Origin of the sequence: Croceitalea vernalis (genome assembly GCF_031846405.1) — a bacterium.
GTDB classification, from domain to species: domain Bacteria; phylum Bacteroidota; class Bacteroidia; order Flavobacteriales; family Flavobacteriaceae; genus Croceitalea; species Croceitalea vernalis.
This window is the reverse complement of sequence record NZ_JAVRHU010000001.1, coordinates 57,672-980,417: the sequence shown is the minus strand read 5'-3', so window position 1 is coordinate 980,417 and position 922,746 is coordinate 57,672. Positions and strand designations below refer to the sequence as shown.

Here is a 922,746-nt window from a genome sequence, read left to right as displayed (position 1 = left end):
AGAAATATTAGGATTCATAAAGGCGTAGACCTTTGAAGTATTTTCAGTAATTAAATTTGGGCAGGCAATATTAGAATAAATTGTTGCAACATAATCATCATCCATATTTCTTACTTCTGTAAAATCATCCCAAACTAAAGAACCCTCAGACCATAATAACATTTCTTTATCGCCAGAACTTATTTTATGAGTAAATCCAAATATCAGGATACATATGAATATTATAATTGATAGTATGATGTGAAATCTAGGCTTCATAACTATCAACTTTATTTTTAAAAATCATTTTGTATAACAGAAAAGGGATATAAGTAAAAAGCATTAGTAAAATTGAAAGAAATACCTCTAATCGAATTGTCTGCATGTCTACTTCCGACCCTCGAAAACTTATTGTATATAAACGGATACAAACATAGAGCAGAGTTGCATAAACAATCGGAAGTTTAAAAATTATTCTGCTTGTATCTGGTAATGCCATCCCATGATAATTAACAATCAACATCAGAAAATAGCAAATTATAACAGACAGCGCTATCCAAAAAAATAACACTAATCCATTGGTGTATAAATACTCCATTGAAAATGCAATAAATAAAGTATTAAGAAGAACTGAGCTACTAACTTTTAATAACGTTTTAGCTAAAGTATCAGAATCTGAAGACCGAACCATTCTAATTGGCTCTTTCTGTTTTGGGTTTAAACCGTATTTATTCTCACTTATCTCTCCATCTTTAAAAATAAGCCATAAACCATAAAAAGGAATCAATTGATAAAATCCACTGTTTCCCAAATCATGACATCTTTTTGCGCCTTGTGCCATAAAAAACCAAATAAATACAACATATAAAAGAAAGAAAACAACTCCTCCTTTTTCTAATTCTTGCCAAATAAAAACTGCCGTAAAATAAAGTAGAATGTATATTAGATAGCTTACACCATATTCGAGTCGTCTTATACGACCATCAAAAGAAAAAGGAGATTTAAACATGTTTCTTAAGAGTGGTTAAGATTTTTTAACTAACGAATATAATTGATTAACAAAAAAGATGGAATTTCTTTCTTTTTCATGTTAAGTATTTTGGTTGAATGGTTAGTATTCAGTATCATTTAATGTAAACAGCAATTTTGTAATTAAACCTTATGATGTTAACTAAGCTATTCACATAATATTTTGGACTTACATATGCCTTATCCATAAAATCTAAACTAACAAAAAAGCAATCTCTTACAGAAAACCGGAAAGGATTTAAATCTGTTGAAAAATAACCAATGCTAACGTTTAAATTTTACCCTGTTTCACAAGTTTTGCAATTAGGTGATGTGTATTTTTTGCTCCAAATTCATCAAACAGCTTACTTACCTTTTTATCAATGGTACTTTCACTATTTGGCGAGATATTCTGTTTTTTAAGCTTTTCAGAAATTTCTTTTTTGGTCGAACCTTCGGTAAGGTCTTTTAAAATCATCATATCATATTTATCCATCTCAAAAATATTCCCATTCGTATTTAAATTTAATTGCGGAGACACGAAGGTTCTATTTTGATGAACTTCTTGTATGGCGTTCATTAAATCATTAATACTATTACGGCCTTTACAGACATATCCATTTATTTTTTGTTCAGAGAATAAAGAATTAATCTCTATCGGATTATCAATCATAGAATTTACAATCACCTTAATCTCTGGATCTATGGTTCTTATAGCCTGTACTAATTCTTTCCCTGAGGTAAGTCTTCTAGGTACATAACTTTCTTTAAAAGTTAAATCGGTAATTAGTAGGGAATACGGCTCGCCTTTTTCAAAGGCGACTTTAAACCTGTTATAAGCTTTGTCACAATAAAGTTCATCTTGTATAATTGCCGGCTCAAATCTGCGCTCCAAAGCTTCAACAATGCCTTTATTAGTGTCTTGAAAATCTTCGGAAATCAATATTTTGTTGAACATAATAGGCCTTTTAATTCGGAATTTCTACTAGGGCTTCAAAGCCCTTATCACTAATCGAATCAAAAATAATAGTTCCTCCAATGGCTTGAATACGCTTTTCTGTATTTCCTAAACCATTTTTTAAAAGTAGTTGCTTTTTTGACGCTCCAATTCCATTATCTAAATAACTGATTTTCAATACTTTCTTAGATGGTACAAAGGCTAAAGATACCAAGCTAGCTTCGCTATGTTTTTGCATATTAATCATTAATTCTTGAAGCACTTTGTAAAGCGTTTTCTTTGTTATTGGCGATATTTCAGCCCAATCAACATCAGTACTACCCGTAACGATTAATTTTGTGTTTTTGCAATAATTACCAATCATGGCCATCAAGGTATCCTTATAAGCAGGACCAGTATCAACATCATTAATTTCTCTTGAAATATCTCTACTTTGATTATAAAGATCATCAACAACATTAAGAACATCAGCGCTATCAGTACCGTTCTGCAATAACATCATCGCGTGGTTTAGTTTACCTCCAAAATCGTCATGAAGTTTTCTAGATAGCTCAGCTTCCGTTTCAAAAATAGCCTCTAATTTGGCAGTTTTATTTTGTTCTTTTAAACGTTTTGTTCGTTGTGCAAAGTAGTGACTCAAAAATCCGATAGTGAGTAGCAAAAAACTACCAATAGCTGAGAACGCAAGTTTCTGATTACGCTGTTTTACCACTTCCAATTCTTTTTCAGCATTCTTTTTTTCTAAACGTAAATTTTCTTCTTGACTTACCTTATCATCATATTTATATTTAGCAAACTGGGTCTTCACTTTTAAACCATTTTGATACAAACTATCTTGTAAAAACAGATACCGAACATAATGGTCTACCTTCTTAGATTGCAGAGCCATGAGAAACTTTAAAGCATCTTTTTCGGCTCTAGGTATTTTTAAAGTTTTAGAAAGTTGAATCACCGAATCAAAATAAGTAATCGCTTTTTTAGAATTCGTTTTACTGTAAAATTCTCCTAGATGGGTATAGCTAGCTATTTGACCACGTTTGTAGTTGTTTTGTTGTCGAATACGCAGTGGTTCTAAAAAATCTTTGACCCTTACAGGATTATTATTGAGCCACTTTGCGTAAGCTAAGTTATCTAATACACGAGCGTATTCTTTCTGGTTTGCAAATGAAATAGAATCTTTAATTAAACTGGTTAAAATTGAAATGGCTTTGTCATATTCTTGCTGATCAATATATAGCGCTCCCAGATTATTTTTATAAATTAATTTGAACGCTTTGCTTTGAGTCGTTGTTATGGCTTGGTTATAATACTTAATGCCATCACTAAAATTTAATAATTTTCTATGGTTGGTTCCTAAAGTATTAAAGGCTCCGGCAAGTGCTGTACTATCTTTGGTTCCTTCTAAAAAAGGCAATGCATCAGTTAAGGTTTCTTTACTCCCAAAAAAATCGTTTTGATCCTTTTGAATGGTAGCCATATTAAGTAAATTTTTACCTATCCAATTACTATCTCTTAATTTTTCAAAATACCCTTTTGATAAATTGTAATTTATAAAAGCACTATCTGGATAACTGGTATAACTATCAAAATAATAAGCCATTAAATAATATTGCTCAGCCAGATAATAGTCATTTTCATTTCCGCTGACTTTGGTAATAAAGTGCTGATGCCACAGTTTTAAACTATCATATTGTCCAAGGGCTAAATGAAGCCAATTTTTCTGATATAAAACCTGGCCGTAAAAGGCTTCGTCAAGCGATAATTTATTAGAGTAGAATACCTTATTTATAGTAGCAAGCCTTTCTTCTTCGGTAATTTTTAAGTTTTGTGATGCTATGAACAGTAGTTGTAAACGATCATCAATGTAATTACCATTTACTGCTTTCTCTTGCGTATTACTACAAGAGACCATAAATACTATAAAAATGAAAAAAATAGTTTTCTGCAATGGTTAGGTTTAAAAGCTGTGCCTTCATTAAAAGGCACAGCTTAAAGTAAGTAATTATTTTGCAATTAATTACTACCTGCTTGTGGTGGCGGAGGCGGAGGCGTATTTCCATCATCCCCTTCCGTTGCAACAGTATCATAAAGACTATCAGATTCAGCTACCGAATCAGTATCACAGGAGAATAACATAGTATTCAAAACCAGTGCCATTACGGCTATAACTATTCTTTTCATATTATTTTCTATTAAAAATTTGACAAGGGAGTGGCCGTCTGAGGTTCTCTCAGATTCAATTTTTACCAATCCTAATTTGAGTTTAGAGCACTCCGTTTTTTGGAAAGTGAAAATCGTATGTGGTAGTTTGAGCTACTTTCCAATTGGCCAAAATTTAGCCACATTACAGATTTCCGTAAAGATGATTTTTCTAGAAAAACTATGTTAGCAAAGCATAGTGAATCAATCTTAGGAACAAACTTATGCGGGGTAAATTGTTATTTTTTTGATGATTCCAAGAATTCTAATAGTTCCTAAGAATTCCATACCAATTCCAAAAATTCTAACCATACCATGGAACTAAAGACAAGTAAAAGTTATCAAGAGGCTGTTTTAAAACAGTACAAAAACGAACAAGGAGGAGAAATGAGTTTTTATTTGGCGCAACCAACACCCAGCCAAATTAGAGAAGCTTGTTTAAGCCTTTTAGAAAAGAGAAAATCAAAACACGACCAACGAATTCTTCATCGTTTTTTTCAATTTGAAAATGAAGAAAATAGGTTTAACGAAATTCAAAAATTTGACGGTGACAAATTCAAACCGGTAGTCAATTTTTTAAAAGGCGGTGTTAAAAAAACACATGTAAAAAATATAGAGCTTATTAGTTGGTTAATTGATTTTAAACCTAGGCCCTATCAAGAATATATAAAGCCAGAAGCTTCCATTGTTGAAGAAGATGCAATCGCCTCTGATAATATTGATGAACCAAGTGGGGGTAGGTTAATCAATTTAAGGCAATTTTTACGCAAAAGAGATAAGCTGGTGAACGAGCAAAATAAACTAGAAGCGAACGAGCCTCGCCGGCGGCGAATAACCATTTCAATAAGTGTGGCGTTTGGTATACTCATGTTCTTGTAGCGCTTAAGAAAACTTAGTTAGCTAGCATTACGCTTTTCTGTAAGCCTTAACCCTTTATTCTTTTTAACTAGCACACGCGAAGCATAACACTGACTAACACAACAATTCATAGTCAAGATTAATTTAAAAGTTACTATAAACAAGGACTAGCAACCATTTAGTATTCGCATAGTATACTGCTAAAAATCATTTATAGTAACTATTTGTTGCCGTTTTCGCGAATGTCCCCTAAAACCGGAATAGAGTAACAAGTAACTATATCCCATTGTTGCCACACATTTGAGAAAAAACTATGGAATTAAACACAGTCAATCAAATTCGAGAAAAAAGAGATGAAATTCGAGAGCAAATTAAGGATTTGAATTTGAGAGACTATGGTGATACAAAATATGGTAGTGAAAGCGAATATACTTTCAAAGGCCTTATAGGTGGAATTGAAGCTTTACTTACTGATATTTCTACATTAACTCGTTATCCATCCAAATTTGCCAAAATTTCAACCTATACAGAGAGAAATAATATACTCAAGTATTTAACAAGAATAGACACTTATTTAGAGAGTCCTACCAATTATATTACTCAATTTGAAGCTTTAAAGGTTCTTTTAAGAAGCTTTAATGTTCGTTATTTCGCAGAAAGACAAATTGAATTTGAAAAAGAGATTGAAGATGTTCGAAAGATAAAACTTCAGTTACAACAGGTTTTAGTTGACACAAAACAATTAAAAGACGAAATCGATGAAAGTAACACAAGTATTGAAGAAAAATTGGAAAAAAGTAAAAACAAGCTTGAAGAAGTAGAAAATGAACTTGATACAATTATTACTCGTAAAACTGAGTTAACAGAGCAATCAGAAACCTTAGAATCAATAAACACTAATTTAGAATCAATTAAGGAATCTGCATCCGAAAATCTTAGCGAAATAAAAGAGTCCCAAACTGAAAGTAAATCAAATGAAAAGTTAATTACTTCGTTTGCAAATAGGGTTCAAGACAGGGAAAAAAGATTAGATGATTTAGAGCAAAAAACAGAAGAAAACAATAAAAAATTATCCGAGTACGAAATAGAGAGAAAGGATATTTTAGAAGAAGCTAATTATCTTATCGAATCATCTAAAAAGGCTTTAAACTATACAACAGCAGAGGGAATTAGTGCATCTTTTCAAGGACAGTACGAAAACTCGAATAACAAATGGATTTTTGGGAGTTGGATTTTAGGAGCTGTAGTCTGTCTAATTGGAACTATTTGTTTAGGTGTTTGGATTTTACAAGCGAATCCAAATAATATTGGTGTTTTAGTTGGTAGAATTTCATTGCTTCCATTACCAATAATTGGAGCAATTTTTTGCGCAAATCAATACACAAAGCAGAAAAATATTATAGAAGATTATGCTTACAAAATGGTTCTATCCAAAGCCATTGTTGGATTTTCAGAGCAATTAAAGAAAAATGGAACTGATGGAAATGAAGAGTATGTTCACTATATAAAAACAGCTCTTGAAGAAATTCATAGAGACCCATTAAGAAAAAGAGAATCGAAAAAATCAAGTGAAGTGAAAGAATCAAGCTTAAAAGATTTAGTCGAAATGGCTGAACGAATAGTAAAAATGACGAAACTTGAATAAAAACGTGTGGCAACAACGTATAGCTCATAGCTAATCAGTTGCTTAGTCGAAGTTAAAGCCTGTTTGGAAAGTCGCCAAATTTTTAAATTTGACGATTTCAAATAAAAAATAAAAATAGTAAAATTTAAAAATCTGGCTTATGGTTCAACCGAAAAACAATCGTTAATTTATACGCTACGAGCCATATACAAGACCGTTAGATTTAATAGAGCATGGATAACATTAACATAAAAATCAAATACACTATTCTGATAGGAGGCACTCTGCTAACTTTTGGAATTATTATTTTCATTGCCATATTCAGAATTGACCTGTCAACTTTTGATAACTACATTAAGATTGTCTCAGCGGGAGTTACAATTACCACTTTGATTTATGCTGCTCTCAACGTTCATATGATTCAAGAGCACAATCAAAGTCAAATTGCGCTAAAGAAAAAGGAGGTCTCTTTATTACTAGTAAGCCAATATAACACACCTGAAATGACGACCTTATCAACTTTAAGTGCCCAACTAAAAAAGGATGTCGAAAAACTAGAGGCGAAGGAAGTGGCTGAATATCTTCAAAAAAATAAGGAATCTAGAAAGGCCATGGTTGCAACTATGAACTTTTACGAGAAACTTGCAATTTCAATTGATCAAGATTTGGCTGATGAGTCATTATTGAAAGAATTCTTCAGGGGTATAATTCAAGATACATATAACGTACTTAAGGCATACATTGAATATCTAAGGAAGGAACGTAAAAACCAGAAAATATTTGACAGATTCGAGGAGCTTGCAATAAAATGGAAATAAGACTAAATCTAACAAAATCTATAGTGAATGCGCTTTTGAGCTTTTTTTAACTTTCTATGCAATCATTTTCTCTGGTGCCATTGAAAATTGTGAGCGAACTCACCATTCATAGGCGTTAAGAATAACAATATACGATTACTAGTAAACATTTAGTATTCGCACTGTATACTACTAAAAATCAATAATAGTAAGTATTTACTGAGGTTTTAGTCAATTACACCTAAAATAGAGATAAACGAACCTAAGTATGCTTAGCCAATTGTTACAAACAATTAAAACCAAAATGATATGCCACAAAAATTCACAAAAGGAGATGTAGTTAGATTAAAATCTGGTGGACCAATAATGACAATAGAAAAATATAAATTGGAAACTGGTTGGGATTATAGTAAAGAAAGTGACCACGTTGTCGTTTGCACTTGGTTCGACAATGACGGTAAATTAGAATCTCGGCCTTTCGAACAAGACGCTTTAGTTAAAAATGAAGATGAGTAAAGGAAAGGTCATAACATTTATAGTGTTTTTGCTCGTATTAATAGCAATTTTCGCTTTATATCCGATTGTGCTCGCTAGAGAATATCCTGATTTAACCGATAGAGGGACATTTGGAGATTCATTTGGTGCTTTAAACGCAATGATTTCAGGATTGGCTTTTGCAGGAATAATATATACCATTATCCTTCAGCAAAATCAATTAAAGATGCAGAGTGAAGAACTTGCATTGCAAAGAAATGAACTGGAACTGACAAGAAAGGAATTAAATCGTTCTGCATCTGCTCAAGAGAAATCTGAACAAGCATTAGCAAAACAAGCTGAGAATATGGAATTAAGTTCCAAAATATCTCTTTACACAGCTATGCTAAATTCATATGCTGATTTAATTTCAAAAGATTCTGGAATTAATTATCAGGAAAAACAAAGAATAAGAAGTAAAATGAAATCATTGTCTGCCAAACTTGAAGAAATTGGAGATGAAATGATAAAATAACTGTTTGTAACAATGGCTTTAAGTAATTGCTTGTTCTCGCCTATTTGCGAAAATTTTTACTAATCCAATGGTCGCGCCACGCAACTAATCAAACAAAAACACGTTGAATAAGTTCAAATAAAAGATTAAAATTCAATTCATGAGTAGTACAAAATATTTAGTTCTTGCGTTTTTCACAATGTCATTTCTAAGTTATTCGCAAGAGTATTTTGAGGGAAAAATTCATTATACCATTGAATATGAAACAATCAATAAAAACATACCAGATGGCTACCTAGAGACCCAAATGGGCGATTCTTTTAATGCCTTCGTCAAAGAAGATAAGTACATTATGGTCCATAATGGAACAGGCGAGCTTGGCGCTATGAAAACAATCATCAGATTGGATGAGGGCTTCTCATATGTAATCTATGAAAACTCCGATACCATTTATAAATCTCCTCTAAACCTCGAAAAAAATAAGCTCTTAATATTAAAAAAGGTTACTAATGAAAAGAAAGAGGTTTTAGGTGAAATGTGTGACTATGTTTCTATAGACTACGAAAATAATGACCCAAATTCATTTTTCAAGGTTGTTCGAGGCAAGCATTTTTTTAATCCAAAATACAAACTCAACCCTGAAAAGTATAAAAACCATACTAGTGGTTTTTGGAATCAATTTGTTGATTTATCACAGTCCATATGTATTAGAAACGAGCACGAATATGAGGGTCTTTTTAAGTCGGTTTCTTATGCCACTGAAATTAAGCAAGAAAATATACCCGAAGCAATGTTCTTAATTGATAGTACAAAAATAATAAAGCAGGTAGATTAATTTAATTCAACTAAACCATAAAAAAATGAACAAAACAATTGTGACCTTGATTTTGGCTATAGCAACAATGACCTTTTGTAATGCCCAAAAAATTGAAATGGAAAAAGTATTTGGCGGATACAAATACACTCAAGATGGAAATTTGATGACCATGAAAGGTTTAGTCAAAACAATGGAATCTGATCAACAAGCGTTTGACTTAATAAAAAAAGCACAATCGAACAATACTCTAGCTTCAATTATTGGCTTTGCTGGTGGTGGACTAATTGGTTGGCCCATTGGAACTGCTATTGGTGGTGGAGATGCGAACTGGACATTAGCAGGAATTGGTGCCGGACTTGTAGCAATTGGAATTCCAATTCAGTCAAGTGTAAATAAAAAAACAAAACAAGCTGTTGAATTATATAATTCATCACTAAATTCAACCTCCTTCTATGAATTTAAACCTGAATTTAAAGTTATAGCTAACGGAAACGGTATTGGATTAGCAATGAATTTTTAAAAATCACCTACAATACTGCCTATTAGTAATTGCTTGTTCTTGTCTGCTTCTGAAAATCTTAGCGGATATTCAGTTAAAGTGTACTTGTATAGTTAATCGCTAACCAATGCAAACAATTAATAACAGAGACCATTGCATAACCTTAAAAACAAAAAACCAAAATGACAAGAGAGCAACATTTAAAATTCTGCAAAAAATGTACAAACAGAAGACTTGATATGAAGGTCGGACTTTTATGTAATTTAACAGGAGAAATGGCCGATTTTGAAAATGAATGTAAATCTTTCAAATTAGATGAAACTGTAATAGAGAAAATTGACGATACTGAAGCTGTTGAACATAATGACTTAATGTATAAATTATCTGATAAAAATTTAGAGAAATTTAGATCTGAACAAGAGTTTCCGAAAGCCATAATAACCGGAATAATAGTTGGAATAATTGGAGCACTTTTATGGGGTGCTATTACAGTTATGACTGAATTTCAAATTGGATTTATGGCAGTAGCTATTGGTGCTGGAGTTGGCATTTCAATGAGGATTACTGGAAAAGGAATTGACCAAATTTTTGGTATTTCAGGTGGTATAATTGCATTAGTGAGCTGTCTTTTAGGAAATTTCTTCAGTATTATTGGATTTATAGCAAATTCAGAAGGTTTAGGTTATTTGGAAACTTTAACCTTGTTTGACTACAACCAATTAATTCCTATAATGACTGAGACTTTTAGTGGAATGGATTTATTGTTTTATGGAATTGCCGCTTATGAAGGTTATAAGTTTGCGTTTAGAACATTTACCGAAAAAGAATTATACGAACTTGAAAAATAACCGTTTGTCAAGAATTCATAGTAAAAAGAAATACCCTGGATTAACAAACCAATTATCTTAATTTGAAGGACTATGCTTCCACCAGTCCTAGGATTGAAATTAAGTTTACTTTCATTAGTAATTATTAATAAAATATAAATGACAAAAAGAGATTTTTTTAGAGTTATAATTAGATTGTTTTCTCTCTACTTATTACTTCTCACTATTTTTAATTTTATTCCAACCAATGTCAGTTACTTATTTTTTGAACCATCGGTATGGCCCATTCTAATTATTATTGGCTCAGCTCTTTTTATGATCATGTTATTTTTATTCTTACTTAAAAAAACAGACACTGTTATTGATGTTTTGAAACTTGATAAAGCCTTCGACGACGAAAGAATAGAATTTGGTAATCTGGGCAGTGAAGAGATTGTGAAAGTAGCATTGATTTTTATTGGTGGTTTTTTGTTGTTAGACCATTTACCAGAGTTTTTACATTACTGTTATTTAGGTTTTAAGAAAGAAGTTTCTGCTACAGGATTAAGCCCACTAGAATCTACTGGTTTAACTGGTTATTGGGATTATTTCAGATGGTTTGTTGCCGGAATAAATTTAATTATAGGCTACCTATTACTATCCAACCTAAGCAGAGTTGCTAATTTTTTAATGAAATTAAGACAGCATAATAAATAGGCTTAATTTGATATAAACCAATAAAATTGACCAACTAAAATTTTTAAAACTAAATGAAGCAAGGACGAAGAAACTTTTTAAAAGTTACATCAATAGCCTTAGCAGGATTAACCATTGACCCTTTAAGAGCAGTAACCACAAATAATAACTTCTATGTTAATCGTGCTTTGGGCCTCGCATTTTACAAACCTAATAACTGGCACTATGTTAAGGTTTCAGATTTAGTTGAATTAAAAAAGAAACTATCATTAGCAGATGAATGGAAAGATATCGAGCAATATGTTTGGGAAAATACAGGCGAACCAATATGTATAATTGCTAAATATGACCAAAATAACCCGCAAAATATAGGCAAATATTCACCAAGTATTGCTGTTTGGGCTGAACCGAAATCGGATTATGAAGAATATAACTTTGAGGGTTTAGTACAATATTCAGATACAATGGCATCTGCAAGAATGAATTATATTAAAGACTCCGATTTAATTAATAAAAAATATGTATCAACAAATGGTAATGTATCTATTATAGAATATGATTTGGAATACACCTTGCTTCATGAAGAATTATCAAAAGCACTAAGAGTACAGACAAAAATGGTTTATGCAGAACACGGTTCTTACTACTATTGTTTTGATTTTGTCGATTGTAAAGAAGCTAATCAAGTTGAAGAAGATGAATTTAATCGATTTAGAGAAGGTATTAACCTCATCTGACTCCTTCCAATTATCTATTTTTTATTTTATCAAGTAATACAATACTATAATAACTAATACTGGAACAAGAATATAAACCAATATTAAAGGGAGTCCGTCCTTCATAGCCTTCCAAAACTTCTTGTGAAAATCATTATTCAAAAACATAAATGGAATCGTTGATGTGACCTTTTAGTCAATGATTAAAATTTCATAACAAGCCTGAAGCTATTCAAAAAGACGGAAATAAAGCCATAATACCAAAGCCTTTAGTCTCTACTTTTTGAAATATCAAATGATGCGACAAATGGCAGGTGGTCAGAAACTTCATCCCGATATTTAGCTTGTCCCATTCCCATAGTCCAATGCATTGGAAATAAACGAAGACTTCCTTTGATATATTCAGTACTATATCTTTTACTAATGGCAAAACCATCAAGTAAGTTTTCTCGACCAGATGGTAAGATATGCGAATAGCGTTCTTGAAGATCCCACGAGGAAACAAAATCCATGATATCATCTCCTCCGAGCAAATGAAAATTACTAATGTCTTGACCAGGTATCATGTTGAAATCTCCCATCAACAAAACGTCGGGATTTCGGTCGGGACCACCTCTTAAATTTTTGATATATTCCCCTATCACCTTACATTGCTCATCTCTAATTTTTTGATTCTCTAAAGTTCTTCCTGACTTTAAATGAACTCCTATTAATTTCGTACTAAATTTACCTAGTACTACATCACAAAGAAAAGCCTTCCGATACCCTGGGTTAGCTAAGTCTGAGCCCTGTAATAGTTCTACATTGCTAATTTCGACACCTTTTTTAAATAAAACTCCAATATGCATAGAACCATGATTGGCGTTTCCTCCGGTTGGGCTTTGTTCCTTAAAAACATAATCATATTGCACTTGGCCATCAGACAAATGGTTTGCTAGACTTTTTAAATGATCTTCATTTTTGATTTCCACTAGGGTAATTAGCTCAGCGTCAAGTAATTTTAGACCCTTTGCCTGTAGTTGTATTCGTTCCTCAGAAAGAGGGTTGAATGTTGCTAGATTCCATGCTGCAATTGAGGCAGTCGTTTTTGTAAAATTGTTAGTTGCCATAATTATAAGAATTTAGGTTTCAATTAATAATAAAATTAAGCGCGATAAATTTTCGCGATAACGTCAAAAAAAGGGGGAATGGATTACAGTAGAATTACTGTTAGGTATAACAATATAAATTTACTAAATATTGAATCGTCGATTCACAGAACCATTTAAAATAATGGTTAAATTCAAGAAATATTATAACAATACCGCCTAATGAAAAATAGCTATTTAAAGATGCCTTTCAAGACTTAGTTGTAATCTTTTTTTGACAACTAATATCTGTCTGGTTTACTGAATTCTTTATTCAAAAAATCCAATACCAATTTATTAAATAATTTTGGGTCTTCCTGGGGAAACCAATGTGTGGTCCCTGGAAGTATAGCTAGATGTGCATTGGGGATAGATTGGAAAATCTTGACAGTATGTTCGTCTTTTATAACATCATGATCACCCGCCACTACAAGAGTAGGTGCTTTAATTTGTTTCAAATCAGGAAAATCTATTTGAGGATAGTTTGACAACAAGTTGTAAAGTTTATAATTGATGCTTTGGGAATCCGTGCCCTTAGATTTCATTTCTTTAAGTTTTTGCCTGTGACTTTCCAATCGTTCATCAAGCAATCCATCAGGAAAGATATTGGCTCCCATAGCAACCAATTTTTTAACTCTTTCAGGATAGTCTTTTGCCAGAATAATACCGATGATTCCCCCATCACTCCAGCCTACTATATCTACTGAGTCCAACTTTAAAACATCCATCAACCCTTTGACATCTTTGGCTTGGTTGACATAAGTTAAAGTATCCTTATTGTCTGATGAGTTTCCCCTTCCCCTACTATCAATTGCTATTACCTTAAAGTTTTGAGCAAATTCATCGATTTGATTGATATAATCCCCTATCGACTGACCCGCTCCGTGTAGAAGAAGAAGAGGATCTCCCTTTCCATAAATCTCATAGTATATATTGACACCATTTACTTCAGCATAGTTGCCCATTTCTTTATTTGCACCTGGTACGCCTGTCCCGACAATTTTAAGAACTTTATTTTCTTGGTTCTCTTTATCATTCTCGATATTAATCGAAAACTGGTTTACCAAAGAGCTATAGTAGTCCCCCCAGATATCCTGTCCAGTATCAGTTTCTTCCTCAAAACTCGGATTTACCAAGGGGATTTCTTTCCATTTGTTTTCTTTAGTTTTTATTCTTAGTAGAATGTCGTCAAAATAAAAAAGACCGTTGTTCATGCAAAAAACTCCCACTACTAAATGTTTGGCAGTTTCGTCTATTTTACCATTAATTTTGAAATGCTTCCAAGAATTTCCCACTTCAAATTCATTATACGGGTTCGAAAAGAAACCACCTGAACCATCTTTGGTATCTACCCTTGCCCATATTGATGATAAGCCGGATTCATTACCGGGGTTCTTTTTTAGAAGACCAGACAACTTAAACTCCATACCTAGATAGGCATCAATATTGACAACTTGAGAAACTGAGGTCCAGCTATTATTGAATCTTTCCTGAGCGCTTAGGCCAAATGCAAAAGCCAGTATGGCGGTCAATGTTATAAATTTGATTTTCATCCTTTATTTCAATTTTCCAGATTCTTTCAAATATCCTTTTAGAATTACACCAAATAACACAAGCCAAATTAAGCGATATATCCAAATATTTAATTCAATACCAAAAAAATCACCTGTGTCCCCCATTCCAAAAAAACTATAAATTATGGTTATCAAGGCTATTATCAACCCGATGATAAATAATGTTTTTCTCATTGTAATCTTATTGGGAGGTTAAATTACACTTATTATAATAATTTGCTATTTCTTACAAGTCTATTGCTCTAAATTAATTGGTATCAGCTTAGGCGAGTTGGGTTTATGTTTAACCCGAAGGAAAATTGTAGATTTTTAAATAGTTCGGAAAGATTTTTACCAAAAAAATCCCCAACTATCTTATTTTTAAATAGTTGAGGATTTGTAAAGTACTCGAGGTGGGAATCGAACCCACACTCCAAAGGAACTGGATTTTGAATCCAGCGCGTCTACCAGTTCCGCCACTCGAGCATGATAAATTTTAAACGGATTGCAAAGCTAAAAAATAATTTCATTTCAAAAACTAAAATTCATACAATTATCCTTTAGCAACCGAGATTAATTTTTAAATTTGCACCTCTTTTAATAAAAAGAAGTTAAAAGGCTTAAAAATAAAAGTTTAGCATGCCGTATCAAGTTCCAGAACCTAAAATTTTTGCTTGTACCCAGAGTACCGCTTTGGGCGAAAAAATTGCGGCTTCTTATGGTGCAGAGCTTGGTAAAGTAAAATTTTCAAGATATAGTGATGGCGAATTTCAACCATCATTTGAAGAGTCTATTCGTGGTGCGCGTATTTTCATTATTGGTTCTACCAACCCAAGTTCTGAAAATTTAATGGAAATGTTGCTCATGATTGATGCTGCTAAAAGAGCTTCAGCAAGGCACATAACAGCGGTTATGCCCTACTTTGGTTGGGCTAGACAAGACCGAAAAGATAAACCAAGAGTACCTATTGCTGCGAAATTGGTGGCAAAAATGCTAGAAGCTGCCGGGGCTACAAGAATCATTACCATGGATCTGCATGCAGATCAAATTCAAGGGTTTTTTGAAAAACCAGTAGATCATTTATTCGCTTCCACATTATTTTTGCCGTACTTAAAAGAATTAGGCTTAGATAACTTATGTGTTGCTTCGCCTGATATGGGTGGTTCAAAAAGAGCCTATGCCTATTCAAAAGCCTTAGAATGTGATGTGGTTATTTGTTACAAACAACGTGCTAAAGCCAATGTGATATCACATATGGAGCTTATTGGTGATGTGACGGGCAAAAATGTAGTTCTTGTAGATGATATGGTGGATACCGCAGGCACCTTAACCAGAGCGGCTGATTTAATGATGGAAAGAGGTGCTTTAAGTGTTAGAGCAATTACCACACATGGTTTGTTATCTGGCAATGCTTACGAAAGAATTGAAAACTCACTTTTAAAAGAATTAATCATAACAGATTCTATACCAAGTGAAGTAAAGAGTGATAAAGTAAAAGTTTTGAGCTGTGCAGATTTGTTTTCAGATGTAATGAATCGAGTGCACCACAATACTTCAATATCATCAAAATTTTTAATGTAAAGGCAGACCCATCCCTTAACATTTAGGGGCGCCAATAACGGGTAAATAAAGAATTATTAATATTTAATTTATATAATGAAGTCAATTACTATCAAAGGATCCCAAAGAGAAAGCGTGGGCAAGGTTTCTACCAAAGCTCTACGTAATGCTGGAAAGGTCCCTTGCGTGATATACGGAGGGGAAAAACCATTACACTTTTCAGCTGATGAACTAGCGTTCAAAAAATTAGTGTACACCCCTAACGCATATACTGCTGTAATTGAGTTAGACGGTGGTGAAACATTGAAAGCTGTATTACAAGACATTCAATTTCACCCAGTAACTGATAAAATTTTGCATATTGATTTTTATCAATTATTTGCAGATAAAGCTGTTACAATGAACATTCCTGTTCGTTTAGAAGGAAATTCACCAGGGGTAAGAAACGGTGGTCGCTTATTATTTAGAAAAAGAAAACTTTCTATTAAAGCCTTACCAGACCTTTTACCTGATTTTATCACGATTGATATTTCAACACTTAAAATCGGTCAAACGATTGCAGTTGAAACCTTGTTAAACGATGATTTTACAATTCTTCACCCAGACAGTACAGCTGTTGTTCAAGTTAAAGCATCTCGTAATGCAATTGAAGATGAAGAAGATGAAGAAGGAGAAGAAGGAGCTGAAGGTGGTGATGCGCCAGCAGAAGCACCGGCTGCAGAAGGAGCTGAATAAATTTAGTTTACTGAAAAAAGAAGCATTCAAAATCAAGTTGAAAGACTTGATTTTGAATGCTTTTGTATTTTTGAAGAAATTCAACTTCCATGTTAAAATGGTTCTCATCCATTTTTAAATCGAAAAGTGAAATTCTGAGCGAAACAGATATCATGAAAAAGTTTTTAGTCGTCGGATTAGGTAATATTGGAGCGAAGTATGAAAACACACGCCATAATATTGGCTTTAAAGTATTAGATGAGCTTTCTAAAAGCCAAGAGTTCACTTTTGAAGACGCGAAATTGGGAGCAATTGCCAGCTTTAAATTTAAAGGCAAAAGTATCTTATGCTTAAAACCAGCTACCTACATGAATTTAAGTGGCAAGGCGGTGCGGTATTGGATGGAAAAAGAAAATATTCCTTTAGAGAACGTGTTAATTATCACTGATGATATTAACCTCAGCTTTGGAACAATTAGACTAAAGACTAAGGGTAGTGATGGTGGTCATAATGGACTCAAAGACATTCAAAACACCCTACAAACTGCTACATACAATCGTTTCAGGTTTGGTGTTGGTGCAGATTTTGGAAAAGGAAGACAGGTAGATTTTGTTTTAGGTGAGTGGAATGGTGATGAAATGCAGCAAATGCCGGAGCGACTCAAAAAAGCCACAGCACTTATACTTTCCTTTATTTTTGCTGGAGTTAAAAATACCATGAACCAATTTAATGGCAGGTAGGGCTACAATACTTTAAAATCAAAGACACCAGAATCTGAGGTGTTGCCTTCATTATCTGTCGTGATAATTTTCCAATAATACGTTGTCTCAGAAATAACGCTTACTGTTCTTTCTTCTATTTCGTTAGTTAAGGTTAATGATTCTGTTGGTGGGTTTTGCTCTGAAAAGAAGACCTCATACTGTACGATATTATCTTCAACATCTCCTCCTAGCCATTTTAAAACAACTTCATTAGTCGAGTTCATTAAAACGGTAGAACCCGGTTTAGGCGTTATCACCTGTGCTGGAAAAGGAGCATATGTGGTTTGCGAGCCCGCATTATAAAACAACCAATTATCACTTGTAGCAGAAATATCAGATCTATTATTGGACGAGGTTACAGACCAAGAAAAAGGAGCTCCTTTTTCAATTGAAAGGGCAACCGAAGTAGAAGCAGATGTTATTGCCTGTGGGGTATTTGTGTTTAGGTTAATTACCGTTAGGGTAAATAAATCAACATTTTTGGCTGGCATCCATTCAAAAGTTACCTGGCTTAAATCTTCATTTATACTCACTCCAGTCGTGCACTCTGAACTTTCTAAAGGAAACAAAAGCGTAGCCCCTTCTGGTGGCGGAGGTGGACCGTCATCATTGCTACAGCCAACTGCCATTACAAAAACCCATAAGTATAAAAACTTTTTCATCGCTTTATAACCTTATACGTATAACGCACATTATTTGAAGTTAATACGGCATAATACAGTCCATTTGGCAAATAAGAGAGATTAACGTTTAATTCTTTGCCTTTTTGCTCATAAGTTTTGCTAAAAATTAATTGTCCGTTTAGGGCAAAAACCTCAAAGAATGCCTTTTGGTCATTACCATTACCCTGAATGGTGACATATTCATCAACCGGATTAGGAAAAAGTATCGGTTTCTCAGCAACGATTATTTGTTCTTCATAAACGCCTTGACAAGGCAAGGAAGTAAAAACCTTCAAGGTGTTATTCCCGTTAATTAAATCGACCGTTATAGTGTTTTCAATAGTCTGTACGGCTACCCCATTGACTTCAACAGTATAAAACTCAGACCCAGATAAATCAATCTGAAGACTTTGTGAATCAGGTAATATTTCAGTTAATACCTCCAATATTTGAGGCTCTACTATGACTACTTCAAAACATTGTGCTCTATAGGTGATAGCCTCGTCGCTACCATCTACACAAAGGGTATAAATACCAGAAGAAAGGCCTTGAAAAGAATGATTGTTTGTAAAATCAACAATTAAATCTACCCCATTACCTGATAAACTTGCGGTATAATTTATGGCCGTGTCAACTACTTCAATTTGAATACTACCATCATTATTTGTAATACATGATTCACTCTGTATCGCAATATTAAAATTGTTCTGCGCGAAATCATTTAAAGGACAACCAGAGGTGTCCACTTTTATGCCTTTTGGTGTACCTAAACATAAATCATCACCATCATCAAATACCCCATCTTCATCCTCATCAGGTCTAAACAAACCTTCTACACAAACATCAAGTGAAAATGATTCTAGAGCACCACCATCAGAAGCAGCGGTATCTTCAATGGTTAATATCCAATCACCTAAAAGTGACTCTCCATTAAAAGATGATAAAGAACCCAAGGGTCTTATTGTCCCTTCTAAAGCAGGATTACCGCTACAATTAATCGGTACCCCATCATCATCAAAAATGACATTCATATTATTTAAGCTTCCGCATGACTTGGAAGTTAATACGACAGTACTGCCTAATGGCGAGGTTAAACTAATGATAAGGTCTTCTAAATAGGTATGAGAAACTTCAAGGTTTACATTGATGTCTGAAACCCTTAAATCTTCAACAAAACTAATTTTTGAAGTTATGGTCGAAGGAGTCTCAACTACTATTTCAACTGGTTGTTCATCAGTATCAAAAGCTTTACAATCAATAACAGATGTTGTGAAAGTAAAGGCCGGGCTAAAAACTCCTTGTCCACAGTCATTTATGGGTCGAACACGCCAAAAATAAGTTGTTTCCGATGCTAGATTAGAACTTTCAAAAGTAGCAAAAGTCACTACCGCAGTTTCCACAATTGTTGTGAACAAATCATCAGATGCTATTTGAATTTCGTATTGCTTGGCATTTTCATCTTCAATCCATGAAAAGTCTGGATTTACAAAAGTTGCAGTGGCTTCATTTAAGGGTGAGGTTAAAGTCACTGTTTCAAAATTATTTTCAAAAACACTTAGGGTAATGCTCGTACTGCTGCTAAAACTTGGTGCAGTAGCAATGATTTCAATTGGGTATGCGCCTGAATCTAACGACGCAATATTTGTGATGTCTAAGGTTACCGGAGTGGCATTTGCTGAAGCTTGAATTGGCGAAAAAATCGAAGTTAGCCCATCTGGTACATTGGCACTAAAACTAACTGTTTCGGCAAAGCCATTAAAAGTCTCAAAGGTGAAGGGAATTTGTAAATTATCTGGTGTACAGACCTCAAAAACCAAGTTATCAAAATTCAAAACTACGGCAGACGAAGAAATCGTAAAATCAACAGTATTGAGTGCAAAAAAAACGTTGTCACTAGCTTTCACCATTATTCGTGCACTGTTCGTCGCTTCACCCGGAATTTGAATTTGTGCCGAACCATTATTAGGTATATCATCTGCGACCAAGAATGGAAAATTAAATCCACCATCTATAGATACATAAATATCAACCAAAGTGGTATTGATTTCGGTACCATTAGTATTTGCTACTTCCCATGTAACCTCTTGAATACTACCAGCATCATAAACCTCACTTGCATTTTGTGAAGTAACCACAAAAGGGCCAGCATCATTAACAACACTAACGGTTACCATGTCAGAACTTGTTTGACCAACTTCTGAAGAATTGTCTCTTACTGTAAGCGCGAAGTTTAAATCGCGCTCAATATTTGATATGGTTTCCCAGGCATCATTTATATCCGGATTTGACTGCTCTAATTGGTTATTGACGACCCGAGATAGCCGAGGAAAATACCTATCAGAACTTGTTGATGGTGGTAATGATCTAAAGTTTGCACCAACCACATTATCAGGACCAAAAGTCGTTGTGGTGACAACTCCATCATCTACTTGCTCCCAAGTAAAAGTTAATACATCATTACTATCTGCATCACTCGCATTACCAGAAAGTACAAAAGGCGTTCCTTTGGGTATTTTAAAATTACCAATTGGTGTAATTATGGGTGGCTCGTTGCTTAACGAGGTGGTAACTGCGCAGGAGGTTGTCTGCAAAAAACTAGCTATTTGTACAATACTGTTGTGATGAAAATAATCATCTCCATTGCCAGCAACATTGTTTCCATCCACAATCCCCGCATAACCCATAATAGTTGTACCACTAGCAGGTTCAGCTTGTACCCCGGTATTTTCCGACTCAAAAGACCAAGTATGGTTAGCTCCAAATTGGTGCCCAAGTTCATGCGCCACATAATCTAAATCAAAAGCATCTCCTTCAGGCACTAAGGCCGATGAAAAAGCACTTCCTTTTCTATTATTAGCGCATACAGAGCCAATAAACCCGGCATTTCCATTGTCATTATCTTTATGAAATAGATGACCTACATCATAATTATTTTCACCGATTCTTGTAGTCAAAACATTTTGAACCTGAGCATTAAGGCTATTGGTATATGGATCTGTAGATGGGTCGGTGTAAATCACCCGATCGTTATTAGCAATTAATTCTAATCGTACTCCTAAATCAGTTTCAAAGACCTCATTAATTCTTGTTAAAGTAGCATTAATAGCAGCTAAAGCATCTGAAGTTGCGCCCCCATGATACGCGGTATACTCACCTGTTGCTGATACCGCAATCCTAAATGTTCTTAAAGTTTGATCGTCAATTAAAATCCCTTTTTTAGTTTTATTTTGAGCACGTTTTAAATCTTCGGTTTTACATTCAAAAGAAGATTTATGAAGGGAGTTTTTAAAGACCTTGTAGGGCTTTTTTCCTTTGGAAACTTTCTCAATAAAAACTGATTCACCTTTAGCATGATCGACAAACATGACTTGTAAGCCATGATGTGAAATACTAAATACAACTTTTCTATCTCGCGCCTTATTCCACCCTACGAAAGATTTAATATGCGGATATTTAGCGGAAAGGTCAGGGTGAAAAATAGCTTTTTCTTGAATCTTGAAAGACTCTAAATTCCCTTTCATATTTGGAAAATAGACTGTTTGAGCATCCGCAAAAAGAGCTTTATTAAAAAGGGTGTTATTTAATTCAAATTCTAAATTTTTATTAATTGTATCTGAAACGGTGGCCTGAGTAGAAGAAATAACAGGCTTCCAATATTCGTTTTGCGAGAATCCGTAAAACCAGCTAAAAAATATGGTTATTGATAAAACAAGATGTAATTTAGCTTTCATCCAAAAATGGGGGTGCCTATTTTCAAAAGTACGCCTTTTTTATTTTTTTGCATAGTGGAAACAATCCAAGGAATTTCTGAATTCAAATCATCAAAACCTACCATAATCACCATTGGCACTTTTGATGGTGTTCATATTGGTCATAACAAGATATTAGAACGTCTCATAAATAATGCCAAACAATCAGATTTGAATTCGGCGGTACTTACCTTTTTTCCGCATCCGAGAATGGTTTTACAAAAAGATGCAGACATCAAATTGTTAAATACCCTTGAGGAAAAAAAGCAAATATTAGAGCATATTGGCTTAGATTATTTGATAGTACATCCATTTACAACAAGCTTCTCTCGTTTGTCGGCCTTAGAATTTGTACGCGATATTCTTGTGAATCAACTCAAGGTAAAAAAAGTAATCATAGGGTATGACCATCGTTTTGGCAGAAACAGAAATGCCAATATCAATGATTTGATTAGTTACGGTAATACTTTTGACTTTGAAGTTGAGCAAATACCTGTTCAAGAGATTGATGAAGTTTCTGTAAGCTCTACTAAGATTAGAAAAGCACTTTTAGCAGGTGATATTGAGTCCGCCAATGCCTATTTAGGATATGAGTATATGCTTACAGGGGCTATTAAAAAAGGCAAAGGTTTAGGAAAACAAATTGGCTTTCCGACTGCGAATTTAGATATAGATGAAACCTATAAGCTAATACCTGATAATGGGGTTTATATCGTTAAAAGTTTTATGGACCATAAGACAGTTTATGGGATGATGAATATTGGTTTTAACCCCACCGTTTCAGGTAAAGAAAAGAGTATAGAAATCCATTTTTTTGATTTAAATGAAGATTTGTACTATAAAAAAGTACAAGTCTTTTTACTCAAAAAAATAAGGGATGAACACAAATTTGAATCTATTGAGTACTTAAGTGCGCAATTAGAAAAGGATAAAATAACCTCACTAGATTTCATATCGCAGCTATGATGAAACAATTTTTATTTAAAAAAATTGATAATTCACAGTTACTGGTGTTTCGAGTTTTTTATGGCATCCTAGTTTGTGCAGAATGCTTTGGAGCTGTAGCAACAGGTTGGGTAAGACGAACTTTAGTTGAACCTAAATTCACTTTTAATTTTATTGGTTTTGAATGGCTGCAACCCTTACCGGGTAATGGAATGTACATTTATTTTCTAGTCATGGGGGTTTTAGGTGTTCTAATTACTATTGGTTATAAATATCGTTTTAGTGCATTTGCTTTTGCATTCATGTGGTCAGGTGTTTACCTCATGCAGAAGACTTCATACAACAACCACTACTACCTTTTAATGCTTTTGGCTTTTATCATGGGGCTTTTTCCTGCCAATAAAAGCTTATCTGTTGATGCGTATTTGAAACCGGAATTAAAAAGAAATTCCATGTATAATTATTTTAGATGGATAATTATCGCTCAACTTTTTATCGTCTATACCTACGCATCTATTGCAAAACTATATGGTGATTGGTTAGACTTTAGCATTATCGATATTTTGATGAGAAGTAAGAAAGACTATTTTTTAATTGGTGAATTACTTCAAGAAAAATGGGTTCATAAAATTGTAGGTTTCTTTGGTATTCTCTTCGACCTATTGGTAGTTCCGGCATTACTCTGGAAACCTACCCGAAAAGTGGCTTTTGTATTATCCATCTTTTTTCATCTGTTTAATAGTTTTGTATTCCAAATAGGAATCTTCCCTTACTTATCTCTAGCCTTTTGTGTGTTCTTTTTTGAACCAAAAACAATTCGAAATATTTTTCTAAGAACTAAGACAACAATTACTGTTGAAGAAAATACTACACCAAAGCATCAACAACTAATAACTATACTTCTAGGAGTCTATTTTATTATTCAAATCCTATTACCCTTAAGGCATTACGCTTTTAAAGGTGATGTTCTTTGGACTGAAGAGGGGCATCGACTAAGTTGGCGTATGATGTTAAGAAGTAGGTCTGGGACAAGTCACTTTCAGGTTATTAATAAAACGACTAATGACACCATAAGAATTAAATTAAAAGACTACTTAACAAAAAAACAACAAAGAAAAGTCGGTTGTTATCCTGATTTTACTTGGCAGTTTGCTCAACGTCTAAAAACAGAGTATCAACAAAAGGGAGAAGACATTAGCATTTTTGTAAGATCAAAAGTACAGGTTAATAAAGGTAAACTACAGCCCTTAATTGATCCAGAAGTTGACTTGGCAACTGCCGAATGGAAACATTTTTCGCACAACGATTGGATTTTACTTCAAGAATAAAGCATAAATCTTAGTTGCTTAATCTTCAAAAAATTAAATTTGCCGAAGCAAAACGAAATTATGCTTCAGTTACAAAAGATTCGAGAAGAAAAAGATGCTTATATCAATGCTTTGAAAAAAAGAAATATTGATGCGAAGCCATTATTTGATGAGATTATTGCTTTAGATGAAAAAAGAAGAGCTACTCAAACCGAATTAGACAATACCCTTGCGGAATCAAATAAGCTTTCTAAAGAGATAGGTATGCTCTTTAAATCTGGTAAAGCTACCGAAGCAAATGAATTAAAGGTAAAAACTGGGGATTTAAAAGAAGCTTCTAAAAGATTAGGTGACGACCTTAATGAAGTGGCCGAAAAACTACAACAGCAGCTCTATCAAATTCCTAATATTCCGCACGAATCTGTGCCTTCTGGTACTACTGATGAAGATAATGAAGAAGTTTACCGCGAAGGTCAAATTCCGGAATTAATAGAAGGTGCCCTGCCCCACTGGGAACTTGCGAAGAAATATGATATTATCGATTTTGAACTGGGTGTTAAAGTAACAGGTGCTGGTTTTCCTATATACAAGGGTAAAGGTGCACGATTACAAAGAGCTTTAATTGCCTATTTTCTAGATAAAAATACTGAAGCCGGCTATACAGAAATTCAAGTTCCACATTTAGTCAACGAAGCATCAGGTTATGGCACTGGGCAGTTACCCGATAAAGAAGGGCAAATGTACCATATACAAGCAGATGATTTATACCTTATTCCAACAGCTGAAGTGCCCGTTACCAATATTTTTCGTGATGAAATTGTAAAAAAGGAAGATTTTCCAATCACGTATACTGGTTACACGCCTTGTTTTCGTCGTGAAGCAGGAAGTTATGGTGCCCATGTTCGTGGACTCAATCGATTACATCAATTTGATAAGGTAGAAATTGTCCGTGTAGAGCACCCTAAAAACTCATATGAAGCACTAAATGGCATGGTAGAACATGTAAAAACTATTTTAAAAGAATTAAAACTACCCTATCGTATTCTTCGTTTATGTGGCGGTGATTTAGGGTTCACAGCAGCAATTACTTATGATTTTGAAGTGTTCTCAACAGCTCAAGATCGTTGGTTAGAAATTAGCTCAGTTTCAAATTTTGAAACTTATCAAGCCAATCGCTTAAAATTGCGATTTAAAGATGAAAATGGTAAGAACCAATTAGCACATACTTTAAATGGAAGTTCTTTGGCACTACCCCGCGTTCTTGCAGGAATTTTAGAGAATTATCAAACTAAAGAAGGAATTCAAATTCCGGAAGTATTGATCCCTTATTGTGGGTTTGATAGTATTGGTTAATTCTTTTTCAGATTCACTTAACATATTTATGCCTTTTTCTGCGTTATATTTGAGTAATGCGCTATCGAATAGTACTAATTTTTTACTTCATATTACAAACAGCTTGTTTTGCTCAAGAAGATTTTTTAGCCAAACAATACTTTAACGATGGTGAGTTTGAAAAAGCAGTTGTTTATTACGAAAAATTAGTAGATAAAAACCCCCGTAGAACCGATTATTCAGAAGGCCTAATTGCTTGTTATCAGCAATTAGAAAGATATCAAGATGCTGAAATTTTTCTGCTAGAGAAAATTTCTGAAAGCTATACTTTTCCGACATTCTTTATTGAACTAGGATACAATTACACCCTTCAAAAACAACCTGAAAAAGCCCAAGAATACTATCAAAAAGCCATTCAAAAAATTGATGAAAATCCCAATTTCGGTTATGGTCTAGGATATCGTTTTCAAAAATATGCTTTGCTTGATGAAGCCATTGCTGCGTATACCAAAGCTATGGCCCTTAAGCCTGAATTAAATTATGATTTTCAATTAGCTCGTATTTATGGCGAACAGGGTAATATTGACAAAATGTATGAGTCTTACCTCAGATTAATTTATGAGGGCAAAACCGCTCGTTCTAATGTGCTTAGAAATATTGATGACTTTTTAACTGAAGAATCCACCAATGAAAACAATATTAAGCTTAGAAGAATTCTTCTTCAGAATGCACAAAAAAACCCTGATGTAATTTGGAATGAGCTCTTGAGTTGGCTATTTGTGCAGCAAAATCAATTTAATAGTGCTCTAGCCCAAGAAAAAGCCATTTTCAAAAGAAATAACAACGGCTCTTTGGATCGTTTACAAAGCTTAGGTGAAATCGCATTAGACAATAAAGACCTTGACACCGCTATTGATGCTTTTGAGTTTATGGTTTCAAATGCGACCAACCCAGGAACTAAACTCAACGCTCAATTAAGTCTTATAGATATTGAGCTTATTAACCCCAATTCAAAAAAATTAATTGCCATTGAAAAACAGTTTGTTAAACTACTTGATGAGTATGGCTATCAAAACAGAACTTTACAACTGCAAATTGCTTACGCTAACTTTTTAACTTTTAGGAAAGAAAACCCAGAGCCGGCTATTCAAATGCTCAAGAAAAGTTTGAAAGAGCCTTTGGGTAGGTTTGGAGAAGCATACATAAAATTAGCTCTAGGTGACATTTTGGTTTTTGATCAGCGCTTTAATGAAGCCCTCATTTATTTTTCACAAATTCAGAAAAAACTTAAAAATGATGTTTTAGGTCAAGATGCTCGTTTTAAGGTTGCACAAACGAGTTTCTATAAAGGTGATTTCGATTGGGCTTTAACCCAGTTAAAAGTTTTAAGAGGCTCAACATCACAGCTAATCGCTAATGATGCTATGCAATTAAGCCTGCTGATTTCTGATAATTCTTTAGAAGATTCTACTCAAACTGCGTTAAAAAAATATGCCCGGGCCGATTTATTGGCATATCAAAAGAAAACGACAGCTGCTATTAGTTCTTTAGAGGATATTTTAACCAATCATAAAGGTGAAAAAATTGAAGATGAAGCGCTCTTAAAACAAGCAAAATTACTTGAAGAACAAAACGATTTTGAAAAAGCACGTTTCAATTATCAAAAAATAATTGAATTTTATAGCACCGACATTCTTGCCGATGATGCTTATTTTGCCTTGGCAAAGTTATATGAGAATGTTTTTGACGAGCCTGATAAAGCTCAATTAAACTACGAGAAAATTATTTATAATTATCAAGACAGCTATTTTTACCCACAAGCGCGCAAAAATTTTAGAAAACTCCGAGGAGATTTAATAAATTAAGTAGTATTATTGAAGGTATTTATCTCTCCCCCATAATCACTTTGTTTAGTTTAGAATTTTTGCCCATGATTATATATAATGTGACCATCAATATTGACGATTCGGTACATGATGACTGGTTAAACTGGATGAAAAATGAGCATATCCCAGAGATGTTAGCTACCCAAAAGTTTTTAACTGCAAAAATGTGCAAGGTCATGATTGAAGAAGAAATGGGCGGCTCTACCTATTCTGTGCAGTATCAAACGGACAGTAAAGCAACTTTAAATTCTTATTACGCAGAATACGCAAATCAGATGCGTTCAAAGGGAAATCAACGTTTCCCGAATAAATTTGTAGCTTTTAGAACAGAATTAGAAATTATAAGTGAACAGACATCTTGAAAACAACTCAGCAATTATTTTCATACGGTTCTTTGCAAGAAAAAGAAGTTCAATTATCAATTATTGAACGGCAACTCAAGGGGGTTTCAGATACACTTCAGGGCTATAAAAAATATGATAAAAAACTCATAGGCAAATACCCAATTATTAAGAAATCGAGCACTCTAAATGATAGTGTAAAAGGTACCTTATATCAAGTTTCTAACTTAGAATTGTATAAGATTGATATTTATGAATCTTTAGCCTATTCAAGAATAGCCGTGGTATTAAATTCCGGAGTAAAGGCCTGGGTTTACATTCCTAACTTCGATTAATCTTATTAATTTTAATTTAAAATACCCTCATGCCTAAAAAAGGGAAATACAGAAAGGATTTTCGTAATCAAAAGGGAACTAATAAAAGGCATGATGAGTCTCCAGTGAAAGCAAAAAAACACTTAGGTCAACACTTTCTAAAAGATGAAAAAGTTGCACAAGACATTGCTGATACGCTTTCACTTAATGGGTATTCTAATGTTATAGAAATAGGTCCTGGTACGGGGGTCTTAACTAAATATCTCTTGATGCGAGATTTAGATTTGGTAGCAATGGATCTCGACGAAGAATCTATTGTTTATTTAAATCACAGCTTTCCTTTAGAACACCCCAAGATTTTAGAGAAAAATAACAAGTTTAAAGTATTAGAAGCTGATTTTCTAAAATATGATTTACAACAACTTTATGGAAATGAACAATTTGCCATAACGGGTAATTTCCCTTACAATATCTCAAGTCAGATTGTATTTAAAATGTTAGAGTTTAAAGAGCAAGTGCCTGAGTTTTCTGGTATGTTTCAGAAAGAAGTAGCTCAGCGTATTTGTGAAAAAGAAGGTAGCAAAGCTTATGGTATTTTATCGGTACTTGTACAAGCATTCTATAATGCGGAATATTTGTTTACAGTGCACCCGCAGGTGTTTGACCCACCTCCCAAGGTACAATCAGGAGTTTTACGCTTAACTAGAAAAAAAGACTTTAAAATTGATTGTGATGAAAAGTTATTTGCTAGAGTTGTAAAAACTGCTTTCAATCAAAGAAGAAAAACTCTTCGCAACAGTCTTAAGAGTTTTAATTTATCTGATAATATCAAAGAAGACAGTATATTTGACCGTCGCCCAGAACAAATGGCTGTAAATGACTTTATAGCGATTACTAAGACGATTGCAAATGACTCCGTTTAAACTCACAAACGAACTTGTAGGTGAAATTCAAATTCTGATTGAAAATCAGAATGATGCTCAACTGCGTTTGTTAATGAAAGAGTTTCATTATGCTGATGTTGCTGAAATTGCGAATGAGTTGGATGAACTTGAAGCCACTTACCTCATTAAACTTCTCGACAGTGAAAAAACGTCTGACATACTTACAGAGCTTGATGAAGATGTAAGGGAAGCTATTCTTAATAATCTTTCGCCAAAAGAAATTGCAAGTGAAATTGAAGAGTTAGATACTGATGATGCAGCTGATATTGTTGGTGAGCTTCCTACAGAATTAGTTCAAGAAGTTATTTCTGAAATAGAAGATAGGGATCACGCCAAAGATATTGTTGACCTTTTAAGATATGATGAAGATTCAGCGGGAGGGTTAATGGCAAAAGAATTAGTAAAAGTCCAAGAGAACTGGACGGTAACAACCTGTGTAAAAGAAATGCGGATACAGGCGGAGAATGTAACAAGAGTACACTCTATTTATGTGGTTGATACTGAAGATAAATTAAAAGGAAGACTTTCTTTAAAAGACTTATTAACTACTTCTGCCAAAGCACCAATAAAAGACATTTACATCCCCAAAGTAGATTCGGTAAATGTGAATGAAAAACCAGAAGAGGTAGCCAAAATCATGTCTAAATATGATTTAGAAGCTATACCCGTTGTTGATCAAATTGGACGTTTGGTTGGTCGAATCACAATTGATGATATTGTTGATGTTATAAAGGAAGAAGCAGATAAGGATTATCAGCTTGCCGCGGGTATTTCTCAAGATGTTGAAGCGGATGATAGCATTTGGGAACTAACTCGAGCACGATTACCATGGTTAATTCTCGGTCTTTTTGGTGGTGGTGCTGCAGCTGTTATCATGAGCGGATTTGAAGATATGTTCAGTACATACACTGTACTATTTTTATTTACTCCACTGATTGCTGCCATGGCCGGTAATGTTGGAGTACAATCAAGCGCTATAATTGTTCAAGGTTTAGCCAATGATGATATTAAAGGTAGTATTGGAAATCGACTCATTAAAGAAATGCTTCTTGCACTGTTAAACGGGGTGATTTTGGCGGCTTTATTATTACTTTTTACTTGGATTTGGAAAGGAAGTTTTACAACTGCCCTTGCCATTTCTGTTTCTTTAATAGCGGTCATCATTGTTGCGGGATTTATAGGAACCTTTACCCCACTCTTTCTGCATAAAAGAGGTATTGACCCAGCGATTGCGACCGGGCCATTCATCACAACAAGCAATGATATTTTTGGAATTCTGATTTACTTTTGGATTGCAAAAATGATTTTAGGGATATAAGCAAAAAGTATGAAACCGATAAACCTTAAAGAAAAACACCAACTTTTTTCAAAACAATGGCATCCGCATCAAATAGCCGTTGTAGATGATATGCAGGTAATCTTAGCCAAAATCCAAGGCGAATTTGTTTGGCATGCTCATGATAATGAAGACGAGCTTTTTCAAGTTTTAAAAGGCACCTTGCATATGCAATTTCGTGATAGAACAGAAATAGTAAAAGAAGGTGAAATTATCGTCGTTCCTAAAGGTGTTGAACATTGCCCATCAACAAAAGATGGCGAAGAAGTGCATCTCTTGCTCTTTGAAAAACAAAATACCGCGCATACAGGTGCTGTTAAACATGAAATGACCCAAAATCACTATCCAAAAATATAGTCGTGTTGTATCTTTGAATTTATGAAAGTACTGCACGTTGACCCTAATCATGAATTATTGCAAAATCAGTTTACGGAACTTGGTTTTGAAAATCATGAAGATTTTGATTCCTCAAAAGAGGATATTGAGAGCAAAATTCATTTATATGATGGACTTATAATTCGTAGCAGATTTACTATCGATAAATCTTTCTTGGATAAGGCTACCAACCTAAAATTTATTGGTCGTGTAGGGGCTGGCCTTGAAAATATAGATTTAGCCTACGCCAGAAATAAAAATATATTTCTCGCATCAGCACCAGAAGGTAATAGAAATGCGGTAGCAGAGCATAGCTTAGGAATGCTGTTAAGTTTAATGAACAATTTAAATAAGGCTCATAAAGAAATTCGCAAAGGTAAATGGGATAGAGAAGGTAACCGCGGTTTGGAATTGGATGGTAAAACTGTCGGTATCATAGGTTACGGAAATATGGGTAAAGCTTTTGCACAAAAACTAAAAGGTTTTGATGTTGAAATCATTTGCTACGACATTGTTGGAGGAGTCGGTGATGATAATGCAAGACAAGTCGGCATTCTTGAATTACAGCAAAAATCTGACATCATTAGCTTGCATGTTCCACAAACAGAACTAACTATTGGAATGGTTAATTCTGAATTTATTGATGCTTTTCAAAAACCTTTTTGGTTATTAAATACGGCCAGAGGCAAATGTATTGTCACCAAAGATTTAGTTGGAGGGTTAAAATCAGAAAAAATATTGGGTGCCGGGCTAGACGTGTTGGAATATGAAAAAAAGTCTTTTGATTTTGGTGATTTTTTCATCAACAAACCCAAACCATTCAAATATTTAAGGAAAGCTGAAAACGTTTTATTAACCCCACATGTTGCGGGATGGACTGTTGAAAGTCATGAAAAACTAGCGCAAACCATAGTAGATAAAATCAAAGCTGAATTTTGCTAACTTTATAGAGTAACCTATAAGCAGCAATTATGACCATAGAAGCTAACTCCGTTGAGGAGTATCTTTCTAAACTTCCTGAAGGAAGAAAACTCGCAGTTACCCGATTAAGAGAAACTGTTCATAAGAATTTGCCAAAAGGCTTTAAAGAATGCATTAATTATAAAATGATTGGGTACGTTGTACCTCATTCTATTTACCCTGGGGGTTACCATTGCAACCCCAAATTGCCCTTACCTTTTATTAATATTGCCTCTCAAAAAAACTTTGTTGCCCTTTATCATTCTGGAATTTACGCAGACCAAAAGCTGTATGATTGGTTTGTTAAGGAGTATCCAAAGCATGTCAAAACAAAGCTAGATATGGGTAAAAGTTGTATTCGGTTTAAAAAGGTTGAAAACATCCCCTATGAGCTCATTGCTGAACTCTGTCAAAAAATGACAACTACTGATTGGATTAATCTCTATGAACAAAATATTAAAAAATGAAAAAAAGAGTAACTGGTTTAGGTGGTTTTTTCTTTAAAACCAAAAATCCTGATCAAATTAAACAATGGTACAAAGAACGTTTAGGCCTTAATACTGATCAATATGGATGTACCTTTTGGTGGAAAGATAAAGAAGGAAATGATTGCTCTACGCAATGGAGCCCAATGAATGAGGACACCAAGTATTTTCAGCCTAGTCAAAAACAGTTTATGATGAATTTTCGTGTTGAAAATTTAAAAGAGCTTCTGGTTGAACTTGAAAAAGAAGGGGTAACTATTGTAGGTGAGGTTGAAGAATATGAGTATGGAAAATTTGGTTGGATTTTAGATCCCGAAGGCAACAAATTAGAGCTTTGGGAACCTGTTGATAAAGCTTTTCTGTAACAACGGAATTATTTATTACATTTAATGCTCATTTAACCAACAAATTATAATCATGTCAGAAGAAAACAAAGATTTAGGAGATAAAGCTGAAGAAGCATTTGACAAAGCAAAAGATGCTGCCAAAGATGCAGCTGGTGATGCCAAGGAAGCAGCTAGTGATTTTGCTGATGAGGCTAAAAAAACAGCAAATGAGTTCAGTGATGGGCTAAACAAAGCTGTAGGCGGTAGTGAAAATAAAAAGATTTTAGCAGGTATTTTAGCTATTATTTTGGGCTCACTTGGTGTACATAAGTTTATTTTAGGGTATCAAAAAGAAGGCTTTATTCTTTTAGGGGTTACTATATTAGGCTATGCTACGACTTGTTTCGTAATAGGAACTTTTTTCTTTTGGATTCCAGGTCTTATAGGTTTAATAGAAGGTATTATATACTTAACTAAGTCAGATGAAGAGTTTTACAACACGTACCAAGTAGGCAAAAAGCCTTGGTTCTAAAAAATAAAAGGTCAGAAATTAATCACTGGCCTTTTTTATTTCATTTTATCATCGTAATATTGCAATATATAAATATGTATGGGTATTACTAAAACACAAATATTTAATCATAGTCAAAATCAAATGGCGAGTATTTTTAAAGTACTTGCCAATCCGGCGCGCATTGCCATCTTACAATATATCAGTAAGCAAGAATCTTGTATTTGTAATGATATCGTTGATGAAATTGGTTTAGCTCAGCCCACTATTTCACAACATTTAAAAGAACTCAAGAGTATTGATTTAATAAAAGGTGAAATAGAAGGTAAAAAGGTTTGCTACTGTATTAATCTTAAAACTTGGGCTACCATACAAAATACATTGAACATTTTTTTTAATACAACTAAAAGTAATTGTTGTTAAATAATAGTCACATGAAAACAAATGAATTTTTAGAATTACTTAACCAGCATAATAACAAAGAACTTCTTTTTGAATATGCTCCGGGTCATATCGTACCTGCAAATTATCATATCACAGAAATTAAAAACATTACCATTGACGCCGTTGATTGTGGAGCTAATACTGATTTTTGGAAAGAAACTATTATTCAACTTTGGGAAAGCCCTTCTGAGAAAGGCAAAACCGATTTTATGACGGCTTATAAAGCTTTAGGTATTTTGAATAAAGTTGATAGTATTAAACCTATGGTAAGAGATGCTGAAGTTAAGATGGAATATAGTAACTCTTCGTTTCATACAGCACAACTTTTTATTGATGATGTTATTTGGAATGACAAAAAGATAATTTTTAAACTAGCTATTGAAAAAACTGATTGTAAGGCCAAAGAAACCTGTGGTGTTCCAGTAGAAGCAGAAATAAACTCAGAAAATTCATGTGCACCAGGAAGCGGATGCTGTTAATTTAAAATTGTTATCATGGACATTCTTTATATTCTTACTAGTATTTTCTTAGTACTATTTATGGTGCTAGCGACTTACGACGGTTTCTATCTCCATCTTTGGAAGTACAAACTATACCAACATAATGAAAGTAATTTTGAGCATAAAACGCATACTGTTAGAGCGATTCTGTTTCCAATAATTGTTTGGTGTTTATTGATAGAAAACTCTTTAGAATTTTTTATTATTGGTATGGTTTTGACCTTTGTTGATTTAATTGTTTTAGGCTTTGATGCCTATTCCGAAAAAGATAGTCGTGATTTTATGGGGGGGTTACCTAGATGGGAATATATAATTCATCTATTCGCCAATGGATTTCATTATGCCATTATCGCCCTGACCATAGGTATTAAATTAAGTATCGAAGGTAATTCTATCTATTATATTACGGCACCTATAAGCACTAGTTTGGCGTCAAACATACTTACAATTGTGGCAGAAAATGCAATTCCTGGAGCCGTTATTTTAGCATTTTTACATGTTTTCTTGTTATTTCAGAATACTCAAAATATTTGGGATAGTTACCGAAATAGAATAAACTGTTGTTAATACCTGAATGATATTTAGAGCAATGCTTGCTTCAGATTGGCCATCCGTATCGAAGATATATGCGGAGGGTATTGCCACCGGATTTGGTACTTTTGAAAGCACTATTCCTGATTATGGCGATTGGGACAAATCACATCTTGCTTCTTGTAGAATTGTTGCCGAAGAACTAAATAAAGTAGTAGGTTGGGCTGCACTATCTCCTGTTTCAAGCAGATGTGTTTATGGAGGAGTAGCTGAAGTAAGTGTATATATTGGAGAAGGTAGTCGTGGCAAAGGTGTTGGAAAAGCTTTAATGTTGCAGCTTATTGAACAAAGCGAAGCAGCTGGGTATTGGACCTTACAATCTGGAATTTTTCCAGAAAATCCTGCTAGTATAAAACTACATGAAAAAGTCGGTTTTCGTTTTATTGGTAAACGAGAACGGGTTGGTAAAACTCAACATGGCGTTTGGAAAGACAATTTATTATTTGAAAAAAGAAGCACAAAAGTGGGGCTTTAATATAAAATTTTACAACATAGAACAATGTATTCAGAAATACAAAATACCATCACCACATTACAAATTGAAAAAATTTCAATAGATCGTAAAGCATTATTGCAATCTTTAATTAACTATCTACAAAGCAAAATAGATAAGAAAGAAGCAATTCAGCTCAATTTTATTTGCACCCATAACTCAAGAAGAAGTCATTTATCACAAATTTGGGCTCAAACTCTTGCCTCACATTATCAAGTGAACCAAGTAACCTGCTACTCAGGTGGAACAGAAGCTACCGCTATGTTTGCTAAAGTTAGTGAGACACTCCAAAAACAAGGTTTCAAGATTACAAAATTATCAAAAGAAGATAATCCTGTTTACGCAGTTAAATTTGACAAAAATAGCCACCCAATAATCTGTTTTTCAAAAACATATGATGCTGCATTTAATCCAAGTAATGGATTTGGAGCTATAATGACCTGTGATTCTGCAAATGAAGCTTGTCCAATGGTTATTGGTGCCGAAGAAAGATTTCCAATTACCTATGAAGACCCTAAAAAGTTTGACAATACTCCTTTACAAGACGAAAAATATTTGGAGCGTAGCCTACAAATTGCAACAGAATTAAAGTACGTATTTTCTGCCTTGAAGTCTTAAACCGGATTGTTGGTATTCTCTGCTAATTTACGCTCTAGTTCAGCTTGAAATTCTTCCATGACAGGTTTAACAGTGCTTTCCGGTAAATCGGCAATTTTAATATACATTAAACCATCGACCGAATTATTAAACAGAGGGTCAACATTAAATGCTACCATTCTAGCGTTCTGTTTGATGTACTTTTTTATCAAAACAGGTAATCGCAGACTACCAGGTTCTACTTCATCAATAAGTTTATCAAACTTATTTAAATCAGCCTGAGTTTCATCAAAAATGAACTCTTTGTCAGCATCTTTCAATTTTACCTTAAATTCTTTTTTAGGATGCACATACTGGGCAACATAAGGATCCCAATAATTAGATTTCATAAACTCAATCATCAAAGATTTAGAAAAATTTGAAAACTGGTTACTAATACTTACCCCTCCTATTAAATATTTATGCTCAGGAAAACGAAGTGTTGTATGAACTATACCCTTCCAAAGTAAAAACAAAGGCATTGGTTTTTGTTGGTACTCTGCAGTAATATAGGCACGACCCATTTCAATGGATCTAGACATCATTCCATAAAGTTCAGGTTCAAAACGGAATAAATCTTGTAAATAAAACCCATCAATACCAAAGTCTTTGAATATTTGAGCCCCAAGACCCATGCGATAAGCCCCAACTACTTTTTTGTCTTTGTCATCCCAAAGAAAAAGATGATGATAATACGAATCAAAGGCATCTAAATCGATTGACTTATTTGTTCCTTCTCCAATAGCTCTAAAGGTAATTTCTCGCTGACGCCCAATCTCTTTTAAAATAAATGGCATATCCTTTTCTTGTGCTAAGAACACCTCATAATTTTTGCTCTGGAGTAAACGGCACTCTTTTTCTCTAAGTTTTTCAATTTCACCTTCAATAACTTCGGTTCTAACCGCTGTGACAATTTTCTTAGGCTGTTTAGGAATTTTTAAAGTGCTAGGTACCTTATCAATCAAGCGTTCTTTTTCGAAGGCATTTGCTAATAGGTATGTTTTTCTTCGTAAAAGTTCACCATAGCTGACCAACGTTTCCTCTTCTTTTTGCGTGCTTACGCTTATCGGCTGACCTATTCTAACTTTTATAGGTCTTCGCCTTTGGGTAGAAACTTCTGAAGGTAATTTAGCTGTTCTAAAAACATCGTTCCATCTAGACAATCTATAAAACAACCTACTATTCTTAGCATGAAAATAAATCGGAACTACTGGCACTTCAGCCTTACGAATTAATTTTAAGGCCGCCTCTTCCCACGGCTTATCAACGATTAGGTTTCCTTCTTTATGCGTAGAAACTTCTCCAGCCGGAAAAACACTTAGTGGATGTCCATCAGCCAAATGGGCCAACGTCTTTTTAAATGCAGCTATACTACTTCGTACATTTTTATGGCTTTCAAAAGGGTTGACTGGTAGAATATAGGGCTCAATAGGTACCATTCTTTGTAAGAGAAAATTAGCCATTATCTTAAAATCTGGCCTATTCTCTAACATTAGTTTTATCAAAATAACACCATCGATTGCTCCAAGCGGATGGTTACTAATGGTAACGTAAGCGCCTTTTTTAGGCAATCTTTTTAAATCTTCATCAGATATCTCAAAATCGATAGCATAGTGCTCTAAAATGGCATTTGTATATTCTAAAGGAGGTAAATGAGCGATGGAATCGTAAAAAGAATTTACGCTTGAAATACGTGTAATCTTAAGCAACAACCATCCAAGAAAAGTACCTATAAAACCATACCTCTCTACTTTTAGGACCTTTGCAACCTCTTTCGCCGATACCAACCCCATATTTACACTATTAGGTAAGGGTAAATATAGAAAAATAGAAGGAGTGTAACCTACCTAATTTTTCATTTTACGACCAATTGAACTGTTTCTTTTCCTCTTTGCTCCACCAAAACGGTATACCCATTCAATACTTTCTCCACTGAATTTTCATCAAAATGACGGATAGTATATAAAGAAACATTATTATGGCATGTAACCTTAAACTTTTGGTCCAGTTTTTGGAGCAGTTCATTTAGTCCTCCAAACTTATTATCTAAACAAACGGAAAAACTAATTGCCGAATTCTGAATCAGATCTACTTTTAAACGAAAATCATGAAATAGTTTAAAAATTTCACTCATATTCTCCTCAACAATAAAAGAGAAATCCAATGAAGATAATTTTAACAATACCTGATCCTTCTTAACAATAAAACACGGAATCTCTGGAGATATTTTTGTTCCGCGACCAACGGTTGTTCCATCTTCTGATGGATTAATAAATGACTTCACATGCAATGGAATTTCTTTCCCTTGCAATGGTTGTAAAGTTTTAGGGTGAATGACTGAAGCACCGTAAAAAGCGAGTTCTATTGCTTCGCGATATGATATTTGATGTAATAATTGAGTTTCTTTAAAATGGCGTGGATCAGCATTTAAAACACCTGGAACATCTTTCCATATTGTTACCGAATCTGCATTTAAACAATAGGCCAATATTGCTGCTGTATAATCTGAACCTTCTCGTCCTAAAGTGGTGCTAAAATTATTCTCGTCACTGCCTAAAAAACCTTGAGTGATATTTAGTTCGCCAATGTTGATATGACGCTTAACATTGGTCGCTGTAGTTTCCCAATTTACCTGAGCATCTCTATAACTATTATCTGTTTTGATAAGCTCTCGAACATCGAGCCAATGATTACTTAAACCAATCTCATTCAAATAAGTACTTACTATTGTTGTTGATAATAGTTCACCATAACCAACAACTTGGTCATATACAAAGGCATATTTAGGTGACTTATTCCACATTAAAAATCCTCTGAATTCTTCAATAAGAACATTTACCTTATTATGAATATCATGATTTCTTGCTTCAAATAAATCATTGATAATAGCTTTATGATTGTCAATAACCACCTGAATTGCATCATCTAAATTTTGTTTATCCTTAAAATAAGCATCAACAATATTCTCCATTGCGTTAGTGGTTTTACCCATTGCGGAGACTACCAAAAGGGTATCTTTATGTCCAACTTCTTTTAAAACCTTAACCAAATTTTTTACTCCGTTTGCATCTTTTACTGATGCTCCTCCAAACTTAAATATCCTCATGAGTTTCTAAAAATCTTTTCATTCCTTCCTCCTTCAATTGCACGACATCCCAATCGCGCATAACATTGGCCCCTTTACTTTCGTAAAATTTAATAGCTGGTTCATTCCAATCTAAAACCTCCCAACTAATTCTCTTGACGCCTTTTTCACTTCCATACTGAACTACGGCCTTTAATAATGCCGTACCCAAACCGGTACCTCTCATTTTTTCGGTAACAATTAAATCTTCTAAGTGAATAACAGGGCCCTGCCATGTTGAATATCGGGCATAAACTAAAGCCATACCAACAATGTCCTTATTAATCTCTGCAACAAAACAATGATAAAGTGGATTCGACCCAAAACCGGAAGCTATCAGCTCTTCCAAAGTAATTTGAACAGCATCATTTTCTTTTTCAAATGAAGCCAATTCATTGATTAAATCGAACACTTTAATCATATCGCCTTTAGCGGCATCTCTAATAGTATATTTCATAACTGTTACAAATAAAACAATTAGTTATATATTTTCAATACGTTTTTTTGTTTTTAAACGAAAAATTGAATTTTTGTGTGGTTACTTAACATCAATTGAGGTGCTAAAACCACATTATTAGCCCAAGTTCATTAACGAATTATTGATTTCTACAGAACGTTTTTTGAGAATCAATAACTTCAACATCTATTACAACAATACGGCGACGAAAACGTTGTAGTACTTCAATTAATAACGATATTTGCAACATAAAACTACCCTTGTAATGACCAAAAGAAATCAAACACTTGGCGAATTTATTATTGAAAATCAATCTTCGTTTCAATATTCTTCAGGTGAACTTTCCAAACTTATCAATGCAATTAGATTAGCTGCGAAAGTAGTTAATCATGAAGTAAATAAGGCGGGGTTGGTTGATGTACTTGGTGCAGCTGGTGACACTAATGTTCAAGGCGAAGACCAACAAAAGTTAGATGTTTTTGCTAATGAAAAGTTTATTCAAACACTTACTAATAGAGAAATAGTTTGTGGAATAGCTTCTGAAGAAGAAGATAGTTTTATTAGTATCAATAGTAATGATGAAAAACATCAAAACAAATATGTTGTTTTAATTGATCCATTAGATGGGTCATCAAATATTGATGTTAACGTCTCAGTTGGTACTATCTTCTCAATCTACAGGCGTGTTACTCCGGTCGGTACTCCCGTGCAACTTGAAGATTTTTTACAACCAGGTAATCAGCAGGTAGCTGCCGGGTATGTTGTTTATGGAACGTCAACCATGTTAGTGTATACTACAGGTGATGGTGTTAATGGGTTTACCCTAAATCCTGCACTTGGCACGTTTTACTTATCACACCCAAATATGCAATTTCCAGAAGATGGTAAAATATACTCCGTTAATGAAGGTAATTACACTCATTTTTTGCAGGGTGTTAAAGACTATATAAAATATTGTCAAAAAGAAGAAGGTGATAGACCATATACGTCAAGATATATTGGCTCCCTGGTATCTGATTTTCATAGGAACATGATTAAGGGTGGAATTTACATGTACCCTAAAAGTAGTATAGCTCAAAATGGTAAACTACGATTGCTTTACGAATGCAACCCCATGGCTTTTATTGCTGAACAAGCCAATGGCATAGCAATTGGAGGAAAAAACAGAATTATGGATATTGAACCAACAGAACTACACCAAAGAGTTCCTTTCTTCTGTGGTAGTAGAAATATGGTGAATAAATTACAAGAATTTTTAAAGAAGTACCACTAATTACTTTTCCATCAAGTACTGGTAATCTTCAAAGGCAATTTTACCTCTGAAAATATCGTGAGTTTTTTGGATAATAGTTTCCGCCGTTTCAGGAGCATAACCCAATCCAATAGCATAACGCTCTATCATTCGATTTTGATCATCATCAAGAGATTGATCTGCAAAAGCCATTTGAAAAAATTCAAACAATCTCTTTAATCTTTTCTCACCGCTATGAGGAGTTTCAATAGGATATTTATTCTCCTTTTTCATAACCTCTTTATACTCTTCGTCAGTGATATTTAATTTAAAAGCGAACTTATCTAGAATTGCTTTCTCTTCCGGGCTAATTTCACCATCAACAGCTGCTAAACTTGCCAAAGTAGCAAAATGAGCAAGATTATGTCGTTGTTCACTGTGTTCGTATAAATCGATAATAGGCATATGATAACTTTTGTTGCGCAAATATAATTTTTAAGTAGAAAACATTTGGCATTTATCGCCAAAAGAAATTTGTAAATTCACTTCGCTATGAAGATACCCTTACTTCAATTTACGACTAAAGGCATTTATTGCGCTGCTGCAGATGTTTATTTAGACCCTTGGAAACCGGTCGATAAAGCAATTATATCTCATGGTCATGCTGACCATAGTCGTTGGGGTCACAAACAGTATATTACCCATCATCGAAACCTACCTATTGTAAAACATCGTCTTGGTGAGCTCAATGTTATTGGTAAAGAATGGGGAGAAACTTTTACCATTAATAATGTCACTTTTAGTCTACACCCTGCCGGACACATTATTGGCTCATCTCAAATAAGAGTTGAGCACAAAGGTGAAGTTTGGGTTTTTACTGGAGACTATAAATTAGAAGACGATGGTGTCTCAACACCTTATGAAAATATTAAATGCCATACGTTTATTACGGAATGTACTTTTGGTCTACCAGCCTTTCTTTGGACACCACAAAAGGAAGTATTTAATGATATTAATCAATGGTGGGCGGAAAATAGAGCAAATAGCCAAACCTCGGTTCTCTTTGGATATTCATTAGGTAAGGCCCAAAGATTATTGAAACATTTAGATCCTTCAATTGGCAAAATCTACACTCATGGCGCGGTTGAAAATATGACCGAAGTTTTACGCGAATATGTTGATTTTCCTAAAACAGAACTCATCACTAGAGACACTAAAAAAGAGGCTATCAAAGGTAATATAGTTATCGCACCTCCTTCAGCCCATGGAAGTACTTGGATACGAAAAATGACACCCTTTGTTACGGCTTCAGCTAGCGGTTGGATGGCTTTTAGAGGTGCCCGTAGAAGGCGAGCAATAGATAAAGGATTTGTATTGAGTGACCATTGTGATTGGCTAGATTTGCTAACAGCTATTAAAGATACTGGTGCCGAAAAAATAATCTGCACACATGGCTACACAGAAATATTTTCAAAATATCTACGCGAATTAGGCTATGATGCACGAACTGAACAAACGCAATATGAAGGTGAGTTGGCTGAAATGAATACTTCAGAATCTTCAAATATTGAAGCTGAATGAAAGACTTTGCTCGACTAATTAAGGCCTTAGATAGCACGAATAAAACCAACACTAAAGTAAAGGCCTTAGCTGATTATTTTACAAAATCAAATGACCAAGATAAGGTGTGGACCATTGCAATTCTTTCACACCGAAGACCCCCAAGACCTGTAAACACTACTTTTCTTAGAGAATGGGCAGCAGAATTAGCCAAAATTCCACTATGGTTGTTTGAAGAAAGCTATCACATAGTGGGTGATCTAGCTGAAACCATTGCTTTGGTTGTCCCTGCTGGCAATCAGTCAACAAAAAAAAGCTTAACAGATTTTCTAAAAGAAATAATTGCCCTAAAACCAAAAACTGAAATAGAAAAAAAGGCTTATCTCTTTGAAAATTGGAGTCAACTGAATTATTATGAACGTTTTGTTTTTACTAAACTCATAACTGGTGGATTTAGAATAGGCGTAAGTCAAAAATTAATGACCCGAGCTTTATCAAAAGCAACTGAAATTGATGAAGATGTATTAGCATACAAGTTGATGGGTAACTGGAATCCTGATAAAATATCATTTCAAGATTTAGTACTGAATGAAAAAGAAAGTGATTACTTATCAAAACCTTATCCATTTTATTTAGCATACGCTATTGAAGGAGAACCAGAAGATTTAGGTCCAATAGAAAATTGGTCGGTTGAGCACAAATGGGATGGTATTCGCTGTCAAGTTATTATAAGAAACAACGAGCTTTTTGTTTGGAGTCGTGGGGAAGAATTAGTGACGGATAAATATCCAGAGTTTCAAAAGTTCATAGGAATTATCCCAAACGGAACTGTATTGGATGGTGAATTATTGCCCTACTCTAATGGGCAAATAGGTACTTTTAATGACCTCCAAACAAGAATCGGTCGCAAAACAATATCTAAAGCACTGCTAGCTAAAACACCAGTGATATTAAAAGCTTATGATTTGTTAGAATGGGAAGGGCAAGATATACGTCAAAATTCATTTGTTCAAAGAAGAGTAGTTTTGGAAAAACTGCTTGCTTCAGAAATTATCTTTTCCAATAATGTCGAGAAAAAAGGTTTTGATGGCATACCATTACTACTTTCACCAAGGTTAGACTTCAATTCTTGGGATGAAGTGGCTAAAGAAAGAAACAAAGCTCGTGAAATGCGAAGTGAAGGTCTCATGATAAAACATAAAGATTCTGCGTATCAAGTAGGGCGTAAAAAAGGAGATTGGTGGAAATGGAAAGTGGAACCCTTAACAATAGATGCTGTACTTACATATGCCATGCGAGGTCATGGTCGAAGAAGTAACTTATTTACAGATTACACTTTTGCCCTATGGAAAGAGAATGAACAAGGTTTAAAAGAACTAGTCACCTTCGCAAAGGCCTATTCTGGATTAACAGATAATGAATTTAAAGAAGTTGATGCATGGATAAAGAAAAATACATTGGAGCGTTTTGGTCCGGTTCGTAGTGTCGCTCCTTATCATGTTTTTGAAATTGCTTTCGAAGGTATCGCCCTTTCAAAAAGACACAAAAGTGGTGTGGCAACTCGTTTTCCGCGTATTTTGAGATGGCGAAGGGATAAAAAAATTGATGAAGCCAATACTCTAAATGATCTTCTAGCAATGATTGCTCAATAAAAAGTAGTGAATAAAAAAGAGCTATTCGATATCGCCCAAAATTGGTTCCAAGAACAAGACTGGAAACCCTTTACTTTTCAAAAAGAAAGTTGGACGGCTTTTTTGCAAGGAAAACATGGTTTGCTAAATGCGCCAACCGGAAGCGGAAAAACTTACGCACTTTGGTTTCCTATTGTTTTGAATTACATTAAAAATAATCCTGATTATAGGGCTAAACATAAAAAAGGATTAAAAGCTATTTGGATAACTCCATTACGAGCTTTGTCTCAAGAAATAAAGCAATCGGCCGAGAGAATTACTCAAGACTTAGGTACTCAAATGACCGTGGGTATTAGAACTGGAGATACCTCAATAAAGGAAAGAGCCAGGCAGAAAACTAAAATGCCTGATTTATTAATTACAACTCCTGAAAGTTTACAATTATTATTATCCTCAAAAGGATATAAAAAAGTCTTTCAAGAGTGTTCCGCTATTGTTGTAGATGAATGGCATGAACTGCTAGGAACAAAACGTGGAGTTCAAATGGAACTTGGCTTATCAAGACTAAAAACTATCTCTCCAGATTTACGTATTTGGGGAATATCTGCTACAATTGGCAATTTAGAGCAAGCAAGACAAGTATTACTTGGTCCAGAAACAGAAGCCTACAAAAACTCCGTACTAATAAAAGCAAAGCTCCACAAAAAAAACACGGTTAAGAGTATTATTCCGAAAGAGATGGAAACCTTTCCTTGGCGAGGACATTTGGGATTAAAGCTTTTAGAAGACGTCATACCAATCATTAATAAAAGTAAGACAACACTACTTTTTACGAACACCAGAAGTCAATGTGAAATTTGGTTCCAGAAAATATTAGAAAAGCATCCAGAATATGCTGGTGAGTTTGCCATGCACCACGGTAGTGTAAATAAAGAAACAAGGCTCTGGGTAGAACAGGCGATTCGCAATGAAAGTCTTAAAGCTGTTGTTTGTACTTCAAGTTTAGATTTGGGAGTTGATTTTGCTCCTGTCGAAACCGTAATTCAAATTGGAGGGCCAAAAGGAGTTGCTCGTTTTCTGCAGCGCGCTGGTCGCAGTGGTCATCAACCAGGGAAAGAAAGTGTAATTCATTTTTTACCCACACATGCTATGGAACTTATTGAAGCTTCAGCAATGCAAAAAGCAGTCAAAAATTCCGCTGTCGAAGATAGAATTCCTTATCTCAATAGTTTCGATGTTCTACTACAATACTTAACCACTTTAGCAGTTTCTGATGGATTTTATTCTGAAAAGATATATGAAGAAATCAAAAGCACATTTTGTTATCAAGGCATTTCTAGAGAACAATGGCAATGGTTATTGAACTTTTTGGTGATGGGCAGCCAAAGTTTAAAAACTTATGATGAATATCAAAAAGTTGAAGTGGAAGACGATGGTCTTTTTAAGGTAAATAATCGTGGTATTGCGATGCGACACCGTTTTCAAATAGGAACAATCGTAGGTGATGCTACCATTTCCGTTCGCTATCAAAAAGGAGGATATATTGGTTCAATTGAGGAGTATTTCATTTCGAAGCTATCACCCGGCGATGTGTTCACATTCGCCGGTAGAAATTTAGAATTTATTAGAATAAAAGGCATGCAGGCGCATGTTCGGAATTCCAGCAAACGAACAAATAAAGTACCAAGTTGGATGGGAGGAAGATTGAGTTTTTCTGCTCAGATGTCAGAACTATTAAGACAAGAACTTTACACTGCGGAGTTAGAATTTTCAAAACAATCAAAAGAGATTCAATCATTACTCCCCATGTTCATTAAACAACGGGAAGATAGTATTGTTCCAAAACCTAATGAATTCTTGATAGAAACTTTTAAAACTAGAGACGGCTATCACCATATTTTTTATCCCTTTGAGGGTCGAGGAGTACATGAGGCCATGAGTAGTCTTTTGGCCTACCGCATTAGTTTACTTTCACCTATTACGTGTTCTTTGGCATATAACGATTATGGTTTTGAGCTATTATCAGATAAACCCATTGATATTCAAGAAGTACTAGATAATAACCTATTTACCTCCCAAGACATGCTTACAGATTTACAAAAAAGCTTGAATAGCAATGAAATGGCACGGCGCAAATTCCGAGATATTGCGGTTATTAGCGGCATGGTATTTACCGGCTACCCTGATAAGGGCATTAAAATGAAGCATTTGCAAAGTAGCTCTCAATTACTATTTGATGTTTTTAAAGATTTTGAAGCTGATAACCTACTCTACCAGCAAGCATTTACAGAAACCTTTGAACATCAGTTAGAGGAAGGACGTTTACGAATGGCATTAGAACGTATTGCAGAACAAGAAACAATTTGGCGACCATGCACAAATCCCACACCATTTTCCTTTCCAATAATCACTGATAGGCTTCGCGAAAAACTATCTAACGAAAAACTAGCAGATCGCATTAAAAGGATGACAAAAATATTAACCAAGTAGTATCGTCTTAGATTCAAAAAACATATATTTTTACACTATAGTTTTTATAGTGACCTAATAAACTATAGTTTAAAAATAAGTATTATGTATGTTATAAGAGGAAAAGAATACCCCTGTTGCACTAGCATAACAATGGGTATTATTGGCGGAAAATGGAAGACCGTAATTTTATTCCATCTTATTAATGGGCCTTTACGTTATAATGAACTTAAAAAAGAAATTAAAACAGTTACCGAACGTACCCTAAGTTTGCAATTGAAAAGCTTAGAAGAAGATGGTGTTATTAGAAGAAAAGTCTACACAACCAAACCACCACTAAAGGTCGAATACTCCTTAACCGATTTTGGTAAAACTTTAATTCCGTTACTACAATCTATAGCTGAATGGGGCGATTTTGTTGTAGAAAATCATGCTGATTAATTCCTCTTAATGACCCGATCCATTTCAATACGAAATCAAGAATTTATACTGCACCCTATAGGCGGAATTTTGTGGGTGGAAAAATCGATGCTTTTAATTAGTGATGTACATCTTGGTAAAATCGCCCATTTTAGAAAATTTGGAGCCGCTGTTCCCCAAAAAGCAATACACAAAAACTTTATTTTACTTGATGAGTTAATTAATGATTTTAAACCTTTTCAAGTTTGTTTTTTAGGCGATTTATTTCATTCTTCGCTAAACAAAGAGTGGCATTTTTTCGAGAATTGGGTGAAGAAAACTCCATCAGAAATCATCTTAATTGCCGGAAATCATGATATCATTGCTCCAGAAAAATTTCAAAAAATAGGAATCAAAATTTTTGAAGAATTAGAGATTGATGAATTTCTACTAACTCATCATCCTACTGAACGTGATGATTTTTTCAATTTTTGTGGTCACATACACCCTGCGGTACGACTTCGTGGTTTTGGCAGACAACGTTTAAAATTGTCTTGTTTTTTTAAAAAGAAAAAGCAATTAATACTACCAGCTTTTGGTGAATTTACGGGCACTTATGTATTGGAACCTTCCAAAGAAGATGAAGTTTATGCCATTGTAGAAGATGAGGTAGTAAAGATTTAGTTTTTACTTTCAATAAATCATGTCAGTTTCTGCTTAATTATCAAAAGTTGAATCCAAGCTCCAACTATGAATTAACTTTCCTTTCGTGTTATACAAGAAAAGCGTTTTGCTTTCCACATTCAACTTATAATTTCCACTTACATTAATTTTCTTAACCAAATAATTTCCACATCGTTGAGGTCTATTTATATTTTTAGAACGCATCCAATAAGTACCATTTTTATTAAAATTGACAACAACATTACCATTGCCAAGTTCACACCTTGTTAATTTTGAACTAACACCATTTCCAAAGAAAGAATAAGTACTCCAGCAGCCATCTAAAAAAGATTCATTCAATTCATCTTGACCAAAACAAAAACCCATGAACATGATAAACGCTACAATTGTCAAACAAGATTGTGTCATAAAAATAGAGAGACAATAACTGTACCAATTTATAAATCATTTGTAATTTTAAGAACTTGTAATTCATCAATCGAGACCTAAGGACTAAGGTTGAAAATTTTGAATATTTTCGTTATTTCATTTTTATCAAAATCACCTTTATGAAAAAAAGTTTAGCGCTATTAAATCTAATATCAATTATTCTTGTTATTGGTATTAATTACATCGCCCAGGTTCTTAGATTGAATGATACTACAATCGGTGAAGTTAGTGGTCAATATAATAGCCTCTTTACACCTGCCGGCTATGCTTTCTCAATTTGGGGTTTAATATATCTAGGGCTTTTATGCTACGCAATCTTTCAAATTAGAAGGGCTTTTTTTAGTGCGAAATCGAGCGATTTTATTGCAAAAACGGGATATTGGTTTTTACTTGCCAATGTTCTTAATGCTTCATGGGTTGTAGCTTTTTCTTATAATTACATAGGACTTTCGGTTCTTTTAATGTTAGGAATATTATTCGCTCTAATAAAAATTATACTGAACACCAATATGGAGCGCTGGGATGCACCAATTGCAATTATAGCTTTTGTTTGGTGGCCCATTTGTATTTATAGTGGTTGGATTGCAGTTGCAACCATAGCCAATGTCGCTATTTACCTAACTAAAATTGGATGGAATGGTAGTTTTTTAACTCCAGAAACTGGGACAATAATCATGCTTATAACTGCAACCATTCTCAATCTTCTTATGATTTGGAAGAGAAATATGAGGGAGTTCGCATTAGTTGGTATTTGGGCATTAATTGCAATCTATTTTAAACAAAAACCCGCTTATGCAACTATTGCCAATACTGCTATGATTGGAAGTATTATACTCATAATCAATGTATGTATTCATGCTTTTAAGAACAGAAAAACTAACCCACTCCAAAAACTATTAGAAAGAAGTTCAGAAAGTTAAAAAAGTGGTTGTCCTCTAACCTTAGTGACCTTATATTTGCAGCAAAGTTTTTAGGTTGACAAAAACCGGTATTTTAGAACTTTTTGAACAGTCTCCACAACTACGGAAACTGCGGGATGCCATATCCAACACTATCACTTCGAGCGAAGTCGAGAAGTCTTCAAACCAAAAAATCTCTTTAAAAGGATTAACGGGGTCAGCATTGTCTTTTGCAGTTTCTCATGTATTTAAAGCTAGTGAAAATCCCTTTTTAATCATACTAAATGACAAAGAGGAGGCTGCTTATTATCTTAATGATTTGGAGCAACTGATAGGAGAAACTGATGTGTTGTTTTACCCAGGAAGTTATCGTAGACCATACCAAATAGAAGAGACGGATAATGCTAATGTGCTATTACGAGCAGAGGTTTTAAACCGTATCAATTCAAGAAAAAAACCAGCTATAATTGTCACTTATCCAGATGCACTATTTGAAAAAGTAGTGACTCGAAAAGAATTAGACAAGAACACGCTAAAAATTAAATTAGACGACACCTTATCCTTAGATTTTTTAAATGAGGTGCTTTTTGAGTACCAATTTAAACGTGTTGATTTTGTCACCGAGCCTGGCGAGTTTTCTGTACGTGGTGGTATTGTTGATGTTTTTTCTTTTTCACATGATGAACCCTACCGTATTGAGTTTTTTGGTGATGAAGTAGATAGTATTCGAACTTTTGATGTTGAAACACAATTATCTACAGAAAAAGTAAAAAAGATAACCGTTATTCCAAATGTGGCGAACAAAGCCATTCACGAAAATCGCGAGAGCTTCTTAAAATATATAGCACCTAATACCGTAATCTTTTCAAAGAATTTAGATTTGGTTTATGACCGATTAGATGTCAATTTTAAAAAAGCACATGAGAATTTCGAAAGTTTAAGTGAAACGGTTAAGCGTGGCAAACCAGAGGAACTGTTTTTAAATTCTGAATTATTAAAACAACAATTAGAGGAATTTGTTCTAATTGAATTTAATGCCACAGCAACTCAAAACTTCAATTTCAACACCAAACCTCAACCTTCTTTTAATAAGAAATTTGATTTGCTTATTGAGAATCTTAATGACAATCATAAAGCGGGTTTTACCAATTATATTTTCTGTTCTACAGACCAACAAGCTCAACGTTTTCATGATATTTTTGATGAAGTAGAAACTACGGTTCACTATAAAACCATAGTATTTCCTTTATACCAAGGTTTTCTAGACCATGATTTAAAAATAACCTGTTATACTGACCACCAAATTTTTGAGCGGTATCATAAATTCCAATTGAAAAATGGTTATGCCAAAAAGCAAGCAATTACACTCAAAGAGCTCAATAAACTTGAGATTGGAGATTATGTAACCCATATTGACCATGGTATAGGAAAGTTTGGGGGATTACAAAAAATTGATGTTGAAGGCAAAAAACAAGAAGCCATTAAACTCATGTATGGCGAACGAGATATTCTCTATGTGAGTATTCATTCATTACATAAAATTTCTAAGTTTAATGGTAAAGATGGAGCACCACCTAAAATATACAAATTAGGATCTGGAGCTTGGAAAAAGATAAAAGACAAAACCAAGAGCAGAGTCAAAAAAATCGCTTTTGACCTCATCAAAATTTATGCAAAACGAAGGCTTGAAAAAGGCTTTCAATACGCTCCGGATAGCTACTTACAACACGAATTAGAAGCTTCATTTATTTATGAAGATACTCCAGACCAAGAAAAATCTACGGCTGATGTAAAGAAAGACATGGAGAGTGAACGCCCCATGGATCGGTTAATTTGTGGTGATGTAGGTTTTGGAAAAACTGAGGTAGCCATAAGAGCTGCTTTTAAGGCCGTTGATAATGGAAAACAAGTTGCTATACTTGTACCTACTACAATTTTGGCCTTTCAACACGCGCGTACTTTTAAAGAACGATTAAAAGAAATGCCTGTTGAAGTGGATTACCTCAACCGTTTTAGAACTGCAAAGGAAAAAAGAGAGACTTTAGAAAGACTTTCCGAAGGTAAGGTCGACATCATTATTGGCACACATCAGTTGGTCAATAAAAATGTAAAATTTAAAGATTTAGGCCTACTCATTGTTGATGAAGAACAGAAGTTTGGCGTAGCTGTAAAAGATAAATTAAAGTCTATTAAAGAGAATGTTGATGTGCTCACATTAACTGCAACCCCTATACCAAGAACACTTCAATTTAGTTTGATGGCAGCACGGGATTTATCGGTCATCACAACTCCACCACCCAACCGATATCCTATTGAAAGTCGTGTAATTCGTTTTAATGAAGAAACTATTCGAGATGCCGTTTCATATGAGATTCAGCGGGGAGGACAGGTATTCTTTATTCACAATAGGATAGAGAATATTAAAGAAGTTGCTGGTATGATTCAACGTTTGGTGCCTGATGCCAAAATTGGAATTGGTCACGGCCAAATGGATGGTAAAAAACTAGAAACCCTAATGCTCGCATTTATGAATGGAGAGTTTGACGTTTTAGTTTCTACCACCATTGTAGAAAGCGGATTAGACGTTACTAATGCTAATACTATTTTTATACATAATGCTAATAATTTTGGCCTAAGTGATTTACACCAAATGCGTGGTCGTGTAGGTCGAAGTAATAAAAAAGCCTTTTGTTATTTTATTACACCGCCCCACGAGGTTATGACTTCTGATGCTCGCAAACGTATTGAAGCTTTAGAACAATTTACCGAACTGGGTAGCGGATTTAATATTGCAATGAAAGACCTAGAAATTCGTGGTGCCGGAGATTTATTGGGTGGTGAACAAAGCGGATTTATTAATGAAATTGGTTTTGAAACCTACCAAAAGATTTTGGCAGAGGCAATTGAAGAACTTAAAGAAAATGAGTTCAAAGAACTCTACGAAGAAGTAGAAGGTGAAAAACCAAAAATCTTTGTCAAAGAAACGCAACTCGATACTGATTTTGAACTGCTTTTCCCTGATGATTATATCAACAATATCACAGAAAGACTCAACTTGTACACCCAACTAAATGCTGTAGAAAACGAAGAAGGTCTTCAGAAATTTGAAAAAGAGCTAGTAGATCGTTTTGGGGAGCTTCCTACCCAAGCTGTTGATCTGTTCAACTCTGTACGTATTAAATGGGCCGCCAATGGTATTGGTCTTGAAAAAGTAATCCTAAAGAAAAATAAGTTTATTGGCTACTTCATTGCAGACCAGCAATCTCCTTTTTATCAAACCGCGGCTTTTACCAAAGTATTGCAGTATGTCCAGAGCCACCCAAAACAATGCCAATTAAAAGAGAAACAAACCCGTAATGGATTACGATTGTTATTAGTTTTTGATGGGGTTACCAGTGTGGAAAAAGCATTAGGAGTTCTCGAGCCTTTAATTTTTGTAAATATTCCTAATCTATAAATTTAAAGGGCTCGTCACATTCAAAAGATTTTTTTTCACCATAACAAATGACATCCCTCCAATCTATATTAGCATTTTTGAGTTCAAATTTTAAGGTTTTAATATCTCCTTTAGCAAGGTTAATTGCTGAACGCAAAATACGATACAAGGGTCCACTTTGATTATTCTGAAATGCTTTTAAATGATGTATGGCTTTACTGGCATTATCTACGAAATCAATTTTTGCCTTTTTGTTTATATCATCAGGTAATTCCATTAATAATCAAACTCAAATTTTATTCATTTAGTCGAAATTACAAAAACTAGTACTTTTTGTTCCAAGTAAACCTTGCAACGGAATCTAAAAATCCCAAGCATATAAAGTAGCTCTAATCGCTCCTAAAATAGGTATCAACTGCTGGTCTACTGCATCACCGTATAATGAAGTGTTCAACATTATAATATGACCAATTTTTAGTTCCGGGTCAAAAAACATAAAAGATGATATCCCTGGATCAGAACCTGTATGTCCTAGATATCCTTTTGGCGTATAACCCATAAAAATTCCGGAATTAAACTCATCATCATAACTATTGGCTTTTTTGGGTGATGTTTTTTTAGGCAAGCGTTCATCAAAAATAGTGGTGTAACTTTCTTTTTTTAATAAGGTTCCTTCGCCATAATAACCTTTCATGAGCTCAGTTAAATAGGCAGAAAAATCCATTAAATTAGTTATCAAACCTCCATCAGGGTACGTAACAAGACTATAGTTTGGCAATTCTTGACTCCTGTCATTATATAATTTTGAGTGTTGGTTTTTATCTATAGTATCAAAAGACCAGCCACTACTTTTCATTCGTAAGGGAGTTAAAATGTATTGTTGGGTGAACTCATCATAAGACATTTCTGTTGCTTCTTCCAATACTTGAGCGGCGAGTGTAGCTCCAACATTACTATATTCATATTTAGTGCCTGGTTTCTTTTTTACAAAATTCTTTTTACGGTACCAGATGCCATCCGTTGAAAGAAAATTTTCAAGATAATCTTTCATGGTTACTTTATTATCTAGCGTTTGAAATTCTTCTGATTGTCCTTTTATCGCTTCTGAAGAAAGATCATTTTTGTTTATTAGGTAATACGCTTTTTTATCATAAAGACCTGTATCATTAATCGTACCCGTATGAGTTGCCAAGTGCCAAATAAGGATTGGGTCATTTTTATAAGAGGGATTTATAACTTCAAAATCTAGGTGTTTGTTGATAGGATCATTAAGATTAAGTTTTCCCATTTCTTGGGCTTTTAGCAACGCTACACCTATCAAAGTTTTGGAAACCGAACCTATATTCTGAAGCGTATTTATAGTATAAGGAGTACCACTTTCAACATCAGAAAGACCATATCCTTTTGCGAAGAGTGTGCTGTCTTTAGAAACAATAGCAACACCATAACCTTTTATCAAACCTACTTTGCTTATTTTTTCTAAATCATTATCTAAAAGCTGCAAAGTTTGCTGAATTCCATCTTGAGAAAATAGTGTTGAGCTTGTAATCAATAAAAGTGCTATCCTAATACAAATTCTCATAATACCCGCAGTGTTTTATAAGAGACGCTAATTTGGGGTTTTTGTTACTTATTAATTAGGATTGATTTGGTTTTATATACCCATACTTACCAATATGCTCAGTTTTATAGTAATTATATAATCCAGCAACCGCGGCCGTATCCAAATCCTCTAGTTTTACATCACCGTCGTCCAAAATAGCAGATTCTGGTAAAACTAAATGTTCAATTTTACCTATAATTAGTCGAGTATCATTGCATTTGATGAGCTGTTCTTCTTGAAATGAGAGACCGATTTTGATGTGGCTTTCCGCTACAAATGGCGCATGAAAACCTTCATTGTAAAATTCACCTAGCCCCACCGCATCAAACTCCGACACACCACGTTCATATTTTGCCGAGGTTTGATGGGCTTTCTCGTGGATAGTGGTAGTTATTTGATTTATGGTATAAACCCCAGTTTCTTTTATATTTTCATAGGTATGACGCTCAACAGTAGTTGGGCGCAGAATAAAACCCAAGTAAGGCGGGTTGGCACCTATATGCATGACACTATTAAAAACAGCCAAATTCGTCTGTCCACTTTTTGATTGCGTGCCAATTAAATTTGCAGGTTTAAAGCCCGAAACTTTGTTGATTAAATTGGCCCGATATCTATTCGGTAGTTCCATGATTTCATCAAAAGTAAAAGCCTTAGTCATCTTCAATTAATTAATTTTTAGTTGTCTAAAGTATCAACTTCATAAAGCATTCTTACAAATATTAGCTAACTTTAACAATGTCCACTTTTCAAAAAACACTCGAAAAGCTCAACTTATTATTTCTATCAAAAAAAGCAAAGCAAAAGATTGAGCAAATTATTTTAATTCTTGCGATTGCAAGTTTTATTGTGCATTTGCTTTTTATCTTTTTTGCAGAATTAGTGCCATTCTTAAATCATGATAGCCCACTTTTAGGAAGTCCTATTGCCGCAGTTTATACTCCCTTTTCTTTTATTTTGGTCTATGAAGTCTACCTTTTGGTGTATTACTTACCAAGATCTATCACCACATACGTTAGTAAGCAGTATGAAATAATAAGCTTAATAATAATTAGGCGATTGTTCAAAGATTTAGCAAACTTAAAGTTGAGTAGTGATTGGTTCAGTATTAAAGGCGACCTACAATTTACATATGATATTTTGGCCTCTCTGATTTTATTTTATCTACTATTTTGGTTTTACCGACTTAACCGAAACAGAAAGTCACTTAATGCCAACAATTACATCAAAGACATCCATCTTGGACGTTTTGTCCAATTTAAAAAGACTATCGCAGTAATTCTGGTTCCTCTATTACTTAGTATGGTATTGTTCAGTTTTGGAAATTGGGGCTACCTAGAATTAACTGATACTAGTCATAGTTTAAAAGAACTAGTTAATATCAACAACATTTTTTTTGACGGATTTTTCTCGGTTCTAATCATAGTTGATGTATTGCTTTTGTTGGTTTCCTTTTTCTACACAGATAAATATCACAAAGTCATTCGTAATTCTGGTTTTGTAATTTCAACCATTCTAATACGGCTTTCTTTTTCAGTAGATGGCCTGGTAAATACGATTATGATAGTATTTGCTGTACTATTTGGTTTAGCGATTTTAGCTATTCATAATAAATATGAACTTAATTTTGAAGTTGAAAAAACCAAAAATCAAAACTGACTTTTTACTAGCGAAGCTATTTTATACAAAACCAAAACCTCCAAGATTATTACCGGCATCAAAAGAAAATAAGCCAAAGGCGCTAAAATTACTAACAATAAACAGCCAGCCATAATAATTTCAAGAATTCCTAAAGCAGTTGCTAAACCTCCAACTTGCTTTCTTGATTGTAAAAGAGAAATACCAAAAATGATACCTGTAACACCAAAACCAATAGCCCCCGCTAACAAAATAATATCAATATTCAAATTGGTATTAAAAACTGATGCAATATCAAAAGCGTAATACCCCAACAATACTAAAAACATTAACATCGAAGAAATTTTCATCAAATGATTTTTTAGCACATTACCTGCAATTAAAAAACCATAAAGCACAAGACCATTAAAAACAATTACCAATGCCTTTATAACTACGTGACCCCATTGGCCAAATATGAACAAATTATCATCAATGCGGCCAAAGTCAGTAAAACCTTCAAAAATAGCAGTTATAAAAAATAAAATACCCGCCACCCAGCCTATGGTAAGAAGAGTAAATATAGATTTTGCTTCAGGTGCAGGTATAGAGGCAAGCTGACTTAAATTATTTTCTCTTTGTTCTTGTAAGCTTTCATAGTCATAATCTAAGGCAGATAAAATTGTCTTAACAGTATAACTTCTAGGTGAAACCTCACCATTTTCAATTCGCTGTAGTGTTCTTACATTAATATTACATTGATCAACAAGCTCTTCTTGTGTAAGCCCTTTTTGTTTTCTTAATTCTGAAATCTTTAATCCTAATTGTGGTTGTTGCATGGCTTATAAGTTTTAAATTCTGAAGCAATGTTACGTTCAAGATAAAACAAGCACAAGAATTTTGCTTGGTTTTGACCCGACATTTAGGCGGCATTATAGTAATGTTAGGGGTTCAGAAGATAATCTACTAAATTTCGGATGACCAGTAAAGTCAGAATTGAGGAATCTAAAATCGTTTTTTAAAGAGCATATCACCTTCATTATTATAGTAACGCCAGGTACCTACTTGTTTATCTTTACGAAAACGACCCGTGATTTTCTTTTCTCCATTGGAATAAAATGAAGTATAACGTCCGTGTTTCAATCCATCTTTAAGTTCTACTTCAAAGCGCAATGCACCCGAACTATTAGATTTAGAAAAAGACTTGGCATTTAAATCTGAAGGATAAATGGGTGATAAGTTAAAAATAGCATCAGTAATTGCTATCGTTTTTAAAGGTTGTGATTTTGATGCTTTAAATTGTTCATTAGCCTTTACCTTAGTTATATCTTGATAATTCACAATTAAGGTGCTTTCAAATAAATTATCTTCTGGCGTTAATTGAAACCCAACTTGCGGAAAGCAAATAATAAAGTCCTTGTTTTTGCGCAATTGACCTTTTGTATTACTATCGGCTAACGCATACAGATTATCATAGAGAACAGGAATATTGCTGTATGCAAATAAGCTACTCTCTGCTTCGAACTTTTTATCAAAGGCCAAAAAATCATCAGAGGAAGATAAGGTTTCTTTATCCGTGAAACTATCGATAATACTCTTTAAAGTATTAGGATTATCACTAAATATGACAAAATCATCAATCATGGTAAAATAAGGCTTATCAAATTCTTTGAATCGCTGACCCAACAAAATTTTAAAGAAACCTTTTATGGATAAAAAATTTATCTCATGTTCTTTATAGGTAACAGCTTTAAATTTGACAGGAGTTTTCTTTTTAATTTGTTTCAGTATAAAATCTAGATTGTTCTTCGCTTCAACAATCTCATTTGCTTTTAAAACCAAAGCCAAGTCGTTTTTTCCTTTTGAAATTTCAGATTGTATTTGGAGTAAGGCGATCTCATCAGCTATCCAACTTACAAAGTTTTCTTTGATATCAATTTTTAAGAATTTTTCTACTTTTTCAATACCCGTTTGATAACTCTCAAACTCTTCAGAACTATTTGCTTTTTGAACTGCCTCAAAATTGTTGTAAAATTCTTCAAAACTGTCAAAACCATAACTAAGGTAGAGGGCGGTTCGTTTAGGGGCTATTTGAGGAATCGTTCTTTTCGAGGTACCTGACTTCTGAAGTGCTTCAAGATAATTTTCATTTTCAAAACTGATATTAGTATACCCATTCGCTGTAATTGTGCTATTACCATCTAAATCAAAACTAAATCCAGAAAACAAAAAGTTCTCGCTAACATTCTTAATCCAATCTGTGGGTTTGTTTGAAAATCGATTGTAATAATCATCTAAAAAATCGTACTGCAGGTAGAGGCGAAATAAATCTTCATATCCCACTTTTTGATTGACTTCTAGAAAACTTAAATCTCGCCCTAAGGCAGGTTCTTGATACTGATCTATCGAAGATTCTACCAAGGAATGTGTATAAGACGCTATCAATTGGTTTTTAATAAAGGCCAAATACATGGTTTCTTTACTGCTTCGGTCATACACCTCAACAATTTCTTGGTTGTGATAGTTGCGTTTACTTAAAACATACCCCTCGTTTAAAAGTGTATTCAAATAGGTTTTTAACAAACGTAGTTTTGCTATTCTTTTTAAATCGAGCACATAAAAGATTCCATAATCTTTTTGTGAAATCATGTGAATAGATATGAATAAAGAACGTCCATCAAAAAATTCAAAAAGCTTTCGTCTGTCATTAAATATGGTATCGACTTTTTGAATATTTTCAGTTAGCTCAGCGAAGTAGCCATTGTTCTGCAAATGACTCCATGCTTCACTTTGGCTAATCTGGTTCCAACTTTCTACTGGCTTTTCAGATTCAATGATAAAAACAGCGTCTTCAGGAATTAAGTAAATTGATTGCAAATTAGTCTTTGGGGAAAGCACAAAAATATAGAGTAGGTAAAACAGGTATAAGACTAGAATACCTAATATTGTAAAAAGAATTTTTTTTCTCCTCATGTTAGCACCATTCATCAAAATAACGATAAAAGTGATGCTTTAGTTTGAAAAAACCTTAATTAAAGTGTTTTCAAATCTTTTATAGTCTTAAAAGCTACATCAACTTGATCATCATTTACCAAAATTGTAAACTCATTGGTAGTTGAAATTACCTCATACAATACGATACCCTCCCAAGCTAAACGCTGAAAGATGAAATAATAGATACCCGGTACTGAAACATTCTCTGATGGAAGTTTTACTGTAACGGAAGACAAGTTCTCCGCCTTTTGAGTACAACGCTCACCTACGAATAGATTTTCCACAGTTTGGTCTAAACTGTTACTTACAACAATATTGATTTCATTAACCCCACGGCTGGAAGTATAGAAAATTTCTTGATTTTTATTGACCTCTTCTAGCAATTTTGCTTGATTAGCTAAAATCGTTTCAGAAGACAGAAAAGTATAATCTGATAAGTTAGAGCGAACAGTAATCTCACCAATATTTTTGAGAACCTTTACTATTTTATGAGTAGCGCGAAACTCTAAGTCATCTGAAAGTCGCTTAAGTGCCATCACAATAGCTCCGTTCCGGATATCTTTACCTAATTCTTCCTCTATTTCTGGCTTAACGATACGAGATAGTGAAGTCAAATTTATAATGCCTTGAGCTAAAGCGCTTTGAAGAAAAGGCTTCTTTTTAATATAATTCTCAACAACAGATGAGATGGTCTTCATTTTAATCTATTTTGCGACAAAAATAACTAATTGTTACAAATAAAACAAATAGTTAAAAATAATAAAACGCATCTTTCAAATGTTCTATCTCAAATAGACCCTTTTTTTTAAGGATTGTAATGATATCAAAACGAACCTCCACATTTAAGTCATTAGTGGTTACATATTGATCTGCCGTGGCCACCAAAAGGTTGATTTTTTTTTGATTGACAGTCTCAGCAATGTTTTCTAAAAAATTAGAGCTCCTAGATTTTACTTCGACAATAGCAAGGATTTCTTTTTTCTGGGCAATAATATCAATTTCACCTTTTAAGTATCTATAGTTTTTATACTTAATCTCATAACCCTTGCCTATAAGAAATTCTGCTGCTTTTTGCTCGCCAAGCTTTCCAAATTCGTTGTGTTTTCCCATTAATTATGAAAAATATAAAAATTTATATGCATTTCATCGAAAAATTTGGTAGTTCACCGTCTAAATCGCGTTTAGATTGTAATTTACGACCTCAAATGAACCACACCTACCAAAAGCACATAGTGAACTTTAAAACTATGATACTTTTCAAATCCCAAATTTGCTATGGAATTATTTGTTAATTGTAACACGGGCACGTTGGCTCCGTATACCATTCCTTTGGATGTAGCGAAAGCTGAACATCTATATAGGAGACTTGGTTTCAGTGCCTCCGTAGAAACTGTTAATCAAGCTACTGGTCAATCTGCAACCGCTCTTGTTGATACTTTAATCGCACAAGCTATAGCCGAACCTGTTATCCCTGCACCTGAGTGGTCAGAATGGACGAATGCCAATTACCCTGACGATGATGATTTAGCGCGCCAATTAAGTCGTGCGCAACGAGAAGAGCTAAGTACGGCTTATGGCAACTCTTTGTTAAATAACAATCTTAGAGACCGCATGAGCTTCTTTTGGAGCAATCATTTTGTCACGGAGTATGGTGTTTATGATTGTAATTCCTTTTTATTTGAATACGCGAATTGTTTGCAGCGCAATGCAATTGGTAATTTCAAAACTTTCGTTAGTGAAATAGGTTTAACTAGTGCAATGTTACGTTATTTAGACGGTGCATTTAACAATAGAAATCGACCTAACGAAAACTATGCTCGAGAACTTTATGAGCTTTTTAGCCTCGGAGAAGGGAATGGTTATACAGAGGAGGATATTATTGAAACCGCCCGTGCACTTACAGGCTATGTCAATCGAGGTGATGTTGGTTGTACTAAAATTACTTTTGATCCAGAACGACATGATATTGATGCAAAAACAATTATGGGTCAAACTGGTAATTGGGGTTATGATGATGTAATAGACATCCTTTTTGAACAGCGCGCTGATGAAATTGCATTTTATATATGCCAAAAACTCTACTTCTTTTTTGTGCATCCTGATGCTTCGGCAGATGAAGCACAACCTATAATAAATGGATTAGCGACAACATTTGTTGCCAATGATTTTGAACTAGCTCCAGTCTTAGCTCAATTGTTTAAAAGCGAACATTTTTTTGATGATACGGCAATTGGAGTGATTATTAAAAGTCCTTTTGACTTATATCTAAATTTTCTTAAAGAGAGTAATTTCACCTATGACGATGGAACAGTCATCAATTCAATTGATGCCTCTGGTATGATAGGTCAAACTTTATTCTCGCCAATAGATGTTGCCGGATGGCAACGTGATAGAATGTGGATTAACACCAATTATATTATTGGTCGTTGGTTGACTATGGAGGTTTTTGTAGAACGCTTTTTTACTGCGAATACAGAGCAGTTTAGACAACTTGGTATTACAGCAACAGGTGCTACCGGAGCTTCCGAGAGCGACCCGAACGTTGTAGCAAGAGCTATTATTGATAAGTTTTTACCAAAAGGTTTATTAACTGAACCTGATTACGATAGGGCAATCACTGTTTTTAGAGAGCCTTACGAAGACAACAATATTTATGAAACTGGTAGTTGGAATATGATGTTAGATGACACCCCATCTCAAGTCTACCTTTTATTGTTACATCTTGTTAGAGAACCAGAATTTCAACTCAAATAACCTACTACTATGTGCGACACCCATCATACACACGACAAAGACCCTCACAAGGGCATAGAACACAAAGGTCACGATCAAGAACACAAACAATGGAGCAGAAGATCCTTCTTGCAAGCATTGGGTATTGCTGGTTCTGGATCAATGTTTTTAGGTAGTAATATGCTATCTGCATCAGGGCCATCTCCATTAACTTCGGCTATTGCTGCTGCCGAAACCGACAATATTTTGATATTGATTCGTCTTAATGGTGGTAATGACGGTTTAAGCACTGTTATTCCTATTCAACAGTATGACAGTTATGCTAATCAAAGACCAAATATTTACATTCCTGAAAGTAAAATTCTAAAGTTGACTGATGACTTCGGAATCCCTACTTATATGGATGCACTTGAACCTCTTTGGGGTGAAGGGCAGTTTAAAGCAGCTCACGGCGTGGGATATCAGAACCAAAGTTTGTCCCACTTTACAGGTTCTGATATATATGCAAATACTGATTTAACCTCAACTGGATTCACCGGCCTTAATACTGGTTGGATGGGTAGACACTTTGAGGACCTATATCCAGATTATCTTATTAATCCACCGGAAGCTCCAGCTGCAGTTCAAATTGGTAACATTTCAAATTTGGTTTTTCAAGGTGATGAAACCAATTATGCCTTTGTAACTAATAATATTGATCAGTTAGAAGAAATAGCAGAGACAGGCCAATTTTATGATATCGCCAATGCTCCATTTGATAATTGTATGTACGGTGATCAACTTAGATTTTTAAGAGGTGTCGCTAATACTACTTATGAATATGCAGGCAAAATCAATGAAGCTTATGAGCGAGGTCAAAACCAAGTAGAGTATCAAGACAATGGCTTTGCTAGACAATTGGCTTTATTAGCACGATTGATTAAAGGAAATTTAGGAACGAAAGTATATATGATATCTATGGGTGGTTTTGATACCCATGGTAATCAACCTCAAGCTCATGAACGCTTGATGTCAACATTATCTATCGCTATTAATAATTTCTATGAAGATATTGCTTTTACTGAGCAAGATGATAAGGTTTTAAGTATGACCTTTTCAGAGTTTGGTCGAAGAATTTTTGAAAATGGTTCTAACGGAACCGACCATGGAAAGGCCGCCCCCACCCTTTTCTTTGGTTCAGGTTTAAATGGTAGTGCCTTTGTTGGGGATCACCCTTCACTTGATGCACCAAATGGTCGTGGTAATTTAGAGTATACCATGGACTTTAGAAACCTATATGCAACCGTTCTAGGCGAATGGTTATGTGTACCTATTGATAAGGTTGTAGACCACTTGTATTTTGATTCAAGTGCTCCTTATACTCCTGTAGATTTAGGCTTTAATTGTAGCGGTGTTGATTTTGAAGATATTGCTTACGACGATGAGCCACCAACTTTACCAGATACTCCTCCAAGCGAAGAAGAAGGTGAAGTAGCTAGCGAAGAAATGACATTTGAAGTGGTCCATAAACCCTATTATCCTACAGAAAGAGCACCACATATCTATTTAGAAATGCCTTTTAGTGCACACGTAGATATTCAATTGTTCAATATACTTGGACAAAATGTTGGTACTGTTTTCAATGAGATGATGTTAGAAGGCTCTGCCGAAATTAATATACGAGAACGTGTTAGAGGCAGTCTTTCAACAGGTAAATACATTTACCGTATACAGGTAGGTGACCAAAAAATGAGTAAATCAGTAATGATTATGTAAAAAGTACATTTATTTTCCAGAACCTCCGATAGTGCGACCCCCCACCCCAATTTGGGCTGCATGATTCGGAGGTTTCCTTTTTAAACCATCTTCCACAATCCATATTATCTAAAATAGTCTAAACTTTATTTGGTGTCAATACTCGTAATACATTCACAGCCTTGAAGTATTTCAGTATTTTTGCTTCTTAAATTTGATTTCATGTCTCAAGTATCTCCTTCAAGATATACTATTACTGCTGCATTGCCCTACACTAATGGCCCTATTCACATTGGACATTTAGCCGGAGTTTATGTACCTGCAGATATTTATGCTCGTTATCAAAGATTATTAGGCCAAGATGTTGCCTTTATTTGCGGTAGCGATGAACACGGATTTGCCATACCGATGAAGGCCAAAAAAGAAGGCGTGTCTCCTCAAGATATCATTGATAAATATCATGGTATTATCAAACAGTCCTTTCAAGATTTTGGAATTTCATTTGATAATTACTCGAGAACATCAGCAAAAATTCATCACGAAACAGCTTCAGAGTTTTTTAAAAAATTATATGGCCAAGATGATTTTATTGAAGAAGTAACTGAACAATTATATGATGCTGAAGCTGATCAGTTTTTAGCAGATCGTTTTGTAACAGGAACTTGTCCTAATTGTGGTTTTGAAGCTGCCTACGGCGACCAATGTGAAAATTGCGGTTCTTCACTTAATGCAACAGATTTGATTAATCCAAAATCAACTATATCAGGTGCAGTACCTACGCTAAAAAGTACCAAACATTGGTTTTTACCATTAGACCGGTATGAAGACTTTCTAAAAGAATGGATTATAAAAGGACATGCAAAAGATTGGAAACCTAATGTTTATGGACAATGTAAGTCATGGATTGATGAAGGTTTAAAACCGCGTGCAGTAACTAGAGATTTAGATTGGGGTATTCCTGTTCCAGTTGAAGGTGGCGAAGGCAAAGTACTTTATGTTTGGTTTGATGCCCCCATCGGTTATATATCTTCAACCAAAGAATGGGCAAAAAGGGAAGGAAAAGAATGGGAACCATATTGGAAAGACGAAAGCACCAAAATGCTTCACTTTATTGGTAAAGATAATATTGTTTTTCACTGCATTATTTTTCCAAGCATGCTAAAAGCGCATGGTGATTTTATTCTACCAAAAAATGTACCGGCTAACGAATTTTTGAATTTAGAAGGGAACAAATTATCCACTTCCAAAAATTGGGCGGTATGGCTACATGAGTATTTGTTAGACTTTCCTGATATGCAAGATGTATTGCGTTATACCCTAACAGCGAATGCGCCTGAAACTAAGGATAACGATTTTACCTGGAAAGATTTTCAAGCTCGAAATAATAATGAACTCGTTGCTATTTTCGGAAACTTTATCAATCGAGTCACTGTATTAACCCATAAATATTACGACGGACAGGTACCTTCTGCAAGAGATTTTTCGGAGATTGATTTGAAGACTTTAGAAGCAATGCGTGCCTTTCCTCAAACTTTGACGAATTCTTTAGAGCGGTATCGTTTTAGAGAAGCTAGCCAAGAATTGTTGAATCTTGCACGCCTAGGAAACAAATATTTGGCCGATGAAGAACCTTGGAAAACTATTAAAACTGATGAAAACCGTACTAAAACAGTAATGTATGTAGCTCTTCAAATTGCCACTGCTTTGGCAGTTTTAAGTGAGCCATTTTTACCATCTACTTCTGATAAATTAAAATTAATACTTGCCGTCACATCGAGCGGAGTCGAGATGTCATGGGATAATGTTTCTGAAAAAGAAATTCTGATTCCTTCAGGCCATAAAATCAACAAAAGCGAACTCTTATTTCGTAAAGTGGAAGACAAAGAAATTGATGCGCAACTGGCAAAACTAGAAGCAACCAAAAAAGCTAATGAACAAATGAATAAGGAAGTAGCACCCCAAAAAGACACCATCACATTTGATGATTTTTCAAAACTTGATATGCGTGTTGGCACAATTGTAGAAGCTGAAAAAATGGCTAAAGCCAAAAAACTTTTAGTCTTAAAAGTTGATACTGGTTTAGATACTAGAACTATTGTATCAGGTATTGCTGAAAGCTTTAGCCCTGAAGAAATTGTTGGTAAAAAGGTTACTGTTTTAGTCAATTTAGCGCCAAGAGCTCTGCGAGGTGTTGATAGTGAGGGTATGATTTTAATGACTGAAAATGCCGAAGGAAAATTGGTGTTTGTAAATCCGGATGAAGACAACATAGCAAATGGAGAAGGCATTAATTGATTTATGACCCTAATCCCTTATATCACTCAATACACCCAACTCCCACAAAAAAGCGTTGAAAATACAGTTGCACTTTTAAATCAAGATTGCACCATCCCTTTTATTTCAAGGTATCGGAAGGAGGCAACTGGTAATTTAGATGAAGTTCAAGTAGGCGCCATAGTCCAATATAAAACTCAATTTGAGGCTTTAGAAAAACGAAAAAAAGCTATACTAAAAGCAGTTGATGTACAAGGGCTTTTAACTACAGAGCTTAAAAGCAAATTAGAAAACTGTTCTGATATTGTTAGTCTAGAAGATTTCTATCTGCCCTTCAAAAAAAGTAAAAAAACAAAAGCAGAAACTGCTCGAAAAAATGGATTAGAACCATTCGCTAAGATTATCATGGCCCAACGTTCTGAAGAAATTGAATTTATAGCCTCAAAATATTTAAACGCCACAATTGAAAATGAAGATGATGCCATAGAAGGAGCCTTACATATTATTGCGGAATGGATCAATGAACGAACTGATATTAGAAATCAACTTCGAAAGCAATTAGAGAGGCATGCACTAATTACTACCAAGGCGATTAAATCAAAAAAAGATTCTAATCCACAAGTTGCAAATGAAAAAGCTCAAAAATTTCGAGACTATTTTGATTTTAGTGAGCCCTTAAATCGTTGTCCATCACATCGGTTTTTGGCAATTCAACGTGGCGAAAAAGAAGGATTTATTCGTGTTAAATTAGAGAATGATGATGCAAGAGCAATTCAAAATATTGAAAGGCGTATTATCAAATCAAATAATGCTTCAACTCCTTACCTTGAGCAAGCAATCGCAGACGCTTATAAAAGACTCTTATTCCCTTCTATTTCTAATGAAATACTTAAAAATGCGAAGCTAAAAGCAGATAATGCCGCAATTGAGGTCTTTGCTAAAAACCTAAGGCAATTACTGCTAGGTGCTCCATTAGGTGAGAAAAGAATTTTAGCAATTGACCCTGGATTTAGAACAGGTTGTAAAGTAGTCTGTTTAGATGCTCAAGGGTATTTAAAACATAATGAAACCATATATCCGCATGCGCCACAAAATGATAGCAAAGGTGCCATCAAAAAAATTAGTTCTTTAGTTGATGCTTATAAAATTGAAGCAATTGCCATTGGTAATGGTACGGCATCTAGAGAAACTGAACGTCTCATAAAAAGAATCAGCTTTAAACAACCACCCGAAGTTTATGTGGTAAGCGAGGCTGGAGCTTCAATTTATTCTGCGTCAAAAATTGCGCGTGAAGAATTTCCGAACTATGATGTTACTGTTCGTGGTGCAGTTTCAATAGGGCGTCGTTTAGCCGACCCATTGGCAGAACTAGTAAAAATTGATGCTAAGTCTATTGGTGTCGGGCAATACCAGCATGATGTAGACCAGGTTCAATTAAAAACAGCTCTAGATACCGTTGTAGAAAGTTGTGTAAATTCGGTTGGAGTTAATATCAATACTGCCAGTATTTCGTTACTAAGCTATGTTTCAGGCATTGGTCCAAAACTAGCAGAAAATATAGTCACTTATCGAAATGAAAACGGTGCATTTAGAAGTAGACAAAACATAAAAAAAGTACCTCGTTTAGGTGGAAAAGCTTTTGAACAAGGCGCTGGATTCTTGCGAATAAAAGATGGTGATAATGCCCTCGATGACTCAGCAGTTCACCCTGAACGCTATTCTATTGTCCAAAAAATTGCAAAAGACCATAAACTTTCTTCAAGTGATTTACTAGGCAATCAAGAAGTTTTGCAAAAAATAAACTTGGAAAAATATATTGATACTACAATTGGTCTTCCAACCTTACATGACATCATTGAAGAGCTTAAAAAACCAGGTCTAGACCGTCGAGAAAAAGCTAAAATGTTCACTTTTGATCAAAATATTCGCACTATCGAAGATTTAAAACCTGGTCAACTTTTACCAGGTATTGTCAATAATATTACCAACTTCGGTTGCTTCGTTGATTTAGGAATTAAAGAAAGTGGTCTTATTCACATATCTAATTTAGCAGATGGGTTTGTCAGTGATGTAAATGCCCATGTCAACTTACATCAACAATTGATAGTCAAAGTCCTTGAAATCGACACTAAGAGAAAACGAATTCAATTGAAGCTACACAAAAGCAAGATGAACTAATCAAATACAACTTTAGAATGTTAAGTTGTAGTCTTCTGACAGTAAATTAACTAAATATTTTTCTTACCTTGAATGACTAAATAGTATTGCAATTAGGCTCCCATGAATTCTTTATTTCAATTAGAAAATTTCGCAGTAGATACCGAAAATAGTCAGCAGCAACATTTTAAATTATTAACCGATATGATGTCGGAAGGTTTGGCACATTGTCAAGTTGTCTATGATGATCATGGTGTACCAATAGATTATCGTTTTTTGAGTGTTAACCCTTCTTTTGAAAAACATACTGGTGTTACACCCGAAATGTGCGTTGGAAAAACTATTCTGGAAATTATGCCTGATGCTGAAAAATCATGGATTGAATTTTATGGAAAAGTTGCCACAACTTTAAAGCCCGAAACAACCACTGGGTATAATAAGCAAACTAAAAGGTATTATACATCCACCGCGTACTCTAATACCATTGGTGAGTTTATGATGCTCTTCAAAGACATCACACAACAAGTAGAGTTGGAAAAGGCTTATGAAATGGTTACTAAAAGTACGAAGCTTAATGATGATTTATTAGAAAACTTACAGGATGGTTTTAAGCATTGTCGAATAATTTATGATGACCAAAACAAGCCTTGTGATTTTAAAATTTTGTCCATTAACGAAGCTTATTCCGAACAAACGGGTATTGACAAAGAATATATTTGTGGAAAAACTATGTTGGAGGCATTTCCTCAAATGGACCGTGAAAAATTAAAACTATTTTGTAGAACTGGGGTAACTGGAGTTCCTGAAAATTTTATTGACCATTGTCCAATAACAGGTAAGATTTTTGACATCTCCTCCTTTTCTCCAAGAAAGGACGAATTCATTTGGATTGTTAGAGATATTACGGAAAAGGAAAAGGCTAGAATTAAATTGGAAGAGGCCTATCAAAAAGTGGAAAAAAGTGAGCAGTTAAAATCTGCCTTTTTAGCCAATATGTCTCATGAAATTAGAACCCCTCTTAATGCTATTTTAGGATGTTCTGAACTACTTGAGGAAAAAGATTTAACAGAATCTAATCAACAAAAATGTTTACAACACATTAAAAATTCTGGTGATCGATTACTTACTATAATTTCAGACATATTAGATATTTCTAAATTCGAATCTGGTCAACAACAATTAAACTATAGCCACAATTGTTTGAATCAAATAATTGATGCACTGAAAGCTCAATTTGATATCATTAAAAAAGATTCGAACATCAAGTTAACCAGCGTTAAAACTTTAGATAACACAGAGAGTTGCATTAAGACAGATGCTGCCCGTCTAGAACAAATTATTTCGAATTTATTAGAGAATGCTTTTAAATATACAGATAAAGGTGAAATTTCATTTGGATATGAATTAAAAGGAGATTTTATTGAGTTTTTTGTTACTGACAACGGTCGAGGAATTGCAGAAAAAGATCAGCAGTTGATTTTTGAGCGATTTGGCCAAGTTGCTAACAAAAAAAATAAAATAAATACCGGGACTGGTTTAGGCATCCCTATTGCCAATGGATTTGTAAAACTCTTTGGAGGCAAAATGTGGGTGGAATCTCAATTAAATGAGGGTGCCACCTTCTATTTTAACATACCGCATTTACCAGGTGAACATCATTCTGAAGCTAAAGAAAAACCTACAATTCTCGTTGCTGAGGATGAAGAAGTAAATTACTATTTACTAGAAATGTGGCTTAGTGAATACTGCAATTTGTTACATGCTTATAACGGAAGTCAAGTGTTAGAATTGCTTGAAAAAGAAAAAGTAGATTTGGTATTGATGGATATAAAAATGCCTTATATGAATGGAGTTGAGGCCACTAAAGAAATTCGTAAAAAAAACAAAAACATACCAATAATTGCGCAATCAGCTTTTGTAATGCAATCAGAAATTGAAAATATTTTATCATCCGGTTGTAATGAGATAATGACAAAACCTATAAAAAGACAAACTTTTCAAAAGGTACTTTCAGAATACCTGCCGCAATTAAAATTTTAAAAAAAAAATTCGTTATTTAGGGAATAGCCCCCTTTTATGACAGCTACTTTTCGCTCTTTATCGCTAATTTTTTTGACGCTATTTATTATTAGTTCTTGCTCAAAAGAAACGACCAATCAAGAAACTCAAGAAATAGTTCAGGCCAAAACTTTCATAATAGAAAATGGACTATTAAAAAAGAACGATGTTCTTTTTGTGCCTAAGGGCGTAAACGCACTTAATTCTTTTGGCGTAGACGATAGTGGCTTAATGCAATCTTGGAATGTTGAAATCGTCCGTGAATTTATTGGGAATTTAAGAGAACAACCCATTTCGGGCTTTGCAGTTGAAGATAGTCGAGGAATCTTTTTGCATTCCCTTGAAGCAATTGTAGCACAACATAGGCTGGAAAATAGAATCGTAATTCTGTGCCCCTTTGGATGGGTAAACGAGCAAGGCGAACGTCAATTATTTACAGGCTTAAATCCTTCAGAGCAATTGTTTTATAATGATTATAAAGAAAAAATGCAGCTCATTGCGGAGTTTTTTAAAGGACAAGAAGATGTTTGGATTCAAGTTTGGAACGAACCTTACAGTTTTAATAATTCCAATAATTATTCACATGAATTATGGTTAAATGACCATAAAGACATGGTTGAAAATCTGAGGCAAGTTGATGAATTTGATAATATTATTTTAATAGCAGGCAATGAACAAGGACAAGGAGAAGAAGTATTATTAGAAAAAGGTCTAGAACTTCTAGCTTTTGATGATACTATTTTATTTGATTTACATGCCTATGGAAAATGGCACGAAAACGCCACGGTTACCTCAATACAAAATCGTTTACAAAATTTAAAAGACGCTCAATTACCTATTATTTTTGGTGAAGTCGGTGTTATAACGGAAGGGGCACCACTTAGTGACGCTCAAAACTTTTTAACCGCTTGCAACAATACAAATATTGGGGCTTTAGCTTGGTTATGGAATAAAAACACTAATGACCAAAACGCCTTACTAACAGATGATGGTGATCCCAATAACACCAACAATTTTAACTGGGGTAGTACTTTTCAAAATTTTTTAAACGAGTAATAGGGTGTAACTTTACCCTAAAAGTACATGCTAAAAATAGCATATCACCCCATTTACAAACACCCCTTACCTGACGGACATCGGTTTCCGATGATTAAATATGATTTATTACCACAGCAGCTTATATATGAAGGCACTTGTGAAAGCGATAATTTTTTTGAACCTGATTTTCCTAATGAACAGCATATTCTAGCCGTTCACGATAGCTCCTATTTTGAAGAACTTAACGCACTAAAAATTAAACCCAGTGCAGCAAGAAAGATTGGGTTTCCACTCTCAAAAGAGCTAGTAAATCGCGAACATATCATCGCAGACGGCACTATTAAAGGGTGCGAATTTGCTTTAAAGAATAAAATTGCAATGAATATTGCAGGGGGAACACACCATGCATACTCCAACCGAGGTGAGGCATTTTGCATGCTTAACGACCAAGCTATTGGAGCTAGATATTTACTGAATCAAAAACATTCTAAGAAAATTCTCATTGTAGATTTAGATGTACATCAGGGCAATGGAACCGCTGAAATTTTCCAAAATGATTCCTCAGTTTTTACTTTTTCAATGCATGGGGCTTCAAACTATCCTTTTAAAAAAGAAAATTCTGATTTAGATATTCCTTTAGAAAAAGGTACTAATGACGAAAATTATCTTAAAATTCTAAAAGAAACCTTACCAAAGTTAATTGACAAAGTAGCGCCCGATTTTATTTTCTATTTATGCGGCGTAGATATTTTAGCAACTGACAAACTAGGTACATTAGGGATGACTATCGAGGGTTGTTTTGAACGAGATAGATTTGTTTTACAGACCTGTAAAGATTTAAACATACCAGTGCAGTGCAGCATGGGTGGTGGGTATTCTCCAGATATCAAAACCATCGTCGAAGCCCATGCCAACACTTTTCGTTTAGCACAACAAATTTTCTTTTAAGAGTAATCTTATACTTATTTAAACTACTTCCAAATTTGACTTCCTAGCCTAACTCCAATAAAGGCGATTATTAGATTTTGTAACTTCGTTAAAAAACCAGAACTATGTTATCTAAAAAACTTGAAAAAGCGCTTAATGAGCAAATTCGAATTGAGGCGGAATCATCACAAGTTTATCTGTCAATGGCCTGTTGGGCTGAAGTTCAAGGGTTAGAAGGCGTGGCTGGTTTTATGTATGGTCATTCCGATGAAGAACGAATGCACATGCTTAAATTAGTCAAGTATGTTAATGAACGTGGTGGACATGCCCAAGTATCAGAACTAAATGCACCCCCATTAGAATTTGGAAGCTTAAAAAAAATGCTTCAAAAGCTTTATGATCATGAAGTTTTTGTCTCGCAAAGTATTAATGAGTTAGTTCATGTAACCTTAGAAGAAAAAGATTATGCCACGCATAACTTTTTACAATGGTATGTTGCTGAGCAATTAGAAGAAGAGGCATTAGCTCGAACTGTTTTAGACAAAATAAATCTGATTGGAGATGATAAAGGTGGACTTTATCTTTTTGATAGAGACATCCAACAGTTAACAGTTGAAAGCGCCGCATCTGATACGATGGGTGAGTAATTTTAACAATTAAGCTTATTTAGATTAATTAAATATAATATATTTTTGCACCATTGAAAGTTCACAATGGGCAAAAACAAAAAGGGTATTCAAAAAAAGAAAGTAGCCAAGCTTAAAGAGCTTGTACCCAAAGGAAGCAAATCTAAATGCTGTAAGAAATTTAAAAAAGGAGAAAACAAGCGCTGTAAACGTTGTCCTTGTTATGATTTATTAAAGAAAGTTGCTTAACCAGAGCCTCAGTTTTTAACTTGAGGTTTTTTTGTTTTTACCGTCAGTGCCATATCTACATCGTCTTGTCCATTAATGGCATAAAAAGCGGCCTTGTTTAAATAATATTCAGAATGCGAACAAGCCAAACTACAATCTCTTTGATGAAGTCTATAGGCATAACCTTTAGCAGTCAAATAAATTAAATATCCTTCAGCATCAGTTTCTGCTAAAAGAGCTTCAAATTCATTTTGATCTCTCCAAAAATCTTTATGATCATCAGCAGTAACCAAAATTAACTGCTGTTCATTCAATGCATCGCGATGTGCTAAATCGGAGTAAAAATGTTTTGTAGTATGGCTATCATCTATCTGTGCCATTCCTACAAAGGGAATTAGCACAAGTAAATAACATATATGCAAAGAATATTTCATCATTGTAATAATTACGTAATAAGTGACGAATTAAATTGCTAAATGCTACGCTTTTCATATTAAGTTATTGTTAATATGTCAGAAGAAATAAAAAAAGAGGCTTAAAGCCTCTTTTTCTATTCCTATAACACAATGTTTATTTACCAAACATTAAAAGTTCATTACAACGAACTTCTGTAATATATCGCTTCTCCCCTTCTTTCGTTTCATAAGAACGATGCGTTAATTTACCTTCGACGGCCACTTGCTTGCCTTTAGATAGGTAATTCTCTACAATATCAGCGGTCTTACCCCAGGCAACTACATTATGCCATTGTACATCCTCTACTTTTTCACCTTGGGCATTTTTATAACTTTCACTTGTAGCAATTGAAAATTTTGCCAATTTGTTTCCATTCTCCAAGGATACAATTTCAGGATCTTGTCCTAAGTTACCAATCAACTGTACTTTGTTTTTTAATGCGTTCATCTTTCTAAATTTTATGGATTAACAGTTAATACTACCGAACTACTATAATTCGACGAGGCAAACTTAATTCGAGCTTCAAAAAAGATTCGGTTAGGAACTATTTATTTTCGTTTGTAAACGTTTGTAGTCGTTTAAAATCATGTATAACTACCCCACCTATTAGAACTATTACAATTCAGATACCATTAACGATGATTCAGCATTAAGCACTTACAGTTTTAAATAAAGAATGACATCTTTGGGTAATCCTAAAAATATCAACCTATGTCACCAACAGAAATTTTTTCCTTAGCAAATATGATTGCTATGCCCATGTGGCTTCTAATGATTGTTCTTCCTAAATGGAAGGTAACACGTTTCCTAATTGATTTTAAAATAATCCCTATACTCTTAGCATTAGTCTATGCAGTCTATATTTTTTTAGCGATTCGTATTGGCGGGGGCATGGATTTTGGAAGTCTTGGGTCTGTAATGGCATTATTCACCGAAGAAAATGCGGTGCTAGCAGGCTGGGTACATTATTTAGCTTTTGACCTTTTAGTAGGAATGTGGATGTTAGACCAAAACAAAGAACTAAAAATTAATCAGTTATTAATGGCTCCTTGCCTATTCGGAACTTTCATGTTAGGTCCAGTAGGCTTTTTGGCCTTTATGCTAATCAAAACCATCAAACAAAATCAAAAATGAACACTTTAAGTCAATTATTAAAAACGGTAAAAGGATCGAGTCCAATACTCTATTGGGTCGTAATACTACATTTTATATTTATGCTAGGCTGTCTATTGGGCCTCGCGATTGATGAAAGAACCCTTATGGGTGTTAATGTCTGGATAAAACCCTTGAAATTCTCCATATCCGGTGGAATCTATATATTGACATTAGGCTTTCTAAGCACGCTTTACCCCTATTCAAATCGAAAAAGAAATATCATCACCATTACAGTCGCCCTAACACTTCTGTTGGAGGATGCTATCATCATTTACCAAGCTGCTCGAGGCGTTCAATCCCATTATAATGTTACCTCTGTATTTGATGGAATGCTTTTTTCAGCTATGGGAATTTTAATTGGAATCAATGTCTTGATTATGGTATTGTTTATCTTCGATACGGTACGATTAAAATTAAATACATCCAAGACCGTTCAATGGGGTATTTTATTAGGGTGGCTTATCATTGTTTTTGGTAGTTGGGTCGGCGGTCAAATGATTAGTCAAATGTCTCATAATGTTGGTGTCGCGGATGGAGGAGCCGGCTTACCTCTGTTAAATTGGAGTACTATTGGCGGTGATTTGAGAATCGCACATTTTTTTGGCATACATGCAATACAAATAATTCCGTTATTCGCTTTTTGGATTTCAAAAAAATGGAATGTGAATCGCAGAAAACAACTCATTGCCGTTACTATTTTTGGTTTGATTTATGCAGGATGGATTGGATTTACTTTCTATCAAGCAAAAATGGGTATGGCTTTATTAAAACTATAATCAAATTAAATGTTCGTTAACAGGGAAAAACGAATTACATATTTAGGCTTTAATGATTTCTGGTTTACGGTAGTCGGTATCATATTTCTCAGTTTCATTACCGATTATCTTTTCAACAGGTCTTTTTTACGCTTTCCGTTTGGAGAAGCACTAGTCTATTGGAGTATCTCTTTATTTTTCACCATTTGTAATTGGTTAATTATAAGAAATGTGATTATTCTATTAAGAAAGCAATTCACTCACTTTAAAGATGTAGGAAAACGACTTATTCTTCTATTCCTTGCTATTGTTGCCACAGTAATACTCGTTGATTTTACTGGAAATAAAATCTTATCATTCATTTTTAATAGAGACTACGGTTCTCAGAGCTTTTATAGGGTACGTTTGCCAGTTATTATCATAAGCACCATGACAATGGCTATTTATGAGGCCATTTACTATTACATTCGACTTAAAAAAACCATTATAGAAGAAGAGCAGGCTAAGCAAGCTATTGTGCAGGCCGAGCTTGACGCTTTAAAAAATCAAGCTCAACCCCATTTTTTGTTCAATACCCTAAATACCTTACGTGATATAATAGAACAAAATTCAAAGGAAGATGCTGTAGAATTTGTTGACAAACTATCAAACGTGTATCGCTTTATTTTAGAATCTGGCAACGCAAATCTTATATCATTAGCACAAGAATTGAAATTTGCCAAATCATATATTCATATACAAAGAGAGAGATTTGGAAAAAATCTTAAAATGGAATGGAGTATTCCTGATACCAATTTAGACAACATGATAGTACCTATGAGTCTACAACTTCTATTGGAAAATGCCATAAAACATAATGTTATTTCCAAAGCAAAACCATTAACAATCTATGTTGAAGTGGAAGACTCCCGTTTAATCGTAACCAATAAGAAACAACCAAAATCTACAAAGATTCCATCAACAAAGGTGGGTTTAAAGAATATTGAGAAACGGTACCATCTTATTTCCGGAAAATCGATAAAAATAAAAAATGATGACAACCACTTTAGTATTTCTATCCCATTACTAAGATCTTCTGTTTTAAAAAACTATGATGAACGTACTTATAATTGAAGATGAACCTCGCGCAGCCAGTCAATTGCAAAACATGCTTAAGGCGTGTAGTTTTGACTATACCTTACTACATATTATTGACACGGTTGAAGATGCTATTGAATGGTTTAAAAAATATGAAGTGCCAGAACTTATTTTTATGGATATTCAATTAGCGGATGGATTGAGTTTTGAAATCTTTCACAAAATAGATATTGATGCCCCTATTATTTTTACTACCGCCTTTGACCAATATGCTATACAGGCATTTAAGGTAAACAGTGTTGATTATTTATTAAAACCCATACAGAAAGACGATTTAAAAACTGCATTATATAAGTTCAACAAGTCAAAAAAGCAAACTACTATAGAGCCAGCCATATTGAAACGACTGCTTGGTAGTATACAAGAGTCAGCCGAAAGAGAAGGACTACTTGTAAGAGAAGGAAATGGTTTTGTTCAAATTAAGATTATAGACTTTTTATACTTTTATTCACAAGAGAGTATCACTTTTGGAGTAACCACTGCCAAAAGATATATTATTGATGAATCTTTAGATCATTTATTTGGCACATTGGATCCTAGACAGTTCTTTAAAATTAGTCGCAGCCAATTAATTTCAAAAAAGGCCATTCAAAAAATAAATCCCTATTTTAACCATCGGGTCAAGCTTTCTATTTTAAATCCTCGAGACCAAGAATTTATTGTCAGTAGACCTAAAACAAGTGATTTTAAAAAATGGCTGAATACCTAATTACCATTATTAACAATATGGACCTTTGATAACACCTCAAACCATAAAGATTGATTTAAAAAATAAACTAACTTTAGGCAAGTCTATTATGGTCTATGGAACACCCACTTTTTGATAATCAAGCAAATAAACAGTATGAACTGCACATTGATTCACTTATACCAAGAATTGAATATATCAAAGCTCAGGACAAAATTTATTTGACTCATACTGAAGTCCCTACTGAATTAGAAGGAAAAGGCATCGGCTCAAAGCTGGTGAAGCTAGTTTTGGAAGACATCAAACTAAAGGAGTTGACCTTGGTTCCCATGTGCCCGTTTGTGGCCATGTACATCAAACGGCACCCGGAATGGAAGTCATTGGTCTTAAAAGGAATTAACATCGCCTAATATGGAAAAAGAAATCGTAAAAGAATACAAGAACGGTGACCTCACCGTCATCTGGAAGCCAAAAAAATGCATCCATTCTGAAATTTGTGTAAAAACATTACCTGAAGTTTATGACCCAAACGCCAAACCCTGGATAAAGGCAGAAAATGCTTCTATTGAAGCCTTAAAGGCACAAATAGAAAAATGCCCTTCAGCAGCACTTACATATAGTATGGTAGGTGAAGAAAGTATTGAAGAAAAAGCTGGAACAGAATGTACCGTAGTCGAAAACGGTCCGCTTTTAGTGAGTGGACTTCTAAAAGTCACGCTTGCCGATGGCACCTCTGAAAACAAAAAACTGTCAACAGCATTTTGCCGCTGTGGCGCTTCAGAAAATAAACCCTATTGCGATGGCACTCATAATAAAATTGATTTTAAAGGATAATAAAATAACACCATGAAAAAATTATATAGCATCTTTATATGCTTGGTTTTTACCTCAGCTCTTATGGCACAATCCAAAAACTTTTTAGACGTCCCGTATTTAGAAACATCTGCAAAAGTAGATACCCTTATTAGTCCTGATAAAATATACTTGAGCATCACCATTCAAGAAAAAGATTCTAAAGGAAGAAAATCTGTTGAAGAACAAGAAAACAAAATGGCGCAAAGCCTGAAGAGTTTAGGAATTGATATCGACAAACAATTGACGATTAAAGATCTGGCAAGCAATTATAAAAAATACTTTTTACGTTCTAAAGAAGTGCTAAAGAGTAAACAATATTCTTTGTTGGTTTATGATGGATTAACTGCCGGAAAAGTAATGGCCTCATTAGAAGATTTAGATATTGCAAATACCTATTTGGAAAAAACGGAGTATTCCAAAATGAATGAATTGGAACTAGAGTTAAAAACCAGAGCGGTTAAAAAAGCAAAATTAAAAGCTGATGCCTTGACCAAACCTTTAGGACAAAAAATAGGAATGGCTATTCATATCATAGATAATTCGCAACCTTATTACCAGCGTTATAATCAACCTAATATACGAATGAAAGCGATGGCAATGGAAGATGCTGGTTCACCTGAACCTTTAGATATCGGTTTTGAAAAAATACGTGTAGAGAGCACCGTAAATGTAAAATTCAAAATTATGGATTAGCTCAATCCAACACGGAAAGACCTGATTTCATAATGCTTTTTAATTTTTCAGGATTTGGGTCCACCTTAGCCAATACACGAATACCATTGAATAAAGCATATAGCATCAGCCCTATTTCATTTGGGTTTTTAATTGCATTTATTTCTCCATTCTGAATACCTTTTTGAACAAAAGCCGTAAATAGTTTCTCGTAATTTATTGTATTCTCTAATAGAAGGCTTTGTATTTTTTCATCCCCCGGTATTAATTCCGTAATGGTATTCACTACAAAACAACCCTTTCTGTTTCCATCCTGTACCGATTCATCAATGGCCATTTGAAATAGTTTTTGAAATCCTTCTTTAACAGAAGGCTCCGTCTCAAAAAGGCCCTGAATGACACCACCATTAGTCTGTCTGTATAATTGAAAAGCAGCTTCAAACAAAGCTTCTTTATCACCAAATGTATCATACAGGCTCGCCCTATTAATACCTAATTGTGTAACTAAATCTTGCATTGAAGTAGCATGGAACCCTTTTTCCCAAAAGAGTTCCATTGCTTTATTCAATACTTCTTTCTCATCAAATTGTTTGGTACGTGGCATACTGGAATACTTGTTCCAAATTTATGTAAAAATTATACCTGCCCAAATCCTCCATCGACTGGAATCTCTGTACCCGTAATATAACTGCTATCTGATGATGCTAAGAACAATGCGGTACTAGCAACTTCATCTGCATTACCAAAACGACCCAAACTAACTAAAGATGGAAAACTTGCTGCCATAGCATCTATATTCTCTTGAGGTACATTATGTTTACCATAAATTGGCGTATCAATTGGACCTGGAGAAATAGCATTAACTCGAATACCTTTAGGGCCAAATTCTGCGGCTAAAGTTCTAGTCAACGAACGTAAAGCTGCCTTACTTGAAGCGTAAGCAGACATACCTCCAAAACCTTTTACATTAGTTACCGAAGTGTTAAAAATAATGCTAGCACCTTCATTTAATTCATTATATGCGGCTTTTACGGTGAACAAAGGTCCCCGAACATTGATGTTATACACCTCATCAAATAATTCTTCGGTCAATCCGTCAATAGTTTCTACTCGAAAAATCCCTGCATTTAAAAAGAGGATATCAATTTTTCCAAAAGTATTAATTGTAGTTTTTATCAATTCTTCACTATCGGTAACACTGCTTGCTTCAGCCTTTACTAAAAGATAATCACCTTGTATCTCACCTTTTAATGCATCTAATTTTTCTTGACTTCTACCGGTCAAAACTACTTTTGCACCTTCCTTTAAATAACGCTTAGCAGTTTGTAAACCCATTCCACTTGTTGCTCCAGTAATTATGGCAACTTTGTTTTCTAATCTTCTCATAATTCTAAATTTATATTTTTTAGTTTTCTATTTCAGAACGTTCATTCCAATACAAACATAATAATAAAAGAACGATTGTTCCAAATAAAAATTTAGTTATAACATTCTTTTAATCATATCCGCCAGCTTTCGTATCTTTCAAAGTACTAATTCCAACCACATGAAAACTTTACGACTCGTATTACTGCTTTTATTTTTAATTCCTTTGAGCACTACTGCTCAACGCAAAAAGAAACAAAACACTACACCCAATATTGTATTAAATGATTCTTTGTATTCAGGACTCAAATGGCGAAATATTGGCCCTTTTAGGGGCGGGCGTAGCGTTACTTCTACTGGGGTAGTTGGGCAACCTATGACCTACTACATGGGCAGCGTTGGTGGTGGAATTTATAAAACTACGGATGACGGCATTACATGGAACAACGTCTCAGACGGACAACTAAATACAGGTACTGTAGGTGCTATCGCCGTTGCAGAAAGCAATCCGAATATTGTTGTTGTAGGTATGGGCGAACATGCTGCTCGTGGTGTAATGACCTCCATGGGTGATGGCGTTTACAAATCGACAGATGCGGGTAAAACTTGGAAACACATAGGTCTTGACGAATCGAGACATATTTCTGATGTAATTATCCATCCTACTAATCCCGATATCATTTTTATTTCGGCGCAAGGAGCCCAATATGGTCCTTCACAAGAACGTGGGGTTTACCGCTCTTTGAATGGTGGTGCTACTTGGGAGCGTGTTCTTTTTGTTAATGATACTACAGGAGTTTCTTCTTTATCCATGGATATGAATAATCCATTAATTTTATATGCGGCCATGTGGCAACATCGCCGTTATCCATGGACCATGGAATCTGGAGGAGCTTCTTCGGGAATTTATAAATCGACCGATGGAGGAACGACATGGAAGCAATTGAAAGAAGGACTACCAAAAGAATTCGGGAAGGCCGGAATTTCAGTTTCTCGAGCCAATTCTAATATAGTTTTTTCTGTTATTGAAGCAGAAGGGGATAAAGGCGGAGTATACAAAAGTATGGATGCCGGCAAAAAATGGACGCAGGTTAACAAAGACCGCATCAACATTGCACGTTCATGGTACTATATGGAAATATTTGCCGACCCTCAAGATGAGAATGTAGTTTATGTGCTTAATGCCCCCGTAACTAAATCTATCGATGGAGGAAAGTCTTTTAGGCCCTTACCCACACCGCATGGTGACAATCATCACTTGTGGATCAACCCCAAGGACAATTCAAAAATGATTAATTCAAATGATGGTGGTGCAAATGTTTCGAATAATGGTGGTAGAAGCTGGAGTACACAACAAAACCAAGCTACTTCTCAATTTTACAGAGTAATTACCGACAATCTGGTTCCGTATAATGTGTATGGTGGGCAGCAAGATAATTCTGCAATTGCGATTGCGAGTAGAACTAATGACGGCGGTATTGACTGGAAAGATTGGTATTCCGTTGCAGGTTGCGAAAGCGCTTATTTAGCTTTTGACCCTGACAATCCTGCAGTTGTTTATGGAGGTTGTTATCAAGGTATTATTGAAAAATGGGTGAAGGCTTCACGAGAAGGAAAGCCTATTAAGGAATACCCTGAATTAGGACTTGGAAAAGTTCCTAAAGATTTTAAATACCGCTATAATTGGAATGCACCAATCATTAGTTCTCCACATGACAGAAACACGATATACCATGCCGGCAATGTCGTTTTCAAAACTACAGATGGTGGTCAAAGCTGGGAAGTTGTAAGTCCAGATTTGACTAGAAATGAAAAGGACAAACAAGGCCCTGGCGGAGGACCGTATACTAATGAAGCCGCCGGAGGTGAAAACTACAACACTTTAATGTATTTGGTAGAATCTCAGCATGAGCAAGGTGTACTTTATGCGGGTAGTGATGATGGCTTAGTACATGTAACTAAAGATGGTGGTGCCAATTGGCAAAACATTACTCCACCAAATATTGGAAATGGTATTGTGAATAGTATTGAAGTTTCTCCACACGATGCAGCAACAGCATATATTGCTGTGATGCGCTATAAATCGATGGATTTAAAACCATATGTTTTTAAAACAACTGATTATGGTGAAACCTGGACGAAAATAACTAATGGCATAACGGACAAACACACCTTTGTTCGTTCAGTTCGTGAAGACAAAAAGAAGAAAGGTTTATTATATGCTGGAACAGAAACTGGACTTTATATCTCCATGAATGATGGACAGAATTGGCAGAAATTTCAGTCTAACTTACCTCTTGTTCCTATTAATGATTTGACTATTCAAGATAATGATTTAGTGGTTGCTACTGCCGGTCGTTCTTTCTGGATTTTAGATGATATAGGAGCTATTCAAAATAGTTTTGATATCTCAGAAAAACTTAAAATTGTACAACCTAAAGCGAGTTATCGAATTTTTGGTGGCAGCCAAGATAAACCCGTTCCTGGTTTAGGACAAAATCCAAAATCAGGTGTAACTGTTGATTACTACCTTCCTAAAAAGTTAGATTCAATAGAACTTAAATTAGAAGTTTTACAAAACGGAGAGGTTATTCGTAGTTATACCAATCAAAAACCAAAAGGTTTTAAATCTTGGCCTGGAGGACCTTCAAAACCATCTGTGTTACCTTCCAAAAAAGGATACAATCGATTTACCTGGAATTTTAGAACTGAAGCCTTACCAAGTATAGAAAAAGTCTTTGTTTTTGGAAATTCAGCAGGACGACGTGTCGGCCCAGGTGATTACACCATAAGAATGACTTTAGGTGATGAGATGGTTGAAACTACGGCAACAGTTTTGGCTAATCCATCTATCAAAGCTTCAAATGATGATTATGCAGAACAGCAGCAGGTATTAAGCACTATTGACAACACAGTTAAAGAAATACATGATGCAGTTAACCAAATGCGTTCCGCAAAAATGCAACTGAAAAACTATCAAAAATTACTCAATGACAACGACGGCGCCGACGAGTTACTAAAGAAAGGTAAGGAGCTTGAAAAGCGAATCACTGCGTGGGAAGAGAACCTAATCCAACCCAACCAAAAAACCTTTCAGGATGTCATCAATTTCAATAATCAATTGAATGCAGATTTATTACATTTAAAAGGTTTTGTTGATGTAGCTGAACCGAAAGTGACCAAAGGAGCTAAAGAGCGTCTTAAAGATTTATTAGCCGATTGGTTAACTTATAAGAATGAGAAAAATGCCATTGTTGGCAAAGAGATGAACGACTATAATCAATTGTTCAAATCGTTAGATTTGCCAGCTTTAATTTTAAATGAAGAATAATGAATAAGCCATTTGTGGCCGACACCCATTTTAAAAATGAAAAATTCCATCAAAACCCGTTAGCTAAAGCCGATTATGAAGAATGTGTTTTTGAAGGGTGTCAATTCCAAAATGGCTATTTAGATAATCAAAACTTTGTTGATTGTACTTTTAAAGATTGCGACTTAAGTAATACTAATGTTGCGAATACGATTTGGAATAATGTTCAGTTTGAATCTTGTAAATTGGTTGGTGTATCTTTCGATAAATCTGAGACAACCTTTCTGACCATAGCATTTTCGCAATGTAACCTGACCCTAGCGATTTTCTATGAGTTGAGTTTACAAAAAACTGATTTTTCAGGTTGTAATTTGAGTCAAGCAGACTTTACTTCAACAGATTTGACCTCATCAAATTTTACAGATTGCAACTTAGATAATACTTTATTCCAAAACAGTATTCTTGATAAAGCCGATCTTTCAAATGCCTTTAATTTTAATATTAACCCTGAAATAAACTCTTTAAAAAAGACCAAATTCAGTAAAGAAGAATTAATTGGTTTATTGAAAAAATACGATATTGTAATTGTCTAGAACTAAACCAAGGATAAGTTATGCGACTCTTATATTCAATTTTACTCTTTAATTTTTTTATTGCTCAAAGTCAAAATACGCTTCAATTAAATGGTAAGCAATCTCCAGAAGCCAAAATTGCATTGGTTTCTTTTATGGAAGGTCACTGGTATGGAACTGCTTTCGGAGGATTAACTGAAGAAATTTGGAGTCCTGCGGTTGGAGGTTCCATGATGTTCGTTTTTCGTCATTTAGTTGAAGGTAAAGTTACTTTTTACGAAGTAGGCCATATAAGAGAGCTAGAAAACAGCTTAATTTTTGAGCTAAAGCATTTTGATACGGACTTACATGGTTGGGAAGAAAAGGATGAGGTTCAGCAATTCAAATTCATTAAAGCAGAAGGTAATCGAGTCTATTTTGATGGCTTTACTTTTGAAAATGTAAGTGCCAACGAAATAAATATTTATGGCCTAATCGGCAATGAAGACGGCACTAGTAATGAAGTAGTTTTTAATTATAAAAAACGGTAGCACCATGAAATTATGTCTGGAGTGTGATACTGAAATTAAAGGACGTGCTGATAAAAAATTCTGTTCAGATTATTGTCGTAACGCGCATAATAACAAACTGAATAAAGACAGTAAAGGTCTCGTTCGAAATGTGAACAATAGGCTGCGTAAGAATTATAGAATTCTAGATAGTTTTGAACTCAAAGAAGGAAAAACCAGAACTACCAAAACCCGTTTAATGGATAAGGGTTTTGACTTTGAATATATTACCAACCTCTACACCACAAAAAAAGGAAGCACCTATTTTTTTGTCTATGACTTAGGATATCTTCCTTTAGATAATGATTATTATATGATTGTAAAAAGGGAATAAGTTACTTCCAATTCTGCCCACTCAATTTTAAGGCAGCAACGACAATATCTTTTCTACTTATTTGGCCAACTAAAATATCATCTTTCATAACGGGTAAACGTCTTCGATTATGTCTGTCAAAAACACCCGCAGCATCGAATATGCTCATATCATGAGGAATGGTCTCAACGTTTTTAGTCATAAATCGTTCCACACTTTTATCAAGTATTGGTTGATTAAAATAACGGCTTTCGGAAATCTGCTTCATACAATCTGCTTCAGAAATAATACCAACTAAAAAACCATTGGAATCCATTACGGGTCCTCCAGAAATTTTATATTTGGCAAAGGCCTCCATAACTTCTAGGATTGATTGGTCAGGTGCAAACTTTACCAATTTTCTAGTCATATAGTCAGAAACCAAAATTGGCGCATCGTAATCTTTTTTTGAATCGACCTTTGCTCTGGCCCCTTGAAAACTCTTGATTCCCATAGTATTTAAATTGAAGGTTGATTACCTAATATAGTGAATTTTTACGAATAATTTAATTTTAGAGCCTATAACCTGCGAACTCCTTATATTTTTATACATTTATGTACCAACTCAAAAAAATGAACTTATCTAGAACCGTTTGTCTTTTCCTTGCCATAATTGCTGTGTATTGGAGCTTTAAGTCACTCATGCCAACTTATTCAGCTGGCGAAGAAATTGAACGTACTTCCTTCTCTGTGGACCGTGCACTTAGTCATGTGAAAAATTTGTCACTGGAACCACACGGCGTTGGATTTCCAGGTCATGAAAGAGCGGCAGCCTACATCATTGGAGAGCTCAGCAAAATGGGCCTTAAAACCACCACTCAAGAAGGGTATACGGCCGGAGATTGGGGTAATTTAAGTAAAGCGACAAATATCATCGCTAAAATAAAGGGTACTGAAGCAGGTAAAGCATTGGTCTTATTATCACATTATGATAGTAGTCCGCATTCGTCATTTGGTGCCAGTGATGCTGGTAGTGGTGTAGCGACTATTCTTGAAGGCATAAGAGCCTTTATGGCAGAGAACAAAACTCCAAAAAATGATATAATAATTTTAATAACTGACTCTGAAGAGTTAGGGCTGAATGGTGCAGACCTCTTCGTTAAAGAACATCCTTGGACTAAAAATGTAGGATTGGTTTTAAACTTTGAAGCTCGCGGTAGTGGCGGGCCGAGCTATATGCTCATTGAAACCAATAGAGGCAATAGTACTTTAATTAAAGAATTTTCTAAGGCCAAGCCCGATTACCCCGTAGCGAATTCTTTAGCCTATAGTATTTACAAAATGCTGCCTAATGATACGGATCTAACTGTTTTTAGAGAAGATGCCGATATTGAAGGGTTTAATTTTGCTTTTATTGATGACCATTTTGATTACCACACAGCTCTTGATACTTATGAAAGACTTGATCGTAATACATTGGCGCATCAAGGAAGCTATTTAATTCCGTTGTTAAACCATTTTAGTGAAAGTGATTTAACAGCTTTGAAAAGTTTGAATGATGATGTGTATTTCAATCTTCCTTACTTCAAATTAGTATCTTATCCATATGATTGGATATGGCCAATGTTTGCCCTAGCAATTATTCTGTTCCTAACTCTAATTGTAGTGGGAATTAAGAAAAGATCTCTTAAAATAAACCTTATGCTTAAAGGGTTTGTTCCAATGCTTTTGTCGGTTGCTTTTAACGGAGCTTTTGGTTATTTCAGTTGGACCGCATTAAAATGGTGGTATCCAGGTTTTAAAGATATGCTCCACGGATTCACATATAATGGACACTCTTATATTCTAGCTTTCTCTCTATTTGCGCTTGGAGTTTGTTTTTTTGTTTATAATAGATTTAGAAAAACTTCCACCCCTAACCTGCTCGTTGCTCCTATAACATTGTGGATAGTAATTTGTGGACTCGTAGCTGTCTATATTCAAGGTGCAAGCTTTTTTATTGTCCCTTTATTTGGTCTTTTAGCAGCATTTATGGTGACTATTAACCAAGAGAAACCAAATCCATTCTTATTATTGTTCTTAGCCCTCCCTGCTCTTTTTATTTTTGCACCGTTTATCAAAATGTTTCCGGTTGGTTTAGGATTAGGAATGATGGTAGCAGCGACTATTTTTGTTACCCTTTTGTACTTTTTTCTATTGCCTTTATTAGGGCTGACCAAACATAAACTGCGTTTTGCAGTAGTATCATTTTTGCTATTTGCCATGGTTAGTATTGGGGCTCATATCAATTCAGGATTTAATGAAGAAAGACCAAAACCAAGTAGTTTGTTATATGTTTATGATGCGGATACTAATAAAGCGAAATGGGCTACCTACGATAACGTGTTGATTGATTGGAACTCACAGTATTTAGAAAATAATGAAGAGCCTTTAGCTGAGAAAACTTTAAATAAAACTATTAGTAGTAAATACAGCACCGGCTTTACATATACTTCCGTAGCTCCAACCAAAGCTTTGGCCCTGCCAGAAACTATCATCACAACAGATACTATTCAAGGTGATAAGCGAATTATTTCGTTGTGTATTACTCCAAAAAGACCCATTAATCGTTTAGAAGTATTTACCAATGACATTGAATTAGAAAAAGCATCGGTTAATGGTATTGAGCTTTCAGAATTTTATTTGGAAAACCGAAGATATGGTAAGTTAATCACACATTATGTCAGTAATAATGACTATACTGAGCTCGAACTTGAATTTCAGAAAGACCAAGATTTAGAACTTACTTTATATGAAGCTTCCAATGATTTATTGGATAATAGTCAGTTTTCAGTACCTCAGCGTCCAAAAAGCAGTATTCCGATGCCTTTTGTCTTAAATGATGCAACATTAATAATTAAAAAAATAGCTTTTGAGTAAAACAATTGGAGTTTTAGGTTGTGGTTGGTTAGGTCAACCCTTGGCTCAAAGTTTAGTTTTAAAAGGTCATCAAGTAAAGGGGTCAACTACCTCAACGGATAAGTTTAAAGTGCTTGAAAATTTAGGCATCTCACCTTATCATATTAAACTAACAGAAGAAAAAGTTGAAGGCAACATCACAAGTTTTTTACAGGAATTAGAGGTGCTTATTGTCAATATTCCGCCAGGGTTACGAAAAACTGGAAACGGGAGTTTTATAAAACGCATTGAAATGCTTTTAAGGCATGTTGAAGATTCTAAGATTGATAACGTACTTTTTGTAAGCAGCACTTCGGTATATGGAGCAGTAGAAGGTGACATTACAGAAGAGACCAACCCAAACCCAATTACAAATTCAGGCAAACAGTTAGCGCAGATTGAAAAACTTTTACTTGCCAACAAACGTTTTGACACTACTATCATACGTTTTGGAGGTTTAATTGGTCCGAATAGACATCCTATAAATCATCTGGCCGGCAGAACTGGATTAACAAATGGTTGTGAACTTATCAATTTAATACATCTTGATGATTGCATTTTAATGATAGAGACTATACTTAATGAAGCGTATTGGGGTTCAATTTTTAATGGCGTCTATCCTTATCATCCTACTAAAAAAGACTATTATACCCGGGAAGCCGAGAAAAGAGGTCTCGATGCTCCCCAATTTATTAAGACGGAACAGACAATCTTCAAAAAAACGATTAAAAGCCATCTTTTTTATGTTAAAAGTCACCAATTACTTACAACAATTGTTTCTTAATACACCACAATAAAGTGTTTCTTCACAACAATTAAGAGAGTTTTATGTTAATTAAATACCTGTAAATAAAGGCCTTATCGATATAATACATAATTTTGACTAACTATTAAAAGTTTGGTTATGGAAAATTCAAGGTTAAAAACTAGAATCTTGATGGAAATAGAAAAAATTATTTCAAGAAATAGTATTAAAGGTGATATGACTAAGAAAACACAAGATTTTCATGAGTCTATCATTAAAAAACATTACAATGCTTCAGATGTCAAAATTGATTATCACAGACATCGTGTAAAAATGAATATTGTTTTAGATGATACATCTTATAATCCTAGAACAGCAAATATTAATTTAAGCACATTACCGATGAATCTTTTCTTTAAAAATCTCTATGATTTTTTAAAGTCTTGTATTGAAACGGACACTAAAAGTTTAGCGTTTTATGCAAAATTAATTCAAGATTATACGAATAGGGGTACGCATAGTGTGGCAGTGTATTAAACGAACATTTACAATTTAACTTTAAAAAGGTGCTTCTTGCACCTTTTTTAGCGTCTTGTAGTATTTTCTTTAACAATATGATACGCTAAATTTTTATAGTTTTGCGCCACTTCTAAATAAAATAGAAAATGAAAAAATTAGTTTTACTAGCAATTTTGGTGGCGGCACCTTCTTTATTTGCTCAGTCAAAAAGTGACATGTTAACCCATTACAAGGCATTCTATAATGAAATGCGTTTACAAGGTGATATTAATGGAGTGATTAATGCTTTAACTCATTTAAATGTAATTGAACCTTCTCAAGAAAGAAGAGATACACTTGCCTATGTTTATTTAAATAGTGGCCAACATATGCAGGCCCTTAATACCATTGGTATCGAAACAGATACAAATAGTTCTGATATTGCTGTTCAGGTAAAAGCGGTTTCCCTTAAAAACCTGAACCAACCAAAAAGAGCAATCGAGCAATTTGAAATTTTGTTCAAACGAAATCCAAATCCTTATTTGGCGTATGAACTAGCAGATCTTAAAATTTTAACTGGTGACCCAACAGGTGCAGGAACTAATATTGAATATGGTCTAGCTAATGCTAAAGAGGACATGAAACATGCTTTTTATGAGCGTCAACAACCTTATGAAGCATCTTTAAAAGCTGGTTTTTACCACTTAAAAGGATTATTGGTGTATAATAATGACAAAGCCAATATTGATGAAGCTATCGGATTAATGGATGAAGCTTTAAAAATAGATCCTAGTTTTAATCTTGCCAGTTTAAGCAAGCAAGCATTGGAAACAAAAAAGAATAGTCCAGAAGCTACAAAAAATTAAGTTGAAGACTATTTAGAAAATAAAAAAGAGAGGCTTAACGGCCTCTTTTTTATTTGGAAAAGCTGAATATTATCAGTTTAATTTGTACTCATTTTTTCAATCAGAAGACTATCGGAAACTTTCTTAATTTCAATGAGTTCTTTTACATTTTTATTGGGTACTGCTATAGATAAAACGTAATGAGCAATTTTCCAATTACCATCTACTTTTTCAAGCACTCCAGAACCACGACATAGTTTCATCTGAGTATCTAAAAGCTCATCAAACCAGGCAAAGCTTGCATTTTCATTCAGATAAACATTTCGTTCTAAGGATGTAAAACTCCAAGCACTTCCTTTATCAAAATAGGGCTTTGAAAAGTCTTTAAATTCTTGAGTCTGCCAATTCTCTGTAGCATCAGTACCAATAAAAGCACCATTTTTAGTCATCAATCCAAAATAAGCATCAAAATTTGCTTCGGAAGCAGCTTTATGCCATGCATCAATTACCTCATTAACTTTTATTTTTTCAGATTTTTGACCCATTCCAAAAACCGAAGTAAAAATAAGGACTACTAAAGCTACTCTAATTTTCATCTAATATTAATTTGGTGTCTAGTTTATTACTGATAATGACATTAAACTGATTTCTCCAGGCATTATTAGCAGTTAACAACTGCCTCATAGGTTCATTCACATCAGTACGATCTTCAATACTAGCTTTTAATTTTAAGAGGTAAGTTTTAAATACGCGTTGCCTACTTTTTATTTGAGGCTTATGAAATACTTCAGGATATCCTCCTGATTGTAAGGCCTGTTCTTTCTCTACCAGATCTTCAACTGCCAAGGCTAAATCTTCATTATTAGCGGCTCTATACATGACATTAAGGCTACTTTGAAAATCTTGATATTCTTTCCAATTTAATAAAATTTCATTGGCGTCCGGATCAACTTCTTGTTCTTTCGGCATATCTTGAAAAGAGAAAAAGACCAGTTCATCTTCATTGTCATCTTGTTCTCCTTCCTTCTTTTTACACCCATAAAGCATCAAAAAACAAGCACCAATAAGTAACAATTTCTGCATGAAACGAAATTACACAATTTAGGATAAGCTATCTTTATGGCTCAATTAAATTAACTTCTTTTTAAATGCAAAAGTCTATTTTAATTATTGGAGCATGCGGACAAATTGGTACCGAATTAACCATTGCACTTAGAGAAAAATATGGCAATGAAGCTGTAATTGCTAGTGATATTAGAGAAGGCAGTGATGCCCTCATGGCATCGGGGCCTTTTGAACTATTAGACGCCACAGACTATGAAGCCATAGAAAATGTGGTCATGTATTACGAAATTGAAGAGGTGTATTTAATGGCTGCTATGCTAAGCGCAACAGCAGAAAAGTTTCCAATGCGGGCCTGGAATCTTAATATGAACTCTTTATTCAATGTTCTCAATTTGGCTAAAGACAAAAAGATAGACAAAATATTTTGGCCCTCAAGTATTGCAGTATTTGGACCCAATACTCCAAAAACAGAAACACCTCAACACACCTTGATGGAACCCAGTACGGTCTATGGCATTAGTAAACAATCAGGAGAACGATGGTGTGAGTATTATTTTAAAAAATTTGATGTTGATGTGCGTAGTGTACGATATCCTGGCTTAATTAGTTGGAAAACACTGCCTGGTGGCGGAACAACGGATTATGCAGTAGAAATCTATCACAAAGCTTTGGAGGATAAAAAATACACTTGTTTTTTAGCTGAAGGCACTAAACTGCCAATGATGTTTATGGATGACGCTATTAGAGCAACGGTATCTCTTATGGAGGCCAATCCAGAAGAACTTAGTATTCGTTCGTCTTATAATTTAGGAGCTATGAGTTTTGGTCCCGAAGAAATTGCCTCTAATATCAAAGCCCATCTTCCGGAGTTTGAAATTAATTACGACCCAGATTTTAGGCAAGCTATTGCTGATTCTTGGCCGAGTAGTATTGACGATGCTCAAGCCAAATTAGACTGGAATTGGAAACCTGAATTTGATTTAGAAAAAACTACAACGGAGATGTTGAAAAATCTTATGAACTAGTTCCAATATCTGACTTACCACCAGTTTTTTTAAGTAATTTAATTTGAAGAATTTCAATAGCCTTATCAATTGGTTTAAGCATATCATACATGTTCAAAGCAACCACACTGGCTCCATGCATGGCCTCTACCTCTACCCCTGTTTTATAAAATGTTTTTACTTCAACTGTGATAATAATATGTAAATCGTCAATTTCATATTGAATTCCCGCATACTCAATGGGCAGCGGATGACAATCAGGTAAAAGTTCAGGAGTTTTTTTTAAGCCTAAAAAACCAGCTGCTTTGCTCATAGCAAAAACATCCCCTTTTGGAACGGTTTTTTCTTGAATTGCCTTAATAGTTTCATGCGAACCTACTTTAACTATTGCCTGCGCTATGGCAGTTCTATGGGTGTTGCTTTTTTGTGTGATATCTACCATATACTAAGAGTTAACTTTCCATTGATATGATTCATCTTCAAATAGCTCTTTACCAAACACGGGGACTTCTTTTTTAATCTCTTCTACAACGTGGTGTAAAGCATCAAAAACTTCTTTCCTATGAGGAGAGGAAACAAAAACAAACAAACAAATTTCTCCAATGGCAACTTTCCCTAAACTGTGATAAATATGCATACAGGTTAAATCAAATTTGTCAAAAGTAGCTTCTCTTATTTCATGAAATTTTTGATTTGCCATAGCCTCATAAGCGGTGTATTCAATTGCACCAACTGCATTACCATCAATGACATCAGCACGAACTTGCCCCAAAAAAATATCATGTGCACCTATTGTTGTTTTAGATTGGTGCTTAGCGATTGAATTAGCAATAAATTCGGGGCTTATAGCTCCTTCAACAAATACATTTTTAATTTTCTTGTCCATGAATAGCACTTTTAAACTAAGATAATGAAGAAATAAAACATCCATTTTCTCTAGTCTGCTAAAAATACTAAAATAACAGCTTTAATAATTGGGCTAGGACTTTAAGGCATAGGTTAGCTAAATGAAAATAGAGATTCAATCGAAGAGTTATAAAAATTAAACCTTAGCTTTCTCCCCAAAAACCTTTTGAAGACTTATTCGACTTAGCGGTTTATCAAAATAACCCGCTACATTTTTATGTTCTTTGGCAATTGCACGATCTTTTGAATTGGCAAAAGCAGATAGCACATATATCTCAGGAATATCAATCGACCTAGCTATCTTTTTTAAACCTTCTATAAATTGCCAACCATTCATCTCATCCATAACAAGATCAAGAAAAATAAGACTTGGTAAGGCTTCTTTATTCTTTACCAATAAGGATGCCGTGTCAAGAGCATCTTCAGCATTAGAAAAAGTCTCAATAGCAAGTTCAGTTTCAAACTGCTGTAGGCAATACCTTGTAGCAAATTGAGATACCATGTCATCATCAATTATCCAAGTGGTGGTTTGCATAGGCTTTTTGGCTTGGCTAATTGAGTTGTATTAGCCCTTTACTTCAAAAATATAAGCTTCTGATTAGCGTAACAAAAATTGTCGTTTTACGGTCAAAAGCCTCTGCATAACGCTAAAATCCCCTAAAATATTGGATGGATTAGCTAGTGAGGGAGCTTATTCTTAAGAACTCCGTAAACAAAAGTACCTAGTAATGCACCAATAATCACTACTATAATTGGAAGAAAACCAGCACCTAATAAGGTATACATAGGTCCTGGACATGCCCCAGCCAAAGCCCAACCTAAACCAAATAAGGTTCCACCAAATGCATAGCGTTTAAATGATTTTTCTTTGTCTGCTATCTTTATTTCTTCTCCAAAGAATGATTTTTTATTTCCTCTTTTAACCCACTGTATAAACAGAACGCCTAATGCGAGTGCCGAACCAATAATACCATACATATGAAAAGCGTCAAATTGAAACATCTCATAAATTCTGAACCAAGAAGCGGCTTCAGATTTAAACATGACTATGCCAAAAAATATACCCACTATTAAATAAATAAAACTCTTCATATCTCTAGAAAATTAAAGGAAAGATAAAATGAACCATGGCAAGGCCGCCTACAAAAAACCCAATAACTGCAATCAAAGATGGTAACTGCAAATTACTCAGACCAGAAATAGCATGGCCAGAAGTGCAACCACCAGCGTAGCGTGCACCAAAACCAACTAAAAAACCACCCAAGATTAAAACGAATAATGTCTTTGGGTTTGAAAAAGCTTCATTTGCAAAAAACTCTGTTGGCATATAGGCATTACCGGCACTATGGAAACCAAGTGCATTTAGTTTGTTTACCGTATTGGAACTAATGGCAACAGTGTCATCAATCGTGAGAAAATTAGCGGCAATGTACCCCCCTATTAAAACCCCAATCATTACAATGAGGTTCCAGCGTTGGGCTTTCCAATCAAACTTAAAAAAATCAGCTGCTTTCGCGCCACCCGCAATTGTGCATAACGTTCTTAAATTGGAAGACATACCAAAACGTTTGCCTAATAAAATTAGTATCGCCATTGTTAGAGCAATCAGTGGCCCAGAAACATACCATGGCCAAGGTTGTAAAATACTATCCATACTTAAAATTTTTACAAAATAAAGCCAAATGTAAGTCGCTTCATGTGAATTATGTTATTTGTTTTTTAGTTTTTAACCTTGCAGGTATTCAATCCGAAAATAGTGTACAAAGGACAAAAACTGACTAGACTTGTCAAAACAAAAATACCTGACAAGGCAAGTAAAACATATGCTAAAGTTCCCTCAATAACGTTAAAATAAAACAACGTAATAACCACAAATGCCACAATAAAACGAACAATACGGTCTACACCGCCCATATTTTTTTTCATAATTAATTTTTTAAAACATCAATTAATAGTACAACTACTGTTACTAGGCCCGCACATAAAATACACACCAAAACAAGTTTATGCCACTTTTTTAATTTCATATTCAAATCTAAAGTTCTTCAAAGAAAATTGTTGTAACCTTAGTTACATAGCTATAGTAATTTTTATCTTAATTTTAAGTTTCATCTAAAATTTATGAATCGAAGAAAATTTGCTTCTAAACTAACTTTGGCCACAATTTCTGGAATTTTAGGAGCAGATATTGTTTTTGGTCATCAAATGCCTCAACATTATCTTCCTTTAGGTTTGCAAGACCCAGACCCTTTTAAACTGTTTCAAAAGGATAGTGAAATGGTATTACTCAACGATAAGCCCTGGAATATGGAAGCGAAAGCCCATCTTTTGAATGATAAGGTTACCCCCAACAAGTTCATGTTTATTAGAAACAATGGTAAAATACCTGAGAATATTAATGAGGCCAATTGGCAACTGACCATAGACGGTGAAGCAGCACTAACTGCGAAAAGTTACTCACTTGATGAGTTAAAATCAAAATTTAAAACTTATACCTATCAATTAACCTTAGAATGTGGTGGTAATGGCAGAAGCGAATTTAATCCGCCTGCAAAAGGAAATCAATGGACAATTGGTGCGGTTTCTTGCGCGAATTGGACAGGTGTCCGCTTACGAGACGTTTTAGAAGATACAGGTATAAATTCTGATGCGGTTTATATTGGCTATCATGCTGCTGACACTCATTTAAGTGGTGACCCCAATAAAGAACCTATTTCAAGAGGTGTGCCACTTTCAAAAGCGCTTCAAGATGAGACTTTATTGGCTTTTGAAATGAATGGTAAACCAATACCTATAGCACATGGTTTTCCTTTACGATTGGTATGCGGTGGCTGGCCAGCATCGGCATCAGGAAAATGGTTAAAAAAGATTAGTATTCGTAATAAAATTCATGATGGGGCAAAAATGGGAGGTAGTTCGTACCGAGTACCTTGCGAAACTGTGGCCCCTGGAAGCAAAGTTGAAGACGATGCAATGTGCATCATTGAGTCAATGCCAGTTAAATCATTGATAACCTACCCTAAAACTGGGGCTTTATTGAACTCCAAAACACTTAAAATAAACGGACATGCTTGGGCTGGTGAACTTAAAGTTAAGCAAATAGAATATTCCATAGACTTTGGCAGTACTTGGCAGTTATGTATCCTTGACCAACCAAGCAATAGATTAGCATGGCAACATTTTGATGCCTCAATTTCATTTCCAAAGAAAGGATACTATGAAGTTTGGGCAAAAGCCACTGATACAAATGACAATAGTCAGCCAATGGTTCTGCCAGGTTGGAATCCAAAAGGATATTTGAACAATGCTTGCCACCGAATTGCAGTTAAAGTAGTTTAATTTATGAACAAAAACTTTGACAGATCAATAAAATCATTGAGTGTTCTTTTGGGAGTATTCATAGCTTTGATTGCAATCCTTTTTGGTGGATTGCTTTATTTAAAGCAAAACCCTGAAGCATTAAGAAATCAAGCAAATGAAGGTTTAGTTGAAATTTCTGAAGAAAATAACGACCTAATTACGGATGGTATTCATGTTGCAACGGGCTTTGTTGATGATGAACATTTACAAGTAGTTATTCAAAATTGCACGAGCTGTCATTCGGCGAAACTCGTTACGCAAAACCGTATGAGTAAGGAAGGTTGGAAAGCAACTATTAAATGGATGCAAGAGACGCAAAATTTATGGGATTTAGGACAAAATGAAGCTAAGATAGTAAGCTATTTAGCCAAAAATTACGCTCCAAAAAATCAGGGCCGAAGAGCCCATATAGAAGTTGCTGAATGGTATGAATTAAAGTGATATGGAAATTTATCTAGATGCATTTTTAAAAGGGTTTAACGGTACATTAAATTATACTTGGAAATCAATATGCTTTGAAGTGAATTGGTATAACAATTATTTTTGGGGACTCATTGCCATTTCACTTATGGTTTGGCTTTTAGAGATTCTGTTCCCTTGGAGAAAAGACCAGTCTGTCTTTCGTAAAGATTTTTGGTTAGACGCTTTTTATATGTTCTTCAACTTCTTTGTTTTCGCTATCATTATACAAGGTATCTATAATATGCTTGAAGTGAGTTTTGGTCAATTAGGTATAACGATACAGAGTATCGCCTTTTTTAATATTCAAGATTGGCCATTGTGGTCTCAACTAGTAGTTTTCTTTGTGTTGCTAGATTTTGTGCAGTGGCTAACTCATATGGCTTTGCATAAATTTTCTTTTTTGTGGCATTTTCATCAAGTGCACCATAGTGTAAAAGAAATGGGTTTTGCTGCTCACCTGCGCTATCATTGGATGGAAAATATACTCTACAAACCCCTAAAGACTTTTGGCGTAATGATACTAGGCGGGTTTGAACCAGAACAAGCCTACATCGTTCACTTTATTGCTATAGCTATTGGGCATTTAAATCATGCTAACATTAAGTTGACCTATGGACCCTTAAAGTATATTTTTAATAACCCCGTAATGCATTTATACCATCACTCATTTGTACTGCCAAAAGGTAAATTTGGAGTGAATTTTGGAATAAGCCTGAGTGTTTGGGATTATATTTTTAGAACAAATCATATACCAGAAGACAGTGGAAAAATAATTCTGGGATATCATGGGGATGAAAATATGCCCCAAGGTTTTTGGGGACAATTGCTACATGGATTCACCAAGAAGTAAAGCTTTATAACTAATTATTCGCTTACCCAATCATTGTAGCCCCCAGAATAATCAAAGATTGTAGTAAAGCCTTTTTCTTTTAGTAAGTCCGCAGCTCTGCTGCTTCTACCACCCATCTTACAGTACAAATAAACAGGTTCATCTTTACTTAAATTTTCAATTTGCTGTACGAAAGTCTTACTATCGATAATATTAAAATTGAGTGCACCATCTATATGCCCAGCTTCGTATTCTTCGCTAGTTCTAACATCAACCAACTGCACATTTTTTCCGATAACATCGGTTTTCATATCTGATTTGTTCACTTTGGTAACAGCGGCCTCCGAATTTGTTTGGCAACTTAATGTAAAACTGAAAACAATAAAAAAGAATGAAAATTTAATAAAGGATTTCATTTAGAAGTTTATTTTAAAGTGGTTGGACAAACAAAATCTGTAACAGGAATTCCTGCTTTTTTTATAGCTGCAAATCCACCTGCAATATCAACTAAATTATGAATTCCACGACTCTTTAAAATTGAAGCTGCTATCATACTTCGATACCCTCCTGCACAATGAATATAAAAAGTTTCTTTTTCAGGGAATTCTGCTAAATGATTGTTTAAAAAATCAAGAGGTGTCAAGTTCGCATTTTCAATATGCTCAGCACTAAACTCTGAATCTTTTCTAACATCAAAAACAGGAATTTCCTTTTTTAAAGTATCTTTAAAAACCTCAGCTGAAATACTCTTGACGGTATCTGTTTCTTTACCAGTAGCCGACCAAGCTTCAACTCCACCCTCAAGAAAGCCAATTGTTCCATCAAAACCAACACGACTTAAACGGGTAATAGCTTCTTCTTCTTTACCCTTTTCAGCTACTAATAAAATTGGTTGTTTTACGTCGGCAATCAATGCTCCAACCCAAGGCGCAAAACTTCCTTTTAATCCTATAAAAATTGACCTAGGAATATGTGCTTTAGCAAAATCATCTTGATGACGTACATCTAAAATTACTGCTCCTGTTTCATTAGCCGCAGCTTCAAAAGCATTGGGCGAAAGTGCGGTATCACCACGTTCAATCACATCATGAATATCATCATATCCTTCTTTGTTCATTTTTACATTAAGCGGAAAATATTGTGGTGGTGGTAAAAGTCCGTCAGTAACCTCTTCAACAAATTCAGCTTTCGTCATATTTGCACGTAAGGCATAATTCATTTGTTTTTGATTACCAAGGGTATCAACGGTTTCCTTCATCATATTCTTACCGCATGCCGAACCGGCACCGTGCGCAGGATAAACAATAACATCGTCAGCCAGGGGCATTATTTTAGTCCGTAAACTATCATAAAGCAAACCGGCTAAATCTTCTTGAGTCATCGTTGCGGCTTTTTGAGCTAAATCTGGTCGCCCAACGTCTCCTAAAAACAAGGTGTCGCCACTAAAAATAGCATGGTCTTTACCATATTCATCTTTCAATAAATACGTAGTGCTTTCCATGGTATGACCAGGAGTATGGAGTACTTTAAAAGACAATTTACCCAATTGAAATTCTTGTTCGTCTTCAGCTACTAAAACTTTATAAGAAGGATTTGCATTAGGTCCGTATACTATGGTTGCCCCAGTTTCTTTGGCAAGTGTTACATGACCACTAACAAAATCAGCATGAAAATGGGTTTCAAAAATATACTTGATTTTGGCATTATCTCTTTCGGCTCGTTCTAAATATGGTTTTACTTCTCTTAAAGGATCAATAATAGCCACTTCACCTTCACTCTCTATATAGTAAGCACCTTGTGCTAAGCATCCGGTATATATTTGTTCAATATTCATCTCCATTAATTTTAAATCAAATTTATTGATTGTTGATTTAATTTCTTGCAACTTTAGTTACACTATCTATGTTGTAAAGACACTTTTTCTTGTAAAGCTGTTCGCTCCATTTTTTCTAAACAGTCAGCATAGGCTTCAGCAGTGCGCACATACATATTATCTTTACCTATGACGTTCACAAAACCGCTGCTCTGTAAAATGTCGCGGATAGGCCCAATAGCACCTGCCAATTTGAATACAATACCTGTTTCTTTCAAACTTTCTACTACTTTCTCTAATTGATTTAATGCAGTATTATCTATATAATTTACGGGCTCTGCATTCAAAATCACATATTTCAAGCGATCATTTTTTAACCCGATTTCTTTCATTAATTGACTTTTAAAATAATGAACATTGGCAAAAAATAGTTGCGCATCAAAACGAATCATTAAAATCTCATCATGAATTTCAACATCTTCTGGAAATCGCTTCAGGTTTTTGAAATATTCCATTCCCTTTATTTTTCCTAATACGGCTATATGCGGCCTTGAAATTCGATAGACTAATAGTAGTAAGGAAAATAACACTCCGAAAATTATCCCTTGAGAAATACCAATAAGTAGCGTAGTTAAAAAGGTAACCAAGAATAAATAGAATTCATCTCTGCGTTGGTTCCATAGTTGTTTGGGATACTTTAAATCAATAAGACCATAAACCGCTACCAATATGATTGCACCAAGGACCGATTTAGGTAGATAATAAAAGAAAGGTGTTAAATAAAGCAATGTTACACCAACCACAACTACACTAATTAGTGAAGCTATACCCGTTTTTGCACCCTCATCTACATTAACTGCAGTTCTTGATAAACCAGCATTAGAAGGAAAAGATTGAAACAAAGAGCCTATGATATTAGATGCACCAAGCGCCCGTAATTCTTGATTAGGGTTTGTGTGATACTCTTGACTTTTATCCTCAACAGCTTTTGCTATTGTCATGGCCTCTGCAAAAGCAATAAATGCTAAAGCCATTGCAGTTGGAAATGCTTTTATCAATAACTCTGTATTAAATTCAGGAAGTAAAAATCCTGGTAGTCCTTTTGGTATTTGACCTATAATATGAACATCGGTATCATTCACCATAAAAAAATAAATACCTATAATACCAAGTATGACTACAACCATTGCAGCCGGTAGTTTTTTATGTACCCGCTTCAGCACAATAATGACTAAAATAGCGGCAATACCTATAGTTAAGTCATAAAAATTTGTTTGCCCTAATTTATTGAAGATAGCTTGTAGTGTTGGTAGTGTCTTATTTGTACTAATTTCTAAACCAAAAAAGTGTTTCAACTGGCTAATACCTATTACGAAAGCAGCAGCCACTGTAAATCCACTGACTACTGGCCTAGATAAAAAATTAGAAAGAAAGCCTAGGCGCATAAACCCCATGACCAATTGAATAACTCCAACAAAAAGGGCCAAGAAGATGGCCATGCTAATATATTCGTCAACATTAGCCAATTTCATCGCGGCTAAACTTGAAGCGACAATTAATGAGTCTAAGGCGACAGGACCAACCGCCAATTTTCTGCTTGAACCTGTAAATACATAAATTAGATTTGGTATTAGTGCAGCATATAAACCGTAAATAGGAGGTAGACCTGCAATTAAAGCATATGCCATACCTTGAGGAATCAACATAATTCCAACTGTAATTCCAGCCGAAAAATCACCCGCCAAATACTTTTTCTTGTATTTGGGTAACCACTCAAAAATTGGAAAATACCGTTTCAACATTATAGCAAAGGTACTATTGATTTATGGGATGCTTTGTATCCATTGTTACAAGAGCTACAAATCAAGCAATTCAATTTGATTGCGATGTAATTTTATTTTACCTAAATGTTCCAATTTTTTTAATAATCTCGAAATCACTACTCTTGAACTATGTAGATCATACGCAATTTCTTGATGTGTGTTCACTATATAATTGGTGTTAGCTATTCTCGATTTTTCTTTTAGAAAAGCAATCAGGCGTTCGTCCATATTCTTGAAGGCGATACTATCGACTGTTGCTAACAATTCGTTCAATCTATTATGGTAACTATCAAAAATAAAATTTCGCCATGTTTTGTATTTAGCGGTCCATTCTTCCATTTTACGAATTGGAATCATAATTAATTCTACATCGGTTTCTGCAATGGCTCTTATTTCACTTTGAGTGGCACCCAAGCAACACGCCATAGTCATACTGCAGGTATCACCTCTTTCTAAATAATACAAAAGTAACTCATCCCCATCTTCATCTTCTCGTAAAATTTTGATTGCCCCAGATAGTAAAAGTGGCATCCCCTTAATATATTGACCAATTTCAATTATTTTCTCTCCTTCTTTTATGGTCATTAAAGTACCAACCTCAGCAATTTCATCAATAAGTATTCTTTCAAAAACAGTTGAAAAATTTTCAATTAGTTTATCCATCATTTCATTACAAAGATTTAGGTTAAACTCAAAGGTAAATTAGCGCATCTTTTATTAGTCAAACGAAAAACAGCATTGGCAATGGCCGCCCCAATAGGGCCTAAAGGTGGTTCACCAACTGCACCTGGCCTTTCAATACCCTGTAATAATACAACATCAATTTCTTTTGGCGCATGTTTCAATTGAGCCATCTGGTAAGGACCATAAATAGTTGGTGTCAATTCGCCATTAATCACCTCCATTTTCTCAAACAATGAAGCGCTCATTCCCATAATAATTGCTCCTTCGCATTGGGCACGAACTTGATCGGGATTAACGGCAATACCAGGGTCCATAGCACAAGTGACCTTATGAACTTTAATCTCATCATTTTCAATAGATACTTCTGCCACTTGAGCACAGGGCGTACCGGCATCAGTGGAAGCAGCAAAACCCATTGCTCTACCGTTAAATACTTTATCTTGATAATTTGCTTTTTTAGCTGCTGCGATGATAACGGCTTTTAACCGTTTTCCTTTATCGTCATCTTGAATATGAGCCAAACGAAAATCAATAGGGTTCTTACCTGCTTTAATGGCTAATTCATCCATAAAGCTTTCCCATGCAAAAGTGTTTGCAAGCAAACCTAAACTCCGCCACCAACTAGTTGCAAAGGGCAAATCAACATGCCACGAAACTGTTCTAAGGTTTGGAATACTTCCGTAGTGACAAAAACCACCTCGAATAGCACCTACATCCGTACCAACAACCGTACTAATAAAACCAGGAAGCATTGCAGAATCTATTGCCACATCACCACTTGAAAAGTCATGTTGTAGATATTCAATATTGCCAGAGTTATCAAGTTTTGCCTTTAGTTGATGATGGGTAGGTGGTCTAAACAAATCATGCTGAAATTCTTCTTTTCTTGAAAAGAAATATTTTACTGGTTTGCCCACAGCTTTGGACATCACTGCTGCTTGAACAGCATGTGGTGTATGCAATCTACGACCAAAGCCGCCACCCAAAAATGTTGGAATAACATTAACATCATCTTCATTAATATCTAAGCGTTTGGCAACTTCTTTTCTTGTTAAAGCAACTACTTGAGTAGAAATTTTTAAAGTAGCCTTACTATCTTCTACAAAAGCTAAAACACCATTGGGTTCTAGTTGTGCATGAGCCCCGATCGGACTGGTATACTCTCTAGAAATAATACCATCTTCTTCACCGAGTTCACTTCCTTCTTTTTGCAATACAAAAGCATCGCCCTTACCCACTTTGGTCATTTCGCGAATATCATTGGTCTGCCATGATTGGCCAACTTCCCAATTGACCTCAATAGCTTCTTTAGCCTTTTCAGCTGCAGTAAAAGAAGTTGCCACAACACCAACAAAATCATCTTCTTGAATAATTTTGATAACACCGGGCATACTTTCCGCCTTTGATATATCTGCACTTTTAAAAACAGCCCCAATTTTATCAGGTCGCACAACAGCGCCATATAGCATATCTGGCATTTCAGCATCCATTCCAAAAATTGGATCACCAAAAACTTTGGCTTCTAAATCTACACGTGGTAAGGGTTTACCTATAAACCGATAATCTTTAAATTCCTTTAAATTAGGCGTTTCCGGTATTTCCCAATCCATTACTCCATTGGCAATTTCAGCAAAAGTCATTTTTTTATCACCAACTGAAATAACGCCTCCTTCAACCTTCATATCCTCATTTACCCAACCCAATTTTTTTGAAGCTTGCAGTTTGAGCATTTCTCGCATGGTGGCCGCTAGCTCCCTTAATGGCAGCCAAAGACCAGAAATAGAATTACTACCGCCAGTTGCAAAATTGTCCATATTACCAGTGAGCGAAGCTGCATGAATAACAGAAATCTGTTCCATATGAATTTCAAGTTCATCGGCAGCCATTTGAGCCAAACCAGTGAAAGTGCCCTGGCCCATTTCCACCTTAGGAGAATGAAGTATGACCTTATTATTTGATGTAATCTCAAACCATAACATTGGTTCCATTCCAGCTCCTAAATAGGGCGATTCACCACCATCAACCTGTTCTAATATTTTTCTTCTTATCGGGTTTCTAAACAAGTAAGTACCAACGGCAACAACACCGACTGTACCTAATCCGCCACGTACTAAAAACTTTCGTCTTGATATTTTTTTCTTCGCCATGACTTACAAATTTTCCGTTGTTGATTCTTCTTTAGGCATTAATGCCGAAGCCTTATGAATTGCCTTTCTCATTCGATAATAGGTTGCACAGCGACAGATATTGGTAATACTTTGGTCGATTTCTTTGTCAGATGGAGTGGGGTTTTTATTCAATAATGCTGCGGTCGCCATCATAAAGCCCGATTGACAATACCCGCATTGTGGTACAATTTCATCAACCCAAGCTTGTTGTACCGGGTGTGGATTTTCTTTTGTACCTAAACCTTCAATAGTAGTGACATTCTTTCCTTCCACAAATTTTGCAGGATATGAACAAGAACGAACTGCTTCTCCACCAAGATGTAAAGTACAAGCACCACATGCCGCTTTTCCACATCCAAATTTTGTGCCTTTCAAATTCAAGATATCCCGAACAACCCATAATAAAGGAGTCATTTCATCTTCCAATTCTACTGTGGTAGGATTATTGTTTAGAACAAAGGAGAGTTTCATAAGATTATGTTTATTGTCTACAAGATATTTAAACTTTAATTAAATATGAGTTTCGTGAGAAACCTTTAAAAAATTTATAGTGCTGATTTTATAAATTCCTCATCTAAAAAGACTTCTAGCAAAATGTATACTTGGTTTTCCGTAGGGTTATTCACATAGTACAAGTCTAGAATATTCAAATCAATAAAATTATCTCAATCTTGAAACACTAACTTAAAATAGTTCGCAAACCTCAAAATTGAAAACTAAATATTCAGTTAGGTTAAAAAGTTAATTGGAGCGGGAGGTGCGTTTAAAACTATAATAGGCCTATACCAAATAAGACGCAGTACTATCTAAAATGTTTAGTTAGTTTGGTGCTAAGAGGAGACGTAGTTGAATAGTAATAATCTATTAAGCTTCCGTCGGGAGAAACAAGATATTTTTGAAAATTCCATTTAACAGAACTACTCTTTTTACCATTCAACTTTTTATCCGTTAGCCATTGATATAAAGGATGTTTTTTCATTCCTTTAACATCAATTTTTTCGGTCATTATAAAGCTAACACCATAGTTTTTTTGGCAAAAATCACTTATCTGCTCTTCGTTTCCAGGTTCTTGTGCACCAAATTGGTTACAGGGTAGACCAATTACCATAAGGTTATCCTTGTTGTTCCGAAATAGTTTTTCTAATTCTTTGTATTGACCAGTGAATCCACATTTACTGGCCACATTAACAAAAAGAAGGTATTTTCCTTTTAAGTTCTTTAATTCTAAAGGAGTCCTATCTAATTTAAGAATATCAACATCATAAATTTTAAATTTATCGACTGATTCTTCGGATTTGTTAAAGGCCTTATTACTTAGCTTATCTAAAAGTTTCAAAATAAATTCTAGTTATTGATATAATTATACAATTCTTGAATCTTCGCCTGATTATTGAAGTCACCTCCATAAAAAGAAGTGACAGTAGCCGAGGTATTATCTTTAATTCCTCTTGAAGATACACAAAGGTGTTTAGCATCGATAATCACGGCAACGTTTTCTGTGCCTAGCACTTTTTGTAATTCAACCCCTATTTGGTTTGTGAGTCGTTCTTGGACTTGGGGCCTTTTGGCAAAGTATTGCACCATTCGATTTAATTTGGATAACCCAATTACTTTACCAGAAGAAATATAAGCGACATGAGCTTTACCTATGATTGGGACAAAATGATGTTCACAATTAGAATAAAAAGTGATGTCCTTTTCAACCAACATTTGATTGTATTGATATTTATTGTCAAAAAGAGCCACTTTGGGTTTATTGACAGGATTAAGTCCTGAATAAATTTCATCGATATACATTTTAGCGACCCGTTTTGGAGTTCCTTTTAAAGAATCATCTGTTAGGTCTAAGCCCATTACGTCCATAATTTGAGCAAAGAGATTGGCTATTTGTTCTTTCTTTTCCTCATTAGAAAGTTTGAAGGCATCTTCTTTTAAAGGTGTTTCAATGCCCGTATATAAATGATCATCACCTATTTCATCTATGGTCAATGCTTGAATAATATCATTTGACTTTAAAACTCCATTAACCAGTGTATTGTTTATTTCCATTTTTATGCTTTGTTACCTCTTGATGATTTTAAATTAAAGTAATCAAATGTAAATATTTTGTTTATTCTTTTTTGTTAAAGTTTAAACAAAAAAGAATTAAATACTTTTTGTTTCTTGATGATGTATAAAAAAGGGACTTCTTGTATCTGTAATTTTTTCAGGAAAAAGGAATTTCTCCAACTACAAAAGTTGGATTAAATATTAATGATTTTTTTAAAATAATAATAACCTTAAATTTAAAGGGCGTTTGAAAGAATGTTTTTTAAAACCAACCGATGTATTATTTAGGTATTGATTTAGGAAGTTCATCAATAAAGCTTGCCCTAGTTGAAATTGAAACTGGTAAATGTTTAGGAGTTATCCAAGAACCTGAAAAAGAAATGGATATTCATGCTCCTAAAAAAGGCTGGGCAGAACAAGATCCTGAGGACTGGTGGAAGTATGTCTGTAATGGAGTTCATCAAATTAAAAAGAAATTTAAGGTTACTAAAGATGAAATCAAAGGTATTGGTATTGCCTATCAAATGCATGGTTTAGTTTTAATAGATGATTTAGGTAACCCAATTCGCAATTCAATTATTTGGTGTGATAGCCGAGCAGTTACAATTGGCAATAAGGCTTATTCTGAAATAGGGACTGCTATTTGTGACAATGAATTTCTTAATTCACCTGGAAATTTTACAGCCTCGAAACTTAAGTGGGTGCAGATCCATGAACCAGAAAACTATGAAAAGATTTATAAGTTCATGTTACCTGGTGACTATATCGCTTTTAAATTATCAGATACTATAAATAGCACTATTACTGGTTTATCAGAAGGAATTTTTTGGAACTTTAAACAAGATTCCGTTTCAGAACAGCTACTTGACTACTTCCAATTTTCTAAAGAACTTTTCCCTAATCTCGTTGATACATTCTCTAAACAAAGTGAAATATCCAAAAAAGGGGCTTTGGCTAGTGGTCTAAAAGAAGGGACGCCAATATTGTATAGAGCCGGTGACCAACCTAATAATGCTTTGTCGTTGAATGTTTTTCAACCTGGTGAAGTAGCAGCTACTGGTGGAACTTCAGGCGTAGTTTATGCCATAACCAACAATCTTTCAGTTAAAGAAAGTTCGCGAGTAAATAATTTCGCCCATGTTAATTACAAAAAAAATAGACTCAAAAACATAGGCAAATTACTTTGTATTAATGGCGCAGGAATTCAATACCGATGGTTGCTCAATAATCTTTCAGTCTCTTCATATGAAGAGATGAATAAATTAGCCAATGAAGTAGAAATAGGATCTGATGGTGTTTGCGTTATTCCTTTCGGTAACGGATCTGAGCGTATGCTATTGAATCAAGATATCGGTACTAGAATTCTGAACCTCAACTTAAATCGACATTCCAAATCACATATTTGTAGAGCGGCTTTAGAAGGGATTGCATTCTCTTTTGTTTATGGTATAGAAATAATGAAATCAGATGGCATTGAAGCTAAAGTAATTAGAGCAGGGAATGACAATCTATTTAGGTCTAAAATTTTTGCAAATTCTATTGCAACGTTAATTCAACAAGAGATTGAAATTTACAATACCACAGGCGCAATCGGTGCGGCAAGAGCATGTACGATTTCATTAGACGGTTATGAAAAATTCTCGTCTTTCATGAAGAATGACCATGTCATGACTTATATGCCTTTTCAAGATATGAAACCGTTCAAGAAGGCTTACCAAAATTGGAAAAAAGAACTAGAACTAATTTTAAATAAATAATATTTAGCAATGGCACTACTTGGAGAAAAAGAATACTTTAAGGGAATTGGGAGAATTAAATATGAAGGTAAAGATTCCGATAATCCTATGGCATTTAAATTTTACAATCCTGAACAAATTATAGCTGGTAAAACCATGCGTGAACATTTTAAGTTTGCCATGGCTTATTGGCACACCTTATGCGGTACTGGAGGCGACCCTTTTGGCCCGGGAACAAAGTCGTTTCCTTGGGCTACTTCAAATGACCCTTTACAAGCAGCTAAGGACAAAGCTGATGCTGCTTTTGAATTTATCACAAAAATGGGGTTTGATTACTATTGTTTTCATGATTTTGACTTGGTTGATGAAGCGGATTCCCTTGCCGAATCTGAAAATCGCATATTTAAAACTGTTGACTATTTAAAAGAAAAACAAAAAGCTTCTGGGGTTAAACTATTGTGGGGTACATCAAACTGTTTTTCAAATCCGAGATATATGAACGGAGCTGCCTCTAATCCAAACTTTGATGTTTTGGCAAGAGCTGGAGCACAGGTTAAAATTGCCTTGGACGCCACGATGGCATTAGGAGGCGAAAATTATGTTTTCTGGGGAGGTAGAGAAGGCTACATGTCTTTACTTAACACCGATATGAAATTAGAACAAGATAATATTGGTCGGTTTTTAAACATGGCAAAAGACTATGCGAGAAGTCAAGGGTTTAAAGGAACTTTTTTTATTGAACCAAAACCAATGGAGCCAACCAAACATCAATATGATTTTGATTGTGCAACATCAATCAATACCATAAATGAGTACGGCCTTGAAAAAGATTTTAAATTAAATATTGAGGTTAATCATGCAACCTTAGCTCAACATACTTTCCAGCACGAATTGCAAGTCGCTGCAAACGCTAATATGTTAGGTAGTATAGATGCTAATCGAGGTGATTATCAAAATGGCTGGGATACAGACCAATTTCCTAATAATGTCATGGAAACTACAGAGGCCATGTTGGTCTTTTTAAAGTCAGGCGGACTTCAAGGAGGAGGTATCAACTTTGATGCTAAAACAAGACGTAACAGTACTGACTTAGAGGATATTTTTATTGCGCATATTGGCGGAGCAGATACGTTTGCAAGAGCACTCATTGCCGCAAACAATATTCTTAAAAATTCAAAATATGAGCAATTGCTAAATAATCGTTATAGCTCCTTTAGTACTGGTAAGGGCGCTGATTTTGTAGACGGGAAACTAGTACTCAGCGATTTACATGCATACGCTACTTCTCATGGCGAGCCAGAACAAATTAGCGGAAAACAAGAATTGTATGAAATGATTCTTAATCAATATACCTAGGCTAATCAAATGGAATCAATATTAGAACGCTTAGATTGGTGGGTTCTAGGTGCATATTTAGCAGCTTTAATAGCGGTAGCCATATGGGTTGTACTTCAAAAAAATAAAAATACTGAGGACTATTTTTTAGCAGGAAGGAACGTTGGCTGGTTTGTCATAGGTGCTTCTATATTTGCCTCAAATATTGGTTCAGAACATGTGGTAGGCCTTGCAGGAACAGGAGCAGAATCGGGCATGCCTATGGCACACTATGAATTACATGCTTGGATTGTCTTATTGTTGGGTTGGTTATTTCTTCCTTTTTATTTTAGAAGCAATGCCTTTACCATGCCGGAATTTCTTGAAAAGCGATTTGATAGTCGATCTAGATGGTTCTTATCTGTCTTCTCATTGGTAGGTTATGTAATTACCAAAGTATCTGTTACTATTTACGCTGGTGGTATTGTGGTATCTGAACTTTTAGGCATCCCCTTTTGGTATGGTGCTATTGGGATTGTAGTATTTACAGGGGCTTATACCATCATTGGAGGAATGAAAGCGGTTATTTATACTGAAACCCTCCAAACTATAATTTTAATTGCAGGTTCCATAATAATAACTTATTTGGGATTACAGGAAGTTGGTGGCTGGCAAGAATTAAAAAAAGTAGCCGGCAGTGAACATTTTAATATGTGGAGACCTATAACTGACCCTGATTTCCCTTGGACAGGAATGCTCATTGGTGGCACCATAGTAGGTATTTGGTATTGGTGTACTGATCAATATATTGTGCAAAGAACACTGGCTGCCAATAATATAAAAATAGGCCGCCGAGGGGCTATTTTTGGAGCGTACCTAAAGCTGTTACCTATTTTTATTTTTCTAATTCCTGGAATAATTGCTTTTGCGCTTTCGCAACAAGGGGTTTTAACGTATGAAAAAAGTGATGAGGTATTTCCTGTTCTAGTTAAAACACTTTTACCAGTTGGTTTAAAAGGCTTAGTTGCTGGTGGCCTAATGGCAGCCCTAATGAGTTCATTAGCCTCTGTTTTTAATTCTTGCTCGACCATTTTCACTATTGATATTTATAAAAAACTTCGACCGTTAACTGAAGAAAAAAAACTTTTAAGAGTAGGTAAAATAGCGACAGCTATGGTAGTTGTTCTTGGTATAATTTGGATTCCAATTATGGAAAAAATAGGAGGCGGAGTGCTTTACCAATACTTACAAAGCGTGCAATCATATATTGCTCCACCAATAACCGCTGTTTTCTTACTTGGTATTCTTTGGAAAAGAGTTAATTCACAAGCCGCAATTATCACCCTATTTTCTGGTCTAGTAATAGCTGCATTGCGTATTACTGCAGAAATTTATCAAGAACAATTATCTGGTATATTTTTGTCTTTTGCTACAATCAATTTTGCGCATATGGCCATTTTTATGTTCCTTCTATCTGTTATGATTTGTATTTCGGTTAGCCTTGCAACTAACCCACCAGACTATTCCAAAATTAATGGGTTATCTTATGGTACTTTAACAGCTAAAGACAAACAATTTAACAAAGACAGTTTAACACTTTTAGATATCATTCTTTCCATTGTTCTTGTTTTGATAGTGGTAATGATACTTATTTATTTTACTGGATGAAAAACAACATATGAATACTACAACAAAAAGAACTTGGTTTATAGCTTTTGTCGTCTCTTTAGGCGGATTTTTATTTGGATTTGATGCCGGTATTATTTCAGGGGTGATGTCTTATGCTGGCCCGCAATTTGATTTAAATGATGTTCAAACGGGTTGGGTCGTTAGCTCCCCTTCATTCTCCGCTATGATTGCTATGCTTATCTCTGGTAGATTGAGTGATTTTATTGGAAGAAAAAAAATATTAATTGTGGTTGCTTTTTTATATGCCCTTTCAGCGTTGTTATCGGCGTACGCCGTGGGCTATGATATGCTTTGGATTGCAAGAATGTTAGGTGGAATTGCCTTTGGTGCCGCCTTAATTTTAGCACCTACCTATATCGCTGAAATTTCAAGTGCTGAAAACCGGGGCAAATTGGTTTCCATGCAACAACTAAATATCGTTTTAGGCTTTTTTGCCGCCTTTCTATGTAATTATTACCTGAACGAATTAAATACTTCAGGAGAGAGTTTTTTATCTGATGAAACTGTTTGGCGCTGGATGCTTGGACTCGAGTTGATACCTGCACTGCTCTACTTTGTATTGATGTTCTTTGTGCCCAATAGCCCAAGATGGTTATTTTTAAAAGGCAAAGTTGACGCTGCTAAAAATATTCTAGTCAAACTGCATGGTAATTCTAAAGCTGAGGAAGAAGCTAAAGCAATAGCAACTAGTATAGAGAATAATCAAAATAAAGAAAAGGTTGAATTAAAAGAACTTTTAAAGCCCGCACTACGGTTTATTTTCTTGGTAGGGTTGACTTTGGGTATACTCCAACAAATAACAGGTATCAACGCCATCTACTTTTATGCAACCTCAATCTTTAAACAAACAGGTATTGGTACTAATGCTGCTTTCGCTTCTGGGGTGCTTTTAAGTACAATCGCTGTGATTTTCACCATCATTTCTATGGTAATTATCGATAAGGTGGGTCGCAGACCTTTGCTTTTGGTTGGTATTGCAGGTATTGCCATTAGTCTTTTGTGTTGTACTTATAGCTTCAGTAATGCTACTTATAAATTAACCGAAGAAAAGATAAACATTTTAGACACTTCTATAAATGAAAAGCTAACTCCTTTTCTGAATAAAGCTTATGATAATGATGTGCAGTTCAAAAGAGAAATGCAAGAAGCTCTAGGCACTAAGGTATACGCCAAAAATGATGGAGCAATCTTGGAAGCTGCGATTGAAATGAATTCCATATTAGTACTTATTGGTATTTTAGGGTTCGTAGCCTGCTTCGCCTTTTCACTCGGTCCCGTTATGTGGGTGATGCTATCTGAAATTTTCCCGACGAAGTATAGAGGATTGGCTATCGGGGTTATTGGCTTTGTTAACTCCATCAGTAGTTGGTTAATTCAACAAATATTCCCTTGGGAATTATCAAACTTAGGTAACGCAATGACTTTTTTAATTTTTGGATTAATTGGTGTCGTAGGTTTCTTTATACTGCTAAAAGTATTGCCTGAGACCAAAGGAAAATCGCTAGAACAGCTTGAAACTGAATTTGTTCAATAGAACATATTAAAAAAGGCATTTCAAATGATTGAAATGCCTTTTTCTACTTCTATGTTTTTTAAGAATTACGCCTCGCAACTTGCGCATTCTTTTTTCTGTTTAAATTTTTGAGCTGCATTCATACTATGCTGATAGTACAAAGATTTAAGTCCTAATTTCCAAGCAGTTACATGAATTTTATTGATTTCTTTAGTAGGAGTATCAGGGTGCACCAAAATATTCACTGATTGACCTTGATCAATATGATGTTGTCTTGCCGCAGCTTGATAAATAATATCTAATTGATCCAATTCGGAATAGGTCTTGAAAACAGCTTTCTCCTCTTCCGTCAAAAACTCAAGATGCTGTACAGAACCATCGCGATCACGTATGCTCTTCCAAATTTCTGGAGTATCCATGCCTTTTTCTTCTAGCAAATCAGCCAAAAATGGATTCTTGATGGTTGTTTTAAGCTTGGCAATATCTTTTACATAAACATTAGACCAAATTGGCTCAATACCTTGAGAAACCTGACCTAAAATAAATGCTGAAGAAGTTGTTGGCGCAACTGCATTTAAAGTAGCATTTCTACGACCATAACCTTTTAGTACTTCAGGCTCTCCAAAACGTTCGGCCAATTGTTCGGATGCTTTATAAGAACGTTCTTTAATTTCTTTAAAGATTTCATTGTTTAAATTAAATGCTTCTTGACTATCAAAAGCCATCATCTTAGACTGCAATAAAGAGTGCCATCCTAGGGCACCTAAGCCTAAAGAACGGTTCGCTTTAGAAAAATTATATGCACGTTCCATAAATAAGAAGGTCTGTCTATCTTCACGATTATCAGAGTCACGATAGACTTCTAATTTTTCTAAAAATTCTGTAATTACAGCATCTAGAAAATGTACCATGGTCTCTACTGCATCGGTATTCTTCCATTTGTCATAATGCAAAACATTAATACTGGATAATACACAAACAAATGACCAATTGTCATTAGACGGCAGCATAATCTCCGTACATAAATTGCTAGCATATATTTGATGGTTCTTCTCTTGATAAACATCAGCAGCACCATTATTAGCATTATCAGAAAAGAAAACATATGGATAACCCATTTCACCTCGACGTTGCAATACTTTAGCCCAAACAGTTCGTTTTTCAACATCACCGTCAATCATTTCTTGCATCCAATCGTTGGTAACCGTTACTCCATGAGTAAGTTGTTGAATAGGGTTACCTTCAGTACCTATTTCTAAAAACTCCATGATATCAGGGTGGCTAATAGGTAAGTATGGTGAAAAACGACCTCTACGCACTGAACCTTGGCTTACCACATCAACCATAGATTCAAAAAGCTGCATGATATGTACAGCCCCTGAAGCTTCTCCATTATTCTTAACTGGCGCTCCTCTATGACGAATTTTTCCAAAATATCCAGAAGTTCCACCACCTAATTTAGACATCATTCCAACTTCCGATTGGGTATATAAAATATTACCCATATCATCATCGACATGAGAACCAAAGCAACTTATTGGCAAACCTCTTTCTTTACCAAAATTTGACCACACTGGCGAGGCCAAAGAGAAAAAACCTTCAGACATATAGTTGTAAAACTTATCTGCGTAACCTGGTATTTGTAAAATTTGTTCTGCTCTATTTGCTATTTCACGAATTCTGCCTTCCGGAGTGGCATCTTTAGTTAAATAACCCGCAGCTAAAAATTTCCTGCTGTTATCATTTAACCACGCAAATTCTTCAGAAGTAGCATTCTCAGTTATAACATTGGATAGTGCTTCTTTTCTAGCATTCACTAAAGTTTTAGCTGGGTTGGTGGTGGTTTCTTTTAGGTTTTTGTCTAGTTGGTTCTGCATATCTTAAAACAAATCGTCGCTGGTTATACTTTGTGTTCTTTTACTATAGTTGATGGAACGTTTTACGAAGAAATCTCCATGTTTTGTCCCAATTATTTCATCATCAAACCATTCTGTTTCTAAAAGCAACTTCTGGTCAACTTCAAAAACGGAATTAATTCCGATACTCTCTAGTGAGCTATTGAATCTGTTCTTTAAAAATTCATTCACTACTGTTTTTGGCAAGAAATCTAGCTCTCCATCTTCAAAAATCCAATCGACTATACTACTCTCCGCTTCAAAGGCCTTCTTGCACATGTCTTGGATAATAGCATGATATTCATCATTAAACCATTCAGGATGTTCTTCTTTTAAAATATTTATGATGTCAATACCAAAATCACCATGGATTTGTTCTTCTTTTGAAGTTGCCTCCACAACATTTGAAATACCTTTAAGCATATTTTTATGCTTATTGAAGGCCATAATAATCAAGAACTGAGAAAATAAAGAAACATGCTCAATAAATAATGAGAACAATAAAATTGCTTCAGCATACTCCTTGTCACTATCACTTCTTGAATTCTTAAGTGCAGTTTCTAAATATTGCACTCGCTTCATTATAGCCGGTTTCTTCTTGAGGTTTTTGAACTCTTCATTCAAACCTAATACTTCAAGTAAGTGAGAATACGCGTCATGATGACGAACTTCACTTTCTGCAAAAGTTGCCCCAACTGAACCTATTTCTGGCTTAGGCATTCTTTGGTATATGTCACCCCAAAATGACTTAACTGCCACTTCAATCTGGGATATCGCTAACATTGTATTTTTGATAGCATTCTGCTCAACACTATTCAATCGAGATTTAAAATCTTGAATATCACTTGTAAAATTAAATTCTGTATGAATCCAATACGAATGACGTATGGCAGGCACATATTCGTAAAGTTGTGGGTATTCGTATGGTTTTAAATTGATACGTTTTTCAAAAATATTTGATTTTCTAATTCTTGCTTGCTCGTTACGGTAAATGATATAAGCTTTAGCAACATCCTGAAACTCACTTTGCATGAGTTTTTGTTCCACCACGTCTTGAACCTCTTCTACGGTTGGAGTGTACTCCGCATCATTACCTTGTCTTACTAAAAGCGATGTGTAAACTTGGTCTGCAATGCGCTGAGCATCTTCCATTTGACCATTTTCAACAGCTGTCATTGCCTTTAAAATCGCGTTAGTGATTTTATAAAGCTCAAAAGTTTTGGTGCTAAAATCTCTCTTAGTAATCTTGATAATCTCCATAAAAAAATTGAATTTGTTCGGAATTGTTCCTTAAAACCAGATTATAAAATTCATCATTTCTTTACTCAGATTTTACATTACAAAATTTGGTTCTCAACAATTTTATCAACATCATAATTTGCACCCTTAGTTACAAGCATTTAGAGAATTTTTTGATGCATTTTTTTTTAAAAAGACATAAAAAGTGATGTGGAAAGTATAGAAAACAAAAAAGCAGCTATGTTATATAGCTGCTTTTGCTCCTCCTCTTGGGCTCGAACCAAGGACCCTCTGATTAACAGTCAGATGCTCTAACCAACTGAGCTAAGGAGGAATGTTTTACCTTAAGCGGGTGCAAATATAATTTTTTCTTTAGAACACTACAAAGAAAAAATTAATCATTTTTATTTAAAAAGCCATTTGTAGACATCATTACCATTTGCAAACAACAATAATGCGATTAATAAAAAGAAACCTACCATTTGCGCATACTCCATAAATTTATCGCTTGGTTTTCTACCAGACACCATTTCATATAATAAGAACATGACATGACCCCCATCTAAAGCTGGTATTGGTAATATGTTCATAAAAGCCAAAATAATTGATATCAAGGCCGTTGTCGACCAAAATGCGGGCCAGTTCCAAGTATCAGGAAACATTTTACCAATCGCCGCAAAACCACCAACGCCTTTGTAAGCTCCTGTAGAGGGGTTAAAAATTTTCTTCAGTTGCTTTACGTAATTGCTTAGCGTTTCAACTCCTTCATTAATGCCGGCAGGAATTGCTTCGGCAAAAGAATAGCTAGTAGTTTCTACTTTTAAAATTTCTCTATCAGCTAAATCAAAAAGACCAGGAAATCCTAAACGGACGCCTATTTTAGCAGAGTCATTGACTACCATTTGCACCATTCTGGTTGACCCTTCTTTATTTGTTACTGTAAAAGGCACATTCTGCCCTTTATATTTTTGAATAATACCATTGAACTCATCGTAATAAGTAATTTCTTCGTCTCCAATTTTATTTATGACGTCTTCGAGCTCCAAACCTGAGGCAGCGTTATGAGAATCTTCAGGTATTTCACCAACAATAAAAGGTATCCTTGGGTATAAAAATCGTACTTTATCTTCATCCTCAAGCAGTGTTTCAATAAAATCAACAGGCATTTCTTTTTCAATACGCTGCCCATCGCGTTCAATAGTAAGTGTGTTGCCATTAACTAATTCTAAGTATACACTACTAAAAGATTTTAGTTTCTGCCCATCAACAGCAATAATTTTATCCCCAGTTTGAATTCCGGCTTTATTACCTATCACTTCTTCCATTACCCAAACACCATCTTTTAAGCTATCCATCGGCACATACTTATCACCATATTGATATGCCATTCCAATATAAATGATTACAGCAACAACAAAATTCACAGTTACACCGCCAAGCATAATAATCAATCGCTGCCATGCTGGTTTACTACGAAACTCCCAAGGCTTAGGCTCTTCTTTCATGGCCTCCGTGTCCATGCTTTCATCAATCATACCTGAAATCTTCACATAACCGCCTAAAGGCAACCAACCAATACCATAGACTGTTTCACCAATCTTCTTTTTGAACAAAGAATATTTGATATCAAAAAACAAATAGAATTTTTCCACTCGAGTTTTAAATAATTTTGCGGGTATAAAATGCCCTAATTCGTGTAGAACTATTAAAAGGGACAAACTCAAAAAGAATTGAATAATCTGTATAATGATGGGACTCATGTATTTTTTTGCTTGAAGCCCACAAAAGTAAGTTTTTAGACTCGCTAAAAAAAACAGGCCTTTAAAGCATATTTCATTTTAAGAAAGATTTAGTATCTAAATCTTCCATTTTCTTGATAAATGTCGCTTCCTAAGCTATTTTTGCAGTCTATGAGAAGGTTTTTTAGTCAGTTCAAATTTTTTGGTATCGTACTGGGTATCATTTCAATAATAATCATATACTTTATTTATAATGCATTAAAACCTCAAGAACGATTACCTATTTACCAACCAAATATGGTAAATCCTGAATTGGTAGATAGTACGTTACATGATACTAAAAAGTATCATACCATAGCAGATTTTATGCTGACCAATCAAAATGGTGAAACTATAACTGAACAGTCATATGAAAATAGTATTTATATCGCTGACTTTTTCTTTACCACATGCCCCAGCATATGTCCAATAATGACCAAGAATATGGCTAACATTCAGGAACAAATTTTAAATGATGATGAAGTAATGTTGCTTTCTCATTCTGTAACCCCTAAAATAGATTCTGTGGAACAGCTCAAGAAATATGCTATTGAAAAAGGAGTTATTGATGCTAAGTGGAATTTGGTTACCGGTGATAAAAAACAAATTTATGAACTCGCTCGAAAGTCATATTTAGCAGTTAAAAATGATGGAGATGGTGGACCCTTTGATATGATACACACCGAAAACTTCATTTTGGTTGATAAAGAGAGACGTATTCGTGGTTTTTATGATGGCACTAATGAAGAAGAAATTAGGGAGCTATTGGAGGACCTCAGTATTCTAAAGGCATCTTATCAAAAGAGTTAACTCAAATGACCTTTTCAAAAAATAAGAAATCATTTTCATAGGTTTCAGAGATAGATTCGCGATTTTGTCCTATTTTTGACTACTTATAATCAATCTAAATAAAAATAAGTGATTACGGTAGCGGAACTGAAGTATGGTCAAAAGGGTATAATTAAAGAGTTTTCTGAATCTTTACTGCCCATTAAACTTTTAGAATTAGGCTGTTTACCAGGTAATCAAGTTGAATTAGTACAGATTGCACCTCTTAGCGACCCGGTATATATTAATGTGAACGGATCTCATATTGCTATTCGTAAATCCATGGCCTCATTAATTGAACTAGACATTATTGAAGATTCTAATTCATGAGTAAAAACATCAATGTTGCTTTAATTGGAAATCCAAATACTGGTAAAACTTCAGTTTTTAATCAACTTACTGGGCTTAATCAAAAAGTAGGTAACTATCCAGGTATTACAGTTGAGAAAAAAGAAGGGATTTGTAAACTACCACGAGGGGTAAAAGCTCATGTTTTAGATTTACCAGGCACCTACAGTCTTAATACGACTTCCTTAGACGAAAGTGTTGTTGTAGAGTTATTGCTCAATAAAAATGATAAAGATTATCCAGATGTAGCGGTAGTCATTAGCGATATAGAAAACCTAAAACGAAATCTTTTACTTTTTACTCAAATAAAAGACCTTCAAATTCCTGCCGTACTAGTAATCAATATGGCTGATAGAATGACCAGAAAAGGAATTTCAATAGATATTGAATTACTCGAGAAAAAACTAGACACTAAAATCGCTTTAGTGAGCACTAGAAAGGGTCAGGGCATTGAACGAGTTAAAGAACTCATTGCCAATTACAAAAGTCTTTCTTCAAAACCTAATACGAATACCTCTAGAATTTCACCTGAGTATTTTGCGCGTTTACAAAAAACCTTTCCTCAAGAAGATTTGTACAAATTGTGGTTGGTAATTACACAAGATGTCAATTTCATGCCCATTGAGAAGAAACGTATTCAAGATGCAACTTCATTCTCAACTAAATCAAAAAATGAATTAAAAAAATTACAACACAAAGAGACTGTAATTCGGTATCAATTCATCAACGGAATTTTAAAGGAAGCTTATAAGGTCGATTTGCAATCTGCCAAAGGATTAAGAGCTAGTCTTGATAAGGTCTTGACTCACAAAGTTTTTGGATATCTTATTTTCTGTATCATTTTATTGACCATTTTTCAGGCCATTTTCGAATGGAGCTCATACCCCTCTGATTGGATTGATATACAATTTTCTATGGCTGGCGAATGGGTCAAAGACACCTTACCTTCAGGGGTATTTACCAACCTATTGGCCGAGGGTATTATTGCAGGTATTAAAGGTATCGCCGTTTTTATACCACAAATTGCATTCTTGTTTTTATTCATTTCATTATTAGAAGAATCAGGGTATATGAGTCGCGTGGTGTTCTTAATGGATAAACTAATGCGACCCTTTGGACTTAGTGGAAAAAGTGTTGTACCCTTAATTTCTGGTACTGCATGTGCCATACCAGCTGTGATGGCAACACGTACCATTGAAAATTGGAAAGAACGATTAATTACCATTTTAGTTGTGCCTTTTACTACATGTTCTGCGCGATTACCGGTGTATTTAATTTTAATTGCACTGGTTATCCCAAAAGGTAGTTTTCTAGGCTTAAGTTATCAGGCCTTAACCTTAATGCTTCTTTATCTTTTAGGATTTGGAATGGCCATTCTTTCGGCAATGTTATTGAACAAGTATTTGAAAATTCAAAACAAATCGTTGTTCATGATCGAAATGCCAACCTATAGGCTTCCACTTTTTAAAAATGTTTTTTACACAGTGCTTGAAAAAACAAAAAGTTTTGTTTTTGGAGCAGGTAAAATCATTTTAGCAATCTCAATCATTCTTTGGTTTTTGGGTTCTAATGGTTTTTCAGAGGAATTTAAAAATGCAGAAGAAATTGTTACTCAAAGAATTGAAAAAAACGGTTTAAATAATTACAGCAAAAATTATATAAAAAACAGCTTAATTGCTTTTGAGAAATCTCCAGATCCTGAATTAATTCAGTCTGCTAAAGATTCCTTAGATATTGTCAAACTAAGATTGACCGAGAAAGCTATTGCTCAAGAAATTACGAGCTTCAAATTAGAACATTCTTATATAGGTTATGCTGGTAAGGCAATAGAACCTATTGTAAAACCATTGGGTTATGATTGGAAAATTGGTATCGCCGTTTTAACTTCGTTCGCCGCCCGGGAAGTATTCGTAGGTACTCTAGCTACCATTTATAGTGTTGGTAATGACGAAGAGGAAACTATAAAAAATAGAATGGCCGCTGAGTTAGACAATTCAGGTAATAAACCCCTATTTAATTTAGCGTCAGGTATATCCTTAATGCTTTTTTATGCTTTTGCCATGCAGTGTATGAGTACACTAGCTGTTGTAAAACGCGAGACCAATTCTTGGAAATGGCCTTTATATCAACTAGTATTTATGAGCGGTTTTGCCTACCTTGTAGCTTTGGTAGCGTACCAAGTTTTAAAATAAATGGAAGTTTTTCAACACATATTAGTATACTTTTTTTTAGCACTCTCCGTAGGATATCTGCTTTTAAAATATGTTTTTCCGAAAAGCTTAAGGTTTAAGAAAAATTCAAATTCTAAGGGCTGTTCAAATAATGACTGTGGTTGTTCTTAAAATTTATTTCTAATCGCTAGCCTACTTATTCACTCCTATTCTATTATTTCTTTTTAAAAATTTAAGGCCGCTTTGTAACCTTTTGTACTTTTCTGACTATATAGTTACGAATACCAACCAAGAACATGCTATTAAAAGAGCAAACAGACGAAAAATTAATGGGGGAAGTAGCTTTAGGAAACTTAGATGTTTTAAAAGTACTTTTTGAACGACACCATATTCACATTTTTAATTTTTTATATAAAATGTGTGGTGACAGAATGTTGAGTGAAGATTTAACTCAAGATGTATTTTACAAGGTGATTAAGTATAGGTCATCTTATAAAAACGGAAAGTTCGTCTCTTGGTTATTTACCATTGCTAGAAATAGTCTGAAAACACATTTTACGAGAAATAAAGAAGTACATAATGATATTGATGCTGTTTCATATCAACTAGCAGCTGAACAAATAGAAAACAAAGAAGACTATTCGCATTTACAAAAAGCATTGAACCGGTTAGAAGCTTCTGACAGAGAGGCAATTGTTTTACATAAATTTCATGAAATTAAATATGTCGAATTAGCTGAAATTTTAAACTCAACACCAGGAGCGGTGAAGACTAAAGTGAGTAGAGCCTTAAAAAAATTAAAAACAATTTACCTACAAAATATCTGATGATGAACGAAGAAAATATAACAGACTTGATTCCAGATTATTTAGATAGTAAGCTCAATAATGACCAAAGGATTATTGTCGAGACACATATTAAAAAATCCAAATCTTTTGCAACCGAAGTAGAAGAATACCAACTTCTTTTTAACGCTATCGAACGAGAAAAAGTTGAAGCGCCTTCGTCAAAATTAAAAGAAGGTTTTCTTGCGCTTTTAGAAGAAGAAAAGAACAATTCAGTTAAGGTAGTTGCCATCAACCAATCTACCTCTAAAAATAATAATAACTGGCTCAAAAGTATTATGAAAATTGCGGCGAGTATAGCCATTCTAGCTATTGCTTTTGCCTCTGGGCGTTATTTTCAATCTGAAAAAGCAAACCTAACTATTGCTTCAATAGAAAATGAAAGTCAACAATTAAAACAGACGGCTATGATTTCACTTATGGAGAATCAATCTGCTAGTAAACGAATTCAAGGTGTTCAATTTATTCAAGACTTTAAAAATCCTGATGAGGCCATTATCACTGCCTTAACTGATAGAATGCTTCATGATGAAAACATTAATGTGAGGTTAACAGCGGTAGAGGCATTGTCAAATTTTTCAAGTGCTGAATTGGTCAAAATTGCTTTTATCAAAGCTTTAGAAACAGAAAAAGACCCGAGTGTACAAATTTCACTTATTCGAAATCTTGTGAAAACACAAGAAAAGAAAGCCCTAGAACCAATGAAAAAATTATTAGAACAAGAAGACACTCAGCCATTTGTTAAGGATGAAATTAATCAAGTATTATCAGAAATTATATAAACATCAAAAAACGAAAATCATGAAATTAGTATCAAGTATTTTATTTATCTGCGCATTTGTTTGGAGTGCAACAGCGCAAACGGATTACACTAAATCTTTAAGTGGGGTTGATTGGGTTAAGATCGAATCAAAATCAGGAATTGAATTAAAAACACACGACAAAAATGAGCTTTTAATCAAAGTATCTTCAAGAAAAAAGAAATCTGAAAAAGCCAAAGGACTAAAATTAGTTGGTGCAGGTGGCACTGATAATACTGATGTAGGTTTTTATGTAGTGCAAGATGGAGGCACTATGTTAGTTAAGAATTTGAGAAGGTCTGAAAAAGCGGAAATATTTCTGCCAAAAACTCAAAATGTTTCAGTAACCAATTCATGGAATGGAGACATTTACATAGCAGGTTTTTCAGGTGAAGTTGAAGCTAATGCAAATCTAAATGGCGGACTTAAAATGGAGAACCTTTCTGGTCCTGTTACTGCCTATTCATTGAATCAAGGTATTGAAGTGTCTTTTGATAAAATCAGTCAAGACGCTCCAATTGTAATTAGAACAACTAATGGAGAAATTGATGTTACGCTACCAGAAAACACTTCGGCCGATATGGAACTAAGCTCTTGGAATGGTGATATTTATACCAATTTTGATTTGCAGAGACCTGACAAAGAGGGGCTCAAATCAGTATCTGGCAAGAACATAAAAGGAGCCATTAATGGCGGAGGTGTAGCTATTAAATTAAAATCCACCAACGGAACTATTTATTTAAGAAAAAAATAAACTAACAAAAATAAGTTGAGCTTGATACTATGAATTACAGAAACTGGCTTGGCACAAAAAACGAACAATCATGAAAAATTTAAAATTAGGGCTACTCTTGTGTTTTATCACAACGATAGTAACTGGGCAGAAAATCATTGAAAAAAACCTTGACTATAACAACCAATATATTGAAATGAAAGTGCCTTTCGCTTCAGATATTGAAGTAAAAACTTGGGACAAGCAAAGTGTTTATTTCAAAGCTAATATCAGCACCAAAGATGATAAACATATTGAGCTTTATAAGTTAGATATTAAAGAGAATAGTAATTCGATTATCATAGCATCTGATACTGAAAAGCTTTTTGACGCATTTAAAAACGAATGGCAAAAAGAGAATAAGCATAATTACTATTCGAATAGAAAATACGACTTTGATTATGTGCTGTATGTGCCAAAAAATGCCAAGTTTAAAGTAAGTAGTATTAATGGAAGTATGAAATCTGAATTGATTGAAGGCGACTTTACTGCAGATCTCATTAATGGTAATATCGATATTGGCGCCTATGCTGGCGAATTAAAATTAACCACTATAAATGGAGAAATTGATTTAAAAGTTTCTAATACCAAATTCGTAGCTGAAACTATTCACGGTGATATTTATGCTGATGAAAACCTAAGTATTGTTGCTCATGACAGGCATGTTGGCCAAAAAGTAGAAAGTGATGGAGGTAGTTTTAAAAATAAGCTTAGTCTCAATACCATTAATGGTAACATGTATTTGAGAAAATAAATTTGGTACTACGACAAATATTTTGGGGCGCATGATATGCGCCTTTTTTTATGTTCTTTAATCAAACTCAAACATTACAAGAATTTGTCGTATTTTAAAGCAGCTAAAAAACGTGCCATGAAAAAAATTCTTTCTTTACTTTCAATAGTACTTTGCTTATTTATTGTTAGCTGTTCTGCAACAAAAAGCAATGAAACCAATAAATCTAATCTTAAAGAAAGTTTAGATAAAAAAAATAGAGCAAATGTTTCTTTACTGACACAAATAAGACAAAAACCTGGCATTGTTCTTAAAAATGGAGTCCCTGTTCTTCAAAAAACGGCAAATTCCATTTCGCCATTTGGTACGAGCGAGCCTCTATATGTTCTGGATGATTTAATAGTAGGCAATTCATTTAGTGCCGTTAATGATCTGGTTACTAATTTTATGGTCAAGAAAATAGAAGTTTTATCAGCTTCTGATGCTTCTTTTTACGGCAGTCGTGGTGCCAACGGAGTTATCAAACTCACCACCTTAAAAGAATAAAAAACAGTAATCCTACGCAATGAGAAAACCTTTTCAACTTCGACTTTTAACTTCTTTATTTACCTTATTGTTATTCTGTTCTTTTTCAGGCTGTTCCGATTCTGATGGAGATGGTCCTGACCCAATTATTCAAGAGGAAGAAGAAGCAAATGACCCAGAACCAATTGACCCCAACAGACCTTGGAATTTAGTTTGGGAAGAAGAATTTGAGTCTGATTTATCAGAATGGAATATATGGGAAAGCGGTGCTTTTAATAATGAAATACAGTTTTACCGTCCGGAGCAATTAGTATTAGAAAACGGCATTTTAAGTATTAATGTGCAGCGTGAACGAATTATTGGTCCTAACAATCCATTTGATAGTACGGACAAAGAGTTTGAATACGTTTCCGGCAGAATAGAAACCAAAACAACATACGGACCATCAAGTGCAACAGGTGAAACAGAATACCGATTTATGGCCAGTATCAAATTCCCTCCTGGCAATGGAATGTGGCCTGCATTTTGGTCTTATGGTGACCCATGGCCAACAAAAGGCGAAATAGATATTATAGAAGCCAGAGGTAATCTGCCAATGGAGTTTTCTTCTAATATCTTTTACGGTGTTGAAGAGGGTATTCCTATTACCAACAATGACAATACAGTTGTGGAACATGATTTAGAAGTCGATATCACGGCCGATTTTCATACCTATGAACTCATTTGGACGTCCAATAGTTTAGAAATTATTTTTGATGACGAAAGCCTACATAAATACAATGCTAATGGGCTAAACTTTATTTCGTCACTCTTTGGTCAAAAACAACAAATTGTTTTAAATACTGCTGTTGGCGGATTCTTTTTTCCAAATCAATCTTCATCAACATTTGTGGATACTTCGCAAATGCAAGTAGACTGGGTGCGTGTTTATAGTAGATAAGTATTAGAGCGAAATAGTAACTCGAATATCTTTAGCTACTTCAAAGGCGCAGTCTTTGAATTTTGGAGGGCCAAATGCCCTCATCTTGGCATGTGAAAAGGCAACTTTTTCCTTAGGTATTCCAAACCAATTGGTGTCTAACTCGTCATTGCCGTTTTCGTCATAAAATAAAGCAATAGCATATTCACCATTAGGTATCTCATCAACCTCAACGGTTGTTCTACCTTCCTTAGCTTTGGCACTACCAGAGGCAAAAACCTTATTAAATTCTAAAAATGTTTCATGACTTTCGTACACCGCGACGCTCACTTTACCTTTTGAAGAAGGCACTTGTTCTACATGTACTGTTATCTTATGCTGGGCAAAGCAAATACTAGAAATTAATAAAAAACTGCTGAAAATAATTTTCATTAAATGAAATTTTCGATTACGTTAAAGACTCTTAAGAGTTTTAAATTAGCTGTATTCAAAGATAAAATACCTTAATCTTTTTGTTCTAAAGCCAAAGTTAATTTCTCATAGATTTCTTGAGTTCCTGCACTATCTGCTAAATTCAAATACAATAGCAAGCTATCTTGATGAGTAATCCGAAGCTTTGGCTGTCTTAAGTCATCAACAAATACATAAACCTTGGTTTGAGTTAATGAATCAACAAACACACCCTTCTCTTTAGCTAACCACGAAAACCCATTCATTCGTTGCATAGCTGGCAATTTATTAAGCCATGTAACTTCATCAATTTCAATAATTGGAATTCTTTGTTTATAAATACCCGATGCTACTTGAAAGTTTCCTTCTTCGAACTTGGGCCAATTTTTATAATGCAACGCAAAAGCGAAAATACAGCCAACAACGGTGAGTATAATAACAAGATTCCAAAACCAGTTTTTCTTTTTCATGATAGTACTATTCCAATGCTAAAAATACTTTTAAAAGTAATCAAACCTTTGTTCTTTTACTTCCTCACAATGTAAATGAATAACTATTATCTTTAAAGCAATAACCATTCCTGAAATAGTTATGAAATCAAGAAAAATTAATTCCGACCGCATTCTAGGCATATCGGCCATGGCTATAAGTGTGCTTACGCTTGCCATATTTATTTATCAAACAGATATTATGCGTGTTCAAAGTAAGCTCTCTGTAAAACCAAGACTAGATTTTACTACAAACCAAGGTGGCAATGATTCTTTGGTGACGTATCAAGAGGTGCTAGAGAACAAAGGTTTAGGGCCTGCTATTATAGATTCAATTTATTTTATGCACGAGAAAAAGTCGTTTCCCTTGAATGCTGAATCATTTTTTGAGAAAAATTATCCCAAATTATTGGAATATGGTTATTTATCTCAACATGCTGAATTAGGAGAAGGGACAACTTTGACTCCAAATGAAGAGCGCTCACTTTTTGTATACAAGCTCCCAGCCTCTAATTTAGAAAGTGTTTTTGAGTATTTAGGTATTACTTCCATTGATGAAATTCCTTTTTACATAGAGGTAACCTTCACCTCAATTTATGAAGATGAACTTTGGCTTACCAATACCAATAAAAGTGTTCCGAAAAAAATTAAGTAACACGATACTCTAAATTACTATGAAAAGTCATATCAATGCTAAAATTCTTTAGAAAAACACGCCAAGTATTACTTTCAAAAGGTGAAACGGGCAAATATTTAAAGTATGCTTTGGGCGAAATCATACTCGTTGTTATTGGTATTCTAATTGCACTTCAGATTAATAATTGGAATGAAAACAAAAAGGAACATGAAAAAGAACTCGCTTTTTTAAAAGAAATCAACTTAGATTTCAAGTCAAATAAGGTTCAGCTTGACTCCATAAACCGTTACAACGAAGTCAGTTTACACGCAGCCGTGCGATTATTAGCTATTGTACAAACTTTTGACCTTAAAAATCCCAAATTTGATAAATCAAATATTCAATTTAAAGATAGTATCGGGTATTATTATGGCTTAATGTGGAGAAATAAATCATTCAACCCAAAAAATGGTAGTGTTCAAGCACTATTAAATTCCTCATCTTTTGATTTAATTGTAAACGACACTTTAAGAAGGAACTTGATTTCTTGGAAAGATGTTTTGAATGACTATTTAGAAGAAGAAGATTTTGCTAAAACCTTTTTATTCAATGAATATAAGCCTTGGTCCAGAGTAAACTTCGATCCAGACATTGAAGATGACCCCGAATATATAACTGCATTTTTTAGCAAAAGACACAGGAATTTTATGAATCAAAGGGCAGGTGATTTAAATAATAATTTAGTTATGGCAAAAGAAGAAGGAATCATAACTATGATTAATGATATTGTTCGACTTACAGAACCTGACCCGAATGATTAATTTCTTTGTAAACCTTCCAAATAATTTTTAATGATAAGAAACATCCAAATACGGATAAGTTTAAAAGAGGAAGGCCAACCAGATGGACTGAAAGCTAGAACAGCCAAATACCTCGGGGTTTCAGAAGATGATTTTGAAATTAAAGTGCAACGAAAATCAATAGATGCTCGTAAGCCCACTATCTACTTCAATTATAAGCTTGAAGTCTATATTAACGAACCTAGCCCAAAAGACAATACTTATCATTTCGAATATAAAGATGTCTCTACTGCCAAGTCCATTCATATTATTGGTTTTGGCCCAGCTGGTATGTGGGCAGCTCTTCGCTGTTTAGAATTAGGGTACAAGCCTATAGTTTTAGAACGCGGTAAAAACGTACAAGATAGACGTCGAGACTTAAAAGCCATTAATCAAGATCATATTGTAAATAAAGATTCAAATTATTGTTTTGGTGAAGGCGGTGCAGGTACTTATTCCGATGGTAAATTATATACCCGTAGTTTAAAAAGAGGCGATGTTCGTCGTGTTTTTGAAAGCCTTGTTTTTCATGGAGCAACTGAAGAAATTTTGGTGGATGCGCACCCACATATTGGCACCAATAAGCTCCCTAAAATTGTTCAGAATATACGAGAGACCATTATTAAGTTTGGGGGTGAGGTACATTTTGATACCAAGGTTACCGATTTTAGGTTAAAAGATAATCAGCTAAAAGCTATTGTTTTAAATGATGAAAAAGAACTAGAAACTCAACGGGTTATTTTAGCAACTGGCCATTCCGCCCGAGATATTTTTGAGCTCTTGCATAAAAAAGATATTGCGCTTAAAGCGAAGTCTTTTGCTATGGGTGTACGGGTAGAGCATCCGCAACATATTATTGATTCTATTCAATACCACTGTCGTGGAGAACGCAGTGAATTACTGCCCGCGGCGGCCTACAGTCTTGTGCAGCAGGTAAAAAACCGAGGCGTGTATTCGTTTTGTATGTGCCCTGGTGGGTTTATAGTACCGGCAGCAACAGCGGAAGGTGAGGTTGTTGTTAATGGCATGTCACCCTCAAAACGGAATAACAAGTTTGCCAATTCTGGTATTGTTGTCGAAATTAATGTGGATGAAGATTTACCAACTTATGAGAAATATGGGGTTCTAAAAGGTCTAGAATATCAAAAAAATTTAGAACGTTTGGCTTTTACGGCTGGCGGAAGAACACAAACTGCTCCTGCACAACGGTTAACTGATTTTGTGGAAGGTAAAATCTCTCAAGACCTTAACCCAACGTCTTATCAACCAGGACTTAATTCATCGCCTTTGCATTCTTTATTTCCAAAATTGATTGGAGGTCGCTTACGAAAAGGCTTTGCCCAATTTGGTAAAAAAATGAAGGGTTATTATACTAAAGAAGCCAACATAGTTGGAGTAGAATCAAGAACCTCATCACCTATTACCATCCCCAGATCGGAACAATTAGAACACCCAGAAATTAAAGGATTATTCCCTTGTGGTGAAGGTGGTGGTTATGCCGGTGGAATAATTTCTGCTGCAATGGATGGGGAACGCTGTGCAGAAGCTGCAATTGTAGGTCTTTGAAAATACATAAATTAATGCTATGATTAAATTCTTCCGCCAAATTCGCCAAAAACTACTCTCAGAGAACAAGTTTTCAAAATACTTGCTTTATGCTATTGGTGAAATCGTGCTTGTTGTTATTGGTATTTTAATCGCTTTGCAAATCAATATTTGGAAGGAGTATAGAAAAGACCGAGAAAAGGAAAAAATTATCCTAAATGACTTGGCTGAAAACATAAAAATAAACATTAAGACCTTTCAAAATGACCTTGATTCTCTGCATGAATGGAATCTTTCAAGCGAAATTGTCATTCAATCCATAACGAACGAATTACCCTATTCAAATACTTTAAAACAACATTTTCATTCGGCAAGAATCACCAAACAGAATTTGTTGCCGTCAAAAGCGGGATACGAAGGCTATAAAGATCAAGGGTTGGACATCATTACGAACAAGGTCTTATCATCGGAAATCATCAAATTATATGAGGTGACCATTCCTGGTCATTTATCAACTCTTGATATAGTGAATCAGTTTTATCCACCCTTTGATAATCATATTGTTCAGAATTTTAACTATTTAAAAGGAGAAGGACTAACCCCGCATGATTATACATCGTTGTTTTCTGATCATTTTTACATTTCGTGGATCAAGGCATATGCACAAGGCAGGTTAGATTTGATAGAGGTTGATAAAAAACTGATTAAAGAATGTGAGAGCGTCTTGAAACTAATTGAGAACGAGTTGAACTAAAAATATGTAACCATATATAAGTTATGATTAAATTTTTCCGTAAAATCCGCCAACAACTACTCTCTGAGAACAAGTTCTCTAAATACTTTTTGTATGCTATTGGCGAAATCATCTTAGTAGTCTTTGGTATTTTGATAGCACTACAGATAAATAATTGGAATCAAGACAAAATAGATTCTAAAATAGAAAAAGAGTTATTATCAGAGCTACTAGAAAATCTAAGTATTAATGCCGAAAGACTAGAAAATAGTATCACTGAAGAATATGAAACCGCGCGTTCGATAGATTTTGTAGTTGAAGTCTTAGAAAATAAACTCGCTCATGTTGATAGTATGAACTATCATTTTGGAAGAGCTGACTTTGCCTCGGACATTGTTATTTCCAACACTGCATTTGAAGCAATTAAATCACAGGGATTTCAAATAATCTCTGATAGCGAAATTAGAAAACTGATGATTGACCTATTTGACGCAGAATATGGAGTTCTCATTGCATTAACCGTTAGGTTGGAGAATCAATTTTGGCCTTCTGCTTCATTACCGCTTTTCCATAAATACTTCCGAGTGGTAGATGTGAAGTCTAGAGGATTAAAAGATCCTAATTACGATGTTATACCCATAGATTATGAATCGCTCTTAAAAGATCAAGTGTACATTAATATGATAAAACATCGGGGATCATTCCGCTATGCTGGAGCACATTTAAAAGAAACATCTTTAGAAAAAACAATTTTCTTAAAAGAAAAGATTGCGAATTATCTAAACCCATAATATGGATTTCAAAAACAAAAAAGTACTTATAACTGGTTCCTCAAGAGGAATCGGCAAAGCAACAGCCATGGCCTTTGCAAAAAAAGGTGCTAAAGTGGGTATCAATTACCGAAACAATACTAACGAAGCAAAAAAAACTTTAGCAGAATTATCTGGCAAAGGGCATCATTTGTTTCAATACGATGTATCTAAAAAAGAAGAAACCAAAGCGCTTGTTGAAGATTTTGTGGCTCACTATGGAAGCATTGATATTTTAGTCAACAATGCCGGGGTTTCCATTTTTCATGATATTGATGAGGTAGATTTTGACCATTGGACACTGGCTTGGGAAAACACATATAAAACCAATCTATTTGCGGCAGCTAATACTAGTTATTGGGCAGCACAAGCCATGATGAAATCTGGAGGAGGACATATCGTAAATGTCTCTTCCAGAGGTGCCTTTAGAGGCGAACCTACAAAACCGGCCTATGGATCTAGTAAAGCGGCTTTAAATGCAATGAGCCAGTCCCTCGCAAAGAAATTAGCCCCTTATAAAATATATGTTGGTGTTGTTGCACCAGGGTTTACAGAAACTGAAATGGCAGCAGTTACCCTAACACCTGCTGAACGTGAAAATTTACTTCGAGAATCACCTTTTAAACGAATGGCCCAGCCAGAAGAAGTTGCACATGCAATTTTGTTTTTGGCTTCAGATAAGGCCGCCTATTCTTCCGGTACAATCATAGATGTGAATGGGGCAAGTTATTTAAGGAGCTAGAGTTTTTCTTCGTCATGCTAAGCGCAGTCGAAGAAAAAGAGCGATAAAATCTTCCCAAAAGAAACAATTCAGACTCCGGTTAAAAACTCAAATAAATACAATTCCTTACCTCCAAGAAGTATAGAAACCTAGTCTTTCCTTCGACTGGACTTAGGATAACAATAAGGTACTTTAATTTTGCTAATTTTAGCCCATGAAAGCAGCTACGGTATCCCAACTCAAAAAAGAATTACAACATAGAAATCCAGATGAGTTGCTGCAATTATGCCTTCGACTGGCTCGGTTTAAAAAAGAAAACAAAGAACTACTCACCTATCTCTTGTTTGAATCTGATAGTGAATCTGGCTATATTGAAACCGTTAAAGCTGAAGTTGATGAGCAGTTTGAAGCTATCAATACCAACAGTTACTTCTACATTAAAAAAAGTGTACGTAAGATTCTTAGAACAATTAAAAAATACGCTAGATATTCTGGTAATAAAGAAACCGAAGTCGCTCTTTTACTGTATTTCTGTGAAAAACTGCGTGATTTTAAACCTTCTATAAAAAGAAATACAACACTAATGAACCTTTATCAACGTCAGTTAGATTACATTCAAAAAAAAATAGGACTGCTTCATGAAGATTTGCAGTATGATTACGGGTTATTATTAGATGAGTTAGAACTTTAAAGGTGCTCGTTTACCAAAATCCTGGGCACCAATCTTTTCACCATTAATGGTATCGGTATCCCAATCTTGGGTTATTTTCCATTGTCCATTTAGTTTTTGAATTACAATATGAAATTGCCCATAACTATAGGTAGTTTCATTGTTCTTTATAAACCCAATTCGGTAAAACCCAACTTCGTAAGATGCTGTAGTATTGGTATGTCTGCTATCAAACCAGAAATCCAAAGTGATTGACACTCCCTCTTTCTCATACCCCATAAAACGCTCTAAATTTTTTGCTTTAAAACTATTTTGAGTATCAATACCGCTAGGAGTCACGCGTAAAACCGTTTCTGCATAAGTGGCATTTAAAGCCTCACCATCTAAAGTTTGAAATGCATTTTGAAAGGCATTCCAAACTTCTTGATTAATTTCTTCTTGAAGTGCTGCAGTATCCTTTTGGGTAAAACCGTCTATTGAAAATAAAAAAAGACAAAGAGTTAAAAATCGAATCATACTAAATAATTTAAGGGTTCTTGAGCTAGCTTAACCTAAACCAACATCTAAAGTCATCATCACAATAAAACCCCCAATAAAGCCCATTACGGCTACGTCAGAATGCTTGTCTTGCTGCGTTTCAGGTATCACCTCTTCCACTACCACAAAAATCATTGCTCCTGCTGCAAAAGCCAGCGCATAGGGTAAAATAGGCTGAAAAGTAATTACCGCCCAAGCACCAATAACAGCAGCAATAGGTTCTACCAAAGCAGAAGCTTGACCATACATAAAACTCTTTCTTCTGCTAAGTCCTTGTCTACGCAAAGGCATAGAAACCGCAAAACCTTCAGGAAAATTTTGTAAACCAATTCCCAAAGCCAAAGCTACTGCTCCACCAATAGTTGCACCATCAAAACCAGCAGCAACACCACCAAAAAGAACACCTACTGCGAGACCTTCCGGAATGTTATGTAAGGTAATTGCTAAAGTTAATAGGGTGGTTTTATGCCATGGGGTTTTGACGCCTTCAGCTTCACTCTCTTTAAAATTAAGGTGTAAATGTGGGAGCACCTTGTCGAGTCCAAAAAGAAAGAAGGCTCCCAACAAAAAGCCTACTGCTGCCGGAATCACTTTTACAAAACCTTCACCAGGGCTCATCTCAATACCCGGAGCTAAAAGACTCCAAAAACTTGCTGCTACCATTACTCCACCAGTAAAACCGAGCATGGCATCCATAACCGCTCTATTCGGGTTTTTAAAGAAAAACACCAATCCTGCCCCAGCAGCTGTTAATCCCCAGGTAAAAAGTGTGGCGTAAAAAGCCGCTAAAATAGGGTCAATAGATTCAAAATATGTAATTACTTGTTCCATTACTATTCTAATTTAACATAGAGGTTAGTGGCAATCTGATTTGATATTTGCAGCTCACGAGCTCCAATTTTAATCAGAAGTGAGTCATCAAAAGCCTCTTTATCTACTACTATTATTTCATTGCCTAAAGCAATGTGGTTTTTATCTAAAAATTTTAAGAAGGCCGCAGAGGTATCTTTAACCCCTACACAAATACCCTGAGCTCCAATATTAAGCTCACTTAACAACTGTTTATCACGCTCTGAAAACTCACCGCTTTTTGTGGGTATAGGATCACCATGTGGGTCATATTTCGGAAAATCAAGCAACTCATCTAGCTGATCAATCAGCTTTTCACTTTTAATATGCTCCAATTGTTCGGCAACCTCGTGCACTTCATCCCAGGTAAAATCTAATTTTTTTACCAAAAAAACTTCCCATAAGCGGTGCTTACGAATAATACTCAAAGCTGTTTTTGTACCTAGTGTCGTCAAAGAAACCCCCTGATACCGCACATAGTTCAATAACTTTTTATCCGCGAGTTTCTTAGCCATATCCGTAACTGATGATGGCTTGGTATCCATTTCGGCAGCAATAGCATTGGTAGAAATGAGTTTAGAATCATTTCCGCCCAAATGAAAAATGGTTTTGATATAGTTTTCTTCTGCTCTTGTCAAAAAAATTGATTTTTCCAAAAATACATTTTTATTTGTAAAAACAAATTTTTAGATTTGTCTAAATATTAATTTATAGTATTCAAAATTTTGAAACAAGCGCTACTTATTTTAAGTCTTTTTACTTTAGTTCTTGGTTGGAGCCAAGAAGGTGCTGTCACAGGAACTCTGACCGATGGTGAATTACCCGTGCCCTATGCCAACATCTTTTTAAAGAATACCAAAACAGGCACGGCTACTGACGAAAATGGAAACTATAAAATTTCGAATTTAGCCCCAGGAGAATATGTATTAATTGCTTCTGCCATTGGTTACGAAACCAAAAGGACTTCCTTTTTATTAGGCAAAGAAGAAATTACTTTGAATATTACATTAAAAGCTTCTGCAGAGACCTTAGATGAAATGGTGGTTACTGGTACTTTAAAAGCGGTTAGCCGACTAGAAAGTGCGGTACCTGTTGAGGTCTACTCCCCTACTTTTTTAAAAAAGAACCCAACCCCAAGTATTTTTGAAGCTTTACAAAATGTGAATGGTGTACGCCCACAGATTAATTGTAATATTTGTAATACCGGTGATATTCATATTAACGGTTTAGAAGGCCCTTACACTTTAGTTTTAATTGATGGTATGCCTATCGTTAGTGGTTTAGGCACCGTTTATGGCCTTTCAGGAATACCCAATTCATTAATTGATCAAATTGAAATTGTAAAAGGGCCTGCCTCTACCCTGTATGGTAGTGAGGCAGTTGGTGGTTTGATTAATATCATTACCAAAAGCACTTTAGAAGCTCCTAAACTATTTGCTGATGCTTTTGCAACCGGTTGGGGCGAGTACAATCTTGATATTGGCGCGAAAGCATCGTTAGGTAAAAAGACTGATATGTTACTTGGCGTCAACTATTTTAAATACGACCAGCTGATTGACAATAACGGTGATAATTTTACCGATCTCACTTTACAAGACCGAATATCAATCTTTCAAAAATGGAATTTTAAACGAGAGAATTCAAAGCTTTTTACACTGGCGGGACGATTTTTCTACGAAGACCGCTGGGGCGGCGAACTGCAATGGACTCCAGAATTTAGAGGTGGTGATGAAATTTATGGCGAAAGTATTTACACTCGTAGGTGGGAAGTTTTAGGGCAATATGAGTTGCCTTTTAAAGAAAAAATGCTATTGTCATTTTCTTACAATGACCATAGTCAAAATTCAGTGTATGGCAATACGCCCTATTTAGCCGACCAACGCATTGGTTTTGGACAATTAACCTGGGATAAAAGGCTTGGCAATCACGACTTACTTTTTGGTAGTGCAGTACGTTATAATTATTATGATGATGATACTGCCGCTACTTTTGACTTAAGGGGTAACCAGGCTGATGAAGTCATCATACCCAGTCTGTTTGTTCAAGATGAATACAAGTTCAATAAAAAACATTCAATCTTAGCAGGTTTGCGGTATGACTACGATAGCCGCCATGGGAATATATTTACCCCAAGAGGAGCTTACCGATGGAAAGCCAGTGACAATGATATTTTTAGAGTGAATTTTGGCACGGGGTTTCGGGTTGTCAATTTGTTTACTGAAGATCACGCTGCCTTAACAGGCTCTCGAGATGTTGTGATTATTGAAGAATTGAATCCTGAACGCTCAACTAATATTAATCTTAATTACTTAAAGAAAATATACGCTGACAATGGCACTTTTGTAAGTATTGATGCCTCTGCTTTTTATACCAATTTCTCTAATCAAATTTTACCAGATTACGACACCAACCCCAATCAGATAATTTATGATAATCTAGAGGGCAAATCAGTATCTAAAGGCCTATCAGGAAATCTAGAAACAGTATTTTCTAATGGTTTGCGTTTCCTAATTGGGGCAACTTACCAAGATGTGAGTCAAACAGAAAATGGTATTCGTTCAAGACAAATACTTACGGAGCGCTTTACAAGTACATGGAATGTATCGTACACCATTCGTTCGCTTGATTTAAGTATTGATTATACTGGTAATTTATATGGCCCAATGCGTTTACCCCTAATTAGTGATTTAGACCCTAGAAGTGAATTCTCGCCTACTTGGAGCATTCAAAATATTCAATTTACTTATAAAAGGCTTCCCAACTTTGAGTTTTATGGCGGAATTAAAAATTTGTTAGACTGGACTCCAAACCGAGGTAATCCCTTTATTATAGCCAGAGCTAACGACCCATTTGATACTAATGTACAGTTTAATGGTAGTGGAAATGTTATAACTACCTCCGACAATCCTTTTGCATTAACTTTTGACCCCAGCTATGTGTATGGTCCCAACCAAGGGATTCGTGGTTTTGTTGGCATGCGCTATACCGTTTTTTAATGTTGACGCATTAAATTGGTTAGAAGCTTAATTTCAAGTGTTTTCTGTTAAATTAGTACATTTAGGTAAGATGAATTCTTACGGAATATTATTATTGGCCTTTTTGCTTTTCTATACACCTTTAAGGTCCCAAGAAACCGAAAAGAATAAAGCAAAAACTATTGAGCTTGGGCTATCTTATTTTTCAGAATCTTTTTCTAACCTAAAAGGCGGGGCTCAAACAGGCACAAACTACAAAGGTTACCTTGATTTTTCTGGAGAATTTGATTTGGAAAAGTTGGTCGGGTTTAAAAGAACTTCAATCTTTTTTAATACCATACATGTACATGGCCAAAGTATTTCCGATTTAATTGGCGACGATTTATTATCCTCAAATATTGAGGCGCTCGCTGGTTTTAGGATGCAAAATCTTTATTTGCAACATCAATCTAAAAACGAAAAATTGGTTCTTAGGTTTGGAAAGCAAGCAATAGATGATGAGTTTTTGACCACTGATATTAGCAATCTATTTGTTCATGGTGTGGCAGCTTATCCCTTTACCTTAAGTAATAATTATCCGCAATGGCCCGTAGCCGCAATGTCTGTCTTTGCCTCTTATCAACTAAACGGTTTATGGAAAGTAAGAACAGGAATTTATCAAGCAGGACCTGAAATAATTGATGAAATTATTAATTCTACAGGACTAGACTTTAGTCTTACGCCTACCGGTTATCTATTTATTGCAGAAGGTAATTATGCAAAAAACAACCATTTTTTAAGATTTGGGGTCATGCATGATACCAACTCCTATTTCTCTAATACTGGAGAAGAGAAAAACGGTCTTACTTCCTTATATTTTTCATTAGACACCAAATTGTTTAAAAATCCAAATGCCACAGAAAAAGGAATGTTTCTTTTTGCTTCTGCCAGTACTGCAACCAATTGGAGCTATGCGCAATTTGATTATGATTTACGAGGTGGCATTAGTTGGCGTCACTTTGTAAAAAAACAAAATGGGGAATTGGGTTTGGGCTATTTTTACCCTCATTTGGGCGAAGGAGCTCAACCTGGGGCGCAACAATCTCTTAAAACCGAGCAGTTTTTAGAACTCACCTACTTGGTAACACTTAAAGAATGGTGGCAATTGCAAGTAAGTCTGCAACAAATTATTAATCCTGGCGGAGCAAGTTTATCCAACTTACCAGATGCTTCTGTACTAGGTTTAAGAACCTATTTTACATTATAATTGGCTCTAACGACTGCACTTAACAGATCAATATTGTAAGCTAACTAAGACAATCTCTCAGTTAACAATTAATTATTCAAAAAAATATATATTAGAGGAGGTAATACTCATGAAAAAGTTACTTCTTTTAATGCTATTTGCTCTAGTGCAATTAGGCTACGCTCAACGCGAGGCTAATGTATGGCATTTTGGTGCCATATCGGGACTAGACAAATCCTTGGAATACTTGCAGTATTTTGTGAACGGAAATCATACATTGATTAAGAAATTATTTGAAAAATAACGGTGTACAACAATGGATATAATTTTTGGCTACAATTCGTTAGCTTCAAACCTAGATATAATTAACGGCTGGATTCGCTACAGCTGGAAATCATAGCTTAATCGTTAGCAAAAAGCTGAAAAAATTTATTATGACAATTAAAAATTTAATAAGTTTCACATTTTTAGGTCTTCTGTTTGCAGCAGGTTGTAAAAAAGACAAAAATAATGGAGCTGAAAAAATCGTAAATGAAGGAATAAATATTGAGCAAGAGAAAGAAGCCATTTTGGAAACATTAAATAATGAAACTATGGCGGCTTTTCAGCGGGATTATAAAGCTTGGACTAAAAATTGGGTTCAAGACCCTAGCATAACGAAAACTTATATCGATTTTCCTGAAAATACTTTTACCGAATCAATTGGCTGGAACGAAATAAGCCAATTCGTAAAAACCTTTATTGAAGAACATCCTGAACCTGAACCAATGCCAAAACTATTAAACGAAATTAATGTTCGTCTCTATGGTAATGGAGCTTGGGTTACTTATGAACAACAAGATTCATTGCGTGGCTTAAAACGCGAGACTAGACTCATGGAGAAAGTTGATGGAGAATGGAAAATTGCGGGTATGCAAACCACTATTTATGGCTTTGTCCAAAATCAATAAAAAAACCTACAATTTAACCTTAGTTACTTAACAAAAAGAATAATTCCTATTTTTAACATGTATCGATTTCAAAACTTGAATCATGAGCTTTTACCATATCGCTGATTAAAAAACTTATACTAATGATAAAAAAAATATTGCCTTTAATATTTATAATAACCTTTTTAACTTCTTGCAAGGAGCCTGAAAAAATGAGTCAGGCAACAGTGTATTACAATGGTGATATTATTACTATGGTTGGCGAAAGCCCAAATTACGTTGAAGCAATTGTCGAAAAAGAAGGGAATATTATCTTTACCGGTTCGAGTGATGAAGCAATGACAATCGAAGGTAAAGATCACCAAATGATAAACCTAGAAGGAAAAACGCTGGTGCCTGGTTTTATAGATGGTCATTGTCATTTTGCAAATTATGGAGCGCAGGCTATTGGTGCACTTTTATTGGCCTCACCTGATGCCAATGTTGACGACATTGATATGCTAATCTCCGTTTTAGAAGAATGGAACACTCCTGAGAATAGAGCTCTTACGGGTTGGATATTTGGTACCGGTTTTGATGATTCGGTCTTGAAAGAAAAACGATTTCCCACTAAACATGATTTAGATAAAGTAAGTACAGAATTTCCGGTAATGATAATGCACATTTCTGGCCATTTTGTTGTGGTCAATTCAAAAGGATTAGAGCTATTAGGTATAGATGATAAAAGCCCAGATCCCAAAGGCGGTATTATTAGACGTGAAAAAAACTCTACGGAACCAAATGGAGTTTTAGAAGAATTAGCTGCAATACCATATATGATGCAAGCTTTAGCACCTAAATCACAAGAAGCTATAACCAAGTTTTTCGAAGCCGGTCAAGAAATGGCTTTATCATACGGCTATACCACTGCACAAGAAGGAAGGGCTATGCAAAATCATGAAATGCTCGCTGCTATGGCAGAAAATAATAAATTTAAAATAGATGTAGTTAGCTACATAGATTATATGTTCGTCGATGACTATATGGACGGTAAATGGAATAGTAAAAATTACACGAATAAATATAGAATAGGTGGTATGAAAGTTACCTTGGATGGTTCGCCACAAGGCAGAACTGCCTGGAGAACAGAACCTTATTTGATTCCGCCAGAGGGAATGCCTCACGATTACAGTGGGTATCCCGCCATTCCGAATGATAGCGTTCTAACATCAATATTTGAAAAGGGGTTCAAAAATAATTGGCAAATTTTATCCCATACCAATGGTGATGCGGCAGTTGACCAACTTATAAGAACTATGAAACCTTTAAAAGAAAAGTATGGCAACGATGATAGGCGTGACGTAATTATTCATGGGCAATATATCCGTGACGACCAACTAGATGAAGCTAAAGAAATGAAAATGATTGCATCTCTATTTCCATTACACACCTTTTATTGGGGAGATTGGCATACGCAGTTAATAGGTGATTCGTTAGTTCAAAATATAAGCCCTGTGAAATCTGCTCTAAATAAAGGTATGGATATTACTATTCATACAGATGCACCAGTTGCTTTACCTAATCTTATGCGTGTTTTATGGACCGCTGTGGAGCGAACTTCTCGTTCGGGTAAAGTCATTGGTCCTGAAGAAAGATTAACACCTTATGAAGCATTACAAGCGATAACCATATGGTCTGCTTACCAACATTATGAGGAAGATAAAAAAGGAAGTCTAGCAAATGGAAAATTAGCCGACTTAGTTATTTTAAATAAAAACCCATTAAAAGTTGAGCCAGAAAACATTAAAGATATTGAAGTATTAAAAACCATAAAAGAAGGTAAAATTATTTTTGAAAAATGACTAGTATCAACGCGGGTTTCAAGTATAACCTTTAGCTATTTAAGCTCATAAAAAATTCCATCATTAGTAAAAACATAAAGAATAACCTCTTAAAGTATTATATAATGAAATACTCCGTTTTAACACTGTTTATAGTAAGCTCATTATCCGTGTTTGCGCAAAATTCTGAATATAAAGTTTCATCATATTTTACGGCTGGTAACAAGGCGCCAAATACCCATTATATTGGAGAGGCTTGGTTAAATGCCATTTTACATGATGATACTGAATTAGGTTATAACATAACTAAAGCAACGTTTAAAGCGAACTCGACATTAGATTGGCATAAACATAGTTCTGCACAAGTCTTAATCATTGTTGATGGAGAAGCTTATTATCAAGAAAAAGGAAAAGAACCCGTTATTCTCAAAACAGGCGATGTCATTAAATGCGAAAAAGATATTGAACATTGGCACTCCTCGACCAAGTTTAATGATGTAACCTATTTGGCGTTATACGGCGGTGGACAACCAACAACATGGACCGAAGTTGTAACACAAGAATATTATGATAGGGTTGCTGAAAATACAAAAACTCATTGATGGTAGATTAAGTTTTAAGAAGCTAGAATTTGAATTCACTTTAGTGTACAAGGGTTGTCGTAAAAAATTGCAGTGAAATTTCATAACTTTATAAAAAGGTTTGTGCTTGGGATGAAAAGTCTTTTGATACTTATCTCATCAGTCATATACCAGACCATTAGCTCTAATTTTAAATCGACAAAAAATGAAGGTTACAGCTGAAAAAAATGAAAAAGTTGCCAATATGATTTTTTCATCTATTTATCCCCTCTACTGGAATAAATTGGAAAAAAAAGGCAGAACAAGAGAAGAGTTTCATCAAGTATTAAAATGGTTCACTGGTTTTGATGAGGCCAAAATACAAGCACTTATTAAGGAAAAAGTAACATTTAGAACGTTTTTTGAACAGGCAAAAATTCATCCGAATGCTCACATGATTAAAGGGGTTGTATGTGGTTATAGAATTGAAGAAATAGAAGATGAATTTCAAGTTTACAAAGAATGTAGGCGTATGGAAAAGCTAATTGATGAACTCGCAAAAGGTCGTAAAATGGAAAAGATTTTACGAGTTGAAAAGAAATAGAAATATCATCTATGAGAATTTATTTTTTGTTTGCTTTGATATTATTTTTTTCATGCAAAAAAGAACAAGAAAATGAAGACCCAAGCCCAATAAATCTTTCCGGTGATTTTGCCCTCTGTAATTCACAATTAAGCGCATGTATTAACGGGAATGGAAATTACTGCCTATTCGGATTTAAATGGGGAGCAGACGGTTCTTTTTCGCAATCAGGATATGACGCCCAAGGACCTGCCTCGAGTGGCGGAGTGGTAACTTATAGTTTTCAAGAAGAAAATGGCCTTATTAATACCCATCGTCAAATAGATTTGCCAAGTAACTCTTTTAATGACATTTTATCGTGTGCAAAAACAGAAATACGAAATGCTCTTGGATCTTGGGCCAAAATTGCTGCTATTGAATTTGAAGAACTACCTGAGAATAGTATTGCCGATATTCGTTTTTATACTGCAGACATTATTCAAGGTGGGATAGGTTACCCTAACTATCCTGACAATTTATGTGGTAATCTTTCTGGAAACGTAATTATTCAATCAGATTTAGGAATCAACGATTGTAATTCATTTTACATTTTTGCTTTACATGAGATTGGCCATGTTTTAGGATTAGGGCATGTCGGTACCGAAAATGTTATGAATCCTGATTTCTCTAATTTTAATTTTCAAGACCTACAGACAGGTGACACTATGGGTATCATTGAAATCTATGGAGAAAAATAACCTACTGAAACGATTTAATTGATAAGTTTCATAAGAGTAAAAAGAAAATCAAACAGCCACTTAAAATATTATTTATTGGTGCATCAATAGGCTCCTTGTAATTTGTCCTATGGATTTTGGTAAAGGGATAGCTGTAGTTGTCGTTCAATTTATCAATATAACTGATTTTGAGGCATATGATTGGAACTTATCTAAGATTTCTATTGACCGTATTGTGAAAATATTGAAATAAAAAAGCTCTTAACAATCTTTGCAATAATTTGTAGCAGAGCGATTTGTGCGGTGATAAAGAAATCACAATAGAAACCAAACTTGAGCTCTTTTTGCTAACTTTAAAAAGAAGCTGCTAAATCACAGCTTAAAAAGTAGGGATCATTTATTCAAATTCATCAAAAAACAGCAACATGAAAAACAAAACTTTAATTGCTACGGCGACTGTATTCGTATCACTATTTACTTCAAAAGCTCAAAACAATCTTGACCTAAGTACCGATAATTTGATGGTCGTAAATAGAGATATTGGAGCATCGGAGGAGAACATAAAAAGTACACTTACCTTAACTAATAAAATGGGTGACGGAATGGCTATTCTTAAAAATGAAAGCTTTGTAACAGGTGCTATAGACTTAGATATTAAAGGAGAGAATAATCCGGGGAAAAGCTTTGTTGGAGTGGCCTTTAATATTCAAAATGACTCTACCTATGAAGCCATATATTTTAGACCTTTTAATTTTAAATCTGACGAATTAATTAGAAGAGAACATTCCCTTCAATACATAAGTCATCCAAAAAATACATGGAGATATTTAAGAACTAACCACGAGGGAATTTACGAAGCAGAATATGCAAATGCTCCGTCACCTGATGATTGGTTTAGCATTATCATAAAAATTACCGAAGACCAAGTTTATGTATATGACAAAAAAACAAATACGGAATTATTACATGTGAACAGATTGGAAAAACAAGTTTCAGACAAAATTGGACTTTGGTCTGGCTTCAATTCGAAAGGAGCTTATAGAAACGTCAAACTATTAGAATAAGTATATGATAACAACAACATTTTTGACCTTTGTAGGCGATCAATGTGGTAAGGCTGAAGAAGCCATAAACTTCTATACCGCCATCTTTCCAAATTCAGAAATAAAAAGCATTACTAAATACGCAGATGGCGAACCTGGAGGTACCCCCGAATTGATTAAATATGGTGTGTTTTCCTTAAACGGAAGTGAATATATGGTTTCTGAGAGTAATTATAATCATGCATGGTCCTTTACACCCGCTGTTTCAATTTTAATAAGCGACAATGCTAACGATTTGATTCAATCACTTTATGATAAAATTTCTTCAAATGATGGGCTAGTCATGGTACCACTAGAAAACTATAAAGGTGAAGGAGACTATGGTTTTGGTGAAAAATTTGGATGGTGTCAAGATAAATTTGGTGTGTCTTGGCAATTTTTACTTACTGAATAATATATAAGTATTATCAGCACTGGAAATTAAAGAACTTTCAATTTCAAATAATTCAAATCGTTCCGTTTTGAACCATCATACCACAGGACTGCAAATAGCAATTAAGAATGCTTAAAGTCTTGAGCTAGGACAAACTAAAAAGTATCACATATTCGAAAATTTGTATATCATCTATAGACCTCAACAAATCTACCTTTGTCTTATTCTTTGAAACATTAAATAAGAACTAATGAAGACAACTCAATTTGGCAAAAAAGGATGGACGCCTGAAAGAATTAGTGATTTAAATGAAAAGACTTTTGTTATTACTGGTACTACAAGTGGTACAGGCTTTGAGGCCACAAGAATATTACTGTCAAAAGGGGCAAAAGTTGTTATGCTCAATCGTAACCCGGAAAAATCGGCAAACACCATTACCGCTTTAAAACAAGAACTTGGTGCTAATATTAACATAACGAATATTCGAATGGATTTGGCTGAACTGGCTTCAGTAAAAAAAGCAGCTGAAGAGGTGCTTAAAACTGTTCCTCAAATTGACGCCCTAATTTGTAATGCGGCTATTGCACAAGTGCCGAAACAAACATTTACTGTTGATGGTTTTGAAAGTCAATTAGGAGTTAACCATTACGGTAATTTTTTACTTCAGGGAGTACTTTACCCACGAATTGAGGCATCAAAAGGGCGTATAGTGACCGTAGGAAGTATGGGTTATAATCTTGGGATTAAAACCATACAATTCGATGATATGAATTGGGATACTAACTATAGCCCCAATGGTGTTTACAGCCAAAGTAAATTAGCGCAGATAATGTGTGTGTACGAGCTACAGGACCGTTTGAAAAAAATGGGTAAGCACAATGTCAAGGTCTACGCTTGTCATCCAGGTGCATCGAGAACATCTTTAATTAAAACTAGTGGTGGCTTAATGACGCGTTTTGTTTGGCAACTCATGAAATTATCGCCTCTGGTTCAATCGGCTGAAAAAGGCGCTTATCCTGAATTGATGTGTGCTACAGAATCAAATTTAAATCAAGACGGATTTTATGGCCCTACTGGTCGCGGCTACTTTAAAGGTCCAGTTGGTGAATGTCATTTAGAACCACACGCAAAAGACAAACCAGTCATGGAAAAACTTTGGACCTTGTCTGAAAAGGCAACAAGTTTTAAATGGAATATATAAATTAGCTATATGGAGCACTTTAAAACCTTATCAGCGTATTTAAAATACCTTGAATTGCCTCCACCAGAGCATCCAATGTTAAGTGTTTTTGCTGAATGGGGTGATGGTTTTCTCCCCTGCCCTAAAGAAAGTTCACCTCCAATTACCAACGATTGTTATTCTATTAGTTTGAAAAAAGTGGTCAAAGGTGAGATAAACTATGGAAGAACAAAATATGACTTCACCAATGGTGCTTTAATTTTTCTTGCTCCAAGACAAGTTTTACAATGGGACAATAGTGTTGTTTTTGAACAGAAAGGATTTTCTATCAACTTTCATGAAGATTTTTTAAAGGGAACCGAACTAGCACAACAAATCAAAAAATATGGCTTCTTTTCATATTCAGTTAATGAAGCCCTGCATTTATCGCCCAAAGAGGAACAGCAGATGGAAACCATTGTCGCTAGTATTGAGTTAGAATATCAAAATAATCAAGACGAATTCAGTAAAGAAATCATCATCTCACAACTCAATACTTTATTGAAGTATGCGAATCGATTTTATGAAAGACAGTTTTTAAATAGAAAAGAATATTCTAATGATTTACTAGAGCAGTTTAATCGGCAGTTATCCGAATTTTTTGATGCCGACGAGTTTTTGAACTCTGGTATTCCAAGTATCAAAAAAGTAGCCGATAGCCTATCAGTATCTCAGCGTTATTTGAGTGATACCTTAAAAAAAGAAACAGGTAAAACCGCGACAGAGCATTTACAATTGTATCTTATTGATGAGGCTAAGAATAAGCTACTTAAGCCTAACAAAACCATTGCTGAAGTGGCCTATGAATTGGGCTTTGAATATCCACCCTATTTTTCACGGTTATTTAAAAAGAAAGAAGGTATCAGTCCAACCGAATATAGAGAAAAATACAAATTAAATTAGATATGGAAATACTAAAAATAGCGACTGAGTGGGCCAAATCTGAAGTCTTCTCAGCACGATTCTTCATCTTTTTCGCAATTTTATTTTTAATTGCAAGCGTTGGTTTTTGGCAGCTTGGCAAAACCGAAATGGCCAAAGCCTATATCATACCAACATTAGTAGTTGGACTCTTAATTTTAGCAGTGGGAGTTGGTATTTTTTTCACTAATAAATCACGAATTACAAGCTTTGAGGAGGCCTACCAAGAAGACCCCACTGAATTTGTAAAATCAGAGATTATCCGCACTGAAAAGTCAATGGGTGAATACAAAACGATTGTATTTAAAGTAATACCACTGCTAATTGTTGTTGCAGCGCTACTTATTATTTTTGTTGACAAACCTATTTGGAGAGCAACTGCCATTACAACGATTGCTATGATGATAGTAATTTTGTTCGTGGATAGCAATGCCGATACTCGCATTCAGGCTTATCATCAACAATTACAATTAGTACTAAAGCAATGACAAGTTAAATGGAAGAATAAAATAACTTTACCCTTTTAAAAGGTTTGCTTTAATTTTGACTAAAAGATATATGCTCAAAAGACAAATACTATTTATTCTTCTAACGATTGGCATTCTTGGTTGTAATACTCCAAACAAAAAAATGGCATCTAATGATAACTATTCTGACATTATTGTTATTGGAGCTATGAAAGATGTAATGTGGAAAGGAGAATTAAATGGAAGCATATCTATTGATACCATTGCTGATAAAAAGGGGTTATATGGGCTCGGACCCGAAAGCTACTTAACGGGCGAATTGTTAATTAATGATGGTATAAGCTATGTCTCAAGGGTCACCTCTGATTCCACAATGATTGTTGAAAAATCTTATGATTTAAGGGCACCTTTTTTTGTTTATACCAATGTAGACGATTGGTTAGAAATTAACTTGTCTTCTAGTATTAAAACCATTAAAGACATTGAAAAACTGATTAACGAAAAAACATTGGAATTTAAACGACCTTTAGCTTTTAAACTAATAGGAAAAGTTTCAAAAGCTATAATTCATATTCAAAATTTACCACGTAGTACAATCGTTACATCTCCGACAGAAGCACATGAAGGACAAACTAATTATGAATTAAATAATGTGCAAGTTGAAATTATAGGGTTTTTCTCTACCGAACACAAAGGAATTTTTACACATCATGATTCTTATATACATCTTCACCTTATAACAAAAGATGAAAAGAAAATGGGGCATCTTGACGAATTGATAATCGACACTATGAAACTCTATTTGCCAAAAAAGTGAAAACTATTGCTAGTGGTTCAAACGTTTCATAACTTTATTAGCCTAACCTATTTTAAAAGGTGTTTTTAAACGTCAATTTAAAAACATCTTCTAATGAAATTTTTTCTTTTAGCTTTTGCCTAATACTATTTGGTTAAAACAAAATTTTTGCTCAAACTAAGTTCATTCTTGAACCACCTCAAAGTATGTTAATGGCTAGGAAAAAAGGGAACCATAATTCCTTTTGCTGGGGAAGATTTTAATGCCATAGCTATCCTTAAAGGTGAACTAAAAAGATTGATACTCTTCTAAGAACATGAATTGTACTTGATTCCAATTCAAAAAATCAGGTCAAAGCTAAAGTTGACTATGAAAAGATGGACTAATCAATCATACAACTGCATTCGTAAAACATTATGAAAACTAATATTGAAGACAGTACTTGGCGGTAAAATAGTCGCTTCAAAAATCACTTGTTTGGTCGCATAATCCACTTCTACAACTTTTCCAGCGGCTGTACCATTATCTACCGAAGAACCAGGCGTAAATAGTATAGAATTATTATCCGAAACGTAACTTACTTTAGATACTATTCTAGCGTAGGTCTCTTCTCCTCTATCCTTACCATAACTCCATACTTGCTTTATAGTTTTGTTCACTTCATCAATTTCATATTCTACAGCACGGCTATAAGGACCAAAATTGGTGTAATTTCTATTATCGCCATTATCAAAAATCATCAAATTTCCATTGGGCATAAGTATCGGAGAATGTTGGTACCACGACCATTCAAAATCAGGATGATTAGTATTACCTAGTAACACATCTTCATCTGTAATTTCTTGGTTTTGAGCATCTAATGGTGTTAACAAAAATTGAGATAGTTCTATCCCACTCCCTGAAGTATTCCATTCTTTGTGAGGAGCTACAATATAACTGACTTCATTTTCAGCGCTTAATTTTACAATACCTTGAGTACGGCCTGATATTATAATTTCATCGTCGGGGGAACTGTACTCAATCGCATTGGCATGAAACCAATCAAAATTTAAATCGGCCAAATCAGTCGGCCAAGCCCTTCGAGTATTATCAAGTGAATTATTTAAATCCCATGTGTTTGAGAATTCACCTGAACTTCTATCAATTTCAATTATTACATCTTCTACGGTCGCTTTGTTAATATCATTAATTGTTACTAATAAATTACCATTTGGCTTTTCGATAACATGATGATGAAAACCATTGCCCTGTAAACTCCATGTATTTATAAGATTCCCCATCATATCAATTTCATGAATATTACTCGTAAAACCATCACCTGTTAAAAGATTTCCGTTCTGTAATCGGGTCATACCATTATCGTAAAACAAATTGTTCAGCTGTGGATGAGAAATAAAATTCAAATACCAACGAATCTCACCGAACTGATCAAAAATAAAAGGTCGTTGCGGTCTAAAATTTTGATTGAATCCAAAATAGTTCACAAAATTAAACTCTGGTGATGACGATTTAGAAGGCACATCAATATTTATTTGAGGCAGATCAGCTATAAGTGGTGCAGTTTGTATAGTTATTGTTTGAGTTTCTAGGCTCGTGCCGTTAGCGTCAAGTAGGTCTACCTGAAGTTCATTCAAATGATTTGCATAGAGACCTAATATTTCTAAATTAAAAACTGTGTTTTCTTGTTGGAACCTATTACTAATGGTAGAAGCATTCCCGTTTTTGCCTATAACAGAAACCTCCACGAAAACTTCTTCTGAAGTTTTTAAGCCTAAAAGAGCAGTTAAGGGTGCATATCCAGACGGGTTGAGTTGTACGTTAATTTCTTCAATAAGATCTGAGTCTATCTCTGGCCCAGGGTCCATATTGTCAACGATATTATCATCTGAGCAGGCAAGGACAAACATAAATAAGGCTAAAACAACCCAATATCTGCGATTCATAGCGAATTTTTTTACTTTATTAAGTTAATAAAACTATACGTATCTCTTCTAAAATTGTCAATATTTGATTCCGTATTTTTGACAAATGTCTAATTACGACTATATCATTATCGGCGCAGGTGCCTCGGGTTTACTATTGGCGCATGCTATGGGAAGAAATGATTTTTTTACTAAAAAATCTATCTTACTAATCGATAAAGACGAGAAAAAAACTAATGATCGTACTTGGTGCTTTTGGGAGCAAGGTGATGGAGATTTTGATGAAATTCTTTATAAAACCTGGCCAAAAATATTTTTTGCTGGTAAAAAATTAAGTCAATCATATAAGATTGCCCCATACCAATACAAAATGGTTCAGGGTATTGATTTTTATCAGCATTATTTATCTACTCTTAAAAAAATTTCGAATATTACAATACTTCATGAAGAAGTAATTTCAATAAATGAAAACAAAGAAAATGCAATTGTAACTACGGTAAAAAATTCCTATGAATCAAAGCAGGTATTCAATAGTATTTTTAGTTATAAAAATTTAAACCCGAAACAAAAATATCCTGTATTACAACAACATTTTCTAGGATGGTTTGTAAAAACTGAGTATCCTATTTTTAATAGCGATGAAGCCACTTTTATGGACTTTTCAATTGCTCAAAAAGGCAATACAAGGTTTATGTATGTGCTTCCATTTTCTGAGACCGAGGCCCTAGTAGAATATACCTTGTTCTCTGAAAAATTACTGCCCAATCAGGAATACGAAACTGCCATTAAAGACTATTTAATAGCTAAAAATGCAGGCACTTATACCATTACAGAAACCGAACAGGGTAGTATACCTATGACCTGTTACAATTTCAATAAGCATAATTCAAAACATCTATTCCATATTGGCATGGCAGGTGGATGGGCAAAGGCTAGTACAGGTTATACCTTCATGAAAACTAATAAAAATGTAAAAGCCCTGATAACTCATTTAACAAAGGGTAAACCAATTTCTAGTTTCAGTACAAAAAGTAGGTTTTGGTTTTATGATTTGCTGCTTCTAGACATCTTGTATCACAATAACCATTTGGGACAATCTATATTTGAATCCTTATTTCAAAAAAGAAAACCGCAGGCCATATTTAAATTTTTAGATGAAGAAACTTCGGTTTTTGAAGATATTAATCTAATGATGGCACCTAAACCATTTCCTTTTATAAAGGCCTTGTTTTCTCGTCTTTTTTAAACATTTCGGTTCATTAAATCCTGACCAAAAGCTATCAGAACTTTCTTTTGTACTTCTGTAGCTTGAATATTGTTTAATGCGTTGAAAGCTTTATTGGTATATTTTTCAATCTCAATTTTTGCAGCGCTTACTGCTCCACTTTCAGTAAAAATTGTTTTGATAGCCTCAATTTTTGAAGCTGCATCTTTTGGCTGAATTGAAAATAAGTCTAGTAATTGCTTTTGTTGTTCTTTTGTTCCTTTCTCTAATGACTTGAGATATAAGAAGGTCTTCTTATTTTCAATAATATCACCCCCTACTTGTTTACCAAAAGTTTTTGGATCACCAAAAGCATCTAAATAATCATCTTGTAATTGAAAAGCAATACCTAAATTCTTTCCAAATTCATAAATCAAAACTTGATTTTCAATACTTGCCTTCGCAACAATCGCTCCCATTTTCATAGCAGCTGCTACCAAAACAGCGGTTTTATAAGCAATCATTTTTAAATACTCTGGTATGGTTACGTCATCACGTGTTTCAAAATCAACATCGTATTGTTGACCTTCACAAACTTCAATAGCTGTTTGGCTAAAGACCTTTAAAAGCTCTTTGAAAACCTGTGGTTCATAATTTTCGAAAAGCTGATATGCTTGTATTAACATCGCATCACCTGAAAGTATCCCTGTATTAACATCCCATTTCTCATGCACCGTTATCTTACCTCTTCTTAGTGGTGCATCATCCATTATGTCATCATGAATCAATGAAAAGTTATGAAAAACCTCAACAGCCATAGCTGCATCTAGAGCGTCCTTATAATTTCCATTTAAAAGATCCGCAGTTAATAAAGTTAACACTGGTCTTAAGCGCTTACCACCTAAATTTAAGATGTAAGTAATAGGCTGATAAAGGTTGGTAGGTTCTTTTTGAATAATATTTTTTTCTAAATGGGAAAGAAATTCTTCTCTATAGAACTCGATGGATTGCATGCAATTAATTTTATTCAAAAATACACCCATTGTTACAAATAGTATTTAACTGCGTCAAATTGATTAAAGAAAAATGCAATAGAATTAAAAACCTTCGTCTTTATAGGTGAAGGCCAATTGAAAAACTAAAATGGTTTCGAAAAAAGAACCAAAAAATAACTTAAACGACTTTTTTAAAGAAGAGTATCAATCACTCAAGGGCTATGTACGCTCTAAAATTGATTATACCTCAGAAAGTGATGCTGAAGATATTATTCAAGATGTGGCTCTTAAAATATTTTCAAGACCTATTGATGCTCTACCTATAAAAAATATCGGAGGTTTTGTTTATGGTGCAATTCGAAACAAAATTATCGATGTAATGAGAGTTAAAAAAGAGCGCATATATGATGAAAATACTCTAGAAAATTTATGGATAGCTTTTGCCGATTTATTCTATGGCAGTACAGAATATGATTATCCCGAATACTTAAAAGAGAATTTAAAAAGTGCAATACTCAATTTAAAACCAGCTCATCGTGATATCATACTTGCTGTCGATTTTGAAGGATATACTTATAAAGAAATTACTGAAGAAACAGGCATACCACAAGGTACATTAATGTCTAGACGTCATAGAGCTATGTCACTACTATTAAAAGATTTAGAAACAAAAAAATAAATAATTATGGAACATAACGAACGAATAAAACAAAGCGTTGAACGAAATGTAGAGGAAGGAGTTAAAAAAGTCGTGAAGGTCTTCTTTTTCATAATTCTAGGCATCGGCATTGCCTTTTTAGTTGGGTACATCGTTATGCGATTATGGAACTGGTTAATGCCAGAGCTTTTTGGCTTACCCATTGTTGGATATTGGCAGGCTGTTGGAATTCTGCTTTTAGCAAAAATCATATTTGGTTTTGGCGGGGGTGATGGACCAGGAAGTAGTAAAAAATCTAAGAAAAAATCTGGTTCAAAAAAATGTGGGGTTATTAGAAATGATTTTTCAGATTGGAAGCACTATGATGAATTTTGGAATGAAGAAGGTGAGATAGCTTTTCAGAATTACTTGAAACGAAAAGAAGAAAAAAATCAGGAATATTGAAGGGCAAACACGAAAAATCACAAAAGCGAAGGTTTCAACACAAAGCATTTTTCTGGAGTTTAGGCCATAAAACAACAATTCAACTCAAAAGTGAATCATCTGGCTTTCTTAATGTTGATGTTTATGATGTGAAAGGTGAAAATTAAGTATTAGTTAAAAAAATGTAAAACCTTGGAAACTTTTTTTGTATTTAAAGTTTCCATCTTAAATTTGCCTCTATTTTATGAAGGAAAAAATCTTAGATAGGGCTACTGAACTTTTTTTAAACCTCGGGTTTAAGAGTGTTACCATGGATGATTTGGCTGCCAAAATGGCTATATCCAAAAAAACAATTTATTCTCATTTTGAGAATAAAACGCAATTAGTTGAAGAAACTACCATGAATCTCTTTTGGCATATTTCAGATGGTATAGACAAAATATGCACCCTTCAAAAAAATCCTATTGAAGAGATTTACGAAATAAAACGCTTTGTAATGCTCCACTTAAAAAACGAAGCATCATCACCGGAATATCAGCTTCAAAAATATTATCCAACTGTTCATCAAAATCTCAAACAGAAACAATTTGTGCTAATGCAAACCTGTATCATGGATAATGTCACTAGAGGCATGGACTTAGGGATATATCGACAGAATATCAACCCCGAATTTGTTGTAAGAATATATTTTTCTGGAGTAACGAGTATTAAAGATTCTATTCTATTTCCGAATACAATGTTCCCAATGAAAGAACTTATGGACGATTATTTAGAATATCACCTTAGGGGAATTGTCACCCCAGAAGGTCGAAAAATATTAAACACAATCATCAATTCAAACCAAGAATAAATGCGAACAATCATTCTTTTATTAGTAATCGCGCCTTCCTTATTTTGGACGGCACAAAGTCAAGAAAAAGGCTATAGCCTTGACGAAGCTATTGCCTATGCCTTAGAACACAATTATAGTGTTATAAATGCTGAGCGAGATATTATTGACGCGCAAAAGCAAAAATGGGAAACAATAGCAACAGGGCTACCACAAATATCAGGTGCTATCGGGTATCAAAATCAGTTAATTCAGCCAGTAACTCAGATTCCTGCCGAATTTTTTGGTGGCGAGCCTGGTACTTTTCAAGAAGTTGTTTTTGGTCAAGCTCAATCTGCCAATGCAACAGCCACTCTTAAACAACAAATATTTGATGGCTCTTATATTGTTGGGGTGCAGGCAACAAAGACTTTTTTAAGTTATAGCCAAAACAATAAGGAAAAAACAGATTTAGATGTGCGTAAGGCAGTAGTCGAAGCATACGGCAATGTTCTTCTTGCACAAGAAAGCGCTTCAATACTCCAAAAAGACAAAGAGAACCTTGAAAAAACCCTTTTTGAAACTAAAAAAGTGTTCGAAAATGGTCTTGGTGATGAAGAAAGCGTTGATCAGTTACAGATTACACTTTCATCTATAGAAAATCAACTAAAAAATGCAATACGCCTTAAAAAAATAACCATGCAAATGTTGAATTTGATAATGGGTATTGCTATTGAATCCAACACCATTCTCACGGAGAATTTAGATGAGTTAACTCAAAAACAAATCAACCTTGGTTTACTAGATTCTGAATTTAATATGGAAAATAATGTTGATTTTAAGTTGGTCAAAAACTTAAATGAGCAACGTTATTTTGAATTGAAATTGGCAAAGAGTAGAGCATTACCTTCTTTAAATGCTTTTGTCAACTATGGTGGAAACTCATTCAGCGATAATTTCAATTTTTTAAGTTCAGGTCAGCAGTGGTTTGAGTCTTCCATACTAGGTGTAGATTTAAACATACCAATCTTTAGTTCATTAGGGAGAAGCGCCAGTACCCAGCGAGCAAAAATTGCTTTAGAAAAAGCGAAAACACAATTAACTGAGGCGCAAGAGCAAATCCGACTACAACTTGAAAATGCAAAAAGTGATTACACCTTATCAATTGAAGAATATGAAACCTCAAAGCAAAATCTAGAGCTTGCTGAGCGTATTGAAAACAAAAACCAAATCAAATTTAAAGAAGGATTGGCTACTAGTTTTGAATTACGTCAGGCACAAACACAATTATATGCAACTCAACAAGAGTATTTACAATCAATGGTCGATGTCATTAATCGTAAAACTGCTCTTGAAATAGTATTAAATCAATAATCAATCAAAAAACAGCAATTACTAAACCTTTTTATCATGAAAAAAATTATATCAATAGTAACCATAGCCATCGTAGTCGTTTCTTGCGGTGGAGGTTCAGATGCTTCAGTGGCAGATGCAATAGCCTCTAGTGATATCGAAACAATAAGGGCTAAAAGAATTGAAATTACGAATCAACAAAAAAATCTAGAAAAAGAGGTTAGACTGCTTGATTCTGTTATTATGGTTTTAGATGATAATGCAAAATTACCTCTAGTAACTACCTATCAAGCATCAGTGAAGAAGTTTGATCATTATTTAGAACTGCAGGGCGATGTAATGACAAAGCAAAATGTATTGGTCTATCCTGAAATGGCTGGAACACTTAATCGCGTTTATGTAAAAGAAGGGCAAAAAGTTAGTAAGGGTAAAATCTTAGCTTCAATTGATGATGGTGGCCTTTCAAGTTCCCTAGCTCAAATGAGAACACAAGCAGAATTAGCCAAAACAACTTTTGAGCGCCAAAAACGTCTTTGGGAACAAAACATTGGTTCTGAAATTCAATATCTACAGGCAAAAACGCAATATGAAGCCCAAACTAGTGCTGTTAAGCAAATGGAAAGTCAAGTAGGTAAGTCTACCATTAGAGCTCCATTTTCAGGTATCGTAGATAACGTGATTAAAGACCAAGGGACAGTTGTAAGTCCAGGACCCGGATCAGAGATATTTCGAATAGTAAATCTTTCTGACATGTACGTGGAAGTTGAAGTACCTGAAAGCTATTTAAACGGTATAAAAAAAGGTAAAAAAGCAAAAGTTTACTTTCCTGTGTTAGGCGATACCATTGTTTCAGCTGTCCGCCAGACTGGTAATTTTATTAACCCTAATAATAGAGCATTTACAATTGAAGTTCCTGTACCTAATAAATCAGGTAGTATCAAACCAAATTTGACAGCTAAGGTTAGTCTAAATGATTATACGAATGAAGAAGCTATTTTAATTCCACAGGGAATTATCTCAGAAAATTCTGGCGGTGAACAATATTTATATGTTGCTACTAAAGATGGTGATGATGGTGTTGCAACTGTAAAAAGACAAATAATAACCACTGGCTTAACTCAAGGCAGAATGGTTGAAGTACTGTCTGGTGTTAATTCTGGCGATCTGTTAATTGACGAAGGAGCTAGAACGGTAAAAGACGGGCAAAATGTAAAAATTTTAAATCTAGGCACAGATGAGTAAGCAGAAAAAAAATGTAAACAAAGAGTTTCGTTTATCATCATGGGCGATTGACAACCCATCTGTCATTTATGTAATGATTGGGTTGTTTCTTTACATCGGCTTTCTTGGATACCAAGCTATGCCAAGAGAAGATTATCCTGAAATTGTAGAGACTAAAATTTATGTTAGTACCCCCTACCCTGGTAATACTGCCGAGGATATTGAGCGATTAATAACGGATCCTTTAGAAGACAGGCTTAAAAATGTAAGTAACGTTGTTGAAACAACCTCAACTTCTCAAGAAGACTACTCCATTATTACAGTTGAATTTGATGAAGATATTACTGTAGAGCAGGCCAAGCAAAAAGTCAAAGATGAAGTAGATGGTGAAAAAGCTAGTGAAGACTGGCCTACTTTTAATAATGCAAAAGTAGAGCCTAATGTATTTGATTTGAATTTAGCAGAGTCTTTCCCGATAATGAATGTAAATTTTACAGGGGATTATCCAGTTGAAAAGCTAAAAGAGTTTGCTGAATATTTACAAGATGAAATAGAAAATTTACCTGAAGTTAAAGAAGTTGATATTAGAGGTGCTCAAGAAAAAGAAGTTGAAGTCGCTGTAGATATTTACAAAATGATGGCAGCTAAAATCAGCTTTCAAGATGTCATAAGTGCAATAGGAAATGGAAATACGACACTTTCCGCAGGAAATATTAAAACTACTGAACAAAGGCGTACAATTCGAGTTTTAGGTGAAATAGAAGACCCTAAAGAGCTGGAGAATTTTGTTGTAAAATCAGATAACGGTGCGGTGTATTTAAAAGACATTGCCAAAGTAACCTTCGAAGAAGAGGATAAAACTACATTCGCCCGTGAATACGGTAAAAGTGTAGTAATGCTTGATATCAAAAAACGGTCAGGTAAAAACACAATTGCCGCGACTACTCAAATTCGTGAACTTATAAAAGAAGCACAAGAGAATTATTATCCTGCAGAACTTAATATTTCTGTAGCGAATGATTCTTCTGACCGAACGTTAAATCAGGTTGAAGACCTTGTAAACAATATCATCTTTGGTATTCTTTTGGTAGTAACAGTTTTAATGTTCTTTTTAGGTTTTAGAAATGCCCTTTTTGTTGGTTTTGCAATACCGATGTCCATGTTTATGTCATTCATGATCTTAAACCTATTAGGGTACACTTTGAATACAATGATATTATTCGGTATGATTATGGGCCTTGGTATGCTCGTTGATAACGGTATTGTTGTTGTAGAAAATGTATACCGACTAATGAGCGAGGGTATGTCTAGAACCGAGGCTGCCAAAAAGGGTATTGGTGAAATTGCTTATCCGATAATTATTTCAACGGTAACTACGGTAGCAGCATTTGTTCCTCTAGGTTTATGGCCCGGTATTTTTGGTCAATTCATGATATTTTTCCCAATTACACTGTCCGTTGTTTTAGGTTCCTCACTTTTCGTTGCAATCTTTATGAACTCAATGTTGGTGTCTCAATTTATGGAGATTGGTGAAAAGAACATTCCTGTTAAAAAACTAATGCGCACCACTGGTATTATGACCGGTATTGGCGTATTTATTATGGTCGTTGGAGGCCCATACAAAGGTTTGGGTACACTAATGATTTTCACGGCTATCATGTTTTGGGTATATAAATATGTGCTTAAAAAATGGGCTACTCGGTTTCAAAATAATACCATGGTACGTTTTGAAAACTGGTATGAAAGAAGAATTGCTCATGCATTAAGGGGAAGAAACGTTTATTGGTATTTTGGTTTAACGGTGCTTTTATTAATTAGCACATTCATGTTATTTGGTATGTCTTTAGGTTCAGGTAGAACCAAAGTCGAGTTCTTTCCTGATAATACGCCAAACGAGATTTATGTTTACATTGAATACCCTGAGGGAACATCAATTGAAAAAACAAATAAGCTCACTAAAAATATTGAAAATAGGGTTTATGATGTAGTAAATAGAGACACCTATACTAATGGTGAACATAATTATTTAGTAGAATCCACCGTGTCTCAGGTTGGTGAGGGTGCTGGTAATCCACAAACAGATGGTGGTTCAACTTCAGAAATGCCACATCGAGGTAAAGTCACCGTTTCTATGCGGGAATACAAATATAGAAATGGTCTTGATACGGAAGAATTAAGAGGTCAAGTACAGGAAGCTTTAACAGGTATATATCCTGGTGTTTCAATCTCAGTAGAAAAAAATACGGACGGGCCTCCTGCAGGTTACCCAGTAAATATTGAGATAGAAGGTAAAAACTATGATGAACTGATTGATGTCGCTGAGAACATGAGGGCTTTCTTGAACACCAAGAATATTGCCTTTATTGAAGAACTAAAAATAGATGTAAATAAAAGCAAGCCTTCAATGCAGGTGATAGTTGACCGTGAAAAAGCTGGTGAATTGGGCGTAGCTGTTGGTCAAGTAGGTCAACAATTGAGACGGTCGTTGTTCGGAGAAAAGGCCGGTGTATACAAGAAGGATGGAGAAGATTATGATATTAATGTGCGCTTCAATAGTGATATTCGTTACGACCAGAGCGCCTTATTCAATCAAAATATCATTTTCAGAGATCAAGCTTCTGGCCAAATTAAGGAAGTGCCGGTTGCCGCGGTTGCATCGCAAAAAAATTCATCAGGTTTTAGTGCAATAAAGCATAGAAATGGGAACAGAGTAGTAACACTATATTCTGGACTAAAAGCAGGTGGTAATCCAGCGGCTGTTGTAGACCAAGTACGTCAAGAAATGGAGAGTTTTACTGGAATACCTGAGAGTGTGAAAGTAGATTATACTGGTGAAATTGAAGAACAGAATAAGCAAATGGCGTTTTTAGTAGGTGCTTTCTTCTCAGGTTTAGGACTTATTATGCTCATTCTAATTTTTCAATTTGGAGGTATTTCTAAACCGGTGATTATTATGATTGCTATATTTTTAAGTTTTATTGGCGTGTTTGGAGGACTTATGATTACTGGTTGGTCATTCGTTATTTTAATGACTATGATGGGTATTATCTCCCTCGCTGGCATTGTTGTGAATAATGGTGTTGTACTATTAGATTACACTCAAATACTTATTGATAGAAAGAAGGTAGAACTAGGTATGAACGATAAAGATTTAGTCTCAAGAGAAGAGGTTACTGATATTATCATAAAAGGAGGTAAAGCGAGATTAAGACCTGTTATTTTAACCGCTATTACTACGGTACTTGGATTAATTCCTCTAGCGATTGGCTTGAATATTGATTTCTTCTCTCTATTTACCAATTTTAATCCTAATATTTATATGGGAGGTGATAATGTAATTTTCTGGGGGCCTTTAGCTTGGACCGTCATATTTGGTCTAATTGTAGCAACATTTTTGACCTTGATTATTGTACCTGTACTCTTTAATATTATTTATAGATTAAAAATACGATTAAGAGGGTTTGGTAAATCTAGTAATACGAAGGAAGAGAACGTTGATTTAGCAGCGTAGAAAAATCTCTTTTAAGACAATTAAAAAGCCCTGACCAATAAATTGGTCAGGGCTTTTTTGAATACAGTAGTAAGGTTTACTTATTGACAGAAACAATTTCTGACTGATTCCAATTTTTTACGTAAGCTATACGATTATCTTCAAAATCAACTTCTTTCAAAATATCGTCTTTCCAGAAAAACCATTTACCAGCTCTTTGGCCATTTAAATATTTTCCAGTTGCCAATTTTTTGCCTTCAGCACTATACATGTACCATTGTCCGTGCAATTTTCCCTCTAAAAGGTAACCCGTCTGGGCTATTTCACCATTTTCGTGAAAGTATGTGGCCTTTACCATTTTGCCTTCTTTTTCAAACGTAGGTTTTATGTTTTGAGCATATGTACAAACTGAAAATAAAACTGCTAATAAAATAATACTTCTCTTCATCATTATGTTTTTTAATTCATCATTCCTTTACATTAACGATACAAATATACAAATATTTTACATTAAATAAATTATTTGATAACTTTTACATAACATTAAATTTACATTATAAATACAAAACACTGTATATCAGTAATTTATAAAATACTGATAATTGATAAAATTGTATGAATGGTCAATAAATTGGTATCAAATGCAGTTAATTTTTCCTTTAAAATTCTAAAAAACGAAGTTTAGTTAGCCAACTTATAACATTTGTACTCATTACCTTTGCAACTTATTTGTTGAATAATGTATAGAGATACTACTTGTGGTGCGTTAAGAGCATCTGAAATTAATAAAGAGGTTTTATTAAGCGGTTGGGTTCATAAACTTAGAGACAAAGGTTTTGTTGTTTGGATTGACTTACGTGACCGTTACGGCATTACACAATTGGTATTTGACGAAGAACGTACTTCAAAAGAGCTTCTTGAAAAAGCACGAACTATTGGTCGTGAAACCGTGATTCAAATAAAAGGTCAAGTTATTGAACGTGCCTCTAAAAATCCCAATATACCCACAGGTGAAATTGAAGTCCTTGTTTCTGAGTTAAAAGTGCTTAACGAATCTATACTCCCACCTTTCACTATAGAAGATGAGACAGACGGTGGAGAAGATATCAGAATGAAATATCGCTATTTGGATATCCGAAGAAATCCGGTTAAAGACAATCTGATATTCAGACATAAAGTTTCTATGGAGGTTCGCAAGTATCTCTCTGATGCCGGTTTTATTGATGTAGAGACTCCTTATCTCATCAAATCTACTCCTGAAGGTGCTCGAGATTTTCTTGTACCTAGCAGAATGAATGAAGGTCAATTTTATGCGCTCCCTCAGTCCCCACAAACCTTTAAACAACTCTTGATGGTTGGTGGTATGGATAAGTACTTTCAAATTGTAAAATGTTTTAGAGACGAAGATCTTAGAGCAGACAGACAACCTGAGTTCACACAAATTGACTGTGAAATGGCCTTTGTAGAGCAAGAAGATATCTTGAATACGTTTGAGGGTTTAACCAAACACCTATTAAAAGAAATTAAAGGTGTTAATGTCGATAGTTTTCCAAGAATGACTTTTGACGATGCGATGAAAACCTACGGGAATGATAAACCTGATATTAGGTTCGGAATGCAATTCGGAGAACTCAATGAAGTTGCTCAACATAAAGAATTTAAAGTTTTTAATTCGGCCGAATTGGTTGTTGGTATAGCAGTGCCTGGCGCAAATAGTTATACTCGAAAAGAAATTGACAAACTTATTGATTGGGTGAAAAGACCCCAAGTTGGTGCTTTAGGTATGGTGTATTGCCGTTGTAATGACGATGGTACATTCAAATCGTCGGTAGATAAATTTTATGACCAAGAAGATTTTGCTAAATGGGCAGAAGTTACTCAGGCCAATACTGGTGATTTAATTTGTGTGCTATCAGGAGATACCAATAAAGTTAGAGCACAATTGAGTGCCCTACGTATGGAAATGGCAGAGCGATTAGGTTTAAGAAAAGCTGATGAATACGCCCCACTTTGGGTAATTGATTTTCCATTATTAGAGTTAGATGAAGAAACTGGGCATTACCATGCTATGCATCATCCATTTACTTCGCCAAAACCTGGGCAATTAGAGTTACTAGATACTAATCCAGGTGCAGTGAAAGCTAATGCTTATGACTTAGTACTTAATGGTAATGAAATAGGTGGAGGTTCTATTCGTATTCATGACAAGGAAACGCAAGCCATCATGTTCAAGCATTTGGGCTTTTCTGAAGAAGAAGCTAAAAATCAGTTCGGATTTTTAATGGATGCTTTTCAATATGGCGCACCGCCACATGGAGGAATCGCTTTTGGGCTTGATAGATTAGTGTCCATTCTTGGCGGACAAGAAACCATTCGAGACTTTATCGCTTTTCCAAAAAATAATAGCGGGCGTGATGTGATGATTGATGCCCCAGCTACTATTGATGATGACCAATTAAAAGACTTGCACTTGAAGTTGGATTTATAGGCAAATACTAACATTTAAGTTATATTCTTTTCTTTGCTAACTTTAGACTATGAAAAAGTGGGTTAAAATTTTATTGGTCACTTTTATTGGATTTATTGTTGCAGTTGCAGGGGTATTAGGATTCAGCTACTACAAATACTGGGGCAGGTTTGATGATGATAAAGAGAAATATCCACACCATATTGGTTATATTGACCAAGAAAACGCGCAGCTAAATAATACTCAAGAACTTTGCGGAGATAAACATATAGCGTATACTTATAATGGAGCTGCTTTCAGAGCATTTACAGGAACAAAAAAAACTTTTAGAAACAACATCCTTAGTTCTTATCAAAATAGAGACTATTCAGATTCAGGGTATCTAAACTTTCGTTTTCTAGTGAATTGTGAAGGACAAGCTGGGTGGTTTGAGGTAATTAAAATGAACTTAGATTTAGAAGAGACTGAACTTAATAAAGCTATGGTCGACCAGCTTTTGATATTGACATCAAATCAAAAACATTGGAATAAATTAAATTATAAAGGAACACCATTAAACTATTATATGTATGTCTCTTATCGTATCGAAAATGGGGAAATTACTGAGATTTTGCCTTAATCCCTTATTGGTGGTCTTAGTAGTATTTTCCTGCAGCCAAGCAACTGATAGACTAGACCTTATTGAGAAAAGAAAATTAGCTGAGGAAATTTTCAAAAATGGTTCTCATTTACCACAGGGTTCACCAAAAAGTATGACTAGAATTGAAGAGGCAATTGCTGCGGACACCACATATGCCGAGGCCTTAAGAGAGCTTTCAGTTGCATATCTCAAAAGAGGGATGCCTCATAAATGGCTACCTCAATTTAATAAAGCCGTTAGACACGACCCAAAAACATGGGTTCCTTGGCGGGGCTATCTGTACCTATACTTCTATCGAGATTATAAAAAAGCCATTGCTGACTTTAACGCATCAGACACTTTAACAAAACATATTGACTATCCACAAGGGCATAGTGTAGATTTTTGGCGAGGCATTGCTTATTTGGGATTAAAAGATTATGATAATTCCATAACCTATTGGGATAAACATATCAAAAAAGAAACAGAAGATACTGGAGAGGATTGGGTGGAATTAGAAGCTTTTTTATATCGTGGAATCGCGCATTACGAATCTGGAAATAATCAGAAAGCGATGAAAGATTTTAATAAAGCAATTCAATACTTCAAACAAACTGCTGACGCAAAATATTACAAGGCCAAAATACTCTTAGTTCAGAACAAAAAAGAAGCAGCACAGAAAATGATAAACGAAGCTATGATTGATTTTAATTCTGGCTTTCATAACAATTATCATTATGTTGAATTATTACACCAAATCTACTTATCTGATATTGAAGAATTAAAATCAGAAATAATGCGCTAATTTTAAACAACATTAGCTGTTTTAAATGCTCAACCTAAAAATTCTCTTAAAGAAATTTTTAAAATGGCGATATAAACATATCTCTAACAAAACCTTTATTCAACTACTGAGTATTTTGATTGGGTTTTTAGCTGGTTTGGCAGCAGTTACCTTAAAAAACCTTACTTATTTCATTCAATCCCTACTTGAAAAAGGTATTATAATTTCTGAAAATCAGCTGTATTTCGTACTTCCAATCGTTGGTTTAACATTAGTATATCTGTATGTGAAATTCGTAAACAAGCATCCTATTGCTCATGCGGTTCCGTCGATTTTATTTGCACTTTCTAAAAACAAAGGACTGCTTTCTGTAAAGAAAATATATACACCACTTGTGGCAGCCCCTTTAACTGTTGGTTTTGGTGGTTCTGTTGGGTTATTAGGCCCTGCTGTAAAATCTGGCGCTGCTTTAAGTTCTAATCTTAGTAGGTTACTACATGTTGATGTCAAAACAAGATCACTTTTAATAGCCTGCGCTTCTGCAGGCGCTATTTCTTCCATTTTTCAATCTCCAATTGCGGCTATTATTTTTGCAGTCGAAGTTTTTAGTTTGGATCTTACAATGCTATCAGTATTGCCTCTTTTATTGGCTTCTATTTCTGGAGTGTTGACTTCTTACTTTTTTCTAGGAAACGAAGTGTTATTCAATTTTTCAATTAGCGAAGGCTTTCAATTGAAAGATGTTCCTTTTTATATTCTTTTAGGGGTAGCCACAGCTTTTTCTTCTATCTATTTTACAAAAATGTATTTCGGTATTGTAGAACTTTTCAAGAGGTTTAAGAGTCCTAAATACAAATTATTATTTGGAGGATTAGCGATTGGTATCATGCTCTATTTTATACCACCACTCTATGGTGAAGGCTTCGGTTTCATTAATAATCTTTTAGATGGTAAACATCTACTCGCTTTAGGTCAAACCCCTTTTGATGCGTTTTTAGACAATATCTGGATAGTCATTGCTTTACTTTTTGGCATTACCATTTTTAAAGCAATAGCCATGACAACCACCCTTGCTGCTGGCGGTGCCGGAGGGGTTTTTATACCAACCATGGTAATGGGGAGTGCGCTTGGTAACGTAGTCGCGAAAGTAATTAATAATCTAGGTTTCGGATTTGAGGTCTCTGAAAGTAATTTTACTTTAATTGGTATGGCTGGCCTCATTGCCGGGGTAATTCATGCTCCTTTAACAGCTATCTTTTTAATTGCGGAAATCACTGGGGGCTATGAGTTGTTCGTCCCTTTGATGATTACGGCTAGTATTTCTTATTTAATAACAAAAAACATATTAGACTATACCATATATACTAAAGAACTAGCTGAAAAAGACGCTTTGTTAACACATAACAAAGATCAAGCTGTGCTGACATTAATGCGTTTAGATGATGTTATTGAAACCAATTTTAAAGCCGTACAGCCAGAAATGACCTTGGGTGAAATGTTACTAAAATCAGTGTCTAAATCTACCCGTAATATTTATCCTGTTTTGGATAAAGAGAATAAGATGGTTGGCATTGTTCTTTTAGATGATATTCGCGAATTCATGTTTGATACTACAAAACACTACAATACTTTTGTAAAAGATTTTATGCACTCAGCACCTGAACATATTTTTTATAATACAGATTCTATGAAGCAGGTTATGCAAAAGTTTCAAGATAGTGGGGCTTGGAATCTCCCCGTTGTAAAGAATGGTATATATATGGGTTTTGTATCAAAGTCAAAACTACTCACGGCCTATAGACGTAAACTAATCAATTATTCTCGCTAATAATGAAAGTAAAATACCTCATCGTCTTAATTGTAATTGCTTCTTTTAGCTCTATTATTTATGGTTTTTCAATTAAATCTGAAAATGAATTAAGTGCCAATAAATATATCGGCTCCGGGACAGCAGGTCTTTTTTTATTGGCTATGCCCCTGTTTCTATTTAAAGAGAGTAAGGGCAAACAAATGAAAGACTATATGTTGAATAAAGAGAATATTGAAAAAATGCAGCAAAAAGAAAAGGAAAAGGATAAACGTTAGTTCAAATTACGTCTTTGGATAAAAAACCGTTTTAGTAATTCTGCCGACTCCTTCTCTAATACACCTCCGATAACTTCAGTTTTCGGATGTAACGAAGTTCCCATTACTTTATATCCGCGTTCTAAGTCAGCTGCCCCATAGACTATTTTTGATATTTGACTCCAATATAATGCGCCCGCACACATTTGACAAGGTTCTAAAGTCACATATAAGGTGCAATTAGTCAAATATTTACCTCCTATAAAATTAGCTGCAGAAGTTATTGCCTGCATTTCGGCATGAGCAGTGACATCGTTTAACCGTTCCGTAAGATTGTGAGCACGTCCAATGATTCTATTTTTGGCCACAACAAGGGCGCCAACTGGCACTTCACCTTCTTCAAAAGCAAGTTGCGCTTCTTTCAAGGCCTTTTTCATGAAATAGTTGTCGTCGTAAGGGTCTATCATTTAAACCAATTTTATTTCAAAACTACAAATCACAAAGAAACTATAATCTTTTAGAATCGGTATTTTTGAACTAGCAATGGAGAACTTTTTAAGTAACATACAATCACCCGCTGATCTCAGAAAACTTAAAACTGAGAACTTAACTAAACTTGCCAAAGAACTGCGTGATTTTATAATTGACATTGTTGCCACCAAAGAGGGACATTTAGGAGCAAGTTTAGGTGTTATTGAATTAACCATAGCGCTTCATTATATTTTCAATACACCACAGGATAAGCTTATTTGGGATGTTGGTCACCAAGCCTATGGACATAAAATATTAACCGGTAGAAAAGATATATTTGAAACCAACCGTCAATTTGGAGGTATCAGTGGATTTCCAAAACGTGAGGAAAGTGAGTTCGATAATTTTGGCACCGGACATAGTTCTACCTCTATTTCGGCTATTTTAGGTATGGCCATTGCTTCTCAATTAAAAGGTGATTTAAAAAGAAATCACATCGCAGTTATAGGAGACGCAAGTATTGCCAGTGGTATGGCCTTTGAAGGTCTGAATCATTTGGGAGTTACCAACGCCAATGTATTGGTTATATTAAATGACAACGCCATTGGAATTGACCCAAGCGTCGGAGCACTAAAAAAGTACCTTACTAATGTAAAAAAGGGAACAGCCAAGGATGAAAATATCTTCGAATGTCTCAACCTGAATTACACAGGCCCAATAGATGGTCATGATTTAGAATTATTACTCGTTGAGCTAGAAAGACTGAAGACGATAAAGGGCCCAAAACTATTGCATGTAATTACCACTAAAGGCAAAGGCCTTCAAAAAGCAGAAGAAAATCAAGTAGTATTCCATGCCCCCGGAAAATTCAATAAAGAAACCGGGGAACGCATTCAAAAATCAAACAAAGTACAAGCACCGAAATACCAAGATGTTTTTGGTCATACTTTGGTTGAATTAGCCCAACGAAATAAAAAAATAGTAGGTATCACACCTGCCATGCCTACAGGAAGTTCTTTAAAGTATATGATGGAAAAAATTCCTGAGAGAGCTTTTGATGTAGGTATTGCTGAGCAGCATGCTGTCACCTTAGCTGCGGGTATGGCCACAGAGGGCTTAGTGCCTTTTTGTAATATTTACTCAACTTTTTTACAACGTGCGTATGACCAAGTTATTCATGATGTGGCCTTGCAAAATTTACCCGTAATATTTTGTCTGGATCGCGCTGGAATAGTAGGTCAAGACGGTCCCACGCATCATGGTGTTTTTGATTTGGCCTATTTACGATGTATTCCAAACATTAGTATTTTTTCACCTATGAATGAAATAGAATTAAGGAATATCATGTTCACCGCTCAGCAAGGTCTTGACGGTCCTATTGCTATTAGATATCCACGCGGAAGAGGAGTTACTATGGATTGGGAACAACCGTTTTCTAAAATAGAAATTGGAAAATCTAAAGAGATTAAAAAAGGAAATAAGGTAGCGTTTTTAACTTTAGGTCATATTGGTAATCAAGTGATTGAGCTTATCGCTACAATTAAAAATCCTGAAAATTTAGGGCACATTGACATGCGTTTTTTAAAACCAATTGACACCGAACAACTAACTTCAGTTTTTAAAAATTATGAGCATGTCATCACCTTGGAAAATGGCAGTGAAATTGGAGGTCTTGGTAGCGCCGTTATTGAATTTGCTAATCAGAAAAATTACACTGGCACCATAAAAGTTTTTGCCATTGAAGACATTTTTATACCACATGGCACAACTGAAGAATTGAAGAAAATCTGCAAAATTGATATTAATTCAATTCAGAATTATCTCGCAGACATTTTATAAAGACTTACAATTGCCTACCCAAAATTTTATTGTGTAAATGTACCGCGGCACTATCTGATAGACTAGCAACAAAACAAGAAGTGTTAAGCAATATTTCATAATAAGAACCAGAATAATCTTGATAAGTATTTGGTAAGGTTCTAATTAGCAATTTGTCGTAAGTGGCAGCTTCATTATTTTTTAATTTTATCAAACAATCGGTGTACACTTCAAGTATATCAGCAATAACCTTAAAACCAGCCAATTCTTTTTCTATAACCTCATTTGACTGATATATATTAGAAATACTCAGACTAATGATATCATCAATTTGAGCTTCGTACATACTTTTATCTAATAACGCGGATTCGAAATCACCGTTTAGAATAGCCTCTTCATTCTCTTCAAAAACGCGGATAGCATCTTTTATCAAAGTGTTTATTGCCAGTGCCCTTAAATAACTCAAACGATCACTAGTATTGGTCATTTGGTTGTATTTTTTGGTGTTTATAGCGTCTTTGACGAGTTTTATAAAATACTCTAAAGCATAATCTTCGGAGATAAAACCCAAATTTATACCGTCTTCAAAATCAATGATTGTATAACAAATATCATCAGCCGCTTCGACCAAATAGGTCAATGGATGTCTATAATAAGCCGTATCATCTCGCCCTTCTTTTTTTCGCAATCCTAATTCATTGGCGATATCATTAAAAACATCTTTTTCAGACTGAAAAAATCCAAACTTTTTATCTGAAATATGATTAGTTGGTTTTTTAGGCAGTGATTCTTTAGGATACTTCATAAATGCCCCAATGGTTGCATAACTCAATCGCAAACCCCCAGGAACTCCATCTCTTGATGCCGTTAAAAGCTTTAATCCATTTGCATTACCTTCGAAATCTACTAAATCTTGGTATTCTTTATGGGTGAGTTCAGATTGATATTTCACACCTTTGCCCGTTTTAAAAAAAGCACCAATTGCTTTTTCACCACTATGACCAAAAGGAGGGTTTCCAATGTCGTGAGCTAAAGAGGCAGCCGCAACTATTGCTCCAAAATCGTTAAACTGATAACCATGCTCTTCCTTTAAATCAGGATGTTTTTCTAATATTTTTTTTCCCGCAATTCTTCCTAAACTCCTTCCAACTACAGAAACTTCAAGACTATGAGTTAAACGCGTATGAACGAAATCTCGCCTTGAACCTACATCAATAGGCATTGGAACTACCTGAGTTTTATCTTGTAAACTTCTAAATGCAGAGGAAAAAATAATACGATCATAATCCACCTCAAACCCAAGCCTTGTCTCATCTTGTAATTTACGTAGTCTTTTCTCACTGTCTCCATATCTTTTTAAAGACAATAGTTGTTCCCATTTCATTGCTTGGCCTTTATCAGGTTCTAAATGTAAAGCTATGGCTTTATTCTTACTAGTTATCAAAGTTTGATTAAGGAATCCATGAAATATTTGGTAACATTTAATTAACCTGTAAGAAGAATTATAATAGCATTTTTGCGTACTTTGACTTAATCTTATGGGGGAAAATATCTACATCTTCATGATCATTGCCTTAGCAATTTTGGCAATAACCGACCTTGTTGTTGGTGTTAGTAATGATGCGGTGAACTTTTTAAATTCTGCAATTGGTTCAAAAGCGATTTCATTTAAGACAATAATGATTGTTGCCAGCTTAGGAATTGCCTTTGGGGCCTTTTCTTCAAGTGGAATGATGGAAGTTGCCAGAAAAGGTATTTTTAATCCCACGGAGTTCGTATTTGCTGAAATCATGATCATCTTCATGGCAGTGATGATTACCGATATTTTATTACTTGACTTTTTCAATACTTTAGGAATGCCAACTTCTACGACAGTATCCATAGTATTTGAACTTTTAGGTGCCGCAGTAGCCATATCACTTGTTAAAATTATTGGTGTTGACGGAAGTTTTTCAGACTTAGGAACTTACATCAATACGGACAAAGCAACAGAAATTATTGTGGGTATATTGCTCTCTGTTTTCATTGCCTTTACCATTGGAGCTTTGGTGCAATTTATCTCAAGGGTATTAATAACCTTTAAATACGGAAACAAACCAAAATATATTGAAGCTATTTTTGGTGGAGTAGCTATTTCTGCAATCATCTATTTCATTCTAGTTAAAGGACTAAAAAGTGCCGATTTATTTGATGAATCTGTAATACAATTTGTAAGCGAATCACCAGAACTTTTCTTACTTGCCAATTTTTTAATTTGGACATTATTATCATGGATTGTTTCTACATTTTTAAAGTGGAATATATACACCGTAGTTATCGTACTGGGCACATTTGCTTTGGCCATGGCATTCGCAGGAAATGATTTAGTAAATTTCATTGGCGTGCCAATAGCTGCTTTACAATCTTTTCAAGATTGGCAAGGGTCTGGTATTAGTCCTAACGAGTTTAATATGCAAGGGTTAACCGCGGCCGTCAGAACAGAACCCTATTTATTATTATTGGCAGGAGCCATTATGGTAATTACATTATGGTTTTCTTCTAAGGCGAAAAGTGTAGTAAAAACAAGTGTTGACCTTGCCAGGCAAGATGAAGGTGAAGAACGTTTTCAACCCAATTATTTGTCAAGACAAGTAGTTAAATTGAGCGTAGGTGCTTTTCAAAGCTTTTCAAACTTAATTCCAGATACACTAAACAAAAAAATAGACAAACAGTTCGAGGTTCCGTATGCGTATGTACCTAAAAGCAAAGTTCAAGATATGCCTGCTTTTGATTTGGTAAGAGCAGCAGTAAATTTAATGGTAGCAAGTGTATTAATCTCAATCGCTACCTCAATGAAGTTACCATTATCTACTACTTACGTTACTTTTATGGTTGCCATGGGTACCTCTTTAGCGGATAGAGCCTGGGGAGCTGAAAGTGCAGTTTACAGAGTAGCGGGAGTCCTAAATGTTATTGGTGGATGGTTCTTTACTGCTTTTAGTGCCTTTACGGCCGCTGCAATAATTGCCTATATTCTTCATTTAGGAGGTTTCGTTGCTTTAATTATATTATTACTTGTGGCAGCAACTCTTTTGATGAGAAACTATATAGCTCACAATAAAAAGTCTAAAGAAATTAAAGCTGAGGATAGTCTTAGAAGAGCCGAGAGCAGTTCTATTCAAGGGGTGATCGAAGAAAGTGCTGATAATATTGCAAAGATGATTCAACGCAGTAACAAAATTTATACTGGTGCTATTAATGGACTAGCTAGACACGATTTAGAATCATTAAAAAAGAATAGTAAAGGGGTGACTAAAATGAACAAAGAAATAGAAGGGCTTCAAAATAACATCTTCTATTTTATTAAAAACCTAGATGAATCTAGTGTTGGTGGTGCTAGTGATTTTTATATTGTTTTACTTGGTCATTTACAAGATTTAGGTCAGTCACAAGAATATATTTCAAAAATTGGACTAACTCATGTAAATAACAACCACAAAAAACTTAAATACAATCAAATTAAAGAGTTAAAAGACTTGGACCTCCATTTAGAAAAACTTTTAACGGACACTTCTGAAATTTTTAGTAGTCGTTCTTTTGACCGTATCGGAGATTTATTAGCCACCAAAAACTCATATATTGATTTGGTTGATGAAAAAATAAAAAAACAAGTAGCTCGAACAAGAACGGAAGAATCGAGTCCAAAAAATACAACTTTATATTTCTCATTATTGACAGAGAGTAAAGACCTGATTAAAGTAACTATGAATATTCTGGAACTCTATTACACAGAACATGATAGTTCAATTGAGCCAGCCAAAATTCAAAAAGATTAATTTTAATTCATGAAGATATCTGTTTTTATTGTTGGCTTATTAATCAGTGCTAGTTCATTTTGCCAAGAATTAACAGGTGTCGAATTACTTGAAAAATCAATATCTTATCACGATCCAAGTAATACTTGGTCGGCTTTTAATGGCAACTTTACGGTAGTTATGGAAACCCCAAATACTTCCGATAGAAAAAGCCAAATAGGTATTAACAATCCAAGACAAATTTTTTCGCTACAAGTGCAGCAAGATTCAGATTCTTATTCATATTTAATTCATAAAGATTCTTGTCAAATTTTACTGAATGGCCAAAGTGAAATTGACCAAGAGAAGATTAAAAAATTTAGGTTGAATTGCAAGCGTGGTACTATGTACAAAAATTACTATACCTATTTATACGGGTTGCCAATGAAACTGAAAGACCCTGGAACTATATTAGATTCAAAAGTTCAAACAAAAACATTTAAAGGGAAAAAATACCTGGTACTAAAAGCTACTTATAAGGCAGAAGTTGGTGATGATATTTGGTATTTTTATTTTGACCCTGAAACTTATGCAATGGAAGTTTACCAATTTTTTCATGACGAGTCTATAAATGATGGAGAATATATTCTCTTAAAGGACCAAGAAGAAATTAATGGAATCAAAATGCCTAAAACAAGAGCTTGGTATTATAACAAAGATGATAAGTACTTAGGAACTGATGTGCTCTATAAAGCCATGTAAATTTCTTAATTCATCAATTCTAAAGTAATTTCATAAAGGTCTCTATTTTCCATTTTCGATTTTAGCCAGGCATAAAAGCTCATCACAAAAATATCCTCTTGTTCACGACCGATCCACTCAAACGAATTTTCAACTCGGTCTTTAAAGTCCTCTGATGTTACAATTTTTGGGTTATCATGATAATCACTGACTAAATTCATAAAAATCAAAACCCGATCTTCTCCAATCTGGCGAAGTCTTTTGTTAAAGTTGCGAGAGAAACGTTGTAGACGAATTAGCACCATGTCAAACTTATCTAACTCTATCAGTAATAGAACTTCGATAATATTCTTTTTTAACACCCATAGCCAACCCATCTTTTTTTCATACCAATTATCAGTACGATTAAGAGTTTTAAAAACATCATATGCCGTAGCAAATTCACATTGCTGAAACAAACACATTAGTAAAAGTAATTTTTTGTTTAAAGAAGTTTCTACTCCATTGTTCAAGATCTCAAAACCATGAGAAATATTACCCGTATAAATCTGGTTTAAAGCTTTTAGAATAGCCACTTTTTCATTGAAGCCTCTTACAAAAGTTTTGGGACTGTTACTAAGAATCGTTTCAATCTTTACAATAAAGTCATCTGAAAGCTCAAAATTCTTATTTCGAAATTTTGTTACCGACATTAAGTAAAGCATATTTAAATGATAGTAAACATGCTTTTGAGGTACTTCACCTTTCTTTTTTAGAACTTCATACATTTCAATCATAAAAGGTGAAACAGAATAAAAATCATTCTGCAGCTTTGCAGTAGTTGCAGTTAACTCCATTAATTGATTTAGAGATTTATAAGTAAGATCTTCATTTATCTTTAAATCAAATTCAACAAACGTTTGAATCACTATTTCATTTACGGGTTTCTTAGGGTTTTTCTGTAATTCTGATTTAATTCTGGCGTAAGCCATTGTTAAATGAAAGTCTTGCTGTGAAAGGGTTCTATTATTTTCATAATCTCCTATTATTGTATTTAAATTCCATTTCGGATTTAAAAAACAATATTGAATCTTAGTATGATAAATTTCATCAAGCAATGCGTAATTATCAATATTTTTTGCTCGAGCTTCTGCTTTTTCAAGTGTTTTAAAAGCTATTTTAGAGAGCTTTTGTTCAAAGAAAATTCTACTTGCCAATAGTAATTTCAACACCTCTAGTTCATCAGAAGATTCCTCAGCAAAACTCTTACTTGCTACAAATTCAATAAGCGTGTCTTGTACCCTTTTACAAAGTGCATTAAAAGCCCCACTAGAATCTTTTCCATAAAGAACTTCGTGAATATTCTTTGTTCGACCTGAGTCCATTAATTTTACGAAATCAATATTTCTCGTATCACCACGTCGGTTTCTTTTTGCCAAAAAAAACAAAAAATCTTTCTTGTCTTTATCTGATAAGGTGGCCCAAATAGCTTTAATTGTTTTCATTAAATCATAACTTATTTATCATTTAATTTTTTGATTTTAAATTATTTAAAAAGTTATTTTTTCTTTTTAATCGTTATTATTACGAATATATTGTATTGGATGCAACTAAGCAAACACTACATATTTGCTCTGTAATTAAAATTTCAATTATGGAAAATCAATTATCAAATGAGAAAGGCAATGCACTTTTTCAGAAAAAAGAAATGAAGGAAAAATTTGAATTGAGACCAACCTCGGCATTTATTTCCGCTTCTTGGTCAGCACTATTTATCGGCATGGTATCATACTGTATTGGTTTATGGAATGCCAATATGTGGCTCAATGAAAAGGGGTATTATTTTACTTTGCTCTTATTCGGATTATTTTCGGTGGTATCCGTTCAAAAAAGTGTTCGCGACCGTCAAGAAGGCCTACCAGTAACTGATGCTTACTATGGTATAAGCTGGTTCACTACAATAGCTTCCATCTTATTATTGATAATCGGCCTATGGAATGCTGATTTAGAACTAAGTGAAAAAGGTTTTTATGGAATGTCCTTTCTTTTAAGCCTTTTTGCAGCAGTAGCAGTTCAAAAGAATACAAGAGATGTAAAATATATTGATGAGAAAAATGATAAATAAATGCTATTAAAAAAGCGACTCTTATGGAGTCGCTTTTAAATTTTTATAAAAGTTCATCTCATCCATATACTCCCACACTGCGGCTGGTAATAGTGGTTTAATATTTTTACCCAAAGCGTGCTGTTGTCTAATAAATGTGGAAGATATTTCCATTATTGGAGCGGCAACCCGATGTATTTTAGAATGCCCTTCAAATTGATGTGCTATAACTCCCTTTGAAATTCTTGGGTATACATAAAGGCTATACCGTTCTAAAATGACCTCGTAATTTTTCCATTTATGGAATCCTTTCAAGTTATCCTCTCCCATGATTAAAGAAAAATGATAGCCCTCAGGATACTTTTCTTCTAAATGAACAAGAGTATTTACAGTATAATTAGGCTGTTGTAAATCAAACTCGATTTTACTTGGCTTTAACTTTGGATAATCTAGCGTAGCCTCTAAAACCATTTGATACCTATGGTTATTATCCAATAAGGTTTTCTTTTGCTTAAATGGACTTTGGGGCGTAATAACGAACCAAACTTCGTCTAAGTCAGAGAATTCAACCATATGATTTGCAATGGCCAAATGCCCAATATGAATTGGGTTAAAGGTCCCAAAATACAAACCAATATTCTTCATCACTCTTCTTCTGAATTACTTTTTACACCAACAAAGTTAGCTACTAAATCATGGGCCTCTTTAAGTGCAATATCTAAATCATAATTTTTAATAATAACATCAAATTGAGGCGCTGTTGCTAATTCTACTGATGCTTTGGCAATTCGCATATTGATTTTATCATCGCTTTCGGTACTCCGCTTTTTTAAGCGGATTTTCAATTCGTCAACGCTAGGTGGTTTCACAAAAACCGCTAAGGTTTCCTTTTGATACTTCTTTTTAATACGAAGCCCTCCAGCCACATCTATATCAAATATAACATTCTTACCTTCTGCCCAAAGGCGTTCTACCTCACTCTTCAAGGTGCCATAAAAATTATCACGATATACTTCTTCCCACTCTAAAAAATCTTCATTTTTAATATGATTTTTAAACTGTGAAATAGACATAAAATAGTAATGTTCTCCGTTTTTCTCTTTTCCCCTTCGAGGACGCGAAGTTGCTGAGACTGAAAAAGCAAGATTAAGTTCTTTATGAGCTAAAAGGTGCCTTACAATTGTGGTTTTACCGCTACCTGATGGTGCTGAAAATATAAGAAGCTTGCCTCCTTTACTCATAATACATTCAACATTTGTTCTTTAATTTTTTCAAGCTCATCTTTCATTTGAACTACCAATTGTTGCATAGGAGCATAATTGGCCTTTGATCCAATGGTATTGATTTCTCGACCAATTTCTTGTGAAATGAAGCCAAGTTTTTTTCCGTTAGAATCGGCAGAATTTAAGGTGGTCCTAAAATAATCTAGGTGGTTCGCTAAACGCACTTTTTCTTCGGTGATATCGTATTTCTCTAAATAATAAATTAACTCTTGTTCAAAACGATTGGCGTCTAAATCAACTTTTAAATCTGCAACTGCCTTTTCTAAACGCTCACGAATAGTTCCTAAACGATCATCATCCATGGCTTTGACTTCTTCTAAAAGACGATCCAAAGTAGTAAGTCGGTTCGTAAAATCTTTTTCTAGCACCATACCTTCCTCTGTTCTAAAGGTATTTATTGCTTTTAAAGCCTCTATTAAGGCATTTTCAATTGTTTTGAACTCTTCTGGGTCAATATCTTGTTTGTCTGTTTTTAAAGTGTCAGGCATTCTAAGAGCAATTTCTAATAGCTTTACTTCATCTCCATCCGCAATCTCTCGCAATTGCTGCATATACTTTTTTACTACCCCAGCATTCACTTCAGTAGATGTCTCCTCTCCAGTGATTTCAATATAAAGACTAAAATCAACTTTGCCTCTTATTAAAGAATCTGCAATGGTTTTACGTAACTGTAATTCTTTTTCACGAAATGCCTGCGGAATACGGGCATTAATATCTAAGTTTTTGCTGTTAAGTGATTTTAGCTCTAAACTTATTTTTTTTGAAGAAAGCTGTACGATATGCTTCCCGTAGCCTGTCATGGATTGAATCATAGAAAAAATCTAGGTTTTGCCAAAGGTAGGAAAAACAGGGATTTGTATTTAAAATTAGAATATGGTCCTAGTCTAATGCTCTTACCCAAATATTACGATAACTAACTCGACTGTTATCTTGATGGTCTTGTAATTGAATGGGGGCATCACCGTGGACAGCGTTCTTTGGCCATCCAATATATTCTGTGGTACCTTCCAATTCATAATGATCTTGAATTAAAACCCCATTATGAATAACGGTAATTGTACCTGATACTAGTTTATCGCCGCTCATGGCAAACTCAGGTGCATGGTAAATGATATCATAAGAATTCCATTCTCCACTTGGTTTTGAAGCCATCGCTAAAGGAATGGATTGCTTGTAAATAGAGCCGACTTGGCCATTAACATAAGTGTCGTTATCATTATTGTCAAGCACTTGCACCTCATATCTATTTTGAAGAAAAACACCGCTATTTGCCCTATTCTGGCCCTCGCGCTGCACCTCAGCGGGCGATTTCCATTCTACATGCAATTGCACACTTCCAAAATTTTGCTTGGTTTGTATACTCCCTGTTTTATCTTTCACGGTCATACTTCCATCTTCATTAAGTAGCCATTTAACAGCAGAACTATCTGCAACATGAATCCAGTTCTCCAGACTTGTTCCATCAAATAACACTATGGCATCGCTTGGCACCCCATTTTCACCAACAGTAACTTTTGGTGGAACAGGCTCATATATTTCAGTTTCTTCCGGCTTTGTTGGTTCTTCTTTTATCATTTTAGAAACAACTTGCGTATTGACTTCCACCTTTGCAGAATTGGTCTCTTTACAACCAAAAAATACAGCACTTAACACCATTAAACCAAGTAATTTTTTCATGCTATAATTCTTTGATTTGAATATTTCGATAAGCAACAACATCACCATGATCTTGCAAACCAATTTTACCTGTTTGATGTTTACCAAAACCATCCCAATCAGCAAATTTAGATTTTGCAACCATAGCATCCCAAGCTTCGCCGTGAACCGGAAACTCAACAATATTTTCGCCGTTTAATCGTACACTACCTTGATTGGTCTTATGATTAATAGTAATGAGGCATAAATTCCATTCTCCAACAGGTTTGACCATTTCTTTGCTTGGTGCAATCATGTCATACAAAGCACCGGCCTGATGGGTGGTACCCGCTTTAGCATCTGGGTGCGCGATATTATCTAAAACCTGAATCTCTGGACCTGTTTCATAAGGTTGACCATATTTTGAATCTTCCAATATGCCCCAGAAAATACCACTATTACTTGCCTCATTTACTTTCCATTCTAAGGAGAGCACAAAATTGGTATACTCTTTATCAGAAACTATATTATAACTTTTCCCATTACGTTCTTTTGGAGGATAAAAAACCATTGCTCCATCTTCCAATTTCCAAGCATCAGAAACCCCTTCTCCCAAATACTCATGCCAGCCATCAAATGATGTGCCGTCAAAAAGCATTACCCAGTCATTTGGCATTGTTTCCATAATAACTTCTTTCTCAGGTTCTGTAACTGCGTTTTCTTTTTTCTCTTTTTGTTTGCAACTAAAGAGCAAAACGATTACGGTAAGGGTGATTACTTTTTTCATATCAATTAGCTATTTTAATTAAAAGCCCATTATGGGCTTTATAATCCTAAAATTCTTTTTAATTCTTCTTTATCAATATCGGCTCCGGCAAAATCATCAAAAGTTTTTTGCGTTGCTTCAATAATATGATCTTGTATAAACTTGGCACCCTCTCGCGCGCCTTGTTCAGGGCTTTTGATAACACACTCCCACTCCATAACCGCCCAAACATCACATCCATATTGCGTTAACTTTGAGAATATGGTTTTAAAGTCAATTTGTCCGTCGCCTAAAGAACGGTATCGTCCAGCTCTATCAGACCAATCATTATACCCGCCAAAAGCTCCTTTTTTACCTGTTGGATTAAACTCAGAATCCTTTACATGAAATGATTTTATGAATTCATGGTAATGATCTATATAAGTGATATAATCTAATTGTTGTAATACAAAATGACTAGGGTCATAGAGTATATTGACCCGTTTATGATTTCCTGTTGCCTCCAAAAATCGTTCAAAAGTATCTCCATCGTGTAAGTCCTCACCTGGATGAATTTCATAACAAACATCGACGCCTTCTTTATCAAAATGATTTAAGATAGGCATCCATCTTTTGGCCAATTCTTCAAATCCCATTTCAACTAAGCCCGCCGGTCTTTGCGGCCAGGGATGCATGGTATGCCATAACAATGCGCCTGAAAAAGTTGCATGAGCATTAATCCCTAATCTGCGACTAGCTGTAGCTGCCTTTTTAACTGTTTCAACTGCCCAAGCCGTTCGTTCTTTTGGCTTCCCTTTTAAAGCGTCAGGAGCAAAATTATCAAACATTATATCATAGGCTGGGTGAACTGCCACTAGTTGACCTTGAAGGTGCGTAGATAACTCTGTAATTTCCAATCCGTATGAATTGATTTTCCCCTTTAACTCATCACAATAATCTTGACTTTCTGCCGCTTTATCTAGGTCGATTAAAAAAGATTCCCACGTTGGAATTTGAATACCTTTATACCCTAAATCGGCTGCCCATTTGCACATACCATCCAATGTATTGAATGGAGCTTTGCTATCAACAAACTGTGCTAAAAAAACTGCTGGACCTTTAATTGTCTTCATTATCATCAATTTTTTGAACGATTTTTTCCTAAAACTATAAGGAATATCGCCTATATTTAAGAATTATACTTTTGATTTTATAAGCCATGCTATGTAAGCTTATAAATATAGCGATTTAGCCAATACTCAAAACAACAAAAATGAATCAAAATACAGTTTACGATGCCATAGTAGTGGGTACAGGTATAAGCGGTGGATGGGCTGCCAAAGAGCTATGTGAAAATGGCCTAAAAACATTGGTTTTAGAAAGAGGTCCCATGGTCAAGCATATTGAAGATTACAAGACCATGAATGATGACCCTTGGGATATGCCTTTTAAGGGCACTTTGTCAAAATCAGACGAGGAAAAATACCATAAGCAACGACGCGTTAGCTGGGCCCCAACTGATGACGTAAAACACTTTTTTGTAAACGATTTAGAACATCCGTATGAAGAAACCAAAAGATTTGATTGGATTCGTGGTTATCATGTAGGCGGTCGTTCTTTAACATGGGGACGTCAAAGTTATCGTTGGAGTGATATTGATTTTGAGGCTAATTTAAAAGAAGATATTGGGGTCGATTGGCCTGTTCGGTATAAAGATATTGCTCCTTGGTATGACAAGGTGGAATCTTATATTGGTGTAAGTGGGCAAAACCTTGGTTTAAAACAACTACCTGACGGTCAGTTTCAACCTCCGATGGATCTTAACTGTGTTGAGAAAGACCTTCAGGAAGCAATGACTAAAAAGTTTGATGATGGTCGTTTATTAACTATTGGAAGAGTTGCTCATATTACCGAAAATACAACTGAATTTAAAGGAAGAGGACCATGTCAATACAGAAATCGATGCTGGAGAGGATGCCCTTTTGGAGGTTATTTTAGTAGTAATTCTTCAACACTTCCTGCTGCTGAACGAACTGGTAATATGACTTTAAGAGCAAACTCAATTGTTCACGAAATCTTATATGATGAAAGTACTAAAAAAGCTGCCGGAGTTAAAATAGTTGATGCCGAAACCGGAGATACTATTAAGTTTAAAAGTAAACTCGTCTTTTTATGTGCCTCAGCAATGGCTTCAGTTGGAATTTTGCTTCAATCAAAGTCAGCTACATTTCCTAATGGTATTGGCAACAACTATGATGAATTGGGGCGAAACATTATGGATCATCACTATAATCTTGGCGCTACAGCTAAAGTAGATGGTCATTTAGACAAGTATTATAAAGGCAGAAGACCTAATGGTTTTTATATTCCACGTTTTGTAAATATTGATGAGAAAACAAAACGAAATGATTTTTTAAGAGGATTTGGATATCAAGGTGCAGCGAGTAGAAATGATTGGTCGCAAATGGTTGCTGAAATGGGTTATGGTAAGGCGTATAAAGAAGCTATTTTAAAACCTGGAACTTGGGAAATTGGAATGACTGGTTTTGGAGAAATGCTGCCCCATCATGATAATAGAGTCACTTTGAGTATGGATAAAAAAGATAAGTGGGGTTTACCCCAACTTGACTTTGACGTAGAACTTAAGGCCAACGAACTGAAAATGCGAGAGGCTATTTTTGAAGAATCGGTTAACATTTTGAAATCAGCTGGTTTCAAAAATGTAAACACATGGGAACGTCCTTACGGTCCTGGACTTGGTATTCATGAAATGGGCGGTGCACGAATGGGATGGAATCCTAGAACCTCAGTTGTTAATAAACACAATCAAGTTCATGATGTTCCAAATGTGTATGTTACTGATGGAGCTTTTATGACCTCGGCGAGTTGTGTAAATCCATCTTTAACTTATATGGCCTTTACAGCTAGAGCAGCTAATCATGCTGCTGAACAATTCAAATTAGGTAAATTCGCTTAACAAATACTGGAATACATGGAAAACGCCTCTGCAAGAAATCTTTGGGGAGATTTTTTAGATAAACACACGGAATTTGCTTTTGAAAAAGCTCCGGAAGTTGGCTATTTTGGTGATAATGAAAAAGACGCGAACAATCTGGCAAAACTGGTCCAAAAAGAGATTAAAAGAGCTACTTCATATTCGTTATTAGGCTTACAATTACATGAAAAATCCTTGCCGAAAATTGGTGACTTTTTTATTGTAACGGATTGGAACGGAAAAGCCAAATGTATTATTAAAACCACTTCTGTAAAAATGATGCCTTATTTTTCTGTGCATGCAGAGCATGCTCGTTTAGAAGGTGAAGGAGATAAAAGTCTTGAATATTGGCAAAAAACTCATTGGGAATATTATACTCGAGAACTCGAGGAATTTAATAGAAGACCATTGGAAAGTATGATTGTTGTTTTTGAACGTTTTGAAAAAGTATTTTAAAAAGACAATGGCCGCATATAGCGGCCATTTTTATTTGAGGCGGGGTGTCAGAATAGGCTAATCCATATCTATCCAAACATTTCCTTGTTTATGTGAGGCAACTGTGCCTTCAATAAAATTCATTCCGCGAACACCATCTTCCATAGTTGGAAATTCACAATCGTTATAATCTTCTCCTCGAATTGCCTTAGCAGCTCCTAAATAAATATTCGCCATGGAATCAAAAATACCTTCGGGATGTCCGGCTGGTAATTTAGTTCCGCTTAAAGAAACTTCAGAATTATATGGATGTCCCGGTTTATATACTTGTAGTGGTTTTCCTTCCGTAAAATAATACAAGAAATTAGGATTTTCTTGCTCCCAAACAAGTCCTCCTTTTTCTCCATAAATACGAATAGCTAAGCCATTTTCTTCTCCTGTAGCTACTTGACTAGCCCGTATTACTCCTTTTACATGATTGTCCATACGAATCAATACGGTGCCATCGACATCCATTTTATTGTCTTCATATAGGTAATTAAAATCACAAAGAAGGGAACTAACTTTTAGCCCTGTAGTAAACTCAACAAGATTAAAAGCATGCACACCAATATCACCCATACATGAACTGATTCCGGCTTTGGTTGGATCCAAGCGCCATACGGATGAACGTTTTTCTTTATCATGAATTATTGGGTTAATCCAACCTTGATAGTAACGAGCATCAACTTTATGAATTTTACCCAGTTCTCCATTTTTAATCATTTCTCTCATTTGACGTACCATCGGATACCCGGTGTAGGTATGCGTTAGCGCAAATACCTTGCCTGACTTTTTATGAGCAGCTTCCAATTCTTTTGCCTCAGCATAATCCATGGTCATTGGTTTTTCACAAATCACATGAAAGCCATTATCCAATAACTTTTTTGCCATAGGAAAATGCAAAAAATTTGGCGTTTGAACTGAACAAACTTGGATACGTTCATCTTCAGGCAGTTTTAACTCTTCTTCAATTAGGGTATCAAAATCCTTATAAATTCTATTGGTAGGAATATCAATCTCTTTAGCAAAAGCAACACTTTGCTCATGGTTGGGATTGAATACTGCCCCAACAATTTGATAGTTATCATTTATGTGTGATGCAACCCGATGCAAAACACCAATAAGAGAGTCACCTCCCCCACCTAAAATTCCTAATCTAATTTTCTTTGGCATTACTTTAAATTATATAGTGTAACATGTTTTTAAGCAGCTTCAGTCGGAGCGCTATTAATTCTTTGTTCTTCAATCTTTTTTCTCATTACAAACAGAATTCCAAAAAGCACAACCAAAGCCAATGGAAAATAGACCATAAAGCCTAATACAGCTCTTCCAGCTTCAATATCTGCTAACTCTCCAACAAGGCCTGTACTTAATGCATTGGCTTTTTCAGTATCTAATCGTGACCCAATAATTGGGTTCCAAATAGAAGTAGCAAACATTCCAGCACCTCCCATTAAAGACATTCCGAGAGCCCCTGTTTTTGATGTATATTCTGAAGTAAAACCAATCATTGTTGGCCAAAAATAACATACTCCTAGAGCAAACAATGCAGCAGCAACATAAATCATTCCACCTTCAGAGATACTCATAAAATAGATAGCACTTGCTGTTATAATTGCTGACATGAAAAGAACTCCAATTGGGTTCAATTTATGTACAATAGGTCCGGCAAAAAATCTACCCAAAGCCATTATACCTGTAACTAATGCTAAAACCAACATTGGACTTGCTCCTGAGCTACCCAAAATAGTTTCTACCCATTGCTGTGGTATAAATTCTGAAGTAGCTGTCAGCGTCATACAAACTATCATAAATAAAAATAACGGATTGCCAAGTGCTTTGATATTTTCAGAGGTATTGGATTCGATATTCTCGCTTTTTGGAAATTTTTGAGTGAATACCAAAAAGCCATAAATCAAAGTAGGAATCAACATGGTTGCAATCTGCAATTGCCAACCAAGACCTGCATCAGTCATAAACTTTGAAACCAGTGAACCTATTACTAATCCACCAGGAAACCACACGTGAAATTTGTTGAGCATGGCTGTTCTATTATTAGTATACATATCGGCAATCATAGGATTACAGGCAGCCTCAACAGATCCATTAGCAAAACCAATAAAAAAGGTTGAAATAATTAAGGTCCAAAAACCTCCTGCATAAATAGTCAGAACTAACCCAAGAAGGTGACAAACAAATGCTGTAATTAATAATTTTTTTGGCCCAAGTGCATTGTACAATAAACCTCCAATAAGCATAGCTAAAGGAAAACCTAAAAAGGCCATACTATTAATATATCCTAATTCTTTATTATTAATTTCAAAATCAACACCTAATTGTGTTAATATTCCAGCTCTAATTGCGAATGTCATTGACGTAACGACCAGTGATATACAGGCTGCAAAAAAGAGTTTATTCTTGTTTATTTGTTCCATGATTATTTTATCTAATTAAATTGGTTACTATTTGTATTCTATTTTTTCATTTTTAAATGTGACAGCAAAAATGACGAAAACTAATAAGGCAAAACCAGCAGGATACATCCAAATGGTTTGCCAGGTATGACCTCCGTTTTCTAAAAGATAGGTGTCTGTTATTTTTCCTGCAATCCAAAACCCAATCAACATACCTACACCGTAAGTGGCCAATGTAATCAAACCTTGGGCTGCACTCTTATATTTTTCTCCAGCTTTCGTATCGGTATAAATTTGACCAGACACAAAGAAAAAATCATAACAGATACCATGAAGTGCAATACCAATTAAGAGCATAAAAGTTAATTCACCAGAATTACCATAAGCAAATAATAAATAACGAATAGTCCATGCTAACATTCCTGCAAGGATTGTTTTTTTAAAGCCGTATTTTTTAAAAAAGTAGGGTAAAAGCAACATAAACAACACCTCTGAAATTTGACCAATCGTCATTTTACCTGTAGGATTACTCACTCCTATTTCTGACAAAAAAGGGTTGGCATTTTGATAATAAAAAGCTAAAGGAATACAGATCAAGACAGATGAAAGAAAAAATATCAAAAAGTTTTTATCCTTAAGAAGTTTCAACGCATCAAGACCTAAAAGGCTTGAGATAGTAACTTTCTCTTCTTTTGAAACTCTTGGTGGAGTTTTTGGTAAAGTAAAACTAAAAAAACCTAAAATTGCAGAAGCTATACCCACCATAAGAAAAGTGTTTTTCAACATGCCTTCTGCTCTAGATTCAGGTGAATCCCATAGAAAAACATAACTTATAATCAAGCCCGCAATAATCCATCCTATAGTCCCAAAAACTCGAATAAGTGAAAACTCTTGAGCTGGATCCTTCATTTGATTAAATGATATAGAGTTCACTAAAGCTAAGGTCGGCATGTATAAAATCATATAACCTAAAACGTATGGATAGAATACGTCAAAACTATCTGCTCCATACATTAAATACATTAAGACGGCCCCTAGTATATGAAGCACGCCTAAAATGCGTTCGGCGTTAAAATATCGATCAGCAATTAAACCTATTATAAAAGGAGCTACAATTGCACCCCAAGATTGTGTGGAGAAAGCTTTGGCAATTTCAGCTCCACTAGCGTTGAGGTTATCGCCTAAAAAAGTACCTAAAGTCACAAACCATCCTCCCCAAATAAAGAATTCGAGAAACATCATAAAAGACAATTGAAACTTGACCTTATTACTCATTTAACCTATTAAATTATCGCTTGTAATGAATATAGTCTAAACCCAAGGGTTGTATATTATTACTTCTAAAATCTGCCAATATTTGACCTCTATGATGAGTTGAATGATTAATAATATGGAATAGAATATCTTTTAAATCATTCGCAAAAGACCTTCCTTCAGTCGTCATAAAATCAATCCTAATATTCAAATCATCATTATTTCGAATGATTTCAAATGTAGCTCTTTGATTTTCGTAATGAATGTCTTGCCAATCAGCTACTTTATGAATTTGCCAAACATCATAACTACTTTCTTCTTTTAAAATTCTTTTATTCCAAATATGATGGGCATTAAGAATATGACTAAACAGTTTAATAGTATTATCAGAAATAGCATCGAACTCAACGGCCTGCTCAATAAGCTTTTTATTACAATAAAAATTGTAATCAAAAAGTTGATTAAAAAATCCTTCCATAAAAATCAATTAGGCTAATGCAGTACCCTCTTTAATAAGAAGGTTCTTAGTGGCTAAAATTCCGTCTTCTTCACTTAAATTTTCACCCTCATATTCTACGCCAACATATCCAGAATATCCAGCATCTTTAACAAGTTTTAATATTCGCGCAAAATCTATTTTTGTCTCGTCACCATTTTCATCAAAATCATAAGCTTTAGCGCTAACTGCTTTAGCATGCGGCATTAATTCTTCAACACCTTTATATTTGTCATACTCTTCAATACATTTTGACTCGTAATAATCACCCGATTCTCTTTTAATACAGAAATTACCAAAATCAGGCAGTGTTCCACAATTGTCCATATTGACCTTAGTCATAACACTAGCTAACATGGCCGCATTCGATGATAAGCCTCCATGGTTTTCTACAATAATGTTAATGTTCTTATCCTTTGCATAAGTAGCTAATTGGGATAATCCATCAACGGAGGCAGCTACCCAATTTTCTGGTTCTTGCACACCATTTAAATTAACGCGAATAGAATGGCAACCCATTGCTGCGGCCGCATCGACCCATTTATGGTGATTCTCTACAGCTTCTTTTCTTTCTTTTTCGTCTGATGCAGCCAAATCACCTTGTCTATCAATCATAATCAGAACATTCTCAAGCCCATGCTTTTTTGCCTCAGTATTACATTTATCAACAAAATTCTGCATGGCCTCTTCAGAAAAATTGGCAGCCTCTAATTCCGCATTATATAATTGACTTACATATTCTAAACCGGTGAAACCCCATCCCGCAGCTTTTTCTGCGAAAGTGTATGGGTCTACACCATCATTTCTTATCATTTTATTTATCGACCACTGAGCTAGCGATAATTTAAAGAATGGTTCTGCCATCGATTTTTCAACAACTTCCTCTGTAGCATCAATTTTTTCTTCTTTTTTATTCTCTTTACAAGCATATGCTCCTAAAAAAGTAAGGGCTAAACCTGTTTTTGCAGTACTGTTTACAAATTTTCTTCTATTCATGGTCGGTTATTTTGAAGTTCTGATAATTAACAAATTAAGATTTACGATAACGTTGTAGTGTCAAATTCTCAATAAACACAAGGATTAAATGTAGAAAATTAATTTAATATTTAATACATTTATGGAATAAACAATTCACGAATACATGAGTAAATTCTATTACAATGAAGAACAAGAATCGTATGATGCGATTGTTGTAGGAACAGGTATAAGTGGTGGATGGGCTGCTAAGGAATTATGTGAGAATGGGTTAAAAACGTTGATTTTAGAACGTGGTCGAATGGTCAAACATCGAGAAGACTACCCAACGGCAAATTTAGATACATGGGATTTTCCAAATGCGAGACAACCAACACAGGAAGATATAGCTAAACAAGAAAAGCAAAACAGAACGGGTTATACTACTAGAGCTGATTCGAAACACTGGTTTGTAAATGATTTAGAACATCCTTATAATGAAACTAAGCGATTTGATTGGATGCGTGGTTATCACGTTGGTGGTCGTTCCATTATGTGGGGTCGTCATAGTTATCGTTGGAGTGACTTAGATTTTGAGGCTAACAAAAAAGACGGACACGGTGTCGATTGGCCAGTACGCTACAAAGATATTGCCCCTTGGTATGATAAGGTAGAATCGTTCATAGGTGTTTCTGGAGAATTACTAGGCCTTTCACAATTACCAGACGGTCAATTTGAACCAATGATGCCACTAAATTGTTTAGAAGATCATGTTAGAGTTAAAGTTGCCGAACATTTTAATGGTCGTGTAATTACTGCTGGTCGAGTTGCTCACATTACTAGTGATAAGAAATTTGAAGGTGATGGCCGTTCAAAATGTATGTATCGTAATAGATGTATTAGAGGATGTCCTTTTGGGTCATATTTTAGTAGTGTTTCTTCAACTTTGCCTGTTGCCGAGCGCACAGGTAATTTAACATTAAGACCAGATTCTATTGTTCACGAAGTTATTTATGATGCCAAAACCAAAAAGGCTACTGGTGTAAAAGTTATTGATAGAGTCACAAAAGAAACCTTTGAATTTAATGCTAAAGTTATTTTCTTATGTGCCTCTGCAATTGCATCTACAGCTATTTTAATGCAATCAAAATCAGATCGCTTTAAAAATGGTCTTGGTAATGATTCTGACCAACTAGGCAGAAATATTATGGACCACCATTTGGGCGTTGGCGCTAGTGGTAAATTTGATGGTTTTGAAGACAAATACTATAAAGGTAGAAAGGCAAACGGAGTTTATATTCCAAGATTTAAAAACTTAGGAGGTGATTCTGATACCAAAGATTTTCTCAGAGGTTATGGTTATCAAGGTGGTGCCAGACGGGGAAATTGGGAAGACGCAATTGCCGAAACATCATTTGGTAAAGATTACAAAGATGCTGTAATGAAACCTGGTGGTTGGACTTTTGGTATTGGTGGATTTGGTGAAGTACTTCCTTATGAAGAAAACCGAATGACTTTGGATTATGATAATCTTGACCAATGGGGATTACCAACAGTAACTTTTGATGCAGAATTCAAAGAAAACGAATGGAAGATGCGAGAAGATATGAAAAAACAAGCAGTTGAAATGCTTGAAAAGGCCGGTCTTCGTGATGTAGAACCTTATGATAACCCAGGAGCTTTAGGCTTAGGTATTCATGAGATGGGGACTGCCCGTATGGGTCGTGACCCTAAAACATCTGTATTAAATGAATACAATCAAATTCATGCTTGTAAAAATGTTTACGTTACAGATGGGGCCTTTATGACCTCAGCTGCATGTGTTAATCCATCACTAACTTATATGGCCTTTACGGCAAGAGCGGCAAACCATGCTGCCCAAGAACTTAAAAAAGCAAATATCTAATGGAAAGAAGATCAGCACTTAAAAATATAGGAATGGTATTCGGCTATGCCGTAGCCACACCGACAATTATAAGCTTAGCGCAAAGTTGTAAAGAAAAAATGCCTTATGCCGAGTGGATTCCTTCATTTTTTGAAAAAGATAAAGGTTATGCTTTAGCACAAATGATAGATGTGATTTTGCCAAGAACTGATACTCCTTCAGCAACTGATGTGAATGTTCATGTTTTTATTGATGAATTCGCTAAATCGGTATTACCTGAAGAACAGCAAGGTTTCATGACTATGGTGATGGATACTTTTATGAACAAAGTATTAACTGGTGCTGGTAAAGAAAGTTTAGCAGACATTGAAGGAATTGATTTTGAACCCCTTCTTGGTAAATATTTGGCTAAAAGGTCTGACGAGGACGAAGAAGCTCAAGAAGAAATGATTGGTGAATATATGGAAGCCATGATGAAAGGTGAATCAGCAGAATTAGATGAAGAAGTTGCTTGCTTTACTTTTGCTACTAATGTAAGAGATATGGCTACTTGGGGCTATAAATCATCTGAGTACGTTGGTGAAGAAGTTTTGGCTTATTTACCTGTTCCTGGTGAATATATTGCTTGTGGTGATTTAGATGAATTAAGTGGAGGCAAGGCTTGGTCGCTATAAACCTAATTTAAATAATAAAGAAAAAACCCTTTTCTAAAGAAAAGGGTTTTTTTATGAAATAAACACTATTACACTATGATCCGCACATCAGACAATCATCATCTGCTTGCCCTTCTTTAGCTCGTGCGATCATTTCTTTCATTTCAGCTGCTGTCATTGGCTGAATGTCCGACTCCGTTTTTTGCTCCGGTGTCGGATTAACGTTTAAATTCTCTGCTGTCGCTGGTGTCGCAGCAACTACTTCTGCTTCCGCAGCAACACTAACAGGCACTTCTTTTTTCTTAGTATTATCAAGAGTAAACTTGATAGCATCTACGGCCGCTTTTGTTCTTAAATAATACATACCAGTTTTTAAACCACTCTTCCAGGCATAGAAATGCATTGAGGTCAGTTTAGCATAATTAGCATTCTCCATGAATAAGTTCAAAGACTGACTTTGGTCAATAAAGTATCCTCTATGACGGCTCATATCAATGATATCTTTCATGCTTAACTCCCAAACCGTTTTATACAATTCTCGAATATCCTCAGGAATAGTATCGATATGTTGTATGGAACCATTAGCTCGCATTAATTCTTGTTTTAAACTCTCATTCCACAACCCAAGGCGCACTAAATCTTCAAGAAGGTGTTTGTTAACCACAATAAACTCTCCTGAAAGTACCCGTCTTGTATAGATATTTGAAGTGTAAGGCTCAAAACACTCATTATTACCTAATATTTGAGATGTTGATGCTGTTGGCATCGGAGCAACTAGTAAAGAATTTCTAACCCCATTCTTTTTAACCTCTTTTCTAAGTTTAGCCCAATCCCATCTGCCTGATAATTCTTCATCTTTTACTCCCCATAGATTGTGCTGAAAATCACCCTGAGCTATTGGCGAACCTTCATAAGAAGAATAAGGGCCTTCTATTTTAGCCTGTTCCATTGATGCTGTTACCGCGGCGAAATAAAGCGTTTCAAAAATTTCTTGGTTCAGTTTTTTAGCCTCGTCACTAGTGAAAGGTAATCTGAGCATGATAAAGGCATCAGCCAAACCTTGAACTCCTAAACCTATTGGCCTGTGGCGCATATTAGAATTTTCAGCTTCTTTGACCGGATAATAATTTCTATCAATAACCTTATTCAAATTCTTTGTAACCCTTTTAGTTACCTTAAAAAGCTCCTTGTGGTCAAATTGACCATCTTTAATAAACATTGGTAGCGCAATGGAGGCAAGATTACAAACAGCCACCTCATCAGGTGAGGTGTATTCCAAAATCTCAGTACAAAGGTTTGACGAACGTATGGTACCTAGATTTTTCTGATTGCTCTTTCTATTTGCAGCATCTTTATACAGCATGTAAGGAGTTCCAGTTTCAATTTGCGATTCTAAAATCTTCTCCCATAGCTCACGAGCTTTTACTGTTTTTCTTCCTTTACCAGCAGATTCATACTTTAAATACAAGGCTTCAAATTCGTCACTATGCGTAGAGAATAAATTAGGGCACTCATTTGGGCACATTAAAGTCCATTCCGCATCTGATTCTACTCTTTTCATGAATAAATCAGGAATCCACATAGCATAAAACAAATCACGTGCCCGCATCTCTTCTTTTCCATGATTTTTTTTCAAATCAAGAAAATCATAAATATCAGCATGCCATGGTTCTACATAAATAGCAAAACTTCCTTTTCTTTTTCCTCCACCTTGATCAACATATCTTGCCGTATCGTTGAATACTCTAAGCATGGGCACAATACCATTTGAAGTACCATTAGTGCCTGCTATATACGAGCCAGTCGCACGAACATTATGAATAGACAATCCAATACCACCAGCAGACTGAGAAATTTTTGCGGTTTGTTTTAATGTGTCATATATACCATCAATACTGTCTTCTTTCATTGCTAAAAGAAAACAAGAAGACATCTGAGGTTTCGGTGTTCCGGAATTAAAAAGTGTTGGCGTAGCATGAGTAAAATACTTTTTAGACATCAACTCATATGTTTCCACTGCCGAATCTAAATCGTTCAAATGTATACCAACAGCAACGCGCATTAACATGTGTTGAGGTCGCTCTGCAATTTTTCCATTTATCTTTAAGAGATAAGAACGCTCTAATGTTTTAAAACCAAAGTAATCGTAACCGAAATCACGGTTATAAATAATGGTAGAGTCTAATTTATCGGCGTTCTTAGAAATGACTTCATATACCTCATCAGACAATAATGGAGCTTTTTTACCTGTTCTTGGATTTACATACTTATATAAGTCTTCCATTGTTTCAGAAAAAGACTTTTTAGTGTTCTTATGTAAATTAGAAACGGAAATACGTGCCGCTAACTTGGCAAAATCAGGATGCGTAGTTGTCATAGTTGCAGCAATCTCTGCGGCGAGGTTATCAAGTTCTGATGTAGTCACTCCATCATATAAACCTTCAATAACTCTTACAGCAACCTTAACTGGATCCACTAAACTATTAAGACCGTAACAAAGTTTTCTTACCCTTGCTGTAATCTTATCAAACATCATTGGCTCCTTTTTTCCATCTCGTTTTACTACAAACATGTGTTCCGTATTTTAGGTGACTAATTAATTTTTAATAGATACTGTTCTCACTATAGATTTTGAATATTTATCGTCTTTCTAAAAGGGGCAAAAAGAAAGCGTTAAAAATCAGCATCGAAGCTTATTTTATGAGCGTCTGTATCTTTATCATTATTCAAAACTCCCGCTTTTTGATATTCAGAAACACGTTTCTCAAAAAAATTAGTTTTTCCTTGTAAAGAAATCATATCCATAAAATCAAAAGGATTGGAAGCATTATAAACTTTATCGCATTCCAATTCAACCAACAAACGATCTGTAACAAACTCTAAATATTGCGTCATCAATTTAGAGTTCATGCCAATTAAACTAACCGGTAAAGACTCTGTTATAAACTCGCGTTCAATATCAAGGGCATTTACCAAAATTTCTGTTATTCGTTCTTTCGGCACTTTATTAATTAAGTGCTTGTTATGTAAGTGAACAGCATAATCGCAATGCATCCCTTCATCTCTAGAAATCAATTCATTCGAAAATGTTAAGCCAGGCATGATACCTCTTTTCTTAAGCCAGAAAATGGAACAGAATGCTCCTGAGAAGAAAATACCCTCAACCGCAGCAAAAGCAATTAAACGTTCTGCAAAACTTGGAGAATCTATCCACTTTAAGGCCCAATCTGCCTTTTTTCTGATTGCTGGAAAATTTTCAAGTGCCTTAAATAAAATTCCTTTTTCTTTTTCTTCTTTAACATAAGTATCTATAAGTAACGAATAGGTTTCAGAATGAATATTTTCCATCATTATCTGAAATCCGTAAAAAAACTTTGCTTCAGCATACTGCACTTCATTTACAAAATTTTCAGCAAGATTTTCATTAACAATACCATCTGAGGCGGCAAAAAAGGCTAAAATATGTTTGATGAAATAACGCTCATCATCATTGAGTTTTCCATTCCAGTCGGTTAGGTCTTGGTGAAGGTCAATTTCTTCTGCAGTCCAAAAGCACGCCTCACATTTTTTATACCACTCCCACAAATCATGATGCTTGATAGGAAAAATAACAAAGCGATCTTCATTTTCTTGCAAAATAGGTTCAATAGCAGAGGACATAGAGTTCAGAGTTTAAATTTTTAATATTCGGAATTGATATTACCTTTTGGCTGGGACTAACAAAGATTCAAAAATGTGAGCAAACCATAAAGTTTGTTTGAGTTATTACGTCTCAAAGTTTTTAACACAGGTTGTTGAAATGTAGGTTGATAAGTGATGTTCATTAGCCTTTTGTACAAGCGATGAGTTTCTGCTAATAATCAACAAAAAAAATACAATAAAAAAAGACCAAAAAGTATGATTTTACAATACCTTTTGGTCTATAATTTTACCACCAAACCGTACGGCCGGGTCAATAGATTATCATTTTCGTCTAGGTAGTTCCCCCGAAACCTATTTCAAAAAATCAAAACAATCTTGACCAAACACTTTTTAATTCACATACTTTTAGCATGTTGGTTGGCCGTACGCTGGTTGGTAGTTAATTCATTTATTCTGCTATGATAGAAACTAACCTTTCACCTTCCATTGTCTCAGCTTTTTCTGTGACTACCGCCAATACTAAGGTCATCAACAGAGCAATAAACAAAATCAAACTTTTCTTCATTTTACTAAAGCTGTATACTTATCTCCTCGAAGATAATTGGTGACCTTCCTTTTGTATAATCTCTTTGTGTAAATGGTAGCAAAAGATGTATAAATGGACTTCAAAAAAATTCAATTATGTCTTTAAAATCACCTAAATATAATAATGTAGTCTATATCCTACAAATTAAAGCTACATGCTAAATGACCATTTATAATCGATTACTACCCATCAGCACAAATTCGCAATCATCCCATATATATTAATAGTAATTTCACCTATTATTGAATATCTTTTTACCATGTTAGAAGCAGTTCTTGTTGATGATGAATCAAAAGCTCTTGAGAGTTTAAGTTGGGAGCTTAGCAACCTGAGCGATGAGGTCAAGGTGATCGCATCATTTACTGATGCCTACAAGGCACTCGATTATTTAGAAAAAAACACTCCTGATTGTCTTTTCTTGGATATTGAAATGCCCTCTATGGATGGCTTTCAATTTATTAAAAGCCTAAGAAATAAAAACTTTCCTGTTGTTATTACAACGGCCTACAATCAATATGCTTTAAAAGCATTGAAAAATGAGGCTATTGATTATCTCTTAAAACCTATAGACAGCGATGATTTAAACGATACCATCATCAAGGTCAAAAAGTACAATAGTAAAAACTACACCGCAGATCGGTTAGAACGTATTTTAATTAATTTCAATTCAAAATCTATCAAAAAGAAAATCACCATCAACACTGATGGCAAGTTATTATTTTTAGAAAGCGAAGAAATTTTATATGTTGAATCCGATGGCAATTACAGTACTTTGTTTTTAGAAGACGGTCAAAAAATATTATTGACCAAAAAATTAAAAGAAGTTAACCAAATTTTGCCGCAAGAATCTTTTTTTAGAATTCATAATTCATTCGTAGTCAACTTAGGAAAGATAAAAGAATTTCTTAAAACTGACGGTTATGTGATTTTGAGCACGAATCATAAAATTCCTGTTTCTAGGCAAAAGAAATCTGATTTCTTAGATTTACTTTAATCTTTTTGAATGCTAAAAACCAAAAAAACCTTATTGGTAAAATCCACTGTCAAAAAAATAAGTTTCATGATGAGCCTTATTTTTTTTGCTTTGGGATATTTTGGTTTTTCACAGACAGAAGAGCAAGTTTTATCAAAAGAAGTTGAAGAACTTTTATTAGTAGCGCCAAAGACTTATCTAAAAATTAATAAGGCTTTAAAACCTTATCGAAGAGATACCATTGCCTTAAATAGATTCATTCAAAGTGCATTAGAAAATAATTACCAAGCAGGTTATACTTATGCCCTTAATCAAAAGGGTACGGTATATAGAAATTTATCTGAATTCAAACGTGCAATTGCGCTGCATCAAGAGGCACTAGTGCTTTCAGAAGAAATTGAAAACAAAGAATTTATTGTTCTAAGCTTAAATATGCTTGGAGTGGTTTACAGAAGAATGGATGCCATCAAAACTGCTCTTGACTATCATCATCGGGCTTTAGAGCTTGCCGAAATTATTGAAAATCCATCTGTTCATATTAAGCGCCATATTAATATTTCGTTTAATTCTATTGGTAATTTATATCACACCCTGGGTCAATACGATTTGGCGATAACTCAATTTAAAAAGGCACTTGAACTTGAAGGAGCACTGAATAATAAATTGGGTTTAGCTATTAATAATCAAAATATTGGTGAAGCTAACGAACAAAAAGGTCAGCTTGATATCGCCTTAGATTATTATAGAAAATCGCTTGCCTTAAATGATGAAATTAATAACAAATTCGGACAGGTACTTTGTAAAAATAGTATTGCGCAGGTTTATTTAAAACAAGATATGCCAAGTGCTGCCTTGGTGCTGCTTCAAACTTTAAAAGAACCTGCAACAAACCTTGGAGACAAATTTCTTCTATCTTCTGTCTTAATCAATCTTGGTTGGGCCGAATTGGATTCTGGGACCATATCTGAAGCTGAGAAAAATATAGTTAAAGGAAGAAAATTAGCTTCAGCGAGCAACATGCCGAGCTTAGTAATGTATGCCGATTTGCACCTTTCTGATCTTGAAGAAAAAAGGGAAAATTTTAGTAAAGCATTAGAATATCAAAAAGAGGCCAAGAAAATTTATAAAGAGATTACGAATGATAGAAACCTCAGTTATGTTAATGATTTAATACTCAAATATCAGAGCGACAGAAAGAATAGTCAAATCTCAGAATTGGCTCAAGAGAATGAATTAGTAAAATCAAGATTGAGAAAAAATCAAACTACAATTTTGGTAAGTACCCTTATAATTGGTCTTATCGGAACCATTCTGTTTATTATGTACAGACAATCACAATCCAATTATGAGAAACGAGTTTTAGGCTTAGAACAACACATGTTGAGAAGTCAAATGAATCCTCATTTTCTTTTCAATTCATTAAATTCTATCAAACTTTATATCATCAATAATGATAAAAAAAATGCAGTTCATTATCTGAATAAATTCTCCAAATTAGTACGCCGCATTCTAGAAGGTTCTGCATTAAAAGAAACACAATTATCAGAAGAATTAGAAACGGCCGAGCTTTATCTTAATATTGAAAATATTAGATTTTCAGATGAAATTGAATACTCCATAGAAGTGGCAGACGATATAAATGCCGAACAAGTTAAAATACCATCATTGGTTCTTCAGCCATTTTTAGAAAACGCTATATGGCATGGTTTATCTTCAAAAGAAGCTAACAAGAAAATTTGGGTGATTGTAGCCAAAAAAGATAGTATTCATTTGCAAATCAGTATTATAGACAATGGTGTTGGAAGAAAAGTTTCTGAAGAGATAAAAGAGAATAGAGTACTGAAGAGAAACTCAGTTGGTATTGATATCACAAAAGAGCGTTTGGCTAATTTTGCTAAGGACTATCAAAATGACTTTAGTATTGATATTATAGATTTGTTTAACGAAGAAGGCAATTCTAGGGGAACCAAAATCATCTTAGAAATACCTATGGTCTAGAATTTAGTTCTTCCGCCACCTTCTCCAATTCAGAGTACCATTTTTCCCCAAATTTTCTGGTCAATGCTTCCTTTACAAATTTATAAATCGGCACTTTTAATTCTTGTCCAAGACTGCAGGCCGGATCACATATTTCCCATTTATGATAATTTACCGCTGTGAACTCGGTATACTCTCGTGTTCGTATTGGATACAAGTGGCATGAAACAGGTTTTTTCCAAGTGGTTGCTCCTTGATTATAAGCTTCTTCTAGACCGCATTTTGCTACCCCCTTTTCAGAAAAAATAACATAAGCGCACTCACTTTTATTTACTAAAGGTGTCTCCCATTCGCCATCTTCACCTTTTACAAATGCACCTTGCTCTTCAATGGCCTTAATACCTTCTGGTGTTAAATATGGTTTTACATCAGCAAAAATATCGACCAAAATTTCAGTTTCAGCATCCTCTAATGGTGCTCCTGATTCACCGTCAACACAGCACGCACCTTTACATGCATTTAGGTTACAAACAAAATCATTCTCTATTATTTCCTCGGAAATAAGGGTATTTTCAATTTGAAACATGTCACCATTTTACAAGAACAAATTTAATAATCCATTTTGTAATCCAAGAAACACTTTCTAACGTAGATTTACACATAATTTAAATGGTAAGCGATGAATTTTGACTTCAAAGAGATTGCAACAGCAAGCATGGTGCTTTTTGCTGTAATTGATATTTTAGGTAGTATCCCAATCATTATTTCATTAAGAAACAAAGTTGGTCATATACAGTCTGAAAAGGCCTCTATTGTGGCTGCATGCCTAATGATTGCTTTTCTATTTGTTGGGGAACGTATTTTAAATCTTATTGGTATTGATGTAAATTCTTTTGCTGTCGCGGGGGCCTTTGTTATTTTCTTTCTGGCAATTGAAATGATTTTAGGCATAACCCTATACAAAGACGAAGAACCTGAAAGCGCCTCTGTTGTCCCTATTGCTTTTCCATTAATAGCTGGAGCAGGTACCTTGACTTCAATTTTAGCATTAAGAGCAGAGTATTATGTAGAAAATATAATTGTCGCTATTCTCATCAACATCGTTTTTGTTTATTTCGTATTAAAGTCCTCAAAAAAAATAGAACGCATTTTAAGTAAAAATGGATTGAGCGTATTGCGAAAAGTTTTTGGCGTAATTTTGCTAGCAATAGCGGTAAAATTATTCGCTGCCAACATAAATCAGTTATTTTAACTTAAAGTATTATGAATAAGACTTTTGTAATTGTTTTAGTTATTCTTGCCTTGGCCCTCGCCATCTATAATATCACCTTACTTGATTTCAATAATTTATTTGAAGGTGAAAGTTTAATTGCATGTATTGGAGTATTAGCCTCTTTTTGTGCAATTGTCATACTCTTGATTTTCAATACTTCAAGAAAAATATCAGAAAAACTGAAGGATAATTAATCTTTGGATTGAATTAAGGATTCCTCCATTACCTTCATAACTTCTGCATCTAAATCTAGGATTTTTTTCAGCATAATGTCATGTTCACTTTTTATCTGTGAACTAAGATTTGGTGAATACAATTGCTCTGCGATGTTAGCTTTAATGTAGGTTTTAATTTTCTCTTCATTTCCGTAAAAATCTAATTTCAGATTTCTATTTAATAAATAATCAATAAATCTTTCAAAAATGATATCGTCAACTCTGTATTCTTCAATGAATTCGTGTTTTGGGTAGTTCAAGAACCTGGTTCTATCCTGCTCTAAAAATCGAAAGACAAAATCTGATAAATATCCTGATGAATCTAAACTCTCAATGCGTTCTTGATCAAGTGAACCAATAGGGACAAAGACATCAGGTATAATACCTCCTCCACCATAGACTACTTTGCCTTTAGGGGTTGTGAATTTTAAAGAATCAGCTACTTTTATACTATCAACTGAAATTAATTCACCACTACTATAACGTTCCATGAATTTTTGGTAGTAGTCTTTATGACCCTTGTCATAAGATTTTTGAATTGAACGGCCTGTTGGCGTGTAGTATCTAGATACTGTTAACCTCACTGCTGAACCATCACCTAAATCCATTTCTCGCTGCACTAATCCTTTCCCAAATGATCGTCGCCCAACTATTGTACCAATATCGTTATCCTGTAAGGCCCCAGCTATAATTTCACTAGCTGAAGCAGAGCGTTCATTTATAAGCACATAAACAGGATTGTCTTCAAAACTTCCGCGATCTGTAGCGTAGGCTTTATTTACTTTCCCTTTTTTGTTTTTAGTAAACAAAATTAATTTCCCGTCCTTTAAAAACTCGTCGGCCATTTTTTCGGCTATCCCTAAGTATCCACCCGGGTTATCCCTTAAATCAAGAACCAATTTTTTTGCTCCTTTTTTACGAAGTTCTAATAAAGCAGTTTTAAATTCTCTGAATGTAGATTCTGCGAATCGGTTGATGCTTAAATATCCTAAATCATTGGTCAGCATGAAGTGCGCATCAACACTTTTGATTGGCACAATGTCTCTCTTTATGGTTACATCAAATATGCTATTTTCAGATTTGCGGTATATCTTTAGATTTACCTTGGTCCCTTCTTTACCTTTTAAACGTTCAACCAATTTTGAATTAGGAATGCGTTTACCAAATAGCGTGTCATTATCTGCTAATAAAATTTTATCCCCAGCACGCAAACCCTTTTTATAACTGGGACCATCTTTTATGGTTCTAACAACAGTTAGTGTATCTCCAAACCTATTGAACCGAATACCAATACCAACAAAGTCACCTTTCATATTCTCAGAGACAGCTTCCATCTCATCTTTAGAGATATAAACCGAATGCGGGTCAAGCTTACCTAAAATATTATTTACAGTCAGGTCAACAATACTATCGGTGTCAATTTCATCTACATATTCATAGTCGATATAATCTATAAGTCTGTTTAACTTATCTTTTTTTGAGTTCGTTGAGAATAATTTTTCAGGGCTATCATTAAAGTGTAGTTTACCTCCAATAAAAATGCCCAGTGCTACGGCAAGTGCAAGCAATGTTGGCAATAAATAACTATATTTCTTTTTCATATTGGGGCTTTGGATTATGCCAACTCTTCTAAAATAGGTAAATGCATGGTTTCCACTCCAGCTCGTTCTAAGAAACGAAGCCCAGAATCATCTTTATATGCATTTTGATAGACTACACGCTTTATACCTGATTGGTGAATGAGCTTACTGCATTCTCTGCAAGGTGAAAGTGTAATGTATAGCGTTGCATTCTCACATGATTGGGTCGAAGCCGCAACTTTTAAAATTGCATTGGCCTCAGCATGTAGTACATACCACTTGGTGTAACCCTCTTCATCTTCACAAAAATTTTCAAAACCTGAAGGCGTACCATTGTATCCATCAGAAATAATCATACGATTTTTTACAATGATAGCACCAACTTGCTTACGCTTGCAATAGGATAGCTTGCCCCATTCCTTAGCCATCCGTAAATAGGCCTTATCGTATTTTTCTTGCTTTGCTGATTTCATTATAAAATTTGAGGATAATATTTAAATATACCCGCTTTGTAAGAGACCTACAACGGAATTCTATTAATTTTAACTAATACCCTAATTAGGGAACGTAGCGATTAACATGGGTATTGTAATCAGAAAGATAATAATCGATGTAACACCAATAAAAATAGATTGCTTTACTTTAAAAACTTGTTGAACGATATATGCAAGGACCAAAACCAAAAGAATAATGGTTACCTGAGAAAGCTCAATACCCGTTGCAAAACCTAAAAGTGGGCCCAATTTATGTTCCTCTTCGGCCATGAGCATTTTAAAATAGTTTGAGAATCCAAAACCATGAATCAATCCAAAGAAAGCGGTTGCCAAAGCTTGAAAATAAATTCCTGTTATACTTTCTTCTTTAAAAATTCGTAAAAAATTATATAAAGCTGTTAAAGCTATTGTTACCGGTATTAAAAACTCTATAAGACCTACATCTACAGAAAAAATACCATAGACAGAAAAGGCTAAAGAGGCACAGTGAGCAATAGTAAAAACTGTTGCCAATATGACGACTTGTTTCCAATTTTTAAAAGTAAAAGGTACTGCTAAAGCTGCTAAAAAAAGTATATGGTCATATGCGTCTAAATCAAGGACATGTTGTAAGCCTAATTGAATATAAAACCAAAAATCTTGCATAATATTAGTTAAAAAAAGTTTTAAATCAAGACTAACCAAATTTAGTTCATCCCCCTTTCTTGCTGAATTACCTCATAGGCCTTTTGCACTTCTTTAAACTTTTCTTCAGCACCTTTTTTAATAGCCTCGTTTTCTGTGATTACTTTATCAGGATGATATTTTTTAGCCATATTTCTATACGCTTTTTTCACTTCATCATCCGTTACAGATTTTTCTATTTCTAAAATTTTATAAGCATTATCGGCAGATTTTACGAACATGGCCATAATACTTTCAAAATCAATTCGACCTATTCTTAGGTAACCCGCTAATTCATTTAGCTTATTTATTTCAGCAGAACTTACTTGACCATCAGCTTGCGCAATACCGAACAAGAAATGTAATAATTGTAATCGCACCTCATAACGTGTTCTTTGATTTAGGTATTGACAAATACGCTGGGCAGACACCTCACGTTTTTTAATTACCTCGTTAAATGTTTTAAAAATTGCATTCGCTTTTTCTTTACCATATGTGCTTAAAAAATATTGTCTAACATAGTCTAACTCACGCTGGCTTATTTGACCATCAGCCTTAATTACAATGGAGCAAAGTGATAAAAGATTTAATTCAAAATCCGCAGGTGAAACATTCTGTCGTGTTAAATCTTCAAAAACAGATCTTGGATTTTGCGATTTTCCTCCCATTAAATTATCCAAAAAGCTACCTGCCAAAAAGCCCAGTATCCCTCCAAGTACACCTCTAATAGAAAATCCAATAACGGCTCCCAACCATTTAATCATGCATGAAATTATTTAAATTTCAAAGATAGCGGTTTGTCAAACAATAGGATTGTGAATGCATTGTTAAGTCTTTTAAAAAAAACGACAAAAGCCCTATCTTTGAACATATTAAAAAAAAGACTATGTATCCTGAAGAATTAGTAAAACCTATGAGAAACGACTTAGCAGTTGCTGGGTTTGAAGAATTATATACTAGCGACGCCGTTGAAAACGCTTTAAAACAAGATGGCACCACTTTAGTAGTAGTAAATTCTGTTTGTGGCTGTGCAGCTGCAAACGCAAGACCTGCTGCGAAGTTGAGCCTGCAAAATGCTAAAAAACCAGACCATATTACAACTGTTTTTGCTGGTGTTGATACTGAAGCGGTAAATACGGCTAGAGCTGCAATGGTACCATTTCCTCCTTCATCACCAAGTATGGCTCTTTTTAAAAATGGCGAGTTGGTGCATATGATTGAAAGACATCATATTGAAGGTAGACCGGCTGAAATGATTGCCGAAAACCTAATGGAAGCTTATAACGAACACTGTTAGTAGCTCTTTGCATGCTGCTCTACTTTTGGAGTGATTAAAATCTTAGTAAAAAGCCACTTCTTATTGAAGTGGTTTTTTAGTTTTGCACCATGATGAAACTAATTTCATATCCGATAACCCTAGTTTTCTTTTTCTTCTTCGGTTTAACCCTAGTGATATTTCATCCGATTCAATGGATAGCTTTAAAAGTGTTTGGGTATACTGCACAAAAGCGAACTGTAAGTATTTTAAATTGGTTTTTAATGCGCTCTACTAATATTTTAGGCAGTCGCTATCAATTTGATAACCCGCATAAGATTCCTGGTAATAGGCCACTTATAATAGTCACCAATCATCAGAGTATGTATGATATTCCTCCGATCATATGGTATATGCGTAAACATCATCCCAAGTTTGTCGCTAAAAAAGAATTAGGAAAAGGTATTCCCAGTGTATCTTATAATCTTCGTCATGGCGGTTCCGCTTTAATCGATAGAAAAGACGGTAAACAAGCAATTATGGCTATCGCCAAATTGGGGAGTTATATTGAAGAGCATAACCGGAGTGCCGTTATTTTTCCTGAAGGAACAAGAAGCAGAACGGGAAAACCCAAACCTTTTAAACCCATGGGGCTGAAAATGCTTATGAAAAGAGCTCCTTCGGCCTTAATCGTACCCATTACCATTAATAATTCATGGAAACTTCTTCGATTTGGTCAATTTCCAATGGGATTAGGAGCTTATTTAAAATTTAAAGTGCATGAACCAATTGAAAATATAGGTAACGCCGACGAATTAATTTTAAAGGTTGAACAAACAATTACAAAAGACATTGTTTATGACAACCACTGAGTTAGTTGAGAAAACCATTCACTTTGTAAAAAAAACACTAAAGGGAGCTGAGGGTGGCCATGATTGGTTTCACATTGAACGTGTGTTTAATAACACGCTTTTGATTGCCAAAGAAGAGCGTGTAAACATTTTGGTAGTGAGTTTAGCTGCCCTCTTACACGATATAGCAGATCCTAAATTTCATAAAGGTGATGAAAGCATCGGGCCAAGAATGGCAAAAGACTTTTTGAATTCCATTCAAATTGATGCAGAAACTTGTAAGAATGTAGTGCTTATTATAGAAAATATGTCCTTTAAAAATTCTCTTGAGGAAACAAGTAAAAGTTTTACTTCTAAAGAACTTCAAGTAGTTCAAGATGCGGATCGTTTAGATGCTATTGGGGCAATTGGTATTGCTAGGGCATTCAATTATGGAGGGTTTAAAAATAGGTCGCTTTATGACCCTGAGATATCGCCTAATTTAGATATGTCAAAAGAGGAATACAAGAATTCTTCGGCTCCTACTATCAACCATTTCTATGAAAAGCTCTTGCTATTAAAAGATAAAATGAACACAGCAACTGGCAGAAAAATAGCTGAAGAGCGCCACCAATATATGCTGGGGTATTTAGAACAATTCTATGGCGAGTGGAAGGGTGAACGCTAAAAACGATAGTCTTTAAATTCATCGTTTTTTGTATCTTCAAGGCGTTATCAAATCCAATCAGAATGCAAAGAAGAAAGTTTATTAAAAATGCAGCTGCTTCCACTGCAGCTTTTACCATCGTACCAAGTTTTGTTTTAGGTAAAAATCACGTACCACCAAGTGATACACTTTATGTAGGTGCCTTTGGCGTTGGGGGTCGCGGTAGCGGAGTCATTAGAGGACTTCATGATACGGGCAAGGTTAAATTCGTGGCCCTTTGTGACGTAGATGAAAGAAGAGCAAAGGAAACTTTTGCAGCATTCCCAGATGCCAAAAAATACAAAGATTTTCGAAAGGTTTATGATAAGCATTTAAAAGATATCGATGCCGTAATGGTCGCGACACCCGACCATACTCATGCAACTATTGCGTTACCATTTATGAAAGAGAAAAAGCATGCTTATGTTGAAAAGCCTTTGACTCATAATATTCATGAGGCACGGATGATGACAAGAATCGCAGCAGAAAATGGAATTGTGACCCAGATGGGAAATCAAGGAGCTTCAAGCGATGATAGCCGTATTGCCCGTGAATGGGTAGAAAGTGGTGTTATCGGTAAAGTGCATACCATTGATTGTTGGACCAATAGGCCGGTGTGGCCTCAAGGCGTGCCAATTCCAGTTGAGAAACAAGCTATACCAAAAGAATTGGATTGGGACCTTTGGCTAGGTCCGGCTGCTATGAGAGATTATAACGCAGCCTATTTACCATTTAAATGGAGAGGATGGTGGGATTTTGGTACCGGAGCTCTTGGTGATATGGGATGTCATATTATGGAAACTCCTTTTAGCGTTCTTAATTTGGGCTATCCAACCGAAGCAGAAGCAAGCTGCACCACTGTTTGGGTAGGAGATTTTGTTGAGGCAGATTATAGTCCTTCTTGTCCCCCTTCTTCTAAAATACATTTAAAATTTGAGCACGAACATCATGGCGATATTCAATTGAATTGGTATGATGGCGGATTAAAACCTGACTTGCCAGATGAATTAAAAGACGATGAGACCATCGGTGATGGCGGTGGTGGTACCATTATGTATGGCGATAGAGGTACGCTAATTTTTGATACTTATTCTAGAAATGCTCGTTTTTTACCTTCAGAATTAAAAGATATTTACAAATCTCCTGCCCCAAAATATGCTCGAGTTCCTAATGGTGTTGACGGGCATATTGCCAACTTTGTTGATGGTTGTATGAATGGCACGGAAACCTCATCTAACTTTGCTAAAGCTGGTCCATTGACTGAAACTGTACTTATGGGGAATTTAGCAGTAAAAGCATATCAATATATGGTTTTACAAGATGGTAAAAAAGTTGGTGATTGGGCTCCATATGATTATCCAGGTCGACGAAAGTTACTCTGGGATGGCGACAATATGAAAATCACTAATTATGAAAAAGCTAATGAATGGGTTACAAGAGCATATCGTAAAGGTTGGGAGTTAGGCTAAAAAAGCTTCAATTGTCCATCTTTATATTGCTCATGTAAATCGGTTCTTAGTTTAGGAAAAACCGAGGTAGAAAAATACTTTTTTCTAGCCAATTTTGCCATATCATGTATCTGTTCGGCAATTTTGCCTTCGCCTCGACTACGAATTCCAAACCTGCTATCATTTAGAGTGCCCCCATGGCAATCTTGTATTTGATGAAGTACCTTTTGGGCACTATTAGGCATTGCCTTTTTAATCCAATCTGTGAAAATCTGACCTATAGCTCCATTCAAACGAACGACTGTAAAACCGAAGGATAAGGCTCCATTTTCTGATACTTTTTTTGCCAATGGTAAAAGTTCATGACTATTTATACCCGGAATTATAGGTGCTAACATCGCATTTACTGGCACTCCATTCTCTGATAAAGTTTGAACGGTAACCAATCTCTTTTTAATTGTGGTGGTTCGAGGCTCCAATAATCTTCTCGTTTGTTCTGATAGTGAAGTGATGGACACATTAACTCCTATTAATTGATGTTTTGCAAGTTCTTTAATAATATCTAAATCACGCAGTATAAGCGCATTCTTAGTGATAATACCAACTGGATGTCTATACTTTAAAAACACCTCTAAGCACCTTCTTGTGATTTCAAATTTCTTTTCAGCTGGTTGATAACAATCCGTATTTCCAGACAAAACGATAGTTCTAGCATTCCAACGCTTGCTTTTAAGCTGTTTTTCTAACAATAAATGAGCATCTTTTTTTATCAAAATTTTGCGTTCAAAATCTAACCCAGCGCTAAAGCCCCAAAATTCATGTGTATTTCGCGCATAACAATAGACACAACCATGTTCACAACCTTGATAAGGATTCATGGAATACTCCATTCCAACATCAGGACTTGTAACCTTGTTTACAATTGTTTTCGGAAAAATAGGAATGTACTCCGTTTTATTAGTATCAGATAGCTCACCCTCAATTCTGCAGAACTCTAAAAAATCAGCACGTTTTTCATAAATATGACGCTCAAATCTATTGTGCACATTTTGCTGTGCCCCTCGCCCTTTTAAAAAGTCGTTTTGGTGCAATGAATAGGATTTTTTCCAAATTTATGGATTATATCCTAATTTTAAACATGGCTTTTGTTAAATAACAAAGATGATTTAACTATTCTAAAACCATTTCACCACCATCTCCATAAAACAAAATAAGATTGCCACTATCAAAGCTAAAACCGAACTGTGCAAAGGTCGTATTGGGTACTTGAGCATTTGTGATTGAAGTGTAGAAAGCAGTTCCTAATCTCGTATCAGCCACTTCCGTCGTCTGAAAAGACAACATGGTCATTGTATCTGAAATAGTTTCGTAAGTGCCACTAAATTGGTTTACAGATGTACTCCCTGTAAAATCCCCATTAGCACTAAAGTTAATGACGATATCTTCGTTATCCGGGGCCTGCTGAACCAGAGTAGCATTGGATACCTTAATTGAAACCACACGCCAATTACCAGCCAAAGAAGCTTCACTTGACGAATCATCTGAATCACTACAAGAAATTAGTATTCCTAAAAATAAAATTACAAATACGGGTGCTTTAAAGATTCTTTTCATTTTCATTTTGTTCTTAGTTAAATTCTACTTTGACTAATTGTTTTTTGCTACCTCTTTTAGAGTAAAAAACAAGTTCATTTGCATTAACATCAATAAGTGGTTTAGATACCATTAAGGGTAAACGAGCTTCCTTTGCGTCAATAACTTTTTCGTAATCTAAGGTACCTTTTTCATCAAGCGAAATCAAGAATACGTTTCTGTTTCCTGTAAGCCCTTGTTTAAAAATCAATCGTTCTCCTTTTATTAATTGCGGGTTTTCAGATGCTGTACTAATAAAGAAATAAGTAGCCCCGTCTTTAGTGTATGTGCTATAAGAGGCATAAGCCCCGTCACCTTGAGTAACTTCGGCCTTATTAATATTTCGAGCCCAAATCATATTGCCTTGAATATCCAATTTAGCACTAACTATGTCATTGTAATGAAAACGTTCAACTTGAATTCGTTGTCCTGCTGCCCCACTGCTTTGCATACTAGAGGTAACAAAATACTCCTCAGCGTTAAATAGAATTTCGTTCTGATCCGTCAATTCAACACTTTTAAATACCAAATTATTGATTACTTGTTCATCGTCACGACCAAACTTATCATCCATAAACTGTTGGGTAAATGGACTATATTTTTTGTTTACGATGGAAAGTGAAACTGGATTAAGCTCAAAAAAGGACAGGCCATTATAGCGATTGTCTTTACGATCTGCATAAAAGCCAACACAAAACAGCTTGTTATTATGAATAACTGGATAAAGACCTTCAGAATACTTTCCAGGATTATCAAAAGACTGCGTAGTTGCTATTCCCCCTCCAATCTTTATGAGTTCATATTGAAATTTACGTTCTTCGGCTTTAAAACGGTTCTTTTTGAAATATGCTTTCCCAAGAATGTAAACCTCATTTCCGTTATTAGATAAAGCTATATTTTCAAAAGCATAGTTCTTTTCCTCTACCTCAGATGAGAAATCGTGTGCCCATCGTTTGTTTAAATCATCATCAAAAAGATGAATTGTATGCTTGTTCTCTTTACCCTTTTTATGATGGGTGCTAATCACAAAACCTGTTTTTTCCGGATTGAATAATAAGGTTGTTGAAAAGCCCTTTTTAAAATCCCTGTTGTAATAATTTTTCCCAAAAGCCCCTTCAACAGCAGGAGTGACAAACTTGAGCAATTGTTCTTTTTTAAAATCAAAATTTACCAGGTTGGTGGTATGCGCTTGGTACTCATAGAATCCTCTCTCAAAGTCATAATTGAAAAAAATAAGGCGAAGTTGCCCATTTTTTATAAAGCCATCTACAAATTGAAGACCTCTCAATTTATAATTGAATTCAGAGACCAGTTCTAAATCTTTATTATAATGTTCAATAATATAGCCCTTAGGTTTGAGAATCAAACCTTGAAAATAGGCTCTAACCATCACATAACCTCCATCACCATCGTTATCAATAGTGACCAAGTTGGAATAGCGATATCTGTCGTTTAATTTTTCTCCAAAATCATAAGAAACGGGCATTTTTTGACCAAAAATTGCCAAATTTGCCCAAAAAAGGACTAAAACTAGTAGTATTTGCTTCATTTTTGCAGGTTTGGGTAACCTGACTATGAACCTGGGAAATCTGCTTTTCGTTTTTCTAAAAAGGCGGTTGTACCTTCTTTAAAATCATCTGTGTCAAAGCAAGCGCCAAAGGCTTCAATTTCCGAAGCATAGCCATCGGTATTAAAGCTATAACCAGCATTTACCGCTTTTATTGCCTGAGAAATAGCCACAGAAGAGTTATTCGATATCTTGCTTGCCAACTTCACACATAATGGTAGTAATTCTTCTTGTTCTACCACATAATTAACCAAACCATATTCCAATGCTTTTTCCCCTGAAATCATACCTGCCGTCATTATCATTTCCATAGCTCGTCCTTTACCTACTAGTTCAGGTAAACGCTGAGTTCCACCATAGCCTGGTATAACACCTAAAGAAACCTCAGGTAAACCCATTTTGGCATTAGTGCTGGCAACTCTAAAATGACAAGCCATAGCAAGTTCTAAGCCGCCACCTAAGGCAAATCCGTTCACGGCGGCGATTACTGGTGTTGAAAGATTGGCGACAAAATCAAATAAAAGTGCTTGGCCTTTGGCGGCCAACTTACCACCTTCCTTAACAGAAAAATGAGCGAATTCTGATATATCTGCACCTGCTACAAATGCTTTTTCTCCTGTTCCTGTTATGATAATGACTTTTATACTATCATCATCTTCTAATTCTTTAAAAGCCTCATGCAACTCTTCAATCGTTGCCTTGTTTAGAGCGTTTAGCTTTTTAGGGCGGTCAATGGTTATGGTTGCCAGGTTATTTTCTTCTTCGATATAGATGTTATTGTATTCCATGCGTTGTTTGGTGTTGGTCTTTGGTATAAAACTAGATTGTTAATGCTATTTTTTAAAGATTTAAAACTTAATTTTTCCTCCAAGGGTAAACAACTGTGGTGTGGGAATAAATGATTCTCCAAAAGCACCAATAGTGCTCTTACCTATTTGGGAGTTACTTTTTACCTCTAATAAAAAATTCTCGTCTACATCATATCCAAAACCACTAATTAAGCTGAATCTTTCTGCATTTTTTAAAGGAAATGTAGCATTTTGAAGCCTAATTTCGGCCTCTCCACCAAATAGCACATGAAGTCTCTTTGTTAGATATTGCCTAAAAATCAAAGCACTACGCACTCGATTTTCCATTAAATACGTATCATAAAAACCTTGTAGTTCAACCTCAAGTGATTCATTGATTCCGTATTTGAAAGTCATGCTAGAATGTTGTTCATGTCCAAGAAACAAGGGATATGTAAAAGTTTCAAGACTTCCCTTTGGTTCATTTTCAATTACTTGACCATTGCTTTTAAACATTAATATGAAGAGCGAAACAACTACTAAAGATAATCTAATCATGAGCTAAAGAGGTTTTATATTGACTTTGAATAAATCATTTAGCGAAGTAGAAAGCTACTAATAAATTATTCCAATATTCTTAAAGAAATATCAAGATTTAAAAGAACCAAGTATTAAAATTCAATCGTCAAAAGATATCACTCCTTCGGAAACCTGACCGTGAAAACAGTTCCCTTACCGACTTGTGAAGTAAAATCTATACTCCCTTTATAGTTCTCTACGATGTTTTTAACCATTCCTAAGCCAAGTCCCATTCCGCTCGATTTAGTGGTAAATTTTGGTTCAAAAATTTTGTCTTTGAACTCATCAGCTATTCCAATTCCATTATCGGCAACAGAAATTTTAACGTCTTGTCCTTCAGATGCTACAGTTACTAATATTCTAGGATTTTCAACTTCAGGAACAGCCTGAATGGCATTTTTTACCAAATTAGTCACAATTCTAATCAGTTGTGTACGATCTACTTTTGCAATGAGTTCTTCTTCATCTGAAATAAAATGAATAAATGGCTCATGAAAGATATCTACAGCTAATTTCGAAACCTTGATCACATTCAGTGTTTCTTTCTGTTGTGCTGGCATATCAGCAAAGTTGGAAAACGCCGAAGCAATATTGCTCATCGTATCAATTTGCTGTACCAAGGTTTTAGAAAATTCTTTCAGTTTTATTTCCGCCTTTGGGTCATCAGCATTGAATTTTCGTTCAAAGCTTTGAACTGTCAAACGCATAGGGGTTAGGGGGTTTTTTATCTCATGTGCAACCTGCTTTGCCATCTCACGCCAAGCCTGTTCACGTTCGCTACGAGCTAATTTAGCTGCACTCTCTTCTAATTCATCAATCATTCCGTTATACGAATCAATTAATTTTCCAATTTCTTCTGAAGGATTTTCAATCTCAATCTTTTCGTTTCGTTGATTTAAAGTGGTTTGAACCATTTTATCTGCGACAGTTTGTAGTGATCTTGTAATGTATTTTGAAATGAAATAGGCCAAAACTATAGCCGAAATAAGCATAACCAAATACACGCCTCCTAAGCGATAAAAAAATTCTCGCAGCTCCATATCATTAAAGGAGTTGTCTTCAAAATAGGGAAGATTCATTATCCCTATGGGCTTAAACTTTAGGTCGGTAATGTATTTGTAAGTGGCTTGGTAATTATCCCCAGCCGTACTCTTTTCTTCAATATAGCGCTTATCTGGGCTATTCAATAAATTGTTTAAAACCTCAGCATCTAAGCAGTTTGAAACAGAATCGGCCTCAAAGGCAGGTTTAGAGCTTTTAATAAGTCCTCCGTCCAAATCATAAATATTGAAATTGACATTTTGCACATCGGCAATCTTGTAAATTTCATCTCTAAAAATATGTTCTAGGTTATCTGTGGAAGGTTCATAAGTAGTTTCGCGTAATGCATAACTAATACTTTGTAGAATTTGCTCTTCTTTGCGCTCTAACCTATTTTCATGATAATCTTCAGATTGCTCTTGATATTGGAATAAGGTAACTCCTGCCATCAAAACTGAGGCTATAAGCACCAAAAGAATCATGGTGAAAAATATGCGTGATCTAAGGGATAATTTTTTGAGCAAGACTTGCCTAATTTTGTTTTAAAGTTAGCAATAATCGAACCAAAATAAGTTCAAGCGCAAGAATCAAGTGCAAACTCAAAAACAGGGTCAATAAAATTGAACTTGTCATTGATACTTGACCTTGTATTTTTTAAGCCTTGGGGTTTTTATCTCGGATTCGCTTATACAACCTTATTCCAAGCATTAATAAGATGCCAAGCGTAATAATTCCAACAACTCCATAAATCCAGTTAAAGGTGTCTTTTAAAACTACTAAAAAGACTACTGCAAAAAGAATTATCGTAGTGACCTCATTCCAGATACGCATGAAGTTCGAGGTGTATTTTACATCATCACCTTGCAATTGCTTAAAAATTTGATGAGACTTTAAATGGTATAAAAGCAATAAAAAAACAAAGCCCAGTTTTAAATGCATCCAAGCTTGTTGCAACCAACCTGGCATTAATAACAATAACCAAACAGCAAATAAAATGCATAAAACAGCTGATGGCCAAGTAATGATATACCATAGTCTTTTGGTCATCAATTTTAGCTGCGTCGTCAAAATTTCCTTTTCAGGAGATGGTTTGGCGTGAGCTTCAATATGATTTATAAACAGTCTAGGAATATAGAATAAACCTGCAAACCAAGTGACCACAAAAATGAGGTGTAGCGATTTTATGTAATTGTAATATTCCATTGTTAATTAATGGCAAATTTAGAGCATTTGTAAGAACTAAATCAAATGGAATTGCTTTTTACATAACTTCAACAAGACCCCTCCGCCCTACGGGCACCTCCCCTTGCAAAAAGGGAAGGGTAAATGCAAGCTTTGATTCAATTTTACCTGAAAACATGAACCGAGCAGTTCTCAAATTTTTACATAATTTATCGACTTAGCTTGCCCGGACAGCATAATAAGACTAGCTGCTAAAACTTAGTTCCCTACAACCTAATAGCCCCAATACCTGCATCCCAAAGTTTTTTATTAAAATCAGGAATAGATGTTTTCATCAAGGTATTCCCTCTTGCTTTTAAGCCTGACCATTGGGCATCCAACTCCTTTTTTCGGTCCTTAGAGGGTTGATTCACCCTTGGAATAGTGCTATTAGTTGCATCAATTAAGAACAGATATTCCGCAGTGAATTTATTTGGAAAATTCTCTACATCGTCATAGGCTTGTGATTTACGTTGAATCATATCTTTATCCCATGCGTCTAGTTCTTCCAATAGCTTCTTTCCTTCTGCTTTAACCGACTCATCTTTAACATCTTTCAAAGCAGTTTTAATTTGCTCTTGTACTTTATACAATGAATTAACGGTATTATGCATTTCGGTCAACCGCAGTTCCATATCGGTCATAAAGGCGTGGTACTCTGAGTACTGTTCTGTAGTCGTTCTATACGTTGGCATGGCGACAATTTTACCTTCAATAGTTTTTGCCTCATTCCCCGCTGTTAGTCGCACCGTATAAGTTCCTGGTGGCACTACGTGACCACTAAAACGCGATTCAATATAAGCTCCTGGAATACCTGGTAAAATTGGTGTTTTCATATCCCACACAAATCGGTTTAATCCTTCTTTCTTAGATAAAGTTGGTGCTCTTCTTGGTCCTCCTCCATTATGTGGAACATAATCTTTGTCTCTTTCAGAAGAAAAACTTCTAACTAGCTTGCCAGTTGCATCCATAATGTCCATGCTAAGAGCAACAGAATCATTCAATTTTGGTAATTCATAGTATAGCACCATTCCGCTGGCCGGGTTCACACCTGATAAGGTACTCATACCATCGAAATTATCAATATTACCATTCATTGGACTATACCATGCACCATTCATGGCAACGTTAGGTTGGTATAATTTCATCCCCTTATTGTCAGGAGTATATTGCGACAACAAGTTTAAATCATCCAGTATCCAAAACGCTCTACCAGATGTTGCCACTATTAAATCTCCCTCATGAATTTTAATATCCGTTATCGGTGTTTTAGGCAGGTTTAATTGAAACTGTTTCCAGCTCTTTCCTCCATTCCATGAAAGATATAAACCTTTTTCAGTACCTGCGTACAAAACGTCTTTTTTACTTGGGTCTTCACGAACTACTCGAGTAAACGCACCATATGGAATACCTGAATTTATACTGGTCCACGTTTTACCATAGTCCGTACTCTTATATATTGCTGGAGTATGATTATTAAACTTATACTTTGTAGTAGCAATATAAACGGTTGCTTGATCGTGTGGAGAAACTTCAATAGCATTAACTAAAGACTCACCTAAATTCTTAGGTGTGATATTTTGCCAGCTCTCTCCATTGTCTTTGGTAATATGAACATAACCATCATCACTCCCGGTATAAAAAACGCCCGCTTCATGTGGTGATTCTAAAACATAAGCCAAGGTACCGTAATTCTCTGCTCCAACGGCCTCATTAGTATACGGGCCACCCCCATTACCTTGCTTGGCATCTATGTCACGCGTTAAATCTGGTGACATTTCTTCCCAAGTAACGCCCATATCACGAGTTCTTAATAAGAGCTGCGCTCCGTGATAAAAGGTATTTTTTTCATGCTGCGAACGTAAAGTCGGAGCATTCCAATTATAGAGGTATTTCATGTTTCGTGCTTCGCGACCCAAATATTGAATGGGTGCGGGCATCACACTCGTAGTTGCCTTTGATTCCATATCTAAGACATTGATAGTACCTAAATAACTTCCACCCATTACATATCTAGGATTGTCTGGGTCAAAAGCCAGAAAAGCACTTTCACCACCAGCTGATGGGCTAAAATCGGACATGGTTATTCCACCCCTACCAACAGACATATTAGCGACCATTGCAGAAGAATAGTCCTGTTGACCAGCATAAATATTATAAGGAAAAAGGTTATCGGTGTTAATGCGGTAGAACTGACCAGTAGGCATATTCACCTGCGAGGACCAGGTTTTTCCAAAGTCGAAAGTTACTGCTGCACCTCCATCATTGGCGATGACCATATTCAAAGAATTTTTAGGGTTGATCCATAAATCATGATAATCACCATGTGTTCCTGAAATACGTTCCCAGTTTTTTCCACCATCTAACGAACGAAGTGCTGGTGCGCTCAATACATAAACAATGTCTTCATCTTGAGGGTCTGTAAACACCTCTATATAATACCACGCCCGCTGGGTCAACCGATTATCACCACTGACCATGCTCCATGATTTACCGGCATTATTGGAAACAAAAAGTCCTCCTTTATCTTGATTTGAATCACTTTCTATTAAAGCATATACTTTATTTGAATTTGCTGGACTCACAGAAATTGCCATTTTACCTTTTTCTTCAGGAAGCCCTTCGGTCATTTCAGTCCAAGTTTCACCAGCATCGGTTGATTTGTATAAACCACTACCGGCACCACCACTAACAACCATATTTGGCTTTCGTTGGTGTTCCCACATGGCTGCATACATAATTTCAGGATAGTTCGCATCCATAGAAAGTTCAACAGCTCCAGTTAATTCATTTACAAAAAGGGTATTCTTCCAAGTCTTTCCTCCGTCGGTAGATTTATAAACTCCACGCTCTTTATTTGGACCATATAATTGTCCTTGAGCAGCAACATATACAATATCAGGATTGGTAGGGTGAATGAGAACACGAGAAATATGCTGTGTTGCTGTCAATCCCACATGCTTCCATGTCTTACCCGCATCTGTAGATTTATATACTCCATCTCCATAGGATGTCATCACCCCTCGAGGAGCATGTTCTCCCATACCTACATAAACGATATTAGTGTTATACGTAGACACCGCAACAGCGCCTACAGAACCCATTTCAAAATAACCATCTGAAATATTCTTCCAGCGTTGTCCTGCGTCTTGCGTTTTCCATAATCCACCGCCCGTTGTACCCATATAATAAGTCATCGCATCACCAACAACTCCAGAGGCCGAAACAGAACGCCCACCTCTAAAAGGACCTATATTTCTAAACTTTAAAGGTTTAAAATAATCTTCAGCAGTTTGCGCGAAAACTGTGGTAAATGATAAGATTAAAAGGAATTGTAAAGTTTTTTTCATTTTGGTTGATTTTGTTAATTATGGTCTAATGAAGCATCATCTACAATGCCCATTTTCGCCAATAAAAAGCTAGCATTCATATTTTGACATACACCCTCTTTAAAAGCATAATCAAAATATAATTCGTCATTTTTAATTTGAGCATCAAAGTAGTAATTTTTTACCTCTTTTAAGCTATCAGCAACAGCACATAAACTTAAATCATGAGTAGCGATTATACCCGATGCTTTTAGTCGTACTAATCTTTCAATAAACTTCTTTGAACCTTCTGCTTTATCTGTGCTATTGGTTCCTTTTAAAATCTCATCTAAAATTATGAAATGAGGTTCTTCTTCAATTTTGTCAATAATAAATTTTAGGCGCTTTAACTCACTAAAAAAATAGCTTTCATCATCAGTCAAACTATCGGTAGTTCGCATGCTTGTTATTAATTTAATAGGGGTATACTTTGCTTCGGTCGCCGCAACCGGTAATCCTACATTAGCCATCACTATTTGAAGACCTACGGTACGCAAAAAAGTGCTTTTCCCTGCCATATTAGCTCCAGTAACCACGAAAAATTGATCATTTGCAATGCAGTAATCATTTGCAATGGCCATTTCAGGATCTAACAATGGATGCACCGCACCCTTACAATCAATAGTGTTTTGATCTTGATTTATGAAAGGATAAACATACCTAGGATGGTTAAAAGCGAAATTACCTAAGCTACAATAGGCATCAAAAAATGCAATAGCGTCAAACCAATTGGACACCTTTTTGCCATGATTTGAAATCCAATCTTCAATAGATTTACAGATATATAAATCACGCAAGAAAAAACCGTTAGCGACTAAACTGATAAGAATATTATTTCGTTGATCAAGGGCATCTAATAACTTTGCGAATTTCTTTAGCAAAGTGGAACTTGAACCCTTTGCCCCAATGACTTTAGCTCTTTCTTGACCTAAGGCCTTTGCGTCAAAATCTTGAGTCTCCAATAAAGCTATAAGTTTAGCATATTGTCGAAAAGTACTTTGGATTTGTGCAGTATGTATGGCGAGTTTATTGATGCTTTTTAGGTACTTACCTGTTATCGCTAAGCCTAACAAAAAAACTGCAAAGACTAGGTAGCCCGAGATAAAATTTAAGAAATAGAGCGCCCAAACTAAAATAGACAGCGCTGAAAATAGTATGCTTATTAATTGGGTTTTTTTTGGTACAAAGGAGCTATACTGATGAAGCCAATTGACAACACTTGTTACACTAACCTCAGTTTTGACCAATGTAGCTACGGCTCCAAACTCTTGTCGCCATTCTGGTAAAGCAGCCAATTCTTTAATTCCTTGCTGTTTTTCGTCGACATTTTGAATATGGTTAGAAAGTAGTCCATGAACTAAACGATCTGTTCCACTTTTTAAAGCCGTTCTATTACTGTATTGAAAAAAAGAACCACGACCAAACAAATCAATATCTTGGCTAAAATCATGAGTTCCTTGTGTATATTCTTTTCCATCTGGTAAATCATGAAAATCACGGTTTAAGACTTTAAGTTCGGTCTCGTTCGTTTTAATTAAAGCCTTTAAAAAATCACGCTCATATTTTAGCGTGTTATAACGCATCAGAAGCGCAATAAAAAATACGGTAGCTATAACAAGAACTCCTAAAATAATTTGGGTGTTGCCCCACACAAAATAAACAGCAGCTAATACTGCTAAAAACAGCACCAAACGAATTAGGCTTAAAGTATTAAGCGTTGTTTTTACCGTTTGAAGTTGCTTTTGAAATTTAGTTAGTTGCGATTGGTAAAAAGATGTTGGGTCTTGCATGGAATCTGACTGCATTAGGGTCGAACAAACTTAAAAAAGAAAATGGGTTTTAACAGTAATCTGTATGAAAACCCATATGAAATATATTTAAACTTTGAGCAGCTATTTAGCGACCCCTCCGCCTATCGGCACCTCCCCTTGTTAGGGGAGGACCAAGGAACCAATCTTAATATCATTAACTAATGTCAAACTGGTTCCTCTTGTAGTCCCCTCCTTAAAAAAGGAGGGGTGGCAAAAGCCGGGATAGTTTAATCTTCCAAACTCAAATATTGCAAATTCAGCGCGTTGAATTCTGCATTAAATTCTTTCATTTCTTTATCCGCCATAGCATCAAAAGCCGCTAATTGCGCATTTATTTTAGTAGTCATTTCGTTCTTTACAGCAACATCTTGGTCAGTAGGAGGAAAATCACCAATACTTACAAGTCTGTTCAGGTGCGCTAGCTTATTGGTCAGGCGAATTGGGAAGTTCAACGGATCTTGTCCACTTCTATTCTTAGTTTGGTACAATGCCTTTTCAATTTCACTAAAACCTTCTTTCATTGTTTTGGCTTTTTCTACCAAAGATTTCGTCGCTTCATTGCCTTTATACTGTTTCATAAAAGCATCTAACTTTTTATTGATACCTCTAATCTTTTTAATAGACTCATGTGCTTTATTTACGGTCTCATTCACACTAGTTATAAAGTCAAATTGCTTTTGCATATCAGCAACTGAAACCTCAGCCCTCGGGTCTGGTAAAATCTTAAATGTTTGACTTTGGGTAGCCCCATTTTTATTCAAGTGTACTTTATAACTACCAGGTACTGCTTTCGCTCCATTAAAACCCGCTGCCCAAAATATCATTCCTGGTAACTTATCAGCACCTGTTCCTCTAGTATTCCAAATATGGGTATTGCCTCCTTTTTCTATTTTTAATTTATCCTTCTTTTCTTTGGAAAAAGTGCTAAAGTTGGCCAAGGTATCACCTGCCATGGAAGTATACGTCAAGCTTACACTATCTTTCTTAGTTACATCTTTCATATAAAAATGAGTTACCACACCATTCGGATGGTTTTGTCCGGCTGTTAAACTTGGCTTGCTTGCAGCTCTACCTCTAGTTCTATAACTATCTTTTGGTGCAAACAATTTCATAGCTACTCCAGCATCCTCTGTTTTGGTTTGGTGTAGTACCGAAAGGTCATCAATAATCCAAAGGCTACGCCCTTGTGTAGCAACAATTAAATTATCGTCTTTAATGGCTAAATCTGTAATCGGAACAATCGGCAGATTCAATTGAAACTTTTCCCAATTAGCTCCATCATTAAAAGAAATATACATTCCTGTTTCGGTACCCGCATACAACAAGCCCTTTTGTTTTGGGTCTTCACGAACAACACGTGTAAAATGCTCACTTTCTATACCGTTCGTTATTTTTACCCACGTTTTACCGTAATCAGTAGTTTTATACAGGTAAGGAGCAAAATCACCTAGCTTATATTTTGTAGCTGCCACGTAGCAAGTACCTTCATCAAAAGCAGAGGGTTCAATACTATTAAACATATTCCATTCCGGCATATTGGTCGGGGTTACATTCTCCCAATTAGCACCACCATCTTTGGTAACATGTATTAATCCGTCATCAGTACCAACCCAAAGTAAACCTTCTTTTAATGGGCTTTCATTCGCCGCAAATATGGTACAGTAATATTCTACACCCGTATTATCTTGGGTAATTGGTCCACCACTACTTACTAGTTTATCTGGGTCATTTCTTGTTAAATCACCACTCTTTAATTCCCAGCTTTGCCCCTCATTGGTAGACATATGTACGTTCTGTGAAAAGGTGTATAATTTTTTAGGGTCGTGCTTGCTGAATAGTATAGGAAAGTTCCACTGAAAACGATACTTCATACCTTCAGCACCATAACCCATTGGGTTGTCTGGCCACACATTAATACCTCTAACGGTACCCGCTTCATGATTCACTCTTGTTAAAAATCCACCATAACTACCACCATAAACAATGTCGTTATTATTAGGATCTACTGCTAAATGAGCAGACTCACCCCCAGCAGTTGGCTCCCAATCATCTTCGGTAATATAGCTTCCATCAGAACGGTGATTTACGCGTAGCGTAGAATTATCTTGCTGGGCCACATAAATACGATACGGGAAAGCATTATCTGTAGTCACCCGATAATACTGAGCCGTTGGTTGATTGTAATACGTACTCCAGGTTTCACCACCATCGTACGAAACTTGTGCGCCACCATCATCACCTATAATCATTCGTTGGCTATTCTCTGGAGCTATCCATAAATCATGATGATCCCCATGTGGGGCATTGAACGTGTTAAATGTTTTACCCCCATCCGTAGATTTATGATAACGTACATTCAAAACATATACGACATCTTCATCTTCCGTATCGGCATACACACGAGTATAGTACCAAGCACGTTGACGTAATTTACGCTCACTATTTACTTGTGCCCAAGTTTTTCCGCCATCTTCAGAACGGTACAAACCACCCTTTTCTTTATTTTCTACAATAGCCCAAACGCGTTCGCTATTTTTAGGAGAAACGGTCACTCCAATAATTCCTAGAGTATCTTTTGGAAAACCTTCATTTTTTGAAATCTCTGTCCAAGTCTCACCACTATCAGTACTCTTCCAAAGTCCGGAACCATCGCCACCACTACTTAAAGAATAAGGTGTACGCTGCGCTCTCCATGACGATGCATATAAAATACGTGGGTTATTTGGGTCAAAAGTTAGATCAACAAAACCAGATTGGTCGTTTACAAACAGTTTTTTATCCCATGTTTTACCCCCGTCCGTACTTTTATAAATACCACGATCTTGGGTTGGCTTATAAATATTTCCTAATACTGCGGCATACACTGTATTATGGTCGGTTGGATGTATTCTAATTCTTGGAACATGACGGCTGTTTTTTAGTCCTGCAGATGCCCAAGTTTTACCACCATCTTCGGTTTTCCATATTCCGTAACCACTAGAAACGTTTCCGCGAAGGGTTTTTTCACCACCCCCCACATAAATTACGTTAGGGTCACTTTGGGCTACTTCAACAGCACCAATACTACCGCCAAAATACCCGTCTGAAATATTAGCCCAAGTACGACCCCCATCTAGTGTTTTCCATACGCCACCACCGGCAGCACCAAAATAAAATAAATTAGGTTCACCAGGCACTCCAGTAACCGCCGCCGAACGGCCACCACGGTGCGGGCCTATAGATCTATATTCTAAACTAGAATACAGTTCTGCCGGTACTTTAGGTGTTGTACTAGATTTTCTACGTTGTGAATTTGTTGAAATGGTTGTAAAACAAAGAGCTAGCAAGAGCAGGCTAGCTTTAGAAAGCAAAGTTTTCATATTGTGTTCTTTTGGTTGGTAAAGTACAAAGCCTACTGTAATATCAAACAAAGTCGAGCTATTAGGCTATGCGCAAACACCTTTTTGAATTAGTCTCATTAAATGTAAGGAAAAAACCCATAATTAATATTGTTTGTACTTTTAAAAAGTCACCTTAAAGCAACTTCAAAATGTGTAAGTCCTACGTCCTTATTTTCATCGCTAATTGTTCGCTCTTTTTATCTTTTGCCCAAGACCAAAAACGAGCACGCGATTACGGCATCGAAATTGGAGTGTTGCAACCAGGAGCCCTCAATGCCATCACAGATGTATCCGGAGTGCAAGTGGGGCATACTACCCTTATTGAAGGGGAACATATCAGAACTGGAGTCACCGCGATTTTAGCTCATGATGGGAATATTTTTCAAGAAAAAGTTCCTGCCGCAATTTATATTGGAAACGGATTTGGAAAACTAGCAGGCTATTCACAAGTAAAAGAATTAGGGAATATAGAAACTCCTATTGTTCTAACCAATACCTTAAACGTAGCTACCGCTATTGATGCCTTGGTTGGCTATAGTTTAGCCTTGCCGGGCAATGAAAATGTACGCTCCGTAAATGCGGTGGTGGGCGAAACTAATGATGGGTATTTGAATGATATTCGAGGGCGCCATGTAGATGAAAAAGCAGTCTTAGATGCCATTTTAAATGCAAATAACGGCGAAGTAAAAGAAGGTAATGTAGGTGCCGGTACGGGCACTATTTGTTTTGGGTATAAAGGAGGTATTGGCACTGCCTCAAGAGTACTATCCAAAAAAGCAGGTGGCTATACTTTGGGAGTTTTGGTACAGAGTAATTTTGGGGGCGTGTTGGAGATAAACGGAGCTCAAGTGGGGAAACAATTAGGGCGATATTCAGATAGTTTTAAATACGAAGCTGATGGTTCTTGTATGATGGTCGTCATGACGGATGCCCCATTAGATAGCCGGAATTTAGAACGCTTAGCTAAACGGGCAATGTTGGGCTTGGCAAAAACTGGGGGTATTGCCAGTAATGGTAGTGGAGATTATGTGATTGCGGTTTCTACGGCAGAAAGTTGTCGCATTCCATATCGTGCTGAGGGCAACACAAAGACCCATACTACCCTACGAAACGAAGCCATGACACCCCTCTTTTTAGCAACTATTGAAGCTACCGAAGAGGCCATATTAAACTCCCTTTTTACAGCAGAAACCATGACAGGCCGCAATGGTCAAACTATTGAAGCTTTACCTAAAAAACAGGTGCTTCAAATGCTTAAAAAAGAAATTGAAAATCCTGAATAGTTCGATGAATATTAAACATAGCTTACTTCCTACTCTTTTATTTCTCTTGACTTTAATGCTGGGTTGTGCTCCAAAAGAAAAAGAGATTACGCAACAAAATCCGAAACCAAATATCATTTACATTCTTGCTGATGACCTGGGCTATGGAGAACTTGGGGCTTATGGTCAAGAAAAAATTGAAACACCACATATAGATGCCCTTGCCAAAAACGGCATGCTTTTCACGCAACATTATAGCAGTGCTCCCGTTTGCGCACCAGCACGTTATATGCTATTAACAGGCAAACACTCCGGCCATGCCTACATACGAGGTAATGATGAATGGAACGAACGAGGTGATGTTTGGGACTACCGCGCCATGGCACATGATTCTACCTTAGAAGGTCAACGACCCATACCCGCTAACACTATCCTTTTTCCCAAACTACTACAAGAAAAAGGCTATCGCACAGGAATGATTGGCAAATGGGGATTAGGAGCACCACATACCGATGCTATTCCTACTAAAATGGGATTCGATTTCTTCTATGGCTACAACTGTCAACGCCAAGCCCACACCTATTATCCGCTGCATTTATATCACAATGAAAATCGAGTGCATTTACAAAATGATACCATCGCACCACGCACAAAGCTTAGAGAAGGAGCAGACCCTAATAACCCAGATAGTTATTCCAATTTTACGCTAAAGGAATACCCGCCAGATATGATGTTTGACCAAATGCTAGGGTTTATTTCTAAAGAAAAGAAAGCACCATTTTTCTTTTATTGGGCAACACCCATACCCCACAACCCTATTCAAGCACCTGAACGCTGGGTTGACTATTACAAGAAAAAGTTTGGAGCAGAAGAACCCTACTTGGGTGACAAAGGCTATTTTCCACATCAAAATCCAAGAGCGGGTTATGCCGCTATGATATCCTATTTAGATGAGAATATAGGCAAACTGGTGGCGCATTTAAAACAAGTAGGACTATATGAGAATACCTTAATTTTATTCAGCTCTGATAACGGGGTAACCTATTCTGGTGGTACCGATGGCGCATACTTTAATAGTTCCGGACCCTTTGGTGAGGCCTATGGAAAAGGCAAGGGTTTTGTGTATGAAGGTGGTATCCGTGTACCGATGCTCGCTAGTTGGCCAAACCAGATTGCAGCTGGTTCACATACGAATCATATTTCTGCCCAGTACGACGTCTTTGCAACACTAGACGATTTATTGAAATTTGAAGAAGAAACACCAACCGATGGCATTAGTTTTTTACCCACTCTTTTGAATACTTCAGAACAAAAAGTACATGATTTTCTGTATTGGGAGTTTCCAGAATATGGCGGACAAGTAGCCTTAAGAATTGGGGATTGGAAAGTGATTCGGCAACATTTAAAAGATGATAAAGCACCCACTTTAGAACTCTACAACCTTAGTACGGACCCTGCTGAAACCAAAAATGTTGCGGATAAGCACCCTGAAGTGATTGCTCAAGCTGCAGAAATATTTAAAAAGGAGCATGAAAATGCAACTACAGAACGGTTTAGAATTCCTGCTATTGAAAATGGTTTGTTATCGAATTAATACTCATTTAGTTTTCGAAGATTTTCCAGAAATAATGGTGCTACCAGCGGAAGTGCGTTTCGCATGGCGAAAAAGAGCATGAAGCGATAGTAGCATCCATGGTTTTGGCAGGGCCAAAAAATTCCTTAAAATCTTCTTGACTTTTTAATCCGTTTTGTGTCAAGACAAAATGGACAAAATAACCATCCGCCGAGTTCTTTGTTTACTTTTTTCATCAATTGAAAAAAGTAAAACCATTGAAAAAGGATTCTATATTCATTTCTTTTGTTCGTGCAAAAGAAACGAAACAAAGAAAAACACGCCTTCTCCAGAGGCATTTTTACTGCGTAAAACCACTCGCAAAACTTCGCGCTTTAAAAAGCTGAATTCCGAAGCTTTTGCTCCCTATGCTGCGGAGAAGTAATCAACAATTAAATAGAATACCATTTCAACGGCCTATTTTCAATAACGTAGCAAATTCCAAAGTTGATAGAAAGGCAATTAAAAAGATTCCATACAATTCGAGAAAATCATCGTAGATAACGATTTTGACCGAAGATTTTCCAGAAATAATGGTGCTACCAGCGGAAGTGCGTTTCGCATCGCGAAAAAGAGCATGAAGCGATAGTGGCATCCATGGTTTTGGCAAGGCCAAAAATTTCATTAAAATCTTCTTGACTTTTTAATCCGTTTTGTGTCAAGACAAAATGGACAAAATAACTATCAGCCGAGGTTTTTTGTTTACTTTTTTCATCAATGAAAAAAAGTAATGACTCAAAACAATATTTCGTAAATTACTTTCATGTGCTACAGTACCCGTCAAACCCGAAAAAAAGAAGCCCTACAAAAACGCTTACAGCTACAATCGGTGTTAAAAAATGAAGACTCCGATTTAGAACTGATCTACTACCACGCCAATGGTTGGAGCCATCCTATTATGTGGATCATACCCCAAGAACACCCCAACCATTTGGTACCCGCTATGTGGGGACTGCTACCAGCACGAGAAAAGCAGGCCGAGTACAAGGAATATTTTAAAAACCCAAAAACTTTTGGGGGACTCAATGCCAAATCAGAAAAGCTTTTTGACCATTTTATTTATAGGTATTCATGGGAGCAGCGGCGTTGTGTGATCCCTATTGATGGTTTTTTTGAACCCCATAACACTAAAGTGAAGGTAAAGGGTAAAGACTACAAAGTGCCCTTTTATATGCATAGAACGGATGGCGACCCACTGTACTTAGCAGGCATTTATACCTATACGGCAGATAAACGTTGGACGTTTACGGTGTTGACTAAGGCTGCTACGCCAAAATTTGCGGAGGTCCATAACGACAAAAAACGCCGTCCGGTTCTCATTGCAGAAGATGATATTGATGCCTGGTTGCATGATGGTAATACAGCGGATGATGTACAACATGTGTTGGAAGACGATTTATGGGAAGGCGAATTAAGCATGCACCCAGTGACCAAAGACTTGTATAGCAGAACGGTGGATAGCAACTACATGGGCATTATTGAAAAAGTGGACTACCCAGAGGTGACAATTGCGTATTAATTAGTGTAGGTTTTTCTTACAGTTTTGGGCTAAAACCATAATAAACTTAGCCTTAAACCCCAAATTACGGCTTTCTGTTTTTTGTTAAGAGGGGATTAGCTATTTTAGGTCAACCATTAACTCCCCCACTAAATATCATTAATTGAATAAAAAAGACCTAACCGAAAGAGATATTTGCACAAAGTTCATAAATCCTGCTATTCAAAAAGCAGGATGGAATATGCAAACCCAAGTCCGTGAAGAAGTGTCATTTACAGATGGTAGAATAATTGTTCAAGGAAAACTATACGCAAGAGGAAAAAGAAAAAGGGCAGATTATATCCTTTATATACAACCAAATGTACCTATTGCAATAATTGAAGCAAAGGACAATAAAAAATCTGTTGGTTCTGGAATGCAACAAGGTTTGGAATATGCAGAAATGTTGCAAATACCTTTTGTATTTACTTCAAATGGAGATTCCTTTGTCTTTCATGACAGAACTAAAACAGAAGGAGAAATTGAAAAAGAAATAGACTTAGATGAATTTCCATCACCTGATGAATTATGGAATAAATACCTAAATAAAGAAGAATTAACTTCAGATACTGCAAAGCAAATTGTTGAGCAAGATTACTTTTCTGATGAAAGTGAGATGACTCCTAGATACTATCAGCAAAACGCAATTAATAGAACTATTGAGGCTATTGCAAAAGGTCAAAGCCGTATTATTTTGGTAATGGCAACAGGAACAGGTAAAACCTATACAGCTTTTAATATTATTTGGAGATTATATAAAGCCAAAGTCAAAAAACGCATCCTGTTTTTAGCCGATAGAACAGCATTATTAGAACAAACCAAAAACGGAGACTTCTCCCCTTTTGGTAATGATATTATGCACATTATCAAAAACAGAAAAATTGATAAATCATATCAAATATATTTCGCATTATATCAAGGATTAACAAGCAATGACGAATCTAAAAATGCTTACAAAGAATTTAGTAAAGACTTTTTCGACTTAGTCGTAATTGATGAGTGCCACAGAGGAAGTGCTTCTGAAGCTTCTGCTTGGAGAGATGTTCTAGATTATTTCTCATCTTCTACGCAAATTGGTTTAACTGCAACACCTAAAGAAACCAAAGATGTTTCTAATATGGAATATTTTGGAGAGCCTGTTTATACTTATTCATTAAAACAAGGAATTGCAGATGGATTTCTTGCTCCTTACAAAGTTGTTAGAATCTCTACAACTATTGATGAGGGTTGGCGTCCTACAAAAGGAATGCTAGACAAATACGGTAATGAAATTCAAGATAGAATTTATAACCTGAAAGATTACGACAGAAATTTAGCAATAGACGAACGAACTAAATTAGTAGCAAGAAAAATAACTGAATACCTAAAAGCTACAGATCGTTTTGCTAAAACCATTGTCTTTTGTGTAGATATTGACCATGCTAATAGAATGCGACAAGCATTAATAAATGAAAATGCTGACTTGGTTACTAAGCATCCAAATTATGTAGTGAAAATTACAGGAGATGACGAAGTTGGTAAAATGGAATTAGGAAACTTTACTGATGTTGAAGAACAAATACCAACTATAGCAACCACCTCAAAAATGCTAACTACTGGTATTGATACAAAAATGGTAAAACTGATTGTTTTAGACACCAATATTGGTTCTATGACAGAGTTCAAGCAAATCATTGGTAGAGGAACACGAATAAGAGAAGCAGACGGAAAAGTGTTTTTTACCATTATGGATTTTAGAAAAGCAACTAACTTATTTGCTGACCCAGATTTTGATGGTGACCCAGTTCAAATTTATGAACCTATTACAGAAGAGGATGATGTTGTACCTCCAGTTAATGAAGATGTTGAAATATTGGACGGGGAAGATCCAATCCCTGAAGAAGATTTTATTGATCCTGATATTTTAATAGATGAAACAGATGATGAACCTAAGAAATACTACATCAAAGATATTCCAGTAAGTGTCGCAAACGAAAGAGTTCAATATTATGGTGCTGATGGAAAACTGATAACCGAATCTTTAAAAGACTATACTCGAAAGAACTTATTAAAAGAATACGCTTCTTTAGACAAATTCATTTTAAAATGGAATAGTTCTACTAAAAAAGAAGAATTATACGGAGAATTGGCAGAGAACGGAATTTTGGTAGATGCCCTAAAAGATGAAATAGGAAAAGACCTAGATGTATTTGATTTAATCTGTCATATTGCTTTTGACCAACCACCTTTAACGAGAAAAGAAAGAGCAAATAATGTAAGAAAGCGTAATTACTTTGCTAAATATGGAGAAACGGCTCAAAAAGTAATTGAAGGCTTGTTAATCAAATACGAAAATGAAGGTGTTTCTGCTATTGAAGATAAAAGTGTGATTAAAATACAACCATTAAATCAAATAGGTTTACCTATGGAAATTTTAAGAGCATTTGGAAAACCTAAAGATTTTGAAATAGCAGTAAAAGAATTAGAAAACGAATTATACAAAAACAATATAGCTTAATGAGCAACATAACATCAATAATAAAGTCAATTAGAGACATCATGCGAAAGGATGCTGGTGTAGATGGAGATGCTCAAAGAATTTCACAAATGGTTTGGATGCTGTTTATGAAAATTTTTGCAGATAAGGAAGAAGAATGGGAATATACTTTAGATAATTATGAAAGTCCTATTGCAGAAAAATTTAAGTGGGATGCTTGGGCTGCTGATGATGAAGGTTTAACAGGTGACGAATTAATGGAGTTTATCAATTCAGAATTATTTCCTGCATTAAAAGATATTGATACGTCTAAAACTGAGCAAGCAAAAATTATCAAGGCTGTTTTTGAAGATACTTATAACTACATGAAAAACGGAACACTATTCCGCCAAGTAATTAATGAAATTGATAAAATTGACTTTAACAGTAGTGAAGATAGACATACATTTAATGATATTTACGAAACAATTTTAAAAGAACTACAATCTGCTGGTTCCTCTGGTGAATATTATACTCCAAGAGCTGTAACCCAGTTCATAGTAGATATGGTTGACCCACAATTAGGTGAAAGTGTATTAGACCCTGCATGTGGTACTGGTGGCTTTTTAACCTGTTCCATAGACCATGTTAGAAAGCAAATAGACAATCCAAAAGCGACTCAAACATTACAAGAATCTATAAGAGGTGTAGAGAAAAAACCTTTACCTCATTTATTGTGTACAACTAACTTGATGTTACATAGTTTTGACCAACCTGCGGTTACTAGAGGTAATATGCTAACCAAATCTTATAGCGATTATGGTATAAAAGACCAAGTAAATGTAGTATTGTCTAATCCACCTTTTGGAGGAACAGAAGAGGACGGAACAGAAAAGAATTTTCCTAAAAAGTTTCAAACTAAAGAAACAGCCGACTTGTTTTTATCCCTAATCATTAAAGTATTAAAGAAAAACGGACGTGCAGGAGTTGTATTACCTGATGGTACTTTGTTTGGTGAAGGTGTAAAAACTAGAATTAAAGAAGAACTATTAACCAAATGTAATTTGCATACCATTGTCCGGTTACCAAATGGTGTTTTTAATCCATATACTGGTATTAAAACCAATTTATTGTTTTTTGAAAAAGGAACACCTACCAAAGAAACTTGGTATTACGAAATGCCTTACCCTGAAGGAATAAAGAATTTTAGTAGATCTAGACCTGTGGATATTAAACATTTTGATGATATTAAGAAATGGTGGAAAGATCGCAAAGAAAATGAGTATGCTTGGAAAGTATCTTTAAAAGAAATTAAAGAAAGAAGCTTTAATCTTGATATTAAAAACCCTCATGTTTCAGAAGCTGAAAAAGTATTTACTACAGAAGAACTTTTAGTAAAAATTGATACCTCATTTGATAAAAGTGCAAAGCTATTAGCTGAAATTAAAAAAGCTCTTTTATGAAAGATTGGAAAAAAGTAAAGTTAGGAACACTTTTAACTGAATCTAAAGTTCTTTCAGAAAAGCCAAGTACGGATAAACGTCTTAGAGTCAAATTAAATGTACTTGGTGTAGAAAAACGACCTGTTACTAAAGATAAAAAAGGAGCAACCAAATACTATACACGAAAAGCAGGGCAATTTGTTTATGGAAAACAAAATTTACACAAAGGTGCTTTTGGTATTGTGCCTGATGAATTAGATGGTTTTGAATCTAGTTTAGATATTCCAGCATTTGATATAGATAAATCTTGTTATCCTGAATGGATTTTTTATTTCTTTAAAAAGGGTGATTTTTATTTAAAACTTGAGACTTTAGCCAAAGGAGTGGGCTCTAAACGAATTCACCCAAAGCAAATTTTTGAATTAGACATCTTTCTTCCTTCTAAAGAAGAACAAAGAAAAGTATTAGATGAGATTGAAAAAACGGAAGCTAGCAATCAAGAATTAGTATTGGAAATAGAATCTCAAGAAGAATATCTAACCAAACTCCGCCAATCAATTTTACAAGATGCTGTACAAGGTAAATTAACAAAAGAATGGCGAGTACAAAACCCAACTGTAGAACCTGCCAGTGAGTTGCTCAAAAAAATAAAAGCAGAAAAAGAGCAGCTTGTAAAAGAAAAGAAAATTAAAAAGGAAAAACCTTTGCCTAAAATTACCAAAGATGAAATTCCTTTTGGTATTCCTGAGAGTTGGGAATGGTGTAGAATGGGAAGCACAGGAAATGCAATGACTTCACCATTTGTTGATGGTCCTTTTGGCTCAAGTATAAATACAAAAAGAGATTACATAGAATCAGGAGTCCCTGTATTAAGAATGATGAATGTGAAACCTTATCGGTTTAAGGATGATTCAATGAAATATATTAGCGAAGAAAAGTATCAATCATTCTTGAGGCACAATGTAATTGCAGGTGATATTTTATTTTCTAAAGTAGGTGCAGGAATTGGAGAAGCTTGTATAGTTCCAGACACTTTTACTTATGGAATGCTATCTACTACAGGTATTTCCAGATTTAGAGTTGGTGAAATTATAGTAAATGAATATTTATGTCATTTTATTAACGGTCATATTGCCTTGTTTAAAAGCCTTGCTAAGAGTAGTGCTCAGCCATTTTTAAATATGACACAAATCAAATCTGTATTAATTCCATTACCACCTTTAAAAGAACAAAAAGCAATAGTACAGAAAGTAAATCAAATATTAGCTAATTGTGATGCATTAGAACAAGAAATAAAAGCCAGTAAAACTAATGCAGAAAAATTAATGCAATCGGTTTTGAGTGAATTATTAGGAGAAGAAAACAATGTGTTAGTAAATAAACCAACTACCAATAAGGAATTAAAAAAGCCTTCAAGAGAAATAAAATACAATAGTAAAACCTTACTTATGGATTTAGTAAAATTATTAAAAGAAAATGGTAAACTGCATGCTGAAGACCTCTGGAAAATGTCCAAATTCCCTAATGATATTGATGCGTTTTATGCAGAATTAAAAAAGCAGATAGAGGAAGAAAATGCCATTAAAGAAGTTGCAAACGAAAAAGGGTATTTAGAACTAGCATGAGAATAGACAAAATCTACATAGAAGAGTTTAAAAACCTCAGAGATTTCTCAATAGACCTTAATGAGGAATTTATGAGCACTGTATTTCTTGGTCAAAATGCAGCAGGTAAATCCAATTTGTTAGAAGCTCTAGTAATAATTTTCAGAAATTTAGATTTAGAAGATCCAACTGATTTTAATTATGTTCTAGAATATCAATGTAAGGAGAATTTACTAAAAGTTAAAGGAGGTCCAGATGTAAGAGGAAAATTCCAATTTTACAAAGGTGTTAAAATTAAAAACACAATTGCTTATGGTACTAAAGCTTTGTCAAAAAAAGGGATAAGAGAAAATAAAAGGGATTATTTGCCAAGATATGTTTTTTCATATTACTCAGGCGTCAGTAATAGACTTTTAGAACACTTTGACAAACATCAAACAAGATTTTATAAAGCTCTACTTGATAATGATGATCAACCCTCAAGACCCCTTTTTTATGCTCGATTAATACATAGTCATTTTGTTCTAATGGCATTTTATGCATTTCCTGAGAAAAAAATCAATGACTTCTTAAAAGAATATTTAAATATTATAGATTTTGAATCTGTACTTTTTGTTTTAAAAAAACCTATTTGGAAAAGAAATAATAATCCTCTTGATTTTTGGGGTGCTGATGGAGTTGTCAGAAAATTTCTTAATGAATTATGGGAAGCTTCATTAGCCCCTATTTCTCATAAAGAAAAGGTTAGAGAAGACTTTAATAAACACCCTGAACAAGACCATCTATATCTTTATATTTCAAATAGGAAAAAGTTACAAGAAATCGCCACTAAATATTTAACTAATACTGAGTTTTTCAAAAGTTTAGAGAGTACTTATATATCAGATTTAATACAGGAAGTAAGAGTAAAAGTAAAAAAGGAAAACGTTAAAGGAGATATTACATTTAAAGAACTTTCGGAAGGCGAACAACAATTGTTGACTGTATTAGGGTTGTTACGCTTTACAAAAGAAGATGAATCCCTAATACTTTTAGACGAACCAGATACTCATTTAAATCCTTTATGGAAATGGAAGTACATGAATCTACTTGAGAAATACTCTGGAAAGGACGAATCAAGTCAAATTTTAATGACAACACACGATCCATTAGTAATTGGAGGTTTAACCAAGGAGCAAATAAGAATATTTCAAGCTGTTAAAAAAACAGACAAAGAAGAAAAAGAATATCAGCATATAGAAGCATTTGAGCCCGATTTTGACCCTAAAGGTTTAGGTGTAGCAGGTATTTTAACGAGCGAGTTTTTTAATTTACCAAGTACTTTGGATGAAGAGACTCAAAATGAATTGAATGAATATCGTTCATTAGAAGTAAAAGAAAAACGTGGTAATTTATCTGAAAAAGAAAAAACGTTATTAACCAAATACACTAAGTACTTTGAGGAATTAGGTTTTAATAAATATACTCGTGACCCTTTATACGCAAAATTTATTGAAAGAACAGCTAATTTATCTGAGTTCAAATCGATGCCACAAACAAAAGAAGAGCAACAAAAACAAGATAATTTAACTGTTTCCATTTTGGAAGATTTATTAAAAGAAGATTCACAATGAGAACGATAGATATAAGTAACCTTGAAAATTTATTGCCAGAAGCCTGGCAGGAAAATGCTGAAACATTAAGAGATTCCTTGATTGGTAAAACTTTTGAACAAAGGAGAGCTATTTTTAAAGCAAGTCCTATTTGGCAGGATTTATTATTGGTATTAAAAGAATTGTCTAATAATAAATGTTGGTATTCTGAAGCCCAAGAGGTTATGTCTGATATGGATGTTGACCATTTTCGTCCAAAAAATGAGGCTAAAAACATTGATGAGAATGGTAAGTCAATTAAACGAGATGGTTATTGGTGGTTAGCTTATGATTGGAGAAACTATAGACTGAGTTCTATTTATTCTAATCGATTAAGAAAAGACAAACATACAGATGAAGAGATATCTTTTGGTAAAGGTTCGTTTTTCCCATTAAGAGAAGGTTGCAATCCTGCAACATGTATTGATGAATTAGATGATGAAGTTATCTACCTTTTAGACCCAATTAATCCAAACGATCCTGATCTGCTTTTCTTTTCTGATGATGGAAAAGCTATTCCCTCAGTTGAAGAAGAAGACGAACCCTGGAACTATTCTAGAGCGAAAGTTTCTATAGATGTTTATCATTTGAATCATACTCCATTGAAAGATGCTCGTTTAGTTGTTTGGAATCTATGTGAAAGGAAAATAAATCAAATCAAAAAGATTAATAGCAAAGTAATTAGAACCGCTGGAGATAATGCTAGAATTGAAATACTAAAACAAGACTTAAGAGAAATGATTTCAAAAGAGGCTGAGTTTTCGGCAGTGGCAATCGCTTGTGTTCAAAAAAATAAAATTAGAATGGTTGCTTAGTCTTTCGCAAAAACTAGCAGTCAAACAATTCAATACATTAGTAGAAAGCTATATAATAGTGGTCAAAAATCCATGAGATATGATATAGTTGTTTAATGAAAGAAAAAACAAGTTTAAAAGAACGAGAAACAACAGCGGAGCGGATTAGAAGTAAAGTTTCGAATTTTGTAGAGACATTTATTAGTGGAATTTCAGGATAAACTACTAGTTGCTATCTGATTCACTAATCTTTTTGATTCCAGTTCGATACATAAACTTATTTATTCGAGCACCTAAGTGCGATAAAGAGCCTAATTCAAATTTTCTTGCATCATGCCCTTTTAATATATGGTCATCAGCCAAAATTTGAGCTTCGACATCATTAGTGAAAGGTCCATACTCTTGAGGTTTGTTTGTGTGCGAATTATGATAACAGTGAACGTACCAAGGCATAATTTATCTTTTTAAAGGTTAAATGGAAAGGCGGTTTGAATTCCAATTATATTTCTGTTTAAAAGCGAATTTGTACTATTGGAAGTATTAAAAATATCTTTCCATCTATAAAATATTTCTAGATTAATTTTTGTTGTCTCCTCATCTTTTTTCTTAAAAGGGATTAGAACCCCGAATTGCATTGTAGAATTAGGTTTTGCGTTATCTTGAAATATTAGCTTAGGATTAAGGTGAATAGCTATAGAATTTTCGTTGTTTTTTAGAAATGTATAGTAATCCACAAAAGCCTCAACTCTAGCCAAATCAGTCAAATAATCACCTTGAAATGCATTCTGACTTTTATTTACAATTCGATTATTTTCTTCATCAATGAATTGCGTATCAATTACCTGAACTTCCTCTAGTAGGGCTTGATTATCATCATAATTGAATTCTACCCCAATGGTAAGATATTTTAGTGTAGACGCATTAAAACTAGTTATTTTCTTATTGTTATTAACATTAACATTTTTCATGTTAGTTATGAAGTTGTATGCAAGCGAAAAACCTAGTTGCGTGTAATTGGTTTTTTTTAGTTGTTGTTCCACATCAATTGTATCAATAAATCTAGAGAAATTTTTATTTTTTGCATTGAGTCCTAAGGAGAAAAAGTTTAGTCTAACATAATCTGCTTTTAAAGCATTTTTCTTCTTTTTAATTTCTTTGAGCTTTTTTACCCTAACATCAACAAGTTTGGATCTTTCATCAGCAAATATCGAAGTTAAATTAACTTCAGTTCTTTTCATTAAATCTTCTCGATAAACCCTAATTGTATCAATCAAAGATTTGGCATACTTATTTAATTTTTCCTGTTCTTTTATTGTGAGATTCTCATACCCCTTCAGAATTCCATCTATTTCATTTACTTTCTTGTTCAATTTTGGAAATCTTTTAGAATTAATTTTTTCCTTTTTATCAGGTTTGATTTCTTTTCTGGTTTTTCCAACCATTTCAATTTTGAAACCTCTAATAATTTCTAAAATAGACTTTTGCAACTCTGGAAAACCATCCAACTTACCGGAAGAATTTAATTCATCATAAGTTTTAAATAATTCAATCAACTTGTCATTGAAGTCCATATTTATTGTTGCATTTGATTTGGTGTCAACAAATTTTAATTCAAACCTTTTCAGGATTTCAATTAACCCATCATAATAATCATCCAGAACCTTTTGCCGTTCAAAGTCCAACTGTTTTAAAGGTATTTCATTGACTCCTGCATATGGCTCAACTTCTTTATTAAAAAGAAACCGATATTCAACTCCTAAACTCACATTAGAATTTAATTTACCCTCATCAAATAAAGAACTAATACCTTGTGTGGCACCTGCTTCAATATCGATATTCCATATATCATTTGATTTGTTTAGAAAAAAAAGAGAAGTCTTTAAAGTGTTATCCGTGGTAGACAAGGAAGCGAAGTTCCCAAAACCTGTAAATGAATTACCCGTAGATAAATAAGTAAATGTTCTGGAAAGTTGTTCCTCATTATATTGACCGTATACCGCTTGAAAGCAAATTGTCATTAATACCACAATTTTTATTTTCTTCATAAATAAGAGTTAATTGTTCTAAGTTTTATTGAACTTCAAAATTTGAGAGAGTTGATTTAAAATGCGATAAGCGTTTAATCCTGCAACAAAAGATATCACTACCAATGCTTCTAACTCTATACTTTCCGTAGTCTGTTCAAAAGCTGCTAAATAGCCTTGTTTCACTGCTAAAACAAAAATTACGGCTGCGACACCGCCCCATGTTTGTTTTAAAAAATACCCAAAGCCTTCATAATAAGAGGGAAGAACTACCTTGCTTGGTTGGGCAACTAGTTTATTTATTTCTCTAGCAAAACCTATAGACATCTGACAGGTACCCCCTAACAGCCCCATAAAAAACGCTATGGAGTAAGTTTTAAAGCCTCCGATAAAAATATCTGACCACCATTGATGATAGTATATAACCACTGGCATGAAAATTCCTATGAAGAAACCAAGTATCAACACAAACGGCACTTGTAGATAATATTTACGCGATTGAAACTTCATTTTTTTTTTGAGCTAATTACTTCTATTTTCAGTTTTTCGTCAGATAATTTTTTTACTTCATAGAGTTTAGGTCTAGTCCGAGTATCTTTCTCTTTCTCAGCATCTTCAAATTCGTCTTTGATTGGCATTAACCTAATAGTTTCTAGCACATATTCTTTTAAATCATAATCCTGCAGAAGCTTGTCTATATCAGCAACAAAATCTTCTAAATTTTTATCCACGTTTTTCATATTCCCAAATGTAGAATGCATCAAGAATTCAAACCATACCCATTATTAGGTATTTTATATCTACTCTAAATAAAATGGTTAGGGTTATCAAATGCTAATTTTTGCCATTTATCTTCAGACAATTGGTTCTGCATATCTATCCAGTATGCCTTTTCTGTTTTCTGATTGCTTACTACATAAAAGTCAGTGCCAAACAATACTCTCTCCTGTATTTTAGGATGGTTCATTACTTCTGAAAGTAAGTTTAAGTATTGGGTATTATGAGCAGTGTAACTTATGTCTGTATACACGTTTTCAAATTCAATTATCATAGAAGATATAATACTAAACCAATCGGAATAGTGCCAATGCGCGTAAAGGTTTCCAACTTGTGTCAGCTCTGACTTTAATCGCAACCCTTCTAATGGTCGATTTACAATTTCATTTGCCACTCGTTGTCGGTCTTTATCTAAAAAGCGGTCCCAATTTTCAGCACCACCATAATGTGCTAGGTTAATTTTTAGTTTACTAAGGTCTTGCTCTAAGGTTCCCTTTTTATAACCAAAAAGTGAATTTAAAGTATCATCATTATACTCGTCTAATAATTGTTTTAAAAAATGAGGCATTAATAGACAGCAATAATTTAGTGGATGAGTAAAATTTGCTTGAAAATCTTTGTTCTTAACTTGCATAAGTCGCAATTTTTCGAATACCTGATTATTATTAGCCGCTTTGCCTGAAATAACTTCTTCAAAAACTGGATGTCTGTCCCAAACTTTCTTTTTCTTTCCCCGATAAAAAATAGGACCTACAGAACAATGTGTAGTTATTGGTATTTCATTTTGTGCACAAAAAAGCCATAATGGAAGTAAATTTTTATCAAAAGGATAATACCCAAGTGCTGGATAAATTTTGATACCACAAGCCCCTTGATCTAAATATGTTTTTAACTGGCAATCTTTAAGTTGAACTGAACCATCTTTAGTTTTGGAGAAAGTGAAAAATGGCTCATTTGGTAACTGATTTTCAATCCTCCTTGGATCTACATGTACAAATGGAAAAAAAGAATTTTGATTTTTTTGCTTAAGCAGCATTACACCTTTCATTTGCTCTAAAAAAGGTTCTCTAACCCTGCCGGCAGACATAAATTCCATATCCATTGGAAGTATCACAAATCTACTATTGGATGGATATTGTTGTTTTAATTGCCGAAAATTAATTGACATTCCGCTCTCTCCTTCTTTCTTGTCAGAATACTTAATAATATTTAGATACCTGAGTAGGAACTTTAAGCGTTCCTTGCCGACAAATTTTTGTATACTAGTCTTCAATAATTTACTTAGTCCAATTCGTAAATGACCAAAAACAAAGACAAACGCAAGAAGTACAAAGAATTGATTCCAACCCGTCTCTATGTTAGGAAGATAAGGCTTAATATAGACCTCTATTATTGGATAAATCCATTTTCCAAATTTGCTTTCATTTAAAAGTGGATTCAACCATAACACTAAATAATAGCTAAAAACTAATGTAGAAATCAACTTAAAAACAACATAAAATATATTATATAAAGAGTTACGAATAATAAACATTCGCCATTTATAAAGACTCCAACGCTTATTCCGAGCTTCATAAGAAAACGAATTTCGTTTTCGATTAGTAAAAAGTTTAATAATCTTAATTCCTAAATCTGTTCCGAGTAATAAATATAATGGCCAGATTACAAATTTCTTTGCGAGATATTTTGGCACATGATCTTTAGTAAATATGTGTGTGTGTATGTTAAAAATGTAAAAATCTTTCTCCTGCTGTCTATCGCTTTGCATAGTTTATCTTTTTTATTTGCGGGGGAAATCTTATATAAGTATAAATATTCTTTGTTAAAACTCATATTTCTTTTCCACCGCATAGCGCAACAACTCCCCTGCACCACTTAAATTGAGTTTACGGATCATGTTTTTACGGTGAGTATCAACCGTGCTTTTACCAATAAAGAGTTCTTCCGCTATTTGGTGGCTGGTTCTGCCTTTCGCTATCAATTGTAATATCTCACGCTCGCGAGAGGAGAGCACACTTTTAGAACTGTTCTTTTCAGCATCTGGCAGGTGAATTTTTTTATCGTAGTAGGTTTTGCCACTGGCAACAGCGCGAATAGCTTCTAATACAATTTCTAGGCTGCTATTCTTTAAAATATAGCCTTGCGCCCCTGCAGCCAGCATTTGTTTTACCGCATCGTCTTGGTCAAACATAGTAAAAGCCACTACTTTGGTATAGGGTAATTCTTTTAAGATAATTTTAGTAGCTTCTATACCATCTAACTTGGGCATACGAATATCGCAGAGCACAACTTTGGGTTGTTTGAGGCGTACCAATTTGAGTAATTCTTCACCGTCATTAGCATGGCCAATCACCGAGATATCATCTTCGTACTTTACGTACGATTTGATTCCGTCAATCAGGGCTTGGTGGTCTTCGGCTATGGCTACGGTTATCATACAGGGATGTCTATTAAAATGGAAGTGCCTTTTCCCAATATACTGTCTATGGTAAAATTACCCTCTAAATGTTCTACTCGTTTTTCAATGGTGGTCAAGCCCATACCTGTTTTATCGGTTTCAATTTTAGCACGGTCAAAACCTTTGCCGTTGTCTTCAATAATAATATTGAGGTTATCCTCATGCTGGGTCAATTGAATGGTCACTTTAGTGGCCTCTGCATGTTTGATGGTATTGGCCACTAGTTCTTGCACCATACGAAATAGGTTGAGTTCTAAAGAGTTTTCCAATCGGTCTCCCATACCAAATGCCTCAACGGCAACCTCTAAAGCGTTGGTTTGAGTAATCACTTGTGCCATTTTTTTAATGGCGGGTAATAGCCCTTGATCACTCATCACCCCAGAATTTTTACTATGTGCCATGCCCCGCACTTTTTGATAGGCTTCTTCCAACAGTTTTTGGGCATTTTTCAGCGCAGGGTCTTTTTTACTCACTTTTGAGTTATCAAAATGCAGTTTTATGGTGGCCATTAGACTGCCTAAATCGTCATGCAACTCGTTCGCCACGCGTTGGCGTTCTTTTTCTTGCCCGGCAATCATGGCATCAATACTGACCAATTCTTGTTGTTTAAGCAGGTTATCGACCCGTTCTTGTTTAAGTAGGGCCTCTTGCTCTGCTAATTGGCGTTTTTTAGTGGTGTTTTTTTGGAGGAATATTGCTGTTAAAGCGCCCAAAGCCAAAACTGAAAGGGCTATAATTAAATAGTTTTGATTTGTTTTTCTACGATTGTCTAAAATCAACTTGTCAAGTTTTAGTTTTTCAGTTTGGTTTTCAATTGACAACAATGAAGATTGAAAACGTTCTTGATTACCTTTAAACTGAAATTCTGTATTGATTGATTCATTTAAAAAATAATATGCAGAATCTAACTTGCCCATGTCTCGAAATATCCAAGAACCTAATCGTTCATTATACCATTTATTTCTGAGTTTACTTGATAATTTTGTTGATTTTTTCCAATAAACAAAGGCCTTATCAACTTTACCTTGAATTAAACATACAGAAGATAATTGCCATATTGCAGATTGATAAACGTACGTATTTATAGGTTGCTTTTGTGAAATTTCTTCTGCTTTTTTAAACCGATAAATAGACCTATCAAAATCTTTTGCTAGTTTTAGTTGAGCGGCAGTCTCAAAATAATATCTGGCTTTCAATGGAGTATCTTCTGAAACATCATGAAATAATTTATCAAAATGAGTTATGATATCGTAGCCTTGAAATTTCGATTTTAGTTCATCATTATCTTTAGATTCTAAGCCGATTTTATAAATCATAACAATTCTTTTATCGTCGGCATCTTTCACTAACTCTTCATAATGGTCTAGATACGGCTTATATTTTTGACCACTAAAGAAAGTCTGTTTTCTCAAAAGATTGAGCATACTAACTAAAGAAAACTTCAGAGCATTGATTCTTTGATGGTTGTCCGATAATTGAATTGCAATAGAGAAAAAATGAAACGCTTCGGGGGTATTTTCGTTTTCATAATTCGAATACCCTTGAATTAATTGAATCAAAATTTTGTTGTCAATATCTGATTCATCAATATTTTTTATTGCTTCTAGTGAATTTTTTCCTTCACATAAATCTATTAAAGATTGAGCTAAAATTTTTTTCTCTTTTCCCAAATCTTTTAAATATTGTTTAGATGACCTTACATCCAATCTGCGCAGTTGGTCATAGTACATCTCTAAATTCTTATTACTGGAACTATCTTGAGCAATAATCCCTGTAAAAGGAAGGAGCGAAAAAATTAAAATAATCTTTAGGGCTTGTCTTATCAATTACTATTTACGATTTTAATTGTTGATGTCATGCACATATCTCCTGCTTTCATATTAATATCCGCTGGTGGGGTATTGGGTAATTTGTCATCCAATCGATTAATTGCAGCAACATATTTTCCATTTCGAACATAAAACTCACTATCAAAAAGCCCTTCCTCAAGATGTCCAACAATCGTTCCTGACTTAGAAAAACTTTTCAACTTTCTAGTAGTGAAAATTCTACGAAATTTTTGTATTGGAATTTCTTCCTTCAGGATAAGAGATATACTATTGGTTAAACTTTTATCGTCAATTCCATTATATGCTTTCAAATCAAGGGTGAGAATTCCAGTTCCATTTTCAAAGGAAAAATTATTTTTCGTTGAATTTTCTAAACCTATATTGTACATGCCTTTATAATTAACAAGAGATATGTCTATACACGTCACTTTCTTTTTACTCTTGCTTAAAGTTATTTTAGCACTAACTGTAAAAAAAGTGCCATATAACTGACTAGGATATATTAATTGATAGTCTTGCTCATTTTTTGCATCTAAGACAAGAAATAAATTTTGAAATATTGGTGAATTGGATTCATATACTTTCATTTTCTATTAGTTTTTTGGTTTGGTTCAAATATTGGTTTTATTAACTGTTTACAACATCCCCATTCTTAGGGATATTTAATATTCTTTCATTTAAAAAATACCTGTTTGTAGGTATTGCATAAACACAAATACTGCCTTTTATTTACCATGAGTTAGTTAAATAAACAAAGCTCATTGGCAGTACCATATCATGAATCGGGGGAATCAAGGTTTGCGACCCTAATGGGCTTTTGAATTTAACACTTCGTCGTATGATTTGCTACAGAAAATTCTGTAAAGTGTTAAAACTTCTGGCTAGTCGATAAAAAATAAGAATTGAGCTGTAAAATAAAACCCCTCCGTCATGCGCCATGCGCATGCCACCTCCCCTTAATCAAGGTGAGGACCTAGTTCGTTTATTCCAATAAGGCATCTATAACACTGCGTACCTTTTTACTATTCCAATCTGCAGCTCCTGTTGCTTTGCTCATAATTTTACCGTTTTGGTCAATTAAATAATTGGTGGGTATACTTTTATCTAATAACAAGGGCGGCGGAGCCATTCTAGACGTATACATAGGTAAAGTGTACGGCTTCTTTTTAAGGAAGGTCGTTACAGTTTCTTGTGCTTCATTCGTTAATAAGACAAAATTGATGTGCTCACCGTAATCAACGTATAACTTTTCTATATTAGGCAGTTCGGCTAAACATAGTGCGCACCAAGTCGCCCAATAACTGATAAAAGTGACCTTGCCTTTACCCACGCCAATAGTTTTTGGCTTGCCGTCTAAGCTTAAGACTTTATAATCAAAAGGGATAAGCTGGGCTTGGTCTTCCACAGCCTTTATACTAGGGGACCACACCAAAATCTTGGCCTTATTCACTGCTACCTGAATTGGTTTTCGAGTTTGCGGGATGATTAGGAGCAGTAGAAATACACCAAATACATAATCACTCCAACGCAACTTTTTCAACATAGCATCAGGTGTTAGTCATAATTGATTCGGTCGCGAATGGTACCGTCTGCGCTATGAATAATGACATCGGCTTTATACTTTTTTGCTAGGCTTTTGGCCTTGTTTATAGCAGTGGATTGTTTTCTATGTTTTGAGGTGATACGCTTGTTACCTTCTCGGCGTACCGCCCAGCCCTCATCATAAGGCACTACATGCTGATGCCATGTTCGCTTTCTGTTGCTTGAACGAGAACTTTTGAAATAGACCTCAACCAGTTCAATCAGTATTTTTAGCCATGATTTAGAGGTGTTGCTGTCGGCCATATCTAATTGCTTTGTGGTGCCCAAGATACTGTTTTTTGAAATGCTGGTTGCTAGAGAATTCTGCAGTCCGATGGGCTTGCCTAAGCGAAAAGGGGCGTTCCCTCATTATGGCTTGTTTCCCCATTGCTGTAGCAGTAGTTTAGACTTAAATAAGCAACCATGAGCTATAAAATTACCATACCAGAACCTTGTAATGAAGATTGGAATCAAATGACCGCCACCCAAAAAGGGGCCTACTGTAAAAGTTGTGCCAAAGAGGTTATTGACTTTACAACAACCTCAAAAAGTGAACTGGCCAGAAAAATAAAGCATGGACAAAACCTATGTGGGCGTTTTAAAGCAAATCAGCTCAACACCCCTTTACCGTCTGTTACCCGAAGTAATTTTCAACGGAATGCTGCCATGCTTGGTTTTACTTCACTGTTAAGCTTATCGAGTCCGGCAACTGCTCAAGAGAAAAAAGTAAACGACACCATTTTTATTGCTACAAGTACAAAATTGCAAGGTAATGTCACTTGCGTAGGGCTAAAATCAATACCACAAAATCAAGTGGTCCGCCGTATTGCCGTGCAAGACCAAGTCAGTGATAGTATCGTTATAAAAGGAACCGTTGGTGATGGTGAAATGTCACTACCTGGAACTATAATCAAACTATTGGGTACTGAAATTGAAACCTATAGCGACTTTGATGGCTTGTATTCACTTAGCATTCCTAAAGCATTTTTAAAGGAAGGTCAACAATTGGAGTTCTCCTTTATTGGGTGTCATACTGCACTCAAACCGATTGATGTGAACACAAGATATGTTCATGTCAAACTTGAAGAAGACCTTGAAGCACTTGAAGAAGTTGTCTTGACTGGAGGTATTCGAGTACATAGACCCAACATATTTAGACGCATCGGAAATCTATTTAGAAAAAAATACTAGGGCACTTAAGAATGAAATGAAAACCGGTATCTTGAGGTAAAATTAAAACCCATGAAATCGTACTTTCTATTAGCGTTCCTACTAGTTTTTAGCTGTAAAACTGAAACGCCACAAATACCAGAAGCTCCGAAAGAGACTACTACCCTTTCTAAAACTCATATTGATCCCCACAACGGGTATTCAGAGGCAGTTGCGGTAGAAGCCAATGGAATCAAAACTATATATATTTCAGGCCAGGTGGGTGAAGGTTCAAGCTTTGAAGCACAATTTAGTGATGCTTTGGGCAAACTGCTCAACACCCTTGAAAATTCTGGTGCTACTTTTGACGATGTGGTCAAATACAATACTTATATCGTTAATTACAGTCCTGATATGCTACCGGCTTTTAGAGCTGTTCGTAAAGAATTATTGGGTGATACTGATATGCCTGCAAGTACCTTAGTTGGTGTTGAAGCCTTAGGTTTACCTGAATGGGGCGTTGAAATTGAAGCTGTTGCAGTAGTAAAAAAATAAGCCTTAATTCTAAACATTTCAACCTATTTTTACAATTAAAAATTCAGGTGAAGCATGGCAAAAAAATCATCAAAGATTTATATTATTGGTGCAGGCATAAGCGGATTAGTCGCGGCTAAAACTTTGGAAGAAAACGGGTATACCGCAACACTTTTAGAGGCTACTGGAGAACCTGGGGGTCGTGTAAAAACAGCTACCATTGATGGTGTTCCCTTTGATCATGGTTTTCAAGTTTTACTCACGGATTATCCACAGGCAAAAAAACATCTTAGCTATGATGCCTTAAATCTACACTACTTTAAACCTGGCGCCTTAATTTTTAAAGATGGAAAAACAGAACGTATTGGTGACCCCTTGCGTGACCGTTCCGCTTTTTGGCCAACACTAAGCGCTAGCATAGGCTCTTTGGGTGATAAATTCAGAATCTATCAGTTAACCCGAAAGCTTAAAGCAAAATCGATTGCTCAGATTTTTGCGACCGAAGAGCAAAGTACTAGTGACTACCTAAAAGCTTATGGCTTTTCTGAGGCCATCATCCATAATTTTTTTAAACCCTTTTTTACAGGGATATTTTTAGAGGAAGAGCTAAATACCTCTTCGCGCTTGTTTGAATTTGTATTTAAAATGTTTGGTGAAGGTTATGCCGCGCTACCAGCAAAAGGTATTGGAGCAATGGCCGGCCAGCTCGTTGGAAATTTAACACAAAGTGATTTTCAATACGAAACTGAAGTGTCAAAAGTTAGCGCTAAAGAAGTGCACTTAAAGAATGGCAAAAAGCTGAGAGCAGATATTGTTATCAGTACCCTCCCCTTAGATACTAATGGCCAAATTACCACACAAAAGGTGGCTTGGAAAAGCTGCGATAACTTATATTTTACGGTAGAAAAACCGACTTTTGAAACTGGTACCATTGGTCTGGTGGCAAATACCAACTGTTTGACCAACAACCTTTACTACTTATTTGAACAACAGCAGAACGGCGATGCCGTGCTATCCGTAACTGTGGTTAAAAAGCATCAAAAAAATGAAGCTGAATTGGTTGAAGCAGTAGTTCAAGAGCTAAAGAAAGAATGTGGTATTCAAGTGAAAACCTTTATAAAAAACTACCATATTCAGCAGGCTTTGCCTGATATTAAAAACCTTAGTATGGAGCCTAGCTCGTCAAGTATTAAACATCCTTTAGGCATTTATATGGCTGGAGATCATAATTTAAGTGGGTCGTTAAATGCAGCTATGGCTTCTGGTGAGGCTGCTGCAAACGCTGTGATTTCCGATTTAAAGGCTTGATTTATTTAGCGGCCGGGTGGTTGTCTTTTTTACGATACTCCTTGGGAGTACAGTCAAATTCTTTTTTAAATGCCCTGTAAAAAGCATTTTTAGAATGAAAACCACTAGCTTGACTTAAAGCCTCAATAGAGTGCCGTTCTAAATAACCTTCTTCAATAAGTTGCTTGGCAAAAAGCACCCTGTGGTAGTTTATAAAATCATTGAAATTACTATGCTTAGCCTTATCAATACTAACAGAAAGTTTACGTGGAGAAATAGCCAATTGCAGCGCTAAGCTTGATAAGTTCGCATTGGGCTGCAAAAACATTTGCTCTTCTTTGATTTTTGAAATATAGGTATCGGTTTCCACTACAATTTTGTGCGCCTGTTTTGATGAGTTCTTTGATAATTGAGGCAGGCCTATTAACACCTTAGGATTCCATAAGAGATAGCCCGACAAAAACAAAAAGCTAACCGCCATTAAAACCGTCGTGATTATTAAGGGCACGTCATATTCTTTATAATTAGAGAACATCAAAAAAGAACTAGCAGCGTATACCAAAACAAGCGAAGTCGTATAAAAGGTTTGAAGTTTTACAAAATCATATAGCCACTTCTTCACAAAGAGAAATTGTTTGGAAACAGTAGTGGGTTTTACTTTAAAATGTTGAATAATAGTATACCATTGCGCGGTTAAATAGCAATAGAAAAGAAATAACTGAACAATAAGCACTAACCATTCTGGTAAGAGCCCATCTTGAACAAGGTAAACGTAATCCGGATTAGCAATGACATCAGCTACCACCTGTCTTTTTTCGGACAAGGGCATCAAATAAAAAGTAGCATAATTCAAAACTCCCAATACAAAGGGTAGGGCGTGCCATAAATCCGATTTACGAAAAGTTGTTTCTTGTCGGAGTACCGAGCGCACATACAAATATGCAAAAGGAGGTACTAAAAACTCTAAGGGTACTGGAGTCTTGTAGAGCACCGGAAAATAGTCAACTAAACCATATTTAATAAAAATATAAAAGCCAAAAGAGTAACCTTTGATAAAAAGGAATAAGGCTAAAAACCCGACAGGATAACGTTGTCCTTGGCTAAATCTAAACCAAATTAGAAAAGCTGTAGTGATACAAAAAATAATACTTAGCCCAAAAAGAATGTCAAAAATCAGCAAACGTCTTGTTTAAAAATTGGTACAAATACGTAAATGGTAACAACTGGCATTTTTGTGATAGCTTACAATTAACTTACTTCAAGGTAAACTAATTCAACTTTACACCTTAAAATCATGAATTCGATATTAGATTCATTAGTACTTAAAATCAAATCATGGGGGGAGCAACAATCTGTAATTAATTATATCCTTCAAACAGATGTAACTAACCTTGAACAATTTAAAGAAAATCTAAGTTTAAATTTTTTTATTGCCACTAAAAACGACAAAGCACTCATAAAAGAGACCAACTGGCTAGATGAGTTCGGTGGTACCACCAGAAAGCACGCTGCTAATCACGGATTTTGCTCTTTTGCAAAGGCCACTTATGAGAATGGTTTTAAGCTACACTTTGTTATTGTAAATACGGAGCTGAATAAATTAGGGGCTACATATTACAATATTGAAAACCTAGAAGATTCAAAAAAGCTGCTCGTAAATAATATGGTAGCTTAGTTTATCTTAAAACTAGTTAAATTGGTGTATTTGATTTCTTGAAAATCTGTTATCACCTTACTCGCCAACGAATAATCTTGATTTTTAGAATGTGGACTTTTAAAGGCCACACAAAAAATACCTGCCGCATGCGCTGCTTTAATTCCGTTTGTAGAATCTTCAATCACCATACATTCTTCTTTTTGAAACCCTGATGCTTCAGCTGCTTTTATAAAAATTTCAGGATGTGGTTTTGAAGCTTTTAAATCGGCACCACTAAGTTTTGCTGAAAAATACTGGTCTAAGTTAAACTTAGTGAACACATTATTGATGTTAGGCATAGAAGCCGAGCTTGCCAATACCAACTTTAGTCCGTTATTATGATAATCTTGAATCAATGTTCTGACCCCAGGAATCAAATCTAGGTCAGGATCATTGAAAAATAGCTTTTTGAAAATATTGCGCTTGACAGTAACCAATTCTTCTGGAGCTCTTTGCAACTTAAATTGCTGTACCAACTGGTTACAAATGTTTAGAGTAGCTTGTCCTGTAAAACTTTCATATAAGGTAGCAGGTACAGTAATGCCCACTTCATCAAACATCCCATGATAGGCCTTTTGGTGCAAAGGTTCTGAGTTAATGATGACTCCGTCCATATCAAAAAGTACCGCTTTTATCATTTTATCGAATAAATGAGCGATTAAGATAGCCTATTATACGTATTTCTGCCTTGTTCCGTTACTAATTATACTGAAATTACCAACTATATGACCCGACAAGAACGACTCGTTTTTTGCAAAAAGTGTGAAAACCGTTATCTGGATTTACAAAAAGGACTTCTTTGTAAATTAACAGAAAAAGAAGCTGACTTTGAAGGGGAGTGTGCCGATTTCAAAGAAGACCTTCAAAAAAAGTATATACTCAAGCCTAAAAAACCTATTAGACCAAATGCTAAGAGGGCAAAATGGGCTGAATATTCTTTATGGGCCATCCTTGTAATCGGAATTATTTCATTTATTTCATCTTATCTACAATATGATTTACTCTTAAAAGTTCAAGAAGGTTTTGTTGTTTCTGACCCTGAGTTAGAAGACAATGATTTACGCGAAGGCATTGTTGGTATTACTTATTCCGTTTTATTTATAATATCTGCCATAACCTATATCCGTTGGTTTAGAAGAGCCTATTATAACTTACATAGTCGCACATTAACCCCTCTTTATGATGAAGGTTGGGCTGCTGGCGCATGGTTTATACCCATACTTAATCTGTTTAGACCTTATAAGATAATGATGGAAATTGATGAAGAAACTAGTACTCTTATCGAAAAACGAAAAGAAAATACAATTAAAAGAACAGGAGGATTAATAGGCGCATGGTGGGCACTTTGGATTATTTCTGGTATGGTGGATCGGTATGCTTTTAAACTTGGCTGGCGTGCAGAAACCTTAGATGAATTTTTAACTAGTACGCAAGCCGAAATGGTAGGTATGCTTGTAGAATTTCCACTTGTAATCTTAGCGATTTTAGTCGTACGAAAAATCTCTGATAAAGAAATTTTCCTAAGCAAGCTAGAGCTCCAAAAGTCATTGACCGTTAGTTAATTACTTGAAAATTTTGGTTATTCAAGATGCCTTTAGTTCTAATAACCACTCAAAATCTACAATCTCTAATGCTTTTTCATGCGTTGCCTCTAGGTCAACTTCAGGAGCTTTACCAGCCTTGTAGGCCTGTTTCCATCGCGAAGCGCACAAACACCATTTGTCACCTGGTTTGAGGCCCGGAAACTGATACATGGGTATAGGTGTACTCAAATCATTTCCCTGTGATTTGGTATACACTAAAAACTCTTCCGTCATAATCGCACAGACCACATGGGTACCTACATCTTCTGGGCCGGTTCGGCAAAATCCGTCTCGGTAAAATCCTGTTTTTGGTTGGTAACAACAGGGTTTTAAAGTAGTACCCAATACATTTTTATCTTCCAATATTGATTTATTTTAAGAAGTCATTTAAAAGATGAATTTATTGATTCCAAAGTAAAAAACAGATGATACTATTGATAATCATATAAAAAAAAGCGGGAAAAGATTTTATGAAGCCGTCCTTAATCTTAAGGCGAACTAAAAAGCCTAGCAACATTAAAATAGCAAGCCCAAGACTTGCAATGATACCAATTAGGGGTTTATAAAACGACAAAAATAATCCCAAGCCCCCAATTACCTGTAAATAACCATTTAACCTTCGGTATCCTATAAGTCCATAACGCTTGAATTCGGCAACCATATAAGGTGAAAAAAGACAGCTAAACCCAAATACCAGAAATGACAGGCCGGAACCTACTAAGAATACTATTAAACTTAAAGAAAACGCATTTACATTTGGATAGTCCATCAAGAAGCAGTACTTTTTGTTTAATATTTTTCAAAATTACTTAAACATTATGGAATATCTCATTTGGGGCATCAAAATTGGCATTTTTATTAGCATTATCAACGTTTGGTTTTTTAGGTTCAAAAAGACAACACCTTTCCGAGGTGGAAAAGCCAATAGTATGCCACAAGAATTTGAAGCTTATGGCTTACCAGAAAGCTTTTTATATGTCATCGGTCCTCTAAAAGTAGGAAGTGCGCTAGCCTTGTTTATTTCTATTTGGATGCCAGAATTCACAGTTTATCCGGCAGCCATAATGGCGGTACTCATGTTAGGAGCCATATTCATGCATTTAAAAATAAAAGACCCATTGAATAAAGCCATCCCGGCGGCTATATTCTTAATACTATCCCTGATTTTGATTTGGGATGCATCGTCATCATTCGCCTAAAGACGAACTATTATGGCTTCAAAAAATACTATACCAGATTGGCTATTAAAAGCTCGCAATAAATGGCAATTTAATGGTAAAGAAAGACCCTCATTTGCGCAGGACCCAAAAAAAGGACAAGTATCTGTTTGGGATTTTCCAAGACCTCCGGCATTAGTGAAAGTACAACAACAGATCTCTGTGTATTCCGGTGAAATCTGCCTCGCAAAGACTAATCAAGCCTTTGCAGTTATGGAAACTGCACATCCACCAAGTTATTATCTTCCTTCTGATGCTGTTGACCAAAATCAATTAGTGATCATACCCAACAAAAAGTCTTTATGTGAGTGGAAAGGCTCCGCAACCTACTGGGCACTTAAATCTGCACCATTACAACCTATTGCTTGGAGCTATGCAAATCCGTTTACAGAGTTTGAAGCCCTAACCAAACATTTCGCATTTTACCCACAGTACTTTGATTGTTTTGTGGGCAATGAAAAAGCCCGACCGCAACCCGGCCAATTTTATGCGGGTTGGATTACAGATAACTTTGCAGGTCCGTTCAAAGGGGAACCTGGAACCGGATTTTGGTAGATTTTGTTTTTACTGTGCATCTAAAGCATAAATAGCAAAAGAACCTAACCAATGCCCGCCTTCATAATTGTCGCCAACCAAATTCGGAAAAGAATACGCAATATGATTATTTGCTACTAAATCTAAATGTCCATAGGCCTCAGGATACTGTTTTGCCAAACCATAAAATACCCAAGCTCGGCTAAAGTTCAAGCCATCTAAGTGTACCAATTGTCCATCTTCTCTATCGCCAACACGAGCAACTTCAATATCAAAATTTGGTTGTGCCAAGTCCGGTAAAAATTTTGTCATCCATTGCTTAAATTCAACTTCTGAAAGAATTCTTCGCATTAAATCTATCTCTTCAAAACAAGGTGATAAAAAATCAGCTCCACTTGGCTCCCAACCAATCGGGCATGCTTGGTCATTTTCATAGAAATACAATGCTCGAGCACGGATACTATTCATTAAAGCTTCATGATTCGCCGTTTGCGCATAATCCCAAGCAAATGACAATCCGAATGCCGTATTACTATGAGTACCCACACGAACTGCATATTGCAACTTTGGAAGGTAATCAATTAATTTCTCTGCAATTAAATCAGTGAGTGGTTGAAGATTTTGTGATAACTCCTTAGCGATTGGGTCGTCCCAAGTATGCAATTCTTCGGCCAATTTCAAAAGCCATCCCCAGCCATAAGTCCGCTCAAAATTCTTATTGTGCTTTCCTTCAAAGTAAGCTATTTCAGTCGCAATATTCTCTTTAGATAAATTGGTAGCTAAAACTAATTTCAGACGCTCTGCCTCTCGCAAATTCGGATGTGTTTTCAATAATTTCACCATGGACCAGTGGCCATGTACAGCAGAATGCCAATCAAAACAACCATAAAAAGATGGGTGTAATGTTCGAGGGCCAGCCAAATCTTCTTCACTTCCTAATGTATGCCCTGTCTTATTAGGATATTCTTTTTGAACACAAGCCAAAGGTAAACTCGCCAAATTGTTAGCTTGGTCAAGAGTTAACTCCATTTTTACGGTTTTTTCTTTAATTGATTGCGACTCTTCTGAATTCGTTTTACAGCTAAAAAAGAAAAGAGCACAAATAAGTATTGGAAGGGTAATTAGATACTTCATTAGGATTGCTTTATGCCTTAAATGTAACATTAATGGGAATTTTATACTAATAAAATGAATAAAGGAACCATCCTTTTTTCATAGCTTTAGAACACGAATTTTTAAAACACTAATCATGGATATTTTTAGCAAAATAAAAGAGAAACTCAGTCATGAGTTTATTGACATAATCGAGTGGCTCGACTTTACAGATGATACCATTGCGCATCGTTTTGAGCGTTATCAAAACGAAATTAAAAACGGAGCTAAACTCATTGTTCGCGAGGGACAAACCGCTGTTTTTGTGAATGAAGGGCAGTTAGCCGACGTATTCACCCCAGGCACTTATGACCTTACGACTCAAAATCTACCTATTCTTTCTACTTTAAAAGGATGGAAATACGGATTTAATTCTCCCTTTAAAGCGGAGGTTTATTTTGTAAACACACACCTTTTTACAGATGAAAAATGGGGAACAAAAAACCCAATTACGCTAAGTGATGACCGTTTTGGTTTGGTTGAAATTCGCGCTTTCGGAACCTATGCCTTTAAAATTGCTGATGCCGGTAAATTCATCGTTGATATTGTCGGTACCGATAATAATTTTACCAATTTTGAGATTAATGAGCACCTAAAAAGTTTAATCGCCACCCGATTTACCGATACTGTTGGTGAAGCTAATTTACCTATTGAATTATACGCCGCAAATACCTCTGAGTTGTCTGATACCTGCCAAGAGGTAATGAAACCAGAATTTTTATCGGTGGGTATTTCATTAGAAAAATTCTATATTGAAAATGTATCAATGCCGGAAGATTTAAAGAAAGAAATCTTTGAGTATAGCCGTATTGACAAACTAGATTTAGACAAACTTACTAAGTTCAAAACAGCTAAAGCGATTGAAGCTGCAGCCAAAAATGAAGGTGGCACCGCAGGTGCCGGAATGGGAATGGGAATGGGTTTTGTACTCGCTCAACAAATGGGTGGTATGATGACCGGAGCCCCGCAGGCAGCGCCACAAATGGGTGGTCAAGCACAAGTTGGAGCTTTTCCTCCTCCAATGCCAGTTGCCGTTCAATATTTCTACGCAGTCAACGGAGCGCAACAAGGGCCGGTTAGTATTGACCAGCTTAAAGCCTTATTCGCTAACAGAACAATCAACAAAGAAAGTTTGGTTTGGAAACAAGGCATGGCTAATTGGACTGCTTTGCAAGAAGTTGCCGAATTAAAATCGTTCTTAGGAGGTAATACGCCACCACCTTTACCCGGAGCTTAATACAAACAAGTCATTGCTGGGTACCAAGCTTTCTTCTTAATAAATTTTCGATGGATTGCTTGGTATCAAGCAACGACCCCTTGTAATTTTTCATGGAACAAAAAACCCAACAGACCGAACTTAAAAAACCCTGCATTAATTGTGGCGCCGAGTTGAAGTACCAGCCCGGTACTACCAATATCAGTTGCGAGTATTGTGGTCATAAAGAAATCATTTCTATTGATGAAAATGGTTTTAAAGAGTTGGAGTTATACCCATATCTAAAAGAAATGGGTGCTCAAAAGCATAGCGAAGAAATTTCTATGCTTCATTGCAAAAACTGCGGAGCCAATCAACATATTGAAGAAAACTACAAATCGTTGCATTGTGTGTATTGTAGTATGCCGCTTATTTTAGAGGATGCCTATAAAGAAGATTGGATTTTACCAGGCGCTGTTTTGCCTTTTCAGATTGATAAAAAGAAATCTTTTCAAATATTCAAACGTTGGGTAAGTAGTCTTTGGTTTGCACCAAACAAACTAAAAAAAGCAGCCTTAGACCCGCAATTCACCAAGGGGCTTTATTTACCCTACTGGACCTTTGATGCGCAACTAAAAGCTAGCTATTCTGGCCAACGTGGCGAATATTACTACGAAACTAAAAGAGTTCGGAATTCACAAGGTAAAACCGTGACCAAACGAGTTCGAAAAACAAGATGGTATCCGGCGTCAGGAAATATTTCTGGATTCGTAGATGATACTTTAGTCGAAGCTTCAAAACAGCGCAAAGGTCGAGTGCCTTCAAAAATTGCTCGTTGGAATTTAAAACTATTACAACCTTTCAGCTCCAGTTTTTTAAGAGGTTTTGTTACCGAAAAATATACCATTCCCCTAATCCAAGGGCATCTTTCTGCCAAAGGTGAAGCAGAGCGAATTGCCAAACGTTGGTGCCGACAAGATATTGGTGGCGATACCCAAAGAGTAACAAGCATGAACATGAAATTATCTCAAGAAACGTTTAAGCATATTTTGCTGCCAGTTTATATTAGTGCTTATCGCTATAATGGAAAGGAATATAATTTTTTCATCAATGGAGAAAACGGCACCATTTCAGGGTCAAGACCATACAGTGCATGGAAGATTTTCTTTGCAATTTTATTTGGGCTTATAGTACTAGGTCTTATCATATTTTTTGCCCAAGGTTAAGCTCAAAATTTTTTAGCTACTTTTAAAACCATAGTTAATTGATAATCGATTATGAAAAAACTTTGTTTCTTACTTTGTTTAGTATCCGTATCCATCTTTTCACAAAATTCAATAGAAGCAGATAAAAAAGCCATTTTAGAAGTTTTGAATGCCCAAGAAACAGCATGGAATAATTATGATATAGAAACTTTTATGGAAGGATATTGGGAATCAGAAGAGCTTAAATTTTATGGTGCTGGAGGCGTGGTAAAAGGATGGCAAAGTACTTTAGAACGCTATAAAAAAAGCTATCCCACTAAAGCACATTTTGGTAATCTAAGATTTGTCTTTAACGATGTTTCACCCATAAACGAGGGGGCATATTCAGTCATGGGCGAGTATCATTTAACAAGAGAAGTTGGCAATACCAATGGCATTTTTATGCTCATCTTGAAAAAAATGAATGGGGAATGGAAGGTAATTGCCGATACCTCGGCCAAAGTAAATTAGAGTGCTATGAATTATGCTATTTTAATGTACGCTCATTTGATTACCGTTGTACCCTGTGTGTTTTTAGGTGCTTATGTTTTATTGGCGAAAAAAGGAACAAGTGTGCACCGGTTTTTAGGAAAAATCTATATGATTTTAATGCTCATAACGGGGCTAATAACCCTATTTATGCCCGCTTTAGTAGGCCCACAATTTCTTGGTCATTTTGGTTGGATTCATCTCTTTAGTTTTTTAACTATATATACCGTTCCAACGGCATATACAGCGATTAGAAAAGGAAATGTTAGGGCGCATAAACGCAAAATGGTTTTACTATATATTGGAGCTATTTTGATAGCAGGTGGTTTTACCTTTGCGCCTGGGCGTTATTTGAATGAGTTGTTTTTTGGGTAATCTTACTTAAAAACCAAACAAACCGGACTTCCCATTTTCATTTCATTTAAGAAAGTTAAAGTCCCCATATCACCTTCCCTTTTATAGACAGTAATATTATTGCTGCGCTGATTGGCGACCAATAGATAATTACCTGAAGGATCCATGGTGAAATTTCTAGGCCAATCTCCATTAACCGAAGTACGGCCAATAGTCGTTAGTTTTCCGTTTTCCTGATTTACAGAAAAAACAACAATTGTATTTTCCCCACGATTAGAACCATATAAAAATTTACCATCTGCAGACAAGTGAATATCTGCACAAAAACTCTCGCCTTCAAAATCAGTAGCAAGTGTGTTTCGAGTTTCTATTTCATTATAGCTGCCTTCATCATCTCTTTTTAAAACTGTAATGGAAGAATTGAGCTCGTTTATTACATAAAGAAAAGTGCGATTTTGACTAAAAGTGAAATGCCTTGGTCCAGCGCCTTGGTCCATATTTATGGAGGACTGATGTGCGGCCACCCAGCCGTAAGGCTGTTTATCATATCGTTTTATAGCATCTAAACCTAAATCAGCCACAAAAAGGCCGTCTTCATTAAAATGTGCTTTGTGCACATGAGGAATTTCTAGTGTGTCTGAAGTATGATGATCTAAAACCTGACGGTCTGCTAAACTTCCATCAGTAGCTAAATCAAAAACTGCCAGATTACCACCCGTATAATTTGAAGTCGCTAATTGCCCATTTTCTGAAAGTGCAACATGACAAGGATGTGCCCCTGCTGTTCCCTTACTATTGATAAGTTTTAGCATATTATTTTCAAATGCATATGCATATACTCCACCTCCTAATGAATCAAAATCAGCAGTTTCTTGAACAGCATATAGATTTTTCTTGTCTTTAGTAATAGCTAAAAAAGAGGGATTAGCTAGTTCTGCCATCAATTTCATTGAATCTAGTGTTCCATTGGATGGGTTAAACTGAAGTTTATAGATACCCCTACTGTCACCATCTGTATACGTTCCAACAAACAAATCAAAGGTTTCCATAGGCGTTTTCTTTTCTTGACACCCTATAAAAATAAAAACACTTAGGAGGTACAAAGGACTAAATTTTAATTTCATAATACTTAGTTGAATTTTATAAAAATACACAACTCTTTAAGATTATTAATTATGACCATGCTCTTCTAATTGATATCATATGCAGCGCATATTTTTGTAACTTCAAAGCCAATCAAAAACGACCAAAAATGATACAAAAAACTCTCGGATTTCTTGTAACTGCTTTTTTTATTTCAATTACTCAAGCGCAAGAACCTTATTTTTTATTGGACCCTACTATATCTCCCGATGCTCAAACTATAGTTTTTAGTTATGATGGAGATCTATGGAAGGTTAATTCGACCGGTGGATTGGCTACCCGAATTACAGCTATGGATGGTGAAGAAACACTACCAAGAATTTCTCCAAACGGTGAATGGCTGGCCTTTACCTCAAATTCGCTTGGCAATAAGAATATCTATATCATGCCCTTGTCAGGAGGTGCGATTGTACAACTCACTTTTAATGATAAATCAGACGAAGTAGATAGTTGGTCTTGGGATTCAGAAACCATTTATTTTACCTCAAATAGAGAGAATCGCTATTCAGGGTACACTATTTCCAGACAAGGGGGCACTCCAAAACGCCTTTTTCAACACTATTTTCATACAGTGCACAACCTTGCCAAGCATCCTAAAACAGATGAGCTTTTTTTTAATGAAAGTTGGGAGAGTAAAAACTTCACCAATCGTAAACGTTACAAAGGAGCCTATAATCCTGATATAAAATCATACGATACTAAAACTGGTTCTTATAAAGAATATACCTCTTATAAAGGAAAAGATATGTGGGCGACATTTGATTTGGAAGGGACATTGTATTTTGTTTCAGACCAAGCCAATGGAGAGTATAATCTATACACCTTTGATAACAATTCAAAAACACAACTAACATCTTTCAATACTTCTATTGGGCGACCACAAGCCAGCGCAAATGGCGAGGCGTTAGTATTCACAAAAGACTACCAAATTTTCTTATATGATGTGGCAAGTAAACAACCCAAAAAAGTATCCGTTCAATTGGCCAAAGATAACACTGTCGAAAATCTACAAGATTTTAATGTAAGCGGAAATATCACCAATTTTTCGGTTTCTCCGGATAATAAAAAACTAGCTTTTGTTTCAAGAGGTGAACTTTTTGTTTCCGATGTCAAAGGAAAATTTGTAAAACAAATATCACTTAAAAACAAAGAAAGAATTAAAGAAGTTCTATGGTTGAAAAACAATAGTACTGTTCTGTTCACTAGAACTGATAAGGGCTATACTAATCTTTTTACGATTGACGTAAGTGGAAAAGAAGATGAAAAACAAATAACAAAAGACGCTAGAAATAATGTAAATATTACATTGAATTCTAATATGACCCAAGCACTTTACATTAGCGGTCGTGATGAACTGCGCTTACTGGATTTGAAGAATTTCAAAAGTGAAGTCTTGGTTAAAGATGAATTTTGGGCTTTATATGCACCTCAGCCCTACTTTTCTCCAGATGATAAATACGTTGTGTATAATGCCTACCGCAATTTTGAACATGATGTTTTTACCATTCGTTTATCGGATAAAAAAGTGACCAATTTAACCCAAACTGGAGTAACCGAAACAAGTCCGGCGTGGTCGCCAGATGGCAAATATGTTTATTTCACTTCAAACTTGACCAAACCTAGTTATCCGTATGGTATGGAAGCCCCTAAAATTTACCAAATGGCACTTGATAAGTTTGAAGACCCCTATTTAATTGATGAATTTGATAAGCTTTTTGAAGAGGAAGAAAAAGAACCTGAGGATAAGGAAAAGAAGAACAAAGAAGAAAAAAGCAAAGTTGATGACACTAAAAAAGTAACTGTTAAGATCAATGAAAAAGGATTAATGGAACGTATCAAGAGAGTAAGTCCCTCTTTTGGTTCGCAATATGCTCCTGCGGCTTATAAAAAAGATAAAGCAACCTATTTATTTTATTTGAGCAACCATGACGAAGGTAAAATGAAGTTATGGAAAACTACATTTGAGCATTTTGAGAAGAATAAAACTGAAAATGTTTTAGATGAAGAAATTCGTGGTTATCAAATCGAAACTGCCAAAGACCAATACTACTTGTTGGTTAAAGGTAATATTCACACCCTTGATATTAAAAGTAATAAAACCGAAAAAATCAAAATTTCGAATACATTTAGAAGAAATTTATCAGAGGAGTTTACTCAAATGTTTTACGAAGCTTGGGCTGGTTTTGAGGAGAATTTTTATGATGAAAACTTTCATGGTGAAGACTGGCAAAAACTTCGTGACCGATATGCCCAATACCTACCATTCATTACAAAACGCTCCCAATTACGATTGCTTTTTAATGACATGCTGGGTGAATTGAACACTTCTCATTTCGGATTCTATTCGAACGGAAAAGAAGAAAGTTCCTTTTATAAGAACGCCACAATGAGCACGGGAATTGTTTTTTCTAATGAAGACTCTTATTTGGTTGAACGCCTTTTAACCGATGGCCCTGCTGATATTACAGGGATGCCTCTCAGAAAAGGAGATCGCCTCATTGCTGTAAATGATGTAAAAGTCAATGAAGCCATGAATAGGGAGTCTTATTTTGTACAACCCTCAAGAGATAAAGAAATAACGCTCACCTTTTCAAGAAATGGTAGTCCCATTAAGGTGAAAATACATCCAACAAACACAAATAATGCTCGTACCCTTTTGTATGATGAATGGATGGATGCCAATCAAAGTTACATTGACCAAAAAAGTAATAAAGAGGTAGCTTATATCCATATGAAAAACATGACGGGCCGAGAATTGGAACGTTTTAAGCGTGAAATGGTTTCCGAAGCGAATGGAAGAAAGGCGCTCATATTAGATTTACGATATAATACAGGTGGTAACGTACATGATGAAGTACTTCAATTTTTATCCCAAAAGCCGTACTTGAAATGGAAGTATCGTGAAGGAAAACTAGCTCCGCAACCCAATTTTGGACCAGCGGCTAAACCAATTGTCATTTTAATCAACGAGCAATCTTTAAGTGATGCCGAAATGACTTCTGCAGGATTTAAAGAATTAGGCTTGGGTACACTTATCGGCACAGAAACCTACCGTTGGATTGTGTTTACTTCGGGTAGTGGATTGGTAGATGGTTCATTTTACAGATTACCTTCATGGGGTTGCTACACTTTAGATGGTAAAAACTTGGAAAAAGAAGGGGTACAACCTGACATTTTGATTAACGAAACTTTCGAAGACAGATTAGATGGCAAAAATCCACAATTAGATAGGGCTTTACTTGAAATTGAAAAGCAACTTAAGAAAGAATAGCCCTAAGATTAATTTCTAAACAGGTAATTTAGCTTGCTCTTCCCATTCAAGAATCCATTTAGCCATAAGGGAAACCCATTCATCACGGTCATTCAAACATGAAATGTGCTTAAATGACTCTCCACCGGCCTCTTTGAATTCTTCATCACCTTCCATGGCAATTTCTTCTAGGGTTTCTAAACAATCTGAAACAAATGCAGGGGTAATTACAGCTAAACGTGTTTTACCTTCTTTTGCAAATCTTTCAAATTCATAGTCCGTATAAGGCTTTAACCATGGGTCGCCAGCCAATCGAGACTGAAAAGAAGTACTAACCTTTTCTTCTGGCAAGCCTAAATAAGCTTTAATTAACTCCGTAGTATCGTAGCACTGATGTCTGTAACAAGTATGATGTGCCACCGAATTAATGGAACAACACGTACCATCTATTTTGCAATGAAATTTTGTAGGGTCTGATTTTCTAATGTGGCGTTCAGGTATTCCATGATAAGAAAACAAAACATGGTCGTATTCAAAATCTTTTAAGCCTTCAGCAATGCTATCACCAAGCACTTTTATGTATTCTGGACTACTATAAAATGCTGGCATGGTAGTCACCTTCATGTCAGGAAAATGCTTCTGTTGCTCTTCCATGGCCTTGACCACAACGGTCTCGTAAGAAGACATAGCGTAATGTGGATACATGGGTACTAAAAGCACCTCATCTACATTTTTATCGGCTAACTCTTGCAAGCCTTCTTTTATGCTACCTGAACCATAACGCATGCCTAAGGCAACAGGAAGCTTGGTATGTTCACGTAGTTTTTTGGTAAATCGTTCCGAAATTACAATTAAAGGCGAACCTTCATCCCACCAAATTTTTGAATACGCTTTGGCCGATTTTTTAGGTCTTGTATTCAAGATGATTCCTCTTACCAAAAGATTTCTTAAAAGTGGAGGCACGTCAATTACACGACCATCCATTAAAAACTCATCTAAATATGGTTTTACATCTTTTGGGGTTGGGCTATCAGGTGACCCTAAATTGACCAATAAAACTCCTTTTTGCACAGCATTAAATTTAAGTTTCAAAAATACAATTTGAAAGGCATTCTACTTTTACAGATTGGAATAAGTTTTGTTATATAGAAATAGATAACTTTGATTGAAAGACAAAATAAATGAAGTACTATTTACTCTTATTGAATTTTTTACTAGTCCATTTTGTGACAGCCCAAATTGTTTCTTCAGCGGAAGACGAGGCGATTTTTAAAACCCGATTATTACAAATTCAAGAAGTTGAAACTTCTTCTTTTAATGAGCACCTGTTAGAAGTTGGAAAAACTTTTTTAGGAACACCATATGTGGAAAAAACTTTGGAGTTTGGTAAAACTGAAGCTCTAGTAATTAATTTTAGAGGTCTTGATTGCACCACATTTGTTGAGAATACACTAGCGATAAGTTTACTTCAAAAACAAGAGAAAACAGATTTTTCCTCTTTCACCGATAATTTAAAAACCATTCGGTATAGAAATGGCATTCTTGATGGCTATTCATCTCGCCTGCATTACTTTACAGATTGGATACGAAATAATGAAGAAAAAGGTTTAGTTAAAGATATTACTGCCGACTTGGGTGGAATTGAACTTAACAAATCCATTAACTTCATGGGAACCCACAGAGAGCTTTATCCTTTTTTGAGTGATGACACCAACTATCAACGCATTATAGAGACTGAGACCTCCCTGGCTAAAAAAACGCTTTGTTATCTGCCTCAAAAGGAGATTAAAAAGAGCGAAGCATATATGAAATCAGGAGATATTATAGCCTTAGCCACTTCAATAAAAGGTTTAGATGTTACCCATACCGGTATTGCTTTTAAAAAACCAAATGGCCGAATTCACTTACTACATGCTTCAAGTTCAGGTGAAGTTAAAATTACCGAGGTACCCCTGGTAGATTATTTAAAAAAGGTTAAAAATAATATAGGTATTATTGTTGCCAGGCCAATGCCTTAACTGCGGTTTAAACACCATTCAATGGCACCCAATAAATGCTGAATAAAATTATTTTCGGCATAAGATTCATTGGTATGGCCGCCACCAGAATAGTAAGCTCTTCCCGCGCCAACTTGATGATACCAGGCAATTGGATGTTGGGCTCCATTTGTACCCCCAACATAAGAACTCTCATCTAAATTTAAAGTAACGTTTACTTCAGAATTTAAGTTTTTATAGTTATACCATTCGTCATTGCGTACCCAAGTTTCGGGTAAATGTTTTGTTGAACTGTGTGTTCCATCTACCAGTTGAACAGATGCCTGAATTACATTTGGATTATTGGGATGACTTTCAAAATAGCCGCCAACCAATTGACCATACCAGTTCCAATCATATTCAGTATCTGCTGCAGCATGAATTCCTAAAAAACTACCTCCTCCATTTATATAATTTTCAAATGCCTTTTCTTCCTCAGTATCCAACACGTCACCTGTTGTACTCAAGAAAACCACCAACTGATAATTCTTTAAGTTGCGTTCCGTAAAATCTTCAGAACTCTCAGTTCTTATTACAATGAAATTATTCTTTCGACCAAGCTCGCGTAAAGCCTTTACACCTGTTGAAATACTTTCATGCCGATAACCCTCAGTCTTAGTAAAAACTAACACAAAATCTGGACGTTTTTTTGGAGTAGTATTTGGTGTTTCTTGTGCTGAACAAATTAAAGAAATACTAAAAAAGATGATGAAGATTGATTTGATGAATTTCATTGATGATGGTTTAGGTTGATGAAGTTAAATATTTTTTTGGGGTCGTACCATATTTCTTTTTAAAAGATGCTATAAAGTGACTGGCAGTGCTATAACCGACTTTAAGACCAACTTCATTGACATTATGCTTACCGGTTTCTAGCATCTTACGAGCGTATTCCATTTTGTAATCAAAAAGGAAACCAAAGACTGAATCACCATAAATTTGTTTAAATCCTTCTTTTAACTTTTTAAGGCTTAGACCAATTTCATTAGATAACTCGGCTAAAGTTGGTGGTTCTGTCATTCTTGCAATGATAATATCTTTTGCTTGTCTAATTTTACGAACATTATCCTCATCAGCTAAAAAAGGGCATTGTTCTAAATCAGCATCTTCGGTTTTATTAAAATATAGAGATATCAATTCATATACCTTGCCTTTCACATAAAGGTTCTTTATTGATGGGTGCAGGTTATAACTCATTAACTGGCTCAAGACTACAGCCATTGCTGGGGTTAAAACTTCTTGAGAATAATACTTTTTCTCACCCGAAACATCACTTAAAAAAGGAATATATGAAGCTTCACTAGAAAAAAGTGAATGAAATTTTCTAATTGTCATCACAATGGAAAGCATCCATGAATTTGATTCCAATACCACATTCATAGGTAGGTTTTTCTGTGTGTTATACAACAATAGTGAATTCTCTTCGGATACTTCAAGGGCATAACCCCCTTCATTAAATAAAAACTTAATCTTTCCTTTTAAAGCAAAATGAAACTGAATATAAGTACTATCAATATCTCGAACAACAGTTTTACGGTCATCCGTATCGTTTTGAATTTTAAGCACATAGAAGCCTTCATCAACTAATATCTCGTCATATGAACCTATAGCGACATTTTCTATCATTTGTAATTTTATTTAAGCTTGAATTATGTTATTTAGAATCACTCTAAACAGTGTTAATATGTAGCACAACTTCAATAAAGCTAGTGTTTTTGAGAGATTTCTGCAAAATTACACTTTAACTTGATATTTGATGTTATTAATTGTTCCGCTAGCGTTATTTTTTGTTTTGTGACACCATTAATTTTGCAGCCAGGTTAGAGTTTAATGAAGAACTACCATATTTCGAAACATCCATCCTTTTTTGCAGTTGGTTTGAGTTATAAAAAAGCCGAGGCAGAAGTTAGAGGAAAATTTAGTTTGGATGTGCCAAAAATAGATTCCATTATCCTTGATGCCCAAAAGCAGGGCGTTGAAGGTTTATTGACCATTTCTACCTGTAATCGTACTGAACTTTTCGGATTTGCACAACAACCCTTTCAACTGATTAAGTTGTTATGTGATCATACACAAGGTTCCATCGAAGAGTTTCAAGAAGTAGCTTACGTTTATAAAAATCATGATGCTATTAATCATCTTTTCAAGGTGGGCACTGGCTTGGATAGTCAGATCTTAGGTGATTTTGAAATTATAAGTCAAATCAAACAGAGTTTTTCCCGATCTAAAAAACATGGTATGTCTAATCCGTTCTTAGAACGGTTATGCAATTCTGTAATACAAGCCAGCAAAAGAATCAAAAATGAAACGGAACTTTCAACGGGTGCCACATCCGTAGCTTTTGCATCAGTTAAATACATTCTTCATAATATCTCTGATATATCTTCCAAGAATATTTTACTGTTTGGTACAGGTAAGATCGGTCGTAATACCTGTGAAAATCTAATCAAGCATACCAATAACAAACACATCACTTTAATCAATAGAACAAAAGAAAAAGCCGAAGCCATCGCTGGTAAATTTCAATTATTGGTCAAAGATTATGGCGATTTACAAACGGAAATTAGAAAAACTGATATTTTAGTAGTTGCTACTGGCGCGCAACTTCCAACTATTTCAAAATCGCTTTTACATACAAAAAAACCATTGTTAATTTTAGACTTGTCGGTACCAAAGAATGTAGCTGATAACGTTTTGGAATTGGATAACGTAACCTTAGTTCACCTAGATCAACTCTCTCAAATAACAGACGAAAATTTAAATAAAAGAAAGGAATACATTCCGAAAGCTTATGACATTATTGAGGAAGTAAAACTGGACTTTATCAAATGGTTAGAAAGTAGAAAATTTGCTCCCGTCATCAATGCCTTAAAAGCAAAATTGATGACCATGAAAGAAGAAGAGCTTGATTTTCACTCGAAAAAACTGCAAGATTTTAATCAAGAACAAGCGGAGCTGGTATCAGAGCGGATTATTCAAAAAATAACCAAACAAGTGGCCAATCATCTTCGTAAATCAGATGCCGATACAGATGATAGTCTCGCACTTATTCAAGAAGTATTTCAATTAGAACTTAATAGTAAATGAAGAATGTAATTCGCATTGGTACCCGAGATAGCGAATTGGCGTTATGGCAAGCTAATACCGTTCAAAACAAACTTGAAGCACTAGGTCATAACACGACTTTAATTCCTGTTAAAGCTACTGGAGACCTAGTTTTAGACAAACCCTTATACGAATTAGGTATCACCGGAATATTTACCAAAACACTTGATGTGGCTTTGCTTAAAGGTGATATTGACATCGCTGTGCATTCCATGAAAGACGTGCCGACCGTTTTACCTAAAGGTGTTGTTCAGGCAGCAGTTTTAGAAAGAGCTGAAACTCATGATGTTTTAGTACATAAAGGGACTGACTTTTTAGAAAGAGAGGGTATACTAGCTACTGGAAGTTTAAGACGGAAAGCGCAGTGGTTAGCAAAATACCCTAAGCATAAGGTGGTCGATTTAAGAGGCAATGTCAATTCTAGATTAATCAAACTAATAGAAAATGATTGGAATGGTGCAATTTTTGCCCAAGCCGGATTGGAACGCATTAAACTTTTACCTAAAGATGCCGTTCAATTAGATTGGATGATACCAGCACCTGCCCAAGGCGCTATGTTGGTTGCTGGCCTAAAAGATAATGAACAGGTTATTCAAGCTGCATCTGAATTGAATGATGATCATAGTGCTATAACCACTCAGATAGAGCGTGAGTTTTTAAAGACCTTAGAAGGTGGTTGTACAGCGCCAATTGGAGCTTTGGCTGAAATAAAAAACCAAAAGGTTTATTTTAAAGGATGTCTGCACGCCCTTGATGGGAGTGCTTTTGTCGAAACGATAAAAGAGCGTCCTCTGACTAAAATTGAAGGTTTTGGAAAAAGCTGTGCTTATGAAATTTTGGAAAGCGGCGGAAAACAATTAATGGATGAGATAAAAAATGAACTCAACAATTCTGTCCACTAAAAGATTATCAGGATCTCAACGTGAGTTGGCACTCAATGGCAAGCTCAATATTGTCGAGTATGATGCTATTAATATTGAATACCTGCCTTTTGAAATAAATTCTGATGTTGATTGCTATATTTTTACCAGTAAAAATGCAGTTCATAGTTATTTAGAAGAGCAAAAATCAAAAGTCAACAAGGCCGAAAAATCTCAAATATTAAAAGCTGTTTGTGTAGGCGAAAAAACAAAGCTTTTACTACAAAAAAATAACTTTGAGGTTCTGGCGACTTGCGAAAATGCGGAGAACTTATCACAAATAATCATAACCAATTATAAGTTCTACTCATTTTTATTTCTAAGTGGGAATTTGAGAAGAACAACTTTGCCCGAACAATTAATCAAAAATAAAATTGACTATAAGGAGATTGAGGTCTATAGAACTATTTTAAAACCTAAAAAATTTAAAAATACATTTGAAGGAATTCTGTTTTTTAGTCCGAGTGGAGTTGAGAGTTTCATTCAAGACAACAGTCTATCAGATAGTACTGCCTTTTGCATTGGATCAACAACAATGAATGAGGCAAAAAAATATACCAATCGGTTAATTAAAGCCAATAAACCCACGATAGAAAACGTAATAGTGCAGGCGGTAAAACATTATAACTCATGATTAAAAACGATTTATTTTTAAAAGCTTTAAAAGGAGAAACTGTTGAAAGACCCCCTGTTTGGATGATGCGCCAAGCCGGACGTTATCTTCCAGAGTTTATGGAAATTAAAGCAAAATATGATTTCTTTACGAGGTGTCAAACTCCTGAATTAGCATCTGAAATTACTGTACAACCGATTCGCCGATATGGCATGGATGCCGCCATTCTATTTAGCGATATTTTGGTTATTCCCCAAGCGATGAATATTGATGTAGAAATGAAACCTAATTTTGGACCTTATCTACCTCAACCTATACGAACTGCAAAAGATTTAGAAAGAGTAATTGTTCCCGATATTCAAGACACACTCGGCTATGTGATGGATGCCATTACAATGACCAAAGAGAAATTGAATGATGAAATTCCATTAATTGGTTTTGCGGGATCACCTTGGACAATTTTATGTTATTGTGTTCAAGGACAAGGCAGTAAAAACTTTGATTTGGCAAAAGGATTTTGTTTTACTCAGCCAAAAGCAGCTCATGAATTATTGCAAAAAATTACGGATACTACTATTGCTTATTTAAAAGAAAAAGTAAAAGCCGGAGTAAACGCAGTTCAAGTTTTTGATTCGTGGGGAGGAATGTTATCACCCACTGATTATCAAGAATTTTCTTTCCAATATATTCAGCAGATTATCGATGCCTTAAAAGATGAAGCACCTGTAATTGTTTTTGGCAAAGGTTGCTGGTTTGCATTAAATGAAATGGCAAAATCCGGAGCTTCCGCTCTAGGGGTAGATTGGACATGCTCAGCTCGTAATGCGCGATATTTAAGTGGAGGAAAGATTACTTTACAAGGTAATTTTGACCCTTCTAGATTGCTTTCACCTCCTGATGAAATAAAAAGAATGGTCCATCAAATGATTAATGAATTTGGCAAAGACCAATATATTGTTAACCTAGGGCACGGTATTCTTCCAAATATTCCTATTGAAAATGCTGGTGCTTTTATTGAAGCTGTAAAAGAATATAAAGCTCCATAACAACCTATTATGCAAATTGATTTTGAAAACTACAGTATTGCTCCCGTTCATATTAAAGACGCCTGGCGAATCTGTGATTTTGTTGTTTCAAATTCAGAAAGATTAAAACCCTTCTTTCCACAAACATTAAAAGCGAATTTAACACCAACTCTTGCAGAAATTTTTGTCAAGACCAAAGTAAAACAGTTTGGCAATAGAGAAGAGTATCTATTCACAATAAAAGAAAATACCAATCGGACTATTATTGGATTGCTCTATGTAAAGGAACTGTTCAAGGCGCCAAATCAAGCAGAACTTGCTTATTGTATTAGTTATCAATATGAAGGTAGAGGTATTACTTCTAAATTAGTTTCTGAAATTGTGGATTGGTCATTCAATCACCTAGGACTTGAGACACTTCAAATTATTGCACATAAGACCAACCTAGGAAGTTTGAGAGTCGCAGAAAAAAATGGCTTTACTTTTCAAAAGACGCTTTCAAAATCTCATCAAAAATTTGATGGAGAATCCGTAGATATGGAATTGTATGAACTTTATAACAAAGTTCCATGAATGTGATTGCAACTTTTAAACGAATTGATATCAGTTCCTTTTGGTCGCTTTTTAAAATAAGTATTCAAAATCCTTTATTCCTGTATCCCACATATAAGGCAACTAGAATGTGTTTAAAGGTTTCAACTAACCATTTTGGAAGAGCTCATTACCAAAATAGCCCAGCAAATGCATTTCGCCATGCATTTTGGAATTATTTAATCGCAAAATATTGTACCAAATGGTCTAAAATTAATTCAAGAATTCTGAAATGGACCAAATCTATTACAGATTGGCACGAGAATACCTTTAAAAATAGAGAGCTAGCGCGTTTAATGGACTTTCACAATAATGAAATTGGCAGGGCTATTTTTATTCAAAATCAAACAAAAACGGAAGAAGAAGTTCTACAGCAACTTCTCCAATTAACTAATTCTTCTAAAAAAATTGAAGTCGAGGCTGATATCCTTAAAAACAAGTTTAATTTAGTTCATATTACGGAATAAAGATGAAAGATGAATTTTATCAATACATTCAAAATCTGCAAGAAAGCATTACTTCAAAACTTGAAGAAGTAGATGGATCAGCAACTTTTGTTGAAGATATATGGGAACGTCCAGAAGGCGGAGGAGGCAGAACAAGAGTTATAGAAAATGGTGCTGTTTTTGAAAAAGGAGGTGTTAATATATCAGCTGTTCATGGAGCATTACCTAAAAGTATGCAAAACTATTTTGGAGTAACTGATGCTGATTTTTTTGCTTGCGGACTAAGTTTAGTTCTTCACCCTAAAAATCCCTTTGTGCCCACCGTACATGCTAATTGGCGCTATTTTGAAATGTATGATAAAAAGGGAGCTATAGTAGACCAATGGTTTGGAGGTGGCCAAGATTTAACTCCATATTACCTATTTCATGAAGATGCAGCTCATTTTCATTCGATTTGTAAGGAAGCCTGTGATAAGCATGACCCCGGTTTTTATAGCACTTACAAGAAAAGATGTGATGAATATTTTTGGAATGCCCACCGCTATGAAGCTAGAGGAATAGGCGGACTCTTTTTTGATTATTGCAAAAGCACCTCAGAAATGAGCATGCAAGATTGGTATAACTTTGTAACCGATGTTGGTAATAGTTTTTTAGAATGCTATGTACCAATTGTTACAAAACGTAAAGACCTTAATTTTACTAATGAGAATCGTGATTGGCAAGAAGTTCGTCGAGGCCGCTATGTTGAATTCAACTTAGTTCATGACAAGGGAACATTGTTTGGTTTGCGCACCAATGGTCGAATTGAAAGTATTTTAATGAGTTTACCGCCTCATGTGCAATGGAAGTACGATCATCATCCAGAAACGGGCAGTGAAGAGGAAAAATTAATCCAGGTTCTAAAAAATCCCAAAGAATGGGTGTAAATAAATTATGAAACTTAAAATTTACCAGGTCGATGCGTTTACTGCCAAAGTTTTTGGCGGTAATCCTGCCGCTGTATGTATTTTAGATGGATGGTTGCCAACTGAAATTATGCAACAAATTGCGCAAGAAAATAACCTTGCAGAGACCGCATTTTTAGTTCAAAAAAATAGCACTTTTGAACTGCGCTGGTTTACTCCAGAAATTGAGGTTGATTTATGTGGTCATGCGACTTTAGCCTCTGCCTTTGTTATTTTCAATCACTATGGATATACGGAAAAAACCATTCGGTTTTTTTCTTCAAGAAGTGGAGAACTTCTAGTTACAAAAAAAGATAACGGGTGGATGACCATGGATTTTCCAACAGACCAACTAGTTGCTTTACAAGGAAATACAGCTATTGACAAAGCTATTGGTTTAACTCCTCTTAGAACCTTAAAAGGCAAAACAGATTACTTGTTAATTTATAATTCTCAAGAAGAAATCGAAGCTATTCAACCAAATTTTCATTTATTAGACCTGCTTGATTGTCGTGGAGTAATCGTTTCAGCTCCAGGCAAGAACGTTGATTTTGTTTCACGTTTTTTTGCTCCAAAATGTGGAATTCCTGAAGATCCTGTTACGGGGTCGGCTCATACTACCATGTTACCCTATTGGTCAAAAGTTTTAGGGAAAACTCAGTTAGCTGCAAAACAGTTATCCAAACGAAGTGGTGATTTACAATGTGAATATTTAGGAGAACGCGTTAAAATTTCTGGGCAAGCTGTGCTATACTTGGTTGGTGAAATTAATATTTAATTAGAAAATTAAAATATGTATCCACTTATAAGAAATAGAAGATTAAGAGCCTCTTCGGCCATACGGCATTTAGTAAGAGAAACTATTATCACCCCCAGTGATTTTTTAGTTCCTCTTTTTGTCGTTGAAGGTAAAGGAGTTAAAGAAGAAATTTCATCAATGCCCAATTACTATCGAATGAGCCTTGACAAACTAGAAAAAGAAGTCTTAGAACTCTGGAATATGGGGCTATGTGCAGTACTTCTTTTTGTAAAGGTCAACGATAATTTAAAAGATAATAAAGGAACGGAAGCGCTAAATCCAGACGGACTTATGCAACGCGCTATAAAGACCATCAAAAATAGTTGTCCTGATATGCTCGTTATGACTGACGTAGCTTTGGACCCATTTTCCTCTTATGGCCATGATGGTATCGTTACTGATGGGCAAATACTTAATGATGAAACAAGTGAAGTTTTAGCTGAAATGAGCGTGAGTCATGCAGGTGCAGGTGCAGATTTTGTAGCTCCAAGTGATATGATGGATGGTAGAATACTTACCATTCGTGAAGCCCTTGAAGACGAAGGTTTTCATAATACAGGTATCATGAGCTATTCTGCAAAATACGCTAGTTCTTTTTACGGTCCTTTTAGAGATGCTTTGGATTCTGCACCAGTTGATATCAAAAACGTTCCTAAAGATAAAACGAGCTATCAAATGGATGCTGCGAACCGATTTGAAGCAATTAGAGAAACTCAAATGGACATAGATGAAGGAGCTGATATCGTAATGGTTAAGCCAGGTTTAGCATATTTAGATATCGTTCGTGAAATACGAAATGAAGTTGATGTTCCAATAGCTGTGTATCAAGTTTCCGGAGAATACGCAATGTTAAAGGCTGCTGCCGATAAAGGGTGGTTAGACCATGACTCTGTCATGATGGAACAATTAATTAGTATAAAAAGAGCCGGAGCTAATATTATTGCTAGTTATTTTGCTAAAGATGCTGTTCAAATTATGAGTTAAAAATATCATTATATTTAACTCAAAGTGAATAACATTGCTATTAAAACTACGAATACTATTATTTATACTTATCGGTTTTATTTGCACTTCTAATGCTCAGAAATCAGCAATTAGTGACACTGGTTTAAGTAAAATTGATGCATTACTAGAAGATGCAATTCAGCAACAAGCTTTCCCTGGAGCACAAATTCTAGTTGCACATGAAGACGCGATTGTATTTCATAAAACTTATGGCTATCACACTTATGATAGCGTTCAATCAGTTGGTTTAAATGACTTGTATGATTTAGCTTCAGTCACCAAAATATTAGGCCCTTTACCTGCTTTAATGAAACTTGTTGATGAAGGTAAAATTGATTTAGACGTCTCCTTTAGTGATTATTGGCAACCTTGGCGCAAATACAAAGACAAAAAACAGATAACGCTAAGAGAGATTTTAGCTCATCAGGCAGGTTTGGTGCCTTATATTGTGTTTTTAAACCGAGCAACTAAAAACGGAATTCCAAAAGATAGATTTATAAAGGATTCTCAGAGCAAGAATTACAAAAAACAAGCCTATTCAAATCAATTTGTAAAAAATGGATTTCAAAACAAGGTTTTTCGTATTATAAATCGATCAAAAGTATCGTCAAATAAAGAGTATAGATATTCTGGATTAAGCTTTCTGCTCTTTCCGAAGGTTATTGAAAATTTATCCGGCAAAACATATCAATCTTATCTTAAAGAAAACATTTATGACGCTGTAAAAAGCAGAACTCTTGGTTTTAATCCAAATGACAAACAATATTCCAACACTATTGTGCCAACAGAATTAGATACGTTTTGGCGTAAATCAGTAGTAAAAGGTTATGTACATGATGAAAATGCAGCTCTTTTAGGTGGTGTTTCCGGAAATGCTGGGCTTATTGGCACAGCAGATGATCTTTATAAAATGATGGCTTTATACCAAAATATGGGCAAATATAACGGACAACAAATTCTATCTGAAGCAGTAGTAAAAGAGTTTACTAGAATACAATTTCAAAGGAATAACAATAGACGTGGTCTTGGCTTTGACAAACCTTTAATTGGGAATGATACTTTAACTCTTGAAAATGCCTACCCTTCACCAAAGGCAGCCCCATCAAGCTTTGGCCATGCAGGTTTCACTGGCACTTTTGTTTGGGCAGATCCTAAAAACCAATTGGTATTTATTTTTCTTTCTAATAGGGTTTATCCTGATAGAAGTCATAGAAAACTATATGAGTTAAACATCAGAACACGGCTTCATGATATTTTTTATGATGAACTCATAAAGGCTCAATAAATCTTTCTTTAGATTTGTTGCTATTGATTACCTTAGTATATACTAGAAACAACCTATGGGACTCCTAATATTTTACGCTGTTATTTCTATTTTCTTTTCATTTTTGTGCTCCATTCTTGAGGCGGTACTTTTAAGTATTTCTCCAACTTTCCTCAATGTTAAAAAGACCGAAGGCAAGGCTTATGCTGAAGAACTAGAAAACTTAAAAAAAGATGTCGACAAGCCATTAATTGCAATTTTAACTTTAAATACTATCGCTCATACAGTGGGTGCAATTTTGGTAGGTGTACAAGCTAAGGTTGCATATGCTGAGTTATATGGAACTACAACACGTTCTGTTTTGGGAATAGAATTTACTGAAGATTTAATGGTTGGCGCAGTTTCAACAATCATGACTATTTTAATTTTGGTCGCCTCTGAGATTATACCAAAAACTATTGGTGCCACCTACTGGAAGCAACTAGCAAATTTTACTGCTAAAGCACTAAAGGCAATGGTCTTTTTTATGAAATGGACTGGTTTGCTATGGATACTTCAACTATTTACCAAGTTAGTTGGTGGCAAGGGACACCATGGTAGTGTTTTTAGCAAAGAAGATTTTACAGCCATGACTGATATTGCAGAGGAAGAAGGTGTATTTCAAGAATCTGAATCCACTGTAATTAGAAACTTATTGACCTTTAATGAAATTCAGGCCAAAGATGTCATGACTCCAAGAACCGTAATGAAAATTGCGTCAGAAGATATGACCATTCAAGATTTTTTTGAAGCTAATAGGCCTTTACGATTTTCAAGAATTCCAGTTTTTAAAGAACGTGCTGATAATATTACGGGGTTCTTCTTAAAAGATGAACTGCTTGAAGCAATTATAAATAAAAAAGGAGGAGAAACTCTTGGTACGATTCGACGTGAAATTTTAGTTACAAACCGTATTAAACCCATTCCTGAACTATTAGAAAAATTTGTCGAAAAAAATGAGCACGTTACTCTTGTAGTAGATGAATATGGATCAGTTAGTGGCCTAGTTACCATGGAAGATGTAATTGAAACGCTCCTTGGTCTTGAAATTATGGATGAATCTGACAATGTTGAAGATTTGCAGGTTTTGGCTAGAAAAAATTGGGAAGCCCGTGCAAAACGATTGGGGTTAATTGAAGGTTCTAATGAAGTAGAATAATGGAAACTGCTTATTTAAAAACGCCTATTGGTTATGCAGAATTTAAAGGTGATGTAAATGGCTTGGTTTCTGTAAAAGTTTTTGATGAAATGACTTTTTTAGATACTATTCCAGAAGTCTTAGAAGACGCAGTTTATCAATTTCAAGAATATTTTGAAGGGAAACGCAAAACCTTTGATTTGAAAATAAATCCGCAGGGCACTGACTTCCAAAAAAGAGTTTGGCAAGGACTTTTAGAAATTCCTTATGGAAAAACAACATCCTATTTAGAATTATCGAAAACATTAGGAGATGTAAAAGCCATTAGAGCTGTCGCTTCAGCAAATGGTAAAAATCCGCTATGGATTATAGTGCCATGCCACAGGGTTATTGGCAGTAATGGTGATTTAACAGGGTATGCTGGAGGATTACATCGCAAAAAATGGTTACTTGAACATGAAAGCCCAGTTAAACAGCAAAGTCTGTTCTAGTCTGCTACGATATAAGAGGGGAAAAAGGGTAAAGCGGTGTTATCAATTAATTCTCCCCCTGGCGAAATTTGTAAAATGCCTCCCTGATTAGGTGTTGTCAAAATTGCATACCCAATAAAAAACATATTTCTTGAACTGCTGTAAGTTTGTGTAGTGATTGTTATATTCGACCCAATTTCTGCCTCTATTTCGTCAGCGATAGTGATAAAATCAGGAATAAAACTTTCTTGTGTTTCTATATCAAATATAGCTGGGCCTGAAGCAAAACGAGCCGGTTGTATGTAAGGTCGTGCATAGTATAACTTATTTTCAGAAAGCACAGTGCCTGAAACTGGCCCAGATGCAAAACCACTATTGAAGCCAAGATTACTAGAACTAATAAAAGATAAATCATTTGTATCATAAAGTTCTAAAGATGCATCTATACCGTTTTTAATTACAACTAGATTACCTAAATCATCTATGAAAATACTGATAGGAGTGTCCCCGAAATTTATAATATTTCCAAGGCTCTTAGTTAAGGTATCATAAACGCTAAGCTTATATTCTCCTTGATTATCTAAAAATGTGATGTACACCTTATCATTAAATAAAAGAGGTTGAAACAAAAGATCAATATCTATATCAATACTAACGTCTAGACTTGTTTGGTTTTGAATTTCTACGTCTTGTAGGCCAATTTCTCGAGAGTCGCCAGGAGCAAAATATCCAAAAAAGACATTAGTTAAGGTGTTAGTACCCCACACTACCGAACGACCTGGTCCGTTGGCATAAAAATCAACAAAACTAGCTGTTGCGCCCGTGCTTATATTCTTTATAACCAAAGAAAACGCTCCTTGTCTAAATGAGTAAAAGGAAAGAAAATCATCGGTTTGTCTTAAAGTTAAATAGTCTGTTGGAACTCCAATCTCTGAGGTCAAATTCAATAACTCAGTCGTGTTCGTAGTAGCATCAAATGTGTATTGAAATACCGCTTCCGTATCTTCACCTATAACTTCGAAACTAGCGGCAAGTATTTCATCAGGTTCTTCAATAATATTGTCATCATTAGAACAACCAACGATTAAAAGGGTCAGCGTGACCCCAAAGATATTTTTCCAATTCATAGCGTAGCAATACGTTTTCAAGATACAATTTAATTTAGGTAAAGTACTTTAGTTCAATGCATTTTAGTATTTTACTTCATGCTTTATAAACTTGATTTAGCGAATATTCTGTTTTTAGATATTGAAACCGTTCCTGAAAATAAAGTCTTTTCAGAACTATCAGAAGAAAAACGTATCCTTTGGGAACAAAAATCTAAATACCAACGTAAGGAAGAGTTTAGCCCCGAAGAATATTACGATCGCGCTGGTATTTGGGCAGAATTTGGTAAAATTATTTGTATTTCAGTAGGCTATTTTACTGAAAAAGGAACACAAAGAAACTTTAGAGTTACTTCTTTTTACGGCGACGAACCTAAACTATTAAAAGACTTTAAAAACTTATTACAAGAACATTTTAACCAAGCCAAACACCTGCTCTGCGGTCATAATGGTAAAGAATTTGATTTTCCTTACATAGCCCGTAGGATGCTCATTAATAACATAAAACTGCCTTATAAACTTGATTTGTTTGGTAAAAAACCTTGGGAAATTCCTCATTTAGATACCATGGAACTGTGGAAGTTTGGTGATTATAAGCACTACACTTCTCTTAAACTCATGGCAAACGTGCTCGGTATACCTTCTCCAAAGGATGATATGGATGGCAGTATGGTCAGAGATGTTTTTTATGAGGAAAATGATTTGGATAGGATTGTTGTTTATTGCGAATTAGACGTGGTTACTACGGCACAGGTATTACTGAGACTTAGAGGGGATGATTTATTAAATGAAAACCAGATTAAGAAGATATGAATCTTGAATCAAATTTTTTAGAAATCACTCCAGTACTCCCTTCTCAAAATATTATGCGTGATATTGAGTGGCATCAAAAACATACCGGTTTTAATCCTATTTTTGGAGACAATATGTATTCTGGACTACAAAGAGCGCATATGCATATTCATTTACAATGGCATGCAGAAACACCTGAAGACCCATTATTGGGTGGTTCTGTAATCAAATTATTTGTAGGAGATATTAAACCAGTTTTTGATGAATTCGTCGAAAGAAGAACTGTTTCTAAAGATAAACTTCGAATGAATACGGCTTGGGGTACGCATGAATTTGGTTTTTTTGATTTGAACCATAATGCTATTTTTATTGTTCAGTCTATTTAGTCCTTGAAAAACATAGTACTCGCCATTCCACTATAATCTTGTAAAGAAATGATATATAAGCCTGATGATAAATCAGTAACTTTTATCTTTTCATTGGCATTACCACCTTTAATTGTTTGACCTGCTGTAGTTGTTATGGTATAATAAGCGTCTTTTGAAAATTCTGAAGCTAAATGAAGCTCATTTACAGTAGGATTCGGATATACTTTTAGCGCTAGTTCATTAGTACTTAATGTTTCATAAAGCAATTCCTCCGTCTCTGTGCCAGAAAATTCAAACAGTAATTCCTCAGAAAAATCGGAGGCAAGGTTTTGTGAACAAACTGCTCTTATTCGGGCGGTATAATTAATTCCCAATTCTAAATCGGAAAATATCATTTCACCTTCCCAAGTGTTTACAGTCTTCCAATTATCATCGTAGATGTCTTTAATCTGAACTTCATACAAAGTGTCTTGATTTGTTTCCCATGTTATGGTGCAAGAATTTTCATCTGCGCTTTTAATTTGTGGAGGTTGTGGCGCTTGATTCATTTGACATTCACTCAGTGAAACTCCTGATATAATTAAAGAAAAATCTTGTGCTCCGTTTTGTAAATCTCCTTTATGAGAAATAGTAATAACATATTCACCTGATGCGTTATCTATATCTATACGTTCAAAAGGATCAACCCTATTATCACCTTTAGTAGCTGGCGCACTAGCGTTTAAAGCGTTCAATTTCCAGGGCATAAATGTGCTTCCGTCTTTAGAAATACTAATATCTAAATCATTAACAAGTGCAGGGGTGACTGAATTTAAATCGCCTCTGTTAATATAAGAACCTTCAATATCTGTCCATGAAATAGAAGCTATCAAAGGTTCTTCACCATTAGCATTAACTATTACCGAATAGGTTTCGCCTGATTGTAAAGTATTTTCTTCAACAATTGTGGCGTATTGTTTTTTCTTTAGGATCTCTCCAGCGCGTGCGGTATTAAGTACACCCCATCCCATTCTATAATCTGGCCCAGGTGCTTGAACATCATCTGCACTATGCAACGCCAAGCCTTTTAATGTGGCTGCTTTCATGAAGGAACTAAATAGTTCTTCATGATATTGCTGTAATAATAATAAAGAAGCCGAAACTCCTGGGGCCGCCATAGAAGTACCCATTGCACTGCTATAACTAGTATTGTTGTTAGAGCTGGTCGAGTAAATTAATGTGCCATCACCTGCTATATCTGGTTTTATACGACCATCGTCTATAGGTCCAAAACTACTATAGCCTGATACTGTTGCATCTTTTAAATCACCATTGTTAGCTAATTTTGTATCTGCGCCGGCTATAACTAAGCCATTTTTTGAAGTAGTAAATCCTAATAATAAATCAAATCCATCTTGTGCATTACCGGAATTTGGAAGTTCATTATCTCGGCTATTTTGAGAATTACCCGCTGCGGAAATCATCAAATAGTAAGGGGCATTATACATTATTTTATCCCAATCTTGTGAAACTCTGATATAACTGCCAAAATACCAATCAGGGACACGGTCAGTTTTTATACCATATGAATGATTTGATATAAGCATACCGTTAGCAGCTGCTTCAGCAACTTCAATTTTATCTCGTGTCCAATCATGAGTAAGCGCTTTTGCTTCAAAAGCCACCCCTTTTGCTTTTTCCTTTATACCAGAAGAAACCATTGCCCCTGTGACCATAGTACTATGTCTATCAGTAAGACTGCTACCATCGGCATTGCGTACTCTACTGTCAAATTCTTGATGGGATGTTAAAGCAATTCCAGCATCCCAGACACCTATTTGCATACCCAAACCTGTAATATCTGATTCTAAGCTTCCGCCTTTATAGAGAGCATCCGTTCTAGAAACTTTGCTAGTAGGATCTAAATACGTGGTATAGAATAATGGTGTATCGTCAATTCCAATAGAATTCAATGCGACAATAGTTCCATCCAAAGCCTTTTCAAACGCTTTTACTTGTTTTGTTTTGACTACAGCCAGTATTCGCTGTTTCTGTGTTTGGTGCTCTTTTTTGAAGGTATTAATCAACTGTTCAAATTTAGCAGTGTTGTAAGACGATATTATAACCGCCCGCTGCTCTTCTGATTGTCCAATTAAAATAGAAGAAACTAAAAATAGAAAATAGAAGGGTAAAAAAAAGCCTTTATTTACAGTAGGGTTTTTGCAGACCATGATTATAGATAGGTAAGATTTGGACTACAAATATATTTTCAAATTCAAGTATTATCGATAAAAAACATCTTTATTTCGATGAATGACACGACTAGGCTGGTTCAGTTGTTGTGAAACCTCAATTTTATGTTGTGTAGTATTTTTCTTTCTTTTATGAATTCCATTTAAGAACTATATAAACAGGAAAATGATCGCTATAACCGCCAATATATTTTTTACCCGCATATGTTCTAAAAGGGTTGCCTTTATATTTACCCTTCCACTCTTTCAAAAAGTCAGGAGCAAAAATTTTGGCCTTTTTAAAACTGTGTGTTCCTTGTTCAAAATTTAGAAAACTATGCGACAGAATTACTTGATCAAAAAGACTCCACTCGCCTTTATAATTTGCGCTACCACTATGAGGTGATAGTAGTTTTTCCATGGGATTAATAAACAAACCTGAAGCCATTAAAGTCTTTATACTTTCTGAACTGGGATCATCGTTAAAATCGCCCATAACTATGAGATTCAGATGATTTTGTTCATTTTGAATTGAACTAATTTTTTTTAAAATGGTTTTTGCAGCTTCAATACGCTTGTAAGCAGTTTGATCTGCACCATCCCTTCTTGAAGGCCAATGATTCACAAAAACGTGAATTTCTTCCCCATTCAATTCCCCTTTTACATATAAAATATCTCTAGTAAAATCTCGATTGCCATTTTGAGAATTTATAATTAATGGTATAGTCTCTGCTTCTAAAACATTGAAATAATCACGATGATATATTAATGCAGTATCAATACCTCGTTCATCAGGAGAATCAAAATGAACATAATCATAATTAATATCTTCAAGTTCATCAGTATCTAACAGTTTTTTGATAACTCCGTCATTTTCAACCTCAGCAATACCTAATAGCACCGGTGGCAGATTCGACTCCCCTTGCCCTATATGCGCAATTGCTTTAGCTAGCTTATGTGATTTTCTGTAGAACTTTTTGTCATTCCATTTTTTGAAACCCTTCGGCGTAAAATCATCATCTAAAACATGTTCGTCATTTGTTGTATCAAAATAATTTTCAAGGTTATAAAAGGCCAGCGTAAATCGATTCGAAAACTTTTCGTTATCCATAGAGAATTTTTTAAATAGAACGTCTGCAGTTTTTATTCTTGGTCCAAATCGACCATTTTTCGAACACGATATTTTTTATATAATGGAATGATGATTGGCGTCAACAAATAAACCATACCTGAATAACCTGCCGCCGTACCACCAAAAATAACCACAACCATAATAGATGCAACAGATATGAGCATCAGTTGAATATAGTTATGTATAAAAGTATTAGTGATATACTTTTCTCTTAAATTCAATTGAAGCTCTTCAGACTGTTTCAAAGCATTTAAATGCATGAGTATAATTATGCCATAAATAAAGACTAAACCTAAACCAAAACGAATCATTAAATCTTCCCATTGGTCAACATTTAATTCTGCAGCATTAAGATTCTTAACTGCTGTTCTAAGTGCCTCAGACGAATCACCTAAATTTCGCTTTAAAGTAGCATAAATAGCCGTTCCGATATAAGAAAAAAGATATTTTAGAGGGTATATGTAAAATAGTAAAACAAACAAAAACAAGGCATTTAACACCTTTGTTTTACCATCACTTAAACCATAATAAAAGAAAAAATTACTATGGTTATTCCACAGACCTAACAAAAGCATGGTACAAAAAATAAAGCCTATAAAGCTATACATAGAGGCCTGAAGTTCAATATATGTAGTTGGAACTTGTGAGGAAATTACTAAGAGTGTAATAGAAAAACCAAATACAGCATCAGTGAGGTTTTCAAGACGTGTTGCTTGCATACCGCGATACCTAAAACCTTCCTTTGAAATCTCTTTAGTTGAACCCAATAATTTCTTCATACAAGACTCATAATGTTTAAACTTAGTGAAAAATACAAAAAACGGCTTGTAAACATTATGTAGCTTTGCATATTAAAGATTTTTATGCTCGAGAAAAAGACTATTGATTATGAGAAATCAGTGTTGATAGGTGTTATCAACTCTCATCAAAACCAAGAAAAGGTTACTGAATATCTTGATGAACTGGCATTCTTGACTTACACTGCAGGTGGCGAAGTGTATAAACGTTTTGTTCAGCGTATGGATATACCTAATCCTAAAACACTTATTGGAAGTGGAAAAATGGAAGAAGTTGAAAAATATGTGACAGAAAATAAAATAGGATCTGTAATATTCGATGATGAACTTTCTCCGGCCCAACAAAGAAATATTGAGAAGATTTTACGTTGTAAAATAATTGATCGTACAAGTTTAATTCTAGATATTTTCGCACAACGCGCCCAAACAAGTTATGCTCGAACGCAAGTAGAACTCGCTCAATATCAGTATCTATTGCCTAGATTAACCGGTTTATGGACTCACTTAGAGCGCCAAAAAGGGGGTATTGGTATGCGCGGACCCGGTGAAACTGAAATTGAAACAGATAGGCGAATTGTTCGAGACAGAATTTCATTATTAAAAAAGAAACTTCAGAAGATTGACCGCCAAATGGAAACTCAGCGTGGCAATCGTGGTTCCTTAGTGCGTGTCGCACTTATTGGGTATACTAATGTTGGTAAATCTACATTAATGAATGTAGTAAGTAAAAGTGATGTCTTTGCAGAAAATAAATTATTTGCAACACTAGATACCACTGTGAGAAAAGTGGTATTGGGTAACCTACCTTTTCTTTTAAGTGATACCGTAGGATTTATCAGAAAATTACCCACACAATTGGTAGAAAGTTTTAAAAGCACGCTAGATGAAGTGCGCGAAGCTGATTTATTATTACATGTTGTAGATATTTCTCACCCACAGTTTGAAGAACATATTGCGTCTGTAAATAAAATCTTAGATGAAATAAAAAGCGCTGATAAAAAGACCATTATGGTTTTCAATAAAATTGACCAATATCTGCCTGAAAAAATTGATGAAGATGATTTGATTACTGAAAAAACCAAAATTCATTTTTCATTAGACGAGTGGAAACAAACCTGGTATAACAAAGTAGGTGACCGAGCGCTATTTATATCAGCTTTGAATAAAGAAAACTTAGACGATTTTAGAAAACGTGTTTATAATGAAGTTAGAGATATTCATGTAACTCGTTTCCCCTATAATAACTTCTTATATCCTGAAAATTTAGATGAATATTAATTTTTCTGACAGAAAAAAATTAACATTTCTATTCTCAACATTTATTGACACTTACTCAACAAAGAATTTCAATTGTTTTATAAAGAACATACATTTATCTCAGTAAAAACAATAGTTCTCCCCAAGGCTATTGTTTACCAAAATAATTGAACTAAATAACCTAACTAAAAAAGCCTCTGATAAATATCAGAGGCTTTTTATTTTTATTTCTGATTGCACTTAAAAGGCATAACTAAGACCTATGTTCCAAAAGCTTTGGAGGTCATTATCTATATTGTCAAAAGTTGCTCCAGTATTACCCAAAGTAGTCAACTCGTAGTTAAGTGCTTCTTGTGCGTTGTTTCGTAAGCCAAAATCAAATCCAACACCAATCATTTTCCATAAGGTATATGTGAAGGTATTTGTCCATTGCCAGTTACTCAAATCACCACTTTCATAGCTCTGAAACATTGATAAGTTAGATTTAAAACCTACTGCACCTATCTGTCTTGTATAGTCTGCCACAATTTTAGCACCTAAAGAAGATTGAAAAACTGCATCGTTATCAGCGAATACAAAATTGTAATTCAAAGGATGTATTACCACTACCAAGTTTTGAACTGGAGTCCAAGTTGCACCAACACCTAAATCAAGGTATCCTGGGTCATTGAAGTTATTTAAAACTGTAGTTCTATATTCCATAAGACCTGAAACCGCCCATTTTTCGCTCAGTTTACGACCATAAAGTGATGAAATATTAAAAACGTCTGTTGTACCGGTAAACCCTTCCTCGTCCGTATCTATATCTTTATCATCAAGCTTTACCCATGCAAAATTTGCCGTTAAAGAGTTTCTCCAAAAGAACTTCTCTTGTTGTAAATTGGCAAAAACATTTGCCGTAACTCCGATATTACCAGAAGAGTTATTCGGTACACCTTGAGCATACCAATTACTGAAGTTTGACAAACTCCCACCTATGGTACCAAAAGCCCCAGTTCGCCAACCTGGCAAACCATCAATTTGCGCTTGTATGGCGTCAGCTCTACCTTGTATAGCGGCTATAGAATCTTTCTTTGTAGCCAAAGTGGCCTTTAATTCCTCCTCAGTTTGTGCAGTAATAGTAGCTGTAACAAACAGAAATGCAAAAGCAAATAATATTTTTTTCATTTGTATATAATGTTTAGTGTATTAGAACCGTAAAAGTAAGAATTGTCACATAGTTGTAAAAGAAAAGCTCATTTTCTCTTAAAAAGAGGTACTGATGAACACGCCTCGCCATACATAACACTTTTAGCAACTTTTTGAATTTTACTGGTAGCCATAATATAGGCATTCTGAGGCACAGGTTTGTTCGCACAACCTTTTATAATTACAGGTTTGTCTTTAAAATCTGAAACGTCAATATACTCAATAATAGATTGAAAAATTGCAGATTCAAGCTGCTCCAAATTACCGATAACCACTTTTTTAGCGAAAGGGCTAATTTTTGAAGTCACCAACATATAGGCCCAACCAGGAATTATAGCATCACTGGAACAAGTTAATGCCACGTATTGGTTTTGATGTTGCGACCAATCATATGCTTCAACAAATGCTCGAAATTCTCTTTCTTTTAGAATGATTTCTTCGTACAACCAATCCTTAATATCCAAAATAGCCCTATGACCCTCCGGATAAAATTCTTCAAGATTAAAAGTAACTAGGTTACTTTTTGCAACTCTATTAATTATTTCTTCGCACATAAGTTCATTAAGAAATTATTATAGCATTCCTAATTCTAACTTAGCCTCTTCACTCATTAATTCTTGAGTCCATGGTGGGTCAAATGTAATTTCTACTTCGGCATCTTTAACAGCGTCCAATGATTTCACTTTTTCCTCAATCTCAACAGGTAATGATTCTGCAACAGGACAATTAGGCGACGTTAAAGTCATTAAAATCTTAACATCATTGTCTTCATTGACAAAAACATCATAAATTAAACCTAATTCATAAATATCAACAGGAATCTCAGGGTCATAAATTGTTTTTAAAACCCCTACGATTTTATCCCCCAATGCTGCCGTGTCTATATTCGTTTCTTCGCTCATTTTTAATTTAATTGTGTTTGGTAAGCAACAGCATATAGCTTTAGTTGCTTAATCATACTTACCAAGCCGTTAGCCCGTGTAGGCGATAAATGTTCTTTTAAACCAATTTCATCAATGAAATTAGTGTTAGCATCGATAATATCTTGTGGTTTTTGATTGCTAAAAACCCTTATCAAAATAGCAATAATTCCTTTTGTTATGATAGCATCACTGTCGGCCGTAAAAACAAGCTTGCTATCCTCTAACTCTGCATGTACCCAAACTTTACTCTGGCAGCCTTTGATAATGTTATCATCGGTTTTATATTGCTCTTCAATTAAAGGTAATGCTTTACCTAAATCAATCATGTATTCATAACGCTGCATCCAATCGTCAAACATGCTGAACTCATCAATAATTTCTTCTTGAATAGTATCGATATTCATTTAAAGCAATTTATTTACAAAATTAGTGTATATCCTCGGTCTACTCAACTATTTCAGAAAGTGTTATGATTTTGTTTACTAATGCTTCAAGGTTTTTAGGAGGGTTACCGTGATCAAACTCAAATTCATGAGCATTTCCTTTGAAAGTCAAATTTAAACTTGCAATAGCAGCGGCATCATAATGACTTTTTATACCTGGAGTGGAGAGTATATTATCAAAATTTGTATACTCTAATATCCTTCTTAAATCTTCTAGTTCAATTTTTGATAATTCTCTCTTTTTGGTTTCACCTTCTCTTTGATTAGTTGTAATTAATACGTTCAAGTGCAATTCAATTTCAAGATAAAGCCCACGTGACTTAGCTAAATAATTCAGCTCAACATTATTTTGTTGACAATTGTTCATGCCTAATATCAATATAATAGCGGCCAATAATGTTTTCATAGTATATAAAACTACAAAAAAGGCATCCAAAAATAGATGCCTCTTCTTATCTTAAAATATGAGTGAATGATTAAAAGGTGTCTCTAGCTCCACCTGGTGCAAATAATGCACGCATTCTTTCAGTTTGTCCATTAGTAAACATATACATGCAATCATCATTTACATAATCCATATAGTTCATTGTCATATCTGTAGTTCTGCAATGTGTAGTTGGAAAACTAGGACAACCATAGTTTGGTCTATCTGAACGAGGAGTATCAGAAACAAAGTCATCTCTATTACATCTACCATCGCCCCATATATGTCTTAAATTTAGCCAATGTCCTACCTCATGTGTCATTGTTCTGCCACCATCAAAAGGTGCCGTTGCCGTACCGCTGGTGCCAAAAAATGCGGTACCAACAACTACGCCATCTGTAGCAGTACTACCTCCAGGGAATTGTGCATAACCCAAAATTCCTCCTCCAATATCTCCTATCCACATGTTTAAATGCGTATCTGGGGTAACTACATCTGACCCTCCTTGAGAATTAAATTTTATAGCATCATTAGTTCCGAATGAAGTTCTCGTTGTAGATTTTCTGATAACTCTATCCACAGTAAATTGAATATCTACATCACCAACATTTGGAGCGAATAAAGAAGGGACTTGGTTAATATCGTTATTAGATGCATTAAAATCTGCATTTAAAACAGCTATCTGAGAATTTATTTGTTGATCGCTAATATTTTCTGCTGCGCTATTATATAAAACATGAACAATAACAGGAATTGTAATTGTCCCAAGATTGTCATCTACTGGCGGTTCTGGCTCCTCACCTCCGCCACCATTACCATTGCCATTTCCGTTTCCTACTCCATCTGGTTTTTTTGAAGCTATAAACTTTCTAATATTAAATTCGATGTCGTACATCTTCTTTTCGAGGCCTGGGTTTGCTCTTAGTTTTTCATTTAAAACTTTCATACTATGGCATTCGCGACCACTATTTCCTTTAGCAGTCTGATCTCCAGTTTCAATCTCGTCTGTATATACATAGAAGTCACTCATGTCAACTTGTACTTCTTGAGAATTTAAATCATCATTTTCAGGGGATTGTTCCTTCACGCAAGAAACGGCTACAATACCAATTACGGCTATTGTAAAAATTACTTTTTTCATAAAACTTAGAATTATAATGGTTATTATCGGGGTAGAAGTTACCATTATTTAACAAAAGACAAAGGAAATGTTAAAAATATTGTTAACACATAGTTAAAATGTTAAGAAATTGAATTTACAGCAACATACTCTTAGCTCTCTCAGCACCTTGAACTAAAACATCAATCTCTTCTTTAGTATTATAGAAACTGAAACTAGCTCTAACTGTACCTGGAATTTTATAAAAATCCATAATTGGTTGGGCACAATGATGTCCTGTTCGTACTGCAATTCCTAATTTATCAAGAATAGTTCCGATATCATAAGGGTGAATGTGTTCAATATTAAATGAAATTACTGAAGTTTTATGCTCAGCAGTCCCATAAATTTTAAGCCCCTCTATTTTAAGTAACTCTGAAGTAGCATACTCTAAAAGTTCATGCTCGTAACTAGCAATATTTTCAAATCCTATACTATTCATATAATCTAGTGCCGCACCAAAAGCAATACCTCCGCAAATATTTGGTGTTCCAGCTTCAAATTTATGCGGTAAATCAGCATAGGTGGTTTTATCAAAAGTAACTTCAGCAATCATTTCACCGCCGCCTTGATAGGGCGGTAGTTTTTTTAGCCATTCTTCTTTACCATACAACATTCCTACACCAGTTGGTCCACAAACCTTATGTGCCGAAATGGTGTAAAAATCAACATTCAAAGCTTGTACGTCTGCTTTAATATGCGGAGCAGCCTGAGCCCCATCTACTAAAACAGCTGCCCCAACACTATGGGCTTTCGCTATTATTTCTTCAATTGGATTTATGGTACCTAAAGCATTTGAGACATGGTTACAAAATACCAATTTTGTTTTTGCAGAAATCAACTTGTGAAAATCTTCCATTACCAATTCTCCATTCTGATTCATTGGAATCACCTTCAAAATTGCTCCTGTTCTTTCACATAACATTTGCCAAGGCACAATATTAGAATGATGTTCCATGGCTGACACCAATAATTCATCACCTTTTTCTAATAGAGCTGTGAAACCATTAGCTACCAAATTAATACTATGCGTGGTTCCAGAGGTTAAAATAACTTCATGTGATTTGGCAATATTGAAATGCTTTTGAATTTTTATCCGAGCTTCTTCGTAAGCATCAGTTGCTTCTTGAGATAAAGTGTGCACCCCTCGATGAATGTTGGCGTTTAAACGTTGGTAATAATCTACGATAACATCAGTTACCTGAGTCGGGGTTTGTGATGTGGCTGCATTATCTAAATACACTAAAGGTTTACCATTAACCTGTCTGTTGAGAATGGGAAAATCAGCTCTTATTTTAGTAACATCGAACATAGCAATTCAATTGATTTACAAAGATATTTAGTATTTAGTAGATTGTGCTATCTGTTTTAAAATAGATAATCTACAGAAAGTTGTATGGCCGCATTATAATTCTGCACATTTCCTCCAAGACCGTTTAAACGATTTCTTAAACCGATATAAGCCCTTGGGGATAAAGAAAAGTTGTCGTTTAATCGTATTCCCAATCCAACAGCAGCCCCATAGTCCAATTGAAAATCTCCAGAAATAGATGTTCTTCTGGCGAGATCAGTGCCATCAATTTCATCTAAATTTTTAATGATAGTAACCTGATTCAAAAGGAAACCGAATTGGGGTCCAAAATCTACTGTGATGTTTTCATTGAGTGCGAACTTACCGATTAAAGGAATTGTTAGGTAATTTAATTGCACATTGGTCCTGAAATCATTTTCACCAGCAACTGGCGCGCCAGTTTGTATGGATGCCAAATCACTACTAAATTGAAAGCCTTGTGAACTATACACTAATTCTGGCTGGAATTTGAATTTATAAGATAAGTCTACCTCTAAAAACACTCCTAAATGACCAGAAAATCTAAATTTGAGACCGTCAGTTAAATCGCCAACTATTGAAGAATAACTTGGTCCCGCCTTAACGCCGAATCTAGTTTCTTGGGCGCTCACAAGTGATGAAAAGAGAATAAAGAGCAAAAGAGAATGAAAAAATAATCTCTTAATTGTAAGCTCTGGTCTAGTCTTCATCTTATAAATCAAACCCTAAATTAACTCCTAATTTTTTGGCAATAATCTTATTAATTCTAATCTTCAATTCTGGAATACGAACACTATCTAAAACATTATTTGAGAAGGCATACATCAATAATGCTCTCGCTTCTTTCTTAGGTATACCTCTTGATTGCATATAGAACATGGCATCTTCATCAAGTTGACCGATTGTGCAGCCATGCGAACATTTAACATCGTCAGCAAAAATTTCTAACTGCGGTTTAGTGTTAATTGTAGCCTTATCACTAATAAGAATATTATTGTTTTGCTGAAAGGCATTGGTTTTTTGAGCAACTTTATCTACGATTATTTTACCATTAAACACTCCTGTAGAATTCTCCCCATAAATGCCTTTATAATCTTGATGACTCTCACAATTAGGTTCTATATGATGCACTAAAGTGTGGTGGTCTACATGTTGTTTTTCTCCAAGAATGGTAACCCCTTTCATGGTAGAATCCATATACTCCCCATTCTGATAGAAGTTTAGGTTATTACGTGTTAGTTTACCTCCAAAAGAAAAAGTATGCACATTCACATTGCTTTTCCCTTTTTGATTGATATAGGTATTATCAATTAATGAAGCGGAAGACGTATCATTTTGTATTTTGTAATAATCAACTATAGCACTTTCGGCAGCAAAAATCTCAGTAACAGCATTGGTTAGCACTTCATTACTCGTTAAACTTTGATGACGTTCTATAATTTGAACCTCAGCATTTTCTTCAACAATAAACAAATTGCGCGGCTGTAACATCAAAGAAGCCTCATTCCCTGTAGCAAAATGAATAATTTCTACGGGCTTTTTAGGCATTTTATTCTTAGGAATATAGATGTAAGCACCTTCTTTACTAAATGCTGTGTTTAAGGTAGTTAAAGACTCATCTTTTGAAGCCACTTTATTGAAATAAACATCTATTATCTGTTTATACATCGGTTTGGTCAAAGCCGAACTCATTAAACAAATATCAACACCGTCATGAGTAGTCTCTGATAGGAAGGAACTATAAATTCCGTCTATAAAAACAATCTTATAAGTGTCAATCTCATGCAAAAAATAGCGTTTAACTTCTTTATAATCAAGCGTATTCTCTTGCTTTGGAAAAATGCTAAAATCTATTTTTTGAAGGCTATTTAATGAAGTATACTTCCAAGCCTCTTCTTTCTTTGTAGGAAAACCTTTTGCTTCAAAATTCTTTATGGCTTCGGTGCGCACATCGTGAACAGGATGTTCAACATCCACGTTGTTCTCAAATGCCATAAAAGAAGAAATTAATTTGTCTTTTAAATCCATCATTTTAAATTTTCAGTTCGTGGTTCTCACTTGACATAATTACCGGTGCTAACAATCGAACTTCTTAAGCTATACTGTAGCTTCTTGTTTGATCCAGTCGTATCCTTTTTCTTCCAATTCCATCGCCAATTCTTTACCCCCAGACTTTACAATTTTACCATTGTGAAGTACATGTACAAAATCAGGAACGATATAATCTAAAAGTCTTTGGTAGTGCGTAATAACAATAACAGCATTATCCTTGCTTTTTAGTTTATTCACACCATTAGCAACAATTCTAAGCGCATCAATATCAAGCCCAGAATCAGTTTCATCTAAAATAGCAACCTTAGGTTCTAGCATTGCCATTTGAAATATTTCATTTCGCTTTTTTTCACCACCTGAAAAGCCTTCATTTAATGATCTTGATAAAAACTTACGATCAATCTCCAGCAATTCTGATTTTTCACGTATTAATTTCAACATCTCATTTGCTGGCATATCTTCTAGACCTCTCCCTTTTCTAGATTCATTGATTGCTGTTTTCATAAAATTGGTTACGGAAACACCAGGAATTTCTACAGGATATTGAAAAGAAAGAAAAACACCCTTATGTGCTCTTTCTTCTGGTGCAACATCTTCTAAATCTTCTCCATCAAGAGAAACCGAACCTTTAGTTACTTCAAACTCTTCTTTACCAGCAATAACAGAAGCTAAAGTACTTTTACCCGAACCATTAGGCCCCATAATAGCATGTACTTCACCTGGATTAACTTCAAGGTTAATACCTCTAAGAATTTCTTTGTCTTCAACACTCGCGTGCAAATCTTTAATCTGTAACATTATTCTACTTTAAATAGTTTGGTGCTTTGGGTAGCTTGTCAAAATCACCCTTGGCGTGTTGTAAATATACTTTTGCTCCTTTTTCCACTGCAAATGTTTCAAAGGCAGCCATACTTTCTTTGGTCTTATCTACATCAAAATTGAAGATTGGAATACGCTTGTATTCTCTATTTTCATAAAAATGATACAAATCTCCTGTCAATAGAAGAGGACCGTGCTCATCTAATTCTAAATACAAAACTTGATGTCCTGGTGTGTGACCTGGCATCAATTTTAAAACCACTTTACCATCCCCAAAAACATCATAATCTCCATTGATTTTCTTGATATTGGTCAAATCATTTACTGCATTGTAAACATCAGCATTAGTTTGTTGTACTTCTTCACTGGTCACAAAATCATATTCTGCTTCTTGAACTAACCATATTGCCTTCTTTAATTTTTCCGCATGTCCGCTATGATCAAAATGAGTATGAGATAATGACAAATAATCAATATCATCTATAGTCATATCAATTAAGGCTAATAAAGCTTCAACGGAATCTTTTCTTGATACTGTAAATGCACCACTAGGGTCCGTGTAAGGTTCAGGCATCCCAACTAACATTTCTGGTAATCCGGCATCCCACATTAAAGTTCCTTTGGGGTGTTCAATAACATAAAATGCATCAGCAAACACCTTAGTTTGTCCAGTGTAGGTAGTATCTTGTGAGAATAATTCTAATTGGTTTACTTGAACGGTACCTCCACTAAGAGTATATAACTTGACCCCAGATTCGGCGGCAAGTTCAATTGCGTTTTCAGTTTCAACTTCTTTTTTTGCGTTTTTACAGCCTAAGGCTCCAAAGAGTAAAAAGACAAGTACTACTTTTTTCATTTTCAACTTATTTAGTGCTCACTTTCTAGGCTTATCCAACTGAACCCTCTAGACTTATTTCTAATAATTTTTGAGCTTCAACTGCAAACTCCATTGGCAGCTTATTCAAAACTTCTTTGCTAAAACCGTTTACAATTAGTGCAATAGCTTTTTCCGTATCAATACCTCTTTGATTACAATAGAAGATTTGATCTTCACCAATCTTACTAGTTGTGGCCTCATGTTCTATTTGGGCTGTCTTATTTTTGGCTTCGATATAAGGAAAAGTATGGGCTCCACATTCATTGCCCATTAAAAGAGAATCACATTGAGAAAAATTACGAGCATTAGCAGCTCTAGAACCAATTTGTACTAAACCTCTATAACTATTTTGTGATTTACCCGCAGAAATTCCTTTTGAGATAATGGTACTCTTGGTATTCTTTCCAAGATGTATCATTTTAGTACCTGTGTCGGCTTGTTGGTAGTTATTGGTTACTGCTATTGAATAAAATTCACCTACCGAATTATCCCCTTTCAAAATACACGAAGGATATTTCCAAGTTACTGCTGAACCCGTTTCAACCTGTGTCCATGAAATCTTAGAATTCTTTTCACAAAGACCTCTTTTAGTCACAAAGTTGTATACCCCACCTTTACCTTGACTATCACCAGGAAACCAATTTTGGACTGTTGAATACTTTATTTCAGCATCATCCATGGCAATCAATTCTACAACCGCAGCGTGCAATTGGTTTTCATCACGAGAAGGTGCCGTACAACCTTCTAAATAACTTACATAGCTACTTTCATCCGCGATTACTAAAGTTCTTTCAAATTGGCCCGTTCCACCTTCATTTATTCTAAAATACGTTGAAAGCTCCATTGGGCATCTCACACCTTTTGGTATATAACAAAAAGAACCATCTGTAAAAACAGCAGAATTTAATGCTGCGTAGAAATTGTCTGTTCTTGGAACGACAGTTCCCATATATTTTTTGACCAATTCAGGATGCTCTTGAATCGCCTCAGAAATAGGCATGAAAATAATTCCCTTTTCTGCCAAAGTCTTTTTAAACGTTGTCGCTACAGAAACAGAATCAACCACAATATCAACAGCAACATTCTGCAAACGCTTCTGTTCATCAACTGAGATTCCTAGCTTTTTATACATCTCTAACAACTCAGGATCTACATCATCCAAAGATTTGTTAGGGTCTGCTTGTTTTGGAGCTGAATAATAACTTATAGCCTGAAAATCTGGTTTTGTATAGTGGACATTTGCCCATTCAGGTTCTTCCATTGCCTCCCAAATACGGAAAGCTTCTAAGCGCCATTCCGTCATCCATTCAGGTTCATTTTTCTTTTTAGAAATTGCTCTTACGATATCAGCATTAAGCCCTTTCGGAAAAGTATCAGATTCTATGTCAGTATAAAAGCCGTATTCATACTCCTTAGTTTCTAACTCTTTCTTTAATTCTTCTTCAGTATATGCCATAAGCCTACTTTGATTCCCAACCGGGAAATTTCAATATTGTTCTAATTTAATCTAGCGGTGTATTTTAAAGCGAAAAACTCTCTCCACACCCACATGTTCTTTGAGCATTAGGATTGTTAAACACAAAGCCTTTACCATTTAGTCCCCCTGAATATTCTAAAGTAGTACCTACTAGATATAAAAAGCTTTTTTTATCTACTATAATTCGTACTGCATTGTCCTCAAACATCTTGTCGGTATCGCCAATACTTTTATCAAAATCTAATTCATACGATAATCCACTACAACCACCACTTTTAACACCAACACGAACATAGTCTGTATTAGCATCAAAACCAGATTCCGTCATCAGGCTTACTACCTTTTTTTTAGCAGTCTCAGATACTTTTATCATGATTACTAAGATTAATTCTAAATAGCTTACAAATATAGTTGTTAGAACGTATTATTACCTATTTCCTAACATTATTATAACGTATATTTTGATAAGCTTTCTCTATGGAAAGTTTAAACAGAACTATTCTTGGATGAAACCTGAAAAAAAATGGCTTATTCAAGTTTAAGAACTACCAAATCAATACCGCCAAGATGATTAATATCTGGGAAGTCCGTACTTGCAGTTTCACCTATAAAGATTAGGGCGCCTTCGTCAGTTTCAAAGGCATCATAACCAAAATCTAAACCAGTACCTCCAATTGTTTTTTGCCATTGTAGTTCACCACTTGCAGTTGTTTTTATAATCCACAAATCATTTTCTCCAAAATTAGAAATAAGGTCGTTACCAATACTTTTTGAGTTTCCTGAAATGATAAACCCACCATCTTTTGAAAGACTAATACTACGGGCGGCATCAAAGGCAGGTCCTCCATAGTTTTGTTCCCATAGTAATTCTCCGTTTTCATCAAACTTTACTAACCAAATGTCTGATTCACCATTGTTCTTTGAGATTTGAATATCGGTACTAAAAGTATTGCCGATTATAGCATAGGCCCCATCCATGGTTTTGGTAATGTCATGAGATTGATCTATACCTGTTCCACCAAAAGAACGTTCCCATTCCATATTTCCATTTTTATCAACTTTCACCACCCAATAATCATAACTTCCTTTTGAATTAGAGATATCAAAATCATCACTTTCTGAAGCACCAGATAAAATAAAACCTCCGTCATTAGCATTCATCACACCAAAGGACCGGTCGTTGTTGGTCCCTCCAAAATATTTTCGCCAAAGCAAGTTACCGTCGGCATCTAATCGGGTTCCCCAAAATTCACCTACACCATGAGCTGCAAGACTAGATTTCTCTGTGCTGCCTTCGCCGTTAGACGAGGTAACATCTAAAAATCCAGAAAAGAAAAATCCCCCATCAACAGTTTCAATAATATCATATGAATGATCATGTCCAGAAAATCCAAAACTCTTTTCCCAAAGAATATTACCAAATGCATCTAGTTTTAAAACCCAGTTATCATGAAACCCTTCGTTATTACTTCCATCTCCATCATCACTCATAGCATATCCGGTTAAAGCATAACCTCCATCGGACGTCTGAATCGCTTGTTGACCACGGTCATCTTTACTGCCTCCATAGGTTTTTTGCCATTCCAAACCACCTTCAGCATCAAACTTTAACAACCAATAATCATTTACATTTAAAGCTTTGTTCGCTAAATCTCCATCGGTACTATTAGTAAAACCAAAAACGACAAAACCTCCATCAGTAGTAGGGACAACGGAGCGTGGGGAATCATCACCTGAACCTCCAAAATTTTGAATCCATGCAGTGTTACCCACAAAACCACTTGCATTTAAATCGCCAGTATTATCAGTATTTGCCATGTCATCAGAGCTGCAAGAAAAAAATAAAAGCGCTCCTATAAAGACTAGGAATTTTTTCATTTTCTATTCTGACTTTTTAATAATATAAAATCCAGTATTGGAATCATTGACTAGTATTTTACCACTTTCAAAATAAGGATAAACACTCCAGACTCCATTAAAACTTGCTGTATCATTAGCAGGAAAAGTATCGAAAAAGCCAATCTCTGAAATATTTCGATTTTCTATATCTGAGATATCAAGAACACGCACTCCTGCAGTGTAATTTGCCAAATAAAATTCATTGCCTACTACATAACCATTATGGTCTATTGCAGCCGTTGGACCTAAATATGTTGTATGTAAAACAGGGTTATCTAAATCTAACATATCAAAAACCAAGGTTCTTGAATTGAACCCAAAACCAGTTTCATCTAACTCATCACCCAATAGATAAAAACGTTGATCCTCTGTAAACCAACCTTGATGTGTATAACCTAAATTTCCATAAGTTAAAGTTGAAATCTCAGAGGGATTATTTTTATCTGTAATATCAGCGACTGCTATTTGATTTTCATTAGCACCTATAAATATTTCTTGACCAGTATAGTCAGTGTCAGGTCCGATATAAGTAATTACCTGGGCATCATGGGTGTATCCATTAGCACCATAACCTCCAATACCTGTTGGAGAAGTTGGGTTTGAAATATCAACAAAATGAACTCCTCCATTAAACGCGTCATTACGAGCAGTACCAACCGGATAAGCAAAACCCATGTCTTCATTAATCACAATATTGTGAGCATTACCAAAACCTGTATATCTTGCATCTTGGGTGAAATTCTGTGGAGGATTTGTAACACCACTTAGTTTGGTCAAATCAAAAACCTGCATTCCATGACCAGAAGCTTCTGAAACAATAAAAGCATAATCTTCATATATTTTTACATCGCGCCAAATACTAGATCCACCTGAAGATGGTAATTTTCCTAAATAAACTAGATTTTCTGTATCTGTAATATCAACAAAAGCAGTTCCGTTATTAAGACCAACCAAAGCATACTCATTACCTGTTGTGCTATCCGTCCATCCCCAAATATCATTTGCGCTTTGAGCAGAAAACTGGGATAAAGAAATGGAACCTAATAAATCAAATCCATTACAAGGAAAGTCGCCTGCCATTCCGTTATCACATGCGACAAAATTTGAAGTTATGGGGTTGTCATCAGTCGGGTCAACTGGGTCATCATCCGTCATACCAACTGGGTCATCATCAATAACAATTACGTTCGGGCTATTATCACTACCGCAGGCAAGAAAAATAAAAAAGGCAAATACAAGAAATAGGCGACTTAACATATATAGCAATTTTAGGGTCACTAGTAAAGATACAATTTTAAGTGTTGTTTAAGAGTTTGTGGTTATTTTTGCTGCATGATAGAAGATAAAAACCAAGAGCGAACAGCATTAGAAGCTTTAGGTGAGTTTGGATTAATTAAGCACTTGACTAAGAATTTTGAAATCATTAATAGTTCAACTATAAAGGGTATTGGCGATGATGCCGCTGTTCTTGATTTCAAAGATAAGAAGGCCATTGTTTCGACAGATTTATTAGTGGAAGGTGTCCATTTTGATTTGAGTTATATGCCTTTAAAACATCTTGGGTACAAATCAGTCATTGTCAACCTTTCTGATATTTTTGCGATGAATGCATTGGCAACCCAAATAACAATTTCAATTGCGGTATCTAACCGGTTTCCATTAGAAGCCCTTGAAGAATTTTATAGTGGTGCAAAAGCTGCTTGCAAATTATATGGGGTTGATTTAATTGGCGGCGATACTACTTCATCAACTAAAGGAATGCTCATAAGCATTACTGCTATTGGCGTTGCGAACGAAAAAGAGATTGTTTATCGTTCAGGGACAAAAGAAAATGACTTATTAGTCGTTAGTGGTGATATTGGTGGAGCATACTTAGGCTTGCAAGTATTAGAACGTGAGAAGGAAGTGTTTAAAGTTAATCCACAAAGTCAACCTGATTTAGAACCTTACTCTTATATCGTAGAACGACAATTGAAACCAGAAGCTCGAAAAGATGTCGTCGAACTTTTAGGAAAATTAGAAGTTCATCCAACAGCAATGATTGATATTAGTGATGGTCTTTCTTCTGAAATTTTGCATTTGTGCGAACAAAGCAATGTTGGTTGTAACCTTTATGAGGATAAAATTCCATTAGACCCAACAGTTATAGCAACAGCGGAAGAATTTAAAATGGATAGCACAATGATTGCTTTGAGTGGAGGAGAGGATTATGAATTACTGTTTACTATTGACCAAAACGACTTTCCAAAAATAAAGGGCAATCCAAATCTGACAGTTTTGGGTCATATGACCTTAGCTTCTGAAGGGGCACATTTAGTTACCAGAGCTAACACCAAAATACCTCTTAAAGCACAGGGTTGGAATTCTTTTTAGGCAACGTGTTTACGCTCCGTTTTTCTCACAGATTTGCGATTACGCTTTTGATACATATCTTCTAGCGTATTATTAATTTCTTGCATTTCTGGTGTAAGCGTAGACAATTTACCTCGCTCGTCAGTAGTAACTTGTTTTTGACAATGTAAGCAACGATATTCCTTTATGTGTTCAGTCACTTTTTTTGAAACCACAAAATGGTGGCCAAAAAAGTTGCAGAAGATTCCAGTAATTTTGTTGCCATCGGGGGTAATGGTTTTATTCATAAGCTTTACCTCTGGTTATGCACAGTTTCGATTTGGGGTCGATAAATGCAATAGTTAGTAATTATATTTTCAGTATTGTACGTTTTAAATTTTGGTTTGGTTCACCTAAATGGCAACGATTCAGAAATCTAGTTTATTTTGCCAAACAAAGGTTATTTTTTGTTTTTTCGATGAAATACATAAAATCGACCAAATGTTTAAAATAACCGTTGAACTGTTACGGTTTTCAATATACAAATTTGACCTATCTTTCCAAATATTATTTAAACTATGATTACTAAAAGGAATGTTCTTGTAGTCTCATTCGCACTTTTTTCTCTTTTTTTTGGTGCTGGCAATTTAATACTACCACCACAACTCGGGTTTAAAGCTGGTGATACTTGGTGGCTTGTAATATTAGGCTTCTGCCTATCCGCAGTGCTAATTCCTATTTTCGGAATTCTTGCACATGCTAAACTTCAAGGTACGATGTTTGATTTTGCCAAAAAAGTCTCTCCTACTTTTAGTTTAGTATATTGCTATTTGGTTTATGCAATTTCGATAAGTCTACCTTCGCCGAGAACAGCATCGGTTACTCATGAAATGGGTATAGCCCCTTTCTTTGGTTCCTCATCTTTATTAACCAGTATTCTTTATTTTATTCTTGTTTTTGTCTTTGTTATTAACCGTACAAAAATTTTAGACATCGTTGGTAAATTACTTACACCGGCAATCATTACTATTTTAATATGTATCATAGCACAAGCTTTTTTGGGATTTGACTTCAATTTTGGGAAAACCCAAATTGAAAGCCCATTTACAAGCGGAATTTTAGAAGGCTATCAAACCTTTGATGCGATTGGAGCAGTTGTCGTTGGAGGTGTTATCATTATTTCTATCAATTTAAAGGATAATAAAATACCCTATGACGCTAAAAAAGGTCTCATTTTTAAAGCAGGCCTATTTTCAGGACTCGGCTTATTCTTTATTTACACTGGACTTCTTTTAACCGGAGCTTTAATGCATAATGAATTTGAAGCTGACATTACGCGAACAGCTTTACTAAGTGGTATTAGCCTTAAAACTTTAGGAAATACTGCAAATGTTTTTCTAAGCATACTAGTGAGTTTGGCTTGTTTTACAACCGCCGTAGGTATTGTTACTGGAACAGCTGATTTTGTACAAGGGCAATTCAAAAAATCGAAACATGCCTACCTAATCACAGCAATTGTTGGATGTTTGCTTGGTATTATTATGGGGCAGTTTAACGTAGGTTACATTATAGCTGTTGCCTTACCAGCTCTGATGTTTATATACCCAATTACTATTGTTTTAATTTTACTTAATGTGGTGCCGAATAAGTATGCTACTGAATTGGTTTTTCGCGTTGTGGTAATAGCAACAATTCTGTTTAGTGTTCCGGACTTTTTAGGTAGTATCGGTTATGATGAAAGCATTGCTGGTCTCATCAATTGGATTCCATTGAGTGAATATCAAATGGGCTGGGTGTTGCCTGCCTTAGTAGTATTTGTATTGGGAAATATCCTTGAAAAATACCTTAAATAGACTTTAACTATTCATTAGTTCTTCTAGCTCATCAACCTCAATTGGAATATTCGCCATCAAGTTAAAAGGTGCTCCTTTTTCTTGAATGACTACATCATCTTCTAAACGTATGCCCATTTTTTCATTAGGTATGTAAATTCCCGGTTCTACAGTAAAAACCATATTAGCTTTCATTGGTGTTTTGAGTTCGCCATAATCGTGAGTATTTAATCCAATATGATGACTTGTACCGTGCATAAAGTACTTTTTATAGGCCGGCCAATCAGGATTTTCATTTTGAACATCGGCTTTATCTAAAAGCCCTAACCCCAATAACTCAGAGGTCATAAGTTTACCACACTCTTTATGATATTCTGCCCAAATTGTGCCAGATACCAATAGTTTCGTGGCGTCATTCTTCACTCTTAAAACAGCGTTATAAACATCTTTTTGACGTTGCGTGAATTTACCATTTACAGGTATTGTTCTAGTTAAGTCACTAGAATAATTGGCATATTCGGCCGCGACATCCATCAAAATTAAATCGCCATTTTTACATTGTTGATTGTTTTCAACATAATGCAAAACATTGGCATTATTACCTGAAGCAATAATAGGCTGATAAGCAAAACCTTTTGAACGATTTTTAACAAACTCATGTAACAACTCAGCTTCAATTTCATATTCCCAAACATCAGGTTTTACAAAGCCCAACAACCTTCTGAATCCTTTTTCTGTTATGTTACAAGCAGTTTGCATCAAATCCAGTTCTTCAGTTTCTTTAATACCCCGTATTTGTTGTAGAATTGGATTGCTCTTCGCATACTGATGCGCTGGAAATTCTTTCTTGCATTCCAAAATAAATCTATCCTCTCGAGTTTGAGTTTCTACTGCTTGACGATAATGCTCATTAGTATTAAAATAAATGGTATCCGCTTCTGTCATCAAATCAAAAAACACCTTCTTAAAATCAGAAAGCCAATAAATGGTTTTGATTCCTGATACTTCAGTTGCTTTTTCTTTGGTTAGTTTTTCACCTTCCCAAACCGCAATATGTTCATTCGTTTCTCTAACAAATAAAATCTCTCTATGCCTTGAATCCATGGCATCAGGAAACAAAACCAAAATAGTTTCTTCTTGATCTGCACCACTTAAATAAAAAATATCTCGATGTTGTTCAAAAGGCATAGTACTATCAGCACTTATGGGATAAATATCATTGGAGTTAAACGCCGCTATGCTTTTTGGCTTCATTTGAGCCATAAACTTTTTGCGATTCTTAATGAAAAGTTGATTGCTAATTTGATGGTATTTCATGAAGGATAATTTTGAACTATTTATTTAACATCAGATTCGTAAATTTAAGAACTGTTTTTCAACCAACGCATATACTTATGAAATTCAAAATACTCTTAGTTTTTGCAACATTCTCTTCTTTAGTTTTTTCACAAAAAGATTTATCAGCCTTTAAAGAATTTGATTTTAGATTTATTGGCCCAGAGGGAAACCGAACCATAGCAATTGCTGGAGTGCAAAGTGATCCTATGGTTACTTACATAGGTGCGGCTTCTGGAGGTCTTTGGAAAACCACCGATGGCGGTATCAACTGGAAACCCATTTTTGACGACCAAGACGTTTCCTCAATCGGCTCATTGGCCATTACCCCAAGCAATCCTGATATTGTCTGGGTAGGTACCGGCGAAACTTTTGTGATAAGACCTGCCCACGCCATGGGTGATGGTATCTATAAATCTGAAGATGCTGGTAAAACTTGGAAAAATATGGGTTTGAAACTAACCGGTCGCATTGGTCGTATTTTGGTTCACCCTACAAATCCTGATATTGTTTATGCTGCTGCCTTGGGTCATACTTATGGTCCGCAGCAAGATAGAGGGGTTTACAAAACAGTCGATGGCGGTAAAAGCTGGGAACGTGTTTTGTTTATAGATGAAAATACTGGTGCCGCAGATATGGCTCTTAATCCTGATAATCCAGACCAGCTTATGGTTGCCATGTGGTCTATTCACATTAATACTTGGGGGCTACGAAGTGGGGGTGCAGGGGGCGGAATTTACCGCTCTATGGATGGAGGCTCAACTTGGAAAGCTCTTTCAGAAAACGGATTACCAGGAGGGAATAAAAATCATGTTGGTAAGACAGCAGTTGCCATTTCTTATTCACAACCTAATATTGCCTATGCTTTATTTGAAATAGATAGTCCTGCCTTGTATCGATCTGAAGATTTTGGAGAGAGTTGGACCTTACAAACCCGAAACCATGATATCAATGAACGGGCACCATATTACACTCGAATGGCCATCTCGACGGATGACCCTAATGAACTTTATTTTGCATCAGTAAAATTCAGTGTTTCTAAAGATGGAGGCAAAACTCTAAAGTCTGGGTACCGAGCTGGAGGTGATAATCATGACATCTGGGTAGACCCAACAAATGCCAATCGGATTATGGTGGCTCACGATGGTGGCGCAAGTATTAGTTCAAATCGAGGAAAATCTTATCAACGAATTGTATTGCCAATAGCTCAGATGTACCATGTATCAGTTGATGATCAAATTCCATACAATGTATATGGTAATCGCCAAGATGGATATTCTTATAAAGGGCCAAGTAATAGTCGCCAAGGATATATTCCCTTAGGGCTTTGGAAAGGCGTTGGTGGTTGTGAAAGCGGATTTGCACAACCAGATCCATTAGACAACAATATTGTGTGGTCAGGCTGCTACGATGGTGGTTTACAACGTTACGATGCTAGAACTGGTCATGCTCGTGATGTACGTGTTTGGCCAGAAGCAGGTTATGGTTGGGAACCTGGTAAATTGAAATACCGCTGGCATTGGAATTTTCCCCTATCCTTTTCTCCGCATACCAAACATCGGGTTTATGTTGGCAGTCAATTTGTGCACAAAAGCGATGACGATGGTCAAAGTTGGCAAGTTATTAGTCCTGATCTAACTCTAAACGACAAAACCCACCAACAAAGTTCTGGAGGAGTTGCTGTAGATAACTTAATGACCTTTGATGGGGCTACACTCTTTAGTATTGAAGAATCTACTTTAGAACCTGGCTTAATTTGGACTGGCAGCAATGATGGTCAAGTTCAAGTAACTAAAGACAGCGGCGAAAACTGGACAAATGTTACTACGAATATTCCTGACCTTCCAAAATGGGGGACCATTGCCAATATTGAACCTTCTCGATATAATAAAGGCACCGTTTATATCACAATTGATTTACATCAAATGGGAGATTTTGACCCCTATGTCTACAAAACAGAGGATTATGGCCAATCTTGGAAAAAAATTAGTGAGAACATTCCAAAATCAGTACATAGTTTTGCTCATGTGATTAAAGAAGATCCTAAAAGAGAAGGCATGTTGTATTTAGGTATTGATAATGGTTTATACCTAAGTTATGATGACGGTGAAAACTGGATGAGACTTCGAAATAACCTGCCGCCAGCACCTATTTATTGGTTAGAAGTGCAAGAACGTTTTGATGATTTAGTTATTGGAACTTACGGCCGAGGCTATTATATTTTAGATGATATTTCTTCCTTGCGTGAATTTGATGAATCAAATGGGAAAGAGGTTCATTTATTTAGTCTGCGGGAAGCATATCGTTTTCAAAACCAACAGGCTATTAAAACAGATGGGCCTAGTTTAAATTCGGGCAGAAATCCCGCGTATGGAGCATACATTAACTACTTCTTAAAAGATAGTACAGAACAAAATGTTGAGATTCAAATTTTAAATTCAAATGATGACGTTGTAAGAACTTTAAAAGGTAATTCTTCTGAAGGGGTTCACCGCACAGTTTGGGATTTACGTTATGAACCCACCTATAAACCTAGAATAAAAACCACACCCCCAGGAAGGCCTTGGGTACAATTGAATGGAGAAGGTTGGAGGCCCTTGGTAACGTGGGATTTAGACTTATGGCGAGGGCAATTTGGCCCAAGAGTAGTTCCAGATAATTATAAAGTGAAACTAGTGATTGGAGCACAAGAATTTGTTAGAGACTTAACCGTTTTAAAAGACCCTAATACTGAGGGTACCGTTGAAAGTATAAAAGAACAAGTCGCTTTTTCTTTAGAATTAAGAGATGCAATGAACCTTGCTGTGACCATGATTAATGACATTGAAGATATTAGAGCAGAGTTGCAAGAGATACTACCACAATTAAAAGATAAAAATGATAAAGAAACTGCCAATGAGTTACTATCTAATGCCGAAGGCATCGTCAATGCACTTTATGATATTAATTTAACTGGTGCAAGAGAAGATGCTTTTCGTTCACCAATGAAGTTATATGGTCGAATTAGTGCCTTGGCAAGTGATATAGGTGGTTTTGGTGTTGACTTTAAACCCACCAATCAACAAAGAGAAGTTTATGAAGTATTAAATAGTCGACTTAAGAGTGCCGAAATGAAGTTCCAAACTTTTATAAAAGTTGAAGTTAAAAAACTAAATGAACAGCTTAAAAAGAGTGAATTACAATTACAATCTGGTAAAAAGATAAAATCATAAAAAAAGGGGCTTAAAAAAGCCCCCGGTTTAAAGTTGGTTAATTAGCTATTTTGACATAGCACCTTTGATAGCACCAATAATGGCCATAATTACACCACCACCAACACCACCACCGGCAATGCTTCCGATAATCCCGGTAACATCCATTCCGCCGTCAGTTGCTAATCCCAGCATTCCAAGTAGCGTTCCTCCAAGTCCTCCTCCAAGAATACCAGAGATAGAATTTCCTAAGGTTCCTAAATTTAATTTTGGTAATAATTTCCCAGCTACATTTCCTCCTACAGCACCTGAAACTAATTGAATAATTAACGGTAAATACTCTTCCATGTTTGTTATTTTAATGGTTACTTGGCAATAAATAAACGTAATATTTATTTGATTGACAATTATTTAGCAATAAAAATATCGTTTTCGCAATTATACCTCTTATAGTTTTTCTTAGCTTCATAACCTTAAAAAGGTCATTTAACTAAACAAAACCAATGCAACTTACTTTAAGTATTCCAGCGCTACTTTTTCCAGCAATTTCGTTAACCATGTTGGCCTATAATGCCAGATATTTGGCAATTGCCAACCTCATTCGACAACTGTACAAACAATTTGAAGCAACTGAGGCTGCGCCAATAAAAAAGCAAATTGATATGCTCCGCAAACGTTTAGAAATTATCAAAAACATGCAAGCCACCGCTATTATCAGTTTTTTATTAGCGGCAATAACAATGTTCTTAGTCTATGTTGAATTATCCATTTGGGCCAATATTATATTTGGAATAAGTCTTGTCTTTTTAATGGTTTCTTTGATTTTATCGCTAATTGAAGTTCAACTTTCAACCAAGGCTCTAGGCATTCAATTAAGGAATATGGAAAGTTAAGTTTACAAATACTTCATTTTTTATGACAGAAATTTCTTTAATGATTATTCTATAATTTTTTATATATTGGAAATCCAACGAAACTAAAATCTTAAGGTTATGAAAAGGGTCAAACGCATCCCCTTTTTCAAAAACATAAAGGAAATAAGGGAGTATCAGTTTGGTACATTTTATTTTTTTGATGGTATCGTCATTTCTGAAATGAACGAAGGAGTTACTTTTGAATGGAATATGGCCAAGAAAGCTATAAAGGCTGCTCAAGAAATTTTCGGGGAAGACATGCCCATTGCTTACATTTCAAACCGAATTAACAATTACCACATTGTTCCAACAGATTGGTCAAAATTTTATGCCAATAGAAATCAGCTTAGTTTTTATTCTGTTGTTGGTCAAACCAAAGGTAGTTTTGCAAGCTTAGTAATGGAACGAATGTTCTTTAAAAATTCAATTAAACAGTTTACCGATTTAGAAGAGGCCATAACATGGAGTTTGTCTAAAATTGAAAAGAAACAAGAGTTGAGCAACTAAGCACCTATATGAAACAAGGCATCTCCTTGATTCACTACAGCTTGATAATTGATACAAAAAACGTGGCCAGAAACAGGTGAAACAACATCCTTGCTTTTTTTAGCAACTGTATCTGTAATATACCCTAACACTTGACCTTCATTTACTTCTGAGCCATTTTCGATTTTTGGAATAAACATCCCTGCTCTTGAAGCCCTAATCCATTTAGTAGATTCAAAATGAATAGAATTGGATTGGTCAGCTTCATCTGATATCGGCAACATCCCAACATTTTTAAGCACGTTTTTAATTCCTTTTATGGCTGTTTTAATTGCGTGTTTGTCAAAGCGCATACTTTCTCCAGCTTCATAAACCAAAATTGGTTTTTCCAGATTATACGCAGCTTTTCTAAATGAACCGGAAATTAATTTAGAAGGAAAATAAAAAGGAGCATTAAATATTTTGGCAAAATGCTTACTTGATTCATCCATTGCCGTATAGCGGACTTGCGGAAAATTATGACGTTGCCCACCACCCGTGTGCAGATCAATTCCAAAATCTATTTGAGGCAAAACTTCTTTAGTATAATGATAAGCCATTCTACTTGCTAAAGAACCCAATTTTTTTCCAGGAAAACTTCTGTTGACATCTTTACCATCTGGTACATCTCTTGAAAAATGTATAAAGCCAAAAATATTAAGTATTGGCACTACAATGGCGCATCCTTTTTCAATATTAAAATCATTATGCTCTAACATTCTACGAAGCGTTTCTATCCCATTAATTTCATCACCGTGTAATCCTGCTTGTAATAAAACTGTAGGGCCCGGCTTTTTCGCATTGAAAACATGCACAGGTATTTCTATTAAAGTACCTGTGGGCAATCGAGAAATAGTAATTAAAACCATTTTACTTTGACCTGGTTTTATTTCTACCTTATTGATTACAATAGTTTTATTTTCTTCTTTTTCTAAGTGCATTTTTTTCAACAAATTCAATGATATGTTTGGCTACATTTATTCCCGTTGCGGCTTCTATTCCTTTCAATCCAGGTGATGCATTGACCTCCAATAGAACTGGTCCTTTCTTTGATCTCATGAGATCTACACCGGCAACTCCTAAACCTAGAAACTTAGTAGCATCTAAAGCAATTTGTCTTTCTTTTGCAGAAATTTCTATGGCCTCAGTTTGTCCACCTCTATGAACATTGGAACGAAATTCGTCACGTTCGCTTACACGCTTCATACTTGCAATTACTTTATTCCCAATCACAATAATTCTGATATCTTCTCCATTAGCTTCTTCTACGTATTGCTGTAAAAGAATACTGGTATCCATTTTATAAAAAGTATCTATAATTGATTTAGCAGACTTTTTGCTTTCTGCTAAAATAACACCCAAGCCTTGGGTGCCTTCTTGTATTTTAATAATAACCGGTGGTCCACCTAAAAGACGTATTTGGTCTTCTATATTGTCTGGATTGATTGAAAATAATGTTTCTGGTATCGGTATACCTTTACGAGCCATTATTTGTAAGGTTCTTACTTTGTTTCTGGCCCTCGTAATACCCAATGAACGAGCAGTACTAAAAACACCATTCATTTCAAACTGCTTTACAATCGCCGAACCATGCCTAGTTACTTTAGTTCCTATTCGCGGTATTATCGCATCAAATTCACTGGTAACATCTTCTTCTCCTAAAAATATTTTTGGTTTACCATCACCAAGTTTTACAGAGCACTTGGTATGGTCAATCAATTCAACATAGTGCCCGGCCTTTTCTGCTTCAATAGCAATTCTTCTTGTGGAATGTACATTTAAACTAACGGATAGTAAGGCAATATTCATAGAAATAGCTATACACTTCTTATTTAGAGTATGAATATCGTGCAAAAATTAAAACCCACACTTAAACTTGAAAAAATTAATACTTTGTTAATTCAACTTTTGTTGAAGGTTTTAGGTTTACTTCCATATATTTTAACAAAGTTTATCAAACGTTTTCGAAGATTCCTTATAATCTTTCTAAATAAGGATTATTGCTTAGTTGAAAACTTGTTAAAAACTAGGTTGTGCCCTAAATTTGTATCTAAAACCAACTACGAATGAGTGGATTGATAAAATCTTCGCTGGCCCGTAAAGTAGTGATGGCGCTTTCAGGTCTTTTTTTAGTGATTTTCTTAGTATTACATGTATCCATCAACTTAGCATCCGTTATTTCACCAGATTTTTTTAATGAGGCTTCACATTTTATGGGTTATAATCCAATAGTGCAGTATGCAATGCAGCCGATTTTGATTATTGGTGTAATTGTTCACTTTGTGATGGGCTTTGTTTTAGAATTTCAAAATCGTGCAGCTAGAGGAATCAGCTACGCGAAATACCAAGGAGGAGCTAATGCCTCTTGGGTTTCCAGAAATATGATTTATTCTGGGTTAGTTATTCTGGCTTTTTTAGGGCTTCATTTTTATGATTTCTGGGTACATGAAATGACTTATAAGTACATTGAAGCTAATCCGCAGGACCCGACTCGTTACTATGCCGAAACTGTAGAAAAATTTGCTCCTATTTGGCGCACAGTAATTTATGTTGTTTCATTCGGCCTACTTGGATTACACTTATGGCATGGATTTCAATCATCATTTCAAAGTATGGGAGTCAATAATAAGTACACTCCAGCGATCAAAAATTTTACAAAATTATTTGCAGTGGTTGTGCCGTTGGCATTTGCATTTATTGCGCTGTACCACCACCTTAACCCAATAACACACTAATTTATGGGAGTATTGGATTCAAAAGTTCCATCAGGTCCTTTGGCTGATAAATGGACCAAATATAAAAACGAGATTAACTTAGTTAACCCTGCTAACAAACGTAATATTGATGTTATTGTGGTTGGAACCGGGCTTGCCGGTGGTTCAGCAGCAGCGACCATGGCTGAGCTAGGTTACAATGTAAAAACATTTTGTTATCAAGATTCTCCAAGACGCGCTCACTCTATCGCCGCACAAGGTGGTGTAAATGCTGCTAAAAATTATCAAGGTGATGGTGATAGTGTATATCGTCTTTTTTATGATACTGTAAAAGGTGGTGACTACCGTTCTCGAGAGGCAAATGTTCATCGTTTAGCCGAAGTTTCAACAAGCATAATTGACCAGTGCGTAGCACAAGGGGTTCCTTTTGCACGTGAATATGGTGGTCTTTTAGATAACCGTTCTTTTGGTGGCGTATTAGTATCTAGAACTTTTTATGCTAAAGGTCAAACAGGACAGCAACTACTTTTAGGAGCTTATGCTGCAATGAATCGCCAAATTCAAAGAGGTAAAATAAAATCTTACACTCGTCACGAGATGTTAGATTTGGTTTTGGTCGATGGTAAAGCGAGGGGAATCATTGCTCGTAATTTAGTTACAGGTGAAATAGAAAGACATTCAGCACATGCAGTAGTTCTTGCTACTGGAGGTTATGGAAACTTATTTTTCCTTTCTACTTATTGTATGGGAGCTAATGTAATGGCTGCTTGGAAAGCCCATAAACGAGGTGCTTTCTTTGCGAATCCATGTTTTACTCAAATTCACCCTACTTGTATTCCAGTATCAGGTGACCATCAATCTAAATTAACATTGATGTCTGAATCATTGCGTAATGATGGACGTATTTGGGTACCTGCCAAAAAAGAAGATGCTGAAGCTATAAGAGCAGGTAAGCTAAAACCAACTGAACTAGCAGAAGAAGATAGGGATTACTATTTAGAACGTAGATATCCTGCGTTTGGTAATCTTGTTCCAAGAGATGTAGCATCTCGTGCTGCAAAAGAACGTTGTGATGCTGGTTTCGGTGTTAATAAAACAGGTGAAGCAGTCTATCTAGATTTTGATGCTGCAATTATGCGTTATGGTCGTGAAAAAGCTTTAACATCAGGTATGAAAAATCCTGATGATACAACGGTTAGAAAACTTGGCGAAGAAGTCGTTGAAGCCAAATACGGAAACCTTTTTCAGATGTATGAAAAAATCGTTGATCAAAACCCTTACAAAACTCCAATGATGATTTACCCAGCGGTACATTATACCATGGGAGGTCTTTGGGTTGATTATAATTTAATGACTAGCATCCCTGGTTGTTATGCTGCTGGTGAAGCTAATTTTAGTGATCATGGAGCAAACCGTTTAGGAGCTTCAGCTTTGATGCAAGGACTAGCTGATGGTTATTTTGTTTTACCATATACTATTGGCGACTACTTGTCGGATGATATTAGAACTGGTCCAATTTCTACAGATTCTTCGGAATTTGAAGATGCAGAGAAAAATGTAAGAGATAGAATAGAAAAACTAATGTCTGCTAAAGGCGAGCACTCTGTTGATTATTACCATAAGAAATTGGGTAAAATTATGTGGAATAAATGTGGCATGGCTCGTAATGAAAAAGAATTGCAAGAAGCAATGAATGAAATTGCTGAACTGCGCAAAGATTTCTGGGAAAATGTAAAAGTACCTGGTGATGCTAATGCTAAAAACCAAGAATTAGAAAAGGCCGGTCGAGTTGCTGACTTCCTTGAATTAGGTGAATTGTTTGCTATGGATGCTTTTGACCGAAATGAATCTTGTGGTGGGCATTTTAGAGAAGAGTATCAAACACCAGAGGGTGAAGCCTTACGTGATGATAAGAACTACACTTATGTTTCTGCATGGGAGTATAAAGGTGACCCAAGAAAAGCCAAATTACATAAGGAGAAATTGGTTTATGAAAATATTGAAGTAAAGACACGTTCTTATAAATAAAAATATTGCTATGAAGATTTTTTTAAAAATATGGAGACAAAAGAACGCATCTACTAAAGGAAATATGGTTTCCTATACCCTAGAAGGTATAGAAAATGACATGTCTTTTTTAGAAATGCTTGATGTCTTAAATGAAGATTTAATAACTAAAGGTGAAGAGCCAGTTGAGTTTGATCATGATTGTAGAGAAGGTATTTGCGGTACTTGTTCTCTGATGATAAATGGTAGACCGCATGGTCCAGATTCTATGATTACTGTGTGTCAATTGCATATGAGAAGTTTTAACGATGGTGATACTATTGTTATAGAGCCATGGAGAGCTAAAGCTTTTCCTGTAATCAAAGATTTAATTGTTGATAGAACAGCTTTTGATAGAATACAACAAGCAGGGGGGTATATCTCGGTAAACACATCTGGTCGCCCAGTTGATGCTAACGCAATTCCTATTGAAAAAGATGCAGCAGATGCTTCTTTTAATGCGGCCACTTGCATTGGTTGTGGTGCATGCGTTGCTGCTTGTAAAAATGCAAGTGCTATGCTATTTACTTCAGCTAAGGTTTCACAGTTTGCCTTATTACCTCAAGGTCAAGTTGAAGCTACTGATCGTGTTTTGAACATGGTAAAACAAATGGATTTAGAAGGCTTTGGAAATTGTACCAATACTGGAGCTTGTGAAGTTGAATGCCCTAAAGGCATTTCTTTGGAAAATATTGCTCGTATGAATCGAGAGTATCTTGCAGCTAGCGTGAAATAATACGGCGTACAAAAATAAAGCTTAAAAACCCAAACTTGTTATTCAATGTTTGGGTTTTTTATTTCTTTAGCGGTTTATTTCTAATAAACCTTGAAGTTTCCTTAAATTGAATTCTAAAGCATTTACAATTCATGATGGATTCAAAATTGCCAAATGTTGGAACAACAATTTTCACTACAATTGGAAAACTTGCTCATAAGCATAATGCAGTAAACCTTTCACAAGGATTTCCCAATTTTGGTGCTGATGCAGCACTATTAGATCTTGCCCAACAAGCAATCTCCTCCGGTCATAATCAGTATGCACCTATGCAAGGCATTTATTCTCTTCGCGAAGTAATTGCTGACAAGATAGAAAGCCTATATGGTCGTTATTACCATCCTGAAAATGAAATTACTATAACAGCTAGTGCCACACAGGGCATTTTTACGGCGATTTCAGCCTTCATTAAACCAAATGATGAAGTGGTAGTTTTTAAACCAGCTTACGACTGTTATGAACCAGCTATTGAACTTTGTGGTGGCATAGTTGTACCCATACAATTAGAGGGTGCCAATTTTAAAATACAATGGGACGTTTTTAAATCGACAATTTCTCATAAAACCAAGATGGTCATCATCAATACGCCACACAACCCCACAGGAACTATCCTTTCTAAAGAAGATATGACTCAACTTCAGCTTATTTTAGAAGGTACCGATATTATTGTAGTAAGCGACGAAGTTTACGAACACTTGGTCTTTGATGGTAACCAACATGAAAGTGTAGCTAAATACAAAGACTTAGCCACAAGAAGTATCATCTGTGCTTCTTTTGGTAAAACTTTTCATGTAACAGGATGGAAAATGGGTTACTGTGCTGCACCAAAAGAACTAATGGCTGAATTTCAAAAAGTGCATCAATATGTTGTTTTTTGCGTAAACCATCCGATGCAACGAGCAGTTGCTGAGTATTTAAGAACTCCTGAAAATTATTTAGGCCTCAATCAGTTTTACCAACAAAAAAGAGATTACTTCTTAAGTGCAATTGAAGATTCAAGATTCATTAAAACCCCAAGTGCGGGAACTTATTTCCAGGTTTTAGATTATTCGAAAATAACAGTCGAGAACGATGTCGCTTATGCAGAACGCTTAATAAGAGAATATAAGATTGCTAGTATTCCTATTTCTGTCTTCAATTTAAACAAACAAGATAACCAGCAACTACGTTTTTGTTTTGCTAAAACTGAAGAAACCCTAGATAAAGCAGCAGAAATTTTAAATACGCTTTAATTTAAAGACCTATTTACCAATCGCATAAACTCAGCTATCTTTTTTGGTTCAAGCCAGCGAGTTACAACAACCAGATCATTCTCTTTATCAATAACTATAAAATTACCCCCAAAACCAGCAGCATAGTAAATGTTTTCAGAAAGACCCTCCCAATGTCTACTTCCTTGTTTATTTAACCACCACATATAGCCGTAATTGTTATTTGGCTTTGAAGGAGTGATAGCCTTTTGAATCCACCCTTCGCTAATTAACCGTTGGTCTCTCCATTTTCCATCATTTAAGAACAACATGCCAAAGCGAGCCATATCTTCGGCAGAAATAAAAATGCCTGCTCCAGAATGACCACCGCCGGTAACAGACTTCATTTTCAGGCCGTCAACTTCTGTCCAGGCATGGTGATACCCATGCCATCTCCAAGTCGTTGAAGCGTCAATTTTATCCATAATATTCTCTTTTAATACCATTGGCATTGGTTTGCGCCAAACATGTGTTAATGAATACGCCAGTACATTTACTCGTACATCATTATATTCCATTATAGTGCCTGGTTCTTTGGGTTTTTCAAACTTCCAATCATCAATACCTCCCTCAGAAGGTGGTCTATCTGCCCAATCTTTTCCACCCCAAAGCTCACCTGACCAAGCTGAATTTTGTTGTAATAAATGCTCCCAAGTAATTTTTGAATTATGCGCTCCATCAAAAGTTCCATCCCAGATATAATCGATTACTTTATCAGTTGTACTATTGATTAATCCTTTGTCTTCAGCTAAACCAGCCATTGTACTTAAAAAGCTTTTGGTAACGCTAAAGGTCATATCAACTCTTTTAGTATCACCCCACGAGGTCACTAAATATCCATTCTTCAATATCATACCTGCCGGGCCACCACGTTTTTTAGTAGGACCCAAAATTTCATGAAAGGGTTCTCTTTCAAAGCCTTTCAAAATCGCGATTCTTAAATCTCTAGATCCAGAATATTCATTGTCTTTCGCAAATGAAACTGCTTCTTCTAATCTATTTTCATTAAAAGACTGGCTTGATTGGTTGCTTGTTTCCCAAACATCATTCTTTTTAGGAAAATAATAGTCTTGTCCTATACATACTTTTAGGAAAAGTAAACTCAATACGCTAAGCACAATAGTCATTTTCATCTTATAATTCTTTTTGCATTAACCAATCTGTTTGTTCGTCAGCTCCAATAAAAAAGGGATGCGTTCCAAATTTTTTGAAATTGTTTCTCTTATACCACAAGATAGCCTTTTGATTTTTTTCCCAGACCCCAAGCCATATATATGTTTTGCTTTTTTGTTTTGCTAAAGCATAGACTTTGCTGAGCACTTTCAGGCCTATTTGTTTTCTTTGATAAGATTTTAAGATATAAATACGCTCTAATTCAAAGCCATCATTGTCTTTTATATCACTTTGAGCTCCGAACTCATTTACTTTAAAATACCCTGCGAGGTCATTTTTAAGAAAAACAAAATAGAAAGCAGAATTTTCATCTTTTAACTCCTTAAGCAATGCCTCTTTTGAGAAAGCTTTATTTAAATAAATTTTAAAGTCTTTAGGATTATTATCTGCTTTAAAGGCATTTGAAAAAGTGATTCTAGAAATCTTGATTAATCTTTCTAAATCATTTAACCCACAAAGTTCAAATGTTACGTTCATGTGAAAATTGAAAGTGCTAAAAATAAAAAAAGACCTTGATTTACATCAGGTCTTTAGTGTTTTTGTTGAGGTGTTTGGTTTATAACATAAAAAGTTTTCTAACCAATCTCATAACGCCGCTATAAAAATCATTGCGGTAAATCTGTATTTCTTCTTCAACAGATTCGTGGTGAAATTTAGAAATCATTGATTCTGGTTTTTGTAGGGTTAATTTGGGGTACTTTCTTAATTATTCCAAAATAAAACCAAACCAGGGAGCTAAAAAAAATTTTGTTGTGAATGAGTTCTAAGGTGTTGTGAATGAGTTAAATGAGTAAATTTATTTACTAATTCGACAAGCTAGATTTTCATTTCCGGAACATAATTAGGAATCGTTAGGTTACCTTCCGTTGCCATTTTTATCTCTTCTACTGTGACACCTGGTGCTCTTTCTAAAAGTAGAAAACCATCTTTTGTTACTTCTAAAACGGCAAGATTTGTTACTATTTTTTTTACACAACCCACCCCTGTTAAAGGTAGTGAACAACGTTTTAAAAGTTTACTTTGACCAGCTCTATTAGTGTGCATCATAGCAACAATTATATTCTCGGCAGATGCTACTAAGTCCATTGCGCCTCCCATGCCTTTAACCATTTTTCCTGGAATTTTCCAATTGGCTATATCACCATTTTCTGCAACTTCCATTGCTCCTAAAATAGTTAAATCAACATGCTTTCCACGAATCATTGCAAAGCTCAAAGCTGAATCAAAAAAAGAAGCCCCTGGGAGTGTTGTTATCGTTTGTTTTCCGGCATTAATAATATCAGCATCTTCTTCCCCTTCAAAAGGAAAAGGGCCCATGCCAAGCACTCCATTTTCACTTTGAAACTCAACACTAATATCATTTCTAACAAAGTTGGCTACCAAGGTTGGAATTCCTATTCCTAAATTTACATAATAGCCATCTTGAACTTCCTGAGCAATCCGTTTTGCAATTCCGTTTTTATCTAGCATCTTCTTTGGTTCTTAAGGTTAATTGCTCAATACGTTTTTCATATTTTTCTCCTTGAAAAATTCGTTGTATAAAAATACCTGGAATGTGAATTTCATTAGGATCTAAACTTCCTGCTGGTAGCAGTTCTTCAACCTCAGCAACGGTAACGCTTGCAGCACCGCACATACACGCATTAAAGTTGCGTGCTGTTCCCTTAAATATTAAATTACCAGCTTCATCACCTTTCCATGCCTTTACAAAGGCAAAATCAGCTTTAAAGGCTGGTTCCAAAACATGCATTTTTCCATCAAACTCTCTAGTTTCTTTACCTTCAGCAACTTCAGTTCCAAAACCCGCTGGTGTATAAAAAGCTGGGAAACCGGCTTGAGCCGCTCTACATTTTTCAGCTAATGTGCCTTGTGGAGTTAATTCTACATCAAGCTCACCGCTTAGCATCTGACGTTCAAACTCGTCGTTCTCTCCAACATAGGAAGAAATCATCTTTTTTATTTGTCGCTTTTGTAAAAGCAGCCCTAAACCAAAATCATCAACTCCTGCATTGTTTGATATGCAGGTAATATCTTTTATTTCCAATGCTACCAATTCAGCAATGGCATTTTCCGGAATACCGCATAGTCCAAATCCTCCTAACATAAAGGTCATCCCATTATCAACACCTTTTAAAGCAGAAGAAACATTAGAAACCGTTTTTTTTATCATGAGAATATCTTTTAAAAATCTAAATCATCTAAATCATCTTCAATGTCCAACTCTTTTTTCATCTCTTCAGCAATCTTTGCGCAATCGACATTAATAGATAATTCTTCAGGTTTTGCAAACTCTTCTTTTGAAATTCCTAGGGTTTCATTCTCGTAATTAGCCTTCATATATAAAGCCCAAATTGGTAAAGCCATGGATGCTCCTTCACCATAAGCACCAGATTTAAAATGCGTTGCTCTTTCTTCTCCACCAACCCAAACCCCAGTAACAAGATTTGGTACCATTCCCATAAACCAACCATCACTTTGATTTTGTGTAGTTCCGGTTTTTCCTGCTATTGGGTTTTTAAACTCATAAGGGTATCCTGTGATAATTTCTTTATACCTTGTTTGATTCTTACCAAAAGTATGCCTTAACCTTGCCCCTGAACCATATTCAGTAACTCCTTCCATCAAATTTACCATGGTATAGGCAACATCTTTGCTCAACACATCTTTTGTTTCAGGAACATATTCATACAACACTGTTCCGTTTTTATCTTCAATTCGGGTAACCATTACTGGCTTAACATAAACCCCTTGATTAGCAAATGTGCCATAGGCCCCAACCATTTCATAAACATTGACCTCTGGTACACCTAAAGCAATAGCTGGAACAGGAAGAATCTCTCTAGTAATCCCCATATTTTTTGCGATAGTAGCTACCGAACCAGGCCCAACTTGATCTATTAACTGTGCTGTCACCGTATTAACTGAATTTGCCAATGCATTTTTCAACGTTCTATTTTTTCCGGAATACTTTCCATTGGAATTTTTAGGGCACCATTTTTCCATGTTGCCATGTTTTAGAGGCTCAATACAATATTGAGAATCAGGTAAGGAATCACAGGGCGAATAACGTAATTGGTCAATTGCGGCTGCATATACAAATGGCTTAAAAGTAGACCCCGCTTGGCGTGTTCCCTGAATTACATTGTCATATTGAAAATGTTTATAGTCAACGCCTCCAACCCATGCCTTGACATGACCAGTTTGTGGCTCCATAGACATCATAGCGGTTCTTAAGAAAGTCTTATAATATCTAATAGAATCAAGTGGTGTCATGATAGTGTCTTTCTCGTAAGAATCACTGTTCCAATCAAACACCGTCATTTCAGTTTTTTTCTTAAATGAAGCCCTGATTTCATTTTCAGATTTACCTTGACCTTTTAAAACTCTCCAACGATCCGATGTTCTAATCGCTCTTTCGATAATGTTGTCTATCTCAAAAGTTTCTAAATCTAGAAATGGTGTAGTCGGATTACGTTCTGGAGTATTCTGCACAAAAAATTCCGCTTGTAGTTTAGCCATATGAGCTTCTACTGCATCCTCAGCATTCTTTTGCATTCTAGAATCAAGCGTTGTGAATATTTTTAACCCATCTTTATAGATGTTATATGATTCTCCGTCGGGCTTAGGGTTTTCTTTTACCCATCTATTTAACCAACGTTGCATGTACATTCTAAAATAAGTAGCAAGGCCCTCTCGGTGTGACTCTGGATTATAATTAAGGTTTAGAGGTAGTTCTTGAAGAGAGTCCTTTACCTGTTCATCTAAATAATCATATTTAGCCATCTGAGCTAAAACCACATTCCTTCTATTGCGTGTACCTATTGGGTTTCTGTGAGACCTAGGATTATAAAATGAAGAATTTTTGAACATCCCTACCAACATTGCTGATTCTTCCGTTCTTAATTCCATTGGTTCTTTTCCAAAATATATCCGCGATGCTGATCGTATTCCATCAGCATTGTTACCAAAATCATAAATATTGAAATACATAGCTATGATTTCTTCTTTGGTATAACTTCTCTCTAACTGAATCGCCAAAACCCATTCACGTATTTTTTGAAAATATCTTTTCCAACCAATAGCCTTTCTACCTACAAATAACTGTCTAGCCAATTGCTGCGAAATAGTACTGGCTCCACCTTTTTTTCCTAAATATGCCAAAGCACGTAAAAAGCCTCTTGCATCAATACCTGCATGTTTGAAATAGCGAACGTCTTCTGTGGCGACAAGTGCATTGATTAAATTCTCGGGTAATTGCGAGAAATCTACCGGCGTTCGGTTATCATCTAAATACAATTTGCCTAAAGTTTCTCCATCTGAAGAAATAAACTCAGTTGCCAAATTTGTTCTTGGATTTTCTAGATATTGATAATCAGGCATTTCTCCAAAAACGCCCCATGAAGCGAGTAAAAATATCAATACCACAGCAAGAATTCCGGACCCAAATAAAATCCAAAACCACTTGATAAACCTTTTAAAATTGTTTTTCTGTTTTTTCTTAGCCTGTGCCATTAGGGGGATTGTGTTTTTTCAATTTGTAGACCAATGTCTGTAATACCTTTTAATTCTTGAATACCACCAACGCTACCATTCTTTCGCATCGCATGTGATATTTTAAAATTATATACGCCAGAATCAGGAAAAACGACGTTTTCTCTAAACCACAATTTATTTTCTTTAATGCTTCCAGTGCCTTTACCTAACCAAGAACCATCAGGTAAAGCCATTTCAAATTCTAGGGTATCAATAACTATTTCACCCTTAGGAGATTCCATTGCAGTTATTAAGAAAAGATTGCTAAACTCATATGAATTATCATTACGAACATTAATGAAGATGTTACGCCTTGTTAACGAGTCCACATTGGCAAAACTAAAACGGAGGGTGTCCTTCATTGTCCAAATACCATTATTTAAACTTCGGTATTCAGAATGCTCCAAATTTGATGTACAAGCGCACACAAAAACTACCAACAGTATTATAAAAAACTTCTTAGCCATTTTTTGCCGTTGTATTACGATTTTTTGACCTCCTTTTATTGTTCTTTCTCTTGTTATTCCGCTTCTTGTTTTTCGGCTTGTCAAAACGGTTCAAACTATCTTGACCTACTACGTTTTCAAAAACTAATTTTTCTTCAGAAATAGTTTCAACAACATAACCTTCAAGGCTTGCTACCTTTTTATTTAACTTATTTAATTCAAGTATCTCTAATACTTGATCTTTATGCAGGGCATGCCAATTAGCAGGGTCGTTCTTATATGAAAACCATAACATTTCTTTAAAAATATCAGATTTCTGACAAAAAGCCACTCCTTTTTCTGTTTGTAGTTTAGCGTCTTGTGGCGGGAAATTTTTAAGCGCATCCAGATACATGTCTAATTCATAGTTAAGACAGCATTTTAATTTACCGCATTGCCCGGCTAATTTTTGAGGATTAAGTGCTAGTTGTTGATATCTAGCAGAAGCAGTGCTAACTGATCTAAAATCTGTAAGCCATGTTGAGCAACATAATTCACGACCGCAAGATCCAATGCCACCTAATCTTTGCGCTTCTTGTCTATACCCAATTTGCCTCATCTCAATACGAATACTGAAGGCTTTGGCCATGTCTTTTATCAACTGTCTAAAATCTACACGATCTTCCGCCGTATAGTAAAAAGTTGCTTTTGAACCATCTCCTTGAAACTCTACATCACTAAGTTTCATTTCAAGTTTTAAGGCAATTGCAATTTCTCTCGAACGTTTTTGAATTTCTTGTTCTTTGTCTCTACATTTTTGCCAAATATCAATATCTCTTTGTGATGCTTTTCGGTAAATTTTTGGAAGGTCTTTGTCTTCATAAGAAGTTTTTTTCTTCTTCATTTGCACCTTCACCAATTCACCTGTCAGGGTTACAATGCCAACATCATGTCCAGATTTTGCTTGCGTAGCTACAACATCGCCTATGGACAAAGAGAGATTTTCTGTATTTCTGAAGAATTCTTTTCGACTATTTTTAAACCGGACTTCTACGCAATCAAAGGGTTTTTGACCATTTGGCAACGACATATTAGAAAGCCAATCGAAAACTGTAAGTTTGTTACAACCATCGGTTCCGCAAGTACCATTGTTCTTGCATCCACGCGGCTGTCCATCTTTACCAGTTGAACAACTGCTACATCCCATATTTTATATCTTGACTTAAAGAAATTTTTAAGAATTTCTTTAAAAAGGGTTCATATTTAACTCAAAAGTAAAGATAGCATAATTTAAGTTGTCACTTATTGCGACTTTTTAAACTTTAGCACCTCTGAACGACCCTTTTTGAAAATTTTATTGCTCGCGTGCTTACCTTTTCTGAGTTTCTTTTGCTCTTCAAAAGGCAATTCATGAATTTCTTTGCAATTGTCCGAACAACAATTATTCATTTTTGTAGCGCAAGCCTCACATTGAATAAATAAAAGATGACAAGCTTCATTGGCGCAATTTACATGTGTATCACAAGGGTTTCCGCATTGATGACAATTAGCAATAACGTCTTCTGAAATACGTTCTCCCCTTCGGTGGTCAAAAACAAAGTTTTTTCCCAAGAATTTATTCTCTAAATTCTTAGAATTCACCTGTCTTGTATATTCAATGATACCTCCTTCAAGTTGATAGACTTGTTTAAAGCCTTTGTGCTTGTAATAGGCACTTGCTTTTTCACAACGAATTCCACCCGTGCAATACATTACCAATTTTTTATCTTCTTTATGATCAGCCAAATCTTCTTCGATTATGTCAAGTGAATCTCTAAAGGTGTCAACATCCGGAGTAATAGCATTTTTAAAATGTCCTATTTCACTTTCATAGTGATTTCTCATATCAACCAATACAGTATCTGGATCTTCAATGAGCTCATTAAATTTTTCAGCTCCCACATGAATTCCCTTATTGGTCACATCAAAAGTGTCATCATTAAGGCCATCGGCAACAATTTTATGCCGAATCTTTACTTTAAGTTTTAAGAATGATTTATTGTTTTGCTCAATAGCGATATTCAATCTTACATTTTCTAAAAATGTAATACTATCTAAGTGATTTTTAAAGACCTCGAAATTCTCGGCAGGAACAGATAACTGAGCATTGATACCCTCATGAGCAACATATATTCTGCCCAATACTTCCATTTCATTCCAATGAATGAAAAGATGATTTCTAAAAATTTCTGTGTTTTTTATGTGCGCATAAGTATAGAAAGAAATCGTTAGCCGGTCTTTACCTGCCTTTTCAATAAGTTCTTCCCTTTCTTTCGCACTTAATGTATTGTACAGTTGCATGCTATACCAATAGTTTTAAGTTGAAAATAAATGATTAAGACAAAAATAATGATTAAATAAAAAAGGCATCCTTGGGGAGGATGCCTTTTGACCACTACTTTTCTTTTTCATATTTAAAAGTCGTATCAGCGGTCTTGTGACTTTAAACTTAAAGTCATATGTACATTTGAATTAGCAATATTAAGATGTATGTATTTTTAATTGGTTGCGTTGGTACTTTAAAATCAAAAGAAGTGGTATTTTAGTTGTCTAATTTTTTTCAGATTATGAGTAACAATAACGAGGCCAAATTAAAAGCACTAAAACTTACCTTAGACAAACTAGATAAAACCTACGGAAAAGGAGCTGTCATGAAAATGGGTGATAGTGTAATTGAAGATGTTGAAGTAATTTCTTCTGGATCTTTAGGGTTAGATATAGCGTTAGGCGTTAGTGGATACCCGAGAGGTCGAGTTGTTGAAATATATGGCCCTGAATCATCAGGTAAAACTACCTTAACCTTGCACGCAATTGCTGAAGCTCAAAAAAATGGTGGCATTGCTGCCTTTATTGATGCGGAACATGCTTTTGACCGTTTTTATGCTAAAAAATTAGGTGTAGATATTGATAATTTAATCATTTCACAACCTGATAATGGAGAACAAGCACTAGAAATTGCTGATAATTTAATTCGTTCTGGCGCTATTGATATAGTGATTATCGATTCCGTAGCCGCACTTACACCTAAAAGTGAGATTGAAGGTGAAATGGGCGATTCGAAAATGGGTCTTCATGCACGTTTAATGTCTCAAGCTTTGAGAAAATTAACAGGCTCAATTAGCAAAACCAACTGTACCGTAATATTCATTAATCAACTCCGTGAAAAAATTGGGGTGATGTTTGGTAACCCAGAAACTACCACCGGTGGAAATGCGCTAAAATTTTATGCTTCTGTACGTTTAGACATTAGAAGATCTACGCAAATAAAAAGTACTGATGGTGCGGTTTTAGGAAATAAAACTCGCGTAAAAGTGGTCAAAAATAAAGTGGCGCCTCCTTTTAAAACTGCGGAATTTGACATCATGTATGGAGAAGGAATCTCTAAAGTTGGAGAAATTCTTGATTTAGGTGTAGCTTTTGAAATTGTCAAGAAAAGTGGCTCTTGGTTTAGTTACGGAGACACTAAATTAGGACAAGGTAGAGATGCTGTAAAAAACCTCTTAGAAGACAATCCTGAACTATCTGAAGAACTCGAAGAAAAAATTAAGGAGGCTTTAAAAGCTGTCAAAGAGTAAATTCTTTACATTTTATTTGATTAAATACCCTAAATACGCAACCTTAGCGTTATAGTCACATCTATATATTTAAGTATAATTGGTTATGATAAAGAAGGTAATAGTACTTCTATGCGTAGTAGTTATTTTTTCATTCTATGGTTGTGATATATCATCAGAAGAAAATTTTCAGTTCGTCAATCTCAAAATAGTATCCGTTGAATTGCCTGAGAGTTTTCAACAAAATGCCTCTCACAATATTCAAGTAACCTATGAAAGGCCGGATACTTGTACCTATTTTGAAGGTTTTGATGTATTTGAAGGAGAATTGAATACTAGAAGTATAGTTGCTATTGGCTCTTTTTTGGAGCAAGAGGACTGTGTTTTAATGGATGACGATATAACAGCTTCTTTTGAATTTACAGCCCTTAATATAGGCACTTATACCCTAAGATTTTATTCTGGTAATGATGCAAATGGCAATCCTGAATACTTAGAATATATAGTACCTGTTAGACCAGAAGGCGTAAACTAATTTAAACCTAACCAACTATTTTGAGTCTTGAAGAACTCATAGACAATTGTAAAAAAGGACGGCGAAAAGCCCAAGAAGAGCTCTATAGAAAATATTCTAATGTGCTCTTTGGTATATGCTTAAAGTATTCGCGAAATAAAACTGAAGCTGAAGATAATCTTCATGACAGTTTTATGACCATTTATGAGAAAATTGGTCAGTTTAATCATAAAGGTTCTTTTGAAGGTTGGATAAAACGTATAACTGTTAATACGGTTTTACAGAAATATAGAAAACAGAAACATTTAGATGTAGTTACAGAGAACTATGGCGAAATTATTGATGTTGAGGTGCAAGAAACGAATATAAGTTTATCAAGACTATTAGCTTATATACAGGAGTTGCCAAATAAATATCGCCTGACTTTTAATTTATATGTGATGGATGGTTATTCACATAAAGAGATTAGTGAACTGTTAGGTACCTCGACAGGAACGTCAAAATCAAATCTAGCTCGGGCTAGAATGATTTTAAAAGAAAAGCTAGAAAAAGAAAATATAAACATTGCTTAAAGTTTTTAAGGATGGAAAAAAATAATTTAGACAATCTCTTTAGAGATAAATTAAAAGACTTCAAGGAAGTGCCTGATGAAGGTGTTTGGAAAAGCATTGAAGCATCTTTAGAGAAAAAAGATAAGAGAAGAGTTGTACCAATATGGTGGAAACTCGGTGGCATTGCAGCGCTTTTAGCTGTTTTATTTTATGTGATAAATCCCTTTAGCGCCGACAAATCAATTGAAGAAACGATAATAACTGATATTCGGGATGATCAAACAATAGATGGTAAAGACGTTTTTGAAAATAATGAATTACCAGCTAACATCAAAAATGACAATACTACTGAAGTAACCAGTATTAATACTGAAGAAAATGAAGCCTATATTGAGGAGAAAGAAAAAACATCAGCGATTAAATCTTCAGGAAATGTTAAGTTTTTAAATTCCAATAGCTATGAAAACCAAAATCAGGCTGTCGTCAACAACAATAAGATTGATAATTCTAAAAATAAAGCTGAGGATAAACCAAAATTTTCAACCCAACAAATCAATGAAACTGTTGAAAGCAAAAGAAATGCAGTTGCCGAGATCACAAACAAGAAACCTGTTATAGAAAATACCTCGAATACTGACCTTTTCAAATCACAAGAACAAGTTGTTGAAAGTAATGTGACGCAAAAAGAAGAAGTAGAAGATGAAATCAAAATATCCATTTTTGATGCCATAGCTGAACAAAACCAAGATGAGGAAAAAGAAATAACTGAAAAATCAGAAAGTAGATGGGCTATGGGGCCGTCAGTTGCACCTGTTTATTTTGATGCACAAGGACAAGGTTCTCCCATTCACTCAAATTTTGCTTCTAATACTAAATCTGGTAATGTTAACTTAAGTTATGGTTTACAAGTATCTTATGGGGTAAGTAAAAAGTTGAGTATAAGAACAGGGGTGCATAAAGTTGATTTTGGCTATGATACCAATGATGTGGTCTTTTCTTCGTCATTGCAAGCTTCAACTAATGACCTTATTGATAATATAAGTTATTCTCAAGCCTCTCGAAATTTAGTTGTGGAGAGCAAGCCCAGAAGTGATGCTGCTGCTAGTGATGTTACTTCATCAGAATTTAATGCTACTAGCCCTGCTTTAGAAGGTCGAATGGTGCAACAAATGGGATACCTAGAAGTCCCTTTTGAATTAAACTATGCCCTTGTAGATAAAAAATTAGGCATTAACGTAATTGGCGGGGTGAGTTCTCTATTCTTAGTTGACAATTCTGTTTCTTTAGAATCAGAAGGGTTAGTTACCGAAATGGGGCAGGCAAATAATTTGAATGACGTCAATTTCAGCACCAATATTGGATTAGGTTTTAATTATGAATTTTCTCCAAAAGTACAGTTGAATTTAGAACCTGTTTTTAAATACCAATTGAACACATTTTCAGACACCGCGGGTCTATTTAGACCTTATACCATTGGTGTTTATAGTGGTGTAAGTTTTAAATTCTAAAGAAGTTGGTTAGTTGTCACTCTTGTGACAATTTAAAGAGCCTTTCAATTAATATTGGAGGGCTCTTTTATTTTTAAGGAATTCAAAATAGTTTCTCTCACCTCTTCGCGTAAGGTTGATGTATCTTCACTTCCAAGAATTCCAGTTTCAAAAAACTCATGTATTCTAACTCTTAGTTTACCGGGACCTCCACTAAAAAATGTCCAAGAAAATCGGGTCTTACAATCATAAAAGGTCATCGGAACAATCGGTATATTATGTGCAATGGCCATTCTAAAAGCCCCATCTTTAAACTTATCTAAAAGTACTTCTTCGTCAGGCACACCTCCTTCCGGAAAAATACAGATACTTAATTCGTTATTCAATCTTTTCTGAACACTACGATATACTGCCGTTCTGCTTTTTGGATCATTTCTATCCACCAAAATACAAACGCGCTTATAAAAAAATCCAAACAGAGGTATTTTAGCCAACTCTTTTTTTCCAACAAAAACAAAAGGATTTTTACTAACATAAAGCATCAACATAATGTCGAGCATACTTGTATGATTAGCAACCAACATATAGCTTTCGTTTTTAATTAATTCTTGTTGCCTTTGAATTCTAGGAGGACAACCCATACCGTACAAAATGGTTTTTGCCCATAAGTTTCTGGCTAGCCAAAAAAATTGGGGATAGGTCTTTTCAGAAATCGTTGTAATCAGTAAAAAGGGAAAGAAGACTACTATTGGCAATGCAACAAGTATATAAAACCAGACGCGGTAAAAAGTGTACCCAATGTTTTTTAAAAGCCTTAACACGATTTCAAAAGTAGAATATTTGATTATGAACTTGGCCAATCTTTTTGAATTGACTTGAAAATTTCTCTTTTTAAGACTTATTCTTCGAGAACGAAAAATTTCTATATTTAAAATCAAGCTTAAATAAATCTCAAAATGAACATTTTATATCCTTTAATCATTGGTGCTTTGACTGGGTGGCTTGCTGGTAAACTAATTAAAGGTGGTGGTTTTGGAAACCTCGTCAATATTGTACTAGGCATTGTTGGCGGAGTAGTTGGTAACTGGGTTTTTAAGAGACTTGCAGTGTCAATTAATTCAGGAGTTATAGGAGATTTGGTTACGGGACTTATAGGAGCTTTAGTAATTTTATTTATCGCTGGACTTTTTAAAAAATAACTCCTAATCACTTCTTTTTAATCCTTTACGGATTGTTTACATTTACGATTCAAAATTAGAGCATGGCAAGAATACTTACGGGTATACAAAGTACGGGTATACCGCATTTGGGCAATATTTTAGGAGCTATAATTCCGGCTATAGAAATGGCGCAAAATCCTGAGAATGAGTCGTTTTTATTCATTGCGGATATGCATTCACTTACTCAGATAAAAAATGGTGAAGAACTCAGAAATAACACTTACGCTACTGCAGCAACTTGGTTAGCTTTTGGTCTTGATGTTGAAAAGACTGTTTTTTATCGCCAAAGTGATGTGCCTCAAGTAACAGAATTGTCATGGTATTTGAGCTGTTTTTTTCCATACCAACGACTGACTCTTGCCCATTCGTTCAAGGATAAAGCTGACCGGTTAGAAGATGTTAATGCCGGACTTTTCACATACCCCATGCTTATGGCTGCTGATATCTTACTATATGATGCCAATATTGTTCCTGTAGGCAAAGACCAATCTCAACATTTAGAAATGACACGTGATGTTGCTTCAAGATTTCATGCCCAATTTGGTGAAACCTTTGTGTTGCCTGACACAAAGCTACAAGAGAGCACGATGTACGTTCCGGGTACGGATGGCGAAAAAATGAGTAAAAGCAAAGGAAATACTATCAATTTATTTCAAACAGATAAAAAACTAAGAAAACAGTTGATGGGTATTGTGACGGATAGTATACCAATGGAAAATCCTAAAGATCCAACTGATGATAATGTTTTTGCCTTATACAAGCTTTTAGCAACTCAAGAGGAAATTGAGGAAATGAGTGCTAATTATTTGGCAGGTAATTATGGTTATGGGCATGCAAAACAAGCGCTCTATGAAACAATTATTCAGAAATTTGAAGAACCTCGAGAAAAGTTTGAATATTATATGAACAATCTTAATGAGATTGACGATGCCCTAGCCTTAGGCGCTAACAAAGCTTGTAAAGTGGCTAATAATGTTCTTGATCGGGTTAGAGAAAAAGTTGGGTACTAAAAACCTTCTTTTTCATTGTAATAATTTAGATTATAACGAAAATTGACCGCTCGTCGACTTCTTTGTCCTTTTTAAGGCTTCAAATTTGACCTCTCGTTAAGGCTTGGCTCATCATAAAAATGCAAATCGATAGTTAAAGAACATATTTCTGCTGTTAAAAAACACTTCCAACTAGAAAACCCTTTCTGTCTGAAAACAATCGGTGAGTGGTATCCATAAAATTTCTAAAATTAGATTGCTTCGAATAATTTACCAGGTAACGGGCGAATCACACCTTTCATCTCCATATTCAAAAGAGTAGCAGAAACTTTGAAAATTGGTAAACCACATGCTAAAGCTACGGTATCCAGTAACTGTTTCCCGTTTAACTGCAAGTATTGGTAGATAGACTTTTCTGTTTCATCAAGTTCGATGAAAAGTTGTTTTTGAACTGGAGTTTTTTTCTCCTTCTCAATCTCCCATCCTAACAAATAAATCAAATCCGCTGCTGACGTGAGCATTTGGGCCTTTTGTTGTTTGATTAAATTATTACAGCCTAAACTATACCTGTCCGTTGAACGACCAGGAACAGCAAAAACATCACGATTGTAACTGTGCGCAATATCAGCCGTAACCAAACTACCTCCTTTTTCGGCAGATTCCACTACAATTGTTGCCTCGCTGATACCTGCAATAATTCGGTTTCGCTTTAAAAAATTTTCCCGTTCTGGATTACTAGAACTCCAAAATTCAGTCAAGAAACCTCCATTTTTCTCAATAGGGGCTCTATACTTTTTATGTGTTTTAGGATATATTTGGTTTAAACCATGCGCTAAACACCCTATGGTTTGAAGACCCTTTTCCAGTGCTGCTCTTTGGACATTAATATCAACTCCGTAGGCAAAACCACTAATTATAACGGGGTCTAAAGGAGCAATATCTTCAATAAACTTTTCACAAAAGGCCTGACCGTAGCTCGTAATATTTCGGGTTCCTACTACACTAACTATTTTTTTATCTTTTAAATCAATATCTCCAGATTGAAAAAGTAAAATAGGAGCGTCAATACAATGCTTTAATCTCTTGGGATAATCATGGTCCAAAAAATAGATACACTTAATGCTATTATCCTCTATAAATCTATATTCTTGCTCGGCTGTTTCGAGGTATTCACTATCAAAAAGATGTTTTAATGTATAACTGCCGATGCCATCAATTTTTAAAAGGCTTTCTTTTTTTTCTTGAAAAATTGCTGTCGCAGAATCAAATCGATTCAGTAATTTTTTAGCAATAACATCACCTATATTAGGAATTCTCTGTAGTCTTAGTAAGGCAATAAGTTCATTTTCAGACATCAATACTTCAACTTGAGTTTTTCACAAAATACACAAATTAGAATGTTAATAAAAAGTTATCTCGACTATTTTGTGGTTGTTCTTTTTTTGTAATATTTGCCTCAATGCGCGTAGAACATTACATCAAAGAATTACTGTATCGTTACAACTGTGTTGTGATGCCTGAATTTGGTGCTTTTCTTGCTCATTCTTCCTCTGCAAGGGTTGATGCTAGCACAAATACCTTATATCCTCCTACAAAGGTCATTTCTTTTAATGAGCAATTAGCTAAAAACGACGGACTTCTTGTTTCACACATTTCTAAGGCCAAAAAACTTTCTTATGAAGATATTCTTGAAGAGGTCAATGAAACCTCAAAAGAATGGAAACAAAAACTATTACAAGGTGAAGTCATAGACCTTTTTGGTGTTGGCAAACTAAAATTAAATCTTGAAGGTAAAATACAATTTAAGCCGGAGAACAAAATTAATTATTTGACCTCTTCGTTTGGATTATCCTCTTTCGCATCTAAACCAATTCTTCGTGAAAAATTGAAAGAAGAAGTTGAAGCAATTGAAGAGCGTATTCCTTTTATAATTACCCCTGAACAAAGAAAAGAAGGTTCGTTTAGACCACTATTGAAATATGCTGCTATTGCACTCTTGTTGTTGTCTTTAGGTGTTTCTAGCTATCAATTTTATAATCAAAATAATCTCCAACAACAATTAGTGGATAGCGAAGCTAAAGAACAAGTAGAACGACATATTCAAGAAGCTACTTTCTTTGACAATTCTCCAATGGAATTGCCTTCGTTGAATTTAGCAGTGACTAAAAAAGATTTTGAAGAGGGGCCATTGCATCATGTCGTGGCTGGTGCCTTTAGAATAAAAGGAAATGCTGATAAAAAAGTAACTCAATTAAAACAATTAGGGTACAATGCAAGATATATTGGTGCTAATAGATATGGCTTACATCAAGTATCTTATGCTAGTTTTAGTGATAATAAAGAAGCATTAAAATTATATCGCAAAATTAAGCGCAGTACTTCACCTGACGTTTGGATTCTTTCTGATAAATAAAAGCACCTTGCCCTTAAAAAGGACACTTCTTTAAATCAACTTCATAATTTCAAAAGAATAGAATTATCGATTAATATCGATATTTGACCCTTATCTTTGCGCAAAATTTCAATGATGCGTGCAAAAAATCCTAGTGAATCGAGAACTGTCATGACTGATATGGTTTTGCCAAGTGAAACCAACCCTTTGAACAATCTGTTTGGTGGTGAACTGTTAGCTCGTATGGATCGTGCGGCAAGCATTGCTGCTCGCAGACACAGCCGACGTGTGACGGTGACTGCCTCGGTAAATCATGTGGCTTTTAATCGAGCCGTGCCTTTAGGCAGTGTAGTAACGGTTGAAGCAGCCGTCTCAAGGGCTTTTAGAACCTCTATGGAGATTTATATTGATGTTTGGATGGAAGATCGCTTCACTGGAGAAAAAACAAAGGCTAATGAAGCTATTTACACTTTTGTAGCTGTCGATGAAACGGGAGTTCCAACCGAAGTGCCAGCTTTAGCACCTGAGACAACCTTGGAAAAAGAACGTTTTGAAGCAGCACTTAGACGAAAACAATTGAGTTTAGTGCTTGCAGGCAAAATGAAACCAACTGAGGCTACCGAGCTTCGAGCTCTTTTTATGGGTTAAAGCACATAAAATTTTAACCCGAACGAAGGAGCAAAAATTGAAGTATTCCCAAACACATCGTCGAGCTCAGAAGGGCGCTCAATAGACCAAAAATCCCAATTATTCTGAAGCCCTAAGTAAAAACCTAACCAATAATTCAAACGATAAGAGAAATTTAAGTTTGCCATTAAGGCGAAACCGCTATCATTAAAACGTCGAAAATCTCTTTCATTTCTTAAAGTAACACTACCTAAACCAATGGAGGCTTCCAACTGAATGTCCTTTTTTTTATCTAACAAAGAATACCCAGTGGTAACAAAAAAATGTGTCATGCCGCTAGCATCAATGGGCCCTACTAATTCTTGGTCAATTACTCTTCCTTTAAAAGCCTGCAATTGTAATCCTATCAATAAGTTATGATTGAGCTTAATCTGTGCCTCAATATTTACTCCGTTCCAGGTATCATATCCATCAGCAATGAAATTACTTCCATAAGCCAAAGGGCTTAAAAAACCTACCTTACCTTGCCCAAGTATATCATAATAATAATCCCCTTTATCTGTACTTACCTGTGCTTCCTGGGCAAACAAAGCGAAAGACAAAAGAGAAAAGAAGAAAATATTAAGCTTTCTAAAATTCAAATTCAAAAGAGCCTGATTGTTCATTGACAATAATTTGTAGTTGTTCAGAAGCTGTTATACCATTATTAATTAATTGATAATCAATAAGTATGGTGTCACTTTCTATGACCTTAAAAGTGTTTTCTTTGGTGAATTCTGTCGGTAATAGTTCATTAAATCCGCTATCTCTTCCGTCATCTATAAAATAATAATCGGATACTGGATTATTACCTATAATCTTTACTCCTCTGTTGTACTGCCAACTATATCTCAGAGTATCAGTAAGATTCATAGTTCTAGAGGCCATGAGTTCAAATTCCAAAGCCTTGTCAATAACTACCTCGCCCAAGTCATAAGTGTTATTATCTGTTTTTTCTCGATTTATGAAATTGATTATCAGTGGAGCGTATTCTGTTTGAAATGCCTGAGAGCCCTCAAAATTAAAAAGAGTGTAAATATTCGAAGCATTAAGTGGCTTTAATGCAGTGATTGCAACATCGCCATTATTATCACTCGATCCACTCCCGATTAATTCACCGAAATTATAATTTAATTGACCTTCTAATTGATAACCATACTCTCTACTAGCAAAAACCTCTACTGGTGTATTCTGAAATAAATTACCATCAGAATTAACAAGTCTAGCTTTTAATAACAAACGTTGATTGTCTTGAAACTCAATTTCATCTTCGCAATCAAAAGCAACTAGTAAAAGCGCAAGAGCGCAAACAAGTATTTTTTTCATATTTATTAAGGTACTAGTCTTAATTAATGGTTGCTCTAAATGATGTAAAATTTAGGTTAACAAAACCTATAATTGAAAAATCCAATTTTCTGGATTAAGCTTTTGGGTATCTTGATAAAGGTAGAATTTTAGGCTTGTAGCATTATTAAACCGATTGGTATATATTTCACCTAAAGGCTCTTTTGCACTAACTATGTCACCTTTTTGCACATAAACTTTAGCAAGATTGTAATACATGCTTATGTAGTTACCATGGCGCAAATAAACTCCCTTAACACCCATTTTGTTGGTCTGAATAGTAATGACCTCTCCTTCAAAAATAGCTCTTGCTTGTGCGCCTTTATCTGTAGCGATTGTCACTCCATTATTCTCACGAGTAATTCCCGGGTAAATCTTATCCTTATACTTTCCAAAGCCCTGACTTTTAATTCCTTTTTCTACCGGCCAAATTAGTTTCCCTTTATTGGAAGAAAAATTAGTCGCTATTAATTTTGCCTCTGGGGTTAAAGCAAACTTAGCAGAGCTTGCGCTTCCTGACCCTTTATTAGAGCTTGCTATAGCTGCTCTAATCAATGCATCTATTTCACGATTAATTCTCCGTGTTTCTTTCTTTTTATTATCAATAGCGCTGGTATACTTACTCTCATTTTGTCGTATGCTTTTTAAGAGGTCTTTCTGCGAAGTAATTTCCTTATAGAGGTCTTTTTTGACTTTTCTATTTTCAGACAATAATCGGTCTTTGACTTTTCGTTGCTCAACAAGATCACTATTTAAGTTAGCTAGTTTTTTTGTCTTATCAATAATGTCTTCACCTTGCTTTTTTCTAAACTTAGTATACTGCTCCATATATTGGAGTCTTTTAAATGCTTGAAAAAAGTTTTGGGAAGATAAAAGGAACATCAGTCTATTCTCTTGAGATTTGTTTTGATAAGATTTCTGTATTAACTCAGCGTACTCACTTTTGAGTAATTCTAAATCTTCTCTTAATTTACCAATACTACGAACATTGGCATTGATTTGTCTGTTTAATAAATTAGACTGCTGGTTGGTTACTCGGATAAGCTCCTGTTTGATATTTATTTTTCTATCTAAATCATCCATTTGCTCTAACACATTGCCCTTTTCCTTTTTTTCTGCAAAAAGCAATCTGTTCATTTCCTTAATCTCTTTTTGCAAGCGTGCCCTTTTAGCCTCCAAGGCCTTTTGCTCGCTTGATTGAGAAAAACAATTAAGGCTCACACAAAATGCCAAAAAGAAAAAAATGATATGGTTTTTGTGAGCCAATGCCATATTAATTCAAAACAATTTGTTTAAAACCTTTCGGTATTTTATAAGGGAAGTTCAGTTTTCGGTCAAATTCAAAACCTTTATATTCCAGTTCAATAGTATTCGTGCTGTCATCACTAATAGCTTCAATATCAACAGTATTAGGCACCACCTTGTTGGTCACTTCTGCATACGAATACTCCATTTTTAGAAACCTATTCTCAGATGGTTGTGAAATTTGTTGTTGTGAAATTTTAAAATTAGTTGGTTCTAAAAAGAATAATATTTTATATAACTCTTGCTGTTTTCTTGGTTTTAAATTGTACTTTCCATCGGCGATTGACATCGCATATTTATCATCTCTTAAATCAAGAACAGCATTACCAATTAATAAATTCTGCACTATTTGAAAATCAACTTCAGTCCCAAGAATATTACTCAAATATGCATAATCACCGTCAAAATATTCATTTTGTAAGCGGTTATAAAAAGAAACCTTTTCAGGCGTTATATGCGCCTTGACCATTCCTAATGGGGCACTTATCCAAATAACCTCATCCTTCTTCATACGCAGACTTACACTAAAACCCTGACTACTCTCTCCGTCAGAGTAATCTATTTTTACTTTTCCGCTTAATGTTTCAAAATCAAGTTCGTTTTGGTAATGATTTTGAATTATTTTTTTGGCAGAAAGCGAATTATCCAATTCCCCAGCCGCTATGGACTTAGTTGATTTGCAAGAAGCAAAAAGTATTGTTAGCGACAAAACAGCAATACAGTTCTTAATATTGGGGCTTAAAATCATATTAAAATCCTGGTTTTATCTTACGAAGGTACTCATTTGCCTTAGAAAAATTATTAGTCTTAGTATAGGCATCTGACAAAGTTTGGTAAACTCTATTAGCTAGTTTTTGATTATCAAAAAGATAATCCAAAGAAGATTGTAAAACATCAATTGCTTGACTGTCTTTATTGTTTTTATGTAAAGCAAGACCATACGCAAAATAGAAAAATGGTTGCAACGGATATAACTCAACGGCTTCTTTTGCCTTGCTTTCAACCATGGTAAATTGCTCAAGGCTTATCTGTTGTTCTAAATTAAGTTCGAGACTTTTTACAGGGTCGTTATTTACTATAACTGAACCTGGCTTTTTTACATTAAGAACACTAGACTTTCGTGAAAGAGCATCCTCTATTTTATTAATTAATTGTTCTTTGAAAGCTGAAACTGGCAACTGGTTTACTACGATTAAAGCGTCATTAAACTTTTCTCTTTTGTAATAAACTAAGCTCAAGTTCTTCTGAAGTTCGTGATTCTTAAAAGGAATAGTTGTTTGAACCGATTCAATGGTATTTGATTGTTTTTCAATAATTTCAACAAGTGTATCTAAATACCAATAATTGGTTGGGTCAGCAATGATAGCTTCAACGGCGTACTTTTCCGCATTAAAAAATTGCTTATCAAGTAAATAGGTTTTGGCTAACTCATGGTCAATCGCTTCATTCTCAGAATCCAGCTGTTTACATTCTAAAAACAGATTAACTGCTCTGTCGTAATTTTGAATTCCTTTTTGTTTTGTCGCTTCAAAAAAAGCTTCTTGAAACTCATCGGTATATTCTTCAAGAAAAACCTCAGCACTTTCTTCAGTTTCAATAATCTTTTCTTCTTGGGCGTACGAGAATTGCGAACCAAGCACGGCAACCATAATTACCAAAAAGAAAAAAAGATCTTTCATTTTTATAAATTTTCCTGCACATCATCAACTACTCTTCGAGAGTATGTTTCGTTAGCTCCTCTCGCAAATTGATTTAAAAGCAGTTTCTACTCCAATACAGAATAATCACCTATACTAATGGTTTCAAAATTACCATCGTACTTTACGTGATTACCTATCATAGCATTGTCCAAATTAGCGTTTTTGATACTGGTATGGCTTTGGATTATACTATTTTTAACTGTTGAGTCTTCAATTACTGTATCTGCACCTATCGAAACAAAAGGACCAACCGTAGTGTTTTTTAAGACTACATTTTCACCGATAAAACAAGGTTCAATGATATTCGCATTCTCCTTTTTAACTGAAGTCGAAATCATACTTTCACCATCTTTCTCTAAAAAGCCTAACATGCGCTGATTAGTCTCTACTGTTACTTTTTTATTCCCGCAGTCCATCCATTCATCAACCTGACCAGTTACAAATTTCTTGCCTTCTAACATCATTCGCTTAATACCATCATTAATTTGGTATTCTCCGCCATTAATTACATTATTATCCAAAACGTACTGCAGTTCTTTTTTTAATGCACCAACATCTTTAAAGTAATAGATTCCTATTACGGCTAAATCAGAAACAAATTCTTCGGGTTTTTCTACCAATTCAACAATCTCGTTAGCTTCATTTAATTTAACAACGCCAAAAGCTTCTGGTTCGGCAACTTGTTTTACCCAAATAACACTATCTGCATCTTTATCTAGATTAAATTCAGCTCGAATTAAAGTATCGGCATAAGCAATTACCGCTGGGCCACTTAAAGAGGGTTTAGCGCTCATAATAGCATGTCCAGTGCCCAAAGGCTCATCTTGTCTGTAAATTGAAGCTTTCGCACCTAAACCTTCAGCTAAATCTTTTAAACTAGCGACAACTTCTTCACCAAAAAATGCTGGATCTCCTAGGATAAAAGCAACTTCTTCTATAGGTTCGCCAAGTACCTTTGCAATGTCACTCACCAAGCGATGCACGATAGGTTTCCCTGCAACAGGAATCAACGGTTTTGGTACAGTTAAACTATGCGGACGTAATCTTGAGCCTCTGCCGGCCATTGGGACAATTATTTTCATGAAAGAAGTTTAGTAATTATTAGTTTTATGATATTGTAAACGTTAAAGAAAGACAGTTATTTTTTGAAATCTTTAGTTATCTCAATAAGTAAAACATTTAGTTATAATTTCACTTTACACCCGTGCTACCAAATCCGCCAGCTCCTCGTGTAGTCTCTGAAAGTTCATTTACTATATTCCATTCGGCACGTTCGTGTTTTGCTATAACCATTTGCGCTACACGTTCCCCATTTTCAATGGTAAAATCTTCATTTGATAAGTTTACCAAAATAACCCCTATCTCACCTCGATAATCGGCATCCACAGTACCAGGAGCATTCAAAACAGTTATTCCTTTTTTAGCCGCCAAACCACTACGTGGTCTTACTTGAGCTTCAAAACCAATAGGTAATTCAATAAATAATCCTGTTTTTACGATGGTTCTTTCTAAAGGTTTTAACGTTATGGATTCTGAAATATTGGCTCTTAAATCCATTCCCGCTGAAGCTATTGTTTCATAGTGAGGTAATGGATGTTCCGATTTGTTAATGATGTTAATTTGCACGTTTTAAGAATATAGATTTTAGTTTGTCTCCTTCTAGTTTATAAATAAGTCCCAAAAATACTAAAAGCAGTATGCTTCCAGTTATTAAGTTTCGTTCGAATACATAGAATGATAAAACAGAAAAAAGAACAGATATTCCGGCATAAAAACAGATTTTACGCATGTTATATGGAATTGGATAATGTTTTCTTCCGAAATAATAAGACAAGGACATCATGGTGCCATAGGCTATTAAGGTTCCCCAAGCAGAAGCCATATACCCAATTTTCGGAATTAAAGCAAAATTGATAACTAAAGTTAAAATAGCACCAATTGAAGAGATGTAAGCGCCGTATTTTGTTCTATCTGTTATTTTATACCATACCGATAGGTTATGATAGATTCCTAAACAAAAACTTGCTAAGAGAACTATGGGCACAATATCTAATGCCTCCCAATAAGTCTTATTCCCTAAAAGAAGTATTGCTAAAACTTCAGAAAAAACAACAACTGTTAAGAGGATAACACTTCCTAAAATCACAAAGTAGTTGGTAATAGCTGCATATGTTTTTTGAGGGTTCTCTGTTTTCGCATGACTAAAAAAGAAAGGTTCTACCCCCATTCTAAAGGCAGTGCCAAATAATGTCATAAATAATGCGAGCTTATAACATGCGCCATAAATTCCAGAAACAGATTCTGAAACCATATTAGTCAACAAAATCTTATCTACCACTTCATTTATTGTGAAGGCAATACCAGCAATAAGAATAGGTGCTGAATAACGTAGCATTTCTTTCCATAATGGAAAACTAAAAACATAGTTGTTTTTTAAGTAAGTGGGTATAAAAAACAGAAGTATAAATCCACTTGCAATAATGTTAGAAATAAAGATGTACGGAATTTCAAAATTTGGTTTGTAGAGACTATCTAAAAATCCCGTGCCAATTTCTGTTATTATTTTGGGTAATAAAACCAAGAAAAACAAATTTAAACCAAGATTAATGGTAACACTTATAATTTTTAAGAGAGCATATTTCAATGGTCTTTCATAGGCTCGTAATAGTGCAAATGGAATAATTACTAGGGCGTCTAAAACTAATATATAAGCTGTAAACTTAATGTAGTCCACGTTTATCCCCGTTAAGTCAGCTAAAGAATCTTTAAAAATTAAGGCCAATACAAGAAATAGGATTGAAGTCCCAACTAAAGAAATTAATGAAGTAGAAACAACCTCATCTTTATTCGTTTTCTTATTGTAAAATCGGAAAAATGCTGTTTCCATACCATAAGCAAGCAACACATTAAAAATAGCAATCCAAGAATAAATATTGACATACTCTCCATAGCCGGAAGCATTTTCAAATACCGTAGTGTAAAGTCTTACCAATATTACGGAAAGAACTCTTGGCAACACCGTCGCCAAGCCATAAATTGCTGTTTGTTTAAAAAGCTTCTTAAGCGGATTCAATAGTAAGTTTGCTTTTAAAAGAAACCCCGAAGATATACTTCGGGGCTATATGTTTTATAAAAGTAGGCAATATCTACCATCCTTAAAAAGACAGAACGTCACTTACTTATAAATTAAAGGTTTCTGTTCTTTGATGCCTTCAATCTTATAATACTTTATTTTCTCACCATCCATATAACTAACGACACATTGGTCCGTTCCCAGTTCAAAAGGAAACTTTTCTTTTTTAGTTGGGGGTTGATTGCCCACTTCTTGTTTTGAATCAGCATGCATGACCATATCCATTTTTTCAGAGCTTTCATTTTTAAAGCTTGCTTTCGCCATCCACTTTCCTTCAGAAGAAACTAAAGACACGTCAGCTATCATACCTCTAAAATAAGCTTGTTGCATTTTCATTTCATCCATATTATCGCTTAATAAAGGTATTTCTAAATTAATTCCAGAACCTGTTTCAGCTCGACCGCCTTGCCAAGTTTGACAAGTTGCTTGTCCTAATTCAAAAGGAGGATTCTCAACCAATTTCTTTTGCGAAGAACATGCTGATAAAGAAAAAACCAGTGCTAATATGCTATAAGTAAATACTTTCATTTGTGTATATTTTGATTGTTATAAAGATATGAAACCAAAATTAGTGCCAAATAATCAGATTCACTTCATTTGTTTGATTCTTATTATCTTTTTGGAATGAAAAAACCAACGGCGAAAATGCAAATCAAAAATTTTATTTTCTATATATCATTCGTTCTAATTCTCTCCTTAATTCTTTCTTGTCAACAAGAAAAAGAAGGTCTACCAAAAGAACGGCCGAATATCATTTTCATAATGTCAGATGATCACGCTTATCAAGCAATAGGTGCTTATGGTAGTAATCTGATTAAAACTCCTAATATTGACCGTATTGCAAAAGAAGGTATCACCTTTACCAATGCCTGTGTTACAAATTCCATTTGTGCTCCTTCAAGAGCGACCATACTAACGGGCAAGCATACTCATATCAATGGTAAAACTGATAATCAAAGACCTTTTGATACTACCCAAGTTACTTTCCCTGAATTATTTCAAAAAGCAGGTTACAACACCGCAATGTTTGGTAAACTTCATTTTGGAAACAACCCAAAAGGGGTAGATGATTTTATGATTCTACCAGGACAAGGAAATTATATCAACCCCGATTTTATTGTCAAATCCGGAGATACTATTAGAAAAGAAGGTTATGTAACCGATGTCATTACGGATGTTACTTTAGATTGGTTAGATAAAAAGCGTGACACCTTAAAACCTTTTATGTTAATGTATTTACATAAAGCCCCTCATCGCCCCTGGTGGCCAAGACCCGATAAATTCGAAGCGTTTTTAAGCAAAACCTTTCCTGAACCGGAAACACTTTTCGATTCCTATGAAAATAGGGGTACAGCCGCAAAAACTGCTCAAATGAATTTGCTAACTGATATGATGTACAATCATGATAGCAAAATTAGACCTGAACTAACGGAGAAAATGAAGCCACAGCCTGCCGTTCCAGAATACAAGGGTGGTTTTGATAATCCATATAGTAATCGTGCTACGGCAGCACAAAAAGCCCTGTATGAGCCTATATTAGATAAAATAAATGCTGATTTTGAAGAAAATTGGCCCAAAATGACCAATGAAGAAAAAATGCGTTGGAAATACCAGCGCTACATGCAAGATTATTTAGCCTGTATATCATCAGTTGATGATAATGTAGGTCGTGTTCTAGACTATTTAGACAGTCATAAATTAACTAAGAATACTCTTGTTATCTATACTTCTGACCAAGGATTTTATTTAGGTGAACATGGCTGGTTTGATAAACGTTTTATTTACAATGAATCTTTTAAAACGCCATTACTTGTGCGTTGGCCTAATGAAATAAAAGCAGGAATCAGTAATGAAGAAATGGTGCAAAACCTTGATTTTGCCCAAACACTCTTAGAAGCAGCACAAATTCCATCACCTGATGACATGCAAGGTGAAAGCCTAATGCCTTTATTAACTTCTAATGAAGCTGAATGGACAAGAGATGCGGTATATTATCATTATTACGAATATCCAGCCGTACATCAAGTTAAAAGGCATTATGGCATTGTAACTACAGCATTTAAATTAGCTCATTTTTATTATGATGTTAATGAATGGGAATTGTATGATCGTAAAAATGACCCTTATGAAATAAACAATGTTTATAACGACCCGGCTTATTCCGAAGTTGTAAAGTCTTTAAAACTAAAGTTAGATGATTTAAGAAATCAGTATGGAGACTCTGATGAACTCAATCAAAAATATATTAATATTCATTTAGAGAATAGTATTGATTCTCCATTGAAAAGAAAAAGCTCTTAAAAAAGATCGTCGTTTGCAATTATTCTAGTTCTTTTAGTGCTCTTAGTTCTTTTCGGATTTGAAAAAATAAAAAGAAGCAAAAGAAAACTAACAAAACTAATGAAGACCACACTATATAGTTATAAAAGCCCTTTGATAAGGACATTTTAAAATCAGGTAACAAGGTCCAAAATGCATAGCTATAAATGGCTAATAAAACTGGAGTCAAAATTCCATGTATATATATTCTGCTCTTATAATAGTTTTCAAGCTTTGCTTTAAAATTTTGAGTGTCAATTGCAATTGATAAATTTCTTAGATGGTTCATACTAAAAATTTCAACTAATACTCGCAAAAATAGTGCTGCTATCATAACTCCTAAGGCAATAGCAACCTGTCTATATTCTATCGCTTTGATATAGATAAAGAAAATCACAAGAACGCCAATTGTGCTTAACAAAACTAGATTTCCAATTCTTTGCTTCTTGGCTAGATTCTTAATTCCATTTTTTAATTCAGAGAAATTTGCTTCAGTTGGAACCTGATCAGCCTGCTCTTTCCAATTGCTTTTTATTTTTTCGAAATCATTCATGATTTACACATTTTGTGAGTTGATTTTTAATTCGATGAATTCTAGTTCTAACAGCTTCGTGTTTTAAACCCATAACAGCGGCTATCTCTTTTTGCGCTAGTCCTTCAAGTTCCATAAGAATTATTCCTTTGTTTGTTGCACTCAACTTATTAATACAACGATACATGTCTTGATATTGCTTTTCTTTTATTTGAGTTGCCTCTTCTTTTTGGAGAATATCTTCAGTGAGCAATGTATCTGAAAATCGTTTGGACTTTTTATTCCTTAGACTAATTAAACAAGTATTAATTGCTATTCTATAAATCCAAGTTGAAATATTACTTTCTTTTCTAAAGGTCTTTACGTTGTTCCAAACTTTAATAAACACTTCTTGGGTTAGGTCCTTAGCCAGATCAGTATCTCCTGAAACATACCCCATACATAGGCGCAGTATTCTGGCATAGTTGTCATTATAAATTTGCTTGAACTCCGTTTCAGGCACAGTTATTCTGATTAAATTTTTGATTTTAATGTATTTAAAAACCAATCAGGTTTATCATACATGATAAAATGAGATGCTCCCTCTGCAAAAATGAGTTCATAATTTGCCAGGTTCTTATACTGCTCTTCGTATGTTTTTCTTGCTATTTGTTCACCAAAAGGTTGAGTTGCTGCCAAAATAGTTACAGGTATTTGAATTGCAGAAACTTTTTCTCTTAAATCAACTTTTAAATAATCTGTATATCCATAAACATAAGTTTCTCTATCTGCCATTTCCATCCATTCAATGATTTGATTTCTCTTGTCTTGATTTGATGTCATTCCTGAAGCCATTTGTATTGCCATACTCTTAAAATCAGCCGCATTCATTGCTAGTACTTGGTTGTTATATGGACTTTCGTAAACCAAATTTTCACTTTTATAATCCGGAAACATTAAGGCTCCACTTGCTGTTAACGCGTCTACAATAATCAATTTTTCAAATAAAGGTTCCTTAGCCGCTAATGACAAGGCTAGTGTACCGCCTAAACTATGGCCGATTGCCGTAGCTTTCTCTAGACTATTTTCTTTTATATAATCTAAAACTTCTTTTTCAATTTTAGGATACCAAGGAAATTCGATTGGTGTAACGGCTCCGAATCCAGCAAAGGTGAATAGGTGACATTGATATTCTTTTGAAAGCTCAGCGACTTGTTCTTCCCATACCTTATCAGTGCACGTAAAACCAGGGAAAAATAAAAGAGGCTCTCCTTGACCAACGACCTTTACTTCAAACGCTTTGTTTTGCGAACTTAAGTTCCAGACAAACATAGCAGTCAATAATACTAAAAAAATACTTCTTAAATTTTTCATCTCTATAAGTTTTAAATCAATTTTACTCTTTGATTCAAGACTTAAAAAATGTTACATGGAAATTAAAAATTATTTTAATTCTAGTCTTTTCATAGCGACAAAAGCACAGCCAAAAGCTATTAACAAGAAAACTGCAGCAAGCGCATATGCAGCTCCTGGAAAATAGTAAATAGTCTCAGGTTTTATAAAATAGTAAAATACAGGTGCAAATACTAGTTGACCTAAAATAGCAGTCACACTTACCAAGCCAGTTATGGATCCTTGAAGAATACCCTGTTCCTTTTGAGAAACTTGATTAGAAATTATTCCTTGTACGGTGGGTCCAGCTACTCCACCTAGTGCATACGGAATTAGAAATGCATATAACATCCATGGTTCAGAAGCTTGTGAAAACAAGAACATACCAATAGTCCATAATAAAAAGCCAAAAGTCACTACTTTACGTTTTCCGAACCAATGAACCACTTTACCCACTAAAAAGCCTTGTACAATAGCCACAAGCACTCCAACTACCATTAGTGAAAAACCTATTTGTTTTGGATTCCAATCAAACTGTTCAATAGTAAAATATGACCAAACTGAAGGCAATGCCTGTCCAGCTAAGTTTGCTAAGAAAAAAGCAAGAATTAATAAAAGAACCCCTTTATAATTTCGAAGCGCAAACAAAGATACCCCCGGTATCATTTTTTTAAATTCAATCTTTCTTCTATTCTCTTTGGTCAAGGATTCTGGCACCACGAACCACCCAAATAAGAAGTTAGCGAACGTCAGACCAGCAGCAATATAAAAAGGTAGTCTAATATCAATTTCACCGAAATAGCCACCAATACCAGGGCCTATAATAAAACCTAAACCAAAGGCAGCTCCAATGAGACCAAAATTTTTAGCCTTTTCTTCATCTGAACTTATATCTGCAATATAAGCGGTAGCAACTGTGAAACTTGCTCCAGTAATTCCGGCCAAGAATCGACCTATAAAAAGCCAAACAATTGTTGGAGCCCAGGCATGAACTAGATAATCAATACTTAAACCTAATAATGAAATCAATAAGATGGGTTTTCTTCCATATTGGTCTGAAATTTCACCCAAAACCGGTGAAAATAGAAATTGCATACCCGCAAAAGCTGTAGTTAGCCACATTCCATAAATTACGGCTTTGGCTGTTCCCTCTCCGGTAAGCTCCATTATAAAGTCAGGAATTATAGGCAGTATAATCCCTATTCCTATTACATCAACTAATACCGTGATGAAAATGAAAAATAAAGCGGTCTTTTTTGATTTCATTGCTGCGCAAAAATCGTTTAAAAAACAAAGCCCCGCGTAAATGCGGGGCTAAAAATTCTTTAATTAAATAATTCGGCTACTTCTAATTGCTCAATGACTCTAAACTTGAAAAATTGACTTCGCTTAGGCTACGTCTAATTGTTTAATGCCTCTGAACTTCAAAAATTGACTTCGCTCAGGCTACGTCTAATTGTTTAATGCCTCTGAACTTCAAAAATTGACTTCGCTCAGGCTACGTCTAATTGTTCAATGCCTCTGAACTTGAAAAATTGACTTCGCTCAGGCTACGTCTAATTGTTCAATGCCTCTGAACTTGAAAAATTGACTTCGCTCAGGCTACGTCTAATTGTTCAATGCCTCTGCGCCACCAACAATTTCTAAAATTTCATTGGTAATAGCGGCTTGTCTAGCCTTATTATATGTCAATTTTAATTGATCTCTTAATTCTGTTGCATTATCAGTTGCTTTGTGCATCGCCGTCATACGAGCACCATGTTCACTTGCAAATGAATCTCTAATTGCTTTGAATAATTGAGTCTTTAAAGACTTTGGAATCAATTGCTCTACAATCTCAGGTTTTGATGGCTCAAAGATATAATCAGCAGCGCCTGAAGTATCACCTTCCATTGGTACGATAGGTAAAAACTGTTCAGACATCACAATTTGAGTGGCGGCGTTTTTGAATTTGTTATAAACCAATTCGATTTTATCATAATCACCTTCAACAAATCGATGCATTAAGTTTTCAGCAATCTCTGAAACATTCTCAAAAGTTAAATCATCATATACGTCGCTATGATTAGTAAGAACGGTGTCTTTCTTGCCTAAGGCATCGTTTGCCTTTTTTCCAATTGCAACAAAATCAATTTGCTTTTCGCTATAGGTCTCTTTTAAAACAGCACATTGCTTTAAAATATTGGTGTTAAAAGCACCACACAAACCTCTATTTGAAGTAATAGCAACAACTAAAACCTTATTGACTTCGCGATTATCAGCATACTTACTCCCCGCATCACCATCTAGACTCGCACTTAAACTTTGTAAAAGCTCCGTTAATTTGTCTGAATATGGGCGCATTGCAGTAATAGCATCTTGCGCTTTTTTCAATTTTGCAGCCGATACCATTTTCATAGCACTGGTAATCTGCATAGTTGAAGAAACTGATGCTATTCTATTTCGTATTTCCTTAAGATTAGCCATTAATCAATTTAAAAGGATGAAACTTATGCTCTATATTTTCCTGAAAGGTCTTTACAAACTGACGTTAACGTTTCCGTTACCTCGTCTGTTAATTTACCAGCCTTTAAAGTATCTAAAATCCCTCTGTGCTTAGCGTTCAAGAATTCAATGAAATCTCTTTCAAATTCTTTTACCTTATCCACAGGAACATCTCTTAACAAGTTTTTCGACCCAGCAAAAATAATTGCTACTTGATCTTCAACAGTAAATGGATCGTTTTGAGCTTGCTTTAAAATCTCAACGTTACGACGTCCTTTTTCAATAACATTTAAAGTAGCTGCATCTAAATCAGAACCAAACTTTGCAAAGGCTTCCAATTCACGGAACTGCGCTTGATCCAATTTTAATGTACCTGCAACTTTTTTCATTGATTTTATCTGAGCAGAACCCCCAACACGAGATACTGAAATACCAACATTAATTGCAGGACGCACCCCTTGGTTGAATAAATCTTGCTCTAAGAAGATTTGTCCATCCGTAATGGAAATTACGTTTGTTGGAATATAGGCAGAAACATCACCTGCTTGTGTTTCTATAATTGGTAATGCAGTCAATGAACCTCCACCTTTTACGATTGGTTTCAATGAATCTGGCAAATCATTCATGTTTTTTGCAATACCATCATCGGCAATTACTTTAGCCGAACGTTCTAATAATCTTGAGTGCAAATAGAAAACATCACCAGGATATGCCTCACGCCCCGGTGGTCTTCTTAATAAAAGAGAAACCTCACGGTAAGCAACTGCCTGCTTAGATAAATCATCATAAATAATTAATGCTGGTCTACCTGTATCTCTAAAATATTCCCCTACAGCCGCTCCAGCAAAAGGAGCATATACCTGCATTGGTGCAGGATCTGATGCATTAGCCGCAACAATAGTTGTATAAGCCAATGCACCTTTATCTTCTAAGGTTTTTGCAATAGCAGCAACTGTAGATGCCTTTTGACCAATCGCAACATATATACAATATACTGGCTCACCAGCATCGTAAAATTCTTTTTGATTTAGAATGGTATCGATACAAACTGTGGTTTTACCTGTTTGACGATCACCAATTACTAATTCACGTTGACCTCTACCAACAGGAATCATAGCATCAATAGCCTTGATACCAGTTTGTAATGGTTCGTTTACTGGTTGACGATAAATAACCCCTGGCGCTTTACGCTCTAGTGGCATTTCGTAAGTTTCACCAGAAATTGGCCCTTTTCCATCAATAGGTGTACCTAAAGTATTTACCACACGACCAACAATGCCTTCTCCAACATTGATAGACGCAATACGCTGTGTACGTTTTACAGTATCACCTTCTGCAATCTCTCTAGATGGGCCTAATAGTACCACACCAACATTATCTTCTTCTAGGTTTAATACAATACCTTCAATACCGCCGTCAAATTCTACTAATTCACCGTATTGAGCGTTCGCCAAACCATAAACTCGGGCAATACCATCACCAACTTGTAATACAGTACCTACCTCATCTAATGAAGCAGTCGCTTCAAAACCTGATAATTGTTGCTTTAATATTGCTGAAACCTCAGCTGCTTTTACTCCTGCCATTTTTATAGACTATTTGTAAATTCTCGTTTTAATCCGTTCAGTTTGTTTGCCACACTGGCATCATATTGCAAATCGCCCACTCTTAGAATGAAACCTCCAACAATACTCTCATCAACTTTATTTTCAATGGTCACTTTATTACCGGTCATCTTGGTAATCTGTGCCAATATTTTTTTCTCTAAATCTGCAGTTAAAGGAACCGCTGATGTTACATAAGCTATGTCTTCACCCTTCATTTTCTCAAAAAGAATGATGTATTTGTAAGCCACTTCTTGAAGCATTTCAATACGTTTATTACTTGTGAGGGTATCAATTAGTCCCAAAGTAATTTCATGACTTCCTTTGAATATAGCATTCAGTGAATTCTTTTTGACCTCATTTTTTACAACAGGACTAGACAATACACTCTGTAACTCTGAATTTTCAGAAATTACAGTTGCAATAGTACGCATGTCTTTTTCAACTTTGTCAGCTGCTTTTTTTTCAGCAGCAAAATCTAAAGTTGCTTTTGCATATCGTATGGCTGCTCTAGCTTCGTTCATTGCTTAGTTCAATTTGATATCACCTAACATATCTTCAACTAGCTTCAGTTGCTTTTTTTTGTCAGATAGTTCTTCTTTGATTACTTTTTCAGCTATATCAACCGAAAGGTTGGCAACTTGTGCTTTAATATCAGCCACCGCTGCTTTTTTTTCACTTTCAATTGCCGCTTGAGCTTGCTTAAGCATTTTGTCTCCCTCAGCTTTTGCCTGCTCTTTAGCATCGGAAACAATTCCTTCCTTAAGCTCTCTAGCCTCTTTCAACATTGCATCTCTTTCAGCACGTGCTTCTTTAAGAATACGCTCGTTATCCGCTTGAAGGTTTTGCATTTCTTTTTTGGCTTCTTCAGCAGAATCTAAAGCACTCTTAATTGATTCTTCACGCTCGCTTACTGCTCCTAAAATAGGTTTCCAAGCGAATTTTCTAAGAATCCACAATAGAATCAAAAAGGTGATTGCTGTCCAAAAAACTAATCCAAATCCTGGGTTTACTAAATCCATTTCTTAGTATATTAAGTAATTAAATTTTGTCTTAACTAAAAATAAGATACAGAAGTAACCAACCGTTACTTCTGTATTCAAATTACTTAGGCTGTAGGAGCTGCTTGTAATAAAGCAACAACCACACCGAATAAAGCTACCGCTTCAACGAAGGCTGCAAGAATAAGCGCAGAAGATTGAATCTTTCCGTGCATTTCAGGCTGACGTGCCATTGCTTCCATCGCTTTTCCACCGATGTTACCAATACCAACACCAGCTCCGATAGCTGCTAATCCAGCGCCAATAGCTGCGATTCCATAAATAGTCGTCATAGTACAAAATTTAAATTAATGATGTTCTTCTTCAGTTGCCATTCCAAAATAAAGAGCTGACAATATTGTAAATATATATGCTTGAATTGCTGTAACAACAATTTCGATTACTGTAATAAATAAAGAAAATAAAACTGAAATAGGTGATACCCAAACAGTTTCAAATATGAAAATCAATGACATTAAGGCCAATATAATAATGTGACCGGCCGTAATATTAGCAAAAAGACGAATCATTAAAGAAATCGGCTTTGTAAAAATTCCGATTAGTTCTATCGGCATTAAAAAGATTTTCATGGGTACTGGCACTCCTGGCATCCAGAAAATATGTTTCCAATAATTTTTATTACCACTGAATGTTGTAATAATAAAGGTGAATAATGCTAAGGTGAATGTGAACGCAATATTACCACTAAGGTTAGCTCCATTTAGTATTGGAATTAATCCAAAAATATTATTTAGCCATATGAAAAAGAAAATCGTAAGAAGATATGGCATATACCTTTTATATTTATGCTCACCAATCATTGGTTTCGCAATCTCATCACGCACGAATACAATCAGTGGTTCAACAAAGCCAGCTATACCTGTTGGAACTTTATTCTCCGATTTCTTATAAACACGTGCTGCAGAAATGAATATTAAAAGCAAAACTAAAACTGAAACCCACATCATAAATACATTGCGGGTAATTGAAATATCAATAGGTTTAGATGCATTTGTTGGATGATGCTTTTCATCAAAACTTACTGAAGTAGCCCCATCTTCTAACTGATATATTTTTTCATGGTATTTAACAAAGTTTTGACCATTCTTTTCAACGATGACTTCCCCTTCATCATCATGATGAAATCCACTTGACATAAAGGTAGTTAATCCACTATCGGTCCAAAGAATTACAGGCAAAGGTAAAGAAATAGGCTTGTCATCAATATCGATAATATGAAATTCATGAGCATCTTTTACGTGATGCATGATCATCTCATTTGGATCAAATTTTTTATCTGATTCTGTGTCGTTTTTGTCGTAAGCAAAACTTGCAGTAGGAATTGCAAGTAAAAGTCCTAAAAATAATGTCTTAAAAGTACTAATTCGCATTCGTTCGTCAGATTAAAAATACCGCTTTCAAAATCGGTGCAAATGTACGTACATTAAATCAATTGACAAACAATAATTTTATGATTGTTAAGAGGTCAAAAACCTATTAATACTATACACTTCAAATGCTAAAAAAATAAAATAAGGAATAAAGAAATTTACCGCATCACTAACCTTATTTGGAGCATCAGAAAGAAATAATGGTAATAAAAAAATGACAACCAAAATCATTTTTAATACCATCAACAAAATAAATGGGTTAAAGACTTGTTTTCTGCCATTTGAGAATCGAAAATTTATAATCGAATAGACTATTAATACCGCAATAAAATGGAAAACGTAAACATTCCAAAGTGGTATGACAAATTCTTTATCAGGTAATAAAGAACTTACTAAATAGGAATGAAAAAAGTACATAATTAATGCCCCTAAAGCTAATTGAAGCATAAAAAATAACTGCCGCCCTTTAAAAGAATTGTCCATAATATCTAGCGATTAGACATCTTCATTATTTGTCTCACAACAAAATAAATTGAAATTAAAACCGCAAATAAAGAACAAATAACGGTATAAATAGAATGCTTGTTAGGAAACTTTTCATCCAAAAAAACTCCAAGGTAGGTTCCTCCGCCAATTATTACAATCATCTGGAAAGCAATACCAGAAAATCGTGCGTAAGTATTAAGTGCAGGTTTTTTTTTAGGAGACTTTTGCTGGCTCATTAACCTTATTCGACTGTAATTTATGTGTTGCGCCAGAAGAAGGAGTGCCTTTACCCATTGTACAAGAAGCGTTAAATGTTGCCCCTGGCTCTACTGCCAACTTAGATACATTCACAGTCCCCTCTATTTTAGCTGAACTTTTAAGAGCTAATAGTTCAGAAACATAAAGTTCTCCATTAAAGTTACCTTCAATATCAGCATTTACGCATTCAACTTTCCCTTTAATTAAGCCATCTTTTCCAATAACTACTTTTCCTGAGGTCTTTACATTACCCTCAAGCTTTCCATCAATCCTGAAATCAGCTTGGGAAGTAATATCACCTTTTATTACTGTGTTCTTTTCAATTCGGTTTGGCTGGCCGCCAAAACCATCCATAGGTTTTTGTTTATCTGAAAACATTAGTTCGAGGTTTTTGGGGTTAAAATTTGCGTTTTATAATCTTCAATGTTCTTATGTACAAGAATCGTTTTATAGTTGGATGATAAAACTACAAAATTCTCATCCTTAATTCTGTAGTCTTTGTTGTTTTTTATAAGTTCAGCATAGCCTAAAGCAAAATCTTTTGATTTGAACCCATGGACGACAACAAATTGGTCTTCTAATGTGTAAATATCTTTTGAAACCAAATTCTTGTATTTTAAATCTTTAACAACCTCTTGCATACGTTTTAAGAGCTTTAAAGCTTTTTCGTTGTCTCGGTTTTTGAAAGGAAAAACAACCTTCCAATTTCCAGCTCCCTCAGAACCGGTTTCAGGTGAAAATTCTTTTGAAGCTAGTTTTGGTAATTGCTCAGCAACCATTTGCTCCGCTTTTTTTCCTTCCGGATTGTTAGGATAAGTCAGTGCAACATAATTCAGTGCCTCTTTAAAAGGTTCAAAGCCTTGTAATCTGCCTATAGCATTCGCTTTGAGCATTTCAAATTTTGGCACTATAGGGTCGCCGGTATATTTATTGATGTTTTCTTCAGATAGTGTAATCACTTTTAAAAACTGTTGGTCTTGATAAAGCTTATAGAGGTCAGCGTATTTTTTATCAGGACTATCAGCTTCATTAGCCAATACTGCTTGAGGGTTTAATAAAATTTCAGCATAACGGGTATTAGCATGATTATTGATAATGTTTTGCTTCATTTCTAAAGCTAATGGACTACCCGATTCTTCATAAATTTTATATAAATTATACTTAGAAGGTAATACTAATCTTTCTTCAGGGTTAGAAGCCAAAACACTTTCTAATTTACCTGCTGCTAAAAGGTTCTCTTTAAACTTTTCTTTATAAATCAGACCTAATTGATAGTTAGCAAAATTTCGTTCTGTTCTTAAACTATCCACAATAGCCACATCAGTAGGAACTTGATTCAAATAAAAATCAACAGAATACTTTTCTTCTTCAGATAAAGGCGATGCTATACTATCTGCAGTTACTATGTTACCTGTTGACTCTGAAGGTAAAGCCTTGCTTTTATCGCTCCAACGCCAATCATCTTCTAATTCTCTGGTACCCCAACGAGTTTTAAAGTCGGTTTTACCATAACCCAAACTTGTGATATTATAGAAATAAAACTTACCCTTATTTTCTTTACCACCAGGCGAATTACCAAAAGCTGCAAAACCTGCACTTGCCTTTTTATCTTTTTCAGCCTCAGCCTCAGCTGCCTTTCTTTGTAATTCTGCAATGTACTCTTCAAAATAAGTGATACGGTCTTGCTCGGGCATTTCGTGAACTGTTATGACGCTGTCAGCATATTGGGCAATATCTTCGTATTTGATAACATCTTCCAGATTGTCAAACTTCTTTTTAATTGCTCTGTACTTTCTCGTATCTACAGCCAAATTGGTCAATACGCTATCATAATAGGCCCCTGCATTTTTATATTCGTTATGGTCAAAATTGTATTCGGCTAAATTCTCATAATTCTTAGAATTTAACTTTCTATCTTGTTGTGTAGCACGTAATGATTTATTGAAATATGCGATGGCCAAACTATCTGAGCTCGTTTCTAAATGAAATTTTGCAATTTGACGGTATATTTTATCTAAAAAGGGGCGGTTCTCACGATTTTCTTCCAAATCGGTAAGGTATTCAAGCATTTCTTCATAGTTCGTGTCTGTTAATTCTGTATTCTGAATTTTCTTTAGGTGGGCATTAATCATGTAAACCCTTGGTGCTTTTCTATTCAAGGCAATTACCTTATCAAAAGCATAATTAGCACTGTCTTTAAAACCTAGTTGGTTGTATAGTTGCCCAATGATAAAAAGATACCGGCCTCTTTCTTCATTTTTTTTGGTATAACTCTGGGCTATTTTTAGTTTTTGTATCGCTGTGTCTGCAGCTTTTAGATTTAAATACGATTGCGCCATTACCGCGTTAGCATCCGCATACTCTTGATTGCTCAACTCATCGTACTTAAAAAGGTTTTTAAGATTTTTTATTGCCAATTCTGGATTGTCTAATCGCATATTGGTTTTCTCTCTCCAAATACGTGCTTCATTAAACTTATCGCTATTGGTGTATTTTCTAAGGATGTAATTGAAAGATTCTAAAGCGGGAATATAACGTTGGTCAAAATATCGTGCTTTACCCAATAAAAGAAAAGCTTCATCAGTTTGAGGATTGCGCTCTTCATCTTTAATATCCATACTATGTTTTTGTATGGCTTTGGTAGCTTTTTCTTCAGCAATTACAAAATTTGGATTGTTGTCTTCAGAATCGAGTTTTATCTCATCTGTTACCTCTAAGCGTTCGACAGGTAGTATCTCCCAGAAATCATCGCGATATGAATTGTTCAATTCTTGACGGCCAGTTTCAAATGCAATATTACCGTTATACAGTGTATTGTACTTCGTATTTAATGCATGCCAATTGCGATTAATGAACTTATCCTTTTTAACCGAACAAGCATTAAACACTAACATTCCGACGATACCGGAAATAAAAAGTTTTATGTGAAGCTTCAATGTATTAATCTTTCCTAGGTATCATAACTAAAAAAAGCCCTGTTTAGTGTAGGGCTTATCGATAAAATGAAGTTGAAATTTGCTTAGTCCCCTATTTTTAATAAATCAAAAGCTAACTTATCTATTTTACCACCGCTTTCATGAAAACCTGAAACGTTTGAGAGAATGACTATTCCGTTCTTATTTTCTATATCGAGAACCATACATGACCTATAACCTCCAGTAGCGCCATTATGCCAAACCAAGTGTTTTGTATTTGATTCTTTTTTTATATGCCAGCCAAGGCCAACAGCCATGTCATCATTAATACTGTAAGTCTCTTTTCTTGTCAACATTAGCTCTTTATTGGCGTTATTAAATTGAGCTAAAATAAATTTGGACATATCTTCAACATTTGATAGTACACCACCGGCACCTACCAATATGTTTAAATCCCAATTTGATGTTGGTTTTCCTTTGTTATCTAAACCTTGAACCAATAATGATGTTAGTTTTTCAGCTTTAGTTGTGCTGTTAAACATCTCATACTTTTTAAAAACCTTTTCTAACAATAGTTCTTCATAACCTTTGTCATAAATATTGGTCAGAGCATAACCCAACAAACCTGCTCCCAGATTTGAGTATTCGTATTTTACATTTCGCTTATCTGGCAGTTTGATGTAAAGTTCTAAGAATTCCCTTAATGCTTTCTCACCATAATCTTTGAATGGGTTAGAAGGGTCACTACTATTGAATATAAAATTGCCGGGCATTCGAGGCAGACCAGAAGTATGGTTTGCAAGTTGCATCATACTAAATTCATAATCATTATGCACTTTAAAATTCAAATGCTCATTTACAGATTCCTTAATTTTAACCTTTTCTTCAAGAATAGCATTTGCCAGTATTGTACTGGTGAAGATTTTTGAAATTGATCCTATTTCAAAAACACTTTGTTCGTTTTTAATGGGTTCTAATTCATTTGAGTTTTTAACGAAACCACTATATGTTACTTGGCCGTTATGTATAAAACCAAATGCAATTTCGGTGTTGACAGGAAACAATTCAAAAGCTTTATGAATAAGCTTTGATTGATTATCAGAATCTAGTTCATTGTTAGTTTTTTCTTGACTCAAACAAGTCAAAAACAAAAAACAGGCAATTGGTAGAATGAATTTGTTCATATTCGATTATCCTCCAAAGAATGTTTCCAACTCTTTTAGCGTTTCTTGTGATGTCTGAATATCTTTAACTATTTCTCCTTTATTAAGAACTACAATACGCTCACAAACTTCGGTGACATGCTGTAAATCATGACTTGAAACTAAAACTGTTACATTTTCTTTTGCAGCTAATTCTTTAATAATACCTTTTAATCTAATTTGGGTAGTAGGGTCTAAATTAGCAAAAGGCTCGTCGAGTATAACCACTTCTGGGTTACCAATAAAACTAGCTACAATACCTACCTTCTTTTGATTTCCTTTTGATAAATCTCTTAAATACTTCTTTTGACCAAGAATTTCTCCATGAAAAAAGTCTTGAAATTGTGATAGCAAAGCATTGACATCCTCTTTATTCCTTCCTCTTAACTCACCAATAAAGTAAAAATATTCTTCAGGAGTCAAGTATCCTATTAGAAATGTTTCGTCTATAAAGGCAGAAGTAAATGGTTTCCAAGATTCGCTTTCATCCACCTGAACTTCATTATTGATAATATGGCCAGTGGTTGGTTGAATCAGATCTAAGAGCAGTGAAAATAAAGTGGTTTTACCAGCTCCATTATTGCCTACAAGGCCGAAACTTTGACCTTTTGGAATTTCTAGAGATTCAATATTTAAAACAGTATTAGAACCGTACGTTTTTGAAAGATTTTTTACTGATATCATAGCGATGTTTACTTAAATTTTTAAAGTGTAGTTATTAGCTTTTTTGCTTGTAAGCAACTAATGTCTTGTACTTCTCTTTTTTGTATATTTTTTCGATTTGAGCGAAAACTTTGTTTTTAAAAACAAAACCTAAAAGTCCAACTATGGCCACTAGAATATAACCTACTAAGGGACTCACTAAAAAATGTCCTAGAGCATAAATTACCATAGGTAAAACTAATTTTGGTAAGGTTAATAATAGTGTTTTGGCATTAAAAGCCTGCTTATCACCAAAAGCCTTTTTGTTTGAGGTTAAATCTATCGGGGTTTTTACATAAGCTCCACCCCAAAGCACCAAATAAGCATTGATGCCAATATTATAAATAGCACCTACCAAAACTGCTGCAAATACTTCCCATCCAAAATATAAGTACCAACTTGATAGAATAGTAGTGATTACTGTGGCGATAATAATTAAATAATACTTTGATGAAAGATATTCACGATACTGAATATTTTGACTCATCATTAAAGGATAGTAACTACTATCCCAACTTGGCACATACTGACCAAAACTGAATAAAAACCCTCCGGTGACAAAAATACCAGCGAATACCCTCCAAAATGGGCCATCATAAACCTCAACTGCACCCGTAAAAAATAACAAACCATAAAAAATGAAGAAAAACCCCATGATCACAGCAGTACGCGAACGCTTATTACGTTTAATTAACTTAATATCATTTTTAAGAAAAGTACCCAAATTACCAAACCTATTTAACCAGTCTAAATCCTCAGTTTTAGCCTCCGTAGTTTTCGTGGCTAAACCACCATCCAGATACATGTTCTTTTTGAAATAATTAAAGGCATTAACAAACAAAACCAATAAAATTGTCCAAGGAATTAAAGTCGTAGCTGGTATATCATAAAGCTTATCAAATAAAGGCCCAGTGTAAAGGGTAATATCAAACCATTCAAAGTATTGTGACAGCCCCAATAGCACAAAAATTCCCGCAAAAATGTAAAAAATACTATCCTTATTATTTACTAGAATATTAATGAAGTTATTACAGTAAATCAAAGCCATAAAACCAAGATGCCAACCTACAACATTTAAGAAGTCATAGTCCTTGGTTAATAATATAATACTAAAAGGTATAAAAAAGAAAGCGTGGGTCCAGTTAAAAAAGGAAACAACTGTTTTGCCCAAGGAATAATGCACTACTTGGCTTTTCTGTAGAGGTAAATAAAGTAAAGGTTTAATATTGGTAACCGGCATTTTTTGTAACATATAGCGAAAGACCAAATCAAATGCCAAATAGTAAATTGCATATTGGTTGACCACTCTCAAAGGGTCGCCTAGTTCTGCTTCTTCAATCATGAAATAGACTCCAAAACCTAATCCTAAAAAGACAAGTATAAAATACAATGCCCCCAAACCCATTAAAATTTTAATCCAAATTTCAGTCTTGAAGGATGCAGACCTAAAAAACGATTTCCACTGTAGATTGAAAAAGTGTTTGAACATAGTGTTGGTTTATTAGCTGAACATTGGTCACTAAAATAATTCAATTGTTACAAATCAAGCTCAATAAATAAAAAAATAAGATCTCAAAAAGCATCAGTTTAACTTCTTTATTTTTTTGTATCTTAAGCTTATGAATTTACCAAACGAGTTTTTACAAATTCTTATCCCAGTTATATTTTTAGCTTTAGCTTTAGCTCTGATTGGCCCATTAACGAAAAAGAGTAGAAATTTTAGAAGTAGCCGAAATAAAAAGGCTAAAAAACTATTTTAGAGGTTTTACTTTTTTAAAAAATCAATACTTAGGGTTAAATTCCCGTGTTCAAATCATTAGTTTTGCACAAAAATTGATTTTATGAGTGATTTTCATTCGTTAACCGTTAGTTCGGTTGAAAGATTAACTCCAAGTTCGGTTGCCCTTTCTTTTAACATTACTGAAGACTTAAAAGACACTTTCTCTTTTAGTGCAGGACAGTATATTACCCTAAAACAAACTATTAATGGAGAGGAAATTCGCCGTGCATATTCCATTTCATCTGCTCCTTCTTCAGGTAAATTAACCGTCGGAATAAAAAAAGTGCCAAACGGTATATTTTCAACATACGCCAATGAATCTATCACAAGCGGAGATACTATAGAAGTAATGCCACCTGATGGTCGTTTTATTTTTGAAGGGAATCAACAAGAAAAAACTATAGCTGCTTTTGCTGCAGGAAGTGGTATTACTCCAATTATGAGTATCGCAGAAACAGTACTTAAAAGCAATGAAAATAATCGTTTTGTATTGGTGTTAGGAAATCAAACTCCTGAAGAAGCCATGTATCGAGATGCTATTTTACAATTGCAGAAGCACTATTTTAATCGCTTTTATGTACAATTTATTTATAGCCGTTCTACTGAAGAAAATTGTCTTTTTGGAAGAATTGAAACTTCTACGGTAAACCTAATAACAAAAAATAAATTCAAAGATTTTGATTTTGACGCCTTCTACTTATGTGGTCCCGAAGAAATGATTACGACAGTTTCAGAATCCTTAACAAAAAATGGCGTAGCCGAAAGTAAAATCTTATTTGAATTATTCACAAGCTCAAGTTCAGAAGATACCATTGTTGAAAATCTTGATGGTAAAACCAAAATTCAAGTAGTAGTTGATGATGAAGAGTTTTCTTTTACGATGGATCAAAAGGAATTTGTTTTAGATGCAGTTTTGAAAGAAGATATTGACGCCCCTTATTCATGTCAAGGCGGTGTATGTAGTAGTTGTATTGCTAGGGTAACCGAAGGAAAAGCTGAAATGGTAAAAAACCAAATTTTGACCGAATCTGAAGTTGCCGAAGGTTTAATTTTAACCTGCCAAGCACATGCCACTACCCCAAATTTAAAGGTTGATTATGATGATGTTTAAATATCAGCTCTTCTATTGTGCTTAGCAATGGTTTAATATACATTTAATAGTGTTGTTCTTGTGAATTCAATTATGGAATTCCTAGAAACTAAATACTTAAGAGCGGCATTATTACTTTTTTAGTTTCAAGAGACAACCTTATCCAAAGCGAAACTAGCTTTATCATACCCTACGGCAAAGGCTTTATCTATTCCTTTTTTATCTAAAACTCCAATATGTTCCAATTCTTGAGGTTCAACTAAAACATCACATTCACCTATTTTTTCACGACAAGAGGCATAAATCATGAGCCCTGTGATTCTTCCCGCTAATTGAATTGAATTATTCAATTCTTTTTTGGTCAGCTTACCATTTACTGAAACATTGCTGCCAATTATAAAATCGCAGCGTTCTTCTAAATATTCTTTTGGAAAGTTATTCATAATTCCACCATCAGCGTAAAGTACACCATCAATTTCGACGGGACTGAAAACCGGAGTTAAAGCCGCAGATCCTAATAATGGTAAAATTAACTCGCCTTGGTTAAACATTTTTTCAGTACCATTAATCAAATCGGTCGCAACAACGTACAAAGGTTTTGAAAGTGATTCAAAAGAATTTTCAGAAAAATGCTTTTTAAATACATTTTTGTATTTGATGGTGTTTATCAATCCCGGCTTACCTAAGGCAAAAAAACTGTACTGAAATAAGGGTGTTTGTTTAAAAAAATTAAGCATGTCATCTGTGCTAATTCCATTCGCATATAATGCGCCAATTAGAGCGCCAACACTTGCACCAGCAATTTCATGAGCTTCTAAGCCTCTTTCATTCATTGCCTTTAAAAGACCAATATGAGCCATTCCTCGAATACCTCCTCCTGAAAGTACTAAGCCAATTTTACTATTTGGAATGTTTAACACACTCATGCTAGAAATTTTGACGTAAAAGTACACTGTTTGTTAAAATTCAATGCGGTTTCGTAATCTTTTAACTTTGTTTTCGACCAAACATTTTTTAAGTATTTATCGTAAGTTTACTTAAGTCTTAAAACTGTTTATTTTGTTGGGAACAAATAAAACTGCCATCCTAATTTTTGCAAATTCATCTTTTAAAGATGAATTAAGAAAAGGCATTCCTAATTCAACAGCTTTATTCAGTGCCCTTACAGAGGACATTTTAATTAAAGTAGAAAATACTGGGCTTCCCTATTTTATTTACGACGAACAATTACAAATCGGTTCAGACTTTGGGTCACGATTCACTACTGCCGTCGAAGCCGTTTTTAATAGAGGTTTCGAAAGTATAATTACCATAGGAAATGACACCCCTGAATTAACTTCAAATACCATTTTATCTACTTTTAGAAACTTGTGTGAGGGCAAAACAGTAATTGGTCCTAGTCAAGATGGCGGTGTATATCTTTTAGGTTTTCATCAAACCAATTTCAATGCAGCTAGCTTTCGCGAATTGCCATGGCAAACAAGAAATCTTTTAAAAAAAATTACCCGCTCTTTTTTACAAAAAGGAGCGATTCAGCAATTACCGCGACTTACTGATATTGATACCATAGCTGATATTGAAACACTTGTTAATCTTGGTGGTTTAAATTCCAAGGTTTTAGTTTCTATATTGCTCAAAATGCTTAAGACTCCTAAACTTAATATAGCATATTCTTTTCGATATTTTAATTCAATTATTACAGGCCGCACATACAACAAAGGCTCCCCTTCTTTTACAACATTTTCCTAGTTTATAAAGCATTGGTATTAACGCTGGTTAATTGTATTAACACGAATAAGCCTTTGCCTTTACTAATATAACTCAATAAAAAAATTATAACATTTTACTTATGGCAAACTCATATTATGATCCGGCTGATCTTAGAAAATTTGGAAAAATAACTGAATGGAGTGAAGAACTCGGGACAAAATTTTTCGATTATTATGGTAAGGTTTTCGAAGAAGGCGCACTAAGTGCTAGAGAAAAGTCTTTAATCGCATTAGCAGTAGCTCACGTAGTCAAATGCCCTTATTGTATTGACGCCTATACCAAAGATGGATTACAAAAAGGTATTACTAAAGAAGAAATGATGGAGGCCGTTCACGCAGGAGCTGCAATTGAAAGTGGTGCCACTTTGGTGCATGGCGTGCAGATGATGAATAAATACAATAAACTATCAATGTAATGGAAAGTATTTTACCAAAAAAGAAGCCAATGCAGAAATCTCTCAAAGCAAGAGAGAATGAATTAGCGGTGACTAACAAACAGCTTGAAATCTTAGATGGTGGTATTTTTGCCGAGGGTGAATTACCCTATTTTAAAGATAAAATTTCTGAAATAGGTCATTTTCCGCTTCGCCCTAAAAAGTTGGAAATTTTACAGATTAACGTTGGTTACATGTGTAATCAAGTTTGTGAACACTGCCATGTTGATGCTGGACCAGATCGTAAAGAGATTATGACCCGCGAAACCATGCGGCTTTGCTTGGAAGTTATAAAAAATACTGGGGCACATACTTTAGATTTAACTGGAGGGGCTCCTGAAATGAATCCTGATTTTCGCTGGTTTGTAGAAGAGGCTGCTAAAGCTGGAATTAAAGACTTTATTGTACGTTCGAATCTTACAATTATACGTGCAAATAAAAAGTATTATGATTTACCTGACTTTTTTAAAAAGCATAATGTTCATGTGATATCATCCATGCCTCACTATACTAGAGGTAAAACCGATAAGCAAAGAGGAGATGGTGTTTTTGATAAGTCTATTAAAGCGCTGCAAGAACTAAATGAAAGAGGATACGGTATGCCAGAAAGTGATTTAAGGCTTGATTTGGTTTATAATCCTTCAGGGGCGTATTTACCAGGAGACCAAGCAGCAATGGAAAAAGACTTCAAAAAGGCCTTGGATGAAGATTTTGGAATACAGTTTCATAATCTTTTTGCTATAACCAATTTGCCTATTGCACGTTTTTTAGATTATCTGATTGCATCAGAAAATTATGAGGACTATATGTATGCTCTTGTTGAAGCTTATAACCCTTCGGCCGTAGCAAACGTGATGTGCACTAATACTATTTCAATTAGTTGGGATGGATGGCTTTATGATTGTGATTTTAACCAAATGCTAGATTTAAAAGTAGCCAGCAAGGTCAAGCACATTAAAGATTATAATGAAGATGTATTAAACGACAGAAATATTATCATATCTCAACATTGTTATGGTTGTACCGCCGGTGCTGGTAGTAGTTGCCAAGGTACGGTTGCATAACGGATTAAAACAGAACTTTAAGAATAAAACGAAAATATGAGCTATTTAGAAGCAACAAACGACTTATATAGAGAAGCAGCTTTAACACCAGATGTCGGTCTTTGCTGTACCACAAATCCTATTTGGGAATTACCAGGGCTAAAGATTCCTAAAATTATGCAAGAGATGAACTATGGGTGCGGTAGCACTGTTCATGCTCGTGATTTATCAAACAACCCTAAAATGCTCTATGTTGGTGTTGGAGGAGGTATGGAACTATTACAGTTTTCTTATTTCAATCGTCAAAAAGGAGGTGTTGTAGGTGTTGATGTTGTTGATGAAATGTTAGAAGCTAGTCGTAAAAACTTTAAAACGGCTGAGGAAGAAAATGATTGGTTTAAATCTGAATTCGTAGACCTTAAAAAAGGGGATGCATTAAATCTGCCTGTCGAGGATAATACTATTGATGTTGCCGCACAAAACTGCCTATTTAATATTTTCAAAGAAGAAGATCTAAAACGGGCTATTGAAGAAATGTATCGAGTTCTTAAACCACATGGTAAATTGGTCATGAGTGATCCTACCTGTGAGCAAGAAATGAATACAACACTTAGGAATGATGATAGATTAAGAGCACTTTGCTTAAGCGGAAGTTTGCCTATTAAGCAATATGTAAAGGCCTTAACCGATGTTGGCTTTGGTACAATTGAAATTAGAGCAAGAAAACCATATCGCATTTTAGCTCCTGGCGCATATCCAACAGAAGAACTGATTTATATAGAATCTATTGAAGTGGCAGCCATTAAAGACCCTATGCCAGAAGACGGACCTTGTGTGTTTACCGGTAAAGCCGCTATATATTATGGTGATGAAGACTATTTTGATGATAAAAAAGGCCATGTTTTATTGAAAAATCAGCCTTTAGCCGTTTGTGATAAAACCGCTGGTGCATTAGCCTCTATAGGAAGAGATGATATTTTTATAAGCGAATCAACTTTTCATTATGATGGCGGAGGGTGTTGTTAAGAAGTAATCCAATCTAAAAAAGCCGAAGATTCTATAATTTTCGGCTTTTTTATTTATCTCGATTATTGGTTAGTTTCATCGATAAGATGATTCCTCAAAAGTAGATAAACTCCAAAAAATGCTCATTTTTTACCGGATACCGATTTTAAATGTTGATTGACCTATAAGATTTATCTTACAAATATTTGTTCTGAAATTTGTAAAACAAACCTACTTAGTATTCTAATTTCAGAAACCAAATCTTATGGAAATTACCTTAGAAAATAGTAAAATGCTTCACCTAATGAGAGCTAAAGGGTTAGAGCTTTTTTACAAAAACGGCTATTACAATACTTCTTTAAATGATATAATTCAAAACTTATCTATTACAGATGAAGTTTTTAAACATCACTTTCAGTCTAAAGAAGACTTTTTTATTAGTATTTCTCAAAATCTCATCCTACAGCGTACATTGGACCTTCTCATTGAGCCAGCAGCATACAAACAAAGCCCTTTCCCGCTGATTTTAGACATGTTTGAAGATAATCTTAACAGTGTATTGAAAAGCACCTCTGACCATGGGTTTATTTTAGCAAATTTTATTAACGAGTTTAATAATAGAAACTCTAAAATCAATAAATATTTGTTAGATATTTTAAAGATTTGGGAAATTAATTTAACCTCACTTTTGAGAAAAGGACAATTAGATGGTTATGTTAACCATCATGTTGACTGTGAAAGTGCTGCTAATCATATTATCTCCTCTTATTTTGGTGTAAGAACTTTGATGGTAGAAGGAAATAACAGAGGTTTGACACAACAATATTTACAACAACTTCGCTATTATTTTTATTCTATTTCTCAAAAAGTAATGGCTTAATTATTGCTTTTGCCTAGCTCAACAATAGTTTTGAAAACATGAGTAGGGGCAATTGTTTCCATAGCTTTATCATAGCCTTCCGGAAATTTATTCCCATAAACTGAAGTTGGGATTAAAGGGTATTTTTGTCTATCCGCACAAATAGAATTTTCAATTGACTGACCGTATGGAGCAAAACCGGCATAGGGGTGTGTTACTCCCCATAAAGTGACTACCTCAACCCCATAGTTTGCTGCCAAATGTCCATTACCACTATCCATAGCGAGCATGACATTAAGATTTGAGATGAGTGCCAATTCCTCTTTAAAAGAAAGCTTACCTACCGTATTAATTACTTTATCACCTAATTTATCAGCCATATCTTGAAGTATAGCTTCTTCTTCTGAGCCTCCTCCAAACAACACAACTTGATAATTCTTTTCATTGATTAAAAGTGCTAGAACCTCCTCCATCATGGACAAAGGATACATCTTACTCTTATGAGCGGCAAAAGGAGCAACCCCAACTAACTTAACATCATTCTTAAGATTAATCTTAGTTGTTACAGGTTGTTTAGGCTTTGTTAATTTGTTGTTTTGAGAAATAGTTATCGGAAGCCCCAATGCCTTAAAGACATCGGCATAACGTTCATGAGTTGTTTTTAAAGGTTTGAAAACTTTATTTATTTTTTTCGTTAAAAGTTTTTTTTCTTTTCTCCCTTTATTGATTTGAATAAAGGGAATCCCTGAAAACTTAAAAAAACACTTCAAAATAGAACTACGGAGAACATTATGTGTATCAGCCACAGCGTCTAGTTGTAATTTCAACAATGTTCTATATAGTCGAAAGAGACCAAAAATTCCTTTATGCTTAGTTTTTACATCAGCAGGAAAAATTGAAATATTAGGTATTTCTTCGAAAATGGGTTCAAATCTTTTACGAGTAAGTATGGTAATTTGAAGTTGAGGATGTATTTTAACAAGCTCTAAAATAACCGGTACTAGCATTGCCACGTCACCCATGGCTGAAAGACGAATAATTAAAAGATGTTGGATGCTATTCTTTTTGCCCACGCAGCACTGGGTTTAATTCATCATCATTATACATCTTCATCTGTTTATACACCTTCATAAATTTTTTCCCTTTAGAAATATCTTCTAACAATTCATCAATAGCTGCAGATAAATCCTTCTTTTGTTCTAAAAGAATTTCAAGTTTTTTTGCACATGTTTGTATATGTTCTTCGGTAGCGTCTTTACGATTAACCTCTTCTTGCATGTGATAAATTTTCAAAGCTAAAATAGATAGCCTATCAATAGCCCATGCAGGGCTTTCAGTATTAATTCCTGCACTTTCTAAAATTTCGACTTCGTTATATTTATCTAAAAAATAGCTGTCAATATATTCTACTAAATCTGTTCTATCTTGATTACTGGCATCAATTTGACGTTTTAACTTTAGCGCTGCTACCGGCTCTATATTTGGGTCTCTTATAATATCTTCATAATGCCATTGAACGGTATCAATCCAATTTTTACGATATAACAAATGCTCAATACTTCCGCTCTCATAAGTATTGTTAAATGGTTGGTCAACTTCATCTAAAACATGATAATTATTTATACTTTCTTCAAAAATAGCATTAGCCTTTGAACTGAACATGTGTTGTATTTTTTGCAAAGATACATTATTGAATTAGGTAGAAAACTGATGTAATTAAACATCCTAATACAAGAGCGGTAAGAAAAAATTCTTTAAATCTTTTATTTTGAACTGTTTCGAGATAATTTGTGATATAAACACTAGCAGAAAAAAAAGTAAACATGACAGCAGATAACCCATATTCATCAGAAATAAAAACTAATATAATTCCAATGACAAAATAAGAAAATAGAAGTCTTAAGGAGAGTATTCTGCCTATTCCTCTATTACCCAACTTAACTAAGGTTATCGCAATTACAATTAAGACTACTAGTAAATAACCGGCCAAAGAAAAATAATTTCTATAATCAAAGGTGTATTTAAGTTTAAAGGTGTATTGAGCTTCTATAAAAACCCAATCATTAAACAATGAACAATAACATCCTAGGCCTAAAAGCAATGCTCCGAGAGCGGCAATAGGCATTAGCCAGTTTCTTAGTTGTGTTGAACAATAAACATAAACACCAATGTAAATGGGTATTAGAAAAACTATAGTCCATTCTACCAAAAGAGATGCTATAAAAACACAAAGAGAAGCTTCAAATATTTTATACTTAACATTTTTGTCAAACTTTAATGATAGCACTTTATCCGTTGAAAGCAAAATCAAAAAATTACTAACAATAACTTTTTCATTTTCTAGAATTGGTAAAAATAAAGCTAGAAGAAGCGCATAAAAAAGCATGCTAAATGAGGTTAAATCTGCTAATTTATCTGCCTTTAGAATTGGATTAATAGTGAAAAACGTGATTAGGAGAAATACAAGGCCTGTAAATTTTATCAAAACTGGCTCAAACTCAAAAGTACTATTCAATGAAATTAAACCGAGAATTAGATAAAGCAAAGCGCTAAAGCCTAGGGTGACTAAATAGTTAATAGGCTTTGTTTTACTAAAAAAACTTGATATCATCTTTGCTTTTCGTATTTTTGCATCATAAATATACTTAAGATGAGTTCATTTTTTTACGGCATACAAGACTTATTTGTAAACGTACTTTTCGCACCGTACGATTTTCTTAGATTTATGGAAAGTTGGTGGTCGTCCAATATGGTCAACTGGTTATTTATGATTATTGGCTTTATAGCGATGCTTTATTGGATGGGGCAGTTGAAAATCTTTAACGATAATGGAGAAGAAGATAAAACTAGTACTTCGCATTCATACCTTTAAAAATCTCGATTTATTGGAATATTTGTTATAGGTCAAAACCTATATCTTTTCTGTAATATTTGCCTTCAAACTCAAATAGGTCTACATTACCATATGAAGTTGTTAATGCTTCTTTGAAGTCCTTTCCATATGATGTTACGGCTATTACTCGTCCTCCATTTGTAACGGTTTTATTATTTTTTCTTGTTGTTCCGGCATGGAATAATATTGACTCGTTCTTAGTATCTAGCCCTGTTATCTCTTTACCTTTTTCATAGGCCTCAGGATAACCGCCAGAAACAGTCATTACAGTAACCGCGGTTCTTTCATCAACTTCTAAGTCTATTTGATTCAATGATTGTGTTTTAAGAGAATGGAAAACGTCAACTAAATCATTTTTTATACGAGGAATCACCACTTCAGTTTCTGGATCGCCCATACGCACATTATATTCAATTACTTTAGGATCACCATTTACCTTGATAAGTCCAATAAAAATAAATCCAACGTATGGAATATTATCTTTTTTAAGGCCTTCTACGGTAGGTCTAACAATTTGCTCTTCTACTTTATACATAAAGGATTTATCTGCAAAAGGAACAGGCGAAATAGCTCCCATCCCACCTGTATTTAGTCCTTTATCACCTTCGCCTATTCTTTTATAATCTTTGGCCTCAGGTAATATTTTATAATTTAATCCATCTGTAAGCACAAAACAGCTCAGCTCAATCCCATCTAAAAATTCTTCAATTACTACTTTATTACTAGCCACTCCGAATTTGGCATCGACCAACATTGTTCTTAATTCTTGTTTTGCTTCGTTTAAATCATTTAAAATTAAGACCCCCTTTCCTGCAGCTAACCCATCTGCCTTCAATACATAAGGAGGCTGCAAAGATTCTAAAAATTTATACCCGTCTTCTACATCATTTTTTCCAAAGCTTTGATAAGCCGCTGTTGGAATATGATGGCGCATCATAAATTCTTTGGCAAACTCTTTACTACCTTCAAGTGTAGCTGCCAATTTTTGTGGGCCAACCACAAGCACATCTTTTAATTCGACATCATTTAAAAAGAAATCATGAACCCCATTAACCAGTGGATCTTCTGGTCCAACAATGACCATTTCAATTTCTTTTTCTTTAACGATGTCCTTCAAAGATTCAAAATCATTAACTGAAATTGCAATATTTTCTGCCATAACATCAGTCCCAGCATTACCGGGAGCAACATAAAGATTAATGGGCTTTGGGCTTTGTGCTAATTTCCAAGCTAATGCATGCTCACGACCACCTGAACCTAGAATAAGGATATTCATTATTTAAATTTTGGTAAAAATAGGATTTGAAAAAGTCTTACTTCATGAATTCTTAGTAAAATCACGATGTTCTTTTTTTTGTAATTCTTCTTTAGATAAAGATTTAAAATATTCAAAGACGTTTTTTAAACCTTCTGAACGATGAACTTTTGGTTCCCAATTCAAAATTTCTTTTGCTCTGGTAATATCGGGTTGTCGTTGCAAAGGGTCGTCTTTTGGCAAAGGTTTATGAACAATCTTTTGATTAGTGCCCGTTAGTTTAATAATTTCTTCTGCAAATTCTTTAATTGTTGTTTCATCCGGATTTCCAATATTGACAGGTTCAACGTAATCGCTCATTAATAATCGGAAAATACCCTCTACTTGATCATCAATGTATGTAAATGACCTGGTTTGAGAACCATCACCAAAAACAGTTAAGTCTTCTCCCCTTAAAGCTTGACCCATAAATGCTGGCACAACACGTCCGTCATTTAAACGCATTCTAGAGCCATAGGTGTTGAAGATACGTACGATTCGGGTGTCAAGTCCGTGGTGGCGATGATAGGCCATTGTAATAGACTCCATAAACCTTTTTGCCTCGTCATACACCCCACGAGGACCAATGGGGCTCACGTTGCCATAATACTCTTCATTTTGTGGATGTACCAGAGGGTCACCATATACTTCTGAGGTGGAAGCTACCAGAATTCTTGCTCCCTTCTCTTTGGCCAGGCCCAATAAATTCAAGGTGCCCAAAGAACCAACTTTCAACGTTTCAATTGGTATTTTTAAATAATCTATAGGGCTTGCCGGTGACGCAAAATGCAATATATAATCCAAGTCACCTTCTAGGTGTACAAAAGTGGATACATCATGATGATGAAATTCAAAACGCTCTAAAGGAAAAAGATGGGCAATATTTTTGATATCACCTGTAATAAGATTATCCATGCCTATTACATGATGCCCTTCTGAAATGAAACGATCACAAAGATGAGATCCAAGAAAACCCGCTGCTCCAGTTATTAATGTTTTTTTCAATCTTTTATATTTCCTTTTTTATCGTTCTTCTTTGACTTTAAAGTAAGCTTTTCAAATAAATTCCTGAGGATTATTTTTTTCTTCAAAACCTTAAAACTGTAATTGTATCTGAATAAAATATATCCGATAAATAATGAAACTGAAACTAACATAATTACCATGCCCAAATTCTTAGCTGTACTTCCTAATATCACAAAAAGGACAACAAAAAATATATTCCCTCCTCCTATTAAAAAACTAGCTTGTCTGTGCGACAAATTCAAATAGTCAACAATTACATGGTGCATGTGATTTCTATCAGGAGAAAAAGGACTTTTCTTATCTGCCAATCTAATGGCAAATACTCTAGCTGTATCAAAAAGTGGGACAATAATTATACTGATAGCTATTAAAGGAACATTTTCCAAAAGAAAAGGCAATTCATCATATGACTCGGCAGGTAAAGCTAGAAATTTCATGGTTAATATGCTTATTATATAACCAACAATCAAGGAACCTGTATCTCCCATAAATATTTTTTTATTAGAAGAGGTAGAAGTATTGTACCCAAAAAACGCCATTAAACTACCATTTAGACTAACACATAGTAAAGCGAAAAAATATTGTTTTGTTATATAAAATATTGTTGTGTAAAGAATTAAAATGGCTATGCCTACGATTGATGCTAAACCGTCTATCCCATCTATAAGGTTATATGCATTTATTATGGTAATCATTATAAATGATCCTATAACCAGATAGGCATAATAAGGTATCTCGTTTATTCTGAGGAATCCATTAAAAGTCTCAATCATAAAACTATCATTGGATAAAACAAAACTTACGGCTAAAATTTGAGCAATTATCTTAGTTAATGGAGAAAGAACTACCAAATCATCTTTTAAGCCTATAAAAAACAAAATGGTCAAACCCGGAATAATATATATTCCTTCGTCATTAATTTCCCAAGATCTTAAAAAGAAAAGAACAAAAATTAAGGTAATAAAAAATGCTATTCCACCTAAAGTTGGAGTTTTAATTTTATGAGAGCTTCTACTATTAGGATTGTCCATAAGACGTTTATCCTCAACAAGCTTTATAATGGAGGGTAAGGCCAAATATGTAAGCAAAAATGATCCAATAAAGAAAAGAATGGAAATCATACTAATTCATTTACATTAGTTTAAGGGAAGGTATTCATTACTTTCTCGAATACATTCTTAAGCGGAATTCGCTCTTTTGATTTATTCTTAACAAACTGAGTATCTAAATAATATCCTATACCATCATGTTCTCCGTTCTTAATCGCAACAAATGATACATGTTTTTTAAAATCAGAAATTGTTTTGGTTCCAACGATTTCAAATGAATTTTGTATATCATCAGCATAAATCAATTCCACAAAAAGATCAAAGCCTCTATTATCAACTTCGAATATTCTTTGATTATCTTTCTTGGCCTTATATTCTTCCAAAGCATTTTGGGCTTCTAATGCCTGCTCCTTTGACTCAAAGGTAATAAGAAAATCTCTTGACATTCTTGGCGTAACAGCCTTAATACCCTTAATTTTCATTTCCTCCTCTAAGAAATTTTTATGTGCATTTAGTCTCCAATAATATGTGTTCTTACTATGCGGCTTCTGATGTAGTCCTGTACAAATAATAATTCTAGTGCCTTTTTTAAGTAATCGTTCAATTATCATATCGTACTCTTTCAAAATCAATAAAAGAGGGTCTTGAGATTCTGGGCAATACCATTCAGGGTTTTTTAATTTACCCTTATAAGCCAATGAATTAAACATGTAATGGTGCTGAAAATGAGCTCCAGTATTTAAAAACAAAAGGGAAAAGTCTGGTTTTTTTTGGCTCCAAGATTTTATGAAAAAATCTCCTAATAATTTATCGAGCAATATAGCCTTAATACCTACTTTAGATTTGATTTGGCTTGCAAGCTTTAAATATTGAGAATATTTAGAAATGGGAACAGTTCTAATAAATCCAATAAGTAAAGATATAATGGAGTTCAGAGATATCTTTTCAGAAGCATTATCATTTACGGCTTGGGATACTGCTTTGGCCGCTGCTTTAAGGTATTTTTCTCCACTTGCTTCCGTCTTTGTCCAAGGGTCGGGTACAAAAAAAGAAGGGTCTTTAAGCCTATTATCAGCGTTAAATGGACTAACTGCACCAACGCTATAGCCCCTGTCTTCAATTAATTCAAAAAATTGTTTAACATCCTTATTATTTACTATATCTCCTAACCTAAAAATATTATGCTCCTTAAAGGTCTTTCCAGTATGTATCGTAACCCATTGAATCCAAGGCTCTAATAATTTGTATTGAGATTCTGATGCTGTTTCCTGATAACCATGTTTATTTATAATTTTACCAATGTTAGGTAAAAACCCTTTGTCAATGTAATATTCTATGTACTCAAAATTAAGTTCGTTCAAGCCTAAAAAAATAATTTTTTTATCCATAATTATCTATTATACTTTCTCAAGTAAGTCTGAATATATCTCTAAATGTTTATTAACTACTTTTTTTAATCCAAATTCTTCTTCTGCTTTTTTCCTAGAATTGGCGCCCATTGATACTCTCATTGCCTTATTAAGAATAAGAATTTCTAATTTTTCTGCAAGTTCAACATAAGATTTAATTGGAACTAAAAATCCATTTTCTCCTTCTATAACGCACTCCCTGCATCCTATGACGTTAGTGGTTACAATTGGTCTTCCTATTGCGCATGCTTCAATTAAAGACTTGGGCATTCCTTCTCGATAAGAAGGCAAAACAACAATGTCAGAACTTGAAACAAGACTAATCATATCTTTTTGAAAACCAATCCATTTCACATAGCTATTGTCTGCCCAGTCTAATAAATATGATTCTGAAACACCTGCCTTGTTTTCTTCATCAATCATCCCAGCTAATATGAATGTTACCTTTTGAAAATATCGGTCTTTCAATAATTCTGTCGCTCTTCTTAACTCATCAATTCCTTTATCCAATAACATTCTAGCAGCAAACAATATTTGAATCTTGCTATTACTAGGTTGTGGGACGAAACTAAATTTTTTTAAATCAACTCCTGAACCTTTTATAAAATTAATCATATTTGATTCATTAAAAATTCCAAAATTCGAAAGTTCTAAAAAATCGTCTTTATTTTGAAATATAAATTGAGTGTTCGGTCGCTTAAAACTATACTTCATAAGCTTAATAATTAAGCTCTGAGCAATACTCTTACGGTTATCTGTAAAAACATATCCTAAGCCACTAAATGAGTTAAGCACACCTTTTATATTAATCGTTTTTGCAATAAAAGAACCATATACAATTGGTTTCAAAGCAACTTGATGCACTACATCGGGTTTTATTTTATTATATAAAGTATAAATCTGCCTAAATGTTTTTAACTCATTAAAAATATTCATTCCAGACCTACTCATTGGAAGCGGAAAATAAGTTATTCCCGTATTCTCAATTTCTTTTGATCTTCCAGTATCTCCAGCAGCAGCGTATACTTCCCAGCCATCTTTTAGAGCTTCTTCTGCTAGACACAATCTATGAGAAATAAAAAACCAATCAACATTTACTAGAATAAATATTTTTTTCATATTTAAAAATCAAAAACTATGAAGACTGCATCTTTTGGATGTATTCCAAAAGATGTTCTGAGTTTGATTGAATTGAATAAAACTCTTTTACAGTAAGTCTATTCTTAAACCCAACTGATTTAAATGCCTCGGGGTTGCGGTAAGCTCTTTCAAAACAATTTAGCCATTCATCATTAGTAGAAGCAAAAAGATTGCCGTTGCCCCTATCAACCTTTTTATTTGATTCGAATGGTGTGGAAATTGTTGGAACACCCGAAGCCATATATTGAATCAATTTAAAAGCACACTTACCTCTATTGAAGTCATTATCATCCAATGGCATAATGCCTAATGAAAAGTTTGCTATTTCTTTAATCTCTATGGATTTACTCCATTTAATAAATCTAATCGGAAGTCCTTTAAACTTGTTTTCAAGCTCCGTATCAAAACCAATAAACCTCAATTCATAATGGATGCTTTTTAAACTTAACTCTTTAAAAACTGGGATTAATGGAATTAAATTAATCGAAGTTGTTTTTGAACCTATCCAACCAATAATAAATTTGTTAGCAACATTGCTGCTCTTCGCGGCATTTTCATAGCGAGAAAAATCAATTGAAGTAGGGATTTCAAAAACATTTTTATTGAATTTCAAAGCGTATTCGGTAAGATAGGGGCTACCTGTTATAACGCCTTTTGCATTTTTAATTACATTGGCTATCTTATTTTTAAAAAATGCTTTAATAAAGATATTTTTATTTTGATCGTATCTATGAAAAATGGCGTCATCATAATCAACTATATATTTGACTTTCATTAATTTAAAAATTAATCGCATGAAAGGCAGGTAAGGGAAAAACTCTTTCTCTAAAAAAATAACGCTATTTGAAATTTTCAACAATACTCCCATTCTTAGCAAATACCGCTTAATTATATATGACTTTGATTGTTTGCCATATATATGTTTTGCTGGAACATATGAATCATCAAAAAGAGGGCAAACCTTAAATTCTTTCTGGTCGAAATATTTTAAATACTGGTAAGTTCGATAGCGACTGCTAGCGGCCTTTTCAGTATATTTTGGCATGAATATAATACTCATCTTTTTAAAAGTCTTTTTATATAAAGCAGCCTAAATGCTTTTAAAGTATTTAAAATTTCGCTTTTATTAAATTTTAATAAGGCAATTCCCAATCTAAAAATAGGTTCTAAAAACAATACGGAGCAATAAATAGGAATATAACTTGAATTTTTTAGATGCTTTGATGAATATGTAAGCAGAGCATCTAATGAATAAAAAAGCCGTTGTGCTTTAATATTTTTTGATGTGCCACCTGTCTCATGGTATATTTTTATTTCAGAGTTAAAATAAATTTTACCTCCAGCATTATATACTCTTTTCGATAAATCTAAATCTTCATAATACACAAAATAGTCTTCATCAAAACCGGAAAGTTCATTGAATAGACTTCTTTTTATAGCATAAAAAGAGCCCATTACATGATTCACTTCTCTAGATGTCTTATGGTCCCAATCAACCATCCTATAACTTTTAAAAATATTTTTTGATAGCTTATTAAGTTTTAGTGTTTTAACAAAATAATTCTTTCGAGTAACAAATCGGGCGCATGTTTTATGGATGCTTCCCTGTCCATCCGTCTGCTGACAGCCCATAACAGCAATTTCAGATCTATTTGTCAAAAATGATATTGTATTTTTTAAGGTGTCTTTATTGACCTGAGTATCCGGATTTAAAAACAATATAATTTCACTTTCTGATTCTCTAGCACCTGAATTACAGGCATGCCCAAAACCTTTATTTTCATTATTTGTTAAAACTTTAATCCTATCATTTGTAAGGTTTGATAAGATTTCTGTATCAGATCCGTTGTCAACTATTATAATATTATAGTTTTCAAAATCTGAATTTTGAATTGATTTTACACAGGTTTCTATCAGTTCCTCAGAGTAAAAATTAACTATAATTATGTCTATCTCAGCTTTCATAGGTTGATCACCATTTTTGGTTTTAACCTAAAATAGGCTGCAAGAAAAAAGAAAAATGTGAATAATAATGGTGTGCTTCTAGCGCTCATAATCATACCTGTAATTAAATAAAGTATTATTGGAAAAGTTAACTGACTATTAAAGGAATCTTTCTTCATATAATAGGTCAAAAACACTCCTGCTAAAAACAGCAATATTATCAATAAAGGAATTAATCCATTGTCTAAATGAAAATCAAGGAAAAAATTTTCTGCAGTAAAAAACTGCTCATCATTATCCGCCTTTTCATTCTTATATCCATTTAAATAAACCTTTCCGAAATTTTCATAGCCAATTCCCCAAATTGGATTATCCTTCATCATTTGAATTGAGGCTTCCAGCATATATTTTCTTTGATTAAGACTACCCTCAAATATTTTAGGGTCAGATATTCTTTCATAAACTTTAGTCGTTTTTACTAACTCTTGAAATGCCAAGTTTTTACTAAGAACAAAAAATACCAATAGTGCGGCGATTAAAGAATATATAATAGTCTTTATGTGTTTTTTAAAATAGATTAAAAAGGTAACCAAAATAAGAACTAAGGCGATTTTTGACCCAGTTAATATTAGGGTTGCATAAATCAAAACTAAAAGCACTTTCAACTTTAATTTTTTGACCTCTTCATATTGAAGTAATCCGAGAGGAAATGCTAAAAACGAACATAAATTAAGGGGATTATCAAATGTAGAATAAGTTCTAAAAGATTGGGTTATATAATCTGGAAAATTGTCAATCCAAAATATGGTAAATAACATTTGTTTAATAAAAACAGTCTGCACAATTCCATAAATACAGACTATGAAAGTAGCCAAGTAAACTCCTTTTTTTAAACTGCCGAAGTTGATGTTGTTGATATAATTAATCGTAAATAAAAATGCAAAAAAATAGTTATACCATCTGAGCTGGTATTTAAACTTAGGGGTTAAATCAATACTTTCATTAATAACTAGTGTTATAAAAGAGAATATAATTAGCACCACAAATAAAACTGTTGCCTTATTTAAAACAAAACTGTTTTTTAAAAGGGCATAAAAAATAAAAACAACTAGCTGAACGTAAATAAAGATATCAGGTAAAGATAAGGTGCCTAAAAAGTATTTAGTTGGACTAAAAAAAATTACCGTCAACGGAAAGAGAAACAAAAACTGCTTCTCAATTAACCCCAACAAAAGATTCTTATCCATTCTCACTTTCTATAGATCATAAATAAAACCAAACTAGAATACAATATACTTGTCAACAACATTAAATAAGCTGATGCAATAAAGCCATAAATAGGAATCAACCAAATAGATGCCAATACTGACAAGGAGACTGAAAGTAACATTAAAATAGCCATAGTAAGCGTCTTATTTTGAACTTCTAATCTCTTTTGAAGTAATATACCTATCTGCCAAATAAAACTGCTAATAATTAGTGGTTCAAATACAAGTTTTAGCTGGTTAATAACCTCTCTATCATCAAATCCGAGATATTGAACGATAATCAGTTCTTTAAAGAAACTAAATAAAGAAAAAATCACAATAAAAATAATCAAAAGATATAGAGCTGCTTTCCCAATGGTTTTACTAAAGATTTTATTCTCTTTTTTGTTATGAGCATACATTAAGAGCGGTTGAACTATACTATTTAATGGTATTGAAAGTTGAGAAAAAACCTTAAAAACTATGTCATAAACGGCTGAATATTGCGCTAATGCAATTGCGCCTAAGTAATATTCAATTAAATACCTGTCCACACCATTAGTAGTAGGTGAAAAAACCATCCATATGCTTAATGGTATCCCATAGGTTGCTATTTCTTTAATGCTTGTTTTTTTTCTGTTTTCTGATACAAAAGAGGTTTTCTCTTTTGATTTTAAAAAAAGAAATGCAGCAGTATAACCTAAAAGAATTCCAAAGAACAATTGATACATGAATGTCCCCCAATCCAAATAATAAAGTAGGTAAGGAATGCCCAAAAAAAATGATAGCCTTAAAACCTCAGCAAATACAACATTCTTAGGTTGCATAACAGTTTGGTTTTCTACTAATTTAAATGTGTAGATACTTCCAAGTATAAAACAAAGAAAAATGATTATCAGTGTTATAATCCCACTGTATTTAAAATAAAGTAAGCAGACTAGTATGCTTCCTATTATTAAGGCTGAAATTAAAGTAAGCTTTTTAAGATCCTTTAAAAAATAATATTGATTCTCATCTGCATGAAAAAAACGAATCATTGCTTGATTTATCCAGCCGTTGGACAATGATAGTGCCATAAGAAAAAATGAATATATGAGCACAAAAGAACCATAATTAGCCGCTCCATATATTCTTATAAACAATGGAATAGACGCAATGGAAATTAAAGCTGAAGCCCCTTTTCCTGTCAAATAAATTAAAAAGTTTTTTTCGAGAAAATACTTGCGATTAACCTCCATTTATTTTTCTTTTTTCAATTATTTCTGCAAAAAATAGATTGTTGAATAACGAGAAAAAAACAACCCCATACATTCTAGATAGCATATTTTCTGTAAAAAGATTAGACATAATTAAGATTAAAAAAAACAAATAAGTGTAGTGTTTGTGCTTTATGCTAAGTTTAATGTTATAAAAAGCAAAAATTAAAAATGAAATTAGCAAAAACAAACCCCCACTTTGAAGTAACAAGTAGTAGTAATTATGTGAATTCATCTTATTGAAAAATGCTTTTTGGAAATAATCATTTTCTTCTTTCTTTTCAACATAGCACTCCCCTAATTTGGTTTGAACATCACCAATTCCAATTCCAAAAATCCAATTATTCCTTACTAAGGCAATGTTGCATTCATTTAACAGCCCTCTTTCCAATATTCCATCATTCTGCTTTTCCTTCTTTAAAAGCTCTATTTGAGCCTGAAAAGCCTTGATTTTTGAGCCTGTCGTCCCTTTTAAACCAATATTCCAAATGAAAATGCAACAAAGCATAATAAAGGATGAAATGAACATTTTTAAAAACTTCCTTTTCTTAAGATTAAAAAAAACAAAAAGAGGTAACAAAACGGCCATTAAGAATATATTCATAATAGAGTATACATATACTACAAAAAAGAGGAATGTAATTAAGGCAATTATCAATAGAATTTTTCCATAGTTGGGATTTCTTCCTTTAGATAACATGTGAATTATCAATATACTTGCGAAGAGAAAACTTAATGAAATATATGCCTTGTGAACAAAAAGGTATGTCTTATTAACATTCTCTGAGCACCAAAGTAAAAAATCAAAAGACACATCTTTAGCATAATAATACTTTTGAAATATACTAAGCTCGCTAAGTTCTGGATAACAAAACTCTGTTACATTATCAAACATGTAATTTATTAGTAAGAGAACGTATAGAAAATTCGCCCCAACAAACACTATATAAATAAGGTTTCGTTCTCTTTCAAGGTATTTTGGCTGAAAATAAATCAACACAATTGGAAGTATTAAAATTGATATACTTGCCTGTAATGTTTTTAAACCTTGACCATAATCTTCTGAATAAAAAAGGGTTAAACAAAGTAATATAAAAAACCCTGAGTTATAAAGAAAAGGGGCAATGCCATGGAGTCTAAAATTATCTAATCCTTCATCCCAAAATAACCAAATACTAAAAAAGGTAAATGCAACAATTATGATGGAGATAATGCTATATGGCAATATTGGAAAAAGAGCAAGTAGAAGTAATAAAAAAAATACGATTTTTTTTCTATATCTAATGACATGTATATTAATTTCCAATTTCAGTTCTATTATAGCTCAATAAGTTCCTTAATCAATAAGGAGGTAGAAAGTAAATATGGATCATAATTCTCTTTTTTAGCATCAAGCTTGAAATCACTGGAAGATTCTATGTGAACAACATAATCATTTGGCAATAAATACTTGCTAAAATTATCGCTGTTTATTCTTATAAATTCATCATCCTTAGAGATAACAATAGTTTGAATTTTTATTATATTCTGAGATTGATTATCTCCCAAATCAATTCTTATTTTTAAAGGATGAATCTCTTCTGGAAAATTAAAAATCAATTCCTGAATTCCATCTTGGCCTTTGATGTTTAGGGTTTTAGATTTTTTTTCGATAAAGTTATCTAATGGATGTTCTGTATAAAAAAGTTGTATTTTATCATCTTTTCTAAATTCTAGATTAATTTTTAAAGTAGTTTTCTCTCCCTTTTTCTCAGAAAAGTTACAAGAAAACATCATAATGTAAATAAGCAAATACATTAGTTGCCTTCTAGTCATTGTCATTAATTTTTAAAATACATTTTTTAAGACTATCTCTCCAGTACGGAATTTCTAATTTTAGTTCTTTTTTGATTTTTGATTTATCCAATACGCTAAACTTGGGCCGTTCTGCTGGTGTTGGATATGCTTCAGATTTTATTGGCGATAAATCTACTTGTATTTTACTCTCCTCAAATATGGCCTTTGCAAAATCATACCAACTAGCAACACCTTCATTGCTATAATGATAAATACCATAAGGTAAATTCTCCTCCATAATAACTTTAACAATTATAATAGCTAAGTCACTAGCATATGTTGGGGTGCCTATTTGATCACAAACTACTCCTAATTTATCCCTTTCCCTGCCAAGTCTTAACATCGTCTTCAGAAAGTTATGGTTGTATTCAGAATATAACCAAGAGGTTCTAATTATAAAATTCTCTTTTAAGTACTTGAATACTGCTTTTTCGCCATTTAATTTTGTTAGACCATAAACCCCTAAAGGGTTTTCTAGGTCTTCCTCATCATAAAAACTAGTTTGTTTCCCGTTAAATACAAAATCAGTAGAGATTTGTATTAAAATAGCACCACTATCGCTGCATGCTATTGCTAAATTTTTAGCTCCAGTTACATTTACAGCTTCAACAAGGCTTTCATTTGATTCTGCATCATCAACCGCTGTATATGCCGCGCAATTTATACAATGGGTAATATTATTATTTTTAAAAAAAGTATTTACCTTTCCCGCTTTGGTAATGTCAAGTTCATCTATATCTACATAAATAAAATTACAATTATTGTCTAAATTATCTTTTACAATGTCTTTTATACAAGTTGCTAATTGTCCTTTTCCACCTGTAACAAGAACGTTTTTCATAATCTAGCTTTGCTTAATTTTGGTAATACCAAATCTTTTTCTGAAACCTTGATTTCATCATGAGATAATTTCCAGTCAATTTTTAAGGTATCATCATTATAAATAATTCCTCCTTCTGCCTCTTTATTATAATAGTTATCACATTTATAGAAGAATTCAGCTGTTTCGGAAAGTGTTACAAATCCATGGCCAAAGCCTCTAGGAATAAAAAGCTGTCTTTTATTGTCATCACTCAACTCAATACTAATATGATCTCCAAAAGTGGGGGAGTCATTTCGTAAATCAACAGCTACGTCTAATACCCTCCCGCTTAGCACTCTGACTAATTTTGCTTGTGCATGTTCTCTAAGTTGATAATGAATAGCTCTAACCACTCCTTTTGTAGAAAATGACTGATTGTCTTGAACAAAATTAACCCTAGCTCCTATTCCCTTGTTGAACCTTTCTTTATTAAATGACTCAAAAAAATAGCCCCGTTCATCATTAAAAACATTTGGCTGTAAAATAAAACAACCTTTAAGCTTCGTTTCATAAAAAGTCATTTGTTTTTCTTTAGTATTCCCAATAAATTCTTGCCATAACCACTTTTCATAAGGGGTTTTGCCAATAATTTAAATTGTTCTTTGTTAATATAGCCCATTTCATAAGCAGCGCCTTCTATTGCGCCTATTTTAAGCCCCTGTCGCTCTTCGATTACTTCAACAAATTGAGAGGCTTGCATTAAAGATTGAAAAGTTCCTGTGTCTAACCAAGCTGTGCCCCTATCTAAAATACTAACTCTAAGTTTTCCTTTTTCTAAGTATATCTTATTCACATCTGTAATCTCTAATTCTCCCCTATGGCTAGGAGGAATATTTTTAGCTATTTCCACAACATCGTTGTCGTAAAAATAAATTCCAGGCACCGCATAATTTGATTTAGGCTCTAAAGGCTTCTCCTCTATACTAATTGCCTTTCCATTATCATCAAATTCAACCACACCGTAACGTTCTGGGTCATGAACCCTGTAGGCATAAATGACACCTCCATCTGGGTTATTATTCGCTTGTAATAATTTAGCAAGTCCAGAGCCATAAAATATATTATCACCAAGTATCAGAGCTACCTTGTCATTACCAATAAAATTCTCGCCTATAACAAACGCCTCAGCCAAACCATTGGGAGCGTCTTGTATGGCATAGGAGAAACTACAACCATATTTATTACCATCACCCAATAATTCTTTAAATAATGGTAAATCCTTTGGTGTAGAAATAATTAAAACCTCTTTAATCCCTGCATACATTAATGTTGATAAAGGGTAGTAAATCATAGGTTTATCATAAATAGGCATCAATTGCTTACTTACCGATAAAGTAAGTGGGTGGAGTCTTGTTCCTGAGCCACCTGCTAAAATTATTCCCTTCATCTCTTAATTATTTTTATTCATTTGTTTAAGAATACATCTTATCATAATATTCTCGATATTCTCCTGATGTTACATTGTTTAACCAATTCTCATTCTTTAAAAACCAATCAACTGTTTTTTCAAGACCTTCCTCAAATGTAACAGAAGGTTTCCAACCTAACTCCTTATTTATTTTGCTCGCGTCTATAGCGTATCTTAGGTCATGACCAGGTCGATCTTTAACATATTTTATAAGATTCTCTGAAGTTCCTTCTTTCTTTCCAAGTTTTCTATCCATAATTTGGCAAAGCAATTTTACCAAATCAATATTCTTCCATTCATTAAAACCGCCAATGTTATAAGTCTCATGATTAATCCCTTTATGAAATACTAAATCTATGGCTGCTGCATGATCTTCAACAAATAACCAATCGCGAGTATACTTACCATCGCCATAAACCGGCAAAGACTTACCTTCAATTATATTATTTATAAAAAGTGGAATTAATTTTTCTGGAAAGTGATTTGGGCCATAATTATTCGAACAATTAGATATAACAAAAGGTAAACCATAAGTTTCACCATAAGCTCTGACAAAATGATCTGAACTAGCTTTAGAAGCAGAATAGGGAGAATTTGGGTCATAAGAAGTTGTTTCTGTAAATAGTCCCTCTAGTCCAAGCGAGCCATAAACCTCATCTGTGCTTACATGATAGAATCGCTTTTCTTCAAGGTTGTTTTCCCATGTTCGTTTTGCAGCATTTAAAAGATTTACAGTTCCTAAAATATTAGTTTTAACAAAAGCTAACGGATTCTCAATAGAACGGTCGACATGTGATTCTGCTGCCAAGTGTATTACCCCATCAAATTTGTGCTCATCAAAAATTTGATTTATGTAATTCTCATCAATTATGTCTCCTTTTAAAAAAGTATAATTATTAAAAGTTTCTATATCTCTTAAGTTTTCTAAGTTTCCTGCATATGTAAGTGCGTCTATATTAAAAACATTGTAGGTGGGGTAAGATTTCACTAATCTGCGTACCACATGGGAGCCAATAAAACCAGCGCCTCCTGTTATTAAAATTTTCATTTAGAATAGTTTTTCAAAAATTTATTTAAATCCTTTATACCGAGAAAACAAAAAATTAAGCTCAACATTGCTAATGGTATAACAAATAGGTAATTATTCCAAAATCCATCTTGTTTTACTCCTCTAGCTGGAAAATCACTGATTACATTTAAAATGGCAGATTTATTTGCTCGTTCTTCATTCAATTTAACCAACTGGTTTTTAAGTACGTTTCTCTCTTGTATCAAAGCAAGTTCTTTATTCTGCGATTCTCCATTTTCAGCCAAATTTATATTGGTTCCCTGCATAGGCTTATCCGCCTCTTTTACTAAAACAGTCTTATATAATTTTTGCAAAGAGTCAACTTCTACTAACTGATTCATAATAATTGAGTCTTGTAGTTTTAAATTATTATCATTGATTCTTTTTTGAAGTTTGAAATAGTCATTGTCCGAAATAGATTCAATAATTGCAGGTTGGATTATCTTAGCAACAGTATTATTTGAACTAATAACAGAAATCTGATGAAAACGCGCATCCATGGAATTAAAATTCTCTAGATAGCTTTGAAAATCAAGTGCTTTTACAGTAGTTGTATCTAACTCTCTTATAAAATTATCAAACAACTTTACTTTTTGATTTTCGTCTGAATAAGAATCTACGAATACTTTTTTTATAGTTGAGGCTTGACCTACTGTAACTTCCAATGACTGAGACAATGCAATTGAGTCTTTAGATTTCGCTAAATCATTGTAAAAATCAATATTATTATATAATTGTTGTACACTATTAAAATTAGGCTCAACAACCATTCTAGATACAAATTTCTCAGTTTTGAGCTTGTCCATAAAATACCCAACAACAGTTCCAAGTATTAGAGTTACAATTAACACAATAAAATTCTTTTGTAAAAAAAGTAAAAACAGGACAATCAAATGAAAAAATTGCTTGAAAATATTAGCTATAAAATTGAAAAAATTGTCAATCCCTTTCCCTATGAGGTGAAACAACTGCCCCAAATCAATTTCGTCATTATTAGTATTACTAGGTTGATTAGCCATTTTTAAGAATTAAATATTTGTTGTAAGATTTTATCTGTAATTAAATATGTAGGTTTTACACCAGTAGTGCCAAGTCCTCCAGATGCTAAAGTACTACCTGTTTTTAATGGGTTATCGGAAGCATAATACGCATATCTAACTTTTACATCGTTTTTAATGCTCTTTCTAATTTTTGATGCGGATTGAATTGCTTTTTGATAGTGAACTCCTTCCATTTCAAGACCAATTACATTCCAAGTTGAGTCATAGAAAAACTGTAGTATGTCTTTATTTTGAAGTGATGTTCCCAACACGGTTACCATTGTACCCTCTAAGACTTTTAAATCTTGTCCCTCAAAATCTTCTGAGCAAAGTTCATTTTTAAATGGATAATTATCGGCAGTTCCTTCAAAAATATGAGCTAATGGAATCATCAAATCGCCCTTGCCTCCTTCTAAAATACCGGCTTTGCCCATCATAGAAAGGGAATCAACATTCATGAAAACAGCTCTCTCTTTTAATTTATATGGCTTCAAAAGTTCATCTATTGTTTCATAAGCCTGTTCACCAAAAGCATAATCCATAACAAATATAACAGGTTTTTCAGCTGTTTGCTTTTCGGTTTTAAAATCATAACAACAAGCTCCTTTTTCAACCTTGGCAATGTCAAAAATTTGAACATCAATATTGGCTCCTGATTTATCATCAATATAAATCATACCATTTTTCATAGCAAATCCAGCTACTTTTTCTCTTAAATTTTCATTATGAGGTAAACTGAGTGCCTCATAAATATCTAAAGAATCAGCATTAGCAAACTCATCTTTCAAAGCTACCTTCGCAAATAAAGAATTCATTACACTATGCATATTTGCACTGATAATATGAATTGGTCTTTCTAGCAAATCATGTTTTGCTAAAGTCTCTTTGATTTTTTCTGCCCATCGTTCTCCATGTATGTGATGACCAAGCCTTTCGCGGAGCAATGGACTAAAAGTAATCGTTCGTTTATTGCCTGTTGTTTCTTCTTCTATGGCCAATTTACCTAACCAAAAAATTATTTTTAAAAAACGGTCCTTTTCATTTTTGATAGAAAGCTTTTCATGCACTTCTACCACTTCATCAAAAGAACGGCCTAAAATATTAGCAGCATGTATTAAGGCCACTTCACGTTCAGAATGAGTTGGCTTTTCTTTTTTTACATAATCTTCAAGTTTATCCCAATCTCTAATAGTTGTCTGACTTTCTTCAAAAAATACTTTCTCACAAATTTTCGTAGACTCAATAAATAGAAAAGTCAAATGGGTAAGAATATCATAAATATCTGATCTACCTCTTGTAATCTCAATATTCATTTGCTCATCATCTATTCGATAACAATTCCTACGTCTTTTAGGAGGGATAATTGGCTGTAAATGTGATTTTGAAAAACCTTCATCTGATGTCAGATTAATAAAACGACATTGTTCAATGCCTTCAGGAAGTCGTTCTAAAACGTAAATTAATCCGTTCAACTCGCCCTTTTCTTCTGCAACACTGCCATAAATTTCTGGTCGTAAAACCAGAAGCGCACTTCTTAAAGCGTTACCTGAAACACCAGAAGGTTTATAAAAACCTCGGTTCAGTAGATGTCGCATGGTAACATAAAGTCGCTCTATGGCATTTGTAGATTCTTGTGCTCGAGTAGTTTCTTTTATTTTACTTACCATGTCAGAATTTCGACACAAAAATACATGAATAAAGTAAACTCTGTATTACTAAGATGGCTATTAAGTAAGATGTTGATATAAATCTTCAGCCAGTTTTCGGTCGTTAGAAAGTCTTTGAATTTTATTTTGCCCTCCTAATTTTCCGCGAGACTTCATAAGTTCTAAGAATCCATTCTGTTTTACTTTGGTGATTTTTAAGGTCTGTAGAATGCTGCCAACTATTAAATCATAATAATAACTATTCTGATTTTGCATGGATTCATCTAAAATCGAAATAAACTTATTCTCATCAATAGGTTCCTTTTCAAATTCTATAAACCATTCATGATAAGGCAATCCGTTTTTAGGATTAGTTTGTGGAGCGACTGTAAATTCATTTACCATAGCATCTGTAGCCTTAATAGCTATACGCATGGCTTCTTCAACTTCTTTAGCAATGACGTGTTCTCCAAAAGCAGAAATAAAATGTTTGATGCGACCTGAAACAATTACTTTGAATGGATGTAATGAAATAAACTGAACGGTATCTCCTAGATTATATGCCCATAAACCAGCGTTTGTGCTTATAATCATAACGTAGTTTACATCAAGCTCAACATCTTTAATGGTTAATCTCTTCGGGTTCTCATCAAAAAACTCATCTGCTTTAATGAACTCGTAAAATATGCCCGCATCTAAAAGCAAAAGCATTCCTTTTTCATGCTGCTTGTCTTGATAGGCAAAAAAGCCTTCACTTGCCGGAAAAAGTTCTATGCTATCAACTTTGCGTCCTATTAAATTTTCAAATTTTGCTCTATAAGGCTCGTAGTTTACTCCACCGTAAATAAAAAGCTGAAAATTTTTAAAAAGCTCACCTATTTTTTTCTGATTTTTTTCTTGAAGCTTTTCAAAATACATTTGAACCCATGATGGAATACCAGCAATAACAGTCATGTTTTGCGTTTCTGTTTCCTTAATGACCTCATTAACTTTGGTTTCCCAATCTTCAATACAATTAGTTTCCCAACTAGGTAATCGGTTTTTTTGAAGATAATTAGGAACATAGTGTGCAGAAATTCCTGAAAGCCTCCCTAATTTAATACCGTTTTTCTCTTCTAATACTGGGCTTCCTTGTAAAAAAATCATTTTACCATCAACAAAAGCCGCATTGCCGGTTTCATGTATATAATTAAGAATGGCATTTCTTGAAGCTTTTACTTGATTCTTTATAGACTCTTCAGTTATCGGGATGTATTTTGCTCCAGAAGTTGTTCCCGAGGTTTTTGCGAAATAAATTGGTTTTCCTGGCCAGAGTACATCATCTTGACCATTTAAAATAAACTCAACATAAGGTTTTAATGCCTCAAAATCTCTAACAGGTACATTGGAAACAAAATCTGCATGTGAAGAAATATCATCAAAATTGTGGTTTTTGCCAAACTTCGTACTTCTGGCTACTGTTATGAGGGTTTTGAATACTTTTTGCTGCGCCTCAATAGGATTATCAATCCAATTGGAGTCTTTATTGACAATTCTTTTTGCAAATATTTTTGCGGCAAATGATTTTATAGACATTGAAACTAGTTAAAGTCAATAAAGTCTTGTGGATTAACAGGCTTGCCCTTTATCCAAAGTTCGAAATGTAAATGTGGCCCCGTTGTAAGCTCACCAGTATTACCCACTGAGGCAATTACCTCACCGGCTTTCACTATGTCACCCTGTGACTTACTCAATGATCCATTGTGTTTATAAACGGATATCAAATCATCTTTATGCTCAATTATAATAACATAGCCTGTACTCGCTGTCCATTCAGAAAAAATTACCGTGCCGTCAGCTATAGATTTTACAGGTGAACCTTGCGGAGCTACAACATCAATAGCATAATGTTTCTTTTCCAGGTCATATTCTTGAGAAGGTGTTCCGTTCACTGGAGAAAATAAAATAATCCCTAAATTTTCAGTATTCCTTTCAAATAAATTGTACTTGTCTTCTAGTTCAACTTGCTCCCTTAGCTGTAAATCTTCCTGTATAGGAGCTAAATTAATATTAGAAGGGTCGAGTTTGTATCGTTCAAAAAGCGAGTCTCTATTTATTTCATTATTCTCAATATCACCACGTAATACCTTTCTAACATTTTCAAGATACTTATTGGTATAATTTAATACGGTTACTAAAGAATCCGTCTTATAGGTGAGTTCTGTGGCTTGTCTTTTAAGTTTTGTAGACGAATATCCTGGTATGTATTCTCTTAATGGGCTAAATGCAATAAGCAAAGTCGTAAGTCCAATTAAAACGATAGTAAACAAAGTAGCGCTTATGAATACATTCAGCCTGCTTAGTTTAAAAGAGATTTTTTCTTCAAAAGTATTTTCATTTAGTATTACCAAACGATACTTATGAAGTAACTTTTTCTTAATCTCTTTGCCTTTCTTGGGTTTCTTCGCCATTTACAACAAATATAATCTTAGATTTTAATATGTCAACATCTCATCATTTTTTGTGAAACATTTAGTAATCAGAATGTCATCATTGCTAAACTGCAATTTATTCTGAAGAAATACGTTTTTAGATAGCAAAACACTTGAGTGTTTTTTTATTACTTTTACATTTCATTAAAACCGTTGATTCTATGACGTCTTTATATATTTTTCTTGGTCTTGTTGGTCCGTGGCAAATTGCTTTGATAGTGGTAATTGTACTACTTCTGTTTGGAGGTAAAAAAATTCCAGAATTAATGCGCGGTCTTGGTAGTGGAATAAAAGAATTTAAAGATGCTTCCAAAGAAGATGAAAAGCTTGAAGATGGCAGTGAGCCAAAGGCTTAAATCAATTCTTTCCTTCCGCAATTTGATTGAAAATTGCTAAAATATTTTTCTTTAAACTACTTCAGCGTGTATTTTATGCCGTAATCGGCAGAGTTCACAACAAAAAATTAGTTAAGATTTACTATTACAATACATTTGGTTTAAGGTTAATATTAACCATAAACTAAATCTAACACCGGTTCTGCGCAAACTGCTTAAGAACCCGACAAATTTAACCTCACTGGGTTATGAAAAAAATAGTATTTCTTTTAGCCTGTTTTTCATTTATTGGTTTAAAATCTCAAACATTAACTTCTTTACAGTTTGAAGAAGATATGGAGCCTTTAACTGAAAGCAAAACCTATACCAATTCAAGAACTTCAGAAGTTAATGCACTTAAAGCACTTTCAAAAAAAAGGCTTAAAGGAGTAGAACGCAGTTCGTATATTGATAAGGTAATTTCTAAAGCAGACGATTACTTCGAGAAAATGTGGTATTCAGAATCTGCTGAACTTTATGATTTAGCACTTAAGAAGAATGCTAATAGCTTTTCTAAAGAATTATTACAAAGAGCCGGTGATGCACATTACTTTAATGGCAACATGGAAAAAGCTCATTTTTGGTATAGCAAATTATTTGATGGCTATAAAAATGAAGTTTCCGATTCTGACTATTTCAGATACGCTCACTCTCTAAAAGGAACTGGCAGATATAATAGAGCAAAAAGAATACTTCGCATATTTAATGAACAACAAATTACTGACGAAGGAGAAGATTCAAAAAGAAGGTATGCAAAGAAACTTGCAGAGGAAATGGTAAAAAATATTGAAATTAAAAATTTGAATGCCAATTCAAAATTTTCAGATTTCTCTCCAATGTTCCATAATGAAAATGAATTAGTTTTTGCCTCAGCAAAAGATTCTTCTTTTTTAAATACCAGAAGGTATAAATGGAACAATCAGCCTTTCTTAGATTTATATGTTGGTGAGATTGAGGAAAACAAAGAAAACCTGCGTAACGTTAAAAAGTTCTCTAAAAAAGTAAATTCAAAATACCACGAAGCTGCGGTAACTTTTGCTCCGGATAACAAAACGATGTTTTTAACCAGAAATAATTATGGTAAAAAATTAAAACGTGCAAAAAACGGTGTTAGTCATTTAAAATTATATCGTTCCGATTTAGTTGATAATGAATGGACAGAGCCTGTTGAATTACCTTTTAATAGTGAAGAATACTCAACGGGTCATCCGGCAATGAGCTCAGATGGAAAAAGACTCTTTTTTGTATCTGATATGCCTGGTGGTTTTGGGGGAACGGATTTATATGTTGTAGACCTATTAGACAACAATAAATATTCTAAACCAAGAAATTTAGGTCGTGCCGTGAATACTGGAAAACGAGAAATGTTTCCTTTCGTCACGAAAAATAAATTATACTTTTCTTCAGATAGAGAATTAGGGCTAGGAGGCCTAGATATTTATGAATCTGGTTTTGAAGATGAGAATTTTCAAGTTGCTGTTAATGTGGGTCAACCTATTAATAGTAATAGAGATGATTTCTCATATATTGCAGATGAGACAGGTTCTAATGGATACTTTGCCTCTAATAGAACAGGTGGCAAGGGTGACGATGATATTTACTCCTTTAAAGAAATACCTGCAGAAAAAGAAGTTGTTGAAGAGAAAGAGGAGTATACTAATATTGTAGGTGTGGTAAAAGATATCATTACTGGTGAAGCTATGCCAAATGCTTCTATAACACTTTTAGATGCGAATAATGAATCTTTGAAAGAAGTACAAACTGATAGTCAAGGTAGATTTACTTTTAATGATTTACCAAGGAATACTGCATTCACTATTGCTACTGCGAGAGATGAATTTCAAGAAGAGTCCAATTCAATTAATTCAGGCGATGAAGAAATCGTTACAGTTGATGTGAGCTTAACGAGAATAGACGAAATGATTGTCTCTGATAATGGAGTAAAAATGTTGAAAACAGAAAACATTTACTTCAATTTTGATAACTATTCAATTCGTGAAGATGCCAAAAAAGAATTAGATAAATTGGTGCAAGTTTGGGATCAATATCCAAATATGGTTATAAAAATTGAATCTCATACGGATGCTAGTGGTTCTAAAGCATATAACAGATTACTTTCTGATAAAAGAGCAAAAGCGACTAAAAATTACCTGCTATCTAAGGGTATAGATAAATCTAGAATCTATAGTGCTGTCGGCTATGGCGAACAATATCCAATTAACGACTGTACAGATGGTGTTAATTGTGATAAAATCAAGCACGAACAAAACAGGCGTTCAGAGTTTATTATCGTAAGTATGTAAGCACATATTATAAGAAAACAAAAGCCCCTAATGCTTGAACATTAGGGGCTTTTTTTATGGTTATAACCTTTTGTCATTCAAATTGTACAGTTTTTAAAATAGCCTCTAGCTCCAAAAGATCGTCTCTTTTATTAGCTGATGGCGCAAAAATAAAGCCCTCTAAAACTAATTTTCTGTCATTTGGTTTGTCATTAATGATATAGGTTAAAAACGGACCAGCCATTGGGTAACCATTAATTTCCCAAATGCCTCTAACCTCAGCAGCTTTACGGCCACCAATCTCAGTTGGAAAAACATAAGGAGCAAAGGCCTTTTCAGTCATCATATAGGTGGTTTTTCCAGGAACATCAGGTCCAGGAATATATTTTTTACCGATAGAGTCTCGCATACTCACAATATCACCAACAAAAGTAGAATCAGTTGTAAAGCTATTCCACGGCATACTATAAGCGATAATATTCATATTCCCTTTAAGTATTTGACGGTCCATCCAAACAAAATTCTCATCGTGCTTACCAACACTATAAACCGAAGGCACATTGAGTTGAATGCCAAACTCTTCTTTTAAATCCTGTTCCTTATTCAAGGATCTTTTAAATCGTTTTTGAGCTTGGCTAATTTCATTAGTTTTAAAAGCCTCAATAGCTTTTGGAGCCAGTAAGTCAATATTAGCAACCAACTCGCCATAATCTCTACCTTTAATTACAGCCACCTTTTGTGGCGTAGCATAAACATCAGATTTAACATGAGCTATTGATAAGGTATCTTGTTGTACAAAAAGTACAGATCTTGAATTTGTTGTGGCTCCTTTAAATACTTGTGGTGGAATCTGTATGAGTGATAATATGGCTTCACTTTGCGGCACAGCCAAGACTCTAGCAGCAAAATGCTCTCTCACCTTATCCCCAATAGCGCCTTTCCAAAGCTCATTATCCATTACAACCATGAGTGAATTTACAGCACCAGTAGAGGGCGGTAGAAATCTTTCAGATTTAGAATTGTTTTTACAAGAATTGAAGGCCAAAGTAGCCAGAAGCAGTAGTGTTCCTATTTTTCGCATAACAAATCTAAAATACAGAATTTATAGAAACCAAATACTTTAAATGAGTGTAACTGCCTTTTTGATTAGTGTAGCTCCAAAAAGTGCATAAGCGTCCTTTTAAGACGAGCAGTTACATAAACGGAGTTTATCTCCTGGTTTAAGGTTTCTGCCGCTAATACCGTTCCATTGCCTCAAATTTTCAATTGTAATTCCAGGGTATTTTTTTGAAATGGTCCAGAGAGAATCTCCTGATTGTACTACATGTACTTTAGAAGGGTCTTTTGGCAACTGAGTGTTTGGTTTGCTAACCTTTTTTGTTGATGCAACTGTTGGGACCGATTTTCTTGGATAAATGCTTAAACGTTGTCCAATTCTAAGATTATTACTTCTAAGTCCATTCCAGCGCTTAATTTGGCTTACACCAACGCCATATCGCTCTGCTATTTTACCTAAGTAATCGCCACTTTTAACACGATATCGAATTTTATCACTACTCGATACTAATTGTGGTAGCGGTTTTTCTATGGAATCAAGCTGTTCTTTGGCATAGGCATAAATAGCATCTTCATTGTTGACAAACTGGCCAACTTGCTTTATTGGTAAACGTAAAGCATACTTTTTATGTTCTACTTTAGGAATAATATTCAATTTATAAGCAGGGTTAAGTACCTCTAACTCTTCAACAGAAATGTCTATCAGTTTTGCTACTTGGTCAAAAGTAATGAGCTCTTTTACATGTATTGTATCTGTTTCAAAATAAGGCCTATCTACCTTTTTACCTTTTAAGCCGTGTTCATCAGCATACTCGAATAAATACATGGTTGCTAAAAACGCTGGAACATATCCTGCTGTTTCTCGAGGAAGATTACCCCTTATATTCCAAAAGTTTTTATATCCTCCAGAACGTCGTATTGCCTTGTTTACATTACCTGGGCCTGAATTATAAGCTGCCAAAGCCAAATCCCAATCATCAAATATACCGTACAGTCTTTTTAAATATTTTGCTGCAGCTTTAGTAGACGCAATGGGGTCTCTTCGATCGTCCACATAACTACTTACATTTAAATCATACATTTTACCCGTTGCAAACATAAATTGCCATAAGCCAGTAGCTCCAACTCGTGATTTAGCTTTAGGGTTTAAAGCAGATTCAACAATCGCTAAATATTTTATTTCAAGTGGAACATCAAAATTATCGAGCTCTTGTTCAAAAAGCGGAAAGTAAAATTGACTTGTAGTCAGCATTTTTTCAATCAAACCACGTCTTCTAGTTAAAAACGATTTGATGACACTTTCTAAAGAAGCATTATACCCAATATTGAATGGTGTTTTATCATTTAGTCGTTTCAATCTGGCTTTAAGTGTGTCCGTAGGCAGGTCAACTACATAGCTTTCTCCGGTTTTTAAATCGCTGACTTCAGCATACATCTCATCAAAAAGAGAAGCATTTTTATAAAGTTCTGCTAACCAAAGGCTATCGTATTGATAAGCCTGCGCTAAATCTTCTAACTGAGTTGTTTCTTTCTTAATGGCAATGGCTGGTATATCAAGCGCAGTGTCATCTAAAGTAGCCTTGCCACTGCTGGTTTTAATAAAACCAGTACTAACGGTATCCATTTGCTTAACAGCCGTAGTATCTATTTGTTGAGCTGAAAGTTCTCCTGTACATAAAAACAGTATCGCAGCCCAAAAATGAAAATATAGTGCCTTCATTTCAGTCCTAAATTAATTTCGGGACTAACGAAAATGCGGTATTTTATTGAAAAAATAAAGGAATATGGACAAAACCATCAAAAATTAAGATAAAGTCCGTTTATCGATAAGAGCCTTGTTAGTCTAATATGGCAGCAATACCCGGTAGCGTTTTCCCTTCTAAACTCTCTAACATTGCCCCACCGCCAGTTGAGACATAACTAACCTTATCTTCAAAACCAAATTGCTTTACAGCTGCAACAGAATCGCCTCCACCAACTAAAGAAAATGCTCCGTTTTGCGTAGCCTCATCAATAGCGTTACCAATAGCAATAGTGCCTTTTGCGAAGCTTTCCATCTCAAAAACACCGACAGGACCATTCCAAAGAATGGTTTTAGATTTTAGAATTACTTCTCTAAAGTTTTCTAGTGTTGCTGGTCCGGCATCTAAACCTTGCCAGCCATCAGGAATGGCATCAACCGCCACACCTTGGGTTTTTGCATTATTGTCAAAATCATCTGCAGCTAACACATCAACAGGTAGGTGTACTTCTACTCCTTTTGCGGCAGCTTGTTTTAAAATATCTAAGGCCAGTGGCATTTTATCGTCTTCACAAATAGAATCTCCTACTTGTCCCCCTTGGGCTTTTATAAAAGTATAGGTCATTCCGCCACCAATAATGAGGTGGTCTACTTTGTCTAAAATATTCTCAATGATGGTTATTTTAGAAGACACCTTAGCACCACCTAAAATTGCTGTAACTGGTTTTTCGCCCGTTTGCATCACTTTTTCAATAGCCTTAATTTCTTTTGCCAATAAATAACCGAAACACTTATTCTCAGAAAAATAGTTGGCTACAACGGTTGTTGAAGCATGAGCTCTGTGCGCAGTGCCAAAAGCATCATTTACATATATATCACCATATTGTGAAAGCTTTTCTGCAAAAGCCGCATCGCCATTGGTTTCTTCCTCATAAAAACGAAGGTTTTCTAAAAGTAAAATCTCGCCGTTTTCTAAATTAGCATATGCCTCATCCACCTTTTCACCAATACAATCAGGAACAAATTTTACTTGTACACCAATAATTTCAGAAACAGTATTGCAAATATGCTGTAAAGACATGTCTTCATTACGTTTTCCTTTTGGTCTTCCCAAATGACTCATTAAAACAGCACTGCCACCATCTTCTAAAATTTTCAAGATTGTTGGTTTAGCAGCATCTATTCTGCTGGTATCCGTTATATTAAATTCAGCATCCAATGGCACGTTGAAATCAACACGGATTAGTGCCTTTTTATCTTCAAAATTGAAATCTTCTAATGTTTTCATGAGTTACTTGGTATGATTGCCAAAAGTAAAGATTTCTAATAGCTTTATCTTGTTAGCAAATCACTAAATTTTGATGTTTTTGTGGTTTTTAAATTCATTTATTTCGAATACTTCCTAGGCCATTTTCAATCCAAAACACTGAAATTGAGTGGTTTTTGTTAAAATGAAGCTTGCGTTCTTGTATATTTGATACAATTGCTTCCCCACCAACCAACCAAAAACCAATGTTTAAATTCTTTCGAAAAATTCGCGTGAAACCCATTTCAGAGGGCAAAACAGGCAAATATTTTAAATATGCCATCGGCGAAATTATCTTAGTCGTGATTGGTATACTTATAGCATTACAGATTAATAACTGGAATCAAAATCGCATCAATAAATTAGAAGAGCAACGCATTTTTCAAGATTTGGGCGAAGAACTGCAGTTTAACAGGTTTCTTATGAAAAATGGAACCGAAAAAATGCAAGAAGTAATTGCTTCAGCAGAACGCATGCTAGACTGGGTTAATACTTCTCCAAAAGAGTTCAACCAAAGTTTATTTGACCAAGATTTAGATAAACTCACATGGGTTTGGCTAGCTGGAAGACCAACTACACTCTACGATGTCTTAAGTGCTTCAGGAGATTTTGACTTAATAACTTCCTCCAATCTCCGTAAAAAACTTGCTGATTTCAAAAGAGGTCAAGAAACATTGATCGCCTTTGAGTACAATCAAAATCGTTTTGTAGATAATCAACTACGTCCTTTTCTAAACAAAAATGTTGATAGAACAACCGTTAGGTCTATTTATAAATCATCTCAATTGATTACTACTGAACATGACTCTCCTTTTATATCAAACCATATAGAATTACTACAAAACAGAGAGTTTGCCAATCTGTTGACTGATCTTATTTTTTTTACAAAAAGAATTGAAGAAAACTACTCGCGACTAAAGCATGACATTATTGAAATAGACTCGTTGATGCATGTAAAATATCCTAGCATGGAGACAAAGACTTATATACCTTACTAACCATGAGTTAAAATGCAGCTATGATTAAATTCTTTAGAAAAATCCGTCAAAACCTCCTCTCAGAAGGTAAAACTACCAAGTATTTCAAATATGCCATTGGTGAAATTATCCTTGTGGTTATTGGGATTCTACTCGCACTTCAGATTAATAATTGGAATGAAGGGCAAAAAACAAGAAAACTTGAAAAATCGACGCTAATCGAAATCAAGAATTCTTTAGAGATGGATATTCAAAACCTTAACAACCAAATTGAATCACAATTACAAAATGCTAAGTATGCTACAGTTCTATTAAACCACATAAAGCATAAAAAAGCTTATTCGACAGAAATAGACATTCTATGGGAAAAAGTTGTTCAGTATTTTTTTGTGGATTTTAATACCTCAGCTTACAAACTTCTAGAATCTCGTGGTATAGATATCATTGAAAACGAAGAACTCAGACAAAGAATAGTGGATCACTATAATTTGGAGCAAACATCAATGAAGCGAAGCACAGATGTTTCCGAACATTTAAGCAATGAAAACCTAGTCTATTTCTTTGATCGTGTATACAATGACATCACCCCAGATTTTGAAAAAAGCTTTGATTATAAAAATGAGAAATGGATCCCTCAAGATTATGAAGCGCTTTTAAATGACCCAAGTTTAATCCCGAAAATCAGTCATAACATAAAGGTGAGATATCGCTTTTCTCAACTTCTTCGAGAATTCTTAAAAAAACAAAGGTTATTGGTCAAAGACATTGAAGTAGAGCTAAATAAATAACTATGATTAAATTCTTTCGTAAAATTCGCCAAAACCTTCTTATAGAAAACAAAACAGGTAAGTACATTAAATACGCCATTGGCGAAATTGTACTTGTGGTCATTGGTATTTTGATTGCGCTTCAGATTAATAATTGGAACACAGCACATATTGAGAGTAAAGCTTCAGCAAATCTAATGGCTAGATTGCTAGTTGAAAGCAAAAAAAATAAGGAAGCGCTATCTGAGAATATTAAACGAATCGAATCATTAATGACAGATTCTGAAAGACTGCTTCAATTTATGGGCAATGACTTTACTGATAAAAATGAAAAAACAATCGATACCTTAATTTATTCTCTTTTAACATCCCCTAGTTTAAAATATAAATCTTCTACGCTTGATGAGGCATTAAGTTCTGGTGCAATTTCTTTGATAGCCTCAGATAGTCTTCGAGATTTCTTATATCAAATCCCAAGTATTTATGCAGGCATTCAAAGGAATGAGAAAAATGAAGATATAGACGGCTCAGACAACTTTGTGCCTTATCTCTACGACAATATTTCGCTAAGACAAGTAGATTACAGTTTTGCACCTATCAAAGATAGAATTGGTAAAAGCAAACTGGATTACAGTGATAATAGAATTATTTTAAAAGACAGAAAATTTGAGAGTATGATCGATAATAAAATGTTCTTACTTAGCTCTTTATTAAGATTAAACACTGATTATCAAAAGTTTAATAATAAAACTATAAAGTTATTAGAACTAGAAATAGATAAGTTAAAATAAATGATAAAATTCTTCAGAAAAATTCGCCAAAACTTGCTTTCAGAAGGTAAAACAGGCAAATATTTTAAATATGCCATTGGTGAAATTATCCTTGTGGTTATTGGAATTCTTTTGGCGCTTCAAATAAACACCTGGAACCAACAACGCATTGAAGACAAAAAAGAAACAGAATTAATTTCTGCACTAATAGATGAGTTTAAAGATAATTTAATAGCCTTAGAAGAATCTATTAGCATCAATAATAAAGTGACCGAATCTTGTATAAACCTTACTCAAATTATTAGGTCAGATTCATTGGCTAAAAAACATGAACAAGTTGATGAATTATTGCTTGCTATTGGCAATTTTCATTCTTTTGATGCAAGAGTCGGCATTTCTAACGAGATTGTAAATTCTGGAAAATTAAGTCTTTTAAAAAATGAAGCGCTAAGAGTACAATTAAGTGATTGGCTCAAAAATATTAGTGATGACGAAGAAGACTTTCGTTTTAGAGCAGATAACTACACCATAAACTTAATGCCTTTTTTGATGAAGCGATTTCCCTTAGCCAATGGTGAGTTAACCAAAAAACTCCCTTTTGACAGAAATAATAGTTTGAAAGTCTATAAGGAAGCCTCTCCTTTCAAGTTTAATTTATCCAGAACCGATTTGATGGAATTAGAAAATCAAGTTTGGCATCACAAGCACAACAATGATTATATCGTCATTAATGAAGGTAACTTAAAGGAATTTATATTAGCTACCATAGATATGCTAGAACAAGAACTGAAAAAAGGATAACGATGCTAAAATTCTTTAGAAAAATTCGCCAAAACCTTCTCATGGAAAATAAAACAGGTAAATACTTTAAATACGCTATTGGCGAAATTATTCTTGTGGTTATTGGGATTCTTATCGCTTTGCAGGTAAATAATTGGAATGAGCTTCGTAAAACAAAAAGTGAGCAAGCGACCTTACTAAAATCGGTTAAACAAGATTTAATGTCTGATATAGACTATTTAAAAGAATTCATTAAAAAAACAGACTCAAATTTTAATATCTTAAATGAACAATCGCAATATGTAAACAGTATTTCATACAGTAAAGATTCCTTAATCCATTTCTTAAAAAAAGAGATCAATGTAATTTCGGTTGGGTTTAAAGGTTTTAATAACAACACTTATGAATCTATGAAAGCCTCGGGCAAATTAGATTTATTTGATAATATTCTTAAAGAGCAGTTGTACGATCTTTCTATTCCTCAAAATGCTACCGAAGAAACATACAAAACCTTTAGGGATGACTATTATGATGAAATAGAAATGCTTGCTGCTTCTTATCCAATACCAGTCCCGCATTCATTTATAAAAAACACCCCTGAAAATGACTTTATTTGGGATAATGTAAACCGGAAAGACTTAATGTTAAAGCTTAATTCATGGGGAAGTGTAAAAGCAAATTTTTGTAGAAATAATCTAAGAAATTTTAAAAATACTTTAGAAAAAACAAAGGTTGTTTTAAAAATAATGGAAAAGGGAAATGATTAAATTCTTTCGTAAAATCCGCCAAAACATGCTCATGGAAAACAAAACGGGCAAATACTTTAAATACGCCATAGGCGAAATTATTCTTGTGGTAATTGGTATTCTTATTGCCCTTCAGATTAACAATTGGAATGAAAACCAACAAGAAAAAAGACAAGAACTCAAACAACTAAAAGCCTTAAAACTAGAGTTTGATAAAAATTTAATTTCATTTGATAGTATTTTTAATCATCATATCGGTAATGAAGCAGCTACTTTAAAGCTGATGAATGCAAAGGATAAAAATTATACACTTGAAACACTCGATAGCTTATTTTTAAAAACGATTTATAATTACAATTTTGACCCATCAAGAGGAATATATAATTCATTAATAAATTCAGGACAAATAGAACTCATATCAAATGAGTTACTTAAGTACAAAATTGCAGAAATTCAAGACCTCGTTGTAGATTATATTGATGATGAAAATCTGGCAAGATATTATAGTACTGATGTGATAATATCATTTACTGTAAATCAAATGCCATATAATCCCCTTCGATTCTATAAAAACCGTAGTTCTGAAGAAAAGGATAAGCATTATAAACTATTCCAAAAAATGATTGATAATAGAATATTTATTGAGCATTTATCAATTTTAAGTGTTTACAGAATTGGTGTATTTGAAGAAGGAAAAAAAGTCAGAAAAGGATATCAGGAAATTATTGACTTAATAAATCAAGAAATTTCAAGAATTGAAAATTAAATGATAAAATTCTTCCGCCATATACGTCGTTCGCTAATCCAAGAAAACAAAATGGGTAAATACTTTAAATACGCTATTGGTGAAATATTACTTGTTGTAATTGGGATTTTAATTGCGCTCCAAATTAATAATTGGAATGAAGATAATAAATCAAAAGAAAAGGAACATATAGCATTAGCTGAAATTGTATCTGATTTAGAGTACAGCATTAATGATCTCAATAAAATCAAAAGTGAAGGAAAATACAGTACCCTAAAAAGTATCGATGCTTTGAAAACTTTAATAGAGGTTACGGAGAAGAAGGAACCATATCGAGATTCTTTAGGTGTATATTTTGATGTTGCTTTTTCATATGATGAAGCAGATTTTAAAATAAGTGGTTATAATTCCCTTTCCTCTATAGGAATGGATTTAGTTCAGAATCCCGCCATTCGTTCTTCAATAGGTGAGTTTTATACATCAATAATCCCTGATTATGAAGAAGCTTATGATGAAATACGACAAGATTTTCATGAATATATGTTAGACTATTTACGCAAGGACTTTGTTATTCAAGATGAGGCACCTTCAAAAAGATTGATCGTTCCTAATGATTTTGAAAATCTAAAGAATGATAAAGAATACATACAGTCCTTACGCACATTTTTAGATGTTAAAAAGTATTATGTGAATAAATTAAATCTAACACTGGATCAAGCAGAGTTACTAAAAAGTCATATTGAAAGCTATATTCATGATTAAATTCTTTAGAAAAACCAATCAAAGCGAAAGTGTATATTTGTTTGATGCTGTTTAAAGACATTTTAGGTTTAGAACATATTAAAAAGCATTTAAGTTCAAGTGCTGATGCTCGGCGTATACCTCATGCGCAACTTTTTGTCGGTCAAGAAGGCACAGGAGTCTTACCTGCAGCAATAGCTTATGCCCAATACATCCTTTGTCAAAACCATAACGGAGAAAATGAAGGCAAGAATCAAGCTTGTAATGCCAAATGCGCCTCTTTAACGCATCCTGATTTACATTTTGCCTTTCCTGTATCTAATTCCGACAAAGTCAAGAGTCATGCCGTTAGTGATCATTATTTGCCGGAATGGAGAGCCTTTGTTAATGAGCAACCGTATGGTAATCTTTTTGACTGGTATCAAGCTATCGGAATTGAAAAAAAACAAGGGCAAATTGGCGTTGATGAATCTCAAGACATCGTTAAAAAACTAGCTCTTAAATCCTACGAAGGTGGTTATAAAGTATTTATAATTTGGATGGCCGAAAAAATGAATATTGCAGCATCAAATAAACTATTAAAACTCATTGAAGAACCACCAGAAAAGACTGTGTTATTATTGCTCGCTGAAGATGAAGAGCAAATCATAACCACTATAAAATCGCGATGTCAATTAGTACATTTTCCTCCATTAGCGGAAGAGGTAATCGCTGAAGGTTTAATCAAAAAAGGCTTAGATAAGGCAGAAGCTGGGCGCATTGCGCATGAAGCTAATGGCAACTTCAACAAGGCCATAGATTTGATGAACAACGATTCTGAAGATTTGGTTTTTGAAAAATGGTTCGTGCAATGGGTTCGAAGCGCTTTTAAAGCAAAAGGAAACAAAGCGGCTATACATGAGCTTTTATCATGGAGTGAAGAAGTGGCTAAAAATGGTCGTGAGGTTCAAAAGAAGTTTCTTCAATACTGCATTGCTATTATAAGACAAGCTTTATTACTCAATTTTAAAGCAGATGAATTAGTATATGCCAAAATTCATGTAGACGGGTTTGACTTAAAAAAGTTTGCCCCTTTTATTCATGAAAATAATATTCTAGACATTACAAAAGAATTAGAAGAAGCCATTTTTCATGTGGAACGTAACGGCAATTCAAAAATTATCTTTACCGATTTATCTATAAAACTAACACGCCTCTTACATACCAAGGCGGCTTAAATCAACCTAATATGCACTTACATTTTTATGAGAATGCTACAGAAACCGTTTTACTTATCTTTTTGATAATCACATTTTTACAAAGTGGGATTGATAAAATAAAAGATTGGAAAGGCAACCTTTCATGGTTAATTGGGCATTTTTCAAAATCTCCTTTTAAAAATAGCGTTCCACTATTATTAGGTATCATTACTGTTGTTGAAATGGCAGCAGGAATTTTAGCCCTAATTGGCTTAGTACATCTGCTACTTTTTGACCATAAAGATTTTGCTCTTTATGCTGCTTTAGTTTCTTGTTTGGCATTATTAATGTTGTTCATTGGGCAGCGAATCAATAAAGACTATGAAGGGGCTAAGACTATTGTTATCTATCTGATTCCCAGTGTTTTTCTTTTGTTTTTATTACAATAAGGCGAACATTTAAACACATAAAAAAAGCCTTAACATCAAAATGCTAAGGCTTTTTAATTGTATACTAACAAGACTACTTTTTGTAGTTGTCATTTAATATTTTAAGTATTTCGCTAGTTAAATCTTTAGTTTCTTCCCCGTAAAGAACACTTCCACCTTCACCGCCAGTTAAAATATAGGTAAAGCCATTAGTTTTGCCATAAGCAGTAATCTCTCTCTTCATTTTGCTTACAACACTGTCCAACTCAGTTTGACCACTCTGTTGTAATTGCTGCTGTTCTTGCTGCAATTGCTGTCCTATAAATTGACTTTTTTGCTGTAATAAGCCTAGTTCTTCTTGTGCCTTAGCTTGAGATAACCTTTTAGCCTGAAGGGCTTGATATTCAATTTGAAAGGCCTGAGAAATACTATCGCTTTTTTTAGTAAGCGCATCGCGCTTTTCATTGAACTTGGCTTCTACCTCAATTTTTTCTTGATAGCCGTCTAATAGTTTCACATTATTAACATAGCCAATTTTGTCTTGTTGGCATGAAGCCATAAGAAGTACAGTTATAATAAATACTAATTTTTTCATCTCATTAATTTTACGTTCGGCAAAAATATAAAAAGCCGCTACATATCACAGAAACTTTGGATTTTAATTAACCAAGACTTCGTATAGAGAAAAGTTATGGTTTTGTAAGTTTGTTATTTGTTTTTGTTATAAAAATACAATCGGTATAAAGCCGTCTAAGCGCTGTTGAGCTTTGACTAATAACGATATAAGGAATTAGTTGAAATCGTTACTCAGAGCTTATCTAAACCTTCTTTTTAAGAATATATATGTGTGAAGAGTATTCTTTTGTTCGTTTTCCTTTCAAATTAGACTTCAAACCAATATAAAGTGCTTTCATATAGTTTTGTTTTCCATTTTTATATTTTTCCGATAACAGGGATACGTAAAAAGAATCAAACAACATTGGTTTTGTTTTTATCAATCTCATTTGATTTTTTGAAAAGATTTTTTCAATTGCAGTTTTTGAAAAATGCCATAGGTGCCTCGGCACATCAAAAGCAGCCCAATGCTCTTTATAATAATTTGCATCTAAAGAATTAAAATTAGGAACGGCAATAATTAAAGTGCCGTCATCTTCCAATAGGTTACAAATTTGTTCAATATCGGTTTCTAAATTAGGCAAGTGCTCTAAAACATGCCAAAGGGTTATTACATTAAATTTTTGTCCCGCTACATCATTTAATGAAGCCAAAAGTGACACCCCTTTCTCTACGGCATTTTGTTGGGCCAAAGCATTTGGTTCGATTCCCCAGGTTTTCCAACCAGCTTTTTGGGCAGCAAGTAAAAAATCTGCTGTGCCAGCTCCAATATCTAAAAGTCTTTTATCTGAAACTTGAAATGAGTTGATGAGCTTCACCTTCTTTTTTAAACTATATCTTTTAACTAATTGATATACTTTATCTACCAAACTCTTTTTTGAATCGGTATGCGAAATATAAACTTCGCTTTCATAGTATTTTTCTAAATTATTCGGCTTTGGTTTGGTGATGAGCATATCTAAATCCTCATCATGAAATAATTCAAAGGCCTCTTTGGTAACAGAAAAGTCTTTAGTTTTTAAATACAACTTCATTGTAATTATGAGTAGAAAGGTATTCGTCTTTTAAAGCCCGAAGATACGGCAAAACTATATCCCTTGAATCTGATTCTTCATGCAAGCAGTCTTTTTCAGTTATGCTAAAAACTTCCATTACAATGTACCAATTACCATTTCTTAAAATCGTACTATCTTCATTGGTAGTATACGTTTCAAAATCTTCATTTTTAAGAGTAGCATTCGCAGCAATATCGAATGCCAATGGAAATAAATTAAGTGCCTTGTCTTGTATTTCTACCTCATAAAAAGAAAAGAAATATTCCTTTTCATCAATTGTAAATGGAACCTGAACGTCTACGTAGTAATCTTCAAGGTCATATTTAATATTTACATAATCATAAAATTCATTCGCTTCTTTAGGGTCTTCAAACACAAAAGTAGTTTTCTTAGGAAGGCCTCTTTTAAACCGCTGGCCCTTCACTACTTTATAGTCTGAAATGGTTGGGGCAATTCTAATAGGAATACATGAATTTAAAAATAGTATGCCTAAACAAATGGTTGAGAATTTTCTCATTTTTAATTTTTGATTTAGTTGAATATTCTATTCTCAAAAACCACGCCATTTTAAAATTAAGAAATATAGATGACGAACTTATAATTGAACTTTTTGTCAATTAGAAGTTCAAATGAATGTTTGTAATCTAGTTCCAAGGTTTTTTTAAAACCGAAAAAGGGGTTGATTTTAATGTAGATTGTTCCACGTGGAACGTCGTTTATTTTCGAACTTCCGTAGTAATCTGCAAAATTTCACCGAGCATTTTTGCTCGAGTTGAAGCCGTTTCAAATGAACTTGTCTTGAATATTGTAAAATGTCTGCTGCCTTCAAACAAACGAATGACATATTTATCTGTTCTGTTCTGCTTTCCCATCGCAGCAACAGGACCCCAATTAAAATTGCTCTTAAACGAAGCCGGAAAAGCACGAATCACATCTGCATTTAAAGATTTTAATTTTGTCTTTAAAACCGTTAGTCCAAATAATTTTAGATGCTTGAAATGAACACCTTCTTTGCAAATTTCGTAGGAAATCGAATAGCCTAATAGCGAACTTCCTATTGCACCCATGCTTATAATTTGGCTCAAAGGCACCTTAGTACTATTCAAAGAAACTGCTGTTAATAGTAGTAATATAAAACCTAACACTTTTGGTGTAATTGGTTTTTCTTGTTTAAAAAACATTGAGGTTTTCATCGTCCTAAAAACACTAAAAGCACACTAATGTCTGAAGGCGAAACACCGCTTATACGAGACGCTTGAGAAATAGTTACAGGTCGAATAGCTTCTAGCTTCTCTCGTGCTTCATATGATAATGATTTCAATTTTCTATAATCAAAATCATCAGGAATTTTAATGTTTTCTAAACGTAAAAGTTTGTCTGCATTGTTCTTTTCCTTGGCGATATAACCTGAATACTTTACTTGAATCTCGGCTTGCTCTAATACTTCAGTGTCTAGTTCATGTTCATTTACAAAATCAGAAACAGCAGCTAATCTAAGCATATGTTCCATAGTCACCTTAGGTCTAGAAAACACTTTGAACATTTTATCTGATTGCTTCACTGTTGCTGATGAAACCTCTTCTAAAATAGGATTCATTTCCTCCGGAGTATAACTAGTAGTTTTAAAGAACTCCACAAATTTATCTGAATTCGTCAACTTCTTTTCCATTCTTTTCAACCGTTCTTCACCTGCTAAACCTAAATCAAAGCTTCTTGGTGTCAGTCGTAAATCAGCATTGTCTTGTCGCAACAAAGTTCGATACTCCGCTCTTGACGTGAACATTCGATAAGGCTCTTCTGTGCCTTTAGTAATTAAATCATCAATTAAAACGCCTATATAAGCTTCATCTCTTTTTAATATGAAAGACTCCTTTTCGTTAATCTTTAAATGCGCATTTATTCCCGCCATTATACCTTGAGAAGCTGCTTCTTCATAACCTGTGGTTCCATTTATCTGACCTGCAAAATATAGATTCTCAATAACCTTAGTTTCCAAAGTATGTTTTAATTGAGTCGGTGGGAAATAATCATATTCAATTGCATATCCTGGACGAAAGAACTTTACGCTCTCAAAACCTACTACCGATTTTAGTGCCTTGTATTGCACATCTTCTGGTAAGGATGTAGAAAAACCGTTTACATAAACCTCAACAGTATGCCACCCTTCTGGCTCTACAAAAATTTGATGCGCATCTTTATCTGCAAATCGGTTAATTTTATCTTCAATTGAAGGGCAATATCGTGGCCCAATACTTTTTATTCTACCATTAAACATTGGAGAACGATCAAACCCTTCACGTAACAAATCGTGAACCAATGCGCTTGTATGCGTCATATGACAGTCCCGTTGTTCTGTCAACTTTTGCGTGTTTAAATAAGAGAATTTTTCAGGATTACTATCACCCGGTTGAACAATCATTTTAGAATAATCTAAAGATCTTCCATCAACCCTTGGAGGTGTTCCAGTTTTCATTCTACCACTTTCAAAACCAAAATCAGATAATTGCTCAGTGATTCCTGTAGCGGCTTTCTCACCTGCTCTACCACCTCCAAATTGCTTTTCACCAATATGAATAAGACCATTTAAAAAAGTTCCGTTAGTCAGCACAACCGCCTTAGCCTTTATATCTATCCCTAAGGATGTTCTCACCCCTACCACCTTATCTCCTTCGACCAACAAACCAGAAACCATCTCTTGATAAAAGTCTACATTAGGAGTTCTTTCCAAAGCTAAACGCCATTCCTCTGCAAATCTCATCCTATCATTCTGAGCCCTTGGACTCCACATCGCTGGTCCTTTAGACTTGTTCAGCATCTTAAACTGTATGGCCGACTTGTCGGTTATAACTCCGCTATAACCCCCAAGAGCATCAATCTCACGTACAATTTGTCCTTTTGCAATTCCGCCCATAGCAGGATTACAAGACATTTGTCCAATTGTCTGGAGGTTCATAGTCACCAATAAGGTTTTTGAACCCATATTAGCAGCTGCGGCCACAGCTTCTGCGCCGGCATGTCCACCTCCTACTACTATAACATCATATTGTTTTTCAAACATAATTTCCTACTGTTCCACGTGGAACAATTTCATCATTTCATTTTCCTTTTTCCTCATTACTGATTGCTCCTCAGCACTCTTATCCGTATAACCTAAAAGGTGTAATACGCCATGAATCATAACACGTTTTAGTTCCATCTCAAAAGGCACATTAAAGGACTTTGCATTTTCCCTTATCCTATCGACGGAGATAAATATGTCTCCTGATATAGTGTTACTCTCAGTATAATCAAAAGTTATAATATCGGTAAAAGTGTCGTGATTTAAATGCCTCTGATTAATATCCAAAAGGTAGCCGTCATTACAAAAAATATAATTTACATTTCCTAATTGAGCGTTCGCTAACATTATCACCCTAGTTACCCAATCGGCATATCCTGATTCAGAAATAAGTCTAAACTCTAATTCGTAATGGAAATCAATTTTCATTTTGAAAATACCGCTTTACCTTATTCTGGTAATTTTGGCGCAAAGGTAAGGCTTGTCTGTTTAAAATTTCAATAGCCTTACTCTTGTTCTTAAGCAAAGACGGTTTTGTAGTAATCGGATTCCGAAAATCATTGCTGTTCGTCTGACTTTCTCTTTCTTTCTTTTGCCCCTGTTTTAAGGCAGCATTTTCAAGTTTCAACAATTGTTGTTGAATTGCGTTCATCTTATTCAAGGTCCGTTGTGTTATCCCATTTTCTAAAAGATCATTTTCAAAATTTTCCATTTGTCTAGCAAGCTTTTTTGCTAGTTCTTGTTTATCCTTCTGTAGTATTTTTTTTAATTGGTCTTCCAATTTCTGACGAAGTACTTGCTGCTCTTTATAAATCTCATATATTTCCTTTAATTCACTTTCTGAAGGACCACCACCCTCACTTCCTTCTTGGTCATTTCCTTCACCCTCACCTTGACCTTCTCCATTATTCTCTCCGTTCTTACTCTTTCCATCTGAGCCTCCTTCACCATTTTCTCCACCTTTTCCCGATTCTCCATTCTCTCCTGATTCTCCGGATTTACCCTCTTTTCCTTCTTCTCCACTTTCACCCTTTTCTCCTTTTCCTTCTTGACCTTTTTCTCCTTTCTGTCCTTTGTTACCTTTGTTGCCCGCCTTCTCCATTTTCTCTTTCAAAGATTCTTGCCCTTCAATAATATCAGGTAATTGAAAACCATCACCCTGTCCCTGACCTTGACCAGGCTGCATGCTTTGCTGCATGTTATCTAATAAATTGGCCAAAAAATCAGCTAAACTATTTGATGCTGTTAGCACATATTGTTGGTAAGAAGCACCTTGGTAAACCTGATTTTCGGCAATACTTTCTAAAGACTTGTCTATGTTGTAATAAACCTCGGTTATTTGTTCATTTACAAACTCTGATAGCTCTACTCTTCTTAGAGAAAGTGCAAACAAACTATCATCTACATGCTCAAATAAATCTCTTAGGTCCTTTTGCTGTCTTACTGTATTTGAGAATTGCTCTATTTGACCTTCTGACTCTTGAACCTTATCAAATAAGTTCTCTTGCTTAAAAGAAAATGTAATTAGATTGTCTAAAATTTGACGTAACATTTCAGCGTCTTCTGTAATACTAGATCCACCTCCACCAGACGCAGCGCGTTGTTTTAAACTTTCACTCATCTCCTTCATTTTTTGAGCAGCGGAATTTTGTTTCTGCTTAGCCCTATTTCCTGATTCTTGCTTATCGTCACTATCAGATGACTCTTCGTTTCCTTGATGTTTATTGATCTCTTCTAAGGCATCCTTTTGGTCTTCCTTAACATCCTCTTGTTTTTGTGTGCTAATGTCTAAATCAATCGGCTTTTTAAGCCCTTCATTGTCGTTTTTAAGTTCGTCTAGTTCATCTGAAATTTGGTTGAACTTTTCATTTAATTTTTCCTGTTCTTTATTTTGAAACTGCTCTCCCAACTCTAGCTTAGACAAAATCTTTTGACGCTCCGCTAAGTCTTCTAATTCTTTGGATAACTGCGAAGCTTTCTCCGTGACATAATAACGCTTAGTCAATTCCAACAACTGTTCTAAACTCCGCTCACTATTACTTTGCTTTTTTCCGAGTTCTTCTAACTTCTTTTTAAGCTCCTCTTTATCTATCTTATCAGCGATTTTATTTAACTCTTCTAACAACTTTTTGTTCTTAGCAGCTTCCTTTTCTTGTCGTTCTAAACGCTCTTGTAACAATTGATTTAGTTCATCCGTTTTTTCGTTTTTATTTAAATTATCTTTTAATTGTTTACTAAACTTTTCCATCATAAATTCCTGCTGCTCTTGCTTTTGGAGAAAATCTTTAATCTGGTTTTGATCATTAAAATTTAAGCTATTATTCTCTTTTTGTTTGTCATTAATTTCTTTAAGAGCCTCCTTTTGGTCTTTAAAATTCTCTAATGACTTGTCTAAATTTTGCAATATCGACTGCTGAGCATCTAACTCTTTGTTTTTCAACTCGTTATCATTCAATATTGCAGTACTAAAGACTTGACTTTTAACCGATTTTCCTTTTCGTAAACCATCATTATCAAATACCTCAAAGTAAAACTCATATTCTTTGCCTTGCTCTAATGACAGACCCGACGGAAAAGTATAATAGAACTGCTCTACATTATTGTTAGTTTCTGCTAACAACAAGCTCGATAGTACATTTGGTTTAGCAATTGAATAATAAACAAGATTGATTCTTGTTAATTGAATATCATCCGATGCCATACCTTCATAATAACTCAAATTAGGGTTTAGTGAATCCAATGTTTGCTCTACCTGAATCGTTGGATAGGCATCGCGTACTACCTCTAATTTATAACCAAGTGTTTCGTAGTCTTCTACATTAGAATTACCGGTTGATAATTCATAATCTAGCTCCTCATAAATTGCTTTCGTAATAGCAAAATCATTATTTTCTTTAACCAAGGAAACTACTGTGTCCTTTGTTCTTAAATCAATTTTATCCGTATGAAGCCCTCTTACATTCCAAGTAACCCTTGTGCCTTCTGGGACAATTGCATTTCCCGTGCCTTTTAAAATTTCATCTCGTTTTCCTAAATAATTTGGATAATCCAAAGTCATTTCAAAACCTTGAATTGATGGAACCCTGCCAACGGCAATTGTATATACCCTCGAATTAAAACCGTTAGCAGTAAAATAAAAATTACCTGATGAAACAGGTGGTTGAAAAGTATACTGAAAACTCCCCCCATTCTCTTGCATTAATAATTCTTTTCCTTTTATCACAATACTTACATTCTCTGGTCTTATTTGGCCCTCTGTAATTAACCTCAATTGCAAGGCCTCATCTTCAAGAATTGTTAAATCTTCATTTAAAAGAAGGAATGAAAACGGAGCTGGTGGTTCATAAGCAATATCATAATTTACTACACGGTTATAAGAACCAAAAAATTCAGAAATAATGCCGGAAACCCATAAAAGCGCGACCATCAACATAGGAATCAAAACATATTTTGCATACTTAAGGTTCTCTCCATAATCGACTGCTTTTGTAAACGGAATTGGTTTCATCTCTTCGGAACGTTGTTCTATAGCCGCCATTAACAAATCTGATTCATTATTGTGCTCGGCCAAATCCAAAAGGTTTACCAACTTGTCATTTACGTGAGGAAAATGCTTGCCTATCAATTGGGAAGCTTGTCGCTTTGAAATTCCTTTTTTAATATTAAACAAGTAAAACAGAGGAACCAGAATATAGCGATAAAATAAAAAGAGCTCAATAGCGATAAAAGCCAAAAGCAATATTAATCTTTCGGTTGAACCTAACCACAAAACATATTCAACAGCGGTTATCGCCAAGAAAAATAATATTCCAAAGGTCAAGAATAGCAATATGCCTTTCACCAAAAGTTTAGAGTAATACTTTTTTGTAAAGGTGTTTAGCTTACCCAATATGGCCTTAAAACTGCTCAAAATCTGCTATATTTAGTGAATTAATTTAAACTTTTCAATTAGTTATTTACCAAGATACCCGTTGTTTCAAAACTGTCTTGAAAATTTTATGTTAAAATAGATCATATGAAAGATTTAAAGTACCTCGCAGCGCTAACAATACCAATTTCAGCGTTTATTAGCATTTATTTTAAAGGCTATTTAAGTTTTTTTACTCCGTTTTACGCATTTGTGATTATCCCAGTTCTTGAAATTCTCTTACCACATGACACATCTAACCTTGAAGGTGAGAAATTAGAACAAAAAAGTAAAAGCAAAATATTTGATTGGATGTTATATCTAAACATTCCCATTGTGTTCGGGTTTGTGTTTTATAGTCTTTGGGATATTACAACCCACGCTTATGCACTTTACGAAATTATCGGCTTAGTGTTTTCTGTTGGTATTGTACTCGGTGTAAATGGTATTAATGTGGCTCATGAATTAGGGCATCGGCAATTAACTTTTGAACGCTATTTAGGAAAGCTTTTGCTACTACCTTCATTTTATATGCACTTTTATATTGAACATAATTTTGGTCATCACTTGCATGCAGCAACGAAAGAAGATCCTGCTACAGCCAGATTAAATCAATCTGTTTATTCATTTTGGTTTACTTCTACCCTACGCCAATATTTAAGCGCTTGGAAAATTCAAGGCAAGCTTTTAAGAGCGGACGGCTTAAGTTTCTTTTCTATTAAAAATGATATGGTCTACTACACTTTGTTTCAATTATCATTTTTAACCCTAGTGTTTCTCTTTTTTGGGCAATTAGGAGTCCTATTCGCTGTTGGTTCCGGAATCATAGGGTTTCTTCTTTTAGAAACTGTCAACTATATTGAGCACTATGGCCTCATTCGTTTTAAAAAGCCTTCCGGTCGTTATGAGCGTGTTCGAGAATGCCACTCTTGGAATAGTAATCATGTTATAGGCCGTATCGTTTTATATGAATTAACTAGGCATAGTGATCATCATTATAAATCGTCTAAAAAATACCAGACCTTAGACTATCATGACATCTCACCACAAATGCCATTTGGGTATCCAACATCCATGGTGATTTCTTTTATACCGCCCTTATGGTTTTATATTATGAATCCGCGAGTCCCAAAAGAAATGAAACTCAATGTCAACGACTTTTCTTTGGTTTAGTTCAAACACGCTTTTCTGCTGCTTTATCAAATACTATCTTTGTGCTTCAATTTTAAGTAATGAATCAAAAGGTAAGAGTTCGTTTTGCGCCTAGTCCAACAGGGCCGCTTCATATTGGTGGTGTTCGTACTGCTTTGTTTAATTATTTATTTGCTAAAAAATACGGTGGTGATTTTGTGCTGCGAATTGAAGATACTGACCAAAACCGCTATGTTGAAGGTGCTGAAGCCTATATTATAGAAGCGCTAAATTGGTGTGGAATTCCTTTTGATGAGGGTGTCGCAAAAGAAGGGAATTTTGGCCCATATCGCCAAAGTGAACGAAAGCACTTGTACAAAGAATATGCTTTAGAATTGATAGAAAAAGGTCATGCTTATTATGCATTTGATACTGCTGAAAAATTAGATTTTCATCGTAAAGACCACGAAGAAAAAGGAAAGACTTTCATCTACAATTGGCACAATAGATTAAAACTTGACAATTCTCTTACGCTAAGCAAAGAAGAAACACAATCCAAAATAAGCTCTAGAGAACCATATGTGATTCGCTTTATGTCCCCTCAAGACGAAAAACTTCATCTTAAAGATATAATCCGTGGCACAATTGAAATAGACACCAATGTACTTGATGATAAAGTTCTTTTTAAGAGCGATGGCATGCCAACCTATCACTTGGCAAATATTGTAGATGACCATTTAATGGAAATTTCGCATGTAATTCGCGGAGAAGAATGGCTGCCTTCTTTGGCCTTGCATCAATTGCTCTATAATGCCTTTGGATGGGACGCGCCGCAGTTTGCACACCTGCCTTTAATTATGAAACCAACAGGAAAAGGAAAATTGAGCAAGCGTGATGGTGAAAAAGGCGGTTTCCCCGTATTTCCATTATCTTGGAATGAATCACAAGGGTATCGTGAAGCAGGCTATTTTTCAAATGCCGTTGTTAATTTTTTAGCGATGCTAGGTTGGAATCCCGGAACTGAACAAGAACTGTTTTCTCTGGAAGACCTCATAAACGCCTTTAGCTTAGAACGCGTAAATAAATCTGGCGCTCGTTTTGACCCAGAAAAAACCAAATGGTACAACCATCAATATTTACAAGAGAAAAATGATGAGGAACTGGCTGGTTTGTTTCAGGTGGTGCTAGCTGATAAAGAGATTCCTCGAGATGCTCGGGATGACAGTTATGTCGAAAAAGTAGTAGGATTAATTAAAGAACGCGCAGATTTTGTGGCTGATTTTTGGGACTTGAGCAGTTACTTTTTTGAAGCACCTAACTCTTATGCTGAAAAACCAGTAAAAAAACAATGGAAGGAAGATACGCCAGCATTAATGCGAAAGGTGGCTGACATCATTTCAGCTACTAAGGACTTTAACTCAGCAAATATCGAATCCAATATTAAAGCATGGATTACCGAAAGTGAATTGTCTTTTGGTAAGGTTATGGGTCCTTTACGTTTAATTACCGTAGGAGATTTAAAAGGCCCTCATCTGTTTGATATTCTTGCCATGATTGGAAAAGAAGCCTGTTTGGAACGTATTGAAAAAGCTATTGCCGATTTAGCATAAATAACAGTAAAAAAATTTAACGTTAATTATTCCGCAATAAAACTGTCGTTATCCCTGTCTTCAATCCAGTTATATTCAATTTCTTTGGCAACTTTTCTGGCGAAATCAATACCATGGCGGTCAGCTATAAAACCCAATGTCATGTCCATACCAGCGCTTACTCCTGAGGAAGTGTAATATTTACCATCGACTTTCCATCTCGCTTTTTTGTCCCAGTCAACGTTATCGCTTTGAGAAGACGCCCATGTAAATGCTCTTTTATTTGAAGTCGCTTGTTTGCCTTCTAACACTCCTGATTTGGCAAGTAGTGCGCTTCCGGTGCAAACAGAAAGCACATAATCACTTTCGAGCGAAAGTTCTTTTATGGCGGTTAAAAGCTCGCTGTTATTAACCTCTTTTCGTGTCCCCATGCCCCCGGGAACCAAAACTATATTTGGTGGGTTGTTGATAGCTGCTATTTTTTGTGTCATAATCGGAACCCCATGCCTATTAGTTATGACACCTCCATCGAGGGAATAAAAAGTAAGATTGTATTTATCGACTAGACGACCAAAAATTTCTGCTGGTCCAAAAACATCTAAAGTCTCATAGTCATAGAACATAATAAAAGCTATTTCCATTGTGTCTAGTTTAGTCTGGTTCGTTTCTTCTTGAGCATTTAAAGTACTCACCCCGATTATAATGTGAAGTATGGCTAAATATCGAGACAATCTACTTATTAATAAAAGTTTCATTTTTATTGGGTTCATACTATTTCTAGTTAACATCATGGTTCTATTTTTCCTGCCCCACCAGCTTCCAAAGCGGTATTTACCATTGGCAATTCCTTTTCTAGAATGCCATTAAGGTCGCCCAAATGGCCTTCCAATTCCGCAGAAAGCTCCTTAAACACCTTATACGCGCCATCCGTAGGTTTAGCATCGCCACTTTCAACACTGCGTCTTAATGAGGCCAATCGGTTGTTCAATTTAATAGGGAAATTCAATGGGTCTTGCCCTGATTGATTCTTCACTTGATATAATTCCTCTTCGACCGCGGAGATTTTGTTCATAAAAGGCGTCATGGTTTTTTCCATAACTTCTGCTCCTATTTTCTCTTTATTCTCAACGATGATAGCTTTCATCTCTCTAATTTTAATAACAGCCTCATTAGCTGCACTAGTCTTTTGCATAATGTTATTCGCTAGAGTAAACTGTTCATCTAAATCAGCCTTAGTAATGCCTTTTAAGTTGGGGTCCATCATCACAGAAAACGGATAGGTTTTTTCATAATCATTGGTTTTCATGCGAACCTTATAATCTCCGAGCGGTGCTTTTGGGCCACGTTGCGGGCGGGCACTCCAAATTATCATACCTTCAAAATCGATTGCGCCCGGATATCGTAAATCCCAAGTAAAGGTATTAATGCCTTGAGCTGTGGTTGGTTTTGAAGAGCCTCCACGTTGCCACCAAGGTAGGTTTGGGTCTTTTTTATATTTTGGTTTACTCCCGGTAAACGTGTTAATGAGTTTGTCATTCGCGTCAAGGATTTCAAAAGTAATCGTGTCTAACTCTTCTTTTAAATAGTATTGAATGCTAGCGTTATTAATACCCCGAATAGCATCTGAAGGTTCAAAAAGCACAGCGGCTTGATTATTCATGGTTTCCTTATATTGACGGAGGGGTTGAATATCATCCAATATCCAAAAACCACGGCCGTGTGAGCCTATGACCACATCATTATCTTTAACCACCAAGTCACGAATTGGTGTGTCTGGTAATTTCAATTGAAGGCTCTGCCATTGTACGCCATCATTCATAGAGAAATACACTCCGTGTTCTGTTGCTAAAAACAATAATCCCTCTCGAACGGGGTCTTCACGAACCGCTCTTGCAAAATGACCATCTTCAATACCAATTATGATTTTTGTCCACGTTTTTCCGTAGTCATGAGTTTTAAATACATAAGGTTGTCTATCATCAACCTGATAACGATTGGCAGCCACAAATAAAGTGCCAGGGCGATGTTTAGATTCATCAATAATACTTACCCTTGAAAATTTAGGTAAGCCGTCAGGTGTAATGTCCTTCCAGCTGCCACCACCATCTCTCGTTATGTGAATTTTACCATCATCAGAACCTGCCCAAATGGTGTTAATGTCATGAAAAGATGGTGCTAAGGCAAAAACCGTAGCATAAATCTCAGGGCCATTCATATCCATAGTGATAACACCACCTGTTTTGCCTAAAGTTGCTGGGTCTGCATAGGTTAAATCAGGACTTATTTTCTCCCATGTTTGGCCATCATTTGTTGTTTTCCAAATATGTTGAGAACAGGTGTACATCACGTTGGAGTCTTGCGGAGCAAACATGATTGGGAAGGTCCATTGCCAACGTTCTGGTAAAGCATCAGCCGGTTCACCTGAGAAAAAACGTGGATATACCTGTATATCCCTTGACTGCCCATTGCTTCTGTCATAACGTGTTAATAAAGCGCCTTGACTACCTGCGTAAAATATATCTAAATTCTCCGGATGTTGTGTAATCCAGCCACTTTCACCTCCACCTACGGCATAATACCAACCCTTGTTCGGGCCTCTGGCCAACATATGGCCCCAACCATCACTTGGCATTGCTAAAGTACTATTGTCTTGTTGTGCTCCAGCCACATGATAAGGCACATCATTCGTCGTCATCACATGATAAAACTGAGTTGTAACAAAATCTTGCTCTGTCCAAGTTTTTCCACCATTAATACTGACATTACCCCCGCCGTCATTTGAGTTTATCATCCGCTTTGGATTCGTTGGGTCTATCCATAAGTCATGATTATCGCCATGAGGGGTTTGAATAATAGTATCAAAGGTTTTTCCACCATCGCTTGACTTATACATTCTTGTGTTCAAGCCATAAACAACCTCTTTATCTAATGGGTCTGCATAAATTCTAGAATAGTAAAAAGCCCGTTGTCTTAGTTTACGTTCATCATTAGTTCGTTCCCAGGTTTGTCCAGCATCATCAGAACGGAAAACACCACCTTCATTAGCTTCAACAATTGCCCACACACGATTCGAATCTGCCGGTGAAACTGTTACTCCAATCTTTCCAATTGGTCCTTCGGGCATTCCTGTATTCTCTGTTAAATCTGTCCAAGTATCTCCTCCATCCGTAGACTTCCATAATTTACTGTCGCCTCCGCCACCCCACATTTTCCAGGCTTTGCGTTGAACTTCCCATGTGGTAGCATATAACACTTCTGTGTTGTTGCGGTCGATAATCAAATCTACCGCTCCGGCTTTAGGGCTCACGTATAATATTTTTTCCCAGGCATCACCTCCGTTTGTGCTTCTAAAAACACCTCGTTCTTCATTATCTCCATAAGGATGCCCTAACGCTGCAACATAAACCACATCAGGATTTGTAGGGTGAATTCGAATACGTGAAACTGCTTGGGTTTCCTTAAGGCCTAAATGTTTCCATGTTTTTCCGGCATCTATAGATTTATAAACCCCATCGCCTTGGGTGATGCTGCCTCGCAATTGTACTTCACCCATACCGATATACACTATATCAGGGTTTGTTTCTGCAACAGCCACTGCCCCAACTGAAGAGCTAGTTACTTGACCGTCAGTAACTGGTTTCCATTCGTTACCGCCGTCTACGGTTTTCCACAAACCGCCACCAGTAGCACCAAAATAATATTCGTTTGGTCTCGTGGGGCTGCCCGCTGAACCAAGAGAACGACCTCCTCGTTTTGGACCAATATTACGCCATTTAAGACCTTGATAAAAACTAGTGTCTATGGTCATTTGCCGTGCTAAGACTTGATTTTGTGCGCTTAAATTAAACGCAAAACAAAGAAGAAGACAAAAGAAAACGGAAGTGGTACTATTTTTCATTTTGGATGGTATTTAGAAGTATTCTTTTACTCCTTTAAATATACCATAAACCGCTGAACTTTCCCTTAATGACTGTGGTTTCCTATAATAGTTAACTACTTCACAATAATGATGGTGTCGCTGTTTTCAATTTTAGTTCCATTCAAACTAGTGCTAGTTGAAATGGTTAATGTACCGCAGCATTGTTTGCTGTCGCGCTCATCCAATTCAAAATTTATAGTCTCACTATCCGTAGTATTAAGGTGGAGCGTATAAGTCATTTCATTTTCTTCTAAGGAAAAAAGAAGTGCTCCTGCATCTTCATCCACGAACAAGGGCTGCTGAACACCGCTTGAAGTTACTATAGTTGCTTCGTCTGGGTTATAGGTCGCATCGGTTCCAAACAAAAGATTTGTTCCATTCTCATTTTGAATTATAATCCTTTTCTGTTGTAATTCTTTACAATCGTTACAGTCGTCACAACTATAAAAAAACCCCGCTATAATTAGCCCAAAAAAAAGAGTTAATTGCCTCATATTGTTCGCCATTTAAGATGTAAAAAGAACGCTAGAACTATTCAATCTCACTAGATTCTATTTCGTATTCGTATTTAAAAAACCTTTTAGAAGGCTCGGTTCCTTGCCAATAAGCACTAATATTATATATGTTTTTACCCGCTTCATTCGGTTTATAAATCTTCACAATCTCTTGGGCTTGGTTTTTAATAAGTACAGAGTCATAATCAATAAGCGAAGGTTCTAAATAGGTGCTTCCAATATCAAAACCCTCTTGAAAAAGTTTAATTTCATTAGGGGCAATTTGTAAGGTTTTATTCAGGCTTACTTCAGAAGAAATAAATTCAATTGTTAGGCTTTCAGATGTAAGGTTCTCAATGTTAGCTTCCATGTCTGAAACCGGGTCACAACTTAAGAACATTAAAACAGCTAAAATAATTAAGTAAACATTTTTCATTTTCTAGTTTTATTGAAGAACAATTTAAACAAGATATTCCCTAATTAAAAAGTGTTATCAAATAGTTAATTTAAAATTAACCTAAAAGCATTTCCGGCTATTGCCTTTATATGTTCATTAGTGGAATATTTGTAACAATTCTTTCATAATTACTACATATCTAATACACACTTTTGTATTTTAAACAATTAAACTTAAAACACTACTATTATGGGAAGTCTAAGCTACATTATACCAATAGCAATTGTCATATTGCTTGTATTTATTTCAACTGTATTTATTGTAAAGCAGCAAACCGCCGTTATTATTGAAACCTTTGGTAAATTCACTAGTGTACGACAATCTGGTATTCAATTCAAAATTCCTTTTGTACAGCGAATTGCCGCCAGAATTGGACTAAAAATTCAACAACTCGATGTAATCATTGAGACTAAAACACTTGACGATGTTTTCGTAAAACTGAAAGTCTCCGTTCAATACGTGGTTATCAAAAGCAAGGTTTATGATGCGTTTTATCAATTAGAATATCCACATGATCAAATTACCTCATATGTTTTTGATGTGGTACGTGCTGAGGTCCCTAAAATGAAATTGGATGATGTCTTCGTTAAAAAAGATGACATTGCTATTGCTGTTAAGGGTGAGCTACAAGATGCCATGCTTGAATATGGTTATGATATTATTAAAACCTTAGTTACTGATATTGACCCAGATGCACAGGTAAAGGAAGCCATGAACAGAATTAATGCTTCTGAACGTGAAAAAATAGCTGCACAGTTTGAAGGTGATGCTGCTCGTATTCTTATTGTAGAAAAAGCTAAGGCGGAAGCAGAGAGTAAACGATTACAAGGTCAAGGTATTGCTGACCAGCGTCGTGAAATTGCCCGTGGTCTTGAAGAATCTGTAGAAGTATTAAATAAGGTAGGTATTAATTCACAAGAGGCTTCTGCTTTAATTGTGGTTACTCAGCATTATGATACTCTACAATCCATTGGGGAAGAAACCAATACCAATCTGATTCTTTTACCAAACTCACCTCAAGCAGGTAGCGATATGCTCAATAATATGGTTGCCTCATTTACGGCAAGTAATATGATAGGCGAATCCATGAAAAAAACCAATACCACTAAAAAAGGGGATGCTTAAGCATAAATTAATATTGGTGTTCTGCACCATGGTAAGTTCTATTCAAGCACAGGAAAGCCCTTTCTTTAATCCTGGTGGGGCTTTCTTGAGTTTTGGAGCACAAGAAAATAGAACGGCTTCTATTGCTGCAGGCGATGTTGATGGAGATGGTGATATTGATGTTGTTAGTGCGGAGGGGCGACATTGGCCAGCACCTAATTTTGTTTTTTACAATGTTGGCAATGGTGTTTTTAGAACTTCTCGAATTATTGATGAAGAATGGTCCTCTTGCTATGCGGCTGAATTAGGAGACCTCGACGGTGATGGTGATTTAGATATTGTTACCGGTAATGACCGGCATCCGAATAATTGGTATCGCAATAACGGAAAAGGAATTTTTAGTAGGGTAGGTGCTGTTGGTGGAGACGCCACCCCTACAAGAAATGTGAACCTAAGTGATATTGACGGTGATGGAGATTTAGATGTATTATTTACAAATAGGGGTAGTGCCAATGAAATTGCTATTAATGATGGCAAGGGTGATTTTACTCAAATCATCCTTTTTGGCTCTGATGACGATTCTACCATTGATATCGCCGTTGCTGATATGAATAAAGATGGGGCTATGGATTTGGTATTGGCCAATCGTGATGAGCAACAAAATTTTGTTTATCTACAAACCGATGCTTTGGTGTTCGAAGAAAAAATTCCATTCGGTACCGGAAATGACGAAACCCGTTCTGTAGCGGTAGCCGATTTCAACAATGATGGTTTTATGGATATCGCTGTTGGAAATTTAATTGGAGCGAATTATATCTATTTAGGAAATGGTAAGGATTTTAAAAAAAGTATTCTTTATGAGCCAGATGATTTTGCAACAGCAAGTGTAAAAGTTGCTGATTTGAATAATGACGGTTTAATTGATATTTTAAACGCCAATGGGGATGATGTGAATTATGCCTTTATCAATTATGGCAAAAACTCTTTTGAAAAAATTCCATTGAACGAAGATCATAAAATGGATACTTATGATATTCATCTTTCTGATTTAAATAATGATGGCTACATCGATATTCTAGAAGCAAACTCTGGCGATTTGAACTTGTACTACTTAAATCGTTATGGAAGAATGAAAAAAGACAATTAAAGCAATTTAACAGCTTAATTCTCCCTTAACCATTGCAATGTGTGACCCCCAAAATAAACCCGCCTAGAAGCTATTAGAATCGGCCTTTTTGAATAGAAAATACCAATTGTTATCGTTTGGTCGATAGTTCTTTCTGATAGTTCTATTTTTCCTTCAAACTCTTTAATTTTTCTGTTGAATTTTCGCCCAAGTATCTCGTAGGGTTACTGTTCTATTAAAAACCAAATTTTCAATTGTTGAATCTAAATCAACATTAAAATAACCTAAACGTTGAAATTGAAAACGTTCACCAACTTTGGCATTTTTTAAACTTGGCTCCAAATAACCAGTTATTTTCTTTAAAGAATCAGGGTTTACAAATTCCATAAAATCACGGTCCTTATGACCATCGGGGTTTTCGTCTGTAAATAACCTGTCATATATTCTCACTTCTGCTTCTATGGCATGCTTGATGGAAACCCAGTGCAGGGTGCCTTTTACTTTTCGCAAACTTTCTTCTGTTCCACTACCACTTTTACTTTTAGGGTCATATGTACATTGCACTTCTATTATATTACCGTCTTTATCCTTTGTACAGCTTTCCGCTTTAATGATATAACCATTTTTTAAGCGTACTTCTTTACCTAATTTTAAACGAAAGAATTTTTTATTGGCTTCTTCTCTAAAGTCTTCTTGTTCTATATAAAGTTCACTAGAAAAAGGAACTTTTCTAGAGCCAAGCGACACATCTTCCGGGCTATTTTCAGCATCTAGCCATTCTTCTTGATCTTTAGGATAATTTGTTATAACAACTTTCAAGGGATTTAAAACCGCCATGACCCTTGGGGTAACTTTGTTCAAGTGTTCTCGAACATGAAACTCTAGTAGAGAAACATCTACCAAATTTTCTCGTTTGGCAATCCCGACAGTATCAGCAAAATTCCGAATTGATTCTGGAGTATAACCCCTTCTACGTAGTCCTGAAATAGTTGGCATACGAGGGTCATCCCAGCTTTCAACCACCCCGTCTTCTACCAATCTAAGCAGCTTTCGTTTGCTTACAATGGTGTGGCTAAGGTTTCTTCTGGCAAACTCTCTTTGCTTTGGTCGCAATTTATCATTTGATACCAATTGGTCTAAACACCAATCATATAATTCTCTATGAGGCAAAAATTCAAGCGTACACAACGAATGTGAAACTTGTTCTAAATAATCACTTTGGCCATGAGTCCAATCGTACATAGGATAAATACACCAATCGGTATTTGTTCTGTGGTGTGCCTTATGCAAAACACGATATAAAATTGGGTCACGCATCAGCATATTTGGTGAAGCCATGTCAATTTTAGCTCTCAAAACATGTTTGCCTTCATCAAACTCACCTTTTTTCATGCGTTCAAAGAGGTTTAAATTCTCTTCAACAGACCTATTACGATGCGGACCAGCCACACCTGGTTCGGTCGGAGTGCCTTTTTGTATGGCCATTTCTTCTGAAGATTGGCTGTCAACATATGCTTTGCCCTCTTTAATTAAGCCGACGGCCCAATCATATAATTCTTGAAAATAGTCAGAAGCATAACACTCTTTATCCCACGTATAACCTAGCCATTTAACATCTTCTTTGATAGCATCAACATAGGCTTTCTCTTCTTTCGCGGGGTTCGTGTCGTCAAATCGTAAATTGACTGGAGCATCATAGCTTTCTCCAAGGCCAAAATTCAAACAAATAGAGCTTGCATGACCTAAGTGTAAATACCCATTTGGTTCAGGTGGAAATCTAAATCTTAACTTCTCTATTGAATAGTCATTTGCCAAATCTTCTTCAACAATATGTTCTATAAAATTTAATGACTTTTTAGTCTCTTCCATGGCCTTTAAAATATCGAGCAAATGTAGCAAAAATGCGTTGTAATGCGTGTATTTCAACTTTACTCCATACAAATAAAGTTATTTCACAACAGTTTTGGTCTACCCCACAACAATAAGTTTTAGAGCAGGAACAGAATCATAATATTTGTTATTGTATACAACTTAGTGAAAACTAGGTGCTAACAAATCTTAAAAACTGTCATGTCTGAAAACCTACAAAATGCAACTCTTTCTTGCGTGACCCCAAAGCTAACAATGCCTATGAAAACTTCTTCATTTTACGGCGTATTTTTAACACTGGTAATGTGCGGCCTACTATCACATTCTACCCATGCTCAAGTGTTGAATCAGCCTACTGCTGCTCCTAATCCAAATTTAGGTTCTACGGATGCCTGGACTTCAGCGTGCGCCTCAGCGAGCTTTAACGAATATTTTGTCAACTTCACATGGAATCCACCATTGGTTGATAGCAACAATGAATTTATTTTAGAACTATCAGACGCTAGTGGTGACTTTGGCTCCCCAAGAGAGCTAGACCGAGCAAGCGATAAAAACACAGAATTTGATTTCGACTTTAGTTTTGCTGTACCAGAAGATGTGCAAGGTGAAAATTATCGTTTTCGAGTGCGAAGTACGAGTCCGGCTGTAACCAGCCCTTCTTCAGACGCTTTTTCAATTTACTATATCGGCTACAGTAGCCCAATTCTTATTAGTCAAGATGCTAGTGGGGTTATCCCGCCTGGAGGAACACTTGAAGTTTGTGATGGAAGCAGCATAACAATCGAAACTCATAATGTTCCTGATGCCGGTACTTACCAATACAAATGGTATCGCAGTGGCACACCATTAAGTGAAACATCCAACGCCTTAGTGGTTTCACAATCTGGAATGTACTATGTTGAAATAGATTATGGAATTAACTGTTCTGGTTCTGCAAATACCTTATCAAACACAATTGAAGTTGTGATAACAACCCCTCTTGGAGTTGCAATTAATACACCTTCAACTACTACTCTTTGTCCATCTGAATCTGTAACATTAGATGCCAACATTAGTGGAATGGATTATTTATATACTTGGTTTCAAGGAGGTGATATTGTTTCAGGACCAACTGTAGATGCTTCATCGTATATAATTGATGGTGCAACTTCCGGATTTGAAGGTGATTATTCAGTTCGAATTGAAGGCGCAGGTATATGCGCTGAACAGTCTTCTGCGATTACCATTTCAAGTGCTGCTGATTTTACGGTTTCGCGCATAAATGAACCTAACTTAGTTTTATTACCTGGACAAGACCAAATACTTGAGGTAAGCACAACAGCGCTTAGCCCTACCTATCAATGGTATCAAGACGGAGTCGCTATTTCTGGAGAAACTTCTTCCAGTATTACAATAAATGAACCAGGAATCTTCTACGCAGAGGTTACTCAAAATGGTGGGGCCTGCACCTTGCCGGCCAAGAACTCTGAAGAAACCACGGTGGTTCTTCCTAATAGCTTTGAAGTTATTATTGATTATGTAGGTACTTATAGCGATTGCTCTGTTGAGAACACGACACTTACTGTACTTCAAATAAATGCCCTCGATGCTGATGGTAATCGTTCTGATGTCACTAGTTCTTTACGGTCTTCTTTTACATATCAATGGTTAAAAGATGATGCGGTTTTGCCTGGTTTAACCGCTGATGAACTCACATTAAATGATGTGTCAGATAATGGTTTCTATACTGTTCAAGGTAGCATAACAACATTCAATGCAACTTCAAATCCGCTGAGCATACGATTAGCCTCTAATGAAACTATTGATATTACTAGTTCTGGCTTACAATTATGTGATGGTGTTACAGTTACGCTTTCAACAACAACTGACTTAACAGGATTAAGCTATACGTGGACTAAAGACGGCGCTATGGTTTCTACAACTGAGACTGAACTTATCGTTACGGAAACAGGAACCTACCAACTTGCTATAAGTTCCGATGGTTGTCCAATACAGTCTAATGACATTGTAATTACTGATTTTGATGCATCTGTTGTTGTTATAGACGCCGGTGACAATCTAGTCTTTCCTGAGGGTTCTTCTGAGACTGTAACCGCTAGCGGAGCAAGTTCTTATGCATGGTATGACCAAGGCAACAATCTAATTTCTAGCACAGACTCTGTTACCCTATCTGAAGAAGGAGTCTATTTAGTTATCGCAAGTGTTGGAGACTGTCAAATCAGTCAAACCATTACAGTTTCTTATAGAGACAATTTTGAAATTCCTAATGTGATAACCGCAAACGGAGATGGAATCAATGATTTATGGATTATACCTAATTCGTACTCCAATAATGCTGAGGTTTCAGTCATTATATATAATGAAAAAGGTGAAGAAGTAATTAATGAAAATGGCTACCGAAATAATTGGCCAGAATCAAGTATTGCCTTTGCTAAAAAGAACCAAATATTTTATTACAAAATCAAGAACGCTAGAGAAACCCTTAGACAAGGGACTATAACCGTGATCAAATAACAATGCAAAAGTACAGCTACCTACTACTATTAGCCATAGGCTCACTTTTAAGCAGTTTCTCACTAACTGCACAAGAAGAGAGCCCATTCGTGGCCTATGACGTTCCTTCACAGAACCTTGTTAAGTTCAATAGATTTCTATTAAATCCGACTTTTTCAACTGTTCGAGAAGATAAATCATATATTAATCTATTTCACAGAAACCAATCGGTATCTTTTAATGACAATAACCAAACTTATTTTTTAAGTTACAGCGGTCGTATTGGCGATAGAAGTGGAGTGGGCCTAAGTTTATATACTCAGCGCGAAGGTCTAATTGAAAATTTTGGTTTACTAGCTAATTACGCTTATGGTGTAAAGCTAAGCGATAAAAGTAATTTAACTTTTGGAGGTAACTTTTCATACTACAATAGTGGTTTTAATCAGAACAGGGCTAACCCAATTGATGATGATCCATTACTTAATAGTTTAGACAATAGCGCACTTATAACCTTTCAACCAGGTTTCAACATCTCATATGGTGCTTTTGATTTTGGTGTGCTTGCAGATAACCTATTTGACTACAACTTAAAAACCAATGAATCTCTAACAGATTTCGGTGAGAAGACATATACCGGCCATCTTCAATATACCCATCAGTTTAAAAATACATCCGGTGTTCTCGAAAGTGCTCGTTTAATGCCTTTGGCTAGAGTGCGTACAGATCCTTTAAATGACATCACCTTGGGCGGAAGCCTTATCCTCGATGTTCCAAAATTAGGATGGTTACAAGCTGGTTATGATGATTTTTATGGCGCAGCCGCTGGTGTAGGTTTTAATTTAAATAAACGTATCTCTTTAGGTTATACGGTAGAAAAAGGGCTTTCTAACAATTTTGAAAACTTTGGTGTTAATCATGAAATTTCATTAGCGTATTCCTTTACGCCTAATTTAACTGAAGACCGAGTGATGCTAGAAAAGGATAATGATTTGGTTGAAAATGATGAAGAAGATATTCCTTTAGAAGAGCTGTCCTTAACAGACAAAGACCTGAAAATTGCAGAATTGGAAGAAAAACTTGCCGAAAACAACAGTATACTTGACGAGTTATTGTTCAGACAAGATTCCATTGAAAAATCGCGTCAAGGCGATTTAGAAAGAAGGTTTGCAACGGTAATGCGGATGGTAAAAAGAGAAACCAATGGCGAAAACCCAGAGTTGGAAGAAAAAGCCAAAAGAATGTACTTCGCCAATTTAGATAGTATCGATATTGTGAACAATCCAAAAAGGTCTCCTTTAGCCAATAATGGATTGAGCAATACCACGGCTTCAAAAAAAGTTATCAAGCTAAAAGACTATAACGCCCAATCTAACGAGACAAATAAAGCTTCTTGGGCCAGTGCAGGAATAACCAATTCTGAAGCTTCACAAAAGATTAGTGCGCTTAAAGATATGGATACCCCTGCCGAAGCTGCTTCAAAAGCGGCCTATACGGCAAACACTAAAAAAGACAGAATTAACACAAACACAAAAAAGTCTTACGGATATAAATCATTCGCTATTCCAAGTGTAGAAAGTGGTCACTATCTAATCGCTAATGTTTATAAGGGTAAAAAATACATGCAAAAGTTTATTGATAAACTACATGCTGATGGTGTTGGGGCCGACTATTTTACAAATCCTAAAAACGGATTGAATTATGTATATCTAAAAGACTTTAAAAATAAAGACGAAGCGGTTTCTGCCTATAAAACAGGCCTTAATGGAACCTACTCTGGTGATACTTGGGTCATGAAGGTTAAAGGTGAGTACAGCAATACTGCTTATGCCTCAAATACAACAGATTCCAATAGCTCAGAATATGATGATAATGTTCTACAAAAAAATGTTCAAAAGCAACCGGTTCAACTGAAAGGTGCTGTTAGTTATAAAACATACGATATTGACGGTCTAGGTTCTGGTTACTACATTATTGCTAATGTGTTTGAGCAGCCGTCAAATGCGAATCGTTTTGTAAAACATTTAAATGCTCAAGGCCTAAGTGCGAGCTATTTCATAAATCCAGAAAACAACTATCGGTATGTTTATTTAAAAAAACATCAGGATTGGACTAACGCCCTAGTGTCTTACTATTCCAAACTAAATGACGCATATGAAGACCAAATCTGGATTATGCGCGTAAAACCTAACCAAGCTGCTTAAATGAAATTAGCATCCTTAGTCAAAAGAGCTTATCTACTCTTTTTTCTTATTCTCCTTTTTGTATCATTTGGTGCTCATGCCCAAGAAGTTGTTCCATTCTCTCCCAGATTGGACGGAGATAATATTGAAATAAGAGGTGATATTATTTTTGTTGGAAACAACATTCTCAACAGGGCTTCTGAAGCTAATCCTGCTGAGGCCAATACGCCCTATAATGGAACGGCTAACAATAACTCCTTATGGATGGAGTATATTGATATCGATGCCGATGCTTCAACCTTTAGTTCTAGTAGTGCTGAACTTAATATTACGGACCCCTCTTGTTCAGAGGTTCGTTACGCGGGTCTTTATTGGGCCGGTACCTATCCTAACGAAAGAAGTACAGACGGAGGCGCACAGTTTACTGGAACAACAAGAATTGAAGAGTGGAATGAAATTAAATTCAAAATTCCTGGTGGAACTTATGTGGATTTAATTGCAGACAACGACCCTGACTTACCAGGAGAAGAGGACGATATTATTTTTGATGGTATTGACCCATCATCTGGTGGTTTTTTTAAAGATGCTCCAGTTATATGTTATAAAGAAGTAACTGATTTAATTAGGTCTAATTCAGACCCAAATGGAGAATATACTGCCGCCAACATACGTGCTACAAGAGGAACACGTAACGGCTCTAGTTCTGCGGGTTGGGTTTTAGTTATTATTTATGAAAACCCTAATGAATCAGGTAAATTCATATCTACTTTTGACGGTTATGCTGGTTTATCAGGTGCTGTAGGTAACGTTGATGTAGCTGTTAATGGTTTTAGAACATTGCCCTCTCCTTTTCCTGTTAGGGCTAGAGTTGGTGTCGCTGCATTAGAGGGTGATCGCGGTATTACCAATGATCGGTTTTACATTAGCGCAAACTCCGTTGCAGGCTATACCAATTTGTCTACAACACTAAATCCAGATAACAACTTTTTTAACTCCACGATTACCACTGATGGCGCGGAAGTTCCTACTAGAACTCCATACGGAACCAATACATTAGGAACTGATATTGATTTATTCAATCTCAACAACCCTAATGAAACTGTCTTGCCTAATGATGAATCAGGTGCAGTACTTAGATTTACATCAACAGGTGATGGATATGGACCTTTCTTAACTGCGTTTTCAGTAGAAATCATTGAACCGAATATAGTTCTTGAAAAAAGGGTTGAAGATATTGGAGGAAATGATATTACTGGTTCTGGTGTGAACTTGGGTCAAACGCTTGATTATGTTTTAAGTTTTAGAAACTTAGGAAATGACAATGCCGCCAACTATACCATTAGAGATGTTCTGCCCGTCAACACCACTTTTGTTAGCGCAGATTATACTGGTGCTCCTGGCGTGACACATGTTTTTGATGCCGCAACAAACGAAATAACTTTTACTGTTCCTGATGATTTGGTTGAAATGACTGATCCAACTTATACTATTAGACTTCGGGTAAGAGTAGCTGAAAACTGTTTTGACTTTATTGACGCATGCACAGACCTAATAGAAAACTTGGCCTATTCTACGTATCAAGGTGAAATTAATAGCGCAGTAATTACTGATGACCCTAGTGTTTCTGATTTTGATAATTGCGGTTTTGTTACTCCTGGGGCGACTAACTTTTTGCTAGATGATTTAACCGCCTGCAACTATACTAGAACTGTTCAGTTATGTGGTGACAATGTATTGCTTGATGCTGGAGACGGTTTTGATAATTATGTGTGGGTTCTTGATAGCAACAATAATAGTCAAATTGATGCCTCTGACCCCGTTTTAAATGATGGCAACCCCGATAGCGATTTTAGCACACAGCAAGTTGATCAGACGGGTACTTATATCGTAAACAAACAAGTAGCTGACCCTTGCAAAGATTTTAATGAAATAATTATTGTGGAGCTATTTGGCGCAACACAAACTAATCCAATTACCGCGCTAATAAACGACACTTCAAACACAATTGAAGGTGAAATATTAGTCTGCCCTAATGATGGTGACGAATTACCTCAGGTGTTTTTGTGTGGTTTAAATGACACAGAATTATTACAAATAAACATCCCCGATGCTGATAGTATTGTTTGGGAGCAATTAGATGATACTAGTTGTTCTGCGGCGCCCGATGATTGCGCCAATAAAGACAACACATGTTCTTGGAATACAGTCAGTACCGGCGGGGACTTCTTGGCTTCAACACCTGGGGAGTTTCGACTCGTTATCAACTATCAAAATGGCTGTTTTAGCCGATTCTATTTTAATGTGTTTAGAAACAATCTAGATCTTTTACACACAAGTAGAGATATCGTTTGCTCAACTCCAGGAAACATTACGATTACCAATTTAGGTAGTGGCTATGGTTTTCAATTATTTGACGTAACCAATAATGTTATTGATGTTCCTTTTAGCGCAAATAATGGCCCTAGTTTTGATATTACAGATAACGGTGCATACAGAGTTGAGGTTGTTCAATTAGACGGATCAAATAACCCTATACCTAACTCCTGTGTTTTTGTTACTGAAGACATTGGTATATTAGAAAGAGACTTTCAAGTTGATATTTTAACTACAGAAGCAAATTGTAATTCTCTAGGGGATATTACTATTCAAGCTTTAAATGTTAGCCCTAATTATGAATATGAATTAAGGCTTGATGATGGTTCGCCTAGTGGAACTTTAATAGACAATGAAACCGCACAGCCCGATAATAATTTCACATTTAACAATGTTAATCCTGGTGATTATATTGTAATTACAAGAACAGATGATGGTTGTGAAGATATTCAAAACATCAGCCTAACCAGAATTCCTGACCCAACCCTCTCTGCTTTAACCACAGCAGATATTGGTTGTTCCGCAGGAGTCATAGAACTTACTCAAGCAGGAGGCCAAGGAAATCCAGATTTTCTTTTTGCTATTTGGAGTAAAGACGGTGTGTTATTACATACCCCTGGTGGTTCTCCTACAGAACAAGAAATTATTGATAATATTGACCCAAATGCCTATCAAGTAGGCGCTACTTTTACTTTTGGGTGGAGAGATACCGATGGCGATTTTATTGATGAGTATTTTGCAAATGAAGATGGTGAATATGTCTTTATCGTATTAGATGCTAACAACTGTTATGCGCTATCAAACCCTGTAACAATAAACGATAATGGGGGCCTTGCTATAGATTTAGTCTCAGAGGTTCAGCCGTCTTGTAATGGTGATGCTGACGGTCAACTTATCATAAGTGTTTCGGGAGGAGTTGAGCCATACCAATATAGTATTGATGGTGGTACTACATATCAACCAACAGATACATTTGTTGGTTTAACCTCTACGACTTATGATATTCGAATACTTGATGATTCTGGTTGTGATATTCAACAATCATATGATCTTGACCAGCCGTTTACATTAAGTGCATCAGCTGGTGTTTCTAGAGATGTTACTTGTGATCCAAGCAACGGTGCAGAAGTTAGGATCACTAATGTTGTTGGAGGATACCCTCCTTATGAATATAGTTTTGATGGCGGTAGTAATTGGGGGTCCTCGTCTATTGCTCAATTATTACCAGGAGACTATACGGTCTTAGTTCGTGACGCGTCTTGTTCGTTTTCAATGGACGTTTCTGTAGAAGGTCTACCTATGCCTCCAAATGTCACGTTAACACCTGAAGTAGACTATAATTGTGATGGCTCAGGGACAATTACAGCCTCTCCAAGTATTGCGGGTTATGATTACAGATATGCATTAGATGGTGTGCTCAACACCCCTGAATCAAACAATGTTTTCACTAATGTGGCGCCAGGCACTTACACAGTAACAACTTACTATCAATCACAAACACCGCCGACACCAAGCTTATTGTTATCTGAAAATTTTGGGGTTGGAGTTGGGTCAATTCCAAGTCCAGATACACAAGGGTATGCCTATGAAGATCAAACGAGTAGCACCGCAAATGGTGGCGATACAAATCTTAATATTAATGATTTCCAATATAGCGTAACCAACGAAATAATTGCGCCTTTTAGCGCATGGATTAGTCCAAATGACCATACAGACCCATCGAGTTCTGATGGTCGGTATTTAGTTATTAATGTTGGTACACCAAGCCCAGGGCAAATTATCTACACAAAGCCTATTAACGATATTATTCCAAATAGGCCGCTTAGAATTTCATTGTATATTTTCAATTTAGTTGTTTCTACCAGAACTATTCTAGATCCAGACTTAACAATTGAAATAGTTGATGCCTCTGGCGCAGTAGTACAATCAATTAGAACAGGAGATATCGCTAAGAACACTGGCCCTGATGATTGGGTTCTTTTTTCAACAGACTTCAATCCGGGTGCCAACACAAGCTTAGACTTTGTTATTAGAACTGAAAAAATTGGAAATAGCGGTAATGACCTAGCCATCGATGATATTGAAATATTCCAAATTCCTGAGGTTTGTGAATTAAGTGTCACGACACCTGTAACTGTAGAGGCTGGTCGCGTATTTAGCTCAGCAGTTCAAGGTTCTACAGATATTTCATGTAATGGTTTGTCTGATGGCAGCATTACATTTAGTGTTGAAAATTTTGACTCAGTTGCGGGTTTTGAGTATTCAGAGGATGGCGGAACAACTTGGATTACATCAACAACATCTCCGATTACAACCAATGCAGTATTTCCTGCTGGGAGTCAAACCATTCTGATACGAAAAGCTAATGAAATTACTTGTACAACATCTATCACCCAAATACTAACAGAGCCCACAGCTGTAGTAGCTTCAGCTAGTATAACAACAGGTCTTTCTTGTACAGCTGACGCCACAATAACTGCCGAGGCTAATGGTGGTCTGCCTGGATACACCTATCAATTAGAAGATGGTGCAGGTGTTGTTATTGGAGCATATGATTTTGCCACTAACAGCACTAATCGCGTGTTTTCTGGTTTAAGTGATGGCACCTATGTTGTGCGCGTAAGAGACACTAATAATTGTGAAGACAGTATAGATACACCTATCATAATATCTCCTTTGAACCCTGTTGCGTTTACGGTTACTCCAACCACATGTTACTCAGGCGGAAACACTGCTTCAATTCAGGTTGATGTTACAGATGGAAATGGCGGATATCAATTTAGAATTAATTCAGGGCCATGGATGATACCATCTCCTGTAACATCAACAACATATACCTTTAATAATCTTTCGAGTGGCTCATACGACATTGATGTTCGTGATCAGTTAGGTTGTCCAGTAGCTATCGCCACCCAAACAACCACTATTAATTCTCAGCTGCTTGCTAGTGCAACTTTAAGCGCTAACCTTACTTGTTTGAGTGATGCAAGTATTACTATAAATGCATCTGGTGGGTCTGGAACATTTGCCTATGAGTGGTCCAACGATTCAGGAACAACCTACAACACCACCGGCTTTACAGGTAATGTGTTTGCAACAAGTACCGCAGGAAGCTACGAGTTTAGAATTACAGACACCTCTACTCCAGTCGCTTGTACAGTATCCACAAACACCGTTGTTGTGTCGCCGGCAGACACTCCTGTAATCAGCAATATCATTCCAACGGATGTTTTATGTTTTGGTGACTCTAACGGAGCTTTAGACATTACTATTGATACCTCTGTAGGCTTAGGGCCTTATGTCATTGAAGTTGTAGATTCTGGAACAACAACAAATTACGGAACACAAACCACAGGGCTTCCTGCTGGTAATTATGATGTGACAGTGACGGATGCAAATGGGTGTGTTTCTAATGTTTTTGCTACAAGCATTAACTCGCCAAACCAAATTAATTACTCAATTAATTTACAACCTATAACGTGTGATACTTCAACAGGTACAAATCCTGGGTCTATTTCGGTTGAGGGATTGTCCGGTGGGGTTGCAGAATATACCTATTATTTAACAGGAAATAACGGCTATTCCGCTGCTTATAATACAACCTCCGGCGGTGAAGACCATACCTTTGCTATTCTCGATTTTGGAATTTATGAAGTTGATGTTATTGATGCGAATGGTTGTTCAAGGGTTACCACCAATATTATCGCTTCTCCTCCTGACGACTTAGACATTGATGTATCGGCAACAACATTGAATTGCTTAACTGGGGGAACGGCTGCTGTTACTGTTACCACTGCAATTCTTAGTACAAACTATGAGTTTGGTATTTTGGATTCGTTTTCTGCGCCATATGCTTCAACTTTCTTTCCTCCAGATGTAGTTGGTGGTCCGACTCATACATTTACCGGTCTAACTCCTGGTATTACATTCACTTTTGTAGTACATGATATTACCACTAACTGTTACTATTTTGAAGAGGCTTCGGCCCCTATTAATAGTCCGTCAGTTATGACTTCAACTTTAGGCGTTGTTAATAATGTTACTTGTACAGGAAATGCCGATGGCAACGTAAGTTTTACAATTGATGGCTTCGACGCCACAACCACACAGGTTGACTATGAAATATTTCTGGCGCAATCAAATACTAGTATTTTGCCTACAGCTATAAGTGGTAGTTTGTCTGTTAACCCTCCAGCAGGACCTGTTTCAGAAACCAATATTGGGCCTTTAAGCCCGGGTATTTATTTCATACAGTTCACAGAGGCTGATGGAGTAAACGCAGGGTGCTCCGTAAGCTCTATCGATTTTACAATTGATGAAGCTTCTCAGCCATTATCTGTTTCTGCAAATAGTACAGTAAACGACAATTGTAATGTTAATGCAGGTTTAATTACTGCCATCGCACAATCAGGGACCGCCCCTTATGAGTATCAGTTTTTATCAAATTTAGCCACGGCACCAACAGCCACTGATGCTGGTTGGATGACAAATTCAACAGCCAATGTAGAATCGGGTAACTATATTGTTTATGTCAAGGATGCCTACGGATGTGTTCAAAACGACGCCGTTACTGTAGATTTAGATGACGCACCAGATATTGATTTGTCAATAGTTGATGAATGCGCAGATGAAGGAAGCTTTGAGGTTTTAATTACCCTGAATAATCCAGGCGCTGCTATTGCTCCATTTCAAATAAGTGTAAACGGCGCGGCATACCAAAACTTCGTCTTTAATGGAAGCAATCAGTTTACAGTAACAGGACTTTCTTCTGGTACAGGACAAACGATCTCGGTAAGAGATGTCAATGGCTGTCAAGATGATGAAAACTTTAATATAGTTCCTCCAATAGAATTTACAGCGCTTCTCACTACTTTACTTGATTGTGAAATAGCGCCAAATAACAATGCTGAAATCACCATCGATGTTTCTTCCGGTTCAGGCAATTATTCATACGAAATTGATGGGCCAGGCGGCGCTGATCAAAGTATAACCGCAATGTCGGGGAGCACTGAGGTTTGGAACGGAGCTAGTGTAGATGGGGTTTACACCATTACAATTTACGACACAAACACGCTTGCTCCTTTTTGTCAAGCAACCACAACAGTTACTGTTCCTGTTGCTATTACTCCAGCTATCAATGTTGATCATCACTTAGATGTTAGTTGTAATGGGGCAGATGATGGAACCATTAGTGTAAGTGCCATTCCAGATAATGGAATAGGGCCTTATATCTTTGAAATCATTTCTGGTCCTGGTGTTAGTGGTGCGGTAACTTTTCCGATAACTCCAAACCCTACAAGTGTTACAAATGCTACTGCAGTTTTTGATAATCTTGAAGGAACCATTGCGGGTATCACTTATACAATCAGAGTAACCGCTGCGAATGGATGTACTGAAGAGATAACTCAAGTAATTAATCAACCAAACATTATTTCTAACGTAAACGCGACTGTAGTAGAATTTGGTTGTACAACTGGAAATAACGCCAACACCGCTTCTATAACAATAGATACCGCTTCCATTACTGGTGGTTCTGGAAATTTTGTGCGTTTTGAATTTATCAATACTGCAACAGCTGCGACCGTTCAAGATGGGGCTAATCCCGTATATATTGAAACCAATTACGATGGTGGTAATTATGACATCTATGCTTATGACGATAATGGTTGTCGAAATGCAGTTGAAGCAAATGTTGGTATTGCTCCGTTCGTTGAAATAACAGACCCAACCGTAGCTGATTTGGTTCCGCTTACCTGTAACCCTGGAAGCGACGCACAAATTCAAGTTGGTGTTACCATAAGCCCTGTCACGGCTACACCAACCATAGAATTTGAGATAAATGGTATTAATGTAGTTTATACAAGTACAAACAATACTGGCTTGTTCTCTGGATTAGGAGCTGGGGATTATAGCATTAGAATTACGAATTTAGACGCTAGTCCAAATTGTATAATTGAAACTGTTCACACCATTGAAGAGCCTCTTGAAATGGATGTGTTGGCAACAACACTTACAGATGAAGAATGCCTGAATAATGGGCTGGATGATGGTAGTTTTAATTTTGTGGTTTCTGATTATGCGGGAACGTTTGACTACCAAGTTTACAACTCTAACAACAACACAGTTGTCTTACAATCAGGCTCAGGGGATACTGCTATTGCACAAGCTCCAATAACCGGCCTGCCCGGGGGAACATATTACGTGATTGTCACACAAACAACAGCTCCTTTTTGTGTTGAAACCTCTAATGTAATTACAATTATAGCTCCAGAAGCCCCTATATCTGCCCTAGTTGCAGAAGAGGCTAGTGTTAGCTGTACGAATGACCAGGGGCGTATTTTAGTTGAAGTGTCTGGTGGCGAGGGTCCTTTTACCATTGCTTTAAACAACACGACAACCTCACAGTCTTATTCGCAAAACAATGTTACTGATTTTGCCTTTACGGGTCTTTCTGCTGGTGATTTTATTGTTACGATTACTGACGCTTTAGGTTGTGTACACACGGATACTATTACCTTAATACGGCCTGATGCGATTGCAGCAACGATTGCGGCAAGCACATTGGTTTGCTTCGGAGATGACGCCGCGTCAGTTACTGCTACGCTTGCAGCAAGAAACATAACTCCGATTTACGAATATCAATTAAATACTTACACTGACATTTTAGGAAGTGTTGCGCCGCAAGTTTCAACAAGACAAGGCGCAAGTACATTTGACAATTTAGTTGCTGGCTTTTATAGTATTACTGTAACCGATGATGTTGGTTGTTCTGCTGAAACCGGAATAATTGAAATCGTTAACCCAACAGAGGTTTCTTCTCAATTAATTCGCTTAAGTCCTTTAACATGCCTAAATCAAGCGGTATTAGAATTAAGTGCTTTTGGTGGTACTGCTCCTTATCGTTATAGTGTAGATGGTATTAATTTCTTTCCGATGAATGAAACCAATGCCCCAAACACTCACTTGTTTAGCAATATCAGTGCCGGAACCTACAGTTACTTTGTTCAAGATGCTTTTAATTGTTCTTCTGTTGTTTCTAATGAAATAACCGAAGATATTATTGAACCACTTACTTTAACTGTTGATGCTTCTGCCGCTGTTATTAATTGCACCGGTGAAAATACTGCAGTAATTTTTGCAGATGCAGATGGGGGTCTAGGTAACTATCAATATGAGCTTTACACAGATGTATCGTTAAGTGTTGCTTCGAGAATTGCAGGGCCTCAGAATCAAGGAGAATTTAGAGACCTTTTCGCAGGCACTTATTATGTTAGCGTCACTAGTAACGATTGTGTGGTAGCTCCAGAAGAGGTGATTATTGCAGAGCCAACGCCTCTAACTTTTACAGAAGATATCGTTAATGTGAGTTGTTCGGGAGAAGAAAACGGAAGCATTACAGTAGCGCTTTCTGGCGGGTCTGGTGGTTATCAATACGCGATTTCCCCAAACTTGGATCAGTTTGATGAAACAAACACTTTTGTTGATTTAGCGCCTGGAGATTACACCATAATTGCACAAGACCAAAATGGTTGTTTTGAGCTTTTAAACTATACAATTACAGAGCCAAACCCTATTTTGGTAGCAACAACAACTGTCTTGCCTGAAATTTGCCAAGGTGATGAAGACGGTTCTTTTGAAATTGATATAACTGGCGGAACAGCGCCATATCGAACAAGCTTAAATTCTAGCAACGACGCCGATTTTGTTCAGGACCAAATTTCTTTTAGCAATTTAGCCGCGGGTAGTTATGTCGTGTTTATTAAAGATGCTCAGGACTGCGAGGAGAACATTATTGTAGAAATTGAACAAGGTGTTAATTTAAATGCGGTGGTGACACCTGTTTATGAATGCAACGGTGATGTGCCAGAAAATCGCATTGTGGTTGCTTTTGAAGATGATACTGTTATGAGTGATGTGCTTTATAGTATGGATTCGACAGACCCGTCTACGATGCAACTTTCGCCAGATTTTACGAACATGTCACCCGGTATGCACACGCTAAGTATTGCACATGCTAATGGGTGTGTGAATATGGTTGATTTTGAAATTATCGGTTTCGCGCCTCTAAGTTTGACTTTAGAACAAAACAGTATTAATGAAATTACTGCAATTGCCTCTGGAGGCTTAGAAGATTACACTTTCTACTTTGGAGACATAGACAACGGAGCTGATAACACATTCATAATAAACAGAACTGATACCTACATGGTTACGTTGGTTGATCAAAACGGATGTGAAGTAGCTGCTGAAATATTTATAGAGTTCATAGACATTGAAATACCTGATTTCTTTACTCCTGATGGAGATGATTGGAATGACACTTGGGGGCCTGAAAACTTAGAAGCCTTTCCGAATGTACTAACTATCATCTTTGATCGTTATGGTAGAGAACTCTATAGAATGGAAATTAATGATCCGGCGTGGAACGGCCTGTATCATAACAAAAACCTGCCAACAGGAGACTATTGGTATGTTATTAAATTAAGAGGAGCAAATGACGACCGAGAATTTGTAGGTCATTTTACCCTTTATCGTTGATAAAAATTAACCTGTAGAGTCATGAAAAAGACCCCAATCTTATTCCTTTTGTTTCTTTTTGCTTTGGTGGTTAGAGGACAAGAGCTTACCATACCCCAACTATCACAGTACATTGCTGACAATCCTTTTTTGATGTCACCAACCTATGCTGGTATTGGCGACCACATTAAGGTTCGTTTAAACGGTCTTACCCAATGGGTAGGCATTGAAGACGCTCCAGACACCCAAACTTTAGCCGCAGATGCTCGTATTGGCAACCGCTCTGGTATTGGTATGGTTTTATTTAATGATAGTAATGGGAATACCCGACAAAGAGGGGCTAGGGTTTCTTTTGCTCACCATTTAACTCTGGATCGTTATGACGACGAATTCTTGTCTTTTGGGCTCTCATATAATTTTAATCAATTTAGAATTGACACAGAAAACTTTGTGCCAAGCAACGGGCAAATAATTACTGACGATCGAGCAACGACCAACCATAACTTTGACATGGGTATTCTTTATCGAAAAGACAAGTACTATATAAGTTTAAACGCTTCTAATATTTTACCTAAAAACAGTTTGGTTGACTTCAATCCAATTAATGAGCCAAATACATTAAGAAATTATTACTTGTATACCGGTTATAGTTTTATGAAAAACAAAAACAGTAAGCTAGAATTTGAGCCTTCTGTTTTCTTCCAATGGTTTGAAAGTGATGGTCGCTCAGTTACCGATTTAAATGCTAAATTTCGTTTTCACAACTTTGAAGATTACTATTATTTAGGGCTGACATATCGTTTTTTAAACGATCAATTAGGAGAGCCTTTATATATAGCGCCTATTGCCGGGCTTAAAAAGAATAATTTCTATTTTGGTTATTCATATCAAATAATTACAAATGAAATATTAGGCTACAGCCAAGGCACACATGTACTAACTGTTGGTATGGATTTATTTCAAGGTATTAGTAATTGCCGTTGTACATACTAAGTTTAATTTCTTTGCTTTAATTTTGCTTTTTATTAAACCATAAATGGGTAAAATTAAACTAAACAACATTCGTGTTCATGCACAACACGGGTGTCTGAAAGAAGAAAGTATTATTGGCAGCGATTATAGGGTAGACCTAGAGGTGGCAGCAGATCTTTCAAAACCTTCACAAAGTGATCAACTCAAAGAAACAGTTGATTATGTTCATTTAAATAATATTGTAAAAGAAGAAATGCGTGTAAAATCTAAGCTTTTAGAGCATGTTGCTAAAAGAATTTTAGATCGTATTTTTTTAGAAATCCCTCTAATTGAAAATGCTGAGATTTCTGTTTCTAAAATAAACCCTCCAATTGGTGGTGATGTAGAAAGTGTTGCTGTTGTCCTTTCTAAACCAAAACCTTGATTTCTTATTTTGGAAACCAAAAATTAGTGTGGTACATTTGCACCACTAAAAAGGCATCGTGGCCGAGTGGCTAGGCACAGCTCTGCAAAAGCTTGTACAGCGGTTCGAATCCGCTCGATGCCTCAAAAAAACCCGGTAAGTTTACCGGGTTTTTTGTTCATTAATTCTTTCAATACCGTCTTTGATATTAAACTTGTCTTTTGGTAAAAAACCCTTGGTAATTAAAACAATTCCGCAAACTATCAATACCAAGCCTAATCCTTTTTTTATTAATATTATTCGTTCGGCTGTTAGTTTTGTACGTAGTTGCTTTGCTAATAATATTTTAAAAATGTCTGTTATAAAATATGTGGCTAACATAGCGCCAAAAAAGACCAGTATCCTGCTTGGTTGATTTTCTAAACTAGGACCTACTATTATTAAAATACCAAGCCAAAAAACCAAAACCCCAATATTGATAAAATTCAATAAAAAACCCTTTATCATTAAACCTATGTATGAGCCTTTTTTTGCTTTAACTTTTTCTTTCTTACCTTCTTTTTTTACGAAAATAACTATCCCATAAACAAGAATAATCATGCCTCCAAAAACATATAAACCTGGTTGATTGCTTAAGTTTTCTAATAATTGAAAACTACTAAAATATGCTATTACCAAAAAAAGAATATCTGCGATAATAACTCCTGTGTTTAAGAAAAGACCTGCTCTAAAACCCTTAGTAGCACTGGTTTCTAATAACACAAAAAAAACAGGGCCAATCATAAAGCTCAATAAAAAGCCTAAGGGTATTGCTGCCTGTATATCTTCTATCATTTTTTATTCTACTCGTTCTATTTTTCCTCCAAAAACAGTTTTCTCATCCATTTTTTCTGGGTCGCCAAATACCTTAACAGTACCGCCAGCCTTTACATCAGCTTTTACATACTTTGTGGCATAAAGTTCAGCATTTCCACCAGCATTTACCGAAATAGTAGTGAACTTACTTTTAAAATCACTTCCATAAAAAGAACCTCCAGTATTAATAACAATATCTTGGTTATCTGTAAAACCGGCGGTATATATTTTACCTCCTGTAACTGCTTTAGCTAATAATTGTTCTGTATGACAATTTAACTCTAATTCACCACCTTCTTGGGCTCTAAGTTCCAAAACCGTTTGAATAAAAGTGTCTTTTGAACTTATTCTTGCGTCTTCATTTACATCAATTATAGTTAATGTTTCTGTATAATATAAATCTATAAAAGTGCGGTAACCACTAAATATTTTATCAAGCTGCATGCGTATTTTCAGCTTTCCTTTGTTGTTTACAATAACTACCTTTTGGGTGTTAGCTCCAGTAATAATTGCCTTATTTTCGGTTGATGGAATTAAATTTACAGCAATACCATCAAAGGCCTTAAGTTCGGTAAAATTTTGAAGTTCTTGTGTGATTTTTTCTTCTTGTCCGTAGGTAATTTGAAACAAGAAAAATAACGATAAGACTAAAAATTGCTTTTTCATTATTTATAGTTTTTGATTGATGTTCTATAACATAAAACAAATTTTATTCCAAAAAAGTATTATTCATGTTTACCAATCAACGAAAAATCTAGATGCCTTTTAATTAAGTCCGTATTCTTGACCATTACTACTACTTCATCACCTAATTGGTAAACGACATTAAATCGGTCTCCAATAATAGCATATTGTTTTTCGTCAAAGGTGTAATAATCATCTTTTATATCACGAATACGAACCATACCTTCGCACTTGTTTTCAATAATTTCAACATAAATACCCCATTCAGTTACTCCTGAAATAACTCCAACAAACTCTTTATCGCTATGGTCTTGCATAAACTTAATTTGCATGTACTTAATAGAATCTCGCTCAGCACTAGAAGCTAGTATTTCCATACTTGAAGAATGTCTACATTTTTCTTCATAAACCTCTTCTTTTGCAGAAGTTCCACCATTTAAATAATGTTGTAATAAACGATGTACCATTACATCAGGGTACCTTCTTATTGGAGAGGTAAAATGACTATAATAGTCAAAAGCTAAACCATAATGACCAATATTATCAGTAGTATAAACAGCTTTACTCATACTTCGTATCGTTAAAGTATCAACCAAGTTTTGTTCTTTTTTACCTTTTACATCACTTAATAATTTATTTAAAGAACTACTTATACTGGTCTTATCTTTTAAATTAACAGTATGCCCAAATCTAGATATTACACCATTTAAAGCTATTAATTTATCTTCATCTGGTTCATCATGAATTCTATAAATAAAAGTTTTTTTAGGGGTTTGTTTACCAATAAATTCAGCAACCTTTCTGTTTGCTAAAAGCATAAACTCTTCAATAAGTTTATTAGCATCTTTTGACTCTTTAAAATAGACCCCATCAGGCTCATTTTTATCATTTAAATTAAAACGTACTTCAATTTTATCAAAAGAAATTGCTCCTGCACTCATGCGTTTTTTACGCATAATTTTTGCAAGTTTATCAAAAATTAAAGTAGCTTCAACTACTTCATTAGTAACAGTATAGGTGTTACTTCTAATAGAAATTTCTTTAGGTAAACTACCTTGTTTGGTTTCAATAATATGCTGTGCCTCTTCATAGGCAAAACGTTCATTTGAATTTATAACTGTTCTTCCAAACCATTGATTTTGAATTATAGCATTTGCATTTAATTCAAAAATTGCAGAGAAGGTATATTTTTCTTCATTAGGGCGTAGAGAACACGCATTATTTGAAAGCACTTCAGGCAACATTGGTACCACACGATCTACCAAATAAACAGATGTTGCTCTATTATAAGCTTCTTCTTCTAAAATAGAATCGGGTAACACATAATGTGAAACATCAGCAATATGTACTCCTATTTCATAATTACCATTGTCTAAAATTTGAAAAGAAAGAGCATCATCAAAATCTTTAGCATCCTTCGGATCTATAGTAAAAGTGAGTACATCCCGCATATCTCTTCTTTTTGCTATTTCTTCAGGTTTAATAGCAGTATCAAGTGTATTAGCATACTGCTCAACCTCATACGGAAACTCATGCGGCAAGCCATATTCTGCAAGAATAGAATGTATTTCAGTTTGGTGTTCTCCAGGTTTACCTAAAACTTCAACAACTCTACCAAAAGGAGATTCTCTATCACTAGGCCATTCACCAATTTCGACAAGAACTTTATCACCATCTTCCGCTTTTTTTGTTTTCTCAATAGGTACAAAAATGTCAGTATACATTCTTGAATCGGTAGGTCTTACAAAAGCAAATGTTTTTTGCTTATCTAAAATACCTACAAAAGTCGTTTTCTTACGCTCTACAACCTGAATTACTTCTCCTTCATGGCGTTTTTTACCTTTGCTTTCTTTTAATTTTATCTTCACAATATCACCATGAAAAGCCTTGTTTATTCTATGACCTGGTACAAATACATCTTCATCAAAATCATCAACAATGATATAAGCATTACCATTTGAGGTTAAATCTACTCTACCAGAAACTGTTTGAAACTGAGAAGGTTTCATTTGATACTTGCCTCTTTCTACTTCTTGAATACGGTCCTTTTGTTTAAGCTGCCCTAAACGTTTGATTAAATCGTTACGCATTTGAGTCTCTGTAATACCTAGTTGCGCAGCTATTTGCTTGTAATTAAATGCTTTTGAAGGTTCTTTCTCTAATACTTTAAAAATGCCTTTAGTAATTTCGTTTTTTTGTTGACTTCGTGTTCGCTTCTTCTTTTTAGACATTAAGTGGTAGTATTTTATTGAAAAGTACAAATTATAATCTGTGTACTTGAACTATTATTTTTAAGCTTGAAGAATATCAACATTTATTAACATTACAATAAATATTATTTTTCTTTTTTAAATTTTAAAATAAAAATGGTGATGATAATAGTCTGTTGAAATGTGTAATAAAATTATCACTAAATCTTTGCTCTGAACATAAAAAAGAATTTATTTACAACTTATACCATTTTAAAAAACTTAGAAATCAATGTTTTATGTTATTTATTGACAGTTATTAATAACTATTATAAACATGAATATATTAATAACTAAAGGTTAGTTTAATGTTAACTACCTGTAATTATTATTTAATATGTTTAAACTAACTTTTTATTAATTGAAGCTACCTTTTTTAATTAAAGTTATTATTGCTTAAAAAAAAGCAAAAAACAAATTTTAGTAATAAGTAGTTGTCTTCCATCTATCAACAAAAGAGAACTAATTTTAATAAACTGATTTAAAGACTACTAAGTTTTTTTGTTTTAGTTTATCAACAAAGTAAAATTAAAAGTATTGTACCTTTGATATACCAAACCTAAATCAAAATATAATGAAGATAGCTATTGGTAATGACCACGCCGGAACCGATTATAAATTAGCGATTATAGGGTACCTAAAATCAAAAGGAATTACTATTATAAATTATGGCACAGACGGCACAGACAGTGTTGATTATCCTGACTTTGCGCATCCTGTAGCTGAAGATGTTGAAAAAGGTAATGTTGATTTTGGTATTGTTATTTGTGGTAGTGGTAATGGTGCCAATATGACAACGAATAAACATCAATTAGTACGCAGCGCTTTGTGTTGGAATAAAGAAATTACAGCACTGGCTAGGGAACATAATGATGCGAATGTTTTGAGTTTACCAGCGCGTTTTATTGCCTTACCTCAAGCACTAGAAATGGTAGATACTTTCTTAAACACTCCATTTGAAGGAGGTAGGCACGAAAGAAGAGTTGAGAAAATTTCGTGTTCTTAATTAAAAATACTTGTATAGCGCAACGATTGTAGTTGTTTATTTTACAGCATATACCAATATATTTATGTGCTATAGAACATAAATAGAAAACGCGCTAAAAAACCTATTTTTAGCTTAGATAATAGTATTTAGAACTAATATCCACAACGAATCCCCTATCTGAGATTGTTTTAATTGATTAAGACAAACGAATAGCTAATGATAAAAATCTTTAGGAAAACAAGACTTCAACTAATGGATAAAAATAAAAAAGGTAGTTATCTAAAGTATGCTTTCGGAGAAATTATACTAGTGGTGATAGGTATTTTAATTGCTCTATCAATTAATAATTGGAATGAAAACAGAAAAGATAAAAACTATTTGAATAAAATATATACATCTATTCAGAATGAATTAAAAGAAAGCAAGGTCAACCTAGAGGCAAGTATTCCAAAACAACAGGTTTTAATAGATAGCCTTATGCAATATGTAAATAACGACTCTATTTCTATATATGGAATAATAAGAAAAGCTGATGGTATTCAGAGCCCAATAATTAAAACGAATTCATGGAAAGCTATTGCTAATTCAAAAATTGAGTTAATTGAATTTGAGAAGCTGTCAGCCTTATCTGAAATAGAAGAAACAAAAAAGAATCTCGACCTTAAAACCACAAAACTTGTTGATTACTTAATTGAAAACCTTAAAACCACAAACAAAGAGAAAAAAGAAGTTTTTCTTCTTTTAAGCGAAGAAATCCTTTCTACATCAAGATACTCGCAATCAGAGATTGAGGAGTTTCTTAATGAATATGACTAAAGTCAGTTAAAAAGTAAGCCTATATCAATTTTAAATCCGAAAAGGTAATGATACACTTAATTGTTGGTAATACAGGTTCAGGAAAAACAACCTATTCTCAGAAATTAAAAGCGCAAACTAACGGTATTATTTTCTCAATTGATAAGTGGAATAAAATCTTATTTTTTGCAGACAAAAAACCTGATGATGGTTTAGATTGGTTTCTTGAAAGAATTGAGAGGGCTGAAACAATGATACTAGCACTAGTGCATCAACTAGAAGATTCAAAAACAGATGCTATTTTAGACTTAGGACTATCAAAATTTAACCACAGAGAAAAGTTTAGGCAATTTGCCTTGGCAAATGGATACGAAATAAAAACACATTTTTTAGATATTTCAAAAGAAACCAGATTTCAACGAATACAAAAACGGAATAAAGAAAAAGGAAACACTTTTGAGTTTGAAGTGACTAAAGAAAACTTTGATTTTATGGAAAACTGGTTTGAAAAACCAACCCCAAAAGAAACCGAAAACGGTATAATTGTTAAGGAATAAAAATTAATACGATAGCTTAAATAATTAAATTAACCATGCTAACAAATATAAATCCCAAACTACCCATGCGCGACAAAGAGATTACACTATCTTATTATGTAAATCAATTGGGCTTTTCAAAATTTGGAAGCGCCGATTATGATGATTATTTAATGCTAGAAAGAGACCAAATACAGCTACACTTTTTTAAATTCAAAAATCTTAAACCTCGAAAAAATTATGGCCAAGTGTATATTAGGACAGACAATATTGACGAGCTTTATAAGGCGTTATTAGAAAAAAAGACTGAAATTCATCCTAACGGAAAATTGGAAGATAAGCCCTGGGGTCAACGAGAGTTTTCATTACTTGACCCAGACAGTAACTTATTGACATTTGGACAAAATATTTAGAACCACTTATGTCACATTCGCACCATCAAGGTCACCATCATCACCATGATTTAAAAGGGCGGAATTTAGGCATCTCTATTTTTTTAAATATAGTTATTACAATCGCCCAGGTTATAGGCGGCCTTATTTCTGGTAGCCTTGCTTTACTATCGGACGCGTTACACAATTTTAGCGATGTACTCTCTTTAATTGTAAGCTATATAGCGAATGCGCTTTCCAAGAAAAAAGCCTCTACCAACAAAACCTTTGGTTATAAACGAGCTGAAATTATTGCTGCTTTTGTAAATGCCGCAACATTAATGGTAGTGGCCATCTTTTTAATTATTGAAGCGGTAAAGCGTTTTTATAAACCCGAAGAAATAGGTTCTGACTTGGTAATTTGGCTGTCCATCATTGCTATTATAGGTAACGGCTTTAGTGTCTTGCTGATTAAGAAAGACGCAGACGTTAACATGAACATGAAATCAGCATACCTTCATTTGTTGACGGATATGTTGGCTTCTGTAGCGGTATTAATAGGCGGTGTTTTAATGAAGTTTTATAGCATTTTTTGGATTGACCCATTACTTACGCTTTTAATAGCGCTTTACTTAATTTATATGGGTTTTGACTTATTGAAAGAGTCAACCAATGTACTCATGTTGTTTACTCCAAAAACGATAGCGGTTCAAGAAATTGTGGCTACTATATCAGAAATTAAACTCATAAAGAACGTACATCACGTACATATTTGGCAATTGAACGAAGAAGAAATTCACTTAGAAGCTCATGTCGATTTTAAAGAGGATATAAAACTGTCAGAATTTGATGAAATATTGGAGCAAATTGAAGAGAGGGTATATCATCAATATGGCGTTAACCACGTGAATATTCAACCAGAATACGGTAAGTGCGATAACAAAAAAATAATTGTTCAAGACTAAGTTTATATGACTATTTCAATTAAAACATTTAATGAGCTTACCACACGAGAATTGTATGAACTTCTTCAACTACGAAGTGAGGTTTTTGTGGTAGAACAAAACTGTGTGTATCAAGACGTTGATGACAAAGACCAAAAGGCCATTCATGTTTTAGGCAAAAAGGACAACAAGATTGTTGCTTATACTAGAGCATTTAAGCCCGGAGATTACTTTGATAACCCCGCTATCGGCCGAGTAGTGGTTAAAACTTCAGAAAGAAAATATGGCTTTGGAAGAGTAATTATGAAGGCTACTATTGATTATATTGAGAACACACTAAAGGGCGCTCAAATTGAGCTCTCTGCACAGACGTATTTGATAAAATTTTACAATAGTTTAGGCTTTTTTGAACAAGGCAAAGAATATCTTGAAGATGACATTCCACATATTAAAATGATAAAGCCTTAAACCAATCTTTTAGCGACCCCTAGTTTTAAAAGCCATTCTAATTTTAAGATGAGGTTCAACGGTTTTTCTGCTTTATTTTTTTGGGATAAAAACAAGTAGCCTTGTTCCCGACAATCTAGCTCATCTATACATATTTTCCCGTGAGAATTTTTATGATATTGACTATTTAACATATTGTAATCAAGCCCCTTTTTAACCAAAATAAGCTGAAGTTTTTTGCGGTTTACTAAAGTGATTTTACAAGAAGTAAATAATGTTTCATCATCGTCGTAAATTGCGGTAATAAGCGCGTAGAAATGGGTTTTCTTATTGCTGTCGTAAAACCAACCTTCTTTTTGAAGTTCATTTTTATAATAAGAAATTTCAAATGCGAAAGTGGGCAAATCGTCATTAATATAGTCTAATTGTGCTTTTTCGTCTACATGAAAAAGTGTTGAATTTGTTTTGTGGATGAAGTTGACGTCAACACCCTCAAGCTGTTCTTTTAAAGAAGAAACGCGCTCAAAACTATAATTTTTTAGGTGTAGGGAATAGTAAGAGTCTAAGAGGGGGGTCAGCTTTCGTTCTTTAGCTAAATCTGTTTTGAATGAACTTTTTTTGTTCATTGAGAATTGATTTTATTTAGTAAGGCATTACCGATTTTTTCAACCACACCAACAACAAGTGCATTCCCCATAAAAAAAGCACGTTTGGCGTCCGTAACTCCTTCAAGTTTTGTGTGGTCGTCAGGAAACATGTTAAGACGTTCCAATTCAATAGGAGTTAACCTGCGCAGGCCTTTAGGTGTTTGTACTACATGTTTAAACCTTGAAGGCGACTTACCCCCTTCACCTGTTATAATAGTTCTAGAGGCATTGTTTAAAGCATCAGGAAAAACCATAGCGCCTTCGGCGTAATTATATTGAAATCCGTCTTTGGTGGTTCGGACTTCTTTTTTAGAACCTTTTAAATATTCCCACTTGGGCAAATCGTCTTCAGAAATATAGTATTCTGGGGCTATTTTTCCTTTTTGAAGAATATTGAAGAGCGTTGTGTGATGGCCATAGTAAGTAGGCGATACTTTAGTAGAAAATACTTTGCCTTGAAAACAGAACCCGCTATTCAAGAACGGAGAAAGCTTATCATTTTCATTAAAGTTTTCAGATAGTTTGACTACATCATTTTCAATGGTAAAGGTGTTGTGTTTTTTATCGGCCAGATGTGCAGGAAAAGCCTCTGCAAGCACTCCTTTGTGCAGCAGGTAATTTTCGGCACTCTGTTCTTTCAAGTCTTCGTATAGGGTAGAAGACTCATGAATTCCGACAAAAAACACACGTCTTCTTCGTTGTGGCATACCATATTCAGCGGCATTGATTACCCTCCATTCTATGGCATAGCCCAACTGATTTAAACAGCTGAGCATTATCGCAAAATCACGCCCTCGTTGCGTTGAAGGAGATTTTAATAGGCGGTCGACATTTTCAAAAACCAAGTATTTAGGCTTGTTCTTTTTTTCTTTTAAGATGCGATGGATAGACCACCAAAGCACCCCCTTTTTACCAATAAGCCCTTTAGAGTTTTTTAATGTAGTGGCCACTGAATAATCTTGACAAGGAAAGCCACCAACTAAAACGTCATGGTCGGGTATTGATATTGTTGAAACCTTTTCAATGTCTTCGTTAGAATGATTTTTAGCACCAAATCTCGCCACATAAACCATAGATGCGTGTTGGGCCTTTGTAGAGGGCTCCCATTGGTTGCTCCAAACCACTTCGTAAGCACCGTTATTTTCAAGCCCTAGACGAAAACCACCAACCCCTGCGAATAGCTCACAGACTTTTAATTTATGCATGCTTTAAAAATAGAAAGAATACTACTTTAAAATACTATTGTATTTATTCGAATTAGAAAGCAACTCAACCGCAGTTAAAATAGCATCGTCATGCGTTAGGTTATAATCATAAAGCCCGTCTCTATAGAAATATCGTTTGATAATCTCATCTTCTAGTTTTTTTGAAATTTCAGTTTCATAAGAATCTAAAGCGGCTATCTTACCTCTATTTACTGCTAAAAGCAGGTCTTTATATTTATTTTGAACATCAGCACCCAACAAGCTATCATCTTTATTTAACGCTTCTTCTAACAGTTTTTCTGTTTCTGTTTTAAATGAGAAGTCTTTCCCGTTTGTAAAACTCTTAAATGCATTATAGTCACTAGATGAAAAAGAGAAATCAACAGTAGAGTCAAATGTGTTATTATAATAAAAATCGGTTGCAAAATCAAAAATGACATTATTTTGCACAAGCGCATCGGTTAGCGCATTTGATTTTGTAGACGCAATTTCAACATCAGGCATGACTCCTCCACCATCTTCAACAATTCTTCCATTTCTTGTTTTAAATTCTTTGAATTCACTATTGCGAACAGCATTTCCTTCACTGTCTCGATTCCAGTAATCTAAAGACTGAATACACCTTCCAGAAGGAGTAAAATATCTTGAAATAGTTACTTTGAGCTGTGTGCCATAAGTTAACTTTAAAGGCCGTTGAACCAATCCTTTTCCAAAACTACGAGCACCCATAACCACAGCGCGGTCTAAGTCTTGCAGGCCGCCAGAAACTATTTCACTAGCTGAGGCACTACTTCCATTAACTAAAACCACCAAAGGAATTTCTAAATCTTCAGGCTGATTTTTGGTCTTATATTCTTGGTTGAATTTTTTAACCTTTGATTTGGTGGTTACAATAAGTTCTCCTTTAGGAACAAACAAATTGGTAACATTAATCGCTTCAGACAACAACCCTCCCGGGTTACCACGTAAATCTAAAATCAAACGTTCTGCTCCTTGACCTTTCAAATCTTGCATGGCTGATTTGGTTTGGCTTGATGCTTTTCGATTAAATCTTGACAGCACAATATATCCAGTTTTCTCACCAACCATATGGTAATATGGTACAGCATCGACTTCCACACCTTCTCTTTTAATCGCCGCTGTTTTGGTTTCGCCCTGTCTATTAAATTTTATAGTAACTTCCGTGTTATTGGCTCCCTTCAATAATTCACTCGCATTATCATCAAAATCGGAAACCATTATATCTCCAATTTGAATGATTTCATCTCCGGCTTTAAGACCAGCTTTATCTGCCGGATAGTCTTTGTAGGGCTCAACAATCAGTAATTTATCATCATAAGAACGAACTAAGGCACCAATACCAGAGTACTCACCAGCATTTCTAATTTTAAAACCTTCAACATCTTGCTCGTTTAAAAAGCGGGTATAGGGGTCTAATTCGTTCAACATGTTTTTTATGGCAGAATCCATCAACTCAGCAGGGTTGGTTTCATCGACATAGTTCATATTGAGCTCTTTAAAGAGCGTTGTAAATATTTCTATTTGTTTAGCAATTTCAAAAAAATCACTTTTAAAACTCGTTGTAGTAAAGAGTATAGCGAATGCTAAAACCGGAATTAAAAGGTGTTTTTTACGGAGCTTTTTCATGAGCGATTTTTTTAAGGAATTTGTCAAGAAGCCCTTTCATTTTCTCATCTATAAAATGATATTCAGGCATTTCTTTACCAAGATATAAAATAGCGAACGTATAATTTCCCTCAATGTTGTTAAAAACTAAATGCTTGTTGAGCCGAAAAGATTCGCGGAGCAATCGTTTTATTCGATTGCGCTTTACTGCACTTTTAAAACTTTTTTTTGGCGCCACAACCATTGTTTTAAATGGAACTTTAGGCTCCTTTTTGCCTTCTAAATAAATTAGTTTTAAGGGAAAATTATTAAGGTGTTTTCCTTCTGCAAATAATAGGTCTATCGCCTTTTTGCTTTTAAGTTTTTCTCTTTTTGGGAAGGAATAATCCATAGGATAAAAGTAAAAAATCCGCTGTACATCGTTGCACAACGGATTTCATAATTTAAATTAATATACTATTACTCTGGTTGATAGCTGTTGTTCTCCTGATTGACATCGGCCATTAATTTTGAAGGGTCAACCAAAACACCCGCAATCTCTGCAATAGGCATATCAATTATTAGTTCATACGTTGGGTATGCCCAGGCCCAATCATCAGCAATAGTTCTTTTTAGATTGGTATATGGGTTTTCTTTTTCCCCCCTCATCATTCTTAGCGGCACATAATAAGTTTCTTGATTACCATCAGCGTCAACCACTAGAATATCTAAAGGCATGGGCATTAATCCGATACGCTCAAGAACTATTTTAGTTTTATCACCCTCAGCAACCACTTCTTTTATTCCATAATCAATGGTATTGGTAGTTTGTGTCCAATCCATTAAATACCAATCTAACTCTAAGCCCGAAACCTTTTCAGCTGTTCGCTTAATGTCATTGGGTACTGGGTGCTTAAACTTAAAGTCTTCGTAGTATTTTCTTATGGTTTCCATCAACTTGTCTTGACCTATAATATAGCCAAGTTGCGAAAGAAATATAGCCCCCTTGCTGTAAGCGGCAATACTATAAGGCATATTAGAATCATATCGGTCAGCATGTGTCGCTTGAGACTGTTCTTTTCCTGATTTAACTAAGTAGTAATAACCACCGTAAGAACGTTCAAAAGGATTTTCTGATTTTTTCTCAAGAATTGCATTTTTACACAAGGCGCTTATGAATGAAGTAAAACCTTCATCCATCCACTCGTGTTTGGCTTCATTGGTTGCTAATACGTGTTGAAACCATGAATGTGCTAGCTCATGAATCATGGTTCCGATAACACTTCCGGGTTTGTCTCCACCTGTAATCAAAGTTGACATAGCATATTCCATTCCGCCATCACCCCCTTGAATTACAGAGTATTGCTTGTAAGGGTATGGGCCAATGTTTTTATTAAAAAAATCCATGGCATCTGCTGTTAAGGGCTGAACCTTTTCCCATGTATCTTTATATTTTTCATCATTCTTATAAAGAAAATGAAGCATAGGGCCATTTTCCATCTGTAGGGTATCATGTACATATTCAGGGTCAGCTGCCCACATAAAATCATGAACCATTGGGGCTTTAAAATGCCAGGTTAAGGTTTTGCCTTTGGTCTTCACTTTAGTGCCCGGGGTTTCGTAACCATGACCAATTTCGTTTGGGTTTTGTAAGTAACCGGTTCCGCCAACAGTATAGGTTTTATCTAGAGTTAACTTAACATCAAAATCTCCCCAAACCCCATGAAATTCACGTGCTATGTAAGGATCAGCATGCCAACCTTCAAAATCATATTCTGCTAATTTTGGATACCATTGACTCATAGAAAGCGCAACTCCGTCTTTGCTGTTACGACCAGACCTGCGAATTTGTAAAGGCACTTGTCCTTTAAACTCCATTTCAAAAGTGGTGGTTTCACCAGAAGGTATTGGTTTTGCCAAATCAACCACAAGCACTGTTCCTTCCTCATTGAATGAAACTTTGGCGCCATCTTGTTTTAGAGAGGTAACATGTAAATAGCCCATTTCAGTTTCTGAAAGTGTGGCTATTCGGCTTTTGCCTTCATTTAACATTCGCTTATCACCATCTTGTATGTCTTGTAATCGAGCATCCATTTCACTGCCAGGCTGAAAAGCATTAAAATACAAATGGTAATAAACCCTGTTTAGGGCTTCTGGAGAATTATTTGAATACACTAATTTTTGTGTCCCAGTGTATTGATACGTTTCTACATCCATGTTGACATCCATGGTATAATCTACATGTTGTTGCCAATATGAGGTTTTGTTTTGAGCGATTAAAGTCGTGAGCCCACAAAGAAGGGCAAAAACAATTTTCTTAGCTAGTTTTATCATTTTTCTGCATTATAATCAAGTGTTGCTTTCCCTTTTGAAATATTCTCTGCCAAAAGTAAAGCATTGTAAGCATTAACCATTTTCCCCGATTTAGAGACTTGAGAGAAAGGTTTTGAATTGGCAGGCTCTCCAGAAAGTATAACGGAAGCTTTGGAAGGTAGACCCGATTGCATCAATACGTTTTTTACTTGTGATGCGGATAACGATGGATAGTATGAACGAATCAATGCAGCTACCCCGGCAACCGCAGGAGCTGCCATTGAAGTTCCGCCTTGAAACTCATAGGTGTTATTCGGCATAGTGGAATAAATATCATCACCAGGAGCGAATACATCTACATTAGTGCTCCCGTAATTTGAAAAAGTGGCAACCATTTTAGAACCATAAGAAGGCGCTAAAGCTCCTACGGTAATCATATTGTCAGAAATCTCAGTTCCTTTGTATTTGTGGTCATTTGGGAAATTTGAATTAGAAGCGTCATCCAAATCATTGCCGTCATTTCCGGCAGCATGCACTATGAGCACATCTTTTGACGCAGCGTATTCAATAGCCTCATATACCCATTCTGCATTTGGTGAAAATGACTTTCCGAAACTACAATTGATGATTTTTGCACCGTTGTCAACAGCGTAACGGATACCTAAGGCAATATCTTTATCATATTCATCGCCATTAGGCACAGCACGAATACTCATTAACTTCACATTATTAGCAACCCCATTAACGCCTTTTCCATTATTGCGTTCTGCAGCTATAATACCAGCTACGTGTGTGCCATGACTTTCGTCTTCAACCCGGTTTTTCGGGTTGCCATCTCCATAACCTCGACTATTAAAATCATAAGGACTATCACCCACAACTCCGCGACCGTCAAAATCTTTATTCAAGTTGTAATTTACTCTTTCCGTAAAATAGGTAATACCCTCTGTTAACTCCGAAATTACTTCATCAATAGAATCAGCGTATTGGTACATTTGAGTTAAAATAGAAACGCTTTGTTGCAGTTGTTCGGTAGTTGGCTTCATAGCCAACAACTCTTCTTTTGTATAAGAGTCTTTGCCTAACTCTTCTTTTACCGCAGCATCGGCATTGGTCACCGCTTGAAATATTTGATCATATTGTTGCTTGTTTTGTAATGCTTTTGGGTATTCTTTATCTAACTCAATTTGAGCCTTTGCTCTATCAGCAGCGCTACCAATATTTAAACGCAGCATTCGTGCATGTTCTAATTGTTCGTTGTACGAATCTCCTAAAAAATTATAACCGTGAATATCATCGATATAACCATTACCATCATCATCTTTTCCATTACCCGCCTTTTCTTTTTTATTTGTCCAAAGAACACCATCGAGATCTTCATGGTCTAAATCCATTCCAGAATCTAAAACAGCGACCACTACTGTTTCTCCTTTTTTGTTGCCAATAAGCTCTACATAAGCCTTATCAACACTCATTCCTGGTATTGTATCCAACACTAAATCGGCATGTCCCCAAGTCTGTTTCTGATTCTCTGAAAGTTCAGCTATTTTAAGGGGAATAGTATCAATATTTTCAACAGGGGTAGAAACTAAACCGGTAGTACCACAGCCTACTAAAAGAAGCCCCGCGGTAGCTAACGTTAAAAATGGTTTTGAATAGGTAGTTGTCATAAGAAAGTGTTTTGAAAAATAACTTTATTGTTAATGGAATATTTCTTTAAAGGAGAACAATTCGTTTAAACGCACTCCTTTTTCTGTGTTTTTTAAGGTACAAAGTTCATTATGCGCATCGTGTTCGAAAAAAAGAACAAAATCTTTTTCTACCGCTTGTTTACTAAACGTTGCTTTTTCGTCCATGCTGAGCAATGGCCTTGTATCATAACCGGTAACATAAGGCAAAGGAATATGGCCAACAGTTGGCATAAGGTCAGCCATAAAAACCAAGGTTTTGCCTTTATAGTTTATATGTGGAATCATTTGCTTTTCAGTATGTCCGTCAATGCATAAGATATCAAATCCTAACTCTGAATTTTTCACAAAACTTTGACCATCTAAAGGAGTAGGTCTGCTGATAAATTTTAATTGACCCGCAGCCTCCATGGGCAAAAGGTTTTCTTTTAAAAAAGAAGCTTTTTCTCTAGGGTTTGGTTCCGTAGCCCAACGCCAGTGGTCTTCGTTTGTCCAAAAGGCAGCATTTTTAAAAGCAGGCTCATAGCCCGTCTTGTTCTTATTCCATTGTACACTACCACCACAATGGTCAAAATGTAAATGTGTCATAAAAACATCAGTAATATCATCTTTATGAAAACCAAGCTTTTCTAAAGAATTATCAAGGTTATGATTACCCCATTGATGATAGTAGCTGAAAAATTTATCAGATTGTTTATTGCCTATACCAGTGTCAATAAGAATTAATCTGTCTCCGTCTTCAATTAAAAGGCTTCGAGCAGCGATATCAATTAAATTATTGCCATCAGCAGGATTGGTTCTTGACCAAATTGTTTTTGGAACAACGCCAAACATAGCGCCACCATCCAACTTAAAATTTCCGGTTTCAACGGGGTATAATGTCATTTAAAAACTAAAATGACGCCCAAAATAAGAAAACCCTAAGGTAAATAGCTTATAAACACCTTTTTATTGCATGTTTTTTAACAGAAAAGGACTTTGTTGACAGGCTAAAAGAAACCCATTTAGGTTTTCTGAAATAAAAAGGTATTTTTAGAGCTTAGACCACATCGAATTGAAAAAACTAGAACGAAGCCTATCTTTAACCTCAGTTATTGCTATTAGTATTGGAGGCATGCTAGGGAGCGGTATTTTTGTTTTGCCAGGCTTGGCTGCTGCAAAAACAGGGTCTTCAATTTGGATGGCCTATCTGATTGCGGCTATTTGTATTCTTCCGGCGGCATTATCTAAGTCAGAATTGGCAACAGCTATGCCCTCTTCCGGCGGAACCTATGTTTATATTGAAAGAGCTTTTGGCCCATTGTTTGGAACTATTGCAGGTTTTGGATTGTGGCTTTCTTTGCTTTTTAAAAGCGCGTTTGCCTTAGTTGGTTTTGGCGCTTACCTGTCTATTCTAATTAACATTGACCCAGGACTAACAAAATATATAGCAGTTCTTTTTTTGGTGCTGATTTTGTTTTTGAACATCATGGGTGTAAAAAAGGTGGGAAAAGTTCAAATATTTATCGTTAGTATAAGTTTGACAACCCTTGCTCTAATTCTGTTGTTTGGTTTGCCCAGCACCTCATCAGCTTTATTAGACCCTTTTTTACTTAAAGGCAAAATGGGCCTTTTTTCAACAGTGGCCTTTGTTTATATTTCTTATGCTGGAGTAACCAAAGTCGCGGCCATTGCAGGAGAAATTAAAAACCCAGGAACAAACCTTCCAAGAGCGATGATTCTTTCATTGTTTATTATGACGATAATTTATGTTTCTGTGGCTTTTGTTTTAGTGGGTAATTTGCCTCTAGAACAACTTCAAACGGACATCAAGCCAATTTATACGATTTCAAAACTATTAGGCGGCAATATTGTCGGTTATGTTGCTGCTTTGGTTGGGGTCATCACCCTAATCTCTATGGCGAACTCTGGCGTTTTGGCAGCATCAAGGTTTCCTTTTGCTATGGCAATTGATAAATTGTTACCTGATTTCATGGGTAAAATCCACAGCAAATTTTTAACCCCGGTTGTTACTATTTTGATGACTTGTTTTTTAATGGCTTTGGTTATTCTATTTCTTGATGTGGAAAAAATAGCCAAATTAGCAAGTGCCTTTATGGTGATGATGTTTATTTTGGTCAATGCCTGTGTTATCGTTTTAAGAGAGACTTCAGCGCAATGGTATAACCCTCCATATCGTTCGCCATTATATCCTTTAGTTCAATTGTTTGGCATTTTTAGCGGAATAGCTTTATTAGTTTTTCTTGGAGTAGGGCCGATGTTGGCTATTTTAGGAATATTTCTTTTAGGTTTTGTGATCTATTTCTTTTTTGGGAAGAATGCCACTCGAACAGGAATTCTTAGAAAATACGGTCATAGACCAGCGTTGTATTTGCTTTATAAAAGAAAGCGTAACACAAAAATTACCTATCGAAATAACCAGAACCAAAGCCTACAAAACTTAGATGGCGAATTGGCCTCTAATGCCGGAGTTGTGGTTCCTCTTTTAGGGAATGAACGTTCGCCTGAAATGCTGGTAGAAATCGCAGCAGCCATTAATAAACGTGAAAAAATTCAAGTTGTAAACGTTACAGAAGTTCCTAATCAAACCTTTTTGGACGCAATGGTTGAAGAAAACCCAAGGATAGCTTCTCTTGAACGAAGGGTAAATAGGTTGGCTACCTCACAAGACATACAAGTAGATTTTGAAGCGGCAGTAACCCATGAAATTTCAGACACCATCCATGAATTAAGTAACCAAACGCATTGCGATTGGTTAGTGATGGGTTGGAATGGTCGAGCACATAGTGGTATATTAGTTAGTAATCCTATAGGGTGGTTGCTAACTCATATCAATTCAGATTTTGCCCTTTTTAAAGACGACGGCGTGCGCTATATCGGCAAAGTTTTGCTAGCCTTAAGGCCTGGTAGAAAAGACAAAAACTTTATTGCTGTAGCAGATAGAATATGCTCATTCTATAATGCATCTTTAACACTATTACATGTCGTTCCAGAGAAAACAGATTGGGACACCATAAATAATATGGAGGCTCATTCAAAAAAATTATTGAAAAAAGTGGACACCTCAAGTATGGTAATCGTTCAAAGAGATAACGATTCTATTGGAGCTATTTCAAAGGCCTCAGCCAGCTTTGACCTATTGATTTTAGGGACACCCCAAAAAGACAATTGGATAAGTGTTCTTTTTGGTACTGGTAAAGATAAGTTTACTGAAAAATCAGCCTGTTCAGTGTTGCGTTTGACAATGAGAGACCATTAGGTTTTAAATTAAACACGTTATTTCTACATACTTTAAATGCTTATTTTTACTTCATAATTCACTTAGCTGAGCACTCAAGTTTAACAATATCAGCAAGTAGTTTCATTTCTAACTCTTTAAGGTCAACCCAAAAGAGTTTGCTAAAACATATTGATAATGTTAGAACTAGCCGGAATAATAATTTTAGGAATCATTGCCCAATGGGTAGCTTGGCGATTAAAACTTCCAGCGATATTACCTCTTATTTTAATAGGCCTTTTAGTTGGGCCAATTGCCACGCTTTACACAGAAGATGGGGCTAAACTAATTGAACCAATTTGGAACGGAACAAAAGGCTTATTCCCAGGGGAAGGGCTGTATTATTTTGTGTCACTTGCCATCAGCATTATTCTTTTTGAGGGAGGCCTTACCTTAAAGCGGTCTGAGATTAAAAATGTTGGTCCAGTAATCACCAAATTAATTACCCTTGGCTCTTTGGTAACTTTTCTAGGTGCAGGCGTTGCGGCCCATTATATTTTTGGATTGTCTTGGCAAATCTCTTTTCTTTTTTCTGCTTTAATTATAGTCACAGGCCCAACTGTAATAACACCAATTTTAAGAAACATTCCCCTTAAAAAAGATATTTCGACGGTTTTGAAATGGGAAGGGATTTTGATTGACCCAATAGGTGCTTTGGTAGCGGTTTTGGTTTTTGAATTTATTAGTGTTGGTGAAGGAAGCGGCTATACGCAAACAGCTTTAATAGAATTTGGTAAAATATTATTGTTTGGAACCACCTTTGGTTTCACCTTTGCTCATGCTTTGGCATTTGCAATTAAGAAGAACTTAATACCACATTATTTAATGAATGTGGTGTCCTTATCAGTGGTATTATTAGTTTTTGTGGAGTCTGATGTTTTTGCACATGAATCAGGTCTTCTAGCTGTTGTTGTTATGGGGATGGTTTTAGGAAACATGAACCTGCCCAACCTTAAAGAACTGTTATATTTTAAAGAATCTTTGAGTGTTCTTTTAATTTCTATTCTGTTCATTTTACTAGCAGCAAACATTAATATTAGCGATTTAGAGTTGTTGATGAATTGGAAAACAGCTGCATTATTTGCAATTGTTGTTTTTATTATAAGGCCTTTAGGAGTGTTTCTAAGCACTAATGGTTCGGCGCTAAAGCTTAATGAAAAAATGTTTATCGGCTGGGTGGGTCCAAGAGGTATTGTGGCTGCTGGGATTGCCTCCCTTTTTGGGTCAAAATTATTAGCAAAAGGAGAACCTGGAGCTGAGTATATAACGCCATTGGTTTTTATGATTGTGCTCGGAACGGTTCTTTTAAATGCAACTACCGCGAGAATGTTTGCAAAAATTGTGGGAGTGTTTCTAACAAAGTCTGAGGGAATATTAATTATTGGCGCTTCAAAAGTATCTCGATTGATTGGTAGTTATTTAAGGAAAAACAGCAGACATGTAGTTTTAATTGACAACAACCAATCGAATGTGAATAAAGCCAAGGCCTTAGGAATTGAAGCAATGACCGCCAACATATTTTCAGATTCATTAACTGATAATATTGAATTGAATGATATGGGTTTTTTAATGGCGTTGACGGGCAATTCAGACATCAATAAATTTGCTATTGATAAGTTCAAAAAGCAATTTGGCGAGAATGGGGCTTTCCGTTTGGTCAATACAGATGAAATGAATGACCCAGAGAACAACCCTGAAGAAGGATTATTTTCTCATACAGATGACTTTATTAAATTGACAGATGCTGCCCGTAAATATCCAACCATTAATGAAATTGAATTGACGGATAAAAACCACTATTCTGGACTATTAGAAATTACAAAAGCTGACAACGACATCATTCCATTATTTCTAAAAGACACCAATGGGGATTTAAAAATTATCTCGGCTTTTGGCAAAGAGAATTATGATGTGCAAGAAGGTTATAAATTAGTTTACTTGGGTAAGGTATTTGATTTTGTTGCTGAAGACAACTAATCGTTTAATTTCAGAACAGCCATAAAAGCTTCTTGAGGCACCTCAACATTACCCACTTGACGCATCCGTTTTTTACCTTTCTTTTGCTTTTCTAAAAGCTTTCTTTTACGAGAAATATCACCTCCGTAACACTTTGCTGTTACATCTTTTCGAAGCGCTTTAGTAGTTTCTCTTGAAATGATTTTGGCACCAATTGCAGCTTGAATAGGAATATCAAATTGCTGTCTTGGGATGAGCTCTTTTAATTTTTCACACATTTTCTTACCAATATGCATGGCATTATCGGCGTGAATTAGTGCTGATAGCGCATCAACCGGTTGAGCGTTTAAAAGAATATCAACACGAACTAATTTAGAAGTTCGCATACCAATCGGAGCATAATCAAATGAAGCATAACCTTTTGAAACTGTTTTCAAACGATCATAAAAATCAAAAACAATCTCAGCCAAAGGCATGTCAAAACTTAGTTCAACACGCTCAGTTGTCAAATAGGTTTGATTGGTGATTTGTCCTCTTTTATCAATACATAATGACATAACATTACCTACAAAGTCTGATTTTGTGATGATAGTTGCCTTTATATAAGGCTCTTCAACACGATCAATTGTTGAAGGATCGGGCAAATCGCTAGGATTGTTTACAATTACAGGTGTTTCAGGATCCTTTCTGGTAAACGCATGGTAGCTAACGTTTGGAACAGTGGTAATTACCGTCATGTTAAACTCACGCTCTAAACGCTCTTGAATGATTTCCATATGAAGCATTCCTAAGAACCCACAACGGAACCCAAAACCTAAAGCAGCACTGCTTTCAGGCACGAAAACCAAGGAAGCATCATTCAATTGTAATTTTTCCATTGAAGATCGTAGTTCTTCAAAATCTTCGGTGTCTACAGGATAAATACCAGCAAAAACCATAGGCTTTACATCTTCAAAACCGGCGATTGCATTTTTCGTCGGATGTGCAGAATCGGTTATGGTGTCGCCCACCTTTACTTCACGAGCATCTTTAATCCCAGTAATCAAATAACCTACATCACCAGCCGAAATAATTTTCTTCGGGTGTTGGGTTAATTTAAGCGTACCAATCTCATCAGCAAAATAACTTTTATCAGTAGCAACAAACTTAATTTTTTGACCTTTTTTGATTTCACCATTAATAACTCTAAAATAGGTCTCTACACCTCGAAAGGGGTTGTATACGGAGTCAAAAACTAAAGCTTGTAAAGACTCATCAATATTGCCTTTAGGAGCTGGAATTCTTTCAATTACAGCGTTAAGAATAGCCTCGATTCCTATCCCCGTTTTTGCACTTGCAGGAATAACTTCTTCGGCATCACAGCCCAATAAATCTACAATATCATCCGTCACCTCTTCAGGACTTGCGCTTGGCAGGTCCACCTTATTCAGAACAGGAATGATTTCTAAATCGTTTTCAAGGGCTAAATATAAATTTGAAATGGTCTGTGCTTGAATGCTTTGGGCGGCATCTACAACTAAAAGCGCGCCTTCGCAAGCAGCGATAGACCTAGAAACTTCGTATGAAAAATCGACATGTCCTGGGGTGTCGATGAGGTTTAAAATATAGGTATCGCCTTGATATTCATATTCCATTTGAATAGCATGACTTTTTATAGTAATGCCTCGTTCACGTTCTAAATCCATACTATCAAGCAACTGGTCTTGCTTTTCACGATCAGTAACGGAACCAGTAAAATCTAATAACCTATCAGCCAATGTACTTTTGCCGTGATCAATATGGGCAATAATGCAAAAATTTCTAATCTTCTTCATAGAGACTGCAAATATAGTTCTTTTGCGATGTTGCCTAAAGAAATACAAAAGCCAGGTCTAAATTATTTTCTTAGCTTTGACTTAGAACCCAAACGTTAAATGAAGAACTTACTGCTAACCATTTTTATGGTGTTTTTCCTTTGCGGAAGCATTTTTTCACAAACCTTTGAGATATCAGGAAAGGTTGTTAATGGCGACAACGATATCATACCTTTTGCAAATATATTATTGTTGAGTTCTAAAGACTCTACATTTGTTAAAGGAACATCAGCTGATGATAATGGGTATTTTATATTGGAAGAGGTATTCCCTGACCTTTATTTACTGCAAGCGAGCTATATCGGAAGAGGGTCAAAACCACTAGCCCTTGATATTCAGCAAACCGTAAAACTAGGCGCCTTAGTAATTCCAACGGAGGCAGAAACTCTTGACGAAGTGGTAGTTACGGCCAGAAGACCAACAGTAGAAAGATTAGCAGACAGACTGGTGTTTCTAGTAGAAAACACAGTTGTTTCACAAGGTAGTTCTTGGGATATTTTGAAAGGAACCCCGGGGGTTATTGTTAACCAAGAAGATTTACAGATAAGAGGACAAAACGCAAATGTTTATATCAACGATCGAAAAGTGCAATTAAGTGGTCAAGAAGTTAGAGACTTACTTGAAGGTTTATCTGGGGTTAATATTAAATCTGTTGAGGTTATTCCAAATCCACCTGCAAGATATGATGCCGAATCTGGGGCAATTCTAAATATTGTAACCAGTAAAAATATAGTGCCTGGTTATAAAGGTAGTGTGAATGGAACATATACACAGTCCATTTATCCAAAGTATAGTATTGGTACAAGTCAATATTATAAAACTGAAAAATTAAATGTCTTTGCTAATTACTCCTATAATCCTAGAAAAGACAATTTTCGGGAACAAAAAGGAATCAATTTTTTTGACACTGCTAATATTATAAATTCCATATGGTCTACAAATGAAGAAGAGGTGTCTCGCTCTGATGCTCATAATGTTAATGTCAATTTGGATTATGAATTTGACGAAAGAAACACGTTAGATATTGCTTCAAATCTTATTTTCAACAATAACCAAGAAAGAAATAACAACCTTTTTGCTTCAATTGCCAATACCCAAAGTCAAATAGACTCTACTTTTACCACCAACAGTAACACAGAAGAAGGGAATACCAATTTAGCTTTTGATGTTTCTTACGTACATAAACTTAAAAAACCAGGAGCCTCACTTAACTTAAATAGCCATTACACTAGGTTCAATGAAGACCTACAACAAAGTATTTTCTCTAATTATTTTAATCCTTCCGGAGTGTTCTTAAGAGATTTTGGTTTTCAAACTAACGCTTTGCAAAATGTAGATATTTTCACAGGCCAACTTGACTTTGCATCCCCTTTGGGAAGCGCTTCCTTTGAATCAGGAATAAAATATTCAAATGTTGATTCTCAAAGCACAATTAATTATTCCAATTTTTCAGGAAGTGATGATAGTATAAATGAAGGGCTATCAGATGATTTCCTGTACGATGAAGAAATTTATGCTGCTTATTTGAGTTTTGTGAAAAGTTGGGAAAAGTTATCTATGAAATTGGGCTTAAGAGGAGAGTACACCAATGCTGTGGGCAATTCGTTGGTATTAGGCGAAATTAACAAACAGGAGTTTTTCGAGCCTTTTCCCTCGGTATATTTTTTATATGCACCATCAGACAACCATAGTTTTGCTATTGATTATGGCAGAAAAGTCGAACGTCCAAGGTATAATGATTTAAACCCTTTCCGTTATTTCTCAAATGAAAATGACTTCTTTGAGGGTAATGCCAATTTAGTGCCAAGCTTTTCTAATAATTTCAATTTCAATTATACACTCAACAGTGAATACTTTTTTGATTTGTACTATCGAGATAATGGAAATTTTATAAGTAGGAAGTTAGTGTTTCAAGATAATGAGACCCAGGTTTTGAGAGCGTCAAGACAAAATGTGTTGGGAAGTACATCTTATGGATTAGATTTTACGGTGAGTAAGAGCATTTCCAACCCTTGGTTTTTGTATGCTTATATATCTCTCTTTCATGAAGATGAAACGTTTTTGGCTGAAGAAAGTGACAATCAAGAGTTTACCAATCAGGTAAATGGTTATTTTGTGTATTTTGCTAATTATTTAACACTTTCTGCGGACGGAACACTTAGTGGTGAGGTAACATTTAGCCACATGTCGAATTACTTGTTTGGCTCTTATATTCAAGATCCATATACTGATTTATCAGTCGGGTTAAGAAAATCGCTTTGGAATAATAAGGCTGTTATTTCTATTACCGCCCAAGATTTGTTGGGAGATGTAAATTCAATATTGAGGTCTAGATATTTAAACCAAGACAACTTTTATTTTGTACAACCAGAAACTCAGTTTGTTAAGATTGGCTTCACGTATAATTTTGGAAACTTCCGTCTAGAAGACAACCAAAAAGGAATTGATAAGAAAGAACGTGATCGACTGTCAAAAGAAGATTAATCTTGCCATTCCGCAATAAAAAGATTGGTATCTCTAGTACCACCATTATTTCTGTTGCTGGAAAAAGCTAGGTACTTACCATCATTTGAAAAAACAGGAAAAGCGTCAAAGGTTTCTCCATGAGTTACACGTTCAAGGTTTTTACCATCAATATCAATAAAATATAGATTAAAAGGAAAGCCTTTTTCAGCCTCAAAATTGCTAGAGAATAGTATTTTTTCGCCTGAAGGATGAAAGAAAGGGCTCCAGTTGGCATTGCCTAAAAAAGTTAATTGCTTTAAATCAGAGCCGTCTGCGTTGCAAATAAACAGCTCCATTTCTGTAGGTTCAACCAAACCCTCTGCAAGTAAGTTTTTATATTTTTTAATCGCCTCTGGAGTTTTTGGTCGCGAAGCTCTGAATATTAATTTTGAGCCATCTGGAGAGAAAAAAGCACCCCCATCATAACCAAGCTCATCTGTAATTTGCAATACATCAGAACCATCTAAATTCATCGTATATAATTCTAAATCACCACTTCTATCAGAGGTAAAGACTATTTTATCCCCTTTTGGTGAAACTGTTGCTTCGGCATCGTACCCCTTTTCATTGGTTAATTGAGCTGTTATATTTCCTTCTAAATCCGCAACAAATATGTCAAAAGAGTCGTACACCGGCCATACATAATTACCATTTTTTCTAAGAGGAACTTCCGGGCATTCTTTATCAACTAAATGCGTTGAACCATATACGTAATGTTTATTATCAGGTAAAAAATAAGCACAAGTGGTACGCCCAAAACCTGTACTAACCATAGGAGGCTTCTTATCTTTGAAATTTTCTTCAATTCGCATTAAAAACATTTGATCACATTCCATTCCCCAGGCTTCATTATTGGATTGAAAAATCATCTGCTTATCATCCCAACTCCAATAAGCCTCCGCATTATCTCCGCCAAAAGTAATTTGTCGAATACTTTTAAAATGCTTCTCTTCAGGGTATATTAAAGTATCGCTGCCAGCCATAAGTGAGGTCGCCTGCTCATCTTTTAATACTTTTTTTTTGGTTTCAGTCTTACAACTTACCATTATCATTATAAAAATGAAAGCAAGAAAATTTCTCATTTGATGTATTTTTGGTAAAAATAAAAGCTATGAAGGGTATTTTCTTTGTTTTAGTTGTGTTTTTTATTTGTTTGGCGTCATGCAAGCAAGAGGTTCAGAAAAAAGTATCTTTAAAAGAAGACATTGCTTTTCTAGCAAATGATAGCCTTGCTGGCCGTGAAACTGGAACACCTCAAGAACTTCAAGCGGCTCAATATTTAAAGAATAGGATGGAGTCAATCGGATTGTCTCCGAGAGGAAATGCAGGCACCTATTTTCAAACATTTACATTCAAACCAAAAAAAGACCCTCATTCTGAGGCAGAGTTTGTTTCTGGCGATGGAACTATCACGGGGACTAACGTAATAGGTTACATTGATAATGGCGCAAATAAAACCGCCATAATTGGCGCCCATTATGACCACCTTGGTATGGGTGGAGAAGGTTCTCTTTATGCTGAAGGCGAAGCCATACATAATGGTGCAGATGACAACGCAAGTGGAGTTGGAGTCATGCTGAAATTAGCAGAAAAATTAAAAGACAGTTTGCCAGGCAGTAATTACTTATTTATGGCCTTTTCAGGTGAGGAGATGGGCCTATTAGGCAGCAACTATTTTTGTAAAAACCCTACCATAGATTTAGAAAAAGCCAATTATATGATTAATATGGATATGGTTGGAAGACTTAGAAAAGATAAAACTCTAGCGATTAGCGGAACGGGTACAACGCCAATTTGGAGTCAAGTGTTAAATGCTAATAATCCAGGTTTTAAATTGGTGTTGAGCGAATCAGGAGTTGGTCCGAGCGACCATACCTCTTTTTATTTGCAAGAGATTCCCGTCTTACATTTTTTTACTGGTCAGCATGAAGATTATCACAAACCATCTGACGATTTTGAGAAATTGAATTATAAAGGAATGGAAATGATTGGCGATTATGTTCTAACTGTGATTGCAGAATTAGACGATACCAAAAAACTAACCTTCAGAAAAACAAAAAATGAAAGCGAAGAAGTACCTCGTTTTAAAGTAGGATTGGGTGTTATGCCTGATTATCTCTTTGATGGTCAAGGAATGAGAATTGATGGCGTTAGTGAAGAAAGGCCGGCTGCTATTGCTGGGCTATTGAAAGGTGATGTGGTTGTACAATTGGGAGATAGCACCGTTACCGACATGATGAGCTATATGCGCGCTCTTTCAGCTTTTGAAGAAGGTGATACTGCAAATGTTATTGTTGAAAGAAAAGGCAAAAAAATAGCTGCTCAAGTTAAATTTTAAACCTAATTGGCTCATTTTGAGAAGTATCGAGTTTTAATGTATTTTTGCAATCCTTAAAAAAAGAAATTGCCTAAAATAGGAGACATACAACTACCAGATTTTCCATTGCTATTAGCACCGATGGAAGACGTAAGCGACCCACCTTTTCGCGCCTTGTGTAAGGAGCAAGGTGCAGACGTTGTTTATACAGAATTTATTTCTTCGGAAGGGCTTATTCGTGACGCAGCTAAGAGTGTTATGAAGTTAGATATTTACGAAAAAGAACGCCCAGTAGGCATTCAAATATTTGGCGCCAATTTAGATTCGATGTTACAGTCTGTTGAGATTGTTGAAAAATCTAGGCCCGATATTATCGATATTAATTTTGGGTGCCCCGTAAAGAAAGTAGTTTCTAAAGGAGCCGGTGCGGGCATTTTAAAAGATATTGACTTAATGGTGTCTTTGACTAAAGCTATGGTTGAACACACTAAATTACCGGTAACGGTTAAGACTCGTTTGGGCTGGGATGAAAGTTCTATTAAAATTGTCGAGGTTGCCGAAAGATTACAAGATGTAGGTTGCCAAGCTATTGCTATTCATGGTAGAACTAGAGCGCAAATGTATAAAGGCAATGCTAATTGGGAACCAATCGCCAAAGTAAAGAATAATCAAAGAATGCATATTCCTGTTTTTGGCAATGGCGATGTTGATTCGCCAGAAGCCGCAGTGAAAATGCGAGATGAATATGGGCTAGATGGCGCAATGATTGGCCGTGCTAGTATTGGCTATCCTTGGTTTTTTAAAGAAGTAAAACACTTTTTTGAAACAGGAACACATGCTGACCCCCCTACCATGGTTGAGCGCGTTGAAGCTGCGAGAAGACATTTACAAATGTCTATTGATTGGAAAGGCGAAAAACTTGGTGTTTTTGAAACACGCCGACACTACACGAATTACTTTAAAGGGGTACCAAATTTTAAGCCATACCGTATGAAGATGGTTACCAGTGATGAATCAGAAGATGTTTTTGCTGCTTTTGATGAGGTGCTTGAAATATTCGGAGATTTTCAATTTGCTACATAAGGTTGTTTATTGCTGTCTAGACGAATCTTAATTTGCTATAAGTTCCTTAGATATTCTGCTACTTGCTATTTTTGAGGATAGCAGGCCGAGAATAATAATCGTTGCTAAAACTACTAGCACGTTCATAATGTTATATTCAACAGGGTAAGGCAATGAAGGCGTAATCATTAACCATTCAAAGGCTATTTGAGAACCTATAAGCAGAGAACCTAAGATCACACCCATCAACCCTCCAAGAGTAGTAACCAAAACACCTTGAACAAAATAAATTCGCCGCAGTTCTTTTAAGGTCGTGCCTAATGAATATAATGTTTTTAAATTTTGTTGTTTATCTAAAATCATCATAATGATGGCTCCAACCACGTTAAAAAGCGCAATAATTAAAACAAGTGTGAAAATTAGATAAGTAGCCATATTCTCGGTATTAAGCATGCGATAAAGAGTACTATTAAGCTCTCTTCGATTCAAAACAATAACTTTATCTCCAAGGACCGAATTTACAGCAGCTCTCACTTCTTCTTCATTACTGTTCTTAGATAGTTTAAAACCTAGGGCAGAGATTTGTGTGCTGTTTTTTTCTAAAAATGCCTGAACCAAGGGTAATTCGGCAATAATATATTTATTATCAAGACTTTCTTCAATGGCATACACACCACTCACGTTAACGGATAATTGATTGTACGCTGATTTTGAACTGAGCATATCAGCAGTTAAGGAGCTCTTACCAGGTTTAAGGGTAATAACCTTTAAAGCATCTCTAGAATTGGTTACGATCCCCAACCTATTTACGACGCCCCTACCGGCAACAACACTTAATGCATTATCACTCCAATTCCCATAATATAAGGTACTGTCAAGTCCTGTAACACTTCGATAGTTTTCTCCAACGCCTTTGATATAAGCTATGTGATTTTTTTCTTTAAAACTTAAATAAACTCGCTCTTCAATTTCTTTAGAATAATTGGCAATACCATTTATTTCCGATAGCTTTTTTGCATCATCTTCATGAAGAGAAAAAAACTTTCCGGTAGTTGCAATTGCCTTTAGGTCTGGGTCAAAGGTGTTAGAAAACTGCAGGCTAAAGGTTTTTAACCCTGCAAAGGCAGAAAGCACAATAAATAAGGCAGCAGAGCCAATTACAATAACTAAAAAGGTAATAAAGTTAATAATGTTTACAGCACTTTGATTGCTCTTTGAGCGTATATACCGCTTAGCGATGTAAAGTGGAAAATTCAAAGGCTATGATTTCTTTCTTTTAGGCAATAAATCTCTGTTTTCAATCGGGTTTTCATCACCTTTTAATGATTTTTCAATTCCATCAATATAATCTAAAGAATCATCTATATAGAAATTCAGGTGAGGAACTCTTCGCAATTGATTTCTAGTGCGTTGTGCCAATTCATGCTTGATAAGAGGTTCATTAGACTTCATGCCTTCTAATAGTTCTGATGCCTTGTCGTTTGGGAAAATACTAACATATATTTTAGCAATTGAAAGGTCAGAAGTCACATAGACTTTAGATACTGAGATTAGGGTGCCTTTTAATCCCCCGTCTGTTGCCGCTCGCTGCAAAACCTCGGCCATGTCTTGTTGAATAATACCTGCTATTTTCTTCTGACGCTGTGTTTCCATAATCCATTAATTCTATACAAAAATAAGGCAAATACTTACGAAGCTCATGATTTGCTAACTTTAGATGCTGTAATTAGCATTAAAGCTTATTCTGATTTAGAATGTTATGGACAAAATCGAACATATAGGTATTGCTGTTAAAGACTTAGCCGTCTCGAATGCGCTTTTTGAAAAACTACTTGGAGTACCGTCGTACAAAACAGAAGAAGTTGCTTCGGAAGGCGTTCGAACTTCTTTTTTTAAATCGGGCCCAAACAAAATTGAATTACTAGAAGCGATTAACGATGAAAGCCCAATAGCCAATTTTTTAGACAAGAAAGGCGAAGGTGTGCACCATATTGCATTTGCTGTAGGAGATTTAGAGAAAGAAATAGAACGATTAAAACAAGAAGGGTTTAAGATTTTGCCTGGGTTCCCAAAAAATGGAGCGGATAATAAAATAGTTGCTTTTTTGCATCCTAAAGAGACTAACAGTGTTTTGGTAGAACTATGCCAAGAAGCCTCAAGCTGAAATTCAAGGATTAAACAAAAGTCAAGCAACTAGGGTAAAGAAACTTTGTTCCCTTAAAAAATATATCCTAATTTTGCGCACCTTAAATAGTAATTCTGATTTTTTATCTGAATTGATATTTTGAGATTTGGAATTTCCAAATCGGGTCCTATAGCTCAGTTGGTTAGAGTAGCTGACTCATAATCAGTTGGTCCCTGGTTCGAGCCCAGGTGGGACCACATTATTATCCTAAATAGCCTTAGCAGTTGCTAAGGCTATTTTTATGCGTAAAATGGGGCTATTACTTTTGCCTTAGTTATTAATTAAGCCAAACAATAGTTGTTTTAGAACCACTTCATTTTATAAATAAACTTTATAAAACCTCTTTTTGTTTAACTTTTTAAAGAATATCACAAAAAAACACGAAGTGTTTAAAACGCATTTTTAAACAATTAAAGCTTATAAAATACAATTTAACTCCTAAAAATGACGTTTCAAGTTTTATGTTGAGTATATTTACACCTATTTAATAATTAATTATATCTCAAAAACGATAGCAAGACTATTAAACAAAATAGAAATTATGTTAGTATTTCATTTTAGCTCAAGAGCGACCCCTCTCGCTTTTAAAATTAATTAGATACTCGTCCCAATCATTATTGTCAAAAACAACATATTCTATAAGAGAGGGGTTAAATAAGATTAGCAGTAATTTCAATTTTAAGACTGCTATTCAAAACACAATGGTAAATAATAAGTTCATATGAGGTCGAAACAGATTTTTTTGGTAGATGACGATGAAATTTTTAGAACGGCTGCAGAAATTCTGATTTCTACACACTTTCCTGATTTTGAAATTATTCATTTTGAAAACGGTCTAGAAGTTTATGAAAGATTATTAGAAATTGAAACTACCCAAAGCAGCCTACCTCAGATTATGCTTTTGGACATTAATATGCCTGTTATGAACGGCTGGGAGCTACTAGAAGAGCTTAAGAACCATAAAGGACGCATTAAAAACCAGGTGCAAATTCATATCTCAACATCTTCAATTGCACCACAAGACATGAACCTTTCGAAGACTTACGATTTTATAAAAGGGTATATAAGAAAACCAATTACTTCGGCAGATTTAAAACATATTAGTGAATCCCTGTTGGTATAAGTGATTTTATTAATGCTTTATCAGATAGGGGTTTAGAATTAAGAAATTTAAACATGTTCAATAAGTTCATGTAATTGAAATAATAAGAAAATTCCTACGTTTTCTATTTAAACCAATCTTTAAGTGCAAACCAAAACCCTTTTTTCTTTAGAGAATTCACCCATTCCTTTACTTATAATAGAAGAAAAAGGAAAAATTATTACTTCATCAAAAGTGATTAATACCTTTTTTGAACATCGTTCTGATGTTCAAATTAATTCTATTCATGACTTACTTGGAGATTTAACCTTGAATTTTAAAAATAAGATTAAAAATAAGGAGCAGTTTTCAGAGGTTTATGAGGTCATTTCAAAAGATGGGAGTTTGAGGTGGATTAAGCTTAGCTTATTTCCTATTGTAACCGATAAAAACCTTTTTCAAATATGTTTTCATGATATTTCTAGAGAAAAACTAAAGTATGACCTTGATCAAAAAGCAAAAAAAATAGCTAAAATTGGAAGTTGGAGTGTGAATTTGATAGAAAATTCTTTGTATTGGTCAGAAGAAACAAAAGCAATACACGAGGTTCCAAATAATTTCATTCCAGATTTAGAAACAGGCATTAATTTTTATAAGGAAGGAAAAAGCCGTGATTTAATAATAGAAGCGGTATCTGAATGTATAGAATCGGGCCAAGGTTATGATTTAGAGCTTGTTATTATAACAGCAAAAGGCAATGAAAAGTGGGTGAGAGCAATTGGTAATGCAGAACGGTTAAACGGCAAAACAATTGGCTTTAGTGGAGTTTTTCAAGATATTGACGAAGCTAAACGCCAAAGAGGCGAATATGATGAGCTAAATGACCGCTTAAGAGCAGCCGTAGATAGTGCTAATGTTGGGGTATGGGATTTTAATATTATTGAAAACACCTTGTTTTGGGATGAACGCATGTATGATTTATATGGTGTAAATAAAGCTGCTTTTGAGGGAGTTTACGATGCTTGGGAGCGCACAATTCACCCTGATGATAAAGAGAAAGCTGCTTTTGAAGTTGAGCAGGCCATTAAAGGTAAAATGGAGCTTGACACGGAGTTTAGAATTATAAAACAAGACGGGACTATCGCTTATATTCATGCAGAAGCGAAAGTTTTTCACAATAAAAAAGGTGAACCCTACAGACTAATTGGTGCAAATACAGATGTCACCAGAATAAAAAGAAGGGATGACCGACTTCGTAAACTTTTAAATGTTACCGAAAAACAGAATCAAAGACTTCTTGATTTTACCAATATAGTTTCTCATAATTTAAGGTCCAATTCAAGCAATATCTCTATGTTGTCCGGAATGTTAAATTCTAACTTACCCGCGGATAGACAAAAAAAGTTCATTGAGATGATTCAAACCTCCTCAGAAAGGCTTGATGAAACAATAGTTCAATTAAATGAAATCGTAAAAATTCAAGCCACAGATAGTCGTGAAATCAATCAAATTAATGTAAAACAGATTTTTAATAAGGTTTTAGATAGTATTAATGGTCTTGTTTTAGAATCTTCTGCAAGAATTCATTTAAAGGTTGATGATAACTTAAAAGTAAATGCTGTCAAACCTTATTTGACAAGCGTTTTTATGAACTTACTAACTAATAGTATTAAATATAGAAAACCGAATAAACAGCTTAAAATTGAAATAAAGGCAAAGGCTCTTCCCAATCAAACGGTGATATCATTTATTGACAATGGCATCGGCATTGATTTAAATAAAAATGGCTCAAAGATTTTTGGCATGTATAAGACATTCCACAATAATAAAGATGCTAAAGGCATAGGTCTGTTTATTACAAAGAACCATATGGAGGCCATGGACGGTAAAATCCAAGTAGAAAGTAAACTGAATGAGGGGAGTATATTTCATCTTTATTTTTCTAAGGATATTTAGCGATTATTATAATGAGTAAGCAATTGTTTTTAGTAGATGATGATGAAATTTTTAGAACAGCAGCCACTGTTCTATTGGGTCTGAACTTACCAGAATATGAAACTGTTCAGTTTGAAAATGGATTAAGTGTTTATGAAAAGCTTATTGATTTAGTAGAGACCGCTGAGCTTTTGCCGGAGCTTTTGCTTTTAGATATTAATATGCCAGTAATGAATGGTTGGGAATTGTTGGAAGAATTAAAATCAGCTCCTGCTCAAATAAGACAAAAGGTAAATATTCAAATTTTAACCTCTTCAATTGCTCCAGAAGATTTGAACTTGTCAAAAACCTACGAATTCATAAATGGATATGTAACCAAACCATTGACAACTAGCGACATTGAGAATTTAAAAAACACCTTGTCTTAGAACAAGTATAGGGGTAATGCCCCGTTCCCTAAGCATTTTAAAGGCTTTACTCATTTTCACTTTGATGATTTGTCAATTGTGTTTAGTTTGATAGGAAATCAACTAAGTATGAAGACTATCCTATTCACTTTTCAACTTTTCGTCATTTTTAAATTGACCGCAGTAAGTCCAAACGTCTCTAAACATTTAGATTATAATAGTATAAGACAAATCACTGATTGTATTTTGCCAACAGAGGTTGGCATACATGACCTCAAAGACGGAGTTATTATAGATGCCTATGATTTTTTTGATGGAGATGAAAAAGCTTTAAGTTTACTTGGGTTTTTTAATGTTGATATAAAAAAACAAGAAAGAATTACAGTAATTGAATACTTGCAAAAAGGCTCTTTAGATTGCGACGGTAAAGTAAAAAAGTATGGTATTGGAGCGCGACTCATGATGAGGGTTACTAGTCATAAAAAAAAGGCAAGACTGGATACTCCTCAACAGATTACCGCTAGCGTAATTTTTGGAAAGGCCACCGTTAAATTCAGCATGCACACTTTTGGAATTACAGGACCAGGAGTCGCTAATTTAAATCGAGTTGGTTCTATAACCGAAAACACGTATTCGAGCTTTATTTCAGGGATTTCAGATTTATTGGCAGAAGCTTATGAAGGGAGTAATCAATATATCATACGCCCCCAATTGTTAGAATAGGCTTAAAGTTTGGCCAAGCTATTGTCTAAATCAGGTAAAGTGTTTAAAACAGCTTCAGTTACTTCTTCTTGAATTTCAAGAGCATATGCGTCATAGGCTACAAAACCAATCAACAACACACTGATGGTCAAACAAATGGTTAAAATTCTAGCTGAGAGTAATTTTTCTGAAGTTTTCATGGCGGTTGGTTGGATTGGCTGAGTGTAAGTTAACACTTTTAACACAAATTAACAAACCCTTAACAATTTCAATTTTCAGCTAACCAACACATTACAAAAAAAGTTTAGTCCGCTACTTATGAGAGCCATCGCAGTAAGGAGGATTACTTGTCCGCTTGCAAGTACATAAATAAGCCTCTTTATTTTCTTCAACACTAAACCCCATTGATGGAGTAGCATTGTGGGCTCTATGAGAGCCATCACAAAATGGCTGATTATTACTATGGCTGCAAGTACACCAGGCGTAGCGTTTATCTTTTTCTAAAGCGACTTGTATTGGACTATAACTTTTCTTTTCCATAAGTTTAAAATCAATTTTATTAAAAATAAGAAAATACAAACGTGGAATCTATCTAAATAAAATGGCGATTGCTCCAATTATGGTCACGGCGATAATGAAACGGCGGTATTGTTTCTCGTTAATCATTTTAACTAATTTAACCCCGAAAAAGAGTCCGATAAAAATGGCAGGAAGCAACTTTAAATTGACTACTAATGTTTCGGTGGATATGGTTTTCCAAACAAAAAGGTGAAATGGCAGTTTAAAAAGATTAGTGATTAAAAACAACCAAGCAGCGGTGCCTACAAACTCGTTTTTTGGTAATCGTATGGCTAAAAAGAAAAGATTTGTAAAGGCCCCAGCCAGATTACCTACCATAGTTGAAATACCTGCAACAACTCCAGTACTGCTGGCGAACGTCCAATGTGTCGGCACCTTTTTAGACTTTCGTCTATCCCAATAAACAATAATTGTCAGGCTAATTAAAATGAGCGCTACCATCGCTATTTTAAATTGATGCTCGGGTAAATCTTTACCAACAATTACACCAATTAAAATACCAATAATCATCCATGGAAGCAGTTTTATAATATAATTCCATTTAGTATGACGGTTATAATAAATAACAGCAAAAAGGTCTCCTACTAGTAAGAGCGGTATAATAAAACCAGTAGACTGTTTTGCTCCAAAAGCTAAGGCCATGAGGGTAACATTAAAAATAGAAAGCCCTTTTAACCCTGCTTTTGAAATACCCATTAAAAAAGCAGCAGTACATGCAAAGACCCAACCTACTGAAGATACTTCAGCAAAATCAATTGTAGACATTATGATGAAATGATAGGGCTAAAAGTAAAGGATAATAGTAGAAGCGAATAATTATAAGATGAAATTTAGACAAGATGTAGAATAGAATTCTATTGAAAATTGTCAAATAGTGCTAGAATTATGGCATAATGATGCTCTAAAAAGTACTGGTTATAAAAAAATTATATCTTTAAAAATCAACCAATAACCAACTATGGAACTCAGCACGCTCGATTACAGCTTTATAATTGTATTCTTTTCTCTTGTATTAGGAATCGGAATTTATGTTTCAAAAAAATCAGGTAAGAACTCTTCGGAGTTTTTCCTTTCTGGCAGAACCATGCCCTGGTGGCTCCTTGGTTTGTCAATGGTGGCGACTACATTTTCAACGGACACCCCTAATTTAGTTACGGATATTGTTAGAACTTCTGGGGTATCTGGAAATTGGGTTTGGTGGTGTTTTTTACTAACAGGCATGTTAACCGTTTTTGTTTATGCCAAGCTTTGGCGCAAGTCTAATGTTAAAACAGACCTTGAATTTTATGAAATGCGCTATGGGGGTAAACCCGCCAGTTTCTTAAGAAAATTCAGATCAATTTACTTAGGCGCTCTTTTCAATATTATCACTATGGCCTCTGTGACCTTAGCCGCTATAAAAATTGGAGGAATAATGCTAGGCTTAGAGCCTTGGGAGACTGTGGTTGGAGCTGGTTTAATTACGGTTGTTTTTAGCGCATTAGGTGGCTTTAAGGGAGTTGTTTATACTGATTTTCTGTTATTTTTTGTTGCCATGGCAGGGGCAATAGGAGCCGCCTTTTATTTAGTTAACATACCTGAAGTTGGTGGAATTGAAGCTTTAATTGCACATGAAAATGTTGCTGACAAACTGAATATACTTCCTGATTTTGATAATACAAGTGTTTTAGTCACCATGTTTATAATACCGATTGCGGTGCAGTGGTGGAGTTCTTGGTATCCTGGAGCTGAGCCTGGTGGTGGAGGCTATATTGCGCAACGAATGTTAGCGGCTAAAGATGAAAACCACGCCATTGGAGCAACATTCTTCTTTAATATTATGCATTATGCCTTGCGACCTTGGCCCTGGATTTTAGTTGCACTAGCATCTTTGGTGGTATACCCAGACATTGCTAGTATAGCAGAAGCTTTTCCTGATGTGGCTGACAATAAATTAGGACATGATTTGGCGTATTCAGCGATGCTTACAAAATTACCAAGTGGGTTGCTTGGGGTTGTTTTGGCTTCACTAGTTGCAGCTTATATGAGTACTATTTCTACACAGCTTAATTGGGGATCCTCGTATATCGTTTTTGATTTTTATAAGCAACAGATTAAGCCTGACGCTACAGAAAAAGAAATGGTCGCTGTGGGCAGAATTTCTACGGTTGTTTTAATGTTATTGAGCGCCTTATTAGCTCTCACCCTACAAAATGCTTTTGAGGTATTCGACTTGTTAGTGACTTTTGGAGCAGGGACCGGACTGGTTTTTATTTTGAGATGGTTTTGGTGGCGCATCAATGCTTGGAGTGAAATCACTGCAATGTTCGTTTCTGGTATTATTTCAATTCTATTGGTAAAAACAAACTTAGGAGAAATCTTATTTAATCCTACAACTGGCTTATTACCTGAATGGGCAAATTATCCTTTTGTGGTAGTTGTTACGACAGCTATTTGGGTGGCAGTTACCTTAATGACTAAACCTGAATCAGACGCAACTTTGCAATCATTTTATAAAAAAATACAACCAGGTGGGCCAGGATGGGCAAAAGTCGTTGCAAATGCTACTAAGGACAATATCGAAATTGTAAACACGAAAGAAAAATGGAGTGTGCCTTCTGGAATAACTGCGATGCTTTTAGGAGTTACTCTGGTTTATTCAGCAATGTTCGCCACCGGGTATTGGATTTATGGGGAAACTACTTCTGCATTAATTGGAACTGGTATAGCCTTGGTCTCTGGCTTGTCTCTGATGAAGGTTTGGAAAGGTATGAAAGAACATATATTATAAATACTACGATATGAAAGACAGGATTCAATCAGTTGATATATTTAGAGGGGCGACCATTGTTTTAATGATCTTGGTGAACACACCAGGCACATGGTCTAATGTTTTTCCACCTTTATTACATGCGAAATGGCACGGGTACACACCAACAGATTTGGTGTTTCCTTTCTTTTTGTTCATTGTCGGAACTTCTATTGTTTTTGCTTATCAATACAAGCAAACAAATAGTGGCACCTATAAAAAAATAAGTATTCGCGCACTAAAGTTGATAGGATTGGGGCTGTTTTTGGGCGCTTTCACAATTAGTTTTCCATTCTTTAAAGAGTTTGCAAACATTCGATTTCCAGGGGTATTGCAGCGTATTGGTCTAGTTTTCTTTTTTGCGTCACTATTATTTTTGAATTTTAAATGGAAAACCTTAATTGGTATCACGGTTGGTTTTCTAGTAGGTTATTGGTTGTTAATGACGCTAATACCTGTAAACGGAATTGAATCAACTTTGGATAGAGCTCCTAATAATCTAGCTAATTGGTTAGATGTTCAGATTTTTGGTTCACATAATTACAAAACTGATTATGACCCTGAAGGCTTTTTAAGCACAATCCCATCTATTGCAAGTTCATTATTAGGAATATTCACCGGGCTTATTCTTTTATCTAAGCAAAAAAAGAAGGCTACTATTTTATTTGGCTTAGGTGGAGCATTGCTATTAATTGGTCATCTATGGGATTTAATTTTCCCGATTAACAAGGCTCTTTGGACAAGTAGTTTTGTTATGGTTACGGCTGGTTGGGCCAATATTATTCTTGCCCTAATCTATTATTTAACGGATATTAAGAAGATTAAGTTTGGTAGTATTTTCAGATATGCCGGGGCTAATGCCATCGTAGTTTATTTTCTTTCGAGCTTCATTAGTAAAATCATGGGTCAGATTAGAATTGGCGACACCTCATTACATGGATGGTTATTTCAAAATATTTATGTGCAAGACTTTATGTCAATGGAAACGTCTTCTTTACTTTATGGGCTAAGTGTTGTAGCCTTCTATTGTCTTTTGGCATATGTCCTGTACAAAAGAAAGATTTTTATTAAAGTTTAAGAATAGACACGGGTTTAGAGAAAAATTTAAGAATGAGACTGCAGTAGTTTAGCCACATACTTACCAATCACATCAAACTCTAAATTCACTTTTGTTCCTACTTTGTAGGTGTTAAAACGCGTGTGTTCGAAGGTATAAGGGATAATAGCAACACTAAAACTGTCTCGTTCTGAATCTACCACGGTTAAACTTGTTCCATCAATGGTAATTGATCCTTTTTCAATGGTGACATTATTTAGCTCGGCATCATATTGAAAGCTAAAAAACCAGCTACCGTCTTTCTCTTCAATCTTTGTACAAAATGCAGTTTGGTCCACATGACCCTGCACTAAATGCCCATCTAATCGCGTTCCCAAAAGCATAGCGCGTTCAAGATTAACACGATCATTTAATAGGAGCTCACCAATACTTGTTTTGTCTAGCGTTTCTTGAATAGCAGTTACTGTATAATTGTTGCCATCTATAGCAATTACCGTTAAACATACTCCATTATGAGCGACACTTTGGTCTATTTTAAGCTCTTGTGTTATAGCCGATGATATTGTAATATGAAGGTTACCACCATCTTTTTCAAGATTTGAAACGGTACCTAATGTCTCAATGATGCCTGTAAACATGTCTCTTTCAATTTAACTAGCTTTGTAATGTAAAAATAGGTATTCAAATATGGATTCTAAGTCAGAAGGAAAGAAAATAAAGTTAGGAATTTCGATAGGAGATTTAAATGGAATAGGTTGTGAGGTAGCTTTAAAGACTTTTGAAGATCAAAGAATGCTGGACTTTTGCACACCAGTAATCTTCGCTTCGAATAAAACGGTATCTACTCAGAAGCAGCAACTTGGTTTAAACCTCAATTTTCATGGAGTTCACGAATTAAAAAAGGTATTAGACGGCAAAATTAATGTGGTGAATATTTGGAAAGAATCTCCTAGAATAGAGTTCGGAAAAGCTACGCCAGAAGGAGGCAAGCATGCCATTAAATCGTTAAGAGCAGCGGTTGAATCTTTAAAAAAGGGAGAGATTGATGTATTAGTAACGGCTCCCATTAATAAAAATAATATTCAAGCAGAAGATTTTAAGTTTCCAGGTCATACTGATTTCCTTGCTCAAGAATTAGAAGGAGAGAGCCTAATGTTTATGGTTACGGATACGCTTCGAGTTGGCTTGCTAACGGATCATATCGCGGTTAAAGATGTAGCTCAAGCTATAACAACTAAACTCATTAAAGACAAGGTAAAAACGATGTTAAAATCTTTGAAAATGGATTTTGGTATTCGCAAACCTAAGATTGCTCTTTTAGGCATTAATCCCCATAGTGGAGACAACGGTACTATTGGTCAAGAAGATGAAAAAATATTAAAACCCGCAATACAAGAACTTTTTGACAAAGGAGATTTGGTTTACGGGCCTTATTCTGCGGATAGTTTTTTTGGCTCTAATTCGCATCAAAATTTTGATGCTATTTTAGCTGCTTATCATGATCAAGGTTTAATTCCGTTTAAAACCCTTTCTTTCGGAAAAGGGGTAAATTTTACTGCAGGATTAAATGGGATAAGAACATCTCCTGACCACGGAACAGCCTATGAAATCGCAGGACAGGGCAAAGCAGATGAAAGTTCTTTTAAAGAGGCTGTTTTTAGCGCTATCAAGGTATTTAAAAACAGAACTGAATTCTTAGAATTAACAAAAAACCCCTTGAAACGACAAAACCCAAGGAAATCAGCATAATGCTCTTCCTTTATTTTTGACAAAAGATTGGGTTTTTACAAATAAATACTATCTTTGCACCCGCCTTAACGGCTGGTACACAAACTATACGAGTTACATGATGAAGTTGAAGGAGTTTTTTATTCCTTTTTCAGGACTGAAATTAGGAAAGCATAAGTTTGAGTATAAGATTGAAAATAAGTTCTTTGAATCTTTTGATTATCAAGAGTTTAACGCTACTTTAATTGATGTTGAAGTTGAGTTAAATAAGACTAGCACCATGATGGAACTTGACTTCAAGGCTAAGGGATCAGTCAATGTTGATTGCGATTTAACAAGAGAGCCTTATGACCAAGTTATTTTGTCAGATTTGCAGTTGGTTGTAAAGTTTGGTGAAGAATATAACGATGAGAATGATGAAATTTTAATTATTCCTCATGGTGAGTACCAATTGTATATTGCTCAATACGTGTATGAAATGTTGGTTTTAGCTGTCCCTCATAAAAGAGTGCATCCCGGTGTACTTGATGGAACGTTGCAATCTGAAGCCTTAGACAAACTTGAAGAGTTGGAATTAAAAGAAACAAAAGAAGAAAATAACAATATAGATCCCAGATGGGATGGATTAAAAAAATTATTAACGGATAAATAGGTAACAATGGCACATCCTAAAAGAAAAATATCGAAAACCAGAAGAGATAAAAGACGTACGCATTACAAAGCTGTTGCGCCAACTATCGCAAAGGATTCTACAACAGGTGAAATGCACTTGTATCACAGAGCTCACTGGCATGAAGGTAAATTATATTACAGAGGTCAAGTTCTTGTTGACGCATCTGAAGAAGAGACTGCTGCATAGTTTCTTTTTAAAAATCAAAGTATTGACTCCCGCTTCTTCGTAATCGGGAGTTTTTTTATGAATTTGATTTTTTTTCAAAAAAGCGATTTTTCAGCAAAAAGTCGTAGAAAATGACTATTTTTCGATGATTTTTAGTCATTTTTCAATCTTTTTGACCAAAAACGGACAAACGCATGAATAAAAAAACAGCAGCAATTACAGCTGTCGGAGGTTATGTGCCTGACTTCATTTTGACCAATCAACTGTTGGAAACTATGGTTGAAACCAATGATGAATGGATAACTAGTAGGACTGGAATAAAAGAACGAAGAATTTTAAAAGAAGAAGGGCAAGGCACTTCTTATTTGGCGATAAAGGCTGCTGAAGATCTTATTACGAAGAAGAATCTTAATGTAGAGGAAATTGATTTGGTTTTAGTAGCAACTGCTACACCAGATATGCTGGTAGCTTCAACCGCTGCCTATGTTGCATCTGAAATTGGTGCAGTTAATGCTTTTTCATATGATTTACAGGCGGCATGTTCAAGTTTTTTGTTCGGGATGTCTACCGCAGCTAGTTATATAGAATCAGAGCGCTATAAAAAAGTACTGTTAATCGGCGCGGACAAAATGTCGTCAATTATTGACTATACCGATAGGGCTACCTGTATCATTTTCGGAGATGGTGCAGGAGCGGCTTTGTTTGAACCCAACAATGAAGGTTTCGGACTTCAAGATGAGTATTTACGTTCTGATGGAATTGGTAGAAATTTTCTAAAAATGGATGCAGGTGGTTCTATTTTACCTGCTACAGAAGATACCGTGAAAAACAATCAACATTATGTTTATCAGGATGGGAAGTCTGTTTTTAAATTTGCCGTTTCAAATATGGCTGATGTTTCTGGTAAGATAATGGAACGTAATAAGCTTTCTCATGATGATGTACATTGGTTGGTGCCTCACCAAGCCAATAAACGCATTATAGATGCAACAGCAAGACGCATGGGGGTTGAAGATTCTAAGGTAATGATGAACATACATCGTTATGGGAATACGACATCAGCGACATTACCTTTGTTATTATACGATTACGAGAAACAACTGAAAAAAGGAGATAATTTGGTGTTTGCTGCTTTTGGTGGCGGATTCACTTGGGGTTCTATTTATTTGAAATGGGCCTATAACTCATAAGAACTAACTAAATCAAAATCAATGGATATTAAAGAAATTCAAAGCTTGATAAAATTTGTGGCCAAGTCTGGCGCAAGTGAAGTGAAGTTGGAAATGGAAGATATTAAAATTACCATTAGAACAGGTGATTCTTCTACTGCTCCAGAAACCACTATTGTTCAGCAAATTCCAATGGCACAAGCACCTATGGCTGCTGCTCCTGCTCCAGTGGCTGCCGAAGCACCTGCTTCACCGGCTGCTCCAGCTCCAGCTGAAGATGATTCAAAATACATTACTATCAAGTCTCCAATCATTGGTACTTTTTATAGAAAACCTTCTCCTGACAAACCTTCTTTTGTTGAGGTAGGACAAGACATTAATAAAGGAGATGTTCTATGTGTTATTGAAGCCATGAAGCTTTTCAATGATATTGAATCTGAAGTATCTGGTAAAATTGTTAAAATTTTAGTAGATGATTCTTCTCCGGTTGAATTTGACCAACCATTGTTCTTGGTTGACCCATCTTAAATTAGAAGTTTAGAAGTTTAAAGTTTTAACGTTTAAATCATTTGTGTTTAAACCAATAAACTGCTAAACCATAAACTCTTAAACTGAAAAGCATGTTTAAAAAAATATTAATTGCAAATAGAGGTGAAATTGCACTACGTGTTATACGAACGTGCAAAGAAATGGGCATTAAAACTGTGGCCGTATACTCTAAGGCCGATGAAGAAAGTTTGCATGTTCGTTTTGCAGATGAGGCTGTATGTATAGGTCCAGCACCAAGTAGCGAATCTTATTTAAAGATTCCTAATATTATTGCTGCCGCTGAAATAACAAATGCTGATGCTATTCACCCTGGTTACGGCTTCTTGTCTGAGAATTCTAAGTTCTCTAAAATCTGTGCAGAACATAAGATTAAGTTTATTGGTGCTTCCGGCGATCAAATAGACAGAATGGGGGATAAGGCAACAGCAAAAGAAACCATGAAAAAAGCAGGCGTTCCTTGTGTACCTGGTTCAGATGGTTTGTTGAAAAATGTAGCTGATGCTAAAAAGACAGCCAAAAAAATGGGCTATCCGGTAATGATTAAAGCAACCGCCGGAGGTGGTGGTAAGGGCATGCGAGCGGTTTGGAGCGAAGACCAAATGGAAGAATTGTATGATAGTGCAGTTCAAGAGGCTTCGGCTGCATTTGGTAACGGCGCCATGTACATGGAGAAGCTTATCGAAGAGCCACGTCATATAGAAATTCAAATTGTTGGTGATCAATATGGCAAAGCGTGCCACCTTTCAGAGCGCGATTGTTCTGTTCAAAGAAGGCATCAAAAACTAACCGAAGAAACCCCTTCGCCTTTTATGACTGATAAGTTAAGGGATGATATGGGTAAAGCCGCAGTAAAAGCTGCAGAGTATATTAAATATGAAGGTGCTGGTACCGTAGAATTTTTGGTTGATAAACACCGAAATTTCTATTTCATGGAAATGAATACACGTATTCAAGTTGAGCACCCGATAACGGAACAAGTAGTAGATTATGATTTGATTCGCGAGCAGATATTGGTTGCGGGAGGAGTGCCTATTTCTGGGAAAAATTACTTCCCAAAATTACATTCTATTGAGTGCAGAATAAATGCGGAAGATCCTTACAACAACTTTAGACCATCACCAGGAAAAATTACAACCTTACATACTCCAGGTGGACATGGTATTCGATTAGATACTCATGTCTATGGAGGATATATAATTCCACCAAACTATGACTCTATGGTAGCTAAGTTGATAACAACCGCACAAACCCGTGAAGAGGCCATAAATAAAATGAGGCGTGCTTTAGATGAATTTGTTATTGAAGGTGTTAAAACCACAATACCGTTTCATAGACAATTGATGGATAGCCCCGATTATTTGGCTGGTAATTATACTACCAAGTTTATGGAAGACTTTCAAATGGATGAAAAATACGACTACTAATATAAACCCCGATTAATCGGGGTTTTTTGGCTATGGAATTAAGTTATTGGGAAAATAAATCATGGTTAACCAATGTAGATTTTACTGTTGTTGGCAGTGGAATTGTTGGTTTAAATTGTGCTTTACACCTTAAGATTCGTTTTCCAAAAGCTAAAATTCTAATTCTTGAGAAAGGTATTCTTCCTCAGGGAGCAAGCACAAAAAACGCTGGTTTTGCTTGTTTTGGAAGTATCTCTGAGATTTTATCAGATTTAAAGTCACATACAGAACAAGAAGTCATTCAATTAGCACAGCAGCGCTTTACTGGCATTCAATTGTTACGAAACACTTTAGGAGATAAGAATATTGGTTATGAAAATCTTGGAGGTCATGAACTCTTTCTAAACAAAGACCTTCATCTTTTTGAAAAATGTCAATCATCCATCTCCCATATTAATAAACTTCTAAAACCTGTATTTAAAAAATCTGTTTTTCAAATTACATCGAACACTTATGGCTTTAACAAGGTCAACCAAGACATAATCACACATACTGAAGAAGGTCAAATTGATACAGGTTGTATGATGACCTCGTTGCTTTCACTTGTTCAAAAAAAGGGAGTTTCAATTTTGAACTCATTACAAGTAGAAGAGTTTGAAGAGAAAATCGATAGTGTAGTTGTAAAAACAGCAGACTTTGAGTTTCACACCAAAAAGCTGCTAATTGCAACTAATGGTTTTGCTTCAAAATTGCTAAAGGAACAAGTGGAACCTGCAAGAGCACAAGTACTGATTACAAAACCCGTAAAAAATTTGAAAATTAAGGGAACTTTTCATTTTGATGAGGGTTTCTACTATTTCAGAAATATTGATAATCGTATTCTCTTTGGTGGTGGAAGAAATCTTGATTTTCAATCAGAGAAAACTGATGACTTTGGTCAAACAGAGATTGTTCAAACATCGTTAGAACGTCTTCTTCATCAAATGATTTTACCTAATATCGATTTTGAAATAGATTACGGATGGAGCGGGATTATGGGTGTTGGTCAACAAAAGAAACCAATCGTAAAACAGTTGTCAAACAACGTCCTTTGTGGAGTACGTTTGGGTGGAATGGGTATTGCTATAGGAAGCTCAGTAGGCAAGCAATTGGCTGACTTACTTTAAATTTTTTTTTGTTTTATCGAGGTAGTAAATGTGTCTTACCCTTTCCCTTTTTACCTATCTTCATGAGATAATTTATTGATAAATAGAAACCATTCAAAACCATAAATGGAATTCTTTTTAAAAAATCAACAGATATGAACCAACCAGCAAAAAGAAGATATCAGCTATTATTCTTTAGTCTTTTAAGTTTCTTTATTATTTCATCTTGTTCGAGCTCTAAAACTGAATTTTCAAAAAAAGATGTAAAGAGATCTCAGAAGCTGGTAGGATTAGATTTTGATAAAAAATATATTGACACCTTGTATCCTTATCTTAAACGAAATAAGGAAGGATTTGATTCGCTTCGCAAATACACATTAGATATTAATGTAATTCCAGCAGTTAGGTTCGACCCATTACCTTCAAATTTTAAACCAAAGGTACAAACCGGTTTTCCAGAATGGAAAATTCCTAATGCAGTTGAACTCCCCAAAAATCATGGGGACCTTGCTTTTTACACTATACCTCAACTAGCATCTCTTATTAAAAACAAAAAAATTAGTTCTCGTGAATTGACAGAGTTTTTTATCGCTCGAATAAAAAAATACAATCCGGTTTTGGAATGTACTATTACCATTACAGAAGAAATGGCCTTGAAGCAAGCAAAAATTCTAGATGATGAACTAGCAGCCGGAAACTATCGTGGGATTTTACATGGTATACCTTACGGAGTAAAAGACTTAATGGCTGTTGAAGGTTACAAGACCACATGGGGTGCAGAACCCTATAAAGACCAACAAATTGAAATGAATGCAACGGTGGTTCAAAAGCTACAAGATGCTGGTGGTGTTTTAATAGCCAAACTAGTTTCTGGGTCTTTAGCCCGAGGTGATGTATGGTTTGGTGGAAAGACAAAAAACCCCTGGGATATTAAACAAGGTGCGTCAGGCTCATCTGCAGGATCAGGCTCCGCAACCTCAGCAGGTTTGGTGCCTTATGCACTAGGAACAGAAACATTAGGCTCTATTACTTCCCCTAGTAATAGAAACGGAATTACCGGTTTACGTCCAACTTACGGAAGAGTCAGTAGACATGGCGTTATGAGTTTAAGCTGGTCTATGGATAAAGTGGGCCCGATGGCTAGAAGTGCTGAAGATTGCGCCATAGTATATAGTATCATCGCAGGCAAGGATCCAAAAGATGTAATGACAACTGATTACCCGGACGGATTTGAACCTAACAAGGATTATAAATCGTTGCGTATAGCTTACTTAAAAAAAGATATTGAGAAAGACACTTCACTTAGCAAGAATAACCTTGAAAAGGCCTTGAAGACATTTAGAGATTTGGGCCTAAGACTAGATGAAGTTGAGTTACCTAAAGAAGTTCCTTATACTAGTTTTGATGTTATTTTAAGAGCAGAAGCTGGGGCTTTTTTTGATGATTTAGTTCGTTCAAAAGAAGTGGATAAGATGGTAGAACAAACACAACGTTCAAGAGCAAACTCATTACGTCAAGCGCGCTTTATACCTGCTGTAGAGTACATTCAAGCTAATAGACAAAGACAGGTACTTATAGAGAAAATGCAAGCCATCATGAAGGATTATGATGTACTTATCTCTCCAACTTTCGGTAATAAGCAATTAATTATTACTAATTTAACTGGTCACCCGGTAATTGCTATACCAACTGGCTTAGATAAAGAAAAACACCCTACAAGTATGACTTTAGTAGGTAATTTATACGATGAAGCTAGTATTTTATTATTAGCAAAAGCTTTTCAAGACAGCACCGATTTTGATGAAATGCACCCTGAAGGATATACTGATTAGCAATTCATAAACTATACTTTTCGACCATCCAATAAATTGATTATTCGTGATCCATAGGCGGCGTTATTTTCTGAATGGGTTACTTGAATTATGGTAACTCCATCTTCTTGGTTTAGTTTTTTAAAGAGCTCCATGATTTCCTCACTTTGTTGACTGTTTAGATTACCAGTTGGTTCATCTGCCAAAATTAATTTTGGGTTAGCAATAAGCGCCCTAGCTACACCAACCAATTGCTGCTGTCCACCGCTTAACTGCGCAGGAAATAGGTCTTTTTTGCCAACAATATTGAATCGGTCAAGCATATCGGCAACCATGGCTTTACGTTCACTTCCTTTGTACTTTTTATAAAGTAAGGGCATTTCAAGATTTTCTTGCACGGTCAATTCATCTAATAAATGATAAGATTGGAACACGAACCCGATGTACTCTTTGTAGAGATTAGAGCGGTGCTTTTCTTTGAGTGTATGAACAGATTCGTGTAAAAAATTGTATTCTCCCTCGTCAAAAGTATCGAGCATACCAATAACATTCAATAAGGTCGATTTTCCAGAACCAGAAGGCCCCATTACAGAAATAAATTCTCCTTCTTCAACCTCCAGATTGATATCTTTTAATAAAAAAATGCGTTGTCCACCTGAGTTGACCCACTTGAAAATGTTGTTGAGTTGTAATAGCATAGTATTATTTAATTTATTCTACTTGTAATGATTTTACAGGACTTGCAATAGCTGCTTTTATACTTTGATAACCAACGGTAAGGATTGCAATTGTTATTGTTAATAATCCTGCGAATGCCAACATCCACCAATTGATTTCTATTCTATATGAAAAATCTTGTAACCATTGTTCCATTGCATACCACCCAATTGGTAAAGAAATCAGGATTGAAATTCCAACTAATTTTAGAAAATCTAAGGTAAGGCGGTATGATATTTGCCCAACACTTGCTCCTAATACTTTTCTGACACCAATCTCTTTAGTTCTCTTTTCTGCATTAAACGCAGCTAGACCAAATAACCCTAAACATGCAATGAACAAGGATAGAATAGTAAATACCATAAAGATACGTCCAAGGCGCTGTTCTGCTTGATAGGTGTCATTGAAGGATTCTTCCATAAAATTATAAATCAAAGGCTGTTCAGGAATATTCTTATTCCAAACTTCTTCAATTGCAGTTAATGTAGAAGAAAAAGCTCCTCCACTTATTTTGACGGCCATATTTCCAGTTGAGGTTCCTAATCTTAAACCAAGCGCGCCAATATCATCTCGTAAGGTTTCAAAATGAAAGTTGTCTACAACACCGATTATGGTGAAATATTCTCCATTTTCGTCTCCCAAATCACTTGAAACTCTTAAACCAAGCGCCTCTTCAGTACTTACTCCCAATAGAGAGACCGCGGTTTCATTTATGATTATGGCTGTGGAATCGGTCATTCGCTCTTGGCTAAAATTACGACCAGCCTTAAGCGTAATATCTAAAGTTTCTAAATAATCATAGTCAACAAGCCATCGCTGCATGTTAACCGCATCTTCTTGGTTAGTAAAGCCTTCTCTAAAATAAGTATAATCAGACCTTGATGAGGGTGTGGGCAAAAAACTGCTTATTGAAGTGTTCTTTACTTGGGCTATTTTTTTCACCTCTTGTTTAATTGTCTCACCTTTTGTTCCAGCCCCATAGAAATCCTGTACGATTAAAACTTGATCTTTTGAAAAACCTAATTCCTTATTTTGGATATATTCCAGTTGGTTGAATACAACGAGTGTACCTACGATTAAGAAGACTGAGATCGCAAATTGAAAAATGACTAGGGAATTTCGAATATTACCCCCACCAACACTCGATTTACCTATTCCTTTAAGAACTTTAACTGGTATAAAACGCGACATAAAAAAAGCTGGGTACCATCCTGAAAACAAGCTTAATAAAATAGTTGCAAAAAGAACAATGAGCCAAAACACAGGATTCAGAAAAGGGAGGCTAATTTCAGTACCTGCTAGGTCATTAAAAAAAGGCATTACCACCACGGCTATTCCGATAGCAACTAAAAGTGAAATAAATGATAATAGACTAGATTCGGTTAAGAACTGCTTAACCAAACCGGCCTTATTTGAACCAAGGGTTTTCCGAATACCTACTTCTTTTGCTCTCTTCAAAGATTGGGCGGTTGATAGATTCATGAAATTAACACTTGCCAATAGGATTAAGAATAGACCGATAAAAGAAAGAATATAAATGTTCTGTATCGATCCGTTAGCACTTAATTCAAATTGAGCGTCTGAGTATAAATGTATATCGGTCAACGGAATCGAATAATAATTCACATAATTACCGCTTGCAATAAAGTTTTTTTCTGTAATTCCAGGATAAATTTGTTGAACCCAAGGAATTAAGTAATCTCCAACAATTTCTTGAAGGGGCGCTTGAAAATCTTCAACACTTGCGCTTGGAATCAATTTAATAAAGGTGAAGTAATTATGACTCCCCCATTCGCTTTCTTGGGCATCTTCATAACCTGACATTGCCATAAAAACACTATGCTCACGCAACAACGAGTTCTTGGGAAAATCATCAATTACACCTGTAACTACATAATTATTGGTATTATCAAGAAGTAATTCTTGACCAACTGCATTATTGACTCCAAAATGCTTTTCTGCTGCGGTTTTTGTTAGGATTAAAGTATTAGGTTCTTTTAAGGCAGTTTTAGGATCCCCCACCAATAAGTCAAGACCAAACATATCAAAGAAATTTGCATCTGCATAGGCAGTATTTATTTCCTTGATATTATTGTTTGTGGTACTTTTTCTTATAAGAACGCTCCCAAGGTTTCTAATTCTAGTGGCGATTTCAACTTGCGAAAAATCGTTTTCTAATACGGCTGCCATTGGGGCAGCAGTTTCACCAGATATGGTTTCATCACCACCAAATTTTATATCAGCATTTATCCTATGAATGCGATCAGCATCAGCAAACATTTTGTCATGACTTAACTCATTATAGATATATAAAGAGATGAGTAATACCCCTGCCATGCCGGTGGCTAGTCCGAAAATATTTAAAAAAGTAAAAAAGGGTTGTCGCCTTAAACTTCTCCAAGCAACTTTAATATGATTTTTAAACATGATTGTTCGTTTTTTGATTGATGATTTATTCTGTGCGCAAACTTTTTACTGGATTAGCAACTGCTGATTTTATTGCTTGGAGACCAAGGGTGAATGCTGTAATAAGAAGGGCGACAATCCCAGCCAAACCAAACATCCACCATTGAATTGATATACTATAAGCAAAACTGCCCAACCAAGCGTTCATAACATACCAAGCAATAGGGAAAGCTATAACGGCGGCGATTCCCACTAGAATGATATAGTCTTTTGACAATAGAATCACAATTTTTGTTACTCCAGCCCCCAGCACTTTTCGAATACCAATTTCTTTAACCTTTCTTTTGGCCATAAATGATATTAAACCAAACATACCTAAGCATGAAATAAATATGGTTAAAATGGCGGTAACATTGACAGATTTTAAGATGCCTTCAATCAGTTGATATTGAGCACTCACCTTATCGGCTAATCGTGATTGCTCGTATGCCCTTCTAGACGAAATTATATTAAAGACAGCTGTGATTTTGGCCGCTACTTGCTTTTCTTGACCATCAACGACACTAACAGATAAGAATCGATGCCTATCGAGGGCACTTTTATCACGATAAATATGTACTAAAGGTTCAACAGCATTCTGCATATCTTGGTAATGAAAGTCTTTAACCACTCCAACAATTGGGGAGCCTGAACCTTCATCGAATTTATATTTTAAACGTTTACCTTCAATAGTATTCCACCCAAAAGCTCTCATTGTGGCCTCGTTTATAATCACTGGTCGTTCTTCATTATTATCCAGATTTCTTTCAAAATTTCTACCCATTATAATAGGAATTTCGAGCGTTTTTAAATAACTATCGTCGGCATAAGACCTTCTAATTCGTACATCTTTATCTCGAGACGCATCGTAATATGTGGTGTAATTAAAATAATATTCTGATGGAATTGATTCGCTAGTTGCTACGTTTTTTACATACGGATTTGCTTCCAGGTCATTTATAAGTGCATTGAATTTTGACGTAGCAGCGTCAAGATTTTTATAGTCTAAATCAATATTACCTACTAAAATATTATTTCGTTCAAATCCTAAATCAGCATTCTTCATAAAACCAATTTGTTGGTTTAAGATAATGGCAATGCTGATGAATAAGATGGCAATTGTAAATTGTAAAATAATAAATGAGTTTCTCAGAATGAAATTGCTTTTTAATTGGTCTATTTTCCCTTTGATACCTATAGATACGGGTATTTTTATAAATCGAAGTGTTGGGAGTATACCTACCATTAAAGTTGCTAAAATTCCCACTCCAACAATCCCAATAACTACTGGGTAATCTTTAAAAAGGTCAAAAGAAATAGTGCCGAACTCAGGGCCAAATGTGTCGTTCAATCTTGGTAAATTAACCAGTAGAAAAAGAATAGAAGAAATAACCAGGGATATAAAAACAAGAATTCCATTTTCAACGCAAAATTGAATGATAATGCTTTTTTTATTGCTTCCTAGAACTTTACGCACGGCAATATCTTTGGTGCGTTTAAACATTGTTGATGTGTTGAGGTTTAATAGATTTACCAGAATGATTAGTAAAACAAACAATGACGCGGCTATAGAACCTCCAATAATTGTGTCAACAACTGGAATAATATCTGTACGCATTTCGGCGTATGGCATTACATCCATTCCAGCAATTAGAGATGGGTCAGTATAATTTTCTTTAACCAGTTGTTCAATTCGACTTTTAAGTGCGGTTACATCGGTATCTGGGCGAAGCTTAAAATAAACAGGAGAAAAACTATTTGCCCAATTAGTTTGAGCTTTAAAAGTAGGATTATCTTTTAATAAGGTATTTGGTAAAACCACACCTAATCGAAAAGAAGAATAGGGACTAATTGGTTCGAGAACACCAGAAACTTTTAAATTTAAAGTGTCAGCTCCTATTATAGTTTTGCCAATAGGGTTTTCATCACCAAACATCTGTTGACTTACTTTATTGGTAAGAACGATAGAATATTTTTCTTTTAAAGCGGTTTCTTTATTTCCGTATTTTAAAGGGAGGTTAAATACTTTAAAGAAATCAGCATCAGCATAATCTGTGCGGTTTTGAAACTCTTTTTCGCCGTTTTCTAACCAAATATTACCCCAACCATGCAAATGTGTTCCCGCAAGCACTTCGGGTGAAGTACCAACCACTTTCTCCATTAGTGGATAAGGCACCTCTCTATACGAATTACCATCTTTAAGTTGTGTTTTTAAATACACAATATCATCTTTTTCGGGGATGCTACTATCGGCTGTATAATATGCATATACCGAGAACAATAGGGTCAACACACTTGAGACACCAATGCTTAAGCCAACAAGATTTAACAAGGAAAGTGTTTTGTTTTTCCAAAGATTACGAAGCGATATTTTAATATGATTTTTAATCATGGATGTTCGTTTTTTGATTGATGATTTATTCTGTGCGCAAACTTTTTACCGGATTTACCATTGCTGCTTTTACAGCCTGAAAGCTTACTGTAAACAAAGCGATACTAATGGCCACCACTCCAGCAATTACAAATACCCATAAATCAATGGTGATTTTATAGGCAAAACTTTCCAACCATTTATTCATAAACCACCATGCGAAAGGAATGGCAATAAAAAGGGCAATCAGTACCAGACGCATAAAATCTTTTGAAAGCAATCGAACAATGCCTGATACACTAGATCCCAATACCTTTCTTACGCCAATTTCTTTTTTGCGTTGTTCTGCGGTATAAGCTGCCAAACCAAATAGACCCAAACAAGAGATAATAATGGCCAATGCTGCAAAAATCTTGGCCAGATCGCCTACAAGCGCCTCATTCTTAAATTTTGAATTGAACAAATCATTTTCAAATTGGTATTCAAATGGGAATGTAGGATTGTACTTTTTAAGTACGTTTTGCACCACGGTCAAGGCATCCACCGATGACACATTTGCTTTTAGGTTCACATACATGGTGTTCGCATTGTCCGAATAATTATAAAAAATAACCGGTCCTGTATTGTTATTACCGTATACGTCTCCATACACATAATCGTTTACTATACCTACTACATTATAGTTGATATCCTCGTCCGTAATAGTTTTTCCGATAGCACTATCTTCTCCCATCAATTTAGCAAAAGATTGGGTTATTATAACATTGGTACTGTCTATCATAGCATCGTTGTTGAAGCTACGACCTTCAAGTAAATTTAATCCTACCGTACTAAAAAAGTTTGGACTAACAAACCTATATCTTACTAATACATTCTTGCTATTCTGACCCCCTTGCCATCGATATCCTTGCCCATTAAAACCCCCTGTTAGCATGTTTGCATTGGTCAGCGCCACATTATCTATTAGACCTGATGCTATCATTTCTTCTTTAATGGGTTTAAATTTCTCAATCATATTGCCGCTTACAGGTAGATTTAGTAATGTTCCTTTACTATAACCTACATCCCGAGTGCTTGCATGTTCTATCTGTTGATAGATGATTGTACTGCAAATGATGAACATGATGGAAACCGCAAATTGAGCAACCACTAAACCTTTACGAATTATTGTTGTGTGTCCTAGGTTTTTGCCTGTACCTTTAAGTACCTCTGCAGGTCTAAAAGAGGATAAGTACAGGGCGGGATACCAGCCTGCTAAAAGACCGGAAATCAACGTAATGCCCAAAAGAAAAAGAACATGAGTAGGGTCAACCAATTTAAGCGCTATCTGCTTTTCTACTAGAGTATTGAAGTACGGGAGTAATAGCACTACAAGAACAACACTTAATATCGCCGACATAACGGCTAAAATCATAGACTCCGTTAAAAACTGACCTATCAATCTTTTTTTACTAGACCCCAATACTTTTCGCACACCAACTTCATTGGCCCTCTTACCACTTCTCGCCGTAGAGAGGTTCATGAAATTGATACAGGCAATTACGAGAATAATCAAAGCGATGAAGGCCAGCGACCTTACCAAAGTAATCTTGCCACCAACAATTTTCCCTTCTTTAAACTCGGAACGTAGGTGCCAATCCTTAATGGAATGTAAAAATGCCTCATTTGGAACTTCCGTTTCATATTCTATTTTGGAAGCTATCATTTTCCTGACCTTGCTATCTACTGTTTTAAAGTCGGTATTTGGAGTAAGTTCTACGAAAGTATCAGCAAAATTTCCACCATATCGTTCGGCCCAAGCCATATTTTCTTGTCCCAATTGGAAACGCTGAAAGGGTATAAGCCAATCAAATTTATAGGTAATCGTACTTGGCAAATCTTGAATGATACCGGTTACGGTAAAGGAAAACTCACTATTCAATTGTAGTACTTTATTCAAGACGTTTTTATCGGTGCCGAAAAGCGCTATTGCGGTTTTCTGTGTCAACACAATTCCGTCAGGGGTTGAAAGCGCTTTGTCCTTTTCTCCTTCCAAAAATTCTAAACTGAACATATCGAGAAAATCAGGTTGCACGTACCTTCCAAATCTGTTTATTCCCGTTTCCCCGTTTGTGAGCAACATCTTTTCCCCAAATGTTGCGGCAGATTTTGCAATTCCAGGTACTTCTTCTTTTAAATCTTTGGCAAGCGGTCCAGGGGTAACGTTATAAGTATATACTTCTCCTTCAAAAGTTTGGTTGGTGGGCACGTAATAAAGTAAGTCTTGATTTGGAAAAACACCGTCATAATTAACTTCATCTTCTACCCAGAGTAAAATCAAACAGGCACAGGTAAGGCCTATGGCTAGCCCGAAGATGTTCAGCGCGCTAAATTTTTTGTTCTTCCAAAGGCTTCTAAATGCGATTTTGAAATAATTTTTAAACATGATTGTTCGTTTTTTGATTGATGATTTATTCTGTGCGCAAACTTTTTACTGGATTAGATCTGGCAGCCTTAATGGCTTGATAACTAACTGTAATAAAGGCAATGGCCAATGCCAAAACCCCTGCTATAACAAACATCCACCATGAGAGATTGATTTTGTAAGCAAAGTCTTGTAACCATTGGTTCATAGTATACCAAGAAATCGGAATTGCGATAAGCATTGAGGCTAAAACCAGTTTTAAAAAATCAATGGATAAAAGTTTAGTTATTCCAGTTGCTGAAGCACCCAATACTTTCCGAATACCAATTTCCTTAATTCTATTTTGCGCCATATAACTTGCTAAACCAAATAGACCTAAACAAGAAATTAAAATGGTTAGAATTGTAAATAAGCTTGCTAATTTTTCTGTTCGTTGCTCATCAGCAAATTTTTGTGCGTAATCTTCATCAACAAACTCATAATTAAAAGGATAATTTGGGTTGTACTTTTTAAATATAGCTTCAGTAGATTTTAAGTTATCAAACGTACTATTTTGTGAATCAAGTTTAATATGTATTAAATTAAACCAAGCTCTTGCACCTTCAATAACCATAGGACTTATTTTTTGGAATGGTGAATTGAAAACAAAATCTTCGACAACTCCTATAACATGCCAATCAGTACCATTATCTTTTATGGTTTGTCCAAGGGGTTCTTCAAACCCCATAAGTTTAACAGCAGATTTGTTGAGGATTATTGCCGTGGAATCGGTTGGATATTTATCTAATTCAAAATCCCGCCCTTCAACTAGCTGTAAACCCATAGTTCTGATGATAGCATCATCCGCCACTAATCTATGGACTAAGGTTTTGTTGTCGTCACTTTTACCTTTCCATTGAATATCCCAACTATTACTCCAACTTTCGGTGATTGGCGAATTAGTTTTTGAAATTGAAGTGGCAATACCGCCTTCTAATAATTCGGATTTAATGGAAGCATAATTTTTTTCCACATCACCTTCCATTTGAATGTAAACTAGGTTTTCTTTATTATAACCGAGTTTACGATTTTGAACTGTACTAATTTGTTCTTTTACAACAATAGTCGCTGTAATTAGAACAATAGCAACAGAGAATTGAACAATGACCAAAACTTTTCTTGGTGTAATTAAAGTATTTACTTTATTAAAAGTGCCTTTTAAAACAGATGAAGGTTTGAATGCAGATAAATACAGTGCTGGATAGCTGCCTGCCAATAATCCAGTAATTAGAATTGCACCAAAAACTAATCCCCAAAACCAGGGACTTTTCCAATTAATGCTAAGATTTTCATTTATAAGTTCTGAAAAGGAAGGCAGGGCAATAACAACAATAATCAAAGCCAATACTGCTGCTATAAAAGAAATTAAAACTGATTCTCCTAAAAATTGAAAAATCAACGCATTTTGACGTGCACCGACTACTTTACGAACACCGACTTCTTTGGCTCTTTTTTCACTTCGAGCTGTGCTAAGGTTCATGAAATTTATGCAGGCGATAACTAACACTATTAGTGCGATAATACCAAATAAGCGAATGATGTCAATAAGTCCGCCGATTTCTTGACCGTTCTCAAATTCAGAATATAGGTGAGACCTCGTATATGGGTACAAAAAAGTCGCCATTTCAGGCGCTTCTTTATCATAAGATTCACGTAGTGATTTTATTTTTTCTGAGAAAATATCATAGTTAGTTCCTTTTTGAAGTAAGACATATGTTGCAATAGAATTATTGCTCCAATTTTTATCATCATAACCTTTTTGCTTTAAATAGGACCAGGGCATGAGATACTCGAAATTAAACTCTGTGTTAACAGGGAGGTTTTTCAACACTCCCGTAACTTTAAAACTATCGGTATTGTCAACGGTTATGACCTGACCCAGAGCTGATTCATCTCCGAACATTTTATTTGCAAAATCTTCAGTAATTACTAAGGAATTTACATCTTCGAAAACGGTTTCTATATCTCCTTCTTTAAGCGGAAAGCTGAAGATTTTCAAAAAATTGGGATCTACAATTGTACCATTAGCCTTTATTTTTTTCTCGTCCTTTGAAAACAAGAATATATTTTCGTAGAAATACCTAGAAACATGCTCAACTTCGGGATAGTCCTTTTTGATGACCGAAGCCATAACCTTTGGGGTTGAGTTCCATGTCCAAATTTCCCCATCTACTTCGTATTTATTGTAAACTTCGTAAATCCGGTCTTTTTTGTCATGAAATTGGTTAAAACCTAGTTCAAAATTGACCCATAACAATATCAAACCCGTCACTGCTAAACCAATTGATAGACCAACAATGTTTAGGAAAGAAAAACCCTTGTTTCGTATTAAGTTGCGCCAGGCTATTTTGAAATAATTTTTAAACATGAAATTGAGTTTGTTAAAATATTAATGGCTCACATTAATATAAAATCGATTTTCATGCCAAAGACTTAACCATCAGATAAACAGTTAATTACATAAATTACATTTTATAAAAGTGTAAAATATTTGGACATGTTTTGTACAATATATTTACACTTCAAAATGACTATTATTTATTCTGAGCGAAGACTATTAACGGGATTCTGATTAGCGGCTTTGTAACTTTGCCAACTTACGGTCAAAAGCGTCATTAAAATTACTGATCCACCAGAAAAAAGGAACATCCAAGGAGTTAATGAAATTTTATAGGCAAAACCCTTTAGCCAAAAGGTGACGGCGTAGTAGGCTAATGGCATTGCCAAAATAAACGCCAAAAGCAGCCATTTTAAAAAGTTACTATTCAGAAGCTTCAATATTTCTATTTTACTGGCGCCATTTACTTTACGAATACCAATTTCTTTATATCTACTTTGTGCAACCATTAAAGACAGGCCTAAAACGCCCATAGTGCAAACGAAAATCGAAATTAAAGCAAATAATAAGATGAGTCTTTTTTGAAGTAACTCGGTTTTATAAACATTCTCATAAATAGTGTTGACTTGTTCATATTCCAAAGGATATTCAGGAAACATTTTAGTCCAGATGCTTTCAATACGGTTTACTGCCTCTTGTTGTGAGTTAGAATTGTAAGAGACAACGATACTGTTTAACCAGCTATTTTCTCGTTTAAATAACACCAAAGGTTCTACTTTACTTTGCAGGCCTGATAAGTGAAAATCTTCAACTACTCCAATAATTTTACCCTTTGGTAAATCAACATCCGGAACAGGAGAAACTAGGGCAAAATCTTTGTTGACAATTGCATTGGCATCTTGAAAGCCTAAATGTTTTAAAGCACTTTCATTGATGAGGTATTCTCCATTACCGTTTTCATCTGCATTATCTTTTTTAAAATTTTCTCCACTTAAAAAAGTTAACCCGAACACATCGGCAAAGGAGTAGTCCGCTGCAAAAACTCCAATTACATTAGCTCCAGGTTCGCTTTCGGGAGCATCTTCAAGAGTATAAGCAAACATATCGTGAGTTTCACTTCCTGGGGTATCCATCATTGCGGAGACAGACTTTATGGCACTTTCTTTTAAAAGCTCAGCCTTAAAAACAGTAAAGTCTTTTTGGACTTCTGAATGGACCAATGGTAAACAAAGAATACTTTCTTTTGCCCCCATAGCATTATCTAGGCCATAGTTGGTTTGTTTTGAAATAACTACAACACCAATTAAAAGCACAATGGCCAATGTAAACTGCGTGACCAGGAGTACTTTATGGCCTTTAACTTTACCTGCTTTTTTGAGGGTTTGATTTAAAGTTAAATGTTCAAAACGATTTTTAAGTACGGGTTGCAGCCCTGCTATTAGCATTAACAGTGAACAAATCAACATGGTTGCTACCACAAATAAACCATTGCCTTCGAGCAGATTTAATTGATAACTCTCAAAAATTAGGGTGTTAAATTCCAACATTCCAAATAAGACTAATGCTATGGTGAAAAGAATTATGATGCTACTTTCAAGAATAAAATAAATACCCATAATTCGTTTTGATGATCCTAGAATTTGATTGAGTGCTATGAAAGTGGAAAGGTAACCAGCCATGCCCAAATTAAGGCTAGCGAAGTTACTAAGTGAGATAAACAACAAGATGACACCGGCTAAAACTAAAACCCAAATATTTGACCAAGAACTATTAGGTTCAATTTCTCGAAACAAATCTGAATTCAAATGAATATCTGTAATGTTCGTTAAATGTGCCACTACTTTTGCCCTTACGGCAGCCCCTTCGGGAGTATAAAAAGCTGAGAGCTGTTCAGTTAGTTTGTTTGCGATGGTTTTAGGAGCAGCACTACCATTTAAAAACACATATTGGTATGCCCAACCTTCAATCTTATTTTTTCCAGGGAGAAACAAAATATCAGGATGAAAATGACTTTGCTGCTGCATGTTTTCCATTACTCCGGTTACTTCAAAATCAGCTTTGGCAGCATTAAAGTGACCTTTTGGTAATGAAATTACTTGACCAATAGCATCGGAATCACCAAAAACCTTCTTAGCTAATGCATTTGAAATAATAACGGAACCAGGGTTCTTAATTGCTTGTGAAATATTACCGTTGTTGAGTTTTACATCAAAAACCTCAAAGAAATTCTGGTCAATGGCATATCCTTGTTCAATGCTAAAATACTGTTCTTGGTTACGGATTAACTTTCCTCGGATGGGTTGCAGACGAACGAAATTTTCAATTTCTGGTATTGGAGCTATTAGTTCGGGTAATAGTTCTGCCGAGTAAAATCGAGCGAAATGATTGTTTTCAAATACATTTGGTGTTGTTACCGTAAACCTAAATATTTGATTTGCTTTTTCATGTTGCTTGTCATAGCCTAATTCGTTCTTTACAAAAAGAGCAATGAACAAAACACCGCAAAGCCCAAGAGAAAGTCCAATGATTTTTATTCCGTTTAAAACAGGTCTTTTCTTGAGATTACGATAGGCATATTTTAAAAGCATTGATTGAAGTTATAAATTTTACTCTGTACGTAAACTTTTTACCGGGTTTTGCTTTGCAGCTTTAATGGTTTTGCTACCAACTGTAAATAGGGCAATGACTGTTGCTAACAAACCTGCTACAATAAAAAATAAGGGGCTTAAATTTATTTTGAAAGGATAATTTTTCAACCACTCTTTCATAAACCACCAAGCTATTGGTGCTGCAATTAAAAATGATATACCAACTAATTTCAAAAAATCTTTGGTTAATAAAAAAGTAATATTTGTGACACTAGCACCAATCACTTTTCTAACTCCGATTTCTTTGGTTCGTTGATTTACAATCAATAAGGAAATGGCAAAAAGACCAATACAACTTAAAGCAATAGCTAGTATTGAACCACTAGTAATCATTGTAGTTATTTGTTCCTCTTTCCTAAAAGTTCTGTTGATATTCTCATCTAGGTATGAGCCTAAAAATTTTGAATTCGGTGAAATTTTTGCCCAAGTTTTTTCGACAGCATCATAGGATTTAGCAAGGTGAACTGGAGCCACTTTTACATAAGCATAATATAAATCATAATCTCGACTCATCATCATAGTGATGGGTGCAATAACCTTATCTAAATTTTCGAAATGGTAATCTTTGACCACTCCAATGATAGGAAATCGCAATGAATCACTAAAACTAATGTAAGCAGTCAAAGGGTCTTTTTCTCCAAATTCTTTTGCCATTGCCTCATTAATAACAGCCCCGGACCTATCACTTGCAAATTCCCTGCTAAAGTTACGACCGGCAACTAGCTCTAAATCTAAGGTTTCAACATAATCATAATCAACGGTGAGATAGTTAGTGTTGATGACTCTGTTTTTATATTCAAAACCGAACATGCTACTGGAAACACTTCCATCTTTTCCATATCCTAAATTGTTGTCTGCTCCTGATATTTCTATGATATCCGGATTGCCTGCCAATTCATTGCGTAATAACTCTAGCGCCTCATAACTATTCTTTTTCCCATCTAATGGAAATGATAGCACCTGTTCCTTATTAAATCCAAGATCTTTGTTCCGCATAAAATCCAACTGACTGTGTAGCACTAGAGTCCCTGTAATCATTAAAATAGCGATACCAAATTGCAGCACCATTAAAGCGTCTCGTACTTTGTTTTTGCCTGAGGTATCTATTTTTCCTTTTAAAGATTGTATAGTCCCTAATTTGCTCATTAACAATGCTGGATAACCTCCTACGATAAGCGTAATTAATAAAATACTAAACAGAAAAAGCAGAATGCTTAAAGGAGATAGAATTAATTCAAAAGAGACTTCAGTTCTGAAAATGGTTTTAAATTCATCAAGAAGCAAAATGCTTATCAATAATCCAATACTTATAGAGAATAGAAAGACAATTAAACTTTCTGTCCAAAACTGTAAAAAGAGTTGTTTTCTTTTGGCTCCCAGAGTCTTTCGCATACCAATTTCTTTTAGACGTAGCCCGCTTCTTGCGATACTCATATTTACAAAATTGACACAAGCGATAAAAAGAATTAGAAAAGCAACTCCGAGTACCAAATAGGTATTACCGCGACTGACTTCAACATAACCATTTTTGAAGGTTGCAAAATGTTCATTAAGTAGTGGTAAAAGCTCAAACTTATAAAAGAGCCCATCTACGTCTGGTTGTGCACCATCACGTTTAGCATTTTCAATACGTTCTTGGAAATTGTTCTCGACTAGTGAACGGGTTGCCAAATTAAACTGACCCGGAGCGACATTCTTTGCTAGTTGTACATATACATCATGGTATCTAGCGCTCCAATTATCTTGGCTTTCAAGATAATCGGCTTCTTTTTCAAACCGAACTGCAATTTCAAATTCCAAGGTACTCTGTGAAGGGTTATTTTCTACTACGGTACCTATGGTAAAAGGCTCATCTTTTCCATTGATTAGAATTTGAACTGTTTTACCTATGGCTTCCTCATTTCCGAATAATGATTTTGCCGCATCTTCAGTTATTACAATGTCTGATTGTTTTTCCAATGGATTATTCAGTTTTCCTGCAATTGCAGGAAAGGTGAACATATTGAAGAAATCGGCATCGACCCAAATGGCATCCATATTAATTTCTTTATCACCATAAGTTAGTACAGCTTCTTGTTGTAGATGACGAGTAGCTTTATCTATGCCCGGCACCTCATCTTTGATAGTGGGCATTAATGGGGCAGAATGGCTTACACTTACTTGAGGACCTTTTGGGTTTTGCCACATGGAATAAACCTTGTAAATGTCTTTTGAATTGGCATGAAACTGATCATACGATAAGTCAAAGAATCCAGCCATTGATAATAGTATGGCTACAGCAATTGCAACAGACAACCCAACAATGTTTAGAATGGTAAAGGTTTTATTCTTGACAAGACTTCGCCATGTTATTTTTATATAGTTTTTAAACATAATCGGTTGTGTTCTGATTTTAGTTACAAAGGCATTAACGATTACCATGCCAAACAGCTAAAATCTTGAAAAACAATGGCATAGATGTAAAAACAAAACTGAAAGTGTAAATTTTTTGGACAAGTTTTGTATAGATATTTTACATGATTTTAAAATCTTTCGCCTAAGACTTTATCACTCAGTACGTAAACTCTTAACTGGGTTTTGTTTTGCAGCTCTTATGGCTTGAAAACTAACTGTTAACACAGTAACACCCATTGCTCCAAACATGGCCAATACGAAAATCCACCATTTTAAAATGACTCGGTATGGATATTCTTGTAACCATCCATTCATAACGTAATAAGCTATAGGAACAGCAATGAAACATGAAATGACAACTAGCTTTAAAAAATCTTTAGATAGCATATTCCAAACGTTAAAGACGCTTGCTCCTAAGACCTTTCTAACTCCAATCTCTTTAGTACGCTGCTCTGCGACAAATGAAGTAAGACCAAATAAACCTAAACAACTAATTAAGATGGCCAGCCCAGTAAAAATGCCTGATAAGGTTCCAATGCGCTGCTCAGCAGCGAATTTTGCGGCATATTCTTCGTCGACAAAATCATATTCAAATGGTATTGCTGGGAAATTTTCCTTGAAAACTCTTTCAATTACTGCAATGCTTTGATTCGCACTTTGGTTTGGATTTAATCTTAGGTTATAATAACTAAAATTATCATGTCTATCATAAACATAAACACCCTGCTTTACTGGCTCGTAAGGAGATTGCGCTATAATGTCTTCTATTACTCCAATTATTTTTAAAGGAGGACTAGGATCTTCTTCATCGGTATCTCGTAATAACTGACCAACAGGGTTTTCCATTCCTAAATAGGTCTTTGCAGTTTCGTTAATCAAAACCCCAAGAGAGTCTGAGGCAAATTCTCTTGAAAAATCTCGCCCCTCAATTATTTTTAGATTTAAAGTTTTTCCGTACTCTGCTGATACTTCTGTCCAAGCCAAATCTTCTTGAAAACCATCTGGTTTACCTTCCCAGGTAAAACCACTCCTATTGGACCAGATACGAGTTGTTGGGCTACTTGAAGTAGCCATCTCAACTACAGCGCCAGAACTGATGAATTGTTCACGCATTAAATCCGTCTTACCATTAAAATCTTGACTAAAGGTTGGAATTTGAATCAAACCTTCTCTATCATAACCTATAGGTCTATTTTTAGCATGGTTGATTTGCTGCATTACAATGACAGTTCCGATTATAAAGGCCACTGAAACAGTGAATTGAACTACCACTAAAATTTTTCTAGGAAGACCGGCATATCTGCCTGCTTTGAATGTGCCTTTTAGCACATCTACTGGTTTGAATGAAGACAAATACAGTGCAGGATAACTACCGGCTAATAGTGCGGTAAATATTACAAACCCTAGTGAGATTAGCCAAAATATGCTACTAGTCCATGGAAACTCAATTTCCTTTCTTGCTAAGTCATTAAAACCGCTTAAACACAGTAAAACAATTATAACAGCCATTATATAAGCAAACAGGACAACCAAAAAAGATTCACTTAAAAACTGATAGATTAATTGACCTTTTTGAGAACCAATAGATTTTCTAATTCCAACTTCTTTGGCTCGTTTTTCGGAACGAGCTGTACTTAAGTTCATAAAATTGATGCAGGCTAAAAGCAGTACAAAAGCACCAATGATTCCGAATAACCAAACATAGCGTATACGTCCACCAGTTTGAACACCGTTTTCAAAATTGCCTTTTAGATACCAATCATCCATAGGGAACAAGAAAATTCTAGGATTGTATTGTACCACATCTTCATCCGCATTTTTCTTAATGTCAATTATGGCATTGGTTATACCTTCCATGGTGGTGTTATCAGCAATTTCAACAAACATTTGGAAGGAGTTGTTTTGCCAATTATCGTTGGAATTTTGCATCCACTCTTGGGTATTGTAATAATGATCCCAAGGCATGATATAATCTAAATCACTAAACGAACAGTTATAGGGCATATCTTCATAAACCGCAGTCACCATCATATCATGTTCGTTACTTATTCGAACAGTTTTACCAATTGGGTTTATTTCGCCAAAAAATGCTTCTGCCGTAGACGCTGAAAGCATGATAGCATTCACCTCTCTAAGCCCATCTTTTTCTCCTTTGAGAATATTCAATCCGAGCATTTCAGGAGCTTCACGCTGCATATAATTGCCAAGGCGAGAAAGATTAACTTCACCGTATTTGATGTAAGAACTAGTGTTCCAAGAAGACATTATAAGGTGCTTAAAATTGTCGCCATAACGCTCTCTTAAAGCTGGTTCTAGTGGCAACGGAATTGCTGGGCCTGTTCCGGTATTGTTATTGAAAGTTTGTGATTGAAAAACCTGTGCAAAACGACTTTTATTTTCAAAATTATTATTGTGTGTTAACTCATCATTCATCCATAAACCAATAATCAAAGTTACCGCCATGCCCAAAGCAAGACCTCCAATATTTATTATGGAATATCCTTTATTTTTTAAGAGGTTTCTCCAGGCGATTTTAAAATAGTTTTTGAACATGATTGATTTTTTGATTTGATGATTTTTCTTTATTCTGTTCTAAGGCTTTTAACAGGATTTCTACGAGCAGATTTAAGTGCTTGAAAACTAACGGTTAATATGGCTATGAATAAAGCTATAATACCAGAAAGCAAAAATACCCACCACTCAACATCTATTTTGTAAGCATAGTCATTTAGCCATTGTTCCATGCCGTACCAAGAGAACGGGATTGCAATAAGAATAGCGATACCAACTAATTTAATAAAGTCTTTAGACAAGAGAGCTACAATGGTAAGTATTTCCGCGCCAAGAACTTTTCTTATTCCAATTTCTTTGGTACGTAGCATTGCACTGTAAGTAGCCAGACCAAACAAACCAAGACAAGCAATAAAAATAGCCAGACACGAGAAAATGGTAAATAATTTTCTAAACCTTATATCCGCTATGTATTGAGCATTAAACGACTCGTCTAAAAAACTATACAGAAATGGTCTGTGCGGAGCCAGCTCACTCCATTTTTGTTCTATTTTACTTAAAACTTCTTGGTAGTTATTGGAGCTTATACGTAATGAAAAATATCTTCCATAGGGGACTTGTCTTAAGGTCAAAGGGGCAACTTTTTGGTGTAAAGACATATAGTTAAAATCTTTTACAACCCCGATAATAGTGCCTTCACGACCCCATTGCTGAAACTTTTTTCCAATAATTTTATTTGGTTCATTATAGCCAAATGCTTTTACGGCAGCCTCATTTATCACAAGAGAACTAATGCTATCCGTTTGAAAATCAGGTGAAAACGCTCGTCCGGCAACCATTTCTATTTTATAATGTTGAATGAAATTATTATCAACTTCATAGATATAAGGAGTAAAGTTTTCCATGTTCCCTTCAATAGTTTCAATATCCGTTCCGGCTGCCGGAAAATGGCTGCTAGGTACAGTTCTAGAAAGAGAAATTGAACTTACTTCCGCAAGGGACAAGAGCTCATTTTTAATAGCTCCTGCATTTCCTAAAACAGCACCATCCCAATTAAAATCTAAAATCAGCTGCTGTTCCTTATCAAACCCCATTTCTTTATTAAGCATAAAACCTAGTTGGTGATAAACAACTACTGTACTTGCGATAAGGGCAATGGACAAACTAAACTGAAATATCACAAGACCTTTTCTTAGGTTGGTTCCTTTTTGTGATGTTCTAAATGCCCCTTTTAAAACACTAACAGGTTTAAAAGCTGATAGTATAAAAGCAGGATAGCTACCAGCAAAAAGCCCCGTTAATATAGTAACGCCAAAATATAAGAGTATTGAGGTAGTTGTGATTACAGAATTAAATTCAAATACCTTATCGGTTAATTTGCCCAACCAAGGCAATCCAATAAAAGCTAAAACAAGGCCAATTACTGAAGCCACTAAAACCAAGATTAAAGACTCACCAAGAAATTGGTAAATAAGCCCTTTTCTTTCTGCGCCAATAACTTTTCGGACTCCAACTTCTTTAGCCCTTTCCATCGACCGGGCAGTAGCTAGGTTCATAAAATTAATACTAGCAATTATTAAAATAAACAGACCGATTAGACCAAAAATATAGATATTAGATAAGCTTCCAGTTTCTCCTGGTTGGCGATCTGCAGTTGAATGTAAGTAAATGTTGTTAAGTGATTCTAAAGAGAAATTGTAGAAGTATTCTTCTCGTTCTTCAGTTTCAATATGTTTGTCTAAAAAACCAGAAATTTTTGATTCAAATGCTGCTTGGTCAAAATTATCTGAAACTAATAAATAAGTATAAAAATCTACATAACCCCATGAATCAAAAATTTCGGGTCTGGTTTGATAAAAACTACTCATAGACATGAGTACATCAAAGTTAAAATGGGAGTTTTTAGGAATATCTTTAAGCACCCCAGTTACGGTATAACCACCATCGTTGGCCCTTCCACCAATTCCCTCAATTGTTTTACCAATTGGATTTTCATCACCAAAATATTTTCTTGCAGTAGTTTCAGTAAGAACAATGGAATACGGTGCTTTAAGCGCTGTATTTGGATTTCCGTTGATTAATTCCCAACTAAAAACATCAAAGGCTGTCGGATCCATATAAAAACACTCGCTTTCTTGAAATTTACGATTGTTATATTCCAATAAAATATCACTTATACCCGAGAACTGTACTTTCTCAATAATCTCTGGAAAATCAGATTTTAATGCAGGACCTACTGGAGCATTACCCCACACCCAAGCATCTGATGGACTATCCTCATTGCTGTGATGAATAACTCTATAGATATTATCCTTTTTCTCATGATACTTATCGAAAGAAAGCTCGTTAGAAATAAAAATTGTAATTAATAAAAAAGAAGCTAATCCAATAGCTAAACCCCCAACGTTAATTATGGAATATCCGGTATTTTTCAATAAATTTCTCCAAGCGATTTTTAAATAGTTCTTAAACATAGCTTAGTTGATTTTTTGAATTTTTGCTTCACCAATTACAATTCCTTTGTTAACCTCAGGAGAACCTTCATAAGCTATGGTCGCTTCGCCATAAGCGGTCACTTTTAATTTGTCTTTAACAGCAATACGATAACTACCTTCACCAAATGCCGTAATTCTAGTGCTATTGGTGTCAACTTCAAGAGTATTGATTGTTGTTTCACCATAGGCTGTAATTTTTTGTTTATCTACCCTTCCGCTCTTAAGCTCTAAAAAGCTCTCGCCGTAGATGGTTGTTGTTAGGTTTTCTAAATGAACTTCGTTAAAATAAACCTCTGATTCACCATATATTTTCAATCTAAATCCTGATTGATTTATTGGACTTTCACATAAAAATTTTTGTTCACCTCGCAACGAAAGTTCTTCAATTGTCTTATAAGTCACAGTTGCCGTAATAACTGTTCCTTTGTAAATAGGCACTTTATAATCATAATTATCACCCTTCACATTTTTACTGTCTGTGTAGGTTTTAGCACCGTCAAGGTATAAACGAAGTGTTGAACCAACCACTTCAACATTCAATTTGTCTAAAGGTTCAGTACTGGAATGAATGGTGACAGCTTCAGATTTGCCTTCAATAAAAGTTACCGCGATGTGAGGACTAACGATTATCTTTTTATAACTATCAACTTCAATAGTTTTTAATTGCCCAAAAGAATTTGTAGAAATTAGTGCAAAACCAATGATAAAAAGTTTTGCACTAATAAGGTTGATTGATGATTTCATGTTTTTCGTTTTTTGATTGATGAATAAACGCCTTTTAAACGGTTGCCCCAATGGCTCGGTTTTGACTTTCAGTTGCTATCTGACCATCAAATAAATTAACTACACGGTGAGCATAATGTGAATCTCTATCTGAGTGCGTAACCATTACAATAGTTGTTCCTTCTTGGTTAAGCTCTGTTAAAAGATTCATTACTTCAATGCCATTTTTAGAATCTAAATTACCCGTAGGTTCATCGGCAAGAATTAATTTCGGATTAGTCACTACGGCTCTAGAAATTGCAACACGTTGCTGTTGACCCCCAGATAACTGTTGCGGAAAGTGTTTTTCTCTATGTGCAATCTTCATGCGCTCTAGCACTTGCATAACCTTTTCTTTTCGCTCTGCCTTTCCCATTTTTAAATAAATCAAAGGCAATTCTACATTTTCATAAACCGTTAATTCGTCAATCAGATTAAAGCTTTGAAACACAAAGCCTAAATTACCTTTTCGGAGTTGAGTACGCTGAGATTCTTTTAATCCAGCAACTTCGTGATTAGCAAAGTTGTAACTACCTTCTGTAGGATTGTCAAGCATTCCTATAATGTTTAATAAAGTAGATTTTCCGCACCCTGATGGTCCCATTATTGCAACGAACTCACCATTTTCAACATGAAGGTTTACATTGTTCAAGGCCAATGTTTCAACTTCCTCTGTTCTAAAGCTCTTTCTTAAATTTTTGATTGTTATCATTTCTTTGTTGTTTCTATTAGTTAAAGACATCGCGACGACGCTTGATGTGACAGTTTATATTTATTTTAATACAATTCTTTCAGCTTCACCGAAGCTGTCGTAATTACTTGTAATCACTTTTTCTCCTTGTTCTAATCCTTCTAAAACCTCGTAGTACCTAGAGTTCTGTTTGCCAACTCTAATATTTCTTTTTAAGGCTTCGCTACCGCCTGGGTTCACAACAAAAATCCATTGCCCACCGGTGCTTTGAAAGAACCCTCCTTTTGGCAATAACAGCGCATCACTAGAGGCACCTAGCTGTAATTTAATATTATAGCTTTGACCTGACCTAATTGTTTCTGGTTTTTCATTTGTAAAAACCAAGTCAACTTTGAACCTTCCATTGCGCACTTCTGGGTATACTTTTCTTAATCTTAAAGAGAATTCTTTACCATTACGCTCAAGACTTGCAGATAAATCACGTTTTACGCGATCAATATAATGCTCGTCAATTTCAGCTTCTATTTTAAAATCAGTCAATACATTAACTTGACCAATTCGCTGCCCTTGAGCAATATTTTGGCCAATTTCAGCATCAAGAAAACCTAACTGTCCATCTGCTGGTGCTCGAACATTAAGATGGTCTAATCTTTCATAAACCATTGATAGGGTTTGTTGCATACGGCTAAGGTCAGTATCAAGACCTGAAAGGGAGGTTTCACGTAGCTCATCATCTTGTTCTGTTTGAACTTTAACAATGTCATATTGTTTTTGAGCCAATTCATAATTCTCTTTAGAAGTCAAATAAATTTCTCTTGAGATTAACTCATCTTCAAAAAGCGCTTCATTTTGTTCAAAATTTCTTTTTAAGCGTTGTAAATCTGTGCTAGCAGTTGCTAAAGATCTTCGTCCTTCAACTTGTCTTGAGTCAAAGGTAAGTTTGGTTGAACGCAAATCATTTTGTTTGAGCGCTAGGTTACTTTCACTCGCTAGAATTTGCTCATACAAATTCATATTTTCAAGTTTTAAGATAATATCTCCTTTCTTGACCATTGTACCTTCTTCAATAAGCTTTTCAGATACTCTACCGCCTTCATAGGCATCCATATAAATGGTTGCAATTGGAGCTACATTACCGTTTATGGTAATATAATCATCAAATTTTCCTTCAGTTATTTGGGCTATAGAAAGCCTGTCTTTCTCGGTTCTAAAAGTTGAAACCGAGCTTCCAAAAAATAACTTCCAACCAACAAATAGCAAAATTAAGCCAATGGCGATATAGCCATAATGTTTAGGGCGTAATCCTTTTTTCTTTTCGAGTTGTATATCCATGACTTATTTAATTAATATTGAAAATAGATAGATTGTTATAAAAATCTAGTGTACTCTTATTGACTTTTAAGCGAAGTCTAACTTGTAAGTTTTCGTTTTGTGCCGTTGCAAAAAGGGTCTTTGCTCTTCCTAGTTCAATAGCATTAATAAGCCCCTTCTCGTATCTTTTCTGTGCAATTTCAAATGCTAGTTCTTGTGAATTGCTCCTTTTTGCGGTTTGAAGCACTTCAGTATTTAAGGCATTATATTCTTGAACCAATTGCTGAATCAATTGATACAATTCTTGCTCTTGAATTTCAAAATTGTTTTTAGCTCTTGCTAAGGCAATTTTCTGTTGTTTGATTCTAGATCGACCAGACCATCCATTGCTTATAGGAACGTTAAGCGACACCCCAACAAATTGGTTGGTATTATCGCGGAACTGTGATCTAAATGGAATAGTTACACCAAGGGTATCCGTAATAGTTTCAAAATAACCTGTGCCATAGCCACCTTGTATTGCAATTGATGGGGCTAAATTACCCCGTGCTATAGCCACTTGCTTTTTTGCTGCTTTAACCCTTAGCTCTTGAGCTTTGATTAAAGGAATAAAAGTCATTGCCGTATTAAAAACTGAATCTGATGTCATTTTCAAATTTTCTTCTTTTTCAGAGTTTTCAATTTCTGGACGAATCAAGATATCAGTTTCTCCCTTTAAGTTCATGGCTTGAATAAGTGTAAGTTTTGCTGCAGCTAACCGATTATTATTCTGAGTTAATAACAACTCGTCGGCAAGCAATAAAGATTCTGCTTCATATAAATCAGCTCCAGCCATAAGCCCAACTTCAATTTGTTTTTTTACCAATTCAAAATTGGTTTTTGATATTTCAACTTGCTCCTCTGAAATTATGATTAGGCCTTCTATAAATTGAATATCATAAAAAGCACGCATGACTCTAAAAGCTAAAAGATATTTTTGTTGCACACTTTCTTCTTTAGCAGCCCGATACAGAAATTTAGAAGCTTTAATGCTATTAATTTTCTGAAAGCCTTGGAAGACATCAAAAGAGCCACTTATAGAATAGTTATTTGAAAAGAACTCAGTATTAGATATACTATTATCATTCGGATTTACCTGGCGACCAAAGCTGATGTTATAATCTGCATAACCATTTATATTTGGTAAAAGGTTTCTAACTGATTGACGATAGGTTTCTTTATTAGACTGTTCTGTATATTCAAAATCATTCAATTGAAGATTATTTTCTATGGCATAATCAACGCATTCCTCCAATGACCAGACTTGCTGTGCAATTGTTGTGAACCAACTCGCAAATGATAGTATAAAAAAGATTTTCTTTAAATTCATATTAGACTACTATGCCAATGATAAAGCTATTGTCGTGCCATAAAAATAATTAACTGAAAATCAGTAAGTTAAATAGTTTTTATTTTTATTTTGAATTTTAATGTGTAAAATATTTATACAAAAAGTGTAAAATAATTTTACAAACTGGCATTTGTTGAAAAATCAAGTTGTAGTTTTAAAAAATATCGAATCTGCTCAAGGGCCTTTAAACAATGCCCTTTAAAAGGAATACCCAACAAAAGTAAAAAGCTTATAAAAACTGGTATGTCTTTTGTTTCGAATTTCATAAGAAGAAATTAAAAATGACCAAAGCAAATATTTTAGTAATAGATGATAATAAAAGCGTTTTGAGCGCCTTAGAGATTCTTTTACAGTTTGAATATAAGAGCGTACAAACGTTATTTAACCCTAATCAAATCTCTTCTTTTCCTAATTTAAAGGAGATTGATATTGTATTGCTTGATATGAACTTTTCGGCAGGAGTAAACACAGGTAATGAAGGATTATTTTGGCTTAATGAGATTAAAAAGAAATCTCCAAATACATCTGTAATTATGATGACAGCATACGGTGCTGTCGATTTAGCTGTCAAAGCTTTAAAGCAAGGTGCTTCAGATTTTATTTTAAAGCCTTGGAATAATGAACGTTTATTGACTACCGTAAAATCTGCTTATGAGTTGCGCATGTCAAAACTTGAAATTAATAAGCTCAAAAAGAAAGAGAGTAACCTTAAACAGTTTATTAATGATGACAAAAATCATATCATAGGGAACTCCAGGGCTTTGACCGAGGTATTAAACCTTGTTCGAAAAGTTGCTAAAACTGATGTTAATGTGCTCATCACAGGGGAGAACGGAACAGGTAAAGAATTAATTGCCCGCGAATTACATCGATTATCTCGAAGAAAAGAAGAGGTTTTTATAAACGTGGATATGGGTTCAATTTCAGACAATTTATTTGAAAGCGAACTTTTTGGTCATATTAAAGGTTCTTTTACCGATGCTAAAGAAGATCGGGCTGGAAAATTTGAAGCGGCACATCAAGGCAGTTTGTTTTTAGATGAGATGGGAAATCTTTCTTTACAAACGCAAGCAAAACTATTATCGGCAATTCAGAATAAGTCAATAGTAAGAGTAGGTTCTAACAAACAAATTGACGTTGATATTCGATTGATTTGTGCGACCAATTGTAACCTTGATAAAATGGTAACTGATGGTCTTTTTAGAGAAGACTTATTATATCGAATTAACACCATTCATATTGAAGTGCCACCCCTTAGAGAAAGAGAAGGAGATATTCTAATTCTGTCAGATTTCTTTTTAAAACAGTTTGCTCATAAGTATGATAAGCCAAGTTTAAAAATCAACAATCTGGCACAAGAAAAACTTATAGAATATCAATGGCCTGGAAATATTCGAGAATTGCAACATACAATGGAAAGAGCGGTAATTTTATCAGAGGGCAATGTGCTCAAACCAACTGATTTTTTATTGCATTCAAAACCAACACAGTCATTTGAAAACGAACTTACAACTTTGGATGAAATGGAATATCACATGATTTCTAAAGCTTTAGAATTGTATGATGGAAACTACAGCGCAGCCGCTGATCAGTTAGGGGTTTCACGGCAAACCCTTTATAATAAAATGAAGAAGCTCAATAAATAATGGCGAGTAGAAATTTTTATATTCAGTTAATAATCAGAGTCCTACTTATCACCGCGACCGCAGTATTTATGGCTTTTTGTATAACAAGCGCCTGGTATTTATTATTAGTAGTTTCCGTTATCGCTTTGGTTTCACAGGTGTTTGACTTAATTCGTTTTATAAATAGTACAAACCGGAAAATCGCCTATTTTTTTGATGCTATAAAGAATGAAGATTTCACACTCCGTTTTCCAGAACGAGTCACTATTAAATCTTTCAAAGAGCTCAACCAGAGTTTGAATAGAGTTAATGGATTAATACAAGAAGTTCATTTACAGCTTCAAATAAGAGAAAAATATTATCAAGAGATTTTGAAGCAGGCCAATATTGGAATAATGACTTTTAATCAAAAAGGCCATATTCTCTTTTCAAACCCAACCTTAGAAAACCTCCTTAACTACCGTCCTTTAAACCATATCAAACAGCTGAAGCAAATTGATGAAAAATTATACGAGGTTTTTGAATCATTTAAGCCTTTTGAACGTAAACTATTTCAATTAACTAATGAAAGAGAACAAATACAGTTGGCTTTAAAGTCTACTCCGGTAGTTCTCGATGAAAACCAGTTGTTACTTGTAGTTATTCAAGATATCAATGAAGAGTTAAACGAGAAGGAAACAGATTCATGGATTAGATTAATTCGCGTTTTAACCCATGAAATTATGAATACCATAACGCCAATAACCTCCATATCAGAATCTATTCTTAAATACTACCAAAATAGCAACGGTCAAGTTGTTGAAGAATTAGATAAGGAAAAGATTGCAAGTGCAGCAAAAGGCCTCGAAGTCATAAAAGGTCAAGGAAATAATCTTATGGATTTTGTACAAGGATATCGCAGCTTTCTTAATGTGCCCAAACCAGATAAATCATTTGTAAAAGCCGACGAGTTTTTTGAGAAAGTCAAGATTTTGATGCAGTTAGATGCGGATGAGACTACCCGAATAGAATGGATGATAGAAACACCAGAGCTTGAATTTTTTATAGATGAAAAACAACTTACACAAGTACTAATCAATCTTGTGAAAAATGCGGTTCATTCTTTAGAAGACAGTCCTTCTGGCCTAATTAAAGTAATTGCTGGGCTTGATCATAAAAATCGGAAATATATCGTTGTTCGGGACAATGGCCCAGGAATACCTGAAGAAATGATTGATGAAATTTTTGTACCCTTTTTTACTACAAAAGAGAAAGGTACAGGTATAGGACTTAGTCTTTCCAGGCAAATAATACAATTGCATGGCGGCACCCTAAAACTTTATTCTAATCCTGATATTGAGACCAGTTTTACCTTGACTTTTTGATTTAAAATGAAAAAAGCTCTTTATCTATTTTGTGAAAATTACATTAGTGCGAGAATACATCGTATTCAAAATCAAATTAATGAGGTTAAAGCTTCGCTAACTTCTGAATCAAAAAGTACAGCTGGAGATAAACATGAAACAGGTAGAGCGATGTTACAATTAGAGCGAGAAAAACTAGGGCAACAATTATTAGAGGCTGAAAAAATGCAACAAGTATTGTCTAAAGTCCCATTAGAAACTGTCAATGCAAAAGTAGTATTGGGCAGTCTAGTGCAAACTACAAAGGCTACTTATTATATAGCAGTTTCTGCTGGCAAATGCGAAATTGATGAGGCGTTAATTTTTTGTATTTCGGCAAATACCCCGATTGCAAAGCTACTATTGGGTAAAGTAGTAAACGACACTATAAGTTTTAACGGAACTAGCTCTAAAATAATAGCAATCAGTTAGGTACGGTGTTTTTCATTTAACTATTCTTTAAAATGAGTTGTTGTTTTCTTTTTTATATTTAAGAATATAAATCAATAAACAGAACAATTATGACAACAAAAGAAGTGGCAGACAAATTTGTGGGCCTATGTAAAGAAGGAAAGTATGATGAAGCTTATGGAATGTATGCAGAAAATGCGGTAAGTGAAGAAATGCCAGGTATTCCTAATCATGTAACCAAAGGAAGAGAGAATATTATAAAGGAATATCAGCAGTGGGCTGAGAATATTGAAGAAATGCATGGTGGTGACGTCGGTGAGCATATGGTCGCAGGTAACCACTTTGTTGTACCTATGTCAATGGATGCAACTTTTAAGGACAGGGGTAGACAAAAAATAGACGAGCTATGTGTATACCAAGTCGAAAATGACCAAATTACACGAGCGACCTATCATTATCAAGTGCCAGAAATGGGTCAAGGGATGTAATTTTTTTAATCGAGATTGGGCTTTTTTCTAAAAGACTTTATAGTAGCGGCTCTTTTTTTAGAGGTAAGACGCTTTTCAATTGATGATTTTGAGGGCTTTGTTGGTTTCCTTTTTTTTGGAACATGTAAAGCCTTTTTTAATACATCAAAAAAGCGATGAATAACTAATTGTCTGTTTTTGTGCTGACTTCTTGCCTCATCACACTGTAAAAGAAGTAATTGTTGTTTGTTTAAACGATTTGACAATTTTAAAATAAGCCGTTCTTTTTCTCGTGATGATAAGCCCAATGAGCTTTTTACATCAAAACTTAACTCTACTTTTGAAGAAACCTTGTTTACGTGTTGCCCACCAGCACCACTGCTACGAATAGCTTTGAATTTTAATTCTTTTATAATGGTTTCTTTATCCAAAAGATGAGTTTGTACGAATATAACTAATAACCAAATTCAAATTAATCTATAGAAAGCCTCTTATTTACAAGCTGTAGTGATACATTAAGAAACACCTGAGTATTTACTTGCAAGGCATGTCGATTTGTAAAAAAGATGTTTAAACCTTTATTGGAAAGCCCTTCAATTAAATAATGACTTCCTTTAAAATGGTTGTTAATTACATACACTTCGAACCCTGATTCTTTTGAGATTTCGAACTCATGTGGGTATACTAAAATTGACTTGGCAACCGCGCTGTATTCTTTTAGTAAAGACACTGGAACTTCATTAACAATATCAAAAAGAGAAGCCACATATTTTGTCTTTGGTTTTTGATACAATTGTCTTGTGGGTTCATGAGCTATTATGGAACCATTTTTAAGCACTAAGGTTTCATCAGAAAATGCTAGAACATCGTTTGGATCATGACTGGCATTAATCACGGTAATACCCTTTTCTTTTAAGTACGGAAATATTTTATAGCGCAGTTCATTTTTTTTGAATTGGTCAATACTACTGAACGGCTCATCTAGCAATAAAACTTCGGGTTCTTGTGCCAAAGCTCTAGCCAATGCAACGCGCTGTTGTTGACCTCCGCTGAGGCTTTTTACTTTGACATTTGAATAATCTTTCATCTCAATCACCTCAAGTAATTCATCAATACGTTGTTGATGTGTATCTAACTCAAAGGCAGATAAATGTTCGGCAATATTTTCGGCAACGGTAGTAAAAGGCATCAAATCAAAATCTTGTGCCACGTACTTCATGTATTTTTCACCCGGAACAAGATTATAACTTGGCCCTAATACTTCAATTTTTTTCCAATGAATGTTCCCCGAATTCAATTCTAATAGCCCATATAGCGCTTTTAATAGTGTGCTTTTGCCACAACCGCTTTCGCCAATGACTGAAAGATGTTTGCCTTCTTTAAGTGTGAACTGAATATTATTGAGAATAAGTTCATCTTGAAATGAAAAAGAAATGCTATCAACGTTTAACATAAAAAGGGGAAAAGAAAAATCCGTTTCTTTTGAAACGGATTTTCTATTAGAATTATTTTAGAACGCTTAATCAGTACCGTCAGTAATTTTTATCTGGTTAGGTAAAGATTCAAAGCCCATGTTAAAAAGAGTGAACCCAAAAATATCAGCATACTGCTCAATAGTTTTTGCTACAGGGGTTCCGGCTCCGTGACCGGCATTTGTCTCTATTCTTATCAGCGTAGGGTTATTACCGGATTGTTTCTCTTGTAATTCTGCGGCAAACTTGAAACTATGAGCAGGTACAACTCTATCATCATGATCACCTGTTGTCACCAAAGTTGCAGGATATGCTACCCCGGACTTTACATTATGAACGGGGGAGTATCCCTTTAAATATTCAAACATTTCTTTACTCTCTTCAGCTGTTCCATAATCATAGGCCCAGCCTGCGCCAGCTGTAAAAGTGTGATAGCGCAACATGTCAAGTACCCCAACCGCAGGTAATGCTACTTGCATTAAATCTGGTCTTTGGGTCATGGTTGCCCCAACTAGAAGCCCTCCGTTTGAACCTCCACGAATTGCTAAATATTCTTTTGAAGTGTATTTGTTAGCTATTAAATATTCAGCTGCAGCAATAAAGTCATCAAACACATTTTGCTTTTGCATTTTAGTACCTGCATCGTGCCATTTTTTGCCATATTCACCACCTCCACGAAGGTTAGGCACTGCGTAAACTCCACCTTGCTCCATCCATACGGCATTCGTGATACTAAACCTTGGAGTTAGACTAATATTGAACCCACCATAACCATAAAGGATAGTCGGGTTTTTACCATTAAGTTGAACTCCTTTTTTATGTGTGATAATCATGGGCACTTTTGTACCATCTTTAGAGGTATAAAAAACTTGAGTAGAAACATAATCGGAAGGGTCAAAATCAATATCTGGCTTCCAATATTGGGTGTATTCACCAGTTTCTACATTATACTTGTAGGATGAACCTGGGGTGCTATAATTGGTAAACGAAAAGTAGAATTCTTTATCTTCTTTTTTACCACCAAAACCACCAGCACTACCTACACCTGGTAATTTTACTTCACGCACTTTGTTTCCATCATAATCATATTGATAGACTTTAGAAATGGCATCGACCATATATTCAGCAAAGAAAAACCCACCACCACTGCCAGCAGTTAATACATTTTCTGTTTCAGCAATAAAGTCTGTCCAATTATCTGAAGTCGGATTTGCAGCATCTGCAATTACAATTTTTTTGTTCGGTGCATTCAGGTTAGTCACTAAGAATAGTTTTGAACCTTCATTTTCCATCACATAAGTATCGGAATCTGTATGATCTAAAACGGTCACAAGACTGCTGTTAGGGGCGTTTAAGTCTTTAAGAAAAAGCTTATTTCCTGATGTAGAAACCGAGGCAGAAATGAATAAAAACCGCTCGTCTTCAGAAACACGCCCACCAATATAACGGTGTTTTTCTTCAGGGGTGCCCCCATAAACTAACTGGTCTTCAGATTGTGATGTTCCAAGTTTATGAAAATAGAGTTTGTGTTGATCAGTCTTTGCAGAGAGTTCGCTGCCTTCAGGCTTGTCATAACTAGAATAGTAAAAGCCTTCATTACCTTTCCAAGATAGGCCACTGAATTTAATATCGACCAAAGTATCTTCAACCTGTTCTCTTGTTTCAGTATTAATAACAATAGCTTTTCTCCAATCGCTACCACCTTCTGAAATTAGGTAAGCGGCTAAAGAACCATCTTTTGTAAAACTCAACCCTGCTAATGATGTGGTGCCATCTTCAGAAAAATTGTTTGGATTCAGAAACTCTTCTGCTTCACCACCGCCTTTTTTTCTATAAACTACATATTGATTTTGAAGACCATTGTTTTTATAGAAATAGGTATACTCACCTTCTTTAAACGGGGAGCCTATTTTTTCATAATTCCAAAGCTTTTCAAGTCTTTGTTTGATGTCTTTTCTGAAAGGTATTTTATCTAAATAGCCAAAGGTGACATTGTTTTGTTGGTTAACCCATTTTTCAGTGTCTTCACTACGATCATCTTCTAACCAGCGATAAGGATCCTCAACTGATGTTCCAAAATACGTGTCTGATTGTCCAATTTTGCTGGTGTATGGGTAGTTCACTTTTATTAAATCTTTAATGACCTTGTTTTGTGCCATGATTGTTTGTGCGCAGATAAAAAGAAGTACTACACATAAAGAAGTTAAGTTTTTCATTTCTTGAGTATTTAGCTAGCTCAAAATAGCGGAAATACATGAGAAATACTTGAAATGTTTAAAGGCTTAACTTTTTTTAACGAAAGCCCTTGTCCAAATTGAAGCTAAAGAGACTTGTTTTTTGATGTCTTTATAAGTCATGGACTTTGTTCATTCCCTTCCCTCGCTTAGGTAAAGGGAGGTTTTTAAACCAATTTATTTTCAACCAAATATTCTGCAATTTGTACTGCATTTGTCGCGGCACCTTTTCTAAGATTATCAGATACAATCCACATATTTAATGTATTACGTTGCGTTTCGTCACGGCGAATACGCCCCACAAAAACATCATCTTTATCATGCGCATAAATTGGCATTGGGTAGGTATTGGTATCTGGATTGTCTTGCACTGTTACCCCTGATGTTTCATTTAATAATTTTCTGACTTCGGACAATTCAAAATCGTTTTGAAACTCAACATTAACTGACTCTGAATGGCCGCCAGAAGTTGGAATACGAACAGCTGTTGCAGAAATTGAAAACTTACGGTCATCTAATATTTTCTGTGGTTCACGAGCCAATTTCATTTCTTCTTTAGTGTAGCCATTCTCTAAAAACACATCGCAATGCGGCAAAGCATTTCTGTTAATGGGATAAGGATAGGCCATTTCACCTTGAATACCCGCCATTTCATTTTCTAGTTGTTTTACAGCTTTTACTCCGGTACCTGAAACAGATTGGTAGGTAGAAATAACTACACGTTTCATTTGGTATTTTTTGTGTAGCGGATTTAATGCCATTACCAACTGAATGGTAGAACAGTTTGGGTTTGCTATAATTTTATCTTCTGCAGTTAATTCAGACGCATTGATTTCTGGGACTACCAATTTTTTAGTTGGGTCCATTCGCCATGCTGAAGAGTTGTCAACTACTGTGGTGCCTGCTTCGGCGAACTTAGGTGCCCAATCCAAAGAAGTATCTCCGCCAGCCGAAAAAATTGCGATGTCTGGTTGCGCATCAACGGCCGTTTGTAAACCAATAACCATATGTGCTTCACCTTTATAATTCAACTGTTTACCAACAGAACGTTCTGAAGCTACCAAGAGTAATTCTGTTATAGGAAAATTACGTTCGGCTAATACTTTTAACATTACCTCACCCACCATACCTGTGGCGCCAACAACTGCTACTTTCATTCTTTTTTAATTTGAAAAGACAAAGGTAATTTTACCATAGTGATAAACAAACAAGAATGAAGTAAAAATCAAAATACAACAAAAAGTTATATTTGTAACAAACCTTTAATAAGGAATCAACACTTTTTATTGATTTAATTCCTTTGCTAACGAGGCAAGAAGTTTTTTAGCCATTTTCATTTTGTTTTTATAATGTCCATTTTGCCCAGAGGTCATTCGCATTTTAAGTCTGAGATTAGCTAAATATTCTTTGTTTTTTCGAAGCGCTTCAATATTTAGATCGAGTCCGGCATTAGTAATGTTTATTTCTTGAAGGCCTTCAGTTGTTGTTAGTACATTTTCAAGAACAGAAGAAGTAATATGTTGGTGCTGATATAGTTGTAAACTTTGCTCTACATTTTTTTCCGTAACAAGCTCAAAAGAATAGTATCGATAAAGCTCTTTTTGAAGTTCAGAGTTATCAAGTTTAATATCATTTGCACTAGATAAAAATAAGTTATAAGTACTTTTTTCAGCAACAAAATACGTTTCCAATATCAATCTCTTATGATATGTGGTAAATGAAGTTTTATCTTCATTTTTTAAATCACCCTCTTTCGAAAGATTTTTCCAAATGGAGTCAATATGTACTAATGTCTTTTCGTTCCAGTCAATATTTTGACTTAATCTTATGGTATCGCTTTCAATATCACCTTTAAATTGTTTTAAATAAGAGATAGATTTCATTTTCATTTTGGAAGTTTCATTCCAATTATTGATTTGTAGCGCTATTAAAATTCCAATAACAACGAGGATGATTTCTCCAATAGCATAAACCAAGTATTTACTGAATTTATTTTCTGTCAATAATCGTTGTCTTATTTTTCGAAAGAATTTTATCATTGTTTTTTATATGAGGCACAACTATAGCGCTAAACGTAGCGCTGTAGTTCGAGTATGATTAGTTGCGGACTTTTCCAACGGAAAATGTCCGCCAGAAGATAGTTAATTGCAAATGATTTAGTTTAAGGAAGCCACTCGCAATTAATTATACACATTGTTAGCCTTGCGTTATTTATTTAGTTCTTCATTAATCAGTTCCAGAATTCTTTGACTTTCCATATAATGTCTTTCCATTATATTTGAGAACCATATCCTTTGAACGTCCGTTTTATGGACAAGTGCTACGAAATATTGATTTTTTAAAAGACTTTCCAGATCAAATGCCTTGTAGGTTATTCCTCCCTTATTCGGTATCTGAATAAAGTTTTCGTCCACAAATTTCTCTCTGTTTACCCTATCAATTGTTCCCCAGTTTAAATCAGCTTGTAGGTGTGGTTGGGTATCTTCAAAAAAAACCATTATTTCTTTTTTTAAGACTTGGTTTTTGATAATTTCAAACCCATTATCCTTTATTACATTATAACCAACTTCTGATAGTCCAACATCCGATGTACCCATTAAAGCTTGATGAAAGTAATTCCCCAAAGAATCGCGATTAATCAACTTGGTTTCAATGGCTGAAATAATGATCGATCCCGATTTACGATAATAATCAATTGATTGGATTCGACTTTTTAGCTTATCGCAGTTTTGTTCCAGATTCTCAGCTAAATTCTCCAGCATGTATTTTTCTAGCGCCTTGTTTTTCTGATCTTCATTCCAATTATTGATTTGAAGCGCAATCAAAATTCCAATAACAACAAGAATGATTTCTCCTATGGCATATATCAGATATTTACTAAATTTATTTTCAGTCAGTAATCTTTGTCTAATTTTTCTAAAGAATTTAATCATTGGTTAGTTTTAAAATACTGTTTTGTTGTTTGCCAACATTTTCTGAAAGGTAAATCCGACCCGATAAAGGATTATACTTTCTTGTTATTCATTTAATTCTAAATCTATTAAATCAATAATTTCAATTAATAATTTTTCCATTTTAGCATTTGAAGCTACCAAGAATGCATTATAATTCGTTAAGTATTTAAAGCGCATTAAAACTGCGTGGTCTTTTTTTAATTGGGAAAGATTCTTGGGTTTGTTCTCATAAACGTACGGCGACATATTCCAATCATCAAAATACTTATAAATCACATTAAAAAGTTTTTCATCTTGAACATAATACATAGAAATTACATTCTCGTATTGAGGATACAACACATCATATAATCTAATTATTTTATGTTTTATAGCATCATTTGAAATTCTGTTTAGTCCAAATTCTTTAAGTGATTCAAAAGGCGCTTTTGAAACCATAAAGGAAGTTCTCTTTGTGGCCATAGAAAATTGATACGTAGTAGAGTCATTAAATTGCCCATCATTTTTCAACCAATCAATAACCTTGTATTGATTTTTAAGTATTTCTTTATGATATTCATGATTGACTTTTACGTCGATTAAATCACTTTTTAAACCATTTTGAATTTCTGTAATTAACTTTATTTCTAGTTCTTTTTCGGTTTTTTGTTCTTTCCACTGATTTGCCTGAAATGCTAAAAGAATCCCAATCATGACGAGTAAAATTTCTCCTATGGCATATATCAGATATTTACTGAATTTATTTTCAGTCAGCAATCTTTGTCTAATTTTTCTAAAGAATTTTATCATTGGTTAGCGGTTGGTTGTAATGAAGCACTTACTCATAGCCATTGTTGTGCTTTGGTTATTTTTTTAATTCATTATTGATTGTTTGCAAAAGTTTATCCAGTGATACTTTCCACTCTTTATACCAAAATGATTGGTCTTCTCTATTTGCTATAGATGTTTTTAAGACGCTAATATATTTCTTAGAATCCTTCAAACTATTGTAATCAAAAGGCTTCATTTCAGTTCTCATAGCAACCTTATCAAATAACTCTGTTAAAATTGGTGATGCAGTATTATAAAAATAATTTTCTTGCCTTTCTGCTAAAGTTTCCATCCATCCAATATTATAAATGTTTACAATATCTCTAATTGTATCATTGGTTATTAAATTAACACCATAAGACTTAAGGCTCTCATATCCATTATTATTGAATTTGACACTTACCCATGATATGGATTTAGAAAAATGTAGATCTAAAGAATCATTATAGGGTAAATTGTTTTCTAAAGCATTGAGAATAATTTTAGCAGATTTTATAGAAGCATTATTGTTTCTTAAACTTAAGTCTATTTGAAAGTAATTACCTTCAATTCCATTTGCAATATCTTTTAATATTTCATGTTCAAACTTCTTAGTTTTTCTTCTTTCATTCCAATTGTTTATGCTAAGCGCAATCAAAATTCCAATAACTACGAGCACAATTTCTCCAATAGCATACTTAAAATACTTTCCAGTTTTTCCTTCTGAAAGTAAGTTTTGTCTAATTTTTCTAAAGAATTTTATCATTGGTTAGCGATTTTTGATAATTAAGTACACAACGTTTAGATTGTGCTTTCTATCTAAGTAAAATCCAGCTGCTTAAAGGTAGTAAAACATGATTGCTTTAACGAGTGTGTGGCCTTGAGCTATAGTTGTTGATGGCTAGCGTTATTTTTTACAATATTAAATTCCCGAAGCACATTCCATTTTCCACCATTTTTTTGCTCAATAAGGCTTATCTTTCCAAGTTCCAACACCTTAGGCAAGCTATAATTCTCAATCCTTTCAAATTTCTCATCGGTACATGTTGAATTTCTTGGATGCATTAGGGTTATGTGAGGAACCTGCTCTTTTTTCAATTCATTTGGTCCCAAAACTAACTTCCTTAATTCTTTAAACTCTTTGTTATGGCCAAATGATGATAGGTAAACACCTTTTCCGTCCGAGAATCGTAATGCTTTTCCGAATTCAATTCGGATTGGTTTTTCTAATCTAATGGATTCTATTCGAGCAATGGTTTTTACGATTGGTTCAATTTCGTCTTCACGGCAAAGTGTAACGTGTGCAGGAATTAGATTGTATTGTTCTGGATTAAATTTGGCTCGAATTTTCTCGATAATATCATTCGGTTCGTTAATAAACAAAGTCAATTGTCTTCTAATTTTTTCCATCTCGGCTATGATTAGTTGTGTTGGTTACAACTTAACTCAGTAATTACAAACTAAACAGAAAATCCGCGAGGATTTTCAGAAGTAGGGGAGAATATGCAGTGATTTAAAACCATAGTTGGATGTTGAATTTTTCATATTCTATTTTAGTTGGGATTCCAGATTCAACTTTAATTTTTTAGATTCCTCTACTACCAATTGATAAGCATTTACTTTTTGCTTTACCAATGACTCATAAACAATTATTTTATTGCGTAGGCCTATTAAATCATCTTTTCTTAATAATGTCATTTCCATTAAATCCACATTACCAGTTAACCATTTTAATAATTCATTTGTAAAATACTCTACTTGAAAATCACCTTTTTTCACACTTTCAAGAACGATTCCTTCATAATAATCATCTATTTTCTTACGAAGACTTAAATCATCTATTAATTTTAATTTACCAGAAGACTTCATTGAACTATAGGTTGTCTTAGTAGGCGCGAAATTGTCAACTTGAAAAACTGTAAACAATTCTTTTTCTATGTTCGAGATCCTATCTTTCGATAATAACTCAATCAGTTTTCTAAGATTTTCTTGTTGTTTAATATTTATTGGAATATGATACTCTTCATAGGTTGTAATATCTTCTGAAAGGTCAGTTATTAGAGAATTCATTAACTGTTGCCCCTCCTTTATTTCTTTGTTAATCGTTGATTTTTCATTTAAGAAAAATGCTAAGTAAACACCAAGTATTACGGCAATAAAATTAAGTATATGATTTACCCATTCTTTTCTTTTTCTCATCGCAGTATTTTTTGTATCCAGCGGTCTCGTATAAGAATATTATCGAATTTTGAAACACGAACCATTCGGATTAAACCTGAATTTAAATATAAAAAAAGCGATTTCGATTGAGCACCGAAACCGCTATTATTTTTATACATTGATAGGTACAGTTATTTTTAATTTTTTAGATCCAGCGTATTTTCATTTTCTTTAATATGTTGTTTTTCTCGTTTCCAATTTCCTTTAAAATACTCAACTAACGGTAGAAAATTTAGTTTAAAAGGGTTATTACTGTAAAATCCAGTTGTAACTCCATATTTTACTTTTTCAGTCTCTTTTTGATATGTACCAAATAATCGGTCGAAAATAATGAGGGTACCTCCATAATTTTTATCAATATATTTTTCGTTTGAACCGTGGTGAACTCGGTGAGCCGAAGGTGTATTGAAAAACAATCCTTCAAAAAAGCCCAATTTTTTCACAGCTTCTGTGTGCAAAAAATACTGGAAAAATAAGCCTGAAGTTATGCATATTATAAGTATTTCAGGAGAAAAACCAAGTAAAACAAAAGGGATGTAAATAATTGGACTTACAAAAGCCCCAATCCAGTTTAACCGAACTGCAGTACTTAAGTTCATGTGCATGCCAGAATGGTGTGTGTGGTGCAATGTCCATAATAATGGCGTTTCATGACTTAGGCGATGATACCAATAAAAACCTAATTCAGCAGCAAGAAAAGCTAGAATTATCGTAAATGCATTAGTAGGAATACTAAAAAAATGGTATTCTGCTACCCAGCCGAATACTAGATATTTCCAACCTAAAGAAATTGGTTTCATAATATTGTTGCCAATAAAAATCCCAAGATTACCGAGACTTTCTTTTAGATTATAAACCGATTTGTTTTTAGTTTTTGACCAAATTATTTCAATGACCAAGGCAACCAAAACGATACCTGCAAAATAGTATTGAATGTTATTTGTGTTCATCTTTATTTTGTTTTTCCCATTCAACAGTTTTCTTCATCCATCCTGAATAAATGGTAATAATTAATACGTTATTTTTTGGCTCAAATTTAGCGTTGTACCATTTTTTCTTTTTTACAACATATATTTTCCCTTCGTAAAAGTCATCACTTTTCTTGATGTCTTTGATTAGAAGTTTTCCGATGGGTGCTTCTTTATTATCTGAAGAATCTAGTAACCCTTCAAACAAATCACCTGTTTTTTTAATTTTAACCGTTGTGTTTTCTTTTCCCGTATTCCACAAGCCTTCTAAAGATTGTGCGTTCATGGTAATTATTCCAAAAAGAAGAAAAAAAATTGTTGCTATGTTTTTCACTATAAATGATTTTATTAGCACAAAAATAAAATTGATGAATTATACAACCACTTAACAAAAGATAAGAAATGAATATGGGTTAGTCTTTCTTTGATACTATTCTAGACCTTATTCTACTCAAAGAAACTGGAGTTATACCAATTATATTAGCGATATACATGTCTGGTATTCTGTTGACAATATTTGGGTTGTCTTTGACAAATTTTTTGTAGCGTTCTTCTGGAGAAAGAAAAACAAATGATTCTGAGCGTTGAAATGCCCGCTTAATGATTCTTTTACCAAAATAGGTTCGATTCCATTCTAAAAGGTTTGGGTTTTTTGAAGTAATTTCTAAAAATAAATCATAATCAATAACATAAACTTTGGTCGCTTCTATAGCCTCGTAAGTAAATTTCGAGGGTTCATTGAATAAAATAGAATGAACATTGGTAAATATGTTAGTTTCGGCATACACTTGAAATGTAACTTCTTCACCTTTTTCGTTAATAATATAACTACGCACTATTCCTTTCCGAATAAAAAAGACATTCTTTTCTTTAGAATTTGCAGCAATAATTGCATCCTCTTTACCAAAGGATTTTATCTTAGAATTTCTGAATAACTTATATAAATTTTTCAGGTTCAAAATTATCTAAATCAGTTATTGGATTATGATTTTACAATTGTACTTAACCACAGCGCTAAACGTAGTGTTGTAATTCGAGTCGATTCTTAAAGATGAGTTGCAACGTAGTTGCGCAGATTAAAGTTCACCGTAGGTGAATTGACTCGAACGGTCTCGGCTATGATTTTGTAGCCGAAGAACTAAAGTTAGCAAAAAGAGTACTGCGTAGTAGAAATTCGTTAGAATTTCTTGAAAGCCCCTTAAATGGCTAGTTATGAATTATAGCCATTGTTGGCTGTAGTTATTTATATTCCGAACATTTTTTTGATAATATTTCCCTTTAACTTTTGCAATGGTTTTGAGTTTGTAAAAGTTAAACTATTTATATCATCAGGACAGTCCGTTAATATCTGATAACCGTTTTTTGTTATTAATACGGTGTCAGAATGCCTAAAACCTCCAACGCCTTCGATATAAATTCCAGGTTCAATACTAACAACCATATTTTCTTTTAGAACTGTTTTGTCTCCCTCTGCTAAGTAAGGACCTTCGTGATTCCCTAGACCTATTCCGTGACCAGTTCTATGCATCAAATTCTCTTTTAATCCTTGGTCAATTAAAAATTGTTTGGCAGCTAAATCTACATCCTCTGCAACTGTGCCAGATTTTAAAACAGAGTAACTTCTTCTTCTCGCTTCCATCATTAATGCAAAAGCTTCTTCTTGTTCTTTTGTTGGTTTACTGGTGAAAAATGTTCTTTCTAGTTCAGCAGAATATCCATTTACTCTTAAAAATGCTAAACTAATATGTGAGCCTTCGACTAGTAAATCTGATACTTTTGGTATTCCGTGAGGTTGATAAGAAATTCGACTAGGCCAAGCCGCAACCAAAATATTTGTTGATAAATAGTCAAAAGGTGTTTGTTTGATTACTTTTTGTTGAATAGAACGTCCAATCGAAAAAACCTCAAGTTCCGACATTCCGAAATAGGCATTCTTATTTAATTTATCGATACTAATATCACAGTACTTTGAAGCCTGTTTAATTAATTCAATTTCCGCATCACTCTTAATCCATCTATGTTTTTCTAGTATCGTGTTCGCTACTGTTTTTATATTAACTGATGCCAAGAAATCTGATACTTCATAAGGTGTTTTACCACCAATGCCAATTAGTTTACTGTCTTTTACCTGCTCTAAAAGAATATCTTGCCAACGTTCTGGTTTTGGCGCAGGATATTCCCAGTAACTTTTTATTTCATTGACATTGTCAACTTTGTTAAGGTGAGCGAGTTCCATTTTAGGAACAATAAAACTCACGTTATTTGCTTTAATTATTAATAAAAATAATCTTTCAAGGCTTTTATAAGTCAAGCCAGTTAAGTAGTAAATATCCTCTTCTTCCGAAATGATTAGTGTGTCAATTCCGCTAGCTTTAATGGTCTTCTGAACTAATTGTATTCTCTGCTTGTATTCTGATGTACTTATGTTCAAATTGTAGTCTTCTTGTTTTTTCAATATTGTTGCCAACGGTTTGTGTATGATTAGTTGCGGAATTCTCCAACTAGCCACGTTTTACTTGGCGGAAAATGACCGCCAGTAGTAAAGATAATTGATTGCAGGAATTTCCAGCTTGGAAATTTCAACCGCAATTAATTATACATGGTGTTGGCAACTGGTAAATTAGATTTTTATTTTAAAAATATTACAATTCACAATTTCCAGATTCCATATCCTGTAAAGTCGGATTAAAAAGGTTGTCAAAAACATCCCAATTACCCATAAGATTTCCATTGTTAATTAAATCGTCCAATGCACAAAAACTTTGTAAACTTTCGTTCTGAATAATGTTGACCAATGTTGTTAACTCATTTAAATTTTCTAGACCAGAAAGGGATACTAAACTGGTATTATCCCTAATGAAAACGGTTTCCATGCTACTAATTGACTCCATGCCGGAAAGGTCAACAATCCCATCGCAAAACTGCAATACAAATATCATGTTGTTTGAATTTGAGAAATTAGCACCGTTCAAATTGATTAAGGCATCATTATCATCCAATCTAAGATTGACCGAGCCATTAATATTCAATCCAGCAAGGGAATTTAGTGCAGGATTTTTTTCAATCCATAAGCGCTCCACTGTCAAATTTGAATTTAACCCTTGTAAGGATTCTAATCCTGTATTTTCTTGAATAAAAAATGACTCCCCTACAGATTCAAGATTTCCAAGGCCTTCAAGTGACAAGAAGGAAGTTGTAAAACTTAGGGTGAGTTGTATACCGACTGTTCGTAAATTTTCCAGATTATTGTATTCACTCATTAATGGAAAATTACCAAGAATCATTGTGTCGGATACATGTTCCAAAAACTGAAATCCATCTAAAGTCTCCAATTTATTTAGAGAGCCTAGTCTAAGATTTTTTAGTTGTGTTATTCCCGAGAAAACGGTGACGGAGGTCAATTCCGGACAAGCCCCTATCGCAATTGAAAAATCAACTTTGTTCGAATCTATCACACCTTGAATTAAATTATTGAAGACATCTAGATTTTCTATATTAGAAACATTAGAGATTCGGAGGCCAGAGGCCGAATCAACATTTTCCAACCCGCTAAAATTGTTGAGATTACTATGAAAAACAATCGCTATTTCCCCACCTACTTCCTTTAAATTTGATAAGGCAGATAAATCTGTTATCGAGGATGAATTTAAACCAGAAATAGAGAGGTTTCCGCTAATTCCAGTATAGCATAAATTCCCAAATTCATTAATTTCTTCTTGAGTTTCAAGATTCACATCTCCATCAAAAGTACCTAGGTCGCACGTTTCAATACTTTCTTGGAAAACAGCATTAATAGTTTTGTTGGCATCCATTACAATGGTTAGGGGGTTTATATCGCTTTGAGCATTTCCAGTCCACTCTTGGAAAGTGTATCCTTCGGAAGGAGTAGCTTGTATATTAACCGATGTTCCCTCATCATAAGTGCCGTTTGATGGGGAAACTGTTCCACCTTCTGTAGGGTTAGCTAAAACAGATAGGTCGAACTGTACCGGTTCATCATTTTGCATTTCCATGTCATCAGTTCCTTCAGAATTCGAAGAACAGCCCAAAAGCGAAAAAATCAGAATGGATAAACAAACGTTATATTTTACAATTGATTTCATACTACAGTATAGCTTTATATATTTTTTTGACTTGTTGCCAACAAATGGATATAGTTATTAACTATATTTCTTTTATATGCGGAACTAAAATACCAAAAAAAACCGGCAGCTTGTTAGCGAAACAAACTACCGGTTTAAAGGTTAAAAATGTGATGTAACGGTATTCTTAGAAAATTCTAAGAACTATTATTTTTTAAGTGAATCACGAATCTCAGCAAGTAACTCTTCAGCAGTTGGGCCTGCAGGAGCAGCTTCTGGTTCCGGAGCTTTTGTTTTGTTGTATGCTTTAACAATTAAAAACATTACAAAACCAACAATTAATAAGTTCACGATGGTGTTAATCCAAGCACCATAAGCAATTACAGCACCACCTGCTTCTTTAGCAGCTGCAAGGGTAGCGTACTCATTACCATCCATTGCATAGTGCAAGTCTTCAAAATTCATTCCGCCAGCAAAATACCCGATAAAAGGCATTGCGATATTGTTCACAAAACCGTTGATAACAGCACCCAAGGCACCAGCCATGATAACGGCAACGGCAAAGTCAATAACATTGCCAGTCATAATGAAATTCTTAAATTCTTTAAGCATTGTATTTATAGTTTTAGGTTAATACAATTGCAATGTACAAAATCTAAAAGAAATGTTAAGTAAACACACTCTTTGCTTAAACAACAAGCCTTTTAATGCGCTGAGAGATTGCAGTTAAAATCTCATAAGAAATTGTTCCGCTTAAGTTAGCAAATGCCTCTGCAGATAATCCTGAACCAAATATGATAACTTCATCGCCTTCTTGGCATTCAATACCAGTCACATCAACCATTATCATATCCATACAAACATTACCAATAATGGGAGCCTTTTTGCCACCTATGACAACGCTTGCTTTACCATTGCCGTACTGTCTGCTAATACCGTCGGCATGCCCAATGGGCAAGGTTGCAGTGACACGATAACCAACGGAAGTATACCCGCGATTGTAACCAACGCTTTCACCTGGTTCAATTTTATGTAACTGAGAAATAACCGTTTTGAGGCTAGCGACTGGTTTTAGTGCTTTGTCAATTTCAGAATGGTTGCCGTAACCGTATAGCCCAATACCGCTTCGAACCATTTCATATTGGGCCTCGGGATAATTTAGAATTCCAGAAGAATTAAGCGTATGTCTTATGTAAGTATAAGGAAGTTTATCACTCAATTCTGTAGTAATTTTTTCGAATGATGAAATTTGACTTAACGAAAAATCACGTTCGTTTTCATCTTCAGATGCCGCTAAATGTGAAAAGACAGATTTAATTTTTAGTTCATCTCTTTTTTCAAGTGTATTTACAATGAAATCGATATCACTTTCCCAAAATCCTAATCGGTTTAAGCCAGTGTTAAACTTTACATGCACCGGATAATTTACTTGGTTTTTATCTTTGGCCGATGCCAAAAATAGCTTTAAAATTCTTGGAGAATACATGCTAGGTTCAAGACACCTATCAATAAGTTCTTCAAAATTTAAAGGTTGCGGGTGCAAAACTAAAATAGGGCTTGTAATACCTGCATCTCTGAGCAATACGCCTTCTTTTACATAGGCCACAGCAAAGTAATCAATACCAAGTACTTCTAGTTTTTTAGCAATAGCGACCATATCACTACCATAAGCAAAAGCCTTAACCACCCCTAAAAACAAGGTGTTCTTTTTTAGTTTAGATTTAAAAAAATGGAAATTATGCTCGAGGGCCGAAAGGTCAATTTCAAGCGTGGTTTCTCCAATTTTACTCATTGGATGTATTCTTTTTTACTACTACTTTTTCCGCTTCAACAGTGATGTCTTTAACTCTTTCTTTCAGCATTGCCTTATAAAAGGCTGCACGACTTAGCGGTTCATATTCTTCTGTTTCGCCTAATAGCACAAGTTTATCATTGTTAGATTTTCTGAAACTATAGTTGGCTAGGTTTCCTGTTCTTGTGCAGACTGCGTGAACTTTGGTTACATATTCCGCTGTTGCCATTAAAGCTGGCATAGGACCAAAAGGGTTGCCTTTAAAATCCATATCTAACCCGGCTACAACAACCCGAACCCCGCGATTCGCTAAATCATTACAAACAGTGACAATTTCATCATCAAAAAATTGAGCTTCGTCAATACCAACTACATCACACCCATCGGCCAAAATTCGAATGTTGGCTGCTGCAGGTACCGGTGTAGAGCGAATTTCATTGGCATCATGTGAAACCACCATTTCTTCATTATATCGAGTATCAACTTGTGGTTTAAAAATTTCTACTTTTTGTTTCGCGAATTTTGCACGTTTTAGCCTTCGAATGAGCTCTTCGGTTTTTCCTGAAAACATAGAACCGCTAATGACTTCTATCCATCCAAACTGTTCTTTAGGGTTTACGGTGTTTTCAAGAAACATATTGTACTTTTAAACTAAATTAAGAGGTTTGATCGTTTTAATTGGTGTGAAGTACAAAATTAAGTAAAAATACGCCTTTGACTTCCGTGAAGAATTTAACCTTTTGTTTTTATAGTTAGTTAAGAATAGATAGTACATTTATAGTGCAGTGCCTTATAAGGGCTAATAAAATTTAAGAATACAATCGTCGGGGCAATTAAATCTCCATTATAGCATAAAAAAAATATAGCGATGAAAAGAAAGCTAAGAGAAGAGTTAGTCAAACTTTCTACAGATATTATTACTTCACGAGAGGATAGTGAATTAACTGATCTATATGAGGTCGCAAAAAACTTATATGAAAAACTTGCGGTACTCAAGTTTATTGATGAAAAATTAAATGATGTTGAGGTTGACGTATCAAAGAATGTTCTTGCAGCACGATTTGAGAAAATGGCAGGGGCAGTTATGAACGAAAATAGAGCCGTACCTGAAAATAGCCCTCACGAAGAAGATATTATTACACCTGGTATGGATACGATTAAAGGAATGGTCTCTGAAATGCCAACCGAAGCCTTGGAATATATTTTTGGTGATTTTATGACCAAACCATTGAAGAATGAAAAAGAGGAAAAAGAACCAGAAATAGCCATTGAAAAAGAAGTAACTAAGAACTTGTCGCTAAATGACAAGTTGAATAAAGAACTTCAGATTGGCCTTAATGATAAGCTCGCTTTTGTAAAACATCTTTTCAATAATAACATGGAAGATTATACCAGAGCATTATCACAATTAACTACAATTGATACAGAAGAACGTTCCGTGGCTTTTATCAATAATATGGTTAAACCTGAATATAATAATTGGGAAGGTAAAGACGAATATGCAGAACGTTTTATGGCTCTAATTGAGCGTAAATTTGCCTGATTTCATTTTTTGTACATTTAGATAATCATCTGAATGTACTATGTTAAAAAAGTTTCTTTATTGGGTATCAACAGGCATATTAACCCTAATCATGCTGTTTTCTGTTTATAATTATTTCTTTAACCACGAGCTCATTGTTGGTTTTTTTGAAAATATGGGCTATCCAACATATCTAATTTACCCTTTGGCTATCGCTAAAATTTTAGGTTTAGTTGCTTTATGGGGTAATTTTTCAAAGTCACTAAAAGAATGGGCCTATGCTGGGTTCTTTTTTAATGTTTTACTTGCCTTTTTTGCCCATTATATGGTCAGCGATGGTGAACATATGGGAGCGCTGATTGCTGCTATCGCCGTGATTACATCTTATTTTACTGGTAAACATGTAAGGCCGTAACTTTGTTTTATGGGAAAATTATTTTTGGTGCCTACACCAATTGGTAATCTACAAGATATAACGTTTCGTGCGGTTACTGTTCTTAAAGAAGTAGATTTAATTTTAGCAGAAGATACTAGAACAAGCGGTAAGCTATTACAACATTTTGATATCAATACTCAAATGCATAGTCATCATATGCACAATGAGCATCGAACGACGGAAAGTCTTATTAATAAATTGAAAGCTGGGGCAACCTTGGCATTAATTTCTGATGCGGGAACTCCCGCAATATCGGACCCAGGTTTTTTGTTAACACGAGCTTGCGTTGAAAATAATATTGAGGTAGAATGTTTACCTGGCGCCACTGCTTTTGTACCTGCTTTGGTAAATAGTGGATTACCCAATGACCGTTTTGTTTTTGAAGGATTTCTGCCTGTTAAAAAGGGGAGACAGACCCGATTAGAGCTCTTAGCCGAAGAAACGAGAACCATGGTTTTTTACGAATCTCCTCATAAATTATTGAAAACCTTGAACCAGTTTGTGGAGTATTTTGGAGCAGAAAGACCGGTATCTGTTTCAAGAGAGCTTACTAAATTATATGAAGAAACCATTCGTGGAACAGCAACCGAAGTTCTTGATTATTATACTAATAAACCGCCTAAAGGAGAAATAGTTATTGTAGTTGGGGGGAAAAAATGAAAGAACTGCTAACAGAAATAAGAGAATGTACTATCTGTTCGGCACACCTTCCACTCGGCCCACGGCCGATAGTTGCAGCTCATGCAGATGCGAAAATAATCATCATTGGTCAAGCGCCGGGCACTAAAGTTCATGAGACCAGCATCCCTTGGGATGATCCAAGTGGTAGGCAGTTGCGAAAATGGTTAGGAGTTTCAGATGAAGTTTTTTATGACGAAAGTAAAATAGCACTTGTCCCTATGGGCTTTTGTTATCCGGGAAAAGCAAAGGGAGGCGATTTACCACCAAGAAAGGAATGCGCTCCACTGTGGCATCAACAACTTAGGGATAATATGCCAAAATTGGAATTGATTATTCTGATTGGCACTTATGCTCAGAAGTATTATTTAAAAGAAGCAATGGAAAAGAACCTAACCGAAACAGTTAGGTCTTATAAAAAGTATTTGCCAAAGTATTTTCCGTTACCACATCCTTCACCTCGAAATCGGTTTTGGTTGACTAAGAATCCTTGGTTTGAGGATGAAGTAATTCCAGAACTAAGAAAAAAAATTCAACTTTAGGAAGTTTTAATATACACTCCCATCATGCTTCCCTTTTTCCCAACCATGTTTGCCTAAATACTGATTGGCACTTTCAACGGCTCCTTTTTCAATAGAAGTTCCTTGACTATCATTCCAACGATTAAGATATCCAAATAGAGAAATAACGCCTAACATTTCAACAATTTCACCTTCGTTCCAGTGTTCATATAAACGCTCTTTAATTTCAGCATCAACTGCATTGGGTACTTGTGAAGCCTGTAACGAAAAGTCTAATGCTGCACGTTCAGCTTCAGAAAAGGCAGGATGAGTTCTGTATTCCCAAATATTATCTAATTGTTCTTGTTCAGCACCGTAGCGTTCAGCTGCTCTTATTGCGTGAGCTTGACAATAACGACATCCAGTTGCATTGCTACTTACCCATGCAATCATTCTTTTTAAGGCTGAGGTAACCCTACCCTCATTAGCCATTACTGCTTTATTAAGATTAATAAAAGCTTTTGAAATAGCAGGACGATGCTGCATGGTTAATACTGAATTTGGGCAAAAACCCAATGTCTCATTAAAAAATTCAGCTAATTTTTTGGTGTCTGGATCGTGGTTCGGGTCAAGGGGTTGTACTAATGCCATTTGGTTTCTTTTATCGTATTTTTATTGACTACAAGAAACAAAAATTTATGGGAACAACGAATCATATTAGCACTAAATGGATTGGCGGAATGGCCTTTGAAAGCAATAACCCTTCAGGGCTTAATTTAACTATCGATGCTGGACCAGATGATGGTGGAGAAGGCAATGGATTAAGACCAAAAGCTTTAATGCTTTCTGGCTTAGCAGGTTGCTCCGGTTTAGATGTTGCATCACTTATTAAAAAGATGAAGCTTGAAGTCGATTCTTTTACTATTGAAACGATAGCAAATTTGACGGATGAACATCCAAAATATTATGATCATGTAGTTATCGAATATCATTTTCATGGCGCTAATTTGAATGAAGAAAAACTGCAGCGAGCTGTAGATTTATCTGTAGAAAAATATTGTGGAGTCATGGAAATGTTTAGACGGTTTGCAGAATTAGAGATTAAGACGATTTTTCATCAAGACTAAAGAGCACCAGTTGCGCTGGACCATAAAACCAAGACCAGAACAAATTCAAATTGACCAACTCTCTAAAGAGTTAAAGGTTGATGCTTTGGTCGCGCAATTACTTTTACAACGTGGAATCTCTACCTACGAGGAGGCAAAAAAATTCTTTCGCCCAGAGTTATCCGATTTGCACGACCCTTTTTTAATGAAAGACATGGATAATGCTGTAACTCGGATTGAAAAGGCAATTGCAACCAATGAGAATATTTTAGTTTACGGTGATTATGATGTTGATGGCACTACGGCAGTCGCACTGTTATCTTCTTATTTATTAGCGTCGTACCCAAATGTTGCAACGTATATTCCAGATCGGTATGGTGAAGGCTATGGAGTTTCTTTAAAGGGAATTGATTTTGCCGAGGATAATGACTTCTCATTAATTATAGCGCTAGATTGCGGCGTTAAGGCTATCACACAAGTAAATTATGCACATGAAAAGGGGATTGATTTTATAATTGGCGATCACCACAGACCTGGTGAAAATTTACCCAAAGCTATTGCCGTTTTAGACCCTAAAAGAGAAGATTGTAATTACCCCTATGATGAGCTTTGTGGTTGTGGGGTAGCGTTTAAACTTGTTCAGGCTTTAGCTTCAAAAAAAGGGGAATCAATAGATGATTTAATACCGTTTTTAGATTTGGTGGCAACTGCCATCGGTGCCGATATTGTTCCAATAACAGGAGAGAATCGAGTATTAGCTTATTATGGAATGCAAGTAATTAATACGAATCCAAGAATTGGGTTTCAAGCCATTATTAATCAGGTCAAAAAGAAAGAATTGACCATTACTGATGTGGTTTTTATTATTGCTCCACGCATTAACGCGGCAGGTAGAATGGAGCATGGGCAGCATGCTGTAAATCTGCTTACTGAGAGTGATTTAGCTCAAGCAGAACAGTTTGCCGCCGGTATTGAAAAGTATAATTTTGACCGCAGAGCATTAGACCAAGAGATTACCAAAGAAGCACTAGAACAAATTCAAAAAAACAAAGAAGAAGAACGCTTTACCTCAGTCGTTTATGATGAAAATTGGCATAAAGGAGTGATTGGCATAGTCGCTTCAAGACTAACAGAAACCTATTATCGTCCGACCTTAGTTTTCACAAAAAGCGGAGAAAAATTAGCAGCCTCTGCAAGATCGGTTAAAGGCTTTGATGTGTACAATGCCCTGGAAAAATGCTCCGATTGTATTGAGCAATTTGGAGGACACAAATACGCTGCAGGTCTTACCCTATTAGAAGAGCAATATGATGAATTCAAAGGACAATTTGAAAAAGTAGTATCAGATAGTATTGCACCAGAACTTTTGATACCAGAACAACAAATTGACACTCAAATTGAGTTGGGACAAATCAACCCTAAACTAATGCGAATTATACGTCAATTTGCTCCTTTTGGGCCAGGAAATATGACTCCGGTTTTTATGGCAGAGAATGTTCAAGATACGGGTTATGCAAAAGGGGTTGGTGAAGATGAAAAGCATTTGAAATTAACGGCTACTCAAAAAGGATCTAAGCCTATTGGAGCTATTGGTTTTAATCTTGGAGATAAGATTGGACACATAAAAAATAAGAACCGTTTTGATATTGCTTTTACCTTAGATGAAAATGAATGGCAAGGTAACGTAAGCTTGCAACTAAAATTGAAAGATTTACGATAAGACATGGATCCCTACGCAGCACTAAGATTTAAAGAATTCAATATTTTTTTAGGGGTTCGTTTTGCTATGGTTTTTGCGTGGTCTATGCAATTTATTGTCATTGAATGGCAGGTTTATTCTTTGACTAAAGACCCACTTTCTTTAGGAATTATTGGGTTGATGGAAATAATTCCAGCCGTTAGTATTGCATTGTTTGCTGGCCATATAGTTGATCAAAATGAAAAACGTAATCTGTTAGTCAAATGCATATTAGGTTTTTCTGTAGTGAGTTTTGGGCTCTTTTTAATAACGCACCCTTCTGTAGCAATTGACTATGCCTCAAAAACAGTGCTATATGCTATTTATGCTTTAGTTTTTATTGGAGGATTGGTTCGTGCTTTTATCGGCCCGACAATATTTTCACTAATTGCTTTATTAGTGCCTAAAAAGATATACCCTAATGCAGCTACTTGGAGCAGTTCAACTTGGCAAATGGCTTCGGTTTTAGGACCGGCATTTGCTGGTTTTTCAATTGGTTGGATAGGGGTTCACTGGTCAATGTGTATCATTTTTGGCTTTTCCGTTCTAGCATTATTCTTTCTGTTTAGAATATCCAAAAAACCAATACTTAACCCAAAAATTGGTGAACCGGTTTTTAAAAGCTTAAAAGATGGTCTAAAATTTGTTTTTAGCAGTAAAGCAATTTTTGGCGCCTTAACTTTAGATATGGTTGCAGTTCTTTTTGGAGGAGCTGTGGCCTTGCTTCCTATTTATGCCCAAGATATACTGCACGTAGGTTCAGAAGGTTTTGGAATTTTAAGAGCAGCGCCGGCGGTAGGAGCTTCTATTACCATGTTAGGCTCAACACGTTTTCCTTTGCATAAAAATGCAGGCAAAAAACTACTTTGGGCAGTCTTTGCTTTTGGAATATGCATTCTTGTATTTGGAATTTCTGAACTGTTTTGGTTATCAGTTATTGCCTTATTTTTAAGTGGAGCTGTTGACGGGGTAAGTATGATAATTCGTCAAACTATACTTCAGTTAAAAACACCTGATAATATGAGAGGGAGGGTAGCCTCCGTAAATTCTATTTTTGTGGGATCTTCTAATGAACTGGGTGCCTTTGAAAGTGGTTTAGCGGCAAAACTTTTAGGTACTGTTTCCGCAGTCGTTTTTGGCGGTTGTATGACTTTATTAACCGTTGGTACTACTGCTTTAGTCTCACCGACATTTAGAAAACTAGACTTAGCTAAAGATGTGGAAGAACATGAAAAGGAGAAATAGCTTAAAAAATTACTTTTTGTAAGCTTCAATTTTACTTATCACTTTATCGAATAAATCGTCTTAAGCTTTGCTATCAATTTTGATAACTGTAGTTTAGAAAGACAGTCCCCCAATCGTAACCAGAAAACGAATTCATTTATCTGGGTCAGCTGTCGAAAGGAGGGCTGTTTTTTTATTAATTATTTAGTCCTCTAATTTCTCAAGGGATAGTTTTTTCCCATCAAAAACAGCATAAGTGAAGTAATTAATCCAATCGCCTAAATTGATGTAGGTTGAGTTTTCATTTAAAGAAATTTCCAAAGGAAGGTGTCGGTGTCCGAACACAAAATAATCGTGGTGTTGGGTTTCTAATTTGCGTTTCGCATATTGAACTAACCATTCTTTTTCTTCTCCTAGAAATTTAGCGTCTTCATCACCTGAAATCATTTTATTGCTAACAGACATATACTGACCTAATCTGACTCCTAAATCAGGATGCAACCAACGAAACATCCATTTGCAAATTGGATTGGTAAATATTTTTTTCATTCTTTTAAAACCAGTATCGCCAGGCCCAAGGCCATCTCCATGGCCAATAAAAAAAGAAGTGTCGTTTATAGATATTTGTTGGGGTTTATGGAAAACGGGTATATTTAATTCTTCTTCAAAATAACCGTTCATCCACAAATCGTGATTGCCTACAAAATAGCTTATTTGAATACCAGCATCGGATAATTCTGCAAGCTTACCTAATGTTCTGGTAAAGCCCTTTGGAACTACTTTTTTGTATTCAAACCAAAAATCAAATAGATCACCCATCAAATAAATCGCTGCCGCATCTGCTTTAATACTATCAAGCCAGGCTACGAATTTTTTCTCTCTAGGCAAGCTATCAGTAGCAGTTGGTGCCCCTAAGTGATTATCACTTGCGAAGTAAACTTTTTTACCTTGATTTAGGGTTAGGGTGTTCATTGCATTTCAAATATAGCTAATGAAACCTTTAGAAAAACTGATATGCCAAATAAGCACCACCAATAACTAAAAATGGGCTAGCAATCATGAATAAAATAACGCTACCTCGATATAGACCCCAAAAAGAAATGGTTTTAACATCATCCATTTTATTTCTATTGTAAACAATTTCAACTTTTTCACCAAGGCTATAAGGTGCCGGATAAGATTGTATTTTACTTGTAAAAGTTCTAAACTCTTGACTTCTATCTTTAAACTCAAATACGGGGGAGTACAGGTTATTATTTTCGCCTCGAGACACCACAAACTCTTTTACTATGGCAGTGGTTTTAATCCCATCTTTTAAGAGGTGTTGTGTTTTTTGAAACTGAATATAAGCAGTGTAAGCTAAAAATGAACCTATCGAAAATAGTATCCCGTAAAATAATATCCACCAATTCATTCTGCTCATTTTCCGTTTAACGCCTATATCTTCGATTGTTCCGAATTCGTGTGTAAACGTAAATTCCGATAACCAACAAGGCTAATCCGGGTAAGATTAAATCACTATTCAAAAAGGAAAGTATATCCATTATGCTGTGCTATAAAGTCAAGAGTTATTATTGGTAAAATGATTCTTTTTCTACAACGTAGTCAAGACCAGTTTATTTTTTTCTAACAAATAACGACACAATTGCTGCGGTAACAATACCAGCGCCAAGTGCTCCGAAGGCTGCTTGTATGCGATAACTATTAAAATTGAAAAAAGACTCAGCGCTTTCTTGAGTCATGATTTCGTTTTCTACAGCATTATTGATGGCATTTTGAAAATAATCGGGGCTTATATATTCATGTGTAATGTACTGCGAAAGTGGTGATAGCATAGCCACAATTACGCTAATTATAATACCAGAAACGAATCCTTGAACCCAAGTCATTTTGCCACTTAAATCTTTATTGCGTTTTTCTATAAGTGCAAAAACAAAAATTGCAATCGCAATGAGAGCGAAAAAATTGGTGTAGATAGGATGTTTATCAATGTGCACATCATGCCAACCCAATGCCTTTTCTAGCACCATCCAAAGTAGACCAGCAATTGTAAAAATGATGGCCCATTTAATCTCTGTTTTAAAATTTTTCATCTTATTGATTCTTCTATAAAGGTTTCTTATTTTTTGAACTTATTTAGGGCCTTTTTTGTGGCTTCAGACAGGGCTAATTTACCCGATTGCTCAGCTCTTTCCAATAGTAATGATTTCCAATGTTCTGTGCCTTCCCAGAGCACATTTTTCATAATGGATAGGGCATCAAGGTTATAAGAGGCTAGTTGTGAAGCATGATGTTCCAGTTCTTTATCCATTTCTAAAATGGTATCATAAACTTTGGAAAACATTCCTTTTTCTTTTGCCCAATACGCATTTTTCCACTCCGTTGGATTTAGTGCCATTTCGGCAAGTCCAGCTCTTCCAATTTTTCGTTCGACGGCCGGCGCAATTACCAATGGCGCAATACCAATAGAAATCTCTGAAAGTTTTATAGACGCATCAATGGTTGCGTAAACATAATCACAAGCTGATGCCAAACCAACACCACCGCCAACAGCTTTACCTTGAATACGACCAATGATAGGTTTTTTGCAAGTTCGCATGGCATTAATAACATTAGCGAATCCACTAAAAAAAGTTTTGCCTTCTTCTAAATTTGAAACAGCAACCAACTCATCAAACGAAGCACCTGCACAAAAAGCACGTTCTCCTTCTGATTTTAAAATAATTACAGAAACTTCATCATTAGCAGAGAGTATGTTGATTTCATTCACTAATCTTTCTAGAAGTTCTGAGGTAAAAGAATTACTGGCCTGATGTCCGAATTCTATTGTACCTACCTTATTTTGTATACTGGTATAAAGACTTCCATTAGGTCTATTAGTACCCATAAGTTATGTATTAGTTAGTTGTTGAAAGTTACTGGTTTTGTAAGAGTGGACGAAATTTTCGGCGAAACTTCCAAACCAATGTACCTCCTCTAATTGCCATCCAAACTACAAAAGCAATCCAAATTGAATAAAAACCCCAACCTAAATATTTACCTAAATATAGGGTGGGAATAAATCCAAGAAAAGTAGCCAAAAGTAGTATATTTCGCAGATATTTCATTTCTCCTAAACCCTTAAAAAGCCCATCAAAAACAAAGGCTACTGTATTCATTGGTAAGCTTAGAATCACAATAAAGAAAATACCGTAAAAGGTTTGCAATACAATTTCTTCATTAGAAAAAATACGGCCTAACGGAAAATAGAATAGGAAACCAAGGCATAACAGAATAAGACTCACAACCATTCCGTATGTCATGATTTTTTTCGCAAGAGACCAAAGTCCATCATAATCTTTTTCGCCTAATAATTTGCCGCCCATGCTATTACCAGCTGCACTATAACCATCAATAAAAAATGCTGAAAACAACCACAAATTTATTGCGATTGTGTGGGCTCCAATAAACCGGTCACCTAAGGCCGTTGCTTCTCTTACTGCTAAAATCATGGCCGTATTCAGCGCCAAAGCACGAACGAATAAATTAAGACTCATATATATGAGACGTTTTAATTCTTTATTCAGAGGAAAAAGAAGCTTTAATTTGATATCGGTTTTAGCTCTTAGTAAAAAGAATACTAGAATAGCCATAACCCCTTGTGATATTAGACTTGCCCAAGCGGCTCCCTCTAGATACATAGCCGGGATTACTCCTTCAATGCCATAAACCATTATAAAATCTAGAATGATATTTAATAGTGCCCCAATAATGGCAATTAACATGGGATAATAAGTGTTTTGAAGTCCTCTGAAAATACCAAATACTGCAAAAGTGAATAAGGTTAAAGGAAAACCCCAAACCCGAATAGAATAGTATGAAACGCAATAGGTCAAAATCTTACCTGAGGCTTCAAATAATTTAAAAATATCTTCTACAATAAAAATAGTACTGGCTAAAATAACCAGACTTAGCATGATATTTAAAAATATGGCCTGCGCTGGTAAGTCTTCAACCTCTTTGATTTTACCTGCACCTAAGTATTGTGAGATGATAGCTGAAATAGCACTTCTTGTTTGCCCCAATACCCAAATTAGCATAGATAAAAAAGAACCTACAATTCCGGCAGCAGCTAAAGATTCTAATCCGTCAACAGGAATATTGCCTACAATGGCTGTATCAGTAATGGATAAAATCGGTTCTGCTATACCTGAAATAGTTGCCGGTATAGCCAACCTATTGATATTCTTGAAAGTAATGGCCGTTTTGCTTATCATCGTGCTACAAAACTAACTCATAGCAAGGAAAGGGATGTTTACTTTGTTTAGGAAAGAAAATATTTTCGAGTTTTTGATATCCTCTTTTTTCGTAGAATTTTTGGTTACGCTTATTTTGTGAAAAAGTGTCTAAACGGATAGAGCTAACATTATTTTCTCTCGCATAGTTTTCCGCAAAATTCATAAGTTGCTGTGCATTACCTTGTCCTTGATACTCCGGGTGTACGCCTAAGCGATGAATATAGATATTATTGTCATTTGGAGTCAGCCATTTTACAGGCTTATATTCTTCATCCATTAAAGTGGAAATAACAATGGTTCCAATCAAACGATTATCTTTTAAGAGAACAAAAAGTTCTTTACGCTTAATATCATTATTAAATATTTCTCTGGAAGGGTAATCCTGGGTCCATTGATAAATGCCTTGGCTTTCCATAAACTGGGTGCATGCTTTGGTCATTAAAAGAATATCAGTTATTTCAGATAACTTTGCACGTCGTATCATGATTTGATTTCGATTAAATTGTAAATTTAGAGTATAATACTAATAACCAGACCATGAATAATATTTTGGTACCCTTAGGCACTTCGCCTGATGCGCATGAAACTTTAAAATATGCGATTGATTTTGCTGCTGATTTTGGAGCAAATGTTTTCATAATGGATGTTTATCAAGTTGCTATAGGTGCAGGAAGCTTAGGTAAAGTTGAAGAAAAAGTTGAAGCGACCCACCGTGAAAACATTAAAGCATTAGTTGCTGAGATGGACACAAAAAGTGTTGATGTTAAGATCGCATCGTATAACGGTGATATCATTGATGGTTTGAAAGAAATCACGAAAGAATTAGACATTAACTTAATCATAATTGCTCCAAGAAGTAATGATATTAATGAAGAGTTGTATTTAGGAAACACTTCTGGGCGTATCGTAAAGCAAACTAATATTCCAACATTGGTGGTGCCCAAAGGAACAGGCTATCTGCCAATTAAAAGTATATTGGTTGCTTTTAAATCAGGTATTCTTAAACGTAGCAAGGTTTTATATCCATTGATTAGTATTATGCGCAAAAATAAGGCAAGTGTCAATCTTTTATTAATCAAGACCCCTGGTTATACCGAAGATGATTTAAAGATTAATACCGCTTTGTTAGATGTAAGTAAAAATCTGATTATTTCTGAAAACCCTACGACTTATCACGGCGTTCTAGAACATTTTCAAGCAAAGAACCCAGACATGCTATGTGTATTTAGAAGAAAAAGAGGTTTCTTCAAAAAGTTATGGGAGAAAAGTACGGTGCTTAAATCAGAATTTCACGCTACTGTTCCATTATTAATTCTTAGTGTTAAAAAAGACTAACATAAAAACCTATTTTGAAACCAAATTAAAATGTGTTTCCTTTGTCGACCACGGGGGATTAGCTCAGCTGGCTAGAGCGCTTGCCTGGCAGGCAAGAGGTCACCGGTTCGACTCCGGTATTCTCCACTCAGTAAATACAGGCCTTCACAAATGTGGGGGCTTTTTTTATTTTTCACTATTTAATTTAGGATTTGGATAATTATCTGACTGATCTTCAATAGTATTATCCAAACAAGTAAAATCTTTTTCCACTAGTAATGATAACGTATTTTTGTCATTCCAATCCACTTCATTACTATGGCCGATTACGTTATCAGTTGCCCATGAAGTTTGCACACTATCAGGAAGAAAAAGGGTTATAGTATCATTTGTAAAATCGGCTTGTAACGATTTTATTCCAGATTTTATCTCTAAAGCATAGTAGAATTTTTTTGACTGAAACTCGGTAACTTCTGAAATTTGCCCCTGTTTACAGAACAATTCAACTTCTGTTTTTGTTAATCTAAATCGAACGGAATTCCCTTTAATTCTTATCTTCATTATCTTATTTTTTATTCACTAGCCCTTTAGTGAATTCATTTAATGTTTCTACTTTTTCTTCAAAATCACCTTTGATTGTCTTACGGTATTCATTTAAATTTTTAACTAAATCATCAATATTTTCAGGAATTACATCTTCGAAAAATTGACGCAGTCTTTTGGCTGTGGTCGGTGATTTTCCGTTGGTTGAAATAGCTACTTTTACATTGCCTTTTGTAACAATACCTCCCATATAAAAATCACAAAAGGGAGGATTGTCAGCAACATTCACTAAAATTGAACGCTTTCTACAATCTGCATAAACTTTTTCATTTACAGAAGGTTTATCAGTTGTAGCTATTACAATATGTTTTTTCTTTAAAAAACGTTTTTTGTACTTGCCTTTATACAATTTTACCTGATGATTTTTAGCTAGTTCTTTAGTAGCGTCTCTATACATTGGCGATATCATTTTGACCTTGGCATTAGGACTCGATTTCAACAAAAAGGTAAGTTTTTCTTCAGCGACGTTACCACCACCTACGATAAGTACGTTTAGGTTATTTACTTTTAGAAATACAGGATATAATTCATTTCGATCCATCTAGCTTCAAATTGTAATTTATAGTAACTCTTGTTCCTTCTCCAGGAATAGAATTTATGAATAATCTACCATCAATATAACCAATGCGCTCTTTCATAAAGAAGACTCCCATACCTCCTTCACTATTATTTTTTGGAGCCTGGTCAAGAATTGCAGAATCGAAACCTTTACCATCATCATCAATTAAAACACTTAAAATATTATCCTTATAATTAATGGTTACTAAAATATAATTGGCTTGCGCATATTTAATGGCATTATTGACAGCTTCTTGAGTAACCCTATAAATGTTGGTTTCGGCTAAAGAATCAAAACGAATATTTTCAGAAGCTTTATTTTCAAAAAGAATATTTTGTCCAGTTAATTTGCCCAACTCATGTGTCATTTTTTGTAAAGCCGGAAAAATACCATGATCCTGTAATTCAGGAGGGGTAAGGTTAAAAGTTGCTGTACGAACACCCTTAATTAAATCTGAAGTTAAGATTTTCAAATATTCAATCTTTTCTTTTGTTTTTTCTTTTTGGCTGAGGTTAATAGATTCAATATTAAATTTTAATGCCGTTAACATTTGTCCAATACCATCATGTATGTCTTTGGCAATTCTTTTTCGTTCTTCTTCTTGTCCTTCTACAATTTGACTTGCTTGTAATTGTTTTTGGCGTATGTTTTCTTCGTAGTTCTGTTTAGTAAGTTCTTCAATTTTAATTTGATTATTTTTTCTTTCAGTAATGTCAGAGCACAAAATGAGTACGCTTTGCACTAAGCTTGATTGATGCATCGGTATTATTGACATGTCCAACCAAATCTTTTCACCTGTAAAAGTTGTAATTTCAATTTCTTCAGTCCGAATATTTCTTTGTTTGCTACTAAGAATCTCATGAAGATATTGCTGCTGTCCTTGGTTTTGTGTTAGAACCTCCGAAATAGTTAAAGTTAATTTACTTTTAGAATGGTCTAAAAGCTCTAGAAATTTTTTGCTAATAAAAACAATAGAACCATCATTTCTTGCACTGGCAAATAGCGCAGCATTATCAATAACAAAATTTAGTTCTTGTAGTTCTTGCAATGATTTTTCTTTTTCAACAAAAAGACTTTTGATTTCTTTGGCATTGTTTTCTGTTTCTTCTTGACTTTGAATAAGTTTTGAAATTGTACTTCTAATTTGCAATGATAGCGGTCGAAAAATGAATACAATTTCAAGAAAAAGTATTAGCAAAGAGAATCCAAATAATAAAAGTTCTTTTAATTTTAACTTCTCTAATCGTTCCTTACTTTGTTGGTCATATTCATTAACTATTGCGTCCATTTTCATTAAAAATGGCTGTTCATTTGTTAATAGTATTTGTAATTCATCGGCATAAGAATTAGAATGAATATTTAGGCCCCCCCCCTCTTTTAAAATAGTTTCTACTGCATTAACCATCGCTTTATGATGGGGATTCAATTCAGAAAAAAGATTTAAAATAATTGAGTTAACTTCTTTAGGAAGACCAATACTATCATTGCCATTTTGAAGACCATTATGCGAAGTTTTCCAGATATAAAGTGTTTGCTTTAAGTCATTAAGAATTTTTAGTTGTAAGGTTTTATCAGGCGCTACGGTTTTAAGCAACATCACTTCTTTGACAAGTTTCTGACTAAAAGCTCGTTGACGTCCTGCTACGTTAATTATTCTTGAATCATTTAGTTGTGAACTAAGATGTTGTTGAATTAAAATTTGTGCTATAATAATTGTTACTGCGATTCCGGCAAAAGCGAGTAAATACCACTTTTGAACTCTTAAAAATGTAGTTGTATCTAATGCTATTTTTTTTACCTGTCCCGTCATTAAATAAACTTGCCTTTAACTTTCGTTTAATTTGAAATTGCTTGATTTATTAATTCAGCTGATTTTTTAGAAAATGTAATTTTAAGCGCAGCCGCTCGCCCTTTTTCAGACATTTTACGCCAAGTTTTTTGTAAAATATCAATTATTTTGGCATCGTTATGTTTTGTTGTAAACGGCTCAAAATAATATTGTAAAAACACCAAACAGATAACATCTTCCAATGTTTGTGTTTCAATACTTTTTTTCAACTGTTTTTTTAAGAGCAAAAAGGCAACTTGCGCTATGATAGTTTCACTATAACCTACTTCTGTTAAAATTTCCTTTGCTTTTTTAACGTGGAATTTCTTTAGTTCTTGTCGCCACTTTAAATACCCGGCACGATTCATTTCAAAAGAATTTCTAGGAATTTCCCATCTGCAAATATGTTGGCAATGAGCGGTAAGCCTTAATGATTCGGAAGCGTTAGGTTCAAATTTATTGAGTGTTTCTGTCATTCGTGAAGCGTACAACACCTCTTTTGGATACCTTATCCCATCGACTGCCTCACTATTAGGGTCTTTGCTATTGGCTTCATCGAAAAGACGAAAAGCTTCCAGTAATTTTTCTGGTTCAACCATATATTAAGGGCGTTCTAAAAATTATTCTGAAAAGCCAATATACACAAAGTTGTCTTCTATTTTAACAGGATAAGTGGCTATTGCATCTAAATCACCATTGAGGTTTTTACCATCCTCTAAAGAAAAAGTCTTTTTATGTAACGGACAGGCCACTTTTGGAATGCCTTTAAAATCACCAATCATTCCTCTGCTTAAAACCATTTCCATTTTATGGGGACATAGGTTTTGACAAGCATACCATTTGTTTAATCTTGTATAGTTGAAAACAGCAATTTGTTTGTCTTTATATTTTACACAAGCACCTCCATCTAAAGGAAAATCTTTTACGGGTGCTGCTTTAAACCAAACTTTTGCCTCCATTAATGAAGTTGTTTTATATTTTTCTAAGATTTTTTCCATGTTTTTAAAATTTGATGTGCAATTTGTTAGCTCCACTGTTCTGGCATTTTTTGCTTCCTCATAGGAACAAAAACTAAGTTATCATCCTCTTCTTTACTATTTACAAAGTGGCTAAAACGCTTCATCATTTCAGGGTTGTTTACAGCTTGAGTCCACTCGCATTCAAATTTATTTACAAGGGTTTGCATCTCTAGTTCTAAATCTTCTACAAGACCAAGTTTATCGTCAACAATAACTTCCTTTAAATACGCCATTCCACCTTCAAGTCGCTCTTGCCAAGCTGCAGTGCGCTGTAAAGGCTTAGCGGTGCGCATATAGAACATTAAATACCGATCTAGGTATTTTATTACGGTTTCATTATCAATCTGTTCAGCTAATAGTTCTGCATGGCGTGGGGTGGCACCGCCATTACCACCAACATATAAATTCCATCCGCCCTCTACTGCGATCAGGCCAAAATCTTTACCCCTTGCCTCAGCGCATTCACGAATACACCCAGAAACTCCCCCTTTTATTTTATGGGGAGCACGGATACCTCGGTAACGATTTTCAAGTTCGATACCAAAACTTACACTTTCATCCATTCCATAACGACACCAAGTTGATCCCACACAAGTTTTAACAGTACGCAAAGCTTTCCCATAAGCATGTCCACTTTCAAAACCATGGCCGATAAGTTCTTTCCAGATTGATGGTAATTGATTTAAGGTCGCACCAAACAAATCGATACGAACACCACCGGTAATCTTAGTGTATAGGTCGTATTTCTTAGCGATGTTACCTAGTGCAATTAATTTATCTGGAGTAATTTCTCCACCAGGAACACGGGGTACCACAGAATAAGTCCCGTTCCGCTGAATATTTGCCAAAAACCTATCATTGGAATCTTGTATTGCATATTCTTTATTTGCTGTATCTGCATTAATACTTGCCATCAATGAAGCAATAACAGGTTTACAGATTTCACAGCCATGACCACCATTGCCGTGTTTATCTAATACTTCATAAAAGGTTTGGTATTCTTTTACTTGAATAAGGCTGTACAATTCTTGGCGGTTATAATCAAAATGTTCACAGATGGTATCTTTTACTTCAATACCTAAAGACTTTAAAGTGGCCTCCGTAAGATCTTTAACCATTGGCTTACAGCCACCACAACCAGTGCCAGCCTTTGTACAAGAAACGACATCGGCTAAATCTTTTGCTGCTCCATTTTCGATTACTTCGCAAATTTGCCCTTTACTAACACTTTCACATGAACAAATTTGGGCCTCGTTTGGTAAATCCATAACATCACCAAAAGAGGCTGCGCCTTCACTAGAAGGTAAAATTAGTTGTGCAGGATTATCAGGAATTTTCATTCCATTTATATACATCTGATGTAACATATTATAATCATCAGCATTGCCTACCAGGATTCCACCAAGCAATTTTTTTCCATCATGGGAAACGTTTATTCTTTTGTATAGGTTTTCCGTCTTGTTCTCAAAAATAATCGAATGTCCCTGTTCTACTGGCATAAAAGGAGTTCCGAAACTTGCTACATCAACCCCAATCAATTTAAGCTTGGTAGACATATCTATGTCTGCTGGCATAACAGTATCGTTTTTGCCCAAAATTTGATCAACAGTCACTTGGGCCATTTCATAACCTGGGGCTACTAGACCATATATCATATGATTGTATAGGGCTACTTCGCCTATTGCAAAGATATTGGGGTCAGACGTTTCCATTTTATTGTTAACTACAATACCGCCCCTAGTGCCCATTTCAAGTCCTGCGCTTTTACCCAGTTCATCTCTTGGGCGAATACCTGCGGAAATAATCAACATATCAACTTTAAGAGTGTCATCCTCACCGAATTCCATTCCTGTAATTTTTCCATTCCCAAGAATTTGATTTGTGGCTTTGCTGAGGTGGATATTTATGCCCATCGATTCTAACTTCACTTGAAGCACCTTGCTGCTTCTAATATCTAACTGTCTAGGCATTAATTTTGAGGCAAATTCTACCACATGGGGTTCTAGTCCCATATCCATTACCGCTTTTGCAGCTTCAAGCCCTAAGAGGCCGCCCCCTAAAATAGCGGCTTTACCACCTTTTATAGTTGAGGCGTAGGCCAAAGTCTCTTGTAAATCTTCAATGGTTCTGTAGACAAAAACCCCCTTTTTTTCTACCCCTTTTATTGGAGGAACAAAAGGTAATGAACCGGTCGCAAGGACTAGTATATCATATTTTAATGAGTTTGCCTTGCTGGTTGTAATCGTTTTGGCGGTTCTATTAATATCAGTTACCAATTCCTTGGTATGTAAGGCTATATTATGGTCTGCGTACCATGATCTCGGTGCTAGAGAAAGCCTTTTTGCGTCACCATTTTCAAAAAATTCACTTAGGTGGACACGGTCATAGGCTGGGTGAGTTTCTTCACCAAATACAACTAACTTATATTGTGAGTTATCTGCTTGCGCTACAAATTTTTCACAAAATTTGTGGCCCACCATTCCATTGCCAATAACAACAATAGTTTTCATATGCTTTGATTAAATTTTAGAAGACAATATTACGTATAATTACGTATTTTTAATATAATTATATCAAAATAATTACGTATTCTTGTTGCAGATTTGGTAAAAGTCAACTATAAAAACTAAAAATGAGGCACTCACAGATTAGACCTAAAGTTACCTTAGTAGGTGCTGGTCCGGGCAGTAAAGATTTAATAACTGTTCGGGGATTGAATGCTTTAAAACAAGCAAATATTGTATTGTATGATGCTTTAGTAAGCAAGGAGCTATTAACTGAAATACCAGCTTCGACGCCAAAAATATACGTAGGAAAAAGATGCGGAAAGCACTCTTTGGCACAAGAAGATATAAATAGCTTGATATTGGAAAAAGCTATCACCTATGGTCATGTAGTACGATTAAAAGGAGGCGACCCTTTTGTTTTTGGTCGTGCCAACGAGGAAATAGATTTTGTAGAATCTTTTGGTATACCCGCGACGGTGATTCCAGGGATTTCCAGTGCTATTGCTGTGCCTGGCGGCCAAGGAATTCCTATGACAGAGAGAGGTGTAAGTAGTAGTTTTTGGGTAATGACCGCCACAAAGCGAGACGGTTCTTTTTCGCAAGATTTAAAATATGCATCACAATCTGCATGTACGATGATAATTCTAATGGGAGTTAGAAAAATACTAGATATTGCTAATGAAGTAAGTAGATATAGAGGATCATCGACTCCTTTTGCTATAATACAAAACGGTTCTTTGCCAAATGAGTCAGCACTGATTGGAACTCTAGGTAATGTAAAACATCAAATTTTAAATTTGGATACTAGTAAAGCTGGGATTATTGTTATAGGTGATGTGGTAGCTAGGCATCCTTCATTTTTTGAAGAAGAAGTGCAACGTGTCATCTGTTCACAGCTTTAATCACCAAATAATATTTCGTGCACCAAAGATTGTTAAAATACACACCAATATTTTTATGAGGTCATATTTTTTAGGCCTACAATGTGGAGAATCCTTAAAAATAAGTATTTGAAGGATTAAATACTTGTTTTTTACGTAATAATACTCAAAATTAGTTACATAGCTAATCTAATTATATCACATGGAACAAGAAACACTTTTTGATCGTATAGGCGGAATGGATGCTGTAAATGCTGCTGTAGACATTTTCTACAATAAGGTATTGGCGGATGAAAGTATTAATCACTTTTTTAGTAATACGGATGTAAAAAACCAAGCAGGGAAGCAGAAAGCTTTTTTAGCTTATGCTTTTGGATGTCCAATGGGATATACAGGTAAAAGTATGAAAGAGGCACATGCCCACATGGATATTACTGAGGCTCATTTTAATACTGTTGCTGATTACCTAGTCAGTAGTTTAGAGGAATTGAATGTTCCAGGAAATATGATTGATGAAGTAGTAGCAATAGCTATGAGCACTAAAAATGATATAGTAGGAAATTAACTGCATTTAAATAGATGCCAAAACAAAACCATAATTTAAGAGTTGTGGTTTTTTTATTTTATAGCTACGGAAAGACTTCCAAATAAAGTTTGAAAACTAACTATTGTTAGGTTTTTGTTTTGTTAAATAATTTACAACCTCTTAAAATACACTCCCTTTTTTTTCAGATACTTAAATTTTAGACTGCTGGATTCAATTGTTTCATAAAAATACGTATTAAATCGTAAAAATAAAATAAACTAAGTATAAATACTTAAATTATAATGTATGTTTGCTACGTAAATGATTAACTCACTATTAATACCTAATACTATGAAATCTTTGATAATGAAAACCTCTGCTTTCTGTTTAGTTGCAATTTTGCTTGTCGCTTGCGGAGGAAAAACAACCAAAAAAGAAACTGGTTCTGAAGAAACGGAAAGTAAAACAGCTTCCCTAGAAATTGAAAAACCACAACTGACTTTCGGTTTTATTAAACTTACAGATATGGCTCCTTTGGCTATCGCTAAGGAAAAAGGATTCTTTGAAGAAGAGGGGCTTTTTGTTTCCGTAGAAGCACAATCAAACTGGAAAAATGTACTCGACCGTGTTATTGACGGTCAATTAGATGGCTCACATATGTTGGCGGGTCAGCCTATTGCCGCTGGTGCTGGTTTTGGTAGACAAGCCGATTTGGTAACACCATTTTCTATGGACTTAAACGGTAATGGAATTACTGTTTCAAATGACGTATGGTCTAAAATGAAATCAAATGTGCCAACTGATGCTGATGGGAAACCAGTTCATCCCATAAAAGCAGATGCATTAAAGCCTGTAATTACCGAGTACAAGAATAGTGGTAAGCCTTTTAAAATGGGTATGGTATTTCCAGTATCAACACACAACTATGAGATAAGATATTGGTTGGCAGCTGCTGGTATTCACCCAGGAATGTATACTGCGGATAATGTTCAAGGACAAATAGATGCAGAGGTTTTACTATCTGTAACGCCACCGCCACAAATGCCTGCTACTTTAGAAGCAGGTACAATCTACGGATACTGTGTAGGTGAGCCTTGGAACCAACAAGCGGTATTTAAAGGCATAGGTGTTCCAGTAACCACCAATTATGATATCTGGAAAAATAACCCAGAAAAAGTGTTTGTAATGACTAAGAAGTTTGTGGAAGAAAATCCTAATACAGCTGTAGCAGTCACAAAAGCTTTAATTAGAGCAGGTAAATGGTTAGACGAGCCATCTAATAGAGCAGAAGCTGTAAAAATATTATCTATGTCGCAATACGTCGGTGCTCCAGAAGAAGTTTTAGCAAACTCTATGACCGGTACTTTTGAGTTTGAAAAAGGGGACAAGCGTTCTATGCCAGATTTTAATGTATTCTATAAGTATGATGCAACCTATCCTTTCTACTCTGACGGAATTTGGTTCTTAACACAAATGCGTAGATGGGGACAGATTCCAGAATCTAAGCCAGCAGCATGGTATGGAGAAACTATTAAAGATATTTATCGTCCAGATATTTGGAAAAAAGCGGCTGATCTTTTGGTGACAGAAGGTCATATACCTGCAAGCGATATTCCTTCAACTGATGGATATAAACCAGCTACATCAGATTTTATCGATGGCACTACTTACGATGCTAAGGACCCATTAGGGTATATCAATAGCTTTTCTATTGGTAACAAAGAAGATACTTCTCTGTAATATTAACACAATACTGTAAAGTCATGAAGCAAAGCATAACAGTAGATAATACGGAGAAACAAGGAAAAATGATAGAGGGTGTAAAAGCCCTCCTATCTAAACTAAAAATTAAGCCGCCAAAGTTTGACTTTGGAACTGTGCTAAAGAAGCTTATTGTACCTATAGTTTCGATACTAGTATTTATAGGTATTTGGCATGTGGGTGCAGATGCCCTAAGACAAAGAGAAATAGATTTTAGAGTAGAAAAGGCGGTGGCTGACCAAGGACAAGCAGCAGCCGATGAGTTAAGAGCTTGTTTTGCATTAAATGAGTCTAATTGCCAGACCAACACCTTGCCTTCTCCAAGTCAAGTATGGGCATCTTTACAAACACTTATTGCAGATCACTATGTAATTAAACAAGATAAGTTGGATTTTGCCACCAAGACGGCAGCAGTAAATGAGAAGCGTGTAGCGGCAGGTCAAGAACCTATAGTTTACACTGGTAGGCCATCATTTATTGATATTGTTTTAACAAGTTTAAAAACAGTATTTGCAGGCTTTTTACTAGCACTTTTTATCGCAGTTCCTATAGGCATTGTTATTGGTTTAAGTGATACCCTAAGAAATGCCATAAACTGGTTTATTCAGGTATTTAAACCGGTATCTCCTGTTGTTTGGTATTTATTGGTTTTTATGATTGTAAAAACTTTATTGATAGGAACAAGTTCAGATAATTCATTTGTCATTTCATTCATAAGTGTTGGCTTGTGCGCCATGTGGGCAACTTTAGTCAATACAGCAATGGGAGTTTCTTCGGTAGATAAAGATTTTATTAATGTTGCCAAAGTACTAAAGTTACGTCCGCTTCAAAAAGTATTTAAAGTGATTTTACCATCATCTTTACCTTTAATTTTTACAGGATTAAGAATTACACTTTCAGTCGCTTGGATGGTTTTGATTGCCATAGAACTTTTAGCCCAAAGTCCAGGACTTGGATTATTTGTTTGGGAAGAATTTCAAAATGGTGCTAATGATTCTAATTCTAAAATTATTGTAGCAATGTTTATCATTGGAATCATAGGATTCTTATTGGATAGGATTATGTTAATTATCCAGAATGCAGTTTCCTTTAATAAAAATGCAACCGCATAACAGAAAAGACTATGGCATATTTAGAATTAAAAAATGTTGGAAAAACCTATGGTGAAGGTGTAAATGCTACCGAAGTACTTACGGATATCAACTTATCTATAGAAGAAGGAGAATTTGTAGCTATTGTAGGTTTTACAGGAAGTGGAAAAACAACTTTGGTAAACTTAATTAATGGGCTATTACAAACTACTAGTGGCGAGGTACTTTTTAAAGGAGTACCCGTTACAGACACCAGTCATGAGCGTGGAGTGATTTTTCAAAATTACTCCTTGCTGCCATGGTTAACGGTTGGACAGAATGTGGCCATGGCAGTAAAAGAGGCTTTTCCAAAAGAGAGCAAAAGTGCTATAAAAGAACGGGTTGCAAATTATGTAGAAATGGTAAGCCTAACACCAGCAATGAATAAACGCCCAAAAGAACTTTCTGGAGGTATGCGACAGCGAGTTGCTGTTGCACGAGCCTTAGCAATGAATCCAGAGATGATTATTATGGATGAGCCTTTGGGAGCACTTGATGCTCTTACCCGTGGTAACTTACAAGATGAGATATTAAATATTTGGAGTAAGGATAAGCGCACCGCACTTTTAATTACCAACGACGTCGATGAAGGCATTTATATGGCAGATAGGATTATTCCTTTAAGACCAGGACCAAAAGCGACCCTTGGTCCAGAATTTAAAATAAATATTGATCGCCCAAGAGATAAGACCGCCCTTAATGATAATGAGGAATATAAAAAAACCAGAAATGCCATCATTGCTTATTTAATGGGCATTGGGGAAGAGCGCAAAGCGGAATCACAGAAAACATATGAGCTTCCAGATGTAAACCCTGTAAGTTTTGTGGCTTAAGATAAGTATAAGTAGTAGCAGTGGAAATAAACAAATAAAAAGATGAATACCGATACGGCAACAATAGACACATCACTAGGAACAATGGAGAATGGTATTTTTTTTCCATCAAAAGTGATGTTAGATCTAACTAACTTAAAGAAAGTATACCCTACTCCAAAAGGTGATTATGTGGTTTTAGAGCATTTGAACTTACAGATTATGAAAGAGGAGTTCGTTACAATAATTGGACATTCTGGCTGTGGAAAAACTACAATGCTTTCCATGATCGCAGGACTTAACCCAATTTCTGGAGGTAATATAGCGGTATTGGGGAATCCTGTGAAGGGGCCAGGTCCAGATAGGGGGGTTATTTTTCAAGCACCAAGCTTAATGCCATGGATGACTGCGCTACAAAATGTGCTTTTAGGGGTAAATAGGGTATTCCCACATGCAACTAAAGCACAACGAAAAGATATTGCAAAATACTACCTGCATAAAGTAGGTTTAGAAGGGGCATTTGATAAAAAAGCGAATGAACTTTCACAAGGCGAACAACAACGAGTAGGAATTGCTAGAGCATTTGCCATTAAGCCTAAAGTATTGTTGTTGGATGAACCTTTTGGGATGTTAGATTCATTAACCAGAGGGGAACTACAAGATATCTTAATTGAAATTTGGAACAAAGAAAAGATTACTGCTGTAATGATTACACATGATGTTGATGAAGCTATTTTCTTAGCGGACCGCGTAGTGATGATGACCAGTGGTCCAAGAGCCAAAATAGGCGATATCCTTGCAATTGATTTTGAACGGCCTCGCACACGAAAATCCGTTTTAGAGCATGATGATTACTATAATTATAGAAAACACCTTATTGATTTTTTAGAACATTAATACTAACTCAAATTAAAACTTAGAAAAATGAAAAGAAATTATATTTTAATTATCCTAGCTATCCTATCGGTACAACCGATTTTAGCACAATTTACACTGGATGGACAGTTTCGTCCCAGAGCAGAATACAGAAATGGTTTTCAAACTTTAATTCCTGAAGGGGTTGACGCAGGTTTTGCAATAAATACAAGGGCCCGTTTAAATGCCGGCTTTTCAACAGAATCTTTTAAGGTTTATTTAAGCCTTCAAGATTTAATTGTTTGGGGGGAAAATCCTCAAATAATACCTGTTGATTCCAATAATTCATTTTCAGTATTTGAAGCTTGGGCTGAGTTACAATTAGGTTCTGGTTGGTCAACAAAACTGGGAAGACAAGTACTATCCTATGATGATCAAAGATTTTTTGGGGGATTAGATTGGGCTCAACAAGGGCGTAACCATGATTTGGCAATGCTTAAATACAAAAAAGATAAATTTATGATGGACATCGGTCTGGCTTTTAATCAAGACTTAGATGAAAATGGAGGCCCTCTTTTCGGTTTTCAAAATCAAGGAACTGCCTATCCCGCGAATAATCCTTTTCAATATAAGGCCATGCAACATTTGTATTTAAAACAGCAGTGGGAAGGTTTTTCAGGAAGTTTTTTAGCTGTTAATTATTCTCATCAAAATTTTGATGATACCGGTGCAGCAGATGGGGTAAATAGTTTGCTTACATTAGGCACACATCTCAACTATAAAAAGAATAGCTTCGGTGCCGCTGCTAATGTTTTTATACAAAATGGTACATTTTTTAATGGAGGTACCGATGTTAAAGGAGCTTATCTACTTGGGCTTGATTTAAGTTATAAGGCTTCTAGTAAAATTGGCTTAGGATTAGGTTTAGAAATTATTAGTGGTGACGATTTAGATACAACAGATCAAACAGAAGCTTTTCTGCCCACTTTTGGAACTAATCATAAGTTCAACGGATTTATGGACTATTTCTATGTGGGAAACCATGTCAATACAATAGGTCTATTTGATATTCACGCTAGCGCAAATTTTAAATTGGGTGAAAAATCAAGTTTATTGGCTAAAGTATTAAACTTTAAGGGGCAGCAAGATTTACCTAGTGGAGAAAATGCATTAGGTACAGAAATTGATTTGGTATACACACAGGGCTTTAAAGGATATGCTTTAAAATTAGGATACTCTCAATTGTTTGCTGCTGATGGCATGTATGAATTGAAGGGAGTCACAGAAGATGCAGCCAAGGGGTCGCAAAATTGGGCATGGGCAATGCTTATTTTAAAACCTAAGTTTTTGAACACGGCTAAACCAGATTAAGTATTATCGAAAAACTTTGCTTCGAAAGGCTATTATGATACTTAAGTATTGTGGTAGCCTTCTTTTATTTATTTTTGATACAATGGAGGAACAAGTTCTTATAAAAACAATTCAAATTGTCTTAGCGGATGATCATGCCTTAGTGCGTGACGGTATACGGGCTTTGCTTGAAGAAGAGAAAGACTTAGAGGTAATAGCTGAAGTGTCAAATGGTAATGAAGCCATAAGAATGGTAAATGAAAAAGCTCCAGATATTCTAATTATAGATATAAGAATGCCTGAGATGGGAGGTATTGAGGCGGTTGAAAAATTGAACATTCAAAAAACAAAAACAAAGTGCATAATTCTTTCTATGCATGATTCAGAAGAATATATTTTAAAATCTGTAAAAGCAGGAGCAAACGGCTATTTATTAAAGGATACAGATAAAAACGAATTTATTAAAGCTATCCATACTGTTGAAGAAGGCGGAAAGTATTTTAGTGGTGACATTTCAAATGTTCTCGTCAATAATTTATTAAATAAAAGTTCGAACTTAAATAAGACAGTTCTTTCGAAGGTGCCAAAAATTAATGAATTCGATTTAACTAACAAAGAACTTAAAGTATTGGAGTTGATATTAGCTGGATATACGAATAAAGAAATATCTGAAAAACTAAATAATAGTAAGCGCACCATTGAAACACATCGTTTTAATCTAATGCGTAAGATGGAGGTCAAAAACCTTATGGAGCTTTCAAAGAAGGCAAGGAAAGCCAACTTAATTTAAAATCTTGTAATTTCTCAAGATAATTATTATCAGTCTAATAATAATTGCCCAAACTATTATCAAATTCTTACTACGTATTAATACGTAATTTTTTATTTTTCTTTTTTATAACGAAGGCCAAGTTTATACGAGTCTTATGCAAAAGAAAGAAAGTCATAACACCATTTGCTCTTATTGTGGTGTTGGTTGCGGAATTACTGTCAGTAAAGATATCCGTGGTACTCTTTCGGTGCATGGAACTGAGGATTATCCTGTAAACAAAGGAATGCTCTGCTCTAAAGGGAAGAATCTTAATTATGTTGCTCAAGATATTAGTGATAGGATTCTTTACCCTAAAATGCGTTGGAGCAGAAACCACTCACTTCAAAAAACAACTTGGGATATTGCGTTTAAACGTGCCGCCGCGGTTTTTAAAAGTATTATAGATAAACATGGGCCTGATAGCGTTGGCTTTTATGTATCAGGACAATGTTTAACAGAAGAATATTATTTGGCAAATAAACTTACTAAGGGTTTTATCGGTACAAATAATATTGATACCAATTCTCGATTATGTATGAGTTCTGCTGTCGTTGGCTATAAAAAAACTCTAGGTGAAGACGCGGTACCAATTTCATATGACGATATTGAATTGGCAGATTGTTTTTTAATTGCTGGAGCTAATCCGGCCTGGTGTCATCCAATTTTGTTTAGAAGGTTAGAAAAGCATAAAGAGGATAATCCTAAGGTCAAAGTATTGGTAGTGGATCCAAGGAAAACACAAACCTCTGCTTTGGCAGATCAACATTTACAAATTCTACCTGGCACAGATGTTATTTTGTTCAATGCGATTGCAAGATGGCTTATAGAACGCAAAAAAATTGACACTTCATTTATAAGAAAGTATACTTCAAATTTTGAAGCTTGTAAGCAAAGCGCTTTTCAACTTACTTTAAAACAAGCAGCTTACCAATGTGGCATTACCACAGAAGAGATAAAAAAAGCTGCAAAATTAATAAGCAACTCAAAGCGGTTTATAAGTATGTGGACCATGGGTCTTAATCAAAGCGTAATAGGGGTCGATAAAAATGTAGCACTGCTTAATATTTCATTATTAACGGGGCAATTAGGTAAACCAGGTTGTGGACCTTTTTCTTTGACTGGTCAACCAAATGCGATGGGAGGTAGAGAAGTTGGCGGAATGGCGAATCTCTTGGCAGCACATCGAGATTTAGGAAATTCGCAACACCGCAAAGAGGTTGAAGATTTCTGGGGGGGAAAACCCATAAAAAAAGAGGCTGGACTCACAGCATCTGAAATGTTTAATGCTCTTGAATCGGGAAAACTTAAAGCAATTTGGATTATCTGTACGAACCCGGTAGTTAGCTTACCTAATGCAAGAAAAGTCGAAGCGGCTCTGGAGAAAGCTAATTTTGTAGTAGTACAAGACATTTCACATAAATCTGAAACCACAAAGTATGCTGATTTGTTATTGCCAGCAGCAGGATGGCTCGAGAAAGAGGGTACGATGACTAATTCTGAACGCCGTATTAGTTATTTACCTAAGGTTATCGACCCTCCTGCCGAGGCCATGCCTGATGTAGAAATTTTATGGCGATTTGCCCAAGAAATGGGTTATAAAGGCTTTGATTACAATTCAGCAAGTGAAGTTTATGATGAGTATTGTTTGATGACAAAAGGAACGAATATCGATATTTCAGGTTTATCCTATGAAAGACTAAGAAAAGAAGGTAGTTTTCAATGGCCAGTACCTCATAAGTTACATAAAGGGACTCCAAGACTTTTTCAAAACCATGATTATTACACAAGTAACAGAAAAGCACACTTTAATGCACCAAAAAAGTTGTATAACCAGTCAGAACAAACTAATACAGAATACCCTTTGATATTAAACACCGGTCGTGTTCGTGATCAATGGCATACCAGGACAAAAACTGGGAAAGTAAAACGTTTGCTAACTCATATTCCTATTCCTTATTTAGAGATGAACAAGGTTGATGCTTTTCTTCATGGGCTTAAAGAAGATGATGTTGTGGTTGTGTCTAGTCGTAGAGGAAGTGTAAGAGTAAAAGTTAAAATCAATTTTGACATTAGAGAAAAAGTAGTCTTTTTGCCCATGCACTGGGGTAAAATATTGAAAAATGACTTTAGTAGAGCAAATAATATTACTAATGATTTGGTAGATCCAATATCTAAAGAACCTGATTTTAAATATTGCGCTGTAAAGGTTGAAAAGTATGAGAAGCCCAAACAAAAAATTGTAGTTATAGGTGCTGGTGCTGCTGCCTATCGATTTATACAATCTTATAGAGAAAAGAACGAGAAAGACGAACTTCATGTTTTTTCAAAAGAAGCTTATCCTTTCTATAATAGAGTTTTGTTACCGGAATATGTAAACGAAGAATTACCATGGGAAGCTTTACTAAAACTCAAAGAAGGAGAATTAGAAAAATTACAAGTTCATTTATATCCGAATAATGGTATTGCTAAAATAGAAGAAGAAAAAAAAATAGTTATAGATGATTATGGAAAAGAACATTCTTATGATTTATTGATCATAGCAACTGGTAGTAGAGCATTTGTTCCAGCTGAAGTCCGTATGGACTTGCCGGGTCGATTTACAATGAGAGAGCGGACCGATGCTGATAATTTAAAGCGTTATTTAAACGAAACAGATTTACCTGCTGACCAACAACATGTAGTTATAGTTGGCGGCGGTTTACTTGGTTTGGAACTAGCGGCTTCTCTAAAAAAAATAAAAATAAATATTAGTATAATTCAGCGCGCCCCTCGCTTAATGGAGCGTCAATTAGACCCTGTAGCCAGTAGATTGTTAGCAGAAGATGTTTCTGAAAGAGGAATTCAAGTTTACTTCGATAACGAGGTTAGTACGGTTTTTGAACAACATCAAACCCCAAATACACTACAAGTAACTTTAAAAACTGGTAGAACGATTACATGTAACGCTATTGTTTATGCTATTGGTACACGCCCCAATATTGAGTTAGCTAAGAATTTAGGGCTGAAAACACGTAGAGGTATCGTTGTTAATTCTTATTTACAAACCACTAATCCTGAAATTTTTGCCCTGGGGGAAATAGCAGAATTTGAAAACTTACTATTTGGTGTTACTTCGGCAGCCGAACAACAAGCGAGTATCTGTGCGAATTATATTTTGGGTGATCTTGCAAGTATTTACTCTGGATCTGTGCTCATGAATATTTTAAAGTTTGAGAATTTAGAATTATGTAGTATAGGAATGGTCAATGTACCTCCAAATGATAATTCTTATGAAGAAATTATTTTAATGGATGTTCGCAAAAGATTTTACAAAAAATGTATTGTAAAAAATGACACCCTTAAAGGTGCTATTTTATTGGGGGATAAAAATGAATTTGCAGAATTTAAACGCCTAATAGAAGAAGAAATAGAGCTTTCTGAAAAACGTGATGAGCTATTAAGGGGTGCCTCAAACACAGTGCCATTAAAAGGCAAGTTAATTTGTTCTTGTAGTCAGGTAGGAGAAGGAAATATTAAAGAAGTTATTTCAAAGGGATGTGAAGATTTTTTTCAAATATGTGCTAATACTGGAGCGGGCTTAGGTTGTGGTAGTTGTAAACCTGAGGTCAAAGCACTATTAGAATTGGAATTAGCTTCAATTACAACATAAAAGTGAGATATGAAAAATGATGATTTACATCGTATATTTTTCAAAGGTGGAGTTACCTCCCCAGGGGAGTTAATGGACATTATCACTATGCTGGAGGCTGCAGGGTTGAACCAAGTTTATTTTGGTTCTCGGCAAGATTTGCTGTTTCCCTTACAAGAAAATGATCAATCACAATTAGAAAAAACATCTAAGTTTAACACTGATATTATAACCGACAGGAATTTTCAAAATATTGTATGTTCCTATGTTTCGGCAGATATTTTTGAAATGACGTTTTGGTTGAAAGGCTCCACATATTTGTATATTCTAGAACAGTTTAATTTTCAACCAAAATTAAAAATTAATATTACTGATCCAAAACAGCGTTTAGTACCCATTTTTAGTGGAAATTTAAACTTCATTGCCTCAGAACAAGAAGATTATTGGTATTTACATATAAATCTTCCTTCCTGGAAAAAGCCAGAATATTATCCGGTTTTGATTTATAGTTGGGACATTGTAAAGATTTCTCAAGCTATAGATACAATTTATGAAGAGGCAATTGATATTGATTCTCTATTTTTTATGCTAAATAAAAGGATAGATGCAAATAACAAAAAGCTTGACAAACCTTTGGAAATACCCTATTTAACTTTTCCATATTATGAAGGAATGAATCGTATGGGACTTGATCAATATTGGCTCGGACTTTATTGGAGAAATAACCGTTATGATTTAAAATTTTTGAAAGAATTTTGTGGCTTTTGTTTAGATAATAGTATAGGAAAAATATGTATTACCCCATGGAAATCTTTTATTGTAAAAGGCATAAAACAAGAATGTAGACATGAACTTGAACGTTTTCTTGGTCAGTGGGGTATTAATGTTCGTCATTCTCAACTAGAAATGAATTGGCACCTACCAGTTGACGATTTGGATGCCTTAGAGTTAAAGAAGTTCTTAGTAAATAGTTTTGATCAAAAAGATATTAGTACTTATGGCTTAACTTTTGGGATTAGCAATGATGTAGGTAAAAGATCTCATTTTTCCTCAGTTATTATTGAAAAGAACGAATTGCCTTTAATTGTAAAAGCTTTTGAAGCGAGACATACATTTAACGTATTGCATTTCAAAAATTTTGACCCTAATACTGATGAATATATATCTTATGCCCAAAATGTAGATAAAGTTGAATTACCAGTCTTGTTAATGGAACTAAGTAAAAATTATTTCAATCTAAATCGTGAGATTAAGATAATGAAAGAAGAAAACGGTAAAAATCAAACAGAACCTGTTGAAGTTTATCAATGCCAATCATGTATGACAATTTACGATCAAAAAATAGGTGAAATTAAAAATGGAATTAAAGCAGGAACTTCTTTTAAGGCGTTATCAATTCAATATTGTTGTTCTGTGTGTAATGCTCCAAAAAATAATTTTATAAAAACGGAACTACATTTGGATTAAACATTCATTCCCATTTTAAACCCACCGGATAGTTTTTTTTTAAATATTTTTCTACAATCGATATATCATCCTTACTTGTTAAGTCAATCACATGTTCCGAAATGGGAATTACTTTTACATTATAGTCCTTTTCTCTTATCATTTTAAGTAAAGCCGTAGGTAATTCTTTTTCGTCTCTTTCTGGGTGAATAGGGCAATTTTTTAAGAAGGGATAAAAAAGACTTCCGTCAAATTTAAAAATGTTCATACTCACTCTTAATTTACCAAATTCATCTTGATAACTAAGCGCTTCTTCGGGTGAAGGTTTTTCTATGATATCCATAAGATATCCATCTTCATCAATTTTCATTAAAGCAAATTTTCCAATTCTTTCAGAAGAGAAATTAAGGCCCTCTCTATCATAACCAATTAGAGCATTTCGTGAGTTAACCTTTTTTAATGCGGTAAAAACTTTGGTAGAATATAAATTATCACAATTACATACTACAAAAGAGCTTTTTGTTAAAATAGGATATTGTTCTAACGCTTGATAAAGAGCGTCGGCAGTACCTTGAGGTTTTGACCTGCCGTTTACAATGTGTTGACGAACAAAAGAAATAGTAAGTCCTTTATAACTATTATTAACTTCGTTTTTTCCATATACTGCTTGAAATAAATCGTCTTTTTCAGCAATAACAATATAGATATTTAAGTACCCTGCTGTTTTGGCGTTATGTAAAAGGTAGTGTAAAAATGGTGTGTTCTTTTCTCCGATTTCTATAAGACCTTTGTTTCGAGTATTGGCCTGTCGGACGGCTTTTTCAGATAGGCCTTTTAAGGTACTTTCTTTCTTCATTCTTGAAGAAGCTCCACCTGCTAAAATGATAAGGTTATTAATCATAGTAGTATTCCTTCTGACACTTCTGCTTTATAGGCATTTACTGCCCCTGCTAGTTTCAATTGTTTTATGATTTTTTGTTCTTTGTTCTCGGGAGCTAAAGCAATGATACAGCCACCCCCCCCTGAGCCTACGATTTTTGCACCATAAGAACCACCTAATAAAGCTGCGTCAATCATTTTATCAATTTTCGGTACAGTAATTTTTAAATCGTTTTTTAAGATGGAATGATGTTGACTCATCAACTTACCCAATATTGGTATATCAAGAGGTTCTTCTTCAAATTCTGATAAGGCCTTTTGAGTAATTAAATGATTTCTAACAGCTGCATTAAAATAAGGTTTCAACGTATTCGGCAATTGACCTAAATAATGTTCTATCGTATTTTCTGTAATATTCTTAACGTCAAACCCATGATTCAAATTTTTTAGGAAAACGATGGATTCAAGAGCTAACCTTCTTCTATCTGCTAAAAGACCAAGTGTGTCTTTGGGAATACCAGATTCTCCTATAATAAGACCAGGTAGTTCTCCATTGAAAGTCTTATAAGCGGCTTTTTCGTCAGTTTCTAAATAAATTATGTTTCCCAAAGCAATGCTAAATTGGTCCATTTTACCTCCAGGTCCATTTCTTTCCAAAACTTCAGCTTCATAGGCTATTTTAGCAAGTAGTTCTTGATTGCACTCTACTTTGATGCCAAATGCCTGTACCAAAAAACTTATCCATATTAAGATTAAGGCAGAAGAACTTGATAAGCCCGCATTAATTGGGATATTCCCTGTGATTGAAATATCATAACCAAGATTGGGTTTACAGCCATATCTTTCAAGTACTTTTAAAACTGCGATAAAAGTATCTTCCGGGTTATAATTATTAAAATTATAAGGTATTGTAATGGAACGGGTTTGATTAATGTCTATAAAACGTATTTTAAGCAACTCAGAGTTATTTAAATGAGCTTCTAATTCAATATGTCTATTAATTGCACAAGCAATTATAGGGAGCCCTAAATAGTCTTGATGGTCTCCGAATAAACATACTCTTCCAGGGGCTTTAATTTTAATCATTTTGAAAAATAGACACAGCTTGAATTGAAGTACAAATTAGGATTTTTAGAAGCTAACTTGTTATTTTTGAACTATAAATTTTACATATGGATTTGACAGGTAAAGTGGCTTATATTACTGGAGGCAGTAAGGGAATTGGATATAGTGTAGCAGCTGCGCTATTAGAAAGGGGAATGAAAGTAGCCATTAGTGGAAGAAATGACCTTGCTGTTCAATCGGCGGTTAAAACTTTAGGGTTTGAAGGTGCGGTACTTGGTGTACAGTCTGATGTAGGTTCCTATGAAGATGAAAATACAGCTATACAAACAATTCTCAAAACTTGGGGAAAATTAGATGTTGTACTAGCGAATGCTGGTGTAGGTTATTTTGCGCCAGTTGATGAAATGACTATCGATTCTTGGAATCAAATGATTAGTACCAATTTGACAGGTGCTTTTTATACACTCAAGGCTTCAGTTGAGGTCTTAAAGGACTCTAAGGGATACTACATAACCTTGGCAAGTTTAGCGGGAACCAATTTTTTTGCCTCTGGTGCTGGTTATAATGCCACTAAGTTTGGTGTAGTTGGCTTTACCCAAGCTGTGATGTTAGATTTAAGAAAGTATGGAATTAAAGTTTCTACAATAATGCCCGGTTCCGTTGCAACTCATTTTAATGGCAATGATCCGTCAGAAAAAGATGCTTGGAAAATACAACCAGAAGATATTGGAAAATTAGTTGTAGATCTTTTACAAATGAATCCGAGAACTTTGCCTAGTAAAATAGAAGTGAGGCCAACTAGACCTGATTTAAAATAATCACAATAGTACTTCTTTAAAAGGAGTTTTAGGATCTGCTATCTCTAGAATAAGGCGTTTTAATTCAGACTTAAACTCATTTAATACGACATCTGTAATCAAATGGTCCTTAGTTATAGGTTTAGAATTTGACTTTTTCGCAAAACTTAAGATTCCCAAGTTGAGATTCTTAACTGGGAGTATGCCTGAAACTATAGGCTTTGAATTTTGAGAAAGAAGAGAATAACATAGTAACTGAAAGGCCTTTGCTTTTTTATCGTCAGAAGTAAGTTCATCAAAAGAAAAGATTTCAACCTCACTTTTGGTAACCTTGCCAGTTTTATAATCTAAAATTCTTAATTGCCCATCAATTTCATCAATACGATCAAGCTTACCTTTAAGGTTTACAGGATAGTCAAGTTCTGGAATATCTAGTATGACCTTTAACTCTTGCTCTAAACTGAGAATTTTAATTTGATGTTTTTCAATTTGATTTATTTCAAACTGAATAACGGACTCAATGTATTTAGTAATAACTTTAAGAACAATAAAATTTTGCCCTTTATCAACATTCCTATCTGAATAGGTTCTTTTAAAATGCTCTTGAACGGTACTATTGATTTTAGTTTTTGTCTGCTCTAAAATTGTTTTGTTGAGGTATTGCCCTATGAGTGGGGTGTATAAAGCTTCAAGAACATCATGAATTATTGTTCCAAAAGTGTTGTGTGCAATAGTCTCTTCAACTTGCTGTTGTTCTCTAATTTTAAGTATATGTTTTTTATAAAAACCGTAGGGGTTTTTAATGTAATTGGTCAATGAAGTAGGAGATAAGCCGGAGGAACAAATTACTTTAATCTCATCAATTAATTTGGGGGTTTTTTCTATTGTTTTTTCTTCAATGGGGTTAGGCATGCTGTTTTGCACGGCAATTTTATGCTTAACAAAGTTCTTCAGGTTAGCATCTGTTAAAAGCTGATGAATAAATCTGCTCTTTTCGCCGCCTTCTAAAACGTCTGGTTCAGTGTTGTAAGTTAAATAAACATCTTTAGCACGTTGTAGAAGTCTGTAAAAATGATAAGTATAAACAGCATCTTTATCTTTAAATGTAGGCATGTTATACTCCTTTTTTACATCAAAGGGTATAAATGAATTATTGCTTTTACCTGCAGGTAGAATATCTTCATTGACAGAACTCATTATAACCGTTTCAAAATCTAGAGTTCTACTTTCTAGCATCCCCATTATTTGTAACCCATCAGTTGTACTTCCTTGGAAATTTAATTGTTCTTCGGCAATTAATTCGAGCAATATTGATTTAAGAGTTTTAAGTTCATTTAAATATTCTTGCTCAGCAACATACTTATTAAGTTGATTAAACAGGTTATGGTATAATTGTAAACTTTCAAGTTCAATAAGTTGATGGGTTTGATTATAAGACGTTTGTAATAAAGTAATAATTTGTTGAGATCTTGTGATGAACTCTTTTGAATTCAACTTATGAATAGGAAAGATGAGATTAAAATTATCATTGTCATAGTCGGTCAATAACCTCAACTCTTCAGGAGTCAAATAGGTATAATTATTCTTGAGTATTTTATTAATGATATTAGCGGTAAAGTCAGATTCTTTATTCAGTAAATTAACCGCAATAGGGTTCGAAAGAATTCTAAGAATATCTTTATAGTACCATTTATTGTTGATTATATTGATATAGGAGTCGATAAGAACAGTAAAAAAATTAGAAATAGAAGTCTCACTAAGTGGATAACCCATAGTAATATTAATCTCCTTTACTTCTTCAGGAATAGAATTAAGGATTGCTGGCAATAAAGTCTCATCGGCTAATACTAGAGCAATAGGCTTGTTTTGCGTATTGGAGGAATAAATGTTTGAAATTAAAGAACCGATGTACTTAGCTTGAGAAATATTTTTAGGAATACCAATAATCTCAATGTTCTTATTTTCTAGAAAATTAGATTGAACATCTTGAAGTTTTTTACCTGATAAGTAGGGCCAATTCTTTTTGTGTCTTTTTATAAAATAACTGGCGTCATGCAATGGATCATTTAGAAAATAGGAGTCAATATCCCAATAAATTTCTGACGTGGAAGTAGCCAATATTTTTTGAACTATGTACTCTTCCGATTTATTTAGGGCATTAAAACCAACAAAAACATGGGACTTTTTGGAAGTCTGACTTATATAGGAGTGAATTTTACTATAAGCCAGTTTATAACGCAGTCCTTGATAGGAGTCTTTTGTACTTAATAGATGACTTGTAAATTCGTCATAGAGGTATTTAAAGGTTTGAGTGAATTTAACATAATCGGTAACCATAGTTGTTAAACCATCTTTTCCACCCCAAGCATTTAATTTATTTAAAGCAGTTAAGTAATCAAATATACTTTTGGTATCAATGAGGTACCTGTCAAGCTCATCAAAATCACTCAACAAGGTTTGTCCCCAGCGCGTAAAAGAGAAAAAGTCGTCTTTTTCTTTTAGTTCTGAGTTTAAGTAAATACTATATAACCTAAAGAGTAATTCGGTATTGCTAGTTTTATTAAGCTGCGATATTTCTTGAATAAAATGTTCAATGCTGAGAATAGTGGGGCTGAAAATAGGGCTTTCAATAAGTTCAGCAATATGAGCTTTTAAATAGGTACTTGATCGTACACTTGGTACAACAAAAACCAGATTTTCAAAAGAACCATATTTGTTATAGGTGTTCTGGACTACATATTTTAAAAATGCACTCATGTATTTAAAAAAGAAAAGCCTCGACAATTGTCGAGGCTTTTATATAAGTATGTAATAAAACTCTTATTTTACCAAGTTGATTTCAACTCTTCTGTTTTGAGCTCTACCAGCTCTATTGTTGTTCGTTGCGATTGGCTTGTCTTCACCGTAACCGATAGCAGTTAATCTATCAGAACCAATTCCTTTGTCGATTAAGAAATCTCTAACAGAGTTAGCACGTTTCTCAGAAAGACTTTGATTAAGTTTAGCACTACCAACACTATCAGTGTGACCTTCTACTGTGAACTTAGCAGTTGGATACTCACTTAAGATTTGGATAATGTCAACCATTACAGAAGTAGATTCTGCTTTAATTGAAGCTTTACCAGTATCAAACAAAATTGTTCTTGCGTAATCGTTTAATTGTTTTTGAACTTCTTCAGTTACTTCTGGGCAACCATTGTTTGCAACAGTTCCTGCAACTTCTGGACATTGATCGTCTTTGTCTAGAACTCCGTCACCATCAGTATCAGGCCATGGGCATCCTTTGTTCTCAGCAGGACCTGCTTCACTTGGACACTCATCATCTTTATCAGCAACACCGTCACCGTCAGCATCAGGACAACCAGCTAAAGCAGCAATACCAGCCTCGTTTGGACAAGCATCATCTTTATCAGCAATACCATCACCGTCAGCATCAGGACAACCGTTCATTTCTTTTGAACCAGCTTGGTCAGGACAACTATCTTTACCATCTTCGATGCCATCACCGTCAGAATCAGGACAACCATTGAAAGCTTCTAAACCAGCAACCTCAGGACAAGCGTCATCTTTGTCATATATACCATCACCATCAGTATCAGTACCACCAAATTTGATTGCAATACCTGCTAAGTGTTGGAAATGTTTTACTCCGTAATCTTCGAAAGCATGCTTATAAGAAGATTGAACAGTAAGACCAACATTGTCACTGAACCAGTAGTTTAAACCTAAACCACCATTAAAAGTACCTGCGCCAATTTCATCAACCCAAGTGTAACCACCACCAATCTCTACGAAAGGATCAAGTTTTGTGTTTTTTAAGATGTTATATTTAATGGTACCATCTACAGCATAGTGAGAAAGGTCATCAACTCTAACGTCTCCAAGTTTTTCAATTCTGTTTAAAGACCCTCTAGCGCCAACTGAAAAGCCATCGCCAATGTACTTAGACACTCCGATATAAGATACAGAAGGAATAATGTTCCAGTGATCGTTTGCATTAAAGTACTCAGAAAATAATGTACCTGTTTCGTAAGAAGCAGAAGCGTCATTAGTTGGATAAACGTCAATTGCGTTTACACCAAAGCTAATCTGCCAAGGATTATTCTCGTCTTGCGCTTGTATGTTGTTTACGCCTAAAACTAATAAGGCAACAACTAATAATTTGCTAAGATGTTTCATGTTCAAAATTTTACGTTTAAGTGTTTATCAGCTGCAAATGTAAGTTGTTAAGAACTATTAACAAAATCAATTTTCTTTTTTTTTTAACGTATTACATAGATTTTTTTAAGCATTTAAACGATTTTTAATGCTTTTCCAACCTCGATAAACGCATTTATGGCCTTGTCTAAATGTTCCTTTTCGTGCGCGGCGGAGAGTTGAACCCTTATACGAGCCTTCTCTTTAGGAACTACAGGGTAAAAGAAACCTATGACGTAAATACCTTTTTCCAGTAACATATCGGCCATTTGTTGTGATAATTTAGCATTGTACAGCATTACTGGTACTATAGCGGATTCCCCATCAATAATATCAAAGCCTGCTTCTTTCATTCCTTTTTTGAAATAAAGTGTGTTTTCATGAAGCTTATCTCGCAATGAAGTGTCATTTTGAAGCATATCAAAGACTTTGATAGATGCTCCCACTATTGTTGGGGCCAGAGAATTAGAAAACAAGTAAGGTCGTGACCGTTGTCTTAAAATTTCAATTATTTCTTTTTTACCTGTTGTATAACCGCCCATAGCGCCACCTAATGCTTTACCTAAAGTTCCGGTTATGATATCAATGCGTCCCATAACATTTTTATCTTCTAAAGTCCCACGGCCTGTTTCGCCAATAAAACCTGTAGCATGACATTCGTCAATCATAACCAATGCATCATAAGCATCTGCTAAGTCACAAATTTTATCTAAAGGCGCAAGCTTACCATCCATGGAGAATACACCATCAGTTACAATTATCTTAAATCGATTGCCATCAGCATTAGCTTGTTTGAGTTGAATTTCTAAATCACTCATATCATTATTAGCATAACGATATCTTTTCGCTTTGCATAATCGAACACCATCTATAATCGATGCGTGATTGAGTGAATCAGAAATAATAGCATCTTCAGCCGTTAACAAAGGTTCAAAAACACCACCATTAGCATCAAATGCCGCAGCGTATAAAATAGTGTCTTCAGTTTGATAGAACTCTGCTATTTTATTCTCAAGCTCTTTGTGAATGTCTTGAGTACCACAAATAAAACGAACGGAAGACATACCAAACCCATGCGAATCAAGGGTGTCTTTGGCTGCTTTGACCACGTCTGGGTGAGACGATAGGCCTAAATAGTTATTAGCGCAAAAATTAATAACTTCTTCTCCTGTGCTTATTTTTATGACTGCACCTTGCTGAGATGTTATGATACGTTCTCGTTTATAAAGGCCTGCTTGTTCAATCGAGTTTAATTCTTCCTGTAAATGCTTTTTAATTTTTCCGTACATAATTAAACAAATATTGGTTTAATATTTTCATCTATATAGACAAGTATTTTGTCAGTTACAAAGTACCCCATTTTTAAAAGAATCTCCTCATAATCATCTAACTGTTTTTTATGTGAAGTGTGAGGTTCTCCTGTTTTATAATCAATAATGCAGGCACTCATGTCATCAATCACCAAGCGATCTAGTCTAACTAAAGATTTGTTAGGATTAAGTATTTCAATTTCATTATAAACTGTTAAACCCTTTGTGTAAAATTTATTTAGTAATTCATGAGTAACTACCTTGTTCAAGGTTCTTTCTAGATAAGATTGTTCTTTCTGATTTATTTCACCATTATTCACAAAATTTGAAAGAACGGATTCAATGTCATCTTCCGTATAAATTAGACTTAAAGCTTGATGTAATAAATTTCCAATATGTATTGCCTTTTCTTGTTTTGGTTCTAGGTTTTTAAACTTTGAAGTAACCATGTTAAATTGAGCATCATCTTTTGAAGTATATATATAAGGTATAGCCAATTGATGTATCGTCTCAGTTTTACAAGAATGGTTCGCAGTTAATTCGCCAAATGAATAGGTGGTCTGAGATTCACTCCAAAAGTCTTTTTCTTTTAAATAGTCAGCAAACAAGGAAGCATAAGACATGTTATTGTCGCCTTTGGAGTTTTTACTTGGAGGAGCTGTAATTACAAAAAGGCCATTAATCGCTCTAGTTAGAGAAACATATAGCACGTTAAAATCGTCTAATTCTGCGTTTTCAGATTCATTCTTATAAATAACCGCAGCCTCTTCAGAAAAAGCTTTAAGGTCAGATGAGTTTTTAAGCATGAGCTCATTGAATCCATAAAATTCTTCTTCATTTACCGGAACCCATAGGTCATTACTCTTTCTTTTTTCATCAATCTTAGCTGCAGCAAAAGGTATAATAACAAAAGGGAACTCTAATCCTTTAGATTTATGGATTGTCATGATGTTAACCGCATCTAAATCATCAGGTGCCGCGATAGACAACTTGTTTTTTTTACGTTCCCAAAATTGTAAAAAATCAAAAATTGAAAGGTTTTGTTTTTTTCCGTAAGCAAATACTTCATCTAAGAAATAAGAGATATACGCATTGGAATTAGGGGCCAAATCAAATTTTGAAATTGCGACCTCAACCATATCTAGAGGTGTCATTAGTTTCGCTTCATCCATATTAAAATCAAAAACGTCCTTCAAAAACATGGGAAATTGTCCAATGTTTTTTGATATGAAATCATGTTTTATAGTTTCATCTTTAGCTAGGTATTCTAGAATGGTAAATTGATGTTCTTTAATTTCTGGTTGCTCAATGAGGTACATTAAGGCTACAAGAAAATTTACCTCTGTTGAATTTTTTAGCAATAAAGCTTCTGCGGATACTATCGGAATTTCGTTTTTAGAGAGAAAATCGGCTATTACAACGCCTTGATTATTGCTTCGGACCAAGATACATATGTCTTTATAAGTATACCCTTTACTTAAAATGGCATTAATGTTTTCAAGGGTTTTAATGCTATGAGGGTGAGCATCAATCTCTTTATCCTCTTCAAAAAAAGATAGCTCAATAAAACCACCTAACTGGTCATTTTTTTCTTGCTGATTTCCCTCTTCGTATAAGTGTTGATATATATTATTCTTAAGTTTTGTGGCAATAAATGAGAAAAAATCATTATTAAAATCAACAAGTGTTGCGGCGCTTCTCCAATTTTTATCAAGATTTTCAACAGAAGGTTTAACTACAAAAGCTTTTTCAGTTTTCAAGGACAGGTTTAAAAATTGAGAGGCTTCTCCTCCGCGCCATCTATAAATGGCCTGTTTTACATCACCTACCAATAAAAGCGAGCCTTTTTGACCCAGCTCATTTTCGCTTTCTAAAGCATTACTAATTAATGGAATAAGATTTTCCCATTGTAATTGCGAAGTGTCTTGAAATTCGTCAATGAAATAGTGTCTATATTTTTCTCCTAATCTTTCATAAATAAAAGGGACAGGCTGATTTTTTATCTCATTAGAGATGATAGTGTTGAATTCTGAGATATTTAATAGATTTTGCTCTTCTTGTATTTTTTTTAATTCTTTAGATATTTCATTTATTAGCGTTAAAGGAACAATCTTTTTATAGGCCTTCGACAGAAACGAAATATTTTCAAAGGCGTGTTTTATATAGTTAAAGTTTTTAGAGAATTCTGATTGTAATTCATCAATAATAGCTTTAATATTTTCTGGGCAACTTTTGTTATAGAGTGGAGTGGTTTCAAAGTTCTGTTTCCAACCAGCATCAAAGTTAATTTCTAAATTACCTTGGCTAATTTGTTCCATGAATTTTGGAAAGTATTTTCTAGAAAAATCTCCAAACTCTAAACCACTTTCAGCGATTAGCTCTAAATTTTTTTTAGCTTTTTCTATGACACTATTTTTTTGTGTGTTGATATCAGTTGCTATCTTTTTTTTAAGCCCAACAAAATCACTAATATTTTTAGTAGTAAGTTTTTTTAAATGAGATATGTGTTGCTCTCTAAACAAAAGTTTGCCAATTTCATTAAGGTCATAAGCAATATTCCAGCTTTTGTTGTCATCAATTTTTTCGATAACAAAATCAATTAAAAAGTCAGTTAGTTCTTTATTGCTTCCGGCTTGGTTTAAAACTCTGGCTACAGCTTGGTTTAGTAAAGAATCCGTATCAAGTTCTACCTCGAAGTTTTGAGCTATTTTTAAATCTCTAGCAAAAGTTCTAATTATTTTATGGTTAAACTTGTCAATAGTTGAAATCTCAAAAAAGGCGTAATTATGTAATAGCTCTTTTAACGTGTTTTGTGACTTTTGTCTAAGTTGCTCAGAGTTAAAATTTAAATGATTTTTAATGTCTTCAAAAAGGCTCTGACTGCTTTTTGGCAGATTGTCCATGCTAAATTCATGAAGACTTTGAAGAATACGCTCTTTCATTTCACCAACTGCTTTATTAGTAAAAGTCAGGGCTAAAAGTTGAGCATATTTTAATTTTGATTTTGGAGCAAGTATTTGTGTAAGGTAGTTTTTGGTAAGCTGGTATGTTTTACCAGAACCTGCAGAAGCATTATAAATTTTAAAGCCTACGTTACTCAAATTGTTTTATTGCAAAGTACGCATTCTTACCATCTTGTTAACATATATTATGACGATTTTGTTTGTTAAAACAGTATTTTTGATGAACAGAAATAATAACTAAAAACATAAAAATTATGGCTTTTGAATTGCCTAAGTTACCATACGCATATGATGCGTTGGAACCACATATTGATGCTCGTACTATGGAGATACATCATACAAAGCATCACAATGGATATACAACAAAATTGAATGGTGCTATTTCAGGAACAGATTTGGAAGGGAAAGACATTATGGATATTCTTTCTAATATGGACATGAGTAATGGTGCGGTAAGAAATAATGGAGGTGGTTTTTACAATCACTCGCTTTTCTGGGAAGTAATGTCACCAAATGGTGGTGGAAGTCCAGAAGGTGATCTTGCAAGTGCTATTAATGATGCTTTTGGATCACTTGATGGTTTTAAAGAAAAGTTTACCGCTGCAGCAGGTACGAGATTTGGTTCAGGTTGGGCATGGCTTTGTGTTCATAAGGGAGGAAAGCTTGAGATTTGCTCAACTGCTAATCAAGACAACCCTATTATGCCTGGTATTGAGTGCGAAGGTCATCCAATATTAGGCTTAGATGTTTGGGAACATGCCTATTACTTGAATTATCAAAATAGAAGACCAGATTACATTTCTGCTTTTTTCAATGTTATCAATTGGGATAGGGTTGCTGAGAACTATGCTGCCGGAAAATAGCAGCAATATTTTGTAAAATTAAGAGCGCAGTTGTTTAGCTGCGCTTTTTTTGTTTTAATCTCAAAATATAATAATAGAAAAGGGTGGAGAAGCCTCCACCCTTTTCGTCCCAAATCTTACCATAAACTTAACCTACTTATGCTATGGCAAAACTAAATTACTGGTATTGTGGCAAATAACAAAGAAATTTTATGAGTTTTTAAAGCGCGAAAGAATTAGAAAATGCCAAAATTTAACATTTAATGGGCATAATACGTTGGCAGTCAAACATAAAGAAGGCGGAACAATGTCCGCCTTCTTTCCCCAAATCTTACCATGAACTTAACCTACTTATGCTATGGTTCTACAAATGTATCTTAACAGTTCTCCACTGTAAAAGCTTTTAGATAAAAGTCCTTTTATTAGGTTGAAATACCATTACACCTAAAACGGATTATAAAAGCTAAAGAAAAGGAGTACAAGTGGTGAAGAAATTCAATAAAATAAAAAAGGTGGAGAAGTCTCCACCTTTTTTGCCCCAAATCTTACCATGAACTTAACCTACTTATGCTATGGCAAGTACTAATATAAATTGCTGTAGGGCTGGAATGTTAAAAAGACGTCAAAGTGCATTTTTCATCGATGAAATGCACACACCATAGGATGAAATACATATTTTAGTATGCGCGTTCGTTTTTTCCCTCAAAAAAGTTAATGAAAGCTCTATTGACGACACGGTTTCCTCCGGGTGTTGGATAATCTCCGGTAAAGTACCAATCTCCAAGATTATTAGGGCATGCAATATGTAAGTTATCTATGGTTTGATAAATAACTTTTACTTCGGCACCAATGGATTTGGGACTTAATATTTCAGCAATTTTATCAGAAATTTCTTCTTGTGAGAAAGGTTCATAGAATTCCTTTACGTAATTGATGACATCTTTATCTTTCGAATTGACTTGTTGTACACACTTATGATAAATTTCTTCAATTTTATTAGTGGTGTTATGATCTTTATGAAGCTCTAGTGCGGCTTTAAATGCTACAAAGTCTTCTAGTTTAGCCATATCAATACCGTAACAATCCGGATATCTAATTTGAGGAGCTGAAGAAACTACTACTATTTTCTTAGGATTTAATCTGTCAAGCATTCGAAGTATGCTTTTCTTAAGTGTAGTTCCCCGAACAATACTATCGTCTATAATAACAAGATTGTCATTCTTTTTTACGGAGCCATAAGAAATGTCATAAACGTGTGCCACTAAATCATCTCTGCTACTATCTTGAGTAATAAAAGTTCGCAGTTTAGCATCTTTTATTGCTACCTTTTCAATACGAGGACGAACATCTAATATTTTATGAAGCTGCTCTTTGGTTATAGTGTTGCCTAAAGCTAATATTTGTTCTTCTTTTTTATTGTTGAGGTAATTTTGAGCCTCTTTTACCATACCTAAAAAAGAAGTCTCGGCTGTATTAGGAATATAGGAGAACACGGTATCTGTTAGATTATCATCAATTGCTTTTAATATTTCAGGAAATACCAGTTTGCCAAGCATCTTGCGTTCACGATAAATCTCTTTATCACTGCCACGAGAAAAATAAATTCGTTCAAATGAACAGGCTTTCCTTTCCGTTGGCGTTAATATTTCTTCAAAAGATACATTCCCATTCTTTTTTATAATAATCGCATTACCAGGATCTAGTTCTTTAACCTCTTCATATTTCACGTTGAAAACAGTTTGAATTACCGGTCTTTCAGAAGCAACTACAACAATCTCATCATCTTGGTAATAATAACTTGGTCTAATACCTGCGGGGTCTCTTAGTAAAAATGCATCACCATGCCCTAGCAAACCTCCCATGGCATATCCACCATCCCAGTTTTTAGCTGCCTTCCTTAAAACTTTGGCAACGTTCAAACGTTCGGCAATTATGGGTGAAGCTTCTCTTTTATTAAAACCTTCTTTTTTAATTTGTTTGTAGAGTTTAGCTACTGCATCATCTAGAAAGTGACCAATTTTTTCCATCACTGTAATGGTATCGGCCATTTCTTTTGGGTGCTGACCTAGTTCGATGAGGCTTCCAAAAAGCTCATCAACATTGGTCATATTAAAGTTACCTGCAACAATGAGGTTTCTATGCATCCAGTTGTTTTGTCTTAAAAATGGATGTACGCTTTCTATACTGTTTTTACCGAAAGTACCATAACGAACATGACCCAATAATAGCTCACCAATGTATGGAATCTCCTTTTTTTGTTGGGCAACATCATCCCATAATTGAGGACTATCAACTAGGGCAGAATTTATACGGTCATTAATTTGTTTAAAAATATCTTGAATCGGTTGTTGTTGAGAAGACCTTACTCTGCTCATGTATCGCTCCCCAGGCTCCATATCTAACTTGATGCTTGCAAAACCGGCACCATCTTGGCCGCGATTATGCTGTTTTTCCATCATTAGGTACATTTTATTTACACCGTAAAAAGCGGTACCATACTTCTCTTTATAATATTCAAGAGGTTTTAATAATCGAATCAACGAAATTCCACATTCGTGCTTTATAGCATCACTCATGTTCTAGCTAATAAAAAAGCCCTGAATTTTCAGGGCATGGGTTATTTTATTTCAATATCAAATTGTGTCAAGGCTTTAAATTGATGGAGCCTTTCTTCAACTTCTTCTTTTTTTAACGATTGCATCCGTTCTGTTCCAAATTTCTCCACACAAAATGAAGCTAAATTAGAGCCATGTATGATGGCATTTTTCATATTTTCAAACGAAATATTTTCAGTACTTGCCAAATATCCAGAAAAGCCACCAGCAAATGTATCTCCAGCACCTGTAGGGTCAAAAACTTCTTTTAATGGTAAAGCCGGAGCAAAAAAGATGTTCTTTTCGTCAAAAAGTAAAGCACCATGCTCACCTTTTTTGATAACCACATATTTAGGACCCATAGCACTTATTTTTTCAGCTGCAGTTACTAAAGAGTATTCACCAGTTAGTTGTCTTGCTTCTTCATCATTTATGGTGATAGCATCAATATGTTTTATCACTTCAATAAGTTCATCAAGCGCATTATCCATCCAAAAATTCATTGTATCTAAAACAATGAGTTTTGGTCGGGTACTCATTTGATTAATTACACCCATCTGAATTGAAGGATGCAAATTACCGAGCATTACAATATCAGCATTTTTATAATCTTCTGGAACTATAGGATTAAAATCTGCTAAGGTGTTTAATTCTGTTACAAGTGTATCGCGGGTATTCATATCATTATGATACTTACCGCTCCAAAAAAAGGTTTTACCACCCTGTACAATTTCAACTCCTGAAATATCAATATTTCTATTAGTCAATAAATCAAGGTATTCCTGCGGAAAGTCATCTCCAACGACAGAAACAATGGCCGAGTCAACTTGAAATTTGGATGCTGCTAAACCTATAAAAGTTGCCGCTCCACCTAAAATTTTGTCCGTTTTTCCGAAAGGAGATTCAATAGCATCGAAGGCAAGTGTACCAACAATCAAAAGCTTACCCATTAACTTGGAATTTTGCTGCAAATATACCGTAAATTATACATAAAATAATGAGTGATTTTTTAAAAATAAACCGAACAGTTCTTGAGCTATTTTCTTCCAAAATCTGCAGGAATTTCACCCCAAGCTTTGGTTTCCCATTTAACAATTGGCGTATTGTAGTCATTATTTTTTAACCAATTCTCAGCTCGTTGAATCAATTTAAAAACAGCAGTATTTTTCGAGCTAGGTTTTAAATTCGTTTTACATTTTTTCTTTTGCACCCATCCAATAGCTATTCTAGAGTCAGAGTAAATAATTCGCTTGCTATTCTGTTGTTTTAAAAAGGCCAATCCATGGACTAAAGCCAAAAACTCACCAATATTATTAGTGCCTTCATCAAAAGGCCCTTGTTTGAATAATTGCTTTTTTGTTTTTGTATCAACACCTTGATATTCCATTACACCTGGATTGCCACTTGAGGCTGCGTCAACTGAGATAGAGTTCATGTTGGCTTCACCTATTCTCAATAATTCTTCAGGTGTTAATTCTGACTTGCCTTTGCTTTTTCCTTTGTATTCTAAGTAATTACTGTTAAACGCCTTTTTGGCTTCAACGAAAGTTGAAAATGACTTATACTGAGCTCCTTTTATTCCTTCTATTTGAGCTTTACAATCGCCCCAAGATTCAAAAATACCAGTATGCTTGCCCTTCCAAACCACATAAAATTTTTGTTTTTTAGCCATGAGCTTCTAGCAATTGTTCAATTATTTTTGGAAAATGCTCGTATTCCAAAGCATGTACTTTACTCGCAATATCAATAGCGGAATCAGACGTTGAAATCTGAGTTGATTTCTGAAAAATGACGGTTCCATCATCGTATTTATTATTCACATAGTGAATGGTTATACCGGTTTCAGTTTCGTTATTGAGTTTAACGGCTTCGTGAACATAATCGCCATACATACCTTTTCCACCATATTTAGGAAGAAGTGAGGGATGAATGTTTATAATTTTATCAGGAAAACTTAAAATCAAGTTTTCCGGGATTTTCCAAAGAAAACCAGCTAAAACGATAAGAGAAGGTTTTAGCGACTTTAAAACTGAAAGAACGGTTTCATTTTCAATAAAAGCGGCTTTATTAAAAGATAAACAAGGTACTTTTAGTCTATTACAACGATCAATTACGCCGGCAGATACTTTATTAGTTAATACGCAAACAACTTTAGTTTTGATAGTTTTTTCAAAATAATTAATGATATTCTCTGCGTTGGAACCAGAACCTGAAGCAAGTATAACTATTCTATTCATCGTGTTTTTAAAGACGGTTTTATCATTTTTCTAGGGGTCTAAATTAAGCCTAAGATGGTTAAAACAGTAATTTACAGCACATTTTATCGACAAATGATGGTTTTAATCCAAAGTTTTATATTTTTGCCGAGATTAAATTTTAAAACCGATATTATTATGTCAGACATTGCATCAAGAGTAAAAGCTATCATCGTTGATAAACTAGGTGTTGATGAAAATGAAGTTGTTTCTGAAGCAAGTTTTACCAACGATTTAGGCGCTGATTCATTGGATACTGTTGAACTTATTATGGAATTTGAAAAAGAATTCGATATTCAAATTCCAGATGATCAAGCGGAGAACATTGCTACTGTTGGTCAAGCAATAAGCTATATAGAAGAAGCAAAGTAATTTATGTTATCTTACTAAAGATTAACAATTATCCATGTGGTAATCTTCCACATGGATAATTTTTTTTAAATTCAAGCGTAAATAGGTTAAAAATTAGTTCTATGCAGTTAAAGCGAGTTGTAGTTACCGGTCTAGGTGCTCTGACACCGATCGGGAACGATATCAAAACCTATTGGGATGCACTTAAGAACGGAAAAAGCGGTTCTGCTCCCATTACATATTACGATACAGAAAAGTTTAAAACAAAATTTGCCTGCGAGCTTAAAAATTACGATCCCTTAAATTTTTTCGATAGAAAGGAAGCTAGGAAGCTAGACCGTTTTGCACAATATGCATTGGTATCTTCTGATGAAGCAATTCTTGACTCTGGGCTAGACTTAGATAAAATTGATAAATTTAAAGTAGGTGTAGTATGGGGAGCTGGTATTGGAGGTTTAGAAACTTTCCAAAATGAGGTATTGAATTTTGCTGCTGGTGATGGCACTCCAAGGTTCAATCCTTTCTTTATACCAAAAATGATTGCAGATATTGCTCCAGGTAATATCTCTATCAAACATGGCTTTATGGGGCCAAATTATACGACTGTTTCTGCTTGTGCATCATCTGCGAATGCAACAATTAATGCCTTGAATTATATTCGATTAGGCCATTGTAACGTTGTTGTGACTGGTGGCAGTGAAGCGGCAGTAACCATTGCTGGTATGGGTGGATTTAATGCCATGCATGCACTATCAACTAGAAATGAAAGCCCTGAAACTGCGTCAAGACCATTTGATGCAACTAGAGACGGTTTTGTTTTAGGTGAAGGTGCTGGAGCTTTGGTATTAGAAGAATATGAGCATGCTAAGGCCAGAGGCGCAAAAATTTATGCTGAGGTTTTAGGTGGTGGTCTTTCGAGTGATGCTTATCATATGACAGCACCACATCCTGAAGGTATAGGTGTAGTCAAGGTAATGGAGAATTGCTTAGAAAATGCTGGCTTAAAAGCTTCAGATGTTGATGCTATCAATACACATGGCACATCAACTCCATTAGGTGATGTCGCTGAACTTAAAGCGATATCTAAGGTATTTGGTGAACATGCAGCGAATATTAATATTAATTCAACTAAATCAATGACTGGTCATTTATTAGGAGCGGCTGGTGCAATTGAAGCAATTGCATCAATCTTAGCTATGGAACATAGCCTAGTACCGCCAACCATAAATCACAGTGTAATTGATGAAAATATTGATCCATCATTAAATTTGACATTGAATAAAGCTCAGAAACGAGAAGTAAATGTTGCTATGAGCAATACTTTTGGTTTTGGAGGGCACAATGCTTGTGTTTTATTTAAAAAACTTAGTTAATTTAATAGATGAAGTTTTCTCCTAAAATATTTAATTCCCATCCTAAACAGGATGGGGATTTTTTTTTAGGCATTAAACGTATTTTGGGTTTTAAGCCTAAGAATATTGAAGTCTATAAGAAAGCCTTTTTACATCGTTCCATGAACAAACGTGACCAAGAAGGTAATCCTATGAACTATGAACGTTTAGAGTTTTTAGGCGATGCCATGCTCGGCACTATTATTTCTAGACATCTATACAGTAGTGTTCCTGAGGGAGATGAGGGTTATCTTACCAAAATGAGGTCTAAAATTGTTAGCAGAAAACATTTAAACGAACTGGGAAAAGACTTAGGCTTATTAAATTATGTGGAGAGTAGGATTCCAAAATCACATTTTGGAGAAAATATTCATGGTAATGTTTTTGAGGCCTTGGTTGGTGCTATTTATTTGGACCGCGGTTATACTTTCTGCGAAAAATTTATTCAATCTAGGGTTATTGAGCCTTATGTTGACATAGAACAATTAGAAGGTAAAGTCATCAGCTATAAAAGTTTGGTAATTGAATGGTGCCAAAAGCAAAAAAAGAGTTTTCATTATGATGTTTATGAAGATACAGGCAATGATGTTTTAAAACATTTTGCAGTTAAATTAACCATTGGAGAAAAGATATTAGCAAAAGCACGAGCTACTTCAAAAAAGAAGGCAGAAGAAAAAGCTTCAAAAAGAGCCTACTTTGCTCTTCAGCACAAAATCGAAAGTCATTAATCGTTAAGAAACGGTAAACTCCAACGTTTTCGTACCCTTCATATTTTCTAAACCATTCCATACACTAGGCTGGTTTAAGGATTAGAACTATATTTACAATTCGCATTAATTTGATGGTAACAACTCATAAGATAGCTGCAGAGTTATATGATGATACTTTTAAGCTCATTGCATTGCATTGTAGCTTGAGAGATTACGCAATGGCTTATGGCATAAATAAGGTTGTACAATTAAAATTAGAAAGAAGCGAACAAGACTTGGACGTTGCTGATTTTTCGTTTCCAATTTTTGAATGGAAAGACGATAGTAATGACACCAATTGGACCTTGGTGAGTAACACAATCAAGAGAATAGAAAGAACCGAATCTTTTGGTTTTTTTGAAGAGGAAAGTGAAGAAAGAACACACTACCTAATTGAAGAACGAAAAGAAGTTGATTACTTTTTAAAAATTGATGTTGATGAAAATTATTCAATGAATGAGGTGGTTTCATTAATTAATCAGATACCAAAAGTAGTCACTGCTTACGATATTGATGTAAGGAGTTTAAAATCAAAGAAAAACCTAATTTTTTAATAATGCCAACTAAGAAGAAAACTAAAATTGTTGCAACTCTCGGCCCAGCTACCAGTAAAAAGGAAGTTTTAAAAGAAATGATACTGGCAGGAGTGGATGTGTTCAGAATTAATTTTTCACACGCTAGTTATGATGATGTTACTGAGCGGATTAAAATGATTCGTGAGTTGAATGAAGAGATGCAAATGAGCACCGCAATTTTGGCTGATTTACAAGGACCAAAATTAAGAGTTGGTGTAATGGGTGGTGAAGTGGTTGTTGCGCCTGGCGATGAAATTCTTTTTGTAACAGGAGAACCATTTGAAGGCAATGCTGAAAAGGTATATATGAACTATGCAGCATTTCCTAGAGATGTAAAGGCTGGAGAAAATATACTTTTAGACGATGGAAAATTGATGTTCGAGGTAGTTTCTACCAATGGTGAGAATGAAGTAAAGGCTAAGGTTATTCAAGGTGGGCCTTTAAAATCTAAAAAAGGTGTCAACTTACCCAATACTAATATTTCTTTACCAGCCTTAACAGAGAAGGATATAAAAGACGCCATTTTTGCTGTTGGTCAAAATGTAGATTGGATCGCACTTTCATTTGTTAGATTTAGCCAAGATTTGATAGATCTTCAAAATTTAATTAAAGAACATTCAGAGCACAAAATTCCAATCATTGCGAAGATAGAAAAGCCTGAGGCTGTAGAGAATATAGATAAGATTGTTGCTTATTGTGATGGTTTGATGGTTGCCAGAGGTGATTTGGGAGTTGAAGTACCTGCTCATGAGGTTCCTTTAATTCAAAAACAATTGGTTTTAAGAGCCAAAAAGGCTAGAATACCTGTAATTATTGCTACTCAAATGATGGAGACCATGATTACAAGTTTAACACCAACAAGGGCTGAGGTAAACGACGTGGCTAATTCTGTAATGGATGGGGCTGATGCTGTTATGCTATCTGGGGAAACTTCTGTGGGTAATTATCCAGTTCAAGTGATTGAGAAAATGACAAGTATTTTATCTAGTGTTGAGGGATCTAGTTTAATTAATGTGCCTCAGACACCACCTCATATTAAAACAAGAAGATATATCACGAAGTCGGTTTGTTATCATGCTGCATTAATGGCCAATGAAATTCAAGCCAAAGCGATTTCGACATTAACAAATAGTGGGTATACGGCTTTTCAAATTTCGGCATGGCGACCTAGCGCTCATATTCTAGTTTTTACTTCTAATAGAAGAATATTAACACAATTGAATTTGCTTTGGGGTGTTAAGGCATTCTATTATGACAAATACGTATCAACAGATGAGACTATTGAAGATGTAAACCAAATTGCATTTAAAAAAGGGTTTTTACAGAATGGTGATATGCTTATTAGTTTAGCAGCAATGCCTATGAAAGAAAAAGGAATGGTTAATACATTGAGGGTTACAGAAATTGAGACAAGTAATTTCTAAGCAACTTCTCTTTCAAAAGCTATAAAATTTACTACTTTGCCTTTTTTGTTGCGAATAGGCGCACCCTTAATCCAGCAGTTGTAGGTTGAACCATCTTTGCGATAGTTTAAAATTACCGCTTCAAATGGTTGCTCACTTTTAACAGCTTTTGCAATCTTTGAGGCAGTTTCTTTACAGGTTTTTTCGCCTTGGAACATTTTTGGTTTTAGACCTTTTATTTCATCAGGTGTGTAGCCATTCATATGAAAAATATTCTTAGTCGCATGTACGATATTTAGTTGCGCATCAGTAACAACAATAATATGTTCCTTTTCAATAATTTCTTTTTCGAATGGAAATTTATTCTCCCAGCTCTTTTGATCAGAAAGTGCCTTCAATATTCCCAAGTCACTTAGGTTATCACACATTTTTTGGAAATACTTCGAAAATACATCCCAACCAGAGACAGGTAGATTTAAAACACCCTGCTTAGAGTAGAAATTATATGCCGCCTTATCGTAATGTTGTAACTCTTTCATAGTTCAATACTATAAAAACTTAGCATTTTGAAAAAGTTTGTAACAATCATTAACAGTTCTGTTGAAATTATTTGGGCTAATTGGGTATTAAAACCGTGTAAGTATGAACAGAATTTTTTGACTTAAAGGCCATAAACACCAATAAATCAGTAAGAACTCAGTATTTCAAGAGGGTTAATGAAGCTATTCTTAAGGTTGTTAAAAACAAAAACTAACACCTTGACACTTTCGAATTTGATGTCTCTTATTTCAATTTTGATTCAGCAAAAATTGAAGGTGCAATACTTTTTGCTAAATGTATAGGCCAATCATTTCTGTGCAAATGACTCTCAGTAATAGCCCCTTCATAAAGTAAATATAGTCCACCTGATATTTTTTCTGTTTCTGCTAATGAAATGTTAGCAATTGTGTCACCCACAATTTCACCTAAAAATAAGAGGAGTTCTTTTTTCTGTCGTTGAATAACCAAAACTATTTTTTCATTTTCTGGAGGTAGTTCACCCAGAGTTTTAATGCCCCAACAACCATGGAAGTCTCCTTGTCTATATAAATCTCTTAAAAAATCAAAAATGCCAACTAGTTTTTGTTTTCCTTCATTTTTATCTGAAATATAATTTTTTAAGTCGTCCATAAATTTAAGGTGACGCACTTCAAGGTAAGCTACACATACATCTTCTTTTGATTTAAAATGATGATACAAGGTGGCTTTTGCAATTTCAGATTTTGCAATAATTTCGTTAATACCAGTTGCGTTGTAACCATTTGTATAGAACAGTTTACTCGCTACGGTAATGATGTGTTCTTTGATATTACTTTTTTGCATACTACAAATATAAACCGACTGGTCAGTCAATAAACAAATTTTCCATATTCAATCTAAAACTAACGGTGGTTAGTAAAAAACTGTAGTTAAATGGGGGTTCTATAAAATCTTTAGTTAGAATTAGCGTTTTATTGGCTCAAAATTATTTTTTCAACTATAGTTTTGCAAAAAAATTGTTACAGTGATATTAGAATTGATAACGGCCATTCTTTGGAGTATTTCACCGTTTGGTGAATCTAAGGTTGGTATTCCATATGGTATTGCTCAAGGAGTGAATAGCTATCTTGTTTTTATCACCTGTTTTTTGGCCAATTTATTGGTCTTTCCAATAATGATGTATTTTTTAGATAATATCAATAAAGGTCTTGTACGATGGAGACCTTATAAAAAAGTGGCCTTATGGGTTGCAAAAAGAGCTAAGACAGGTACTGGTGATAAAATTCAACGATTTGGAGTATTAGGTCTAGCATTGTTCGTTATGATTCCTTTACCCGGAACAGGAGTCTATGCAGGAAGTATTGCATCATACTTGTTTAGAATTGAAAGAAAAAAGGCATTTATAGCTAATGCTATTGGTATTTTCTTTTCTTCCATAATTATATGGGCTTTAACGGTTTCCGTTAAGTCTATGTAGTTTTTTAAAAGTCAAATTTTAACTGCACCAATAGCTTTTTAAGGTCATCTGATTTTTTAATTTTTTTGTCTTCTGTATTCAGGTTTGCTAATGAAATACCTAATAGACGAACAGAGTTTTGTAGTTCTTGTTGGTAAAGTAGCTCTTTTGCTGTCTCAAGAATCAAGGCTTTCTCGGTTATAAAATAGGGTAGGGTTTTACTACGTGTTTGGAGTGTAAAATCGCTGTACTTGATTTTAAGGGTAATTGTTTTTCCTGCAATATTAGATTTTAAAAGTCGACGTTCTAACTCATTTGCAATATGTTCTAAACGTTCGAGCATAAAAATTTCACTACTCAAATTTTCGCTAAAAGTGCGTTCCGCTCCTACCGATTTAGGTATGCGATCTGGTTTAACTTCGCTTAAATGTTTTCCTCTAACTACATCGTAGTAGTAGCTACCACTTTTACCAAATTTCTCATCAAGAAAGTCCAAGGATTTGGTTTTTAAATCATTTCCAGTAAAGATGCCCAGTTTGTACATTTTTTCCGCAGTTACCTTACCTACGCCATAAAATTTACGAATGTCTAAATCTTCTAAAAATTGAATTACTTCCTCGGGGTTAACAGTTTTTTGACCGTTGGGTTTGTTGTAATCACTTGCTATTTTGGCTATGAACTTGTTAATTGAAATTCCAGCTGAGGCTGTAAGACCAGTCTCATTTAGTATTTTTTGTCGAATTTCCTTAGCGATTAAAGTTGCCGAAGGGTTTCCTATTTTGTTTTCAGTAACGTCTAAATAAGCCTCATCTAAGGATAATGGTTCTACTAGGTCAGTATATTCAAAAAAGACTTTTCGAACTTGTTTTGAAATTTCAATATACCTTTCATAACGTGGTTTTACAAAAATCAAATCTGGGCAATTACGCTGTGCAATATAACCGCTCATAGCGCTTCGTACACCAAACTTACGCGCTTCATAACTAGCGGCTGAAACTACGCCGCGTTTTGAGCCCCCACCAACTGCAATGGGCTTGCCTTTGAGCTCAGGATTATCATGCTGTTCTACTGAAGCATAAAAGGCGTCCATATCAACATGAATGATTTTTCGTAATGGAAAATCAAATTCCATACTCAAATTTAGGGTATATTTAGTTTAATGGAACATTTAGAAATAGAACGTAAGTTTTTGGTAGTATCTGAGGCTTATAAAAAAGATGCAACTTCAGAAACTAGAATAGTGCAAGGCTTTTTAAATACTGCGCCAGAGAGAACGGTACGGGTTCGAATAAAAGGCAATAAGGGGTACTTGACTATAAAAGGAAAAGGAAACGAATCTGGCACTACACGTTTTGAATGGGAAAAAGAAATTAGTTTTAAGGATGCTACAAATCTTATTGATTTATGCGAACCTGGAATTCTAGAAAAAATACGTTTTGAGGTGCCCGCTGGTGAGCATCTTTTTGAAATAGATGAGTTTTTAGGGGAGAACGAAGGATTAGTAGTTGCTGAAGTAGAATTACAAAATGAAGATGAACGCTTTGATAAACCAGATTGGTTGGGTGATGAGGTAACTGGGCAAATAAAATACTATAACTCACAGTTAACTAAAAAACCTTTTATTAATTGGTAGCTTATACTTATAACTTAAAATTAATGTTTGTTTAATTCCGTATCAAGTATTTTAAGAACCTTAGCCAGTCTTTTTTCTGTTATTTTTAAATATGAGCGTCTTGTTTTAAAAGTATTATTTAATTGCAAGAGATTATTTATATACTCGTGATTAATGCTTAATAGTTCATAATTTATTGGACTATAAACTTCGGTTGCAACGACATCAAACTCTTTTAAGCGAATAGATAAATTAGGGTTTATTTTAAACAATTGGTTTGTTAGAGGATATAGTTTATTTTCAATTTTGTTATTCATAATATTCTCTCTCGTTTTTATATTGGCAAAGTCTTTTTCATAAAGTGATAGAATATCATTGAGCAAGCTGTCATTCGAAATTATTTTTGCCATTCCATTACCCAATAATTTATAACCAGAGTTTGAATTATTAAAAAAGCTCTTCCGATGTATTAATGCGGTATAAACGGAAATAGATTTATCGTAATTTTTTTCATTAAGACGAACAAGTAAGCTATCCATAGCCCAACTATTTACCCTCACCTTTTTTATTAAAATCTGAAGTTCATTTTCATTTTCATAAAGATCTGCTCTTAGTTGTTGTAATAATTTTAATTCCTGTTTATCCTGTATTCGGCTTTCATTCCAATTGTTTATCTGTAAAGCAATCAAAATACCAATGACAACTAGTACTATTTCACCAACTGCATATTTAAAGTATTTGGTAGTTTTACCCTCTAAAAGGAGGTTTTGACGAATTTTTCTAAAGAATTTAATCATTGGTTTTTTCTTCTTCAATCAATTTTACAATTCTTTGCCCTTTTATTTTTAGGCTGTCATAAACATAAAAATATTTTTCAGTGGCAACTCGTTGCATTATACCAAGCATTTTTGAGTTTTGATAAATTTGCTCTAAGGCTTTTTCTTGGTCTTTTTTTGAGAATTCGTGTGGTGCTTTAGAACTTCCAAAAACTTTATAAACCATTACGATGTCTTTATAGCTTACATCATAGAGCCCTGCTTCCATATTTTCTATGAAGTTGTTTAAGCTTATTTCACTTTCATGTATTTCTTCAAAATAGGCGTAATAATCGAAAATGGCATCTTCTAGCCGTTTACCTTTCAGGTTAGCGATATACCCAGAGCTTTTTAGTGCATCAAAACCAGATTGATTGACATTTAAATATTGTTCCCCAAGTATCCGAACTATTCGCGGCACTAAGTTCATAGGCATAGAATCTAGGTAAGTATAATTTATATAGTCTGCTGCAGCAATGTTTTGACGTATTCTAAGAGCCTTAACCTGATTAATTTTTAGGGTGTCTGATTGTATGTTTTTACTCAAGCCGCTTAAATAGCCATGAAGTTGTTCAGTAGTCTTTCGTTCCTCATTCCAGTTATTAATCTGCAATGCAATTAAAATACCAATAACTACAAGCACAATTTCCCCAAAGGCATATGTTAGATATTTGCCAGTTTTACCTTCTGAAATTACGTTTTGTCGAATGCGGCGAAAAAATTTAAACATGAAAGAGATAGCCAACTATGGCTAGAGGTTTTAGATTGATAACTTCTTGAAAGTTAATCAAATACTTCTAAAAATTGATTAGATGTGCTCTGCTCTTGCTGAATCTAGTTTAGGGTTCAACAGTTTTTGCTTTTTTAGGCTTTTCTTTAACCAAGAAAATAATGCTACTGAAAATCCTAAAACACCTAAAATAACAGCAATAAGAAAAATATTAGGTAGAACAGTTACAACCGTACCTGTATTTAATACCCCCAAAATAAGTAAGGTGGATAAGGGAAAGGACATTGCAAGTATGCTAATAGCATAATTGTTATGAAAGGTTTTCTTTTTTGCTTTGCCTTCTTTTTCTAGGGTATCAATAGCTGAAATATGTGCAAAAGGCCAAAAACTACAGGCGCTTAGTCCAAATGCAAGTAATAGTAATATTTCATTTTGTGCTCGTAAACCGGTAAGTAGAACAAAAAGGCCGCATATCATGAATACTAAGCCAGCTCTTAAAGACAATAAAGAAAAGATTTGAACGAATTGTTTTCTTTTAATTTTTACAGCCAGCCCAATAAATAGAAGTACTAAAGGGGTCATTATCAAGCTCAATTTCTCAAGAGTTTCACTTATTACAAATGGTAATGAATTCATATTTAGGCCAAAACCTAATAACACTAAGGCGACGGCAATAAAGATGTTTACGGGTTCAGAAATCATGGCCTTAAGTAATGAACCTATTTTGGAAGAACCACCTTTTTGTTTTTTGTCATGCAATCTTAAGTACCAATTCATAGCAACTAAGTATAAAATGACCAAAACAAAGACTTTATTACCTAAATCTGCCATTGCAGCTTTGGCCAAATAATCTTCTCCTAAAAATTCTAGAATAAATGGAAAACATGATAAACCGGGTGCCAATGATGGTACCAGCAATCTGGCGGTTCTAAATTCTGAAGTATTTTTTTTAATTCCTAAAAGGGGCAATACTAAAGGAAAAATCAAAAATAAAAGCAGGTTAAGCCCAAGTGCCAAAAGGGGTAACAACAACAAATTCAATTCAATCTGAACACCCAAAAGGGCTATAAAAATGGTAGCAGGAAGCGCAAGATTTAAAATAATCTTTTTGATACCAGTTACCTCTTCCTTTGATTTAAACTTAGCTTTGAGTAAAAAACCAATGAAGATGAAAAATAAGAAAACTATCGTTTTTTGAAAACTAATATCCATTTGACTAAACGATGACTTTACCTAATGCATCCGTAAAAAGTTTCATTTCATCCATAGTACCCATACTTACACGACACCAATTTTTACCCATAAAATTAAATGCTCGAACACCTACTTTTAAATCGGTCATCTTTTTCAAAAATTCTTTCCCTTCCATTTCAATAGGGAAAATCATAAAACTGGTATGAGATGGAACATATTCAATGCCCATTTTGGTAAGTTCAGCATAAACATATTCTCGACAGGCCGTGTTCTTTAGTCTTGAACTTTCAATGAATTCCGCATCGTCCATGGCACCCATAGCTGCGTAAACAGATGGATACGAGATTCCCATTCCAGCTCTTGTTATTTTTTGTAATTTATCTAAGGTTGCTTCTTGAGCAACTGCATAACCTACTCTTAAACCTGCCATACCGTGAATCTTCGAGAACGTTCTGGCGATAATAACGTCTTTACCTTCATTGATTAATGATACCATACTTTTCTTAGCGCCATCATCTAAAAACCATAAATACGCTTCGTCAACAAAGACCGGTACTTTTTCAGAAACTCTTGAACAAAAATCAAGAAGCTCTTTTGAATCTGTTATGGTACCCGTAGGGTTATTAGGGTTACAGATGTAAACTAATTTTGTTTCTTCGTCAATAGCTGCTTCCATGGCCTTTAAATCATGAGACCAGTCATCTTTTAGTGGTACGGGTTTCCAACTACCGCCAGCAGCTTCTGCAACCCGAATTAATGACATATATGCTGGGTCAGCTGAAACAACATTACCCCCATTCATGAAAAGTACCATTGCAGTTTTTTCTAAAAGATCGGATGAACCAGGGCCCATCATGATATTCTTAGAAGTAACGCCTTCAAATTTTGCAATTTTGTCCACTAATTGAAAAAGTTCTTTCCATGCATAACGATTGCCGCCAGAAGCGGAATTTTTTAACGCATCTAATGCCATAGGTGATGGCCCATATGGGTTTTCATTAGCATTAAGCTTAGCTTCTAATACAGGGAATTCTCTAAAATTTTTCGGCAAATATTCTTTAAAAAAGGGGCTATAAATAGCGTCCCCATTTTGATCAAGTTGCAAAGGAGCTGTTGAAGTTTCGGCAAAGCTGAAGTAGGGTGCTGCCATAACTCCACCTGCGGTAAGCATTCCTTTTTTTAACCAGTCTCTTCGGTTTAATCGGGTAGTTCTCATAGGAATAGTTTTTTGAATTAGCTATGTCTCTAAATTAGAAGTAGCTGTCAATAAATCCTATGGTAAAACGATAAAAATCAAGGGGTTAAAATATGATATATGTATTTTTAAGCTATAATAATTATTAATTTCAAATGTTTAAACGAAATTATTTAGCAAAAACACCTTCCATTTCTAAAAGCGGTATACGTACTAAATTATTTTCTGAAACGGTATTTTTCTCAAAAACAAACCGTTTTTCATACAGCTTGTTATCAGCATAATAGGTAAGATAAAATTCATTATTTAAGCTGAGTATGTCTTCAGTAATCATCTCAATTTTTTCAAAGCCTTTGGCCTTAACTTCGCCGAAAGCATAACGCATGGTTGAAGTTTTAACATCTCCCTCGTATCCTTTTGACACCACTAGTGCCATTTCTATTGAAGTATTTCGATTATTTATGATGTAAGCGTTCCAGTCTTTAGATAGAAATTCTTTATTCCATTCATGAGCAACGGCAACATAAACATCCTTGACTATAGGAATTTCAATATCCTTTTTCATAACCGAAAACTATAAAGCGCTTTTAAATTGCTCTAAAAAACGAATATCATTTTCGCTTAATAAACGAATATCAGATATTTGATGAAGTAAAAGGGCAATACGATCTATACCCATGCCAAATGCAAATCCAGAGTATATCTCTGGGTCAATGCCACAATTAGTTAAAACGTTCGGGTCAACCATACCACAACCCATAATTTCTAGCCAGCCTGTGCCTTTGGTCATTTTATAGTCAGTCTCTGTTTCCAAACCCCAATAAACATCTACTTCCGCGCTAGGCTCTGTGAACGGGAAATAAGAAGGGCGAAGTCTAATTTTAGACTTACCGAACATCTCAGAGGTAAAATATTGTAATGTTTGTTTTAAATCGGCAAAAGAAACATTTTTATCAACGTATAAACCTTCTACCTGATGAAAAAAGCAATGTGATCTAGCTGATATCGCCTCGTTACGATAGACCCTGCCTGGTGAAATTGTACGAATAGGTGGTTGGTTGTTTTCCATATAGCGCACTTGAACGGAAGAAGTGTGTGTACGTAACAAAATATCAGGATCTGTTTGAATAAAGAAAGTATCCTGCATATCACGTGCTGGATGGTATTCAGGTAAATTTAAAGCGGTAAAGTTATGCCAGTCATCTTCAATTTCAGGACCTTCTGAAACATTGAAACCTATTCTAGAAAAAATATCAATAATTTGATTTTTGACAATCGAAATTGGATGTCTAGCCCCAATTTCAATAGGGTCTCCAGGTCTTGTTAAATCGCCAAATTGTCCTGAAGATTCAGATTGATTTTCAAGATTTTCTTTTAGAGAATTTACCTTTTCTGCAGCAGTACTTTTTAATTGATTGATGACTTGCCCGAACTCCTTTTTCTGCTCATTAGGCACGTTCTTGAATTCAGCAAAATACTCATTGAGCAGCCCTTTTTTTCCTAAGTACTTAATTCTAAAAGCTTCAATTTCATCTTTAGAGGTACTATTGAATTGTTCAACGATGGCCAGATGCTCCTTAAGGGTGTCAATCATGATTAGCTACTTTGTGCCGGCAAATTTAGTGAATTGTCTTTGAAGAAACCTTAAGGTATGTCCTTCTTGATAAAAGCGATTATAAATAAAGTTATACTACATCTTTAACATTGGTTAAAACCCATGAAAGGCAAGTATCAAAATCTTCAAAAATATGTTCTTTAGGTATTAAGTCAGGGATAATATCAATTCGCTCCATCATATATTTTGGTTGATCTAAAACCTTTACGAATAGTACCGTTTTATTTTGACTTTTTAAATCATGAAGCACATCTTCCATAGCATAAAGCCCAGACTGATCTATATATGGCATGCGACCAAGTCTTATTATAATTGTAGATCCACTATTAGGAATTTGTTCAGCCAATTGCTGAAATTCGCTGGTTGATCCAAAAAATAATGGTCCTTTAATATGTTTTATAAAGACTTCTTCTTTTAAATTTTTAGGAAATTCATTTTCATCTGGCCAAGCTTCTTCAGCTAAAGGTTTGACATCTGAATTTTTTGCAGTTAAGTCTCCTATCTTTTTCATAAAAGTTAATGAAGCCAAAACAAGCCCTATACCTACCGCGTATACTAAATTCCATATAGAAGACAACACCATAACAACCAGCATTATGATAACCTCAGAACTGAGTTTTAATGGTCCGATTTTGATATCTTTTGGTAGATAAGGAATGGCTTTTAGTCCTTTGTAATCCATTACACCAATACCAACAGTTATCAAAATACCTGCTAGAACCGCAGCAGGAATTTTTGAAGCAATAGGTCCTAAAGCAAGAAGAACAATTAACAACAAAACCCCAGCAATCATTCCAGAAAGTTTTGTTTTGCCGCCTGATTTGATATTTACAACAGTTCTGATAGTTGCACCAGCACCTGGGATTCCGCCAAAAATGGCTGCAATGCTATTACCAAGCCCTTGTCCAATTAATTCTTTGTTAGGTTTATGCTTGGTTTGGGTCATATTATCCGCTATTACCGACGTTAGTAATGAATCGATGGCCCCTAAAAGTGCGAGGGTTAATGCTGTAAATATATAAGGTGTTATTGAACTAATATCGAATGCGGTAATAATCTCGAGATTAGGAATTGGCAACCCACTTGGGATTTCTTCTATTGGCCGATAATTTAATTGAAATCCATATGCAATTCCAGACATTACAAGTAAGGCTACAAGAGTACTAGGTACTGCTGTAGTAATTCTTTTAAAACCATAAATTATAATTATAGTTCCAAAAGCCAAAATTAGTTCTAGCCAATTAATGTTTTTAAATGCGCGCCCTAAAACTTTAAAAGTACCTAAAACACCTGAGGCATTATTAGCAGCTAATGTTTGGGCTTCTTTTAAAATTTCGGCTTGAGTTGTTTTTTCACCTTTATTAATGGCTTCTTCAAAATTTTTCAAGGTTAAAACAGATTTCCCTTGCTCTTCTTTTAAGATATTTTCAAGAATTTTTTCTTTTGCACTTTCCTTAAATGTAGAGACATATTCAACATCTTCTTTTGGATAGTACCCTACCGTTGGTAAAATTTGCGTAATAAGAATAATAACGCCAATGGCTGTCATAAAGCCAGACACAACAGGATAGGGAATATATTTTATGTAGGTGCCAAGCCCAAGAATACCAAGCCCAATTTGCATAATACCAGCCAATAAGAAGACAGTTAAAATGGCAGGCAAGGCCTTACTCACATCACCGTCATTAGTGGCGATAATACCTGCGATTACAATCATACTCACGGCCGTCATCGGAGCAGTTGGACCAGAAATTTGAGTGTTTGTTCCTCCAAACAACGCGGCAAAAAATCCTATAAAAATGGCACCGTAAAGACCAGCGCTTGGGCCAAGACCTGAACTCACACCAAATGCTAGTGCCAAGGGCAGAGCAACAATACCAGCAGTAATTCCTCCAAAAATATCTCCTTTTATATGCTTAAACATAGGGTCAATTAATTTTATAAGATTCAGAATCCAAGATACTTATTTTGCGGGAACAAAAAAGGTCAATGATGATTCATCATTGACCTTTTTATAATATTTGCTTACCAATTATAGAAAATGCACCCTGCCATCAGCAATATCGTACATAGCACCAACAATGGAAATTTCACCATTATCTTCCATATCTTTAAGGACAGGGCTCAGGCTTCGTATGTCTTCTATTGTTAAATGAATGTTTTTATTGGCAACTGCATTCACAAAATCAAGATTCTTTGAATTTCGTTGAGTATCATCAGAAGGTTCATTAACTGCTCTAACTGCTGGTTTAATCTTATGAAGCAAAGTAGTTAGATTACCCATTTTAGCGTCATCACAAGCGCCTTTAACTGCACCACAGCTTGTATGGCCTAAGACAACAATTAGTTTTGTACCAGCAAGTTTACAGGCAAACTCCATACTACCTAAAATATCTTCGTTTACAATATTTCCTGCAACTCTAGCGCTAAAAATATCACCAACACCTTGGTCAAAAACAAGTTCTGCAGATACTCTTGAATCAATACAACTTAAAACTGTTGCAAAAGGATATTGACCTGAAGTTGTTTGTTTCACTTGTGTTATTAAATCTCGGCTGGTCATTTTTTTCTCAACAAAACGCGCATTGCCTTCTTTTAGAAGAGTTATTGCAGCATCTGGTGTCATTACAGCTTGTGTTTCTTGTGTTTGTGTTATCATAATATTATGCTGTTTTCTTTCTTAAATTAAAAAATTCAATATAACTAGGAGGGTTTTCTACAATACCTCTCTCAGAGACTAATTTAATATCAATGTCTCTTTCTTTAGCTTTAAATGAAAAGTCTTCTAAAATTTCAATGATATCGTTGTCTAAATAACGCGTTTTTCGCACATCTAATTCTAAATAAGAACCATCAGGTAAACGGTCTAACTCTTTAATGATAGCCCCTTTATTAAAGAAGGTTACTTCTTCAGCTAAAGTCATTTTAAATTTGCTACCATCATTATTCTCTTCAATATGTAAAAAGTGTGAGTTCTGGTAGCTCTTAATTAAAATAACCACAATACCAACAACTAAACCGATACCAATACCCCAAAGAAGGTCTTTAAATACTATTACTAAAACGGTAACAATAAAGGGCAAAAACTGTTTCCAACCTAATTTCCACATGGTTTTAAATAACTGTGGTTTAGCTAGTTTGTAACCAACAATAAACAATACTGCTGCAAGCACAGATAAAGGAATCATGTTAAGCAATGATGGAATTAACATTACCGAAATGAGTAAGAAAAATCCGTGAACAATGGCGGAAAGTTTTGTTTTTCCACCTGATTGTATATTCGCTGAGCTACGAACGATTACTTGAGTAATTGGAATACCACCAATTAAACCAGAAACTATATTTCCGGCACCTTGAGCTAGTAATTCTCTATTCGTAGGAGTAACTCTTTTTTGTGGGTCCAATTTATCTGTCGCTTCAACACATAACAGTGTTTCTAAACTGGCCACTAAAGCTATTGTAAAACCTGCTATCCAAACTTCTATTTTAGTAATTGCGCTAAAAGCAGGAAAACTAAATTGACCAATAAAACTATTAAAGCTATCTGGTACAGGTACGGCAACTAAATGATCATCAGTTATTACAAAAGAACTATCTTTTGTAAAGACATAAAACAGAATACCAACTACAACAGCGACTAGTGGCCCTTGAATTAGTTGAAATATTCTTCCCTTTTTAGAAAGGACATTACTCCACAAAATAAGTATAATCATGGCAATTAAAGCAATTACTGTTGCACCGAGACTATAATTACCGCTTATAATACCACTGATAGTATTAAATATTTCTGAGAATGTGTTTTCTCCATCTATTTGAAAAAATGCGAAGTCGCCTTCAGGATCTTTATCATACCCGAAGAAATATGGAATTTGTTTTAATATAATTATAATTCCGATACCTGTTAGCATTCCTTTAATGACAGAAGAAGGAAAATAATAGCCAATTATTCCAAGGCGAAGAATACCAAACAATAACTGAATAACACCTCCTAAAACTACGGCTACTAAAAAGTTTTCGTAACCTAAAGATGCTATAGCCGCTAAAACTATAGCCGCCAAACCAGCCGCTGGTCCGCTCACGCCGATATGCGAACCACTAAGTGATCCAACAAAAATACCACCGATAATTCCAGCAATTAAACCTGAAAAAAGTGGAGCGCCACTCGCTAATGCAATACCCAAACATAAGGGGAGTGCTACAAAAAATACCACGATACTAGCGGGCAAGTCGTTCTTTAAATTCTTAAACATGTGAAATAGTTTTTAGTCTTCTTAGCTGTTTAACTTTTTGAAGACAATTAAAAAATTGGTTAAAGATTGCTGATTTAAATTACCTCTTTTGGTGGTGGTAATACAATTTCAGAGGAGATATCCGAATATGGAAGGAGTGAAATTTGATTTCTAGTAAGCTCCTGAGCTAAATAAAGACTTCTGTTTTGAGTTGAGTTCGAAAAAAAGAGTTCATTTTCATCAAACTTTTTCTCTGTTTCGTTCTTATTATTTTCTTCTTCATTGAAATCAATAACTAAAGCATTGTCATTATCAGAAGTGCACAGCGATTCTATTGACGGCGCTAAAATAGAAACGACGAGCATTAAAGAAATTAGCGAAAATGTAATAGACTTTGACATTTAGAAAAATGAGCAGTAAAGATAATAGTATAACTATTGAATCTTGTTAAATCTATTTTAAAATTTTTTTAACAGTTTTAAGTTTTCTGCGAGTAGCCAGCCCGTCTGTCCATCCGGTATTTTAACTTTTTGCCAGTCTCCTAATTGCTCAAGCACATTTACTTTGGTTCCTTCATGAAGGGTGAATAGTCTTTCACTACGATTATTAGGTTCCGAGGTCACTACAATTTCACGACTAAAAATGATGGCAGGATTGTCTTTTTTGAATTCATTGAATTGAAAATAAGCCATAACAACTGAGAAAACGGCCAAGACCATAGCGAGAACACTAACAATAAATGAAATTCGTTTGTAGGTGGCGTTATATAAAAAGTAGTAGATAATATAACCTAAAACGAATAAGAAAACCATAAAAACAGCTAAATATGCCCATTGTTCAAATGAAAAATAATTGACAACACTATTGTAAAAACTGACTAAAACCGTTTCGGGCATTTCTTCAATAGCATCAAGCTTCATATTATTGGCATAACTCAAATTGTTTTTTATTTCAACATCATTGGGTTTAAGCAATAACGCTTTTTCATAATAATAAATACTGGGGCCAATTTCTCCGAGCTTATAGTAGGCATTTCCTAAATTAAAATAGAGTTCAGACGAATGTTGTTTGTTTTCTAGAATTTGCTCATAAAATCCTATAGCTTTTTTATAATCACCTTCATTGTATGACCCAGTCGCATGTTGAAACAAGGTGTTATTCTGGCCAAAAGCGCCGAATGATATTAGAAAAAATAAGATAGCTATATAGGTTTTCATAACTGTTTATCTATTCGTGAGATTACTTCACTTGCCTTATTGTAATCCTGTTGCATTTGAACCTCGGTAAATGGACTATACCGTGCCATTTCACAGTTTTTTAAAAGACCAATAAAGTCTTGTATTTGTTCATCTGATACCTTTTTCTCACTTAATAAAGAGGTGATTTTTTCTTTGCTAAATTCTGAAGTTTCAATCTTAAGTTTTGCCTTCAAATAATTATGTAAAGCCTTTTCTAGAGCGATATAAAAATTATCTTCATTACCTAATTCTTTTTTTGCGGTTGACAAGTATTTTCTTGCTAACCTATTTGCTTTCTTCAGCCTATTTCCTTCAACATTTCCTGCATCTTTTTCGCGTTTTTTTCTAAACAAAATAACTATTGGAATAAGTAATAAAGGACCTAATAGCAGCAGATAGAATAAGTTTGAACCAAAAAAATAGTTAACATTCATTCTTGTCAAATTAGGTTTGACTTTAATAAAATGAAATTGCTTACTCGTTGGAACGGCTACTTTAGCAACACCAGTATTATCTATAATTTGATTATCGGTTGGCCCCTCCATCACATCAATAGTGATTTCGTCAGAGTCAATTGTATTATACTTCTTAGTTTTCGGATTAAAGTAACTAAATGAAATTGAAGGTATTGGGTATTTTCCCCTAAAAGATGGTACAACCGTATAGTGGTTTGCAACCTTCCCTTGCATACCTGAAATTGTAGTTCTAACACTTTCATCAAACTCAGGTTCATAAACCTCTAAAGCACTTGGTAAATCTGGTTTAGGAAGTTGAAATAACTTGAGATTACCTTTGCCAGTTACTTCTACAACTGCTTGTAGTGATTCAGATGCATTCAAAGCGGTTTTACTCGTTGATACTGAAAAATCAAATTCGCCTACAGCACCCCCAAAATCAGCAGGTTTTCCGGCCTCAGGTAAGGGTAGTACATTTAAAGTTCGACGACCTGCTGAAACCGTTTTGTTAGCTTGACTATATATTTTACCTCCAAAAAAGTCTCTTCTATTTGTAGGCACGTCTACAAAAATTTCGAGTGACAAAGGTTCAATGTCTAGTTTTCCAGATTTTTGAGGATATAGCACTACTCTTTTAAGAACAACACTACGATAGGGTTTACCCTTATAAGTACCATTATTAGTGGTGTATTTAGTAACTGGAATATCTTGACTCCAGAAATTATTGTATTTAGGGCTATCTACAGGTCTGAAATTTGTCACTGAAATAGATGGACTAATATAAAGTTTGTACACTACGGTAACAGCCTCATTAAGGTATGGATTGCCCTTAGAAACCTCGGCAACTAAATGCAAGCTTTCATCGGCAACATCATTAGCAGTTTTTGGGGCATTCGGATTTTCAACCGCCGCCGTTACCACAATCGTTTTTGGCAAGGTTTTATAGGTATTACCATCAATTTCGATAGTAGATTGATCCAGTTTAAATGTGCCTTGTTTGGTAGGTTTTAATATATACGTGTAAGATTTTGCAAAACTTCTTTTACCATTAATCCATGATGAACTTATAGATTGTGAAGGCCCCATTATGACATTAAAGTTTTCAAAACTAGGAGGGTTAAAATTATCACCGTCCTTATTCATCGTGAATTCTACTCGTAAACGCTCATTTAAACCAAGCTTTTCTTTACTAAGTTTTATTTCGAAAGTGACCTCTTCTTTTTGTTCTTGTGCAATAGTAAGCTTACCCAGAAGTAATAAGGGGAATAAGATTAATATACTTTTAAAGAACATTTTAGGCATTACCAGTCCTTTTCATTTTTAATTTTAGCGCCTTTAACTTTTTTAGCTTCCATTTTTTCTTGCACCTTTTTTTCTTCGTTTTGCATGGCTTCTAACAAGTTTTGAATCTGTTGTTTTGAAAGTTGATTAGGTCTAGGCTTATTCTTTTCTTCAGGTTTATCGCCTTCATTAGGCTTTTGTTTTTGTTCTTTCTTTTCATCACCTTCGCCCTCTTTATTCTCTTCAGGCTTTTCTTTTCCTTTATCACCTTCATCACCCTCGTCTTTATTTTCGTCATCTTTTTGGTCTCCTTCATTATCCTTATCGTTCTCTCCGTCTTGATTCTGATCTTGATTTTTGTCTTTATCGTCTTTTTGGTCTTGGTCTTTTTTATCGTCTTGATTGTCGTCTTTCTTTTGCTCGTCTTGTTGTTTCTTAAGCATTTCTTTGGCTAAAGCAAGATTATACCGTGTTTCTTCGTCATTTGGGTTATTTCGTAGTGCTTGTTTATAGGCCTCAACAGCTTTTTCATATTCTTCATTTTTCATAAAAACATTTCCCATATTATGGAATGCTCTATGCTTTACAGGTTTTTCTTCTGCTTTTTCACCAGCTTGTTTAAAACGGCCAAAGGCTTCTGTAAAACTTTCACGATTATAATATGCTCTTCCTAAGTTATAAGGAGCTGCGGCATTTTTATCACTTTTAGAAATAGCTCTTCTATAATCCGCCTCAGCATTTACAAAATCGTTTTGAGTCAGGGTTTCATTAGCGTTATAGGTAATATTTTTAGATTCTTTAAACGCTTTAGCTTCTTTCTTTAAGGCGTCTTCATCATCCTGTGCTTGAATAAAGCCAGCAAAAAGTATTACGAATCCTAAGATTATATTTCTCCTATTCATTATGCTCATTAAAAAGGTTTAACTTTTTCAACCATTTTGTTTTTCTGTCTAACAAGAAAACATCTAAAAATAAAAAGAAAAGTCCCAAGCCTAAAAACCACTGAAATTGATCTTTATATTCAGCAAACTGTTTGGCCTCAAATTCTTTTTTATCCATCTTATTCAATTCTTCCTTGATAAACTCCACTGCATTTTCCGTATTAGCGCCATTTATATAAACCCCATTACCTTCGTCAGCTATAGCTGACAGCACGGGTTCATTTAGTTTGGTTATTACTACTTCTCCCTCAGCGTTTTTCTTTAGACTTTCAATAACACCTTTACGCTTAATAGGTATCGGTGCTCCTTTTGGTTTTCCAACACCAATGGTAAATATTTTAATTCCGTTTTGAGTTGCTTCTTCTACAGCGCTTAAAGTATTTCCTTCTGAATGATCTTCCCCGTCAGAAATAATGAATAATACGCGATTGGTTTGCTCTTCATCATTGTAATATGTTGAGGCTAATTCGATGGCTGAATTAATTGCTGTGCCTTGTGATGAAAGCATATTAGTATTCATGCTTTGTAAAAACATTTTTGCTGCACCATAGTCTGTAGTGATTGGTAACTGTGGATAAGCCTGGCCAGCATAAGCAATTATGCCAATACGGTCGCTTGCTAACTGATTTATTATTTCAGAAACTAAGCGCTTTGCCTTTTCTAATCTATTGGGTGCAATATCTTCAGCTAACATACTTTTAGAAACATCCACTGCAAATACAATATCTACTCCTTCTCGTTTCACAGTTTCTAGTTTAGTTCCAATTTTTGGATTCACCAGAGCAACCACCAAACATGAAATACCCAATAAAAGAACAATAAGCTTAAGGGTTGATTTAAATTTAGATTTGTTAGGAGCAAGACGCTTAAGCAGTTTAGAAGTAGCAAACTCTCGTTGTTTACTTCTCTTCCAAACCTGTAATAAAAGAAAAAGCAAAACTAAAACCGGTACAAGACCTAGTAAATAGAAATATAATTTTTCTTCAAATTGAACCATGTTGTTATATAAAACTTTTAAATAATGTTGCCCTTAATCCCCACTCAATCAATAGTAAAAATCCTGCTAAGAAAACCAAAGGGCGAAACTTTTCTTCGTATTTGTAATACTTAAATTCTTCAATTTCTGTTTTCTCGAGCTTATTAATTTCATCATAGATTTCTTCTAACTTATCATTGTTCGTTGCTCTAAAGTATTGCCCACCTGTTACGTCAGCTATATCTTGTAACAGTTGTTCATCAATTTCGACTTGCCGCATTCCATATTGAAAAGTTTTGCCATCACGTTTGTAGGCGATTGGTGTTAAGGCATTGCCATTTGTTCCTAAACCAATGGTGTACGTTTTTATATCATATTCAACTGCAAGGTCTGCTGCTGTCTGTGGCTCAATAAATCCTGAGTTATTTACCCCATCAGTAAGTAAAATAATAACTTTGCTTATTGCTTTACTTTCTTTTAGTCTATTAACCGACGTCGCTAGCCCCATACCTATGGCCGTACCATCTTCTAGTTGACCATAAGTGATTTCTCGTAGGGCTCCTAAAACAATTGATTTGTCACTTGTAATTGGGGTTTTCGTATAACTTTCTCCTGCATACGCAACCAAACCAATTCTATCATTAGGACGTTTTTTGATAAAATTAGCAGCTACTTCCTTCAAGGCTGCCAGACGATTTGGTTTTAAATCTTGGGCTAACATACTTGACGAAACATCAATTGCCATTACAATATCAATTCCTTTAGTAGTTTTTGTTCTGGTTGAAATATCTTCTGTTTGCGGCCTTGCTAAAGCAGTTATTATAGCAGAAAGGGCTAATAATCGCAAAGCAAAAAGTAAAGGCTTCAGTTTTGAAAGAATTCGGCTTCCATTAAAACCTTTCAATGTTGAAATTGTAAGTGAAGCAAGCTGTTTTTTTCTAGTGAGTATGTACCACAAAATAGCTAAAGGCAACAAAAGAAATAACCAGAAAAATTGAGGGTTTGCAAATTCTATATTATCAAACATTAGCTTTGGGTTTTTACATCGACCGAGGTCAATACACGTTCAACAATTTTTTCTGCATACTTATCATCATCCAACCATGTAATGACTATTTGTTGCATAAACCCTTTGCCACCAAAACTAAGAATGGCGTATTTTCCCTTAATTAAATCAGAAGACTCAGGGACTTTAAATTTACCACTACCAAAAGTTTTTAATCCTTTAACCCCGGCATTGGTAAAAAACTCTTCTTGCTTGGTAATAATGTTTTTTGCTCCTTGTTTTTCAAAGCTTTGTAATAATTGTTCAATTGGTTTTTCAAAATCAGGTTCATTAGCTTCAGCAAATGTTGTAGACGTGGTCATTACTGTAAATAAACCCAACGAACTTCTATAACCAAAGGCTTGTAAGTCTGCAATTTCGGCTTTTAATTCTTCTGGCAACTTTATTTCTTGACGCAGTAAGACTTTTGGCGTTGCAATATCAATAGGTGGATACCCGTAGGTGCTATGTACCCATTCACTTTCTAGTAATTCCTTTGTTGGGTGTCCTAAAACAGTATCTTTTACTTCACTAAAACCGTAGTACACTATGGAAGATGTTGCTCCGATGAATAAAATGCCTGCGAAAATTGCCGCCGCTAAATAAATTCTTTTTCGTTGTTTTTTCTTTGCTAATTCCTCAAGATACTCTTCGTTTTGCAGCAAATCTTCAACAGTCGGTTCGGGCAATGCTTCCTTGGTTTTAACAACAATATCTTCAACAAGTTTTCTATCCTGCTCTGCTACTGACGTCGGTGGTTTTGATTTGGCAAATTTTACCAAATCTGCTGTTCTTAACACTTTTTTAAATTGGTCAATAGTACTTTCATCTAGTGTTAGCTCCCCAGCATCTTTTAAGAGCTCTAATTTTTCAATTAATTGATCAGTTGTACTTTCTAATGCGGAAACATGAACATCTTCCTCTAAATAGGAACGAACAATATCTGTGAGCTCAGAATAGTATTTTTTGTATTCATCTTGAATTAGATACCTTGAATTTTCAAGCTCTTTTAATTGTAATAAGGCTCTATCAAATGGAGGTAGAAGCGCAACTTTTTCTTCTTCAGTTAACGGTTTTTTTCTGAGAAATAACCAGTAAACTAAGCCACCTATAAAAAGCAAACCAAGAAAAATCCATAATAGAGTTTTAAAAAGTTTAGCGTTGCTTTTTTCCACTTCAATCAAAGGTTTAATATCAAACATTTTTTGTTTGGTAGTATCAACAACAACGTCGGCAACTTTGATTTGAAAAGAATCAGTAAAAAAGGGTTCTTCATTGATAGCAATTCTTTGAGGCGGTATAGTATAGGCGCCACTATCAAATTGAGTAAGCGCATAAATTCTTTGAAGGGTTATACGGTCTTTATTTTTTGTCGTATCAATTTTTAAAGCCTCAACCATCTCTAATGGGGAGAAGGTTTGGTCTTCCGGAAAGTAAACAATATTCAGTGAGTCGGTTTCAACAGTAATTTTATATTGAATTTGTTCTCCAATTTTTATTGAAGTAGAATCAATATTTGCTTTTACTGTGGATTGGGCTTGGGCAAAACTGACAAATGAAAGCAGAAAAAAAGCAAAGGTCAATCCTCGACTAATTAATCGAGTATGGCCTTGGATTATTAATTTGAAACCTACAACTCTCATTTATCCTCTTCGTTTAAAATACCCCAACAATTTTTTCACGTAGCTTTCATCTACTCTACAACTTAAAACTCCACTCCCAGATTTCGCAAAAGCGTCATTAAAATAGTCTACGCGTTCTAAATGATATTTCCAATATTCATGTCGTACTTTTTTAGAACTAGTATTTACTAACTGAATTCCTCCAGTTTCAGCATCCTGAACCTGAATCATTCCTAAGTTCGGAATGTATTCTTCTTTTTCATCATAAATACGAATTCCGGTAACGTCATGCTTATTACCAGCTATTCGAAGAGTGTTATCATAACCTTCAGCAATAAAATCAGAAAGCATGAATACAATAGCTTTCTTTTTCATCACATTTCTTAGAAATTTAAATGCCTCAGAAATATTAGTCTCATGGCTCTGAGGTACAAATTCTAATAATTCTCGAATGATACGAAGTACATGACTTTTTCCTTTTTTAGGTGGGATAAAAAGTTCTACTTCATTAGAAAAAAGAATAAGCCCTACTTTGTCATTATTCTGCATTGCTGAAAAAGCTAATGTTGCCGAAATTTCTGTAATGATTTCTTTTTTGAATTGATTGGTTGTTCCAAATAATTCAGAACCACTAACATCAACCATCAACATCATGGTTAATTCACGTTCTTCTTCAAACACTTTTACATATGGCTCATTATACCTAGCAGTTACATTCCAGTCAATGGAACGAACATCATCACCAAATTGATATTGACGTACTTCACTAAAAGTCATACCTCTACCTTTAAAGGTTGAGTGATATTCACCACCAAAAATATGATCAGACAATCTTCTTGTCTTAATCTCAATTTTGCGTACTTTTTTTAGTAACTCTTTTGTATCCATTTAATCAATGAAAAGTAATCGGTAATAGCAGTTGGTTATTATTTGGAATGATACTAGTTGATTAAACAACAATTTCTAAGGCACCTCAACCTCGTTTACAATTTTGTTTATGATTTCTTCAGAGGTAACATTTTCTGCTTCTGCCTCATAAGTAATACCTATTCTGTGGCGTAAAACATCATGTACTACGGCGCGAACATCTTCAGGAATTACGTAACCTCTTCTTTTTATAAATGCATAGCATTTTGAGGCGTTAGCAAGATTGATACTTCCTCTTGGTGAAGCACCAAAACTTATTAGGTTTTTTAAATGTTCTAAATTGTATTTTTCTGGATACCTAGTAGCAAAAACTATATCAAGAATATATTTTTCTATTTTTTCATCCATGTACACTTCACGAACTGCTTTTTGTGCGCTAAGAATTTGTTTTACGGTAACAACGGGTTTTATGGGCTCTAAACTACCTTTTAGATTCTGCCTCATAATCATTTGTTCTTCGTTCAATTTTGGATAATCGATAACTGTTTTTAGCATGAAACGGTCAACCTGAGCTTCTGGTAATGGATAAGTTCCTTCTTGTTCAACCGGGTTTTGAGTTGCCATTACCAAGAATGGAGGAGTCAATTTAAAAGTCTCATCTCCTATTGTAACTTGCTTTTCTTGCATAGCCTCTAGTAAGGCCGATTGTACTTTTGCTGGAGCTCGATTAATCTCATCTGCTAGAACGAAATTGGCGAAAATAGGGCCTTTCTTTATAGAAAAGTCATTCTCTTTTATGTTATAAATCATAGTACCTACAACATCTGCAGGTAATAAGTCTGGAGTAAACTGAATTCTACTAAAACTACCTTTCACTGCCTTAGCCAAGGTGTTAATTGCTAGTGTTTTTGCTAATCCAGGGACACCCTCTAATAGAATATGTCCTTGACCTAACAAGCCAATGAGCAATCTTTCAATCATATGGTTTTGACCAACAATAGCCTTATTCATTTCAATAGTAAGCAGGTCAATAAAAGCGCTTTCTTTTGCAATTTTTTCGTTTACCGCACTAATATCAATCGTAGTATTTTCTTCCATAGGAAATATTGTAATGCCTTATTTTTTTATTTAGAATTTTAACAAAGTGCAAAATGAAAATTTATTTAAAAATGGGCTGTTAATTATTGGTTAAAAAAACGGCGTGAGCCCTAGTTTTGTGAAGAGTTTAAGGTATTAATTTTATATTTTCACCACTTATGCAAAATACACAGAAATACTCTAAAATAATTGCTGGAACGATGACTTGGGGCAGTTGGGGTAAAAAACTACCAACAAATGAAATAGAAGGGCTAATAAACTATTGTCTAGAAACAGGGATTCACACCTTTGACCACGCTGATATTTACGGAGATTATGGCACAGAAGCTGATTTTGGAAAAGCGTTGAAACAAAGCGGCGTTAAACGTATTGATTTACAGATAATTACAAAATGCGGAATTCAAATGGGTCATTGCAGAGATAACCAAGTGGCGCATTACCAATATGATGCCGACTATATTATTTGGTCCGCAGAGCAGTCGCTAAAAAATCTTCAAACCGATTACATTGATTTATTCTTACTTCATCGACCTAGTCCTTTAATGAATCCAACAGAAATTATAAAAGGAATTCAAAAATTGCTAGATGAGGGTAAAATTAAACAGTTTGGTGTTTCTAATTTCACACCTGCTCAAATTCAAATGTTAGATACCGCAATTCATGTAGGGGCTAATCAAGTAGAGTTTTCATTGACACACGATGACCCGATGTATGATGGTACATTTAATGATTGTATGGCAAAACATAGAATGGCAATGTCATGGAGTCCTTTAGGTAATTATTTTAGAGAAGAAAATGAACAAAACTCTAGAATTAAAGGGGTAATGAACGAGTTAAAAGACAAATATAATGCTGACGAAAGTCAACTATTACTTGCGTTTATTTTAAAACATCCGTCTGCTGTTCATCCTGTAGTTGGAACTGCTACCAAAGAGCGCTTAAAAAGTTCCATTGAAGCAGTTAATATTAATTTAGAATTAAAAGATTGGTTTAAACTCCTCGAAGCTAGCAAAGGAGAACCAATACCTTAAAAATATAGTATGTCAAAAACAGCTTTAATAACTGGAGCAAGTAGTGGTATTGGAAAAGCAACCGCCGAATTATTGGCTAAGCATGGTATAAATTTGATACTTTGTGGTCGCCGTCAAGAACGCTTAGATGCCCTAAAAAAACAACTAGGTGCGGTAACAAAAGTGGAGACATTAAATTTTGATGTACGTGACAGAAAAGGTGTTTTTGATGCTATAGCATCTTTGTCAGGTGTATTTGAAAGTATCGATATTTTGATAAATAATGCGGGGAATGCTCATGGTCTTGACCCAATAAATGAAGGAAATCTTGACGATTGGGATGCCATGCTTGATATTAATGTCAAAGGATTACTGTATGTTTCAAAGGCAATTCTACCCCAAATGGTAGAACGAAAATCAGGGCATATTATCAATATTGGTTCAACTGCTGGTAAAGAGGTTTATCCAAAAGGAAATGTGTATTGCGCAAGTAAATATGCTGTTGATGCTATCAATCAAGGAATGCGAATTGATTTAAATGAATATGGTATTCGCGTAGGGGCTATTAATCCTGGTCTTGTTGAAACAGAATTTAGTGAAGTACGTTTTAAAGGAGATTCAAATCGCGCAGAAAAAGTGTATCAAGGTTATCAGCCGCTCAAGCCTGAAGATATTGCTGATATTATTCGTTTTGTGGTCACAAGACCTTACCATGTTAACATTGCTGATTTGGTAGTAATGTCAACAGCCCAAGCAAGTTCTACGATTGTGAAGAAAAATTTATGATTAATAAACGCCTTTTGGTTAAAAACTTACTTGCTCATAACGATGAGAACAGTTTTTATGACAAAAAGCGATTTATTGCTATTGGAGAAAAAGAGGGAAAGGCTAAATTTTTAAAACATGTTTGTGCATTGGCAAACAGTAACCCTAAGAATAATTCATTCATAGTTGTTGGCGTTGAAGATGAAGACAACAAGATTGTTGGAGTAGATTTTTTTGACGATAGTAAAATCCAAAACCTGGTTAATGCCTACCTAGATAACCCACCAAAAATTTCTTATGAGAATATTCCTTTTCCTGATTTACCCGAAGGTAAAGTTGTTGGTTTAGTTACAATAACATCTAACGAAAAAGTATGCGCATTAAGAAAAAACATCTGGAAATATTATGGGGGAGCTGTTTTCTTTAGAGAAGGTAGTATTAGTTTGCCAAAGGCATTTGATATTAAGTTAGAAGATATAAATTCTGATAAAGTTGCAACAATTGAGCAACACGCTCGTAATAATATTGAGTTAACGCTAGATGGCGTGATCGATTTTTTGAATAATAGACATTCTAATCTAACTAGTAATTATAAAGTTTTTAAAGAACAGTTCGTGTTATGTTGGGCAGGACATGAAAAGAAAGTCAAGAGTGAAACTTATTATTCTCGTGTAGATATCGAACTTATAAATGAACAAGTAAAATTATTCTATTCTGCTTTAGATGAGATTACCATTAATTATGATGATGACTCATTTACTATTTTAGAATATGTTCAACTTGGTTTGAGCAAACAACAAAAGTATTTTCCATTAGAAGAAGTAACGATAACATTCTCTGATAATGGTAATTATGCTATTAATAGCGAACTTCTCTTTGAACCACCCCAATATGATAAGAAAACATTGTATCATATTTTCAATGCCAATAATGCGCTCTTACAAAAGCTAGAGAATAATATTAGATTGACACCAGCTGAAAGAGTTGACTTAGAATTTTTGCCAGACACCTATCTTATTTGTTACTTAAATGGATTTGAAGAAGCTAAAGAACTTATGGAGTCGGCAAGGTCAATTTTAAAAAAAACAGATAGACATGTTTATCAATCTTTGAAAGAGTCATTAAGGGTTTTGAGAAAGGTTAGATACAGTTAGTATTTTTTGAATCAGAAGAGTTCAAATTTATGCATTAGTAAACTAATTTATCAAAGCTATAGTTGAAACTGGAATAAAGTTCAATCTTCTAATTGTGCTAATGTAGGTAGAGCTATGATGGCCCCGTAATTGGTCGTAGTTATGGCTCCGGCTTTATTTGCTTTTTCAACCATTTTCATTAACAACTCATCATCATTAAAAACCATATTAAAATTCGAAAGTTGCGAGATTTGGTAAAGTAAACAACCAATAAAAGCATCGCCAGCACCGGTAGTATCAACAGGAGAAACTTTTATGCTTGGCACTGTATGTTGCATATTGTCAGTACTTACAAAAGTGCCTTCTTTACCTAAAGTAATAGTAATAATTTTTGCGCCTGCTTTATGTAAAACTTCGCAGGCTTCTTTTACAGTATCTTTTCCTGACAGCAAAAAAGCTTCTTCTAAACTAAACTTGCATAAATGTGATTTCTCTACATAAGGCATGCATTTTTTTATAAACACAGCTTCATTGTCCTTCCAAAGATCAGTTCTAAAATTAGGATCAAAACTTATAAAAGCATCTTTCGTTAGAGCATCAAAAAAATAATGTCCATATGCTTCTTCAAGACCACCTCCTAACATTGCAGTGGCAGCTCCTAAATGAATCATGTTTCTGTCAAAATCTTTTTTAATTGACGAATCATACTTTAATTCTCTATCTGCTCCTCTACTAAAAACAAAGTCTCTTTCACCATCTTCAGCCAAAGAAACAAATGCTAATGTTGTAAAAGTATTAGCACGTTGAGACTTAGAAATATCAACATTTTCATTTTTAAGAACATCTAATAAAAAAGAACCAAAGGGGTCTTTACCAACACAACCAATAAAAGAACTTTTACCACCAAGTTTTGATATGGCACAAGCAACGTTGGCAGGAGCTCCACCGGCTTTTTTTGTAAAATTAATTGCTTTTGAAAGGTCATTACCTTGATTTTCAGCCACGAAATCAATTAGAAGTTCACCGATACAAAAAACTCGGGTCATGAGATGAAGGTTAAAATGAGTAGGCAAGGTACATAGAATTACATTCCCTGTCCAAATTATATCTGAAATGAGTATTTATTTCTTAACCCAAATTTTTCATGATAAAAACATTATTGTTTTTAATATTGTTAAAAAATCTGAAATGAGGAAATTGGTAGTAGGTGATATTCATTCTGGCTTAAAAGCATTAGAACAACTATTGGTAAGAGCTGAGGTAACTACGAATGACCATCTTATTTTTTTAGGGGATTACGTAGATTCTTGGAGTGACGCTTTTGAAACAGTCAATTTTCTAATTGATTTAGACAAAACACATCGATGCACCTTTATTCGTGGCAATCATGATGAACTATGTAAAGACTGGATGTTGACCGGAGAAGAAAATTCGACATGGTTAGCACATGGGGGTGCCGCTACAAGAGATTCATATCTTAAAGCCGGAAAGCAGCATTGGGATGCGCATATAGCGTTTTATGAGTCATTAAAAAACACTTACGTTGACAAAGAAAACAGGTTATATCTTCACGCTGGGTTTACAAATCTTAAAGGAATAGAATACGAGTTTTTTAATGAATTATTTTATTGGGATAGAACACTATGGGAACTTGCAAAAGCAATTAATCCAGGGATTCAACCTAGTGATAAAAATTACCCTAAAAGACTATCGAATTACCTAGAAATTTTTATTGGTCACACACCTATATCAAAAACGGGTAAAACAATACCACAAAATGGGGCTAATGTTTGGAATGTTGATACTGGTGCAGCTTTTAAAGGTTCATTAACTGCTATGGATGTAGATACAAAAGAATTTTGGCAGAGTGATGCTGTTGAAAGCTTTTACCCAGGTGAAAAAGGAAGAAACTGAGTCTAAACGATTCGATTTCGAATAATAATAATGACCTTTACCTAAATTCGCTATTCATGTCGTTGAAGAATATACGTTTAGAAGTAATGCAAGCTATTGAACCAAAAGTTCAAGGTTTTATGAATGACTTTTTGGTGCCAATAGAAAAAATTTGGCAGCCCACCGATTTTTTACCTAATTCACAAGAGGATACTTTTTTTGATGAAGTTGAACAAATTCGTGAGGAATCAAAAGAACTAGGATATGACTTTTGGGTTACGTTGGTAGCTGATACTATAACAGAAGAAGCCTTGCCTACCTATGAGTCTTGGCTGATGGACGTTGAAGGGGTTGACCAACATTCAGGGAAAGACAATGGATGGTCTAAATGGGTTCGAGCATGGACTGCTGAAGAGAATAGACATGGTGATGTTCTTAATAAATACCTTTATCTATCAGGAAGAGTTAATATGCGTGAAATTGAAATAACTACGCAGCATTTAATCGCAGATGGTTTTGATATAGGGACGGATAGAGACCCCTATAAGAACTTTATATATACTACATTTCAAGAACTAGCTACTAATATATCGCACAAACGTGTAGGTCAAATGGCTAAGAAAAAGGGCAATACCTTGCTAGGTAAGATGTGTACGATAATTGCAGGCGATGAAATGCGACATCATTTAGCTTATCGCGAGTTTGTAAAAACGATTTTTGGACAAGATCCAAATGGAATGATGCTGGCTTTTGCTGATATGATGAAAAAGAAAATTGTGATGCCTGCACACTTTTTAAGAGAATCAGGGGGTGAAATAAGTTCGGCATTTGAATTGTTCTCTAATTGTGCTCAACGTTTAGGAGTTTATACCGCTCAAGACTATGTTGATATTCTAAGAAAACTGAATACCTATTGGGATATAGGTAATGTCACTGCACTTTCAGAACAAGCCGAAAAAGCTCGAGATTATTTAATGAAGCTTCCAGATAGACTACAACGAATTTCTGAGCGTATGCAGTTTAATGAAGACCAATATAGGTTTAAGTGGGTAGAGGCTAACGGAATGTTATAAAAGATAAAAACCGGTTTCATTTGAAACCGGTTTTTTTGATGGTTATTTAAATTTGGAATATTTATAGTTTACCTGCTTTATGTTCATCTTGCCATTTGGCTAGCTTTTTCCAATCCCCTTTAAATGCCATTTTGGCCTGCATTGGCCATGAAGCAGGATCATGCATTTGATAGCGTTTACCACCAGAATTTAAAACTTCTTGACACTTAGCAACTTTTGTTTCTGAAAGTGCCTGCCACGTTTTTATTCCAAAATTGTGAAAAAGACCTTCAATTTTAGGTCCAATTCCTTCTACAATTTTAAGGTCGTCTTGTTTTATCTTCTTTCCAAAAGCAGCTTTTGCTCCGGCAGCATCAAATGCTATAGCGGTGGCCGCTATTGAAGATGCAACTTTAGGTTTAGAAGGTTTGGCCGCTTTTGTAACAGGCTTAGCCGTTAACTTTTTAGTACAAGCATCTAAATCAGCTCTAAGTTTGGTATTTTTATCTTCAAGTACTTTAAGCTCCGCCGAATTATCAATTACTTCTCTTTTACTTTTACCCCAAAGGTAACCTAAGAGACCACAAATTGCCCCTACTAAAAGCGGAATTAACCAGCACCAAATATTATCAAAATTCATTTTTATTGTTTTTAAATGTTATTATTAGTTAAGTGTTACTACAGTTCTTCGGTTTTTAGACCTTCCTTCTTCTGTTGCGTTAGTCGCAATTGGTGAGTCAGGGCCTTGTGAAGAGGTATTAATTTTATCAGCAGAAATACCGTTTGAAACAAGATAAGCCTTAGCAAAATCTGCACGTTCTTGGCCTAGGCCAATGTTTGTAATTCTGTTGCCAGTATTATCAGTATGTCCAACCACTTTACAAGATGCACCTTCTACTTTATCTAAATATGAAGAAATGTTCGCAACCTTTTGCCGTTGCTCTGTGGTTAAATTGATGGCAGCTTGTCCGGTTTGAAAATAGAGAACTAACGGATTAGCAATAATCTCATCATGCAACGCTTCTAATGCTTCGCCAGCGTTTTCGTTACCCTCCTCGATTTCATAAGTGATAGGCCCCAATAGTGTATTATCTAATGGTAAGAGCTCATCCATGAGTTTGCCAAAGGTGCTCGTTTGCACTGATGGAATGCCGTTTGCAACTAAATAGTTCTTTACAGCATTAGCTCGTGCTAATCCAAGATTAGGGAAAGCTGAAGGGTTGTCTTCATCGCTGCGATACAATCCAGTAATGTTAATAACCTTATTGCTATTTTCTAACAAATAAGACTTTAAACTTTCAACTCCATTACTCACATTTTCTGAAAGAGGCATAAGAACGCTGGATGAAGACAAATCAAAATTGAAATTATCATTCACATCAAATGCGTATTCGCCATCTTTTACTGAAAAAGGAAATGAAGTGGGTTCAGGTTCTTTAACAGGAATTATTTCTTCTTGCACCTGTTCGGTTTCAGTTGTTGCCAAACGGCAATCGCTGCAATAGGTAAAATAGAAAAAGGTTCCTATTAAAATGGTAATAATCATACCTAATAAATAGGGTAGGTTTTTTGTCATTTTTAATAGTATTAGTGTTTGAGGCACAAAGTATTAAAAATTAGTTAAAAAAGTTAAAATATGACAAGGAAATTGTTCGTAACCAATGGATTATGAAACAGTTTACACAAATAGAATCAGTTTTGTTACTTCATTAGGATGAAAAATACGACCAGTTATACAGTATTTAGTACCACTTATAATAGTCTTATTTTTTGTTAGATGATTAATACTGAAATTGTATTCAAAAGATAATATACCCGCTCTCTCCCGACAAAGTTCCGGCATTGAGAATGGTTTTTCAAACTTTAGTTTGAGTTAGTTAAGTTGGTTTTAAAAGCCGTTGTTCTTGCGTTGAACAGCGGTTTTTTCTTTTTTGAAACACAAAAAGTAAGTTTTATTATTATCTTACTTAACCAATTAAATTTGAAATATGAATAGAAGAAAGGCCCTAAAAAAAGGTTTGTTAGGTGTTGGAGCATTAGCAATGAGCCCTTCATTAAAGAGCTTTTCAACCTTATTAAATAATACCACACTTGGTGTTCAATTATTTACTATTCCTAAAATGGTTGATACTGATTTGAAAGGATCATTGCAATTGATAAGTGAATTGGGTTATCAAGAGGTTGAATTTTTTGGACCATACCCCTTTAGCGTACAAAGTGCAAAAGATAGTTGGAATCAAATTAAGCCAATGTTGGGCATAACTAATGATGCTTTTTATGGAAATACTATAGAAGAAACAGCTGGTTTGTTAAAAGACTTCAATTTAAAATCTCCATCCATGCATACTGATATGGATACACTTCGTCATGGTTTAGAAAAAATGCTGGATGAAGTTTCTAAATTAGACACAAAATATTTGGTTTTACCTGCTATTCAAGAGGAAAAGAGCTCACTTGATAATTATAAAAGATTTGTTGAAGAATTTAATTCCTTTGGCGAAAAGATGGCAGCATATAATATTCAATTTGTCTACCATAATCATGGCTATGAGCATATGGAGCTTGACGGAAAAATACCAATGAATTTTTTATTGGAGAATGTAAATTCAGAATTTGTCAAATTTGAACTAGATATTTTTTGGATGCAGGCTGCAGGTGCAAACCCAATTGATTATTTGAAGAAATACCCATTAAGCTATAAGGCCTTGCATATCAAGGATGCTACGAAAGAATTTCGCTTTAAAGGTGACGGACAAACACCTGACCATTGGATGGCAGGTTTTCCTTTGATGAGTGATCCAGGTGATGGAGTTTATGATATTAAAGGAATTATTGCACAGGCAAAAGCATCAGGAGTAGAACATTTCTTCTTAGAGCGTGATATAGCTCCTGAACCTGAAAAAACCTTGAAAAACTCGTATAAAAACTTAAGAGAGCTCATTTAAGGTTTACAAATCAAATTTTATTCCTTGGGCTAAAGGAAGTTCTGTAGTGTAATTTATCGTATTAGTCTGTCTGCGCATGTAAACTTTCCAGGCGTCAGAACCACTTTCACGACCACCACCAGTTTCTTTTTCACCACCAAAAGCACCACCAATTTCAGCTCCCGAAGTACCAATGTTGACATTAGCTATACCACAATCACTTCCTGAAGCAGATAGAAAACGTTCAGCTTCACGCAGGTTATTCGTCATGATTGCCGAAGATAATCCTTGAACTACACCATTTTGTTGTGCAATAGCATTTTCCACTTCACCAGAATATTTAAGTAAATAAAGGATAGGTGCAAAGGTTTCTTCTTGTACTGTTTCATATGAATTATCTGCCTCGACAATTGCCGGTTTCACATAGCATCCGCTTTCATAACCTTCTCCCGATAATACTTGGCCTTCAACTAAAACTTTACCACCTTCTTTTACAACACTCTTTAATGAAGCGTTATACATTGCAACAGCGTCGGTATCAATTAGTGGACCTACATGATTGTTCTCATCTAATGGATTGCCAATACGTAGTTGTTTATAAGCATCAACAACACTGCTCTTGACTTGATCATACATAGATTCATGAACTATTAATCTTCTAGTAGAGGTACATCTTTGACCAGCGGTACCCACAGCTCCAAAAACAGCTCCAATAACAGTCATTTTTATATCGGCATCAGGGGTAACAATAATGGCATTATTGCCGCCAAGTTCTAATAACGATTTCCCTAAACGAGCAGCAACAGCTTGAGCAACTATTTTTCCCATTCTAATAGAGCCTGTTGCCGAAACTAAAGGCACTCTTTTATCATTGGTCATCATTTCCCCTACTTCGTAATCTCCGTTAATTAAACATGAGATTCCTTCTGGCAAGTTATTTTGTTTTAATACTTCCGCTATAATATTTTGACATGCAACTCCGCAAAACGGAGTTTTCTCAGAGGGCTTCCAAACACAAACATCGCCGCTTACCCATGCCAAGGCAGTATTCCAAGCCCAAACAGCAACAGGAAAATTGAACGCGGAAATAATACCTACAATACCTAAGGGATGATACTGTTCGTACATGCGATGTCCAGGTCTTTCTGAATGCATAGTTAAGCCATGTAACTGTCTTGATAAACCAACGGCAAAATCACAGATATCAATCATTTCTTGCACTTCACCTAAGCCTTCTTGGTACGATTTGCCCATTTCATAAGAAACTAACTTACCTAAAGGTTCTTTCAGTTCTCTTAGCTTTTCACCAAACTGTCTAACAATTTCTCCTCTAAGAGGGGCCGGCTTGGTTTTCCAATCTGCAAAGGCCGCAGACGCTGCAGACATCACTTTTTCATACTCGTCTTTGGTAGTAGCTTTTACTTTACCTATTAATTCGCCATCAACTGGGGAAAAGGAAGAAATTAGTTCACCTGAACCAAAATTAGTTATACCCGTTGAAGTTCCATTATTGATTTCTTTTAAGCCTAGTTGTTTTAAGGCAGTATCCAATCCAAAAGCTGAAGCAATTTTTGACATTTTATAACTTTTTAAAGCGGTATTGTTAGATTTTTCACAAAACTACGAAGAATAAAGGGTAGCTAAAAGCAAAACAATACCTATCAAAGCAGGCATTGCTTGAATCGTAAATATTTTTTTTGAAACTGACATCGCACCATAAATTCCTGCCACAGCTACGCACGACAAAAAAAACAAAGCAATATAAATTTGCCAAACTGAATCTTGAATAAGTAATGACCAAATTAAACCAGCGGCTAAAAAACCGTTATATAATCCTTGGTTAGCAGCCATAGACTTTGTAGGTTCAAACAAATCTTGAGGGAAATTTTTAAATACTTTTCTGGCTTTTGTTGTCCATGCAAACATTTCTAACCATAAAAAATATAGGTGTAAAATGGCAACTAAGGCCGTTATTATTTTAGCAATGAGTAGCATAAGCATTAGTTTTTAGCAATAAAACGTTTATCAACGGGCATAATGGTATTACAATTATCACAGGTTCTCAATTCTTTTGACCCATAAAAATGTTCAAAATGACTTAAAAAGTCTTTTTCAATGTCATGTAAAGTAAAATAGGCCTCGTACAATTTATGATTACAATTATCACAAAACCAAAGTAATCCATCATCAACATTCATATGGTTTCGTTTGCGTTCAATAACCAAACCAATGGAACCTTCATTTCGCACAGGAGAGTGCGGTACCTTGGCCGGATGTAGGTACATATCTCCCGGACCTAATTGCATGGTTTTCTTCTTTCCATTTTCTTGAATATGTACTTCAATATTTCCTTCGAGTTGATAGAACAATTCTTCTGTTTCGTTGTAATGATAGTCTTTGCGTGCATTAGGCCCAGCAACAATCATAACAATGTAATCTCCAGCATCTTTATAAAGGTTTTTATTACCCACTGGAGGTTTGAGTGATTCTCTATTTTCTTCAATCCAAGTATTGAGATTGAAAGGAGCTTTAATTAACATTGTTTTTTTTGAAAGTTACAAAACCTCTTGCAATCAACCGAAATAGAAAAAGGCCCACATTGCTGTGAGCCTTTTCTAAACCATTATAATACTTATTAAAACACTTAATATAAAATCGAATCTAATTTTATTTCTTGAAGAAAATTTGGGTGTAAAATAATTTTCCTTCTGAATTTTCTTTGATACTTAAGGCAGTATGGGTAAAGTCTCCTTCGATGGTATTTTTATGAGAATCACTCTCTAACCAACCCTGTAAAGCCATTGCTGCCTCTGGATAATTTTTAGCTACGTTTTCCGCAATATGTGTTGCGCTTGTTTCTTGTGCAATTTTTGAAGCTCTTACACTAAAATTATCATGGCTAATTTCATCTTCAACGATCATAAACTGGGTATGCTCCTGAGCATATTTGTAGGTATTGTTACTAAAAACCAATTCGCTCATTCCATTTGAACTTCTATAGGTATTTACGATATTAAAAAGTTCCGTCTCTGCTTCTGTTAAAGTTACTTCAATCTCCTCAGCCCCATTTTCAAAAAGCGATTCATCGTCTTGAACTGAAGACGTGCTACAAGATGTAAATACTAGAGCAAAAACGAACATTGTAGAGTAAAATAATTTCATGTAATTGGTTTAAAAAGGTTTTGTTTTCTTTCTGATTTGTTTGGCTAAAGTATATCCAGTCATGAGCAAGACCTCAAAAATTCTTCAAGAAGCACTTTTTATTCGACAATCTGTAAAATCACGTATATTAAGGGTTTATCGACTAAATACAGGTATCATTTCATCGAAGAAAGTGGTATTTCGAATGATTTTTTACCGTTCGACGTGCTCTAATAACCATTAGTCGAAGAATGTTAAAAATGGACTTGGGTAAGTGGTAGAAAAATAACGGCTAGTGGGAAAAGATTACTCTTCAGAAGTGGTATTTGGCTTTTCTTTTAAAACTGTGCTAAAGACAAAGTCGCCAATATCACGAATGGGTTTATACAGAATGGAGTCTGTTTGAGTTTCTTCATTTACAAAGTTGAAGGAAGAAGTAGCCTTTTCAAAGAAAATAAGTAAAGCCCCGAGTATTACAGCAACTTTAAGCGCGCCAAAAATAGCGCCCGCGATTTTGTTCAAAAGACCAAGCATAGCAAAATCTGCAATTTTGGTTAAGAACTTACCAGCTAGATTCACTATTATGACAATAGCGATGAAGGTAATCAAAAATGAAGCAATTTTAATATAGCGATCATTCCAATCCATATTTTCTGAAAGATAATCACTCGCAATGTATGAGAAATGTATAGAACCATAAATACCAGCTATTAATGCGACCAAAGAAGCGAGCTCAACAAAGAGCCCATTTTTTAGTCCTTTATATAGTCCCCAAATCAAAAGAATGCCTAAAACAATGTCAATAAAACTCATGCTAATGGTTTGAACAAATATAGTAGTTACAAAACAACATTAAAATAGAACGATTTTAATAGTGAAGCTTGAGTAGTATCTTTGTTACCTATGGCAAGAGATATTGTTTTAAAAGAGCGCTGGCAACTATTGGTTGAGAAGCTATCCCTAAAATTTTCAGATGGAGACCCTTTAGAATTAGACGCCATAATTTATTTGGTTGGTGTACAAGAACTCGGACAGTACCAGCGTAAGTATAAGAAAGACGAAAAAGTCAACTTGATGCATATTGCTATTTGTAGATTGTTAGAACCTTATGGATATTATGAATTTGATTTTTTTGATGATGACGGTTGGCCGCACTATACTGTCAAAGAGGAATTGCCACCATTAAAAGCTGGTGAACAGACAGTTTTAATGAAGGAAGCAATTGTAAATTATTTTGTCGAAAAAGAATTTATAAACTAATGGAACTCAAAAAGCCGTATTACGCTGTAATCTTTACTAACAAAAGAACTGAAGGCGATAATGGTTACGCTGAAATGGCCATAACTATGGAAAGTTTAGCGAGAAAACAGGATGGATTTCTTGATTTTGAAACAGCTCGTGATGGTTTAGGTATTGCCATAAGTTATTGGCAAAGTTTAGAGGCAATTAGCAATTGGAAGGCTAACGTGGACCATCAAGTGGCCCAGACCAAGGGGAAAACAGCTTGGTATTCTTGGTACAAGGTTCGTATTTGTCGAGTAGAACGGGAATATGAGTTCACAATTTAATTTACATATTTTCTTTTTTACAAAACCATAATTCCATGAGGCATTTTGTAGCTCTATGATTTTGTAATTTTACGTTCTCAAAAAATTGCTACTTATGAAATCACCAACTCGGTTTTCTAATCTTGAGCGTAATGAAACAGTTCAGGTCCTTTTAAAAGACACATACGATCTTGTAGTAATTGGCGGTGGAATAACGGGTGGCGGAATTGCACTTGACGCGGCGTCACGCGGACTTAAAGTTGCCCTTATTGAAAAAGGAGATTTCGCTTCAGGTACAAGTAGCAAGTCTACAAAATTAATACACGGAGGACTGCGATATTTAAAACAGTTTGATTTTTGGTTGGTAAAAGAAGTTGGTTCTGAAAGGGCAATAGTCCACAAACTTGCGCCGCATCTCGTATTACCAGAGAAAATGTTGTTACCACTCATAGAAGGCGGTTCTTATGGTAAATGGCTTACCTCAATTGGGTTAAAGGTATATGATATACTCGCTCAGGTCGAAGGAGAAGATCAACGTCAAATGTTGGGTAAAAAAGAAGCTCTTAAATTGGAGCCATTATTACCGAAGAAAATATTGAATGGCGCTGGGTATTATGCAGAATATAGAACTGATGATGCACGTTTAACAACTGAAAACATTAAAACCAGTCTACAGCATGGTGCTAAAGCATTGAATTATGCTGAGGTTACTGATTTTATTTATGAAGATAATAAGGTAGCAGGTGTTAAAGTCTTGGATATTATTACAGGTAAACCTTTCGAGATAAAATCTAAATATGTCATTAGCGCGGCAGGGCCTTGGGTGGATGAGTTACGTAGTACCAATAATTCAAAAAAAGGGAAACGCTTGCACTTAACTAAGGGTGTGCATTTGGTATTTCCGTATGAAAAACTTCCTGTAAAGCAATCGGTGTATTTTGATATTCCTGATGGGAGAATGATGTTTGCAATCCCTAGAGGTAAAATCACTTATGTGGGTACTACTGACACTAATTTTAATTTAGATAAAGATAAAGTAGAAACAGATTTGGCTGATGCCATTTACTTAATTTCAGCTGTAAATAATATGTTTCCAAGTATTAATTTAGAAATGGAAGATATTATTTCTTCATGGGCAGGTCTTCGACCATTAATTCATGAAGAGGGAAAATCTGCCTCAGAGCTTTCACGTAAGGACGAGATTTTCACTTCAGATTCTGGGTTGATTAGCATAGCGGGCGGTAAACTTACCGGTTATCGTAAAATGGCTGAGCGTGCTGTCGATAGAATTGCAAAGCAAGTCGAAGAAGAAGGAATAAAATTAAAACCATGTACTACAGATAAAATTCCTTTGTGTGGTAACGATTTTAAAAAATTTAAACACGTTAAAAAATATATTCAAGAAATCTTCGAACGTATAAAAGCGGATGGATTGACCGAACATGATGCCTGGTTTCTAGTTACCAATTATGGTAAGCAGACTGAAATAATTTTGGATAATTATAAAGGCTTTAGAAATAATGATAACCAATTACGTCTGTTAAGGGCAGAGTTAAAATTTGGTATAGAATATGAAATGATATCTAATCCAATAGATTTTTTTATAAGAAGAACAGGCAGACTATATTTTGACATTGAAAGTATTAGAACCTATATGAATCCGGTTTTTGATGATATTAAAAAGGTTTTTGAATATTCTGATGAAAAGATGTTGAATTTTAAAGTACAATTAGAAAACGAATTGGATAGACATTCTAATTTTTCTTTAGATAGAGCTTAGTCCAATTTTTCTGTCAATTTTTTAAAAGTTTTTTTCGCGTTTTTGTTTTCGTAAAGAACTTGATAGACAGCGTCTATGATAGGGGTTTTAGACTTTTTCTCATGCTTTTGATTTAACAAATGGGCGCTTTTAGTGGCATAATAGCCTTCAGCAACCATATTCATTTCCATTTGGGCACTTTTTACGGTATATCCCTTTCCAATCATATTCCCAAACATTCGGTTCCGGCTAAAAGTGGAATAACCAGTCACCAACAAATCACCTAAATAGGCAGAATTATTTATATTACGTTTCATTTTATGAACACGAGCAATAAAGCGTTTCATTTCGCGAATAGCATTACTCATTAAAACACTTTGAAAATTATCGCCATAGCCAAGGCCATGAGCAATACCCGCAGCAATTGCATAGATATTCTTAAGCATAGCTGCATATTCCGTTCCGATAATATCATCGGAAATTTTAGTTTTTATGTAATGACTATTTAAATGTTCTGCCAATAATTTTGCTTTAGTTTCGTCAGCACATGCGATTGTTAAATAAGATAAACGTTCTAAGGCTACTTCCTCAGCGTGACACGGTCCTGTTATGACGCCAATATTTTCAAAAGGTACTTGATAGGTATCATGAAAATGTTCTCCAACAATTAGTCCGGTTTCAGGCACAATTCCTTTAATTGCCGAAAAAATCACCTTGTTTTCAAAGCTTGTGTTCAAATTTTGTAGTTCTTGATCTAGAAAAGCTGAGGGTATGGCAAAAATTAAAAAATCCGCAGCGGTTATTGCTTCATTAATATCACTTGTAAGAAAAAGAGATGCGGTCTTTAAATCAACAGAACTTAAGTAATTAGGATTGTTACCCTCAGTCATTATATGTGTAATGGCTGTTTCATTCCGCATGTACCAATGAACGGTGTCTAAATTCTCAGTCAACATTTTAACAATAGCCGTGGCCCAACTTCCACCACCTAAAACAGCAAATTTCAAAAGCGCTTGAATTTAATTTTTTCAAGGTTAAAGGTAGATAAAATCAAATATTAGATGTTAATACATGATTATCAACGTGTTATAATATTTGGCACGCTGATTGATTTAAGTTAGATGAACCATAAAACCACGAGATATGAAATCAAAAAAATTACTATTCGGATTATTTGGAATAACCTTATTAGCAACTTCATGCTATACCGAGGTATTTATTGAAGACGACTTTATTGTAGAGTCTGCATTTAATACTGATCAAGTGTTACAATCTTATGATTTATGGTATGTAGACATAAATGCTACAGAGGGTAATGGTGAGGTGCCATTTTTACAAAGAGCTTTTACAGTATCATTTGATAATGGAGTGTTATTGGCGAATAATAACATTGTTGGAATTGGAAAAACTGGAGGGGGCTTAGGTATTGATGTTGGTTCTTATGCTACTTTGAGCGGAGTTGTTGAAATAGACCACGACATAGACGGCTTATGGGCCTTAGAGGTTTATGCGGTAAACAATAATACTATTGAATTGCGTGATTCTAGATCTAGAACCTCGTACTTTTTAAATGGTTATAGACGAAGCAATTTTGATTATGATCGTGTTTTCTATGAAAACATTACATACTTCATTCAAGAATACGATGCTTGGGAGAAAACCTTTACCAGTGAAGTGGGTGCAATAAATGAGTTTGATGATGAAAACTATTTGCAATTTTTCTCTGATAATGGAGGGGTTTTTAGGTCTTCTATTGATAGAACAGGCACCCCTTTATCAAGCCTACAATGGGACTATGAAGGTAAGTACGAAGTATTTGACACAAACGATGAAACGCTCAAAACTTTAACACTCGATTATGACTTTATGGGCAATGATTACTTTGAACTATACGTTATTGATGATGGAACTATAGAACTGTATCACGTTGCTAGTGAAACAATTTATGAGTTTGGAGGTCGAGGCTTTGTGCAGTATTTAAAAACTAAAGAAGCTAACGGTAAGGTTGATAAAAAGAGAGTGAAAAGCTCTAACAAAAAAATGAACGTCACGCGTCAGCGTAAAATGTAAGGAATACAAATAGTCTACGACTATTATAAAAGTTTTTTGGTTGGTTATTTAGTTAGGAATCGCCCTGTAGTATTTTACTCAGGGCGGTTCTTTTTTGAGCTATATGTATTTTTAAATTCTGAAGGATTCTGTCCAGTTACCTTTTTGAAACTGCGATTGAAATAGGATAGGCTTTCAAAACCGCATTCATAACAAGCTTCACTAACATTTTTACCTTTTAATAATAATCGCTTTGCCTGACTGATTCTATATTGATTTAAAAATTCAATAAAAGTATTGCCGGTGGCTTTTTTATAATATCTACAGAAAGCAGGTTTTGTCAAATTGCACAGAGCAGCCACTTCATCTACTGAAATTTTTGTTTGATATCGCTCATCAATAAAAGCATAAATCTTTCTAATTCGTTTTTGCTCTTTACTACTATACTTGTTTATAAAGGGTGTTTTATGTAAGAGTTTAAATTCATTACTTTTTGCCAATAGCCTTAAAAGTTGCATAATGCACATAAAATAGTCAAAGGGTTCCAGTAAGTGCAACTGTTTCATAAGTTCACCAGCTTCTTCTTTAGTTTTTCCAGAAAAGGCGATTCCGTATTTAGATAAATCCAAAAGCCTATCAATTTGTTGTAATTCAGGTAAACTATCTAATATGTTATTTCTAAAACTTGTTTTAAAATGTAAAACTTCTTTTCTATAATCTGTAGTTACGCCATGGTCAAAATTTAAATGCGGAATGTTAGCACCAATAAGCACTAAATCGCTTCCTTGATACTCAGAAATATGATTTCCAACATGCCTTTTGGCGCTAGCTCCTTCAATATAGACTAATTCTAATTCAGGATGAAAATGCCAATAAAATAGATGATTCAATTTAGGATCATGTAAAAGTCTAAAGGGACTTTTTGTATAGGGAGAAATGGTTTCTAATTGAATTTTCATTAGAATGTTATTAGTCTTTTATTGAGATAAATTACACAGAATTTACATTAAAACATGCAATATCAAATTAAAATATCAATATAATTCAAATTTATATCAATATTAGAGTTGATATGATATGTAGGCTAGGCTACTTTTGACTCAATAAATTAAAATTCACGACTATGAAGAATGACGTAAAATTAGAAATGGCCAATAAGGCACATGAAGAAATCCCTGGTAATCCGTCAACGGCTACGAGTAGTAAAATAAAATTGAATGATAGGTCTAATAAACAACCATTAAGAGTCTTATCTGAAGAAGATTGGGAGTTCTGGAAACATAACGGATATATCGTTATAAAAAACGCCGTCCCTAAGGAACAGGCACAAGCTACTGCAGATTTTTTGTGGGAGTTTGATGAGAAAGACCCCAATGATTCTAATACTTGGTATGCCCCACCTAGAGCGGAAATGCAAATGAAAGAATTAACCGGAACAGGAATGGTGGAAGTTTATAATAACCAACATTTGTGGAATAATAGACAAATGCAAAGAGTTTATGATGCTTTTGTTGATGTTTGGGGAACTGAAAAATTATGGGTTACTATTGATCGAGCGAACTTAAATTTTCCACAACGCCCGGGAGAAAATAAAAAGGGATTTATACATTGGGACTATGATCCTGAAACTAGACCTCAAAACGTTCAAGGAGTTTTGGCTATAGCTGACCAAACAGATGAACATATGGGTGGTTTTCAATGCATACCATGGTTATATAGAAATTATGATACCTGGAAACTCACACAGCCTGAAGATAGAGATCGGTTCCAACCCAGTTTAGATGGTTTAGAAGATAAGATTGTAAAAGTAAAAATGAACGCTGGTGATTTATTGATATTTAATAGTACAGAACCACATGGTATTCGACCAAATAAATCTGGAGATAAAGTGCGTATAGCACAGTATATTTCTATGATGCCTGCTGAAGAAGATAATCAACAACTCAGAGATTGGAGAGTTACTTCTTGGAAAAACAGGGTAGCCCCTGAAGGTTACGCTTTCCCAGGCGACCCAAGAAATTGGGAACGTGATAAATATGACACAGCAAAACTGACTGATCTGGGTGAAAAATTATTAGGTTTGAAAAATTGGTAGTTTACCAATTCTTAACCAAAAAAGACTTTTATGACAACCACAATGAGCCTTTGGGATATAGGTATTATCCTATTTTATTTTGCAATAATTTTATGGATAGCCCAATGGGCTTCAAAAGGAAATAAAGAAGGAAGTGCTGCAGATTATTTTCTTGCAGGAAAAAACCAAGGTTGGTTGGTTGTGGGGGCATCCTTATTCGCTTCTAACATTGGCTCAGAGATCATTTTAGGGGTTTCTGGTGCAGGAGCTAGAGCTAATATGCCGATGGCCAATTTTGAAATAATAGCCTCATTAGTTTTAATTCTGTTGGGATGGGTTTTCGTTCCTTTCTATTTAAGAACAGGGGTGTATACCATGCCAGAATTTTTAGAGAAAAGATACTCAAAGGCCTGTCGAAATTACCTTTCGGTGGTTTCTATTTTGGCTTATGTTATTACAAAAATATCACTTATAATATTCGCTGGAGCTTTAGTTTTTGAGACCATTGGAGTACCATTTTGGACTGGGGCAATAATTACAGTTATAGCTACAGGTTTTTATACGGTCCTTGGGGGTCTAAAAGCAGTTATTTACACCGATATGGTGCAAGCAGTAATTTTATTAGTAGGGACCGTCGCTGTTACCGTATTTGGAATTTATCAACTAGGTGGTTGGGACGGTTTAATGAATACACTTGAGGTTGCAGCTCAAACTCCAGGTAATCCGCCTGCTGAACGTTTCTTTAATCTCTGGAGGCCAATGTCAGATACTGAATATCCTTGGACAGGAATGCTCTTTGGAGCTCCAATTTTAGGCGTTTGGTATTGGTGTACAGACCAATATATCGTTCAAAGAACACTTTCTGCAAAAGATGTTTCAAATGCACGTAAAGGTGCACTCTTTGCAGGGTATCTAAAATTGTTGCCGGTATTCATCTTTTTTATTCCGGGGGTCATAGCGTATGCTTTATTGCAGAAGGGCGAAATTAATTTTGTTCTTGACAATGCGGATCAAGCTTTGCCAGCAATGATTAATAGTTTTCTACCAATAGGATTAAAAGGACTCGCCATAGCTGGATTGTTAGCGGCTCTAATGAGTTCATTATCATCAGCATTTAATTCAAGCTCAACCTTATTAACGATTGATTTTTATAAACAATATAGACCAAAAGCTACAGATAAAAGCCTTGTGCGATTTGGCCAGATTGCCACCATTATCTTAGTTATTGTGAGTTTAGGTTGGATTCCTTTTATGCGAAGCTTAATGGGTGGTGGTATTTTCCATTATCTCCAAAGTGTTCAAGCCTATATTTCACCACCAATTGCAGCTGTATTTTTATTTGGGCTTTTTTATAAATGGATAAATGCTAAAGGCGCCATAGTTGCACTATGGTCAGGTTTTATTATTGGAATTATGCGTTTAGTTACTGAGTTCATGGCTAATGAAGGATCACTTACTGTAAATGATGGGTCCTTATTGTTTTATTTTTTAGAAATTAATTTTCTTCACTTTGCCTTGTTTCTCTTTCTATTATGTGCTGTTATACTGGCAATAGTAAGCAGATTTGGAAAGCCTTTACCAGCTGAAGAGTTAGCATTAGTTACTTTTCAGCGATCTAGTAATAGCCAGATGAAGTGGTCTAAAGATGCAACCTTAACGGTATTGCTTATAGTTTTTGTATTGGTTTTATGGGCTTTATTTAGCCCACTAGGTTTAGCAAGTTAATATGGATTTAAAACTCAAGAACAAAACAGCATTCATTTCAGGCTCAACTGCAGGAATAGGTTTTGCAATAGCAAAAGGTCTTTTAAATGAAGGAGCTAAAGTTATTATCAACGGGCGATCAGAACAATCAGTTGAAGTAGCTTTAAACAAACTAAGAAAGATAAATAGTAATGCTGATATTTCTGGCTTTGCAGCTGATTTCTCAAATATAGAAGAAGTAAAATCGCTTTGTGAAGACTTACCGGATTTAGACATATTAGTGAATAACGTGGGCATTTATAAATCTGCGTCTTTTTTTGAAATGGATGATAGTGATTGGCAAGAACAGTATGAAATTAATGTCATGAGTGGTGTTCGTTTATCAAGATATTTCTTGCCAAATATGCTAAAACAAAATTGGGGACGAATTTTATTTGTTTCGAGCGAATGTGCAGAATTAGTGCCACCAGATATGTTGGCATATAGTATGACAAAAACTGCTATGTTGAGCGTTGCAAAAGGTTTAGCTCAATTAACTAAGTCTAGTGGCGTTACTATCAACTCCATTATTCCTGGCTCTACATTATCAGAAGGAGCGGAGCAGTTTTTAGAGGATGAAGCTGTCAAATCGGGGAAAACCAAAGCAGCTATAGAAGCAGATTTTTTTAAAGATGTTAGAACGTCATCACTTTTACAACGTTTTGCAAGTGTAGATGAGGTTGCATCAACCACCGTATATTATTGTAGTCCTTTGGCTTCTGCAACGAATGGAGCGGCTATTAAAATTGAGGGCGGCAGTACTGGAGGTTTAATTTAAAATACCATCGCATATATAAATGATTATTAAATATAAAAATAGAGGAATGAAAAAATTATTAGGAGCAGTGTTGAGTGTCATATTACTTATTTCATGTATGGATACAAAAGAGAAAGTTGCCGTTGAAAAAGAAGTAAAATCAGAAGAAATGAAAGAGGATAAATTATTAAGACATGTGGTAATTTTTAAGTTTAATGATAGCACAAGTACTGAGCAAGTTGAAAAATTAAACAAAAGCTTTGCAGAGCTCCCAAATCATATTTCGGTTATTCAAGATTTTGAATGGGGTCTTAACGATAGCCCAGAAGAATTTCACCAGGGCTTTACCCATTGTTATTTATTGACTTTTAAATCGGAAGAAGACAGAGATAGTATTTACACTCCTCATCCTAAGCATCAAGAGTTTGTTGCCAGTTTAGGGCCTCACGTAGAGAAAGTATTTGTAGTTGATTATTGGGCAAATTAACAGCTGAAAAAGTCCGAAATCAGTAATTAGTTGTTAGTATTAGTAAAATAATTCACTTTAAAGTTATACTTTAAAATAATGGGTTAATTTTGCCGGCTTCAAATAGACTGATATGCGCAAATACCTGAATCTCTTTGACTTTAAGCAAAAGGTAGATTATAAAACTGAAATTTTATCAGGATTAACGGTTGCATTAGCTTTAGTACCTGAGGCAATTGCTTTTGCATTAATTCCAGGTTTTTCACCTTTAACGGGTCTTTACGCCGCGTTTATTTTGGCTTTAGTAACCTCAATTTTGGGTGGTCGTCCGGGCATGATTTCTGGTGCTACTGGTGCTGTGGCTGTGATTTTTGTTGGATTAATTTTAGAATTAAAAAATACTTTTCCTGGCATTGAGCCGACTACCATTTTGAATTATGTTTTTGCTACAGTTATTATAGCAGGGGTCTTACAAATTTTAGCAGGGCTGTTACGCCTTGGAAAATTTATTCGTTTAGTACCTCACCCCGTAATGTTTGGTTTTGTGAATGGCTTGGCCATCATCATATTTATGGCACAGTTTCCTAACTTTTATCAAAAGGGTACGGAAGAGTTATTATCGGGTTCTTCATTGTATATAATGCTAGGCTTGACTTTGTTGACAATGTTGATTATTTGGGGTTTTCCTAAATTAACTAAAGCGATACCTTCATCATTATTAGCAATTGTGGTGGTTTCAGCCATTGTAATTGGTTTTGGTATTGATACCCTAACAGTTGCTGATACCATGCGCGAGGGTGAAAGTATTAAAGGTGGTTTTCCACCATTATCCATTCCTCAAATACCATTTACATGGCAAACTTTTATGATTATAATTCCTTATGCAGGTATTGTGGCAGGGGTAGGTTTAATAGAAAGCCTTCTGACCTTGAATATCATTGATGAAATTACCGAAACTAGAGGTCGTAGTAATAAAGAATGTGTGGCTCAGGGAACTGCAAATATTTTATCAGGATTTTTATCGGGTATGGGTGGTTGTGCTATGATTGGCCAAAGTTTGATAAATACTTCTTCTGGGGCTAGAGCTAGACTATCAGGGATTACAGCTGCTGTAATGTTATTAGTTTTTATAATGTTTGGTAGCAGTTTAATTGAGCAACTTCCTATGGCTGCCTTGGTAGGTTTAATGTTCATGGTTGCTATTGGCACATTTGAATGGGCTAGTTTTAAAACCTTCAGAAAAATGCCAAATTCTGATGTTATTGTAATGATATTAGTCACTTTAATTACTGCAATTACGCATAACCTTGCTGTAGCAGTTTTGTTAGGAGTTATTATTTCTGCCTTGGCATATTCATGGGAAAATGCCAAACGTATTCGGGCAAGAAAGTATGTTGATGATGATGGCATCAAACATTATGAAATTTATGGGCCGCTTTTCTTTGGATCTACTACTTTGTTTGCCGAAAAGTTTGATGTTCAAAATGATCCGGAAGAGGTCATAATCGATTTTCAAGAAAGTCGTGTTGCCGATATGTCGGGTATTGAAGCTTTAAACAAGCTAACAGAACGCTATTCTAAGGCAGGTAAAAATGTTCATATAAGACACTTAAGTAAAGATTGTATTCGTTTACTTACCAACGCTCAAGATATTATAGAAGTAAATGTTCTTGAAGATCCAACGTACAAGGTTGTAACTGATAAGGTAAGAAAAAAGACCCAAGATGAGACCAATCCGTTTAAGGTCTGGGGTCTTTAAAATTTGGTGTAGCCATTAAAACATACGGTAGATTATAAAGACTAGAATTGCTAGTATCAATACCGAGATAATGGATGCTCTTAACTCAATTAACTTATCTCTTTTTGCTTGAGCAATAATCTTATCTCTAATCTTCTTTTTTTCAAATTCAGTAAGTTCTTTGAATTGAAGCTGAGTTTCACCTGCATGACCGATATAGTCTTTTCGGATATCTCTAAAATTTCTTTTTTTCTTGAGTAAAGCTCTATTGGCTTTAACAACTTTCATTGGTTGACCCGCGTACCCCATAATCTTCTGTTTTATTTATGGGTAGTAAAAATGATAGTTTTGTTACAGAGTTAATCTTTCATAGATGATAAAACAGGAACAATATACTCGTTAAGTATTTCATCGATATAGCTATGTGCGTTTCTATTACCATAGTTTGTAGTTGTCACAACTATAGTTGCATTAAGGTCTTTAAAAGCATGCATTCTATTTCCACCGTTGCCAGACATATAAAAGGAATTATGCTTTTTATCTTTACCAAAAGCTTCTAGCCATAAAAAATAACCATAATCAACTCCTGAGCGTGCATTGGCTTTTGGGCTTGTAGCCAGTTTGATCCATTCTTTTGAAATTAATTGTTTTCCGTTCCATACCCCATCATTTAAACAAAGCTGAATGAATTTAAGTAAGTCTTGACTTCTATAATTACTTCCACCAGCAGTGTTTAAATAACCAGTTGGTGTAAAATCTAATTTGTATTCCGAAATTTCTAGTGGGTTAAAAAGATGTTTTTTAGCAAATTTATGAAGAGGCTCATTAATGGCTGTCTGCAATATTTCTGACATTGCAGAAGCTTGGGCAGATGAATAATGAAAAAACCTCCCATAAGGTTGTTCTGCCGGTTTTGGGTTAAACGGATAAGAACGTATAGGTAGGTCAATTAAAAACTGTGTCCAATCTTCAATAAAATACATTCGTTCTTCATGCCCTCTCGAAAAGTAATTACTATCATCAGTTTCAAGCATACAACTCATTGTAAGCAAATCTTCAATAATGATATTGTCTTTTCTAGAATCTGGATTTTTAACTTGATTTTTATGGGCTAAATAATTGAATATCTTGTCGGTCTCGGATATAAGACCTTGATCTTTTGCAATGCCAGTTAAAAAAGTAGCCATGGTTTTGGTTGCAGACCTTGTGTTATGAAGTGAACTTTCATTATTACCATTATAATATTTTTCAAAAATGAGCTCACCATTTTGGGCAATCAATATACTTGTAATGTTTTCATAGTCACCATTTTCAACTTTTGAACTCATCTCTTTTAGTAATGCAGGTTGTTCAGTATTTGGCGATGAAAAATCTAGCTGAGCTGATAAGCATTGAACAAAAAACAAACTGGCGATAATTATTTTAAAAGAAGTCTTCATACTTTATATTTTTATCAAATGTATTTGATGATTCATTTATTAAATAGAATCAAATTAACATCACTATAATTTAGAGCGAAAACCTTTAGGCGTCATAAAAAAAGTTTTTTTAAAAGTGCGAGTAAAATGACTTTGATCAGCAAATCCAGAAAGATAGGCCACTTCGGTTAAAGAATATTTTTTATTTAAAATGTATGGAATTGCTTTTTTAAGTTTCTGCTGTCTTAAATAACCACCAAGATTTGTTGTTAAATATTTAGGAATGCTCCTTGATAAATGCACTGGATGAACACCTAGTTCTTTAGACAAGCCAGTTAAGGATAAAGACTCATCGTTTTCATTAAGTAACTCCCTTAAGTCTTTAACCCACAATGGTTCATGTTTGGTTTTAACAAGATTTTCTTTCTCTATCCCTTCACATAATTTCAAAAGTAAGAGCTCTATCGCCAATGGAGAATATGCATCGTTATTTTTAAATTCATAATACAACTTTGCAAGTACGTGATAGAGTTTAGGGTTTTTAATTAGTCTACTTCCCTCCCATAGATTAAAATCTAACTGCTTATTTTTATACCATTCTCTATCTAGTTCAATATGAAATCCTCGAGCTAAATCTGATTCTCTTGTGTTTAAATGTTGATCTTGCCAATTATGAAAGACAAGACTACCTGCTGGGCAAAGTGTAGTAGATTTTTTATTAATATCTAGCATATCTCCATTGAGTACAAACATAAAATAGGGGTTCTCATGAAAATGCCAAGGAGTACCAGAATCTAAGTAATCATATTCAGAAAGTAAGAATCCATTCTGTGCTAAAACCTTTTCTTGTTTTCCGTAGTACTCTCCTTTTTTTGAGATTTTCATCAAATAGTTTTAAGCAATCTATTTTTAGAAAGACCAGTAAAAAACAAAATTGTTACAGTTTTTTATTCTTGAGTCTTTCCTAAAAACACATTTACTTTTGGGTTTTGTGGATTGCCATTAGAACGCCGCAAAACTACTAATTGACCTGTGTGGTAAATACAATCGGATAGCATTCCGTTTAGCATATTCCAATAGGGGAAGTCCGTTTGCTTTTCTCCACGTTGAAAAGTCACTTTAAAACTTGAAACCTCATCTGCAGTTTTACCTTTAACTAGGTTACTTGCTGCATGAAGATTATGTAAGGTTTTCGTACGTAATTCTTCAAAAGAATAATTTGAAAAATCTTTTGGGCGAATACTTGGTTCACCTTTTGGCGATTCTAAAATCATTTCAGACATGCCATAGATATGCTGCAACGTTTCTAGCATTGTACGACCATTTTCTGAAGGCTTATAAGTCAAATCAGATGTTGTTAAACCTTCTGTAGCCCAATAAAAGCGATATCCTAAACCATCAATCATTCTAGCAACAACATTGCCTGTGGTATAGTCTTCAGGATAATCAGGAATTTGGTGATAGGGAACATCCATTGTTTGTGATTGAAGTGTTGATATTACAAAGAGTAGGGGTACTATAATTAGTCTAATCATTTTGTATTCTTACCGTTTGGTTTATTCTTTTCGCAAACTCCAAATCTCATATAGTGGTGCTCCTTTGCTACTAAAACCAGAGTGGTGCCAATCGCCTTCTTTTAGTTCAAAATTAAATTCAAGACTTGCTCCAACACGCGAGTCATCTCTTGAAAAGAACTCTATATTTTCAGTGTATTTACCATCTATGGTTGTGTAATTACCTCCACCGGTTCCCATAAATTGTTTGGTTTCAGTATTGTAGGCAATCCATTGAAAACGTGTTCCAGAAAGAATTTTCATTGTTTTTCTTGGCCTGCTGGTATCTCTTGATTGGATTTCACCATCTCGTTTACGCCCGGACATTAGCCATGCACCAGCAAGTGCGCCGGGTGAACCATTATCAACGCGTTTCCAAACCATTGGAGCATCTTTAATTTTTAACTCATCAGTTGAAAGTTCAATTTCAAAAGAACTTGTACTTCCAACCCTTTCGGGGTTTTCAGTGTCAAATTCTACCGTTTCAGATAAGGTAGTGCCTTCTAAAGACCATGTTCCCCCATTAGTACCAACAAATGCACCAGATTCGGCATCATAAAAAGTGCCGACTTGGTGATTGCTTGAGAAAATGACAACGCTGCGTATATTCTTGCCTCCGAAATCACCAGTTGCTTCCCAAGCCCCAATTAAAGATTGGGCGTTTAAAAAGGCTGAAGCCAGTAAACAAAAAGATACAAATAGTGCTTTTTTAACCATCAGTTTAGAATTTTAGTACTACAAAAAATGCTGTTACCCAATAGTTATGGACAACAGCATTTTTGAAGAATTTATAACTATTTTATAATGTTCTCAAATACTCAGCCACATCACGTGCTTCATCTTCTGTTAAGTTCTGATTAAGCATAATGGCATTGTTATATTCTTTTAAAAGTGCTTTTGCAATTGGGTCTTCTTTCAACATTCCATCAGGGTTCAAAATCATATTCATTACCCATTCTGGGCTTCTTCTATCATATACACCTTCCATAGCCGGGCCAATCATTCGTTGGTCAACCATATGGCAAGCCACACAAATAGCATTAAATTTTGCTTCACCACGGGCTGCCATTTCGGTATCAACGTCGGCAGAAAAGTCTACACTTTTAATTGGTCCGACACCTTTATTATCTAAGTCAACTGGTACGCCTTCACTTTCGGCAACTGCTTTAGCCTCTTTGGTTCTGCTTACTTCAAAACCGTCTTTTTTTGAATCTTTTTTACCGCCGCAGCTTGCAATAAAAGCTCCTAAAGCGATGAACAGGATAAGTTTTTTCATAATTGCCGAATTTAGTTCAGTTATGTTTATTCAGATTGAACCTCTAATATAATTAAAAGTTGGATGTTTATAATGGAGTTTGAAAGGTTTCTAACTATTCTGAAAAGCTATATCGTTTGCGATGCTAAAAACTAATCGCAAAGTTTAAAAAATAGGTTCTTCCAAAGCCATACCAATACTTGGGTGCAAATGAAGGATCGTTTCTAAGATTGTCTTGTTGTAATTGTCCAAAATTACCGTTTCTACTTTGCTCATAACCACCAGTTCTAAATATGGTATCAAAAGCGTTGTTTATGCTCGCAAAAATACTGATGTAAGTTCCTTTTTTTAGCCATGATTTACCGCCCACTAGATTTAATAAATAGAAATCATCTAGTTTTGATTGCTTCAAGAGTTTAGCAACGTTTTCTTGTGTCGCGTCTGGAAACCTTAGGCCAGTTTCAGGATCTAGGAAAAAGCTTTGTGTTCTAGTTATAGTCGAAATATTGGCATAATTATTTGCTAAATAGTTGGTGCTAGCTCCAATCCACCAATATTTTGGATCTCGATATTCGATACCCAATGCAAGGGCTTGCTGTGGTCCTTGTGCTAATCTTAAATCTTTGATATCGGCAATGCCTAAGTCAACATTTCCTTCAAGATTAATCAAGTCTTCATCAGCAGCTGCCGTATCAAAATTGATGGTCAAATTCGGATTGCTTGCATATAAATATTTGCCAATATTGGCGACTGCGGATAACTTAACGCTTGATGAAGCTTGATATTCTAAACCAAGTTCTAACCCCATATGTAACTTGTCTAAATCTGTTATTACTTCTTGAACGAAATCAGAACCTACACCAGCGTCGACGAAAAAGAAATTAATGTCTGTTGTGTTTTGAAAACGAGTATAAAAACCGGTCAGTCTACCTGTTAAATTTGGTAGTCGTATGATGTAGCTAAAGTCTAGAGATGTAATATTCTCTCTTTGAAGGTTTGGCACTATTTCATTGTTCTCTCTTGGGTTGATAAATACGTTTTGCAATACTGGTGGTCTTGAGCGATATGTGCTATTTACTTTTAACCAATGGCGTCCAGTTATACCATAATTGAAACCGGCTTTCAATCCATAATTAAATAACTTAACAGCTTCACTTGTGCCTGATGACGACTCTAAAAACCGTTCATTTTGAAACAACCCTTCACGTTGATAAATATTAGTTGAAGAGGAAAGCGCTAAAAAGGCATTCCAGTTATCAAAATTGGTCGTAATTTGACCAAAAGCATTGAAACGAGTAGCCTTAATATTATAATTATAATTGAAGATATCCCCTTTAATTTTAATTAAATCACTACCTAAATCGTTTTGGGTATCTGAAAACGGGTCAATGTCTTCATGAAAATTAGCACCAAGTAAATCATTTATAACTGCAAAATTCTTTGAACTTAGATTGCTATAATTGACTCCGAAATCTAATTGAATGTTTGATTCAATTTTTAAATTGGCAACACTAGAAAATGAAAATTGAGAATCTTTAACGGTATCATCATATAAAATATAAGAAGCTCTACCATTATTTTTAAAGTTTGTATTAGCAGTATAAAGTGTAGACCAATTTAATTGTTGATTCTGAAGAAATCCCTCTCTTGCCAATGATGCATTAGTAAAATCTGCACCAACCGAATTATTAATGTAAAAACTAGGTAAATATCTGTAATAGGTAGGGTCGGGATTAGGGGCATTAAAATAACCTAATCTGGCTCTAGAATTTTCGCCGAACTGGTAGGCAATTCCAGAGGTCAATGTGAAATTTTCACTTTGATAAAAATGATTGAGCAAGAATATAGGTTCAAATATATCTCGATTCCTACTATTTCTTATAGCATTGTTTTGTTCACCCCAATAAGGATTATATTGCCTCCCGCCAAGTTCAAAAACTTCTTCAGTTATAGCAGATGAACGTCCTCTTCTATTTTTTGCCAAAATTGAAGTTAGAATGATGCTTTGCCTTTTATTTATTTGGTATTCTAAAGCTCCAAAAAAAGAATAAGCATCATATAAAGTACCGTCTAAATATCCTTCATTTGCCCAACGGCGTGATGCTGAAAAGCTATAACCTTTTCTTTTAGAGGACATGGGGGCAGTATATGTAGCCATTAAGCGACCGGTATAAGTTCGGTTTGAAATAAAACTTGAAATACGTAAACCTGGCCTTAACCCAGAAGGTCGTAGGTCGATATTAGTAGTCCCTAAAACTCCTCCAAAGGTATATGGGGAAGCTTCCAATCCATTCGAGAATTCTTGATTTCGGATGACGTCATTTAAACCACCCCAATTATTCCATTGAGGTCGCCCATCATAAAATTTATTCATTTTTATTCCATTCAAAAGCACTTGTCCATTTTGTGAATCATAACCTCGAACACGAAAGAATGCTTGACCAAAATCAAAAGCAGCACGATTTAAAAAAACATCTCTTGTCGCCTGTAATAAGCCAGCTGAAACGGAAGTAGATTCATTGTCATCAGAAAGATCACCATCTGTAAGGGAAATGAGATTATCATTTTTTTCTAAAGTGATATCTTTTTCAAGTAAAATTATTCCAAGGTTAATAGACTGACCATCATATGAAATAGGTAAACGTTTAGATTTATAATCAGGTTTGGAAATATGAATTATGAATTCGCCAAAAGTCTTTGGTCTGATTTCAAAATCACCAGAAACATTCGTCTTTGATAAAATTGAAGTTCCTTCAATTTTTATAAAAGCATTGTGCAAAGGTGTTTTAGTTTGTTTAAATAGGAGCTGTCCAGATATATTTGGCGTCTTTTGTGCAATTGCACAAAAGCACACTCCAAAGAAGAGAATGAGCAAAGATAAAAAGCGCATAACATGGTTAGTGTATGCTTCAATGTTACATAAAATTGAATAAAATAATTGGTATTTGGAAGAATTCTTTAGTTTGACCCCTCCGATTTTCCCTCTAATTATCCTAAAAATCACCTCCCATTCAAACTAAGGGAAGGACCTCAGCGTGAATAACTAAAAAATTTGAAACAGTCAATTAAACACGCTCTAGACTAATCTTTACGGGAAAGTAATATTTTAGTTATTTTCGAAATTATGAGATTAGGGTTGGTAGTACTTTTTTTGTTTTCATCCTATTGCTTTGGTCAAAATGAAAAGACTTTTAAGGTGAGAACCATAGCTTTTTATAATGTTGAAAATCTTTTTGATACTGAAAATGACACCTTGGTTTTTGATGACCAAAGAACTTCAAAAGGAAGATATCGTTGGACTAAAAAACGTTACCAAAAGAAAATTAATGATATCTCAAGAGTTATTTCTCAAATTGGTTATGGGCTCACAGGTTCTTCGCCGGATATAGTTGGGCTTTGTGAGGTTGAAAATAAGAAAGTCATTGTAGACTTGATTAATGATGAAAATCTTTTAGATAAAGATTACGGAATTATACACTTTGATTCACCTGATGAAAGAGGGATTGATGTTGCATTATTGTATAAAAAGGAAGTTTTTCTGCCAACTTCATTTAAGAGCCAAAGGGTTTTACTTTTTGATACGGAAGGAAAGAGAGATTACACACGAGATCAATTAGTAGTTGGTGGATTATTAGATAAAGAACAGTTCTATTTTATTGTAAACCATTGGCCATCAAGGAGTGGTGGAGAGGCTAGGAGTAAACCCAATAGAATAAAAGCTGCTCAACGTAATAAGCGCACTATTGACTCCATTCAAAAATTAAATAGTAGCGCTAAGATTATCAGTATGGGAGATTTTAATGATGACCCGGTTGATGATAGTTTTAAAAAGGTATTAAAGAGTATTGGAAAGCTTAAAAAATTAGACAGCACTTCACTCTTTAATCCTATGGAAAGACTATTTAAAAAAGGAGTAGGTTCTTTGGCTTATCGTGATAAATGGAACCTATTCGACCAATTTGTTTTAACACCAAATTTGATTAGTAAGAATAGACAAAATCATTCCTATTGGAAAGCTGGTATTTTTAATCCATCGTATTTAGAAAATTCTCAAGGAAAGTATAAGGGGTATCCTTTTAGAACATATGTAGGCACGACTTACCAAGGTGGTTATGCAGATCATTTTCCGATATATCTGTATTTGGTAAAAGAAGTCCAATCCTCTTCTAACTCTCTTAAAAAGGGAAGATTTTAAAGTTTTAAATTCTAGTATTCATTTAAAGAGTAGTTGAGAATTTATCTCCTACCTTTTTATGCTTTGGGGGAAACTATAACCATTGGCCCCAAGGTATTCTGCTTAAAATTAGAAGTAAACCCAAACCGTAAAAAATACCTATACTTTTAAACTTGGCAGTATCATCTAGTTTCTTCTTATGACGAGACCATCCTATGGTGATTAAAGCCAATGCAATAATATTGATGAATGGATGTTCAATTGCTAACAATCTAGAAGCAGAATTTAAACCACCCATACCTAAAGTCTGAATAGCTTTTAATCCATTGGCCGATACAAAGAACAGTATAAGACCAATTAATAATTGAATATGCGATAAAATCAGTGCAAAAAGACTTAATCTTAAATCTTTTTCAAATCGAAATTCTTTTTTTCCTAACCACCCTGTAATTGCATTGAGCGTTGCGGCTAGCAAAATAAATAAAACGATGTAAGCAAAATAAGAGTGAAGGCTTTTTAGAATTTCCATGATTAAAATTTGATGCCTAAATGTACAGAATTTTACGCATAAAAAAACCCCTGCCGGAGCAGAGGTTTTTAAACTAAACTATATACTAAACTTAATTAAAGATGTATCTAACACCTAATTGTGCTTGCCATCTTGAAGACTGAATACCTGAATCATCAAATTCTTCAAAATCAGGATTTCCTAAGTCATCCATAACACCCGTATTAATACTAAATACAGGAATGTCTCCTGTTGAAACCGTTGTCAATGGACTAACATTGCTACGTACAAACTTAAGTTTACCCCAATCGTTATTCAATAGGTTACCAAAATTGAAAACATCAGCAGTTAATTGTAATGTGTGTTTTTTACCACCCATATCAAATGAGATGTCTTGCAAAAGTTTTAAATCAACAATATGACTCCATGGTCCACGAGTAGCATTACGCTCCGCATAACCACCTCTATTTTCGCGTAAGTGATCTACGCTATTAATAAAGTTGTCTAATTGTGCCCATTGAGCAGCTTGTTCAGCAGCATCACCAGAGAATTGAATTTGACCTTCACTTGCAGGAATAAAGATTAAGGCATTATCACGAGAATCGTCATTGAAAATATCTCTACCTTCATTATAAGTAAAACTATATGGAGAGCCTTGGAAACCTTGGTACAATAAAGCAACTGTAGTTTTCACATTCTCATTCCAACTTATTTGGTAAGATGCATCAGCAACGATACGGTTACCTAAGGCAAAATCTGAACGCGTTACAGGTAAGTCAGAGTTTTTACCATTTACAGACTGAATATTTCTCCACTGTGAGCTATTCTGAGATGAAGTTCCATCAAAGATTTTATTAGACTCACCATACGTATAAGAAACAGATCCAGCAAAACCACCATCAAAAGGCTTTCTTAACGTAAATGTTGCATTAGTTGCATTACCACCACCAGTGTTAGATGCCAAGATAATTCTACCATAGGTGTCGTCAATTTCATCACCTCTATTATAGAAAGGTCTTCCATCAGCACCCTGATAGTTCCCGATCGGATCACCTAAATTTAAATTCTCATAGTAGATATCAGTCATAACATCAGTATATAAGAAATCAGCTGAAGCAATTAATCCCCAGAATGGTAATTTTTGATCAACAGCAATATTATATTTCATTACCTGAGGCAATTTGAAATTTTCTGCGATTAAATCAATATTACCACCAAGACCACCAGAACCTGGAGTAACTGACTCAAATTGATTATTCACGTCTGGCTCAAAAAGTTGACCAGCATCAGGACCAAAGAAAGTAGCATCAAATGTAAATCCGCCAGTAACACCATTATTATTGTAAGTTCCACCAGGCCATACTAAAGGTAATCTAGAGGTAAATACGCCTAAACCACCACGAATCTGTGTATTTCTTTCACCATTTACATCCCAGTTAAAACCTAATCTTGGAGCGAAAACAGCGGTACCAACTCCTTGACCAACTTGAGCTCCCTGTAAATCTTTACCTGCAGCCTCTAATAATGGAATAGTAGTGGTGTTAAAGTCGTCATTCACGGTACCATCTTCCCAGCTAGGAATATCAATACGCGCACCAAAACTAACCTTAAAATTATCAGTCATTTGAAAGTCATCTTGGACGTAGAAACCAGCTTGAAAAGTTTTAAAATCTGCAGAACCATTTGATTCATCGCCAACAGTGCCATCACCAACTAAAGAATAGCCATGCTGATAAACATCAGATACTTGACCTGTTAAAAATTGGTTTAAACCTGAAGAAAGTAGGTTCCCATCATCATCAAATTGATCCTCAAAAGTATAATCACCAAAATTGAAAGCAAAGAATAAATTCTTAACCGTTGCAAATTCCGCTGTAGCACCTAGAGTTACTGTATGACGACCAGCATAAATTTCAAAGTTATTTGTAATAGTCAAATAATCAGTGTTTAATAAATTGGCGGTAGAGAACGGTTCTGAACCAAAAGAAATAGTTCCGTCACCATCTTGAATATCTACTGTTGGGAAAGGATCACCAGAAGGATCTCTATCATCTCTAACAGAAGTATAACCTACTATTAAGTTGTTACTAAACTTGTTTCCGAAACGAGAGTTTAATTCTAAAGCAGTTGAATTTGTAGTTGAATTAAAAAATTCAGAACCATTAATAAAACCAATATTTCTATTACCAGAACTTCTTGCTTCAAGGTTTTCAGCACCAACATAACTATGTCTTAAAGACAAGTTATTATTTTCATTGATGTTCCAGTCTAATTTAGCCACTAAAGTGTTGCTTTCCAATGTTCTTGAGTTGTTATCAAAGATACCAGGGTTATAACCGTAAGTATTTTGAAGGAAACTACTTAAGCCATCTAAATCTGCTTGAGATGAACGACCAGTATAGTTACTAAAGATAAATGGTTGTGGAATTTCAGTTTCATTACGTTCGTAGTTCACAAAGAAGAATAATTTATCTTCAATAAGTGGACCACCTAAACGTACACCATAAGTGTTGGCGCTAAAATCAGAAACTTTTTCAGCTTCATCACCTTCATTTAAAAGTGCGCCTGGCGTTTTACCAACTAAACTTTCATTACGGGTGAAATAATATGCTGAACCTTCAAAGTTGTTTGAACCAGAACGAGTAACAGCATTAATAGAACCACCAGAGAAACCTGATTGTCTAACATCAAAAGGAGCAATGTTTATTTGAAATGTTTCAATTGCATCAACTGATAATGGATTAACACCAGTCTGCCCACCATTAGTACCAGAACCTGCTAAACCAAAAACGTCGTTATTTACAGCACCATCAATATAAATAGCGTTGTATCTGTTGTTTTGACCAGCTAAAGAGATTGAGAATCCATCATCACCCTCACTTAATTGAGCTTGAGGAGTCAAACGAACAAAATCGGCAATAGAACGAGAAGCTGCAGGAGTAGTAGCAACTTGACGCTGAGAAATATTAGTCTCAGTACCTGTCTTGTTTGATCCAAAAACACCATTTGAAACGGCAGTTATTACAACTTCATCTAAAGCAGTTGCCGATTCAGTCATTTGAGAATTAATCTGGTTCGTAGAACCTAAGTTTAAGAAAATACCTTCTCTTACATCATCATTAAAACCAACATAAGATATGGTCACTTTGTATGGACCACCTGTACGCATACCAGAAATACGATAAAAACCGTCAAAATCAGTAGCTGCACCATAAGCAGTACCAGTAGGAATGTGGACAGCGACAATACTTGCGCCAAGTAAAGCCTCTCCTGTGTTGTCGGTTACTTTACCTCCAATAGCGGACGTAGTAACCCCTTGTGAAAATGCTGCCGCCGAAAACAATAAGGCAATAGCAATTAAGTAGAATTTTTTCATTTTAAGAGTGTTTGAATTGTCTGCGCAAAAGTCTTGTTTTAGACAATTCGGTACGTTAACTAAATGTTAAGAATACACCTACTAAAATTATTAAAACTTGTTATAAATAATTGATAATGAGTGGCCTAAAAATTGTTGAAAATTAAGAAATCATCAATCATTTCTTAAAATATTGCAAAAGACTTAAAGTTGAAGAATCGTGTTTGCTGATTTCGGAATTTTGAATGTCATTGAGCACATTTTTGGCAAGCTGTTTTCCTAGCTCTACACCCCATTGATCGTAACTAAAAATATTCCAAACCACACCTTGTACAAATATTTTGTGTTCGTACAGAGCAATTAATGAGCCCAAAGAGCTAGGTGTTAGTTTGTCGATTAAGATAGTGTTCGTTGGTTTGTTGCCTGTAAATACTTTAAAAGGAATAAGATGTTTTACATCAAATAGGGTTTTACCTGCTGATTTGAATTCTTCTTCAACCTCCACTTTAGTTTTACCATTCATTAATGCCTCAGTTTGAGCAAAAAAATTGGCCATTAATTTATTATGATGATCTACATCGCCATGTAAGGAGTTCTTATACCCAATAAAGTCTGCTGGTATTAGTTTTGTTCCTTGGTGAATTAGCTGAAAAAAGGCATGTTGTGAATTGGTGCCTGGTTCCCCCCAGATGATGGTGCCTGATTCATAATTTATTCGGTTACCAGCTCTATCAACGCTTTTCCCATTACTTTCCATAATACCTTGCTGTAAATAGGCCGAAAAACGACTTAAATATTGTGTGTAAGGTATTATAGCTTCGGTCTCAGCCTTATAAAAATTATTGTACCATATACTTAGTAAGGCTAGTATGACAGGAATATTTTCTGACAACTCAGTTTCTTTAAAATGCAAATCCATTTCATTTGCACCCGAAAGCAAATCATCAAAATTTTTGTAACCAACTGTCAATGCTATTGAAAGCCCAACAGCGCTCCAAAGAGAAAAACGCCCTCCAACCCAATCCCACATTGGGAAAACATTTTCTGAAGAAATTCCAAATTCCGCAATTTTCTCGGTATTGGTAGATACAGCGGCAAAGTGTTTAGCAATATCTTCTTGGTTTGCATGATTTAAGAACCATTTTTTAATTGTGGTAGCGTTACTTAGGGTTTCTTGAGTAGTAAATGTTTTTGATACTACTACAAATAAGGTAGTCTCGGGATCTAACTCTTTAAGAATTTCATGAGTATGATCGCCGTCAACATTGCTAACAAAATGAGATTTCAGGTGATTTTTGTAATACTTAAGAGCTTCAACAACCATTGCTGGCCCCAGGTCTGATCCACCAATACCTATATTTACCACATCAGTAAATTTCTTACCGGTATATCCTTTTTTAGTTCCAGAAATAATACTTTCTGAAAAAGCTCTTATTTTCTCCTTAACTGCATAAACTTCAGGTACTATATTTTCACCTTCAATAGCGATAACATCTTTTTTCTTTGCCCTTAATGCAGTATGCAAAACAGAACGACCTTCAGTTTCATTTATAATTTCACCTGAAAACTGAGCTGAAATTGATTCCTCTAGCTTTAGTTCTTTTGCTAACTGTAATAATAAATCTAAAGTCTCTTGATTAATTCTATTTTTTGAGAAATCAACAAGAAAATCCTTCCATTTTAGTGTGAATTTTTCAGCTCTATTTGGGTCAGATATAAAAAGATTTTTTAGAGTTTGATTTTTGGTTTGTTCAAAATGTGAAGTAAGCTTGGACCAAGCTTTAGTCGTTGTAGGATTGATTTTGGTTAGTGCCATTCTCTTGGTTGAGTGTTATAAGATTTTCATTTTCTTCTTTAATTGGTTCTTCATATTCAATACAATCCAATTGTGATTTTATTGGTTCGATGAAGGCTAAATAATCTGTTTTTAACGAATCAGCAATAGGTTTTGCCGACGGTAGTTTTTCTCTAAGTGGGTCAACTTGTTTGCCATTTTTCCAAAAACGATAACAAACATGAGGCCCTCCTGTGTTGCCGGTCATACCAACCCAACCAATGACATCACCCTGTCTGACATACTCTCCCTTTTTTACCTTCTGAGCTTTCATGTGTAAATATTGAGTGCTGTAAGTTCCGTTATGTTTTATTTTAACATACTTACCATTGCCTCCCCTTCTTCTAGACTCAGTAACAGTTCCATCAGCGGTGGCTACTATAGGTGTGCCAATAGCTGCTGCATAGTCCGTGCCTTTGTGCGGTCGTACTTTGTAACCATAATAAGCAATGCGTCTTCTGAGATTGTATCTTGAAGATAATCGATAGTTGAATTTAATAGGAGCTTTTAAAAAAGTGCTTCTTAAATTATTTGCATCTTGATCAAAGTAGTCTGTAATATTTTTTAACGAATCTGTCACATAAGGAAAAGCATATATCGGTTTCCCCTTGTGTTTAAAAAAAGCAGCTTTAATTGGTTCAACACCAGCATAGATTGAATCACTTATATAACGTTCATTATAAATGATTTTAAATTCATCACCTTTTTCTAACCTAAAAAAATCAATGGTCCAAGCATAAATATCTGCCAAATTTAAAGTGACATTATAATCAACGCCAAGTGAGTCCATATCAATCGACAATGAATTTTTAATTACGCCAGCAATCTCTCGTTGTACATATTTTACTTTCTTTTTACTCTTATAGGCTTGTACGGAATCCCTTAAGTCGACAACAGTATAATTGATACGATCATTTTCATAAATGAATATTTGAGCCTTTTCAGTAGTGTCTTTTGCTTTAAGAATTACATAAGGTTTACCAACTTTAATTCTTTTAACATCAAAGGTATCTTTGTATTCTTCTGCAATCTTTACAATTTTAGGATAGTCCACGTGATTCTGAAGCATTAGTTTTCCAAAACTGTCTCCATTCTTTATAGTGTCGCGAAGCACATCAAATTTTTCTAAGTTGAAACCATAAATCTTTGGAATTGGTTTTTCAACTTTTATTTGAACCAAATTTTTCGAAGAAGTTTTTTCTTCTTTTTTACAAGAAGAAAGTACTATAAATGCCAAAATTATACCCCAATACTTTCGCATATTTTTAATCATTATTCTCTGGGTTGAAAATGTGCTCTACCCACTGTTTTCCCCAATTATCCAGCTCAGTTTCTGTATACAAAGTTGGGAAAAATATTATTTTTTGAAAACTTGGGGGCAAATAGTTTTTCCAATTGGTACCCCCAGTGGCATCAACTGCCGCTTTATCCTTTGATAAATAACGATATGCTGAACCCATATGCATTAATGGCCAATTAACATTTGCATTAATATCAAGATTTTTAAGCGCTTCGATTAACGTTGCGTTTTCCTGGTATGATTTGGGCAAACTAAGATATTTTTCATAAATGGTACTGCCATTAACCTGGTTTGCAATTCTTATTAATCTGGGTGTATATCTATATTCGAATTGTTTAAGGGTTAGTGTTTTTTCACCTGTTTTTTTATCAGTAGCTCCTTTCTTCCAATAAATATGTTCATATAATTCATCAATAGAATCCTCATTAGAATACTTTTCTCTTTCAGTGTGGTGAACCAAATTTTCCATTGGAGTAGCATAGATTTCAAGCATTCTATATTGAGCTGATTGAAAACCACTTGCCGGTAATAATGCCATCCTATATCTTAAAAATTGCTCTCGTTCCATGCCATTTATCATGATACTAAAAGACGAAGTCAAGGCTTGAAAGTAACTATTAATACGATTTGCTTTTGAAATAAAGAAATCTAAATCTTGTGATTTGTCATCAACAATTTGTTTTTCTTCATGAAGAATTAATTTAAAGTATAATTCTGTGATTTGATGGTACATGATGAAGATTTCTTCATCAGGAAAATGCGTACGCGGGACCTGAAGACTTAGTAAGGTGTCTAAATGTATATAATCCCAATAAGTTAGGTAGCGTTGATAAAGTAATCCGTCTAAATAAGAACTTAAGTCTTGACCGGAGTTTTTAAATTTTTCTTCAAGCTTGTTGATTTGGGACTCAATTAGCTCATCTTTCTTCATTAGTATTGATCAATCCATAATTATTTTGAACTGATTTTTAAGACCGTTATAACCATCTAAATCGGCTTTGATTGAACCAACAGCTAAATCTGCCTTAATCCGAATGGGAATCTTATTTAAATCGTTCGATACCCACAAAGTTAAGCTTTCTTGTTCTTTAAAGACACGCCCAGATTGTACATAAGGTCTAAATTTTAAACATTCAACCTTACCATATTTAGTTTTTACAATTTCTTTACCCAAAAATTTTAATTTAAATTGATAAACTCCATCGTCATCATAGAGCATATCCATTACGATACTTTCACCTTCAACTAAATCTTCAACAGCATAATTATTCCTTAGATGGTATGCTCCCGATAATAAATCTTGCACTTTATTGTCAATTTCAAAACCAAATTCCTTATTATTCTTTTTATCAACTAGTAGGGCTTTATTTTCATCATAATCAAAGTTGATTTCCATATCCTTGGTATACCCACCTTCGTCTATCTTTCTAATAAACTTATAGGGCTTGTTATCATAACGCCCAAAATAACTTTCGTAAGTATCATCAACTTTAAAGAACAATCGTGCTAAGCCAGTAGTTTTGCCTTTTCCGATGACATGGAAAACAGGTATCGAATCTAATTTATCAGATTCTAGTTTTAGTGTTGCAAAACTGGCATTAAAAACTCCATAATGAATTCTAAATTTTAGCCATTCACCAGACTTATAAGCATTATTTTTTTGCCCAGAAGCGGCAATCGTTATGCAGCAAAAAATAAAAACAACCAATCTTTTCATAGCAATTGTATTCATGTAAAATTATTAAAAAGCCGTTTAGCTCAAACTGTTTAACAATTAATTAAACAAAAGTTATTCCAAAGTATTGTACAAAAAAAAGCCCCGATGTTCTCATCAGGGCTTTTCCTAAATAACCAACCAAACTTTAAATTATGAAAAACCAATACTTAAAGTTAAGAGGGAACCACCCCTCTTGCAATACAAATATAGGCTGGTATTTGATGCGCATTCTTGCTTTTAACCAACTTTAACTAAGAATGCGTTTTATTTTGAATCTCTTAATAAAAGATGTTATTTATTTAAGAAAAAACTAAGAAATTTTTAAGGTACAGCCTAAAACCAGTAGCCCACGCTAAAGAAAAAATTACCCTCATCTAGCTGAGGTGTCCAAGAATAATATACTTGAACAGGACCAATAAATGATTCTAAACCATAACCAACCCCATACCCTGAAAAATCAGGTGTTGTAAACCATTCTCCCGTTCTAAATAAATCATCGGCAATATTGGCAATGTTAGCAGTAAATAGCAAATGGTTTTTGGGTGCTATTTCATAGTCCAACCTAGTGTAGGCTTTTACATAACTGTTACCGGGAAGGCTTAAAAAATCATAACCAAAAAATGGAATAAAATTATTGATTGGATTGTTGCCAAAACCGCCTAATACGAAATCAAACGATGTAACACTTGAGGTGCCCAGCTTAAAACCACCTTCAGTTTCTATATTGATAGATAAGTCTGAAAAAATTGATAGAGCGGTTCCCATTCTGGCCTTGGCAATTGAAAATTCTTTAAAATTATTATTGAAATCGGACGATAAAAGATAAAAATGAAAATCTCCATCAAAAAACAATCCTTTTGTTGGAAAGTACTTATCATCATAGGTGTCAAATGTTAGTCTACCATAAGTGCTAAAGAAGTGGCTATCTTCGAAAAAAGTTCGGTTACCTTCCGTTGGGCGAAAATTCTCATCAATTTCTGGTAGTGAATTGTTGATTGTTCTTGTACTGTATCTTAATAGTTTATGTTCAAGACCAAGACTAAAAGCAAATTCTTCTCGCAATACGGTTTGAATGTATAATTGATTGGTGAAATCTGTAACATCTAGACTTATTTCACCAATATTTGGGTCATCTAATACTTCAAAATTGCTGCGTATTAAATCAAATTCAATTTCTTGATCAAAATCATTAAACATTGAATTAATTCCAAAACTCCAATAAAAACCCTTATCAACATAATATTGCATATTATAACGAACATGGTCACCTAAAATTAAATCGAAAGATGCAACATCGTCTTTCAATAAAAAGTTTTTTCTAGTAAGATTTATTAGTGCCGCGCTTTTATACAAATCGTCATAATGAGCCCCCATTTTAATAAACATCTTTGTGGGTTTTTCTTTGAGTTTCAATATCAAATCTGTTCCTAATCCATTAGAAATTAATTTATACCGTATTGCTTTAAAATTACCTGTAGCTGCAAGATTATTAATTCCTCTTTTGAGTTTGCTAAAAGAAATTTCATTCGCAAGATTGAATCGGAGTTTACCTTTTATATAGCCTCTTGTATAAGTCTCATTACCTTTTATTATAAGCCTATTAATAATTAGGCTATCAGAAGTGTGAAAGCGAGGATTTTTAGTATTTTTTTTAGTTGTTTTTGCTCCAATAGCTTTAAGTTCTTCTAGTCTTTTTTCTGCAGCAATTTTTCCGCTTTCTATTATTTCTGCTCCTTTTTCAAATGCGATTACTGAAAAGTCTTCAATATTTGGTTTGATATAAATATCTGTTTTGGCTTTTTTGGTAATCATATCATTCACCGTACGATAGTTATTTATTTGCAGCAGAATTTCAGTAGCTGATGACAGTGCTTCTCTATTAGATAATTCATCTTGAACATCAACACCTATTACTAAATCTGCACCTAATGCCTTTACTTCGTCAATGGGATAGTTATTGACTACACCGCCATCAATTAAAATGTTTCCGTCAACCTCTGCTGGTTCAAAAAGAGATGGAAATGTTCCACTCGCCATAATGGCTTCTGGTAAATATCCATCATTAAGTAAAACAGCTTCACCAGTCTCAACATTAGTTGCAATACATAAAAAAGGAATAGGTAATTTGTTGAAATCATCTACATCTTTTACATGGTATAAAAGGCGAACAAATTCATTATATATGTTTTGTCCTCCGGAAATAGCTTGAGGAAAAGAAACTTTAAAATTGTCGAAAGGAAGCCCTAAAGCATACCGTTCTGAATCATCTTTTTCGTAAAATGTTTTGGCCCCTCGAGGCACGTTATCTTGAATTAATTTTGAAAAATCTGTTGCTTTAAAAATTGAATCCAATTCACTTGCAGAATATCCCGAGGCGTACAAAGCACCGACAATAGCACCCATGCTTGTTCCGCCGATATAGTCAATTTCTATACCTGCATCTTCAATTACTTTAAGAGCCCCAATATGCGCTAGCCCTTTTGCACCTCCGCCGCTAAGAACCAGGCCTATTTTGGGTTCTTCTTGAGAAAAAAGATTGCTTATAATAAACAATAAAACTAATTGGATAATTTTTTTGTTCATAGCTAATTATTAGTGAAAGGCTTCAAAAACCTTCTTTGCTTTTGCCATTCCGATTGACCTTGCTAAGGTATCAATTGAAGCCTCTTTTACTCGCTTAACTGATTTAAATTCTTTTAATAAAAGTTCAATTGTTTTACCTCCAATACCCTCAATTTGTTCTAATTCTGAATTTATAGCTTTTGAACTGCGCTTATTTCTATGAAAAGTGATGCCAAAACGATGAGCTTCGTTACGTAATTGTTGTATTATCCGAAGTGATTCTGATTTTTTATCTAAATACAGAGGAATAGGATCTTCAGGAAAATAAATCTCTTCTAATCTTTTGGCTATGCCAATAATGGCAACTTTACCCCTCAACCCCAAAATATCTAAACTTTTTACGGCAGAAGAGAGTTGCCCTTTTCCGCCATCAATAACTATAAGCTGGGGTAAAGGCTCCGCTTCATTAAGTAATCTCTTGTAACGCCTAAATACTACTTCTTCCATTGATGCAAAATCATCTGGACCGATAACAGTTTTGATATTAAAATGACGATATTCTTTTTTTGCCGGTTTGCCATTTTTAAAAACAACACAAGCAGCTACCGGATTACTACCTTGAATATTAGAATTATCAAAGCATTCGATATGCGTTGGTTCTTTAGAAAGTCTTAAATCAGCCTTCATTTGAGCCATTATTCTTTTAGTATGCCTATCGGGATCAGTTATTTTTATTTGTTTGAAACGTTCTTGCCTAAAGAACTTCGCGTTTCTTGTTGAAAGGTCAAGTAACTTGCGTTTATCACCCAACTTCGGAACTGTTATTTTCAAGTTCTCATCAATTTTAACCACAAATGGTAAATAAAGTTCTTTTGAATTTGAATTAAAGCGATTTCTTATTTCGATTACTGCGAGTCTCAGTAATTCTTCATCACTTTCATCTAACTTTTTCTTTATTTCTAAGGTATGAGATCTTATAATTGACCCATTAGAAACTTGTAAGAAATTGATATAGCCATGAGTTTCATCTGTAAAAATTGAAAAGACATCAACATCACTAATCTTAGGATTTACGATGGTAGATTTAACTTTGTAGTTCTCTAAAACTTCAATCTTTTCTTTGATTATTTGTGCTTTTTCAAACTCCATTTCTCGGGCGTAAATTTTCATCTGGTGCTTGAAATAACTCAATGAACTTTTGAAATTACCTTTTATGATAAGCCTTATATCTTCAATTTGTCTATGATATTCTTTCTCTGATTGTAGATTTTCACAAGGTCCTTTGCAATTACCTAAATGAAATTCTAAACAACGCTTATATTTTCCTGATTTAATTTTTTCAAGAGAAAGATCATAATTACAAGTGCGAAGCGGGTAAACACTTTTAACAAGATCTAATAGTGTTTTAACCGTTTTCATACTAGTGTATGGGCCAAAATACTCCGACCCGTCTTTAATTAGTTTTCTAGTAGGGAATATTCTTGGAAACCTCTCATTTTTTATACAAATCCAAGGATAGGTTTTATCATCACGCAATAAAACATTGTATCTCGGCTGATTTTTTTTGATTAGACTATTCTCTAACAATAAGGCATCAGATTCATTGGCTACAACAATGTGTTTTATTGAATTGATTTTTTTCACTAATACCCTTGTTTTACCATAATCATGGTTTTTGGTGAAATACGAGGAGACTCTTTTTTTGAGATTTTTAGCCTTGCCTACATAAAGTATTTTGCCATCAGTATCATAAAACTGATACACACCAGGATTATTTGGTAATGAACTTAATTGAACTTCAATAGATAAGTCAGACATAAATGCTGCTCATTTTTTTGGTAGAAATTAAAATTACTATTTTAATTTCTTAGCACGGTCTAATATTACTATTACGAAATTATTTTTTTAGAATTTTTGGATTAAGAATTTTTCAATTGTGATTAAAATAAATCAAGATTTGACAATTTATTAATTCAAAAATTGAAGAATTGATTGATTTTATAACAGGTTATATTATTCGCATAGGATTTTTTCAAAATTAAGAGGGTCAGAAACAAAAATGTAAACTATTGAAAGATAAATAGATATGGCATTAAATGTTTTTGACACAATACTTTTTAGTTAAATTTCTCTCAAAAAAGTGCATTTCACCGATAAAAACACGCCTTTCAAGGAATTAATTGATGATATTTTCTTAACTTTAGCTTTTAAATTAATTAAATCATGGAAAACTACGTATTAGTTTTAGGGATGTATTTAATTTTGATGCTATTTTTTAAAATTTATTACGCAATTTCTAGTCGTGATTAATATGTAGCTTAAAATTCCCCTAGAACGAAGATTGTTCAAAATAAATGCTTAAGAGTCAGCTTAGATTAGTTTACAAAGACAAAAGAAAGTCTTTTTCATCTGATTTTATTTACGACTGTAGTATAAAAATCTCAAATATGGTATTAAAACTACCTATTTGGGACTTTTCTTTTTACCACACATTCCTCTCAATTAATACCCTTAAAGAAGTTGATTCTTCATTCCTTATTACAGTTTTACAAGGAAAGGATAAAAACATTATAATACCTAGGACAGTTTCTTCAACAGAATTAAAACACTATTTATTAACTGATAGTACTAGGCTAAGATTAAATAAGCTAAATATTCCTGAACCTATTGATGGTATTGAGATAAAGGAAGATAAGATTGACGTGGTATTTATTCCTTTGCTGGCTTATGACAAAAATGGGAATCGAGTAGGTTACGGCAAGGGGTATTATGATATTTTCTTAGCACAATGTAAACCAGAAGTAGTTAAAATAGGTCTTTCTTTTTTTGAACCTGAAAATGAAATAAAAGATATTAATTATAATGACATTTCATTAGACTACTGTGTAACCCCCAATAATATTTATAAGTTTTAAATTTTAGATTTTGAAAAGGCCTTTTTGTTAAAAAAGATAAGTATTCCTACTCCAGTGCTTATTGCCGTATCAGCTACATTAAAAATAGGATCAAAAAAGGAAAAATTATTGCCTCCAAAAAATGGAACCCAAGAGGGCCAAGTAGCATTTTGAATTATAGGAAAGTAAAGCATATCTACTACTTTTCCATAAAATAGTCTGCCATAAGGTTGATCAGAAAATAGAGTAGCTACTTCATTATAACTTTCATTGAAAATTGCTCCATAAAAAATCGAGTCAATTATGTTTCCGAATGCTCCTGCAAAAATTAGAGAAACTGCTAATATTAAAACTTTGGGAGCGTTTTTTTGAATGATATCATATAACCAATAACCGATGCCGCAAATAGCGAATAATCTAAATACTGTTAAGAATAGTTTTCCAGCTGAATCAGAAATTGGTAATAAGTCACTGAGTTTAGTTCCCCATGCGGCGCCTTCATTTTCAATAAATAAAATTTTGAACCAACTAAATACCTCCACTGAGTCTTGATACACAAAATGTGTTTTTACATATATTTTACTGATTTGGTCTATCAATAATATGATAATGATTAAAAGAAGGGATTTTTTGAGACTCATTTTTTAACTATCAAAGGGCAAAAATAACCATATTATTCGGTTTTATTCAGCTCTATATTACCTTGAACAGAATTCAAGATATAACTTGATTCTCCTTGAGGAATTTTATTCTTACTTACTTCTCCATAATTGCTGTTAGCTTTAATGGTGCCACTTTCAGCAATTACCATGATATTTCCATTTTGTGTTTTAACCTCGGTTTTCTTTGTGACATTTTTTAAAATACAATCACCATCGGCAAGAGTTATTTTTAATCTGTTGTATTTACCTGTGGCATTAACGTTAGAATTGGTTCCAAAAAGTTGAATGTTAGCATAGATTGGAATAGTAATATACAAAGCAATAGAAACTTCTTCAAGAGCATTTAATTTGTCATTTGGCATTATAAAATTGGGTAAAAACCCAGCACTCACAAATACGTCATTACCTTTTTCTTCAATTTTGACTACTAAATCTTTTAGATATTCTCCCTCTATCGATGCTATTACTTGAAGTTGCTTGGAAGAAGAGGTTTTTAAATCTACTTGAAAGCAATTATTAGTATCAATATAGATATTTTGATTAACTGGATTTTCAATTACTTTTTGAACAATCTTTTGTCCGCACATTAGTTGTGACCACCAAAAAAACAAAACAAAAAAAATAGAAGCTTTCATAACAAAAAAACGCCCTAAGGCGTTTCTCTTATTTCTGCATATTTTTGGCCTCAATACTTAGTGTAGCATGAGGCACGAGCTTTAAACGTTCTTTATTGATGAGTTTACCTGTCACACGACAGATGCCATAAGTCTTATTTTCAATTCGGAGCAAAGCATTTTTCAAATCTCTAATAAACTTTTCTTGTCTAATAGCAAGTTGTGTATTTGCTTCTTTACTCATGGTTTCTGAACCTTCTTCAAACGCCTTAAATGTAGGCGAGGTATCATCAGTACCATTGTTACCATCATTCATATAAGAACTTTTTAAAAGTTCAAGATGAGTATTTGCTTTTATTATTTTTTCTTCAATTAAAGTCTTGAATTCACCTAGGTCTTTGTCTGAGTATCTAACTTTTAAATCTTGAGCCATTTTTTAATGTTTTTGGATAAACAATTTAGTGTTCACATCATCGAAGGCAATTTCCTTACCTTCTTTTAAATTATCTTCATAATTAAGTTCAGCGATTAGAGTTTCACTTTTTAAATATTGTTCGTTGTTAGCAATCGCTTTTTCAATTATACCATCTCTCTGTATGCTTAAGTCAATCTTGTCAGTGACTTCAAATCCAGATTCTTTTCTAAGGTTTTGAATTCTATTCACTAACTCTCTCGCAATACCTTCATTTTTAAGGCTTTCATTAATAGTAACATCGAGTGCAACAGTTAACGAACCAGAGCTCGCTACCAGCCAACCTTCAATATCTTGAGAGGTTATTTCTACATCTGACAACTGTAAAATAATACTTTTATTATCTATTAGTACTGTTAATTCGCCTTGTTGTTCGATTTTTTGGATGTCTTCCTGTTCAAGTTGATTTATGGCAGTTGAAATAACCTTCATGTCTTTGCCAAATTTTGGGCCAAGAGCCTTAAAATTAGGTTTGATTTGTTTGACCAATATATCAGAAGCGTCATCCATTAATTCGATTTCTTTAACGTTCACTTCGGATTTAATCAAATCAGCAACAGCTTTAATTTCATTACGCTGGTAGTTATTAAGTACTGGCACCATTATTTTTTGCAAAGGCTGTCGTACTTTTATTTTTTCTTTTTGGCGGATAGAAAGCACTAAGGATGAAATCTTTTGTGCAGTTTGCATTTTATTTTCTAGGCTTGTGTTTACTATTGCCTTATCAAACTCGGGAAAATTTGCTAGGTGTACGCTTTCAAAACCTTCCATGTTAGTTACCTCGTCCAAATCTTTATATAAGCTATCCATAAAAAATGGAGCAATTGGAGCAGATAACTTCGCAATAGTTAGTAGACAAGTATACAGCGTTTGGTAAGCGGAAATTTTATCGTGTTGATAATCGCCTTTCCAAAATCTTCTTCGGCTTAAACGAACGTACCAGTTACTTAAATTTTCTTGGACGAAATCAGAAATAGCCCTTGCAGCTCGAGTGGGTTCGTAATCATTAAAGGCATCATCAACTTTTTTAATAACCGTGTTTAATTCGGATAAAATCCATTGGTCTAGTTCTGGTCTATCCTTTAAAGCTATTTCGTTCTCTTTATAACCGAAACCATCAATATTGGCATAAAGTGAAAAGAAAGAATATGTATTATAAAGCGTTCCAAAAAATTTACGCTTTACCTCAGCAATACCTTCGACATCAAATTTTAAATTATCCCAAGGATTTGCATTAGAAATCATATACCAACGTGTTGCGTCAGCTCCATGTTCTGGTATGGTTTCAAATGGGTCAACAGCATTGCCTAAACGTTTAGACATTTTTTTACCCTCTTTGTCTAATACTAATCCATTAGAAACTACATTTTTATAAGCAACAGAATCAAAAACCATTGTACCTATGGCGTGCAGCGTATAAAACCAACCTCTAGTTTGGTCTACACCTTCTGCAATAAAATCAGCAGGGAAGGTTTCTGAGTTGTCAATAAAGTTTTTATTTTCAAAAGGGTAGTGCCATTGCGCATAAGGCATTGAACCACTATCAAACCAAACGTCAATAAGGTCAGCTTCCCTTTTCATTGGTTTACCTGAAGCAGAAACCAAAGTAATTTGATCAACTATATTCTTATGTAAATCTATTTTGTCATAATTGGCTTCAGTCATATCACCAACTATAAAATCTTCAAATATATCTTTCTCTAAAACATTAGCCTCGATGGCTTTGGTCATTTCTAATTTTAATTCAGCAACAGAACCAATCATTTTTTGTTCACTACCGTCTTCTGTTCTCCAAATTGGTAATGGAATTCCCCAATACCGTGACCGTGATAGATTCCAGTCGTTTGCGTTCGCTAACCAGTTACCAAAACGACCTTCACCAGTAGATTTAGGTTTCCAATTAATGGTTTCATTCAACTCAAACATTCGATTTTTGACATCCGTAACCTTGATAAACCATGAATCTAACGGATAGTATAAAATTGGTTTATCTGTGCGCCAACAATTTGGGTAACTGTGCAGATATTTTTCAACCTTAAAAGCTTTGTTCTCTTCTTTTAGTTTAATGGCTAGTTCAACATCTATAGAACGTTCAGGAGCTTTACCATCATCATAGTATTCGTTTTTCACATACTTACCAGCAAATTCTTTTAATTCTGGTCTAAACTTACCTTGTAAATCCACTAAAGGAACTGGATTTTTATTTTCATCCAACACCAATAATGGTGGAATTTCTGGTGAAGCTTGTTTAGCAACAAGCGCATCATCTGCACCAAAAGTAGGAGCTGTATGTACGATACCGGTTCCATCTTCGGTAGTTACAAAGTCTCCTGCTATTACACGAAAGGCATTTTCAGGATTCTCATATGGAGAAGCATAATCTATTAACTGCTCGTATCTAATTTCTAATAAATCAGAACCTTTACATTCCGTAGCAATTAAATATGGTATTTTCTTGTCTTCTTTTGAATAGCTAGAAAGTACTTCAACATCTTCTGTTTGTTCATACTTTCCTGCAAACTGCTTTCCAACCAAATTTTTAGCCAGAATCACATGAATTGGCTCAAAAGTATACTGATTATAGGTTGCAACCACCACGTAATCAATTTTAGAACCTACGGTTAATGCTGTATTACTGGGCAAGGTCCATGGAGTAGTTGTCCAAGCAAGAAAATGCAGATGGTCAAAACGTTTTAAAAACTCAGGCAAAGAAACTTCAACCGCTTTAAATTGCGCAGTAACAGTAGTGTCTGTTACATCTTGATACGTCCCTGGCTGGTTTAACTCATGTGAGCTTAATCCAGTTCCAGCTTTGGGAGAATATGGCTGAATGGTATAGCCCTTATAAATTAATCCTTTGTTATAAATCTGTTTTAGTAACCACCAAACAGACTCCATGTATTTAGACTTATAGGTAATGTAAGGATCATCCATATCGACCCAGTACCCTACTTTCTCCGTCATTTCATTCCAGACATCCGTATAACGCATTACTGCTTTTTTACAAGCGTCATTGTATGCCTCCACAGATATTTTAGAACCAATATCTTCTTTTGTAATACCAAGTTCCTTTTCAACTCCTAGTTCAATAGGCAAACCATGAGTATCCCAACCTGCTTTCCGTTTAACTTGAAACCCTTTCATCGTTTTATACCGCGGAAAAATATCCTTAATAGTACGCGCCATAACATGATGTATTCCGGGCATTCCGTTTGCCGAAGGTGGTCCTTCATAAAAAACATAGCTGGGCTTACCTTCACGAGTACTTACACTCTTTTCGAAGATGTTGTTTTCTTTCCAATAGTTCAAAATTTCTTCTGATACTTTGGGCAGGTTTAATCCTTTATATTCTGCAAACTTCATAAAGCGTTATCCTTCTGGATTTACAAGGGTGCAAAAATAAAAATTTAGACGGAATTAGGTAGTATTCAGTGACCTAAAAGATAAAAGCTGTGTCTTAAAAGTATGATTTACGTCTAAATTATGTTTTGAGACGTAGATAACTATAATAATAAACACTAAATACAATTTAAATGAAAAAAGTATTATTAGCCGTTTTGGCATTGTCATTAACAACTTCAGTATTTGTTTCTTGTAAAGATGCTGCTAAGAAAGCTGAAGAAGCAACTGAGAGTGCAGCTGAAACACTTGAGGAAGCAGGCAGCGATTTAAAAGAAGCTGGTGAAAACGCAGTTGACAAAGTAAAAGAAGCTGGCGAAGATGTTAAAGAATCTGGTGAACAAGCTATAGATAGTATCAAAGCTGCTGGCGAAGGAGCGATGGATAAAGCAAAAGAAATGGGAGAAGATGCTAAAGAAGCTGGTTCTGATGCTTTAGATAAGGCAAAAGAAATGGGTAATGATGCGAAAGCAGCTGTTGAAAAAACAGCGGAAGATGCTAAAAACGCTGTTGACCATAAATAAGTTAATGCACCCCACAATAACTTAGACCCTGGCGTTCGCCAGGGTTTTTTTATTTAAAAATTATAGCCTAAGCCGATAATTACATTGATGCCTGGTGCAACAATACCTGAAGAGTAAGTTCTATAACGTTGGTCGGTTATGTTTTCAAGACTAATACTAGTCTTTAGTGCGTTTGAAATTTGAAGTTGTGACCTTAAATTTAGCGTATACCAAGATGGCGAAAATGGATTTCCGTTTTGGTCTGATGCATAAATGAAATCCTTGCCCTGTTCAGAAAGCGCTAAATCTTCAAAAGGGATTTCTCCATTATAGTTCAAGAATAAATCAGCTTTAAACTTTTGATTTTTCCAAATGATATGGGCATCTGCAAATGTTGGTGCTGCATGACGAGCCGCAGAATCAGTTCCGTCATCATCTTCTTCAATACCATCGGTAATAGTAAGATTACCTACGAAGGAAATATTTTCGTTCATAAAAGCTTCAACCCCAAATTCAAAACCGTACACATAAGCTTTGGCGGCATTTTGAATTGCTTGAACATTGCTTAGTTCACCATTATAGAGTATCTCTGATTGTCCATTAAAAGTGAAATCTCTACGTACCAAAGCATCCACCAGATATGTATAAAAAGTAGCACCTTTGAGTACAACTTTATCATTAAAGTTTTTTTGAATTCCAAAGTCTATATTATAGGCGTATTCTGGTTCTAAATCAGGATTAGGTACCACAACAGAACCTGGCTCTGAATCAAATATTTTTCCAATATCATCAATATTAGGCGCTCTAAATCCTGTAGAACCATTTAGGGTTAACTGTAAATCTGCTTTTGGAAACCAGCTCATACCTATGCTACCTGTTAAAGCGCCGGTGATGATATCTGCTTCATTAAAAGGAAAATCAAAAAAAGTATTATCAAATTCAGCATCAACCCAAACCTGACTATAGCGAAGGCCAGAAAGCAGCGTTAAATTTGGTTTTAATTGATAATTACCACTCACATAACCGGCAAAGGTCTGCCATGTGGCCCCATTAGGATGTCTTGACACAGCTTCAACCAATTCATTGGTCTCAATATTTAAATCTTGGCCTATAGACCCTACTTTATTAAATATGTATTCGGCACCATAGTATAATTGGAGAGCCCCAATTTTTTTATTTTCAAAATCTAGATTAATTGACAACGCATCAACCTTTTCGACGGTTGTATTTCTTGTAATATCTTGAAAATCGCGGCTATTTCTACTTTCTTCAAAAAATTGATAAGCCGCAGTTAATTTAACTCCGTCATAAAATTTGCCTTTGCCTTTTTTGGTGACTTGAAAATTACTCATGAACCATTTTTGAGGGCCATAAAACCATTCCGCTGAGCGCAGTCCATCACCTGAATCATTAGGTCTAATTAAACGGTCATATCTAGAATAGTCTGAAGTTTCAGAATAATATAGTCCTAAATCATAATTCCAATTATTATTCGGCTTAAATCTAAATTTTTGTAGAAAGTTAATTTGGTTATACCCCGATGGCACCTGTTTTTGGGGATTGGAATTAGTAACCAAAACATCTTGATTGCTTTCCCTAATCACATAATTATTTCTCAAATATGAGTCAGGACCATGACTACCCATATTTAAATCTCCAAAATCATTATAAGAAAAACTAGTATAAGATGCCCAAGTCTGATGCCCCAAATTGAAATCTACGTGCACCGTTTTTTCTGAATTCGCTGAAGCAAAACGATAACTTGTATTACCAGACAAGGTAAGGCTATCTGTATATGAAAATCTTGGGTTCCTTGTAAAAAAGTTCATTACTCCGCCTATCGCATCACTACCGTAAATTACGGAGCCCGGGCCAAAAATCACTTCAGTATTTTTAATAGTAAAAGGATCAATGGAAATAACATTTTGAATATTACCACCTCTAAAAATTGCATTGTTCATTCGAACGCCATCTACGGATAGTAATAATCTATTTGTTGAGAAACCTCTAATCATAGGGCTGCCACCACCTAATTGACTTTTTTGAACAAATACTTTGCCACTAGATTGTAATACGTCTGCCGAAGTTTGTGGATTTGTAAATGCTATACTTTGAGCATCAATAGATGCTATTTTTTGCGGAATATCTTTACGTTGTTGTTCCCACTTAGATACGGACATTACGACCTCGTCGAGTTGCTCTGGTTTTAACGTTAAATAAATACGATTACCTTTTTTGTTAAGTTGTGTTTTAGTAGTTGAAAAAGTTTCGTAGCTTATGTGTTTGAAGAAAATACGCTCGTTGGAGCTAAACTGAGAAACATCACTTCTCCCATCAAAATCTGTGATTGTGGTTTTTGATTTATCTTGATTGAATACAGCAACATTAACTATGCCATTGCCCGTATCAGCATCTAAAACCTGTATTTCCTGAGCATTGGTTTTGATAACAATAATAAGTGTAAAAACAAAGAAAATTACTTTGTGCATACTAGTCGAACACTGCGTTTAAAACTGCCAAGGACTTGGGTTTTCTAAATCCGTGCAAATGTAGTTCAAAATACAGAATTACTGATTTTAAAAGCGATTCACGATTAACCTTGGTTATTTTTAGTGTTAATAGTGCATCAAAATTTATGCCCAAAAGTTGTTTAAAGACAAGAACTTGTTCTTCGTGTATTAAGGGATTTAATGTGGGGGACGTAACAAACTGTCCTTCTAACAAATCAAAGTGATTAAAAACCCCACTATTCTCCTCTGGGTAAAAGCCTAAATATTTGGTTAAGTTTATTAAGAATAATAAATGATAATTGGCAATTTTATTATTGATGTCAAGCCATTTTAGGGCATCTTCTAAATAATTGTAAAGAGAAATATCTTTTTCTTCTTCTTGAATGCTATTTCCTAACATTTCGGCTAAAAATAAGACAATACTATTTTTTACGATATCGGTATGGAGACTTTGATATGGGTTAATCACCTTTACTTCCCTGATACTTTCTAAAGTACCTTTGTTTTTATGATTGGCTGTAAGTTCCAATTGCATTAAGGGCTGAAAATAAGCAACTTTCAATTTCCCTTTTTTTGAAGCTAAAACTCCTTTTAGTAAGTATGATTTTAGGCCATCTGAAGCCGTGTATGCTTTGACTATAAGACTAGTGTCACCATATTTTAAAGAAGAGAATACAATTGCTTTGGTCTGTACTAGCATGTTGTAAAGATAAAGACCCGTTAGGATTTAAATACCACATTTGCGGTATATGCCTAACGGGTCTCAAATAATTTACTGTGGTGAATTAAATCACACCTTGTGCTAACATAGCATCAGCAACTTTAACAAAGCCAGCTATGTTTGCTCCTTTTACATAATTGCAGTAACCATCTTCTTCTTTTCCAAACTCAATACAAGAATCATGGATGTCTTCCATAATACCTTTAAGCTTTTCATCAACTTCTTCACGGGTCCAGCTAATTCGTAGTGAATTTTGTGACATCTCAAGTCCAGAAGTGGCAACCCCTCCAGCATTAGAAGCCTTTCCTGGAGCAAAAAGAATTTTTGCTTCATGAAACGCATGGATAGCTTCAGGTGTAGAAGGCATATTGGCGCCTTCAGCGACACCAATACATCCATTTTTAATTAATGTTGCTGCATCATCACCATTCAATTCGTTCTGTGTTGCACAAGGTAAGGCAATGTCGCAACTAACTTCCCAAGGTGTCTTTCCTTTATGATAAGTTGCAGAGGCATATTGATCTGCATATTCAGAGATTCTACCTCTACGGTTGTTTTTTAAATCCATTACAAAAGCTAACTTTTCATCATCAATACCATCATTGTCATAAATGTAACCTCCAGAATCAGAAAGTGTAAATACTTTACCGCCTAGTTGTAATACCTTTTCAGCTGCATATTGAGCCACATTTCCAGAACCTGATATGACTACTTTTTTACCTTCGAAAGATTCTCCCTTTGTTTTTAACATACTATCCGCAAAATATACGGTACCATATCCTGTAGCTTCTGGTCGTATTAAAGAACCACCCCATGAACGTCCTTTACCTGTCAAAACACCTGTAAACTCGTTACGAATCTTTTTATACATTCCGAATAAAAATCCAATTTCACGTGCACCAACACCAATATCACCAGCAGGGACATCAGTATTTGGGCCAATATGCCTATTCAACTCTAGCATAAAGGCGTGACAAAAACGCATTACCTCATCATGAGATTTTCCTTTTGGGTCAAAATCTGAGCCTCCTTTACCACCACCCATTGGTAGAGTTGTTAAACTATTTTTAAAAACTTGTTCAAAAGCTAAAAACTTTAATACACTAGCATTAACAGTTGGGTGAAAACGTAAACCTCCTTTGTAAGGGCCAATCGCCGAATTCATTTGAATACGATACCCACGGTTCACATGAATTTCACCATCATCATCAACCCATGCCACTCTGAAAGAAAGTAAACGCTCAGGTTCAACCATTCTTAGTAGAATGTTTTTACCGTTATAAATTTTTTGTTTGGCGATATATGGAATTACAGTTTCTGCAACTTCCTGTACCGCTTGAATAAATTCAGGTTCATGACCATTTCTGGAAATAACCTCGTCCATAAATGCTTTTATTTTTTGTTCCATAAACGGATTGCTAATTTGTTAATTCTTTAACTATTAAAAAGACCTATTTTATTGAATTAGGAATATAACGGCAAAATTATGCTATTTGTATAATTTAAAAACCAAATATTTAAAAATGTTTCAAAAATTAATTTAGCCAATGGCTTGTTCTAAATCAGCTATTAAATCTTCAGCATCTTCTAAACCTACACTCAATCGAATTAAAGAATCGACAACACCACTCTTTTCGCGTTCTTCTTTAGGAATGCTAGCATGAGTCATACTAGCTGGGTGACCCGCCAAACTCTCCACACCACCTAGAGATTCAGCCAGGGTGAATAGCTCTAGTTTTTCTACAATCTGAATGGCCTCATCATAGCTACTTCCATTGGGCACAAAGGAAATCATTCCTCCAAAATCATCCATTTGAGTTTTAGCAATTTCATGATTTGCATGATTTTCAAAACCAGGCCAATATACTTTACCGATTTTTGGATGATTTGCTAAATACTCGGCTATTGCTTTTCCGTTTTCGCAATGGCGTTGCATGCGAACATGAAGTGTTTTAATACCCCTTAATGTTAAAAAACTATCCATTGGACCACAAACAGCACCGCTTGCATTTTGAATGAAATATAATTTATCGGCCAAGTCTTTGTCTTTTACAATCAAAGCGCCAACTACAACATCACTATGTCCTCCTAGATATTTCGTTGCAGAATGCATTACGATATCTGCCCCTAAGTCTAAAGGCCGCTGCAAATAAGGTGTTGCAAAAGTGTTGTCTACAGCTAAAAGTATGTTGTGTTTTTTTGCCAAATCGGAAACTCCTTTTATATCTATAACATTCATCATTGGATTGGTAGGTGTTTCAACCCAAATTAATTTGGTATTTACATTGATATGTGACTCAATCGTATCTATAGACTGCATACCTATAAAGTGAAAGGTGATACCAAATTTTTCAAATATTTGTTTGAATATTCTGTAACTGCCTCCGTATAAATCATTAGTTGAAACTACTTCATCACCTGGATTTAATAATTTTACAACAGCATCAATTGCTGCTAAGCCGCTACCAAAGGCCAAACCATAGCTGCCATTTTCTATACTAGCTAAAGAATTTTCTAAAGCCGTACGGGTGGGGTTTGCACTTCTTGAATATTCAAAACCTTTATGGCCGCCGGGTGTGGTTTGCGCATAAGTTGAGGTTTGATATATTGGAGGCATGACCGCACCATAGGCAGCATCAGGTTGTTGACCCCCATGTATAGTTTTACTATTGAATTTTAAGTCTTTATCACTCATATTAAAAATATTATGATACAAATGTATCGTTAAGTTTCGGAGTATTCAATCAAAGTCTATTTTTGATAAATATTTAATTTTCATGAGAAAAATAGTGCTCCTAATCTTTTTGTTAGTTCTGAACCTTTGTTGTGAAACGGAATCAAAACTTACTTTTGAAAACCTACAACTCGAAAACGAAAAGTGTGATGCTTGTCCTGAGATTAAGATTGAAATTCCTCATGCATTAGATGAAACAAGAATTGCAGAAACCATCAATATAGCGTTAAAAGAAGAAATAGTATATGCTCTAAAATTTGAAGACTCTCTAGACGTCAACACCATCGACGGTGCAATGAAATCATTTACGAATAGTTACCAAGAACTTAGACGTAAATTTAATGATGAAACCGTTGGATGGGAAGCTGAGTTCAATGGTGAAATTATTTTCGAGAATGATAGGTTAATTAGTATTCTTTTAAATTCTTATTCTTTTACTGGCGGCGCCCATGGTTATGAAGCTACTACGCTTTTAAATTTTGATAAGCAAAAAGGACTAGAATTAGAGAATCATGAATTGTTCCATGATTTTGAAGGATTTATCGCGTTTACTGAGAATAATTTTAGAATAAAACAAAACGTTCCTACAGAAACTAATATCAATAGCACGGGTTTTATGTTTACTAATGATACCTTCCAATTACCCGAAAATATTGGTTTTACTGAAAACGGAATCCAACTTATTTATAACCAATATGAGATAGCCTCTTATGCAGATGGGCCAATTGAATTGGTTTTGCCATTCAATGAGGTTAATTCTTTTCTAAAAGAAGGGTATGTTTTGATAACGGACTAGTTTTTAACCGCTCTTGCCAAAGCTAAAATACTACCCAGATGCAAACCTTCATGAAAAATATTAAAGGCAATTGCATCATCGACATTATTTAAAGGCACTTTTGGCGTTGTCATGTAAGGTTTAAAAGAAGAAAACAAACCAGCTTTATAATCTTTTTCAGTTTTTTCAGGTAAACTAAATAGCAAAGTTTTAATCAATTCGAATTCTTCATCACTAGGATTTTCTTTTGGTGAAGTTCCTTTTTGATATTTAGCGACTAAATCTTGTGAAATATTTAGAGGCAAGCCACTGAGTCCATAGATAAGTTTTTGCTCCGTAACCACTACATGAGCAATATTCCACCAAATATTATTGTTAAATCCCTTTGGGATTTTAAATAGTTCTTCTTTAGGAGTGTTCTTTAAAAAATTATATAACCCTTTGCGATTTTGACGGATAATAGTAAATAAGTTGTCCAAGAATTAATGTTTCTGTTAAAACATATCTAAAATTCTAGATATATAAATATAATTTGTATGTTTGTAATGTGAATATAGTTGAAATAAGTAAAATTTTATCAAATCAAACTCGAGTTGATATTTTAAAGTGGTTAAAAGATCCTGAAGCGAATTTCCCCCCCCACCAAGATATTGATCATTTTGATGATGGGGTTTGTGTTGGGTTTATTCAAGATAAAACAGGTTTGTCACAATCTACTATTTCAACCTATTTGAATAGTATGCAAAATGCAAGATTGGTTATTCCTACCAGGCATGGTAAGTGGACATATTATAAAAGAAATGATGATGTCATACAGGCTTATATGAAAAGTTTGAAGGAAGAGTTGTAATTTTTTTTTAAACATATCTATAAATAGCGAAATCTAAAAATGAATACAAATACGATATATTGTCAGACAGAAGAACAAGCAAAGCATAAAAGTATTTTAAAAGCTTTTTTAAATTGGATTTTAAAACTGAGGATTTTAGGTGCTGAAGAAATGTCAAAAATAAAATAACAGATGAAAATAATTGGTTTAATAGGAGGCATGAGTTGGGAGTCTTCAAAAGTGTATTATGAATACCTAAACAAGTTAGTACAACAAAAACTAGGGGGCTCGCATTCAGCTAAAATTATCATGAGCTCTGTCGACTTTTCTGAAATTAAAAAATATTCGTTTGAAGATAATTGGGATGCGATAGGAGAGCTTATGGCAATACATGCGGCTAAGCTAGAAAAGGCAGGTGCAGATATGATAGTGCTTTGTACCAACACTATTCATTTGGTAAGTAATGCTATAAAAGATGCGATTACCGTGCCCTTTCTACATATTGCAGATGCTACGGGCAGAGCCATTGAAGAACAGGGGTTGCAGAAAATTGCACTTTTAGGAACCCAATTCACTATGGAAAAAGATTTTTATACCAGAATTTTGGAAGATCAATATGGACTTGAAGTCATTATCCCTGAATTGGAAGATCGTGTTTTTCTGCAAGACATTATATATAACGAACTGGTAAAAGGAAAGTTTACGACAGATGCTAAAGAAAAATGCTTAAACATTATTTCAAAATTGCAAAACCAAGGTGTGGAAGGCGTGATTTTAGGATGTACCGAACTTCCTATATTGATTCCAGATAAAGAAGTTGCTCTTCCAACATTCAATACAACTTTGGTTCACTCGCAAATGGCAATTGATTTTGCACTAAACTAAATGGTATGAAAATTTTAATCATTGGAGGTAACGGAACAATAGGTAATACGCTAACCAAACACTTTAAAGCCGAGCATGAAGTTATTGTAGCAGGAAGAAAAAATGCTGATATCAAGGTGGATATAGCAGATAGTGCTTCTATAGAAACTATGTTTAAAAATCTAGGTAAAGTCGACGCTATAATCTGTGCAGCTGGTGAGGCGAAATGGGCCAATTTTAATGACCTTACTGAGGAAGATTATTATATCGGCTTTAAAAGCAAGCTCATGGGCCAAGTTAATCTAGTACGCATTGGACAAAACTATTTAAAATCAGGGGGTTCTATTACGCTAACAACAGGTATTTTGGCAGATAATCCTGTAATTAAAACGGCAAGTGCTGCCATGGTGAACGGAGCAATTCATAGCTTTGTAAAAGCGGTAGTTTTAGAGATAGAAAATGGTGTGCGGGTGAATGTTGTTTCAGCCGGAATGGTTGAAGACGCTTATGAAAAGTATAGAGACTATTTTCCGGGGCATAATCCGGTTCCAATGAAAAAAGTGGTTAACGGATATGTTAGGAGCGTTCTCGGAAAAGATAATGGACAAATAATAAGAATTTACGAATAAGAATTACTTAAAAATGAAAAAAATATACCACCTAGAAACCTGTAAAACCTGTCAGAAAATCTTAAAAGCATTGGAACCGTTGGACGGTATTGAATTGCGCGAAATAAAATCTAAGGGAGTAACTGAGAACGAATTGGAAGAAATGCGAGCTTTAACAGCTAGTTATGAAGATTTATTCAGCCGAAGAGCAATGCTTTTCCGCCAACGTGGATTAAATAACCAAGAGTTGGGCGATTTAGACTTTAAGAATTTGATTTTAGAACATTATACGTTTTTAAAAAGACCTGTAGTTGTTGTTGATGACAAAATTTTTATTGGTAATGCCAAAAAACAAGTTGAAGGTGCAAAAACCGCATTGCACGGATGAGCAAAAGAACGCTAGCCCTGCTAGCGGCAATTGGGGCGACGACCATTTATGGTATTAATCACACCCTAGCGAAAGGGGTAATGCCAACATATGTAAAACCTTTTGGTTTCATTTTTCTTCGTGTAGTGGGCGCGGCCATTCTTTTTTGGAGTATTTCATTGTTTGGACCTAAAGAAAAGATAGATAAAAAGGATTGGGCTAGAATGTTTTTGGCAGCTGTACTCGGGATGGTCATTAATATGCTTTCTTTTTTTAAAGGATTAGAACTGTCTACACCGATTAATAGTGCTGTATTAGTCACAATTAGCCCTATCATTGTTGTTGTTTTGTCTTCATTTTTTCTGAAAGAACGAATTACTTTAAATAAAGGCTTGGGTATTGCACTTGGTTTTATCGGGGCTGTTTCTTTAGTGCTTTTTGGAGCGGAGTTACGACAAGATGCTCCGAATATTCCTTTAGGCAATTTTTTGTTTATAATGAACGCCACAGCTTACGGTTCTTATTTAATAGTTGCTAAAAAATTATTAGAAAAATACCATCCATTCACTTTAATGAAATGGTTGTTTACAATTGCAGTTATTATAAATCTTCCCATAACATTACCCCAGTTTTTAGAAATTGAATGGACTACAATGCCGCTTTGGGTTTATGGCGTGGTGGCTTTTGTAATTGTATGTACCACTTTTATGACCTACTTGTTCAACATTTTTGCCATGACAGAACTTAAAGCTTCTACTATAGGGGCTTTTATTTATGTGCAGCCCATATTCGGTATTATTTTCGCATTACTGACCGGTAAAGATTCGCTTACTATTGTAAAAATAGGGGCTACGGCTTTGGTGCTGATTGGTGTGTATTTGGCCAGTAAAAAAGTAAAGGCCTAACATGGTATTTAAAAGTATTCTACCCCTTTCAATTTGACGAAACCCCAATTTCATCTAAAACAACTACCCCATAAGGCGTTTGGTCAAATATAAATTTTAAGCTCTTCACAGTTTCTAAGTTCAATTCAGAATTCTTATCTGTGAGGGTATTTAATGACAAGTGATAGGTCTGTAACTGAACTTCCCAATCTTCGCCAATCATTTCTTTATCTAAAAATTTAAATTTTGTAAAACGAGTTTTTAAGGGCTTCGGAATGACTTTAATAGCGCTAACACTAATTGAAGAAGTTTCTTTTTGTTCGTCGGTTAATTGAATAGTAAAATCTAATTGTGGTACTTCTCTTTTATTTTTTTCTTTATCCTTTTGGTTTGGGTTTAATAATTCGTGGTTTCCGGCACCCAAAGTGAATTGTAAGGTTGACTCCCTATCAAAAAAGGACTTATGCTTTTCTGATAGTGTTAGTTCATAAGAAGCTATCTCCTCAGTATTGAGCGAATCTTTTTTATCCCATCCCAATACCACAACATTATTCTCTTGAGAATTGTTATCACGAGTATTTAAATTTTCTTCTTTCCAAAAGGCCAAGTTGTTGGCTAGTAGTTTAGAACTATCCCTTGCAGTATTGATATTAATATCTTCTTCAAAATCGGCAATAATTTTAAAGTCTGACGATTCAAAATGGGTGAGGTATTGTTCGTTTGGCAACCATTCTTTCGCAATTGCAACATCTTTGAAAATAGTTTTATAGTCTTGATTGTTTTTAAGTGTGGCCTCAGCAAACGCATTGATAAAGACTTTGGCAGTTTCTTGTTGCTCTTGACCTTCCAACAATGGAGCTAAATTTAATAGCCATTTAGCAGGTGCTCCAAAATCCGATTTACCCCAAGTAGAGTTGAACTGACCATGATTTGCATGGTGAATGTAAACACCGGTCTTAAACCTAGAAATTGAATCTGTAAATCTTAATCTTCGGTAGGCGCGCATACCCCAAAAACTAACTTCATCAGAATCATAGGAACCTTGAAGACTTAAAAAGTTCAAATTTTTTAAGCTTATTTTTCGATGGTACCTATAGTCAGTTGGCGCTATTGCTACGATACCCTTAATACCAAAGTTAAAATCAAATTTCTCTTTTGCATTATCTGGAAAATACGGGAGTTCATTGTATGCAGCAGCTATAGCAACCGCTTCACCACCTCTTGAATGCCCTACAAGCATAATATTGTTCATATCGACTTTGTCTCTCAAATAATGATTTTCATCAGAATTCCAACGTTGCCATTGTTCAAGATGTTTTAATAGCAACCAAGCTCTAGCGGGCATTTCTTTCCCTCTGAAATCACCGGACCAATGCCCATTTAAAAAATTCTCATCGACTGATACTGTGATGAATCCTCTGCTGGCCAAAACTTCTCCTAAATAACCATATCCATTATCAGAATAATCAATCATATTATGGTTGCCATGTACGATTAAGATCAACGGAAATTGGCCTTGCCCTTCTGGCATATAAACTCTTCCATTTAAAGGAAAATTCTCCGGACCGAACTCCCAATATCGTTCTCGCCATTTTTTCTTTTTACCCTTCCAATCCGGTATAAGCCATTTACCATTTACCGTATTAGTTCTGTAGGTTACCTCATGTGCATATTCTTTTCGCTGCACATCTTTGCCGCTACCATAAGTAAATTCCCTTACTTCGTAAGGTCCGAGAGCTGTGGGATTTTCAAGTTGTAAATCATCTATAATGCTATTTTGGTTTGGTGAGAGCATTAAAGGCAACTTGTTTTCGAAAGGGTCTGAACCTGGGTTTATCAATACAAAAAAAACGAGGCCTATTACCACAACTAAAATCCCCAAAATAACTCCTGAAAAAGGGGATTTTTTCTTTAAAAACCAAAATAGAACACTGCAGAATAATATACCTAATGCAGTGATGGTTAAGAAAACCAAGGCTGGCCAACCGAAGCCAATAAACCTCAAAATACACAAACCAATTATTGTACTGAGAATAGGAACAATATAGTTAGCGGGTATTCTTTTGACTTGGGTATTAATTAGCCTTATGAACCCATAGGCAATTGTTGAAACTGCAAGTCCTAAAAACATCCCAATCATCATCATTATAAAAGGAGGCCAACCCGTCAAAAAATGATACCCTGCAATGCCATAAAAAATAAGAGTTAAAACGGTAAGAAATAACCACAGTTTATTTTTCATGAGGATGAATTGAGTTTGGTTTTCAACCATATGAAGTTAAACATCTTAAAATGAATTTGAACAATTCTTAAAAGTTTTTCCTTGATACTGTAACTCTTTACAGGTTAGACCAAAAAAGTATGGTTTAAGAAGAATGGTAATTTTTGATTTTTACCTTAGTCACTTTAAATCCTTAGGTATTCTAGCATATTTTCGGGTATCTTCTTTGGTCAATACTTTAAAGTCATCGGCACGTTCAATTTTAGCTACAGCCGACATAAATTCATCTGGTAATATGCTTAATTTTCTTGCTTTTAAGTCTATCCAAGCCCCCATCATTTCTGAGTGTGCAAAGTTTTTTCCAATTGAGTCGTAAAAATCATGATGAAATTCAAAAAACATTCCGTCTGCACTCATTCCCTTTAGTTCCGTAGATACTTGAATAGGTTTTCCTATAAAAACCTCTTTAAAATAATAGATATGTTCATAAAATACTACAGGTCCTATTTGATGTTTTGCCATGCTTTTTTGATTGAAGCTCAGTTGAGCTAAGTACGACATTCTAGCATGCCCAGAATATTGTACATAAGCAGAATTTGCCAAATGGCGATTGGCATCAATATCACTCCAGCGAATTTCAAATTCTTTTAAAAACATAATGACTAATTTTGCTATGCATGCATAATATTTTTCAAAAATAGTATAGATTTGAAGACCGCACTAAAAAAGTGGTAGATTTATCAACAACTTAAGATTAGAACTTATGAGTCAAAAAGCATCTTTTATTAAAGACCTTTCATTACCTGCTGTTGCAGCACCTATGTTTCTAATATCAGGTCCAAAATTGGTTATTGAATGTTGTAAAAACGGAATCGTTGGTACTTTTCCTGCTTTAAACCAAAGGACTAGTGAAGGCTTTGAAGAATGGCTCATTGAAATAAAATCTGAACTTAAAAATTGGGAAGAAGAAACTGGTAAAAAAGCGGCTCCTTTCGGGGTTAATCTGATTGTTCATCCTACTAACCCGAGGTTAGAAGCTGATGTTAAGTTGTGTATTAAACATCAAGTACCATTAGTAATAACCTCACTCGGTGCAGTTTCAATGGTGATTGATGCCATTCATAGTTATGGAGGGTTGGTTTTTCATGATGTGATTAAAAAACGTCATGCTGAGAAAGCTGCTGGCGCTGGGGTCGACGGATTAATTTTAGTTGCAGCCGGTGCAGGTGGTCATGCCGGAACAATAAATCCAATGAGCTTGGTTGCTGAAGTCAAAAAATTCTTTGATAAAACTATTCTGTTATCAGGTTGTATTTCAAAAGGAAGAGATATTGCTTCTGCAATGCAAATGGGTGCTGATTTGGCATATATGGGTACACGTTTTATTAACGCAAATGAAAGTAAAGCTCCTCAAGAATATAAAGATATGATTATCGCTGCAGGTGCTAGTGATGTTACCTATACTGCCGCCATATCTGGAGTTCATGCTAATTTTTTGGGTGCTAGTCTGAAAGCTGCAGGTATCACTGAAGAAGATTTAAAAAAGGATACTAAAATTGATTTCGGAAAAGAATTGGATACTGAAGCCAAAGCTTGGAAAACAATTTGGTCGGCAGGTCAAGGAGTAACAACAATTGATAAAACTATGCCCGTCGCTGATTTAGTGAACGAACTTAAATCTGAATTCAAAGAGGCTATTGAAGAACAATATAATTTGCTAGAACGTTATCCTAAGAACTAAAATAAAGTCTGTTCTTCGTAAATTGGTAGTTTAATTTACTAATCAATTTATAATGTACATCAAACGAAATATAAGCTGGGGTATAATCATGCGCTTCGCATGGAAAAACCTAATCTTCTTCACCCTTTATGCAGCACTACTTTTTTCATTATATCATATTTTAGATTGGAAGCATATAGATATTCCTTTTCAGCCACTTTCCGTTATTGGTATTGCTGTAGCATTTTACATAGGTTTTAAAAACAGTCAGAGTTATGACCGATTTTGGGAAGGCCGAAAAATATGGGGAGGGATTGTAAACTACTCCCGAACTTGGGCCAATAATGTTCTTAGTTATGTAGAAAATGACCGTGCAGCTCAAATAACTTTGATTTATAGACAAATTGCGTGGATTAATGCATTACGCATACAATTGCGACAACCTAATAGTTTTTCCATTAAAGAAAATCGTTCTGTTGAGCGTATGTTCGATAAGCATGGAGAGCGAAATCCAGTTTGTAATGGATTTGACGTTTTGTTAGACCCAAAAGAGGTTCAAGACTTAGAAAATAGAAAAAATGTGGCAACACATTTAATCAAGAATCAGGCTTTACAACTTAAGAGCTTATTAGCGGAAGGTAAAATTACAGAATTTGATAAACAGGTTTTCCATAACAATCTTGAAGAAATGTATAATCTTCAAGGTAAATGTGAACGTATTAAGAACACTCCTTTCCCTAGACAGTATGCTTATTTTAGTACAGTCTTTACATGGATATTTGTGCTTTTACTTCCTTTAGGTTTATTAAACGTATTTGAGACCCAACTAGCCCAATTAGATGAAGGAAATAATTGGTGGTATATCGTATTGATGATTTTCTTTTCCGTGCTTATCTCTTGGATGTTTACAACTATGGAAAAAGTTGGAAGTAATAGCGAAGACCCTTTTGAAGGTCGCATTAATGATGTGCCCATGACTGCGCTTTGTAGAACTATCGAGATTGATTTGCGAGATATGTTAGATGAAGAAAATCTTCCAGAAAAGACGAAGCCAATGCATAACATATTGTATTAATGCCATTAATACCATCAAACTACAAACCTCCTTTTCCGTTTAGAAATGGTCACTTTTCTACAATTTATTCCGGAGTCTTTAGAAAAATCAGTGGATTAGTTCAAAAGAGAGAACGTATTGAAACTCCAGATAATGATTTCTTGGACCTTGATTGGAGCGAGAGTGTTTTACCTACCAAGAAAGTAGTACTGCTTTTTCATGGTTTAGAAGGTGATGCTCAACGACATTATATTGCAGGTAGTGCAAAAAAATTTACACAAAACGGTTTTGATACTTGTGCTGTTAATTTGAGAAGCTGTAGCGGTCAACTTAATAGACTTTATCGTTCTTATCATTCAGGTGCAACGGAAGATGTTGTTTGCGTTGTTGAACATATTCTAAAGAATAAATCTTATGATGAAATTTATTTAATGGGTTTCAGTCTGGGTGGTAATCTTATTTTAAAATATTTAGGTGAAGGAAATCACATTCCAAATCATATAAAGGCAGCGGTAGGGGTTTCAGTGCCTTGCAGTTTAAAAAGTGCTTGTGATGAGCTTTTGAATTCTAAGAATGTTTTGTATTCTAAAAGGTTCAAAAAACATTTAATTGCAAAACTGAGGCAAAAGCAAAAATTATTTCCTGATAGAATAACAACCACTGAAATATCGTCCATTCATACCTTAAAAGATTTTGATGATATCTATACAAGTCAAGCGCATGGCTTTAAAGATGCCTTAGATTATTATGAAAAATGTAGTTGCAAGCAATTTTTACCTCAAATTAAGATACCCAGTTTGGTGCTCAATGCAAAGAATGATTCGTTTTTAGGTGATGCTTGTTATCCTTTTAACGAAGCTGATAGTAATAAAAACCTTTTTTTGGAAGTTCCTGATTTTGGAGGTCATGTTGGTTTCTGGGGAAAGCAAAATTCAAGCTATGCTGAACAACAAGCTTTGGACTTTATGAAGAGAGTTACTAAAAAGTAAATACATTTCATACATTTACAAGACACCATTAACTTAAAATGTTTCGTAATTTTTATTTGCCTTTATTGGCAATCCTCGTCTTTTGCTATTCTTGTGTAAAATCAAATGATTTTGATGCTCCAGCTTTAAATTGTGTTGAAGGTTTAGAAGCAAATGTCACATTTGAACAAGTCAAAGCACTTTACTTAGGCGAATTATTACAAATACAAGAAGATTTAGTAATAGAGGGCTATGTGGTGTCTTCAGATAGTGCAGGTAATTTTTTTAGCGTATTACATTTTCAAGATCGTCCAACTAACCCTTCAGAAGGTTTTCAAATTGAAATCGATTTAAGACAATCCTATTTGCTTTTTGAACCAGGCAGTAAAATTGTAATTAAACTTAAAGGTTTGTACTTAGGTAAAAGCAAAGATGTATTTAAATTAGGAGGAACATTTGCCGGATTTGGCAGTGTGTCCGTTGGTAGATTACCAGCGCTTCAGATACCTGAGCATATATTTTTAGCCTGTGAGGATGTAACTGATATAACTTCAACTCCAATAGAGATTGCCAATATTAATCCCAGTTTAGTAAATACTTTAGTAAGTTTTGAAAATATTCAAGTAATTGATGATGAATTAGGCGAATCATTCGCAATCGCCCTTGAAGAGACGGAACGTACTTTAGTAGATTGCTCTGAAAATGAACTTATGCTATTGAACAGTGGTTTTTCTGATTTTCAAGACGTAATATTACCTGAAGGTAATGGCAGTATTACAGGGGTATTATTAAGAGAAAATGATGATTACTTCATTGCGATTAGAGATCTAAATGATATAGACTTTTTACTAGAACGTTGTGAAGAAATCATAACGGAATTTACATCAACCTCAATATTTTTTTCGGAGTTAGCGGACCCAAATAACAATGCAGGAGCACGATTTATAGAGCTTTATAATGCTTCTTCGCAAGCTTTTGATTTAAATAAATGGACTATTCGTCGTTACACTAATGCTAATTCTGAGATAAGTTCGACAATTGATTTAAGTGGATTTATTATTGAAGGGGAGAGCACTTTAGTGATTTCACCAAATTCTGAAGAGTTTGAATTAATTTATGGTTTTGTTCCCGATTTAACGGTCGGAACAAATAGCCCGGCGGATTCCAATGGAGATGATAATTTAGAATTGGTAGACCCTTTTGGAACTGTGATTGATGTTTTTGGTATTATTGGTGAAGATGGTTCAAATACTAATCACGAGTTTGAAGATGGCAAAGCTGTCAGAATTTCAAATATAAATCAAGCTAATTCAAATTATACTTTTTCAGAGTGGATAATTTTTAACGACTCTGGCAATAGCGGAACAGTAAATCTACCACAAAATGCACCTGAAGATTTTACTCCAGGTATTAGAGATTGATTACTTTTTTATACCTTCAAATTATCATATCACATCATGACAAACGTAGAGCTTTTTTTTAGTGCGATAAGAACAGGGGATCTTGAAAAAATAAAGGAACTATCAATTAATTATCCGCATTTAATAAGTAGTGTAGATGATCGAGGTTCAACACCGTTGATACTTGCAACATATTATAATCAGGGACATATAGCTGATTTTTTGTTAGAAAAGAGAATTGAAGTTGATGCCAAAGATGGTTCAGGTAATACGGCTTTAATGGGCGTTTGTTTTAAGGGATATATTGAAATTGCTCAAAAATTAATTGCAAAAGGCGCAAACGTCAACCATATTAATGCCATGGGAGCTACTTGTTTGATTTATGCAGCGACCTTCAATCGTCTTGAAATCGCAAAATTATTACTTGAACATAACGCAGATATCAAAACCAAAGATGCCAGAGGTCAGACAGCACTTGATCATGCTAATATGCAAGAAGCGACTGAACTTATTAAACTTTTAGAAAAGTACAATTAGGAATTATGAGTCCAAAAGAGCAGCTAGATGCTGTAAAAAGGTTAAAAGACATTGCTGATATTGGTTTGATATATACAGATGTACCTTACGATATTGAACGTTATGAAGAATTAAAAGATATCAGTTTAAAACTGATGGCTCATCTTTCGAACGAGACATTTGCCAAATTGGATAGTTTTTTTCTTCCACAAATTGATTATCCAACACCAAAAGTCGATGTGCGAGGTTTGGTAATCAATGAAAAAGATGAGATTTTGATGGCGAAGGAAAGTGTGGACAATAAATGGACCATACCTGGGGGTTGGGCAGATATTGGGAATACACCAAAAGAAGTAGTCATTAAAGAAATTAAGGAAGAAACCGGCATTGATGTTGAGGTTGTGCGTTTATTGGCTATTTACGATAAGCAAAGACATGAGCATCCTGCAGAACCCTATTACATTTATAAATTAATGTTTTTCTGCAAGGCCATAGGTGGCAAATTAGAACCGGGATTTGATATGACAGGAGCGGCTTATTTTTCATTAGATAATTTACCTGAACTTTCTGAAGAGAGAATATTAGCGTCTCAATTGAACCAGTTATTTGATATGGCTAAAAACGATATTTTAGAAGTTTATGTTGATTAATAAGCATGGATGAAAACTTACATATTGCTTTGATACAATCACATCTAAATTGGGAGAACCCTGTAGCAAATAGAATATCTTTTTCCGAGAAATTAACCCAAATTACCTCTGCCATTGATTTGATTGTTCTTCCTGAAATGTTTACCACGGGTTTTACTATGCAACCTCAAAACATTTATGAAGACGAAGGTTTAAAAACTCTGCAATGGATGCAAGATTTAGCTAAAGAAAAGAATGCTGCTCTTACAGGCAGCTTAGTTTTTCAAGAAAACGACAACTTTTTTAATAGGTTATTTTTTGTCTTTCCAAACGGAACTTACTGTACTTATGACAAGAAGCATACGTTTACATTGGCAGGTGAACATGAGGTTTATCAGTCAGGAATAGAAAAGTTAATGGTAGAATACAAAGGTTTCAAAATTTGTCCACTCATATGTTACGACTTGAGGTTTCCTGTTTGGGCAAGGAATACCGAAGATTATGATGTGTTGCTTTATGTTGCAAATTGGCCTAAACTAAGAGTTAATGCATGGGATGCTCTTTTAAAAGCTCGAGCTATTGAAAACATGAGTTATTGTATTGGTGTAAATCGAATTGGAATCGATGGCCTTGGTCATGAATATGTAGGCCATTCGGCAGTTTATAATGTTTTGGGTGAACAAGTAGCTTATTCAGAAAAGGAAGAAATAGTTTATGCAAGGCTATCTAAAGGTCATATTGAAAAAACGCGAAATAAACTTAAATTTTTAAATGATAGAGATGCGTTTAATTGGCAATAATAAAAGTCTCATTATAGGTTGAAAAGGCCCTAACATCAATAAAATCAGGATAATATTTTATTACCTCAGGCTGTAATTTTTCTAAATAGTTACCAGTATCCCATTTTTTATTTCCATTCTCATCAAAAATAATTCGAAAACTATATTGACTTGGTTCCAAGTAGTTGAATTGAAAAACTTGAGGTTCTTCCGCAAATTTTTCTCGTATGATGTCTCCTTTATCGTTAGTTAACTGAACTATTACAGGGTATCTTACTGCCCCTGACAAGTTCAAAGTCATGTCGCCATAATCAGCATAGCTTCCTGTACTAGGATTATATTTTAAGGTGTCATTCTGTGTACCAAAAAAATCGGTGATTGCGCCAGGCATCAAGGCAATCGCATAACGTTGATTGTCGATAACTTCGAAATTAATATCAACCTTATTCTTAATAGTGTCAAGAAGAGCTTCAAAAGGTGTGAACACAGAATCTTTATCCATTATTTGAATCAACGAAGTATCTATTTTTATCAGCGGGGTATTACTCAGAATATGAAACTTGTCTTCAAAGCCAATCTTACGGTTATGACTAGCATTCAACTTGAGACTGTCTACTTCTAATTTTTTAGTTTTGACAGTAAAAGTGTCAATAATATTCAACTTTTCATTAGTCACCGTAAAAATGATAGAATCAATATCTGTAGGGCTTAACCAGTAATTCAGTGTGTCTTTTTCTCTATCCTTTAAAACTTTAGTCTTAACAGAATCTGGAAGTTCAGTCAATGCTTTTATTTTTGGACCAACTTCATCACCATTATATCCGAATAGAATTCGGTTCTTAGCTACATAAGTAGGTACAGGAACACTGTAATCAGGTTCCTCCATAAATAGGTTGAGCAGATATACCGAGTCTGTCGGTATGGTAATAGTATCGGTTAAAAATCCAATTTTATCGGAACGTTGATTAAAGACATTATTTTTTGCTTTATCAGTTATACCCACTAAAGAGTATTTTCCGGCTTTGAGATATTGAAGCTGAAAAAATGGAAGACTATCTAAGGTATTAGTTATATAATTTGGAGGCGATTTGTAAATGGTTGAATCATTATATGCGCTATCTATTGCATAAAGCATGACACTAACAAATTCTTCAGCTTTTCTATTGAACGCATCTTTAACAGCACCAGTTAGTGTGAGAGAATCAATATATTCTCCCGTAGAAAACACGTAGCTTAAAAAACTATTAGGATTACCTTCATTATTGTCAACTATGCTTTGTCCAAAGTTTATGGTGTACGTTGTATTTTCTCTTAAGGTGTCCTTAATTGTAATTTCTATATACTTGCTCGCCCCACTGAGAGGCTTAATTTCTGGAAGGTATTTAAGCGGCGGTGAAACAATCAGTTGATTTTGAACGTCTTTAAGTTTGATATACTCATCAAAATACAATCGTATCGTATTAGCATTAAAATTAGTACTGAGGTTTTCTGGTTCCGTTTTCAGCAGAACAGGCGGTGTTAAATCTTTAGCGCCACCACTAGGCGTGCCTCTCTTTGCGCATTGCCAAAAGGCAAGAACAACTAACAATAAGAATGATAGACTTAATAATTTTCTTAAAAAAACCATAGAACAAAAACGAATTCTTGAACAAAGAAACAATTTATTCGATTACCAATAAAGTTAATTCATTGCTTTAGGTACCATTGCCATTGTAGCCACATATAGTTCAACACCTTTAGTTTTATTTAATGCAAAAGCACATATTTCAATAGTAGCTCCTGTAGTAATAACATCGTCAACCAAAAGTATTTTTTTGTTTTTGAGAAAAGCTGAATCTCTTATTTTATATAAGTCTTCATTATTCTGCCATCGTTTGAGTCTTGTCTTTTTTGTTTGAGTTTTGGTATTCGCTGTTTTAATGAGAACATCATTCATATACCTGGCGTTAAGATGACTGGCAAGTTGTTTTCCAAACTTTTCGACTTGATTATATCCACGCTCTTGAAGTTTTTTATGATGCAAAGGCACAGGTAGTACAATATCAATATCCATTAAATCTCCTTTTTCAAGTAGTATTTCGCCATACCAGTTTCCTAAAAAATCACCGATATCCTCCTGATTTTTGTATTTTAAATAGTGCAGTAGATTTTTAACGATACCTGTTTTTGAGAAAAAAAGCATGGATGATGCCTTTTTAATCCGAGTTCGACCATAGAAAATACGGTCAATCTCGTTCTCTTCTTTAAAATTGTAATCGGTAATCGGTAAATCATGTCGACAAACGGTACATAAAATGTGCTCTCCTCTGATTAATTGTGCATTACATCCAAAACAGATAGGTGGCAATAGTATTGAGTTAATATCGTTTATTATCTTTGAAAGCTTAATGCCAAACATACCTTTTACCTACTATTCACCTTAAATGGAGTCTCAAGATACTACTTTCAACTACAAAATAATTATGGCTGCTTTGGTCGCAGTAATAATTGCTATGTCCATAGCTTTCTATTATAGTTATGCGCAGTCGCAGAATCAAATGAGTTATTTGGAAGACGAAAAAAGACTTTTGGTAAAAGATATGACCTTAATGAAGGCAGAAGTTGATAGACTTTCTGGAGAGAATGAAATTAATGAGATTGAACTTCGCGATTCACGATTCGAAGTACAAACTCTATTGGATTCCGTCGGAAGGTTAAATTTTAATATTGCAAAACTTCGAGAAAGTCAAAAAGCACTTCGTTTACTAGAAGCCAAGTTTGATAGCCTAAAGCTTAAAAATAATTTTCTTCGTTACAATAATGGTTTGTTGACGGAGCGATACGAGCGCACACGACGCGAGATTCAAGAATTGCGAGGTAAAACAAGCTCATTGCAAGAGGCCGAGGCATTGGTTCGAAAAAAGAATCAAGAATTAGCTAAAGAATTAAAGGTCAAGAGCTACCTTAAAATGGAGAATGCTGAAGGCAAAGGTTTTCGCTTACGTGCTGGTCGTCCATTAAATACCAATAAAGCGTCTACCATAGAAAAATTGAGAGGTTGTGTGACCATTTTAGCTAACCCTAATGATAAAGGTGAGGTTAAGGTAGTTTACCTGCAGTTTTTAAATCCAGACATGAAGGTTATAGAAGATAATGCAAACCTGGTTAATGTTAGTGGGAACACTTATAGCAAGCGCACTGAGGTAATTTATTTAGGCGAAGAAATTAGTGTTTGCGATGCTATAACAGTCCCAGAAGGTTCATTAGAACCTGGTATTTATACCTTAAATGTGTTTGAAGATGAGCGCCTGCTTTCTTCTTCGGAATTTCAGTTAAAATAAAACTTCGCTCTTTTTAGTCATTGTACTATTTTTGCCCAATGGCAAATCAAGAAGACATTTTCAAAAAGGTAATTTCACATGCAAAAGAATACGGTTATGTATTCCAATCAAGTGAGATTTATGATGGCTTAAGCGCAGTTTATGACTATGCTCAAAATGGAGTGGAGCTCAAAAAAAATATACGCGAATATTGGTGGCAAGCGATGGTTCAGCTTAATGATAATATAGTCGGCCTAGATTCTGCAATATTTATGCATCCGACTACATGGAAAGCTTCTGGCCATGTTGATGCGTTCAACGACCCGTTAATTGACAATAAAGACTCTAAGAAAAGATATAGAGCTGATGTTTTGGTTGAAGATTATGTTGCCAAAATTGAAGCCAAGATTGAAAAAGAAGTAAAGAAAGCTGCTAAACGATTTGGTGATAGTTTTGACAAAAAACAATTTTTAGAAACCAATGCTCGTGTAGTTGATTATCAAAAAAAGGCAGACGGAATATTAAAGAGACTAGGGCAATCATTGGAAAATGAAGATTTAGTTGATGTCAAAGCTTTAATTGAAGAATTAGAAATTGCCTGCCCTCTTTCTGGCTCTCGAAATTGGACTGATGTAAAGCAGTTCAACCTAATGTTTGGAACTAAATTAGGAGCTTCAGCTGATTCGGCAATGGATTTATACTTACGTCCAGAAACGGCTCAAGGTATTTTTGTAAACTTCTTGAATGTTCAAAAAACGGGAAGAATGAAGATTCCTTTCGGAATTGCTCAAACAGGTAAGGCCTTCCGTAATGAAATTGTTGCTAGGCAGTTTATATTTAGAATGCGTGAATTTGAACAGATGGAAATGCAATATTTTATCAAGCCAGGTACCCAGCAAGAATGGTATGAGAAATGGAAAGAGAAACGCATGAACTGGCATCTTTCTTTGGGTATGGGAGAAGAAAGTTATCGTTTTCATGACCATGAGAAATTGGCGCATTACGCCGACGCTGCTTCTGATATTGAATTCAAGTTTCCATTTGGGTTTAAAGAATTGGAAGGAATCCACTCCAGAACGGATTTTGATTTAAGTCAGCACGAAAAACATTCAGGTAAAAAACTACAGTATTTTGACCCAGAAGAAAATAAGAGTTACGTTCCTTATGTTTTAGAAACTTCCATTGGTTTAGATAGAATGTTTTTAGCCGTTTTTAGCAATAGTTTAAAAGAAGAAGAGCTAGAGAACAATACGACCAGAACGGTTTTAAAATTACCAGCGGTCTTGGCACCGACCAAAGCCGCCATTTTACCTTTGTTGAAACGTGATGGATTACCCGAAGTGGCGAAGAGGTTAGTTGATGATTTAAAATGGGATTTTAATGTGACCTATGATGAAAAAGACGCCGTAGGGCGTCGTTATCGCAGACAAGATGCTAATGGTACGCCATTTTGTATTACAGTAGATCATCAAACTCTAGAAGATGAAACCGTTACCATTCGTCATCGGGATACTATGGAACAACAACGTGTTCAATTTGATGAGGTAAAAGGTATTATTGCCAAAGAAGTGGATATGCGGGAGTGGTTGCAACGCATTTAAATTGTAATTCAATCCTTTTCGGAAATATATTTAAAATAAGCGTTGGCATCTTCGATGTCTGTTAAACCAAGAATCCAACAGACCTCTGAAAAATCAGAGAAATCAAGACTCCCTTTTTCAATTGCTTTATTCAAATAGCGATTGTCTTTTCCATTATATTGGTTTCCCAGCTTTATGGCAAGATTCCATACCTGAGATAAATTCTCACCCTTAATGCTATCGGACCAAGGAATAATTTCCTCAGTACGAAAACCAGGAGTGCCATTTTTTGTGGCATTACCATCAGGGATTTTATAATAGGTAATTGATGATTTGACAAAGTCTAACTTTTCGGGCGTTGTGACCTCTTCATTCCAATCACTATGTTGAACCACGTGAATACGTTTGTTATCAAAACTTGGAAGTGCAAGTTGAAGTGCTTTGATAACATCAAAAGTAAAATCTGATTGTCCCGCTTCAGCAATCCATAAAGAACCAGTTGATTTTAATGTTTTTAGTCCGAGTTGGGTTACGGTTTCCAAAGCCTTTTCATAAGAATTATGGGCGTCGCTCCAGTTTTCACCAAATGCTAGCGCAAACAATTTGTTAGGTGGCACATATAAGCCATTTTGCATTCCATATGTACCAGCTACAGCATGGTAGTTTAAATTTTCATATTTAGAATGAGAAACTAAAGTAGCAAATGCAGCAATTGAATGTAAATCATCAACATCAGTTTTACAATCATACTGTATTATCAGTAAATCTTTTTCCAAATTAAATTTTAGAGCGCTAACCGAGTTTACCTGTCCCAAAGAAATTTTAGTTGAACAAACTAAAATAATAAGTGTAATGATAGTTTTTAATGGCATCCCATTGGATTGAATATCTTTGCTTCTAAGATAGTCAAAAACAATTCTTTATAGATCTACTATAGACATCTCCAATGTTAACATAACGCAAAAAAATAAAAGTGAAGTTCAATTCAGAAATAAGAGCCTTATTTTTAAACATCTCAAAGAATAAATAAAACAAAAATCAACATATTATGAGCGATCCGCACAATGGAAATGGAGACATCAATAAATGTCCATTTTTCGCAGGTACAACAAAAAAGACAGGTGGTCAAGGGGTTAAGAACCGTGATTGGTGGCCGAATGAACTTAAACTAAATATTCTACGTCAACATTCAGTTGCGTCTAATCCAATGGGTGAAGATTTTGACTATGCAGAAGCATTTAATAGTGTCGACTTCGCTACTTTGAAAAAAGAAGTAACTGATTTAATGACCAATTCACAAGATTGGTGGCCTGCTGATTATGGCCATTATGGTGGATTTATGATTCGTATGGCTTGGCATAGTGCTGGAACCTATAGAGTAGGTGATGGCCGCGGTGGGGCCGGTGGTGGTAACCAACGTTTTGCTCCAATTAACAGCTGGCCTGATAATGGAAATTTAGATAAGGCTCGGTTATTATTATGGCCGATTAAAAAGAAATATGGTAATAAAATTTCTTGGGCTGATTTGATGATTCTTGCAGGTAATTGTGCTTTAGAATCTATGGGTTTCCCAACATTTGGTTTCGCCGGTGGTAGAGAAGATATTTGGGAACCAGAGCAAGACGTGTATTGGGGTAGCGAAACGGAATGGGGCGCTAATGAAGAGCGTTATGAAGAAGGGGAATTAGAAGGTCATCTTGGAGCAGTTATGATGGGTTGGATTTATGTTAACCCAGAAGGTCCAAACGGAAACCCTGATCCAATGGGCTCGGCGAAAGATGTTCGTGAAACCTTTGGACGTATGGCTATGAACGACGAAGAAACTGTGGCTTTGGTTGCAGGGGGACATACTTTTGGAAAAGCTCATGGAGCTGCAGACCCGAACCAATATGTAGGTGCTGAACCGGCCGGAGCTTCGATTGAAGAAATGAGTACAGGTTGGAAAAACTCTTATAAAAGTGGGGTTTTAGAAGATACCATAACAAGTGGTATTGAAGGAGCTTGGACACCAAACCCAACACAATGGGATGCTGATTATTTTGATGTGCTTCTAAATTACGATTGGGAATTAACAAAAAGCCCTGCTGGTGCACATCAATGGACACCAACTGCAGCGTCAAAAGCAAAAATGGCGCCTTCAGCTGGAGGTAATGGAACACAGGCATTAATGATGACGACCGCAGATATTGCCTTGAAAACTGATCCTGCTTATTTGGAAATTTCTAAACGTTTTCATGAAGACCATAAGGCGTTTGAAGATGCTTTTGCTCGTGCTTGGTACAAACTAACACATAGAGATATGGGTCCTGTAGATCGTTATTTAGGCCCTGAGGTACCAAGCGAAGAATTATTATGGCAAGATCCAATTCCTAAAGTAGGGTATACTTTAAGTGATGCAGATATAACGTCGTTGAAAAATATGATAGCAGCTTCAGGTTTGACTGTTTCGCAAATGGTAAGTACGGCTTGGGCTTCTGCTTCAACGTTTAGAGGTTCTGACAAAAGAGGCGGGGCTAATGGTGCTCGAATTCAATTAGAACCACAACGTAGTTGGGAAGTTAATAACCCAGCTGAACTAAATAAGGTTTTAACTGTTCTTGAAGCAATTCAAAACGAATTTAGTGCTGAGGTTTCTATGGCAGATTTAATTGTTTTAATGGGTAGTGTTGGTGTTGAAGAAGCGGCCAAAAATGCTGGTCATACAGTTGAAGTTCCATTTACCCAAGGTCGTGGAGATGCTACTCAGGAAAAAACGGATATAGAATCTTTTAATTACTTAGAGCCTTTAGCAGACGGTTTTAGAAACTATATTAAAGGTGATTTACAGGTTGCTGCGGAAGATTTATTGATAGATCGTGCAAACCTATTGACTTTAACAGTACCAGAAATGACTGTTTTAGTAGGCGGTCTTCGTGTTTTAGGAACAAACTATGATGGATCGAACTACGGAGTGTTCACTGACAATGTGGGTAGTTTGACTAATGATTTCTTTAGTAATCTATTAGATATGACCTATACTTGGAAAGCAACATCAGATGACGATCGTTATTTTGAAGGTAGTCATAGAATCACAGGTAATGTTGCCTTTACTGGAACCCGTGCAGACCTGATTTTTGGATCTAATTCAGAATTAAGAGCAATTGCTGAGGTTTACGGAACAGATGATGCTAAAGACAAATTTGTAGCAGATTTTGTTGCCGCATGGACTAAAGTGATGAACTTAGATCGTTTTGATTTGAATTAAGATCTAAAATTGCTATGAAAGAGAAAGCATCCTGATGAAAATCAGGATGCTTTTTTTATTCTTTACACCAAACTGCTAATTCATTACCCGAAGGGTCTAAAAACTGAAAACGACTCCCGCCTGGAAAAGAGAAAATATCTACAGAAATTTTTCCACCACTTTTTAGCACTTTCTCTTTAATATTTATAAGATTTAAATGGTGCAAGACTACCAAAACTCCATTTGTGATGGGTTCATTACTTAATTCAAAACCACCTTCAACTCCACTATCTGAAAAAGCGGTATATCTATCGCCATAATCTGTAAATGACCAACCGAAAACTTGGGAATAAAATGTTTTTGTTGCCTTAAGGTCAGTTGATTTAAATTCAATGTAGTTAATAGGTGTGTAACTCATATTTAAAGTTGTTTCTGTACTTTACATGGATTACCGAAAGCTAATACGTTATCCGGAATGTCTTTTGTTACAATACTACCTGCTCCAATAGTAACATTATCGCCAATAGTAACACCAGGAAAAATAACGGAGTTACCTCCAATCCAAACATTACGCCCAATCTTTACTGGTTTGGTAGATGTTAGGTAGTGTGTTCCTTCTTCAGACTTAATAATTCGCTCCGAAGCTTTTAATGGATGTTCGGCAGTATAAATTTGAACATGTGGACCAATAAGTCCGTTAGCTCCGATATTTATTTTATTATCGTCAATAAAAATACAATTGGCATTAATAAATGTATTTTCTCCAATTGAAATATGTTCACCATAATCACAAAAAAATGGAGCTTCAACCCAAACTGCATTACCCATCTTTTCAAATAGACTTTTTAGAAGATTTGAACGCTCTTGAAGCTCAGTAGAATCTAGGTTATTATAGGCTTTTAGTATTGCTCTGGCTTTATGGTATTGCTTTAGTAACTCTGGGTCTCTAGAGTTATAGGGTTCACCATTAAGCATTTTCTCTTTTTCGGTCATCGTATTCTAATTCTACCTTATTAAAGATAAGTTAGTTAAAAAGAATAATTCAATCGCATTCCTGTAAAATAGTTTCTCCCGTTCCCGGGATAAAAGTAACGTGGCGCAGCACCACCAAATCCGGTTGCATTGATTAGGACAGACTGTGCATAATTGGTGTTAAAAAGATTGTTCAAACCAAAATTGATTCCAAGTTTCAAGTTATTCGTTATTGAAGTGTTATATCGTGTTGAAAGGTTAAAAATATTGAATGCTTCACTACTCAAGGTATTGGCATCGTTCAAAAGAATGTCATCTACAAATTGATGTGTTAAATTAAAAACGAAATCATTAGCTCTCCGTAAAGCAATTCCGGAGTTTATTCGATGCCTTGGAACGCCTGCCAAATCATTTCCAGAAAAATTATCGTCTCCATCAATAAAATCAACAAAACTATGATTGCTATAGCTATAGCTCAACCGAGGAATCAATGACCAATTCCCATTAATTTTCTGGCGATACCGTAAATCTAATTCAAATCCTTGGTGTTTAGTTTCACCAGCATTCCGACCGATAAATTGGTCTTCATTAATACGTTCGGCCACCAATAAGTCTGTAATATTCATTTGATAGACTGCGGCATTTATGCTCAATTGGTTTGTAAATAATAAAAACCGCCCTCCTAATTCATAATTAACACCTTTTTCTTGTTCAATGTTGGGATTAATAACCCCATCAGGAGTCAAAGTCTCTTCCAATCCGGGGTTCGAGAATCCACGTCCGATATTGGCGTATAAGATTCCTTTTTTAATTTGATATTCCAAACCTACGCTGGGTAGTAAAATAGCTTCAAAATCTCGTTTAGCAGAAGTATTCTCATCTTCATCATTGAACAAATCTCTAAAATCAAAATTAGTTTGGTTTAATGCGAGGCCAACTTGTGCTGTTAGTTTTGGCGTCAATTGGTAGGCATAAGTACCAAATAGGTTTAGTTGCGAACGAAATTCTTTGTTATCACTCAATTGAGCTCCTTGCAAACTTCCATTACCGTCATTATCCCGAAATTGGTTGAAAAAAGTCTGCCAATTGTATTCATCTTTGTATAATTCAGCCCCAACGGTAAAATCACCCTTAAAAATTGTCCCTTCCAAAAGTGACCTAAAACCATAACCATTAGTAAACTCATCTAAAATATTGAAAGGTCTGGGTTCATAATGGTCCAAGTAGGTATAAAAAATACTTGAAGTGATTTTTAAATCATCATTAAAAAAATGACTATGCGATAATCCAGCAAGTGTGTACTTATTGGTTTCAAAACCGCGAGCTGCAAGCCAATTTGCAGCTGCCCTTCGGGGATCTTCACTGAAATCAGTTTGGTTTATTGAACTTGGAATACTTGCGGTATAGTCAATATAGTTGACTAGAAAATCTAATTTACCTTTAGGATATAATTTGACCGAAGAGGTTAATAAAAACCCATCGCGTTCAAAACTATTATTTTGTCGGAAACCATCTGTTTGTAAATGGTTGTAGCTTAAATTTAAATTAAAACCTTTCTCTGAATGTCTAAAGGATAAATTGTCTTTAATCATATTAAAAGACCCAATGGTAAACGTGTTACTCAAAAAAGTATTACCAACTTCAGGTGGTTTAGTGTTTAATAGAATGACTCCGCCCAAATTAGCCCCTAAGGAAGTTCCTTTTGGTCCTTTTACCACTTCTATACGCCCCATATTTTCAAAATCATAAGCTTCAATAGCAGAAACTCCTGTTCCATTGGTTATTGGTATTCCGTTAAAATACATACGTAGTTTGTCTGTACTAAAAGGTGTTCGTGCTCCAACACCGCGAATGGTAATTCGGTTAGTGTTCAATGCTCCAGACAAAACATATAGGCCAGAAATTTCGTTAAGACCAGAAGCAAAGTCGATTGGACTATATTGTTCTAAATCAGTTATGTTTAATTGGTCTGACGGCGTGATTCCAACAGCTTTTTTTTTGATGAATTCTTGTAATAATACAACCTCGTCCAAGTTAGTTATGGAGTCCTTATTTTGTTGTGCAAAAGTGAAGTTGATAGAAAATAAGAATAAAAAATAGTATTTGATTATGGAAGTACTTTTAACCATCTATTCTATACCTCTAATTGGCAATAGGATGAAAAATGTACCGCTATAGCCAAAATAACATCCCCATTAAATTTAAAACACGAATACAACCTAAAGGTATCTAAAATCATTTAATAGATAAAGTTCAATTACTTGATTGAAAATCCCTGTCTTTTGCGTACCTGGCGTATTCCTATAAATTATTCAAATATTTAAATTGTTAGAAAAGTTAATCTTTTAAAATCGCCACCCAAAATTTAAACCACCACGAATTTGAAGCTCATTATTAAATTGTTGAGCATTATCGCTTAAGGCAAGATTTCTTCCCACTCCGATTCCCAAATCAACCAAGAATCCGCTCTGGCTTATCCATTTCCATCCAATGCCTGCACCAATAGAAGTGTCAAAAATACTCTCTTGGGTTACGCTATTATTTATCGATTCAGATATATTGGCATCGTAGGTGAAAAACTTCACAAATCCTTCAGCATAAAATCCTTTGGCGCCATAATCTTCTTTAGAAAAGAAATATTGACGGTAGTAAGGTGTCAATGAAAAACTTTCATATTCTGAGAAATCGGTAAAGTTATCATCACCATCTAGGGATATAAACAAGTCAATACCCACACCAGAATATTTTCCTAAAATATATTCATACCGCGGATTTAAAGCTGGAATTCCAATCGCAGATAAAACATCAATACTTAATTCATTTCTTTTGGCTGTAGCAAATTGACTCATCTGTTTTTGCGATTCTGTGGGTTCATTCTCTTGCGCGTGGAGAACTAGACCACCAAGTAAAAATAGGTACAGAAATAATTTTTTCATAGTTTTTTTTATACACTAAATATAGCTTATTTTAAATTGTATGGGTTGTAAAAACAACGTCGGTTTTACTAAATTGACAATATTCTATTATAGATTTTTAATTTTCCAATGGAATATGCTAAACCTAAAGCGCTGACTTATAGATCAAAACAAAATAATCTAGCATTTCAAGGCTTGAGAAAAACTCGTGCTCATAGTATTGAATTAAAACCATAAGTCAAGTAAATTCAATTTTGTTAATAGATTATTATCTCAGGGCAAAACAATGTTTATTTTTAAGCAAAATTTAATTCATGAAAATAGCTTCTTATAACGTCAATGGTATACGTGCTGCTTTAAAAAAAGGTTTTGTAGAATGGCTAAAATCAGTTGGGCCTGACGTGATTTGTTTGCAAGAAACAAAAGCAATGCAAGAGCAAGTCGATGTCGCTCTATTTGAAGAGGCGGGTTACAAATACCATTATTGGTTTAGCGCACAAAAGAAGGGATATAGTGGTGTTGCATTACTTTGTAAAATAAAACCTGACCATGTTGAGTATGGAACGGGAATTGACTATATGGATTTTGAAGGAAGAAATATAAGAGCTGATTTTGGCGATATTTCAGTAATGAGCATGTATTTGCCTTCTGGTTCAAACATGGACCGTCTTGAGTTTAAATTAAAATATATGGCAGACTTTCAAGAATACGCCAACGAACTTCGAAAAGAGCGAGAGAATTTAATCGTTTGTGGTGATTACAATATTTGTCATGAAGCTATTGATATACATAACCCAACTGGACTTAAAAATGTTTCAGGTTTTTTACCAGTCGAGCGTGAGTGGATAGGTGATTTCATGAAGAGTGGGTTTATAGATAGTTTTAGGCATTTTAATAAAGAACCCCATAATTATACTTGGTGGAGTTACAGAGCAAATGCAAGAAATAATAACAAAGGCTGGCGGTTAGATTATGGTATGGTGAATAGCTCTCTAAAAGACAGGTTGAAGCGTTCCATAATTCTTCCCGAAGCTAAACACAGTGACCATTGTCCAATTTTATTAGAAGTAGAATAAATCACAAAAGCTTAACACCGATCTTAATGTTGATCCACTAGTTTTGCATCTTTATAGTTTTTATCATGAAATATACCCGCTTACCAAATACTAATATCAGAGTTAGTAAAATTTGTTTAGGAACTATGACTTGGGGTCGTCAAAATTCTGAGGAAGAAGGTCATGAACAAATGGATTACGCTCTAGAACAAGGAGTAAATTTCTTTGATACTGCTGAGCTTTACCCTGTGCCAGCTAAAAAAGAACTATATGCTGTCACTGAAGAAATCATTGGTAATTGGTTTAAAAAAAGAGGTAATCGAGATAAAGTTATTTTGGGTTCTAAGATTGCTGGAACAGGAGATTATACAAAGCATATACGGACAACCGGATTTAGTAAAGATTCAATAATATCAGCTGTTGAAGGAAGTCTAAAAAGATTACAAACAGATTATATAGACTTGTACCAATTGCATTGGCCTGAACGTAATACTAATTTTTTTGGGCAACGAGGCTTTAATGCCGATGCTCCAGATTTTTGGGAAGATAACATTCACCAAGTTCTAGAAACACTGCATGATTTAGTTCAAGAAGGTAAGATTAGGCAAGTAGGGCTTTCTAATGAAAACCCTTGGGGTGTGATGCGATTTTTAGAAGAGGCCAAAGTTCATCAGGGTCTTCCACGAATGGCAACCATTCAAAACGCATATAGTCTTCTGAATAGATTATTTGAAGTTGGCCTTTCTGAAGTTTCAATTAGAGAAAAAATAGGATTATTACCATATTCACCATTGGGATTTGGGGTTCTTAGTGGCAAATATTTAGGTGGAAAAAAACCTCGAAAAGGCAGAGTAACTTTATTTCCGAACTATAACCGTTATAGTAATGAAAATTCTGTAATAGCAACTCAAAAGTACTTTGACCTGGCAACTGAACATGGTCTTTCGTTAACGCAAATGTCACTGGCTTTTGTAAATACGAGGACATTTGTAACAAGTAATATCATTGGGGCAACAACCATGGAGCAACTAAAGGAAAATATTGAAAGTATCAATGTAGATTTATCCGATGAGGTTTTAAAAGGTATTGAAGCTATTCATAACGAGATTCCTAATCCTGCACCTTAATCGGGTAAAGCATAAGCCCGGTATTCATCGCCAGAGGCAGTACCCATTTTACCACCACCACATGCAATTACTATAAATTGCTTTCCACCGATGCTATAAGTTGCAGGTGTAGCGTAACCACCTGTTGGCAATTCTGTTTGCCATAAAAGACTTCCATTTTTCATATTGTAGGCTCGAAATTTTTCATCTTTTGTTGCAGCTATAAATAATAAGTCACTTGCAGTAACCACAGGACCACCATAATTTTCTAGACCTGAAACAGGATGATTAGGGTCATTCAATTGTTCTTCATGTCCTAAAGGAACTTTCCATAAGTATTCTCCAGTATTTAAATCAATAGCATTCAAGGTTCCCCATGGCGGTGTCATTACCGGATAACCTCGATTATCTTTAAAGCGACCAAAACCAGCAACTGCATAAGGCACTTTAGTCGAGCCCTCTTCAGCGCGATGGTCGGTTTCTTCTTCTAAATCTGAAATGTAATTGGTAATAGCTTTTACCTCAGAATCAGTAAGGTTAGGCATACCAGGCATCGCACCTTTTCCATTTTTAATAATGCTTTTAATAGAATCAATAGAAAAACGTTCTTTAATATTTTGTAGTTCTGGAATTGCTCCAAGACCTTGTAATTTACCCCCATGACAACGAGCACAATGAATTTGGGTTAAGGACGCTCCAAAATTTGATTCTTCATTTGATTCTCCGCCAACTTTTTTCATTCGTACAATCCAAGCCATTTCATTAGAGTTCACATACATAATTCCTTTGTTAGGATCCATGGCTGCCCCACCCCATTCAGCTCCGCCATCGGCTCCTGGATATAACAAAACTCCTGTGGTATCAATAGGAACAAACTGTCCTTTTGAAGTAATTTGATTGAATTTATCTAGAACAGTTGGAGGATTTATGTTTTGTTCCTTGTCCACAAAATCATCTACAAATGCTGGTTGATTGGGTGCGTATAAATCAGCCTCTGTCAGCTGCTGTTTAGCAAAAGGTGCAGGTTTTGTTGGTAAAGGTTGTGTAGGGTGGGCTTGTTCTCCTTCTAAATTAGAATTAGGATATGCTTTTTCTTCAATAGGAAATAAAGGTTCACCTGTAACACGGTTAAAAACAAATACATGGCCACTTTTGGTTACCTGTGCTACTGCCGGAATCTTGTGTCCATTACGATTCATCTCAAAAAGGTTAGGTGGTGCAGGCAAATCTCTATCCCATAAATCATGATGAACAATCTGATAATGCCAAAGACGTTCTCCCGTTTTAGCATTTAAAGCTAAAAGTGAATTAGCAAATAGATTTTCACCATGACGATCTCCACCATACCAGTCAAAAGCTGCAGAACCTGTTGGAAAATATACAATACCTCTTTCATGGTCTATAGCATTTCCTGACCAACTATTGGCTCCCCCCACTGTTTTATAGGCTTCCTTCGGCCATGAGTCATAACCAAATTCCTCTGGTTGAGGAATTGTGTGAAATATCCACTCAATTTCACCCGTAATTACATTATATGCTCTTATATGACCAGGTGATGAGCCCGGTCCTTCACCGACTCGAGTACCCATAATCAATAAGTTCTGATAGACGGCACCCGGAGTATTTGCATATACAGCTAGTTTTGTGGCATCTCTACCCAAACCCTCTCTTAAATCTATACTCCCGTTGGTTCCAAAACTTGTAATTGCTTTACCTGTTTTTCTCGCAACAGCATACACATTAAACCCTGAAGCAAAAAACAATCTATCTTCTTTATCTTCGGAATTTGAAGCCCAGAAACTTAATCCGCGATTTAAACCTAAACCAGTATTGTCTTTAGTAGTAGGTTTAAATTTCCAAATTTGTTCGCCATTTTCACCATTTAATGCAAATAGCTCCATTGCAGCATTTACCCCATAAAGAGTTGACCCAATAATCATTGGGTTGGTTTGTATTTGTGTAGTTCTCCCTTCTTCAAGACCTCCACTTTTATAGCTCCAAGCAAGCTCAAGATTTTTGACATTTGTGGTGTCAATTTGAGTAAGTGTGCTAAAATGAGACCTACCTGAATCACCTAAATAATCATTCCAATTATGGTAATCAGGTTGTGTATTTGAGTCATTGGAAGTATTACAACTCAATAATAAGGATGCTGAACTTAGTAAAAAATAAGTGAAATTTTTTCTCATATTGGTCATGTTAGCCTTTTAAATATAAGGACTTTTTCAACCAAACAATTCGACAACTATTTGTTCAATCTTTGAAGCTAGTTTAACCTGAATTTGAGATTTCTTTAATCCAATCTTATTGTTTTTGGAAACATATATGGTTTGAAAGCCTAATTTTTCTGCTTCTAAAATTCTTTGATCAATTCGTTGAACAGGTCTAATTTCGCCGGCGAGACCGACTTCGGCTGCAAAACAAACCCCTTTTTCAATTGGAATATCACTATTACTAGACAAGATTGCCGCTATAACTGCTAAGTCCGTCGCAGGGTCATCAATTGAAATTCCTCCAGTGATATTCAAAAACACATCTTTTGCAGCAAGTTTGAACCCTGCACGTTTTTCAAGTACCGCCAAAAGCATATTCAAACGTTTAGCATTAAATCCTGTAGCTGAACGTTGCGGTGTTCCATAAACAGCAGTGCTTACCAAAGCTTGAATTTCAATTAGTAAAGGTCGCATTCCTTCTACAGTAGCTGCAATTGCCGTACCACTTAAATCTTGATCATTTTTTGAAATTAGTACCTCAGAAGGATTATTAACCTCACGAAGTCCACTGCCTTGCATCTCGTAAATGCCAAGTTCTGCAGTAGAACCGAATCTATTTTTTAGTGATCTAAGTATTCTATAGACGTAATTTCTATCTCCCTCAAATTGAAGTACGGTATCCACCATATGTTCTAAAATTTTGGGACCAGCAATGGTTCCATCTTTAGTAATATGACCAACTAAAATAACAGGGGTGTTACTTTCTTTTGCAAATTTGATAAGCTCAGCGGTACATTCTCTAATTTGCGAGATACTACCTGCTGCTGATTCAATATAATCGGAATGTAATGTTTGAATTGAATCAATAACGACCAAATCAGGCTCTAAGGCCACAATTTGTTGAAAGATATTCTGAGTTTTTGTTTCCGTAAGAATAAAACAATTTTCAGAGTTAGGATGAATGCGATCGGCACGCATTTTAATCTGTTTTTGACTTTCTTCGCCCGAAACATAAAGGGTTTTATATTGAAGCTTTAATGCAATTTGAAGAAGTAACGTACTTTTTCCGATTCCCGGCTCACCACCTAATAAAGTTAATGATCCAGGTACCAATCCGCCACCAAGAACCCTATTGAATTCTATATCAAGAGTATTTAGACGAATCTCTTTGTCACTATTAATTTCTTTTACTAATAATGGTTTCGAGGCTTTTTGAAGAGTTGATGTTGAAGATTTCCAGGTTTTTTTATCCTCTTTCTGAACGACCTCTTCAACAACGGTATTCCATTCTTTACATGAGGTACATTGACCAATCCATTTTGCGTATTGAGCACCGCAATTTTGACAGAAATAAGCAGTTTTGGTCTTTGCCATTTATCCTTTAGGAATTTGGCTAAAGATAAGTGTAAAGTTCTATATTTTAATAGCCAAAATCTGCTTTAAGCGCATCCATTTTGTCAAGAGCCATGTCTTTGGTCAAGAAATCAATTTCATTCATTTGAAAAGCCTTTTCAAAGGTTTTAAAAGCTTTCTTGGGTTCGCCAATTAATTCAAGATACTCACCTTCAAAATAAAAACCCATCATACTTTCAGGAAATTGTTTTTTACAGATTTCTGACAAAGGTTGTAGACTTTCATAATCTTCCTTTTTAAGACAAGCGGCATAAATGGCCATAATATCGTTTAACTCAACTTCTTTTTCAAAACCAAGTAACTCTTCAATCATTCCATATTTAGCATCAAGATAGTTTATGACAGGGTCGTTTGAGGTAAGAATGTGCTCTTTATATTCTTTGGGGCTAATTGGTCTAAATAGTTTAAAGACATTGTCAAATGCCTTACTAATGCCATAAGCAGCAATAGAGATATGATCTGGTTCATCGTATTGGTCAAAGAAATAATGTAAATTTTCTTTTTGAATAGAGCTGATAGCTGTATTCATTTGAAGAATTTTTTGACGATCATCAGTTGGTTCTTTCTCTAATACTAAATTGTAAAAAATCTCTTGATTTAATGCTGACAATCTTGCAGGAATTCGACTATCCATTTCAGTTGCAAGTACAGGAGAGATCGTTAGATACGCATTAAATAATGATTTGTCTTTAAATAGAAAATAATTACCAAAATTGGCAGTGATATCATAACCTATGAACATTTTAAATGGAGCTATGTTGTAACTGGTTTCTAAATATGGGATTAGTTCAGTGCCAAGAAACTCGTAGAATAATTTTCCTTTCTCAGTTGGAAGTCCAGTAGATTCTTCAAAATCACAATCCTCCCAACGAAGATCATTTTGACTTTGATGAACACCAACAATGATAGCTTCTGGCATTCTGTTATGTGTGCTATAAAATTTTGCATTAGCCACCACATTATCAAAAAGATATTCGGCATCTAATACAACAATTAGAGGATATTTTTTTTCTTCGGTATAATCTTCCGGAAAGTAATAAGAAACATCTCGACGTTCTTGTAGTCTAAAAGATTCAAATATTTCTTGTTTTACTTGAGCATTAATTCCAATAGATAACAGTGCCAAAACGGCAAATAATTTTTGGGTCATGGGGTATTCTTTTGATAATCAGGATTATCGATTTCTGTTCAATAACGGTAGTAGTAAGAAAGATATTGCCCCAAAAACTACTATCATTAGGGTTTGAGAAATCCACATAATCCACCCAAAAGCTTTTCCGGATACCTCGGTAATATCAAATAGAGAGAGTGCAGCTGTAACGGCAATCGGGTATGCCCCAATACCACCATTTGTAGTTGACATAGCAAAAGCTCCAGCAATAAAGGCCACAAGAATTTGAGAAAATGTTAAGTCTATTGTTTCAGTAACGGTGTACTTAATCACCCAAAACATAGCAATATAACAACCCCAAATAATCAAAGTATGTAGAACGAATAACCATTTACTTTTCATTTTTAGAATACTCGAAACCCCTTCAAGCATACCATTTAAAAAGGTTTTTAGTTTTAAAGCAAAACCTGTTGTTGACTTTCTAATAAGGAATACTGCGCTCAAAAGACCTAAGATGCATATTGTTAAAAATATTAGTGAGCCAATTAGGTTGATTCCGTAGTTATTTAAAAAGTTTAAGATGATGTCGGTTTGTAAAACAAGAGTAAATGCTATGATTATAAAAAGCATTAAAAGGTCAATTACTCTTTCTGTAACTATAGTCCCAAAACCTTTTTCAAAAGGCACTTTTTCATAAGTAGTTAAGGCAGTAGCACGTAAAAATTCTCCAGATCTAGGTATACCTAAATTTGCTAAGTATGAGGTTAGAATAATTAAAATATTATTGCTTAACCTTGGACGATAATTTAAAGGATTTAATAAATAATTCCATCTTATAGCTCTTGAAACATGACTTAAAATGCCAATAAGAATAGATAAGCCAACCCAAAATGGATTTGCCTTTGAGATATTTTCAATAATTATTTTTCTATCCTCAGGTGTTGTAGAGAAATAAGAGTACCAAACCAAACCAACTCCCAATAAAATTGGAACTACGATTTTAAGAATTTTTTTAAAGGATGGAGTCAAAATTAATTTAATAAATTGGAGTTCTCATCAGGAAAAACTAATGCTGGATTAAAGCTTTTTGCTTTTTCTATATCCATTCTAGCGTAAGTTATTAAAATAAGGATATCTCCAACAGCTACTTTTCTAGCTGCCGCTCCATTTAAAGTAATTTCACCTGAATTTCTAGGCCCAGGAATGGCGTAAGTCTCAAGGCGTTCGCCATTATTGTTGTTTACAATTTGAACTTTTTCGCCTCTTATGATATTAGCGGCATCCATCAAATCTTCATCAATGGTAATACTACCAATATAGTTTAAGTCCGCTCCTGTGACTTTAACACGATGAATTTTTGATTTTACGACTTCGATTTGCATGGGGGTAAAATTACTTAATTAAGTGCGATATTATCAATCAGGCGAACCTCTTCAGTGTATACAGCTATGAAAGCCCGATATTTTATATCAATTTGTTTTTTTGCTATTGGTGTTAAGGTGTCTATATCCGTTATTTCAAAATATTCTAACTCAAAAAGTGAACTATTTAAAAATTGGTTAAAAACCCATTCTTTAACTATAGGTGCACTTTTCGTGCCAAATTTTATTTTGGCAGTTTTAAGAGTTTCATAAATAAAACCTGCCTTTTTTCTAGTCGATTTAGAAAGGCGTTCATTACGAGAACTCATAGCTAAACCGCTCGGTTCACGCTCAATTGGACAACCAATAATTTGACACGAGATGTCTTTTAAGGTCACAAGTCTTTTGATAATCTGAAGTTGCTGAAAGTCTTTTTCTCCAAAGTAGGCTTTATCTGGCCCCACCGTTTTTAAAAGTAACTCAACAATAGTAGCTACACCGTTAAAATGCCCTGCCCTAAAGGTGCCTTCCATAACCTTTTCGAGGCCATTAAAATTATATGATTCAGATTTAATTTTATCATTATAAATGTCATTCTTCGTGGGTGCAAAAACAATGATATTAGTTGAAACTTTTTCAAGTAAATCTAAATCTTGTTTTAGGGTATTAGGATATTTATCTAAATCTTCTTCATTGTCAAACTGAGTTGGATTGACAAAAATACTAACCACGACTAATTCATTTTCATTGAAAGCTCTTTGAACTAAGGAAATATGACCTTTATGCAAAGCGCCCATTGTTGGGACGAAACCAAGGCTTAGTTCTTTGTTCTTTTTAGACTTAAGAATAGCTAAAAGGTCTTTTTTAGTAGTGTAAACTTGCATATAAAGCGTTAAAAACGTGCAAAAATACTATAAATACTGGTAATCTACATAAATTTTGTATTTTTGCAGCTACGTTTTTTCGATAAACAAAAATTACGTTTATGAATGGTAAAAAGATATTATTTGTATCTTCTGAATTAGTGCCTTACCTCCCAGAGAATCAAGTCTCTTTAATGTCATATGAAGCTCCAAGAATGGTCAACAGTAATGGTGGTCAAATTAGGATTTTTATGCCTCGCTATGGAAATATTAATGAACGACGACATCAATTGCATGAGGTCATTCGTTTGTCTGGGATGAACCTAGTCATAAATGACATGGATATGCCTTTGATTATTAAGGTTGCTTCAATTCCAAGGGAAAGAATTCAAGTTTACTTCATTGATAATGAAGAATATTTTAAACGAAAAGGAACATTTACTGATAAAGATGGAAATCTTTTCCCTGACAATGATGAGCGTGCTATTTTCTTCGCCAAAGGTGTCGTTGAAACTGTAAAGAAATTAAACTGGTCCCCAGATATTATTCATGTTCATGGATGGATGGCGTCTCTATTGCCATTATACCTAAGACAATATTATGCTGATGAACCAATTTTTGCTGATAGTAAGATTGTAACATCTGTATATGGTAAAAGTTTTGATGGTGAATTAGATGCTAATATGCAAAAGAAGATAGCATTTGATGGTATTGAAGATAGTAAAATCAGCACTTTAAGCACTCCTGACTATAATAATTTGTTAAAGGTAGCAGTAGATTATTCTGATGCGGTTATTTTAGCATCGGAAGAAATTTCTGATGATTTAACAGAACATATTTCCAACTTGGATAAGCCTGTTTTACCTTTTGTTTCATTTCAAGAAGCAGAAGAAGCTTATTCTAATTTCTACAATACAGAAGTGTTAAAATAGACCTAATGGGTATTTACAAAAATGTAATTTCAGCTTTTGCTGGAGTAATTATTTTGTTCGCTTTTTTGGTTTCTTGTGAAGAGGAGCTTGATACAATAGGCGACGGTGTTATTGGTGGAGAGCCTTTTAATACGGCTAGTGCAGAATTTGAAGTTTTTGCTTTCAATAAAGGACTTAATGCTGTCCAAACAAATAAAATGCCATTGTATCAATTGGGAACTTATAATGACCCTATTTATGGACTAAGAGAGGCAAAAGTTACCACACAATTGACCTTACCAAATTTACAAGGGATAACAGAATATGGTAATCTTAGTGCAGACGAAGAGTTGTTACAAGATAATTCTGGTAACAATGATACCCTTCCGGAAAATGAAGTTGTAAAAGAAGTCATTCTGTATATACCTTATCAACAAGTACCCGCAGCGAGTAGAGATGCTGATAACGATGGAGTACAAGATGAGTTTGATAATGATTCAACTGATCCAGACACTGATGAGGATGGTGATGGTGTCACGGATAACGAAGAAAGAGTAGCAGGAACGGATCCTTTTAATCCAGATACCGATGGCGATGGTATTGGCGATGCTGAAGATGAATCAACAATAATAAATTCTTTTCCAATAAATTTTGCTTTAGATAGTATATTTTCAAATTCAATAAGAAAAGATGAAATTATAGGCTCAACTTTTGGTTTTAAGGTAGAAAGATCAACTTTTTTTCTAAGAGACTTAGATCCTAATACGAACTTCCAAGAAGCTCAAGAATATTATTCGACCCAACAATTTTCACCAAGTTTTGTTTCAGAAGTTTTGGCAGATACTACAGTTACAATTAGCAGTCTCGAGTATTTGTTTTTTGAAGAAGATGATCTCGATACCGAAGATGAAGATGAATCAGAGGTTGTGGAAACGCGACTAAATCCAGGCATTCGAATAAAACTGGATACTCAATTTTTTCAAGAAAACTTTATAGACAAAGAAGGAAGTACAGAATTTCAAAGTCAGGCAAATTTTAGTGATTTCATTAGAGGATTACATTTTACGCTAACTCCTCCTGCTGGACAAGATCTTATGCTTTTGTTTGATTTATCCCAAGCGAACATTACAGTGACATATGAATTCGATGATTTCGTTGTTGATGATAGTGATACAGACGCTGATACAACGACAGGCGAAATTGAAAGAGTTGAAAGAGATTTTACGATTAACTTTTTCCAAAATATTAATAACAATACCAATGGCAACGCAGTTAATACTTATATAGACGAACCTTATTCATCAGATATAATTGCTTCTCTGGATGATGATGTGAGTGATTCAAGAATATACTTAAAAGGAGGTTCGGGATCATATGCTGAAATAAATTTATTTGAAGAGGATAATGGTACGAGCATAATTTCTGAAATCAAAAGCAACAATTGGATTATCAACGAGGCTAATCTTGTATTTTATATTGATAGAAGCCTTATTGATAGTGAATCTAACGCAACAGAACCGCCTAGATTATATTTATTTGAATTAGAAAGTTTAGATCCATTGTATGATATAACAAATGAAACTTCAACTTCAATTACTCCTTTAGGTCAATTTTTAAACTACGATGGTATTATTGAAAGGGATGATGATGGTAATGGGGTAAAGTATACTGTTAGACTTACTGAATATGTTAATGATTTGATTCTGCGTGACGAAGAAAATGTAACCCTTGGTCTAACTCTTTCTTCTGATATAAGTATTACCGGGGCATTAGAATCTCAATCTACGGATATGAATAATCCGAGTATTCCTGTATTGTCAAATATAAATCCTTTAGGAACCGTCCTTTTTGGACCAAATGTAGATTTGCAAGACGATGATAAAAAATTAAAGCTGGAAATTTTTTATACTGAAGCAAATTAGCATCCAATTTGTATTCTACATACCAGTTGCATATTTTTTTCGTTAATACCTCTAGAGTTTAACAAGTTTATTCATTCAAATATTATTTTTGCAAATGAAAACTTGTTTGACAGAACCTCAAATAAACTAATAATATGTGTGGAATAGTTGGTTATATTGGGCATAGAGATGCCTATCCAATAATAATTAAAGGCTTACAAAGGCTAGAATATCGTGGCTATGATAGTGCGGGGGTCGTTCTTTTTGATGGTGAAAGTATGCAGCTTTCAAAAACAAAGGGAAAGGTTGAAGATTTAAAAAATAAAGCCACTCAATCAATAGATACAAATGGTAAGTTAGGTTTAGGCCATACAAGGTGGGCTACACATGGTGTTCCTAACGATGTTAACTCACATCCACATGTTTCTAATTCGGGCGATTTAGTCATTATTCATAATGGAATAATAGAGAATTACGAATCAATTAAAAAAGCTTTAATAAAGAGGGGTTACACCTTTGAATCTGATACTGACACAGAGGTTTTAGTTAATCTTATTGAGGAAGTAAAAAAGAAGGAGGGTGTAAAACTTGGGAAAGCAGTTCAAATTGCATTAAATCAGGTAATAGGAGCATATGCAATTGCAGTTTTTGACAAGAACAAACCTGATGAAATTGTAGTAGCAAAACTTGGAAGTCCCTTAGCTATAGGTATTGGAGAAAGTGAATATTTTATTGCTTCTGATGCTTCACCGTTTATCGAGTTTACCAATAATGCCGTTTACCTTGAAGATGAAGAAATGGCTATTATACGAATTGGAAAAGAAATAAAGTTACGTAAGATAAAAGATGATGCTATAAGCTATCCTAACATTTTAGAACTCCAAATGAACTTGGAGGAAATTGAGAAGGGTGGCTACGATCACTTTATGCTTAAAGAAATATATGAGCAACCTAGGGCAATTCATGATACTTATAGAGGTCGTTTGTTAGCAGATGAGGGTTATATTAGAATGTCAGGAATTGATCATAATATTGAGAGATTCTTGAATGCTAACCGTATAATTATTGTAGCCTGCGGAACGTCATGGCATGCGGGATTAGTTGCTGAGTATATTTTTGAAGATTTAGCTAGAATTCCTGTTGAAGTCGAATATGCTTCAGAATTTAGATACAGAAACCCTGTGATCACGGAAAAGGACATTTTGATTGCTGTTTCGCAATCTGGCGAAACAGCAGATACTCTAGCAGCTATTAAAATGGCCAAAGAAAAGGGAGCATTTGTTTTCGGAGTTTGTAATGTGGTCGGATCTTCCATAGCACGTGAAACACATGCTGGTGCTTATACACATGCGGGACCTGAAATTGGTGTGGCTTCAACTAAAGCCTTTACAACCCAAATAACGGTTTTAACAATGATTGCTCTAAAACTAGCTAAAGAAAAAGGTGAATTTTCACAATCTAAGTACCATGAATTTTTGACGGAACTCGAGGGTATACCGCAAAAAGTTGAGAAGGCCTTAAAATCAAATGATTTAGTAGAAAAGATAGCTGAGGTTTATAAAGATTCTACAAATTGTTTGTATTTGGGAAGAGGTTATAATTTTCCTGTTGCCCTTGAAGGAGCCTTGAAATTAAAAGAAATTAGTTATATCCATGCTGAAGGTTACCCTGCTGCGGAAATGAAACATGGGCCTATTGCTTTGATTGATGAAGAAATGCCCGTAGTTGTAATAGCTACAAGAAAAGGACACTACGAAAAGGTAGTTAGTAATATTCAAGAAATTAAATCACGTAGTGGTAAAATTATTGCAATTGTTACGGAAGGTGATGAAACCGTCAAAGACATTGCTGACCATGTAGTTGAGGTTCCTGAATCATCAGAAGCTTTAACGCCATTGTTAACTACAATTCCTTTACAATTGCTTTCATATCATATTGCGTTAATGAGAGGTTGTAATGTCGATCAGCCAAGAAATTTGGCAAAATCAGTTACTGTTGAGTAATTATCTACCAAAGCATATTTTTGTAAAACCGTCATTTATGACGGTTTTTTTTGTTAAATTCTCACTTCAAACCGTGTTTTTTTAAAGAAAAAGTACTATGCATGCATAATTTCTTTTTCTTTCCGTGGATATAATCTTAAAAAAATGTATATTCCGCTCAAATTTTTAACGCTGATTTAAAACTAACTTAACGCAAATTCAAGTCTAATGAAAAATTTAATTTTGGCATTTTTCCTAATCTTAGGAACATCTTTAATGTCACAAACTACAGTTACTGGAAAAGTTGCAGATGAAAATGGAAATCCTGTACCAAGCGCAAATATTGTTGTAGTAGGTGTGGCAGAAGGAACGGTAGCGGATTTTGATGGTAATTTTACTTTAACTACTTCGCAGACGCCTCCATTTGATTTAAAAATATCAAGTATAGGATATAGTACTGCAACCGTTGCAGTTACAGAAAATAATCAATCCTTAGCCGTTATATTGAATGAAAACTCTACAGCACTTGATGAAATTGTGATTTCGGCTTCGAGAACGCCAGAACGAATTTTTGAATCACCAGTATCTGTTGAACGTTTCGGTTTAAAAGAAATAAAGAATACAACTGCGGAATCTTTTTATGGCGGTCTGCAAAATCTAAAGGGTGTAGATATCAATACCAACAGTTTAACTTTTCAATCTATAAACACAAGAGGTTTTGCAACTTTTGCAAATACAAGATTTATGCAGCTGGTAGACGGAATGGATAATACTGCCCCAGGTTTGAATTTTGTATTAGGTAATTTAGTTGGTATGTCTGAACTAGATGTTCAAAGTGTTGAGATATTACCAGGGGCATCTTCGGCTTTATACGGTGCCGGTGCATTTAATGGTATACTATTTATGCGTAGTAAAAATCCATGGGATTTTCAGGGAATCAGCGCATATGGTAAAACTGGCATAACATCTCAAGAGGCTGCCGGTGATAATCAGTATTATGATTTTGGTATCCGAGCCGCACATGCTTTTAGCGACAAATTTGCTGCAAAAGCTACCTTTTCATTCTTGAAAGGTGAAGATTGGCATGCAAATAGAACTGATGATTTGGCCAACCCAGGAGCTGATCGGTCGAACCCAGCTTACAATGGTTTAAATGTTTATGGTGATGAAGTTGGTACGGTCTTAAATTTTGATGTTTTAGGAGGATTACCTGCTGGTACGGTAGGGTCAGCTTTTGTTAGTAGAACGGGCTATAATGAGAGCGATTTAACAAATTATAACGCGGAGAGTGTAAAAACGGATTTCTCTTTGCACTACAGACCTTTTGCCGATGATTTAGAACTTATATATAATGGTCGTATCGGTCGTGGTACTACTATATATCAAGGTATTAATAGATACGCAGTACAAGGTTTTACTATGCAACAGCATAAATTAGAATTGAAAAATGATAACTTTTTTATAAGAGGATATATTGTTTCAGAGAACTCAGGTGATGCCTATGATACAAGATTTACTGCTATAAATGTTAATAGAAGGTGGAAATCTGATTTAGCATGGTTTGGTGATTATGCGGCTACTTTTATAGGAGCTAAATTGGGAGTGGGATCAGGTGTTTTAGCAACAGATGAACAAGCACATGCTGCAGCTAGAGCGGCTGCCGATACCGGACGTTACGAACCGGGAAGTGCTCAGTTTAAAAGTGCTTTTAATGCTGTTACAAGTGATGGTGACTTGACAACAGGTTCAAAATTTATTGATAACACGAAATTCCGACACGTAAATGGTAACTATAATTTAGCGCATTTGATTGATGATTGGGCAGATATTCAAGTTGGTGGCTCTTGGAGAGAATACGAACTAAATTCAAGTGGAACTATATTTACTGATATTGATGGACCAATTACTTATCAGGAGTATGGTGGTTACATGCAAGTACAGAAAAAGCTAGCTGATGAAAGACTTAAATTAACGGTGTCAGGTCGTTATGATAAGAATGAATTCTTTGATGGTTTCTTCTCGCCTAGAGCTGGTTTTTCAGTTACACTAGGAGAAAACAGAAACCATAATCTACGAGCCTCGATACAACAAGGATTTAGAAACCCAACTACTCAAGATTTATTTATTGGACTTGATGCAGGTCAAGCAATTTTAGTTGGTTCTGCGCCAACTAACCTTGATAGAGATATTAGAACTTTTCCAGTTAGTCAGCCAGGCCAGGTATTTACAGGTGGAGCCGAAACGGTTCAAGTAACAGGTAGATCGGCCTATGAAAATGCGTATTCATTAAGTTCTGTTGGTGCGTTTTCTGCTACCGGCGACCCGACGGCTTTAGAGATAGCTACACCAGGTCTTGTTCAACCGGAAGAAATTACTGCTGTGGAAGCGGGTTACCGTGCTCAGCTAGGTAAATTTACTATTGATTTAAGTGGTTACTATAACAGTTATGCAAATTTTATTGCTAACGTAACGACTATCGTTCCATTATACGGACAGGTGGGCGATAATTCATTATCTGTTTTAGCTCTTGCAAATGGAGATTTTAAAGCGTACCAAGCCTATACCAATTCAACAGTTGATATTAATTCATGGGGAGCTACAATAGGCGTTGATACTAAAATTTTGGGAGATTTTGATTTAGGTGTTAACTATACCTTTACCGATTTAGATTTCGATAAAGTTGCTTTCCCCGATTTTAGAACTAATTTCAATACACCAAAACATAGAGTGAAGGCTTCTTTTGGTAATACAGAGCTTTTTAAGAATTTCGGATTTGGAGTAAACTATCGTTGGAGCGATTCATATTTCTGGGAAGCTTCGTTTGCTGATGGTGACGTTCCTTCATTTACCGTGCTTGATGCTCAAGTGAATTATACTGTTCCAGGTATTAAATCTGTATTTAAGGCAGGAGCATCCAACATTTTGAATGAAGAATACTTTCAAGCTGTTGGTTCCGGTTTGATAGGTTCCATTTACTACGTGTCTTGGACAATCAATCCATAATAACATAACATTTACTTTTTAACAAAGGCAGCCGCAATGGCTGCTTTTTTGTTTTAAAAAAAGATTATGGAAGTTTCTAATTACAAAACGAAAAACATATCTTTGCAGCCGGAAAAAAGAGGGTTTTTCCCACTAAGAAATTGAATAAAACGAAATAAGCAAGTAATGGCTAAAGTTACAGGTAAAGTTGCCCAAATCATCGGACCAGTTATTGATGTTGAATTTGAATCAGGAACTGAGATTCCTAAAATTTATGATTCTTTAGAAATAGACAAAGAAGATGGCTCAAAACTAGTTCTTGAAGTACAATCTCATATTGGTGAAAATACGGTAAGAACAATCTCAATGGACTCAACAGATGGGTTAAGCAGAGGTGTTGAGGCTGTAGCAACTGGTAGCTCTATACAAATGCCAATAGGTGAAGATGTTTATGGACGTCTTTTTAATGTAATCGGGGATGCAATTGATGGAATGGAGAATTTGCCAAAAGCTGGTAAAAATGGACTTCCAATTCACCGTGAAGCACCAAAATTTGAAGATCTTTCTACTTCAACAGAAGTTCTTTTTACAGGTATCAAAGTAATTGATTTAATTGAGCCTTATGCCAAAGGTGGTAAAATTGGATTATTTGGAGGTGCAGGTGTTGGTAAAACGGTATTAATTCAAGAGTTAATTAACAACATTGCAAAGGGTCATGGTGGTCTTTCAGTATTTGCAGGGGTTGGTGAACGTACAAGAGAAGGAAATGACTTGCTTAGAGAGATGTTGGAGTCTGGTATCATTAAATACGGTGATGATTTCACGCATTCAATGGAAGAAGGCGGATGGGATTTATCTAAAGTTGATAAAGAAGCAATGAAAGAGTCAAAAGCGACTTTCGTTTTTGGTCAAATGAATGAGCCTCCAGGAGCTCGTGCTCGTGTAGCTTTATCTGGATTAACAATTGCTGAATACTTCCGTGATGGGGCAGGTGATGGCCAAGGTAAAGATGTTCTTTTCTTTGTTGACAATATCTTCCGATTTACACAAGCAGGTTCTGAAGTATCTGCATTATTAGGTCGTATGCCATCTGCAGTAGGTTACCAACCTACATTAGCAACTGAAATGGGTGCAATGCAAGAACGTATTACATCAACAAAAAGAGGTTCTATTACTTCAGTACAAGCGGTTTATGTACCAGCGGATGATTTAACGGATCCAGCGCCAGCAACAACTTTTGCGCACTTAGATGCGACAACGGTACTTTCTCGTAAAATTGCGGAGCTTGGTATTTATCCAGCAGTTGACCCGTTAGATTCAACTTCTAGAATTTTAACTGCTGATATTTTAGGTGATGATCATTACGGTTGTGCGCAACGAGTTAAAGAGTTATTACAGCGTTATAAAGAGCTTCAAGATATCATTGCAATTCTGGGTATGGAAGAGCTTTCTGAAGAAGATAAACTTGCTGTAGGACGTGCTAGACGTGTACAACGTTTCTTATCACAACCTTTTCATGTAGCAGAGCAGTTTACAGGAATCCCAGGAGTTTTAGTTGATATTAAAGAGACTATTAAAGGTTTTAATATGATTATGGATGGTGAATTAGATCACTTACCAGAGTCAGCATTTAACTTAAAAGGGACCATTGAAGAAGCTATTGAAGCTGGTGAAAAAATGCTTGCGGAAGCTTAAATACTAACAAACTAATTACTATAAAAATGTATTTAGAAATTGTATCTCCAGAGGCTACTCTTTTTTCAGGTGAAGTAACTTCAGTTACGGTGCCTGGTATTAATGGTGAGTTTCAAATGTTACAAAACCACGCTCCGATTGTATCATTATTACAAGAGGGTAGTGTAAAATTTCAAGGTGATATTTCAATAGAAGAAGAATTCCAAAATAAATTCTCTCAAGGCGCCGGTGGGGAAACCATTTTAGCTATTAATAGCGGTACCATTGAATTAAAGGATAACAAGGTGATAGTTTTGGCTGATTAAACCAAAACGATATAATTCAAAAAAAGCTGCTTATTTCAAGTGGCTTTTTTTTGTCATTAATATTTCGATAAAGATGCTACTTTTGATTTATGTCAGATTTCCCTGAAAAATTATCCAGAAAACTTATAAGGCGCCAAGAGGAGAATAGTTTTCGAGAGCTAAAGCCTCAACAAGATTTGATTGATTTTTCATCTAATGATTATTTGGGCTTATCCAGAACATCGTTATTGCAAAGTGCGACTAATGAGATATTGAAATCAAATAGTTCTTTTAACGGGGCTACTGGTTCGAGATTGCTTACTGGCAATCATAATTTATATTCAGAATTAGAGTCTTATTTAAAGTCTTTTTATGACTTTGAAAGTGCTTTGATTTTCAACTCGGGTTATGACGCTAACGTCGGTTTTTTTTCTTGTGTACCACAAAGAAATGATATTATTTTTTATGATGAATTGATTCATGCTAGTATTCGTGATGGCATTAAAATGAGCGATGCAAAGGCATTTAAATTCAAGCATAACAATGTTGATGATCTAAGAGGTCAGATTGACAAGATTAGAGAAAAGGATTTTTATGAGGAAATTTATGTAGTGACGGAGTCAGTTTTCTCTATGGATGGTGATTCCCCCAATATAAGCGAACTTGCAAAATTTTGTAATGAACATAGCCTATATTTTATAGTAGATGAAGCTCATGCTATTGGTGTTTTTGGTAAGGGTTTAGTGGTCGAAAAGAACTTACAAGAAAAAGTTTTTGCCCAGATTATTACATTTGGAAAGGCAATAGGCAGCCATGGTGCGGCAATTTTGGGTAGTAAACCTTTAAAAGAATACTTGATTAATTTTGCGCGAAGTCTTATTTATACAACGGCCTTAGCACCCCATTCCATCGCATCTATTTTAGCTGCACATCAATTTTTAGAAGTTGAATATGGCAAAAGTTTAATAGAGAAATTAAGACAGAATATTCACTATTTTAACCAGACAATTGAAGCACTGCACCTAAGGCAAGTATTTTTGTTGAGTACATCTGCTATTCAAATTGCGTTGATATCGGGTAACATAGCCGTTAGAAGTTTATCAATAACCCTAATGGAAAGTGGTTTTGATATTCGTCCAATTTTAGCACCAACGGTTCCTAAAGGGAATGAGCGCTTAAGAATTTGTCTGCATGCTTTCAATACGAAAGATGAAATAGAAAGAGTTTTATTATTGATTAAAGAAAATGGGTAAAGACTTGATTACTTTAGGCAGCTTTGAGTTTTTGGCAGATGTTCAAATTATCAAAGGAAAGTTAGAATCAGAAGGAATTTCAGTAACATTGAAAGATGCGAATACCGTTGGTGTTGAACCCTTTGCCAGCAACGCAATAGGCGGAATAAAATTACAGGTACATCAAGAAGATAAGGAGCGAGCACAAGAAATATTTGATCAAGTACGTAATTATGCTGTTGATGAAGACGGGGAATTAATCGTCTGTCCAAATTGTAAGGCAGAAAAATCAGAGGTACTTTATCAACGAAAAACAATTTTTTATAAACTCTTTCCATTTTTTGAACCGAAAAAATACCGCTGTGCCAATTGTCAATTTATTAGAAAAGCTGAAAAATGAAATTCTTTATTACAGGGATATCTACTGAGGTGGGAAAAACAATTGCCTCTGCAATTGTAACAGAAGCTTTAGAAGCAGATTATTGGAAGCCCATACAAGCAGGTGATTTAGACAATTCGGATACGCATAAGGTCAAAGCTTTAATTTCAAATAAAAAATCTGTCTTTCATCAAAATAGTTATGCATTAAAAACTCCTATGAGTCCTCATGCGGCAGCTGAAATTGATGGTGTTCAAATTTATTTAAAGCAAATAGTGGAACCTGAGACAGATAACCATTTGGTAATTGAAGGCGCTGGTGGGTTGTTAGTTCCAATAAATGATGATGATACTATTTTAGATTTGATTAAACCGGACTATAAGGTAATTGTAGTTTCAAGACACTATTTAGGTAGTATCAATCATAGTTTATTGACCATAAACGCATTACAAAATAAGGGTTATCAACCTGGAATAATCTTTAGTGGAGATGAACATACTACAACAGAAAATATTATTTTAAAGAAGACTCAAGCCACTTTTTTAGGTAGAATTAATGAAGAAAAAAATATTAATCAAGCAGTTATAGAAAAACATTCTGCTTTATTAAGACCTTCTCTACTTAAGTTTTAACCTTTCATAGATAATAGCATTATCGACAGTATCTAATGGTTTATAAAGTTTTAATAGCTGTAAATTAATATAGAAGTTTGCTTTGTATTCCTTTTTATCAAAAACACGTCGATTTTTTCTTGTAACAATATGACTAGGAGATTTTTGTTCGATTATAAATTGTAATTCTTTTTCACCAGTTGCCCTTGGATTTTCATAAGCAAAAAACATTTCATCTTTTAAAATATTGCTAGGTTGGGTTGCACTCTTGGTAACCGGTTTTGCATTCATTAACCAATATCCAATGTGATACTCAGCAAAATATATGTTTGAAGAATTAATCCCATAATCCTTAAAGTATTTTGGAACAGTTATGCCTTCGCCATTAAATACAGAACCTCTTTCTATTTTATGTTTGATAATATTGTAATATTCTAAATAGCTTTCCACTGGAATTAAAAAAAGAAATAGACTAATAAATGGAATGAATTTTTTAAGTCTTAAAGAATATTTTTTCTTAATTAATATTGCTATAAATGCCAAAATCGTTGGGTAAATTAAGATTAGATAATGGCCATTCACTCTTCCTCCTTTAATAAAAGCCAATAGCGTTCCAAAAATTGAACCAATAATAAATAGCGTATTATGGTTTTTAAAATTTAATAATCCTCTTTTCCATGAATACCATATTAATAAAATAAAGGGTGATAAATACGCTAAGAGTTTTATGAATGAATCATTTCTAGCACCCGCATAAGCCAACGGTGCTTCAACAACAGATTTCCACCAAAGCATAGACAAATCATCTTTGTAATAAGGTAAAAAACAAATCACAATTATTACAAGAGCACCTAAGCCATATAAAATGGGATTTAAAATTGATAATATTGATTTTTCATTTTTGTAGGAAGTCCAAATGATAATTAAACCTAAAATGAGGGCAACGTAGGCAAGGTTTAGTTTTATCATTAAGGCACATCCAACTAAAATGCCTATTCCTATCCATTTATAAATCGAGTTTTTAGTTGTTACCATTAACCATATTGCTGGTGTCATGAATGCCATTGCAATATGTTCTGACATAATTCCTTGTAAACTACCAAATAAACTTTGAAGAATTATACATAGCACTGCTGTGATTAAAGCTATAGACTTTGATGCTTCTTCTTTGGCCAATTTGTAGGTAAAAAATGAAGAAGTGGTAACTAATAAAACACCAATTAGTCTAATTGCAATAAAACTTTTCCCAAAAAAATAAATAATGGAGCCAAAGAAGAAAAAGATTAAAGGAGGTTTTATATCCCATAATTCTGTAAAGGGAAGATATCCATCTACCCAAGATTGACCCATTAATATGAAAGAACTTTCGTCTCTATCAATATAGTCTCTAAAGAAGAATGGCAAACGAATGAATAGACAATATAGAAATAGGATGGCAAAAATTGCCTTTTCTGATAAATTTGAAATAGAATTATGAATTGGCATATAACTATGATGTTCTATGAAATCTCCAAATTTTTAAAAGATCAAACCAAAGTTTAAAAAAATAGGTCACTTTTACTTTTGATTCTCCTTGATCTACCCATCTTTTGACCGGCACTTCTTCCATAAAGTCTAAAGCATCTGATTTTCCATAATATTTTAACAGTCGGCTGAAAATTTCAACATCAAATAACCATTTAGAAATAAAAGGGTCTTTAAAAGCAATTTTTGCAACTTCAGAATCAAAAACTTTGCACCCGCATTGGGTATCGTAAACTTTGATATCAAGAATACTCGAAATAAAAGTTGCTATAATTCGACCCGCTAAAAATCTTGAAAACTTTCGATCTACCACGGAACCAATTTTCAAAATTCTTGATGCAAAAACAAAACGTTTATCATTTTCTAAAAATGAAAAATAAGAATAGCACTCTTCAAGAGAGGTAGCTAAATCAGCATCTAAATATGCAATAGCATTTTCACTATTAAGAATATGCAATACGCCCGTTCTAACTGATTCTGCTTTTCCTTGATTCTTGACATTGGTTAATACGGTAATTCTTTCTACAAAATTCTCTTTTATGCCATTTAAAATTATTCCCGTATTATCAGAAGAGGCGTCATTGACAAAGCAAATTTTACACGCCGGATAGTTTTTCAAAAAGGTTAAAAAACTATCAACAGGTAATCGATTTGCTTCGTTATAACAAGGAACAATTATAGTCAAGATTATTTGGCTGAAATTTGTGCAAATATAAGTTATGATTTTATAGTGTAAGTATTGGAATAAATTGAAATACCTCGCTTCTTTTCCCATCTTTGTAACTATAGTATTTTGCTCTTGAGAAAACCTATGAAGAAAGAAGAACTAATTACTCGCGATAAAAAACATATTTGGCACCCTTTAACTCAACATAAGACTGCGGCTGCTCCATTAGCAATAACAAAGGCCAAAGGAGCATTAATTTGGGATGAACATGGCAAACAATATATTGATGGAATAGCCTCTTGGTATACGGCGATGTATGGTCATTGTAATGAGGATATTACTGCTGCTTTAAATAAGCAAATGCAAGAATTAGATTTTGTCATGTTTAGTGGTTTTACTCATAAGCCAGCTATTGAACTTTCAGAGCGTTTGATTCAAATTTTACCAGATAATCAATCTAAAATATTTTTTAATGATAATGGTTCTACTGCAATTGAGGCAGGTATAAAAATGGCTTTGCAATTTCATCATAATCAAGGAAAACGTAGAGATACTCTAATTGCATTTGAAGATGGATTTCATGGTGACACTTTTGGAGCAATGAGTGCATCAGGTATTTCTTCTTATAACGGGCCATTTGAAAATTTTTTATTGAAAGTCGAAAGAATACCAATACCAACAGACGAAACGATTGATGAAGTATTAGGCAAGTTGGATATTATTTTAAAATCAAATTCTTGTGCTGCTTTTGTTTTTGAACCACTAATTCAAGGCGCTGCCGGTATGAAATTCCATTCTGCAAAAGGATTGAATATGCTAATCAAAAAATGTCAAGAACATGATGTGCTTTGCATTGCTGATGAGATCATGACTGGTTTTGGTAAAACAGGAAAGAATTTTGCCTGTGATTATTTAGAACATAAACCTGATATTATTTGTTTGAGCAAATCACTTACGGCCGGAATGTTTCCCTTAAGTATAACAAGCTGTAGCCAACAAATTTTTGATGCTTTCTTAAGTAATGAAACAGCAAAGGGTTTCTTTCATGCACATACCTATAGCGGACACCCTTTAGGTTGTGCTGCTGCGCTAGCAGGACTGGACTTGCTTGTTTCACCTCATATAACGGAACGAAGAAAATATATTGAAGGTGAACATCAAAAGTTTTTAAAACAAATAGAAAATCATCCGAAAATTGAAAATGCCCGAACGCTTGGTGTTGTATTAGCAATTGACTTAAAAGTTGAAACTAATCGTTATGGTAAATTACGAGATGAAATGTATAAATATTTTATGGCGAAAGGAGTCAATCTGAGACCTCTTGGAAATACAATTTATACTTTGCCCCCTTACGTTATTACTAATGACCAATTGCATAAAATTTATCAATCTATTTCAGATTTTTTAAATTCTTAATACTCCGTATCAGTTGATTCTAAAAAATCAAATTCCTGCTCATTAACTTCAACTCGTATTTCATGATAAATCCACTCATCTGCTTTTCCGCTTGCATCTATAAATAAACTACCATTTCCTTTTGACCCAGATATAGGGATGACCATTTTGGCACTTTTGTCACCATTTATCCAATTAATATTACCTTGTATCACACCATCTTTTTCAATAGGTGAACCCAAAATATTCATTAGTTCCTCGTCTTGATTAATAAGTTCAAAAACATATTCATAAGGTTGTGAATCTTCCATGACATTGGTAATACCCCAAAATAGACTACCAAACAATACAACCAAACCTATGATTAGTGTTAGACAACCACCTAAAGGTAATGCCCATTTCCAGTTTCTTTTCAACCAATTTGGTTGAGGTACTAACTCATTATTCATGGTTTCTTTACTTTTATTGGAATCATGAAGGTAAGAACTTTTACTTTTGCTGAATTAATTCGACAATTGAAAGAGCCTATCTCCATAACAGCTATATCTTCCATTTCCTCAATAGGAAGTTCACTCAAACAAACTTGGGAAGCTTATCAAAAAAATTCTCATTATTTAGAAAATATTAAGATAGGCAACGATGAGGTTTACGCAGCCACATTGCCAGAATCTTTAGTTTCAGAAATTGAAATTTTAAGAAATTCAGATTCGAAATATAAATATCTTGATTTATCAGTGCTTTATGCAATGTATACTTCGAGATTTGCTATTGAAACCTCAGGTTGGACAACCGGTGATAATTTTGGTGTCAACATAGGCTCTTCAAGAGGGGCAACTTCACTCTTTGAGCGTTATCACAAGGAATTTTTGAAAAGTAATAATACCTCAACTTTAACATCACCGACCACAACTTTAGGTAATATCTCTACCTGGGTTGCTCATGACTTGGGAACAAAGGGTCCAAATATTTCACACTCCATAACATGTTCTACGGCCTTACATGCAATGCTAAATGGCATTGCATGGATTCAAAGTGGAATGACAGATAAATTTTTAGTTGGAGGTAGTGAGGCACCATTAACTGCTTTTACTATTGCTCAAATGAAAGCTTTAAAAATTTATAAATCAAAATCCCCCTCTAGTTTTTCAACTACTAATAAAACAGGCTCGGTCGAGAATTTTTTCCCATGCCGAGCACTAGATTTAGAAAAAACAAAGAACACTATGGTATTGGGTGAAGGTGCATCAGTGGCTTGTCTTGAAAAGGGTAGTTCAAGTAATACAATAGCAAAAATTATAGGTCTTGGTTATGCCACAGAGGCTCTTGAGCACAATGTATCTATATCAAAAGATGCTCATTGTTTTCAAGATAGTATGTCCATGGCTTTAGGTGGTCAATCTGCTGATAATGTAGATGTTGTTGTTATGCATTCTCCAGGAACAGTAAAAGGAGATAAGGCAGAATATAATGCTGTTAAGAAGGTGTTTTGTAACAAAACTCCTTTTTTGACGACAAATAAATGGAAAGTAGGGCACACTTTTGGTGCTTCAGGAATGCTAAGTATTGAAATGGCAATTCTAATGCTATTACATCAAAAAACTATTCCAGTTCCATTTGTTCCAATACAAGATAAGCCATCAACTATTTCTCGAGTAATGGTTAATGCAGTCGGTTTTGGGGGGAATGCAGTTTCAATCTTACTTTCTAAATAAGTCTTCCGTAGTTCTCGGTAAAGTCTTATCTTAATTCATTCATTAACCAAAATTTAAAAACCTATGGAAGACTGGTTCACAGCCTTAACGCTTTTTGAAAAAATATACTGGGTTACCGCATTGGTTTCTTCCGTAATATTCCTTGTACTCATTGTTATGACCCTAATCGGCGGAGATGCTGATGATATGGGAGGTGATGTTGATGCCGAAGTAGAGGGTGATGGAGGTATCGGTTTTCAGTTTTTATCTTTCAAGAACTTAATGGGCTTTTTTACCATTTTTGGGTGGTCTGGGATTTCTTGTTTAGATAATGGCCTTTCAACTGGTTTAACAGTATTTATTTCAGTTATTTGTGGGTTAATCATGATGACCGCTATGGCTGCGTTATTTTATTACTTGGCTAAGCTTCAAAGTAGCGGAACATTAAAAATTAAGAACGCTTTACATCAAATAGGTGAAGTGTATTTGACAATAGGTGCGAATAGATCTAGTATTGGAAAAGTTAGTATTAGTGTACAAGGAACACTTCGTGAATTGGAGGCACTTACTGATGAAAAAGATGATTTAACACAAGGTAATGTAGTTAAGGTCAAAGAAGTAACTGATAACGGAATTTTAATTGTTCAACTTTTAAATAAATAAACATATGATTATACCATTACAATTGGGCGGGGGAGCGTCTTTAATAGCCATCGGTTTTGCTATACTCTTTTTCTTCATAATAATAATTTCTTTCATACGACGATACAAGCGTTGTCCATCTGACCGAATTTTAGTGGTTTATGGTAAAGTAGGTACCGGTAATTCAGCGAAATGTATTCATGGTGGGGCAGCTTTTATTTGGCCTGTAATTCAAGATTATGAATTTTTAGATTTAACTCCAATTTCCATTGAAGTTGATTTGGCCAATGCATTGAGTAGACAAAATATTAGAGTTAACGTTCCGTCTCGATTTACCATTGGTATTTCTACCGAGCCCGGAGTAATGCAAAATGCAGCCGAACGTCTTTTAGGTTTAGGGATGCAAGAGGTACAAGACTTAGCCAAAGAAATTATTTTCGGTCAATTACGTTTGGTGGTTGCATCAATGGATATTGAAGAAATTAACTCAGATAGAGATAAGTTTTTGACAAATATTTCACAAAGTGTTGAGTCAGAATTAAAGAAAGTTGGACTTAAATTAATCAACGTAAATATTACTGATATTGTTGATGAGTCAGGCTATATAGAGGCTTTAGGTAAAGAGGCAGCAGCGCATGCAATTAATGCGGCTCGTAAATCAGTTGCAGAAAAAAATAGAGATGGTTCTATTGGAGAAGCGAATGCAGTGCAAGATCAACGTACTCAAGTTGCTGCGGCTAATGCAAAAGCCGTTGAAGGAGAAAACATTGCAAAAATTAACGTTGCGAACTCTGACTCATTACGTAGGCAACGAGAAGCGGAAGCAGAGCGAACGGCAATTGCTGCAGAAAAAGTTCAAGCGGCTAAGGCATTAGAAGAATCTTACGCCGCGGAAAAAGATGCGGAATTAGCTAGAGCGGAACGCGAACGTAGTTCTCAAATGGCTGATATTGTTGTACCAGCAGAAATTGATAAACAGAAGGTTGAAATTGATGCTGAGGCAGAAGCAGAAATGATACGTAGAAAAGCAAAAGGTGAAGCAGATGCAATTCTCTTTAAAGCCCAGGCTGAGGCAAAAGGTATTTTTGAAGTCTTAACAAAACAAGCCGAAGGTCTTGATAAAATTGTGAAGGCTGCTGGCGATAGTCCTAAAGATGCAGTTTTGTTATTAGTAGCAGATAAACTACCAGAATTGGTTAAAACTCAGGCGGAAGCAATTAAGAATATTAAAATTGATAAAGTCACTGTTTGGGATTCAGGAGCTAAGACCCAAGACGGTAAAAATTCGACGGCGAATTTTATTTCAGGCATGTATAAGTCTGTTCCTCCTTTACAAGAAATGTTCAATATGGCAGGGATGCAATTACCTGAATATTTAAAGGGTAAGGACATTACTTCTGAGGAAGTTCAAGCTGAGATAAAAAAGGCTGCAGCTGATAAGAAAAAAGAAGAATAAACAAGTTCTGATTTGACTAAAAAACCGAAGTGAAAACTTCGGTTTTCTTTTTTAGAATTTCCTATTTTTGACTTATGAGCGAGATAAGACACGATTGGACGAAAGAACAGATTCTTGGCATTTATAATAAACCGTTAATGGAGTTGCTTTATGAAGCCGCTACTGTTCATAGAAAAAGTCATGATCCAAATACAGTTCAGGTTTCAACCTTACTTTCTATTAAAACTGGCGGCTGCCCTGAAGACTGTGGGTACTGTCCGCAAGCGGCACGTTATCATACCGACATTGAAGGTAATGACTTGATGACTGTTCCTCATGTGAAAGCACAAGCATTAAGAGCAAAGGCTTCGGGTAGCTCTAGAGTTTGTATGGGTGCCGCTTGGCGTAACGTTAAAGACGGACCCGAATTTGACCAAGTTCTTGAGATGGTGCGAACTATCAATAAATTAGATATGGAGGTTTGTTGCACTCTAGGAATGATTACGGAGAATCAAGCCAAACGATTAGCGGAAGCAGGCTTATATGCATACAACCATAATCTAGACACTTCGGAGGATTATTATAAAGATGTAATTTCTACTCGTGCGTTTGAAGACCGTTTAGATACTATTGAAAATGTTCGAAAAACAAATGTTACTGTTTGCAGTGGAGGTATTATTGGTATGGGTGAAAAATTGGAAGATAGAGCTGGTATGTTGGTTGCTTTAGCTTCTTTGAGTCCGCAACCTGAATCGGTGCCAATTAATGCTTTAGTACCTGTTGAGGGTACACCAATGGAGGATATTGAGCCTGTCGCTATTTGGGATATGATTAGAATGGTAGCAACGACCAGGATTGTAATGCCTGAAACACAAGTTAGGCTTTCAGCGGGGAGAACTGAAATGACACGAGAGGGGCAAGCTATGTGTTTCTTTGCAGGTGCTAATTCTATTTTTGCGGGGGATAAATTACTAACAACTCCAAATCCTGATGTCAATGAAGATATGGAGATGTTTAAATTATTAGGTTTAAACACACAAAAGCCTTTCACAAAGGTATCCCAACCAGAAACTATAGAGGCTAAAGATTCTCAATACCAGCCTTTAGGTGAAAAGCCAAAATGGTCTCGTCCAGGTCATAAAATTGAACGTAACGAATTAGCCAAGCAAAACGCTAAATAAGTAGAAGAATTTGTGATTATTCCCCAATTATAATTCGTTTACTACCTTAGTTTTTCTAAATTTTTAAAATTTGGGACTTAACCTAGAACAAATACCACGCGTTAAAACGCTTACTAAAGAAGCGTTTTTAAAAGATTATTTTAAGCCACAGAGACCTGTGGTTATAGAACAATTTATAAAAGACTGGCCTGCATATTCTAAATGGAGTTTAGATTATATGAAAGAGATTGCTGGTGATAAGCAAGTTCCTCTTTATGATGATCGCCCAGTTGCACATGATGAAGGCTTTAATGAGCCTCATGCTACCATGAAAATGGCTGATTATGTTGATCTTTTAAAAAGTAAACCCACTAAGTTTCGAATTTTTTTATGGAATGCTTTAAAAGAGTTGCCTCAACTTCAAAAAGATTATAATTATCCTGATTTTGGACTAAGTTTAATGAAGGGCTTACCTATGCTCTTTTTTGGTGGTAAGGGGTCTCATACTTTTATGCATTACGACATTGATTTGGCGAATATTTTTCACTTCCATTTTGAAGGTGAAAAAGAGTGCATTCTTTACTCCCAGTCTGAAACTAAATTTCTATATAAGGTGCCACATTCTTTAATTGTAAGAGAGGATATTGATTTTTCAAAACCTGATTTTAATAAATGGCCAGCTTTAAAACATGCTAAAGGTTTTACTACTCAATTAAAACACGGTAACGTTCTTTACATACCTGAAGGGTATTGGCATCATATGAAATATATTACTCCAGGTTTTTCAATGAGTTTAAGGGCTATTGCACGAAAGCCAAGAAATATCATAAAGGCAGTTTATAATCTTTTGGTGATGCGTTATTTTGACAATATTATGAGAAGGGTTAAGGGTCAAAAATGGATTGATTGGAAGAATGAGAGGGCCATAAAAAATACTGATGATATTGTAAAAGCGTAAGGTATTGCACTTCTATTTGATAAAAAGAGTATAGAACATAGAAGATTACTTAATTAATTCTCTTAGTTTTTCATATACCAAGTGACTTTCCCAGCCTCGATATAAAAGATAATCAGCTAGTTTTTTACGTTTTTTTTGAAGATTCGTTTCAGTAATTTGTTCTAATCTTTTTTTAGCAAGGGTATCAAGGGTTTCAATATAAGTTTCTTCATCAATCTCTTTTAAGGCGGCGGTAATATTATATCTAGAGATTTGACGTTGTTTTAATTCATTTTCAATTCGGTTTTTACCCCACTTTTTAATATTAAATTTTCCTCTGGCAAAACTTTTAGCGAAGCGTTCTTCATTTAAAAAGTTATCTTCAATAAGTTGAGTTACAATTTGATCTATAGCCTCAGGAATCATACGCATTCCTTTTAACTTCTCAATTACCTCTTTATGACAACGTTCTTGATAGGCACAATAGTTTTCTAACTTTCTTTTGGCTTCTCTTAATGTCATTTATTACATTTTAATCAAATTCTCAAAATCAAGAAGACCAAATCTTGCACCTATATAACCAATTACAAAGAATGCTATACCCAAAACAATTGAAAGACCAATAAGAATCCCAATAAAAAGAAGAATTTTTAAGATCAATTCTGACCAACTTAGCTTATAAAGTTGTTTGTAGGCATGACAATAAAGTGAAAAAGTACCGAGTAAACTTAAAAAAAACAAAGAAGGATGAACTATAATCGCCACAAAGAAGAAAAGTATAGAAAAAAGAAAACCTACGCCTTGTAGATAAGAATTAACGACTAAATGTTCACCAAAGTTATAGCGTTTTCTAAATACTGACCACGATAATAAGGCATAAAGGGGTAAATTAATTAAAGTAATAATATTTAAATACCGAAGGAGAAATTCTTGCATTTTGTTTGAATCTGCCCTTGATTTTTCTTGAAATTCATCACTTTCATAAATACCACCAAGATTTTGAGCCATCCACTCAAGCTGAGATTCATTGGCTTTTTCCGTTATGGACAAGTACTGTTCACTAAAAATATTAAAGAAGAATATGCCCAAGGTTAGTCCTATCAACAAAAAGCTAATAGGGTTCATATAACGTTTTCTGGTACCGTCAATATATTGTTGTAGTAGTTTTCCAGGGTAAACAAATAAACCTCTAACAGTTAGAAAATATTTGTTGTCCCAACCGAAAATATTAGCTGCTGCCTCAGAAAGCAATAATTTTAACGAAATACGATTTCTTATAATTTTACCTCCGCAATGCTGACAATAAAATTCATTTTCGTCAATTTCATATGCACAGTTTTTACATTCCATAGACTATTTTACATCTCGTTCAAAATATAAATACATGTATACTGCCGCGCCAAAATTTGTGGCGTCAGTCGAGGATAATTTCCATCCTTCTTTAGCCATTTCGTCTAGTTTTACCTGTATATCTTTTGTAGAATCTTTTAAGATATGTTTTGTGTCAAGTTTAAGTTTAGAGTAGTAAATAAATGATTCAACTTTATATTCCTTCATTTTGTATTACGTTTGTTAAAAACAAGATACAAAAAAAGCGACTCCATTACTGAAGTCGCTTTTTGTTATCTAACTACTTTGCCCTGTTTATCTTTAAATCTATATTCAAGATAAGTATAGGCATCTCTAGGTTGAATTTTAACCCATTTTTTATACTCTAAAAACCATTTTTGACGAATGGAAGGCACTCCTTTAGTCAAATAAGCTGCTATAAAAGGATGTATATTGAGTACGATACTTTTATTCTTATTCGGGCCTTTTAAAATACGTTCTAACTCAAAATTGATTTTATCAAGTAAAACAATAGGCGCTTCTACCTCTTTGCCAGAACCGTTAGGGTTCTCTTCGCTGGTTTTAATATTCATCTCAGGTCTTACCCGTTGCCTTGTGATTTGTACTAAACCAAATTTACTTGGAGGTAAAATCTTATGCTTAGCGCGGTCATCTTTCATTTCATCTCTAAGAAAATCAAAGAGTTTTCTACGATGATCACCCCTTGTCATATCAATAAAATCAACAACAATTATACCACCCATATCTCGCAAACGAAGTTGCCTTGCAATTTCTGCGGCTGCCAACATATTTACTTCCAATGCGGTATCTTCTTGATTTTTTGCTTTATTTGAACGGTTACCGCTATTTACATCAATTACGTGTAAAGCTTCAGTATGTTCAATAACAAGGTAAGCTCCTTTACTCATTGTGGCAGTTTTGCCAAAAGAGGTTTTAATTTGTCGTTCAATCCCAAATTTTTCAAATATGGGGGCTGAACCACTATATAATTTTACAATGGACTCCTTCTGCGGAGCTATTTCGTGCACATAGTCTTTAATATTGTCATGAAGCGTTTCATCATCTACGTGAATTCCTGTAAAAGAATCATTAAAAATGTCTCTTAGAATTGAAGAAGCTCTGTTGAGTTCAACTAATACTTTCGACGGATGTTCGGCTTTATACAACGTTTTGCACATTGCAGTCCATTTTGTCTGCAAGTTTTGGAGATCTTTGTCGAGTTCTGCGACTTTTTTGCCTTCTGCCACGGTACGAATTATTACTCCAAACCCTTTTGGCTTAATACTTTTTACAAGTCTTTTAAGCCTACTTTTTTCTTCATTACTTTCAATTTTTTGAGAAACTGAAACGCGGTCGGAAAAAGGAACCATGACCAAATAGCGCCCGGCTATTGAAAGCTCAGAACTAATTCTTGGTCCTTTGGTTGAAATGGGTTCTTTTACAATTTGTACTAATAACGATTGATTGGCTTTGATAACTTCGTTTATCGAGCCATTCTTATCAATATCTTTTTCAAATGGAAAATCTTTTAAGGAAAAATCTTTGAGTTTTCCCGTTCTTGCTTGCTTAATGAACTTTAGCATAGAAGCTAGCTGTGGGCCAAGGTCATGATAATGCAGAAAGGCATCTTTTTCATAACCAACATTTACGAAGGCTGCATTTAGGCCCGTAACGGGTTTTCTGATTTTGGCGAGGAAAATATCCCCAACCGAAAAGCTATTGTTGTCTTCTTCTTTGTGAAGTTCAATAAGTTTTCCATCTTTTAATAAGGCAAAATCGACAGCATCAGAACTAGATCTTACGATTAATTCTCTATTCACCTGTTTCGATTTATATCCGTCTCTAATTTTGAGACGAATGGATTTAACATATATATTGTTTGATCTATTAAGACCAATCAAGTACTAAAAATTTTTTAACCATGATGTCAATGAACGTATTAAAGCGAAAAAGTAGTCAGCTGACTACTTTTTCTTGTGTCGGTTAGCTCTCCGGCGTTTCTTACGCTTGTGTGTAGCTACCTTATGTCTTTTTCTCTTTTTTCCACTCGGCATATTCGCGTTGCTTTTTCGTTAGTAAATTATTTTACCTGTACATTACTTTTTACTCCTTCTACAAAAACCTTAGCAGGTTTAAAAGCAGGAATATTGTGTGCAGGAATTTTGATGGTTGTATTCTTTGAAATATTTCTTCCTGTTTTCTCAGCTCTAGTTTTGATAATAAAGCTACCAAAACCTCTTAGATAAACATTATCTCCGCTCTCTAATGAGGTTTTAACCTCTTCCATAAAAGATTCTACAGTCGCTTGTACGTCTCCTTTTTCAATACCCAGTTTTTCTGAGATTTTAGATACAATATCCGCTTTCGTCATTTCGTATTTATATTTTCGTTTTTTTTAGGCTTGCAAATATATAAATGTTTTACATAAAGCCCTAAAATTTAAGTATATAAACTGTTACTTTAATCTTATAGTATTTTCATACATGAATTTTTCCTATGAAATTTTGAATTGGTATGCTGAGAATAAACGTGTACTTCCATGGCGTTCAACTCGTAACCCATATAATATTTGGTTATCCGAAGTAATGCTTCAACAAACTAGAGTTGCTCAAGGCTTACCTTATTATGAAAAATTCATAAAGGAGTTTCCTACTGTTAAAGATATGGCTTCGGCAAGCGAGGAAAGAGTACTTAAACTTTGGCAAGGTTTAGGGTATTATTCCCGAGCTAGAAATATGCATGCTACTGCTAAAATGGTGGTTAATGAGTTTAATGGTTCTTTTCCGAATACTTATGAAGGTCTAATTAAATTGAAGGGAGTTGGTGATTATACTGCAAGTGCCATTGCTTCTATTTGTTTTGACCAAGCCGAGCCCGTGGTTGATGGCAATGTTTATCGAGTATTGGCACGTTATTATGGTATAGAACTCCCTATTAATTCAACAGCGGGAATAAAGCATTTTAAAAAACTTGCTAGAGAAGTTATGAATACTAAAGAAATTCGTGATTATAATCAGGGTATTATGGAGTTTGGAGCAATTCAATGCGCTCCTAAAAAACCTTATTGTCTTCATTGTCCTATAAGTGAAAATTGTGTTGCTTTAGCACAAAATCGAGTTCATGAATTACCAATTAAGCTCAAAAAATTAAAGGTTAAGAAGAAGAATTTTAATTATCTAATTTTTTTGGACTCTAAAAAACACACCATATTGGAGCAGCGCACAGGCAAAGGAATATGGCAAAATCTTTATCAATTTCCCTTGTTTGAATCAGAGTCCGAGGCCAATATTAATCAAGTTTCAAAGAGGGTTTCAGAAAACTATTCCAACATAAAAAAGTATGAAATTTCTCTTTTTAATGAAAAGCCAATAATTCATAAACTATCTCATCAACATCTTCACACAAAGTTTTGGATTATTGAGGTTGAACGGAATTTGCCAAAAGCTGTATCATGGAAAAGTTTGGAGGAGTATCCGGTTCCAGTTTTAATAGCAGATTTTATCCGAAGCTTTTAAAATTTAGTACTTTTGATTCACTATGAGCGGAACAGTAAATAAAGTAATGCTAATTGGGCACTTAGGTGATGAAGTTAAAATGCACTATTTTGAAGGTGGTGGGTGTATTGGTAGATTTCCTATTGCTACCAATGAAACCTATACCAACAAACAAACTGGAGAAAAAGTAACAAATACTGACTGGCATAATGTTGTGGTTCGAAACAAGGCTGCTGAGATTTGTGAAAAATATTTAAGCAAAGGCGATAAAGTCTATGTTGAAGGCAGATTAAAAAATAGACAGTGGCAAGGTGAAGATGGCAATACACGATACACTACAGAAGTTCATGTTCAAGATTTTACCTTTCTAACTAATAAGAATGAAGCTGGTGCCAATATGCAGAGTGGTCAAACTAATCAACAAGCTGCGCCAACCCAACCACCAACGACTCAAGCTTCAGTTACACCGGTTTCAAACTCCGAACCGGACGACGATTTACCTTTTTAATAAGTAAAATTAAATTACTCGGCATTGGACCCTGACCCTTACAGTTTATCCTTAATAGCAAATGTCTTTAATGGAGTTTTTATTGTAAAAGTTTTGGTGTTATTAATTCTTTTGCTTTTTTCAGCCTTAATCTCTGGTGCTGAAGTTGCTCTTTTTGGCCTATCTCAAACCAATTTGAATGAAATTGAAGAAGAAGATACTAGCAGAGGTAAGCTGATTCTTAAGCTTTTATTGAAGCCAAAAAAGCTATTAGCTACAATATTGATTGCTAATAATGCCATAAACATTGGTATTGTGCTTCTTTTTAGTTCAATAGGAGATATCTTGTTTTCAACTATTAATCAAACTATTTTTGGTGTAATTTCTGTTCGTTTTGTTCTTGAAGTTCTAGTTGCGACCTTCTTAATATTAATGTTTGGTGAAATTCTTCCTAAAATATATGCCAATAGAAATCGAGTTCAATTCTCACATTTTATGGCCTCGCCACTTAGAGTGTTGGATACTATTTTTACACCAATCAGCATGCCTATGCGTTCGGCTACTTTGTTCCTTCAAGATAAATTAGGTAAACAAAAATCAAATTTTGGTGTTGATCATTTATCACAAGCTTTAGAATTAACCTCAGAAGGTGATACTACCAAAGAGGAGCAAAAAATCTTAGAAGGTATTGTGTCTTTCGGTAATACAGATACGAAACAGGTGATGCGACCTCGTATTGATATTTTTGCTTTGAATGAAGAGATGAAATTTCCTGAAGTAATTCAAGAAATTAAAAAAAATGGATATTCTAGAATACCTGTTTTTTCAGAGAACATGGATAATGTTTTAGGGGTGTTGTACGTTAAAGATTTGCTGTCTTATATTGACAGAAAATCGTTTAATTGGATATCTCTAATTCGAGAACCTTACTTTGTGCCGGAGAATAAAAAACTTGATGATTTACTGCTAGAGTTTCAAGAGCAAAAAAAGCACTTGGCAATTGTAGTTGATGAATATGGCGGCACCTCAGGTATTGTAACTTTAGAAGATATTATTGAAGAAATAGTAGGCGATATTAGTGATGAATTTGATGATGAAGATTTGATTTATTCAAAGCTGGATGATCAAACATATGTTTTTGAAGGAAAAACAACGTTGAAAGATTTTTACAGAGTTGTTAAACTAGATGATGATGAACTCTTTGAAGACAATAAGGGTGAGTCTGAAACCATTGCCGGTTTCGTGTTAGAAATTTCCGGAAGTTTTCCGAAGCGAGGGGAGAAGGTTATTTTTAATGAATTTGTATTTACTGTAGAAAGTTTAGACAAAAAACGCTTAAAACAAATCAAGGTAAAACTACCTCATGAAGTATAGCATATTAATTTTATTGGCTTGTGTGTTTTTCAATTTGGCATGTAATGATGAGGTTTTGCCTAAGCCAAAAGCAATGATGCGACTTGATTATCCCACAGCATCTTACATTAAATCAGAAACTCCAAATTTTGTTTTTGAACAGAATAATATTGCAATCGTAAAACAACAAAACATTAACGGTCTTACACTAGATTACCCGACTATAAAAGGCTCAATATATTTAACATACAAACCAGTAAATGACGATTTAAAAACATTATTAAATGACGCTCAAAAATTATCATATGAACATGTTGTGAAAGCTGATAATATTGTTGAGCAACCCTTTATTAATGATGATAAAAGGGTATTTGGGATGTTTTATGAAATAACGGGAAATGCTGCATCTCAATCACAATTTTACGCAACTGATAGTACTAAGAACTTCGTAACGGGCTCACTTTATTTTTACGCTAAGCCCAATTATGATTCCATTTTCCCAGCTGCAATTTATTTACAAAATGATATTCGAAAGATTATGGAAAGCTTAGAATGGAAAGATTAAATTATTTTTCTAATAGTAATTGAGCTTTCTCTATACTCATATTTATTTGTTCTTTTAAAGCGTTAACCTTCTCCTCCTCTTCGTTTAACCATTCTTTTTTTTCAGAAGTAAGTTCTTTTCCATTCAATATTTCATCAGAATCAAAACGATTTCCAAACCCCATCATCCAATCCATCATCGATTTATTGGCTTTTTGAAGATCTCTCATAGCCGCTTGATATTCCATACCAGTTTCGGTTGAATCAACTTTAGATTTTAATTGCGCCACAAGTTTTGAAACCGTTCCCATTTTAGGCATTACTTCATCATGAACGATCATTACTTGTTCCATTTGAGTTGGCTTTTCTTCTTCAGTTTTTTTTTCTTGTTTACAAGAAAATGAAAAAACTAGAATAAAAAGTAAGGCAATTTTATTAAGATGATTAAACATGTTTTTATTGTTTAGTCTGAATTGCTTCAATAACATAGTTGTAATTTTTAACTTTTGTTGCTATAATTTTTTGCTTTATACTGTCAATTGGAATAATCAATGAATCATAAGAGACAATAGCTTTTCCGATTTCAAAACTTACTTCTGAATTTTGAACTCCTGTCAAGTTTTTGATGTTTTCATTGATAGCATCTGCGCAACCTTCTTGGCAGGCCATTCCGGATATTGTGATTTCAATGGTTGTTAAATTTGTCTGTTGCTTTTGACCAAAAGATGATATTGTTGCTAATAGGGCTATAAAAGGCAGAATATTTTTTTTAAATCGCATGAAAAAAACTTTATAAAGTGAAAGTAATAAGAACTTTAATTAGAACCTAAATCTTATCTTAATTCTGGTCATTTAGCTCTTTATAAGAATACCTTTGTTCAGAGATTAGTATACCAAACTATAATCCAAGATTATAATGACCGAACAAAATAGAAAATGGATTTATCTTTTTGTATTATCCATCATTTGGGGTACTTCTTATATTTTAATTAAAAAAGGTTTAGAAGGTTTTACCCCTATTCAATTAGGTTCTGCAAGAATTGTTATTGCTGGTTTTTTTCTATTTTTAATAGGATATAAATCTTTAAAAAAAATTTCAAAAGAAGAATGGAAATGGATTGCTTTATCAGGTTTTATTGGTAGTTTTTTTCCAATGTTTTTATTTGCCTACGCAGAGACTGAAATAGATAGTAGCATTGCTGCAATCTTGAATTCTTTAGTGCCCTTATTTACCTTATTTGTGGGGCTTTTTGCTTTCGGAATTTCATTCTCAAAGAACCAATTAATAGGAGTTTTACTTGGTTTAATCGGAGCAGCGTTTTTGATTTTTTTTGGTAAAGGAGTGAACCCAAATCAAAACTATTGGTATGCTGGTTTTGTGATTATTGCCACAATCTGTTATGCGTGTAATGCGAATATTATTAAAAGCAAACTGCAAAATGTTACTCCAATGGGTATTGCCGTTGGCAATTTTGCTGCTATTATTATACCTGCCATAATCGTCCTGCCATTTTCAGGCTTTTTTAGCATCCAGGTTACTTCGGGCGAACATTTTTGGAGCTCGCTAGGTTATATTATCATTTTATGCGTTATAGGCACTTGCATTGCTAAAATAATGTTTAATAAATTAGTTCAAATTTCTTCGGCAGTATTCTCAGTTTCTGTAACTTATTTAATACCTATAGTAGGTATTTTTTGGGGAATTTTAGATGGAGAAAAATTTACCTTAAGTCAGTTTTTGGCTGCTTTATTAATATTGGTCGGAGTTTATTTAGTAAACAAAAAAAAGACGCCTCGAAAGACGTCTTGATTTTTAATTAGAAAAAGCTATTAGATTATTCAAAATCTGCTGCGGATACTCCTTCATTAACTTTTATCTCTTTAACGATAAAATCAAATTTTTGAGGCCCCATAGTTTGAGATAACTTAAATGGGAAAAGTATTCCAGATACTACCTTATAATCACTCAACATCATATTCTGTTGAACAGTTTGACCTTGCATTTCTTGCACAGTTACTTCTTGAAGTTTTAGGCCAGATTCAACATCATAAAAAACAGTTTTCTCGTCGGTGATTTTAAGCTTATACGCTTTTTTATCACCAACTGCTTCAATGCCTTCTAAAGTAATATCACCAGCGAAAAGATAATTTAATTCTGGAAAAGCTGCTGACTCTTCTTTTAATGCTGTTATTTCTTCTTCAGTTAAATCCTTGCGTTGACCTTGGGCCATCATATAGCCTCTATCACCATCAATGACCTGTTTTTGCATAGAGTTCCCCATCATTCTAACATCTTGCATAAATTGCTCTTTTGAGGTTTTCTTCATTTCTAACTCCAGTTTCATCCCTTGCATTTCTGCCTCGGCCAACATGGCATATGATTCAACAGCTTCTAATTTTGATTTTCCACCAATTGCCTCTAAGTATTTTTCAATAACTGTAGTTGCTGTAATTCCTTCAGGGATAGCGCTGTTATAATCTGGTTTCTCAGTTTTTGAAGCAACCTTGTCATAGTACAATACAGGAACGGTCTTTTCATTAAAAGAAACTTTTTCAAGATTCTCAAGGACTTCACTTCCTTTTCCAGCGACCACGATACGCGCATTATTGGTGGTAAAGTATTTTTTGGCCGCTTTCTGAACATCTTCCGTTGTAATCGCGTTGATACGTTCTAAATATGTCTTATAAAAGTCTTTTGATAGTCCTTCTTTTTGAATATTTAGTGCATAATTAGCAATGGTTTGCGGTCGCTCTAAAGCCATTACAAAACGCCCAACATATTTGGCTTTTGTATTTTTTAATTCCTCATCAGTAACCGGTTCATTAACTATACGGTCAATTTCACTCAAAATTTCTACAACAGAACTGTCTGTAACTTGATTACGTACTTGGGCTTCTGCTGTAAATCGAACAGGTTGATATTTATCATTTCCGATTGAAGAGTATGAACCATAGGTATATCCTTTGTCTTCTCTAAGATTTAAGAATAGCCTTCCTTCACCGCCTCCACCTAAAATTTGGTTGGCTACTAAAGCAGGTAAGTAATCATCATCTTTCATTTGCAATTCAACTAAACTTTGAACAGCCACTTCTGATTGCACGGCATTGGGCATATCAACAAAATTTATTTGAGTGTATTGCGCATCTGTTGGTTTAGTATAGCTCAATGAAGGAGGTGTTGCCTTTGTCCAAGGCGTGAATGCTTTTGTTACTAATTCTTTAACCTCCTCAAAATTAATATCACCAATGACAACTAAATAGGCATTAGCTGGTACAAAATAGTCTCTATAAAATTCCTCAACATCCAACAAAGTGACATTGTTCACAGTCGCTTCAGAGGTAATTTCTCCGTATGGATGTTTAGTTCCGTAGGCCAATGCTCTCTGAACTCTATTCGCTATGGCAGAAACATCATTTTCTTCTGCTTTTAGCCCTGTAAGTAATTTTGCTTTTTCTTTTTCGAATTCTTCAGCAGTGAAATTAGGGTTAATGGCCGCATCTGCCATAAGTTCTAAAATTCTGGGAAAATATTTAGAAAGACTACTTGCAAACGCGCTTTGAGAACCAAAATTAATTCTTGCTCCTAAAAAATCTACCTCTTCATTAAAATCATCTTTTGGAATAGTAGTTGAACCATTGCCAAGCATACTAGACATAAGACCAGAGACTCCAGCTTTTTCTCCTTCAAGAATTGGTGGGTTATCAATATCTAACTGTATTGATACTCTTGGCAATTTTCTATTTTCAACAACCATTACTTTTAAACCATTTTTCAACTCAAAAGTGTTCGGTTCTTCCAAGTTAATCTGCGGAGCAGGTCCTGGTTTTGGCTGTTGTGTGCGGTCTATTTGTGCATATGAAATTGTAAAAAACAATGTCAGTATTGCGAATAATATATTCTTTTTCATCTTAGTTAGCATTTTTTTGTTCAGGTAGATATTCCAGTTCTACACGCTCATTTACTTTAAGATATTTAGCGGCGACATCTCTAATCTCTTCTCTGGTGATGCTGCGGTAGATATCTATTTGAGTATTAATTAAGCTAGTATCATCATAAAGTAAATGGTAATTTGCTAATGAACCAGCGATTCCCGCGATACTGCTATTTGAATTCACAAAATTATTCTCTGCTTTATTTTGAAGTTTTTGGTAATCCTTTTCTGAAATTAGTTCCGTTTGAACCTTCACTATTTCTTCATCAACCTCTTTCATAATATCCTCTAAAGATGTTTCCCCAACAGGTAAGCCCCCTACGATATAGGCACCGTAGTCTTCTTGAGAACCATTGAAAGCAAATACTTGTAAAGCCATTTTTTTATCGTCTACTAGCTTTTTATAAAGCTTGGAACTTTTACCATCACTCAAATATGTAGAAATCATATCAAGCACATAAGCATCACGTTCGGTCTGACCAGGTGTGCGATACCCCATCATTATTAGAGGAATTTGAATATTTGGATCTTCAAATTTAACTTTTACAGGCCCTTGTATAGGGTCTTCAATAAAAGTGTTCTGAACAACATCAGCACCTCGAGGAATAGGACCAAAATAATCTTGAATCATTTTTTTTGTTTTCTCTATTTCCAAGTCTCCTGCCACTACTAATACGGCATTGTTTGGTACGTAAAACTTTTTATTGAAATTTTGAAAGTCTTCTAACGAAGCACTAGCCAAATGCTCTAGTGAACCAATAACAGTCCAATTATATGGGTGTTTGGTGAATAGGTTTTTGAACATTTGTTCTTGCCATCTACCATAGGGAGCATTATCTACTCGTAGTCGTCTTTCTTCTTGTACAACTTCTTTTTGAGTGTCTACTCCAATTTGATTGATAACAGGATGAAGTAATCTCTCCGATTCCATCCAAAGTCCTAATTCTAGATTATTTGATGGAAAATTCTCATAATAGTAGGTACGATCATAGTTTGTGGTTGCATTATTACTGCCACCATTGGAAGACACAAGTTTAAACCATTCACCACGTTCAATATTTTTAGTTCCTTCAAATAAAAGATGCTCAAAGAAATGAGCAAACCCTGTTTTATTCGGATTTTCATTTTTTGACCCAACATGGTACGAGACGGCAACAGTTACTACTGGTACGTTATTATCTTGGTGCAGAATTACATGCATACCGTTATCTAAATCGTATTCTTCAAAGGCTACTTCTTGCGAAAAAACTAAGCTCATTGAAAAAAGAACGCCAAAGAAACTCAAGCAATTTTTTTTCATTTTTTAGTGTTTAGAATTAAAGATTTTAAATGTTTGTATTACAATTCTTAATAATGTTACACGAATATAATTTTTTTGTAGTGTCGGAATGAAAACTACTATTTCTTTAACAAGAAATTATAGAAGAATTAGTCAGATAATTAAATTGTTCTCAATGGGAAGAAATAATTTACTTAAATGGCTAAAAATTCTTGTAGATTAAGGATTTAGCAGTATATTTGCACCCGCTATTTGAGAAAATAGCTCAGTGAATAATTTAATATAATCAGTATGTACGCAATTGTAGAGATGGCAGGGCAGCAGTTTAAAGTTGCGAAAGACCAAAAAGTGTACGTTCACCGTTTACAAGCTGAAGAAGGTAAAAAGGTAACTTTTGATAAAGTACTTCTTTTAGATGATAATGGTAGCGTTACTATTGGCGCCCCAGTCATAGACGGTGCGGCCGTAGAGGCCAAAGTCGTTAAGCACCTTAGAGGTGATAAAGTAATCGTTTTTCATAAGAAAAGACGTAAAGGTTACAGAAAGAAGAATGGTCATAGACAATCTTTGACTGAGATTGTTGTGGAAAGCATTGTTGCTAAGGGAGCTAAGAAAGCTTCTCCGGCAAAGACTAAAGCAGCAACAACAAAAAAGGAAGCCGCTCCAAAAAAAGAGGCAGCTCCTAAAAAAGCAGCTCCAGCTAAAAAGGCAACTGCCAAAGCAAAAGCTGATGATTTAAAGAAAATAGAAGGTATTGGACCAAAGATTGCTTCAACTCTAATTGAAGCAGGTATCGCTACTTTTGCTGATTTAGCGAAAGCTAAACCAGCAAAAATTTCTGAAATTATTTCTGAAGTTCGCGGTAATCATGTTACTGACACTTGGCCAGCACAAGCTAAATTAGCAGCTGATGGTAAGTGGGATGAGCTTAAAAAATGGCAAGATGAATTAGACGGTGGTAAGGCATAAGGTCAACCATCTGGTATAACAATATAAAACCGTAGAAAAATGGCACATAAAAAAGGTGTAGGTAGTTCAAAGAACGGTAGAGAGTCAGAATCGAAACGATTAGGTGTTAAGATTTTTGGCGGTCAGGCTGCAATAGCTGGTAACATTATCGTTAGACAGCGAGGTACAAAACACAACCCAGGTGAAAATGTTTACGCAGGTAAAGACCACACGTTACATGCGAAAGTTGATGGCTTGGTAAAATTTGAAAAGAAAGTAGGCGGAAAGTCATATGTTTCTATAGAACCTTTTGAAGCATAAAATATTCTTTTTCTAAAAATATAGAACCCTCACCTTTGGTGGGGGTTTTTTGTTAACTAACTGTTAGGTTATTTTAAACTACCATGTTATTTTGACTAAAGTTGATTTAATCTTAAAAATTAACTAACCTCATATTATACCTATTTCCAAGTTCTTTGTGGTCTATAATTAACCACTCAGAAAATGAAAAGTAGTTTAAGTCTTTTAAGTTTATTTTTTACCTCATTTATTTTTGCTCAAACGGGAAATATTCAGGGCACCATTTCGGATGAAAATGGGATTTATGTACCTGGTGCTAGCGTTTATATCGCTTCAATTGAAAAAGGGGCAATATCTAACTTTGATGGTCGCTTTACCATTGTAGCGGTGCCGGAAGGCACCTATACACTAGAGATCTCTTATATTGGATACTCACCCGTTTCTCAAGAAATTACAGTAATTAATGGAGAAACAACAGTAGTGAATTTAAATATGAATTCCACTAATGTTGAATTAGAGGGTGTTGAAGTATCTGCCTATGGAATAAGTGGTACAGCAAAAGCGCTTAACACTCAAAGAACAAATCTTAACATTACCAATGTAGTATCTACGGACCAGATAGGGAAGTTCCCAGATGCTAATATTGGAGATGCAGTAAAGCGAATACCTGGAATTACTATGCAAGTTGATCAGGGTGAAGCACGAAATATTATTGTTCGTGGTTTATCACCACAACTTAATTCCGTAACCTTAAATGGTAGCCGTATTCCCTCTGCAGAAGGGGATAACAGAAATATTCAGATGGATTTAATTCCTTCAGATATGATTCAGACCATTGAAGTAAACAAAGCAGTAACTCCCGATATGGATGCTGATGCCCTTGGTGGTTCTGTGAACTTGGTTACTAGAACTGCTCCGCAAGGCTTTAGACTTTCTGCCACTGCTGGTTCAGGAATCAATTTTATTACTGACAAAAGAATTTTAAATGGTTCTTTATTAGTTGGCGACCGGAGTAAGGATGGCAAATTTGGTTGGATGGTGTCGGCCTCAATTAATGATAACGATTTTGGTTCTGACAATGTAGAAGCGGAATGGACTGATGAGTTTGCCTTTACCAACGAGGACGGTGAAGAAGAAGAGTTGGATGTAAATCCTTACACAAACGTAAGTGAACAACGCACCTATTTGGTACAGCGTATTCGTAGAAGTTTTGCCGCAAATTTTGATTATAATTTTAATGCGGACAACACTATTTATTTAAAGACCATGTATAATTGGCGAGATGATCGTGAAAATCGTTTTGTCTTAGCTCAAGAGATTTTAGACCCAGAGGATATTGGTGTTGATGACTTCACAATCACTAATGGGGTTCCTACAAGGTTCCCAGCTGAAATTGCTAGAGAAACAAAAGGGGGAATTAATAATGATAGAAATAAAAATCGACGGTTGGAAGACCAGAGAATGCAAAATTATAGTCTCGGCGGTAACCATTTATTTGGAAGCTTGAAAATGGATTGGATGGCTTCATATGCAAAGGCTTATGAAGAAAGATTGGATGAACGTTATGCACAATATGTAGCGGAGTATTCGGTATTAAATGATAATACTGACCCCGAATTTCCAATAATGACCGCAGAAAATGCTGCAGATGTTAACGATTTAAGCGCTTTTGAGTTTGATGAAATCACCAATGAAACTCAATATACAGAAGAAGAAGATATTAACTTCTTCATTAATTTTGAACTTCCTTCTGATTTTTTTGGAAATGGTGATGGAACAGTCAAATTTGGTGCAAGAGGTCGTTTTAAAAAGAAGTTTAGAGATAATAACTTTTTTGAATTTGACTTAGAAGACCAATATCCAACTTTAGCCGATTTTCCGACTAAAAGCTATACGGATTCTAATTTCTTGGCTGGTAGTCAATACGAAGCGGGATTATATCCTGATGAGGTTTTCTTAGGTGGACTTGATTTGACCGATAACGCTGGCGAATCAGTTCCTGATGAATTTCTAAGAGATAATTTTGATGTTAGTGAAGATGTGTGGGCCGCATATATTATGGCAAACCAAAAGCTTTCAGATAAGTTAAGTGTTATAGCGGGTTTACGTTTAGAGAACACTAAAATAACAGCTACTGGAAATCAAATATTAGATGAAGAGGAAGTAATAGGAGAAACAACAAATGAAAGTTCATACACGAATATTATGCCAGGTCTGCACTTTAAATATGATGTTTCTGATAATACAATTTTAAGACTTGCTTGGACAAATACTTTAGCAAGGCCTAACTATGTTGATCTAACACCTTTCTCCGATCTTGTAGAAGGTGACGAAGAAATTTTTGTAGGAAATCCTGAGCTAGATCCAACAACATCAATGAATTTTGATGTAATGGCAGAACACTATTTTAAAAGCGTAGGTCTTATTTCTGGTGGTCTTTTTTATAAGAATATAAATGATTTTGTTTACACATTTATTTCTGAAGCTCCTGATGACTCATTCGGTGCCGGTTCAGCAGGATTTGATTTATTTCAACCTTTAAATGGAGATAAAGCCACTATATTCGGGGCAGAAGTCGCTTTTCAAAAGCAATTAGATTTTTTACCAGGCTTTGCTAGAAATTTTAGTTTGTACCTCAATTATACGTTCTTGACTTCAAGTGCTGATGGCATTCGTAATGAAGATGGTGATGAACGTACCGATTTAGATTTACCTAATACAGCACCAAATATGTTCAATGGTTCTTTAGGCTATGCTGACAAAAAGTTTAGTGCAAGACTATCATTAAACTTCTCAGATTCTTATATCGATGAGATAGGCGGTAATGCTTTTGAAGATAGGTACTATGATGTTCAAACATTTTTGGATTTTAATGCTTCATATGCAATCAATAATAAATTAAGACTTTACGCAGACCTCAATAATATTACAAATCAACCTTTACGTTACTTTCAAGGGGTAAGTGCAAGAACACAACAAGTAGAGTTTTATAGTCTTAGGTTTACTTTTGGCCTAAAATATGACTTATTTAAAAAATAGTTTAAGTTAGTTTAGCCTTAAAACCGTCCTTTTGAAAAAGAGGGCGGTTTTGTCTTAAATTGAATATTATGAAACAAATTAGTATCTTTTTTTTAGTCTTAATAGGTCTTACATCATGTAAAAAAAGCAAGCTTATTCCCATAAAACCAGACATTGTTACAGAAACCACATTAAATGATACTGATGACCCTGCAATTTGGGTAAATCCTAAGGATGCTTCAAAGAGCATTGTGTTTGGTACTGATAAAGAAACAAATGGCGCGATATATGCTTTTGATTTAGAAGGAAAAATAATTGAAGAAAAAACTATAAGAAACATTCAGCGACCTAATAATGTGGATGTGGAATATGGTTTTCAAATTAACGACACTACCCAAACAGACATTCTTGTTTTTACCGAAAGAGAAAAACAACAAATTAGAATGTATTCTGTGCCAGATATGAAACCATTGGATAATGGAGGTTTTCAAGTTTTTAAAGATGCCACAGAATTTGAGCAGAATTTACCAATGGGAATTTCGCTATATAAGTCACCCAAGGACTCTAAAATTTATGCTATTGTAGGCAGAAAAACAGGGCCTGCAACTAATTATCTATATCAGTATGAACTAAAGGCAGATAGCTTAGAAATTCAGTCAAATTTAGTTAGGAAGTTCGGCGCTTTTAGTGGTCAAAAAGAAATTGAAGCCATTGCTGTAGATGACGAAATGGGTTTTGTTTATTATTCTGATGAAGGAGTTTGTATTCGAAAATATTATGCTGAGCCAAGTATGGGGAATGAAGAAATATCTTGCTTTGGCGGAGAATACTTTTTAAAGGATATAGAGGGTATCGCCATTGCGACTTATGAGCATGGGAAGGGGCAACTTATTGTTTCCAATCAGCAGCAGGGAGAGTTTAATATTTTTTCACAAGAAGATAACACATTTATAAAAGCTGTAAATCTTGCAACACTTGAAACCGATGGTTGTGAAGTTGTAACTGTGCCTCTTAATGATACTTTTCCTAATGGACTTTTTGTAGCAATGAACGATGCTAAGAACTTCTATTTTTATGATTTAAATAACATAATCCCTCAAAAATAAGGTAATCACAAATTTCTCAATTTGAAACCAAAATTCTTTTATCATCAAGTAAGTGGAGTCTAATATTTACTAACTTAGGCTAAATAACCACCTTAAAAATGAATAGAGGAGAATTTAATAGACTTGCAGCACTTGGAGCCTTATCATCCCTTTTAACCTATGATGCTAAGGCTGCCTTTAATAAGGAGAGCAAGGTTTATAACCAATCCATAGTTATAGATGGTCTCATTATAGGCAGAAACTGGGATAAAGCTTCTTTTGCCGCCCTCGCAAAGACCGGGTATTCCGGCTTTAATGTTTCCTTAGATTCTTTCAACTTAAATAGATCATTACTTTCTTTGGTAAATTGGAAAGACATTGTAGATGATAATAGTGACAAATTAATTCACGCGACTACTGCAGAAGACTTCAAGCGTGCAAAAAAAGAAAACAAAGTTGCAGTACTCTTTGGTTTTCAAAATTCGAGAATGATTGTAAATGATATAGATAATCTAGATATTCTATATCAAGCCGGAACTCGTTGGATGCAGCTTACTTACAATGAACGTAATTTGATTGGTGATGGCTGCACAGAAAGAACCAATGCGGGACTTTCCGATTTCGGTATAGAAGCAGTTAATCGCATGAATGAACTAGGTATTATTATTGATCTTTCTCATTGTGGTAGACAAACTACCGATGATGGTATTGAGTTCAGTAAAACTGGGGCAATGATTAACCACTCTATGTGTGAGGCACTACATAAAAATCATCCCCGTGCTAAAACAGATGCACAGATAAAAGCTATGGCAAATAAAGGAGGAGTAATGGGTATTATATGCCTTGGCTATATGTTAGGGCCAAACTTAGGTGTTGATACAACTCTAGAAACTTACGTAGACCATATAGATCATGCTGTGAAAGTTGGAGGGATAGACCATGTGGGATTAGCTGCTGATTATCCGATACAAGGATTAGAGGCGAATGGCGCAACAAGAGAGAATTGGTACGTACCTCGATTAACACGGTTCAAACCTTCTTATAAAGTACAATGGCCACCATGGATTCCTGAGCTTGATGAAACAGATAGATATCAAAATGTAACAAGACTTCTTGAAAAAAGAGGCTATAGCACTGGTGATATTGAAAAAATATTGGGTCTAAATTTCTTGCGGTATTATGATGAAGTATTGCAGTCTTAATTTATGTTTCTCTTTTCCTTTCATTTTAAAATAGTTTAGCACATGACCAAAACACCTCTTTTCTTATTCCTTTTTATTGGCTTCGCTGTTCAAAGCCAATCGGTAAAATTCATTACTAATAACAGGTTAATCTTTGGAACTCATATAGAACGGACTGCTTCTATGGGTGTAGGTGATTTAGACAATGATGGTGATAAGGACGTGGTTTTAGCTAATGGAAGACATTGGCCTGGTCAAAATAGGATTTTCTTTAATAATGGTAGCGGAAAATTTTCGGTCTCTAAACCTCTTGGTGCTGAAAGAGCAACTAGCTATTCAACAGATTTAGCCGACTTTGATAATGATGGGGACCTTGATATCGCCGTAGGTAATGATATGGCACCCAATTGCCTTTTTATAAATGACGGTAAAGGAAATTTTACTAAAGCAGGCAACTTTGGAGAAAATTATGCACCAACGAGAAATATTATTGTTGCAGATATTGATAATGATGGTGATGAAGATATTCTAATTACCAATAGAGGAAGACAAAATGAAATATGTCTAAACAATGGGAAAGGAAAATTTAATCAGTCTCTTGGTTTTGGTAGTATGAGTGATTCTACTATTGATGTAGAAGTAGCAGATATGGATAATGATGGAGATAACGATCTTATACTAGCCAATAGAGATGAACAACAAAATTATGTTTATATAAACAACGGTCAATTAAATTTTACAACAAAAGTTCCTTTTGGCAGTGGAAAAGATAATACCAGAGCTGTTGCCATCACAGATGTAAATAATGATGGATATCTAGATATTGTTAGTGCTAATATTGGCGAACCTAATAGAATCTACTTCGGGAGTAGTACTTTAAAATATGAATCTCAAATAGTATATGATTCCGTTTCGGATAATACTTCTTCATTAAGCACTGCAGATTTCAATCTTGATGGAAATGACGATATCGTTGTTGGAAATTTTAGACAACCTAATCATGTTTTTATCAATTCAAATAATGGAAAGAATTGGGAGAAGATTACTTTATCAGATAAAGATTCTTTCACTTATGACATTTATACTGATGATTTAAATAGAGATGGTTTGCCGGATATTGTAGTAAGTAATTCTGATGAAGTCAATAGATATTACTTTAATCGTTATAAAGACACTGCTCTAGAAAATATAGATCAAAAAGGAGTTTTTTTAGTTTATCGGAGACAGTCTTTAATTGGAGAAGAGACATTCAATATTGTTAACCAAAAAGACAACCTGCATATTGAGTCTTTACAAGGTGAAAATGAAAGAGGTAGAATATCTGGTGTTCAATCAGTTTTAGAAGTAACTAAGGATGGATTTTCGCCTCAATTTTATAGTAGTATCCGAATTGCTCGTGGAGACACAACAAACATTTTTAAAATGGAGTTGCACGATAATCAAGCAACAATATTGGAAGAATACTTTGACCCTGTTACGATAAATATCAAGGAGGCGTTTTTTCCACTTCATAGCAATATTCCAGCTGCTATGGAAATGATGTTATATCATTATTATTTTAAGAATGGAGAATGGCCAAAAGGCCTAACTACTTTGCCCCGAGGTAAAATTGAGATTAGGCATACGGCTAAAGACACCATACAAATTAAGGGGAAACAGCAAATACTAGATAGATATGTTGTTGAAGGAATCAATTGGGGTGGTAGAACGGTTTGGCTAGATAAGCATAAAAATCTCGTTGCTTTAGTTAAAGCTAATACCCAAATTCGAGAAGTTATTAAAAGGGGCTATGAATCTGCAATGTCGACCTTTATAGAAGGGCATGTTGCAGAACAAATGACAGATTTAGCAACATATACCAAAAATCAAAAGAAACAACCATTCAAAACTATTGCTTTAGTAGGCGGAGATATAGTAGATGGTATTCATGATAAAACCCAAAAAAATAAAGTTTTACTTATCCAAGATGGACGTATTGCCAAGATAGAAGATGAAGGCAAAATAGAACTTCCGACGGAGGCAAAAATTATTGATGTAAAAGGAAAAACACTCATTCCTGGGCTTTGGGATATGCATGCTCATAGCAATCAAGTACCATGGGCACCTGCCTACTTGGCCGGAGGCGTAACTACAATCAGAGATAATGGTAATGAGATTGAGTTTGCTACCGCTTTTAAGGATGCCATTGCAAAAGAAGGTAAACTAGGGCCAGATATTCTCTTAGCGGGAATGACCGATGGACCTGGAAAAAAAGGTAATGGAATTATTCGAGCAAGAACGGAACAAGAAGCAAAAGATGTTATAAAAAGATATATTGACCTAGGGTATAAGCAGATAAAAATTTATAACTCAATAGAACCTGACATCTTAAAAGTGCTTTCCGAAGAGGCACATAAAAGAGGGGTTACAGTAACTGGACATATACCTACACCTGTTGGAACCGTTGCAGATGCTGTAAAATTGGGAATGAATATGTTTAGTCATGATAGAGCGATAACCTCATTACTTTTTCCTAATGAGAAAAAAAAGAATTTTGGGAAACTAGAAATAGATTATAATGCGATTAGTAGTGATCAGATTAAAAGAGCAACTGACTTTCTATTGGAACATAAAATTGTTTTGGATCCTACAATGAATATAAGAATTATCACTTCTTTACAGGAGGGAAAAGCTTTAAAAACAATTGAACCAGATGCGCCAAGAATAGCTTATGAGTTATGGGAACCCAAAAGGAATAGAAAGGGAGTAAGTCTAGAAGCATCACTAGAGCGAAAGGCTAGATATACCAAGTATTTAGAAATAATAGGACACTTTTTTAGAGCAGGTGTACCAATTGTAGCGGGTACAGATAATATAGTGCCGGTTTTTAGTTTGTATCAAGAAATAGAGGCTTACCATAAACTTGCAAAGCTAACTCCTTTTGAGGCTATTCAAACCGCCACCATTATCCCAGCTAGGGTAATGAAGATGGAACAACAAACGGGTAGTTTAGAAATAGGCAAAGAGGCTGATATAGCTATACTGGATAAAAACCCGCTTAAAGATATTTCTAACCTAAGAACGGTTTCCGCAGTAATTACGAATGGTAATTATTATGATAGTAATGCGCTCTGGAAAGAAGCTGATTTTGAACCGCGTAAAAAAGTAGAAAATGAAAAAAATTAGTCAATTACTTATTCCGATAATTATTTTAACTGGCATTGTTTCATTTGGTCAAGAAGAGCCCGAAAAAGATTATGATCCAGAGGCCAAATTACAAGAATTAGGTATCACCTTACCGAGTCCCCCACAACCTGTAGCTAATTATGTGAATGGGGTACAAACTGGAAATCTTATCTTCTTAGCAGGTAAAGGGCCAAGATATGCCGATGGCACAGAAATTACAGGTAAGGTTGGTAAAGATGTTACTATTGAAAAAGCCTATGAAGGTGCACGCCTTACGGCGATTAATCAACTTGCTGTACTCAAATCAATGCTTGGTAACCTTAATAGAGTAAAACGTGTTGTTAAAGTGCTGGGTATGGTTAATTGCGAGCCTTCCTTTGTAGATCAACCCAAAGTCATTAATGGGTTTTCTGATTTGATGGTTGAAGTATTTGGAGAAAAAGGAAAACATGCAAGGGCAGCTGTAGGTATGGCGTCTTTGCCCAGAGGTCAATGTGTTGAAATAGAATTGATTGTTGAAGTTTATGATTAGAATTTAGTCATAACATTAAAATTAATCATTTAAAATATCTCGAATAATTTTTAGATGATGGTTGGTATGCACATCAAGAAATCGTCTGGTTTGGTCACGATCTAGTTGCTTAAATATGGGATGTTGAAAATTTGCTTTCTCATTTAGATCTGTGATTTTTTTTAAGTTAATTTTTGCTAGACTTAACTGTCTTTCAAGACTATCTAATAAAACAACTTCGGGTGGTCTTACATTTTTTGGTGACTCTGCAGCTCCTCTTGGAATTATACCAGAAGTATGTACAAAAGTTCTTTGGGGACTAAAATTTGAACGAAACGCACCTGGATCAGAATCGATTAACTTTTTCGAAACTTGATTGATTGTCTTTAACATATGATCTAGGTGCCAAGCAACATTCGCCTTCGAAACTTCAGGATTTGCAAAATCTCTTTTGGAAAATAACTTTTCTATTTCACCAAATTCTTTATTTAAAAAATCTGGTGAAGTTTCACGTTTTCTCAATTGAACAAAGGCGATAAGGCCAATTATAATTATCCCTAAAATGAGCGCTATTTTCTTCATCTTTTTAAACTGTTTTCCAACCCCACCATATAAAACGAGGTTTTGATAGTTTTTTTCTATTTAGGCTAAAGGTAGTAGTCTTTATTTCTTTTGCATTCTTTTGAGTTTTTTCTTTTACTTTTTTCATGATTGTTGCTTTTGATTGTTGACTATATGACGCTTAAAATTGAAACTTGTAACCAAAATCAGGAAAAAATCCTATTTGGTCTACTTGATCAACTTGATTTGTCAATCGGTTATATCTTCTTGTGAAAATATTTTCGTTTGCCGTTATATTTTGCAAATCAAAATAAAGTTGATGAGAACGTTTTTTGTTTTTGCTGTTAATTTTAATTCCAAACTTAACGTCCCATCTGAAATAGTCGTCTAATTGTTGGCTGAAAGCTTCATCTTCTCTCAAAATTTCGAAACCGGCCAACTGCGACGCTTCTAAATCTACAGGAGTAAAATAGCGTCCACCAGAATTGGTGACACGAGTATCGACAAAAAGAGTTTTATTTCCTGAATTTCCAATTTTAAATTCTTTACCCGCCAAAATGTTAATAACATAACCATTATTAAAGGGGCTATTTCTTTCAATACCATCACTACCTTCATATTTACTTTCAAAGAAGGAACCAGTAAATAGGCCATAATACCCTTTGCTAAAAAATTTCTCCAACGTAAATTCAATACCTTGATTGAACCCAGTTCCATCATTTACCAATGATACTCGGTCATTTTGAAAAATGAAATCTGCACCTTCAGTTAAACTTGAATAACTAGAGGGATTAGATTCAACACCAGCTCCATTAATATCTTGGCGGTATAACTCCAATTTTCCTCTCCATGAATTCCCTAATTTAACATCATAACCTAGAACAAAATGACTGCTTTGAACAAAGTCTAGGTCTTTATTTGTTTGTGAAATGTTTCCACCAACATTTTCATTTAAAAAGAGTAAAGGATATGGGATATTTTGATAATGCAATCCGTAACCAAAATTAAGGGCGTGATTAGGTGAAAATTGATAATTTACGGCTGCTCTGGGCCCTAAAGCGAATTGTTTATTTAATGTACTGTATTGCGAATGTAGACCGGCATTTAAGGTTAAAGTTTCGCTTAATCTTAATTGACCTTGAATGTAAGGTTGAATAAGACTGATGTTCTCATCAATGTCGGTAAAGGTTATTAAATCAGGATCACCGTCTCCATTTGTATCTGCTTGCTCGTTTCTATCTCTCAATAGATTTTGAATATTAAAGTTTTCAAATAGTAATCCTGTTCTAAAGCTGAATTTATTAGTGACTTTATTATTAAAAAGTGTAGAAAGTGTAAACCGTACTTCTGTATTATCAGCGTCTGTAAATCTTATCAAACGCTCTTCGGGGGTATTTTTGTCAATAAATCTATCAGCAAAAAAAGTATTTCCGGAATAAGATCCAGAAAGTATAGTTTTTAAATACGCTTTGTCTCCAATACTTAAATTGTACTTAAGTCCGAGTACTCCGAATTTAGAGTCGGCAAAACTATTTTCATCTTCTGCAGCGAACAGATCTTTTTCATCAATATCATCACCGAGAAACTCAATATCTGAACCTCCTAAAATGCCAAAAAAGGATAGACTGCCGTTATTAACCTTTCCAAAATCGAGATTAAAAGATAGGTCATTGTAATTGGGTACGGCTGAGGTTCCACCAGCTCCTACACCTAATAAACCAACCAAGGAATATCTAGCAGCAACAACAAAAGACCCTTTGTTAGTGCCCAAAGGACCTTCAGCCATGGCTTCAATACCTGTAAATATTCCTGTTTGCAATGTGTATTCATAAGAATCTGGATTTCCTGTTCTAAACCCCAAGTCAAAAACACCTCCTATAGCATTTCCGTATTCCGCCGGGAATGCTGAAGTAATAAAATCTGAATTTTTTAAAAGATTTGGATTTAAAGCAGAAACAGGTCCACCAGTGGTACCTGCGGTTGAAAAATGATTCGGGCTCGGAATAGGAACACCTTCCAGTCGCCATAAAAGTCCAGTGGGGCTATTACCTCGTACCACAATGTCATTTCTACTATCATTAGGCGCAGAAACTCCTGCAAAGTTAGCTGCTAACCTACCTACATCACTTCGCCCTCCAGAAAATCGAGTAACTTCTTCTACTCCAAACTGTCTAGCAGAAACGGTTGCTAATTTGTTTAGTGCCTTATCTTGGTTGGTATTATTCGTCAGAATAATTTCATCTAGTTGATTAAATGATTCTAAAAGACTGATGTTGACAATAACTTGTTTTCCTGCGGTTACCTCAATGTTGGGAAGCGTTAAACTCTCGTATCCGATATAACTAATTTGTATAGCATGCCGACCTAATGGCACATTTTCCAACGTAAATCTGCCATCAAAATCAGTAATAACTCCTGTTGCTGTTGCTACATTAAGTAATTCAATAGTTGAGCCTTCCAGTGGTTGTTCTGATTGTTTATCAATTACTACGCCCTTTATAACACCTGTTTGAGCAAAACCTAATTGAAACGTTGCAATTAGCAATAATAATACTAAATTCTTCATGACTTTTTTGTTTGATTGACTCAAAGATGAAAAGTCTGTTTGCCTATGATATGCACTAAATTTATGTATCGTTAATTATTCAAATAGGCTGTTGATTTAGCTTTTAAAGCGAAAAATCTTGATTAAGTCTTTAGATTACAGTTCAGATGAGATAGCTACAATTCAAATCAAATATCAACAGTAGAAAAAAGGTGTTATAATAACAACTTAATACTTATGTATCTTTAAAGTTGCGATGAAAGGTTTTTTTAGTAAAAAAGGAGTTCATAAGTTTTTGTTCCGCTGGATGGTGGTCAATGTGGTGTATTTTGCGGTTAAGATGACCATGGAGCATGACGGAAAAGAATATGAAGGGTTATTTACTTCAACTAGTCTGTTTTATTATGTCAGCGCTTTTTTCCTTCTTATGCTCACTTGGGAGGTAAACGATTATTTATTAAAACGTCATAAAAAGTATTGTCGACTTAACCTTAAAAGAAGTTTAAAGATTATATGTATCAACATGTCAATCATGTTGCCTATGTGTGCTTTAGTGTATTATTTAGCACAATTTACATTTAAAGAAGCTTGGGGAATTGTTTGCCCTAATGGACCGGAGCAACAATTTATTATAGACTTTTCAAGAGGGGTTTTAATTGGAATGGCCGTCATTTTTGCTAATATGTTTCATTATGCTATGAATCACCATGATGAATTGGAGAAACAACTAGAAGATTTACAGAAAGATATGTTGGCGTCACAATACGCTTCATTAAAAAATCAAATTAGCCCTCATTTTTTATTCAATAGTTTAAACACATTAACATCTTTAATGTATGAGGATAGAGATTTGGCTTCTGATTTTGTAACTAGGTTGGCTCGAAGTTATCGGTACATTTTAGATAATCGCGAACATGATTTAGTAACATTAAGTAAGGAACTTGGATTTTTGGATGCTTTTACTTTTATGATGGATGTGCGCCATAAAGAAGCCGTAACCATTGACCTTAATATAAGCGTGGACCCAGAGCGATATTTAATACCAACCCTCTCCTTACAAATGTTGGTTGAAAACGCCCTCAAGCATAATTTATATAGTAAAGAAAAGCCCTTAAAAGTTTCAATTTCAACGATTAGCAAGGATGCTTTAGTTATTAAAAATAATTTTCAAAAGAGAAATTTAAAGGAAAAGACAACTGAATTAGGTATTAAAAACATTAAAAAGAGATATGCTTTTTACACTAATAAACAAGTCCTAGTTCGTAAGGAAAGCGATTTTTTTGAAGTTATTATTCCTCTTTTAAGTGAAAATATCACTAAAATGAATTTAAAAGCCATTTCTTAATGAAAGCTATTATCGTTGAAGACGAAGAGTTTGCAGCTAAACGTTTAGGGCAATTGGTTAATGAACTGGCCCCTGATATTAAGCTTGAAGCAATACTTAATTCCGTTGAAAGTGGCTCAAAATGGTTCAATAAAAACGAACAACCCGATCTTATTTTTTTAGACATTCAGTTGAACGACGGGTATGGCTTTGATATATTGGATGGCCTTGAAGAACATCCTCCAGTCATTTTTACAACTGCTTATAATGAATTTGCTATTCGTGGTTTTAAGTACAACGGTTTAGATTATTTATTAAAACCTATCGTTAAAGAAGACTTGAAAAAGGCCTTAGAAAAATTCAAAAAAAATATTACCAGAAACGGGAATGGGGCGACCGAAAATCTTGAACATTTAAAACAGCTTTTTCATAAAGAGTATAAACATCGATTTATGGTTAAAGTAGGTAATATGTTTAAGTCTTTTAACGTGGAAGATATTGCCTATTTTAAATCACATGAAGGTATGATTTGTTTACAAACACATTCAGGTCAATCATATCCAATTGAATATACTATTGACCAATTGGAGAATATCTTGAATCCCGTGCACTTTTTTAGGATTAACAGAAAATTTATGGTTTCGGTAAAGTCAGTAACCGAGATACATAGTTACTTTAATAGTCGCTTACTACTTAAAATTCTACCTAAAGAGGAAGAAAAAGTTATTGTTTCAAGAGAACGAACTACAAATTTTAAGCGCTGGTTAGATATGTGATTTATCCAAATTAATTAGTTATAGGTAAAAAAACATGTGATTTCATAATAGCACGTATTGTAGCTTCGTCGCTTGGGTCAAAACAATATAGTCTATTAAGACTTGTTCTATCTCCTGAATCAATATAGGCACTCAAACGGATGCTCCTGCTATTTTCATAAGGAGTATTTTCTTTAACAATAATAGAAGGTATTCCATTAATCAAAGTGCGTTCAAAAGAAATGGTATTATCATTTTCGTCAACAAGATCTAAACCTCCAAAACTAAGGAAGCCATAGTCAAAAAAAATAGTATCACTTTCATTTGCTATTCTCCCGATGTAAGTATCTATTCCTTGGTCAATTTGAAGTGACCAACCAGCAGGGACGTCTAACTTAAAAGAGACAGCATTGATTTCTTCTGTTAATTCTAAGGCATCATTTGATGATGGTGTGCAGCTGAAAAGAAGCGATAAAGAAAGAGAATAAATTATTTGAAGAGAATGCTTTACCATGGTTTCCTTTTTAATAGAGACGTTATAAAAGGAGAAGGGTTGCTTTTACCATCTTTGGTTTCTAAAACCATTTTCTTTGGCATATTCAATGGTGTTTACCAGGTATTCTTCTAAATTATATTGAGGTATAGGTAAAATACTTTCTAAAAGGGTGGTGTCCCATTCGTAAGGTTTTGCCGTTAGGTACGGAGTTAAATGAATACCAATGGTTTCGTAATAAAACTTTTCTAAGGTACTTTCAAATTCATTAGCCGTTTCTAATAACTCTTGAGTTAACCTAAAGTTTTTAAAATCAACAGTTTCCAAAATTTTAGTAATACCTGTAAAGATTTGAGTGCCTTTGGAGTTAACAATATTTAGTTGTTCTACAGTTGTATCAAAGACTTTGGTAATGACTTTGGCAGCATAATCTGTTGGAATGATATTCAGTTTACTATCCGAATTGGCCTGAATACGAACCATATCATCAGAATTATTGCGGTGAAAAAATTTTGCAAAAAGGTAAAAAACCATGTATTTAGAAATAAAAAATGAAGGTCTATCCATTATATTGCCTCCAAGAACACTGGGTCTTAAAATTTGAATCGCAATTTTGTTCTCTTGCCCTGCCTTTACGAGATATTTTTCAGCGGCATGTTTTGAAGCTTCATAAAAATTTCGATATTCATTTTGTTCTATAGCCACATAATTATCTTTCAATATCCCATCTAATTTGCCAATGGAAAATGCTGTGCTGATATAAATAAACTTTTTTAGATACGATTTATAGGTGTTGAAAATCTGCTCTGTAAAACTTAAATTTTCTTTAAAAATCTCTTGTTCGCTACTTGGGTCTACGGATAAATTTACGTAACCCGCTGAATGAATAAAATAGTAAGTATTAGTTTTCTTCAAAAAGCTTAGAGGTTCAAAAACTTCTTTTGCATCGACTACCTGAACCTTGTTTTTTATTGTTTTTTGATTGTTTTTTATTGTTACTGGGGCTATTTCACTTTCCAACATACTAGCTATACGATCTGCAGCGGAAGCTCTATTTTTTTTTCTAACAATTAAATAGAGCATTTCAATTTCTTGAAGTCTAGTTTCTAATAATGAGAATAATACTTGAGAACCTAAGGTGCCAGTGGCACCTGTTAAAATGATGTTCATTGATAGTTGATTGATATGCTAAATATCGTACTTAAAAAATAAACCCTTGCAGTTATGCAAGGGTTCTTTATGATACAAATAAAAACTTTTCTTTTAGTATCTGTAATATTCAGGTTTGTAAGGGCCTTCTACAGTTACACCAATATATTCTGCCTGATCTTGCTTTAGTTCAGTTAATTCAGCTCCTAGTCTTGCCAAGTGCAACTTTGCAACCTTTTCATCTAGGTGTTTAGGTAACATATAAACTTCATTCGCATAATTAGCACTGTTTTTCCATAGTTCAATTTGAGCTAAGGTTTGGTTTGTAAAAGAATTACTCATGACAAAACTTGGATGACCAGTAGCACAACCAAGGTTAACTAAACGTCCTTCCGCTAAAATGATGACATCTTTTCCTTCAATAGTATATTTGTCTACTTGAGGTTTTATTTCATCTTTGGTATTACCGTATTCACCATTTAGCCAAGCCATATCAATTTCATTATCAAAATGACCAATGTTACAAACAATAGCTTTGTCTTTTAAAGCTCTAAAATGCTCTTCGCGAATGATATCCTTATTACCTGTGGTGGTAATTACGATATCAGCATTTTGGATTACGGATTCTAATTTTTTAACCTCAAAACCGTCCATACAAGCTTGTAAAGCGCAGATTGGGTCAATTTCAGTCACCGTTACAATAGAACCAGCTCCCCTAAATGAAGCAGCAGTTCCTTTACCAACGTCACCGTAACCAGCAACAACAACACGTTTACCAGCTAACATAGTATCCGTCGCTCGACGGATGGCATCAACAGCACTTTCTTTACAGCCATATTTGTTATCAAATTTCGACTTAGTGACCGAGTCGTTGACATTAATTGCAGGCATTGGTAAGGTGCCATTCTTAACTCTTTCGTATAATCTATGTACACCTGTAGTAGTTTCTTCAGAAAGCCCTTTGATTCCTGCAGCTAGTTCTGGGTACTGATCTAATACCATATTAGTTAAATCACCGCCATCGTCCAGAATCATATTTAAAGGCTGTCTGTCTTCCCCAAAAAACAAGGTTTGTTCAATACACCAATCAAATTCCTCTTCGTTCATTCCTTTCCAAGCATAAACTGGTATTCCAGCAGCGGCAATAGCAGCTGCAGCATGGTCTTGAGTAGAAAAAATATTACAAGAACTCCAAGTGACATCTGCTCCAAGATCAACCAAGGTTTCAATTAAAACTGCAGTCTGAATGGTCATATGTAGACAACCTGCAATTCTAGAGCCTTTTAAAGGCTGTTCATTTTTATATTCTTCGCGCAAAGCCATTAATCCTGGCATTTCAGCTTCAGCTAAATCAATCTCTTTTCTTCCCCATTCGGCAAGAGCAATATCTTTAACCTTAAAAGGCACAAACGGAATTGTTTTCGTATTCATAATTTTTTTGATTTATTTTCAAGCAATTTTGAGGTGCAAAGGTACAAATTACATAACTTTCTACCGTGCCTATTTACAAAACCATAACAGTTTCATCTGACACTAAGGTCTATATTTGGAAAGTAACAGAATCTGAAAACTCACTTGCTAAAAATGTGATTTTAACGGAGCACTGTGAGCTACGAATGCAGAAGATGAAATCTAAAATGCATCGTCGCGCTTTTTTGAGCATTCGACATTTATTTGCTGCAGCAGGTTTTGATGATGCAGCAGTGTATTATAATGATTTTGGTAAACCTTTTTTACATGACGGCAGGTATATATCTATCACACATTCAAATGAGTTTACGGCAATAATTGTTAGTAAAGCATTGGAGGTTGGTATTGATATTGAAAAACAACGCGATAAAATTCTTCGGATTGCGCATAAATTTACTCCTCTCGAAGAATACAGAACTTTGGCAAATTCTGAAGCGATTATAAGAAAGTTAACGATTGTTTGGGGTGCTAAAGAGTCTCTTTATAAAATATACGCACAACCCGGATTGAGTTTTCTAAAACATATTGATGTAAAAGACTTTTATTTTTCCGATTTAGAAACAACTGCTCAAATATTATATGAGGGTCAGAAGTCTAATTACAAAGTTTCTTTTTTAGAGTTTGAAGATTTTACATGTGTCTACGCGCTTCGTTCAAAAAATAGTATTTAGTAGCTTTGCTTTCTAAATGCAAAACACCATAATGAACATTTCAGCAGAACTAACTTTTTCTCCTTTACAAGACGATTTTGAAGTTCATATCATCAGTTTTATTAAAAAACTTAGGATCTCTGGTCTTACAATTTTAGAGAATCCGTTGAGCACACAAGTTTTTGGAGAATATAACAAGGTAATGGATGTGTTACAAACTGAAATTGAAATAGCTTTCGAGTTAATGGATAAGGGTTTGTTACATATGAAATTGGTAAAATCTGACCGAAGCGAGTATGAGCCACATTTTTGATTGGATTTTTTCGCAATACAATGGCGTTCCAACACATATTGTTGTGTTGGAATCTATAAGTGTTTTTTTTGCGCTGCTAAGTGTTTGGTTTTCAAAACGAGAAAACATTTTGGTTTATCCAACAGGAATTATCGCAACGGCTATTGCGGTTTATATACTTTTAGTTTACGGACTTTTGGGTGATATGCTTATTAATGCTTACTACTTTGTAATGAGTATGTTTGGCTGGTATATCTGGACACGAAAAGTTGATGACACCCACTTTATTCCTATTACAGTAATCAATCAAAAAGATAAGAAATGGGGAGTTTTCCTTTTTTTTGGAGCTATATTACTAGTTGTTATTGTCTATATAATCTTTGACAAGTTTGATAATTGGACAGCCTATGTTGACACCTTTACGACAGCTATATTTTTTGTAGGAATGTGGTTAATGGCTAAAAAGAAATTAGAAAATTGGATTTTTTGGATTCTTGGGGATTTAATTTCAGTGCCGCTTTACCTTTATAAAGGACTAGTATTCTCATCTTTTCAATATTTATTATTTACCATTATTGCCATTTATGGCTATCAAGCATGGAAGAAAAACTTAAACAAGAGCCCACAAGCCTTATTAAAATAGTACTATTTGGTCCTGAATCAACAGGTAAAACAACTTTGGCTAAACAACTTGCTGATTATTACAAAACGGAGTGGGTGCCTGAATATGCTCGTGAGTATCTTCAAGAAAAGTGGGATAGAGAAAAGAAAACTTGTGAACCTCATGACTTACTTCCAATAGCCGAAGGGCAAATTAAACTAGAAAATTCAATAAGTAAAAAAGCCAATAAAATTCTTTTTTGTGACACCGATTTATTGGAAACTAAAGTCTACTCTGAAGCCTATTACATTGGTAAATGTGACTCTTTATTAGAAAAATATGCATTAGAAAATAGTTACGATTTATACCTGCTAACAAATATTGACACACCTTGGGAAGCTGATGATTTAAGGGATAAGCCTGATGAGCGTGAAAAAATGTTTAACTATTTTAAAGACACCCTTGAAAAATATAATAAGAATTTTATTACTTTAAACGGAGATAAAGATGTGCGGTTGAAAACTGCTGTTGAACATATTGAAAAACTATCGAAAGGCATGATTGATTTTACAGATAAAGATTTAATACAACTTCAAAATAAAGGTATTACAACAGAAAAGGTAGAAGACCAAATCGCCACTTTTAATGAAGGAATTCCGTTTGTTGATTTAGAAAAGGCGGCTGTTGTTGGAGAGGGAATAATGAGATGTTCCGAAGAAGAACAGAAAGAGTTTATAAGTTTTTTTGAAAATAATAAAGAAGAATTATCTCTTTTGAAATTCGTACCTGCTTCTGGTGCCGCCAGTCGTATGTTTAAGGCGATGTTTAATTTTATTGATTTATACAACCCTCAGCAGGAGAGTTTAGCATCTTATATAGATAGAACGAATGATATTGATGTAAAGAGATTTGTTGATGGAATGAAGCAATTTCCTTTTTACAATTTAATAATGAATCGTTTATCTGGCGATAACATTTCTGATGGAGAGCAAGCCTTTAATTTTGTAAAAGAAATGTTGACCGAGCAAGGCTTAAATTATGGTTTCTTTCCTAAAGGGTTATTACCTTTTCATGAGTATGAATCAGAATCAGCAACCCCTTTTGAAGAACATTTAAAAGAAGCTGCCTTATATGCTAAAACCAAGGAAGAAGCTAACTTGCACTTTACAATTTCTGAACAGCATGATGCCATGTTTAAAAAAGAGGAGCAGGCTAATACACCAAAAATCTCAACAAGAACTAAGACTAATTTTAAAATCACATATTCCAATCAGAAACCCTCCACGGATACTTTAGCGGTAAATATGGATAATTCGCCTTTTAGAAATTCTGATGGTTCCATATTGTTTAGACCAGGAGGTCATGGCGCTTTAATTGAGAATTTAAATGATCAAGATGCAGATATAATTTTTATAAAGAACATTGATAATGTTGTTGTAGATGCAAATCTTTCTGCTGTTGCTGATAGTAAGAAAATGTTAGCAGGAATTTTATTGAAGCTGCAATCTAAGACTTTTGAATTTGCTAGTTTTTTGGAATCTGAAGCCATTACAGAAGCTAAAGAACAAGAAATAATATCTTTTTTAACTGAAAAGCTAAATGTTGGTTTTTCAATGGACTATAAACAGCTTTCAATTGATGAGAAGGCTATCTTTTTAAAGGCACAATTGAATAGACCTATTCGAGTTTGTGGCATGGTTAAAAATGAGGGTGAGCCTGGTGGGGGTCCATTTTTTATAAAAGATAAAAGAGGCAATATCTCACTTCAAATCATAGAGTCTGCACAAATTGATATGGATAACCCATCTCAAGTTTCAATTCTCAAGAATTCTACTCATTTCAATCCGGTCGATTTAGTGTGTGCAGTTAGAAACCATAAAGGAGATAAATTTGATTTATTAAACTTTGTTGATACTAAACAGGGTTTTATTACTGGTAAGACTAAAGAAGGTAAAGAATTAAAAGCACTCGAATTACCAGGCTTATGGAATGGTGCTATGGCATTTTGGAATACAATTTTTGTTGAGGTACCATTAGTCACTTTCAATCCTGTAAAAACAGTAAATGACCTGTTAAAACCGTCGCATCAAGGATAAATGATTACAAAACAATCTTATAAAAACCGCCTATTTGGCGGTTTTTTTGTTTTTAAGTGACTTTTTAAAAAAGAAAGTGTCTTACTAGTAAAGACCATAAAAAATGAACGAGTTAGTAAAATCTTCAATCTTAGGAATAGCAACAGTGATATTGCTATTTGTAGGTGCACATTTTACAAATGAAATGGAAGAAACGGAATTAGAGAAAGCACTCAATATAAAAAAGAAGGTCGAACGAGTAGATAATGTTGCTGATAACACAGCGGAATTAAAAAATATTGAAAACAAAAATTCTGAGGTGTCTTTATAAGCCCTCAGTTTTGGTTGGTTGATTTGGTTGAAAGGGCCGTATCATTTGATTTCGGTCCTTTTTTTAGATTTTGAACAATAGCATGGATTTGAATAATTTGGTTTGGGCATTTTTAATTATTGGAATTTTAAGTTTTGTTTGGTCTTTGTTAGTCATACTACCCAAAAAAGATATTTATAAGAAAAGGATTTAGCTATGCTACACTAACCATACTTTATCCAAGACGGTTTACTAAGAATGGTGTTTAAAACGCCTTTCCCCCGAATTTTTCTTAGTAGGCCCGATTTAAAAGACTGCATTTGCAGTCTTTTTTTATGTTCTAAATTAAAATTCTGAGTTTGATAACATCTAAAACTAACTTATAGTTCGTATTTAAAACCTAATGAATCCGCATAAATTAAAAATCATGAAGAATATTTTCTTTTTAGTAGCGCTTTTTGCTTTCAATTTGAATGCGAAAAATATAGAATCAATTAATGAACCCATTGAATTTATGGAAATATTCACTGACGAATTTAAAAAAGTAAATTCTAGCGAGCTTACTCCTCCCGTTGTGGAAGAGATTTTGAAGCAGTACCCTACTTCAAAATTAGCCGCTGTTTATAAAAACTCCAAAAATCAATTTAAATTAATAATGGTACTACAGAGTGGTACAAGAAGAACTGTTTATATTGATTCATACGGAAGATGGTTTAAGCTTAAATAGCTTTTGAATATTTCATAGGAATTAAAAGGCTGCATTTGCAGTCTTTTTTGGTTTATATAAAATGTAAGCTTATTTTTGTACCCATCTCAAAGGGGTGCTGTAAAAAGCTGAGATTATACCCAATGAACCTGGGCAGGTAATGCTGCTAAGGGACCGAGCATTAAGAAAATATCTTGTGGTATTTTTAGCGAGGGGCCAGTATAAGTAACGACTGACCTAATTTTGGAAAACCGTCTATAATAAGACAAAAATCAATTTTAACTTAGAATAATAGCCCCTTTTATTCGTAAAATTTTTACGAATGAAGACTCTTATTTTTACAATTTCAGCTTTTTTTTGGCTGACAATGGGGCTTTTCGCCCAACAACAAACCACTGATTCTTTAATAGGAAAAAAAGTAGTATTAGATGAAGTATTTGTGTCTGCAGTGCGAGTAACAAATGCATCACCAGTTACTTTTTCAAATCTTTCAAAAGAAGATATTAAGCCTAGAAATTTAGGTCAAGACATTCCAATTTTAATGAATTTTTTACCTTCTGTTGTAACTACATCTGATGCAGGTGCTGGGGTAGGGTATACCGGAATTCGAGTTCGTGGTAGTGATGCGACAAGGGTAAACGTGACTATAAACGGAATTCCTTACAACGACGCAGAGTCGCAGGGTACGTTTTGGGTAAACATGCCAGATTTCGCATCTTCAACTGAAAGTTTACAATTGCAAAGAGGGGTAGGTACCTCTACCAACGGTGCCGGTGCTTTTGGCGCCAGTTTAAATTTGCTAACTGATGGGTATTCTGAGGAGGCTTTTGCTCAAGTTTCTTCTTCATTAGGTAGTTTTAATACACTTCGGAATAATGTCAAGTTTAGCACAGGTTTACTAAACAATCATATTGAACTTTCTGGAAGACTATCTCAAATAAATTCTGACGGTTATATCGATAGGGCTAGGGTAGATTTAGAATCTTATTTTCTTCAGGCTGCCTATAAGGATGAGAACACCTTAATTAAAGCGCTGCTTTTTGGAGGTCACGAAATTACTTATCAAGCCTGGTATGGTATAGATGAAAATACCCTAGAATCTGATAGAACTTTCAATCCTTCTGGAATTTATACAGACGAAAATGGTGTTACTCAGTTTTACGAAAATGAAGTTGATAATTATAAACAAGATCATTTTCAATTGTTATGGAACGAGAAACTGTCAGCTAATTGGAGTTCAAACTTGGCAATTCATTATACTCGTGGACGTGGTTTTTTCGAACAATTTAGAGAAGATGATGATTTTGATACCTATGGCTTTACTCCTTTAAATGTAGATAGCGAAGTAGTTAACACCACTGATTTAATACGCCGTAGATGGTTAGACAATGACTTTTATGGAACTGTTTTTTCGGCTAATTATGAAAAAGATAAACTCAATTTTATCATCGGAGGAGGATGGAATACTTATAAAGGCGACCACTTTGGTGAAGTGATATGGGCGAGATTTGCCAGTAATAGCGAATACAGAGACCGTTATTATGACGATACCTCAACCAAAACTGATTTTAACTTGTATACTAAAGCAAATTATAAATTAGATAGCAAATGGTCTTTGTATGGTGATTTGCAGTATAGATCAGTAGGTTACCAAGCTAATGGAGAAGATACCGGCCTCGTGGATGATACATTTAATTTTTTCAACCCCAAAGCCGGAATTACTTATGACTTGAATAAAAAGAATAACTTCTATTTTTCTTATGCAGTTGCTAATCGTGAGCCTAATAGAAACGATTATGAAAACGGAAATCCGAAACCAGAAAATTTAAAAGATTTTGAATTAGGTTGGCGCTATGTGAGTAGTGATGTTCAAGTAAATACAAATGTTTACTATATGAAATATCGTGATCAATTGGTACTTACAGGAGAGTTAAACGATGTGGGTGCTCCCTTAAGAGCTAATGTGGGCGATAGTTATCGTTTAGGCCTTGAAATTGACGCCAATATTCGATTAAATGATAAGTTTAGTATTACCCCTAATATTGCATTAAGTAGTAATAAAAATCAAGAATTTATTTTTCAACGTGATGGTGTTGTTCAGAATTTGGGAAATACAAATATTGCATACTCACCTAAATTAATTGCTGGTAATCTTTTGACATATTTTCCAAAACCAGAATTGCAATTGATTTTATTATCAAAATATGTCGGTGAGCAGTTCATGGGTAACATAGATGCTGAAGCTTCAATTTTAGAAGCATATTCTCAAACAGATTTTAATGTACAGTACGAATTAAAATGTAATGGATTTTTAGATAGTATTGTTTTGTCAGGTTTAGTGAATAATATATTCAATGCTAAGTTTGAATCAAATGGCTATTTTTTCACATTTGATGATGATTTTTCAAACCCTGGAACAGTTACAACTATTGAAGGAGCAGGATTTTATCCACAGGCAGGAACCAACTTTCTGGTAGGAGCTACTTTAAACTTTTAATTCTTATTTAGTTTTTAAAGGATACCGTATTTTTAAATAAAAAAGTATGGTATCCTTTTCAAAAGACAATCCACTACGCTGGGGTATTATAGGTTGCGGTGATGTTACTGAGGTCAAAAGTGGGCCAGCCTATAATTTGACAGAAGGTTTTAAACTTGCAGCTGTTATGCGAAGGAGTTTAGATAAGTCGGAAGATTATGCTAAAAGACATCAAGTGCCTTTTTTCACCAATAAGGCTTCTGAGGTTATAAACAATCCTGAAATTGATGCTGTCTATATTGCGACACCTCCTGATACGCATAAGCTTTATGGGTTAAAGGTTGCTGAGGCCGGGAAACCTTGTTGCATTGAAAAGCCTATGGCACCAAATTATGCGGATAGCTTAGAAATTTTCAATGCTTTTCAAGAAAAGAACCTTCCACTTTTTATTGCTTATTATCGTAGGTCTTTACCTCGATTTTTAAAAGTTAAGGAATGGCTTGATGCTAATTTAATTGGCGATGTACGCCATATTAGATGGCACAAAAGCAGAAGTGCAAGTCCTTTAGATTTAAACCGCGAATACAATTGGAGAACGGATGCCAGTATTGCCAAAGCCGGTTATTTTGACGATATTGGAAGTCATGGTTTAGACTTGTTTACGTTCTTACTGGGTGATATAGAAAATGCGTCGGGGTTTGCGGTCAATCAACAAGGCTTGTATTCAGCCTATGATGCGGTTACAGGTAGCTGGATTCATAAAAATGGTATAACAGGCGAAGGAAGCTGGATATTTGGTGTTCATGAACGTCAAGATAAAGTGGAGATATTTGGTTCAAAAGGCGAAATTCGATTTTCTGTTTTAGGCGAGTTTCCGATTGAATTGATTTCTAAAACAAAAAATCAATCTTTATTTATAGAGCATCCTAAGCATTTACATCAATACCATGTTGCTAATATGCAAATGCATCTTTCAGGACAGAAAATACATCCTTCCACCGGAAATTCTGGCCTTCATACCAGTTGGGTGATGGATAAAATTTTAGGAATTATTTAGTTTGAAATTATTACTGAACTACCACTTTGTACTGCTCTATAAAAAAGTAAGTCGTAATAACGTGCACCATCATCAGGTCTGTTCAAAAATTGACCAGTAAACAAGTTATAGGTGAAATCTTCACAAGAACATACCACATTTTGACCATCAATTGTCATAGTAGAGCATGTATTAGGTGCATGATTAGGACAACTAGCTTCAAAAGCAAAAAATGTATCTAAACCTGTTTTCATTACAAAAGCCCCACGGGTGCCAACGGCATCATTACCTACATAAATAGGGTTTCCTATATTATTAAGGTTGTTATAGAGGGGTAGGTTTAAATTTAATTCAAACCTAAAACCTACTTCTTGTAAAAATGGGTTTCTATTAGTTGTTCCACTATCACATGATAGAGTTAACACTAACAAAATCAGGGCTAAACGCGCTTTCATATATGAAGAGTTTAATACAAAAATCATCAAAAAATGTATATATTTGCGTTAAATCCTCGCTAAACTATATTCGTATAGTCGTGTCAGAGGATTTTTCGATTATTAAAGACAAGTGCATCGAGAAAGATTAATAGCTTTCTCCGATGCCTTTTTTCATAAAATTAATGTTATGAGTAAAGTTTCATACTACACCCCTGAAGGTTTAAAAAACCTAAAAGAAGAGCTAGATTATTTGAGAGATATTGAAAGACCTAAAGCTTCTCAAGCAATTGGAGAGGCCAGAGACAAGGGAGACCTTTCGGAGAATGCTGAATATGACGCAGCCAAAGAAGCTCAAGGCTTGCTAGAAATGAAGATTTCTAAGATGGAAGAGACACTATCGAATGCCCGGTTAATTGATGAGTCACAATTAGATACTTCAAAAGTGCTTGTGCTATCTACAGTTAAATTAAAAAATCAAACTAATGGTATGGAAATGAAATATACCTTAGTGGCTGAAAGTGAAGCAGATTTAAAGTCTGGCAAAATTTCAGTGAACTCCCCTATTGGTAAAGGTTTGTTAGGAAAAACTGTTGGTGATGTGGCGGAAATAAAGGTACCTAACGGTACAATGAAATTTGATATTTTAGAGATAACAAGATAATTTCATTTTCAAAATATGGTATATTTAATCCTGATTTTTAAGTCAGGATTTTTTATTTCAATCAAATATTATGGCAAGCATATTTACTAAAATAATCCAAGGTGATATACCCTGTTATAAAATTGCAGAGGATGATAATTTTTTTGCTTTTTTAGATATCAATCCAAATGCAAAAGGGCACACCTTATGTGTTCCTAGAAAAGAAGTTGATAAGATTCTGGATTTGGATGAATCAACTTATTTAGGACTAATGAAATTTGCTAGAAAAGTTGGACAAGCTATAGAACAAGCTATTGAATGCAAAAGAGTGGGCATTAGTGTAATTGGTTTAGAAGTACCTCATGTACATGTTCATTTAATCCCACTTCAAAGTATGGAAAATGCTACTTTTCAAAAAAAGGTAAGTTTAACAAAAGAAGATTTTGAAATTATAGCAACTTCCATAAAGAACAAACTTAAATAACACCTTCAAGGTACATGTAAATCCCTCCTGTAATCAAAGCAAAAACAACAAGTATTAAAACGTAAAATAGTGTTGTGAATTTAGTTAAAGATTTATTAGGCTCAATCAACTTGTTATAATACTCGAAAACCCTTTCAATATCAGGGGTCCAATTTATAGGATAAATCATTGAAAAACACTTCTTGCACTTAATTTCGTGACTAACTTCATTGGTAGTTTTATGATAAAAAAGAGTGTAGGTATGTTTTTGATAAAAAGATAGTTTTAACTCTTGGTTAAAACACTCCGGGCAGTTATTGGTAATTTCTGCCTCTTTTATCAGAACCATATTTTGCTTCGACATAACTAAACAACTGCTTTAAGTGAAATTTGCATAATGGTTCCTTCTTTACTAGAAGAAAGCACTTTTATCTTTCCTTTATGGTACTCTTCAATAATTCTTTTAACTAAAGACAAACCTAATCCCCAGCCTCTTTTTTTTGAGGTAACTCCTGGGTTAAAGATGGATTGATAATCACTTTTTGAAATTCCGTGTCCAGTATCTGAAATCATAATATTCACGAAATTTCCATTCTTTTCTATTTGAATAGCAATATTTCCTTTGCCTTTCATAGCATCTATACCATTCTTAACGAGGTTTTCAATACTCCAATTGTATAAAGGCGGGTTTAATAGTACAGAAAGTTCATTTAATTCAGAACTAAATGAAAAATGAATAAGTTTAGAACTTCTTCTTTTTAGATACTGATAGGCCTTTTCAGTCTCAGCGACAATATCATGAACTTCTAAATTGGGAACAGAGCCTACCTTAGAAAAGCGCTCTGTTATGGTTTGTAAGCGGTCAATATCTTTTTCTATTTCTTTAGTGATTTCCGGATTGATGTTTTCCGACTTTAAAATTTCGTTCCAGCCTAATAAAGAAGTTAAGGGGGTGCCTATTTGATGGGCAGTTTCTTTAGCCATACCGGCCCACAACTTGTTTTGTTCGGATGCTTTATTTGTTTTAAAGAAAAAGAAAATTACCGCTCCAAAAAGAAAGATAATAAGTAGTAGAGCAATCGGATAGTATTTTAATTTGTTGAGCACATCAGAATTGCCGTAATAAAGTGTAGCAAGTTCTTCCCCTTTGTAAGTCATTAAAATAGGTTCATTTTCATTTTGAAACTTTTTAATCTTGTTTTCAATTTGAATAGTGTCTAAATCAGAATCATTAATAAGATTATGAGTTTTTATTGAACCATCTTTATTTACCAAAATCATTGGTGTTGAAGTGTTATTTCTGAGAATTTGAATTGGAAGATTTCCGAGTTCTTCATCAATAGGTGCATTGTCAATCTTTGCTTGAGCGGCTGCCCAGTTCTCTATTTTTAAACGTTCTTCCTGTTTAAATTTTTCAAAGAAAATATTTGTATTCCAAAGGATTAGGCTTACAATAACAAAAGCTGAAATCAATAGAATGACATTCGAAGTCCGTCTTTTTGGATTGAATTTCATTAAAGGTCGAATTAGTAAACTAGTTCACTCTCAAAGATAACGCAAAAAGACAGGAATTGTTGAAAAACGACCTTAGAGCAATATCAATTTAGACATGATTTTACGTATTTTTGAAGCTTAAATAAATTCAGTTATAATGGAAGTTCAGGGAAAAATCAAAATGATAAATGAGACCAAAACCTATGGTAATAATGGTTTCAGAAAGCGTGAAGTGGTAATAACAACAGAAGAACAGTATCCACAGCATATTTTGGTTGAATTTGTTCAAGACAAATGTGATTTATTAAATAGTTACGGTGAAGGCCAGACGGTAAAAATTAGCATTAACCTCAGAGGTCGTGAGTGGGTCAACCCTCAAGGTGAAACCAAATACTTTAATAGTATTCAAGGTTGGCGTATTGAAAATCTGCAGCAAGAAAGCAGTCCTGAAGGCATGCCACCCGTTCCACCTATGGAAGCATTTGAACCGGCTGATGATGTCAAAGAAGAAGATCACGACGACCTTCCTTTCTAGTAAGTTCTGAGCTTATTAGGTAGATCAATTTTAATAAAAATCTATATTTTTAAGGAAAAATTGCATCCATGGAAAACAATGGAAAGAATAAGCCTTTATTCTTTTTAAATGATCGATTGGAGTTCCCTCCTGTTTCTAATGCTAACCCTGAAGGTTTATTGGCAGTTGGGGGAGACTTATCACCGGAAAGATTATTGCTAGCATACCAGAATGGCATTTTTCCATGGTTTAATGAAGATGCACTGATTTTGTGGTGGAGTCCTGATCCTAGAATGGTCTTATTTCCTGACAAATTAAAGGTTTCAAAAAGCATGCGGAAAATTATCGCTAGCAACCAATTCGAATTGACAAAAAATAAATGTTTTGATAAGGTAATTGAGCATTGTTCTGTGCTAGAGCGCAAAGGACAAGAAGGTACGTGGATTACTCCAAAAATGAAGGAAGCCTACTTGAGTTTGCATGAAAAAGGTTTTGCAAAATCCTATGAAGTTTGGCAAAATAGTAACTTAGTTGGTGGCTTGTATGGTATTGATTTAGGCCACGTATTTTGTGGTGAAAGCATGTTTAGTTTAGTTTCAAATGCTTCTAAATTTGCATTTATTCATATGGTAAATGAACTCAGAAATGAGTCGTATAAGCTTATTGATTGTCAAGTGTACACTCAGCATTTAGAAAGCTTAGGAGCACAAGAAATGGCTCGAGATAAGTTTATGCAAATATTGCATAAAGAAAACTAAGTCAGTTTTACTTCTGTTTGAGAATTTTGACTTGCCAGGGAGCAAATTCAAAAATATCTTTTTGATTTTCGCTTGAGTTTGATTTAAGTAAAATATACTGCCTTTGATTTAAGTTGTAAGACCAATTTACGGAATGGTCTGAAAAATTATGAACTACTAAAAATTTTTCGTTTTCATCCCAACGTCTATAGGCATAAATAGCAGGGTTGTCTACATCTAAACACTCATAGTCTCCATAAACAAAGGTTTTATTTTCTTTTCTAAAAGCAACCATTTCTCGATAGTAATTTAATATGGAATTTGCTTTTTTTTCTTGTTTTGAAACATTGATTTTTTTATAATTTGGGTTTGTTTGAAGCCAAGGAGTTCCATCAGTAAAACCTGCATTGTTTTTATCGTTCCATTGCATTGGCGTACGAGCGTTATCTCTGCTTTGTAGATGAACAACATCAAAAAAACGATTCATATCTTGACCATTAGCTTCAGCGGATTTCCATGCATTTAGGGTTTCAACATCATTATAATCTTTAATACTATTATAAGCTACATTAGTCATTCCAATCTCATCACCTTGATATATATAAGTCGTTCCTCTCATGGTTAATAATAGCGTAGCCAACAATTTTGATGAAGCTTCATGATATTTTTTGTCATTACCAAAACGGGAAACCATTCTACTAAAATCATGGTTACCCAAAAAGATACTGCCCCAACCTTTGTTTTTTAATGCTTTGTCCCAATCATTAAAAACAGTTTTAAAAGTTTTAAAATTAATGGGTATAGGATCGTATTTTCCACCAACGCCACAATCAATAAACATATGGTCAAAATGAAAGACCATATTCAGTTCTTCCCTTTTCTCGTCAACGTAGAGAGGGCCATTTTCTAAATCAATTCCGGGGCCTTCTCCCACGGTCATAATATCATATTTACTCAAAACCTCTTGATTCATTTCATTTAAATACTGATGAATTTTAGGTCCGTTGGCATAATAGTTAATAATCGTTTCTTGAAATTTTTCAAATTCGGAATTAGGGTAGCCGTCCGGTTTTGAAATTAATGAAATTACATCCATTCTAAATCCGTCAACACCCTTTTTAAACCAGTATTCAACAACATCAAATATCTCTTTGCGAACTTTCGGATTTTCCCAATTGAGGTCAGGCTGCTTTTTAGTGAAATAATGTAAATAATATTGGTCTGTTGTTTTATCATATTCCCAAGTACTTCCATTAAAAAAGGACTCCCAGTTATTAGGCGGACCGCCGTTCACTCCATCCTTCCATATGTAATAATCACGATATGGATTTGTCTTTGATTTCTTCGATTCAGTAAACCAATAGTGTTCATCTGAAGTATGATTTGCAACCAAATCCATTACTAGTTTAAGCCCTTTTTGATGGGTTTTCTCAAGTAATTCATTGAAAGCCTTCTGACCACCAAAATCTTCAGAAATTTTACGATAATTACTGATGTCATAGCCATTATCATCGTTTGGTGATTCATATACAGGGCAAAGCCAGATGATGTCAACACCTAAAGATTTTATATAATCTAATTTTTCTATGACACCGTCAATATCGCCAATACCATTGCCTGAAGTGTCATTAAATGAACGAGGATATATTTGATATACCACACCTTCTTTCCACCAAGTCTTTTTCATTGAAAACTATGAAATCTAAAATGTATTTATGAGAAAATAAAATATGTACTGATTACCAAAAGGGCAATTACCGCTCCGACAACAAATGCATATTTCCACGGAGTGATGTCTATAACATCTGTAGTTTCTTCTTCCGTAATTGATTTCTTTGGCTTTAGCCAACCAAAAACCAGCATGACAATAATATTAAATACGAATAAAATTCCCATTACATGTAAGTAATGAGGATAGGCTTTGGCCTTAATGATACTTAGTTCATTTAAGTCAGTTATACCTTGGGATTGCGCCATTGAAACCGCGGTTTCTCTAAAATGAGGTTCTAACAATAGCAGACTAATTAAGTACAATAACACACCGCCTACCATGACTACTTTAGCTCCAATAGCGGGTACTTTTTTCGTGAGGACCCCCGTCATTACTACTGCTAAAATTGGCACGCTTAAACTCCCCAAAGATTGCTGGATATAACTAAATAAACCATCAGGAGCAAAAGCTATGAAAGGAGCAATTAACATTGATACAACGGCTAGTCCTATTCCAAATGTTTTTCCGGCTTTTACAGTTTCAACTTCTGTAGCATCTTTCTTAAAATACATGCGATATAAATCAAAACCAAAAAGTGTTGCACTGCTATTTAATAAACTATTAAACGAACTTAATACAGCACCAAAAAGAACCGCAGCAAAGAAACCAGTAAATGCACCTGGTAATACTTTTGCAACAAGGGCAGGATAAGCTTGATCCGGATTGTCTAACTGTCCTTCAAAAACATGCCATGCAATGATACCTGGCAATACAACAATTATAGGAATAACAAACTTGACGAAAGCTGCCAATAACATTCCTTTTTGACCTTCTTTAAGGCTTTTTGCTCCAAAAACACGCTGTAAAATAGATTGATTAGTACCCCAATAATAGATTTGAGCAAGCATCATGCCTGTAAAGATTGTTCCAAAAGGGATAGAAGAATCTACAGCCCCTTTCATTTTAAATTTTTCTGGATTAGTATCCCATAAAATCCCTAATCCACTCCCTAAATCTCCATCACCAATTAATAACAAGCCAAATATAGGAATCAGTAGCCCACCTATTAAAAGCCCGATTGCGTTGATGAGGTCAGAAACTGCAACGGCTTTTAAACCACCAAAAATGGCGTAAACCATTCCTATCAAACCGATAGTTATTACACATATCCATATAACGGTCCATGGAGTTACCCCCATGATATTAGGTAAATCAAACATGGTACTGAACGCCAGTGAGCCAGAATATAATATAGTTGGTAATAATACTATTCCATATGCAAAGAGAAAGAGTATGGACAACAAAGCTTTTGTTTGTTGGTCAAATCTCTTTTCAACAAATTCAGGAATTGTAGTAATTCCTTTCTTCATGTATTTGGGCAACAAATAAATTGCCGTAAAAATCATTGCGATCGCTGCTAAAGTTTCCCAAGCCATAACCATTAGGCCTTCTGCAAAAGCTTGACCATTTAATCCAACAATTTGTTCTGCTGACAGATTTGTCAATAATAAGGAACCGGCAATGGTAATTGCCCCAAGGCTACGACCGCCTAAGTAATAGCCATCAGCCGATTTTTCATCAGTTTTGCGAGTAGCATACCATGCAACAAAAGCGACAAAAAGTGTAAATCCTAAAAACGAGATAATTGTGAGAATTCCCAAAATGTTTGAAGATTAAAGTGGTTTGTGCTAAAGTAACAAAAATAGTTTTGTTTAAGGTTGAAGGGAATTCAAAGAAGCTTCTTACAATTTAAAGCGAGAAATTTAAGGTGGTTAAAAAAAAAAATATGTGTTCTAAGTTCTGACTGAAGTTTTCTAAACGGTACTCTGAACCAATTTGTAACTTGGTATTATTCGTCAATTGCCAGCCAAAATGAGCTGTGAGCCTAGTATCATATTGTGGTTGATTCATTTTTGCAACACTTAGCAAGCTTTCTATATTACCCACAAAATAAGGCTCTCCAACATTAAGCTTTTCTCCCTTTAATGGAAAATCAAGACTAAACCGATATCTAAACCGATGAATTGTAATATTTTTATTCAAGCGTTGCTCACTTCGTAAACGATGCCCATAACGTATAACATATGGTTTAGATTGCAAGTTGTATTGTTGGGTTAAACGCAGTTCATCAATACCATCTTCAAAAATATTTCTGGACCTATATAATATGCCCAGCGCGAGGCTTTGATTATCTTGAATTTTATAGTTTGAAAAATGGGCAAAATCAATTTGCCTAACATTCAATTGCAAAGATTCATTGTTATAAATGTAGTTTCTGTTTTTAATTGAAAAGTTATGGGAATACCCACCTGCTACTCCATAATTTAAGGCAATTGAAGATTGCCAATACCCAGTAAAGTTTTCCTGAGCCATTAAGGTTAAAGTAGGAAGTAACATTGCCAAAAAATGAAATGTCTTTTTATTAATAAAGTACATGGTCATATTTTGAATCTGAAAACCTACGAGTACTAATCTGCTTTCCTTGAGAGTCAAAAGTTATTTCAAAAATCTGAAAGCCTTTTTTTGCTTTAGCGCTTATAATTATTTCATAACGAATAGATTGAAGTAAGAGATTTTGAAAAGCATCTTTTAAAACTATTTCAGAATTGTTGACTTTTGCTAAATATTGTTGTTGAATTTTTTTTAGTTTAACTTTTTTATAGGTGACGTTGAGGTAATTAGCAATGTTTTTGAATACATCAGTTGGAATATCAGTTTTTCTAATAACAAACTCAATATCTTCAAGGTTTCCTATGGTATCAAACTCAATACTATAAAAGAGTTTGTCTTTTTTGAACTTAGCTTCAAATGATGTTTTTTCACCATCAGTTTCTTTATAAAAGCGCACTCTTTTTGAATTAGTAACATAAGGGCTTATCAAAGCTATTGCCTGAGAAGGAAAATCCTTTTTATCAATTCTGAATTCGCGCTCTTGTTTAATCTGAGCCTGACCTAATAAACATCCTAAAACTATGAGTGTGCTGAATAATTTATACTTCATGATATCTAAAACAGTTGGTTTCATGGTCATTTACCATGCCTATAGCTTGCATGGTAGCATAAATAACAGTACTACCAACAAACTTAAATCCTCTTTTCTTTAGGTCTTTACTTAAGGCATCTGAAAGCGTTGTTTTTGCCGGGGCGTCTTTATAGTTTTTGAAAGCATTCTTTATTGGTTTATTATTTACAAACTGCCAAATGTATTTGCTAAAGCTTCCAAATTGCTTTTGTATTTGTATAAAGGCTTTAGCATTTGATACGGTGGCATTAATTTTAAGTTTGTTACGTACTATGCCGGTATCTTGTAATAAAGAATCTATTTTGGACTGCTTGTATTCGGCGATTTTGTGATAGTCAAATTGGTCGAAAGCAGCTCTAAAATTTTGTCTTTTTCTGAGTATGGTAATCCAACTTAAACCAGCTTGAAACGTTTCTAATACTAAGAACTCAAACAACGTGTCATCATCTTTAAGTGGTACTCCCCATTCGTTGTCATGATAAGCTTCATAAAGTGCATCACCTTCACACCAACCACACCTGTGTTTTTGCATATTGTACTACTAAAAGTTTTGTACAATATACATATAAAGTGGCATGCCTAAAGTAATATTAAATGGAAAGGTTATGGCTAATGCCATAGGTAAATATAAACTAGGATTTGCGTTTGGAGCAGCTAGTCTCATTGCAGCAGGTACGGCAATATAAGACGCGCTGGCCGCTAAAATAGCAAAGAGAAAACGATTGCCTTCAGTATCTGTAATATACTGGCTAAACCAGGCTACAAAGATGCCATTGAGAATAGGAACAATAAGTGCGAAAATCAGGGCAAAGCGCCCTTTTTTTATAAAATCTTTGAGTTTTTTACCACTAGTAATACCCATATCTAATAGAAATACAGCCAAAAATCCTTTGAAAATATCAGTTGTAAAAGGTTTAATACCTTCTGCTTGATGTTCATTAGCAAGAAAACCAATGGCTAAACTACCAAGAATTAATAGAACTGAGCCGTTTGTTAATGCATGATGAAGAACTTTTTTAATATCCCCATTTTTTGGTTTTTCTTTTTTGAAAAATGCCATCAATAACACACCAACAATTATGGAAGGAGCTTCCATAAGTGCCATTACGGCGACCATATGTCCACCAAAATCAATTTGCTCCATTTCAAGAAAAGAAAGTGCGGTTACAAACGTAACCGCACTAACTGAGCCGTATGCCGCTGCTATAGCGCCAGAATTTTCTACAGAGAACTTCCTACGCAAAATAAAGTAGGAATATATGGGTACTAGAACGGCGAGAACAATACCGAAAATTAGAGACCAAATAATCTCCATATTTAGATTACTATGCGATAGCTCAAGCCCTCCTTTAAATCCAATTGCAAAAAGCAGGTATAGGGATATAAATTTTGAGGAATTAGGCGGAATTTCTAAATCACTTTTTAATTGAACAGCAATTATTCCTAAAAAGAAGAATAATAGAGCTGGGTTGGTTAAATTGTCAACTAATAAGTGTAAATCCATCAATTATTCTTCGAGGGAGATTTCAAGAATACCATTAATTCGTAGTCTTTTACCTTCACTTCTTATGCTAGAGATAAATTCTTTAGCAATTCGTTTTTCATTTTCTAATTCTTGAATACGACCATCGGGGTATTTAGTATCGGCATCAGCACTACCTTCACACCAAGAAATACGTTGAAGTTTATGAAAATTAATTTTTTCATCAAGGAGGGCAAGAATAACATCTGATGCTTCAGAGGCTGAAAAACTGCCATCAACTAATTGAATTTTTTGATCTGTTTTAATCATTGTTTCCATCTTCTTTTGTTTTAAGATTTATGTTTTATTGTTTGTTGATTACCTAATAAGTGAATCGTCATTAAGCCCATTATTATCGTCATCGACAAGGCGAGCCATTCAAAAAATAGAAAATTATTTACTGCTGATAATATTAAAACACCACCGAAAACCATACCCATTATAGTGAAATAGAAAGGGTATAAAGCGTCGTTCAGCCTTGACGCATCTTTTCTTTTGGTAAACTTTTGAGCGATAGGAAGTTTAAACAACATGATTCTAAATTTTTGGCAAAGTTGAATCAAATTATTCATATATAAATATTTATATTTATAATGAATTATATAAATAAAATTTATGAATTATACTTTGAATCAGCTCCGAATATTCGTTAAAGTGGCACAAAATCAAAGTATTACAAAAGCTTCAGAAGAATTGCATTTGACACAACCGGCTGTGTCAATTCAGTTGAAAAATTTTCAAGATCAGTTTCCAATCCCTTTAACTGAGGTGGTTGGTCGACGGTTATTTTTGACTGAATTCGGAAAAGAAATTGCAATTGCTGCAGAAAATGTGTTGAATGAAATCAGTGCGATTAACTATAAAACACTTGAATATGGGGGTAAATTAGCCGGAAGATTAAAAATGGCAGTAGTTTCTACCGGTAAGTATGTAATGCCTTATTTTTTATCAGGCTTTATGTCTAAACATTCTGGGGTAGATTTAATAATGGATGTTACCAATAAATCCTCAGTTGTTCAGAATTTAGAAAATAATGAGGTTGATTTTGCTTTAGTATCGGTACTTCCAAAACACTTGAAAGTTGACAGGGTAGAACTTATGGAAAACATTTTATACTTAGTGGGCAATGATAATATTTTGAAGCCGACTAAAACGATGAATTTAAAATCTTTAGCGGAAGCTCCACTTATATTTAGAGAGAATGGTTCTGCAACGAGAATGGCAATGGAGAATTACCTAAGTTCAAAGCACATAAAAGTTTCTAAAAAAATTGAACTCACCTCTAATGAGGCCGTTAAACAAGCCGTCGTGGCGGGTTTAGGTTATTCTATTATGCCCTTAATAGGTATTAAGAACGAGTTAAAAAATAATAGTGTTAATATCTATAACTTGCCAAATCTACCCATAAGAACAAATTGGAACCTTATCTGGTTACCATCGAAAAAGTTTTCACCTGTTGCTAAAACTTTTTTATCCTACATAATAGAACAAAAGGAAAATATTATTAATACCCAGTTTAGCTGGTTTAACTCTTATAAATGAAGCCTATTATTGGCAGTCTTGAACGAGTATTGCCTTTAAAGTGGGTCTATATCCATAAAAATCACGACCATCTTCCCTGCGAAGTATAACTTGTTTGTTTCCATTAGGTAGAATATTCATTTGATCTACTATGACTGATGTTCCGTAGTAATTAAATGATGGTCCTAAGCCTGAATTGGAATTCAATTTACTTTCTAATCGCACTATTTCCTGATAGGGTAGAGTCAGTATCAGATTTGCATCAGTATTTCCACGGCTTTCGATGAAATAATCAAATTTTTTAATAAAATTATTTTGTTGACTTTGTGCTGAAAAAATCATTAGAATTAAAAAAATTAGAGTAATTAATTGCTTCATAGGCATGATTTTTAATAAAGTAAATCTATGAGTTATTTGCAACTAAAATAGTTAGACTTACGTTAAAAAGAAGTTAAACAGTTAATTCATAAAAGTAATACTATTATATTTGCGGCATAAAAAATAACTAATGGAAAGGCTTTTACAAACCATCAAGATTGCAATTAATGAAAAAATTTATTTGAAAGACCCTGAATCTTCTGATTTGGGTAAACGTATCATTGAACATAGTATTCTCATGATTGATGACATGGGGTTTGAAAGTTTCACTTTCAAAAAATTAGGAATTAAAATAGGTTCCAATGAAAGTTCTATTTATCGATACTTTGAAAATAAGCATAAACTATTGGTTTATCTAACATCATGGTATTGGGGTTGGTTGGAATATCAGTTGGTTTTTGCAACAAATAGTATTTCAGACCCTAAAGAGAAATTAACACAAGCAATAAACATTGTTACTAGAACTATTGTTGAAGATAATGCCTACTCTCATATTAATGAGGTGCTTCTAAATAAGATTGTAATTAATGAATCTTCAAAGTCATTTTTAACCAAAGAAGTAGATGAAGAAAATAAAGACGGTTATTTTGTTATTTACAAGAGAATGGTTACCCGTTTAGAAGAAATGATAAATGCTGTTAATGCTAAGTATATCTATCCTTCTAGTTTAGCTAGTTCTATTTTAGAGGGTTCTCTTCATCAACATTTTTTGAAAGATCATTTTCAGACCTTGACCAACTGCGATGAAGAAAATACTCCGAGTAAGTTCATGTTAGATTTAGTTTTTAAAACAATAGACCAATAAACTAATGGCTAAAACTATACTGACGTCTTGGCAAAGACTTATAGGGCTTTTGTCACTTGATAAAAAAGACGTCTTTCAGGTGTTTTATTATGCAATTTTTGCCGGTTTAGTTAATCTTTCGCTGCCCTTAGGTATTCAGGCAATTATTAACCTTATTCAAGGCGCACAAGTAAGTACCTCGTGGATTGTTCTTGTTGTCTTGGTAACTTTAGGTGTTGCTTTTGTTGGCTTATTACAGCTCATGCAAATTCGAATTATCGAGAACGTTCAGCAAAAAATATTCACAAGATCTTCATTTGAGTTTTCGTATCGTTTTCCAAAAATTAAGATGAGCGAACTCAGAAATTTTTACCCTCCAGAATTAGCTAATAGATTTTTTGATACCCTGACTATTCAAAAAGGGTTATCAAAAATACTTATTGATTTTCCGGCTGCCTTACTGCAGATAATTTTTGGGTTGTTATTACTTTCATTTTATCATCCATTTTTTATCATTTATGGTCTGCTTTTGTTGCTTTTGATTTATGTCGTTTTCAAGTTTACTGCCCAAAAAGGCTTAGAAACTAGTCTTGACGAATCAAAAAATAAGTACATGGTTGCCCATTGGATTCAAGAAATTGCAAGATCCATAATAAGCTTTAAACTATCTGGTAAAACCACTCATGCTATTGACAAAAATGATACGTTAGTGGCCAATTATTTAGAAGCTCGTGAAAGCCATTTTAAAATTCTGGTCATTCAGTTTATCCAAATGATTGGATTCAAAGTACTAGTGACCGGAGGACTTTTATTAATTGGAGGGCTTTTGGTACTGAATCAAGAAATGAATATTGGGCAGTTTGTAGCTGCAGAGATTATTATTTTATTAGTTATTAGTTCTGTTGAAAAGCTAATTCTCGGATTAGAAACTTTTTACGATTTATTAACTTCTTTAGAAAAATTGGGTCAAGTAGTTGATAAAGATTTAGAACCTCAAATGGGGGAAAAGCCATTCAAAGAGAACACCGGATTTAATGTAGAATTAAATGATGTGTCTTATCATGTTCCGGATAGAGATAAGAAAATTATCGATAATGTTTCCTTGACTATTACGCCAAGCTGTTCTATTTTGTTACAAGGCCCAAGTGGTTCGGGTAAGTCTACTTTATTACGATTAATAGCAGGAATATTGGAACCGGATGAAGGTAAAATCTTCATAAATGATGTTGCGCTTACAGGGATTAATTTGAACTATTACCGTTCACATTTAGGGCAATCTTTAAGTGAGGAGACTCCTTTTGAGGGAACAATTATAAATAATATCACTTTTGGTGACCCTACAGTAACTACTGAGCAGGTTTATTGGGCTCTTGAAAAAACAAAGCTTACTGAGTTTGTAAAAGACCAGCCACAAGGTTTAAAAACAGTCTTATACCCCGAGGGGAGGCAGATACCATATACAATTTCCAAGAAAATTGTCTTAGCAAGAAGTATTGTTAGAAAACCCAAGCTTTTGGTGTTGAAAGACCCATTGGATCAATTTAATGATAACGAAGCAAATGATATTATGAATTTTTTGAGCGATAGCACAAACGGCTGGGCTCTAATTATCGTTAGTGAAAATAAAAAATGGTCGCAGCGGTGTGGTAGAATTATTACGATGGATGCGGGTCAAATAGTTAACGAAAAAACGAATAAAGATGCTTAATATTTCTCCAAACAAATTGAATGAGAAAATAGATCTTTCTCGTTACAAGGCAGCCCAAAAGGTTTTTCATAAAAGGCATTACAAGCAGTTTAATCGCTTTTTGTTAGCTTTTTCGGTTATTGGTTTGATTGTTCTTTTTCTACCATGGACTCAAAATATTACAGGTAAAGGTTATTTAACTACGCTAACACCCGACCAAAGACCACAAACGATACAATCTCCGATACCAGGGCGAATTGAAAAGTGGTATGTACGTGAGGGCGATTTTGTGAATAAGGGTGATACCATTCTATTCATTTCAGAGGTTAAGAACGAATATTTTGACCCAAGGTTGGTTGAACGAACTGGTCAGCAAATAAAGGCCAAAGAAATGTCTGTTTCTTCTTATGAAGGAAAGGTAAAGGCGCTTAATACCCAAATTGGAGCCTTAGCAAATGAACGAGGTTTAAAGTTACAACAAGCAAAGAATAAGCTGTTACAATCAAAATTAAAAGTACAAAGCGATAGTATTGATTTTGAGGCATCTAAAACAAATATTACTATTGCTCAAAGGCAATATGAACGTACTGTTCAACTTGAAAGTGAAGGATTAAAGGCGGTGACTGATGTTGAACAAAAACGCTTAAAACTTCAAGAAACTCAAGCAAAATTAATATCTCAAGAGAATAAGTTGTTGGCCAGTAAGAATGAAGTTATCAATGCTAAGGTCGAAATAAGTCGTGTTCAAGCGGAGTATACTGATAAGATTTCAAAAGCGCAGAGCGATATGTTCACAGCTCAATCAAATCAATTTGATTCTGAAGCGCAGGTCACTAAATTAGAAAATGAGTTTAGTAATTATTCCATAAGAAATGACCTTTATTACATAAGAGCTCCGCAAAATGGGTATATCAATAGAGCAATCCAGGGCGGAATTGGAGAGACTTTTAAAGAGGGTGATAAATTGGTAGGTATTATGCCTTCAAGTATTGATATGGCTGTTGAAACTTATGTTCAGCCTATAGATTTACCTTTAGTACATGTAGGTGAAGAGGTTCGTATTCAATTTGACGGATGGCCAGCAATAGTTTTTAGTGGATGGCCAAATGTTTCTTATGGAACTTACGGCGGCAAGGTTGTAGCTATAGATCGTTTTATAAGTGAAAATGGCAAGTATAGAGTATTGCTTGCTCCCGATAGTAACGATCAGGAATGGCCTAAGGATTTAAGGGCTGGATCAGGAGCAACTACTATTGCACTTTTAGAAGATGTTCCCATTTGGTTTGAACTATGGCGACAGTTAAACGGATTCCCGCCTAACTACTACCAACCTGAAAATGAAATGGCTACGGCAAAAAAGAAATGATGATGAAAAGGCTACTGTTCACGGTTGCATTTTTGATTGTTATAATCGTTAATGCCCAACAAGACACCATAACACTCAACTTCAATGAGTATTTAGGCTATGTGAAAAAATACCATCCCATTGCAAAACAGGCGCAGTTGACTATTTCTATTGGGCAAGCTAATTTAATGAAGGCACGTGGTGGTTTTGATCCTAAAATAGAGGTTGATTTTGAACGTAAAGAGTTTAAGGATAGTGAGTATTGGGAGCGATTAAATGGCACGTTTAAAATACCAACATATTTTGGTGTTGAATTTAAAGGTGGTTTTGAACAATCTGAAGGCGATTTTATCAATCAAGATGAAACCTTTCCGGTAGACGGTCTATACAGTGCAGGAGTATCAATGTCTTTAGCGCGAGGTTTTTGGATAAATGAACGTATGGCAACTTTGCGAAAGGCAAAATTCTTCCGTGAGCAAACAAAAGCAGATCAAGATTTATTGGTAAATAAGATTTTGTTTGATGCTTCTTTAGCTTACTTTGATTGGTTGCAGGCATATAATGACGCAAAGATTTTTAGTAATTTTTTAAAGAATTCAGAAGTTCGCTTTCAAGGTGTTAAGCGAAGAGCTATAGCCGGCGATATTGCAATAATAGATACTGTTGAAGCTAAAATTGCAGTTCAAAATAGAGCCCTAGGCTTAGAGCAAGCTAAGGTTAGATTAATGAATAAAACTTTGGAGTTATCAAACTTTCTATGGATAAATGATGTTCCTGTAGAATTACAACCCAACGTTATACCAGATGTGAATGTTGAAGAAGATATTGATGTAACATTGGAAATAATGGGTAAACCTTTAGATAGTTTTACCATAGAGAATCACCCTAAGCTTAGATCACTTGATTTTAAGATTGATGGTTTATTGGTAGATAAAAGATTAAAAATCAATAAATTACTACCCACTATAGATGTTAATTACAATTTTTTGACGGCTACACCTGAATTGTTGAATTCATTTGAGAGTCAGCAATATAAAGGGGGTATAAATTTTTATTTTCCTTTGTTTTTAAGAAAGGAACGTGGTGATTTACGGCTGGCAAAGTTTAAATTGAAAGATGCCCAATACGAAAGAGATAATGCGCAAGTTGAAATCAAAAACAAGGTGTTTGCAATTTATAAAGAACTTGATTCGTATGTAACTCAAAATGAACTGATTTTCAATATTGTTCGTGATTACAATACACTTTTAAGTGCTGAAGAGCGAAAGTTTAGTTTTGGAGAAAGTTCTTTATTCTTAATCAACTCACGAGAGAGCAAACTAATTGATGCGGAGTTAAAACAAAACCAGGTGCAAAATAAATTTTTTACTACTAAGGCTAAACTCTTTAAAAGCTTAGCAATTAACCCAGATAATATTTAATGTAATATGATGATTGTCAGTTTTAATTTAAATAAGCGACGATAGTTTTGTAAAAAGCAAAACTGTATTACTATTAGTATGAACAACTCGAATAGACCTGTTGAAGAGAATATTAAAAAAGCGCTAGAAAAGGCAATAAGTTATCGTGAATATAGAGATTTAGTTAAAAAATTAGCAGAGACAAATTCTAATTCTGGACCTATTCAAACCGATACCTTGATTAATTATACCCAGCTTAATGATAGGAGAATGAAACGTTGGGACAAAACTTTGAAGATATCCAAAGAATATAAAAGTAAGATTGCAAATCTAAATTCTAAAACTACTTGGTTGGTTTTGACCGAGAGCTGGTGTGGTGATGCCTCTCCTAGCTTGCCCGTTATGAACAAAATGGCTGAGTTAAACTCAAAACTCGATTTAAAAATTGTTTTGCGTGATGAGAATCTTGAATTAATGAATTTATTTCTCACAAATGGTGCACAATCCATTCCTAAACTAATTGCACTTAATTCTAAAACTCATACAGTATTGGGTGAATGGGGACCTAGACCAAGTACTGCAACCAAAATGGTAAATGACTACAAAACAGAGCATGGCAAATTAAGTCCTGAATTTAAAGAAAATCTACAAGTCTGGTATAATAAGGATAAAGGTCAAACCATCCTTGACGATTTAGTGAAATTACTTACTTTGAAATAAGTAAGTGATGGTTCCTTTTTGCTGTGATTTGTTGCCCGAGCTAAACTGAGCTTTTAAAGCGTAAGCGATAGCGTTATCAATCAAACAAAAATCAGTTGTTGTTGAACTTTTAGCATTTAAATAGGCCTCAGTAACACTGCCTGATTTATCAACTTCAATATTGATTACCACTTTACCTCCATTTAAACACGTATAAATTGGAGGTGGTAAATCGTAAGCATTTCTATCAACTAATGAAAATGAAATTGAGGTGCGTTTGTCTTTTAACGCATTGGTAAACTCCTTCTTTTCAGCTTCTTTTTCACCTAATTGTTCTTTACGTTCTTTACGTTTTTTAGCAAGCTCTTTTAAACTAGCAGCATAACCAGAATCGTTACTTAAAAAATCATTAGTATTTTCGCTCATTTGGCGTTCTTCCATGATTTCTTCAAGTGTTTTTAAAGGCTCGGGTTCCCCAATACTTGGTTTGGCAGTTTCGTTCAAAGCCATGTGGCTTTTAATAGGATCTAAGTTGTTTTTTAACTCTTCTAATCGTTGTTCTTCTTCTTGTAATAACTCTTCGATATCCTCATCGGCAAGTGCCATTTCAATCACATATTCTTCCTCTTGTTGCCCACCTAGTCTAATACTATAGAGTAGCAATAGCACAATCGCCATCGAAAAGATGGTAATTAATAATGATAATTGCTTTCTATTTAGATTCATGGTGCTACTATAACCTTAATTTCAGAAAAATATTTTATCTATTTCATGGCTTAAATTGCCTTTGATTCAATGTTCTTTAATCTTCTAAATCTAATTGTTCTTTGAAAATAGCAGGAGTTATGGCTTTATTTACGTCAAAATCACCGATTTTGGTTCTTTTAAGTTCTGATAGGTGAGCACCAGAATTAAGGGCCTTACCAAAATCATTGGCTAAAGAACGAATGTAAGTTCCTTTACTACAGACTACTCTAAACCTTACTTTCGGCAAATCAATAGCGGTAATTTCAAATTCAGAAATGGTAACTTTTCTTTTTTTAATTTCGACCTCAACTCCTTTTCTAGCAAATTCATAAAGGCGTTTTCCATCTTTTTTAAGGGCAGAAAATATGGGTGGCTTTTGGTCGATTTCACCAATAAATTTTGAGGTGGTTTTATGAATTATATCTGAGGTAAGATGATCAATAGAAAATTCCTGATTCACTTCGGTTTCTAAATCATAAGAAGGTGTTGTTCCACCTAAAGTAAAAGTGCCGGTGTACTCTTTTATTTGCCCTTGAAGTTCTGGTATTTGTTTTGTGAATTTTCCGGTACATATAATTAAAAGTCCTGTAGCTAGTGGGTCTAAAGTACCCGCATGCCCTATTTTGATTTTTTTAAGATGAAATTTTTTTCTAATAGCCCATTTTAAAGCATTCACAGCTTGAAAAGAACTCCAGCCCAATGGTTTATCAATCAGCAGGGTTTGACCGTTTAAAAAATCTTCTTTGGTTTGTTTCATGAAAAGAACCTAAATCATTAAGCCCACAGACTCCAACCAATTGCGATTAGCCCTACCACCAAACAGTATATGGCAAAATAGGTTAATTTACTTTTCTTAACCAGTTGTATCATCCAAGTACAGGCAAAAAGCCCTGCTACAAAAGCTGCTATAAAGCCGGCTGCCATGGGTGCCATTTGAGAACTTTCAAAACTTAATTCTCCACCTAATATATCTTTAGCAACTTTACCAAAAATTAGTGGAACAACCATTAAAAATGAAAAACGTGCAGATTTTGTTTTATCAATACCTAATAAAACTGATGTCGAAATAGTAGCCCCACTTCTTGAAATACCTGGTAACATGGCCACAGCCTGAGCCAAACCTATGATAAAAGCACTTTTAAATGAAACACCTTTATTGGTTGTTTTAGCCATATCTGCCAAATAAAGTAATACAGCTGTGATGATAAGCATAATACCTACAATGATAATAGCACCGTCAAAAAATACAATCATAAAATCTTCAAGAAAGAAGCCAACTAAAGCTGCTGGAATCATAGAAACAATAATTTTAACTGCAAATTGTGTTTCCTCATTCCAATTAAATTGAAAAAGCCCTTTAAAAATATCAAGAATGTCTTTGCGAAAAATTACTATGGTACTTAATGCCGTTGCAAAATGCAGAACAACAGTAAAGAGCAGGCTTTCTTCTGGGATAGCATTTGCTCCTAAAATTGCCTTGCCTAGTTCTAAATGTCCGCTTGAAGATACAGGTAAAAACTCCGTTAATCCCTGAATGATACCCAGGATAATAGCATCAATTATTTCCAATTATTTCTTTTTTTTGTTAGGATTCAATAAGATGGCATAAATCTGTATGCCCAAACCAATAAGAATCAAAGTCGGCGCCAAACGAATTCTTCTGAAATTATAAATTTCTGGGTTGAATACATTTGGGTCATCACTACCTCCTCCTGCCATCAGAATAAAGCCTAATGCAATTAAGCCGAGTCCAATAAACAAAAAAGTATAGTTCTTCTTTTGAAAGATAAATTCCATCTTTGGTTTTTGCTCTGTCTTATTTTTCTTACTCATAACGGAAAAATTTCTTTTTTGTTTTAATAATAGAGGTCATCGGTTCTCAAATTCAGAAAACGTTGGGTAGCAAAGTATGTACTGATGTATGAAATTAAAATACCCAACAATAACACTCCGGAAAATAATATAATCAATACTGTTAAATCTTGAAAAAGGTTCAATTCAGGAAAACTAGAATTGACATAATACAAAACAACGGCTAATGCCAAAAGGGCTAACAAAGACCCTAATATTCCTAATTTAAGGTTAGTTGTTATAAAAGGTTTTCGAATGAATTTTTTAGTTGCCCCAACCATTTGCATGGTTTTAATAATAAAACGTTTTGAATAAATAGAAAGGCGAATTGAGCTATTGATAAGTAACACAGCAATAAATGTGAAAATGGCACTAGCTATAAGAATCCAGAGACTAAGTTTTTTTACATTGTCATTTAAAAGTGACAGTAATGGTTTGTCATAACTTACTTCATCGACATAAGTTTTAGAAGCAATACCCGCGGCAATTTCTTCTACTTGTTCTGGCGAAACAAAAGCTGCTTTAAGATTTACATCTACAGAATTTTTTAAAGGATTATATCCCAAAAATTCTTGAAAGTTCTCCCCAATATCTTCACTATATTGTTCTGCTGCGTCTTCTTTTGAAACATAAAGTGCAGATTTTGTGTAGTCAGCCATTGCAAGACTTTTTTGGAGCTGGTCAATTTCTACAGGTTTGGCATTATCCTTTAAAAAGACGGAAATTGTAATCTGTTCTTTAAAGTGGTCGGCCAACTTTTTAGTATTTAAAACTAACATTCCAAGAACCCCTAAAAGAAAAAGCACTAGAGCAATACTCAACACCACCGAAAAATACGATGATATTAAGCGTCGTCTTTGATACCTTTCAATATATTGCGCCATATATATCTTTGAAAAAGTAAAAATAGAAAAGTAAATCGGTTTTAAAGGGATTACCACTATTTTTGCGCATTACAAAAGCAGTGAATACGATGAACTACGATTTTAAAGAAATCGAAAATAAATGGCAAAATTATTGGGCAAAGAACGAAACGTTTAAAGCCAGAAATGATTCAGATAAGCCAAAGTACTATACATTGTCTATGTTTCCTTATCCTTCAGGGGCAGGCTTGCACGTGGGGCATCCACTAGGCTATATAGCAGGTGATATTTATGCGCGTTTTAAAAGGCATAAAGGTTTCAACGTATTACATCCCATGGGTTATGACTCATTTGGTTTGCCTGCGGAGCAATATGCGATTCAAACAGGTCAGCACCCAGCAATTACAACAGAGACAAATATCAATAGATATAGGGAACAGTTAGATAGATTAGGTTTTTCTTTTGATTGGAGTCGAGAGGTACGTACTTCAAATTCTAAGTATTACAAATGGACACAATGGATTTTTATTCAACTTTTTAATTCTTGGTACAATAATGAGTCCGATAAAGCGGAGGATATACAGAACCTAATCGAAATTTTTGAAAAAGAAGGAAATAGTAACGTAAATGCAGCATGTGATGATGACATTAAAATGTTCTCTAATGAAACTTGGCATGGTTTTTCAGAAAAAGAGAAGCAACAGGTTTTATTAAAGTATCGTTTAACCTTTTTAGCTGACGCTGATGTGAATTGGTGTCCAGCATTGGGCACGGTTTTGGCGAATGACGAAATAGTAAATGGCGTTTCTGAACGTGGAGGTCATCCAGTTATTCGTAAAAAAATGCGTCAATGGATGATGCGTATTACGGCTTATTCACAAAGATTGTTGGATGGATTAGATACCGTAGATTGGCCACAGCCTTTAAAAGATTCTCAAACCAATTGGATTGGAAGAAGCGAAGGCGCATCTGTCACTTTTATGACATCAACTACTGTAGATAATAATCAATCTTACCCCATCGAGGTATTTACTACTCGCCCTGATACTATTTTTGGAGTTTCATTTATGACTTTGGCCCCAGAACATGAGTTGGTAGCTAAAATTACCACACCAGAGCAAAAAGCTGAGGTAGAAACCTATAAAACAGCCACGGCCAAACGGTCAGAACGCGAAAGAATGGCCGATGTCAAGACCATTTCAGGTGCCTTTACCGGCGCATATGCTATTCATCCTTTTAGCAAAGAACTCGTTCCAATTTGGATAGGGGACTATGTTTTAGCGGGCTATGGCACTGGTGCTGTAATGTCTGTACCTTGTGGAGACCAGCGCGATTATGATTTCGCTAAACACTTTAACATTGCCATACCTAATATTTTTAAAGACGTTGATATTTCAGAAGAAGCATTCGCAGATAAAGAGAAGACTGTTATTACGGATTCTGATTTTCTAAATGACTTGCCTTATAAAAAAGCAGTAAAGAGAGCTATTTTTGAGTTAGAGCAATTAGGGCAAGGTAAAGGTAAAATCAATTATCGATTACGCGATGCCGTATTTAGTCGTCAACGCTATTGGGGAGAGCCTTTTCCTGTTTACTATGATGCGGATGGAATGCCACAAATGATTGGGAAAGAACATTTGCCCATAGAATTACCAGAGGTGGAAAAATACTTGCCAACGGAAACAGGCGAGCCGCCATTGGGAAATGCGACGCACTGGGCTTGGGACACTGAGACCAATAAAGTAGTTGGTAATGATAAAATAAATAATGCCACAGTGTGGCCTCTCGAGTTAAATACCATGCCAGGTTGGGCAGGTAGCTCACAGTACTTTAACCGCTATATGGATCCGCATAATGATCTGGCGATTTATTCTGAAGAGGCCATTAAGTATTGGGAAGATGTAGACTTATATATTGGTGGTAGCGAACATGCTACTGGGCATTTATTATATAGCCGTTTTTGGCAAAAATTCTTACATGATAAAGGTATCGCCCCAAAAGGGGAGTTTGCGAAGAAGTTGATTAATCAGGGAATGATTACTGGAACTAGTGCTTTTGTTTACAGAGAAAAAAGTACGGGTAAAATCTTATCAAAAGGATTAATAACCAATAAGGAAGTAACACCTATTCATGCAGATGTCAGTTTGATTAATTCTTCAGATGAACTAGATGTTGAAGCTTTTAAAAAATGGAGACCTGATTTGTCTGACGCGGAATTCATTTTAAATGATGGAAAGTACATTGTTGGTCGTGAAGTTGAAAAAATGTCCAAGTCAAAATACAATGTGGTAAATCCTGACTCGATTTGTGATGAATATGGAGCAGATAGTTTGAGATTGTACGAAATGTTTTTGGGGCCTTTAGAACAATCCAAACCATGGAATACGGCAGGTATTACCGGTGTGCATTCGTTCTTAAAAAAACTTTGGAAACTGTATTTGTCTATTGATAATGAAAAACCAACTAAGGAGAATTTAAAAACCCTTCATAAAACCATCAAAAAGGTAGAAGAAGATATTGAGAATTTTAGCTTTAATACTTCGGTCTCTACATTTATGATCTGTGTCAATGAACTGACTGCCCAGAAATGCAACAGTAGCGCTATTTTAGAGCCTCTAGCTATTTTAGTTTCGCCTTATGCACCGCATATTGCGGAAGAACTTTGGGAAAAGTTGGGAAATAAAGCATCAATTTCTGAAGCATCTTTTCCTGTTTTTAATGATTCATACTTAGTTGAAAGTAGTAAAGAATATCCAATTTCATTTAATGGTAAAATGCGTTTTACAATGGAACTGCCTTTAGAACTAAGTAAAGAAGAGATTGAAACTGCTGTAATGGCTTATGAAAAAACCCAAACACAATTGGCTGGTCGTACTCCTAAAAAGGTTATTGTGGTACCAGGTAAGATTGTGAATATTGTAGGTTAAATACCTTTCTTCATAATAATAGTAATAATTCACTATCGATTTTGAATAGTGAATTCAAAAAGTATTGTGTATGCAAACTATAGAAATTATAGGTTTGATTGCTGCTACATGCACGACGGCAGCCTTTGTACCCCAAGTTTATAAAGCTTTAAAAGAAAAATCTACTGCTGATATTTCATTAACCATGTATGTGGTTTTGTTTATAGGCCTAATATTATGGTTGATTTATGGAATTTACCATGAAAGTTTGGCCATAATATTAGCGAATACCATTACGGGTGTTCTTGTAATTATAATGTTAGCTTTAAAAATAAAACATAAATAAAAACAAAGACCCCTAAAAAAAATAGGGGTCAATATTAAAACAACTAACATTTATGAAAATTAACCCTATAAAAATAGGGGTAATAATTATATAAAAGTACTTTTTGTATAAAAAAGTATGCATTTTATCGAATTTTTCTTTCTTCAATCGTTTATTTGAGTGACTTTTGGGTCAATAATCAAAATAAACAGTAAAATGATTGTAGGCATACCCAAAGAAATTAAGAACAATGAAAGTCGAGTTGGAATGACACCAGCTGGTGTTTTTGAACTGGTAAAGAATAATCATACCGTATATGTGCAGTCTGGTGCAGGTGAAGGCAGTGGTTTTTTCAATAGTGATTACCAAAAAGTTGGAGCAGCTATTTTAGATACCATTGGTGAAGTTTATGCCATTAGTGAAATGATTGTAAAGGTCAAAGAACCAATTCAAGAAGAATATGAATTAATACAAGAAGGTCAAATTGTTTTTACTTATTTCCATTTTGCCTCAAGTGAGTCTTTAACTCGTGCAATGATTAAGCAGAAAGGAATCTGTATTGCATATGAAACGGTAGAAGATGATGAGGGTACACTTCCTTTATTAACTCCAATGTCAGAAGTTGCCGGTCGAATGGCTATTCAGCAAGGAGCAAAATATCTTGAGAAACCTAAAAAGGGTAGAGGTGTTTTGTTGGGCGGAGTTCCAGGAGTTGCCCCAGGTAAAGTTTTAGTTTTGGGTGCGGGTACTGTGGGTATTCAGGCTGCAAAAATGGCCGCAGGTCTTGGGGCTCATGTAACAGTTCTTGATATTAATATGAAACGTTTGCGTTATGTAAACGACGTGATGCCACCTCATGTAGTAACTGAATTTTCTAACGAATTTAATATTAGAAAGCACATACAAACACACGATTTAATAATAGGAGGGGTTCTATTAAAAGGAGCTAAAGCACCTAATCTAATTACCCGCGATATGTTGAAACATATGAATCCGGGAGCCGTAATTGTTGATGTTGCGGTTGACCAAGGTGGTTGTGTAGAAACTACTAAGGCAACTACTCATGAAAATCCGACATATATTATTGATGATGTGGTTCACTATTGCGTCGCCAATATGCCGGGTGCAGTACCTTACACTTCTACGGTAGCTTTAACTAATGTCACTTTGCCTTATGTACTTAAATTAGCCAATAATGGATGGCAAAGTGCTTGCCGAATGGATAAGTCATTAGAAAAAGGTTTAAATATAATTGAAGGTGAAGTAGTTTATAAAGAAATAGCAGAGAGTTTTAATTTGCAAAATCCCGTGTTAGTTTAAAAAACATCGCTTTTACTAACATTTTGTCAGTTTACGAGACCTCGTCATGTCCTGAAATACTAACTCAGGGTATTTGGCGGGGTTTTTGCATTTGAAATTTGGAGCTAAAGATTAACGGAGATTAATGTGAATGGCATTTGCCCTAAAATACTTTAGTATCTTTAAATTAATTAAAACGGAAAATTATGTTTGGATTTGATATAGGTTATATAGTAATAGCAGCTGTGTTTGGCTTATTTAGTATGTTGGTTAGTAGGCGTTTAAAAAGTAAATTTAAACACTACTCTAAAGTTCATTTGAGAAATGGAATGAGTGGTGCTGAGATTGCGCAAAAAATGTTGGATGACCATGGCATTAGAGACGTAAAGGTAATTTCAACTCCAGGCATGCTAACCGATCATTACAATCCTGCAAATAAAACGGTTAATTTAAGTGAAGGAGTTTATGCACAACGAAATGCATCAGCGGCGGCTGTAGCAGCTCATGAAGTTGGTCATGCCGTACAACACGCACAAGCCTATAGTTGGTTGAAAATGAGATCACAATTGGTACCTATCTTGAATATTACTTCTAGGTTTTCAATGTTCGTCATTTTTGGAGGTTTAGCCTTGATGGGTACTACTGCAATTGGAGGGACCATTGCCTGGGTCGGAGTTGCTCTTTATGGCATTGGAACCTTATTCAGTTTTATAACCTTGCCTGTGGAATATGATGCAAGTAATAGAGCTTTAGCATGGTTAAAGAACAAAAATATAGTGAGTCAAGAAGAATATGCCGGTGCTGAGGATGCATTAAAATGGGCAGCTAGAACTTATGTTGTCGCTGCAATTGGGGCATTGGCTACTTTGTTATATTTTGCAATGAGAGTGGCAAGCCGCGATTAAAAATAATTTTGATAAAATTCTTTAAGCCTGTTTGAAAGTATTTCAAACAGGCTTTTTTGGCTAAAAGCTTTTACTATAAGAAAGCATAACGTATTTATGTTTTTTTGCTATTACTGTTTCTGAAGAATTAAATCGAAGCCCTACTTTATAATCATTTCGTTGAAAACGATGGTAGAAATCAAATCCCAAACGTAAGATGGATTGAGAACTTTCTGTTAATATAGGTGAATTATCACCAAACAAGTTTCCTTCAATAAGGCCATTATAAAAAACACTTCGGTAGCTTGCTCTCAGAGCAAAATAGATTTCCCTATCTACAGAACCTAGCCTATTATATGCAATACTTTTACCGATTTCATTTCTACGACCAAAAAAAAGTATGGCTTCTGCTTCAAGATAAATGTCTCTTGAACCGAATGCAAGGGTGGGTTGGAGCGCCAAACGAATTCCAAAGGGTTCTGGAGCTATAGTCCAGTCTTTCACATAACTTAAATAGGTATTTAAGTGAAAGCTATCGTTAACTTCATCAATCCACAATGGGGAGTCTGATATGGCAATTGCTTGATGGTACCAACGTTGAAAACCTCCTGCACCAGAATTTAAACCAGCAATACCAATTAAAATTTCAGCTCTAAAAAGTTCACTTTTTTGAGACGAAGCCGACCACGTTGTCTTTAGTCCGGTAAACCCGGTATAAGGTCTATCAAAGACTGCACTATTTGTAGATTGTGTTTGTGAGGGCGTGTATACCTCTTGACCAATGGTAAAGTCTAATTGTTCGTTGTTATTCTTGAAAATGCCTTTAGAAAGAAATTTTCGATAAGTTAAAAATAAACCAGATGAATAATAGCGGTCGGTAAGCATAAAAAAATCATTATCATGTTTTAACTCTAGTTGCTGATTTTAGCTAATTGGAGCACTGGTTTGAGCATGAAGATGATTATTCAAAAATAATAATAAGACTGCAAGAGGAAAAAAGACGAATGTTTTTGTTAACATAGATAGCTTAGTCGTCAAATCGTAATCTGTCTATCAATTTGTTGATTAAGCGATATAAAAGTTTCCGTTCTTGATACCCCTTCTATTTGTTGAATTTCTTTATTAAGTACATGCATAAGATGCTCATTATCTTTACATAATACTTTAATGAGTATGGACCAGTTACCTGTTGTGTAGTGACATTCTAGAACTTCAGGAATTTTTTCCAAAGCTGAAACTGCCCTAGGATTTGACATAGCTTTATCTAAAAAAATACCAATATAAGCCATGGTCGTATACCCTAAAACCTTCGGATTAATTACAAATTTTGATCCGGATAAAAGACCAGACGCTTCTAGTTTTCGAAGTCTTTGGTGAATAGCAGCACCAGAGATACCGATGTTTCTAGCAATCTCAAGTATTGGTTTTCGGGCATCTTGCATCAAATACCTTAATATCTTTTTGTCAATACCATCTATTTTAACCGAATTGTTAGAGGATTTCATGATTTGTCCGAAATTAGAAATCCAAAGGTATTAAAACGACTCGAACTTTTAACTAGCCACCGAATCAGGATTGTAACCTAAATACGGCACTCGATATTCTTTAAAATTGATTCCTAAAGTTCTAAGTTCTTTTAAGATAGGTTCATAAACTTCTTTTGAAATTGGTATTTGAACTCCTGGGGTAATGATTTTTTTATTTAAAATTTGAATTGTAGCAATGGCAACTGGCAAGCCTACGGTTTTTGCCATTGCAGTATGAGTTTTTGTTTCGCCTATTACAACCATATTTGCGTCGAGCTGTTTTTTTTCTCCCCCCAGTTCATATCCAAATTTATGATACATGACTATCATATCTTTTTCATTTGTTTTAAGGGTCCAACTTGCTTCGAGAATTTGTTGAAGTCCTTGAGCTGGGGTAGCATTTTTCAAACTTAATAGCTTATTTGAATTGAATAAATCAAGCTCTAGTAGTTTTCCCCATACACTATCATCTTGGTCAATTTTTAAATAGTGTCTTAGTTTTAATTCTACCGAGTCTGTTGGAGAATAGGGCAAAAATAGATTTACAAATTCGCGATATGACATACCCTCTGAATTTTCAATAGTATAACTGTCATCAGTCATTCCTAGTTGAACAAACATATTCCATGCTTTTGAAAAACCGACTCTGCGCATAGTACCCCTATAAAGCGTTAAGACACTTTCAAGACCATAAGCCTCTCGGTACCATAAGGAATCGCGATTGGCATAAGCTTCGAATTTGCCATATCCTTCAATATCTAAAAATTCAGTTCGGCGAAATAATTTTTGATAAGGAATATACTTGTAGGTTCCTTCTTGAATAAATTTCGCAGCACCCCCTTGTCCTGCAACAACCACATTTCTTGGATTCCAGGTAAACTTATAATTCCATAAGTTGTCGTCGCTTTCAGGAGCTACTAATCCGCCGGTAAATGATTCAAAAAGCAGCATTTTACCGCCTTTTTCTCGGATTCGGTCAATTACTTCCATCGCACTCATGTGATCAAGTCCTGGGTCTAGACCAATTTCATTCATGAAAATTAGATTTTTGTCTTTAGCCTCTTTATCTAACTTCTTTATATCCTCACTAACATAAGAAGCTGTCACAAGATGCTTTTTAAAAGCAAGGCAATCTTCAGCAACTTTGATATGGAAACGGGCGGGCAACATTGAGACTACGATATCTGATTTTTTGATAGTACTTTGTCTTTCTATATCATTAAAAATGTCTAGGGTTATAACACTACAATTATTATGCTGTTGTATGGACTTGGGAATAGTTATAGGGTGTAAATCTCCTATGGTAATTTTCAGATTTTCAGATTCAGATTTATCTAGAAAATAATCAATTAAATAAGATGTTGACTTCCCTGCTCCTAAGACTAAAATTTTTCGTGACATAAGATTAAGTTACCTTTGTAAATAACGAAGACTAAGGTATCAAATTGTTATATTTTTAAAGAATAAAGACATTTGAGTTATGAACAAAACAATTTTAGTTACAGGTATCATACTTGGGCTTTTGGCTGTTATTATAGGGGCATTTGCAGCCCATGGCTTAAAAAAAGTACTTGGACCAGATGAAATTAATACGTTTGAAACTGGTGTGAAATATCAAATGTATCACGCCTTATTTTTAATGATTTTAAGTCTAATTCCTGTAATAACAAATGGGGCCAAGATGACAGTATACTACACAGTATTGGTAGGAGTAATTTTGTTTTCTGGCTCTATCTATTTACTGGCTACCAATGTATTAACCAATTTTGATTTTAAAAAAATTGGATTTATAACGCCTATAGGAGGTCTCTTTTTAATTTTTGGATGGGCTTATCTGGCCTACGTGGTTTTGTCTAAGAAATTGTGAATTAGAACAATATTTTAAGTGGTGTAGGGTTATATTTTTTTAGCTTTGTACCAACTTAAAAAAAATAAGTTTTATGGCCACTAATGACCAGCTTACGAAAACGATTTCGTTAACGAAAAACGGAATAAATCATACTAATATTCATTATCAATTAACCTCAGAAGCATTACACCAAATAACTATCGAAAAAAAGATGGGAAAGGAATCATCTTTTGGTGCTTTGGCGGTAAATACTGGAGAGTTCACTGGACGTTCACCAATGGATCGTTTTATAGTAAAAGATGAGATAACTGAAGACAAAATTTGGTGGGGAGATATTAATATCCCATTCGATAGTGAAAAGTTTGACGCGTTACATGATAAGGTTATTGATTATTTGAATGATAAAGAACTTTATGTAAGAGACGCTTATGCTTGTGCAGAAACAGATTATCGTTTAAACATTCGAGTAATTAATGAATATCCATGGTCAAACATGTTTGCATATAATATGTTTTTAAGGCCTACAAATGTTGAGTTAGAGCATTTTGAGGCTGAGTGGACTGTTATTAACGCTCCAGGGTTTATGGCAGACTCCACTGTTGATGGAACAAGACAACACAATTTTGCTATCCTTAATTTTTCGAGAAAGATTGCTTTAATTGGTGGCACTGGCTATACAGGTGAAATTAAAAAGGGAATCTTTTCTGCTTTAAATTTTATTTTACCTGTTGATAAGAACACGTTACCAATGCACTGCTCGGCGAACGTTGGTGAAAAGGGTGACACTGCTATTTTCTTTGGATTATCAGGTACTGGTAAAACAACCCTTTCAACAGATCCTAATCGTAAATTGATTGGCGATGATGAACATGGTTGGACATCAAAAAACACCGTGTTTAATTTTGAAGGAGGTTGTTATGCTAAAGTCATTAACCTTTCAAAAGAGAATGAGCCAGAGATTTATGGCGCTATCAAAAAAGGAGCGATTTTAGAGAATGTCATTATGAATGATAAGGGTGACGTAGATTTTGAGGACACTTCCATCACTCAAAATACTAGAGTTAGTTATCCTATTTATCATATTGATAATATTCAACAGCCCTCAATTGGCAAAAATGTCAAAAATGTATTCTTTTTAACTGCAGATGCCTTCGGAGTATTACCTCCAATATCAAAATTGACACCATCACAAGCGGCTTATCATTTTATTTCTGGTTATACGGCAAAGGTTGCGGGTACTGAGGCAGGTGTGGTAGAGCCTCAGCCATCATTTTCTGCTTGCTTTGGAGCTCCATTTATGCCTTTACATCCAGCCAACTATGCCGAGATGTTAAGCAAAAAAATGATTGAGTCAGGTGTTGATGTATGGCTTGTAAATACAGGTTGGACAGGAGGCCCTTATGGTATTGGTACTCGAATGAAACTAAAGTATACGAGAGCAATGATTAGTGCAGCATTAAATGGTGACCTTGGTTTATATAATTACGACAATTATCATATTCATTCTGTTTTTGGTGTTGCCCAACCTAGAGAATGTCCAGGGGTTCCATCAAAAGTATTAAGTCCTAGAGCTACTTGGAATGATGATGACGCGTATTATAGAACAGCTTTTAAATTGTCTAATGCATTTCGAGAGAATTTTAAAAAATTTGAAGCTTATGCCAATGAAGAAATTAGGCGAGGTGGGCCGCAACGATATGCCTTCTAAAGCAAAAAATCTCCAAGTACTATTTACTTGGGGATTTTTTGTTTATGTAAGGATAGACTCTTATTTATTATTAGCGTCTAAAATATATTTTTGAAGAGCCATAGTCATAGATGGTGTTTCAGGAGTTGGCGCTTTAATATCTATCCGAAGACCTGCGTCCGTCGCGGCGCTAACTGTACTATTTCCGAAAACAGCAATTCGAGTATCATTCTGTTCAAAGTCAGGAAAATTCTTCAATAATGACTCGATACCTGAAGGGCTAAAGAAAACCAATACGTCGTAATACACGTTTCTTAAATCAGAAAGGTCGCTTACCACCGTTTTATAAAAAACACCTCTTTTCCAATCTAATTTAAGATCATCAAGAGTTTTTGGAACCTGCGGTTTTAAGCTATCCGATGAAGGAACTAAAAACTTTTCATCCTTATATTTTTTAAACATTGGTGTTAAATCAGTAAACAAACGTTTACCAACATATATTTTACGTTTTCTGTATACCACATATTTCTGTAAGTAAAAAGCAACTGCCTCTGACTGACAAAAATATTTCATACTGTCAGGCACCTTAAATCGCATTTCTTCTGCAATTCTAAAAAAATGGTCAACAGCATTTCTACTTGTTAAAATAATTGCAGTAAAATCATTAAGGTCAATTTTCTGTTGACGCACATTTTTAGCGTCAACGCCTTCCACATGAATAAAAGGTCTAAAATCAACTTTTACCTTTGACTTTTCAATAAGTCGTGAATATGGAGAATTTTCCATCTTTGGTTCTGGTTGAGATACCAAAATCGTTTTTACTTTCATAAGAATCAATCTTTTAGATAGCTTGCGACAATCACTAAGGGTGAAATTTCGAGTGTGCAAAGGTACAAAATAAAATAAAGAATGTCTGCAACAATCAATTTTTGATGGTTTCTCAATATAGTGACCAAACCACTAGCATTTACTAATAAAATTAGGCTTAGGACTATATAAATTATGACTTTAGATTCTGGAATTATGTAAAGAACTATAACATTACCCAAAAAGGCGATTAATCCTCCGTAATTGAAATAACTTAACTTTTCAAAAATTAAATCGTTCATTTCACTCAAATTTTCAAAGAAATAGCCATTACATGCTTGAAGAACAATTTTAAAAAAAAGATAGCCTAGAATTGATATTAAAATAACCCAATAAAAACTTGGGAAAGTGTTTACTGGATTCTCATTTAAAACGTTATTGGCAATAAAAACTAATAACGCAATATTTAACAATTGAAACAGTGTAATAAGTAAATGAAACCCATTAAAAAGCTTACCTTTTTTTTTGCTCAGGGCGAAATATTTAGTATTAAACGGCAAAATGAGAAAAGTTGAAAAAGACATTTTGAAAAAGTATTTACTAATAACTAACAACACTAGGCTAAATACAAGAATCGCAGTTACCCAATCTAATGTGGTTATATTTCTAAATATCGGATTCATTTTTCAATTTTAATACTCGTACTATTTATACCTGGCAATAGCCCATTTTTAGATACAGCGAATTTTATATAATGCGGCACTATTTTTTCGGGTATAGTAAGCTTAACTTTTAAAATAGTGGTGTCATTTGGTTTTAAAAATTGTTCGCTATTGTTCGAAGTTAAAAGAAGTGGTTTAATTTCTTTTAACTGCTTGTATTTGTTCAAATAACCTACATTAAAATTGAAATCATTTAAATCTAATTTTTCTTCATAAGGGTTATATATTGTCAAACTTAATTCTTCGTTATTCAATACAATCTCCTTATCATCAATTTGGCATTCAAGTTTTCTGTAAGATTGAAAATTATCAATATAACTTCCAAAATATTTTCGCCCACTTAGTGTCGTATAACTGAAATCCCCACTAGTTGCAAAGGGGGTAACATAGGCAACTCTTCGATTTTGTAAAGCCGCTTCCGAGCTATCAATGGAATATTGATTTCGGCGGTAGTAAATGTTGTTCAATGAAAATGTTTCATTTCCAGAATAAAAAGAAAACATGGGTGCTCTCCGATAACTATTTTCAAAAACAACCGGTGTATCACCAACTATATTTTTAAGTTCTTTTGACCATTCTTTATTTCCATGAGTTTCGTAAATAATAGGTAACATAGGTTTATGAATTAGACCCATTCTTGCATAAAGAAGTAAAACAGCACTAACCATAGAAATACGGTAAACCCACTTTCTACTTTTTCCATTTTGCAATAAATATTCATAGGTTAATATTGCCATAGGTATGCAAATAACGATTACCCATTGTGCTTGCGTTCTTCTGTGAAAACTAGATAAAAAGAAAAAAGCGATTACACCGTAACTTAAATAAACTAATGCTTTTTTAAATTTAGTTTTTGGTTTAGATTGGAATAAAACCCAATAAAACCAAGGAAAAAGTAATCCAAAATTTACGATTAAATTCAAGAGATACCCCAGGGTAAATCCTTCAAAAGTATAAGGTTGATTTGGCCGTTCTGAAATATGGTATTCAATAGAAACAAAATTATGGTCATATAGCCATTTAAAATGTGGAACGTAACATAACAGCGCTATAATAACTGCCAACCAGGCAAACTTATTTTTTAACAAGCTCAAATTAGAAATCAGCACAAATATGATTACAAGAACGGCATGATATTTACTATACATCAGGCATGCCATAACCACCCCTAAGGCAATTGACATTACTATAGATGGCTCTTTTAGAAATTTTTTATATACAAATAAGAAGAGTGCGGTGAAGAATAAAAGCGGTGTGTCAGGTAGTGTTAAAAAGCCATAAGCGTTAAATAAGGCCATTGAAAACAATAGAAGAAAAAAGTGTGGCACATATTTTTTCTTTAAATCATTATCAACTAATAACCATAATATAGTTATTGTTCCCGAACCTAAAATGCAACTTAAAAACCGCACACCAAGCTCTCCGGCCAATATTGAATTGCCAAGCCATATCAGAAAACCTACCATTGGCGGATGGTCAAAATAGCCCCAAGCTAATTGTTGAGCATAATACCAGTAATAAGTCTCGTCATATATAAGAGGTGTAAAAAAGCTTTGTATTAAGTTGAGTAAAAACAAAGCTCCTAAAAAGACAAAAAAAGCCTTTGGAAAACGTTTTGCCATTGAGGTTGTAGTTATCAATACAAAGTTACAAATAAAGAAAACCAATTAAGAGAGCTTATAAAAACACTATTTTTGCTTCTTTAAACTTGAGTTTGTGCCAGAAGGATTAGTAATCATACCCACATTTAATGAGATTGAGAATATTGAGGCCATAATTAAGACTGTCTTTGACTTAAAAAAAGACTTTCATATTCTCATTGTTGACGATAATTCTCCTGATGGAACCGCAAACAACGTTAAAGAATTACAAGAACAATTTTCTGACAAGCTTTTCTTAGAGGTACGCACAGAAAAAGCAGGTTTAGGTACGGCTTACATTCACGGTTTTAAATGGGCATTAGAAAGGGGTTATGAATTTATTTTTGAAATGGATGCCGATTTTTCTCATAAACCTAGTGATTTATTGAGGTTACATCGGGCATGTTTGAATGGAGCAGATTTAGCAGTTGGTTCTCGTTATAAAAAAGGAGTAAATGTGGTTAATTGGCCACTTACAAGAATACTACTGTCTTATGGTGCTTCATTTTATGTAAAACTTATCACTGGCATGTGGGTTCATGACCCTACTGCTGGTTTTGTTTGTTATAAGAGAGAAGTTCTAGAAGCAATTGAATTAGACCGTGTACGATTTATTGGTTACGCATTTCAAATTGAAATGAAGTATCGAGCGTATCTCAAAAAATTTAAAATCGAAGAAGTTTCTATAATCTTTACTGACCGAATTAACGGAAAATCAAAAATGAACTCAGCGATAGTTAGAGAGGCTATTCTAGGTGTGATAAGCATGAAATTAAGAAGTATTTTTTTTAGAAAAAGTTTTTGAATATGAAGCGAGTTTTAATTAAGAATGCGATAGCAATCAATGAAGGAAAGCAATTTGAGACAGATCTTTTGATAAAAGGAGATTTTATTGAAAAAATGGCAAGTGATATCTCTAATGATAATGCCGAAGTTATTGATTTTAAAGGTAATCTGCTTATGCCTGGTGTGATTGATGATCAGGTTCATTTTAGAGAGCCAGGTTTGACACATAAAGGGAACATTGCAACAGAAAGTAGAGCTGCTGTTGCAGGCGGGATTACCTCTTTTATGGAACAACCTAATACCAATCCGCAAACAACTACTATTGAAAAATTAGAAGCAAAATTTTCAGTTGCCAAAGAGTCATCATTTGCCAATTATTCATTTTTATTTGGGGGTACCAATGATAACCTAGAAGAGCTAAAAAAATTAGATAAGAAGAGCTGCTCTGGAGTTAAGCTATTTTTAGGGTCATCGACAGGAAATATGTTGGTGGATAACGAGAAAGTATTGGAGCAGATATTTTTGAATACTGAAATGGTTATCTCTACGCATTGCGAAGATGAAGGTACCATAAGACGGAATTTAGCAAAATATCAAGAGGAGTTTGGCGATGCTATCCCGATAAAATATCATCCTATAATACGAAGCGAAGAAGCCTGTTATCTTTCATCTTCTAAAGCAATAGCTTTAGCTAAAAAAACAGGGGCTCGCTTACATGTATTTCACTTATCTACCGGTAAAGAGACAGCCTTGTTTCGCAATGATATTCCTTTACAGGATAAAAAAATAACTGCTGAGGTTTGTATACATCATCTTTGGTTCTCAGATGATGATTATGATGAAAAAGGAACACTTATCAAATGGAATCCGGCGGTTAAAACGAAGGATGATAGAAATCAGTTATGGCAGGCATTATTAGATGGACGAATTGACGTTATCGCAACAGATCATGCTCCGCATACTATTGAAGAAAAAGACAATATATATTCAAAAGCACCATCAGGCGGTCCTTTAGTGCAACATGCGCTCCCCGCTATGTTACAGAAACATTCTGAAGGTCTTATAACTTTAGAGCAGATTGTTCAGAAAATGTCTCATAACCCTGCTTTGTTATTTGACATCGAAAAACGTGGATTTATAAAAGAAGGCTTTTACGCCGACTTAGTTGAAATAGCTCCCAAGACTAAATGGGAAGTTAAAAAAGATAATATTTTCTATAAATGTGGGTGGTCTCCTTTTGAAGGGCTTATTTTTGATAATCAAGTAAAAAGAACTCTCGTAAATGGACACCTTGCGTTTAATAATGGAATCTTTTCAAAACAACGTAATGCCAAAAGACTCACTTTTGATAGGTAACTTAAGAATAATAGTTTGCTCGCTATTGCTTTTGAGTGTTTTATGCTCATGTGCCGAAAAGGTAATTGAACCCCCTCAAGACCTTATAGCAAAAGATAAAATGATTGAAATTTTATATGATTTGGCTTTGGTGAATGCGGCCAATGCGACAAACCCCAAAGCACTTAAAGATAATTCGGTGGAGATAATGCCTTATTTATTTGAAAAACATCAAATTGATAGTGTTCAGTTTACGGAGAGCGATCTTTATTATGCCTCAATGCCTTTAGAGTATGAGAATATCTATGAAACCATTTTAAAACGACTAGAGGTTGAAGTCGAAGAGGTTGAAAAGGCCCGTAAAACAATAACAGAGAATGCACGCAAAAATGCCGACAAAGTCAGAGACAGTTTAAAAAAGATTGGTCAGAAATCTAGAAATCCTGTTCTTTCAAGAACAGAGAGCAATGATGAGCAGTAGCTTTTTGTAATTCTTCAAATTTGTAATCGGTTATAAATTCATTGATTTTAGAATTATCGTAAAACTGAGTTTGGCCTAAAATCTTAACGGCGTGCTTGGATAATTTTCTTCTAGAACCGGTTACAAAAGATTTTATCCAATCCATTCTCCAAAGAATATTCAGCATCCAAATCTTAAGTTCTTTTTTAGGAGTCTTCTTATTTAATTGTTTAGCCAAAAGAACATTCAATTTAAAATAACTCCAATTTTGGTTCACTAAAATGAAACGCTCATTTTTTACCTTAGATTCCATCAGCTTAACCATAGCGCTCACAACATCATTAACTGATACAAATCCGGTACCATTTGGTAAATAGTATTTAGATTCTTTCCAGGCAGCATAAAAGAATAGTCCGCTTCCAGATTTCCAAAACCCAGGACCTAAAATCACACCAGGATTGACTATAACAGACGGAATACCTTCTTGTGAAGCCCTCCAAACTTCCATTTCGGCTGCATGTTTAGAAACGGCGTATCCCGAAGTTGAATTTTCATTCCATTCATTTGATTCTTTTACTGGTTTATCACCAATAGAATCACCAATAGCAGCAATAGAGCTGACATAACAAAGTTTTTTGATGTTATGAGCAATACACAAATTGACCAAATTATAAGTGCCCTCAACATTAACTTTTAAAAGTTTCTGATAATCTTTTGGTTCAAAAGAGATTAAGGCTGCTGCATGATAAACAAAAGAAATACCTTCAAAAGCTTTTTCTAAAGCCGTTATATCTAATAGGTCACATTGTACCCATTCAATAGCATTAAAAAGTGCTTCATTGGTATTATCGTAATATGAAAAAACTTTTTTGGTGGACGCTAGCTTTTTCTTTGTGCGGTATGTAGCTCGCGGTTTGTGGCCCGCTTGCACCAAATTCCAAAGTAAATGCGACCCAACTAATCCTGTTCCACCCGTGACTAATATCATATCCAAATGTACCTATTATCAAACTATTTTTTAGGTAAGAACCAACAACATTCTATATTTGCAGCTGAATAAATAGGTAATTTATTATGACCAAGAATTTTGTTGAAGAGTTAAAGTGGAGAGGCATGTTACATGATACCATGCCGGGTACGGAAGAACATTTATTGAATGGGATGCAAGCTGCATATGTTGGTATAGACCCTACAGCAGATTCTTTACATATTGGTCATTTAGTTGGTGTAATGATGTTGCGTCATTTTCAATTAGCGGGTCACAAGCCATTTGCACTCATTGGTGGTGCAACGGGCATGATTGGTGATCCCTCAGGAAAGTCGGCCGAACGTAATTTGTTAGATGAAAAAACACTTCGTCACAACCAAGAAGCTTTGAAAGAGCAATTGAGTAGGTTTCTTGATTTTGAAAGCAAAGAATCTAATGCCGCCATCTTGGTCAATAATTATGACTGGATGAAAGATTTTTCTTTTTTAGATTTCATAAGAGATGTAGGCAAACACATCACTGTGAACTATATGATGAGCAAAGATTCAGTAAAAAAGCGTTTGTCTTCAGAAGCAAAAGAAGGTATGTCTTTTACTGAGTTTACCTATCAAATGGTTCAAGGTTACGATTTTTTACACCTATATAAAGCACACAATTGCACCTTACAAATGGGTGGAAGTGACCAATGGGGTAATATTACTACGGGTACAGAATTGATTAGAAGAATAGGAGGAGGAAAGGGTTATGCACTTACTTGCCCATTAATTACAAAAGCAGATGGTACTAAGTTCGGTAAAACTGAAAGTGGTAATGTTTGGTTAGATGCCGATAGAACATCGCCCTATAGATTTTACCAGTATTGGTTGAATACCTCCGATGCTGATGCAGAAAAATACATTAAGATATTTACCTTTCTATCTAAAGATGAAATAAAACAATTAGTTATTAATCATAAAGAGGCCCCGCATCAAAGGGCTTTACAACGAAAATTGGCTGAAGAGATTACTATAATGGTGCATTCTCAAGTAGATTTAGATAATGCCATTAAGGCAAGTAATATTTTGTTCGGAAAATCAACTTCTGATGATTTAAAACAGCTAGATGCCAAAACCTTTTTAGACGTATTTGATGGCGTTCCTCAGGCCGAGGTTTCCATTACTGATCTAGATGAAGGTTTAGATATGATTGCTGCTCTATCAGCGAAAACCGGATTTTTGGGTTCCAATGGTGAAGCTAGAAGAGAACTAAAACAAAATTCTATTTCTGTCAATAAAGAGAAAGTAAAAGAAGACTACAAAATTACCAAAAATGACCTCATTAACAATAGGTTTGTGCTATTGCAACGAGGAAAAAAGAACTATTTTGTTTTAGTGGTTAATTAAGGCAAATCTTTTATTGAATAAAAGAAATGCCAAAACGACCACATATTTCAGTCACTTTTTCAAAATTGGGTGGCCCAGGAGGTAGTTCTCCAAGTTCTTGAAACATAAGCTCAATTCCAGAAGGGAAGGCGCTTAAAATTGTTTTACAGTCTTTATCACCTATAACTTTCCATGAGTGAGGAATGTTTTTAGGGGCAAAAGCAAGGTCACCAGCTTTAAGGATTACGGTTTTTGAACCAACCGTAACTTCCAATTCACCCTCAAGTACTTTAAAAACTTCATCTTCATTAGTATGCACATGCGGAGGAATCATAGTGCCTGGAGGATTAACTTCTTCTATTAGCGTCAAACGTCCATCAGTATCTTCTCCGGTTAATTTAAAGGTCTGTTGATCACCTAAAACGTTAACTCTTAGTCCTTCATCAGCTCTAACTATCTTTGGGTCTTGAATTTCTTTTGTCTCAGTAACATTTTTTGATGCAAGTACAGGTATTGATACAATACCAGCACCAGCATAAATACTAGTTTTTAAAAAATCTGTTCGGTTCATACTATTGGTGGTTTAAGGTTGGAAAAGAAAAATAATGAAAATTCTTACAAGAATTTTTTAATTTTCATAAATGGTTAGTTTTTCTATATAACTGGAGCGTAAATAGTTATAACACCATCAAATTACAACCTCGTACATCTGAGTTATCAAAACGACCTAGTATCTCAAAGGAACCATCTTCATAGGTCTTGCCTAAATCTTGAGTGGCAATAAATGAGCAAGAATTGATGTTTGCCAAATCAATAACGTTAACACCTCCGGTTTTATCATGTGATTGAAGAGATAAGGGGTCTTCAGTATCACGTATCATAATTTTCATCCATGGCGGACAAGTGAATATACAATCACCGGCAGAATAAGCCTGTGACAAAAGTTCTGTCATTCCATATTCTGAATGTACTTTAGAGATACCAAAACTACTACCAAGAATTTCATGAAGTTCTGATCGTATTAATTCTTTTCGTCTACCTTTCATCCCACCGGTTTCCATCACGACGGTATTTTTTAAATTAAAGGAATGTGATTCGGCTAAATCTAACAGCGCAAAAGAAACGCCAATTAAAAGTGTTTTGTTTTGTTTACGCTCTAATTCAGTTAAGGTTTCTATTAGTTTATTAGTATCATTTAGATAAAAACCACTTTTTGAATGTTTTGATTTTTTAATAAAATCTTGAGCCATATATATTAATGAAGAGCCTTCTCTCTCTAAATAAGATGGCAATAATGCCAGAATACAATAATCCTCTAAGTTGCCATAGAATAAATCAAACGCCTTTAGATAACTCTTCTTATATATGGATATGTCAGTTACAAAGTGTTGACTGGTTAAAGCACCTGTGGTTCCACTACTGGTAAAAACCGTATCGACTTTATCCGTTGTAGCTAATACTTGCTTTGATTTAAAGAATGATATAGGAAGAAATGGAATGTCTTGAACATTATTCACCTTGGCCTCATTAATACTAAGATGATTACAAAAACTGTTATAGATTCTATTGTTCTTAAACTGAAATTTAAATATCTCAAGAGCTAAAGACTCAAAGTCTGTGTCAGATTTAATATTAAAAATTCTAGTTGTATCAATCTTCATTAAGAACAAAAATAACCAAATAAGAAACCCCAACCATTAGGCCAGGGTTTACTATTAAATGTTAGTTTGGGTAATTTTATTTAACGACTAGTTTTCTAGTCATAGTTTTTTTGTTTTCCGTAACCTGAAGTACATATACACCAGGCACTAATTTTGAAATGTTTAGGGTATTAGTCGCAATACGCTCATGCAATACTACTTCTCCGAAAACATCAAAAATTTGAATTTCTTTATTACCATTGGTTTCAGTTGTAATGTAAACTTCTTCACCATAAGCTGGATTAGGGTACATTTTAAAACCTTTAACTTCAATTGGTTTAGCATCGTTGACACTCACCAATTCTTGACCGAATGTGAATAGAGGTAAAACCATAAGTAAGATTAAGTAGATTTTCTTCATATATGCCAATTTGGGGTAATAGCATAGTAAAAGTAGCAGCTACTAACGAAGAAAACCATTAAATGTTGTGAAACGCAAAACTTTGTAGGTCAGTCCGATGAACTGCACGAATAACCAAGAAATCAAGTGAAGAATGAGATGAAATTACTTGATAATAAGCTTTCGGGTGGCAACTTTATCTTTTTCAAAAACTCTAAGAATATAAACTCCTTTGTCTAAACTTGACACATTAACCTCTTTACCTAAAATAGTAGCTTGTAAAACTTGGGTTCCTAAAACATCAAAAATATGAACAGTTTTTGGTGCGTTTTGAGCAGTATTAATGAAGATTTTTCCGTTGATTGTTGGGTTTGGGTAGAGTTTAAAACCTTCAATATCGCCATTGCCTTGAGATTCTTGAGCGAATCCAAGCGAGCAAACCATAAAGAAAAACACAAGGTAAAGTTGCTTCATAAAGTATTGATAACAAAGGCTATGCCACAAATATAAAAAAATAGAAAGCGTGTGAATGAATTGTTAAGGAAAAAAGCTACACTTTTCGATGAAGTGCAAAAAAAAGCCCCACATTGTGGGGCTTTAATAATTTTTAGACGAAAAACTTAGTTTCCTGTTGCCCAAGCAAACGTAGCAACATCAACTGTAGCAGCAGCATCATATGCAGCAGCTGGGTCAATAGTAGCACCATCAACAGTTACATTGGTTACAGCTCCACCATCTCTAAAATCAACGTTAGTTGTGTATCCAGTTAAAGAAAGACCGGTGATAGTAGCACCAGATTCTTTTTTGAATTGTAAAGCAGTTCCATCAACCGTAGAAACACAAGTTAAGTTTACTAAAGATGGATTATTGTTATCACCATCAGCTTCAACAGCTGTAGAGAAACCAGCAACCGTATGAGAAACATAAGCATTAGTTAAAGTACCGTTCCAGCCTTCTGTCCAATCGATTGCATCATCCTCATTGTTTTCCATGTAGAAGTTATTAGCAGAAACAGTTCCACCGAAGAACTCAACACCATCATCTGTACCGTTCAATAAAGCAACCCAGTCGATAGTAGTTCCAGAACCTACAGCATAAAGTGTAAGACCGTTGTATTGAGATTCTGAGTTAATCTGAGCACCAGCGTAGTTGATGATTAAGTAATCAATATTACCTGAGCTATCAGCGTCATCGGTACCACCATAAATGATATTACCAACTTCAGCAACAGCGTCTACACCTTTAGTAGTAGTTGCATTCCCTGCAATTACTAATCCGCCCCAGTCACCAGGAGTTTCAGCAGATGAAGTCATAACTACTGGATTAGCAGCAGTACCTTGAATGTCTATTTCACCACCTTTTTGAACTACAATATAAGTACTTGTTGCCTCACCAGCTTCAACATCTGCAACGATTTCTGTCCCGGCAGGTATAGTAAGCTTAGCACCTTCTTCAACACTCAAAGAGCCTTGTAAAAAGTATGTGATTGTAGCATCTAAAGTTAAATCTGAAGAAACTGAGCCGGTTAGAATAGCAGATTGTGCTTCATCATTTCCAGTTGCCCAAATAAAATCATTTGCACTAACAGTTGCTGGAGCAGCGTAAGTAGCTGCAGGGTCAGAAGTTGCCCCATCTATAGTAACATTTGTTACTGCACCACCATCTCTAAAGTCTATTGAAGTAGTATAACCTGTTAAAGAAAGACCAGTGATTGTAGCACCAGATTCTTTTTTGAACTGTAAAGCAGTTCCACCCACAGTAGAAACACAAGTAAGATTGGTTAATGTAGGGTTATTGTTGTCACCGTCTGCTTCTAAAGCAGTAGAGAAACCATCAACAGTATGAAGAACATAGGCATCAGTTAATGTACCGTTCCAACCTTCAGTCCAGTCAATAGCATCATCTTCGTTATTTTCCATGTAGAAGTTAGAAGCAGAAACCGTTCCACCAAAGAATTCAACACCATCATCAGTACCGTTCAATAAAGCAACGTTAGAAATACTTGTCATAGAACCTACAGCGTATAAGGTAAGCCCATTATATTGAGATTCAGAATTGATTTGAGCACCAGCAAAATTGATGATCAAATAATCAATTGATCCCGAGTTGTCCATGTCATTAGTACCACCATAAATAATATTACCAACTTCAGCAACAGCATCAACACCTTTAGTTGTAGTCGCATCACCTGCTATAACTAAACCACCCCAATCACCAGGAGTTTCATTGGCAGAAGTCATAATTACTGGCTCAGCAGCAGTACCTTGAATATCAATAGCACCACCTTTTTGAACTACAACATAAGTACTAGTTTCAGTACCCGCTTGAACATCAGCAACTATTCTTGTTCCTGCAGGGATAGTTAATGTAGCACCAGATTCTACACTCAATGAACCTTCTAAGAAATAATCAATGGCAGGGTCAAGAGTTAAGTCTGCTGTTACTGTTCCTGTAAGAACATTACTTTCAACTTCAGTATCTGTTGCCCATGAGAACATTGTAATATCAACTGAAGGGTCAGCAACATATGATAAAGCAGGATTAGATACAACACCATCAATTGTTACGTTAGTAACAGCCCCACCATCTCTAAAGTCTAAAGAAGTGTCATAACCATTTAAAGAAAGACCAGTGATAGTAGCACCAGATTCTTTTTTGAATTGTAAAGCTGTACCACCAACTGTAGAAACACAAGTAAGATTCACTAAGGAAGGGTTATTATTATCACCATCCGCTTCAACAGCAGTAGAGAAACCATCAACAGTATGAAGAACATAGGCATCAGTTAATGTGCCATTCCAGCCTTCAGTCCAATCAATAGCATCATCTTCGTTATTTTCCATATAGAAGTTAGAAGCAGAAACTGTACCACCAAAGAACTCAACACCATCATCAGTACCATTTAATAAGGCAACATTTGAGATAGAAGTTCCAGAACCAACAGCATAAAGTGTAAGACCATTGTACTGAGATTCAGAGTTGATTTGAGCACCAGCATAATTGATAATTAAATAATCAATGCTACCAGAATTATCAGCATCATTTGAACCGCCGTAGATAATGTTGCCTACCTCAGCAGTAGCATCAACACCTTTAGTTGTAGTTGCGTCACCAGCAATAACTAAACCTCCCCAAGAACCAGGAGTACTATTAGACGAAGTAAAAACAACAGGATTAGCAGCAGTACCTTCAATGTTAATTGCACCTCCTTTTTGAACAACTATGTAAGTATTAGTTTCTTCACCAGAAGCAGCCGTTGCAGTAATAGTTGTTCCGGCAGGAATTGTCAAAGTAGCACCAGTTTCAATACTAAAACTATTTGTCAGGGTGTAAGTATTGGCAGCGTCTAAAGTTAAATCTTCCGTTTGTGAACCGGTTAATTCTACAGACTCCGTACATGCGTTACAGCTTGAGCCACCGCAGTCTACACCTTCTTCATCACCGTTTTGAATACCATCATCACAAGTTGCTTCAGCCTCACATGGTTCGCATGTTCCGCCACAATCAACACCGGTTTCTGTTCCGTTTTGAATTCCATCGCTACAAGTAGGAGCAGCTGGGTCATTGTCGTCACTCCCACAGCTAGTCAGCGTAAGAGCTAAAGCAGCGACAAACATCATTGAAAATTTAAAGATTTTCGTTTTCATAATTAGAGTTTTAAATAAATTTTTAGTTAACGATTTATATTAAGATTAAAATGTATAGTTAAAACCGAGACGAATGGTTCTACCTAGCTTGTATTGCCTAACAACCTCACTGCGTAAAATTCTTTCAGGAGCATTAGGGCCTAAGCGCACATCAATATCATCTGAGAAATCTCTAATTTCTACAAAGTTATCGAGCACGTTCTGCGTTTGTTTAATATCTGGATTTAATAAATTTTGACCTGTTAATGACACTTCTAACTTTTTTGCGAATGTTTTGCTAATCCTTCCATTAAGAACAACAAATCCATTTTCAACAATATTATCGTTGTAGCTATAATCATAATTTGCAGTACCATCTGGATTTCCTAAGACATATATCTTATCTGACGCATAACTGGCATTCAAAGAAGCTGCAAATTTGTTATCCCCTGAAGTCTTTAAATTTAGACTTGTGTTCATTATAAAATCTGAAGCACCTTCTAGGCCGGTTTCTCTGCTAGAACCAAAACGAAAGAATTCGGTTACTCCACCCTCATCATTTGTTAAAAACTTCAAATCTTGTTTGTGTTCCATATAAGTAGCATTAAAAACAAGGTTTAAATCAATCCCAGAATAACCGCCATCGTCTTCATTAACAATTGGTGTAATTAGACCAATTTTACTTTCTAATTCAATACCATAAACCGTTGCATTATCTCCTGTATTGTCAAAAGTTAAACGATTTTCACCACCTTTTGCCAAAGTTCTATTTATTGGATTTTCAATATTCTTGTAGAATAAGGCTAACGAAATTAATTGATCATTAGAGGGGAAAAACTCCCATTTTAAATCGAAATTATTTGAGAATGAAGCGGTTAAATTGTCGGCATTACCAAGAACTACTAATCCACTTGGCGAAACATATTCAAATGGTGCAATTTCTTTAAATTCAGGTAATGTTATCGTTCTACTTCCTGCAAATCTTAATGCTTGTTTTTCATTTAAAGTATATTTAAGATTTACACTCGGGTAAACATTATTATACTCTTGGTTTACTTCACCAACTCTTCCTGAACCGCCGTCATTACCAACGTCGTAGGTGACAAAAATATCATCTAACTGCACTCTTAAACCAGCATTCACATTCCATTTACCGAATTGAACATTAAAATCAGCATAAGCTGCTTTTGATTCATAAGTGCCATTATAGGTATCTTGACGTTCGCCGTTTGAGTTTTGACCCAATTGGTTGATTTCTAAATTACCGTCTTGGAAATTTGGTATAGTGAATATTGAATTTAAATCGTCTAAACTATTTGTGCTTAAGGTAAAACGCACTGGTTCAGTAACTCCAATGAATTCAGAGCTGAAGTCCCTTTCTTTATTTCTGTAGGCTAGGCCTAAATCAATATCAAATGATTTGCCAGAATCTTCTTCATCTATAACATGAAAAGAATCATTTATATAGCCATTGTACTCAATATCTTCTATTAATTGAGCAGCTTTACGTTGGTTAAAACCTCCTTGAGAATTCAGTTCAATATCCGAAGGACCATTTGCATCAAAAAAGAGTTGATTTCGTATTCTATTAGGTTCATCTGCATTTAAATTATTAAAACCAACAGCCCATTTTAAATTATTTTTTTCTCCTAAAGTGTGTTGTCCAATAAGTTGAGTTACCAATAACTGTGTTTGCTTGGTATTTTGATCTCTAGCAAACTCCGAACCTCCTCTATTTCCAGTATCATCACTAATTTGGGCTTCGCCTGCGGCACCTTGTTCAATCACAAAATCATTAAGAGTATTTAGAAAAGTAGTTGTAGATTTTATCTTGTTTTTATCGTTTATGTACCAAGTTAAATCTAATAAGGCTGAATTATTAATCGTTGTTTGATAAGTCACATAATCCGGAACACCTATTTGAACAAAACCAAATTCTAAGAATTGAAATGACCCAACATTATAAATGTAGTTTTCGCTATGAGCTCCAGTTAATAAAAATGATAGTTTGTTATTAAAAAACTTTTTACCCATTGTTATGTTGGCCCCAAAATTATATGGATTCTCTCGTATTATTGGATCCCAACCTTGCTGAGTAACTTGGTTAATAAGCGGATTTTTTGAACTATAAAACCCGAAGGTTGAATCATCTAAATTCGGTGAAGTTTTAAAGTTATTGTTAATGTCGTCTTGAAAAACACTTGAATTTAAACCGCCGGAAATACCTACACTTAGTTCAGAAGAACCAGCTAATTCTCTTGAAGTTATGTTGATATTACCAGAGGCTTGATCAGCTGAACCTTTTGCAGAATAAGTTTTGCTTATACTTACGTTTTGAATAACACGAGTCGGGAATAAACCTAAATTAATATTCTTTCTGTCAACATTGTCTGAAGGAATTGGGAGTCCATTCAGGGTTGTTGATAAATAGCGATCTCCAAGACCACGAACAAATATATCGCCAGAAGCTTCACTTTCTGTGACCCCTGAAATTTTTGTAGTCGCAGTCTTTGCATCTCTTATTCCTAGGTCACCTAATTCTTTTGCACCAATACTTTCTACAACTGTTATGGCATTACGCTGTTCCAACAATAGAGCTACTTCTGAATCTTTTCTGGCCACGGTTGTTACTACAACTTCATCTAATTGAAAACCTGATGAAGCGCTCATAGGTACATCAATACTGGTAACTTTGTCTGCTTCAACAGTAATATTTGGAATTTCAACAGTTTCATAACCTAAATAGCTATATTGAACGGTATATACTCCAGGCTCAAGACCTGAGATTCCATAAAGTCCATCAAAATCTGATTGTGTGCCAATAGTTGTTCCTTTGATAAGAACATTAGCAAAAGCTAAAGGTTCATTGTTCTGTTCTTTGTCAATAAGCTTACCAACAATACTGCCAGTAGTTTCTTGTGCGATAAGGTTTAAAGAAAAAACCATCGCGATAATTAAAAAAAGATATTTCATTATTAGTTAAGTATAATTTGCGCAAAGAACGCGAGGGGCTGTAAAAGTCATGTTACCCATATGTTAAAGGTTTGTTTCAAAAGCATTACGATAATGTTATGATATTAAATCAATGTTAAGTGACAGAGAGGTAATTGTATTATCTTTACATTTGGGCGAAAAGGATATTTTTTTTAATTCGAATATTTTTATTAAAACGTTGATATACAATTATTTAAAATAGAATTCTTTCTTATCTGAAATGACCAAACTAGAAAATTTGAACCTATGAAAACCAAGGATGTTAAGATACTTTTAGTAGATGATGAACCAGATATTCTTGAGATTGTTAGTTACAATCTGTCCTCAGAGGGCTACGTAGTTTACACCGCAACAAATGGTATTGAAGGTGTAGCCAAAGCAAAGAAAAAACAACCGCATCTTGTTATTTTAGATGTGATGATGCCTGAAATGGATGGTATCGAGGCTTGCGAAATAATGCGTAGCACACCTGGTCTAGAAAATACTATCATTACTTTTTTAACAGCACGTGGAGAAGATTATTCACAAGTAGCCGGTTTCGATGCTGGAGCGGATGATTATATTACCAAGCCAATTAAGCCTAAGGTTTTAGTTAGTAAGGTAAAAGCACTACTTAGAAGACTAAAAGAAAATAAAGCTGAATTAGAAGATATTGTACAGGTTGGCAATATTGTCATAAATCGCGAAGAATATAAAATTGTAAATGATGGCAAGGAAATAATCTTACCTAGAAAAGAATTTGAGTTACTTTCTTTATTGACTTCAAAACCTAGTAAAGTATTTAAAAGAGAAGTTATTTTAGATAAGGTATGGGGCAATGAAGTCGTTGTTGGTGGTAGAACAATAGATGTTCATATTCGAAAACTTCGAGAGAAAATTGGCGATCATCATTTTAAAACTGTTAAAGGGGTTGGTTATAAGTTTGTTCTCTAGTTTTATTTCTTCAAGAAGCAAGCAGTAAGTATTATAAATGGTTAATTTTCTTATTTTACACCGTTAATTAAGAGTTCAACCTAACAATGTCCATAAAACTCAAAAAATCTTATCGCTTTGCATTGCGTTCCTCCATATTTATTTGTTTGACGCTCATTTTGTGTTTATGTGGTATTTTATTGCTAACGAATCAATTTGACTGGGTTCTACCAGCTATTTTTTCTCCTATTTGTTTTTTAGTCTCTTTCTTCATTATTCAAGCAAGGGTGGAGCGTTTTATTTACCGTCGGGTAAAAAAAATATATGACGACGTTTCTTTATTAGAATCTTCTTCATTTTCTTCTAAACCAGTCACTACGGACATGAAGACCTTAACTGAGGAAATTGGAAAATTTGCAGAAGACAAAAAAATTGAAATAGATACCTTAAAAATTAGAGAAGAATATCGGAAAGATTTTCTAGGCAATGTGTCCCACGAACTTAAAACACCTTTATTTACCGTACAAGGCTATATATTAACGCTGTTAGATGGCGCAATCAAAGATTCTAAAGTAAATGAAAAGTACTTAAAACGAGCAAATAAAGGAGTCGAACGCTTGATTTACATTGTGAAAGACTTGGATATGATAACTAAGTTAGAGGCTGGTGATTTAAGTCTAGAAAAAGAAGAATTTGATATCATTGAATTAATTCAAAGTGTGTTTGAATTACTTGAAATGAGAGCGGCTAAAAAAGAGATTAGTTTAACTTTTGATATGGAGTATAACGAGCCGATTTACGTTTGGGGTGATGCAGAAAAAATACAGCAAGTATTAACCAATCTTTTAGTTAATTCCTTAAAATATGGCAACCCAAATGGAACTACAGAAGTTAGTGTAGAAAATTTAATTAAAAACAAAGTAATTGTGCGTGTCACAGACAATGGAGAAGGTATTCCTAAACAGCATATACCTAGACTATTTGAGCGTTTTTATAGGGTGGACCAAAGTGGTAGCCGTAAAGAAGGTGGTTCTGGTCTTGGCTTAGCTATTGTTAAGCACATTATTGAAGCACATGATGAACGAATTTATGTGGAGAGTGAAGTCGACGTTGGCTCTGAATTTTCTTTTACGCTTGAAAAGACTTCAAATAATGATTCGTAATTAATGGTTGAATTTAATGAGGTCAAGCCTTTATAATTAATAATATTTTTTAATTCATCAAGTGCAAAATCATCTTGCTTTTTAAAAGGAACCATACCTTGCTTGTCTAAACGTTTGGCCAGATACTCTTGTTCGTATTGCCCTGGGGTTGGAATGAAAAAGGCTTTTTTTTCCAATTTTGCTAAATCCATCACAGTAGTATAACCTGATCTGCACAATATGAATTTACTTTGATTAATTGCCTTTTCTAACTCTTTTGATTGCATAAAATTGAACACGGTAATTTTACCATCAGTCAAGGTAATTTCCTTGGTTATTTTTTCATCTTCAATTTTACCTTTAACGAAAAGTACCTGACCAGAAAATTCTTTTAATTCTTTAAGTAGTTTTTTTTCTAGTAAAGTTCTTTGGGGTTCAGGGCCAGATAATAAGACCATTAAATCATAAATTATATGACCATCACTTTTTTCAAACCTGCTCAATGGGCCTAGGTAAACAATATTCAGTTTTGATTTTTTTAGATGCCCTAATTTTCCAGTCAGATTCGGTTTTTCTTTTAAATCGGGTACCCAACAAGCTTTGAATTTTTTAATAATTTTTTGATGCATTTTTGAGCTAAACCAAGTGGTATTACCTGAAAGTACATTGAGCTGATGTGTAATAAATACGCAGGGCACTTTTTTTGAATAAACTCCTAATCTATTATCAGAAATTATTCCCTGAAGTTCATGCTCTTTTATAAGTTGTTTAACCTCCTTCTTTTCTTTGGCCATTGCTTTGAGGACTTTAGGTGAATCCCAAATCATCTTCAATTTGAAATTCTTGCCTTTAGCTGCATATTTTATTTTGTATGATGTTAGTTTAAAAGAAGGTACATTAGGAAATTCTTTTTGAAGTAATGATAGTGCAACGCCATCAGAGGCAATATAGGGTTGATGTCCATGTTCTTGAAGCGCTTTTATAATTGGAATACATCGTGTTGCGTGCCCTAGACCCCAATTTAATGGGGCCACTAAAATTCGTTTTGATTCGGTCATAAATGTAAAGGAACAAAACCAAAAGAAGATTTTGATTTCCTTAGTTTTGTCAAAACATTAAATTTTTGTTTTGGGAAGCAAAAACAAGCTTAAGCGATTTAGAGAAAACGATACGTTTTCAAATGTAATACAGCCATCACGTGAAGAGGTTTTACAAGGGCTGGAACAAAAGGGTAACTGGGGTAAATTTTTCGGTAATACAAACCCTATTGTTCTGGAATTAGGGTGCGGTAAAGGCGAATATACGGTTGGTTTGGCCGAAAGAAATTCGAATAAAAACTATATCGGAATTGACATTAAAGGCGCTCGTTTTTGGCGTGGTGCTAAGACTGCTATTCAAGAAAATCTATCTAACGTCGCTTTTATTCGAACTCAAATTGAGTTGGTTGACGAATTATTTGATAAGGACGAAATTGCTGAGATCTGGATTACTTTTCCGGATCCTCAGATAAAATATAAAAGAACGAAGCATCGAATGACAAACGAAGTATTTCTAAAGAAATACAAAAGTATTTTACAACCAAATGGTCTTATTCACTTAAAAACAGATAGTGAATTTATGCACGGTTATACTTTGGGGCTTTTGCATGGCTTGGAACATGAGGTGATTTATGCCAACCATGATATCTATAAAAACGAAGGTAGCCCTGAAGAAGTTCTAAAAATTCAAACATTCTACGAAAATCAGTATCTTGAAAAAGGAAAACCAATAACCTATATCCAATTTCGGATAACCAACTAAATGACTCAACTGTTTACGCTTTTTATAGCTACTTTTTCTGCGGCGTTTCTTGCTTCGGCTCCACCGGGGCTTTTGAACGTAAATGCTGCAAAGACCAGTGTAGAAAAAGGCAAGAACAATGGCGTTATGTTTGGTCTAGGCGTTGCCTTAATGGTAATGATGCAAACTTATTTGGCAGTGCGTATTGCTAAATATTTGAGCAGAAACCCTGAAGTTATAGGAATGCTTTTAAAGACTGCACTAGTTGTATTTGCAGGATTGGCTGTCTTTTTCTTCTTAAAAGCCAGAAAAGAAAATGTAAAACCTTTGCTACAAGAAAAGGGTAAAAAAAGTGGCAGCTTTACAAAAGGAATGTTTTTGGCTGCTTTAAACTTGCTTACCGTGCCTTATTATAGCGGTCTGAATAGTGTTTTTAATTCTCAAGGTTTAATGCGATATACTATTTCTGACGAGGTAGTATTTATATTGGCTGCAGGTTTGGGTACTTTTTTGGTAATGTATTTATATGTTTTCTATTTCAATAAAATGGAACATAAAACGAATCGCTTTTCAAAGAACTCTAATTATATTTTGAGCGCGCTTATGGTCTTATTGTTTTTAATAACCTTGTACCGTATTTATAATTGATGGAGGAAAAGAGTTTTTTTGATAAGGTCTACGAAGTTGCACAACTGATTCCGCATGGTCGAGTTACTTCTTACGGAGCCATTGCTAAATATTTAGGGGCAGCGCGTAGTGCACGAATGGTAGGTTGGGCCATGAACAATTCTCATACTAAAGACGTTCCTGCACATCGTGTTGTAAACAGAGTAGGCCTATTAACAGGTAAACATCATTTTGATGGTACTAACCTCATGCAACAATTGTTGGAGAATGAGGGCGTAGAAGTTGTTGATAATCAAATCGTGGAGTTTCAAAAATACTTTTGGGATCCAAGCAAAGAGCTGCCGTCATATTACTAGATAGACACAGTTTATCTTATCATCTTCATTTTCAATATATCATCTGTACAATCTGCCCTCTACAACGTATCTTTGTAATTTAGAATCAGTTTAAACGACTGGTAATCAAATTTGGTTGATGAAGATAGATAAGAAAGAAGTTTTACGAGCACTTGAAAATATTACAGTTCCTGGTGAAGGTCAGAATATGGTCGAGAGTGGTGCAGTAAAGAATATTCAAGTTTTTGGTGATGAGGTTGAAGTGGATATTACCATCAAAAACCCTAGTCTACAAGCAAGAAAAAAAACTGAAGTAGAAATATTAAAAATAATTCACGATAAAGTTTATGCTAAGGCCAAGATTAAGGTGAATTTAAAAGTTGAAGCCCCCGCAAAGACAACGGTAAACGAAATAAAAGGTAAACCTATACCAGGTATTCAAAGTATTATCGCTGTTGCTTCAGGTAAAGGTGGTGTAGGTAAGTCTACTGTTACTGCTAATTTGGCCGTGACCTTAGCTAAAATGGGTTTTAAAGTTGGTCTTTTAGATACTGATATATATGGACCTTCCATGCCAATAATGCTTGATGTTGCTTTAGAAAAACCACTATCAATAAACGTTGATGGAAAGAACAAAATGAAGCCGGTTGAAAATTACGGTGTCAAACTTTTGTCAATAGGATTTTTTACGCAACCTAATCAAGCAGTTATTTGGAGAGGCCCGATGGCTTCCAAAGCTTTGAATCAAATGATTTTTGATGCACATTGGGATGAGTTAGATTTTCTTTTATTGGATTTGCCACCTGGAACAGGTGATATTCATTTAAGTATTATGCAGTCTTTACCAGTTACTGGGGCAGTTGTGGTAAGTACTCCTCAAGAGATTGCTCTTGCTGATGCAAGAAAGGGCGTTGCGATGTTTCAACAAGAGGCTATTAATGTGCCTGTATTAGGCATCATAGAGAATATGGCCTATTTTACACCTGAAGAATTACCTGATAACAAATATCATATCTTTGGTAAAGATGGAGCAAAGCATTTAGCTCAAGATTTAAAAGTGCCTTTCTTAGGAGAAATACCATTGGTGCAAAGTATTAGAGAAGCGGGAGATGTTGGAAGACCAGCAGCTTTACAAAATGGCACACCGACTGAAGAAGCATTTGAAACCTTGACCAAAAATGTGGTTCAAGAATTGGTCAAAAGAAATACAGCTTTGCCACCAACCGAAGCAATTAAGATTACAACAATGGCGGGTTGTTCTGCCGTTAAAAAGTAAAGCCTTATGACATCAGAAGAAGTAAGACAAAACGTTGAAAAAGCATTAGAAGAAATAAGACCTTTTTTACAAAGTGATGGAGGTGATATTTCTTTAATTTCTATAGATAATGATACTTCAGTAAAAGTAAAATTAGAAGGGAATTGTATAGGTTGTAGTGTTAATCAAATGACACTTAAAAGTGGAGTTGAAATGACCATCAAAAAGTACGCTCCTCAAATTGAAGAAGTTGTAAATCTGAGTTAAACTGATAAAAATCATAATTTTTTTCTTCAGACAAAGTATAGCTTTGTTTTCTTGAACTCTTTTTCATGATTAAAACAGATATTTTAATAATCGGAGCAGGTCCGACTGGACTCTTTGCCGTTTTTGAAGCAGGGCTTTTAAAATTAAAGTGCCATTTAATAGACGCGCTTCCGCAACCGGGTGGCCAGTGTTCAGAGATTTATCCTAAAAAACCAATTTATGATATACCTGGTTTTCCAGAGGTATTGGCAGGTGATTTAGTTGATAACCTGATGGAGCAAATAAAATCATTTCAACCTGGTTTTACTCTTGGAGAAAGGGCCGATACCATTGAAAAATTAGAAGATGGAACTTTTATAGTTACTACTAATAAGGAAACAAAACATCATGCGCCCATTGTGGCTATAGCTGGTGGGTTGGGTAGTTTTGAGCCTAGAAAACCACAGCTAGAGAATCTAACTAAGTTTGAAGATAATGGTATTGCTTATATCATAAAGGACCCTGAGGTTTATAGAGATAAAAAAGTATTATTGGCAGGTGGTGGTGATTCAGCTTTAGATTGGGCAATTTTTCTGGCAAATATTGCTAAGGAAGTTACCTTAGTTCATCGCCGAAATGAGTTTAGAGGAGCTTTAGATTCAGTTGAGAAGGTGCAAGAACTTAAAAATGCTGGAAAAATAAATCTGATTACTCCCGCTGAGGTCATAGAGCTTAGGGGTGATGTTAAATTATCTTCTGTAGTAATTCAGAAAACAGATACTAAGGAGCAAATTGAGCTTGAACTAGATTATTTTATACCACTTTTTGGTTTATCACCAAAACTTGGACCTATTGGAGATTGGGGATTAGAAATTGAAAAAAATGCTATCAAGGTTGACAATACATTGGACTATCAAACCAATATTCCTGGTATTTACGCAATAGGTGATGTTAACACGTATCCGGGTAAACTAAAACTTATTTTATGTGGATTTCATGAGGCTACTTTAATGTGTCAAAGTGCCTACCAGCGTATTTTTCCTGATAAAAAATACGTAATGAAATATACCACTGTAGGAGGTGTTCAAGGTTTTGATGGCTCTAAAAAGGAAGCACCAAAGGCGGTTGTTAAAGCAATAAATTGATTCATGTCAGATATAAAAATTAAAATAACCGACCGCGAAGGAATACTTCATGAGATTGATGCACCTACCGATATGAACATGAATTTAATGGAGGTTGTTCGTTCTTATGAACTGGCTCCTGAAGGTACTGTCGGAATTTGCGGAGGTATGGCCATGTGCGCTTCTTGTCAGTGCTATGTCAATTCTGATCATAGTCTTCCAGAAAAGTCTGACGATGAAGAAGCAATGTTATCTGAAGCATTTAATGTTGAAGAAAACTCACGTTTAGGCTGTCAAATCCATATCACCGAAAACTTGGATGGATTAGAAGTGGAATTGGCCCCTGAGGAAGTTTAAATTCTTGCTTGATAGGTAAATAGGTCATAATACCTTCCTTCACTAGCAATCAACTCATCATGAGTGCCTTGCTCAGCAATTCTACCATTTTCAATTACTAGTATTTGATTTGCTTTTCGAATGGTGCTTAATCTATGGGCAATGACAAAGGTAGTTCGTCCTTTGGTTAATTCTGCTAGACTTTTCTGAATCAAGGCTTCACTTTCAGTATCTAAATTTGAGGTTGCTTCATCTAAAATTAGAACTTTAGGGTTTGCCAAAACTGCACGGGCAATTGCAATACGTTGACGTTGACCACCTGATAGTTTTACACCTCTTTCACCAATTAGAGTATCTAACCCGTCATCAAATCTATCCGTGAATTCATCAACATAAGCTGCTTTTACGGCTGCCCTTAATTCCATTTCAGAAGCGTTTGGCCTTGGAAAAAGAATGTTTTCTTTTATCGTTCCTTCAAAAAGGAAATCATCTTGTAATACAACACCTAAATATTGTCTAAAACTAGTGAGGTCTACTTTTGCTAAATCATTTCCGTCAATGGTAATTTTACCAGCGTCAGGGTTTAAAAATGTAGCTGCTAAACCTGCAATGGTTGATTTGCCTGAACCTGAACTTCCAACTAAGGCAATGACATCTCCTGATTTGGCTTCAAAACTAATATCATGTAAAACTTCTTTATCTTCTTCATAAGCAAAAGAAACGTCTTTGAAAACCATATCACCTTTAATATTTGCAAGTTTTATGGTTCTATTTTTTTCATCTGCCTCAGTAACTTGATTCATTAACTCTTCAGTACGGTCAAGACCCGCTAAGGCCTCTGTCAATTGGCTACCAATATTGCTCATTTGAACAATCGGTGCAATCATCAAACCTAAAATAACAGTGAATTCAATAAATTGTCCAATAGTCAATTCATCTTGTATTATTTTATAGCCACCAAGACCCATGACACCTGTAGTGGCTATACCTATTAGAAAGGTTGCTGAACTGGTCATTGCTGCAGTTGCTATCAAGCTCTTCTTTACATTTTCAAAGAGTTTTCCAACAGCAACCTCAAAAATTTTATTTTCTTGAGCTTCAGCATTAAATCCTTTAATTACTCGAACACCACCTAGTGTTTCTGTTAATCGACCTGTTACTTCTGCATTAATTTTTCCACGATTTCTAAAAATTGGACGTATAATTTTAAAAGCTCTCAAAGCAATAAATCCAAAAATTGCTAAAGGTAATAAGGTAAATAAGGTCATTGTGACGCTTATTCTGAGTAAAAGAATTAATGCAACAATCGCAGTTACGGTACCTCCAACAAGTTGTACGAGGCCAGTGCCAATCAAATTTCTAACACCTTCTACATCACTCATTATTCTAGAAACCAAAGCTCCCGATTTGGTGTTGTCAAAAAATCGAATAGGTAATGAAAGCACTTGTTTTTGAACCTGGGCTCGCAGTTCAGAAATCAAAAATTGCGCTTGTACACTTAAAATATAAGTTAAAAGAAAAGATGTTGCAGCTTGTATGGTGATAGCTATCATTATAGCACCTACCAAATACTTTAATAAATCAACATCTTTATTTGCAAAGGCATCATCGATAACATATTTGGTTGCAATAGGCGTAACAAAACTGGCCGCTTTACTTATTACAATTAATAAAAGCCCTATAAAGACTAAATTTCGTCTAGGCCAAATAATTGTTTTAAATGCTTTAAGAATACTTACTTTTTTGTCTGCCATTTCTAATTTTAATAGTAGTGCAAGTTACTTCAAATAGAATAATCATCTGAATGAGAAACTTTGAATTGTAGTCTTTATCTTTAAGTCAACGAATTCCTTGATTGAAGAAACATGAGAACACTTTTTGTAGCCCTTTTGATTGTAATTATTTCTTGTAAAGAACAGGCCCCAACTGAAATTAAGGTATGGGAAGAACAAGCCAGTAATATTGAAATTATACGTGATGACTATGGAGTACCGCATATTTACGGTAAAACTGATGCTGATGCTGTGTTTGGATTGTTATACGCGCAATGTGAAGATGATTTTAACCGGGTAGAGCAAAATTATATTTGGGCAACCGGGCGATTGGCAGAAATTGAGGGAGAAGATGCCTTGTATAGCGATTTAAGAGCTAAACTTTTTATGACTGAAGAGATAGCTAAAGCTAACTATGAAAAAAGTCCGGAGTGGTTAAAAGAACTTTGCGATGCCTTTGCGGATGGAATTAATTACTATCTACATACTCATCCTGAAGTTAAACCTAGATTACTAACTCGTTTTGAGCCTTGGATGCCAATGTATTTTAGCGAAGGCAGTATTGGAGGTGATATTGAACGTATTTCAACTAGGAAAATAAAAGCTTTTTATGAAAGTGGTATGGAACTACCTGAATTGGAACTGTTGAAAGAGAAAGAAGAAAAAGAAATGGCAGAACCTCAGGGTTCAAACGGAATTGCAATTTCGGGTGATTTGACACAGTCTGGCAATGCAATGTTGTTGATTAACCCGCACACTTCTTTTTATTTTAGAGGAGAGGTACATGTAGTTTCAGAAGAGGGTTTGAATGCGTATGGTGCGGTAACCTGGGGGCAATTTTTTGTTTATCAAGGATTTAATGAAAAGACAGGATGGATGCATACTTCAACTTACACAGATGTGATGGATGAGTTCAAAGAGGCGGTAGTAAAGAATGATGGGAACTTGTTTTATAAATATGGAGAAGAATTACGGGCTATAGATTCTACAGCTGTGGTTTTGAGCTACAAAACAGAAAATGGACTAATGACTAAAACCTTTCCAATGTATAGCACACATCATGGTCCAATAACTCATTCGGTAAATGGCCAATGGACCGCTTCTGCAATGATGTGGGAACCCGTAAAGGCTTTAGAACAGTCTTATATTCGAACGAAGCAAGATGGATACCAAGGTTTTCGTGAAATGATGGACATTAGAACTAATTCTAGTAATAATACGGTTTACGCCGATGCGGAAGGAAATATTGCTTACTTCCATGGAAATTTTGTACCAAAACGAGACGTAAGTTTTAATTATTCCCAACCAGTAGATGGCAGCAATCCTAAAACAGATTGGCAAGGCTTACATGAAGTTGATGAGAATATTTTAGTGCTCAATCCAGAAAACGGCTGGATTCAGAATTGCAATTCTACGCCATATACCTCGGCTTTGGAATACAGTCCTAAAAAAGAAGATTATCCTTACTATATGTCACGTGACCAAGAAAATTTTAGAGGAATTCATGCAATTGAGCTTCTGAAAGATAGAACAGGGTACTCTTTAGATAGCTTGATACAATTAGCTCATGACCCCTATCTACCAGCATTTGAGGCTTTAATACCTGGCCTAATTAGAGCGTTTGATAAAACGCCCACTTTAAAATTAAAAGAACCAATTGAACTCTTACGAAATTGGGACTTTAAAACCTCAAAAGAATCCATTGCAATGACTTTGGCGCATTATTATGGGACTCAAAGTTACTTGCAGGCAGAACGACCTAGTGGTTTATACTCAATGGAATTGGTAAAATTTTGGGGAGGTAAATCTTCAGACTCAGAAAAACTGTCCTTATTTCAAGAAACCATTGATAAATTAATTACAGATTTTGGAACTTGGAAAATGCCTTGGGGTGAGGTCAATCGATACCAACGTTTAAATGGCGATATTCGACAACCATTTGACGATTCTAAACCAAGTATTCCTATTGGGTTTGCCAGTGGTCGTTGGGGCGCATTAGCGGCCTACGGTGCTAGATACACCAATGAAGGGGCAAAAAAAATGTATGGAACTCGTGGTAATAGCTTTGTTGCGGCGGTAGAATTTGGAGACAGGGTAAAGGCAAAAACAATTTTAGCAGGCGGTCAAAGCGGTGACCCAGAGTCATCACATTTTAATGACCAGATTCAAAAATATGCAGATGTAAATTGGAAAGATGTCCCTTATTACAAAGAAGATGTTTTAAAAAGAGCAATAAAAACATATCATCCAGGAGAAAAAAGATAGGGTAATAACTAATATTTTACTCTTCTTCACTTTCGTCTTTTACCACAATCATGCTGGCTTTGGAGCCTGTAGAAAGATTCCAACGATTATTATGAATGACATTGCCTTCATCATCAGTTATAACAACCTGAGCGGTATTCGGACCTGATGACCCTTGGTTTAAGGCTTCAAATTCTACACGATTAAAACCCTCAGTTAAATCAACATTGACGCCTTTAAAACTGCCAGAAAGAAGAATGTTTGGTTCAACAACAACACCGTTTAAATATATCTTCACTCTATCACCATCGACGTATTCATGATCTCTGCAAACGATACCGATGAACTTGGCTTTAGTTTTAATATCTCCTAGATACTGATCACCAAAATACTTTGTTGCACCTTTTTTTTCTTTCTCACCAACTTTTGGGTCAATAACCATTCCTGTTCCGGCCTGGACCAATTGTCGGTCGGGTAACATTTTAACGTCTCTTCCTTTTGATATTAAGTTTTTATCAAGAACAGATGGCATCCGTAACGAAGTACCTTGATTACTTGTTTTGGTATCTAACTTATTATTGGCTCCAACCTTCAAAGGCTTAATCGTGGGCAAATCTCCTTGACCATAGCTAAAATGCAAGGTCAAAAGGAAAGCAAATAAAGGTAATAGTCTTTTCATCACAATTTAAGTCGTAACAATAAAATAAAATTAACAAATACCTTGCCACGGTAGTTGTAATAGGCTGTTAAATTCGTTAAATTGATTAAAAATAAGGAGTTATGGACAAAAGAAGATTCTTTAAAACGTTGGGTAATGTAGCTTTAGGAACAACTTTAATGCCATTGTCCGGATATTCAAATACTTCTGACGAATGCAGTTCTTACCCTTTGAATGATGATGAAGAATTTTGGAAACGGATACGCAAAGATTACGACTTAAAGCCCGATTATATCAATTTAGAAAATGGGTATTACAATTTTGTTCCAAAACCTATATTGAACAAGTATATTGAGCATATTAAGAAGGTGAATTATGAGGCTTCTTATTATATGAGAACTGAACAATGGGACAATAAGAATAAGGTGGCTTCTAGGCTATCAGGTTTAGTAGGTTGTTCGGCGGAGGAATTGGTCATTACTCGAAACACCACGGAGTCACTAGATTTAATTATTGGAGGCTTCCCTTGGAAAAAAAATGATGAGGTAATATTTGCTTTACAAGACTATGGTGCCATGCGAATTCATTTTCATCAAATGAGAGACCGATACGGTATCATTTGTAAGGAAGTTTCTATCCCGAATCACCCAAAATCAGATGAGGAGTTAGTTGCCTTATATGAATCAGAAATTACTGAGCAAACAAAACTTATAATGGTTTGCCATATGGTTAATATTACAGGTCAGATTCTACCAATTAGGAAAATATGCGATATGGCCCATAAGTATGACGTTGAAGTACTCGTTGATGGTGCGCATTGTATTGGTCATATTGATGTTAATATTGATCAGTTAAATTGTGACTATTACGGTTCAAGCTTACATAAGTGGTTAAGTGTTCCACTCGGTGCAGGAATGTTGTATGTAGCAAAAAAGCATATTCCAAAAATTTGGCCTTTGCTTGCGGAACATGAAAAAGACCCTACAAAAATTAGACGATTAAATCATACGGGTACCCATCCAGTTCATACTGACTTGACAATTAATGATTCAATCAGTTATCTAGAAATGATTGGATTAGAAAGAAAAGAGAGTCGACTACGGTTTATTCAGCGTTACTGGAGTGATAGTTTAAGAACAGTTGAAAATGTAATCGTAAATACACCAAATGATGAAAATAGAAGTTGCGGAATTGCCAATGTTGGTCTGACTAATATGAATCCTTTGGATTTAGCAAAAGCACTTTTGAATGAATTTCAAATTTGGACCGTTGGTATTGATTACGCTAATGTAAAAGGCTGTCGTATCACACCAAATATCTATACAACTACTGAGGAATTAGATAAGTTTGTTGATGCCATGAAAACTTTGGCTCGCAGAACTTAATAACTTATTTGGAAATATATTCTACCAATTTTTCAGGTCCTTCTAATAACACTCTAACAATTTGTAGGGTCCCATCAATCTTAGTTTCAATATGCCATTTTATAAGTGAAATATGACCGTTTTCAATTTCAATTCCGGTAATACTTCTTGGGTGAACACAACTACCATCATTAAAAAAAGGAATTTGTCCAGGTTCAGGAAAACGAGGCCTATGGGTATGACCAGCAACCGTAATTCTCAGGTTATTTTTTAAAATCCATCTTTTAATTCGTCTTTCAATTCGAATCAGTTCTTTATAGTTTTTCGCGGGACTAGTAGGGTCAGCAATGCCAACCACTTGTAGCGGTTTCCATAAAATTCGGACTAAGAAACGCCCTATACGCCAGAAATTATAATTCCACCAATCTGCTTGATGGCCATGAGTTAAAAAAAGCTCTTGTTCAGTTTCTTTATGTTTTAGTACCAAAGCTTCATGATAGGCTAGCCCTTCAAACAATTCTTTATCCTCGCCATCAATAGGTTCAAAATAGCTTGAAAGATGTTTGTCAACATAGCTTTGGTCGCGGTACACCATATCATGATTGCCCCAAACCATATGTAACCTACTTTGAATATGAAACTTTCTTAAGAGTTGAAAGACATTTTTATGAGCTTCAAAAATATATTCAAAATTTAGGTTTTCCCACAATTCATCTCCATCACCTAATTCACAATAATCAAACCCTTCTCTAAAATAATGGTTTAAAGCATGAAAATAGATGTTTCGATTATTGGCGAAATCATCAGCAAAACTGTTATCACCTCTATGACAGTCACTAAATAATATGAACTTTGAACTATCATCAAAAGGGATGATTTTGGCGCTTTGATAAGCACGGTCAAGACGTGTAAAAGATGACATCCATTAAATTTTAATAAATATCCAAAAAAAGCCATCAAAACCATAAAGAATCTCTTAACAATTCTCTATTTCATCTTTTTGTAACTTTACCATTGTAACTACGACCAATACCGATATGGGATATAATTACAATGGTGAAACACCACTAATTCAATTAGTTAGTTTTAATAAGCTCTTACAACATTATGATGAGCAGGTTAAGAGCAAAGACGAATATCTTAGTTCTCGAGCTCGTTTTGTTTTAGACGCAGCCGCTTCATATCCTGAATTAAGAGATGGATTTGACGATTTGACAATTCTGGAAACCAGAAGAGAAGTAATTCGAACCATTCTTGCAGATACTTTTTCACCTGTTTTGACTAATAATGAAATCAAAGCAGCTTCTATTCCTTTCGCCAACTTGATATTTAATTCGTCTAGCAGATTTGAAAAAATTCTTAATGATGCTGGCAAAGATTTTGAGCTTGAAATAAGAAACTTACCTGACGATTTGCAATATATTATGCAGTGTACAGTGATTTTGAGTTTTTACTATGGTTTTAAGATGGATTTTAAAAGGCCATTGTTTTACGATATCCCAGATGCCAATGGTGTCACTCGTCATTATAGAATTTTGTATAATGCAGATTTTATGGAAATTTCTCCTACGGAGAAAGCCAAGGATTTAGTTCAAGATGATTTAGATGAACTTTTAGAAAATTTCGACAATCTTGATTTATGGAAAGAAAAAATTCCTCCGGGGAGTTTTATCTCTAAAGGTTTTGTGATTTCAAATATGTTTGATGTAACTGCAGAACACTCCATTTCTGAAATTAAATCTACCCTAATTGGTAGCAATAAGAGGGGCAGTGAAAATTTCATGGATAGTTTTCAAGATACCTTTCGTTCCCTTTTTAATTTAAAAAATATCTCAGTTGGTTTTGCCGGTTACGACCCTCACACCGATAGGTTTTTAAAAATACATGGTAAAGGCATAGAGAGCTTTATTCTGAAAGGTAAAGAAATGGAATCTTGTGATAGTATGCTTTGTGACTATTCGTATCAAAAATTATTGGATGAAAGCAACTATATAGCCATATCTAATGTTGAAAAATATTTTATTAAGTCAGAAGGCGGACAACCTTATAAAAATCTTCATGAACAAGGTTTTAAAAGTGCAATTCTAGCTCCAATCGCCGATGATGGCAACCTATTAGGGGTTCTTGAATTAGTATCAACTAATGTCAACGAATTGAATAGTATAAATGCAAATAAATTGATTGACGTAATGCCTTTTATTGTTTCCGCGGTACTGCGATCAATTGAAGAAGAACAAAATTTAATTGATGCTATTATTCAACATGAATGTACAACAGTGCATTCATCGGTATATTGGAAATTTCAAGAAGAGGCAAAGCTTTTTATGACTCAAGAACTTTCAGGGCAAGAACCTTCTTTTAATGAAATTGTTTTTAAGGAGGTTTATCCCTTATACGGACAAATTGATATCAAAGATTCTTCCAAGCAACGTAATATAGCTATACAAAGAGATTTAATGATTCAATTATCGGAGATAAATACGGTTTTAGAAGCTGCTAAAACTAAATTTAAACTACCGATTTACGAAGAGCTCATGTTTAGAGTTAGCAATCATTTAGAAGAGATTAAAGAAACTCTTTTCACTAATAGTGAACAAGCAATTTTTGACTTCGTTCAAGAAGAAATTAACCCGGTTTTTCATCACCTAAAACGTGAAGATAAGAGTATTGAAAAAATGGTGGAGCACTATGAGGCCCAGATAGATGAGACAACTGAATCCTATTATGATCATAGACGTAATTATGATGATAGTGTGATGGAGATTAACATGAAATTAGCTGCTCAGCTTGATAAAAAACAACAAGCAGCCCAAGAAATGTTTCCCCATTATTTTGAGCGATATAAGACCGATGGTATTGAACATAATATGTATATCGGCAGTTCCATTGCCAATGACAGAAGTTTTGATGCCCTTTATTTGAATAACTTACGCTTGTGGCAATTGCAGGTGATGGTTGAAATGGAGAATACCCATTATGCCCTTAAACATCAACTGCCTGTTCCTCTGGATGTTGCTTCTTTATTGCTGGTATATAGCACTCCACTAGCCATACGTTTTAGAATGGATGAAAAGAAGTTTGATGTTGATGGCACTTATAATGCTCGTTATGAAGTTATTAAAAAGCGAATAGATAAGTCATACATTAAAGGCACAAATGAACGCTTAACTCAAAAAGGGAAATTAGCAATTGTATATTCTCAAAAAAAGGATGAAAAAGAATACTTGCGTTATGTCAAGTTTTTAAAGTCTAAAGGCTATTTTACAAATAATATTGAAATTGTAGAATTAGAAGGTTTACAAGGAGTTACAGGTCTCAAAGCAATTCGTGCGGAAGTTCTTTATAAGAAAGATGATAGCTCTGAAAAAACGTATACTTATAATGATTTAATGGAGGAATTGAAGGTTTAAGTTTATCTGTTAAGCTTTGACATTTCTTCAAAATGAAATGATATACCAAAAGCTAATACAGAAACTACTATCCCAATAATAAAAATAGTATAAGTAATTCTTAAGATTTTATACTTTCTATTAAGAACTAGGCCTAAAAAATATAGATCTTTGGTAAGTGAAGAATAGATAAATTTATTGTCTTTCACTAATTCTTGAATTGCCCATTCATACTCTGGCAGGCTCATTTTATGAAAGTTGCCAAAGAATAATAGATTTACTTTCTTTTGTACTACATCTTCTTTTGTGAATTTCCCACTTGTTACATTTGGTCTAGTTGCCAATACCGCTAAAATCATAGATATAACACTGAAAACTATAAATATTAAAGTCGGGTAAATTAAATATGAATTGGATGGATTATCAAGTTTAGGAATAAGATTAGATAATGCGACAGAAATTATAATAGCATTTACTGAAAGTAAAATATTTGCCTTTGTATCTGCTATATCACTAAGTGTAAGATGATTTTTTAGGGTAACTCTAAATAAGGTTTGTATTCCTCTATCTGGACTTTCACTTTTATATTTTGCTTTTAAAGATTCTTTTTTAGCAATTTCCTTTTCTGTTTTTTTATCTTTTATAAGTTGCTTTAGGTTTTTCTGCTTTGCTTCTTCCCAATTTTCCTGAGCATATTCTGTATAATACTTGTGCTCAGTTCTAAACATTTTGATATTCGCATCTCGCCATTCTTTTTGAGAATATTTTTTAATTCCCAAAAGTTCAAGCTCCTCTTTTAAATAATCAGTTGTTTCCCAATAGCTTTTTTGGGCAAAATGAGAGGCATCGGCATCTCGGATGATTTCTTCATGAAGGCCAATGGGTTCATGGTGTCTTTTAGTAGCTAGAATAATCTTGTTAATTTCAGAAATACCCTCTTCACTATAATTTTCTTCCTTCAAAAAATCTGATGCAATTATGCAACTTTTAGCTTCATGGTCGTCGGCTCCTTTGGTGTAACCTGTATCATGAAACCAGGCGGCTATAAGTAAAAGTTCATTTTCGAGTTCTGGTAATTTATGAAAAGCTAATAGTTCTTTAGTGCTTTTTACAACCCGTTGGGTATGCTTTAAATTATGATATAAATAATTTTTATTAAGCTGATTTTCCAAAAGATGGGTAACAAAATATTCAGCTTTTTGAACAATCTCCGACATAGTTGTATATTGAATAATCCAAAATACGAAATTTTGGATTGAAGCGTCAACACTATGAACTCATTTACCTATTTACGATTAGTTAAAAGCTATCTTTTCCTTTTAATTATATGCATTTTTATCAGTGGATGTGCTACCTATAAAACCAAATATTCTGATAAAGCTATTAAACAACAATCAAGTTCTGGAAAAAATATATCGCACACATTTTATCTTATTGGAGATGCTGGAAAATCTCCAAAGGGTGATTTAAACCCAGTATTGAAAACTATAAAAAATAAATTGGGAAAAGCTTCAAAAAATAGTACTGCTATTTTTTTAGGTGACAATATTTATCCCAAAGGTTTTCCTAGTAAAAAGGATGATGCACTAGGTTATGAGAACGCAAAAAATCATATAGATGCTCAAATAAATACAGTTACTGATTTTCAAGGTAGAACGGTTTTTATCCCGGGCAACCATGATTGGTATAGTAATGGTTTAAAGGGACTGGAAAGAGAACGCAAGTATATTCAAAATGCTCTCGATAGCAAAAAGGTCTTTTTGCCTAAAAATGGATGCCCCATCGAGAAAATAGAAATCAGTGATAACATTGTAGTAATTGCTCTGGATACAGAATGGTACCTTGTAAATTGGGATAAACATCCTACAATAAACGATGATTGCGAAATAAAAGACCGAGGAAGATTTTTTGAAGAAATAGAGAGCTTAATCAAAAAAAACAGGGATAAAACTACGATTATTGCCTTACATCACCCGATGTTCACCTATGGTCCCCATGGCGGTCAGTTTTCTTTTAAACAGCATATCTTTCCAAGTGGTGGAGTTCCATTACCTTTTATAGGGTCATTAATTAATGTTTTAAGAAGAACCTCAGGCGCGACCATTGAAGACCAATCCAACAAAAAGTATAATCAATTGAAAAACAGATTGGTAACTTTGGCGCAATACTCTGAAAAGGTAATTTTCGCTTCAGGTCATGAACATTCGTTACAATACATTGTTGAAGAAAATACACCTCAGATTGTAAGCGGTTCCGGTGCGAAAAAAGGAGCTACTCAATTACTTAACGGTAGCCAGTTTTCTACAGGGCAGATGGGTTATGCAATTCTAAAAATCTTTGATAATGGTTCATCTAGTGTTAAATTTTTTGGAGTCGAAGATGAAAATGAAGAATTGTTATTCAGCACTAACATATTAAAACCAAATAAGAAGAAATCTGTTACGCAATATTCCAATAATTTTCCATCTGAAATGGAGGCTTCCTTATATTCTGATGATGAGGTGGATAAAGGTGGCTTTTATAAATGGCTTTGGGGTGACAGATATAGAGAGTATTACGCTACTAAAATAAAAGCCTCAACTGTTAATTTGGATACGTTGATGGGTGGTTTAACTGTAGTCAGAAAAGGGGGTGGTAATCAATCAAATTCGCTAAGACTTCAACACGCAGATGGCAGGCAATTTGTGATGAGGGCTTTGCGCAAGAGCGCAGAACGTTATTTACAAGCGATTGCTTTTCAAAATCAGTACGTTATAGGAGATTTTGAGGATTCGTTCACGGAGAAATTTCTTATGGATTTCTATACAGGAGCCCATCCGTACGCACCTTTCACCGTGGGAGCACTTTCAGATGCGGTAGGTATTTATCATACTAATCCAAAATTATATTATATACCAAAACAAAATGCTCTTGGTGGATATAATGGTGAGTTTGGTGATGGTCTATATATGATTGAAGAACATGTGTCGGAAGGACATAATGATCTTGAAAGTTTTGGAAAAACCAAGAAGATTGAAAGTACTTACGATCTTATTAACAAACTAAGAAAAGATGAGGAGTATCGCGTGGATACAAAAGAATATGTAAAAGCACGATTATTCGATATGTTAATTGGTGATTGGGACAGGCACGTAGATCAATGGCGTTGGGCAGGATTTAAAGATGATAATGGAAATACTATTTTTAAACCAATTCCAAGAGATAGGGATCAATCATATTCTATATGGGGAGACGGATCAATAATGGGTTTTGCCTCAAAAACGGTACCTTCTCTTAGAATTTTTGAGGGCTTTAATGAGGAGATACGCAGTGTTGAAGGTTTTAATGCATCACCGCGAACATTTGCTTTAGATATGGCCTTATTACCTGAAACTACAATTAAAGACTGGGAGGAGCAAGCTAAATTTATTCAGAACAATATTACTGAAGAAGTCATAGATATTGCGTTAAATGAATTTCCGGAAGAAGTAAGGGATGAAACCGTTTTAAGCATTAAGAAAACGCTTTTAGCCAGAAAGTCTGCCCTATTGAGCACAGCAAAAGAATATTTTGGCATCATCAATAAATACAGTGTGGTCACAGGTACAGATAAGGATGATTATTTTACAGTTAGTTCAATTGGAAAAGGAAAAGTTGCAGTAAAGGGGTTTCGGATTAAAAATGGAATAAAGACTGATTTGTTTTTTGATAAAGTTTACCAACCTGAAAGCACGAAGGAGATTTGGATATATGCTTTGGATGATGATGATGTTTTTGATGTGGGTCAAACCGATGGTAAAATAAAAATTCGCCTAGTGGGTGGCCAGAACAATGATTTTTATAAGATTCATGAAAATGCCAGGGGAGTACATACTTATGATTTTAAAACTAAAAAGAATACCTATGATGAAGCATTTGGAGGCAAAATCCATAAAATCAATGATTATGATACGAATACGTATCAGTTTTTGAAAATTAAAGCAAGTAATAATCAAATACTACCTTCTATTGGTGCTAACCCAGATGATGGTTTTAGGCTCGGGTTAACAAATACGTATACCTTTAATGGTTTTAGACAAAACCCTTTTACCCAACAACATACTATTAATGCAGCTTATTATTTTGCTACAAATGGTTTTGATTTAGGGTATAGCGGAGAATTTGCCAATATTTTTGAAGGGGTTAACCTTGAAATTGCTGCAAATTTTACAAGCCCTAATTTTTCAGTTAATTTTTTCGGCTTTGGTAACGATACCGAGAATTTAGATGAAGAAAATCCTTTAGAGCTTGATTTTAACCGTGTAAAAATAAGAACAATCAAATTTGCTCCGTCATTAGTTTGGCGTGGAGATTTAGGCTCTAAGGTGAGATTTGGAGTTTCTTATGAGAATTATGATGTTGAAGAAACTGAAGACCGATTTATTGAAGATTTCTACACTGGTTTAGGTCGTGAAGCTCAACAAGATTTTTTTGGACTGGATGCTGAATACTCTTATGCCAATGCTGATAATGAAGCATTTCCTACCATGGGTATGGAAATATCATTACAAGGAGGATATAAAACTAATTTGACTGAATCTGGTCGAGCATATGGTTTTTTCATTCCGAGTCTTTCATTTGCCTACAAACTGGTTCCGAATGGAAGTTTAGTCCTTGCCACAAAGTTTAAAGGACAATTTAATATTGGAGACGACTATGAATTTTACCAAGCTGCTAATATAGGGGCAAATGATGGGTTAAGAGGATTTCGTTTTCAACGTTTTACAGGCAAGACATCTTATTTTCAAAATACAGATTTACGCTTGAGTTTTAGAAAAAGAAATACCGGGTTATTGCCAGTTACTCCAGGAATTTATGGTGGTTTTGATTATGGCAGAGTATGGTTACCAGGTGAAGATTCAAATACATGGCATAATTCATATGGCGGTGGATTTTTTGTCAATGGTTCTGACTTAATTTCAGCCAATATTGGGGTATTTAATAGTACTGATGGAATTCGATTTGCTTTTGGGGTAGGCTTCGGTTTTTAATTAAAAAATCCAAAGGTTACGATTTATTTAAGTACGTAATTGTACAAGTTGCGTCCTTTAGTTTTTGATTGCTCATCGGCTATTAGTAATGTGGAATTATTTAAAAAGCAAACTGATTCAATTTGTGTTTCATGTTTAAGATAAATAGTCTCAAATTGAGATTCTGAAATCATATTTACTTGAAAGTTCTTTATTAAATATAAATAACCATATCCAATTAGTACTACAGTTTTGCCATCATCTGAAATATCGGCACCAGTAACAGAGCAATGATCCTGGTTTTCACATAAATTAAGAGTACCTACCAAAGTTGCTTTGTAGTCACCTTCTTTATCAGGTATACGATAAACAAAAGTCTTACCTAAATAAGGTCTTGATCGGTCTTTTGTAAAAATGTATAAATGATTATCCCAATGAAAAAAGGCCTCTGAATCAAACAACATACTTCTTTTTTTTGGTGGAAAATTTTTCTGTTCTGGGTAACTGAAAGTTATTTTTTTTGATGGTATTTTATCACCTTTTTCAAGTTCAGGATTGGGTAATTTATAAATGGTCAGATTTTTTCGTTCATTATTGTTATTGCCAAAATCACCTATATATAAATTACCTTCTTTGTCCGTTGTCAAATCTTCCCAATCATTGTTTTCTGCATTTTTAACTTTTAATTTTTTAACTAATCCAGCTTTAAGATTTATACCATAGATAAAATCTTTATTCCCGTTATCCTCTATTACCCAAGCTAAATTATCTGTATAAGTAACAATGCCAGAGACTTCACTCAAGCTATTTGGGAATTTACCAAGATGGTTTAAATCTCCATACCAAGGTTTTTGAGCACAAGCTTGTAAAATGACAAGACAGCTAAGAATAACAAGTTTATTCATTTAAATCTTCCTTTATTGGCAGGTATATTTCCGCTTTCCAATTTAATTCGCCTAAACCGGAGTGAGGATTACTAAAGAATATTTCAATAGGTTTTGGTTCTATTTCAATACCATTAGTATTGGCATAATTGATTAAGGCATACCAAGCCCTGTCAGATGTAATATAGTTTCCATTATAGATAGCCTTTAAGGCTTTCTTTCCAAAGATTCTTTTGTATTGAATTTCAGTACCCATTGGCAATTGGTCGGAACGAATTACTGGGTAACAAAAATTGTATTCAAGACTGTCATTTTTTCTATTCCATTTTGTTATTTCAATCATCGGAGGCCCATCGAATTCAGCATTTGTATTAAGCAAAGTCTGACTAATGTACGAGTCATTTTTCATCATACCTCCTGCTTTTTGAAATTGAGTAGCTTTTATAGGTATATAAGCAACATATTTCGAAGGCATTTCAGCTTCTCCAATAATGCTAATCTTAAACTTACCAATATGATCCTTCAAGTTCTCCATAAAATCAAATACGGTTTTCCTTGAACGTTTTTCAAAATTGGTATCAGAAAATGGAACCTTAACCTTATTAATAAGACTATGTTGTACATCTTTGATGTTAACTACTACTCTTGAGGTAGAATCAGTAAGTGGATTTATTTTCCATTGGTAACGATGTATAGAATCTACAAAACGTACTTTCTGTGTTAGACGATACAGAGATTCATTTTGCTTAATTGACTCAATTGTATCCAAAGTTTGGTCCCAAAGTTTTAAACTTTGATTTATTGTACCAGCATTAGTATCGGTTGTAAACCTTATTGTGTAATCGTATGATTTGATAAAAAGGTACCAGATTAATCCTGAAATAATGATTAGCGAGAATCCTATTAGTGCTTTTTTCATTTTAATAAAATTTCACAAACAGTTGATTTAATATTTTTAATTTCAATTGGACATTGTTATTAATCGTCTTTCATTTGAAGACTATTAACAATAAATTCTCCAAGATTTCTACCTTGTTTAACGCCTATTTCTACAGCAGCCCTATAATGAATACCACCATACATACGACTAATGGCTGCTTCGTCAGCGGCTGCTTTAAAAGATGTAAATGATCGCACTGGAAGTCCAAAAGCCACTTCAGTATCATCATCGAATGCAAAATCATCACCAAAAATACTTGTTAATGCGGTGGCTGCCGCACCAGAAACTACACTGTGACCGCTAGTATATTCAGGAAATGGAGGGGTTTGTAGTACAGGTTCCCAACTATCATCTATGTGTTCATTAATAAGAGTTTCTGGTCTAATCAAGTTACTTCTATACTTCTCGTCCCAACAACTAATAAACGCGTCAGCTATGGCAATAGATGTTTTGGTGTAAGCATAAACAGTTTGAATTAAATTAGAATTGGTTTTTAGCGATGCAATTTTTGTAATACCAATCCAATGCGCACCTGGAGTGATTTTTTTAGTCGCAAACATTAAATGACCTCTTGTTACTGAAACATAAGGATTACAGTCCCAAAACTGGGCTATAGCAACTTCTTCAGATGTGTCACCCTTAGATGTAATTTCATTACTAATATCATATACCTCTTTTAACTCTTTATAAAAATCAGAATCAACATCCATCGAAAATGACGGAGGAGGAGTCGGTTTAAATTGACTAGCTGAATCAATAACGAATGGACGAATTTTATTCCAATGTGGTTCAATACCGCTCATATATGCTGGGGGAGTCGGCTGCCATCTAGAGGGGTCATCAGAATTCACCGAAAATTTAGGCATGGTACGAGTCTGTTTGTAATTGTCTTTATCCATCCATTCTGATATATGTTCAGCAACTTTAAGACCATAATCTTTTGAAGTAATAAATTCTAGTTCATTCTGATTTTGCCAAACGGAATAAAGGCTGTCTCTAAATACCTCAATACGTTCTTCAGAAAAAATCAACTGCTTGCTTAAGTGCATATGCACAATCAAGGCTGCTAAATCATAATTTAAATTTAAAGTATCTATTGGTTCAGGAATAGATTTAAAATCTGTTAATTGATTTGCAAGAGACTGATAAGTATTTTCTTTTTTAGCTAGTATCTCATAGGCAGCAATATTCGGGTAAGCATATATTCTACTGGCTACTGGAGGAGAAAAAATATCATGAATCATTACCTGAGTAACCTTGTTCACAGAATTATGATAATCTTCTGGTGTTATCACAATTGGGGTTGAATTTTTTTGACATGCTGATAACGTCACTATTGTGAGCAGAATAAAAAATAATCTTTCTTTCATAACCTATCTATTTAGTTTCGAATTCATAGACTTGAGCTTTAGCATCATTGAAAGTCGCAAGTAAATATGACTTATTTTTAAACGTTATTATGTTCAGGTGACGGATAGATTTTTTAGTAAAATCAAGGCCTAATGTATTTCCTAAAATAATCTCATTTTCATTTTTTAATATAGCACCAGGGAAAGAATCAAACCTTCCTTGATATGGCTTAACTCCAAAATAATTACCACCTATTAGAACTTCATTATCGCCATTACCATCGAAATCATGGACTAAGAATTTCAAAATCGGAGAAACCTGCAGTTCATTGGAAAAAGGAATGAAATTGAAAACCCCATTATTATTTTTTAAATAACCAGATTGTAAAGTTGTGACTTTTAATATTGTAGCCCTATCCATACTTTCTTCACCTAAAATTTCTTCTATTGATTGACCAGCAAAAGAACGATAGTTGGTATATTTTTTTCTCAGTGAAACCATCTGAGAACTGAGTTCATCTAACCCTTCCAATGGGTAATACGCCCCGTTTTTATCTATTGCAGTAATCGTTTCAGTTTGACCATTTTTATCAAAATCACCTACATATAATTTAAGCGGCTTTTTAATTGATGCATTGAATTTTGAATTAGTTCCCCAATTACCAAGCAGGTAATCAGTATCCCCATCATTATCAATATCAAAAGGTTCAATAGTCTGCCAGAGACCGCTTAAGTCTAGTGATTGAATTGCGATGAGCTCTCCATTCAAATTCTTATAGAATTTGGGTGAAAACCATTCTCCAACAACAATTAGGTCTTTTACGCCATCTTTATCAAAATCATCCCAAACGGCATCTGTCACCATTCCGGAGTTTTTTCCAATAAAATTATCAAGAATTGAAAAAGTTCCATTTTCGTTAACTAACAATACCGATTCTGGTGTTTGTCCGAAGTTTGAGCTTACCGTATGACCACCAATAAAAACATCTAAATCCCCATCATTGTCGTAGTCAAAGGGTCTGATAACCGAGGCATTTTGAAAATAATCGGGCAGTTTTCCTGTGCTAAAACCGTTATCTTCTTTAATATAATAGCTATCTAAAAGAGCTTTTGCTTTACCGGTAAAGTGGGCTCCCCCTGAACCTAACAGAATATCGTTTTTGTGATCTCCATTAAAATCTGCGATAGCAATGCTGATATCTTCCTTAATTGAGTCTTTTGTTATATTCGGTGTTTTTTCTTTTGTAAAACCCGAGTCTTTTTGAATATAAATTTGGGAAGGAATAAATCTTGATCCACCAAAGAAAATATCTTCTTGGCCATCCAAATTTAAATCTGCAACACCAACGGCAGGCCCTCTATCTGATGCTTTATAGGGCATCAATTTCTCTTTCAAAAAATCATTGTAGCTATCTTCTTGATGTTCAAATTCAATTCCTAAATTATTGGCAACTTTTTTGAATAATGGAATAGATTTTTTATTTAAAAGATGGTAGCTAAATTGTTCTGTGCCTTCTGGTTTGACAATAAGTGTTTGGTTAATAGCAACATCTGTCAAAACTTGAGAAGTCTTATTTGGCCAAACTATTCTTATCGAGTCAACTTTTTGGGCATCCCCATAACCAAAATGGATAAAAGGTTCTGAACTAGCTTGAAAGCCTCTCGTTGGGAAAAGCTCTTTGTACTGAAGAATATTGTTATGATAAGAATAGACTTTGGTGCCGATACCAAATACATTCCTATCACCATAATTAAATTTAATTTTTAAGTGATTTGCCGTTTGATTTGTTTGGTTAAGGTAAATGGAAGCAGGCGTGTTAATATTATTGGTTACTAGATCTAAATCACCATCACCATCTAAATCTGCCATAGCAGTGGCCCCAGAAATAATAGTATCGTTTGTCATCCATTGGCCAGACATATCTTCAAAGTTCAATCCCTTATGGCCTTTAAAAATATAGTTGTGAGCGTTACCTGAAGGCATTAGGTCAATTGCTTTTTGATCAACCAATTTTGTATTGTCAATTTTTTTCTGAATTTGATCATTAGAAACAAATTTTACAAAGTCAAGGTCATTCGGTCTTTTTGAAATTCCGTTAGCGACAAACAAATCCTGCTCCCCATCAAGGTCATAATCACCAAATAAGGCACTCCAACTCCAATCTGTTGCTGCAACACCACTTAAAAGAGCGGTTTCAAGGTAGTTGCCATCTGGCTGATTTACATAAAGCATATTTCGGGTAAATTGGTAATGATAACCAAATTGCTCAGTTCTTAGTCTTTGTATTTGAACATTGTCATCACCTTCTGAAGATTTGAGAACTGTTTCATCTTCTGGCAACATATCTAAAGAAATCATATCTGGTCTACCATCGTGATTAATATCCGCGACATCACTTCCCATAGAGAACCTACTAGTGTGACCAAAAAATTGTTTTAAGCTTTCAGTAAAGCTGCCATCTCCATTATTTAAATAATAATAATCATCTTCATGAAAATCATTGCCTATATATAAATCCGGATATCCATCTAAATTAAAATCAGATACGGCTAAGCCTAGGCCGTAGGCGTTAATACCTCCGAATATTCCAGCCTGTTCACTAACATCTTTAAATTGACCATTGTCGTTGCGCAACAACTTATCTCCTGTTTGGTAGTTGCGTTTATTTCTTAAATCAGCATTACCATATGAATTTTGCGTATGAACTGCGTGATTGAGTAAATAAAGATCCAAATCGCCATCTAAATCATAATCAAAGAAGGCAGCATTTGAACTATAAGAATCAAAATCTAATCCATACTCAGTGGAACTTTCGGTAAACGTATTATCCTGGTTATTTATATAAAGTTCATTGTAACCATTGAAACCATTTATCCCTACTACCGCACAAACATATATATCTAAATAACCGTCTCCATTAACATCAGCCATAGTGACACCAGTATTCCAAGTACTTTTACCTTCAACTTGAGCATTCAAAGAAATATCTTCAAATTGCAGATTTCCTTTGTTTAGATACAATTTGTTTTTTACTTGATTACCCGTGAAGAAAATATCAGGTAAGTCATCGTTGTTAATATCCCCAATCGCCACACCACCACCATTGTAAAAATAAAGATAATCAAGAATGTTTAGTTCATTAGATTCCGTTATGGTGTTGACAAAATCAATACCGGTTTTATTTTGATTAAGACTTTTGAATAGTTGGTCATCATTTTTACAACCACAAAATACCAATAGAGCAAAAATATTTCTAAGCAGTTTATTCATTCAATGCAAATATTTTTGGTTCTTCATTATTAATTGCTGCTATTATAAAGGTTTTGCCCGTTTTGTCTTTAAATTGCTCTAAATATTTAACTTCATTTTTAATCGCGAAACCACTGACATCATAGTTTTGCCATTCAAAGCCTTGTTCCCCATTATTTAATAAAACATTGCCATAACTAGCATCTAATCTTGAAAACTGTGGTTTAAATTCAAAATTATTGCCAGCCATAATCAAATCAACTTTTCCATCCCTATTAACATCGGCACAAGTAATATCACATACACAAGATAATTGAACTCTGGGAGGTAATTTTTGAACGGAAAACTTACCATTACCTTCATTGACTGCAATAATAGATTCTGAAATACGGGATTCTTTTACGATTGAATTTTCGATTATCTCTTGGGGGAATAATTCATTGATTGTTCTACGAGCATAATCTGATGCTCTTAAGTTTTCTTTTTTCAATGCAACAATTTGCTCTGTAACCTCCTTTTTTTGATGAATAGGATAATCACCACCGTTATAGTTTTGGGTTACAATCTGCTCTAAAGTTCCATTACCATCGAAGTCATTAACCCACATCTTCATTGGATGACCTTCTGTTGGTTTATAATGTAAATTAGATCCCATATTACCCAAAACTAAGTCTTGGTCTCCATCATTGTCAAAATCTACAGCTTCAATTGCGTTCCACCATCCCTTTAAACTGTCTAATCCAGAAACCAATTGAGTTAATCTACGGCCATTATTTTTATAAATTTTAGGGGCATCCCAATCTGTTGTTATAACTAAGTCCTTTTTATCGTCACCATCAATATCTACCCAAAGAGAGTTCGTTACCATTCCAGCATCTTTTAGCTCATAACCTAGTCTTTCGGTTGCATTATCGAAGGTGCCATCTCCTTTGTTTTCTAACAATAAGTGGTCCGGTGTTATACCATACACTGAAACAACACTTCTTGACCCAATAAAGACATCAATATCTCCATCCTTGTCAAAATCATGTGGAGAGATTGTAGCTATATTTTTAAATGTTGATGGTAGTTCATTAGGTGACTTTGAAAAAGAGCCATTACCATCATTTAAATACAACCTTGCTTTGTAGCTACGTTGTAAATTATAGTTATTACCGCCAGAACCTACCATTAAGTCTTGGTCACCATCATTATCAACATCAAAAAAGGCAGCTGCAACATCTTCAAATTCTTTATCATTCTCAAATACAGAGATGTTTTTAAGTGCTACTTTACCATTGCCATTGTGTATGTATAAACTTCCTGGTTGTCCATTAGCCCCACCCACAAAAAAGTCTTCGTTTCCGTCATTATTTACATCGGCAACAGCAAGCGAAGGGCCTTCTTGAGATAATTTTTTATAAATGAGTCCCTCGTAGTCAAAATCGTTATACCCATCTTCATTATGAGATACAAATTGAGGAGTATTTAGCTCCGTGAGGTAGGCTTTATCTATTTTATTTGGTTTTGTAACATAAGTTTCTGTTGCATTATTCCAGTCTAAGGACACAACTTGATTTGCTATGGTATTAGCCAATTTTTCAGTTTTAGAGTCTGGCCAAATTATGCGAATTGAATCAATAGTTTTTGTTTGACCTAATCCTAGTGTCATAGTATAGTCAACTGAAGATTGAAAGCCTCTAGAAGGGATTAGTTCTTGATTGACAATATTACCATCAAAATAGAATTTTGCAAGAGTACCAACCGCAAAAGGATTTTCTCCTTTTCCTTTAAATTTTAATTGAATGTAATTATTATTAGATTGACTTTCTGAATTGTTTTTATAGATAAAAGTCTTGGTATTTACATTATTAATAACCAAATCTAAATCTCCATCATTGTCTAAGTCGCCATATGCTGCTCCATTAGAGCGTGTAGGCAAGTCAAATCCCCATTCTTTATTGGCATTGTCAAAAGTGATGTCGCCGTTATTCTTGTAAGCATAATTGTGTTGAGGTTTTATAGGCATTTTATTGATAATCGAATCAATAGACTCTTTTCGACCTGTTAATGCCATTTTTTGAATGATTTCATTTGCAAAAAAGTCAACAAAATCTAAATCTGTAAGGTCATGGTTGATACCATTAGTAATAAAAATGTCTTTTAAGCCATCATTGTCCATGTCAAACAATAATCCTGCCCAACTCCAATCTGTTGCGTCTACTCCGCTGTAATATGCTATTTCAGAAAATGTGCCATTTCCATTGTTTAGTTGTAAAGTATTTTGAATGTACTGTTGGTAAAAGTCTTTTGATTGTTTTAAATCAAATACATTGTAACCTTCAAATTCCATGACTGATTTTACACGTTCGTCAGGTTCAGGAAGCATGTCAGTAATAAAAATATCATTGTAACCATCATTATTAATGTCTGCGATATCAATGCCCATGGCTGATAGGCTCAAATGTGAAGTATATGCCTTTATTTCTTCTGAAAAAGTGCCATCTTTTTGATTGATGTATAAGTAATCACGTTCGTAAAAATCATTGGATACGTAAATATCAGGGTATAGATCATTGTTAATATCAGTAACCAAAACTCCAAGTCCAAAACCTATAAGACTACCATAAATACCAGCGTCCTCACTAACATCAACATATTTACCATTATCATTGCGCAATAACATGTCACCAACTCCTCGAAATATATGTGGCACTCCTTCCCAATCTTGTGCTCTGACGTCCCTTTGTTCAGCGTAACCCAAACTACTTACTGGGATATTACTATTGTTTAAAATGTAAGCATCTAAATCACCATCTTTATCATAGTCAAAAAAGGAGGCATGTGTAGAAAACCCAGTTTCGGCTAGATTATATTCGCTTGCCTTTTCAGTAAAAGTTAAATCACCATTGTTTATATAAAGATCATTATCATGATTATTTCCTTCAAGATTACCAGCATTACTAACATAAATATCTAATAAACCATCTGCGTTGATATCTACCATTACAACCCCGGTAGACCATGGTTTATTTCCTTTTATTCCTGCACTTTCAGATATGTCATCAAATTTGAAATCACCTTTATTTAAATATAGTTTATTGGGCTCCATATTACCGGTTAGGTAAATATCAGACAAACCATCATTATTAATATCGCCAATAGCTACACCACCTCCGTTATAAAAATTACGATACTTGAATATGTTAAAGTTCTTTTGATTTTCAACTTTATTGATGAAATCAACTCCAGTTTCTTGAGCATCTAATAAGGTAAAAAGTGTTGGCGATGTTACCACTTCTTCTTTCACTTCTTTATTACAACTACTTAAAAATAACAGTAGCAAAAAAATATTAGGCAAGTATATTCTCATTGTTTTGATTTCTTTTTTGATAAAAAAATTGGTGCTTTCGAATTAATCCCAATCATATAATGTTCAGCCCCATTTATTTCAATTTCTTTTATTGTTCTTGCAGCGCCATTAATGTCTGGCAACTCCTCTGTATCCCAATAAAAGTCACCTTTTTTATCATTTTGCAAAATTACCCCATGTAATGCATCTAATCTACCTAACTGCGTACTAATTTCGAAGTCATTACCAACAATTAACAAATCATTAAAACCATCATTATTGAAATCTTCGATTGCAATGTCATAAATAATAGAAGATTGGGCTATTAGTGGTAATGCTCTTTTCAAAAACCCCCCAGTACCGTTATTCTTAAAAAAGCAACTTTTAAGTTCAAAGACTTTCTTTTGCTTTGCTTTCTCAAGTTTATTTTCTCCAAAGAGCTCCTTAATTGAAGCTTTGGCAAAACTGCTATACGAAAGATACTTTTTATTTAAAAAAGGCATTTGTTTGACCAAATCATCTTTAGATGCGAAAGGAGTTTCAACCCCTTTATGAAAATAAGTAACTAAAGGTTCAATAGATCCGTTATCGTCAAAATCAGTGCTATAAAGAGTTAGAGGCGATTCAACTGAAGATTTAAATTTTGTGTTTAACCCCCAGTTACCAGCTATAATATCGACATCTCCATCATTATCAAAATCTTCAGCTTTAACAGTATTCCACCAGCCATTAGTATTTGATAATTGATTATTTTTCTGAAGACGAAATTCAGTACCGTTGTTTATAAAAATTGATATGGGCATCCAATGTCCTACGGCAACAAAGTCAATTAAATCATCATTGTTGATATCGTTAAAAACTAAATCTTTAACATTACCTAGAAATTCAAATTCTGGTGCTAACAAGGCAGTCACGTCTTCAAAATTACCTGTTCCATCATTCTGAAAAATATACTGTTTTGGAGTTTTGCCATATTGTAACGGTTCTATGTCCGATGTAATAAAAACGTCAACATCACCATCGTTATCAAAGTCATTAGTTATAATTTTTGATGCATTAATGCTGATTCCTTTAAAGTTGGATTCCTTGAAGAATAGATTACCTTTTTCATTTATATATAGTCTTGGTTCTATAGGTTTCCCACTTTTAAATTCATTTCCACCACTAGCTACTAATAAATCTATATCACCATCATTATCGGCATCAAAAAAACTACTAGCTAGGTCTTCATGTAGTCTATGTAATTCAAAATTATTTTCTTGATTGACCTTAAAAGTTCCATTCTCGGATTGAATGTGTAATTCGGAAGCTTGATTTTTTCCACCAGTAATAAATACATCATCCAAACCATCTTGATTGAAGTCAATAATTGAAATGTTGGGGCCTTGATTAGATGCAGCAAAAGGAATAAGAGGTTCGCGGTCAAAATCTAAGGTAACTTGTTCTTTATGAACAAAGTTTATAAGGGAGTCAATCTTCTTTAAGTGTTGTGACTTGCTATTTTTTGAATAGTCGCGTTTAGAATTAGCCTCCACTTGGTTTAAATTAATGACTTTATTAGGAGTAACTTTATATCTAGTTTGTTCTAAGCCATCAGGCCATACTACTTTAAGACTGTCGATTAAACTGTCTTTACCGATACCGAAATGTATTTTATTGGATGTGCTTGATAAATAACCTTTGGATATAAATTGTTCTCGATACATTATTTTGTTATTGACAAAGGCAGTAATTTTTGCTCCGATTCCGTGTCGATTTCGTCCACTACCCTCAAGCTTAACAATTAAATGGTTTCCTTCAGTAGAATTATTTTTTAGAATTAAAGGATTATCGTCAATGTTATTAACGACAATATCTAAGTCTCCATCATTATCTAAATCGGCATAGGTTGTTCCATTACTAAATGTAGGTTTCTTAGTAAACCAAGACTCAGTAGAATTGGAAAAGGTTAAATCGCCATTGTTTTTAAAAAAATAGTTTGATACTTTTTTCTCGGGGAGCTCATCTATTAATGGCATGTCGGAATTGGTCATTCCGGCATCTATCCTTTTTTGTATGGCATCATTGGCTATAAAATTCATATAGTCCATATCATTGGTAGCCCCTTTTATTCCATTTGAAATAAAAACATCATTAAAGCCATCATTATCGAAATCGGCAAAAAGGGCTCCCCAAGACCATTCTGTTGCTGAAAGTCCAGCTAGATTAGAAATTTCGGCAAATGTTCCGTTTTTAAGATTTAAATGGAGAGTGTTCTGCATGTATTGTGGAGAAAAACCTTGATTTAAATATTGCCTATAAATGGGGTAAGCATACTCCAGTCCAGAAGTTTTATAGGTTTCAAGGTTTTCAGGTAGCATGTCTAAAGAAATAATATCCATGAAACCATCATTATTGATATCGGCAATATCGTTACCCATGGAAAAGTGTGTGGTATGACCAATTCGTTCTGAATCAGCAGAGATTATTTCTTGAAATGTTCCGTTTTGTTGATTTATATACAAATAGTCATTTTCGTAAAAATCATTACCAACATATATATCAGGATATCCATCATTATTGATATCACTAATTGATATCCCAAGCCCATAACCAGATTTACCTTGAAATATTCCGGCTTTAGAACTAATATCAATAAAATGGCCATTGTTGTTTTGGTAAAGTCTATCTCCAGATAAAGTATCAATTTTTGTTCTTTGGGAACCACGACCATAAGTTCGATTTGGATGAACAGAATGATTCAAAAGGTACATGTCTAAATCACCATCAATATCAAAATCAAAGAACGAGGCCGTTGTAGAAAGACCTTCAAAATCTAATCCATAATCAGAAGCTTTTTCTTCAAAAATTGGTATTCCTTTATCATTTGGGCCTTGGTTAATATATAAGAGGTTTTTTCCTTTTAGATTGCGGTATCCTGAAGCTTTACAAAGGTATATATCTAAGTACCCATCATTATTGATATCAACTTGTGTTGCTCCTGTAGACCAGCCTACGGATGAAAAAATACCAGAAATTTCAGTTACACGTTCAAATTTAAAATCACCCTTATTCAAATATAATTCATCAGAAATTTGGTTGCCAACAAAATAAAGATCGATAAGATTGTCATTGTTAAAATCTGCCGAAATAGTACCAGCCCCATTATAGTAGTATAAGTAGTTAAGTATATTAAGATTTGGACTGTTTGATAAGTTATTAGCGAATTTCACCCCACTATACCTAGGGGAAATTTCAGAAAATATTTTCTCTTCCTGCCTGATGCAAGAATAGGAGGAGATTAAAATTAAAATAATAGAGAAAACGATCCTGTTCATAAAATGAAAAGTGGCAAAAATATTCTAGAAATAGGTAAAAGTAATAAAGTTATAAGAATAACTTATTATCAACTTTAAATCAAGATGGATTACTAAAAATAGGTTGCGTTTTGAACTAGAGAAAAGTTATGAATATGAAAAAACCCGCTCCATAGAGCGGGTTTTCTTATAACTTAAATGGCTAAAAATTAATAACCAGGATTTTGTACTAAGTTAGGGTTGGCCAATAATTGTGGCAGTGGAATTGGGAAAAGTGCTCTGGTTTGATTACCAACTTCAGAAGTTCCTTTAAACTCCCAATCTCGTAAGTATTGCCCAAAGCGTATCATATCAGTTCTACGCACTTGTTCAGCAAATAATTCTCTTCCTCTTTCTTCAAGTAAATCTGATTCAGAAACAGTTCCAAGTGGTGTAGCACCTCTTAATGTTCGTAACTCATTTACCATCGCAGTTGCATCGCTACCACTTCTTAACATAGCTTCAGCTTTCATTAAGTGAGCGTCAGCGTATCTGAAAAATATTTGAGTGTTACTAAAACCACCATCAAATCGTGGGCTGTACTTCATTAATCGTATCCCGGTTCTTTCACTGTTGTTGATTAGACTATTTGCGCCATTTCCATCAACAAATTCTCTAGAGAATTCAAGTGGAGCACCTTGTCTATCTTGTAAAGCTGTTCCGTCAAGAGCATATTGTTGTCCTATTAAGAAACCTTCACCGACATTAGATCCATCTTCAAATCCACCATTATCACTTGTGCCAGCGGCACCGCTAAATGGAATCCCATTTTTTGGAACACCACCACGACGTCTTTCTTGTCCTGAAATAGGATTTCTGTCAGTGTCATATTCGTTAGCATTAGCGTCACCTTCGAACATATCATAATATTCAGCAAGTGTACTGAAGCCATTCCAGCCTCCACCGCCTAAGCCAGTAGAATTGTAGTGAAGACCGTTGAAAATACGGTTTCCAACACCTGTTTGAATCCAGTAAATAGTTTCTGTATCAGCAGAGGATTCGAAAATTTCGAAATAGTCCATGCTTTCTAAAGCAAAACCGTCTGCAGCAATAGCATCTACTAAAGATATGACCTCGCTCATGTCACCCGATGCGGCAGTTCCTCCGCCGCCACTCAATTGTGTTTCATAGACATGTTTGTTTAAAAGAACTTTCGCTTTAAGAAAACGAGCAGAAGCCTTGGATGCAAGTCTTAAATTATCCATATCTCCAGGAGACACAGTTGGTAAACCAGCAATTGCAGCGTCAAGATCTGCAACTATAAAGTTAACAGCATCAGCTCCGGATAAAACAGTAGGTAAATCACTGTCAGGTAATTGAGTATCTCTAAATGGAACTTGACCATACAAATCAAGTGTCATCCACATTGCATAAGCTCTTAAAAAATTGGCTTGCGCAGCAGTACCGGCATCGGCATTACTTCTAGAATCTAATATTCTAGATGCCAAAAGCTGAGCTGAAGTCCATTGTTGAAATGGTGTAAGGATGTCAGTTTCTTCAAGGCCCCACTCATGCGTATGTAGCTTTCTCCAACGACCGTTATCACCCCAATCCGCACCCCTTGTAGGGATAAGAAAGGCATCAGTAGTAACCTCATTCAAAGCAAAAGTGTTCGCCTGGTCACCCAGTGCCCCAAAATTTCCATAAAGCGAGTTTAAACTTGAGGCTGGATCTTGAAGACCTTGAAAGCCTTCGCTAATGAATGAATCCGTTTCGTCGATTTCCAAATCTGTACAAGAGGCAAAAACCAGTGCACAAAGGGAAAACATTAAATAAATTTTAATTGAATTTTTTTTCATGATTTCTTACAATTTTTTAATTAAAATGTAGCATTTATGCCAAAAGTGATTGTTCTTGGACGCGGGAATGCTGACCAATCGATTCCTCTAGTAGGCACTCCTGAACCAAGTGTAGCCGTAGCCACATTTACTTCTGGGTCAATACCACTATAATCCGTAATTAAGAATAAGTTCTGACCTGTAAGGGAAAGACGTAAACTCTTAAGCGCATTATCACTACTTAGAGGCACATTGTACCCAATGGTTGCGTTTTGAAAACGAACAAAATCTCCACTTTCTAAGAAACGAGTCGAAACAGCAGTAGATGCTCCTGGATTTTCACCACTAGTTACTACATTTTGAGTAATATTTCTTGCAGTACCAATTTGTCCAGCATTAAACAAAGCGTTAGCTGTGTTATTATATACTGAGAAGCCAAATTGTCCAGAGAAGAAAGTTGTTACATCCCAATTACCGATACTAGCGTTAAGAGAAAGACCAGCAGTTACATCTGGTAGACCATCTTTGTCAACAAAAGACTTATCTGCATCTGGATCACCAACACCGTTACCGTCAATATCCGTATAAATAGGATTTCCTTCACCATCAAAACCTTCGAAGGTCGCCATGTAGTATGAAAATAAAGAATAACCAGATTCAAATCTTTGAGCAAAAGCGCCCGAAAGACCAGGGCCGTTAATTTCACCAGTATTTATTGCCCCAGTAAAATCTTGTATCTCGTTTTGATTGTATGCAATGTTAAAGTTAGCAGAGAAAGAAGCTTTGTCAGTTTCAATAAAATCATAACCTAAAGCTAATTCAATACCTTGGTTAACAACACTAGCATCTACATTACCAAATTGGAATGCACTTACAGAAGGGAATGCTGGTGGTAATTGCAATAATAAGTCATTAGTAGTATTACTATAAACATCAAGGCTACCACTAAACTTGTCGTTATTAAAACCAAAGTCTAAACCAACGTTTAAGTTTAAAGTCTCTTCCCATCTAAGGTCAGTTCTTTCAAACGCCACTGGTGCAGTACCAAAGTTATTTTCAAAAATTTCAAGCGATGTTTGTGTTCCTATTCCTGTAAAACGTTCACGTGTTACGAAGTTACCGTACCCTAAACCAGCTTGGTTACCTACAATACCTGCACTCAAACGCAGTTTTAAAGTAGAAACATTATCACCTATGAAATCTTCTTCAGCCATTTGCCATGCAAATGCACCAGAAGGGAAGTACCCATACTGATTATCAGGTCCAAACCTTGAAGAACCATCAGCTCTAAAAGTACCTGTAAACAAATACTTGCTATTTATACTATAATTAACTCTAGCAAAGAATGATTGTAATTCATCAGTGTTATCGAATTGATCAAAAGTAGCTGATTGCACATCTCTACCAAATGTAAAAGGCAAGATTTCAGTTACAGGACTCGGGAATAATCTATTTACAACTAAACCTGAACTGTTTATTCCATAAGCAAATTGTTGATAACCGCCAGAGATGACTCCTTGAGCACCATTAATTGTATTTACTAAATCCTGACCCATTTCGTTAAGGTTTGCTGTTCCAAAGCCTCGACCTTGAGAGTTAAAACCAAAAGTTCTAAAGTCTTGAAATGCATACCCAGCAACAATATCTAAATTAGAATTGCCTAAATCTTTATTGTAACTTAAAGTCACTTCTAGAGTAGAGTTTTCTCGTTCTAATGAATTAAACGTTCCGAAACCTAAACCTTCTATGCCATTGAAGTTCTGTAGATTTGAAGAAAGTACCGATACGTTTTCACTATCAGAAACATCATAACCCAAATTAACTTTACCACTAAGTTCTGGTGTAAACGCATAGTTTACAGAACCATTTAAAAGATATCTGTTGGTGTTAGTTATGTTTTGAGTTTCATTCAAGTAATTAGCTGGCTGAGTAAGACCACCGCCATCATCAAAACCTGGGTTGGCAGGCCATGTTGGATTTGCAGAGTAAGCAGCACCAAGAATATCACCTCTAAATCCAGCTCCAGCAGCAACTGGCGGTTGTTCACGATTAGTGCGTGAAATAGAAGTTTGTATAGCAAGCGTTAACTTATCATCTAAGAAACGTTGGTTCCAATTTACTCTTCCCGTGATTCTTTCGAATTCAGACTTTTCGATAACACCGAATTGCTTTTGGTAACCGAAAGTTGCTCTTACATTACCTGAACCATAGTTCTGAGAATAGGCTAAATTGTGATTAGTAGATGTTGCAGAACGCAAAATATATTCTTGCCAATCTGTATCTGCACCAAAATCGTTAGCAGCAGCATTACCACCAAACTGAGTAACAGCAGATAAGTACTCATCTCTATTTAGTAAGTCAAATTGTCTTACCGGAGACGCTACGCTAATGTTAGAAGAAAGCTCCCATGTTCCTCCTGAACCTGCTCTACCACTTTTTGTTGTAATAATGATAACACCATTAGCACCACGAGAACCATAAATGGCCGTAGCAGAGGCATCTTTAAGGATACTCATGCTTTCAATATCACTTGGGTTTAAGAAGTTCAATGGATTACCAACATCACTTCCACCGTTTCCGGTATCACCTTGTGCATCAGTATTTTCACCAAATAATGGAACTCCGTCGACTACAAATAGTGGATTGTTATTACCACGTACAGAATTGGAACCTCTAATATTCACTTGGATACCAGCACCTGGTTCACCACTTGATTGTTGAATATTAACACCAGCGGTTTTACCTTGAATTAATTGCTCAGGGGCTACAATAGCACCGCTATTAAATTCATCCGAGGTAATTGCGGCAACCGATCCAGTAGCATCTTTCACGGTAGTACTACCGTAACCAATGATAACCACTTCATCAAGTGCTTGTGCATCTTCTTCTAGAGTTACATTAATTGAGGATCTGCCATTTACAGCAGTTTCGAATGTTTTGAACCCAATGTAGCTAACTACTAAGGTTGCATCATCACCCACATTATTAAGGGTGTAATTACCATCAAAGTCAGTTTGAGTACCATTTGTTGTACCTTTTACCAAGACACTCGCCCCTGGTAGTGGACCATTAGCATCAGAAATAGTACCTGATACCGTCTGGGCTTTTGCTGCACCAAAGCACACGAATGCTCCAATTAGCAGTAAGCCTTTAAGTAGCGTAATCTTCATAAATAATTAATTTTAAGTTTAGTTAATTTAAATTCAAGCATTAAACATATGTAAAAAAAATGTTAATTCTAGTTTTGGCCAAAAACCCAAAACCACGAAAACGGTTTCGTGTTAATAACTTTGGGCGATATGGCAATAATAATTGTAAAGGTGTTAAATTATCTAATTCGTAAATAACCTAGGTTATTAATACGAAATCTAATAAAATACGGGCAAATATACTATTTTTTATTTTTTAGTGAATAAGGCTTTTTATGTTAAATCCTAACTTAAATTCTACCTTAATTATATATTAGTTAATTTCCGAGGTTCAATACTCTTTACTGAAATATTTATGTTAAAGCAAAAAATCACTTTAAAGCATATCGCAAAAGAATTAGAAGTGTCAATTTCTACAGTTTCCAAGGCGCTTAAGAATAGTGAGGAAATCAGCAGAGACACAAAGGAAAAGATTCAAGCATTCGCAAAACTTTATAACTATAAACCCAATAATATAGCCATAAGTTTAAAAAATAAGCGAACTAAAAACATAGGTGTGGTAATTCCGGATATAGTACACCATTTTTTTACCACTGTGGTTCGAGGAATTGAAAAACATGCCAATACTAAAGGATACAATGTAATTGTATGCTTATCAGATGAGTCTTTTGATAAAGAAGTCATTAATATGGAGATGCTGGCTAATGGAAGTATAGATGGATTTATAATGTCCTTATCATCTGATACACAATTGAGGAATGATTACAATCATCTGAAAGAGGTAACAGAACAAGGTATACCATTAGTTCTTTTCGATAGAGTAACCAATGCGGTTAATTGTGATAAAATTATTATCGATGATAAAATGGGAGCCTACATTGCTACAAAAAAGCTCATTGAAGAAGGAAGAAAGAAAATAGCCCTCGTTACTACTGAAGACTATCTGAGCGTAAGTAAAGCCAGAACAGATGGATATTTAAAGGCCTTGAATGATAATAATATCAAAGTAGATAATGATATTATATTAAGGTTGCCAAGTATGGGCATGCAAGAAGAACTTTTCAAAGAATTTTTTGAAAAAGCAGATATTGATGCTGTACTATGTGTAAATGAAATTTTTGCTATTTATGGAATGCGATGCGTTAAAGACAATGGCTTAAAAATACCTGAGGATATATCTTTTATTGGCTTTACTGACGGACTTTTGTCAAAATATGCTAATCCGAGTTTGACTGCTATTGCTCAACATGGAGAAAAGATGGGTGAATTAGCAGCAGAAATGTTAATAGAAAAAGTTGAAAGTGAAGATGAATCTGAAACGTTTCAAACTAAAATTTTAGAGCCTACATTAATTGAACGTGATTCTACAATTAATTAAATTTGCGCAAATTCTGCAGTTTTAATGAATCAAGATTATATAAAGCCAAACCCTTGGTCACTTATTGAGGAGGGTTTTGAAACAGATAGAGTTAAATCTTCTGAAAGCCTATTTAGTATTGGTAACGGCGCTATGGGTCAGCGTGCTAATTTTGAAGAGTACTATTCCGGCGATACTTTTCAAGGAAGCTACATAGCAGGTGTTTATTACCCAGATAAAACTAGAGTAGGATGGTGGAAAAACGGATATCCAGAATATTTTGCTAAAGTTCTAAACGCTCCAAATTGGATTGGAATCAATATTCATGTTAATGAACAAGCGCTTGACTTGGCCACTTGTAAAAAGGTTACTTCTTTTAAGAGAGAATTAAACATGAAAGAAGGTTGGTATATACGCAGTTTTCAAGCCACTCTACCCAATGATATTGAAGTAAAAGTTGATGTTCAACGATTTTTAAGTTTGGACTTAGATGAGCTTGGTGCCATTGAATATAAATTGACGGTCTTGAATTCGGATGCTAATATCAGAATGACACCTTACATTGATAGCGGTATAACTAATGAAGATAGTAACTGGGACGATAAATTTTGGAATACTACAAGTGTAGCTTCAATTGGCAATCGTGCTTTTATCGAAGCACACACCATGAAAACCAATTTTGCTACATGTACTTTTATGGAAGCCACAGCAGAAGTCAACAATCAAATGATTGAAGTTTTAGAGCTTCAAGATGAAGAGCTTGTTGTTGGTTGCCAATTTCAGCATGAACTTAAAACAAACGAAACTATTACATTAACTAAGTATGGTGGATATACTGTTTCAACAAATCATAAACCTTCAGAACTAATTGATGCCGCAAATCATCTTTTAAATGAAGCTTCAGAATTAGGATTTGAGGTTTTATTAAAAAAGCAAAAACAAACTTGGGCTGCTATTTGGGAAATGAGTGATATTACAATTGAAGGTGATGTTAAAGCTCAACAAGGCATTCGCTTCAATATTTTTCAATTAAATCAAACTTATTTAGGTAAAGATTCTAGATTGAATATTGGTCCTAAAGGATTTACTGGAGAAAAGTACGGCGGTAGTACCTACTGGGATACTGAAGCGTATTGTCTTCCATTTTATATGGCTACTAAAAACCAAGAAGTGGCATGGAGTTTATTGGAATATCGTTACAATCATTTAGAAAAAGCTATTGAGAATGCGAAAAAATTAGGTTTTTCAAACGGTGCGGCATTATATCCTATGGTAACCATGAATGGAGAAGAATGTCATAACGAATGGGAGATTACTTTTGAAGAAATACATAGAAACGGAGCAATAGCTTTTGCAATTTATAATTATTACCGTTTTACAGGTGACTATAGTTATATACCTGAAATGGGTCTTGAGGTGTTAATAGGCATTGCTCGATTCTGGCATCAACGTGCTAATTACTCATCAAAAAAGAAAAAGTTTGTCATTTTAGGTGTTACTGGACCTAATGAATATGAAAATAATATCAATAATAATTGGTATACGAACTATTTAGCAAAATGGTGTATCAAATACACATTAAAACAATTGCAAAAAGTTAAAGATGGATATCCGGTTGATTATGATCGAATCATTGCCCATACCAAATTGACTTCTGATGAGACGGATTTATGGGATGAAGTTGCGTCTAATATGTTCTTTCCTTTCTCAAAAAAGCATCAAATATTTTTGCAGCAAGATGGGTTCTTAGATAAAGAACTGATTAAGGTTAATGATTTGGCTAAATCAGATCGACCAATTAATCAAAAATGGAGTTGGGATAGAATTTTGCGTTCACCTTACATAAAACAAGCTGATATTTTACAAGGATTTTATCTTTTTGAAGAAGATTTTTCTATAGAAGAATTAGAGAAACATTTTGATTTTTATGAACCTTTTACAGTACACGAGTCTTCATTATCACCATGTGTACATAGTATTCAAGCGGCTAAACTAGGCCGGATGGATCAGGCTTACACATTTTATTTGCGAACTTCTCGATTAGATTTAGATGATTATAATAAAGAAGTTGAAGAAGGTTTACATATTACTTCAATGGCAGGTACTTGGATGAGTATTGTTGAAGGGTTTGGCGGTATGCGGGTGCTTGAAGATAAACTTTGTTTTACTCCTCAAATTCCAAAACAGTGGAAATCTTATTCATTTAAAGTCAATTTTAGAAATAGGATAATCAAGGTTAGTGTTTCTGTTGATAACACTTCTTTTGAACTAACAGGTCAAGAAGAAATGTCAATAAGAGTAAATAATCAACGTGTAATCTTACTACCAGGCAAACAAGTCAATGTATGAAAAGACTTTTAACCTTGACCATCATCGTAGTTGCTTTAATTCATAGCTGTAAAAGAGAAAACATTAAAAAAATAGAACCTGAAGTTATGCAAAAAAGGAAAGTGGTGGTTTATCAGGTTTTTACTCGTCTTTTTGGGAATACTAATACCACAAATAAACCTTGGGGAACGCTACGGGAAAATGGTGTAGGTAAATTTGATGATTTTGATGATAAGGCCCTTCAAGAAATTAAAGACTTAGGTATTACACATATGTGGTATACAGGTGTGCCGCATCATGCAGTTATCAATGATTATTCATCAATTGGAGTATCACATGATGATCCTGATGTTGTTAAAGGTAGAGCTGGTTCCCCTTACGCGGTGAAAGATTATTACAACGTGAATCCTGATTTGGCTCTTAATCCTATTAATCGATTAGAAGAATTTAAGGCTTTGATAGATAGGACTCACCAACACGGTATGAAAGTAATTATTGATATTGTGCCTAATCACGTTGCCCGAAATTATGAAGGTTTAACCAACCCGAAAGGCGTAAAGGATTTTGGCGCTGATGATAATACTAATGTGGAATATTCTAGGGACAATAATTTCTATTATATTCCCAATAGTGAGTTTGAAGTTCCTGAATGGCAAGATGGATATTTGCCCTTAGGAGGTGCCAAAAATAATTTAGTTGATTCCAAATTTAAAGAAGCACCTGCTAAATGGACTGGCAATGGTTCTAGATCTGTTCGACCACATACTAATGATTGGTATGAAACTGTTAAAATTAATTACGGTGTTCGACCAGATGGTTCTTATGATTTTGAAACCCTTCCAAGTCAATATGCACAAGAAGATTTTAAATCTCACTTTGAATTTTGGAAGAATAAAGACTTACCTGATTCATGGTATAAATTTAGAGACATCACTTTGTATTGGCTAGATTTTGGAGTAGATGGCTTTCGATTTGATATGGCAGAAATGGTACCCGTGGAGTTTTGGAGCTTCTTAAACTCATCGATAAAAATGAAGAACCAAGATGCTTTTATTTTAGCAGAAGTATATAACCCTAAATTGTACAGAGATTATATTTATAAAGGAAAAATGGATTACCTCTATGATAAAGTAGAGTTATATGATAGTATAAAACATATTATGAAAGGTTATGGCTGGACTGATCATATACCTGTTGTTCAAAATGGTTTAAAAGACATTGAACATCATATGCTTCATTTTTTAGAGAATCATGATGAACAAAGGATAGCAAGCCCTGATTTTGTAGGAAAAGCTGAAATAGCAATGCCAGCAATGGTTGTTTCTGCAACTATAAGTTCATCACCTACTATGATTTATTTTGGCCAAGAAGTAGGAGAAGATGGTTCAGAAAATGCTGGTTTTGGGAGCCCAACAAGAACTTCAATATTTGATTATGTTGGAGTCCCTGCACATCAACGTTGGGTGAATAATAAAAAGTACGATGGAGGACAACTTACGGACTCAGAAAAAGAGCTCCGTGATTTTTATAAGAGACTTCTAAATTTTACAATTAACAGTTCTGCCTTAATGGAGGCATATCAAGAAGTTCATTTTTACAATAAAGAAAATACAGAAGGTTACAATCATAGAGTATTGTCTTTCGTGAGGTGGAGCGAAGATGAAAAGTTAATTATTGTTTCTAATTTTGATGAAATTGAAAGCTTTGATTTCGAATTGAAACTACCGAAAGATATTGTAGCAAAATGGAATTTAAAAAATCAACAATATAAAATTAAAGATGAATTATATGGTAATTTTGAAACTATAGAAATCGATAATGGTATTGGAAAAATTCAAGTTTCATTAAAGCCATTACAGTCTTATATTTTTCGCGTCATAGAATAATAAAAATAAATAATAGGCTTAATTTCAGAAATGAATAGTTTCTCAAATTGTATTTTTAGGCATTAATTAAGATAAATGAAAATGAAGAAAGTTTTATTCTGGGGAATTTTTTGTTTGACATTACTAAGTTCATGTGAAATGGATAAAAAAGAACTTTTAGTTATTGGCCATAGAGGTGCAATGGGTTACGAAACCGAAAATACACTTGCATCTATACAAAAGGCATTGGACTTGGGTGTAGATATGATTGAAATTGATGTTTTTAAAATTAAAAGTGGTGAAATCATGGTCTTTCATGATCAAACCTTAGATAGAATTTCTAACGCTCCAGGTAATATTGAAGAGTATTATATTGGTGATTTAAAACAGGTGATTTTAGATGGCAATCATAGAATACCAACACTTCAAGAAGTTCTTAAATTAATTGATAATAAAGTTGCACTAAATATAGAATTGAAAGGTACTAATACCGCCGACCGAGTAAATTTCATTACCAACTACTATGCTGAAAAGCATGGTTGGAGCTCTGAAAATTTTGTGATTTCAAGCTTTAATTGGGACGAATTGAAATACACTCGAGAATTGAATCCTGATAGAGCAATAGCTGTTTTAACTGAAGATGAAGCTTTTGATGAAGCAATAGCGATGGCAAAAGAATTGAATGCCGTTGCAGTTAATCCTTGGTTCAAAACCTTAACAGCTGAAAAAGTAAAGCAAATACAAAATGAAGGTTTTAAGGTATATACTTATACCGTAAATGAACCTGAAGATTTACAACAAATGTTAGATTTTGGTGTAGATGGTGTTTTTACCAATTACCCAGATAGAGTTCAGTGATTTATGATGTAATTATTGCAGGTGGCGGGGCTGCAGGCTTTTACGCCGCAATTCAAATTGCAGAAAATAATCCCAAACAGAAAATTGCAATTTTTGAACGAGGCAAAACCGTCCTGGGTAAAGTAAAAATATCTGGTGGTGGCCGTTGCAACGTTACGCATGCTGAGTTTAACCCTCAAGAACTTATTAATAATTATCCTCGTGGTAAAAAAGAATTATTAGGGCCGTTTCATACCCATAGTACTGGCGATATTATGCAGTTCTTTGAGGAACGGGGGGTTCCTTTAAAGATCGAAGAAGATGGTAGAATCTTTCCTGTTTCTAATAGTTCTCAAAGTATTATAGATTGTTTTTTGAATGCGACTGAAAAGTATTCTATTGAGGTTCTTCGTAATAACCCCATCAAATTAATTGAACAATCTTCAGAAATAAATGAAGGCTGGCAAGTGGCTACTAAAAATAAATTTTACCATTGTCAAAAACTTCTTATCGCAACTGGTAGCAGTCCAAAAATGTGGGATTTACTACAAAAAATGGGTCACAGCATAATACCTCCAGTACCATCTTTATTTACGTTTAATATAAAAGACGAAAGAATAAAAGGAATTCAAGGTTTAAGTACCAAAGCCGAGGTCAGAGTACTACCAAAGAAAAAGTACGATGCAAAGATTTCCATACAACTTAAGAGTGCCGTTAGGCAAGAATCTCTTTTGGAATCTGAAGGGCCCTTGTTAATTACACATTGGGGCTTAAGTGGTCCTGCCATTTTAAAATTATCTGCATGGGGAGCAGCTGTTTTAAATGAGCTGAACTATAATTTCCGAATTGAGGTAAATTGGTTGCCCGAATATAGTACTATGTCATTGGAGCGTTTATTTATGGAAATAAAAGAGGTCGAAGCTAAAAAGACAATCTTAAAAACAAAAGCTGTTGATATTCCAAGACGTCTATGGAACAGTTTGGTAAAAGCTTCAGGAATAACACCTGAGCTGAGGTGGGCTGACGTTTCAAAAGAAAGCATTAGATCTTTATCAAGGCAGTTAACAAGATGTACATTGAAAGTAGAAGGGAAAAGTACTTTTAAAGAAGAATTTGTTACAGCTGGTGGGGTTGATTTGAAAGAAATTAATTTTAAAACTTTTGAAAGCAAAAAACTAAAGAACATCTATTTTGCCGGAGAAGTTATAAATATTGATGCCATTACTGGCGGGTTTAATTTTCAAAATGCATGGACTGGAGCCTATATTGCAGCTCAAGCTATTGTAAATACCCAGCAATAAAAGCCGCCAAAATTCCACCTATAATTGGTGCAACAACAGGAACCCAAGAATACCCCCAACCGTGAGAGCCCTTATTTTTTATGGGAACCAAAGCATGAATAATTCTCGGACCTAAATCACGAGCTGGATTAATTGCGTAACCCGTTGTTCCTCCTAAAGAAAGACCAATTGACCATATAATTAATGCAACTGGTAAAGCACCAAGTGAACCCAGACCGATAATGGTATTATCATCTGTAATTGTTGCATCAGTAAAAAACAATACTGCAAATACTAAGACGAAAGTTCCTAATATTTCAGTCAAAATATTAATCGGAATATTTTTGATTGCAGGAGTATTGCAAAAAACACCACGTTTGGCATCTCCATCCTCAGTTATGTTAAAATGATCTTTATTCATTAACCAAACAAAAAATGCTCCTAGCATCGCACCTATAAACTGCGCGATTATGTATTTGGGTACATCATATATCGAAAATTCTCCAGCAAAAGCTAATCCAATACTAACAGCAGGGTTTAAGTGCGCACCGCTATAAGGCCCTGCAACCACCACGCCTGTATAAACTGCTAATGCCCAACCGGTTGTAGTAACAATCCAGCCTGAGCCGCTACCATAAGTCTTGTTTAATGAAACATTGGCATTAACACCACAACCTAAAAGAATTAAAAGAAAGGTGCCGACAATTTCGGCTACAAATGGACTCATATTTTGGTTTTATTTAAAAAGATTTTTACTTAATTTTTTGTCCAATGTTCTAGGGCATCAATTGCTTTGTACCAACCTTTAATTCCGTCATCAATTGTTTTTCTATCAGAGGTTGGTTTAAAATGTATATCAGTTTGCCAAATATCTTGAATTTCTTCTTGACTTTTCCAAAACCCAACAGCTAATCCTGCCAAATATGCTGCCCCCATAACCGTAGTCTCAATAATCTTTGGGCGTACAGTTATCGTATTTAAAACATCTGACTGAAACTGCATTAATAAATCATTTACAGTAGCACCACCATCTACCCGAAGTTCTTTTATTGAAACATTGGAATCAGCTTCCATTGCTTTTAATATATCCATTGTTTGGTAGGCGATGGAATCCAAAGCTGCGCGAGCAATGTGCGCATCAGTGCTGCCTCTTGTTAGTCCAAACAGAGTTCCTTGGGCCTGTTGGTTCCAATGAGGAGCACCTAATCCCGCAAATGCTGGCACAAAATAAACACCTTCGGAGTTTTTAACTGTACTGGCCAAAGCTTCAACATCGGCCGACTTTTGAATAATTTTCAAACTATCACGAAGCCATTGAACAACAGCCCCAGCAATAAAAATACTTCCTTCAAGGGCATAGGTTGTTTGTCCATTAATCTTCCAAGCAACGGTGGTTAAGAGATTGTTTTTTGATTTTGTAGGTTTATCTCCAATGTTCATGAGCATAAAACAGCCAGTTCCATAGGTGTTTTTAACCATTCCTTTTTTGTTGCACATTTGTCCAAAAAGAGCGGCTTGCTGATCACCGGCAATACCTGCAATAGGTATTTTATTAGCAAAAAAGTTAGGACTTGTATGACCGTATACTTCGCTTGATTGTTTTACGCCTGGCAACATACTCTTAGGAATGGTAAAAATTTCTAGAAGCTCTTCGTCCCATTCCATTGAGTTAATATTAAAAATCAAGGAACGAGAGGCGTTTGTTACATCGGTAATATGTAATTTTCCTTGAGTCATTTTCCAAATTAACCAAGAGTCAATTGTACCCCAAGCTAATTCACCAGATTCAGCTTTCGCTCTTGCTCCTTCAACATTATCTAATATCCATTTTACCTTAGTTGCCGAGAAATAAGAATCAATGACCAGACCTGTTTTTTCACGAATCAAATCAGTGTTTCCGTTCGCTTTTAACTCATCGCAAAAGCTTGCAGTTCTTTTATCCTGCCAAACAATGGCGTTATAAATAGGTTCTCCGGTTTTTCTATCCCATACAACAGCTGTTTCACGTTGATTTGTGATGCCTATTGCAGCTATTGCTTGCCCTTCTAAACCTTTTTTTGTAACTGCTTCTGCAGCAACACCTGCCTGAGTTGACCATATTTCTGTAGCATCATGCTCTACCCATCCTGGTTTTGGAAAAATTTGGGTAAACTCTTTTTGAGCTATAGAAACTATGACGCCTTTCTTATCAAAAACGACAGCCCTACAACTGGTTGTGCCTTGATCTAAGGCTAAAATATACTCACTCATAAATATTAATTAGTTCACGGAATTTACTAAAAATAAATGTGCTAGTTTTAGAACAAAGCAAAAATTATAATGAAGTCTTATATCTGTTTTTTAAGAGGAATAAATGTTAGCGGTCGGAAAAAAATTAAGATGGCTGAGTTGAAAGAAACTTTAGGTAAGAGAGGATTTGACAATGTAAAAACATATATACAAAGCGGAAATTTGGTTATTAAATCTAAAAAGCCATTTAAAGAATTACAATCAATAATTGAAAAAAGTATCAAACAAGATTTTGGGTTTGATGTTCCCGTATTACTAACAACTAAAGTAACTCTTGTTAATATTTTGGAAGGTATTCCATTTAAAAATGCAGATGAAAAGAATTTATATTTCACCTTTTTAATTGATGAGCCTGATAAATTTCTAGTGAACGATTTTAAAGAATTGCAATTTATTAATGAAGAATTTTTCGTTACTGAAAATTGTGTTTATTTAAATTGCAAAAAAGGTGCTGGAAGGGCTAAGTTGAATAACAATTTGATAGAAAAAAAGCTTAAAGTAAATGCCACAACTCGTAATCTGAATACTCTTAAAAAAATGATTGAAATGACCTCTTAAGTTCATTAATGAATGAGCTCAAAAACTTAATTTAATTCCCAAATTTTAAAATTTAATGCTGTTGCGAAAAGAACCCAAAACAAATATGGAACCATTAAAATAGCAGCTTTTTTACTTACGACGTTAAACCATCTTATGGTTAACACAATTAGTACTAAAAGTATTAAAATGACAAACAAAGCAGCTAAAGGATTTTTTAGTCCGAAAAAGATAATGCTCCATGATGCATTTAATAACAGCTGAAAACCGAAATGATAAAGTGCAGTTTTGACCCAAACATGATGAAATCCTTTGCCCCAAACGATTCCCGCAGCAACCCCCATCATGACATAGAGTATAGTCCATACAGGAGCAAATAGCCAGTTAGGCGGGTTAAAACTCGGTTTATTTAAGGTTATATACCAATCATTCACAGAACTTTGGGTAGCAAAACTAGATAAGAAACCAATTAAAAGGCAAACAATTACAGCAATTACTATTTTGGTGACTTTTCTTCTCATGGTAGTGCAATTCTTACTAAAATAACAATTAATTTCAATTGAACGCTACCATAGCGGTACTTCATTTATCTTTGCTAAAATTGCTTTTAATGACCGAGAATAATTTCATCTTTGATGACGAGTTTGTAATATCTTCAGAAGGAAGAGTTGGTTGGAAGGCTCCTAGTAACATCGCTTTAGTAAAATATTGGGGTAAAAAACCAAATCAGATTCCTGCTAATCCATCTATAAGTTTTACACTTGATGCCTGTGCAACTACAACTACTGTTACCTACAAAAAGCTAGATAAAATATCATCTGACTTTTCGTTTGATTTATTTTTTGATGGAAAGGAAAATCAAGATTTTAAACCGAAGATTCAGACATTTTTTGAAAGAATTGATAAGTATGTGCCTTTTCTTAAATCATGTCATTTAAAGATAGAAACATCTAATTCCTTCCCTCATAGTAGCGGAATTGCTTCTTCAGCAAGTGGAATGGGAGCATTGGCGCTTTGCGTTATGTCAATAGAAAAACAATTAAACCCAGAAATTACTCAATCATATTTTAACCGAAAAGCATCTTTTCTTGCGCGTTTGGGTTCAGGTAGTGCTTGCAGAAGCATCGAGGGTCCTTTTATACAATGGGGAAAGTATGGAGGAATAAAAGAAAGTTCTAATTTGTTTGGCGTTTCTTATCCATTTAAGGTGCACTCAAATTTTATGAATTATCATGATACCATTTTATTAGTTCATAAAGGACAGAAAACCGTAAGTAGTACGGTTGGTCATGAGTTAATGCACAATCACCCATTTGCAAATCAAAGATTTGAGCAGGCTCATAACAATTTAGATAAGTTAGAGCAAGTGTTTGAAAAAGGAGATTTGAATGAGTTTATTAAAATTGTAGAAAGTGAAGCGTTAATCTTACATGCAATGATGATGACGAGTTTGCCTTATTTTATTTTAATGAAGCCAAATACTTTGGAAATTATTAATAAAATTTGGTCTTTCCGTGAAGCTACGAATACCCCTATTTGTTTTACGCTTGATGCTGGTGCAAATGTTCATGTTTTATATCCTGAAATGGTAAAAGAAAAAGCAATTCAATTTATTCAAGATGAATTAGTTGTGTACTGTGAGAACGGACATTATATTTGTGATCGGATTGGTCAAGGGGCAACAAAAATAGCTTAAGGATGTCCATAATTTTTAATGGATTTACACGTTTTCTCTTAAAGCCAAGCCAAACTATAGTGTAAACTTTTGATTTAGACCTCACTTTGTTTATCTTTACAAGCGAAGTGATTAAACAAAATTTAAGTTTATCATTCAAAACCTATGAAAGGACCATTATTCTATTCAAAAATTCTGCTGTTTGGCGAATATGGAATTATAAAAGATTCTAAAGGCCTTTCAATTCCTTATAATTTTTTTAAAGGTGCATTGAAGACAGATGATAATCCGTCTTATGAAGCGGTCAAATCAAATCAAAGTTTGATTGGTTTTTCCGAACATATTGGTAATCTTCTGGCTGATGGACTTTTTGAATTTGATATTGAATCGCTTAGAAATGATGTTTCGGATGGAATGTATTTTGATAGCTCTATACCACAAGGCTATGGAGTCGGAAGCAGTGGTGCATTAGTTGCAGCTATTTATGATAAATATGCACTTGATAAAATTACCGTTCTAGAAAATTTAACACGAGAAAAACTTTTAAAGTTGAAAACCATTTTTGGTCAAATGGAATCTTTTTTTCATGGAAAATCTTCTGGTTTAGATCCTTTAAATAGTTACTTAAGTTTGCCAATACTGATTAATTCCAAAGACAATATTGAGTCCACAAGTTTACCAACTCAAAACAGGGCGGGTAAGGGAGCTGTATTTTTATTGGATAGTGGAATTACTGGTGAAACTGCTCCAATGGTACAGATTTTTATGGAGCAAATGAAGCAAGAGGGCTTTAGAAGTATGCTTAAAGATAAATTTATCAAGCATACTGATGCTTGTGTCGATCATTTCTTAAATGGTGATATTAAGAGTCTTTTTGGTCACATGAAGCAACTATCTCATGTGGTTTTAGATAATTTTAAACCTATGATTCCTAAACAGTTTCATGATTTATGGAAAAGAGGTATCGAAACCAATGATTATTATCTCAAGTTATGTGGTTCAGGTGGCGGAGGCTATATTTTAGGTTTTACTGAAGATATTGATAAAGCAAAAATTTCGTTAAAAGGTCATAACTTAGAAGTGGTTTACAACTTCTAAAATCAAAACATGTTTACTAGAAAAAATAAACTCCTTCTTTTTAAGTTGTTGAGTCTATTTTCTGTTGTTAGAGGATATAATATTCTAATGATAACCTTTGCCCAGTATTTGGCATCCATTTACATACTTTCACCTAATTTACCTTTAAGAACTGTTGTTTTCGATATTAATCTTTTTTTAATTGTCACCGCTTCTGCTTTAGTAATTGCATCAGGCTACATCATAAATAATTTTTATGATGCTGAAAAAGACCTTATTAATAAACCAACCAAAAGTATGTTAGATAGGTTGGTAAGTCAGCGCTTTAAATTGACTACCTATTTTGTTTTAAATTTTATTGCAGTTTTGGCAGCAAGCTATATATCATTTAGGGCGGTTTTGTTTTTTTCGGCCTATATCTTTGGAATTTGGCTGTATTCTCATAAGTTGAAACGAATTCCTTTTTTAGGAAACTTGGTTTCCACTACTTTGGCGATTGCTCCGTTTTTTGTGGTTTTTGTTTATTATAAAAATTTTGAAGCTGTAATTTTTGTTCATGCGTTGTTTTTATTCTTATTGATGCTGGCAAGAGAAATGATTAAGGATTTGGAAAATATTGCAGGTGATTTGGCTCAGAATTATAGGACCATTCCTATTCTTTATGGAGCTAGAAAAGCAAAATCTTTAATAATGTTTTTAGTGATTTTCACCCTTATACCAGCATGGCTTCTAGTAACTAAGTTTGATGTTGGTTTAATGTATGTTTACTTTACAGGTAGTATGCTGTTATTGGTGTTTTTTATTATTTTATTATTTAGAGCAACTGATAAAAAACATTACGTTTGGCTTCATAATATTTTAAAGTTCATAATAGTGGTTGGGGTTTTTAGTATCCTTTTAATTGATGTTGATTTGGTCTTAAATAGAATTATATAATGGAGAATTTATTGAATGTGGCATTAGCTCAAATAGCTCCAGTTTGGCTTAATAAAAAAGCAACAATTGCGAAAATTGAAGCATCAATTATTGAGGCCTCGCAAAATAAGAGTGAACTAATCGTCTTTGGCGAAGCTTTGCTTCCTGGTTATCCGTTTTGGTTGGCACTCACCCAAGGAGCTAAATGGAATCTAGAAGTTAATAAACAGCTTCATGCACATTATGTTCGTAATTCTATTCAAATAGAATCTGGAGAATTAAATAGTATTTGTGATTTAGCTAAAGAATATTCAATTGCCATCTATTTGGGCATAATGGAAAGGGCAAAAAATAGGGGAGGTCATAGTATTTATGCGTCCTTGGTTTATATTAATGAACAGGGCGAAATTAAATCTGTCCATAGAAAATTACAACCAACTTATGACGAACGTTTAACATGGGCACCTGGCGATGGAAATGGATTACAAGTGCATCCCCTAAAACAATTTACTGTTGGGGGACTTAACTGTTGGGAGAATTGGATGCCATTACCAAGAGCTGCATTATATGGTCTAGGGGAAGACTTACATGTAGCAGTTTGGCCCGGTAGTGACCATAACACTAAAGATATTACCCGATTCATCGCCAGGGAGTCTCGCAGTTATGTCATCTCCGTTTCGGCCTTAATGCATAAAGAGAATTTTCCTGAAGAAACACCATATATTAAGGAGATACTATCCGAGGCGCCTGATACTTTGGCAAATGGAGGTTCTTGTATCGCAGGGCCAGATGGAGAGTGGTTGGTAGCACCTATTATTGACAAAGAAGGCCTAATATATCATACACTTGACTTTAATCGCGTATTTGAAGAACGTCAAAACTTTGATCCCGTTGGACATTATTCAAGGCCTGATGTTACTAAACTCATTGTAAATAGAGGGAGACAATCTACCGTCGAGTTTAACGACTAATTAGTGCTCTTAATTTATTTAGAAATTAATTCTGACTTGGGAAGTGTGAAGAAGAAACTAGAGCCAATATTCAAAGAACTTTCTACCCAAATCTTTCCTCCATTTAATTCAATTAGCTCTTTACATAATGAAATGCCTAATCCGGTACCTTTTTCTTTATTAGTTCCAACAGTCGAATAGGTTTTATCCGTATTAAAAATTTCATCAATGGTTTTTTTATCCATACCAATACCCGTGTCTTTTATATATATTTCCCAGAAATTGAGTCTATCGGCTGCTCCTATTGAAATTTCTCCGTTTTCTTCGGTAAATTTTAGAGCATTGTTTAAAAGGTTTCTTACGACAACATCTAAATGATTCCCATCTGCAAAAGAAACAATATTGGATGAAATATTATTTTGAATAGAGATTGATTTTTTTGAAGCTATTTCTGATAGTAATGAGATATTGTCATCTAAAATATTTTGTACAATGTTGTTCGTTGGATTCGTTGTTAGTCCATTAATTTGTGTTTGTCCCCAATGCAATAGATTATCAAGTGTAAATGCTATACTGTCAATATATGTTTTGAGTTTAGGAACAAAGGCTATAAATTCTTTTTTGCTTATGGAGCCTTTCAAATGGAGTTTAATAAGTTCTTGAAAAGAAATTATAGGCCCCCGTAAATCATGACCTACAATTGAAAATAATTTATTTTTTGTCAAGTTAGTATAGCGCAGTTGTTTTTCACTCTGTTTGAGATTAGCTTGTTGAATCATTAATTTTTGATTTAATGATTTATAATTTTTCTCGTTTCTTTTAACTAAAAAAAGGACGGTTAGTAGAAAAATTAGAATACCAATAGATATAAAAACATATGATTTTTGCTTGGCTACTAATTCTTCATTTGCTTCGATAAATTCTTCTTTTTCTTCCTCATATTCCTTTTGCGCTTTAAAAAGCATAAGAGCTTTATTATTTTCTTTAATACTTAAAGAATCTTTTAATGTTTGGTATTTTTCATAATACTTCAAAGCGGTTTCAAATTCCCCATTACTTTTATTTATTAAAAACAACATGCGAGCACTATCTTTAGATCCTTTTGTAAAAGTTAGCTTTTCAGAAAGTTTTCTTGCTTTGTTGGCATACTTAAAAGAGAGCTCATTTTTATTAAGACCTAAAAGTGCCTCAGACATTCCGAGTAACATTCTTATTTGGTAGTATTCATCATCTAATTCTTTATAAATAGCCTCACTCTTTTGGTACCAGAGAACGGCAGTTTCAAATTCATTCTTTTTTAGAAATAACTTTCCTTTTATTTCATAGGCATACGCGAGCCAATCAAGAATTGCATTTTCTTTAAATATTTTTAGGGAGTAATCTAGGTTTTTTAGTGCTATATCAAATTTCTTTAAATCGATATTAAGGTGTGCTATGTTGCAGTTAGTTTTTGCCAAGGCAATTGGCTTGCCGAGTTTTACTCTAATAATTTTGGCTTTAGTGTAGTAATTGAGAGCCATATCATAGTCATTTAATTGTAAATAAAGAGAGGCTATGTTAGCATTGAAATTGGCAAGAGATGTAAAGTTTTTTAAAGATTCGGCTCTTTCTTTTCCTTCTAAATAAGTTTTTAGTGCTAGAGTGAAATTACCCTTGAACTCATATTCGTATGCAATAGCATCTATAGTAGTTAACTCTAATTCATATTCAGCATGTTCTTTCGCCTGGTTATTTGAAATTGAGAAGTTTTTTAGTGCCAGCTCATGCTTACCTTTTTTCGAAAAAAAAGTCCCTAAGTTGAAATAACACTTGGCTTTTCCAATTTTAAAATCTATGGACTCACTTAAGCCTAGAGCTTCATTAGTTAGTAAATAAAGGGTGTCTAAATTATAAAATCTATTTTCAAATGCTAAGTCCAATAGGGTATTAATATAAAGTGTGTCTTTTTGGAAATTAGGTAATGTTTTCTTTAAATTTTCAACTTGCTGTTTTATACTATCACGTTTAGTAATTTGAGAAGATAAACTAGTAAGAAAGAAGCAAAAGATAAAAAAGGAGATACGAAATCTGATTTTCAAAATTTAGAACTTTTGTGTTTGATAAAGATTTATTTTTCAATCAATTGGTAGCCTTGTTTAATTCCTTTTTCAATTGGTGGCACACCGCGTTCCATCCACATTGGTTTAGGTTTTCCTTTTAAATAATGGTCAAAAAATTGTGCCATGCGAATACTAAAATCAGTTCGATTTTGATACTTCAATGGCCAGTGTGGTTCTCCGTTGTAATTTAAAAACCATGAAGGTTTGCCTAATCTACGTAGACTTACAAAAAATTCAATGCCTTGATACCATGGAACATGACCATCCGCATCGTTATGCATTATCAATAAAGGGGTGTTGATTTTATCAATATTAAAAATTGGGGAGTTCTCGATATATCGAGCGGGGTATTCCCATGGAGTGCCACCAATTCTGCTCTGAGTGTGTTCATATTGAAATTGTCTACTTAAACCAGTCCACCATCTAATACCGCCATAAGCACTAATCATATTAGGAACAGGCGCCCCAGACTCAGCAGCCTTAAAAATATCGGTTTTGGTAACTAAATATGCAATTTGGTAACCGCCCCAACTATGACCTTGTACACCAATATTATCCTTATCAATAAATCCTTTTTCAATTAATGAAGTTACACCAGGGATAACACAGTTATATGCACTTTCTCCCGGATATCCAATTCGATATTCTACATCGGGATTAAAAATCACATAACCTCGACTTGTAAAAAAACTATAATTAATAGTAGAACGCTCAGGTTTTGGATACCTATGCCTATGAATTCCATCTGAGCTTCGTTCATAAAAATTGACTAGTAGAGGATATTTTTTAGTTGGGTCAAAATCTTCCGGTTTAACCAACATCCCTGATAACACTTTCCCGTCTAACGAAGTCCAATTAACCAATTCAATGGTACCCCAATTATAGGATGATTGTTGTGGATTCGCTTCGCTAAGTTTTATATCTTTTTTAAAATTTAAGTCCGTTAAGCGTATATCAGGAAAAGTCTCAAAAGATTCTTTTGAATAAATTACGGTATTACTCAATTTTGATTTTTGAAAATTGGAATAACGATAAGGACCTTCAATGAGTTGTTTTATAGAATTATTCTTTGGATTGAATTCTGCATACCCAGCATTTTTAGTGGTTTCATTAAAGGTTCTTAAAATCCACTTTTCATTAATATTTAAGTAGTGTTTTTCTTTATCCAATTCTTCATAGCGATATACAGTTTTGGTTGCTCTGCCATTAGTTAATCGAACAGATTTTTTTGTGTCAGGATTGAATTTCCAAATATCATATCTATCATAAATGACTATTTCTTTATCATCTTTTGTCCAGCCTGCAAGACCGTAGGCTCTAGGAAAATTAGGTGAGTCATTACGTTCATCATAAAAAATGCTACCCTTTGTGAGGCTTGCATAGCTTTTAGTATTAAGATTATAGGCGAACCATGTACTATCTGTACGATTGTAACCATAACCATAATTTGTTTTTGGACTCAATCTCATTCTGGGTATTTGCTTCAACTCTAAATGAGTTTCTCCTGTTTCTGTATTGATAACCTTGTAGTCATAAGCTCTACGTCCTGTCCATTGACTTGGTAGTTCGTAAGGCATACTTGTATTTACAAGCGCAAATTTACCATTACCCTCATCACCTAATTCCGTATTCATAAAGGCAGAACTCGCCAATTGAACTATTTTATTATTTTTTAAATGATAAGCCGATGTAAATGATTGAATACTATCATTTTTAAGTTGTAATTCTTGAACAGTGTATAATTTAGGTTCATTATAGGTCCATACTTCTACATTTACAATTTCTTCTGCCAACAGGGAAGTATCTTTTTCAATTGGAGGTTTAGAAAGGCCAAAAAATAATGTTGACTCATCTTTTGAAAAATGAACCTCGCCATATTTTGAAACAACGTATCCGCTTGGTGTGGTTGCATTATCTGCTATTTTCATAGCTGTTTTTTGACCTTCTTTCCATAAATAAAGTTCGTTAGGTCTTAACTGAATTTTGGAAGTATCAGTATCTACAACAAATCCCAAATTCTTACCAGATTCACTGAAGTTCATCTTAAAGTATTTAGCTTTAGTTGCTTTATGCAATACAATTTTCGAGTTGGATACTAAATTCATTATAAAAACCCCTGAGGAATCTTTTTTGGTTTCACCTGTTGAAGAATAGGCTAGATATTTTCCTTTTTCGGCAAAAATGTAATCTTTTACAAATTTGATAGTATCTTGAGAATTGTTTTCTAGATTTCTAAGAACTAAATGATACCCATTGTCTTTTCCAACTTTTTTAAGTTTTTCTTTTTTCTTTTCCTTTGTTTTAGTTGAATCTTTTTCTTCTAAGGTTTTCTCTTTTTTAATGTCTTCTAATTGATATGCTACAAAACCGGACCATTTTTTCGGAACTTTATATGATTTTATATTCCCTATTTTAGAAAGGGATTGTGTCTTTAAATTGAAAATTGCCAAAGAATCTTTCGGGAGGTTTTTCTTTTTAACTTTACGCTTTTTCATTGCAATAACACTGTCTTTCCAAGCATTTATATTAAAAATCGCGTATTTTGAATTATAAGTAAATTGACCTTTATCCGCTCTATCATATTCTAAAATAAAGTTGCCATTTGAATCTTGTATTTTTAAAAAGTTGTCTTTTTCACCACGTTCAATACTATAAATTACATGCGAACCATCAGGTGATATTGTGGCGTCTTGAACTGTACTCCAGATTTTATAATCCGCATGATCTAAAACCTTTTTTTGAGCTAATATAGTTGTCCCGAAAAGTGCGAGAAGTAGAAATAAAATTTTACGATTCATTTTGGTTGAATTAGTTACTATAAATATAAGTGTTAATTGCATGCTATATTAGGTGTTTATAATTCTCATTTTCGTTAGAAAGAGCATTTGTAAAAGCCTACCTTTGTCAAAAATTAATGACTGATGGCGAAATCAGACTATAAGGGTAAGCGCAAACCCAATTCAGATAGCAATAAAAACCGACCAACTGGTGGGTTTAGAAAAAAGAAAGACTTCTCAAGAAGTACACCTCCTAAAAAGCGAAAAGCACCACCAAAAACAAATACCAATCCTGATGCGATTAGATTAAACAAATACATTGCAAATGCAGGTGTTTGTTCTCGTCGAGAGGCCGATACGTATATTGCGGCCGGCAGTGTCACTGTAAACGGTAAGGTGGTATCTGAAATGGGCTATAAAGTAATGTTGACTGATGATGTTCGCTATGATGGACAGCGACTAAACCCTGAGAAAAAAGAGTATATTTTATTAAATAAACCTAAAGGGTTTATTACCACGACAAATGACGAAAAAGGCAGAAGAACAGTAATGGAATTAATTTCTAGTTCATCTAATAATCGATTATTTCCTGTGGGCAGGTTAGATAGAAATACAACGGGTCTTTTAATGTTTACGAATGATGGCGATATCACCAAGAAATTGACCCATCCGAAATTCGGAGTTCGTAAAATTTATCATGTTGTACTCGACAAAAATGTTACTCTAGCAGATTTAAAAAAAATTCAAGCTGGTCTTGAATTGGAAGATGGACCAGTTCAAGTAGATGAGGTTTCTTACATTAGTGGCACTACCAAAAAAGAAATTGGAATTGAAATTCATTCAGGTCGTAACCGAATCGTAAGGCGCATTTTTGAACATCTAGAATATAAAGTAGTGAAGCTGGACCGAGTAGTTTTTGCTGGATTAACCAAAAAAGATTTGCCTCGTGGTCATTGGAGAAACCTTACGGCTCAAGAAGTAATTAATTTGGGGATGATAAAATAGTAGGTAAATGAAATACCAGAAGGCGCATTTCTCCGTGTCGCTAGTTTTTTTATTACTTTTTTGTGCAATGTCTCTTTCACAGAATGATGCGACCTTAATTATTAATATTTACGATACTTATCTCGTTTTTGATTATACTACTTTCTTTATAATTTTTGCACAGTGGTTTGGCTTAATTGGATTGGGCTATTGGATACTAGCCAGATTTAATATTAAAATGATTTCAAGCCTTCAATTGGCACATTTTATAGGTTCATTAATCTTGTTGATTCCACTTTGTTTTCCAAAATATTTTAGAATAGAAGATAAAGACTTTCCTTATTTAGGAGCTAGTGACAAAATATATTACCAATATGATGAATCTGCAATTTTCCTTTTGGCTTTACTATTATTTATAGCGGTGCAACTTGTTTATTTTTTGAATATTTTGATATCAACATTGAGGAGAAACAAATATTGAAATTCTTTTGCTATCTAAAGCGTAGTTAGTACTACAGGTTTTTCATTTTTGCTTTAATCATATCTAAACACAAATTTCCTAAACTGCCTTCATGAGAATGGTCTATATCCTTTTTAGGTTTAAAATTTCCATTTTCAATGGCTTTGCCCATGGTTTTATAGGCATCTCGAAAGGGTATGCCAGTTTTAACCATTTCGTTTAAAGTATCAACACTGAATAGATAATCATATTTAGGATCTTCGAGAATGTCTTTTTTAACTTTAACTTCATTTAGACTAAAAGTCATAAGCTCTATACAAGCTTTCATGTCTTGCAATGCAGGAACTATAATTTCTTTTACCAACTGTAAATCACGATGATAACCGCTCGGTAAATTATTGGTAATTAATGTAAGTTGGTTAGGAATAGCCTGAATTTTATTGCATTTGGCGCGAATTAATTCAAACACATCTGGATTCTTTTTATGAGGCATAATACTGCTACCAGTAGTTAACTCATCTGGAAAGGAAATGAAATCAAAATTCTGACTCATATAAAGCGTAATATCCATAGCCAATTTGGACAAGGTTCCAGCAATACTAGAGATGCCAAAGGCAGTAGCTTTTTCCACCTTTCCTCTGCCCATTTGGGCAGCAACGACATTATATTTCATAATATTAAAACCCATGTCTTTTGTTGTAAAACTTCTATCAATTGGAAACGAACTTCCATAACCTGCGGCGCTTCCTAGCGGATTTTGATCAGCAATTTTATGTGCCGCTTGCACAAAAAACAGATCGTCAATTAAACTTTCTGCATAAGCCGAAAACCATAGTCCAAATGAAGATGGCATAGCAATTTGTAAGTGAGTATAACCTGGAAGCAAGACTTTTTGATGCTTTTCTGCTAGAAGAAGGAGTTTATTGAAAAGGAGTTTTACTTGAGATTTAATCTCAGTTAGTTCTTCTTTTAAATACAAATGCATCGCCACTAAAACTTGATCGTTTCTTGATCTAGCTGTATGAATCTTTTTACCGGTATCACCAAGTTTTTCAATTAATAGGAATTCAATTTTGGAATGCATGTCTTCAAAAGTCTCTTCAATAGTGAAGTCTCCTTTTTCAATTGACTTTGCAATGGCATCTAATTCACTTATCAAAGCCTTGGATTCTACCTCAGTTATCAAACCAACTTTGCCTAGCATTTTAGCATGTGTCTTTGAAGCTATTACATCATATTTAGCTAAAACTAAATCAAGTTCGCGGTCGTTGCCGACAGTGAAATGGTCTATTTTCTTATCGGTATTAAAACCTTTATCCCAGAGTTTCATAGTTCAATTATCAGTTAGCAATGGACTATAACTAATGGTCCGTTATTTATTAATTATTGGTCGATGTTAAGAATCCTTCAAGAATATCAATGTACAAACCTACCCCTTCTTCTACTTCTCTTACATAAATAAATTCATCTGCAGAATGGGAGCGAGGACTATAACCTGGTCCCAATTTTAAGGATTGGCAACTCAATTTTGCTTGGTCAGATAATGTTGGCGAACCATAGGTTTCCCTACCTAATGCGATGCCAGATTGTACCAGAGGATGGTCAAGTGAAATTGAAGAACTGTCTTTGTTCAAAGATCGAGGGGTTAATTGACAAGGTGCTTCTTTTTGAAGAATGTCATTAATTTCTCCATTGGAATAGCAATCATTTACCCTTGTATCAATGACCAAATCAACATGCGCAGGTACAACGTTGTGTTGACTGCCCGCGTTTAGTTGTGTAACGGTAATTTTAACTGGCCCCAATACTTCTGACACTTTTTCGAATTCATAGTTTTTGAACCAATCCAAAATTGCTGCTGTCTTGTAAATAGCACTATCATCATTTGGATGTGCTGCATGTGAAGGGGTTCCAAGAATTTTCCCGTCATATACAATTAATCCTTTTTCAGCAATGGCAAGTTGCATTTCTGTTGGTTCGCCTACAATAGCGACATCAATTTCTGGAAGAATGGGCAACAGGGCAGATAGGCTCTTCGCACCGGCATCTTCTTCTTCACCGGTTGCAGCCATAATAATATTATGACTGAGGTCTTTTCGCTCATAAAAGTGAACAAACGTTGATAATAATGAACATAAACAACCTCCGGCATCATTGCTTCCTAAACCATATAGCTTTCCATCCTTTATATGAGCATCAAACGGGTCATTGGTATAAGCGGAATTTGGTTCAACTGTATCATGGTGGGAGTTCAATAATAGGTTCGGTTTGCTTTCATCATAATATTTGTTGTACGCATAAATATTGTTGTACTGTCTTTTGGTCTCTACTCCAAACTTCTTCAACCAAGCTTCAATAGCATTACCGGTTTTCTCTTCTTCTTCTGAAAGAGAAGGAATTGCAATTAGTTGTTTCAATAAATCCAAAGCTTCTTGTGCTAGTGTGTCTTTATCAATCGTCATAAAACTAGTGTTGTGTAATTGGTATTTTCTTTCTCAAATAGGCCTAAATTACCTATTCTTACTTCTTTTACTCCATTTTTAAGGGCGTGAAAACAATTCTGCATTTTAGGAAGCATGCCATTTGCAATACTGCCTTCAGATATTAAACTTTCATAAGAATTTGAATCAATTTTTTTAATGACTGAGTTTTTATCCTGAAAATTTTGAAGGACTCCATTTAGTTCAAAACAATAATAGAGCGTAGTTTCAAAGGTTGTGCTCATCCCAATCGCTAATTCTGAGGCAATGGTATCCGCATTAGTATTTAATAATTGTCCCTTTTGGTCATGAGTTAAAGCACAGAAAACTGGCGAAAGCTCAAGTTTCAAAAGATTACTTATGAGATTTGTATTTACACCGTCTACATCACCTGCAAAGCCGTAATCAATATCAGTTACAGGTCTTTTATGAGCATGAATGGAATTGCCGTCAGCCCCACTCATTCCAATGGCATTGCATTGTAAAGATTGTAGCTTAGAAACAATTTTTTTGTTGGTTAATCCACCATAAACCATAACGGCAACATCTAAACTTTCAGCATCGGTTATTCTTCTGCCATTTACCATTTTAGTAGCAATGCCCATTTTTTCTAAAACTTGGTTGGCTTTTTTTCCCCCTCCATGAACGAAGATTTTAGGCCGATCAATTTTTGAGAATAAGTCTAAGAACTTAAAAAGTTCAGACTCATTTTCAATGATGTTACCACCTATTTTTATTATGGATAATTGCTGTTTCACAGTTTTTCTAAAATTCTCTTTAATACTAATTGTACCGAATAGGTTCTGTTATTTGCTTGTTCAATTACTAAACTTTGATTGCTATCTAAAACAGCATCTTCGACCACCACGTTTCTTCTGACTGGCAAACAATGCATGAATTTGGCATTACCCAATTTTTCTTTTGTCATCATCCATTTTTTATCTTGAGATAAGATTTCACCGTAATCTGAGTAGCTACTCCAATTCTTTACATATACAAAGTTCGCATTTTCTAAAGCCTTTTCTTGGTCGTGAACAATTGTACATCCTTTTGTGATTTTAGGATTCAACTCGTATCCCTCAGGATGTGTAATCACAAACTCTGCATCTTGTAATTTCATCATCTCCACAAAAGAATTAGCAACAGCATGGGGCAGTGCTTTCGGGTGTGGTGCCCACGAAAGAACTACTTTAGGTTTTTCTTTAGTCTTGTTTTCTTCTAATGTAATTGCATCAGCCAAGGCTTGTAAAGGATGGGTCACAGAGCTTTCCATATTAACCACGGGAATACTAGCGTAGTTTCGAAATCCGTTCAATACGAGTTCTGCCTCGTCTTTTTCCTTATCGATTAAACCAGCGAATGCTCTAATAGCAACAATATCAGCAAACTGGGAAACTACCTGAGCAGCTTCTTTAATATGCTCAGATTTGCCTTGATCCATGATAGTTCCGTCTTCAAATTCTAATTGCCAACCTTCACTACCAAAATTCATTACCGTAACTTGCATGCCTAAATTCATTGCTGCTTTTTGAGTGCTTAAACGAGTTCGTAGACTATTGTTGAAAAATAATAGGCAAACTGTTTTTTGGTTACCTATTGTTTTCAATTGGTGTGGATTTTCTTTTATAGCAATAGCTTCTTTTACAGCTTCCTGTAAATTTTCTAAGTCGTTAATAGATAGGTAGTGTTTCATTTTAGTTCTGCTTTAAGAGCATCAAAGAAAACATCAATATGATTTTTTGTGATATTTAATGCCGGTAGAAATCTTAATAGTTTTTTATTGGCTGAACCACCGGTAAAAACATGTTGCTTGTAAATGAGTTTTTTGCGTAAATCTGCAACTTCAAAATCAAATTCTAAACCTAACATTAATCCCCTGCCTTTGACCTTTTTAATCGCCATAATTTCTTTTGTCTTTCCATAGAAATAACAACCTAATTCGTTGGCATTTTCAATAAGATTTTCATTTTCTAAAACTTCTAGTACAGCCATAGTTGCCGCACATGCCAAATGGTTTCCACCAAAGGTTGTTCCAAGCATGCCGTAAGAGGCCTTAAGAGATTGATGAATTAATATTCCACCAACTGGAAAGCCATTACCCATACCTTTGGCAATGGATATGATGTCTGGTTTTATACCGTGATGTTGAAACCCAAAAAACTTACCACTTCGGCCAAAACCAGATTGTACTTCATCGGCAATAACTAAGACATTATTTTCTTTACATTTTGCCTCAATAAATTGATAGAATTTTGAACTTGGTTCATCTAAACCGCCAACTCCCTGAATAGCTTCTAGAATTACGGCGCAATACTCCCCGGTCTTTAAAGCGGCTTCCAAACCATCAAAATCTTCAAAAGCTAGAAATGTAACTTTTTGTTGCAGATTTATAGGAGCATTAATTTTTATATTATCCGTGGTGGCTACTGCTGCTGAGGTTCTACCATGAAAAGCGTTGTTAAAAGCAATTACTTTTGATTTCCCAGTTTGGAATGATGCCATTTTTAAGGCATTCTCATTTGCTTCTGCTCCTGAATTGCATAGAAATAAGTTATAGTCATCGCAATCAGAAAGTACACCCAGTTTGTTTGCTAGTTCAGCTTGTAAAGGATTTTGAATTGAATTGCTATAAAAACCAATATTATCTAACTGATTCTTTAACCGGTTAACATAATGAGGGTGTGAATGTCCTATAGAAATTACTGCATGCCCGCCATAAAAGTCTAAATATTTTTCTCCCTTATCATCAATGACCTCAACGCCTTTTGCTGAAACTGGAGTTACATTATAAAGTGGATATACATCAAATAGTTTCATAATTATCCTTTTCTTATATCGCTTATTTTTTCAAATGAGGTAACAATACCTCTTATCAATGAGGAGCTTAAACCCTGATGTTCCATTTCGTTTAAACCAGAAATAGTACAACCTTTAGGTGTAGTCACACGATCTATCTCTTCTTCAGGATGATTACCTGACTCAATTAATAGGCTTGCCGCACCATTACAAGTATGCATAGCTAGTTCTTGTGCTTCTTTTGCATCAAAACCTAGTTGAATTGCCCCTTGGGTAGTAGCACGTATTAAACGCATCCAAAATGCAATACCGCTAGCGCAAATAACTGTCGCTGCTTGCATTTGTTCTTCAGGAATTTCTATAGAATGCCCCATTCTGTTAAAAATTGCTTTAGCTAAATCAATTCGTTTTTTACCCAAATCATTACTACAAATACAAGTCATTGACTTACCAACAGAAATTGCTGTATTGGGCATACTTCTAATGATATATTTATCAGTTCCAATTACGGTTTCAATTTTTTGAATTCCGAAACCTGTTATGGTACTAATTAGAACATGTTTTTCACTCAATAAATCTTTAACATCATTAAGAATAGCTTCAAAATGACCAGGTTGAACAGCAAAAATTAGAATATCCGAATTTTTCACAGCTTCCGCATTATCAGTCGTAACGGTTACATTTCCATACTTTTCAAATGTTGAAATTTCTGCCGTATTTCTTTTGGTAAGGTACATTGATGTTGCCCCATTGCTGTGTAAAATTCCTTTTGCAATTGCTAATCCTAAATTACCAGCTCCTATTATCGCTATTTTCATTGTTCTGCTTTTCTTTTTAAAAAACCCCTGCTTTTAATTGTAACCCTTCACCCTCATTTAATCTAAATATCAAATTCATATTCTGTACAGCTTGCCCTGATGCTCCTTTTAATAAGTTGTCTATTGCAGAAGTAACCAGTAATAAATTTTCATGCTTGTGTAAATGAATATGACAATTATTCGTATTAACGACCTGTTTTAGGTGAATAGGTTCATGAGAAATATGAGTGAATACAGCATTCTCGTAATATTTTTGATATAGTGCTTTGGCTTCTTTTATACTTCCTTGAAATTCGGTGTATGCAGTGGCCAGTATACCTCTTGGAAAATTACCTCTGTTTGGTAGAAAATTTAATCTTCCTATTTCATTGTCAAAAGCTGTTAGACTTTCGTTAATTTCACTTAAATGCTGATGTGTAAAAGGCTTGTACCAACTTACATTGTTGTTTCGCCAACTGAAATGGGTGGTATGAGATGGTTTTATTCCTGCACCTGTACTACCTGTTACTGCATTAACATGAATATCGTTGTGTAAGAGCCCTTTTTTTGCTAATGGTAATAAAGCCAACTCAATTGCCGTCGCAAAACAACCTGGGTTAGCAATATATTGCGCATCGGAAATAGAATTTTTGAATAATTCTGGTAGGCCATAAATAAACTGTTTTTCTTCAAAGTTAGAATCTGCTTTTAGTCTAAAATCATTACTTAAATCTATGATCTTCGTTGTATTTGAAAACGAATTTTCTGCTAAAAATTTAGAAGAATTTCCGTGTCCAAGGCAAAGGAAAACCACTTCAACTTTTAAATTTACTTTTCCTGTGAATTCTAGTTCTGTTTGCCCTAATAAATCTGGATGGGCTGATGATAATTTTTTTCCGACTCTTGTAGTACTAAAGACAAAGTCAATTTCGACTTGAGAATGATTTATCAAAAGTCTTATAAGCTCTCCGCCTGTATATCCAGAGCCACCAATAATACCTGCTTTAATCATGATTTTGATTTACATGGTTAGCGATTTTACCTGGGTTGGATAGAATCTTTATGAACCCTTTGGCCTCATCAGCTGACCAACCTTTATTCATTTCTCCATAACTACCAAAAGACGCATTCATTAAATCATGAGGGGATGTAATTCCATCCAATCTAAACTGAAAAGGATATAAACTCACAAAAACATCTCCAGAAACATTTTTTTGGGTATCCGTCAAAAAGGCTTCAATATTTCTCATTACCTCATCTAAATAATTACCCTCATGCAAAAGCATTCCGTAAAAATTGCCTTGCTGTTCTTTTTGATATTGCTGCCATTTGCTCAAAGTGTGTTTTTCCAACAAATGATGGGCTTTGATAATTATTAAAGGAGCGGCGGCTTCAAAACCTACTCTTCCTTTAATTCCGATAATGGTATCTCCCACATGAATATCTCTTCCAATAGCATATTTGGACGCCATAGCTTCCAACTTTTCAATGTTAGAAACAGGACTGTTCTTTTCCCCATTAATGGCAACCAACTCGCCTTTACTAAAAGTTAGTTTTACTTGTGTTGGCTCTTTTTCTTTTAACTGGCTTGGGTAAGCAGCATCTGGTAAGGGTAGATTAGATGTCAATGTTTCATCACCACCGACTGAAGTGCCCCAAAGGCCTTTATTAATAGAATATTTTGCTTTTTCCCAAGAGTAATCTACACCGTTTTCTTTCAAATACGTTATTTCAGATTCTCGAGATAATTTATTGTCCCTAATTGGTGTGATAATCTCAATCTCGGGTGCAAGCGTTTGGAAAATTAGATCAAAACGCACTTGGTCATTTCCTGCGCCAGTACTTCCATGAGCAATATATTTTGCACCAACTTTTTTTGCATGATTGACAATTTCCACAGCTTGAATAATTCGCTCTGCACTAACCGAAAGAGGATAGGTATTATTCCGTAAAACATTACCAAATATCAAAAACTTAACTACTTTATTGTAAAAAATTTGAACTGAATCAATGGATGTATAACTAGAGGCACCAAGAGCAATAGCTTTGTCATTGATGGTTTTTATCTCATCAGATGAGAATCCACCGGTATTTACGCTTACAGCATGAACTTCATATCCTTCTTCTTTTGAAAGATATTTGGCACAATAAGATGTATCTAATCCGCCACTATATGCTAATACTAGTTTTTTCATTTTGTTTTTTTCTTTAGAAACAGGCTTTCTTTTATGCTTTTCAATCTTTGAAACGCTTTACTGTTTAATTTTTCTTTCTCTTTTATTTTAGTTGAAGGGTCATACAACATTCCCGTGCAAAGGCACATGTTTCGTTCGGTTCTAGTCAGGATATCAAAATTTTTACAAGTTTGACATCCCTTCCAAAATTCAGGATCATCTGTGAGTTCAGAGAAGGTTACAGGTTTATAGCCTAATTCATAATTCATTTTCATGACAGGAAGACCTGTTGTAATTCCAAATATTTTGGCTTTTGGAAATTTTTCTCTTGACAACTCAAAAATCCGTTTCTTAATTTTCTTAGCAAGGCCTTGATTGCGAAAATCTGGGTGAACAATTAACCCTGAGTTCGCAACAAAGCCCTTATTTCCCCAAACTTCGATATAACAAAACCCGGCAAATTTGTCGCCTTCTAAGGCAATCACGGCATTCCCATTTTCTAATCTTTTAATAATGTATTCAGGGGTTCTACGCGCAATACCAGTACCGCGAACCTTGGCAGAATCTGTGATGGTATCGCTTATGATTTGTGCGTATTTAAAATGTGATTCGTTAGCAACAATGATTTCCATTGCTATGTTTTTTTAAGTAATAATTTGAATAAATTTTGTGGAACTTGCGGGAATGGACTCACCTATTCCCATAGAAATGATGCACCCTTACGGGCGACGACGGAAAGCGAAGGGACGGACAGGGTTTTGGATACCTGTATCATTAAATATGTAATTTTTATCATTCATTACGGAGTAAATGTACAAATTAAATTGAAAGCGGCTAGTTTAGGTTAAATTTTTTACGAAAGCTTGACATTATGTTACGATTTTTAAAAACTTCGAATCCGAGGTAGCCTAAAACCAAACAATATTCAATGGTTAGCAACCATAAGTTTTCTTTAAAGCCAGGGTTTGTGTATGCATAATAACTTAAAATTACTAATAAACACCAAACTATAGGGAAGCGATAATTAGTTAAAATACCTAAAATCAATAGAAAAATAATATACCATGGATGCACTGTGCTAGATAAAAAATAGTAGCTAGAAAGTAAAATAAGCATGGAATTCATGAGTGTTTTTATGTTCTGATTTTTTCTAAAAAAAGTAAGTAATAACGCCAATGTGATAATCACTTTTGGAATAAGACTGCCATAAGATTTGACTAATTCCCAAGGTTTAGCTTCAAAATACAAAACCCCAATTTTTTTAACCAAATTATAAACAGATGCATTGAACTCGAAATTTGAAAACCAAAGTCCAACCGTTTTAGAATAGTTAGCAATGAATTCTGAGGAATAAAATGGAAGTAAAAAAACAATACAGGTTATACCAATCAAACTATAGAACAGTGTGCTTTTTTTTAATCCTAAATGTTTTAAAAAGAGCGGCAAAAACAGAATTGGAACTAGCTTTAACAAAATGGAGAAGGCATAAATTGGCGCTGCTTGTTTCCATTTATTCGTGGATATTAAATAAATAGCCCAAACAAAGAAGAAAAGCATGACTCCTTCAAAATGCAAATTACCTGTTAGCTCAATTATTACTAGAGGATTTAAAAAAAACCAGAAAGCAAGATGGTTTGAACGTCCTAAGTTTTGCAATAATTTTCGTCCAAAATATAAGATACCTATATCAGCTAGAATTGTGGTAATTCGCATCACTATCAAAGAACCTAATATACTTCCTCCACCTAAAAAGCTGGAGATTGTAAATATGATCTGATTTAAGGGAGGGTAGTTGCTATAATGCCTAGCACTTAGAGAACCCATACCATCGTAAAGCTGTTGCGCATTGGCAATGGCTAAATCTGATTTTTCAATTAAAGTATTTGGAGTATACAAATATGGATTAATCCCATTTTTGATTAGTTCTCCATCCCAGATAAAACGATAAAAATCTTGTGATAAATTTGGTTCTGCAATAAGGAATACTAATCTAAAAAGAACACCTGTAACAAGCAGAAATTTAAAATTCCATTTTTCGAATTTGATTAGTTGAAAACAAAAGAAAAATAGTGCTGCAAAAAGGGTGATTAATTTGGTAAAATCATCCCGTTGAAGGTCGTAAGCAAAAACTTTATAAAACATCAAACTTCCCAAAACCAGAAGAATTGAGATTTTGTGTACTTTCCAAAAAGTAAGCATGATTACGCCTTTGCCGTGAGGGACTTAAAAAATACAAAGCCAAAACCTAAGAATAACATTAAATGAAATGGAAACAATCCGTAATCATTTAAAGGTATAGCGCTATACATTCCGAATAGGAAGTAAAGCATTAAACCAAACTCAATAATCATGTTTGGAGATAACTTGGTTGCTAAATATTTGTTGCCTTTCCAACTATCAGTAATGTTGTTAATGTTGAATTTGGGTGTTCTTACGAATTCACTGCGCTTGCCTAAATGCCCTTCCATAACTGCGATAGAGTTGTGCAAAGAAAGCCCTAGAGCAACTGAGAAAAATGTAAAGAACAGTTTAATGTAATCAATGAATTTATCAAACCCACTACCTTGAATACTTTTGTAGGTATACCAATAACAAAAGAAAAGAATAATGGTACTAACAATAAAGAAACTAGTTACTTCGAACACCCACTCTAAATGTCCATAAGTATTCTTAATATACAACATTGGAATACTTAATAAAGCAACGACAAAAACACATAAAAACATAGAGCTATTCAATAAATGCATTACTCCATGAAATTTGGTCTTAAAATCTATGTTCTTAGATTTTACAACACTTGAAACAGTCTTTCTAAAATTTTCAGCACCACCTTTATTCCAACGAAATTGTTGTGATCTAGCGGCACTCATTACAACAGGAAGCTCTGCCGGAGTCTCAACATCTTCTAAATATTTAAACTTCCAATTTTTTAATTGTGCACGATAACTTAAATCAAGATCTTCGGTCAGCGTATCACCTTCCCAGTTTCCAGCATCAATAATGCATTCTTTTCTCCAAATACCGGCAGTACCATTAAAATTGATAAAATGCCCCTTTGAATTACGACCAACCTGCTCTAAGGTAAAATGAGCATCTAAGGCGAAGGCCTGTATTCTAGTCAAAGAATTAAAATCACGATTAATATGCCCCCATCGCGTTTGAACTACACCAATCTCAGCATCTTTGAAATAAGGAACTGTTTTTTTTAACCAATCACTTTCTGGTAAAAAATCAGCATCAAAAATAGCAACAAATTCTCCTTTGGCTATTTCTAAACCTTCTTTTAATGCGCCGGCTTTAAAACCTTGACGATTCGTTCTGGTGATATGTTGAATGTCTAAACCTTTTGCTTGTAATTCCTTTACTTGTCTTGCGGTGTCTATAACCGTATCATCAGTAGAATCATCTAAGACTTGAATTTCTAATTTACTAGCAGGATATTCAATTTTAGCAATGTTCTCTAAAAGACGATCCATGACATACTCTTCATTATAAATAGGCAATTGAATAGTGACATGCGGAATTTCGCGTGGATCTAAAAGATTGAATTTAGGTGCTTCGTCATTTTGTTTTTTATTACTCAAATAATTGACCAATAAATTTAGCTGAGCTAGGCTATAGCAGAATATCAGAATTAATGCGAAACTATAAATAGCGATAATGATGTAAGCAATTGTAAGTCCCATATTATTTAATGCTGTATTTGAATATCCAACCTAATATTTTAACGCCTGCAAATATAGCACCTTTTACGGTACCAGATACTTTTGAGACACCAATTCTTTTCTTGTAACGTACTGGTACTTCGGTATATGCCATTTTTTTTCGCAATGCTTTTAACTGCATTTCAACCGTCCACCCATAAGTCTTGTCTTCCATCTCCAATTTTTTGAGTTTTTCGTATTTAATAGCCCTAAAAGGTCCTAAATCCGTAAAATTTGCCCCAAAGAAAAGTTTCATTAAAAATGTTGCAAGAGCGTTACCAAAAATTTGTGGAAATGTCATGGAGCCTGCTTCACGTAATTCTTTTGTCCTTGAACCAATGACCAAATCCATATTCTGATTTATAATTGGAGCTACTACCTTATCTAACTCTTCTGGATAATCTGAATAGTCTCCATCAATAAATACGACAATATCTGGTAGTTTGGACTGTTTGTCGATATAAGCCATACCTTTTAGACAAGCATAGCCATAACCTTTTCTTTTTTCAGTAAGCACTGTAGCACCTGCATTTTCAGCATTTAAGACAGTGTTATCTGATGAATTATTGTTAACAACAATAATCTCGTTAACTGAGCTTGGAATTTCGTTAATCACATGAACGATGGAATCGGCTTCATTAAACGCGGGAATGATAACTTTAATAATCGGACTCATTTGAGATCAGAAAGTTTGTTTTCTTTTTTAAAGCTGCCAAAGCTAAACCATTCTTTTATCTTCTTTCCGTTTTTATATTTTTCAGCAGATTTGAGTTCTTGGTCGGTATATTTTAGACAATAGCCATTTTTAACTCCGTCTTTTAATTGACATTTATGGTTAATACTTCCATTTTCATCATAAAAAAGCCACCATTTTACTTTCTTACCTTGATTAAAATGCCCCTCCATTTCTAGTTTTCCGTCTTCAGAATAAAAGTGCCAATAGCCCTTTTCTTCATTCATCTTATAATGCCCTTGTTTTTTTAATGACCCATTAAAATGATAGAATTTCCAAAAATCTTCTTTTGATTTTTCAATAATCCAGCCTTGAGATTTTGTTTTACCATTACTATGATATTCGCGATGATATACCTTAGTTGATGTCATCAAGGCAAATAAAAAAAATAAGCTAACTCGAATAAGCATTTTACTTTTTATTCACTAATGTCATTAAATCAACATCATTACCCAATAAAACCTGGTTGCTATCAATACGACCTTCTAAAGGTCCGTTCTCTAACTTTAAGACCCCACGAGGACAAACAGCAGAACAGATACCACAACCCACGCAACTGGAGCGCACAATATTCTCACCTTTTTGAGCATAGGCACGAACGTCAATTCCCATTTCACAGTAAGTGGAACAGTTGCCACATGAGATACATTGCCCACCATTTGTAGTAATTCTGAATTTTGAAAACAGACGTTGCTGAAATCCAAGAATTGCTGCCATTGGACAGCCAAAGCGACACCAAACACGATTTCCAAAAATAGGGTAGAACCCAGTTCCAATAACCCCAGAAAAAATACTTCCTATTAAAAAGGAATATGATTTACGAAGTGTTTCTGATTTAAAAAGAAAAACGTTGCCTTCTCCGCTGAAAAAGTGCATTCCAATTAGTGCTAAAATGATTACCAAATAGCCTATCGCTCCATATTTAGCATCCTTTTGAAGCTGTTCCCTTTTAAAAATCATAACTAAGGCAAACACAGTAGTTAAAAAAGCTGCGACACTTATTAAAAAAGTACTTTTTGTTAACCAGTATTTACTCGTGTCATTGCCCAAATAAGAATACACAACTGCCGTGGTCATCAGGGTTACAAAAACCACAACACTATGAACGACCCAGCGTTCTATTTTCCATGCCTTGACTGTTTTGTCACTTAACTGTCTAAATGAATCACCAGCAGTTTCTGCCAAACCACCGCAACCGCAAACCCAAGAACAATACCAGCGTTTACCATACTTATAAGTAAGTATAGGGCTTATCACAAAAACGGTAACGATTCCGAAAACCAAAAGACCAAAGCCAATATCTCCTGAACTTAAAAATGCTTTGATTCGGTAACCCTCAAAATTATAATAGTTCAAAGGCCACATATTTTTTAAATCATAATATGGCAAACTACCACCATTTAAGACTGAGCTTCCGTTTAGTCTCGCCATTAGTTCAGGAATAATAAAGGCAAAAGCGGTTTGAAAGAACATGACACTTATGGTTCTTATTCTTTCATAACGATTGTGACGATACTTCCAAAGAAACTTTATTCCAAATGCTAAAATTGCAACAGTATAGAGCGTTCCATATACGAACCACTGACTCGCAGGGTTACCACTTAAAGCTCTACTTAAAGGATCAAAAAGACCAATTACACCTTTATTATCACCTTTAGCTACCAAGCCTAAATATTCAGGATAAAAATATAGTATGATATAAAAACCAGTTAATGCAATGCCAGCAACCCATCCCCAAAAACCTTTACTTGATATGGATTTAAACCAAACGCCGTCATTTTTAATACCAGGTTCTTTATTTGAATACATATCCCAAGCAAACCAAATAGTACCTGTTGATATAGCGGCTAATGATATGCTAAGCCACAAAGTTTTGTTAGGAAAGTCAACATTAAAAGCTGCGAGTAAGATTATCGCTAATCCAAAGAGTCCAATTAGAGTTGCTACTTTTTGATTTCTGCTTAATGTTGCTGGTGGTTGCCCTGTTAAGGCCATACTTCTATCGTAAGTGCTCATATTTTTAAGGTTCAAAAATCCTGATCATTCTATAAGAGAATGACAATGAATTAATTGGTTAGGTTGAATATTCTTTTAAAGCTTTTCTTTTTAGTTGCTATTGATTTGCTGAATTCGGTATTATATTTAGATACAATCTCTTGTTCATAATGCTTGTAAAATTCTGGATCAAAATTGGCATCAATCAAATGTTCCATGATATAATCTATATCTCTTTCTTCATTTAGCCATTTATCAAAAATTTCATGCCGCATTCGAATCCCAAAAGTATTTATGCCTAAAAATTGTTTAGAATCTTTATGAAAAGACGCCGTAATACAAATTTTTTCAGTCGTATGTCGCCAATGGAATTGCTTTTCGTAATCTTTTTTGCCACGAGCTCCAAATACCCAGCCATATGTTTGATATTCTATATCAAGAAACTTAGCTGAATTAAACCAATGCCCAGGTTTATATTCTAATTTATTCCCGCAAATGGTTTGGGCAATAGTCTCACCCATCATGCGACCCGTGTACCAAACAGCTTCAATTGGTCGTCTATTTCCAATGGCTTCATGTTGTTCGGCGCAATCTCCAATAGCATACACATCTTTTACATTGGTTTCTAAGTGACGGTTTACTTTGATGCCACGACCCAATTCAATACCAGAATCTTTTAGAAAATCTATGTTCGGAGTTACGCCAGCAGTAAGTCCGACCATGTCGCATAATAGTTCTTCGCCTGTTTCTTGAATGATAATAGATTTGACCCTGCCATTTTCATCAGCTTTTATTTCTTTAAGATTAGTGCTTAATCGTAAATCAATATGATGTTCTTTAATATGTTCGTTAATGAGTTGTGATTCACCTTCCGGTAGTACTCCATTCCAAAAACTACTTTCTCTAACTAAAAATGTTACTGGAATATCTCTGCTTCTAAGCATTTCAGCAAGCTCTATTCCAATAAGACCACCACCAACGATAACAGCTCGTTTACAAACCTCCTTGTTAGGAGCATTAACTTCTAAAAGATCTAAGTCTTGTTTGGAATATAGTCCTTGAACACCATGTAAATCTTGCCCTGGCCAACCAAACTTATTAGGTTTTGAACCAGTAGCAATAATCAACTTGTCATATTTTAAAGCTCTTGAACCATCAAGTAATAGTTGTTTGTTTGTAGTATCAACCTTATTTACAAAAGCACGAACGAGTTCGATTTTGTTTTTCTCCCAAAACCAGTTTTCATAAGGTTGTATATGGTCAAATTTCATATGACCCATATATACATACATTAACGCTGTTCTTGAGAAGAAGTAATCAGTTTCGGCTGAAACAATAATAATTCTTTTGTTAGATAGTTTTCGGATATGTCTTGCAGCTGAAATACCTGCAATACCGTTACCGATGATAACAATGTTCTCCATTGGTTTTTTATTGGTTGTCAATTGTGTCGTTTTTAAAGGTATGAACTTAACACAAGAAATTAATTTAGAAAGAATTTAAATACCTCATGATATTGTAAGGTTTATTACCATATTACGAACGGCTAATGTGTTGATATATATAATCTTAAAAAATTCTTAAAAAATTATTGGCTTTGTAGGTTGTTGAAAATAGCTACGACTTATGCCTCAGATTTTAATCAATTAAATAATTGAAATGAAAAATAGAACCACACTAACCTTAGTGCTTCTTTTCTTTTTGGTCGAGTTAAGCAAAGCACAGACGACCTCAGATTTTTTTAAAGAGACTAACATGTTTTTTAATACTCATATTGAAGACGGAAAGGTAGATTACAAAACAATTAAAGAAAACCCCACTAGCCTAAATCAACTAATTAGTTTAGCAAATGATATTTCGGTTTTAAAAGAGGATGCAAAGATTTATCAATCCTTTTGGATTAATGCTTATAATCTTGCTGTTATAAAAGGAATAGTTGATAACTACCCGATTAAATCGCCATTGAATAAAAAGGGCTTTTTTGATGAGATTACTTATCAAATAGGAGGTGAAAATATTACTCTTAATGAAATTGAGCATAAGGTATTACGAGGCAACTTTCCTGATGAAGCGAGATTTCATTTTGTATTAGTTTGCGCCGGATTAGGCTGTCCGCCTATTATTAATAAGGCATATTTGCCCGAAACACTAGACCATCAATTGCAAACACAAACAGAACTTGCATTGAATGACCCCAACTTTATTAGAGTAAAAGGTAAAAAGGTGCAACTATCTCAACTTTTTGAATGGTATAAAGCCGATTTCACTAAAGATGGAAAAAGTCAGATTGATTATGTTAATCAATTTAGAAAGGAAAAAATTGACTCTAAAGCTAAGGTTAGTTACTACGAATATGACTGGGCTTTGAATGAAACCAAATAAAAATAATATTTTAAAATAACTACAATGAAAAATTTAAGAAACCATATTCTATTGGTCGGACTTTTTTTGTCTACTCTGAATATTATTGCACAAGACGACACTAGTGATGGAGGAAGTGTTATTCAAAACCTAACACCATCAAAATTGATTGACCAGGGTCAGTGGGATTTGAAATTATTTAATAATTTATACACTCAAAATGAAAGTACCTTTGCTTCAGATGACGGTATTCGACAAAACTTTTTTACTTCAACTTTAGAGGCCTTTACGGGGGTATCTGAAAGTAAAAGAGTAAATGTGGGAGCGATAGTTGAGTATCGAGCGAATGGCAGGGATTTTATTTTGGAAGATGGCAGTAATGAGCGCAGAACAACCTCTGGGTTAACTTCTATTGCTCCTGCAATTAAGTTTGTTCCATTTAAAAATGTGGGTAATTTTTCTATATTAAGTGCATTTTCAATTCCTCTTGTAAGTAGCGAGAATGACGACAATGGAGTTTTTTTAGATCAAAATGGTTTTACATGGCAGAATAGATTTTTTTATGACTATACTTTCCCTGGAAAGAAATGGCAATTGTTTACCGAATTAAATTCTGAATTAAATTTTGGAGACAAAGAAAAAAGTTTTGCTAATAATAGTTTAAATCTTACTCCTGGAGTATTTTTAAGTTATTTTCCGAGCTCTAAATTCACTGTTTTAGGATTAGCACAACACTCTCAGCGATTAGATTTGGGTAATGATTTTACTCAAAATTTTACCGCTTTAGGAGGAGGTGCTAAATATCAACTAACAAATGAATTAAACCTTGAGATACTCTACACCAACTTTGTTAGAGGAGAAAATACAGGTCTAGGTGAAACTTTTAACATAGGTTTGCGAGCTGTTTTTTAGTCTATAGTAAACAAAACAAGTATTTTAGAAGCCTTAACTTTTAACTATGAAAGTATTAAGGCTTCTTTTTTTATGCCTGCTTCAATTTTCTTGCAATAGTCAAATAGCTGAAAAAATAAATGGAATAAGCTTTGTGGCCTCACGTGACAAAGTCACCCAAGCGCATATAAATCCTGTACTTAATGTTAAAGCTAATTACGCTGCAGTAATGCCTTTTGGTTTTATTCGAAATTTAACTGCATCAAATGTTGTTTTTAATACAGATAGACAGTGGTTTGGTGAAACCCGCTCTGGCGCAAAACAGTACTCAGAGCTGCTTCATAAGAATGGTATCAAGGTAATGATTAAACCACAAATTTGGGTTTGGAAAGGAGAGTTTACAGGTGATATACAAATGGAGACAGAAGAATCATGGCAAGAACTTGAAAAGACCTATGAAGATTTTATTCTAACCTATGCGGAACTTGCCCAAGAAGTTAATGCAGAAATATATTGTATAGGAACAGAGTTAGAGGAATTTGTGAAGAACCGACCAGAATTTTGGATAAAACTAATCGCAAAAGTAAAGACTGTTTATACAGGAAAACTGACCTATGCCGCGAATTGGGATGAATACACTAGAACATCTTTTTGGGCAGAATTGGATTATATTGGAGTAGATGCTTATTTTCCGATTTCAGATGCAAAAAACCCTACCAAAATTCAGATGAGTGAAGGCTGGCAAAAATGGAAGATTCAACTCAAGAATATTTCTAAAAAAGAGGGAAAACCTATCCTTTTTACTGAATTTGGTTACCGAAGTATGGATTATACAGGTAAAAAGCCTTGGTTAGTAGATCGAGGAGAAATGGAAGTAAACCTTACAGCTCAAGCTGACGCGACACAAGTTGTATTTGATGAGTTCTGGAAAGAAGGTTGGTTTGCAGGAGGTTTTATTTGGAAATGGTTTATCCACTATGAAAAATCGGGGGGAATTGATGATAATCGTTTCACACCACAAAATAAACCTGCAGAAGATGTAATTAGAAACAATTATGGCGACTATTAGGTAACAAGATTTTCGCCAATGATAAGGAAAAAGTATTTCCTGTTGTATCTTCTTTTCTTCTGTTTAGTCGTATCATGTGATTCTGATGATAGTGAACCATTGACAGATACTACCTTAGACACAACTTTAATCAATAGAGAATTTGTAATAGATAATGTAATTGCCTGTGCAGCAAGTAATGAAAATCTTAATACTATCAGTGTTTTTTTATATCCAAGAGAAGGAGTAAATAATATTAGTTTTTACGAAACAGTTTCTCTAGAAACTGATAAAAATAATTTTTCTAATTATTTAAAAGGCGAAGGTGAACTTATTGATGTTTTCAACGGATATCTCTTAAAATATGAGATTACTCCTCAACAAGAGAAATGGGTCATTGTTACATTTGAAGAAGAAGGAATAATCCATCTATCGAATCCTATTCGACTAAAACAAAATACAAAACCCACGGAATATCTATCCGATAATATAACAGTTGATGCGAATTCTTTCATGCCAGTTTTCACTTGGCAAGATGGAATAGCCGACGATTCTAAAATTTACTTTCATGTAGTTTCAGATGAAAATGGAAATTTATTGTCAGGCACTTACACATTTGAAAAGATGTTCCAATATTATAATTTAGACAATGTTGTTTTAAACATAACAGAAACTGAACCTCCGGCCTTGGAAATAGACTCTAATTATGGTTTTACACTAATGGCAGTTAGTGAAGACAATTGGGTGAATTTATTTTCTGAGATTACATTTGAAGTTCAGTAACATGCAATTATTATATTTAATCAAAAAAGTTGAAAACTGTAGTTAGAAATTTTATCTGCATTCTTTTTTTATTGTTTTCAATAGCAGTTTATTCACAGGCCACAGTCGCCGATGTGAAAATTCAAGGAAATAAAAAAACGAATACTAATTTTTTAAAACGAATCATTAGAGTTAAACCTGGTTCTGAGTTAGATTCAACTCTTATTGAAAAAGATATTATTAGGTTAAAAAGACTCCCGGCTATTGCGCACGCCTACTTTCAAGTATTCAAAGCGAACAATGAAACGGAATACAATATATACTATGGTATTGAAGAGAACTTTACCGTAATTCCGTTTGCAAATGTGTACACTTCAAATAATGATGAATTTGCTTTTAGGGTAGGTCTGCAAGAGTTTAATTTTTTAGGCCGTAATATCATTATTGGAGGTTTTTACCAATATGATATTTTCAATTCCTATGGTGTAAATATTAGGGCTCCTTATTTGTTTTCAAATAAATTAGGCATAGCCATAAACTATCAAGATTTAACCACTCAAGAACCTGTTTTTTTAGAGAATGGCACAGCCGAATACCGATACAATAATGAGTCTATTGAAATAATGGGTTTGTATGAACCAAATTATAGAAATCGCTTTGAATTGGGATTGAGTTTTTTTACTGAAGACTATTCTTATTTATCTGGGGTTACTGATCCCAATGTTCCTCAAAATCTTAACGTAGATAAATATCTCTATAAATTTATTTATGATTTCAATGGCTTGGAATATTACTATCACTATTTATCTGGTTTTAGAAGCACTTTGAATTTGCAATTGGTTCGCAGTAAAGATCAGACTTTACCTGATTTTACCATTGGTTTTAATGATTTCTTATTCTTTTTAAGAGTAGGTAAAAAAGGAAATTGGGCCAATCGTCTTCGTTTGGGTATTTCCAGTAATTTGGATACTCCTTTTGCACCTTTTGCGGTTGATAATAACCTTAACATAAGAGGGGTAGGAAATTTAATTGATAGAGGTACAGCCGCAATTGTGCTGAATACAGAGTATCGACATACGATTATTGATAAAGATTGGTTCGTTCTACAGAGCAATATTTTTATTGATGGAGGAAGTTGGCGTAACCCGGGTGGTGATTTTGGTGATTTTACTGATGATCAAAATTTAAGAGTTTACCCAGGTGTTGGTATTAGATTCATACACAAACGAATTTTCAATGCTATTTTTAGAATAGATTATGGACATGGTGTAACAAAAAAAGCCTCAAAAGGAATTGTTTTTGGTATTGGGCAGTATTTTTAGTAACCTTTGTAAGGCACACTAGACCATTATTATGAAACGATTCTTTGTTTTACTTTTTGCATTACTTATTTATTGTAGTGCCACATCACAAGATTTTTTGCGCACAGTTGTTGCAAAAAAAGGAGATGGTATTTTTTCGATTCTTAGAAAAGAAGGATTAAACCCTTCTAAATACTATGCGGCATTTATATCCTTAAATGAAGCAAATATTAAGAATGGAAGTGAACTTCATTTAGGCAGAATTTATAAAATACCTACAGCCTCAGATTCATTTATTGAAAAAGGAAGAATAGTTAATGTAAGTGATGGTGCCGAAAAAGCACTTTATGATGAAGAATTAAATAAGATTAGTCTAAAATCCGATAATTTAAGTAATGCTGTTTACTATTTAGTTGCTGAAGAAAAGACATCAAAGAGCAGTTATTGTTCTACGATTGTTTCTGAATTAGCTTATAGTTTTTTGGTCAATGGAGCACAAGTATATATTATTAAATCAGATTCAGTTGCAACCAGCGAAAATGAAAAATTCAGGTTTCAAGAATATGCAGGTATTGTAAATAAACGTTATTTAAAACACCATGGTAAGTATCAACGGTTGTTAATTGTAAGATCTAAAGAAGAAATTACAAACAAAAGATTAAATGTGACTATATCTCATCATGGCAAAAGTGAAGAAGGGCAGAAGTTTGCGGAACATATTCAATCTATAATTGGTAACAGCACATCTCGCAAAGGTAGTATTGAAAACCTTTCAGGAATTTTTGAAGATGGTAATGACCTTTTTCTTGCTAAAAATGCCTTACCAGCAATATCAGTAATTGATATATCTACAGGAATTAAAAAAGTAAAACAAGAAAGTTTCTCTATATATTCAGATAAAAAAACCTTTGCTACTTGGATAAGAAAAGGAATGTTGAATGACTATGCTGAATTAAATTTAGAGGAATAGTCGCTTTTCTAATTTATCAATCTTGAGGTATTTTTTACATGGCTTATTTATCCTTTTTATAGCAACCACTTCAGCTCAAGATACTTTGAATGTTGTTACTGCTCAACAAGGTGATGGGATTTACTCATTACTTAGAAAGCATGGTTTAAGCCCGTCAAAATTCTACAATGAGTTTGTCCTGATAAATAAAGACTTGCTTACAACAGAAGAGTTTTTAAAAGTTGGTGAAAAGTATATTTTACCTGATACAATTTTAATTCGAGAGTTAAAGAAAGTTGAGATTATTAAGGACCCTGAAAATGAAATATTTGGGACAGATTTCACTAAGATTGACTCGCTAAGTAATCGACTAGAAGGAGCAGTTTATTACCTAGTTTCTGGTCATGGAGGGCCCGATCCAGGAGCGGTAGAGAATTTCAATGGTAAATTAATAGCTGAAGATGAGTATGCTTACGATGTAACGCTGCGTTTAGCCAGAGAGTTAAAATCACATGGTGGAAAAGTAGTTTTAATTGTACAAGATAAAAACGACGGAATACGAGATCAAAGGGTTTTAGATTTAGATACTGATGAAATTGTTTATCCAAATCTTGAGATTCCATTAAATCAGTTATCGCGTTTAAAACAAAGAACAGAGGCTGTTAATAAATTATATCATAAAAACTTTGGAAAATACCAAAGGCTACTTGTCACACATGTTGATAGCCGAAGTAAAGGAACGAATATTGATGTATTCTTCTATTACCATGAACGCAGTCAAAATGGAAGACGTTTAGCTGAGAGTATTCATCAAACATTTGAAAAAAAGTATGCTCTTTTTCAACCAAATAGAGGCTACCAGGGTACTTTTGAAGATCGCAGTAACCTTTATATGGTTAAGAACACAATACCAGCTATGGCTTATATTGAAATAGGAAATATCAGAAGTAAAAAGGATCAAAAACGCATTTTAGATTCAGATAACCGACAAGCTTTAGCAAAATGGATTTCTGAAGGAATTATATTGGATTTTGAATCTAGAAATAAGACTAATTAATCGTTTTAAAAATAAGCTTACCATTAAGCTCAAAATCATCTGCGATAGCATTCTTTTTTAAACTTTGAAATATTGTAGGTGAATTGTATTCTACACCGTAACTAGTTCTGTTAATATTCATTATAGGGGCTATTTCAATGGTATTTTTTTCTTTTTTTAAGATACCTGCTGTAAATGTCTCTTCTTTCGTAATGTTTTTAATCGTAAGGTTTCCGGTTAAGCTTACCTTACCATTTTTAATAATTGAAGGTCTTGTTAAAACAAATTTTGCTTGACTGTACTTTTTAATTTCAAAAAAGTCTTTTCCTCTTAAGTGACCTTTTAAATCTTTATTGTCATGATCAAGGCTTTTCATATCAATAACAATGCTCATTTGAACTATGGTATCTCCTTTTACTAATACAGAACCTTGTTGTGTATTAATAGTTCCAGTAAGTGAATACGCATCAAATGCAGCCTTTCCGGTCCAATTTATCGATTGAACTTCTTTGTTTAAGCTATAATTTTGAGCAGTAATTTGATGAAAAAATAATATTGCAATGAGTAGAAGAATATTTTTCATGATTTATTGATTTAATAGATTATTTGTTGTGTTAATTTTTTGGTAGCCGCATATTTTTTCCCCAGAACTTGTGACTCCAATGAAATACCACATGGCCCAACCACCAAAAAGCTTAGAGTCCGTTCTCCAATTATTTCGCCAAGTATAAGGTTGGCCAAGTTTTAATTGTTGTTTTTTAGTATCAAACTTTTTGTCTAACTCTTTCAAATTATAAGTCTGTCTTAAATTCCACTGGTTATTGTAAAAAAGAAATGCCCCGAATTCTATTATTTCTACATTATCAAATTTGCATAGTATAGAAGTTGTATGTTTCCAATAATAACGATCTTTAATTTTGACCGCATCTATTTCATTTGGAAAGTTGTTTACTAGTATTAATCTTGGAAGTTTTGACAATTTTGTTGGAATCTGATTCCCTTTAGGTGTGCCATAGTCAACCTGACTTGATAGGGCAAATACTTGAAATAAGAAAAAAATAGTAGTGATAAATGCTTTCATAGTTATTGATTTATAATTATGAAGCAAATATTGGATTTAGATGAATACTAGTCGTTGCAGTTATAAAATTGAGACCTTTTTAAAAATTGAAAAAGTATCGATTAAAAATATGAGTCTATTATTCTTTTGATTTTAGGGCTTTAGGCGATTTCCCTGTTATTTTTTTAACTGACCTATTGAAAGAGGCTTTTGAGTTAAAGCCTGCTTCATAAGCAAGTCCTAATAGCGTAATTTTATCGTTTTCAGGTTTTTCTAGTAGTAGTTTTAACTCTTCAATTCGTTTTTCATTTACATAGGTATTAAATGATTTTCCGTATTTTATATTTAAACAATTGGTTAATAAGTAAGGTTTAATTTTCAAAGTATCCGCCAAACTTCTTAATGATAATTCCGGATTTGTAAAAATCTTCTGTGTCGTCATTAAATGTTCTAATTCAATTGAAATCTTCTTTAATTCATTCTCTTCTTTTTTTGATAGAACTCTATTTGGTTTTATTAGAACAGTATCTCTTTTGCTAAAACCGACTAAACCAATACCATATGTTATAATAGCTAAGCCCAAGAATAACGGAACCCTGTAAAAACTATCAAAAGCATAGTTGAAAAATATCAAATCTATTAAGGTAATACTCATAAAGAAAATGGAGAATACTCTTAAGATTAATAGCAAGTTTAAAATCCACTGAATCTTTTCTTTAGAAAGGGTTGATTCATTTTTAAGTTTTAAGAGCAATTCGGTTCTTGCCTTGTAACTGTAATAAATTATTAAAGCACCACAGACGATATACATCGTCGGAAATTGCACCCAAACTACATATCCCCAATAGCCAAGCCAAGTAAGACTTTCTCTTGTTCCATCCCAATAAAAGTTTTGAAATTTGATAAAATTACTCCAAAGAAATTCTAATATAACTGGTAAAAAATGAATCCAATGAGAAGTAGATAGTTTAAAGTTTGGTTTGATTAGCGCAATAACAAAAAAGTAAATTAAAGCACCATAGATCCAATTGTATTCTAGCATAATATGGTACCAAAAGTCATAAATACCGAGACCGAAAAATTGCAAAACCTCGACTACCAGGCGATAAGAGAAAAAGAAAAGTATAAGAGCTAAGAATTTATTAGCAACCCTGTTTGGTCCTTTATTAGATAGTAAAATAATACCATAAATGAGGCCTTGTAAAGCACCGATTGATAACACAATAGCGCATATGGTCTGAAAAGTATTCACAGCTCTAAGATATAAAATCAAATAGTGTGAATTTCAATAATTAAACTACTAGATGTTTTTGATAATATAGGTAAAGGTCATTGGGGCCGGCGCCGAGGTAATTTTTTAAATGAATCATACCAAAATGAAATTGTACATTAATCCATCCTTTCTCTCGATATTTTCTGGCAGATGTTATTACTTTTTGAGGCAGAACGATGAACTTAGTAGTCTTGTATAGTCTTCTGATAAACTCACTATCCTCATAGATTTGGTAGCGTTCATCAAAGCCATTCTCTTGTTCAAAAAGTTGTTTTGAAATAAAAAGAGATTGATCTCCACCTCTGCAGAGGGTATGATTAATTTTAGACAAGTAGGCGAAACCACGAAGAAATAAGTTTTTTGAATCAAATTCCATTCGAAAACAGCCAGTGTTATTACCAGCTTTGTAGGCCTTAATAATAAGGTTATCAAATTTTTTTGGTGGTAAAGTATCTGCATGTAGAAAATACAGTATTTCACCTTTGGCGATTTTAGCGCCAGTATTCATTTGATGAGCCCGTCCTTTTTTGGAGCTGATAATTTTCAAATCCAATCCTACAGCTATTTCAACAGTATTATCAGTGCTGCCGCCATCAACTAATATGATTTCTTCAATAGTATTGGTTGAACTATTTTTTTTGATAAGATCAATCAAACCAGCCAAAATATGACTTTCGTTTAAAACAGGAATAATGATGCTTATTTTAGAAGACAAACTACTACTCATGAAAATTCAATGTACACAATCAAATAGTGGTAATTTAGAAGTATTACTTACAATACCTTGACTAATTCTTTGAATATTTTTATCATTTTAGGCTCCGTTTTACCAGCTATCTCTATTATTTCTTGAATATTAACAGGTAGTAGATAGTCAGGATCACATTCATCTGTTAAAACTGAAATTGCAACAATTGGTAATCTTAAATGGTTTGCAACAATAACTTCAGGTACAGTACTCATTCCCACAGCATCTGCTCCTAGTATTTTAAGCATTCTGTATTCTGCCTTTGTTTCTAATTGTGGACCTACTACAGAAGCATATACTCCTTTTTGAAGTGATATGTTTTCTTGTGCAGCAATGGCTGTTATTTTTTCTCGCATTTCAAAATCATACGGTTCGCTCATATCAACAAAACGATCACCAAATTCCGCAACATTTTTAAATGCCAATGGAGAACCTCCTTGTAGATTAATATGATCTTCAAGAAGCATGATATCTCCCTTCTTAAAATTTAAATTGACTGCACCAGCTGCATTCGAAATAAATAACTTTTGAATTCCTAATTCATGCATAACTCGGATAGGATAGGTAACATCTAAAAGATCATAACCTTCATACAAATGAAAACGACCTTGCATAACGACCACTTTTTTATTTTCTATAAAACCAAAAAGTAGTTTACCCGTATGAAACTCAACAGTAGCGAGTGGAAAATTTGGTATATGATGGTAATGCGCTTCAATTGGTTCTTCAATTTCATCGACTAATTGACCTAAACCAGTTCCTAAGACAATGCCTATTTCAGGAGAATCAAAACCTTTATTTTTTAAATATTCAACAGATTCATTTAGTTGTTTCTTTGTCATATTTTAATTTTAAAAAAATGTTGAAAAACCTTAATATCTTTGATGTCTTCAAAAACGTCTACATCATTTCTTTCATCGATTAAGCTGTAGTTGGTTTCATTAAGGTCTTCTAGTGTATGTTTTAGAACGGTGCCTGTTCCCCACGCTTTATTTGAAAACAGTTCATTTTGATTAGACTTTAGGCCTAATAAATAATACCCTCCATCTTGAGCTGGGCCAACAATAACATCATGGTGATTTAATTTTTCAAAAGCACTATTTAAATCTTCATGAGATAAATCATACATATCACTACCAATAATAATGATTCTTTCGAAGCCGCTTTTAAAGCCTTCATTAAAAGCATTTTTCATTCTTTCACCTAAATCGATTCCTTCTTGTAGTTTTTTTGTGTACAATTTTGAATCCCAGACATCATCTTCCCAAATTTCTTCTGAGTAGTACACATATTTTTCAGCCTTAAGATTCCTGGTTATCGCCACAGTATGTTCTAATAGAAATTTGTAGATGTCTAGAGCAATTTTATCACCTGTAGTTGCCGCTAAACGTGTTTTACATTTGCCTAGTTCAGGATTTCTTGTAAAAATTAAGAGTAGGTTAGTTGGCTTTTTTTTCAATTTCTTTTTTTGATTTGGTTTTATAGACTTTATCGCCATTGGTCAATAGTTTACCCCAATGCTTACTAAATGCATGAATTTTTTCTGTTTCATTCTGATCAGAATCAACAATGGTATTTTCACGATTTACCCATTCAAAAATACCTCCATAAAGATTCTTAACATTAGTGTAACCGGCTTTTAATAGCTTTTCACCAATATTTTCTGACCGTACTCCTATGGAACAGTAGACTACAATAGGCATGTTTTTATTGGGATAGTCTTTTAAGATAGTATCAATTTTAAACGTTTGGTGCCCCACCCATTGCGCATCTTTTATATGACTAACATCAAATTCCTCTTTCTTACGGGTATCTAAAAGTAGCGGTTGGTTTAGTGTTTTCAGCTCATCTACAGTTATGTAATCTACACTATTACTATTGAACTTTTGTAAAGTCTCATCAATGGTCTTTTGCGAAAATGTAAAAGAGAAAAAGCAAGCAATAATAAGGGCTGCTAGAAAAAAACGCATGTCAATATATTTCAATGCTAAAGATACGATTTATGAGGGCTTATTTTAAATTCTTTATCTTCAACTTCATCATTCTTATTTCTTAGTATGCGCAGCGCTGTCCTTCTAGTTTTTGCTTTTTTAGTTATTATTTCTTGTAAAAGAAAGGTTGAAATAGATAAGATCAATAAACAGCTAGATGAGGCTTATCAAGAAACATATCGTCCGCAATATCATTTTACTCCTCCAACAGGCTGGATGAACGATCCTAATGGTTTGGTTTACCACGAAGGAATTTATCATTTGTTCTATCAACATTACCCGAATGCAACAGTTTGGGGTCCTATGCATTGGGGGCATGCGACAAGCGAAGATTTAGTGCATTGGAAAAACAAACCTATCGCCTTATTCCCAGATGAAAAAGGGTTTATATTTTCAGGAAGTGCTGTCATTGATAAATTGAATACCACGGGTTTTGGCAAAGATGGCAAAGTGCCTTTGGTAGCTATATTCACTTACTTTAGATTAGATATTGAAAAATCAGGAGGAATTAATACCCAAACACAAGGTATTGCGTATAGTCTTGATAATGGTGATACTTGGACAAAGTATGAAGATAATCCTGTAATAGATAATACCACAATGAAAGACTTTAGGGATCCTAAAGTCTTTTGGCATGATCCAACAGAAAGTTGGATCATGACCTTAGTTGCGGGTAATCATGCAAAGTTTTATCGCTCAAAAGATTTAAAGCAGTGGAATCATATTAGTGATTTTGGAGTAGGTCAAGGGGCACACGGAGGTGTTTGGGAATGTCCAGATTTATTTAAGTTAAAAGTAGAGGGAACAGATGAAGAAAAATGGGTGCTCATTATTAGTATTGGAAACGGCAGCCCTAACGGAGGAAGCGGAACACAGTATTTCATAGGAGATTTTGACGGGGATAATTTTACGTCTGATCAAATAGAATACAAATGGTTGGACTGGGGTACCGATAATTATGCAGGGGTAACCTATAATGATACCCCAAAACAGGATAGGGTTTTTATTGGATGGATGAGTAATTGGCAGTATGCTCTTAAGACCCCCACAAGTATCTGGCGCAGTGCAATGACATTACCTCGAAAACTAACTCTTAGGAAACAAAATGATTCTTATTACTTGGCTAATTATCCGGTAGAACAAGTACATCGTTTAGAAGGTAAAAAAATTGGTGTTAATAATAATTTAAAGGCAGGTGAAGAAATTGTGCTTGAAAATGAAAAATTAAATCAATCTGTAATTACTTTTACTGCAAATAAGAATGACTTTGAGCTTTCATTAAGTAATGAAATTAATGAGCAGGTCAACATCATTTTTGACTCAGTTTCTAATCTATTCATGTTAGATCGCAGTCAATCAGGGCTCACAAACTTCAATTATGATTTCGGTAATAAATTACATTATATGTCAGTTAATGAATTACCGGAAGAATTTGAAGTTAAAATTTACATAGACCAATCTTCAATTGAGATTTTTCTTGATAAAGGGCTATATGCAATGACTTCGCAGCTATTCCCAAGTGAGGAATATTCTAAAATGACTATTAAGAATAATTCAAAATCCAATTTAGAGATTAAAAATCAAACGATTAAAAGCCTTAAATCTATTTGGAAGTAAATAACTAATTAAAATATCTAATTAGACTATTCAAAAGTAATGCAATAGATACGAGAACCGTAAAATACCAAAACAAATAGCCTAGTTTTTTGTCAAAAGTGTTCATTTTCTGAAATGGTTTGTTTTCTTTTTTAAAAGTATCTAATTCTTACTTTTTAATTAAGGTAAATTTATAAGTTGTATCAAAAAGCGTGTGGATGGCAATTCATTATCTTGAAAAGGATAATTGAAATAACTTTTTTAGTAAATAAATGGCTATTAAAAGCAACGGGTAGTTTTTTTATGTTTTTTTATTGGTTAATCTTAAATTAGAAATTATATTTGCAGCCGCTTTAATAAGCATGGTGCCTTAGCTCAGTTGGTAGAGCAATGGACTGAAAATCCATGTGTCCCTGGTTCGATTCCTGGAGGCACCACTTCAAACCCCGCAATTTGCGGGGTTTTTTGTTTTTCTTTAGTACCAATTGTCCTTTACTTTGAAATTGCTATTCTATTAAAGATTCTTAATCCTATTAAAAACTCTTAATAAAATCTAAAAGCGTAGCAATCTACCCTAGAAAATTCAGTATTTTAGGAGCTAATCGTTCAAAAAACGAATAGAAGGTCATTTAGAACATGCTTTCTTAAATAACAACCAGTTTGAAGATGGTATCATCAATCTTTAACTACTTCAAACAACAAAACAAGACACTAAATGAAAAGAAGAGATTTTGTACAGTTATCTGGTTTAGGTGCTGGAGCTCTTTTATTGCCTACAACAATGATGGGTAATAACATTGCTACTGAAGCCCTGCTAGAACCAGGTATGGATGTACTTGTAAAAAAACGTATGGCTGATGTTGCTTTAAACACAGCTAAATCCTTAGGAGCTACTTATGCTGATGCTCGAATAGGTAGGTACTTGAATCAGTACGTATTCACTAGAGAAGACAAGGTTCAAAATGTTGTAAATACAGAGTCTTTTGGTATCGGAATTCGTGTAATCACTAATGGTACGTGGGGCTTTGCTTCTACCAATAGCGTAACCGAAGATGGTATTAAGAAAGCTACAGAACAAGCTGTTGCAATTGCAAAGGCAAATTCTAAGATTCAGAAAGAGCCTGTAAAATTAGCACCAGTTCAATCACATGGTGAGGTTTCTTGGAAAACTCCAATTCAAAAAGATTTTAAAAATGTTCCAGTTTCTGAAAAAGTAGATTTGCTTTTAAAAGCAAATGCGGCAGCCTTAGATAATGGAGCAAATTTTGTGAATTCTGCTCTGTTTATGGTAAATGAGCAAAAGTACTTTGCTTCAACAGACGGTTCATATATTGATCAAGACGTTCATAGAATTTGGCCAACTTTTGGAGTAACTGCCGTTGACCGTTCAGCTGGTAAGTTTAAGACTCGGCAGGCTATGAGTGCTCCAATGGGTATGGGTTATGAGTATATGGATGGATTAGCTTCTGAAAAAATTGCAGGTCCAGATGGGATGATGTTATACAGAAATAGTTATGACATTGTTGAAGATGCTGTCACAGCTGCCAAGCAAGCTAAAGAAATGCTTACCGCAAAATCTGTAGACCCAGGAAAATATGATTTAGTATTAGAACCTAATCACTTGGGATTAACGATACACGAATCAGTTGGACATCCGTTAGAATTAGATAGAGTATTAGGCTATGAAGCTAATTATGCTGGAACTAGTTTTGCAACTTTAGATAAATGGAAATCAGGTAACTTTAATTACGGAAGTAATCTTGTTAATCTTGTAGCCGATAAAACTCAAAAAGGTAGTTTAGGAGCTGTTGGTTATGATGATGAAGGTGTTAAATGCAAGGAATGGGATTTAGTTAGAAATGGAACTTTGGTGAATTATCAAGCCATTAGAGATCAAGTTAACATTCTTGGCCAAGATGAATCACATGGTTGTTGTTATGCTCAAAGTTGGAATGATGTTCAATTCCAGCGTATGCCAAATGTTTCACTTGAAGCTGGTAAAGAAAAGTATTCTTCATCCGACATGATTAAAGATGTTGAAAAGGGTATTTATATCGCTGGTAGAGGATCTTACTCTATTGATCAACAGCGTTACAACTTCCAATTTGGAGGTACAGCATTTTATGAAATTAAGAATGGCGAAATAGCAGGTATGCTCAATGATGTTGCATATCAATCTAATACGCAAGAATTTTGGAATTCATGTTCTAAAATATGTGATGAGAGCGACTACAGAATGTTTGGGTCTTTCTTTGACGGAAAAGGGCAACCTTCACAAATAAGTGCGGTATCCCATGGTAGTTCTACTACAAGATTTGATGACATTAATGTTATTAATACAGGTAGAACAGTTTAATTCCAAATTTCATTAAAAGAAAAAATAAAATGGCAATATATACAAAAGAAGAAGCAAAAAAGATAATGGAAAAAGCATTGAGCTTTTCCAAAGCAGATGCTTGTGAAGTCAATTTGGATGGTGGTGAAAGCGGGAATATTAGATATGCAAGAAACTCTGTTTCCACAGCCGGATATCGTTCGAATCAGACTTTAGTAGTTCAGTCAAATTTTGGTAAACAAATGGGTACTGCAACCATTGATGAATTTGATGATGAATCATTGAAAAGAGTAGTTGAAAGATCAGAGGAGTTAGCAAAACTTTCCCCGGAGAATCCTGAGTTTATGGGCCCCTTAGGTCCACAGACTTATGACGAGGCGATTAACTATATCGATGCTACAGCTAATATTACTCCTGAGTATAGAGCTGAAGTTGCTAACAGTAGTATTACCCCTGCAGCTGCAAAAGATGTTACTGCGGCTGGTTTTTTAGACGATTCAGCTGGTTTTAGTGCGATGATGAATTCAAAAGGTTTGTTCGCATATAACAAAGAAACCAATCTTGAATTTACAGTTACAATGAGAACTAATGATGGTACTGGATCTGGTTGGGTAACTAGAGATGTAAATGATGTATCAAAGTTTGATGCGACAGAAGCTAGTAATACGGCGATTGATAAAGCTGTAATGTCAAAAGAAGCTAAAGCCATTGAACCTGGTAAGTATACGGTGATTTTAGAACCATCGGCAGGTTTAGGACTATTAAATGGATTAGGCAGAGCAATGAATGCTCGTACAGCAGATGAAGGCAGAAGTTTTATGTCTAAAGATGGTGGTAATAAAATTGGGGAGAAAATTGTTGACGAAAGAGTTCAATTATGGTCAGACCCACTTAATCCAGAAGTTCCGAGTGCAACTTGGAATGGTGCTGGTCAGCCCTTGAAGAAAACAACATGGATAGAAAATGGCGTAGTTAAAAATTTAGCTTATGGTCGTTTTTGGGCAAAAGAAAAGGGCGTTGACCCTGTTCCATTCCCAAGTAATTTTATCATGGGTGGTGGTGATGCTTCTCTTGAAGATTTAATCAAGAGTACTAAAAAGGGAATTTTAGTTACACGTTTATGGTATATCAGATCTGTTGACCCACAAACATTACTTTACACTGGCTTGACTAGAGATGGAACTTTTTATATCGAAAATGGTGCTATTAAGCATCCAATTAAGAATTTAAGATTCAATGAAAGCCCAATTATTATGCTAAATAACTTAGAGACTTTAGGTCAACAAGTTAGGGTAGAAGGAAATTTGATTCCATTCATGAAAATTAGAGACTTTACTTTTACAAGTTTATCTGATGCGGTATAGATTTTAAATAACTTTATACAACTGGTTGTGATCAATATAATCGCAACCAGTTTTTATTTTAACCCGAAATAGAAGTAAATACTGTTGAGTAACGACTTTTTCTTTACTAGACTACAATATGAATCAGGTGATTGGGATGTTGATCAACGCATGCCTTCTAACCTTTTGAATTCTTTAGTTGAGTACACCACTTTACGTGTGAATACCATAGAAAACATTGTGCCTTTGGCCAGTGAAGATATTTTCAAGTGTCCGTTCTGTTATTTGTCTGGTCATAAACTGGTTCAATTTTCTAAAAAAGAGAAAGAAAATTTTAAAAAGTATATAAACAATGGAGGATTCGTATTTGTAGACGACTGTAACCATGATATTGATGGTTTGTTTGCTAAGTCTTTTGAGCGCCAAATGGAAGAAATTTTTGGCCGTGATTCGCTAAAGAAAATACCAAATAATCATGAGATATATTCTGTATTTTTTGAATTTGATGATGGGCCGCCGACTACTTCACAAGAATTGAACGGTTGGGGAGATGATTTGGTTCATGAGTACTTAAAAGCAATTGAGGTCAACAATCGAGTTGGTGTTTTGTATAGTAATAAAGATTATGGTTGTGAATGGGACTATGATTTTAGAAACAAGCGATGGTACAAGATAGATAACACACGATTTGGTGTTAATATCGTGATGTACGCTTTAACTTCTTAATATTTATAATGGACGATAATTTAGTAGTTGCGGAAAAAGAAATAAAAGCACTTACCCATAAAATAGAACTTTTAAAAAAAGAAATTGGTAAAGTAATTGTTGGTCAAGAAGAAACAGTTGAACAACTTTTGATTGTTTTTCTTGCTGGAGGTCATGCTTTGTTAGAGGGTGTTCCAGGTTTAGCAAAAACACTTTTGATAAGAACTTTGGCAAGAGCTGTGGACCTAAATTTTAATCGGATACAGTTTACACCAGACTTAATGCCTTCTGATATTATTGGGACTGAAATAATGGAGGAAGACCAATCAACAGGCAAAAAGTTTTTCAAGTTCAATAAAGGGCCTATTTTCTCAAATATAATATTGGCTGACGAGATCAATAGAACGCCACCAAAAACGCAAGCTGCACTATTGGAAGCTATGCAAGAATTTGAGGTAACTTATTCTGGTATCACCTATAAGATGGATCGACCTTTCTTTATTTTGGCAACTCAAAACCCAATAGAACAGTCTGGTACATTTCCTTTACCAGAGGCGCAACAAGATAGATTCTTATTCTACATAAAGATTGGCTATCCAACAGAAATAGAGGAAGCTGAAATTTTAAAAAACACAACCGGGTCTAAAGTTGACGAAATTGAAAAAGTAATTAGCGGTGATGAAATTCTGCAATTGCAAAAATTGGTGAGACAAGTTTACATTAGCGACGACCTCATTGCTTATGTAAATCAAATAGTTCGTGCGACAAGGCCAAATACATCAAACAATTCTTTTGTCAAGGAGTGGGTTAGTTGGGGTGCTGGGCCAAGAGCGGGGCAAGCCATGATATTGACTGCTAAAGCTAGAGCATTGCAGGCGGGTAGATTTGCAGTAAACTTAGATGACTTAAAACGTGTTGCCTTGCCAGTTTTAAGACATAGAATACTGGTTAATTTCCGTGCTGAAGCGGAAGGAATTACTTCAGATGTAGTTGCCATTAAATTAATAGAACATCTTCAGTTTTCACCAAAATAGAACCAAGTGAAATCTAGCTACAAAGATTTATTTCAGCCTAATATTATCAATAGCGTATCGGGGCTTTCTTTAATAGCTCGCGTTATTGTTGATGGATTCTTATCAGGTAAACATCAAAGTAGACGCGTTGGGCAGGGTTTAGAATTTAGTCAATACCGAGGGTATCAGGCCGGTGATGATATGCGACTCTTAGATTGGAAAATGCTGGCGAGGTCCGGTAGATATTATATTAAGCAGGCGGATATTGAAACTCAAGTGGCTGTAAAATTTATCATCGATGCCAGTGCCTCAATGAACTATACAGAAGAGGGATTGTCAAAAATGGATTATGCCCGTGTACTAGCAGCTTCTTTAGCTTATTTAGCTCACCAGCAGGGTGATGCTGTAGGCCTTTTTTCATTAAATAATGAAAAAATAAATAGGTTATATCCAACTACGCATAAACAGCATTACAATAGAATTTTAGCAGAGCTTATTCAAATTAAATGCGCCGGAATTTGGCCTAAAACCTCTGATGATATTCATAAAGTACACAATAGAAATCATAAGGAATTACTTTTTTTTATAACTGATATGCATGAAGATGATCAAGAATTGTCTGATTGGATTGGTCATTTAAAAACTTCAAAAAATGAAGTTGCCGTGCTTCAAATTGTTGGAGAAAATGAAACTAAGTTTGACTATTCAGGAGATGTTGTTTTTGAAGACCTGGAGACCAATAAGCGTATTCAAGTGAATTCTAAAGACGTCAAACAGTATTATTTGAATGCATTTGAAGAACATTTAAAAAAGGTAAAAAACTCTTTTTTAATGAAAGATATTGGATATGAGCTTTTTCATTTTAATGCACCTATTGAAGAAGGTTTAAAGCTGTTTTTAAAAAGAAGAAAAAGCCTAAGTTGAGATGACCTTATTGAATCCGACATATCTATGGGGTTTAATGGCACTTTTAGTGCCAATAGCTATTCATCTTTTAAACAAAGGTGATGTCGAAGTAATAAAAGTGGGTAGCATTAAATTCTTGCCACAATCTGAAACCAAGCAGGCAAGAAATATCAGGCTGAACGAACTTTTACTTCTTTTTTTAAGACTTATTATAATCAGCTTATTAGTTTTAATTTTAACAGGTCTAAAGTTCAAAACTGAAGTAAATAAACAAGAAGTAATTTATGTTTTTGAACCTTCATTAATTCATGAAAATTCGTTAGAAACATATTTAAAAGAATTGCCAGAAGGTGCAGAATTAAGATTTTTAACTAAGGGTTTTCCAAAAGTTAAGTTAGAAGAGCTACCTTTTTTTGAACGGAATATTACACCTAATTATTGGCAATTAGTAGATGGTCTAGAAGAGTTGCCAGCTGATAGTATTGTTGTTTTTAGTAAAGGCAATATTTCAGCCGTTCGCGGTATTAGACCAAGCACTGCTGCCAAACTTAATTGGATTGTTTTAAATGAGGCTAAAGACAATGAAAATTGGTTGATTGCCAAAGATTTTAAAGACAGTATCGCCCTTATTAAAATAAAAAGTAGTATCCAAAGAACAAGTTTTGAAACTGTTCTATTGGATAAAAGAAGTGAAAACTTTCAAAGAAAAGAAGATAGTATAATCATTGAATTCTCAAATAATTTAGAGTCGGTTAGATTGAAAGGAAAGGACTCAATTTCAATTGGAATTTTATTTGAAGAAAATTTTTATAATGAAGCCATTTACTTTCAAAAAGCATTTAATGTAATTGCGAATTATACAAATTCACCAATTTCAATTGAACTGGATTCAGATGTGATTGCTAGTAAAGCGGAAAATTTGAATGTTTTGGTTTGGTTGAAATCAGAGCAGTTGCCAATCACAAAAGGTAAAAGAATTACATATAAAGCAGACCTTTTTGCCAAGCATTTAGTTGAAAATACCTCTTCTGTGAATGATTACGTTTTAACTAAAAGACTAACTGTAGAAAATGTTATTAATGGTAATTTCACTAAGGATTTGCTGGCCCTTTTAGATTTAGAAAAAGACTTAAAAGACCAGCTAGAATTATTTGATCAAAGAGCAATATCCCCAATTGAGTTAAAACCAAATTTAATAGATAACAAAGTGGAAAGTAGCTTCTCTAGAGCTGAATTAGTAGACCTTTCTTCATGGGTGTGGTTGGCTTTATTTGTATTTCTAGGTGTTGAACGTGTTTTAGCTAAATTGAGAAAACAATGATACAAGCACTTCAACTTTTAAAGAACGCTCGACAAAAATGGCTTTTAATAAAAATTGCGGAAGTTGTTATCTTTTGTTTAGGTCTAGCTATTTTAAGTTTTATTATCACTAATAGTTTAATTGTTTCAATGCTGGTTTTTATTTTGAGCCTTGCTATTTATATAGCTATTCTAAAACCAAAACAATACACTTTAATAAAGGTCTGTAATTATCTAGATAGTCTTCTTCCAAAAATGGAATTCAGCACCTCTTTATTATTAGAATCTGAAGAAGAGTTATCTCTACTAGGAAGGATACAGCAGGTTAAGATTGCACAGCAATTAAATAATAATGAAAGTGCTATCACTTTTAAGAATAACATACTTAGAAATATAGTTGTAAGTATTTCACTGGTGTTGTTGGGTGTTTTGCTTCATTATTCAGGTTTTTTAAATAGTCTTGAAAACGATGAAATTATAAATACGTCTAATGAGACGATTCAGTTTGTAACCGCAGATAGTTTACAACAAAAAGAGATTTCTCCAAATGTGGTTAAACAATTGGTAACTATTAATTATCCAGCTTACACAAAAAAGAATAATAACACTACAACGAATTTTAATCTTAAGGTTTTAGAAGGATCAATAATTAATTGGGCAGTACAATTTGACAAAGAGGTTGAAGCCGCTTTAATGCAAATTGGATCTGAAGAACATAACATGAGTTTTAGCAACCCAAATTATTTAAAATCTTTACCAGTAAACTATGCAAATATTTATAACCTAAAGTTTATTGATAAAGCCGGAAATTCATACTTATCTGAATTATATTCATTGGAAATAATCAAAGATGAAACACCATTTATTGAAATTCAAGAGATACCTCAGTTCAGCACATTTGATTATGATGATGAACAAATAATAGAATTTACGACCAGTATAAGTGATGATTTTGGTATTGCTTCAGCGACTATCATTGCAACAGTAAGTAAAGGTTCAGGTGAGTCAGTTAAATTTCGTGAAGAAAGATTAAGTTTTGATACCACTTTTAAAAAAGGCGCTAAACAAGTACTATTAAACAAGAGGATTGACCTTAGAAACATGAAAATGGAACCCGGTGACGAACTGTATTTTTATGTTGAGGCGCAAGATTTGAAAGAACCAAAAGCTAACATAGGGCGAACAGAGACGTACTTCTCAGTAATTAGAGATACAGTAACAAATGGATTTGCTGTTGAAGGAACTTTAGGAGCTGATTTAATGCCTGATTATTTCAGAAGCCAGCGTCAATTAATTAGCGATACAGAAAAACTCATTGCTCAAAAGTCAGTTCTTAAAAAGCAGGAATTCAATTTTACAAGTAATGAACTTGGTTTTGACCAAAAAGCACTGCGATTAAAGTACGGTGAGTTTATGGGTGATGAATCAGAAGGCGCTTTTGACTCATCTACTAACGAGTCTTCTGAATCAAATGAAGACGAAGATCATTTAGATGAGTATACCCATGACCATGATGGTGATAATGATCACAATTTAGTTGAACACGAACAAGACCATGAACATGAGGAATCTGAAAATTCTAAAGATAAAGAAGATCCATTAGAAGAATATTTGCATAATCACGAAGACCCTGAGTCATCTACACTTTTTGCCAAGTCGTTAAAAAGCAAACTGAAACAAGCAATGGCCGAAATGTGGGATGCCGAGCTCTATTTAAGATTATATGAGCCACAAAAATCGCTTCCATATCAATATAAAGCTTTAGAACTGATTCAAGAAATAAAGAATAGTGCCCGTATTTATGTGCATCGAATTGGATTTGACCCGCCTCCAATAAAAGAAAGTAAGCGTTTAACGGGTGATCTTGATGAAATTAAAAATGTTATTAAGAATAAGGAACTTGATGATGAACGGTTATACCCATATATGAGAGAAGCAATTTCAAGATTGAATGAGTTGCTTAATTCTAATGGGGCTATTAATCAACAAGATCAAGAACTATTTTCAAGAGCAGGAAATGAATTGGCAATTTTGGCAATTGCTAAACCTGGAAATTATTTGATTACTCTCCAAGAGTTAAAATTGCTTTCTCAGGGGAGTAGTTTTAACACTAAAAAATTAAAAGAAGTTCAAAGTGGATTAATAGCTGCCATACCTAATAATGATGCGACCCCTTCATTGAATACAGCGTATACCAATAAAATAAATCAATTATTGCTTCAAGAAATCACAAAGGATGATTGATAGGATTCGGTTTATAAACGATGATATGACAACTCTTGTTTTAATACTGGGTCTTTTATTATTCATAATATTTTGGTGGAAAGAGTGGAATGGTTTGTTTAACAAAACATTTCTTTTGAATTTATTTTTAGGTTTTGTTGCTATCACTTCATTGCTCGTATTGGTTCTAGAGCCTTCTTTAGCTAAGGAACAAGATACTACAGGAGTTTTATTGACCGATGGTTATCAGACTAAAAAATTGGATAGCCTTAAAAAAGTTTTCCCCAAACTAAAGATAACCACATACAAAAAGGCATCTGATTTAAGCTCTCAATTAGATTCAGTTGGCGAGATTAAAATTTTAGGTGATGGAGTTCCAGAATATGATTTTTGGCAGCTTCAAGGTAAATCTGTTAGGTATTTAGAAGGTGAAAATCTTTCAGGAATTATTAGAATAAAATACAATCAAGAATTGATTGAAGGTGATAACTTTTCGGTTATTGGTGTTTATAATCAACCTATTAAAGGGTATTATTTGTTGTTGCAAGGACCAGCTGGGAATGTTTTAGATTCAATAAGTTTAACAGATTCTATTACTTGTCAATTTAAATTAGAGACTAAAACTAAAGTTGAAGGCAACCTTGTCTATAAGTTAGTTGAGAAAGATAGTCTAGGTAAAGAAATACAGATAAATCAACTACCAACTGTTATTAATAAAAAGGAGCAATTAAATATTTTGATAATAAATCAATTCCCCTCTTTTGAGACAAAATATTTAAAGAATTTTTTAAGTGAGTCTGGTCATAAGCTTGTCGTTCGCAGTCAAATCACAAAGGGTAAATATAAATTTGAGTATTTAAATACCAAACGCAACCCATTTTATAGGTTTTCAAAAGAGAGTTTGGAAGAATTTGATTTGGTTATCCTTGATACTGATACTTATTTAGGACTATCAAGATCAGCCAAGAACAATTTATCTAATGCTTCATATGACGATGGATTAGGAGTATTTATGCAACCAGATGATCAACTATTTAAGAGAGTAAGCTTTTTTAATCAAATTCAGGTGGTGAGTGATGGGGAAAAGAATATAGATATCGCAGATTTTCCCGAATTAAAATTTGAAAAATATCCTTATAAGTTTTCTGATAGTCTCAGCTTAAATGGTCTTGCTCTCGCAAAACATTCTTTTCTTGAGTATAACGGGAACGGAAAAATAGGAACAACAACCTTAAAGAATACTTATCAACTAGTTTTAGATGGTCATTTTGAGAAATACCGTCAAATATGGTCTCAAATCATTACAAAGGTTGCTAAAGTAAATATTCGGCAAGGAGCAATTAGTGCTATAAACCAATTTGCCTTTTTAGATGAACCTTATCCTTTGGAGATATCCTCAACCCTAAAGGAGCCTGTTGTTATCCACGCTGACGGATATGTAATTCCTTTAAGTCAAGATCCTATAAATAATGAGTTATGGAGAACGAGAACCTATCCCACTAAGTCTGGATGGAATTCGGTCAATTTGAAGAATGATAGTTTGTTGCGCTACGCTTATTTTGTTATGGATTCAACCCAATGGAAGACTCTACGAAGAGCTGAAATTATTACTAAAAACCAAATACGATTTAAAGAAACAACTGGATTGACCGAAAAAGTAGTTGTTTTTAAATCGTTGTCAAGAGTATGGCCTTTTTTATGCTTTCTTTTAAGTATCGGGTTGCTTTGGCTATTACCAAAACTTAAAAGGTAATTGTGAAAATCTCTTGTTGCCTGTATATTTAAACTAAGCACTGTTAAAATCGTTTTGTTTGTATTTTTGCAATATGAATTTGGTAGTCGATATAGGTAATACTCGAGTGAAATACGCTGTTTTTGATAAAAAGAAATTAGTCATTGATCAGCATTCCGATTCAGGACTATTTCTAACTATGGTCAGAGATTTATTTGAGGTGTATCCAAAAATAACTCATGCTATCATTTCTTCAGTAGGAGGTCATCCTAAAAAAGAGTATGAAGTACTATCTCTTTTTTGCAAAGTTCATTTGCTTTCACACGAATCAAAAATTCCTTTTAAAAATAGTTATATCAATCCGCAAACATTAGGGATTGACCGCATCGCTTTAGCAACAAGAGCTTTTTATGAAAATCCAAAAGGAAACACTTTGGTCATTGACATGGGTACTTGTATTACTTATGAAATGATGAATGATTACGGAGAATATTTGGGTGGGGCCATTTCTCCTGGCATGAATATGCGTTTTAAAGCAATGAATGATCAAACGGCGCAACTTCCATTATTGAAAGTAGAACCAATTTTAGATTTTATCGGGAACTCTACTGAAAAGTCTATGCAGAGCGGTGTAGTCAACGGAATTTGCCAAGAACTAGACGGGGTAATAAATCAATATAAAGACCGCTTTAAATTTTTAACAGTTATTTTAACAGGCGGTGACGCTCAATTTTTTGCCAAACGGCTAAAAAATTCCATATTTGCGAATTCTAAATTTCTGTTGGAGGGGTTAAATTACCTGCTGGAATACAATAAAAACTAGATGGTTAAGAATTTTCTGATTGGATGCATATGCCTTTTGTCTTTTGGCTCTTATGCTCAAAATGGTACTATTTCTCCTTATTCAATTTTTGGTGTTGGTGATTTTAGAAGTAATGGTACTGTTGAAAATCAAATGATGGGCGGGCTTCAGATGTATGCTGATAGTATACATGTAAATCTAAAAAATCCTTCCGCTTATTCTCAATTAAAATTGACAACTTATACAGCTGGTATTTCTCACTCGGAGTATAGATTAAAAGATGCTATAGAAGAACAAAATGCTTCCGTAACCAATTTAGATTACCTGGCTATAGGTTTACCTATTACAAAGAATGCTGGTATTGGTTTTGGTATCATGCCTTTTTCTTCCGTTGGTTATAGTTTAAATCAGCAAACCACCAACGCAGTTCAAGATACCGTCACTAATATATTTTCTGGTGAAGGGGGTTTGAACAGAGCTTATTTGTCTTTTGGGTATCAACCCAAGAAAAATTTAAGTATTGGTGCCACAGCTAATTTTAATTTTGGTTCGCTTACGTATCAACGTATTCAAAGTGTTCAGAACGTACAATTAGGAACGCTCGACACTAGAGTTTCACGAATTAACGGCTTCGATTTTAACTATGCCCTTAATTATACACCAACTATAAAAGAGAAATACACATTATATACTCATATAGGTGTTAATACTCAAGTGAATTTGGTTTCCAAGAATAGCGCAAGAATAGGTTCATTCTCTTTAGAGGGAGGAGAGATAGAAGTTTTTGATATTGATTTAGAAGCTCAGGGCTTAAAAAATACCGAATTAAAAATACCGACAGTAACTACGGTTGGTCTTGGTTTTGGGCAAAATAAAAAATGGTTTATAGGTGGTGAGTATAGTTTTCAACAACTAAGTTCTTTTAGTAACGAATTTCTGGGCCAAGAAAATGTTGCTTACGAAGATGCCAGTGTTATGGCTTTTGGAACCTACTTTATTCCTGACTATCGTTCACTTTCAGGCTATTTAAATAGAATTACATACCGAGCCGGATTGCGTTACGAGCAAACGGGTTTAATAGTTAATGATAAGGAAATAAACAACTTTGGCATAACTTTTGGATTTGGTTTACCAATGAATGGTGTAACTGGAGGTCCTACAAGCTTTTCAAATTTAAATATAGGATTTGAACTAGGAAGACGAGGAACTACTGACGCCGGACTTATTGAAGAAAGTTATTTCCAAGTTAACGTTGGCTTATCATTAAACGATAGATGGTTCCAAAAAAGGAAAATAAACTAAAGTTTTTTGAAGAATTCATAAATAACCAAGGTGTAACCAGCCTTCTGTAAGTTAGTTTTATAAAAATTTGTACATTAACCACTTTAAAATTAATAAGATGAAGAAGAAACTCTACTTAACGATGATAGCGGTCTTGATGGTGATGGGTTTAAGTATGGCCCAAGCCCAAAACCCTGAATGCATGACCAATTTGTCAATCTATGCAGAACATGCAAAAGTCAAGAATTATGATGCAGCTTACGAACCATGGAAAATGGTTTATGAGGCTTGCCCAGATATTAATAAGGCCAATTTTACCTATGGTGAAAGAATTCTAAAACATAAAATTAAAAACTCTTCTGGAGCAGATAAAGATGGTTATGTTCAAGACCTAATGACGCTTTATGATGATAGTGGAAAGTACTTCGCTGATAAATTTCCTATGGCTGATAGAGAAATTGATAAAGGCCTTTTGATGTATGAAAACAAAATGGCATCAAACGATAAGCTTTATGATATGTTAGGTAAAGCTTTTAAAGAGGATAAAAAGAATTTTAAAAACCCTAAAGCACTTTACTTGTACTTTTCAAGTTTAGTTGATTTGCATAATGAAGGTAAAAAAGAATTGCAAGAGGTTTTTGACGTATATGATGATGTAACTGAAAAAGTTGAAGAAGAGAATAAAAAATTGACCGGAGTTCTTTCTAAAATTTTAGCTAAAGAAGATGCAGGTACTCCATTAACTTCTAAAGAGAAAAGACAAAAGAGAGCTGCTACTGTTAACTCTGAATCTTACGGTAAAATTGCTAGTAGTATTGACTCTAAATTAGGAGCACTTGCTGACTGTGGGAACCTTATTCCATTATACGAAAAGAGTTTTGAAGCCAAAAAGAACGATGTTACATGGGTTAAAAGAGCCGTTGGAAGAATGTTTAGTAAAGAATGTACTGATGATCCTTTATTTAGTAAAATGGTTGAGGTACAGGCTGAGTTAGATCCTTCTGCTGATGTGTATGTTTATTTAGGCACTCTTAAATCAAAGTCAGGAGATAGTAAAGGAGCAATTGCTGATTTTAACAAAGCAGTAGAACTAGAATCAGATGCTTACAGAAAATCAAATATCTTATACAAGATTGCAACTATTGTTAGAAAAGGTAGCAAATCTCAAGCAAGAAATTATGCGCAAAAAGCTATAAACGCTAATGGGGCTAATGGAAAAGCTTATTTACTAATCGCTAATTTGTATGCTAGTAGTGCTAACGCTTGTGGTAGTACTCCTTTTGAAAAGCGTGCGATTTATTGGAAAGCTGCTGATATGGCTCGTAAGGCAGGTAGAGTTGATCCTTCTTTAAAGTCAAGAGCTAATAAAACGGCTGCAAGTTATGATCAACGAGCTCCAGACAAGACGATGATATTTAATAATGCTATGGCCGGAAAAACTGTAACTTTTAGTTGCTGGGTTGGTGGTAGTATTAAAGTGCCGAACTTATAGCGTTGAGTGCATATAAAACATATTATTATTTAAGATTTGCCACAGCTTTTGCTGTGGCAATCCTTTTTTATGGCTGCGGTGATAACTATGAAAGAGTAGGTGAAGAGGCTGCTACTAATATTTATCCGCAAGGGATTGCCAAAAATTTTGTCTTCACTTACACTGAAGCTATTAAAGAAGTCTCAACACAAGACTCTTCTGCCTCAAGAGTAGTTGCCATTTTAAAGAGTCCAATAAACAAAGACTTTGATAACTTAACCTTTGGCTTTAAAGAATTTCCTGAAGGACTGCATCTTGACGTTTTTGATGAAAAGGGACAGAAGAGTATTATCGAAGCAGATTATGCTATAATATATTCCAAAACAAATGTTATTGATTTACAAGGTAATGTTGTATTAACTTCGCATGACGGAAAGAAACTTGAGACTCCCCAATTGTATTGGGATAGAACCAATAAATGGATTTTTACAGAGGAGAAGTTCACTTACACCAACCTTGAAGAGGGTACTGTGATGGATGGTGAAGGGATGGATTTTAATAGAGAATTTACATTTTTTAATGCCCACAAAACATATGGGTTAATGACAATTTCTGAGGACGAATAAAATGGTTAAAATTTTAAAATACACTGAATACTTATACCTAGTTGTAGCTATAGCTTCTATTTACAAAATAGTAACCTTATGGTCAGTGGATCCAAAGGAGACATATATCTTTATATTCTTTGCAGTGGTTTCTTTAGCTATGTTTATTTTTAGAAGAAAGTATCGCAAACGATTTGAAGATAGAGCTAAACAAAATCAGAAGTAGTTGTGGATACTGCTGTTCTCATAATTATTCTATCCTTATTGTTTTCAGCATTCTTTTCAGGAATGGAAATCGCTTTTGTTTCGGCAAATAGAATTCATATAGAGCTAGAAAAAAAGCAGGAAGGGTTTTTAGCCAAAGTACTGACTTGGTTAACTAAAAAACCTTCAAAATTTATTGCTACCATGTTAATTGGTAATAATATTGCTTTAGTAGTATATGGTCTTTTTATGGGAGACCTTTTGATGAAATGGTTCGTCCAATTTTTACCCACAGACTTATCTTTTATTAATCTTTTGTTGACAGATTTTAGCCTGTTGTCACAAACACTCATTTCTACGATGGTCATTCTGCTTACGGCAGAATTTTTACCTAAAGTCTTATTTCAAATTTATTCCAATACTTTATTGAAGTTTTTTGCAGTGCCAGCTTATGTTTTTTATATGCTGTTTTATCCAATTTCTTGGTTTGTAATTAAAGTTTCAGATTTTATTTTAAGAACCTTTTTTAAAACTGAAGGCGATGAAGTACAATTAGCATTTACAAAGATTGAACTTGGGGATTACATAACAGAACAAATGGAATCGGTTGAGGAAGAAGACATCGTTGACTCTGAAATACAATTGTTCCAAAATGCTTTAGAATTTTCTGAGGTGAAAGCTCGTGAAGTAATGGTGCCAAGAACTGAAATTATTGCTGTAGAACTTAATGACACCCCTAAAAACCTAACTAAACTTTTCACCGAAACGGGCTTGTCAAAAATATTGGTCTACAAAGAAACCATAGATGATATTATTGGATACGTGCACTCGTACGAACTGTTTAAAAAACCAAGATCTATTAAAAGTATTTTATTGCCGGTAGAGTTTGTGCCAGAAACTATGTTGGTTCATGATATATTGAATGTGCTCACCAAACGAAGAAAGAGCATGGCTGTTGTTTTAGATGAGTACGGAGGAACCTCGGGTATTATGACGGTAGAAGATATTGTAGAAGAGCTTTTTGGAGAAATAGAAGATGAACACGATACGACCAATTTAGATGAAGAGCAACTTAGTGATAACGTGTTTAAATTTTCAGCACGTTTAGAAGTTGATTATCTAAATGAGAATTATAAGTTAGAACTTCCTGAGGGAGATGATTTTGAAACACTTGGCGGTCTTATTATGAGTCATACAGCGGAAATACCCGAACAAAACGAAGAGATTAAAGTTGACAATTTTTTGTTTCACATATTAGAAGTTTCTAATAATAAAATTGATTTAGTTCGTTTGCATCGATTAGATAGCGAATAATCAAGCAGAATTGATGGTGTCAAAGGCTCATGCCCCTCTTTTTACCTTTCCTATTTGAAAAGAAAATAGTATTTTCGCCCACTGAAATTAAAGAAAAACAAGGCATAAATGGCAATTTTAGAAAATATAAGAAAACGAACAACTGTATTGATATTGATTATTGGTTTGGCATTGTTCGCTTTTGTGATTTCTGGTGTTTTTACAAATAATGATTTTGCAGGAGGTAAAGTAGGTTCAACATTGGCTGAAATTAATGATGAAGCAATTTCAATGGAAGACTTCAATACAAAGTTGGAGCAAGCTCAGAGACAGTATGGTAGTAATTTTTCATCAACACAATTGGTAAATACCGTATTTGACCAAGAAGTAAGGAGAACTATTTTAAACCAACAGTTTGAAGACTTAGGGGTAGATGTTGAAAGTGATCAGATTGTCGATTTTATTAAAAATACTGGTTACGCTCAAGAACCTTCTTTTCAAGATGAGAATGGGGTTTTTAATGTAGAAGTTTTTAAAACTGCTATTGCTGATTGGAGAGAAACCGACCCTTTACGTTATGATAATTGGTTGCAGATTGAAAAATCAATTATGCAATCTGCAAAAGAACAAATGTATTTTAACCTCGTAAAAGCAGGTGCTGGTGCAACTTTAGCTGAAGGTGAGTTTGATTACAAATTAACCAATGATAAAGTTGATATACAGTATGTAAGAGTACCTTATAGCAGTATAGCTGATAGTACGATACAAGTTTCTAAAGAGGAAATTACTGCCTATATAAAAGAAAATCCGGACGATTATAATCAAGAAAGTGCTAGAGACCTAAGGTTTTCCTTTTTTGAAGAAAAAGCTTCTTTAGAAGATGAAAATAATGTTAGAGCTGAGGTAGTTAAACTTTTAGAGGATTCATTGGAGTATTCGGAAGATAGAGATGAAACTGATACTATTCCTGGTTTCAAGAGTACCACAGATATCATGGCTTTTTTGGATAGAAACTCTGATACTAAGTTTGATACTATTTACAAGGCAAAAAAAGACCTGCCAGCAATTGCTGCAGATTCTTTAATGAATGTTGGCGTGGGCGGAATGTATGGTCCGTATAGAGATGGAGATTTTTTCAAGGTTTCTAAAGTTGTAGATGCCAAAGAGAACGGTTCTGCAAAAGCTAGCCATATTTTAATTACTTATGAGGGAGCAACAAGAGCTAACCCTGAAATAAAAAGAACAAAGGAAGAAGCTGAGACAGAAGCTAAAAGACTTTTGACTGAATCTAAAAAGGCTGACGCTGATTTTACTGCATTAGCTCGTGATAATTCTGATGGTCCGTCTGCACCAAGAGGTGGTGATTTGGGTTATTTTCAAGAAGGTATTATGGCAGATGAGTTTAATGATTTCTGTTTTGGTAATGATGTTGGTACTGTTGGTCTTGTAGAAACTGAATTTGGTTTTCACGTGATTAAGGTAGATGACAAGCAAGATATTTTACAGGTGGCAACCTTGTCAAGAGAAATTGAGCCTTCTGATGAAACAATCAACACATTGTTTACAGATGCTACAAAATTTGAAATGGCTACCACAGATGCCGCTCCTGAATCTTTTAATGATATTGCAAAAGAAAGTGAATATGCTGTGTTACCAGTTAACAAGTTGAAAGAGATGGATGAAAATCTGCCTGGACTTGGTACACAACGTAATATTGTGCAATGGGCATTTAATGATGATACTAATGTAGGCGATATAAAGCGTTTTGATCTATCTAACGGTTATGCAGTTGTACAAGTTACCAAAACTTATAGAGAAGGCTTAATGGCTTCTGAAGATGCTTCAGCTCAAGCACTTCCAAAAATTAGAAAAGAGCGTAAAGCTGCACAAATTATTGCGGCTAATCAAGGTAAGAGTTTAGAAGATTTAGCACAGGATAATAATGTTACTGTCTCTAATGCTTCAGCTTTAAGCAGAAAATCACCAACCATTCCAGGGGCAGGTAGAGAGCCGATGATTGTTGGTAATGCATTTGCTTTTGACGAAGGTCAAACATCAGGTTTATTAGAAGGTGAGACCGGGATATTTATGTTTAAGGTTACCAAAAAGAATGATGCTGTTACGCTTCCGAATTTTAGTACATTTAGTAATACACTTACCACTGCAAATAAAAATGCAGTAAATACAGCCGTTTACAATGCCTTAAAAGAAGGGGCAGAAATTGAAGATAATAGAGCTACTTTTTATTAATAAATCATTTCCTGATAAGGAATAACAATATTGAAACCCTTGGATTTAAAATATTCAGGGGTTTTTTTAGTGCCAGTAGCGAGTACAAAATCTCCACCCCAGCCACCGAGGCTTTTAACTACACCATAAGTATAATCTGAAAAGAAATTTTCTTGAACAGTTTTTATTTTTAAAACATTAGAGAGTAATGCTTCATGTTCTTTTATTAGAAGTTCAAATTCTATAAGAGATTGTGACTTAATTGTCTTTTCCGTTATTGTTGAGATAGAATCAATCAAGATATCCTTGTCAAATGATTGCGCTCTATAATTTTTAATGGCATCACGACTATTTTGTTTTTTATCCAAATAGACAAAGAAAAGTTTATCTGAAAAAGGAACTTTGAAATCTACTTTTTCAACGGTTGCCTTATCGTTTATTAATTGATAAACTATTGGTTTATTATTTGCCGCACAGGCCAAATCATAACCACTACCTCCAAACGTTTGTTCCAAAAGGCTGTAGGGGTCAATTTCCGCCCAATTGGCGATGTTATTGATTAAAGTTGAAGAACTTCCCAGGCCCCAGTCTTTTGGAAAGCCAAGGTGGGTTGCGATTTCAAGACCAGTATCTGTAATCAAAAAGTCTGAATTCAAATTTCTAGCAGCTTCTAAAATTTTACTAAGGGTATTGGCAATTTCTTCATTAGTAGTAAAAAGTACATTTAAATCTGGAATAGAAACTATTGCCTTAAACCAGCTATTTTGCTCATTGTCAAAACTTGTCCATTCTATAGTGCCTGAATCATTTTTAGAGATAACCAAACTTTGACCATATTTTGTTGGTATTGCAAAAGCCTTTGCTCCATCCAAAACAGCGTATTCACCAGTGATTAATAATTTACCGTTACTGTAAAAATTCTCTTTCATTAATCTTTTTGAATTTTTTCAAGAGCTTCTTTCACCGATGCGTTTGAAACTAGATTGTCTTTAAAGTGAACAACCAACTGTTTTTTTTGTTCATCGGTTGCACCCAATTGATTAAGCATGTTTAAAAGGTGCATTTTCATATGCCCTTTCTGTATGCCAGTGGTAACTAAAGAACGGAGTGCAGCAAAATTTTGAGCAAGACCTGCAACGGCAACAATCTGCATTAATTCTTTTGCATTCGGTTTTTGTAATATTTCTAAGGCTAGCTTTACCAAAGGATGAAGCGACGTAAGTCCGCCAACAGTCCCCAAGGCTAATGGAATTTCAATCCAGAATCTAAATATTCCATCATCAACAGTGGCATGCGTAAGACTAGAATATGTACCATCTTTTGCGGCATAAGCATGTATACCGGCTTCAACAGCTCTAAAATCATTTCCTGTGGCTAAAACCACGGAATCAATTCCATTCATAATACCCTTGTTATGGGTTACAGCTCTGAAGGGTTCTGACTTGGCGATATGAACTGCTTGAACTATTTTTCTAGCAAACTTTCCTCCTTCAAGCTCACCTTCTGTCAAATCATCTATTGGACAACTGACTTCGGCTTTAACAATACAATTAGGAACATAGTTACTTAAAATACTCATGACAATTTCAAACTCTTTTTCGTCAGCTGTGAAGCCTTTGTACAAATTCGCTTGTTCTTTTAGAGTTTTAGCAAATTGTTCGAGACAAGAATTAATAAAATTAGCACCCATTGCATCCAATGTTTCAAAGGTGCAATGCAGTTGATAATAGTCACACAGTTGTTCTGTTTTATCACGCAGTTCAATATCGGTGACGCCACCGCCACGTTTTTCCATACTTTGGGTGATTACCCCGGCGTCATTTAAAAATTGAGATTTGATGGTATTAAAAAATTGAAAAAGCGTTTCTTTTTTACCGGTATACATAAAATGTACTTGCCCCACTTTTTCAGTGCCTACAATAGTAGTCTTGAACCCTCCTTTTGTTAGCCAAAATTTTGCGGCTTTACTTGCAGCAGCGACAACAGAACTTTCTTCTATTGCCATAGGTATAGCATACATTTTTTCATTTATTAAAAAATTGGGTGCTATTGCAAAGGGTAAGTAGTAGTTAGAGATGGTATTCTCAATAAATTCATCATGTACTTTTTGTAAAGAAGCATCACTATTCCAATAACGTTTTAAAATTCCTTTAGTTTTTGTTTCGTTTTCGGTACAATTTTTGGCAATCCAGTCAATTTTTTCTTCTTTAGTAAGTTTTGAAAACCCTTGTACAGGTGTGTGCATAGTTCTTTCTTAGAGGTTCAAATATAATAAATACACCACCTGATCTTGTTATTGTTATTCAAATCAATAGCTAAAGTTTACTATTCGATAAATTATTAGTAAACTTGATAGTTTTTAATCAATTTATATGATCACAAGAAAACTTACTTTTCTACTTCTTTTTTCTTTATTCATCGCTTCTTTTTCTTTAGCTCAAAAACAAAAAATCACACTTGAAGAAATTTGGGGAGGAACTTTTAGAACACAGCAGTTAGATGTTCTTCGTTCTATGAAAAATGGAAAGCAATACACCATTTTAAATTTTAATAGAAGTTCTGGAGCTAGAAGTATAGATATTTATGATTATAAAACACAGGAAAAAGTGGGGACAATAGTTTCATCTTCAGACGCCATACCACCATTCAGTTCTTATGAGTTTAGTGATGATGAATCTAAAGTCATTTTGGCAACAGAGGTGGAACCAGTTTTTAGAAGATCAAGAATCGGAATCTATTATGTTTACAATATTGCTGATAAATCCCTAGTGAAAATTTCAGACAATAAAATTCAAGAGCCAGAGTTCTCTCCAGATGGTTCTAAAGTAGCCTATGTTTTTGAAAACAATATCTACATTAATAACTTAAAAGAGAACACGACTGAACAACTTACTACCGACGGTAAAAAAGGAACTATAATCAATGGTGTAACGGATTGGGTATATGAAGAGGAGTTTTCATTTGTTCAAGCATATGAATGGAACAGTGATGGTACTAAAATAGCTTTTTTGCGTTTTGATGAAACGGAGGTGCCTAATTTTTCAATGGATGTTTATGGTTCCGATTTATATCAAACCCAAAATCAGTTTAAATATCCAAAAGCAGGTGAGATAAATGCTACAGTAAATTTGTTAATGTATGATGTTGAAAAAGGCACTAGTTCCAATGTAGATTTAGGTGAACCGTATTATATACCGAGAATAAAATGGATGAATAATCCGAATTATCTAAGTGTACAAACCATAAATCGTCATCAGGACCACTTGATTTTACATGAGATCAATGCAACTGACAACTCGGTAAAAACGCTTGTTGAAGAAAAGGACGAGGCTTATGTAGATATTCATGATAATCTAACGTTTTTAGCAGACGATAGTTTTATATGGACTAGCGAGAAAGATGGTTACAATCATATTTATTTGCATGATCAAGACGGTAACTTAATGAATCAAATCACAAAAGGTGATTGGGAGGTAACCAATTATTACGGTTATGATCAAAAAGAAGATAGGGTTTATTATCAGTCTGTCGAGAATGGCTCAACTAATAGAGATGTATATAGTATCTCCACTTCTGGTGATAATAAAAAGAGATTAACTACATCTGAGGGTACTAACTCAGCAGCTTTTAGTGCGGACTACACCTATTTTATTAATACTTTTTCAAGTGCGAACACTCCTTATGTCTTTACATTACATAAAGCCTTAAACGGAAAAATGCTTAAACAAATTAAGGATAATAGTTCTTTGGCAACTAAACTTGAAGGTTATGAAATGAGCAATAAAGAGTTCTCTACAATTTCAATTAATGGAAATGATTTGAATATGTGGATGATAAAACCAGCTGATTTTGACCCTTCCAAAGAATATCCACTTTTAATGTATCAATATAGCGGACCAGGTTCTCAATCTGTAGCTAATCGTTGGAATGGAACGAATGATTATTGGTATCAAATGCTTGCTTCCGAAGGCTATATTATTGCTTGTGTTGATGGAAGGGGAACAGGTTTAAAGGGACGTGATTTTAAAAAAGTCACACAATTAGAATTGGGAAAATATGAAGTTGAAGATCAGATTGCGGCGGCAGATAAATTAAGTAAACTCCCTTATATTGACGAAGATAGAACAGGAATCTGGGGCTGGAGCTACGGAGGTTTTATGTCAACCAATGCTTTGTTAAAAGGCAGTGAAACCTTTGAAATGGCTATAGCTGTTGCACCCGTAACAAGCTGGCGTTTTTACGATACTATTTATACAGAGCGCTACATGCAAACTCCACAAGAAAACCCAAGTGGTTATGATGATAATTCACCTTTTAATTATCCAGACTTATTGCAAGGTGATTATCTATTGGTTCATGGTTCAGGTGATGATAATGTGCATGTGCAGAATTCAATGCGTATGATTGAAGCTTTGATTCAGGCAGATAAAGATTTTGAATGGGCTATTTACCCTGATAGAAATCACGGTATTTTTGGAGGTAATACAAGAAATCATCTTTACAAAAAAATGACAGAGTTTGCTCATAAGAACCTTCGTGATAGACCTCAAAAAGAGGATTCTTTATTAAAAAGTGAGAAGATAAAAGGATAATTAAAGTCATTATTAATCAAACCAACTAAAATATGTCAAATACAGTAAAACCAGCAAGTGAAAGAGAGATTTTAGGACATCCGCAAGGCCTGTTCTACTTGTTTTTTGCAGAGTTGTGGGAGCGTTTCAGCTTTTATGGCATGCGTGCATTGTTGACCCTTTACATGGTCAACGTGATTTTTGAAGCACTGGCTGAAAGAGATTATGCAACTGCCGCGGTTTACGCATCTTATGGTTCGTTGGTGTACGCGTCTACAGTAATTGGCGGTAAAATTTCTGATTCTATTTTAGGAATGCGTAATTCTATTTTTCTTGGAGGTATATTGATGTCTATAGGGCATTTTGTATTGGCAATTGAAAATGATATTGCCTTCTTTCTGGCGCTTTCATTTATTATTGTTGGTAATGGTTTTTTTAAGCCTAATATATCAACATTTGTAGGTACTCTATACGAAAAAGGGGACCCTAAAAAAGACTCTGGGTTTACTATATTCTATATGGGAATTAATATTGGAGGTTGGGTGGCCCCTTTGCTTTGCGGCTGGTTGGCGGCAACTTATGGTTGGCACTATGGCTTTGGTTTAGCCGGAATCGGAATGCTAACTGGTCTTATTTTCTTTTGGAGCGGTATCAAAAAAGGTGTTTTTGGAGATAAAGGTATGGCCCCGGAAGACGGTAGTATTAATAAAAAAGTTGTAGGAATAAAACAAGGAATTTTAGTTCCAGTTTTAGCCGTACTATCTGCACCAATTATTGCCTATTTGTTATCATCGTACAAGGCTGTGGCAACTGATGGCTTATTAGCAGATCAAAATATCGTTAATGTTATTTTTAAATTTATAGGAATAGCGGTTTTGGCCTATTTGGGTTATATCATGTTCAAGGCTACTTTGGATGAAAGGAAAAAACTTTTTGTTGCAGTCTTAATAACTTTTTTCATGACCATTTTCTGGGGATTCCATGAACTCTCAGGAAGTGTAATCACCCTTTTTGCGGCACGTAATGTTTCTTTGGACGGAATAATGACGGCGGCACAAACTAATTCTTTAAACTCTATGTGGATTATAATTTTAGCCATACCAATTTCAATGATGTGGACCAAATTGGCTAAAAGTGGTAAAAACCCTAGAACACCATATAAATTTGGTCTAGGGCTGCTGTTTGCAGGTATTAGTTTTTACATACTTGCAATAAGTGGAGCAAGTGCAAATGATAATGGTTTAGTTCCCTTTGCGTATTTATTATTAATGTATTTCCTTTTATCAGTCGGTGAGTTATTTATGTCTCCGGTAGGCTTATCCAAAATTACAGATTTGTCACCTACTCGTATTGTAGCCTTTATGATGGGAGTATGGTTTTTATCATCTGCTTTTGCATTTCAGGTAGTAGGTTTTATAGGCAAGCAATTAGCCATTGAAAGTACTGATGCCAATGTTGGAGGTTTTGATACTTTAACAGTTTATACAGAAGGCTTTGAATTAATCGCTTACTATTCTATAGGTGCTGGGCTATTAGTATTAATTGCCTCTCCTTTAATTAAAAAGTTAATGGGTAACGTGCACTAATAACTAATCCAAATCAAAATAATAAGCTCCCTTTTCACCAGTATAGTGAAAAGGGATTTCTTTTTTAATACAGGTTTCTTTCCATCGGGTGACATAACTCTTGTAATTGCTACCATCTATTAAAATCATTTTTGGATGTAACCTATCAATAACCCTGACAAGATTGAGTTGTGGTGACTGAGTCAGTAAAAAGTAATCTAGATTATTCTGATTCGGTAGAACATTTAAACTATCTATAATAAATAAACTTTTGGAACCAATACTATATACGTTTTGGAGTGAATCTCTACTAATTGAATTAATACGTTCTCCAATTTTAAAATTATTTATGATACGTTTAAGTGGTTTTTGATTACTTTCTAAAACAGATAAATCATCTCCTATTTGATGAAGAAAGAACGTGTTCGCGGTTTGGTGTCCTAAAATGAATTGCTCAGTTTTACTTAATTTCCTTTCACTGTAAATTACCCAGCTTTGAAAAGTAAATAGAACTATCAAAAACCAGCTGATATTCTTAAAAGTAGCCTTAGAAACTATTATAATAAAAATCATGATTAAAGCATAAGATAGTAGTAGTTGAATCTGGTCAAAAGGAATATCTCTAAAAACAAAAGCTTCTTGTTGAGCAACCCAAGCAATTACTGTATTCATTTTTCCTATTAAATAATTGTATGCCAGTACTAAAGTGTCAGGCAATGTATCTAGTTGTGCTAAAACCAGAACCAAAATTCCTATTCCAAGAATTATTCCTAAAAAGGGAATTACAACCAAATTGGAAATAAAAAACAAAGAAGGAAATTGATGAAAGTAAAATAGGCTTAGAGGTAAAACACCTAGTTGGGCGGCACAACTAACGGATAATAATTGCCATGCTCTTCTTAAAAACCAATGTTCTGGATACCAAAACCGCTGTAATTTAGGATAGATTAAAACGATAGAAAAAACGGCCGCATAACTCATTTGAAACCCTAAATGAAAAAGAACCAAAGGTTTTAACAGCAAAATAAAAAACATTGATAATGCTAAAATATTAAAGGTGTTGCTAGGACGGTTCAAATACATAGCATACGCAATAAATGAGAACATCATTACTGCCCTAAAAATAGAAGGTGATAAACCTGCTACAAAAGCAAATGCCCAAAGTAAAAGCAATATGATCACAAGTTTTACTGTTTTTCCTTTTGGCAGCAGCTCTAATGGGTTTAATAGAAATTGAAGCAGCAATAAAATGATACCTACATGAAGCCCAGAAACGGCAAGAATGTGCACTGCTCCAGCATCTTTGTAATTGTCATAGGTGTTAGAGGTAATATCGTTTCTTTGACCTAATAATAAGGCTTGAATAATACTTAGTTCTTCACTACCAAAAGGAGCTTTATGAAGTTTTTCAATTAGCCGTTCACGAAAGTTTGAGGCTAAGCCCAAAAGAGTCGTTTTTGATTTTACTGTTTTGTAATATGCTTTTGGAGCTACCCGTAATTGATGGTAAACACCTTGTTGTTTTAAGTAACTTTTAAAATTAAATTGATGTGGATTTAAAGGCTCACCAAAAGTGATTGTTGAGGATACTAACCATAGTTCATCATCTACTAAAAGAAGACTAGAGTCAATTGAGTCTTTTTGAATACTTAGAAATAATTTTCCAGTT

Annotated in this window: 845 protein-coding genes, 6 tRNA genes and 2 pseudogenes (2 of these 853 running past the window's edge); 414 read left to right on the top strand and 439 right to left on the bottom strand. The window is 34.7% G+C overall.

Annotated elements, in window-relative coordinates; all coding sequences use genetic code 11:
* From RM520_RS04500 to RM520_RS04480, 5 genes are all read right to left on the bottom strand, one after another.
* A protein-coding gene (locus RM520_RS04500; protein ID WP_311387124.1) for a hypothetical protein crosses the window boundary here: on the bottom strand, positions 1 to 258 show its beginning. It extends 2,403 nt beyond the left edge of the window; 258 of the gene's 2,661 nt are visible here — the first part of the coding sequence; its start codon is at positions 256 to 258; its stop codon lies beyond the left edge, outside the window.
* The gene (locus RM520_RS04495; protein ID WP_311387123.1) at positions 248 to 988 is read right to left on the bottom strand and encodes a DUF805 domain-containing protein; all 741 of its coding nucleotides are present in this window, start codon (positions 986 to 988) and stop codon (positions 248 to 250) included. The genes RM520_RS04500 and RM520_RS04495 overlap by 11 nt, the downstream gene beginning before the upstream one ends.
* A 291-nt stretch (positions 989 to 1,279) precedes the next feature.
* Positions 1,280 to 1,945 carry a DNA-binding response regulator gene (locus RM520_RS04490; protein ID WP_311387122.1) on the bottom strand — a complete coding sequence of 222 codons (666 nt, stop codon included), beginning with the start codon at positions 1,943 to 1,945 and terminating at the stop codon, positions 1,280 to 1,282.
* A gap of 10 nt (positions 1,946 to 1,955) precedes the next feature.
* Positions 1,956 to 3,893, bottom strand: coding sequence for a tetratricopeptide repeat-containing sensor histidine kinase (locus tag RM520_RS04485; protein ID WP_311387121.1), 1,938 nt, complete (start codon positions 3,891 to 3,893; stop codon positions 1,956 to 1,958).
* Between the two features lie 65 nt (positions 3,894 to 3,958).
* Positions 3,959 to 4,126: a hypothetical protein gene (locus RM520_RS04480; RefSeq protein WP_311384508.1), complete on the bottom strand. Its 168-nt coding sequence runs from the start codon at positions 4,124 to 4,126 to the stop codon at positions 3,959 to 3,961.
* A gap of 333 nt (positions 4,127 to 4,459) precedes the next feature.
* On the opposite strand from RM520_RS04480, the gene RM520_RS04475 reads away from it, so the two are divergent.
* The 10 genes from RM520_RS04475 to RM520_RS04430 all read left to right on the top strand — a co-directional run bounded on the left by RM520_RS04475 (position 4,460) and on the right by RM520_RS04430 (position 11,966).
* Positions 4,460 to 5,023: a hypothetical protein gene (locus tag RM520_RS04475; RefSeq protein WP_311387120.1), complete on the top strand. Its 564-nt coding sequence runs from the start codon at positions 4,460 to 4,462 to the stop codon at positions 5,021 to 5,023.
* Positions 5,024 to 5,315: 292 nt separating this feature from the next.
* Positions 5,316 to 6,647 carry an AAA family ATPase gene (locus tag RM520_RS04470; RefSeq protein ID WP_311387119.1) on the top strand — a complete coding sequence of 444 codons (1,332 nt, stop codon included), beginning with the start codon at positions 5,316 to 5,318 and terminating at the stop codon, positions 6,645 to 6,647.
* A 212-nt stretch (positions 6,648 to 6,859) separates the two neighbouring features.
* Positions 6,860 to 7,444: a DUF4760 domain-containing protein gene (locus RM520_RS04465; protein WP_311387118.1), complete on the top strand. Its 585-nt coding sequence runs from the start codon at positions 6,860 to 6,862 to the stop codon at positions 7,442 to 7,444.
* 288 nt (positions 7,445 to 7,732) lie between these two features.
* Positions 7,733 to 7,939: a YodC family protein gene (locus tag RM520_RS04460; protein WP_311387117.1), complete on the top strand. Its 207-nt coding sequence runs from the start codon at positions 7,733 to 7,735 to the stop codon at positions 7,937 to 7,939.
* Positions 7,932 to 8,432, top strand: a complete 501-nt coding sequence (locus RM520_RS04455; RefSeq protein WP_311387116.1) for a hypothetical protein — start codon at positions 7,932 to 7,934, stop codon at positions 8,430 to 8,432. The genes RM520_RS04460 and RM520_RS04455 overlap by 8 nt, the downstream gene beginning before the upstream one ends.
* Before the next feature lie 139 nt (positions 8,433 to 8,571).
* On the top strand, positions 8,572 to 9,246 hold the full coding sequence (locus RM520_RS04450) for a hypothetical protein (RefSeq protein ID WP_311387115.1): 675 nt from the start codon (positions 8,572 to 8,574) through the stop codon (positions 9,244 to 9,246).
* 25 nt (positions 9,247 to 9,271) lie between these two features.
* Entirely contained in the window at positions 9,272 to 9,748 is a 477-nt protein-coding gene (locus RM520_RS04445; RefSeq protein ID WP_311387114.1) for a hypothetical protein, read from the top strand.
* 161 nt (positions 9,749 to 9,909) lie between these two features.
* Complete coding sequence (locus tag RM520_RS04440; RefSeq protein WP_311387113.1) at positions 9,910 to 10,575, top strand: hypothetical protein; 666 nt, start codon at positions 9,910 to 9,912, stop codon at positions 10,573 to 10,575.
* A 138-nt stretch (positions 10,576 to 10,713) separates the two neighbouring features.
* Positions 10,714 to 11,250, top strand: a complete 537-nt coding sequence (locus RM520_RS04435) for a hypothetical protein (RefSeq protein WP_311387112.1) — start codon at positions 10,714 to 10,716, stop codon at positions 11,248 to 11,250.
* Between the two features lie 53 nt (positions 11,251 to 11,303).
* On the top strand, positions 11,304 to 11,966 hold the full coding sequence (locus RM520_RS04430) for a hypothetical protein (protein ID WP_311387111.1): 663 nt from the start codon (positions 11,304 to 11,306) through the stop codon (positions 11,964 to 11,966).
* Positions 11,967 to 12,214: 248 nt separating this feature from the next.
* On the opposite strand, the gene RM520_RS04425 is transcribed toward RM520_RS04430, so the two are convergent.
* From RM520_RS04425 to RM520_RS04410, 4 genes are all read right to left on the bottom strand, one after another.
* The gene (locus RM520_RS04425; RefSeq protein WP_311387110.1) at positions 12,215 to 13,054 is read right to left on the bottom strand and encodes an exonuclease/endonuclease/phosphatase family protein; all 840 of its coding nucleotides are present in this window, start codon (positions 13,052 to 13,054) and stop codon (positions 12,215 to 12,217) included.
* 260 nt (positions 13,055 to 13,314) lie between these two features.
* The gene (locus tag RM520_RS04420; protein WP_311384498.1) at positions 13,315 to 14,625 is read right to left on the bottom strand and encodes an alpha/beta fold hydrolase; all 1,311 of its coding nucleotides are present in this window, start codon (positions 14,623 to 14,625) and stop codon (positions 13,315 to 13,317) included.
* Between the two features lie 3 nt (positions 14,626 to 14,628).
* Positions 14,629 to 14,820 carry a hypothetical protein gene (locus RM520_RS04415; RefSeq protein WP_311384497.1) on the bottom strand — a complete coding sequence of 64 codons (192 nt, stop codon included), beginning with the start codon at positions 14,818 to 14,820 and terminating at the stop codon, positions 14,629 to 14,631.
* Positions 14,821 to 15,030: 210 nt separating this feature from the next.
* A tRNA-Leu gene (locus RM520_RS04410) sits at positions 15,031 to 15,111 on the bottom strand.
* A 153-nt stretch (positions 15,112 to 15,264) separates the two neighbouring features.
* On the opposite strand from RM520_RS04410, the gene RM520_RS04405 reads away from it, so the two are divergent.
* From RM520_RS04405 to pth, 3 genes are all read left to right on the top strand, one after another.
* Entirely contained in the window at positions 15,265 to 16,206 is a 942-nt protein-coding gene (locus RM520_RS04405; protein WP_311384496.1) for a ribose-phosphate pyrophosphokinase, read from the top strand.
* A gap of 75 nt (positions 16,207 to 16,281) precedes the next feature.
* Positions 16,282 to 16,920, top strand: a complete 639-nt coding sequence (locus RM520_RS04400; RefSeq protein WP_311384495.1) for a 50S ribosomal protein L25/general stress protein Ctc — start codon at positions 16,282 to 16,284, stop codon at positions 16,918 to 16,920.
* 89 nt (positions 16,921 to 17,009) lie between these two features.
* Entirely contained in the window at positions 17,010 to 17,639 is a 630-nt protein-coding gene (gene pth, locus RM520_RS04395) for an aminoacyl-tRNA hydrolase (protein WP_311387109.1), read from the top strand.
* 2 nt (positions 17,640 to 17,641) lie between these two features.
* Here the strand turns inward: pth and RM520_RS04390 are convergent, their stop codons facing one another.
* Complete coding sequence (locus RM520_RS04390; RefSeq protein ID WP_311387108.1) at positions 17,642 to 18,322, bottom strand: hypothetical protein; 681 nt, start codon at positions 18,320 to 18,322, stop codon at positions 17,642 to 17,644.
* On the bottom strand, positions 18,319 to 22,053 hold the full coding sequence (locus tag RM520_RS04385; protein WP_311387107.1) for a zinc-dependent metalloprotease: 3,735 nt from the start codon (positions 22,051 to 22,053) through the stop codon (positions 18,319 to 18,321). Before RM520_RS04385 ends, RM520_RS04390 begins: the two co-directional genes overlap by 4 nt.
* Before the next feature lie 54 nt (positions 22,054 to 22,107).
* Here RM520_RS04385 and RM520_RS04380 point away from each other — a divergent pair, with 54 nt between their 5' ends.
* The 18 genes from RM520_RS04380 to RM520_RS04295 all read left to right on the top strand — a co-directional run bounded on the left by RM520_RS04380 (position 22,108) and on the right by RM520_RS04295 (position 35,779).
* On the top strand, positions 22,108 to 23,037 hold the full coding sequence (locus RM520_RS04380; protein ID WP_311384491.1) for a bifunctional riboflavin kinase/FAD synthetase: 930 nt from the start codon (positions 22,108 to 22,110) through the stop codon (positions 23,035 to 23,037).
* The gene (locus RM520_RS04375) at positions 23,034 to 24,344 is read left to right on the top strand and encodes an HTTM domain-containing protein (protein WP_311384490.1); all 1,311 of its coding nucleotides are present in this window, start codon (positions 23,034 to 23,036) and stop codon (positions 24,342 to 24,344) included. Before RM520_RS04380 ends, RM520_RS04375 begins: the two co-directional genes overlap by 4 nt.
* A 60-nt stretch (positions 24,345 to 24,404) precedes the next feature.
* On the top strand, positions 24,405 to 25,676 hold the full coding sequence (gene serS / locus RM520_RS04370) for a serine--tRNA ligase (protein ID WP_311387106.1): 1,272 nt from the start codon (positions 24,405 to 24,407) through the stop codon (positions 25,674 to 25,676).
* A gap of 56 nt (positions 25,677 to 25,732) precedes the next feature.
* On the top strand, positions 25,733 to 27,520 hold the full coding sequence (locus RM520_RS04365; RefSeq protein ID WP_311387105.1) for a tetratricopeptide repeat protein: 1,788 nt from the start codon (positions 25,733 to 25,735) through the stop codon (positions 27,518 to 27,520).
* 65 nt (positions 27,521 to 27,585) lie between these two features.
* Entirely contained in the window at positions 27,586 to 27,903 is a 318-nt protein-coding gene (locus tag RM520_RS04360; protein WP_311387104.1) for a DUF4286 family protein, read from the top strand.
* A complete protein-coding gene (locus RM520_RS04355) occupies positions 27,900 to 28,217 on the top strand; it encodes a gamma-glutamylcyclotransferase family protein (protein ID WP_311387103.1) in 318 nt (105 codons plus the stop codon). Before RM520_RS04360 ends, RM520_RS04355 begins: the two co-directional genes overlap by 4 nt.
* A gap of 29 nt (positions 28,218 to 28,246) precedes the next feature.
* On the top strand, positions 28,247 to 29,119 hold the full coding sequence (gene rsmA / locus RM520_RS04350) for a 16S rRNA (adenine(1518)-N(6)/adenine(1519)-N(6))-dimethyltransferase RsmA (protein WP_311387102.1): 873 nt from the start codon (positions 28,247 to 28,249) through the stop codon (positions 29,117 to 29,119).
* A complete protein-coding gene (gene mgtE, locus RM520_RS04345; protein WP_311384484.1) occupies positions 29,106 to 30,458 on the top strand; it encodes a magnesium transporter in 1,353 nt (450 codons plus the stop codon). Before rsmA ends, mgtE begins: the two co-directional genes overlap by 14 nt.
* A 9-nt stretch (positions 30,459 to 30,467) precedes the next feature.
* Positions 30,468 to 30,833, top strand: coding sequence for a cupin domain-containing protein (locus RM520_RS04340; protein WP_311387101.1), 366 nt, complete (start codon positions 30,468 to 30,470; stop codon positions 30,831 to 30,833).
* A 21-nt stretch (positions 30,834 to 30,854) separates the two neighbouring features.
* Positions 30,855 to 31,793, top strand: coding sequence for a 2-hydroxyacid dehydrogenase (locus RM520_RS04335; RefSeq protein ID WP_311387100.1), 939 nt, complete (start codon positions 30,855 to 30,857; stop codon positions 31,791 to 31,793).
* Between the two features lie 29 nt (positions 31,794 to 31,822).
* Entirely contained in the window at positions 31,823 to 32,278 is a 456-nt protein-coding gene (locus tag RM520_RS04330) for a DUF1801 domain-containing protein (RefSeq protein ID WP_311387099.1), read from the top strand.
* Positions 32,275 to 32,661 carry a VOC family protein gene (locus RM520_RS04325; RefSeq protein ID WP_311387098.1) on the top strand — a complete coding sequence of 129 codons (387 nt, stop codon included), beginning with the start codon at positions 32,275 to 32,277 and terminating at the stop codon, positions 32,659 to 32,661. Before RM520_RS04330 ends, RM520_RS04325 begins: the two co-directional genes overlap by 4 nt.
* 52 nt (positions 32,662 to 32,713) lie before the next feature.
* The gene (locus RM520_RS04320) at positions 32,714 to 33,154 is read left to right on the top strand and encodes a TM2 domain-containing protein (protein ID WP_311387097.1); all 441 of its coding nucleotides are present in this window, start codon (positions 32,714 to 32,716) and stop codon (positions 33,152 to 33,154) included.
* A gap of 78 nt (positions 33,155 to 33,232) precedes the next feature.
* Positions 33,233 to 33,556: an ArsR/SmtB family transcription factor gene (locus RM520_RS04315; RefSeq protein ID WP_311384478.1), complete on the top strand. Its 324-nt coding sequence runs from the start codon at positions 33,233 to 33,235 to the stop codon at positions 33,554 to 33,556.
* An 11-nt stretch (positions 33,557 to 33,567) separates the two neighbouring features.
* The gene (locus tag RM520_RS04310; protein WP_311387096.1) at positions 33,568 to 34,056 is read left to right on the top strand and encodes a DUF6428 family protein; all 489 of its coding nucleotides are present in this window, start codon (positions 33,568 to 33,570) and stop codon (positions 34,054 to 34,056) included.
* A 15-nt stretch (positions 34,057 to 34,071) separates the two neighbouring features.
* Positions 34,072 to 34,644 (top strand): hypothetical protein, encoded by a 573-nt coding sequence (locus RM520_RS04305; RefSeq protein WP_311387095.1) that lies wholly within the window; start codon positions 34,072 to 34,074, stop codon positions 34,642 to 34,644.
* A 7-nt stretch (positions 34,645 to 34,651) separates the two neighbouring features.
* Positions 34,652 to 35,143, top strand: a complete 492-nt coding sequence (locus RM520_RS04300; RefSeq protein WP_311387094.1) for a GNAT family N-acetyltransferase — start codon at positions 34,652 to 34,654, stop codon at positions 35,141 to 35,143.
* A 24-nt stretch (positions 35,144 to 35,167) separates the two neighbouring features.
* Positions 35,168 to 35,779 carry an arsenate-mycothiol transferase ArsC gene (locus RM520_RS04295; protein ID WP_311387093.1) on the top strand — a complete coding sequence of 204 codons (612 nt, stop codon included), beginning with the start codon at positions 35,168 to 35,170 and terminating at the stop codon, positions 35,777 to 35,779.
* Here the strand turns inward: RM520_RS04295 and RM520_RS04290 are convergent.
* From RM520_RS04290 to RM520_RS04280, 3 genes are all read right to left on the bottom strand, one after another.
* Positions 35,776 to 37,590: a GNAT family N-acyltransferase gene (locus tag RM520_RS04290; protein WP_311387092.1), complete on the bottom strand. Its 1,815-nt coding sequence runs from the start codon at positions 37,588 to 37,590 to the stop codon at positions 35,776 to 35,778. The two genes, RM520_RS04295 and RM520_RS04290, sit on opposite strands and share 4 nt — an antisense overlap.
* A 62-nt stretch (positions 37,591 to 37,652) precedes the next feature.
* A complete protein-coding gene (locus tag RM520_RS04285) occupies positions 37,653 to 38,903 on the bottom strand; it encodes an aspartate kinase (RefSeq protein ID WP_311387091.1) in 1,251 nt (416 codons plus the stop codon).
* Positions 38,890 to 39,378, bottom strand: a complete 489-nt coding sequence (locus RM520_RS04280) for a GNAT family N-acetyltransferase (RefSeq protein ID WP_311384471.1) — start codon at positions 39,376 to 39,378, stop codon at positions 38,890 to 38,892. Before RM520_RS04280 ends, RM520_RS04285 begins: the two co-directional genes overlap by 14 nt.
* A 265-nt stretch (positions 39,379 to 39,643) precedes the next feature.
* Here RM520_RS04280 and fbp point away from each other — a divergent pair, with 265 nt between their 5' ends.
* Positions 39,644 to 40,651, top strand: coding sequence for a class 1 fructose-bisphosphatase (gene fbp, locus RM520_RS04275; RefSeq protein ID WP_311384470.1), 1,008 nt, complete (start codon positions 39,644 to 39,646; stop codon positions 40,649 to 40,651).
* On the opposite strand, the gene RM520_RS04270 is transcribed toward fbp, so the two are convergent.
* The gene (locus RM520_RS04270) at positions 40,652 to 41,074 is read right to left on the bottom strand and encodes a TerB family tellurite resistance protein (RefSeq protein WP_311387090.1); all 423 of its coding nucleotides are present in this window, start codon (positions 41,072 to 41,074) and stop codon (positions 40,652 to 40,654) included. It abuts the gene before it with no gap.
* Between the two features lie 87 nt (positions 41,075 to 41,161).
* On the opposite strand from RM520_RS04270, the gene RM520_RS04265 reads away from it, so the two are divergent.
* From RM520_RS04265 to pdeM, 5 genes are all read left to right on the top strand, one after another.
* A complete protein-coding gene (locus RM520_RS04265; protein WP_311387089.1) occupies positions 41,162 to 42,190 on the top strand; it encodes a ligase-associated DNA damage response exonuclease in 1,029 nt (342 codons plus the stop codon).
* Positions 42,187 to 43,821, top strand: coding sequence for an ATP-dependent DNA ligase (locus RM520_RS04260; RefSeq protein WP_311387088.1), 1,635 nt, complete (start codon positions 42,187 to 42,189; stop codon positions 43,819 to 43,821). The genes RM520_RS04265 and RM520_RS04260 overlap by 4 nt, the downstream gene beginning before the upstream one ends.
* 6 nt (positions 43,822 to 43,827) lie before the next feature.
* Complete coding sequence (locus tag RM520_RS04255) at positions 43,828 to 46,290, top strand: ligase-associated DNA damage response DEXH box helicase (RefSeq protein ID WP_311387087.1); 2,463 nt, start codon at positions 43,828 to 43,830, stop codon at positions 46,288 to 46,290.
* 84 nt (positions 46,291 to 46,374) lie between these two features.
* Positions 46,375 to 46,710 (top strand): winged helix-turn-helix transcriptional regulator, encoded by a 336-nt coding sequence (locus tag RM520_RS04250; RefSeq protein ID WP_311387086.1) that lies wholly within the window; start codon positions 46,375 to 46,377, stop codon positions 46,708 to 46,710.
* A 9-nt stretch (positions 46,711 to 46,719) separates the two neighbouring features.
* Positions 46,720 to 47,352: a ligase-associated DNA damage response endonuclease PdeM gene (gene pdeM / locus RM520_RS04245; RefSeq protein ID WP_311387085.1), complete on the top strand. Its 633-nt coding sequence runs from the start codon at positions 46,720 to 46,722 to the stop codon at positions 47,350 to 47,352.
* A gap of 33 nt (positions 47,353 to 47,385) precedes the next feature.
* On the opposite strand, the gene RM520_RS04240 is transcribed toward pdeM, so the two are convergent.
* Positions 47,386 to 47,760, bottom strand: coding sequence for a hypothetical protein (locus tag RM520_RS04240; RefSeq protein ID WP_311387084.1), 375 nt, complete (start codon positions 47,758 to 47,760; stop codon positions 47,386 to 47,388).
* Between the two features lie 140 nt (positions 47,761 to 47,900).
* Here RM520_RS04240 and RM520_RS04235 point away from each other — a divergent pair, with 140 nt between their 5' ends.
* Both RM520_RS04235 and mfd read left to right on the top strand, forming a co-directional pair.
* Complete coding sequence (locus RM520_RS04235) at positions 47,901 to 48,701, top strand: TspO-related membrane protein (RefSeq protein WP_311387083.1); 801 nt, start codon at positions 47,901 to 47,903, stop codon at positions 48,699 to 48,701.
* Positions 48,702 to 48,756: 55 nt separating this feature from the next.
* Complete coding sequence (gene mfd / locus RM520_RS04230) at positions 48,757 to 52,137, top strand: transcription-repair coupling factor (RefSeq protein WP_311387082.1); 3,381 nt, start codon at positions 48,757 to 48,759, stop codon at positions 52,135 to 52,137.
* On the opposite strand, the gene RM520_RS04225 is transcribed toward mfd, so the two are convergent.
* From RM520_RS04225 to RM520_RS04215, 3 genes are all read right to left on the bottom strand, one after another.
* Positions 52,127 to 52,393: a hypothetical protein gene (locus RM520_RS04225; RefSeq protein WP_311387081.1), complete on the bottom strand. Its 267-nt coding sequence runs from the start codon at positions 52,391 to 52,393 to the stop codon at positions 52,127 to 52,129. The genes mfd and RM520_RS04225 overlap by 11 nt on opposite strands.
* Positions 52,394 to 52,477: 84 nt before the next feature.
* Positions 52,478 to 53,698 carry a serine hydrolase domain-containing protein gene (locus tag RM520_RS04220; RefSeq protein WP_311387080.1) on the bottom strand — a complete coding sequence of 407 codons (1,221 nt, stop codon included), beginning with the start codon at positions 53,696 to 53,698 and terminating at the stop codon, positions 52,478 to 52,480.
* A gap of 55 nt (positions 53,699 to 53,753) precedes the next feature.
* Positions 53,754 to 54,377 carry a flavin reductase family protein gene (locus RM520_RS04215; RefSeq protein ID WP_311387079.1) on the bottom strand — a complete coding sequence of 208 codons (624 nt, stop codon included), beginning with the start codon at positions 54,375 to 54,377 and terminating at the stop codon, positions 53,754 to 53,756.
* Positions 54,378 to 54,454: 77 nt separating this feature from the next.
* Between RM520_RS04215 and RM520_RS04210 the strand changes: the two genes are divergently transcribed.
* Positions 54,455 to 55,375: a hypothetical protein gene (locus RM520_RS04210; protein ID WP_311387078.1), complete on the top strand. Its 921-nt coding sequence runs from the start codon at positions 54,455 to 54,457 to the stop codon at positions 55,373 to 55,375.
* Here RM520_RS04210 and RM520_RS04205 read toward each other — a convergent pair.
* From RM520_RS04205 to RM520_RS04190, 4 genes are all read right to left on the bottom strand, one after another.
* Positions 55,366 to 56,172 (bottom strand): helix-turn-helix domain-containing protein, encoded by an 807-nt coding sequence (locus RM520_RS04205; RefSeq protein WP_311387077.1) that lies wholly within the window; start codon positions 56,170 to 56,172, stop codon positions 55,366 to 55,368. The two genes, RM520_RS04210 and RM520_RS04205, sit on opposite strands and share 10 nt — an antisense overlap.
* 166 nt (positions 56,173 to 56,338) lie before the next feature.
* Complete coding sequence (locus tag RM520_RS04200) at positions 56,339 to 58,210, bottom strand: DUF3352 domain-containing protein (RefSeq protein WP_311387076.1); 1,872 nt, start codon at positions 58,208 to 58,210, stop codon at positions 56,339 to 56,341.
* A 155-nt stretch (positions 58,211 to 58,365) separates the two neighbouring features.
* Positions 58,366 to 59,025 (bottom strand): aspartate kinase, encoded by a 660-nt coding sequence (locus tag RM520_RS04195; protein ID WP_311387075.1) that lies wholly within the window; start codon positions 59,023 to 59,025, stop codon positions 58,366 to 58,368.
* A gap of 52 nt (positions 59,026 to 59,077) precedes the next feature.
* Positions 59,078 to 59,437, bottom strand: coding sequence for a YraN family protein (locus tag RM520_RS04190; RefSeq protein WP_311387074.1), 360 nt, complete (start codon positions 59,435 to 59,437; stop codon positions 59,078 to 59,080).
* A gap of 165 nt (positions 59,438 to 59,602) precedes the next feature.
* On the opposite strand from RM520_RS04190, the gene RM520_RS04185 reads away from it, so the two are divergent.
* From RM520_RS04185 to RM520_RS04150, 8 genes are all read left to right on the top strand, one after another.
* On the top strand, positions 59,603 to 61,081 hold the full coding sequence (locus RM520_RS04185; RefSeq protein WP_311387073.1) for a DUF1800 domain-containing protein: 1,479 nt from the start codon (positions 59,603 to 59,605) through the stop codon (positions 61,079 to 61,081).
* A gap of 9 nt (positions 61,082 to 61,090) precedes the next feature.
* Positions 61,091 to 62,815, top strand: a complete 1,725-nt coding sequence (locus RM520_RS04180) for a DUF1501 domain-containing protein (RefSeq protein ID WP_311384453.1) — start codon at positions 61,091 to 61,093, stop codon at positions 62,813 to 62,815.
* Between the two features lie 201 nt (positions 62,816 to 63,016).
* On the top strand, positions 63,017 to 65,089 hold the full coding sequence (metG, locus tag RM520_RS04175) for a methionine--tRNA ligase (protein ID WP_311387072.1): 2,073 nt from the start codon (positions 63,017 to 63,019) through the stop codon (positions 65,087 to 65,089).
* 3 nt (positions 65,090 to 65,092) lie between these two features.
* Positions 65,093 to 67,246 carry a Tex family protein gene (locus RM520_RS04170; protein ID WP_311387071.1) on the top strand — a complete coding sequence of 718 codons (2,154 nt, stop codon included), beginning with the start codon at positions 65,093 to 65,095 and terminating at the stop codon, positions 67,244 to 67,246.
* Between the two features lie 102 nt (positions 67,247 to 67,348).
* Positions 67,349 to 69,265 carry a hybrid sensor histidine kinase/response regulator gene (locus RM520_RS04165; protein WP_311384449.1) on the top strand — a complete coding sequence of 639 codons (1,917 nt, stop codon included), beginning with the start codon at positions 67,349 to 67,351 and terminating at the stop codon, positions 69,263 to 69,265.
* A 36-nt stretch (positions 69,266 to 69,301) separates the two neighbouring features.
* Positions 69,302 to 70,339, top strand: a complete 1,038-nt coding sequence (locus RM520_RS04160) for a cellulase family glycosylhydrolase (RefSeq protein WP_311387070.1) — start codon at positions 69,302 to 69,304, stop codon at positions 70,337 to 70,339.
* A gap of 27 nt (positions 70,340 to 70,366) precedes the next feature.
* Positions 70,367 to 71,269 carry a histone deacetylase family protein gene (locus tag RM520_RS04155; RefSeq protein WP_311387069.1) on the top strand — a complete coding sequence of 301 codons (903 nt, stop codon included), beginning with the start codon at positions 70,367 to 70,369 and terminating at the stop codon, positions 71,267 to 71,269.
* A gap of 104 nt (positions 71,270 to 71,373) precedes the next feature.
* Positions 71,374 to 71,895, top strand: coding sequence for a ferritin (locus RM520_RS04150; protein ID WP_311384446.1), 522 nt, complete (start codon positions 71,374 to 71,376; stop codon positions 71,893 to 71,895).
* 236 nt (positions 71,896 to 72,131) lie between these two features.
* On the opposite strand, the gene RM520_RS04145 is transcribed toward RM520_RS04150, so the two are convergent.
* Together RM520_RS04145 and RM520_RS04140 are read right to left on the bottom strand one after the other, a co-directional pair.
* On the bottom strand, positions 72,132 to 72,482 hold the full coding sequence (locus RM520_RS04145; protein WP_311387068.1) for a hypothetical protein: 351 nt from the start codon (positions 72,480 to 72,482) through the stop codon (positions 72,132 to 72,134).
* A 190-nt stretch (positions 72,483 to 72,672) separates the two neighbouring features.
* On the bottom strand, positions 72,673 to 73,005 hold the full coding sequence (locus tag RM520_RS04140; protein ID WP_311387067.1) for a single-stranded DNA-binding protein: 333 nt from the start codon (positions 73,003 to 73,005) through the stop codon (positions 72,673 to 72,675).
* Between the two features lie 264 nt (positions 73,006 to 73,269).
* On the opposite strand from RM520_RS04140, the gene RM520_RS04135 reads away from it, so the two are divergent.
* The 7 genes from RM520_RS04135 (at position 73,270) to RM520_RS04105 (ending at position 77,841) form a co-directional block, all read left to right on the top strand.
* Positions 73,270 to 73,692, top strand: a complete 423-nt coding sequence (locus RM520_RS04135; protein ID WP_311387066.1) for an ABA4-like family protein — start codon at positions 73,270 to 73,272, stop codon at positions 73,690 to 73,692.
* Positions 73,689 to 74,489: a hypothetical protein gene (locus tag RM520_RS04130; RefSeq protein ID WP_311387065.1), complete on the top strand. Its 801-nt coding sequence runs from the start codon at positions 73,689 to 73,691 to the stop codon at positions 74,487 to 74,489. The genes RM520_RS04135 and RM520_RS04130 overlap by 4 nt, the downstream gene beginning before the upstream one ends.
* A 9-nt stretch (positions 74,490 to 74,498) precedes the next feature.
* Positions 74,499 to 75,581 (top strand): sensor histidine kinase, encoded by a 1,083-nt coding sequence (locus tag RM520_RS04125; protein ID WP_311387064.1) that lies wholly within the window; start codon positions 74,499 to 74,501, stop codon positions 75,579 to 75,581.
* On the top strand, positions 75,562 to 76,314 hold the full coding sequence (locus RM520_RS04120) for a LytR/AlgR family response regulator transcription factor (RefSeq protein ID WP_311387063.1): 753 nt from the start codon (positions 75,562 to 75,564) through the stop codon (positions 76,312 to 76,314). Before RM520_RS04125 ends, RM520_RS04120 begins: the two co-directional genes overlap by 20 nt.
* Positions 76,315 to 76,409: 95 nt before the next feature.
* Positions 76,410 to 76,703, top strand: a complete 294-nt coding sequence (locus tag RM520_RS04115; protein WP_311387062.1) for a GNAT family N-acetyltransferase — start codon at positions 76,410 to 76,412, stop codon at positions 76,701 to 76,703.
* A 1-nt stretch (position 76,704) separates the two neighbouring features.
* Positions 76,705 to 77,127, top strand: coding sequence for a (4Fe-4S)-binding protein (locus RM520_RS04110; RefSeq protein WP_311387061.1), 423 nt, complete (start codon positions 76,705 to 76,707; stop codon positions 77,125 to 77,127).
* A gap of 12 nt (positions 77,128 to 77,139) precedes the next feature.
* The gene (locus tag RM520_RS04105; RefSeq protein ID WP_311384437.1) at positions 77,140 to 77,841 is read left to right on the top strand and encodes an SIMPL domain-containing protein; all 702 of its coding nucleotides are present in this window, start codon (positions 77,140 to 77,142) and stop codon (positions 77,839 to 77,841) included.
* Position 77,842: 1 nt separating this feature from the next.
* Here the strand turns inward: RM520_RS04105 and RM520_RS04100 are convergent, their stop codons facing one another.
* Both RM520_RS04100 and RM520_RS04095 read right to left on the bottom strand, forming a co-directional pair.
* The gene (locus RM520_RS04100; RefSeq protein WP_311384436.1) at positions 77,843 to 78,424 is read right to left on the bottom strand and encodes a TetR/AcrR family transcriptional regulator; all 582 of its coding nucleotides are present in this window, start codon (positions 78,422 to 78,424) and stop codon (positions 77,843 to 77,845) included.
* Between the two features lie 32 nt (positions 78,425 to 78,456).
* On the bottom strand, positions 78,457 to 79,206 hold the full coding sequence (locus tag RM520_RS04095; protein WP_311387060.1) for a glucose 1-dehydrogenase: 750 nt from the start codon (positions 79,204 to 79,206) through the stop codon (positions 78,457 to 78,459).
* Positions 79,207 to 79,366: 160 nt separating this feature from the next.
* Here RM520_RS04095 and RM520_RS04090 point away from each other — a divergent pair, with 160 nt between their 5' ends.
* Genes RM520_RS04090 through RM520_RS04075 form a run of 4 tightly spaced genes read left to right on the top strand, consistent with a single transcriptional unit; the run spans position 79,367 to position 83,949 of the window.
* On the top strand, positions 79,367 to 82,516 hold the full coding sequence (locus RM520_RS04090) for a VPS10 domain-containing protein (protein WP_311387059.1): 3,150 nt from the start codon (positions 79,367 to 79,369) through the stop codon (positions 82,514 to 82,516).
* Positions 82,516 to 83,088: a pentapeptide repeat-containing protein gene (locus tag RM520_RS04085; RefSeq protein WP_311387058.1), complete on the top strand. Its 573-nt coding sequence runs from the start codon at positions 82,516 to 82,518 to the stop codon at positions 83,086 to 83,088. The genes RM520_RS04090 and RM520_RS04085 overlap by 1 nt, the downstream gene beginning before the upstream one ends.
* 20 nt (positions 83,089 to 83,108) lie before the next feature.
* Complete coding sequence (locus RM520_RS04080) at positions 83,109 to 83,597, top strand: DUF6265 family protein (RefSeq protein WP_311387057.1); 489 nt, start codon at positions 83,109 to 83,111, stop codon at positions 83,595 to 83,597.
* A gap of 4 nt (positions 83,598 to 83,601) precedes the next feature.
* Positions 83,602 to 83,949 (top strand): hypothetical protein, encoded by a 348-nt coding sequence (locus RM520_RS04075; protein ID WP_311384431.1) that lies wholly within the window; start codon positions 83,602 to 83,604, stop codon positions 83,947 to 83,949.
* 1 nt (position 83,950) lies between these two features.
* Here RM520_RS04075 and RM520_RS04070 read toward each other — a convergent pair whose 3' ends face one another.
* Positions 83,951 to 84,421: a CBS domain-containing protein gene (locus RM520_RS04070; protein WP_311384430.1), complete on the bottom strand. Its 471-nt coding sequence runs from the start codon at positions 84,419 to 84,421 to the stop codon at positions 83,951 to 83,953.
* A 119-nt stretch (positions 84,422 to 84,540) separates the two neighbouring features.
* Here RM520_RS04070 and RM520_RS04065 point away from each other — a divergent pair, with 119 nt between their 5' ends.
* From RM520_RS04065 to RM520_RS04050, 4 genes are all read left to right on the top strand, one after another.
* Entirely contained in the window at positions 84,541 to 86,826 is a 2,286-nt protein-coding gene (locus RM520_RS04065; protein WP_311387056.1) for a M28 family peptidase, read from the top strand.
* Positions 86,819 to 87,628, top strand: a complete 810-nt coding sequence (locus tag RM520_RS04060; RefSeq protein ID WP_311387055.1) for an NAD-dependent epimerase/dehydratase family protein — start codon at positions 86,819 to 86,821, stop codon at positions 87,626 to 87,628. Before RM520_RS04065 ends, RM520_RS04060 begins: the two co-directional genes overlap by 8 nt.
* Before the next feature lie 120 nt (positions 87,629 to 87,748).
* Positions 87,749 to 88,126, top strand: coding sequence for a hypothetical protein (locus RM520_RS04055; protein ID WP_311387054.1), 378 nt, complete (start codon positions 87,749 to 87,751; stop codon positions 88,124 to 88,126).
* A gap of 128 nt (positions 88,127 to 88,254) precedes the next feature.
* Complete coding sequence (locus RM520_RS04050; RefSeq protein ID WP_311384426.1) at positions 88,255 to 88,953, top strand: tetratricopeptide repeat protein; 699 nt, start codon at positions 88,255 to 88,257, stop codon at positions 88,951 to 88,953.
* Positions 88,954 to 89,030: 77 nt separating this feature from the next.
* On the opposite strand, the gene RM520_RS04045 is transcribed toward RM520_RS04050, so the two are convergent.
* Both RM520_RS04045 and RM520_RS04040 read right to left on the bottom strand, forming a co-directional pair.
* Entirely contained in the window at positions 89,031 to 89,528 is a 498-nt protein-coding gene (locus RM520_RS04045; RefSeq protein ID WP_311384425.1) for a nuclear transport factor 2 family protein, read from the bottom strand.
* A complete protein-coding gene (locus tag RM520_RS04040) occupies positions 89,518 to 90,015 on the bottom strand; it encodes a hypothetical protein (RefSeq protein ID WP_311384424.1) in 498 nt (165 codons plus the stop codon). The genes RM520_RS04045 and RM520_RS04040 overlap by 11 nt, the downstream gene beginning before the upstream one ends.
* A gap of 65 nt (positions 90,016 to 90,080) precedes the next feature.
* On the opposite strand from RM520_RS04040, the gene RM520_RS04035 reads away from it, so the two are divergent.
* A complete protein-coding gene (locus RM520_RS04035) occupies positions 90,081 to 91,022 on the top strand; it encodes an NAD-dependent epimerase/dehydratase family protein (protein ID WP_311387053.1) in 942 nt (313 codons plus the stop codon).
* On the opposite strand, the gene moaC is transcribed toward RM520_RS04035, so the two are convergent.
* The 6 genes from moaC to RM520_RS04005 all read right to left on the bottom strand — a co-directional run bounded on the left by moaC (position 91,012) and on the right by RM520_RS04005 (position 93,833).
* Entirely contained in the window at positions 91,012 to 91,443 is a 432-nt protein-coding gene (moaC, locus tag RM520_RS04030) for a cyclic pyranopterin monophosphate synthase MoaC (RefSeq protein WP_311387052.1), read from the bottom strand. The two genes, RM520_RS04035 and moaC, sit on opposite strands and share 11 nt — an antisense overlap.
* 3 nt (positions 91,444 to 91,446) lie before the next feature.
* The gene (locus RM520_RS04025; RefSeq protein ID WP_311387051.1) at positions 91,447 to 91,887 is read right to left on the bottom strand and encodes a molybdenum cofactor biosynthesis protein MoaE; all 441 of its coding nucleotides are present in this window, start codon (positions 91,885 to 91,887) and stop codon (positions 91,447 to 91,449) included.
* 156 nt (positions 91,888 to 92,043) lie between these two features.
* On the bottom strand, positions 92,044 to 92,442 hold the full coding sequence (locus tag RM520_RS04020; protein ID WP_311384419.1) for a response regulator: 399 nt from the start codon (positions 92,440 to 92,442) through the stop codon (positions 92,044 to 92,046).
* 143 nt (positions 92,443 to 92,585) lie between these two features.
* The gene (locus RM520_RS04015; RefSeq protein WP_311387050.1) at positions 92,586 to 92,999 is read right to left on the bottom strand and encodes a DUF6691 family protein; all 414 of its coding nucleotides are present in this window, start codon (positions 92,997 to 92,999) and stop codon (positions 92,586 to 92,588) included.
* Positions 93,000 to 93,003: 4 nt separating this feature from the next.
* Entirely contained in the window at positions 93,004 to 93,561 is a 558-nt protein-coding gene (locus RM520_RS04010; RefSeq protein WP_311387049.1) for a YeeE/YedE family protein, read from the bottom strand.
* A gap of 65 nt (positions 93,562 to 93,626) precedes the next feature.
* Positions 93,627 to 93,833, bottom strand: a complete 207-nt coding sequence (locus tag RM520_RS04005) for a YgaP family membrane protein (RefSeq protein ID WP_311387048.1) — start codon at positions 93,831 to 93,833, stop codon at positions 93,627 to 93,629.
* Between the two features lie 195 nt (positions 93,834 to 94,028).
* Here RM520_RS04005 and RM520_RS04000 point away from each other — a divergent pair, with 195 nt between their 5' ends.
* The 3 genes from RM520_RS04000 to RM520_RS03990 are packed head-to-tail and all read left to right on the top strand — an operon-like array spanning position 94,029 to position 96,579.
* Complete coding sequence (locus RM520_RS04000; protein WP_311387047.1) at positions 94,029 to 95,246, top strand: sulfite oxidase; 1,218 nt, start codon at positions 94,029 to 94,031, stop codon at positions 95,244 to 95,246.
* Between the two features lie 3 nt (positions 95,247 to 95,249).
* Positions 95,250 to 95,708, top strand: a complete 459-nt coding sequence (locus RM520_RS03995) for a monoheme cytochrome C (RefSeq protein WP_311387046.1) — start codon at positions 95,250 to 95,252, stop codon at positions 95,706 to 95,708.
* A gap of 1 nt (position 95,709) precedes the next feature.
* On the top strand, positions 95,710 to 96,579 hold the full coding sequence (locus RM520_RS03990; RefSeq protein WP_311387045.1) for a sterol desaturase family protein: 870 nt from the start codon (positions 95,710 to 95,712) through the stop codon (positions 96,577 to 96,579).
* A gap of 14 nt (positions 96,580 to 96,593) precedes the next feature.
* On the opposite strand, the gene RM520_RS03985 is transcribed toward RM520_RS03990, so the two are convergent.
* The 8 genes from RM520_RS03985 to folE all read right to left on the bottom strand — a co-directional run bounded on the left by RM520_RS03985 (position 96,594) and on the right by folE (position 105,095).
* Positions 96,594 to 96,974 carry a rhodanese-like domain-containing protein gene (locus RM520_RS03985; protein WP_311387044.1) on the bottom strand — a complete coding sequence of 127 codons (381 nt, stop codon included), beginning with the start codon at positions 96,972 to 96,974 and terminating at the stop codon, positions 96,594 to 96,596.
* Positions 96,975 to 96,982: 8 nt separating this feature from the next.
* Complete coding sequence (locus RM520_RS03980; RefSeq protein WP_311387043.1) at positions 96,983 to 98,392, bottom strand: MBL fold metallo-hydrolase; 1,410 nt, start codon at positions 98,390 to 98,392, stop codon at positions 96,983 to 96,985.
* A gap of 62 nt (positions 98,393 to 98,454) precedes the next feature.
* Positions 98,455 to 100,173: a SulP family inorganic anion transporter gene (locus tag RM520_RS03975; RefSeq protein ID WP_311387042.1), complete on the bottom strand. Its 1,719-nt coding sequence runs from the start codon at positions 100,171 to 100,173 to the stop codon at positions 98,455 to 98,457.
* Positions 100,174 to 100,227: 54 nt separating this feature from the next.
* Entirely contained in the window at positions 100,228 to 100,860 is a 633-nt protein-coding gene (locus RM520_RS03970; RefSeq protein ID WP_311387041.1) for a Crp/Fnr family transcriptional regulator, read from the bottom strand.
* Between the two features lie 14 nt (positions 100,861 to 100,874).
* On the bottom strand, positions 100,875 to 103,025 hold the full coding sequence (locus RM520_RS03965) for a xanthine dehydrogenase family protein molybdopterin-binding subunit (RefSeq protein ID WP_311387040.1): 2,151 nt from the start codon (positions 103,023 to 103,025) through the stop codon (positions 100,875 to 100,877).
* Between the two features lie 3 nt (positions 103,026 to 103,028).
* Entirely contained in the window at positions 103,029 to 103,517 is a 489-nt protein-coding gene (locus RM520_RS03960; RefSeq protein WP_311384407.1) for a (2Fe-2S)-binding protein, read from the bottom strand.
* Between the two features lie 331 nt (positions 103,518 to 103,848).
* Complete coding sequence (locus RM520_RS03955) at positions 103,849 to 104,382, bottom strand: glutathione peroxidase (RefSeq protein WP_432264895.1); 534 nt, start codon at positions 104,380 to 104,382, stop codon at positions 103,849 to 103,851.
* 8 nt (positions 104,383 to 104,390) lie between these two features.
* Positions 104,391 to 105,095, bottom strand: coding sequence for a GTP cyclohydrolase I FolE (folE, locus tag RM520_RS03950; protein WP_311387039.1), 705 nt, complete (start codon positions 105,093 to 105,095; stop codon positions 104,391 to 104,393).
* Positions 105,096 to 105,370: 275 nt separating this feature from the next.
* On the opposite strand from folE, the gene RM520_RS03945 reads away from it, so the two are divergent.
* From RM520_RS03945 to RM520_RS03930, 4 genes are read left to right on the top strand one after another with little or no spacing between them, the layout of a single operon-like run.
* On the top strand, positions 105,371 to 106,852 hold the full coding sequence (locus RM520_RS03945; RefSeq protein WP_311384405.1) for a xylulokinase: 1,482 nt from the start codon (positions 105,371 to 105,373) through the stop codon (positions 106,850 to 106,852).
* Positions 106,853 to 106,861: 9 nt separating this feature from the next.
* The gene (xylA, locus tag RM520_RS03940) at positions 106,862 to 108,187 is read left to right on the top strand and encodes a xylose isomerase (protein WP_311387038.1); all 1,326 of its coding nucleotides are present in this window, start codon (positions 106,862 to 106,864) and stop codon (positions 108,185 to 108,187) included.
* A 9-nt stretch (positions 108,188 to 108,196) separates the two neighbouring features.
* Positions 108,197 to 109,813 carry a sodium:solute symporter gene (locus RM520_RS03935; protein WP_311384403.1) on the top strand — a complete coding sequence of 539 codons (1,617 nt, stop codon included), beginning with the start codon at positions 108,197 to 108,199 and terminating at the stop codon, positions 109,811 to 109,813.
* A 10-nt stretch (positions 109,814 to 109,823) separates the two neighbouring features.
* Complete coding sequence (locus RM520_RS03930) at positions 109,824 to 111,368, top strand: sugar porter family MFS transporter (protein WP_311384402.1); 1,545 nt, start codon at positions 109,824 to 109,826, stop codon at positions 111,366 to 111,368.
* A gap of 65 nt (positions 111,369 to 111,433) precedes the next feature.
* Here RM520_RS03930 and RM520_RS03925 read toward each other — a convergent pair whose 3' ends face one another.
* The 4 genes from RM520_RS03925 to rseP form a co-directional block, all read right to left on the bottom strand.
* A complete protein-coding gene (locus RM520_RS03925) occupies positions 111,434 to 113,224 on the bottom strand; it encodes a ribonucleoside-diphosphate reductase subunit alpha (protein ID WP_311384401.1) in 1,791 nt (596 codons plus the stop codon).
* A 3-nt stretch (positions 113,225 to 113,227) separates the two neighbouring features.
* Positions 113,228 to 114,502, bottom strand: a complete 1,275-nt coding sequence (locus tag RM520_RS03920; protein ID WP_311384400.1) for a ribonucleotide-diphosphate reductase subunit beta — start codon at positions 114,500 to 114,502, stop codon at positions 113,228 to 113,230.
* Between the two features lie 239 nt (positions 114,503 to 114,741).
* A tRNA-Asn gene (locus tag RM520_RS03915) sits at positions 114,742 to 114,815 on the bottom strand.
* Between the two features lie 70 nt (positions 114,816 to 114,885).
* Positions 114,886 to 116,241, bottom strand: a complete 1,356-nt coding sequence (gene rseP, locus RM520_RS03910; protein ID WP_311387037.1) for an RIP metalloprotease RseP — start codon at positions 116,239 to 116,241, stop codon at positions 114,886 to 114,888.
* A 150-nt stretch (positions 116,242 to 116,391) separates the two neighbouring features.
* Between rseP and RM520_RS03905 the strand changes: the two genes are divergently transcribed.
* The 9 genes from RM520_RS03905 (at position 116,392) to RM520_RS03865 (ending at position 124,221) form a co-directional block, all read left to right on the top strand.
* Positions 116,392 to 117,069 (top strand): SCO family protein, encoded by a 678-nt coding sequence (locus RM520_RS03905; protein ID WP_311387036.1) that lies wholly within the window; start codon positions 116,392 to 116,394, stop codon positions 117,067 to 117,069.
* Between the two features lie 108 nt (positions 117,070 to 117,177).
* On the top strand, positions 117,178 to 117,417 hold the full coding sequence (locus RM520_RS03900; protein ID WP_311384397.1) for a FeoA family protein: 240 nt from the start codon (positions 117,178 to 117,180) through the stop codon (positions 117,415 to 117,417).
* Positions 117,414 to 119,627, top strand: a complete 2,214-nt coding sequence (gene feoB, locus RM520_RS03895; RefSeq protein WP_311384396.1) for a ferrous iron transport protein B — start codon at positions 117,414 to 117,416, stop codon at positions 119,625 to 119,627. Before RM520_RS03900 ends, feoB begins: the two co-directional genes overlap by 4 nt.
* A 275-nt stretch (positions 119,628 to 119,902) precedes the next feature.
* A complete protein-coding gene (locus tag RM520_RS03890) occupies positions 119,903 to 120,433 on the top strand; it encodes an RNA polymerase sigma factor (RefSeq protein WP_311384395.1) in 531 nt (176 codons plus the stop codon).
* 2 nt (positions 120,434 to 120,435) lie between these two features.
* Positions 120,436 to 121,233, top strand: a complete 798-nt coding sequence (locus RM520_RS03885) for a HEAT repeat domain-containing protein (protein WP_311384394.1) — start codon at positions 120,436 to 120,438, stop codon at positions 121,231 to 121,233.
* Positions 121,234 to 121,252: 19 nt separating this feature from the next.
* Entirely contained in the window at positions 121,253 to 122,005 is a 753-nt protein-coding gene (locus RM520_RS03880; protein ID WP_311384393.1) for a DUF4097 family beta strand repeat-containing protein, read from the top strand.
* 70 nt (positions 122,006 to 122,075) lie between these two features.
* The gene (locus RM520_RS03875; RefSeq protein WP_311384392.1) at positions 122,076 to 122,777 is read left to right on the top strand and encodes a DUF4097 family beta strand repeat-containing protein; all 702 of its coding nucleotides are present in this window, start codon (positions 122,076 to 122,078) and stop codon (positions 122,775 to 122,777) included.
* A gap of 117 nt (positions 122,778 to 122,894) precedes the next feature.
* Positions 122,895 to 123,302 (top strand): TonB-dependent receptor, encoded by a 408-nt coding sequence (locus RM520_RS03870; RefSeq protein ID WP_311384391.1) that lies wholly within the window; start codon positions 122,895 to 122,897, stop codon positions 123,300 to 123,302.
* Positions 123,303 to 123,321: 19 nt separating this feature from the next.
* A complete protein-coding gene (locus RM520_RS03865) occupies positions 123,322 to 124,221 on the top strand; it encodes a glycoside hydrolase family 16 protein (RefSeq protein WP_311387035.1) in 900 nt (299 codons plus the stop codon).
* Positions 124,222 to 124,224: 3 nt separating this feature from the next.
* On the opposite strand, the gene RM520_RS03860 is transcribed toward RM520_RS03865, so the two are convergent.
* Both RM520_RS03860 and RM520_RS03855 read right to left on the bottom strand, forming a co-directional pair.
* Positions 124,225 to 124,632, bottom strand: a complete 408-nt coding sequence (locus RM520_RS03860) for a DUF2141 domain-containing protein (protein WP_311387034.1) — start codon at positions 124,630 to 124,632, stop codon at positions 124,225 to 124,227.
* A 71-nt stretch (positions 124,633 to 124,703) separates the two neighbouring features.
* Positions 124,704 to 125,120 carry a hypothetical protein gene (locus RM520_RS03855; RefSeq protein WP_311387033.1) on the bottom strand — a complete coding sequence of 139 codons (417 nt, stop codon included), beginning with the start codon at positions 125,118 to 125,120 and terminating at the stop codon, positions 124,704 to 124,706.
* Between the two features lie 121 nt (positions 125,121 to 125,241).
* Between RM520_RS03855 and RM520_RS03850 the strand changes: the two genes are divergently transcribed.
* The 7 genes from RM520_RS03850 (at position 125,242) to RM520_RS03820 (ending at position 131,092) form a co-directional block, all read left to right on the top strand.
* Positions 125,242 to 125,793, top strand: a complete 552-nt coding sequence (locus RM520_RS03850) for a hypothetical protein (protein ID WP_311387032.1) — start codon at positions 125,242 to 125,244, stop codon at positions 125,791 to 125,793.
* A 35-nt stretch (positions 125,794 to 125,828) separates the two neighbouring features.
* The gene (locus RM520_RS03845; RefSeq protein ID WP_311387031.1) at positions 125,829 to 126,575 is read left to right on the top strand and encodes a DUF6090 family protein; all 747 of its coding nucleotides are present in this window, start codon (positions 125,829 to 125,831) and stop codon (positions 126,573 to 126,575) included.
* 30 nt (positions 126,576 to 126,605) lie between these two features.
* Positions 126,606 to 128,159 (top strand): NAD(P)/FAD-dependent oxidoreductase, encoded by a 1,554-nt coding sequence (locus RM520_RS03840; RefSeq protein WP_311387030.1) that lies wholly within the window; start codon positions 126,606 to 126,608, stop codon positions 128,157 to 128,159.
* A gap of 19 nt (positions 128,160 to 128,178) precedes the next feature.
* A complete protein-coding gene (locus RM520_RS03835; protein ID WP_311387029.1) occupies positions 128,179 to 128,892 on the top strand; it encodes a DUF6090 family protein in 714 nt (237 codons plus the stop codon).
* 23 nt (positions 128,893 to 128,915) lie between these two features.
* The gene (locus tag RM520_RS03830; RefSeq protein ID WP_311387028.1) at positions 128,916 to 129,662 is read left to right on the top strand and encodes a hypothetical protein; all 747 of its coding nucleotides are present in this window, start codon (positions 128,916 to 128,918) and stop codon (positions 129,660 to 129,662) included.
* A gap of 1 nt (position 129,663) precedes the next feature.
* Positions 129,664 to 130,422 carry an SDR family NAD(P)-dependent oxidoreductase gene (locus RM520_RS03825; RefSeq protein ID WP_311387027.1) on the top strand — a complete coding sequence of 253 codons (759 nt, stop codon included), beginning with the start codon at positions 129,664 to 129,666 and terminating at the stop codon, positions 130,420 to 130,422.
* A gap of 193 nt (positions 130,423 to 130,615) precedes the next feature.
* On the top strand, positions 130,616 to 131,092 hold the full coding sequence (locus RM520_RS03820; RefSeq protein WP_311384382.1) for a hypothetical protein: 477 nt from the start codon (positions 130,616 to 130,618) through the stop codon (positions 131,090 to 131,092).
* Here RM520_RS03820 and RM520_RS03815 read toward each other — a convergent pair.
* The 3 genes from RM520_RS03815 to RM520_RS03805 are packed head-to-tail and all read right to left on the bottom strand — an operon-like array spanning position 131,081 to position 133,095.
* Positions 131,081 to 131,587 (bottom strand): nuclear transport factor 2 family protein, encoded by a 507-nt coding sequence (locus RM520_RS03815; RefSeq protein WP_311387026.1) that lies wholly within the window; start codon positions 131,585 to 131,587, stop codon positions 131,081 to 131,083. The two genes, RM520_RS03820 and RM520_RS03815, sit on opposite strands and share 12 nt — an antisense overlap.
* 30 nt (positions 131,588 to 131,617) lie before the next feature.
* The gene (locus RM520_RS03810) at positions 131,618 to 132,439 is read right to left on the bottom strand and encodes a ZIP family metal transporter (protein WP_311384380.1); all 822 of its coding nucleotides are present in this window, start codon (positions 132,437 to 132,439) and stop codon (positions 131,618 to 131,620) included.
* 2 nt (positions 132,440 to 132,441) lie between these two features.
* Positions 132,442 to 133,095 (bottom strand): metal-dependent transcriptional regulator, encoded by a 654-nt coding sequence (locus RM520_RS03805; RefSeq protein ID WP_311387391.1) that lies wholly within the window; start codon positions 133,093 to 133,095, stop codon positions 132,442 to 132,444.
* 87 nt (positions 133,096 to 133,182) lie between these two features.
* Here RM520_RS03805 and RM520_RS03800 point away from each other — a divergent pair, with 87 nt between their 5' ends.
* The 14 genes from RM520_RS03800 (at position 133,183) to RM520_RS03735 (ending at position 146,165) form a co-directional block, all read left to right on the top strand.
* Positions 133,183 to 135,453, top strand: coding sequence for a TonB-dependent receptor (locus RM520_RS03800; RefSeq protein ID WP_311387025.1), 2,271 nt, complete (start codon positions 133,183 to 133,185; stop codon positions 135,451 to 135,453).
* 70 nt (positions 135,454 to 135,523) lie between these two features.
* The gene (locus RM520_RS03795; RefSeq protein ID WP_311387024.1) at positions 135,524 to 136,678 is read left to right on the top strand and encodes a carbohydrate porin; all 1,155 of its coding nucleotides are present in this window, start codon (positions 135,524 to 135,526) and stop codon (positions 136,676 to 136,678) included.
* 109 nt (positions 136,679 to 136,787) lie between these two features.
* Complete coding sequence (locus RM520_RS03790; RefSeq protein WP_311387023.1) at positions 136,788 to 136,961, top strand: hypothetical protein; 174 nt, start codon at positions 136,788 to 136,790, stop codon at positions 136,959 to 136,961.
* 130 nt (positions 136,962 to 137,091) lie between these two features.
* Positions 137,092 to 137,607, top strand: coding sequence for a hypothetical protein (locus RM520_RS03785; protein WP_311387022.1), 516 nt, complete (start codon positions 137,092 to 137,094; stop codon positions 137,605 to 137,607).
* Between the two features lie 122 nt (positions 137,608 to 137,729).
* On the top strand, positions 137,730 to 139,427 hold the full coding sequence (locus tag RM520_RS03780) for an amidohydrolase (protein WP_311387021.1): 1,698 nt from the start codon (positions 137,730 to 137,732) through the stop codon (positions 139,425 to 139,427).
* A 104-nt stretch (positions 139,428 to 139,531) separates the two neighbouring features.
* On the top strand, positions 139,532 to 140,008 hold the full coding sequence (locus tag RM520_RS03775; protein ID WP_311387020.1) for a cupin domain-containing protein: 477 nt from the start codon (positions 139,532 to 139,534) through the stop codon (positions 140,006 to 140,008).
* A 184-nt stretch (positions 140,009 to 140,192) separates the two neighbouring features.
* Positions 140,193 to 140,570: a DUF2200 domain-containing protein gene (locus RM520_RS03770; protein ID WP_311387019.1), complete on the top strand. Its 378-nt coding sequence runs from the start codon at positions 140,193 to 140,195 to the stop codon at positions 140,568 to 140,570.
* Between the two features lie 11 nt (positions 140,571 to 140,581).
* Positions 140,582 to 141,286 carry a matrixin family metalloprotease gene (locus tag RM520_RS03765; RefSeq protein ID WP_311384372.1) on the top strand — a complete coding sequence of 235 codons (705 nt, stop codon included), beginning with the start codon at positions 140,582 to 140,584 and terminating at the stop codon, positions 141,284 to 141,286.
* A 404-nt stretch (positions 141,287 to 141,690) separates the two neighbouring features.
* Positions 141,691 to 142,329 carry a hypothetical protein gene (locus RM520_RS03760; RefSeq protein ID WP_311387018.1) on the top strand — a complete coding sequence of 213 codons (639 nt, stop codon included), beginning with the start codon at positions 141,691 to 141,693 and terminating at the stop codon, positions 142,327 to 142,329.
* A gap of 4 nt (positions 142,330 to 142,333) precedes the next feature.
* Entirely contained in the window at positions 142,334 to 142,762 is a 429-nt protein-coding gene (locus tag RM520_RS03755) for a VOC family protein (RefSeq protein ID WP_311387017.1), read from the top strand.
* A gap of 229 nt (positions 142,763 to 142,991) precedes the next feature.
* On the top strand, positions 142,992 to 143,942 hold the full coding sequence (locus RM520_RS03750; protein ID WP_311387016.1) for an SDR family oxidoreductase: 951 nt from the start codon (positions 142,992 to 142,994) through the stop codon (positions 143,940 to 143,942).
* Between the two features lie 9 nt (positions 143,943 to 143,951).
* Entirely contained in the window at positions 143,952 to 144,863 is a 912-nt protein-coding gene (locus RM520_RS03745) for a helix-turn-helix domain-containing protein (RefSeq protein WP_311387015.1), read from the top strand.
* Positions 144,864 to 144,865: 2 nt separating this feature from the next.
* Positions 144,866 to 145,369 (top strand): hypothetical protein, encoded by a 504-nt coding sequence (locus tag RM520_RS03740; RefSeq protein WP_311387014.1) that lies wholly within the window; start codon positions 144,866 to 144,868, stop codon positions 145,367 to 145,369.
* A gap of 70 nt (positions 145,370 to 145,439) precedes the next feature.
* The gene (locus RM520_RS03735; protein ID WP_311387013.1) at positions 145,440 to 146,165 is read left to right on the top strand and encodes an acetolactate decarboxylase; all 726 of its coding nucleotides are present in this window, start codon (positions 145,440 to 145,442) and stop codon (positions 146,163 to 146,165) included.
* Between the two features lie 365 nt (positions 146,166 to 146,530).
* Here RM520_RS03735 and RM520_RS03730 read toward each other — a convergent pair whose 3' ends face one another.
* On the bottom strand, positions 146,531 to 148,087 hold the full coding sequence (locus RM520_RS03730) for an aryl-sulfate sulfotransferase (RefSeq protein ID WP_311387012.1): 1,557 nt from the start codon (positions 148,085 to 148,087) through the stop codon (positions 146,531 to 146,533).
* An 85-nt stretch (positions 148,088 to 148,172) separates the two neighbouring features.
* Here RM520_RS03730 and RM520_RS03725 point away from each other — a divergent pair, with 85 nt between their 5' ends.
* Positions 148,173 to 149,312: a lycopene cyclase family protein gene (locus RM520_RS03725; protein WP_311387011.1), complete on the top strand. Its 1,140-nt coding sequence runs from the start codon at positions 148,173 to 148,175 to the stop codon at positions 149,310 to 149,312.
* Here RM520_RS03725 and RM520_RS03720 read toward each other — a convergent pair.
* On the bottom strand, positions 149,309 to 150,283 hold the full coding sequence (locus RM520_RS03720; protein WP_311384362.1) for a polyprenyl synthetase family protein: 975 nt from the start codon (positions 150,281 to 150,283) through the stop codon (positions 149,309 to 149,311). The two genes, RM520_RS03725 and RM520_RS03720, sit on opposite strands and share 4 nt — an antisense overlap.
* 130 nt (positions 150,284 to 150,413) lie before the next feature.
* On the opposite strand from RM520_RS03720, the gene RM520_RS03715 reads away from it, so the two are divergent.
* From RM520_RS03715 to RM520_RS03690, 6 genes are all read left to right on the top strand, one after another.
* A complete protein-coding gene (locus tag RM520_RS03715; RefSeq protein WP_311384361.1) occupies positions 150,414 to 150,944 on the top strand; it encodes an RNA polymerase sigma factor in 531 nt (176 codons plus the stop codon).
* Positions 150,945 to 150,950: 6 nt separating this feature from the next.
* Positions 150,951 to 151,367 carry a hypothetical protein gene (locus tag RM520_RS03710; protein ID WP_311384360.1) on the top strand — a complete coding sequence of 139 codons (417 nt, stop codon included), beginning with the start codon at positions 150,951 to 150,953 and terminating at the stop codon, positions 151,365 to 151,367.
* 223 nt (positions 151,368 to 151,590) lie between these two features.
* Positions 151,591 to 152,196, top strand: coding sequence for a TetR/AcrR family transcriptional regulator (locus tag RM520_RS03705; protein WP_311384359.1), 606 nt, complete (start codon positions 151,591 to 151,593; stop codon positions 152,194 to 152,196).
* Entirely contained in the window at positions 152,197 to 153,528 is a 1,332-nt protein-coding gene (locus RM520_RS03700) for a TolC family protein (RefSeq protein WP_311387010.1), read from the top strand. It abuts the gene before it with no gap.
* Between the two features lie 36 nt (positions 153,529 to 153,564).
* Positions 153,565 to 154,749, top strand: coding sequence for an efflux RND transporter periplasmic adaptor subunit (locus RM520_RS03695; protein ID WP_311387009.1), 1,185 nt, complete (start codon positions 153,565 to 153,567; stop codon positions 154,747 to 154,749).
* Complete coding sequence (locus tag RM520_RS03690) at positions 154,742 to 158,239, top strand: efflux RND transporter permease subunit (RefSeq protein ID WP_311384356.1); 3,498 nt, start codon at positions 154,742 to 154,744, stop codon at positions 158,237 to 158,239. The genes RM520_RS03695 and RM520_RS03690 overlap by 8 nt, the downstream gene beginning before the upstream one ends.
* A 76-nt stretch (positions 158,240 to 158,315) precedes the next feature.
* Here RM520_RS03690 and RM520_RS03685 read toward each other — a convergent pair whose 3' ends face one another.
* Entirely contained in the window at positions 158,316 to 158,666 is a 351-nt protein-coding gene (locus RM520_RS03685) for a toxin-antitoxin system YwqK family antitoxin (RefSeq protein WP_311384355.1), read from the bottom strand.
* A gap of 291 nt (positions 158,667 to 158,957) precedes the next feature.
* Here RM520_RS03685 and aspS point away from each other — a divergent pair, with 291 nt between their 5' ends.
* Genes aspS through RM520_RS03660 form a run of 5 tightly spaced genes read left to right on the top strand, consistent with a single transcriptional unit; the run spans position 158,958 to position 164,173 of the window.
* A complete protein-coding gene (aspS, locus tag RM520_RS03680) occupies positions 158,958 to 160,706 on the top strand; it encodes an aspartate--tRNA ligase (RefSeq protein ID WP_311387008.1) in 1,749 nt (582 codons plus the stop codon).
* A gap of 49 nt (positions 160,707 to 160,755) precedes the next feature.
* Entirely contained in the window at positions 160,756 to 161,304 is a 549-nt protein-coding gene (locus RM520_RS03675; protein ID WP_311387007.1) for a hypothetical protein, read from the top strand.
* 10 nt (positions 161,305 to 161,314) lie between these two features.
* Positions 161,315 to 162,109, top strand: a complete 795-nt coding sequence (locus tag RM520_RS03670; protein WP_311387006.1) for a tetratricopeptide repeat protein — start codon at positions 161,315 to 161,317, stop codon at positions 162,107 to 162,109.
* Positions 162,110 to 162,134: 25 nt separating this feature from the next.
* Entirely contained in the window at positions 162,135 to 163,916 is a 1,782-nt protein-coding gene (locus RM520_RS03665; protein WP_311387005.1) for a chloride channel protein, read from the top strand.
* Positions 163,917 to 163,918: 2 nt separating this feature from the next.
* A complete protein-coding gene (locus RM520_RS03660; RefSeq protein WP_311384350.1) occupies positions 163,919 to 164,173 on the top strand; it encodes a hypothetical protein in 255 nt (84 codons plus the stop codon).
* Here the strand turns inward: RM520_RS03660 and RM520_RS03655 are convergent.
* Entirely contained in the window at positions 164,170 to 164,619 is a 450-nt protein-coding gene (locus RM520_RS03655; RefSeq protein ID WP_311387004.1) for a nucleoside deaminase, read from the bottom strand. The two genes, RM520_RS03660 and RM520_RS03655, sit on opposite strands and share 4 nt — an antisense overlap.
* A gap of 76 nt (positions 164,620 to 164,695) precedes the next feature.
* Here RM520_RS03655 and RM520_RS03650 point away from each other — a divergent pair, with 76 nt between their 5' ends.
* A complete protein-coding gene (locus RM520_RS03650; RefSeq protein WP_311387003.1) occupies positions 164,696 to 166,462 on the top strand; it encodes a 1-deoxy-D-xylulose-5-phosphate synthase in 1,767 nt (588 codons plus the stop codon).
* 4 nt (positions 166,463 to 166,466) lie between these two features.
* Here the strand turns inward: RM520_RS03650 and dgt are convergent, their stop codons facing one another.
* Entirely contained in the window at positions 166,467 to 167,825 is a 1,359-nt protein-coding gene (dgt, locus tag RM520_RS03645; RefSeq protein ID WP_311387390.1) for a dGTP triphosphohydrolase, read from the bottom strand.
* A gap of 154 nt (positions 167,826 to 167,979) precedes the next feature.
* Between dgt and RM520_RS03640 the strand changes: the two genes are divergently transcribed.
* Together RM520_RS03640 and RM520_RS03635 are read left to right on the top strand one after the other, a co-directional pair.
* A complete protein-coding gene (locus tag RM520_RS03640) occupies positions 167,980 to 170,256 on the top strand; it encodes an inorganic phosphate transporter (RefSeq protein WP_311384347.1) in 2,277 nt (758 codons plus the stop codon).
* Positions 170,257 to 170,265: 9 nt separating this feature from the next.
* Positions 170,266 to 170,976, top strand: coding sequence for a DUF6503 family protein (locus tag RM520_RS03635; RefSeq protein WP_311387002.1), 711 nt, complete (start codon positions 170,266 to 170,268; stop codon positions 170,974 to 170,976).
* A gap of 5 nt (positions 170,977 to 170,981) precedes the next feature.
* Here RM520_RS03635 and RM520_RS03630 read toward each other — a convergent pair whose 3' ends face one another.
* Complete coding sequence (locus RM520_RS03630) at positions 170,982 to 172,439, bottom strand: hypothetical protein (RefSeq protein WP_311387001.1); 1,458 nt, start codon at positions 172,437 to 172,439, stop codon at positions 170,982 to 170,984.
* 149 nt (positions 172,440 to 172,588) lie between these two features.
* On the opposite strand from RM520_RS03630, the gene yiaA reads away from it, so the two are divergent.
* Positions 172,589 to 173,059 (top strand): inner membrane protein YiaA, encoded by a 471-nt coding sequence (gene yiaA / locus RM520_RS03625; RefSeq protein WP_311384344.1) that lies wholly within the window; start codon positions 172,589 to 172,591, stop codon positions 173,057 to 173,059.
* A gap of 21 nt (positions 173,060 to 173,080) precedes the next feature.
* Here the strand turns inward: yiaA and nadD are convergent, their stop codons facing one another.
* From nadD to RM520_RS03595, 6 genes are all read right to left on the bottom strand, one after another.
* On the bottom strand, positions 173,081 to 173,683 hold the full coding sequence (gene nadD / locus RM520_RS03620) for a nicotinate (nicotinamide) nucleotide adenylyltransferase (RefSeq protein WP_311384343.1): 603 nt from the start codon (positions 173,681 to 173,683) through the stop codon (positions 173,081 to 173,083).
* Positions 173,683 to 174,279, bottom strand: coding sequence for a guanylate kinase (gene gmk / locus RM520_RS03615; RefSeq protein ID WP_311384342.1), 597 nt, complete (start codon positions 174,277 to 174,279; stop codon positions 173,683 to 173,685). The genes nadD and gmk overlap by 1 nt, the downstream gene beginning before the upstream one ends.
* Positions 174,276 to 175,133, bottom strand: a complete 858-nt coding sequence (locus RM520_RS03610) for a YicC/YloC family endoribonuclease (protein ID WP_311384341.1) — start codon at positions 175,131 to 175,133, stop codon at positions 174,276 to 174,278. Before RM520_RS03610 ends, gmk begins: the two co-directional genes overlap by 4 nt.
* A gap of 67 nt (positions 175,134 to 175,200) precedes the next feature.
* The gene (locus RM520_RS03605) at positions 175,201 to 175,998 is read right to left on the bottom strand and encodes a 3-keto-disaccharide hydrolase (protein ID WP_311384340.1); all 798 of its coding nucleotides are present in this window, start codon (positions 175,996 to 175,998) and stop codon (positions 175,201 to 175,203) included.
* A 1-nt stretch (position 175,999) separates the two neighbouring features.
* Positions 176,000 to 176,743: a 3-keto-disaccharide hydrolase gene (locus RM520_RS03600; protein WP_311384339.1), complete on the bottom strand. Its 744-nt coding sequence runs from the start codon at positions 176,741 to 176,743 to the stop codon at positions 176,000 to 176,002.
* Between the two features lie 38 nt (positions 176,744 to 176,781).
* Positions 176,782 to 177,834: a sugar phosphate isomerase/epimerase family protein gene (locus tag RM520_RS03595; RefSeq protein WP_311384338.1), complete on the bottom strand. Its 1,053-nt coding sequence runs from the start codon at positions 177,832 to 177,834 to the stop codon at positions 176,782 to 176,784.
* A gap of 140 nt (positions 177,835 to 177,974) precedes the next feature.
* Between RM520_RS03595 and RM520_RS03590 the strand changes: the two genes are divergently transcribed.
* Positions 177,975 to 179,678, top strand: coding sequence for a GMC family oxidoreductase (locus RM520_RS03590; protein ID WP_311384337.1), 1,704 nt, complete (start codon positions 177,975 to 177,977; stop codon positions 179,676 to 179,678).
* A gap of 15 nt (positions 179,679 to 179,693) precedes the next feature.
* Positions 179,694 to 180,152 (top strand): ASCH domain-containing protein, encoded by a 459-nt coding sequence (locus tag RM520_RS03585; protein WP_311384336.1) that lies wholly within the window; start codon positions 179,694 to 179,696, stop codon positions 180,150 to 180,152.
* A 57-nt stretch (positions 180,153 to 180,209) separates the two neighbouring features.
* Here the strand turns inward: RM520_RS03585 and RM520_RS03580 are convergent, their stop codons facing one another.
* Genes RM520_RS03580 through RM520_RS03560 form a run of 5 tightly spaced genes read right to left on the bottom strand, consistent with a single transcriptional unit; the run spans position 180,210 to position 185,333 of the window.
* Positions 180,210 to 181,346 (bottom strand): Gfo/Idh/MocA family protein, encoded by a 1,137-nt coding sequence (locus RM520_RS03580; protein WP_311384335.1) that lies wholly within the window; start codon positions 181,344 to 181,346, stop codon positions 180,210 to 180,212.
* 29 nt (positions 181,347 to 181,375) lie between these two features.
* The gene (locus RM520_RS03575; RefSeq protein WP_311384334.1) at positions 181,376 to 182,608 is read right to left on the bottom strand and encodes an MFS transporter; all 1,233 of its coding nucleotides are present in this window, start codon (positions 182,606 to 182,608) and stop codon (positions 181,376 to 181,378) included.
* Positions 182,609 to 182,635: 27 nt separating this feature from the next.
* A complete protein-coding gene (locus RM520_RS03570) occupies positions 182,636 to 183,862 on the bottom strand; it encodes a nucleoside permease (RefSeq protein ID WP_311384333.1) in 1,227 nt (408 codons plus the stop codon).
* A 13-nt stretch (positions 183,863 to 183,875) separates the two neighbouring features.
* Entirely contained in the window at positions 183,876 to 184,319 is a 444-nt protein-coding gene (locus RM520_RS03565) for a DinB family protein (protein ID WP_311384332.1), read from the bottom strand.
* Positions 184,320 to 184,328: 9 nt separating this feature from the next.
* A complete protein-coding gene (locus RM520_RS03560) occupies positions 184,329 to 185,333 on the bottom strand; it encodes a sugar phosphate isomerase/epimerase family protein (protein ID WP_311387000.1) in 1,005 nt (334 codons plus the stop codon).
* A 145-nt stretch (positions 185,334 to 185,478) separates the two neighbouring features.
* On the opposite strand from RM520_RS03560, the gene RM520_RS03555 reads away from it, so the two are divergent.
* A complete protein-coding gene (locus RM520_RS03555; protein ID WP_311384330.1) occupies positions 185,479 to 187,197 on the top strand; it encodes a GMC family oxidoreductase in 1,719 nt (572 codons plus the stop codon).
* Entirely contained in the window at positions 187,197 to 187,850 is a 654-nt protein-coding gene (locus tag RM520_RS03550; protein ID WP_311384329.1) for a gluconate 2-dehydrogenase subunit 3 family protein, read from the top strand. The genes RM520_RS03555 and RM520_RS03550 overlap by 1 nt, the downstream gene beginning before the upstream one ends.
* Positions 187,851 to 187,923: 73 nt before the next feature.
* Here RM520_RS03550 and RM520_RS03545 read toward each other — a convergent pair whose 3' ends face one another.
* Both RM520_RS03545 and RM520_RS03540 read right to left on the bottom strand, forming a co-directional pair.
* Positions 187,924 to 190,401 (bottom strand): ribonucleoside-diphosphate reductase subunit alpha, encoded by a 2,478-nt coding sequence (locus RM520_RS03545; protein WP_311386999.1) that lies wholly within the window; start codon positions 190,399 to 190,401, stop codon positions 187,924 to 187,926.
* Positions 190,402 to 190,502: 101 nt separating this feature from the next.
* Complete coding sequence (locus RM520_RS03540; protein ID WP_311384327.1) at positions 190,503 to 191,489, bottom strand: ribonucleotide-diphosphate reductase subunit beta; 987 nt, start codon at positions 191,487 to 191,489, stop codon at positions 190,503 to 190,505.
* 827 nt (positions 191,490 to 192,316) lie between these two features.
* Between RM520_RS03540 and RM520_RS03535 the strand changes: the two genes are divergently transcribed.
* Together RM520_RS03535 and RM520_RS03530 are read left to right on the top strand one after the other, a co-directional pair.
* Positions 192,317 to 193,051 carry a LytR/AlgR family response regulator transcription factor gene (locus tag RM520_RS03535; RefSeq protein ID WP_311384326.1) on the top strand — a complete coding sequence of 245 codons (735 nt, stop codon included), beginning with the start codon at positions 192,317 to 192,319 and terminating at the stop codon, positions 193,049 to 193,051.
* A 66-nt stretch (positions 193,052 to 193,117) separates the two neighbouring features.
* The gene (locus RM520_RS03530) at positions 193,118 to 195,028 is read left to right on the top strand and encodes a tetratricopeptide repeat-containing sensor histidine kinase (RefSeq protein ID WP_311386998.1); all 1,911 of its coding nucleotides are present in this window, start codon (positions 193,118 to 193,120) and stop codon (positions 195,026 to 195,028) included.
* On the opposite strand, the gene RM520_RS03525 is transcribed toward RM520_RS03530, so the two are convergent.
* Positions 195,018 to 195,593, bottom strand: a complete 576-nt coding sequence (locus RM520_RS03525; protein ID WP_311384324.1) for a DUF3109 family protein — start codon at positions 195,591 to 195,593, stop codon at positions 195,018 to 195,020. The genes RM520_RS03530 and RM520_RS03525 overlap by 11 nt on opposite strands.
* Before the next feature lie 93 nt (positions 195,594 to 195,686).
* Between RM520_RS03525 and RM520_RS03520 the strand changes: the two genes are divergently transcribed.
* Together RM520_RS03520 and RM520_RS03515 are read left to right on the top strand one after the other, a co-directional pair.
* Positions 195,687 to 196,259 carry a MarC family protein gene (locus RM520_RS03520; RefSeq protein WP_311384323.1) on the top strand — a complete coding sequence of 191 codons (573 nt, stop codon included), beginning with the start codon at positions 195,687 to 195,689 and terminating at the stop codon, positions 196,257 to 196,259.
* A gap of 11 nt (positions 196,260 to 196,270) precedes the next feature.
* Positions 196,271 to 196,474, top strand: coding sequence for a hypothetical protein (locus tag RM520_RS03515; RefSeq protein WP_311386997.1), 204 nt, complete (start codon positions 196,271 to 196,273; stop codon positions 196,472 to 196,474).
* Here RM520_RS03515 and RM520_RS03510 read toward each other — a convergent pair.
* From RM520_RS03510 to RM520_RS03495, 4 genes are all read right to left on the bottom strand, one after another.
* A complete protein-coding gene (locus RM520_RS03510) occupies positions 196,471 to 198,096 on the bottom strand; it encodes a S41 family peptidase (RefSeq protein WP_311384321.1) in 1,626 nt (541 codons plus the stop codon). The genes RM520_RS03515 and RM520_RS03510 overlap by 4 nt on opposite strands.
* Positions 198,097 to 198,110: 14 nt before the next feature.
* Positions 198,111 to 198,548 carry a deoxycytidylate deaminase gene (locus RM520_RS03505; RefSeq protein ID WP_311384320.1) on the bottom strand — a complete coding sequence of 146 codons (438 nt, stop codon included), beginning with the start codon at positions 198,546 to 198,548 and terminating at the stop codon, positions 198,111 to 198,113.
* A gap of 81 nt (positions 198,549 to 198,629) precedes the next feature.
* A complete protein-coding gene (locus tag RM520_RS03500; protein WP_311384319.1) occupies positions 198,630 to 199,214 on the bottom strand; it encodes a HupE/UreJ family protein in 585 nt (194 codons plus the stop codon).
* A 41-nt stretch (positions 199,215 to 199,255) separates the two neighbouring features.
* Positions 199,256 to 199,996, bottom strand: coding sequence for a TerB family tellurite resistance protein (locus RM520_RS03495; protein WP_311384318.1), 741 nt, complete (start codon positions 199,994 to 199,996; stop codon positions 199,256 to 199,258).
* Between the two features lie 122 nt (positions 199,997 to 200,118).
* Here RM520_RS03495 and RM520_RS03490 point away from each other — a divergent pair, with 122 nt between their 5' ends.
* The 4 genes from RM520_RS03490 to RM520_RS03475 all read left to right on the top strand — a co-directional run bounded on the left by RM520_RS03490 (position 200,119) and on the right by RM520_RS03475 (position 203,492).
* Positions 200,119 to 200,529 (top strand): BrxA/BrxB family bacilliredoxin, encoded by a 411-nt coding sequence (locus RM520_RS03490; RefSeq protein WP_311384317.1) that lies wholly within the window; start codon positions 200,119 to 200,121, stop codon positions 200,527 to 200,529.
* Positions 200,530 to 200,618: 89 nt separating this feature from the next.
* The gene (locus RM520_RS03485; protein WP_311384316.1) at positions 200,619 to 201,359 is read left to right on the top strand and encodes a lysophospholipid acyltransferase family protein; all 741 of its coding nucleotides are present in this window, start codon (positions 200,619 to 200,621) and stop codon (positions 201,357 to 201,359) included.
* A complete protein-coding gene (locus RM520_RS03480; RefSeq protein ID WP_311384315.1) occupies positions 201,346 to 202,005 on the top strand; it encodes an HD domain-containing protein in 660 nt (219 codons plus the stop codon). Before RM520_RS03485 ends, RM520_RS03480 begins: the two co-directional genes overlap by 14 nt.
* 62 nt (positions 202,006 to 202,067) lie before the next feature.
* Positions 202,068 to 203,492, top strand: a complete 1,425-nt coding sequence (locus RM520_RS03475; protein ID WP_311386996.1) for a Gfo/Idh/MocA family protein — start codon at positions 202,068 to 202,070, stop codon at positions 203,490 to 203,492.
* Here the strand turns inward: RM520_RS03475 and RM520_RS03470 are convergent.
* From RM520_RS03470 to RM520_RS03425, 10 genes are all read right to left on the bottom strand, one after another.
* Positions 203,489 to 204,562: a PA0069 family radical SAM protein gene (locus RM520_RS03470; RefSeq protein ID WP_311386995.1), complete on the bottom strand. Its 1,074-nt coding sequence runs from the start codon at positions 204,560 to 204,562 to the stop codon at positions 203,489 to 203,491. The genes RM520_RS03475 and RM520_RS03470 overlap by 4 nt on opposite strands.
* Positions 204,563 to 204,641: 79 nt before the next feature.
* The gene (locus tag RM520_RS03465) at positions 204,642 to 205,085 is read right to left on the bottom strand and encodes an META domain-containing protein (protein WP_311384312.1); all 444 of its coding nucleotides are present in this window, start codon (positions 205,083 to 205,085) and stop codon (positions 204,642 to 204,644) included.
* 13 nt (positions 205,086 to 205,098) lie between these two features.
* Positions 205,099 to 206,652 (bottom strand): hypothetical protein, encoded by a 1,554-nt coding sequence (locus tag RM520_RS03460; RefSeq protein ID WP_311386994.1) that lies wholly within the window; start codon positions 206,650 to 206,652, stop codon positions 205,099 to 205,101.
* A 23-nt stretch (positions 206,653 to 206,675) separates the two neighbouring features.
* Entirely contained in the window at positions 206,676 to 207,458 is a 783-nt protein-coding gene (locus RM520_RS03455; protein WP_311386993.1) for an enoyl-CoA hydratase/isomerase family protein, read from the bottom strand.
* Positions 207,459 to 207,518: 60 nt separating this feature from the next.
* The gene (locus RM520_RS03450) at positions 207,519 to 208,016 is read right to left on the bottom strand and encodes a hypothetical protein (RefSeq protein ID WP_311386992.1); all 498 of its coding nucleotides are present in this window, start codon (positions 208,014 to 208,016) and stop codon (positions 207,519 to 207,521) included.
* Between the two features lie 137 nt (positions 208,017 to 208,153).
* Entirely contained in the window at positions 208,154 to 209,560 is a 1,407-nt protein-coding gene (locus RM520_RS03445) for a sensor histidine kinase (RefSeq protein WP_311386991.1), read from the bottom strand.
* Positions 209,561 to 209,732: 172 nt separating this feature from the next.
* Positions 209,733 to 210,281, bottom strand: a complete 549-nt coding sequence (locus RM520_RS03440) for a CopD family protein (protein WP_311386990.1) — start codon at positions 210,279 to 210,281, stop codon at positions 209,733 to 209,735.
* 245 nt (positions 210,282 to 210,526) lie between these two features.
* On the bottom strand, positions 210,527 to 213,649 hold the full coding sequence (locus RM520_RS03435) for a VPS10 domain-containing protein (RefSeq protein ID WP_311386989.1): 3,123 nt from the start codon (positions 213,647 to 213,649) through the stop codon (positions 210,527 to 210,529).
* Between the two features lie 14 nt (positions 213,650 to 213,663).
* Complete coding sequence (locus RM520_RS03430) at positions 213,664 to 215,472, bottom strand: MutS-related protein (RefSeq protein ID WP_311386988.1); 1,809 nt, start codon at positions 215,470 to 215,472, stop codon at positions 213,664 to 213,666.
* Between the two features lie 233 nt (positions 215,473 to 215,705).
* Positions 215,706 to 218,837, bottom strand: a complete 3,132-nt coding sequence (locus RM520_RS03425; protein ID WP_311386987.1) for a WD40/YVTN/BNR-like repeat-containing protein — start codon at positions 218,835 to 218,837, stop codon at positions 215,706 to 215,708.
* Positions 218,838 to 219,007: 170 nt separating this feature from the next.
* On the opposite strand from RM520_RS03425, the gene RM520_RS03420 reads away from it, so the two are divergent.
* Together RM520_RS03420 and RM520_RS03415 are read left to right on the top strand one after the other, a co-directional pair.
* A complete protein-coding gene (locus RM520_RS03420; protein WP_311386986.1) occupies positions 219,008 to 220,141 on the top strand; it encodes a DmpA family aminopeptidase in 1,134 nt (377 codons plus the stop codon).
* Positions 220,142 to 220,145: 4 nt separating this feature from the next.
* On the top strand, positions 220,146 to 221,714 hold the full coding sequence (locus tag RM520_RS03415) for an arylsulfatase (RefSeq protein ID WP_311386985.1): 1,569 nt from the start codon (positions 220,146 to 220,148) through the stop codon (positions 221,712 to 221,714).
* A gap of 427 nt (positions 221,715 to 222,141) precedes the next feature.
* Here the strand turns inward: RM520_RS03415 and RM520_RS03410 are convergent, their stop codons facing one another.
* On the bottom strand, positions 222,142 to 222,327 hold the full coding sequence (locus RM520_RS03410; protein ID WP_311386984.1) for a hypothetical protein: 186 nt from the start codon (positions 222,325 to 222,327) through the stop codon (positions 222,142 to 222,144).
* A gap of 168 nt (positions 222,328 to 222,495) precedes the next feature.
* Between RM520_RS03410 and RM520_RS03405 the strand changes: the two genes are divergently transcribed.
* The 6 genes from RM520_RS03405 to RM520_RS03380 all read left to right on the top strand — a co-directional run bounded on the left by RM520_RS03405 (position 222,496) and on the right by RM520_RS03380 (position 231,216).
* On the top strand, positions 222,496 to 223,251 hold the full coding sequence (locus RM520_RS03405; RefSeq protein ID WP_311386983.1) for an SOS response-associated peptidase: 756 nt from the start codon (positions 222,496 to 222,498) through the stop codon (positions 223,249 to 223,251).
* A gap of 142 nt (positions 223,252 to 223,393) precedes the next feature.
* A complete protein-coding gene (gene hsdR, locus RM520_RS03400) occupies positions 223,394 to 225,766 on the top strand; it encodes an EcoAI/FtnUII family type I restriction enzme subunit R (protein WP_311386982.1) in 2,373 nt (790 codons plus the stop codon).
* The gene (locus RM520_RS03395; protein ID WP_311386981.1) at positions 225,766 to 227,187 is read left to right on the top strand and encodes a class I SAM-dependent DNA methyltransferase; all 1,422 of its coding nucleotides are present in this window, start codon (positions 225,766 to 225,768) and stop codon (positions 227,185 to 227,187) included. Before hsdR ends, RM520_RS03395 begins: the two co-directional genes overlap by 1 nt.
* The gene (locus RM520_RS03390) at positions 227,184 to 228,791 is read left to right on the top strand and encodes a restriction endonuclease subunit S (protein WP_311386980.1); all 1,608 of its coding nucleotides are present in this window, start codon (positions 227,184 to 227,186) and stop codon (positions 228,789 to 228,791) included. The genes RM520_RS03395 and RM520_RS03390 overlap by 4 nt, the downstream gene beginning before the upstream one ends.
* Positions 228,788 to 230,383 carry an AAA family ATPase gene (locus tag RM520_RS03385; protein ID WP_311386979.1) on the top strand — a complete coding sequence of 532 codons (1,596 nt, stop codon included), beginning with the start codon at positions 228,788 to 228,790 and terminating at the stop codon, positions 230,381 to 230,383. The genes RM520_RS03390 and RM520_RS03385 overlap by 4 nt, the downstream gene beginning before the upstream one ends.
* Complete coding sequence (locus tag RM520_RS03380; RefSeq protein ID WP_311386978.1) at positions 230,380 to 231,216, top strand: HNH endonuclease family protein; 837 nt, start codon at positions 230,380 to 230,382, stop codon at positions 231,214 to 231,216. Before RM520_RS03385 ends, RM520_RS03380 begins: the two co-directional genes overlap by 4 nt.
* Positions 231,217 to 231,420: 204 nt before the next feature.
* Here the strand turns inward: RM520_RS03380 and RM520_RS03375 are convergent, their stop codons facing one another.
* The 10 genes from RM520_RS03375 to RM520_RS03330 all read right to left on the bottom strand — a co-directional run bounded on the left by RM520_RS03375 (position 231,421) and on the right by RM520_RS03330 (position 240,128).
* Positions 231,421 to 231,648 carry a hypothetical protein gene (locus tag RM520_RS03375; RefSeq protein WP_311386977.1) on the bottom strand — a complete coding sequence of 76 codons (228 nt, stop codon included), beginning with the start codon at positions 231,646 to 231,648 and terminating at the stop codon, positions 231,421 to 231,423.
* An 11-nt stretch (positions 231,649 to 231,659) separates the two neighbouring features.
* Positions 231,660 to 233,240, bottom strand: coding sequence for a hypothetical protein (locus RM520_RS03370; protein WP_311386976.1), 1,581 nt, complete (start codon positions 233,238 to 233,240; stop codon positions 231,660 to 231,662).
* Positions 233,241 to 233,258: 18 nt separating this feature from the next.
* On the bottom strand, positions 233,259 to 233,654 hold the full coding sequence (locus RM520_RS03365; protein WP_311386975.1) for a hypothetical protein: 396 nt from the start codon (positions 233,652 to 233,654) through the stop codon (positions 233,259 to 233,261).
* 71 nt (positions 233,655 to 233,725) lie between these two features.
* A complete protein-coding gene (locus RM520_RS03360; protein ID WP_311386974.1) occupies positions 233,726 to 233,959 on the bottom strand; it encodes a hypothetical protein in 234 nt (77 codons plus the stop codon).
* A gap of 65 nt (positions 233,960 to 234,024) precedes the next feature.
* Entirely contained in the window at positions 234,025 to 235,764 is a 1,740-nt protein-coding gene (locus RM520_RS03355; RefSeq protein WP_311386973.1) for an amidohydrolase family protein, read from the bottom strand.
* Positions 235,765 to 235,818: 54 nt separating this feature from the next.
* Positions 235,819 to 236,433 carry a response regulator gene (locus RM520_RS03350; protein ID WP_311386972.1) on the bottom strand — a complete coding sequence of 205 codons (615 nt, stop codon included), beginning with the start codon at positions 236,431 to 236,433 and terminating at the stop codon, positions 235,819 to 235,821.
* The gene (locus RM520_RS03345; protein WP_311386971.1) at positions 236,430 to 238,280 is read right to left on the bottom strand and encodes a sensor histidine kinase; all 1,851 of its coding nucleotides are present in this window, start codon (positions 238,278 to 238,280) and stop codon (positions 236,430 to 236,432) included. Before RM520_RS03345 ends, RM520_RS03350 begins: the two co-directional genes overlap by 4 nt.
* Positions 238,277 to 238,870 (bottom strand): hypothetical protein, encoded by a 594-nt coding sequence (locus RM520_RS03340; RefSeq protein ID WP_311386970.1) that lies wholly within the window; start codon positions 238,868 to 238,870, stop codon positions 238,277 to 238,279. Before RM520_RS03340 ends, RM520_RS03345 begins: the two co-directional genes overlap by 4 nt.
* A 395-nt stretch (positions 238,871 to 239,265) precedes the next feature.
* Positions 239,266 to 239,826 (bottom strand): TlpA family protein disulfide reductase, encoded by a 561-nt coding sequence (locus RM520_RS03335; RefSeq protein WP_311386969.1) that lies wholly within the window; start codon positions 239,824 to 239,826, stop codon positions 239,266 to 239,268.
* An 11-nt stretch (positions 239,827 to 239,837) separates the two neighbouring features.
* Complete coding sequence (locus RM520_RS03330; RefSeq protein WP_311387389.1) at positions 239,838 to 240,128, bottom strand: DUF2188 domain-containing protein; 291 nt, start codon at positions 240,126 to 240,128, stop codon at positions 239,838 to 239,840.
* Positions 240,129 to 240,287: 159 nt separating this feature from the next.
* Between RM520_RS03330 and RM520_RS03325 the strand changes: the two genes are divergently transcribed.
* The 3 genes from RM520_RS03325 to RM520_RS03315 are packed head-to-tail and all read left to right on the top strand — an operon-like array spanning position 240,288 to position 242,855.
* Complete coding sequence (locus RM520_RS03325) at positions 240,288 to 241,055, top strand: carboxypeptidase-like regulatory domain-containing protein (protein WP_311386968.1); 768 nt, start codon at positions 240,288 to 240,290, stop codon at positions 241,053 to 241,055.
* 51 nt (positions 241,056 to 241,106) lie between these two features.
* Positions 241,107 to 241,568: a RidA family protein gene (locus RM520_RS03320; RefSeq protein WP_311386967.1), complete on the top strand. Its 462-nt coding sequence runs from the start codon at positions 241,107 to 241,109 to the stop codon at positions 241,566 to 241,568.
* Between the two features lie 54 nt (positions 241,569 to 241,622).
* Positions 241,623 to 242,855 (top strand): FAD-dependent oxidoreductase, encoded by a 1,233-nt coding sequence (locus tag RM520_RS03315; RefSeq protein WP_311386966.1) that lies wholly within the window; start codon positions 241,623 to 241,625, stop codon positions 242,853 to 242,855.
* Position 242,856: 1 nt separating this feature from the next.
* Here RM520_RS03315 and RM520_RS03310 read toward each other — a convergent pair whose 3' ends face one another.
* Positions 242,857 to 244,014 carry a helix-turn-helix domain-containing protein gene (locus tag RM520_RS03310; protein WP_311386965.1) on the bottom strand — a complete coding sequence of 386 codons (1,158 nt, stop codon included), beginning with the start codon at positions 244,012 to 244,014 and terminating at the stop codon, positions 242,857 to 242,859.
* 114 nt (positions 244,015 to 244,128) lie between these two features.
* Between RM520_RS03310 and RM520_RS03305 the strand changes: the two genes are divergently transcribed.
* Complete coding sequence (locus RM520_RS03305; protein ID WP_311386964.1) at positions 244,129 to 244,509, top strand: hypothetical protein; 381 nt, start codon at positions 244,129 to 244,131, stop codon at positions 244,507 to 244,509.
* Here RM520_RS03305 and RM520_RS03300 read toward each other — a convergent pair.
* The gene (locus RM520_RS03300; protein WP_311386963.1) at positions 244,506 to 245,168 is read right to left on the bottom strand and encodes an HAD family hydrolase; all 663 of its coding nucleotides are present in this window, start codon (positions 245,166 to 245,168) and stop codon (positions 244,506 to 244,508) included. The two genes, RM520_RS03305 and RM520_RS03300, sit on opposite strands and share 4 nt — an antisense overlap.
* A gap of 87 nt (positions 245,169 to 245,255) precedes the next feature.
* Between RM520_RS03300 and RM520_RS03295 the strand changes: the two genes are divergently transcribed.
* The gene (locus RM520_RS03295; protein ID WP_311386962.1) at positions 245,256 to 246,092 is read left to right on the top strand and encodes a DUF4328 domain-containing protein; all 837 of its coding nucleotides are present in this window, start codon (positions 245,256 to 245,258) and stop codon (positions 246,090 to 246,092) included.
* 21 nt (positions 246,093 to 246,113) lie between these two features.
* Here the strand turns inward: RM520_RS03295 and RM520_RS03290 are convergent, their stop codons facing one another.
* Positions 246,114 to 246,476, bottom strand: coding sequence for a DUF2237 family protein (locus RM520_RS03290; protein ID WP_311386961.1), 363 nt, complete (start codon positions 246,474 to 246,476; stop codon positions 246,114 to 246,116).
* Between the two features lie 37 nt (positions 246,477 to 246,513).
* Entirely contained in the window at positions 246,514 to 246,882 is a 369-nt protein-coding gene (locus RM520_RS03285; RefSeq protein WP_311386960.1) for a DoxX family protein, read from the bottom strand.
* 49 nt (positions 246,883 to 246,931) lie between these two features.
* Here RM520_RS03285 and RM520_RS03280 point away from each other — a divergent pair, with 49 nt between their 5' ends.
* A complete protein-coding gene (locus tag RM520_RS03280; protein WP_311386959.1) occupies positions 246,932 to 247,312 on the top strand; it encodes a DoxX family protein in 381 nt (126 codons plus the stop codon).
* A 12-nt stretch (positions 247,313 to 247,324) separates the two neighbouring features.
* Positions 247,325 to 247,885: a DUF427 domain-containing protein gene (locus RM520_RS03275; protein ID WP_311386958.1), complete on the top strand. Its 561-nt coding sequence runs from the start codon at positions 247,325 to 247,327 to the stop codon at positions 247,883 to 247,885.
* Positions 247,886 to 247,894: 9 nt separating this feature from the next.
* Here the strand turns inward: RM520_RS03275 and RM520_RS03270 are convergent, their stop codons facing one another.
* Positions 247,895 to 248,998, bottom strand: coding sequence for a DUF2891 domain-containing protein (locus tag RM520_RS03270; RefSeq protein ID WP_311386957.1), 1,104 nt, complete (start codon positions 248,996 to 248,998; stop codon positions 247,895 to 247,897).
* Positions 248,999 to 249,113: 115 nt separating this feature from the next.
* Between RM520_RS03270 and RM520_RS03265 the strand changes: the two genes are divergently transcribed.
* The 4 genes from RM520_RS03265 to RM520_RS03250 all read left to right on the top strand — a co-directional run bounded on the left by RM520_RS03265 (position 249,114) and on the right by RM520_RS03250 (position 252,319).
* Positions 249,114 to 250,253, top strand: a complete 1,140-nt coding sequence (locus RM520_RS03265; protein ID WP_311386956.1) for an SPFH domain-containing protein — start codon at positions 249,114 to 249,116, stop codon at positions 250,251 to 250,253.
* A 92-nt stretch (positions 250,254 to 250,345) separates the two neighbouring features.
* Positions 250,346 to 251,437 (top strand): TFIIB-type zinc ribbon-containing protein, encoded by a 1,092-nt coding sequence (locus RM520_RS03260; RefSeq protein WP_311386955.1) that lies wholly within the window; start codon positions 250,346 to 250,348, stop codon positions 251,435 to 251,437.
* Between the two features lie 51 nt (positions 251,438 to 251,488).
* Entirely contained in the window at positions 251,489 to 251,926 is a 438-nt protein-coding gene (locus RM520_RS03255; RefSeq protein WP_311386954.1) for a YybH family protein, read from the top strand.
* A gap of 6 nt (positions 251,927 to 251,932) precedes the next feature.
* Positions 251,933 to 252,319, top strand: coding sequence for a DUF2306 domain-containing protein (locus RM520_RS03250; protein WP_311384274.1), 387 nt, complete (start codon positions 251,933 to 251,935; stop codon positions 252,317 to 252,319).
* A gap of 2 nt (positions 252,320 to 252,321) precedes the next feature.
* On the opposite strand, the gene RM520_RS03245 is transcribed toward RM520_RS03250, so the two are convergent.
* On the bottom strand, positions 252,322 to 253,422 hold the full coding sequence (locus RM520_RS03245; protein WP_311386953.1) for a lactonase family protein: 1,101 nt from the start codon (positions 253,420 to 253,422) through the stop codon (positions 252,322 to 252,324).
* Positions 253,423 to 253,550: 128 nt separating this feature from the next.
* Here RM520_RS03245 and RM520_RS03240 point away from each other — a divergent pair, with 128 nt between their 5' ends.
* On the top strand, positions 253,551 to 256,712 hold the full coding sequence (locus tag RM520_RS03240; protein ID WP_311386952.1) for a S41 family peptidase: 3,162 nt from the start codon (positions 253,551 to 253,553) through the stop codon (positions 256,710 to 256,712).
* Positions 256,713 to 256,727: 15 nt separating this feature from the next.
* On the opposite strand, the gene hemH is transcribed toward RM520_RS03240, so the two are convergent.
* The gene (gene hemH, locus RM520_RS03235) at positions 256,728 to 257,762 is read right to left on the bottom strand and encodes a ferrochelatase (protein ID WP_311387388.1); all 1,035 of its coding nucleotides are present in this window, start codon (positions 257,760 to 257,762) and stop codon (positions 256,728 to 256,730) included.
* 110 nt (positions 257,763 to 257,872) lie between these two features.
* Here hemH and RM520_RS03230 point away from each other — a divergent pair, with 110 nt between their 5' ends.
* A complete protein-coding gene (locus RM520_RS03230) occupies positions 257,873 to 258,709 on the top strand; it encodes an N-acetylmuramoyl-L-alanine amidase-like domain-containing protein (protein WP_311386951.1) in 837 nt (278 codons plus the stop codon).
* On the opposite strand, the gene RM520_RS03225 is transcribed toward RM520_RS03230, so the two are convergent.
* Positions 258,706 to 259,461 (bottom strand): ThuA domain-containing protein, encoded by a 756-nt coding sequence (locus RM520_RS03225; RefSeq protein WP_311386950.1) that lies wholly within the window; start codon positions 259,459 to 259,461, stop codon positions 258,706 to 258,708. The two genes, RM520_RS03230 and RM520_RS03225, sit on opposite strands and share 4 nt — an antisense overlap.
* 10 nt (positions 259,462 to 259,471) lie before the next feature.
* A complete protein-coding gene (locus RM520_RS03220) occupies positions 259,472 to 260,353 on the bottom strand; it encodes an AraC family transcriptional regulator (RefSeq protein WP_311386949.1) in 882 nt (293 codons plus the stop codon).
* A gap of 204 nt (positions 260,354 to 260,557) precedes the next feature.
* Here RM520_RS03220 and hemA point away from each other — a divergent pair, with 204 nt between their 5' ends.
* The 12 genes from hemA to RM520_RS03160 are packed head-to-tail and all read left to right on the top strand — an operon-like array spanning position 260,558 to position 271,107.
* Positions 260,558 to 261,814, top strand: coding sequence for a glutamyl-tRNA reductase (gene hemA, locus RM520_RS03215; protein ID WP_311386948.1), 1,257 nt, complete (start codon positions 260,558 to 260,560; stop codon positions 261,812 to 261,814).
* Complete coding sequence (gene hemC, locus RM520_RS03210) at positions 261,811 to 262,734, top strand: hydroxymethylbilane synthase (protein WP_311386947.1); 924 nt, start codon at positions 261,811 to 261,813, stop codon at positions 262,732 to 262,734. Before hemA ends, hemC begins: the two co-directional genes overlap by 4 nt.
* Positions 262,709 to 263,386 carry a uroporphyrinogen-III synthase gene (locus RM520_RS03205; protein ID WP_311386946.1) on the top strand — a complete coding sequence of 226 codons (678 nt, stop codon included), beginning with the start codon at positions 262,709 to 262,711 and terminating at the stop codon, positions 263,384 to 263,386. Before hemC ends, RM520_RS03205 begins: the two co-directional genes overlap by 26 nt.
* Entirely contained in the window at positions 263,383 to 264,411 is a 1,029-nt protein-coding gene (gene hemE, locus RM520_RS03200; protein WP_311384265.1) for a uroporphyrinogen decarboxylase, read from the top strand. The genes RM520_RS03205 and hemE overlap by 4 nt, the downstream gene beginning before the upstream one ends.
* 9 nt (positions 264,412 to 264,420) lie before the next feature.
* Complete coding sequence (locus RM520_RS03195; RefSeq protein WP_311386945.1) at positions 264,421 to 264,963, top strand: GNAT family N-acetyltransferase; 543 nt, start codon at positions 264,421 to 264,423, stop codon at positions 264,961 to 264,963.
* Complete coding sequence (locus RM520_RS03190) at positions 264,960 to 265,448, top strand: DUF6973 domain-containing protein (RefSeq protein WP_311384263.1); 489 nt, start codon at positions 264,960 to 264,962, stop codon at positions 265,446 to 265,448. The genes RM520_RS03195 and RM520_RS03190 overlap by 4 nt, the downstream gene beginning before the upstream one ends.
* Positions 265,449 to 265,450: 2 nt before the next feature.
* Entirely contained in the window at positions 265,451 to 266,353 is a 903-nt protein-coding gene (hemF, locus tag RM520_RS03185) for an oxygen-dependent coproporphyrinogen oxidase (protein WP_311386944.1), read from the top strand.
* A 7-nt stretch (positions 266,354 to 266,360) separates the two neighbouring features.
* Positions 266,361 to 267,149 (top strand): PhzF family phenazine biosynthesis protein, encoded by a 789-nt coding sequence (locus RM520_RS03180; protein WP_311386943.1) that lies wholly within the window; start codon positions 266,361 to 266,363, stop codon positions 267,147 to 267,149.
* A gap of 15 nt (positions 267,150 to 267,164) precedes the next feature.
* Entirely contained in the window at positions 267,165 to 268,154 is a 990-nt protein-coding gene (gene hemB, locus RM520_RS03175) for a porphobilinogen synthase (RefSeq protein WP_311386942.1), read from the top strand.
* Between the two features lie 34 nt (positions 268,155 to 268,188).
* Positions 268,189 to 269,460, top strand: a complete 1,272-nt coding sequence (locus RM520_RS03170) for a serine hydrolase domain-containing protein (RefSeq protein WP_311386941.1) — start codon at positions 268,189 to 268,191, stop codon at positions 269,458 to 269,460.
* Between the two features lie 55 nt (positions 269,461 to 269,515).
* Positions 269,516 to 270,637, top strand: a complete 1,122-nt coding sequence (locus RM520_RS03165; RefSeq protein WP_311384258.1) for a CNNM domain-containing protein — start codon at positions 269,516 to 269,518, stop codon at positions 270,635 to 270,637.
* On the top strand, positions 270,637 to 271,107 hold the full coding sequence (locus RM520_RS03160) for a methylated-DNA--[protein]-cysteine S-methyltransferase (RefSeq protein WP_311384257.1): 471 nt from the start codon (positions 270,637 to 270,639) through the stop codon (positions 271,105 to 271,107). Before RM520_RS03165 ends, RM520_RS03160 begins: the two co-directional genes overlap by 1 nt.
* Here the strand turns inward: RM520_RS03160 and RM520_RS03155 are convergent.
* Entirely contained in the window at positions 271,104 to 272,213 is a 1,110-nt protein-coding gene (locus tag RM520_RS03155; protein WP_311384256.1) for a hypothetical protein, read from the bottom strand. The two genes, RM520_RS03160 and RM520_RS03155, sit on opposite strands and share 4 nt — an antisense overlap.
* Before the next feature lie 78 nt (positions 272,214 to 272,291).
* On the opposite strand from RM520_RS03155, the gene RM520_RS03150 reads away from it, so the two are divergent.
* Together RM520_RS03150 and RM520_RS03145 are read left to right on the top strand one after the other, a co-directional pair.
* On the top strand, positions 272,292 to 273,005 hold the full coding sequence (locus RM520_RS03150) for a 3'-5' exonuclease (RefSeq protein WP_311386940.1): 714 nt from the start codon (positions 272,292 to 272,294) through the stop codon (positions 273,003 to 273,005).
* A complete protein-coding gene (locus RM520_RS03145; RefSeq protein ID WP_311386939.1) occupies positions 273,002 to 273,370 on the top strand; it encodes a VOC family protein in 369 nt (122 codons plus the stop codon). The genes RM520_RS03150 and RM520_RS03145 overlap by 4 nt, the downstream gene beginning before the upstream one ends.
* On the opposite strand, the gene RM520_RS03140 is transcribed toward RM520_RS03145, so the two are convergent.
* The 3 genes from RM520_RS03140 to RM520_RS03130 form a co-directional block, all read right to left on the bottom strand.
* The gene (locus RM520_RS03140; protein ID WP_311386938.1) at positions 273,367 to 275,562 is read right to left on the bottom strand and encodes a S8 family serine peptidase; all 2,196 of its coding nucleotides are present in this window, start codon (positions 275,560 to 275,562) and stop codon (positions 273,367 to 273,369) included. The genes RM520_RS03145 and RM520_RS03140 overlap by 4 nt on opposite strands.
* 151 nt (positions 275,563 to 275,713) lie before the next feature.
* Entirely contained in the window at positions 275,714 to 276,673 is a 960-nt protein-coding gene (locus tag RM520_RS03135; RefSeq protein WP_311386937.1) for an endonuclease/exonuclease/phosphatase family protein, read from the bottom strand.
* A 32-nt stretch (positions 276,674 to 276,705) separates the two neighbouring features.
* The gene (locus tag RM520_RS03130) at positions 276,706 to 277,473 is read right to left on the bottom strand and encodes a TMEM175 family protein (protein ID WP_311386936.1); all 768 of its coding nucleotides are present in this window, start codon (positions 277,471 to 277,473) and stop codon (positions 276,706 to 276,708) included.
* A gap of 84 nt (positions 277,474 to 277,557) precedes the next feature.
* Here RM520_RS03130 and hflX point away from each other — a divergent pair, with 84 nt between their 5' ends.
* On the top strand, positions 277,558 to 278,769 hold the full coding sequence (hflX, locus tag RM520_RS03125; RefSeq protein WP_311386935.1) for a GTPase HflX: 1,212 nt from the start codon (positions 277,558 to 277,560) through the stop codon (positions 278,767 to 278,769).
* Between the two features lie 219 nt (positions 278,770 to 278,988).
* On the opposite strand, the gene RM520_RS03120 is transcribed toward hflX, so the two are convergent.
* The 15 genes from RM520_RS03120 to RM520_RS03050 form a co-directional block, all read right to left on the bottom strand.
* On the bottom strand, positions 278,989 to 279,915 hold the full coding sequence (locus RM520_RS03120) for a DUF3078 domain-containing protein (protein ID WP_311384249.1): 927 nt from the start codon (positions 279,913 to 279,915) through the stop codon (positions 278,989 to 278,991).
* A gap of 68 nt (positions 279,916 to 279,983) precedes the next feature.
* Positions 279,984 to 280,490, bottom strand: a complete 507-nt coding sequence (locus RM520_RS03115; RefSeq protein ID WP_311386934.1) for a DUF2480 family protein — start codon at positions 280,488 to 280,490, stop codon at positions 279,984 to 279,986.
* A gap of 18 nt (positions 280,491 to 280,508) precedes the next feature.
* Entirely contained in the window at positions 280,509 to 280,838 is a 330-nt protein-coding gene (locus tag RM520_RS03110; protein ID WP_311384247.1) for an SUF system Fe-S cluster assembly protein, read from the bottom strand.
* 2 nt (positions 280,839 to 280,840) lie between these two features.
* The gene (locus RM520_RS03105; protein ID WP_311384246.1) at positions 280,841 to 281,263 is read right to left on the bottom strand and encodes a SufE family protein; all 423 of its coding nucleotides are present in this window, start codon (positions 281,261 to 281,263) and stop codon (positions 280,841 to 280,843) included.
* 40 nt (positions 281,264 to 281,303) lie between these two features.
* Positions 281,304 to 281,708: a hypothetical protein gene (locus tag RM520_RS03100; RefSeq protein WP_311386933.1), complete on the bottom strand. Its 405-nt coding sequence runs from the start codon at positions 281,706 to 281,708 to the stop codon at positions 281,304 to 281,306.
* Between the two features lie 70 nt (positions 281,709 to 281,778).
* Positions 281,779 to 282,867, bottom strand: coding sequence for a zinc metalloprotease (locus RM520_RS03095; protein ID WP_311386932.1), 1,089 nt, complete (start codon positions 282,865 to 282,867; stop codon positions 281,779 to 281,781).
* 115 nt (positions 282,868 to 282,982) lie between these two features.
* Complete coding sequence (locus RM520_RS03090) at positions 282,983 to 284,197, bottom strand: aminotransferase class V-fold PLP-dependent enzyme (RefSeq protein ID WP_311386931.1); 1,215 nt, start codon at positions 284,195 to 284,197, stop codon at positions 282,983 to 282,985.
* A 56-nt stretch (positions 284,198 to 284,253) separates the two neighbouring features.
* Entirely contained in the window at positions 284,254 to 284,925 is a 672-nt protein-coding gene (locus RM520_RS03085; protein WP_311386930.1) for a porin family protein, read from the bottom strand.
* Position 284,926: 1 nt separating this feature from the next.
* Complete coding sequence (gene sufD, locus RM520_RS03080) at positions 284,927 to 286,243, bottom strand: Fe-S cluster assembly protein SufD (RefSeq protein ID WP_311386929.1); 1,317 nt, start codon at positions 286,241 to 286,243, stop codon at positions 284,927 to 284,929.
* Positions 286,244 to 286,312: 69 nt separating this feature from the next.
* Positions 286,313 to 287,065, bottom strand: coding sequence for a Fe-S cluster assembly ATPase SufC (sufC, locus tag RM520_RS03075; protein ID WP_311384241.1), 753 nt, complete (start codon positions 287,063 to 287,065; stop codon positions 286,313 to 286,315).
* Positions 287,066 to 287,069: 4 nt separating this feature from the next.
* Positions 287,070 to 287,942 carry an N-acyl homoserine lactonase family protein gene (locus RM520_RS03070; protein ID WP_311386928.1) on the bottom strand — a complete coding sequence of 291 codons (873 nt, stop codon included), beginning with the start codon at positions 287,940 to 287,942 and terminating at the stop codon, positions 287,070 to 287,072.
* Between the two features lie 31 nt (positions 287,943 to 287,973).
* Complete coding sequence (sufB, locus tag RM520_RS03065; RefSeq protein WP_311386927.1) at positions 287,974 to 289,419, bottom strand: Fe-S cluster assembly protein SufB; 1,446 nt, start codon at positions 289,417 to 289,419, stop codon at positions 287,974 to 287,976.
* A gap of 64 nt (positions 289,420 to 289,483) precedes the next feature.
* A complete protein-coding gene (locus RM520_RS03060) occupies positions 289,484 to 289,813 on the bottom strand; it encodes a HesB/IscA family protein (RefSeq protein ID WP_311386926.1) in 330 nt (109 codons plus the stop codon).
* Positions 289,814 to 289,968: 155 nt separating this feature from the next.
* Positions 289,969 to 291,318, bottom strand: a complete 1,350-nt coding sequence (locus RM520_RS03055; protein WP_311386925.1) for a hypothetical protein — start codon at positions 291,316 to 291,318, stop codon at positions 289,969 to 289,971.
* 3 nt (positions 291,319 to 291,321) lie between these two features.
* Positions 291,322 to 292,596, bottom strand: a complete 1,275-nt coding sequence (locus RM520_RS03050; RefSeq protein WP_311386924.1) for a choice-of-anchor B family protein — start codon at positions 292,594 to 292,596, stop codon at positions 291,322 to 291,324.
* Positions 292,597 to 292,671: 75 nt separating this feature from the next.
* Here RM520_RS03050 and thiL point away from each other — a divergent pair, with 75 nt between their 5' ends.
* On the top strand, positions 292,672 to 293,712 hold the full coding sequence (thiL, locus tag RM520_RS03045) for a thiamine-phosphate kinase (protein ID WP_311386923.1): 1,041 nt from the start codon (positions 292,672 to 292,674) through the stop codon (positions 293,710 to 293,712).
* Here thiL and RM520_RS03040 read toward each other — a convergent pair.
* Positions 293,709 to 293,978 (bottom strand): DUF1660 family phage protein, encoded by a 270-nt coding sequence (locus RM520_RS03040; RefSeq protein WP_311384234.1) that lies wholly within the window; start codon positions 293,976 to 293,978, stop codon positions 293,709 to 293,711. The two genes, thiL and RM520_RS03040, sit on opposite strands and share 4 nt — an antisense overlap.
* A gap of 270 nt (positions 293,979 to 294,248) precedes the next feature.
* Between RM520_RS03040 and brnQ the strand changes: the two genes are divergently transcribed.
* Positions 294,249 to 295,523 carry a branched-chain amino acid transport system II carrier protein gene (brnQ, locus tag RM520_RS03035; protein ID WP_311386922.1) on the top strand — a complete coding sequence of 425 codons (1,275 nt, stop codon included), beginning with the start codon at positions 294,249 to 294,251 and terminating at the stop codon, positions 295,521 to 295,523.
* Positions 295,524 to 295,526: 3 nt separating this feature from the next.
* Here brnQ and RM520_RS03030 read toward each other — a convergent pair whose 3' ends face one another.
* Entirely contained in the window at positions 295,527 to 296,819 is a 1,293-nt protein-coding gene (locus RM520_RS03030) for an aminopeptidase P family protein (RefSeq protein ID WP_311384232.1), read from the bottom strand.
* 77 nt (positions 296,820 to 296,896) lie between these two features.
* Here RM520_RS03030 and RM520_RS03025 point away from each other — a divergent pair, with 77 nt between their 5' ends.
* Positions 296,897 to 300,049 (top strand): WD40/YVTN/BNR-like repeat-containing protein, encoded by a 3,153-nt coding sequence (locus RM520_RS03025; protein WP_311386921.1) that lies wholly within the window; start codon positions 296,897 to 296,899, stop codon positions 300,047 to 300,049.
* A 45-nt stretch (positions 300,050 to 300,094) separates the two neighbouring features.
* On the opposite strand, the gene RM520_RS03020 is transcribed toward RM520_RS03025, so the two are convergent.
* Positions 300,095 to 300,376, bottom strand: coding sequence for a hypothetical protein (locus RM520_RS03020; RefSeq protein ID WP_311384230.1), 282 nt, complete (start codon positions 300,374 to 300,376; stop codon positions 300,095 to 300,097).
* A 155-nt stretch (positions 300,377 to 300,531) separates the two neighbouring features.
* Here RM520_RS03020 and RM520_RS03015 point away from each other — a divergent pair, with 155 nt between their 5' ends.
* Entirely contained in the window at positions 300,532 to 300,921 is a 390-nt protein-coding gene (locus RM520_RS03015; protein WP_311384229.1) for a DUF2721 domain-containing protein, read from the top strand.
* A gap of 99 nt (positions 300,922 to 301,020) precedes the next feature.
* Positions 301,021 to 301,449: a hypothetical protein gene (locus tag RM520_RS03010; RefSeq protein ID WP_311384228.1), complete on the top strand. Its 429-nt coding sequence runs from the start codon at positions 301,021 to 301,023 to the stop codon at positions 301,447 to 301,449.
* On the opposite strand, the gene RM520_RS03005 is transcribed toward RM520_RS03010, so the two are convergent.
* Complete coding sequence (locus RM520_RS03005) at positions 301,446 to 302,408, bottom strand: succinylglutamate desuccinylase/aspartoacylase family protein (protein ID WP_311386920.1); 963 nt, start codon at positions 302,406 to 302,408, stop codon at positions 301,446 to 301,448. The genes RM520_RS03010 and RM520_RS03005 overlap by 4 nt on opposite strands.
* A complete protein-coding gene (locus RM520_RS03000; RefSeq protein ID WP_311386919.1) occupies positions 302,383 to 303,276 on the bottom strand; it encodes a RimK family alpha-L-glutamate ligase in 894 nt (297 codons plus the stop codon). The genes RM520_RS03005 and RM520_RS03000 overlap by 26 nt, the downstream gene beginning before the upstream one ends.
* Positions 303,277 to 303,533: 257 nt before the next feature.
* On the opposite strand from RM520_RS03000, the gene RM520_RS02995 reads away from it, so the two are divergent.
* The 4 genes from RM520_RS02995 (at position 303,534) to RM520_RS02980 (ending at position 308,234) form a co-directional block, all read left to right on the top strand.
* Positions 303,534 to 304,202, top strand: a complete 669-nt coding sequence (locus tag RM520_RS02995) for a succinate dehydrogenase cytochrome b subunit (protein WP_311386918.1) — start codon at positions 303,534 to 303,536, stop codon at positions 304,200 to 304,202.
* A gap of 3 nt (positions 304,203 to 304,205) precedes the next feature.
* Positions 304,206 to 306,209: a fumarate reductase/succinate dehydrogenase flavoprotein subunit gene (locus RM520_RS02990; protein ID WP_311386917.1), complete on the top strand. Its 2,004-nt coding sequence runs from the start codon at positions 304,206 to 304,208 to the stop codon at positions 306,207 to 306,209.
* A 10-nt stretch (positions 306,210 to 306,219) separates the two neighbouring features.
* Positions 306,220 to 306,963 carry a succinate dehydrogenase/fumarate reductase iron-sulfur subunit gene (locus RM520_RS02985; protein ID WP_311384223.1) on the top strand — a complete coding sequence of 248 codons (744 nt, stop codon included), beginning with the start codon at positions 306,220 to 306,222 and terminating at the stop codon, positions 306,961 to 306,963.
* Positions 306,964 to 307,094: 131 nt separating this feature from the next.
* Entirely contained in the window at positions 307,095 to 308,234 is a 1,140-nt protein-coding gene (locus RM520_RS02980) for a methionine aminotransferase (protein WP_311386916.1), read from the top strand.
* On the opposite strand, the gene RM520_RS02975 is transcribed toward RM520_RS02980, so the two are convergent.
* The 8 genes from RM520_RS02975 to trhO all read right to left on the bottom strand — a co-directional run bounded on the left by RM520_RS02975 (position 308,231) and on the right by trhO (position 316,723).
* The gene (locus RM520_RS02975) at positions 308,231 to 309,385 is read right to left on the bottom strand and encodes a serine hydrolase domain-containing protein (protein WP_311384221.1); all 1,155 of its coding nucleotides are present in this window, start codon (positions 309,383 to 309,385) and stop codon (positions 308,231 to 308,233) included. The two genes, RM520_RS02980 and RM520_RS02975, sit on opposite strands and share 4 nt — an antisense overlap.
* A gap of 1 nt (position 309,386) precedes the next feature.
* Complete coding sequence (locus tag RM520_RS02970) at positions 309,387 to 309,902, bottom strand: GNAT family N-acetyltransferase (protein WP_311384220.1); 516 nt, start codon at positions 309,900 to 309,902, stop codon at positions 309,387 to 309,389.
* Positions 309,903 to 310,241: 339 nt separating this feature from the next.
* Positions 310,242 to 310,895, bottom strand: coding sequence for a CoA transferase subunit B (locus RM520_RS02965; RefSeq protein ID WP_311386915.1), 654 nt, complete (start codon positions 310,893 to 310,895; stop codon positions 310,242 to 310,244).
* Positions 310,885 to 311,595, bottom strand: coding sequence for a CoA transferase subunit A (locus RM520_RS02960; protein ID WP_311386914.1), 711 nt, complete (start codon positions 311,593 to 311,595; stop codon positions 310,885 to 310,887). The genes RM520_RS02965 and RM520_RS02960 overlap by 11 nt, the downstream gene beginning before the upstream one ends.
* Positions 311,596 to 311,606: 11 nt before the next feature.
* Entirely contained in the window at positions 311,607 to 313,937 is a 2,331-nt protein-coding gene (locus RM520_RS02955) for a penicillin-binding protein 1A (protein ID WP_311384217.1), read from the bottom strand.
* A complete protein-coding gene (locus tag RM520_RS02950) occupies positions 313,937 to 314,425 on the bottom strand; it encodes a gliding motility lipoprotein GldH (RefSeq protein WP_311384216.1) in 489 nt (162 codons plus the stop codon). Before RM520_RS02950 ends, RM520_RS02955 begins: the two co-directional genes overlap by 1 nt.
* Positions 314,418 to 315,590: a PSP1 domain-containing protein gene (locus RM520_RS02945; RefSeq protein WP_311386913.1), complete on the bottom strand. Its 1,173-nt coding sequence runs from the start codon at positions 315,588 to 315,590 to the stop codon at positions 314,418 to 314,420. The genes RM520_RS02950 and RM520_RS02945 overlap by 8 nt, the downstream gene beginning before the upstream one ends.
* Positions 315,591 to 315,685: 95 nt before the next feature.
* Positions 315,686 to 316,723, bottom strand: a complete 1,038-nt coding sequence (gene trhO / locus RM520_RS02940) for an oxygen-dependent tRNA uridine(34) hydroxylase TrhO (protein WP_311386912.1) — start codon at positions 316,721 to 316,723, stop codon at positions 315,686 to 315,688.
* A gap of 266 nt (positions 316,724 to 316,989) precedes the next feature.
* Here trhO and recA point away from each other — a divergent pair, with 266 nt between their 5' ends.
* From recA to RM520_RS02920, 4 genes are all read left to right on the top strand, one after another.
* The gene (gene recA, locus RM520_RS02935; RefSeq protein WP_311384213.1) at positions 316,990 to 317,997 is read left to right on the top strand and encodes a recombinase RecA; all 1,008 of its coding nucleotides are present in this window, start codon (positions 316,990 to 316,992) and stop codon (positions 317,995 to 317,997) included.
* 85 nt (positions 317,998 to 318,082) lie between these two features.
* On the top strand, positions 318,083 to 318,511 hold the full coding sequence (locus RM520_RS02930; RefSeq protein ID WP_311384212.1) for a hypothetical protein: 429 nt from the start codon (positions 318,083 to 318,085) through the stop codon (positions 318,509 to 318,511).
* A 20-nt stretch (positions 318,512 to 318,531) separates the two neighbouring features.
* Complete coding sequence (locus RM520_RS02925; protein WP_311386911.1) at positions 318,532 to 319,062, top strand: RNA polymerase sigma factor; 531 nt, start codon at positions 318,532 to 318,534, stop codon at positions 319,060 to 319,062.
* 11 nt (positions 319,063 to 319,073) lie between these two features.
* Positions 319,074 to 320,549: an outer membrane beta-barrel protein gene (locus RM520_RS02920; protein ID WP_311386910.1), complete on the top strand. Its 1,476-nt coding sequence runs from the start codon at positions 319,074 to 319,076 to the stop codon at positions 320,547 to 320,549.
* Between the two features lie 44 nt (positions 320,550 to 320,593).
* Here the strand turns inward: RM520_RS02920 and RM520_RS02915 are convergent, their stop codons facing one another.
* On the bottom strand, positions 320,594 to 321,349 hold the full coding sequence (locus RM520_RS02915; protein WP_311387387.1) for a lysophospholipid acyltransferase family protein: 756 nt from the start codon (positions 321,347 to 321,349) through the stop codon (positions 320,594 to 320,596).
* A gap of 135 nt (positions 321,350 to 321,484) precedes the next feature.
* Between RM520_RS02915 and RM520_RS02910 the strand changes: the two genes are divergently transcribed.
* Both RM520_RS02910 and trpS read left to right on the top strand, forming a co-directional pair.
* The gene (locus RM520_RS02910; RefSeq protein ID WP_311386909.1) at positions 321,485 to 321,727 is read left to right on the top strand and encodes a GlsB/YeaQ/YmgE family stress response membrane protein; all 243 of its coding nucleotides are present in this window, start codon (positions 321,485 to 321,487) and stop codon (positions 321,725 to 321,727) included.
* 62 nt (positions 321,728 to 321,789) lie between these two features.
* Positions 321,790 to 322,758 (top strand): tryptophan--tRNA ligase, encoded by a 969-nt coding sequence (trpS, locus tag RM520_RS02905; protein WP_311384208.1) that lies wholly within the window; start codon positions 321,790 to 321,792, stop codon positions 322,756 to 322,758.
* Positions 322,759 to 322,988: 230 nt separating this feature from the next.
* On the opposite strand, the gene dprA is transcribed toward trpS, so the two are convergent.
* Positions 322,989 to 324,092 (bottom strand): DNA-processing protein DprA, encoded by a 1,104-nt coding sequence (gene dprA / locus RM520_RS02900; RefSeq protein ID WP_311386908.1) that lies wholly within the window; start codon positions 324,090 to 324,092, stop codon positions 322,989 to 322,991.
* 104 nt (positions 324,093 to 324,196) lie between these two features.
* Between dprA and RM520_RS02895 the strand changes: the two genes are divergently transcribed.
* A complete protein-coding gene (locus tag RM520_RS02895) occupies positions 324,197 to 325,150 on the top strand; it encodes an HU domain-containing protein (RefSeq protein WP_311386907.1) in 954 nt (317 codons plus the stop codon).
* A gap of 114 nt (positions 325,151 to 325,264) precedes the next feature.
* Positions 325,265 to 325,777 carry an acyl-CoA thioesterase gene (locus RM520_RS02890; RefSeq protein WP_311386906.1) on the top strand — a complete coding sequence of 171 codons (513 nt, stop codon included), beginning with the start codon at positions 325,265 to 325,267 and terminating at the stop codon, positions 325,775 to 325,777.
* Here RM520_RS02890 and RM520_RS02885 read toward each other — a convergent pair.
* The 9 genes from RM520_RS02885 to RM520_RS02845 all read right to left on the bottom strand — a co-directional run bounded on the left by RM520_RS02885 (position 325,774) and on the right by RM520_RS02845 (position 333,805).
* On the bottom strand, positions 325,774 to 326,421 hold the full coding sequence (locus tag RM520_RS02885) for a hypothetical protein (RefSeq protein ID WP_311386905.1): 648 nt from the start codon (positions 326,419 to 326,421) through the stop codon (positions 325,774 to 325,776). The two genes, RM520_RS02890 and RM520_RS02885, sit on opposite strands and share 4 nt — an antisense overlap.
* Positions 326,387 to 327,121, bottom strand: a complete 735-nt coding sequence (locus RM520_RS02880) for a hypothetical protein (RefSeq protein ID WP_311386904.1) — start codon at positions 327,119 to 327,121, stop codon at positions 326,387 to 326,389. The genes RM520_RS02885 and RM520_RS02880 overlap by 35 nt, the downstream gene beginning before the upstream one ends.
* Before the next feature lie 66 nt (positions 327,122 to 327,187).
* Positions 327,188 to 328,297, bottom strand: a complete 1,110-nt coding sequence (locus RM520_RS02875) for a murein hydrolase activator EnvC family protein (protein ID WP_311386903.1) — start codon at positions 328,295 to 328,297, stop codon at positions 327,188 to 327,190.
* 115 nt (positions 328,298 to 328,412) lie between these two features.
* Positions 328,413 to 329,192 carry a lipoprotein insertase outer membrane protein LolB1 gene (gene lolB1 / locus RM520_RS02870; RefSeq protein WP_311386902.1) on the bottom strand — a complete coding sequence of 260 codons (780 nt, stop codon included), beginning with the start codon at positions 329,190 to 329,192 and terminating at the stop codon, positions 328,413 to 328,415.
* A gap of 1 nt (position 329,193) precedes the next feature.
* Positions 329,194 to 330,123 carry a tetratricopeptide repeat protein gene (locus tag RM520_RS02865; protein ID WP_311386901.1) on the bottom strand — a complete coding sequence of 310 codons (930 nt, stop codon included), beginning with the start codon at positions 330,121 to 330,123 and terminating at the stop codon, positions 329,194 to 329,196.
* Between the two features lie 86 nt (positions 330,124 to 330,209).
* On the bottom strand, positions 330,210 to 331,226 hold the full coding sequence (locus tag RM520_RS02860; protein ID WP_311384197.1) for a sugar phosphate nucleotidyltransferase: 1,017 nt from the start codon (positions 331,224 to 331,226) through the stop codon (positions 330,210 to 330,212).
* A 109-nt stretch (positions 331,227 to 331,335) separates the two neighbouring features.
* Complete coding sequence (gene dut / locus RM520_RS02855) at positions 331,336 to 331,770, bottom strand: dUTP diphosphatase (protein WP_311384196.1); 435 nt, start codon at positions 331,768 to 331,770, stop codon at positions 331,336 to 331,338.
* Positions 331,760 to 333,217: an oligosaccharide flippase family protein gene (locus tag RM520_RS02850; protein WP_311386900.1), complete on the bottom strand. Its 1,458-nt coding sequence runs from the start codon at positions 333,215 to 333,217 to the stop codon at positions 331,760 to 331,762. Before RM520_RS02850 ends, dut begins: the two co-directional genes overlap by 11 nt.
* Positions 333,218 to 333,319: 102 nt before the next feature.
* The gene (locus RM520_RS02845) at positions 333,320 to 333,805 is read right to left on the bottom strand and encodes a hypothetical protein (RefSeq protein ID WP_311384194.1); all 486 of its coding nucleotides are present in this window, start codon (positions 333,803 to 333,805) and stop codon (positions 333,320 to 333,322) included.
* A gap of 96 nt (positions 333,806 to 333,901) precedes the next feature.
* Here RM520_RS02845 and RM520_RS02840 point away from each other — a divergent pair, with 96 nt between their 5' ends.
* Entirely contained in the window at positions 333,902 to 335,578 is a 1,677-nt protein-coding gene (locus RM520_RS02840; RefSeq protein WP_311386899.1) for a sulfatase family protein, read from the top strand.
* Between the two features lie 19 nt (positions 335,579 to 335,597).
* On the opposite strand, the gene RM520_RS02835 is transcribed toward RM520_RS02840, so the two are convergent.
* From RM520_RS02835 to RM520_RS02755, 17 genes are all read right to left on the bottom strand, one after another.
* The gene (locus RM520_RS02835) at positions 335,598 to 336,149 is read right to left on the bottom strand and encodes a hypothetical protein (RefSeq protein WP_311386898.1); all 552 of its coding nucleotides are present in this window, start codon (positions 336,147 to 336,149) and stop codon (positions 335,598 to 335,600) included.
* Positions 336,142 to 336,630, bottom strand: coding sequence for an RNA polymerase sigma factor (locus tag RM520_RS02830; RefSeq protein WP_311386897.1), 489 nt, complete (start codon positions 336,628 to 336,630; stop codon positions 336,142 to 336,144). The genes RM520_RS02835 and RM520_RS02830 overlap by 8 nt, the downstream gene beginning before the upstream one ends.
* A gap of 11 nt (positions 336,631 to 336,641) precedes the next feature.
* Positions 336,642 to 337,481: an alpha/beta fold hydrolase gene (locus RM520_RS02825; protein ID WP_311386896.1), complete on the bottom strand. Its 840-nt coding sequence runs from the start codon at positions 337,479 to 337,481 to the stop codon at positions 336,642 to 336,644.
* A 69-nt stretch (positions 337,482 to 337,550) separates the two neighbouring features.
* On the bottom strand, positions 337,551 to 338,765 hold the full coding sequence (locus tag RM520_RS02820) for a TCR/Tet family MFS transporter (RefSeq protein ID WP_311386895.1): 1,215 nt from the start codon (positions 338,763 to 338,765) through the stop codon (positions 337,551 to 337,553).
* 342 nt (positions 338,766 to 339,107) lie between these two features.
* A complete protein-coding gene (gene atpG, locus RM520_RS02815) occupies positions 339,108 to 339,965 on the bottom strand; it encodes an ATP synthase F1 subunit gamma (RefSeq protein ID WP_311386894.1) in 858 nt (285 codons plus the stop codon).
* A gap of 23 nt (positions 339,966 to 339,988) precedes the next feature.
* Positions 339,989 to 341,569: a F0F1 ATP synthase subunit alpha gene (gene atpA, locus RM520_RS02810; protein ID WP_311386893.1), complete on the bottom strand. Its 1,581-nt coding sequence runs from the start codon at positions 341,567 to 341,569 to the stop codon at positions 339,989 to 339,991.
* 2 nt (positions 341,570 to 341,571) lie between these two features.
* Complete coding sequence (atpH, locus tag RM520_RS02805; RefSeq protein ID WP_311386892.1) at positions 341,572 to 342,111, bottom strand: ATP synthase F1 subunit delta; 540 nt, start codon at positions 342,109 to 342,111, stop codon at positions 341,572 to 341,574.
* A 3-nt stretch (positions 342,112 to 342,114) separates the two neighbouring features.
* On the bottom strand, positions 342,115 to 342,609 hold the full coding sequence (locus RM520_RS02800; protein ID WP_311386891.1) for a F0F1 ATP synthase subunit B: 495 nt from the start codon (positions 342,607 to 342,609) through the stop codon (positions 342,115 to 342,117).
* A gap of 86 nt (positions 342,610 to 342,695) precedes the next feature.
* On the bottom strand, positions 342,696 to 342,920 hold the full coding sequence (gene atpE, locus RM520_RS02795) for an ATP synthase F0 subunit C (RefSeq protein WP_311386890.1): 225 nt from the start codon (positions 342,918 to 342,920) through the stop codon (positions 342,696 to 342,698).
* Between the two features lie 15 nt (positions 342,921 to 342,935).
* Positions 342,936 to 344,018 (bottom strand): F0F1 ATP synthase subunit A, encoded by a 1,083-nt coding sequence (gene atpB, locus RM520_RS02790; RefSeq protein ID WP_311386889.1) that lies wholly within the window; start codon positions 344,016 to 344,018, stop codon positions 342,936 to 342,938.
* An 87-nt stretch (positions 344,019 to 344,105) separates the two neighbouring features.
* Positions 344,106 to 344,501, bottom strand: coding sequence for a hypothetical protein (locus RM520_RS02785; protein WP_311386888.1), 396 nt, complete (start codon positions 344,499 to 344,501; stop codon positions 344,106 to 344,108).
* A 5-nt stretch (positions 344,502 to 344,506) separates the two neighbouring features.
* The gene (locus RM520_RS02780; protein ID WP_311386887.1) at positions 344,507 to 344,740 is read right to left on the bottom strand and encodes an AtpZ/AtpI family protein; all 234 of its coding nucleotides are present in this window, start codon (positions 344,738 to 344,740) and stop codon (positions 344,507 to 344,509) included.
* A complete protein-coding gene (locus tag RM520_RS02775) occupies positions 344,718 to 345,140 on the bottom strand; it encodes a bactofilin family protein (RefSeq protein WP_311384182.1) in 423 nt (140 codons plus the stop codon). The genes RM520_RS02780 and RM520_RS02775 overlap by 23 nt, the downstream gene beginning before the upstream one ends.
* Positions 345,140 to 347,656 (bottom strand): type IX secretion system periplasmic lipoprotein PorW/SprE, encoded by a 2,517-nt coding sequence (porW, locus tag RM520_RS02770; RefSeq protein WP_432264896.1) that lies wholly within the window; start codon positions 347,654 to 347,656, stop codon positions 345,140 to 345,142. Before porW ends, RM520_RS02775 begins: the two co-directional genes overlap by 1 nt.
* Before the next feature lie 125 nt (positions 347,657 to 347,781).
* Positions 347,782 to 348,861 (bottom strand): serine hydrolase domain-containing protein, encoded by a 1,080-nt coding sequence (locus RM520_RS02765; protein WP_311386885.1) that lies wholly within the window; start codon positions 348,859 to 348,861, stop codon positions 347,782 to 347,784.
* A 6-nt stretch (positions 348,862 to 348,867) separates the two neighbouring features.
* The gene (locus RM520_RS02760) at positions 348,868 to 349,563 is read right to left on the bottom strand and encodes an ABC transporter ATP-binding protein (RefSeq protein ID WP_311384179.1); all 696 of its coding nucleotides are present in this window, start codon (positions 349,561 to 349,563) and stop codon (positions 348,868 to 348,870) included.
* Between the two features lie 34 nt (positions 349,564 to 349,597).
* Positions 349,598 to 351,070, bottom strand: coding sequence for a DUF5687 family protein (locus RM520_RS02755; RefSeq protein ID WP_311386884.1), 1,473 nt, complete (start codon positions 351,068 to 351,070; stop codon positions 349,598 to 349,600).
* A gap of 352 nt (positions 351,071 to 351,422) precedes the next feature.
* Between RM520_RS02755 and RM520_RS02750 the strand changes: the two genes are divergently transcribed.
* Positions 351,423 to 352,472, top strand: coding sequence for a ferredoxin--NADP reductase (locus RM520_RS02750; RefSeq protein ID WP_311386883.1), 1,050 nt, complete (start codon positions 351,423 to 351,425; stop codon positions 352,470 to 352,472).
* A 125-nt stretch (positions 352,473 to 352,597) separates the two neighbouring features.
* Here RM520_RS02750 and RM520_RS02745 read toward each other — a convergent pair whose 3' ends face one another.
* A complete protein-coding gene (locus RM520_RS02745) occupies positions 352,598 to 353,377 on the bottom strand; it encodes a patatin-like phospholipase family protein (protein WP_311384176.1) in 780 nt (259 codons plus the stop codon).
* A 136-nt stretch (positions 353,378 to 353,513) separates the two neighbouring features.
* On the opposite strand from RM520_RS02745, the gene RM520_RS02740 reads away from it, so the two are divergent.
* The 5 genes from RM520_RS02740 (at position 353,514) to RM520_RS02720 (ending at position 357,582) form a co-directional block, all read left to right on the top strand.
* Entirely contained in the window at positions 353,514 to 354,200 is a 687-nt protein-coding gene (locus RM520_RS02740) for a TIGR04282 family arsenosugar biosynthesis glycosyltransferase (protein ID WP_311386882.1), read from the top strand.
* Between the two features lie 100 nt (positions 354,201 to 354,300).
* Positions 354,301 to 354,636 carry an arsenosugar biosynthesis-associated peroxidase-like protein gene (locus tag RM520_RS02735; RefSeq protein ID WP_311349785.1) on the top strand — a complete coding sequence of 112 codons (336 nt, stop codon included), beginning with the start codon at positions 354,301 to 354,303 and terminating at the stop codon, positions 354,634 to 354,636.
* Between the two features lie 29 nt (positions 354,637 to 354,665).
* Positions 354,666 to 355,718 (top strand): arsenosugar biosynthesis radical SAM (seleno)protein ArsS, encoded by a 1,053-nt coding sequence (gene arsS, locus RM520_RS02730; protein WP_311384174.1) that lies wholly within the window; start codon positions 354,666 to 354,668, stop codon positions 355,716 to 355,718.
* A 36-nt stretch (positions 355,719 to 355,754) separates the two neighbouring features.
* A complete protein-coding gene (arsM, locus tag RM520_RS02725) occupies positions 355,755 to 356,723 on the top strand; it encodes an arsenosugar biosynthesis arsenite methyltransferase ArsM (RefSeq protein ID WP_311384173.1) in 969 nt (322 codons plus the stop codon).
* A gap of 244 nt (positions 356,724 to 356,967) precedes the next feature.
* Complete coding sequence (locus RM520_RS02720) at positions 356,968 to 357,582, top strand: TetR/AcrR family transcriptional regulator (RefSeq protein WP_311384172.1); 615 nt, start codon at positions 356,968 to 356,970, stop codon at positions 357,580 to 357,582.
* Here the strand turns inward: RM520_RS02720 and RM520_RS02715 are convergent.
* From RM520_RS02715 to RM520_RS02705, 3 genes are read right to left on the bottom strand one after another with little or no spacing between them, the layout of a single operon-like run.
* On the bottom strand, positions 357,579 to 358,634 hold the full coding sequence (locus RM520_RS02715) for a glycosyltransferase family 9 protein (protein ID WP_311386881.1): 1,056 nt from the start codon (positions 358,632 to 358,634) through the stop codon (positions 357,579 to 357,581). The two genes, RM520_RS02720 and RM520_RS02715, sit on opposite strands and share 4 nt — an antisense overlap.
* Positions 358,618 to 359,223: a DUF4254 domain-containing protein gene (locus RM520_RS02710; RefSeq protein ID WP_311384170.1), complete on the bottom strand. Its 606-nt coding sequence runs from the start codon at positions 359,221 to 359,223 to the stop codon at positions 358,618 to 358,620. The genes RM520_RS02715 and RM520_RS02710 overlap by 17 nt, the downstream gene beginning before the upstream one ends.
* Before the next feature lie 25 nt (positions 359,224 to 359,248).
* On the bottom strand, positions 359,249 to 360,172 hold the full coding sequence (locus RM520_RS02705; protein WP_311386880.1) for a hypothetical protein: 924 nt from the start codon (positions 360,170 to 360,172) through the stop codon (positions 359,249 to 359,251).
* Positions 360,173 to 360,211: 39 nt separating this feature from the next.
* Between RM520_RS02705 and RM520_RS02700 the strand changes: the two genes are divergently transcribed.
* Positions 360,212 to 360,433: a DUF6341 family protein gene (locus RM520_RS02700; protein WP_311386879.1), complete on the top strand. Its 222-nt coding sequence runs from the start codon at positions 360,212 to 360,214 to the stop codon at positions 360,431 to 360,433.
* A 25-nt stretch (positions 360,434 to 360,458) separates the two neighbouring features.
* Here RM520_RS02700 and purD read toward each other — a convergent pair whose 3' ends face one another.
* From purD to RM520_RS02605, 19 genes are all read right to left on the bottom strand, one after another.
* Complete coding sequence (gene purD, locus RM520_RS02695) at positions 360,459 to 361,730, bottom strand: phosphoribosylamine--glycine ligase (protein ID WP_311386878.1); 1,272 nt, start codon at positions 361,728 to 361,730, stop codon at positions 360,459 to 360,461.
* A gap of 42 nt (positions 361,731 to 361,772) precedes the next feature.
* A complete protein-coding gene (locus tag RM520_RS02690; protein WP_311386877.1) occupies positions 361,773 to 362,753 on the bottom strand; it encodes a UDP-glucuronic acid decarboxylase family protein in 981 nt (326 codons plus the stop codon).
* Positions 362,750 to 363,895, bottom strand: coding sequence for a glycosyltransferase family 4 protein (locus RM520_RS02685; RefSeq protein WP_311384165.1), 1,146 nt, complete (start codon positions 363,893 to 363,895; stop codon positions 362,750 to 362,752). Before RM520_RS02685 ends, RM520_RS02690 begins: the two co-directional genes overlap by 4 nt.
* Positions 363,896 to 363,915: 20 nt before the next feature.
* Complete coding sequence (locus RM520_RS02680) at positions 363,916 to 365,211, bottom strand: hypothetical protein (protein WP_311386875.1); 1,296 nt, start codon at positions 365,209 to 365,211, stop codon at positions 363,916 to 363,918.
* 9 nt (positions 365,212 to 365,220) lie between these two features.
* Positions 365,221 to 366,351: a glycosyltransferase family 4 protein gene (locus tag RM520_RS02675; RefSeq protein WP_311386874.1), complete on the bottom strand. Its 1,131-nt coding sequence runs from the start codon at positions 366,349 to 366,351 to the stop codon at positions 365,221 to 365,223.
* A 16-nt stretch (positions 366,352 to 366,367) separates the two neighbouring features.
* Positions 366,368 to 367,432 carry a glycosyltransferase family protein gene (locus RM520_RS02670; protein ID WP_311386873.1) on the bottom strand — a complete coding sequence of 355 codons (1,065 nt, stop codon included), beginning with the start codon at positions 367,430 to 367,432 and terminating at the stop codon, positions 366,368 to 366,370.
* Positions 367,429 to 368,337, bottom strand: coding sequence for a glycosyltransferase family 2 protein (locus tag RM520_RS02665; protein ID WP_311386872.1), 909 nt, complete (start codon positions 368,335 to 368,337; stop codon positions 367,429 to 367,431). The genes RM520_RS02670 and RM520_RS02665 overlap by 4 nt, the downstream gene beginning before the upstream one ends.
* Positions 368,334 to 369,563 (bottom strand): O-antigen ligase family protein, encoded by a 1,230-nt coding sequence (locus RM520_RS02660; RefSeq protein WP_311386871.1) that lies wholly within the window; start codon positions 369,561 to 369,563, stop codon positions 368,334 to 368,336. Before RM520_RS02660 ends, RM520_RS02665 begins: the two co-directional genes overlap by 4 nt.
* 2 nt (positions 369,564 to 369,565) lie before the next feature.
* Positions 369,566 to 370,801 carry a lipopolysaccharide biosynthesis protein gene (locus RM520_RS02655; RefSeq protein WP_311386870.1) on the bottom strand — a complete coding sequence of 412 codons (1,236 nt, stop codon included), beginning with the start codon at positions 370,799 to 370,801 and terminating at the stop codon, positions 369,566 to 369,568.
* Entirely contained in the window at positions 370,791 to 372,044 is a 1,254-nt protein-coding gene (locus tag RM520_RS02650) for an O-antigen ligase family protein (RefSeq protein ID WP_311386869.1), read from the bottom strand. Before RM520_RS02650 ends, RM520_RS02655 begins: the two co-directional genes overlap by 11 nt.
* 92 nt (positions 372,045 to 372,136) lie before the next feature.
* Positions 372,137 to 372,634 carry a hypothetical protein gene (locus tag RM520_RS02645; protein WP_311386868.1) on the bottom strand — a complete coding sequence of 166 codons (498 nt, stop codon included), beginning with the start codon at positions 372,632 to 372,634 and terminating at the stop codon, positions 372,137 to 372,139.
* Positions 372,627 to 373,496: a dTDP-4-dehydrorhamnose reductase gene (gene rfbD, locus RM520_RS02640; protein ID WP_311386867.1), complete on the bottom strand. Its 870-nt coding sequence runs from the start codon at positions 373,494 to 373,496 to the stop codon at positions 372,627 to 372,629. The genes RM520_RS02645 and rfbD overlap by 8 nt, the downstream gene beginning before the upstream one ends.
* Positions 373,493 to 374,038 carry a dTDP-4-dehydrorhamnose 3,5-epimerase gene (gene rfbC, locus RM520_RS02635; protein WP_311386866.1) on the bottom strand — a complete coding sequence of 182 codons (546 nt, stop codon included), beginning with the start codon at positions 374,036 to 374,038 and terminating at the stop codon, positions 373,493 to 373,495. Before rfbC ends, rfbD begins: the two co-directional genes overlap by 4 nt.
* Positions 374,035 to 374,904 (bottom strand): glucose-1-phosphate thymidylyltransferase RfbA, encoded by an 870-nt coding sequence (gene rfbA / locus RM520_RS02630; protein ID WP_311386865.1) that lies wholly within the window; start codon positions 374,902 to 374,904, stop codon positions 374,035 to 374,037. The genes rfbC and rfbA overlap by 4 nt, the downstream gene beginning before the upstream one ends.
* Positions 374,905 to 374,929: 25 nt before the next feature.
* Complete coding sequence (gene rfbB, locus RM520_RS02625; RefSeq protein WP_311386864.1) at positions 374,930 to 375,973, bottom strand: dTDP-glucose 4,6-dehydratase; 1,044 nt, start codon at positions 375,971 to 375,973, stop codon at positions 374,930 to 374,932.
* Positions 375,970 to 377,013: a hypothetical protein gene (locus tag RM520_RS02620; RefSeq protein ID WP_311386863.1), complete on the bottom strand. Its 1,044-nt coding sequence runs from the start codon at positions 377,011 to 377,013 to the stop codon at positions 375,970 to 375,972. Before RM520_RS02620 ends, rfbB begins: the two co-directional genes overlap by 4 nt.
* A gap of 2 nt (positions 377,014 to 377,015) precedes the next feature.
* Positions 377,016 to 378,701 (bottom strand): DUF6909 family protein, encoded by a 1,686-nt coding sequence (locus tag RM520_RS02615; protein WP_311386862.1) that lies wholly within the window; start codon positions 378,699 to 378,701, stop codon positions 377,016 to 377,018.
* 60 nt (positions 378,702 to 378,761) lie between these two features.
* Positions 378,762 to 380,255 carry a GH3 family acyl-acid amido synthetase gene (locus tag RM520_RS02610; protein ID WP_311386861.1) on the bottom strand — a complete coding sequence of 498 codons (1,494 nt, stop codon included), beginning with the start codon at positions 380,253 to 380,255 and terminating at the stop codon, positions 378,762 to 378,764.
* A 5-nt stretch (positions 380,256 to 380,260) separates the two neighbouring features.
* Entirely contained in the window at positions 380,261 to 381,130 is an 870-nt protein-coding gene (locus RM520_RS02605) for a M23 family metallopeptidase (RefSeq protein WP_311384149.1), read from the bottom strand.
* 182 nt (positions 381,131 to 381,312) lie between these two features.
* Between RM520_RS02605 and RM520_RS02600 the strand changes: the two genes are divergently transcribed.
* Positions 381,313 to 381,507, top strand: coding sequence for a Sec-independent protein translocase subunit TatA/TatB (locus RM520_RS02600; RefSeq protein WP_311349814.1), 195 nt, complete (start codon positions 381,313 to 381,315; stop codon positions 381,505 to 381,507).
* 227 nt (positions 381,508 to 381,734) lie between these two features.
* Positions 381,735 to 383,828, top strand: a complete 2,094-nt coding sequence (locus RM520_RS02595; RefSeq protein WP_311384148.1) for an OmpA family protein — start codon at positions 381,735 to 381,737, stop codon at positions 383,826 to 383,828.
* Between the two features lie 73 nt (positions 383,829 to 383,901).
* Here the strand turns inward: RM520_RS02595 and RM520_RS02590 are convergent, their stop codons facing one another.
* The 3 genes from RM520_RS02590 to RM520_RS02580 form a co-directional block, all read right to left on the bottom strand.
* Positions 383,902 to 384,888: a DUF4837 family protein gene (locus RM520_RS02590; protein ID WP_311384147.1), complete on the bottom strand. Its 987-nt coding sequence runs from the start codon at positions 384,886 to 384,888 to the stop codon at positions 383,902 to 383,904.
* Between the two features lie 99 nt (positions 384,889 to 384,987).
* Positions 384,988 to 386,583, bottom strand: a complete 1,596-nt coding sequence (locus tag RM520_RS02585; protein WP_311386860.1) for a LysM peptidoglycan-binding domain-containing protein — start codon at positions 386,581 to 386,583, stop codon at positions 384,988 to 384,990.
* Between the two features lie 118 nt (positions 386,584 to 386,701).
* On the bottom strand, positions 386,702 to 387,892 hold the full coding sequence (locus RM520_RS02580; protein WP_311386859.1) for a phosphoglycerate kinase: 1,191 nt from the start codon (positions 387,890 to 387,892) through the stop codon (positions 386,702 to 386,704).
* Between the two features lie 224 nt (positions 387,893 to 388,116).
* On the opposite strand from RM520_RS02580, the gene RM520_RS02575 reads away from it, so the two are divergent.
* From RM520_RS02575 to RM520_RS02535, 9 genes are read left to right on the top strand one after another with little or no spacing between them, the layout of a single operon-like run.
* Positions 388,117 to 388,908, top strand: a complete 792-nt coding sequence (locus RM520_RS02575; RefSeq protein ID WP_311386858.1) for a DUF6090 family protein — start codon at positions 388,117 to 388,119, stop codon at positions 388,906 to 388,908.
* A 20-nt stretch (positions 388,909 to 388,928) separates the two neighbouring features.
* Positions 388,929 to 389,675: a DUF6090 family protein gene (locus RM520_RS02570; protein WP_311384143.1), complete on the top strand. Its 747-nt coding sequence runs from the start codon at positions 388,929 to 388,931 to the stop codon at positions 389,673 to 389,675.
* A 2-nt stretch (positions 389,676 to 389,677) separates the two neighbouring features.
* Positions 389,678 to 390,445, top strand: a complete 768-nt coding sequence (locus RM520_RS02565; RefSeq protein ID WP_311384142.1) for a DUF6090 family protein — start codon at positions 389,678 to 389,680, stop codon at positions 390,443 to 390,445.
* Positions 390,446 to 391,225, top strand: coding sequence for a DUF6090 family protein (locus RM520_RS02560; protein WP_311384141.1), 780 nt, complete (start codon positions 390,446 to 390,448; stop codon positions 391,223 to 391,225).
* Between the two features lie 41 nt (positions 391,226 to 391,266).
* The gene (locus RM520_RS02555; RefSeq protein WP_311384140.1) at positions 391,267 to 391,971 is read left to right on the top strand and encodes a DUF6090 family protein; all 705 of its coding nucleotides are present in this window, start codon (positions 391,267 to 391,269) and stop codon (positions 391,969 to 391,971) included.
* A 31-nt stretch (positions 391,972 to 392,002) separates the two neighbouring features.
* Positions 392,003 to 392,716: a DUF6090 family protein gene (locus RM520_RS02550; RefSeq protein ID WP_311384139.1), complete on the top strand. Its 714-nt coding sequence runs from the start codon at positions 392,003 to 392,005 to the stop codon at positions 392,714 to 392,716.
* Between the two features lie 51 nt (positions 392,717 to 392,767).
* Positions 392,768 to 393,457, top strand: coding sequence for a DUF6090 family protein (locus RM520_RS02545; protein WP_311386857.1), 690 nt, complete (start codon positions 392,768 to 392,770; stop codon positions 393,455 to 393,457).
* 44 nt (positions 393,458 to 393,501) lie between these two features.
* Positions 393,502 to 394,653: a DNA polymerase III subunit gene (locus RM520_RS02540; protein ID WP_311384137.1), complete on the top strand. Its 1,152-nt coding sequence runs from the start codon at positions 393,502 to 393,504 to the stop codon at positions 394,651 to 394,653.
* A gap of 11 nt (positions 394,654 to 394,664) precedes the next feature.
* On the top strand, positions 394,665 to 395,063 hold the full coding sequence (locus RM520_RS02535; RefSeq protein ID WP_311384136.1) for a DoxX family protein: 399 nt from the start codon (positions 394,665 to 394,667) through the stop codon (positions 395,061 to 395,063).
* A gap of 73 nt (positions 395,064 to 395,136) precedes the next feature.
* On the opposite strand, the gene RM520_RS02530 is transcribed toward RM520_RS02535, so the two are convergent.
* The 7 genes from RM520_RS02530 to RM520_RS02500 all read right to left on the bottom strand — a co-directional run bounded on the left by RM520_RS02530 (position 395,137) and on the right by RM520_RS02500 (position 403,680).
* Entirely contained in the window at positions 395,137 to 395,637 is a 501-nt protein-coding gene (locus RM520_RS02530) for an OmpH/Skp family outer membrane protein (protein ID WP_311384135.1), read from the bottom strand.
* A gap of 223 nt (positions 395,638 to 395,860) precedes the next feature.
* Positions 395,861 to 396,691 (bottom strand): class I SAM-dependent methyltransferase, encoded by an 831-nt coding sequence (locus tag RM520_RS02525; RefSeq protein ID WP_311384134.1) that lies wholly within the window; start codon positions 396,689 to 396,691, stop codon positions 395,861 to 395,863.
* A complete protein-coding gene (locus RM520_RS02520) occupies positions 396,669 to 397,229 on the bottom strand; it encodes a hypothetical protein (protein ID WP_311384133.1) in 561 nt (186 codons plus the stop codon). Before RM520_RS02520 ends, RM520_RS02525 begins: the two co-directional genes overlap by 23 nt.
* A 199-nt stretch (positions 397,230 to 397,428) precedes the next feature.
* The gene (locus RM520_RS02515; protein WP_311386856.1) at positions 397,429 to 397,893 is read right to left on the bottom strand and encodes a hypothetical protein; all 465 of its coding nucleotides are present in this window, start codon (positions 397,891 to 397,893) and stop codon (positions 397,429 to 397,431) included.
* Positions 397,894 to 397,901: 8 nt separating this feature from the next.
* Positions 397,902 to 399,770 (bottom strand): tRNA uridine-5-carboxymethylaminomethyl(34) synthesis enzyme MnmG, encoded by a 1,869-nt coding sequence (gene mnmG / locus RM520_RS02510; RefSeq protein ID WP_311386855.1) that lies wholly within the window; start codon positions 399,768 to 399,770, stop codon positions 397,902 to 397,904.
* Positions 399,771 to 399,776: 6 nt separating this feature from the next.
* Positions 399,777 to 400,199, bottom strand: a complete 423-nt coding sequence (ybeY, locus tag RM520_RS02505; protein ID WP_311384130.1) for an rRNA maturation RNase YbeY — start codon at positions 400,197 to 400,199, stop codon at positions 399,777 to 399,779.
* Entirely contained in the window at positions 400,189 to 403,680 is a 3,492-nt protein-coding gene (locus RM520_RS02500) for a hypothetical protein (protein WP_311386854.1), read from the bottom strand. The genes ybeY and RM520_RS02500 overlap by 11 nt, the downstream gene beginning before the upstream one ends.
* A gap of 105 nt (positions 403,681 to 403,785) precedes the next feature.
* Here RM520_RS02500 and RM520_RS02495 point away from each other — a divergent pair, with 105 nt between their 5' ends.
* Both RM520_RS02495 and gltX read left to right on the top strand, forming a co-directional pair.
* Positions 403,786 to 404,850 carry an alkane 1-monooxygenase gene (locus RM520_RS02495; RefSeq protein ID WP_311386853.1) on the top strand — a complete coding sequence of 355 codons (1,065 nt, stop codon included), beginning with the start codon at positions 403,786 to 403,788 and terminating at the stop codon, positions 404,848 to 404,850.
* Between the two features lie 59 nt (positions 404,851 to 404,909).
* Positions 404,910 to 406,418, top strand: a complete 1,509-nt coding sequence (gene gltX / locus RM520_RS02490; protein ID WP_311386852.1) for a glutamate--tRNA ligase — start codon at positions 404,910 to 404,912, stop codon at positions 406,416 to 406,418.
* Positions 406,419 to 406,444: 26 nt separating this feature from the next.
* Here gltX and RM520_RS02485 read toward each other — a convergent pair whose 3' ends face one another.
* The 4 genes from RM520_RS02485 to RM520_RS02470 all read right to left on the bottom strand — a co-directional run bounded on the left by RM520_RS02485 (position 406,445) and on the right by RM520_RS02470 (position 411,246).
* Positions 406,445 to 407,152, bottom strand: a complete 708-nt coding sequence (locus RM520_RS02485) for a DJ-1/PfpI family protein (RefSeq protein WP_311386851.1) — start codon at positions 407,150 to 407,152, stop codon at positions 406,445 to 406,447.
* A gap of 32 nt (positions 407,153 to 407,184) precedes the next feature.
* The gene (locus RM520_RS02480) at positions 407,185 to 410,295 is read right to left on the bottom strand and encodes a VPS10 domain-containing protein (protein WP_311386850.1); all 3,111 of its coding nucleotides are present in this window, start codon (positions 410,293 to 410,295) and stop codon (positions 407,185 to 407,187) included.
* A 95-nt stretch (positions 410,296 to 410,390) separates the two neighbouring features.
* Positions 410,391 to 410,810 carry a hypothetical protein gene (locus RM520_RS02475; RefSeq protein ID WP_311384124.1) on the bottom strand — a complete coding sequence of 140 codons (420 nt, stop codon included), beginning with the start codon at positions 410,808 to 410,810 and terminating at the stop codon, positions 410,391 to 410,393.
* Between the two features lie 37 nt (positions 410,811 to 410,847).
* Positions 410,848 to 411,246, bottom strand: coding sequence for a hypothetical protein (locus RM520_RS02470; protein ID WP_311384123.1), 399 nt, complete (start codon positions 411,244 to 411,246; stop codon positions 410,848 to 410,850).
* 210 nt (positions 411,247 to 411,456) lie between these two features.
* Between RM520_RS02470 and RM520_RS02465 the strand changes: the two genes are divergently transcribed.
* On the top strand, positions 411,457 to 412,392 hold the full coding sequence (locus RM520_RS02465; RefSeq protein ID WP_311386849.1) for an SPFH domain-containing protein: 936 nt from the start codon (positions 411,457 to 411,459) through the stop codon (positions 412,390 to 412,392).
* Complete coding sequence (locus tag RM520_RS02460; protein WP_311386848.1) at positions 412,385 to 413,518, top strand: FG-GAP repeat domain-containing protein; 1,134 nt, start codon at positions 412,385 to 412,387, stop codon at positions 413,516 to 413,518. Before RM520_RS02465 ends, RM520_RS02460 begins: the two co-directional genes overlap by 8 nt.
* Positions 413,519 to 413,680: 162 nt before the next feature.
* On the opposite strand, the gene RM520_RS02455 is transcribed toward RM520_RS02460, so the two are convergent.
* Positions 413,681 to 415,366 carry a glutamine--tRNA ligase/YqeY domain fusion protein gene (locus tag RM520_RS02455; protein WP_311387386.1) on the bottom strand — a complete coding sequence of 562 codons (1,686 nt, stop codon included), beginning with the start codon at positions 415,364 to 415,366 and terminating at the stop codon, positions 413,681 to 413,683.
* A 201-nt stretch (positions 415,367 to 415,567) separates the two neighbouring features.
* On the opposite strand from RM520_RS02455, the gene RM520_RS02450 reads away from it, so the two are divergent.
* The 6 genes from RM520_RS02450 to RM520_RS02425 all read left to right on the top strand — a co-directional run bounded on the left by RM520_RS02450 (position 415,568) and on the right by RM520_RS02425 (position 432,448).
* Entirely contained in the window at positions 415,568 to 417,880 is a 2,313-nt protein-coding gene (locus tag RM520_RS02450) for a T9SS type B sorting domain-containing protein (protein WP_311386847.1), read from the top strand.
* Between the two features lie 2 nt (positions 417,881 to 417,882).
* Complete coding sequence (locus RM520_RS02445; RefSeq protein ID WP_311386846.1) at positions 417,883 to 420,060, top strand: PorP/SprF family type IX secretion system membrane protein; 2,178 nt, start codon at positions 417,883 to 417,885, stop codon at positions 420,058 to 420,060.
* Positions 420,061 to 430,950 carry a T9SS type B sorting domain-containing protein gene (locus RM520_RS02440; protein WP_311386845.1) on the top strand — a complete coding sequence of 3,630 codons (10,890 nt, stop codon included), beginning with the start codon at positions 420,061 to 420,063 and terminating at the stop codon, positions 430,948 to 430,950.
* A gap of 21 nt (positions 430,951 to 430,971) precedes the next feature.
* Positions 430,972 to 431,922, top strand: a complete 951-nt coding sequence (locus RM520_RS02435) for a PorP/SprF family type IX secretion system membrane protein (protein ID WP_311384117.1) — start codon at positions 430,972 to 430,974, stop codon at positions 431,920 to 431,922.
* 43 nt (positions 431,923 to 431,965) lie between these two features.
* Complete coding sequence (folB, locus tag RM520_RS02430; protein WP_311386844.1) at positions 431,966 to 432,325, top strand: dihydroneopterin aldolase; 360 nt, start codon at positions 431,966 to 431,968, stop codon at positions 432,323 to 432,325.
* A 52-nt stretch (positions 432,326 to 432,377) separates the two neighbouring features.
* Positions 432,378 to 432,448 (top strand) — tRNA-Cys (locus tag RM520_RS02425).
* An 18-nt stretch (positions 432,449 to 432,466) separates the two neighbouring features.
* Here the strand turns inward: RM520_RS02425 and RM520_RS02420 are convergent.
* The 3 genes from RM520_RS02420 to rnr are packed head-to-tail and all read right to left on the bottom strand — an operon-like array spanning position 432,467 to position 436,074.
* Positions 432,467 to 433,138 (bottom strand): LysE family translocator, encoded by a 672-nt coding sequence (locus RM520_RS02420; protein ID WP_311386843.1) that lies wholly within the window; start codon positions 433,136 to 433,138, stop codon positions 432,467 to 432,469.
* Positions 433,139 to 433,141: 3 nt separating this feature from the next.
* Entirely contained in the window at positions 433,142 to 433,825 is a 684-nt protein-coding gene (locus RM520_RS02415; RefSeq protein WP_311386842.1) for a head GIN domain-containing protein, read from the bottom strand.
* A 59-nt stretch (positions 433,826 to 433,884) separates the two neighbouring features.
* Positions 433,885 to 436,074: a ribonuclease R gene (gene rnr / locus RM520_RS02410; protein WP_311386841.1), complete on the bottom strand. Its 2,190-nt coding sequence runs from the start codon at positions 436,072 to 436,074 to the stop codon at positions 433,885 to 433,887.
* 592 nt (positions 436,075 to 436,666) lie between these two features.
* On the opposite strand from rnr, the gene rpiB reads away from it, so the two are divergent.
* From rpiB to RM520_RS02380, 6 genes are all read left to right on the top strand, one after another.
* Positions 436,667 to 437,098: a ribose 5-phosphate isomerase B gene (rpiB, locus tag RM520_RS02405; RefSeq protein WP_311384112.1), complete on the top strand. Its 432-nt coding sequence runs from the start codon at positions 436,667 to 436,669 to the stop codon at positions 437,096 to 437,098.
* 198 nt (positions 437,099 to 437,296) lie between these two features.
* The gene (locus tag RM520_RS02400) at positions 437,297 to 437,896 is read left to right on the top strand and encodes a DUF6090 family protein (protein WP_311386840.1); all 600 of its coding nucleotides are present in this window, start codon (positions 437,297 to 437,299) and stop codon (positions 437,894 to 437,896) included.
* A gap of 47 nt (positions 437,897 to 437,943) precedes the next feature.
* Positions 437,944 to 438,432, top strand: a complete 489-nt coding sequence (locus tag RM520_RS02395) for a P-loop nucleotide/nucleoside kinase family protein (protein ID WP_311384110.1) — start codon at positions 437,944 to 437,946, stop codon at positions 438,430 to 438,432.
* A gap of 35 nt (positions 438,433 to 438,467) precedes the next feature.
* The gene (locus tag RM520_RS02390) at positions 438,468 to 438,824 is read left to right on the top strand and encodes a bleomycin resistance protein (RefSeq protein ID WP_311384109.1); all 357 of its coding nucleotides are present in this window, start codon (positions 438,468 to 438,470) and stop codon (positions 438,822 to 438,824) included.
* An 8-nt stretch (positions 438,825 to 438,832) separates the two neighbouring features.
* Complete coding sequence (locus RM520_RS02385) at positions 438,833 to 439,747, top strand: cation diffusion facilitator family transporter (RefSeq protein WP_311384108.1); 915 nt, start codon at positions 438,833 to 438,835, stop codon at positions 439,745 to 439,747.
* A 6-nt stretch (positions 439,748 to 439,753) separates the two neighbouring features.
* Positions 439,754 to 440,194: a GNAT family N-acetyltransferase gene (locus RM520_RS02380; protein ID WP_311386839.1), complete on the top strand. Its 441-nt coding sequence runs from the start codon at positions 439,754 to 439,756 to the stop codon at positions 440,192 to 440,194.
* Here the strand turns inward: RM520_RS02380 and RM520_RS02375 are convergent.
* The 7 genes from RM520_RS02375 to RM520_RS02345 form a co-directional block, all read right to left on the bottom strand.
* On the bottom strand, positions 440,191 to 440,799 hold the full coding sequence (locus RM520_RS02375; protein ID WP_311384106.1) for a hypothetical protein: 609 nt from the start codon (positions 440,797 to 440,799) through the stop codon (positions 440,191 to 440,193). The two genes, RM520_RS02380 and RM520_RS02375, sit on opposite strands and share 4 nt — an antisense overlap.
* The gene (dcm, locus tag RM520_RS02370; protein WP_311384105.1) at positions 440,796 to 442,025 is read right to left on the bottom strand and encodes a DNA (cytosine-5-)-methyltransferase; all 1,230 of its coding nucleotides are present in this window, start codon (positions 442,023 to 442,025) and stop codon (positions 440,796 to 440,798) included. Before dcm ends, RM520_RS02375 begins: the two co-directional genes overlap by 4 nt.
* A 21-nt stretch (positions 442,026 to 442,046) precedes the next feature.
* Positions 442,047 to 443,672, bottom strand: a complete 1,626-nt coding sequence (locus tag RM520_RS02365; RefSeq protein ID WP_311386838.1) for a S41 family peptidase — start codon at positions 443,670 to 443,672, stop codon at positions 442,047 to 442,049.
* Positions 443,656 to 444,042, bottom strand: a complete 387-nt coding sequence (rnpA, locus tag RM520_RS02360; protein WP_311386837.1) for a ribonuclease P protein component — start codon at positions 444,040 to 444,042, stop codon at positions 443,656 to 443,658. The genes RM520_RS02365 and rnpA overlap by 17 nt, the downstream gene beginning before the upstream one ends.
* A gap of 68 nt (positions 444,043 to 444,110) precedes the next feature.
* Positions 444,111 to 445,964: a M1 family metallopeptidase gene (locus RM520_RS02355; RefSeq protein WP_311386836.1), complete on the bottom strand. Its 1,854-nt coding sequence runs from the start codon at positions 445,962 to 445,964 to the stop codon at positions 444,111 to 444,113.
* On the bottom strand, positions 445,961 to 447,613 hold the full coding sequence (locus tag RM520_RS02350) for a S8 family peptidase (RefSeq protein ID WP_311386835.1): 1,653 nt from the start codon (positions 447,611 to 447,613) through the stop codon (positions 445,961 to 445,963). The genes RM520_RS02355 and RM520_RS02350 overlap by 4 nt, the downstream gene beginning before the upstream one ends.
* 30 nt (positions 447,614 to 447,643) lie before the next feature.
* Entirely contained in the window at positions 447,644 to 448,516 is an 873-nt protein-coding gene (locus RM520_RS02345; RefSeq protein WP_311384100.1) for an MBL fold metallo-hydrolase, read from the bottom strand.
* A 169-nt stretch (positions 448,517 to 448,685) separates the two neighbouring features.
* Here RM520_RS02345 and RM520_RS02340 point away from each other — a divergent pair, with 169 nt between their 5' ends.
* Positions 448,686 to 450,890, top strand: a complete 2,205-nt coding sequence (locus tag RM520_RS02340) for an amino acid permease (RefSeq protein WP_311386834.1) — start codon at positions 448,686 to 448,688, stop codon at positions 450,888 to 450,890.
* Positions 450,891 to 451,046: 156 nt separating this feature from the next.
* Positions 451,047 to 452,885 carry a cation:proton antiporter gene (locus tag RM520_RS02335; protein WP_311386833.1) on the top strand — a complete coding sequence of 613 codons (1,839 nt, stop codon included), beginning with the start codon at positions 451,047 to 451,049 and terminating at the stop codon, positions 452,883 to 452,885.
* Here the strand turns inward: RM520_RS02335 and lepA are convergent.
* On the bottom strand, positions 452,882 to 454,678 hold the full coding sequence (gene lepA, locus RM520_RS02330; protein ID WP_311386832.1) for a translation elongation factor 4: 1,797 nt from the start codon (positions 454,676 to 454,678) through the stop codon (positions 452,882 to 452,884). The genes RM520_RS02335 and lepA overlap by 4 nt on opposite strands.
* 99 nt (positions 454,679 to 454,777) lie before the next feature.
* On the opposite strand from lepA, the gene RM520_RS02325 reads away from it, so the two are divergent.
* Positions 454,778 to 457,201 (top strand): outer membrane beta-barrel protein, encoded by a 2,424-nt coding sequence (locus RM520_RS02325; RefSeq protein WP_311386831.1) that lies wholly within the window; start codon positions 454,778 to 454,780, stop codon positions 457,199 to 457,201.
* On the opposite strand, the gene RM520_RS02320 is transcribed toward RM520_RS02325, so the two are convergent.
* The gene (locus RM520_RS02320; RefSeq protein ID WP_311386830.1) at positions 457,198 to 458,304 is read right to left on the bottom strand and encodes a TolB family protein; all 1,107 of its coding nucleotides are present in this window, start codon (positions 458,302 to 458,304) and stop codon (positions 457,198 to 457,200) included. The genes RM520_RS02325 and RM520_RS02320 overlap by 4 nt on opposite strands.
* Before the next feature lie 29 nt (positions 458,305 to 458,333).
* Here RM520_RS02320 and RM520_RS02315 point away from each other — a divergent pair, with 29 nt between their 5' ends.
* The gene (locus tag RM520_RS02315) at positions 458,334 to 459,560 is read left to right on the top strand and encodes a M28 family peptidase (RefSeq protein WP_311386829.1); all 1,227 of its coding nucleotides are present in this window, start codon (positions 458,334 to 458,336) and stop codon (positions 459,558 to 459,560) included.
* A 66-nt stretch (positions 459,561 to 459,626) separates the two neighbouring features.
* A complete protein-coding gene (gene dusB / locus RM520_RS02310) occupies positions 459,627 to 460,622 on the top strand; it encodes a tRNA dihydrouridine synthase DusB (protein WP_311386828.1) in 996 nt (331 codons plus the stop codon).
* Positions 460,623 to 460,649: 27 nt separating this feature from the next.
* On the opposite strand, the gene RM520_RS02305 is transcribed toward dusB, so the two are convergent.
* Both RM520_RS02305 and rbfA read right to left on the bottom strand, forming a co-directional pair.
* Positions 460,650 to 461,858, bottom strand: coding sequence for an ABC transporter permease (locus RM520_RS02305; RefSeq protein ID WP_311384092.1), 1,209 nt, complete (start codon positions 461,856 to 461,858; stop codon positions 460,650 to 460,652).
* 3 nt (positions 461,859 to 461,861) lie between these two features.
* Positions 461,862 to 462,254, bottom strand: a complete 393-nt coding sequence (gene rbfA, locus RM520_RS02300; protein ID WP_311384091.1) for a 30S ribosome-binding factor RbfA — start codon at positions 462,252 to 462,254, stop codon at positions 461,862 to 461,864.
* 106 nt (positions 462,255 to 462,360) lie between these two features.
* Between rbfA and mce the strand changes: the two genes are divergently transcribed.
* From mce to RM520_RS02270, 6 genes are all read left to right on the top strand, one after another.
* Positions 462,361 to 462,765, top strand: coding sequence for a methylmalonyl-CoA epimerase (gene mce, locus RM520_RS02295; RefSeq protein ID WP_311386827.1), 405 nt, complete (start codon positions 462,361 to 462,363; stop codon positions 462,763 to 462,765).
* Between the two features lie 144 nt (positions 462,766 to 462,909).
* Positions 462,910 to 462,983: transfer RNA gene (locus RM520_RS02290), tRNA-Ile, on the top strand.
* A gap of 524 nt (positions 462,984 to 463,507) precedes the next feature.
* A complete protein-coding gene (locus RM520_RS02285; RefSeq protein ID WP_311386826.1) occupies positions 463,508 to 463,909 on the top strand; it encodes a response regulator in 402 nt (133 codons plus the stop codon).
* A gap of 123 nt (positions 463,910 to 464,032) precedes the next feature.
* Positions 464,033 to 465,823, top strand: a complete 1,791-nt coding sequence (locus RM520_RS02280) for a PAS domain-containing sensor histidine kinase (RefSeq protein ID WP_311386825.1) — start codon at positions 464,033 to 464,035, stop codon at positions 465,821 to 465,823.
* Between the two features lie 11 nt (positions 465,824 to 465,834).
* A complete protein-coding gene (locus RM520_RS02275; protein WP_311384087.1) occupies positions 465,835 to 466,230 on the top strand; it encodes a response regulator in 396 nt (131 codons plus the stop codon).
* A gap of 108 nt (positions 466,231 to 466,338) precedes the next feature.
* The gene (locus RM520_RS02270; protein WP_311384086.1) at positions 466,339 to 466,932 is read left to right on the top strand and encodes a hypothetical protein; all 594 of its coding nucleotides are present in this window, start codon (positions 466,339 to 466,341) and stop codon (positions 466,930 to 466,932) included.
* A gap of 2 nt (positions 466,933 to 466,934) precedes the next feature.
* On the opposite strand, the gene RM520_RS02265 is transcribed toward RM520_RS02270, so the two are convergent.
* The 3 genes from RM520_RS02265 to RM520_RS02255 all read right to left on the bottom strand — a co-directional run bounded on the left by RM520_RS02265 (position 466,935) and on the right by RM520_RS02255 (position 468,255).
* Positions 466,935 to 467,111, bottom strand: a complete 177-nt coding sequence (locus RM520_RS02265) for a hypothetical protein (protein WP_311384085.1) — start codon at positions 467,109 to 467,111, stop codon at positions 466,935 to 466,937.
* Between the two features lie 112 nt (positions 467,112 to 467,223).
* Positions 467,224 to 467,451, bottom strand: a complete 228-nt coding sequence (locus RM520_RS02260) for a CDGSH iron-sulfur domain-containing protein (protein ID WP_311386824.1) — start codon at positions 467,449 to 467,451, stop codon at positions 467,224 to 467,226.
* A gap of 48 nt (positions 467,452 to 467,499) precedes the next feature.
* Entirely contained in the window at positions 467,500 to 468,255 is a 756-nt protein-coding gene (locus tag RM520_RS02255) for a sulfite exporter TauE/SafE family protein (protein WP_311386823.1), read from the bottom strand.
* A gap of 193 nt (positions 468,256 to 468,448) precedes the next feature.
* On the opposite strand from RM520_RS02255, the gene RM520_RS02250 reads away from it, so the two are divergent.
* Positions 468,449 to 470,260: a sodium:solute symporter family protein gene (locus tag RM520_RS02250; protein WP_311386822.1), complete on the top strand. Its 1,812-nt coding sequence runs from the start codon at positions 468,449 to 468,451 to the stop codon at positions 470,258 to 470,260.
* Between the two features lie 10 nt (positions 470,261 to 470,270).
* The gene (locus tag RM520_RS02245; RefSeq protein WP_311386821.1) at positions 470,271 to 471,356 is read left to right on the top strand and encodes an acyltransferase family protein; all 1,086 of its coding nucleotides are present in this window, start codon (positions 470,271 to 470,273) and stop codon (positions 471,354 to 471,356) included.
* A 26-nt stretch (positions 471,357 to 471,382) separates the two neighbouring features.
* Here RM520_RS02245 and RM520_RS02240 read toward each other — a convergent pair whose 3' ends face one another.
* A complete protein-coding gene (locus tag RM520_RS02240) occupies positions 471,383 to 471,973 on the bottom strand; it encodes a riboflavin synthase (protein ID WP_311384080.1) in 591 nt (196 codons plus the stop codon).
* A 49-nt stretch (positions 471,974 to 472,022) separates the two neighbouring features.
* Here RM520_RS02240 and pdxA point away from each other — a divergent pair, with 49 nt between their 5' ends.
* The 8 genes from pdxA (at position 472,023) to RM520_RS02200 (ending at position 479,999) form a co-directional block, all read left to right on the top strand.
* The gene (gene pdxA, locus RM520_RS02235) at positions 472,023 to 473,084 is read left to right on the top strand and encodes a 4-hydroxythreonine-4-phosphate dehydrogenase PdxA (protein WP_311384079.1); all 1,062 of its coding nucleotides are present in this window, start codon (positions 472,023 to 472,025) and stop codon (positions 473,082 to 473,084) included.
* 97 nt (positions 473,085 to 473,181) lie between these two features.
* A complete protein-coding gene (locus tag RM520_RS02230; protein WP_311384078.1) occupies positions 473,182 to 473,715 on the top strand; it encodes a YceD family protein in 534 nt (177 codons plus the stop codon).
* 6 nt (positions 473,716 to 473,721) lie between these two features.
* On the top strand, positions 473,722 to 473,922 hold the full coding sequence (gene rpmF / locus RM520_RS02225; RefSeq protein WP_311384077.1) for a 50S ribosomal protein L32: 201 nt from the start codon (positions 473,722 to 473,724) through the stop codon (positions 473,920 to 473,922).
* Positions 473,923 to 474,095: 173 nt separating this feature from the next.
* A complete protein-coding gene (locus RM520_RS02220; protein WP_311384076.1) occupies positions 474,096 to 475,091 on the top strand; it encodes a beta-ketoacyl-ACP synthase III in 996 nt (331 codons plus the stop codon).
* 21 nt (positions 475,092 to 475,112) lie between these two features.
* A complete protein-coding gene (gene accB, locus RM520_RS02215; protein ID WP_311384075.1) occupies positions 475,113 to 475,598 on the top strand; it encodes an acetyl-CoA carboxylase biotin carboxyl carrier protein in 486 nt (161 codons plus the stop codon).
* Positions 475,599 to 475,690: 92 nt separating this feature from the next.
* Positions 475,691 to 477,043 (top strand): acetyl-CoA carboxylase biotin carboxylase subunit, encoded by a 1,353-nt coding sequence (accC, locus tag RM520_RS02210; RefSeq protein WP_311384074.1) that lies wholly within the window; start codon positions 475,691 to 475,693, stop codon positions 477,041 to 477,043.
* A 32-nt stretch (positions 477,044 to 477,075) separates the two neighbouring features.
* A complete protein-coding gene (locus tag RM520_RS02205; protein WP_311384073.1) occupies positions 477,076 to 478,188 on the top strand; it encodes an NAD(P)/FAD-dependent oxidoreductase in 1,113 nt (370 codons plus the stop codon).
* A 134-nt stretch (positions 478,189 to 478,322) separates the two neighbouring features.
* Positions 478,323 to 479,999, top strand: coding sequence for an amidase (locus tag RM520_RS02200; protein ID WP_311386820.1), 1,677 nt, complete (start codon positions 478,323 to 478,325; stop codon positions 479,997 to 479,999).
* An 11-nt stretch (positions 480,000 to 480,010) separates the two neighbouring features.
* On the opposite strand, the gene RM520_RS02195 is transcribed toward RM520_RS02200, so the two are convergent.
* The 14 genes from RM520_RS02195 to RM520_RS02130 form a co-directional block, all read right to left on the bottom strand.
* Positions 480,011 to 480,676, bottom strand: coding sequence for an ABC transporter ATP-binding protein (locus tag RM520_RS02195; RefSeq protein ID WP_311384071.1), 666 nt, complete (start codon positions 480,674 to 480,676; stop codon positions 480,011 to 480,013).
* Positions 480,677 to 480,689: 13 nt separating this feature from the next.
* A complete protein-coding gene (locus tag RM520_RS02190) occupies positions 480,690 to 483,122 on the bottom strand; it encodes an ABC transporter permease (RefSeq protein WP_311386819.1) in 2,433 nt (810 codons plus the stop codon).
* 25 nt (positions 483,123 to 483,147) lie between these two features.
* Positions 483,148 to 485,532, bottom strand: coding sequence for an ABC transporter permease (locus tag RM520_RS02185; protein ID WP_311386818.1), 2,385 nt, complete (start codon positions 485,530 to 485,532; stop codon positions 483,148 to 483,150).
* 25 nt (positions 485,533 to 485,557) lie between these two features.
* Positions 485,558 to 487,936, bottom strand: coding sequence for an ABC transporter permease (locus RM520_RS02180; protein ID WP_311386817.1), 2,379 nt, complete (start codon positions 487,934 to 487,936; stop codon positions 485,558 to 485,560).
* 25 nt (positions 487,937 to 487,961) lie between these two features.
* Positions 487,962 to 490,322, bottom strand: coding sequence for an ABC transporter permease (locus RM520_RS02175; protein ID WP_311386816.1), 2,361 nt, complete (start codon positions 490,320 to 490,322; stop codon positions 487,962 to 487,964).
* A gap of 170 nt (positions 490,323 to 490,492) precedes the next feature.
* Positions 490,493 to 492,880, bottom strand: coding sequence for an ABC transporter permease (locus RM520_RS02170; protein WP_311386815.1), 2,388 nt, complete (start codon positions 492,878 to 492,880; stop codon positions 490,493 to 490,495).
* 18 nt (positions 492,881 to 492,898) lie between these two features.
* Positions 492,899 to 495,313 (bottom strand): ABC transporter permease, encoded by a 2,415-nt coding sequence (locus RM520_RS02165; RefSeq protein ID WP_311386814.1) that lies wholly within the window; start codon positions 495,311 to 495,313, stop codon positions 492,899 to 492,901.
* Positions 495,314 to 495,487: 174 nt separating this feature from the next.
* Complete coding sequence (locus tag RM520_RS02160; RefSeq protein ID WP_311386813.1) at positions 495,488 to 497,887, bottom strand: ABC transporter permease; 2,400 nt, start codon at positions 497,885 to 497,887, stop codon at positions 495,488 to 495,490.
* A gap of 29 nt (positions 497,888 to 497,916) precedes the next feature.
* Positions 497,917 to 500,319 (bottom strand): ABC transporter permease, encoded by a 2,403-nt coding sequence (locus RM520_RS02155; RefSeq protein WP_311386812.1) that lies wholly within the window; start codon positions 500,317 to 500,319, stop codon positions 497,917 to 497,919.
* 3 nt (positions 500,320 to 500,322) lie between these two features.
* Positions 500,323 to 501,084, bottom strand: coding sequence for a GIN domain-containing protein (locus RM520_RS02150; protein WP_311384061.1), 762 nt, complete (start codon positions 501,082 to 501,084; stop codon positions 500,323 to 500,325).
* 34 nt (positions 501,085 to 501,118) lie between these two features.
* Positions 501,119 to 501,814 (bottom strand): ABC transporter ATP-binding protein, encoded by a 696-nt coding sequence (locus tag RM520_RS02145; protein WP_311384060.1) that lies wholly within the window; start codon positions 501,812 to 501,814, stop codon positions 501,119 to 501,121.
* 60 nt (positions 501,815 to 501,874) lie between these two features.
* Positions 501,875 to 503,125, bottom strand: a complete 1,251-nt coding sequence (locus RM520_RS02140) for an efflux RND transporter periplasmic adaptor subunit (RefSeq protein WP_311386811.1) — start codon at positions 503,123 to 503,125, stop codon at positions 501,875 to 501,877.
* A gap of 7 nt (positions 503,126 to 503,132) precedes the next feature.
* Entirely contained in the window at positions 503,133 to 504,473 is a 1,341-nt protein-coding gene (locus tag RM520_RS02135) for a TolC family protein (RefSeq protein ID WP_311384058.1), read from the bottom strand.
* Between the two features lie 137 nt (positions 504,474 to 504,610).
* On the bottom strand, positions 504,611 to 504,760 hold the full coding sequence (locus RM520_RS02130; protein WP_311386810.1) for a hypothetical protein: 150 nt from the start codon (positions 504,758 to 504,760) through the stop codon (positions 504,611 to 504,613).
* A 15-nt stretch (positions 504,761 to 504,775) separates the two neighbouring features.
* On the opposite strand from RM520_RS02130, the gene RM520_RS02125 reads away from it, so the two are divergent.
* From RM520_RS02125 to RM520_RS02110, 4 genes are all read left to right on the top strand, one after another.
* Positions 504,776 to 506,140, top strand: coding sequence for a sigma-54-dependent transcriptional regulator (locus RM520_RS02125; RefSeq protein ID WP_311386809.1), 1,365 nt, complete (start codon positions 504,776 to 504,778; stop codon positions 506,138 to 506,140).
* A complete protein-coding gene (locus tag RM520_RS02120; RefSeq protein WP_311384055.1) occupies positions 506,140 to 507,483 on the top strand; it encodes a sensor histidine kinase in 1,344 nt (447 codons plus the stop codon). Before RM520_RS02125 ends, RM520_RS02120 begins: the two co-directional genes overlap by 1 nt.
* A gap of 6 nt (positions 507,484 to 507,489) precedes the next feature.
* Positions 507,490 to 507,933 (top strand): 3-oxoacyl-ACP synthase, encoded by a 444-nt coding sequence (locus RM520_RS02115; protein WP_311384054.1) that lies wholly within the window; start codon positions 507,490 to 507,492, stop codon positions 507,931 to 507,933.
* 89 nt (positions 507,934 to 508,022) lie between these two features.
* Positions 508,023 to 508,400: a SnoaL-like domain-containing protein gene (locus tag RM520_RS02110; protein ID WP_311384053.1), complete on the top strand. Its 378-nt coding sequence runs from the start codon at positions 508,023 to 508,025 to the stop codon at positions 508,398 to 508,400.
* 5 nt (positions 508,401 to 508,405) lie between these two features.
* Here RM520_RS02110 and arfB read toward each other — a convergent pair whose 3' ends face one another.
* From arfB to RM520_RS02020, 18 genes are all read right to left on the bottom strand, one after another.
* Entirely contained in the window at positions 508,406 to 508,810 is a 405-nt protein-coding gene (gene arfB, locus RM520_RS02105; RefSeq protein WP_311384052.1) for an alternative ribosome rescue aminoacyl-tRNA hydrolase ArfB, read from the bottom strand.
* Between the two features lie 41 nt (positions 508,811 to 508,851).
* Positions 508,852 to 509,832: an ABC transporter ATP-binding protein gene (locus tag RM520_RS02100; protein ID WP_311384051.1), complete on the bottom strand. Its 981-nt coding sequence runs from the start codon at positions 509,830 to 509,832 to the stop codon at positions 508,852 to 508,854.
* 66 nt (positions 509,833 to 509,898) lie between these two features.
* Entirely contained in the window at positions 509,899 to 512,067 is a 2,169-nt protein-coding gene (locus RM520_RS02095; RefSeq protein WP_311384050.1) for a prolyl oligopeptidase family serine peptidase, read from the bottom strand.
* Between the two features lie 185 nt (positions 512,068 to 512,252).
* Positions 512,253 to 513,242, bottom strand: a complete 990-nt coding sequence (locus tag RM520_RS02090) for an aspartate-semialdehyde dehydrogenase (protein WP_311386808.1) — start codon at positions 513,240 to 513,242, stop codon at positions 512,253 to 512,255.
* 126 nt (positions 513,243 to 513,368) lie between these two features.
* Complete coding sequence (locus RM520_RS02085) at positions 513,369 to 514,124, bottom strand: DUF6090 family protein (protein ID WP_311384048.1); 756 nt, start codon at positions 514,122 to 514,124, stop codon at positions 513,369 to 513,371.
* Between the two features lie 168 nt (positions 514,125 to 514,292).
* On the bottom strand, positions 514,293 to 515,018 hold the full coding sequence (locus RM520_RS02080) for a DUF6090 family protein (RefSeq protein ID WP_311384047.1): 726 nt from the start codon (positions 515,016 to 515,018) through the stop codon (positions 514,293 to 514,295).
* Between the two features lie 84 nt (positions 515,019 to 515,102).
* A complete protein-coding gene (locus RM520_RS02075) occupies positions 515,103 to 515,828 on the bottom strand; it encodes a hypothetical protein (protein WP_311386807.1) in 726 nt (241 codons plus the stop codon).
* A gap of 55 nt (positions 515,829 to 515,883) precedes the next feature.
* A complete protein-coding gene (locus RM520_RS02070) occupies positions 515,884 to 516,594 on the bottom strand; it encodes a DUF6090 family protein (protein ID WP_311384046.1) in 711 nt (236 codons plus the stop codon).
* Positions 516,595 to 516,713: 119 nt separating this feature from the next.
* A complete protein-coding gene (locus tag RM520_RS02065; RefSeq protein ID WP_311384045.1) occupies positions 516,714 to 517,238 on the bottom strand; it encodes a 2'-5' RNA ligase family protein in 525 nt (174 codons plus the stop codon).
* 138 nt (positions 517,239 to 517,376) lie between these two features.
* Complete coding sequence (locus RM520_RS02060; protein ID WP_311386806.1) at positions 517,377 to 518,027, bottom strand: hypothetical protein; 651 nt, start codon at positions 518,025 to 518,027, stop codon at positions 517,377 to 517,379.
* Between the two features lie 158 nt (positions 518,028 to 518,185).
* Positions 518,186 to 518,998, bottom strand: coding sequence for a sterol desaturase family protein (locus tag RM520_RS02055; protein ID WP_311386805.1), 813 nt, complete (start codon positions 518,996 to 518,998; stop codon positions 518,186 to 518,188).
* Positions 518,985 to 519,350 carry a DUF2147 domain-containing protein gene (locus RM520_RS02050; RefSeq protein ID WP_311386804.1) on the bottom strand — a complete coding sequence of 122 codons (366 nt, stop codon included), beginning with the start codon at positions 519,348 to 519,350 and terminating at the stop codon, positions 518,985 to 518,987. Before RM520_RS02050 ends, RM520_RS02055 begins: the two co-directional genes overlap by 14 nt.
* Positions 519,351 to 519,429: 79 nt before the next feature.
* Positions 519,430 to 519,975 carry a Crp/Fnr family transcriptional regulator gene (locus tag RM520_RS02045; RefSeq protein WP_311386803.1) on the bottom strand — a complete coding sequence of 182 codons (546 nt, stop codon included), beginning with the start codon at positions 519,973 to 519,975 and terminating at the stop codon, positions 519,430 to 519,432.
* A gap of 284 nt (positions 519,976 to 520,259) precedes the next feature.
* Positions 520,260 to 521,471 carry a M24 family metallopeptidase gene (locus RM520_RS02040; protein ID WP_311386802.1) on the bottom strand — a complete coding sequence of 404 codons (1,212 nt, stop codon included), beginning with the start codon at positions 521,469 to 521,471 and terminating at the stop codon, positions 520,260 to 520,262.
* 187 nt (positions 521,472 to 521,658) lie between these two features.
* Positions 521,659 to 523,119 carry an InlB B-repeat-containing protein gene (locus tag RM520_RS02035; RefSeq protein ID WP_311386801.1) on the bottom strand — a complete coding sequence of 487 codons (1,461 nt, stop codon included), beginning with the start codon at positions 523,117 to 523,119 and terminating at the stop codon, positions 521,659 to 521,661.
* 186 nt (positions 523,120 to 523,305) lie between these two features.
* Complete coding sequence (gene mscL, locus RM520_RS02030; protein ID WP_311384036.1) at positions 523,306 to 523,710, bottom strand: large conductance mechanosensitive channel protein MscL; 405 nt, start codon at positions 523,708 to 523,710, stop codon at positions 523,306 to 523,308.
* A gap of 76 nt (positions 523,711 to 523,786) precedes the next feature.
* Entirely contained in the window at positions 523,787 to 524,890 is a 1,104-nt protein-coding gene (gene alr / locus RM520_RS02025; protein ID WP_311386800.1) for an alanine racemase, read from the bottom strand.
* A complete protein-coding gene (locus tag RM520_RS02020) occupies positions 524,883 to 525,527 on the bottom strand; it encodes a thymidine kinase (RefSeq protein WP_311386799.1) in 645 nt (214 codons plus the stop codon). The genes alr and RM520_RS02020 overlap by 8 nt, the downstream gene beginning before the upstream one ends.
* Before the next feature lie 231 nt (positions 525,528 to 525,758).
* Here RM520_RS02020 and RM520_RS02015 point away from each other — a divergent pair, with 231 nt between their 5' ends.
* The 4 genes from RM520_RS02015 to RM520_RS02000 are packed head-to-tail and all read left to right on the top strand — an operon-like array spanning position 525,759 to position 528,068.
* Positions 525,759 to 526,433 carry a DUF8457 domain-containing protein gene (locus RM520_RS02015; RefSeq protein WP_311384033.1) on the top strand — a complete coding sequence of 225 codons (675 nt, stop codon included), beginning with the start codon at positions 525,759 to 525,761 and terminating at the stop codon, positions 526,431 to 526,433.
* A gap of 40 nt (positions 526,434 to 526,473) precedes the next feature.
* Positions 526,474 to 526,827, top strand: a complete 354-nt coding sequence (locus RM520_RS02010) for a DoxX family protein (protein WP_311386798.1) — start codon at positions 526,474 to 526,476, stop codon at positions 526,825 to 526,827.
* Positions 526,828 to 526,836: 9 nt separating this feature from the next.
* Positions 526,837 to 527,508: a 16S rRNA (cytidine(1402)-2'-O)-methyltransferase gene (rsmI, locus tag RM520_RS02005; protein WP_311386797.1), complete on the top strand. Its 672-nt coding sequence runs from the start codon at positions 526,837 to 526,839 to the stop codon at positions 527,506 to 527,508.
* On the top strand, positions 527,505 to 528,068 hold the full coding sequence (locus RM520_RS02000) for a uracil-DNA glycosylase family protein (RefSeq protein WP_311386796.1): 564 nt from the start codon (positions 527,505 to 527,507) through the stop codon (positions 528,066 to 528,068). Before rsmI ends, RM520_RS02000 begins: the two co-directional genes overlap by 4 nt.
* A 6-nt stretch (positions 528,069 to 528,074) precedes the next feature.
* Here RM520_RS02000 and RM520_RS01995 read toward each other — a convergent pair whose 3' ends face one another.
* Positions 528,075 to 528,677, bottom strand: coding sequence for a carboxymuconolactone decarboxylase family protein (locus RM520_RS01995; RefSeq protein ID WP_311386795.1), 603 nt, complete (start codon positions 528,675 to 528,677; stop codon positions 528,075 to 528,077).
* Positions 528,678 to 528,724: 47 nt separating this feature from the next.
* Between RM520_RS01995 and RM520_RS01990 the strand changes: the two genes are divergently transcribed.
* The 3 genes from RM520_RS01990 to RM520_RS01980 are packed head-to-tail and all read left to right on the top strand — an operon-like array spanning position 528,725 to position 532,115.
* Entirely contained in the window at positions 528,725 to 529,153 is a 429-nt protein-coding gene (locus RM520_RS01990; protein WP_311386794.1) for an OsmC family protein, read from the top strand.
* A gap of 10 nt (positions 529,154 to 529,163) precedes the next feature.
* On the top strand, positions 529,164 to 530,852 hold the full coding sequence (gene recJ / locus RM520_RS01985; RefSeq protein ID WP_311384025.1) for a single-stranded-DNA-specific exonuclease RecJ: 1,689 nt from the start codon (positions 529,164 to 529,166) through the stop codon (positions 530,850 to 530,852).
* A gap of 3 nt (positions 530,853 to 530,855) precedes the next feature.
* Complete coding sequence (locus RM520_RS01980; RefSeq protein WP_311386793.1) at positions 530,856 to 532,115, top strand: MFS transporter; 1,260 nt, start codon at positions 530,856 to 530,858, stop codon at positions 532,113 to 532,115.
* A 183-nt stretch (positions 532,116 to 532,298) separates the two neighbouring features.
* Here the strand turns inward: RM520_RS01980 and RM520_RS01975 are convergent, their stop codons facing one another.
* The 6 genes from RM520_RS01975 to RM520_RS01950 all read right to left on the bottom strand — a co-directional run bounded on the left by RM520_RS01975 (position 532,299) and on the right by RM520_RS01950 (position 536,855).
* Positions 532,299 to 533,066: a UDP-2,3-diacylglucosamine diphosphatase gene (locus tag RM520_RS01975; RefSeq protein ID WP_311386792.1), complete on the bottom strand. Its 768-nt coding sequence runs from the start codon at positions 533,064 to 533,066 to the stop codon at positions 532,299 to 532,301.
* A gap of 28 nt (positions 533,067 to 533,094) precedes the next feature.
* Complete coding sequence (locus RM520_RS01970) at positions 533,095 to 533,508, bottom strand: DUF3592 domain-containing protein (RefSeq protein ID WP_311384022.1); 414 nt, start codon at positions 533,506 to 533,508, stop codon at positions 533,095 to 533,097.
* A 202-nt stretch (positions 533,509 to 533,710) separates the two neighbouring features.
* On the bottom strand, positions 533,711 to 534,187 hold the full coding sequence (locus tag RM520_RS01965; protein WP_311386791.1) for a DUF4199 domain-containing protein: 477 nt from the start codon (positions 534,185 to 534,187) through the stop codon (positions 533,711 to 533,713).
* 26 nt (positions 534,188 to 534,213) lie between these two features.
* Positions 534,214 to 534,981 (bottom strand): enoyl-CoA hydratase/isomerase family protein, encoded by a 768-nt coding sequence (locus RM520_RS01960; protein WP_311386790.1) that lies wholly within the window; start codon positions 534,979 to 534,981, stop codon positions 534,214 to 534,216.
* Between the two features lie 28 nt (positions 534,982 to 535,009).
* Positions 535,010 to 536,350 (bottom strand): MATE family efflux transporter, encoded by a 1,341-nt coding sequence (locus tag RM520_RS01955; protein WP_311386789.1) that lies wholly within the window; start codon positions 536,348 to 536,350, stop codon positions 535,010 to 535,012.
* A 4-nt stretch (positions 536,351 to 536,354) separates the two neighbouring features.
* Positions 536,355 to 536,855, bottom strand: coding sequence for a GNAT family N-acetyltransferase (locus tag RM520_RS01950; RefSeq protein ID WP_311384018.1), 501 nt, complete (start codon positions 536,853 to 536,855; stop codon positions 536,355 to 536,357).
* 53 nt (positions 536,856 to 536,908) lie between these two features.
* On the opposite strand from RM520_RS01950, the gene RM520_RS01945 reads away from it, so the two are divergent.
* Together RM520_RS01945 and RM520_RS01940 are read left to right on the top strand one after the other, a co-directional pair.
* Positions 536,909 to 537,706, top strand: a complete 798-nt coding sequence (locus tag RM520_RS01945; RefSeq protein WP_311386788.1) for a universal stress protein — start codon at positions 536,909 to 536,911, stop codon at positions 537,704 to 537,706.
* Positions 537,707 to 537,758: 52 nt separating this feature from the next.
* Positions 537,759 to 537,832: transfer RNA gene (locus RM520_RS01940), tRNA-Ala, on the top strand.
* Positions 537,833 to 537,871: 39 nt separating this feature from the next.
* Here the strand turns inward: RM520_RS01940 and RM520_RS01935 are convergent.
* The 6 genes from RM520_RS01935 to nirB are packed head-to-tail and all read right to left on the bottom strand — an operon-like array spanning position 537,872 to position 544,204.
* On the bottom strand, positions 537,872 to 538,246 hold the full coding sequence (locus tag RM520_RS01935) for a DUF7009 family protein (protein WP_311386786.1): 375 nt from the start codon (positions 538,244 to 538,246) through the stop codon (positions 537,872 to 537,874).
* Between the two features lie 4 nt (positions 538,247 to 538,250).
* Positions 538,251 to 538,829: a precorrin-2 dehydrogenase/sirohydrochlorin ferrochelatase family protein gene (locus RM520_RS01930; protein ID WP_311386785.1), complete on the bottom strand. Its 579-nt coding sequence runs from the start codon at positions 538,827 to 538,829 to the stop codon at positions 538,251 to 538,253.
* Positions 538,816 to 540,657 carry a PAS domain-containing sensor histidine kinase gene (locus tag RM520_RS01925; RefSeq protein ID WP_311386784.1) on the bottom strand — a complete coding sequence of 614 codons (1,842 nt, stop codon included), beginning with the start codon at positions 540,655 to 540,657 and terminating at the stop codon, positions 538,816 to 538,818. The genes RM520_RS01930 and RM520_RS01925 overlap by 14 nt, the downstream gene beginning before the upstream one ends.
* Before the next feature lie 26 nt (positions 540,658 to 540,683).
* Positions 540,684 to 541,274, bottom strand: coding sequence for a DUF4202 domain-containing protein (locus RM520_RS01920; RefSeq protein WP_311386783.1), 591 nt, complete (start codon positions 541,272 to 541,274; stop codon positions 540,684 to 540,686).
* A 21-nt stretch (positions 541,275 to 541,295) separates the two neighbouring features.
* A complete protein-coding gene (gene nirD / locus RM520_RS01915) occupies positions 541,296 to 541,673 on the bottom strand; it encodes a nitrite reductase small subunit NirD (RefSeq protein ID WP_311386782.1) in 378 nt (125 codons plus the stop codon).
* A gap of 26 nt (positions 541,674 to 541,699) precedes the next feature.
* Positions 541,700 to 544,204, bottom strand: coding sequence for a nitrite reductase large subunit NirB (gene nirB / locus RM520_RS01910; protein WP_311386781.1), 2,505 nt, complete (start codon positions 544,202 to 544,204; stop codon positions 541,700 to 541,702).
* A gap of 122 nt (positions 544,205 to 544,326) precedes the next feature.
* Between nirB and cobA the strand changes: the two genes are divergently transcribed.
* From cobA to RM520_RS01860, 10 genes are all read left to right on the top strand, one after another.
* Entirely contained in the window at positions 544,327 to 545,103 is a 777-nt protein-coding gene (gene cobA, locus RM520_RS01905; protein ID WP_311386780.1) for a uroporphyrinogen-III C-methyltransferase, read from the top strand.
* A 181-nt stretch (positions 545,104 to 545,284) separates the two neighbouring features.
* Positions 545,285 to 545,647, top strand: a complete 363-nt coding sequence (locus RM520_RS01900; protein WP_311386779.1) for a group I truncated hemoglobin — start codon at positions 545,285 to 545,287, stop codon at positions 545,645 to 545,647.
* A gap of 312 nt (positions 545,648 to 545,959) precedes the next feature.
* Complete coding sequence (locus RM520_RS01895) at positions 545,960 to 547,348, top strand: CmpA/NrtA family ABC transporter substrate-binding protein (RefSeq protein ID WP_311386778.1); 1,389 nt, start codon at positions 545,960 to 545,962, stop codon at positions 547,346 to 547,348.
* 23 nt (positions 547,349 to 547,371) lie between these two features.
* On the top strand, positions 547,372 to 548,481 hold the full coding sequence (locus tag RM520_RS01890; protein ID WP_311386777.1) for an ABC transporter permease: 1,110 nt from the start codon (positions 547,372 to 547,374) through the stop codon (positions 548,479 to 548,481).
* An 11-nt stretch (positions 548,482 to 548,492) separates the two neighbouring features.
* Positions 548,493 to 549,332 carry an ABC transporter ATP-binding protein gene (locus RM520_RS01885; RefSeq protein ID WP_311386776.1) on the top strand — a complete coding sequence of 280 codons (840 nt, stop codon included), beginning with the start codon at positions 548,493 to 548,495 and terminating at the stop codon, positions 549,330 to 549,332.
* 42 nt (positions 549,333 to 549,374) lie between these two features.
* Positions 549,375 to 550,208: an ABC transporter ATP-binding protein gene (locus tag RM520_RS01880; RefSeq protein ID WP_311386775.1), complete on the top strand. Its 834-nt coding sequence runs from the start codon at positions 549,375 to 549,377 to the stop codon at positions 550,206 to 550,208.
* 27 nt (positions 550,209 to 550,235) lie between these two features.
* Positions 550,236 to 551,537, top strand: coding sequence for an alginate export family protein (locus RM520_RS01875; RefSeq protein ID WP_311386774.1), 1,302 nt, complete (start codon positions 550,236 to 550,238; stop codon positions 551,535 to 551,537).
* A gap of 82 nt (positions 551,538 to 551,619) precedes the next feature.
* Positions 551,620 to 552,306, top strand: a complete 687-nt coding sequence (locus tag RM520_RS01870) for a response regulator (protein ID WP_311387385.1) — start codon at positions 551,620 to 551,622, stop codon at positions 552,304 to 552,306.
* Between the two features lie 136 nt (positions 552,307 to 552,442).
* Positions 552,443 to 555,976: a molybdopterin-dependent oxidoreductase gene (locus RM520_RS01865; protein WP_311386773.1), complete on the top strand. Its 3,534-nt coding sequence runs from the start codon at positions 552,443 to 552,445 to the stop codon at positions 555,974 to 555,976.
* A 9-nt stretch (positions 555,977 to 555,985) separates the two neighbouring features.
* Entirely contained in the window at positions 555,986 to 557,422 is a 1,437-nt protein-coding gene (locus RM520_RS01860; RefSeq protein WP_311386772.1) for a rubredoxin, read from the top strand.
* Positions 557,423 to 557,426: 4 nt separating this feature from the next.
* Here RM520_RS01860 and RM520_RS01855 read toward each other — a convergent pair whose 3' ends face one another.
* Positions 557,427 to 558,302, bottom strand: coding sequence for a sugar phosphate nucleotidyltransferase (locus tag RM520_RS01855; RefSeq protein ID WP_311386771.1), 876 nt, complete (start codon positions 558,300 to 558,302; stop codon positions 557,427 to 557,429).
* Positions 558,299 to 559,366, bottom strand: a complete 1,068-nt coding sequence (locus tag RM520_RS01850; RefSeq protein WP_311386770.1) for a GHMP family kinase ATP-binding protein — start codon at positions 559,364 to 559,366, stop codon at positions 558,299 to 558,301. Before RM520_RS01850 ends, RM520_RS01855 begins: the two co-directional genes overlap by 4 nt.
* 86 nt (positions 559,367 to 559,452) lie before the next feature.
* Between RM520_RS01850 and RM520_RS01845 the strand changes: the two genes are divergently transcribed.
* Positions 559,453 to 560,163, top strand: a complete 711-nt coding sequence (locus tag RM520_RS01845; RefSeq protein ID WP_311386769.1) for an SDR family oxidoreductase — start codon at positions 559,453 to 559,455, stop codon at positions 560,161 to 560,163.
* Here RM520_RS01845 and RM520_RS01840 read toward each other — a convergent pair whose 3' ends face one another.
* The 4 genes from RM520_RS01840 to RM520_RS01825 all read right to left on the bottom strand — a co-directional run bounded on the left by RM520_RS01840 (position 560,164) and on the right by RM520_RS01825 (position 568,750).
* Positions 560,164 to 562,899, bottom strand: a complete 2,736-nt coding sequence (locus RM520_RS01840; protein WP_311386768.1) for a PD-(D/E)XK nuclease family protein — start codon at positions 562,897 to 562,899, stop codon at positions 560,164 to 560,166.
* A 63-nt stretch (positions 562,900 to 562,962) separates the two neighbouring features.
* Positions 562,963 to 564,321: an OmpA family protein gene (locus tag RM520_RS01835; protein WP_311384004.1), complete on the bottom strand. Its 1,359-nt coding sequence runs from the start codon at positions 564,319 to 564,321 to the stop codon at positions 562,963 to 562,965.
* A gap of 113 nt (positions 564,322 to 564,434) precedes the next feature.
* Positions 564,435 to 565,628: a glycine C-acetyltransferase gene (gene kbl / locus RM520_RS01830; RefSeq protein ID WP_311386767.1), complete on the bottom strand. Its 1,194-nt coding sequence runs from the start codon at positions 565,626 to 565,628 to the stop codon at positions 564,435 to 564,437.
* 2 nt (positions 565,629 to 565,630) lie between these two features.
* The gene (locus tag RM520_RS01825; protein WP_311386766.1) at positions 565,631 to 568,750 is read right to left on the bottom strand and encodes a UvrD-helicase domain-containing protein; all 3,120 of its coding nucleotides are present in this window, start codon (positions 568,748 to 568,750) and stop codon (positions 565,631 to 565,633) included.
* 116 nt (positions 568,751 to 568,866) lie between these two features.
* Here RM520_RS01825 and RM520_RS01820 point away from each other — a divergent pair, with 116 nt between their 5' ends.
* Positions 568,867 to 569,475 (top strand): superoxide dismutase, encoded by a 609-nt coding sequence (locus RM520_RS01820; protein ID WP_311386765.1) that lies wholly within the window; start codon positions 568,867 to 568,869, stop codon positions 569,473 to 569,475.
* Positions 569,476 to 570,131: 656 nt separating this feature from the next.
* On the opposite strand, the gene RM520_RS01815 is transcribed toward RM520_RS01820, so the two are convergent.
* From RM520_RS01815 to purN, 4 genes are all read right to left on the bottom strand, one after another.
* Positions 570,132 to 572,030 (bottom strand): amidophosphoribosyltransferase, encoded by a 1,899-nt coding sequence (locus tag RM520_RS01815; protein ID WP_311384000.1) that lies wholly within the window; start codon positions 572,028 to 572,030, stop codon positions 570,132 to 570,134.
* A 41-nt stretch (positions 572,031 to 572,071) separates the two neighbouring features.
* On the bottom strand, positions 572,072 to 572,998 hold the full coding sequence (locus RM520_RS01810; RefSeq protein WP_311386764.1) for a PfkB family carbohydrate kinase: 927 nt from the start codon (positions 572,996 to 572,998) through the stop codon (positions 572,072 to 572,074).
* A gap of 86 nt (positions 572,999 to 573,084) precedes the next feature.
* Positions 573,085 to 573,720 (bottom strand): ribonuclease H1 domain-containing protein, encoded by a 636-nt coding sequence (locus RM520_RS01805; protein WP_311386763.1) that lies wholly within the window; start codon positions 573,718 to 573,720, stop codon positions 573,085 to 573,087.
* The gene (gene purN, locus RM520_RS01800) at positions 573,713 to 574,285 is read right to left on the bottom strand and encodes a phosphoribosylglycinamide formyltransferase (protein ID WP_311386762.1); all 573 of its coding nucleotides are present in this window, start codon (positions 574,283 to 574,285) and stop codon (positions 573,713 to 573,715) included. The genes RM520_RS01805 and purN overlap by 8 nt, the downstream gene beginning before the upstream one ends.
* 156 nt (positions 574,286 to 574,441) lie before the next feature.
* On the opposite strand from purN, the gene RM520_RS01795 reads away from it, so the two are divergent.
* The 5 genes from RM520_RS01795 to pyk all read left to right on the top strand — a co-directional run bounded on the left by RM520_RS01795 (position 574,442) and on the right by pyk (position 578,793).
* Positions 574,442 to 574,675: an acyl carrier protein gene (locus RM520_RS01795; RefSeq protein WP_047247024.1), complete on the top strand. Its 234-nt coding sequence runs from the start codon at positions 574,442 to 574,444 to the stop codon at positions 574,673 to 574,675.
* Between the two features lie 101 nt (positions 574,676 to 574,776).
* A complete protein-coding gene (gene fabF / locus RM520_RS01790) occupies positions 574,777 to 576,027 on the top strand; it encodes a beta-ketoacyl-ACP synthase II (protein WP_311386761.1) in 1,251 nt (416 codons plus the stop codon).
* 8 nt (positions 576,028 to 576,035) lie between these two features.
* Complete coding sequence (gene rnc, locus RM520_RS01785) at positions 576,036 to 576,773, top strand: ribonuclease III (RefSeq protein ID WP_311383995.1); 738 nt, start codon at positions 576,036 to 576,038, stop codon at positions 576,771 to 576,773.
* Positions 576,774 to 576,886: 113 nt separating this feature from the next.
* The gene (locus RM520_RS01780) at positions 576,887 to 577,348 is read left to right on the top strand and encodes an IPExxxVDY family protein (RefSeq protein WP_311386760.1); all 462 of its coding nucleotides are present in this window, start codon (positions 576,887 to 576,889) and stop codon (positions 577,346 to 577,348) included.
* Between the two features lie 2 nt (positions 577,349 to 577,350).
* Positions 577,351 to 578,793 (top strand): pyruvate kinase, encoded by a 1,443-nt coding sequence (pyk, locus tag RM520_RS01775; protein WP_311386759.1) that lies wholly within the window; start codon positions 577,351 to 577,353, stop codon positions 578,791 to 578,793.
* Here pyk and RM520_RS01770 read toward each other — a convergent pair.
* Both RM520_RS01770 and RM520_RS01765 read right to left on the bottom strand, forming a co-directional pair.
* Positions 578,790 to 579,311: a PAS domain-containing protein gene (locus tag RM520_RS01770; protein WP_311386758.1), complete on the bottom strand. Its 522-nt coding sequence runs from the start codon at positions 579,309 to 579,311 to the stop codon at positions 578,790 to 578,792. The genes pyk and RM520_RS01770 overlap by 4 nt on opposite strands.
* 244 nt (positions 579,312 to 579,555) lie before the next feature.
* A complete protein-coding gene (locus RM520_RS01765; RefSeq protein ID WP_311386757.1) occupies positions 579,556 to 580,134 on the bottom strand; it encodes a TetR/AcrR family transcriptional regulator in 579 nt (192 codons plus the stop codon).
* 181 nt (positions 580,135 to 580,315) lie between these two features.
* On the opposite strand from RM520_RS01765, the gene RM520_RS01760 reads away from it, so the two are divergent.
* Complete coding sequence (locus tag RM520_RS01760; RefSeq protein WP_311383990.1) at positions 580,316 to 580,768, top strand: COG2426 family protein; 453 nt, start codon at positions 580,316 to 580,318, stop codon at positions 580,766 to 580,768.
* Between the two features lie 4 nt (positions 580,769 to 580,772).
* Here RM520_RS01760 and dinB read toward each other — a convergent pair whose 3' ends face one another.
* Positions 580,773 to 581,879: a DNA polymerase IV gene (gene dinB, locus RM520_RS01755; protein WP_311386756.1), complete on the bottom strand. Its 1,107-nt coding sequence runs from the start codon at positions 581,877 to 581,879 to the stop codon at positions 580,773 to 580,775.
* Positions 581,880 to 581,906: 27 nt separating this feature from the next.
* Here dinB and RM520_RS01750 point away from each other — a divergent pair, with 27 nt between their 5' ends.
* Positions 581,907 to 582,380 (top strand): CYTH domain-containing protein, encoded by a 474-nt coding sequence (locus RM520_RS01750; RefSeq protein ID WP_311386755.1) that lies wholly within the window; start codon positions 581,907 to 581,909, stop codon positions 582,378 to 582,380.
* A gap of 20 nt (positions 582,381 to 582,400) precedes the next feature.
* On the opposite strand, the gene RM520_RS01745 is transcribed toward RM520_RS01750, so the two are convergent.
* The 18 genes and pseudogenes from RM520_RS01745 to RM520_RS01660 all read right to left on the bottom strand — a co-directional run bounded on the left by RM520_RS01745 (position 582,401) and on the right by RM520_RS01660 (position 601,660).
* Positions 582,401 to 583,174 carry a DUF6090 family protein gene (locus RM520_RS01745; protein WP_311386754.1) on the bottom strand — a complete coding sequence of 258 codons (774 nt, stop codon included), beginning with the start codon at positions 583,172 to 583,174 and terminating at the stop codon, positions 582,401 to 582,403.
* Positions 583,149 to 583,904: a DUF6090 family protein gene (locus RM520_RS01740; protein ID WP_311383986.1), complete on the bottom strand. Its 756-nt coding sequence runs from the start codon at positions 583,902 to 583,904 to the stop codon at positions 583,149 to 583,151. The genes RM520_RS01745 and RM520_RS01740 overlap by 26 nt, the downstream gene beginning before the upstream one ends.
* 78 nt (positions 583,905 to 583,982) lie before the next feature.
* The gene (locus tag RM520_RS01735) at positions 583,983 to 585,116 is read right to left on the bottom strand and encodes an AEC family transporter (RefSeq protein ID WP_311383985.1); all 1,134 of its coding nucleotides are present in this window, start codon (positions 585,114 to 585,116) and stop codon (positions 583,983 to 583,985) included.
* Between the two features lie 4 nt (positions 585,117 to 585,120).
* Positions 585,121 to 586,314, bottom strand: a complete 1,194-nt coding sequence (locus RM520_RS01730; protein ID WP_311383984.1) for a pyridoxal phosphate-dependent aminotransferase — start codon at positions 586,312 to 586,314, stop codon at positions 585,121 to 585,123.
* A gap of 148 nt (positions 586,315 to 586,462) precedes the next feature.
* Positions 586,463 to 586,858 (bottom strand): hypothetical protein, encoded by a 396-nt coding sequence (locus RM520_RS01725; protein ID WP_311383983.1) that lies wholly within the window; start codon positions 586,856 to 586,858, stop codon positions 586,463 to 586,465.
* A 9-nt stretch (positions 586,859 to 586,867) separates the two neighbouring features.
* A complete protein-coding gene (gene pheS / locus RM520_RS01720) occupies positions 586,868 to 587,887 on the bottom strand; it encodes a phenylalanine--tRNA ligase subunit alpha (protein ID WP_311386753.1) in 1,020 nt (339 codons plus the stop codon).
* A 91-nt stretch (positions 587,888 to 587,978) separates the two neighbouring features.
* Positions 587,979 to 589,832 (bottom strand): SulP family inorganic anion transporter, encoded by a 1,854-nt coding sequence (locus RM520_RS01715; RefSeq protein ID WP_311386752.1) that lies wholly within the window; start codon positions 589,830 to 589,832, stop codon positions 587,979 to 587,981.
* Positions 589,833 to 589,940: 108 nt separating this feature from the next.
* Positions 589,941 to 590,567, bottom strand: coding sequence for a carbonic anhydrase family protein (locus tag RM520_RS01710; RefSeq protein WP_311383980.1), 627 nt, complete (start codon positions 590,565 to 590,567; stop codon positions 589,941 to 589,943).
* A gap of 4 nt (positions 590,568 to 590,571) precedes the next feature.
* Entirely contained in the window at positions 590,572 to 592,158 is a 1,587-nt protein-coding gene (locus RM520_RS01705) for a SulP family inorganic anion transporter (protein ID WP_311383979.1), read from the bottom strand.
* Between the two features lie 74 nt (positions 592,159 to 592,232).
* Entirely contained in the window at positions 592,233 to 592,538 is a 306-nt protein-coding gene (locus RM520_RS01700) for a hypothetical protein (RefSeq protein ID WP_311383978.1), read from the bottom strand.
* Positions 592,539 to 592,595: 57 nt separating this feature from the next.
* A complete protein-coding gene (locus RM520_RS01695) occupies positions 592,596 to 593,354 on the bottom strand; it encodes a tetratricopeptide repeat protein (RefSeq protein ID WP_311383977.1) in 759 nt (252 codons plus the stop codon).
* Entirely contained in the window at positions 593,351 to 595,123 is a 1,773-nt protein-coding gene (locus tag RM520_RS01690) for a BatD family protein (RefSeq protein ID WP_311387384.1), read from the bottom strand. Before RM520_RS01690 ends, RM520_RS01695 begins: the two co-directional genes overlap by 4 nt.
* 443 nt (positions 595,124 to 595,566) lie before the next feature.
* Positions 595,567 to 596,013: pseudogene (locus RM520_RS15320) on the bottom strand (tetratricopeptide repeat protein); the annotation flags it as partial.
* On the bottom strand, positions 596,006 to 597,049 hold the full coding sequence (locus RM520_RS01680; RefSeq protein WP_311383974.1) for a VWA domain-containing protein: 1,044 nt from the start codon (positions 597,047 to 597,049) through the stop codon (positions 596,006 to 596,008). The pseudogene RM520_RS15320 and the gene RM520_RS01680, both read right to left, overlap by 8 nt.
* Before the next feature lie 4 nt (positions 597,050 to 597,053).
* Entirely contained in the window at positions 597,054 to 598,055 is a 1,002-nt protein-coding gene (locus RM520_RS01675) for a vWA domain-containing protein (protein WP_311383973.1), read from the bottom strand.
* Positions 598,055 to 599,716, bottom strand: a complete 1,662-nt coding sequence (locus tag RM520_RS01670; protein WP_311386750.1) for a BatD family protein — start codon at positions 599,714 to 599,716, stop codon at positions 598,055 to 598,057. Before RM520_RS01670 ends, RM520_RS01675 begins: the two co-directional genes overlap by 1 nt.
* A complete protein-coding gene (locus RM520_RS01665; protein ID WP_311386749.1) occupies positions 599,717 to 600,583 on the bottom strand; it encodes a DUF58 domain-containing protein in 867 nt (288 codons plus the stop codon).
* Positions 600,584 to 600,658: 75 nt separating this feature from the next.
* Positions 600,659 to 601,660 (bottom strand): AAA family ATPase, encoded by a 1,002-nt coding sequence (locus tag RM520_RS01660; RefSeq protein ID WP_311383970.1) that lies wholly within the window; start codon positions 601,658 to 601,660, stop codon positions 600,659 to 600,661.
* A 158-nt stretch (positions 601,661 to 601,818) separates the two neighbouring features.
* Between RM520_RS01660 and RM520_RS01655 the strand changes: the two genes are divergently transcribed.
* From RM520_RS01655 to RM520_RS01645, 3 genes are read left to right on the top strand one after another with little or no spacing between them, the layout of a single operon-like run.
* Entirely contained in the window at positions 601,819 to 602,691 is an 873-nt protein-coding gene (locus RM520_RS01655) for an aldo/keto reductase (protein ID WP_311386748.1), read from the top strand.
* Between the two features lie 9 nt (positions 602,692 to 602,700).
* On the top strand, positions 602,701 to 603,456 hold the full coding sequence (locus tag RM520_RS01650) for an SDR family NAD(P)-dependent oxidoreductase (RefSeq protein ID WP_311383968.1): 756 nt from the start codon (positions 602,701 to 602,703) through the stop codon (positions 603,454 to 603,456).
* The gene (locus RM520_RS01645) at positions 603,453 to 604,589 is read left to right on the top strand and encodes an ATP-binding protein (protein ID WP_311386747.1); all 1,137 of its coding nucleotides are present in this window, start codon (positions 603,453 to 603,455) and stop codon (positions 604,587 to 604,589) included. The genes RM520_RS01650 and RM520_RS01645 overlap by 4 nt, the downstream gene beginning before the upstream one ends.
* 80 nt (positions 604,590 to 604,669) lie before the next feature.
* Here the strand turns inward: RM520_RS01645 and RM520_RS01640 are convergent, their stop codons facing one another.
* On the bottom strand, positions 604,670 to 605,614 hold the full coding sequence (locus RM520_RS01640) for a carbohydrate kinase family protein (RefSeq protein WP_311383966.1): 945 nt from the start codon (positions 605,612 to 605,614) through the stop codon (positions 604,670 to 604,672).
* Positions 605,615 to 605,756: 142 nt separating this feature from the next.
* Here RM520_RS01640 and RM520_RS01635 point away from each other — a divergent pair, with 142 nt between their 5' ends.
* Together RM520_RS01635 and RM520_RS01630 are read left to right on the top strand one after the other, a co-directional pair.
* Positions 605,757 to 606,482: a metallophosphoesterase gene (locus RM520_RS01635; protein ID WP_311387383.1), complete on the top strand. Its 726-nt coding sequence runs from the start codon at positions 605,757 to 605,759 to the stop codon at positions 606,480 to 606,482.
* 56 nt (positions 606,483 to 606,538) lie between these two features.
* Positions 606,539 to 607,534 carry an acyl-ACP desaturase gene (locus tag RM520_RS01630; protein WP_311386746.1) on the top strand — a complete coding sequence of 332 codons (996 nt, stop codon included), beginning with the start codon at positions 606,539 to 606,541 and terminating at the stop codon, positions 607,532 to 607,534.
* Between the two features lie 61 nt (positions 607,535 to 607,595).
* Here RM520_RS01630 and RM520_RS01625 read toward each other — a convergent pair whose 3' ends face one another.
* Together RM520_RS01625 and RM520_RS01620 are read right to left on the bottom strand one after the other, a co-directional pair.
* Positions 607,596 to 608,153 carry a helix-hairpin-helix domain-containing protein gene (locus tag RM520_RS01625; RefSeq protein ID WP_311383963.1) on the bottom strand — a complete coding sequence of 186 codons (558 nt, stop codon included), beginning with the start codon at positions 608,151 to 608,153 and terminating at the stop codon, positions 607,596 to 607,598.
* 24 nt (positions 608,154 to 608,177) lie between these two features.
* On the bottom strand, positions 608,178 to 609,089 hold the full coding sequence (locus tag RM520_RS01620) for an OmpA family protein (RefSeq protein WP_311386745.1): 912 nt from the start codon (positions 609,087 to 609,089) through the stop codon (positions 608,178 to 608,180).
* Between the two features lie 412 nt (positions 609,090 to 609,501).
* Between RM520_RS01620 and RM520_RS01615 the strand changes: the two genes are divergently transcribed.
* Entirely contained in the window at positions 609,502 to 610,458 is a 957-nt protein-coding gene (locus RM520_RS01615) for a sugar phosphate isomerase/epimerase family protein (RefSeq protein WP_311386744.1), read from the top strand.
* Between the two features lie 3 nt (positions 610,459 to 610,461).
* Here RM520_RS01615 and amaB read toward each other — a convergent pair whose 3' ends face one another.
* The 5 genes from amaB to RM520_RS01590 form a co-directional block, all read right to left on the bottom strand.
* Positions 610,462 to 612,015 carry an L-piperidine-6-carboxylate dehydrogenase gene (gene amaB / locus RM520_RS01610; protein WP_311386743.1) on the bottom strand — a complete coding sequence of 518 codons (1,554 nt, stop codon included), beginning with the start codon at positions 612,013 to 612,015 and terminating at the stop codon, positions 610,462 to 610,464.
* A gap of 42 nt (positions 612,016 to 612,057) precedes the next feature.
* Positions 612,058 to 612,432, bottom strand: a complete 375-nt coding sequence (locus RM520_RS01605; protein ID WP_311386742.1) for a DUF1304 domain-containing protein — start codon at positions 612,430 to 612,432, stop codon at positions 612,058 to 612,060.
* A gap of 5 nt (positions 612,433 to 612,437) precedes the next feature.
* Positions 612,438 to 612,977 (bottom strand): 3-hydroxyanthranilate 3,4-dioxygenase, encoded by a 540-nt coding sequence (locus RM520_RS01600; protein ID WP_311386741.1) that lies wholly within the window; start codon positions 612,975 to 612,977, stop codon positions 612,438 to 612,440.
* A gap of 127 nt (positions 612,978 to 613,104) precedes the next feature.
* Positions 613,105 to 613,599: a CAP domain-containing protein gene (locus RM520_RS01595; RefSeq protein ID WP_311386740.1), complete on the bottom strand. Its 495-nt coding sequence runs from the start codon at positions 613,597 to 613,599 to the stop codon at positions 613,105 to 613,107.
* Positions 613,600 to 613,884: 285 nt separating this feature from the next.
* Positions 613,885 to 614,391, bottom strand: a complete 507-nt coding sequence (locus tag RM520_RS01590) for a CvpA family protein (RefSeq protein WP_311386739.1) — start codon at positions 614,389 to 614,391, stop codon at positions 613,885 to 613,887.
* 90 nt (positions 614,392 to 614,481) lie between these two features.
* Here RM520_RS01590 and RM520_RS01585 point away from each other — a divergent pair, with 90 nt between their 5' ends.
* The 3 genes from RM520_RS01585 (at position 614,482) to RM520_RS01575 (ending at position 616,905) form a co-directional block, all read left to right on the top strand.
* Complete coding sequence (locus RM520_RS01585) at positions 614,482 to 614,838, top strand: hypothetical protein (protein WP_311383955.1); 357 nt, start codon at positions 614,482 to 614,484, stop codon at positions 614,836 to 614,838.
* Positions 614,838 to 615,146, top strand: coding sequence for an antibiotic biosynthesis monooxygenase family protein (locus RM520_RS01580; protein ID WP_311383954.1), 309 nt, complete (start codon positions 614,838 to 614,840; stop codon positions 615,144 to 615,146). The genes RM520_RS01585 and RM520_RS01580 overlap by 1 nt, the downstream gene beginning before the upstream one ends.
* Positions 615,147 to 615,240: 94 nt before the next feature.
* Positions 615,241 to 616,905 (top strand): glycerol-3-phosphate dehydrogenase/oxidase, encoded by a 1,665-nt coding sequence (locus RM520_RS01575; RefSeq protein ID WP_311383953.1) that lies wholly within the window; start codon positions 615,241 to 615,243, stop codon positions 616,903 to 616,905.
* Here the strand turns inward: RM520_RS01575 and RM520_RS01570 are convergent.
* Positions 616,902 to 617,891: an NAD(P)H-dependent glycerol-3-phosphate dehydrogenase gene (locus RM520_RS01570; protein ID WP_409220515.1), complete on the bottom strand. Its 990-nt coding sequence runs from the start codon at positions 617,889 to 617,891 to the stop codon at positions 616,902 to 616,904. The genes RM520_RS01575 and RM520_RS01570 overlap by 4 nt on opposite strands.
* Before the next feature lie 136 nt (positions 617,892 to 618,027).
* Between RM520_RS01570 and RM520_RS01565 the strand changes: the two genes are divergently transcribed.
* Entirely contained in the window at positions 618,028 to 618,954 is a 927-nt protein-coding gene (locus RM520_RS01565; protein ID WP_311386738.1) for a nicotinic acid mononucleotide adenyltransferase, read from the top strand.
* A gap of 74 nt (positions 618,955 to 619,028) precedes the next feature.
* Here RM520_RS01565 and RM520_RS01560 read toward each other — a convergent pair whose 3' ends face one another.
* Positions 619,029 to 619,892, bottom strand: coding sequence for an AraC family transcriptional regulator (locus RM520_RS01560; protein WP_311386737.1), 864 nt, complete (start codon positions 619,890 to 619,892; stop codon positions 619,029 to 619,031).
* A gap of 164 nt (positions 619,893 to 620,056) precedes the next feature.
* Between RM520_RS01560 and RM520_RS01555 the strand changes: the two genes are divergently transcribed.
* From RM520_RS01555 to RM520_RS01535, 5 genes are all read left to right on the top strand, one after another.
* Positions 620,057 to 621,028, top strand: coding sequence for a phytanoyl-CoA dioxygenase family protein (locus RM520_RS01555; protein ID WP_311386736.1), 972 nt, complete (start codon positions 620,057 to 620,059; stop codon positions 621,026 to 621,028).
* 30 nt (positions 621,029 to 621,058) lie between these two features.
* Positions 621,059 to 622,732: a sodium:solute symporter gene (locus tag RM520_RS01550; protein ID WP_311386735.1), complete on the top strand. Its 1,674-nt coding sequence runs from the start codon at positions 621,059 to 621,061 to the stop codon at positions 622,730 to 622,732.
* A gap of 1 nt (position 622,733) precedes the next feature.
* Entirely contained in the window at positions 622,734 to 623,528 is a 795-nt protein-coding gene (locus RM520_RS01545) for an SDR family NAD(P)-dependent oxidoreductase (RefSeq protein WP_311386734.1), read from the top strand.
* Between the two features lie 46 nt (positions 623,529 to 623,574).
* Positions 623,575 to 623,994 carry a Dabb family protein gene (locus tag RM520_RS01540; RefSeq protein ID WP_311386732.1) on the top strand — a complete coding sequence of 140 codons (420 nt, stop codon included), beginning with the start codon at positions 623,575 to 623,577 and terminating at the stop codon, positions 623,992 to 623,994.
* A 112-nt stretch (positions 623,995 to 624,106) separates the two neighbouring features.
* A complete protein-coding gene (locus RM520_RS01535) occupies positions 624,107 to 625,732 on the top strand; it encodes a SulP family inorganic anion transporter (RefSeq protein WP_311383946.1) in 1,626 nt (541 codons plus the stop codon).
* Between the two features lie 15 nt (positions 625,733 to 625,747).
* On the opposite strand, the gene RM520_RS01530 is transcribed toward RM520_RS01535, so the two are convergent.
* From RM520_RS01530 to RM520_RS01500, 7 genes are all read right to left on the bottom strand, one after another.
* Entirely contained in the window at positions 625,748 to 626,020 is a 273-nt protein-coding gene (locus tag RM520_RS01530) for a hypothetical protein (protein ID WP_311386731.1), read from the bottom strand.
* A gap of 50 nt (positions 626,021 to 626,070) precedes the next feature.
* Positions 626,071 to 627,150 (bottom strand): serine hydrolase domain-containing protein, encoded by a 1,080-nt coding sequence (locus RM520_RS01525; RefSeq protein WP_311386730.1) that lies wholly within the window; start codon positions 627,148 to 627,150, stop codon positions 626,071 to 626,073.
* A 63-nt stretch (positions 627,151 to 627,213) separates the two neighbouring features.
* Entirely contained in the window at positions 627,214 to 628,014 is an 801-nt protein-coding gene (locus tag RM520_RS01520; protein WP_311386729.1) for an AraC family transcriptional regulator, read from the bottom strand.
* A gap of 62 nt (positions 628,015 to 628,076) precedes the next feature.
* Positions 628,077 to 628,664: a DinB family protein gene (locus RM520_RS01515; RefSeq protein ID WP_311386728.1), complete on the bottom strand. Its 588-nt coding sequence runs from the start codon at positions 628,662 to 628,664 to the stop codon at positions 628,077 to 628,079.
* 21 nt (positions 628,665 to 628,685) lie between these two features.
* Positions 628,686 to 629,399: a DUF4488 domain-containing protein gene (locus tag RM520_RS01510; RefSeq protein ID WP_311383943.1), complete on the bottom strand. Its 714-nt coding sequence runs from the start codon at positions 629,397 to 629,399 to the stop codon at positions 628,686 to 628,688.
* Positions 629,400 to 629,481: 82 nt separating this feature from the next.
* Complete coding sequence (locus RM520_RS01505; protein ID WP_311383942.1) at positions 629,482 to 629,958, bottom strand: c-type cytochrome; 477 nt, start codon at positions 629,956 to 629,958, stop codon at positions 629,482 to 629,484.
* Between the two features lie 124 nt (positions 629,959 to 630,082).
* Entirely contained in the window at positions 630,083 to 632,827 is a 2,745-nt protein-coding gene (locus RM520_RS01500) for a carboxypeptidase-like regulatory domain-containing protein (RefSeq protein WP_311386727.1), read from the bottom strand.
* A gap of 234 nt (positions 632,828 to 633,061) precedes the next feature.
* Here RM520_RS01500 and RM520_RS01495 point away from each other — a divergent pair, with 234 nt between their 5' ends.
* On the top strand, positions 633,062 to 634,132 hold the full coding sequence (locus RM520_RS01495) for an endonuclease/exonuclease/phosphatase family protein (protein WP_311383940.1): 1,071 nt from the start codon (positions 633,062 to 633,064) through the stop codon (positions 634,130 to 634,132).
* Between the two features lie 73 nt (positions 634,133 to 634,205).
* Here RM520_RS01495 and RM520_RS01490 read toward each other — a convergent pair whose 3' ends face one another.
* The 8 genes from RM520_RS01490 to uvrC form a co-directional block, all read right to left on the bottom strand.
* On the bottom strand, positions 634,206 to 634,640 hold the full coding sequence (locus RM520_RS01490) for a hypothetical protein (protein WP_311386726.1): 435 nt from the start codon (positions 634,638 to 634,640) through the stop codon (positions 634,206 to 634,208).
* Between the two features lie 91 nt (positions 634,641 to 634,731).
* Positions 634,732 to 637,995 carry a TonB-dependent receptor gene (locus tag RM520_RS01485; protein WP_311386725.1) on the bottom strand — a complete coding sequence of 1,088 codons (3,264 nt, stop codon included), beginning with the start codon at positions 637,993 to 637,995 and terminating at the stop codon, positions 634,732 to 634,734.
* Positions 637,996 to 638,152: 157 nt separating this feature from the next.
* Positions 638,153 to 639,790: a glucose-6-phosphate isomerase gene (gene pgi / locus RM520_RS01480; protein ID WP_311386724.1), complete on the bottom strand. Its 1,638-nt coding sequence runs from the start codon at positions 639,788 to 639,790 to the stop codon at positions 638,153 to 638,155.
* Positions 639,756 to 641,069 carry a peptidoglycan DD-metalloendopeptidase family protein gene (locus tag RM520_RS01475; RefSeq protein WP_311387382.1) on the bottom strand — a complete coding sequence of 438 codons (1,314 nt, stop codon included), beginning with the start codon at positions 641,067 to 641,069 and terminating at the stop codon, positions 639,756 to 639,758. Before RM520_RS01475 ends, pgi begins: the two co-directional genes overlap by 35 nt.
* 4 nt (positions 641,070 to 641,073) lie before the next feature.
* Complete coding sequence (locus tag RM520_RS01470) at positions 641,074 to 642,039, bottom strand: tryptophan 2,3-dioxygenase family protein (protein ID WP_311386722.1); 966 nt, start codon at positions 642,037 to 642,039, stop codon at positions 641,074 to 641,076.
* Positions 642,040 to 642,048: 9 nt separating this feature from the next.
* Complete coding sequence (locus RM520_RS01465; protein ID WP_311387381.1) at positions 642,049 to 642,825, bottom strand: DUF3108 domain-containing protein; 777 nt, start codon at positions 642,823 to 642,825, stop codon at positions 642,049 to 642,051.
* Positions 642,826 to 643,158: 333 nt separating this feature from the next.
* Complete coding sequence (locus tag RM520_RS01460) at positions 643,159 to 645,408, bottom strand: patatin-like phospholipase family protein (RefSeq protein ID WP_311386721.1); 2,250 nt, start codon at positions 645,406 to 645,408, stop codon at positions 643,159 to 643,161.
* 9 nt (positions 645,409 to 645,417) lie between these two features.
* Positions 645,418 to 647,205, bottom strand: a complete 1,788-nt coding sequence (gene uvrC / locus RM520_RS01455; RefSeq protein ID WP_311386720.1) for an excinuclease ABC subunit UvrC — start codon at positions 647,203 to 647,205, stop codon at positions 645,418 to 645,420.
* A gap of 536 nt (positions 647,206 to 647,741) precedes the next feature.
* Between uvrC and RM520_RS01450 the strand changes: the two genes are divergently transcribed.
* Positions 647,742 to 648,302 (top strand): 5-formyltetrahydrofolate cyclo-ligase, encoded by a 561-nt coding sequence (locus tag RM520_RS01450; RefSeq protein ID WP_311383932.1) that lies wholly within the window; start codon positions 647,742 to 647,744, stop codon positions 648,300 to 648,302.
* On the opposite strand, the gene RM520_RS01445 is transcribed toward RM520_RS01450, so the two are convergent.
* From RM520_RS01445 to ileS, 4 genes are all read right to left on the bottom strand, one after another.
* Positions 648,299 to 648,922 carry a lipoprotein signal peptidase gene (locus RM520_RS01445; protein ID WP_311383931.1) on the bottom strand — a complete coding sequence of 208 codons (624 nt, stop codon included), beginning with the start codon at positions 648,920 to 648,922 and terminating at the stop codon, positions 648,299 to 648,301. The two genes, RM520_RS01450 and RM520_RS01445, sit on opposite strands and share 4 nt — an antisense overlap.
* Positions 648,923 to 648,954: 32 nt before the next feature.
* Complete coding sequence (locus RM520_RS01440; protein ID WP_311383930.1) at positions 648,955 to 649,530, bottom strand: hypothetical protein; 576 nt, start codon at positions 649,528 to 649,530, stop codon at positions 648,955 to 648,957.
* A 76-nt stretch (positions 649,531 to 649,606) separates the two neighbouring features.
* Positions 649,607 to 649,990, bottom strand: a complete 384-nt coding sequence (locus tag RM520_RS01435; protein ID WP_311383929.1) for a TraR/DksA family transcriptional regulator — start codon at positions 649,988 to 649,990, stop codon at positions 649,607 to 649,609.
* 3 nt (positions 649,991 to 649,993) lie between these two features.
* Entirely contained in the window at positions 649,994 to 653,392 is a 3,399-nt protein-coding gene (gene ileS / locus RM520_RS01430) for an isoleucine--tRNA ligase (RefSeq protein ID WP_311386719.1), read from the bottom strand.
* 170 nt (positions 653,393 to 653,562) lie between these two features.
* Between ileS and RM520_RS01425 the strand changes: the two genes are divergently transcribed.
* Positions 653,563 to 653,952: a hypothetical protein gene (locus RM520_RS01425; protein ID WP_311386718.1), complete on the top strand. Its 390-nt coding sequence runs from the start codon at positions 653,563 to 653,565 to the stop codon at positions 653,950 to 653,952.
* 53 nt (positions 653,953 to 654,005) lie between these two features.
* Here RM520_RS01425 and RM520_RS01420 read toward each other — a convergent pair whose 3' ends face one another.
* The 4 genes from RM520_RS01420 to RM520_RS01405 all read right to left on the bottom strand — a co-directional run bounded on the left by RM520_RS01420 (position 654,006) and on the right by RM520_RS01405 (position 659,857).
* Entirely contained in the window at positions 654,006 to 656,420 is a 2,415-nt protein-coding gene (locus tag RM520_RS01420) for a TonB-dependent receptor (protein WP_311386717.1), read from the bottom strand.
* A 1-nt stretch (position 656,421) separates the two neighbouring features.
* Positions 656,422 to 657,141, bottom strand: a complete 720-nt coding sequence (gene recO, locus RM520_RS01415; protein WP_311383925.1) for a DNA repair protein RecO — start codon at positions 657,139 to 657,141, stop codon at positions 656,422 to 656,424.
* Between the two features lie 85 nt (positions 657,142 to 657,226).
* The gene (gdhA, locus tag RM520_RS01410; protein ID WP_311383924.1) at positions 657,227 to 658,570 is read right to left on the bottom strand and encodes an NADP-specific glutamate dehydrogenase; all 1,344 of its coding nucleotides are present in this window, start codon (positions 658,568 to 658,570) and stop codon (positions 657,227 to 657,229) included.
* 132 nt (positions 658,571 to 658,702) lie between these two features.
* Positions 658,703 to 659,857, bottom strand: coding sequence for a cystathionine gamma-synthase (locus RM520_RS01405; RefSeq protein ID WP_311386716.1), 1,155 nt, complete (start codon positions 659,855 to 659,857; stop codon positions 658,703 to 658,705).
* 82 nt (positions 659,858 to 659,939) lie between these two features.
* Here RM520_RS01405 and RM520_RS01400 point away from each other — a divergent pair, with 82 nt between their 5' ends.
* Entirely contained in the window at positions 659,940 to 660,692 is a 753-nt protein-coding gene (locus RM520_RS01400; RefSeq protein ID WP_311386715.1) for a DUF3298 and DUF4163 domain-containing protein, read from the top strand.
* On the opposite strand, the gene RM520_RS01395 is transcribed toward RM520_RS01400, so the two are convergent.
* Positions 660,689 to 661,150: a DinB family protein gene (locus tag RM520_RS01395; protein WP_311386714.1), complete on the bottom strand. Its 462-nt coding sequence runs from the start codon at positions 661,148 to 661,150 to the stop codon at positions 660,689 to 660,691. The genes RM520_RS01400 and RM520_RS01395 overlap by 4 nt on opposite strands.
* 68 nt (positions 661,151 to 661,218) lie before the next feature.
* Here RM520_RS01395 and RM520_RS01390 point away from each other — a divergent pair, with 68 nt between their 5' ends.
* Genes RM520_RS01390 through RM520_RS01365 form a run of 6 tightly spaced genes read left to right on the top strand, consistent with a single transcriptional unit; the run spans position 661,219 to position 664,244 of the window.
* On the top strand, positions 661,219 to 661,521 hold the full coding sequence (locus RM520_RS01390) for an ArsR/SmtB family transcription factor (protein ID WP_311350076.1): 303 nt from the start codon (positions 661,219 to 661,221) through the stop codon (positions 661,519 to 661,521).
* A gap of 39 nt (positions 661,522 to 661,560) precedes the next feature.
* Positions 661,561 to 661,689, top strand: a complete 129-nt coding sequence (locus RM520_RS01385; RefSeq protein ID WP_311383920.1) for a hypothetical protein — start codon at positions 661,561 to 661,563, stop codon at positions 661,687 to 661,689.
* A gap of 3 nt (positions 661,690 to 661,692) precedes the next feature.
* Entirely contained in the window at positions 661,693 to 662,385 is a 693-nt protein-coding gene (locus tag RM520_RS01380) for an aspartate/glutamate racemase family protein (protein ID WP_311383919.1), read from the top strand.
* A 5-nt stretch (positions 662,386 to 662,390) separates the two neighbouring features.
* Positions 662,391 to 662,993 (top strand): short chain dehydrogenase, encoded by a 603-nt coding sequence (locus RM520_RS01375; protein ID WP_311386713.1) that lies wholly within the window; start codon positions 662,391 to 662,393, stop codon positions 662,991 to 662,993.
* Between the two features lie 13 nt (positions 662,994 to 663,006).
* A complete protein-coding gene (locus RM520_RS01370) occupies positions 663,007 to 663,360 on the top strand; it encodes an arsenate reductase family protein (RefSeq protein WP_311386712.1) in 354 nt (117 codons plus the stop codon).
* Entirely contained in the window at positions 663,357 to 664,244 is an 888-nt protein-coding gene (locus RM520_RS01365) for a DMT family transporter (protein ID WP_311383916.1), read from the top strand. The genes RM520_RS01370 and RM520_RS01365 overlap by 4 nt, the downstream gene beginning before the upstream one ends.
* 28 nt (positions 664,245 to 664,272) lie before the next feature.
* On the opposite strand, the gene RM520_RS01360 is transcribed toward RM520_RS01365, so the two are convergent.
* Both RM520_RS01360 and RM520_RS01355 read right to left on the bottom strand, forming a co-directional pair.
* Positions 664,273 to 666,465 carry a hypothetical protein gene (locus tag RM520_RS01360; protein ID WP_311386710.1) on the bottom strand — a complete coding sequence of 731 codons (2,193 nt, stop codon included), beginning with the start codon at positions 666,463 to 666,465 and terminating at the stop codon, positions 664,273 to 664,275.
* Between the two features lie 159 nt (positions 666,466 to 666,624).
* The gene (locus tag RM520_RS01355) at positions 666,625 to 667,101 is read right to left on the bottom strand and encodes an acyl-CoA thioesterase (RefSeq protein WP_311386709.1); all 477 of its coding nucleotides are present in this window, start codon (positions 667,099 to 667,101) and stop codon (positions 666,625 to 666,627) included.
* A gap of 106 nt (positions 667,102 to 667,207) precedes the next feature.
* On the opposite strand from RM520_RS01355, the gene RM520_RS01350 reads away from it, so the two are divergent.
* The 7 genes from RM520_RS01350 to RM520_RS01320 are packed head-to-tail and all read left to right on the top strand — an operon-like array spanning position 667,208 to position 673,531.
* Positions 667,208 to 668,185 (top strand): NAD(P)H-dependent flavin oxidoreductase, encoded by a 978-nt coding sequence (locus RM520_RS01350; RefSeq protein WP_311383913.1) that lies wholly within the window; start codon positions 667,208 to 667,210, stop codon positions 668,183 to 668,185.
* Between the two features lie 52 nt (positions 668,186 to 668,237).
* Positions 668,238 to 669,239: a bestrophin family protein gene (locus tag RM520_RS01345; protein ID WP_311383912.1), complete on the top strand. Its 1,002-nt coding sequence runs from the start codon at positions 668,238 to 668,240 to the stop codon at positions 669,237 to 669,239.
* Entirely contained in the window at positions 669,239 to 670,207 is a 969-nt protein-coding gene (locus RM520_RS01340) for a YheT family hydrolase (protein ID WP_311386707.1), read from the top strand. Before RM520_RS01345 ends, RM520_RS01340 begins: the two co-directional genes overlap by 1 nt.
* A gap of 38 nt (positions 670,208 to 670,245) precedes the next feature.
* Positions 670,246 to 671,607 (top strand): DUF5689 domain-containing protein, encoded by a 1,362-nt coding sequence (locus tag RM520_RS01335; protein WP_311386706.1) that lies wholly within the window; start codon positions 670,246 to 670,248, stop codon positions 671,605 to 671,607.
* A 36-nt stretch (positions 671,608 to 671,643) separates the two neighbouring features.
* Positions 671,644 to 672,123, top strand: coding sequence for an ankyrin repeat domain-containing protein (locus RM520_RS01330; RefSeq protein ID WP_311386705.1), 480 nt, complete (start codon positions 671,644 to 671,646; stop codon positions 672,121 to 672,123).
* Positions 672,124 to 672,128: 5 nt separating this feature from the next.
* Positions 672,129 to 672,752: an NUDIX hydrolase gene (locus RM520_RS01325; protein ID WP_311386704.1), complete on the top strand. Its 624-nt coding sequence runs from the start codon at positions 672,129 to 672,131 to the stop codon at positions 672,750 to 672,752.
* Between the two features lie 5 nt (positions 672,753 to 672,757).
* Positions 672,758 to 673,531 carry an amidohydrolase gene (locus RM520_RS01320; RefSeq protein WP_311386703.1) on the top strand — a complete coding sequence of 258 codons (774 nt, stop codon included), beginning with the start codon at positions 672,758 to 672,760 and terminating at the stop codon, positions 673,529 to 673,531.
* Here RM520_RS01320 and RM520_RS01315 read toward each other — a convergent pair.
* The gene (locus RM520_RS01315) at positions 673,518 to 675,137 is read right to left on the bottom strand and encodes an Ig-like domain-containing domain (protein ID WP_311386702.1); all 1,620 of its coding nucleotides are present in this window, start codon (positions 675,135 to 675,137) and stop codon (positions 673,518 to 673,520) included. The genes RM520_RS01320 and RM520_RS01315 overlap by 14 nt on opposite strands.
* Before the next feature lie 54 nt (positions 675,138 to 675,191).
* Positions 675,192 to 675,857: a ComF family protein gene (locus RM520_RS01310; RefSeq protein WP_311386701.1), complete on the bottom strand. Its 666-nt coding sequence runs from the start codon at positions 675,855 to 675,857 to the stop codon at positions 675,192 to 675,194.
* A gap of 76 nt (positions 675,858 to 675,933) precedes the next feature.
* Here RM520_RS01310 and RM520_RS01305 point away from each other — a divergent pair, with 76 nt between their 5' ends.
* Together RM520_RS01305 and RM520_RS01300 are read left to right on the top strand one after the other, a co-directional pair.
* On the top strand, positions 675,934 to 676,830 hold the full coding sequence (locus RM520_RS01305; protein WP_311386700.1) for a DUF8428 domain-containing protein: 897 nt from the start codon (positions 675,934 to 675,936) through the stop codon (positions 676,828 to 676,830).
* Between the two features lie 38 nt (positions 676,831 to 676,868).
* Positions 676,869 to 678,410: a glycine--tRNA ligase gene (locus tag RM520_RS01300; RefSeq protein WP_311386699.1), complete on the top strand. Its 1,542-nt coding sequence runs from the start codon at positions 676,869 to 676,871 to the stop codon at positions 678,408 to 678,410.
* Between the two features lie 8 nt (positions 678,411 to 678,418).
* On the opposite strand, the gene RM520_RS01295 is transcribed toward RM520_RS01300, so the two are convergent.
* On the bottom strand, positions 678,419 to 679,165 hold the full coding sequence (locus RM520_RS01295) for a hypothetical protein (RefSeq protein WP_311386698.1): 747 nt from the start codon (positions 679,163 to 679,165) through the stop codon (positions 678,419 to 678,421).
* Positions 679,166 to 679,437: 272 nt separating this feature from the next.
* Between RM520_RS01295 and katG the strand changes: the two genes are divergently transcribed.
* On the top strand, positions 679,438 to 681,633 hold the full coding sequence (gene katG / locus RM520_RS01290; RefSeq protein WP_311386697.1) for a catalase/peroxidase HPI: 2,196 nt from the start codon (positions 679,438 to 679,440) through the stop codon (positions 681,631 to 681,633).
* 55 nt (positions 681,634 to 681,688) lie between these two features.
* Here the strand turns inward: katG and RM520_RS01285 are convergent, their stop codons facing one another.
* From RM520_RS01285 to RM520_RS01270, 4 genes are all read right to left on the bottom strand, one after another.
* On the bottom strand, positions 681,689 to 682,030 hold the full coding sequence (locus RM520_RS01285) for a VOC family protein (protein WP_311386696.1): 342 nt from the start codon (positions 682,028 to 682,030) through the stop codon (positions 681,689 to 681,691).
* 2 nt (positions 682,031 to 682,032) lie between these two features.
* The gene (locus RM520_RS01280) at positions 682,033 to 682,605 is read right to left on the bottom strand and encodes a sugar O-acetyltransferase (protein ID WP_311386695.1); all 573 of its coding nucleotides are present in this window, start codon (positions 682,603 to 682,605) and stop codon (positions 682,033 to 682,035) included.
* Between the two features lie 35 nt (positions 682,606 to 682,640).
* Positions 682,641 to 684,713: a TonB-dependent receptor family protein gene (locus tag RM520_RS01275; protein WP_311386694.1), complete on the bottom strand. Its 2,073-nt coding sequence runs from the start codon at positions 684,711 to 684,713 to the stop codon at positions 682,641 to 682,643.
* 216 nt (positions 684,714 to 684,929) lie between these two features.
* Positions 684,930 to 685,520 (bottom strand): hypothetical protein, encoded by a 591-nt coding sequence (locus tag RM520_RS01270; protein ID WP_311386693.1) that lies wholly within the window; start codon positions 685,518 to 685,520, stop codon positions 684,930 to 684,932.
* Positions 685,521 to 685,813: 293 nt separating this feature from the next.
* Between RM520_RS01270 and RM520_RS01265 the strand changes: the two genes are divergently transcribed.
* Both RM520_RS01265 and RM520_RS01260 read left to right on the top strand, forming a co-directional pair.
* Positions 685,814 to 686,575, top strand: coding sequence for an exodeoxyribonuclease III (locus RM520_RS01265; RefSeq protein WP_311383897.1), 762 nt, complete (start codon positions 685,814 to 685,816; stop codon positions 686,573 to 686,575).
* A gap of 65 nt (positions 686,576 to 686,640) precedes the next feature.
* Positions 686,641 to 687,681, top strand: a complete 1,041-nt coding sequence (locus RM520_RS01260; RefSeq protein ID WP_311386692.1) for an aldo/keto reductase — start codon at positions 686,641 to 686,643, stop codon at positions 687,679 to 687,681.
* Here RM520_RS01260 and RM520_RS01255 read toward each other — a convergent pair.
* Genes RM520_RS01255 through panC form a run of 6 tightly spaced genes read right to left on the bottom strand, consistent with a single transcriptional unit; the run spans position 687,678 to position 694,642 of the window.
* Positions 687,678 to 689,849 (bottom strand): outer membrane protein assembly factor BamB family protein, encoded by a 2,172-nt coding sequence (locus RM520_RS01255; RefSeq protein WP_311386691.1) that lies wholly within the window; start codon positions 689,847 to 689,849, stop codon positions 687,678 to 687,680. The genes RM520_RS01260 and RM520_RS01255 overlap by 4 nt on opposite strands.
* A 36-nt stretch (positions 689,850 to 689,885) precedes the next feature.
* Complete coding sequence (radA, locus tag RM520_RS01250; RefSeq protein ID WP_311386690.1) at positions 689,886 to 691,247, bottom strand: DNA repair protein RadA; 1,362 nt, start codon at positions 691,245 to 691,247, stop codon at positions 689,886 to 689,888.
* A gap of 46 nt (positions 691,248 to 691,293) precedes the next feature.
* Positions 691,294 to 692,436: an alpha/beta hydrolase gene (locus RM520_RS01245; protein WP_311386689.1), complete on the bottom strand. Its 1,143-nt coding sequence runs from the start codon at positions 692,434 to 692,436 to the stop codon at positions 691,294 to 691,296.
* 24 nt (positions 692,437 to 692,460) lie between these two features.
* Positions 692,461 to 693,426, bottom strand: coding sequence for a lysylphosphatidylglycerol synthase transmembrane domain-containing protein (locus RM520_RS01240; RefSeq protein ID WP_311383892.1), 966 nt, complete (start codon positions 693,424 to 693,426; stop codon positions 692,461 to 692,463).
* Between the two features lie 2 nt (positions 693,427 to 693,428).
* Positions 693,429 to 693,779 carry an aspartate 1-decarboxylase gene (gene panD, locus RM520_RS01235; RefSeq protein ID WP_311383891.1) on the bottom strand — a complete coding sequence of 117 codons (351 nt, stop codon included), beginning with the start codon at positions 693,777 to 693,779 and terminating at the stop codon, positions 693,429 to 693,431.
* A gap of 14 nt (positions 693,780 to 693,793) precedes the next feature.
* Positions 693,794 to 694,642, bottom strand: coding sequence for a pantoate--beta-alanine ligase (gene panC / locus RM520_RS01230; protein ID WP_311386688.1), 849 nt, complete (start codon positions 694,640 to 694,642; stop codon positions 693,794 to 693,796).
* Between the two features lie 101 nt (positions 694,643 to 694,743).
* Here panC and RM520_RS01225 point away from each other — a divergent pair, with 101 nt between their 5' ends.
* The 9 genes from RM520_RS01225 to bioD all read left to right on the top strand — a co-directional run bounded on the left by RM520_RS01225 (position 694,744) and on the right by bioD (position 706,619).
* Complete coding sequence (locus RM520_RS01225) at positions 694,744 to 695,553, top strand: glycogen/starch synthase (protein WP_311386687.1); 810 nt, start codon at positions 694,744 to 694,746, stop codon at positions 695,551 to 695,553.
* A gap of 5 nt (positions 695,554 to 695,558) precedes the next feature.
* Complete coding sequence (locus tag RM520_RS01220; RefSeq protein ID WP_311386686.1) at positions 695,559 to 697,454, top strand: DUF4270 domain-containing protein; 1,896 nt, start codon at positions 695,559 to 695,561, stop codon at positions 697,452 to 697,454.
* 134 nt (positions 697,455 to 697,588) lie between these two features.
* Positions 697,589 to 699,436 carry a glutamine--fructose-6-phosphate transaminase (isomerizing) gene (glmS, locus tag RM520_RS01215; RefSeq protein ID WP_311386685.1) on the top strand — a complete coding sequence of 616 codons (1,848 nt, stop codon included), beginning with the start codon at positions 697,589 to 697,591 and terminating at the stop codon, positions 699,434 to 699,436.
* A 207-nt stretch (positions 699,437 to 699,643) separates the two neighbouring features.
* Complete coding sequence (locus RM520_RS01210; RefSeq protein WP_311386684.1) at positions 699,644 to 702,418, top strand: TonB-dependent receptor; 2,775 nt, start codon at positions 699,644 to 699,646, stop codon at positions 702,416 to 702,418.
* 165 nt (positions 702,419 to 702,583) lie between these two features.
* Positions 702,584 to 704,092: a F0F1 ATP synthase subunit beta gene (gene atpD / locus RM520_RS01205; protein WP_311386683.1), complete on the top strand. Its 1,509-nt coding sequence runs from the start codon at positions 702,584 to 702,586 to the stop codon at positions 704,090 to 704,092.
* 26 nt (positions 704,093 to 704,118) lie between these two features.
* On the top strand, positions 704,119 to 704,397 hold the full coding sequence (locus RM520_RS01200; protein WP_311386682.1) for a F0F1 ATP synthase subunit delta/epsilon: 279 nt from the start codon (positions 704,119 to 704,121) through the stop codon (positions 704,395 to 704,397).
* A gap of 89 nt (positions 704,398 to 704,486) precedes the next feature.
* Positions 704,487 to 705,629, top strand: coding sequence for an aminotransferase class I/II-fold pyridoxal phosphate-dependent enzyme (locus tag RM520_RS01195; protein WP_311386681.1), 1,143 nt, complete (start codon positions 704,487 to 704,489; stop codon positions 705,627 to 705,629).
* Positions 705,622 to 706,008: a putative signal transducing protein gene (locus RM520_RS01190; RefSeq protein ID WP_311383882.1), complete on the top strand. Its 387-nt coding sequence runs from the start codon at positions 705,622 to 705,624 to the stop codon at positions 706,006 to 706,008. The genes RM520_RS01195 and RM520_RS01190 overlap by 8 nt, the downstream gene beginning before the upstream one ends.
* Positions 706,005 to 706,619, top strand: a complete 615-nt coding sequence (gene bioD / locus RM520_RS01185; protein WP_311386680.1) for a dethiobiotin synthase — start codon at positions 706,005 to 706,007, stop codon at positions 706,617 to 706,619. Before RM520_RS01190 ends, bioD begins: the two co-directional genes overlap by 4 nt.
* On the opposite strand, the gene RM520_RS01180 is transcribed toward bioD, so the two are convergent.
* Both RM520_RS01180 and RM520_RS01175 read right to left on the bottom strand, forming a co-directional pair.
* Positions 706,605 to 707,948: an ArnT family glycosyltransferase gene (locus RM520_RS01180; protein ID WP_311387380.1), complete on the bottom strand. Its 1,344-nt coding sequence runs from the start codon at positions 707,946 to 707,948 to the stop codon at positions 706,605 to 706,607. The two genes, bioD and RM520_RS01180, sit on opposite strands and share 15 nt — an antisense overlap.
* A 139-nt stretch (positions 707,949 to 708,087) precedes the next feature.
* On the bottom strand, positions 708,088 to 708,807 hold the full coding sequence (locus RM520_RS01175) for a glycosyltransferase (RefSeq protein WP_311383879.1): 720 nt from the start codon (positions 708,805 to 708,807) through the stop codon (positions 708,088 to 708,090).
* A 126-nt stretch (positions 708,808 to 708,933) separates the two neighbouring features.
* Between RM520_RS01175 and bioA the strand changes: the two genes are divergently transcribed.
* Positions 708,934 to 710,205, top strand: coding sequence for an adenosylmethionine--8-amino-7-oxononanoate transaminase (gene bioA, locus RM520_RS01170; protein ID WP_311386679.1), 1,272 nt, complete (start codon positions 708,934 to 708,936; stop codon positions 710,203 to 710,205).
* Here bioA and RM520_RS01165 read toward each other — a convergent pair.
* On the bottom strand, positions 710,202 to 710,633 hold the full coding sequence (locus RM520_RS01165) for a cytochrome c oxidase assembly factor Coa1 family protein (RefSeq protein WP_311383877.1): 432 nt from the start codon (positions 710,631 to 710,633) through the stop codon (positions 710,202 to 710,204). The two genes, bioA and RM520_RS01165, sit on opposite strands and share 4 nt — an antisense overlap.
* A 24-nt stretch (positions 710,634 to 710,657) precedes the next feature.
* On the opposite strand from RM520_RS01165, the gene RM520_RS01160 reads away from it, so the two are divergent.
* The 5 genes from RM520_RS01160 (at position 710,658) to RM520_RS01140 (ending at position 716,070) form a co-directional block, all read left to right on the top strand.
* A complete protein-coding gene (locus RM520_RS01160) occupies positions 710,658 to 711,896 on the top strand; it encodes a beta-ketoacyl synthase N-terminal-like domain-containing protein (protein WP_311386678.1) in 1,239 nt (412 codons plus the stop codon).
* A 63-nt stretch (positions 711,897 to 711,959) separates the two neighbouring features.
* Positions 711,960 to 712,538, top strand: a complete 579-nt coding sequence (locus RM520_RS01155; RefSeq protein ID WP_311386677.1) for a hypothetical protein — start codon at positions 711,960 to 711,962, stop codon at positions 712,536 to 712,538.
* Between the two features lie 4 nt (positions 712,539 to 712,542).
* Positions 712,543 to 713,973: a flotillin family protein gene (locus RM520_RS01150; RefSeq protein ID WP_311386676.1), complete on the top strand. Its 1,431-nt coding sequence runs from the start codon at positions 712,543 to 712,545 to the stop codon at positions 713,971 to 713,973.
* A 74-nt stretch (positions 713,974 to 714,047) separates the two neighbouring features.
* Positions 714,048 to 715,133 (top strand): biotin synthase BioB, encoded by a 1,086-nt coding sequence (bioB, locus tag RM520_RS01145; protein ID WP_311386675.1) that lies wholly within the window; start codon positions 714,048 to 714,050, stop codon positions 715,131 to 715,133.
* Positions 715,134 to 715,203: 70 nt separating this feature from the next.
* A complete protein-coding gene (locus RM520_RS01140) occupies positions 715,204 to 716,070 on the top strand; it encodes a cupin-like domain-containing protein (RefSeq protein WP_311386674.1) in 867 nt (288 codons plus the stop codon).
* Positions 716,071 to 716,115: 45 nt separating this feature from the next.
* Here the strand turns inward: RM520_RS01140 and RM520_RS01135 are convergent, their stop codons facing one another.
* From RM520_RS01135 to RM520_RS01115, 5 genes are all read right to left on the bottom strand, one after another.
* Positions 716,116 to 716,571: a regulatory protein RecX gene (locus RM520_RS01135; protein ID WP_311386673.1), complete on the bottom strand. Its 456-nt coding sequence runs from the start codon at positions 716,569 to 716,571 to the stop codon at positions 716,116 to 716,118.
* Between the two features lie 3 nt (positions 716,572 to 716,574).
* Positions 716,575 to 717,399 (bottom strand): DUF3667 domain-containing protein, encoded by an 825-nt coding sequence (locus RM520_RS01130; RefSeq protein WP_311383864.1) that lies wholly within the window; start codon positions 717,397 to 717,399, stop codon positions 716,575 to 716,577.
* Positions 717,400 to 717,402: 3 nt separating this feature from the next.
* Positions 717,403 to 717,606, bottom strand: a complete 204-nt coding sequence (locus RM520_RS01125; RefSeq protein ID WP_311383863.1) for a DUF4177 domain-containing protein — start codon at positions 717,604 to 717,606, stop codon at positions 717,403 to 717,405.
* Positions 717,607 to 717,671: 65 nt separating this feature from the next.
* On the bottom strand, positions 717,672 to 719,219 hold the full coding sequence (locus tag RM520_RS01120; protein ID WP_311383862.1) for an Rne/Rng family ribonuclease: 1,548 nt from the start codon (positions 719,217 to 719,219) through the stop codon (positions 717,672 to 717,674).
* A 260-nt stretch (positions 719,220 to 719,479) separates the two neighbouring features.
* The gene (locus RM520_RS01115) at positions 719,480 to 719,770 is read right to left on the bottom strand and encodes an HU family DNA-binding protein (protein WP_311383861.1); all 291 of its coding nucleotides are present in this window, start codon (positions 719,768 to 719,770) and stop codon (positions 719,480 to 719,482) included.
* A 112-nt stretch (positions 719,771 to 719,882) separates the two neighbouring features.
* Here RM520_RS01115 and mutY point away from each other — a divergent pair, with 112 nt between their 5' ends.
* From mutY to gldD, 4 genes are read left to right on the top strand one after another with little or no spacing between them, the layout of a single operon-like run.
* Positions 719,883 to 720,914 (top strand): A/G-specific adenine glycosylase, encoded by a 1,032-nt coding sequence (gene mutY / locus RM520_RS01110; RefSeq protein WP_311386672.1) that lies wholly within the window; start codon positions 719,883 to 719,885, stop codon positions 720,912 to 720,914.
* A gap of 22 nt (positions 720,915 to 720,936) precedes the next feature.
* Entirely contained in the window at positions 720,937 to 721,401 is a 465-nt protein-coding gene (locus RM520_RS01105) for a single-stranded DNA-binding protein (protein WP_311383859.1), read from the top strand.
* Between the two features lie 24 nt (positions 721,402 to 721,425).
* Complete coding sequence (locus RM520_RS01100; RefSeq protein WP_311386671.1) at positions 721,426 to 722,754, top strand: gliding motility-associated protein GldE; 1,329 nt, start codon at positions 721,426 to 721,428, stop codon at positions 722,752 to 722,754.
* Positions 722,744 to 723,298 carry a gliding motility lipoprotein GldD gene (gldD, locus tag RM520_RS01095; protein WP_311383857.1) on the top strand — a complete coding sequence of 185 codons (555 nt, stop codon included), beginning with the start codon at positions 722,744 to 722,746 and terminating at the stop codon, positions 723,296 to 723,298. Before RM520_RS01100 ends, gldD begins: the two co-directional genes overlap by 11 nt.
* 1 nt (position 723,299) lies before the next feature.
* Here gldD and RM520_RS01090 read toward each other — a convergent pair whose 3' ends face one another.
* The gene (locus tag RM520_RS01090) at positions 723,300 to 723,728 is read right to left on the bottom strand and encodes a hypothetical protein (RefSeq protein WP_311383856.1); all 429 of its coding nucleotides are present in this window, start codon (positions 723,726 to 723,728) and stop codon (positions 723,300 to 723,302) included.
* A 4-nt stretch (positions 723,729 to 723,732) separates the two neighbouring features.
* Positions 723,733 to 724,056, bottom strand: coding sequence for a heavy-metal-associated domain-containing protein (locus RM520_RS01085; protein WP_311386670.1), 324 nt, complete (start codon positions 724,054 to 724,056; stop codon positions 723,733 to 723,735).
* A gap of 136 nt (positions 724,057 to 724,192) precedes the next feature.
* Between RM520_RS01085 and RM520_RS01080 the strand changes: the two genes are divergently transcribed.
* On the top strand, positions 724,193 to 725,086 hold the full coding sequence (locus RM520_RS01080) for a DMT family transporter (RefSeq protein WP_311386669.1): 894 nt from the start codon (positions 724,193 to 724,195) through the stop codon (positions 725,084 to 725,086).
* Between the two features lie 25 nt (positions 725,087 to 725,111).
* Here the strand turns inward: RM520_RS01080 and RM520_RS01075 are convergent, their stop codons facing one another.
* Positions 725,112 to 727,184 carry a M16 family metallopeptidase gene (locus tag RM520_RS01075; RefSeq protein WP_311386668.1) on the bottom strand — a complete coding sequence of 691 codons (2,073 nt, stop codon included), beginning with the start codon at positions 727,182 to 727,184 and terminating at the stop codon, positions 725,112 to 725,114.
* Between the two features lies 1 nt (position 727,185).
* Complete coding sequence (locus tag RM520_RS01070) at positions 727,186 to 728,508, bottom strand: M16 family metallopeptidase (RefSeq protein ID WP_311383852.1); 1,323 nt, start codon at positions 728,506 to 728,508, stop codon at positions 727,186 to 727,188.
* Between the two features lie 270 nt (positions 728,509 to 728,778).
* Between RM520_RS01070 and rplU the strand changes: the two genes are divergently transcribed.
* The 7 genes from rplU (at position 728,779) to RM520_RS01035 (ending at position 738,716) form a co-directional block, all read left to right on the top strand.
* Positions 728,779 to 729,456, top strand: a complete 678-nt coding sequence (rplU, locus tag RM520_RS01065) for a 50S ribosomal protein L21 (RefSeq protein WP_311383851.1) — start codon at positions 728,779 to 728,781, stop codon at positions 729,454 to 729,456.
* A 39-nt stretch (positions 729,457 to 729,495) separates the two neighbouring features.
* Positions 729,496 to 729,756 carry a 50S ribosomal protein L27 gene (gene rpmA, locus RM520_RS01060; RefSeq protein ID WP_311383850.1) on the top strand — a complete coding sequence of 87 codons (261 nt, stop codon included), beginning with the start codon at positions 729,496 to 729,498 and terminating at the stop codon, positions 729,754 to 729,756.
* A 183-nt stretch (positions 729,757 to 729,939) separates the two neighbouring features.
* Positions 729,940 to 732,774, top strand: coding sequence for a TonB-dependent receptor (locus tag RM520_RS01055; protein ID WP_311386667.1), 2,835 nt, complete (start codon positions 729,940 to 729,942; stop codon positions 732,772 to 732,774).
* Positions 732,775 to 732,842: 68 nt separating this feature from the next.
* The gene (locus RM520_RS01050; protein WP_311386666.1) at positions 732,843 to 733,859 is read left to right on the top strand and encodes a phytase; all 1,017 of its coding nucleotides are present in this window, start codon (positions 732,843 to 732,845) and stop codon (positions 733,857 to 733,859) included.
* A gap of 98 nt (positions 733,860 to 733,957) precedes the next feature.
* On the top strand, positions 733,958 to 735,040 hold the full coding sequence (locus tag RM520_RS01045) for a dipeptidase (RefSeq protein WP_311383847.1): 1,083 nt from the start codon (positions 733,958 to 733,960) through the stop codon (positions 735,038 to 735,040).
* A 42-nt stretch (positions 735,041 to 735,082) separates the two neighbouring features.
* Positions 735,083 to 738,184: an FG-GAP-like repeat-containing protein gene (locus RM520_RS01040; protein ID WP_311386665.1), complete on the top strand. Its 3,102-nt coding sequence runs from the start codon at positions 735,083 to 735,085 to the stop codon at positions 738,182 to 738,184.
* Positions 738,171 to 738,716, top strand: a complete 546-nt coding sequence (locus tag RM520_RS01035) for a RidA family protein (RefSeq protein ID WP_311383845.1) — start codon at positions 738,171 to 738,173, stop codon at positions 738,714 to 738,716. Before RM520_RS01040 ends, RM520_RS01035 begins: the two co-directional genes overlap by 14 nt.
* 21 nt (positions 738,717 to 738,737) lie before the next feature.
* Here the strand turns inward: RM520_RS01035 and RM520_RS01030 are convergent, their stop codons facing one another.
* From RM520_RS01030 to RM520_RS01020, 3 genes are read right to left on the bottom strand one after another with little or no spacing between them, the layout of a single operon-like run.
* The gene (locus RM520_RS01030; protein WP_311383844.1) at positions 738,738 to 739,277 is read right to left on the bottom strand and encodes a DUF1569 domain-containing protein; all 540 of its coding nucleotides are present in this window, start codon (positions 739,275 to 739,277) and stop codon (positions 738,738 to 738,740) included.
* A gap of 4 nt (positions 739,278 to 739,281) precedes the next feature.
* Positions 739,282 to 739,404 (bottom strand): hypothetical protein, encoded by a 123-nt coding sequence (locus RM520_RS01025; protein ID WP_311386664.1) that lies wholly within the window; start codon positions 739,402 to 739,404, stop codon positions 739,282 to 739,284.
* Between the two features lie 33 nt (positions 739,405 to 739,437).
* Positions 739,438 to 741,822, bottom strand: a complete 2,385-nt coding sequence (locus RM520_RS01020; RefSeq protein WP_311386663.1) for a TonB-dependent receptor — start codon at positions 741,820 to 741,822, stop codon at positions 739,438 to 739,440.
* Positions 741,823 to 742,057: 235 nt separating this feature from the next.
* Between RM520_RS01020 and RM520_RS01015 the strand changes: the two genes are divergently transcribed.
* A complete protein-coding gene (locus RM520_RS01015; protein ID WP_311383841.1) occupies positions 742,058 to 743,146 on the top strand; it encodes a sensor histidine kinase in 1,089 nt (362 codons plus the stop codon).
* Positions 743,146 to 743,901 carry a LytR/AlgR family response regulator transcription factor gene (locus RM520_RS01010; RefSeq protein ID WP_311386662.1) on the top strand — a complete coding sequence of 252 codons (756 nt, stop codon included), beginning with the start codon at positions 743,146 to 743,148 and terminating at the stop codon, positions 743,899 to 743,901. The genes RM520_RS01015 and RM520_RS01010 overlap by 1 nt, the downstream gene beginning before the upstream one ends.
* Positions 743,902 to 743,911: 10 nt before the next feature.
* Here the strand turns inward: RM520_RS01010 and RM520_RS01005 are convergent, their stop codons facing one another.
* From RM520_RS01005 to ahcY, 3 genes are all read right to left on the bottom strand, one after another.
* Positions 743,912 to 744,394, bottom strand: coding sequence for a hypothetical protein (locus tag RM520_RS01005; RefSeq protein ID WP_311386661.1), 483 nt, complete (start codon positions 744,392 to 744,394; stop codon positions 743,912 to 743,914).
* A gap of 45 nt (positions 744,395 to 744,439) precedes the next feature.
* Positions 744,440 to 745,543, bottom strand: coding sequence for an SDR family oxidoreductase (locus RM520_RS01000; protein WP_311386660.1), 1,104 nt, complete (start codon positions 745,541 to 745,543; stop codon positions 744,440 to 744,442).
* 93 nt (positions 745,544 to 745,636) lie between these two features.
* Complete coding sequence (gene ahcY / locus RM520_RS00995) at positions 745,637 to 746,953, bottom strand: adenosylhomocysteinase (RefSeq protein ID WP_311386659.1); 1,317 nt, start codon at positions 746,951 to 746,953, stop codon at positions 745,637 to 745,639.
* A 65-nt stretch (positions 746,954 to 747,018) separates the two neighbouring features.
* Here ahcY and RM520_RS00990 point away from each other — a divergent pair, with 65 nt between their 5' ends.
* From RM520_RS00990 to RM520_RS00955, 8 genes are all read left to right on the top strand, one after another.
* Entirely contained in the window at positions 747,019 to 747,663 is a 645-nt protein-coding gene (locus RM520_RS00990) for a 4'-phosphopantetheinyl transferase family protein (RefSeq protein ID WP_311386658.1), read from the top strand.
* 31 nt (positions 747,664 to 747,694) lie between these two features.
* Positions 747,695 to 747,955: a hypothetical protein gene (locus RM520_RS00985; protein ID WP_311386657.1), complete on the top strand. Its 261-nt coding sequence runs from the start codon at positions 747,695 to 747,697 to the stop codon at positions 747,953 to 747,955.
* On the top strand, positions 747,939 to 748,577 hold the full coding sequence (gene pnuC, locus RM520_RS00980) for a nicotinamide riboside transporter PnuC (protein ID WP_311386656.1): 639 nt from the start codon (positions 747,939 to 747,941) through the stop codon (positions 748,575 to 748,577). The genes RM520_RS00985 and pnuC overlap by 17 nt, the downstream gene beginning before the upstream one ends.
* Positions 748,532 to 750,631, top strand: a complete 2,100-nt coding sequence (locus RM520_RS00975; RefSeq protein ID WP_311386655.1) for a DUF4301 family protein — start codon at positions 748,532 to 748,534, stop codon at positions 750,629 to 750,631. Before pnuC ends, RM520_RS00975 begins: the two co-directional genes overlap by 46 nt.
* A gap of 103 nt (positions 750,632 to 750,734) precedes the next feature.
* A complete protein-coding gene (locus RM520_RS00970) occupies positions 750,735 to 750,941 on the top strand; it encodes a hypothetical protein (protein WP_311383832.1) in 207 nt (68 codons plus the stop codon).
* 406 nt (positions 750,942 to 751,347) lie between these two features.
* Positions 751,348 to 751,647, top strand: a complete 300-nt coding sequence (locus RM520_RS00965; RefSeq protein WP_311383831.1) for a hypothetical protein — start codon at positions 751,348 to 751,350, stop codon at positions 751,645 to 751,647.
* A 301-nt stretch (positions 751,648 to 751,948) separates the two neighbouring features.
* A complete protein-coding gene (locus RM520_RS00960) occupies positions 751,949 to 754,123 on the top strand; it encodes a TonB-dependent receptor (protein WP_311386654.1) in 2,175 nt (724 codons plus the stop codon).
* A gap of 46 nt (positions 754,124 to 754,169) precedes the next feature.
* Positions 754,170 to 755,159 (top strand): Gfo/Idh/MocA family protein, encoded by a 990-nt coding sequence (locus RM520_RS00955; RefSeq protein WP_311383829.1) that lies wholly within the window; start codon positions 754,170 to 754,172, stop codon positions 755,157 to 755,159.
* Here RM520_RS00955 and RM520_RS00950 read toward each other — a convergent pair.
* Positions 755,156 to 755,593, bottom strand: coding sequence for a Rieske (2Fe-2S) protein (locus tag RM520_RS00950; protein ID WP_311383828.1), 438 nt, complete (start codon positions 755,591 to 755,593; stop codon positions 755,156 to 755,158). The genes RM520_RS00955 and RM520_RS00950 overlap by 4 nt on opposite strands.
* Positions 755,594 to 755,762: 169 nt before the next feature.
* On the opposite strand from RM520_RS00950, the gene greA reads away from it, so the two are divergent.
* Positions 755,763 to 756,236 carry a transcription elongation factor GreA gene (greA, locus tag RM520_RS00945; RefSeq protein ID WP_311383827.1) on the top strand — a complete coding sequence of 158 codons (474 nt, stop codon included), beginning with the start codon at positions 755,763 to 755,765 and terminating at the stop codon, positions 756,234 to 756,236.
* 70 nt (positions 756,237 to 756,306) lie between these two features.
* Positions 756,307 to 756,699 carry an HIT family protein gene (locus tag RM520_RS00940; RefSeq protein ID WP_311386653.1) on the top strand — a complete coding sequence of 131 codons (393 nt, stop codon included), beginning with the start codon at positions 756,307 to 756,309 and terminating at the stop codon, positions 756,697 to 756,699.
* On the opposite strand, the gene RM520_RS00935 is transcribed toward RM520_RS00940, so the two are convergent.
* Together RM520_RS00935 and RM520_RS00930 are read right to left on the bottom strand one after the other, a co-directional pair.
* Positions 756,692 to 757,042 carry a hypothetical protein gene (locus RM520_RS00935; protein ID WP_311386652.1) on the bottom strand — a complete coding sequence of 117 codons (351 nt, stop codon included), beginning with the start codon at positions 757,040 to 757,042 and terminating at the stop codon, positions 756,692 to 756,694. The two genes, RM520_RS00940 and RM520_RS00935, sit on opposite strands and share 8 nt — an antisense overlap.
* A 2-nt stretch (positions 757,043 to 757,044) precedes the next feature.
* A complete protein-coding gene (locus RM520_RS00930) occupies positions 757,045 to 758,193 on the bottom strand; it encodes a sensor histidine kinase (RefSeq protein ID WP_311383824.1) in 1,149 nt (382 codons plus the stop codon).
* Positions 758,194 to 758,329: 136 nt separating this feature from the next.
* Here RM520_RS00930 and RM520_RS00925 point away from each other — a divergent pair, with 136 nt between their 5' ends.
* Positions 758,330 to 758,707, top strand: coding sequence for a DUF3127 domain-containing protein (locus RM520_RS00925; RefSeq protein WP_311386651.1), 378 nt, complete (start codon positions 758,330 to 758,332; stop codon positions 758,705 to 758,707).
* 68 nt (positions 758,708 to 758,775) lie between these two features.
* On the top strand, positions 758,776 to 759,444 hold the full coding sequence (gene aat, locus RM520_RS00920; RefSeq protein WP_311386650.1) for a leucyl/phenylalanyl-tRNA--protein transferase: 669 nt from the start codon (positions 758,776 to 758,778) through the stop codon (positions 759,442 to 759,444).
* A gap of 7 nt (positions 759,445 to 759,451) precedes the next feature.
* Here aat and RM520_RS00915 read toward each other — a convergent pair whose 3' ends face one another.
* The 8 genes from RM520_RS00915 to RM520_RS00880 form a co-directional block, all read right to left on the bottom strand.
* Complete coding sequence (locus tag RM520_RS00915; RefSeq protein WP_311383821.1) at positions 759,452 to 761,110, bottom strand: glycoside hydrolase family 13 protein; 1,659 nt, start codon at positions 761,108 to 761,110, stop codon at positions 759,452 to 759,454.
* A gap of 26 nt (positions 761,111 to 761,136) precedes the next feature.
* Positions 761,137 to 762,789 (bottom strand): solute:sodium symporter family transporter, encoded by a 1,653-nt coding sequence (locus RM520_RS00910; RefSeq protein ID WP_311384884.1) that lies wholly within the window; start codon positions 762,787 to 762,789, stop codon positions 761,137 to 761,139.
* 94 nt (positions 762,790 to 762,883) lie between these two features.
* Positions 762,884 to 763,576, bottom strand: a complete 693-nt coding sequence (locus tag RM520_RS00905) for a DUF2490 domain-containing protein (RefSeq protein ID WP_311386649.1) — start codon at positions 763,574 to 763,576, stop codon at positions 762,884 to 762,886.
* Positions 763,557 to 764,135, bottom strand: a complete 579-nt coding sequence (locus tag RM520_RS00900) for a hypothetical protein (RefSeq protein ID WP_311383819.1) — start codon at positions 764,133 to 764,135, stop codon at positions 763,557 to 763,559. The genes RM520_RS00905 and RM520_RS00900 overlap by 20 nt, the downstream gene beginning before the upstream one ends.
* Positions 764,125 to 764,688, bottom strand: coding sequence for a DNA-3-methyladenine glycosylase I (locus RM520_RS00895; RefSeq protein ID WP_311383818.1), 564 nt, complete (start codon positions 764,686 to 764,688; stop codon positions 764,125 to 764,127). Before RM520_RS00895 ends, RM520_RS00900 begins: the two co-directional genes overlap by 11 nt.
* Positions 764,689 to 764,697: 9 nt before the next feature.
* Positions 764,698 to 765,660 carry a sodium-dependent bicarbonate transport family permease gene (locus RM520_RS00890; RefSeq protein WP_311386648.1) on the bottom strand — a complete coding sequence of 321 codons (963 nt, stop codon included), beginning with the start codon at positions 765,658 to 765,660 and terminating at the stop codon, positions 764,698 to 764,700.
* 3 nt (positions 765,661 to 765,663) lie between these two features.
* Positions 765,664 to 765,957: a hypothetical protein gene (locus tag RM520_RS00885; protein ID WP_311383816.1), complete on the bottom strand. Its 294-nt coding sequence runs from the start codon at positions 765,955 to 765,957 to the stop codon at positions 765,664 to 765,666.
* A gap of 11 nt (positions 765,958 to 765,968) precedes the next feature.
* A complete protein-coding gene (locus tag RM520_RS00880) occupies positions 765,969 to 766,211 on the bottom strand; it encodes a hypothetical protein (RefSeq protein ID WP_311383815.1) in 243 nt (80 codons plus the stop codon).
* Between the two features lie 82 nt (positions 766,212 to 766,293).
* On the opposite strand from RM520_RS00880, the gene RM520_RS00875 reads away from it, so the two are divergent.
* Positions 766,294 to 767,220 carry a LysR family transcriptional regulator gene (locus RM520_RS00875; RefSeq protein WP_311386647.1) on the top strand — a complete coding sequence of 309 codons (927 nt, stop codon included), beginning with the start codon at positions 766,294 to 766,296 and terminating at the stop codon, positions 767,218 to 767,220.
* A 6-nt stretch (positions 767,221 to 767,226) separates the two neighbouring features.
* Here the strand turns inward: RM520_RS00875 and RM520_RS00870 are convergent, their stop codons facing one another.
* Positions 767,227 to 767,577 carry a hypothetical protein gene (locus RM520_RS00870; RefSeq protein ID WP_311383813.1) on the bottom strand — a complete coding sequence of 117 codons (351 nt, stop codon included), beginning with the start codon at positions 767,575 to 767,577 and terminating at the stop codon, positions 767,227 to 767,229.
* A gap of 130 nt (positions 767,578 to 767,707) precedes the next feature.
* Between RM520_RS00870 and RM520_RS00865 the strand changes: the two genes are divergently transcribed.
* The 5 genes from RM520_RS00865 (at position 767,708) to RM520_RS00845 (ending at position 773,513) form a co-directional block, all read left to right on the top strand.
* Complete coding sequence (locus RM520_RS00865) at positions 767,708 to 768,382, top strand: TetR/AcrR family transcriptional regulator (protein ID WP_311383812.1); 675 nt, start codon at positions 767,708 to 767,710, stop codon at positions 768,380 to 768,382.
* Positions 768,383 to 768,386: 4 nt separating this feature from the next.
* Positions 768,387 to 770,069: a peptidase domain-containing ABC transporter gene (locus RM520_RS00860; protein ID WP_311383811.1), complete on the top strand. Its 1,683-nt coding sequence runs from the start codon at positions 768,387 to 768,389 to the stop codon at positions 770,067 to 770,069.
* Positions 770,062 to 771,414, top strand: a complete 1,353-nt coding sequence (locus RM520_RS00855) for an HlyD family secretion protein (protein WP_311383810.1) — start codon at positions 770,062 to 770,064, stop codon at positions 771,412 to 771,414. Before RM520_RS00860 ends, RM520_RS00855 begins: the two co-directional genes overlap by 8 nt.
* Before the next feature lie 2 nt (positions 771,415 to 771,416).
* Positions 771,417 to 772,814, top strand: a complete 1,398-nt coding sequence (locus RM520_RS00850; RefSeq protein WP_311386646.1) for a TolC family protein — start codon at positions 771,417 to 771,419, stop codon at positions 772,812 to 772,814.
* Between the two features lie 78 nt (positions 772,815 to 772,892).
* Complete coding sequence (locus tag RM520_RS00845) at positions 772,893 to 773,513, top strand: thioredoxin family protein (protein ID WP_311386645.1); 621 nt, start codon at positions 772,893 to 772,895, stop codon at positions 773,511 to 773,513.
* Here the strand turns inward: RM520_RS00845 and RM520_RS00840 are convergent.
* The 5 genes from RM520_RS00840 to RM520_RS00820 form a co-directional block, all read right to left on the bottom strand.
* A complete protein-coding gene (locus tag RM520_RS00840; RefSeq protein ID WP_311383807.1) occupies positions 773,496 to 774,218 on the bottom strand; it encodes an energy transducer TonB family protein in 723 nt (240 codons plus the stop codon). The two genes, RM520_RS00845 and RM520_RS00840, sit on opposite strands and share 18 nt — an antisense overlap.
* Before the next feature lie 76 nt (positions 774,219 to 774,294).
* Positions 774,295 to 774,996, bottom strand: a complete 702-nt coding sequence (truB, locus tag RM520_RS00835; protein ID WP_311386644.1) for a tRNA pseudouridine(55) synthase TruB — start codon at positions 774,994 to 774,996, stop codon at positions 774,295 to 774,297.
* A 17-nt stretch (positions 774,997 to 775,013) separates the two neighbouring features.
* Positions 775,014 to 775,808 carry an undecaprenyl-diphosphate phosphatase gene (locus RM520_RS00830; RefSeq protein ID WP_311386643.1) on the bottom strand — a complete coding sequence of 265 codons (795 nt, stop codon included), beginning with the start codon at positions 775,806 to 775,808 and terminating at the stop codon, positions 775,014 to 775,016.
* Positions 775,809 to 776,072 carry a DUF3098 domain-containing protein gene (locus RM520_RS00825; RefSeq protein WP_311383804.1) on the bottom strand — a complete coding sequence of 88 codons (264 nt, stop codon included), beginning with the start codon at positions 776,070 to 776,072 and terminating at the stop codon, positions 775,809 to 775,811.
* A gap of 23 nt (positions 776,073 to 776,095) precedes the next feature.
* Entirely contained in the window at positions 776,096 to 776,974 is an 879-nt protein-coding gene (locus RM520_RS00820) for a cell division protein FtsX (protein WP_311386642.1), read from the bottom strand.
* An 89-nt stretch (positions 776,975 to 777,063) separates the two neighbouring features.
* Here RM520_RS00820 and leuS point away from each other — a divergent pair, with 89 nt between their 5' ends.
* From leuS to RM520_RS00800, 4 genes are all read left to right on the top strand, one after another.
* Positions 777,064 to 779,880 (top strand): leucine--tRNA ligase, encoded by a 2,817-nt coding sequence (gene leuS / locus RM520_RS00815; protein ID WP_311386641.1) that lies wholly within the window; start codon positions 777,064 to 777,066, stop codon positions 779,878 to 779,880.
* Positions 779,881 to 779,950: 70 nt separating this feature from the next.
* Positions 779,951 to 780,205: a SemiSWEET family sugar transporter gene (locus RM520_RS00810; protein ID WP_311383801.1), complete on the top strand. Its 255-nt coding sequence runs from the start codon at positions 779,951 to 779,953 to the stop codon at positions 780,203 to 780,205.
* 195 nt (positions 780,206 to 780,400) lie between these two features.
* Entirely contained in the window at positions 780,401 to 781,504 is a 1,104-nt protein-coding gene (gene ald, locus RM520_RS00805) for an alanine dehydrogenase (protein WP_311386640.1), read from the top strand.
* 185 nt (positions 781,505 to 781,689) lie between these two features.
* Positions 781,690 to 782,388 carry a zinc metallopeptidase gene (locus RM520_RS00800; RefSeq protein WP_311383799.1) on the top strand — a complete coding sequence of 233 codons (699 nt, stop codon included), beginning with the start codon at positions 781,690 to 781,692 and terminating at the stop codon, positions 782,386 to 782,388.
* 60 nt (positions 782,389 to 782,448) lie between these two features.
* Here the strand turns inward: RM520_RS00800 and RM520_RS00795 are convergent.
* From RM520_RS00795 to RM520_RS00785, 3 genes and pseudogenes are all read right to left on the bottom strand, one after another.
* Positions 782,449 to 783,276, bottom strand: a pseudogene (locus RM520_RS00795) (lipid A-modifier LpxR family protein); the annotation flags it as partial.
* Positions 783,277 to 783,401: 125 nt separating this feature from the next.
* Positions 783,402 to 783,872, bottom strand: a complete 471-nt coding sequence (locus tag RM520_RS00790; protein ID WP_311383797.1) for an Lrp/AsnC ligand binding domain-containing protein — start codon at positions 783,870 to 783,872, stop codon at positions 783,402 to 783,404.
* 48 nt (positions 783,873 to 783,920) lie between these two features.
* On the bottom strand, positions 783,921 to 785,294 hold the full coding sequence (locus RM520_RS00785; protein ID WP_311383796.1) for a saccharopine dehydrogenase family protein: 1,374 nt from the start codon (positions 785,292 to 785,294) through the stop codon (positions 783,921 to 783,923).
* A 79-nt stretch (positions 785,295 to 785,373) separates the two neighbouring features.
* On the opposite strand from RM520_RS00785, the gene RM520_RS00780 reads away from it, so the two are divergent.
* Complete coding sequence (locus tag RM520_RS00780; RefSeq protein WP_311383795.1) at positions 785,374 to 785,760, top strand: DUF423 domain-containing protein; 387 nt, start codon at positions 785,374 to 785,376, stop codon at positions 785,758 to 785,760.
* 73 nt (positions 785,761 to 785,833) lie between these two features.
* Positions 785,834 to 787,450, top strand: coding sequence for a phosphoenolpyruvate carboxykinase (ATP) (gene pckA / locus RM520_RS00775; RefSeq protein ID WP_311386639.1), 1,617 nt, complete (start codon positions 785,834 to 785,836; stop codon positions 787,448 to 787,450).
* Between the two features lie 60 nt (positions 787,451 to 787,510).
* On the opposite strand, the gene RM520_RS00770 is transcribed toward pckA, so the two are convergent.
* From RM520_RS00770 to RM520_RS00760, 3 genes are read right to left on the bottom strand one after another with little or no spacing between them, the layout of a single operon-like run.
* Positions 787,511 to 788,257 (bottom strand): uroporphyrinogen-III synthase, encoded by a 747-nt coding sequence (locus tag RM520_RS00770; RefSeq protein WP_311383793.1) that lies wholly within the window; start codon positions 788,255 to 788,257, stop codon positions 787,511 to 787,513.
* Positions 788,258 to 788,262: 5 nt separating this feature from the next.
* A complete protein-coding gene (locus RM520_RS00765) occupies positions 788,263 to 788,919 on the bottom strand; it encodes a DUF4271 domain-containing protein (protein WP_311383792.1) in 657 nt (218 codons plus the stop codon).
* Entirely contained in the window at positions 788,916 to 790,580 is a 1,665-nt protein-coding gene (locus tag RM520_RS00760; RefSeq protein ID WP_311386638.1) for an ArnT family glycosyltransferase, read from the bottom strand. The genes RM520_RS00765 and RM520_RS00760 overlap by 4 nt, the downstream gene beginning before the upstream one ends.
* Before the next feature lie 94 nt (positions 790,581 to 790,674).
* On the opposite strand from RM520_RS00760, the gene RM520_RS00755 reads away from it, so the two are divergent.
* Genes RM520_RS00755 through RM520_RS00745 form a run of 3 tightly spaced genes read left to right on the top strand, consistent with a single transcriptional unit; the run spans position 790,675 to position 793,200 of the window.
* Complete coding sequence (locus tag RM520_RS00755) at positions 790,675 to 791,403, top strand: polyprenol monophosphomannose synthase (RefSeq protein ID WP_311383790.1); 729 nt, start codon at positions 790,675 to 790,677, stop codon at positions 791,401 to 791,403.
* Between the two features lie 2 nt (positions 791,404 to 791,405).
* The gene (locus tag RM520_RS00750; RefSeq protein WP_311386637.1) at positions 791,406 to 792,740 is read left to right on the top strand and encodes a dihydroorotase; all 1,335 of its coding nucleotides are present in this window, start codon (positions 791,406 to 791,408) and stop codon (positions 792,738 to 792,740) included.
* Positions 792,712 to 793,200 (top strand): DUF4296 domain-containing protein, encoded by a 489-nt coding sequence (locus RM520_RS00745; protein ID WP_311386636.1) that lies wholly within the window; start codon positions 792,712 to 792,714, stop codon positions 793,198 to 793,200. Before RM520_RS00750 ends, RM520_RS00745 begins: the two co-directional genes overlap by 29 nt.
* On the opposite strand, the gene RM520_RS00740 is transcribed toward RM520_RS00745, so the two are convergent.
* A complete protein-coding gene (locus tag RM520_RS00740) occupies positions 793,154 to 794,167 on the bottom strand; it encodes an NAD-dependent epimerase/dehydratase family protein (RefSeq protein ID WP_311386635.1) in 1,014 nt (337 codons plus the stop codon). The genes RM520_RS00745 and RM520_RS00740 overlap by 47 nt on opposite strands.
* Before the next feature lie 86 nt (positions 794,168 to 794,253).
* On the opposite strand from RM520_RS00740, the gene tyrS reads away from it, so the two are divergent.
* Positions 794,254 to 795,549 (top strand): tyrosine--tRNA ligase, encoded by a 1,296-nt coding sequence (tyrS, locus tag RM520_RS00735; protein WP_311386634.1) that lies wholly within the window; start codon positions 794,254 to 794,256, stop codon positions 795,547 to 795,549.
* A gap of 10 nt (positions 795,550 to 795,559) precedes the next feature.
* On the opposite strand, the gene RM520_RS00730 is transcribed toward tyrS, so the two are convergent.
* From RM520_RS00730 to RM520_RS00705, 6 genes are all read right to left on the bottom strand, one after another.
* Positions 795,560 to 796,099, bottom strand: coding sequence for a cupin domain-containing protein (locus RM520_RS00730; protein ID WP_311383785.1), 540 nt, complete (start codon positions 796,097 to 796,099; stop codon positions 795,560 to 795,562).
* Positions 796,100 to 796,205: 106 nt separating this feature from the next.
* Entirely contained in the window at positions 796,206 to 797,189 is a 984-nt protein-coding gene (locus tag RM520_RS00725; protein ID WP_311386633.1) for a LuxE/PaaK family acyltransferase, read from the bottom strand.
* Positions 797,190 to 797,265: 76 nt separating this feature from the next.
* Entirely contained in the window at positions 797,266 to 797,589 is a 324-nt protein-coding gene (locus RM520_RS00720; RefSeq protein ID WP_311383783.1) for a T9SS type A sorting domain-containing protein, read from the bottom strand.
* Positions 797,590 to 797,733: 144 nt separating this feature from the next.
* A complete protein-coding gene (locus tag RM520_RS00715; protein ID WP_311383782.1) occupies positions 797,734 to 798,042 on the bottom strand; it encodes a T9SS type A sorting domain-containing protein in 309 nt (102 codons plus the stop codon).
* Positions 798,043 to 798,188: 146 nt separating this feature from the next.
* The gene (locus RM520_RS00710; protein WP_311386632.1) at positions 798,189 to 801,215 is read right to left on the bottom strand and encodes a beta strand repeat-containing protein; all 3,027 of its coding nucleotides are present in this window, start codon (positions 801,213 to 801,215) and stop codon (positions 798,189 to 798,191) included.
* A 45-nt stretch (positions 801,216 to 801,260) separates the two neighbouring features.
* Positions 801,261 to 804,167, bottom strand: coding sequence for a TonB-dependent receptor (locus RM520_RS00705; protein WP_311386631.1), 2,907 nt, complete (start codon positions 804,165 to 804,167; stop codon positions 801,261 to 801,263).
* 267 nt (positions 804,168 to 804,434) lie between these two features.
* Between RM520_RS00705 and RM520_RS00700 the strand changes: the two genes are divergently transcribed.
* Positions 804,435 to 805,121 carry a response regulator transcription factor gene (locus RM520_RS00700; RefSeq protein ID WP_311386630.1) on the top strand — a complete coding sequence of 229 codons (687 nt, stop codon included), beginning with the start codon at positions 804,435 to 804,437 and terminating at the stop codon, positions 805,119 to 805,121.
* Positions 805,122 to 805,207: 86 nt separating this feature from the next.
* Positions 805,208 to 806,263, top strand: coding sequence for a sensor histidine kinase (locus RM520_RS00695; RefSeq protein ID WP_311386629.1), 1,056 nt, complete (start codon positions 805,208 to 805,210; stop codon positions 806,261 to 806,263).
* Here RM520_RS00695 and RM520_RS00690 read toward each other — a convergent pair.
* A complete protein-coding gene (locus tag RM520_RS00690) occupies positions 806,188 to 807,300 on the bottom strand; it encodes a glycosyltransferase (RefSeq protein WP_311386628.1) in 1,113 nt (370 codons plus the stop codon). The genes RM520_RS00695 and RM520_RS00690 overlap by 76 nt on opposite strands.
* Before the next feature lie 70 nt (positions 807,301 to 807,370).
* Here RM520_RS00690 and trmB point away from each other — a divergent pair, with 70 nt between their 5' ends.
* The 7 genes from trmB (at position 807,371) to RM520_RS00655 (ending at position 811,965) form a co-directional block, all read left to right on the top strand.
* A complete protein-coding gene (trmB, locus tag RM520_RS00685; protein WP_311383776.1) occupies positions 807,371 to 808,042 on the top strand; it encodes a tRNA (guanosine(46)-N7)-methyltransferase TrmB in 672 nt (223 codons plus the stop codon).
* A complete protein-coding gene (locus tag RM520_RS00680; protein ID WP_311383775.1) occupies positions 808,043 to 808,669 on the top strand; it encodes a LysE family transporter in 627 nt (208 codons plus the stop codon).
* Positions 808,669 to 809,004: an MGMT family protein gene (locus tag RM520_RS00675; protein WP_311383774.1), complete on the top strand. Its 336-nt coding sequence runs from the start codon at positions 808,669 to 808,671 to the stop codon at positions 809,002 to 809,004. Before RM520_RS00680 ends, RM520_RS00675 begins: the two co-directional genes overlap by 1 nt.
* A gap of 118 nt (positions 809,005 to 809,122) precedes the next feature.
* On the top strand, positions 809,123 to 810,259 hold the full coding sequence (locus RM520_RS00670) for an Mrp/NBP35 family ATP-binding protein (RefSeq protein ID WP_311386627.1): 1,137 nt from the start codon (positions 809,123 to 809,125) through the stop codon (positions 810,257 to 810,259).
* A gap of 6 nt (positions 810,260 to 810,265) precedes the next feature.
* Positions 810,266 to 810,505 (top strand): NifU family protein, encoded by a 240-nt coding sequence (locus RM520_RS00665; protein WP_311383772.1) that lies wholly within the window; start codon positions 810,266 to 810,268, stop codon positions 810,503 to 810,505.
* A 65-nt stretch (positions 810,506 to 810,570) separates the two neighbouring features.
* Positions 810,571 to 811,629, top strand: a complete 1,059-nt coding sequence (locus RM520_RS00660; protein ID WP_311386626.1) for an NAD(P)/FAD-dependent oxidoreductase — start codon at positions 810,571 to 810,573, stop codon at positions 811,627 to 811,629.
* A 3-nt stretch (positions 811,630 to 811,632) separates the two neighbouring features.
* A complete protein-coding gene (locus RM520_RS00655) occupies positions 811,633 to 811,965 on the top strand; it encodes a 2Fe-2S iron-sulfur cluster-binding family protein (protein ID WP_311383770.1) in 333 nt (110 codons plus the stop codon).
* Here the strand turns inward: RM520_RS00655 and RM520_RS00650 are convergent.
* Complete coding sequence (locus RM520_RS00650; RefSeq protein ID WP_311383769.1) at positions 811,962 to 813,698, bottom strand: ABC transporter ATP-binding protein; 1,737 nt, start codon at positions 813,696 to 813,698, stop codon at positions 811,962 to 811,964. The genes RM520_RS00655 and RM520_RS00650 overlap by 4 nt on opposite strands.
* Before the next feature lie 111 nt (positions 813,699 to 813,809).
* On the opposite strand from RM520_RS00650, the gene RM520_RS00645 reads away from it, so the two are divergent.
* Complete coding sequence (locus tag RM520_RS00645; protein WP_311386625.1) at positions 813,810 to 815,981, top strand: acylase; 2,172 nt, start codon at positions 813,810 to 813,812, stop codon at positions 815,979 to 815,981.
* 16 nt (positions 815,982 to 815,997) lie between these two features.
* Here RM520_RS00645 and RM520_RS00640 read toward each other — a convergent pair whose 3' ends face one another.
* A complete protein-coding gene (locus tag RM520_RS00640; protein WP_311386624.1) occupies positions 815,998 to 816,639 on the bottom strand; it encodes a hypothetical protein in 642 nt (213 codons plus the stop codon).
* Between the two features lie 101 nt (positions 816,640 to 816,740).
* On the opposite strand from RM520_RS00640, the gene RM520_RS00635 reads away from it, so the two are divergent.
* On the top strand, positions 816,741 to 818,003 hold the full coding sequence (locus RM520_RS00635; RefSeq protein WP_311386623.1) for an aminotransferase class V-fold PLP-dependent enzyme: 1,263 nt from the start codon (positions 816,741 to 816,743) through the stop codon (positions 818,001 to 818,003).
* A 4-nt stretch (positions 818,004 to 818,007) separates the two neighbouring features.
* On the opposite strand, the gene RM520_RS00630 is transcribed toward RM520_RS00635, so the two are convergent.
* The gene (locus RM520_RS00630) at positions 818,008 to 818,904 is read right to left on the bottom strand and encodes a metallophosphoesterase (protein WP_311383765.1); all 897 of its coding nucleotides are present in this window, start codon (positions 818,902 to 818,904) and stop codon (positions 818,008 to 818,010) included.
* Positions 818,905 to 819,019: 115 nt separating this feature from the next.
* Between RM520_RS00630 and RM520_RS00625 the strand changes: the two genes are divergently transcribed.
* Positions 819,020 to 821,392, top strand: a complete 2,373-nt coding sequence (locus RM520_RS00625) for a GAF domain-containing protein (protein WP_311383764.1) — start codon at positions 819,020 to 819,022, stop codon at positions 821,390 to 821,392.
* Positions 821,393 to 821,394: 2 nt separating this feature from the next.
* Here RM520_RS00625 and RM520_RS00620 read toward each other — a convergent pair whose 3' ends face one another.
* Positions 821,395 to 822,588, bottom strand: coding sequence for a Pycsar system effector family protein (locus RM520_RS00620; RefSeq protein ID WP_311383763.1), 1,194 nt, complete (start codon positions 822,586 to 822,588; stop codon positions 821,395 to 821,397).
* 54 nt (positions 822,589 to 822,642) lie between these two features.
* Between RM520_RS00620 and RM520_RS00615 the strand changes: the two genes are divergently transcribed.
* A complete protein-coding gene (locus RM520_RS00615) occupies positions 822,643 to 826,380 on the top strand; it encodes a metallophosphoesterase (protein WP_311386622.1) in 3,738 nt (1,245 codons plus the stop codon).
* A gap of 23 nt (positions 826,381 to 826,403) precedes the next feature.
* Here RM520_RS00615 and RM520_RS00610 read toward each other — a convergent pair whose 3' ends face one another.
* The 8 genes from RM520_RS00610 to RM520_RS00575 all read right to left on the bottom strand — a co-directional run bounded on the left by RM520_RS00610 (position 826,404) and on the right by RM520_RS00575 (position 844,396).
* Entirely contained in the window at positions 826,404 to 827,264 is an 861-nt protein-coding gene (locus RM520_RS00610) for an NHL repeat-containing protein (protein WP_311386621.1), read from the bottom strand.
* Positions 827,257 to 828,162: a GyrI-like domain-containing protein gene (locus RM520_RS00605; protein ID WP_311386620.1), complete on the bottom strand. Its 906-nt coding sequence runs from the start codon at positions 828,160 to 828,162 to the stop codon at positions 827,257 to 827,259. The genes RM520_RS00610 and RM520_RS00605 overlap by 8 nt, the downstream gene beginning before the upstream one ends.
* Positions 828,163 to 828,221: 59 nt before the next feature.
* Positions 828,222 to 829,553 carry a vanadium-dependent haloperoxidase gene (locus tag RM520_RS00600; RefSeq protein ID WP_311386619.1) on the bottom strand — a complete coding sequence of 444 codons (1,332 nt, stop codon included), beginning with the start codon at positions 829,551 to 829,553 and terminating at the stop codon, positions 828,222 to 828,224.
* 7 nt (positions 829,554 to 829,560) lie between these two features.
* Positions 829,561 to 832,803, bottom strand: coding sequence for a VCBS repeat-containing protein (locus tag RM520_RS00595; RefSeq protein ID WP_311386618.1), 3,243 nt, complete (start codon positions 832,801 to 832,803; stop codon positions 829,561 to 829,563).
* On the bottom strand, positions 832,796 to 836,134 hold the full coding sequence (locus RM520_RS00590; protein WP_311386617.1) for a VCBS repeat-containing protein: 3,339 nt from the start codon (positions 836,132 to 836,134) through the stop codon (positions 832,796 to 832,798). Before RM520_RS00590 ends, RM520_RS00595 begins: the two co-directional genes overlap by 8 nt.
* Positions 836,131 to 839,430: a VCBS repeat-containing protein gene (locus RM520_RS00585; RefSeq protein ID WP_311386616.1), complete on the bottom strand. Its 3,300-nt coding sequence runs from the start codon at positions 839,428 to 839,430 to the stop codon at positions 836,131 to 836,133. The genes RM520_RS00590 and RM520_RS00585 overlap by 4 nt, the downstream gene beginning before the upstream one ends.
* A 188-nt stretch (positions 839,431 to 839,618) precedes the next feature.
* Positions 839,619 to 841,247 carry a RagB/SusD family nutrient uptake outer membrane protein gene (locus RM520_RS00580; RefSeq protein WP_311386615.1) on the bottom strand — a complete coding sequence of 543 codons (1,629 nt, stop codon included), beginning with the start codon at positions 841,245 to 841,247 and terminating at the stop codon, positions 839,619 to 839,621.
* 20 nt (positions 841,248 to 841,267) lie between these two features.
* A complete protein-coding gene (locus RM520_RS00575; RefSeq protein ID WP_311386614.1) occupies positions 841,268 to 844,396 on the bottom strand; it encodes a SusC/RagA family TonB-linked outer membrane protein in 3,129 nt (1,042 codons plus the stop codon).
* 334 nt (positions 844,397 to 844,730) lie between these two features.
* Here RM520_RS00575 and RM520_RS00570 point away from each other — a divergent pair, with 334 nt between their 5' ends.
* The 5 genes from RM520_RS00570 to RM520_RS00550 all read left to right on the top strand — a co-directional run bounded on the left by RM520_RS00570 (position 844,731) and on the right by RM520_RS00550 (position 852,063).
* A complete protein-coding gene (locus tag RM520_RS00570; RefSeq protein WP_311386613.1) occupies positions 844,731 to 845,753 on the top strand; it encodes a LacI family DNA-binding transcriptional regulator in 1,023 nt (340 codons plus the stop codon).
* Between the two features lie 24 nt (positions 845,754 to 845,777).
* Complete coding sequence (locus RM520_RS00565) at positions 845,778 to 848,081, top strand: glycoside hydrolase family 65 protein (protein ID WP_311386612.1); 2,304 nt, start codon at positions 845,778 to 845,780, stop codon at positions 848,079 to 848,081.
* Complete coding sequence (locus RM520_RS00560; protein ID WP_311386611.1) at positions 848,078 to 849,946, top strand: alpha-amylase family glycosyl hydrolase; 1,869 nt, start codon at positions 848,078 to 848,080, stop codon at positions 849,944 to 849,946. Before RM520_RS00565 ends, RM520_RS00560 begins: the two co-directional genes overlap by 4 nt.
* An 81-nt stretch (positions 849,947 to 850,027) precedes the next feature.
* Positions 850,028 to 850,783, top strand: a complete 756-nt coding sequence (locus RM520_RS00555; RefSeq protein WP_311386610.1) for a glycerophosphodiester phosphodiesterase — start codon at positions 850,028 to 850,030, stop codon at positions 850,781 to 850,783.
* Positions 850,783 to 852,063, top strand: coding sequence for a BaiN/RdsA family NAD(P)/FAD-dependent oxidoreductase (locus RM520_RS00550; protein WP_311387379.1), 1,281 nt, complete (start codon positions 850,783 to 850,785; stop codon positions 852,061 to 852,063). The genes RM520_RS00555 and RM520_RS00550 overlap by 1 nt, the downstream gene beginning before the upstream one ends.
* On the opposite strand, the gene RM520_RS00545 is transcribed toward RM520_RS00550, so the two are convergent.
* Both RM520_RS00545 and glpK read right to left on the bottom strand, forming a co-directional pair.
* Positions 852,041 to 852,769, bottom strand: a complete 729-nt coding sequence (locus RM520_RS00545; RefSeq protein ID WP_311383749.1) for an MIP/aquaporin family protein — start codon at positions 852,767 to 852,769, stop codon at positions 852,041 to 852,043. The genes RM520_RS00550 and RM520_RS00545 overlap by 23 nt on opposite strands.
* Before the next feature lie 29 nt (positions 852,770 to 852,798).
* Positions 852,799 to 854,292 (bottom strand): glycerol kinase GlpK, encoded by a 1,494-nt coding sequence (glpK, locus tag RM520_RS00540; RefSeq protein ID WP_311386609.1) that lies wholly within the window; start codon positions 854,290 to 854,292, stop codon positions 852,799 to 852,801.
* A 69-nt stretch (positions 854,293 to 854,361) separates the two neighbouring features.
* Here glpK and RM520_RS00535 point away from each other — a divergent pair, with 69 nt between their 5' ends.
* Positions 854,362 to 854,889 carry a DUF1697 domain-containing protein gene (locus tag RM520_RS00535; RefSeq protein ID WP_311386608.1) on the top strand — a complete coding sequence of 176 codons (528 nt, stop codon included), beginning with the start codon at positions 854,362 to 854,364 and terminating at the stop codon, positions 854,887 to 854,889.
* 26 nt (positions 854,890 to 854,915) lie between these two features.
* Here the strand turns inward: RM520_RS00535 and RM520_RS00530 are convergent, their stop codons facing one another.
* On the bottom strand, positions 854,916 to 855,389 hold the full coding sequence (locus RM520_RS00530; protein ID WP_311386607.1) for a TspO/MBR family protein: 474 nt from the start codon (positions 855,387 to 855,389) through the stop codon (positions 854,916 to 854,918).
* An 89-nt stretch (positions 855,390 to 855,478) separates the two neighbouring features.
* On the opposite strand from RM520_RS00530, the gene RM520_RS00525 reads away from it, so the two are divergent.
* The 4 genes from RM520_RS00525 (at position 855,479) to RM520_RS00510 (ending at position 859,506) form a co-directional block, all read left to right on the top strand.
* Entirely contained in the window at positions 855,479 to 856,564 is a 1,086-nt protein-coding gene (locus RM520_RS00525) for a diphosphomevalonate decarboxylase (RefSeq protein ID WP_311386606.1), read from the top strand.
* A gap of 144 nt (positions 856,565 to 856,708) precedes the next feature.
* Positions 856,709 to 857,641 (top strand): mevalonate kinase family protein, encoded by a 933-nt coding sequence (locus RM520_RS00520; RefSeq protein ID WP_311386605.1) that lies wholly within the window; start codon positions 856,709 to 856,711, stop codon positions 857,639 to 857,641.
* A gap of 9 nt (positions 857,642 to 857,650) precedes the next feature.
* Entirely contained in the window at positions 857,651 to 858,556 is a 906-nt protein-coding gene (locus RM520_RS00515; RefSeq protein ID WP_311386604.1) for a geranylgeranylglycerol-phosphate geranylgeranyltransferase, read from the top strand.
* Positions 858,556 to 859,506: a carbon-nitrogen hydrolase family protein gene (locus tag RM520_RS00510; protein ID WP_311386603.1), complete on the top strand. Its 951-nt coding sequence runs from the start codon at positions 858,556 to 858,558 to the stop codon at positions 859,504 to 859,506. The genes RM520_RS00515 and RM520_RS00510 overlap by 1 nt, the downstream gene beginning before the upstream one ends.
* A gap of 14 nt (positions 859,507 to 859,520) precedes the next feature.
* Here the strand turns inward: RM520_RS00510 and RM520_RS00505 are convergent, their stop codons facing one another.
* Together RM520_RS00505 and RM520_RS00500 are read right to left on the bottom strand one after the other, a co-directional pair.
* The gene (locus tag RM520_RS00505) at positions 859,521 to 861,404 is read right to left on the bottom strand and encodes a tetratricopeptide repeat-containing sensor histidine kinase (RefSeq protein ID WP_311386602.1); all 1,884 of its coding nucleotides are present in this window, start codon (positions 861,402 to 861,404) and stop codon (positions 859,521 to 859,523) included.
* 188 nt (positions 861,405 to 861,592) lie between these two features.
* Positions 861,593 to 864,382 (bottom strand): alpha/beta hydrolase family protein, encoded by a 2,790-nt coding sequence (locus tag RM520_RS00500; RefSeq protein WP_311386601.1) that lies wholly within the window; start codon positions 864,380 to 864,382, stop codon positions 861,593 to 861,595.
* Between the two features lie 123 nt (positions 864,383 to 864,505).
* Here RM520_RS00500 and RM520_RS00495 point away from each other — a divergent pair, with 123 nt between their 5' ends.
* Together RM520_RS00495 and RM520_RS00490 are read left to right on the top strand one after the other, a co-directional pair.
* Positions 864,506 to 865,366: a pseudouridine synthase gene (locus RM520_RS00495; RefSeq protein WP_311386600.1), complete on the top strand. Its 861-nt coding sequence runs from the start codon at positions 864,506 to 864,508 to the stop codon at positions 865,364 to 865,366.
* 7 nt (positions 865,367 to 865,373) lie between these two features.
* On the top strand, positions 865,374 to 865,826 hold the full coding sequence (locus RM520_RS00490) for a hypothetical protein (RefSeq protein ID WP_311386599.1): 453 nt from the start codon (positions 865,374 to 865,376) through the stop codon (positions 865,824 to 865,826).
* Between the two features lie 31 nt (positions 865,827 to 865,857).
* Here RM520_RS00490 and argH read toward each other — a convergent pair whose 3' ends face one another.
* From argH to RM520_RS00415, 15 genes are all read right to left on the bottom strand, one after another.
* Positions 865,858 to 867,135: an argininosuccinate lyase gene (gene argH / locus RM520_RS00485; RefSeq protein ID WP_311386598.1), complete on the bottom strand. Its 1,278-nt coding sequence runs from the start codon at positions 867,133 to 867,135 to the stop codon at positions 865,858 to 865,860.
* A 49-nt stretch (positions 867,136 to 867,184) separates the two neighbouring features.
* A complete protein-coding gene (locus RM520_RS00480; RefSeq protein ID WP_311386597.1) occupies positions 867,185 to 868,267 on the bottom strand; it encodes a M20/M25/M40 family metallo-hydrolase in 1,083 nt (360 codons plus the stop codon).
* On the bottom strand, positions 868,264 to 869,043 hold the full coding sequence (gene argB, locus RM520_RS00475) for an acetylglutamate kinase (RefSeq protein WP_311386596.1): 780 nt from the start codon (positions 869,041 to 869,043) through the stop codon (positions 868,264 to 868,266). The genes RM520_RS00480 and argB overlap by 4 nt, the downstream gene beginning before the upstream one ends.
* Positions 869,040 to 869,978: a Rossmann-fold NAD(P)-binding domain-containing protein gene (locus tag RM520_RS00470; protein WP_311386595.1), complete on the bottom strand. Its 939-nt coding sequence runs from the start codon at positions 869,976 to 869,978 to the stop codon at positions 869,040 to 869,042. Before RM520_RS00470 ends, argB begins: the two co-directional genes overlap by 4 nt.
* Positions 869,975 to 871,102 (bottom strand): aspartate aminotransferase family protein, encoded by a 1,128-nt coding sequence (locus RM520_RS00465; RefSeq protein WP_311383733.1) that lies wholly within the window; start codon positions 871,100 to 871,102, stop codon positions 869,975 to 869,977. Before RM520_RS00465 ends, RM520_RS00470 begins: the two co-directional genes overlap by 4 nt.
* A gap of 2 nt (positions 871,103 to 871,104) precedes the next feature.
* Positions 871,105 to 871,899: a pyrroline-5-carboxylate reductase gene (gene proC, locus RM520_RS00460; RefSeq protein ID WP_311383732.1), complete on the bottom strand. Its 795-nt coding sequence runs from the start codon at positions 871,897 to 871,899 to the stop codon at positions 871,105 to 871,107.
* Between the two features lie 16 nt (positions 871,900 to 871,915).
* Positions 871,916 to 872,890: an N-acetyl-gamma-glutamyl-phosphate reductase gene (gene argC, locus RM520_RS00455; RefSeq protein ID WP_311386594.1), complete on the bottom strand. Its 975-nt coding sequence runs from the start codon at positions 872,888 to 872,890 to the stop codon at positions 871,916 to 871,918.
* Entirely contained in the window at positions 872,883 to 874,073 is a 1,191-nt protein-coding gene (locus tag RM520_RS00450) for an argininosuccinate synthase (protein WP_311383730.1), read from the bottom strand. The genes argC and RM520_RS00450 overlap by 8 nt, the downstream gene beginning before the upstream one ends.
* Entirely contained in the window at positions 874,070 to 874,684 is a 615-nt protein-coding gene (locus tag RM520_RS00445; protein WP_311383729.1) for a GNAT family N-acetyltransferase, read from the bottom strand. Before RM520_RS00445 ends, RM520_RS00450 begins: the two co-directional genes overlap by 4 nt.
* A 202-nt stretch (positions 874,685 to 874,886) precedes the next feature.
* The gene (locus RM520_RS00440; RefSeq protein ID WP_311386593.1) at positions 874,887 to 876,251 is read right to left on the bottom strand and encodes an MptA/MptB family glycosyltransferase; all 1,365 of its coding nucleotides are present in this window, start codon (positions 876,249 to 876,251) and stop codon (positions 874,887 to 874,889) included.
* 2 nt (positions 876,252 to 876,253) lie between these two features.
* Positions 876,254 to 877,738 carry a cellulose synthase family protein gene (locus RM520_RS00435; RefSeq protein ID WP_311383727.1) on the bottom strand — a complete coding sequence of 495 codons (1,485 nt, stop codon included), beginning with the start codon at positions 877,736 to 877,738 and terminating at the stop codon, positions 876,254 to 876,256.
* A gap of 1 nt (position 877,739) precedes the next feature.
* On the bottom strand, positions 877,740 to 878,432 hold the full coding sequence (locus RM520_RS00430) for a glycosyltransferase family 2 protein (RefSeq protein ID WP_311386592.1): 693 nt from the start codon (positions 878,430 to 878,432) through the stop codon (positions 877,740 to 877,742).
* Positions 878,429 to 878,860 carry a toxin-antitoxin system YwqK family antitoxin gene (locus RM520_RS00425; RefSeq protein ID WP_311386591.1) on the bottom strand — a complete coding sequence of 144 codons (432 nt, stop codon included), beginning with the start codon at positions 878,858 to 878,860 and terminating at the stop codon, positions 878,429 to 878,431. Before RM520_RS00425 ends, RM520_RS00430 begins: the two co-directional genes overlap by 4 nt.
* Positions 878,861 to 878,900: 40 nt before the next feature.
* Positions 878,901 to 880,505, bottom strand: coding sequence for a 4Fe-4S binding protein (locus RM520_RS00420; protein ID WP_311386590.1), 1,605 nt, complete (start codon positions 880,503 to 880,505; stop codon positions 878,901 to 878,903).
* Between the two features lie 50 nt (positions 880,506 to 880,555).
* Positions 880,556 to 881,908 carry an NAD(P)/FAD-dependent oxidoreductase gene (locus RM520_RS00415; protein WP_311386589.1) on the bottom strand — a complete coding sequence of 451 codons (1,353 nt, stop codon included), beginning with the start codon at positions 881,906 to 881,908 and terminating at the stop codon, positions 880,556 to 880,558.
* A 235-nt stretch (positions 881,909 to 882,143) separates the two neighbouring features.
* On the opposite strand from RM520_RS00415, the gene RM520_RS00410 reads away from it, so the two are divergent.
* From RM520_RS00410 to RM520_RS00380, 7 genes are read left to right on the top strand one after another with little or no spacing between them, the layout of a single operon-like run.
* Positions 882,144 to 882,866: a DUF547 domain-containing protein gene (locus RM520_RS00410; protein ID WP_311383722.1), complete on the top strand. Its 723-nt coding sequence runs from the start codon at positions 882,144 to 882,146 to the stop codon at positions 882,864 to 882,866.
* 24 nt (positions 882,867 to 882,890) lie between these two features.
* Entirely contained in the window at positions 882,891 to 883,757 is an 867-nt protein-coding gene (locus RM520_RS00405) for a hypothetical protein (protein WP_311383721.1), read from the top strand.
* Positions 883,758 to 883,803: 46 nt separating this feature from the next.
* The gene (locus RM520_RS00400) at positions 883,804 to 884,805 is read left to right on the top strand and encodes a glycoside hydrolase family 113 (RefSeq protein ID WP_311386588.1); all 1,002 of its coding nucleotides are present in this window, start codon (positions 883,804 to 883,806) and stop codon (positions 884,803 to 884,805) included.
* 18 nt (positions 884,806 to 884,823) lie between these two features.
* Positions 884,824 to 885,567, top strand: a complete 744-nt coding sequence (locus tag RM520_RS00395; RefSeq protein WP_311383719.1) for a hypothetical protein — start codon at positions 884,824 to 884,826, stop codon at positions 885,565 to 885,567.
* A 29-nt stretch (positions 885,568 to 885,596) separates the two neighbouring features.
* Positions 885,597 to 886,868 (top strand): POTRA domain-containing protein, encoded by a 1,272-nt coding sequence (locus RM520_RS00390; protein ID WP_311383718.1) that lies wholly within the window; start codon positions 885,597 to 885,599, stop codon positions 886,866 to 886,868.
* 31 nt (positions 886,869 to 886,899) lie between these two features.
* Complete coding sequence (locus RM520_RS00385) at positions 886,900 to 887,817, top strand: hypothetical protein (RefSeq protein ID WP_311383717.1); 918 nt, start codon at positions 886,900 to 886,902, stop codon at positions 887,815 to 887,817.
* 22 nt (positions 887,818 to 887,839) lie between these two features.
* On the top strand, positions 887,840 to 888,853 hold the full coding sequence (locus RM520_RS00380) for an N-acetylmuramoyl-L-alanine amidase family protein (protein ID WP_311383716.1): 1,014 nt from the start codon (positions 887,840 to 887,842) through the stop codon (positions 888,851 to 888,853).
* On the opposite strand, the gene RM520_RS00375 is transcribed toward RM520_RS00380, so the two are convergent.
* The 7 genes from RM520_RS00375 to RM520_RS00345 form a co-directional block, all read right to left on the bottom strand.
* Positions 888,846 to 889,415 carry a YceI family protein gene (locus RM520_RS00375; RefSeq protein WP_311386587.1) on the bottom strand — a complete coding sequence of 190 codons (570 nt, stop codon included), beginning with the start codon at positions 889,413 to 889,415 and terminating at the stop codon, positions 888,846 to 888,848. The two genes, RM520_RS00380 and RM520_RS00375, sit on opposite strands and share 8 nt — an antisense overlap.
* 3 nt (positions 889,416 to 889,418) lie before the next feature.
* Entirely contained in the window at positions 889,419 to 889,913 is a 495-nt protein-coding gene (locus RM520_RS00370; protein ID WP_311383714.1) for a hypothetical protein, read from the bottom strand.
* Positions 889,914 to 890,031: 118 nt separating this feature from the next.
* Positions 890,032 to 891,165: a helix-turn-helix domain-containing protein gene (locus tag RM520_RS00365; RefSeq protein ID WP_311383713.1), complete on the bottom strand. Its 1,134-nt coding sequence runs from the start codon at positions 891,163 to 891,165 to the stop codon at positions 890,032 to 890,034.
* A 19-nt stretch (positions 891,166 to 891,184) separates the two neighbouring features.
* A complete protein-coding gene (locus RM520_RS00360) occupies positions 891,185 to 891,892 on the bottom strand; it encodes a TIGR04283 family arsenosugar biosynthesis glycosyltransferase (RefSeq protein ID WP_311386586.1) in 708 nt (235 codons plus the stop codon).
* 47 nt (positions 891,893 to 891,939) lie between these two features.
* On the bottom strand, positions 891,940 to 892,755 hold the full coding sequence (locus tag RM520_RS00355) for a purine-nucleoside phosphorylase (protein WP_311386585.1): 816 nt from the start codon (positions 892,753 to 892,755) through the stop codon (positions 891,940 to 891,942).
* Positions 892,752 to 893,372 (bottom strand): TIGR04282 family arsenosugar biosynthesis glycosyltransferase, encoded by a 621-nt coding sequence (locus RM520_RS00350; protein ID WP_311386584.1) that lies wholly within the window; start codon positions 893,370 to 893,372, stop codon positions 892,752 to 892,754. Before RM520_RS00350 ends, RM520_RS00355 begins: the two co-directional genes overlap by 4 nt.
* A complete protein-coding gene (locus RM520_RS00345; RefSeq protein ID WP_311386583.1) occupies positions 893,353 to 893,883 on the bottom strand; it encodes a rhodanese-like domain-containing protein in 531 nt (176 codons plus the stop codon). Before RM520_RS00345 ends, RM520_RS00350 begins: the two co-directional genes overlap by 20 nt.
* A gap of 87 nt (positions 893,884 to 893,970) precedes the next feature.
* Between RM520_RS00345 and RM520_RS00340 the strand changes: the two genes are divergently transcribed.
* The 16 genes from RM520_RS00340 (at position 893,971) to RM520_RS00265 (ending at position 914,962) form a co-directional block, all read left to right on the top strand.
* Complete coding sequence (locus tag RM520_RS00340; protein WP_311386582.1) at positions 893,971 to 895,521, top strand: glycoside hydrolase family 32 protein; 1,551 nt, start codon at positions 893,971 to 893,973, stop codon at positions 895,519 to 895,521.
* A gap of 343 nt (positions 895,522 to 895,864) precedes the next feature.
* Positions 895,865 to 895,937: transfer RNA gene (locus tag RM520_RS00335), tRNA-Phe, on the top strand.
* Positions 895,938 to 896,215: 278 nt separating this feature from the next.
* Positions 896,216 to 897,856, top strand: a complete 1,641-nt coding sequence (locus tag RM520_RS00330; RefSeq protein ID WP_311383707.1) for a TldD/PmbA family protein — start codon at positions 896,216 to 896,218, stop codon at positions 897,854 to 897,856.
* Positions 897,857 to 897,885: 29 nt separating this feature from the next.
* Positions 897,886 to 899,199: a TldD/PmbA family protein gene (locus tag RM520_RS00325; RefSeq protein ID WP_311383706.1), complete on the top strand. Its 1,314-nt coding sequence runs from the start codon at positions 897,886 to 897,888 to the stop codon at positions 899,197 to 899,199.
* 84 nt (positions 899,200 to 899,283) lie between these two features.
* Entirely contained in the window at positions 899,284 to 899,904 is a 621-nt protein-coding gene (locus RM520_RS00320) for a DUF4159 domain-containing protein (RefSeq protein WP_311383705.1), read from the top strand.
* Between the two features lie 8 nt (positions 899,905 to 899,912).
* Positions 899,913 to 900,917 (top strand): AAA family ATPase, encoded by a 1,005-nt coding sequence (locus RM520_RS00315; RefSeq protein WP_311383704.1) that lies wholly within the window; start codon positions 899,913 to 899,915, stop codon positions 900,915 to 900,917.
* A gap of 6 nt (positions 900,918 to 900,923) precedes the next feature.
* Positions 900,924 to 901,820 (top strand): DUF58 domain-containing protein, encoded by an 897-nt coding sequence (locus RM520_RS00310; RefSeq protein ID WP_311386581.1) that lies wholly within the window; start codon positions 900,924 to 900,926, stop codon positions 901,818 to 901,820.
* Between the two features lies 1 nt (position 901,821).
* On the top strand, positions 901,822 to 903,123 hold the full coding sequence (locus tag RM520_RS00305) for a BatA domain-containing protein (protein ID WP_311383702.1): 1,302 nt from the start codon (positions 901,822 to 901,824) through the stop codon (positions 903,121 to 903,123).
* Complete coding sequence (locus RM520_RS00300) at positions 903,120 to 905,345, top strand: tryptophan-rich sensory protein (RefSeq protein ID WP_311386580.1); 2,226 nt, start codon at positions 903,120 to 903,122, stop codon at positions 905,343 to 905,345. Before RM520_RS00305 ends, RM520_RS00300 begins: the two co-directional genes overlap by 4 nt.
* 115 nt (positions 905,346 to 905,460) lie before the next feature.
* Positions 905,461 to 907,077 carry a hypothetical protein gene (locus tag RM520_RS00295; protein WP_311386579.1) on the top strand — a complete coding sequence of 539 codons (1,617 nt, stop codon included), beginning with the start codon at positions 905,461 to 905,463 and terminating at the stop codon, positions 907,075 to 907,077.
* A 73-nt stretch (positions 907,078 to 907,150) separates the two neighbouring features.
* Positions 907,151 to 907,879 carry a type III pantothenate kinase gene (locus RM520_RS00290; protein ID WP_311386578.1) on the top strand — a complete coding sequence of 243 codons (729 nt, stop codon included), beginning with the start codon at positions 907,151 to 907,153 and terminating at the stop codon, positions 907,877 to 907,879.
* The gene (bamG, locus tag RM520_RS00285; protein WP_311383698.1) at positions 907,880 to 909,160 is read left to right on the top strand and encodes a BamG family beta-barrel-assembly machinery protein; all 1,281 of its coding nucleotides are present in this window, start codon (positions 907,880 to 907,882) and stop codon (positions 909,158 to 909,160) included. It begins immediately after the preceding gene.
* A gap of 97 nt (positions 909,161 to 909,257) precedes the next feature.
* Entirely contained in the window at positions 909,258 to 910,631 is a 1,374-nt protein-coding gene (locus RM520_RS00280) for a tetratricopeptide repeat protein (protein ID WP_311383697.1), read from the top strand.
* A 2-nt stretch (positions 910,632 to 910,633) separates the two neighbouring features.
* Positions 910,634 to 911,236 carry an LPS export ABC transporter periplasmic protein LptC gene (gene lptC, locus RM520_RS00275; RefSeq protein WP_311386577.1) on the top strand — a complete coding sequence of 201 codons (603 nt, stop codon included), beginning with the start codon at positions 910,634 to 910,636 and terminating at the stop codon, positions 911,234 to 911,236.
* Positions 911,237 to 911,443: 207 nt separating this feature from the next.
* Complete coding sequence (locus RM520_RS00270) at positions 911,444 to 912,733, top strand: hemolysin family protein (RefSeq protein WP_311386576.1); 1,290 nt, start codon at positions 911,444 to 911,446, stop codon at positions 912,731 to 912,733.
* A gap of 108 nt (positions 912,734 to 912,841) precedes the next feature.
* Entirely contained in the window at positions 912,842 to 914,962 is a 2,121-nt protein-coding gene (locus tag RM520_RS00265) for a peptidylprolyl isomerase (RefSeq protein ID WP_311383694.1), read from the top strand.
* On the opposite strand, the gene RM520_RS00260 is transcribed toward RM520_RS00265, so the two are convergent.
* Positions 914,959 to 915,870: a GYDIA family GHMP kinase gene (locus tag RM520_RS00260; RefSeq protein ID WP_311386575.1), complete on the bottom strand. Its 912-nt coding sequence runs from the start codon at positions 915,868 to 915,870 to the stop codon at positions 914,959 to 914,961. The two genes, RM520_RS00265 and RM520_RS00260, sit on opposite strands and share 4 nt — an antisense overlap.
* Entirely contained in the window at positions 915,870 to 917,186 is a 1,317-nt protein-coding gene (locus RM520_RS00255) for a hydroxymethylglutaryl-CoA reductase, degradative (protein ID WP_311386574.1), read from the bottom strand. The genes RM520_RS00260 and RM520_RS00255 overlap by 1 nt, the downstream gene beginning before the upstream one ends.
* 127 nt (positions 917,187 to 917,313) lie before the next feature.
* Between RM520_RS00255 and RM520_RS00250 the strand changes: the two genes are divergently transcribed.
* Positions 917,314 to 919,533, top strand: coding sequence for a S9 family peptidase (locus tag RM520_RS00250; RefSeq protein ID WP_311386573.1), 2,220 nt, complete (start codon positions 917,314 to 917,316; stop codon positions 919,531 to 919,533).
* 32 nt (positions 919,534 to 919,565) lie between these two features.
* Entirely contained in the window at positions 919,566 to 921,098 is a 1,533-nt protein-coding gene (locus tag RM520_RS00245) for a peptide MFS transporter (protein WP_311386572.1), read from the top strand.
* Between the two features lie 3 nt (positions 921,099 to 921,101).
* Here RM520_RS00245 and RM520_RS00240 read toward each other — a convergent pair whose 3' ends face one another.
* A protein-coding gene (locus tag RM520_RS00240) for a ComEC/Rec2 family competence protein (RefSeq protein ID WP_311386571.1) crosses the window boundary here: on the bottom strand, positions 921,102 to 922,746 show its 3' portion. The gene runs 377 nt beyond the window's last position; only the last 1,645 of its 2,022 coding nucleotides appear in the window; its start codon lies off the right edge, out of view — the gene reads right to left on this strand; its stop codon occupies positions 921,102 to 921,104.

Coding starts and splice junctions, on each gene's coding strand:
- RM520_RS04495 (WP_311387123.1), bottom strand. CDS start 988: ATGTTTAAATCTCCTTTTTCTTTTGATGGTCGTATAAGACGACTCGAA.
- RM520_RS04490 (WP_311387122.1), bottom strand. CDS start 1,945: ATGTTCAACAAAATATTGATTTCCGAAGATTTTCAAGACACTAATAAA.
- RM520_RS04480 (WP_311384508.1), bottom strand. CDS start 4,126: ATGAAAAGAATAGTTATAGCCGTAATGGCACTGGTTTTGAATACTATG.
- RM520_RS04475 (WP_311387120.1), top strand. CDS start 4,460: ATGGAACTAAAGACAAGTAAAAGTTATCAAGAGGCTGTTTTAAAACAG.
- RM520_RS04470 (WP_311387119.1), top strand. CDS start 5,316: ATGGAATTAAACACAGTCAATCAAATTCGAGAAAAAAGAGATGAAATT.
- RM520_RS04465 (WP_311387118.1), top strand. CDS start 6,860: ATGGATAACATTAACATAAAAATCAAATACACTATTCTGATAGGAGGC.
- RM520_RS04460 (WP_311387117.1), top strand. CDS start 7,733: ATGCCACAAAAATTCACAAAAGGAGATGTAGTTAGATTAAAATCTGGT.
- RM520_RS04455 (WP_311387116.1), top strand. CDS start 7,932: ATGAGTAAAGGAAAGGTCATAACATTTATAGTGTTTTTGCTCGTATTA.
- RM520_RS04450 (WP_311387115.1), top strand. CDS start 8,572: ATGAGTAGTACAAAATATTTAGTTCTTGCGTTTTTCACAATGTCATTT.
- RM520_RS04445 (WP_311387114.1), top strand. CDS start 9,272: ATGAACAAAACAATTGTGACCTTGATTTTGGCTATAGCAACAATGACC.
- RM520_RS04440 (WP_311387113.1), top strand. CDS start 9,910: ATGACAAGAGAGCAACATTTAAAATTCTGCAAAAAATGTACAAACAGA.
- RM520_RS04435 (WP_311387112.1), top strand. CDS start 10,714: ATGACAAAAAGAGATTTTTTTAGAGTTATAATTAGATTGTTTTCTCTC.
- RM520_RS04430 (WP_311387111.1), top strand. CDS start 11,304: ATGAAGCAAGGACGAAGAAACTTTTTAAAAGTTACATCAATAGCCTTA.
- RM520_RS04425 (WP_311387110.1), bottom strand. CDS start 13,054: ATGGCAACTAACAATTTTACAAAAACGACTGCCTCAATTGCAGCATGG.
- RM520_RS04420 (WP_311384498.1), bottom strand. CDS start 14,625: ATGAAAATCAAATTTATAACATTGACCGCCATACTGGCTTTTGCATTT.
- RM520_RS04415 (WP_311384497.1), bottom strand. CDS start 14,820: ATGAGAAAAACATTATTTATCATCGGGTTGATAATAGCCTTGATAACC.
- RM520_RS04405 (WP_311384496.1), top strand. CDS start 15,265: ATGCCGTATCAAGTTCCAGAACCTAAAATTTTTGCTTGTACCCAGAGT.
- RM520_RS04400 (WP_311384495.1), top strand. CDS start 16,282: ATGAAGTCAATTACTATCAAAGGATCCCAAAGAGAAAGCGTGGGCAAG.
- pth (WP_311387109.1), top strand. CDS start 17,010: ATGTTAAAATGGTTCTCATCCATTTTTAAATCGAAAAGTGAAATTCTG.
- RM520_RS04390 (WP_311387108.1), bottom strand. CDS start 18,322: ATGAAAAAGTTTTTATACTTATGGGTTTTTGTAATGGCAGTTGGCTGT.
- RM520_RS04385 (WP_311387107.1), bottom strand. CDS start 22,053: ATGAAAGCTAAATTACATCTTGTTTTATCAATAACCATATTTTTTAGC.
- RM520_RS04375 (WP_311384490.1), top strand. CDS start 23,034: ATGATGAAACAATTTTTATTTAAAAAAATTGATAATTCACAGTTACTG.
- serS (WP_311387106.1), top strand. CDS start 24,405: ATGCTTCAGTTACAAAAGATTCGAGAAGAAAAAGATGCTTATATCAAT.
- RM520_RS04365 (WP_311387105.1), top strand. CDS start 25,733: ATGCGCTATCGAATAGTACTAATTTTTTACTTCATATTACAAACAGCT.
- RM520_RS04360 (WP_311387104.1), top strand. CDS start 27,586: ATGATTATATATAATGTGACCATCAATATTGACGATTCGGTACATGAT.
- rsmA (WP_311387102.1), top strand. CDS start 28,247: ATGCCTAAAAAAGGGAAATACAGAAAGGATTTTCGTAATCAAAAGGGA.
- mgtE (WP_311384484.1), top strand. CDS start 29,106: ATGACTCCGTTTAAACTCACAAACGAACTTGTAGGTGAAATTCAAATT.
- RM520_RS04340 (WP_311387101.1), top strand. CDS start 30,468: ATGAAACCGATAAACCTTAAAGAAAAACACCAACTTTTTTCAAAACAA.
- RM520_RS04335 (WP_311387100.1), top strand. CDS start 30,855: ATGAAAGTACTGCACGTTGACCCTAATCATGAATTATTGCAAAATCAG.
- RM520_RS04330 (WP_311387099.1), top strand. CDS start 31,823: ATGACCATAGAAGCTAACTCCGTTGAGGAGTATCTTTCTAAACTTCCT.
- RM520_RS04325 (WP_311387098.1), top strand. CDS start 32,275: ATGAAAAAAAGAGTAACTGGTTTAGGTGGTTTTTTCTTTAAAACCAAA.
- RM520_RS04320 (WP_311387097.1), top strand. CDS start 32,714: ATGTCAGAAGAAAACAAAGATTTAGGAGATAAAGCTGAAGAAGCATTT.
- RM520_RS04315 (WP_311384478.1), top strand. CDS start 33,233: ATGGGTATTACTAAAACACAAATATTTAATCATAGTCAAAATCAAATG.
- RM520_RS04310 (WP_311387096.1), top strand. CDS start 33,568: ATGAAAACAAATGAATTTTTAGAATTACTTAACCAGCATAATAACAAA.
- RM520_RS04305 (WP_311387095.1), top strand. CDS start 34,072: ATGGACATTCTTTATATTCTTACTAGTATTTTCTTAGTACTATTTATG.
- RM520_RS04300 (WP_311387094.1), top strand. CDS start 34,652: ATGATATTTAGAGCAATGCTTGCTTCAGATTGGCCATCCGTATCGAAG.
- RM520_RS04295 (WP_311387093.1), top strand. CDS start 35,168: ATGTATTCAGAAATACAAAATACCATCACCACATTACAAATTGAAAAA.
- RM520_RS04290 (WP_311387092.1), bottom strand. CDS start 37,590: ATGGGGTTGGTATCGGCGAAAGAGGTTGCAAAGGTCCTAAAAGTAGAG.
- RM520_RS04285 (WP_311387091.1), bottom strand. CDS start 38,903: ATGAGGATATTTAAGTTTGGAGGAGCATCAGTAAAAGATGCAAACGGA.
- RM520_RS04280 (WP_311384471.1), bottom strand. CDS start 39,378: ATGAAATATACTATTAGAGATGCCGCTAAAGGCGATATGATTAAAGTG.
- fbp (WP_311384470.1), top strand. CDS start 39,644: ATGACCAAAAGAAATCAAACACTTGGCGAATTTATTATTGAAAATCAA.
- RM520_RS04270 (WP_311387090.1), bottom strand. CDS start 41,074: ATGCCTATTATCGATTTATACGAACACAGTGAACAACGACATAATCTT.
- RM520_RS04265 (WP_311387089.1), top strand. CDS start 41,162: ATGAAGATACCCTTACTTCAATTTACGACTAAAGGCATTTATTGCGCT.
- RM520_RS04260 (WP_311387088.1), top strand. CDS start 42,187: ATGAAAGACTTTGCTCGACTAATTAAGGCCTTAGATAGCACGAATAAA.
- RM520_RS04250 (WP_311387086.1), top strand. CDS start 46,375: ATGTATGTTATAAGAGGAAAAGAATACCCCTGTTGCACTAGCATAACA.
- pdeM (WP_311387085.1), top strand. CDS start 46,720: ATGACCCGATCCATTTCAATACGAAATCAAGAATTTATACTGCACCCT.
- RM520_RS04240 (WP_311387084.1), bottom strand. CDS start 47,760: ATGACACAATCTTGTTTGACAATTGTAGCGTTTATCATGTTCATGGGT.
- RM520_RS04235 (WP_311387083.1), top strand. CDS start 47,901: ATGAAAAAAAGTTTAGCGCTATTAAATCTAATATCAATTATTCTTGTT.
- RM520_RS04225 (WP_311387081.1), bottom strand. CDS start 52,393: ATGGAATTACCTGATGATATAAACAAAAAGGCAAAAATTGATTTCGTA.
- RM520_RS04220 (WP_311387080.1), bottom strand. CDS start 53,698: ATGAGAATTTGTATTAGGATAGCACTTTTATTGATTACAAGCTCAACA.
- RM520_RS04215 (WP_311387079.1), bottom strand. CDS start 54,377: ATGACTAAGGCTTTTACTTTTGATGAAATCATGGAACTACCGAATAGA.
- RM520_RS04210 (WP_311387078.1), top strand. CDS start 54,455: ATGTCCACTTTTCAAAAAACACTCGAAAAGCTCAACTTATTATTTCTA.
- RM520_RS04205 (WP_311387077.1), bottom strand. CDS start 56,172: ATGCAACAACCACAATTAGGATTAAAGATTTCAGAATTAAGAAAACAA.
- RM520_RS04195 (WP_311387075.1), bottom strand. CDS start 59,025: ATGAAGACCATCTCATCTGTTGTTGAGAATTATATTAAAAAGAAGCCT.
- RM520_RS04190 (WP_311387074.1), bottom strand. CDS start 59,437: ATGGGAAAACACAACGAATTTGGAAAGCTTGGCGAGCAAAAAGCAGCA.
- RM520_RS04185 (WP_311387073.1), top strand. CDS start 59,603: ATGGAATTATTTGTTAATTGTAACACGGGCACGTTGGCTCCGTATACC.
- RM520_RS04180 (WP_311384453.1), top strand. CDS start 61,091: ATGTGCGACACCCATCATACACACGACAAAGACCCTCACAAGGGCATA.
- metG (WP_311387072.1), top strand. CDS start 63,017: ATGTCTCAAGTATCTCCTTCAAGATATACTATTACTGCTGCATTGCCC.
- RM520_RS04170 (WP_311387071.1), top strand. CDS start 65,093: ATGACCCTAATCCCTTATATCACTCAATACACCCAACTCCCACAAAAA.
- RM520_RS04165 (WP_311384449.1), top strand. CDS start 67,349: ATGAATTCTTTATTTCAATTAGAAAATTTCGCAGTAGATACCGAAAAT.
- RM520_RS04160 (WP_311387070.1), top strand. CDS start 69,302: ATGACAGCTACTTTTCGCTCTTTATCGCTAATTTTTTTGACGCTATTT.
- RM520_RS04155 (WP_311387069.1), top strand. CDS start 70,367: ATGCTAAAAATAGCATATCACCCCATTTACAAACACCCCTTACCTGAC.
- RM520_RS04150 (WP_311384446.1), top strand. CDS start 71,374: ATGTTATCTAAAAAACTTGAAAAAGCGCTTAATGAGCAAATTCGAATT.
- RM520_RS04145 (WP_311387068.1), bottom strand. CDS start 72,482: ATGGCACAGATAGATGATAGCCATACTACAAAACATTTTTACTCCGAT.
- RM520_RS04140 (WP_311387067.1), bottom strand. CDS start 73,005: ATGAACGCATTAAAAAACAAAGTACAGTTGATTGGTAACTTAGGACAA.
- RM520_RS04135 (WP_311387066.1), top strand. CDS start 73,270: ATGTCACCAACAGAAATTTTTTCCTTAGCAAATATGATTGCTATGCCC.
- RM520_RS04130 (WP_311387065.1), top strand. CDS start 73,689: ATGAACACTTTAAGTCAATTATTAAAAACGGTAAAAGGATCGAGTCCA.
- RM520_RS04125 (WP_311387064.1), top strand. CDS start 74,499: ATGTTCGTTAACAGGGAAAAACGAATTACATATTTAGGCTTTAATGAT.
- RM520_RS04120 (WP_311387063.1), top strand. CDS start 75,562: ATGAACGTACTTATAATTGAAGATGAACCTCGCGCAGCCAGTCAATTG.
- RM520_RS04115 (WP_311387062.1), top strand. CDS start 76,410: ATGGAACACCCACTTTTTGATAATCAAGCAAATAAACAGTATGAACTG.
- RM520_RS04110 (WP_311387061.1), top strand. CDS start 76,705: ATGGAAAAAGAAATCGTAAAAGAATACAAGAACGGTGACCTCACCGTC.
- RM520_RS04105 (WP_311384437.1), top strand. CDS start 77,140: ATGAAAAAATTATATAGCATCTTTATATGCTTGGTTTTTACCTCAGCT.
- RM520_RS04100 (WP_311384436.1), bottom strand. CDS start 78,424: ATGCCACGTACCAAACAATTTGATGAGAAAGAAGTATTGAATAAAGCA.
- RM520_RS04095 (WP_311387060.1), bottom strand. CDS start 79,206: ATGAGAAGATTAGAAAACAAAGTTGCCATAATTACTGGAGCAACAAGT.
- RM520_RS04090 (WP_311387059.1), top strand. CDS start 79,367: ATGAAAACTTTACGACTCGTATTACTGCTTTTATTTTTAATTCCTTTG.
- RM520_RS04085 (WP_311387058.1), top strand. CDS start 82,516: ATGAATAAGCCATTTGTGGCCGACACCCATTTTAAAAATGAAAAATTC.
- RM520_RS04080 (WP_311387057.1), top strand. CDS start 83,109: ATGCGACTCTTATATTCAATTTTACTCTTTAATTTTTTTATTGCTCAA.
- RM520_RS04075 (WP_311384431.1), top strand. CDS start 83,602: ATGAAATTATGTCTGGAGTGTGATACTGAAATTAAAGGACGTGCTGAT.
- RM520_RS04070 (WP_311384430.1), bottom strand. CDS start 84,421: ATGGGAATCAAGAGTTTTCAAGGGGCCAGAGCAAAGGTCGATTCAAAA.
- RM520_RS04065 (WP_311387056.1), top strand. CDS start 84,541: ATGAACTTATCTAGAACCGTTTGTCTTTTCCTTGCCATAATTGCTGTG.
- RM520_RS04055 (WP_311387054.1), top strand. CDS start 87,749: ATGGAAAATTCAAGGTTAAAAACTAGAATCTTGATGGAAATAGAAAAA.
- RM520_RS04050 (WP_311384426.1), top strand. CDS start 88,255: ATGAAAAAATTAGTTTTACTAGCAATTTTGGTGGCGGCACCTTCTTTA.
- RM520_RS04045 (WP_311384425.1), bottom strand. CDS start 89,528: ATGAAAATTAGAGTAGCTTTAGTAGTCCTTATTTTTACTTCGGTTTTT.
- RM520_RS04040 (WP_311384424.1), bottom strand. CDS start 90,015: ATGCAGAAATTGTTACTTATTGGTGCTTGTTTTTTGATGCTTTATGGG.
- RM520_RS04035 (WP_311387053.1), top strand. CDS start 90,081: ATGCAAAAGTCTATTTTAATTATTGGAGCATGCGGACAAATTGGTACC.
- moaC (WP_311387052.1), bottom strand. CDS start 91,443: ATGGTAGATATCACACAAAAAAGCAACACCCATAGAACTGCCATAGCG.
- RM520_RS04025 (WP_311387051.1), bottom strand. CDS start 91,887: ATGGACAAGAAAATTAAAAATGTATTTGTTGAAGGAGCTATAAGCCCC.
- RM520_RS04020 (WP_311384419.1), bottom strand. CDS start 92,442: ATGCAAACCACCACTTGGATAATTGATGATGACATGGTATCTCAATTT.
- RM520_RS04015 (WP_311387050.1), bottom strand. CDS start 92,999: ATGAAGAGTTTTATTTATTTAATAGTGGGTATATTTTTTGGCATAGTC.
- RM520_RS04010 (WP_311387049.1), bottom strand. CDS start 93,561: ATGGATAGTATTTTACAACCTTGGCCATGGTATGTTTCTGGGCCACTG.
- RM520_RS04005 (WP_311387048.1), bottom strand. CDS start 93,833: ATGAAAAAAAATATGGGCGGTGTAGACCGTATTGTTCGTTTTATTGTG.
- RM520_RS04000 (WP_311387047.1), top strand. CDS start 94,029: ATGAATCGAAGAAAATTTGCTTCTAAACTAACTTTGGCCACAATTTCT.
- RM520_RS03995 (WP_311387046.1), top strand. CDS start 95,250: ATGAACAAAAACTTTGACAGATCAATAAAATCATTGAGTGTTCTTTTG.
- RM520_RS03990 (WP_311387045.1), top strand. CDS start 95,710: ATGGAAATTTATCTAGATGCATTTTTAAAAGGGTTTAACGGTACATTA.
- RM520_RS03985 (WP_311387044.1), bottom strand. CDS start 96,974: ATGAAATCCTTTATTAAATTTTCATTCTTTTTTATTGTTTTCAGTTTT.
- RM520_RS03980 (WP_311387043.1), bottom strand. CDS start 98,392: ATGAATATTGAACAAATATATACCGGATGCTTAGCACAAGGTGCTTAC.
- RM520_RS03975 (WP_311387042.1), bottom strand. CDS start 100,173: ATGTTGAAACGGTATTTTCCAATTTTTGAGTGGTTACCCAAATACAAG.
- RM520_RS03970 (WP_311387041.1), bottom strand. CDS start 100,860: ATGATGGATAAACTAATTGAAAATTTTTCAACTGTTTTTGAAAGAATA.
- RM520_RS03965 (WP_311387040.1), bottom strand. CDS start 103,025: ATGGCGAAGAAAAAAATATCAAGACGAAAGTTTTTAGTACGTGGCGGA.
- RM520_RS03960 (WP_311384407.1), bottom strand. CDS start 103,517: ATGAAACTCTCCTTTGTTCTAAACAATAATCCTACCACAGTAGAATTG.
- folE (WP_311387039.1), bottom strand. CDS start 105,095: ATGGAAATAAACAATACACTGGTTAATGGAGTTTTAAAGTCAAATGAT.
- RM520_RS03945 (WP_311384405.1), top strand. CDS start 105,371: ATGTATTATTTAGGTATTGATTTAGGAAGTTCATCAATAAAGCTTGCC.
- xylA (WP_311387038.1), top strand. CDS start 106,862: ATGGCACTACTTGGAGAAAAAGAATACTTTAAGGGAATTGGGAGAATT.
- RM520_RS03935 (WP_311384403.1), top strand. CDS start 108,197: ATGGAATCAATATTAGAACGCTTAGATTGGTGGGTTCTAGGTGCATAT.
- RM520_RS03930 (WP_311384402.1), top strand. CDS start 109,824: ATGAATACTACAACAAAAAGAACTTGGTTTATAGCTTTTGTCGTCTCT.
- RM520_RS03925 (WP_311384401.1), bottom strand. CDS start 113,224: ATGCAGAACCAACTAGACAAAAACCTAAAAGAAACCACCACCAACCCA.
- RM520_RS03920 (WP_311384400.1), bottom strand. CDS start 114,502: ATGGAGATTATCAAGATTACTAAGAGAGATTTTAGCACCAAAACTTTT.
- rseP (WP_311387037.1), bottom strand. CDS start 116,241: ATGAGTCCCATCATTATACAGATTATTCAATTCTTTTTGAGTTTGTCC.
- RM520_RS03905 (WP_311387036.1), top strand. CDS start 116,392: ATGAGAAGGTTTTTTAGTCAGTTCAAATTTTTTGGTATCGTACTGGGT.
- feoB (WP_311384396.1), top strand. CDS start 117,414: ATGAGTAAAAACATCAATGTTGCTTTAATTGGAAATCCAAATACTGGT.
- RM520_RS03890 (WP_311384395.1), top strand. CDS start 119,903: ATGCTATTAAAAGAGCAAACAGACGAAAAATTAATGGGGGAAGTAGCT.
- RM520_RS03885 (WP_311384394.1), top strand. CDS start 120,436: ATGAACGAAGAAAATATAACAGACTTGATTCCAGATTATTTAGATAGT.
- RM520_RS03880 (WP_311384393.1), top strand. CDS start 121,253: ATGAAATTAGTATCAAGTATTTTATTTATCTGCGCATTTGTTTGGAGT.
- RM520_RS03875 (WP_311384392.1), top strand. CDS start 122,076: ATGAAAAATTTAAAATTAGGGCTACTCTTGTGTTTTATCACAACGATA.
- RM520_RS03870 (WP_311384391.1), top strand. CDS start 122,895: ATGAAAAAAATTCTTTCTTTACTTTCAATAGTACTTTGCTTATTTATT.
- RM520_RS03865 (WP_311387035.1), top strand. CDS start 123,322: ATGAGAAAACCTTTTCAACTTCGACTTTTAACTTCTTTATTTACCTTA.
- RM520_RS03860 (WP_311387034.1), bottom strand. CDS start 124,632: ATGAAAATTATTTTCAGCAGTTTTTTATTAATTTCTAGTATTTGCTTT.
- RM520_RS03855 (WP_311387033.1), bottom strand. CDS start 125,120: ATGAAAAAGAAAAACTGGTTTTGGAATCTTGTTATTATACTCACCGTT.
- RM520_RS03850 (WP_311387032.1), top strand. CDS start 125,242: ATGAAATCAAGAAAAATTAATTCCGACCGCATTCTAGGCATATCGGCC.
- RM520_RS03845 (WP_311387031.1), top strand. CDS start 125,829: ATGCTAAAATTCTTTAGAAAAACACGCCAAGTATTACTTTCAAAAGGT.
- RM520_RS03840 (WP_311387030.1), top strand. CDS start 126,606: ATGATAAGAAACATCCAAATACGGATAAGTTTAAAAGAGGAAGGCCAA.
- RM520_RS03835 (WP_311387029.1), top strand. CDS start 128,179: ATGATTAAATTCTTCCGCCAAATTCGCCAAAAACTACTCTCAGAGAAC.
- RM520_RS03830 (WP_311387028.1), top strand. CDS start 128,916: ATGATTAAATTTTTCCGTAAAATCCGCCAACAACTACTCTCTGAGAAC.
- RM520_RS03825 (WP_311387027.1), top strand. CDS start 129,664: ATGGATTTCAAAAACAAAAAAGTACTTATAACTGGTTCCTCAAGAGGA.
- RM520_RS03820 (WP_311384382.1), top strand. CDS start 130,616: ATGAAAGCAGCTACGGTATCCCAACTCAAAAAAGAATTACAACATAGA.
- RM520_RS03815 (WP_311387026.1), bottom strand. CDS start 131,587: ATGATTCGATTTTTAACTCTTTGTCTTTTTTTATTTTCAATAGACGGT.
- RM520_RS03810 (WP_311384380.1), bottom strand. CDS start 132,439: ATGGAACAAGTAATTACATATTTTGAATCTATTGACCCTATTTTAGCG.
- RM520_RS03795 (WP_311387024.1), top strand. CDS start 135,524: ATGAATTCTTACGGAATATTATTATTGGCCTTTTTGCTTTTCTATACA.
- RM520_RS03790 (WP_311387023.1), top strand. CDS start 136,788: ATGAAAAAGTTACTTCTTTTAATGCTATTTGCTCTAGTGCAATTAGGC.
- RM520_RS03785 (WP_311387022.1), top strand. CDS start 137,092: ATGACAATTAAAAATTTAATAAGTTTCACATTTTTAGGTCTTCTGTTT.
- RM520_RS03780 (WP_311387021.1), top strand. CDS start 137,730: ATGATAAAAAAAATATTGCCTTTAATATTTATAATAACCTTTTTAACT.
- RM520_RS03775 (WP_311387020.1), top strand. CDS start 139,532: ATGAAATACTCCGTTTTAACACTGTTTATAGTAAGCTCATTATCCGTG.
- RM520_RS03770 (WP_311387019.1), top strand. CDS start 140,193: ATGAAGGTTACAGCTGAAAAAAATGAAAAAGTTGCCAATATGATTTTT.
- RM520_RS03765 (WP_311384372.1), top strand. CDS start 140,582: ATGAGAATTTATTTTTTGTTTGCTTTGATATTATTTTTTTCATGCAAA.
- RM520_RS03760 (WP_311387018.1), top strand. CDS start 141,691: ATGAAAAACAAAACTTTAATTGCTACGGCGACTGTATTCGTATCACTA.
- RM520_RS03755 (WP_311387017.1), top strand. CDS start 142,334: ATGATAACAACAACATTTTTGACCTTTGTAGGCGATCAATGTGGTAAG.
- RM520_RS03750 (WP_311387016.1), top strand. CDS start 142,992: ATGAAGACAACTCAATTTGGCAAAAAAGGATGGACGCCTGAAAGAATT.
- RM520_RS03745 (WP_311387015.1), top strand. CDS start 143,952: ATGGAGCACTTTAAAACCTTATCAGCGTATTTAAAATACCTTGAATTG.
- RM520_RS03740 (WP_311387014.1), top strand. CDS start 144,866: ATGGAAATACTAAAAATAGCGACTGAGTGGGCCAAATCTGAAGTCTTC.
- RM520_RS03735 (WP_311387013.1), top strand. CDS start 145,440: ATGCTCAAAAGACAAATACTATTTATTCTTCTAACGATTGGCATTCTT.
- RM520_RS03730 (WP_311387012.1), bottom strand. CDS start 148,087: ATGAATCGCAGATATTGGGTTGTTTTAGCCTTATTTATGTTTGTCCTT.
- RM520_RS03725 (WP_311387011.1), top strand. CDS start 148,173: ATGTCTAATTACGACTATATCATTATCGGCGCAGGTGCCTCGGGTTTA.
- RM520_RS03720 (WP_311384362.1), bottom strand. CDS start 150,283: ATGCAATCCATCGAGTTCTATAGAGAAGAATTTCTTTCCCATTTAGAA.
- RM520_RS03715 (WP_311384361.1), top strand. CDS start 150,414: ATGGTTTCGAAAAAAGAACCAAAAAATAACTTAAACGACTTTTTTAAA.
- RM520_RS03710 (WP_311384360.1), top strand. CDS start 150,951: ATGGAACATAACGAACGAATAAAACAAAGCGTTGAACGAAATGTAGAG.
- RM520_RS03705 (WP_311384359.1), top strand. CDS start 151,591: ATGAAGGAAAAAATCTTAGATAGGGCTACTGAACTTTTTTTAAACCTC.
- RM520_RS03700 (WP_311387010.1), top strand. CDS start 152,197: ATGCGAACAATCATTCTTTTATTAGTAATCGCGCCTTCCTTATTTTGG.
- RM520_RS03695 (WP_311387009.1), top strand. CDS start 153,565: ATGAAAAAAATTATATCAATAGTAACCATAGCCATCGTAGTCGTTTCT.
- RM520_RS03690 (WP_311384356.1), top strand. CDS start 154,742: ATGAGTAAGCAGAAAAAAAATGTAAACAAAGAGTTTCGTTTATCATCA.
- RM520_RS03685 (WP_311384355.1), bottom strand. CDS start 158,666: ATGAAGAGAAGTATTATTTTATTAGCAGTTTTATTTTCAGTTTGTACA.
- aspS (WP_311387008.1), top strand. CDS start 158,958: ATGTATAGAGATACTACTTGTGGTGCGTTAAGAGCATCTGAAATTAAT.
- RM520_RS03675 (WP_311387007.1), top strand. CDS start 160,756: ATGAAAAAGTGGGTTAAAATTTTATTGGTCACTTTTATTGGATTTATT.
- RM520_RS03665 (WP_311387005.1), top strand. CDS start 162,135: ATGCTCAACCTAAAAATTCTCTTAAAGAAATTTTTAAAATGGCGATAT.
- RM520_RS03660 (WP_311384350.1), top strand. CDS start 163,919: ATGAAAGTAAAATACCTCATCGTCTTAATTGTAATTGCTTCTTTTAGC.
- RM520_RS03655 (WP_311387004.1), bottom strand. CDS start 164,619: ATGATAGACCCTTACGACGACAACTATTTCATGAAAAAGGCCTTGAAA.
- RM520_RS03650 (WP_311387003.1), top strand. CDS start 164,696: ATGGAGAACTTTTTAAGTAACATACAATCACCCGCTGATCTCAGAAAA.
- dgt (WP_311387390.1), bottom strand. CDS start 167,825: ATGAAATGGGAACAACTATTGTCTTTAAAAAGATATGGAGACAGTGAG.
- RM520_RS03640 (WP_311384347.1), top strand. CDS start 167,980: ATGGGGGAAAATATCTACATCTTCATGATCATTGCCTTAGCAATTTTG.
- RM520_RS03635 (WP_311387002.1), top strand. CDS start 170,266: ATGAAGATATCTGTTTTTATTGTTGGCTTATTAATCAGTGCTAGTTCA.
- RM520_RS03630 (WP_311387001.1), bottom strand. CDS start 172,439: ATGAAAACAATTAAAGCTATTTGGGCCACCTTATCAGATAAAGACAAG.
- yiaA (WP_311384344.1), top strand. CDS start 172,589: ATGGAAAATCAATTATCAAATGAGAAAGGCAATGCACTTTTTCAGAAA.
- nadD (WP_311384343.1), bottom strand. CDS start 173,683: ATGAAGAATATTGGTTTGTATTTTGGGACCTTTAACCCAATTCATATT.
- gmk (WP_311384342.1), bottom strand. CDS start 174,279: ATGAGTAAAGGAGGCAAGCTTCTTATATTTTCAGCACCATCAGGTAGC.
- RM520_RS03610 (WP_311384341.1), bottom strand. CDS start 175,133: ATGATTCAATCCATGACAGGCTACGGGAAGCATATCGTACAGCTTTCT.
- RM520_RS03605 (WP_311384340.1), bottom strand. CDS start 175,998: ATGAAAAAATTACTTGGTTTAATGGTGTTAAGTGCTGTATTTTTTGGT.
- RM520_RS03600 (WP_311384339.1), bottom strand. CDS start 176,743: ATGAAAAAAGTAATCACCCTTACCGTAATCGTTTTGCTCTTTAGTTGC.
- RM520_RS03595 (WP_311384338.1), bottom strand. CDS start 177,834: ATGAAGACAATTAAAGGTCCAGCAGTTTTTTTAGCACAGTTTGTTGAT.
- RM520_RS03590 (WP_311384337.1), top strand. CDS start 177,975: ATGAATCAAAATACAGTTTACGATGCCATAGTAGTGGGTACAGGTATA.
- RM520_RS03585 (WP_311384336.1), top strand. CDS start 179,694: ATGGAAAACGCCTCTGCAAGAAATCTTTGGGGAGATTTTTTAGATAAA.
- RM520_RS03580 (WP_311384335.1), bottom strand. CDS start 181,346: ATGCCAAAGAAAATTAGATTAGGAATTTTAGGTGGGGGAGGTGACTCT.
- RM520_RS03575 (WP_311384334.1), bottom strand. CDS start 182,608: ATGGAACAAATAAACAAGAATAAACTCTTTTTTGCAGCCTGTATATCA.
- RM520_RS03570 (WP_311384333.1), bottom strand. CDS start 183,862: ATGAGTAATAAGGTCAAGTTTCAATTGTCTTTTATGATGTTTCTCGAA.
- RM520_RS03565 (WP_311384332.1), bottom strand. CDS start 184,319: ATGGAAGGATTTTTTAATCAACTTTTTGATTACAATTTTTATTGTAAT.
- RM520_RS03560 (WP_311387000.1), bottom strand. CDS start 185,333: ATGAATAGAAGAAAATTTGTAAACAGTACTGCAAAAACAGGTTTAGCC.
- RM520_RS03555 (WP_311384330.1), top strand. CDS start 185,479: ATGAGTAAATTCTATTACAATGAAGAACAAGAATCGTATGATGCGATT.
- RM520_RS03550 (WP_311384329.1), top strand. CDS start 187,197: ATGGAAAGAAGATCAGCACTTAAAAATATAGGAATGGTATTCGGCTAT.
- RM520_RS03545 (WP_311386999.1), bottom strand. CDS start 190,401: ATGTTTGTAGTAAAACGAGATGGAAAAAAGGAGCCAATGATGTTTGAT.
- RM520_RS03540 (WP_311384327.1), bottom strand. CDS start 191,489: ATGTCCTCTGCTATTGAACCTATTTTGCAAGAAAATGAAGATCGCTTT.
- RM520_RS03535 (WP_311384326.1), top strand. CDS start 192,317: ATGTTAGAAGCAGTTCTTGTTGATGATGAATCAAAAGCTCTTGAGAGT.
- RM520_RS03530 (WP_311386998.1), top strand. CDS start 193,118: ATGATGAGCCTTATTTTTTTTGCTTTGGGATATTTTGGTTTTTCACAG.
- RM520_RS03525 (WP_311384324.1), bottom strand. CDS start 195,593: ATGTTTCAAATTGAAAATACCCTTATTTCCGAGGAAATAATAGAGAAT.
- RM520_RS03520 (WP_311384323.1), top strand. CDS start 195,687: ATGAATTTTGACTTCAAAGAGATTGCAACAGCAAGCATGGTGCTTTTT.
- RM520_RS03515 (WP_311386997.1), top strand. CDS start 196,271: ATGAATAAGACTTTTGTAATTGTTTTAGTTATTCTTGCCTTGGCCCTC.
- RM520_RS03510 (WP_311384321.1), bottom strand. CDS start 198,096: ATGAAAAAGAAATATAGTTATTTATTGCCAACATTGCTTGCACTTGCC.
- RM520_RS03505 (WP_311384320.1), bottom strand. CDS start 198,548: ATGAAATCAGCAAAGCAAGAAAAATACGATAAGGCCTATTTACGGATG.
- RM520_RS03500 (WP_311384319.1), bottom strand. CDS start 199,214: ATGCAAGATTTTTGGTTTTATATTCAATTAGGCTTACAACATGTCCTT.
- RM520_RS03495 (WP_311384318.1), bottom strand. CDS start 199,996: ATGATTAAATGGTTGGGAGCCGTTATTGGATTTTCTATTAGAGGTGTA.
- RM520_RS03490 (WP_311384317.1), top strand. CDS start 200,119: ATGTATCCTGAAGAATTAGTAAAACCTATGAGAAACGACTTAGCAGTT.
- RM520_RS03485 (WP_311384316.1), top strand. CDS start 200,619: ATGATGAAACTAATTTCATATCCGATAACCCTAGTTTTCTTTTTCTTC.
- RM520_RS03480 (WP_311384315.1), top strand. CDS start 201,346: ATGACAACCACTGAGTTAGTTGAGAAAACCATTCACTTTGTAAAAAAA.
- RM520_RS03475 (WP_311386996.1), top strand. CDS start 202,068: ATGCAAAGAAGAAAGTTTATTAAAAATGCAGCTGCTTCCACTGCAGCT.
- RM520_RS03465 (WP_311384312.1), bottom strand. CDS start 205,085: ATGAAAAGAATCTTTAAAGCACCCGTATTTGTAATTTTATTTTTAGGA.
- RM520_RS03460 (WP_311386994.1), bottom strand. CDS start 206,652: ATGAAGCAAATACTACTAGTTTTAGTCCTTTTTTGGGCAAATTTGGCA.
- RM520_RS03455 (WP_311386993.1), bottom strand. CDS start 207,458: ATGGAATACAATAACATCTATATCGAAGAAGAAAATAACCTGGCAACC.
- RM520_RS03450 (WP_311386992.1), bottom strand. CDS start 208,016: ATGATTAGATTATCTTTAGTAGTTGTTTCGCTCTTCATATTAATGTTT.
- RM520_RS03445 (WP_311386991.1), bottom strand. CDS start 209,560: ATGATTCTTTTGGTGCTTATAGCCTCAGTTTTGATGGCAGGAGTTACC.
- RM520_RS03440 (WP_311386990.1), bottom strand. CDS start 210,281: ATGGAATATTACAATTACATAAAATCGCTACACCTCATTTTTGTGGTC.
- RM520_RS03435 (WP_311386989.1), bottom strand. CDS start 213,649: ATGAAAAAAACTTTACAATTCCTTTTAATCTTATCATTTACCACAGTT.
- RM520_RS03430 (WP_311386988.1), bottom strand. CDS start 215,472: ATGCAGTCAGATTCCATGCAAGACCCAACATCTTTTTACCAATCGCAA.
- RM520_RS03425 (WP_311386987.1), bottom strand. CDS start 218,837: ATGAAAACTTTGCTTTCTAAAGCTAGCCTGCTCTTGCTAGCTCTTTGT.
- RM520_RS03420 (WP_311386986.1), top strand. CDS start 219,008: ATGTGTAAGTCCTACGTCCTTATTTTCATCGCTAATTGTTCGCTCTTT.
- RM520_RS03415 (WP_311386985.1), top strand. CDS start 220,146: ATGAATATTAAACATAGCTTACTTCCTACTCTTTTATTTCTCTTGACT.
- RM520_RS03410 (WP_311386984.1), bottom strand. CDS start 222,327: ATGCCACTATCGCTTCATGCTCTTTTTCGCGATGCGAAACGCACTTCC.
- RM520_RS03405 (WP_311386983.1), top strand. CDS start 222,496: ATGTGCTACAGTACCCGTCAAACCCGAAAAAAAGAAGCCCTACAAAAA.
- RM520_RS03395 (WP_311386981.1), top strand. CDS start 225,766: ATGAGCAACATAACATCAATAATAAAGTCAATTAGAGACATCATGCGA.
- RM520_RS03390 (WP_311386980.1), top strand. CDS start 227,184: ATGAAAGATTGGAAAAAAGTAAAGTTAGGAACACTTTTAACTGAATCT.
- RM520_RS03385 (WP_311386979.1), top strand. CDS start 228,788: ATGAGAATAGACAAAATCTACATAGAAGAGTTTAAAAACCTCAGAGAT.
- RM520_RS03380 (WP_311386978.1), top strand. CDS start 230,380: ATGAGAACGATAGATATAAGTAACCTTGAAAATTTATTGCCAGAAGCC.
- RM520_RS03375 (WP_311386977.1), bottom strand. CDS start 231,648: ATGCCTTGGTACGTTCACTGTTATCATAATTCGCACACAAACAAACCT.
- RM520_RS03370 (WP_311386976.1), bottom strand. CDS start 233,240: ATGAAGAAAATAAAAATTGTGGTATTAATGACAATTTGCTTTCAAGCG.
- RM520_RS03365 (WP_311386975.1), bottom strand. CDS start 233,654: ATGCCAGTGGTTATATACTATCATCAATGGTGGTCAGATATTTTTATC.
- RM520_RS03360 (WP_311386974.1), bottom strand. CDS start 233,959: ATGAAAAACGTGGATAAAAATTTAGAAGATTTTGTTGCTGATATAGAC.
- RM520_RS03355 (WP_311386973.1), bottom strand. CDS start 235,764: ATGCAAAGCGATAGACAGCAGGAGAAAGATTTTTACATTTTTAACATA.
- RM520_RS03350 (WP_311386972.1), bottom strand. CDS start 236,433: ATGATAACCGTAGCCATAGCCGAAGACCACCAAGCCCTGATTGACGGA.
- RM520_RS03340 (WP_311386970.1), bottom strand. CDS start 238,870: ATGAAAGTATATGAATCCAATTCACCAATATTTCAAAATTTATTTCTT.
- RM520_RS03335 (WP_311386969.1), bottom strand. CDS start 239,826: ATGTTGAAAAAGTTGCGTTGGAGTGATTATGTATTTGGTGTATTTCTA.
- RM520_RS03330 (WP_311387389.1), bottom strand. CDS start 240,128: ATGGCCGACAGCAACACCTCTAAATCATGGCTAAAAATACTGATTGAA.
- RM520_RS03325 (WP_311386968.1), top strand. CDS start 240,288: ATGAGCTATAAAATTACCATACCAGAACCTTGTAATGAAGATTGGAAT.
- RM520_RS03320 (WP_311386967.1), top strand. CDS start 241,107: ATGAAATCGTACTTTCTATTAGCGTTCCTACTAGTTTTTAGCTGTAAA.
- RM520_RS03315 (WP_311386966.1), top strand. CDS start 241,623: ATGGCAAAAAAATCATCAAAGATTTATATTATTGGTGCAGGCATAAGC.
- RM520_RS03305 (WP_311386964.1), top strand. CDS start 244,129: ATGAATTCGATATTAGATTCATTAGTACTTAAAATCAAATCATGGGGG.
- RM520_RS03300 (WP_311386963.1), bottom strand. CDS start 245,168: ATGATAAAAGCGGTACTTTTTGATATGGACGGAGTCATCATTAACTCA.
- RM520_RS03295 (WP_311386962.1), top strand. CDS start 245,256: ATGACCCGACAAGAACGACTCGTTTTTTGCAAAAAGTGTGAAAACCGT.
- RM520_RS03285 (WP_311386960.1), bottom strand. CDS start 246,882: ATGGACTATCCAAATGTAAATGCGTTTTCTTTAAGTTTAATAGTATTC.
- RM520_RS03280 (WP_311386959.1), top strand. CDS start 246,932: ATGGAATATCTCATTTGGGGCATCAAAATTGGCATTTTTATTAGCATT.
- RM520_RS03275 (WP_311386958.1), top strand. CDS start 247,325: ATGGCTTCAAAAAATACTATACCAGATTGGCTATTAAAAGCTCGCAAT.
- RM520_RS03270 (WP_311386957.1), bottom strand. CDS start 248,998: ATGAAGTATCTAATTACCCTTCCAATACTTATTTGTGCTCTTTTCTTT.
- RM520_RS03265 (WP_311386956.1), top strand. CDS start 249,114: ATGGATATTTTTAGCAAAATAAAAGAGAAACTCAGTCATGAGTTTATT.
- RM520_RS03260 (WP_311386955.1), top strand. CDS start 250,346: ATGGAACAAAAAACCCAACAGACCGAACTTAAAAAACCCTGCATTAAT.
- RM520_RS03255 (WP_311386954.1), top strand. CDS start 251,489: ATGAAAAAACTTTGTTTCTTACTTTGTTTAGTATCCGTATCCATCTTT.
- RM520_RS03250 (WP_311384274.1), top strand. CDS start 251,933: ATGAATTATGCTATTTTAATGTACGCTCATTTGATTACCGTTGTACCC.
- RM520_RS03245 (WP_311386953.1), bottom strand. CDS start 253,422: ATGAAATTAAAATTTAGTCCTTTGTACCTCCTAAGTGTTTTTATTTTT.
- RM520_RS03240 (WP_311386952.1), top strand. CDS start 253,551: ATGATACAAAAAACTCTCGGATTTCTTGTAACTGCTTTTTTTATTTCA.
- RM520_RS03230 (WP_311386951.1), top strand. CDS start 257,873: ATGAAGTACTATTTACTCTTATTGAATTTTTTACTAGTCCATTTTGTG.
- RM520_RS03225 (WP_311386950.1), bottom strand. CDS start 259,461: ATGAAATTCATCAAATCAATCTTCATCATCTTTTTTAGTATTTCTTTA.
- RM520_RS03220 (WP_311386949.1), bottom strand. CDS start 260,353: ATGATAGAAAATGTCGCTATAGGTTCATATGACGAGATATTAGTTGAT.
- hemA (WP_311386948.1), top strand. CDS start 260,558: ATGAAGAACTACCATATTTCGAAACATCCATCCTTTTTTGCAGTTGGT.
- hemC (WP_311386947.1), top strand. CDS start 261,811: ATGAAGAATGTAATTCGCATTGGTACCCGAGATAGCGAATTGGCGTTA.
- RM520_RS03205 (WP_311386946.1), top strand. CDS start 262,709: ATGAACTCAACAATTCTGTCCACTAAAAGATTATCAGGATCTCAACGT.
- hemE (WP_311384265.1), top strand. CDS start 263,383: ATGATTAAAAACGATTTATTTTTAAAAGCTTTAAAAGGAGAAACTGTT.
- RM520_RS03195 (WP_311386945.1), top strand. CDS start 264,421: ATGCAAATTGATTTTGAAAACTACAGTATTGCTCCCGTTCATATTAAA.
- RM520_RS03190 (WP_311384263.1), top strand. CDS start 264,960: ATGAATGTGATTGCAACTTTTAAACGAATTGATATCAGTTCCTTTTGG.
- hemF (WP_311386944.1), top strand. CDS start 265,451: ATGAAAGATGAATTTTATCAATACATTCAAAATCTGCAAGAAAGCATT.
- RM520_RS03180 (WP_311386943.1), top strand. CDS start 266,361: ATGAAACTTAAAATTTACCAGGTCGATGCGTTTACTGCCAAAGTTTTT.
- hemB (WP_311386942.1), top strand. CDS start 267,165: ATGTATCCACTTATAAGAAATAGAAGATTAAGAGCCTCTTCGGCCATA.
- RM520_RS03165 (WP_311384258.1), top strand. CDS start 269,516: ATGGGACTCCTAATATTTTACGCTGTTATTTCTATTTTCTTTTCATTT.
- RM520_RS03160 (WP_311384257.1), top strand. CDS start 270,637: ATGGAAACTGCTTATTTAAAAACGCCTATTGGTTATGCAGAATTTAAA.
- RM520_RS03155 (WP_311384256.1), bottom strand. CDS start 272,213: ATGAATTGGAAAAATATCTTTGGGGTCACGCTGACCCTTTTAATCGTT.
- RM520_RS03150 (WP_311386940.1), top strand. CDS start 272,292: ATGCTTTATAAACTTGATTTAGCGAATATTCTGTTTTTAGATATTGAA.
- RM520_RS03145 (WP_311386939.1), top strand. CDS start 273,002: ATGAATCTTGAATCAAATTTTTTAGAAATCACTCCAGTACTCCCTTCT.
- RM520_RS03140 (WP_311386938.1), bottom strand. CDS start 275,562: ATGGTCTGCAAAAACCCTACTGTAAATAAAGGCTTTTTTTTACCCTTC.
- RM520_RS03135 (WP_311386937.1), bottom strand. CDS start 276,673: ATGGATAACGAAAAGTTTTCGAATCGATTTACGCTGGCCTTTTATAAC.
- RM520_RS03130 (WP_311386936.1), bottom strand. CDS start 277,473: ATGAAGAAATTATTGGGTTCAACTAAAGAGATTTCAAAGGAAGGTTTT.
- hflX (WP_311386935.1), top strand. CDS start 277,558: ATGCTCGAGAAAAAGACTATTGATTATGAGAAATCAGTGTTGATAGGT.
- RM520_RS03120 (WP_311384249.1), bottom strand. CDS start 279,915: ATGAAAAAAATATTATTTGCTTTTGCATTTCTGTTTGTTACAGCTACT.
- RM520_RS03115 (WP_311386934.1), bottom strand. CDS start 280,490: ATGTGCGAAGAAATAATTAATAGAGTTGCAAAAAGTAACCTAGTTACT.
- RM520_RS03110 (WP_311384247.1), bottom strand. CDS start 280,838: ATGAGCGAAGAAACGAATATAGACACGGCAGCATTGGGGGATAAAATC.
- RM520_RS03105 (WP_311384246.1), bottom strand. CDS start 281,263: ATGAATATCGATACTATTCAAGAAGAAATTATTGATGAGTTCAGCATG.
- RM520_RS03100 (WP_311386933.1), bottom strand. CDS start 281,708: ATGAAAACATTATTGGCCGCTATTATATTGATATTAGGCATGAACAAT.
- RM520_RS03095 (WP_311386932.1), bottom strand. CDS start 282,867: ATGAAAAAAGTAATTTTTACAATAGCCGTAATTGGTATTGTAGCCGTT.
- RM520_RS03090 (WP_311386931.1), bottom strand. CDS start 284,197: ATGTTCGATGTTACTAAAATAAGAGCTGATTTTCCCATTCTCAACAGA.
- RM520_RS03085 (WP_311386930.1), bottom strand. CDS start 284,925: ATGAAGACTAGACCAGAGCTTACAATTAAGAGATTATTTTTTCATTCT.
- sufD (WP_311386929.1), bottom strand. CDS start 286,243: ATGGATTTAAAAGACAAATTAATTTCTTCTTTTATGGCATTTGAGAAC.
- sufC (WP_311384241.1), bottom strand. CDS start 287,065: ATGTTACAGATTAAAGATTTGCACGCGAGTGTTGAAGACAAAGAAATT.
- RM520_RS03070 (WP_311386928.1), bottom strand. CDS start 287,942: ATGAAAAAAGTAGTACTTGTCTTTTTACTCTTTGGAGCCTTAGGCTGT.
- sufB (WP_311386927.1), bottom strand. CDS start 289,419: ATGGCATATACTGAAGAAGAATTAAAGAAAGAGTTAGAAACTAAGGAG.
- RM520_RS03060 (WP_311386926.1), bottom strand. CDS start 289,813: ATGATAAAAGTATCTGAGACTGCTAAAAAAAAGGTAGTAAGCCTGATG.
- RM520_RS03055 (WP_311386925.1), bottom strand. CDS start 291,318: ATGAAAAAATTCCTAGTCTTTATAGGAGCGCTTTTATTTTTTTCTTGC.
- RM520_RS03050 (WP_311386924.1), bottom strand. CDS start 292,596: ATGTTAAGTCGCCTATTTCTTGTATTTGCCTTTTTTATTTTTCTTGCC.
- thiL (WP_311386923.1), top strand. CDS start 292,672: ATGATAGAAGATAAAAACCAAGAGCGAACAGCATTAGAAGCTTTAGGT.
- RM520_RS03040 (WP_311384234.1), bottom strand. CDS start 293,978: ATGAATAAAACCATTACCCCCGATGGCAACAAAATTACTGGAATCTTC.
- brnQ (WP_311386922.1), top strand. CDS start 294,249: ATGATTACTAAAAGGAATGTTCTTGTAGTCTCATTCGCACTTTTTTCT.
- RM520_RS03030 (WP_311384232.1), bottom strand. CDS start 296,819: ATGAAATACCATCAAATTAGCAATCAACTTTTCATTAAGAATCGCAAA.
- RM520_RS03025 (WP_311386921.1), top strand. CDS start 296,897: ATGAAATTCAAAATACTCTTAGTTTTTGCAACATTCTCTTCTTTAGTT.
- RM520_RS03020 (WP_311384230.1), bottom strand. CDS start 300,376: ATGGAAGAGTATTTACCGTTAATTATTCAATTAGTTTCAGGTGCTGTA.
- RM520_RS03015 (WP_311384229.1), top strand. CDS start 300,532: ATGCAACTTACTTTAAGTATTCCAGCGCTACTTTTTCCAGCAATTTCG.
- RM520_RS03010 (WP_311384228.1), top strand. CDS start 301,021: ATGAAAAGGGTCAAACGCATCCCCTTTTTCAAAAACATAAAGGAAATA.
- RM520_RS03005 (WP_311386920.1), bottom strand. CDS start 302,408: ATGCACTTAGAAAAAGAAGAAAATAAAACTATTGTAATCAATAAGGTA.
- RM520_RS03000 (WP_311386919.1), bottom strand. CDS start 303,276: ATGAATATTGCCTTACTATCCGTTAGTTTAAATGTACATTCCACAAGA.
- RM520_RS02995 (WP_311386918.1), top strand. CDS start 303,534: ATGAGTGGATTGATAAAATCTTCGCTGGCCCGTAAAGTAGTGATGGCG.
- RM520_RS02990 (WP_311386917.1), top strand. CDS start 304,206: ATGGGAGTATTGGATTCAAAAGTTCCATCAGGTCCTTTGGCTGATAAA.
- RM520_RS02985 (WP_311384223.1), top strand. CDS start 306,220: ATGAAGATTTTTTTAAAAATATGGAGACAAAAGAACGCATCTACTAAA.
- RM520_RS02980 (WP_311386916.1), top strand. CDS start 307,095: ATGATGGATTCAAAATTGCCAAATGTTGGAACAACAATTTTCACTACA.
- RM520_RS02975 (WP_311384221.1), bottom strand. CDS start 309,385: ATGAAAATGACTATTGTGCTTAGCGTATTGAGTTTACTTTTCCTAAAA.
- RM520_RS02970 (WP_311384220.1), bottom strand. CDS start 309,902: ATGAACGTAACATTTGAACTTTGTGGGTTAAATGATTTAGAAAGATTA.
- RM520_RS02965 (WP_311386915.1), bottom strand. CDS start 310,895: ATGCTAGATAAAAACGGAATTGCAAAACGGATTGCTCAGGAAGTTCAA.
- RM520_RS02960 (WP_311386914.1), bottom strand. CDS start 311,595: ATGATAAAAAAAACGGTTTCTAATGTTTCTTCTGCTTTAAAAGGTGTT.
- RM520_RS02955 (WP_311384217.1), bottom strand. CDS start 313,937: ATGGCACAGGCTAAGAAAAAACAGAAAAACAATTTTAAAAGGTTTATC.
- RM520_RS02950 (WP_311384216.1), bottom strand. CDS start 314,425: ATGGCTAAGAAGTTTTTTATAATACTGTTGGTAGTTTTTGTGTGCGCT.
- RM520_RS02945 (WP_311386913.1), bottom strand. CDS start 315,590: ATGGGATGTAGCAGTTGTTCAACTGGTAAAGATGGACAGCCGCGTGGA.
- trhO (WP_311386912.1), bottom strand. CDS start 316,723: ATGCAACTGTACAATACATTAAGTGCGAAAGAAAGGGAAGAACTTATT.
- recA (WP_311384213.1), top strand. CDS start 316,990: ATGAGTAACAATAACGAGGCCAAATTAAAAGCACTAAAACTTACCTTA.
- RM520_RS02930 (WP_311384212.1), top strand. CDS start 318,083: ATGATAAAGAAGGTAATAGTACTTCTATGCGTAGTAGTTATTTTTTCA.
- RM520_RS02920 (WP_311386910.1), top strand. CDS start 319,074: ATGGAAAAAAATAATTTAGACAATCTCTTTAGAGATAAATTAAAAGAC.
- RM520_RS02910 (WP_311386909.1), top strand. CDS start 321,485: ATGAACATTTTATATCCTTTAATCATTGGTGCTTTGACTGGGTGGCTT.
- trpS (WP_311384208.1), top strand. CDS start 321,790: ATGGCAAGAATACTTACGGGTATACAAAGTACGGGTATACCGCATTTG.
- dprA (WP_311386908.1), bottom strand. CDS start 324,092: ATGTCTGAAAATGAACTTATTGCCTTACTAAGACTACAGAGAATTCCT.
- RM520_RS02895 (WP_311386907.1), top strand. CDS start 324,197: ATGCGCGTAGAACATTACATCAAAGAATTACTGTATCGTTACAACTGT.
- RM520_RS02890 (WP_311386906.1), top strand. CDS start 325,265: ATGCGTGCAAAAAATCCTAGTGAATCGAGAACTGTCATGACTGATATG.
- RM520_RS02885 (WP_311386905.1), bottom strand. CDS start 326,421: ATGAACAATCAGGCTCTTTTGAATTTGAATTTTAGAAAGCTTAATATT.
- RM520_RS02880 (WP_311386904.1), bottom strand. CDS start 327,121: ATGAAAAAAATACTTGTTTGCGCTCTTGCGCTTTTACTAGTTGCTTTT.
- lolB1 (WP_311386902.1), bottom strand. CDS start 329,192: ATGATTTTAAGCCCCAATATTAAGAACTGTATTGCTGTTTTGTCGCTA.
- RM520_RS02865 (WP_311386901.1), bottom strand. CDS start 330,123: ATGAAAGATCTTTTTTTCTTTTTGGTAATTATGGTTGCCGTGCTTGGT.
- RM520_RS02860 (WP_311384197.1), bottom strand. CDS start 331,226: ATGAAAATAATTGTCCCAATGGCCGGCAGAGGCTCAAGATTACGTCCG.
- RM520_RS02845 (WP_311384194.1), bottom strand. CDS start 333,805: ATGAAAGTATTTACTTATAGCATATTAGCACTGGTTTTTTCTTTATCA.
- RM520_RS02840 (WP_311386899.1), top strand. CDS start 333,902: ATGAAAAAACCAACGGCGAAAATGCAAATCAAAAATTTTATTTTCTAT.
- RM520_RS02835 (WP_311386898.1), bottom strand. CDS start 336,149: ATGAATGATTTCGAAAAAATAAAAAGCAATTGGAAAGAGCAGGCTGAT.
- RM520_RS02825 (WP_311386896.1), bottom strand. CDS start 337,481: ATGAAAAATTTAAGAAGTATTTTTTTAGTATTATTGACTGCTATGTTT.
- RM520_RS02820 (WP_311386895.1), bottom strand. CDS start 338,765: ATGAAATCAAAAAAGACCGCTTTATTTTTCATTTTCATCACGGTATTA.
- atpG (WP_311386894.1), bottom strand. CDS start 339,965: ATGGCTAATCTTAAGGAAATACGAAATAGAATAGCATCAGTTTCTTCA.
- atpA (WP_311386893.1), bottom strand. CDS start 341,569: ATGGCAGGAGTAAAAGCAGCTGAGGTTTCAGCAATATTAAAGCAACAA.
- atpH (WP_311386892.1), bottom strand. CDS start 342,111: ATGAACGAAGCTAGAGCAGCCATACGATATGCAAAAGCAACTTTAGAT.
- RM520_RS02800 (WP_311386891.1), bottom strand. CDS start 342,609: ATGGATTTAGTAAACCCAGGATTTGGATTAGTTTTTTGGACAGCAATC.
- atpE (WP_311386890.1), bottom strand. CDS start 342,920: ATGACGACTATTTATGGAATCGCAGCTATTGGCGCTGGATTAGCAGCT.
- atpB (WP_311386889.1), bottom strand. CDS start 344,018: ATGCGAATTAGTACTTTTAAGACATTATTTTTAGGACTTTTACTTGCA.
- RM520_RS02785 (WP_311386888.1), bottom strand. CDS start 344,501: ATGGACAATTCTTTTAAAGGGCGGCAGTTATTTTTTATGCTTCAATTA.
- RM520_RS02780 (WP_311386887.1), bottom strand. CDS start 344,740: ATGAGCCAGCAAAAGTCTCCTAAAAAAAAACCTGCACTTAATACTTAC.
- RM520_RS02775 (WP_311384182.1), bottom strand. CDS start 345,140: ATGTTTTCAGATAAACAAAAACCTATGGATGGTTTTGGCGGCCAGCCA.
- porW (WP_432264896.1), bottom strand. CDS start 347,656: ATGTTAGTGTTTAATGCTTGTTCGGTTAAAAAGGATAAGTTCATTAAT.
- RM520_RS02765 (WP_311386885.1), bottom strand. CDS start 348,861: ATGAACAAATTCATTCTACCAATTGCCTGTTTTTTGTTTTTGACTTGT.
- RM520_RS02760 (WP_311384179.1), bottom strand. CDS start 349,563: ATGATATCAGTAAAAAATCTTTCAAAAACGTACGGTTCTAATACTGTT.
- RM520_RS02755 (WP_311386884.1), bottom strand. CDS start 351,070: ATGTTCAAACACTTTTTCAATCTACAGTGGAAATCGTTTTTTAGGTCT.
- RM520_RS02750 (WP_311386883.1), top strand. CDS start 351,423: ATGAGTGATTTTCATTCGTTAACCGTTAGTTCGGTTGAAAGATTAACT.
- RM520_RS02745 (WP_311384176.1), bottom strand. CDS start 353,377: ATGAGTGTGTTAAACATTCCAAATAGTAAAATTGGCTTAGTACTTTCA.
- RM520_RS02735 (WP_311349785.1), top strand. CDS start 354,301: ATGGCAAACTCATATTATGATCCGGCTGATCTTAGAAAATTTGGAAAA.
- arsS (WP_311384174.1), top strand. CDS start 354,666: ATGCAGAAATCTCTCAAAGCAAGAGAGAATGAATTAGCGGTGACTAAC.
- arsM (WP_311384173.1), top strand. CDS start 355,755: ATGAGCTATTTAGAAGCAACAAACGACTTATATAGAGAAGCAGCTTTA.
- RM520_RS02720 (WP_311384172.1), top strand. CDS start 356,968: ATGGAAATTACCTTAGAAAATAGTAAAATGCTTCACCTAATGAGAGCT.
- RM520_RS02710 (WP_311384170.1), bottom strand. CDS start 359,223: ATGTTCAGTTCAAAGGCTAATGCTATTTTTGAAGAAAGTATAAATAAT.
- RM520_RS02705 (WP_311386880.1), bottom strand. CDS start 360,172: ATGATATCAAGTTTTTTTAGTAAAACAAAGCCTATTAACTATTTAGTC.
- RM520_RS02700 (WP_311386879.1), top strand. CDS start 360,212: ATGAGTTCATTTTTTTACGGCATACAAGACTTATTTGTAAACGTACTT.
- purD (WP_311386878.1), bottom strand. CDS start 361,730: ATGAATATCCTTATTCTAGGTTCAGGTGGTCGTGAGCATGCATTAGCT.
- RM520_RS02685 (WP_311384165.1), bottom strand. CDS start 363,895: ATGATTTCCATTCTTTTCTTTATTGGATCATTTTTGCTTACATATTTG.
- RM520_RS02680 (WP_311386875.1), bottom strand. CDS start 365,211: ATGGATAAAAAAATTATTTTTTTAGGCTTGAACGAACTTAATTTTGAG.
- RM520_RS02675 (WP_311386874.1), bottom strand. CDS start 366,351: ATGAAAAAAATATTTATTCTAGTAAATGTTGATTGGTTTTTTATTTCT.
- RM520_RS02670 (WP_311386873.1), bottom strand. CDS start 367,432: ATGAGTATTATATTCATGCCAAAATATACTGAAAAGGCCGCTAGCAGT.
- RM520_RS02665 (WP_311386872.1), bottom strand. CDS start 368,337: ATGAAAGCTGAGATAGACATAATTATAGTTAATTTTTACTCTGAGGAA.
- RM520_RS02660 (WP_311386871.1), bottom strand. CDS start 369,563: ATGGATAAGAATCTTTTGTTGGGGTTAATTGAGAAGCAGTTTTTGTTT.
- RM520_RS02655 (WP_311386870.1), bottom strand. CDS start 370,801: ATGGAGGTTAATCGCAAGTATTTTCTCGAAAAAAACTTTTTAATTTAT.
- RM520_RS02645 (WP_311386868.1), bottom strand. CDS start 372,634: ATGACTAGAAGGCAACTAATGTATTTGCTTATTTACATTATGATGTTT.
- rfbD (WP_311386867.1), bottom strand. CDS start 373,496: ATGAAAAACGTTCTTGTTACAGGTGGAAAAGGACAATTAGCAACTTGT.
- rfbC (WP_311386866.1), bottom strand. CDS start 374,038: ATGACTTTTTATGAAACGAAGCTTAAAGGTTGTTTTATTTTACAGCCA.
- rfbA (WP_311386865.1), bottom strand. CDS start 374,904: ATGAAGGGAATAATTTTAGCAGGTGGCTCAGGAACAAGACTCCACCCA.
- rfbB (WP_311386864.1), bottom strand. CDS start 375,973: ATGAAAATTTTAATAACAGGAGGCGCTGGTTTTATTGGCTCCCATGTG.
- RM520_RS02620 (WP_311386863.1), bottom strand. CDS start 377,013: ATGGCTAATCAACCTAGTAATACTAATAATGACGAAATTGATTTGGGG.
- RM520_RS02615 (WP_311386862.1), bottom strand. CDS start 378,701: ATGGTAAGTAAAATAAAAGAAACTACTCGAGCACAAGAATCTACAAAT.
- RM520_RS02610 (WP_311386861.1), bottom strand. CDS start 380,255: ATGTCTATAAAATCATTTGCCGCAAAAATATTTGCAAAAAGAATTGTC.
- RM520_RS02605 (WP_311384149.1), bottom strand. CDS start 381,130: ATGGCGAAGAAACCCAAGAAAGGCAAAGAGATTAAGAAAAAGTTACTT.
- RM520_RS02600 (WP_311349814.1), top strand. CDS start 381,313: ATGACGTCTTTATATATTTTTCTTGGTCTTGTTGGTCCGTGGCAAATT.
- RM520_RS02595 (WP_311384148.1), top strand. CDS start 381,735: ATGAAAAAAATAGTATTTCTTTTAGCCTGTTTTTCATTTATTGGTTTA.
- RM520_RS02590 (WP_311384147.1), bottom strand. CDS start 384,888: ATGCGAAAAATAGGAACACTACTGCTTCTGGCTACTTTGGCCTTCAAT.
- RM520_RS02585 (WP_311386860.1), bottom strand. CDS start 386,583: ATGAAGGCACTATATTTTCATTTTTGGGCTGCGATACTGTTTTTATGT.
- RM520_RS02580 (WP_311386859.1), bottom strand. CDS start 387,892: ATGAAAACATTAGAAGATTTCAATTTTGAAGATAAAAAGGCACTAATC.
- RM520_RS02575 (WP_311386858.1), top strand. CDS start 388,117: ATGTTTAAATTCTTTCGAAAAATTCGCGTGAAACCCATTTCAGAGGGC.
- RM520_RS02570 (WP_311384143.1), top strand. CDS start 388,929: ATGATTAAATTCTTTAGAAAAATCCGTCAAAACCTCCTCTCAGAAGGT.
- RM520_RS02565 (WP_311384142.1), top strand. CDS start 389,678: ATGATTAAATTCTTTCGTAAAATTCGCCAAAACCTTCTTATAGAAAAC.
- RM520_RS02560 (WP_311384141.1), top strand. CDS start 390,446: ATGATAAAATTCTTCAGAAAAATTCGCCAAAACTTGCTTTCAGAAGGT.
- RM520_RS02555 (WP_311384140.1), top strand. CDS start 391,267: ATGGAAAATAAAACAGGTAAATACTTTAAATACGCTATTGGCGAAATT.
- RM520_RS02550 (WP_311384139.1), top strand. CDS start 392,003: ATGGAAAACAAAACGGGCAAATACTTTAAATACGCCATAGGCGAAATT.
- RM520_RS02545 (WP_311386857.1), top strand. CDS start 392,768: ATGGGTAAATACTTTAAATACGCTATTGGTGAAATATTACTTGTTGTA.
- RM520_RS02540 (WP_311384137.1), top strand. CDS start 393,502: ATGCTGTTTAAAGACATTTTAGGTTTAGAACATATTAAAAAGCATTTA.
- RM520_RS02535 (WP_311384136.1), top strand. CDS start 394,665: ATGCACTTACATTTTTATGAGAATGCTACAGAAACCGTTTTACTTATC.
- RM520_RS02530 (WP_311384135.1), bottom strand. CDS start 395,637: ATGAAAAAATTAGTATTTATTATAACTGTACTTCTTATGGCTTCATGC.
- RM520_RS02525 (WP_311384134.1), bottom strand. CDS start 396,691: ATGAAGTTGTATTTAAAAACTAAAGACTTTTCTGTTACCAAAGAGGCC.
- RM520_RS02520 (WP_311384133.1), bottom strand. CDS start 397,229: ATGAGAAAATTCTCAACCATTTGTTTAGGCATACTATTTTTAAATTCA.
- RM520_RS02515 (WP_311386856.1), bottom strand. CDS start 397,893: ATGTTTTTTAAACAAGAAAAACCAATTACACCAAAAGTGTTAGGTTTT.
- mnmG (WP_311386855.1), bottom strand. CDS start 399,770: ATGTTTGAAAAACAATATGATGTTATAGTAGTAGGAGGTGGACATGCC.
- ybeY (WP_311384130.1), bottom strand. CDS start 400,199: ATGAAAATTGATTTCCATTACGAATTAGAGTTTAGACTTATTTCTGAA.
- RM520_RS02495 (WP_311386853.1), top strand. CDS start 403,786: ATGAAAGATTTAAAGTACCTCGCAGCGCTAACAATACCAATTTCAGCG.
- gltX (WP_311386852.1), top strand. CDS start 404,910: ATGAATCAAAAGGTAAGAGTTCGTTTTGCGCCTAGTCCAACAGGGCCG.
- RM520_RS02485 (WP_311386851.1), bottom strand. CDS start 407,152: ATGAAACTTTTATTAATAAGTAGATTGTCTCGATATTTAGCCATACTT.
- RM520_RS02480 (WP_311386850.1), bottom strand. CDS start 410,295: ATGAAAAATAGTACCACTTCCGTTTTCTTTTGTCTTCTTCTTTGTTTT.
- RM520_RS02475 (WP_311384124.1), bottom strand. CDS start 410,810: ATGAGGCAATTAACTCTTTTTTTTGGGCTAATTATAGCGGGGTTTTTT.
- RM520_RS02470 (WP_311384123.1), bottom strand. CDS start 411,246: ATGAAAAATGTTTACTTAATTATTTTAGCTGTTTTAATGTTCTTAAGT.
- RM520_RS02465 (WP_311386849.1), top strand. CDS start 411,457: ATGGGAAGTCTAAGCTACATTATACCAATAGCAATTGTCATATTGCTT.
- RM520_RS02460 (WP_311386848.1), top strand. CDS start 412,385: ATGCTTAAGCATAAATTAATATTGGTGTTCTGCACCATGGTAAGTTCT.
- RM520_RS02455 (WP_311387386.1), bottom strand. CDS start 415,366: ATGGAAGAGACTAAAAAGTCATTAAATTTTATAGAACATATTGTTGAA.
- RM520_RS02450 (WP_311386847.1), top strand. CDS start 415,568: ATGTCTGAAAACCTACAAAATGCAACTCTTTCTTGCGTGACCCCAAAG.
- RM520_RS02445 (WP_311386846.1), top strand. CDS start 417,883: ATGCAAAAGTACAGCTACCTACTACTATTAGCCATAGGCTCACTTTTA.
- RM520_RS02440 (WP_311386845.1), top strand. CDS start 420,061: ATGAAATTAGCATCCTTAGTCAAAAGAGCTTATCTACTCTTTTTTCTT.
- RM520_RS02435 (WP_311384117.1), top strand. CDS start 430,972: ATGAAAAAGACCCCAATCTTATTCCTTTTGTTTCTTTTTGCTTTGGTG.
- folB (WP_311386844.1), top strand. CDS start 431,966: ATGGGTAAAATTAAACTAAACAACATTCGTGTTCATGCACAACACGGG.
- RM520_RS02420 (WP_311386843.1), bottom strand. CDS start 433,138: ATGATAGAAGATATACAGGCAGCAATACCCTTAGGCTTTTTATTGAGC.
- RM520_RS02415 (WP_311386842.1), bottom strand. CDS start 433,825: ATGAAAAAGCAATTTTTAGTCTTATCGTTATTTTTCTTGTTTCAAATT.
- rnr (WP_311386841.1), bottom strand. CDS start 436,074: ATGTCTAAAAAGAAGAAGCGAACACGAAGTCAACAAAAAAACGAAATT.
- rpiB (WP_311384112.1), top strand. CDS start 436,667: ATGAAGATAGCTATTGGTAATGACCACGCCGGAACCGATTATAAATTA.
- RM520_RS02400 (WP_311386840.1), top strand. CDS start 437,297: ATGATAAAAATCTTTAGGAAAACAAGACTTCAACTAATGGATAAAAAT.
- RM520_RS02395 (WP_311384110.1), top strand. CDS start 437,944: ATGATACACTTAATTGTTGGTAATACAGGTTCAGGAAAAACAACCTAT.
- RM520_RS02390 (WP_311384109.1), top strand. CDS start 438,468: ATGCTAACAAATATAAATCCCAAACTACCCATGCGCGACAAAGAGATT.
- RM520_RS02385 (WP_311384108.1), top strand. CDS start 438,833: ATGTCACATTCGCACCATCAAGGTCACCATCATCACCATGATTTAAAA.
- RM520_RS02380 (WP_311386839.1), top strand. CDS start 439,754: ATGACTATTTCAATTAAAACATTTAATGAGCTTACCACACGAGAATTG.
- RM520_RS02375 (WP_311384106.1), bottom strand. CDS start 440,799: ATGAACAAAAAAAGTTCATTCAAAACAGATTTAGCTAAAGAACGAAAG.
- dcm (WP_311384105.1), bottom strand. CDS start 442,025: ATGCATAAATTAAAAGTCTGTGAGCTATTCGCAGGGGTTGGTGGTTTT.
- RM520_RS02365 (WP_311386838.1), bottom strand. CDS start 443,672: ATGAAAAAGCTCCGTAAAAAACACCTTTTAATTCCGGTTTTAGCATTC.
- rnpA (WP_311386837.1), bottom strand. CDS start 444,042: ATGGATTATTCCTTCCCAAAAAGAGAAAAACTTAAAAGCAAAAAGGCG.
- RM520_RS02355 (WP_311386836.1), bottom strand. CDS start 445,964: ATGATAAAACTAGCTAAGAAAATTGTTTTTGCCCTTCTTTGTGGGCTC.
- RM520_RS02350 (WP_311386835.1), bottom strand. CDS start 447,613: ATGACAACTACCTATTCAAAACCATTTTTAACGTTAGCTACCGCGGGG.
- RM520_RS02345 (WP_311384100.1), bottom strand. CDS start 448,516: ATGACATTATACCCCGTTGAAACCGGAAATTTTAAGTTGGATGGTGGC.
- RM520_RS02335 (WP_311386833.1), top strand. CDS start 451,047: ATGTTAGAACTAGCCGGAATAATAATTTTAGGAATCATTGCCCAATGG.
- lepA (WP_311386832.1), bottom strand. CDS start 454,678: ATGAAGAAGATTAGAAATTTTTGCATTATTGCCCATATTGATCACGGC.
- RM520_RS02325 (WP_311386831.1), top strand. CDS start 454,778: ATGAAGAACTTACTGCTAACCATTTTTATGGTGTTTTTCCTTTGCGGA.
- RM520_RS02320 (WP_311386830.1), bottom strand. CDS start 458,304: ATGAGAAATTTTCTTGCTTTCATTTTTATAATGATAATGGTAAGTTGT.
- RM520_RS02315 (WP_311386829.1), top strand. CDS start 458,334: ATGAAGGGTATTTTCTTTGTTTTAGTTGTGTTTTTTATTTGTTTGGCG.
- rbfA (WP_311384091.1), bottom strand. CDS start 462,254: ATGGAAACACAGCGTCAGAAGAAAATAGCAGGTATTATTCAACAAGAC.
- mce (WP_311386827.1), top strand. CDS start 462,361: ATGGACAAAATCGAACATATAGGTATTGCTGTTAAAGACTTAGCCGTC.
- RM520_RS02285 (WP_311386826.1), top strand. CDS start 463,508: ATGAGGTCGAAACAGATTTTTTTGGTAGATGACGATGAAATTTTTAGA.
- RM520_RS02275 (WP_311384087.1), top strand. CDS start 465,835: ATGAGTAAGCAATTGTTTTTAGTAGATGATGATGAAATTTTTAGAACA.
- RM520_RS02270 (WP_311384086.1), top strand. CDS start 466,339: ATGAAGACTATCCTATTCACTTTTCAACTTTTCGTCATTTTTAAATTG.
- RM520_RS02265 (WP_311384085.1), bottom strand. CDS start 467,111: ATGAAAACTTCAGAAAAATTACTCTCAGCTAGAATTTTAACCATTTGT.
- RM520_RS02260 (WP_311386824.1), bottom strand. CDS start 467,451: ATGGAAAAGAAAAGTTATAGTCCAATACAAGTCGCTTTAGAAAAAGAT.
- RM520_RS02255 (WP_311386823.1), bottom strand. CDS start 468,255: ATGTCTACAATTGATTTTGCTGAAGTATCTTCAGTAGGTTGGGTCTTT.
- RM520_RS02250 (WP_311386822.1), top strand. CDS start 468,449: ATGGAACTCAGCACGCTCGATTACAGCTTTATAATTGTATTCTTTTCT.
- RM520_RS02245 (WP_311386821.1), top strand. CDS start 470,271: ATGAAAGACAGGATTCAATCAGTTGATATATTTAGAGGGGCGACCATT.
- RM520_RS02240 (WP_311384080.1), bottom strand. CDS start 471,973: ATGTTTACAGGCATCATTGAGACATTAGGTACCGTTTCAAATCTTGAA.
- pdxA (WP_311384079.1), top strand. CDS start 472,023: ATGGATTCTAAGTCAGAAGGAAAGAAAATAAAGTTAGGAATTTCGATA.
- RM520_RS02230 (WP_311384078.1), top strand. CDS start 473,182: ATGATGAAGTTGAAGGAGTTTTTTATTCCTTTTTCAGGACTGAAATTA.
- rpmF (WP_311384077.1), top strand. CDS start 473,722: ATGGCACATCCTAAAAGAAAAATATCGAAAACCAGAAGAGATAAAAGA.
- RM520_RS02220 (WP_311384076.1), top strand. CDS start 474,096: ATGAATAAAAAAACAGCAGCAATTACAGCTGTCGGAGGTTATGTGCCT.
- accB (WP_311384075.1), top strand. CDS start 475,113: ATGGATATTAAAGAAATTCAAAGCTTGATAAAATTTGTGGCCAAGTCT.
- accC (WP_311384074.1), top strand. CDS start 475,691: ATGTTTAAAAAAATATTAATTGCAAATAGAGGTGAAATTGCACTACGT.
- RM520_RS02205 (WP_311384073.1), top strand. CDS start 477,076: ATGGAATTAAGTTATTGGGAAAATAAATCATGGTTAACCAATGTAGAT.
- RM520_RS02200 (WP_311386820.1), top strand. CDS start 478,323: ATGAACCAACCAGCAAAAAGAAGATATCAGCTATTATTCTTTAGTCTT.
- RM520_RS02195 (WP_311384071.1), bottom strand. CDS start 480,676: ATGCTATTACAACTCAACAACATTTTCAAGTGGGTCAACTCAGGTGGA.
- RM520_RS02190 (WP_311386819.1), bottom strand. CDS start 483,122: ATGTTTAAAAATCATATTAAAGTTGCTTGGAGAAGTTTAAGGCGACAA.
- RM520_RS02185 (WP_311386818.1), bottom strand. CDS start 485,532: ATGATTAAAAATCATATTAAAATATCGCTTCGTAATCTTTGGAAAAAC.
- RM520_RS02180 (WP_311386817.1), bottom strand. CDS start 487,936: ATGTTTAAAAATTATTTCAAAATCGCATTTAGAAGCCTTTGGAAGAAC.
- RM520_RS02175 (WP_311386816.1), bottom strand. CDS start 490,322: ATGTTTAAAAATTATTTCAAAATAGCCTGGCGCAACTTAATACGAAAC.
- RM520_RS02170 (WP_311386815.1), bottom strand. CDS start 492,880: ATGCTTTTAAAATATGCCTATCGTAATCTCAAGAAAAGACCTGTTTTA.
- RM520_RS02165 (WP_311386814.1), bottom strand. CDS start 495,313: ATGTTTAAAAACTATATAAAAATAACATGGCGAAGTCTTGTCAAGAAT.
- RM520_RS02160 (WP_311386813.1), bottom strand. CDS start 497,887: ATGTTCAAAAACTATTTTAAAATCGCCTGGAGAAACCTCTTAAAAAAT.
- RM520_RS02155 (WP_311386812.1), bottom strand. CDS start 500,319: ATGTTTAAGAACTATTTAAAAATCGCTTGGAGAAATTTATTGAAAAAT.
- RM520_RS02150 (WP_311384061.1), bottom strand. CDS start 501,084: ATGAAATCATCAATCAACCTTATTAGTGCAAAACTTTTTATCATTGGT.
- RM520_RS02145 (WP_311384060.1), bottom strand. CDS start 501,814: ATGATAACAATCAAAAATTTAAGAAAGAGCTTTAGAACAGAGGAAGTT.
- RM520_RS02140 (WP_311386811.1), bottom strand. CDS start 503,125: ATGGATATACAACTCGAAAAGAAAAAAGGATTACGCCCTAAACATTAT.
- RM520_RS02135 (WP_311384058.1), bottom strand. CDS start 504,473: ATGAATTTAAAGAAAATCTTTTTTATACTATCATTTGCGAGTTGGTTC.
- RM520_RS02130 (WP_311386810.1), bottom strand. CDS start 504,760: ATGAAATTCGAAACAAAAGACATACCAGTTTTTATAAGCTTTTTACTT.
- RM520_RS02125 (WP_311386809.1), top strand. CDS start 504,776: ATGACCAAAGCAAATATTTTAGTAATAGATGATAATAAAAGCGTTTTG.
- RM520_RS02120 (WP_311384055.1), top strand. CDS start 506,140: ATGGCGAGTAGAAATTTTTATATTCAGTTAATAATCAGAGTCCTACTT.
- RM520_RS02115 (WP_311384054.1), top strand. CDS start 507,490: ATGAAAAAAGCTCTTTATCTATTTTGTGAAAATTACATTAGTGCGAGA.
- RM520_RS02110 (WP_311384053.1), top strand. CDS start 508,023: ATGACAACAAAAGAAGTGGCAGACAAATTTGTGGGCCTATGTAAAGAA.
- RM520_RS02100 (WP_311384051.1), bottom strand. CDS start 509,832: ATGTTAAACGTTGATAGCATTTCTTTTTCATTTCAAGATGAACTTATT.
- RM520_RS02095 (WP_311384050.1), bottom strand. CDS start 512,067: ATGAAAAACTTAACTTCTTTATGTGTAGTACTTCTTTTTATCTGCGCA.
- RM520_RS02090 (WP_311386808.1), bottom strand. CDS start 513,242: ATGAAAGTAGCAGTTGTTGGCGCCACAGGTATGGTGGGTGAGGTAATG.
- RM520_RS02085 (WP_311384048.1), bottom strand. CDS start 514,124: ATGATAAAATTCTTTCGAAAAATAAGACAACGATTATTGACAGAAAAT.
- RM520_RS02080 (WP_311384047.1), bottom strand. CDS start 515,018: ATGATTAAATTCTTTAGAAAAATTAGACAAAGATTACTGACTGAAAAT.
- RM520_RS02075 (WP_311386807.1), bottom strand. CDS start 515,828: ATGATAAAATTCTTTAGAAAAATTAGACAAAGATTGCTGACTGAAAAT.
- RM520_RS02070 (WP_311384046.1), bottom strand. CDS start 516,594: ATGATAAAATTCTTTAGAAAAATTAGACAAAACTTACTTTCAGAAGGA.
- RM520_RS02065 (WP_311384045.1), bottom strand. CDS start 517,238: ATGGAAAAAATTAGAAGACAATTGACTTTGTTTATTAACGAACCGAAT.
- RM520_RS02060 (WP_311386806.1), bottom strand. CDS start 518,027: ATGAGAAAAAGAAAAGAATGGGTAAATCATATACTTAATTTTATTGCC.
- RM520_RS02055 (WP_311386805.1), bottom strand. CDS start 518,998: ATGAACACAAATAACATTCAATACTATTTTGCAGGTATCGTTTTGGTT.
- RM520_RS02035 (WP_311386801.1), bottom strand. CDS start 523,119: ATGAAATCAATTGTAAAATATAACGTTTGTTTATCCATTCTGATTTTT.
- mscL (WP_311384036.1), bottom strand. CDS start 523,710: ATGCTTAAAGAATTTAAGAATTTCATTATGACTGGCAATGTTATTGAC.
- alr (WP_311386800.1), bottom strand. CDS start 524,890: ATGAGTAAAATTGGAGAAACCACGCTTGAAATTGACCTTTCGGCCCTC.
- RM520_RS02020 (WP_311386799.1), bottom strand. CDS start 525,527: ATGTTTCTTGAAAACACCGTAAACCCTAAAGAACAGTTTGGATGGATA.
- RM520_RS02015 (WP_311384033.1), top strand. CDS start 525,759: ATGAAAAGAAAGCTAAGAGAAGAGTTAGTCAAACTTTCTACAGATATT.
- RM520_RS02010 (WP_311386798.1), top strand. CDS start 526,474: ATGTTAAAAAAGTTTCTTTATTGGGTATCAACAGGCATATTAACCCTA.
- rsmI (WP_311386797.1), top strand. CDS start 526,837: ATGGGAAAATTATTTTTGGTGCCTACACCAATTGGTAATCTACAAGAT.
- RM520_RS02000 (WP_311386796.1), top strand. CDS start 527,505: ATGAAAGAACTGCTAACAGAAATAAGAGAATGTACTATCTGTTCGGCA.
- RM520_RS01995 (WP_311386795.1), bottom strand. CDS start 528,677: ATGGCATTAGTACAACCCCTTGACCCGAACCACGATCCAGACACCAAA.
- RM520_RS01990 (WP_311386794.1), top strand. CDS start 528,725: ATGGGAACAACGAATCATATTAGCACTAAATGGATTGGCGGAATGGCC.
- RM520_RS01980 (WP_311386793.1), top strand. CDS start 530,856: ATGGATCCCTACGCAGCACTAAGATTTAAAGAATTCAATATTTTTTTA.
- RM520_RS01975 (WP_311386792.1), bottom strand. CDS start 533,066: ATGAACACCCTAACCCTAAATCAAGGTAAAAAAGTTTACTTCGCAAGT.
- RM520_RS01970 (WP_311384022.1), bottom strand. CDS start 533,508: ATGAATTGGTGGATATTATTTTACGGGATACTATTTTCGATAGGTTCA.
- RM520_RS01965 (WP_311386791.1), bottom strand. CDS start 534,187: ATGAAAAATTTTAAAACAGAGATTAAATGGGCCATCATTTTTACAATT.
- RM520_RS01960 (WP_311386790.1), bottom strand. CDS start 534,981: ATGGGTACTAATAGACCTAATGGAAGTCTTTATACCAGTATACAAAAT.
- RM520_RS01955 (WP_311386789.1), bottom strand. CDS start 536,350: ATGATAAGCAAAACGGCCATTACTTTCAAGAATATCAATAGGTTGGCT.
- RM520_RS01950 (WP_311384018.1), bottom strand. CDS start 536,855: ATGATACGACGTGCAAAGTTATCTGAAATAACTGATATTCTTTTAATG.
- RM520_RS01945 (WP_311386788.1), top strand. CDS start 536,909: ATGAATAATATTTTGGTACCCTTAGGCACTTCGCCTGATGCGCATGAA.
- RM520_RS01935 (WP_311386786.1), bottom strand. CDS start 538,246: ATGAAGATAAGAATTAAAGGGAATTCCGTTCGATTTAGATTAACAAAA.
- RM520_RS01930 (WP_311386785.1), bottom strand. CDS start 538,829: ATGGATCGAAATGAATTATATCCTGTATTTCTAAAAGTAAATAACCTA.
- RM520_RS01925 (WP_311386784.1), bottom strand. CDS start 540,657: ATGACGGGACAGGTAAAAAAAATAGCATTAGATACAACTACATTTTTA.
- RM520_RS01920 (WP_311386783.1), bottom strand. CDS start 541,274: ATGGTTGAACCAGAAAAATTACTGGAAGCTTTTCGTCTTTTCGATGAA.
- nirD (WP_311386782.1), bottom strand. CDS start 541,673: ATGGAAAAAATCTTAGAAAAATATAAAACAACTTCATTAATGGAGGCA.
- nirB (WP_311386781.1), bottom strand. CDS start 544,204: ATGAAAACTATTGTTGTTATTGGCAATGGAATGGTGGGCCACAAATTT.
- cobA (WP_311386780.1), top strand. CDS start 544,327: ATGAGGCACTCACAGATTAGACCTAAAGTTACCTTAGTAGGTGCTGGT.
- RM520_RS01900 (WP_311386779.1), top strand. CDS start 545,285: ATGGAACAAGAAACACTTTTTGATCGTATAGGCGGAATGGATGCTGTA.
- RM520_RS01895 (WP_311386778.1), top strand. CDS start 545,960: ATGAAATCTTTGATAATGAAAACCTCTGCTTTCTGTTTAGTTGCAATT.
- RM520_RS01890 (WP_311386777.1), top strand. CDS start 547,372: ATGAAGCAAAGCATAACAGTAGATAATACGGAGAAACAAGGAAAAATG.
- RM520_RS01885 (WP_311386776.1), top strand. CDS start 548,493: ATGGCATATTTAGAATTAAAAAATGTTGGAAAAACCTATGGTGAAGGT.
- RM520_RS01880 (WP_311386775.1), top strand. CDS start 549,375: ATGAATACCGATACGGCAACAATAGACACATCACTAGGAACAATGGAG.
- RM520_RS01875 (WP_311386774.1), top strand. CDS start 550,236: ATGAAAAGAAATTATATTTTAATTATCCTAGCTATCCTATCGGTACAA.
- RM520_RS01870 (WP_311387385.1), top strand. CDS start 551,620: ATGGAGGAACAAGTTCTTATAAAAACAATTCAAATTGTCTTAGCGGAT.
- RM520_RS01865 (WP_311386773.1), top strand. CDS start 552,443: ATGCAAAAGAAAGAAAGTCATAACACCATTTGCTCTTATTGTGGTGTT.
- RM520_RS01860 (WP_311386772.1), top strand. CDS start 555,986: ATGAAAAATGATGATTTACATCGTATATTTTTCAAAGGTGGAGTTACC.
- RM520_RS01855 (WP_311386771.1), bottom strand. CDS start 558,302: ATGATTAATAACCTTATCATTTTAGCAGGTGGAGCTTCTTCAAGAATG.
- RM520_RS01850 (WP_311386770.1), bottom strand. CDS start 559,366: ATGATTAAAATTAAAGCCCCTGGAAGAGTATGTTTATTCGGAGACCAT.
- RM520_RS01845 (WP_311386769.1), top strand. CDS start 559,453: ATGGATTTGACAGGTAAAGTGGCTTATATTACTGGAGGCAGTAAGGGA.
- RM520_RS01840 (WP_311386768.1), bottom strand. CDS start 562,899: ATGAGTGCATTTTTAAAATATGTAGTCCAGAACACCTATAACAAATAT.
- RM520_RS01835 (WP_311384004.1), bottom strand. CDS start 564,321: ATGAAACATCTTAGCAAATTATTAGTTGTTGCCTTATTAGTTTTAGGC.
- kbl (WP_311386767.1), bottom strand. CDS start 565,628: ATGTACGGAAAAATTAAAAAGCATTTACAGGAAGAATTAAACTCGATT.
- RM520_RS01820 (WP_311386765.1), top strand. CDS start 568,867: ATGGCTTTTGAATTGCCTAAGTTACCATACGCATATGATGCGTTGGAA.
- RM520_RS01815 (WP_311384000.1), bottom strand. CDS start 572,030: ATGAGTGATGCTATAAAGCACGAATGTGGAATTTCGTTGATTCGATTA.
- RM520_RS01810 (WP_311386764.1), bottom strand. CDS start 572,998: ATGGGTAAGCTTTTGATTGTTGGTACACTTGCCTTCGATGCTATTGAA.
- RM520_RS01805 (WP_311386763.1), bottom strand. CDS start 573,720: ATGGCTAAAAAACAAAAATTTTATGTGGTTTGGAAGGGCAAGCATACT.
- purN (WP_311386762.1), bottom strand. CDS start 574,285: ATGAATAGAATAGTTATACTTGCTTCAGGTTCTGGTTCCAACGCAGAG.
- RM520_RS01795 (WP_047247024.1), top strand. CDS start 574,442: ATGTCAGACATTGCATCAAGAGTAAAAGCTATCATCGTTGATAAACTA.
- fabF (WP_311386761.1), top strand. CDS start 574,777: ATGCAGTTAAAGCGAGTTGTAGTTACCGGTCTAGGTGCTCTGACACCG.
- rnc (WP_311383995.1), top strand. CDS start 576,036: ATGAAGTTTTCTCCTAAAATATTTAATTCCCATCCTAAACAGGATGGG.
- RM520_RS01780 (WP_311386760.1), top strand. CDS start 576,887: ATGGTAACAACTCATAAGATAGCTGCAGAGTTATATGATGATACTTTT.
- pyk (WP_311386759.1), top strand. CDS start 577,351: ATGCCAACTAAGAAGAAAACTAAAATTGTTGCAACTCTCGGCCCAGCT.
- RM520_RS01770 (WP_311386758.1), bottom strand. CDS start 579,311: ATGAAAGAGTTACAACATTACGATAAGGCGGCATATAATTTCTACTCT.
- RM520_RS01765 (WP_311386757.1), bottom strand. CDS start 580,134: ATGCAAAAAAGTAATATCAAAGAACACATCATTACCGTAGCGAGTAAA.
- dinB (WP_311386756.1), bottom strand. CDS start 581,879: ATGGAATTTGATTTTCCATTACGAAAAATCATTCATGTTGATATGGAC.
- RM520_RS01750 (WP_311386755.1), top strand. CDS start 581,907: ATGGAACATTTAGAAATAGAACGTAAGTTTTTGGTAGTATCTGAGGCT.
- RM520_RS01740 (WP_311383986.1), bottom strand. CDS start 583,904: ATGTTTAAATTTTTTCGCCGCATTCGACAAAACGTAATTTCAGAAGGT.
- RM520_RS01735 (WP_311383985.1), bottom strand. CDS start 585,116: ATGGATATTAGTTTTCAAAAAACGATAGTTTTCTTATTTTTCATCTTC.
- RM520_RS01730 (WP_311383984.1), bottom strand. CDS start 586,314: ATGAGAACTACCCGATTAAACCGAAGAGACTGGTTAAAAAAAGGAATG.
- RM520_RS01725 (WP_311383983.1), bottom strand. CDS start 586,858: ATGAAAAAGGATATTGAAATTCCTATAGTCAAGGATGTTTATGTTGCC.
- pheS (WP_311386753.1), bottom strand. CDS start 587,887: ATGATTGACACCCTTAAGGAGCATCTGGCCATCGTTGAACAATTCAAT.
- RM520_RS01715 (WP_311386752.1), bottom strand. CDS start 589,832: ATGTTTAAGCATATAAAAGGAGATATTTTTGGAGGAATTACTGCTGGT.
- RM520_RS01710 (WP_311383980.1), bottom strand. CDS start 590,567: ATGATAACACAAACACAAGAAACACAAGCTGTAATGACACCAGATGCT.
- RM520_RS01705 (WP_311383979.1), bottom strand. CDS start 592,158: ATGTTTAAGAATTTAAAGAACGACTTGCCCGCTAGTATCGTGGTATTT.
- RM520_RS01700 (WP_311383978.1), bottom strand. CDS start 592,538: ATGTCAAAGTCTATTACATTTTCGCTAATTTCTTTAATGCTCGTCGTT.
- RM520_RS01695 (WP_311383977.1), bottom strand. CDS start 593,354: ATGAAAACCTATATAGCTATCTTATTTTTTCTAATATCATTCGGCGCT.
- RM520_RS01690 (WP_311387384.1), bottom strand. CDS start 595,123: ATGTTCTTTAAAAGTATATTAATCTTATTCCCCTTATTACTTCTGGGT.
- RM520_RS01680 (WP_311383974.1), bottom strand. CDS start 597,049: ATGGTTCAATTTGAAGAAAAATTATATTTCTATTTACTAGGTCTTGTA.
- RM520_RS01675 (WP_311383973.1), bottom strand. CDS start 598,055: ATGTTTGATAATATAGAATTTGCAAACCCTCAATTTTTCTGGTTATTT.
- RM520_RS01670 (WP_311386750.1), bottom strand. CDS start 599,716: ATGAGAGTTGTAGGTTTCAAATTAATAATCCAAGGCCATACTCGATTA.
- RM520_RS01665 (WP_311386749.1), bottom strand. CDS start 600,583: ATGGATACAAAAGAGTTACTAAAAAAAGTACGCAAAATTGAGATTAAG.
- RM520_RS01660 (WP_311383970.1), bottom strand. CDS start 601,660: ATGGAAGAAAATACTACGATTGATATTAGTGCGGTAAACGAAAAAATT.
- RM520_RS01655 (WP_311386748.1), top strand. CDS start 601,819: ATGCAAAATACACAGAAATACTCTAAAATAATTGCTGGAACGATGACT.
- RM520_RS01650 (WP_311383968.1), top strand. CDS start 602,701: ATGTCAAAAACAGCTTTAATAACTGGAGCAAGTAGTGGTATTGGAAAA.
- RM520_RS01645 (WP_311386747.1), top strand. CDS start 603,453: ATGATTAATAAACGCCTTTTGGTTAAAAACTTACTTGCTCATAACGAT.
- RM520_RS01640 (WP_311383966.1), bottom strand. CDS start 605,614: ATGACCCGAGTTTTTTGTATCGGTGAACTTCTAATTGATTTCGTGGCT.
- RM520_RS01635 (WP_311387383.1), top strand. CDS start 605,757: ATGAGGAAATTGGTAGTAGGTGATATTCATTCTGGCTTAAAAGCATTA.
- RM520_RS01630 (WP_311386746.1), top strand. CDS start 606,539: ATGTCGTTGAAGAATATACGTTTAGAAGTAATGCAAGCTATTGAACCA.
- RM520_RS01625 (WP_311383963.1), bottom strand. CDS start 608,153: ATGAATTTTGATAATATTTGGTGCTGGTTAATTCCGCTTTTAGTAGGG.
- RM520_RS01620 (WP_311386745.1), bottom strand. CDS start 609,089: ATGACAAAAAACCTACCCTATTTATTAGGTATGATTATTACCATTTTA.
- RM520_RS01615 (WP_311386744.1), top strand. CDS start 609,502: ATGAATAGAAGAAAGGCCCTAAAAAAAGGTTTGTTAGGTGTTGGAGCA.
- amaB (WP_311386743.1), bottom strand. CDS start 612,015: ATGTCAAAAATTGCTTCAGCTTTTGGATTGGATACTGCCTTAAAACAA.
- RM520_RS01605 (WP_311386742.1), bottom strand. CDS start 612,432: ATGCTACTCATTGCTAAAATAATAACGGCCTTAGTTGCCATTTTACAC.
- RM520_RS01600 (WP_311386741.1), bottom strand. CDS start 612,977: ATGTTAATTAAAGCTCCTTTCAATCTCAATACTTGGATTGAAGAAAAT.
- RM520_RS01595 (WP_311386740.1), bottom strand. CDS start 613,599: ATGAAATTATTTTACTCTACAATGTTCGTTTTTGCTCTAGTATTTACA.
- RM520_RS01590 (WP_311386739.1), bottom strand. CDS start 614,391: ATGAGTTTTATTGACATTGTTTTAGGCATTCTTTTGATTTGGGGACTA.
- RM520_RS01585 (WP_311383955.1), top strand. CDS start 614,482: ATGGCAAGAGATATTGTTTTAAAAGAGCGCTGGCAACTATTGGTTGAG.
- RM520_RS01580 (WP_311383954.1), top strand. CDS start 614,838: ATGGAACTCAAAAAGCCGTATTACGCTGTAATCTTTACTAACAAAAGA.
- RM520_RS01575 (WP_311383953.1), top strand. CDS start 615,241: ATGAAATCACCAACTCGGTTTTCTAATCTTGAGCGTAATGAAACAGTT.
- RM520_RS01565 (WP_311386738.1), top strand. CDS start 618,028: ATGAAATCAAAAAAATTACTATTCGGATTATTTGGAATAACCTTATTA.
- RM520_RS01560 (WP_311386737.1), bottom strand. CDS start 619,892: ATGAAAATTCAATTAGAAACCATTTCTCCCTATACAAAAAGTCCCTTT.
- RM520_RS01555 (WP_311386736.1), top strand. CDS start 620,057: ATGAAGAATGACGTAAAATTAGAAATGGCCAATAAGGCACATGAAGAA.
- RM520_RS01550 (WP_311386735.1), top strand. CDS start 621,059: ATGACAACCACAATGAGCCTTTGGGATATAGGTATTATCCTATTTTAT.
- RM520_RS01545 (WP_311386734.1), top strand. CDS start 622,734: ATGGATTTAAAACTCAAGAACAAAACAGCATTCATTTCAGGCTCAACT.
- RM520_RS01540 (WP_311386732.1), top strand. CDS start 623,575: ATGAAAAAATTATTAGGAGCAGTGTTGAGTGTCATATTACTTATTTCA.
- RM520_RS01535 (WP_311383946.1), top strand. CDS start 624,107: ATGCGCAAATACCTGAATCTCTTTGACTTTAAGCAAAAGGTAGATTAT.
- RM520_RS01530 (WP_311386731.1), bottom strand. CDS start 626,020: ATGGGGTACGCGGGTCAACCAATGAAAGTTGTTAAAGCCAATAGAGCT.
- RM520_RS01525 (WP_311386730.1), bottom strand. CDS start 627,150: ATGAAGACTTCTTTTAAAATAATTATCGCCAGTTTGTTTTTTGTTCAA.
- RM520_RS01520 (WP_311386729.1), bottom strand. CDS start 628,014: ATGAAAATCTCAAAAAAAGGAGAGTACTACGGAAAACAAGAAAAGGTT.
- RM520_RS01515 (WP_311386728.1), bottom strand. CDS start 628,664: ATGATTAGACTAATTATAGTACCCCTACTCTTTGTAATATCAACACTT.
- RM520_RS01510 (WP_311383943.1), bottom strand. CDS start 629,399: ATGGTTAAAAAAGCACTATTTGTATCTTTTTGTTTACTGGCTTCAGCC.
- RM520_RS01505 (WP_311383942.1), bottom strand. CDS start 629,958: ATGAAAAAACTTATCCTGTTCATCGCTTTAGGAGCTTTTATTGCAAGC.
- RM520_RS01500 (WP_311386727.1), bottom strand. CDS start 632,827: ATGCGCTTTTTATCTTTGCTCATTCTCTTCTTTGGAGTGTGCTTTTGT.
- RM520_RS01495 (WP_311383940.1), top strand. CDS start 633,062: ATGAGATTAGGGTTGGTAGTACTTTTTTTGTTTTCATCCTATTGCTTT.
- RM520_RS01490 (WP_311386726.1), bottom strand. CDS start 634,640: ATGGAAATTCTAAAAAGCCTTCACTCTTATTTTGCTTACATCGTTTTA.
- RM520_RS01485 (WP_311386725.1), bottom strand. CDS start 637,995: ATGAAAAAATTCTACTTAATTGCTATTGCCTTATTGTTTTCGGCGGCA.
- pgi (WP_311386724.1), bottom strand. CDS start 639,790: ATGGCACTAACCAAAATCAATCCTACAACGACTAAAGCTTGGTCCAAG.
- RM520_RS01475 (WP_311387382.1), bottom strand. CDS start 641,069: ATGCGAAAGTATTGGGGTATAATTTTGGCATTTATAGTACTTTCTTCT.
- RM520_RS01470 (WP_311386722.1), bottom strand. CDS start 642,039: ATGAAGAAAGATGAGCTAATTGAGTCCCAAATCAACAAGCTTGAAGAA.
- RM520_RS01465 (WP_311387381.1), bottom strand. CDS start 642,825: ATGAAAAGATTGGTTGTTTTTATTTTTTGCTGCATAACGATTGCCGCT.
- RM520_RS01460 (WP_311386721.1), bottom strand. CDS start 645,408: ATGAACAAAAAAATTATCCAATTAGTTTTATTGTTTATTATAAGCAAT.
- uvrC (WP_311386720.1), bottom strand. CDS start 647,205: ATGTCTGACTTATCTATTGAAGTTCAATTAAGTTCATTACCAAATAAT.
- RM520_RS01450 (WP_311383932.1), top strand. CDS start 647,742: ATGCTTAAGAGTCAGCTTAGATTAGTTTACAAAGACAAAAGAAAGTCT.
- RM520_RS01445 (WP_311383931.1), bottom strand. CDS start 648,922: ATGAGTCTCAAAAAATCCCTTCTTTTAATCATTATCATATTATTGATA.
- RM520_RS01440 (WP_311383930.1), bottom strand. CDS start 649,530: ATGTGCGGACAAAAGATTGTTCAAAAAGTAATTGAAAATCCAGTTAAT.
- RM520_RS01435 (WP_311383929.1), bottom strand. CDS start 649,990: ATGGCTCAAGATTTAAAAGTTAGATACTCAGACAAAGACCTAGGTGAA.
- ileS (WP_311386719.1), bottom strand. CDS start 653,392: ATGAAGTTTGCAGAATATAAAGGATTAAACCTGCCCAAAGTATCAGAA.
- RM520_RS01425 (WP_311386718.1), top strand. CDS start 653,563: ATGAAAAAAGTATTATTAGCCGTTTTGGCATTGTCATTAACAACTTCA.
- RM520_RS01420 (WP_311386717.1), bottom strand. CDS start 656,420: ATGCACAAAGTAATTTTCTTTGTTTTTACACTTATTATTGTTATCAAA.
- recO (WP_311383925.1), bottom strand. CDS start 657,141: ATGCTAGTACAGACCAAAGCAATTGTATTCTCTTCTTTAAAATATGGT.
- gdhA (WP_311383924.1), bottom strand. CDS start 658,570: ATGGAACAAAAAATAAAAGCATTTATGGACGAGGTTATTTCCAGAAAT.
- RM520_RS01405 (WP_311386716.1), bottom strand. CDS start 659,857: ATGAGTGATAAAGACTTAAAATTCAATAGTAAAACTATACATGGGGGT.
- RM520_RS01400 (WP_311386715.1), top strand. CDS start 659,940: ATGAGAAAAATAGTGCTCCTAATCTTTTTGTTAGTTCTGAACCTTTGT.
- RM520_RS01385 (WP_311383920.1), top strand. CDS start 661,561: ATGAATACAAATACGATATATTGTCAGACAGAAGAACAAGCAAAGCAT.
- RM520_RS01380 (WP_311383919.1), top strand. CDS start 661,693: ATGAAAATAATTGGTTTAATAGGAGGCATGAGTTGGGAGTCTTCAAAA.
- RM520_RS01375 (WP_311386713.1), top strand. CDS start 662,391: ATGAAAATTTTAATCATTGGAGGTAACGGAACAATAGGTAATACGCTA.
- RM520_RS01370 (WP_311386712.1), top strand. CDS start 663,007: ATGAAAAAAATATACCACCTAGAAACCTGTAAAACCTGTCAGAAAATC.
- RM520_RS01365 (WP_311383916.1), top strand. CDS start 663,357: ATGAGCAAAAGAACGCTAGCCCTGCTAGCGGCAATTGGGGCGACGACC.
- RM520_RS01360 (WP_311386710.1), bottom strand. CDS start 666,465: ATGAAAAATAAACTGTGGTTATTTCTTACCGTTTTAACTCTTATTTTT.
- RM520_RS01355 (WP_311386709.1), bottom strand. CDS start 667,101: ATGTTTTTAAAAGAATTTGAAATTCGCTGGAGTGATATTGATGCCAAT.
- RM520_RS01350 (WP_311383913.1), top strand. CDS start 667,208: ATGAGTCAAAAAGCATCTTTTATTAAAGACCTTTCATTACCTGCTGTT.
- RM520_RS01345 (WP_311383912.1), top strand. CDS start 668,238: ATGTACATCAAACGAAATATAAGCTGGGGTATAATCATGCGCTTCGCA.
- RM520_RS01340 (WP_311386707.1), top strand. CDS start 669,239: ATGCCATTAATACCATCAAACTACAAACCTCCTTTTCCGTTTAGAAAT.
- RM520_RS01335 (WP_311386706.1), top strand. CDS start 670,246: ATGTTTCGTAATTTTTATTTGCCTTTATTGGCAATCCTCGTCTTTTGC.
- RM520_RS01330 (WP_311386705.1), top strand. CDS start 671,644: ATGACAAACGTAGAGCTTTTTTTTAGTGCGATAAGAACAGGGGATCTT.
- RM520_RS01325 (WP_311386704.1), top strand. CDS start 672,129: ATGAGTCCAAAAGAGCAGCTAGATGCTGTAAAAAGGTTAAAAGACATT.
- RM520_RS01320 (WP_311386703.1), top strand. CDS start 672,758: ATGGATGAAAACTTACATATTGCTTTGATACAATCACATCTAAATTGG.
- RM520_RS01315 (WP_311386702.1), bottom strand. CDS start 675,137: ATGGTTTTTTTAAGAAAATTATTAAGTCTATCATTCTTATTGTTAGTT.
- RM520_RS01305 (WP_311386700.1), top strand. CDS start 675,934: ATGGAGTCTCAAGATACTACTTTCAACTACAAAATAATTATGGCTGCT.
- RM520_RS01300 (WP_311386699.1), top strand. CDS start 676,869: ATGGCAAATCAAGAAGACATTTTCAAAAAGGTAATTTCACATGCAAAA.
- katG (WP_311386697.1), top strand. CDS start 679,438: ATGAGCGATCCGCACAATGGAAATGGAGACATCAATAAATGTCCATTT.
- RM520_RS01285 (WP_311386696.1), bottom strand. CDS start 682,030: ATGAGTTACACACCTATTAACTACATTGAATTTAAATCAACTGACCTT.
- RM520_RS01280 (WP_311386695.1), bottom strand. CDS start 682,605: ATGACCGAAAAAGAGAAAATGCTTAATGGTGAACCCTATAACTCTAGA.
- RM520_RS01275 (WP_311386694.1), bottom strand. CDS start 684,713: ATGGTTAAAAGTACTTCCATAATCAAATACTATTTTTTATTCTTATTT.
- RM520_RS01270 (WP_311386693.1), bottom strand. CDS start 685,520: ATGAAAAAATTATTTCTGTACCTATTTTTACTTGGTGGTCTAGTTCTC.
- RM520_RS01265 (WP_311383897.1), top strand. CDS start 685,814: ATGAAAATAGCTTCTTATAACGTCAATGGTATACGTGCTGCTTTAAAA.
- RM520_RS01260 (WP_311386692.1), top strand. CDS start 686,641: ATGAAATATACCCGCTTACCAAATACTAATATCAGAGTTAGTAAAATT.
- RM520_RS01255 (WP_311386691.1), bottom strand. CDS start 689,849: ATGAGAAAAAATTTCACTTATTTTTTACTAAGTTCAGCATCCTTATTA.
- radA (WP_311386690.1), bottom strand. CDS start 691,247: ATGGCAAAGACCAAAACTGCTTATTTCTGTCAAAATTGCGGTGCTCAA.
- RM520_RS01245 (WP_311386689.1), bottom strand. CDS start 692,436: ATGACCCAAAAATTATTTGCCGTTTTGGCACTGTTATCTATTGGAATT.
- panD (WP_311383891.1), bottom strand. CDS start 693,779: ATGCAAATCGAAGTCGTAAAATCAAAAATTCATCGTGTTAAAGTCACA.
- panC (WP_311386688.1), bottom strand. CDS start 694,642: ATGCAAGTTTACACTACTAAAAAAGACCTTTTAGCTATTCTTAAGTCT.
- RM520_RS01225 (WP_311386687.1), top strand. CDS start 694,744: ATGAATGGTAAAAAGATATTATTTGTATCTTCTGAATTAGTGCCTTAC.
- RM520_RS01220 (WP_311386686.1), top strand. CDS start 695,559: ATGGGTATTTACAAAAATGTAATTTCAGCTTTTGCTGGAGTAATTATT.
- glmS (WP_311386685.1), top strand. CDS start 697,589: ATGTGTGGAATAGTTGGTTATATTGGGCATAGAGATGCCTATCCAATA.
- RM520_RS01210 (WP_311386684.1), top strand. CDS start 699,644: ATGAAAAATTTAATTTTGGCATTTTTCCTAATCTTAGGAACATCTTTA.
- atpD (WP_311386683.1), top strand. CDS start 702,584: ATGGCTAAAGTTACAGGTAAAGTTGCCCAAATCATCGGACCAGTTATT.
- RM520_RS01200 (WP_311386682.1), top strand. CDS start 704,119: ATGTATTTAGAAATTGTATCTCCAGAGGCTACTCTTTTTTCAGGTGAA.
- RM520_RS01195 (WP_311386681.1), top strand. CDS start 704,487: ATGTCAGATTTCCCTGAAAAATTATCCAGAAAACTTATAAGGCGCCAA.
- RM520_RS01190 (WP_311383882.1), top strand. CDS start 705,622: ATGGGTAAAGACTTGATTACTTTAGGCAGCTTTGAGTTTTTGGCAGAT.
- bioD (WP_311386680.1), top strand. CDS start 706,005: ATGAAATTCTTTATTACAGGGATATCTACTGAGGTGGGAAAAACAATT.
- RM520_RS01180 (WP_311387380.1), bottom strand. CDS start 707,948: ATGGGTCAATCTTGGGTAGATGGATATCTTCCCTTTACAGAATTATGG.
- bioA (WP_311386679.1), top strand. CDS start 708,934: ATGAAGAAAGAAGAACTAATTACTCGCGATAAAAAACATATTTGGCAC.
- RM520_RS01165 (WP_311383877.1), bottom strand. CDS start 710,633: ATGAATAATGAGTTAGTACCTCAACCAAATTGGTTGAAAAGAAACTGG.
- RM520_RS01160 (WP_311386678.1), top strand. CDS start 710,658: ATGAAGGTAAGAACTTTTACTTTTGCTGAATTAATTCGACAATTGAAA.
- RM520_RS01155 (WP_311386677.1), top strand. CDS start 711,960: ATGGAAGACTGGTTCACAGCCTTAACGCTTTTTGAAAAAATATACTGG.
- RM520_RS01150 (WP_311386676.1), top strand. CDS start 712,543: ATGATTATACCATTACAATTGGGCGGGGGAGCGTCTTTAATAGCCATC.
- bioB (WP_311386675.1), top strand. CDS start 714,048: ATGAGCGAGATAAGACACGATTGGACGAAAGAACAGATTCTTGGCATT.
- RM520_RS01135 (WP_311386673.1), bottom strand. CDS start 716,571: ATGACATTAAGAGAAGCCAAAAGAAAGTTAGAAAACTATTGTGCCTAT.
- RM520_RS01130 (WP_311383864.1), bottom strand. CDS start 717,399: ATGGAATGTAAAAACTGTGCATATGAAATTGACGAAAATGAATTTTAT.
- RM520_RS01125 (WP_311383863.1), bottom strand. CDS start 717,606: ATGAAGGAATATAAAGTTGAATCATTTATTTACTACTCTAAACTTAAA.
- RM520_RS01115 (WP_311383861.1), bottom strand. CDS start 719,770: ATGACGAAAGCGGATATTGTATCTAAAATCTCAGAAAAACTGGGTATT.
- mutY (WP_311386672.1), top strand. CDS start 719,883: ATGAATTTTTCCTATGAAATTTTGAATTGGTATGCTGAGAATAAACGT.
- RM520_RS01105 (WP_311383859.1), top strand. CDS start 720,937: ATGAGCGGAACAGTAAATAAAGTAATGCTAATTGGGCACTTAGGTGAT.
- gldD (WP_311383857.1), top strand. CDS start 722,744: ATGAAGTATAGCATATTAATTTTATTGGCTTGTGTGTTTTTCAATTTG.
- RM520_RS01090 (WP_311383856.1), bottom strand. CDS start 723,728: ATGTTTAATCATCTTAATAAAATTGCCTTACTTTTTATTCTAGTTTTT.
- RM520_RS01085 (WP_311386670.1), bottom strand. CDS start 724,056: ATGCGATTTAAAAAAAATATTCTGCCTTTTATAGCCCTATTAGCAACA.
- RM520_RS01080 (WP_311386669.1), top strand. CDS start 724,193: ATGACCGAACAAAATAGAAAATGGATTTATCTTTTTGTATTATCCATC.
- RM520_RS01075 (WP_311386668.1), bottom strand. CDS start 727,184: ATGAAAAAGAATATATTATTCGCAATACTGACATTGTTTTTTACAATT.
- RM520_RS01070 (WP_311383852.1), bottom strand. CDS start 728,508: ATGAAAAAAAATTGCTTGAGTTTCTTTGGCGTTCTTTTTTCAATGAGC.
- rplU (WP_311383851.1), top strand. CDS start 728,779: ATGTACGCAATTGTAGAGATGGCAGGGCAGCAGTTTAAAGTTGCGAAA.
- rpmA (WP_311383850.1), top strand. CDS start 729,496: ATGGCACATAAAAAAGGTGTAGGTAGTTCAAAGAACGGTAGAGAGTCA.
- RM520_RS01055 (WP_311386667.1), top strand. CDS start 729,940: ATGAAAAGTAGTTTAAGTCTTTTAAGTTTATTTTTTACCTCATTTATT.
- RM520_RS01050 (WP_311386666.1), top strand. CDS start 732,843: ATGAAACAAATTAGTATCTTTTTTTTAGTCTTAATAGGTCTTACATCA.
- RM520_RS01045 (WP_311383847.1), top strand. CDS start 733,958: ATGAATAGAGGAGAATTTAATAGACTTGCAGCACTTGGAGCCTTATCA.
- RM520_RS01040 (WP_311386665.1), top strand. CDS start 735,083: ATGACCAAAACACCTCTTTTCTTATTCCTTTTTATTGGCTTCGCTGTT.
- RM520_RS01035 (WP_311383845.1), top strand. CDS start 738,171: ATGAAAAAAATTAGTCAATTACTTATTCCGATAATTATTTTAACTGGC.
- RM520_RS01030 (WP_311383844.1), bottom strand. CDS start 739,277: ATGAAGAAAATAGCGCTCATTTTAGGGATAATTATAATTGGCCTTATC.
- RM520_RS01025 (WP_311386664.1), bottom strand. CDS start 739,404: ATGAAAAAAGTAAAAGAAAAAACTCAAAAGAATGCAAAAGAAATAAAG.
- RM520_RS01020 (WP_311386663.1), bottom strand. CDS start 741,822: ATGAAGAATTTAGTATTATTATTGCTAATTGCAACGTTTCAATTAGGT.
- RM520_RS01015 (WP_311383841.1), top strand. CDS start 742,058: ATGAAAGGTTTTTTTAGTAAAAAAGGAGTTCATAAGTTTTTGTTCCGC.
- RM520_RS01010 (WP_311386662.1), top strand. CDS start 743,146: ATGAAAGCTATTATCGTTGAAGACGAAGAGTTTGCAGCTAAACGTTTA.
- RM520_RS01005 (WP_311386661.1), bottom strand. CDS start 744,394: ATGGTAAAGCATTCTCTTCAAATAATTTATTCTCTTTCTTTATCGCTT.
- RM520_RS01000 (WP_311386660.1), bottom strand. CDS start 745,543: ATGAACATCATTTTAACAGGTGCCACTGGCACCTTAGGTTCTCAAGTA.
- ahcY (WP_311386659.1), bottom strand. CDS start 746,953: ATGAATACGAAAACAATTCCGTTTGTGCCTTTTAAGGTTAAAGATATT.
- RM520_RS00985 (WP_311386657.1), top strand. CDS start 747,695: ATGAACATTTCAGCAGAACTAACTTTTTCTCCTTTACAAGACGATTTT.
- pnuC (WP_311386656.1), top strand. CDS start 747,939: ATGAGCCACATTTTTGATTGGATTTTTTCGCAATACAATGGCGTTCCA.
- RM520_RS00975 (WP_311386655.1), top strand. CDS start 748,532: ATGGAAGAAAAACTTAAACAAGAGCCCACAAGCCTTATTAAAATAGTA.
- RM520_RS00970 (WP_311383832.1), top strand. CDS start 750,735: ATGAACGAGTTAGTAAAATCTTCAATCTTAGGAATAGCAACAGTGATA.
- RM520_RS00965 (WP_311383831.1), top strand. CDS start 751,348: ATGAAGAATATTTTCTTTTTAGTAGCGCTTTTTGCTTTCAATTTGAAT.
- RM520_RS00960 (WP_311386654.1), top strand. CDS start 751,949: ATGAAGACTCTTATTTTTACAATTTCAGCTTTTTTTTGGCTGACAATG.
- RM520_RS00955 (WP_311383829.1), top strand. CDS start 754,170: ATGGTATCCTTTTCAAAAGACAATCCACTACGCTGGGGTATTATAGGT.
- RM520_RS00950 (WP_311383828.1), bottom strand. CDS start 755,593: ATGAAAGCGCGTTTAGCCCTGATTTTGTTAGTGTTAACTCTATCATGT.
- greA (WP_311383827.1), top strand. CDS start 755,763: ATGAGTAAAGTTTCATACTACACCCCTGAAGGTTTAAAAAACCTAAAA.
- RM520_RS00940 (WP_311386653.1), top strand. CDS start 756,307: ATGGCAAGCATATTTACTAAAATAATCCAAGGTGATATACCCTGTTAT.
- RM520_RS00935 (WP_311386652.1), bottom strand. CDS start 757,042: ATGTCGAAGCAAAATATGGTTCTGATAAAAGAGGCAGAAATTACCAAT.
- RM520_RS00930 (WP_311383824.1), bottom strand. CDS start 758,193: ATGAAATTCAATCCAAAAAGACGGACTTCGAATGTCATTCTATTGATT.
- RM520_RS00925 (WP_311386651.1), top strand. CDS start 758,330: ATGGAAGTTCAGGGAAAAATCAAAATGATAAATGAGACCAAAACCTAT.
- aat (WP_311386650.1), top strand. CDS start 758,776: ATGGAAAACAATGGAAAGAATAAGCCTTTATTCTTTTTAAATGATCGA.
- RM520_RS00915 (WP_311383821.1), bottom strand. CDS start 761,110: ATGAAAAAGACTTGGTGGAAAGAAGGTGTGGTATATCAAATATATCCT.
- RM520_RS00905 (WP_311386649.1), bottom strand. CDS start 763,576: ATGACCATGTACTTTATTAATAAAAAGACATTTCATTTTTTGGCAATG.
- RM520_RS00900 (WP_311383819.1), bottom strand. CDS start 764,135: ATGAAGTATAAATTATTCAGCACACTCATAGTTTTAGGATGTTTATTA.
- RM520_RS00895 (WP_311383818.1), bottom strand. CDS start 764,688: ATGCAAAAACACAGGTGTGGTTGGTGTGAAGGTGATGCACTTTATGAA.
- RM520_RS00890 (WP_311386648.1), bottom strand. CDS start 765,660: ATGGATTTACACTTATTAGTTGACAATTTAACCAACCCAGCTCTATTA.
- RM520_RS00885 (WP_311383816.1), bottom strand. CDS start 765,957: ATGGAAACAATGATTAAAACAGATCAAAAAATTCAATTAGTTGATGGC.
- RM520_RS00880 (WP_311383815.1), bottom strand. CDS start 766,211: ATGTTGTTTAAACTTCCTATCGCTCAAAAGTTTACCAAAAGAAAAGAT.
- RM520_RS00875 (WP_311386647.1), top strand. CDS start 766,294: ATGAATTATACTTTGAATCAGCTCCGAATATTCGTTAAAGTGGCACAA.
- RM520_RS00870 (WP_311383813.1), bottom strand. CDS start 767,577: ATGAAGCAATTAATTACTCTAATTTTTTTAATTCTAATGATTTTTTCA.
- RM520_RS00865 (WP_311383812.1), top strand. CDS start 767,708: ATGGAAAGGCTTTTACAAACCATCAAGATTGCAATTAATGAAAAAATT.
- RM520_RS00860 (WP_311383811.1), top strand. CDS start 768,387: ATGGCTAAAACTATACTGACGTCTTGGCAAAGACTTATAGGGCTTTTG.
- RM520_RS00855 (WP_311383810.1), top strand. CDS start 770,062: ATGCTTAATATTTCTCCAAACAAATTGAATGAGAAAATAGATCTTTCT.
- RM520_RS00850 (WP_311386646.1), top strand. CDS start 771,417: ATGAAAAGGCTACTGTTCACGGTTGCATTTTTGATTGTTATAATCGTT.
- RM520_RS00845 (WP_311386645.1), top strand. CDS start 772,893: ATGAACAACTCGAATAGACCTGTTGAAGAGAATATTAAAAAAGCGCTA.
- RM520_RS00840 (WP_311383807.1), bottom strand. CDS start 774,218: ATGAATCTAAATAGAAAGCAATTATCATTATTAATTACCATCTTTTCG.
- truB (WP_311386644.1), bottom strand. CDS start 774,996: ATGAAACAAACCAAAGAAGATTTTTTAAACGGTCAAACCCTGCTGATT.
- RM520_RS00825 (WP_311383804.1), bottom strand. CDS start 776,072: ATGAGTAAGAAAAATAAGACAGAGCAAAAACCAAAGATGGAATTTATC.
- RM520_RS00820 (WP_311386642.1), bottom strand. CDS start 776,974: ATGGCGCAATATATTGAAAGGTATCAAAGACGACGCTTAATATCATCG.
- leuS (WP_311386641.1), top strand. CDS start 777,064: ATGAACTACGATTTTAAAGAAATCGAAAATAAATGGCAAAATTATTGG.
- RM520_RS00810 (WP_311383801.1), top strand. CDS start 779,951: ATGCAAACTATAGAAATTATAGGTTTGATTGCTGCTACATGCACGACG.
- ald (WP_311386640.1), top strand. CDS start 780,401: ATGATTGTAGGCATACCCAAAGAAATTAAGAACAATGAAAGTCGAGTT.
- RM520_RS00800 (WP_311383799.1), top strand. CDS start 781,690: ATGTTTGGATTTGATATAGGTTATATAGTAATAGCAGCTGTGTTTGGC.
- RM520_RS00790 (WP_311383797.1), bottom strand. CDS start 783,872: ATGAAATCCTCTAACAATTCGGTTAAAATAGATGGTATTGACAAAAAG.
- RM520_RS00785 (WP_311383796.1), bottom strand. CDS start 785,294: ATGTCACGAAAAATTTTAGTCTTAGGAGCAGGGAAGTCAACATCTTAT.
- RM520_RS00780 (WP_311383795.1), top strand. CDS start 785,374: ATGAACAAAACAATTTTAGTTACAGGTATCATACTTGGGCTTTTGGCT.
- pckA (WP_311386639.1), top strand. CDS start 785,834: ATGGCCACTAATGACCAGCTTACGAAAACGATTTCGTTAACGAAAAAC.
- RM520_RS00770 (WP_311383793.1), bottom strand. CDS start 788,257: ATGAAAGTAAAAACGATTTTGGTATCTCAACCAGAACCAAAGATGGAA.
- RM520_RS00765 (WP_311383792.1), bottom strand. CDS start 788,919: ATGAATCCGATATTTAGAAATATAACCACATTAGATTGGGTAACTGCG.
- RM520_RS00760 (WP_311386638.1), bottom strand. CDS start 790,580: ATGGCAAAACGTTTTCCAAAGGCTTTTTTTGTCTTTTTAGGAGCTTTG.
- RM520_RS00750 (WP_311386637.1), top strand. CDS start 791,406: ATGAAGCGAGTTTTAATTAAGAATGCGATAGCAATCAATGAAGGAAAG.
- RM520_RS00745 (WP_311386636.1), top strand. CDS start 792,712: ATGCCAAAAGACTCACTTTTGATAGGTAACTTAAGAATAATAGTTTGC.
- RM520_RS00740 (WP_311386635.1), bottom strand. CDS start 794,167: ATGATATTAGTCACGGGTGGAACAGGATTAGTTGGGTCGCATTTACTT.
- tyrS (WP_311386634.1), top strand. CDS start 794,254: ATGACCAAGAATTTTGTTGAAGAGTTAAAGTGGAGAGGCATGTTACAT.
- RM520_RS00730 (WP_311383785.1), bottom strand. CDS start 796,099: ATGAACCGAACAGATTTTTTAAAAACTAGTATTTATGCTGGTGCTGGT.
- RM520_RS00725 (WP_311386633.1), bottom strand. CDS start 797,189: ATGAAGATTGATACAACTAGAATTTTTAATATTAAATCTGACACAGAC.
- RM520_RS00720 (WP_311383783.1), bottom strand. CDS start 797,589: ATGAAGAAAATCTACTTAATCTTACTTATGGTTTTACCTCTATTCACA.
- RM520_RS00715 (WP_311383782.1), bottom strand. CDS start 798,042: ATGAAGCAACTTTACCTTGTGTTTTTCTTTATGGTTTGCTCGCTTGGA.
- RM520_RS00710 (WP_311386632.1), bottom strand. CDS start 801,215: ATGAAAACGAAAATCTTTAAATTTTCAATGATGTTTGTCGCTGCTTTA.
- RM520_RS00705 (WP_311386631.1), bottom strand. CDS start 804,167: ATGAAATATCTTTTTTTAATTATCGCGATGGTTTTTTCTTTAAACCTT.
- RM520_RS00700 (WP_311386630.1), top strand. CDS start 804,435: ATGAAAACCAAGGATGTTAAGATACTTTTAGTAGATGATGAACCAGAT.
- RM520_RS00695 (WP_311386629.1), top strand. CDS start 805,208: ATGTCCATAAAACTCAAAAAATCTTATCGCTTTGCATTGCGTTCCTCC.
- RM520_RS00690 (WP_311386628.1), bottom strand. CDS start 807,300: ATGACCGAATCAAAACGAATTTTAGTGGCCCCATTAAATTGGGGTCTA.
- RM520_RS00680 (WP_311383775.1), top strand. CDS start 808,043: ATGACTCAACTGTTTACGCTTTTTATAGCTACTTTTTCTGCGGCGTTT.
- RM520_RS00675 (WP_311383774.1), top strand. CDS start 808,669: ATGGAGGAAAAGAGTTTTTTTGATAAGGTCTACGAAGTTGCACAACTG.
- RM520_RS00670 (WP_311386627.1), top strand. CDS start 809,123: ATGAAGATAGATAAGAAAGAAGTTTTACGAGCACTTGAAAATATTACA.
- RM520_RS00665 (WP_311383772.1), top strand. CDS start 810,266: ATGACATCAGAAGAAGTAAGACAAAACGTTGAAAAAGCATTAGAAGAA.
- RM520_RS00660 (WP_311386626.1), top strand. CDS start 810,571: ATGATTAAAACAGATATTTTAATAATCGGAGCAGGTCCGACTGGACTC.
- RM520_RS00655 (WP_311383770.1), top strand. CDS start 811,633: ATGTCAGATATAAAAATTAAAATAACCGACCGCGAAGGAATACTTCAT.
- RM520_RS00650 (WP_311383769.1), bottom strand. CDS start 813,698: ATGGCAGACAAAAAAGTAAGTATTCTTAAAGCATTTAAAACAATTATT.
- RM520_RS00645 (WP_311386625.1), top strand. CDS start 813,810: ATGAGAACACTTTTTGTAGCCCTTTTGATTGTAATTATTTCTTGTAAA.
- RM520_RS00640 (WP_311386624.1), bottom strand. CDS start 816,639: ATGAAAAGACTATTACCTTTATTTGCTTTCCTTTTGACCTTGCATTTT.
- RM520_RS00635 (WP_311386623.1), top strand. CDS start 816,741: ATGGACAAAAGAAGATTCTTTAAAACGTTGGGTAATGTAGCTTTAGGA.
- RM520_RS00630 (WP_311383765.1), bottom strand. CDS start 818,904: ATGTCATCTTTTACACGTCTTGACCGTGCTTATCAAAGCGCCAAAATC.
- RM520_RS00625 (WP_311383764.1), top strand. CDS start 819,020: ATGGGATATAATTACAATGGTGAAACACCACTAATTCAATTAGTTAGT.
- RM520_RS00620 (WP_311383763.1), bottom strand. CDS start 822,588: ATGTCGGAGATTGTTCAAAAAGCTGAATATTTTGTTACCCATCTTTTG.
- RM520_RS00615 (WP_311386622.1), top strand. CDS start 822,643: ATGAACTCATTTACCTATTTACGATTAGTTAAAAGCTATCTTTTCCTT.
- RM520_RS00610 (WP_311386621.1), bottom strand. CDS start 827,264: ATGAATAAACTTGTTATTCTTAGCTGTCTTGTCATTTTACAAGCTTGT.
- RM520_RS00605 (WP_311386620.1), bottom strand. CDS start 828,162: ATGAAAAAAGCACTAATAGGATTCTCGCTAATCATTATTTCAGGATTA.
- RM520_RS00600 (WP_311386619.1), bottom strand. CDS start 829,553: ATGAAAGAAAGATTATTTTTTATTCTGCTCACAATAGTGACGTTATCA.
- RM520_RS00595 (WP_311386618.1), bottom strand. CDS start 832,803: ATGAATAAACTGCTTAGAAATATTTTTGCTCTATTGGTATTTTGTGGT.
- RM520_RS00590 (WP_311386617.1), bottom strand. CDS start 836,134: ATGAGAATATACTTGCCTAATATTTTTTTGCTACTGTTATTTTTAAGT.
- RM520_RS00585 (WP_311386616.1), bottom strand. CDS start 839,430: ATGAACAGGATCGTTTTCTCTATTATTTTAATTTTAATCTCCTCCTAT.
- RM520_RS00580 (WP_311386615.1), bottom strand. CDS start 841,247: ATGAAAAAAAATTCAATTAAAATTTATTTAATGTTTTCCCTTTGTGCA.
- RM520_RS00575 (WP_311386614.1), bottom strand. CDS start 844,396: ATGAAGATTACGCTACTTAAAGGCTTACTGCTAATTGGAGCATTCGTG.
- RM520_RS00570 (WP_311386613.1), top strand. CDS start 844,731: ATGTTAAAGCAAAAAATCACTTTAAAGCATATCGCAAAAGAATTAGAA.
- RM520_RS00565 (WP_311386612.1), top strand. CDS start 845,778: ATGAATCAAGATTATATAAAGCCAAACCCTTGGTCACTTATTGAGGAG.
- RM520_RS00560 (WP_311386611.1), top strand. CDS start 848,078: ATGAAAAGACTTTTAACCTTGACCATCATCGTAGTTGCTTTAATTCAT.
- RM520_RS00555 (WP_311386610.1), top strand. CDS start 850,028: ATGAAGAAAGTTTTATTCTGGGGAATTTTTTGTTTGACATTACTAAGT.
- RM520_RS00545 (WP_311383749.1), bottom strand. CDS start 852,769: ATGAGTCCATTTGTAGCCGAAATTGTCGGCACCTTTCTTTTAATTCTT.
- glpK (WP_311386609.1), bottom strand. CDS start 854,292: ATGAGTGAGTATATTTTAGCCTTAGATCAAGGCACAACCAGTTGTAGG.
- RM520_RS00535 (WP_311386608.1), top strand. CDS start 854,362: ATGAAGTCTTATATCTGTTTTTTAAGAGGAATAAATGTTAGCGGTCGG.
- RM520_RS00530 (WP_311386607.1), bottom strand. CDS start 855,389: ATGAGAAGAAAAGTCACCAAAATAGTAATTGCTGTAATTGTTTGCCTT.
- RM520_RS00525 (WP_311386606.1), top strand. CDS start 855,479: ATGACCGAGAATAATTTCATCTTTGATGACGAGTTTGTAATATCTTCA.
- RM520_RS00520 (WP_311386605.1), top strand. CDS start 856,709: ATGAAAGGACCATTATTCTATTCAAAAATTCTGCTGTTTGGCGAATAT.
- RM520_RS00515 (WP_311386604.1), top strand. CDS start 857,651: ATGTTTACTAGAAAAAATAAACTCCTTCTTTTTAAGTTGTTGAGTCTA.
- RM520_RS00510 (WP_311386603.1), top strand. CDS start 858,556: ATGGAGAATTTATTGAATGTGGCATTAGCTCAAATAGCTCCAGTTTGG.
- RM520_RS00500 (WP_311386601.1), bottom strand. CDS start 864,382: ATGAATCGTAAAATTTTATTTCTACTTCTCGCACTTTTCGGGACAACT.
- RM520_RS00495 (WP_311386600.1), top strand. CDS start 864,506: ATGGCGAAATCAGACTATAAGGGTAAGCGCAAACCCAATTCAGATAGC.
- RM520_RS00490 (WP_311386599.1), top strand. CDS start 865,374: ATGAAATACCAGAAGGCGCATTTCTCCGTGTCGCTAGTTTTTTTATTA.
- argH (WP_311386598.1), bottom strand. CDS start 867,135: ATGAAACTCTGGGATAAAGGTTTTAATACCGATAAGAAAATAGACCAT.
- RM520_RS00480 (WP_311386597.1), bottom strand. CDS start 868,267: ATGACGATTGATAAAGACACACTAGCACAAGAAGCTTTGGATTTATTG.
- RM520_RS00470 (WP_311386595.1), bottom strand. CDS start 869,978: ATGAAACACTACCTATCTATTAACGACTTAGAAAATTTACAGGAAGCT.
- RM520_RS00465 (WP_311383733.1), bottom strand. CDS start 871,102: ATGAAACTATTTGATGTATATCCACTTTATAATGTAACTCCAGTTTCA.
- proC (WP_311383732.1), bottom strand. CDS start 871,899: ATGAAAATAGCGATAATAGGAGCTGGTAATTTAGGATTAGCAATTGCA.
- argC (WP_311386594.1), bottom strand. CDS start 872,890: ATGATTAAAGCAGGTATTATTGGTGGCTCTGGATATACAGGCGGAGAG.
- RM520_RS00450 (WP_311383730.1), bottom strand. CDS start 874,073: ATGAAAAAACTAGTATTAGCATATAGTGGCGGATTAGATACATCTTAT.
- RM520_RS00445 (WP_311383729.1), bottom strand. CDS start 874,684: ATGGAAATCATTGTTGCTAACGAATCACATTTTAAATACGCACAAATC.
- RM520_RS00440 (WP_311386593.1), bottom strand. CDS start 876,251: ATGCTTACTTTTTGGAAAGTACACAAAATCTCAATTCTTCTGGTTTTG.
- RM520_RS00435 (WP_311383727.1), bottom strand. CDS start 877,738: ATGGGACTTACAATTGCTTACATCATTATCGCTATTTATAGTTTCGCA.
- RM520_RS00430 (WP_311386592.1), bottom strand. CDS start 878,432: ATGAGTCCGATTATTAAAGTTATCATTCCCGCGTTTAATGAAGCCGAT.
- RM520_RS00425 (WP_311386591.1), bottom strand. CDS start 878,860: ATGACATCAACTAAGGTATATCATCGCGAATATCATAGTAATGGTAAA.
- RM520_RS00420 (WP_311386590.1), bottom strand. CDS start 880,505: ATGAGCACTTACGATAGAAGTATGGCCTTAACAGGGCAACCACCAGCA.
- RM520_RS00415 (WP_311386589.1), bottom strand. CDS start 881,908: ATGGAGAACATTGTTATCATCGGTAACGGTATTGCAGGTATTTCAGCT.
- RM520_RS00410 (WP_311383722.1), top strand. CDS start 882,144: ATGAAAAATAGAACCACACTAACCTTAGTGCTTCTTTTCTTTTTGGTC.
- RM520_RS00405 (WP_311383721.1), top strand. CDS start 882,891: ATGAAAAATTTAAGAAACCATATTCTATTGGTCGGACTTTTTTTGTCT.
- RM520_RS00400 (WP_311386588.1), top strand. CDS start 883,804: ATGAAAGTATTAAGGCTTCTTTTTTTATGCCTGCTTCAATTTTCTTGC.
- RM520_RS00395 (WP_311383719.1), top strand. CDS start 884,824: ATGATAAGGAAAAAGTATTTCCTGTTGTATCTTCTTTTCTTCTGTTTA.
- RM520_RS00385 (WP_311383717.1), top strand. CDS start 886,900: ATGAAACGATTCTTTGTTTTACTTTTTGCATTACTTATTTATTGTAGT.
- RM520_RS00375 (WP_311386587.1), bottom strand. CDS start 889,415: ATGAAAAATATTCTTCTACTCATTGCAATATTATTTTTTCATCAAATT.
- RM520_RS00370 (WP_311383714.1), bottom strand. CDS start 889,913: ATGAAAGCATTTATCACTACTATTTTTTTCTTATTTCAAGTATTTGCC.
- RM520_RS00360 (WP_311386586.1), bottom strand. CDS start 891,892: ATGAGTAGTAGTTTGTCTTCTAAAATAAGCATCATTATTCCTGTTTTA.
- RM520_RS00355 (WP_311386585.1), bottom strand. CDS start 892,755: ATGACAAAGAAACAACTAAATGAATCTGTTGAATATTTAAAAAATAAA.
- RM520_RS00345 (WP_311386583.1), bottom strand. CDS start 893,883: ATGCGTTTTTTTCTAGCAGCCCTTATTATTGCTTGCTTTTTCTCTTTT.
- RM520_RS00340 (WP_311386582.1), top strand. CDS start 893,971: ATGCGCAGCGCTGTCCTTCTAGTTTTTGCTTTTTTAGTTATTATTTCT.
- RM520_RS00330 (WP_311383707.1), top strand. CDS start 896,216: ATGAAAAGAAGAGATTTTGTACAGTTATCTGGTTTAGGTGCTGGAGCT.
- RM520_RS00325 (WP_311383706.1), top strand. CDS start 897,886: ATGGCAATATATACAAAAGAAGAAGCAAAAAAGATAATGGAAAAAGCA.
- RM520_RS00315 (WP_311383704.1), top strand. CDS start 899,913: ATGGACGATAATTTAGTAGTTGCGGAAAAAGAAATAAAAGCACTTACC.
- RM520_RS00305 (WP_311383702.1), top strand. CDS start 901,822: ATGACCTTATTGAATCCGACATATCTATGGGGTTTAATGGCACTTTTA.
- RM520_RS00300 (WP_311386580.1), top strand. CDS start 903,120: ATGATACAAGCACTTCAACTTTTAAAGAACGCTCGACAAAAATGGCTT.
- RM520_RS00290 (WP_311386578.1), top strand. CDS start 907,151: ATGAATTTGGTAGTCGATATAGGTAATACTCGAGTGAAATACGCTGTT.
- bamG (WP_311383698.1), top strand. CDS start 907,880: ATGGTTAAGAATTTTCTGATTGGATGCATATGCCTTTTGTCTTTTGGC.
- RM520_RS00280 (WP_311383697.1), top strand. CDS start 909,258: ATGAAGAAGAAACTCTACTTAACGATGATAGCGGTCTTGATGGTGATG.
- RM520_RS00265 (WP_311383694.1), top strand. CDS start 912,842: ATGGCAATTTTAGAAAATATAAGAAAACGAACAACTGTATTGATATTG.
- RM520_RS00260 (WP_311386575.1), bottom strand. CDS start 915,870: ATGAAAGAGAATTTTTACAGTAACGGTAAATTATTAATCACTGGTGAA.
- RM520_RS00255 (WP_311386574.1), bottom strand. CDS start 917,186: ATGCACACACCTGTACAAGGGTTTTCAAAACTTACTAAAGAAGAAAAA.
- RM520_RS00250 (WP_311386573.1), top strand. CDS start 917,314: ATGATCACAAGAAAACTTACTTTTCTACTTCTTTTTTCTTTATTCATC.
- RM520_RS00245 (WP_311386572.1), top strand. CDS start 919,566: ATGTCAAATACAGTAAAACCAGCAAGTGAAAGAGAGATTTTAGGACAT.